This window comes from Methylocystis sp. SB2 (assembly GCF_049817085.1).
Classification (GTDB): domain Bacteria; phylum Pseudomonadota; class Alphaproteobacteria; order Rhizobiales; family Beijerinckiaceae; genus Methylocystis; species Methylocystis rosea.
In genome coordinates this window covers 1,229,919-2,133,993 of record NZ_CP187401.1, presented here as the reverse complement: position 1 = coordinate 2,133,993, position 904,075 = coordinate 1,229,919, and the positions used below count along the sequence as shown (strand labels likewise).

Annotated in this window: 849 protein-coding genes, 9 tRNA genes, 1 other RNA gene, 3 pseudogenes and 2 riboswitches (2 of these 864 only partly in view); of the genes and pseudogenes, 472 read left to right on the top strand and 390 right to left on the bottom strand. The window is 62.7% G+C overall.

The genetic code is table 11. From position 1 onward, the window contains the following. From ACPS74_RS10450 to ACPS74_RS10440, 3 genes are all read left to right on the top strand, one after another. A protein-coding gene (locus ACPS74_RS10450; RefSeq protein ID WP_029651820.1) for an efflux RND transporter permease subunit crosses the window boundary here: on the top strand, positions 1-992 show its final stretch. It extends 2,224 nt beyond the left edge of the window; 992 of the gene's 3,216 nt are visible here — the last part of the coding sequence; its start codon lies beyond the left edge, outside the window; it ends in the stop codon at positions 990-992. Positions 993-1,001: 9 nt separating this feature from the next. Further along, complete coding sequence (locus ACPS74_RS10445) at positions 1,002-2,402, top strand: TolC family outer membrane protein (protein ID WP_036242257.1); 1,401 nt, start codon at positions 1,002-1,004, stop codon at positions 2,400-2,402. Between the two features lie 207 nt (positions 2,403-2,609). Further along, on the top strand, positions 2,610-3,089 hold the full coding sequence (locus tag ACPS74_RS10440) for a hypothetical protein (RefSeq protein WP_029651822.1): 480 nt from the start codon (positions 2,610-2,612) through the stop codon (positions 3,087-3,089). 64 nt (positions 3,090-3,153) lie between these two features. Here ACPS74_RS10440 and ACPS74_RS10435 read toward each other — a convergent pair whose 3' ends face one another. From ACPS74_RS10435 to ACPS74_RS10410, 6 genes are all read right to left on the bottom strand, one after another. Next, a complete protein-coding gene (locus tag ACPS74_RS10435; protein ID WP_029648648.1) occupies positions 3,154-3,393 on the bottom strand; it encodes a hypothetical protein in 240 nt (79 codons plus the stop codon). A 329-nt stretch (positions 3,394-3,722) separates the two neighbouring features. Then, positions 3,723-4,139 carry a hypothetical protein gene (locus ACPS74_RS10430; protein WP_239753675.1) on the bottom strand — a complete coding sequence of 139 codons (417 nt, stop codon included), beginning with the start codon at positions 4,137-4,139 and terminating at the stop codon, positions 3,723-3,725. 17 nt (positions 4,140-4,156) lie between these two features. After that, positions 4,157-6,868, bottom strand: a complete 2,712-nt coding sequence (gene acnA / locus ACPS74_RS10425; protein WP_029648646.1) for an aconitate hydratase AcnA — start codon at positions 6,866-6,868, stop codon at positions 4,157-4,159. Between the two features lie 92 nt (positions 6,869-6,960). Next, positions 6,961-8,397: an MDR family MFS transporter gene (locus ACPS74_RS10420; RefSeq protein ID WP_029648645.1), complete on the bottom strand. Its 1,437-nt coding sequence runs from the start codon at positions 8,395-8,397 to the stop codon at positions 6,961-6,963. A gap of 70 nt (positions 8,398-8,467) precedes the next feature. Beyond that, a complete protein-coding gene (locus ACPS74_RS10415) occupies positions 8,468-10,045 on the bottom strand; it encodes a RecQ family ATP-dependent DNA helicase (RefSeq protein WP_029648644.1) in 1,578 nt (525 codons plus the stop codon). Beyond that, positions 10,042-10,338 (bottom strand): hypothetical protein, encoded by a 297-nt coding sequence (locus ACPS74_RS10410; protein WP_029648643.1) that lies wholly within the window; start codon positions 10,336-10,338, stop codon positions 10,042-10,044. The genes ACPS74_RS10415 and ACPS74_RS10410 overlap by 4 nt, the downstream gene beginning before the upstream one ends. A 539-nt stretch (positions 10,339-10,877) precedes the next feature. Between ACPS74_RS10410 and ffh the strand changes: the two genes are divergently transcribed. The 3 genes from ffh to rimM all read left to right on the top strand — a co-directional run bounded on the left by ffh (position 10,878) and on the right by rimM (position 13,520). Then, entirely contained in the window at positions 10,878-12,416 is a 1,539-nt protein-coding gene (ffh, locus tag ACPS74_RS10405) for a signal recognition particle protein (RefSeq protein ID WP_029648642.1), read from the top strand. A gap of 60 nt (positions 12,417-12,476) precedes the next feature. After that, positions 12,477-12,836 (top strand): 30S ribosomal protein S16, encoded by a 360-nt coding sequence (gene rpsP, locus ACPS74_RS10400; protein ID WP_029648641.1) that lies wholly within the window; start codon positions 12,477-12,479, stop codon positions 12,834-12,836. A 147-nt stretch (positions 12,837-12,983) separates the two neighbouring features. Then, positions 12,984-13,520, top strand: coding sequence for a ribosome maturation factor RimM (rimM, locus tag ACPS74_RS10395; protein WP_029648640.1), 537 nt, complete (start codon positions 12,984-12,986; stop codon positions 13,518-13,520). A gap of 27 nt (positions 13,521-13,547) precedes the next feature. Here the strand turns inward: rimM and ACPS74_RS10390 are convergent, their stop codons facing one another. After that, positions 13,548-14,162, bottom strand: coding sequence for a hypothetical protein (locus ACPS74_RS10390; protein WP_029648639.1), 615 nt, complete (start codon positions 14,160-14,162; stop codon positions 13,548-13,550). 104 nt (positions 14,163-14,266) lie between these two features. On the opposite strand from ACPS74_RS10390, the gene trmD reads away from it, so the two are divergent. Together trmD and ACPS74_RS10380 are read left to right on the top strand one after the other, a co-directional pair. After that, positions 14,267-14,974, top strand: a complete 708-nt coding sequence (gene trmD / locus ACPS74_RS10385; RefSeq protein WP_029648638.1) for a tRNA (guanosine(37)-N1)-methyltransferase TrmD — start codon at positions 14,267-14,269, stop codon at positions 14,972-14,974. A gap of 110 nt (positions 14,975-15,084) precedes the next feature. Then, positions 15,085-15,624 (top strand): Dps family protein, encoded by a 540-nt coding sequence (locus tag ACPS74_RS10380; protein WP_029648637.1) that lies wholly within the window; start codon positions 15,085-15,087, stop codon positions 15,622-15,624. Between the two features lie 21 nt (positions 15,625-15,645). On the opposite strand, the gene ACPS74_RS10375 is transcribed toward ACPS74_RS10380, so the two are convergent. The 11 genes from ACPS74_RS10375 to ACPS74_RS10325 form a co-directional block, all read right to left on the bottom strand. Then, positions 15,646-16,527 carry a 3-hydroxybutyryl-CoA dehydrogenase gene (locus tag ACPS74_RS10375; RefSeq protein WP_029648636.1) on the bottom strand — a complete coding sequence of 294 codons (882 nt, stop codon included), beginning with the start codon at positions 16,525-16,527 and terminating at the stop codon, positions 15,646-15,648. Positions 16,528-16,728: 201 nt separating this feature from the next. Continuing rightward, positions 16,729-17,673 (bottom strand): electron transfer flavoprotein subunit alpha/FixB family protein, encoded by a 945-nt coding sequence (locus tag ACPS74_RS10370; protein WP_029648635.1) that lies wholly within the window; start codon positions 17,671-17,673, stop codon positions 16,729-16,731. Positions 17,674-17,675: 2 nt separating this feature from the next. Beyond that, the gene (locus ACPS74_RS10365) at positions 17,676-18,422 is read right to left on the bottom strand and encodes an electron transfer flavoprotein subunit beta/FixA family protein (RefSeq protein ID WP_029648634.1); all 747 of its coding nucleotides are present in this window, start codon (positions 18,420-18,422) and stop codon (positions 17,676-17,678) included. Positions 18,423-18,570: 148 nt separating this feature from the next. Continuing rightward, the gene (locus ACPS74_RS10360) at positions 18,571-19,389 is read right to left on the bottom strand and encodes a rhomboid family intramembrane serine protease (RefSeq protein WP_029648633.1); all 819 of its coding nucleotides are present in this window, start codon (positions 19,387-19,389) and stop codon (positions 18,571-18,573) included. A 55-nt stretch (positions 19,390-19,444) separates the two neighbouring features. Then, the gene (locus ACPS74_RS10355) at positions 19,445-20,872 is read right to left on the bottom strand and encodes a lipopolysaccharide biosynthesis protein (protein WP_029648632.1); all 1,428 of its coding nucleotides are present in this window, start codon (positions 20,870-20,872) and stop codon (positions 19,445-19,447) included. A 169-nt stretch (positions 20,873-21,041) separates the two neighbouring features. Further along, positions 21,042-24,158 (bottom strand): isoleucine--tRNA ligase, encoded by a 3,117-nt coding sequence (ileS, locus tag ACPS74_RS10350; protein WP_029648631.1) that lies wholly within the window; start codon positions 24,156-24,158, stop codon positions 21,042-21,044. 331 nt (positions 24,159-24,489) lie between these two features. After that, complete coding sequence (locus tag ACPS74_RS10345) at positions 24,490-24,762, bottom strand: hypothetical protein (RefSeq protein WP_029648630.1); 273 nt, start codon at positions 24,760-24,762, stop codon at positions 24,490-24,492. Between the two features lie 51 nt (positions 24,763-24,813). Beyond that, positions 24,814-25,797, bottom strand: coding sequence for a bifunctional riboflavin kinase/FAD synthetase (locus ACPS74_RS10340; RefSeq protein ID WP_036241373.1), 984 nt, complete (start codon positions 25,795-25,797; stop codon positions 24,814-24,816). An 18-nt stretch (positions 25,798-25,815) separates the two neighbouring features. Continuing rightward, on the bottom strand, positions 25,816-26,301 hold the full coding sequence (locus ACPS74_RS10335) for a MaoC family dehydratase (RefSeq protein ID WP_018406450.1): 486 nt from the start codon (positions 26,299-26,301) through the stop codon (positions 25,816-25,818). A 61-nt stretch (positions 26,302-26,362) separates the two neighbouring features. Next, positions 26,363-27,271: a TIGR01459 family HAD-type hydrolase gene (locus tag ACPS74_RS10330; protein WP_029648628.1), complete on the bottom strand. Its 909-nt coding sequence runs from the start codon at positions 27,269-27,271 to the stop codon at positions 26,363-26,365. Beyond that, the gene (locus ACPS74_RS10325; protein WP_029648627.1) at positions 27,268-27,984 is read right to left on the bottom strand and encodes a carbonic anhydrase; all 717 of its coding nucleotides are present in this window, start codon (positions 27,982-27,984) and stop codon (positions 27,268-27,270) included. The genes ACPS74_RS10330 and ACPS74_RS10325 overlap by 4 nt, the downstream gene beginning before the upstream one ends. Positions 27,985-28,141: 157 nt before the next feature. Between ACPS74_RS10325 and ACPS74_RS10320 the strand changes: the two genes are divergently transcribed. The 3 genes from ACPS74_RS10320 (at position 28,142) to ACPS74_RS10310 (ending at position 31,885) form a co-directional block, all read left to right on the top strand. Next, a complete protein-coding gene (locus ACPS74_RS10320; protein ID WP_029648626.1) occupies positions 28,142-29,011 on the top strand; it encodes an HpcH/HpaI aldolase/citrate lyase family protein in 870 nt (289 codons plus the stop codon). Positions 29,012-29,077: 66 nt separating this feature from the next. Further along, the gene (locus ACPS74_RS10315) at positions 29,078-30,466 is read left to right on the top strand and encodes a COG4223 family protein (RefSeq protein ID WP_029648625.1); all 1,389 of its coding nucleotides are present in this window, start codon (positions 29,078-29,080) and stop codon (positions 30,464-30,466) included. Between the two features lie 15 nt (positions 30,467-30,481). Beyond that, a complete protein-coding gene (locus ACPS74_RS10310; protein ID WP_029648624.1) occupies positions 30,482-31,885 on the top strand; it encodes a heme biosynthesis protein HemY in 1,404 nt (467 codons plus the stop codon). On the opposite strand, the gene ACPS74_RS10305 is transcribed toward ACPS74_RS10310, so the two are convergent. The 3 genes from ACPS74_RS10305 to ACPS74_RS10295 are packed head-to-tail and all read right to left on the bottom strand — an operon-like array spanning position 31,882 to position 34,249. After that, on the bottom strand, positions 31,882-32,433 hold the full coding sequence (locus ACPS74_RS10305; RefSeq protein ID WP_029648623.1) for a Smr/MutS family protein: 552 nt from the start codon (positions 32,431-32,433) through the stop codon (positions 31,882-31,884). The genes ACPS74_RS10310 and ACPS74_RS10305 overlap by 4 nt on opposite strands. After that, positions 32,430-33,545, bottom strand: a complete 1,116-nt coding sequence (gene mltA, locus ACPS74_RS10300) for a murein transglycosylase A (protein ID WP_029648622.1) — start codon at positions 33,543-33,545, stop codon at positions 32,430-32,432. The genes ACPS74_RS10305 and mltA overlap by 4 nt, the downstream gene beginning before the upstream one ends. A 2-nt stretch (positions 33,546-33,547) precedes the next feature. Then, the gene (locus ACPS74_RS10295) at positions 33,548-34,249 is read right to left on the bottom strand and encodes a Tim44/TimA family putative adaptor protein (protein ID WP_029648621.1); all 702 of its coding nucleotides are present in this window, start codon (positions 34,247-34,249) and stop codon (positions 33,548-33,550) included. A gap of 111 nt (positions 34,250-34,360) precedes the next feature. Here ACPS74_RS10295 and ACPS74_RS10290 point away from each other — a divergent pair, with 111 nt between their 5' ends. After that, on the top strand, positions 34,361-34,804 hold the full coding sequence (locus tag ACPS74_RS10290) for an FxsA family protein (RefSeq protein ID WP_029648620.1): 444 nt from the start codon (positions 34,361-34,363) through the stop codon (positions 34,802-34,804). Positions 34,805-34,890: 86 nt separating this feature from the next. Continuing rightward, the gene (secB, locus tag ACPS74_RS10285; protein WP_029648619.1) at positions 34,891-35,379 is read left to right on the top strand and encodes a protein-export chaperone SecB; all 489 of its coding nucleotides are present in this window, start codon (positions 34,891-34,893) and stop codon (positions 35,377-35,379) included. Here secB and dnaQ read toward each other — a convergent pair. Genes dnaQ through ACPS74_RS10270 form a run of 3 tightly spaced genes read right to left on the bottom strand, consistent with a single transcriptional unit; the run spans position 35,376 to position 37,324 of the window. Further along, positions 35,376-36,092, bottom strand: coding sequence for a DNA polymerase III subunit epsilon (gene dnaQ / locus ACPS74_RS10280; RefSeq protein WP_029648618.1), 717 nt, complete (start codon positions 36,090-36,092; stop codon positions 35,376-35,378). The two genes, secB and dnaQ, sit on opposite strands and share 4 nt — an antisense overlap. 3 nt (positions 36,093-36,095) lie before the next feature. Next, positions 36,096-36,686, bottom strand: coding sequence for a dephospho-CoA kinase (gene coaE / locus ACPS74_RS10275; protein WP_029648617.1), 591 nt, complete (start codon positions 36,684-36,686; stop codon positions 36,096-36,098). An 11-nt stretch (positions 36,687-36,697) separates the two neighbouring features. Beyond that, complete coding sequence (locus ACPS74_RS10270) at positions 36,698-37,324, bottom strand: Maf family protein (protein ID WP_029648616.1); 627 nt, start codon at positions 37,322-37,324, stop codon at positions 36,698-36,700. Positions 37,325-37,719: 395 nt separating this feature from the next. On the opposite strand from ACPS74_RS10270, the gene hemE reads away from it, so the two are divergent. Both hemE and hemJ read left to right on the top strand, forming a co-directional pair. Continuing rightward, positions 37,720-38,751 (top strand): uroporphyrinogen decarboxylase, encoded by a 1,032-nt coding sequence (gene hemE, locus ACPS74_RS10265; RefSeq protein ID WP_029648615.1) that lies wholly within the window; start codon positions 37,720-37,722, stop codon positions 38,749-38,751. A gap of 2 nt (positions 38,752-38,753) precedes the next feature. Further along, on the top strand, positions 38,754-39,173 hold the full coding sequence (gene hemJ / locus ACPS74_RS10260; protein WP_029648614.1) for a protoporphyrinogen oxidase HemJ: 420 nt from the start codon (positions 38,754-38,756) through the stop codon (positions 39,171-39,173). A gap of 107 nt (positions 39,174-39,280) precedes the next feature. On the opposite strand, the gene ACPS74_RS10255 is transcribed toward hemJ, so the two are convergent. After that, positions 39,281-40,336 carry an amidohydrolase family protein gene (locus ACPS74_RS10255; RefSeq protein WP_029651842.1) on the bottom strand — a complete coding sequence of 352 codons (1,056 nt, stop codon included), beginning with the start codon at positions 40,334-40,336 and terminating at the stop codon, positions 39,281-39,283. Then, positions 40,326-41,093, bottom strand: a complete 768-nt coding sequence (locus ACPS74_RS10250; protein ID WP_157055295.1) for a hypothetical protein — start codon at positions 41,091-41,093, stop codon at positions 40,326-40,328. Before ACPS74_RS10250 ends, ACPS74_RS10255 begins: the two co-directional genes overlap by 11 nt. A gap of 315 nt (positions 41,094-41,408) precedes the next feature. On the opposite strand from ACPS74_RS10250, the gene rho reads away from it, so the two are divergent. Further along, the gene (gene rho / locus ACPS74_RS10245) at positions 41,409-42,674 is read left to right on the top strand and encodes a transcription termination factor Rho (RefSeq protein ID WP_018406432.1); all 1,266 of its coding nucleotides are present in this window, start codon (positions 41,409-41,411) and stop codon (positions 42,672-42,674) included. A 49-nt stretch (positions 42,675-42,723) separates the two neighbouring features. Here the strand turns inward: rho and ACPS74_RS10240 are convergent, their stop codons facing one another. Continuing rightward, entirely contained in the window at positions 42,724-43,155 is a 432-nt protein-coding gene (locus ACPS74_RS10240) for a GNAT family N-acetyltransferase (RefSeq protein WP_239753687.1), read from the bottom strand. Positions 43,156-43,295: 140 nt separating this feature from the next. On the opposite strand from ACPS74_RS10240, the gene ACPS74_RS10235 reads away from it, so the two are divergent. Genes ACPS74_RS10235 through ACPS74_RS10210 form a run of 6 tightly spaced genes read left to right on the top strand, consistent with a single transcriptional unit; the run spans position 43,296 to position 49,809 of the window. Next, positions 43,296-44,273: an aromatic ring-hydroxylating oxygenase subunit alpha gene (locus tag ACPS74_RS10235; RefSeq protein ID WP_029651845.1), complete on the top strand. Its 978-nt coding sequence runs from the start codon at positions 43,296-43,298 to the stop codon at positions 44,271-44,273. Continuing rightward, positions 44,270-45,568 (top strand): tRNA uridine-5-carboxymethylaminomethyl(34) synthesis GTPase MnmE, encoded by a 1,299-nt coding sequence (gene mnmE / locus ACPS74_RS10230; RefSeq protein ID WP_029651846.1) that lies wholly within the window; start codon positions 44,270-44,272, stop codon positions 45,566-45,568. The genes ACPS74_RS10235 and mnmE overlap by 4 nt, the downstream gene beginning before the upstream one ends. A gap of 27 nt (positions 45,569-45,595) precedes the next feature. After that, on the top strand, positions 45,596-47,449 hold the full coding sequence (gene mnmG / locus ACPS74_RS10225) for a tRNA uridine-5-carboxymethylaminomethyl(34) synthesis enzyme MnmG (RefSeq protein WP_029651847.1): 1,854 nt from the start codon (positions 45,596-45,598) through the stop codon (positions 47,447-47,449). Continuing rightward, a complete protein-coding gene (locus tag ACPS74_RS10220) occupies positions 47,446-48,081 on the top strand; it encodes a 16S rRNA (guanine(527)-N(7))-methyltransferase RsmG (protein ID WP_036242281.1) in 636 nt (211 codons plus the stop codon). Before mnmG ends, ACPS74_RS10220 begins: the two co-directional genes overlap by 4 nt. Next, positions 48,078-48,890 carry a ParA family protein gene (locus tag ACPS74_RS10215; RefSeq protein ID WP_029651849.1) on the top strand — a complete coding sequence of 271 codons (813 nt, stop codon included), beginning with the start codon at positions 48,078-48,080 and terminating at the stop codon, positions 48,888-48,890. Before ACPS74_RS10220 ends, ACPS74_RS10215 begins: the two co-directional genes overlap by 4 nt. A 52-nt stretch (positions 48,891-48,942) precedes the next feature. Then, on the top strand, positions 48,943-49,809 hold the full coding sequence (locus ACPS74_RS10210) for a ParB/RepB/Spo0J family partition protein (protein WP_029651850.1): 867 nt from the start codon (positions 48,943-48,945) through the stop codon (positions 49,807-49,809). A gap of 222 nt (positions 49,810-50,031) precedes the next feature. Here the strand turns inward: ACPS74_RS10210 and ACPS74_RS10205 are convergent, their stop codons facing one another. Then, positions 50,032-51,741 (bottom strand): OmpW family outer membrane protein, encoded by a 1,710-nt coding sequence (locus ACPS74_RS10205; RefSeq protein ID WP_029651851.1) that lies wholly within the window; start codon positions 51,739-51,741, stop codon positions 50,032-50,034. 346 nt (positions 51,742-52,087) lie between these two features. On the opposite strand from ACPS74_RS10205, the gene purL reads away from it, so the two are divergent. From purL to ACPS74_RS10175, 6 genes are all read left to right on the top strand, one after another. Next, positions 52,088-54,334, top strand: a complete 2,247-nt coding sequence (purL, locus tag ACPS74_RS10200; RefSeq protein ID WP_029651852.1) for a phosphoribosylformylglycinamidine synthase subunit PurL — start codon at positions 52,088-52,090, stop codon at positions 54,332-54,334. Position 54,335: 1 nt separating this feature from the next. Continuing rightward, positions 54,336-54,566, top strand: coding sequence for a BolA/IbaG family iron-sulfur metabolism protein (locus ACPS74_RS10195; RefSeq protein WP_026222654.1), 231 nt, complete (start codon positions 54,336-54,338; stop codon positions 54,564-54,566). Between the two features lie 49 nt (positions 54,567-54,615). Then, entirely contained in the window at positions 54,616-54,960 is a 345-nt protein-coding gene (grxD, locus tag ACPS74_RS10190) for a Grx4 family monothiol glutaredoxin (protein ID WP_018406420.1), read from the top strand. 221 nt (positions 54,961-55,181) lie between these two features. Then, complete coding sequence (locus ACPS74_RS10185) at positions 55,182-55,424, top strand: hypothetical protein (protein ID WP_239753691.1); 243 nt, start codon at positions 55,182-55,184, stop codon at positions 55,422-55,424. A 327-nt stretch (positions 55,425-55,751) separates the two neighbouring features. Further along, positions 55,752-56,750: a 4-hydroxythreonine-4-phosphate dehydrogenase PdxA gene (gene pdxA / locus ACPS74_RS10180; RefSeq protein WP_029651854.1), complete on the top strand. Its 999-nt coding sequence runs from the start codon at positions 55,752-55,754 to the stop codon at positions 56,748-56,750. Then, positions 56,751-57,707 (top strand): ribosomal RNA small subunit methyltransferase A, encoded by a 957-nt coding sequence (locus tag ACPS74_RS10175; protein WP_029651855.1) that lies wholly within the window; start codon positions 56,751-56,753, stop codon positions 57,705-57,707. Here the strand turns inward: ACPS74_RS10175 and ACPS74_RS10170 are convergent. From ACPS74_RS10170 to mltG, 4 genes are all read right to left on the bottom strand, one after another. Beyond that, positions 57,701-58,060 (bottom strand): DUF488 domain-containing protein, encoded by a 360-nt coding sequence (locus ACPS74_RS10170; protein WP_029651856.1) that lies wholly within the window; start codon positions 58,058-58,060, stop codon positions 57,701-57,703. The genes ACPS74_RS10175 and ACPS74_RS10170 overlap by 7 nt on opposite strands. A 31-nt stretch (positions 58,061-58,091) precedes the next feature. After that, positions 58,092-58,733 (bottom strand): guanylate kinase, encoded by a 642-nt coding sequence (gene gmk / locus ACPS74_RS10165; RefSeq protein ID WP_029651857.1) that lies wholly within the window; start codon positions 58,731-58,733, stop codon positions 58,092-58,094. Between the two features lie 71 nt (positions 58,734-58,804). Then, positions 58,805-59,692: a YicC/YloC family endoribonuclease gene (locus ACPS74_RS10160; RefSeq protein WP_029651858.1), complete on the bottom strand. Its 888-nt coding sequence runs from the start codon at positions 59,690-59,692 to the stop codon at positions 58,805-58,807. Positions 59,693-59,767: 75 nt separating this feature from the next. Next, the gene (gene mltG, locus ACPS74_RS10155; protein WP_347372365.1) at positions 59,768-61,462 is read right to left on the bottom strand and encodes an endolytic transglycosylase MltG; all 1,695 of its coding nucleotides are present in this window, start codon (positions 61,460-61,462) and stop codon (positions 59,768-59,770) included. A 397-nt stretch (positions 61,463-61,859) separates the two neighbouring features. Here mltG and ACPS74_RS10150 point away from each other — a divergent pair, with 397 nt between their 5' ends. Together ACPS74_RS10150 and ACPS74_RS10145 are read left to right on the top strand one after the other, a co-directional pair. After that, positions 61,860-62,084, top strand: coding sequence for a hypothetical protein (locus ACPS74_RS10150; protein ID WP_239755489.1), 225 nt, complete (start codon positions 61,860-61,862; stop codon positions 62,082-62,084). Between the two features lie 18 nt (positions 62,085-62,102). Further along, on the top strand, positions 62,103-62,462 hold the full coding sequence (locus tag ACPS74_RS10145; RefSeq protein ID WP_244471444.1) for a hypothetical protein: 360 nt from the start codon (positions 62,103-62,105) through the stop codon (positions 62,460-62,462). Positions 62,463-62,745: 283 nt separating this feature from the next. Here ACPS74_RS10145 and fabF read toward each other — a convergent pair whose 3' ends face one another. From fabF to fabG, 3 genes are all read right to left on the bottom strand, one after another. Further along, entirely contained in the window at positions 62,746-64,008 is a 1,263-nt protein-coding gene (fabF, locus tag ACPS74_RS10140) for a beta-ketoacyl-ACP synthase II (protein WP_029651859.1), read from the bottom strand. Between the two features lie 91 nt (positions 64,009-64,099). Continuing rightward, the gene (locus ACPS74_RS10135) at positions 64,100-64,339 is read right to left on the bottom strand and encodes an acyl carrier protein (protein WP_014891668.1); all 240 of its coding nucleotides are present in this window, start codon (positions 64,337-64,339) and stop codon (positions 64,100-64,102) included. A gap of 298 nt (positions 64,340-64,637) precedes the next feature. After that, entirely contained in the window at positions 64,638-65,375 is a 738-nt protein-coding gene (fabG, locus tag ACPS74_RS10130; protein ID WP_029651860.1) for a 3-oxoacyl-[acyl-carrier-protein] reductase, read from the bottom strand. Positions 65,376-65,799: 424 nt separating this feature from the next. On the opposite strand from fabG, the gene ACPS74_RS10125 reads away from it, so the two are divergent. After that, positions 65,800-66,582, top strand: a complete 783-nt coding sequence (locus tag ACPS74_RS10125; protein WP_029651861.1) for an outer membrane protein — start codon at positions 65,800-65,802, stop codon at positions 66,580-66,582. 87 nt (positions 66,583-66,669) lie between these two features. Here ACPS74_RS10125 and fabD read toward each other — a convergent pair whose 3' ends face one another. After that, positions 66,670-67,617, bottom strand: a complete 948-nt coding sequence (gene fabD, locus ACPS74_RS10120) for an ACP S-malonyltransferase (RefSeq protein ID WP_029651862.1) — start codon at positions 67,615-67,617, stop codon at positions 66,670-66,672. Between the two features lie 105 nt (positions 67,618-67,722). Between fabD and ACPS74_RS10115 the strand changes: the two genes are divergently transcribed. After that, complete coding sequence (locus tag ACPS74_RS10115) at positions 67,723-68,289, top strand: nucleoside deaminase (protein ID WP_239753695.1); 567 nt, start codon at positions 67,723-67,725, stop codon at positions 68,287-68,289. A gap of 372 nt (positions 68,290-68,661) precedes the next feature. Here ACPS74_RS10115 and ACPS74_RS10110 read toward each other — a convergent pair whose 3' ends face one another. The 4 genes from ACPS74_RS10110 to ACPS74_RS10095 form a co-directional block, all read right to left on the bottom strand. Then, positions 68,662-69,237 (bottom strand): SOUL family heme-binding protein, encoded by a 576-nt coding sequence (locus ACPS74_RS10110; protein WP_029651864.1) that lies wholly within the window; start codon positions 69,235-69,237, stop codon positions 68,662-68,664. Between the two features lie 276 nt (positions 69,238-69,513). Beyond that, a complete protein-coding gene (locus tag ACPS74_RS10105) occupies positions 69,514-69,966 on the bottom strand; it encodes a GIY-YIG nuclease family protein (protein WP_157055296.1) in 453 nt (150 codons plus the stop codon). A 21-nt stretch (positions 69,967-69,987) separates the two neighbouring features. Beyond that, positions 69,988-71,922, bottom strand: a complete 1,935-nt coding sequence (gene acs / locus ACPS74_RS10100) for an acetate--CoA ligase (RefSeq protein WP_029651866.1) — start codon at positions 71,920-71,922, stop codon at positions 69,988-69,990. 185 nt (positions 71,923-72,107) lie between these two features. Next, positions 72,108-72,740: a Crp/Fnr family transcriptional regulator gene (locus tag ACPS74_RS10095; protein WP_018406400.1), complete on the bottom strand. Its 633-nt coding sequence runs from the start codon at positions 72,738-72,740 to the stop codon at positions 72,108-72,110. A 125-nt stretch (positions 72,741-72,865) separates the two neighbouring features. Here ACPS74_RS10095 and ACPS74_RS10090 point away from each other — a divergent pair, with 125 nt between their 5' ends. From ACPS74_RS10090 to lptB, 3 genes are all read left to right on the top strand, one after another. After that, positions 72,866-73,399, top strand: a complete 534-nt coding sequence (locus tag ACPS74_RS10090) for a DUF2243 domain-containing protein (RefSeq protein ID WP_029651867.1) — start codon at positions 72,866-72,868, stop codon at positions 73,397-73,399. Positions 73,400-73,499: 100 nt separating this feature from the next. Further along, a complete protein-coding gene (gene leuD / locus ACPS74_RS10085) occupies positions 73,500-74,105 on the top strand; it encodes a 3-isopropylmalate dehydratase small subunit (RefSeq protein ID WP_029651868.1) in 606 nt (201 codons plus the stop codon). A 124-nt stretch (positions 74,106-74,229) separates the two neighbouring features. After that, the gene (lptB, locus tag ACPS74_RS10080; protein ID WP_029651869.1) at positions 74,230-75,222 is read left to right on the top strand and encodes an LPS export ABC transporter ATP-binding protein; all 993 of its coding nucleotides are present in this window, start codon (positions 74,230-74,232) and stop codon (positions 75,220-75,222) included. On the opposite strand, the gene ACPS74_RS10075 is transcribed toward lptB, so the two are convergent. Then, entirely contained in the window at positions 75,195-76,232 is a 1,038-nt protein-coding gene (locus ACPS74_RS10075; RefSeq protein ID WP_051381845.1) for a class I SAM-dependent methyltransferase, read from the bottom strand. The genes lptB and ACPS74_RS10075 overlap by 28 nt on opposite strands. Before the next feature lie 208 nt (positions 76,233-76,440). Between ACPS74_RS10075 and rpoN the strand changes: the two genes are divergently transcribed. From rpoN to ACPS74_RS10060, 3 genes are all read left to right on the top strand, one after another. Then, a complete protein-coding gene (gene rpoN, locus ACPS74_RS10070; RefSeq protein WP_029651871.1) occupies positions 76,441-78,006 on the top strand; it encodes an RNA polymerase factor sigma-54 in 1,566 nt (521 codons plus the stop codon). Between the two features lie 252 nt (positions 78,007-78,258). Continuing rightward, a complete protein-coding gene (gene hpf / locus ACPS74_RS10065) occupies positions 78,259-78,852 on the top strand; it encodes a ribosome hibernation-promoting factor, HPF/YfiA family (protein ID WP_029651872.1) in 594 nt (197 codons plus the stop codon). A gap of 168 nt (positions 78,853-79,020) precedes the next feature. After that, positions 79,021-79,485 (top strand): PTS sugar transporter subunit IIA, encoded by a 465-nt coding sequence (locus tag ACPS74_RS10060; protein ID WP_029651873.1) that lies wholly within the window; start codon positions 79,021-79,023, stop codon positions 79,483-79,485. A gap of 25 nt (positions 79,486-79,510) precedes the next feature. Here the strand turns inward: ACPS74_RS10060 and ACPS74_RS10055 are convergent, their stop codons facing one another. Further along, positions 79,511-79,789 carry a general stress protein gene (locus ACPS74_RS10055; protein ID WP_014891685.1) on the bottom strand — a complete coding sequence of 93 codons (279 nt, stop codon included), beginning with the start codon at positions 79,787-79,789 and terminating at the stop codon, positions 79,511-79,513. A gap of 76 nt (positions 79,790-79,865) precedes the next feature. After that, positions 79,866-80,759, bottom strand: a complete 894-nt coding sequence (locus tag ACPS74_RS10050; RefSeq protein ID WP_239753696.1) for a response regulator — start codon at positions 80,757-80,759, stop codon at positions 79,866-79,868. Between the two features lie 173 nt (positions 80,760-80,932). On the opposite strand from ACPS74_RS10050, the gene ACPS74_RS10045 reads away from it, so the two are divergent. The 7 genes from ACPS74_RS10045 to ACPS74_RS10015 all read left to right on the top strand — a co-directional run bounded on the left by ACPS74_RS10045 (position 80,933) and on the right by ACPS74_RS10015 (position 88,841). Further along, complete coding sequence (locus ACPS74_RS10045; RefSeq protein ID WP_083481368.1) at positions 80,933-81,325, top strand: NepR family anti-sigma factor; 393 nt, start codon at positions 80,933-80,935, stop codon at positions 81,323-81,325. Beyond that, complete coding sequence (locus tag ACPS74_RS10040) at positions 81,322-81,891, top strand: sigma-70 family RNA polymerase sigma factor (protein WP_029650939.1); 570 nt, start codon at positions 81,322-81,324, stop codon at positions 81,889-81,891. Before ACPS74_RS10045 ends, ACPS74_RS10040 begins: the two co-directional genes overlap by 4 nt. Before the next feature lie 63 nt (positions 81,892-81,954). Continuing rightward, complete coding sequence (gene fumC / locus ACPS74_RS10035) at positions 81,955-83,352, top strand: class II fumarate hydratase (protein ID WP_029650937.1); 1,398 nt, start codon at positions 81,955-81,957, stop codon at positions 83,350-83,352. A 226-nt stretch (positions 83,353-83,578) separates the two neighbouring features. Then, positions 83,579-84,967: a M20/M25/M40 family metallo-hydrolase gene (locus ACPS74_RS10030; RefSeq protein ID WP_029650935.1), complete on the top strand. Its 1,389-nt coding sequence runs from the start codon at positions 83,579-83,581 to the stop codon at positions 84,965-84,967. 249 nt (positions 84,968-85,216) lie between these two features. Continuing rightward, a riboswitch (cobalamin riboswitch) is annotated at positions 85,217-85,421 on the top strand. A gap of 110 nt (positions 85,422-85,531) precedes the next feature. Continuing rightward, a complete protein-coding gene (locus ACPS74_RS10025) occupies positions 85,532-87,610 on the top strand; it encodes a TonB-dependent receptor plug domain-containing protein (protein WP_029650933.1) in 2,079 nt (692 codons plus the stop codon). A 24-nt stretch (positions 87,611-87,634) separates the two neighbouring features. Then, positions 87,635-88,234: a DUF7676 family protein gene (locus ACPS74_RS10020; RefSeq protein WP_029650931.1), complete on the top strand. Its 600-nt coding sequence runs from the start codon at positions 87,635-87,637 to the stop codon at positions 88,232-88,234. Positions 88,235-88,286: 52 nt separating this feature from the next. Further along, positions 88,287-88,841, top strand: coding sequence for a hypothetical protein (locus tag ACPS74_RS10015; RefSeq protein ID WP_029650929.1), 555 nt, complete (start codon positions 88,287-88,289; stop codon positions 88,839-88,841). Between the two features lie 74 nt (positions 88,842-88,915). Here the strand turns inward: ACPS74_RS10015 and ACPS74_RS10010 are convergent, their stop codons facing one another. Both ACPS74_RS10010 and ACPS74_RS10005 read right to left on the bottom strand, forming a co-directional pair. After that, on the bottom strand, positions 88,916-89,296 hold the full coding sequence (locus ACPS74_RS10010; protein WP_157055262.1) for a hypothetical protein: 381 nt from the start codon (positions 89,294-89,296) through the stop codon (positions 88,916-88,918). A gap of 228 nt (positions 89,297-89,524) precedes the next feature. After that, positions 89,525-90,064, bottom strand: coding sequence for a cob(I)yrinic acid a,c-diamide adenosyltransferase (locus tag ACPS74_RS10005; protein WP_239753699.1), 540 nt, complete (start codon positions 90,062-90,064; stop codon positions 89,525-89,527). A 314-nt stretch (positions 90,065-90,378) separates the two neighbouring features. Between ACPS74_RS10005 and hemA the strand changes: the two genes are divergently transcribed. Next, on the top strand, positions 90,379-91,665 hold the full coding sequence (gene hemA, locus ACPS74_RS10000) for a 5-aminolevulinate synthase (RefSeq protein ID WP_029650925.1): 1,287 nt from the start codon (positions 90,379-90,381) through the stop codon (positions 91,663-91,665). A gap of 107 nt (positions 91,666-91,772) precedes the next feature. Here hemA and ACPS74_RS09995 read toward each other — a convergent pair whose 3' ends face one another. The 3 genes from ACPS74_RS09995 to ACPS74_RS09985 all read right to left on the bottom strand — a co-directional run bounded on the left by ACPS74_RS09995 (position 91,773) and on the right by ACPS74_RS09985 (position 95,929). Continuing rightward, complete coding sequence (locus ACPS74_RS09995) at positions 91,773-92,159, bottom strand: YybH family protein (protein WP_029650924.1); 387 nt, start codon at positions 92,157-92,159, stop codon at positions 91,773-91,775. A gap of 25 nt (positions 92,160-92,184) precedes the next feature. Beyond that, positions 92,185-93,489: a UDP-glucose dehydrogenase family protein gene (locus ACPS74_RS09990; RefSeq protein WP_029650923.1), complete on the bottom strand. Its 1,305-nt coding sequence runs from the start codon at positions 93,487-93,489 to the stop codon at positions 92,185-92,187. Between the two features lie 145 nt (positions 93,490-93,634). Next, positions 93,635-95,929, bottom strand: a complete 2,295-nt coding sequence (locus tag ACPS74_RS09985) for an NADP-dependent malic enzyme (protein ID WP_193392187.1) — start codon at positions 95,927-95,929, stop codon at positions 93,635-93,637. Between the two features lie 299 nt (positions 95,930-96,228). Here ACPS74_RS09985 and ACPS74_RS09980 point away from each other — a divergent pair, with 299 nt between their 5' ends. Next, the gene (locus tag ACPS74_RS09980; RefSeq protein WP_029650917.1) at positions 96,229-97,155 is read left to right on the top strand and encodes a hypothetical protein; all 927 of its coding nucleotides are present in this window, start codon (positions 96,229-96,231) and stop codon (positions 97,153-97,155) included. Between the two features lie 141 nt (positions 97,156-97,296). Here ACPS74_RS09980 and ACPS74_RS09975 read toward each other — a convergent pair whose 3' ends face one another. Beyond that, entirely contained in the window at positions 97,297-98,313 is a 1,017-nt protein-coding gene (locus ACPS74_RS09975; protein WP_157055261.1) for a DUF3616 domain-containing protein, read from the bottom strand. Positions 98,314-98,434: 121 nt separating this feature from the next. On the opposite strand from ACPS74_RS09975, the gene mutS reads away from it, so the two are divergent. Both mutS and ACPS74_RS09965 read left to right on the top strand, forming a co-directional pair. Next, on the top strand, positions 98,435-101,116 hold the full coding sequence (gene mutS / locus ACPS74_RS09970; RefSeq protein ID WP_029650913.1) for a DNA mismatch repair protein MutS: 2,682 nt from the start codon (positions 98,435-98,437) through the stop codon (positions 101,114-101,116). A gap of 238 nt (positions 101,117-101,354) precedes the next feature. After that, a complete protein-coding gene (locus ACPS74_RS09965; protein WP_029650911.1) occupies positions 101,355-101,777 on the top strand; it encodes a hypothetical protein in 423 nt (140 codons plus the stop codon). Positions 101,778-101,803: 26 nt separating this feature from the next. Here the strand turns inward: ACPS74_RS09965 and rsmD are convergent, their stop codons facing one another. Beyond that, positions 101,804-102,361, bottom strand: coding sequence for a 16S rRNA (guanine(966)-N(2))-methyltransferase RsmD (gene rsmD, locus ACPS74_RS09960; protein WP_029650909.1), 558 nt, complete (start codon positions 102,359-102,361; stop codon positions 101,804-101,806). Positions 102,362-102,364: 3 nt separating this feature from the next. Then, positions 102,365-104,356: a pseudouridine synthase gene (locus ACPS74_RS09955; RefSeq protein ID WP_239753701.1), complete on the bottom strand. Its 1,992-nt coding sequence runs from the start codon at positions 104,354-104,356 to the stop codon at positions 102,365-102,367. 57 nt (positions 104,357-104,413) lie between these two features. On the opposite strand from ACPS74_RS09955, the gene ACPS74_RS09950 reads away from it, so the two are divergent. Then, positions 104,414-104,860: a nucleoside deaminase gene (locus tag ACPS74_RS09950; protein ID WP_029649499.1), complete on the top strand. Its 447-nt coding sequence runs from the start codon at positions 104,414-104,416 to the stop codon at positions 104,858-104,860. Positions 104,861-104,921: 61 nt separating this feature from the next. On the opposite strand, the gene ACPS74_RS09945 is transcribed toward ACPS74_RS09950, so the two are convergent. Together ACPS74_RS09945 and ACPS74_RS09940 are read right to left on the bottom strand one after the other, a co-directional pair. Further along, positions 104,922-105,785 carry a patatin-like phospholipase family protein gene (locus ACPS74_RS09945; RefSeq protein WP_029649497.1) on the bottom strand — a complete coding sequence of 288 codons (864 nt, stop codon included), beginning with the start codon at positions 105,783-105,785 and terminating at the stop codon, positions 104,922-104,924. Next, positions 105,782-106,666: an alpha/beta fold hydrolase gene (locus tag ACPS74_RS09940; protein ID WP_029649495.1), complete on the bottom strand. Its 885-nt coding sequence runs from the start codon at positions 106,664-106,666 to the stop codon at positions 105,782-105,784. Before ACPS74_RS09940 ends, ACPS74_RS09945 begins: the two co-directional genes overlap by 4 nt. Before the next feature lie 208 nt (positions 106,667-106,874). Between ACPS74_RS09940 and ACPS74_RS09935 the strand changes: the two genes are divergently transcribed. Beyond that, complete coding sequence (locus tag ACPS74_RS09935) at positions 106,875-107,459, top strand: carbonic anhydrase (protein ID WP_018406360.1); 585 nt, start codon at positions 106,875-106,877, stop codon at positions 107,457-107,459. Between the two features lie 111 nt (positions 107,460-107,570). Here the strand turns inward: ACPS74_RS09935 and ACPS74_RS09930 are convergent, their stop codons facing one another. The 5 genes from ACPS74_RS09930 to ACPS74_RS09910 form a co-directional block, all read right to left on the bottom strand. Beyond that, positions 107,571-107,912 (bottom strand): rhodanese-like domain-containing protein, encoded by a 342-nt coding sequence (locus tag ACPS74_RS09930; protein WP_029649493.1) that lies wholly within the window; start codon positions 107,910-107,912, stop codon positions 107,571-107,573. Positions 107,913-107,929: 17 nt separating this feature from the next. After that, positions 107,930-108,283 (bottom strand): carboxymuconolactone decarboxylase family protein, encoded by a 354-nt coding sequence (locus tag ACPS74_RS09925; RefSeq protein WP_018406358.1) that lies wholly within the window; start codon positions 108,281-108,283, stop codon positions 107,930-107,932. Then, on the bottom strand, positions 108,280-111,516 hold the full coding sequence (locus tag ACPS74_RS09920) for an efflux RND transporter permease subunit (protein WP_029649490.1): 3,237 nt from the start codon (positions 111,514-111,516) through the stop codon (positions 108,280-108,282). Before ACPS74_RS09920 ends, ACPS74_RS09925 begins: the two co-directional genes overlap by 4 nt. Further along, complete coding sequence (locus ACPS74_RS09915; protein WP_029649488.1) at positions 111,513-112,502, bottom strand: efflux RND transporter periplasmic adaptor subunit; 990 nt, start codon at positions 112,500-112,502, stop codon at positions 111,513-111,515. The genes ACPS74_RS09920 and ACPS74_RS09915 overlap by 4 nt, the downstream gene beginning before the upstream one ends. Positions 112,503-112,609: 107 nt before the next feature. After that, complete coding sequence (locus tag ACPS74_RS09910; protein ID WP_083481330.1) at positions 112,610-112,846, bottom strand: high-potential iron-sulfur protein; 237 nt, start codon at positions 112,844-112,846, stop codon at positions 112,610-112,612. A gap of 160 nt (positions 112,847-113,006) precedes the next feature. Here ACPS74_RS09910 and ACPS74_RS09905 point away from each other — a divergent pair, with 160 nt between their 5' ends. The 12 genes from ACPS74_RS09905 (at position 113,007) to xth (ending at position 122,207) form a co-directional block, all read left to right on the top strand. Continuing rightward, a complete protein-coding gene (locus tag ACPS74_RS09905; protein WP_029649486.1) occupies positions 113,007-113,366 on the top strand; it encodes an ArsR/SmtB family transcription factor in 360 nt (119 codons plus the stop codon). Next, complete coding sequence (locus ACPS74_RS09900; protein ID WP_018406353.1) at positions 113,363-113,563, top strand: YgaP family membrane protein; 201 nt, start codon at positions 113,363-113,365, stop codon at positions 113,561-113,563. Before ACPS74_RS09905 ends, ACPS74_RS09900 begins: the two co-directional genes overlap by 4 nt. A gap of 66 nt (positions 113,564-113,629) precedes the next feature. Next, a complete protein-coding gene (locus ACPS74_RS09895; RefSeq protein ID WP_029649483.1) occupies positions 113,630-114,319 on the top strand; it encodes a Crp/Fnr family transcriptional regulator in 690 nt (229 codons plus the stop codon). A 98-nt stretch (positions 114,320-114,417) separates the two neighbouring features. Then, positions 114,418-115,701, top strand: coding sequence for an NAD(P)/FAD-dependent oxidoreductase (locus tag ACPS74_RS09890; protein WP_029649481.1), 1,284 nt, complete (start codon positions 114,418-114,420; stop codon positions 115,699-115,701). Positions 115,702-115,749: 48 nt separating this feature from the next. Next, positions 115,750-115,908: a cytochrome oxidase putative small subunit CydP gene (gene cydP, locus ACPS74_RS09885; RefSeq protein WP_029649478.1), complete on the top strand. Its 159-nt coding sequence runs from the start codon at positions 115,750-115,752 to the stop codon at positions 115,906-115,908. Between the two features lie 19 nt (positions 115,909-115,927). After that, positions 115,928-117,502, top strand: a complete 1,575-nt coding sequence (locus ACPS74_RS09880) for a cytochrome ubiquinol oxidase subunit I (protein ID WP_029649477.1) — start codon at positions 115,928-115,930, stop codon at positions 117,500-117,502. A 14-nt stretch (positions 117,503-117,516) separates the two neighbouring features. Further along, positions 117,517-118,656 carry a cytochrome d ubiquinol oxidase subunit II gene (cydB, locus tag ACPS74_RS09875; RefSeq protein ID WP_029649474.1) on the top strand — a complete coding sequence of 380 codons (1,140 nt, stop codon included), beginning with the start codon at positions 117,517-117,519 and terminating at the stop codon, positions 118,654-118,656. Positions 118,657-118,673: 17 nt separating this feature from the next. Then, positions 118,674-118,775, top strand: coding sequence for a cytochrome bd-I oxidase subunit CydX (cydX, locus tag ACPS74_RS09870; RefSeq protein ID WP_018406347.1), 102 nt, complete (start codon positions 118,674-118,676; stop codon positions 118,773-118,775). An 86-nt stretch (positions 118,776-118,861) separates the two neighbouring features. Further along, positions 118,862-119,047 carry a YgaP family membrane protein gene (locus ACPS74_RS09865; protein ID WP_018406346.1) on the top strand — a complete coding sequence of 62 codons (186 nt, stop codon included), beginning with the start codon at positions 118,862-118,864 and terminating at the stop codon, positions 119,045-119,047. A gap of 115 nt (positions 119,048-119,162) precedes the next feature. Next, positions 119,163-120,779, top strand: coding sequence for a sulfite exporter TauE/SafE family protein (locus ACPS74_RS09860; protein WP_029649472.1), 1,617 nt, complete (start codon positions 119,163-119,165; stop codon positions 120,777-120,779). A gap of 69 nt (positions 120,780-120,848) precedes the next feature. Further along, complete coding sequence (locus ACPS74_RS09855; protein WP_029649469.1) at positions 120,849-121,397, top strand: cytochrome c; 549 nt, start codon at positions 120,849-120,851, stop codon at positions 121,395-121,397. A 24-nt stretch (positions 121,398-121,421) separates the two neighbouring features. Beyond that, complete coding sequence (gene xth / locus ACPS74_RS09850; RefSeq protein WP_029649467.1) at positions 121,422-122,207, top strand: exodeoxyribonuclease III; 786 nt, start codon at positions 121,422-121,424, stop codon at positions 122,205-122,207. Here xth and ACPS74_RS09845 read toward each other — a convergent pair. Continuing rightward, positions 122,186-123,001, bottom strand: coding sequence for a sulfite exporter TauE/SafE family protein (locus tag ACPS74_RS09845; RefSeq protein WP_029649465.1), 816 nt, complete (start codon positions 122,999-123,001; stop codon positions 122,186-122,188). The genes xth and ACPS74_RS09845 overlap by 22 nt on opposite strands. Positions 123,002-123,133: 132 nt before the next feature. On the opposite strand from ACPS74_RS09845, the gene ACPS74_RS09840 reads away from it, so the two are divergent. Continuing rightward, the gene (locus tag ACPS74_RS09840) at positions 123,134-124,021 is read left to right on the top strand and encodes an MBL fold metallo-hydrolase (protein ID WP_029649463.1); all 888 of its coding nucleotides are present in this window, start codon (positions 123,134-123,136) and stop codon (positions 124,019-124,021) included. A 10-nt stretch (positions 124,022-124,031) separates the two neighbouring features. Here the strand turns inward: ACPS74_RS09840 and ACPS74_RS09835 are convergent, their stop codons facing one another. Continuing rightward, the gene (locus ACPS74_RS09835) at positions 124,032-124,919 is read right to left on the bottom strand and encodes a tetratricopeptide repeat protein (protein ID WP_029649461.1); all 888 of its coding nucleotides are present in this window, start codon (positions 124,917-124,919) and stop codon (positions 124,032-124,034) included. A 393-nt stretch (positions 124,920-125,312) separates the two neighbouring features. Here ACPS74_RS09835 and ACPS74_RS09830 point away from each other — a divergent pair, with 393 nt between their 5' ends. The 8 genes from ACPS74_RS09830 to ACPS74_RS09795 all read left to right on the top strand — a co-directional run bounded on the left by ACPS74_RS09830 (position 125,313) and on the right by ACPS74_RS09795 (position 135,927). Continuing rightward, a complete protein-coding gene (locus ACPS74_RS09830; protein WP_036241631.1) occupies positions 125,313-125,690 on the top strand; it encodes a c-type cytochrome in 378 nt (125 codons plus the stop codon). 160 nt (positions 125,691-125,850) lie between these two features. Continuing rightward, positions 125,851-126,483, top strand: a complete 633-nt coding sequence (gene queE / locus ACPS74_RS09825) for a 7-carboxy-7-deazaguanine synthase (RefSeq protein WP_029649457.1) — start codon at positions 125,851-125,853, stop codon at positions 126,481-126,483. Between the two features lie 2 nt (positions 126,484-126,485). After that, positions 126,486-126,860, top strand: a complete 375-nt coding sequence (locus ACPS74_RS09820) for a 6-pyruvoyl trahydropterin synthase family protein (RefSeq protein ID WP_036241614.1) — start codon at positions 126,486-126,488, stop codon at positions 126,858-126,860. 290 nt (positions 126,861-127,150) lie between these two features. Then, the gene (locus ACPS74_RS09815; RefSeq protein WP_029649455.1) at positions 127,151-129,112 is read left to right on the top strand and encodes an acyl CoA:acetate/3-ketoacid CoA transferase; all 1,962 of its coding nucleotides are present in this window, start codon (positions 127,151-127,153) and stop codon (positions 129,110-129,112) included. Between the two features lie 575 nt (positions 129,113-129,687). Next, a complete protein-coding gene (locus tag ACPS74_RS09810) occupies positions 129,688-130,698 on the top strand; it encodes an ArsR/SmtB family transcription factor (protein ID WP_029649453.1) in 1,011 nt (336 codons plus the stop codon). Further along, positions 130,698-131,597 carry a methylenetetrahydrofolate reductase [NAD(P)H] gene (gene metF, locus ACPS74_RS09805; protein ID WP_029649451.1) on the top strand — a complete coding sequence of 300 codons (900 nt, stop codon included), beginning with the start codon at positions 130,698-130,700 and terminating at the stop codon, positions 131,595-131,597. The genes ACPS74_RS09810 and metF overlap by 1 nt, the downstream gene beginning before the upstream one ends. Then, the gene (gene metH, locus ACPS74_RS09800) at positions 131,594-135,316 is read left to right on the top strand and encodes a methionine synthase (protein ID WP_029649449.1); all 3,723 of its coding nucleotides are present in this window, start codon (positions 131,594-131,596) and stop codon (positions 135,314-135,316) included. Before metF ends, metH begins: the two co-directional genes overlap by 4 nt. Before the next feature lie 152 nt (positions 135,317-135,468). Beyond that, complete coding sequence (locus ACPS74_RS09795) at positions 135,469-135,927, top strand: DUF1810 domain-containing protein (RefSeq protein ID WP_029649447.1); 459 nt, start codon at positions 135,469-135,471, stop codon at positions 135,925-135,927. A gap of 4 nt (positions 135,928-135,931) precedes the next feature. Here ACPS74_RS09795 and ACPS74_RS09790 read toward each other — a convergent pair whose 3' ends face one another. Beyond that, entirely contained in the window at positions 135,932-136,258 is a 327-nt protein-coding gene (locus ACPS74_RS09790) for an endonuclease domain-containing protein (RefSeq protein WP_239753703.1), read from the bottom strand. Positions 136,259-136,419: 161 nt separating this feature from the next. Between ACPS74_RS09790 and ACPS74_RS09785 the strand changes: the two genes are divergently transcribed. Both ACPS74_RS09785 and ACPS74_RS09780 read left to right on the top strand, forming a co-directional pair. Then, complete coding sequence (locus ACPS74_RS09785) at positions 136,420-138,513, top strand: carbon starvation CstA family protein (RefSeq protein WP_425622373.1); 2,094 nt, start codon at positions 136,420-136,422, stop codon at positions 138,511-138,513. Further along, positions 138,479-138,706: a YbdD/YjiX family protein gene (locus ACPS74_RS09780; protein WP_029649441.1), complete on the top strand. Its 228-nt coding sequence runs from the start codon at positions 138,479-138,481 to the stop codon at positions 138,704-138,706. The genes ACPS74_RS09785 and ACPS74_RS09780 overlap by 35 nt, the downstream gene beginning before the upstream one ends. A 20-nt stretch (positions 138,707-138,726) precedes the next feature. On the opposite strand, the gene ACPS74_RS09775 is transcribed toward ACPS74_RS09780, so the two are convergent. Together ACPS74_RS09775 and ACPS74_RS09770 are read right to left on the bottom strand one after the other, a co-directional pair. Continuing rightward, on the bottom strand, positions 138,727-140,709 hold the full coding sequence (locus tag ACPS74_RS09775) for a hybrid sensor histidine kinase/response regulator (protein WP_029649439.1): 1,983 nt from the start codon (positions 140,707-140,709) through the stop codon (positions 138,727-138,729). Between the two features lie 13 nt (positions 140,710-140,722). Next, positions 140,723-141,646, bottom strand: a complete 924-nt coding sequence (locus ACPS74_RS09770; RefSeq protein WP_162231966.1) for a response regulator — start codon at positions 141,644-141,646, stop codon at positions 140,723-140,725. Positions 141,647-141,812: 166 nt separating this feature from the next. Between ACPS74_RS09770 and ACPS74_RS09765 the strand changes: the two genes are divergently transcribed. Continuing rightward, positions 141,813-142,631 (top strand): uracil-DNA glycosylase, encoded by an 819-nt coding sequence (locus ACPS74_RS09765; RefSeq protein ID WP_244471410.1) that lies wholly within the window; start codon positions 141,813-141,815, stop codon positions 142,629-142,631. A gap of 115 nt (positions 142,632-142,746) precedes the next feature. Here the strand turns inward: ACPS74_RS09765 and ispG are convergent, their stop codons facing one another. The 7 genes from ispG to ACPS74_RS09730 all read right to left on the bottom strand — a co-directional run bounded on the left by ispG (position 142,747) and on the right by ACPS74_RS09730 (position 148,787). Further along, positions 142,747-144,045 (bottom strand): flavodoxin-dependent (E)-4-hydroxy-3-methylbut-2-enyl-diphosphate synthase, encoded by a 1,299-nt coding sequence (gene ispG / locus ACPS74_RS09760; protein WP_029649432.1) that lies wholly within the window; start codon positions 144,043-144,045, stop codon positions 142,747-142,749. 81 nt (positions 144,046-144,126) lie between these two features. After that, complete coding sequence (locus tag ACPS74_RS09755) at positions 144,127-144,540, bottom strand: VOC family protein (protein ID WP_029649430.1); 414 nt, start codon at positions 144,538-144,540, stop codon at positions 144,127-144,129. Positions 144,541-144,587: 47 nt separating this feature from the next. Beyond that, positions 144,588-145,439: an SDR family oxidoreductase gene (locus tag ACPS74_RS09750; protein ID WP_029649428.1), complete on the bottom strand. Its 852-nt coding sequence runs from the start codon at positions 145,437-145,439 to the stop codon at positions 144,588-144,590. Further along, positions 145,436-146,806: a thiamine phosphate synthase gene (locus ACPS74_RS09745; RefSeq protein ID WP_029649426.1), complete on the bottom strand. Its 1,371-nt coding sequence runs from the start codon at positions 146,804-146,806 to the stop codon at positions 145,436-145,438. Before ACPS74_RS09745 ends, ACPS74_RS09750 begins: the two co-directional genes overlap by 4 nt. A 3-nt stretch (positions 146,807-146,809) precedes the next feature. Then, on the bottom strand, positions 146,810-147,601 hold the full coding sequence (locus ACPS74_RS09740; protein ID WP_029649424.1) for a thiazole synthase: 792 nt from the start codon (positions 147,599-147,601) through the stop codon (positions 146,810-146,812). A 9-nt stretch (positions 147,602-147,610) separates the two neighbouring features. After that, positions 147,611-147,754: a sulfur carrier protein ThiS gene (gene thiS, locus ACPS74_RS09735; protein ID WP_332310760.1), complete on the bottom strand. Its 144-nt coding sequence runs from the start codon at positions 147,752-147,754 to the stop codon at positions 147,611-147,613. Further along, positions 147,729-148,787, bottom strand: a complete 1,059-nt coding sequence (locus ACPS74_RS09730; RefSeq protein WP_029649420.1) for an FAD-dependent oxidoreductase — start codon at positions 148,785-148,787, stop codon at positions 147,729-147,731. The genes thiS and ACPS74_RS09730 overlap by 26 nt, the downstream gene beginning before the upstream one ends. A 310-nt stretch (positions 148,788-149,097) precedes the next feature. Here ACPS74_RS09730 and ACPS74_RS09725 point away from each other — a divergent pair, with 310 nt between their 5' ends. Beyond that, positions 149,098-149,694 (top strand): hypothetical protein, encoded by a 597-nt coding sequence (locus ACPS74_RS09725; protein WP_029649418.1) that lies wholly within the window; start codon positions 149,098-149,100, stop codon positions 149,692-149,694. 88 nt (positions 149,695-149,782) lie between these two features. Continuing rightward, entirely contained in the window at positions 149,783-150,436 is a 654-nt protein-coding gene (locus ACPS74_RS09720) for a glutathione S-transferase family protein (protein WP_029649416.1), read from the top strand. Here ACPS74_RS09720 and ACPS74_RS09715 read toward each other — a convergent pair. Together ACPS74_RS09715 and ACPS74_RS09710 are read right to left on the bottom strand one after the other, a co-directional pair. Beyond that, the gene (locus ACPS74_RS09715; protein WP_029649414.1) at positions 150,433-150,816 is read right to left on the bottom strand and encodes a cell division protein ZapA; all 384 of its coding nucleotides are present in this window, start codon (positions 150,814-150,816) and stop codon (positions 150,433-150,435) included. The two genes, ACPS74_RS09720 and ACPS74_RS09715, sit on opposite strands and share 4 nt — an antisense overlap. Before the next feature lies 1 nt (position 150,817). Further along, the gene (locus ACPS74_RS09710) at positions 150,818-151,162 is read right to left on the bottom strand and encodes a DUF4164 family protein (RefSeq protein WP_239753707.1); all 345 of its coding nucleotides are present in this window, start codon (positions 151,160-151,162) and stop codon (positions 150,818-150,820) included. Positions 151,163-151,366: 204 nt separating this feature from the next. On the opposite strand from ACPS74_RS09710, the gene gap reads away from it, so the two are divergent. Together gap and ACPS74_RS09700 are read left to right on the top strand one after the other, a co-directional pair. Then, positions 151,367-152,374, top strand: a complete 1,008-nt coding sequence (gene gap, locus ACPS74_RS09705; protein ID WP_029649410.1) for a type I glyceraldehyde-3-phosphate dehydrogenase — start codon at positions 151,367-151,369, stop codon at positions 152,372-152,374. Between the two features lie 72 nt (positions 152,375-152,446). Next, the gene (locus ACPS74_RS09700; RefSeq protein ID WP_029649407.1) at positions 152,447-153,652 is read left to right on the top strand and encodes a phosphoglycerate kinase; all 1,206 of its coding nucleotides are present in this window, start codon (positions 152,447-152,449) and stop codon (positions 153,650-153,652) included. A 38-nt stretch (positions 153,653-153,690) separates the two neighbouring features. Here ACPS74_RS09700 and ACPS74_RS09695 read toward each other — a convergent pair whose 3' ends face one another. The 3 genes from ACPS74_RS09695 to tlpA form a co-directional block, all read right to left on the bottom strand. Continuing rightward, positions 153,691-154,176 carry a peroxiredoxin gene (locus ACPS74_RS09695; RefSeq protein ID WP_029649405.1) on the bottom strand — a complete coding sequence of 162 codons (486 nt, stop codon included), beginning with the start codon at positions 154,174-154,176 and terminating at the stop codon, positions 153,691-153,693. Between the two features lie 802 nt (positions 154,177-154,978). Beyond that, positions 154,979-155,413, bottom strand: a complete 435-nt coding sequence (locus ACPS74_RS09690; RefSeq protein WP_018406311.1) for a GlcG/HbpS family heme-binding protein — start codon at positions 155,411-155,413, stop codon at positions 154,979-154,981. Positions 155,414-155,506: 93 nt separating this feature from the next. Beyond that, positions 155,507-156,235, bottom strand: a complete 729-nt coding sequence (gene tlpA / locus ACPS74_RS09685) for a thiol:disulfide interchange protein TlpA (RefSeq protein ID WP_029648160.1) — start codon at positions 156,233-156,235, stop codon at positions 155,507-155,509. A gap of 24 nt (positions 156,236-156,259) precedes the next feature. On the opposite strand from tlpA, the gene argH reads away from it, so the two are divergent. From argH to ACPS74_RS09665, 4 genes are all read left to right on the top strand, one after another. Continuing rightward, complete coding sequence (gene argH, locus ACPS74_RS09680) at positions 156,260-157,645, top strand: argininosuccinate lyase (protein ID WP_029648161.1); 1,386 nt, start codon at positions 156,260-156,262, stop codon at positions 157,643-157,645. Beyond that, positions 157,642-158,253, top strand: a complete 612-nt coding sequence (locus ACPS74_RS09675) for a thiamine phosphate synthase (protein WP_029648162.1) — start codon at positions 157,642-157,644, stop codon at positions 158,251-158,253. The genes argH and ACPS74_RS09675 overlap by 4 nt, the downstream gene beginning before the upstream one ends. Before the next feature lie 110 nt (positions 158,254-158,363). Further along, positions 158,364-159,242, top strand: a complete 879-nt coding sequence (locus ACPS74_RS09670) for a tetratricopeptide repeat protein (RefSeq protein ID WP_029648163.1) — start codon at positions 158,364-158,366, stop codon at positions 159,240-159,242. After that, positions 159,239-160,138, top strand: a complete 900-nt coding sequence (locus ACPS74_RS09665; RefSeq protein WP_029648164.1) for an alpha/beta hydrolase — start codon at positions 159,239-159,241, stop codon at positions 160,136-160,138. The genes ACPS74_RS09670 and ACPS74_RS09665 overlap by 4 nt, the downstream gene beginning before the upstream one ends. Positions 160,139-160,164: 26 nt before the next feature. Here the strand turns inward: ACPS74_RS09665 and ACPS74_RS09660 are convergent, their stop codons facing one another. The 4 genes from ACPS74_RS09660 to ACPS74_RS09645 form a co-directional block, all read right to left on the bottom strand. Next, a complete protein-coding gene (locus tag ACPS74_RS09660) occupies positions 160,165-160,596 on the bottom strand; it encodes a DUF2023 family protein (protein WP_029648165.1) in 432 nt (143 codons plus the stop codon). Beyond that, a complete protein-coding gene (gene fldA, locus ACPS74_RS09655; protein WP_029648166.1) occupies positions 160,575-161,057 on the bottom strand; it encodes a flavodoxin FldA in 483 nt (160 codons plus the stop codon). Before fldA ends, ACPS74_RS09660 begins: the two co-directional genes overlap by 22 nt. 378 nt (positions 161,058-161,435) lie before the next feature. Then, positions 161,436-162,554 carry a M48 family metallopeptidase gene (locus ACPS74_RS09650; RefSeq protein ID WP_029648167.1) on the bottom strand — a complete coding sequence of 373 codons (1,119 nt, stop codon included), beginning with the start codon at positions 162,552-162,554 and terminating at the stop codon, positions 161,436-161,438. A 144-nt stretch (positions 162,555-162,698) separates the two neighbouring features. Beyond that, positions 162,699-163,259, bottom strand: coding sequence for a LemA family protein (locus ACPS74_RS09645; protein ID WP_029648168.1), 561 nt, complete (start codon positions 163,257-163,259; stop codon positions 162,699-162,701). Between the two features lie 165 nt (positions 163,260-163,424). Here ACPS74_RS09645 and def point away from each other — a divergent pair, with 165 nt between their 5' ends. From def to truA, 5 genes are all read left to right on the top strand, one after another. Further along, entirely contained in the window at positions 163,425-163,991 is a 567-nt protein-coding gene (gene def / locus ACPS74_RS09640) for a peptide deformylase (protein ID WP_018406301.1), read from the top strand. Between the two features lie 15 nt (positions 163,992-164,006). Further along, positions 164,007-164,963, top strand: coding sequence for a methionyl-tRNA formyltransferase (gene fmt / locus ACPS74_RS09635; RefSeq protein ID WP_051381660.1), 957 nt, complete (start codon positions 164,007-164,009; stop codon positions 164,961-164,963). A 76-nt stretch (positions 164,964-165,039) separates the two neighbouring features. After that, positions 165,040-165,363, top strand: coding sequence for a nucleotidyltransferase domain-containing protein (locus ACPS74_RS09630; protein ID WP_029648170.1), 324 nt, complete (start codon positions 165,040-165,042; stop codon positions 165,361-165,363). Beyond that, positions 165,360-165,755: a HEPN domain-containing protein gene (locus ACPS74_RS09625; RefSeq protein WP_029648171.1), complete on the top strand. Its 396-nt coding sequence runs from the start codon at positions 165,360-165,362 to the stop codon at positions 165,753-165,755. The genes ACPS74_RS09630 and ACPS74_RS09625 overlap by 4 nt, the downstream gene beginning before the upstream one ends. A 61-nt stretch (positions 165,756-165,816) precedes the next feature. Beyond that, the gene (truA, locus tag ACPS74_RS09620) at positions 165,817-166,557 is read left to right on the top strand and encodes a tRNA pseudouridine(38-40) synthase TruA (RefSeq protein WP_029648172.1); all 741 of its coding nucleotides are present in this window, start codon (positions 165,817-165,819) and stop codon (positions 166,555-166,557) included. A 21-nt stretch (positions 166,558-166,578) separates the two neighbouring features. Here truA and ACPS74_RS09615 read toward each other — a convergent pair whose 3' ends face one another. The 4 genes from ACPS74_RS09615 to ACPS74_RS09600 all read right to left on the bottom strand — a co-directional run bounded on the left by ACPS74_RS09615 (position 166,579) and on the right by ACPS74_RS09600 (position 168,717). After that, positions 166,579-166,794, bottom strand: a complete 216-nt coding sequence (locus tag ACPS74_RS09615) for a hypothetical protein (RefSeq protein WP_029648173.1) — start codon at positions 166,792-166,794, stop codon at positions 166,579-166,581. 266 nt (positions 166,795-167,060) lie between these two features. After that, the gene (locus tag ACPS74_RS09610; protein ID WP_029648174.1) at positions 167,061-167,249 is read right to left on the bottom strand and encodes a hypothetical protein; all 189 of its coding nucleotides are present in this window, start codon (positions 167,247-167,249) and stop codon (positions 167,061-167,063) included. 113 nt (positions 167,250-167,362) lie between these two features. After that, the gene (locus tag ACPS74_RS09605) at positions 167,363-168,103 is read right to left on the bottom strand and encodes a molybdopterin-dependent oxidoreductase (protein ID WP_029648175.1); all 741 of its coding nucleotides are present in this window, start codon (positions 168,101-168,103) and stop codon (positions 167,363-167,365) included. Further along, positions 168,100-168,717 (bottom strand): cytochrome b/b6 domain-containing protein, encoded by a 618-nt coding sequence (locus tag ACPS74_RS09600; protein WP_029648176.1) that lies wholly within the window; start codon positions 168,715-168,717, stop codon positions 168,100-168,102. Before ACPS74_RS09600 ends, ACPS74_RS09605 begins: the two co-directional genes overlap by 4 nt. A 130-nt stretch (positions 168,718-168,847) precedes the next feature. On the opposite strand from ACPS74_RS09600, the gene ACPS74_RS09595 reads away from it, so the two are divergent. Next, positions 168,848-169,858, top strand: coding sequence for an NAD-dependent epimerase/dehydratase family protein (locus tag ACPS74_RS09595; RefSeq protein ID WP_029648177.1), 1,011 nt, complete (start codon positions 168,848-168,850; stop codon positions 169,856-169,858). A 10-nt stretch (positions 169,859-169,868) separates the two neighbouring features. Here ACPS74_RS09595 and ACPS74_RS09590 read toward each other — a convergent pair whose 3' ends face one another. After that, a complete protein-coding gene (locus ACPS74_RS09590) occupies positions 169,869-170,144 on the bottom strand; it encodes a DUF3303 domain-containing protein (protein WP_029648178.1) in 276 nt (91 codons plus the stop codon). A 267-nt stretch (positions 170,145-170,411) separates the two neighbouring features. Here ACPS74_RS09590 and ACPS74_RS09585 point away from each other — a divergent pair, with 267 nt between their 5' ends. Further along, on the top strand, positions 170,412-170,840 hold the full coding sequence (locus tag ACPS74_RS09585) for a hypothetical protein (protein ID WP_029648179.1): 429 nt from the start codon (positions 170,412-170,414) through the stop codon (positions 170,838-170,840). Between the two features lie 8 nt (positions 170,841-170,848). On the opposite strand, the gene lysA is transcribed toward ACPS74_RS09585, so the two are convergent. Continuing rightward, the gene (gene lysA, locus ACPS74_RS09580; RefSeq protein ID WP_029648180.1) at positions 170,849-172,117 is read right to left on the bottom strand and encodes a diaminopimelate decarboxylase; all 1,269 of its coding nucleotides are present in this window, start codon (positions 172,115-172,117) and stop codon (positions 170,849-170,851) included. A gap of 4 nt (positions 172,118-172,121) precedes the next feature. After that, the gene (lptM, locus tag ACPS74_RS09575) at positions 172,122-172,412 is read right to left on the bottom strand and encodes an LPS translocon maturation chaperone LptM (RefSeq protein WP_239753714.1); all 291 of its coding nucleotides are present in this window, start codon (positions 172,410-172,412) and stop codon (positions 172,122-172,124) included. Positions 172,413-172,754: 342 nt separating this feature from the next. On the opposite strand from lptM, the gene ACPS74_RS09570 reads away from it, so the two are divergent. The 5 genes from ACPS74_RS09570 (at position 172,755) to ACPS74_RS09550 (ending at position 178,517) form a co-directional block, all read left to right on the top strand. Continuing rightward, on the top strand, positions 172,755-173,282 hold the full coding sequence (locus ACPS74_RS09570; protein ID WP_239753716.1) for a L,D-transpeptidase: 528 nt from the start codon (positions 172,755-172,757) through the stop codon (positions 173,280-173,282). A 149-nt stretch (positions 173,283-173,431) separates the two neighbouring features. Next, the gene (gene dxs, locus ACPS74_RS09565) at positions 173,432-175,360 is read left to right on the top strand and encodes a 1-deoxy-D-xylulose-5-phosphate synthase (protein ID WP_029651308.1); all 1,929 of its coding nucleotides are present in this window, start codon (positions 173,432-173,434) and stop codon (positions 175,358-175,360) included. 212 nt (positions 175,361-175,572) lie between these two features. Continuing rightward, positions 175,573-176,046 carry a GIY-YIG nuclease family protein gene (locus tag ACPS74_RS09560; protein ID WP_029651307.1) on the top strand — a complete coding sequence of 158 codons (474 nt, stop codon included), beginning with the start codon at positions 175,573-175,575 and terminating at the stop codon, positions 176,044-176,046. 84 nt (positions 176,047-176,130) lie between these two features. Further along, a complete protein-coding gene (gene hisS, locus ACPS74_RS09555) occupies positions 176,131-177,624 on the top strand; it encodes a histidine--tRNA ligase (RefSeq protein ID WP_029651306.1) in 1,494 nt (497 codons plus the stop codon). Positions 177,625-177,698: 74 nt separating this feature from the next. After that, on the top strand, positions 177,699-178,517 hold the full coding sequence (locus ACPS74_RS09550; RefSeq protein ID WP_029651305.1) for a universal stress protein: 819 nt from the start codon (positions 177,699-177,701) through the stop codon (positions 178,515-178,517). 133 nt (positions 178,518-178,650) lie between these two features. On the opposite strand, the gene ACPS74_RS09545 is transcribed toward ACPS74_RS09550, so the two are convergent. Further along, complete coding sequence (locus tag ACPS74_RS09545; RefSeq protein ID WP_239753717.1) at positions 178,651-179,145, bottom strand: META domain-containing protein; 495 nt, start codon at positions 179,143-179,145, stop codon at positions 178,651-178,653. Between the two features lie 62 nt (positions 179,146-179,207). Beyond that, the gene (locus ACPS74_RS09540) at positions 179,208-180,203 is read right to left on the bottom strand and encodes a 2-hydroxyacid dehydrogenase (RefSeq protein ID WP_018406282.1); all 996 of its coding nucleotides are present in this window, start codon (positions 180,201-180,203) and stop codon (positions 179,208-179,210) included. A 190-nt stretch (positions 180,204-180,393) separates the two neighbouring features. Between ACPS74_RS09540 and ACPS74_RS09535 the strand changes: the two genes are divergently transcribed. Continuing rightward, on the top strand, positions 180,394-181,005 hold the full coding sequence (locus ACPS74_RS09535; protein WP_029651302.1) for an SH3 domain-containing protein: 612 nt from the start codon (positions 180,394-180,396) through the stop codon (positions 181,003-181,005). Here ACPS74_RS09535 and ACPS74_RS09530 read toward each other — a convergent pair whose 3' ends face one another. The 3 genes from ACPS74_RS09530 to irrA (ACPS74_RS09520) all read right to left on the bottom strand — a co-directional run bounded on the left by ACPS74_RS09530 (position 181,006) and on the right by irrA (ACPS74_RS09520) (position 182,909). Further along, the gene (locus ACPS74_RS09530; protein WP_029651301.1) at positions 181,006-181,380 is read right to left on the bottom strand and encodes a response regulator; all 375 of its coding nucleotides are present in this window, start codon (positions 181,378-181,380) and stop codon (positions 181,006-181,008) included. Further along, positions 181,377-182,363 carry a sensor histidine kinase gene (locus tag ACPS74_RS09525; RefSeq protein WP_029651300.1) on the bottom strand — a complete coding sequence of 329 codons (987 nt, stop codon included), beginning with the start codon at positions 182,361-182,363 and terminating at the stop codon, positions 181,377-181,379. Before ACPS74_RS09525 ends, ACPS74_RS09530 begins: the two co-directional genes overlap by 4 nt. 99 nt (positions 182,364-182,462) lie before the next feature. Beyond that, positions 182,463-182,909 (bottom strand): iron response transcriptional regulator IrrA, encoded by a 447-nt coding sequence (gene irrA, locus ACPS74_RS09520; protein ID WP_029651299.1) that lies wholly within the window; start codon positions 182,907-182,909, stop codon positions 182,463-182,465. A 252-nt stretch (positions 182,910-183,161) separates the two neighbouring features. Between irrA (ACPS74_RS09520) and fabA the strand changes: the two genes are divergently transcribed. From fabA to ACPS74_RS09500, 4 genes are all read left to right on the top strand, one after another. Beyond that, positions 183,162-183,686 carry a 3-hydroxyacyl-[acyl-carrier-protein] dehydratase FabA gene (gene fabA / locus ACPS74_RS09515; RefSeq protein WP_018406276.1) on the top strand — a complete coding sequence of 175 codons (525 nt, stop codon included), beginning with the start codon at positions 183,162-183,164 and terminating at the stop codon, positions 183,684-183,686. A 45-nt stretch (positions 183,687-183,731) separates the two neighbouring features. Then, positions 183,732-184,955, top strand: coding sequence for a beta-ketoacyl-ACP synthase I (gene fabB, locus ACPS74_RS09510; protein ID WP_029651297.1), 1,224 nt, complete (start codon positions 183,732-183,734; stop codon positions 184,953-184,955). A gap of 142 nt (positions 184,956-185,097) precedes the next feature. Beyond that, entirely contained in the window at positions 185,098-185,907 is an 810-nt protein-coding gene (gene fabI / locus ACPS74_RS09505) for an enoyl-ACP reductase FabI (protein WP_029651296.1), read from the top strand. A gap of 4 nt (positions 185,908-185,911) precedes the next feature. Further along, positions 185,912-186,226: a c-type cytochrome gene (locus tag ACPS74_RS09500; RefSeq protein WP_029651295.1), complete on the top strand. Its 315-nt coding sequence runs from the start codon at positions 185,912-185,914 to the stop codon at positions 186,224-186,226. A 33-nt stretch (positions 186,227-186,259) separates the two neighbouring features. On the opposite strand, the gene ACPS74_RS09495 is transcribed toward ACPS74_RS09500, so the two are convergent. Further along, positions 186,260-186,607: a four-helix bundle copper-binding protein gene (locus tag ACPS74_RS09495; protein WP_026222627.1), complete on the bottom strand. Its 348-nt coding sequence runs from the start codon at positions 186,605-186,607 to the stop codon at positions 186,260-186,262. A gap of 437 nt (positions 186,608-187,044) precedes the next feature. On the opposite strand from ACPS74_RS09495, the gene ACPS74_RS09490 reads away from it, so the two are divergent. The 8 genes from ACPS74_RS09490 (at position 187,045) to phoB (ending at position 194,667) form a co-directional block, all read left to right on the top strand. Further along, entirely contained in the window at positions 187,045-188,118 is a 1,074-nt protein-coding gene (locus ACPS74_RS09490) for a lysylphosphatidylglycerol synthase domain-containing protein (protein WP_029651182.1), read from the top strand. Then, positions 188,115-189,212, top strand: coding sequence for an ATP-binding protein (locus tag ACPS74_RS09485; protein ID WP_018406270.1), 1,098 nt, complete (start codon positions 188,115-188,117; stop codon positions 189,210-189,212). The genes ACPS74_RS09490 and ACPS74_RS09485 overlap by 4 nt, the downstream gene beginning before the upstream one ends. Positions 189,213-189,361: 149 nt before the next feature. Beyond that, entirely contained in the window at positions 189,362-190,405 is a 1,044-nt protein-coding gene (gene pstS / locus ACPS74_RS09480; RefSeq protein ID WP_029651181.1) for a phosphate ABC transporter substrate-binding protein PstS, read from the top strand. A gap of 143 nt (positions 190,406-190,548) precedes the next feature. Then, positions 190,549-191,538 (top strand): phosphate ABC transporter permease subunit PstC, encoded by a 990-nt coding sequence (gene pstC / locus ACPS74_RS09475; protein ID WP_239753722.1) that lies wholly within the window; start codon positions 190,549-190,551, stop codon positions 191,536-191,538. Between the two features lie 14 nt (positions 191,539-191,552). Then, positions 191,553-192,395, top strand: coding sequence for a phosphate ABC transporter permease PstA (gene pstA / locus ACPS74_RS09470; RefSeq protein ID WP_029651179.1), 843 nt, complete (start codon positions 191,553-191,555; stop codon positions 192,393-192,395). Beyond that, positions 192,392-193,183 carry a phosphate ABC transporter ATP-binding protein PstB gene (gene pstB, locus ACPS74_RS09465; protein ID WP_029651178.1) on the top strand — a complete coding sequence of 264 codons (792 nt, stop codon included), beginning with the start codon at positions 192,392-192,394 and terminating at the stop codon, positions 193,181-193,183. Before pstA ends, pstB begins: the two co-directional genes overlap by 4 nt. Positions 193,184-193,207: 24 nt before the next feature. Continuing rightward, on the top strand, positions 193,208-193,924 hold the full coding sequence (gene phoU, locus ACPS74_RS09460; protein ID WP_029651177.1) for a phosphate signaling complex protein PhoU: 717 nt from the start codon (positions 193,208-193,210) through the stop codon (positions 193,922-193,924). After that, a complete protein-coding gene (gene phoB, locus ACPS74_RS09455; RefSeq protein WP_029651176.1) occupies positions 193,921-194,667 on the top strand; it encodes a phosphate regulon transcriptional regulator PhoB in 747 nt (248 codons plus the stop codon). Before phoU ends, phoB begins: the two co-directional genes overlap by 4 nt. Before the next feature lie 15 nt (positions 194,668-194,682). On the opposite strand, the gene ACPS74_RS09450 is transcribed toward phoB, so the two are convergent. Then, positions 194,683-195,201, bottom strand: coding sequence for a GcrA family cell cycle regulator (locus tag ACPS74_RS09450; protein WP_029651175.1), 519 nt, complete (start codon positions 195,199-195,201; stop codon positions 194,683-194,685). Positions 195,202-195,615: 414 nt separating this feature from the next. Here ACPS74_RS09450 and ACPS74_RS09445 point away from each other — a divergent pair, with 414 nt between their 5' ends. From ACPS74_RS09445 to prfB, 7 genes are all read left to right on the top strand, one after another. Continuing rightward, positions 195,616-196,812: an aspartate aminotransferase family protein gene (locus tag ACPS74_RS09445; RefSeq protein WP_029651174.1), complete on the top strand. Its 1,197-nt coding sequence runs from the start codon at positions 195,616-195,618 to the stop codon at positions 196,810-196,812. Further along, positions 196,812-197,756, top strand: coding sequence for an ornithine carbamoyltransferase (gene argF, locus ACPS74_RS09440; protein ID WP_029651173.1), 945 nt, complete (start codon positions 196,812-196,814; stop codon positions 197,754-197,756). The genes ACPS74_RS09445 and argF overlap by 1 nt, the downstream gene beginning before the upstream one ends. Continuing rightward, a complete protein-coding gene (locus ACPS74_RS09435) occupies positions 197,756-198,727 on the top strand; it encodes an Hsp33 family molecular chaperone (RefSeq protein ID WP_029651172.1) in 972 nt (323 codons plus the stop codon). Before argF ends, ACPS74_RS09435 begins: the two co-directional genes overlap by 1 nt. Before the next feature lie 27 nt (positions 198,728-198,754). After that, positions 198,755-199,462, top strand: a complete 708-nt coding sequence (locus ACPS74_RS09430) for a fumarylacetoacetate hydrolase family protein (protein ID WP_029651171.1) — start codon at positions 198,755-198,757, stop codon at positions 199,460-199,462. A gap of 118 nt (positions 199,463-199,580) precedes the next feature. Continuing rightward, positions 199,581-201,077 carry a pyridoxal phosphate-dependent decarboxylase family protein gene (locus ACPS74_RS09425; RefSeq protein ID WP_036241958.1) on the top strand — a complete coding sequence of 499 codons (1,497 nt, stop codon included), beginning with the start codon at positions 199,581-199,583 and terminating at the stop codon, positions 201,075-201,077. 69 nt (positions 201,078-201,146) lie between these two features. Further along, positions 201,147-202,238: a CorA family divalent cation transporter gene (locus ACPS74_RS09420; RefSeq protein WP_029651169.1), complete on the top strand. Its 1,092-nt coding sequence runs from the start codon at positions 201,147-201,149 to the stop codon at positions 202,236-202,238. A gap of 96 nt (positions 202,239-202,334) precedes the next feature. Further along, positions 202,335-203,463, top strand: a protein-coding gene (gene prfB, locus ACPS74_RS09415) for a peptide chain release factor 2 (RefSeq protein ID WP_157055264.1) whose coding sequence is annotated in 2 segments (ribosomal slippage) — positions 202,335-202,403 and positions 202,405-203,463 — 1,128 coding nt in all. Because the reading frame shifts where the segments join, the coding sequence is not laid out codon by codon here. Between the two features lie 6 nt (positions 203,464-203,469). On the opposite strand, the gene ACPS74_RS09410 is transcribed toward prfB, so the two are convergent. Beyond that, positions 203,470-203,859: a PIN domain-containing protein gene (locus ACPS74_RS09410; RefSeq protein WP_029651167.1), complete on the bottom strand. Its 390-nt coding sequence runs from the start codon at positions 203,857-203,859 to the stop codon at positions 203,470-203,472. A 4-nt stretch (positions 203,860-203,863) separates the two neighbouring features. After that, the gene (locus ACPS74_RS09405) at positions 203,864-204,100 is read right to left on the bottom strand and encodes an antitoxin (protein ID WP_029651166.1); all 237 of its coding nucleotides are present in this window, start codon (positions 204,098-204,100) and stop codon (positions 203,864-203,866) included. A gap of 317 nt (positions 204,101-204,417) precedes the next feature. Here ACPS74_RS09405 and ACPS74_RS09400 point away from each other — a divergent pair. Next, a tRNA-Ser gene (locus ACPS74_RS09400) sits at positions 204,418-204,507 on the top strand. A gap of 121 nt (positions 204,508-204,628) precedes the next feature. On the opposite strand, the gene ACPS74_RS09395 is transcribed toward ACPS74_RS09400, so the two are convergent. After that, positions 204,629-204,871, bottom strand: coding sequence for a hypothetical protein (locus ACPS74_RS09395; RefSeq protein ID WP_244471430.1), 243 nt, complete (start codon positions 204,869-204,871; stop codon positions 204,629-204,631). A 510-nt stretch (positions 204,872-205,381) separates the two neighbouring features. Here ACPS74_RS09395 and ACPS74_RS09390 point away from each other — a divergent pair. After that, entirely contained in the window at positions 205,382-205,708 is a 327-nt protein-coding gene (locus tag ACPS74_RS09390; RefSeq protein ID WP_029651164.1) for a hypothetical protein, read from the top strand. On the opposite strand, the gene ACPS74_RS09385 is transcribed toward ACPS74_RS09390, so the two are convergent. Then, positions 205,684-206,670, bottom strand: a complete 987-nt coding sequence (locus tag ACPS74_RS09385) for an alginate O-acetyltransferase AlgX-related protein (protein WP_029651163.1) — start codon at positions 206,668-206,670, stop codon at positions 205,684-205,686. The two genes, ACPS74_RS09390 and ACPS74_RS09385, sit on opposite strands and share 25 nt — an antisense overlap. Further along, positions 206,667-207,821, bottom strand: a complete 1,155-nt coding sequence (locus tag ACPS74_RS09380) for a class I SAM-dependent methyltransferase (protein WP_029651162.1) — start codon at positions 207,819-207,821, stop codon at positions 206,667-206,669. The genes ACPS74_RS09385 and ACPS74_RS09380 overlap by 4 nt, the downstream gene beginning before the upstream one ends. Positions 207,822-207,943: 122 nt before the next feature. Here ACPS74_RS09380 and ACPS74_RS09375 point away from each other — a divergent pair, with 122 nt between their 5' ends. The 3 genes from ACPS74_RS09375 to ACPS74_RS09365 are packed head-to-tail and all read left to right on the top strand — an operon-like array spanning position 207,944 to position 210,264. After that, a complete protein-coding gene (locus tag ACPS74_RS09375) occupies positions 207,944-208,252 on the top strand; it encodes a hypothetical protein (RefSeq protein ID WP_239753725.1) in 309 nt (102 codons plus the stop codon). A 3-nt stretch (positions 208,253-208,255) separates the two neighbouring features. After that, a complete protein-coding gene (locus tag ACPS74_RS09370) occupies positions 208,256-209,026 on the top strand; it encodes a hypothetical protein (protein ID WP_029651161.1) in 771 nt (256 codons plus the stop codon). Beyond that, complete coding sequence (locus tag ACPS74_RS09365; RefSeq protein ID WP_029651160.1) at positions 209,023-210,264, top strand: GSCFA domain-containing protein; 1,242 nt, start codon at positions 209,023-209,025, stop codon at positions 210,262-210,264. Before ACPS74_RS09370 ends, ACPS74_RS09365 begins: the two co-directional genes overlap by 4 nt. Positions 210,265-210,343: 79 nt before the next feature. Here ACPS74_RS09365 and msrA read toward each other — a convergent pair whose 3' ends face one another. From msrA to mutL, 3 genes are read right to left on the bottom strand one after another with little or no spacing between them, the layout of a single operon-like run. Further along, positions 210,344-211,021, bottom strand: coding sequence for a peptide-methionine (S)-S-oxide reductase MsrA (gene msrA / locus ACPS74_RS09360; protein WP_029651159.1), 678 nt, complete (start codon positions 211,019-211,021; stop codon positions 210,344-210,346). 11 nt (positions 211,022-211,032) lie between these two features. Next, complete coding sequence (msrB, locus tag ACPS74_RS09355; RefSeq protein WP_029651158.1) at positions 211,033-211,587, bottom strand: peptide-methionine (R)-S-oxide reductase MsrB; 555 nt, start codon at positions 211,585-211,587, stop codon at positions 211,033-211,035. A gap of 47 nt (positions 211,588-211,634) precedes the next feature. Continuing rightward, positions 211,635-213,413 (bottom strand): DNA mismatch repair endonuclease MutL, encoded by a 1,779-nt coding sequence (gene mutL, locus ACPS74_RS09350; protein ID WP_029651157.1) that lies wholly within the window; start codon positions 213,411-213,413, stop codon positions 211,635-211,637. Positions 213,414-213,660: 247 nt separating this feature from the next. Between mutL and ACPS74_RS09345 the strand changes: the two genes are divergently transcribed. Then, complete coding sequence (locus ACPS74_RS09345; protein WP_029651156.1) at positions 213,661-214,035, top strand: type II toxin-antitoxin system RelE/ParE family toxin; 375 nt, start codon at positions 213,661-213,663, stop codon at positions 214,033-214,035. Continuing rightward, on the top strand, positions 214,025-214,354 hold the full coding sequence (locus ACPS74_RS09340; RefSeq protein WP_029651155.1) for a helix-turn-helix domain-containing protein: 330 nt from the start codon (positions 214,025-214,027) through the stop codon (positions 214,352-214,354). The genes ACPS74_RS09345 and ACPS74_RS09340 overlap by 11 nt, the downstream gene beginning before the upstream one ends. 29 nt (positions 214,355-214,383) lie before the next feature. Here the strand turns inward: ACPS74_RS09340 and ACPS74_RS09335 are convergent, their stop codons facing one another. From ACPS74_RS09335 to ACPS74_RS09315, 5 genes are all read right to left on the bottom strand, one after another. Next, positions 214,384-215,241 (bottom strand): RES family NAD+ phosphorylase, encoded by an 858-nt coding sequence (locus ACPS74_RS09335; protein WP_051381801.1) that lies wholly within the window; start codon positions 215,239-215,241, stop codon positions 214,384-214,386. After that, complete coding sequence (locus ACPS74_RS09330) at positions 215,238-215,330, bottom strand: helix-turn-helix domain-containing protein (RefSeq protein ID WP_370646255.1); 93 nt, start codon at positions 215,328-215,330, stop codon at positions 215,238-215,240. Before ACPS74_RS09330 ends, ACPS74_RS09335 begins: the two co-directional genes overlap by 4 nt. Positions 215,331-215,459: 129 nt before the next feature. After that, the gene (locus ACPS74_RS09325) at positions 215,460-215,924 is read right to left on the bottom strand and encodes an NfeD family protein (RefSeq protein ID WP_029651153.1); all 465 of its coding nucleotides are present in this window, start codon (positions 215,922-215,924) and stop codon (positions 215,460-215,462) included. A 2-nt stretch (positions 215,925-215,926) separates the two neighbouring features. Then, on the bottom strand, positions 215,927-216,916 hold the full coding sequence (locus ACPS74_RS09320; protein WP_051381804.1) for an SPFH domain-containing protein: 990 nt from the start codon (positions 216,914-216,916) through the stop codon (positions 215,927-215,929). Between the two features lie 180 nt (positions 216,917-217,096). Next, positions 217,097-218,983, bottom strand: a complete 1,887-nt coding sequence (locus ACPS74_RS09315) for an extracellular solute-binding protein (protein ID WP_239753726.1) — start codon at positions 218,981-218,983, stop codon at positions 217,097-217,099. A gap of 310 nt (positions 218,984-219,293) precedes the next feature. On the opposite strand from ACPS74_RS09315, the gene ACPS74_RS09310 reads away from it, so the two are divergent. From ACPS74_RS09310 to ACPS74_RS09285, 6 genes are all read left to right on the top strand, one after another. Further along, complete coding sequence (locus ACPS74_RS09310; protein ID WP_036241951.1) at positions 219,294-220,004, top strand: invasion associated locus B family protein; 711 nt, start codon at positions 219,294-219,296, stop codon at positions 220,002-220,004. Between the two features lie 241 nt (positions 220,005-220,245). Further along, positions 220,246-221,073 (top strand): cytochrome c oxidase subunit II, encoded by an 828-nt coding sequence (locus ACPS74_RS09305; protein ID WP_029651149.1) that lies wholly within the window; start codon positions 220,246-220,248, stop codon positions 221,071-221,073. A 115-nt stretch (positions 221,074-221,188) separates the two neighbouring features. Continuing rightward, entirely contained in the window at positions 221,189-222,955 is a 1,767-nt protein-coding gene (locus ACPS74_RS09300; protein ID WP_029651148.1) for a cytochrome c oxidase subunit I, read from the top strand. Next, the gene (locus tag ACPS74_RS09295; RefSeq protein ID WP_029651147.1) at positions 222,952-223,665 is read left to right on the top strand and encodes a cytochrome c oxidase subunit 3; all 714 of its coding nucleotides are present in this window, start codon (positions 222,952-222,954) and stop codon (positions 223,663-223,665) included. Before ACPS74_RS09300 ends, ACPS74_RS09295 begins: the two co-directional genes overlap by 4 nt. An 81-nt stretch (positions 223,666-223,746) precedes the next feature. Then, on the top strand, positions 223,747-224,406 hold the full coding sequence (locus ACPS74_RS09290) for a heme-copper oxidase subunit III family protein (protein WP_239755386.1): 660 nt from the start codon (positions 223,747-223,749) through the stop codon (positions 224,404-224,406). Between the two features lie 18 nt (positions 224,407-224,424). Continuing rightward, positions 224,425-224,808 carry a cytochrome C oxidase subunit IV family protein gene (locus ACPS74_RS09285; protein WP_029651145.1) on the top strand — a complete coding sequence of 128 codons (384 nt, stop codon included), beginning with the start codon at positions 224,425-224,427 and terminating at the stop codon, positions 224,806-224,808. Positions 224,809-224,995: 187 nt separating this feature from the next. Here the strand turns inward: ACPS74_RS09285 and ACPS74_RS09280 are convergent, their stop codons facing one another. From ACPS74_RS09280 to dgcA, 6 genes are all read right to left on the bottom strand, one after another. Further along, on the bottom strand, positions 224,996-226,423 hold the full coding sequence (locus tag ACPS74_RS09280) for an MFS transporter (RefSeq protein ID WP_029651144.1): 1,428 nt from the start codon (positions 226,421-226,423) through the stop codon (positions 224,996-224,998). Continuing rightward, on the bottom strand, positions 226,420-227,274 hold the full coding sequence (locus tag ACPS74_RS09275; protein ID WP_029651143.1) for a polyphosphate kinase 2 family protein: 855 nt from the start codon (positions 227,272-227,274) through the stop codon (positions 226,420-226,422). The genes ACPS74_RS09280 and ACPS74_RS09275 overlap by 4 nt, the downstream gene beginning before the upstream one ends. Before the next feature lie 32 nt (positions 227,275-227,306). Next, on the bottom strand, positions 227,307-229,868 hold the full coding sequence (locus tag ACPS74_RS09270) for a plasma-membrane proton-efflux P-type ATPase (protein WP_029651142.1): 2,562 nt from the start codon (positions 229,866-229,868) through the stop codon (positions 227,307-227,309). A 117-nt stretch (positions 229,869-229,985) separates the two neighbouring features. After that, positions 229,986-231,176: an HlyD family efflux transporter periplasmic adaptor subunit gene (locus ACPS74_RS09265; RefSeq protein ID WP_029651141.1), complete on the bottom strand. Its 1,191-nt coding sequence runs from the start codon at positions 231,174-231,176 to the stop codon at positions 229,986-229,988. Between the two features lie 37 nt (positions 231,177-231,213). Further along, positions 231,214-232,746, bottom strand: a complete 1,533-nt coding sequence (locus tag ACPS74_RS09260) for an efflux transporter outer membrane subunit (protein ID WP_029651140.1) — start codon at positions 232,744-232,746, stop codon at positions 231,214-231,216. Between the two features lie 159 nt (positions 232,747-232,905). Further along, a riboswitch (Fluoride riboswitch) is annotated at positions 232,906-232,967 on the bottom strand. A 55-nt stretch (positions 232,968-233,022) separates the two neighbouring features. Continuing rightward, on the bottom strand, positions 233,023-234,006 hold the full coding sequence (gene dgcA / locus ACPS74_RS09255) for an N-acetyl-D-Glu racemase DgcA (RefSeq protein WP_029651139.1): 984 nt from the start codon (positions 234,004-234,006) through the stop codon (positions 233,023-233,025). A 198-nt stretch (positions 234,007-234,204) separates the two neighbouring features. On the opposite strand from dgcA, the gene ACPS74_RS09250 reads away from it, so the two are divergent. From ACPS74_RS09250 to ACPS74_RS09235, 4 genes are all read left to right on the top strand, one after another. Beyond that, positions 234,205-235,353, top strand: coding sequence for an ABC transporter permease (locus ACPS74_RS09250; RefSeq protein ID WP_029651138.1), 1,149 nt, complete (start codon positions 234,205-234,207; stop codon positions 235,351-235,353). An 8-nt stretch (positions 235,354-235,361) separates the two neighbouring features. Next, a complete protein-coding gene (locus ACPS74_RS09245) occupies positions 235,362-236,219 on the top strand; it encodes an ABC transporter ATP-binding protein (protein ID WP_029651137.1) in 858 nt (285 codons plus the stop codon). Further along, positions 236,192-237,094 (top strand): MlaD family protein, encoded by a 903-nt coding sequence (locus ACPS74_RS09240; RefSeq protein WP_029651136.1) that lies wholly within the window; start codon positions 236,192-236,194, stop codon positions 237,092-237,094. The genes ACPS74_RS09245 and ACPS74_RS09240 overlap by 28 nt, the downstream gene beginning before the upstream one ends. 96 nt (positions 237,095-237,190) lie before the next feature. Next, entirely contained in the window at positions 237,191-237,787 is a 597-nt protein-coding gene (locus ACPS74_RS09235; protein ID WP_029651135.1) for an ABC-type transport auxiliary lipoprotein family protein, read from the top strand. A 23-nt stretch (positions 237,788-237,810) separates the two neighbouring features. Here the strand turns inward: ACPS74_RS09235 and ACPS74_RS09230 are convergent, their stop codons facing one another. Beyond that, positions 237,811-238,617: a methyltransferase domain-containing protein gene (locus tag ACPS74_RS09230; RefSeq protein ID WP_029651134.1), complete on the bottom strand. Its 807-nt coding sequence runs from the start codon at positions 238,615-238,617 to the stop codon at positions 237,811-237,813. Between the two features lie 237 nt (positions 238,618-238,854). On the opposite strand from ACPS74_RS09230, the gene ACPS74_RS09225 reads away from it, so the two are divergent. The 5 genes from ACPS74_RS09225 (at position 238,855) to ACPS74_RS09205 (ending at position 242,692) form a co-directional block, all read left to right on the top strand. Beyond that, entirely contained in the window at positions 238,855-239,244 is a 390-nt protein-coding gene (locus ACPS74_RS09225; protein ID WP_210330768.1) for a 2Fe-2S iron-sulfur cluster-binding protein, read from the top strand. A 190-nt stretch (positions 239,245-239,434) separates the two neighbouring features. Continuing rightward, complete coding sequence (locus ACPS74_RS09220; RefSeq protein ID WP_029651133.1) at positions 239,435-240,484, top strand: NAD(P)/FAD-dependent oxidoreductase; 1,050 nt, start codon at positions 239,435-239,437, stop codon at positions 240,482-240,484. Positions 240,485-240,522: 38 nt separating this feature from the next. Continuing rightward, entirely contained in the window at positions 240,523-241,209 is a 687-nt protein-coding gene (locus ACPS74_RS09215; RefSeq protein WP_029651132.1) for a 4'-phosphopantetheinyl transferase family protein, read from the top strand. Between the two features lie 62 nt (positions 241,210-241,271). Next, on the top strand, positions 241,272-241,859 hold the full coding sequence (locus ACPS74_RS09210; RefSeq protein ID WP_029651131.1) for an SRPBCC family protein: 588 nt from the start codon (positions 241,272-241,274) through the stop codon (positions 241,857-241,859). A 128-nt stretch (positions 241,860-241,987) separates the two neighbouring features. After that, positions 241,988-242,692 carry a sulfate transporter family protein gene (locus tag ACPS74_RS09205; protein WP_029651130.1) on the top strand — a complete coding sequence of 235 codons (705 nt, stop codon included), beginning with the start codon at positions 241,988-241,990 and terminating at the stop codon, positions 242,690-242,692. Positions 242,693-242,709: 17 nt separating this feature from the next. Here ACPS74_RS09205 and ACPS74_RS09200 read toward each other — a convergent pair whose 3' ends face one another. Next, positions 242,710-243,741 (bottom strand): complex I NDUFA9 subunit family protein, encoded by a 1,032-nt coding sequence (locus ACPS74_RS09200; protein ID WP_029651129.1) that lies wholly within the window; start codon positions 243,739-243,741, stop codon positions 242,710-242,712. Between the two features lie 183 nt (positions 243,742-243,924). Between ACPS74_RS09200 and ACPS74_RS09195 the strand changes: the two genes are divergently transcribed. Beyond that, positions 243,925-244,009, top strand: a tRNA-Leu gene (locus ACPS74_RS09195). A 154-nt stretch (positions 244,010-244,163) separates the two neighbouring features. Here the strand turns inward: ACPS74_RS09195 and ACPS74_RS09190 are convergent. The 5 genes from ACPS74_RS09190 to kdpA all read right to left on the bottom strand — a co-directional run bounded on the left by ACPS74_RS09190 (position 244,164) and on the right by kdpA (position 251,961). After that, on the bottom strand, positions 244,164-244,856 hold the full coding sequence (locus ACPS74_RS09190; protein ID WP_029651128.1) for a response regulator: 693 nt from the start codon (positions 244,854-244,856) through the stop codon (positions 244,164-244,166). Next, the gene (locus ACPS74_RS09185) at positions 244,853-247,462 is read right to left on the bottom strand and encodes an ATP-binding protein (protein ID WP_425622372.1); all 2,610 of its coding nucleotides are present in this window, start codon (positions 247,460-247,462) and stop codon (positions 244,853-244,855) included. The genes ACPS74_RS09190 and ACPS74_RS09185 overlap by 4 nt, the downstream gene beginning before the upstream one ends. A gap of 117 nt (positions 247,463-247,579) precedes the next feature. Then, complete coding sequence (gene kdpC / locus ACPS74_RS09180; RefSeq protein WP_029651126.1) at positions 247,580-248,179, bottom strand: potassium-transporting ATPase subunit KdpC; 600 nt, start codon at positions 248,177-248,179, stop codon at positions 247,580-247,582. An 11-nt stretch (positions 248,180-248,190) separates the two neighbouring features. Next, entirely contained in the window at positions 248,191-250,239 is a 2,049-nt protein-coding gene (gene kdpB / locus ACPS74_RS09175) for a potassium-transporting ATPase subunit KdpB (protein ID WP_029651125.1), read from the bottom strand. A gap of 12 nt (positions 250,240-250,251) precedes the next feature. After that, on the bottom strand, positions 250,252-251,961 hold the full coding sequence (kdpA, locus tag ACPS74_RS09170) for a potassium-transporting ATPase subunit KdpA (protein WP_029651124.1): 1,710 nt from the start codon (positions 251,959-251,961) through the stop codon (positions 250,252-250,254). Between kdpA and ACPS74_RS09165 the strand changes: the two genes are divergently transcribed. The 11 genes from ACPS74_RS09165 to ACPS74_RS09115 all read left to right on the top strand — a co-directional run bounded on the left by ACPS74_RS09165 (position 251,951) and on the right by ACPS74_RS09115 (position 267,122). Beyond that, positions 251,951-252,265, top strand: a complete 315-nt coding sequence (locus tag ACPS74_RS09165) for a hypothetical protein (protein ID WP_239753731.1) — start codon at positions 251,951-251,953, stop codon at positions 252,263-252,265. The two genes, kdpA and ACPS74_RS09165, sit on opposite strands and share 11 nt — an antisense overlap. A 932-nt stretch (positions 252,266-253,197) precedes the next feature. Then, positions 253,198-254,406 (top strand): hypothetical protein, encoded by a 1,209-nt coding sequence (locus ACPS74_RS09160; RefSeq protein ID WP_036241944.1) that lies wholly within the window; start codon positions 253,198-253,200, stop codon positions 254,404-254,406. Positions 254,407-254,503: 97 nt separating this feature from the next. Then, entirely contained in the window at positions 254,504-255,076 is a 573-nt protein-coding gene (locus tag ACPS74_RS09155; RefSeq protein WP_029651121.1) for an ANTAR domain-containing response regulator, read from the top strand. Continuing rightward, positions 255,073-256,221, top strand: a complete 1,149-nt coding sequence (locus ACPS74_RS09150) for a CmpA/NrtA family ABC transporter substrate-binding protein (RefSeq protein ID WP_029651120.1) — start codon at positions 255,073-255,075, stop codon at positions 256,219-256,221. Before ACPS74_RS09155 ends, ACPS74_RS09150 begins: the two co-directional genes overlap by 4 nt. A gap of 327 nt (positions 256,222-256,548) precedes the next feature. Then, on the top strand, positions 256,549-257,778 hold the full coding sequence (locus ACPS74_RS09145; RefSeq protein WP_051381799.1) for an NAD(P)/FAD-dependent oxidoreductase: 1,230 nt from the start codon (positions 256,549-256,551) through the stop codon (positions 257,776-257,778). 1 nt (position 257,779) lies between these two features. Continuing rightward, complete coding sequence (locus tag ACPS74_RS09140) at positions 257,780-259,534, top strand: NirA family protein (protein WP_029651118.1); 1,755 nt, start codon at positions 257,780-257,782, stop codon at positions 259,532-259,534. Then, positions 259,531-261,120, top strand: coding sequence for a sulfite reductase subunit alpha (locus tag ACPS74_RS09135; RefSeq protein ID WP_029651117.1), 1,590 nt, complete (start codon positions 259,531-259,533; stop codon positions 261,118-261,120). The genes ACPS74_RS09140 and ACPS74_RS09135 overlap by 4 nt, the downstream gene beginning before the upstream one ends. Positions 261,121-261,128: 8 nt before the next feature. Further along, positions 261,129-263,909, top strand: a complete 2,781-nt coding sequence (locus ACPS74_RS09130; RefSeq protein WP_029651116.1) for a nitrate reductase — start codon at positions 261,129-261,131, stop codon at positions 263,907-263,909. Beyond that, complete coding sequence (locus ACPS74_RS09125) at positions 263,890-265,152, top strand: MFS transporter (RefSeq protein ID WP_029651115.1); 1,263 nt, start codon at positions 263,890-263,892, stop codon at positions 265,150-265,152. The genes ACPS74_RS09130 and ACPS74_RS09125 overlap by 20 nt, the downstream gene beginning before the upstream one ends. Before the next feature lie 14 nt (positions 265,153-265,166). Continuing rightward, on the top strand, positions 265,167-266,873 hold the full coding sequence (locus ACPS74_RS09120; protein ID WP_029651114.1) for a bifunctional protein-serine/threonine kinase/phosphatase: 1,707 nt from the start codon (positions 265,167-265,169) through the stop codon (positions 266,871-266,873). A gap of 120 nt (positions 266,874-266,993) precedes the next feature. After that, a complete protein-coding gene (locus tag ACPS74_RS09115; RefSeq protein WP_018406190.1) occupies positions 266,994-267,122 on the top strand; it encodes a hypothetical protein in 129 nt (42 codons plus the stop codon). 51 nt (positions 267,123-267,173) lie between these two features. On the opposite strand, the gene ACPS74_RS09110 is transcribed toward ACPS74_RS09115, so the two are convergent. The 4 genes from ACPS74_RS09110 to ACPS74_RS09095 all read right to left on the bottom strand — a co-directional run bounded on the left by ACPS74_RS09110 (position 267,174) and on the right by ACPS74_RS09095 (position 272,474). Continuing rightward, positions 267,174-268,022 (bottom strand): hypothetical protein, encoded by an 849-nt coding sequence (locus ACPS74_RS09110; RefSeq protein ID WP_239753735.1) that lies wholly within the window; start codon positions 268,020-268,022, stop codon positions 267,174-267,176. Positions 268,023-268,189: 167 nt separating this feature from the next. Continuing rightward, on the bottom strand, positions 268,190-269,740 hold the full coding sequence (locus tag ACPS74_RS09105; RefSeq protein WP_029651112.1) for a CHAD domain-containing protein: 1,551 nt from the start codon (positions 269,738-269,740) through the stop codon (positions 268,190-268,192). Between the two features lie 72 nt (positions 269,741-269,812). Continuing rightward, a complete protein-coding gene (locus ACPS74_RS09100) occupies positions 269,813-269,995 on the bottom strand; it encodes a hypothetical protein (protein WP_029651111.1) in 183 nt (60 codons plus the stop codon). A 316-nt stretch (positions 269,996-270,311) separates the two neighbouring features. Continuing rightward, a complete protein-coding gene (locus tag ACPS74_RS09095; RefSeq protein ID WP_051381798.1) occupies positions 270,312-272,474 on the bottom strand; it encodes a hypothetical protein in 2,163 nt (720 codons plus the stop codon). 112 nt (positions 272,475-272,586) lie between these two features. Between ACPS74_RS09095 and rfbB the strand changes: the two genes are divergently transcribed. From rfbB to rfbA, 4 genes are read left to right on the top strand one after another with little or no spacing between them, the layout of a single operon-like run. Beyond that, the gene (gene rfbB / locus ACPS74_RS09090; RefSeq protein ID WP_029651109.1) at positions 272,587-273,663 is read left to right on the top strand and encodes a dTDP-glucose 4,6-dehydratase; all 1,077 of its coding nucleotides are present in this window, start codon (positions 272,587-272,589) and stop codon (positions 273,661-273,663) included. Further along, positions 273,644-274,234: a dTDP-4-dehydrorhamnose 3,5-epimerase gene (rfbC, locus tag ACPS74_RS09085; RefSeq protein WP_051381797.1), complete on the top strand. Its 591-nt coding sequence runs from the start codon at positions 273,644-273,646 to the stop codon at positions 274,232-274,234. Before rfbB ends, rfbC begins: the two co-directional genes overlap by 20 nt. 10 nt (positions 274,235-274,244) lie before the next feature. Then, positions 274,245-275,126, top strand: coding sequence for a dTDP-4-dehydrorhamnose reductase (gene rfbD / locus ACPS74_RS09080; RefSeq protein WP_029651107.1), 882 nt, complete (start codon positions 274,245-274,247; stop codon positions 275,124-275,126). A gap of 12 nt (positions 275,127-275,138) precedes the next feature. After that, complete coding sequence (gene rfbA / locus ACPS74_RS09075) at positions 275,139-276,026, top strand: glucose-1-phosphate thymidylyltransferase RfbA (protein WP_029651106.1); 888 nt, start codon at positions 275,139-275,141, stop codon at positions 276,024-276,026. Here the strand turns inward: rfbA and ACPS74_RS09070 are convergent. Further along, the gene (locus tag ACPS74_RS09070; protein ID WP_029651105.1) at positions 275,969-278,476 is read right to left on the bottom strand and encodes a rhamnan synthesis F family protein; all 2,508 of its coding nucleotides are present in this window, start codon (positions 278,474-278,476) and stop codon (positions 275,969-275,971) included. The genes rfbA and ACPS74_RS09070 overlap by 58 nt on opposite strands. 196 nt (positions 278,477-278,672) lie before the next feature. On the opposite strand from ACPS74_RS09070, the gene ACPS74_RS09065 reads away from it, so the two are divergent. From ACPS74_RS09065 to ACPS74_RS09055, 3 genes are all read left to right on the top strand, one after another. Then, positions 278,673-279,326 (top strand): ABC transporter ATP-binding protein, encoded by a 654-nt coding sequence (locus ACPS74_RS09065; RefSeq protein ID WP_018406178.1) that lies wholly within the window; start codon positions 278,673-278,675, stop codon positions 279,324-279,326. After that, positions 279,319-280,620 carry a hypothetical protein gene (locus ACPS74_RS09060; protein WP_029651104.1) on the top strand — a complete coding sequence of 434 codons (1,302 nt, stop codon included), beginning with the start codon at positions 279,319-279,321 and terminating at the stop codon, positions 280,618-280,620. The genes ACPS74_RS09065 and ACPS74_RS09060 overlap by 8 nt, the downstream gene beginning before the upstream one ends. A gap of 62 nt (positions 280,621-280,682) precedes the next feature. Next, positions 280,683-281,762, top strand: coding sequence for a hypothetical protein (locus ACPS74_RS09055; RefSeq protein ID WP_029651103.1), 1,080 nt, complete (start codon positions 280,683-280,685; stop codon positions 281,760-281,762). On the opposite strand, the gene ACPS74_RS09050 is transcribed toward ACPS74_RS09055, so the two are convergent. Next, positions 281,750-283,054, bottom strand: a complete 1,305-nt coding sequence (locus ACPS74_RS09050) for a hypothetical protein (protein ID WP_239753744.1) — start codon at positions 283,052-283,054, stop codon at positions 281,750-281,752. The genes ACPS74_RS09055 and ACPS74_RS09050 overlap by 13 nt on opposite strands. 171 nt (positions 283,055-283,225) lie before the next feature. After that, entirely contained in the window at positions 283,226-285,127 is a 1,902-nt protein-coding gene (locus ACPS74_RS09045; protein ID WP_029651101.1) for a glycosyltransferase family 2 protein, read from the bottom strand. A gap of 652 nt (positions 285,128-285,779) precedes the next feature. On the opposite strand from ACPS74_RS09045, the gene rimP reads away from it, so the two are divergent. From rimP to murI, 8 genes are all read left to right on the top strand, one after another. After that, positions 285,780-286,535 (top strand): ribosome maturation factor RimP, encoded by a 756-nt coding sequence (gene rimP, locus ACPS74_RS09040; RefSeq protein WP_029651100.1) that lies wholly within the window; start codon positions 285,780-285,782, stop codon positions 286,533-286,535. A gap of 2 nt (positions 286,536-286,537) precedes the next feature. Continuing rightward, complete coding sequence (nusA, locus tag ACPS74_RS09035) at positions 286,538-288,133, top strand: transcription termination factor NusA (protein ID WP_029651099.1); 1,596 nt, start codon at positions 286,538-286,540, stop codon at positions 288,131-288,133. 16 nt (positions 288,134-288,149) lie between these two features. After that, a complete protein-coding gene (locus ACPS74_RS09030; RefSeq protein ID WP_239753746.1) occupies positions 288,150-288,803 on the top strand; it encodes an RNA-binding protein in 654 nt (217 codons plus the stop codon). Positions 288,804-288,840: 37 nt separating this feature from the next. After that, positions 288,841-291,459 (top strand): translation initiation factor IF-2, encoded by a 2,619-nt coding sequence (infB, locus tag ACPS74_RS09025; protein WP_425622371.1) that lies wholly within the window; start codon positions 288,841-288,843, stop codon positions 291,457-291,459. A 192-nt stretch (positions 291,460-291,651) separates the two neighbouring features. Next, positions 291,652-292,035 (top strand): 30S ribosome-binding factor RbfA, encoded by a 384-nt coding sequence (gene rbfA / locus ACPS74_RS09020; RefSeq protein ID WP_029651475.1) that lies wholly within the window; start codon positions 291,652-291,654, stop codon positions 292,033-292,035. Continuing rightward, positions 292,032-292,934, top strand: a complete 903-nt coding sequence (gene truB / locus ACPS74_RS09015; protein ID WP_029651476.1) for a tRNA pseudouridine(55) synthase TruB — start codon at positions 292,032-292,034, stop codon at positions 292,932-292,934. The genes rbfA and truB overlap by 4 nt, the downstream gene beginning before the upstream one ends. A 113-nt stretch (positions 292,935-293,047) precedes the next feature. Continuing rightward, positions 293,048-293,254 (top strand): hypothetical protein, encoded by a 207-nt coding sequence (locus ACPS74_RS09010; protein WP_029651477.1) that lies wholly within the window; start codon positions 293,048-293,050, stop codon positions 293,252-293,254. A 100-nt stretch (positions 293,255-293,354) separates the two neighbouring features. Continuing rightward, positions 293,355-294,176 (top strand): glutamate racemase, encoded by an 822-nt coding sequence (gene murI, locus ACPS74_RS09005; protein ID WP_029651478.1) that lies wholly within the window; start codon positions 293,355-293,357, stop codon positions 294,174-294,176. 48 nt (positions 294,177-294,224) lie between these two features. Here the strand turns inward: murI and ACPS74_RS09000 are convergent, their stop codons facing one another. Then, positions 294,225-295,481 carry a cytochrome-c peroxidase gene (locus ACPS74_RS09000; RefSeq protein ID WP_029651479.1) on the bottom strand — a complete coding sequence of 419 codons (1,257 nt, stop codon included), beginning with the start codon at positions 295,479-295,481 and terminating at the stop codon, positions 294,225-294,227. A 313-nt stretch (positions 295,482-295,794) separates the two neighbouring features. Here ACPS74_RS09000 and ACPS74_RS08995 point away from each other — a divergent pair, with 313 nt between their 5' ends. Both ACPS74_RS08995 and folE read left to right on the top strand, forming a co-directional pair. Beyond that, positions 295,795-296,883: a hypothetical protein gene (locus ACPS74_RS08995; protein ID WP_239753749.1), complete on the top strand. Its 1,089-nt coding sequence runs from the start codon at positions 295,795-295,797 to the stop codon at positions 296,881-296,883. Positions 296,884-297,040: 157 nt separating this feature from the next. Continuing rightward, positions 297,041-297,613 (top strand): GTP cyclohydrolase I FolE, encoded by a 573-nt coding sequence (gene folE / locus ACPS74_RS08990; protein WP_029651417.1) that lies wholly within the window; start codon positions 297,041-297,043, stop codon positions 297,611-297,613. A gap of 17 nt (positions 297,614-297,630) precedes the next feature. Here the strand turns inward: folE and leuB are convergent, their stop codons facing one another. After that, positions 297,631-298,740 (bottom strand): 3-isopropylmalate dehydrogenase, encoded by a 1,110-nt coding sequence (gene leuB / locus ACPS74_RS08985; RefSeq protein ID WP_029651416.1) that lies wholly within the window; start codon positions 298,738-298,740, stop codon positions 297,631-297,633. Positions 298,741-298,987: 247 nt separating this feature from the next. On the opposite strand from leuB, the gene ACPS74_RS08980 reads away from it, so the two are divergent. The 3 genes from ACPS74_RS08980 (at position 298,988) to ACPS74_RS08970 (ending at position 302,351) form a co-directional block, all read left to right on the top strand. Continuing rightward, the gene (locus ACPS74_RS08980; RefSeq protein ID WP_029651415.1) at positions 298,988-299,464 is read left to right on the top strand and encodes a hypothetical protein; all 477 of its coding nucleotides are present in this window, start codon (positions 298,988-298,990) and stop codon (positions 299,462-299,464) included. A 165-nt stretch (positions 299,465-299,629) separates the two neighbouring features. Then, positions 299,630-300,616 (top strand): preprotein translocase subunit SecG, encoded by a 987-nt coding sequence (gene secG, locus ACPS74_RS08975; RefSeq protein ID WP_239753750.1) that lies wholly within the window; start codon positions 299,630-299,632, stop codon positions 300,614-300,616. 106 nt (positions 300,617-300,722) lie between these two features. After that, positions 300,723-302,351, top strand: a complete 1,629-nt coding sequence (locus ACPS74_RS08970; RefSeq protein WP_029651678.1) for a CTP synthase — start codon at positions 300,723-300,725, stop codon at positions 302,349-302,351. 9 nt (positions 302,352-302,360) lie between these two features. Here the strand turns inward: ACPS74_RS08970 and ACPS74_RS08965 are convergent, their stop codons facing one another. The 3 genes and pseudogenes from ACPS74_RS08965 to ACPS74_RS08955 all read right to left on the bottom strand — a co-directional run. Then, positions 302,361-302,978 (bottom strand): hypothetical protein, encoded by a 618-nt coding sequence (locus tag ACPS74_RS08965; RefSeq protein WP_029651679.1) that lies wholly within the window; start codon positions 302,976-302,978, stop codon positions 302,361-302,363. A 78-nt stretch (positions 302,979-303,056) separates the two neighbouring features. Further along, positions 303,057-303,905 carry an AIPR family protein gene (locus tag ACPS74_RS08960; RefSeq protein ID WP_193392195.1) on the bottom strand — a complete coding sequence of 283 codons (849 nt, stop codon included), beginning with the start codon at positions 303,903-303,905 and terminating at the stop codon, positions 303,057-303,059. 330 nt (positions 303,906-304,235) lie between these two features. Then, positions 304,236-304,397: pseudogene (locus ACPS74_RS08955) on the bottom strand (carboxymuconolactone decarboxylase family protein); the annotation flags it as partial. Between the two features lie 59 nt (positions 304,398-304,456). Between ACPS74_RS08955 and ACPS74_RS08950 the strand changes: the two are divergent. Both ACPS74_RS08950 and ACPS74_RS08945 read left to right on the top strand, forming a co-directional pair. Continuing rightward, entirely contained in the window at positions 304,457-304,687 is a 231-nt protein-coding gene (locus tag ACPS74_RS08950; protein WP_029651680.1) for a DUF433 domain-containing protein, read from the top strand. 1 nt (position 304,688) lies between these two features. Next, on the top strand, positions 304,689-305,045 hold the full coding sequence (locus ACPS74_RS08945) for a DUF5615 family PIN-like protein (protein WP_029651681.1): 357 nt from the start codon (positions 304,689-304,691) through the stop codon (positions 305,043-305,045). Positions 305,046-305,098: 53 nt separating this feature from the next. Here ACPS74_RS08945 and ACPS74_RS08940 read toward each other — a convergent pair whose 3' ends face one another. Continuing rightward, positions 305,099-305,497: a carboxymuconolactone decarboxylase family protein gene (locus ACPS74_RS08940; protein ID WP_029651682.1), complete on the bottom strand. Its 399-nt coding sequence runs from the start codon at positions 305,495-305,497 to the stop codon at positions 305,099-305,101. 501 nt (positions 305,498-305,998) lie between these two features. Between ACPS74_RS08940 and ACPS74_RS08935 the strand changes: the two genes are divergently transcribed. From ACPS74_RS08935 to ACPS74_RS08915, 5 genes are all read left to right on the top strand, one after another. Beyond that, on the top strand, positions 305,999-306,307 hold the full coding sequence (locus ACPS74_RS08935; protein ID WP_244471439.1) for a hypothetical protein: 309 nt from the start codon (positions 305,999-306,001) through the stop codon (positions 306,305-306,307). Between the two features lie 212 nt (positions 306,308-306,519). After that, entirely contained in the window at positions 306,520-306,969 is a 450-nt protein-coding gene (locus ACPS74_RS08930) for a host attachment protein (protein WP_029651684.1), read from the top strand. A gap of 242 nt (positions 306,970-307,211) precedes the next feature. Beyond that, positions 307,212-308,432 carry an alpha/beta hydrolase gene (locus tag ACPS74_RS08925; protein ID WP_029651685.1) on the top strand — a complete coding sequence of 407 codons (1,221 nt, stop codon included), beginning with the start codon at positions 307,212-307,214 and terminating at the stop codon, positions 308,430-308,432. A 134-nt stretch (positions 308,433-308,566) separates the two neighbouring features. Further along, complete coding sequence (locus tag ACPS74_RS08920; protein ID WP_029651686.1) at positions 308,567-309,463, top strand: hypothetical protein; 897 nt, start codon at positions 308,567-308,569, stop codon at positions 309,461-309,463. Between the two features lie 58 nt (positions 309,464-309,521). Continuing rightward, a complete protein-coding gene (locus ACPS74_RS08915; RefSeq protein ID WP_029651687.1) occupies positions 309,522-310,025 on the top strand; it encodes a TspO/MBR family protein in 504 nt (167 codons plus the stop codon). Here the strand turns inward: ACPS74_RS08915 and ACPS74_RS08910 are convergent. From ACPS74_RS08910 to ACPS74_RS08890, 5 genes are all read right to left on the bottom strand, one after another. After that, positions 310,022-311,128: an alpha/beta hydrolase domain-containing protein gene (locus tag ACPS74_RS08910; RefSeq protein WP_239753754.1), complete on the bottom strand. Its 1,107-nt coding sequence runs from the start codon at positions 311,126-311,128 to the stop codon at positions 310,022-310,024. The two genes, ACPS74_RS08915 and ACPS74_RS08910, sit on opposite strands and share 4 nt — an antisense overlap. 4 nt (positions 311,129-311,132) lie before the next feature. Then, entirely contained in the window at positions 311,133-311,804 is a 672-nt protein-coding gene (locus tag ACPS74_RS08905) for a UdgX family uracil-DNA binding protein (protein WP_029651689.1), read from the bottom strand. A gap of 133 nt (positions 311,805-311,937) precedes the next feature. Next, a complete protein-coding gene (locus ACPS74_RS08900) occupies positions 311,938-313,695 on the bottom strand; it encodes a di-heme-cytochrome C peroxidase (RefSeq protein ID WP_029651690.1) in 1,758 nt (585 codons plus the stop codon). A gap of 131 nt (positions 313,696-313,826) precedes the next feature. Further along, positions 313,827-314,375 (bottom strand): RBBP9/YdeN family alpha/beta hydrolase, encoded by a 549-nt coding sequence (locus ACPS74_RS08895; RefSeq protein WP_029651691.1) that lies wholly within the window; start codon positions 314,373-314,375, stop codon positions 313,827-313,829. Continuing rightward, on the bottom strand, positions 314,375-316,060 hold the full coding sequence (locus ACPS74_RS08890; protein ID WP_029651692.1) for a lysine--tRNA ligase: 1,686 nt from the start codon (positions 316,058-316,060) through the stop codon (positions 314,375-314,377). Before ACPS74_RS08890 ends, ACPS74_RS08895 begins: the two co-directional genes overlap by 1 nt. Positions 316,061-316,462: 402 nt before the next feature. Between ACPS74_RS08890 and ACPS74_RS08885 the strand changes: the two genes are divergently transcribed. After that, positions 316,463-317,770 carry a carbohydrate porin gene (locus ACPS74_RS08885; protein WP_239753755.1) on the top strand — a complete coding sequence of 436 codons (1,308 nt, stop codon included), beginning with the start codon at positions 316,463-316,465 and terminating at the stop codon, positions 317,768-317,770. Positions 317,771-317,872: 102 nt separating this feature from the next. On the opposite strand, the gene ACPS74_RS08880 is transcribed toward ACPS74_RS08885, so the two are convergent. From ACPS74_RS08880 to ACPS74_RS08840, 9 genes are all read right to left on the bottom strand, one after another. Beyond that, the gene (locus ACPS74_RS08880) at positions 317,873-318,190 is read right to left on the bottom strand and encodes a hypothetical protein (RefSeq protein ID WP_029652123.1); all 318 of its coding nucleotides are present in this window, start codon (positions 318,188-318,190) and stop codon (positions 317,873-317,875) included. A 157-nt stretch (positions 318,191-318,347) separates the two neighbouring features. After that, entirely contained in the window at positions 318,348-319,223 is an 876-nt protein-coding gene (locus ACPS74_RS08875) for an NAD(P)-dependent oxidoreductase (RefSeq protein WP_029652122.1), read from the bottom strand. Between the two features lie 3 nt (positions 319,224-319,226). Continuing rightward, positions 319,227-320,279 (bottom strand): GTP 3',8-cyclase MoaA, encoded by a 1,053-nt coding sequence (gene moaA / locus ACPS74_RS08870; protein ID WP_029652121.1) that lies wholly within the window; start codon positions 320,277-320,279, stop codon positions 319,227-319,229. A 143-nt stretch (positions 320,280-320,422) separates the two neighbouring features. Continuing rightward, the gene (locus ACPS74_RS08865) at positions 320,423-321,433 is read right to left on the bottom strand and encodes a sulfotransferase family protein (protein ID WP_029652120.1); all 1,011 of its coding nucleotides are present in this window, start codon (positions 321,431-321,433) and stop codon (positions 320,423-320,425) included. 53 nt (positions 321,434-321,486) lie between these two features. Beyond that, positions 321,487-323,133, bottom strand: coding sequence for a methanobactin biosynthesis FAD monooxygenase MbnF (gene mbnF, locus ACPS74_RS08860; protein WP_029652119.1), 1,647 nt, complete (start codon positions 323,131-323,133; stop codon positions 321,487-321,489). After that, on the bottom strand, positions 323,130-324,431 hold the full coding sequence (mbnM, locus tag ACPS74_RS08855; RefSeq protein ID WP_029652118.1) for a multi antimicrobial extrusion protein MatE: 1,302 nt from the start codon (positions 324,429-324,431) through the stop codon (positions 323,130-323,132). Before mbnM ends, mbnF begins: the two co-directional genes overlap by 4 nt. Beyond that, positions 324,428-325,009 (bottom strand): methanobactin biosynthesis protein MbnC, encoded by a 582-nt coding sequence (mbnC, locus tag ACPS74_RS08850; protein ID WP_029652117.1) that lies wholly within the window; start codon positions 325,007-325,009, stop codon positions 324,428-324,430. Before mbnC ends, mbnM begins: the two co-directional genes overlap by 4 nt. Continuing rightward, a complete protein-coding gene (gene mbnB / locus ACPS74_RS08845; RefSeq protein ID WP_029652116.1) occupies positions 324,987-325,814 on the bottom strand; it encodes a methanobactin biosynthesis protein MbnB in 828 nt (275 codons plus the stop codon). Before mbnB ends, mbnC begins: the two co-directional genes overlap by 23 nt. A gap of 79 nt (positions 325,815-325,893) precedes the next feature. Continuing rightward, entirely contained in the window at positions 325,894-326,727 is an 834-nt protein-coding gene (locus ACPS74_RS08840) for a methanobactin precursor domain-containing sigma factor (protein WP_029652115.1), read from the bottom strand. A 1,428-nt stretch (positions 326,728-328,155) separates the two neighbouring features. Between ACPS74_RS08840 and ACPS74_RS08835 the strand changes: the two genes are divergently transcribed. The 5 genes from ACPS74_RS08835 (at position 328,156) to ACPS74_RS08815 (ending at position 335,308) form a co-directional block, all read left to right on the top strand. After that, positions 328,156-329,211 (top strand): MbnP family copper-binding protein, encoded by a 1,056-nt coding sequence (locus ACPS74_RS08835; RefSeq protein WP_029652112.1) that lies wholly within the window; start codon positions 328,156-328,158, stop codon positions 329,209-329,211. Next, complete coding sequence (locus ACPS74_RS08830) at positions 329,208-330,386, top strand: methanobactin export MATE transporter MbnM (protein ID WP_029652111.1); 1,179 nt, start codon at positions 329,208-329,210, stop codon at positions 330,384-330,386. Before ACPS74_RS08835 ends, ACPS74_RS08830 begins: the two co-directional genes overlap by 4 nt. A gap of 28 nt (positions 330,387-330,414) precedes the next feature. Beyond that, on the top strand, positions 330,415-332,814 hold the full coding sequence (locus tag ACPS74_RS08825) for a TonB-dependent receptor family protein (RefSeq protein ID WP_029652110.1): 2,400 nt from the start codon (positions 330,415-330,417) through the stop codon (positions 332,812-332,814). Between the two features lie 149 nt (positions 332,815-332,963). Then, positions 332,964-334,829 (top strand): extracellular solute-binding protein, encoded by a 1,866-nt coding sequence (locus tag ACPS74_RS08820; RefSeq protein ID WP_029652109.1) that lies wholly within the window; start codon positions 332,964-332,966, stop codon positions 334,827-334,829. A gap of 104 nt (positions 334,830-334,933) precedes the next feature. Further along, positions 334,934-335,308 (top strand): gamma-butyrobetaine hydroxylase-like domain-containing protein, encoded by a 375-nt coding sequence (locus ACPS74_RS08815; RefSeq protein ID WP_029652108.1) that lies wholly within the window; start codon positions 334,934-334,936, stop codon positions 335,306-335,308. A 74-nt stretch (positions 335,309-335,382) separates the two neighbouring features. Here ACPS74_RS08815 and ACPS74_RS08810 read toward each other — a convergent pair whose 3' ends face one another. After that, positions 335,383-336,012, bottom strand: coding sequence for a L,D-transpeptidase (locus ACPS74_RS08810; protein ID WP_029652107.1), 630 nt, complete (start codon positions 336,010-336,012; stop codon positions 335,383-335,385). 182 nt (positions 336,013-336,194) lie between these two features. Then, entirely contained in the window at positions 336,195-337,781 is a 1,587-nt protein-coding gene (gene serA / locus ACPS74_RS08805) for a phosphoglycerate dehydrogenase (protein ID WP_029652106.1), read from the bottom strand. Positions 337,782-337,949: 168 nt separating this feature from the next. Here serA and ACPS74_RS08800 point away from each other — a divergent pair, with 168 nt between their 5' ends. Next, complete coding sequence (locus ACPS74_RS08800) at positions 337,950-338,201, top strand: antitoxin (RefSeq protein ID WP_029652105.1); 252 nt, start codon at positions 337,950-337,952, stop codon at positions 338,199-338,201. A gap of 44 nt (positions 338,202-338,245) precedes the next feature. Continuing rightward, positions 338,246-338,620 carry a PIN domain-containing protein gene (locus ACPS74_RS08795; protein ID WP_425622370.1) on the top strand — a complete coding sequence of 125 codons (375 nt, stop codon included), beginning with the start codon at positions 338,246-338,248 and terminating at the stop codon, positions 338,618-338,620. Positions 338,621-338,642: 22 nt separating this feature from the next. On the opposite strand, the gene ACPS74_RS08790 is transcribed toward ACPS74_RS08795, so the two are convergent. Continuing rightward, a complete protein-coding gene (locus tag ACPS74_RS08790; protein WP_029652103.1) occupies positions 338,643-339,824 on the bottom strand; it encodes a phosphoserine transaminase in 1,182 nt (393 codons plus the stop codon). A 190-nt stretch (positions 339,825-340,014) separates the two neighbouring features. Between ACPS74_RS08790 and ACPS74_RS08785 the strand changes: the two genes are divergently transcribed. Next, positions 340,015-340,332: a DUF6156 family protein gene (locus ACPS74_RS08785; protein ID WP_018406120.1), complete on the top strand. Its 318-nt coding sequence runs from the start codon at positions 340,015-340,017 to the stop codon at positions 340,330-340,332. A gap of 5 nt (positions 340,333-340,337) precedes the next feature. On the opposite strand, the gene ACPS74_RS08780 is transcribed toward ACPS74_RS08785, so the two are convergent. Beyond that, complete coding sequence (locus ACPS74_RS08780; protein ID WP_029652102.1) at positions 340,338-340,634, bottom strand: BolA family protein; 297 nt, start codon at positions 340,632-340,634, stop codon at positions 340,338-340,340. Between the two features lie 86 nt (positions 340,635-340,720). Here ACPS74_RS08780 and ACPS74_RS08775 point away from each other — a divergent pair, with 86 nt between their 5' ends. From ACPS74_RS08775 to ACPS74_RS08745, 7 genes are all read left to right on the top strand, one after another. Then, positions 340,721-341,320 (top strand): J domain-containing protein, encoded by a 600-nt coding sequence (locus ACPS74_RS08775; RefSeq protein ID WP_029652101.1) that lies wholly within the window; start codon positions 340,721-340,723, stop codon positions 341,318-341,320. A gap of 141 nt (positions 341,321-341,461) precedes the next feature. Beyond that, positions 341,462-342,412 carry a cobaltochelatase subunit CobS gene (gene cobS / locus ACPS74_RS08770; RefSeq protein ID WP_193392199.1) on the top strand — a complete coding sequence of 317 codons (951 nt, stop codon included), beginning with the start codon at positions 341,462-341,464 and terminating at the stop codon, positions 342,410-342,412. Between the two features lie 209 nt (positions 342,413-342,621). After that, a complete protein-coding gene (locus tag ACPS74_RS08765) occupies positions 342,622-342,849 on the top strand; it encodes an FmdB family zinc ribbon protein (RefSeq protein WP_018406116.1) in 228 nt (75 codons plus the stop codon). A gap of 63 nt (positions 342,850-342,912) precedes the next feature. Then, complete coding sequence (gene cobT, locus ACPS74_RS08760; protein ID WP_029652099.1) at positions 342,913-344,835, top strand: cobaltochelatase subunit CobT; 1,923 nt, start codon at positions 342,913-342,915, stop codon at positions 344,833-344,835. Between the two features lie 125 nt (positions 344,836-344,960). Beyond that, positions 344,961-345,101 carry a hypothetical protein gene (locus ACPS74_RS08755; RefSeq protein WP_164479398.1) on the top strand — a complete coding sequence of 47 codons (141 nt, stop codon included), beginning with the start codon at positions 344,961-344,963 and terminating at the stop codon, positions 345,099-345,101. Between the two features lie 48 nt (positions 345,102-345,149). Further along, the gene (locus ACPS74_RS08750) at positions 345,150-346,367 is read left to right on the top strand and encodes a molybdopterin-dependent oxidoreductase (RefSeq protein ID WP_370646337.1); all 1,218 of its coding nucleotides are present in this window, start codon (positions 345,150-345,152) and stop codon (positions 346,365-346,367) included. 7 nt (positions 346,368-346,374) lie between these two features. Beyond that, positions 346,375-346,689, top strand: coding sequence for a cytochrome c (locus ACPS74_RS08745; protein ID WP_029652097.1), 315 nt, complete (start codon positions 346,375-346,377; stop codon positions 346,687-346,689). A gap of 115 nt (positions 346,690-346,804) precedes the next feature. On the opposite strand, the gene ACPS74_RS08740 is transcribed toward ACPS74_RS08745, so the two are convergent. Together ACPS74_RS08740 and ACPS74_RS08735 are read right to left on the bottom strand one after the other, a co-directional pair. Next, on the bottom strand, positions 346,805-347,599 hold the full coding sequence (locus ACPS74_RS08740) for a quinoprotein dehydrogenase-associated SoxYZ-like carrier (RefSeq protein ID WP_051381867.1): 795 nt from the start codon (positions 347,597-347,599) through the stop codon (positions 346,805-346,807). A gap of 198 nt (positions 347,600-347,797) precedes the next feature. Continuing rightward, entirely contained in the window at positions 347,798-348,721 is a 924-nt protein-coding gene (locus ACPS74_RS08735; RefSeq protein WP_029652133.1) for a quinoprotein relay system zinc metallohydrolase 2, read from the bottom strand. Between the two features lie 292 nt (positions 348,722-349,013). Here ACPS74_RS08735 and xoxF5 point away from each other — a divergent pair, with 292 nt between their 5' ends. The 4 genes from xoxF5 (at position 349,014) to ACPS74_RS08715 (ending at position 352,922) form a co-directional block, all read left to right on the top strand. Continuing rightward, positions 349,014-350,822 (top strand): lanthanide-dependent methanol dehydrogenase XoxF5, encoded by a 1,809-nt coding sequence (xoxF5, locus tag ACPS74_RS08730; protein WP_029652132.1) that lies wholly within the window; start codon positions 349,014-349,016, stop codon positions 350,820-350,822. A 148-nt stretch (positions 350,823-350,970) separates the two neighbouring features. Continuing rightward, the gene (locus ACPS74_RS08725; protein WP_029652131.1) at positions 350,971-351,438 is read left to right on the top strand and encodes a c-type cytochrome, methanol metabolism-related; all 468 of its coding nucleotides are present in this window, start codon (positions 350,971-350,973) and stop codon (positions 351,436-351,438) included. Positions 351,439-351,456: 18 nt separating this feature from the next. Further along, entirely contained in the window at positions 351,457-352,356 is a 900-nt protein-coding gene (locus ACPS74_RS08720; RefSeq protein WP_029652130.1) for a substrate-binding domain-containing protein, read from the top strand. Further along, positions 352,356-352,922, top strand: a complete 567-nt coding sequence (locus tag ACPS74_RS08715; protein WP_029652129.1) for a PQQ-dependent catabolism-associated CXXCW motif protein — start codon at positions 352,356-352,358, stop codon at positions 352,920-352,922. Before ACPS74_RS08720 ends, ACPS74_RS08715 begins: the two co-directional genes overlap by 1 nt. Before the next feature lie 164 nt (positions 352,923-353,086). Here the strand turns inward: ACPS74_RS08715 and ACPS74_RS08710 are convergent, their stop codons facing one another. After that, positions 353,087-353,707: a hypothetical protein gene (locus ACPS74_RS08710; RefSeq protein WP_029652127.1), complete on the bottom strand. Its 621-nt coding sequence runs from the start codon at positions 353,705-353,707 to the stop codon at positions 353,087-353,089. A gap of 45 nt (positions 353,708-353,752) precedes the next feature. On the opposite strand from ACPS74_RS08710, the gene ACPS74_RS08705 reads away from it, so the two are divergent. Then, a complete protein-coding gene (locus tag ACPS74_RS08705; RefSeq protein WP_029652126.1) occupies positions 353,753-354,523 on the top strand; it encodes a HisA/HisF-related TIM barrel protein in 771 nt (256 codons plus the stop codon). On the opposite strand, the gene fae (ACPS74_RS08700) is transcribed toward ACPS74_RS08705, so the two are convergent. From fae (ACPS74_RS08700) to mch, 5 genes are all read right to left on the bottom strand, one after another. Next, a complete protein-coding gene (fae, locus tag ACPS74_RS08700; protein ID WP_018406102.1) occupies positions 354,492-355,061 on the bottom strand; it encodes a formaldehyde-activating enzyme in 570 nt (189 codons plus the stop codon). The genes ACPS74_RS08705 and fae (ACPS74_RS08700) overlap by 32 nt on opposite strands. 257 nt (positions 355,062-355,318) lie before the next feature. Next, the gene (fae, locus tag ACPS74_RS08695; RefSeq protein ID WP_018406101.1) at positions 355,319-355,828 is read right to left on the bottom strand and encodes a formaldehyde-activating enzyme; all 510 of its coding nucleotides are present in this window, start codon (positions 355,826-355,828) and stop codon (positions 355,319-355,321) included. 137 nt (positions 355,829-355,965) lie between these two features. Then, positions 355,966-356,841, bottom strand: coding sequence for a triphosphoribosyl-dephospho-CoA synthase (locus tag ACPS74_RS08690; RefSeq protein WP_029650417.1), 876 nt, complete (start codon positions 356,839-356,841; stop codon positions 355,966-355,968). Position 356,842: 1 nt separating this feature from the next. Next, a complete protein-coding gene (locus ACPS74_RS08685) occupies positions 356,843-357,802 on the bottom strand; it encodes an ATP-grasp domain-containing protein (RefSeq protein WP_425622369.1) in 960 nt (319 codons plus the stop codon). Between the two features lie 15 nt (positions 357,803-357,817). Then, positions 357,818-358,798 carry a methenyltetrahydromethanopterin cyclohydrolase gene (gene mch, locus ACPS74_RS08680; RefSeq protein WP_029650420.1) on the bottom strand — a complete coding sequence of 327 codons (981 nt, stop codon included), beginning with the start codon at positions 358,796-358,798 and terminating at the stop codon, positions 357,818-357,820. Positions 358,799-359,126: 328 nt separating this feature from the next. Between mch and ACPS74_RS08675 the strand changes: the two genes are divergently transcribed. Next, positions 359,127-359,288, top strand: a complete 162-nt coding sequence (locus ACPS74_RS08675; RefSeq protein WP_157055246.1) for a hypothetical protein — start codon at positions 359,127-359,129, stop codon at positions 359,286-359,288. 179 nt (positions 359,289-359,467) lie between these two features. On the opposite strand, the gene ACPS74_RS08670 is transcribed toward ACPS74_RS08675, so the two are convergent. Next, positions 359,468-360,295 carry a YgfZ/GcvT domain-containing protein gene (locus ACPS74_RS08670; protein WP_029650421.1) on the bottom strand — a complete coding sequence of 276 codons (828 nt, stop codon included), beginning with the start codon at positions 360,293-360,295 and terminating at the stop codon, positions 359,468-359,470. A gap of 99 nt (positions 360,296-360,394) precedes the next feature. On the opposite strand from ACPS74_RS08670, the gene ACPS74_RS08665 reads away from it, so the two are divergent. The 3 genes from ACPS74_RS08665 to ACPS74_RS08655 all read left to right on the top strand — a co-directional run bounded on the left by ACPS74_RS08665 (position 360,395) and on the right by ACPS74_RS08655 (position 362,384). Further along, positions 360,395-361,720, top strand: coding sequence for a dihydroorotase (locus tag ACPS74_RS08665; RefSeq protein ID WP_029650422.1), 1,326 nt, complete (start codon positions 360,395-360,397; stop codon positions 361,718-361,720). A 95-nt stretch (positions 361,721-361,815) separates the two neighbouring features. Then, entirely contained in the window at positions 361,816-362,127 is a 312-nt protein-coding gene (locus ACPS74_RS08660) for a hypothetical protein (protein ID WP_029650424.1), read from the top strand. 29 nt (positions 362,128-362,156) lie between these two features. Further along, positions 362,157-362,384, top strand: coding sequence for a hypothetical protein (locus ACPS74_RS08655; RefSeq protein WP_029650426.1), 228 nt, complete (start codon positions 362,157-362,159; stop codon positions 362,382-362,384). 103 nt (positions 362,385-362,487) lie between these two features. Here the strand turns inward: ACPS74_RS08655 and ACPS74_RS08650 are convergent, their stop codons facing one another. After that, positions 362,488-363,000, bottom strand: coding sequence for a hypothetical protein (locus ACPS74_RS08650; protein ID WP_029650428.1), 513 nt, complete (start codon positions 362,998-363,000; stop codon positions 362,488-362,490). A 123-nt stretch (positions 363,001-363,123) separates the two neighbouring features. Between ACPS74_RS08650 and ACPS74_RS08645 the strand changes: the two genes are divergently transcribed. Further along, the gene (locus ACPS74_RS08645) at positions 363,124-365,592 is read left to right on the top strand and encodes a TIGR02302 family protein (RefSeq protein ID WP_029650431.1); all 2,469 of its coding nucleotides are present in this window, start codon (positions 363,124-363,126) and stop codon (positions 365,590-365,592) included. Between the two features lie 60 nt (positions 365,593-365,652). Beyond that, positions 365,653-365,853 (top strand): twin transmembrane helix small protein, encoded by a 201-nt coding sequence (locus tag ACPS74_RS08640; protein WP_029650433.1) that lies wholly within the window; start codon positions 365,653-365,655, stop codon positions 365,851-365,853. Between the two features lie 8 nt (positions 365,854-365,861). Here ACPS74_RS08640 and ACPS74_RS08635 read toward each other — a convergent pair whose 3' ends face one another. The 7 genes from ACPS74_RS08635 to ACPS74_RS08605 form a co-directional block, all read right to left on the bottom strand. Next, positions 365,862-366,470 (bottom strand): TlpA family protein disulfide reductase, encoded by a 609-nt coding sequence (locus ACPS74_RS08635; RefSeq protein WP_244471425.1) that lies wholly within the window; start codon positions 366,468-366,470, stop codon positions 365,862-365,864. A 29-nt stretch (positions 366,471-366,499) separates the two neighbouring features. Next, a complete protein-coding gene (locus ACPS74_RS08630; RefSeq protein ID WP_029650438.1) occupies positions 366,500-367,789 on the bottom strand; it encodes a sialidase family protein in 1,290 nt (429 codons plus the stop codon). Positions 367,790-368,284: 495 nt separating this feature from the next. Next, positions 368,285-368,806: a hypothetical protein gene (locus ACPS74_RS08625; RefSeq protein WP_029650440.1), complete on the bottom strand. Its 522-nt coding sequence runs from the start codon at positions 368,804-368,806 to the stop codon at positions 368,285-368,287. 88 nt (positions 368,807-368,894) lie between these two features. Continuing rightward, on the bottom strand, positions 368,895-369,368 hold the full coding sequence (locus ACPS74_RS08620; protein WP_029650442.1) for an energy transducer TonB family protein: 474 nt from the start codon (positions 369,366-369,368) through the stop codon (positions 368,895-368,897). Between the two features lie 62 nt (positions 369,369-369,430). Beyond that, on the bottom strand, positions 369,431-370,147 hold the full coding sequence (locus tag ACPS74_RS08615; RefSeq protein WP_029650445.1) for a hypothetical protein: 717 nt from the start codon (positions 370,145-370,147) through the stop codon (positions 369,431-369,433). Then, the gene (locus ACPS74_RS08610) at positions 370,144-370,671 is read right to left on the bottom strand and encodes an ExbD/TolR family protein (RefSeq protein WP_029650448.1); all 528 of its coding nucleotides are present in this window, start codon (positions 370,669-370,671) and stop codon (positions 370,144-370,146) included. Before ACPS74_RS08610 ends, ACPS74_RS08615 begins: the two co-directional genes overlap by 4 nt. Next, positions 370,671-371,315 (bottom strand): MotA/TolQ/ExbB proton channel family protein, encoded by a 645-nt coding sequence (locus tag ACPS74_RS08605; protein WP_018406081.1) that lies wholly within the window; start codon positions 371,313-371,315, stop codon positions 370,671-370,673. Before ACPS74_RS08605 ends, ACPS74_RS08610 begins: the two co-directional genes overlap by 1 nt. Positions 371,316-372,022: 707 nt before the next feature. Between ACPS74_RS08605 and ACPS74_RS08600 the strand changes: the two genes are divergently transcribed. Further along, entirely contained in the window at positions 372,023-372,397 is a 375-nt protein-coding gene (locus ACPS74_RS08600; RefSeq protein WP_029650451.1) for a hypothetical protein, read from the top strand. Positions 372,398-372,473: 76 nt separating this feature from the next. Beyond that, positions 372,474-375,074 carry a TonB-dependent receptor gene (locus ACPS74_RS08595; RefSeq protein ID WP_029650452.1) on the top strand — a complete coding sequence of 867 codons (2,601 nt, stop codon included), beginning with the start codon at positions 372,474-372,476 and terminating at the stop codon, positions 375,072-375,074. Between the two features lie 135 nt (positions 375,075-375,209). On the opposite strand, the gene ACPS74_RS08590 is transcribed toward ACPS74_RS08595, so the two are convergent. The 4 genes from ACPS74_RS08590 to ACPS74_RS08575 all read right to left on the bottom strand — a co-directional run bounded on the left by ACPS74_RS08590 (position 375,210) and on the right by ACPS74_RS08575 (position 378,447). Continuing rightward, positions 375,210-376,607 (bottom strand): NAD(P)(+) transhydrogenase (Re/Si-specific) subunit beta, encoded by a 1,398-nt coding sequence (locus ACPS74_RS08590; RefSeq protein WP_029650454.1) that lies wholly within the window; start codon positions 376,605-376,607, stop codon positions 375,210-375,212. 4 nt (positions 376,608-376,611) lie between these two features. Next, a complete protein-coding gene (locus tag ACPS74_RS08585) occupies positions 376,612-377,064 on the bottom strand; it encodes an NAD(P) transhydrogenase subunit alpha (RefSeq protein WP_018406076.1) in 453 nt (150 codons plus the stop codon). Between the two features lie 37 nt (positions 377,065-377,101). Next, the gene (locus ACPS74_RS08580) at positions 377,102-378,229 is read right to left on the bottom strand and encodes a Re/Si-specific NAD(P)(+) transhydrogenase subunit alpha (protein WP_029650456.1); all 1,128 of its coding nucleotides are present in this window, start codon (positions 378,227-378,229) and stop codon (positions 377,102-377,104) included. Between the two features lie 71 nt (positions 378,230-378,300). Beyond that, on the bottom strand, positions 378,301-378,447 hold the full coding sequence (locus ACPS74_RS08575; RefSeq protein WP_014890813.1) for an aa3-type cytochrome c oxidase subunit IV: 147 nt from the start codon (positions 378,445-378,447) through the stop codon (positions 378,301-378,303). 270 nt (positions 378,448-378,717) lie between these two features. On the opposite strand from ACPS74_RS08575, the gene ACPS74_RS08570 reads away from it, so the two are divergent. Further along, on the top strand, positions 378,718-379,221 hold the full coding sequence (locus ACPS74_RS08570; protein WP_029650458.1) for a ferritin-like domain-containing protein: 504 nt from the start codon (positions 378,718-378,720) through the stop codon (positions 379,219-379,221). A 196-nt stretch (positions 379,222-379,417) separates the two neighbouring features. Here ACPS74_RS08570 and ACPS74_RS08565 read toward each other — a convergent pair whose 3' ends face one another. After that, on the bottom strand, positions 379,418-380,185 hold the full coding sequence (locus ACPS74_RS08565) for a haloacid dehalogenase type II (protein WP_029650459.1): 768 nt from the start codon (positions 380,183-380,185) through the stop codon (positions 379,418-379,420). Between the two features lie 102 nt (positions 380,186-380,287). On the opposite strand from ACPS74_RS08565, the gene ACPS74_RS08560 reads away from it, so the two are divergent. Next, positions 380,288-381,142, top strand: coding sequence for a LysR family transcriptional regulator (locus ACPS74_RS08560; RefSeq protein WP_051381765.1), 855 nt, complete (start codon positions 380,288-380,290; stop codon positions 381,140-381,142). Positions 381,143-381,213: 71 nt separating this feature from the next. On the opposite strand, the gene groL is transcribed toward ACPS74_RS08560, so the two are convergent. Continuing rightward, positions 381,214-382,851, bottom strand: a complete 1,638-nt coding sequence (groL, locus tag ACPS74_RS08555; RefSeq protein ID WP_029650464.1) for a chaperonin GroEL — start codon at positions 382,849-382,851, stop codon at positions 381,214-381,216. Between the two features lie 42 nt (positions 382,852-382,893). Further along, positions 382,894-383,181: a co-chaperone GroES gene (gene groES / locus ACPS74_RS08550; protein WP_014890807.1), complete on the bottom strand. Its 288-nt coding sequence runs from the start codon at positions 383,179-383,181 to the stop codon at positions 382,894-382,896. 398 nt (positions 383,182-383,579) lie between these two features. Between groES and lspA the strand changes: the two genes are divergently transcribed. The 5 genes from lspA (at position 383,580) to ACPS74_RS08525 (ending at position 389,746) form a co-directional block, all read left to right on the top strand. Further along, positions 383,580-384,089 carry a signal peptidase II gene (lspA, locus tag ACPS74_RS08545; RefSeq protein WP_040573344.1) on the top strand — a complete coding sequence of 170 codons (510 nt, stop codon included), beginning with the start codon at positions 383,580-383,582 and terminating at the stop codon, positions 384,087-384,089. Between the two features lie 100 nt (positions 384,090-384,189). Further along, positions 384,190-384,894: a hypothetical protein gene (locus ACPS74_RS08540; RefSeq protein ID WP_029650466.1), complete on the top strand. Its 705-nt coding sequence runs from the start codon at positions 384,190-384,192 to the stop codon at positions 384,892-384,894. A gap of 63 nt (positions 384,895-384,957) precedes the next feature. Further along, the gene (locus ACPS74_RS08535) at positions 384,958-386,283 is read left to right on the top strand and encodes a M16 family metallopeptidase (protein ID WP_029650469.1); all 1,326 of its coding nucleotides are present in this window, start codon (positions 384,958-384,960) and stop codon (positions 386,281-386,283) included. 87 nt (positions 386,284-386,370) lie between these two features. After that, complete coding sequence (locus ACPS74_RS08530; protein ID WP_029650471.1) at positions 386,371-387,654, top strand: M16 family metallopeptidase; 1,284 nt, start codon at positions 386,371-386,373, stop codon at positions 387,652-387,654. Positions 387,655-387,700: 46 nt separating this feature from the next. Beyond that, the gene (locus ACPS74_RS08525) at positions 387,701-389,746 is read left to right on the top strand and encodes a M3 family metallopeptidase (RefSeq protein WP_029650473.1); all 2,046 of its coding nucleotides are present in this window, start codon (positions 387,701-387,703) and stop codon (positions 389,744-389,746) included. Positions 389,747-390,066: 320 nt separating this feature from the next. Here the strand turns inward: ACPS74_RS08525 and fabI (ACPS74_RS08520) are convergent, their stop codons facing one another. After that, positions 390,067-390,927 (bottom strand): enoyl-ACP reductase FabI, encoded by an 861-nt coding sequence (gene fabI, locus ACPS74_RS08520; protein WP_018406062.1) that lies wholly within the window; start codon positions 390,925-390,927, stop codon positions 390,067-390,069. A gap of 217 nt (positions 390,928-391,144) precedes the next feature. On the opposite strand from fabI (ACPS74_RS08520), the gene ACPS74_RS08515 reads away from it, so the two are divergent. Together ACPS74_RS08515 and ACPS74_RS08510 are read left to right on the top strand one after the other, a co-directional pair. Further along, positions 391,145-391,645: a DNA-directed RNA polymerase sigma-70 factor gene (locus ACPS74_RS08515; protein ID WP_029652029.1), complete on the top strand. Its 501-nt coding sequence runs from the start codon at positions 391,145-391,147 to the stop codon at positions 391,643-391,645. Positions 391,646-391,650: 5 nt separating this feature from the next. Continuing rightward, on the top strand, positions 391,651-392,544 hold the full coding sequence (locus ACPS74_RS08510; RefSeq protein ID WP_239753783.1) for an anti-sigma factor family protein: 894 nt from the start codon (positions 391,651-391,653) through the stop codon (positions 392,542-392,544). Between the two features lie 9 nt (positions 392,545-392,553). Here ACPS74_RS08510 and ACPS74_RS08505 read toward each other — a convergent pair whose 3' ends face one another. Together ACPS74_RS08505 and ACPS74_RS08500 are read right to left on the bottom strand one after the other, a co-directional pair. Continuing rightward, positions 392,554-393,552, bottom strand: a complete 999-nt coding sequence (locus ACPS74_RS08505) for a DnaJ C-terminal domain-containing protein (RefSeq protein ID WP_029649563.1) — start codon at positions 393,550-393,552, stop codon at positions 392,554-392,556. A 120-nt stretch (positions 393,553-393,672) separates the two neighbouring features. Next, the gene (locus tag ACPS74_RS08500; RefSeq protein WP_029649565.1) at positions 393,673-394,440 is read right to left on the bottom strand and encodes an enoyl-CoA hydratase-related protein; all 768 of its coding nucleotides are present in this window, start codon (positions 394,438-394,440) and stop codon (positions 393,673-393,675) included. A gap of 189 nt (positions 394,441-394,629) precedes the next feature. Between ACPS74_RS08500 and ACPS74_RS08495 the strand changes: the two genes are divergently transcribed. The 8 genes from ACPS74_RS08495 to ACPS74_RS08460 all read left to right on the top strand — a co-directional run bounded on the left by ACPS74_RS08495 (position 394,630) and on the right by ACPS74_RS08460 (position 401,471). Next, positions 394,630-395,337 carry a hypothetical protein gene (locus tag ACPS74_RS08495; protein ID WP_029649567.1) on the top strand — a complete coding sequence of 236 codons (708 nt, stop codon included), beginning with the start codon at positions 394,630-394,632 and terminating at the stop codon, positions 395,335-395,337. Positions 395,338-395,374: 37 nt separating this feature from the next. After that, positions 395,375-395,803, top strand: a complete 429-nt coding sequence (locus tag ACPS74_RS08490; protein WP_029649569.1) for a hypothetical protein — start codon at positions 395,375-395,377, stop codon at positions 395,801-395,803. Positions 395,804-395,999: 196 nt separating this feature from the next. Next, positions 396,000-397,181 carry a polysaccharide biosynthesis/export family protein gene (locus ACPS74_RS08485; RefSeq protein ID WP_347372242.1) on the top strand — a complete coding sequence of 394 codons (1,182 nt, stop codon included), beginning with the start codon at positions 396,000-396,002 and terminating at the stop codon, positions 397,179-397,181. A gap of 206 nt (positions 397,182-397,387) precedes the next feature. After that, complete coding sequence (locus ACPS74_RS08480) at positions 397,388-398,137, top strand: CDP-alcohol phosphatidyltransferase family protein (RefSeq protein ID WP_029649573.1); 750 nt, start codon at positions 397,388-397,390, stop codon at positions 398,135-398,137. A gap of 152 nt (positions 398,138-398,289) precedes the next feature. Further along, positions 398,290-399,276: a hopanoid-associated sugar epimerase gene (hpnA, locus tag ACPS74_RS08475; protein WP_029649574.1), complete on the top strand. Its 987-nt coding sequence runs from the start codon at positions 398,290-398,292 to the stop codon at positions 399,274-399,276. Between the two features lie 16 nt (positions 399,277-399,292). After that, on the top strand, positions 399,293-399,610 hold the full coding sequence (locus tag ACPS74_RS08470) for a hypothetical protein (protein ID WP_239753787.1): 318 nt from the start codon (positions 399,293-399,295) through the stop codon (positions 399,608-399,610). Then, on the top strand, positions 399,577-400,914 hold the full coding sequence (locus ACPS74_RS08465) for a glycosyltransferase family 4 protein (RefSeq protein ID WP_051381734.1): 1,338 nt from the start codon (positions 399,577-399,579) through the stop codon (positions 400,912-400,914). The genes ACPS74_RS08470 and ACPS74_RS08465 overlap by 34 nt, the downstream gene beginning before the upstream one ends. Positions 400,915-401,123: 209 nt before the next feature. Then, the gene (locus ACPS74_RS08460; protein ID WP_244471412.1) at positions 401,124-401,471 is read left to right on the top strand and encodes a MarR family winged helix-turn-helix transcriptional regulator; all 348 of its coding nucleotides are present in this window, start codon (positions 401,124-401,126) and stop codon (positions 401,469-401,471) included. Here the strand turns inward: ACPS74_RS08460 and ACPS74_RS08455 are convergent. The 6 genes from ACPS74_RS08455 to ACPS74_RS08430 form a co-directional block, all read right to left on the bottom strand. Further along, positions 401,465-402,568, bottom strand: a complete 1,104-nt coding sequence (locus ACPS74_RS08455; RefSeq protein ID WP_051381735.1) for a lipocalin-like domain-containing protein — start codon at positions 402,566-402,568, stop codon at positions 401,465-401,467. The two genes, ACPS74_RS08460 and ACPS74_RS08455, sit on opposite strands and share 7 nt — an antisense overlap. Continuing rightward, a complete protein-coding gene (locus ACPS74_RS08450; protein ID WP_029649586.1) occupies positions 402,558-405,026 on the bottom strand; it encodes an ABC transporter permease in 2,469 nt (822 codons plus the stop codon). The genes ACPS74_RS08455 and ACPS74_RS08450 overlap by 11 nt, the downstream gene beginning before the upstream one ends. 169 nt (positions 405,027-405,195) lie before the next feature. Then, complete coding sequence (locus tag ACPS74_RS08445) at positions 405,196-405,909, bottom strand: ABC transporter ATP-binding protein (RefSeq protein ID WP_370646261.1); 714 nt, start codon at positions 405,907-405,909, stop codon at positions 405,196-405,198. Positions 405,910-405,997: 88 nt separating this feature from the next. Further along, positions 405,998-408,355, bottom strand: a complete 2,358-nt coding sequence (locus tag ACPS74_RS08440; RefSeq protein WP_029649590.1) for a TonB-dependent receptor family protein — start codon at positions 408,353-408,355, stop codon at positions 405,998-406,000. 56 nt (positions 408,356-408,411) lie between these two features. Beyond that, a complete protein-coding gene (locus tag ACPS74_RS08435) occupies positions 408,412-408,774 on the bottom strand; it encodes a hypothetical protein (protein WP_244471414.1) in 363 nt (120 codons plus the stop codon). A gap of 185 nt (positions 408,775-408,959) precedes the next feature. Further along, positions 408,960-409,409, bottom strand: coding sequence for a copper uptake system-associated protein (locus tag ACPS74_RS08430; RefSeq protein ID WP_029649594.1), 450 nt, complete (start codon positions 409,407-409,409; stop codon positions 408,960-408,962). A gap of 133 nt (positions 409,410-409,542) precedes the next feature. Between ACPS74_RS08430 and ACPS74_RS08425 the strand changes: the two genes are divergently transcribed. The 3 genes from ACPS74_RS08425 to ACPS74_RS08415 all read left to right on the top strand — a co-directional run bounded on the left by ACPS74_RS08425 (position 409,543) and on the right by ACPS74_RS08415 (position 413,037). After that, a complete protein-coding gene (locus ACPS74_RS08425; protein WP_029649596.1) occupies positions 409,543-410,094 on the top strand; it encodes a TetR/AcrR family transcriptional regulator in 552 nt (183 codons plus the stop codon). Positions 410,095-410,125: 31 nt separating this feature from the next. Then, positions 410,126-412,405 (top strand): membrane protein, encoded by a 2,280-nt coding sequence (locus ACPS74_RS08420; RefSeq protein ID WP_029649599.1) that lies wholly within the window; start codon positions 410,126-410,128, stop codon positions 412,403-412,405. Positions 412,406-412,593: 188 nt separating this feature from the next. After that, a complete protein-coding gene (locus tag ACPS74_RS08415) occupies positions 412,594-413,037 on the top strand; it encodes a hypothetical protein (protein ID WP_157055223.1) in 444 nt (147 codons plus the stop codon). 39 nt (positions 413,038-413,076) lie between these two features. On the opposite strand, the gene hemH is transcribed toward ACPS74_RS08415, so the two are convergent. Next, on the bottom strand, positions 413,077-414,084 hold the full coding sequence (gene hemH / locus ACPS74_RS08410) for a ferrochelatase (protein WP_029649603.1): 1,008 nt from the start codon (positions 414,082-414,084) through the stop codon (positions 413,077-413,079). 171 nt (positions 414,085-414,255) lie between these two features. Between hemH and ACPS74_RS08405 the strand changes: the two genes are divergently transcribed. After that, positions 414,256-415,611: a hypothetical protein gene (locus ACPS74_RS08405; RefSeq protein ID WP_029649605.1), complete on the top strand. Its 1,356-nt coding sequence runs from the start codon at positions 414,256-414,258 to the stop codon at positions 415,609-415,611. Here ACPS74_RS08405 and panB read toward each other — a convergent pair. Together panB and ACPS74_RS08395 are read right to left on the bottom strand one after the other, a co-directional pair. After that, on the bottom strand, positions 415,608-416,402 hold the full coding sequence (gene panB, locus ACPS74_RS08400; RefSeq protein WP_029649607.1) for a 3-methyl-2-oxobutanoate hydroxymethyltransferase: 795 nt from the start codon (positions 416,400-416,402) through the stop codon (positions 415,608-415,610). The two genes, ACPS74_RS08405 and panB, sit on opposite strands and share 4 nt — an antisense overlap. A 100-nt stretch (positions 416,403-416,502) precedes the next feature. Beyond that, positions 416,503-416,640, bottom strand: coding sequence for a hypothetical protein (locus ACPS74_RS08395; RefSeq protein WP_164479393.1), 138 nt, complete (start codon positions 416,638-416,640; stop codon positions 416,503-416,505). A 345-nt stretch (positions 416,641-416,985) separates the two neighbouring features. On the opposite strand from ACPS74_RS08395, the gene rpsF reads away from it, so the two are divergent. The 3 genes from rpsF (at position 416,986) to ACPS74_RS08380 (ending at position 419,457) form a co-directional block, all read left to right on the top strand. Continuing rightward, a complete protein-coding gene (gene rpsF / locus ACPS74_RS08390; protein WP_124739196.1) occupies positions 416,986-417,441 on the top strand; it encodes a 30S ribosomal protein S6 in 456 nt (151 codons plus the stop codon). Then, complete coding sequence (rpsR, locus tag ACPS74_RS08385) at positions 417,438-417,674, top strand: 30S ribosomal protein S18 (protein WP_014890780.1); 237 nt, start codon at positions 417,438-417,440, stop codon at positions 417,672-417,674. The genes rpsF and rpsR overlap by 4 nt, the downstream gene beginning before the upstream one ends. A gap of 151 nt (positions 417,675-417,825) precedes the next feature. Further along, on the top strand, positions 417,826-419,457 hold the full coding sequence (locus ACPS74_RS08380) for a cobaltochelatase CobT-related protein (RefSeq protein ID WP_051381817.1): 1,632 nt from the start codon (positions 417,826-417,828) through the stop codon (positions 419,455-419,457). A 95-nt stretch (positions 419,458-419,552) separates the two neighbouring features. On the opposite strand, the gene ACPS74_RS08375 is transcribed toward ACPS74_RS08380, so the two are convergent. The 6 genes from ACPS74_RS08375 to ACPS74_RS08350 all read right to left on the bottom strand — a co-directional run bounded on the left by ACPS74_RS08375 (position 419,553) and on the right by ACPS74_RS08350 (position 425,535). Beyond that, positions 419,553-421,367, bottom strand: coding sequence for a glucan ABC transporter ATP-binding protein/ permease (locus ACPS74_RS08375; protein WP_029651421.1), 1,815 nt, complete (start codon positions 421,365-421,367; stop codon positions 419,553-419,555). Positions 421,368-421,525: 158 nt separating this feature from the next. Continuing rightward, positions 421,526-421,843, bottom strand: a complete 318-nt coding sequence (locus ACPS74_RS08370; RefSeq protein WP_029651422.1) for an HPr family phosphocarrier protein — start codon at positions 421,841-421,843, stop codon at positions 421,526-421,528. Beyond that, positions 421,840-422,241, bottom strand: coding sequence for a PTS sugar transporter subunit IIA (locus ACPS74_RS08365; RefSeq protein WP_018406034.1), 402 nt, complete (start codon positions 422,239-422,241; stop codon positions 421,840-421,842). The genes ACPS74_RS08370 and ACPS74_RS08365 overlap by 4 nt, the downstream gene beginning before the upstream one ends. 189 nt (positions 422,242-422,430) lie before the next feature. Continuing rightward, positions 422,431-422,895 carry an HPr kinase/phosphorylase gene (locus ACPS74_RS08360; RefSeq protein ID WP_029651423.1) on the bottom strand — a complete coding sequence of 155 codons (465 nt, stop codon included), beginning with the start codon at positions 422,893-422,895 and terminating at the stop codon, positions 422,431-422,433. Further along, positions 422,892-424,814, bottom strand: a complete 1,923-nt coding sequence (locus tag ACPS74_RS08355; RefSeq protein ID WP_029651424.1) for a sensor histidine kinase — start codon at positions 424,812-424,814, stop codon at positions 422,892-422,894. Before ACPS74_RS08355 ends, ACPS74_RS08360 begins: the two co-directional genes overlap by 4 nt. A gap of 22 nt (positions 424,815-424,836) precedes the next feature. After that, on the bottom strand, positions 424,837-425,535 hold the full coding sequence (locus ACPS74_RS08350; RefSeq protein ID WP_018406031.1) for a response regulator transcription factor: 699 nt from the start codon (positions 425,533-425,535) through the stop codon (positions 424,837-424,839). 488 nt (positions 425,536-426,023) lie between these two features. On the opposite strand from ACPS74_RS08350, the gene ACPS74_RS08345 reads away from it, so the two are divergent. Continuing rightward, complete coding sequence (locus ACPS74_RS08345) at positions 426,024-426,449, top strand: hypothetical protein (protein WP_029651425.1); 426 nt, start codon at positions 426,024-426,026, stop codon at positions 426,447-426,449. A gap of 58 nt (positions 426,450-426,507) precedes the next feature. On the opposite strand, the gene ACPS74_RS08340 is transcribed toward ACPS74_RS08345, so the two are convergent. Then, a complete protein-coding gene (locus ACPS74_RS08340; RefSeq protein ID WP_029651426.1) occupies positions 426,508-426,747 on the bottom strand; it encodes a YdcH family protein in 240 nt (79 codons plus the stop codon). Positions 426,748-427,003: 256 nt separating this feature from the next. Between ACPS74_RS08340 and ACPS74_RS08335 the strand changes: the two genes are divergently transcribed. The 37 genes from ACPS74_RS08335 (at position 427,004) to ACPS74_RS08155 (ending at position 452,305) form a co-directional block, all read left to right on the top strand. Further along, positions 427,004-429,007: a toll/interleukin-1 receptor domain-containing protein gene (locus ACPS74_RS08335; protein ID WP_239753791.1), complete on the top strand. Its 2,004-nt coding sequence runs from the start codon at positions 427,004-427,006 to the stop codon at positions 429,005-429,007. A gap of 405 nt (positions 429,008-429,412) precedes the next feature. Then, complete coding sequence (gene rpsL / locus ACPS74_RS08330; protein ID WP_014890767.1) at positions 429,413-429,784, top strand: 30S ribosomal protein S12; 372 nt, start codon at positions 429,413-429,415, stop codon at positions 429,782-429,784. An 11-nt stretch (positions 429,785-429,795) separates the two neighbouring features. Beyond that, complete coding sequence (rpsG, locus tag ACPS74_RS08325; RefSeq protein WP_029648377.1) at positions 429,796-430,266, top strand: 30S ribosomal protein S7; 471 nt, start codon at positions 429,796-429,798, stop codon at positions 430,264-430,266. An 11-nt stretch (positions 430,267-430,277) separates the two neighbouring features. Further along, on the top strand, positions 430,278-432,353 hold the full coding sequence (gene fusA, locus ACPS74_RS08320; protein WP_029648376.1) for an elongation factor G: 2,076 nt from the start codon (positions 430,278-430,280) through the stop codon (positions 432,351-432,353). Positions 432,354-432,399: 46 nt separating this feature from the next. After that, complete coding sequence (tuf, locus tag ACPS74_RS08315) at positions 432,400-433,590, top strand: elongation factor Tu (RefSeq protein WP_018406022.1); 1,191 nt, start codon at positions 432,400-432,402, stop codon at positions 433,588-433,590. 111 nt (positions 433,591-433,701) lie between these two features. Then, a complete protein-coding gene (rpsJ, locus tag ACPS74_RS08310; protein WP_014890764.1) occupies positions 433,702-434,010 on the top strand; it encodes a 30S ribosomal protein S10 in 309 nt (102 codons plus the stop codon). Positions 434,011-434,067: 57 nt separating this feature from the next. Then, positions 434,068-434,805, top strand: coding sequence for a 50S ribosomal protein L3 (gene rplC / locus ACPS74_RS08305; protein ID WP_029651573.1), 738 nt, complete (start codon positions 434,068-434,070; stop codon positions 434,803-434,805). Positions 434,806-434,808: 3 nt separating this feature from the next. Beyond that, complete coding sequence (gene rplD / locus ACPS74_RS08300; protein ID WP_018406020.1) at positions 434,809-435,429, top strand: 50S ribosomal protein L4; 621 nt, start codon at positions 434,809-434,811, stop codon at positions 435,427-435,429. Further along, positions 435,426-435,722, top strand: a complete 297-nt coding sequence (locus ACPS74_RS08295) for a 50S ribosomal protein L23 (protein ID WP_014890761.1) — start codon at positions 435,426-435,428, stop codon at positions 435,720-435,722. The genes rplD and ACPS74_RS08295 overlap by 4 nt, the downstream gene beginning before the upstream one ends. A 21-nt stretch (positions 435,723-435,743) precedes the next feature. Beyond that, positions 435,744-436,583, top strand: a complete 840-nt coding sequence (gene rplB / locus ACPS74_RS08290) for a 50S ribosomal protein L2 (RefSeq protein WP_018406018.1) — start codon at positions 435,744-435,746, stop codon at positions 436,581-436,583. Between the two features lie 3 nt (positions 436,584-436,586). Beyond that, positions 436,587-436,865 (top strand): 30S ribosomal protein S19, encoded by a 279-nt coding sequence (gene rpsS / locus ACPS74_RS08285; RefSeq protein ID WP_018406017.1) that lies wholly within the window; start codon positions 436,587-436,589, stop codon positions 436,863-436,865. 22 nt (positions 436,866-436,887) lie between these two features. Beyond that, entirely contained in the window at positions 436,888-437,274 is a 387-nt protein-coding gene (gene rplV / locus ACPS74_RS08280) for a 50S ribosomal protein L22 (protein ID WP_018406016.1), read from the top strand. A 13-nt stretch (positions 437,275-437,287) separates the two neighbouring features. Continuing rightward, entirely contained in the window at positions 437,288-438,037 is a 750-nt protein-coding gene (gene rpsC / locus ACPS74_RS08275) for a 30S ribosomal protein S3 (protein ID WP_018406015.1), read from the top strand. Positions 438,038-438,061: 24 nt separating this feature from the next. Further along, entirely contained in the window at positions 438,062-438,475 is a 414-nt protein-coding gene (gene rplP, locus ACPS74_RS08270) for a 50S ribosomal protein L16 (protein WP_029651571.1), read from the top strand. Positions 438,476-438,485: 10 nt separating this feature from the next. Then, positions 438,486-438,698, top strand: coding sequence for a 50S ribosomal protein L29 (gene rpmC / locus ACPS74_RS08265; protein WP_018406013.1), 213 nt, complete (start codon positions 438,486-438,488; stop codon positions 438,696-438,698). Between the two features lie 6 nt (positions 438,699-438,704). Then, positions 438,705-438,947, top strand: coding sequence for a 30S ribosomal protein S17 (rpsQ, locus tag ACPS74_RS08260; RefSeq protein ID WP_018406012.1), 243 nt, complete (start codon positions 438,705-438,707; stop codon positions 438,945-438,947). A gap of 72 nt (positions 438,948-439,019) precedes the next feature. Next, complete coding sequence (gene rplN / locus ACPS74_RS08255; protein WP_018266630.1) at positions 439,020-439,388, top strand: 50S ribosomal protein L14; 369 nt, start codon at positions 439,020-439,022, stop codon at positions 439,386-439,388. Next, positions 439,388-439,705, top strand: coding sequence for a 50S ribosomal protein L24 (gene rplX / locus ACPS74_RS08250; protein ID WP_018406011.1), 318 nt, complete (start codon positions 439,388-439,390; stop codon positions 439,703-439,705). The genes rplN and rplX overlap by 1 nt, the downstream gene beginning before the upstream one ends. After that, entirely contained in the window at positions 439,698-440,420 is a 723-nt protein-coding gene (rplE, locus tag ACPS74_RS08245) for a 50S ribosomal protein L5 (protein ID WP_036242102.1), read from the top strand. The genes rplX and rplE overlap by 8 nt, the downstream gene beginning before the upstream one ends. A 47-nt stretch (positions 440,421-440,467) precedes the next feature. After that, complete coding sequence (gene rpsN, locus ACPS74_RS08240; protein ID WP_014890750.1) at positions 440,468-440,773, top strand: 30S ribosomal protein S14; 306 nt, start codon at positions 440,468-440,470, stop codon at positions 440,771-440,773. Positions 440,774-440,783: 10 nt separating this feature from the next. Continuing rightward, positions 440,784-441,182, top strand: a complete 399-nt coding sequence (gene rpsH, locus ACPS74_RS08235; RefSeq protein ID WP_014890749.1) for a 30S ribosomal protein S8 — start codon at positions 440,784-440,786, stop codon at positions 441,180-441,182. A gap of 32 nt (positions 441,183-441,214) precedes the next feature. Further along, positions 441,215-441,748: a 50S ribosomal protein L6 gene (gene rplF, locus ACPS74_RS08230; RefSeq protein ID WP_029651569.1), complete on the top strand. Its 534-nt coding sequence runs from the start codon at positions 441,215-441,217 to the stop codon at positions 441,746-441,748. A gap of 9 nt (positions 441,749-441,757) precedes the next feature. Then, positions 441,758-442,120: a 50S ribosomal protein L18 gene (gene rplR / locus ACPS74_RS08225; protein ID WP_018406008.1), complete on the top strand. Its 363-nt coding sequence runs from the start codon at positions 441,758-441,760 to the stop codon at positions 442,118-442,120. A 138-nt stretch (positions 442,121-442,258) separates the two neighbouring features. Beyond that, on the top strand, positions 442,259-442,828 hold the full coding sequence (gene rpsE / locus ACPS74_RS08220) for a 30S ribosomal protein S5 (protein ID WP_018406007.1): 570 nt from the start codon (positions 442,259-442,261) through the stop codon (positions 442,826-442,828). Positions 442,829-442,839: 11 nt separating this feature from the next. Further along, a complete protein-coding gene (gene rpmD, locus ACPS74_RS08215) occupies positions 442,840-443,049 on the top strand; it encodes a 50S ribosomal protein L30 (RefSeq protein WP_014890745.1) in 210 nt (69 codons plus the stop codon). Between the two features lie 10 nt (positions 443,050-443,059). Then, positions 443,060-443,536 (top strand): 50S ribosomal protein L15, encoded by a 477-nt coding sequence (gene rplO, locus ACPS74_RS08210; protein WP_029651568.1) that lies wholly within the window; start codon positions 443,060-443,062, stop codon positions 443,534-443,536. A gap of 155 nt (positions 443,537-443,691) precedes the next feature. Next, positions 443,692-445,032 carry a preprotein translocase subunit SecY gene (secY, locus tag ACPS74_RS08205; protein WP_029651567.1) on the top strand — a complete coding sequence of 447 codons (1,341 nt, stop codon included), beginning with the start codon at positions 443,692-443,694 and terminating at the stop codon, positions 445,030-445,032. Then, the gene (locus tag ACPS74_RS08200) at positions 445,029-445,616 is read left to right on the top strand and encodes an adenylate kinase (protein WP_029651566.1); all 588 of its coding nucleotides are present in this window, start codon (positions 445,029-445,031) and stop codon (positions 445,614-445,616) included. Before secY ends, ACPS74_RS08200 begins: the two co-directional genes overlap by 4 nt. Positions 445,617-445,824: 208 nt before the next feature. Further along, entirely contained in the window at positions 445,825-446,193 is a 369-nt protein-coding gene (gene rpsM, locus ACPS74_RS08195) for a 30S ribosomal protein S13 (RefSeq protein ID WP_018406003.1), read from the top strand. Between the two features lie 103 nt (positions 446,194-446,296). Continuing rightward, complete coding sequence (gene rpsK / locus ACPS74_RS08190) at positions 446,297-446,686, top strand: 30S ribosomal protein S11 (RefSeq protein ID WP_029651565.1); 390 nt, start codon at positions 446,297-446,299, stop codon at positions 446,684-446,686. A 79-nt stretch (positions 446,687-446,765) separates the two neighbouring features. Then, positions 446,766-447,785, top strand: coding sequence for a DNA-directed RNA polymerase subunit alpha (locus ACPS74_RS08185; RefSeq protein ID WP_018406002.1), 1,020 nt, complete (start codon positions 446,766-446,768; stop codon positions 447,783-447,785). A gap of 183 nt (positions 447,786-447,968) precedes the next feature. Beyond that, complete coding sequence (gene rplQ / locus ACPS74_RS08180; RefSeq protein ID WP_029648655.1) at positions 447,969-448,382, top strand: 50S ribosomal protein L17; 414 nt, start codon at positions 447,969-447,971, stop codon at positions 448,380-448,382. A 249-nt stretch (positions 448,383-448,631) separates the two neighbouring features. Continuing rightward, complete coding sequence (locus ACPS74_RS08175) at positions 448,632-450,122, top strand: DegQ family serine endoprotease (RefSeq protein ID WP_029648654.1); 1,491 nt, start codon at positions 448,632-448,634, stop codon at positions 450,120-450,122. Between the two features lie 6 nt (positions 450,123-450,128). Continuing rightward, entirely contained in the window at positions 450,129-450,446 is a 318-nt protein-coding gene (gene cutA, locus ACPS74_RS08170) for a divalent-cation tolerance protein CutA (RefSeq protein WP_029648653.1), read from the top strand. Between the two features lie 94 nt (positions 450,447-450,540). Next, positions 450,541-451,512: a signal peptide peptidase SppA gene (gene sppA / locus ACPS74_RS08165; RefSeq protein WP_029648652.1), complete on the top strand. Its 972-nt coding sequence runs from the start codon at positions 450,541-450,543 to the stop codon at positions 451,510-451,512. A gap of 45 nt (positions 451,513-451,557) precedes the next feature. Continuing rightward, positions 451,558-451,848 (top strand): integration host factor subunit beta, encoded by a 291-nt coding sequence (gene ihfB, locus ACPS74_RS08160; RefSeq protein ID WP_014890734.1) that lies wholly within the window; start codon positions 451,558-451,560, stop codon positions 451,846-451,848. A gap of 115 nt (positions 451,849-451,963) precedes the next feature. Beyond that, positions 451,964-452,305 carry a LapA family protein gene (locus ACPS74_RS08155; RefSeq protein ID WP_018405995.1) on the top strand — a complete coding sequence of 114 codons (342 nt, stop codon included), beginning with the start codon at positions 451,964-451,966 and terminating at the stop codon, positions 452,303-452,305. Positions 452,306-452,326: 21 nt separating this feature from the next. Here the strand turns inward: ACPS74_RS08155 and ACPS74_RS08150 are convergent, their stop codons facing one another. The 5 genes from ACPS74_RS08150 to ACPS74_RS08130 all read right to left on the bottom strand — a co-directional run bounded on the left by ACPS74_RS08150 (position 452,327) and on the right by ACPS74_RS08130 (position 461,111). Continuing rightward, positions 452,327-455,620 (bottom strand): error-prone DNA polymerase, encoded by a 3,294-nt coding sequence (locus tag ACPS74_RS08150; RefSeq protein WP_029648651.1) that lies wholly within the window; start codon positions 455,618-455,620, stop codon positions 452,327-452,329. Further along, positions 455,617-456,981: a Y-family DNA polymerase gene (locus tag ACPS74_RS08145; protein WP_244471399.1), complete on the bottom strand. Its 1,365-nt coding sequence runs from the start codon at positions 456,979-456,981 to the stop codon at positions 455,617-455,619. The genes ACPS74_RS08150 and ACPS74_RS08145 overlap by 4 nt, the downstream gene beginning before the upstream one ends. Before the next feature lie 91 nt (positions 456,982-457,072). Continuing rightward, entirely contained in the window at positions 457,073-457,870 is a 798-nt protein-coding gene (locus tag ACPS74_RS08140; RefSeq protein ID WP_036241380.1) for a hypothetical protein, read from the bottom strand. Between the two features lie 287 nt (positions 457,871-458,157). Further along, the gene (locus ACPS74_RS08135) at positions 458,158-459,978 is read right to left on the bottom strand and encodes a hypothetical protein (protein WP_029652030.1); all 1,821 of its coding nucleotides are present in this window, start codon (positions 459,976-459,978) and stop codon (positions 458,158-458,160) included. Further along, positions 459,966-461,111, bottom strand: a complete 1,146-nt coding sequence (locus ACPS74_RS08130; protein WP_425622398.1) for a catalase family protein — start codon at positions 461,109-461,111, stop codon at positions 459,966-459,968. Before ACPS74_RS08130 ends, ACPS74_RS08135 begins: the two co-directional genes overlap by 13 nt. 688 nt (positions 461,112-461,799) lie before the next feature. Between ACPS74_RS08130 and ACPS74_RS08125 the strand changes: the two genes are divergently transcribed. Further along, a complete protein-coding gene (locus ACPS74_RS08125; protein ID WP_036241806.1) occupies positions 461,800-464,700 on the top strand; it encodes a cation-translocating P-type ATPase in 2,901 nt (966 codons plus the stop codon). After that, complete coding sequence (locus ACPS74_RS08120) at positions 464,690-465,871, top strand: methionine adenosyltransferase (RefSeq protein WP_029650367.1); 1,182 nt, start codon at positions 464,690-464,692, stop codon at positions 465,869-465,871. Before ACPS74_RS08125 ends, ACPS74_RS08120 begins: the two co-directional genes overlap by 11 nt. Before the next feature lie 2 nt (positions 465,872-465,873). On the opposite strand, the gene ACPS74_RS08115 is transcribed toward ACPS74_RS08120, so the two are convergent. Continuing rightward, positions 465,874-466,317: a hypothetical protein gene (locus ACPS74_RS08115; RefSeq protein ID WP_029650369.1), complete on the bottom strand. Its 444-nt coding sequence runs from the start codon at positions 466,315-466,317 to the stop codon at positions 465,874-465,876. Beyond that, the gene (locus ACPS74_RS08110) at positions 466,318-466,674 is read right to left on the bottom strand and encodes a DUF5132 domain-containing protein (protein WP_029650371.1); all 357 of its coding nucleotides are present in this window, start codon (positions 466,672-466,674) and stop codon (positions 466,318-466,320) included. A gap of 219 nt (positions 466,675-466,893) precedes the next feature. Between ACPS74_RS08110 and ACPS74_RS08105 the strand changes: the two genes are divergently transcribed. Continuing rightward, positions 466,894-467,907: a magnesium transporter gene (locus ACPS74_RS08105; RefSeq protein WP_239753809.1), complete on the top strand. Its 1,014-nt coding sequence runs from the start codon at positions 466,894-466,896 to the stop codon at positions 467,905-467,907. Positions 467,908-467,933: 26 nt separating this feature from the next. Here ACPS74_RS08105 and ACPS74_RS08100 read toward each other — a convergent pair whose 3' ends face one another. Next, positions 467,934-469,892, bottom strand: coding sequence for a beta-galactosidase (locus ACPS74_RS08100; protein ID WP_029650375.1), 1,959 nt, complete (start codon positions 469,890-469,892; stop codon positions 467,934-467,936). Positions 469,893-469,975: 83 nt separating this feature from the next. Here ACPS74_RS08100 and galK point away from each other — a divergent pair, with 83 nt between their 5' ends. The 7 genes from galK (at position 469,976) to ACPS74_RS08065 (ending at position 475,961) form a co-directional block, all read left to right on the top strand. Further along, on the top strand, positions 469,976-471,139 hold the full coding sequence (gene galK, locus ACPS74_RS08095; RefSeq protein ID WP_029650377.1) for a galactokinase: 1,164 nt from the start codon (positions 469,976-469,978) through the stop codon (positions 471,137-471,139). A gap of 9 nt (positions 471,140-471,148) precedes the next feature. Continuing rightward, complete coding sequence (locus ACPS74_RS08090; protein WP_029650379.1) at positions 471,149-472,198, top strand: UDP-glucose--hexose-1-phosphate uridylyltransferase; 1,050 nt, start codon at positions 471,149-471,151, stop codon at positions 472,196-472,198. 14 nt (positions 472,199-472,212) lie between these two features. Next, positions 472,213-472,869 carry a 3-oxoacid CoA-transferase subunit A gene (locus tag ACPS74_RS08085; RefSeq protein WP_029650382.1) on the top strand — a complete coding sequence of 219 codons (657 nt, stop codon included), beginning with the start codon at positions 472,213-472,215 and terminating at the stop codon, positions 472,867-472,869. Beyond that, positions 472,869-473,528, top strand: coding sequence for a 3-oxoacid CoA-transferase subunit B (locus ACPS74_RS08080; RefSeq protein WP_029650385.1), 660 nt, complete (start codon positions 472,869-472,871; stop codon positions 473,526-473,528). Before ACPS74_RS08085 ends, ACPS74_RS08080 begins: the two co-directional genes overlap by 1 nt. 107 nt (positions 473,529-473,635) lie before the next feature. Beyond that, positions 473,636-473,863 carry a hypothetical protein gene (locus tag ACPS74_RS08075; protein WP_029650387.1) on the top strand — a complete coding sequence of 76 codons (228 nt, stop codon included), beginning with the start codon at positions 473,636-473,638 and terminating at the stop codon, positions 473,861-473,863. Positions 473,864-473,978: 115 nt separating this feature from the next. Further along, a complete protein-coding gene (locus ACPS74_RS08070; protein WP_029650389.1) occupies positions 473,979-474,821 on the top strand; it encodes a lytic murein transglycosylase in 843 nt (280 codons plus the stop codon). A 183-nt stretch (positions 474,822-475,004) separates the two neighbouring features. Then, complete coding sequence (locus tag ACPS74_RS08065; protein ID WP_239753811.1) at positions 475,005-475,961, top strand: MORN repeat-containing protein; 957 nt, start codon at positions 475,005-475,007, stop codon at positions 475,959-475,961. 154 nt (positions 475,962-476,115) lie between these two features. On the opposite strand, the gene ACPS74_RS08060 is transcribed toward ACPS74_RS08065, so the two are convergent. The 6 genes from ACPS74_RS08060 to ACPS74_RS08035 all read right to left on the bottom strand — a co-directional run bounded on the left by ACPS74_RS08060 (position 476,116) and on the right by ACPS74_RS08035 (position 481,499). Then, the gene (locus ACPS74_RS08060) at positions 476,116-476,472 is read right to left on the bottom strand and encodes a hypothetical protein (protein WP_029650393.1); all 357 of its coding nucleotides are present in this window, start codon (positions 476,470-476,472) and stop codon (positions 476,116-476,118) included. A 149-nt stretch (positions 476,473-476,621) separates the two neighbouring features. Further along, positions 476,622-478,181, bottom strand: a complete 1,560-nt coding sequence (locus ACPS74_RS08055; RefSeq protein WP_239753813.1) for a porin — start codon at positions 478,179-478,181, stop codon at positions 476,622-476,624. Between the two features lie 39 nt (positions 478,182-478,220). After that, complete coding sequence (locus tag ACPS74_RS08050; protein ID WP_239753814.1) at positions 478,221-478,811, bottom strand: hypothetical protein; 591 nt, start codon at positions 478,809-478,811, stop codon at positions 478,221-478,223. A gap of 73 nt (positions 478,812-478,884) precedes the next feature. Continuing rightward, positions 478,885-479,154 carry a hypothetical protein gene (locus tag ACPS74_RS08045; protein ID WP_029650400.1) on the bottom strand — a complete coding sequence of 90 codons (270 nt, stop codon included), beginning with the start codon at positions 479,152-479,154 and terminating at the stop codon, positions 478,885-478,887. A gap of 61 nt (positions 479,155-479,215) precedes the next feature. Continuing rightward, complete coding sequence (locus ACPS74_RS08040; protein ID WP_029650403.1) at positions 479,216-480,043, bottom strand: hypothetical protein; 828 nt, start codon at positions 480,041-480,043, stop codon at positions 479,216-479,218. A gap of 982 nt (positions 480,044-481,025) precedes the next feature. Continuing rightward, positions 481,026-481,499 carry a DUF2267 domain-containing protein gene (locus ACPS74_RS08035; protein WP_347372349.1) on the bottom strand — a complete coding sequence of 158 codons (474 nt, stop codon included), beginning with the start codon at positions 481,497-481,499 and terminating at the stop codon, positions 481,026-481,028. Between the two features lie 448 nt (positions 481,500-481,947). On the opposite strand from ACPS74_RS08035, the gene ACPS74_RS08030 reads away from it, so the two are divergent. The 5 genes from ACPS74_RS08030 to ACPS74_RS08010 all read left to right on the top strand — a co-directional run bounded on the left by ACPS74_RS08030 (position 481,948) and on the right by ACPS74_RS08010 (position 488,538). Beyond that, positions 481,948-482,985, top strand: a complete 1,038-nt coding sequence (locus ACPS74_RS08030; RefSeq protein WP_370646266.1) for a sulfate ABC transporter substrate-binding protein — start codon at positions 481,948-481,950, stop codon at positions 482,983-482,985. Next, positions 482,982-483,845, top strand: a complete 864-nt coding sequence (gene cysT, locus ACPS74_RS08025) for a sulfate ABC transporter permease subunit CysT (RefSeq protein ID WP_029649895.1) — start codon at positions 482,982-482,984, stop codon at positions 483,843-483,845. Before ACPS74_RS08030 ends, cysT begins: the two co-directional genes overlap by 4 nt. Beyond that, the gene (cysW, locus tag ACPS74_RS08020) at positions 483,838-484,728 is read left to right on the top strand and encodes a sulfate ABC transporter permease subunit CysW (RefSeq protein WP_029649897.1); all 891 of its coding nucleotides are present in this window, start codon (positions 483,838-483,840) and stop codon (positions 484,726-484,728) included. The genes cysT and cysW overlap by 8 nt, the downstream gene beginning before the upstream one ends. After that, the gene (locus ACPS74_RS08015; protein WP_239753825.1) at positions 484,691-485,818 is read left to right on the top strand and encodes a sulfate/molybdate ABC transporter ATP-binding protein; all 1,128 of its coding nucleotides are present in this window, start codon (positions 484,691-484,693) and stop codon (positions 485,816-485,818) included. Before cysW ends, ACPS74_RS08015 begins: the two co-directional genes overlap by 38 nt. 200 nt (positions 485,819-486,018) lie before the next feature. Next, a complete protein-coding gene (locus tag ACPS74_RS08010) occupies positions 486,019-488,538 on the top strand; it encodes an alginate export family protein (protein ID WP_425622397.1) in 2,520 nt (839 codons plus the stop codon). Positions 488,539-488,726: 188 nt separating this feature from the next. On the opposite strand, the gene ACPS74_RS08005 is transcribed toward ACPS74_RS08010, so the two are convergent. From ACPS74_RS08005 to cysK, 3 genes are all read right to left on the bottom strand, one after another. Next, complete coding sequence (locus ACPS74_RS08005; RefSeq protein WP_029648591.1) at positions 488,727-490,319, bottom strand: PepSY domain-containing protein; 1,593 nt, start codon at positions 490,317-490,319, stop codon at positions 488,727-488,729. Between the two features lie 12 nt (positions 490,320-490,331). Continuing rightward, a complete protein-coding gene (locus ACPS74_RS08000) occupies positions 490,332-492,557 on the bottom strand; it encodes a carboxypeptidase-like regulatory domain-containing protein (RefSeq protein ID WP_029648592.1) in 2,226 nt (741 codons plus the stop codon). Between the two features lie 146 nt (positions 492,558-492,703). After that, positions 492,704-493,687, bottom strand: a complete 984-nt coding sequence (gene cysK / locus ACPS74_RS07995; protein ID WP_029648593.1) for a cysteine synthase A — start codon at positions 493,685-493,687, stop codon at positions 492,704-492,706. 268 nt (positions 493,688-493,955) lie between these two features. On the opposite strand from cysK, the gene ACPS74_RS07990 reads away from it, so the two are divergent. The 3 genes from ACPS74_RS07990 to ACPS74_RS07980 are packed head-to-tail and all read left to right on the top strand — an operon-like array spanning position 493,956 to position 496,181. Further along, positions 493,956-495,383 (top strand): aryl-sulfate sulfotransferase, encoded by a 1,428-nt coding sequence (locus tag ACPS74_RS07990; protein WP_029648594.1) that lies wholly within the window; start codon positions 493,956-493,958, stop codon positions 495,381-495,383. 35 nt (positions 495,384-495,418) lie between these two features. Beyond that, positions 495,419-495,682: a hypothetical protein gene (locus tag ACPS74_RS07985; protein WP_036241364.1), complete on the top strand. Its 264-nt coding sequence runs from the start codon at positions 495,419-495,421 to the stop codon at positions 495,680-495,682. A gap of 10 nt (positions 495,683-495,692) precedes the next feature. Beyond that, complete coding sequence (locus tag ACPS74_RS07980) at positions 495,693-496,181, top strand: cupin domain-containing protein (protein WP_029648596.1); 489 nt, start codon at positions 495,693-495,695, stop codon at positions 496,179-496,181. A gap of 3 nt (positions 496,182-496,184) precedes the next feature. Here the strand turns inward: ACPS74_RS07980 and ACPS74_RS07975 are convergent, their stop codons facing one another. From ACPS74_RS07975 to ACPS74_RS07960, 4 genes are all read right to left on the bottom strand, one after another. Further along, positions 496,185-496,622: an RrF2 family transcriptional regulator gene (locus ACPS74_RS07975; RefSeq protein ID WP_029648597.1), complete on the bottom strand. Its 438-nt coding sequence runs from the start codon at positions 496,620-496,622 to the stop codon at positions 496,185-496,187. 288 nt (positions 496,623-496,910) lie between these two features. Further along, the gene (tolR, locus tag ACPS74_RS07970; RefSeq protein WP_029648598.1) at positions 496,911-497,372 is read right to left on the bottom strand and encodes a protein TolR; all 462 of its coding nucleotides are present in this window, start codon (positions 497,370-497,372) and stop codon (positions 496,911-496,913) included. Further along, complete coding sequence (locus ACPS74_RS07965) at positions 497,353-498,096, bottom strand: MotA/TolQ/ExbB proton channel family protein (RefSeq protein ID WP_029648599.1); 744 nt, start codon at positions 498,094-498,096, stop codon at positions 497,353-497,355. The genes tolR and ACPS74_RS07965 overlap by 20 nt, the downstream gene beginning before the upstream one ends. A 27-nt stretch (positions 498,097-498,123) precedes the next feature. Next, entirely contained in the window at positions 498,124-498,900 is a 777-nt protein-coding gene (locus ACPS74_RS07960) for an energy transducer TonB (RefSeq protein ID WP_157055197.1), read from the bottom strand. Positions 498,901-499,077: 177 nt separating this feature from the next. On the opposite strand from ACPS74_RS07960, the gene ACPS74_RS07955 reads away from it, so the two are divergent. After that, a complete protein-coding gene (locus ACPS74_RS07955) occupies positions 499,078-499,779 on the top strand; it encodes a hypothetical protein (protein ID WP_029648601.1) in 702 nt (233 codons plus the stop codon). Positions 499,780-499,890: 111 nt separating this feature from the next. On the opposite strand, the gene ACPS74_RS07950 is transcribed toward ACPS74_RS07955, so the two are convergent. The 15 genes from ACPS74_RS07950 to ACPS74_RS07880 form a co-directional block, all read right to left on the bottom strand. Further along, the gene (locus ACPS74_RS07950) at positions 499,891-500,649 is read right to left on the bottom strand and encodes an outer membrane protein (RefSeq protein WP_051381688.1); all 759 of its coding nucleotides are present in this window, start codon (positions 500,647-500,649) and stop codon (positions 499,891-499,893) included. Positions 500,650-500,713: 64 nt separating this feature from the next. Next, entirely contained in the window at positions 500,714-503,152 is a 2,439-nt protein-coding gene (locus tag ACPS74_RS07945; protein WP_239753852.1) for a TonB-dependent receptor, read from the bottom strand. Positions 503,153-503,553: 401 nt separating this feature from the next. Then, positions 503,554-504,297, bottom strand: a complete 744-nt coding sequence (locus ACPS74_RS07940; protein ID WP_029648604.1) for a cytochrome b/b6 domain-containing protein — start codon at positions 504,295-504,297, stop codon at positions 503,554-503,556. Positions 504,298-504,367: 70 nt separating this feature from the next. Further along, entirely contained in the window at positions 504,368-504,829 is a 462-nt protein-coding gene (locus ACPS74_RS07935; protein WP_157055198.1) for a c-type cytochrome, read from the bottom strand. 122 nt (positions 504,830-504,951) lie between these two features. Next, positions 504,952-505,506, bottom strand: a complete 555-nt coding sequence (locus tag ACPS74_RS07930) for a peroxiredoxin (protein WP_051381689.1) — start codon at positions 505,504-505,506, stop codon at positions 504,952-504,954. A 49-nt stretch (positions 505,507-505,555) separates the two neighbouring features. Next, positions 505,556-506,107: a rhodanese-like domain-containing protein gene (locus ACPS74_RS07925; protein ID WP_029648607.1), complete on the bottom strand. Its 552-nt coding sequence runs from the start codon at positions 506,105-506,107 to the stop codon at positions 505,556-505,558. Positions 506,108-506,168: 61 nt separating this feature from the next. Continuing rightward, positions 506,169-507,059, bottom strand: coding sequence for a dienelactone hydrolase family protein (locus tag ACPS74_RS07920; RefSeq protein WP_029648608.1), 891 nt, complete (start codon positions 507,057-507,059; stop codon positions 506,169-506,171). A gap of 55 nt (positions 507,060-507,114) precedes the next feature. After that, positions 507,115-507,528 carry a hypothetical protein gene (locus ACPS74_RS07915; RefSeq protein WP_029648609.1) on the bottom strand — a complete coding sequence of 138 codons (414 nt, stop codon included), beginning with the start codon at positions 507,526-507,528 and terminating at the stop codon, positions 507,115-507,117. Further along, positions 507,525-507,866 (bottom strand): cupredoxin domain-containing protein, encoded by a 342-nt coding sequence (locus ACPS74_RS07910; RefSeq protein WP_029648610.1) that lies wholly within the window; start codon positions 507,864-507,866, stop codon positions 507,525-507,527. The genes ACPS74_RS07915 and ACPS74_RS07910 overlap by 4 nt, the downstream gene beginning before the upstream one ends. A 3-nt stretch (positions 507,867-507,869) precedes the next feature. Then, entirely contained in the window at positions 507,870-509,324 is a 1,455-nt protein-coding gene (locus ACPS74_RS07905; protein ID WP_029648611.1) for a DUF1501 domain-containing protein, read from the bottom strand. Between the two features lie 37 nt (positions 509,325-509,361). After that, positions 509,362-511,710, bottom strand: coding sequence for a DUF1549 and DUF1553 domain-containing protein (locus ACPS74_RS07900; protein WP_370646267.1), 2,349 nt, complete (start codon positions 511,708-511,710; stop codon positions 509,362-509,364). A gap of 338 nt (positions 511,711-512,048) precedes the next feature. Next, complete coding sequence (locus ACPS74_RS07895) at positions 512,049-512,498, bottom strand: RrF2 family transcriptional regulator (RefSeq protein ID WP_029648613.1); 450 nt, start codon at positions 512,496-512,498, stop codon at positions 512,049-512,051. Positions 512,499-512,596: 98 nt separating this feature from the next. Beyond that, positions 512,597-514,753 carry a family 2A encapsulin nanocompartment cargo protein cysteine desulfurase gene (locus ACPS74_RS07890; RefSeq protein WP_239753870.1) on the bottom strand — a complete coding sequence of 719 codons (2,157 nt, stop codon included), beginning with the start codon at positions 514,751-514,753 and terminating at the stop codon, positions 512,597-512,599. A gap of 58 nt (positions 514,754-514,811) precedes the next feature. Then, a complete protein-coding gene (locus ACPS74_RS07885; RefSeq protein WP_109026069.1) occupies positions 514,812-515,759 on the bottom strand; it encodes a family 2A encapsulin nanocompartment shell protein in 948 nt (315 codons plus the stop codon). A gap of 208 nt (positions 515,760-515,967) precedes the next feature. After that, entirely contained in the window at positions 515,968-516,609 is a 642-nt protein-coding gene (locus tag ACPS74_RS07880) for a helix-turn-helix domain-containing protein (protein WP_036242141.1), read from the bottom strand. Between the two features lie 233 nt (positions 516,610-516,842). Here ACPS74_RS07880 and ACPS74_RS07875 point away from each other — a divergent pair, with 233 nt between their 5' ends. Beyond that, positions 516,843-517,340: a GlcG/HbpS family heme-binding protein gene (locus ACPS74_RS07875; RefSeq protein WP_029651662.1), complete on the top strand. Its 498-nt coding sequence runs from the start codon at positions 516,843-516,845 to the stop codon at positions 517,338-517,340. A gap of 62 nt (positions 517,341-517,402) precedes the next feature. After that, positions 517,403-518,350 carry a serine O-acetyltransferase EpsC gene (epsC, locus tag ACPS74_RS07870; protein WP_029651663.1) on the top strand — a complete coding sequence of 316 codons (948 nt, stop codon included), beginning with the start codon at positions 517,403-517,405 and terminating at the stop codon, positions 518,348-518,350. A 100-nt stretch (positions 518,351-518,450) separates the two neighbouring features. Here the strand turns inward: epsC and ACPS74_RS07865 are convergent, their stop codons facing one another. The 4 genes from ACPS74_RS07865 to ACPS74_RS07850 all read right to left on the bottom strand — a co-directional run bounded on the left by ACPS74_RS07865 (position 518,451) and on the right by ACPS74_RS07850 (position 527,596). Further along, entirely contained in the window at positions 518,451-519,923 is a 1,473-nt protein-coding gene (locus ACPS74_RS07865; protein WP_029651664.1) for an MBL fold metallo-hydrolase, read from the bottom strand. Positions 519,924-520,080: 157 nt separating this feature from the next. Beyond that, positions 520,081-523,224 carry an efflux RND transporter permease subunit gene (locus ACPS74_RS07860; RefSeq protein WP_029651665.1) on the bottom strand — a complete coding sequence of 1,048 codons (3,144 nt, stop codon included), beginning with the start codon at positions 523,222-523,224 and terminating at the stop codon, positions 520,081-520,083. Next, complete coding sequence (locus ACPS74_RS07855) at positions 523,221-526,286, bottom strand: efflux RND transporter permease subunit (protein ID WP_239755393.1); 3,066 nt, start codon at positions 526,284-526,286, stop codon at positions 523,221-523,223. Before ACPS74_RS07855 ends, ACPS74_RS07860 begins: the two co-directional genes overlap by 4 nt. Positions 526,287-526,342: 56 nt before the next feature. Continuing rightward, a complete protein-coding gene (locus ACPS74_RS07850; RefSeq protein WP_051381836.1) occupies positions 526,343-527,596 on the bottom strand; it encodes an MdtA/MuxA family multidrug efflux RND transporter periplasmic adaptor subunit in 1,254 nt (417 codons plus the stop codon). Between the two features lie 278 nt (positions 527,597-527,874). Between ACPS74_RS07850 and ACPS74_RS07845 the strand changes: the two genes are divergently transcribed. The 11 genes from ACPS74_RS07845 (at position 527,875) to ACPS74_RS07795 (ending at position 537,919) form a co-directional block, all read left to right on the top strand. Beyond that, on the top strand, positions 527,875-529,236 hold the full coding sequence (locus ACPS74_RS07845) for a PQQ-dependent sugar dehydrogenase (RefSeq protein WP_029651668.1): 1,362 nt from the start codon (positions 527,875-527,877) through the stop codon (positions 529,234-529,236). A 1,082-nt stretch (positions 529,237-530,318) separates the two neighbouring features. Then, a complete protein-coding gene (locus ACPS74_RS07840) occupies positions 530,319-531,575 on the top strand; it encodes a site-specific integrase (protein WP_029649524.1) in 1,257 nt (418 codons plus the stop codon). Beyond that, complete coding sequence (locus ACPS74_RS07835; protein ID WP_157055218.1) at positions 531,572-532,264, top strand: hypothetical protein; 693 nt, start codon at positions 531,572-531,574, stop codon at positions 532,262-532,264. The genes ACPS74_RS07840 and ACPS74_RS07835 overlap by 4 nt, the downstream gene beginning before the upstream one ends. Positions 532,265-532,352: 88 nt before the next feature. Next, positions 532,353-532,580, top strand: coding sequence for a hypothetical protein (locus ACPS74_RS07830; RefSeq protein ID WP_029649527.1), 228 nt, complete (start codon positions 532,353-532,355; stop codon positions 532,578-532,580). Positions 532,581-532,837: 257 nt separating this feature from the next. Then, positions 532,838-533,065, top strand: coding sequence for a hypothetical protein (locus ACPS74_RS07825; protein ID WP_029649529.1), 228 nt, complete (start codon positions 532,838-532,840; stop codon positions 533,063-533,065). Further along, the gene (locus ACPS74_RS07820) at positions 533,065-534,189 is read left to right on the top strand and encodes a hypothetical protein (RefSeq protein WP_029649535.1); all 1,125 of its coding nucleotides are present in this window, start codon (positions 533,065-533,067) and stop codon (positions 534,187-534,189) included. Before ACPS74_RS07825 ends, ACPS74_RS07820 begins: the two co-directional genes overlap by 1 nt. Positions 534,190-534,603: 414 nt before the next feature. Continuing rightward, positions 534,604-534,939, top strand: coding sequence for a hypothetical protein (locus ACPS74_RS07815; RefSeq protein WP_157055219.1), 336 nt, complete (start codon positions 534,604-534,606; stop codon positions 534,937-534,939). Between the two features lie 95 nt (positions 534,940-535,034). After that, on the top strand, positions 535,035-535,886 hold the full coding sequence (locus tag ACPS74_RS07810; RefSeq protein WP_162231967.1) for a hypothetical protein: 852 nt from the start codon (positions 535,035-535,037) through the stop codon (positions 535,884-535,886). 13 nt (positions 535,887-535,899) lie between these two features. Then, on the top strand, positions 535,900-536,658 hold the full coding sequence (locus tag ACPS74_RS07805; RefSeq protein WP_162231968.1) for an HK97 family phage prohead protease: 759 nt from the start codon (positions 535,900-535,902) through the stop codon (positions 536,656-536,658). 188 nt (positions 536,659-536,846) lie between these two features. Next, positions 536,847-537,086, top strand: a complete 240-nt coding sequence (locus tag ACPS74_RS07800; RefSeq protein WP_029649546.1) for a hypothetical protein — start codon at positions 536,847-536,849, stop codon at positions 537,084-537,086. A 35-nt stretch (positions 537,087-537,121) separates the two neighbouring features. Continuing rightward, the gene (locus ACPS74_RS07795; protein WP_157055220.1) at positions 537,122-537,919 is read left to right on the top strand and encodes a hypothetical protein; all 798 of its coding nucleotides are present in this window, start codon (positions 537,122-537,124) and stop codon (positions 537,917-537,919) included. 56 nt (positions 537,920-537,975) lie between these two features. Here the strand turns inward: ACPS74_RS07795 and ACPS74_RS07790 are convergent, their stop codons facing one another. The 12 genes from ACPS74_RS07790 to ACPS74_RS07735 all read right to left on the bottom strand — a co-directional run bounded on the left by ACPS74_RS07790 (position 537,976) and on the right by ACPS74_RS07735 (position 547,379). Continuing rightward, positions 537,976-538,905 (bottom strand): hypothetical protein, encoded by a 930-nt coding sequence (locus ACPS74_RS07790; RefSeq protein ID WP_157055221.1) that lies wholly within the window; start codon positions 538,903-538,905, stop codon positions 537,976-537,978. A 908-nt stretch (positions 538,906-539,813) separates the two neighbouring features. Continuing rightward, positions 539,814-540,302, bottom strand: coding sequence for a thermonuclease family protein (locus ACPS74_RS07785; protein ID WP_239753876.1), 489 nt, complete (start codon positions 540,300-540,302; stop codon positions 539,814-539,816). 395 nt (positions 540,303-540,697) lie between these two features. After that, a complete protein-coding gene (locus ACPS74_RS07780; protein ID WP_244471411.1) occupies positions 540,698-541,582 on the bottom strand; it encodes a trypsin-like serine peptidase in 885 nt (294 codons plus the stop codon). Between the two features lie 179 nt (positions 541,583-541,761). Beyond that, a complete protein-coding gene (locus ACPS74_RS07775; protein WP_029649555.1) occupies positions 541,762-542,202 on the bottom strand; it encodes a hypothetical protein in 441 nt (146 codons plus the stop codon). A gap of 553 nt (positions 542,203-542,755) precedes the next feature. Then, on the bottom strand, positions 542,756-543,064 hold the full coding sequence (locus ACPS74_RS07770; protein WP_157055222.1) for a hypothetical protein: 309 nt from the start codon (positions 543,062-543,064) through the stop codon (positions 542,756-542,758). Positions 543,065-543,206: 142 nt separating this feature from the next. After that, positions 543,207-543,803, bottom strand: coding sequence for a hypothetical protein (locus tag ACPS74_RS07765; RefSeq protein WP_029649556.1), 597 nt, complete (start codon positions 543,801-543,803; stop codon positions 543,207-543,209). Next, the gene (locus ACPS74_RS07760) at positions 543,800-544,228 is read right to left on the bottom strand and encodes a hypothetical protein (RefSeq protein ID WP_029649557.1); all 429 of its coding nucleotides are present in this window, start codon (positions 544,226-544,228) and stop codon (positions 543,800-543,802) included. The genes ACPS74_RS07765 and ACPS74_RS07760 overlap by 4 nt, the downstream gene beginning before the upstream one ends. A gap of 89 nt (positions 544,229-544,317) precedes the next feature. After that, a tRNA-Lys gene (locus ACPS74_RS07755) sits at positions 544,318-544,393 on the bottom strand. Between the two features lie 140 nt (positions 544,394-544,533). Further along, the gene (locus tag ACPS74_RS07750) at positions 544,534-544,770 is read right to left on the bottom strand and encodes a DUF1467 family protein (protein ID WP_029648812.1); all 237 of its coding nucleotides are present in this window, start codon (positions 544,768-544,770) and stop codon (positions 544,534-544,536) included. Positions 544,771-544,777: 7 nt separating this feature from the next. Further along, positions 544,778-545,182, bottom strand: a complete 405-nt coding sequence (gene mce / locus ACPS74_RS07745; RefSeq protein ID WP_029648811.1) for a methylmalonyl-CoA epimerase — start codon at positions 545,180-545,182, stop codon at positions 544,778-544,780. Positions 545,183-545,237: 55 nt separating this feature from the next. Continuing rightward, positions 545,238-546,551 carry a winged helix-turn-helix domain-containing protein gene (locus ACPS74_RS07740; RefSeq protein WP_029648810.1) on the bottom strand — a complete coding sequence of 438 codons (1,314 nt, stop codon included), beginning with the start codon at positions 546,549-546,551 and terminating at the stop codon, positions 545,238-545,240. 249 nt (positions 546,552-546,800) lie between these two features. Continuing rightward, positions 546,801-547,379 carry a hypothetical protein gene (locus tag ACPS74_RS07735; RefSeq protein ID WP_036241435.1) on the bottom strand — a complete coding sequence of 193 codons (579 nt, stop codon included), beginning with the start codon at positions 547,377-547,379 and terminating at the stop codon, positions 546,801-546,803. Between the two features lie 143 nt (positions 547,380-547,522). On the opposite strand from ACPS74_RS07735, the gene ACPS74_RS07730 reads away from it, so the two are divergent. Both ACPS74_RS07730 and ACPS74_RS07725 read left to right on the top strand, forming a co-directional pair. Then, complete coding sequence (locus tag ACPS74_RS07730) at positions 547,523-547,870, top strand: hypothetical protein (protein WP_029648808.1); 348 nt, start codon at positions 547,523-547,525, stop codon at positions 547,868-547,870. Positions 547,871-547,900: 30 nt separating this feature from the next. Continuing rightward, positions 547,901-548,476 carry an NnrU family protein gene (locus ACPS74_RS07725; RefSeq protein ID WP_029648807.1) on the top strand — a complete coding sequence of 192 codons (576 nt, stop codon included), beginning with the start codon at positions 547,901-547,903 and terminating at the stop codon, positions 548,474-548,476. An 18-nt stretch (positions 548,477-548,494) separates the two neighbouring features. Here the strand turns inward: ACPS74_RS07725 and ACPS74_RS07720 are convergent, their stop codons facing one another. Together ACPS74_RS07720 and gltX are read right to left on the bottom strand one after the other, a co-directional pair. Continuing rightward, positions 548,495-548,887 (bottom strand): DUF1622 domain-containing protein, encoded by a 393-nt coding sequence (locus ACPS74_RS07720; protein ID WP_029648806.1) that lies wholly within the window; start codon positions 548,885-548,887, stop codon positions 548,495-548,497. 13 nt (positions 548,888-548,900) lie between these two features. Beyond that, positions 548,901-550,253 carry a glutamate--tRNA ligase gene (gltX, locus tag ACPS74_RS07715; protein WP_029648805.1) on the bottom strand — a complete coding sequence of 451 codons (1,353 nt, stop codon included), beginning with the start codon at positions 550,251-550,253 and terminating at the stop codon, positions 548,901-548,903. Positions 550,254-550,497: 244 nt separating this feature from the next. Here gltX and ACPS74_RS07710 point away from each other — a divergent pair, with 244 nt between their 5' ends. After that, a complete protein-coding gene (locus ACPS74_RS07710; RefSeq protein ID WP_029648804.1) occupies positions 550,498-551,640 on the top strand; it encodes a ceramide glucosyltransferase in 1,143 nt (380 codons plus the stop codon). A gap of 19 nt (positions 551,641-551,659) precedes the next feature. On the opposite strand, the gene ACPS74_RS07705 is transcribed toward ACPS74_RS07710, so the two are convergent. Further along, on the bottom strand, positions 551,660-553,039 hold the full coding sequence (locus ACPS74_RS07705) for a class II 3-deoxy-7-phosphoheptulonate synthase (protein WP_029648803.1): 1,380 nt from the start codon (positions 553,037-553,039) through the stop codon (positions 551,660-551,662). 191 nt (positions 553,040-553,230) lie between these two features. Here ACPS74_RS07705 and ACPS74_RS07700 point away from each other — a divergent pair, with 191 nt between their 5' ends. Continuing rightward, a complete protein-coding gene (locus ACPS74_RS07700) occupies positions 553,231-554,448 on the top strand; it encodes an acyltransferase family protein (protein WP_029648802.1) in 1,218 nt (405 codons plus the stop codon). Here ACPS74_RS07700 and gor read toward each other — a convergent pair. Genes gor through ACPS74_RS07685 form a run of 3 tightly spaced genes read right to left on the bottom strand, consistent with a single transcriptional unit; the run spans position 554,445 to position 556,965 of the window. Beyond that, positions 554,445-555,818, bottom strand: a complete 1,374-nt coding sequence (gene gor, locus ACPS74_RS07695) for a glutathione-disulfide reductase (RefSeq protein WP_029648801.1) — start codon at positions 555,816-555,818, stop codon at positions 554,445-554,447. The two genes, ACPS74_RS07700 and gor, sit on opposite strands and share 4 nt — an antisense overlap. Continuing rightward, a complete protein-coding gene (gene rpiA, locus ACPS74_RS07690; protein ID WP_036241433.1) occupies positions 555,815-556,537 on the bottom strand; it encodes a ribose-5-phosphate isomerase RpiA in 723 nt (240 codons plus the stop codon). The genes gor and rpiA overlap by 4 nt, the downstream gene beginning before the upstream one ends. Before the next feature lie 29 nt (positions 556,538-556,566). After that, entirely contained in the window at positions 556,567-556,965 is a 399-nt protein-coding gene (locus ACPS74_RS07685; protein ID WP_051381698.1) for a hypothetical protein, read from the bottom strand. Between the two features lie 131 nt (positions 556,966-557,096). Here ACPS74_RS07685 and ACPS74_RS07680 point away from each other — a divergent pair, with 131 nt between their 5' ends. The 3 genes from ACPS74_RS07680 (at position 557,097) to ACPS74_RS07670 (ending at position 558,638) form a co-directional block, all read left to right on the top strand. After that, the gene (locus tag ACPS74_RS07680; RefSeq protein ID WP_029648799.1) at positions 557,097-557,801 is read left to right on the top strand and encodes an HAD family hydrolase; all 705 of its coding nucleotides are present in this window, start codon (positions 557,097-557,099) and stop codon (positions 557,799-557,801) included. A gap of 71 nt (positions 557,802-557,872) precedes the next feature. Then, on the top strand, positions 557,873-558,415 hold the full coding sequence (locus ACPS74_RS07675) for an HD domain-containing protein (RefSeq protein ID WP_239753881.1): 543 nt from the start codon (positions 557,873-557,875) through the stop codon (positions 558,413-558,415). Positions 558,416-558,563: 148 nt separating this feature from the next. Continuing rightward, positions 558,564-558,638, top strand: a tRNA-Val gene (locus ACPS74_RS07670). 58 nt (positions 558,639-558,696) lie between these two features. On the opposite strand, the gene ACPS74_RS07665 is transcribed toward ACPS74_RS07670, so the two are convergent. Beyond that, positions 558,697-558,948 (bottom strand): CsbD family protein, encoded by a 252-nt coding sequence (locus ACPS74_RS07665; RefSeq protein WP_036241430.1) that lies wholly within the window; start codon positions 558,946-558,948, stop codon positions 558,697-558,699. Positions 558,949-559,139: 191 nt separating this feature from the next. Here ACPS74_RS07665 and ACPS74_RS07660 point away from each other — a divergent pair, with 191 nt between their 5' ends. Next, positions 559,140-559,652, top strand: a complete 513-nt coding sequence (locus ACPS74_RS07660; RefSeq protein ID WP_051381697.1) for a DUF1643 domain-containing protein — start codon at positions 559,140-559,142, stop codon at positions 559,650-559,652. Positions 559,653-559,689: 37 nt separating this feature from the next. On the opposite strand, the gene ACPS74_RS07655 is transcribed toward ACPS74_RS07660, so the two are convergent. The 3 genes from ACPS74_RS07655 to ACPS74_RS07645 are packed head-to-tail and all read right to left on the bottom strand — an operon-like array spanning position 559,690 to position 563,050. Beyond that, positions 559,690-560,013: a hypothetical protein gene (locus tag ACPS74_RS07655; RefSeq protein ID WP_029648795.1), complete on the bottom strand. Its 324-nt coding sequence runs from the start codon at positions 560,011-560,013 to the stop codon at positions 559,690-559,692. Continuing rightward, the gene (gene ctaD, locus ACPS74_RS07650) at positions 560,010-562,493 is read right to left on the bottom strand and encodes a cytochrome c oxidase subunit I (RefSeq protein ID WP_029648794.1); all 2,484 of its coding nucleotides are present in this window, start codon (positions 562,491-562,493) and stop codon (positions 560,010-560,012) included. The genes ACPS74_RS07655 and ctaD overlap by 4 nt, the downstream gene beginning before the upstream one ends. After that, a complete protein-coding gene (locus ACPS74_RS07645) occupies positions 562,490-563,050 on the bottom strand; it encodes a cytochrome c oxidase subunit II (protein WP_036241428.1) in 561 nt (186 codons plus the stop codon). The genes ctaD and ACPS74_RS07645 overlap by 4 nt, the downstream gene beginning before the upstream one ends. A gap of 126 nt (positions 563,051-563,176) precedes the next feature. On the opposite strand from ACPS74_RS07645, the gene ACPS74_RS07640 reads away from it, so the two are divergent. Continuing rightward, entirely contained in the window at positions 563,177-563,689 is a 513-nt protein-coding gene (locus tag ACPS74_RS07640; protein WP_036241427.1) for a DUF2231 domain-containing protein, read from the top strand. Here ACPS74_RS07640 and ACPS74_RS07635 read toward each other — a convergent pair. Together ACPS74_RS07635 and ACPS74_RS07630 are read right to left on the bottom strand one after the other, a co-directional pair. Continuing rightward, positions 563,659-564,168, bottom strand: a complete 510-nt coding sequence (locus ACPS74_RS07635) for a CopD family protein (protein WP_239755394.1) — start codon at positions 564,166-564,168, stop codon at positions 563,659-563,661. The genes ACPS74_RS07640 and ACPS74_RS07635 overlap by 31 nt on opposite strands. A gap of 278 nt (positions 564,169-564,446) precedes the next feature. After that, positions 564,447-566,012 (bottom strand): MFS transporter, encoded by a 1,566-nt coding sequence (locus ACPS74_RS07630; protein WP_029648790.1) that lies wholly within the window; start codon positions 566,010-566,012, stop codon positions 564,447-564,449. A 230-nt stretch (positions 566,013-566,242) separates the two neighbouring features. Between ACPS74_RS07630 and ACPS74_RS07625 the strand changes: the two genes are divergently transcribed. Then, positions 566,243-567,454, top strand: coding sequence for a cation:proton antiporter (locus ACPS74_RS07625; protein ID WP_029648789.1), 1,212 nt, complete (start codon positions 566,243-566,245; stop codon positions 567,452-567,454). A gap of 125 nt (positions 567,455-567,579) precedes the next feature. Then, on the top strand, positions 567,580-567,822 hold the full coding sequence (locus tag ACPS74_RS07620) for a hypothetical protein (protein WP_029648788.1): 243 nt from the start codon (positions 567,580-567,582) through the stop codon (positions 567,820-567,822). A 52-nt stretch (positions 567,823-567,874) separates the two neighbouring features. On the opposite strand, the gene ACPS74_RS07615 is transcribed toward ACPS74_RS07620, so the two are convergent. After that, complete coding sequence (locus ACPS74_RS07615) at positions 567,875-569,443, bottom strand: phytoene desaturase family protein (protein WP_029648787.1); 1,569 nt, start codon at positions 569,441-569,443, stop codon at positions 567,875-567,877. A 120-nt stretch (positions 569,444-569,563) separates the two neighbouring features. Here ACPS74_RS07615 and msrB (ACPS74_RS07610) point away from each other — a divergent pair, with 120 nt between their 5' ends. Continuing rightward, positions 569,564-569,965: a peptide-methionine (R)-S-oxide reductase MsrB gene (gene msrB, locus ACPS74_RS07610; protein ID WP_029648785.1), complete on the top strand. Its 402-nt coding sequence runs from the start codon at positions 569,564-569,566 to the stop codon at positions 569,963-569,965. A gap of 418 nt (positions 569,966-570,383) precedes the next feature. Here msrB (ACPS74_RS07610) and ACPS74_RS07605 read toward each other — a convergent pair whose 3' ends face one another. Then, a complete protein-coding gene (locus ACPS74_RS07605) occupies positions 570,384-570,653 on the bottom strand; it encodes a hypothetical protein (RefSeq protein ID WP_029648784.1) in 270 nt (89 codons plus the stop codon). Between ACPS74_RS07605 and ACPS74_RS07600 the strand changes: the two genes are divergently transcribed. The 12 genes from ACPS74_RS07600 to ACPS74_RS07545 all read left to right on the top strand — a co-directional run bounded on the left by ACPS74_RS07600 (position 570,652) and on the right by ACPS74_RS07545 (position 586,731). Further along, positions 570,652-572,385, top strand: a complete 1,734-nt coding sequence (locus ACPS74_RS07600; protein ID WP_029648782.1) for a formate--tetrahydrofolate ligase — start codon at positions 570,652-570,654, stop codon at positions 572,383-572,385. The two genes, ACPS74_RS07605 and ACPS74_RS07600, sit on opposite strands and share 2 nt — an antisense overlap. Before the next feature lie 63 nt (positions 572,386-572,448). Next, positions 572,449-573,642, top strand: a complete 1,194-nt coding sequence (locus ACPS74_RS07595) for an aminotransferase class V-fold PLP-dependent enzyme (protein ID WP_029648781.1) — start codon at positions 572,449-572,451, stop codon at positions 573,640-573,642. Between the two features lie 90 nt (positions 573,643-573,732). Then, entirely contained in the window at positions 573,733-574,674 is a 942-nt protein-coding gene (locus ACPS74_RS07590) for a D-2-hydroxyacid dehydrogenase (RefSeq protein WP_029648780.1), read from the top strand. A 161-nt stretch (positions 574,675-574,835) separates the two neighbouring features. Then, on the top strand, positions 574,836-575,696 hold the full coding sequence (locus tag ACPS74_RS07585; protein WP_029648779.1) for an NADP-dependent methylenetetrahydromethanopterin/methylenetetrahydrofolate dehydrogenase: 861 nt from the start codon (positions 574,836-574,838) through the stop codon (positions 575,694-575,696). A 12-nt stretch (positions 575,697-575,708) separates the two neighbouring features. Continuing rightward, positions 575,709-576,341, top strand: coding sequence for a methenyltetrahydrofolate cyclohydrolase (gene fchA / locus ACPS74_RS07580; protein WP_029648778.1), 633 nt, complete (start codon positions 575,709-575,711; stop codon positions 576,339-576,341). Positions 576,342-576,375: 34 nt separating this feature from the next. After that, entirely contained in the window at positions 576,376-577,548 is a 1,173-nt protein-coding gene (locus ACPS74_RS07575; protein ID WP_018405889.1) for a malate--CoA ligase subunit beta, read from the top strand. 17 nt (positions 577,549-577,565) lie between these two features. After that, on the top strand, positions 577,566-578,453 hold the full coding sequence (gene sucD / locus ACPS74_RS07570) for a succinate--CoA ligase subunit alpha (protein WP_029648777.1): 888 nt from the start codon (positions 577,566-577,568) through the stop codon (positions 578,451-578,453). Between the two features lie 101 nt (positions 578,454-578,554). Beyond that, positions 578,555-581,308, top strand: a complete 2,754-nt coding sequence (locus ACPS74_RS07565; RefSeq protein ID WP_029648776.1) for a phosphoenolpyruvate carboxylase — start codon at positions 578,555-578,557, stop codon at positions 581,306-581,308. Between the two features lie 22 nt (positions 581,309-581,330). Further along, a complete protein-coding gene (locus ACPS74_RS07560) occupies positions 581,331-582,302 on the top strand; it encodes an HpcH/HpaI aldolase/citrate lyase family protein (RefSeq protein ID WP_018405886.1) in 972 nt (323 codons plus the stop codon). Positions 582,303-582,475: 173 nt separating this feature from the next. Further along, on the top strand, positions 582,476-584,605 hold the full coding sequence (locus ACPS74_RS07555) for a hypothetical protein (RefSeq protein WP_029648775.1): 2,130 nt from the start codon (positions 582,476-582,478) through the stop codon (positions 584,603-584,605). Beyond that, a complete protein-coding gene (locus ACPS74_RS07550; protein WP_051381696.1) occupies positions 584,575-585,327 on the top strand; it encodes a DUF3142 domain-containing protein in 753 nt (250 codons plus the stop codon). Before ACPS74_RS07555 ends, ACPS74_RS07550 begins: the two co-directional genes overlap by 31 nt. Positions 585,328-585,456: 129 nt before the next feature. Beyond that, positions 585,457-586,731 carry a glycerate kinase type-2 family protein gene (locus tag ACPS74_RS07545; RefSeq protein WP_029648773.1) on the top strand — a complete coding sequence of 425 codons (1,275 nt, stop codon included), beginning with the start codon at positions 585,457-585,459 and terminating at the stop codon, positions 586,729-586,731. A gap of 128 nt (positions 586,732-586,859) precedes the next feature. Here the strand turns inward: ACPS74_RS07545 and ACPS74_RS07540 are convergent, their stop codons facing one another. Both ACPS74_RS07540 and ACPS74_RS07535 read right to left on the bottom strand, forming a co-directional pair. After that, a complete protein-coding gene (locus ACPS74_RS07540; protein ID WP_018405882.1) occupies positions 586,860-587,123 on the bottom strand; it encodes a BrnA antitoxin family protein in 264 nt (87 codons plus the stop codon). Continuing rightward, positions 587,107-587,424, bottom strand: coding sequence for a BrnT family toxin (locus tag ACPS74_RS07535; protein WP_029648771.1), 318 nt, complete (start codon positions 587,422-587,424; stop codon positions 587,107-587,109). Before ACPS74_RS07535 ends, ACPS74_RS07540 begins: the two co-directional genes overlap by 17 nt. Before the next feature lie 89 nt (positions 587,425-587,513). Here ACPS74_RS07535 and ACPS74_RS07530 point away from each other — a divergent pair, with 89 nt between their 5' ends. The 3 genes from ACPS74_RS07530 to ACPS74_RS07520 are packed head-to-tail and all read left to right on the top strand — an operon-like array spanning position 587,514 to position 590,419. After that, positions 587,514-588,365, top strand: coding sequence for an NADPH-dependent oxidoreductase (locus ACPS74_RS07530; protein WP_029648770.1), 852 nt, complete (start codon positions 587,514-587,516; stop codon positions 588,363-588,365). A gap of 23 nt (positions 588,366-588,388) precedes the next feature. Beyond that, a complete protein-coding gene (locus ACPS74_RS07525; RefSeq protein ID WP_029648769.1) occupies positions 588,389-589,096 on the top strand; it encodes a class I SAM-dependent methyltransferase in 708 nt (235 codons plus the stop codon). Between the two features lie 3 nt (positions 589,097-589,099). Next, positions 589,100-590,419, top strand: a complete 1,320-nt coding sequence (locus ACPS74_RS07520; protein ID WP_029648768.1) for an MFS transporter — start codon at positions 589,100-589,102, stop codon at positions 590,417-590,419. Positions 590,420-590,530: 111 nt separating this feature from the next. Here the strand turns inward: ACPS74_RS07520 and ACPS74_RS07515 are convergent, their stop codons facing one another. Both ACPS74_RS07515 and ACPS74_RS07510 read right to left on the bottom strand, forming a co-directional pair. After that, a complete protein-coding gene (locus ACPS74_RS07515; protein ID WP_029648767.1) occupies positions 590,531-590,992 on the bottom strand; it encodes a pseudoazurin in 462 nt (153 codons plus the stop codon). Positions 590,993-591,170: 178 nt separating this feature from the next. Continuing rightward, positions 591,171-592,982 (bottom strand): ABC-F family ATP-binding cassette domain-containing protein, encoded by a 1,812-nt coding sequence (locus ACPS74_RS07510; RefSeq protein WP_029648766.1) that lies wholly within the window; start codon positions 592,980-592,982, stop codon positions 591,171-591,173. A gap of 100 nt (positions 592,983-593,082) precedes the next feature. Here ACPS74_RS07510 and ACPS74_RS07505 point away from each other — a divergent pair, with 100 nt between their 5' ends. After that, the gene (locus ACPS74_RS07505) at positions 593,083-593,742 is read left to right on the top strand and encodes a class I SAM-dependent methyltransferase (protein ID WP_029648765.1); all 660 of its coding nucleotides are present in this window, start codon (positions 593,083-593,085) and stop codon (positions 593,740-593,742) included. A 3-nt stretch (positions 593,743-593,745) separates the two neighbouring features. Here the strand turns inward: ACPS74_RS07505 and ACPS74_RS07500 are convergent, their stop codons facing one another. Further along, positions 593,746-595,389: a L,D-transpeptidase family protein gene (locus ACPS74_RS07500; protein WP_029648764.1), complete on the bottom strand. Its 1,644-nt coding sequence runs from the start codon at positions 595,387-595,389 to the stop codon at positions 593,746-593,748. A 417-nt stretch (positions 595,390-595,806) separates the two neighbouring features. Between ACPS74_RS07500 and ACPS74_RS07495 the strand changes: the two genes are divergently transcribed. Further along, complete coding sequence (locus ACPS74_RS07495) at positions 595,807-596,103, top strand: type II toxin-antitoxin system HicB family antitoxin (protein WP_014890644.1); 297 nt, start codon at positions 595,807-595,809, stop codon at positions 596,101-596,103. Here ACPS74_RS07495 and ACPS74_RS07490 read toward each other — a convergent pair whose 3' ends face one another. The 9 genes from ACPS74_RS07490 to ACPS74_RS07450 form a co-directional block, all read right to left on the bottom strand. Next, the gene (locus ACPS74_RS07490; RefSeq protein WP_029648763.1) at positions 596,104-596,298 is read right to left on the bottom strand and encodes a type II toxin-antitoxin system HicA family toxin; all 195 of its coding nucleotides are present in this window, start codon (positions 596,296-596,298) and stop codon (positions 596,104-596,106) included. It abuts the gene before it with no gap. 147 nt (positions 596,299-596,445) lie between these two features. Next, positions 596,446-598,806, bottom strand: coding sequence for an ATP-dependent helicase (locus tag ACPS74_RS07485; protein WP_029648762.1), 2,361 nt, complete (start codon positions 598,804-598,806; stop codon positions 596,446-596,448). Between the two features lie 129 nt (positions 598,807-598,935). Continuing rightward, a complete protein-coding gene (locus tag ACPS74_RS07480; protein WP_051381699.1) occupies positions 598,936-599,232 on the bottom strand; it encodes a ribbon-helix-helix domain-containing protein in 297 nt (98 codons plus the stop codon). Further along, a complete protein-coding gene (locus ACPS74_RS07475; protein WP_029648813.1) occupies positions 599,229-599,426 on the bottom strand; it encodes a DUF4169 family protein in 198 nt (65 codons plus the stop codon). Before ACPS74_RS07475 ends, ACPS74_RS07480 begins: the two co-directional genes overlap by 4 nt. Beyond that, complete coding sequence (locus ACPS74_RS07470) at positions 599,426-600,016, bottom strand: SspB family protein (protein WP_029648815.1); 591 nt, start codon at positions 600,014-600,016, stop codon at positions 599,426-599,428. Before ACPS74_RS07470 ends, ACPS74_RS07475 begins: the two co-directional genes overlap by 1 nt. Positions 600,017-600,115: 99 nt before the next feature. Next, positions 600,116-600,473, bottom strand: a transfer-messenger RNA (tmRNA) gene (gene ssrA, locus ACPS74_RS07465). A gap of 90 nt (positions 600,474-600,563) precedes the next feature. Next, the gene (locus ACPS74_RS07460; protein WP_036241446.1) at positions 600,564-600,797 is read right to left on the bottom strand and encodes a hypothetical protein; all 234 of its coding nucleotides are present in this window, start codon (positions 600,795-600,797) and stop codon (positions 600,564-600,566) included. 136 nt (positions 600,798-600,933) lie between these two features. Then, entirely contained in the window at positions 600,934-601,539 is a 606-nt protein-coding gene (pth, locus tag ACPS74_RS07455) for an aminoacyl-tRNA hydrolase (RefSeq protein WP_029648817.1), read from the bottom strand. A gap of 64 nt (positions 601,540-601,603) precedes the next feature. Further along, positions 601,604-602,245, bottom strand: coding sequence for a 50S ribosomal protein L25/general stress protein Ctc (locus tag ACPS74_RS07450; protein WP_029648818.1), 642 nt, complete (start codon positions 602,243-602,245; stop codon positions 601,604-601,606). 237 nt (positions 602,246-602,482) lie between these two features. Here ACPS74_RS07450 and ACPS74_RS07445 point away from each other — a divergent pair, with 237 nt between their 5' ends. Further along, positions 602,483-602,788, top strand: a complete 306-nt coding sequence (locus tag ACPS74_RS07445) for a PepSY domain-containing protein (protein ID WP_239753883.1) — start codon at positions 602,483-602,485, stop codon at positions 602,786-602,788. 137 nt (positions 602,789-602,925) lie between these two features. Here the strand turns inward: ACPS74_RS07445 and aspS are convergent, their stop codons facing one another. Together aspS and ACPS74_RS07435 are read right to left on the bottom strand one after the other, a co-directional pair. Beyond that, positions 602,926-604,707, bottom strand: a complete 1,782-nt coding sequence (aspS, locus tag ACPS74_RS07440; RefSeq protein WP_029648820.1) for an aspartate--tRNA ligase — start codon at positions 604,705-604,707, stop codon at positions 602,926-602,928. Positions 604,708-605,295: 588 nt separating this feature from the next. Continuing rightward, on the bottom strand, positions 605,296-605,484 hold the full coding sequence (locus tag ACPS74_RS07435; RefSeq protein ID WP_029648823.1) for a DUF1192 domain-containing protein: 189 nt from the start codon (positions 605,482-605,484) through the stop codon (positions 605,296-605,298). A 111-nt stretch (positions 605,485-605,595) separates the two neighbouring features. Between ACPS74_RS07435 and ppdK the strand changes: the two genes are divergently transcribed. Continuing rightward, the gene (gene ppdK / locus ACPS74_RS07430; RefSeq protein WP_370646270.1) at positions 605,596-608,391 is read left to right on the top strand and encodes a pyruvate, phosphate dikinase; all 2,796 of its coding nucleotides are present in this window, start codon (positions 605,596-605,598) and stop codon (positions 608,389-608,391) included. Positions 608,392-608,577: 186 nt separating this feature from the next. On the opposite strand, the gene ACPS74_RS07425 is transcribed toward ppdK, so the two are convergent. Continuing rightward, positions 608,578-609,249: a Crp/Fnr family transcriptional regulator gene (locus ACPS74_RS07425; RefSeq protein WP_051381771.1), complete on the bottom strand. Its 672-nt coding sequence runs from the start codon at positions 609,247-609,249 to the stop codon at positions 608,578-608,580. Between the two features lie 107 nt (positions 609,250-609,356). Between ACPS74_RS07425 and ACPS74_RS07420 the strand changes: the two genes are divergently transcribed. Both ACPS74_RS07420 and ACPS74_RS07415 read left to right on the top strand, forming a co-directional pair. Next, a complete protein-coding gene (locus ACPS74_RS07420) occupies positions 609,357-609,773 on the top strand; it encodes a secondary thiamine-phosphate synthase enzyme YjbQ (RefSeq protein ID WP_014890629.1) in 417 nt (138 codons plus the stop codon). 144 nt (positions 609,774-609,917) lie between these two features. Next, complete coding sequence (locus ACPS74_RS07415; protein WP_029650672.1) at positions 609,918-611,204, top strand: cell wall hydrolase; 1,287 nt, start codon at positions 609,918-609,920, stop codon at positions 611,202-611,204. An 891-nt stretch (positions 611,205-612,095) separates the two neighbouring features. On the opposite strand, the gene ACPS74_RS07410 is transcribed toward ACPS74_RS07415, so the two are convergent. After that, a complete protein-coding gene (locus ACPS74_RS07410) occupies positions 612,096-612,761 on the bottom strand; it encodes an aminotransferase class IV (protein ID WP_029650676.1) in 666 nt (221 codons plus the stop codon). Beyond that, entirely contained in the window at positions 612,710-613,894 is a 1,185-nt protein-coding gene (locus ACPS74_RS07405; protein ID WP_036241858.1) for an aminodeoxychorismate synthase component I, read from the bottom strand. The genes ACPS74_RS07410 and ACPS74_RS07405 overlap by 52 nt, the downstream gene beginning before the upstream one ends. 122 nt (positions 613,895-614,016) lie before the next feature. Here ACPS74_RS07405 and ACPS74_RS07400 point away from each other — a divergent pair, with 122 nt between their 5' ends. Continuing rightward, entirely contained in the window at positions 614,017-614,859 is an 843-nt protein-coding gene (locus tag ACPS74_RS07400) for a TIGR00282 family metallophosphoesterase (protein ID WP_029650678.1), read from the top strand. Positions 614,860-614,884: 25 nt separating this feature from the next. Here ACPS74_RS07400 and ACPS74_RS07395 read toward each other — a convergent pair whose 3' ends face one another. After that, positions 614,885-615,817 carry a bile acid:sodium symporter family protein gene (locus ACPS74_RS07395; RefSeq protein ID WP_083481357.1) on the bottom strand — a complete coding sequence of 311 codons (933 nt, stop codon included), beginning with the start codon at positions 615,815-615,817 and terminating at the stop codon, positions 614,885-614,887. A 289-nt stretch (positions 615,818-616,106) separates the two neighbouring features. Between ACPS74_RS07395 and ypfJ the strand changes: the two genes are divergently transcribed. After that, on the top strand, positions 616,107-617,003 hold the full coding sequence (ypfJ, locus tag ACPS74_RS07390) for a KPN_02809 family neutral zinc metallopeptidase (RefSeq protein ID WP_029650682.1): 897 nt from the start codon (positions 616,107-616,109) through the stop codon (positions 617,001-617,003). 3 nt (positions 617,004-617,006) lie between these two features. Here the strand turns inward: ypfJ and ACPS74_RS07385 are convergent, their stop codons facing one another. Further along, positions 617,007-617,573 carry a hypothetical protein gene (locus tag ACPS74_RS07385; protein ID WP_051381785.1) on the bottom strand — a complete coding sequence of 189 codons (567 nt, stop codon included), beginning with the start codon at positions 617,571-617,573 and terminating at the stop codon, positions 617,007-617,009. Between the two features lie 69 nt (positions 617,574-617,642). On the opposite strand from ACPS74_RS07385, the gene ACPS74_RS07380 reads away from it, so the two are divergent. The 3 genes from ACPS74_RS07380 to ACPS74_RS07370 all read left to right on the top strand — a co-directional run bounded on the left by ACPS74_RS07380 (position 617,643) and on the right by ACPS74_RS07370 (position 621,672). Next, positions 617,643-619,181: a bifunctional ADP-dependent NAD(P)H-hydrate dehydratase/NAD(P)H-hydrate epimerase gene (locus tag ACPS74_RS07380; protein WP_029650684.1), complete on the top strand. Its 1,539-nt coding sequence runs from the start codon at positions 617,643-617,645 to the stop codon at positions 619,179-619,181. Between the two features lie 236 nt (positions 619,182-619,417). Continuing rightward, on the top strand, positions 619,418-620,065 hold the full coding sequence (can, locus tag ACPS74_RS07375) for a carbonate dehydratase (RefSeq protein WP_029650688.1): 648 nt from the start codon (positions 619,418-619,420) through the stop codon (positions 620,063-620,065). Between the two features lie 41 nt (positions 620,066-620,106). Further along, entirely contained in the window at positions 620,107-621,672 is a 1,566-nt protein-coding gene (locus ACPS74_RS07370; RefSeq protein ID WP_029650690.1) for a SulP family inorganic anion transporter, read from the top strand. A 12-nt stretch (positions 621,673-621,684) separates the two neighbouring features. Here ACPS74_RS07370 and ACPS74_RS07365 read toward each other — a convergent pair whose 3' ends face one another. From ACPS74_RS07365 to ACPS74_RS07355, 3 genes are all read right to left on the bottom strand, one after another. Next, positions 621,685-622,248: a sel1 repeat family protein gene (locus ACPS74_RS07365; protein ID WP_239753897.1), complete on the bottom strand. Its 564-nt coding sequence runs from the start codon at positions 622,246-622,248 to the stop codon at positions 621,685-621,687. A 258-nt stretch (positions 622,249-622,506) separates the two neighbouring features. Further along, positions 622,507-623,274: a glycerophosphodiester phosphodiesterase family protein gene (locus ACPS74_RS07360; RefSeq protein WP_029650694.1), complete on the bottom strand. Its 768-nt coding sequence runs from the start codon at positions 623,272-623,274 to the stop codon at positions 622,507-622,509. Then, positions 623,271-623,750, bottom strand: coding sequence for a RidA family protein (locus ACPS74_RS07355; protein ID WP_029650697.1), 480 nt, complete (start codon positions 623,748-623,750; stop codon positions 623,271-623,273). The genes ACPS74_RS07360 and ACPS74_RS07355 overlap by 4 nt, the downstream gene beginning before the upstream one ends. A 109-nt stretch (positions 623,751-623,859) precedes the next feature. On the opposite strand from ACPS74_RS07355, the gene ACPS74_RS07350 reads away from it, so the two are divergent. Further along, positions 623,860-624,681 (top strand): cell envelope integrity EipB family protein, encoded by an 822-nt coding sequence (locus ACPS74_RS07350; RefSeq protein WP_029650698.1) that lies wholly within the window; start codon positions 623,860-623,862, stop codon positions 624,679-624,681. Between the two features lie 16 nt (positions 624,682-624,697). Here the strand turns inward: ACPS74_RS07350 and ACPS74_RS07345 are convergent, their stop codons facing one another. Next, positions 624,698-625,744: a hypothetical protein gene (locus ACPS74_RS07345; RefSeq protein WP_157055257.1), complete on the bottom strand. Its 1,047-nt coding sequence runs from the start codon at positions 625,742-625,744 to the stop codon at positions 624,698-624,700. Between the two features lie 183 nt (positions 625,745-625,927). Here ACPS74_RS07345 and ACPS74_RS07340 point away from each other — a divergent pair, with 183 nt between their 5' ends. The 3 genes from ACPS74_RS07340 to ACPS74_RS07330 all read left to right on the top strand — a co-directional run bounded on the left by ACPS74_RS07340 (position 625,928) and on the right by ACPS74_RS07330 (position 628,105). Continuing rightward, entirely contained in the window at positions 625,928-626,497 is a 570-nt protein-coding gene (locus ACPS74_RS07340; protein WP_029650702.1) for a pyruvoyl-dependent arginine decarboxylase, read from the top strand. Then, on the top strand, positions 626,494-627,414 hold the full coding sequence (gene speB, locus ACPS74_RS07335) for an agmatinase (protein WP_036241859.1): 921 nt from the start codon (positions 626,494-626,496) through the stop codon (positions 627,412-627,414). The genes ACPS74_RS07340 and speB overlap by 4 nt, the downstream gene beginning before the upstream one ends. Before the next feature lie 127 nt (positions 627,415-627,541). Next, complete coding sequence (locus ACPS74_RS07330) at positions 627,542-628,105, top strand: hypothetical protein (RefSeq protein WP_029650706.1); 564 nt, start codon at positions 627,542-627,544, stop codon at positions 628,103-628,105. Between the two features lie 18 nt (positions 628,106-628,123). Here ACPS74_RS07330 and ACPS74_RS07325 read toward each other — a convergent pair whose 3' ends face one another. After that, positions 628,124-628,522, bottom strand: a complete 399-nt coding sequence (locus tag ACPS74_RS07325) for a hemerythrin domain-containing protein (RefSeq protein WP_051381772.1) — start codon at positions 628,520-628,522, stop codon at positions 628,124-628,126. Positions 628,523-628,550: 28 nt separating this feature from the next. Here ACPS74_RS07325 and ACPS74_RS07320 point away from each other — a divergent pair, with 28 nt between their 5' ends. After that, a complete protein-coding gene (locus ACPS74_RS07320; protein WP_255722770.1) occupies positions 628,551-628,673 on the top strand; it encodes a hypothetical protein in 123 nt (40 codons plus the stop codon). A 27-nt stretch (positions 628,674-628,700) separates the two neighbouring features. Here ACPS74_RS07320 and ACPS74_RS07315 read toward each other — a convergent pair whose 3' ends face one another. Next, positions 628,701-630,773, bottom strand: a complete 2,073-nt coding sequence (locus ACPS74_RS07315; RefSeq protein WP_029650710.1) for a catalase — start codon at positions 630,771-630,773, stop codon at positions 628,701-628,703. A gap of 420 nt (positions 630,774-631,193) precedes the next feature. On the opposite strand from ACPS74_RS07315, the gene ACPS74_RS07310 reads away from it, so the two are divergent. The 12 genes from ACPS74_RS07310 (at position 631,194) to ACPS74_RS07255 (ending at position 649,644) form a co-directional block, all read left to right on the top strand. Then, positions 631,194-632,210 carry a sensor histidine kinase gene (locus ACPS74_RS07310; protein WP_239753901.1) on the top strand — a complete coding sequence of 339 codons (1,017 nt, stop codon included), beginning with the start codon at positions 631,194-631,196 and terminating at the stop codon, positions 632,208-632,210. A 669-nt stretch (positions 632,211-632,879) separates the two neighbouring features. After that, positions 632,880-639,242 (top strand): type I polyketide synthase, encoded by a 6,363-nt coding sequence (locus ACPS74_RS07305; protein WP_029650720.1) that lies wholly within the window; start codon positions 632,880-632,882, stop codon positions 639,240-639,242. 55 nt (positions 639,243-639,297) lie between these two features. Next, positions 639,298-640,329: a 3-oxoacyl-[acyl-carrier-protein] synthase III C-terminal domain-containing protein gene (locus ACPS74_RS07300; protein ID WP_029650722.1), complete on the top strand. Its 1,032-nt coding sequence runs from the start codon at positions 639,298-639,300 to the stop codon at positions 640,327-640,329. A gap of 184 nt (positions 640,330-640,513) precedes the next feature. Beyond that, positions 640,514-641,425, top strand: a complete 912-nt coding sequence (locus ACPS74_RS07295) for a ChbG/HpnK family deacetylase (RefSeq protein WP_036241860.1) — start codon at positions 640,514-640,516, stop codon at positions 641,423-641,425. A gap of 43 nt (positions 641,426-641,468) precedes the next feature. Next, positions 641,469-642,389 (top strand): SDR family NAD(P)-dependent oxidoreductase, encoded by a 921-nt coding sequence (locus ACPS74_RS07290; protein ID WP_029650726.1) that lies wholly within the window; start codon positions 641,469-641,471, stop codon positions 642,387-642,389. Further along, entirely contained in the window at positions 642,380-643,747 is a 1,368-nt protein-coding gene (locus tag ACPS74_RS07285) for a glycosyltransferase (RefSeq protein WP_029650728.1), read from the top strand. Before ACPS74_RS07290 ends, ACPS74_RS07285 begins: the two co-directional genes overlap by 10 nt. Before the next feature lie 207 nt (positions 643,748-643,954). Continuing rightward, on the top strand, positions 643,955-644,815 hold the full coding sequence (locus tag ACPS74_RS07280; protein WP_239753914.1) for an HlyD family efflux transporter periplasmic adaptor subunit: 861 nt from the start codon (positions 643,955-643,957) through the stop codon (positions 644,813-644,815). Further along, on the top strand, positions 644,812-645,984 hold the full coding sequence (gene devC, locus ACPS74_RS07275; protein WP_029650732.1) for an ABC transporter permease DevC: 1,173 nt from the start codon (positions 644,812-644,814) through the stop codon (positions 645,982-645,984). Before ACPS74_RS07280 ends, devC begins: the two co-directional genes overlap by 4 nt. Beyond that, the gene (locus ACPS74_RS07270) at positions 645,981-646,649 is read left to right on the top strand and encodes an ATP-binding cassette domain-containing protein (RefSeq protein WP_029650734.1); all 669 of its coding nucleotides are present in this window, start codon (positions 645,981-645,983) and stop codon (positions 646,647-646,649) included. The genes devC and ACPS74_RS07270 overlap by 4 nt, the downstream gene beginning before the upstream one ends. Positions 646,650-646,871: 222 nt before the next feature. Next, on the top strand, positions 646,872-647,111 hold the full coding sequence (locus ACPS74_RS07265) for a hypothetical protein (RefSeq protein ID WP_036241861.1): 240 nt from the start codon (positions 646,872-646,874) through the stop codon (positions 647,109-647,111). 548 nt (positions 647,112-647,659) lie between these two features. Continuing rightward, on the top strand, positions 647,660-648,028 hold the full coding sequence (locus ACPS74_RS07260; protein WP_029650735.1) for a copper resistance CopC family protein: 369 nt from the start codon (positions 647,660-647,662) through the stop codon (positions 648,026-648,028). 221 nt (positions 648,029-648,249) lie between these two features. After that, the gene (locus ACPS74_RS07255) at positions 648,250-649,644 is read left to right on the top strand and encodes a copper resistance D family protein (protein ID WP_239753933.1); all 1,395 of its coding nucleotides are present in this window, start codon (positions 648,250-648,252) and stop codon (positions 649,642-649,644) included. Between the two features lie 41 nt (positions 649,645-649,685). Here ACPS74_RS07255 and ACPS74_RS07250 read toward each other — a convergent pair whose 3' ends face one another. The 6 genes from ACPS74_RS07250 to ACPS74_RS07225 all read right to left on the bottom strand — a co-directional run bounded on the left by ACPS74_RS07250 (position 649,686) and on the right by ACPS74_RS07225 (position 658,153). Continuing rightward, entirely contained in the window at positions 649,686-651,308 is a 1,623-nt protein-coding gene (locus ACPS74_RS07250) for an adenylate/guanylate cyclase domain-containing protein (RefSeq protein ID WP_051381773.1), read from the bottom strand. Between the two features lie 177 nt (positions 651,309-651,485). Beyond that, entirely contained in the window at positions 651,486-651,857 is a 372-nt protein-coding gene (locus ACPS74_RS07245; RefSeq protein WP_029650740.1) for a response regulator, read from the bottom strand. Between the two features lie 17 nt (positions 651,858-651,874). Beyond that, positions 651,875-654,646, bottom strand: coding sequence for a response regulator (locus ACPS74_RS07240; RefSeq protein ID WP_029650741.1), 2,772 nt, complete (start codon positions 654,644-654,646; stop codon positions 651,875-651,877). 3 nt (positions 654,647-654,649) lie between these two features. Beyond that, positions 654,650-655,924, bottom strand: coding sequence for an urea ABC transporter substrate-binding protein (locus ACPS74_RS07235; RefSeq protein WP_051381774.1), 1,275 nt, complete (start codon positions 655,922-655,924; stop codon positions 654,650-654,652). A gap of 133 nt (positions 655,925-656,057) precedes the next feature. Further along, positions 656,058-657,530, bottom strand: a complete 1,473-nt coding sequence (locus ACPS74_RS07230) for a S10 family peptidase (RefSeq protein WP_051381775.1) — start codon at positions 657,528-657,530, stop codon at positions 656,058-656,060. A 62-nt stretch (positions 657,531-657,592) separates the two neighbouring features. Beyond that, the gene (locus tag ACPS74_RS07225; RefSeq protein ID WP_239753934.1) at positions 657,593-658,153 is read right to left on the bottom strand and encodes a TetR/AcrR family transcriptional regulator; all 561 of its coding nucleotides are present in this window, start codon (positions 658,151-658,153) and stop codon (positions 657,593-657,595) included. Between the two features lie 433 nt (positions 658,154-658,586). Here ACPS74_RS07225 and ACPS74_RS07220 point away from each other — a divergent pair, with 433 nt between their 5' ends. From ACPS74_RS07220 to ACPS74_RS07210, 3 genes are read left to right on the top strand one after another with little or no spacing between them, the layout of a single operon-like run. After that, positions 658,587-660,275: an efflux transporter outer membrane subunit gene (locus ACPS74_RS07220; RefSeq protein ID WP_029650748.1), complete on the top strand. Its 1,689-nt coding sequence runs from the start codon at positions 658,587-658,589 to the stop codon at positions 660,273-660,275. 28 nt (positions 660,276-660,303) lie between these two features. Beyond that, positions 660,304-661,446: an efflux RND transporter periplasmic adaptor subunit gene (locus tag ACPS74_RS07215; protein WP_202968009.1), complete on the top strand. Its 1,143-nt coding sequence runs from the start codon at positions 660,304-660,306 to the stop codon at positions 661,444-661,446. Between the two features lie 16 nt (positions 661,447-661,462). Further along, complete coding sequence (locus ACPS74_RS07210; protein ID WP_029650752.1) at positions 661,463-664,546, top strand: efflux RND transporter permease subunit; 3,084 nt, start codon at positions 661,463-661,465, stop codon at positions 664,544-664,546. 148 nt (positions 664,547-664,694) lie between these two features. Here the strand turns inward: ACPS74_RS07210 and ACPS74_RS07205 are convergent, their stop codons facing one another. The 6 genes and pseudogenes from ACPS74_RS07205 to ACPS74_RS07180 all read right to left on the bottom strand — a co-directional run bounded on the left by ACPS74_RS07205 (position 664,695) and on the right by ACPS74_RS07180 (position 670,575). After that, the gene (locus tag ACPS74_RS07205; protein ID WP_029650754.1) at positions 664,695-666,086 is read right to left on the bottom strand and encodes a glycosyltransferase family 4 protein; all 1,392 of its coding nucleotides are present in this window, start codon (positions 666,084-666,086) and stop codon (positions 664,695-664,697) included. A gap of 129 nt (positions 666,087-666,215) precedes the next feature. After that, positions 666,216-667,331, bottom strand: coding sequence for a glycosyltransferase (locus ACPS74_RS07200; protein WP_239753942.1), 1,116 nt, complete (start codon positions 667,329-667,331; stop codon positions 666,216-666,218). Between the two features lie 187 nt (positions 667,332-667,518). Next, positions 667,519-668,160, bottom strand: a complete 642-nt coding sequence (locus ACPS74_RS07195) for a sensor histidine kinase (RefSeq protein WP_239755395.1) — start codon at positions 668,158-668,160, stop codon at positions 667,519-667,521. An 84-nt stretch (positions 668,161-668,244) separates the two neighbouring features. Further along, a pseudogene (locus tag ACPS74_RS07190) lies at positions 668,245-668,418 on the bottom strand (two-component sensor histidine kinase); the annotation flags it as partial. Between the two features lie 395 nt (positions 668,419-668,813). Further along, entirely contained in the window at positions 668,814-669,545 is a 732-nt protein-coding gene (locus ACPS74_RS07185; RefSeq protein WP_239753950.1) for a response regulator, read from the bottom strand. A 139-nt stretch (positions 669,546-669,684) separates the two neighbouring features. Continuing rightward, on the bottom strand, positions 669,685-670,575 hold the full coding sequence (locus ACPS74_RS07180; RefSeq protein WP_029650763.1) for a hypothetical protein: 891 nt from the start codon (positions 670,573-670,575) through the stop codon (positions 669,685-669,687). A 561-nt stretch (positions 670,576-671,136) separates the two neighbouring features. On the opposite strand from ACPS74_RS07180, the gene ACPS74_RS07175 reads away from it, so the two are divergent. The 13 genes from ACPS74_RS07175 (at position 671,137) to ACPS74_RS07115 (ending at position 687,760) form a co-directional block, all read left to right on the top strand. Next, complete coding sequence (locus ACPS74_RS07175; RefSeq protein WP_029650764.1) at positions 671,137-672,060, top strand: Cof-type HAD-IIB family hydrolase; 924 nt, start codon at positions 671,137-671,139, stop codon at positions 672,058-672,060. Further along, complete coding sequence (locus tag ACPS74_RS07170; protein WP_029650767.1) at positions 672,057-672,998, top strand: phosphotransferase family protein; 942 nt, start codon at positions 672,057-672,059, stop codon at positions 672,996-672,998. The genes ACPS74_RS07175 and ACPS74_RS07170 overlap by 4 nt, the downstream gene beginning before the upstream one ends. A 129-nt stretch (positions 672,999-673,127) precedes the next feature. Then, positions 673,128-673,643, top strand: a complete 516-nt coding sequence (locus ACPS74_RS07165) for a superoxide dismutase family protein (RefSeq protein ID WP_029650769.1) — start codon at positions 673,128-673,130, stop codon at positions 673,641-673,643. A gap of 515 nt (positions 673,644-674,158) precedes the next feature. After that, complete coding sequence (locus ACPS74_RS07160; RefSeq protein WP_029650771.1) at positions 674,159-675,325, top strand: efflux RND transporter periplasmic adaptor subunit; 1,167 nt, start codon at positions 674,159-674,161, stop codon at positions 675,323-675,325. Then, a complete protein-coding gene (locus ACPS74_RS07155; protein ID WP_029650772.1) occupies positions 675,318-678,485 on the top strand; it encodes an efflux RND transporter permease subunit in 3,168 nt (1,055 codons plus the stop codon). Before ACPS74_RS07160 ends, ACPS74_RS07155 begins: the two co-directional genes overlap by 8 nt. Positions 678,486-678,496: 11 nt before the next feature. Continuing rightward, positions 678,497-680,065, top strand: a complete 1,569-nt coding sequence (locus tag ACPS74_RS07150; protein ID WP_029650774.1) for an efflux transporter outer membrane subunit — start codon at positions 678,497-678,499, stop codon at positions 680,063-680,065. Between the two features lie 311 nt (positions 680,066-680,376). Continuing rightward, positions 680,377-681,564 carry a tyrosine-type recombinase/integrase gene (locus tag ACPS74_RS07145; protein ID WP_029650776.1) on the top strand — a complete coding sequence of 396 codons (1,188 nt, stop codon included), beginning with the start codon at positions 680,377-680,379 and terminating at the stop codon, positions 681,562-681,564. A gap of 96 nt (positions 681,565-681,660) precedes the next feature. Then, positions 681,661-682,485 carry a hypothetical protein gene (locus tag ACPS74_RS07140; protein ID WP_029650778.1) on the top strand — a complete coding sequence of 275 codons (825 nt, stop codon included), beginning with the start codon at positions 681,661-681,663 and terminating at the stop codon, positions 682,483-682,485. 134 nt (positions 682,486-682,619) lie between these two features. Beyond that, positions 682,620-682,934, top strand: a complete 315-nt coding sequence (locus tag ACPS74_RS07135; RefSeq protein ID WP_083481359.1) for a helix-turn-helix transcriptional regulator — start codon at positions 682,620-682,622, stop codon at positions 682,932-682,934. Positions 682,935-683,033: 99 nt separating this feature from the next. Continuing rightward, entirely contained in the window at positions 683,034-683,888 is an 855-nt protein-coding gene (locus tag ACPS74_RS07130; protein ID WP_029650782.1) for a hypothetical protein, read from the top strand. 111 nt (positions 683,889-683,999) lie between these two features. Next, a complete protein-coding gene (locus tag ACPS74_RS07125; RefSeq protein ID WP_083481360.1) occupies positions 684,000-685,826 on the top strand; it encodes a DUF927 domain-containing protein in 1,827 nt (608 codons plus the stop codon). 667 nt (positions 685,827-686,493) lie between these two features. Continuing rightward, complete coding sequence (locus tag ACPS74_RS07120; protein WP_239753952.1) at positions 686,494-686,967, top strand: hypothetical protein; 474 nt, start codon at positions 686,494-686,496, stop codon at positions 686,965-686,967. Between the two features lie 193 nt (positions 686,968-687,160). Next, positions 687,161-687,760: a hypothetical protein gene (locus tag ACPS74_RS07115; RefSeq protein ID WP_029650790.1), complete on the top strand. Its 600-nt coding sequence runs from the start codon at positions 687,161-687,163 to the stop codon at positions 687,758-687,760. A 174-nt stretch (positions 687,761-687,934) separates the two neighbouring features. Here the strand turns inward: ACPS74_RS07115 and ACPS74_RS07110 are convergent, their stop codons facing one another. Further along, the gene (locus tag ACPS74_RS07110) at positions 687,935-688,123 is read right to left on the bottom strand and encodes a helix-turn-helix domain-containing protein (RefSeq protein WP_425622401.1); all 189 of its coding nucleotides are present in this window, start codon (positions 688,121-688,123) and stop codon (positions 687,935-687,937) included. A gap of 364 nt (positions 688,124-688,487) precedes the next feature. Here ACPS74_RS07110 and ACPS74_RS07105 point away from each other — a divergent pair, with 364 nt between their 5' ends. The 3 genes from ACPS74_RS07105 (at position 688,488) to ACPS74_RS07095 (ending at position 694,666) form a co-directional block, all read left to right on the top strand. Beyond that, positions 688,488-689,345, top strand: a complete 858-nt coding sequence (locus ACPS74_RS07105) for a DUF805 domain-containing protein (RefSeq protein WP_051381776.1) — start codon at positions 688,488-688,490, stop codon at positions 689,343-689,345. A 440-nt stretch (positions 689,346-689,785) separates the two neighbouring features. After that, positions 689,786-690,064 (top strand): hypothetical protein, encoded by a 279-nt coding sequence (locus ACPS74_RS07100; protein ID WP_370646338.1) that lies wholly within the window; start codon positions 689,786-689,788, stop codon positions 690,062-690,064. A gap of 456 nt (positions 690,065-690,520) precedes the next feature. After that, on the top strand, positions 690,521-694,666 hold the full coding sequence (locus tag ACPS74_RS07095) for a hypothetical protein (protein ID WP_029650796.1): 4,146 nt from the start codon (positions 690,521-690,523) through the stop codon (positions 694,664-694,666). A 218-nt stretch (positions 694,667-694,884) separates the two neighbouring features. Here ACPS74_RS07095 and ACPS74_RS07090 read toward each other — a convergent pair whose 3' ends face one another. Both ACPS74_RS07090 and ACPS74_RS07085 read right to left on the bottom strand, forming a co-directional pair. Further along, positions 694,885-695,235 carry a hypothetical protein gene (locus ACPS74_RS07090; protein WP_029650798.1) on the bottom strand — a complete coding sequence of 117 codons (351 nt, stop codon included), beginning with the start codon at positions 695,233-695,235 and terminating at the stop codon, positions 694,885-694,887. 577 nt (positions 695,236-695,812) lie between these two features. Next, positions 695,813-696,595 (bottom strand): LuxR C-terminal-related transcriptional regulator, encoded by a 783-nt coding sequence (locus tag ACPS74_RS07085; RefSeq protein ID WP_029650799.1) that lies wholly within the window; start codon positions 696,593-696,595, stop codon positions 695,813-695,815. Between the two features lie 78 nt (positions 696,596-696,673). Here ACPS74_RS07085 and ACPS74_RS07080 point away from each other — a divergent pair, with 78 nt between their 5' ends. Both ACPS74_RS07080 and ACPS74_RS07075 read left to right on the top strand, forming a co-directional pair. Then, positions 696,674-697,327, top strand: a complete 654-nt coding sequence (locus ACPS74_RS07080) for an acyl-homoserine-lactone synthase (protein ID WP_083481361.1) — start codon at positions 696,674-696,676, stop codon at positions 697,325-697,327. Continuing rightward, the gene (locus tag ACPS74_RS07075; protein ID WP_425622396.1) at positions 697,287-698,645 is read left to right on the top strand and encodes a cytochrome P450; all 1,359 of its coding nucleotides are present in this window, start codon (positions 697,287-697,289) and stop codon (positions 698,643-698,645) included. Before ACPS74_RS07080 ends, ACPS74_RS07075 begins: the two co-directional genes overlap by 41 nt. Positions 698,646-699,211: 566 nt before the next feature. Here ACPS74_RS07075 and ACPS74_RS07070 read toward each other — a convergent pair. From ACPS74_RS07070 to ACPS74_RS07030, 9 genes are all read right to left on the bottom strand, one after another. Then, entirely contained in the window at positions 699,212-699,742 is a 531-nt protein-coding gene (locus ACPS74_RS07070; protein WP_051381777.1) for a 3'-5' exonuclease, read from the bottom strand. Between the two features lie 53 nt (positions 699,743-699,795). Further along, positions 699,796-700,383 (bottom strand): recombinase family protein, encoded by a 588-nt coding sequence (locus ACPS74_RS07065; protein ID WP_029650805.1) that lies wholly within the window; start codon positions 700,381-700,383, stop codon positions 699,796-699,798. Between the two features lie 346 nt (positions 700,384-700,729). Continuing rightward, a complete protein-coding gene (locus tag ACPS74_RS07060) occupies positions 700,730-703,018 on the bottom strand; it encodes a copper-transporting P-type ATPase (protein WP_029650807.1) in 2,289 nt (762 codons plus the stop codon). Between the two features lie 666 nt (positions 703,019-703,684). After that, entirely contained in the window at positions 703,685-706,846 is a 3,162-nt protein-coding gene (locus tag ACPS74_RS07055) for an efflux RND transporter permease subunit (RefSeq protein WP_029650809.1), read from the bottom strand. Then, the gene (locus tag ACPS74_RS07050) at positions 706,843-708,267 is read right to left on the bottom strand and encodes an efflux RND transporter periplasmic adaptor subunit (RefSeq protein ID WP_029650811.1); all 1,425 of its coding nucleotides are present in this window, start codon (positions 708,265-708,267) and stop codon (positions 706,843-706,845) included. Before ACPS74_RS07050 ends, ACPS74_RS07055 begins: the two co-directional genes overlap by 4 nt. Further along, on the bottom strand, positions 708,264-709,454 hold the full coding sequence (locus tag ACPS74_RS07045) for a TolC family protein (RefSeq protein WP_239753964.1): 1,191 nt from the start codon (positions 709,452-709,454) through the stop codon (positions 708,264-708,266). Before ACPS74_RS07045 ends, ACPS74_RS07050 begins: the two co-directional genes overlap by 4 nt. Before the next feature lie 53 nt (positions 709,455-709,507). Further along, positions 709,508-709,933, bottom strand: coding sequence for a FixH family protein (locus tag ACPS74_RS07040; protein ID WP_157055258.1), 426 nt, complete (start codon positions 709,931-709,933; stop codon positions 709,508-709,510). A gap of 749 nt (positions 709,934-710,682) precedes the next feature. Next, positions 710,683-711,318, bottom strand: a complete 636-nt coding sequence (locus tag ACPS74_RS07035; protein ID WP_029650818.1) for a class I SAM-dependent methyltransferase — start codon at positions 711,316-711,318, stop codon at positions 710,683-710,685. Between the two features lie 43 nt (positions 711,319-711,361). Next, complete coding sequence (locus ACPS74_RS07030; protein WP_018409778.1) at positions 711,362-711,775, bottom strand: MerR family transcriptional regulator; 414 nt, start codon at positions 711,773-711,775, stop codon at positions 711,362-711,364. Positions 711,776-711,848: 73 nt separating this feature from the next. Here ACPS74_RS07030 and ACPS74_RS07025 point away from each other — a divergent pair, with 73 nt between their 5' ends. The 3 genes from ACPS74_RS07025 to ACPS74_RS07015 all read left to right on the top strand — a co-directional run bounded on the left by ACPS74_RS07025 (position 711,849) and on the right by ACPS74_RS07015 (position 713,312). Beyond that, positions 711,849-712,280, top strand: a complete 432-nt coding sequence (locus tag ACPS74_RS07025; RefSeq protein ID WP_036241899.1) for a hypothetical protein — start codon at positions 711,849-711,851, stop codon at positions 712,278-712,280. A gap of 1 nt (position 712,281) precedes the next feature. Next, a complete protein-coding gene (locus ACPS74_RS07020) occupies positions 712,282-712,509 on the top strand; it encodes a GDCCVxC domain-containing (seleno)protein (RefSeq protein WP_036241871.1) in 228 nt (75 codons plus the stop codon). A 668-nt stretch (positions 712,510-713,177) separates the two neighbouring features. Next, entirely contained in the window at positions 713,178-713,312 is a 135-nt protein-coding gene (locus tag ACPS74_RS07015; RefSeq protein WP_018409773.1) for a hypothetical protein, read from the top strand. Between the two features lie 558 nt (positions 713,313-713,870). On the opposite strand, the gene ACPS74_RS07010 is transcribed toward ACPS74_RS07015, so the two are convergent. Next, positions 713,871-714,089 (bottom strand): zinc ribbon domain-containing protein YjdM, encoded by a 219-nt coding sequence (locus tag ACPS74_RS07010; protein WP_029650825.1) that lies wholly within the window; start codon positions 714,087-714,089, stop codon positions 713,871-713,873. 674 nt (positions 714,090-714,763) lie between these two features. Here ACPS74_RS07010 and ACPS74_RS07005 point away from each other — a divergent pair. Together ACPS74_RS07005 and ACPS74_RS07000 are read left to right on the top strand one after the other, a co-directional pair. Further along, positions 714,764-715,048 (top strand): hypothetical protein, encoded by a 285-nt coding sequence (locus ACPS74_RS07005; RefSeq protein ID WP_156824989.1) that lies wholly within the window; start codon positions 714,764-714,766, stop codon positions 715,046-715,048. 978 nt (positions 715,049-716,026) lie between these two features. After that, entirely contained in the window at positions 716,027-716,269 is a 243-nt protein-coding gene (locus ACPS74_RS07000) for a universal stress protein (protein ID WP_342446774.1), read from the top strand. 35 nt (positions 716,270-716,304) lie between these two features. Here the strand turns inward: ACPS74_RS07000 and ACPS74_RS06995 are convergent, their stop codons facing one another. Then, entirely contained in the window at positions 716,305-716,766 is a 462-nt protein-coding gene (locus tag ACPS74_RS06995; RefSeq protein WP_018409767.1) for a hypothetical protein, read from the bottom strand. Between the two features lie 278 nt (positions 716,767-717,044). Between ACPS74_RS06995 and ACPS74_RS06990 the strand changes: the two genes are divergently transcribed. Then, entirely contained in the window at positions 717,045-717,344 is a 300-nt protein-coding gene (locus ACPS74_RS06990; RefSeq protein WP_018409766.1) for a putative quinol monooxygenase, read from the top strand. Between the two features lie 721 nt (positions 717,345-718,065). Here ACPS74_RS06990 and ACPS74_RS06985 read toward each other — a convergent pair. Beyond that, positions 718,066-718,155: transfer RNA gene (locus ACPS74_RS06985), tRNA-Ser, on the bottom strand. 46 nt (positions 718,156-718,201) lie between these two features. On the opposite strand from ACPS74_RS06985, the gene ACPS74_RS06980 reads away from it, so the two are divergent. From ACPS74_RS06980 to ACPS74_RS06965, 4 genes are read left to right on the top strand one after another with little or no spacing between them, the layout of a single operon-like run. Further along, positions 718,202-718,654: a gamma-glutamylcyclotransferase family protein gene (locus ACPS74_RS06980; RefSeq protein ID WP_036241874.1), complete on the top strand. Its 453-nt coding sequence runs from the start codon at positions 718,202-718,204 to the stop codon at positions 718,652-718,654. After that, positions 718,651-719,508, top strand: coding sequence for a pantoate--beta-alanine ligase (panC, locus tag ACPS74_RS06975; RefSeq protein ID WP_029650828.1), 858 nt, complete (start codon positions 718,651-718,653; stop codon positions 719,506-719,508). Before ACPS74_RS06980 ends, panC begins: the two co-directional genes overlap by 4 nt. After that, positions 719,505-719,804, top strand: a complete 300-nt coding sequence (locus tag ACPS74_RS06970) for an acylphosphatase (protein ID WP_029650829.1) — start codon at positions 719,505-719,507, stop codon at positions 719,802-719,804. The genes panC and ACPS74_RS06970 overlap by 4 nt, the downstream gene beginning before the upstream one ends. Positions 719,805-719,832: 28 nt before the next feature. Beyond that, a complete protein-coding gene (locus ACPS74_RS06965) occupies positions 719,833-720,675 on the top strand; it encodes a shikimate dehydrogenase (RefSeq protein WP_029650831.1) in 843 nt (280 codons plus the stop codon). Between the two features lie 79 nt (positions 720,676-720,754). On the opposite strand, the gene ACPS74_RS06960 is transcribed toward ACPS74_RS06965, so the two are convergent. Together ACPS74_RS06960 and ACPS74_RS06955 are read right to left on the bottom strand one after the other, a co-directional pair. Next, positions 720,755-721,222 carry a phasin family protein gene (locus ACPS74_RS06960; RefSeq protein ID WP_018409761.1) on the bottom strand — a complete coding sequence of 156 codons (468 nt, stop codon included), beginning with the start codon at positions 721,220-721,222 and terminating at the stop codon, positions 720,755-720,757. Positions 721,223-721,236: 14 nt separating this feature from the next. After that, positions 721,237-721,593 carry a phasin gene (locus ACPS74_RS06955; protein ID WP_029650833.1) on the bottom strand — a complete coding sequence of 119 codons (357 nt, stop codon included), beginning with the start codon at positions 721,591-721,593 and terminating at the stop codon, positions 721,237-721,239. A gap of 313 nt (positions 721,594-721,906) precedes the next feature. Between ACPS74_RS06955 and ACPS74_RS06950 the strand changes: the two genes are divergently transcribed. The 4 genes from ACPS74_RS06950 to ACPS74_RS06935 all read left to right on the top strand — a co-directional run bounded on the left by ACPS74_RS06950 (position 721,907) and on the right by ACPS74_RS06935 (position 727,178). Next, positions 721,907-724,156, top strand: coding sequence for a PAS domain-containing sensor histidine kinase (locus ACPS74_RS06950; protein ID WP_029650835.1), 2,250 nt, complete (start codon positions 721,907-721,909; stop codon positions 724,154-724,156). Positions 724,157-724,669: 513 nt separating this feature from the next. Next, the gene (locus tag ACPS74_RS06945) at positions 724,670-725,446 is read left to right on the top strand and encodes a LamB/YcsF family protein (RefSeq protein WP_029650837.1); all 777 of its coding nucleotides are present in this window, start codon (positions 724,670-724,672) and stop codon (positions 725,444-725,446) included. A 5-nt stretch (positions 725,447-725,451) separates the two neighbouring features. After that, entirely contained in the window at positions 725,452-726,183 is a 732-nt protein-coding gene (locus tag ACPS74_RS06940) for a 5-oxoprolinase subunit B family protein (RefSeq protein WP_029650839.1), read from the top strand. Continuing rightward, complete coding sequence (locus ACPS74_RS06935; protein ID WP_029650841.1) at positions 726,180-727,178, top strand: biotin-dependent carboxyltransferase family protein; 999 nt, start codon at positions 726,180-726,182, stop codon at positions 727,176-727,178. The genes ACPS74_RS06940 and ACPS74_RS06935 overlap by 4 nt, the downstream gene beginning before the upstream one ends. Here ACPS74_RS06935 and ACPS74_RS06930 read toward each other — a convergent pair whose 3' ends face one another. From ACPS74_RS06930 to gloB, 3 genes are all read right to left on the bottom strand, one after another. Continuing rightward, positions 727,179-728,018, bottom strand: a complete 840-nt coding sequence (locus ACPS74_RS06930) for a DUF5765 domain-containing protein (RefSeq protein WP_029650844.1) — start codon at positions 728,016-728,018, stop codon at positions 727,179-727,181. Between the two features lie 90 nt (positions 728,019-728,108). Then, positions 728,109-728,561, bottom strand: a complete 453-nt coding sequence (locus ACPS74_RS06925) for a cupin domain-containing protein (protein WP_029650846.1) — start codon at positions 728,559-728,561, stop codon at positions 728,109-728,111. Then, on the bottom strand, positions 728,558-729,334 hold the full coding sequence (gene gloB, locus ACPS74_RS06920) for a hydroxyacylglutathione hydrolase (protein WP_029650848.1): 777 nt from the start codon (positions 729,332-729,334) through the stop codon (positions 728,558-728,560). The genes ACPS74_RS06925 and gloB overlap by 4 nt, the downstream gene beginning before the upstream one ends. Before the next feature lie 104 nt (positions 729,335-729,438). Here gloB and ACPS74_RS06915 point away from each other — a divergent pair, with 104 nt between their 5' ends. Further along, positions 729,439-730,194 (top strand): class I SAM-dependent methyltransferase, encoded by a 756-nt coding sequence (locus tag ACPS74_RS06915; RefSeq protein WP_029650849.1) that lies wholly within the window; start codon positions 729,439-729,441, stop codon positions 730,192-730,194. 40 nt (positions 730,195-730,234) lie between these two features. Here ACPS74_RS06915 and ACPS74_RS06910 read toward each other — a convergent pair whose 3' ends face one another. Then, positions 730,235-730,918 carry an alpha/beta hydrolase gene (locus ACPS74_RS06910; RefSeq protein ID WP_029650850.1) on the bottom strand — a complete coding sequence of 228 codons (684 nt, stop codon included), beginning with the start codon at positions 730,916-730,918 and terminating at the stop codon, positions 730,235-730,237. Positions 730,919-731,513: 595 nt separating this feature from the next. On the opposite strand from ACPS74_RS06910, the gene ACPS74_RS06905 reads away from it, so the two are divergent. Together ACPS74_RS06905 and ACPS74_RS06900 are read left to right on the top strand one after the other, a co-directional pair. Further along, positions 731,514-731,714, top strand: coding sequence for a DUF2905 domain-containing protein (locus ACPS74_RS06905; protein ID WP_029650854.1), 201 nt, complete (start codon positions 731,514-731,516; stop codon positions 731,712-731,714). A gap of 56 nt (positions 731,715-731,770) precedes the next feature. After that, a complete protein-coding gene (locus tag ACPS74_RS06900) occupies positions 731,771-732,559 on the top strand; it encodes a DUF4239 domain-containing protein (RefSeq protein ID WP_239753966.1) in 789 nt (262 codons plus the stop codon). A 9-nt stretch (positions 732,560-732,568) separates the two neighbouring features. Here the strand turns inward: ACPS74_RS06900 and ACPS74_RS06895 are convergent, their stop codons facing one another. Then, positions 732,569-733,873, bottom strand: coding sequence for a hypothetical protein (locus tag ACPS74_RS06895; RefSeq protein ID WP_029650857.1), 1,305 nt, complete (start codon positions 733,871-733,873; stop codon positions 732,569-732,571). A gap of 153 nt (positions 733,874-734,026) precedes the next feature. Here ACPS74_RS06895 and ACPS74_RS06890 point away from each other — a divergent pair, with 153 nt between their 5' ends. The 5 genes from ACPS74_RS06890 to ACPS74_RS06870 all read left to right on the top strand — a co-directional run bounded on the left by ACPS74_RS06890 (position 734,027) and on the right by ACPS74_RS06870 (position 738,806). Next, the gene (locus ACPS74_RS06890) at positions 734,027-734,806 is read left to right on the top strand and encodes an FkbM family methyltransferase (RefSeq protein ID WP_157055259.1); all 780 of its coding nucleotides are present in this window, start codon (positions 734,027-734,029) and stop codon (positions 734,804-734,806) included. A gap of 291 nt (positions 734,807-735,097) precedes the next feature. Then, positions 735,098-736,354 carry a tyrosine-type recombinase/integrase gene (locus ACPS74_RS06885; protein ID WP_029650861.1) on the top strand — a complete coding sequence of 419 codons (1,257 nt, stop codon included), beginning with the start codon at positions 735,098-735,100 and terminating at the stop codon, positions 736,352-736,354. Beyond that, on the top strand, positions 736,354-736,962 hold the full coding sequence (locus tag ACPS74_RS06880; protein ID WP_029650863.1) for a hypothetical protein: 609 nt from the start codon (positions 736,354-736,356) through the stop codon (positions 736,960-736,962). The genes ACPS74_RS06885 and ACPS74_RS06880 overlap by 1 nt, the downstream gene beginning before the upstream one ends. 327 nt (positions 736,963-737,289) lie before the next feature. Continuing rightward, positions 737,290-738,195 (top strand): hypothetical protein, encoded by a 906-nt coding sequence (locus ACPS74_RS06875; protein WP_029650865.1) that lies wholly within the window; start codon positions 737,290-737,292, stop codon positions 738,193-738,195. Continuing rightward, positions 738,192-738,806 carry a hypothetical protein gene (locus ACPS74_RS06870; protein ID WP_029650867.1) on the top strand — a complete coding sequence of 205 codons (615 nt, stop codon included), beginning with the start codon at positions 738,192-738,194 and terminating at the stop codon, positions 738,804-738,806. Before ACPS74_RS06875 ends, ACPS74_RS06870 begins: the two co-directional genes overlap by 4 nt. A 115-nt stretch (positions 738,807-738,921) precedes the next feature. On the opposite strand, the gene ACPS74_RS06865 is transcribed toward ACPS74_RS06870, so the two are convergent. Further along, a complete protein-coding gene (locus ACPS74_RS06865) occupies positions 738,922-739,152 on the bottom strand; it encodes a hypothetical protein (protein ID WP_029650868.1) in 231 nt (76 codons plus the stop codon). A gap of 302 nt (positions 739,153-739,454) precedes the next feature. Here ACPS74_RS06865 and ACPS74_RS06860 point away from each other — a divergent pair, with 302 nt between their 5' ends. The 3 genes from ACPS74_RS06860 to ACPS74_RS06850 are packed head-to-tail and all read left to right on the top strand — an operon-like array spanning position 739,455 to position 741,915. Continuing rightward, the gene (locus ACPS74_RS06860; protein ID WP_029650870.1) at positions 739,455-739,805 is read left to right on the top strand and encodes a hypothetical protein; all 351 of its coding nucleotides are present in this window, start codon (positions 739,455-739,457) and stop codon (positions 739,803-739,805) included. After that, a complete protein-coding gene (locus tag ACPS74_RS06855; RefSeq protein WP_051381780.1) occupies positions 739,798-741,210 on the top strand; it encodes a hypothetical protein in 1,413 nt (470 codons plus the stop codon). The genes ACPS74_RS06860 and ACPS74_RS06855 overlap by 8 nt, the downstream gene beginning before the upstream one ends. 9 nt (positions 741,211-741,219) lie before the next feature. Then, complete coding sequence (locus ACPS74_RS06850) at positions 741,220-741,915, top strand: hypothetical protein (RefSeq protein WP_425622395.1); 696 nt, start codon at positions 741,220-741,222, stop codon at positions 741,913-741,915. 897 nt (positions 741,916-742,812) lie between these two features. On the opposite strand, the gene ACPS74_RS06845 is transcribed toward ACPS74_RS06850, so the two are convergent. The 3 genes from ACPS74_RS06845 to ACPS74_RS06835 are packed head-to-tail and all read right to left on the bottom strand — an operon-like array spanning position 742,813 to position 746,176. Further along, positions 742,813-743,736 (bottom strand): phage exclusion protein Lit family protein, encoded by a 924-nt coding sequence (locus ACPS74_RS06845; protein ID WP_083481363.1) that lies wholly within the window; start codon positions 743,734-743,736, stop codon positions 742,813-742,815. Positions 743,737-743,779: 43 nt separating this feature from the next. After that, entirely contained in the window at positions 743,780-745,195 is a 1,416-nt protein-coding gene (locus tag ACPS74_RS06840; RefSeq protein ID WP_051381782.1) for a hypothetical protein, read from the bottom strand. Positions 745,196-745,201: 6 nt separating this feature from the next. Further along, positions 745,202-746,176, bottom strand: a complete 975-nt coding sequence (locus ACPS74_RS06835; RefSeq protein WP_083481364.1) for a hypothetical protein — start codon at positions 746,174-746,176, stop codon at positions 745,202-745,204. A gap of 585 nt (positions 746,177-746,761) precedes the next feature. Between ACPS74_RS06835 and ACPS74_RS06830 the strand changes: the two genes are divergently transcribed. Together ACPS74_RS06830 and ACPS74_RS06825 are read left to right on the top strand one after the other, a co-directional pair. Continuing rightward, a complete protein-coding gene (locus ACPS74_RS06830) occupies positions 746,762-747,916 on the top strand; it encodes an ATP-binding protein (protein WP_239755403.1) in 1,155 nt (384 codons plus the stop codon). Further along, complete coding sequence (locus ACPS74_RS06825) at positions 747,913-750,411, top strand: S8 family peptidase (protein WP_029650882.1); 2,499 nt, start codon at positions 747,913-747,915, stop codon at positions 750,409-750,411. The genes ACPS74_RS06830 and ACPS74_RS06825 overlap by 4 nt, the downstream gene beginning before the upstream one ends. 117 nt (positions 750,412-750,528) lie before the next feature. Here ACPS74_RS06825 and ACPS74_RS06820 read toward each other — a convergent pair whose 3' ends face one another. The 5 genes from ACPS74_RS06820 to galE form a co-directional block, all read right to left on the bottom strand. Next, complete coding sequence (locus ACPS74_RS06820) at positions 750,529-750,951, bottom strand: YciI family protein (RefSeq protein ID WP_029650883.1); 423 nt, start codon at positions 750,949-750,951, stop codon at positions 750,529-750,531. Positions 750,952-751,117: 166 nt separating this feature from the next. Beyond that, positions 751,118-751,194, bottom strand: a tRNA-Arg gene (locus tag ACPS74_RS06815). A gap of 77 nt (positions 751,195-751,271) precedes the next feature. Then, positions 751,272-751,739, bottom strand: coding sequence for an SRPBCC family protein (locus tag ACPS74_RS06810; protein WP_029650885.1), 468 nt, complete (start codon positions 751,737-751,739; stop codon positions 751,272-751,274). 2 nt (positions 751,740-751,741) lie between these two features. Then, positions 751,742-752,071: an ArsR/SmtB family transcription factor gene (locus ACPS74_RS06805; protein WP_029650887.1), complete on the bottom strand. Its 330-nt coding sequence runs from the start codon at positions 752,069-752,071 to the stop codon at positions 751,742-751,744. Between the two features lie 85 nt (positions 752,072-752,156). Then, positions 752,157-753,146: a UDP-glucose 4-epimerase GalE gene (gene galE / locus ACPS74_RS06800; RefSeq protein WP_029650889.1), complete on the bottom strand. Its 990-nt coding sequence runs from the start codon at positions 753,144-753,146 to the stop codon at positions 752,157-752,159. A 217-nt stretch (positions 753,147-753,363) separates the two neighbouring features. Here galE and galU point away from each other — a divergent pair, with 217 nt between their 5' ends. The 4 genes from galU to murA all read left to right on the top strand — a co-directional run bounded on the left by galU (position 753,364) and on the right by murA (position 757,197). Further along, entirely contained in the window at positions 753,364-754,248 is an 885-nt protein-coding gene (gene galU, locus ACPS74_RS06795) for a UTP--glucose-1-phosphate uridylyltransferase GalU (RefSeq protein WP_029650891.1), read from the top strand. Positions 754,249-754,421: 173 nt separating this feature from the next. Further along, positions 754,422-755,642 (top strand): beta-ketoacyl-[acyl-carrier-protein] synthase family protein, encoded by a 1,221-nt coding sequence (locus ACPS74_RS06790; protein WP_029650893.1) that lies wholly within the window; start codon positions 754,422-754,424, stop codon positions 755,640-755,642. A gap of 53 nt (positions 755,643-755,695) precedes the next feature. Further along, positions 755,696-755,902 carry a hypothetical protein gene (locus ACPS74_RS06785; protein ID WP_029650894.1) on the top strand — a complete coding sequence of 69 codons (207 nt, stop codon included), beginning with the start codon at positions 755,696-755,698 and terminating at the stop codon, positions 755,900-755,902. Then, positions 755,902-757,197 (top strand): UDP-N-acetylglucosamine 1-carboxyvinyltransferase, encoded by a 1,296-nt coding sequence (gene murA / locus ACPS74_RS06780; protein ID WP_029650895.1) that lies wholly within the window; start codon positions 755,902-755,904, stop codon positions 757,195-757,197. The genes ACPS74_RS06785 and murA overlap by 1 nt, the downstream gene beginning before the upstream one ends. A gap of 134 nt (positions 757,198-757,331) precedes the next feature. On the opposite strand, the gene ACPS74_RS06775 is transcribed toward murA, so the two are convergent. The 3 genes from ACPS74_RS06775 to ACPS74_RS06765 form a co-directional block, all read right to left on the bottom strand. Beyond that, positions 757,332-759,734, bottom strand: a complete 2,403-nt coding sequence (locus tag ACPS74_RS06775) for a transglycosylase domain-containing protein (protein ID WP_029650897.1) — start codon at positions 759,732-759,734, stop codon at positions 757,332-757,334. A 71-nt stretch (positions 759,735-759,805) separates the two neighbouring features. Then, positions 759,806-765,658 carry an alpha-2-macroglobulin gene (locus tag ACPS74_RS06770; protein ID WP_051381783.1) on the bottom strand — a complete coding sequence of 1,951 codons (5,853 nt, stop codon included), beginning with the start codon at positions 765,656-765,658 and terminating at the stop codon, positions 759,806-759,808. After that, a complete protein-coding gene (locus ACPS74_RS06765; protein ID WP_239753973.1) occupies positions 765,655-770,820 on the bottom strand; it encodes a hypothetical protein in 5,166 nt (1,721 codons plus the stop codon). The genes ACPS74_RS06770 and ACPS74_RS06765 overlap by 4 nt, the downstream gene beginning before the upstream one ends. 180 nt (positions 770,821-771,000) lie before the next feature. Between ACPS74_RS06765 and ACPS74_RS06760 the strand changes: the two genes are divergently transcribed. After that, entirely contained in the window at positions 771,001-771,393 is a 393-nt protein-coding gene (locus ACPS74_RS06760) for an SH3 domain-containing protein (protein ID WP_051381858.1), read from the top strand. Position 771,394: 1 nt separating this feature from the next. Here ACPS74_RS06760 and ACPS74_RS06755 read toward each other — a convergent pair whose 3' ends face one another. Beyond that, positions 771,395-773,647, bottom strand: coding sequence for a lytic transglycosylase domain-containing protein (locus ACPS74_RS06755; protein WP_029652034.1), 2,253 nt, complete (start codon positions 773,645-773,647; stop codon positions 771,395-771,397). Positions 773,648-773,865: 218 nt separating this feature from the next. On the opposite strand from ACPS74_RS06755, the gene dapA reads away from it, so the two are divergent. Further along, entirely contained in the window at positions 773,866-774,759 is an 894-nt protein-coding gene (gene dapA, locus ACPS74_RS06750; protein WP_029652035.1) for a 4-hydroxy-tetrahydrodipicolinate synthase, read from the top strand. Positions 774,760-774,808: 49 nt separating this feature from the next. Next, a complete protein-coding gene (smpB, locus tag ACPS74_RS06745; protein ID WP_018409713.1) occupies positions 774,809-775,285 on the top strand; it encodes an SsrA-binding protein SmpB in 477 nt (158 codons plus the stop codon). Positions 775,286-775,356: 71 nt separating this feature from the next. Here the strand turns inward: smpB and ACPS74_RS06740 are convergent, their stop codons facing one another. Beyond that, positions 775,357-775,968, bottom strand: coding sequence for an NYN domain-containing protein (locus tag ACPS74_RS06740; protein ID WP_018409712.1), 612 nt, complete (start codon positions 775,966-775,968; stop codon positions 775,357-775,359). Between the two features lie 386 nt (positions 775,969-776,354). Between ACPS74_RS06740 and rpoZ the strand changes: the two genes are divergently transcribed. Both rpoZ and ACPS74_RS06730 read left to right on the top strand, forming a co-directional pair. Continuing rightward, complete coding sequence (gene rpoZ, locus ACPS74_RS06735; protein WP_018409711.1) at positions 776,355-776,741, top strand: DNA-directed RNA polymerase subunit omega; 387 nt, start codon at positions 776,355-776,357, stop codon at positions 776,739-776,741. 237 nt (positions 776,742-776,978) lie between these two features. Further along, positions 776,979-779,186 carry a RelA/SpoT family protein gene (locus ACPS74_RS06730; protein ID WP_029652036.1) on the top strand — a complete coding sequence of 736 codons (2,208 nt, stop codon included), beginning with the start codon at positions 776,979-776,981 and terminating at the stop codon, positions 779,184-779,186. A gap of 39 nt (positions 779,187-779,225) precedes the next feature. Here ACPS74_RS06730 and ACPS74_RS06725 read toward each other — a convergent pair whose 3' ends face one another. Beyond that, positions 779,226-780,107: an AraC family transcriptional regulator gene (locus ACPS74_RS06725; protein WP_425622394.1), complete on the bottom strand. Its 882-nt coding sequence runs from the start codon at positions 780,105-780,107 to the stop codon at positions 779,226-779,228. A gap of 112 nt (positions 780,108-780,219) precedes the next feature. Here ACPS74_RS06725 and ACPS74_RS06720 point away from each other — a divergent pair, with 112 nt between their 5' ends. From ACPS74_RS06720 to recO, 6 genes are all read left to right on the top strand, one after another. After that, positions 780,220-780,975, top strand: coding sequence for a pyridoxine 5'-phosphate synthase (locus ACPS74_RS06720; protein WP_029652038.1), 756 nt, complete (start codon positions 780,220-780,222; stop codon positions 780,973-780,975). Between the two features lie 246 nt (positions 780,976-781,221). Then, a complete protein-coding gene (gene lepB / locus ACPS74_RS06715; RefSeq protein WP_029652039.1) occupies positions 781,222-781,992 on the top strand; it encodes a signal peptidase I in 771 nt (256 codons plus the stop codon). Positions 781,993-782,011: 19 nt separating this feature from the next. Then, a complete protein-coding gene (gene rnc, locus ACPS74_RS06710) occupies positions 782,012-782,719 on the top strand; it encodes a ribonuclease III (protein WP_029652041.1) in 708 nt (235 codons plus the stop codon). Next, entirely contained in the window at positions 782,716-783,642 is a 927-nt protein-coding gene (gene era / locus ACPS74_RS06705) for a GTPase Era (RefSeq protein ID WP_029652043.1), read from the top strand. The genes rnc and era overlap by 4 nt, the downstream gene beginning before the upstream one ends. A 43-nt stretch (positions 783,643-783,685) precedes the next feature. Further along, positions 783,686-783,913 (top strand): DUF1737 domain-containing protein, encoded by a 228-nt coding sequence (locus ACPS74_RS06700; protein ID WP_083481426.1) that lies wholly within the window; start codon positions 783,686-783,688, stop codon positions 783,911-783,913. 7 nt (positions 783,914-783,920) lie between these two features. After that, on the top strand, positions 783,921-784,652 hold the full coding sequence (gene recO / locus ACPS74_RS06695; RefSeq protein WP_029652045.1) for a DNA repair protein RecO: 732 nt from the start codon (positions 783,921-783,923) through the stop codon (positions 784,650-784,652). A gap of 102 nt (positions 784,653-784,754) precedes the next feature. Here the strand turns inward: recO and ACPS74_RS06690 are convergent, their stop codons facing one another. Continuing rightward, positions 784,755-785,054: a hypothetical protein gene (locus ACPS74_RS06690; protein ID WP_018409702.1), complete on the bottom strand. Its 300-nt coding sequence runs from the start codon at positions 785,052-785,054 to the stop codon at positions 784,755-784,757. A 189-nt stretch (positions 785,055-785,243) separates the two neighbouring features. On the opposite strand from ACPS74_RS06690, the gene parC reads away from it, so the two are divergent. Continuing rightward, on the top strand, positions 785,244-787,511 hold the full coding sequence (parC, locus tag ACPS74_RS06685; protein WP_029652046.1) for a DNA topoisomerase IV subunit A: 2,268 nt from the start codon (positions 785,244-785,246) through the stop codon (positions 787,509-787,511). 32 nt (positions 787,512-787,543) lie between these two features. On the opposite strand, the gene ACPS74_RS06680 is transcribed toward parC, so the two are convergent. The 4 genes from ACPS74_RS06680 to ACPS74_RS06665 form a co-directional block, all read right to left on the bottom strand. After that, positions 787,544-787,933 (bottom strand): hypothetical protein, encoded by a 390-nt coding sequence (locus ACPS74_RS06680; protein ID WP_029652047.1) that lies wholly within the window; start codon positions 787,931-787,933, stop codon positions 787,544-787,546. Positions 787,934-788,149: 216 nt separating this feature from the next. After that, positions 788,150-788,746 carry a hypothetical protein gene (locus tag ACPS74_RS06675; RefSeq protein ID WP_239753984.1) on the bottom strand — a complete coding sequence of 199 codons (597 nt, stop codon included), beginning with the start codon at positions 788,744-788,746 and terminating at the stop codon, positions 788,150-788,152. Positions 788,747-788,760: 14 nt separating this feature from the next. After that, positions 788,761-789,600, bottom strand: coding sequence for a serine O-acetyltransferase (gene cysE, locus ACPS74_RS06670; RefSeq protein ID WP_029652049.1), 840 nt, complete (start codon positions 789,598-789,600; stop codon positions 788,761-788,763). 71 nt (positions 789,601-789,671) lie between these two features. After that, positions 789,672-790,439, bottom strand: a complete 768-nt coding sequence (locus ACPS74_RS06665; protein ID WP_029652050.1) for an alpha/beta fold hydrolase — start codon at positions 790,437-790,439, stop codon at positions 789,672-789,674. A gap of 161 nt (positions 790,440-790,600) precedes the next feature. Here ACPS74_RS06665 and ACPS74_RS06660 point away from each other — a divergent pair. The 3 genes from ACPS74_RS06660 (at position 790,601) to thrS (ending at position 794,073) form a co-directional block, all read left to right on the top strand. Continuing rightward, a tRNA-Arg gene (locus ACPS74_RS06660) sits at positions 790,601-790,677 on the top strand. 424 nt (positions 790,678-791,101) lie between these two features. Continuing rightward, positions 791,102-791,353: a hypothetical protein gene (locus ACPS74_RS06655; RefSeq protein WP_029650057.1), complete on the top strand. Its 252-nt coding sequence runs from the start codon at positions 791,102-791,104 to the stop codon at positions 791,351-791,353. Positions 791,354-792,120: 767 nt separating this feature from the next. Further along, positions 792,121-794,073, top strand: a complete 1,953-nt coding sequence (gene thrS, locus ACPS74_RS06650) for a threonine--tRNA ligase (protein WP_029650054.1) — start codon at positions 792,121-792,123, stop codon at positions 794,071-794,073. Between the two features lie 329 nt (positions 794,074-794,402). Here the strand turns inward: thrS and rpmB are convergent, their stop codons facing one another. Beyond that, on the bottom strand, positions 794,403-794,696 hold the full coding sequence (rpmB, locus tag ACPS74_RS06645) for a 50S ribosomal protein L28 (RefSeq protein ID WP_029651098.1): 294 nt from the start codon (positions 794,694-794,696) through the stop codon (positions 794,403-794,405). Positions 794,697-795,079: 383 nt separating this feature from the next. Here rpmB and ACPS74_RS06640 point away from each other — a divergent pair, with 383 nt between their 5' ends. From ACPS74_RS06640 to ACPS74_RS06630, 3 genes are all read left to right on the top strand, one after another. Next, the gene (locus ACPS74_RS06640; RefSeq protein ID WP_029651097.1) at positions 795,080-795,970 is read left to right on the top strand and encodes an NAD(P)-dependent methylenetetrahydromethanopterin dehydrogenase; all 891 of its coding nucleotides are present in this window, start codon (positions 795,080-795,082) and stop codon (positions 795,968-795,970) included. Positions 795,971-796,123: 153 nt separating this feature from the next. Next, positions 796,124-796,633 (top strand): formaldehyde-activating enzyme, encoded by a 510-nt coding sequence (gene fae / locus ACPS74_RS06635; protein WP_018406101.1) that lies wholly within the window; start codon positions 796,124-796,126, stop codon positions 796,631-796,633. A 66-nt stretch (positions 796,634-796,699) separates the two neighbouring features. After that, positions 796,700-797,734: a hydantoinase/oxoprolinase family protein gene (locus ACPS74_RS06630; protein WP_029651841.1), complete on the top strand. Its 1,035-nt coding sequence runs from the start codon at positions 796,700-796,702 to the stop codon at positions 797,732-797,734. Positions 797,735-797,744: 10 nt separating this feature from the next. Here ACPS74_RS06630 and ACPS74_RS06625 read toward each other — a convergent pair whose 3' ends face one another. Genes ACPS74_RS06625 through ACPS74_RS06600 form a run of 6 tightly spaced genes read right to left on the bottom strand, consistent with a single transcriptional unit; the run spans position 797,745 to position 803,540 of the window. Continuing rightward, the gene (locus ACPS74_RS06625; RefSeq protein ID WP_029651840.1) at positions 797,745-799,160 is read right to left on the bottom strand and encodes an outer membrane beta-barrel protein; all 1,416 of its coding nucleotides are present in this window, start codon (positions 799,158-799,160) and stop codon (positions 797,745-797,747) included. Between the two features lie 53 nt (positions 799,161-799,213). Further along, a complete protein-coding gene (locus tag ACPS74_RS06620; protein ID WP_029651839.1) occupies positions 799,214-799,795 on the bottom strand; it encodes a DUF447 domain-containing protein in 582 nt (193 codons plus the stop codon). Continuing rightward, entirely contained in the window at positions 799,779-801,200 is a 1,422-nt protein-coding gene (locus ACPS74_RS06615) for a DUF6513 domain-containing protein (protein WP_029651838.1), read from the bottom strand. Before ACPS74_RS06615 ends, ACPS74_RS06620 begins: the two co-directional genes overlap by 17 nt. 12 nt (positions 801,201-801,212) lie before the next feature. Then, positions 801,213-801,770 carry a flavoprotein gene (locus ACPS74_RS06610; protein WP_029651837.1) on the bottom strand — a complete coding sequence of 186 codons (558 nt, stop codon included), beginning with the start codon at positions 801,768-801,770 and terminating at the stop codon, positions 801,213-801,215. Then, complete coding sequence (locus tag ACPS74_RS06605; RefSeq protein ID WP_029651836.1) at positions 801,770-802,408, bottom strand: uridylate kinase; 639 nt, start codon at positions 802,406-802,408, stop codon at positions 801,770-801,772. The genes ACPS74_RS06610 and ACPS74_RS06605 overlap by 1 nt, the downstream gene beginning before the upstream one ends. Continuing rightward, complete coding sequence (locus tag ACPS74_RS06600) at positions 802,395-803,540, bottom strand: (5-formylfuran-3-yl)methyl phosphate synthase (protein WP_029651835.1); 1,146 nt, start codon at positions 803,538-803,540, stop codon at positions 802,395-802,397. Before ACPS74_RS06600 ends, ACPS74_RS06605 begins: the two co-directional genes overlap by 14 nt. A 177-nt stretch (positions 803,541-803,717) precedes the next feature. Between ACPS74_RS06600 and ACPS74_RS06595 the strand changes: the two genes are divergently transcribed. Next, positions 803,718-804,401, top strand: a complete 684-nt coding sequence (locus tag ACPS74_RS06595) for a type 1 glutamine amidotransferase domain-containing protein (RefSeq protein ID WP_029651834.1) — start codon at positions 803,718-803,720, stop codon at positions 804,399-804,401. Between the two features lie 51 nt (positions 804,402-804,452). Here the strand turns inward: ACPS74_RS06595 and ACPS74_RS06590 are convergent, their stop codons facing one another. From ACPS74_RS06590 to ACPS74_RS06575, 4 genes are all read right to left on the bottom strand, one after another. After that, entirely contained in the window at positions 804,453-805,769 is a 1,317-nt protein-coding gene (locus tag ACPS74_RS06590; RefSeq protein ID WP_029651833.1) for a bifunctional folylpolyglutamate synthase/dihydrofolate synthase, read from the bottom strand. 20 nt (positions 805,770-805,789) lie between these two features. Further along, a complete protein-coding gene (accD, locus tag ACPS74_RS06585; RefSeq protein WP_018409680.1) occupies positions 805,790-806,656 on the bottom strand; it encodes an acetyl-CoA carboxylase, carboxyltransferase subunit beta in 867 nt (288 codons plus the stop codon). After that, positions 806,653-807,519, bottom strand: coding sequence for a tryptophan synthase subunit alpha (trpA, locus tag ACPS74_RS06580; protein WP_036242277.1), 867 nt, complete (start codon positions 807,517-807,519; stop codon positions 806,653-806,655). The genes accD and trpA overlap by 4 nt, the downstream gene beginning before the upstream one ends. 148 nt (positions 807,520-807,667) lie before the next feature. Continuing rightward, positions 807,668-809,602, bottom strand: a complete 1,935-nt coding sequence (locus ACPS74_RS06575) for a potassium transporter Kup (protein ID WP_029651831.1) — start codon at positions 809,600-809,602, stop codon at positions 807,668-807,670. Positions 809,603-809,906: 304 nt separating this feature from the next. Between ACPS74_RS06575 and ACPS74_RS06570 the strand changes: the two genes are divergently transcribed. Further along, positions 809,907-810,704 (top strand): dienelactone hydrolase family protein, encoded by a 798-nt coding sequence (locus tag ACPS74_RS06570; RefSeq protein ID WP_029651830.1) that lies wholly within the window; start codon positions 809,907-809,909, stop codon positions 810,702-810,704. Positions 810,705-810,710: 6 nt separating this feature from the next. On the opposite strand, the gene ACPS74_RS06565 is transcribed toward ACPS74_RS06570, so the two are convergent. After that, the gene (locus ACPS74_RS06565; RefSeq protein ID WP_029651829.1) at positions 810,711-811,520 is read right to left on the bottom strand and encodes a cyclase family protein; all 810 of its coding nucleotides are present in this window, start codon (positions 811,518-811,520) and stop codon (positions 810,711-810,713) included. A 39-nt stretch (positions 811,521-811,559) separates the two neighbouring features. Continuing rightward, complete coding sequence (locus tag ACPS74_RS06560; RefSeq protein WP_029651828.1) at positions 811,560-811,766, bottom strand: DUF1674 domain-containing protein; 207 nt, start codon at positions 811,764-811,766, stop codon at positions 811,560-811,562. An 80-nt stretch (positions 811,767-811,846) separates the two neighbouring features. On the opposite strand from ACPS74_RS06560, the gene ACPS74_RS06555 reads away from it, so the two are divergent. Further along, complete coding sequence (locus tag ACPS74_RS06555) at positions 811,847-813,265, top strand: RsmB/NOP family class I SAM-dependent RNA methyltransferase (RefSeq protein WP_029651827.1); 1,419 nt, start codon at positions 811,847-811,849, stop codon at positions 813,263-813,265. Between the two features lie 2 nt (positions 813,266-813,267). On the opposite strand, the gene ACPS74_RS06550 is transcribed toward ACPS74_RS06555, so the two are convergent. Both ACPS74_RS06550 and ACPS74_RS06545 read right to left on the bottom strand, forming a co-directional pair. Then, positions 813,268-813,777, bottom strand: a complete 510-nt coding sequence (locus ACPS74_RS06550) for an RNA pyrophosphohydrolase (protein WP_026223195.1) — start codon at positions 813,775-813,777, stop codon at positions 813,268-813,270. A 194-nt stretch (positions 813,778-813,971) separates the two neighbouring features. Then, positions 813,972-815,066 carry a Ppx/GppA phosphatase family protein gene (locus ACPS74_RS06545; RefSeq protein WP_029651826.1) on the bottom strand — a complete coding sequence of 365 codons (1,095 nt, stop codon included), beginning with the start codon at positions 815,064-815,066 and terminating at the stop codon, positions 813,972-813,974. A 244-nt stretch (positions 815,067-815,310) separates the two neighbouring features. Here ACPS74_RS06545 and ACPS74_RS06540 point away from each other — a divergent pair. From ACPS74_RS06540 to ACPS74_RS06530, 3 genes are all read left to right on the top strand, one after another. Further along, positions 815,311-815,384, top strand: a tRNA-Gln gene (locus ACPS74_RS06540). Between the two features lie 650 nt (positions 815,385-816,034). Continuing rightward, on the top strand, positions 816,035-816,421 hold the full coding sequence (locus ACPS74_RS06535; RefSeq protein ID WP_029652136.1) for an HU family DNA-binding protein: 387 nt from the start codon (positions 816,035-816,037) through the stop codon (positions 816,419-816,421). Positions 816,422-816,465: 44 nt separating this feature from the next. Continuing rightward, positions 816,466-816,539: transfer RNA gene (locus ACPS74_RS06530), tRNA-Gln, on the top strand. Positions 816,540-816,646: 107 nt separating this feature from the next. Here the strand turns inward: ACPS74_RS06530 and ACPS74_RS06525 are convergent. Beyond that, positions 816,647-817,231: a hypothetical protein gene (locus ACPS74_RS06525; RefSeq protein ID WP_029648502.1), complete on the bottom strand. Its 585-nt coding sequence runs from the start codon at positions 817,229-817,231 to the stop codon at positions 816,647-816,649. Between the two features lie 12 nt (positions 817,232-817,243). Beyond that, positions 817,244-818,766: pseudogene (locus ACPS74_RS06520) on the bottom strand (FAD-dependent oxidoreductase). Between the two features lie 495 nt (positions 818,767-819,261). Here ACPS74_RS06520 and ACPS74_RS06515 point away from each other — a divergent pair. Both ACPS74_RS06515 and ACPS74_RS06510 read left to right on the top strand, forming a co-directional pair. Further along, positions 819,262-820,161 (top strand): manganese catalase family protein, encoded by a 900-nt coding sequence (locus ACPS74_RS06515; protein ID WP_029648503.1) that lies wholly within the window; start codon positions 819,262-819,264, stop codon positions 820,159-820,161. Between the two features lie 68 nt (positions 820,162-820,229). Next, positions 820,230-820,613 carry a hypothetical protein gene (locus tag ACPS74_RS06510; RefSeq protein ID WP_239753988.1) on the top strand — a complete coding sequence of 128 codons (384 nt, stop codon included), beginning with the start codon at positions 820,230-820,232 and terminating at the stop codon, positions 820,611-820,613. Positions 820,614-820,700: 87 nt separating this feature from the next. Here ACPS74_RS06510 and mgtA read toward each other — a convergent pair whose 3' ends face one another. Further along, complete coding sequence (mgtA, locus tag ACPS74_RS06505; protein WP_083481299.1) at positions 820,701-823,379, bottom strand: magnesium-translocating P-type ATPase; 2,679 nt, start codon at positions 823,377-823,379, stop codon at positions 820,701-820,703. A 488-nt stretch (positions 823,380-823,867) separates the two neighbouring features. Here mgtA and ACPS74_RS06500 point away from each other — a divergent pair, with 488 nt between their 5' ends. Then, positions 823,868-824,050, top strand: coding sequence for a hypothetical protein (locus ACPS74_RS06500; protein ID WP_029648506.1), 183 nt, complete (start codon positions 823,868-823,870; stop codon positions 824,048-824,050). 271 nt (positions 824,051-824,321) lie between these two features. Here ACPS74_RS06500 and ACPS74_RS06495 read toward each other — a convergent pair whose 3' ends face one another. From ACPS74_RS06495 to ACPS74_RS06480, 4 genes are all read right to left on the bottom strand, one after another. Further along, positions 824,322-824,651 (bottom strand): TIGR02300 family protein, encoded by a 330-nt coding sequence (locus ACPS74_RS06495; RefSeq protein WP_029648507.1) that lies wholly within the window; start codon positions 824,649-824,651, stop codon positions 824,322-824,324. A 384-nt stretch (positions 824,652-825,035) separates the two neighbouring features. Continuing rightward, positions 825,036-825,713 (bottom strand): hypothetical protein, encoded by a 678-nt coding sequence (locus ACPS74_RS06490; RefSeq protein WP_029648508.1) that lies wholly within the window; start codon positions 825,711-825,713, stop codon positions 825,036-825,038. Positions 825,714-825,857: 144 nt separating this feature from the next. Beyond that, positions 825,858-826,406: a hypothetical protein gene (locus ACPS74_RS06485; RefSeq protein ID WP_347371958.1), complete on the bottom strand. Its 549-nt coding sequence runs from the start codon at positions 826,404-826,406 to the stop codon at positions 825,858-825,860. 490 nt (positions 826,407-826,896) lie between these two features. Next, a complete protein-coding gene (locus tag ACPS74_RS06480; protein WP_018409217.1) occupies positions 826,897-827,154 on the bottom strand; it encodes a hypothetical protein in 258 nt (85 codons plus the stop codon). Positions 827,155-827,560: 406 nt separating this feature from the next. Between ACPS74_RS06480 and ACPS74_RS06475 the strand changes: the two genes are divergently transcribed. Continuing rightward, positions 827,561-828,775: a PepSY-associated TM helix domain-containing protein gene (locus ACPS74_RS06475; protein WP_051381681.1), complete on the top strand. Its 1,215-nt coding sequence runs from the start codon at positions 827,561-827,563 to the stop codon at positions 828,773-828,775. Positions 828,776-828,808: 33 nt separating this feature from the next. On the opposite strand, the gene ACPS74_RS06470 is transcribed toward ACPS74_RS06475, so the two are convergent. Together ACPS74_RS06470 and ACPS74_RS06465 are read right to left on the bottom strand one after the other, a co-directional pair. Continuing rightward, complete coding sequence (locus tag ACPS74_RS06470; protein ID WP_239753990.1) at positions 828,809-829,402, bottom strand: hypothetical protein; 594 nt, start codon at positions 829,400-829,402, stop codon at positions 828,809-828,811. 27 nt (positions 829,403-829,429) lie between these two features. After that, the gene (locus ACPS74_RS06465; RefSeq protein ID WP_244471397.1) at positions 829,430-829,993 is read right to left on the bottom strand and encodes a copper resistance CopC family protein; all 564 of its coding nucleotides are present in this window, start codon (positions 829,991-829,993) and stop codon (positions 829,430-829,432) included. Between the two features lie 254 nt (positions 829,994-830,247). On the opposite strand from ACPS74_RS06465, the gene ACPS74_RS06460 reads away from it, so the two are divergent. The 5 genes from ACPS74_RS06460 to ACPS74_RS06440 all read left to right on the top strand — a co-directional run bounded on the left by ACPS74_RS06460 (position 830,248) and on the right by ACPS74_RS06440 (position 835,314). Further along, entirely contained in the window at positions 830,248-831,387 is a 1,140-nt protein-coding gene (locus ACPS74_RS06460) for a HupE/UreJ family protein (RefSeq protein WP_029648513.1), read from the top strand. A gap of 396 nt (positions 831,388-831,783) precedes the next feature. Continuing rightward, on the top strand, positions 831,784-832,080 hold the full coding sequence (locus ACPS74_RS06455) for an HdeA/HdeB family chaperone (protein WP_018409212.1): 297 nt from the start codon (positions 831,784-831,786) through the stop codon (positions 832,078-832,080). Between the two features lie 17 nt (positions 832,081-832,097). Beyond that, the gene (locus tag ACPS74_RS06450) at positions 832,098-832,391 is read left to right on the top strand and encodes an HdeA/HdeB family chaperone (protein ID WP_029648514.1); all 294 of its coding nucleotides are present in this window, start codon (positions 832,098-832,100) and stop codon (positions 832,389-832,391) included. A gap of 382 nt (positions 832,392-832,773) precedes the next feature. Further along, entirely contained in the window at positions 832,774-834,066 is a 1,293-nt protein-coding gene (locus ACPS74_RS06445) for a family 1 glycosylhydrolase (protein ID WP_029648515.1), read from the top strand. Between the two features lie 33 nt (positions 834,067-834,099). Beyond that, complete coding sequence (locus ACPS74_RS06440) at positions 834,100-835,314, top strand: glycoside hydrolase (RefSeq protein WP_029648516.1); 1,215 nt, start codon at positions 834,100-834,102, stop codon at positions 835,312-835,314. A 25-nt stretch (positions 835,315-835,339) separates the two neighbouring features. Here the strand turns inward: ACPS74_RS06440 and ACPS74_RS06435 are convergent, their stop codons facing one another. The 4 genes from ACPS74_RS06435 to ACPS74_RS06420 form a co-directional block, all read right to left on the bottom strand. Further along, complete coding sequence (locus ACPS74_RS06435; protein ID WP_244471398.1) at positions 835,340-837,145, bottom strand: ABC transporter ATP-binding protein; 1,806 nt, start codon at positions 837,143-837,145, stop codon at positions 835,340-835,342. 41 nt (positions 837,146-837,186) lie between these two features. Further along, positions 837,187-839,925, bottom strand: a complete 2,739-nt coding sequence (locus ACPS74_RS06430; RefSeq protein WP_029648518.1) for a glycoside hydrolase family 2 protein — start codon at positions 839,923-839,925, stop codon at positions 837,187-837,189. Between the two features lie 150 nt (positions 839,926-840,075). Then, the gene (gene glf / locus ACPS74_RS06425; RefSeq protein WP_029648519.1) at positions 840,076-841,218 is read right to left on the bottom strand and encodes a UDP-galactopyranose mutase; all 1,143 of its coding nucleotides are present in this window, start codon (positions 841,216-841,218) and stop codon (positions 840,076-840,078) included. Then, positions 841,211-842,416, bottom strand: a complete 1,206-nt coding sequence (locus ACPS74_RS06420) for a glycosyltransferase family 1 protein (protein ID WP_425622393.1) — start codon at positions 842,414-842,416, stop codon at positions 841,211-841,213. The genes glf and ACPS74_RS06420 overlap by 8 nt, the downstream gene beginning before the upstream one ends. A gap of 203 nt (positions 842,417-842,619) precedes the next feature. On the opposite strand from ACPS74_RS06420, the gene ACPS74_RS06415 reads away from it, so the two are divergent. After that, positions 842,620-843,195: a PRC-barrel domain-containing protein gene (locus tag ACPS74_RS06415; RefSeq protein WP_036241344.1), complete on the top strand. Its 576-nt coding sequence runs from the start codon at positions 842,620-842,622 to the stop codon at positions 843,193-843,195. Positions 843,196-843,236: 41 nt separating this feature from the next. Here ACPS74_RS06415 and ACPS74_RS06410 read toward each other — a convergent pair whose 3' ends face one another. Further along, positions 843,237-843,566: a hypothetical protein gene (locus tag ACPS74_RS06410; RefSeq protein ID WP_029648524.1), complete on the bottom strand. Its 330-nt coding sequence runs from the start codon at positions 843,564-843,566 to the stop codon at positions 843,237-843,239. Between the two features lie 326 nt (positions 843,567-843,892). Between ACPS74_RS06410 and ACPS74_RS06405 the strand changes: the two genes are divergently transcribed. The 12 genes from ACPS74_RS06405 to ACPS74_RS06350 all read left to right on the top strand — a co-directional run bounded on the left by ACPS74_RS06405 (position 843,893) and on the right by ACPS74_RS06350 (position 859,124). After that, positions 843,893-845,494 (top strand): phosphoenolpyruvate carboxykinase, encoded by a 1,602-nt coding sequence (locus ACPS74_RS06405; RefSeq protein ID WP_029648525.1) that lies wholly within the window; start codon positions 843,893-843,895, stop codon positions 845,492-845,494. 109 nt (positions 845,495-845,603) lie between these two features. Further along, on the top strand, positions 845,604-846,773 hold the full coding sequence (locus tag ACPS74_RS06400) for an isovaleryl-CoA dehydrogenase (RefSeq protein ID WP_029648526.1): 1,170 nt from the start codon (positions 845,604-845,606) through the stop codon (positions 846,771-846,773). A gap of 15 nt (positions 846,774-846,788) precedes the next feature. Further along, a complete protein-coding gene (locus ACPS74_RS06395) occupies positions 846,789-848,393 on the top strand; it encodes a carboxyl transferase domain-containing protein (protein WP_029648527.1) in 1,605 nt (534 codons plus the stop codon). Positions 848,394-848,415: 22 nt separating this feature from the next. Continuing rightward, the gene (locus ACPS74_RS06390) at positions 848,416-849,192 is read left to right on the top strand and encodes an enoyl-CoA hydratase-related protein (protein WP_347371965.1); all 777 of its coding nucleotides are present in this window, start codon (positions 848,416-848,418) and stop codon (positions 849,190-849,192) included. 1 nt (position 849,193) lies between these two features. After that, positions 849,194-851,200, top strand: coding sequence for an acetyl/propionyl/methylcrotonyl-CoA carboxylase subunit alpha (locus tag ACPS74_RS06385; RefSeq protein ID WP_029648529.1), 2,007 nt, complete (start codon positions 849,194-849,196; stop codon positions 851,198-851,200). Then, complete coding sequence (locus ACPS74_RS06380; protein ID WP_051381677.1) at positions 851,197-852,156, top strand: hydroxymethylglutaryl-CoA lyase; 960 nt, start codon at positions 851,197-851,199, stop codon at positions 852,154-852,156. Before ACPS74_RS06385 ends, ACPS74_RS06380 begins: the two co-directional genes overlap by 4 nt. A gap of 26 nt (positions 852,157-852,182) precedes the next feature. Continuing rightward, the gene (locus tag ACPS74_RS06375; protein WP_029648531.1) at positions 852,183-853,334 is read left to right on the top strand and encodes an acyl-CoA dehydrogenase family protein; all 1,152 of its coding nucleotides are present in this window, start codon (positions 852,183-852,185) and stop codon (positions 853,332-853,334) included. A 4-nt stretch (positions 853,335-853,338) separates the two neighbouring features. Continuing rightward, positions 853,339-854,412, top strand: a complete 1,074-nt coding sequence (locus ACPS74_RS06370; protein ID WP_029648532.1) for a 3-hydroxyisobutyryl-CoA hydrolase — start codon at positions 853,339-853,341, stop codon at positions 854,410-854,412. Between the two features lie 25 nt (positions 854,413-854,437). Further along, positions 854,438-855,628 (top strand): acetyl-CoA C-acyltransferase, encoded by a 1,191-nt coding sequence (locus tag ACPS74_RS06365; RefSeq protein WP_029648533.1) that lies wholly within the window; start codon positions 854,438-854,440, stop codon positions 855,626-855,628. Positions 855,629-855,944: 316 nt separating this feature from the next. Next, positions 855,945-857,054 (top strand): pyruvate dehydrogenase (acetyl-transferring) E1 component subunit alpha, encoded by a 1,110-nt coding sequence (pdhA, locus tag ACPS74_RS06360; protein WP_029648534.1) that lies wholly within the window; start codon positions 855,945-855,947, stop codon positions 857,052-857,054. Then, entirely contained in the window at positions 857,047-858,027 is a 981-nt protein-coding gene (locus ACPS74_RS06355; RefSeq protein WP_029648535.1) for an alpha-ketoacid dehydrogenase subunit beta, read from the top strand. The genes pdhA and ACPS74_RS06355 overlap by 8 nt, the downstream gene beginning before the upstream one ends. Next, on the top strand, positions 858,024-859,124 hold the full coding sequence (locus ACPS74_RS06350) for a dihydrolipoamide acetyltransferase family protein (protein ID WP_029648536.1): 1,101 nt from the start codon (positions 858,024-858,026) through the stop codon (positions 859,122-859,124). The genes ACPS74_RS06355 and ACPS74_RS06350 overlap by 4 nt, the downstream gene beginning before the upstream one ends. A 4-nt stretch (positions 859,125-859,128) precedes the next feature. Here the strand turns inward: ACPS74_RS06350 and maiA are convergent, their stop codons facing one another. Further along, complete coding sequence (gene maiA, locus ACPS74_RS06345; RefSeq protein WP_029648537.1) at positions 859,129-859,758, bottom strand: maleylacetoacetate isomerase; 630 nt, start codon at positions 859,756-859,758, stop codon at positions 859,129-859,131. A 70-nt stretch (positions 859,759-859,828) separates the two neighbouring features. Between maiA and hppD the strand changes: the two genes are divergently transcribed. The 3 genes from hppD to ACPS74_RS06330 are packed head-to-tail and all read left to right on the top strand — an operon-like array spanning position 859,829 to position 863,246. After that, positions 859,829-860,926 carry a 4-hydroxyphenylpyruvate dioxygenase gene (gene hppD, locus ACPS74_RS06340; protein WP_029648538.1) on the top strand — a complete coding sequence of 366 codons (1,098 nt, stop codon included), beginning with the start codon at positions 859,829-859,831 and terminating at the stop codon, positions 860,924-860,926. A 2-nt stretch (positions 860,927-860,928) separates the two neighbouring features. Next, positions 860,929-862,230 (top strand): homogentisate 1,2-dioxygenase, encoded by a 1,302-nt coding sequence (gene hmgA, locus ACPS74_RS06335; RefSeq protein WP_029648539.1) that lies wholly within the window; start codon positions 860,929-860,931, stop codon positions 862,228-862,230. After that, on the top strand, positions 862,227-863,246 hold the full coding sequence (locus ACPS74_RS06330; RefSeq protein ID WP_029648540.1) for a fumarylacetoacetate hydrolase family protein: 1,020 nt from the start codon (positions 862,227-862,229) through the stop codon (positions 863,244-863,246). The genes hmgA and ACPS74_RS06330 overlap by 4 nt, the downstream gene beginning before the upstream one ends. On the opposite strand, the gene phhA is transcribed toward ACPS74_RS06330, so the two are convergent. After that, positions 863,243-864,121, bottom strand: coding sequence for a phenylalanine 4-monooxygenase (gene phhA / locus ACPS74_RS06325; RefSeq protein WP_029648541.1), 879 nt, complete (start codon positions 864,119-864,121; stop codon positions 863,243-863,245). The genes ACPS74_RS06330 and phhA overlap by 4 nt on opposite strands. 99 nt (positions 864,122-864,220) lie before the next feature. On the opposite strand from phhA, the gene ACPS74_RS06320 reads away from it, so the two are divergent. The 3 genes from ACPS74_RS06320 to ACPS74_RS06310 all read left to right on the top strand — a co-directional run bounded on the left by ACPS74_RS06320 (position 864,221) and on the right by ACPS74_RS06310 (position 867,713). Further along, positions 864,221-865,717 carry a CoA-acylating methylmalonate-semialdehyde dehydrogenase gene (locus ACPS74_RS06320; protein WP_029648542.1) on the top strand — a complete coding sequence of 499 codons (1,497 nt, stop codon included), beginning with the start codon at positions 864,221-864,223 and terminating at the stop codon, positions 865,715-865,717. Positions 865,718-865,719: 2 nt separating this feature from the next. After that, positions 865,720-866,595 (top strand): 3-hydroxyisobutyrate dehydrogenase, encoded by an 876-nt coding sequence (gene mmsB / locus ACPS74_RS06315; protein WP_029648543.1) that lies wholly within the window; start codon positions 865,720-865,722, stop codon positions 866,593-866,595. A gap of 110 nt (positions 866,596-866,705) precedes the next feature. Then, positions 866,706-867,713 (top strand): DUF4331 family protein, encoded by a 1,008-nt coding sequence (locus tag ACPS74_RS06310; protein WP_029648544.1) that lies wholly within the window; start codon positions 866,706-866,708, stop codon positions 867,711-867,713. 68 nt (positions 867,714-867,781) lie between these two features. On the opposite strand, the gene ACPS74_RS06305 is transcribed toward ACPS74_RS06310, so the two are convergent. The 7 genes from ACPS74_RS06305 to ppsA all read right to left on the bottom strand — a co-directional run bounded on the left by ACPS74_RS06305 (position 867,782) and on the right by ppsA (position 875,984). Further along, positions 867,782-868,321 carry a DUF992 domain-containing protein gene (locus tag ACPS74_RS06305; RefSeq protein WP_029648545.1) on the bottom strand — a complete coding sequence of 180 codons (540 nt, stop codon included), beginning with the start codon at positions 868,319-868,321 and terminating at the stop codon, positions 867,782-867,784. Positions 868,322-868,513: 192 nt separating this feature from the next. Further along, complete coding sequence (locus ACPS74_RS06300) at positions 868,514-870,097, bottom strand: DHA2 family efflux MFS transporter permease subunit (protein ID WP_029648546.1); 1,584 nt, start codon at positions 870,095-870,097, stop codon at positions 868,514-868,516. After that, a complete protein-coding gene (locus ACPS74_RS06295; RefSeq protein WP_239754005.1) occupies positions 870,094-871,221 on the bottom strand; it encodes an HlyD family secretion protein in 1,128 nt (375 codons plus the stop codon). The genes ACPS74_RS06300 and ACPS74_RS06295 overlap by 4 nt, the downstream gene beginning before the upstream one ends. 60 nt (positions 871,222-871,281) lie before the next feature. Further along, a complete protein-coding gene (locus tag ACPS74_RS06290) occupies positions 871,282-871,437 on the bottom strand; it encodes a DUF3309 family protein (protein WP_036241330.1) in 156 nt (51 codons plus the stop codon). Between the two features lie 239 nt (positions 871,438-871,676). After that, positions 871,677-872,171, bottom strand: a complete 495-nt coding sequence (locus ACPS74_RS06285) for a cupin domain-containing protein (protein ID WP_029648548.1) — start codon at positions 872,169-872,171, stop codon at positions 871,677-871,679. Positions 872,172-872,336: 165 nt separating this feature from the next. Next, a complete protein-coding gene (locus ACPS74_RS06280) occupies positions 872,337-873,407 on the bottom strand; it encodes a sodium:proton exchanger (RefSeq protein WP_029648549.1) in 1,071 nt (356 codons plus the stop codon). Between the two features lie 105 nt (positions 873,408-873,512). Next, on the bottom strand, positions 873,513-875,984 hold the full coding sequence (gene ppsA / locus ACPS74_RS06275; RefSeq protein WP_029648550.1) for a phosphoenolpyruvate synthase: 2,472 nt from the start codon (positions 875,982-875,984) through the stop codon (positions 873,513-873,515). A gap of 309 nt (positions 875,985-876,293) precedes the next feature. Here ppsA and ACPS74_RS06270 point away from each other — a divergent pair, with 309 nt between their 5' ends. Then, positions 876,294-876,815, top strand: a complete 522-nt coding sequence (locus tag ACPS74_RS06270; protein ID WP_029648551.1) for a hypothetical protein — start codon at positions 876,294-876,296, stop codon at positions 876,813-876,815. Positions 876,816-876,978: 163 nt separating this feature from the next. Here the strand turns inward: ACPS74_RS06270 and ACPS74_RS06265 are convergent, their stop codons facing one another. Next, a complete protein-coding gene (locus tag ACPS74_RS06265; RefSeq protein ID WP_029648552.1) occupies positions 876,979-877,524 on the bottom strand; it encodes a cytochrome c oxidase assembly protein in 546 nt (181 codons plus the stop codon). 289 nt (positions 877,525-877,813) lie between these two features. Here ACPS74_RS06265 and ACPS74_RS06260 point away from each other — a divergent pair, with 289 nt between their 5' ends. Next, positions 877,814-878,269 carry an MgtC/SapB family protein gene (locus ACPS74_RS06260; RefSeq protein ID WP_029648553.1) on the top strand — a complete coding sequence of 152 codons (456 nt, stop codon included), beginning with the start codon at positions 877,814-877,816 and terminating at the stop codon, positions 878,267-878,269. A gap of 178 nt (positions 878,270-878,447) precedes the next feature. Here the strand turns inward: ACPS74_RS06260 and ACPS74_RS06255 are convergent, their stop codons facing one another. After that, complete coding sequence (locus tag ACPS74_RS06255) at positions 878,448-880,040, bottom strand: methyltransferase regulatory domain-containing protein (protein WP_029648554.1); 1,593 nt, start codon at positions 880,038-880,040, stop codon at positions 878,448-878,450. A 457-nt stretch (positions 880,041-880,497) separates the two neighbouring features. Between ACPS74_RS06255 and ACPS74_RS06250 the strand changes: the two genes are divergently transcribed. Both ACPS74_RS06250 and ACPS74_RS06245 read left to right on the top strand, forming a co-directional pair. Continuing rightward, the gene (locus ACPS74_RS06250; protein WP_425622392.1) at positions 880,498-882,396 is read left to right on the top strand and encodes a beta strand repeat-containing protein; all 1,899 of its coding nucleotides are present in this window, start codon (positions 880,498-880,500) and stop codon (positions 882,394-882,396) included. A 2-nt stretch (positions 882,397-882,398) separates the two neighbouring features. Continuing rightward, positions 882,399-882,971: a hypothetical protein gene (locus ACPS74_RS06245; protein WP_029648557.1), complete on the top strand. Its 573-nt coding sequence runs from the start codon at positions 882,399-882,401 to the stop codon at positions 882,969-882,971. A gap of 64 nt (positions 882,972-883,035) precedes the next feature. On the opposite strand, the gene ACPS74_RS06240 is transcribed toward ACPS74_RS06245, so the two are convergent. Beyond that, positions 883,036-883,296: a GCG_CRPN prefix-to-repeats domain-containing protein gene (locus ACPS74_RS06240; RefSeq protein ID WP_029648558.1), complete on the bottom strand. Its 261-nt coding sequence runs from the start codon at positions 883,294-883,296 to the stop codon at positions 883,036-883,038. A gap of 209 nt (positions 883,297-883,505) precedes the next feature. Here ACPS74_RS06240 and ACPS74_RS06235 point away from each other — a divergent pair, with 209 nt between their 5' ends. Next, complete coding sequence (locus tag ACPS74_RS06235; RefSeq protein WP_029648559.1) at positions 883,506-885,044, top strand: YifB family Mg chelatase-like AAA ATPase; 1,539 nt, start codon at positions 883,506-883,508, stop codon at positions 885,042-885,044. Positions 885,045-885,053: 9 nt separating this feature from the next. Next, positions 885,054-886,769 (top strand): ATP-binding protein, encoded by a 1,716-nt coding sequence (locus ACPS74_RS06230; protein WP_029648560.1) that lies wholly within the window; start codon positions 885,054-885,056, stop codon positions 886,767-886,769. 108 nt (positions 886,770-886,877) lie between these two features. Here the strand turns inward: ACPS74_RS06230 and ACPS74_RS06225 are convergent, their stop codons facing one another. Continuing rightward, positions 886,878-887,756 (bottom strand): pirin family protein, encoded by an 879-nt coding sequence (locus tag ACPS74_RS06225; RefSeq protein ID WP_029648561.1) that lies wholly within the window; start codon positions 887,754-887,756, stop codon positions 886,878-886,880. A gap of 128 nt (positions 887,757-887,884) precedes the next feature. On the opposite strand from ACPS74_RS06225, the gene ACPS74_RS06220 reads away from it, so the two are divergent. Further along, positions 887,885-888,211: a DMT family transporter gene (locus tag ACPS74_RS06220; protein WP_029648562.1), complete on the top strand. Its 327-nt coding sequence runs from the start codon at positions 887,885-887,887 to the stop codon at positions 888,209-888,211. Between the two features lie 53 nt (positions 888,212-888,264). Here ACPS74_RS06220 and ACPS74_RS06215 read toward each other — a convergent pair whose 3' ends face one another. After that, positions 888,265-889,377 (bottom strand): amidinotransferase, encoded by a 1,113-nt coding sequence (locus tag ACPS74_RS06215; RefSeq protein WP_029648563.1) that lies wholly within the window; start codon positions 889,375-889,377, stop codon positions 888,265-888,267. A gap of 366 nt (positions 889,378-889,743) precedes the next feature. On the opposite strand from ACPS74_RS06215, the gene rpmI reads away from it, so the two are divergent. Both rpmI and rplT read left to right on the top strand, forming a co-directional pair. Further along, the gene (gene rpmI, locus ACPS74_RS06210) at positions 889,744-889,944 is read left to right on the top strand and encodes a 50S ribosomal protein L35 (RefSeq protein ID WP_014890449.1); all 201 of its coding nucleotides are present in this window, start codon (positions 889,744-889,746) and stop codon (positions 889,942-889,944) included. A 38-nt stretch (positions 889,945-889,982) separates the two neighbouring features. Beyond that, positions 889,983-890,348, top strand: coding sequence for a 50S ribosomal protein L20 (rplT, locus tag ACPS74_RS06205; protein WP_018409162.1), 366 nt, complete (start codon positions 889,983-889,985; stop codon positions 890,346-890,348). A gap of 100 nt (positions 890,349-890,448) precedes the next feature. Here rplT and ACPS74_RS06200 read toward each other — a convergent pair whose 3' ends face one another. Then, positions 890,449-892,923: a hypothetical protein gene (locus tag ACPS74_RS06200; protein ID WP_162231961.1), complete on the bottom strand. Its 2,475-nt coding sequence runs from the start codon at positions 892,921-892,923 to the stop codon at positions 890,449-890,451. Positions 892,924-893,058: 135 nt separating this feature from the next. Between ACPS74_RS06200 and lpdA the strand changes: the two genes are divergently transcribed. After that, positions 893,059-894,498, top strand: coding sequence for a dihydrolipoyl dehydrogenase (lpdA, locus tag ACPS74_RS06195; RefSeq protein WP_029648565.1), 1,440 nt, complete (start codon positions 893,059-893,061; stop codon positions 894,496-894,498). Between the two features lie 165 nt (positions 894,499-894,663). On the opposite strand, the gene ACPS74_RS06190 is transcribed toward lpdA, so the two are convergent. After that, positions 894,664-896,547, bottom strand: a complete 1,884-nt coding sequence (locus tag ACPS74_RS06190; protein WP_029648566.1) for a PHA/PHB synthase family protein — start codon at positions 896,545-896,547, stop codon at positions 894,664-894,666. Positions 896,548-896,693: 146 nt separating this feature from the next. Here ACPS74_RS06190 and ACPS74_RS06185 point away from each other — a divergent pair, with 146 nt between their 5' ends. Then, complete coding sequence (locus ACPS74_RS06185; protein WP_029648567.1) at positions 896,694-897,239, top strand: peroxiredoxin; 546 nt, start codon at positions 896,694-896,696, stop codon at positions 897,237-897,239. A gap of 85 nt (positions 897,240-897,324) precedes the next feature. On the opposite strand, the gene irrA (ACPS74_RS06180) is transcribed toward ACPS74_RS06185, so the two are convergent. Next, positions 897,325-897,807, bottom strand: coding sequence for an iron response transcriptional regulator IrrA (gene irrA, locus ACPS74_RS06180; RefSeq protein WP_014890443.1), 483 nt, complete (start codon positions 897,805-897,807; stop codon positions 897,325-897,327). A gap of 186 nt (positions 897,808-897,993) precedes the next feature. Here irrA (ACPS74_RS06180) and ACPS74_RS06175 point away from each other — a divergent pair, with 186 nt between their 5' ends. Continuing rightward, complete coding sequence (locus ACPS74_RS06175; protein WP_036241337.1) at positions 897,994-899,163, top strand: lytic murein transglycosylase; 1,170 nt, start codon at positions 897,994-897,996, stop codon at positions 899,161-899,163. Positions 899,164-899,176: 13 nt separating this feature from the next. Here ACPS74_RS06175 and ACPS74_RS06170 read toward each other — a convergent pair whose 3' ends face one another. Continuing rightward, positions 899,177-899,959, bottom strand: a complete 783-nt coding sequence (locus tag ACPS74_RS06170; protein WP_029648569.1) for a hypothetical protein — start codon at positions 899,957-899,959, stop codon at positions 899,177-899,179. A 167-nt stretch (positions 899,960-900,126) separates the two neighbouring features. Between ACPS74_RS06170 and ACPS74_RS06165 the strand changes: the two genes are divergently transcribed. Further along, a complete protein-coding gene (locus tag ACPS74_RS06165; protein WP_029648570.1) occupies positions 900,127-901,965 on the top strand; it encodes a M3 family oligoendopeptidase in 1,839 nt (612 codons plus the stop codon). Between the two features lie 197 nt (positions 901,966-902,162). Here ACPS74_RS06165 and ACPS74_RS06160 read toward each other — a convergent pair whose 3' ends face one another. Next, positions 902,163-902,534: a hypothetical protein gene (locus ACPS74_RS06160; RefSeq protein WP_029650109.1), complete on the bottom strand. Its 372-nt coding sequence runs from the start codon at positions 902,532-902,534 to the stop codon at positions 902,163-902,165. 201 nt (positions 902,535-902,735) lie between these two features. On the opposite strand from ACPS74_RS06160, the gene ACPS74_RS06155 reads away from it, so the two are divergent. After that, positions 902,736-903,404, top strand: a complete 669-nt coding sequence (locus tag ACPS74_RS06155; protein WP_029650106.1) for an O-methyltransferase — start codon at positions 902,736-902,738, stop codon at positions 903,402-903,404. Positions 903,405-903,423: 19 nt separating this feature from the next. Here the strand turns inward: ACPS74_RS06155 and ACPS74_RS06150 are convergent, their stop codons facing one another. Then, the gene (locus ACPS74_RS06150) at positions 903,424-903,873 is read right to left on the bottom strand and encodes a hypothetical protein (protein WP_029650104.1); all 450 of its coding nucleotides are present in this window, start codon (positions 903,871-903,873) and stop codon (positions 903,424-903,426) included. A 167-nt stretch (positions 903,874-904,040) separates the two neighbouring features. Further along, positions 904,041-904,075 carry the 3' portion of a DUF2946 family protein gene (locus tag ACPS74_RS06145; RefSeq protein ID WP_029650102.1) on the bottom strand. It continues 361 nt past the right edge of the window, so 35 of the gene's 396 nt are visible here — the last part of the coding sequence; its start codon lies off the right edge, out of view; it ends in the stop codon at positions 904,041-904,043.

The following is a 904,075-nucleotide window of genomic DNA, read 5'->3' as shown; positions in this document are numbered from 1 at the left end:
AACAGGTGGTCGGCCTCCCGATCCTCGACATCGCCGTCGACAAAGCCGCGATCGCGCGCCTTGGCCTCAGCGTCGCCGCGGTGCAGGACGTGATCGGCGCGGCGATCGGCGGACAAAGGGCTGGCGTGGTGTTCGAGGGCGATCGCCGCTTCCCCATCGTCGTTCGTCTGCAGGACAATTTGCGCGAGGACGCGCAGGCTTTGGAGTCGATTCCGGTCGCGCTTCCCTCGGCGGCGGGCAACACGCCGGTCGTGCTGCTGAAGCAGGTGGCGAAATTCTCCACCCTGGACGGCCAGAACCAGATTTCGCGTGAAAACGGCCATCGCCGCATCGTGGTCAGCGCCAATGTGCGCGGGCGCGACATTGCGTCGGTCGTTGCCGAGGCGCGCGCGAAGATCGAGAAAAAGGTGACGCTGCCGCCCGGCTATTGGATTGCCTGGGGCGGGCAGTTCGAGAATCTCGCGGCGGCCCGGGCGCGTTTGATGATCGTCGTGCCGGCCTGCTTCTTCTTGATCTTTCTGCTGCTCTACTCGGCGCTCGGCGCGACGCGCGACGCGCTGCTCGTGTTCACTGCGGTGCCGCTGGCGCTATCGGGCGGCGTCGCCGCGCTGTGGCTGCGCGGCATGCCCATGTCCGTCTCGGCCGCCGTCGGCTTCATCGCGCTTTCCGGCGTCGCTGTGCTCAACGGCCTCGTGATGCGCACTTACATTTCGCAGTTGATCGCCGGCGGCATGCCCGAACGCCAGGCGATCTTCAAAGGCGCGATGACGCGACTGCGCCCGGTGGTGATGACCGCCCTTGTCGCGTCGCTCGGCTTTCTGCCGATGGCGCTCGCGACGGGCACCGGCGCCGAAGTGCAAAAGCCGATCGCGACGGTCGTCATCGGCGGCCTGATCAGCGCCACGGCGCTAACTCTTGTGGTCCTGCCTGCCCTCTACGCGTTCTTCTGTCGTTCGCCAGAGTCGACGACCGTGCAGCAAAGCGGAGGTTGACCGGTGAGCATGCGCGGCGTCGCCTCGGTCCTGATCTGCTTCTTTCTGAGCGGCGGCGCGGCGCATGCGGAAACCTTGATGGGCGCGATGTGCCGCGCTTATAACGCCAACCCGCAGCTCAACGCCGGCAGAGCCGAACTGCGCGCCATCGACGAAAGAGTGCCGCAGGCGCAAGCCGGCATGAGACCGCGCATTTCGGGCGACGGCTATCTCGGCGTCCAGCGCAATCGGCTTGTCACGAAGCAGCGCGACGTCGATATCAACGACCCGACAGTCACCTCGGTGACGAAGAACATTCAAAACGGCGCCAGCATTCCCCGCTCCGCCCATCTAACGTTCGAGCAACCGATCTTCGACGGGTTCAAGGCGCAAAACGAAACGCGCGCCGCGGAATCGGGCGTCTTCGCTGGACGCGAGCGGCTGCGTTTGACTGAGCAGCGCATATTATTCGACGCCGTCAGCGCCTATATGAACGTCTTGCGCGACACGGCGGCGCTCAAACTTCAGGAAAGCAATGTCGCGGTCTTGAAAGAGCAGTTGCGCCAGACGCGGGAGCGCTATCAGTACGGTCAGATCACCTTGACGGATGTCGCGCAGGTCGAGGCGCGGCTCGCGGGCGGCAAGTCTCTCGCCAGCACAGCGCGCGCCACGCTCGACGCCAGCATTGGCGTCTATCGCAAGACGGTCGGCGTCGAGCCGACGAAGCTCGCGCCGGGCGCGCCGATCGACCGATTGCTACCGAAGTCGCGCGAAGAAGCGGAACGCATCGCGCAAAGCGAACATCCGTTCATTCTTGCAGCGCTTCACGATGCCGACGTCGCCGATCTCGACATCAAGGCGCTCGAAGCCGACTTCATGCCCAAACTGTCGATTACCGGCGACGTTTTTACGCAGACCGACATCGCCGGCATCGGGAACCGTAACGTCGGCGCAAAAGTCCTCGGACATCTCAACGTGCCGATTTACGAGGGCGGCCTGACGTCCTCCCGCGTGCGGCAGGCGAAAGAAACCGCCGGCCAGCGCCGGTTCGACGCCGACGTCGCGCGCGCCGAGGTTCTCTCGCTGGTGCGCGCCTATTGGGGGGCGTTGCAGGCGGCGAAAACTCAGATTTCAGCAGCGCAAACGCAGATCGCCGCGGCCGAGCGGGCGCTTTACGGCATAAGAGAAGAAGCCAAGGCCGGTCAGCGGACGACGCTCGAAATTCTTATCGCGCAGCAAGAGTTGCTCTACGCTCGCATCGCGCTCGTCTTCGCTCAGCGCGACCGCGTCGTCGCCTCCTATGCCATGCTCTCTTCGCTCGGTCGGCTTTCTTCGGGCTGGCTCGGTCTTACGCCCGGCGGTTACGATCCTGCCATCCACTTCGATCAGGTTAAGGATCTCTGGGGCGATCCGACGACGCCCGACCGTTAGAGCAGGTTTTGAGAAAGTTGACGGGTTTTTTCGATAAGAAGCGGCCCACCATTTTGATTTTGAGCGATTCCTTATCGACCACATGATTCATGTGATCGGGACGCGCTCGAGGACTTAAGACGCGCCACGAATGCTGCGATAAGATGCTAGAGCTTAAAAAAGACGCGCCGCCGGGCGGCGAAATCAAAGGCTGAGGGAGAGGACATCATGCGAGGCGCTTTCATCACGTTCGCCGTTGCGATGCTGCTGGCGTTGCTACCGGCGATCCCGGCCAATGCTTTTTGCATGTTCGGCTGCAATCCAACTGAAGCGCATGCGCGGCAGATTTTCGAGAACTTGCTGAAGCAGCGCGCCGACAAGCCGTTCAAGATCGTCGAGTTCAAACAGACGATGGCCGAGCGCCTTGAGATGCACGCCACCGGAGAAAAGGGTTACGAGATCTTCTTCAATGCGCGGGTCGAGTTTCCGGAAGGCGCAAATCTCGAATGCAAGCCGGACGAGGCTGGTAAATTTCCCGAAGGCTGTTCGCCGAGCACTCATTATGTGACGGCGCCGCGCAGTTCCGATCCCCCGGGCAAGCAATATATCGCGCCCGGTTCAACGGTTTTGTTCGATGAGGAATATCGCTTTTATGAAGCGGGCAGCGGCTGGAAAGGCCCGGACGGCAAGGTCTATACGGTTGACTGATAAAAAAACGGGCGCGCATTGAATGCGCGCCCCGTCTCAACCGACCTCGCTCGCGAGGCTCGGCTTATTGCTCTTTGGTGTTCTGCGGGCAACCGCAGGCGGCGTCACAGGCCTTCTTATTGGCGCGGACTTCGCTCTGGTTGGCGCCGTAATTCATCTTACGAGCCAGGTATTCGTCGTCGCACTTTTCAGCGCATTTGGCCTGCTTGTCTTCGTCCGCATTGTGGACGTCGCAATCCGCGAATGCCGGGCTGATCATGCCGGCGACAAGGAGAGCCGCCGTCATAATGGCGTATTTATTCATTTGGTCGTTTCCTTCACTTGCCCGTTGGGCGTCTAGACTGCGCTTGCGCTCGACCCCTCCCGCCATGGAACAGCAACGGCGTCACATAACGCAATAAGCGGCCGGACGATGTCGTAAGTGGCCGCTCATGTCAATTGCGCGTCACTGGCGCCATGTCTCAAGCCGCTTCGTCGGTCTTCGGCGCGGTTCGCTAAAAGCCTACTGTTTCCATGTCCTTGATGAACACGAAGCCGCGGCGTGACGGCTGTCTGACGTTTGATTGGCGCAACGCGAAAAGGGCGCGCGATCGCTCGCGCGCCCTTATGTCGCTGTTCGAACCAATGAGACTATTAAAGGCCCTTCGAGTTCTGCGGGCAGCCGCACTTGTCGTCGCACGCTTTCTTGGCGGACTTGATCTTGCTCATGTCCGCCGTCCAGCCCTGCTGGTCCTTAAGATAGGCGTCCTCGCACTTGCTGGCGCAAACGGCCTGATCGTCTTCGGCGTGCGTGTCGCAGCTGATGCGCGTCGCCTGGCTCGGTGCGCGCAAACCGACACCGGCGTCGAAGGCGAACGACGGCGCGGTCATCGCCAGGAACAGGGCGGCGGCGGCCGTAAGGGCGTATTTATTCATATGCTGATTTTCCTCTTCTTCGCGTCGTGAGCTTTTTTGTTTTTGTAGAGCGCTGCGTTGAAGACATTGCAACCGCAACGGCTCGAAACCAACGCAAAGCACAGCAACGCTGTCGGAGGACTTCGACTGAGTCAATGGTTTTTTGTCGAGATCTAAGGGGCGAGTTGTCGCAACACATAGGCAAGGATGCCGCCATTTTTGAAATATTCTAGCTCGTCGAGCGTATCGATGCGCGCGAGCAGCGGCACAGTCTTGGTGGACCCATCCGGGAATGAGATCGAGGCGACCAGAGTCTTGCGTGGCGCAAGCCCCTCGCACAGGCCGTGGATCGTGACGGTTTCATCGCCCTTGAGTCCGAGCGTGTCCCAACCTGTCCCCTCCGCAAAGGTGAGCGGCACGACGCCCATGCCGACGAGATTGGAACGGTGGATGCGCTCGAAACTTTTGGCGATCACGGCGCGAACCCCAAGCAGCATGGCGCCCTTCGCCGCCCAGTCGCGCGACGAGCCGTTGCCATATTCGGCGCCGGCCATGACGACCAGCGGCGCGCCCTCCTCTCGGTAGCGCATGGCGGCGTCATAGATCGACATGATGTCGCCGCCCGGGTAGTGCTTGGTCAATCCGCCTTCCGGCGTGAGGCCTTTCGCATCCCGCATGATGTGATTCTTGATGCGGATGTTGGCGAAGGTGCCGCGCATCATCACTTCATGATTGCCGCGACGCGTGCCGTATTGATTGAAGTCGGCAGGCGCGACGCCATGCTCCATCAGCCATTGGCCGGCGGGCGAAGCCGCTTTGATCGAGCCGGCGGGCGAGATGTGATCGGTGGTGATCTTGTCGGCAAAGAGCGCAAGGATGCGTGCGCCGACGATATCTTCAACAGGCTTGGGCTCGCGCTGCAGACCAACGAAATAAGGCGGGTCGCGCACATAGGTGGACTGGTCGTCCCACGCGTAGGTCTCGCTGCTGGGCGCTTCGACCGCGCGCCAGTGCGCGTCGCCCGAAAAGACGTTTGCGTAGGTCTCGCGAAACAGATTGCGCGTCACCTGATCGCGGACGAAGGTCGCGATTTCCGCATTCGGCGGCCAAATGTCGCGCAGATAAACCGGCGCCCCGGCGCTGTCATGTCCGAGAGGCTCTTTGGTCAGATCGATCGCCATCGTGCCTGCGAGCGCATAGGCGACGACGAGCGGCGGCGAGGCGAGGTAATTCGCCTGCACGTCGGGATTGACCCGGCCTTCGAAATTGCGGTTTCCCGACAGGACCGAGGCCGCAACGAGGTCATGTTCAGTGATGGTCTTGGAGATCGCCGGCGGCAGCGGCCCGGAGTTGCCGATGCAGGTCGTGCAGCCAAATCCCACAAGATTGAAGCCGAGATCGTCGAGATATTTCTGCAGTCCGGACTTGGCGAGATATTGCGCGACGACCTGACTGCCCGGGGCGAGCGAGGTTTTCACCCAGGGTTTCGCCTTCAGTCCGCGCGCGACGGCGTTGCGCGCCAGCAATCCCGCGCCGATAAGCACGCTGGGGTTGGAGGTGTTGGTGCAGGAGGTGATGGCGGCGATGACGACGTCGCCATGGCCGAGATCGAAACTTTCGCCCTCGACGCCATAGCGCTGCCCGAGTCCGTCTTCCTTCTTATATTCGCTCGCGAGCGCGCCGAGAAACGCCGAGCCGACTTCGGAAAGCGCCGCGCGGCTCTCGGGACGCTTTGGGCCGGCGAGCGACGGCGTCACCTCCGCAAGATCGAGGCTCAGCGTATCGGTGAATTCGGGATCGGGCGCGCCGGACTCGCGCAGCATCCCTTGCGCCTGGGCATAAGCTTCGATCAGCGCGATGCGGTCGTCGGCGCGCCCCGACATGCGCAGATAGGAAAGCGTCTCCTGATCGATGGGGAAGAAGCCGCAGGTCGCGCCATATTCCGGCGCCATATTGGCGATGGTCGCGCGATCGGCGAGGCTGAGATGATCAAGCCCTTCGCCAAAGAACTCCACGAATTTTCCGACCACGCCCTTTTTGCGCAGCATTTGCGTGACGGTCAGGACGACGTCCGTCGCCGTCACGCCTTCCTTCGGCGCGCCGGTGAGCTTGAAGCCGATCACTTCCGGAGCGAGCATCGACAAAGGTTGGCCAAGCATCGCGGCCTCGGCCTCGATGCCGCCGACGCCCCAGCCAAGAACGGCGAGACCATTGATCATGGTCGTATGCGAATCGGTGCCGACCAGCGTGTCGGGATAGGCGAGTTCGACCGTCTTGCCGTCGATGCGCTCGGTGCGCGTCCAGACGGTCTGCCCGAGATATTCGAGATTGACCTGGTGGCAAATGCCGGTGCCGGGAGGCACGACGCGGAAATTGTCGAACGCCGACTGGCCCCATTTCAAAAATCGGTAGCGCTCGCCATTGCGCTCATATTCGAGTTCGACGTTGCGGGCGAAGGCCTGCGGCGTGCCGAAACTGTCGACGATCACCGAATGGTCGATGACGAGATCGACGGGCACGAGCGGGTTGATCTTTTGCGCGGTCCCGCCGAGCGCGACGACGGCGTCGCGCATCGCCGCAAGATCGACGACCGCCGGCACGCCGGTAAAGTCCTGCATCAGCACGCGCGCCGGCCGAAAGGCGATTTCGCGCTCCGTCTTGCCTTTCTCCTCGAGCCATTTCGCGAAGGTTTCGATCGACTCCCTGGTGACCGAACGGCCGTCCTCGTTGCGCAGCAAATTTTCGAGAACGACCTTGAGCGAATAGGGCAGGCGGGAGACGTCTCGAAGCCCGTTTTGCTCCGCCGCCCTCAAAGAGAAATATTGATAAGACCGATTCCCGACGACGAGCGTCTGGCAGGCGTTGAAACTATTGAGAGAGGCCATGGAAGGGTCCTTGCGGCGCGGGAAGGCGGAATCTTTCTAGAAAATTCCATGCCATGGGGGCAAATAGAAAAGACGGGAGCAAAATCGACCCGTCAGCTGCGCCGCTCGCCGCGCAGCGGCCGCTCCTCCATACGCGCGAGGAAAAGCAGGGACAGGCCCACGCAAACGGCAAGCGCCAGAAAAACGAGGCGAAAGCTCGAAAACAAAGCGGCGCCGTCGACGTCCGTCTTCATCTCCTCAAGCAATTGCGCGCGGCCGCCGCCAATCGCCAGGGCGGCGAAAAGCGCGACGGCCGCCCCGGCCGCGAGCTGCCGAAAGAATTGCATCGAGGCCGTCGCCGTCCCCAAATCGCGCGAATCGACCGCGTTCTGCACCGAAACGGTGGCGACAGGCAGCATCGCGCCGATCCCGAAGGTCGTGACGGTGAGCAGGGCGTTGAGCAAAAGCAGCGAGCGGCCCGAGCCCATCATCGCGGCCGCGCCCAGCGCGGCGAGAGCGCCGGCGCCCAGTCCAAGGAGCGGAGCCGTCTTGTAATGCGTCAAACGCCCCATCAATCGTCCGGAGACTGTGGCGCCGGCGACGGTGCCGACCATCAAGGGGATAAGCGTCAGCCCCGATTCGCTCGCATTCATCCCGCCGCAGATTTCGTAATAGATCGGCATCACGACCGAAAGTCCGACGAAGCCGCCGAGCCCAAAAGAGCTCGACAGGATGGCGTCGCGAACGATCCGTAGCCGGAGAATGCGCAGCGGAATGAGCGGCTCCTCGGCGCGCGCCGTGCGCCAGGCGAAAAGTCCCCAGGCGAGGGCGGAGGCGGCAAGGAGGCCGACGATCGGCGCCGACCGCCACGGATAGCGCACGCCGCCCCAGCCGAGCGCCAGCACGAGAAGGCCGGAGCCCGCGATCAGCAACATGGCGCCCAGATAATCGACGCGATGCGGATGGCGCCGCTCCGGCAGCCGCTTTAGCCGCGAATTGACGATCAGGAGCGCCGCGACGCCCAGCGGCAGATTGATCCAGAAGATCAGCGACCAATGCCAATATTGCGCAAAAATGCCGCCGAGCGCCGGACCGGCGATGCTGGAGGTGATGAACACCGCGGCGAAATAGGATTGGTATCGGCCGCGCTCGCGCGGCGAAACGAGATCGGCGACGATCGTCTGCGCGAGCGAGATCAGGCCGCCGCCGCCAAGTCCCTGAATGACCCTCGCGCCGGCGAGCGCCGCCATGCTCGGGGCCAAGGCGCAAGCGACCGATCCGATCACGAAAGTGACGACGCCGATCAGAATGACGCGTCGCCGCCCGTAGACATCGGCGAATTTGCCGTAGAGCGGCGTCACCACCGTCGCCGCGATGAGATAGGCCGTCACGATCCAGGGCAGATCCTGAGGATCGCCGAGGTCCGCCGCGATGGTCGGCATGGCCGTGACCACGATCGTCTGGTCGAGGGCCGAGAGCAGCATGGCGAGGCCGAGCCCGAACATGACCTGTCGCAGTTCGGCGGCGTTTGGCGGCGGGTTAGCGGGCATGGGCTCGGGGGACAGCACGGAGAGCCATAACTACAGTGTTGCGGCGCCGAACGAAACCCTCACGCCGGCTTTAGAGGGCTTCGCGGATCACCCGCAGCAGCGCCGCCGGCTCTTCGAGCCCGCGCAGCAGCGGGTCGTGGGCGCTTTGCGGCCTTTCGCGCGCCAGGGTGCGCAGCGCCTGTTCGGAGGCCACAGTTCGCGGCGCCAAGCCGCGCCGTTTGGCGATGGCGAGCCGCTCGGCCTCAAGCGCGCGCAGAAGGCGCTCCTCGGCCACGGTCAGCGGCGGTTCTTCCTGCCGCTTCGGCGCGTCGATCGGCGCTGGCGTGAGCTCAGGCAGATCGGCGTCGTCTTCCGAAATGTCGGCGCGCGCGGCGAAGCCGCTGGCGAGCGCGGCGCGCCAACCGAGCGCAAGGGACGATAGTCGCCGGGGCCACGCCAGCGGTCCGCCGCGGCAATGATCGCATCGGCCGCAGGGCCCGCTCTCTTCGCCGAATTCCGCGAGGAGGCGCTGAAAGCGGCAGCTCGGCGTGGCGGCAAGCCGCGCCATCGCCTGGCGTCTGGCGTAGTCGCCGGCGGCCGCGTCATTGTCTTGCGCCGCATCCGGAACGCGCCAGCGCAGCGCCAGCTCCGCGGGCGAGAACAGCGTCAGCGCGCGGGCCGGGGCGCCATCGCGGCCGGCGCGGCCGATCTCCTGATAATAGCCTTCGACCGAGGTCGGCAGATCGGCGTGAACGATAAAGCGCACGTCCGGCTTATCGACGCCCATGCCGAAGGCGATAGTCGCCACCATCACCGCGCCCTTGCGGGTAAAGAAAGCGTCCTGGCTCTCCGCGCGCGTGTGGGCGTCGAGCCCGGCGTGATAGGGCAGCGCATCGAAGCCGAGCCGCGAGAGCTCGCGGGCGAGCGCGTCGGTCTTGTTGCGCGAGTTGCAATAAATGATGCCGCTTTCCTTGCCGGCGTCGCGGCCTTTGCGCGCGAAATCGACGATCTGCCGCAGGCCGGCGCGCTTCTGCGCGAAATCGAGGGAGAGATTCGGCCGCGCGAAGGAGCGCTGGAAAATCTGCGGGGGCCGCGCAAACAGCGTGCGGGCGATGTCGTCGCGGGTGCGCGGACCGGCCGTCGCGGTGACGGCGAGCATCGGCGGCGCGCCGAGCTTTCGCGCAATCTCGCCGAGCGCGCGATAGTCGGGGCGAAACTCATGGCCCCAATGCGAGACGCAATGCGCCTCATCGACCGCGAAGAGTTTTATGCGAATGCTGCGCAATAAATTCTGCGTTCCGTCCTGGGCAAGACGTTCGGGGGCGGCGTAAAGCAGCTTCGCCCGACCCGACGCGACGGCGTCGATGGCGGCCGCCGCTTCGTCGTCCTCCTGCATGGAGTGGAGCGCGACGGCGCCAATCCCAGTGTCGGCGAGGGTTCGAAGCTGGTCGCGCATCAGCGCGATCAGCGGCGAACAGACGAGAACGAGCCCGCCGCCCGGAGCGGCGGCCGGCAGCTGATAGAGGAGCGATTTGCCGGAGCCCGTCGGCATGATGGCGATGACGTCGCGCCCAGCGAGCACGCTCTCGACGACCTCCGTCTGCCCCGGCAGAAAGTCCGAAAAGCCGAAAATGCTGCGCAGCAATTCTTGCGCGGACAGCTCCGTCATGGCGTCGCTTGCGACAGCAGCGCTTCGGCGATTTCGCGCCATTCGTCTTCGAGCGGGCCCTCATGCGGTTCTCGGACCGCACGCCGATACCAGTAGCCGGCGTTCGAAAGATCGCCTTCCTTGCGATGCAAATAGGCGTGGACCCACATGCTCTGCGGATCGGCTTTGTCGTCGACGCATTTATGCGCGGCGTTCCAATCGCCCTTCGCGTCGAACCACAGCGCCCGCTGGGGAGGGGAAAGAGCCGGAGGCTCGGATACGGACAGCGATTCAAGAAAAGCGTCGAGGGTCATGGGCTGCTCTCAAATCATAAGAAGAGCATCATGGAGGCGCGAAGTAGCGTAACAGCTCTTTCTGCATTTCGCCGCGCCAACCATAATCAATTGAGCGAATGACTATGCTCGGTAGTTAGCGGAAATACCTCCCCCTTGCGGGGAGGTCGGCGGTCGCAGACCGCCGGGTGGGGGTCTCACCGCGCCAGCACGGCGATGCCCCCCACCCGACCCCGCTTCGCGGGGCCACCCTCCCCGCAGGGGGGAGGGAATACGCAAAACCCCAGCTTTCAACTCGATTCAAAGTCGCTAAGCCGATCAGCGCGACCGATATTCGTGAAGTTCGCGCTTAGCTATTCGCGTCGGATTCCTGCTCTAAGTTAAGAGTATAACCCCCAGATGTTGACGCGCGAAACCATCCCGCGTATCCATTCCTCCAATCTCGAAAGAGAAACCGACCACAGCCGAGCCGCCCGAGAGGCGGCAGGCCAACGCCCGGCAGCGCGATGCGCCCCCGGGCGCGTTTTGCTTTGGAGCCTTCGCGCTCGCGGGAGAATAGCATGTTCGAGAGCCTTTCCGATAAGCTCTCCGGCATTTTCGACAAGCTCACACGGCGCGGCGCGCTGTCCGAAGCCGACGTCAACGAGGCGCTGCGCGAAATCCGCCGCGCGCTGCTTGAAGCCGACGTCGCGCTCGACGTCGTGCGCTCCTTCACCGACAAGGTCCGCGACCGCGCGGTCGGCGCCGGCGTCATCAAATCGGTGACGCCCGGCCAGATGGTCGTCAAGATCGTCAATGACGTGCTGATCGAGACGCTCGGCCAGGACGCGGAGCCGATCGATCTCGTCGCCGCGCCGCCGCTCGCCATCATGATGGTCGGCCTGCAAGGCGCCGGCAAAACCACGACCACCGCCAAGATCGCCAAGAGGCTCAAAGAGCGCCACGGCAAGCGCACGCTGATGGCCTCGCTCGACGTCAAGCGCCCGGCGGCCCAAGAACAGCTCGCCGTGCTCGGCCGGCAGGTCGAAGTCGACACGCTGCCGATCGTGCCCGGCCAGACGCCGGTCCAGATCGCCAAGCGGGCGATGGAGGCGGCGCGGCTGCAGGGCTACGACGTGGTGCTGCTCGACACCGCCGGCCGCACGCATATCGACGAGCCGCTGATGGCCGAAATGGCGGAGATCAAGACCTCCTCCAAGCCGCATGAAATCCTGCTCGTCGCCGATGCGCTCACCGGACAGGACGCCGTCAATCTCGCCCAGAATTTCGATGAGCGGGTCGGGCTGACGGGCATTGTATTGACGCGTATGGACGGCGATGGCCGCGGCGGCGCGGCGCTCTCCATGCGCTATGTCACCGGCAAGCCGATCAAGCTCATCGGCGTCGGCGAAAAGATGGACGCGCTCGACGAATTCTCGCCGACGCGCATCGCCAACCGCATTCTCGGCATGGGCGACATTGTCGCGCTGGTCGAAAAGGCCGCCCAGGCGATCGACGCCGAACAGGCCCGCAAGGCCGCCGAGCGCATGGCCAAGGGCAAGTTCGATCTGCAGGACCTCTGCGATCAGCTCGCCCAGGTGGAAAAGATCGGCGGATTGGGCGGCATCATGGGTCTGCTTCCGGGCGTCGCCAAGATGAAGGACCAGATCGCCGCATCGGGTTTCGACGACAAGATGGTGAGGCGCCAGCGCGCCATCATTCTCTCGATGACGCCCAGGGAGCGGCGCAATCCCGACCTGATGAAAGCCTCGCGCAAGAAGCGCATCGCGGCAGGCTCTGGCGTCAAGGTCGAGGAGGTCAACAAGCTCCTCAAGCAGCATCGGCAGATGGCCGATCTGATGAAGTCCTTCGGCGCGGGAAAACGCGGCGGTGGCATGATGGGCAAGGCGGCGCAAATGATGGGGCTCGGCCCCGGCATGCAAATGCCCTCCCAGGAAGAGCTGCAGCAGCTGCAGGCGAAGCTTGGCGTCCAGCAGCCGAAAGCGCCACCCGGAGCCGTTCCCGCGGCGCCGCCCCCCGATCTTCTCGCCAAGTCAAGCCTGCCAGGGCTCGGCGGCGGCTTGCTCAGCGGATTGAACCCCTTCGGGAAGAAGAAATAGCAAACCGGCGATTGTCGTCGCCGGTCCCCTCACTCACCTCAACGCAACAGGAATGAAAACATGTCGCTTAAAATTCGTCTCGCCCGCGGCGGCGCCAAGAAGCGTCCCTTCTATCGTGTCGTCGTCGCCGACTCGCGCTCGCCGCGCGACGGCCGCTACATCGAGAAGATCGGTTATTTCGATCCCTTGAAGGAGAAGGACGCGGCCGACCGCCTCGTGCTCGACACGGAAAAGGCGAAAGCCTGGATGGAGAAAGGCGCGCAGCCGACGGATCGCGTCGCGCGTCTGCTCGATGGCCTCGGCGTGATGAAGCGCGAAGCGCGCAACAATCCGCAGAAGGCGCAGCCCAAGAAGAAGGCGCAGGAGCGCGCCGCCGCGGCCGCTGAGGCCGCAGGCGCGGCGGAAGCGCCGGCGGCGTAAGCCTTCTGTGCGTCACGTTTCATTCGCCCTCATGCTGAGGAGCGCCCAACGGGCGCGTCTCGAAGCACGGGGGCGGATAGCGCGCGCGGCGATTTCCTCGTCCTTCGAGACGCGAGCTTCGCTCGCTCCTCAGGATGAGGAAATCGAATGACGGCGGGCGACAGGACAAAGGGCCTCGTCCTCCTCGGCCGCTTTGGCGCGGCGCATGGCGTGCGCGGCGAGATCCGGCTGCAGAGCTTCACAAGCGATCCGTTGGCGATCGCAGCCTATGACGGCCTCACCGACAAAAGCGGGGCGCGCCATTTCAGGCTGCGCGCCGTGCGCCCGCAGGGCAAGGATATGCTCGTCGCGCAAGTCGAAGGCGTCGACGACCGCGCCGGCGCCGAGGCCCTAAACCGCGTCGAACTCTATGTTGCGCGCGACAAGCTCCCCGCGCCGGAAGAGGACGAATTCTATATCGCCGATCTCATAGGCCTTCGCGCCGAAACGGCGGATGGCGTGGAAATCGGAACGATCGTCGCGGTGCGCAATTTCGGCGCGGGCGACATTCTCGAAATTGCGCCAGCCGCCGGCGGTGAATCGCTGCTTTACCCGTTCACCGGAGCCGTCGTTCCGGTCGTCGACATCGCTCAAGGGCGCGTGGTGATCACGCCGCCGGCGGAGGTCTCGGCCGAGCCGGATTGACACTAGGCCCGCCGCGCATCGCTCGGCTTATTTCGGCGCCAAAAGGCGCAAGTCCTCCTCGCCATTCTTTACGTAAAAGTCCTTGACGTCGAACCACACCGTCTGCGGCCCGTTCGGCGTGTCGTAAACGATGACGTCATAAATTCCGCCCTCTTTGACGAAGCGCCGCTCCTTTTTTCGCCAGCCGGGATGCTTCAGCTGGATCCAGAAATCCTCCGCCGGAACCCCTTCGAGGGAATTGGCCGCGCCCACGATCTTCACAGCCATTTCGCGGCTGTGGCCATCGCCGCCGTCGAAACTCACGAGCGGTTTTGATTTGAGCCTCTCGGCGAAGCTCTGTTTGTAACACTGAAGGAAGGCGGCGGCGCATTCTGACGGCGCCGAGTCCGCACTGGATTGGCTGCAGCTTCGCAGTTGCAGGAAGCACTTGAAGCACGCGTTCAAGCAGGTCAAAGTCAGCGAATCGCGCAGCGACTCGGAGCCCTTCGCCCCCTCGCGCACGGTCCAACAGGTTTTCTGACAACTGCCGTGCATCTGCCCGACCGTGAGCGTCGGCGGCGCGTCAATTGGCGTCGCGCGCGCCGCGAAGACTCCACCGAAAGCCCACAATAGAAAGCCTATTCGAAGAAAGAATTTCATCATTGGCCCCAAGCTGTCGCAATGTCTGCGACACTATGGCCGAGGCTTGATCTCAGCAAGAATGAAACTGCTTCTCGCCTCCGCGAACGCCATGCCATAACCGGTCCATGTTCCGCGCGACGGTACTGACGCTCTTTCCCGAAATGTTTCCAGGTCCTTTGGGCCTGTCGCTCGCCGGCGACGCGCTTTCGCGCGGCGTCTGGGCGCTTGAGCCGCGGCAGATCCGCGAGCATGGCCTTGGCCGCCATCGCGCCGTCGACGACACGCCGGCCGGGGGCGGCCCCGGCATGGTGATGCGCGCTGACGTGCTGGCGGCGGCGATCGACGCCGCCGCGCCCAAGGACGATCCGCGCCCGCGCCTGCTGATGAGTCCGCGCGGCGCGCCGCTGACGCAGGCCCGTGCGCGCGCGCTCGCCCAAGGCCCCGGCGCGATCATTCTCTGCGCCCGGTTCGAAGGCGTCGACGAGCGCATCATCGACGCCCGCGGGCTCGAAGAAATGTCGATCGGCGATTTCGTGCTTTCGGGCGGCGAGATCGCCGCGCTGGCGCTGATCGACGCCTGCGTGCGGCTCATTCCCGGCGTGATGGGCGAAGAAGCGTCAGGCGTCGAGGAAAGTTTTGAGGCTGGCCTCCTCGAATATCCGCATTACACGCGGCCACGCGACTTCGAGGGGCGCGACATCCCCGACGTGCTGCTCTCCGGCGATCACGCCAGGATCGCCAAATGGCGCCATGAACAGGCGATGGCGCTCACCCGCGCGCGACGCCCCGACCTCTCTGCGCCCCAGGCGGGCGACGCTTCCCGCCGCCGCTGAATCTCTGCGCACTGCTCTATTTTTCATCTGGTCCGCCAGCGCGCGCGATCTAGCTAATAGCAGCGCACCCCGAGCTTGAGCCTGGAGCAGGGCGCGAGGAGGCCCACCAAATGCAGAAAACAAAAACGCCGATTACCCCGGACACCGAACGTTCGGCGCTGGATACGCCGACCGATCTTGAAAAACAGTCGACGATGAAGGTCGCGGCGGAAGTCAACAAGCTCGTCGCCGACGCCTTGACGCTTTATCTCAAGACGAAAAACTTTCATTGGCATATGAGCGGGCCGCATTTCCGCGACTACCATTTGCTGCTCGATGAGCAGGCGGCGCAGATCTACGCCAGCGTCGACCCGCTTGCCGAACGGGTACGAAAACTTGGTCAGCCGACTCTGCGCTCGATCGGCCATATCGCCAAGCTGTCGCGCATCAAGGACAATAACGAGGACTTCGTTTCGCCTTACGGCATGCTGTGCGAATTGCTGGAAGACAATAAAACGATGGCCGAGTCCATGCGCAACGCCCACAAGCTGTGCGATGACAACGACGACATCGCGACGGCGTCGCTGCTCGAAGTCTATGTCGACGAGACCGAGAAGCGGACTTGGTTTCTTTTCGAGGCGGCGCGCGGGGCCGACCCCGGCGGCCACTGAGGACGGCGGTTCGAGACGACTCTAGCGCGTCGGAACGGGCGTGCCGCTGCGATAATCGTAGAAGCCGCGCTGAGTCTTTTTGCCGAGCCAGCCGGCTTCGACATATTTCACCAGCAGAGGGCAGGGGCGGTATTTGGAATCCGCCAGGCCCTCATGCAGCACCTGCATGACAGAAAGGCAGGTGTCGAGGCCGATGAAATCGGCGAGCTGCAGCGGACCCATCGGATGGTTGGCGCCAAGCTTCATCGCCGTGTCGATGGCGTCGACCGAGCCCACGCCTTCGTAGAGCGTGTAGATCGCCTCATTGATCATCGGCAGCAGAATGCGGTTGACGATGAAGGCAGGGAAGTCCTCCGAAACGCTGATCGTCTTGCCGAGCTTGGAGACGAACGCCTTCGTCTCCTCGAAAGTGACGTCATCGGTCGCAATGCCTCGAATGAGTTCGACAAGCTGCATGCGCGGCACCGGATTCATGAAATGAATGCCGATGAAGCGCTCCGGCCGACCGGTGACGGCGGCAAGGCGCGTGATCGAAATCGATGACGTATTGGAGCTGATGATCGCGCCGGGCTTCACGAACTGCGTGAGCTCCGTCAGAATTTTTCGCTTGAGGTCTTCGACCTCGGTCGCCGCCTCGATCAAGAGGTCGGAGTCGGCGAAGTCCGCCATTTTTGGCGCGCCGGAAATGCGTTCGAGCGCCGGTTCGACCGCCGCGGCGTCGATCTGGCCGCGCTCCACGGCGCGTCGCATCTGCGCGGCGACGTCGGCGATGCCGGCGTCGATGCGTTCCTGCGAAATGTCGTTCAGGGCGACGTCATAGCCGGCAAGCGCACAGACATGGGCGATCCCCTTGCCCATTTGGCCCGCGCCGATGACGCCGATCTTGCGAATTTCGAAGCCCATTTTTTACCACCGTCAGCCAAGCTCGCGCCGGATAGCAAGCGGCCCGCCCGCGCTGAGTGCGTGCCGCAGTGCAATATAACTTGCGTTCCTTCGCAAAGAAAACAAAGAATAGAGCCTGCGGGGTGCCCAGCGCCGACGCTCCGCCAGCTCCGAGCCGCCGCGCCGGACCATTTCGGACCGAAGCGACGGCGGTTTTTGTCGTCAGCGGCCGATCTTCGCCAACTCCGCCTCAAGCTCGGGCAGGGCCGTGAAGAGGTCGGCGACGAGGCCATAGTCGGCGACCTGGAAAATAGGCGCCTCCTCGTCCTTGTTGATCGCCACGATCACCTTGGAATCCTTCATGCCGGCGAGATGCTGGATCGCCCCCGAAATACCGGCGGCGATGTAGAGATCGGGCGCCACGGCCTTTCCGGTCTGGCCGACCTGCAAGTCGTTTGGCGCATAGCCGGCGTCGACGGCGGCGCGAGACGCCCCGATCGCGGCATTAAGCCGCGTCGCGACCGGATCCAGCACCTTCTGGAAATTCTCCGCCGACCCGAGCGCGCGGCCGCCCGAGAGAATGATCCGCGCCGAGGTGAGCTCGGGGCGCTCGGACTTCGCCAGCTCTTCGCTCTTGAAGGCGGAAACGCCGGGATCGGTGGGCGCCGCAATCGTCTCGATGGGCGCCGAGCCGCCTTCGGGGGCCGCCGCGAAGGCGGTGGTGCGCACGGTGATCACTTTCTTTGCGTCCTTCGCGCGCACGGTCTGGATCGCATTGCCGGCGTAGATCGGCCGCTCAAAAGTGTCGGCGGACACGACTTTGATGATGTCCGAGACCTGCATCACGTCGAGCAGCGCCGCGACGCGCGGCAGCACGTTCTTCGTCGCCGAAGTCGACGGCGCGATGATGACGTCATAAGCGCCGGCGAGCGAGACGATCAGCGCGGCAACGGTCTCGGCCAGAACATGATCGAGCGAAGCGTCTTCGGCGACGAGGACCTTGTCGACGCCGGCGAGTTTCGCCGCCTGCTCGGCCGCGCCCTTGAGGCCGGGCCCGACAATGAGGACATGAATGGGGCCGCCGATCTCCTTGGCGGCGGTGAGCGCCTTGGCGGTCGCCGGCGCGATCGCGTCGCCGGCGGTTTCGGCAAGAAGCAGAATCGTCATCTTTAAAGCACTCCCGCTTCCTTGAGCTTGCCAACGAGTTCGACCACCGAGCCTACCTTGACGCCCGCCTTGCGTTTCGCAGGCTCAGTGGTTTTCAACACGTCAAGGCGCGGCGAAATGTCGACGCCATAATCGGCGGGCGACTTCACGGCGACTTCCTTCTTCTTTGCCTTGATGATGTTGGGCAGCGAGGCGTAGCGCGGCTCGTTGAGGCGCAAATCCGTGGTGACGACGGCTGGCAGCCTTAAGCTGACGGTCTGCAGCCCGCCGTCGATCTCGCGCGTCACGTCGACGGCGCCCTCAGTCATCTCGACTTTCGAGGCGAAAGCGCCCTGGCCCCAGCCGAGCAGCGCCGCGAGCATCTGGCCTGTCTGATTGCAATCGTCGTCGATCGCCTGCTTGCCCATGATGACGAGCTGCGGCTGTTCCTCGGCGACGATCTTGGCCAGGATTTTGGCGACGGCGAGCGGCTCGACGGTCTCGTCGGTTTTGACCAGAACGCCACGGTCGGCGCCCATGGCGAGGCCGGTGCGCAAGGTCTCGTCGGCCTTAGCCGGTCCGATCGTGACGACGATGACTTCCGTCGCCTTGCCGGCCTCCTTGAGCCGCAGCGCCTCTTCGACGGCGATTTCGTCGAAGGGGTTCATCGACATTTTCACATTGGCGAGATCGACGCCCGAACCGTCCGCCTTGACCCTGATCTTGACGTTGTAATCGACGACCCGTTTGACGGGCACGAGAATCTTCATCGCGCGACCCCTTGGTCCTTCTGACCCTTTGGCGAGACGGTGTCGGAACGCCGCCTGCGCGCGCTCCACTCTGGCTAAAGCCGTCGCGCGGTCTGGTAGCGGGGGCGCGCGCGCAAGTCAAACAAAGCGAACGCGCCGAACGAATTGGTCAGGGGGCGTCGTCGCCGGCGTCCTGCGCGCGCGGCGCGGGGGCGAGCGGGCCGCTCCTGTCGAAAAGCCGGTGCCGGCGGCGCTTAAAAATCGGCGTCAGCACCAGACCCGCGGCGATGCCGCCGACATGCGCCATCCAGGCGACCGCGCCGCCCTCGCCCATAGACGCGTTGATGAGCTGCATCACAATCCAGGCGCCGACGAACAGCCAGCCGGAGGCGACAAAAGAGAATAGCGGCGCCCGCAGCCCCAGGATAGACCTCGGCCGCACCCCGGACAGCCAGGCGCCAAGATAGATCGGCGCGAGCGCCAGCGAGAGCGGCGGAAAGATTCCCGCGACCGTCGCGCGCGGATGGAGCAACAGAAAGGCCGCGCAGACGCCGGAGATCGCGCCCGACGCGCCGATGAGCGGCGCGATCGAATGCGGCGTTGCGTAAATGTAGAACACGCCGGAGGCGACGCCGCAGGAAAGATAAAACAGCAGATAGTGCAGCGAACCCATAGCGTCTTCGACATTGTCGCCAAAGACGTAAAGGAACAACATGTTCGAGCCGAGATGCACCACCGACGAATGAAAGAACAGCGCGGTGACAAGCGTCAGCGCAGCCGGCGGCCCGACGATCCAGTCGGCGAGCTGGGCCTCGCCGAAGAGCACGCGCGGGATGATCGCAAAGCCGCGGACGACGGTCAGCGGATCGCCGAAAATCTCGCTCTGCACCACGAGGAATATGATGACGTTGAGCGCGATCAGCGTCCAATTCACGATGGGCCGCCGCAAATAGCGCAGCGGCGCGTCGTCATAGATCGGCATCACCATTGGCGCGCTCCTTATCGACCGCTAGCCTAGCATATGGCGACGCCGACTGGCCGCGTCACGACCGGGCGAGGCGCCGATGGAGCCACGTCGTCGTGAGATCGCCCAGCCCGGCGATGTCGAAGGCGATGGTCAGCACTCCATAGACGGCCGCGCCGGCCAGGATCTGAGCAATCAGCGTGGCAATGCCCGGACTCATCTCGCGCAAAGGGGTGAGCGCCAGCGACATCGCCCCCGTCGCCACAAGCGCAGCGAACATGTCCCAGAACGACGGCCAGACCGGCTGCGTGCGCAGCGCGAAATAGACCGTCGCCACGAGCGCCGCGATATAGGCGCCGGCTTGCGCGATCGCGAGATTGGAAGCGTCCTCGCCCCAGGGCAGAAAAAGCAGCAGCGCAAGGCCGAAGGCGACCGCCGCAAGCGCCGCGACCATTAATGGCGCCGTCTTCTTTTCGATCTGAAAGACGGGATTGACGCCGAACAGAATGACGCCCATCGCGAAAAGTCCCGGAAGCAGCAGCCCGAGGTAATGGCCGAAGGGACCGCGATATTGCGCCGGCACGATCAGCGCTTCGATCGACGGCATGACGAACCAGAGGCCGGCGCACGCCGGCAGCAAAAAGGCGACGACGATGCCCATGTTGCGCGCGACCTGCTGCTTGGCGCGATCGACGCCATGGAGTTCATGCGCCGCGACGGCGATCTGAAACAAGAGCACGTCGAGCGCCGAACCGAGCGCCTGCACCGCACGCACGCCGAGATCATACGCCAGTGCGAACTGGCCGGTTTCGGCGAAACCAAAGACGCTCGCGACGATGGAGCGCGCCGCGAGCGGCATCGCCTGATAGAGAAGATGCGCGGTCACGATCGGCGCGCTATAGGCCGCAAGCGCACGCGCATTCTGACTCGAGGCGGCGCGAATGTCGGCGCCGGGATCGAGCAACGCGCGGCGTCCGAGAACGACCGTGCCGAACAGGCTCGCGACGCCGCCGGCGAGCGCCACCGCAGCCGAGTGAAAAATAAAGGCGCCGCCGCCGATGAGGACAAGCGACAGCGCGTTCTTGGCGAGCATGAGTCGCACATAGGCGTGGTCATGAAAGCGCGCGCGCACAAGCGCGGTGCAATAGTCGAAGAGCCCGTTGGCCACCGACGTCAGCAGCGCAAGCAGGATGAGATTGGTTTCGAAATCGAGCGGCGGCCCGACAAGCGCATAAATGCCCGTGGCCAATGCGAGGAAGAGCGTGACGGCGATGAAGGACGCGTCGAGCGTCGAGCGCACCACCGGCTCTTTGTCGCGCGTGCGCTTTGAGTAAAAGCGCGTCGCCGAGAGACGCAGCCAATCATAAAGCGCCGTCTGCACGACCACCGCGATGGAGAAGGCAAGCGCGAAGCGGCCGTATTCCTCGGGGCCGAGAAATTTCGCCACCGTGAGGCCGATGACGAAATTGACGATCGTATTGGCCAGAAATGCGAGAAGAACGTTCACTTAAGCGTAACCCCCACCCCAACCCTCCCCCGCTGCGCGGGAGAGGGAGTCAGGCTCGGGTCACGACAAGGAATACGCGCGCCGCCGATCGCTTGCGTCCCCTCTCCCGCGCAGCGGGGGAGGGACAGGGAGGGGGCGACGGGTCGGCGCAATGTCTCTCTTGCCAGGATCACAAAGTGCTCCAGCGGCCGAGCGCGACAAGCTCGCGCAACGCCTGCGCGTCGCGCGGCGTCACGTCGGGATAATCAGGATCCGCCGTCGCGGGATCGAAATATTTCCACGAGCGGGCGCATTTGACGCCGGCCGCGCGTTGCGAAACCACGCCGACGCCCGGCGCTTCCGGCAGGCGGAAGGCGTCGATCGGCGATTCTCCCGGCAAGACTCGGATATCCGAGGCGATGCAGATTTCGGCGAAGTCGACGCCGTCGAGCGCGTCGCGCAACGACTCATCTTCTACATAAACGGTCGGCGCTGCTTCCAGCGAAGAGCCGATGCGTTTTTGCGCGCGCTCGATTTCGAGCGCGCCGGTGACGACCGAGCGGATCTTGCGAATTTTGTCCCATTTGGCGGCAAGCGCGTCGTCGCGCCACGCCTCGGGAATGGTCGGAAAATGTTCGAGATGCACGGATTGCGCGTTCGGAAAGCGGGAAAGCCACGCCTCCTCCGCGGTGAAGACGAGAATTGGCGCGAGCCATGTCGTGACGCTGCGGAAGATGCGATCGATGGTCGCGAGCGCCGCCTTGCGTTTCACGCTCGAGGGCGGATCGCAATAGAGCGCGTCCTTGCGCACGTCGAAGTAGAAAGCCGACAGCTCGCTCGTCATGAAATGGGTGAGCAACGCGACAACGCGCTTGTAGTCGTATGCCGCATAGGACGCGCGGATCGACTCGTCGAGCTGATGCAAACGATGCAGCATGAGACGTTCAAGCTCTCCCGCCTCGCGCATCGCCGCATCGTCATTTGGCTGATAATGCGCCAACGCGCCGATCATCCAGCGGGTCGTGTTGCGCAGTTTGCGATAAAGCTCGACGAAAGTTTTAAGGATTTCGGGGCCAACGCGCAGATCGTCGGCATAATCGGACGCCGCGACCCAGAGCCGCATGATGTCGGCGCCGGAGTCGGCGATGATCTTTTGCGGCGCGACGACATTGCCGAGCGACTTCGACATTTTGCGTCCCCGCTCGTCGAGCACGAAGCCATGCGTCAGCACCGCGTCGTAGGGCGCGCGGCCGCGCGTGCCGCAGCTTTCGAGAAGCGAGGAATGGAACCAACCGCGATGCTGATCAGAGCCTTCAAGATACATGATCTCGTCTTCGCCGCCGTCGCGCTTGCGATGGATGCCGGCGAGCATCGGAAAATGCTGCGGATCTTCGAGCGTGAAGGCGTGGGTCGAACCTGAATCGAACCAGACGTCGAGAACGTCGGAGATCTTCTCGTAGTCTTGCGCCTTATAGTCGGGCGAAAGAAAACGCTCTGAAGCGTTTGCTTCATACCAGGCGTCCGCGCCTTCCTTTTCGAAGGCCTCGATGATGCGGGCGTTGACGCGCGCGTCGACAAGCGGCTCATGCGTGCCCTTCTTGACGAAGATTGCGATTGGCACGCCCCAGGCGCGCTGGCGCGACACGACCCAGTCGGGACGATTGGCGATCATGCCGCGAATTCGGTTCTCGCCCGCCGCCGGCGTCCATTGCGTGCGGGCGATTTCCTCAAGCGCGATCTCGCGAAGCGTGGGGGCGTTAGCGCGCGCACTTTCAATGCTCGCGCTATCCCTCCCCTCGACGGGGAGGGTCGCATCGCGAAGCGATGCGGGGTGGGGTGAATCGTCTTGACCCCCCACCCGGCCGCCTTCGGCGGCCGACCTCCCCGCAAGGGGGAGGTAGGGCGCCGCGCCAAACGGCTTATCCATCGCGATGAACCATTGCGGCGTGTTGCGGAAGATCACCGGCTTCTTCGAGCGCCATGAATGCGGATATTGATGCTTCAGCTTTCCGCGCGCGACGAGATTGCCGGCCTGAACCAGCGCGGCGATGACCGCCTCATTGGCGTCGCCCTTGTCGCCCTTGTCGGTGATGACGCGCTTGCCTTCAAAGCCCGGCGCGTCCTTCGTATAGAATCCGTCCTCGTCGACCGTATAGGGAATGCGCGTCTCCATGTTGCGCGCCTGCAGTTCGCGCGCGTTCGCCATCCAGATGTCGAAGTCCTCGCGGCCGTGGCCCGGCGCGGTGTGCACGAAGCCCGTGCCCGTGTCGTCGGTGACATGTTCGCCGTCAAAGAGCGGCACGTCGAAATCATAGCCAAGATGCGCCAGCGGATGCGCGCAGATCAGCTCGGCGAGCATTGCGGCGGGCACGTCGTGCAAACGCTCGTAGCCGTCGACCTTCGCCGCCTTGAACGCCTCGCTCGCAAGCTTGTCGGCGATGACGAAAGTCGCGCCCGGAAGCGCCCAGTTGCCCTCCGGCGCATGGGTGACGTGATAGAGGCCGTAGTCGATCTTCGAGGAGAAGGAGATCGCGCGATTGCCGGGAAGCGTCCAGGGCGTCGTCGTCCAGATGATGACGCGCGCGTCGCTCAGTTCGCCTGCGGCGCCGCGCGGGATCGGAAACGCCACCCAGACCTGGTCGCTCGTATAATCCTCATATTCGACTTCGGCTTCGGCGAGCGCGGTCTTTTCGACGACGCTCCACATCACCGGCTTCGAGCCTCTATAAAGCAGACCGTTCGCGGCGAATTTCATGATCTCGCGCGCGATCGTCGCTTCCGCCGGAAAAGCCATCGTCGAATAGGGATGGCCCCAATCGCCGGCGACCCCCAAGCGCTTGAACTCCTCGCGCTGAATGCCGAGCCAATGTCCCGCATAGGCGCGGCATTCGCGCCGGAAGGCGATCATGGCGCCTGGATCGGTGAAATCGGGCTTCTGCTTGCCCTTGGCGCGGTAATTCTCCTCCTCGATCTTCCATTCGATCGGCAGGCCGTGGCAGTCCCAGCCCGGCACATAGACGCAGTCCTTGCCGGTCATGCGCTGGCTGCGCGTCACGAGATCCTTGAGGATCTTATTGAGCGCATGGCCGATATGAATGTTGCCGTTGGCGTAGGGCGGGCCGTCGTGGAGCGTGAATTTCGGACGACCCTCGCCCGATTCACGCATCTTTTGCTCCAGGCCGATGGTCTCCCATCGCTTGAGGATTTCCGGCTCGCGCTGCGGCAGGCCGGCGCGCATCGGAAAATCCGTGACCGGCAGATAGAGGCTTTTCGAATAGTCGGGCCCTTTCGGGCTGTCGTCGTTCATCGTCGTGAAAACCGGCTGGGGCGGACGCAGGCGCCATAAGCGCCGCTATTGCCGCGCTGATTAGAGGATTTGTGGAAAGAGCGCCAATCGCGCCGCACCCGACCCTGCGCGAGCCTTTAGCTCAGGAGCGCGCTGCGAAAAGTGGAACCCGGTTTTTCGCAGAGTGCGCGCTTCAAACTATTAGATCGATCACGTTATCTGCATTTGGGCGATCGCGCCCAAATGCAGCGTGATCTCGCGCAGGCCGGGTTTGGTAATTCGAATGGCGGTCAGGAAAGGCATCTGGTCCTTAATAGCAGCGCTACCGAGCCGGGAAAAGCGGCCAGCGCCCCTAGCGAGGCCGCCTCAGCCCGAGCAGTCCGGCGAGAAAGGCGAAGCCTCCCGCCACAACGGCGATGATCAGCAACACCAGAAATGCGCCGGACAGCAGCGTGAACCCGAGGAACAGGAACAACAGCAGCGCCGCAGTGACCATCAGGCTCTGCCATGGCGAGAGCTTGACGACCTTCACCCGACCGGCGCCCGTCGCGACCCAGATCCTTGAGGCGTCCGTCTCCTCGCCCGGCAAGATGATTTCGACCCGTCCCTTGGGCTCTTCGTTCATGACGTTTCCCTCCTGTCGAGGACGCAGTCTCCAAGCTAGATCGCGCGCAACTTATGGCAACAGATCATTCGCCCGGCTCAAAGCGCCGCTTTCGGCCAATAGTCCTCGCGCCTCTTCGACGTCGACGCGCATTCTTTCGACGAGCGCCTCGACGCTGTCGAATTTCGCTTCGCCGCGTATGAAGCCGTAGAAGGCGACTTCCACCTCCTTGCCGTAGAGGTCGCCATCGAAATCGAAGAGGAAGACTTCAAGGAGCGGCGCGCCATTGTCAAAGGTCGGCCGGCGTCCGAAGCTGGCGACGCCCTGATGCGCCTTCCCGTCGACCTCGATCGTCACGGCGTAGATCCCGTGCTTGAGCCGATTGGCGGGATCGAGCGCGATATTGGCGGTCGGAAAGCCGAGCGTGCGCCCGCGCTTGTCGCCGTGGCGCACGACGCCGCGAATGAAGTAGGGGTGGCCGAGAAGCCGGCGCGCGAGCGCCGCGTCGCCGCGTTCCAGCGCTTCCCGCGTCGCTGTTGAGGAGACGGCCTCTAAGCTGCCCTCTTCGTCCTGGGTGATGCGGTCGACGATCTCCACGATCATCCCGAGCCGTTCGCCTTCGGCGCGCAAAAACTCCGGTCCGCCTTCGCGGCCGGCGCCGAAACGAAAATCATAGCCCGCCACAACAGCCGAGAGCTGCAGGCGATCATGCAGAATCTCTTGCGTGAAGACCCGCGCGGGGCTTTTCGCGAAGTCCTTGTCGAAGGTGAGCACGATAACGCCGTCGAGCCCGAGCCGGGCGGCCTGCGCCGCCTTTGCGTCTGGCGGCGTGAGCCGAAAGATCACCGTTCGCCCGGCGAAAAAATCCGCCGGATGGGGCTCGAAGGTCAGCAGAATGCAGGGACGCGAGAGTTTTGCGGCGAGCGCCCGAGCCCGAGCGATGACGCCGCGGTGGCCTCTGTGCAGCCCGTCGAAATTGCCGACCGCCGCGACCGCGCCCTCCAGTCCAGGCGGCGGCGCTTGAGGGTCGCGCGCGACAATGAAGGAGTCGGACACGGCTCGGGGCCGGAAGATCTAAGCCGAGGCCGGCTTCGCCTCTGCTGGCGCTGGCGCCGCGACGCGCATCACCTGCTCGCGGCTCGGCACCATGACGAAGGCCTCGCCGTCGAGCACGACCTTGCCGTCGACGAGACATTCGCATTTGAGCTTGGCGCGCCGGCCTTTTTCGATCAGCTCCACCACTTCGACAATGACGGTGATCACGTCGCCGATCTTCACCGGCGCGCGGAAATTCAGCGTCTGCGACAGATAGACGGCGCCGGGGCCAGGCAGATACATGCCGATGACCGTCGAGATAAGCGACGCCGTATAAAGGCCATGCACGATGCGCTCGCCGAAGCGCGTCTTCGAGGCGAAGTGATCGGAAAGATGAATCGGATTGCGGTCGCCGGAAAGATCGGCGAAGGCGATCACGTCGTCGTCCATCACCGCCTTCATCAGCGTCTCGCGCATGCCGACGCTCAGATCCTCGAAATAGTAGATTTTGAACGGCGTCGACATGGAAGCCACCGGAAAGTTGCGTCGCGGATCGTGACCGCAGATGAGGCCTGTGCAGCCCCTTTTACCAGAAAAGCTCGCGAGCCAAAGCCTTAGGACGAGCGCCGGCGCGCGCGAAGAGCGAATCGAGCGCCGCTTCGTCAAGCGCGCCGCCGCCGGGATGCAGCTCGGCGCGATGCACGCCATGGATGATGAAGAGGCAGTCGAGCCCGGCGCGGCCCGCGCCGGCAAGGTCGGTGAAGGCGCCGTCGCCGATCGCCAGCGTGCGCGCCTTGTCAACTTCGCCGCCGCGCAAATTCTTGAGCCGCTCCAAGGCGGCGGCGTAGATCGGGGCGTGGGGTTTGCCCAAGGTCAGAACGCGGCCGCCGATCGCCGCATAGCGTTCGGCGATGGCGCCGGCGCAGTAGACGAGATCATTGCCGATGGCGACGACAATGTCGGGATTGGCGCACAGCATCGTCAGATCGCGCGCCTTCAGCTCCGCGAGTTGCTCGTCATAGTCCGAGGGCGTTTCGTTGCGGTCGTCAAAGAGGCCGGTGCAGACGATGTAATCGGCGGCTTGCGGCCCGACGCGCATGACCGGCGCCCCGAGACGCCGCGCGGCCGCGCGGAACAGGCCGTCGTCGCGCGAGGGGCCGAGGTGGTAGACCGCCTGTCCGTCGCGCGCGACGATTTCGCGCAGCGCCAGCTCTCCCGCTGAGAGGAGATCGTCGAAACAGTCCTGCGGCACGCCGAGGCCGAGGAGCTGGCGCCGCACTTCTTCGTCGGGACGCGAGGCGTTGGTGATCAGCACGACGGTTCCGCCTTGCGCGCGAAAGCGCCGCAGGGCCTCGGCGGCTTCCGGGAAATGCCGCCGGCCGTCGATCAGCACGCCCCAGCCATCGCACAGAATCGCGTCATAGCCGTCGGCGATGTCGCGCAGGCCGGCGATGAACGGTACGTGGTCGCGGTCTGGCGAGGAGCCTGCCGTCAAAAGCGCGCCTCGGCGAAAGCGGCGGCGTAGGCTCCTTCGCAAACGGGATTGAAGACGCCCGTCGATTCGTCGAGCACGAACAATCGCCCGTCCATGATTCGAAACAGAGCGCCATGCAGCCGCAGATGCCGGTGATGTTCGAGCACCTGAATCATGGGAAAGGAGCGCAAGTTGCGCAGCGTCTGCTTCACCGACTCGAATTCCAGGCGCTCCACATAGTCCGCGTCCTTGGGATTTGGCCGAACGCCCAGGCGATCAGCCGCAGGACCAAGCATTTTGATCCAGTCGCCGATGAAGTCGCTGTGGCTCAGCCGCGGCGCGTCGGGATCGGCGGCGATCTCCGCATAGGCGCGCACGCCGCCGCATTGCCCATGGCCGAGCACCACGAGGTCCGTAACCTTTAGCGCCATGACGGCGTATTCGAGCGCGGCGGAAGCGCCGTGATAATGATCGTCGGGCTCGTAGGGCGGCACCAGCGCCGCAACATTGCGCAAGACGAAAAGCTCGCCGGGGCCAGCGTTGAAGATGGTCTCGGGCGCGACGCGCGAATCGCAGCAGCTGATGATCATTGTTTTGGGCGTCTGGCCCCTGACCGCTAATTCTTCGAATCGGTCGTGATCGGCCAGGAAACGCCCGCGAACGAAGGACTCATAGCCCTCTAGGAGCGTTTCCGGCAGACCGGCCGCGCCGTACGACTGCTCGTGATCCGCCATTTACCGTTCCCTTCTCGCCCCTGGGCCAGGTCCGCCTTCGCCAAGTTCGCTCAACCCAGTTCGCCTTGGCCGGGCGGATGGCGGACCCGGGGGTTATTGTGTAGATCACGCGGCGGGGTCAAGAGCAGGCCGAATCGTTTCGATGTTGGAGTTTTGAATGATTTCCCGACTAAAGCGCAGCGTGCTGGCGATGCCGGGCTCGAACGCCCGAGCGCTGGAGAAGGGCAAGACGCTCGCCGCCGACGTCCTGATGTTCGAACTTGAAGACGGGGTCGCGGAATCCGCCAAGTCGACGGCGCGCGCGCAGGTCGCGGCGGCGGTGGCCGACAGCGGCTATGGCGCGCGGCAACTCGTCGTGCGCGTCAACGCCCGCGGCTCCGAGTGGTATAAGCCCGACATCGCCGCCATCGCGCCGCTCGGCCCAGACGGCATCGTCATCCCCAAGGTCAATTCGCGCGATGAGATATTGAAGGCGGCCGCCGATCTCGTCGCCGCCGGCGCGCCGTATAAGACTCGACTCTGGGCGATGATCGAGACGCCGCGCGCCGTCTTTGACATCGAAAAAATCGCCAGCGCCGCAGACGATCGGGCTTCGCGACTCGAGGTTCTGGTGCTTGGTCCCAACGACATCGCCAAATCGACGCGCGCACGGCTTACGCCCGGACGGCCGGCGCTGTTGTCCTGGCTTTCGGCTGGCGTGCTTGCGGCGCGAGTTCACAACATCGAGATCATCGACGGGATATACAACGACTTCAACGATCTCGACGGCCTGCGTCGCGAAGCGGCGCAGGGCCGCGACTTCGGCTTCGACGGGAAAATGCTCATCCATCCGGGGCAGATCGGTCCGGTGAATGAAATTTTTGCGCCGAGCGCCGAGGAGGTCGATTTCGCCCGCCGGATCATCGCGGTGTTCGACGAACCGGAAAACGCCGACAAGGGCGTCGTGCAGATCGACGGGAAAATGGTCGAACGTCTGCATCTCGACATTGCGCGCCGCACGTTGCAGCTTGTCGAGGCTTCAGGCTGACGGCCGCCTGTTTTGCGGGCGCCCAACGCATCAACTATAAGGATGCGGGACAGCAAGGATTAGCCAATGGTCTTGCCGAACGACGAAGAACCGAAGCGCGTCGAACCTTCGGAAGCGCCCATCGATTTTGCAGAATCGCCGTTTGAACCGCCGCCTTCGCCGGTGGTCAGACCCAAGCGGCGCTCCTTCTTAGGCCCCTTGGTGGCGACGCTGCTGCTGCTCGTTCTCATCGCGGGCGCGGCGCTTTATGCGGCGATCGCGTTCAAGGATCGAGACGAGCGGCTGAAGGTCGTCGCGGACTATGCCGAGCCTTACGTCGATCAGGCGACCGGCGCCTTAGGCGGGTTGAAGGATCGCGTCCGTTCGCTGATCGGCGAGACCGAGCCGGCGCAGCCGACGACGCCGCTCGAGGCCCCGCCAAGCGAGTCGGCCACGAGCGACGCGGAAGCGCCCCGGCCCTCCATGGCGCCCCCGCCCTCCACCGCTCCCATGAAATCCGCCGAGCCAGCGGTCGAACCGACGCCGCTGGCGCCGCCCACGCCGGCGCCTAACGCCGCAATAGAATCGCAGAAGACGGCAATCGAATCGCAAAAGGCGGCGGTCGCAGCGTTGCAGAGCCGCGTCGATTCGGCCGAAGAGCTGGCGCAACGCGCCTTGCGCGCCGCCGAAGCCGCCCAGGCGGCCGCCAGCGCCGCCAAGACCACCGCCGAAACGGCGTCAAAGGCGAGCCCAGCTCCTGCCGCTCCTGCCGCTCCCGCCGAACAGGGCGAACCCGGGGCGCTCACCGCCAGCGAGCTGATGACGGCGCTTGAAGGCCGCATCGACGAACTCGGGAATGAGACCAAGGCGCTGCGCGAGCGCTTCGAGTCTTCGAAGGGCGAGACCCGCGCGGCGCCAGAGGCCACGGCGGCCACGGCGGCAAAAACTCCCGACGGCCCCGCGGCGATCGTGGTTGTCGCCTTTGCGCTTCAGCGCGAGCTGGAGGCCGGCCGGCCCTATGCGCTCGAGACGAAGGCGCTGACGCGGCTCGGCGCCGATCCCGCCGCGCTGGCGGCCCTCTCGCCATTGGCCGAAAAGGGCGCGCCGACCGCCGCGCAATTGAAGACGGAGTTCGCGCCAGCCGCCAAGCGCATTCGAGCGCTCGAGACCGGCGCTTCCGGCGATCTTGCGGAGCATCTGATGAAGGGCGCCAGCAAACTCGTGCGCGTTCGTCCCTCCGGTCAGGCGCCGGCGACCGAGGCTCAGACGGTGGAAGAAAAAGTCGCTCACATCGAGGCGGCGCTGACCCATGGCGACCTTGCCCAGGCGAGCGCCGTTTTCGCGGCGCTCCCCGAAGCGGCCCAGAACGAAGCCAAAGATTTCGGCGCGACCTTACGCGCCCGCGTCGACGCCGGACAGGCGGCCGACGATCTGCTGCATGGCGCGATCGCCGCGCTCGGCGCAACGAAGGAATAAGCGGGATCCATCGCCATGCTGTTTCTGTTTTTCTTCATCATCGCGCTTGCCGCGGTCGCCTATGGCCTCGAATTGCTGATCGAACAGCCCGGTTCGCTGACGCTGGATTTCGCCGGCTACCAGTTTGAAGCGTCGATACCGGTGGCGGTTGCAGGTCTGCTGCTGATCATCGCCGCGACGGTCGTCCTTTGGGCGATCGCCATGGCGGTGCTGCGGCTGCCTGGCCGCTGGAGCGGCGGGTCGCGGACGAAACGGCGGGATAAGGGATTCGATGCGCTTTCGCAGGGGTTCATCGCCGTCGGCTCCGGCGACGCCGCCCGCGCCCGCAAGGCCGCGCACGTCGCCGAACGGCTGCTGCCAAGCGAGCCGCTCACACAGGTGCTGAAGGCCCAGGCCGCGCAGCTCGCCGGCGATCGGCGGGTTGCGGAAGAGACCTTCCACAAAATGACGTTGAAGCCGGAGACAAAGCTGCTCGGGCTTCGCGGGCTGCATATCGAGGCGCGCCGACGCGATGACGCGGACGCGGCGCATCATTTCGCCAAGGAGGCGCATGACATCGCGCCAGTGCCCTGGGCGGGCGCCGCGATGCTCGAACATCTGGCCGCGCAGGGCGACTGGCAGAAGGCGCGCGAGGCGATCGAGGCCAGTCTCACCGCCAAGGCGATTGACGCGCCGACAGCGCAGAACCTCCGCGCCGTGATCGAAACCGCCATGGCGATGGAAAAGGAGCGCGACCATCCGCATGACGCGCTCCATCTCGCACGCCAGGCGTTGAAGCGCCGGCCGGGCTTCGCCCCCGCCGCCGTGGCCGCGGCGCGGGTGCTTGCCCGCCATGGCGACCAGAAGCAGTCGCTGAAGCTGATCGAAACGGTCTGGGCGACGAAACCGCATCCTGACCTCGCCGCCGCTTATCTCGAGGCGCTATCAGGCGAATCGAATACGACGAAGCTCGCGCGGGTGGAGAGGCTCGCCCGCGCCGCCCCCAATGCGCCGGAGAGCCGGCATATCGTCGCGGAGGTGGCGCTGTCGGCGCGCGGTTTCGCCAAAGCGCGCGCCGCGCTCGCGCCGCTCCTCGCCGCCGAAAATCATCCGACGGCGCACACCTGTCTGCTGATGGCGGAGATCGAAGACGGAGAGCACGGACCGTCAGGTCCGGTGCGCGAATGGCTCGCCCGCGGCTCTCGCGCGCCGCGCGATCCTGTCTGGATCGCCGACGGCGTCGTCTCCAAGAACTGGCTGCCGATTTCGCCGGTCACCGGCCGGCTCGACGCCTTTGAATGGAAGCCGCCGCCGGATTCCGCGCAGCATCTGACCGAGGAAGGCAAGCCCAACATTCCGGCCGCCTTTTTGACCCGCCCCGCCGAACCCGTGGCGCTACCAGCGGCCGAGGTCTCGGGCGCGGCCGAGCAGCAGGCTTAACGCCCGCGATCCGCCCGGCGGATGCGTACATAGAGCGCGCCTTCGCCGCCGTGGTGGCGCGCGGCTTCGCCAAAGCCGACGACGACGTCGCGCAGATTCGGCGCTTCAAGCCACATCGGCACGACGCGGCGCAGCACGCCGCCTTCGTCCCGCGTCAGCCCCTTGCCCGTCACGATGATCGCGATCCGCGCGCCATTCGCCTGACATCTACGCAGGAACGCCGTTAACGAGCGCTGCGCCTCCGCCTGCCGAAGCCCGTGAAGATCGAGCTTGGCGTCGACGTCAATCCGTCCGCGCTTGATCTTCACGAAGGTGCGGGGGTCGATGTCGATCGGCCGCGGTGGAGGCTTGGGCGCCATTGGGGGATCGCTAACCGCCGCAGGCCCCGAAGGCGACAAGGGCGCGACGATCTCGGCCGCCGGCGTGGGCGACACGAGCTTTTTCGGGCGCGCCCGCGCAGGTCGAACGTCAGCCGTCGCTATTGTCCAGAGCTCGGCCTCGGCCTGGGACAGCCGGCGCGCATATCGGCGGGAATTCTCCTCGCTCACGGATCGTCCCCAACATCCTTCGGCAGCAGCACAATCATTTCGGCGGCGTGCCGGATGTCGCCGGCCCGCCTCCCCGCCGCTTCGCCCGCGCCGAAAAAAAGATCGGCGCGCGCTGGACCAATTATGGCAGATCCGGTGTCCTGCGCGATCATCAGTCGACGAAATGGCGTTTCCAATTCTCCTTGCCATGGAATTCGCGCTTCAATCCAGAAGGGCAGGCCGTAGCACCAGATCGAGCGGTCGACGGCGATCGACCGAAACGGCGTCAGCGGCGCGCCCTGCCCGCCGATCGGTCCGATCCTGCGCCGCTCAGACGCATCGATCTCGAAGAACACATAGGAACGATTCTCCTGCATCAGCCGGCGACCCGCTTCGCCGGGACCAGCTCCGAGCCGCCGCAATGTCTCCTTCATCAGATCTAGCGACATCTCGGCTTTCGTGACCAGCCCACGCTCAATCATCAGCCGGCCAACGGATGTATAGGGCCAGCCGTTGCGCCCCGCATAGGTCAGCGTCATGACGCCACCGCCGGGCAGTCGCAGCCGCGCCGAACCCTGCACCTGGATGAGGAATAGTTCGACGGGATCGCGAACATAGGCGAGAGGATGCGCGCTCGGCGCCGCGCCTTCCTCTTCGATGGAGCGCCGATCCGGATAGGGCACGAGCGCGCCATCGGCCTGAATGCGCGCGCTGGTCAGCGTCTCGCCGGTCGGCAGCGAGAGCGGCGAGTCGTTCAAAGTGACGAGATCGCGCGGACGCGACAGGACGGGGGTCGTGAAGCCCGGCTCGGGCGACAATCTGGCGTCGACCTCCACCTCGTAATAGGCGGTCACGAAGCCCTTCGTCTTGATGACGTGCGGGCGAAACCAGTCCTGAAAGAAGCGGTCAGGATGATCGATGGCGCCCAGCGCCGCGCGCGCGACGGCGACGAGCGAGGGGGGTGGCGCGACGGCGCCACGTTGCTCTTGCGCCTTGGCGTCGATGATTTCGGCAGAGCGTCGGAAGGCGGCGAAGGCGGCGGCGCGATCGTCGGCCGCAAAGCCGTCGATCGCTTCAAATTCTATGTCTTGCAGCAAATCGGAAGCGGAAAACTGCGGCGCCTTCCGCGACATGCTCAGTCTTCGGTTTGCGTCGCGACGAGCTTCCAGTTGGGATCGCTCGCCTTCGCGTCGCGCGCAAAGGTCCAGCGCTCGACGACTTTGCGCGTCTGCCCGCCGTCGATCGTTTCGCCGGCCTGGTCACGCCGCACGCTCATCAGCCGAACGACGAAACGCACCGTCACCTCATTGCGGCCGGCGATGGCGCGGGCGGCGTCGACCGTCGCCGAGTCGATCGCGACGACGGCGGTCTCCATGCTTTCGCCCTGCTGCTCACGCCGGGCGATCTCCGCCGAAAACCCGTCGAACACGTCCTGCGCCAGCAGCGGCTTCAAAGTTTCCCGGTCGCCCTTGGCGAAGGCCGTGACGATGAGTTCATAGGCGCGGCGCGCGCCGCTGACGAAGGATTTGCCGTCAAAATTGGGGTCCGACGCCGCGACGGCGTCGAGGCCGCTCCAGGCGGAGGCGACGCCTTTCTCGGCCACGCCCTCCCAGCGCTCGGCGCCAGTGGGGCGCGACGGCGCTTCGGCGATCGGCGCGACGCCAGGCGCCGCGGCGACTGCCGCCGGGGCCGGTCCGCGCGGCGCGAAGCGCGCCGGGGGCGGCGTTTCGCGATCCACCCGCATTCCGAGCACCGAGCGCAGCTTCCAGATGACGAAAACCGCAAGCGCCGCGAAAACGATAAGGCTGGGATCGAAGAGATCGCCGGAGGCCGGCATTGGCAACTCCCGAATAAATTTGTCGTCGGCTATCATGTCGCTGCGTACATGTCACGAATCAAGGGGCGTAACGCCGCGGGCCGGCGGTACCCGCAAAGATCGGATGATTCGGTGAAATCTAAGCTTGTCGGCGCCGTCCTCGCAACGTGGATCGTGCTGGAGATACTGTGTTTCGCGCTCGTCGTCCGCGCCGTCGGGCTTCTCGCGGCGATCGCGCTCGCCCTCGGCGCTTCGCTGCTGGGCCTCTCCGACGTGCGGCGCCTCCTCGATTTTGTCCGCGCCGGATTAGCCGCCAAAGCGAGAGGCGAAAGCTCCGCCAGGCTCGACGGGGCCATGCTTGACGGGGCGTTGCAGGCGCTCGCCTCGATCCTGCTCATTCTTCCGGGCTTCGCCTCGGATTTCGTCGGGCTGGCGCTGAAGTCCCCGTCCGTGCGGCAGAGCCTGGCGCGGCGGCTGCGGGCGCGCTCCGGCAACGCAGACCCGCGACTCATCGACCTCGACCCGCGCGAATGGCGGCGCGACGCGCGTCGCCCGCGGCGAACCGCTCCGAAGTAGTAACCAGCGCAGCGCCTTGTTCGCTTCTGACAGACGTGTTAGGCGGGCGCGAATTCTCATGACAACGGCTTTGCTGGAGATCCTACATGACCGACACCAATGGCAACGGCGCGCAAGGAGCGCCGGGCGGCGCTCCGGCCCTCAATTCGCTTGCTCAATATCTGAAGGATTTCTCCTTCGAGAATCCCAATGCGCCGCGTTCGCTCGGCGCGCAGGAAAAGGCGCCAAACATCTCGATTCAGGTCAACGTCAACGCCAAACAGCTGGCGCCGACCGACTTCGAAGTCAGTCTGATGCTCGACTGCAAGGCGGGCGAGGGAGACGGACTCCTCTTCAAGCTCGACCTTGAATATGGCGGCGTGTTCCGTCTGTTGAACATTCCCGAAGAGCAGGTGCATCCGATCGTGATGATCGAATGCCCGCGCATGCTGTTTCCCTTCGTGCGCCAGCTTGTGGCCGACGCGACGAGCAAGGGCGGTTATCCGCCGCTCTATATCGATCCGATCGACTTCGTCGCGCTCTATCAGCAAAAGGCCGCCGAAGCGGGCGTCCAGAGCGCGACCCAGGGCAATTAACCAGCGACGCTCGGCGCCGCGTCTTCGTCGCTTGCGAGATAACGGTCCCAGATCGGGGATTTGATCGTCGCGACAAAGACAGAGTGAGCCGTCTCTTCGGCCGCGCTTAACCGCGGCGCGAGCGGCTCGGGGCGACGGCGCAACAGATCGTTCAAGGCGGCGATGCGCACCGCCTGAACGGTCTGAAGCGACAGAGCCGACTGCCGTCCGCCGCAAAGCTCGGCGTAGACCTCGGCGAGGAGATTGGCGTCGAGCAGGGCGCCATGTTTCTCGCGCCGCGAGAGATCGATGGCGTAGCGCTGACACAAGGCGTCGAGAGAATTTGGGCCGCCAGGGTGGCGGCGGCGCGCCATGGCGAGCGTGTCGATGATGCGCGCGCCGCCGAGCGGCGGCAAATTCATGAGCGCGAATTCGGCGTTGAGAAAGCGCGTATCGAATTCGGCGTTGTGAATTACAAGCGGCGCATCCTCGATAAAGTCGAGAAATTCAGCGGCGATTTCCTTGAAGATCTTGTGCTGCGCCAGAAATTCGCGCGAGAGGCCATGCACCCGAAAGGCCTCGTCCGGCATGTCGCGCTCGGGATCGACGTAGCAGTGGAAATGCCGGCCTGTCGGGATGAGATTGGAAATCTCGACAGCGCCGATTTCGACGACGCGATGGCCGCTCGAGGGATCGAGCCCCGTCGTTTCAGTATCGAGAACGATCTCCCGCATTTTTCACCCGAGCCGCGCGTCAAGCGCCTTCACGATGTTTCGCACCTCTTCGCGCGCTGCGTCCAGACCCCGGTCTGTGTGGACCACGAAATCGGCGCGGGCGCGCTTTTCTGAATCAGGCGTCTGCTTCGACAGAATGGACGCGAATTTCTCCGCCGTCATGCCGTCCCGGGCAAGAACGCGCGCCTTTTGCACATCTTCCGGCGCGGTGACGACGACAATGACGTCGAAGTCCTTTTCGGCGCCGGTTTCGAACAGCAGCGGAATGTCGAAAACGACGATGCGGTCGCCCTGATTTTTACGTTCTTCAATCAGAGCGTCGCGCGCCGCCCACACCATTGGATGCACGATCGCTTCCAGACGCTTGAGCGCCGCGGGATCGTGAAGAACGCGGGCGGCGAGCCGCGGACGGTCGACGACGCCATTCACGACGACGCCGGGAAACGCACGCTCAATCTCGGCCGCCGCCGGTCCTTTATAGAGGTCATGCACGAGCTGATCGGAATCGAGAACCGCGACGCCTTCGGCGCGAAACATGTCGGCCGTCGTCGACTTGCCCATGCCGATCGAGCCGGTCAGCCCCACGCGCAGCATCTTTGGCTGTGTCACGAAAGGAGCGCCCCCTCGCGCCGAAGCGCCTCGAGGAGCTCCAGCAGCGGAAGCCCCATGATGGTCCAGTAATCGCCTTCGACCTTGGAGAAGAGTTGCGCGCCCAGGCCTTCGATCTGATAGGCGCCCGCCGAAGTCAGCGCATTCTCTCCGATCGCCGCCAAATAAGAGGCGACAAAATCTTCGCTCAGCGGACGCATGGTGAGGTCGGCGACGCCGACCGTCGCAAAGACGACGGCGCCGGCGCGCGCCAGAGCGATCGCCGAATGCAGGCGGTGCCGGCGGCCGGAGAGGAACCGCAGGAGCGCTTCCGCTTCCCGCATATCCGCCGGCTTGCCGAATATCCTGCCTTCGCAGCTCGCGACCTGATCGGCGCCGAGCACGAGCCGGCCTTTGACGGAAATCGCGAGCGCCTTGGCGCGCGCCAGCGCTAGAGCGATCGCGTCGGCGTCGGCGCCGTCAAGCCGGGATTCGATCGCCCGTTCGTCGACATTCGCGGGAATTATCTCGAAAGGGACGCCAGCGTGCAGCAGCGCCTGCCGCCGGCCGGCGCTCTTCGAGGCGAGAATCAGCGGCGCCGATTCGCGCCAGAAGGTCGATGTTGACGTGCCGGTCACGTCCACAGCCCTCCCGCGTAAGCCGAAGAGCGGGGATAAAACGCGGTCAAAAAATGCTCCGCTTCGGTTAGCGGGCATAGAGTCCCCAAACGCTCAACAGGAGAAGCCCTGTCGAACGGATTCCCGCCGGCGCCGGTACAGGAGGGATTCACAGGCCATCCACAATCACTTGCGCCGAGAACGACCGATACGTCCATGATTCCATTCGCTGTCTGAATTTTTCCCGCTCCGGCCCCCGCGACCGGGTCTTCGCGGCTCGCCTGTGGGCGACTGGTTAATGAAAATTAACTTTTGTCGGCTACGCGATACAACTGAAGAATCAATTCTTATTAAAATGAATTTTGTTTTAATGGCGTTTCGCGCTACCCCGCTTGTCGAGGACGACAAACGGAGCGAACGCGATGGCGGAAGAGAAGGCGCTTCTTTCGGTTCTGCGCAGACAGGTGCGAAGCGTTCCGCCGCTCTGGCTGATGCGGCAGGCGGGCCGTTACCTTCCCGAATATCGCGACGTTCGGGCGACGACGAAGAGCTTCCTCGATTTTTGCTATTCGCCGCAGAAGGCGGCCGACGTGACGCTGCAGCCGATCCGGCGCTTTCACTTCGACGCAGCGATTTTGTTCTCCGACATTCTTGTGGTGCCCGACGCGATGGGCCAACGGGTTTCCTTCGAGAGCGGCTCGGGTCCGCGGCTTGAACCGATTGAAACGCCGGAGCAGGCGCAGCGGCTCGGAGAATTCAAGCTCGAGCATCTTTCGCCGGTGTTCGAGACGATCGATCTTGTAAAAGCGGCGTTGCCTTCGGACGTGGCGTTCATCGGCTTTTGCGGGGCGCCGTTCACGGTGGTGAGCTATATGATCGCCGGGCAGGGCACGCCCGATCAGGCGCCGGCGCGTCTGTTCGCCTATCGTTATCCCGACGCTTTCGCGCAGCTGATCGATCGCGTCGTCGAGGCGTCGATTGACTATCTTGCGCGCCAGATCGAGGCTGGCGTGGAGGTCGTGCAGATCTTCGACAGCTGGGCCGGCGTCTTGCCGGCGAATGAATTTCAGCGCTGGTCGGCGTCGCCGGTGCGGCGGATCGTTGAAGGCGTCAAAGCGCGCCATCCGCAAACGCCGGTGATCGCCTTCATACGCGGCGCCGACGCGCATTTGCCCATACTCACGCAGACGATCGGCGCCGATGCTTACGGGATCGATACGGCGCTCGATCCCGCATGGGCCGTTGCGCAAACCGAATCGAACGTGCCGCTGCAAGGCAATCTCGACCCTCTCGTGCTTGTCGCCGGCGGAGAAGCGCTCGACCGCGAAGTCGATTCGATTCTCGCCGCCTTCGCAGGCCGTCCGCATATCTTCAATCTGGGTCACGGCATCTTGCAACAGACGCCGATCGAAAACGTCGAGCGGCTTGTCGCCCGCGTACGACGGGGAGCCTGACGATGTACGTCTGGATCAAGGCGCTGCATGTGATCGCCATCATCTCTTGGATGGCGGGGCTTCTCTATCTGCCCCGTCTTTTCGTCTACCACGCCAGCGCGGGCGAGGGGACGCTGTCTGAGACGTTCAAGATCATGGAGCGGCGGCTCTATCGCTACATCATGACGCCGGCGATGCTCGTCGCCTGGATGACCGGAATCTATCTGGCGATCGAGGGCGGGGCGCTGTCGTCGGGATGGTTTCATGCGAAAGCGACGCTCGTCGTGCTGCTGACCGCCGCGCATCTTCACGACGGCGCGCTGATGCGCCGTTTCGCGGCAGACGCCAATGTTCATTCGCCGCGCTACTATCGCATCTTCAATGAACTGCCGACCGTGCTGATGATCGGCGTCGTTATTCTGGTGATCGTCAAGCCGTTCTGACTCTCGAGCAGGTTCCGAAAAAGTTGACAGACTTTTTCGATGAGAACCTGCTCCCATTTTGAGCGATCCCTTATCGATCACATGAGTCCATGTGATCGGGAAGCGCTCTAGGCGATGATCTTCTCCCAGTCGGGAGCGATCGGCCGCGCGGCGCCATTCACCTTGCCCTTGTTGGCGCCATAGATGCGCTCCGCGGTTCGCCAGCAGAGATCTGCGCAGGCCTTGTCGCTCAGCTCGTCGAGAAAAACGTCGTAGCGTTCGAGTTCTGGACCCAAGCGTTCGAATTTGGCGACGAGGTCGGAGCCTAAACAAATGCGCTCGCTATGACGTTCGGTGAGCGCGAGCCAATTTTCGTCAGGCGCGCGCTCAGGGCAGATGGCGACGTCGTAGATCACCCATGAATAATCGACGCAGACATTTGGATATTGATCAAGCAGCCGTTCGACCATCTGATAATAGAAGGGCGCATTCACGCGCCGCGACATGCCGCAATGCGCGAAGATGAAGCGCGTGCGCGGAAATTCGCGCAGCGCCTCTTCAAGTTCGAAGAGATAGACGGGATGATCGCCCTTCGAAACGGCCGTGACGTTTTGATGCAACAGCACCGGAAGGTCGTAGTGGCCGGCAAATTCGTAGATCGGGTAGAGCGCGCGATGATTGGCGCGCGCATTTTCGCCGAAGGTGAAGGCGGTGAGATCGTCATGGCGCAACAGCATTTCGCCAATGCCGCTCCACACGTCGGGATATTGCGCATATAGCCGCTCGACGTGACGAATGGCGTAGCGATCGACTGGATTGAAGCCGCAGATCAACGGATAGAGTCGGCTCTGATGCTCTGCTGGCAGCGCGCGCACCATCTCGGCGACGATGACGTCCGTATAGGCGTAATAGTAGCAGTGCGCGTCATTGGCGAGATAATAGTCCGGCGGCTCGCGGTCGTATTCGTTCCATAGCTTGCGCACAGGCAGTCCGAAGATCACCGCCTTATCGACGTTGGCGCGATCCATGTGATCGATCAGCGCCGGTCCGCCTGGCGTCTCTTGAACGAAATCGACGACGTGAAGATGCGCGTCAATCATCCGGCGTTTGCTGCCGCGAAGCCGCGCAAGCGAACCGACGTCTGGCGATTTGCGGCGCGAAATACGCGATAGTTCATAGGGCATTGTCGTCCGCTCCGAGCTTGGCGAGCAACTGGACGGCCTCGTCGGGCCTAATTCGATTGTAGAGGTAAATCCACGCCCTACGATCGCCGATGATCTCCACAAGTTGTTGGCGATCGAATTGATCAAGCAGAGTCGCGCTGATGGTGGGCGGGAGCGCGCGCAGCAGCAGCGCCAGATCGCGCGCGTTGCGCGTCAACTCCGCGACACGTGCGAATCCGATGCTGTCGAGCAGCGCGCTTTGAGCGTCTTCGGCAAGTGCGTTTAGAGCGAGCGCCAGATCGTCGCCATGGCGGATGAGGCGGAGCAAATAATCGGCGCCGAGAAGTTCGAGAAGCCGACGGCTGCGTTGCGCATAGGTCCATTCCAAAGCGCCTGAAAGGTCCCGCGCAGTGACGATAAGCTTGCGCAATCCTGGTCCGCCGAGAGTCTCGATGACGCTCAATCTGACTTGCGGCTCAGCGATCGTCGCCAGCAACTCGCGCAGGTGGCGCGCGGTCTGCAGAGCGTCGGCCAAGGAATCGCCCATCGCCTCGACGAGGAAGATCTGGTCGTCGCGATCCAGCCCGCGCATCAGTAGCGGCAGGTCCGAAGGCTTGCGAATGATTTGCGGCAAATGCGGGCGCAGCTGCGTGAGAACGTCCCGGTCGCGGCGCCCGTTGAGAACGTCGAGAAGGACGACAAGCTCCTCGGCGTCGCCGACGTCGGCGCTTTCGCCGTCCAATCGAACCGGATAGCGAGCGAGATTGATGGCGGCCATCTGAAGTCCCATGAGCAAAAAGAGGGGGTGAGATGAGCAAAGGGGAATAGATTATGCGGCGCCCAAGTTCGGCTGCGCCAGTCCGGCTGCGCCAGCGGCGCGAGCCCGGCCGGCGCGTTAAGGCCGCTTTAACGGAACTCTTGATTCATGTCTGGAAATTGTCTAAGTGAACCCTATCCCTCTGAGGCCCGTGTCTGCTTGTAGCGGCATCGCCGGATTTTCGCCGGCGCTCCCCGAAGGCCGTCTCCCCCGCCCCACCTCTTCTCTCCGGCTCGTTTCCATCTGCGCGCCAGTAATACCCAAGGTTCCTCCTGAATGCGGGAAATTAAACTCTCGGACTTGAAGGCTAAGTCCGCCGCCGAACTCCTCGCTTTTGCCGAAGAGCACGAAGTCGAGAACGCCTCTCTCCTGCGCAAACAGGAACTCCTCTTCGCGATTCTGAAACAATTCGCGAGCCGCGACGTCGAAATCGTCGGCGTCGGCGTCGTCGAAGTGCTGCAGGACGGCTTCGGCTTTCTGCGGTCGCCCGACGCGAATTATCTCGCCGGTCCCGACGACATTTACGTCTCGCCCTCGCAGATCCGAAAGTTCGGCCTGCGCACCGGCGACACGGTCGAGGGCATGATCCGGAGCCCGAAAGAGGGCGAGCGCTATTTCGCGCTATTAAAAGTCAACAGCATCAATTTCGAAGATCCCGAGAAGGTGCGCCACAAGGTGCCCTTCGACAATCTGACGCCGCTCTATCCGGACGAGCGCCTCAAGCTCGAGATCGAAGACCCGACCCGCAAGGATCTCTCATCGCGCATCATTGATCTCGTCGCGCCGATCGGCAAAGGGCAGCGCGCGCTGGTCGTGGCGCCGCCGCGCACCGGCAAGACCGTGCTCCTGCAGAATATCGCGCAGTCGATCACGACCAATCATCCCGAGTGCTATCTCATCGTGCTGCTCATCGACGAGCGGCCTGAGGAAGTCACCGACATGCAGCGCTCGGTGAAGGGCGAGGTCGTCTCCTCGACCTTCGACGAGCCGGCGGTGCGCCACGTGCAGGTCGCCGAAATGGTGATCGAGAAGGCGAAGCGTCTCGTCGAACACGGCCGCGACGTGGTGATCCTGCTCGATTCGATCACGCGGCTCGGGCGCGCCTACAACACCGTGGTGCCGTCGTCCGGCAAGGTGCTGACCGGCGGCGTCGACGCCAACGCGCTGCAGCGGCCCAAGCGCTTCTTCGGCGCGGCGCGCAATATCGAGGAAGGCGGGTCGCTGACGATCATCGCGACGGCCTTGATCGACACGGGCTCGCGCATGGACGAAGTCATCTTCGAAGAGTTCAAGGGCACCGGCAACAGCGAGATCATTCTCGACCGCAAGGTTTCCGACAAGCGGATTTTCCCGGCGCTGGACATCACCCGCTCGGGCACCCGCAAGGAAGAGCTGCTCGTCGCGCCCGACATCCTCAAGAAGATGTATGTGCTGCGCCGTATCCTCAATCCGATGGGCACCGTCGACGCGATCGAATTCCTGCTCGGAAAGCTGCGCGAGACGAAGAACAATCTGGGCTTCTTCGATTCGATGAATACGTAACGGCGATAAGACTTCGGGCCGGAGTCATCGGCCCGTTCTTGTCGCCTGTTTATTCGTTGAAACGAAGCGCCATCAGCGTTTCGTCGAGATAATCGCCGTCGCCGTTTTTTGCCGAGCGCTCTTCGACGCCATAGGCGCGAAACCCCCATCGTTCGTAGAAACGCAGCGCGCGAAAATTCGTCGAGACGACGGTAAGCGTGACGATCTCGACCCTGCCGCGCGCCTCGTCTATCAGTCTTTTCATGATCGCGTCGGCGGCGCCCGATCCGCGCTCAGCCGCCTTCACATACATGCCGTAGAGCAGCGCCTTGTGGCGCGTCTTCACGCCGTCGCTCCAAGCCAATCCGCCAACGCCAATCATTCGCGAATCTTCTGCGTTGAACGCGCCGATGACAAAGTCGCGCTGAAGGCGTGCGGCGACCGCGTCTGGCGCGATATGCGCCTCATCCTCCGGCGCGAAGCGAAAGGCTCGGGGCTCCAATGTAAAGCTCTCAAGTCGCAACGCCTGAAAGCGGCTCGCGTCCGAGCCGTTGAGCCGGCGACATATTGCTTGCGTTCGCATATGTCTTTGTGCCGGACAGTCCTTGCGAATTCCAGCGGCGAAGGAAATAAGCGGCGCGCATGTTCAAGGATTTCGCCAATGTGTGGACGATCGTCGGCCTGGCGCGCGATCTGAAGCGCGACACGCCGCTGGCGATGCGCGTCGCCGGCGAGCGCGTGGTTTTCTTCCGGGACGCTGGCGGCAAGGCCTGCGCGCTCATCGATCGATGTCCGCATCGCGGCGTCGCGCTCTCGCTCGGGCGAGTCGAGACGGGCGTGATCGAATGTCCCTTCCATGGCTGGCGCTTCGACGGCGCGGGCCGGAACTGCCACGTCCCCTGGAATCCAGACGCCAAACGCGAAAACTTGAGCGCCGTGGCCCTGCCATGCCGCGAGTCCGGCGGTCTGCTGTGGCTCTACACGGGCGTCGATCCTAACGAAGAACCTTCGCCTTCTCAAACGCTTACGGCGTTTGATGGGGTCGCGCTATGCGCACAATCGGTGGTCTGGAAGGCGCATTGGACGCGAGTCATGGAAAACATGCTCGACAGTCCGCATCTACCTTTTGTGCACCGCAGCACGATCGGGCGCGATCTTTTCAAACATGTCGGCGCCGGCAGGCTGGAGATGACATTCGAGCCAGAGCCCTACGGCGGACGCATTAGCGCGAGCGTCGACGGCGCGCCCCGCGCCGGCAATATGGATTACCGCTTCCCCAATGTGATGGAGCTCTTCATCGACCCGCCGGGCAAGATTTTTCGGCTCATGGTCGCCTGCATCCCCGAAGACGAGCAGACGACACGGCTCTGGCTGCTGACCGTGCGTAGCTTTGCGCGCACGCCGCTGTTTGATTTCGCCTTCCGCTGGATGAACCGCAGGATCGCCCGCGAGGATCAGGCGATCGTTGAATCCTCTCTGCCGCCCGTGGTTCCGCCGGCGGCCGAGGAGGCGTCCGTGCGCACCGACGCGCCAACCCTGACGTTTCGCAAAATCTATCGCGAGCGGCTGCTGGGAAGCTTCGTGTCTATGCCGCGCCGACCCCAGGCAGCCGCGTCGTGACGGCAGATGACACGATCTTCGCGCTCGGCACCGGGCCCGGACGCGCCGCCATCGCCGTCATCCGGATTTCGGGGCCGGGGGCCGGGGAGGCGGTCAAGGCGCTCGCCGGCAAGCTCCCGGCGCCGCGGCAGGCGAGCTTTGCGGTTCTGCGCGATCCAGAAACTGGGGAAATGCTTGATCGGGGGATTGCGCTGTTCTTTCCGAGCCCCGCGTCGTCAACGGGGGAGGATTACGCCGAGCTGCAGCTCCATGGCGGGCGCGCGGTCGTCGAGGGCGCGCTCGCCGCTTTGCATCGGCTGCCTGGCCTGCGGCCGGCCGAACCCGGTGAATTCGCGCGTCGCAGCTTCGCCAATGGCAAGCTCGATCTCTCGCAGGCGGAAGCGCTTGCCGATCTCGTCGATGCGCAAACCGAGGCGCAGCGGCGGCAGGCGTTGCGCGTCGCGGGCGGCGCCTTGCGCCGAAAGGTCGAGGGCTGGCGGGCGGCGCTGGTGGAGTCGCTGGCGCTTGTCGAGGCCGAGCTCGACTTCAGCGACGAGGCGGATGTCGGGGTGTTTTCCCCGGCGCGGCTTGGCGCGCTGCTTTCGCCGCTGGCCGAGGACATGCGCGCGGCGCTGCAGCTCGCGCCAGCCTCAGAGCGCATGCGCGACGGCTTTCTCGTCATGATTCTCGGGCGGCCGAACGTCGGCAAATCGACGCTGATCAACGCGCTGACCCGGCGCGATCTCGCAATCGTCTCGCCGATCCCCGGCACGACGCGGGATATGATCGAGGCGCATCTCGATATTGGCGGATTGCCGGTGACATTGATCGATACGGCTGGTCTGCGCGAGACGGCCGACGCGATTGAGCGCATCGGCGTCGACCGGACGCTGGCGCGGGTCGAAACGGCCGACCTGGCGCTGTGGCTCTCGGATTCTGCGGAGGCGCCGCCGGCGCACGACGTCGAGACAATCTGCGTCGCGACCAAAACCGATCTGACGCCGGCGCCTCGAGGCGCGATGGGCGTCTGCGCCTTGAGCGGCGAGGGGCTGGAGACGCTGGCGGCAGCAATTGGAGGGCGCGCCCGGGCCCAACTGGGTGACGGCGTGAATTCGCTGATCGTGCGAGAACGGCATCGTCGCGCCGTGGAGCAAGCCATTGAAAGTATTGATTCTATCCTGGCTGGCGGCGAAGCGCTCGAGCTTCAGGCCGAGGAGCTGCGCCGCGCCAGCGCCGCGCTCGGGCGGATTGTCGGCGCGGTTGATGTCGAGGAAATCCTCGACGCGGTTTTCTCGCGTTTCTGTATTGGCAAATGATATGTTTCACGTGAAACAGGCCAAGCCATGAATTCTGGGATGAAGCAATTCGACGTCATTGTGATCGGCGGCGGCCACGCCGGCTGCGAGGCTGCCGCGGCGGCGGCGCGTCTTGGCGCGCGCACCGCGCTCGTGACCCAGAACCGCGAGAAAATCGGCGAGATGTCCTGCAATCCGGCGATCGGCGGGCTCGGCAAGGGTCAGCTGGTGCGGGAGATCGACGCGCTCGATGGGCTGATGGGGCGGGTCGCTGACGCCGCCGGCATCCAATTCCGCGTGCTCAACCGCTCCAAGGGCCCGGCTGTGCGTGGTCCGCGCGCCCAAGCCGACCGCAAACTCTATCGCGCGGCGATGCAGGCGGCGCTGAGTGAGACGGAAAATCTGACGATCGTCGAGACCTCCGTCGAAGATCTGCTGATGGAGGGCGACGCGGTTCGCGGCGTCGTCACCGCCAAGGGCGAGATCAGGGCTGCGTCCGTCGTCGTCGCCACCGGCACCTTTCTCGGCGGGGTGATCCATATCGGCGATGAGCGCACGCCCGCGGGTCGGATGGGCGATCCGCCGTCCAACGGCTTAAGCCGACGGTTGCGAGCGGCCGGTTTTGCGGTCGCGCGGCTCAAGACCGGCACGCCGCCGCGGCTCGACGGACGCACGATCCGCTGGGACGCTCTCGAAGTCCAATGGGGCGACCCGACGCCCGAGCCCTTCTCCTATCTGACGACGGCGATCGCGAACCGCCAGATCGCCTGCGGCGTCACCCGCACCACGCCGGCCGCGCATCGGATCATTCTCAACGATCTGCATCGCTCGCCAATGCGCACGGGGGCGATCTCCGGACCGGGACCGCGCTATTGCCCCTCGATTGAGGACAAGGTGACGCGCTTCGCCGACCGCGACGCCCATCAGATCTTTCTCGAACCCGAAGGGCTCGACGACGACACTGTCTATCCGAACGGCATCTCGACCTCGCTGCCGCTCGGGACTCAGCAGGCCTTCATCAACGCCATTCCTGGGCTTGAGGAGACCCGCATTCTGCGGCCGGGCTATGCGATCGAATATGACTATGTCGATCCGCGCGAACTCTCGGCGACCCTCGAAACTAAGCGTTTTCGCGGTCTTTTCTTCGCCGGGCAGATTAATGGCACCACCGGCTATGAAGAGGCCGCGGCGCAGGGCATTCTCGCCGGGATCAATGCGGCGCGCTACGCCGCCGGAACGGCTGCGATCGTCCTCGATCGCGCCGAAGCCTATCTCGGCGTGATGGTCGACGATCTCGTCACCCGGGGGGTCAGCGAGCCCTACCGCATGTTCACCTCGCGCGCCGAATATCGCCTGTCGCTGCGGGCCGACAATGCCGACGAGCGCCTAACGCCCCGGGGCCTCGAGATCGGCTGCGTTGGCCCTGATCGAGCGTCGCATCACTCAGCCCGCGCTGCCCGCCTCGAAGCTGCGCGCGCCATGCTGCAAACGCGGGAATTGACCTCGGCCGCGGCGCGCCGGCACGGGCTGCCGGTCAATCAGGACGGGCTGCGCCGCAGCGCCTATGCGCTGTTGTCTTTTCCGGACATCACGCTGGCGCGCTTGGCGTCGATCTGGCCAGAATTGAGCGGAATTGATCCGCAAACTACTGAGCGGATCGAAACCGAGGCGCGCTACGCCGTTTATCTCGACCGCCAACAGGCCGATATCGACGCGTATCGACGCGATGAGCGCCTGGCGCTGCCGGATGGGCTGGACTATGCGGCGATCGCCGGGCTCTCGGCGGAATTGCGCGGGAAGCTGAGCTATTTGCGGCCGCGCACGATCGGCCAGGCGCAGCGGATCGACGGCATGACGCCTTCAGCGTTGACGCTGCTGGCGGCGCGGGCGCGCCGCGCGTGAGAGACAGATCTTGCCGGGAAGAGGCGCTCGGTCTTTTCCCGGAACTCAAACCGATTGAAGCCGAGCTTGAGATCTACGAGTCGCTGCTGCGTCGCTGGCAGGCGAAGATCAATCTTATTTCCTCGGCGACGCTCGGCGAGGTATGGCTGCGGCACTTTGCCGATTCGGCGCAGGTTCACGCCGCCGCGCCTCACGTCAGGCGTTGGGCGGACCTGGGGTCCGGCGCGGGCTTTCCCGGGCTGGTGACGGCGCTCTTGTTGAAGTCCACGCCCGGTGCCCTGGTTCACCTGATTGAAAGCGACCAGCGCAAGGCTGGATTTCTGCGGGCTGTTTCACGTGAAACAGGAGCGCCGGCAGTCATTCATGCGGGGCGGATCGAAAGCGTTCTGCCAAATCTGGCCGAAATTGGCGGCGTCAGCGCACGCGCCCTCGCGCCGCTCTCCCGTCTCGTGCAGCTTGCCGAAGCGCCGTTAGAAAAAGGCGCCCTTGGGGTGTTTTTAAAGGGGGAAGAGTGGCGAGACGAATTGACCGCGGTTGAGGCGCTCGGTAGCTTGAGTTGCGAATCGGCGGACAGCCGCACCCGCAAGGGCGCGCGCGTCGTCGTCGTCAAGCACAAGGTTTCCCCATCGTGACCGCTTCCGCTTCGCCGCGCATTTTTGTGTTGGCCAATCAAAAGGGCGGTGTGGGCAAGACGACCACCGCCATCAATCTCGGCACGGCGCTGGCGGCGGTCGGCGAGGAAGTTCTCGTCATCGACCTCGATCCGCAAGGCAATGCGTCGACCGGCCTTGGCGTCGACCGTCACCAACGAACAATTTCCACTTATGACGTGCTGCTCGGCGAATCGAGCCTCGCCGACGCGATCATCGCCACGGCCGTGCCGCGGCTCTCGATCGCGCCGTCCACTCTCGATCTACTTGGCGTCGAGCTCGAGATCGCCAATGATAAGGATCGCGCCTACAGGTTGAAGCGCGCCTTCGCCGAGCTGGCGGCCGATCACGATGATGAGCGGCGCTACAGCTACATTCTGATTGATTGCCCCCCGTCGCTTAATCTCTTGACTATCAATGCGTTAGCGAGCAGCGACGCCGTCGTTGTGCCGCTGCAGTGCGAATTCTTCGCTCTGGAAGGCCTGTCCCAGCTCCTCTCGACTGTCGAACAGGTTCGACAGACTCTCAACCATAAGTTGTCCATCCACGGCGTCGTTCTGACGATGTATGACCCCCGAAACAATCTGGCCAATCAGGTCGTCGCCGACGTGCGGCGTTTCATGGGCGAGAAGGTCTATCAGACGATGATCCCGCGCAACGTCAGGGTCTCGGAGGCGCCTTCACATGGCAAGCCGGTGCTGCTCTATGACCTCAAATGCGCGGGCAGTCAGGCCTATCTGAAGCTCGCCTCGGAAGTGATCCAGCGCGAGAAGCGGTTGCGTGCGGCCTAAAATCAAGCAGCCTGAGAGCCAGCATTCCTAGAACCAAGAAGGAGCCTTCAAGATGGCGGATGACTCGCGGCGCCGGCTGGGCCGGGGATTGGCGGCGCTTCTCGGCGACGCCGCCGCGGACGCCGCCCCGGCCGAGCGGCCGCGCGGTCCGCGAACGGCGCCGATCGAGTTCTTGCGCCCGAATCCGCGCAATCCGCGTATCTCCTTTCGCGAGGAGGATCTGGCCGAACTGACAGCTTCGATCCGCGAGAAGGGCGTGATCCAGCCCATCATCGTGCGCGTCATCGTCGGCGTCGCCGACGCCTATGAAATCATCGCGGGCGAGCGGCGCTGGCGCGCCGCGCAGATGGCCGGCCTTTCCGACGTGCCTGTCGTCATCCATGAAGCAAACGACAAGGAAGCCCTCGAACTCGCGATTATCGAGAATGTGCAGCGCGCCGACCTCAACGCGATCGAGGAGGCGAAGGGCTATGAGCGGCTCGGCGCCGAGTTTGGCTACTCCCACGGCGAAATCGCGAAAATCATCGGCAAGAGCCGATCTCACATCGCCAATACGATTCGCCTGCTCAATTTGCCGGAGGACGCGAAACGGCTCGTGGGCGAGGGCGCGATTTCGGCCGGCCACGCACGCGCGCTTCTCGCCGTGGCGGACCCCAGCGCGGTGGCGCGCCGCATTGTCGAAAAAGGACTGACGGTTCGCGACGTCGAGCGACTGGCGAAGGACCACGCCGTTCGCCCGTCGAAGAGCGCCGCCGCTCGCCCCGCCAAGGACGCCGATACGCGGGCGATCGAAAAGACCTTGAGCGATGCGCTCGGGATGCGTGTCGAACTTCGTTCCGAGGGTGAAAGCGGCGAACTTCGGATTCGCTACGAATCGTTGGAGCAACTCGACTCGATATGTCGGCTGCTGACCCAGTAGCTTTCCTCTTGGTCACAACGTCGACGGCGTGGTCAGAGTAGATGGCGCCGTCTTTTTTCCGCGCCAATGGCGCTCCGCCAGGCGCAGCGCGGCTTTTCCTCAATCACTGTTGGCGCGCTATTTCAGCAATGCCCCGGTGAATTAAAAAAGCCCCCGGCGTAAGCCGGGGGCTTTTGTAATTGAAACCGACCCCCAAGGGCCGGTTTCACGTGACTGCTAACCTTAGAACAGCGGCGACAGGAGGCTGCCGCCGAAGCGATAGGTGAGGCCCGCCGAGATGACCACCGGATTGATCGGCAGAGACACCTTAACTGGGATGTAGACCGCTCCCAGCGCCGGCGCTTGCGGCAGAAAAGCGACGACGGTGGAGTGAACCATCGGGTGCAGGCCGATATATTTGAAGTCGACGTTCAGACCCCAATGATCGTTCAGCATATAGTCGAAGCCAATCTGTCCCACCGGGCCCCACGAGGGCGCGACCGTGGCGTATTGGAAGGTGCTGCGGACTCCGCCCAGACCCAGGGTGCTAAGCGCCGAGCCAGGGGCGAAAGGAATCGACCAGGTGTCGTTGTTGACTCGGGTGTTCCAGAAGGTGGTGAAGTTCACGCCGACACCGATGTAGGGCTGGAAAGCGCCGAAATTGGTGACGTGATATTGCGCCATGATGGACGGCGGGAACAGCCAGGCGCGGGCGAAGTCGCTGGAGATTGTGCCGGTGCCCTGGATATGATGGGGCGCGACGCAGCAAATCGCTTCGATCGCCCAGTTCTTGGTGAGATAATAGGCCACGTCGAGCATTGGGATGATGGCCGACGAGGTATTGGTGCTCGCGCCGGCAATGACGCCATTATAGCCGGTCAGGCCCGAGAGCCGACCAATGGAGCCCAAGCCGGGATATCCGGAGCCCGAGTCGTAGACCGTGCCATGGCCGTTGAGCGGAATGACGCCGGCAACCTTCAGGCGCACCTGAAACGGCTGGTAGCTGTCGACGAAGGCCGGCGGCGGTCCCTTGATGGAGGGTAGAGCGCCGCCCGCGCTGGATGTCGCTGACGCTATAGCCGTGAGAGGATCGAAGTGCCAGTTGATGCCCGCGCGAACGACTTGAAAGCGCGTCGGCGAGCTATGCGTCGCGGCGAACACTGGAGATGTGGGGCCAATCAGGGCCGGGACGCCGCCGTTGAGCGGCACGGAATTGGCGGTCGTCGAGCCGAGATCGACATAGAGATATTCGGCCTTGAGCGACCATGACGGGAACATGGACGGCGACCATTCGACGCCGCCGCCCGCGGTCCAGCCGGTTTTGGTGTTGTCGTAATAGCCGTTGCCGATGCCGCTTATGCCCAGATTGAGAAAATTATCGGCGAACCCCACATTGTTGACGACTTGGCCATAGGCGAAACCGCCCGTGCCATAGATCATCAGATTCGGTATCGAAATCGGGGTGAAACCGACCCGTCCGCGCACAGTGCCGAACCAGTCGACGTTCTTCGTCGAATTCATGCTCTGCAGGTGGCCTCCGGCGGCGTCGGACCGCCCGAGGGTCGACCTGCTGTGGGAGACCGCATCGGTGGCTTGGATGTCGGCCTCGGCGCCGAGGACGAGCCATGGGTTGAACTGATAATTGTAGCCAAGCTGTGCGCCGCCGGCGATGCCGTGCAGATCTTGCCCGACGCTCCAGGTGGAGCCAAGCGGCGCTAGCGGAGCCGCCCCAACGACCGGAATGCCGGAGAGATAGCCCAGGCCGCCCGTTTCCCGAGTGGTGTCGCCGAAGGCGTAACCGATGTTGACGCCCCCGTAGAGGCCGGTCCAGGTGAAGGCCGGCGGCAGCGGCGGCGGCGGCGCTTTATACCTGGGCAGGTCGGCGGCCTGGGCGGCGGCGCCCACGCTCCCGACCACAAGCGCGGCTAGCGCGCCGCGAACAAAATTCTTCATCGGAACCCCCGGATTAAATTCTGCGGTAGACGGTCGACGACGAAGGCGCCGAAGTCCCGTTCACGTTGCTATAAATTTTTGGTAATGCAACTAACTCTGATGCAAAATTAGGCTGTGGCATGCTCATTCTTGGCCGCTGTGGCTATCGGGCAACAATCCCCTGAGATTCATGTGGGATAGCGATCAAAGCTTTGCTGCAGGCGCTTCCGTGTACAGCGTTCCCGATATGATTTTGGGCGTTTGCGAGGCTTGCCGCGCCAGACGGCGCACAGTAATCCTTGCGCCGCCGCAGCGCGGCGAAGACGCGCGAAGAGTCGCCGAGATTTTTACGTCAATGCGAGGTTAAGTGAGCGCGACCGAACCCGCCGTTACGCCGGAGCTCGCCGCCGCTCATGGCCTCAAGCCCGATGAATATGCGCGCATCCTGACTCTCATCGGCCGGACGCCGAGCTTCACCGAATTGGGCATATTTTCGGCGATGTGGAACGAACACTGTTCCTACAAGTCGTCGCGCGTGCATCTACGCAAGCTTCCGACCAAAGCCCCTTGGGTGATTCGCGGTCCGGGCGAGAACGCCGGCGTCATCGACATCGGCGATGGCGACGCCTGCGTCTTCAAGATGGAGAGTCACAACCACCCCTCCTTTATCGAACCCTATCAAGGCGCTGCGACGGGCGTTGGCGGCATCCTTCGCGACGTGTTCACGATGGGGGCGCGGCCGATCGCCTGCTTGAACCTCCTGCGCTTCGGTCGCCCGTCGCATCCCAAGACGCGGCGGCTCGTCGCGGGGGTCGTCGCCGGCGTCGGCGGCTATGGCAACAGTTTCGGCGTGCCGACGGTTGGCGGCTCGACGGAATTCGACGCCTCCTACGACGGCAATATTCTCGTCAACGCCATGGCGGTCGGGCTTGCCCGCACAGACTCGATCTTCTACTCGGCCGCCGCCGGCGTCGGAAATCCGATCGTTTATCTTGGCTCCAAGACCGGCCGCGACGGTATCCACGGCGCCACCATGGCTTCGGCGTCCTTCGAGGAGGACGCCGAGGAAAAGCGCCCCACCGTGCAGGTCGGCGATCCTTTTTCGGAAAAGCTGCTGCTGGAAGCCTGCCTGGAGCTGATGGCGTCGGGCGCGGTCATCGCCATCCAGGATATGGGCGCGGCCGGGCTGACATCTTCGGCGGTGGAGATGGGCGCCAAGGGCAATCTCGGCATCGAGCTCGACCTCGACGCCGTTCCTTGCCGCGAAGAGAGCATGACCGCCTATGAAATGATGCTGTCGGAGAGCCAGGAGCGCATGCTCATGGTACTCAAGCCCGAACTCGAAGCGCAGGCCGAGGCGATTTTCAAAAAATGGGGGCTCGACTTCGCGATCATCGGCAAGACGACCGACACGCTGCGCTTCGTCGTCAAGCACAGGGGCGAGGTGAAGGTCGATCTGCCCATCAAGGAATTGGGCGACGAAGCGCCGGTCTATGATCGGCCCTGGCTCCAAACGCCGAAACAGCCGGCGCTTGACGCGGCGTCGATAAAATCTCCCCTGTCGAACCGTGAAGTGCTGCTGAAACTCCTCGCGACGCCGAATCTCTGCTCGAAGCGCTGGGTCTGGGAGCAGTATGATCACCTCATTCTCGGCAATAGCGTGCGGCCGCCCGGCGGCGACGCCGCCGTGGTCAGGGTGGAGGAGGGACCGAAAGGTCTGGCCCTGACCACCGACGTCACGGCGCGCTATTGCGCCGCAGATCCTTACGAGGGCGGCAAGCAGGCGGTCGCGGAAAGCTGGCGCAACATCACCGTGCGCGGCGCGACGCCGCTGGCGCTCACCGACAATCTGAATTTCGGCAATCCGGAACGGCCCGAATATATGGGCCAGTTCGTTGGTTGCCTGGAAGGGATCGGCGAAGCCGCGCGGGCGCTGGATTTCCCCATCGTTTCCGGGAATGTCTCGCTCTACAACGAGACGCAAGGCGCCGGCATTCTGCCCACCCCGGCGATCGGCGGGGTCGGACTCATCGCCGACGTCGCCAAGGCGGCGCAAACCGGTTTCGCCAGAGACGGCGACGCGATCCTGCTGATCGGCGAGACGAAGGGCTGTCTCGGCCAGTCGGCCTATGCGCATGACCTTTGCGGACGCACGGATGGCGCCCCGCCGCCCGTGGATCTTGCCGCCGAGCGCCGGAACGGCGACTTCGTTCGGGGACTGATTCTTTCCGGGCGCGTCAGCGCGGCGCATGATCTTTCGGATGGCGGTCTCGCCGTTGCGCTGGCGGAAATGGCGCTCGCGGGCGACATGGGCGCCGAAATCGCGCAGCTCCCATCGGTTCCTGGACACGCGACGCTGTTTGGAGAAGACCAGGCCCGCTATCTCGTCACCGTCCGGCAGGGCGAGGACGCCGCTGAGGTCGTCAGAGAGGGCGTGGGGGCGGGCGTGCCCATTCTGGCGATCGGCCGCGTCGGCGGAGACGCCTTGATCCTGCCCGGCGAGGCGCCGATATTGCTGACCGAGCTGCGCAAGGCGCATGAAGCCCCGCTGCCGGCCTTCATGGCCGGGGATGACAACGCGCTTTCGTGCGCTTTCTCGACACAGGTGTCATAAAATGCCCATGCCCTCCGCTGAAATCGAGCGTCTCATCAAGTCCGCCATACCCGACGCGCAGGTGGAGCTGACCGCGCTCGTCAACGATGACGATCATTGGGCGGCCACGGTCGTCTCCGAAAGCTTCCGCGGGCTCACCCGCGTCAAGCAGCATCAGATGGTCAACGCCGCGTTCGGCGACCGGCTCGGCGGCGAATTGCATGCGCTGCAGTTGACGACGCGCGCGCCCTAATCTCTCTCCTCAACCGGCGCCTTGAACGCCGCAAGAAAGGCAAATGACAATGTCCGAAGACGCCAACTCCCGCATCAAAAGCGAAATTGAATCCTCCGACGTCGTGCTCTTCATGAAGGGAACGCCGCAGGCGCCGCAGTGCGGCTTCTCCATGCAGGTGGTGCAGATCCTCAACCACCTCGGCGTGCCTTACAAGGCGATCAACGTGCTCGCCGACGGCGCCATACGTGACGGCATCAAAGCCTATTCCAATTGGCCGACGATCCCGCAGCTCTACGTGAAGAATGAATTCATCGGCGGCTGCGACATCGCCAAGGAAATGTTCCAGAGCGGCGAACTCGTCGCGCTGCTCGACAAGGAAGGCGTTCCTCATGCCCCGGCGGGCAAGGCCTGAGCCTTATCGCCGTCTAGCGTTTTTGGTGCGCGTCGCTCTCTGAGCGGCGCGCATTTGTTTTATCGATAGATCGGCGAGACTGCCTTATTGCTGCATCGCCCATAAGCGTCAGAAGGGCGAAGTAGCTTACACTTTATTATGACAAACAGATGAAGGATCCTCTTCTCCACAGGGGCGCCCGGGCATCCCGCCCGCAAGCGCAGTTCGGGATGGAGAATACGATGTCCTTTAAACTCGTCTTTGCCGCCGCGGCGCTCGGGGTCGCACTCTCAGCGGGCTCGGCCTTCGCATATGAGCGGCACTATAATTTCCGTGAGGTTTGGGGCGACGCGGTGCGCGAACACGGGCGCGATGAAGCCTTGAGCGCGACGCCGCGCGACGTGATGCGACACTATCCGCGTCAGCTGACTGAGGACGGACCACACGATCCGAGCGGCAGGATCATTCTCGAAGGCGCTCAGTAGCCGCACTGTCAAGAAAAAGCTCCGGCGCGCCTCCAAAGTACCGCCGGAGCTTCTTTTTTCGCTGCGCGATGGCGCCGGAAGCGACGGGGCCTAGCACATTAAAAAAATAAAACGTTTTTTGCGGCGCATTACGGAAGCTGCGGCAGGAAGATCCCAAGCGCTCGAGCGATGGCGAACTCCGCCGAATCCATCGGTTAAGTCTATGCATCGTAACAGCCGGGCGGTTTGATTTCATGCCGCGTCTGCGGCACAGTCGCTCATGACCAAGCAGCGCCAGCGCAATTTCCGGTCCGGCGCCTGCGACTGCCACGAGGGCAGCCAAGAGCCGTGACGCTCGCTCCCATTGCCCTGACTCAAGGCGACCCTTCAGGCATCGGGCCGGAGCTCGCGCTCTTGGCCTATGTCATGCGTGAATCATGCAATCTGCCACCGTTTTTCTTGCTCAGCCATCCTGCGTTTATCGCCCGAGTCGCGGCCACTCTCGCACTCGAAATCCAGATTGAGAGCACAACGGCGGCGCAGGCGCGCGATGTCTTCTCCCGCGCGCTGCCTGTCGTCGATACGGGGCGTCATGTTGTCGCCGGCGCGCCTGGCCGTCCTGATCGTCAAGACGCTCAATCAACGATTAGCTCCATCGAGCAGGGGGTGGAGTGCGTCGCAAAGGGCGAAGCGCGCGCCGTCGTCACCAATCCGATCGCGAAATCGGTTCTCTATGACGCCGGATTCAAACATCCCGGGCACACCGAGTTTTTGGCGGAGCTCGCGCATCGCCATTATGGCGGCGATTACCGCGCGGTGATGATGCTGTGGTCGGAGGAGCTCGCCGTCGTTCCGATCACGATTCACATTCCACTCGCCAGCGCCTCGAAAAACCTGACGCGCGAACTGATCGTCGAAACGGGAGAGATCGTGGCGCACGATCTCCGCGAGCGTTTTCACATCAGTAAGCCGCGCCTCGCCTTTGCAGGCCTCAATCCCCATGCGGGCGAAGAGGGCGCGCTTGGCCGCGAGGAGATTGACACTATCGCGCCGGCGATCGCTGAATTGCGCGCGCGCGGCATCAATGCGTCTGGACCCTTTCCCGCTGACACGATGTTCCACGAATCCGCTCGCGCGAAATATGACGTCGCGCTGTGTCCGACGCATGATCAGGCGCTCATTCCGATCAAGACGCTCGCCTTTGACCGCGGCGTGAATGTCACGCTCGGCCTTCCCTTCGTGCGCACGTCGCCCGATCATGGAACGGCTTTCGACATCGCCGGCAAAGGAATCGCCGATCCGACGAGTTTGATCGAAGCGATCAAACTCGCAGGACGCATCAGTTAAGTGGCCGACGCGCTGCCGCCGCTGCGAGAGGTCGTCGCCCGTTACGGACTCGACGCAAAAAGATCGCTTGGACAGAATTTTCTGTTCGATCTCAATCTCACCGCGCGCATCGCACGCGCCGCCGGACCTTTCGATGACACGACCATCGTCGAGATCGGGCCCGGTCCCGGCGGGTTGACGCGTGCGCTGCTCGAGCAAGGCGCGCGAGTCATCGCCGTCGAACGCGATCCTCGCTGTCTGCCGGCGCTCGAAGAGATCGCAGCATATTATCCTGGCCGACTAACGATCGTCGAAGGCGATGCGCTGGACATGGACGTCGCCGCGCTGGTTCGAAGTTATGCGCCTGTCATTCCGGGCGACCGCGTAGCGGGCGATCGGGAATCCAGTGCAAAATCCGATGGCGCTGTTGCAATGGATTCCCGATCAGGCCTCCGGCCTGTCGGGAATGACAGCCGTCGTTCCGCGCGCATCTGCGCCAATCTTCCGTATAACGTCGCGACGGCGTTGCTGACGAAATGGATCGCAGCGGAGCCCTGGCCCTCGGTCTTCGACCGCTATGTGCTGATGTTTCAAAAAGAGGTTGCGCTGCGCATCGTCGCGACGCCGAAAGAGCGCGCCGATTATGGTCGGCTCGCGGTGCTGTGCGGCTGGCGCACGAAAGCGCGCATTCTCTTCGATGTGTCGCCCGCCGCCTTCACGCCGCCGCCTAAAGTGACCTCTTCCGTCATTGAGCTAACGCCAAATCCCGCGCCGCTTCACTGCGATCCGCGCGCATTGTCGCGCGTCACGCAAGCCGCCTTCGGACAACGCCGCAAGATGTTGCGGCAAAGTTTGAAGTCGCTTGGCGTCGATGCGTCGGCGCTGCTCGTGGCGGCTGGAATAGACGAAACCAAACGCGCGGAAGAAATCGACGTCGCCGGCTTTGTCGCTTTGGCCAACGCGCTTTCGGCTCAGTGACGCTTGCGCAGATAGTCGCGCAGCACCACGGCGTTGTTCATCGATTGATCGCGCGCCGCATAGAGCAATGTGACGTGGCCCTTGCGCGTCATGGCGCGAAGCGACTCGACCTGCGGCTGCGCCTCAGGCGCCGCAAGCTCGGCGCGGTAACGCTTCTCAAATTCCTCCCAGCGTTCCGGTTTATGGTCGAACCAGCGCCGCAGCGCGTTGCTTGGCGCAACGTCCTTCGCCCAGAGATCAAGGTCCGCCTTGTCCTTGCGCAGGCCGCGCGGCCAAAGCCGATCCACGAGCACGCGGGTTCCGTCTTCCGGCTCGGCGGGTTCGTACACGCGCTTGAGAGCGACAGTGGCCATTTTGAGGAAATAGCGCGCCGCGCGCGAAGAACTATTCGCTCAACAGCTTGGCGACGAATTGCTCGATTTCCCTATCGCGCCTTGGCCGTCTCTGCCGTTCGGCGCGCAGGATCGCAATCAGATCGTCGAAGGCGCGCTGCAGATCGTCGTTGACGATCACATAGTCGTAATCTTTCCAGCGCGCGATTTCCTTTCGCGCATTCTCCAGCCGCCGCGCCATCGCCTCGCGCGAATCCTCAGCGCGCCGTTCAAGTCGGGCGCGCAGTTCATCCATCGACGGCGGCAGGATGAAGACAGTGACGGCGTCAGCGCCCATCTTCTCGCGCACCTGGCGTGTGCCCTGATAATCAATGTCGAACAGGCAGTCGCGGCCTTGCGCAAGAATGTCTTCGACCGGCCCACGCGGCGTGCCGTAAAAATTGCCGTGAACCTCGGCCCATTCCAAAAGTTCGCCGGCGTCGCGCATGGCGGCGAATCGACGCTCGGGGATGAAGCTGTAGTGGATGCCGTCGACTTCGCTTGAGCGTCTTGTGCGCGTCGTCACCGAAATTGACAGCGTCAGATCGAGATCGCGGTCCTGCAGCAGCATGCGCGTCAGCGTCGTCTTGCCCGCGCCGGAGGGCGAGGAAAGGATGAGGACAATGCCGCGGCGGCTGGATGGAGTTGGAAGCATGATTTTTCGAGAGCGAGTAGCGAATAGTGAATAGCGAGTAGCGAGTAGCGGCCCCGCTGTCCACTCGCGACTCACTCGATGTTCTGCACCTGCTCGCGCAGCTGCTCGACCTCGATCTTCAGTTCAAGGCCGATGGCGGAGAGTCCGGCGTCGTTCGATTTGGCGCACAGCGTATTGGTCTCTCGGCCAAGCTCCTGCGCCAGAAAATCCAGACGACGGCCGATCGGCCCGCCCGCGACGAGAAGTTTGGACGCGCTGTCGACATGCGCCTTCAAGCGGTCGAGCTCCTCGCGAATGTCGGCGCGAACCGCAAGCAGCGCCGCCTCCTGATGTAGTCGCGCCGGATCGAGGGAATCGGCGTTCTCCAGGAGGCGCGCGAGCTGTTGCTTCAGCCGCGCGCGAATCGCTTCAGGCTGGCGCGCCGGCGCCGCGTCCGCCTGCGCGGCGAGGATCGATATGCGGTCGAGCCGCTGATGAAGAACCGCCGCCAGAGCGCCGCCCTCCGCCGCGCGTGACGCGATCAGCGCGTCAAGCGCTTCATCCAGCGATCCGAGAATCTGCGCGTCGAGCTCGGCGCGCTCTGCCTCAGATAGTTCCGGCTCGACGATCTCGACCACGCCGCGCACCGCGAGCAGACCATCGAGCGTCGCGGGCCCGACATTGGCGGGCGGCGGGCGTTCGGAGAGCGCGGCGAGAAGGGCGTCGAGAGCGGCGCGGTTGAGACGGGCGACCTGACTTTCGTCTTCGCGCTTTACGACAAGGTTGGCGAACACCGCCCCGCGCGCGAGCCGCGCGGCGATTTTTTCCCGCGCCTTGATCTCCACGGAGTCGAAATCTGGTGGGGCGCGCAGACGCAGGTCCAGCCCCTTGGCGTTGACGCTCTTGATCTCCCACGCATAGCGAAAGGCGGCGACGGCGCCCTGAACGCGGGCGAATCCCGTCATGCTGTGAATGCTCATGTGCGGCGGCGACTCCGAGACGGCGAATCGGCGAGAGGCCGACGTGCGCCGCGCCTGACTATCGCCGCGCCGGCCTTACCGCAAATCGCTCGTCACAGGGACCGTCTTAGCTGAGGTGAGATCCCAGCTCTTGTCACGCAGCGGGTCGAGCGGCGTGCCTTCTGAGGCGTCGAAGGCGCGAGGACGCAAGGGCCGACCGCCCGTTGCGGCCAAAGCCGTGGCGGCCGCCGGCGGCGCGGCGTCCTGAGGGAGTCGTCCGCCGAGCGCTTCGCCGGGAAGCTCGTCGGAGCCTGCCGAAAGTCCAAGACGCGCCGCGCGGGCCCTCTGTTCGGCGCGCTGCGCCGGCGAGACCGGATAGGCGGCGATCTCGCCGCCATCGTCAGGCTGAGCGTCCGGACTTTCGCCCGCGATCGTCGTCATATCCGGATTGAGCCGCTCCTCTTCCGCACGGGGCGGCGCCGGGCGGCCGGCGAGAAGCATCGGGTCGAACAGCGTCTTGGCGCGCAGCTGGACCGATTCCTCGGTAAAAAACGGTCGCGCCCGCCTCAAGGCCGCAAATTCAGCCGCCTGGACCTGCGTGCGGTCGCCATAGCCGCCGAGGAAAAAATCGGATTCGGCGAAGGCGAATTTGCCGAGCCGATGGGTGGGACCGTCATCGGGCGCCATGGCCCGGTTCGCCGGAAAGTCTTCGTGACTCTCGGCAAGCGTGACGAGACGGCCGATGGGCGCCTGCGTGCGCTTATCGGGTTTGGGCGCGGCCGGCGCGGGGACACCGGGCGTGGCGCGATCAACCGCGCCATCGGTCTTTTCCTTCTCCAGTCGCCGCCAGTTCTGAACGTTGCGCGAATGCTGGTCGAGCGATTCGGAGAAGACATGGCCGCCCGTGCCGTCGGCGACAAAATAGAGATCGCGCGTCGGCGCAGGATGCGCGGCGGCTTCAAGCGCGGCGCGGCCGGGATTGGCGATCGGTCCCGGCGGAAGACCGTCGATGGCGTAGGTGTTGTAAGGCGTCCACTTCTCGATCTCGCTGCGCATGATCGGCCGGCCGAGCGTCGCCTTTCCGCCGACGAGGCCGTAGATGATCGTCGGATCAGACTGAAGGCGCATGCCTTTGCGCAGCCGATTGACGAAGACGGCGGCGACGCGCGGCCGCTCCTCGTTCTTGCCCGTCTCTTTTTCGACGATCGAGGCGAGCGTCACCAGTTCGTAGGGCGTGCGCAACGGCAGGTCCGGCGAGCGCTTCGCCCAGATCGCATCGAGCGTCTTGCGCTGGTCTTCCTGCATCTTCCCGAGGAGACGCGCCCGAGGGTAGCCGCGCGGGTATTTGTAGGTTTCGGGCAGCAGAGCGCCTTCCTTCGGCAGATCGACGATATCGCCCACCAGCAGTTCGGCCTCTTTCAGCTTTTGCACAATTTGTTCTGACGTCAGGCCTTCCGGAATGGTCACGCTGTGCATGATCTGGCGGCCGGAGGCGATCTGATCGATCACGTCGCGAACGCTGATGTTTTTCTTAAATGCGTATTCGCCGGGCTTCAGCTTGCCGAGCTTGCCTTCGAGAACGATCCCGAGCTGCATGAGCGTCGAATTGGCGATGACGCCTTCGCGCTCGAGTTGAGAGATGATCTCGAGCAAGTCGCTGCGCGGCGGAATATAGACGACCTTGTCGGCCGCGAGCGGTCCTGGCTCTTTCAGCTTGTGCATGGCGGCGATGACGCCGAAGACGCCGGCGACCAGCGCGACGAGCACAAAACTCAGGAAGCCGCTGGCCACGGAAAGCGTTCCCTCGCGGCGCTTACGCTTTTTCGGCGGAGGCGCGGCTTCTGCCGGCTTAGCGCTTTGGGTAGCGCGCCGCCGGAATATGCCGCCGCCCGCTGCAGCCTTTTTTGCCGAGGGCGGGCCAGGCGGTCCGAGCGCTGGCGCTTCAGCTCTTGGCGCCGTTGGCCGCGGAGGTGGGGTCCAGGGCGGGAGAACTGGCGATGCGGGCTTCGCGTTGGCAGGCGCGACATAGCCAGTCGGGGCGGCCGCTGGCGCCGCTTGCGCCAATGGCGGGGGCGCGCTCGGAGGTGGAGCCGCGGGCGGATGGAAGGGAGGCGTTTCGGCCTTTGCCGCGATGGGCGGCTGCGGCGCCGGCGGCGGAGCTGCGGCAGGCTGGAGGGGAGTTGCCGGGATGGGCGTAGCGACGACAGCGGCTGGCGGGGCGGGAGCTTTTGGCGGCTCGGGCGGAGGCGCTTCGACCTTTACCGCGAGCGGCGGCTGCGGCGACGGTGGCGGAACCACGGTGGGCGGGAGGGGCGGCGCTGGAATCGGCTTCGCGACGTTAGCTGCTGGCGCGACGGGAGCCTCCGGCGGCGCGGGCAGAGGCGCTTCGACCTTCGCGGCAATGGGCGGTTGAGGCGCTGGCGGCGGAACCATGGCGGCTTGGATGGGGGCCGCCGGAACCGGCGTGGCGATGTCAGCCGCTGGCGGGACGGGAGCCTCCGGCGGCTCGGGCGGAGGCGCTTCCGCTGTTGCCGCGACGGGCGGCTGCGGCGTGGGCGGCGGAACCACGGCGGGTTGGATCGGCGTCGGAATCGACTTGGCGGCGTCAGCCGATGGTGGGGCGGGCGCGTTTGGCGGTTCGGGTAGAGGCGCTTCGAGCTTCGCCGCAAGGGGCTGCGGCATTGGCGCAGACGCGACCGCGGCCGGCTCTTTCACCAGCGCGGCCCCCTGCGGCGCAATGTCTATCGGCGGCGCGCCGGAACCCTCTGCGGGCGCGGTCACGCTCGGTTGAACTGGGAGGTCTTCGCGCTGCAGCGCGGCGGATTCGGCGTTTTCGGCCGAGGTCGGCGCGCTCGGGGCCGCCGCTGCGGCGTCTGTTGGCTTTTCGGGCGCGCCTTTATTGTCCGCTTCGCTCATCGCACTACGCCCATCAAACGTCGAAGGTCTCACGCCGATTATCGCCGAGGACTTACACTATGCCTCATTGTGGCGAATTCAGGAATGCGCCGCTTAGGTTCGCAGGCTCCGGCGCATCGCGCGATAGACGTTCGAATGCGCCGGTTGAGCGCCCCTGCTCAGGAGGCGCGGCGAAACAGCAGCGAGGCGTTCGTGCCGCCAAAACCGAAGGAATTCGACAAAGCGATATTGATTTCCTTCTCGCGGGCTTTGTGCGGCACGAGGTCGATCGTCGTTGCAACCGAGGGATTGTCGAGGTTGCGCGTCGGCGGCGCGACATTCGCCTGCATCGCCAGGATCGAATAGATCGCTTCGACGGCGCCGGCGGCGCCGAGCAGATGGCCGATCGCAGATTTCGTCGATGACATGGCGAGCTTGGGTTCGACATTGCCAAGAAGACGTTCGACGGCTTTGAGTTCGATCTCGTCGCCGAGCGGCGTCGACGTGCCGTGCGCGTTCACGTAATCGATGTCGGTGACGGAAATGCCGGCGCGCTTCAGCGCCGCCTTCATGCAGCGATAGGCGCCGTCGCCATCGGGCGCCGGCGCGGTGATGTGATAGGCGTCGCCCGACATGCCGTAGCCAATAAGTTCGGCGTAGATTTTCGCGCCACGCGCCTTGGCGTGCTCATATTCCTCAAGCACGACGCAGCCAGCGCCTTCGCCAAGCACGAAGCCGTCGCGGTCCTTGTCATAGGGCCGGGAGGCGGCTTCGGGGCGATCGTTGAAGCCGGTCGACAGCGCGCGGCACGCGGCAAAGCCGGCGACCCCAATGCGATTGACGGGCGATTCGGCGCCGCCGGCGACCATCACGTCGGCCTCTCCCACCGCGATGATGCGCCCCGCATCGCCGATGGCGTGCGTGCCGGTGGCGCAGGCCGTCACCACCGCATGATTCGGGCCCTTCAGGCCGTGCATGATGGAAACATAGCCGGCCACGAGATTGATGATTCGGCCAGAGACGAAGAAAGGCGACACGCGGCGCGGTCCCTTCTCCCTCAAGGTGACGGAGGTTTCGTAGATGCCGCCGAGCCCGCCGATGCCGGAGCCGATCAGAACGCCAGTCGATTCCTGCTTCTCTGGGGTGTCGGCCACCCAGCCGGAATCTTTTAACGCCTGGGTCGCGGCGCTCGCGCCATAGATGATGAAATCATCGACCTTGCGCTGCTCTTTGGGATCGAACCAGTCGTCAGGATTGAACGTGCCGTTCGTGCCGTCGCCCCGCGGCACGACCGCCGCAATCTGGCACGCGAGGTCGGAGGCCTCGAATGTGTCGATACGTTTGAAGCCGCATTCTCCGGCGGCGAGACGGCGCCAATTGGTCTCCACGCCGCAGCCCAAAGGAGATACGACGCCAAGACCGGTGACGACCACCCTGCGCATGGCTCTACTCTCGAACTGTTATGTTGTCGGAAATGGCGGCGCCGGCGAAGCCTCGCGAGAGGATCCGCCGTGCGCTTGAATCTTCAGTTCGTCAGGCGGCTTTCGCCTTTTCGAGGAACTTCACTGCATCGCCCACAGTGAGAATCGTCTCGGCGGCGTCGTCGGGAATCTCGACGCCGAATTCTTCCTCGAAAGCCATGACGAGTTCGACGGTATCGAGCGAATCGGCTCCCAGATCGTCGATGAAATTGGCTTTGTCGACGACCTTGTCGGCTTCGACGCCGAGATGCTCGACAACAATCTTTTTCACGCGCTCGGCGACATCGCTCATCTTCTTTTATCCCTGTCTGCGTTTGGCGCCTCACGCGCCGTGTGGCGATTTAGAGCAGGCCTGCTGGCGCGCTCCGTGATCGCCCTTCATCCCTTTAACGTGCAATCGCGCGCCGATCGCCCTGATGTGTGCGAGACGCGTTGCGACTTGCTCCACCGGGTTTAAATCGCGGCGACGCCGCCCCTCAGCGGCGAGGTCTGGTAGCATACTTCCCTGAGCATGGCGAGAGGCGCCCCCGGGTTCTCACGCACGCGGCGAAAGGTCGCCGCGGACGCGTTTTTCAGGCGATTCGCCTCTCCTAGATCATGGCCATGCCGCCATTGACGTGCAGGGTCTGCCCGGTGACATAGGCGGCCTCGGCGCTGGCCAGATAGACGCAGGCGGCGGCGACGTCGGCGCCGGTCCCGAGCCGTCCCGTCGGCACCATGCGAAGGATCGCCTCCTTCTGGGCGTCTGTCAGCGCGTCGGTCATCGGGCTTTCGATGAATCCGGGCGCGACGCAATTGACCGTCACGCCGCGCGAGGCGACCTCGGCGGCCAGCGACTTCGACATGCCGATCATGCCCGCTTTGGCGGCGGCGTAATTGCCTTGCCCGGGATTGCCGGTCACGCCGACGACCGACGTGATCTGGATGATTCGGCCGAAGCGCTTTTTCATCATCCCGCGCAGCGCCGCGCGCGACAGGCGAAAGGCCGACGTCAGATTGACGTTGATGACGGCGTCCCAGTCCTCATCCTTGAGGCGCATGAACAACATGTCGCGGGTGATGCCGGCGTTATTGACGAGAATGTCCAGACCGCCCATCGCCGCCTCCGCCGCGGGGACGAGCTTTTCGGTCTCGTCCTTTTGCGAAAGATTGCAGGGCAGAATGTGCGTGCGGCCGTTCAATTCGCCGGCAAGCGCCTCGAGCGCCTCTTTCCTCGTGCCGGAAAGCGCCACGATCGCGCCGGCGGCGTGAAGCGCGCGCGCGATCGCCGCGCCGATTCCGCCGCTCGCGCCCGTGACGAGCGCAGTCTTGCCGTTGAGATCAAACATATCTTCCCTCTCCTCCCTCATCCCGATGGCGTGAGTCTTATAGCTCAGTTCGGGGAGTGGCCTTTTTTCAGCCGCGGTTCAACTTCAAACGACCGCCTCCACTACGGCGGACGTCACCGACGCCCGATCGGATATTGGGAGAAAGTGGGCGTCAGTACGACTTCGTTTCGCAAGCGACGGATTCGAGACTGAATTGCTCAACAACGCATCGGAATCTGCGTCAAACTTCATTGTGGCGTAACTGCAACAGTCGAAATCTTTTGGGTCTTTTGGGCCCGATTTTACCTTCTGTTTGTTGTTTCCCGCGAGAAATTTGCGCACAGTCCGCCGTGCTTGGGGGTCAGCGTCCACGGAACGTCCGAAAGAGTCACGGGACTGACGCGCACCTATGAATTTAAGTTGGCTCAAAATGAAGGATAGAGAGATGAAGACAGCGATCTCGGCTCTGGCTCTGGCGACGGCGCTTTTCGCCGGCGCCGCGAACGCCGCCGATCTACCCTCCCACAAGGCTCCTCCGCCGTACATCCCCCCGCCGCCGATCATGACGTGGACCGGGTTCTACGCCGGTCTTAACCTCGGCGGTGGCTTCTTCGCCAGCAATTCCTCCAATCAGGGTTGGAACTGGGGCTGGAACAACGGCAACAACAGCACCGGCGGTGTCATCGGCGGCGGTCAGATCGGCTATAACTTCCAGGTTACGCCGATGTTCGTCGTCGGCGCCGAGACCGACTTCCAGGGCACCAGCCTTGGTTCGGGCGGCGGCAACAACAACAACAACTGGTGGTTGTTCGGCGGCTTCGGCGGCGGCGGCGCAGGCACGGCGCGTTTGAACTGGTTCGGCACCGTTCGCGGCCGCGTCGGCATCACCCTGCTGAGCCCGCAACTGCTGGTCTACGGCACGGGCGGCTTCGCCTATGGCGAAGTGCAGCGCAACAGCTGGTGGAACCAGAACTCTGCGGTGCAGACCGGCTGGACGGCTGGCGGCGGCGCCGAGTGGATGTTCTTCCCGAACTGGTCCGCGAAGGTCGAGTATCTGTATACGCAGATCAGCGGCACCGGGAACAACAACAACAACTGGCTGTGGGCGTTCAACCCGGGTTGGGGCCTCAACAGCACCAACAACCGCACGCGCTTCCACACGATCCGCGCCGGCATCAACTACCACTTCAACTTCGGCTCCCCGGCGCCGGTGTTGGCCAAGTACTAATCCGACGGATCGACCTTACGGTCGAGAGAATGGGCCCGGTCCTCGCGACCGGGCCTTTTCTTTTGGCTCTCTTTGGTTCTCGAGCCTCTACGCGAAGGCGCGATAGGCGTCGAAATCGGCCGGCGCGCCCACGGAAACGCCTGCTGCCTGCGGCGCGATCCGCTTCAAAAGCCCGGCGAGAACCTTGCCCGAGCCGCATTCGACGAACTTCGTCGCGCCGTGACTCGCCATATAGGCCACGCATTCGCGCCAGCGCACCGCGCCGGTGACCTGCTCGACGAGCAGTCGGCGAATCGCCTCCGGGTCCTGCGTCGGCTCCGCCGTCACATTGGCGACCACCGGAACGCGCGGGGTGCTGATCGCCGCTCCGGCGAGCGCCTCGCGCATCGCGTCTGCGGCGGGCTGCATCAGCGCACAATGGAAGGGCGCGGAGACCGGCAGCAGCAGCGCGCGCTTGATTCCCTTCTCCCTGGCGATGTCGATCGCCTTGTCGACGGCGGTCTTCGCGCCGGAAATCACCACCTGGCCGCCGCCATTGTCATTGGCGACCTGGCAGACGCCGTTCGCGGCCGTCGTCGCCTCCTCTGCAACGGCGCGCGCCTCATCGAGATCGGCGCCGAGCAGCGCCGCCATGGCGCCTTCTCCGACAGGGACCGCCTTCTGCATGGCGTCGCCGCGAATGCGCAGCAGCCGCGCCGTATCAAAAATCGTCAGCGCGCTCGCCGCCGCGAGAGCGGAATATTCGCCGAGCGAATGTCCGGCGACGAAGGCCGCGTCGCGCGGAAGATCAAGGCCGCATTCGGCTTCCAGGGCGCGAAGCGTCGCGAGCGAAACCGCCATCAGCGCCGGCTGGGCGTTGGCGGTCAGCGTCAGCTCGGCTTCAGGACCTTCGAACATGAGTTTCGAGAGCGGCTGCGACAGCGCATCGTCGACCTCGGCAAAAACTGCGCGCGCGGGCGCGAAGGCGTCGAACAGCGCCTTGCCCATGCCGACCGCCTGAGATCCCTGACCCGGAAAAATGAAAGCCTTCTGCATGCGTAACCGCCCCTGCTTTATTATTGTTTGGTCGCCGCGTGTGGCGCCGGGGGGTTCGCCGTGTCAAGTTGGCGCCTGAAGCCGAAACGCGCGCTGGAGCGGGAAATGAGCCAAACGACATGCGGCTGCGACGGCGGCCGCTTCAATCGGCGCGCCGCGCTGGCGACGATCGGCGCAGGTTTTGGGCTAGCTTTTGGCGCCGCGCCGGCGCATGGCCATGCCAAGCGTGCGCCCGTCCTGCCGGAAGACGAAGGCTTCATGCGGCTTGCCATCGCTGAAGCCGCCAAGGGCGACTTTCCCTTTGGCGCCGTCATCGTGCGCGACGCCAAGGTCGTCGCGACGGGACGCAATCTCGGCGTGACGAACAACGATCCAACCGCGCATGGCGAGATGGTGGCGATTCGCCGCTTCGTCGCCGACAATCCGGCCAAGGATCTCAAGGGCGCGACGCTTTACACGTCGGGCGAGCCCTGCCCGATGTGCATGGGCGCGATCGTCTGGTGCGGAATTGGGCGTGTCGTCTACGCCGCGTCGATCGAGCAGCTTGAGAAGCGCATCGGGCAGATCATGATTACGAGCAAAGCCGTGGCGCAGGCCGCGCCGTTTGAAACCGTCGAGATCACCGGCGGCGTGCTGGCGCCGGAGGCGCTGGCGTTGTTTGTCAAGAAATAGACTGCGCTTCGCGGCGCGTCCGGACATCGGACGACATTTGGCCGACGAGGCGACGCCAAGCTTGGATTGACGCCGCGCTCGTCGGTGGCCGTCGTCTCGGCGATGGTTCGCGGCGCGGTGTCGCGGATCCGGCGTCGCGGGAGGAGCGTCGCCGAAACCGTCGTCTTTGACGCATCACGATCGGCGCGGAGCGGGTGGCTCCGCGCCAATCTCGAGTGGCGGACAACGCCCGCCGCATCGCCATCCTCCGAAACGAGGCTCTCGCGGATGAGAAGCCAAAAGCTCTGCTTCAGATAGCCGCAGGCTTGCCAATGCAGCGCCAGTTCTCGCCAACCGAAGTCGAGTGCGGAATTGAATGGCAGCGGCCAGCGCTCACTCGCGGGAGATCTCGACCAGGACTTCGTTGCGCCGGTTCCAAGGCAGCGTCCAGGGCGGGTCGTAGAAGGCGTATTGCGGCTCGCCCTTGGGCGAGATCCTCTGGCGCTTCAGATAATCGAGCAGCTTCGCCTGATTTTCCGCGAGGGCGTCGTCGCCGGCGAGTCCGGAGAAGCGGATCGCCGCCATGCGCTTGCCCGGCGCGGCGGCGAGTTTGACGTCCGCGCTGTTGGGCTTGGGCAGGTTCGCCATGTTGTATTCGGCGGGCATGGTGAAGCGCACTTTCCAGTCGCCGCCCTTCCACTCCTGTCCGACGGGGGCGGTCATGGCGATTTTCCGCTGCGGGGAATTGTCGCCGAAAATATAACCGGCGAGGCGGCGGAAGCCTTCGCTAATGGCTGCGCCGCGCTCGCCGGCGACCGTCGTCTCTGCGACGATCTGCGGCGCGTAGTCGCGAATTTCGATGGCCCCTGTCGAGGAGGCCACCGAATATCGTGCATGCTCCACATCGGAATCCGCGCGTGCGGGGGTAGCCGCGACGAGTCCGACGAGGATGGCAAGAAAGCGCCGCATCTCCTGGATCCTCTGTTGTGAAGAGGTAAGATGAGGCGCGGCAGGGCGGCGGAACAGGCGGCAGGGCGCCAATCAGGGGCGGTTTTTCGCCAGGGTTGTCTTCTGCTCAAGGCCTATGGCTGCGTTGCTTTGTGAAGAAGCTCGACTGGACTGGCGCCGAAGCCGCGCACTTCGCCGATATCGAGTTACTGGCGGGTGCTCGCGCCGGAAGCGCTGGTGCTGTTAGATAAAGAAATAAGCGAACCACGACGTCTTAAGCGGCGAGGCGGCGAAAGCCTAGTGGGTGCCGAAATCGTTGTGCGGGGTCTTGAGTGTAATGGCGCAATAAACTTCCAGAAGCGCCTGCTTAGTTTGATCCGATTCTTCGACCGCTCGAAATTCCATTGCCCTGACGCGCTTCTTCGCCGCGTTAAAAGCGTTCATGAATTCTTGATCCTGTAGCAATCTCGCGCGTGCGCCTTTTCGGTAATCAACTTTTCGCTTGGTCTCTGCGCGAGCCATCAGTGCCGCTAACGCTGCTTGGTTTGTTTGAGAGCAACGGAGGGTATGCTGTCGACGACGCTGGGGAATGTTGTTCGAACGACCAACATAGAAGGCTGTACCGTTCTCGCTAAAAAGATAGATTCCTTTTTGTGGAAGGGCCGCTCCTTTTTCAAACGGCGCCGATTCTATCAAATGTTCTAACTTGGCATGTAGCGACTCGACGGCGCGCTGAAATTCTGGGCTCATAATTCAGTCCCCTATCGGGCGTTACTCACCCGGCCTCTCCCGCACCAGCTCCTCCACCACCCCCGGGTCGGCGAGCGTCGAGGTGTCGCCCAGCGCGCCAAACTCCCCTTCGGCGATCTTGCGCAAAATGCGCCGCATGATCTTGCCCGAGCGCGTCTTCGGCAGGCCCGGCGCGAATTGCACGATGTCGGGCGTCGCGATCGGCCCGATCTCATGGCGCACCCAATGCACCAGCTCCTTGCGCAGATGTTCGCTCGGCGTCACGCCCTGATTGAGCGTGACGAAGGCGTAGATGCCCTGCCCCTTGATGTCGTGCGGATAGCCGACGACGGCGGCTTCCGAGACTTTCTCATGCGCGACGAGCGCGCTTTCGACTTCGGCGGTGCCGAGGCGATGGCCCGAAACATTGATGACGTCGTCGACGCGGCCGGTGATCCAGTAATCGCCGTCGGCGTCGCGCTTGGCGCCGTCGCCGGTGAAATATTTGCCGGGAAAAGCGGAGAAATAGGTCTGCGCGAAACGTTCGTGATCGCCATAGACGGTGCGCATCTGCCCCGGCCATGAATCGGCGATGACGAGCAGCCCTTCGCACTGGCCCTGAAGAACATTGCCGAGCGGATCGACGATCTCCGGCGCGACGCCGAAGAAGGGCCGCGTCGCCGAGCCGGGCTTCAGATCAATCGCGCCGGGCAGCGGCGAGATCAGCACGCCGCCGGTCTCCGTCTGCCACCATGTGTCGACGATCGGGCAGCGGCCTTCGCCGACGACGCGGTGATACCATTCCCACGCTTCCGGATTGATCGGTTCGCCAACGGAGCCGAGCAGGCGCAGCGACTTGCGGCTGGTCTTTTTCACAGGCGCTTCGCCCGCCGCCATCAGCGCGCGAATGGCGGTTGGCGCCGTGTAGAAAATATCGACCTTATGCTTGTCGACGATCTCCCAGAAACGCGACACGCTCGGATAATTCGGCACGCCTTCGAACATCAGCGTCGTCGCGCCATTGGCGAGCGGGCCGTAGACGATATAGCTGTGTCCGGTCACCCAGCCCACATCCGCCGTGCACCAATAGACGTCGCCCTCGCGATAGTCGAAGACGAGTTCATGGGTGAGCGATGTGTAGACGAGATAGCCGCCGGTCGTATGCAGCGCGCCCTTCGGCTTGCCGGTCGAGCCGGACGTGTAAAGGATGAACAGCGGATCTTCCGCGTCCATCTCCGCATAGGGACAATCGGCGTGCACGCGCGCGGCTTCTTCCTCATAGCGGAAGTCGCGGCCGGGCTGCATGTCGATCTCGGCGCCGGTGCGCGTCACGACGATGACCGTCTTCGCGGAAACCTTGTCGAGCGCCGCGTCGACATTGGCTTTCAGCGGAATTTTTTTGCCGCCGCGCAGGCCTTCGTCGGCCGTCACGATGACCTCTGACTCCGCGTCGGCGATGCGTCCGGCGAGCGAATCCGGCGAGAAGCCGCCGAAGACCACCGAATGAACGGCGCCGATGCGCGCGCAGGCGAGCATGGCGAAAGCGGCCTCTGGGATCATCGGCAGATAGATGGTGACGCGGTCGCCCTTCTTGACGCCGTGCCTCTTGAGCACATTGGCGAAGCGGCAGATTTCCTCATGCAGCTCGGCGTAAGTGATGTGGCGCGAGACGGAAGGATCGTCGCCTTCCCAGATGATCGCGGTCTTGTTGGCGCGCTCCGGCAGATGTCGGTCGATGCAATTCATCGCGACATTGGTCGTGCCGTCCTCGAACCAGCGTATCGAAACATTATGCGTGTCGAAGCTGGTGCGCTTCACTTTTGAAAAGGGCGTGATCCAGTCGATGCGCTGCGCCTGCTCTGCCCAGAAGCCGTCTGGATCCTTGATGGAGCGTTCATAGAGCCGGCGATAGGTCGCTTCGTCGATGCGCGCGTTCTTTTTCCAGTCGTCGGGGACGGGGTAGATTTTTTGCGACATTCGTTTCTCCATCGACGCATTTCGTAAACGCCCGCCCGTCATGGCCGGGCTTGTCCCGGCCATCCACGTCTTTATGGCGACGCAGATTGGGAGAACATGGCGCAGTGTCTCGGCGTGGATGCCCGCGACAAGCGCGGGCATGACGCGCACCTGAGGGAGCCAGTCGCTTCGCTGCGCAATGACGCTCATCCCTTGCGGGCGCGGGCGAGCTCCACATTGTGCTGCATGCGCTGAACCATGAGCCGCATCAGGTAAAAGCCGAATTGCGGCGTCTGCGCCGCGAGCTGCAAGAGATCGTCGTAGCGCACGCAGAGAAGCTCGACGTCGGTCGCGGCGACCGCGGTGGCGGTGCGGCGGTTTTCATTGGTGAACATGCCCATCTCGCCAAAGAGCGTTCCGGGCTTCAACGTGACGTCGGGCTCGCGCAGATGGATCTCGCCGTGCACTAAGAGATAGGCTTCCTCGGACAGATCGCCGATGCGATGCAGGACGAAGCCTTCGGAAAGCTTTATGGGCCGCATATAGGGACGCAGCCATTCGAAATCGAAATCCTCGGAGGCGGCGGCGCGAATGTCCTGGACCAGCCGCCGGATCTGCCGGAGCCGCACGATGTTGACCGGGACCAGAAAGGCGTTGAGCGCGAAGAGCGGGTAGAGACCTTTGAGGAAAAAGTAAGCGGCGAACAGCGCATTGGCGAGGATCGCCGCGATCCGCAGCGGGATCATGGTGTTCGACACATAAACGAACACGCTCGCCGCCGCGGCGAGATAGCCGAGGACTTCGATAAGCAGACCGTTCAGCGTGGTGGGCAGCGTCATGGCGAGATCGCTCGGACTTCAGCTTCGCCCAACACCTTTAGCAGAAGACTTTGTAAAAATGCGAGGGCGGAACACGTCTCGGCCCCGGGCGTTGCAAAGGTCTACGGGGTGGAGCAGGAATCGCCATGACGCCGTCAGCCAGCATTCGTCCCGCCCGCGCCGGGGGCGGCTTTCCGACCGCCGCCGCGATCATTCTTGGCGTGGGCCTTGGCGTCTTTTTTGACGGCATCGTCCTGCATCAACTCTTGCAATGGCATCATCTGGTCAGCAACTGGAGCCCCGCCGGGACTGTCGAGGGCATGGAATTCAACACCTATTGGGACGGGATGTTGCACAGTTTCGCTTATGTCTGCGTCGGCGTGGGACTGTTCCTTCTGTGGCGCGCCTCGCGCCGCGCCGGTTACATGTGGTCCGGCCGGCGCCTGGCGGGCGCGCTGCTGATCGGCTGGGGCGGATTCAACCTCTACGATGGCGTCATCAACCATCTCGTCCTCGGCATCCATCATGTGAATGAACGAGTCGATCGCGCCCAATGGCCAATCTATGACGCGGGCTTCATCATCTGGGGCGCCGCGATGTTGCTGGCCGGCTTTCTGCTTCTGCGCGGCGGCAAGGCGGAGGCGGGGAGCGAGGCCCAGAGCACGCTCCGACAAAGTTAACATTTTGATTTTGGCGATCCCCGCGTCCCTTGGCGCTTTGCCCTCGCTGCGGCGATTTGGTAAAGGGCGCTAGACTTCCTCGCGCCACATCGAAAGAAACATGGACAAGTTCACCACGCTGACGGGCGTCGCCGCGCCGCTGCCGATCATGAACGTCGACACGGACATGATCATCCCCAAGCAGTATCTCAAAACCATTCAGCGCACCGGCCTCGGCAAGGGCCTCTTCTCGGAGATGCGCTATCGCGACGATGGTTCCGAGAATCCCGATTTCGTCCTGAACCAGCCGGCCTACCGCGATGCGCGCATCCTCGTCGCCGGCGACAATTTCGGCTGCGGCTCGTCGCGCGAACATGCGCCCTGGGCGCTGCTCGACTTCGGGCTCCGCTGCATCATTTCGACGAGTTTCGCGGATATTTTCTATAACAATTGCTTCAAGAACGGGATCTTGCCGATCGCGGTGAGCGAGGCCGAGCTCGAAAAGCTGATGGACGACGCCAAGCGCGGCGCCAACGCCACCCTCACCGTCGACCTCGCGGCGCAGGAGATTCGCGGACCGGACGGCGGCGTGATCACATTCGACATCGACCCCTTTCGCAAGCACTGCCTACTGAACGGGCTCGACGACATCGGCCTGACCCTCCAAAAGGCCGAAAAGATCGACGACTACGAAAAGCAGGCCGCGGCGAAGCGCCCTTGGGCCTGACAGCAACGTCGGCGCCGCAGCGCGGCGCCGGGCTATTGTTTTCGAAGCGGCGTTTGGCGCCCCTGACGGGGCGGCGCGCGTCGCTTCCAACCGCTGGACGCCCAGAGCGACGGATAAGGCGCGCTTGAGCTATCTTTCCGCCCTTTCCATGCGATTTCGCGCCGCCGGCCAGTCGCTGGCGCGGCTCGCTTCCGGCGTCAGGCGCTCGCGAAAGCCCGACGACATCGCGGAAGGCCAATGGCGGGACGCCGGCGCCCAAAATTTAGGCGACGATTCCGACGAGGCGGCGCGCGACGCAAACTTCTGGGGACCCGCGCCGACAAACGAACAGGCTGATCCGCCGCCGGCCTTCGAGCCCGGCTCCGCCTATCGGGAACCCGCCGGATTCGATGGCCAGGGCCTGCTTTCGATCCATAATCTCGCGAAGTCCTACAAAGCGCGCCGCGTCGTCGAAGACGTGAGCCTGCATGTGGCGCGGGGCGAGGCGGTCGGGCTGCTGGGCCCTAATGGCGCCGGCAAAACCACTGTTTTCTATATGATCACCGGGCTGGTGAAGCCCGACAAGGGCATGATTTCGCTCGACGGCTATGATGTGACGCCGCTACCGATGTATCGCCGCGCGCGGCTCGGGATCGGCTATCTGCCGCAGGAGGCGTCGGTGTTCCGGGGCCTCTCGGTGGAGGACAATATCCGCGCCGTGCTGGAGATCACCCAGCCCGACGTCAAAAAGCGCGAGGAGGAGCTGGAGGCGCTTCTCGAAGAGTTCCGCCTCACCCGCATGCGCCACACGCCCGCCGTCGCGCTCTCCGGCGGCGAACGGCGTCGCTGCGAGATCGCCCGCGCGCTCGCCGGGCATCCCTCCTTCATGCTGCTCGACGAGCCTTTCGCCGGCATTGACCCGATTGCGGTCGGCGGCATTCAGGACCTCGTGCGGCATTTGAAAGCGCGCGGCATTGGCGTGCTCATCACCGACCACAGCGTTCGCGAGACGCTGGGCCTCACCGACCGCGCCTACATCATCTACAACGGCCATGTGCTGACCGAAGGAACGCCTGACGAAATCGTCGCCAATCCGGACGTTCGGCGCATCTATCTTGGCGAAGATTTCCGCATGTAGCGCCACAGGAGCCGCTCGATCAAAGACGGCGCGGCGCTTTTTGGCGGCGCGGCGGCAAGGGCGCGTTTCTTGGCGACGAGCACTGTCGCGCAGGCGAGTTCAAGCTGTTTTTCGCGCGGCAGCTCGGCGGCGAAAGGCTCGTCGAGAAGCGCCAAGGGTTGTCCGGTCAGCGCCCCGACGGGCATGTCCCGGAATCTCGCCCGAGTCGATTCGGGCAAGGCTTGCGACCAGCTGTTCAGCACCCAGGATATGGCCCAAAGCGGGTGGATCGGCGTGAGCGAACCTTCCTCGACCGCGATATCGGACTCGAACAGGCGACACAAACCTTGCGGCGTCGCGTTGAAATAGTGATGCGGATAGGCGTGGACCGGCTGCAGCAGCGGCATGCAGCAGAATAGCTCTCCGGAAGGCTTCAAAACGCGCGCGAGTTCTTTGGCGCAGCGAAACGGGTCGCGCACATGTTCGAGCACGGCGACCGAGATGACCGCGTCGAAAGCGCCGTCGACAAAGGGAAGCTCTTCGCCGACGCCGAGCACGTCGGTGCTGTCGTAGTCGACGATCTCGTAATTCACGACATTGGGGAAATACCAGTCCCGACGCCCGGCGCCGCAATCGAGCACCAGCCCGTCAGCGTGTTTGTCGATGATGCCGAGCGCGACTTCGTCGTAATTGTGGCTTGAGACATTTTCGACTTCCGCCAAGCCCGCGGCGTCGCGAAGTTCCGGCGTCAGAAAGTCCAGCTTGCCGTCGCGCTGGCGCATCGGCATGTCGGCTCGTAGGAGAGGTCTGAGCTTGTGGATCTTCATCTTGCGCACATCGCGCAGAGGGCCCAGCGGAACGCGCTGGAGGCGGCCTTCGTCGCGGCCGTGCAGATCGAAATGCTTGCGGCCCGAGCCAAGCTTGCGCTGAGCCACTGCGACCCTAACGTCCGGATTGATCGACAGATAGCCGTCCTCGAGAAAATCCCCGGACGTCGCCTTTCTGATCTCAAATCCTATTGGGTCGGTCATTGAAAGCGTGTTCGCAAAGGAAGGTCATCTTTGCCCTTTGAAGGATTGGGGGCAAGTCTTCGCGATCGATGAATTGGTGATTAAGGCTTAGGCGGTTTGCCCCGCCGCGCGCTGCTTTTTTGGCCCTGTGCGCGCTTTGCCGAAGTGATATAAGCAAGAACCGGGCCGCAAAGCGGCGGCCGATGCGTTCCGAGTGGGCCGAGCGAATATGGCGATTTCCACCAAGTTGATGATGCGTCAGGGCCAAGCCCTGGTGATGACGCCGCAGCTGCTCCAGGCGATCAAGCTGCTGCAGTTTTCCAATTTGGAGCTTGCCGCATTTTTGCATGATGAGCTCGAGCGCAATCCGCTGCTCGAAGCGCATGAAGGCGATGGCGGCGTCGATGCGGCCGATCCTTCCCAGGGTGGGGAGCCGAGCGCGGCGGAGCCCTTTGAAGGGCCGCAGGAGGGCGACTGGGCGCAGCAGGATCTCGCCGTCGACTCCGCGACGCTCTCCGCCGATCTCGGCGCCGACATGAGCAACTCTTTTGAGCCCGAGGGTCCGTCGATCGGGGAGCGGGCGCGGGATGAGGCCCCTGACGGCGCCGGACTTTCGGCGACCTCCTGGACCGGGGCCGCCGGCGGTGGGCCGGCTGACGGGGAAGCGCCAAATCTTGAAGCTTATGTCGCCGATCGGCAGAGCCTCCACGAGCATCTCGCCGAACAGCTGGCGCTCGCCTGCCCCGATCCGCGTCACAGAATCATCGGCCAATCGATCATCGATGCGATCGATGAGAGCGGTTATCTGCGAGAGAGCCTGGGCGAGATCGCCGCGCGACTCGAGGCGGACATGGCCGAGGCCGAGCACATTCTGGCGACGATCCAGACCTTCGACCCCTCAGGCGTCGGCGCGCGCGATCTCGCGGAGTGTCTCGCGATCCAGCTTAAGGAGCGCGACCGCTATGATCCGGCGATGCAAGCGTTCGTCGCCAATCTCCCGCTCGTCGCGCGTCGCGATTTTGCGCAACTCGCCAAGGTTTGCGGCGTCGACGACGAAGACATCGCCGACATGGCGGCGGAGCTGCGCCGGCTGGAGCCTAAGCCCGGCCGAGCGTTCGGCGGCGCCCCGATTCAGCCGCTTGTCGCCGACGTCATTGTTCGCGCCGCTTCGGACGGCGCCTGGCATGTGGAGCTCAACGCCGACGCGCTGCCGCGCGTATTGGTCAATCACAGTTATGCGGCGCAAGTCAGCGCCGTCGCCACCGGCCCCGCCGACAAAAGCTTCATTTCAAGCTGCTTGCAGAACGCCAACTGGTTGACGAAGAGTCTCGAGCAGAGGGCCCGCACCATTCTACGCGTCGCTTCCGAAATCGTGCGATTGCAGGACGCTTTCCTCACGCATGGCGTCGAACATCTGCGTCCGCTTAACTTGCGCACGGTCGCCGATGCGATCGGCATGCATGAGTCGACTGTCTCGCGGGTGACGTCGAACAAATACATGATGACGCCGCGCGGCGTCTTCGAGCTCAAATATTTCTTCTCCGCGTCGATCGCCACGACGAGCGGCGCCGCCGCGCATTCGGCCGAGGCGGTGCGCTTTCGCATCAAGCAGATGATCGATCGGGAAACGCCCGACGGCATCCTGTCGGACGACGCAATCGTCGAACGGCTGAAGGCCAGCGACATCGAAATCGCCCGGCGTACGGTCGCGAAATACCGCGACAGTTTGCGCATTCCCTCCTCGGTCGATCGCCGCCGCGCCAAGCTTGCGCAGGCGCGCATGACGACCCATTAAATGTCCTATGCCGTCCTCGGCTTGAAGCTTCGCCGTGAGTGAAGACTCCATTGACTTCGCTCGCCGAGGCTTCTAACGCTGCGCGGAATTTCCGCTGTCTGGCTAGATGGCGGGCGATTCGCCGACCCCTCAGGCGGAGTTCCAGGGCGGATGGGGCGCATGGGGCGGTTGGTCTGACGGCGGCGCGGCAGCCGCGCGGCTGGCCCTTTCCGCGGCCGAAACTTCGCTCGCAACGAAAGTTCGGATTGCAAAATGTCTCTTAGGGTTTCCGGCAAGAACATCAACATCGGCGAAGCGCTTCGGGCTCATGTGACGCAGAGGCTCGAGACGGCGGCGGCGAAGTATTTTGACGGCCGAGTCAGCGGCCACGTCACCATCTCGCCGGAGGGCTCGGGCTTTCGGGCAGACTGCAGCCTGCATCTCGCCTCAGGAATCGTGCTGCAGGCCGACGGCCGGGCGCAGGAGCCCTACGCCTCGTTCGATCAGGCGGCGGAACGCATCGAAAAGCGCCTGCGCCGCTACAAGAGCAGGCTCAAGAGCCATCACGAGCATGGCCACGGCGCGGGAGACGGCGCTCAGGCCGAGGTCGTCGCCTATCACGTGCTTGAGGCGCCCGATCAGGAAAATGAGGCTTCGGCGGAGTTTAGCCCCGCGATCATCGCCGAATCCACTACGCAGTTGCGTCGGCTGTCGGTTTCGGCGGCGGTGCTCGACCTCGATCTCACTGGCGCCCCGGTCGTGGTGTTCCGGCACGCCAACACCGGCCGCGTGAATGTCGTCTATCGGCGCGGCGATGAGAATATCGGCTGGATCGACACCCCCGAGTCAGAAGGCGATGCGCGCTGACGGCAAAAACGTCGTGGGACGGCCATAATAACGGCCTCCTCGGCACGTATCTTGCCATTTTCCCACGTCCCTCGGGTTTTGGCGAAAATAGCGAGTCGTTGAAATTTCAAGGATGGTCGGAGCCTTCGGCGGCCCTAGACCTCCCATGAGAAGCAGGATGATCGTCGCATGCGGCCAACGGACTTGGTTTCGCCCGATTCGGTTTGCGCCTCGCTGAAGGCGACGACGAAGAAGCATCTTCTCCAGGAACTCAGCGAGAAGGCCGCGAAAATTTGCGGGCTTCCCGCGCGTGAGATCTTCGATGCGCTTCTTCACCGCGAGCGGCTGGGCTCGACGGGAATTGGCGAAGGCATCGCCATTCCACACGGCAAGCTTGCGAAATTGAAGGGGATTTACGGGGTCTTCGGCCGGCTTGACCGTCCGGTCGACTTCGGCTCTCTCGACGGCGCGCCGGTCGATCTCGTTTTCATGATCCTCACGCCCGAGAGTTCGGGCGCTGACCATCTCAAGGCGCTGGCCTGCGCCGCCCGCATGTTGAGAGAGCAAGGCCTCGTGTCGACGCTCCGCGGGACGCGCGACGACGACGCGCTGTATTCGCTGATCGCGCAGCGCTCGAAGCCGTTTGCGGCATAGTAGCGCCGCTTAGTAGCGCCGCTCCTTAGAGCGGCGCGCTGCGTTTTTGGGCGCCGCCTCCATGCGAGGCGTGTCCGCCTTTGCGGCCGGCTTCCGAAGCGAGCGCATGATCGCGCGAGAAGCTCCGCTTGGCCGGATTCACGCTTTGACCGCCCTTGCGCCCTGCCCGGGCCGCAAGATCGGGGTTCTGTGAGAAACTTCGTTTCTCATCAGGAACGCTTTGGCCGCCCTTGCGTGCAATGGCCCGCTGCTTTTCGGGATCCATAGACGCAAAACCGCGACTGGATTTTTTATTCTCCTCCATGGGCCGCCTCTCGTGGTTTCCCAGCACCTTCGGCTATAACTCGCCGGGTCGGCCAATGTTTCTGGGAGGCGGCGATTTATCTTTGCAGTCCCGAATGATCCTTCCGCGAGGAAGGCGAAGCCGAAAGATTTAATGTTTGCAATAAGATCAGAGATTCACATGCCGACCCGCGGCGCGTTTTGTTCGCGACGTCCGGCGCGTCGTTCAAAAACAGCGCCTGGCTGATGACGGCCTTGAGGCTTTCGACATTGAAGGGTTTGGCGATCAGAAAGGCCGGTTCGGGCGGCTCGCCGGTCAAGAACCGCTCGGGATAGGCGGTGACGAAGATCACCGGGATGGACAGGGAGACGAGGATCTCGTTTACGGCGTCGAGCCCTGAACTGCCGTCCGCGAGCTGGATATCGGCGAGAATCAGTCCCGGGTTGCTTTCTTGTATGGCGGCCAGCGCCTCGGCGTGCGTGCGCGGCATGCCGACCACCCGATGTCCCAGCTCCTCGACGATGCTCTTCAGGTCGTGGGCGATCAGGGGCTCGTCCTCGATGATCAGCACGTCGGTCGCGATCTGGTCGGCGATCTCGCCGTTCGCCTCCTTGATCAGCGCGCCAGCCTCGACCTCCGAAACGTTTAGAGTCTGACCAATCTGGTCGAGATCGAAGCCTTCGAGCGCCTGCAGCAAGAAGGCTATTCGCGGTTTCAGCGAAATGGCGTCGAGATTGCGGCGTCCGCTTTCCGCCAGCGCGCCGGAGCGGTCGGTGTGGGCGTTAATCGGCGACGCCGCCCAGACGTCAAGGAACAGACGATATACAGCGATGCGCAGGTCATCGGAATCTGTGATGCGGGTTGGTTCCGCGACAACGGTTTCGAGTGTGGCCAGCACATAGGCGTCGCCGCCCTCCCGATCGCCGACCAATGCACGGGCAAAACGTCTCAAATAGGGAATATGCGCTGAAATTTCCTTTGACGCCGACATGTCTTACAACTCCAGCAGCATCGACCCTCGCAGAGGAGAGGAGTGCGACCTAAGCAGATTCAAAACTTGGACAATACGTCAAAACTGCTCGGCATTTTAGGGAACCAATCCTTCAGCGGTGCGTTTTGCCTATCGTCCTTGCGGCGCAGTATAACGCGGCGGCTCCAGAAATCATGCATATTAAAATAGAGGGCTCCATGGGGAATAAGAATCCGGAGAATATAGTTGCGCGCGCGAAAGCAGACGACGATGCTTTCGCAGGCGACGGGCGGTATTCTTCCAAACCGGGCCCTCGAAGGGTGGAGACGTTTGCAGGGTGGGTGATGACACGTGACGAATTCGGCGACCGTCGCCGAGGAGTAGGGGAGGCGCGCTGCGGCGCACAACCGGTCCTGCGACAGCGGCCGGTGGAATTCCAGGACTCGATCGGAAAGGAGCTTCGCCATCTCTACGACGATGTCGTGGCTCAGCCCGTTCCCGATCGGTTTTTGAAACTTTTGAACCAACTTGAAACGAATGTGCTATCCTCCCCGGCGACATCAAGCGCGCCGAGGAAGAGTGAGTGAAGGCAAGCGAAGAAGCGCATTTAGCAGGACAGGGACTTAAGGCTGATCTGATCTCAGCCATCCCGAGCTTGCGCGCCTTCGCGGTGTCGATTTGCGGAAACTCCGATCGCGCCGACGACCTGGTTCAGGAGACGTTGGTCAAGGCCTGGGGCAGCCTCGCGACGTTTTCGGAAGGCACCAATCTCACCGCCTGGCTGTTCACGATTCTGCGCAACATCTATTACAGCGAATTTCGCAAGCGCCGCCGCGAGGCTCCCGATCCCGACGGTTTGATCGCCGGACGATTGGTTGCGCCGGAATCGCAGCACGCGCATATGGATTTTCTCGACTTCCGAGACGCGATGCAAAAATTGCCGATCGATCAGCGCGAGGCGCTGATCCTCGTCGGCGCCTCCGGCATGTCATATGAGGAAGCGGCTCAAATCTGCGGCTGCGCGCCGGGCACGATGAAGAGCCGGGTGAACCGCGCCCGCAACCGGCTCTCCGAGCTGATGTCGGCGCCGCCGACCGCCGAGCCGCGCGAATGGTCCTCGGCCGAGGAGCTCTCCGCAGCCACGCGCGATTGAACGCTGCTCGGAAATGCCGCATAGGGAAGCGCGCGAAACGCGCCCTTTCATGCGAGCCATCCGATGACCGACGATCAGAGAATTGAACGCGACTCCTTCGGCGACATCGCCGTGCCGTCCTGGGCGTATTGGGGCGCGCAGACGGAACGCTCGCGGGAGAATTTTCCGATCGGCGGCGATCTCATGCCGATCGAGATCGTGCATGCGCTGGCGCGCATCAAGCTCGCGGCCGCCAAGGTCAACGCCAGGAAGGGCCTGCTCGAGCCTAAAATCGCCGACGCGATTGTCGTCGCCGCGCGTGAGGTGATCGACGGCAAGCTCGACGAGCATTTTCCGCTCGTCGTGTGGCAGACCGGCTCCGGCACTCAGACGAACATGAACGTCAATGAGGTGATCGCCAATCGCGCCAATGAAATGCTCGGCGCCCCCCGCGGCTCGAAATCGCCCGTTCATCCCAACGATCACGTCAATCTCGGTCAGTCGTCGAACGACAGTTTCCCGACCGCCATTCACGTCGCCGGCGCCACGACGATTTCCGGTCGGCTGATTCCCGCCGTCGAGCGGCTGCATATTTCGCTCAACGCCAAGGCGGTGAAATTCGCGAATATCATCAAGATCGGCCGCACCCATCTGCAGGATGCGACCCCGGTGACGCTCGGCCAGGAGTTTTCCGGCTATGCGGCGCAGGCCGAATACGCGGAAAGGCGCATCAGAACGACGCTCGCCGATCTTCTGCAGCTCGCCCAGGGCGGGACGGCGGTCGGCACGGGGGTCAACACCTTCAAGGGCTTTGGCGAAGAGGTCGCCGCCGATATCGCCGAGCAGACAGGACTGCCTTTCGTTTCGGCGCCCAACAAATTTGAGGCGCTCGCCACGCATGACGCCATCGTCTTCGCCCATGGCGCGCTCAATGCGCTGGCGTCGGGCCTCTACAAGATCGCGAGCGACATTCGCCTGCTCGGCTCGGGGCCGCGCGCCGGCCTCGGGGAACTGAGGCTTCCCGAGAACGAGCCCGGCTCGTCGATCATGCCGGGCAAGGTCAATCCGACCCAGGTCGAGTCGCTCACAATGGTTTGCACGCGGGTTTTCGGCAACAATTCGACGATCACTTTCGCGGCCTCGCAAGGCCATCTCGAACTTAATGTGCTGAAGCCGGTCGTCGGCTTCGCGCTGCTCGAATCGACGATCCTGCTCGCCGACGGCATCAACAGTTTCGTCGCACGCTGCGTCGACGGCATTGAAGCGGATGAGGCCAACATCAAGCGTTTCCTCGATCGCTCGCTGATGCTCGTCACCGCGCTCGCGCCGAAGATCGGCTATGACGCGGCCTCGAAGATCGCCCGCGCCGCGCACAAAAACGGCACGAGCCTGAAGGAAGAGGCGCTCGCATCCGGCAAGGTGACGGAAGTCGAATTCGACGAAATCGTGCGGCCGGAGAATATGCTCGCGCCGAGCGATTGAGCAGCCAAAGTAGCTTGCGTAAACACCCTCCCCTCGAGGGGGAGGGTCGGCGCGTAGCGCCGGGGTGGGGTGATCGTCTTTTCTATCTCTCGTCTCCTCTTAATGTCACCCCCGCCCGCGCTGCGCAGCGCGACCTCCCCCCTCGAGGGAAAGGTGAAACACGCGCCGCGCCTTCCCCTCGCCATGCATCCGCATTAGTTTCGGCTTCTCACCGAGGAGCTGATTCATGGCCGCACTCGACGCCGTGCTCACGACCATAGACGCCAATCTCGACGCTTCGCGAGAACGCCTGTTCGATCTCTTGCGCATTCCCTCGGTTTCGACCGATCCGGCCTATAGCGCGCAATGTCTGCAGGCGGCGAACTGGCTGAAGGATCAGCTCAACGGCCTTGGTTACGAGGCGCAAGTGCGCGAGACGCCCGGCCATCCGATCGTCGTCGGCCACGCCAAGGCGAAGCGCAAGGATGCGCCGCATGTGCTGTTCTACGGCCATTATGACGTGCAGCCGCCAGATCCCTTGGAGCTGTGGGAAACCGAACCCTTCGCGCCGCGGCTGACCGAGGGCAAGGATGGCAAGGACATCGTCGCCCGCGGCGCCTCGGACGACAAAGGCCAGCTGATGACCTTTCTTGAAGCGTGCCGCGCGTTCGAAGCGAATGGCGGCCTGCCCTGCAACGTCACATTTCTGTTCGAGGGCGAAGAGGAGACGGGATCGCCCTCGCTTCCCGGCTTTCTCGCCGCGCATAAGGACGAACTCTCGGCGCCCGATCTCGCGCTCGTCTGCGACACCAGCATGTGGAACGCGTCAACGCCGGCGATCACGGTGATGCTGCGCGGGCTCGCGCTCGAAGAGGTGATCATCAAAGGGCCGAGCCATGATCTGCATTCCGGCATGTTCGGCGGGCCGGTGCTGAATCCGATTCATGTGCTGGCGAAAATCATCGCCGATCTGCATGACATCGAGGGCAAGGTGACGCTGCCCGGCTTTTACGCCAGCGTGCCGGAGATTCCTGAAGACATCGCCGAGCAATGGCGCGCCATCGACTTCGATGAGGCCAAATGGCTCTCCGAAGTCGGCCTCACGCGCGTCGGCGGCGAAACCGGCCGCGGAATCATCGAGCAGATCTGGGCGCGCCCGACCTGCGACGTGAATGGAATCATCGGCGGCTACACCGGCGCGGGATCAAAGACGGTGCTGCCGGCGCAGGCGTCGGCGAAATTCTCCTTTCGCCTCGTCGGCAAGCAGGACGCCAAAACGATCCTGGAAAGCTTCCGTAGTTTTGTGCGCGAGCGTCTGCCAACCGACGCCAAGGCCGAATTCATTTCGCATGGCGCTTCGAACGCGCTTCAGCTTCCGTTCGGTTCGGAAGCGCTTAGTCGCGCGCGCCGCGCGCTTGCGGAAGAATGGGAGAAGGAAGCGGTGCTCGCCGGCTGCGGCGGGTCGATCCCGATCGTGGGCAGTTTCAAGCGCGACCTCAATATGGATTCGCTGATGATCGGCTTCGCGCATGACGACGACCGCATTCATTCGCCCAATGAGAAATATTCCTACACATCGTTTCACAAGGGAACGCGCTCCTGGGCGCGTGTGCTGCACGCGCTGGCCGCGGCGTGAGTTGGAAATTGATTGCATTGAAGTCGGCCCCTCTCCTTCGAGACGCCGCTTCGCGGCTCCTCAGGATGAGGGGCCTCAAGTCACGCGTGTGAATTTGCAAGAAGCAGTCCTCATGCTGAGGAAGCGGCGAAGCCGCTGTCTCGAAGCACGAGGACTGCGGCGTTTCAGGATGCGCGTTCACGACCAAGGCTCTTCGCTCAATCGCAACGACAATCGTTGCCACGCTCTTGACTTGTCGTACGATCGGCATTCTATTTTGCGGCAGACGGTTCCTAACGGGATCAAAATGGGAATGCGGTGAGCGCGCAGCTTCGTGCGCAATTCCGCGGCTGCCCCCGCAACTGTAAGCGGCGAGCCGACGACCACTAAGCCACTGGAGCCATAAGGCTCTGGGAAGGCGGTCCGAGGCGACAACCCGCGAGCCAGGAGACCTGCCGTCGCTTCGTGGTCACGCGCGAAAGCGTCGGGCGGGGTGCACCGATGCGGCCGATGCCTCTCGCCTTGTTGGCGAGTCGGCAAAGACCTTCGCAGTGACGGCCCACGTCTCGCTGCGAGTCTACGCGCATGCATCTCCACATTCAGAGCCCCGCCTTGCGCGGCGCGTTTCTGCTGTCTTTATCCCTCTTCGCTTCCGTCGCTTCCGCCCAGCAATCCCTACCGGTCATCGAAATCGGCCCGTTGAGCCCGGCGCAGCCGGGCTCGCCCGCCGCCGAAGTTGAGGACCAAACCGTCGTCACGCCGACGCGCGTCGAGCAGCCGGCATCGAGCAGCGGCGCTTCGGTCAGCGTCATTCATGCGCGCGACATTCAAAAGCGCGGATCGCTCGGCTTCAACGACGTTCTGCGCGGCGTGCCGGGACTTGACGTCTATTCGAATGGCGGACCCGGAACGCAGACCTCGGTCGCCTTGCGCGGCTCGACGCCGGGACAGACTTTGGTGCTCATCGACGGCATTCGCATTGGCGATCCAACGAGCACCGACGGTTCGGTGGACTTCGGCCAGCTCATCCCAACCGACATCGAGCGGATCGAAGTGCTGCGCGGTCCGCAATCGGCGCTTTACGGCTCGGACGCGATGGGCGGCGTGATCAACATCATCACGCGTCGCGGCAAAGGCGCGCCGCAAGGCTGGATCATGTCGGAAGGCGGCGCCTATGGAACGTCGTCGTCGCGCGCGTCGATCTCGGGAAGCGACGGGCGCGGCGCCTACGCGTTGTCGATCTCCGGCCTGCATGCCGACGGCTTCCCGCGCTACGGTTATCGTCAGCAACGTCCCATCGTGATCGGCGATCAGACGACGCCGCTGCCGCCGCTGCCCGCCGATGATCCGACGAACAATGTCGGCGTCACCGGACGCAACGGCTATGAATTCACCGAAGATGCGCGGATCGAGGCGGGAGTCGCCGGCTACGACAGCGCCATTCGCTACGACAATCCTTACGCCTTCAGTCCTATTAGCGTTTTCGATCGCTTCAATCATCAGCATGCGACCTTCATGCAGGGCTATGTGCGGCTCGGCGCGGAGATGTTCGACAAGACTCTGCGCAACCGGCTGACGCTCTACGCCAATCGCGGCAACCGCGACGCCTGGATGACGGAAGCCTGTTTCGACATGCTAACCTTCACATCGCAGAACTGCCGCTTCGGCTATCTCGGCGGGCGCAGGGGCGTCGAATATCAAAGCGATGTCGCGCTGGGGCCGTTCGGTCTCGCGACACTTGGCTCGCGCGTCGAAACCGAGACCGCGCAGAATTCGCGCGAAGCCTGGATCGTCGATGATTTCACGCCGTCGCGCGCCGTCCAGACGACATGGTCGGGCTATGCGCAGCATCAATTCACGCTCTTCGATCGGCTCGACATTTCTTATGGCGGGCGCGCCGATGCGGTGAGCAAGAACCAAACGTTTCTCACCTGGCGGACGATGGCGAATTTCCGCATCGACGAGGTCGGCATGCGGCTGCGCGGCTCCGCGGCGACCGGCGCAAAAACCGCTTCGCTCTATCAGCGGTTCAGCCAGTACGGCGATCCGGCGCTCGCGCCCGAACGCGTGTTCGGCTTCGACGCCGGCGTTGATCAGAGTTTTTTTGGCGGCGTCGCGACGGCCTCCGTCTCGGTCTTTCACAATCGCTACGAAAATCTTGTTCAATTCGGAAAGGCAGAGAGTTGCGCGTCGACGCAAATCTTCGGCTGCTATTTCAACGTCGGACGCGCGGATACGCGCGGCGTCGAATTTTCGGGCGAAGCTGCTCTCGTGCCTGGCGCTCTGCTGTTGCGTGGAAGCTACACGTTCCTTTCGGCCCGCAATCTCGATGATGACGAGGATAGCATCTACGCCGGACGCTCGCTTTTGCGCCGGCCGCGTCACAAGGGCATGTGGTCGGTCATCTATACCGGCGCGCCGGGTCTCGAACTCGAGGCGCGCGCCAATATCGTCGGCGCCGCGCATGATTTGGATTTCATCTTCAATAAGCGCGTGATGCTCGCGCCCTATGTGCGGCTCGATCTCTTCGCGAATTACAAGCTAACAGACTCGCTGACGCTGCATGGGCGGATCGAGAATGTCGGCAATGCGCTCTACGAGGAAGTCTACAATTATTCGACGACGGCGCGCGCCTTCTACGGCGGCGTGAAATACGCCTGGTGACGAATGAACGGCAGGGAGATCGATATGGAAGCCACTATAGACGTAAGGCCAAGCACAACACCAAGACGCATCGTCGAGCCCGACGGCGCGGCGCTCGACGTCTTCTCGCTGCCGCTAGATACGGCCAGTCTTGAAGAATTGTTTCGTGACCTTTTCGAACATCACTGGCGCGAGATCGTCTTCGGGCCGATCATTCAAGGCGCGGCGTGGGAAATCCACGCCGACCGTCCGCCGACGCGGATCAGGCTGCTCGACGGCTATCTCACCGTCGCCTTCGGCGTCACGCATTTTCACGTCTGCATCGGCGAGAACAAGGGATCGCGCACACGGCCGACGTCTCCCGAACTTGCAAAGATCAGACGCACGTCGCGCGCCGAACTCTATCGGCGGCGAAACACAAGCTGCGTGCCGATGTCGTGGGGACTGCAGCTGTTCAACGGCGCCGGCGAACAGCAGATCACCGTGCTGCTGCCCAATCCCTTCCTCGACGCGGAAACGGACAAAGTCCTGAAAGAACCGGATTGGTCGCGTCTCGCGCTGTGGGACAAGTTGCGCGCGCGCTGGTTTGGCCTGCACGCACCCGATCCCATTGATCGCTCGGCAGGCCGGTCGCCAGGCGACTGACGCGCCGCGCTTTTAATCTCAACTTCCGTCTTCACTTGAAAGGAGAATGCTCATGTCCATTATGTCTGCCACTCTTCCGACGACAAACCGCCGCGCCTTCTGGGCCGCGACCTTCATCGCCGCCAGCATCATTTTCAGCTTCGGTTGGGCTTGCGCCTTGCCGTTCGCCGGCTTCGCCGCCGTCGCGGCGCTCACCACTGCGCGTCGCGAGGCCCTGCTGCTGACGGCCGCAGTCTGGTTCGCCAATCAGGTCGTGGGTTTTCTTTTCCTGCATTATCCGACGGACGCCATGACGCTGTTTTGGGGCGGCGCGCTCGGCGTCATCGCTCTGCTGTCGTGTGAAAGCTCCGGCCTGCTGGCGCGCCGCTTTCCCGGCGTCGCAGGAGGGTTCGCCGCTTTCCTTGCTTCCTTCGTCGTCTATGAGACACTGGTTTTGGCGGTCACTGCAGTCACTGGCCCGGGCGTCGATCATTTCACCGCGCCGGTCGTGACGCGGATCTTTCTCATCAATCTCAGCGCTTTTGTCGCGCTGCTGATGTTGAAGGCCGCAGGCGCCGCGGTGGCGAATCGCGATGTGACGAAGGCGCTCGCCTCGCGCCCGATCTAGGTACGCTCGCCGCTCCTATCGTAACGAACACTGCGGCCGATTGCTTATCTCGGCCGCAGCTTCTTTGCGACGTTCTATTCAACTATTCCACGTGCGCGGCCGCACGACACTGCGCAGGAACAACCTGTTCCGAGCCATCCGGGCTCGCGGAGCAAGCAAGTTTTCACGCCGGTCGCACAATAATATCCCTCGCTCGCGACGGGCGTGGCGGAGGCTGCGCCGTAATAGCCGGCGTTCCCAGAGCCGTAATAGCCGTACCCCGATGGATTGGCGGAGCCATAATAGCCGTAGCTATAGGTGCTTGGCGCCGGCGCGCGGAGGGCCATGCCGTAGTAGCCGGGCCCCAAATTCCTGCCACAGCGGCTCCATGCGGAAGCTGGGCTCGAAATTGACAGCATAGTGATTGCGATCGTGGCGGCGAGCGCCGCAGTCATTATCTTTCGTGAGGTCGCCATTGGCGGGACTCCTGGGCAGGGCTCAGCCAAGCCCTTGTTGGACAAACCCCAACGCCCACCCCTGTAACGCCAGCCCCGCTTGCTTGTTCCCGCCTACGAGGGCGCGGAACGCAACGGCGGAGGCGAGGATGACGACACAATCGCCAGCCTCACTCAAAATTTGCCTGGAGCCTGACCGCAAGAGATCCCTGCTCTTAGCGCGAAGCGGCCTTCAAGACTCATGAACCCTCACCCGCCGAGCATCCGGTCCGCGTGTCCGCTGTGCAGGTCCGCGAGCCGCGCCAGCGCGAACAACAAATCGCTCAGGCGATTGAGATAGGCGAGGGCGCTTTCGGGCGCCGGCGGTTCATCGAGCGCGGCGACGCTGCGCTCGGCCCGCCGCGCGACGGCGCGCGCCATATGGAGACGCGCGCTCGCCTCGGCCTCTCCCGGATAGATGAAATCGCGCAGCGGCGGCAAAGCGTCGGTGGCGCGATCAATTTCGGTTTCGAGCGCCGCGGTCTCGGCGTCGTCGAAGGCAAGATCGATCTTCCGCGCTTCGGCGCTGACAATGGCGCTGATCGTGTAGAGCGCCTTTTGCGCGCCGCTCAAAAGATCGTTCGCCTCGGGGAAGACGACGCGCGCGAGCCCGAGGCTCGCCGACAATTCGTCGAGATCGCCGACCGCCGCGACGCGCGGATCGAACTTCGCCGCCCGCCGTCCCGAGAAGAGGCTCGTCTGGCCTCTGTCGCCTTTTTTCGTATAGAGCTTCATCGCCGTCACGCGCACCCCCGTCTCTTCGTTACCTCACGCAAGGCCAGCCGGTCATCCCATAAACGCCGCGCTCGAAAAAGCCTCGCTGAAGGCGGAGCCGGGCGCGGCGCGGTTGGCGCGTCGCCGGGGGGCGGCGGCGCCTCGTGGCGCCATTGTTTTTATTGGCGGTGGCCCCGTGCTGCGGAGGAAAAGAGGCGCGGGCGCGTCATTCGGCCACTCGCCTTTAATGCGCGGATCGGCTATGTAAGAAAACGTCCAAACTGGACGGCAGGCAGGACGGGGCCTTGTCGTCAGACTCCGGGACAAGGGAAAAATCAAAGGGTTCGAGCATGGTCTATCGGCGTTACTTCGAGGCCGCCGTCTCCCGTCTGAAGGACGAGCGCCGCTACCGCGTCTTTGCGCATCTTGAGCGCGACGTCGAAGCTTTCCCGCTGGCGAATTGGCATCGCGAGGATGGCTCGGTCGAGCCCGTGACCATCTGGTGCTCCAACGACTATCTCGGCATGGGCCAGCATCCGGACGTGATCGCCGCCATGGTCGACACGGCGAGCAGAGTCGGCGCCGGCTCCGGCGGCACCCGCAACATTTCCGGCACCAGCCACGCTATTGTCGAGCTTGAGCGCGAACTCGCCGATCTGCACGGCAAGGAAGCCGCGCTCGTCTTCACCTCCGGCTGGATTTCCAATCTCGCGGCGATCTCGACGATCGCCGACCTTCTGCCCAATTGCGTCATCCTCTCCGACGCCTCGAATCATAATTCGATGATCGAAGGCGTGAAGCGCTCGCGCGCCGAGAAGAAGATCTTCCGCCATAATGATCTTGCGCATCTCGAAGAGCTGCTGATCGAAGCGGGCGATCGGCCCAAGCTCGTCGTCTTCGAAAGCCTCTATTCGATGAACGGCAATATCGCGCCCGTCGCCGACATCGTCGCGCTGGCCGAGCGCTATGGCGCGATGACCTATGTCGACGAGGTGCATGCGGTCGGCATGTATGGCGCGCGCGGCGGCGGCATCTGCGAACGCGAAGGCGTGATGAGGCGCGTCCATGTGATCGAGGGCACGCTCGCCAAGGGCTTCGGCACGATGGGCGGCTATATCGCCGGCGACGCCGTCATCATCGACGCGATCCGGTCCTATGCGGCTTCCTTCATCTTTACGACGGCGCTGCCGCCGGCCGTCGCGGCCGCGGCCTGCGCCGCGGTGCGGCTGCTCAAGCGCCGGCCGGATCTGCGCGCGGCGCATCAGCGCGCCTCGCATATCACCAAGCACGCGCTCGCCGCCGCCGGCCTGCCCGTCATGGAAAACGGCTCGCATATCGTGCCGGTGATGGTGCGTGACGCCGAGCTTTGCAAGTCTGCGAGCGACCTGCTGCTCGATCGTCACTCGATCTACATCCAGCCGATCAACTATCCGACGGTGGCGAAGGGAAGCGAGCGGCTGCGCGTCACGCCGACGCCTTGCCACACGCCGGCGCATATCGCGAATCTCGTCGAGTCGCTCGTCGACGTCTGGCACACGCTTGGCATTCCCTTCGTCGAGCCGCCGTCGCATCTGCATGTCGCGGCGAAAAGCGACGAGAAGTGCACCTATCCCGAGATCAAACTCGCGGCGCAGTAGGCGTCGCTCACGCATGCAAAAAAGCGCCGGCCATGGGCCGGCGCTTTGTTCTTTGTGAGGACGCGGCGCAGTAGCAGCGCAAGACGACGGGTGAGAGACTTTTCGGCTCAGGATTTTTCTGTAGCCAAAAGATTCGCGTCTCTGGCAAGCCGCCATTTTCCGTCGGCTTCCTTACGCAGAATCGTCAGCGTATCTCCGCTCCGACGCACCGGCGCGCCGCCCAGAGGCGTCGCCGTCATCTCCATGTAACTGCGCATATAGGCCCAGTCGCCAAAAATGCAGAGCTCCTGGATGTCGCTGCGCGCCTCGATCGCGACGTTCTTCATATTTTCCGAAGCGGCTGCGAAGGCTTCCTTTCCGAATGGCTTTCCACCCGGCGTCATAAAAATCACGTCATCCGTCATCAGATCGAGCACGGCTGAAAGGTCGCCCGCTTTGCTGCAGGCCATCCAGGCTTCGACCAATGCGCGAATGGCGCTTTCGTCGTCCGTCACGCCAGAATCCTCCGCGTAAGCCCTCTCACGTCCGTCCGACGCTCACATAGGTGAAACCGCGCTTGCGCACGTCGCCCGGGCGATAGACGTTGCGCAGATCGACGATGATCGGCTGCTTCAAGAGGCTTCTGACCCGATCGAGATCAAGCGCGCGAAACGCGTCCCATTCGGTGACGATGGCGAGCGCGTCGGCCCCCTCAAGCGCCGAATAGGCGTTGTCGTGGAAAGTGACTTCCGGCATCAGCGGACGCGCCTGCGCCATACTCTCCGGGTCATAAGCATGCACCTGCGCCCCGTCGCCGGCGAGCGAAGCGACAATGGCGAGCGAAGGCGCGTCGCGCATGTCGTCGGTGTTGGGCTTGAAGGCCAATCCCAGGAGAGCGATCTTCTTGCCGCGCACCGAGCCGCCGAGCGCGTTGATCACCTTGCGCGCCATCGCCCGCTTGCGCGCGTCATTGACGGCGACCACCGTTTCGACGATGCGCAGCGCCGCGCCCTCGTCCTGCCCGGTTTTGATTAGCGCCAGCGTATCCTTCGGGAAGCAGGAGCCGCCATAGCCCGGCCCGGCATGCAGGAATTTCCCGCCGATGCGCTTGTCGAGGCCGATGCCGCGCGCGACGTCCTGCACATCAGCGCCGACCTTCTCGCACAGATCGGCGATTTCGTTGATGAAGGTGATCTTCGTCGCGAGAAAAGCGTTGGCCGCGTATTTCGTGAGCTCCGACGTGCGGCGCCCAACGAAGACCAGCGGCGGCGCGTTCAGCGACAGCGGTCGATAGATTTCCTCCATCACTTCGCGCGCGCGGGGATCCTCGATGCCGATGACGACGCGGTCGGGGCGCTTGAAATCCTCGATCGCTGCGCCTTCGCGCAAGAATTCAGGATTGGAGACGACGGTGAAGTCGGCGTCTGGATTGACTTCGCGAATGATGCGCTCGACTTCGTCGCCGGTGCCGACGGGGACGGTCGATTTGTTGACGACGACCGTGAATCCTTTGAGCGCTTTGGCGATGGTCTGTGCGACGGCGTAAACGAAGGACAGATCCGCATGGCCGTCGCCGCGCCGGGACGGAGTGCCGACAGCGATGAAAACCGCGTCCGCGCCACTCACCGAGGATTCGAGTTCGGTGGTGAAGGAGAGCCGGTTTTGTTCAACGTTATTGGCGACGAGCTCGTCTAAGCCTGGTTCAAAGATCGGTATCTCGCCCGATTTCAGGCGTTCGATCTTGTTCGCGTCGGCATCGACGCAAATGACGTTATGGCCGAAGTCGGCGAAACAGGCGCCCGAGACCAAACCCACATAGCCAGAACCAATCATCGTAATGTTCATCAGCGTCAATCTCTCGCTTCATGTGCGATGCCTCCCAAGGGAGGTCGCGCGGGGAAGCCGCGCGGGTGATGGTGAGCAGAGTGCGGGACGCGCGGTTCAGCCCGCCCGCGCCTTATCGCGCGACTCTAACCCATCAAGGGGTTGGTCATCCGCCGACGCCAAAGGCGGCGAGCGCCGCCATATTGACGATCTCCGTGTCCGTCGCGCCGAGTTGGACGATTTGAATCGGTTTGTCGAGTCCGACGATCAGCGGACCGAGAACGGTCGCGCCGCCAAGTTCCTGTAACATTTTTGTCGAAATAGCCGCCGAATGAAACGCTGGCATGACAAGAACGTTCGCCGTCTCGGTGAGTCGCGAAAACGGATAGGCGCTCATCAAATCCTTGTTGAGCGCAATGTCCGCGCCCATCTCGCCCTCATATTCGAAATCGACGCGCCGCTGGTCGAGAACGTTGACCGCCTGATGCACACGCGCCGTGCGCTCGCCGGGCGGATAGCCGAATGTCGAAAAGGCCAGCATGGCGACCCGCGGCACGAGGCCGATGCGACGCGCCACGCCGGCCGCCTCGATGGCGATTTCAGCCAGCTCGTGGGCGTCGGGCATTTCGGTGATCGCCGTATCGGCGACGACGACGACGCGGCCATTGGCGAGAATGATCGACGCGCCGATGACGCGGTGGCCCGGCTTGTGGTCGACGACGCGACGCACGTCTTCGAGCGCGTGGGAGAAATTGCGCGTGACGCCCGTCACCATGGCGTCGGCGTCGCCCTGCGCCACCATCGCCGCGGCGAAATGATTGCGGTCCTGATTGATCAGCCGCTGGCAGTCGCGCATCAGATACCCCTTGCGCTGCAGGCGCTCGAACAGGAACTGCGCATAGACCGAATTGCGGCTCGAGAGTCGGGCGTTGTGAATTTCGATCTCTGCGGGAAGCTCAAGGCCGGCGTTCGCCGCCGCTTCCTTGACGCGGTCCTCCCGGCCGACGAGCACGGCGCGTCCGAAACCCTGATGAACGAAGGAGAGGGCGGCTCGGATCACCTGCTCCTCTTCGCCCTCGGCGAAGACCACGCGCTTGGGATCACGCCGCACGCGTTCGTGAATCGTCTGCATCAGCCCGGCGATCGGATCGCGCCGCGCCGATAGCTCGGCGCGATAGGCTTTCATGTCGACGATGGGGCGTCGCGCGACGCCGGTGTCCATCGCCGCCAGCGCCACGGCGGGCGGAATGATGGAGATGAGGCGCGGGTCGAAAGGCGCCGGAATAATATAGTCACGGCCGAAACGCGGCCGGGCGCCGCGGTAGGCGTTGGCGACTTCGTCAGGCACGTCCTCGCGGGCGAGATCGGCGAGCGCCTTCGTCGCAGCGATCTTCATTTCCATGTTGATCGTCTTGGCGCGCACGTCGAGCGCGCCCCGGAAAATATACGGAAAGCCCAAGACGTTATTGATCTGGTTGGGATAGTCTGACCGTCCCGTGGCGATGATCACGTCGGCGCGCGTGGCGCGCGCTTCTTCCGGCGTGATCTCGGGGTCGGGATTGGCCATGGCGAAGACGATCGGATTGTCCGCCATGCTGCGAAGCATGTCTGGCGTCAGGGCGCCCTTGACCGAAAGGCCGTAGAAGATGTCGGCGCCTTCCAGCGCCTCAGCGAGCGTTCGCGCCGTGGTGTCGACGGCGTGCGCGCTCTTCCACTGATTCATCCCCTCCTGGCGGCCGCGATAGACGACGCCCTTGGTGTCGCACAGGATGACGTTGCGCGGATCGAAACCCATCGCTTTAGCGAGATCGAGACAGGCGATGCCCGCGGCGCCGGCGCCGTTGCAGACGAGTTTCGCCGATCCGATATCGCGGCCCGTCAGCAGCAGCGCGTTGAGCATGCCGGCGGCGGAGATGATCGCCGTGCCGTGCTGATCGTCATGGAAGACCGGAATGTCCATGAGATCGCGTAGCCGCTCCTCGATGACGAAACACTCCGGCGCCTTGATGTCTTCGAGGTTGATGCCGCCGAATGAGGGGCCGAGATACCGCACGGCGTTGACGAATGCGTCGACCTCCTTCGCATCGATCTCGAGATCAATGGAATCGATGTCGGCGAACCGCTTGAACAGCGCGGCCTTGCCTTCCATCACCGGCTTCGCCGCAAGCGCGCCGAGATCGCCAAGCCCGAGGATCGCCGTGCCGTTGGTGATGACGGCGACCATGTTGCCGCGGGTCGTATAATCGAACGCCGCTGAAGGATCCTTGGCGATGGCGAGCACCGGCGCGGCGACGCCCGGCGAATAGGCGAGCGACAGGTCGCGCTGAGTCGCCATCGGCTTCGAAGCGATGACGGCCAGCTTGCCGGGCCGGCCGCGCGAATGAAACAGCAGCGCCTCCTTGTCTGATATCGCCGCGCGCTGCTCTCCTTCCGCCCGATTTTCCGCCATGTCGTCGGCCATCTCCGCCCCTTTGCTTGTTGCGACGCAACACGGCGACCATACCCGGAGCGTGGCTACGTCCACAAGCGCTTTGCCCAAGGCGGCCGCGCCAAGCGTCACGGAACCAAGCGTCACGGAACAATGACGAAGCGTCAGAGTTTTAGGGCATGCGCGGCTGTCCACGCTGCGGCTTAGGTCACGATCCCGGACAGCACAGCGGAAGCGGAGGTTTCAATGAGTGGCATCATTTATCTCGTCGGACTCATCGTCGTTGTTCTGGCGATTTTATCATTTCTTGGCCTGCGCTGAGGAGACGGCAGATGACTGACTACGTGCAAACGGGGCTCGACGTCAGGCCGTCACGCGGCGAAGCCGCTGCGGTGGCGGCCGCCGAAGACATGTCCGGCCGGTCGACCAACACCGATTGGGCCGCCATCATCGCCGGCGCAACGATCGCCGGCGCAATTTCCTTCATCATGGGGGCCTTCGGTTCGGCGATCGGCCTGTCGATGACGTCGCCATATGGCGGCGCGTCCTTGGTTGTGCATCTGATCGCGTTGACGCTCTGGGTGCTCTGGATCACCGTTTCGAGCTTTGCGGTCGGCGGCTACGTCACGGGACGGCTGCGCCGGCGCGCCGGAGACGTTTCGCAAGAAGAGGTGGAAGTTCGCGACGGGGTCCATGGCCTCGTGCTCTGGGCAGCCGCGATCGTGGTGTTTGCGCTCATCGCCGGCGCTTCTATCTTCCAGCTCGCAAAGACGGGCGTTGCCGCAGCGGCGTCTTCAGAGGGCGCGAGAAGCGAGACGTCGACGCTTGCGCCCACGGTGACTCCGGTCGAGGAGCGGGTCGACTTTCTGTTGCGCGGCGATGGCGACGTGAACGCAAGGGGCGTGACGATGCCGGCCGAATATCCGCGCGCGATCGTGAAGCGCATCGTCGAGCGCGGCTTGGCGACAGGCGAAATCTCCGGAGAAGATCGCGCCTATCTCGTCAATGTTCTCGCTTCGCGCTCCGGCCTCGCCCCGCAGGAAGCCGAACGGCGCGTGGATCTGAGCGCCGAACGCCTGCGCGAAGATCAGGCGAAGGCGAAGGAGACGGCCGAGACGGCGCGCAAGACCGGCATCCTGCTCGCCTTCCTTTCCGCAGCGACAATGCTGCTCGGCGCGGTGGCGGCGTGGTACGGCGCGACGCTCGGCGGGCGCCATCGCGATGAAAACGTCGGCGTCGCGGCGTTCTCTCGCTTCTAAATGGAGGTATGAAATGTTCCGGTCTGTCTTGCTGTGGATGCTCGGGATTCCAATACCGATCATCATCCTGCTGGCGCTGTGGCGCTAACATCCGATGCGATGAGAGAAAGCCCCGGAAGAGCGTTCTTCCGGGGCTTCTTTTTATGGCTTGCGGGGAATGTTGAAGACCAGAGGCGCGCCGTCTTGTCCGCCGTCCGAGAGCACGAGCAAGCGATAGCGTCTGGGGTTCAGCTCAAGCACTGCGATGGCCTCGGGCTTGATGAGGCTGCCTTTCTTCCCTAGCGGCGCGTTTTGAAGATCGATCGCTGCGAGTTCTCTTGGTTGCACAGCTAGGCCGGTCGTCAATCCGCGCAACTCGATGATCGAATAGTCCGCTGGCGATTCAGCGTCGCTGGGTCCAACAAGAGCGAGCGCCTCGCCGTCCGCGATTGCGAGATCTCGAAAGCCCTTGTTGGCGCCCAGCCGAACCGTTGCGAGAGAGGGTTGAAGATCGCCTCCCTCGAAAAGAGCCCTTGCGTCGACGCTGACGATGTAACCGTTTCCTTCCACATTCGGCGCACGCAAGGCAAAAAGCAGCCGCCCATTCGCTGCCGCCATGCCCTCGATGTCGACGCGGTTGCGGCCCGGGGCCCTGTCGCAGCGGCAGTCGCCGGGAACGGCATAGGACGCAAGTTCGGGAAGGCCGCGCATCGCGTCCCACAGGCGCTCGCTGTGCGCCAACGTTCCGATATGGCCGTTCTCGTCGGCCGTCAGCCGGTAGACTCGTCGGCTGTCAGAATTGTCGCAGCATGTTTCGCGCTTTGCGGCGTGAGATCCGGCCACGTAAAAATAGCCGCCGTCGACGGCGGCTGCTTCGGCGTCGAGCTCCTTCTCCACGCCGGTGAATTCGAAGGGCTCGCCGACATAAACGAGCCGCTCGCCCTTGATGCGCATGAAGGCGCCCTGTCGGCCTTCATCGACGGCCAGCACACACATGCCGCTCGTTCCGCAGGCAAAGCCGCTGAACGCTTCATTCGCCCTTTTCGCCGTAAAGGGATGCTTGTCGACTTGCCAGGGGGTTGACGATTCCGGCGCAACGCGATCCGCGGCGAAAGCGGCCGAACACAGCCAAGCGCCAGCTGCGGCAAGTGCAATAGGACGATAGATGGCGGCAATCATCGAAGTCTCCAATCCCAATCCGGCAAGCAACAGGCGAATCTAGGCCCGGGCGGACGCGTCGTCCACATGCAAGCGCATTCCGCGCGTGGCGCTTGCGCCGCGACGCCGTTACACTGGCGGCATGAAACACACAGCGCCCGTTCCTGCTCAAAATCTCAATGACCAGGCGCAGACGCGCGCGACACCGATGATCGCGCAGTATATCGAGATCAAGGCGGCGAACGCCGATTGCCTGCTCTTCTATCGCATGGGCGATTTCTACGAACTGTTCTTTGAAGACGCGCAGACGGCGTCGCGCGCGCTCGGCATCATGCTGACGAAGCGCGGCAAGCATCTTGGCGAAGACATTCCAATGTGCGGCGTGCCGGTCGAGCGCGCCAACGACTATCTGCAAAAACTCATTGCGCTCGGACATCGCGTCGCCGTCTGCGAGCAGACCGAAGACCCGGCCGAAGCCAAAAAACGCGGGGCGAAATCGGTGGTGCGGCGCGACGTCGTGCGGCTGGTCACGCCCGGCACGATCACCGAAGACGCGCTGCTCGATCCCACGAGACACAACGCCTTTTTAGCCGTCGCCCGCGTGCGCGGGGAGGACGGCCGCTGGCGGTACGGTCTGGCGAGCGTCGATATTTCGACGGGCGCCTTTACGGTCTGTGAGCGCGAAGAGAATGCGCTCGGCGCCGAGATCGCGCGCCTGGAGCCGCGCGAAATCATCGCCGTCGACGCGCTGTGCAGAGACCCATCGCTTGCGGCGATCTTCGAAGGCGCCGGCGCGCCCATCGCGCCGATCGGCCGCGACATCGGCGACGGCGCTGACGCGGCAAGACGCCTCATGGCGTTCTACACTGTGGCGACGCTCGAAGGTTTTGGCGACTTCAGCGACTGTGAGCTCGCCGCAGCTGCGACCGCGATTCTCTATGTCGAGCGCACGCAAAAGGGGCAGCGCCCGGCGCTGTCGCGTCCGACAAGTCTGCGCGCGCTGACGGCGCTTGAAATCGACGCGGCGACGCGCGCCAATCTCGAACTGACGCGCACGCTGTCCGGCGCGCGCGAGGGCTCGCTGCTTTCGGTCGTCGATCTCACCGTCACGCCCGGCGGCGCGAGGCTCTTGGCCGAACGGATCGCGGCGCCCTTGACCGACGCGCGACTGATCGCAGCGCGTCTCGACGCTGTCGCCTTCTTTTTCGAAAAGTCGGATCTGCGCGGCGCGCTTCGCGCCAAGCTCGCGCGCGCGCCGGATCTTTCTCGCGCCTTGTCGCGTCTTTCGTTGGAGCGCGGCGGCCCGCGCGATCTTGCAAGCGTCGGCGTCGCGCTGGACGCTGCGCGGGACATCGCGGGTCTTTTCGCGCAGCTCGATCCCCCAATGGAGATCGCTACGGAGGCCCAAACGCTTTCTCAAGCGGACATCGCGCTGGCCGGCGAAATCGCCGCAGCCTTGAAAGACAGCCTGCCGCTCGACAGGCGTAACGGCGATTTCATTCGCGAGGGGCGCGACTCCGAGTTGGACGAAGCGAGACGCTTACGCGACGCAAGCCGCAAGGTGATCGCCGAGCTGCAGGGACGTTACGCCGAGCTCACCGAGACGAAGCTGAAGATCAAGCACAATAATTTTCTCGGCTTTTTTCTCGAAGTGTCGCTGGCGAACGGTGAGAGGCTGCTGCGGCCGCCGTTCGACGCGACCTTCACGCATCGCCAGACCATGGCCGACGCGATGCGTTTCTCGACGCGCGAACTCGTCGAACTCGAAGCGAAGATCGCTTCGGCGGCCGATCGCGCTCTGGCGCGGGAATTGGCGATCTTCGACGCGCTGGTCGCGGGCGTTTGCGCGCGCGCCGAGGACTTGCGGCGTCTCGCCGAAGCCTTCGCGCGGCTCGATCTCTACGGCGCGCTCGCCGAAGTCGCAGAAAAGCGCGGCTGGACGCGCCCGCTGATCGACGCCTCACTGCATTTTGAAATTGTCGGAGGCCGACATCCCGTCGTCGAAGCTTCGCTGCAGGCGCAAGGCAAGGCTTTCGCCGCGAATGACTGTGATCTTTGCGGCACGGAGGGCGGCCGAATCGCCGTCGTCACCGGGCCGAATATGGCCGGCAAGTCGACCTATCTGCGTCAGCACGCGCTCATCGCGCTCCTGGCGCAGACGGGCTCCTACGTTCCTGCGCAGTCCGCCCGCATCGGCGTCATCGACAGGCTGTTCTCGCGTGTCGGCGCCTCCGACGATCTCGCCCGCGGTCGCTCGACCTTCATGGTCGAGATGGTCGAAACCGCGGCGATCTTGAACGGCGCGAGCCCGCGCTCGCTCGTCATTCTCGATGAAATCGGTCGTGGCACGGCGACATTCGACGGACTTTCGATCGCCTGGGCGACGATCGAACATCTGCACGAAGTGAATCGCTCGCGCGCGATCTTCGCCACGCATTTCCACGAATTGACGCAGCTTGCAAAGCGGTTGCCGCGCCTCGTCAATCTGACGATGAAGGTGACCGACCATGCCGGCGATGTGGTGTTTCTGCATGAGGTGATCAAAGGCGCGGCCGACCGCTCCTATGGCGTGCATGTCGCTCAGCTCGCGGGCCTGCCGGTGAGCGTCGTCGCGCGTGCGCATGCGATCCTCGCGGAGTTGGAAGCGGCCGACCGACGCGCGCCGGTCGAGACCTTGATCGACGATCTACCGCTCTTTGCACGCCTCGCTGAGGCGGCGGCGCCGAAGGATTCGTTGCGCGACGCGCTACATGAGATTGATCCGGACCAGATGACGCCGCGTGAGGCGCTCGCCGCGCTTTATGAATTGAAGAAGAAACTTTGAAAGCGTTTTTTGCGGTTTAAAGACAAGCCTCCAGCTCGTGACTAAGTCGCAGACCGCGGCGCGTTAGGCGCGCACACTCAAACACATCGAGCCCCGTTGCGTTCGTTTGACGCCAAGACGCGTCGAACGAAGGCGCAAGGATCGGGGCTATACGCCGGCGCCGCCTGCGGCCTTCGCTACGCATGTCCGTCTCTCATCCGACGGCGCCGACAAATACTCTGACATCGGAGAACGCGTCATGATTCTCGTGTTAATCTTCGTCGGCGTCGCTTTGGCGGCAGGCGGCGTGCTCTCATTGCTCGACCGACAGTTCAGGGTCAGCAAGGTGACGGCGGTCCTCGCCTTCGTCGGCGGATTGATCATGGTCGTTGGCGCGGAAGCCGGATTGATCGGCTCCAGCTCATCCTTCTTCAAAGCGCAGCAGATTAAAACGTCGGCCTGCGAATTGGACGGCGAGTCCGCGTATCCTGAAAATCGCCGCTTGGATCCAGATCACCTGATCCGCAAATATATTTTGGGGTGCATGGCGCGGTCAGGCTATGCCTGGACAAGCGATCACGAGCACTGCAGGGAAGCGCCGCTCGCCACAAATCCGTTGTGCTATCTGCCGACCGGCCTTTTCGATCGCGCGGTGACGAAAGTCCAAGTCGCTTTCGAATAGGGCGCGCTACGCGGTAGCCGCCGACCCTAATGAGAATAGCGCGCGAAGACGAATTGCGTGTCGCCATAGCGGCGTTCGTCTTCGCGCAGCAAATTCGGCGGCAGGTTGATTTGCGCCTTGGCGCTTTCTTCGACGACGACGATGGCGTCCGGCGCAAGCCAGCCGCCATCGACAAGCGCAATAAGCGCTTGCGTCGCGAGATCCTTGCCGTAAGGCGGGTCAAGGAAGGCGAGCGAAAACGTTTCGCCCGCCGGCGCGGCGCCAAGCTTGGTGGCGTCCCGGCGAAAGATGCGCGTGACGCCGCCAAGCCCCAGCGCCTCGATATTGGCGCGTAGCAGCGCGCGCGCCTCCGCGCCGTCGTCGACGAAAAGCGCCCGCGCCGCGCCGCGCGATACGGCCTCAAGGCCAAGCGCGCCGGCGCCGGCGAAGAGATCGACGACATTCGCGCCCGATACCGGATCGCCGAAGCGATGCGCGAGAATGTCGAAAACCGATTCGCGCAGCCGTTCGGACGTTGGTCGAATGGCCTGCGAACGTGGTCCCGAAAGCGCCCGACCGCGCAGGGCGCCGCCGACGATGCGCATGGTCTATGCGCCGCGCGGCTTGCGTGGTCCCTTCGGCGGCCCTTTGCGCGGTCCCTTGAAGGGCCCCTTGGGCGGTCCTTTGCGCGGCGCGCCTCGACCGCCCGCGGGACCTTTGCCCGGCCCGCTGCGGGGACCTTTGTGCGGCCCCCGAGACGGTCCGCCGCTGCGCGAGGGCCGCGCGTCTCCGCCCGAGCGGGGCTGATCGAATTTGCGCTCGCGGGGCGCGCGCTCGCCAGCCGAAAAGTCGCGCTCGCCGCTGCGCGCCGGCCGCTTGTCGAATGTCCGCGGCCGTTCCTGGCGCGTCGCGCTGGCGCCGCGCGTATCGCGTCGGGCCTCGTCGCCGTCGCGACGCGGCGGACGCTTGTCGAACCGCGCGTCATCGCGACTGGCCGTGCGATAATTCCTCTGACCGCTCGCACGGTCGTCCGGCCGCTTCTCGAATCTCTGCGTGTTGCGCGGGCGTTCGTCGCGCCCCTCGGCGCCCCGATCGCGCGGCGCTCGCGTTGTCGGACGCGCGCCGCGCTGATCATCGAAGCGCGGCGCGCGGCGCTGTTCCGGCGCGGCCCGCTCGTCGCGGCGGCGCCCGTCCTCGCGCGGGAAACGCTCGCCGCGCGGTTTGCTGTCGCGTGACGGGCGTTCGGTTCGCGCCTTCGGCTGGTGCGGCGCGCCATCGGCGCGCATCGCCTCGAAACGCCGGGCGTTGCGCGAAGGCGGCGCCGCCGTCTCGTCTCGTCGCCGCGTCGGAGTCACCCGCTCGACGGCGACGGCGCGGCCCTTGCGATCGGCGACCGCGCCGCGCGTCACGCGCGCTCGCGGTCCGGCGTCGCGTCGCTCGTCCTGCTCTTTGCGCAGCGTGGAGACATGTTTGCGCGGACGCTTCTCGGCGCGCTGACGAATCTCCTGCTGCTCCGCCGGCTCCTTCTCGCGCAGCGGCGCGGCGAAATCGACGCCGGCGAGTTCGGCGAGCGACTTGCCCAATTGCTCGCGCAGCATTTTCAATCGCACTTCTTCGACGGCGCCTTCCGCGAGATCGCCGAGCTGGAAGGGCCCGTATGAGACGCGAATGAGCCGCGTCACGTCGAGCCCGAGATGCGCCATGACACGCTTGATCTCGCGGTTCTTGCCTTCCGTGAGGTTCATCGCGATCCAGACGTTGGCGCCTTGCTCGCGTTCGAGCCGCGCCTCGATCGGCGCATAGTGGATGCCGTCGATCGTCACGCCGTCGCCCAATGAATCGAGCTGCGTCTGATCGATCGCGCCATGCGCCCGCACGCGATAGCGCCGCGTCCAACCCGTCGCGGGCAATTCGAGCGTGCGCGCGAGGCCGCCGTCATTGGTGAGCAGCAGCAGCCCTTCGGTATTAATGTCGAGCCGGCCGACGCTGACGAGCCGCGGCAGGTCCGGATGGCGTTCCTCAAGATAAGAGAACACCGTGGCGCGGCCTTCTTCGTCGCGCGCGGTGGTGACATAGCCGGCGGGCTTGTGGAACAGAAAGAGTCGCGTGCGCTCGCGCGCCTGCATCGGCGCCCCGTCGACCGTGATCTTGTCGCTGTCGCTCACATTGAAGGCGGGACTCGTTTGCACGCGGCCGTTGACGGCGACGCGGCCTTCCGTGATCCAACGCTCCGCGTCGCGGCGCGAACAGACTCCGGCGCGGGCCATAACCTTGGCGATGCGATCGCCTTCGAAGGCGCCTTCGCGGGGCGTGGGCGCAGGGGCGGCGACGCGCTGCTTGCTGGGGGGCTTGGCGAAGGGCTTTGCGGGGGACTTGCCGGGCCGCTTATCGCGCGCGCTTTCGGCGTCGCGCGCGGCGGGCTTGTCAAAGCGAGGTTTGTCGAAGCGAGGTTTCTCAAGGCGAGGTTTGTCGAAGCGTGGCTTTGCAGGCCTCGAGTCTTCTCGCGCGGGATGTGCAGCCGGCGTCTTCTTGGCGGGCCGGCGCAAGGGCCGATCGCCGCCGGGGGAGCCGGCGCGGGTATTTCGGTTCTTTTCGGTCATGGGTTCTGATAGCAGGCGGCAAGCGCGCTTTGAAGCGCGATCGCTGAAGAGATGCAAATGAATGGCACGGACCTTTTCAGCGCCGCCTTCGAGCAGGCGCGCGCGGCGGCGGCGGCGGGCGAGGTCCCGGTCGGCGCGGCGCTTGCGCGCAATGGCGAAATCATCGCCGCCGCCGGCAACCGCACCCTGCGCGATCGCGATCCGACGGCGCATGCCGAGATGCTCGTCATTCGCCAAGCCTGCGTCGCACTCGGCTCAGAGCGCCTCGTCGACTGCGATCTCTATGTGACGCTCGAGCCCTGCGCCATGTGCGCGGCCGCGATTTCCTTCGCGCGCATTCGGCGGCTCTATTATGCGGCAAGCGATCCGAAGGGGGGCGCCGTGGAGCACGGGCCGCGGTTTTACGCGCAGCCGACCTGCCACCACCGGCCCGAAGTCTATGGCGGCATTCGCGAAAGCGAGGCGGCGCTGCTTCTTCGCGGATTCTTTCAGGCGCGACGCTAGACTCTGATTTAAGGGATGGAGCAGGATTTACGTTTGAAGCGGATCGCATCTGCGATCCACTTCAAACGATCCTGCTCCGAGCCTCTAACCGCAGCGCCGCCTGCGCCAGTCCCTGGCGCAGCGTGTCGCGGCAGGCGTCGCCGGCGGCGAAAATGCGCGATGCCTTGAAGAGGTCCAGCGCGAGATATTGATGCACTTCCGGTCGGATGAGCACGTCGGGCGGCCGCTCGGCGATCATGCGCGAACTGATCGCGTTCATCATGATCTGGCTCGCGACGATCATCGTCTCGAAGGCGGACGGCGGTCCCTTGCCAGTCTCGACGCCGAAATTGCCGGAGACGTCGACCGCGATGACAATGTCGGCAAGACCCCAGAGATGGTCATAAGGAAGGGGATTGACCAATCCGCCATCGACGAAATAGCCGTGATCGCTCGTGGCGGCGCGCACGATGCCCGGAATAGCCATGGATCCCGCCACTGCGGGACGCAATGGTCCCGTGGCGAAGACGGCCTCGATGCGGCGGCGAAAATCGGTCGCGACGACCTGCAGCGGAATGCTTAGATCTTCGAATCGTTCCGGCATGCCTTCGGGCCAGAAGGCGTGAAGAAAGCGCTCGCCGTCGAATAGCAGCGGATGCGCGACGCGGGACAGCAGCCGCTTTCGCCCCCGCGCCCGCGCATGAAGCAGCCGGCGCGCGAGTCCGATGCGGTTCTTGAGAATGGCCTGAGTGTGGGCGCGCAGCTCCGCGCCCGAGAAGCCCGCGGCGTAAGCGGCGCCGACGATGGCGCCGATCGAGGCGCCGGCGATGGCCACCGGCCGCACGCCCAATTCGTCGAGCGCCTCGAGCACGCAGATATGCGCAAGCCCGCGCGCGCCGCCGCCGCCAAGGGCGAGCGCGACGGTCTTGCCGCGATAGAGGCTCACAGGAATTTCTCCAGGGCGGCAAGCGTCTCCGCCGGCGCCTCCTCCATCGGATAAAGTCCGGAGTCGACGCGCGCCTCGGCGACATCATCGCCCCATTCGCCCCAGGCGGCGACGAGCGAGGGGCCGTTCGCGGGAAAGGTCGCTTCGCCGGCGACAATGAGCGTCGGCATGACGAGTCTCTTGCCCTCCGCCTTGTCCGCTGCAAGGTGCTCGCGATCGATGGTCGCGCCGGCGCGGAAGTCCTCGCAGAAGGCGTGAATGCGCGCCGGGTCGTTGAAGGCCTGGCGATAGGCGGCGAGCGGCTCCGCGCCGAACGGCTCCAGCGACTTCGCCTTGGTTGCATTCATCAGCGCATCGTCGAGAAAGCCGATCGGATCGAGACGGATCAGCTCTTCGGGCTTGGGCGCGTCAGCCGCGAGAAAACGCGCGCGTCCGACTCGCTGCAAATCCGCGTCGCCGAACTCATCGTTGATCGGCGCGATGTTGATGAGCGCAATCTTATCGAGCCGACCGGGCTGATCGAGCGCAAGCCGTTGGCCGACGCGCGCGCCCCTGTCGTGACCGATGAGCGCGAAGCGCACATGGCCGAGCGACTCCATGACGGCGACGACGTCGGCGGCCATTTCCCGCTTGTTATAGATCTCGCCCTTCTCGCTCGCCGGAACCGCCGACCAGCCATAGCCGCGAAGATCCATGGCCACGACCGTAAAGCGTTTGGCGAGCGCCGGCGCAATCTTACGCCAGGCGACATGCGTCTCGCCGAACCCATGCAACAGAACCAGAGGCCGGCCCTCGCCGTGGACGCGGGCGAATATCTTTCCAGCCGGCGCATCGATCCAATGCGAAGCGAAACCAGGAAAAAACTCTGCGGAATCGGACATTCGTTACAACCATCTCCCTTAGACCTGCGCATCTGCGCGAACGTTATACAATATCAGCACAGACGCTCCCGAAATATATATCGTTGATCGTCAAGCGACTATGTCACGAAGATCGCCCGCCTTGTCTGCTTGAAAAGGAAGCTGAAGCGCTTCAATGTTGAGGAAGGTCAAAAAAATTAGAAGCAACACGGAAACACGGGAGAGACACATGGCAAGCCAGATCGTCAACGAGGTCGTAACCGCGAACAATGCTTACGCCGCCAATTTTGGAAGCAAGAGCGAACTGGCGCTGCCGCCGGCGCGCGGTTTCGCGATCCTGACCTGCATGGACGCGCGTCTCGATCCCGCGAAATATGCGGGCCTGTCGGAAGGCGACGCGCATGTGATCCGCAACGCCGGCGGCCGCGCGTCAGATGACGCGATTCGCTCGCTCGTCATTTCTCATAAGCTGCTCGGCACCAAGGAGTGGTTTGTCATTCACCACACCAATTGCGGCATGGAGCTCTTCTGCGACGAGATCATGAGCGACTTGCTGGATGACAGCCTGGCGACGGCGAGTTTCGACGGCGAGAACTGGTCGAACCCGCAACATGGCGGCGGCTGCGCGGCCGGCCACTTCATCAAGTGGCACACGATCGAGAACCAGGAGGAAAGCGTCGCGCAGGACGTCGCGCGCATCCGTTCGCATCCGCTGGTGCCGAAAAACATCCCGATCTACGGCTACATCTATGATGTGAAGACCGGCAAGATCAACGAGGTCTCGGAAGCGACCAAGGTCGGCAAGGCGGCGTAACGCGCTTTTCGCGCAGGGAAGCAATCGACTTGCGTGTCAGCTTCGCTCTGGATCCCCGATCGCGCTAAGCGCGTCGGGGATGACAGATCGCGATGTCTACCTGAGTGGTTTCTATTCCACCGCGCCGCCGCTGGCGCGCCAGCCGCCGGTGCCCGGCGCGTAATGGCGAAGATCCTTTCGTCCGGCGCCCTGCGCCTGGGCCAGCGCCTTGGCCGAACGCCCGCCCGCCTGGCAAATGAGGACGACGTCGCCCTTCGGAAGCTTTGTCGGATCGAAGCTCGAGAGCGGCATGTTCTTGGCCCCCGGGACATGCCCGGCGCCATATTCATGCGGCTCGCGCACATCGACGATGGCGCAGGATTTGTCCGCGACGACGCGGCAGAAATCATCATGCTCGATCGTCGGCGCCGCGCCGCCGCCCGCGAGTTTCGACAAGAGAGAGCCTAGAGCCATCGTTCTTTCCTTTCGTCTCAGGCCTGCTTTTCGGCGTCGAACTGGGTGAACGCCGCGAGCGCGTGGCTCGCATACATCACCGACGGTCCGGCGCCCATGTAGATGCTCATGGCGAGCGTCTCCATCACCTCCTCGCGCGTCGCGCCGCGCTGTGACGCGGCTTTGGCGTGGAAAGCGATGCAATCGTCGCAGCGCACCGCGACGCTGACCGCAAGCGCGATCAGTTCCTTTGTCTTGGGGTCGAGCGCGCCTTGCGCGCCCGCCGATATCGCCATCGCCGAAAAGGCTTTCATCACCTCAGGCGAGCCGACGCGCAATTCTCTTATGTCGGCGGAGAGCTTCTTGGCGAGCGCCGCCCAGTCTTCGATCATGACGCACTCCTTGGGACTTCGTCGTCGCGCAGGACGACATAGATCGCGGGGATGACAAGCAAGGTCAGCGCCGTCGATGAGGCGAGGCCAAAGACCAGCGAAATGGCGAGGCCCTGAAAGATTGGATCGGTAAGGATAAAGGCCGCGCCGATGATCGCCGCGGCGGCGGTGAGAAAGATCGGCTTGAAGCGTACGGAGCCCGCTTCGATCAGCGCCGCGCGCAAGCTCATGCCGCCGGCGCGCAAATGCCGGATGAAGTCGACGAGCAGGATCGAATTGCGCACGACGATTCCGGCAAGCGCGATGAAGCCGATCATGGAAGTTGCAGTGAAGGCGGCGTTGAACAGGATATGGCCGATGACGATGCCGACGAGCGTCAACGGCACCGGTGCCAGGATGACCAGCGGCAGTTTGAACGAGCCGAACTGCGCGACGACCAGAAGATAGATGCCGAGCAGCGCCACCATGAAGGCTGCGCCCATGTCGCGGAAGGTGACATAGGTCACCTCCCACTCACCGTCCCAGAGCAGCGTGGGTTTGGAATCGTCGAGTGGCTGGCCGTGATATTTGATCGTCGGCGGACCTGAGGCGCCCCAATCAATCTTGTCGATCGCGTCTTCGACCGCGAGCATCCCATAGATCGGCGCTTCGAAACGTCCGGCGACTTCGGCGCTGACCATTTCGGCGAAGCGGCCATTGTGCCGGAAAATCGGATAGGAACCGAGTTCGCGCGTCGCCTTGACGACGTCGCCGAGCTCGACATTGGCGCCCTGACGCGCCGTGCCGCCGGCGGGCAGCGGCGTCGACAGGATGCGCTCGCTGGGCGTCATCGCCCCGCGCGGCAGCGCCACGGAAATATCGATGGGCTTGGCGCCGCCGCCCTTTTGCGAAAAGCCAATCTTCACGCCGCCGACCAGAGCGCCGATCGTGTCGTAGACGGCGCGCTCTTCGACGCCGTGATATTCGAGCGCTTCCTGATCGATCTCGAAGCGCAGGCGCTCTGCGCGCTGGCCGAAGCTGTCGTCCGTATCGACGACGAAGTCGACCGCGTCAAAAGCCTTGCGCACCTTCGCCGCAAGATCGCGCCCCGACTGCGCGTCGGGTCCATAGACTTCGGCGAGCAGCGTCGACAGCACGGGCGGACCCGGCGGCACTTCGACCACCTTGATCGCGGTATGTTCCGGCGCCGGCAGGCCTTCGAGCCGCTTGCGAATATCGAGCGCGATCGCATGGCTCGCGCGGCTGCGCTCGGCCTTCGGCTGCAGATTGATCGCCAGATCGCCCATCTCCGGCGCCTTGCGCATATAATAGTGCCGCACGAGACCGTTGAAGTTGAACGGCGCGGCCGCGCCCGCATAGGACTGAACGGAGGTCAGCTCCGGGATATCTTTCAGACGCTCGGCCGCCGCCGTCAGCACCCGATCCGTTTCTTCGAGCGAAGCGCCGCGCGGCAGATCGACGACGACCGCGATCTCCGACTTGTTGTCGAACGGCAGCAGTTTCACGCGCACGGTCTTCGTTGCGAAGAGCGCCATGGACAGAAGCGTCGCGAGACCGACGGCCGCAAGAAACCATTGCGAGCGCTTGCGGCCCTTCAGCAAGGGCGTCGCGACGCGCACATAGAAATTGCCCATGGGGCCGCGTTCATGCGCATGATCGACGCCGTCGCTGCGCTCCTGCGCGAAACGCTTGCCGGCGACTCTGAGCAATAGCCAGGGCGTGATGGTCATGGCGACAAAAAAGGAAAAGATCATCGCGAGCGAAGCGTTCGCGGGAATAGGGCTCATATAGGGCCCCATGAGACCCGAAACGAACATCATCGGCAGCAGCGCGGCGACGATGGTGAGCGTTGCGACGATCGTTGGATTGCCAACTTCAGCCACAGCCTCGACGGCGGTGTCGATCAGGCTGCGGGAGCCCCGCATTTGCCAATGGCGCACGATGTTTTCGACGACGACAATGGCATCGTCGACCAGAATGCCGATCGAGAAGATGAGGGCGAAAAGGCTGACGCGATTGATCGTGTAGCCCATCAGCCATGAGGCGAAAAGCGTGAGCAGAATGGTCGTCGGAATGATGACGAAGACGACGACGCCCTCGCGCCAGCCGACCATCACCACGATGAGCGCGACGATCGAGACGGTCGCGAGCGCGAGATGGAACAGCAGCTCGTTGGCCTTCTCCGTGGCCGTCTCGCCATAGTCGCGCGTCACCGCGATCTCAATATCGTCGGGAACGATGCGGCCCTTGACGGCCTCCAGCCGATGCATGACCTCGTCGGCGACGATGACGGCGTTAGCGCCTTTGCGCTTGGCGATGGCGATGCTGACGGCGGGGCGCTTATCAAGGCCGCCGGCGGCGTTGCGGGTCATTGTCCAGCTGAGCCGGTCGGGCTCGGCCGCGCCGACGCGCACATCGGCGACGTCTTTTACATAGACCGGCCGTCCGTCTCTCGTGGTGAGCAGCAGCAGACCGACATCGGGAACGCCCTGCAGAGTTTGGCCGGCGACGACCGGCACGGCGCGATTGGCCTCGCGAAACGCGCCGACGAGAAAGGAGCGGTTGGCGTTGGTCAGCTTGTCGATGAGCTGATTGAGCGTCACCCCAGATTGCGACAGGCGCTCGGGATCAGGTTCGACGCGGATCTGATTGGGGCTGCCGCCGACGATGTAACTTAAGCCGACGTCATTGACCTTGGTGAGGTCGTGCTGCAATTCCTCGGCGACTTGATAGAGGCCATTGTCGGTCCATCGATCGGCGCGCTCCGGCTTCGCCGACAGCGTCAGCACGACGATCGCCACGTCGTCGATGCCGCGGCCGATGATCAGCGGCTCGGGAATGCCCTTCGGCAATTCGCCGATATTGGCGCGTATCTTGTCGTGAATGCGCAGCACGGCGTTGTCCTGCGGCGTGCCGACATAAAAGCGCGCCGTGACGACCACATTGTCGTCGCGCGTCTGCGAATAGACATGCTCGACGCCGTTGACGCCCTTGATGATGTCCTCGAGCGGGCGCGTGATGAGTTCGATCGCGTCTTCAGCCTTATAGCCGTTGGCCGACACCATAATGTCGACCATGGGCACGGAGATCTGCGGCTCCTCCTCGCGCGGCAGCGAGCGCAGCGCGATCAGCCCGACGAGAATCGAGGCGATCAGCAGCAGCGGCGTCAGCGGCGAATTGATGAAGGTGCGGGTCAGCGTTCCCGAAATGCCGGGGCGAAACTCTGCGCTCATGGCGTCGACACCACGTCGCCGTCATGGAGGCCCGAAAGAATCTCGACGCCATCGCCGTGTGCTTCGCCAAGCTGAATGACGACCTCTTCGCCGGAGACGAGTCGGACGAAATCCACGCCGGCGCGCCGATAGACCGCGCTGCGCGGGATGATGATCGTGTCACGCTTGCCCGTCGTGACGTAAACCCGCGCCCGTTCGCCGACGAAATAATCGCCGAGCCCCTCAACGTCGACGTCGGCGATGACGCGGCCGCCCTGAATTTCGGGATAGACGATGCGCACGCGACCCTGTTTGCGCCCGCCGCCCGCCTCTTCGTGCAGGCCGCGCGCGCCGATCTCGACCTTGTCGCCGGCGCGCATGAAACGCGCGTGGCGCTCGGGCAATTGCAGACGCAGGATATATTTGTCTTCGGCCATCGTCGCGATGGTTTCGCCGGGCATGACGACGCGGCCGATGGAAACCGGAATGGTGAGGATGCGCCCTGGTCCCGGCGCGCGCACCGAGCCTTCCGCCGCCTGCTGTTCGATTACGCTGCGATCGGAGCGCAGCGCCGAGAGGTTGCGGTCGGCGACGTCGAGCGCCGTCTTCGCCTGATCAAACAGCGCCTTGGTATAGACGCCGCGCCGAAACAGTTCCTGCGCGCGATCGAAATCGCCCTGCGCCTTCTCGCGCTGCGCCTGCTGAGAGCGGATGCGCTGATCGAGCGCCTGCATCTGCAGAAAAAGTTTCTGATCGACGACCGACGCGATCTCGGCGCCGCCGGCGACGTCATCGCCCTCTTTGATCTTGAGCGCGCTCACGGTGCCGCCGATACGCGCCCGCGCCGTCAATTGATGCGCCGGCTCGACCGACGCGACGACGGCTTTAAGGTCCTCGACCGGGGCGACCCGGATCGTGACCTCTCCGGCATTCGCGCCCAAGGAAGCGCCCAAGGAATAAGTCAGCGCGGCGAGGAGCGCCGTCGGCGCAAAATGGTAGCGGCACATTGGTCTCATGCAGGCCAGTTATATGCACAAAACTTAAATTAGCAATAGCGAATTTAAGCTCGGGGAAGGAGAGGCGGCGCGCGGCCGCCGAAATTCCTGCGGTCGCGTCAGCCCCAAAGATTGCACCAGCCACGTGCGCTGACCGGCCCGCTCACCACGCCGCAGCCAGATGGGGCGTTGAACCAGGAGCAGTTGGCGCAACTTTGCCGGCCGTTGGGCGCGCCGCGATAGGCGGCGGCCGATTTGCTCGACTTCGCTTGCGCGCTCGTTATGCTCGATCCAGCCGCGACCGCGGCCAACAGCAACATCAAGGAGCGGCGCGTCGGCGCGAGACATTCAGCCATTTCACTCTCCCTTCGCAATTCGTCCGTTCTCGGACGATTCCTTTAAATTAGATTTATATAATATACTGAGTTCTTGTCGGCTTGAATGCGACATAAGCGCTCTTCGGAGACGCGTCTGGCGCGCTTGACAATTATATTCGATAATCGTAATTTAGATATCATGAATGTAAATCTGCTCGCGCTCGCGCCGAAGGCTGCGGAGGCCGAAAGCTTTCTCAAAGCGCTCGCCAATCGCCATCGGTTGATGGTGCTCTGCCAGCTGCACGGGGGCGAACTCTCCGTGACGAAACTGCAGGAGGCGATCGGGCTCAGCCAATCATCGCTCTCGCAGCATCTTGCGCGGCTGCGCGAGGACAAGCTGGTCAAGACCCGCCGCGAATCGCAGACGATTTACTATTCACTGGCCGATGGCAACGTCTCTCGGATCATCGGACTGCTCTATGAAATGTTCTGCGCCGACCAGTGCGGCAAGCCGGCCAAACCGCGCGCGCGCGCCAAATCGAAGGAACTCACCCGATGAGCATTGATCGCATCATCATGGCCTTCGCCGGGACCATGATCCTCCTCAGCCTGCTCTTGGCGCAGTTGTTCAGTCCGTGGTGGCTCTTGCTCACCGCTTTCGTTGGCGTCAATCTGCTGCAGGCGGCCTTCACGGGCCTTTGCCCATTGGCGATGGCGCTGAAGCGGTACGGCGCCAAATCTGGCGCCGCCTTCTAGGCGTCATCGATGTTCAGCATGGGTGCGTTAATCGTTCGCAGCGCGCTTAAGTGAAGACTTTGGATCGTGAGCGACGAAGGGCAGACGATGCCGTCCGATTGGATCGACGAAACGCCTTCCTTGCGTAGCCTCGACGCGGCGACGAAGGCGCTTGTGCGGGACTCCGCCATGCGCAAGCAAATTCCGCGCGGAGCCGTGCTGTTTCGGCCCGGCGATCGATGCGCCCAATTTCCGCTGATCGTTTCGGGCTCGGTGCGGGTGCAGCGGGTGACCGAATCGGGGCGGGAAATCGTGCTTTACCGGGTCGGCGCGAACGAAACCTGCGTTCTCACCACTGCCTCGCTGCTCTCGGATGACGCCTATGCGGCCGAGGGCGTCGCCGAAACCGACGTCACCGCCTATGTCGTGCCCGCCGATCGGTTCAACGCGTTGATGAACGCGTCGGAAAGTTTCCGTGCGCTGGTGTTCGACGGCTACGGCAAGCGACTTGCCTCGCTGATGTCGCGCATCGAGGAAATCGTCTGCACGCGCATCAATGTTCGCTTGGCCGAACGTCTTCTCGCGCTGCGCGGCGCCGGCGACAAGATCGCGGCGACGCAGCAGGCGCTCGCCGCTGACCTCGGCACGGCGCGTGAAGTCGTCGGCCGTACGCTGAAAGCATTCGAGCGTTCGGGCTGGGTGAAATTGTCGCGCGGCGGCGCCGAGATCGTCAATCTGGCGGCATTGCGATCGCTTTGCGACGCGCAGCGTGACTAAGTCGCGGACATGCGCGCGACAAGCGCGCATGTCGTCTCCGATGTGCGCAATCGTCAGCGCGAAACTTAATGCGCGCAAAGCGCAAAGGGGAGACTGAAATGGCTCATATCGTCGTCATGGGCGCGGGGATCGGCGGCGTCGCCGCGGCGCTGGAAGTCCGCGAGGGACTTGCAAAGCAACATCAGGTGACGGTCGTTTCGGAACTCGAGAATTTTCAGTTCACGCCATCCAACCCGTGGCTCGCCGTGCAATGGCGCAAGCCGGAAGAACTCAAGGTGCCGCTCGCGCCCGTCTTCAAGAAGAAGAAGATCAATTTCATTCCGGTGGGCGCAAAGCGCGTTCTGCCTGACGAAAACCGTCTCGAATTGCAGAATGGCGAGAGCGTCGCCTACGACTATCTCGTTATCGCGACGGGTCCCAAGCTCGCTTTCGAGGAAGTGCCGGGACTTGGGCCGCATGGCGGACATACGCATTCGGTCTGCACATTGCAGCATGCCGAGACGGCGTCCAAGGCCTATGAGGACTTCTGCAAGAATCCCGGTCCGATCATCGTCGGCGCCGCGCCCGGCGTCTCCTGTTTCGGTCCGGCGTATGAATACGCCATGATCCTTTCCACCGATCTGCGTCGGCGCGGCATCCGCGACAAGGTGCCGATGACGTACATCACGTCCGAGCCCTATGTCGGCCATCTGGGTTTGGGCGGCGTCGGCGATACGAAAGGGATGCTCGAATCGGCGTTCCGCGATCGCGACATCAAATGGATCGTCAACGCTAAGACGACCGCCATCGAACCCGGCCTTCTCAAATGCGCCGAGCTTGACGATCAGGGGCAGGTCAAGAAAGAGCACGAAGTGCCGTTCAAATTCGCGATGGTGATGCCGGCCTTCAAAGGCGTCGACGCGCTGATGGGCGTCGAGGGACTGGTCAATCCGCGCGGCTTCGTCATCATCGACAAGAATCAGCGCAATCCGAAATATCGAAATGTCTTTGGCGTCGGCGTCTGCGTTGCGATCCCGCCCGTCGAGGCGACGCCGGTGCCGACGGGCACGCCGAAGACCGGCTATATGATCGAGTCGATGGTGACGGCGACGGCGCATAATATCGCCGCACTCATCGCTGGGCGCGAGGCAAAGGAAGAAGGCACGTGGAATGCTGTTTGCTTAGCAGATTTCGGCGATAAGGGCGTCGCCTTCGTCGCCAAGCCGCAGATTCCGCCGCGCAACGTCAATTGGTCAAGCGAGGGGCGGTGGGTGCATCTTGCGAAGATCGCCTATGAAAAATACTTCCTGCGCAAGGTCCGCAAGGGACAGAGCGAGCCTGTCTATGAGCGGTACATCATGAAACTGCTCGGCATCGAACGGCTGCGCCGCGCACTGTCATAAGGCGGCGCCGCAGCCGTGCAACGCTAGGCAACGCTAAGGGATGAGTCGATGCGCACAAGGTCGTTAGGACGCGAGATCGCCATCGCGCTTGGTTTCAAGCTGCTGGCGCTCATCGCGCTTTACGTCGCGTTCTTCGGCCCTGCGCATCGCATCAAGGTGACGCCGGCGCAGATGGCGGAAGCGCTGTCCGCCACCGCGCCGCGCTGACATCGATCAGGAGCTCAAAATGTTCGAATTCGACGTCGTCACGCTCTCGCGCCTGCAATTTGCGCTGACGGCGATGTATCACTTCCTTTTTGTGCCGCTGACGCTGGGCCTCGCGCTGCTGCTCGCGATCATGGAAAGCGTCTATGTGATGACAGGGCGTGTCGTCTGGCGCGACGCGACGCAATTCTGGGGCACGCTGTTTGGCATCAACTTCGCCATGGGCGTCGCCACCGGCATAACCATGGAATTCCAGTTTGGCACCAACTGGGCCTATTACTCGCATTACGTCGGCGACATTTTTGGCGCGCCGCTCGCCATCGAAGGCCTAATGGCCTTCTTCCTCGAAGCGACCTTCGTCGGCCTGTTCTTCTTCGGCTGGAAGCGTCTAAGCAAGGTTCAGCATCTCGTCGTCACCTGGCTTGTCGCGCTCGGCGCCAATTTTTCGGCGCTGTGGATCCTTGTCGCCAACGCCTGGATGCAGAATCCGGTCGGCGCGGCGTTCAATCCGCAGACGATGCGCATGGAGCTCACGTCCTTCTCCGAGGTGTTGTTCAATCCCGTGGCGCAATCGAAATTCGTGCACACGGTCAGCGCCGGCTATGTGACGGGCGCGATGTTTGTCATGTCGATCGCCGCCTATTTCATTTTGAATCGTCGTCATGTCGATATCGCTCGCCGCTCGCTGACGGTGGCGGCGAGCTTCGGCCTCGCTTCCGCGCTTTCGGTCGTCGTGCTCGGCGATGAGAGCGGCTATACGGCGGGCGAGAACCAGAAGATGAAGATCGCCGCGATCGAGGCGATGTGGGAGACGGAGCCGCCGCCGGCGTCCTTCACGGTCTTCGGTTTTCCAGATCTCAAGAGCGAAACGACGAAAGACGAGATCAGGATACCCTATCTCCTGGGTCTGATCGCAACGCGCTCGCTCGATAAGCCGGTTGAAGGCGTGAAAGCGTTGGTAGAGCGCTCGGAAACGCGCATCCGCAACGGCATGGCGGGGTATCAGTGGCTCGCGAAAGAAGGCGGCCATCCGAACGCCGTCGTTCCGCCTGAACTCGATGCGTCGATGCGGGACGTCGGCCATTCGCTGCTCGTCAAGCGCATCAGGCCCGACATCGAGAATGCGACCGACGCGCAGATCCATGAAGCGGCGATGTCGACGATCCCCGACGTGCCGGTGCTGTTCTGGTCGTTCCGAATCATGGTGGCGCTTGGCTTCTATTTCATCGCGCTCTTCGCCGTAGCCTTTTACCTCTCGAGCCGACGACGCTTCGGGAAACCCTGGTTCCTGCGCATGACCATGTATAGCTTGCCGCTGCCCTGGGTCGCCGCCGAACTCGGCTGGATCGTCGCCGAATATGGCCGGCAGCCGTGGATCATCGACGGCACGATGCCGACGTTCCTCGGGGTCTCCAACATCCCCGCGTCGAATGTCGCGGCGAGCCTCGCGGCCTTCGTGCTGTTCTACAGCGCGCTCGCTATCATCGACGTCGCGCTGATCGTCAAATATGTCCGCATTGGACCGCGGGAGGAGGCCCAGCCTCAAAGCTCCGGCGCGCCCGTGCTTCCCGCGCCGGCTCCGGCGCAAACCCGATAGGAAAGGCGAAAGCGATGTTCGACTATATGACGCTTCGCTTCATCTGGTGGGCGATTCTCGGCGTCTTGCTTGTGGGCTTCGCCGTCATGGACGGCTTCGACCTTGGCGTCGCCATGCTGCATCCCTTCGTCGCGCGGAACGATGCTCAGCGGCGCGTGAGCCTGAACACGATCGGTCCTGTCTGGGAGGGCAATCAGGTCTGGTTCATTCTCGGGGGCGGCGCCGCCTTCGCGGCTTGGCCGCCGCTTTATGCGGTGTCCTTCTCCGGCTTCTATCTTGCGATGTTGCTGGTGCTGATCGGTCTCATTCTGCGGCCGGTGGCGATCACCTTCCGCGACAAAAGATTTGAGAGCGGCTGGCGTGAGACCTGGGACTGGCTGTTCTTCGTCTCTGGTTTTGTCCCCGCGCTGATCTTCGGCGTCGCCTTCGGCAATCTTCTGCAGGGCGTTCCCTTTCATTTCGATCAGGCGCTGCGCGCGACCTATGAGGGCGGCCTCCTCGGCCTGCTTAATCCCTTCGCCTTGCTCTGCGGCCTCGTGAGCGTGGCGATGCTCACGATGCAGGGCGGCGCTTGGCTGAGCGTGAAAAGCGAGGGTGAGGTTTCCGTCCGCGCCCGCCGATATGGCGCGCTCGCGGCGATCCTGCTTGTTCTGCTCATTTCCGCCGCGGGACTGTGGACCATGCTGGGCGTCGAAGGTTTTCGCATCGAGGGCGTTATCGAACATGCAGGGCCTTCGAATCCGCTGGCGAAGTCGGTGACGCGAGAAGCCGGCGCCTGGCTCGACAATTACCGCGCCTACCCCTGGATGATCGCTGCGCCCGCGCTGGCCTACACGGGCGCGCTCGTGGCGGCGTTGGCCTTCGTCTTCTCTGCGGGCAGGATCGCGTTTCTCGCCAGCAGCCTTTCGGTCGCGGGCGTCGCAACCATGGCGGGCTTCAGCATGTTCCCGTTCCTGCTGCCGTCCTCGACCCACCCGGGCCAAAGCCTGACGGTCTGGGACGCGTCGTCGAGCAAAGCGACGCTCTCGCTCATGCTTATCGTGGTGATCGTCTTTCTGCCGATCGTCCTGGCTTACACGAGTTGGGTCTACTACGTGCTGCGCGGCGCAGTGACCGAGGCGGCGATCCGTCGCGGCGATGACTATTACTATTGAGCGGGAGAAAGCGTGAGATGTGGTATTTTTCCTGGATATTGGGGCTTGGGCTCGCCTGCGCCTTCGCCATTCTCAACGCCATGTGGCTCGAGCTCGACGACGACGACAGGCAGAAATAGCCGCGCGCGGCGAGACTTAGTCGCTGTGCGCTCTCACGCGAGGCGATAGCGTGAGACTACGATCGCCGCAGAGAGGGAAGACTGTCATGGTAGCCAATATCGGAAGGACCGATCGGATCATCCGCATCGTCGCCGGACTCCTCTTGCTCAGCCTCGTCTTCATTGGTCCGCAGTCGCTATGGGGACTTGTCGGGCTCATTCCGTTGACGACGGCCTTCGTGAACTTCTGCCCCGCTTATAAACTTCTGGGCATGGATACGCTCGGCAAGTAACTCGGCAAATAAATCCGTCTCGCGCACGGCCACGGCGCGAAGACGGAACGACGCAATGCTGCCGACGCTGGAGCGCCGGCAGTGGTAGGACGCTGCGCGGCGAGGCGAAACCTGAATGAATGAAACGGCGATCACGTTTCATGCCCGCGGCATGCACTGCCACGGCTGCGAGCATGTCATCGAGGCGGCGGTCAAAAAGCTCGCCGGCGTACACAGCGTCTCCGCCAGCTATCCGAACGAAACGGTCGTCGTCGACTATGACGCCGACAAGACCAATTTCAGCGCGATTCGCAACAGCGTCGAGCAGAATGGCTATCGCGTCGTTCTGACGGAAGAGGCGCAGCGCCGGCGTTCGCCTTTCATCCGACTCGCGATCATCGTCGCCGCGCTTGCGGGACTCGCCGGATTGATTCTGTTCGATACGCGCTGGATCAGCGCCGAGGGCGAGCCGGACATCGCTCAGCATATGAGTCTCGGCCTCCTCTTTCTCTTGGGGCTCCTGACAGGCTTCCACTGCGTGGGCATGTGCGGCGCTTTTGTCGTGAGTTACGCCGCAGCCGATGCGCGGGCGGGACGCTCGTCCTTCGTCTCGCACTTCTCCTATGGCGCCGGAAAGACGCTGTCCTACACGGCGATTGGCGCGGCGTTCGGCTGGCTCGGCGCCTTCATCGCCTTTACGCCCATGCTGCGCGGCGTCGCGGGAGTCGCGGCGGGCGCGTTCCTCATCATCTTCGGGCTCAATATGCTTGGGCTCTTTGCGCCGCTGCGCCGCTTTCGGCTCGGACTGCCTGGCCCGCTGCAGAACTGGGTGAACCGCGAAGCGGGCGGCGCCCGACATCGGCCGTTCGTGATCGGTCTTCTCAATGGGCTGATGATCGCCTGTGGACCGTTGCAGGCGATGTATGTGATGGCGGCCGGCACGGGCAGCCCTGTGGAAGGCGCAAAGACGCTCTTCGTTTTCGGTCTTGGAACTTTACCGGTGATGCTTGCCTTCGGCGCGCTGACGACAGTGCTCTCGGGCGCCGTGACGCATCGTCTGCTGACCGCGTCGGGCGTGATCGTCGTCGCGCTCGGCGCGGTGATGATCAATCGCGGATTGATCCTGACAGGCTCGGGCGCCGATCTCGCGTCGCTGATGACGGACTGGCGAAGCTCGGCGCCCGTTGAGTTCGCCGAACCACTGCAGGATTCTGCCGCGCCGAAGACCCAAACCATCGAGATGGAGGCCAATGGCCTCGGCTATACGCCTACCCGCTTCACGCTGCTGCGCGGCGTGCCGGTGAAATGGGTGATCAATGCGACGCAAGTGACGACCTGCAATAATCGTATCCTGGTTCCATCCTTAAAACTCGAATTCGACGTCAAGCCGGGACGGCAGACGATCGAATTCACGCCGGAAAAAACAGGCGTCATTCCGTGGAGCTGCTGGATGGGCATGTTGCGCGGGGAGTTCGTCGTCGTCGATGCAACGCCGGCCGCGCCATCTCAGCCATCCGCTCCTGTCGACTCGGCGGTTCAGGGCGCGCCTCAAACGACGCAAAGCCCGCCAGCGCCGGCCGCCGTGCCGAAGACCTATACGGTGCGACGCGGCGACACGCTGCGCGCGATCGCCACGCGACTCTATGGCGACGAAAAGCGCTGGCGCGACATCGCCGCCGCCAATCCGGCGCTCAATCGTAAAAAGTTGCGGCAGGGCCAAATCATCACTCTGCCCGTCGACGCGCCGCCGTGACGATTCGTCCCGCGCGCGGCGCCGCCTGGCGCGCTACGCTCGCCATTGTCACATGAAGGGGAGGCCGGAATGAAAATATTTTTCTTCGCCGCGGCATGCGGATTGTCGCTCTTCGCCGCCGCCGCTATCGCAGGCGACGATACAGACGAACACAGCGCGCATATGAAGCAGATGAACATGGAGCATATGAAAATGTCGCCAAAGATGAGCGACACGCGTCAGGAGGTCGACCTTCCGGGGCCGATGCGCGCGCATATGCTCGCCAATATGCGCGGGCATGCCGAGTCGGTCGCCGAGATCCTGGCGGCCTTGGGCAAGGGCGACGGCGCGGGCGCGGCGAAAATCGCCGACACGCGCCTCGGCATGGCGTCGTCTGGCGCGGCGGCGTGCAAGCCGAACGCCAAGAGCGGCGAACTTGGCGATATGCCCGCGATGATGGCGCATCACATGCCCGACGAGATGCGCGCGCTTGGTTTGACGATGCATGAGCAGGCGAGCAAATTCGCGCAGGAGGCGGCCAAGATCGGGCCCGGCGGCGACATGCGTCCCGCGCTTGCCGAACTGTCGCAAGTCGTGCAAGCCTGCAACGCCTGCCACGCCACATATCGTCTCGATTAACGCGCGCGGCGTTGGGAGCCGACGGTGCGCATCGCGACTTGGAACGTCAACTCCGTCAGGCAGCGTCTCGCGCCGCTTCTCGCCTTTCTGCGAGAGGCCGCGCCCGACGCGCTCTGCCTGCAGGAAACGAAGTGCGAGGATCACGTTTTTCCGCGACTCGAAATCGAAGACGCCGGATATAACGTCGCTGTCCACGGGCAGAAGGGATTCAACGGCGTCGCGATCCTCTCGAAATCGCCGCTTCAGGACGTCACTCTCGGTTTGCCGGGCTTCGACGGCGAGGCGCAGTCGCGCTACATCGAAGCGGTCATCGCCGACGGCGCCGGCGGCGTCATGCGCGTCGCCTCGATCTATGCGCCAAACGGCAATCCGCCGAACACGCAGAAATATCTCTACAAGCTCGCCTTCATGGAGACGCTGACGCGCCATGCGGAGGCGCTGCTTCACCTCGAAGAGCCGACGGTGCTTGCCGGCGACTACAATGTCATCCCGGAGCCGCGCGACGTCTATGAGGCGTCCGCCTGGCTCGGCGACGCATTATTCCTGCCGCAGACCCGCGCCGCCTATCAGCGCCTGGTCAATCTCGGCTATGCCGACGCGCTTCGGGCGACGTCGGATGAAGGCGGGCTCTATACGTTCTGGGACTATCAGGCCGGCGCCTGGCAGAAGAACAAGGGGCTTCGCATCGATCATCTTCTGCTCTCGCCGCAAGCGGCTGATCGGCTGGCGCGGGTGGAGATCGTCAAATCAATGCGGGCCGGCGAGAAACCTTCCGATCACGTCGCGATCTACGCCGATTTCGCCGCGTGATCGAGTAGACCGAGCGCGCCGCCGCTGCGCCAGAGCACATAAAGCGCCACCGCGAAGATGACCGTCGCGAAGACGGCGCTCAGCGCGCCGCGCATCTTCGACAGATGTCGCGCCGCCGCGGCCCCGATCAATCCGCCGAATGCGCCGCCGAGCACGAGCGTCCCGGCAAGCTCCCAGTCCACGAGGTCTGAAGAAGCGTAGTTGGCCGCAGTTGTCACCGCGAAGGCGGCGACGGCGACGAGCGACGAGCCGATGGCGTTCAAGATCGGCATGTCGGAAGCAAACATCAGCCCCGGCACGATCAGGAAGCCGCCGCCGATGCCGAAGAAGCCCGAAAGCGCGCCGGCCGTGGCGCCGGCGCCGACAAGCCGGGGGAAATTCTCGCGGTTGAGCCTGACCGCTGGATAGCCCAGCGCGCCCCGGCGCCGCAGCATCAGATAGGAGACGACGACCATCAGCAGCGCGAACAGCGCGAGCAGCTTCTCGCCGTCGATGATCTTGCCGAGCGTCGATCCGCCGAATGCGCCAGCAACCCCGAAAACGGCGAAGACAGAGGCGCAGCGCCACTTGATGGTCCGTGCGCGTGCATGATTGGCGAGACTCATCAGGGCGTTGACGGCGACGGCCGCGGCGCTTGAGCCGATCGCGATATGGGGATTGGGCACGCCGACAAGATAGACGAGAAGCGGCACGGCCAGCACCGAGCCGCCGCCGCCGACGAGCGCCAGCGTGAAGCCGACGACTCCGCCGGAAACCAGACCAAGCACGGCGTCCACAGGAAGAGCCGTCAGCATGTCGCTCCTTCGCGCGTATAATATTAGCTATTGCTTATTTAGCTATAACGCATATATCTGACGGCGCAAGCAGGAAAAGGCGAAAGCGCCAACGAAGAGAAGCGCTTGAGCGCTGCAATGAAGGAGAGATCGATGCCGCAGGCGCCATCCGTCAGGGCCTTCTTTGACGAGCCCACCAACACGATCACCTATATCGTCAGCGACCCCGCCACGAAGCGCGCGGCGATCGTCGATCCCGTGCTCGATTATGATCCGGCGAGCGGCGTCGCCGATTCGCATTCGATCGACGCCATCCTCGCCGAGGCGGCGCTGGATGGATTAAAAATCGATTGGGTTCTCGAAACTCATGCGCACGCCGACCATCTTTCCGCCGCCCAAATCGTCAAGGCGGCGACGGGCGCGAAGATCGGCATCGGCGAACACATCGACAAGGTCCAGAAGATCTTCAAGGCGGTGTTCGGGGCTGAGGACGTAACGGCCGACGGCGGCTGCTTCGACCACCTCTTCAAGGACGGCGAGCGGTTCAAGATCGGCGAACTCGAGGGCGAAACGATCTACACGCCCGGCCACACGCCGGCCGACGTCGCCTATAAGATCGGCGATGCGGTGTTTGTCGGCGACACGCTGTTCATGCCCGACTATGGGACGGCGCGCGCGGATTTCCCCGGCGGCGACGCGCATGCGCTTTACCGATCGATCCGCCGCATTCTTTCGCTGCCCCCGCAGACGCGGCTCTTCATGTGTCACGACTACAAGGCGCCGGGACGAGACGTCTACGCTTGGGAAACAACCGTCGCCGAGCAGCGCGCCAAGAACGTGCAGATCAAGGACGGCGTCAGCGAGGAAGACTTCGTGGCCGGACGACTGAAGCGCGATCAGGAGCTTGCCGCGCCGCGGCTGCTGCTGCCCTCAATTCAGGTGAACATTCGCGCCGGCAAGTTTCCGCCGCCGCGCGGAGATGGCGCGCGCTTCTTGAGCATTCCGGTGAAGTTCAAGGGCGCTGCGGCCCAAGCCGGTTGAAATCTGAACGTCAGTTGCGTTCGCGCAGATAGCCTTCGAGCATGGTGACGGCCGCGCTACGGTCGGCGTCGCTGGCGGAATTCAGCGCTTCGGCGTGCAAATCCGCGATCCATTGGTCGCGAGTGGCGCCGCCCGCAGCGTCGCGCGCCAGCGTCAGATACATCAATCCGCGCGCGCGTTCCGGCTCGCCGCTCGCCTCGCCGGTGAACATCATCCGGCCGAGCATCGCCTGCGCCTGCGGGTGGCCCTTGCGCGCCGCAAGCTCCAGCCAATTCACGCCCTGACGGACGTTCTTCTTCGCGCCGGCCCCTTCGAGATACATGCGCGCCAGATTGTATTGCGCGTCGGCGTTGCGGAAATAGGTCGCCGCATAACGGAACAGATCAAAAGCGCGATCGAGATCGGGCTTGATCTTTGCGCTTGGAACGCCGTCACGCAGATAAACGCCCACGGCGACGAAGGCGCTCGCCGCCATCGACCGCTCGCGCGGATCCGGCTCGTCGTCGGCGTAGTGATCGACGATTTGCGCGAAATATTCATAAGCCTTGGCGTCGTCGCGCATGACGCCGTCGCCTTCGGCGTACATCCTGCCAAGCTTCCACTTCGCCAGCGGCTCTCCGCCTTCGGCGGCATAGCGTAGCGCCGTCACCGAGGTCGCGGCGTCGCCGGCATGGTAGCTTTCGACTCCGGCGCGCAGAGCCTCGCGCGGATCCTTGAACATCGGCAGAGGTTGCGCCTCGGCCCTCGCGGCCGTAGAAGGCGCGTCAAGAGCGGGCGCCGGCGCGACAAAAGCCGTCACCAGCATGCCCAGGCTCGTCGCGAAAAGGCAGATCGGCAATGCCGCGCGCTTCCTGCGCCTAAAGGCTGAAATCACGCCCGTATGAACGCTTCCGACCATAATATTCCGACTTCCTTCAACCCTGAAGACGCCCGACGTCTTTTGAGGCATACGCCAGCCGTCACCGCTGATCAGCGAGAGGGAAAGAAGGAACCTGCGGCCGAAAGGGAAATCTCTCGGCGCCTGTCTCCGCATCTCGAATGAGCTTGTGACCCGATCACCTTAGCTCAGCTTTTGTGTCTGAAAAGGGGCTGCCGCAGCGACAATCGTGGGCAAGATGCTAATCCGCCGTACTGTTGCAATCAGAACACATGTCTGTTGCAAAAATGCAGCAGCGCCTCGCGGACACGCGTCGTCCTGACGCAAGCTTGCATGAGAGGCGCCGATACCCAGCGAGCCGCGCTTGTGCTTTCATGCGAAGCGAATCGACGGCTCCCGCTTAAGGAAAACCACATGCAGCTTCGACGCCTTACGCTCGCAATAGCCCTCGTCGGCGGGAGCGCCGCTTTCGCAACTATGGCGCTTGCCGCGGGCGACGCCCAGCGCGGCGCGATCGTCGCGAAGCGATGGTGCGCGTCCTGCCATGTGGTGACGTCGGATCAGACCAGCGCCTCGGCCGACGCGCCGTCCTTCTTCGATATCGCCCAGCGCCGAACCGACAGGAAGAAGCTTGGCCATTTCCTGATGGATCCTCATCCGCCGATGCCCGACATGCATCTCTCGCGCAAGGAGATCGACGACATCGTCTCCTATATCCGCAGCCTCGACCCGCGCCCGCAGCCAGCGCCCGAACCTGACGGTAAGGACAAGGAGCTTCCCAAGAACGGGTAAGAGGCGGCCTCGCTTTACGCCGCGCGGCGTCCGCGCTAGAGCGCGCTGCGAAAAAGTGGATGCCGGTTTTTCGCGTAAAGCGCGCTCTAGAACTTTGAGATCGATCACGTTACTGCATTTGGGCGATTTCGCCCAAATGCAGCGTGATCTAGAGCGAACAATGGCCTACATCGTCAAGGAAGCCTTCAAAACGCTGCAGGGCGAGGGCGTTAACGCGGGCCGCGCCGCCGTGTTTTGCCGTTTCGCCGGCTGCAATCTGTGGAGTGGGCGCGAAGCGGATCGCGCCGCCGCGCAGTGCCAGTTCTGCGACACGGATTTCGTCGGCTTCGAGGGCGAGGGCGGGGGAAAGTTCGCCGACGCCGCGGCGCTTGCCGGCCATTTGGCGACGCTGTGGGGGGAGGCCCGCGCGCAACGCTTCGCGGTGCTAACCGGCGGCGAGCCGATGCTGCAGATCGACGAGGCCTTGGTTTCGGCGCTGCATGGGCAGGGTTTTGAAATTGCCATCGAGACGAACGGCACGCTGCCCGTCATCTTTGGGATCGATTGGATCTGCGTCTCGCCCAAGGGCGGCGCGCCGCTGACCCAGACGAGCGGCGCGGAATTGAAGCTCGTCTACCCCCAGCAAGGCGTCGACCCTGCCGCCTATGAGCGGCTCGACTTCGCGCATTTTCTGCTGCAGCCCATGGACGGGCCGGATGTTTCGCGCAATACGGATGCCGCGGTCAGCTACTGCCTGGCGCATCCGCGCTGGCGTCTGTCTTTGCAAACCCACAAGGCGATCGGGGTGAAGTGACGGTGTCGAGTTTCGAGGTCTTTCGGGAGTTTTATTTCGAGGCGGCGCACGCGCTCTATGATCCCGAGGCTCCAGAGGGCGGCAAATACCGCAATCTGCACGGCCATTCCTTTCGCGTGCGCGTCACCCTGCGCGGCGCGCCCAGCGTCGAAGAGCAATGGGTGATGGACCTCGGCAAGCTTGGCCGTAGGCTCGCGGAACTGCGCGAACGCCTCGATCACTCGTTTCTCAACGACCTCGAAGGCCTCGGGAAGCCGACGCTCGAAAATCTCTGCGCCTACATCTGGCGCGACCTCTCGCCGACATTGCCGGGTCTTGCCGAAGTCGGCGTCTTTCGTGACAGCTGTTTCGAGGGCTGCGTCTACCGCGGCGACTAGAACAGGTTCCGAAAAAGTTGACAGACTTTTTCGATGAGAGCCTGCTCCAATACTTTGATCTTGAGCGGTTCCTTATCGATCACATGATTTCATGTGATCGGGAAGCGCTCTAAGGGCCGATCTCCCGCGCGTTGGCGAGGTTGCGGCCGAACTGCGGCGCATCGCCGCTATTGCGCAAGAGCGGCGCGGTCTCTACGGTTGAGCGCTCAATTTGTGCAAAACGCCCACCAGAGCGGCGACGTCAACAGTCCGCAACCAATAAGAGTGGGGAGCGAGGGAACCCTGAGGACATGGCGAACAACAAAGTCATTACCGCCGACGAGGCGATTGCGCTCATTCGCGACAATGACGTCGTAACCACTACCGGCTTCGTCCAGAGCTGCATTCCCGAGGCCTTGCACGCCGCTTTGGAAAAGCGCTTCGTCGAGAGCCAGCATCCGCGTGACCTCACGCTGATCATGACCGCGGGCGCCGGTGACTCCAAGGGCCTGGGCACCGGGCGCTTTCATCACGAAGGATTGCTGCGCCGAGTCATCGCCGCCAATTTCGGCCGCATGCCGAAGGTCGCCCAGGCGGCGCAGGAGAACAAGATCTGCGGCTACAATCTCCCGCAGGGCGTCATCTCGCAGCTCTACCGAGCCTGCGCCTCCGGCCAGCCGGGCCTCTTCTCCAAAGTCGGTCTCTATACCTATGTCGACCCGCGCTTTGGCGGCGGCAAGGTGAATGACCGCACCCGGGAGGACATGGTCAAATACCATAACATCATGGGCGAGGAGTGGCTGTTCTATATCGCCACCAAGATCGACGTCGCCTTCATTCGCGGCACCTCGGCCGACCCTTCCGGCAATATTTCGATGGAGCGCGAGGCGCTCGTCCTCGACAATCTCGCTCAGGCCATGGCCGCCCATAACAATGGCGGGCTCGTCATCGCGCAGGTCGAGCGCATCGTCGAACAGGGCTCGATCAAGCCGAAAGACGTGCATATCCCGGGCATTCTTGTCTCGGCCGTGGTCGTCGCCGATCCGCCGGAAATGCACCGCATGAACTACGGCGTGATCCACAATCCGGCGCTTTCCGGCGAAATCCGCGTGCCGGTCGAGAAGTTCGCCAAGATGCCGCTCGACGAACGCAAGGTCATCGCGCGTCGCGCGAGTTTCGAGCTGCCGCCGAACGGCGTGGTCAATCTTGGCGTCGGCGCGCCGGAAGGCATCGCCGCCGTCGCCAACGAAGAAAAGATGACGCCCTACATCACGCTGACGACGGAAGCCGGCGCGATCGGCGGGGTGCTCGCTTCAGGTTCGAGCTTCGGCGCCGCGACCAACGCCGACGCGATCATCCAGCAGAATCAGCAGTTCGACTTCTATGACGGCGGCGGTCTCGACATGACCTGCCTCGGCATGGCCGAGTGCGATCTGCAGGGCAACGTCAACACGTCGAAGTTCGGCGGTCGCCTCAACGGCTGCGGCGGCTTCATCAACATCAGCCAGAACGCGCGCCTCGTCGTTTACGCCGGCACCTTCACCAATGGCGGACTGCGCGTCGAAATCGCCGACGGCAAGGTGAACATTCTGCAGGAAGGCCGGAACAAGAAGTTCCTCAACGCCGTCGAACAGATCACCTTCTCCGGCAAATTCGCGCAAAAGCGCAAGCAGCCGGTCTATTACGTGACCGAGCGCTGCGTGTTCAAACTCGTCGACAAGGGGCTTGAACTGATCGAAGTCGCGCCGGGGATCGATATCGACAAGGACATCCTGGCGCATATGGACTTCAAGCCCATCATCGAACACGCGGAAGTGATGGATAAGCGCATCTTCATCGATGAGCCGATGGGGCTGCTCGCCGACCTGATCAATCTCAACATGTCCGATCGCGTCACTTACGACGCGGACCGCAACATCCTTTTCGTCAATCTCGAAGGCTGGCATGCGCGAACCAAGAAGGACATCGACGATCTGCGCAAGACGCTGATCGAGGCGTCGGACAAGGTCGGCAAGCGCGTCAACTCGGTCGTCAATCACGACGGTTGGAAGATCAACGAGGCGCTCTACGACGATTACGCCGAAATGATCGACTATATGAGTCAGCGCTATTATCTGACGACGACCCGCTATGCGACGAGCGCCTTCGCGCGCCTGAAGATGAAGGAGGCGCTCTCCAAACGCGGTCTGCAGCCGCATGTCTTCGAGCGGCGCGAGGCGGCGGAGACCTTCCTGGAGGTCGTCAGCAAGGAAGAAGAGAAGGCGCCGGCATAGCCGGCCCAGCAGCTGGTTCCGAGCCTCCAAAGGCGAACGCGCTGAACGTTGCGTTCGGCTTTCGCCCGGAACCCTGATTTTTTTGCTGATGGAAAATAAAACAGGCCCCGTGGCGTAGAGCTCACGGGGCCGTTTGCTTCTCTCGGAAGCTAGTCTGGATTGTCCAGTCTGTGAACGGGCGCCCGATGCTTGGCCTTTGCCTTCGGCCGCCCGGAAGATTGTCGAATGTCTCGGAGGATGGACGGATCAGGCAGCTGCTCCTGCCCGCCCAGTGACCGGAACCAAACGCCGGTCAAATAGTCTGACCCGGTGGCGTCATGCTCCTCTCGCAACACTGTTGCTCGGTTCGGCCCATCAACAGGGGGTGTCTGAGCCTATCCTGGATCGCGTTCGCATCGAGGTCCCGCCCGAGCGAACCTGCCGACCATGCTGTCGGATCGACAGGTGCGATGTAACGAAAAGATGAACCCGGTTTGGGATTCGGTCAAGACCATTCCGCCGTCAAAAAACGGCGACCATGGTTGCGCTCAGCTCATTTGACGTATATAGATATCTTTATGTCTCATGGAGCGCTCATGAAGTCCGTCGCCAAATTGGCCCTCGACCCGACGCTTGCGGCGCTGAACGCCGCTGGAGAGGAGACGCGCCTGCGACTTCTGGCGTTGCTCGCCCAGTCGGAGCTGACGGTCAGCGAGGTCGTGGCGATCCTGGGCCAGTCTCAGCCGCGCGTCTCGCGCCACCTCAAGCTCCTCGTCGAGGCTGGCCTCATCGAACGCCGCCGCGAAGGAGCCTGGGCGTTCTTCCGGCTGTCGCCGGCGGGGCCAGCCGGCGCTCTTGCGCGCGCCATCGTGGGTTGGCTCGAGGCTGACGACGCCCTTCTCGCCGGCGACCGCGCCAGGCTCGCCCAAGTGCGTCACGCGCGCGCCGAGAACGCCGCCCGCTATTTCGCCGCGCATGCCGAGGAATGGGATCGCATCCGCGCGTTGCACGTTTCCGAGGAGCGCGTCGAAGAAGCGATGCGTCAGGTCGTCGGCGACAGGCCGGTGCGCAACCTGCTCGATCTTGGGGCCGGCGCCGGCCGGATGCTCGAGCTGTTCGCGCCCCAGGCGGAACGCGCCGTCGGCGTCGATCTTTCCTCCGCCATGCTCGGCGTCGCGCGCGGCCGCCTCGAAGAGACCGGCTTCGACAATGTGCAGCTGCGCCAGGGCGACATCTATGCACTGCCGACCGAGCGCAACTCCATCGACCTCGCGATCATGCATCAGGTTCTGCATTTTCTCGACGATCCGGGCCGCGCCTTGCGCGAAGCGGCGCGGGTGCTCGCCCCCGGCGGCCGTCTGCTTGTCGTCGACTTTGCCCCGCATCAGGAAGAGGCGCTGCGCGACAAGCATGCACATCGCCGTCTTGGCTTTTCCGACGCCGAAATCACCGGGCTGCTGGCGCAGGCGGGGCTTGACGTCGTTCAGCGCCGCGAACTGGCGCCCGACGCGAACGAGGGGGCTAAGCTTACCGTGTCCTTGTGGCTGGCGCGCGATCCGCGCGTCATCGCCGATCCCATTCCCACTGCATCTTATGAGACAGCCTGATGTTTAACGCTCTTCATCCCACGGCCTCGCCCAATCAGTTTGCGATCTCCTATGAATTCTTCCCGCCCAAGACGCCGGAGATGGAGACGCAGCTCTGGCAGACGATCAATCGACTTGCGGCGCTAAGGCCGCATTTCGTTTCCGTGACCTATGGCGCCGGCGGCACCACGCGCGAGCGCACCCATTCGATCGTCGCGCGCATCGTGCGCGAGACCGAAATGAAGCCAGCCGCGCATCTCACCTGCGTTTCGGCCGCGCGCGAAGACATCGACGCGATCCTGCGCGATTATTGGGACGCCGGCGTTCGCCATATCGTCGCGCTGCGCGGCGATCCGCCGACCGGCGTCGGCTCGCGATTTGAGGCGCATCCGAAGGGCTACGCCCATTCGACCGATCTCGTGAGCGGCATCCGCCGGATTGGCGACTTTGAGATTTCGGTCTCAACCTATCCTGAAGGCCATCCGGAAAGCGCCTCGATCGAACAGGATCTCGACGCGCTTCAGGCGAAGGTCGACGCTGGCGCGACGCGCGCCATCACGCAGTTCTTCTTCGACAATGACGTCTACTTCAAATTCCTCGACAAAGCGCGCGGGCGGGGGATCACCATTCCGATCGTGCCCGGCATCATGCCGATCCGCAATTTCAAGCAAGTCGCGGGCTTTGCGCAAAAGGCCGGAGCGAGCGTGCCGCGCTGGCTCGCCGAGCGCTTCGACGGACTGGACGAAGACCCGGAGACTCGCGCGCTCATCGCCGCGACGACCGCCGTCGAACAGGTGATGAGCCTGGCGCGCGCCGGCGTCAATGAATTCCACTTCTACACAAATAATCGCGCCGACCTCGTCTTCGCCATTTGTCACCTGCTCGGCGTTCGTCCCCTTCGCGAAAAGGCTCTTGCATGACCTTCGAGACATCTCACGGCCCGAATATTTTGAAGGCTCTGGACGAGGCGGCGTCGCGCCGGATCCTCATTCTCGACGGCGCGATGGGCACGATGATCCAGCGCCACAAATTCGAGGAGGCCGATTTTCGGGGCGCGCGCTTCACGGATCACGCCAAAGACCTGCGCGGCAACAATGACCTGCTGACGCTGACGCAGCCCGACGCGATCAAGGCGATCCATGTCGCCTATCTCGAAGCCGGCGCCGACATCATCGAGACCAACACGTTTTCGTCGACGACCATCGCTCAGGCCGACTACGGGCTTGAGCATCTCGCGTTCGAACTCAATTGCGCGGGCGCGCGGCTGGCGCGGGCGGCGGCCGACGAAGTCGCGGCGAAGACCGGCGCGCGCCGTTTCGTGGCGGGTTCGCTCGGCCCGACCAATCGCACCGCGTCGATCTCGCCCGACGTATCCAATCCCGGCTTTCGCGCCGTCACTTTCGACGAGCTGCGCGCCTCCTATAAGGAAGCGGCGCTCGGCCTCATCGAGGGTGGCGCCGACATTCTGCTCGTCGAAACCGTCTTCGATACGCTCAACGCCAAGGCGGCGCTCTATGCGCTCGAGGACGCGTTCGACGCGGTCGGAACCCGTTTTCCGATCATGATTTCCGGCACCATCACCGATCTGTCGGGCCGGACGCTGTCGGGTCAGACGGCGGTCGCCTTCTGGAATTCGCTCGCCCACGCCAAGCCGTTTTCGATCGGCTTCAACTGCGCGCTCGGCGCCCGCGAGATGCGTCAGCATATCGCCGAGATCGGCCGCATCGCCGATACGCGCGTCTGCGCCTTCCCCAACGCCGGCCTCCCCAATGAATTCGGGCTCTACGATGAAAGCCCCGAATACATGGCCGAACTCGTCGGCGAATTCGCGACCGCCGGTCTCGTCAATGTGCTTGGCGGCTGCTGTGGCACGACGCCGGACCATATCGCCGCGATCGCCGGCGCCGTGAAAGGCGTCGCGCCGCGCGCGATCCCGACCATCGAGCCGATGCTGCGTCTCTCCGGACTGGAGCCCTTCACGCTGACCAAGGACATTCCCTTCGTCAATGTCGGCGAGCGCACCAATGTCACGGGGTCGGCGAAGTTCCGCAAGCTCATCACCAACGGCGACTATGCCGCGGCGCTCGACGTCGCGCGGGATCAGGTGGCGAACGGCGCGCAGGTCATCGACGTCAATATGGACGAAGGCCTGCTCGATTCCGAACGCGCCATGGTGGAATTTCTCAATCTTGTCGCCGCCGAACCCGACATCGCCCGCGTGCCGGTGATGGTCGATTCATCCAAATTCGCGGTGATTGAAGCGGGCCTCAAGTGTCTGCAGGGCAAGGGGGTCGTCAATTCGATCTCGATGAAGGAAGGCGAAGAGAAATTCATCGCCGACGCGCAAAAGGTGCGCCGCTATGGCGCCGCCGTCGTCGTCATGGCCTTCGATGAAAAGGGCCAGGCCGACACATTCGCCCGCAAGACCGAGATCTGCACGCGGGCCTGTAAAATCCTGACCGAGATCGTCGGCTTTCCGCCTCAGGACATCATCTTCGATCCCAATATTTTCGCGGTCGCGACGGGCATCGAGGAGCATGAGAATTACGGCGTCGATTTCATCGAAGCCACGCGCGTCATCAAACGCGATCTGCCGCATGTGCATGTGTCGGGCGGCGTGTCGAACCTGTCCTTCTCATTCCGGGGCAATGAGCCTGTGCGTGAGGCGATGCATTCGGTGTTCCTCTATCACGCCATTCAGGCGGGCATGGATATGGGCATCGTCAACGCGGGCCAGCTTGCTGTCTACGGCGAGATTGACCCCGAGCTGCGCGAGCTTTGCGAAGACGTCGTCTTGAACCGCCGCAAGGATTCCACCGAGCGCCTTGTCGAACTGGCGGAAAAGTTCAAGGGCGCGGCCGGAAAAACCCAGGAAAAGGACGCCGCCTGGCGCGACAACACCGTCGAGAAGCGTCTCGAATATGCGCTCGTGAACGGCGTCACCGATTACGTCGAAGCGGATGTGGAAGAGGCGCGTCAGCGCTCCACGCGCCCGCTTGACGTGATCGAAGGCCCGCTGATGACCGGCATGAATGTCGTCGGCGATCTCTTTGGCTCGGGCAAAATGTTCCTGCCGCAGGTCGTCAAATCGGCGCGCGTGATGAAACAGGCGGTGGCCTATCTCATGCCCTTCATGGAGGCCGACAAGAGCGAGCGCTCCACCGCCGGCAAAATCCTGCTGGCGACGGTGAAGGGCGACGTTCACGACATCGGCAAGAATATCGTCGGCGTCGTGCTCGGCTGCAACAATTTCGAGGTGATCGACCTTGGCGTCATGACGCCCTGCGCGAAGATTCTCGAAGTCGCCAAGAAGGAAAAGGTCGATCTCATCGGTCTTTCCGGCCTCATCACGCCGTCGCTCGATGAAATGTGCTTCGTCGCCTCTGAGCTCGAGCGCGAAGGTCTCGACACGCCGCTCCTTATCGGCGGCGCGACGACAAGCCGTGTGCACACAGCGGTGAAGATCAGTCCCAATTATCGACGCGGCCAGGCGGTCTATGTCACCGACGCGAGCCGCGCCGTTGGCGTCGCGCAGGCGCTCGTCTCCGACAAGACGCGCCCCGATTATGTCGCGCAGACCCGACTTGAGTATGAGCGCCTCGCGGAGGCGCATGCCCGCGCGCAGGCCGACAAGCTGCGGGTGCCGCTCACGCAGGCGCGCGCCAACGCTTATAAAATCGACTGGGCCGCCTATGAAGCGCCGAAGCCTTCCTTCAGCGGCGCGCGCGCCTTTGCGAGCTATGACGTCGGCGAGCTTGTTCCCTACATCGATTGGACGCCGTTCTTCCAGACCTGGGAATTCAAGGGGCGCTACCCGTCGCTGCTCGACGATCCCGAGCGCGGCGAGGCGGCCCGCACGCTGTACGACGACGCTCGCGCCATGCTGAAGCGGATTGTCGAGGAGCGCTGGTTCACGCCCAAGGCCGTCATCGGCTTCTGGCCGGCGAATTCCATCGGCGACGACATCGCGCTCTACAATGGCGAGTCGCGCAATGAGCGGATCGCGACGCTGCACACGCTGCGCCAGCAATTGCCCAAACGCGACGGCAAGGCCAATCTTGCGCTCGCCGACTTCGTCGCGCCCAAGGACAGCGGCAAGGCCGATTATGTCGGCGCCTTCGTCGTCACCTCCGGCGCGGAAGAAGAAAAGATCGCGGCGCGCTACGCTCGCGCCAATGACGACTATGGCTCGATCATGGTCAAGGCGCTCGCCGACCGTATCGCCGAGGCCTTCGCCGAGCGCATGCATGAGCGCGTGCGCAAAGAGTTCTGGGGCTATGCGCGTGAAGAGAATTTCGCGCCCGAAGCGCTGACGACCGAACCCTACGCCGGCATTCGTCCGGCGCCCGGCTATCCCGCGCAGCCCGATCACACCGAAAAGGCGACGATCTTCGATCTGCTCAGCGTCGAAAGGCGCACTGGCGTGAAGCTGACCGAAAGTTACGCCATGACGCCGGCCGCTTCCGTCAGCGGGCTCTATCTGGCGCATCCGAGCGCGCATTATTTCGGCGTCGCCAAGATCGAGCGCGATCAGGTCGAAGATTACGCCCGCCGCAAGGGCATGGAGGCGCGCGAGGTCGAACGCTGGCTCGCGCCGATCTTGAACTACGCGCCCGTCGCCGCGGAAGCGGCGGAGTGAGACGGACTTCGATTGGTCTGTCATTCCCGGCGGACCGGAGGTCCGACCGGGAATCCAGAGCCAATTCTATAATGTTGGTCTTGCTCTGGATGCCCGATCGCGCGCAAAGCGCGCGTCGGGAATGACATCGGCGTTGATCAACGGATTTGGTCATGACCGGCGCCTCGGACGATCCTTACGGCCTTGCCCGCTTCGTCGCGGCGCAGAAACCGGTTTACGCTGAGGCGACGGCGGAACTCGCCGCCGGCCGCAAGCGCAGCCACTGGATGTGGTTCGTTTTTCCGCAGCTCGAAGGCCTCGGAACAAGCGAGATGGCGCGGCGCTACGCCATCCGCTCGCTCGCCGAGGCTGAGGCCTATCTCGATCATCCCCTATTGGGCGCGCGGCTGAAGGAATGCGTCGGACTGATCAACAACATCCAAGCCCGCAGCGCGCATGAAATCTTCGGCTCTCCCGATGATTTGAAGTTTCATTCGTCGATGACGTTGTTTGCGGCGGCGGCGCCGCAAGAGCCGCTTTTCGGCGAGGCTCTGCACAAATATTTCGCCGGCCGCCGCGATCCCTTGACCGTTAACTCCCTCTCCCCGCGCGCGGGGAGAGGGCAGGGGTGAGGGGCTAGGGCTTTTTCGCAGCGATGTCGTCCCGGATTTTCGCGAGAATAGTTTCGCAGACACCTTGGATATTGGCGAAAACGTCGTCGTTCGTTACGCGTACAACTTGAAATCCGGCGTCGCTTAGAAAACAGGTTCGCCGCATGTCGTGCGCCAGCTCTTCCGCAGTCGAATGTGTGGCGCCGTCGACCTCGAGGATCATCGCGTGCTCTCGACACAGAAAGTCCACGAAATAAGGTCCGATCGGCTGTTGCCGGACAAACTTATATCCGCCGAGACGTCGGCTTCTCAGCTTCGCCCAAAGGCGTTGCTCCGCGGATGTCTGGGACATTCGTAACTTACGGCCGAAAAAGGTTTCGTGCAGACGTATTCCACGCATCGCAATATCTCTGCTAACAATGCTTGCTCAACAACGGGGCAATACGCCTCGCCCCTCACCCTGCCCTCTCCCCGCCAGCGGGGAGAAGGAGGATAGCCGAAGATCTCGCAATCGTGTCGACCATTCTCGCTCGCTCTCCTCGCAACGCCATCGCGCTGTATCCCTGGGCGCTCGTGTTCGCCCTCGTGCTGTTCTCGCTTTACACGCTCGCGGTCTCACGCGGCGAGAACGTCAACGCCATGTGGCTCGTCACGGCGGCGATCGGAACCTACGCCATCGGCTATCGCTTCTATTCGCGCTTCATCGCCGAGCGGGTGCTGGGGCTCGATGCGCGGCGCCGCACCCCCGCGGTCCGCCGCAACGACGGGCTCGATTATGTGCCGACCGACAAATGGGTGTTGTTCGGCCACCATTTCGCGGCCATCGCCGGCGCCGGACCGCTCGTCGGCCCCGTGCTCGCGGCGCAGATGGGCTATCTGCCCGGAACCTTGTGGCTGTTGACCGGCGTCATCTTCGCCGGCGCCGTGCAGGATTTTCTCGTCCTGTTCATCTCGACGCGCCGCGACGGGCGTTCGCTCGGCGATCTCATCAAGACCGAGATGGGGCAAGTGCCGGGCGTCATCGCCATGGTCGGCATTCTCACCATCATGATCATCCTGCTGGCGGTGCTCGCGCTCGTCGTCGTTAAGGCGCTCGCGGATAGTCCCTGGGGCGCCTTCACCGTTCTCGCGACGCTGCCGATCGCCGTGTTCATGGGCGTCTATGGCCGCTATCTGCGGCCCGGGCGCATCGGTGAAATGTCGGCGATCGGCTTCGTTCTGCTGCTCTTGAGCATCGCGCTCGGCCGCACCGTCTCGGAGAGCGCGTTGCTCGCGCCGCTCTTCTCCTTCAAGGCCGAGACCCTTGCTTTCATGCTCATCGGCTATGGCTTCGTCGCGTCAGTTTTGCCGGTGTGGCTGTTGCTCGCGCCGCGCGACTATCTGTCGACCTTCCTGAAGGTCGGCACGATCCTGTCGCTCGCGATCGGCATTTTCATCGTCTGGCCCGACCTGCAGATGCCGGCGATCAGCCGCTTCATCGACGGCACCGGACCGGTCTTCGCCGGCAGCGTCTTCCCGTTTCTGTTCATCACCATCGCCTGCGGCGCGGTGTCGGGCTTTCATGCGCTTGTGTCCTCCGGCACGACGCCGAAGATGATCGGCGACGAAACGCAGACGCGCTTGATCGGCTATGGCGCGATGCTGATGGAATCCTTTGTCGCTGTCATGGCGCTCATCGCCGCGAGCGTGCTGGAGCCCGGCGTCTATTTCGCCATGAATAGCGCGCCGGCGCTGATCGGCGCGACGCCGGATTCCGCCGCGGCGGCGATCTCCTCATGGGGGTTCGCGGTCACGCCCGAGACGCTTTCCGGCGTCGCCGCCGAAGTCGGCGAGAAGACGATTCTGTCGCGCACCGGCGGCGCGCCGACGCTCGCCGTCGGCATGGCGCATATTCTCTCTTCCGCCGTCGGCGGCTCGGCGGCGAAAGCCTTCTGGTATCATTTCGCGATTCTGTTCGAGGCGCTGTTCATCCTGACCACGATCGACGCCGGCACGCGCGTCGCGCGCTTCATGATCCAGGATCTCTTCGGCGCCTTCTTTCCCGCCTTCGGGAATACGCGCGCCTGGGTGCCGAACCTCGCCGCGACCGCTATCGCCGTGAGCGGCTGGGGCTATTTCCTCTATCAGGGCGTGATCGATCCGCTCGGCGGCATCAACACGCTGTGGCCGCTGTTCGGCATCGCCAACCAGATGCTCGCGGCGATCGCGCTGACGCTGTGCGTCGTGGTGCTCTATCGGATGAAGCGCGAGCGCTACGCCTTTGTCGCGATCGCGCGGACGGCGTGGCTCTATATCTGCACGCTGACGGCGGCCTTCGAGAAAATCTTCCATGAGGATCCGCGCATCGGCTTTCTGGTGCATGCGAGAAAATTCGCCGCCGCCGCCGATAAGGATCAGCTGCTGGCGCCGGCGAAGACTCTCGCCGAGATGCAGCGCGTCATCTTCAACGACTATGTCGACGCAACGCTTTGCGCGATTTACGTCATGCTGGTTCTGGCGATGCTCGGCTTCGCGATCCGAGCCATTCGCGCCGCGCGGGCTGCGCAACATGTCACCACGCGGGAGACCGAGGATGAATTGCACGATCTGCAGCCTGCCGGGGCTTGATCTCAATCGTCTCGCGCGCAAGCTGCGCGATGGCGCGAAGCTCATGGTCGGCCAAGGCGATTACGACGCCTATGTCGTGCATGTCCGCGCGCGGCACGGAGACGCGCCGATCATGACGCGCGACGAATTTTTCCGTGCGCGCGAGAATGCGCGTTTCGGCGCCGGCGGCGAGCGCGCCTTTCGCTGCTGTTGAAATTCGTCGCGAGCCCCGGTTCACGCCGCCGCGTCGTCGCACAACAAATCAGCGACGAGGCGGATGTCCTCCGGCGCAAAAGGTTTCTCTATGATTGGACAGCCCGAACGCGCGATGAAGCGATCGGCGCCGGGACCCAAAACGTCGCCGGTGACGAAGGCGATGCGGTTGGTCATCTGCGGATGTTCGACGCTGAGCCAGTCGTAGAAAGCCGGGCCGTCGCCGTTGGGCATGCGGATGTCGCAGAGAATGAGGTCCGCCGGCCGCGCGGCGATCACTTGTTTCGCATGGTCGCCGCTCGTCGCGATCTCGCAGTCGAAGCCGAGCCGTCGCAAAATTTCGCCGAGCAAGCTTGCGATTTCGACTTCGTCGTCCACGATCAGCGCACGCCTCGGCTTGATCCGCTGCGTCGCCGTCGTCGTATTTTCGGCAACGGCGGCGCTTTCGACGCTCACGGTCTCGATCGGCAGGCGGATCGCGAAAACAGCGCCCGCGCCCGGATGCGGCGGCTCCAGACTGAGCGAACCTCCGTGCGACTCGATGAGACCGCGCGAAACGGCGAGTCCGATTCCGGTTCCCACCCCCTGCGGCTTCGTCGTGAAGAAAGGATCGAAAATGCGGCTGCGGATGGCCTCTGGAACGCCCGGCCCATTGTCGGAAATGTGGACATCGAGCGTCTGCGCCGCTTGATCGGCGCGCGCGACGATCGAAATCCGCCGAGGCGCCGGCTGCGCTTCGAGCGCCTGCTTGGCGTTCACCACCAGATTGAGCAGCACCTGATGCAACTGGTCGCTGTCGGCCAAGAGCGGCGGCAGGTCCGCAGGGACGTCTTTGGTCACCTCGATGCCCGCCGTCCGCAGTCCATACGAAAGCAGTTCGAGCACGCGCTCGACGAGATCGGGAATCTCGACCCTTCCGCGTTCCGCCTCGCGCTGACGGGCCATGGCCAGGAAAACCTTGACGATTCGGGCGCAGCGGTTGGCGGCTGTCTCGATTTTCGCGCCGCGTTCCGCAAATTCCTCAAAATGCGTGTCGAAACTCGCATGCGACTGAGCCGCCTCGCGCAGCATGAGCGCCTGTCCGATGACGATGGAGAGCGGATTGTTGAGTTCATGCGCCACCCCGGCGAGGAGCGACCCAAGGGCTGCGAGCTTTTCGTTTTGGTAGAGCGCTTCTCTTTGGCCTTCGATTTGCGCCTGTGCTTCTCGCGCCGGACGCAGGTCGCGAAGATGCGCAGTGAAGAGCGCGCTTGGGCCCGAGCCAACCGCCGTGATCGCTAATTCGACGGGAATGCGCGAACCGTCGGCGCGCATCGCCTCCAATTCGACGCGCCGCCCGATAACGGAGGCCGGCCCGCCCGCGCGGAAGCGCTCAAGCCCGCTGTTGTGATGATCGCGCATTTCCACAGGGACGATCAGTTCGGCGACGGTCCTGCCGATCGCGTGCTCGCGCGAATAGCCGAATGTCGCCGAAGCCGCGGGATTAAACTCGACGACACGGCCCTGCGCGTCGATAACGACGATACAGTCCAGAGCGGAGTCGACCACCGCCGCATGAATCGCCTCCCGCGTCCTGTGCGATTCCAGCAATTCCAGTCGATCGCTTTCGCACTGCTGCTCGGCGTCGGCCAGCGGGCGCGCGACGCAGACGACGCCCTGCATGACCCCGCCCGGCGTGAACGGCCTGAGCTCCTCTTCGATCCAACCGGGGGCGCCGTCTGCGTCGTCAACGAAACGGCGCAGGCGTTGCGGCTCGTTCACCGAAAGATTTTGCATCGCTGCTTTGTAAAGACTGGCCGCTTGGGCGCCCAAAACGTCGTCAACGAACCTTCCGATGACGCGATCCTCTGTCGCTCCGAGCGCAAAGAGAAACTCGCGATTGACGTAGCGATAGCGTAGCTCCACGTCGAGAAAGGCGGCGCGGCCTGGCATTGCGTCGAACAATGCTTGCAGCAGCGCGCCGCCGGTCCCCGGCGCTTGCGTCGCCCCTTGCTGGATATTCATCTGAGGCGCTCTCTCAATTAGGCGCGCGCTCAGTGAGCGCCGCGCTGGAGGTCTCGTGCAGCCACAATTGCATCGGCTCGGCGATGTTTTTGAGCGCGTGCCGCCGCGCCACGAAGTCCTTGCGTATATTGCCGCGCGTCATCGCGTGCGCCACATCCGAAATCATCACCGAACCGGCCGGCGCGGCTTCCTGTATGCGTGCGGCGAGCGCCACGACTTCGCCGAAGCGGTCTCCGTTCCGAACGATCACGTCGCCCACCGCCACGCCAATGCGCAACTGCAGCGTTTGCGCGTGCCCATGCGCGGTCGCATAGGCGCGCGTTTCCGTCTGGCATTCTACGGCCCATTCGATCGCGTTGTGCACGCTGGCGAAATCGATCAGCGCGCCGTCGCCGAGCATCTTGAAGAGACTTCCGGAGCGGCGAGGAAGCGATTGCGTGACGACGTCACGAAAAAACCGATCGATGAGCGCCAATCCGTTATGCTCGTCGTATTGAATCAAGCGCGTGTAGCCGACGACGTCGATCGACGCGATCGCCGCCAGCCTTTTGCCGGCGAGGGCGGCGCGCGCCATCTTTCTCCGCCGCAGCAGGCCGCGGATACGCGCCAGCATTTCGCGCATGTGATACGGCTTGGTGACATAGTCGTCGGCACCCGATTCGAGCCCGACGATGCGGTCGATCGCCGAATTGACCGCTGTTGCGAAGATGATGCCTGTCGAGCCGCGCGCATTCAGCCATCTTGCAAGCGACAACCCGTCTTCGCCCGGCATGTTGATGTCAAGAATGGCGAGATCGATCGCCTCGAACTCCACCATGGCGCGGAATTCCGCAGCGCTCGGCGCCGCGAGAACGCGATAGCCGTTCGTCGATAGAAACTCGGCGAGCAGGTCACGCAAGTCCTGTTCGTCTTCGGCAATCGCGATGGTCTCGAGCATCGGCCGATCTGTCTCGTCGAGAGAGTGCTTTGATTTAGCGCAATATAGATCGCGCGAATCGCCGCTGTAAAATGTGCGGCTCCACACCGCTCCGGTTGATCTCGCGCCAGCTTCGTTTAGTCTCAATGTCATGCGCGCCGACGTTCCGGAAAATGCTAACGCCCTCATGGCCTTGCTCGACTGGTACGTTCAAAGCGGCGTCGATCTCGCGCTCGACGAGGCGCCGCATGACCGCTATGCGGACAGCGCGCGCACGGCGGTTGCGCAGCGTCCCCAGGCGACGGACACAAGAGCGCCGACGATCCCGTTACAGCCACAGGATGACGAACGCCCGCGCCGCGCCGCGGCCCCGATCGCCGCGCCGGATGAAGCCATTCGCGCCGCGGAGCAGGAGGCGTCCAGCGCGCGCGATCTTGACGAACTCGCCGCGCGTCTCGCCGATTTTCCGCACGCGCCCTTTCGCGACATGGCGCAGCATTTTCTGTTCGGCGCCGGCGCGCCTGCAGCGCGTCTCATCGCCTTCGACGCCGCGCCGGGCGTGACGGAAGAAACAAGCGGCGAGGCGTTCAGCGGGCTTTCGGCGAAACTCCTCGACAATATGCTGGCGGCGATCGGCTTCGATCGCTCCAGCGCCTCTCTCGCCTATGTCTCGCCCTGGCGCCCGCCTGGCGATCGCGCGCTATCCCCGCATGAAGCGGCGATCTTCGCGCCATTCGCGCGACGCCGGGTCGAATTGGCGCGGCCGGACATTCTGCTGATTTTTGGCGAAGCGCCGGCGCGGATCATGCTCACGACGAACGAGCCAGTGGGAAAGCTGCGCGGCAAGGCGTTTGAAGCGCGCTGCGGCGCGCATGTCGCGCGCGCCTTCGTCTTTTCCAGTCTCGAGGCGATGCTGAAAAGCGCGGCGTTGAAGCCCGCCGCCTGGCGCGATCTGCGACGGGTCGCGGCGGCGCTGGAATCGGCGTCAAACGGCGCGCAGCTTTGACATTTCGCGCGTCATGCCCGCGCTTGTCGCGGGCATCCACGTCGTCATCGCGCGTCTTTGCGTGGATGGCCGGGACAAGCCCGGCCATGACGCGCGCGAGAGACGACGGCGTATCTTACTCCGCCGCTTCGCCCTTCGCGCCGCCGCCAAAGCGGCGCACGATGTAATCGTCGACGATGCGGGTGAACTCCTCGGCGATGCCCTCGCCGCGCAGCGTCATCGCCTTCTTGCCGTCGATGAAGACGGGCGCGGCGGGAGTCTCCCCCGTGCCGGGCAGCGAAATGCCGATGTCGGCGTGTTTCGACTCGCCGGGACCGTTCACGATACAGCCCATCACCGCCACATTGAGCGTCTCGACGCCTGGATATTGCGCGCGCCAAGCGGCCATCCGCTCGCGGATATGCGCCTGGATGTCGCGCGCGAGTTCCTGAAACACGGTCGAAGTGGTGCGCCCGCACCCGGGGCAGGCCGCGACGAGCGGCACGAAGGTGCGAAAGCCCATGGTCTGCAGAATTTCCTGGGCGACGCGCACTTCGAGCGCGCGGTCGCCGCCGGGCTCCGGCGTCAACGACACGCGGATCGTGTCGCCGATGCCGTCCTGCAGCAGCACGCCGAGCGCGGCCGATGACGCGACGACGCCCTTCGAGCCCATGCCGGCCTCGGTGAGGCCAAGATGCAGCGCATAGTCGCTGCGCGCCGCCAGCATGCGATAGACGGCGATGAGGTCCTGCACCGCCGAGACTTTGGCGGAAATGACGATGCGGTTTTTCGGCAGGCCGATCTCCTCGGCGCGGCGCGCCGACATCAGCGCCGAGCGGACCAGCGCCTCGCGGGTCACCGCGCGCGCGTCGAGCGGCCGGTCGGAAGCGGCGTTGACGTCCATCAGATAGGTGAGCAGCTCCTGATCGAGCGAGCCCCAATTGGCGCCGATGCGGACGGCCTTGCCGTGCTTGGCGGCAAGTTCGACGATCGAGGCGAACTGCTTGTCCTTCTTTTCCTTGAACCCGACATTGCCCGGATTGATGCGGTATTTGGCGAGCGCCTCGCCGCAGGCGGGATGATCGGCGAGCAGCTTGTGGCCGATGTAATGGAAATCGCCGACGAGCGGGACGTGGCATCCCTTCTGCGCGAGCTTCTCGAAAATATGCGGCACGGCCGCCGCCGCCTCGTCGCGGTCGACAGTGATGCGCACCAGTTCCGAGCCCTGCTGCGCCAGCGCCAGAACCTGCGTGACGGTCGACTCGACGTCCGCGGTGTCGGTGTTGGTCATGGACTGGACGACGACGGGCGCGCCGCCGCCGACGATCACGGCGGCGGGGCCAGCGCCAACAGCCACCGCGCATGTGCGCCGGCGGGGCGCCGGTTCGGCGACGACCGGGTCGGGCAGACGGGTCTCTGATGCAGCTTCGTTCATGGACGTCGTTTCGGCGGTCGTTGCGGACGCCGATAGGTCGCCCGTAACGGCCGCAAGGTCAAGCGTCGGGCGCCGTGTCCATTAGCCGTTTGGCTGGGGGGCAGGCGTCATCCAGGCGACGAAGGCGCCGCCCGGCTGTTGCAGCACCGCCATGCGGCCGACGCCGGGGATCTCGAAGGCGTCCTTGCAGATCGTCGCGCCGGCGGCCTTGGCCTTCGCCAGGCGGGCGTCCACGTCATCGACGCCGATATAGGTCAGCCAATGTTCTGGAACGCCCTCGAACTCCGGGCCCTTCATCTCGAACATGCCGCCGACCCGCGCGCCCTGCGAACTGATGATCCAGTATGTGACGCCGCCCATAGGCATTCCCTCGAAGCTCCAGCCGAGAGTTTGGCTGTAGAACTTCTTCGCCCGCTCGACGTCGTGGACGTTGAGCTCGTTCCAGCAGACCGCCCCGTGCTTCGGTGCCGCGCCGCGATCATTGGCGTTGGACATAGCCCCTCCTCTTTCAGCTCAACATCGATCCGTTCCAAAGCGACTGCCTATTTCGGCAGCAGGCCGAGCCGGCGCGCCGTCAGCCAGTCGACGAGCCGCGTCGGCAATAGGCTGCGCAGCGTGTAGTCCGTAAAGCGATTTTTTACGACCGGGATGCGGATGGGCGGGCGCGGCGCCGTCAGCGCCCGCAACACGGCGCGTGCGACGACCTCGGGACCGGGCGCGCGGCGGCCTGCCTCGATAAGCCATTTCAGCATCCTCCGGCCTGGGGCGGCATAGGCCGTGCCCTCGAACAGAGCGAGATTGGTCTCTTCGGCCTTGTCCCAGATCGGCGTCGCGATCATCCCCGGCTCGATCAGGACGACGTCGACCCCATAGACCATCAGCTCGCGCCGCAGCGCGTCCGACATGCCCTCGAACCCGAATTTCGAGGTGGCGTAGGCGCCGAGAAAAGGCGCAGCGAAGCGCCCGGCGACCGAACTCATATTGACGACGCGGCCGGGCGCGCCGCGCCGCTGCGCGCCAGCGCCGAGCAGGGGCGCAAATGCCTGGATGATTCGAAGCTGGGCGATCAGATTGACCTCGATCTGGCGCCGAAAGTCGTCGATCGGCAGATGCAGCAGCGGGCCGGAGACGGCGACGCCGGCGTTATTGACGAGGCCCGCGAGCGTTTCGCCATCGAGGCGCGCCTCAACGTGGCGCGCGGCGGCCGCGATGGATTCGGCGTCGGTCACGTCGAAGAGAAGCGGAATGACGGACGCGCCATGTCGAGCTGTGAGCGCGGCGGCGTCAGAGTCCTTGCGAACCGATGCGAACACCAGAAACCCCTTCTCGACCAATAGGCTGACGCAGGCCGCGCCGATCCCGGTCGAGGCGCCCGTCACGACGACGGCCTTCATACGCGTTCTCCCAATGTCGCGAGGAGGTTCGCGAGCGCCACGCGCGTTTCGCCGTCGGCCCGGCCGTCGACCTGCGCGCGGCGGAAGTGGCGCTGGAACGCCTCGACCGCCAGAACGGTCTGGGCGTCATAGACGCCAGTTTGCTCGACGCGATAGCCGTAGGCGGCGAGGTCGCGCTGAAGCGAGGCAACCTTGGCGCCCGCGTCGCCGAGCGAGACCGTCGTCGCGCCGGCGCCGAGATTCTCATCGGCGACCCGCCCGACGCCGAGGCGGGCAAGCGCCTCCCAGGGAAAGAACTCGCCGGGGTCCCGTTTGCGGCCAGGGGCAATGTCGGAATGCGCCAGCACGCGTTCGGGCGGTATCGCATGGCGCCGGCAAATGTCCTTGGCGAGCGCCGCCGTCGCCTCGATCTGGACCGCCGGATAGTGTCTCGGATCGTCGTGGCCGGGATGAACGATTTCGATTCCGATTGAGGCGGAGTTCATGTCCGTCTCGCCGGCCCAGAAGCTTATCCCGGCATGCCAGGAGCGCCGCGACTCCGGCACGAGCTGCAGCACGCGGCCGTCCTCCTCGACGACATAATGCGCCGAGACCTGAGAGCGGAGGCTGCAGAGCAGGGCGAGAGCCGATTCGCCCGTCGGCATTCCCGTGTAATGAAGCACCAGCGACGAGATCGGCCGCAGGCGCTCGCCGTGATTAGGCGAGGGGCACACGCTCGCGCCAAGGTGGTCGGGCTCGAAAAAGCCCTCGCGCTCACGCCAGGGTTGCGTCGCCGACAGCCAGTCCCGCGCGCGCGCCTCCGGATCGGCGCTGCGCAAAATGTCGGTGACGACGCAGGCGCTGTCCGCCCCCGCGGCAAGCGCGGCGATGGCGCGTTCGGGGGTCAGTCCGCCGATGGCGACAAGAGGCGTCTCGCCGATCTGCGCCTTCCAGGCGCCCAGCCGGGCGAGGCCCTGCGGCGCAAAGGCCATTTGTTTCAGCAGCGTGGGATAGATCGGGCCGAGCGCGACATAATCAGCGCCCACGGACAGCGCCCGGTCAAGTTCGGTCTGGTCATGCGTCGAAACGCCGATCCTGACGCCGGCGCGGCGCAGCGCCGGGATGTCCGCCGCGTCGAGATCGCTCTGTCCGAGATGGACGAAGTCGCAGCCTTCCTCGATCGCGAGCCGCCAGTAGTCGTTGACGACGAGCTGCGCGCCATGTCGCGCGCACACCCCCCGCGCGGTCGCGATCTGCGCGCGGAGGTCAGGCTCAGCGCGATCCTTCACCCGCAGCTGCACGAGCTTAACCCCTTGGGGCAGCAGGCGGGAAAGCCAGTCGGCGTCGTCGACGATGAGATAGAACGGATCGAGCCTCAGCGCCGCCACCCGCTACGCCAGTCTGTCGAAGGGACGGCCGATGATCGGCGTCGAAGGTTCCGCCATATCGCGCGGGGTCATCGGCTGCGCGCGAAAGCCGGCGCGGCCGGCTTCGATCGCGAGGGCGAAGGCCCGCGCCATCAAGACGGGGTCGCCGGCGCGGGAAACGGCGGTGTTGAGCAGCACGGCGTCGTAGCCCATCTCCATCACCAGCGCGGCGTGGGACGGCGCGCCAAGCCCGGCGTCGACGATGAGCGGGGTGTCGGGAAAATGCGCACGCAGCGCCCGCAAGGCGAAAGCATCATTGACCCCCCGCCCGGAGCCGATCGGCGACGCCCAGGGCATCAGGACGCGGCAGCCGGCGTCGAGCAGTTTTTCCGCCACGACGAGATCGTCGGTCGTGTAGGGAAAAACCTTGAAGCCGTCGTCCGAGAGCGCGCGCGCCGCCTCGACCAGCCCGAAGACGTCAGGCTGTAGCGTGTCCTCTTCGCCGATCACTTCGAGCTTGATCCAGTCGGTCGCGAAGACTTCCCGCGCCATTTGCGCGGTTGCGATCGCCTCTTTGGCGGTGCGGCAGCCGGCGGTGTTGGGGAGCACGCGCACGCCGACGTCGCGAATCAGGCTCCAGAAGGCCTCGCCCGCGCGCGCCCCGCCGGCTTCGCGCCTCAGCGAGACGGTGACGATCTCGCAGCCCGACGCGCGAATTGCTTCCGCCAGGATCGCCGGCGAGGGATAGCGGGCGGTGCCGAGCAGCAGCCGCGAGGACAGCGCGACGTCGTAAAGCGTCACCGGGTCATTATGCATCACACTCGCTCACCCGCCCTGTCTCGGCGTCACGATCTCGACGGCGTCGCCTTCACGAAGCCGCGTCTCGGCGCGGTCCCTGGCGCGCACGAATTCCTGGTTCAAAGCGGTGCCGACGGTCTTTTCATCATACCCCAGTTCGTCCAGCAACATTTGCAACGTCGTCGCGCTCACATCCTGCGGCCGCCCGTTGATCTGAATCAGCATCCATCACCTCTGGGAAATACGCGTCGTTTACGACGACCTCAGCCGCGCGGCGCGCCAGCGCCGGCGCAAGCAGGAACCCGTGGCGGTATAGTCCATTGATATAGAGTGTGTGACCCCGCTTCAAAAGACGGGGCAGATTGTTGGCGAAGGCGGGACGGAGGTCCGAGCCGGTCTCGACAATTTCGGCCTCGGCGAAGGCCGGGTGGACCGCAAAGGCGGAGTTGACGAGTTCGACGACCGACCGCGCGGTGACCCGCGCGCGCTCCTCATTTTCGATCATGGTGGCGCCGACCATGAACAGCCCCTCGCCGCGCGGAACGACATAAACTGGCCGGCGCGGATGCAGCATGCGCACCGGACGCGCCAGGGAAATTTCGTCGCTGCGCAGAATCAGCATTTCGCCCTTCACGCCGCGCAGGCCGGGAAGCGCGTCGCGCGCCGCAAAGCCGCGGCAGTCGATGATCCAATCGGGGATCGTCGCCAGTGCAGCGGCGTCCTGCTGAACATGCAGCATCACATTCGGCGTTTGCGCGAGGCGCCCGGTCAACGCACGGAGCGCCGCGCCGGGATCGAGATGCGCTTCTTGTCGAAAAAACAACGCTGCGTCGAAGCGGCCGGCGAGATCTGGCTCTAGCGCCGCGATATCCTTTGCGTCCAGCGAATCGAAATTGCGCGTGCGCCGGGCGAAGTCGGCGAGTTCGGCGCGCTCGCGGGCGGGCGCCACGACAAGACTGCCGGCGATTGTCGCGATTCCAAGCTCGCGCGACCAGAAGTCGAGCGCCTCTTCGCCGAGCGTGGCGACCAGGGGCTCGGCGCTTTCCAGTTCGCACCAGGGCGCGATCATGCCGCCGGCGAAACGCGAGCAGCCGAGGCCCGGCGCAGACTCGCGCTCGACGATCTCCACCTCCACGCCTTTTCGCGCGAGCGCATAGGCGGCGCAGAGTCCGGCGACGCCGGCGCCGATCACGCGCGCGAGCATGAGCGCGGCCTTTTGGGAAATCTCGCTGACACCATCCCTCCGCCAGTCTCAACTGGATCAGGTTCGAAGGGTCGCCGCCCCCGCGTTTCGCGCGTCATGCGGCCTCTCAGCCCTGTGGCGGCGTGATTGACGCGCCGCCGGGCGGGCTCCCCCGGCGGACATAGGCTGGCGCGAAGCGCAGAGGCAGTCAAGCGCCGCGCCCGGCTCCTTTATTCGCCCGCAGGCGCCGGGACTTGCCAGATGTCAACCGATGGCTCAGTTTGCGCAAAGAAAAGCGCGCTAAAAAAGCGCAGCATACCGGGAGAAAATCATGAGATTCATCAGCAAAACGGCCAGCGTCCCCAGGACGTTGGCCGGCGCCGTGCTCTGTGGCCTGCTCGCCTGCGCGATTTCAGCGGCGCCGGCTGACGCGGCGCAGCTCGGCGAAATTTTTCCCATTCCGAATTCGCTGAGCCTCAGCGGGGTTCCGCGCGACTCGCTCCTGAAGATTCAGTCGAAATGGCTGCGGAACGGCCTCGACAATCTCAAGAAGGCGCGCGCTGAAGCCGAAGCGGCGCTTGAAAAAGCGAAGGCGGACGCTCCGGACAAGGTCGCCGCGGCGGAGGAGAAGGTCAAAAAGCTCGATGCGATGACCGCCGAAACTCAAGAAGAACTCGCGCTGTCGGAGAACAATGATTCGTCGCATGACATTCAACAAGCGCGCAAACGCAACTTGCTGCTCGCGCTCAATCAGTGGATCAATGAGCTCAACCGCCTCGCCACAGAGCAGATGAAGATCGCGATTATGAAGGATGGCGCCGAGGCCATGGCGGCGCAAAACCAAAATTATCAATTGTCGGAACAGGCGGACAATCTCGAAAAAGCCAAGCGCGACCCGAGTTTCGAAGATTGGGGCGTGACCAAGTAATCTCAAGCGGGCGATGGGGGTCAGGCTCATTGACCGACGGCGCCGTCGATGAGTCGAGGAGAGTGGCGGCTGTCCGGCGAGCTTTCCAATGACCCCCACCATTACCGCCTTTGAACGGTCGCCCGATGGCGGCAAGGGACTGGCGCGCGACATGCGCGTTCGCTGGGCGCTCGAAGAAGTTGGCCTAGCCTACGACGTTCGGCTTCTTTCATTCGAAGCGATGAAGGAGCCCCCGCATCTCGCGCTTCATCCTTTCGGGCAGATTCCGACCTTTGAAGAAGGCGATCTCGCCCTATTCGAGTCGGGGGCGATCGTGTTCCACATCGCGGAGCGCCATGCTGGCCTGCTGCCAGACGATGCGAACGCCAGGGCGCGCGCGATCACATGGATGTTTGCGGCGCTCAGCACGATCGAGCCGCCAATCATTGATCTTGCGTTCGCAAAGCTTCTGGAGCGCGACGAGGCCTGGTACGAGCAGCGTCTGCCTCTCGTCGAGGAACGCGTCCGTAGACGGCTGAGTGAACTTTCCCTTCGCCTTGGCGACGCCGAATGGCTCGATGGTCCATTCAGCGCCGGCGACCTGATGATGGTGTCGGTGCTGCTCAGGTTGAAAGCGTCGGGTCTCCTGGACCAATATCCGAACCTCTCCGACTATGTCGCCCGCGGCGAAGCGCGGCCCGCATATAAGCGTGCTTTCGAGGCTCAACTGGCGGTTTTCACCGCCGCAGCATCCAGGACCTAGAGACCATCGTCCGGCGACGCGGCCGGCGGCGACAGTTCGCCATTGAGCTTCACGATCCGACGCGTCGCGTCGCCTAGCGCCTTGGCGGCGAGCGCCGACGCCGCATCGTTCGCCTTGCGCGCGGCGTCGAGTTCGGCGCGCAGCGCAGCGAACTCGGCTTCCGTCGCCTGCGCTTTGGCGCGTGCGTCCGTCGCCTCGTCGGCGATTGCGAGCGCGGCCATCACGATAATGCGCTGCTCGCCGATTTCGCCGAAGCTTTCGCGCATCGACTCGATCTTGCTTTCCACGTAACGCGCGAGTTCTTCGATCCGCTGCTCCTCGCCCGCCTCACAAGACATGCGATAGGTGCGACCGGCGATGGCGACGACGACGGCGGCCATGTCAATCCTCTTGGGTCGAGGCGACGCCCGCCGCGCCGAGCGCCGCGGCGACGCCTTCGCTGGCGGCTTCGAGCCTTCGCAGCACCTCGTCGCGGCTCTTCTCCAGGGTGTTCTGCCGCGCAAGCGCGGCGTCGAGATCGAGGGCGAGGCGCGACCGATCGTCTTGCATGACGGCGAGTTCTTCTTCGAGTTCGGCGCTGGACAGCTCGTCTTCGAGCTTTGCGGCGACAGTGCGCTCCAGCTGAGCGAGCGCCGCCTGCAGCTCTGCGACGGCGGCCTCGAGCCTCTTGGCGTTTTCTTCGTCGCGCTTATCTGATTGGTTCATCGCCGGTCGCAGAATGTGCATGGCTTTGCGGCCCGGCGACCGCGCCGAACGATTCGCTTGCCAGCCTGTTCCTAGCATGAATCGCGCAAATCGAAACCGCGCCAATTGGCGCGACCTCGGCGCGTTGACAGGGGGGCGCGAGGTGCTATCACACGCTCGCCTCCAGAGCCCACAGGCTCGATGGCGAGGGCCGCGGAGTTCCGGCGGCGCAAGGAGATTTTCCAAATGACCGTGAGAGTGGCGATCAACGGATTCGGGCGCATCGGCCGCAACATCCTGCGCTATATCATCGAGACCGGACGCACGGACCTCGAAGTCGTCGCCATCAACGATCTCGGCCCGGTCGAGACCAATGCGCATCTGTTGCGATATGATTCAGTGCACGGCCGCTTCCCGCATGAGGTGAAAGTCGCCGGAAACACGATCGACGTCGGCCGCGGCCCCATCCAGGTGACCGCCATCAAAAATCCGGCCGAGCTTCCCTACAAGGACCTCAAGATCGACATCGCGCTGGAATGCACCGGGCTTTTCACCGCGCGCGACAAGGCCAAATTGCTGCTCGACGCGGGCGCGAAGCGCGTATTGGTTTCAGCGCCCGCCGAAGGCGCCGACATTACGGTCGTCTACGGCGTCAATCACGACAAGATCACCAAGGATCATCTCGTGATCTCCAACGCGTCCTGCACGACGAACTGTCTCGCGCCGGTCGCCAAGGTGCTGCACGAGGCGATCGGCATCGAGAAGGGGATCATGACGACGATCCACTCCTATACCGGCGATCAGCCGACGCTCGACACGATGCATAAGGATCTCTACCGCGCTCGCGCGGCGGCGCTGTCGATGATCCCGACCTCGACGGGCGCGGCGAAGGCCGTCGGACTCGTGCTGCCGGAGCTGAACGGCAAGCTCGACGGCTACGCCATTCGCGTGCCGACGCCCAACGTCTCTGCGGTCGATCTGAAGTTTGTCGCCAAGCGGGCGACGACGAAGGACGAGGTGCACGCCGCGATCAAGGCCGCCGCCGACGGCCCGCTCAAGGGCGTGCTCGGCTACACGGACGAAAAGCTCGTATCGATCGACTTCAACCACAATCCACTCTCGTCCTGCTTCCATCTCGACCAGACCAAGGTCCTCGACGGCAATCTCGTGTCGATCCTGTCCTGGTACGACAATGAATGGGGCTTCTCCGGCCGCATGACCGATGTCGCGACCGTGATCGGCAAGCTTCTGTAAGCATCGTCCCACCACGCCGGCGCGGACCTTCGGGTCCGCGTTTGCCTTTTCAAGCCGCGATTGGACGCTGACATGGCCGCTTTCCATACTCTCGACGACGTCGACGTCAAAGGAAAGCGCGTGTTGCTGCGCGTCGATCTCAATGTGCCGATGGAGGATGGGCGCGTCACCGACGCGACGCGCATCGAGCGTGCGCTGCCGACGATCAACGAGATCGTGGAAAAAGGCGGCAGGGTCATTCTGCTTTCGCATTTTGGCCGGCCGAAGGGCCAGCGCGTCGATGCGGAGTCGCTGCGCCAGGTCATCCCGACGCTCGAACATGTTCTCAAACGCAAGATCGCCTTCGCCGACGACTGCGTGGGCGACGCTGCGGCGACCATCGTCGACGTGCTCAAGGACGGCGACGTCGCCTTGCTTGAGAACACGCGCTTCCACAAGGGCGAAGAAAAGAACGCCGACGACTTCATCGACGCGCTCGCCAAGAGCGGCGATATCTTCGTCAGCGACGCCTTTTCGGCTGCGCATCGCGCGCACGCCTCGACCGAAGGAATAGCGCACAGACTGCCCGCTTACGCCGGCCGCGCCATGCAGGCGGAACTCGAAGCGCTCGAATCGGCGCTCGCCAATCCGCAGCGGCCGGTCATGGCGATCGTCGGCGGCGCGAAAGTGTCGACGAAGCTCGAACTCCTGGGCAATCTCGTCGCAAAGGTCGAATATCTCGTCATCGGCGGCGGCATGGCGAACACTTTCCTTGCGGCGCAGGGAAAGGCTGTCGGCAAATCGCTGTGCGAACATGATCTCGCCGGGGCCGCGCGGGAAATCCTCGTCAAAGCAGAGAAAGCCGGCTGCGACGTCGTGCTGCCGATGGACGCCATTGTCGCGCAAAAATTCGAGGCGCATGCGCCGTCGCATATCGTTTCGGTCGATCATGTCGGCGAAAACGACATGATCCTCGACGTCGGGCCGAAATCGATCGCCCATATCGAGTCGCTGCTCGCCAATTGCAAGACGCTGGTGTGGAACGGCCCGTTCGGCGCGTTCGAACTGCCGCCCTTCGACGAAGGCACCAACGCCGTCGCGCAGACCGCGGCGCGGCTCACCGTCGAGGGCAGGCTGCTGTCGATCGCCGGCGGCGGCGACACCGTGGCGGCGCTCAACCAGGCGCATGTCGCGCAGGAATTTTCCTATGTGTCGACGGCCGGCGGCGCCTTTCTCGAATGGCTAGAAGGAAAGACGCTGCCGGGCGTCGCGGCGCTCATGCAATCTTCACAGCGCTGAAACGGCGACTGCTTGGTCGGCGTTCTTAGGAGGAGCGCCTAGAGATGGGCGAGCGTCGCTTCGGCCGTCGAAACCGTCGCTTCGCTCGAATTCTCCTCGACATTGATCCATTTCACGACGCCGTCGTCGATCAGCGCCGAATAGCGCTTGCCGCGCACGCCAAGTCCGGGCGCGGTGAGATCGAGTTCGAGTCCAAGCGCTTTGGCGAAGGCCGCCGAACCGTCGGCGAGCGCGTCGATCTTGTCGCCGCCGCCCGACTCCTTCACCCAGGCGTCGAGCGCGAAAATGTCATTGACCGCCGTGACCGCCACCGCGTCCACGCCTTTTGATTTGATTTCATCCGCCTTGGCGATGAAGCCGGGCAGATGTTTCTTGTGGCAGGTCGGCGTATAGGCGCCGGGAACGCTGAAGAGCGCCACCCTGCGTCCCGCAAAATAGTCCTTCGTGGCGACCGGCTCCGGTCCATTCTTGCCCATGACGGTCAGCTTCACGTCGGGGAGTCGGTCTCCAGCTTTAATGGTCATGCACGATCTCTCTCTGATTTAGGGTAAGGCCCAGACTAGATAGCGCGCTTCCCGGCTTTGTGTCGCGTGCGCGGCGCGACTTGCTTGCAGCGCACTTGTGAGCTTCGCCGAGGCGAGGCAACATGCGCAAGTCGCCAGCGCAGACGATTCGCCTCTGGAGGACGGGCTAATGTCGGATTCTTCGAATGGAGGCGGCGGCGAGACCCCGCCTTCCGCATGGGTGTGGAGCCAGTATCGCGCCGTGTCTCCTGATTCGTCTGATTCACCAGCTCGACGCGCGCCGGTCCTCACAAAGAGGAGCGTGCAAACGCCGCCGCCGCGACCCGCATCCGATCCGCCGCCGCCACGACGCTCCGGCGGGGGAGGGGGAGGGATCGCCTTCCTGGTGGCGCTCGCGATTTTAACGCTCGCCGCCGCGACATGGTGGTTCGCCGCCTCGCGGTCGCCGCCTCCGGCCGCTCCCGATGCGCAGCCCGTCGAAGAGAGCGGCGCGCCAGGCGCCCCGGCGCCCGAAGGGGAGGCCACGCCGCCGCCTGAATCGGCTGCGCCGTCTTCACCGCAGGAGGCCGCCCCATCGGCCCCGCCGCCTGCGCCAGTTGCGACGCCGGTTGAGCAGAGGGCGACGCCGAGCGCAACGACGGCGCCCGGCGCGAAGCGGAAAAAACCGAAGAAAAAGCCTCGCTAGAGCGCTTCCCGATCACATGGAATCATGTGATCGATAAGGAATCGCTCAATCAGTGTTGGAGCAGGTTCTCATCGAAAAGTCTGTCAACTTTTTTGGAACCTGCTCTAGGAGCGCGGCTTAGGTCCGCCAGGGATGCTCGGGAAGGTCGCAAACGCCGAGCGTGTCGACGCCCGCCTGCGCGACCGCATGATCATTCTCCACGGCCGAACCGCTGACGCCGATGGCGCCGATCATCACGCCGTCGGCGTCGACGATGGGGAGTCCGCCGGGAAAGGTGATGAGCCCGTCATTCGAGTGCTCGATGCCGTAGAGCGGTCCGCCCGGTTGCGACAGCTTGCCGATCTGTCCGGTCGGCATGCCGAAGAAGACGGCCGTCTTCGCCTTTTTCATCGCAATGTCGATGCTGCCGACCCAGGCGTCGTCCATCCGCTCGAACGCCTTTAAAACGCCGCCGGAATCCACGACGGCGATGCACATCTGAGTGCCGAGCTCGATGGCCTTGCGGCGCGCCGCGGCGATCGCTTTGTCCGCCTGTTCAATCGAAACATGCATTCGCCGATCTCCTTTTTTTTAAAAACAGCGGCCTCTGGGGTCGTCGATCGCGAAATTAGAGTGGTCGCGACCCGAGGGATGGCGGCTGCGCGATTAATTCGAAGGCGTCTCGAGCGCGCGGGAAATCAGCGCCTTGGCGTCCGCGCTGTCCCAGGCGGCGGGACCATTCATCAGCCCGATCTGGCAGCCGTCAGCGCCGATCAGCGCCGTGGTGGGGAGACCCAGGGCTTTGCCTGACTGCTTCATCTCATAGAAGATGTTGGCCTTTGGATCGCCATAATAGGTCAGCGACTTGACGCCGGTCTCAGCGAGAAACGCCTTCGCCCTTTCAAGGCGGGTCGTATCAACATTGACGGCGACGACTTGAAAGTTCTGTCCGGCGAATGCCTCTTGCAGCCTGTCGAGCGCCGGCATCTCGGCGCGGCAGGGCACGCACCAGGTCGCCCAAATATTGAGGAGCGTCGTCTTGCCCTTGAAAGAGGCGAGCGAAACCGGGGCGCCGTCGGGCCCGTCAAATGCGTAGTCCGGCATCGGCTCCGGCTTCGGCGCGATGATCATCGCCGCGACCTCGCCTTTCGCGAGATCTTTGAGAGCGGCGGCGATCTTGGCCGACGTCGCGCAGGCCGCGCTAACGTCGGGCGCCGGAGCGGCGCTCTGATCGGCCGTGCCTGCGGGAGCGCCTTCATCCACGGCGCGTTCAGGCGGTTTCTTGCCGCCCATGCTGCCGATCACGTATAGAAACGCCACGCTTGCCGCGATGGTTATCGAGGCCGCCTTCACGACAAGTAGGAAAGATCGCGGGGGCGGTGGCGGTTTGGCCATGAGGCGTGGGCTCCGAGGTTAAAAATGACGAGCAAGATATGGGGCGGCCGCTTCAAAAGCGCAACCGACGCGGTTCTGGAGGCGATCAACGTCTCGATCGACTTCGACAAGCGCCTCGGCCTCCAGGACGTCCGCGGCTCGCTCGCCCATGTCGCCATGCTCGGCGAAACGGGGATCGTGTCGCGCGACGACGCGGCGAAGATCGCCGATGGATTGGAGCGAGTCAAAGCGGAAATCGAGAACGAGCGCTTCCATTTTTCGCGCGCGCTCGAAGACATTCACATGAACGTCGAGTCGCGTCTTGCCGAGTTGATCGGCCCGGCGGCGGGGCGGCTGCACACGGCCCGCTCTCGCAACGATCAGGTGGCGACCGATTTCCGCCTCTACATTCGCGATCAGATCGACGCGCTCGATGCCGAACTTGCCGATCTGCAGCTCGCGCTTGCGACCCGCGCGCGGGAAGAGGCGGCAAGCGTCATGCCCGGCTTCACGCATCTGCAATCGGCGCAGCCCGTGACGCTCGGCCATCATCTCCTCGCCTATGTCGAAATGATCGCCCGTGATCGCGGACGTCTTCGCGACGCGCGCGCGCGGCTCAACGAATGTCCGCTCGGCGCAGCGGCGCTGGCCGGGACGAGCTTTCCGATCGACCGCGCGATGACGGCGCGCGCGCTCGGCTTCGATCGGCCGACGGCGAATTCGCTCGACAGCGTCTCCGATCGCGACTTCGTTCTGGAGACGCTGAGCGCGGCGGCGATCTGCGCCACGCATCTGTCGCGCTTCGCCGAAGAGATCGTGCTTTGGACGACGCCGCAATTCGGCTTCATCGCGCTGTCCGATAAATTCACTACCGGCTCGTCGATCATGCCGCAAAAGCGCAATCCCGACGCCGCCGAGCTCGCGCGCGGCAAATCGGGCCGCGTCATCGGCGCGCTTGTCGCGCTGCTCGTCGTCATGAAGGGCCTGCCGCTCGCCTATTCGAAGGACATGCAGGAGGATAAGGAAGGCGCCTTCGACGCGCTCGACACCTTATCGCTCTGCATCGCCGCCATCGCCGGCATGGTCCGCGACATGCGCATCGACCGCGCGCGGATGAAGGCGGCGGCGGGCGCGGGCTATGCGACCGCGACCGACCTCGCCGACTGGCTCGTGCGGGCGCTGTCGCTTCCATTTCGCGAAGCGCACCACGTCACCGGCCGCATCGTCGCGCTCGCCGAAGCGCGCGGCGTGGGTCTTGAGGATTTGACGCTTGAGGACATGCAGAGCGTCGAACCACGCATCAGCGCCGATGTGTGCGACGTGCTCGGCGTCGAGAAGTCGGTGCAAAGCCGCAAAAGCTTCGGCGGCACGGCGCCCGACAATGTGCGCGCCGCCGCGCAAGTCTGGCTCGACAGATTGAAGGACAAATGAACGACATTTCACCGCGACTCTATCTCGCGACCCCGCCGCTTGCCGACGCGGCGGCTTTTGCGCCCGCGCTCAATGAGGCGCTGGCGGCGGGCGACGTCGCAAGCCTGCTCATTCGTTTCGCCGATGCCGACGAACGCGGCCAGGAAGCGATCGTGCGCGCTCTGGCGCCCGGGGCGCAGGATAAAGGCGTCGCGGTCCTTGTCCAGGCGGCGCCCAATGTCGCGCTGCGCGCCGGCGCCGACGGCGTCCATGTCGCCGGCTGCGGCGAAGATCTCGCCGACGCCATCAAGAAATTGTCGCCCCGCTACATCGTCGGCGCCGGAGATATCGAGACGCGCGACGACGCCATGCGCGCGGGCGAGTTGAGCGCCGACTATGTAATGTTTTCGGATTTTGACCGCGACGCGCTCATTGAGCGCGTCGGCTGGTGGGCGGAGCTTTTCAACACGCCCTGCGTCGCTCGCGCGGAATCGCTCGACGACGTCGCGCCGCTGGTTCAGGCGGGCGCCGACTTCGTGCGGCTCGACGACGCCGTCTGGAGCGACGCGCGCGGTCCGGCGGCGGCGGTGGCTGAGGCGCAGGCGAGGCTTAAGGGAGCAGGCGCATGACTCAAAGCCGTCCCCATCATCCGGAAAGGGACGCGTCATTGCGAGGCGCAAAGCGCCCAAGCAATCCAGGAGCCGAACGATGCTTGCTGGATTGCTTCGCTTCGCTCGCAATGACGGCGTTCATCGCAAGTTGCATGCTCTTTCTCGCGCCTGCCGCCCGCGCCGCCAATGATGCGCCGCCCGCGCCAGACTTCGCCTTCGGCGCCTATCAGCGCGGGGATTATCTGGTCGCGATGAAGGAAGCGAAGAAGCGCATCGCCGCCAATCCGAAGGATGCGGCCGCGCTCACTCTTATCGGTCAGCTTTACCTCGAAGGCGCGGGGGTGGGGCGCGACCTCTCGACCGCGATGGAGTGGTTCAAGAAGGGCGCCGACGCTGGCGACAAAGAAGCGGCCTATCTCTACGGCGCTGCGGCGCTCAATGGCGCCGGCGCGCCGAAGAACCGCGCGCTCGCCCGCGCCTATCTGGAAAAGGCCGCGGCGCAGGATCATCCCGCCGCCCTCCATCTGATCGGGGAGCTCGCGCTCGAAAATGAGGGCGCGCCGTCCGACTTCGGCAGAGCGTCTGACTATTTCCGCCGCGCCGCGGCGAAAGGGGACGCGGATTCGCTCTACGCGCTTGGCCTTCTCTACAAGACTGGCAGAGGCGTTCCCAAGGACGAGCGCGAAGCCGCGGAATGGTTCAGGCGCGGGGCCGAGCTGGACTTCGCGCCGGCGATGGTCGAGTTCGCCGTTCTCCAGTTCAATGGCGTCGGCGTGCCGCGCGACCGCGCCGCAGCGGCGCAATGGTTTCGCAAAGCGGCGGCCAAAGGCAACGCCGTCGCGCAAAACCGTCTCGCGCATGTTCTCGGAGAAGGTCTTGGTGTCGAAGCCAATCTCACCGAAGCGCGCGAGTGGCGCGACAAGTCGCGCGAAGCCGGGTTGAACGATCCCTCGCTCGATTATCTCTCGAGCGCGTCCGCGCCGGCGAAGCCGACCGCGGTAAAATGAGCGCCGGCGGCGCGAGCGCGGCGACGCGGCGGACCGTCGCCTTCCTTCGCCGTTTCGTTAAGCCGCGCATCTTGGCGTTGACGGCGCCTTTGCGCGGCCTTCAGCGGCTCGTCGAAGTGCTGTCTCCCGAACGGCGCGCGCCTTTCGCGGCAGAGATTCCTGGCGATTGGACTCCTGCTTCAGGCGGCGCGATTGCAACGCTGTTCTATCTCCACGGCGGCGCCTACCTCATCGGGTCGCCGCGGCTTTTTCGCTATGCTTCGCGCGCGTTCGCGCGCGTGGGCTTCGACGTCTTTGCGCCAGCCTATCGGCTCGCGCCGGAGCATGTCTTTCCCGCCGCGCTCGACGATGTTTTGCGCGCCTATCGGACCCTCACTGAGGCGCGGCCGGGCCCCTTCGTCATCGTCGGCGATTCGGCTGGCGGCGGGCTTGCGGTCTCGCTGTTGCTGCGCATACGCGACGAAGGTTTGCGAACGCCCGTCGCCGCGGCGCTGTCCTCGCCCTGGGTCGATCTCGCAGGGACCGGCGCCTCGATGCGCGAGAATGAAGAACGTGACCCCCTGTTCACGCGCAAGGACATTCTGCTCGGCGCCCGCGCCGTGCTAGGACGCCAAAGCGGTAGAAATCCGCTCGCTTCGCCGATCTACGCCGATCTTTCAGGGCTGCCGCCAATGCTCGTTCACGTCGGCGCGGACGAAGTGCTGAGAGATGATGCGACGCGGCTCGTCGCGCGCGCACGGCAGGCGGGGGTCGACGCGCAGCTCGAGATCTGGCCTTGCGTGCCGCACGCCTGGCAGCTGATGAGCTTTCTTCCCGAAGCGCGCGACTCGCGGGCGAAAGCTATCGAATTTTTGAAAATGCGGGTCGCTCAGGCGCCCTCCAAGGCGGCCGGCTGATCAGGCGTGGCGCCGGCCCACTCTCATCATTCGGCCGCCAGAGGCAGGTCCTCCGGCGTGCCGCGACCCGAACGCGTGAGAAAGCGGCGGCACTGCTGCTCGCGATCGTAGCCGAGCAGCGTGCCAAGCATGAAATCCTCCTCCGCCGTGAGCGCGTTGAGCGGACGCGTGACGATGGAACGCGCCACGGCGACGTAGGCGGGCCGGCCAAAGAAGAGGTTCACCTTGAACTGATTGAGTTCCTGGACGAAGTGATGGATGCCTTGCCTTTCTAACTTGCCGAGCGTCACTTCCAGTTCCCGACGGCTAAGGGTCATCAGAAACAGGCCGCGAACGCCCCGCCCATATTCGTAGATGTTGTGATGAAAGAGTCGCAGCACCGGCGCCGCGTCGGCACAGCCACCGCGCGTCGACAGGGGCTGAACGCTCTCGTCGATCAAAGTAACTGACTCAGCCATGCGGTCACTCTTTTCTCGGTCTTGCCAGACTGGGTGTCCTGGTCGAGGGCGAGGCCCACGAACTTGCCATCCCGCTCGGCGGTGGAGCCGACATAGTCATAGCCGGAGGTTTCGGTGAAGCCGATCACCTGGGCGCCGAGCGCCGACACTTCGTCATAGAGGATGCCCATCGCGTCGACGAAGGAGAGCGGATAGGTCTGCTGGTCGCCGGTGCCGAAAAGGGCGACTTTCTTGCCGTTCAAATTGGCGCCGCGCAGCTTGTCGATGTTCTCTTCCCAATCGGTTTGTAAGGTGCCGTCGCCATAGGTGGGAGAACCCAGGATCAATAGATGGCAATTTTCGAAGTCGTCGGTCGTGGCGTCCTTGATATCCACAGACCGCCCCTGGCACTTCTTCGAGATTTTTGAAGCAACCCCCTTCGTCGCGCCCCCGTCGGAACCGAAGATGACCGTGATGCTCATGCCCGCGCCTCTTCCGCGAATTGGACGATGAAGTCAGCGGTTAAGCCAAGAAAAGCCCAAAGAGCCGCTCTAAGGAAGCACACGCTGCTGATGACCCGTGTATAGCGCAAATCTATTGCTCATAAAATGACTATATATTGGAATGTGTGTAATTGTATGTATTGTTACTTTGTATTTATTGTAATTACGAAGCACAGTCTTTCTTCGAACAGACGAGCGATGCGGCTGCTTCGAGTTGGCCGACAAACGCCAAGGCTCTCCAGAGTCGGCGCACAGACGGGCGTCGTTGGGCTGCTGGATTGGATGGGTATGTTGAAGATCGGCGTCACCGAAAAGACGGCTCTTGAAGCTTCGCTTCGAGCCGAGGCCGCGCGCTGATCAGCGCCTGGCGCTGCCCCAGGGACCGCGCGGCGGCCAGAGCGGATGGCGTCCGTCCTTGGGCAGGAAGGCGGCCGCGTCCTCGCGCGGCGCATCGATCGCTTCGCGTTCTTCTCCTGCAAGCGCAACCGACACATCCCGGCCGCCGCCGAATTCGACGAGCGCCGCGACACGCGCGTCGACGCTCGGATGGGTCGCAAGCCAGCCAAACTCCGGATGCAGCGCCGGCGATTCGATGAAGAAATACTGCATGCGTGAGGGCATGTTCGGAATCGCCGCATGCGCTTCGATCTTGCGCAGCGCCGAGATCATCGCGTCGGGGTTCTTCGTCAGTTCGACGCTGCCGGCGTCGGCGAGGAATTCGCGCGAGCGCGACAGGGCGAAGCGGATCAGCACGGAGGCGCCCCAGCTCAGCGCGATGATGAACAGGGCGATGAGAACGGCGAGCGCCGCGCCGCCATTGCCTCTTCGGCCATTGTCGCTTTCGGGGCGATGCGGCGAGAAGCCAAAAGGAAAATCCCAGCGGCGGATCGTGAGATCGGCGACGAAGGCGAAAATGCCGGCGAAGATCACGGCGATCACGAGAAGCTGAACGTCGCGGTTGCGAATGTGGGTCAATTCATGCGCGAGGACCGCCTCGAGCTCGGCGTCGGTCAGATAGCGCGTCAGACCCCGGGTCACCGCGATCTTGTACTGTCCCTGTTTGAGCCCGGAAGCGTAGGCGTTGAGCGCGTCGCTCTCGATGAGCTGCAGAGCGGGAATCGGCACGCCGCGGGAGATGCAGAGATTTTCGAGCAGATTGTAGACGCGCGGGGATTCGGCGCGCGACAGGTCCGCAGCGCCGGTGGCGAAGTCGATCATCTTCTGATGGAAGAGATAGGCGATGACGAACCAGGCGCCCGCCGCGACGACGCCGATCGGCCAGCCGCGTTTCAGATCATCCACCGCGAGCGCCAAAATGTAGTCGAAAGGCGCGTCGGGCCGCGCGCTCATGGCCTCGATCAGCAGTGCGAATGAGAACATCAGCGCCAGAAGCAGAACGACGAAGCCGGCGAGCAGAAAGGCCGAGCGCAGTTCGTTGGCGCGAATGTGGGAATAAAGGCCGTAGGCTTTGAACATGGTGTTCCTGCTGCTGTCATTCCGACGCGCGTTCGTAACGCCTGATCGGGAATCCAGGCCTTAAAATTGCGCTTTGCGAGATCTGGATTCCCGATCAGGCCTTCGGCCTGTCGGGAATGACAACCTGCGCGGCGCCGCGCGCGCCTAGAACTCCACCTTCGGCGGGGTTTCGACGGCCTTCTGCTGCGCTTCGTCCAGCTCGAAATAGTCGAGCGGCTCGAAGCCGAAGCGCTGCGCGATCAGGAAACCAGGAAAGCCCTCCCGCGTGGCGTTGTATTCGGCGACGGTATTGTTGAGGAAGCGCCGCGCCGCGGAAATCTTGTTTTCGATGTCAGACAGCTCGCTCTGCAGCTGCTGGAAATTCTGGTTCGCCTTCAGATCCGGATAGGCTTCCGACAGCGCAATCAGCCGCGAAAGCGCGCCGGTCAGCGCGCCCTCGGCCGCCCCTATCTGCGCCGGGCCTTGCGCGGTCACCGCGGCGTTGCGCGCCTTGACCACGTCATCCAGCGTGCTTTTCTCATGGGTGGCGTAGCCCTTTACCGTCTCGACCAGATTGGGCACGAGGTCGTGGCGCTGCTTGAGCTGCACATTGACGTCGGAAAAGGCCTGCTTGCCGCGCTGGCGCAACGACACGAGGCCGTTGTAAACGCTGACCAGCCAGAAGGCGACGGCGGCGACGAGGCCCAGAATAATCAGCAAAGACATGGCGCGCGCTCTCCAGGCGCCGCTCCGCGCGGCGGCGATCATTTTTTGCCCGTGCATGTTAGCCGCGTTTGGCGCTTAGGCAAGGACGCGGGCCCCCCTTTCGATTTGACGGACGCGTCGGTCGCGCCTATCTCATGGAAACGCAAAGAGCCACGGCGAAACACAATGGCCATTCTGCCCATCATCACGCTTCCGGATCCGCTGCTGCGAAAGATTTCCGAACCTGTCGACCGTGTCGACGCGGAGGTGCGGCGTCTGCTCGACGATATGCTGGAGACCATGTACGAGGCGCCCGGCGTCGGCCTCGCGGCGATCCAGGTCGCCGTGGCCAAGCGCATCGTCGTCGTCGACACGGGCAAGACCGAGGAGACGCGTTCGCCGCTCTTCCTCATCAACCCGGAAATCATCTGGGCGTCGGAGGAACTGAGCGTCTATCAGGAAGGCTGCCTGTCCGTGCCCGACTATTTCGAGGACGTGAAACGGCCGGCGCGGGTGCGTCTGCGTCATCTCGACCGCGACGGCGCGGTTCAGGAATTCGACGCCGAAGGCCTGCTCGCGACCGTGGTGCAGCACGAACTGGATCACCTCGAAGGCGGGCTCTTCATCGACCATCTGTCGCGCTTAAAGCGCGAGCGCGTGGTCAAGAAGTTCAACAAGGCGGCGCGCCATGACGAGATCGCCGCCCAGCATCGCGCCGCCACGGAGCGTCAGTCGGAACAAGCCGGAGCCTGACGATTGCGCGACAGAATGCGCGTCGTCTTCATGGGCACGCCGGACTTCGCAGCCCATCTGCTCAAGGAAATCGTCTCTCGCGGCCATGAGATTGCGGCGGTTTACACGCAGCCGCCGCGACCGGCCGGACGCGGCATGGCGGAAAAGAAGTCCGCCGTCCACCTCTTGGCGGAGAGCCTCGGTCTTCCCGTTCGTTCGCCGAAAAGCTTAAAGAACGCCGACGCGCAGGCGGATTTCGCCGCGCTTGACGCTGACGTCGCCGTCGTCGCCGCCTACGGGCTGCTGCTGCCCCAGCCGATCCTCGACGCGCCGCGCTACGGCTGCCTCAACCTGCATGGCTCGCTGCTGCCGCGTTGGCGCGGCGCCGCGCCGATTCAGCGCGCGATCATGGCGGGCGACGCCGAGAGCGGCGTCATGGTGATGAAGATGGAGGCCGGTCTCGACACCGGCCCGGTCGCCTTGACGGCGAAAACGCCGATCGGCGCCGAGATGACGGCGGGCGAGCTGCACGACCGACTCGCGGAACTCGGCGCGCCGTTGATGGCCGACGCTCTCGATCTGCTCGCAAAGGGCGAACTGCGCTTCACGCCGCAGGCCGAAGACGGCGCCTGCTATGCGCAAAAGATCGAGAAGGCTGAAGCGCGGATCGATTGGCGTCGATCGGCGCAAGACCTCCATGATCTCGTGCGCGGCCTTTCGCCCTTTCCCGGCGCTTTTTTCGAAGCCGATCTCGGCCACGGCTGCGAGCGCGTGAAGGTTTTGCGCGCGCGGGTCGAGGAGGGAGCGGGAGCGCCGGGCGCCGCGCTCGACGACGCCGGGCTCATCGCCTGTGGCGCGGGCGCGCTGCGGCTGCTGCGCGTGCAACGCGCTGGCAAGGGCGAAATGGGGATTGAGGAGTTTTTGCGCGGAAGAAAACTCGGGCTTGGCTCTGTGCTGGTCGCTCGCGCTCAGGGCGAGGGAGACGTCCCCTAGTGCGCCTGCATGCTCATCGATCGACTGCCGCAGAAATCCGGTGTGAAATTCAGTGTGATTATGGCAGGCTCCACGCATGACGAAGCCGGCGCTTGCCGATCCCATTCTCGCACGATTCCGCGCCGCGCTCGCCCGGACCTATGGCGAGCGGTTGGAACGCGCGGTTTTGTTCGGCTCGCGGGCGCGCGGAGACGCGCGGCCTGATTCTGATTACGATGTCGCGGTTTTCCTGAGAGAGCAGGAGAGCTTCTGGCAAGAAAGCGGGCGCCTCGCCGAAATCGAGACGGACATTCTTTATGACACCGGCGCCGTCATCAATGCGCTGCCCTTCTCCGCCGGCGCCTACGGCGCTCGCACCCCGCTCATGCAGGAGCTTCGGCGCGATGGCGTCGATCTGTGACGCAGCCCGAAACCTTCGCGTATCTTGCCAAAGCGCAACAGGCCTTGAAGGAGGCCCGGATCGTCCACGCCAACGACCTTGCCGAGGCGGCAGGTCGAGCGGCTTATCACGCCGCCTATCATGCTGCGCAGGCATTCATTTTCGAACGCACGGGCAAGGCCGCGAAAAGTCACAATGGGGTTCGCAGCGAATTCGCGCGCCTCGCCAAGGAAGACCCGCGCATCGATCGAGGGTTCGCCGCTTTTTTGGCGCGTGCATACAATCTCAAGGCCACGGCCGACTATGCAATTGGCGACGACGCGGGCGTCAGCCTATCTGAGGCCGGTCAAGCGATCGAGAGCGCCGCGCAATTTGTCGCGGGCGTTTCGCGTTTGCTAGAGCTGCACGGGTAAAGGGACTGCGTGTTCCGCTCATGAAAAACCACAAATCCGAAACAGGCTCCAATACCTCGCCGTGCCCCGCTTCGCGCTGACGATCGAATATGACGGTGCGCCTTACGTCGGCTGGCAGCGGCAGGCGAATGGCGTTTCGGTGCAGCAACGCCTCGAAGAGGCCGTCGCCGCAATCAATGGCGGCGTGCGCGCCGTCGTTCATGGCGCGGGCCGCACCGACGCCGGCGTGCATGCGCTGGGGCAGATTGCGCATATCGATCTTGCGCGCGATTGGCGCGTCGATCGGCTGCGCGACGCGATCAATGCGCATCTAAAGCCAAATCCGATTGCGGTGCTCATGGCGCGCGCGGTCAGCGAGGATTTCGAGGCGCGCTTTTCCGCGATCCGCCGACATTATCTCTATATCATCGACAATCGCCGCGCGCCTTTGGCGCTGAACCTCGGCCGCGCCTGGCACGTCAAGCGGCCGCTCGATGCGCAAGCCATGCATGAAGCGGCGCAATCTCTCGTTGGCCGTCACGACTTCACGACCTTTCGCGCCTCGGAATGCCAGGCGAATTCGCCGATGCGCACGCTGGAGCGTCTTAACGTGCGCCGTGAGGGCGAGCGCATCGAGATCGTCGCTTCGGCGCGCTCCTTCCTGCACAATCAGGTGCGCTCCATGGCCGGCTCGCTGGAGCATGTCGGCAGCGGCAAGTGGCGCGTCGAGGATCTGGCGCTGGCGCTCTTGGCGAAAGACCGTGCGCGCTGCGGACAAGTCGCGCCGCCGCACGGTCTTTACCTTGTTGGCGTTGATTATTAGCGATATGCGCGCGGACGCCCGCTACTGCTTGTCGCCCGCGCCTGCCTGGTCGTCCGGCGTCGGTTTGGTCGCGTCCTGCTTCGGCGCGGGCGGCTTCGCCGGCTTCTTCGCGGCATGTTTCGCGGCGCCGGGCGCGTTCGCGGATCTGTCTTCCTTGGCAAGCGCGCCATGAATGGGAAGGAAGCTCGCCGATAGCACGGCAGCCAATATGCCGTTCACGCAGGGTCGCTGATTCATCACTGGTTGGTCCCCTCGAAGTGAGAGCCCCCCGCCGAATCAACCGGCCCGCCCCATAGTCATCAGGCGGGCCAACCATGATGATGTTGCGTCCCGCCCAAGTCCGAGCTGCGATGATTTCATGACCAAAAACGCGCCGTTTAAGGTCGTTCGTCCGATTGGTAAATAATGTCTGAATCGAAAGCGCCGCCAAATTCGGCGGCGCAGATTGGTCCCTGCGATGGCGTCAGGTCCAGCGTGCCGATCAAATCGCCGTCGGGCGCTTCCTATTCTTCGCGCTCTATCGCCTCTTCAGGCGCGGGTTCAATCTTGACCGGCCAAATCCCAGGCAGCCTCGCGGCCGGCCTCGGCGCGGCAAGCGCCGTCTTTTGCGCGAGAGCGCCATGGATGGGGATGATGCTGCCCGACAGAACGGCGGCGAGAATGCCGTTAACGGAGGGTCGACGATTGGTCATATATGCCTCGCTTGAAGCCTCGGCGCCGACTCATCTACCCGCCCGGGCGTGACTGACAGTCATATATAGTGGCGAGAAAGAGTCGAGACGAATCTTTCTTGCCGGGCGCCCGGTTAAGAGCCACTGAACCAATTGTAGCCTTTGTCCTCCCAATAGCCGCCTGGGTAGTCATTCGTCACAAAGATCTCGCCGATGAACTTCGGATTTTTGAATCCGAGTTTCGTCGGAAGGCGCAGGCGCAGCGGATAGCCGTATTTGGCGTCGGTGAAATCGAGCGCGAGCAGCGTTTGCGGATGCAGCGCGCTCGGCATGTCGATGCTTGAATAATATTTGTCGGCGCATTTGAAACCGACGTAACGCGCCGTGAGGTCGGCGCCGATCCGTTCGAGAAAATGGCGAAAGGCGACGCCGCGCCATTGGCCGATCGCGCTCCAACCCTCGACGCAGACGAGTCGCGTAATCTGGCTCGACTGTGGCAGCGCGCGTAATTCGTCGAGGCTCCACGGCCGTTTGTCGGCGATGAGGCCGGAGAGTTGCAGTCGATAGCTCTCGCCGTCGATGAGGGGAACATCCTTCTCTTCGTAATAGGCGTTGAAGGGGAAGGGCGTCGTGACGTCCGCCTCAGAATAGGTCGGCGCGAGCTTCACGGGATCGAAAAGCGCCGCCTGGATTTTATCGTTGAAGCGCGACATCGCCATAAGCAGCCGATCGACGGCGTCGTCGTCTTTCAGGGTGCAGCCCGAAAGGAGCGACAGCGCGCCAAGCGACAGGCCTTGCTTGAGAAAGAGCCGGCGTTCGAGTCGCGCGATCTGCGGCCGAAAGGCGGAAAGACGTTCGCTGCGGGGCGGCTTCATCGCGGCGCCTCCGCCCGGCCGGTGAACATCGGGGCCAGAATGCCTTTGACGCTCACGGCGAGTCCGATGTGAACGACAAGGAAAGCGACGATCGCGGCCATGGCGAAGAAATGCACGCGGCGCGCCGCCTCATAGCCGCCCATCAATGCCGTCAGCGTTTGGAGCTGCACAGGCTTCCAGATGGCGAGGCCGGAAAGCACGGCGACGATCACGGCGAGGATGACGCCGATATAGAACAGGCGCTGAACCGCATTGTAGCGGCCGGGCGCATGATCCAGGAGGCCTCGCATCGCGAGCAATACGTCGTCTATCGCGCCGCGGAGCGAGATCGGCACGAAGCTTCTTCGGAAGTGGCCCGAAACCAGGCCGTAAGCGAGATAAGCGAAGCCGTTGAGCGCCAGGAGCCACATTGCGGCAAAATGCCAAGCGAGCGCGCCCGCGAGCCAACCACCCAAAGTGAAGTCCTTAGGAAACTCGAAGCCAAAGAGCGGCGAGGCGTTGTAGATGCGCCAGCCGCTCAGCACCATGACGAAGATCGCGAAAGCGTTCACCCAATGCGTCACCCGAACGAAGAGCGGGTGAATCGTCCTCGGCTTATCGGCGCCGCCAACCATGACGGTTTCTCCTCTTTGCGCCAACATATGGCTTGAGGCGGCGAAAACGAAGGCCTCGCAGGCCCGTTGACAGGCCGGTCGCCTTCGCCCATGAGGGCGAAGCTTTCATCACGCGGGAATATGGCGGCTCATGCGCGTCTTCGTGACCGGCACGGCAGGCTTCATCGGCTTCCACTTGGCGAAGCGCCTGTTAGAGGCCGGGCATCTGGTGGACGGCTACGACGGCATGACGCCTTATTACGATCCGGGTCTGAAGGAGGCGCGGCGCGCCATTCTGCTGCGCAGCAACGGCTATCGCGACACGATCGCGATGCTGGAGGACATGGAGGCGCTGACTCGCGCCGCGGAACAGGCCGCGCCGGACGTCATCATCCACCTCGCGGCGCAGGCGGGCGTGCGCTACTCGCTGCAAAATCCGCGCGCCTATGTCGACGCCAATCTCGTCGGCGCCTTCAACGTCATGGAGATCGCGCGACTGCTAAAGCCGCGGCATTTTCTCTGGGCCTCGACAAGCTCGGTCTATGGCGCGAGCCCGACCGTGCCATTTCACGAGAGCGATCGAACCGATTTCCCTTTGACCCTTTACGCCGCGACGAAAAAAGCCGGCGAAGCCATGGCGCATTCCTATGCGCATCTGTGGTCGATCCCGACGACGATGTTTCGCTTCTTCACCGTCTACGGCCCGTGGGGCCGACCGGACATGGCGCCGTTGAAGTTCGTCGACGCCATCGAGAATGACCGTGTCATCGACATCTATAATCATGGCGACATGTCGCGCGACTTCACCTATGTCGCAGACCTCGTCGAAGGCGTCGTGCGGTTGATCGACTGCGTTCCCGTGCGCGATTCAAGCGATGACAGCGTTTCGCCGGTCGCGCCGTATCGCGTCGTGAACATCGGTCGCGGCGCGCCGGTGCAACTTCTCGACTTTATCGAGACGATAGAACGAGCGCTCGGCAAAAAGGCCAAGCGCAACTATCTTGACATGCAGCCCGGAGACGTGCCGCGCACCTTCGCCAGCGCCGATCTCTTAGAGCGGTTGACCGGCTATCGCCCGCATACGTCGCTTGAGGAAGGCGTCGCGGCGCTCGTCGAATGGTATCGCGACTATCGCGGCGCTCACGGAGAACTGGCCTATTGAGCGCCGACCCTTATTTCTTTTTGGCTGAGAGAAAGTTGTGCGCGGAGTCTTCGTCGAAGACCGGCGTGATGTGATTGACGTTGAGGTCCGTCCAGGATTGGAAGAGCTTGCCGAGGTCGGCGATGTCGTTGGCTTCGACGATGCTCCAGCCCTCGAGCAGCGTGACGGAAAGCCAGTTTCCGACGACTTTCATGCCCTTTGGGGCGGCGTCGCCGAATTTCTGAAAGCGCTTGAGAACCTCGTCGCGACGTTCGGGCGTCATCTCATAATAGATCGCAAACAACATCGGCGTTTCTCCCTGCGGATTGGAAAGCGAAAGACGATTCAGCGCGTTTTTCAAGATTTGCGGCTGGCCGCGCCCAAGGCTGCCTCAATTGGAAATTCCATACAAGGTCTTGGTCATTGTCGCGCGCAGCGCTTTCGTGCGCCGCCGCAGTGTCCTGGGGATAACGTCAGGAAAATTGCCCAAGTCCCTTCAGGCCAGCGTCCTTCTCGGGCCGCTGCGGCGCCTGTCATATTGGCGCGTCTTCACTGATGAGAGAGAGCGCGCATCATGTCGCAGTTTAGCTTCAACGATGGCAATATTCCATGGAAGAGCCTTGAGGGAATCGATCATCTGCTTTTTTCCGTCCTGGATGTCGATGATCGAAACGTCCTCCATGTGCTGTTCAAGTTTTCAGCCAATCAGCGGATCGTGCTTCACCGACATTGCGCGCTCAACAAGACCTTCGTCATTCAGGGAGAACATCGGCTCTATCACGCGAACGGCGAACTCAAAGACGTCAGGCCGGCGGGCAGTTACACCGTCAGCGCTCCCACAGACGAGCCTCATCGAGAAGGCGGCGGCGATCAGGACGTCGTCGTGCTGTTCACCATCTACGATCGCGAAGGCCCGCTCTATGAGATTCTTGATGACGATTCAAATATTGTGGCGACGCTCTCGACGAATGATTTCGTAAATTTTTACGATCGCAAACACTAGCCGCGGCGCTACGAGAGCCACGCCGGCACATGATCCTGCGCAATGAGCGCGGCGACACTTGGACGGGGACGGATCACCGCGAAGCGGTCGCCGTCAACCAGGACTTCCGGGACGAGAGGCCTCGTGTTGTAGGCGCCTGACTGCACGGCGCCATAGGCGCCGGCGGTTAGCACGCAGAGCAATTCGCCGGCGCGCGGCTCCGCAATCTCGCGTCCATGCGCAAGATAGTCGCCCGTCTCGCAGACAGGTCCGACGACGTCGGCGACGATCTTTGGCCTATCGGCGTTCTTTTGGACGGGGATGATGTCGTGCCAGGCGTCGTAAAGCGTCGGACGGATAAGATCGTTCATGCCGGCGTCGACGATCACGAAGGTCTTGGCGTCGCCATGCTTCACGTAGATGACGCGCGTAACGAGTATGCCGGCGTTGCCGACGATGAGCCGTCCCGGCTCCAGCACCAGCTTGCAGCCGAGCCCGCCGAAATGCCTGCGCACGATCTCGGCGTATTTCTCGGGATGGTAGGACTGCGGATCGTCGCCGTCGTGATACGGAATCCCCAGCCCGCCGCCGAGATCGACATGCGAGATAGCGTGCCCGTCGGCGTGCAGGTCGCGCACGAGCTCGGCGAGCAGCGAAAAGGCCTCGTCGAAGGGCGCGAGGTCGGTGAGCTGGGAGCCGATATGCACGTCGGCGCCGGCGAGTTCGATTCCCTTGAGCTTGGCGGCGAAGGCGTAGACTTCCCGCGCCCGCGACAGCGGCACGCCGAATTTGTTTTCGGCGAGGCCGGTGGAAATCTTCTTATGGGTGCGGGCGTCGACATCCGGGTTGACGCGGAGCGACACGCGCGCGGGACGCCCGAGAGCGACCGCCGCTTGCGACAGGGCTTCGAGTTCGGGCTCCGACTCGACGTTGAAACAGAAGATTCCGGCGTCCAGGGCCGCCACGATCTCCTCACGCGTCTTGCCGACGCCGGAAAAGGTGATTTTTTCAGGCGCGACGCCGGCGGCGAGCGCCCGCGCCAGCTCTCCGCCGGAGACCACGTCCATCCCCGCGCCCTCGCGCGCGAGGAGACGCAGCACGGCCTGGTTCGAGTTGGCCTTGACCGCGTAGCAGACAAGCGCGTCGAGGCCGGCGAAGGCCTGCGAAAACACCTGATAGTGGCGTCGGATCGTCGCCGCGGAATAGCAATAGAAGGGCGTGCCCACTTCATCGGCGAGCGTCGCCACGGCGACCTCCTCGGCGTGGAGCGCGCCGTTTCGATAGTCGAAAAGATGCATCGGTTTACAGCAGCGGGTCGAGCGGGAAGGGATATTGCGCCGGGGGTCGATTGCCGATGGTGCCCGGAATAGGCGGCGGCGGGAGTGAGGTCTCAGGAGCGCCGGCCGCCGGCCGGGGCGCCGCGCGCGCCGCTCTCGCTTCCGCCTCCGCCCGCAGGATCGCCCCGCGCGCCTGCGTATCGGGCGGCAGCTCCACAGGCCCGCGACGGCCGCAAGCGCCGAGGCTCGCGGCGACGAGCGCCAGCGCAAGAACCGCCAAGGGGCGGCGGGTGAGGAGCGGCAATGGAGGCGTCACGGCGATTCGTCCCAGGGGAGAGCCGGCGCACTATAGCGATGAAGCAAAAAAAGGCGAGGGCGCAGGCGTGACGAAGATCGGCTTCTTTGCGGGCGAGAGAAAGTCAGGCACGCACTTTGAAACACCGCCGCGCGCAAGAGCACGAGCTCTGCTGTTCCAAAGGAACGGGCGCGGAGCTAGTGATTGCCGTCGACGTGACCACACCTCAGCTGGGCTGGACGCGGCGCTCCAAGGAGCCAAATTAACCGAGAAAGCCCAAAAGCCGGGCCATCCATCGGTGCGCCTTTACGATTTGGCGTCTGCGTGTTTAGGTCGAGCATGGCCAGTTTCCAGCGACTATTCGTGGCTCTTGCCGCGGCTGTTTTCGTGACGGTGGCCCCTGCAGGCGCGGCGGTGCGCGTCCGCATCGACCTTGCCGCGCAAAGGCTCGAGGCGGTCACGCCGGAGGGCGAGACGGTCAGGTGGAGCATCTCCAGCGGCCGCCGAGGATATGAAACGCCGGCAGGAACTTACAGCGTCATGCGCATGGAGGCCGATCATCATTCCGACGAATATGATCAGGCGCCGATGCCCTACGCGATCTTCTTTTCACCGCGCGGCCTCGCCATTCACGGGAGCTATGAGCGCGGTTTGGGCCGTCCGCTCTCGCACGGCTGCGTGCGGCTCGCTGTTCCAAACGCGCGGCAACTCTTTGATTGGGTTGAAAAGCACGGGGCGACGATCGAAATCACCGGCGGCGCGCGCCGCGCGGCTGGCCGCCAGGAAGCCGAGCGCCAGGAGGCGGAGCGCCCACGCATCACGCGGCGACCACGCCCGATTTACGAAGAGCCCTCATTCGGCTTCGGCATGGAAAGCTACTCCCCTTATTAGGTCTGCCGGACCCGCAGCGCCCGGCGTTGCATCTGGGCAACACTCATGGACTGAATCGAAATGGAGGGTGTGGCGCGTTTGCGGGGCTGCTTATTAACGGGTAATGCTCGGATTTCTGGCGCTTGTTGTTGACGAGCAGAGTAGAGACATTGACGACATCCAAAACCCCCCTTCTCGACCGCATCGCCTCCCCCGAAGATCTGCGTAAGCTCCGTCCCAGCGAGCTCAAGCAGGTCGCGGAGGATTTGCGGCGCGAGACGATCGACGCCGTGTCCGTGACCGGCGGCCATCTTGGCGCGGGTCTTGGCGTCGTCGAGCTGACGGTCGCCCTGCATTATGTTTTCGACACGCCGCGGGACAAGGTGATCTGGGACGTCGGCCACCAGACCTATCCCCACAAGATCCTCACCGGCAGGCGCGACCGCATCCGCACGCTGCGCATGGGCGGCGGGCTGTCCGGCTTCACCAAGCGCGCCGAAAGCGAATATGACGCCTTCGGGGCTGGCCATTCCTCGACGTCGATCTCCGCGGGACTTGGCATGGCCGTGGCGCGCGATCTCGCCGACGGCGACAATCACGTCGTCGCGGTGATCGGCGACAGCTCGATGTCGGCCGGCATGGCCTATGAGGCGTTGAACAACGCCGGGGCGCTGCACTCTCGCCTGATCGTCATTCTGAACGACAATGACATGTCGATCGCCCCGCCCACGGGCGCCATGTCCGCCTATCTCGCCCGCCTGGTTTCGGGCGGCGCCTACCGCTCGATCCGCGAAGCCGCCAAACAGCTCGCCAGCCATTTGCCGCGCTTCATCTACGACAAGGCGCGCAAGGCCGAGGAGTTCTCGCGCAGCTTCATCACCGGCGGCACGATGTTCGAGGAGCTCGGCTTCTATTATGTCGGGCCGATCGACGGCCACAACCTCGACCACCTGCTGCCCGTGCTCAAGAATGTCCGCGACAAGGACGACGGGCCGGTCCTCGTTCACGTCGTCACGCAGAAGGGCAAGGGATTTGGGCCGGCGGAGGAATCGGCCGACAAATGCCACGCCGTCAATAAATTCGACGTCGCGACGGGCATCCAGATCAAGCCCAAGGCCAATGCGCCGACCTATACGAATATTTTCGCCAAGGCGCTGATCGCCGAAGCCGAACATGACGACAAGATCGTCGCCATCACCGCGGCGATGCCGTCGGGCACCGGCCTCGACATTTTCGGCAAGGCCTTCCCGCATCGCACCTTCGACGTGGCCATCGCCGAGCAGCACGCGGTCACCTTCGCCGCGGGCCTCGCCTGCGAGGGCTATAAGCCCTTCTGCGCGCTGTATTCGACTTTCCTGCAGCGCGGCTACGATCAGGTCGTCCACGATGTGGCGATCCAGAACCTGCCGGTGCGCTTCGCCATCGACCGCGCCGGCCTCGTCGGCGCCGACGGTCCGACGCACGCGGGCGCCTTCGATCTCGCCTATCTCGGCTGTCTGCCGGGTTTCGTCATCATGGCGCCCTCCGACGAGGGCGAGTTGATGCATATGGTGGCGACGGCGGCCGCCTATGACGACGGCCCGAGCGCTTTCCGCTATCCCCGCGGCGAGGGCCTCGGCGTCGAGCTGCCGGAACGGGGCGACATTCTCGAGATCGGCAAGGGCCGTATCCTGCGCGAAGGCTCGAAGGTCGCGATCCTCTCGCTCGGCACGCGGCTCGCGGACTCCCTGAAGGCGGCGGCGGAGCTCGAAAGTTACGGCGTCTCGACCACCGTCGCGGACGCCCGCTTCGCCAAGCCCATCGACCGTGACCTGCTACGCCGGCTCGCCGCCAACCACGAGGCGCTTATCGTCGTCGAAGAAGGATCCATCGGCGGTTTTGGCTCCCAGGTCTTTCAGGCGCTCTCCGAAGATGGGATGCTGGACGGCGTGCGCGGCGCATTTAAGTTCCGCAGCATGACTCTGCCGGACGCCTATATCGATCATGACAAGCATGAGTTGATGATCGCCAAGGCGATGCTCGACAGCAAGGCGATCGTCGGCAAGGCGCTGGAGCTCCTGGGCGATGAAAAGGCCGCGGCGCGGGTGATGATCGCCTAAGGGCGCGCGCCAACCCTCTCCCTGCGGGAGAGGGTGGTCGCCGGAGGCGACCGGGAGAGGGGGACTCGCTTGCTTGAGCGAGCGTCCGCCCGACGAAATTCTCTTCGACACGAATAAAATCACCAGAGCCAAACCCCTCACCCGGGCTGCTCCGCAGCCACCCTCTCCCTGTGGGAGAGGGTTGGCGCCCGGGACTTTGATTGAGCGTGCCGATGATTTTCGTCGCCTCCGCCGCCGACGCGCCCGCGACGCCCGGCGCCTATGCGCTGGCCTTGCGACTGGGCGCGCCGCTCAACGTTCGCGTCGGGAAAAACTCGGCGACGCTTCCCGCCGGCGATTATCTCTATTGCGGCTCGGCGCACGGCCCCGGCGGGTTGCGGGCGCGATTGGCGCGACACATGCGACCGCACAAGCGGGCCCACTGGCATATTGACCAGCTCACCGCTGGGGCGAGCCTGCTCGGCGCCTTTGTCGAGGAACAGGGCGACGAATGCGCGCTGAACGCCGCACTCGACGGCTTCCCGATCCCGCTGCCGGGCTTCGGCAGTTCGGATTGCCGGCGCTGCGCGGCGCATTTACGATTCTGGCCGGAGGGCGCGCCTCTTCCCTCTCAGTGGGAAAGTGCTAGGAAGACGACCGAATCCCACCTCCCCCTTGAGGCGGCCGGGAGGGGGCGGCTCCGTTAGGGGCGCTCACCCCAGCCGGCATCGCCTTGCGATGCGACCCTCCCCCTTAAGGGAGGGTGGGCGTTGCGCACCGGAACCAGCGGCATGTCCAAAGACGAAATCAAAACCAAAGTTGAGGCGCGCACGCCGCGCGGGCTCGCGGACCGCGAGGCAGGCGAACTCGCCGCCACGGGCCGGATGCTCGATGTCATCCGCGAGGTCTATGAGCTGTATGGCTTCGAAGCGCTCGAGACGCCGGCGATCGAATACACCGACGCGCTCGGCAAGTTCCTGCCGGACCAGGATCGGCCAAATGAGGGGGTCTTCTCCTTTCAGGACGACGACGAGCAATGGCTGTCGCTGCGTTACGATTTGACCGCGCCGCTGGCGCGTTTCGTCGCGCAGAATTTCGACCGGCTGCCAAAGCCCTATCGATCTTATCGCGTTGGCAATGTCTATCGGAACGAGAAGCCGGGGCCGGGACGGTTTCGGCAATTCATGCAGTTCGACGCCGACACCGTCGGCTCCGCCTCCCCCGCGGCCGACGCCGAGATCTGCATGATGGCCGCGAACGCCATGGAGCGCTTAGGGATCGCCCGCGGCGACTACGTCATCAAGATCAACAGCCGCAAGGTGCTCGACGGCGTGATGCAGTCGATCGGCCTTGCCGGCGAGGAGAACGCGGGCCGCCGCCTCGTCGTGCTGCGCGCCATCGACAAGCTCGACCGGCTAGGCCCCGACGGCGTCCGGCAGTTGCTGGGCGAGGGCCGCAAGGACGACAGCGGGGATTTCACCAAGGGCGCGGGCCTACCGCTGCCGGCGATCGACACGATCCTGTCCTTCAGCCTCGGTGGGCAATATCGGGACGGCGCGCCGCCTTTCGATCTCTTCGGCCTGCTCGGCAGGAGCGAGGTCGGCGCCCAGGGCGCAGAGGAGCTTTTGGAAATCGAAGATCTTGCGCGCGATGCGGGCTTTGGGCCGGATCGCATCCGCATCGACCCTTCCGTGGTGCGCGGCCTTGAATATTACACCGGCCCCGTTTTCGAGGCCGACCTCACCTTTGAAACCAAAGACGAGAAGGGAAATCCCGTGCGCTTCGGCTCCGTGGGGGGCGGGGGACGCTACGACGGACTCGTCGGGCGTTTCAGATCGGAAAATACGCCGGCGACCGGCTTCTCGATCGGCGTTTCCAGGCTCTTCGCGGCCTTAAAACTCATCGGCAGCCCCATCGTCTCGGCGCGTCCGCATGTTGGTCCGGTGGTGGTGCTGGTGCTCGATCGCGACAGGCTCGCCGACTATCAGCGGATGGCGGCGCAGCTGCGGGGCGCGGGGATCGCCGCCGAAATCTATCTCGGCGCGGCCGGCATGAAGGCGCAGATGAAATACGCGGACCGGCGCAACAGCCCGCTTGCGATCATCCAGGGCTCCGACGAAAAGGCGCGAGGGGAAGTCACCATCAAGGATCTCGTCGCCGGCGCGAAGGCCGCCGCCAGTATCGCCACCAACGAGCAATGGAAGGCGCTTCGCCCCGCCCAATACGCCGTGCCGGAAGCCGAACTGGTCGAAGAAGTCCAAAAGGCGCTCAAGGAACAAATTTAACCTGCGGCGAAGCTGATCATTGCCAGGCGCGCAGCCGCGTATAGTTTTGCGAAGGGATAGAGGAGCAAACGCAGATGAATGGCGACACGCCCAAATCAATCGTCCATCCCACCGATCTCTCCTTCGCAAGCCAGGACGCCTTTGCACATGCGCTGCGCATCGCCGTGGCCTGTAAGAGCATGTTTCATGTTCTGCACATCGAAGCGCCCGAGACCGACGAGGACGATTGGAGCCGATTTCCGCAGGTGCGCGAGATGCTGGCGCGCTGGAAAATGATCGCGCCCACCGCGACGCGTGAGGACGTCGCCGAGCAGCTCGGCGTTAAATTCGTCAAAGCGTCGGTTGAATCGGAATCGCCCGTCGTCGGCGTCGCCGCCTATGTCGAGCGGCACCTGTGCGATCTTCTTGTAATGATGACCCGGCCGCGCAGCGCTTTGGAGCGGCTGCTCGCCAGCTCAGTCGCGGAGGAAACGGCGCGCGAGACGCATGTGCCGGCGCTGTTCCTGCGCGAGGACCAGAAAGGCTTCGTCGACCGCGAGACGGGCGCCGTCTCGCTGAATACGGTGCTGATGCCGGTCGAGGCGACGGTCTCGCCGCTCGACGCCTTCCGCCACGTCGCCGCGGTCGCGCATTGTCTCAACCCGGCAGCCGACGTCATGCTGCTGCATGTCGGCGAAGATCTGCCGCTTTTTGAAGGGCTGCTGCCGCACATCGAGCTGCGCCGCGGGCCGGTCGTTGAAACCATTCTCTCCTACGCGCAGGAGATTAAGGCCGACATGATCGCCATGCCGACGCGTGGCCGAAAGGGCCTGCTGGAGGCGCTGCGCGGCTCGACGACGCAGCGCGTGCTGCACGAGGCGCCCTGTCCGCTACTTGCGTCGCCGGTGAAATAATCGCCGGCGCATCGCCGCTTGCTCCCGACAGGCCGAAGGCCTGATCGGGACGCCAGAGTCGCGGTCCGAGTCTTGAGAGCCTATTCGGAAATGTCGCTCAACGCGCGAGCGCCGGGCCGCCGTCGCAACCGTTTTACAGCGAGCGCTGGAAATGCAGCACGCCGCCCTGCGCGCCCTTCAGGATGAGGTCGTCGCCCTTGGTGTCCCAATAGGGGCCCGAGAGCAGGACCGCCCAATAGTCGCGCTCGAAGGCGGCGAGCGGGCCTTCACATTTGCGTTCGTTGACCGCCGGCATGGTGCGCGGTCCGAGGCGGTTGGGGCCGATGATGAAGATGCCCGACCAGTTCTTGCAGCCCGAAAAACCGTTGGCGCGGCCCGTTGAGTCGATCGAGATCCACATCTCCACCGGCGGCGCTTTGCCGTTGATCTCCTTGAGCACGAAATTCTGATTGTGCGGGAACGGCTGATAACGCGGAAGTCCGCCCGTCTCTTTGTTTTCGTCTTCCGGCTGCTTCTGCTCCGCGCCTTGAGGCGGCTTGGCGCTCTTCGCGCTCTTGGCGTCGGTAGGCCCGGAGGCGAGCGCGACGGCGCAGAGCGAGGCGGCTAGGGCGAGCAAAATCCTGTTCATCGCGTCAATCATCCTCCCCATAAAGCGACCCGCGCCAGGCGGTCCCGGCCCGCGGCGCAGCCTTATAGCATGCTCGGCAGGACGCGGTCAGGCGGACGGTGGCCGTCCATGAAGGTTTTGATGTTGATGATCACTTTCTCGCCCATATCGATGCGGCCTTCAATCGTCGCCGAGCCCATATGCGGGAGCAGCGTGACTTTGCCGGCCTTGGCGAGCTTCAATAATTTGGGAGAGACGGCGGGTTCATGCTCGAAGACGTCGAGCCCGGCGCCGGCCATCTCATCCGCTTCAAGCATGCGCACCAGGGCGTTCTCGTCGACGATCTCGCCGCGCGCGGTGTTGATCAGAATCGCGTGCGGACGCAGATGCGCCAGTCTGCGGGCGGAGAGAAGGTGATAGGTGGCCGGCGTATGCGGACAGTGGATCGACACGACGTCGACTCGCGCCAGCATCTGGTCGAGCGACTCCCAATAGGTCGCCTCCAATTGCTCTTCGAGATCGGCCGAGACTCGCCGACGATTATGGTAGTGGATTGAAAGTCCGAAGCTTTTCGCGCGCCGCGCCAAGGCTTGGCCGATCCGGCCCATGCCGACGATGCCGAGCCTCTTGCCGGTGATCCGGTGGCCGAGCATCCAGGTCGGCGACCAGCCCGCCCAAGCGCCGTCGGGAATGGCGCTCGCGCCTTCGACGAGACGACGCGCCACCGAAAGGATCAGCGCCATCGTCATGTCGGCCGTGTCTTCGGTCAGAACGCCGGGCGTGTTGGTGACGGTGATGGAGCGATCGAGCGCCGAGGCGACGTCGATATTGTCGACGCCATTGCCGAAATTGGCGATCAGCTTCATTTGCTCGCCGGCCTGGGCGATCAGATGGGAATCGATACGGTCGGTGATGGTCGGCACCAGCACGTCGGCCGTGCGCATGGCCTCGACGAGTTCATCATGAGTGAGCGGCTTGTCGCTTTCGTTGAGGCGCGTGTCGAACAACTCGCACATGCGGGTTTCGATGACCTCGGGCAGCCGGCGCGACACGACAACGAGCGGCTTCTTTTTCGGCATATCCCTGGTCGTGCCTCCGCGTTTATGTTGTGTTGCAGCAGCGTTTCTGCGATTGCGCTATGAGCTTCGCCGCGTCGCCGCGGCGGATGAAAAGACGCCGGCGTGTTTCGCCGGCTTCAACCGGGTCTTAACGACGGTCAGCGACAAAACCAATACGCCTCCTCGGCGGACGCATTCGACTTCCTAGCAGATGACGGGCCAAAGACAAGCGAGCGATCAGTCCATCATGTCGCGAATAAATGCAGAATCTGAGCCAGTTTCGGCAGCTTTCTCAAACGCTCAGGAACTTTTCCAAAAGCGTCGCCGCGGGTTTTTCGCCGCGCTCGTCTGCGCGGTTTTTTGCGCAGCGCACGCCGGCGCTCAGGAGCCGCAGAAGGGCCCGGTGAGCGGCTTGCCCTTGCCCCGCTACGTCAGCCTCAAATCGGATCGGGTCAATGTTCGCGAGGGGCCGAGCAAGGAACATCCGACCCTCTGGATCTACGAACGCGCGGCGCTCCCCGTCGAGATCACCGCCGAATTCGAAACCTGGCGCAAGATCCGCGATTCCGAAGGCGCCGAAGGCTGGGTGCTGCACTCGCTGCTCTCCGGACGGCGCACCGCCTTGGTTGCGCCGTGGAAAAAGGAGCCACAACTGCTCGTCGCCGCCGATCATTTGACGCCCGCGGCCAAGCTCGGCCCCGGCGTCATCGGCAATTTGCGCAGTTGCGACGGCAAATGGTGCCGCATCGCCGGCAAGGGCTTTGACGGCTACATGGAGCAGGAAAATCTGTGGGGCGTCTATCCGGGCGAGAAATTCGAATAATCATGCCGAGGGGTCAGCCGGCAGACGGCTTTTAAGCGCTTCCAGCGCGGTCGAAATGGCGTCCCGACTGAAGGGCTTGGTGACGACCGGCGCATCGGCATACGCCTCAAGCACGCCCTGCTCGCCATAACCCGTCACGAAGGCGAAGGGCTTACGCCGGCGCTCCAGGACGCCGGGGAGAACATGAGCCTTCTGGCCATTGAGGTTGATGTCGAGAAAGGCGAGATCGAAATCTTCGCTCGTCGCCTTTTGCAGAGCGTCCTGCACATTGCCGGCAGTGGCGACGACGCGGGCGCCGAGCTCTTCGAGAAACATCTCGAGGGCCATGGCGATGACGGCTTCGTCTTCCACGATGAGGATACGCGGTTCGCTCATTTGAGCATTTCCATTGTGAGGGGGATGTCCATTGCGCATCGCAATCCTTCAGGCGGGAAATTGACCGAGACTTGAGCGCCTGCTTCGGAAGCGAGCGTCCTCTCGATCAATCGCATGCCAAATCCTTTATCGGACGGAGGGGAGATCGCCGGCCCGCCGTGCTCGCGCCAGACGAGATGGAGCATAGGCGTCCGGCGCGCCGAGTCGACGCCCCAGTCGACGGCGACCCGTCCGCTCGGCGCCGAGAGCGATCCGTATCTGACGGCGTTCGTGCACAATTCATGCAGCGTCATCGCCAGGGCCGCCGCGATGCGCGGGCAGACGTCGACAGGCGGTCCTGAAACGTCGAAATTCTCCGGGCCTGCAGGGGCGATGGCGGTACGCACGAGTTCGTCGACCTGCGCCTTCGTCCAGTTTTCACGGGTCAGCACGTCGTGCACGGCGGCGAGCGCCAGCAAACGTTTCTCAAAGAGCTCGACCGAATTCTGCTTCAACTCGCGCAACGAATGCAGAGCGATCGAGTGAACCGTCGCAAGCGTGTTTTTGACGCGATGGTTGAGCTCGTGGATCAGAAGCTGCAGGCGTTCGCGGTCGCGTTCCTGTTCGGTGACGTCGGTGTTGGTCCCATACCAGCCGACGATGGCTCCGTTCTCGCGCAGCGGCTCGATGCGCGTCAGGAACGGTCGATAGAGCCCGTCGGCGCCCTTGAGCGGAAAGATCATCTGGAAGAATTCGCCGTGCTGGATCGCATGCGTCCAGCGCTCCAGCATTTTGGGCAGCACGTCCGGATGATGGACCGATTGCCAACCCCATCCCGCCATCTCCTCGGGAGTCGTGCCGGTATATTCGTACCACCGGTCATTGTACCAAAACACCCAGCCGTCCGGTCGCGCCATCCAGGCAAGATTCGGTATGGAATTGGCCAGCGCCTTGAACTGCGCGTAGGTGATCTCGGATTCCTGTTCGGTCGCCCGCTGCGACATTGCTCCGCGCCCCACCCTGGTTTTCGAAGAGATCTCTACGGCCCTGCGGGCGACGTCGAGCTGCTTCGAAATTTGTCGTCTTCAGATTATAGGGCGGGCTTAGGCGCGGCGAAGACGCACCACGACATCTACGCGTGCGACCCGCAAACCGTCGGGGGGCTGGGGAAGATCGGAGACCGAGACATTCGCGCCGGCGATGTCGTACAGCTCTCCGTCGTCTTCGAGGAGGAAATGATGGTGGTCGGCGGTGTTGGTGTCAAAATACACCCGGGCGCCGTCGACGGCGATCTCCCGCAGCAAGCCCGCCTGGGTGAACTGGTGAAGCGCGTTGTACACGGTCGCGAGCGACACGGAGAGATTGGCGGCGAGGGCTTCCTCATAGAGCCGTTCCGCCGTCACATGACGATCGCCGCTTTGACCAAACAGCAGCTCGCCGAGCGCCAGCCGCTGGCGGGTGGGCCGCAGCCCGGCGTCGCCCAGCAAATCTGCGACCGGCTTGCGGGGCGCAGAGTCTGGCGGAACGGTCGAATGTGGCTCGGCGTCCATTGCAGCGGCTCGCGGTTTTCTACTCTCGCGGTTTTCTCCATGGCATCATAGGGGGAATGGCGGGAAATTCAACGCCGCTCGGGCGTTGCGACCCTGCTTGCGACGGCGCTTCCGGCCCGGGCGAGGCTATGTTACGGATCGCTTCGCCCAAAGAGCGGCGCCGCTGGCGGCGCAAAAAGATAAGGGCGCGCCTTTTGAGGGCGCTTGGGGAGGATGGGCCTTCAAAGGCTCCAACGCGAGGAATAAGGGACGATGAGCGAAAGGCGCTCCTCATTCGGCTACGAGGATTTACTGGCGTGCGGCGAGGAGAAGCTGTTCGGCCCGGGAAATGCGCAGCTGCCGCTGCCGCCGATGCTGATGTTCGACCGGATCACCGAGATCTTCGAAGACGGCGGCGAGCACGGCAAAGGCTACATGCGCGCCGAACTCGACATTAAGCCGAGCCTCTGGTTTTTCGACTGCCATTTCAAGGGCAATCCGGTGATGCCGGGCTGCCTAGGGCTCGACGCGCTGTGGCAAATGGTCGGCTTCTATCTCGCCTGGCTCGACAATCCGGGACGCGGCATGGCGCTCGGCGTCGGCGAGGTGAAATTCAGCGGGCAAGTTCGCCCGACCGTGAAAAAGGTGACCTACGGCATCGACTTTAAGCGCGTCTTCAAGGGCAAGCTTGTGCTCGGCATCGCCGACGGCTGGGTCGCTGCCGACGGCGAGCGCATCTATGAGGCGAAGGATTTGAAGGTCGGGCTCGCCAAGGCCGAGGCGCCGGCCGCCGCCTGAAGCCGCACAGCAAGGCGCGGGATAGCGCCGCCAAGGAGTTGGACAATGAGACGAGTCGTCGTCACCGGCATGGGAATTGTGTCGTCGATCGGCAACAACACCCAGGAAGTGATCGCTTCGCTGCGCGAGGCGAAGTCGGGCATCTCGCGCGCGGATAAATACGCCGAACTCGGCTTCCGCTCGCAGGTCTACGGACTGCCGACGCTCGACCCCTCGACGATCGTCGATCGCCGCGCCATGCGCTTCCATGCGACCGGCACGGCGTGGAATCATGTCGCCATGGATCAGGCGATCGCCGACGCCGGCCTGACCGAAGCGGAAATCTCCAACGAGCGCACGGGAATCATCATGGGGTCGGGCGGCCCCTCGACCCACACGCTTGTCGAATCTGCCGATATCACACGCACCAAGGGACCCAAACGCGTCGGTCCCTTCGCCGTGCCGAAAAGCATGTCTTCGACAGCTTCGGCGACGCTTGCGGTCTGGTTCAAGATCAAGGGCGTCAACTATTCGATCTCATCCGCCTGCGCCACGTCCAATCACTGCATCGGCAACGCCTACGAACTGATTCAATACGGCAAGCAGGACATGATCTTCGCGGGCGGCTGCGAGGAGCTGGAGTGGGAGCTCTCGGTCCTCTTTGACGCGATGGGCGCGATGTCCTCCTCCTACAATGATCGGCCGGCGACGGCTTCGCGCGCCTATGACAAGAATCGTGACGGATTCGTCATCGCCGGCGGCGCCGGCGTGCTGGTGCTCGAAGAACTCGAACACGCCAAGGCGCGCGGCGCAAAGATCTACGCCGAAGTCGCCGGCTACGGCGCGACCTCGGACGGCCATGACATGGTGGCGCCCTCGGGCGAGGGCGCGGTGCGCTGCATGCGGCAGGCGCTCGCGACGGTGAAGTGCCCGATCGACTACATCAACCCCCACGCCACGGCGACCCCCGTCGGCGACGCCAAGGAAATCGAAGCGCTGCGCGAAGTGTTCGGCGTCGGCGACAAATGTCCGCCGATCGCCGCGACGAAATCCCTGACCGGCCATTCGCTCGGCGCGACGGGCGTGCAGGAGGCGATCTATTCCTTGTTGATGATGCAGAACGGCTTTATCTGCGAGAGCGCTAATATCGAAGAGCTCGATCCGGATTTCGCCGACATGCCCATCATGCGGGCGCGCCGCGACAATGTGAAGCTCGGCGCGGTGCTGTCGAACTCATTCGGTTTCGGCGGCACCAATGCGACATTGGTGTTCAAGCATCCAGACGCGTAAGTCCGCAAAAGCGAGCGTCATGGCCGGGCTTGTCAATCGCCGATACGGCCGGCCCATAGCGTCCGTTCTTCTTCGCTCGTCTGCTATCTCCGATAGGGCTTAGGCCCAAACTTTCGATCTCTCCTACGATGACAATCGCCATATGACAGTTTCAACCGGTCTCATGCAAGGTAAGCGCGGCCTCATCATGGGCGTCGCCAATGATCATTCGATCGCCTACGGCATCGCGCGCGTTCTTGCGCGCCACGGCGCGACGCTCGCATTCACCTATCAGGGCGAGGCGCTCGGCAAGCGCGTCAAGCCGCTCGCGCAGGAGCTCGGGTCGAACCTTGTGCTGCCGTGCGACGCCGAGGATATTTCGACGGTGGATCAGGTGTTCGCCCGTCTCGAATACGACTGGGGCGATATGGATTTTCTCGTCCACTCGATCGCCTATTCCGACAAAAGCGAATTGAAGGGTCTCTACGCCGACACCTCGCGCGAGAATTTCATTCGCACGCTCGTCATCTCTTGTTTTTCCTTCACCGAAGCCGCGCGCCGCGCCGCGACGCTGATGAAGAACGGCGGATCGCTGCTGACAGTGAGCTTCGGCGGCGGCACGCATGTCATGCCGAATTACAACGTCATGGGCGTGGCGAAGGCGGCGCTCGATTCATCCGTGCGCTATCTTGCCGCGGATTTCGGCGATCGCGGCATTCGCGTCAATGCGCTGTCGCCCGGCCCGGTGCGCACGATGGCGGGCGCCGGCATCACGGGCGCGCGGGCGATGGGCGCGTTTCAAAAAAAGCATTGTCCATTGCGCCGGATGATCACGCTTGATGAAATCGGCGGTTCGGCGCTTTATTTGCTGTCGGAGCTGTCGGGCGGCGTGACGGGCGAGGTGCATCTTGTCGACGCCGGCTATAATATCATGTTGCAGCCGCGTCCCGAGGATCTCAACGGCGAGGAGTAAGGCGATGAGGATAGCGCTGTCTTTGGGCTTGGTCTTCATTGCGGCGCCGGCGATGGCCGCGAGCGCGGATCCGACGACCGGCGCGCAAATCGCCAAAGCCGAATGCGCCTCATGCCATGCGGTTGGCGCCGACGCAGACGCCAAGAGCCCGGATCCCAAGGCTCCGCGCTTTATCGACGTCGCCAACATGCCTTCGACGACGGAACTGTCGCTCAAAGTTTTCCTGCGCTCTTCGCACAAGAACATGCCCAACATCATTCTCGCCCGAGAAGAGATCGACTCGCTGGCGAGCTATATTTTGGGGCTTGGCGGCAAATAGCCGCCAAACCGGTCGCAAGCTATTCGCAGTAAATTATGCGGCCATTTTCTGTTTGGACATTCTGCGGCATTCTTCGGCGCAGCGGCGGCATTCGTCGGCGCATTCCTTCATGTCCGGAATCGGATCGCACTCCTTGGCGCAGGTTTCGCAAGCCTCGGCGCAAAGCGCGCACATCTGTTTGGCCAGCGGCGAATTCATCAGCATCATTTGCGTGCTGTTGCGGCACATATCGGCGCAGGCGATCATCGCGCGGAAATGTTTGGGCTTCACATGCTCGCCGCCTTCCTCGAGGCAATGGGTCATCGCCATGCCGAAGCACATCTGATAACAGTTCAGGCAGGCGTCGATGCAGGCCTGCATTTCCTTCGGGATCATGTGCATGATGGATCGTTCCTCTTACAGGCTTTCCGCCTCGCCGCCCCGCAGGCAGCTAGTTCACGAGCCTCGCAGGTCAAGATTTGCGCTTAGAGCGCTTCCCGATCACATGGAATCATGTGATCGATAAGGAATCGCTCAAAATCAAAATATTGGAGCAGGTTCTCATCGAAAGTCTGTCAACTTTTCGGAACCTGCCCTTAGGCGCAGGACGATCGGTCACGCTTCAGCCTTTGAGTAGCAGGCGCGGACTTGACGTCCGATCGCCGAGCGCCAACCTTTTGAGAGGCGCGCGCGACTGAGATCGTGCTAGTCATCGCCATGACATGATGGAGGGATTGAACCGGATGACGCTTGCAAGACGACAAAGGCAAGCTTCAGGCGAGATGATGAGGGTTGTGCATTGAGGGCTCCGAGATCCGAGCGTTGGGCGCGAGGGCGGCGTGACCTCGCGCGATAACGACGTGTTCGAAGCCACGACGCCGGGGTTGCCCGTCGTGAGGCCACAAGCAAGCGGCGGATTTTTTGAGTCGCTGCGTGCGCGGCTGCCGCGGGGCGCGCTGAGTGCGCTGGGCGTGGCGGCCAGTCTCGCCGTCTTTGCGCTGGCCGCTTATATTCTGGGCCGAACGCTCTCAAGCCTCAGCTACGCCGATCTGCTGAACGCTTTTCGCGCGACGAGCGGCGCGCAGATTTTGGCGTCCCTGGCCCTGGCCGCGCTCTCCTATCTTTTTCTGACCGGTTACGACGTCGTCGCGCTCTATCATATGAGAACGCGCGCGCCCTACAGGGTCGCTGCGCTCGCGTCCTTCGCAAGCTACGCCATTTCATTCAACCTGGGATTTCCCATCATCACCAGCGCGGCCGTGCGCTACTGGATCTACTCGCGCGTCGCATTGAACGCGCTGGAAGTTGCCAACATCACGGTCTTCGCCGGCGTCACGTTCTGGCTTGGGATGACGCTGGTGATGGGCATAGGCTTCATCTATGGCGCAGACGCGCTCGAGGCGCTGGATGGCTTGCCGGCCTTCCTTCACATCATTCCGGGCGTGCTCATACTTGCAGGCGTGCTCTTTTATTTCGCCTGGGTGACGGTTGATCGCCGCATCATTCGGCTTCGCGGCCACGCTCTCGAGCTGCCGGGTTTCGTCCCGACATTGGCGCAGTTCGCGCTTGGGGTCGCCGACCTGTGCTGCGCCGCAGGCGCGCTCTATGTGCTGCTTCCCGAGGGCGTCCCGCTGGACTTTGTGCCCTTCGTCGCGGTCTATGTCGTCGCCTGCATCCTGGGCGTGATCAGCCACGCGCCCGGCGGCATCGGCGTCTTCGAGGCGACGATGCTGCACGCTATTCCGGCGGCTTCGCATGAAAGCATTCTGGCGTCGCTGCTTCTGTTTCGCATGATCTATTACTTTCTTCCATTCGTCGTCGCGCTTGCGCTTCTGGGCGCCGACGAGGGCGCGCGCCGCTGGGCGACGCTGCGGGATGCAATCGCGCGCATCCTGGAAGAGCGCTCGAATTGAGCGGCGCCGGACCCGTCGCGGTGACGCTGTCAACCCAGCGGCTCAAATGGCGCGATCAGGCGATCGATCTCCTCGCGCCGATCATCAACGCACTCCCGGAGCCGATCTTCGTTATCGACTCCGAGACTCATGTCATCGCCGTCAACGCCGCGGCGCAGGCGCTCTCGCCGGCCATTCGGTCGGGCGAACCGCTCTCCCGCAGCCTTCGCTCGCCCGACATGCTCGACGCTGTGGCGCGCGTGCTCGCCGGCGGCGAGACGGAGAAGACCGTCTGGGTCGAACGTCTGCCGGTGGAATGCTGGTTTGAAGCGCATGTCGCGCCAATGCAAATTGAAGGGTTCGAGCCGGCGGCCGTCGTGAGCCTGCGCGATCTGACCGAATCCCGGCGCGTCGAGCGCATGCGCGTCGACTTTGTCGCCAACGCCAGTCACGAGCTGCGCACGCCGCTCGCGTCGCTGCTGGGTTTTGTCGAAACCTTGCAAGGTCCGGCGCGCGAGGACGCCGTCACCCGCAACAAATTCCTCGGCATCATGCGCGAGCAGGCGCAGCGGATGGCCCGCCTCGTCGACGATCTGTTGTCGCTCTCGCGCATCGAGCAGCACATGCATCTGCGGCCCGCCACGCCCGTCGATCTCACGCTGCTCGTCGCGCATATCGTCGACACGCTGTCACAGATGGCCGAAGACAGGGGCGTCGCCATCAATCTCGATCTGCAGCCGAATGTCGTCGCGCCTGGAGATCGGGACGAGCTTGCCCGGGTGATTGAGAATCTCGTCGAGAACGCCCTGAAATATGGGTGCGGCGACGACGGCGGCTGCAAGCCCATCGACATTTCGCTGGTCCGCAAGGGGACGCTCGTCGTTCTCTCGGTGCGCGACTATGGTCCGGGCGTCGCGCCGGAGCATATTCCGCGTCTGACGGAGCGTTTCTACCGGGTCGACGCCGGCAAGAGCCGCGCGAAAGGCGGCACGGGCCTTGGCCTCGCCATCGTCAAACATATCGTGCTGCGCCACCGCGGCCGGCTCGGGATCGAGTCCGCGCTTGGCGAGGGAACGCTGTTTCGCGTCATTCTGCCGGCGAGCGATTCAGCCTGAAATACGTAAGTATTTAAAATGTAAGTGTATTCACTGTCATCATACTGTAATATTTTCGTCACAAAAAGCTGTTGTCGGACCAGTATTTTCTGCCGCGCGATGACGCGGGGCGCATCGCAAGTCCGTTCTCGAGCAAAAGAGACCTTCAAATGATCTCGACGATTTTCAGGCGCGGCGCTGGCGCGGCGCTGGCGCTCGCCGTCATGTGCGGCGCCGCCGCAGCCATCGACATTTCCGGCGCCGGCGCGACATTCCCCTACCCGATCTACGCCAAATGGGCTGAGGCGTATCGGAAGGATACCGGCAATGGCCTTAACTATCAGTCCATCGGGTCGGGCGGCGGCATCAAGCAGGTCAAGGCGCGCACCGTCACGTTTGGCGCGTCGGACCAGCCGCTCAAGGCCGAGGAGCTTCAGACGGCGGGTCTGGTTCAGTGGCCGCAAGTGATTGGCGGCATCGTGCCGGTGATCAATCTCGAAGGCGTCGCCGGCGGCGACCTCACGCTCGATGGCGCGACCGTCGCGAAAATTTTCCTCGGCGAAATCGCCAAATGGGACGATGCGGCGATCAAGAAGCTCAATCCGAAGGCGAAGCTGCCGTCGCAGCCGATCGTCGTCGTGCATCGCTCGGACGGTTCGGGAACGACTTTCAATTTCACGAACTATCTCTCGAAGGTTTCGCCCGACTGGAAGTCGAAGGTCGGCGAGAACACGTCGGTCGAATGGCCGGTCGGCATCGGCGCCAAGGGCAATGAAGGCGTCGCCAACAACGTCGCCAACACCAAAGGCGCAATCGGCTATGTCGAATATGCCTACGCCAAGCAGAACAAGCTGACCTATACCAAGATGGTCAATAAGGACGGCAAGGTTGTCCCGCCCAGCATGGAGACTTTCCAGGCGGCGGCCGCCGGCGCCGACTGGTCGCATGCCGAGGGTTTCTACGAAATTCTGACGAATGAGCCGGGCGCCAAAGCGTGGCCGATCACGGCGGCGACCTTCATCTTGCTGCCCAAGGAGCCTAAGTCCGAAGCCGATGCGGCCGAGGCGCTCAAATTCTTCTCCTGGGCTTTCGCCAATGGCGGCAAGATGGCGGAGGAGCTCGACTATATTCCCATGCCGAAGCCGGTGGTCGAGCTCATCAAGAAGAGCTGGGCGAATGTAAAGAGCGCGGACGGCAAACCCCTGTCGCATTAGCCGGACGCCGCTGATCGCGAATAGATCCCGACGGCCGTTTCATGCTGCCGTCGGGAAGATCATGACGCCGAGGAGCGGCGCCGGGAGCGGGTGAAATGCTGTCGATCGAGCCGAGTCGGCGTGAATTGAATGGAGCGGGCGACGTGTCGGATATAGCTTTGGAGCAACAAGCCTCGCAGTCGGTGATCGTAGAGCGCACGCGCGTGCTGGCGCGCATCGCGCTGATCGATCGCGTGTTTTTTCAGGTGACGCGCGCGGCGGCTGTCGTCGTGCTGATCATTCTGGGCGGCGTGATCGTCTCACTGGTCCACGGCTCCTGGCCAGCGATGCAGGCATATGGCTTTAGCTTCCTCACGTCCCAGGCCTGGAACCCGGTCACCGAGAACTTCGGCGCCGCGGCGGCGATATATGGCACGCTCGTCACATCGATCATCGCCATGCTGATCGCGGTGCCCGTCGGCCTCGGCGTCGCCACCTTCCTTACCGAGCTTTGTCCGCATGCGTTGCGCCGGCCGATCGGCGTCGCGATCGAGCTTCTCGCCGGCATCCCCTCGATCATCTACGGGATCTGGGGCCTCTTCGTGCTGGCGCCTTTTCTGCAATCGCATGTGCAGCCGGCGCTGATATCGGCCTTTGGCGACATTCCGTTTTTCTCGACGCTCTTCGCCGGTCCGCCTTACGGCATCGGCATGCTGACCGCGGGCTTCATTCTCGCGATCATGGTGCTGCCCTTCATCGCCTCGATCTCGCGCGACGTCTTCGAGACCGTGCCGCCGGTGCTGAAAGAAGCGGCCTGGGGCATCGGCGCTACGACATGGGAAGTGATGCGCTATGTCGTCGTCCCTTACACACGCGTCGGCGTGATCGGCGGCATGATGCTGGGCCTGGGCCGCGCGCTCGGCGAGACGATGGCCGTCACTTTCGTCATCGGCAACGCGCACAAGATTTCCGGATCGCTCCTCGCGCCCGGCACGACGATCTCCGCGACCATCGCCAATGAGTTCACCGAAGCGGTCGGCGATCTTTACACTTCGGCGCTGATCGAACTTGGCCTCATCCTCTTCGTCATCACCTTCTTCGTTCTCGCTCTGGCGCGTTACATGCTGATGCGCATCGAGCAGAAGTCGGCGTAAGAAAGAACGAGCTCATGTCGCTTTATGCTTCACGACGCGGCGCCAACTCAGTCGCCACCTCGCTGTGCTGGGTGGCCGCAGTGTTCGGCCTTTCCTGGCTGGCCCTGATCCTCGGCTCTCTCGTTTACGAGGGCGTGCGCGGTCTGTCGCCGGCGGTCTTCACCGAAATGACGCCGCCGCCCGGCAGCAAGGGCGGCCTCCTCAACGCCATCGCCGGATCGCTTGTGATGACGATCATCGGCGTCGCCATCGGCACGCCGCTGGGCATGCTGGCCGGCACTTATATGGCCGAATATGGACGCTATTCGAAGCTCACGATGATCGTGCGCTTCATCAACGATATCCTGCTCAGCGCGCCATCGATCGTCATCGGCCTCTTCGTCTACACCGTCTTGGTGCATCCGATGGGCCACTTCTCGGGGATTTCCGGCGCCGTGGCGCTGGCGTTGTTGGTCGTCCCTGTCGTCGTGCGAACCACCGAGGACATGCTGCTGCTTGTGCCCGGTTCGATGCGCGAGGCGGCTTCGGCGCTCGGCGCGCCCCGTGCGCATGTCGTTGGCAAGGTCGCCTATCGCGCCGCCAAGGCTGGACTGATCACCGGCGTGTTGCTCGCTGTAGCGCGCGTCTCTGGCGAGACGGCGCCGCTGCTCTTCACTGCGCTCAACAATCAGTTCTGGAGCAGCGACCTCACCGCGCCGATGGCGAGCCTGCCGGTCGTCATCTTTCAGTTCGCCCTGTCGCCCTACAAGGATTGGCAGCAGCTCGCCTGGACCGGCGCGCTGCTCATCACTGTCGCTGTTCTCGCTCTCTCGATCGCGGCCCGCGCGCTCAGCGCCGGGCGGAGGAACTCGAAATGAACGCCGCTGCTCAAATTGCTCAAGTAAAGGCGCCGCAGACCAAGGTTTCAATGCGGAATCTCGACTTCTTTTACGGCGAGACGCATTCGCTCAAAAACGTCACCATGCCCTTGTACGCCAATAAGGTGACATCCTTCATCGGCCCCTCGGGCTGCGGCAAGTCCACGCTGCTGCGCGTCTTGAACCGCATGTATGATCTCTATCCCGGCCAGCGCGCCCAGGGAGAGGTGCTGCTTGACGGCGAGAATATTCTCGATCCGGCGGTCGACATTAACGCCTTGCGCTCGCGCATCGGCATGGTGTTCCAAAAGCCGACGCCATTTCCAATGTCGATCTATGAGAACATCGCATTCGGCATTCGGCTATACGAGAAACTGCCGCGCGCCGACATGGACGCGCGCGTCGAAGGCGCGCTGCGCGGCGCCGCTCTTTGGGACGAGGTCAAGGACAAGCTTCACACCAGCGGTCTCGGCCTGTCCGGCGGACAGCAGCAGCGACTCTGCATCGCGCGCAGCGTCGCGGTGCAGCCGGAGATCATTCTGTTCGACGAACCGTGTTCGGCGCTCGATCCGATTTCCACGGCGAAGGTCGAGGAGCTGATAGACGAATTGGCCAGCCGCTACACGATAGCGATCGTCACCCACAATATGCAGCAGGCGGTGCGCGTCTCCGATTACACGGCGTTTATGTATCTTGGCGAGCTCGTCGAATTCGGCGAGACGGACGACGTGTTCAACAAGCCCCAAGCGAAGCGCACGCTCGACTACATCACCGGCCGTTTTGGCTAAACCAGCGATTCAAGGACGGCGCTCATGAGCGATCATATTGTTAAATCCTACGACCGGGACCTTGAAGCCCTGGGACGTCGCATCGCTGAAATGGGCGGCGTCGCGGAGAAAATGCTGGCGGAGGCGATGGACGCGTTGTCGACCTTCGACGTCGATCTCGCCCACCGCGTCGTCTCCAGCGATCCTCGTCTCGACGCGTTGCAGCGCGAAATCGAGGAGAACGCCATTCTCACCATCGCGCGCCGACAGCCGCTTGCGGTCGATTTGCGTGAATGCATCGCCGCTATCCGCATTTCCGGCGACATCGAGCGCGTCGGCGATCTGGCCAAGAACATCGCCAAGCGAACGCTCAAGATCGTGTCGGAGGCGCGCGTGCCGCGCGCGATCGTCGGTCTGAAATCGATGCACGAAATCGCCGCGATGCAGCTTAAGGACGCGCTGGACGCTTACGCCTTGCGCGACACCGAGCGGGCGCGCGCGGTCTGGCAGAACGATTCCGATCTCGACGCGCTGGAGGATTCGGTGTTCCGCGATCTCCTCACCTTCATGATGGAGGATCCGCGCAACATCTCCTTCTGTACGCATCTCCTGTTCTGCTCGAAGAATCTGGAGCGGATCGGCGATCACACGACCAACATCTCAGAGACGGTCGTTTATCTGGTCACCGGCGAAGCGATGCCCACGGAGCGGCCAAAGACGCGCGTTCCCGACTTCGGCCTGAAGGACGAGGCGGCGCAATGAGCGACGTGACGTCCGCCGTCCTACAGCGGAGCGGGAAAAGCGATCGGGCGCCGCGAATCCTCGTCGTCGAGGACGAGACGTCGCTCGCGACGCTGCTCGTGTATAACCTTGAAGCCGAAGGCTATCAGGTCGAGCATGTCGACAATGGCGATGAAGCCGAACTGCGGCTGGCTGAGTCCCCGCCCGATCTCGTCATTCTCGACTGGATGCTGCCGGGCGTTTCCGGACTTGAAATCTGCCGACGCCTGCGGGCGCGGGACAGCGCCAGAGACATGCCGGTGATCATGCTGACCGCGCGCGGCGAGGAAGGCGAGCGCGTGCGCGGCCTTTCGGTCGGCGCCGATGATTATGTCGTCAAGCCGTTTTCGACTCCGGAACTGATGGCGCGCGTGCGCGCGCTACTGCGCCGGGCGCGGCCCGAGCGCGTCGCCTCACGGCTCACGCTCGGCGATATTGACCTCGACCGCGACACCCGTCGCGTGCGGCGATCCGGCCGCGAAATCCACCTCGGTCCGACCGAATTCCGGCTGCTCGAATATTTTATGGAGAAGCCCGGACGCGTGTTCACGCGGGCGCAGCTGCTCGACAGTGTCTGGGGCATGTCGGCGGAGATCGACGAGCGCACGGTCGACGTCCATGTCGGACGGCTTCGCAAGGCGCTAATCCGCGGCCGCGAAAAGGATCCGATCCGCACGGTGCGCGGCGCGGGCTATTCTTTCGATGAAACGTTCGGACACGAGTGACGTGTCCGATGCGGTTCACGCGTAACGCTGCGCCCTGAACTGATCGCGCGCGCGGCGGCGATCTTGCGCAGGCTGATAGGCGACGCGCGCGTGATAGGCGCAGTAGGGGCCGCCGCCGATCGTCGACTTGCCGCCGCAGAAGCGGAATTCCGCCGACGTGGGGTCGCCCATCGGCCAGCGGCACATGGATTCGCGGAGCTCCATGAGCGTGACGCGCTCCGATATCGGGATCACGACCTCTTCTTCAGGCGCACGCCGCGGCGCCGCTAGCGCATGCGGCGCGAAAGCGAGCGCCAGATTGCCATGCGACGAGACGCCGTTCATGCGCGGGTGCGTCGGGCGAGGAGCCTTGGCGACGCGCGGCCGCTGCGCGCTTGCCGTCTTGGCGCGTTCGGCGAGTCCCAGACGATGGATCTTTCCGATCACAGCGTTGCGGGTGATGCCCGGTCCAAGTTCCGCCGCCACTTGGCTGGCGCTGAGACCATCGCTCCAAAGTTTGCGGAGCAGTTCGACGCGTTCGTCGGTCCATGACATTAGGCTTCTCCATTCTTTCGGGTCGAGCGCGGATCGGATTTTCTTCCGACCGCTGCGCAGGCCTGAAGCCCTGCGGCGATGTGATGCGCATCAACACTCGAGAGAACACGCCCAAACGAATTACGCGGGCGCTGACTAGAAACTTTCTGTTTACTTTGAATCATGCGCGAGTCGCGCTGGCAAGCGCGCGCTGGCGTTCTCAACAGGCTTTCCGCGAGACTGTTGCCCGCAGGACTCACCCTAGCGCGGCCGCGCCAGGCGGCTTTGACGCCAATATCGAACCGCGCCATGGATTTGACCGCGTCGGGCGGCGCGCATAAAATCCCGTCCTGAACTGCCGCCCTAAACGGGCGGCGCTTTGTTTTTTTAGCCTCCTCTGGCCGGAGCCAGCGACGGGAGCATGGAGCAGGGCTTTTGACGTCAGTGCTTTATCCGACCTATCCGCGCGCCGATCTCGCATTCAAACATGGCGAAGGCGCGTGGCTGATTGCGGAAAACGGCGACCGCTATCTCGATTTTAGCGCGGGCGTCGCCGTACTGTCGCTCGGCCACAATCATCCGCACCTCGTCGAGACCTTAAAGCGCGCGGCGGAAGAGCCGTGGCATGTCTCCAATCTCTTTCGCATTCCGCAGGCCGAGCGGCTCGCGGAGCGGCTCTGCGCCGCCACATTCGCCGATCTGGTCTTTTTCACCAATTCCGGCGCGGAAGCGGTGGAGTGCGCGATCAAGACGGCGCGCAAATTCCATGCGGTGAACGGACAGCCCGAACGCTATCGGCTGATCACGTTCGAAGGCGCCTTCCATGGCCGCACGCTCGCGACGATCGCCGCGGGCGGTAATGCGAAATATCTCGAAGGGTTCGGACCGCCCGTCGAGGGCTTCGATCAGGTTCCTTTTGGCGATTTTGACGCCGTCGAGGCGGCGATCACGCAAGAAACCGCGGGCGTCCTGCTCGAACCGATACAGGGAGAAGGCGGTCTAAGAGTCTTTTCGCCGTCGTTTCTGGCGCGGCTACGGGAGCTATGCGACGCGCGCGGGCTGCTGCTGGCGCTCGATGAAGTCCAATGCGGCGTCGGCCGGACCGGCAAGTTCCTCGCCTGCGAACATGCCGGCGTCACGCCCGACATCGTGGCGCTCGCCAAGGGACTGGGCGGGGGATTTCCGCTCGGCGCGTGCCTCGCCACGCGCGAGGCCGCCAAAGGCATGACGCTGGGCGCGCATGGCTCGACCTTCGGCGGCAATCCGCTGGCGACGGCGGTGGGCGGCGCCGTTCTCGACGTCGTGCTCGAGGAAGGCTTCATGGCGCGCGTCGCGCGGCTTGGCGCGCTATTGCGCCAGCGGCTGGCGGAGCTCGAGGACCGCTTTCCGTCGCTCATCGAAGAAATCCGCGGCGAAGGGCTGATGTTCGGCCTCAAGATGCGGATACCGAATGGCGACTTCGCCGCCGCCGCCCGCGCCGAAGGCCTGTTGACGGTGCTTGCCGGCGACAATGTCGTGCGCCTTTTGCCGCCGCTCATCATAGACGAGAGCGACGTCGCGGCGGCGGCGTCGCGCCTTTTCGCCGCATGCGCCCGGCTCGCCGCGCCAATTGAAAAGCTCGGAGCTGCGTGATGACCGCCCATTCGCTGACGCGGCCGCGCAGCTTCCTCGATCTTTCCGATCACTCGGGCGAAGAGTTGCGCCGCATTCTTAATCTCGCCAAGTCGCTTAAAGCGCGCCGCGTCAAAGGCGTCGAGGCGGCCGAACGACCGCTCGTCGGCAAATATCTCGGCATGGTGTTCGACAAGCCGTCGACCCGCACGCGCGTCTCCTTCGACATCGCGATGCGCGAACTCGGCGGCGAGACGATCATGCTGACCGGCGCCGAAATGCAGCTTGGCCGCGGCGAAACCATCGCCGATACGGCGCGCGTGCTCGCGCGGTTTCTCGACGCGATCATGGTGCGCATTCTTTCGCATCCCGATCTCATGGAGCTGGCGCGTTATGGCAATCTGCCGGTCATCAATGGCCTCACCAAACAGTCGCATCCCTGCCAGGTGATGGCGGACGTGCTGACCTTCGAGGAGCATCTCGGTCCGATTGAAGGGCGCACGGTGGCCTGGAGCGGCGACGCCAATAATGTGCTTGCAAGCTGGGTGCATGCCGCCGGCCGCCTCGGCTTCACGATCAATGTGGCGACGCCGGCGGACTTTGCGCCCTCGGAGGATCTGGTTAGCTGGGCGAAAGCCAATGGCGCGAAGATGAATCTGACGCGCGACGCCTATGAGGCGGTGGACGGCGCCGATGCCGTGATCACCGACTGCTGGGTGTCGATGGGCGACGCGGACGAGGACCAGCGCCGCGCCGCGCTCGCGCCTTATCAGGTCGACTCGAAACTGATGCGCGCGGCCGCGAAAAATGCCGTCTTCATGCATTGTCTGCCGGCGCATCGCGGCGAGGAAGTCACCGCGGAAGTGATCGACGGACCGCAGTCGGTGGTCTTCGACGAAGCCGAGAACCGCCTTCACGCGCAGAAAGGCGTGCTGTGCTGGTGTCTCGCGCCGGGGCAGTTCTGATGCCGCAAGGCGGGGGCTCGGCACCGAGCCGGCCAGTCGCGCTCCATTCCGAGGATGACCGGGTGCTGCCCTTCGCGGTCGAAGCGCTCGACCTGCGCGGCCGCGTCGTGCGTCTCGGCCCGACGGTCGATTCCATCCTGAGTCATTACGCCTATCCGCCACAGGTCGCGCGCCTGCTCGGCGAAGCGGTGGCGCTCGCCGCGCTGCTCGGCTCGATTCTCGAATCGCATGGCCGCTTCCAGCTGCAGACGCGCAGCGACGGGCCCGTCGATATGCTCGTCGTCGACTATGATGCGCCGGGGAAGCTGCGCGGCTTCGCCCGCTTCGACGCTGAGCGCGTCGCTCAAATACGCGACGCTTCGCCGGCGGCGCTGTTCGGACGCGGTCATCTGGCGCTCACCATCGAACGCGAGGAAGACGCCGCGCGCTACCAGGGCGTCGTGCCGCTGGAGGGCGAGAGTCTCGCCGAAGCCGCGCATATCTATTTCCGGCAGTCGGAGCAGATCCCGTCCTTCGTCAGACTCGCCGTCGCCGAAATCGTCACGCCGCAGGGCGCCAGCTGGCGCGCCGGCGGATTGCTGCTGCAATATTTGCCCACCGGCGGCGCGCGCGCCCGCGATCTTCCGCCCGGCGACGCGCCGGACGGGGCGGAGGAGCCTTCCGAGGACGACAGCGACCATTGGACCGAAGGCCAGGCGCTCGCGGCGACTCTCGAAGATCACGAACTGGTCGATCCGGCGCTGTCGAGCGAGCGCCTGCTCTATCGCCTTTTCCATGAGCGCGGCGTCAAGGTTTTCACCGAACGCGCGCTTGAGGAATTCTGCCGCTGTTCGAACGAGCGCATCGACAAGCTCTTAAGGAGCTTCTCGCCGCAAGAGCGCAGCGATATGATTGGCGACGACGGCCGCATCGGCGTCACCTGCGAATTCTGCGGCACGCTGCGCAGCTTCAATCCCACCGATTTCGACTGATCCGCCGCCAAGCGTGAAGCCAATAGAATGTCCGCTGAGTTCATCTTTCCGCCGCCGCCCTTCCCAAGCGTCGCTATCGCGCAAGACGCGCGGCGATTTCCCGTGCGGCGGATCTTCTGCATCGCGCTGAACTATGCCGCCCACGCCCGCGAAATGGGAAAGGACCCCGCCAAGGGCGGGGACGCCGAGCCGCCGGTGTTCTTCTCCAAGCCCGCCGACGCGGTGGTCGAGAGCGGCGCGACGATTCCCTATCCGACGCTGACGCATAATCTTCACCACGAGATCGAATTGGTTGCGGCGCTGGGCAAGGGCGGCGCAGATATTCCCGCCGAGCGGGCGCTCGACTGCGTCTTCGGCTATGCCGCCGGCGTCGACCTGACCCGGCGCGACCTGCAAACGGCGGCGCGCACCGCCGGGCGGCCGTGGGACATGTCGAAAGGCTTCGATCATTCCGCGCCCATCGGCGCGATCAGCCCCGTCGCCGCCATCGGCCATCCGACGCGGGGGCGCATCGCGCTCTCCGTCAATGGCGTGCTGCGACAGGCGGGCGACCTTAGCGATCTGATCTGGAGCGTGCCGGAAATCATCGCGGCGCTGTCGCGAAATGTCGCGCTTGCGCCCGGCGATCTTATTTTCACGGGCACGCCTTCGGGCGTTGGACCGCTGCTTCCCGGCGACGTCGTCGACGGCGAGGTGGAACATGTCGGCTCTGTGGCCATAAGCATCGGAAAATAAGCGAGGTTGCGCCGGGCAGGGAAACCCGGCTATTTGCAGAAGGGTGAAACGCCTTCGCGCGATCTTTCGCAACCGTGGTTGCGCCTCCACCGAGCCGCCGGCGCGCGAGGCCCTGGACATGCCGGTTAATCTCGACCCCGAAAACTGGGACGAATTTCGCGCGGAGAGCCATCGGGCGCTCGACATGATGCTCGACCATCTGCGCGATCTCCGCGAGCGCCCTGTCTGGACGGAGCCAAGCGACGAGGCGCGGGCGCGCTTCAAGCGCGATCTTCCGCAAGAGGGCCGCGACCTCTCCGCCGTGCTCGAGGATTTCGACCGCTACATCCTGCCGTTCGCGACCGGCAACACCCATCCGATGTTCATGGGCTGGGCCCAGGGCGCAGGCACGCCCGCCGGCATGATCGCCGAAATGCTCGCCGCCGGCATGAATTCGAACTGCGGCGGTCGCAATCACATCGCCATCGATGTCGAGCGCCAGATCGCCGCCTGGATGGCGCAGGCCTTCGGCTTTCCATCCGACGCGAGCGGCATTTTCGTCACCGGAACCTCGATCGCCAACTTCCTGTGCCTGCTCGTCGCGCGGGACCAGGCCTATGGCGAGAAGGACGTTCGGCTAAACGGGCTCTGCGCGCTTCCGGGCCAGCTCATCGCCTATGCGTCGCGCGAAGCGCATAATTGCGTGCGCCAGGCGATGGAGCTTGCGGGGCTCGGCGCGCGGCATCTGCGCCTCATTCCTTCGGACGAGCGGCGGGCGATGAAAGTGCGCGATCTTCGCCGCGCCATCGCCGCCGACCGCGCGGCGGGCTTCAGGCCGTTTCTGATCGTCGGCACCGCGGGCACGGTCGACACCGGCGCGATTGATCCGCTCGACCGGCTCGCCGACGTCGCGCACACCGAGGATTTGTGGTTCCATGTCGACGGGGCGTTCGGCGCGCTGGCGGCGCTCTCGCCGGCGCTCAAGCCGTTGATCAAGGGACTGGAGCGCGCCGACAGCGTCGCCTTCGACTTCCATAAATGGCTGCACGTCCCCTATGACGCCGGCTTCTTCCTGGTGCGCGACAAGGCGGCCCATAAGCGCGCCTTCGCGGCTAACGCCGCTTATCTTACACGCGCGCCGCGCGGCCTCGCGGCGGGCGACACTTGGCCTTGCGATCTCGGCCCCGACCTGTCACGCAGCTTTCGCGCGCTCAAGACCTGGTTCACCATCGAAACCTTCGGCGCCAAGCGTTTGGGCCAATGTATCGAGCAGACCTGCCGCATGGCGAAGCGGCTCGAGGCGTGGATCGCGCAATCGGACGCCTTCGCGCTGCGCGCGCCGGTGACGCTGAACATCGTCTGCTTCGGCGTCAAGGACGATGAGGACGGTTCGCTGGCGCGCGAAATCGTCATGGAGCTGCATGAGCGCGGCGAGGCGGCGCCGTCGCTGACGATCCTCGACGGGATTCCGGCGATCCGCGCGGCGATCATCAACCACCGGACCGAAGAGCGCGACATCGACGCCTTCACCGAGTTTCTCGACGCGGCGCTTCGGCGCGCCCGCAAGGAGCCGCATGATTTCGGCGCGCTGATCGAACCGCATGGACCGGGCAAGACCCGGCTTTCCGAGGATTGACGCCACAAACGTCGTAAGGCTGTTATCAATCGCCCTGTTCTTTCTTTGCGCCTTCCCATGAGCGCCGCCATGAGCATAGATCGCCTCGCACAAGCGCCGCGCGCCGACATTCCGGGATGTCTTTGGTTCGTGCGGTTCAACCACGCGGGCGAGGCCGAGCCCGGAACGGCCGAAGATTTCGCAAACCTCGGGGCGCCGAGCGAGGGATTCTTGTGGCTGCACATGGATCTCGCCGACGTGCGCTCGCGCCCGTTGCTGGCGCGAATCCCGGCGCTTTCCGAAGACGCGCGCGACTCGCTCTGCGACCCCATAGACCACCAGCATCTGGAATATTCGGAAGGAATCGTCAGCGGAGCTTTGCTCGATTACGAGCGCGACCTCGGCGGACCGACCTCGCGCACCGACTATGTCCGCTTCGCCTCGGGGGCGAGCTTTTTCATCAGCGCGCGACGGCTGCCGATGGACAGCGTCGAGGCGACGCACATCGCCATCAATCGCGGCGCTCGCCTGACCTCGCCGATCCATCTGTTCGAACTGCTGACGGATGCGCTGATCGACGGGCTGGCGCGTAAGGCCGCCGAACTCGGCGCGGCGTTCGATCGCGTCGAGGACCGCATCATCGATCAGCGCGGCCGCCAGGCGCGGCCGGCGCTCAGCGCCGCGCGGCGCGACGCGGTGCGTTTGGCGCGCCAGATCAGCGGCCTGTCGTCGACGGTGGCGCGCCTCGAAACGATCGAGGAGGAGGTCGACGAACAGCGGGACAATGATCTGCGCGACGCCGCGGCAAGGCTCGTTCAACACGCCGGCGCGCTGATGCAGGACGTGACGAGCCTTCAGGAGCGCGCCCGTCTCCTGCAAGACGAACTCAACGCGCTTCTGAGCTTGGAGACCAATGACCGGCTTTACGTGTTGACGTTGACGACGATGCTGCTGCTGCCGGCGACCTTCGTCACCGGCTATTTCGGCATGAACACCAAGAATCTGCTGTTCGCGGAGGACGACAACGGCACGCTTTACGCGACGATTCTCTGTGTCCTGGCCTCGGCGACGGCGCTTTTCCTGATGCGTCGCTGGGGACTCGCCGGCGTGCCGGAGAGCGAGGACCACAGGCCGGCCGCGCCGGAGCGTCGGGACGACCGACCAGCAGACAGGAGTTTTTGACGTTGGCGTCGTGAGTTGCGGGTTTACAGGCGCGCGCGCGCCGCCTAATTTCCGCGCCGAATGGGGCGAAGCCCTCCGATAAAACCCAGGAAATCCATGCGCGCCGAACCGCTAGCGCTGAAAGCCGACATCGAGCAGTCCATCGGACTGCTGAGGAGGCATCTTTGACGTCGACGCCTCGCAGCGGCGTCTTGCCGAACTGAACGTCCGGGCGGAAGACCCGGCGCTCTGGAACGATCCCGAAGCCGCTCAAAAACTGATGCGCGAACGCACCCAGCTCGAAGAGCAGGTGGGGGCGCTCTCGAACCTCGAGCGCGAGCTCGAAGACGCGCTGACGCTCGTCGAACTCGGCGAAGCCGAGGGCGACGCGGCGACTGAAAAAGAGGGCGTTGAGGCGCTCAAAAGCATCCTGAAGCAGGCGCGCGCGCGCCAGACCGAGGCGCTGTTCGCTGGCGAAGCCGACGCCAATGACACCTATATCGAGGTTCATTCCGGCGCCGGCGGCACCGAGAGCCAGGATTGGGCGCGCATGCTGTTTCGCATGTATGCGCGCTGGGGAGAGCGTCACAAATTCCACGTCGAAGTGATCGAGGAGACGCCGGGCGAAGAGGCCGGCATCAAGTCCGGCACGCTGCTCGTCAAGGGACACAACGCTCATGGCTGGGCGAAGACCGAGTCCGGCGTGCATCGCCTGGTGCGGATTTCGCCATTCGACTCGAACGCCCGCCGCCATACCAGCTTCGCCTCGGTCTGGGTCTATCCGGTGGTCGACGATCGGATCGACGTGAACGTCAATGAGTCCGACTGTCGTATAGACACGTATAGATCGTCAGGCGCCGGCGGTCAGCACGTCAACACGACCGATTCGGCGATCCGCATCACCCATATTCCGACCGGCATCGTCGTCGCCTGTCAGGCGGAACGCTCGCAGCATAAGAACCGCGCGACCGCCTGGAACATGCTGCGTGCGCGGCTCTACGAGCTGGAGCTGGAAAAGCGCGAGGCCGAGGCCAACAAGACTGCGGCCTCGAGGACCGAGATCGGCTGGGGCCATCAGATCCGCAGCTATGTGCTGCAGCCCTATCAGCTGGTGAAGGATCTGCGCTCCGGCTTCACGTCGGGGACGCCCTCGGACGTTCTCGACGGCGAGCTCGACGATTTCATGCAGGCCTCTCTGGCGCAGCGCATATACGGCGGTCCAGAGAGCGTCGAGGACGTCGAGTAGCCGCGCTCACGCCCATTTCTCGACCGTAAGGCCGGCGATGTCGTCGAAATCCTCAGTGTTCGCCGCGATCAGCGTGAGGCCGAGATCGAGCGCCTGCGCGGCGATCATTCGATCGAGCATGCGGCGGCGTTTCGGATCGAGCTTGCGCAGCAGCGCGCCATAGGCGTCGGCGGCGCCGCGGTCAAAGGGCAGCACGTCCAGATTTTCGGCGAGTAGCGCGATGTTCTCCGTGAGCCGTCCGTTATTTTCGGATGCGGCTGCGCCGAGCGTTTCGGCGAGACTGATCGCCGAGACCGCCACTTCGCCGATGTCGAGCGCGGAGAGCCGATCGAGCACGCCGGGAAGGCCGAGCGCCGCGGCGATGACGATATTGGTGTCGAGGAGGTAGCGCGCCATAGCGCTAGCGGGCGTCGAACAGCCGCTTGGGCGGCTTGAACTCGGGGCGCCCGATCTGGGCTGGCGGCGGCGTGGCTTTGAGCCGCGCCACGAGTTCCGCCATATCAAGCCGCGCCGGCGTCACCACGAGACTTCCGCCTTGCCGCCGCACGACGACCTCGGCGCCCTCGTCGAAAGCAATTCCGCGCGGCAGCCTCACCGCCAGGCTGTTGCCCGATTTGAAAATGCGCGTGGAGCTCATGGCATCAGTCTGCCAATGAGTTCATGTTCTGTCAATCTGAGTATATACGTTGGGTTTCAGGGCCGCCGATGGGCCATAAGGCCTCGTTGAGGCTCGTGAGCATGCGCTCGATGGCTGCCTGCGCGCCAGGGGCTGCCTCGATCAACTCGATTGCCAAGAGGTAGGCTCGGCGCCTGGCGACCGCTTATGCGCGCCCGAAAGCACGAATCCTCTTGGCGCAACCGGCCTGAGGAAACTTAGTTTCATCATTGCACACGGCGCGCGCTTGATCCCTTGGGCGCGCGCGTGCTATCTGCGACGCGCCACGCAAGAGCCGCGGAGAGGTGGCTGAGTGGTTGAAAGCACCGCACTCGAAATGCGGCATACGGGCAACCGTATCGGGGGTTCAAATCCCTCCCTCTCCGCCAGACACACCGGTCATCAGTCGGAAACGCGGCCGAAGGGTTCGAGCTAGCGCGGATCGCTTCCACGCCCCGAAAAAGACGCGAGAACTGCCGCGCTCTCGTGTCTTATACGCATACGCCTTTCTCAGCCGCAGACGTAGCTCAACTCGCTATTTTTGATTTGAGCGGCGAGCCATGCGGCGCCTTTTTTTCTGTGCGTTTCAACCATGTCTGACGCGCGGCTGAGATCGGATTCCGAGAGTGAGATATCGCACGCCTTTTCGATCTGACGGCTTATTTCTGCTTTACGCGCAGCGGGGGTCCGCTGCGAAAGAACCGCGTTTACGGCGGAGACAGTCGGCGGCTTTGCGATGGCGAGCGACGACATCGCCGTGAACGCGCAGCATGTGAAGATGACGATCTTTCGCATTTGGTTTCCTCGTTACAGGCGCTTTTTCGCCCAATCCCCCGGTAGCTGCCGCCCATGATCAAGATCCAGTGCCCGGCTAGAAGACACGTCGTTGATCTGGTCGTTCTGGGGAGTTGATAGACGTTGGTTTTTCACTTTGAATTAGCAAGCGTTGCGGAAGAAGAGCGTAGAACTTAAAAACTTGCTTTACAGCAGAGGTCGCAAAAAGAAGCGGCTCTGAAAATTATAGGTACTGCAAAACGTCGGGCCACCGCTTAGATCGTCTGACGACGTCCGGCCTTGCAGACGATGAAGCTTTACGCCGCTGTTTTATTTTCGTTTGGGCGGCGAGACGTCCGCACCCCGTTGCAGATATTCTTGCCGCGGGCGGCGCCCCTTCGTAATTTATAGACCAGACGCTGCGGGGCGCCGTGCTAGCAATGACTCGCGGAGATATTTTTGCTGCATTGCTGACGCCAGGCCTTGCTAATGACTCGAAAATTCAACGGCGGCGAATTTGAAGCCCTAAGGGCGCTGCTGCTCGCGCTGGAGGATGTCCAGCGCTCGCCGCCAGAGCCGATCTTCGTCGCCGTCGGCGAACTCGCGCAGATCCTGCACAGGTCGCGACCAGAGATCATTGCGGGGCTCGACACGCTCGCCGGCCTGAATTTCATCGAAGGTCCCGGCGTCTATCGCGAGCGCGACTGGCTGTTTCGCCGCCTGACGCGCCGCGGCGCGGCCCTGGCCGATCTGATCCGCGACCCCGACGACTGGCGCAGAGCGCTCGAAGCCTATGCGCCCTTCTTTGCGCGTTGACCCCATTCGGCGCGAAGGCGGCGCCACCGCGCCGCAGCCTCCCGGCGCCGCGCCTTGATCAGCTGCGCAAGCGCCGTGCGCCGCAGATTGAAGCGGTCGTTCGGCGCAAGCGCCATATAGCGCTCGGCGATTTCGGTGATGACGATATCGGGCTTCAGGCGCTTAACGAGCCGCCAATCGACATTGGCTGACCAGACAAAGACGAGTTCGCGCGCCGTCTCGGCGAGCTGCGCCGTCAGACGGTCAGACCCGACGCCGGCGAAGGAATCGCCAAAAAGCAGGATCCGCACGTTATTGGGCGCCGCGTCGTTCCTGTAGATCGCATGCGCGCCGACATGGATGTCGCCGCCGTGAACGGGATCTTCGAGGATGCGCACGACCGAATTGGCGTAAACGCGCTGCGCGTCAGCGATCCAATCGATTTCGCGAATCTGCTCCCAGCGCGGCGGATCGAATTTGCCGCCGAGATCCATGATTTTATGAATCGTGTTGCAGGGCCGGTTGGCGAGTTCCGCATTCGGCGTCAGCTGCAGCGCCTCGCACAAGAGGCGATAGGCGAGCAGACTGCCGTCCGGCGTCCAATGCGTGTCGCTGCGCCAGTAGAGTTCGACCTCGTCGCGCCGCTCGCGCATGGGCCAGACGAGATCGACCCATCCGGCCGCGCGCGCAGCGCCTGCAAAGAGTTGTTGCAGGCGGATCGCTGGCGCGAGGTCGACATTGACGAGCGGCGTCGCTTGTTTGTGCCCGTAGATCGTCAGCTTTTCCGGAGCGACGAGATGGGCGTAGGCGACGCCGAGCGCGTCGCAACGATGCTTTCGTTCAATGATGGCGTCCCGCCATCGGCGCAGGTTGACGTCCGGCAGATGGCCGCCGTTGCGCTCATAGAGCGTGGTGACGAAATTCGTTCCGCCCGTGAGGAACAGCCAACCGTCGTGACCTTCATGAACGATGAGTTCGGTCACGGCGCGGCAGTCGTGGTGGGGCTCACCTTGGAGTCCGGCGCGGGCTTGCGCGCGTAAAGGATCGTCGCAGCGGCGAGTTCGAAAAGTTTCTCGCGCGATAATTCCCGCGCCCATGGCTTTTCGAGCAGCGGGCCGGGATAGGCGATCAGATCTTCGACGCGCGTGCGCAGGAATTGTTTGCGCGCGCGGGGCGAAAGACCTTGCGACCAGGAGCGCAGCTGCCAGGCGATCGCCCAGATCGGGTGCGTCGGATTGGTGACCTCCTGCCGTTCGATCGTCAAATGCCCCTCGAAAAGCGTGCGCAGTCCTTCATGCGTCATATTGAAATAGTGATGCGGATAGCCGTGCAGCGGCTGAAGGAAGGGCACGCAGCATTTCAGCCATCCGCCCGGCTTGAGCACGCGCGCGATCTCGGCGGCGCAGAGAAACGGATCCTTCACATGCTCCAAGACCGCGATCGAGATGACGCCGTCGAAGGCGTCATTCTTGAAGGGCAGCCGATGCGCCAGGCCGACCACATCGGTCGTTGCATAATCCATCATCTCGAAGTTGACGACATTGCTATAATAGACCGGACGGTAGCCTGCGCCGACGTCGAGGATCAAGCCGTCGGCGTGGCGCTCGATCAGTTCGACTGTTTCATCGTCATAGCCGTTCTCGCTGATCGGCATATCCTCGGCGGCGTCTTGCGCCTGGAGCGAGGGTTCGTCCGAAAACACGAATTTGCCCGAACCCGACAGCGGCGTTTCGGGCTCGAGCAGCAGCGGTCGCACCGCGCTGAGCTTTCGTGCGCGAATGGCAGGGATGTCGCTCATACGCAGCTGACGCCGTCCCTGGGCGCGACCAAGCTGATCGAAATGCGCGCGGCCCGAGACGAGCTGACCGAGTTCGATCGCCTGTCGCACGTCCGGGTTCGCGGCCAGATAGCGCGTCTCGTCGAAATTCTCTAGCGTCGCGGGCTCGTCATCGGCGACCTTCTGCCGGCGGCCCTCAATATGGCCGAATTTTTTGAAATGCCGCCAGCCCGAGCCGATTTTGCCGAGGCGAACGGCCTCGGCGACGTCGGGGTTGACGGCGAGATAGGCCTTTTCGTCGAAGGTTTGCGGCGTCGGCGTCTCTTGCAGCGCCGCCGACTGAAAGGGATTATTCATGCAGACGGCGAAATGATACTCAATAGCCACCTCCGCGGGATTGTTAGCACAAGCGGCAGTATAGGAAAACACGCGATCTGCTTTTCAATCGATGCGCTCCGTGGCGAGGTAGGGGCGATGATGTGATCAAAAGAGTTTCGGAAACCACCATGCAATCTGGTCAGGGTGAGATCGCCAACGCGGGCGAGGCGCCAATCGTGGTCGAGGCGTTCTATCGCTACGGCTACAGGGGTCGCTCAATGCTCGCCATTCGCGCCCCTTTTGCGATGGGCGCGGACGGCGCCGACATCATTGGGCGCGCCATCGAAACAGGCGCGCGCCATTATGTCGTGGTCTCAATCGCGCGCCAGATCTCCGGGCCGATTCATTCAGGCGAACCGCTCGGCGTCGAGCTGCGCGCCAGCGACGCATGTGAAGAGTCATCGGGCTGAAGAATGACCAAGATTTTGGGGCTTGGGCACAGTCATATCGTGGCGATCGCCAAAGGATGTTACGAGCTGCAGCACGAGGGCTTTCGGCTTGGCGGCGCGCCGCTCCTTTCGCGATTTCTCTATCTCTATGATCCCGAGATAACGCCGACCTTAGCGGAGGAGGGCTCAGCTTCGCGCCTCAATGCCCGCCTTCGCCAAATTATCGACGAGGAGCGGCCGGATGGCGTCGTATTGTCGGTCGGCGGCAATGAGCATATCGCTCTTTCGGTGACGCAGCCTAAAGAGCGCTTCGATTTTATTCTTGGCGCAGAGCCGGAACTTGATCTCGAGCAGGGGGCCGAGGTGCTGCCCGAAGCCGCCATTCGCGAGACTTTGCGGGAAAAAATGGCGCCAACGCTTTCAACCATCGAAGCGATACGAAACGAAACGGCCGCGCCGATCGTTTGCCTTGAGCCCCCGCCGCCCTTTCCAAATTCGCGCATTTTGGAATGTCCGCAAGAGTTTTTTCGTAAATCATTCGATCCAAAAAAACTGTCGGGCGAGATGTTTCGCTATAAAATGTGGCGTACGCAGTCTGCGCTTTATCGTGAAGTTTGCGCGCGCGCAGATATTCTTTTTGCCACCGTTCCGACCGAGTTCATCGCGCCGTCGGGCGTGTTGGCGAAGGTTGTTTGGGGCGCCGACGCCTCGCACGCGAACGCGCTCTTTGGCCGACGCATGATCCAAAGCGCCGCAGAGCTGATCGAGCCGCGGCTGAGTGATGGACGGCAATGAAGACGCATCCCTATTCGAAACGCCCCGACTACGCCCTGTGGCGCCGCGCGGTCGCGGATGTCGCGCCCGGCGAACTCGATCCCGTCGTGGAGGCGCCTTTCCGGCTCGGCCTTCGTGAAAAAATCGCAACTGCTGGGAGCTGTTTCGCTCAGCACATTGGCCGCTATTTGAAGTCGAGCGGCTGCAATTATCTCATCACCGAGTCGCCGCATTGCTTCATCGGTCAGCAGGCTGCCGACGCCCTCAATTACGGACTCTACACGGCGCGTTACGGCAATATTTACACGAGCCGCCAGCTGCTGCAGCTTTTCGAACGCGCCTATGGGCGGTTCACGCCAAAGGAGAACTACTGGCCAGAAGGCGCCGCGCATGTGGTCGACCCGTTTCGGCCGCAAATTCAGCCCGGCGGATTCAACTCGATCCGCGAACTCGATTATGATCGCGAACGTCATTTCGAAGCGGTGCGCCGGGCGTTCGAGACGCTCGACGTCTTTGTGTTCACGCTCGGGCTGACAGAGTTCTGGCGTTCGCGCGAGGATGGCGCGGCTTTTCCGCTCTGCCCGGGCGTCGCGGGCGGCGATTACTCTCTCGCGCGACACGAATTCGTCAACCTTGGCGTCGATGACGTCGTCGCCGACATGACCGCCTTCATCGCGCGTCTGCGCGCCGTCAATCCTGGCGCGCGGGTGATTTTGACCGTTTCGCCCGTGCCGCTCGTCGCCACCGCCGAGCCGCGTCATGTGCTGATCTCCACGATGTATTCGAAGTCGGCGCTGCGCGTCGCGTGCGATATGCTTTCGCGCACGCTCAGTCAGGTCGCCTATTTTCCTTCTTATGAAATTGTCGCCGGCGGCTATGCGCCAACCGATTATTTCGCGCCAGACAGGCGCAGCGTCACGCAGGAAGGCGTGGCGCATGTTATGCGCGTGTTTGAACGGCACTTCATCAAGCGCAACGCCGCCGGCGAAGCCTTGCGCGGGGCGCTGCGCGCGTTCGCCCCGGCGCGCGCGGCCTCGCCCGAAGATCCGATCGCCGCCGCGATGCGCCTAATGTGCGACGAGGAAGCCCTGTCCCTGGAGCGAATCGAAGCATCGTCAAGCGACGCCGAGCAGGCGGAAGTCGAGCCGGCGCCGCAGAACGAGTCAGGAAAAGAATTTGCCCCGCAGGAACCGCTCGCCGATGAGGCCGAGCGTGAGGCTGATGCCGCCGACCCACAGAATCAGGGACTTGTTGATTAGCTCGTATAGTCAGCGGCCCCGCGGGCCCCATGGCCGCCTGAGCGCGCCCGCCGCAACCCAGGCTCGCGTCTTTGGCGGCTCAGTTGGTCAGCGCCGGACTTTCACGATACAGCGTCGGAAAAAGACGTTTGAGATCGTTGATCTTCGGCAGGTCGTTGTAGACGATGTAGGGCTGCGCGGGATGGCGAAGGAGATAGTCCTGATGATAGGCCTCCGCCGGATAGAACGCCTTCAGCGGTTCGAGCGTGGTGACGATCGGCGCTGAAAGGACCTTTGCCTTTGAAAGCTGCGCAATATAGTGGCGCGCGGTTTTTTCATGGTCGGCGTTCGCCACGAAAATTGCCGAACGATATTGCGCGCCCGTGTCGGGACCCTGGCGGTTAAGCTGCGTCGGATCATGCGCGACGGAAAAATAGACGCGCAGCAGTTCTCCAAGACTCACGGTCTTCGGATCGTAAGTGACTTCGACTGACTCCGCGTGGCCGGTGTCGCCTTGCGAAACATTTTCGTAACGCGCCGTCTCCTTCGCGCCGCCGGCGTAGCCGGATACGGCGCGCGAGACGCCTTTGACGCGCTGAAACACGCCTTGAACGCCCCAAAAGCAGCCGCCGGCGACGACAAGCTTTTGTTCGCCGCCGCTCGTTGGCGCAGGATCGTAAGCGGGCGCAGGCAGTACGAATGCGCGCTCGGCGGCGTCCCCGCGCAAGGAAGAGAAAATGATCAGTGCGGCGACGAGAACGGCGGCGGTGAATCTCATGGCGATATCTCCTACGCTTGTCCGCGCCCGATGAAGCGCAGCGCGACGCCATTCATGCAGTAGCGCAGCCCCGTCGGCTTGGGTCCGTCGGTGAAGACATGGCCGAGATGCGCATCGCAGCGCTTGCAGGAGACGGCGACGCGTCTCATGCCGAACGACATGTCAGCGCTTTCCACAACATTGGCCTTGGAAATCGGCGCAAAGAAGCTCGGCCAGCCAGTGCCCGACTCATACTTTGTTTTTGAGTCGAACAGCGCCGTATCGCAGCAGACGCAGCGATAGAGGCCGTCGGCGTGATTGTCCCAGTCGGGACCGCTGAAGGCGCGCTCCGTGCCGTCCTTGCGCGTGACCTCGAAGGCGAGCGGCGAGAGTTGCGCCCGCCATTCGGCCTCGGTCTTGACGATTTTTTCGACGCGCGAAAGACCGAGGCTCCTGCCATTCGGGTCGAATGTTTCGATCTCGACCATTTCGCCAGCGGCATGCGCCTTCCGAGCGAAGGCCAAAAAAACAGCGCTTGAGAGAAGGCTGCGACGGTTCACGATCGGCTCCTGCGGTCTCATGCTCATTCGTGCGCGCCTTGGAAAATGTTACGGCGCCGCGAAAAATTTTCGTGTCACCTGCGCCCAAAGAGCTTTTCGATGTCGGCGAGCTTCAGCTCAATATAGGTAGGCCGGCCGTGATTGCATTGAGCGGCCCCGGGCGTCGTCTCCATTTCGCGCAGCAGGGCATTCATCTCGGGCGCCGAAAGCCGCCGGCCGGCCCGCACCGAATGATGGCAGGCGCAGGTGGCGAGCACATGATCGAGCCTGCGCGACAATCCGCGCGCGTCGCCTTCCTCCGCCAAGATGTCGGCGATGTCCTCCACGAGTCGCTTGCAGTCCACTTCGCCGAGCAGCGCCGGGGTCTCGCGCACCAGCACGGCGCCGGGACCGAAAGGCTCGAGCGCCAGACCGAACGCCGCGAGTTCGTCCAGCGCCGGCGCAAGCGCGTTCATGCGCGATTCATCGAGTTCGACGACGGCGGGGATCAGCAGCATCTGTCGCGCGACGCCCGTCTCCTCGCGCTGGCGTTTGAGCTTCTCATAGACGATGCGCTCATGAGCCGCGTGCTGGTCGACGATGACGAGACCGTCCTGTGTCTGCGCGATGATGTAGGTTTCGTGCAGCTGCGCCCGCGCCGCGCCGAGCGGCGCCTCGGGCTCCTGCGCCGGCGCGTCATGCGCGCGGGCGTCGGCCATCGGCGCGCCGGCCTCAAAAGCGGCTTGTGCCGATTCTTCGAAGCCGGCGGGCGCGTAAGGCGAGCGCGGCAGGCTCCAATTCGCCGGCGCCGGCGCGCGATATTGGGCGCCATTGCCGCGCGCCAGAACGTCGATCGCCGCGCGTGCGTTTGTATCGGCGCTGCGATGGCTCTTCTCGGCAAGCGCCTGCTTCAACGCGCCGACGACGAGGCCGCGCACCAGACCCGGATCGGCGAAGCGCACCTCCGCCTTCGCCGGATGCACATTGACGTCGACGCTGCGGGGATCGCATTCGATGAAAAGCGCGACGATAGGGTGGCGGTCGGAGCTCAAAAAATCGAGATAGGCGGCGCGAATGGCGCCGGCGAAGAGCTTGTCGCGCACCGGCCGTCCATTGACATAGACATATTGCATCTGGGCGTTGCCGCGACTGTAGGTCGGCAGGCCGGCAAGGCCCGAGAGCTTTACGCCTTCGCGTTCCGCTTCAAGCCGAAACGCGTTGGCGGCGAATTCTTCGCCAAGAATCTGGAAGATGCGCCGCGCGGAATCGTCGCCGCAGGCGGGATAGTCGAAGAGCGCGCCGCTGTCGGCGGAGAGCGAGAACCGCGCCTGCGGATGGGCCATGGCGAGTCGCTTGACGACATCGACGATCGCCGCGGTTTCGGTTCGCTCGGTTTTGAGGAACTTGAGCCGCGCTGGCGTCGCGGCGAACAGCGCACGCGCTTCGATCTTGGTGCCGCGCGGCCAGTTCGAGGCGGTGAGTCCGCGCTTCTCGCCGGCGTCGATTCGGATTGAACAGCCGTGCGGGGCGCCCATCGCCCGGGTTTCGATTGTCAGATCCGCCACCGCCGCGATTGACGGCAGGGCTTCGCCGCGAAAGCCGAGCGTCGCGATGCTGGTTAGATCGCCGTCGGGGATTTTCGACGTCGCGTGGCGCTCGATCGCCAGCGCCAGGTCGCGCGCGTCCATGCCGCTGCCGTCGTCGATGACGCGAATGAGGCTTTTTCCGCCCTGTTCAACTGCGACGTCGATGCGCGTCGCGCCGGCGTCAAGCGCGTTCTCGACCAGCTCCTTGACGGCGGACGCCGGCCGCTCGACCACTTCGCCGGCGGCGATGCGATCGACGAGAAGGGGATCGAGACGGCGGATGGGCATGGGTGTATCGGCTCAGCGGGCCAGAGTTCGAAGATTATAGCGGTTTTGGGAGAACAAGCGCCATGAGGGACGCGAGGCGCGGTTAGGGCGTCAAGGATCGAAGCCGAAGGCCGAAGCCGCCGCAAGGGCGGCGGATTTCGGTTCACCGCAGCCCGCCGTCACTTTCGGCGCGAGGATGCCCAAAACAAGCCTCTTGAAACTATACCCCTTGGGGGTATATAAAAGCGCCATTGGCTAGGGAGCGGATTTGCGGATTTTCAAGACCAAATGGTTTGCACGGTTTGCACGAAAGGAAAAGGTCGGAGATGCGCGTCTGCGCGAAGCAATCGGCCGTGCGGAGAAGGGCGGCACTGACGCCGCGCTTGGCGGCAACCTTATCAAGCAGCGGGTCGCGCGGGATGGCGGGGGCAGGTCGGGCGGATTCCGCACCATCATCGCCTACCGCGAGAAGGAGCGAAGCATTTTTCTCTACGGCTTCGCCAAAAACGAGCGGGACAATATCGACGCGGGGGATTTGGAGATTTTGAAAAAGCTGGCGCGGCAATTCCTGCCAATGCGCGCAGCGGAGATTGAAAGGGCGATCGAAGAAGGCGAACTCATCGAGGTGGAACATGACGACTAAGGCGAAGAAGAAATTTCGCAGCACGATCGCGGAAGCGGCGCACGAAACCGCAAGAGGCCTGCGTCGCATTGGCCTCATCGACGCCAAGACGATGCGCGAATTTGATGCGGCGTGTCTCACCACGATTGAGCCGCTGACGGGCAAGCAAATCCTCGCGCTGCGCGAGCGCGAAGGCGTGAGCCAAGGCGTGTTCGCCCGCGTGTTGAACGTAAAGCCGAAACTGGTGAGCGAATGGGAGCGTGGCGAAAAGAAGCCAAGCGGTCCCTCGCTCAAGCTGCTCTCTCTCGTGAAAGCGCGCGGCCTTGAGGCGATAATTTGAGCGCGAAAGGTCGCCGTTGCAAGGTTCGCTTATTTGTCGGCGGGGTAGATTTCCGCAATAACGTTACGGAGAAGCGCCTTTTGACCGTTCTCATTCGTCTGAACAAAATAGGGGTTCGCGGTTTCCTTATATTTGAAATCGACATCGGTAATTTCGTGGAGGGAGCAGGTGAGTAGTTCGGCCGCGTTCAGGTCGAACAGCGCGACACTGTATCGGTCGGTCCCGAATGCACTCCGGTAGGCAATCCCATCAAAGCCATGGGTTCGGAATACTTCGGCAAGAATTTGGGTCGCCGCATATTCAGCTCTGTCATCATTTCTCGTTACGGGTTCTCGAAATGCTCTTGCAATATGGTTCCACACGGCTTCTTCCCGCTTTTGGGGCGAGGGCTCAGGCTCGTCAAAGAAATATAGCGTTGTGGCGCTGCCGATATTGGTGCAATCGACCACACGCTGTTCGCGCAAGGCTGCCAATATGGCGACCGAGACGAACGAACCAATCCAAGGACGCACTTCGGCAATGGCGGTTTCTGGGTGACTCGCCATGTAAAGACAAGGAATAACCTTCGGATTAATCCGCCCTTCGGTAGCTCGGTCGGGGAGCGGCGTCATGCGGCTAGGCAGGGCTGGAGCTGGCATCACGTCATCAATCTCCTCGACCACTTCGTCATGGTGAGCGACTGCGGCGCGATAAAATCGATGCCCCTTCTTTATTGTTAGCACGCGCGATTGAGCGCTCTGAGCAACGGTTTCGAGAAACTTGGTAGTCTCAGGTGTACGAACGTAACGAACGGTTCGAGTTACTTCCTGCCGAAATAGCGAATAGCTTCTCCACGATACGAATTCCGAAATGGCCTGTGCCGTCGCCGCGTCACCTTCCTTGCTCATATCGCCAACCTCGAAATCGTGCTTCGGCTGACATTGTAACGCCGCGCGATGTCGGCTTGCGAGGCCTTGCCTTTGGTAAGATCACGCAATGCTTCCTCGCGTTGATAGCGGGTGAGCTTGGGCAGTCGCCCGATGTGAACGCCCCGCGCCTTGATCAGTCAAAGCGAACAGCGCGCTCCGAAGGACGACATCTCACCTCAAATCCGTCTTGCCAAACTTCACGCGAGCGGCGCCAGCACCAGCGCCAGATTCTCCACCGCCACCACCCGCGCCCTGGCGCCGGGCGCAAGGCTCTCGACCGGCGAATCCTGCGCGAGCCGCGCCTGCCACTCGACGCCGGACCAGAACACGACGCCATGCCTCTTCGTCACCTCATGCGTCAGCGTCACTTCGCGCCCGATCAGATCGCTGCTCTTATCTTCTTCGATGTCGGCGTTTTGAAACCGCTGCAGCGGCTTCCTGCCGACGATGGCGATCAAGAGGCCGGCGCCGGCGATGATCGCCGCGGTTTCGACGAGCGACGGCCGCCAGCCGGTCGCATAGAGAACCGCGCTGGTCAGTAGCGCGCCCACCGCCACGAACATCACCGGCGACAGGCCGATCACGACGATGTCGAGTCCGAGCAGGATAAGGCCGGCGATCAGGCTCGCATTGGCGGGATCGTAGAGAAAGGCGGTCTCCATCTTTATTCCGCTTCCCGCCAGGGCTGCGCGCGGCGCTGCGCCTCGCTGGGCGCAGGGCCGGCGTTGACGGCCTTGAGCACCGCCATCGCCTTGGCGATCCAGCCGGCGGGGTCGGCGCCGTCGCCCATCAGCACCAGCGAATTGCCGGCCTTGGCGAGGCGGCCATATTGCTCGATGGCGCTCTTGGCGACTTCAAGCTGCACCGCCTGATCGCCGCCCTGCTGGGTGATTTGCGTGCGCACCAGTTCGATCGCCTTGGCCTGGCCTTCGGCGCGCAAAATGGCCGCCTGTTTCTCGCCTTCGGCGCGGTTGATTTCGGACTGTTTCACGCCTTCCGATTCAAGCACCGTCGCCCGCTTGTCGCGCTCGGCCTTCATCTGCCGCTCCATCGACTGGCGCAGCGATTCGGGCATGGCGATGTCCTTGATCTCATAGCGTGTGACATGCGCGCCCCAGAGCTGCGCCGCGTCTGACACTGCGCGCACGACGCGCTCGTTGATCTCGCTTCGGTTCTCGAAGGTCTTGTCGAGCTCCATCGAGCCGATGGCCGAGCGCATCGAGGTCTGCGCCAGATTGATGATGGCGCGGCGGATGTCCTGCGCGCCATAGGCGGCGTCCTTGGCGTTGACGATCTTGTAATAGAGAACGCCGTCGATGGTGACGGTGGCGTTGTCCTTGGTGATCGCGTCCTGCTCCGGCACGTCGATCACCTGTTCGCGCAGATCGAAGGTGTAGGCCACGCGCTCGACGATCGGCCAGACGAAATTGACGCCCGCGGTCAGCGATCGATTGTAGCGGCCCAGCCGCTCGATGACGAGCACGGTCTGCTGGCGCACGAAGCGCACCATCGTCGACAGCGCCAGCAGCGCGACATAGGCGAACCAGAACAGCGGATTTTGGAAGAGGCCGATCGGCAGGCCGAGATTGAAGGATCGGTCGATGATCAAGAGGCCGATGGCGGCGGCGCCGACGACGAAAAGTGCGAAACCCATGGAATGAACCCTTCGCGACAGGCGCGTTGAGAGAATGTTATCGAGCGACAGAGACACGGGCGCTCCTATTCATGCCGCAGGGGGTAGAGACCTTCCCGCGAAGGCGAGCCCTGGGCGCCCATGACGTCTAGCGCGCCAGACACGCCGAAAAAGTGCGCCGGCGCATGTCTGCCTCGATGCTCAGCGCTGTCGCCACCAGCTTTCGAGCGTCGGACTGAACATCGGCGATGCATAGCGCGGCAATCGCGCCGGTCTCGCAATGTCGGTCGAATGCGCGAGCCATTGGTCGGACGCATGATACAGCGGCACGACGTAGAAGCCGGACAGCAGCACGCGGTCGTAAGCGCGAACGGCGGTGATGAAATCTTCGTGACTTGTCGCGGCCAGCAGGGCGGCGATGAGCGCGTCGATCGCGGGCGAAGCGGCGCCGGCGAGGTTGAACGAAGCTTCCTGGTTCGCGCTCGCAGACCCCCACCGCATGCGCTGCTCGTTGCCGGGCGAGGCCGAGGCGAGCCATTGGCCGAGCATCATGTCGAAATCGAACTTCTGCCGCCGACGCTGATATTGCACCTCGTCGACGAGGCGCACGCGGGCGTCGACCCCGATGCGCTGCAGCGAGCCGGCATAGTTGAGCGCAAGCCGCTCCTGATTGCGGTCCTTGACCATGATCTCGAAGGAGACAGGTTCGCCGTCCTTGCGCAAAACGCCGTTTTCGATGCCGTAGCCGGCGCTCTCGAGCAGATCGAGCGCGCGCTTGGCCATCTCGCGGTCGCGGCCTGACCCGTCATTGACGGGCGGCCGCCAGCGGCCTTCCAGAATGTCTTCGCGCACAGCGTCCGGAAACGGCGCCAGCAAGGCGCGCTCACCGGCGGACGCCGGGCGGCCGGACGAGGACAATTCGGATTCGTCGAAGAAGCTTTTGGTGCGGGTGTAGAGGCCGGCGTAGAGATTCGCGTTGACCCATTCGAAGTCGAACATCATGCCGAGCGCTTCGCGCAGGCGGATGTCCTTGAACAGGGGACGGCGCGTATTGAAGACGAACCCCTCCATGCCTTTGGGGTTTTCGTTTTTCAGCGTCTCCTTCACCACGCGCCCTTCGGTGAGCGCCGGGAAGTCGTAGCCGCTCGCCCATCGCGTCGTGCTGGTTTCGTCGCGATAGTCGAGCAGGCCCGCCTTGAAGGCCTCGAAGAGCGAATTGCCGTCGCGGAAATATTGGATGTCGATCTCGTCGAAATTGTAGAATCCGCGCTGGCTCGGCAGATCGGCGCCCCAATAGTCCTCATTGCGGCGCAGCAGCAGGCGCGCGCCGACTTGCGCGTCTGCGATCACATAGGGGCCGGAGCCGACGGGCTTGGCGAGCGTCGCTTCGGAAAAGCGCTCGACGTCGGTCGCGTGTTTGGGCAGCACCGGCATGATCGCGAGAATGAGCGGCAGCTCCCGGTCGCCGACGCCTGAGAGGTCGTAATGCACGGTATGCTCGTCCGGCGCGTCGATCGATTTGACCAGCCCGTAGGCGATTCGCTGCTGCGGCCGGCCCTTGGTCTTTAAGAGATCGAACGAGAACAGCACGTCTTCGGCGGTGATCGGCTTGCCGTCGGAGAAGCGCGCCCGCGGGTCGAGATGGAAGGTCACCTGCGAACGCGCCCGATCGACGTCGACCGACTTTGCGATCAGGCCGTAAAGCGTAAAGGGCTCGTCTTGCGAGCGGGCCATCAGGCCTTGAAAGACATTGCCGACAAGGCCCTGCGCCGCGGTTCCCGACTTGAGATTGAACGGGTTGAGGCTGTCGAAGGTGCCGGCAAGGCCGACGCGGAGTTTGCCGCCCTTCTTCGCGCCCGGATCGGCGTATGGGAAGTGATGGAAATCGCTCGGCAATGCGGGCGCGCCGTGCATGGCGATCCCATGCGTCGGGCAGGGCGCTTCGGCCGCCCGCGGGGGCGGCGCGGCGCCCGAGGCGGGCGCGGCGATAAGGAGCGATAGGGCGAAGCTGAGCGCGCGGCGCCCCCGCAGTCGCTGTTCGCCGTCGCCGCTGGCGGGGCGTTTTCCAGGAAGGGGGAGAATCTTCATCGGCGGACCATAATCCAACGTCCCGCCGCAAGAAGCGAGTCGCGCTTAAGTTTTCGGCCATTTTTTTGCGAATGTTGTGGGCAAAAAGCGCCCACGCCAAGCATTGAGCGCTCCGTCCGGCTGGAATTTACTGCCGCGACCATGTAAGAGCGGTGCCGTCGCCTCGTCGGCGTCTCGCGATCGCGCTGGAACACGGGCTGGTCAAGTTCCATGGCGCTGTGGCGCGAAGGCGGCTCCCGTTATGACGCGATCTCGAAACTATCCGGAGCCGGAGAGCGCCGGCCAGCAGGACAATCGAAAGGAACTTCCGATGTCGACCCATATCTCGCGTTCTTGCGCGATCGCCCTTGCGGGAGCGTTGCTGTTCGTCGGCGGCGGCGCATTGGCTCAGCAGGCGCCCGCGGCCGGCGCAGCGCAGCAGCAACAGCAGCCTCAGGGGCCGATTGCCGCCGAACTCGTCGCGGTCCAGCCGGACTGGACCAAGGTTTGCGGCACTGATCCGCAGACCAAAAAGGAAATGTGCTACACGACGCGCGACTTCGGCGTGTCGGCGAAGGAGGGCGAGGCCCCCCAGCCGCTGCTCGCGCTGGCGATCTACGATCCCAAGGGCGACGATCAGAAGATCATCCGTTTGCTGCTGCCGCCGGGCCTGATGCTGAAGCCCGGCTTCCGCTTTTCGATCGATAAGGGAGCGCCGGAAAGCGGCGCGTTCGAAATCTGCTTCCCGAATGGCTGCTTCGCCGAGGCGAAGGTCAAGAAGGCGGTCGTCGACGGCATGAAGAAGGCCGAAAAGATGACCGTGGTCGTTAAGAATCAGGCGAACGGCGAGGTCACCTTCTATCTGCCGCTCGCCAATTTCGGCAAAGCCTTCGACGGCCCGGCCGTCGACCCGAAGGTTCTCGAAGAGCAGCAAAAGAAGCTGCAGGAAGAGCTGCAGAAGAAAGCCGAGGACGAGCGCAAGAAGCTCGAGGCCCAGAAGGGCGCCGCCACGTCGCCCGCGCCGGCCGCTACTAAGAAGTAAGGGTTGTAAGAACCCCGAGAGTAAGACCCGCGTGGGACATTGTCCCCGCGGGTTTTTTTATGGCCACGGCCTCGCGCGCGAATTGCTCGTGGCGCCGCGTCGCGCTTCCGCCCCCGTCTTTTCCGGGGAGATTCGCCGAGTCGCGCACAACGGCAGCGTCACTTTGACGCGCGGCGATTAGCCAGTCTATATAGGCCGTCGGGCCATATCGATCACAACCACCGGCGAGGTCAAAGCACGCATGTCTATCGCCATCGCTATGGTCCTGGTCGTCGTGGGTTCGATCCTGTTTCACGTGTTGAGTCCCTGGCGGGCGACGCCGATCGCGTCCAACTGGGGCTTCATCGACGACACGATGGGTCTGACCTTCCTTGTCACGGGGGCCGGATTCGTCGCGGTCATCCTGTTCATGGCGTATTGCCTCTATCGCTTTCGCCACGTGCCCGGCCGGCGCGCCGCCTATGAGCCGGAGAATCAGAAGCTCGAAGCCTGGCTAGGCATCGTCACGACGATCGCCGTCATCATTCTCCTCGCGCCGGGCCTGCTCGTCTGGGGCCAGTTCATCACCGTGCCCAAGGAAGCGATGGTGATCGAAGCGGTGGGCGTCCAGTGGAGCTGGAGCTTCCGCCTGCCGGGTGCCGACAATCAGCTCGGCTCGAGCGATGTGCGTTACATCGACACCACCAATTCCATGGGTCTGAGCCCGGCCGATCCTAAGGGGCAGGATGATCTGGTGATCGCAAGCAGCGAATTGCATCTGCCGATCGGCAAGCCGGTCAAGGTCCTGCTGCGCTCGATCGACGTCCTACATGACTTCTATGTCCCCGAGATCAGGGCGAAGATGGACCTCGTGCCGGGCGTCGTCACATATTTTTGGTTCACGCCGACCAAGATCGGCGAATATGAGATACTTTGCGCCGCCTATTGCGGCACAGGGCATCCGCAGATGCGCGGCAAGATGGTCATAGAGTCGGAGGCCGACTTCGAGACCTGGCGCACGGCGCAGCAGACGTTCGAGCAGTCGCGCAAGAGCGACGCGAGCCGAGACAAGCGGGCCTCTGCTCAATGACGCTCACCAATGCGAGTCGCGCCGCTTTGACATTCATCGCCGCTGATAGAGCGCCGCCGCGACGGGGCCCGATCAATCGCCGGAAGCGCGATAGTGGCGAAGGGAGGATCGTTCCATGACCGACGCCAGCGTACCCCAGAACGTCGCGCCGCCGCCGGCGGAGGTGCCGGACGTCGAGCTCTATCACGCGCACAGCTGGATCACGAAATATGTGTTCAGCCAGGACGCCAAGGTCATCGCCATTCAATACGCCGGCACGGCCATCACCGTCGGCATTTTGGCGCTGGTGCTGTCATGGGTGATTCGCCTGCAGCTCGCCTTTCCGGGGGCGATCCCTTTCATTGACGCCAATGTCTATTATCAGTCCGTGACCATGCATGGCATGATCATGGTCGTGTATATGCTCACCGCCATCTTTCTCGGCGGCTTCGGCAATTATCTCATTCCGCTGATGGTCGGCGCGAGGGACATGGTGTTCCCTTACGTCAACATGCTCAGCTACTGGGTCTATCTGATCGCGACCCTCGTTCTCGTCTCGAGCTATTTCTTCCCTGGGGGTCCGACCGGCGCCGGCTGGACCCTTTATCCGCCGCAATCGATCCTGACGGGGACGCCGGGCCACGAATACGGCATCATCCTGATGCTCGTCTCGTTGATCCTCTTCATCGTCGGCTTCACGATGGGCGGGTTGAATTACGTGGTGACGGTGCTGCAGGCGCGCACCCGAGGCATGACGCTGATGCGCATGCCGCTGACGGTTTGGGGGATCTTCGCCGCCGCCGTCATGGCGCTTCTCGCCTTCCCCGGCCTCTTCGTCGCCTGCCTCATGCTGCTCCTCGACCGCACGCTCGGCACGAGCTTCTTCATGCCGTCGCTGGTCGAACTCGGCGAACGCAAGGACTATGTCGGCGGCAGCCCGATCCTGTTCCAGCACCTGTTCTGGTTCTTCGGTCATCCGGAAGTCTATATCGTCGCGCTGCCGGCCTTCGGCGTCGTTTCCGATCTGATCAGCGTGCATGCGCGCAAGAACATCTTTGGCTACAAAATGATGGTCTGGGCCATCATCGCCATTGGCGTGCTCAGCATGGTGGTCTGGGGCCACCACATGTATATCAGCGGCATGGATCCGTGGTTCGGATTCTTCTTCGCGGTGACGACGCTCGCGATCGCGGTGCCGACGGCGTTGAAGGTGTATAACTGGGTGCTGACCCTCTGGCACGCCGACATCCACTTCACGACGCCGATGCTGTTCGCGCTGGGGTTCCTCGTCACCTTCGTCAATGGCGGCATCACCGGCCTTTACCTCGGCAATGTCATCGTCGACGTGCCGCTGTCGGCGACGCTGTTCGTCGTCGCCCATTTCCACATGGTGATGGGCATCGCGCCGGTGCTGGTCATCTTTGGCGCCATCTATCATTGGTATCCGAAGATCACCGGCCGCATGATGGACGAGCGGCTCGGCAAGATTCACTTCTGGATCACCTTCCTTGGCGCCTATGCGATCTTCTTCCCCATGCACTATCTCGGCGTGCTCGGGATGCCGCGGCGCTTCTACGAGATGGGCGAAACCGCCTTCGTTCCCGCGTCGGCCGCCACGCTCAACATTGTGATCACGGTCATCGCGTTGGCGGTCGGTTTCGCGCAATCGATCTTCTTCTACAATCTGTTCAAGAGCCTGAAATATGGCGCGCCGGCCGGCGGCAATCCGTGGCGCGCCGCTTCGCTCGAATGGCAGACTCCCGAAACGCCGCCGGGCCACGGCAATTGGGGTCAGCAGCTCCCGGTGGTTTATCGTTGGCCTTACGCCTATAGCGTGCCCGGCGCGCCGGAGGACTACCTGCCGCAGAACGCGCCGCCGATGAGCGGAGAGCATTCGCCATGAGCGTCATGGGGCTCTTCTTCGTCTTTATCGCCACTGTTGCGGTCATGTGGTTGGTGCGCCAGGGGGTGCTGGAGTCGCCCTGGCTCGAGGAAGGCGAGGTTGCGCATTATCGTCGCGCCGGCCGCGCCGCCGAGCCGCCGACGGCCGGTAGAGTGGGGCTCGCGGTCTTTCTCGCCGTCGCCGGCTGTCTGTTCTCGCTGCTCGCCGCCGCCTTTTTCATGCGCGGCGACGCGCCCGACTGGCAGATGCCGCCGATCCCCGGCGTTCTCTGGGTCAACACTTTCCTTCTCGCGGCCAGCAGCGCCGCCCTGCAGATCGCGGTCGTCGCCGCTCGGCGCGCCGACGCCGAGCGGGTCAAGACGGCGCTGCTTGTCGGAGCCGTAACGGCGGCGCTTTTCCTGATCGGCCAGATCTGGGCGTGGCGCGAACTTCTCGAGCTGCGATTCTTCGCCTCGAGCAACGCCGCCAACGCCTTCTTCTATCTGCTGACGGGCGTGCATGCGCTGCATCTCGTTGGCGGTCTGGTGGCGCTTGCGCGGACGACGGACAAGGTGCGCGGCGCCGAGCGAATCACCAAGGAGCTGACGACGAGCGTCGAGCTCTGCGCCATCTACTGGCATTTTCTGCTGTTCGTCTGGTTGCTGATGTTCGCCATGCTGATCGGCTGGGCCGATGGTTTCGGCGCCATCTGCCGGCGTCTGCTTTCGTAAAGGGAATGCGCTATGACGGCGGAGCCTGTCACGACTGAACATGTAACGACTGAGACAACACTGCGGAGCAGCCTGCTCGGCATGGTTGCTGACTGGTCCTCGGATCAGCGCTCTTTCAAGAGCGTGTCCTGGGGCAAGGCGATGATGTGGATTTTCCTCGTCAGCGACACCTTCGTCTTCAGCTGCTTTCTGATTTCCTACATGACGGTGCGCATGTCCACGACGGTGGAATGGCCGCACCCGAGCGAAATTTTCGCGCTCGAGATCGGCGGCAAGAAGATCCCGCTCATCCTCATCGCCATCATGACCTTCGATCTCATCACGAGTTCGGGCACCATGGCGATGGCGGTCAACTTCGCCTATGCGCGCGAGCGCAGGAAGGCGGCGATCTTGATGCTGGTGACGGCGTTCTTTGGCGCCGCCTTCGTCGGCATGCAGGCCTTCGAATGGACCAAGCTCATTCACGAAGGCGTGCGGCCGTGGGGCAATCCCTTCGGCGCCGCGCAATTCGGCTCGAGCTTCTTCATGATCACCGGCTTTCACGGCTTCCACGTGTCGATCGGCGTGATTTTCCTGCTCATCGTGGCGCGCGCCGTCTGGCGCGGAGACTATGACGTCGGACGGCGCGGCTTTTTCACGAGTCGCAGGGGCCGATACGAGATCGTCGAGATCATGGGCCTATATTGGCACTTCGTAGATCTTGTGTGGGTCTTCATCTTCGCATTCTTCTATCTGTGGTGACGTCTCCGACAGGGGGAAATGATGACGGCGACGACGGACGATACGACCCATAGCCATGTTCATGTCGCGCAAGCGGCGCAGCCCGCGGCGCAGGCGCATGGCCAGCAGCATCCAATCAAGCTCTATCTTCTGGTGTGGGGCCTGCTCTTCGTTCTGAGCGCCTGCTCCTATCTCGTCGATTATTTCGACTTTCAGGGCTATTTGCGCTGGTTCCTGATCGTCGTGTTCATGCTGCTGAAGGCCGGGCTCATCGTCGCCGTCTTCATGCACATGGCCTGGGAGCGGCTGGCGCTGGTCGTCGCCATTCTGCTGCCGCCGCTGGCGGTGCTGGTTCTGATGGCGATGATGGCGTGGGAAGGCGACTACACCAATTATCTACGCGTGATCTTTTTCGGCGCATGACGCGGGCTCGCCCGCGCCGCCTGAATGAATCGCGCTGATCACGGGCCGTCGGAGAATGGCGAATGCGAGAACACGATCAGCGCGTCGCCAATAAGGCGATCCTCATCGTCCTCTCGGCGCTCTGCCTCGTCATGATTATTTTTCTCGGCGCCTGGACGATCGTCGCGCATCTGCAATAGCGCGCGGGCTATTCCTCGAGCGCTCCCTCCTCATTGACCGCATGCGCCAGGCCGGCCGTCGTCACCAGCCCCGCGGCGCTGACGACGACCATGAGGGCGACGACGCCCGTGAGTCCCCAGCCGGCCTGCAATTGCGGCACCACGAATGTGCCGAAAGTGGCGCCGACCTTGGCGCTCGCCGCCGCGAAGCCGCTCGCCGAGGCGCGAATCGTCGTCGGGAACAGCGTCGGCGCCAGGGTGAACGTCGTGGCGTTGGGTCCGGCGTTCATCGCGAAATTGAACAGCATGAAGCCGCCGATGACGAAGGCGAGATGCGCATTCGCGCCATTGTCGGACATCGCGGCGAAGAGCAACAGCAGCATGCCAAGCCCCATGCCGCTAAATCCTGCGACCTGCATGGTGATCCGGCCAAAGCGCGGAACGGCCCAGAGGCTCGCCACGAAGCCGATGATGAGAAAAGCGTCGACGATGGCGCTGCCTTCCGCGTCAGCGAAGTCGGCGGCGATTGAGCCCGCGTCGGCGGCGCCGAGATGCATGGCCCCGAGAATGACGGGCGTGAACAGGCCGACGCCGTAGGTCGCGACGTCCATCAGCATCCACGGCAAGGAGACGAGCATCGTGCGGGCGCGATAGGCTTTGCGGAACAGCGCCGAATAGCCGACGTTCTGCGCATTGGGCGCGGAAGCCCGCTTGGACGTTGTAAGGGCGACTGCTTCCGCGCCAAGGTTCTCGGGCTTCTCGCCGAACTCGATCGATAATGTCTTGAGCAGGGCCGTCGCTTCGCCGATGCGTCCCTTCGTGACCAGCCAGCGCACGCTTTCCGGCGCCCATAGGCGCGCAGATAAGAATAGCAACGCAATCACGCCGCTGGCGCCGAACAGCAGCCGCCAGTCTTCTGTTGACGGTCGTAGCTTCAATAAAGCGAGGCCGGTGAGAGCCGCCGCCGCCATGCCGACCGATTGCAGGGCGATCGTCGCGACGGTCATTCTGTTGCGCGTCGCGCGCGGCATGAGTTCCGACACATAGGCGCCGCTCGTCGGAAAATCGATGCCGACGCCAACGCCAAGCAGGAACTGCGAGAGCAGGATGAAGCGCGCGTTCGGCGCGAGCGCGCCGATAAAGCAAGCGAGCGCGATGATCGCCATGTCGGCGATGAAGACGCGCTTGCGGCCGAATCTGTCCGCGCCGATGCCGCCGAGAGCGGACCCGGCGACCGCGCCGAGCACCAGCGCCGATCCTATCAGGCCGACGAAAAGCGGGCTGATCGGAAAGTCGCGCTTGAGCAGCGGCAGCGCGACGCCCAATCCGGATACGGAGAAGCCGTCCAGAAAGGCGCCGCCGCTCGCTGCGAGCCAATAGGCGTAATGACGCCATGTCATCGGCGCTTCGTCGAGCGCCGAAAAAATTGAGGCGGCGTGCGCCGGCGACGCCGTCACCGAGCCTTGCTCCGTTCCTCTTCGTTCTTTGCCTGTTGATAAAGCTTGCGGATGTCTTCGATGTCAACGGAGGGCTTCGGCAGCTTCAGATTAAGATCGTCGAGCGTATCGGCGATGATGCTGGAAACCGCGAGATTGCGAAACCATTTGTGATTTGCCGGGATGACGAACCAGGGCGCATGTTCGGTCGAGCAGCGCGACAGGGCCGCCTCGAAGGCCTTGATGTAGTCGTCCCATTTTTCGCGCTCGGAATAGTCGCTGGCGCTGATCTTCCATTGGTTCGCCGGATCGTCGAGCCGCGCCTTGAAACGCTTGAGCTGTTCTTCTTTTGAGATGTAGAGAAAGAATTTCAGAATGGTCGTCTTGTTTTCGACGGCGAGGAGCTTTTCCCATTCGTTGATGAAATCATAGCGCGGCTTCCACACCTCTTTTGGCGCGAGCTTGTGCACCCGTACGACGAGCACGTCTTCGTAATGCGAGCGATTGAAGATCGAAACGTAGCCGCGCTGCGGCGCATGCGGATGGACGCGCCACAGAAAGTCGTGCGCCTGTTCTTCGGGAGTCGGCTGCTTGAACCCGGTCACCTGCACGCCCTGCGGGTCCATGGCGCTGATGACATGCCAGCAGGTGCCGTCCTTGCCGGCGCTGTCGATGCCCTGCAAGACGATCAGCAGAGAATGCGTGCGGTCGGCGTAGAGTTTGCGTTGCAGCTCAGTGATGCGCGTGAGATTGCGCTGCAATTCCTCCGCCGTTTGGGCGTCATTGGCAAAGTCGCCGTGAAAACCCGGATCGATTGATCCGAGATCGACGTCCGAGCCGGGCTCGACGCGGAACTTTTTGACGAATTTCATGTGCTCCGCCTCCTTCGACCTGTCGCTCTTGTTCAACGGGTGAGAGCGACGTGGCTCGCAGTCAGGTTCTTGTCGCGCCGCCCAGCCAGACGCCAGTAGATAAACTTCACAATCTCAGTCACGACGACCCAGAGCAGGCAATAAAGCCACACGCCGACGATCGCCGCGCCGGGAACGGGGTCGACGCCGACTCCGTAAAGGCAAAGCAGCACGGCGACGACCTGCGTCGCCGCGATCGCCCAGAAGAGTCTGGCGCTCGGGTAGGGCGGCGAAAAAATCGCTTTTTTGGTGCGCACGCTGAAGAGCAGCAGATGGCCGCCGACGGCGAGCTGCAGAAACAGCAGAGTCTGGAGCTGGCCGGGATCAATTGGGATCATCGTCTGCAGCGACTCGTCGAGCGTCCAGCGCATGCCGATCAGCAAAAACCCGAAAGTCTCGGCGACCGCGATCAGTCCCATCAGCGAAGCGAAAATGAAGATGCGGTGCATGTCCCATCTCACCGGCTGCGGCGCGACGGGGACATTGTCGTAGGCGATCGTCATGATCGGGATATCGTCGAGGAGCGCGAGCGCGACGATCATGATGGCGGTGAGCGGCTGAAAGTCGAAAAACACGATCGACGCGACGACGACGATCATGATGTCGAGCGTCATCGCGATCCGATAGTAAATGTAGCTTTCGATGCGCTGAAAAATCTGTCGCGACACCCGGATCGCGTTGATGATGGTCGAAAGCCCCGGCGCCGTGAGGATCAACGCGGCGGCGCTTCGCGCCGCATCGGTCGCGCCGCTGACGGCGATGCCGCAATCCGCCTGTTTGAGCGCAGGCGCGTCATTCACGCCGTCGCCGGTCATTGCGACGATATGGCCGACCGATTGAAGCGCCTTGACGATCTCATATTTGTGTTCCGGGAACACTCTGCCGAATCCGTCGGCCCGCTCCACCGCGTCGACGACGCTGCGCGGCAGAGCGCTCGCCTTGACGTCGCCTTTGAAGACATCGCTCGCGACGAGAAGATGCGAACCCATGCCGAGCTGGGCGGCGATCTCATCGCCGATGGCGACGTCATCGCCGGTCACCATCTTGACTTCCAGGCCGAGCCCGCGCGCCTCCGCGATCGTCGCCTTGGCGTCGGCGCGCGGCGGGTCCATCAGCGAGATCAATCCGACCAGTTGCCACCGCGCGCCATCTTCCGACATGGCGACGCCCAGCGCGCGCTGGCCTTTGACGGCGAGCGCCGCCACCTCGTTCTGATAGCGCTGCAGAGTCTGCGAGTCGGGCCGCACGAGCGCGGATATCGCCTGCGGCGCCCCCTTGGCGTAGTGGCGAACGCCGCCAGAGCCGTCCGCGACTGTCGAGATGGTGCGTTTGCTGACGGGATCGAACGGCGTGAACGCCTTCTGCTTAAAACTGTCGAGCGCATCATGCGCCGGCAGCGCCGCCATTACAGCGAGGTCGATCGCGTCTTCGCTGCTTTTCTGGGTCGCCAGCGCAGCGAAGAGCAACACGTCGTCGCTCGTGAACGCGCCATAGGAAATGGCGCTTTGCACCGTGAGCTTGTTCATCGTCAGCGTGCCGGTTTTGTCGCTGCACAGCACGTCGACTCCGGCAAGCTCCTCGATCGCGTTCAGACGCGAAACAATGGCCTTTTGCAAGGAGAGCGTATAGGCGCCGATCGCCATCGTCACCGACATGACGGCCGGCAGCGCGACGGGGATCGATGCGATCAGCAGCACAAGCACATATTGGGCGATGGAGCCGACGCGATCCCAGCTCCAGTCGTCCGGCGCGATGACTTCCCGATAGAGCTGCGCGCCGACGAGGATCAGCGCCAGAAAAAATGCAAGCACGAGGAGAAAATCGCCGACCTCCGTCACCGCGCGTTGCGAATGCGAAACGGCGCCGGCGGCGCCGACCAGCTTCGCGGTGCGGCCGAAGAAGGTGCGGCCGCCCGTCGCCGTGACCACGCCAGTCATGGCGCCTTGTTTGGCGATTGCGCCCGCATAGGCGTCGTCACCGATCTTCTTTGAGACGGGCAGCGATTCGCCGGTGAGCGCCGCCTGATCGCAGCTCAAATAGTCGCCTTCAATGAGCAGGAGATCCGCGGGGATGATCTGGCCCGCGGCGACGCTGACAATATCGCCCGGCGTCAGTTCGGCGGCGGGGATCGTCGTCCAGGCGCCGTCGCGCATCACGCGCGCGCGGGGCGCGAGGTTTTTCTTCAGGGCCGCGAGCGCATTCGCCGCCTTGTTGTCCTGCCAGAATCCGACCACGGCGTTATAGAGAAGCAGACCGGCGACGACGCCGAAATCCGGCCAATCTCGCCGCACAGCGGAGATGACGGCGGCGGCTTCAATAAGGAACGGCAGCGGCCCCCAGAAATAGTTGAGCAGACGGCGCCATTTGCTTTCCGTTTTGTCCTCTAGGGCGTTTGGACCGTATTCCGCGAGCCGCCGCGCCGCTTCGGCGGCGGTGAGACCGCTCTCTGTCGTCTTCAGCGTCTCAAGTCGCTGCGAGATTTTGACCTGCGCCGGATCGAGGGAAAGCGCTGGCGAAGATTGGCCCGCCGGCGGTTTCGCGCTGACGTCCGGCATGCTTGCTCTCCCCATCACATAAAAAAATATCCGAACCGAATCTTACGGCGTGATCCGAGTCGCGCCAATAGATTCGCTCAAAAAGGCAAGCGCGAGTCTAAATTAACCGTGCACAGCCTATTCGGCGGCTGTGCAGGCGGCGCCGTCGTTCGACGCGCCTATGGCGTTATCTTTGACGATCTTGTCGGCGCGCGCCTTCGCATCTGCGAGATCCTTGTCATAGACGTCGGTCAGATATTCATTCGTCGTCGTCTTGACGATCGAGTGATTGGGCGATTGCAGCGGGCCGGACACATTAATCGAGGCGACCGTCGACAGGCCTGGACGCAAGGGCTGTTTCTCGAGTTCGTCCGCCCGTAGAGCGATGCGCACCGGCACGCGCTGGACGATTCGGATGAAGTTGCCGGTCGCGTTATCGGGGGGCAGAGCAGCAAAGACGGCGCCGGAGCCCGGAACAAGTCCCGCTACTTCTCCATGGTAGATCTGTTCCGATCCGTAGAGATCGACCTTGATGACCGCCGCCTGCCCGGGACGAACCCGAGCCATCCTGTTTTCCCACAAATTCGCCTCGACCCAGAGATGGTCGAGGGGCACGATGTTGAGAATGGCGTCGCCGGGGCGCACCCGCTTGCCGACCTGAACGCTGCGTTTGGCGACATAGCCGGTCGCCGGCGCCCGGATGTTCTGGCGCACGAACTCGACGTAAGCGTCATTGTATCGCGCCTTGGCGGCCTCGATGTCGGGATGGTTAATCCGCGTCACGCCGACGACGCGCGCCTCGACCGACTGATATTCCGCCTGCGCTTCTCGCAGATCGGCTTCCAGCGCGGCGAGCTGGTCCTCGGTATTCTGCAGCACCTGTCGCGAAGCGGCGCCGCTCAGCGTCGCCTCTCGGTATCTTGCGAGATCGTGGCGTGTTCTGTCGCGAAGCGCGGCGCGGGAAATGACCTTCTGGCAGACCTGGCGGCGCTGCGCGTAAAGCGCGCCGACGGAACGAACCGCGCGGCCGAGTTCGGCCTCCGCCTGCGCGAGCGCCGCTCTTGCGCGTTGGCCGTCGAGGCGAACGAGCACGTCGCCTTTCTTGACGAGCTGCGTCTCTTCAGCGAGCACGGCGGCCACGACTCCCGTCGCGTCCGCCTGAACCGGGATGATGTTGCCGGTGATGAAGGCGTTGTCCGTCGTCACCCAGTCGCGGTCGTAAAAATACCATCGCGAGAAAGCGATCAGCGCGCCGACAAGTACCGCCGCAATGACGATCTTGAGCAGAAATTCTCTGCGGGAGCGGATGCTTTTGCGGGACAGCGCCATTGAGGGGTTCGCGTTCTTCTGAAAGGACGTGGCGCGTTCAGCCGCCGCCAAGGGACTGGATCGTCTCGACGGCCGGCGTCAAAGGGTCGGTTTCGGGCGCCGGCTTCGGCGCGGCCAGCGGCGGACCATCGGCATAGCCGCCGCCCAGCGCCTGATACAAGTCGACGGCGGCGATCAGCCTGTCGCCTTCGAGCGCGCGCTGCGCGAAGCCGGACTCGAGAAGATCAACGCGCTCGGCGACGGTTTCGCGGCGATCCTTCATGCCGTCGCGCAGCCGCGATTGCGCGAGGTCATATTGCACACGCGCCGCGCGCAGGTACCGGCTTTGCGCCTCATATTCGGCGCGCGCGCGCTTGAGATTGGCGATGGCGTCGGCGACCTGCTGCGCCGCTTGCAGCAGCGTCTCATTATATGAGTCGACCGCCTGATCATAATCGGCGCGCTGAAACTCCAGATTGCCGCTGAGGCGGCCGCCCTGGAAAAGGGGCAGACGCAGTCCGGGCGAGACCGCGTAGCCGATCGCCGAGGGCGTGAAGAGATAGCCCGCGAGTTTGCTGATCTTCGTCGAGGTCACCGAGCCTTCGAAGCCGCCGGCGATGGCAAGATCCATCGAGGGAAGAAACATCGTTTTGGCGACGTGAATCCGGGCCGCCGCCGCCTCGGCGCGGCGCAGCGCGGCGGCGAGATCGGGGCGGTGCGCGAGCAGTTCAAGCGGCAGGCTTCGTGGCAGCGGCGGCGACGCGGGCGCTGGCGCGTTCCGGCCGGCGTAAAGGTCGCGCGCGGCGTCGGGTCCTTCGCCCATGAGCCGAGCGAGCGCATCCTTCTGCAGCGTCACCAGCGCCTGCGCGGCCGCTTCGCGCCGGACGGCGTTTTCGAATTCCGCGCGGGCGATCTGCACCCCGTCCAAGGAGTCAAGTCCGGTGCGATAGCGGGTTTCAGCCAGCGCAACCAAATCTCGGCGCAGACGCGTCAAAACTCTCGCGACCTCGAGCTGGCGCGCCGCGGCGTAGCCGCGCAGATAGGCGCGCGCGACCGAGGCGGTCAGCAGCAGGCGCGCCTGCTCCAATTCGGCCTCCTGCGCCGCCGACTCGCCGATCGCCGAGTCCAGCAGAGCCCGGTTTTTCTCCCAGAAATCCAGCTCCCAGGTCAACGCAAGCGGATTGATAAAGGCCATGGTCTTTTGCAATCCGCCCTGCGCCGGATTGTAGGAGGCCACGACGCCATGCAGCGGGTTGCGGGATTGCCGCATGCCGAAGGTCGCCTGGACTTCCGGCAGGAGCCTTGCGCCGGCGACCTGTACGATGGCGTCCGCGCCGCGTAGAGTGTCTTCCGCTTTCTTGAGGCTTTGATTGTCGCGCAGCGCCTTGTCGATGACGCCGTCAAGCTCTGCGCTGCGGAAGGCGCGCCACCATTCTTCACGGGGCCAGGCCGTCTCGCCCGAGGCGGCGTTCAGCCCGGATCTGGCCAACGTGCGCTCCATGGCCGGCGCGCCGAGAAATTGGGCGCGCTCTACGGGCGTCGTGGGCGCGCAGCCGGCGAGAAAAAGCGCGACCGGGGCTCCGCAGCACATCCATCGCCGCCGTGTCCCGAGCCGAATAACGCCCATACGCCCAGCGGCGATGATTCCGCGGCTGCCGGGGCTCAGGCGGGAAGGCGCACGACAGGGTGCGGGTTCTCTAAGCAACAGGACACTCCTACCCTGCGCCGACGATCTTAAGAACGTGGCGGCGAGTTCGCAGGAGTCATCAGCCTTTCGGCGGTTATCGGGGGAACCCCATCCCCATCCGTTAAAACTTAGTTTACGACTTAGCTACCGGTCAATAAGTCCAGAGGGCGACCTCGCGGGCTATCCCCAGAGCTCCCGCGCCGGCGGCATGAGAGTCGATCCCTCGTAGCACAGCCCAGGAACGCGGTCGCGGGCCAGAAGCAGAGGCCCGTCGAGGTCGACGAAGGAGGCGATCTGCCCCACCAGGACAGCCGGCGCCATCGCGAGCGACGTTCCCACCATGCAGCCCGCCATGATGGAAAAGCCCATCTCCTGCGCCGCGCGCGCCAGCGCGAGCGCTTCGGTCAGGCCGCCAGTTTTGTCGAGCTTGACGTTGATCGCGTCGTAGCGGCCCTTGAGCGGCGCGAGCGAGGCGCGGTCATGCACGCTTTCGTCGGCGCAGATCGGCACGGGTCGTGGCATGGTCGCGAGAATGTGGTCCCTGCCCGCCGGCAGAGGCTGCTCGATGAGCGAGACGCCGTAATCGGCGCAGGCGGCGAGCTGGCGGGGAAGGGTTTCCGCCGCCCATGATTCGTTGGCGTCGACGATAAGGGTTGAGTTGGGGGCGCCTGCGCGCACCGCGGCGAGGCGCGCTTCGTCGCCTTCGCCGGCGAGTTTGATCTTCAAGAGCGGCCGACCGGCCGCCCTTTCCGCCGCGGCGCGCATCTGATCGGGCGCGCCGACCGAGATGGTGAAGGCCGTCACAAGCGGCGAGAGCGCCTTGAAACCTGCCGAGATATGGGCCGGAACGCCCGAAAGCTTGGCTTCAAGGTCCCAGAGGGCGCAATCGAGCGCGTTGCGCGCCGCCCCCGCCGGCAGCAGGCGCTGCAGCGCGGCGCGATCTGCCCCGGCTTCGAGCGCGTCGCGCGCGCCTTCAATTGTGGCGACAACGCTTTCGGCGCTTTCGCCATAGCGGGCGTAGGGCACGCATTCGCCCCGTCCGACGCCGTCGCCTTCGACCAAAGTCGCGGTCACGACCAGGGCTTCGGTCTTGGCGCCCCGCGAAATCACGAAGCTGCCGGCGATCGGGTAACTCTGTATGGCTACAGATAGTTTTCGCTTCAAATCTCTCTCCGGCGCCCGCGTCGCGCGGCCGCGATGGCGCAGTGATGTGCGCCGACGCGCTTGCTGACGTCAATTCACGAAGTTATGAGTTTTTTGCAAGAGCGGCGCGCCGGCCGGCGTCAGTGGCGCGCCACAATCGTCGTATAGGATGACGCGATCAATGAGCCGATCACTGACTCCAGCGCGGAGCGAAGCCCGATGACCGTCGCGGCGATGCAGCGTCCGCCCAAAGTCGCGCGCCAATCCGCCGCGCAGGGCGTGCGCCTTGCGCTTTCGGGCGACTGGACGCTCGTCGCCTCTCAGCGCCTGGAGGAGGAGGGGCGTCGAATTGTCGACGAAGCGCGTCTCGACCGCACGATCGCCATCGATCTTTCGCAAGTCTCGCAACTCGACACGGCCGGCGCCTGGCTGATCAATCGCGCGCGGCATGATCTCGCGCGCCGCGACGTCGCTGTCACGCTCGAACATGCGCGGCCTGAATATTCGACGCTGCTCGAAGAAACGCGTTACCGCGCCTTCGCTGCGCCCTCGCGGCCGCGGTTCAATGTCATCTTCGTTCTGCTTGCGGATTTCGGCGAATCCATCGTGGATGCGCTTCGCGAATTTTACCGAGGCGTCGGCTTTCTCGGCGAATTCGTCTCCTCGATGATGTATGTGGCCGCCAATCCGCGGCGGTTCAGGCTCACTTCGCTTGTCGCGCAAATCGAGCTGGTCGGCTTTCGCAGCGTCCCGATCATCGTGTTGATCAACATTCTGGTCGGCGGCATCGTCGCGCAACAGGGCATCTTTCAATTGCTCAAGTTCGGCGCGTCCAGCTACACGGTCAGCCTGATCGGTATTCTTGTCTTGCGCGAACTCGGCGTGCTGCTCACCTCGATCATGATCGCCGGCCGTTCAGGCTCGGCGATCACCGCCGAACTCGGCTCGATGAAAATGCGCGAGGAGGTCGACGCGCTGCTGGTGATGGGGCTTTCGCCCTTCGAGGTGTTGATCGCGCCGCGCGTGCTCGGTCTGGTGATTTCCCTGCCGATTTTGACCTTCGTCGCCGACATGGCGGCGCTCTTTGGCGGCATGCTCGTGGCCTGGTGGTATGGGGGGATCAGCCCCGCGGCGTTCGCATCATTGCTCAAAGAGGCGATCGCGCTGCATACGTTTCTTGTCGGCATCATCAAGGCGCCCTTCATGGCGCTGGTGATTGGCCTCATCGCGTCGATGGACGGGCTCGCGACGCAGGGCTCCGCCGAATCGCTCGGCCGGCAGGTCACGTCCTCGGTCGTGAAATCAATCTTCATGGTCATTGTGATGGATGGGGTGTTCGCCGTATTTTTTGCGGCGATCGACTATTGAGCGCGGCGATGACCAACGCCTCGGCTCACGCCAACGACGCCGCTCAACCGCGTCCGAATCGCGACGTCATTATCAGCGTGCGCGATCTCGTGGTCGGCTTTGGCGACAAAACCATCATGAAAGGACTCAGCCTCGACGTCTACCGCGGCGAGGTGCTCGGCTTCGTCGGAGGATCTGGGCAGGGAAAATCGGTGCTCACCCGCGCGATTCTCGGACTCACGCCGACGCGAGGCGGCTCCATTCGGGTTTTTGGGCAAGATCGCGACGCGCTCGCGCCGCTTGAGCGGCGTGCGCTGGAACAGCGTTGGGGCGTGCTGTTTCAGAACGGCGCGCTGTTTTCGGGCCTCACGGTGAAGCAGAATATTCAGATGCCGATGCGCGAAATGCGCGACCTCTCTCAGCGACTGATGGACGAGCTAGCCATGCTGAAGCTAGAGCTCGTCGGCCTCAATCCCGACGCCGCGGACAAATTTCCGTCAGAATTGTCGGGCGGCATGGTGAAGCGCGCGGCCCTGGCGCGCGCCTTGGCGCTTGATCCCGAGCTTGTGTTCCTGGACGAACCGACATCGGGACTCGATCCGATCAGCGCCGCCGAATTCGACGCGCTGATCGGCACGCTGCAGCAGACCCTCGGGCTGACCGTGTTTATGGTGACGCACGATCTCGACAGCCTGTTTTCTATTTGCGACAGGGTGGCCGCGCTCGCTGAAGGTCGGGTCATCGCCGCAGGGCCGCTGGAAACCTTGCTCGCATCCGACCACCCGTGGCTGAAGGCCTATTTCCACGGCGTGCGTGGCGGCAGACTGACTGCGGCGCGCGTTGAGCAGAAGGACGAACAATGGAAACCCGCGCCAACTACGCCCTGATCGGCGCTTTCACGCTGGCGGTCGCCTTCGCCGCCTTTCTTTTCGTCTACTGGTTTTCCGGTCCGAGCCAGCTTGGCCGGCAGGATACGTTCCAGATTGTCTTCACCGCGGTTTCAGGGCTGAGCCGCGGGTCCTCGGTGCTGTTCAATGGCGTGAAGGTCGGCGAGGTCACGCATCTTGGGATTTCCGAACAAGATCCGAGCAAGGTCGACGTGCTCGTCAGGATCGACAGCAGAACGCCGGTCAAGACCGACACCCGCGCGCGTCTCGAGACGCGGGGCTTTACGGGCGTTTCCGACGTCCTACTGGTCGGCGGCACGCCCGGCGCCCCGCCTCTGACGGCGCAAGTCGGCCAGAAGTATCCCCAAATTCAGGCCGAGCGCTCCGAAATCCAAAATTTGCTCGTCAATGTTCAGAGCCTGTCGAAAAAGGCCGCCGAAGTCCTCACGAAACTCGACAATCTCATTGACGATAATGGTCCGGCCATCACCGCGACGCTTAAAAATGCTGCAACGGTCAGCAAGACTTTCGCCGACAACTCCGCTTCGATCACGACTTTCATCCACGACGCGTCGGACGTCGCACGCTCGCTTAAACCGGCGGCGGCGCGGCTCGATCAGCTGCTTGCGGCCGGCGAAAAGACGATCAAGGCGATTGACCCCAAGCAGATCAAGGCGATCGCCGGCAATATCGCCGGGGCCTCGGAACGCATCAATCGTTTCGCCGAGACGGGGCTGCGCGAATATGGACAGCTCGCCGTGGATGGTCGCAAGGCCGTCGACACATTCGATCGCACGCTGCGTTCGGTTGAGAAAAACCCATCACAATTCATCTTCGGGCCGTCCCAGTCCGTGCCGGAGTATCAAGGGCGTTAAATCAATCCAAAGCGTGGCTTTGAGCCAATGCGCGGATCGGTTAGAAGAACGACGCGCTCGACGGGGCGCGCGGGCGAAATGGGGCGACGGGTCGGCATGAAACTGAAGGCGTCCGCTTCGACGCAACGCAAGGTCGCGCAGGCGGCGGCGATCGTGTCGGTCGCGTTTCTCGTGTCGGCCTGCGCCCAGGCGACGCGCGAGACGTTCGATCTGACGACCGAGACGGGCGCTTTGCGAAGCGTCGCCTTGCGCAGCGGCCCCGCGATCTTCGTGCCTGAACCCGCTGCGCTCGCGCCGACCTCGTCAGATCGCATCGTGGTTCGCGCCGGCGATGACAGCGTGGCCATTCTTCCCGGCGTGCAGTGGTCGGATCCGATGCCGCGTCTTTTCCAGCGCCGCTTGATTGAAGCGCTGCAGCAGTGCGGTCTTTCAGCCTCTTCCAATTTTGGCGCGCAAACAAAACTGCAGACGGACGTGCGGCGCTTCGAGATCGACCTCGCCCGTAATCTCGCGGTCATTGAAGTTTCCGTCCAACTCGTCGACTCGGGCGGCGGCCGGGCGAAGGCGGCGCGGATCTTTGTCGAAGAGACGCCAGCGCCCGAACGCACCGGCTCGCCAGCGGTGCGGGCGCTCAGCGACGCTGCGGCGCGTATCGCGCTGCGCATCGGCCAATGGACGCGCGCCCGATTGTAGCAACGCTGGCGGGGCGCAATCGCTCAGCCCGGTATCGAACCGTCCCACAGCATGAGGTTCAGGCACGCGAGAAACGCGCCGCTTTGGGACGCCGCTTTAGTCGCGCTCGACCAGTCTTCCGCCTCGTCTCGCGTCAAGACGCCCGCCGACACGCAGTTCTCCGTCACGCGCGTGAGGTCGAAGATGATCTCCGCCGCGTCGAGACTTCTGACGACGAGAGCATGCCCCCTGCAGCCGATGTTTTCGACGCCGCACTTTTGGAGCAGAACGCCGATCTCTCGGCCGATGTAAGGATTGGCGAAAGACTTCTCCCATAGTCGCGCCATCTTCGCCCCGGTTTCGAGTTTCCCGTTGTAGACGAAATATGTTCCCCAATCGGGCTCGGCGACGACGATTCTGCCGCCCTTGCGCGTCACCCGGACCATTTCGCGCAGCGCCTCGATGGGGGCGCTGATGTGCTGCAAGGAGCGATCGATTCGAACGCCATCGAACACGCGATCGCCGAAGGGGAGGTTGCGGGAGTCGCCGCCGACGAAAAGCGTATTGGGAAGCCCCCGCGCCCGCTCTCGCGCCAGGCCGAGAAAGCCATGCGCCGAATCGAGCCCGAAGACGTCGGCGCGCGGGAAGCGCCGCGCGAGTCCGATGACGTCGAAGCCGACGCCGCAGGCCACATCCAATATCTTACTGTTTCCGGATATTTGCAGCGCGTCCCAAGTCTCCTGCTTGTAGCGCTTGAAAAAAGGCGTTTCGTTCATGAAATCGAGGCAGCCGGTCAGCTCAGACCGTAGCGCGCCATCGGCGTTCCGGAACCCTAAAGCGATGTCCGTCATCTGCGCGTCTCTTTCGGCGGTTGCCGCTGAATTGCATCGAATGTGGCCTACGGTCGCGCGCGTCGGGAGGGGCTAGCGCCGTAAACGGACGGGTGCTAACTGAACGGCGACAATTTGGGCAGCGCTGGCGGCGCAACCGCACGACGCGCGGAAGAATAGCGGCCCGTGGCTTTCCTGCTTCAAGCACAGTCGGGAGCGCCGCGAAAGTCGAGCATGCATGAGGAAGAGACAGGCGTCATGGCGAAGATGAGCTTTGAGGATGCGGCGACCCGCTATGGCGCGGAACCGGGGGGCGGCGCGCCGACAAAGGTCAAGATCACCTTCGTCGATTCCCAGGGTCAAGCCCGATCCGTCGAGGGCGAGGTCGGCTCCACCGTGATGGAGACGGCCCGACGCAACGACATTCCCGAGATCGCTGCGGAATGCGGAGGCGCCTGCGCTTGCGCCACCTGTCACGTCTATGTCGATGAAAAGTGGGCCGAAAAAACCGGCAAGGCGTCGCAGATGGAGGAGGATATGCTCGACTTCGCCTTTGACGTGAAGCCGAATTCGCGGCTGTGCTGCCAGATCACCGTAAGGCCGGAACTCGACGGGCTGGTCTTAACGACCCCCGCCCAGCAGGGCTGACGCGCAATTTTTCCAGACTGCGCCCCAGCGGGTTTGAATCTTTCGACAAATGCGATAGACGAACCGGCAGGGCGAAATTTGAAGCCGGCCGCCGCGCAAAGACGCGCCTGCAGCGCCGGCCGGCGACGCACACGCGACGCGAACGGCGTCTTCGATCTTCCGCGTTTGAGGAATTAGTCGGGAATTGACGATGAACCAGCTTAAAGAAGCCGCGATCGAAACCGATGTGGTCATTATTGGCGCCGGCCCGGCGGGTCTTTTTTCGGTGTTCGAGCTTGGCCTGTTGGACATCAAGGCGCATGTCATCGACATTCTTCCGCGCGCCGGCGGCCAGTGCTCGGAACTCTATCCCGAAAAGCCGATCTATGACATTCCCGGCCTGCCGGTCTGCACCGGCCAGGAGCTGACGGATAATCTCCTGAAGCAGATCGAGCCGTTTCATCCGACCTTTCACTTCAACGAAATGGTCGAGACGCTCGTGTCGCTGGGAACGGCCGAAAAGCCGGAATTTCGCCTCAGCACCGACGCGGGAAAGATTTTCCACGCGAAGGTCGTCTTCATCGCCGCCGGCGGAGGATCGTTCCAGCCCAAGAAGCCGCCGATCCCGAAGATCGAGTCCTATGAGGGGACGTCGGTGTTTTACGCCGTGCGCCGCATGGAGGACTTCCGCGACAAGAACGTCGTCATCGTCGGCGGCGGCGACTCGGCGCTCGACTGGACGCTCAATCTGCAGCCAGTGGCGAAAAGCATCACGCTCGTCCATCGTCGCGATCAGTTCCGCGCCGCGCCGCATTCCGTCTCGGCGATGCAGGAGCTCGTCGCGGCGGGCAAGATCGACTTCAAGCTCGGCCAGATCACCGCGGTCGAAGGCGAGGATGGCGAACTCGCGGGCGCGATCCTCAAGGGCAATGACGGCGTCGTAGAGAAGCTCGCTTGCGAGCGCCTGATGCCGTTCTTCGGCCTCACCATGAAGCTTGGCCCCGTCGCCGATTGGGGGCTTCAGCTCAATGAAAACCTCATTCCCGTCGACACCGAGAAATTCGAAACGAGTCATCCCGGCATTTTCGCCGTCGGCGACATCAACTCTTATCCCGGCAAATTGAAGCTCATCCTTTCGGGCTTTCACGAGGTCGCGCTCGCCGCGCAGAAGGCCCATCGTTACGTCTATCCCGACAAGAAGCTTCTGTTCCAATACACGACGTCCTCGACCAATCTGCAAAAGAAGCTCGGGGTCTCCTGACGTCGGCAGACGCTGAGACGTCCGCCGCCGTCGTCGACGTGTTCTTCATCGACGTCACGAAGATCGCCGACGACGAATGGCCAAAGCTCGTTGCGCTTCTCGACCAAGCCGAAACAGCGCGGGCGGCGCGTTTCGCGTTCGAATCGGATCGCCTCGCCTATGTCGCCGCGCATGCGCTGCTGCGCGCAAGCCTTTCCGGGCGCGCGAAAGGGATTGCGCCCGCCGCGTGGCGATTCGGCGCGACGCCGCACGGCAAGCCCTTCCTGCTGTCGCCGCGCACCGGCCTTGACGTGAGCCTGTCGCATACCCGGGGCATGGCCGCCGTGGCGATCGCGTCGGGAGGCGACGTCGGCGTCGACGTCGAGTCGTTTCTCAGGCCGCGAGACGCTCTGAAGGTGGCGGAGCGTTTTTTTGCGCCGGAAGAGGCGGCGATCGTGCGCGCCCAATCCGATCCGGAGACGCAGAGCGAAGTTTTCTTTGCGATCTGGACTCTCAAGGAGGCTGTCCTGAAGGCCGACGGGCGGGGGTTGGCGGGCGGGCTCGACAGCTTTGTCGTCAACCTGTCGCCGCTCGCCATTAGCAGCGATTCCGGCGACAGTTACGGCGTTGAGCAGTGGCGGCGCGCAGGTTTCTTCATCGCCGCGGCGGCGCGCGGCGACGACGTCAATTTCCGAATCGAGGAAGCGCGCGCGAGCACGCTGATCCGGGCGGGGCAAATCGTTTGAAGCCTGAGCCCGGCGCGCTAGTTGTGTCGCGGGTTCTCCTTGCGCACGCATCGGAGGGGTTTATGACTGGCTTGTTGCTCATCGTCTTGTTCTACGGTGCCGCTTTGCTCGCACTGGCCGTTTACCTCGAGCCAGATAGTTTCGTGGTGCGGCGCGAGGCGGTCATCAATGCGCCGCCGCGCCAGGTTTTTGCCGCGATCAACGATCTGCGCAATTGGCAGTCTTGGTCGCCCTGGGCGAAACTCGATCCAAACGCCGAAATCCAATATGAGGGACCCGCAGCGGGCCCCGGCGCCGCCTTCGAATGGTCCGGCGACAAGAATGTCGGCGCAGGGCGCATGACCATCGTCGACAGTCGACCGAGCGAGCGCGTGGATCTCAGGCTCGATATGCGCAAGCCCTTTGCGGCGGCTAATGACGTGACCTTTTTTCTCGTTCCCGACGGCGAACTGACGAAAGGTCGCTGGCTCGCGCGCACGCTGGGTTTGGGCGGCGACGCCGCGGCGCGCAAGACTCATGTCGTTTGGAGCATGTCCGGCGACGCCAGCCTCGCGAGCAGGGCGATGAACATCTTCGTCAACCGCGACAAGATGATCGGCGATCAGTTCGAGAAAGGCCTCGAAAATCTCGGCGCGCATCTCAGCACATAGCGTCAGGCCTCCGACCGCGCCCGGCTCTTGCGTCGCGCGCTGCGAAACGCCATCTGGATGGCGGCCGTAACGCGTTATCCGACTTCCGCGGCGCGACGCGCCATGATTGATGCAGGTGATTGACTCGCATGACCGAAATGTTCGAGGCCGCCTTGGCGGCGCTGCGCCAGATCGTGACGCCGCCGTTCCGCGCGGTCCTCGTCAAGAGTCTGGGCATGACGTTCCTGTTGCTGGCGCTCGCCTGGGTGGGGCTCGATAAGCTCGCCATGTCCTTCGTGATGGTTGAGCATCCTTGGCTCCGGACGGCGCTGACCTATGCGACGGGCGCCGGATTGTTCTTCCTGATGGCGTTTCTCATCGCCCCCGTCTCCGTGCTGGTTTCCGGATTATTCCTCGATGATCTCGCCGATCACGTCGAAGCGGATCTCTATCCGCCCGGACAGCACGGTCGCGCCATTCCGGCGACCCAGGCGATTCTCATGGGCCTGCGCTTCGCTGGAATTTCGGCGATCGTCAATTTCTTTGCGTTGCTGCTGCTCTTCGTGCCGGGAATAAACGCCGCGGCCTTCCTCCTCGCCAACGCCTATCTTTTCGGGCGCGAATATTTTCTCTTCGCCGCGACGCGCTTTCGTTCCCTGCAAGAGTCGGAGGCGTTGCGCCGTCGCCATGCGCTATGGCTCTTCGTCGCCGGACTGTTCATCGCCGTCTTCGTCGCGACGCCGGGGCTGAACGTGCTGACGCCGCTCTTTGCCGTCGCCTTCATGACCCGCATCCATCGGATGCTGCCGCCACAGCCGCGTGGCGAAACGACGCCGTCCGCCCGCGGGCACTAGCTCAGAACGGGACGTCGTCAACGCGACGCGGATTCGCCTAGCCGCTGCGTCTGATACTGCCCGACCTTGCGGAAGCGATAGAGATAGGTCGGCACGATCGACTCGATCGATTGCGGATCGGCGATTCCGAGACCTTGAAGCGTGCGCGCGTCGGCCTTCGCCGCGCCGCCGACGACATTGTCGTGCTTGAGCAATTCGACCTGATCTCGCGTCATGCGCAGGAGCTTCGGGAAAAGGCCCAGCGACAGCTTGGTCATCATCTGCGTCACGCTGGCCATAAGCTTGCCGGTTCCGAAGGGGAGTTTCAGGACGCGGCGCTGGCGCTGCGTCACCTTCAGAACATAGTCGACGATCTCCGCGAAGCTTTTGACCTCCGGACCGCCGAGTTCATAAGCGACGCCCGGCTTGGCGCGGCCGGCGAGCGCGATCGCCACCGCGTCGGCGACGTCGCCGACATAGACCGGCTGGAATTTCGTCTCGGCGCCGACGATGGGCACGAACGGGAAGTAGCGCGCCATGGTGGCGAAGCGGTTGAAGAAATCATCTTCCGGCCCGAAAATCACTGAAGGGCGCAGGATGACCGTGGCAGGAACCTCCGCAAGCATGGCGGCTTCGCCTTCCGCCTTGCTTCGGCCATAGGCCGAACGCGACTGCGGATCGGCGCCGATGGCGGAAATATGCACGACATTGACGATGCCGGCCGTCTTTGCCGCTTCGGCGATCGTGCGTGCGCCGCCCGCCTGGACGCTCGAGAATTTCTGCGCGCCGGTTTCAGCAAGGATGCCGACAAGATTAACCACCGCCGAGGCGCCGCGCAGGGCCGCCGCAATCGACTCCGGACTGCGCACATTGGCCTGCACCGCCACCACCTGGCCGACGCGGCCGAGAGGCTGAAGAAAGAAGGCAAGGTCGGGCCGCCGGCAAGCGACGCGCACGCGCCAGCCGTCGCGCGCCAGCGCCCGGACGACGTAGCGGCCGACAAAGCCGGAGCCGCCGAACACCGTCACCACCCGTCCTTCGCCAATGGTCTGGTTATTGTCGCCGATCATTGCGATTTGCTCCGCTTGCGCCGCGCCGGCTCCCGCCGGAAAAATGGTCGCTAAGGCTCTAGCGAAATTTGACGACGAAGGAAATGCGCGAGCTGGCGCTTGCGCAACCTGGGCGGCCAGGTGGTTTTGCATAAAGCGCGCATTGACACGAGGCGTCCGCTGCCCCTATGAGACGCGCTCTAAGCCCAGGTGGCGGAATTGGTAGACGCGCTGGTTTCAGGTACCAGTGGTGAAAGCCGTGGAGGTTCGAGTCCTCTCCTGGGCACCAAATCAAAGGCTATTGTCGTCGAAAATCATCGAAACCAACGATAAAACAAAGAGTTTTATCGAAATTGCGACCCGACGCCTTCGCAGGTATCCTGCCGATTGTTGGTTTATTCGTTGGTATTGCGCTGATACCAGCCGGTCAGACAAGAATCATCCTATTCGAACTCGATAAATCGGTAGCCGACGCCGGGCTCGGTTACGATGATTGTGGGCGTTGCGGGGTTTTCCTCGATCTTCGCCCGTAGCTGGCCGATGAATACGCGCAGATATTGGCTGTCGTTCTGATGCGCCGGTCCCCAAACCGCTTTCAAGATTTCTCGTTGCGTCAAAGGCCGGCCGGCGTGTCGTGCGAGAAAGGCGAGGAGTTCGAATTCCTTCGGCGTCAGTTTCACCGGCGCGCCGTTTTTCGCGACGTTTCGCTTATACAGATCTACGACGAGTCCGTTGGCGACGACGCGTTCGGATTCGGAGGTCGCCGTATCCTGCGAGTGACGTAAGGCCGTGCGCATGCGCGCCAGCAGCTCACCCATCGCAAACGGCTTCTCGACATAGTCGTCGGCGCCAAGGTCGAGCGCTGCAATCTTCTCCGATTCACGATCGCGCGCCGAGAGAACAATCACCGGCGTTCGCGTGATGATTCGCAACTTTCGCAACACCTCCTTGCCGTCCATGTCGGGAAGACCGAGATCGAGGATGATGAGATCGGGTGAATTGGCCGATACGGCGGCCAGCGCCTCGCGGCCTGTCGCCGCTTCTATGACCTCGTAGCCGCTCGCCGTCAGCGACGGCCGCAACACGCGCTGTATTTGAGGTTCATCGTCAACAACAAGAACGCTCTCGCCGCTCATGCCGCAACACCCTGCTTCGACAGGCTTGCGGCAGGGAAGCGCATGATGATTCTTGTCCCGCGTCGCCGAACGGCAGGGCTCTGAGCGACGATGGTTCCGCCCATGGCCTTGACGAGTCCGCGACAGATCGAGAGTCCGAGCCCGGTTCCAGCCTTGCGGCCATCCACGCGCCCGCTCCGATAGAATTTTTCGAAGATGCGTTCGAGGTCCGCCGCCTTCACGCCAGGCCCTTCGTCCGTCACGGTGATGACCACGTCAGCGCCCTCCCGCCGCGCATGAATAATCACGCCGGTCGGGCCGCCATATTTATGCGCATTGTCGATCAAGTTGAACAATACCTGACCCAGGAGATTGGCGTCGCCTCGGATAGGCGGCAAGTCCGGCGCGATGCTGATTGACGTGTCTTTTCCGGAGAACGTTTTTCGAGATCTTTCCAGGACGTTGCGGATGACGTCGGCCACATTGACGAGATCGCTGCGCGGCGACAGACCGCCGGACTCGATACGCGACATGTCCAGCAGATTGGCGATGAAGCGCGATAGACGTCCGGCCTCTTCCTCGATCGAGAGGAGAAGGTCTTTGCGATCTTCGGGCGAAAGCTTCTCGCCAAGCTCGCGCAGGCTCGTCACTGCGCCGGTGATCGACGTGAGCGGCGTGCGGAGATCATGCGAGAGGGCGGACAGCAGAATCGTCCGCAGTTTTTCATTCTCTTCGAGAGCCGCCGCCTTGACCGAGTCGCCGACGAGCATCGATCGGTCGATCGCAATCGCCGTTTGTTCAATCAGCGCCGCAATCGTGCTTTCCGTCGCAGCCGAGAACGGTTCCTGAGGCGTCTTGGGCTCGATCCCGCAAACGGCGACGACGCCGCGCGCCGTCGTGAGAGGGCGGAATTGGAAACGCACATTCGGCAGCGTATCCGTCCGCCATCCGGCGGGCTCGGCTTTCTCCAGCGCCCATCGCGCGGCGGCGAGTTCGCCGGCGTCCATTTGATCGACCGGCGGCCAGGCGGCAGCCAGTCTCAAACCGGTCTCTTCCGGCATCAGCAGCACAACGCAGGATACGCTGCCAGCTTTCTGAATTTGAGAAGCCGACACCCAGAGAATGTCGTCGAGCGTCGTTATCGTCGAAAGCTTGCGAGAAAATTCAAACAGCGACTGCATCGCCTGAGACCGCTGGCGCATGTTCTGCGCATAGTTGCGCATCTTGCTCGCGAGCATTGCCGTAATGACGGCGACGACCAGCGCGACAAGGAGTGAAAGAAATTCCTGCGGTTGGGAAATGGTGAGTTCGTAGCGCGGATTGAAAAAGAAAAAGTCGCAGGCGAGAAAGGAAAGAACCGCGGCCATGATCGCGGACCACATCCCCAAGCCGACGGCGCAAAGCACGACCGGAAGGAGGAAGATCACCGAGGGATTGGCAAGACCGAGCCAGCGGTCGAGCACATATCCAACCATCACCGTAATCGTGACCGACATTGCGGCGCCGCCGACCCCACGCCACGTCTCTGACAGGGTCGGCAATTTCGTCGCGCGTCTGGCTTGAAGCGCGCCATCCTCCTGGACGACGACGTGAACCGCGATATCCGTCGATTGCCGAAGAATTTCGTCGGTCAGGGAACGTCGCATGAGTCGGGCGAAGGGCCGAGCTGGCGAACGGCCGAGCACAATCTGCGTAATATTTTCGCGTCTTGCAAAACGCAGCACTTCGCCAGCGAGATCGTCTCCCGAGACACGCTCGATCTCGGCGCCAAGCCGCTCCGCCAGCCGCAACGCTTGATCAACATTTCGCACGACCTCGGCGGATCGCTCCTCCTGGCCGGCGCGCTCGACATAAAGCGCGATCCATGTCGCGTTGAGGCCTGTCGCCAGTCGTGCGCCGGCGCGAACCACGGCCTCGGATTTCGCATCGCGGCCAACGCAAACCAGTAAGCGTTCCGCCGTCGCCCAGGGGCCTTCGATCGCCCCCTGGCGAAGGAAATCGACCATTTGGTCGTCGACGCGTTCTGCCGTTCGCCGCAGCGCAAGTTCGCGCAAGGCGGTGAGATTGCGCGGCGTGAAAAAATTCTGCGTCGCGCGCTTCGCGGTCTCGGGAACATAGACCTTGCCGTCCTTCAGTCTCTGGAGCAGTTCGTCTGGCGTGACGTCGACGAGAATAACGTCCGCAGCCTTCTGCAGGACTCGATCCGGAACGGTCTCTCGCACCGCGACGCCGGTAACGCGGGACACGACGTCGGCGAGGCTTTCAAGATGCTGGACATTGAGCGTCGTCCAGACGTCGATCCCGGCGTCGAGCAGCTCTTCGACATCCTGCCAGCGTTTGGGGTGCCGGCTATCGGGCGCGTTGGTGTGCGCGAGTTCGTCGATGAGGATGAGCTGAGGCTTTCGCGCCAGCGCCGCGTCTATGTCGAATTCCTCGATGATCCGACCGCGGTATTCGCATTTGCGACGTGGCAGCGTCTCAAGACCGTTGAGGAGCGCTTGTGTTTCGAGCCGGCCGTGCGTCTCAGCCACGCCTACGACAACATCGACGCCCTCAGTCTTGGCCGTTTGCGCGCGCGCCAGCATCGCGTAGGTTTTTCCGACGCCGGGCGCGGCGCCAAGGAACACGCAAAGCTTCCCTTTGCTCTCCTTGTCGCTCAGGGCAAGGAGGGCATCGGGGTCGGGTCGGCGGTCGAAGTCTCCGTCGTCGCGGGCCAAAGACGTCTACCTTCTCGGGCGTCACCTCTATTGTAAGCGATCAAGAGCCAAATTCAGCAAGAGCACATTTACACGCGGCTCGCCGATCACGCCAAGAACGCGCCCTTCGAGATTCGCTTCGACAACGGCGCGCACTTGCGATTCACTGAGATTGCGCGCCTTGGCGACGGCTCCCGCCTGCGCCAGCGCGAACTGCGGCGAAATATGCGGATCGAGGCCGGAGGCGGATGTCGTCGCGGCGTCGGCGGCGACGACGTCGACGCGGCCGGCGGCGAATTCCGACTCGATCGTCGCATTGACGCGGTCGACAAGCTTCTTCGACGTCGGCCCGAGATTGGAGCCCATCGAGTTCGATGCGTTGTAGGGCGCGTCGATGGATTTCGAAGGATCAGCTGGGTCGGGGCCTGTCGTCGCCGAAGGCCGGCCGTGAAAATAGCGGTCGGAGGCAAAGTTCTGTCCGATCAGCGACGAGCCGATCACTGTTCCATCGCGTTCGATCACGCTTCCATTGGCCTGTGCCGGCAGGGCGAGTTGCGCAACGCCGGTGATCGCGAGCGGATAGACGATTCCGGTCAGCGCGGTGAGGAGAACGATCATGACGACCGCCGGACGAATTTGGGAGAGCATCTGAGGGCTCCTTATGCGAGATGAACGGCCGAGACGGCGAGATCGATAAGCTTGATGCCGATGAAGGGCGCGATCAGACCGCCGAGCCCATAGATCAGCAGATTTCGTCGCAACAAAGCGGCGGCGCCCACAGGCCGGTACGGGACGCCCTTCAGCGCGAGCGGGATGAGCGCGATAATGATGAGCGCGTTGAAGATCACCGCCGAGAGGATGGCCGACTGCGGCGAGGCGAGCTTCATAATGTTGATCGCCTCCAGTTCGGGATAGGCGACGACAAACAGCGCCGGAATGATCGCGAAATATTTGGCGACGTCATTGGCGATCGAGAAGGTCGTCAGCGACCCGCGCGTCATCAGCAGCTGCTTGCCGATCGCGACGATCTCGATGAGTTTCGTCGGATCGCTGTCGAGGTCGACCATATTGCCGGCTTCGCGCGCCGCCTGGGTGCCGGTCTGCATGGCGACGCCAACGTCCGCTTGAGCGAGCGCCGGCGCGTCATTGGTGCCGTCGCCGCACATGGCGATCAGGCGGCCGCCCTGCTGCTCCTTACGGATATAGGCGAGTTTATCCTCGGGCTTGGCTTGCGCGATGAAGTCATCGACTCCCGCTTCTCCGGCGATCGCCGCAGCGGTGACCGGATTGTCGCCGGTGACCATCACCGTCTTGATGCCCATGGCGCGCAAGGCGGCAAAGCGCGATTTGATGTCGGGCTTGATGATGTCTTTGAGATGAATCACGCCGAGCAGCCTGCCGTTTTCTGAAACGGCCAGAGGCGTGCCGCCGGCGCGCGAAATCCGTTCGACGGCGCGTTCGAAATCGACAGGAACGGACTTGACTTGCGCCGCGACGGCGTCGACGGCGCCCTTGCGTAGCGTGCGTCCAGGAAGATCGACCCCCGAAATGCGCGTGTGCGCGGAAAAGGGAACGATCTTCGCTTCCTGGCCGAGGTCGGGCGTCGAAAAGCCAAGCGCGCTTTTGGCCAGAGCGACTATTGAGCGGCCCTCCGGCGTTTCATCCGCGAGCGAAGCAAGCAGAGCGGCTTCGCCAAACGCATGCTCCGAGACGCCCTCGACAGGAATGAATTCGTCCGCCATGCGATTCCCGAAAGTGATGGTGCCGGTCTTGTCGAGAAGCAGCGTGTCGACGTCGCCCGCCGCCTCCACGGCGCGACCGGAGGTGGCGACGACGTTGAAGCGGATCAGCCGGTCCATGCCGGCGATGCCGATCGCTGACAAGAGTCCGCCGATCGTCGTCGGGATCAGACAGACGAGCAGCGCGATCAGCACGGTGACCGAAATCGCCGCGCCAGAGTAGATCGCGAGCGGCCAAAGCGTCACGCAGACGATCAAGAAAATAATCGTGAGGCCCGACAGGAGAATCGATAGCGCGAGTTCGTTCGGCGTTTTCTGCCGCTGGGCGCCCTCGACGAGCGCGATCATCCGATCGATGAAGGTTGAACCCGGCGCGGCGGTGATCTTCACCTTGATCCAGTCGGAGAGAACCGTCGTGCCGCCGGTCACGGCCGACCGGTCGCCTCCCGCCTCACGGATGACCGGCGCGGACTCGCCTGTGATCGCCGACTCGTTGACCGAGGCGACGCCTTCGATCACTTCGCCGTCGCCGGGGATGAGGTCGCCCGCTTCAACCAGCACGACGTCGCCGAGCCTGAGATCGAGCGCAGAGACGCCTTCATAGACGTCCTTCATCCCGCTCTTGTCTTGCGGATCAATCAACCGTTTGGCGTGCGAATCGCTGCGCGTCCTGCGCAAGGCGTCCGCCTGGGCCTTTCCGCGTCCCTCCGCCACCGCTTCGGCGAAATTGGCGAAGAGCACGGTGAACCACAGCCAGGCGGCGATCTGGCCAGAGAAAAAGGCGGCGCCGTTCTGCGCGAGGAGATCGCGCACAAAGAACGCTGTGACCACCGCCGACACGGCTTCCGTGACGAAGATCACTGGATTGCGCGCAAGGCGTCTCGGATCGAGCTTCTTGAAGGCGTCGACGGCGGCGCGCTTTGTGATCGCGGCGTCGAACAGACCGGGAGCGGCCACTTTATGCGACATCTGACATGCTCCTTAGAAGGTTTTTCCTGCAAGCAGCGCGAAATGCTCGACGATCGGGCCGAGCGCGAGCGCCGGAAAATATTGCAGCAGATAGAGGACGACGATGACGCCGAGCAGCAGGCCGATGAAGAGCGGCCCATGCGTCGGGAAGGTGCCAACTGAAGCAGCGCCCTTCTTTTTCGCTGCGAACGCGCCGGCGATCGCCAATACGGGAATGACGAAGGCGAAGCGTCCGAGCAGCATCGCGACGCCGAGCGTCGTGTTGTACCAAGGCGTGTTGCCCGTCAGCCCCGCGAAAGCCGATCCGTTGTTGTCCGTCGCCGAAGCGAATGCGTAAAGGATTTCGGAAAGCCCGTGCGGGCCGGCATTGTTGAGACTGGCGAGACCGGTCTGAAGCATGACCGAAACGCCCGTGAAGGCAAGAACGCTGAGCGGATAGATCAGCACCGCCAGCATCGCGAGTTTCATCTCGCGCGTCTCGATCTTCTTGCCAAGATACTCCGGCGTGCGGCCGACCATAAGGCCGGCGATGAAAACGGCGATGATCGCCAGCACCAGGAATCCATAGAGGCCGGCGCCGACGCCGCCCGGCGCGATGCTGCCCATGAGCATGTTGAACAAGGGCACGAGACCGCCGAGCGGCATGAAGGAATCGTGCATGGAGTTGACCGCGCCAGTGCTGGTGCCCGTCGTGGCCGTCGCAAATAGCGCGCTCATCGCAGGGCCGAAGCGGACCTCCTTGCCTTCCATATTGCCGGGCGACGGATCGACGCCGATCTCGGTTAGCAACGGATTGCCGCCTGCCTCGGCCCAGTAAGCGACTGATACGCCCGCGACGAGCACGATCATCATCGTGATGGCGATCGCGCGACCTTGTCGATAGTCGAAGACCGCGCGCCCAAAGGCGAAGGCCGTGGCGAAGGGGATGACAAGCAGAGCCCAGATTTCGAGCATGTTGGAAAGGGCGTTCGGGCTCTCGAAAGGATGCGCGGAATTGGCGTTGAAGAAGCCGCCGCCATTGGTGCCGAGCTCCTTGATCGCCTCCTGGCTGGCGACAGGGCCTATGGCGAGCGTCTGCCTGGCGCCCTCCAGCGTCGTCGCTTCGACCGAACCCTGAAGCGTCTGCGGCACGCCGAGAGCGACGAGGGCGAGCGCGACGACGATCGAGAGCGGCAGGAGCACGTAAAGCGCCGATCGGGTGAGGTCGACCCAGAAATTGCCGATGGTCGGCGATTCGGCGCGCGAGAAACCGCGCACCAGCGCAAACGCCATCGCAAGGCCGGTCGCAGCGGACACAAAATTGTGCACGGTGAGGCCGAGCATCTGCGTCAAGTGACTCATGGTCGACTCGCCGCTGTAGTTCTGCCAGTTCGTGTTGGTGACGAAGCTCATCGACGTGTTGAAGGCGAGATCGGCGGGAACCCCGCTAAAGCCCTGAGGATTGAGCGGCAGATAGGCCTGGAGCCGCTGCAGGGCGTAGAGCGACGCAAATCCAACGACGCTGAAGGCCAGCATCGCCATCGTGTAGGCAAGCCAGTTTTGCTCGCGCGCAGGATCAATGCCGGCGAGTCTGTAGAAGACGCGCTCAATAGGTGAGAGCACGGGAGAGAGCAGGCTGCGCTCGCCGGCTAAGACGGCGGCGATGTAATTGCCGAGCGGAAGAGCGGCGACAATAACGGCAAGCAGGACGATGGCGATTTGCGCCAGCCCAATGGAAGTCATGGCGAACGCCCGGCATATGCCGAGCCTCCCTTTAGAATTTTTCGGGATGGAGCAGCGTATAGGCGAGATAGGCGCCGAGAAGAACGGCGACGATCAGTCCGATGACAGGTTCAAACATGCGGTTCTCCTAAAGGCGCCCGCAGGCCCGCGCATAGGCGCCAACGACCGCAAACAGGAAAAGACCGAGGCCAACGTACAGAAGATCGAGCATGTGTTCCTCTCCGCGCTTACTGGCGCCGTGAATCAATGCGCGCACGCCGCGCGCGCATCTCGTGAACCAGATTGTTCGCGATCACAAAGATAAAGGCCGCGACGCCTAAGCCTATGAGGGATAGAGGCATGAGCGCATCTCACTTTAATGTCGCGTTCTCGCCTTGGTGCTTCGTCAAACGAGAACCACGAACCGCAATTTGCGCGCGAATGATGTAAGGGCGCTATTAGGATTTTAGATCGTCGTCGGACTGCGCTCACATCTGTGTCGTCCGAACGGGCGCGGCGAGTGGTCTGGACCGCGCCTACTGGGCGAATGCTGACCCGGTGCGATTAATCCTTCGCGAGTCGTTCGCGCGTCCGGCGGCGCCTAAAGGAGGCAGCTACTTCTTGGACGGCGCCTGCGGCTCGCCGGCGGGTTTCTCGGCTGCGAGCGCACGCTCCTCCTCCGTCGGCGGAAATCCACCGGCCTCGTCGTCGGTCCCCGAAGGGGCGACGGCAGGATCGGCGCCCGGCGCTCTGAGGCGGCCGCGAGAAAAGTTTCACATCCTCTCATTGCGTCCTCCCTGTCCAAACATGGACGTCGGACGGAAGACATGTCGAAGGCCGCATCATCACGGCAAACGCGGCTACAAGGACAAAGCGGCTGTCGTCGATGACGGCAGAATGCAAATTTTTTCGGCGTTCGTTGCCGCCTCGCAAGCAAGCGCGCGACGCGAATAATTCCTCGTGAATGTTTCGCAAGCGCGCGCGTGCAAGCGCGAACCCCTGCAAAAGCCTGGCGTCCAGAGTGGCTCAGCGACGCGCGCCATACAGCCTCGCTGTAGGTGGCGCCGCGATTGCATCACTTGGCGCGAGGGCGTCGCTTGCGACGTCACCCGGCCCAAAGAAGGGTCCCCCAGCATTGCCGCTGTCCTGAACGTCTGCCTCGCAGGCGTTCAGGCAGCGGCTTTTTTCGTTTCTGGGGCGCGCGCAGGCGAGATGCAGATGAGGTTGGCTATGAAGAGAGCACAGTCCCAGCGATCGATGCGCCGACAGCCGCCATGGCGTGGCGCAAGATCGATAGTCGTGGCGGCCGCGCTCGTCGCGACTGCGGCGAACGCCGCGCCCCGCAAGAACGCGCCGTCCGAGGCGACCGCGATACAAGTTCAAGCGACGCCGCCATCTCTAGCGCCGGCCGCGCCGCCTCCGCCGCCGCCGGCGCCCATGGGGGTGTTCGGCGCCGATATGCCTGCCGCCGGCAAACTCATTCTCTCCATTACGCCCGTCTTCGCTAATCTGTCGGGCATCAAGATGGGAACGCGCACGGTCTCCAACGAATATATCGTCACGACGGTGCCGTTCTTTCTCAATCCCAGACAAACGGTGCGCATCATCCCGCAAAACATTGCGGTCGCGACGCAAATTGTCGGCCTGAATTATGGCGTCACCAAAGATTTCGCGCTTTGTCTAACGGCCGGCATGATCGAGAAAAATCTCAACGCCCTAACCTTCAAGGGCGCGTCCGGCATTCTGCCGCTCGGCAGGAGTTTGCCTGGAACGACGAGCCTTGCCGACGTCACGTTGTCGGGCGTCTATCGCATCTATCAGGACGACGTCCACCGCATCCAGCTCTCTCTTGGCGTCTCCTTGCCCGCTGGCAGCTACACGGCCACGTTCAAGGACTTTCTCCTGCCCGACGGAACCCGCCGCAACATCCGAGGATTCTATGGCATGCAACCCGGCACGGGCACGTTCGATTTCCTGCCGGGCATCGTCTATGCAGGCTATCTGGGACCGTGGTCGTGGGGCCTTGGCTATCGCGGGCGCTTCCCTCTGGCCGCAAATACACTGGGCTATTCCTGGGACTATCTGCTCGAATATCGCCTGCGCTTCCCGTTCGGTCCCAACCCTTCCGGGGGCTACCGCTGGGGCGATCTGCATGAATTCAACGCCTGGGGCGGCTACACCTGGACGCCCGGGCTCACCACCACCTTCCGCTTGAGCGGTTCGACGCAGGGACCGATTCGCGGCTTCGATCCGGAAATCCGCGGCCCCGCTGTGCCGGCCAATCCGGCCTTCTATGGCGGCCAGCGGGTCGAAGTCTTCGGCGGCGCGACGATCAGCGGCAAATTTATCGGCTACGAAAATGCGACGGTCGCGGTGGAGGCCGGCATGCCCGTCTATCAGAATCTCAACGGTCCGCAGATCATGAAGAACTGGCAGGCGGGCATGTCGTTGCGCTTCAAGATATAACGTGCGTTGGTCGCGGCCCGGCGGGCGGATCGCGGAGACTGACGGCGATGCGCCCCCGCTGGCGCGACCCATACATGCGCTCACTGGACGCCGTGAATTGAAGATCGTCATTGTCGACGAAAGCCCCATTCGCTCGCTGATCCTCGAGGAGGGACTGCGTGACGCCGGCTTCACAGAGGTCGAGCGCATCAGCGAGATGCACAATCTGCTGAAGCACATCTACGCCAGCGACCCTGACGTGATCCTGATTGATCTCGAGAATCCTTCGCGCGATACGCTTGAGCAAATGTTTCAGGTCAGTCGCGCGGTGCGTCGGCCGATCGCCATGTTCGTCGATCAGAGCGACACGGCGTCGATTCAGGCCTCGGTCGACGCTGGGGTGTCGGCCTATATCGTCGACGGGTTGAAAAAGGAGCGCATCAAATCGATCCTCGATCTGTGCGTGTCGCGGTTCAATGCCTTCTCGAAGCTTCAGGATGAACTCGAACAGGCCAAATCCGATCTTGAGGAGCGCAAGACGATCGAACGCGCTAAAGGCATATTGATGAAGGCTAAGAAGCTGTCCGAAGAAGACGCCTACAAATTGATGCGCGGCGCCGCCATGCGCGAAAACAAAAAGATTATCGAAATTGCACGCTCGGTCATCACTGCGGCGGAGATGTTTAAATGACCGGCGAAGCGCATGTGAAAATCGGCTTCATTCCGCTCGTCGACGCCGCCGCCCTGTTGATCGCCGCGCATAAGGGATTCGCCAAGGCGGAAGGTCTCGACGTCGAACTGATCCGCGAAGCGTCCTGGGCGAATATTAGAGACAAGCTCGCCATTGGCCGTTTCGATGCGGCGCATCTTCTGGCGCCGATGGCGGTCGCCTCCACGCTCGGACTGGGCCATGTGCGCGTCCCGCTTGTCGCGCCGATGAACCTCGCGATGAACGGTAATGCGATCGCGGTGTCCACAGCGCTATATTCTGAACTGGCCGCCGAAGGCGAGGTCGCGCATCCGGCGCAAACCGCCCGTGCGCTGGCGAAGCTCGTCGCGCGGCGAAGGGCCGAGAGTCGTGAGCCTCTGACCTTTGGCATGACCTTTCCCTTTTCCATGCACAATTATCAGCTGCGCTACTGGATGGCGGAAGGCGGCGTCGATCCGGATGAAGACCTGCGGCTGATCGCGCTGCCGCCGCCCTACATGGTGGAAAATCTGACGCGCGGTCAGCTCGACGGTTTTTGCGTCGGCGCGCCTTGGAGTTCTGTCGCGGTCGACGCCGGCGTTGGGGTCATTCTGCATTTCGGCTGCGAGATTTTCGCGTGCGCGCCAGAGAAAGTCCTCGCTCTGCGCGAGAGCTTCGCCAACGATAATCCTGATCTTGTTGCGGCGCTGATCCGCGCGCTCGACAGGGGGGCCGCCTTCGTCGACGCGCCGCAAAACCTGGGCGAGGTTTCGCAAATTCTCTCGCGCCCAGAATATGTCGGCGTCGACGCCGAGATCATCGGCCGCGTGCTCACCGGCCATTTGCGCGTTAAGGCGCGCGACGAACGAAGCGACGCCAATTACCTGATCATTGGACGAGACGGCGCCATGCGGCCGGATCCGCGGCAAGCCGAATGGATCTATGCGCAGATGCTGCGCTGGGGGCAGACGCGCCATTCGCCAGAGATGGCAGAGCGCGCGAAGAGCGTCCTGCGCCCGGATCTTTTCGACGCCGCGATCGATGGGCCGCATGTTCAGCGCGACATCGGGGCCTTTGCGGGACCGTCGTTCGACGACCGCAGCTATGAAGCTTATCTCGCCGGCTTCGATATCGGACAGCGCCTGTGAGCGCTGAACCTCTGTTCAAAAGCGCCAGCCGTTAGGCGCCTCGCGCCTAAGCATTCGGCGCCGTAAAATGTCGCCTGCCGCCGTTGGGCAGCGTGAACCGCCCGCATTCCTTGGGAAAAACCACGCCGGCGCCTCTGGCCCGAAATGTGCAATCAGCTCATCGGTCAACGACGACCGCCGGTCCGCCGGAACGAGCCCAAAGTCGGGCTCCGTCACAAAAGCGATTTCGCAATTTGCGTCGCGCTTTGGTCGTCTTGCCCGTTCTCATCACCCGTAAGGCAAAGCGACCTGTGACCGGACCGTTCGGCCGTTCAGCAGAGTCGACACATGACTGGATTGCAGGATTGTAAAAGTCGCGAGAAGCTTGTCGTCGTCGGCACCGGCATGGCGGCGACGCGTTTCGTCGAGGAGCTGACGAAGCGGGCGCCGGATCGATACGACATTCTCGTGATCGGAGACGAACCGCGACTTGCCTATAATCGCGTGTTGCTGTCTTCGGTGCTCGCCGGGGAAGTGTCGATCGATGACATCGAGCTCAAGCCAGCACAATGGTGGCGCGTCGCCGGCGTTGAGGTTCTGAGCGGTCGCAAGGTCATCAAGATCGACGCCGCGGCGCGGCGCCTCCTTCTCGATACTGGCGAGAGCGTCGAGTACTCGAAACTCGTGCTCGCCACGGGTTCGCGCGCGGCAAGGCTGCCGATCGAAGGCGCCGATCTTCCGGGCGTTCACGTGTTTCGCGACGTGCAGGATGTCGAGGCGCTGTCGCGACTGGGAAAGGAGATGCGCGCGCTCGTCATCGGCGGCGGCCTTCTCGGACTCGAAGCCGCCTATGGCCTTGCGCGACGCGGAGTCGACGTAACGCTCGCTCATGTCATGGACCGGCTGATGGAGCGCCAACTCGATGCGGCCGGCGCCGACATCCTGCGCCGCCTCGTCGAAGAAAAAGGCGTGCGTGTGCTTTTCAACGCCAATGCGACGCGCATCAGCGGCTCTGGCCGAGTCGAGAATGTAGAGTTCGCCGAAGGACAAACGATTCCGGCCGACGCCGTGATTTTCGCCGTCGGCATTCAGCCCAACGCCGATCTCGCGCGACAGGCGGGTCTCGACGTCAGGCGTGGCGTCATCGTCGACGACCGCCTCGAGACGAATGAACCAGGCGTTTTCGCCATCGGCGAATGCGCCGAACATCGCGGCGTCTGTTACGGCCTCGTCGAGCCCGCCTATGAGCAGGGACGCGTTCTCGCCATGCGGCTCGCCGGACAAGACGCCTCCTATGGCGGCAGCGTCGTCTCCACCAATCTGAAAGTCTCCGGCGTGCGCGTTTTCTCGGCCGGCGATTATCTCGGCGAAGGCGATACGCGCCGTATCGTCTGCAAGGACCCGCGCATGGGCCTCTATCGCAAGCTTGTCGTGCGCGACGACAGGCTGGTGGGCGCGATCCTGATTGGAGACACGAGCGGCGCCGCCGATCTTCTCGATCTCATCCGCTCCGGCGCGAAAGTTTCGTCTCTGTGCGACGAATTGATGTTCGGCGCGCCGATGCAAGAGGCCGCCTGAAATGTCCGTCGACTTCACGCTCGACCAGAAGCGCTATCTTGAAGGTTTTGCAGCCGGCTTCTCCGCGCGCGGCGGACAAAAGACGCCGCCCGCGCAAGCGCAGCCCATGGGGCCGGACGCGGCGCATTTCTCCGCGCAAGATCGCGTCGTCGCGGCCGGCGGCAAGCTGACCGATCAGGAAAAATGGAAGCGCGAAGAGCATCCATTCGACGCATGGCCGCGCCTTGTCGCTCAAGCGAAAGAGAACGCGCCGCCAAAGCCCGCCGACAATTTCCGCTGGCGCTACTATGGGCTCTTCTATGTCGCGCCGGCGCAGGAGTCCTATATGTGCCGGCTGCGCATTCCCAATGGCGCGCTGACGCATTGGCAGTTCGCCGGGCTTGCGGATCTCGCGGAAAAGTTTGGCGGCGGCTATCTGCATGTGACGACGCGCGCCAATATCCAAATCCGCGAGATCGCGCCGAAGAACGCCACCAATGTCGTGGAGGCGATTCAGGATCTGGGGCTCTGGAGCAAGGGCTCCGGCGCCGACAATATCCGCAATATCACCGGCACGCCGACTGCCGGCGTCGATCCGCAGGAACTCATCGACACGCGCCCCTATGCGCGCGCCATGCATCATCACATCCTCAATGACCGTTCGCTTTACGGACTGCCGCGTAAGTTCAACATCGCCTTTGACGGCGCGGGATTGATCGGCGCGCTGGAAGACACCAACGACATCGGCTTTCAAGCCGTCGCCGTACAGGACGGCTATGGCGTCGCGCCCGGCGTTTATTTCCGCCTCGCGCTCGGCGGAATCACCGGTCACAAGGATTTCGCGCGCGACACCGGCGTGATCGTTTCGCCGGACGATGCGGTGGAAGTCGCCGACAAGATACTGCGAGTGTTCATCGAGCATGGCGATCGCACCAACCGCGCCAAGGCGCGGCTCAAATATGTGCTCGACGCCTGGGGCTTCGACAAATTTCTTGCCGCCGTCGAAGACAAGCTTGGTCGCAAGCTGCTTCGCGTCGGCACGAACGCGATCGACGCTCGACCGCGTCAGGATCGCGCGGCGCATATCGGCGTGCATCCGCAAAAGCAGCCGGGCTTCAATTGGATCGGCGTTGCTCTTCCGGTCGGTCGTCTTACCCCCGAGCAGGCGCGCGGTCTCGCCGAGATCGCGCGCCAATTCGGCGACGGCGGCCTTCGTCTTACGGTCTGGCAGAATGTGCTGATCACCGGCGTCGCCGACGGTTGCGTCGCGGACGCCGTCGCGATGATCGAAGCGCTGGGTCTTTCGACGCAAGCCTCGCCGATTCGGGCGGGGCTCATCGCCTGCACAGGTAATTCTGGCTGCCGTTTCGCCGCCGCCGACACCAAGCGGCACGCAGAGGAAATCGCGGCCTATTGCGAGACGGCGACGCCCATCGACACGCCGATCAACATTCACTTGACCGGCTGCCATCATTCATGCGCGCAGCATTACATCGGCGACATCGGACTGATCGCCACGCGCGTGCCGGTGAATGACGAGGGCGAAACGGTCGAAGGCTATCACATTCTCGTCGGCGGCGGGTTCGCGGAAGACGCCGGCTTCGCCGCCGAGTTTTATCAAAATGTGAAAGCGGAAGAGGCGCCGGAGATGGTGGCGAGAATTCTTCGCGCCTATCGAGAGAACCGTTCAAACGCGGACGAAACTTTCGTCGCCTTTGCGCGCCGCCACGACATCGAAACGCTGCGCCGTCTTGCTAATGAGGAGAGCATGGCGTGACTCATCAGTCCTCCCCGCCTTTTCTCATTCCGCCAAACGCGCCTTTCACGCCCGAGCAGCGCGCTTGGCTCAGCGGCTTTTTTGCCGGCTTCGCCGCGCCCGATGACAGCTCGATCACGCCGCTCTCGCCAGAGGCCAACGCCGCCGTCATGGCTGGCGCCGATAACGACGATGGCGAGGCGCCGTGGCATGATCAGACGCTGGCGCTCGAATCGCGCATGCAGCTCGCGCAAGGCCGGCCGTTGCGTCGCCGCCTGATGGCGGCGATGGCGCAACAGGACTGCGGCCAGTGCGGCTACATTTGCGAGACTTACGCGGATGCTCTCGCCACCAGGAAGGAAGCGCGCCTCAATCTCTGCGCGCCCGGCGGCAAGGACACGGCGCGCATGCTGAAAGCGCTCGCGGCGGAGCTGGATCAGCCTTCGCCGGCGCCGACCATTGTCGCCCAGATTGAACCCACGGTCGCTTCGGCGCCTGGCTGCTCGCGGGATAATCCGGCGCGCGCGACGTTCGCCTCTCGCCGTCGACTGAACAAGGAAGGCTCGGAAAAAGACACCTGGCATATCGAGTTCGATCTCGGCGCCGGCGACATCAGCTACAAAGTCGGCGACAGCTTCGGCGTGTTTGCCAAAAATGATCTCGGCCTCGTCGACCAGATCATCGCCATGCTCGGCGCCTCGCATGTGACGCCGGTGGGCGACAAAACTCTTCGCGACGCCTTGCTCAGTGACGTTTCGCTATCTCCGGCGCCTGATGCGCTTTTCGAACTGATCTCCTTCATCACCGGCGGCGGACAGCGTGAAAAAGCGCGTTTGCTGGCGCAGGGTAAGGACCCTGACGGCGATGCCGCAACGCTCGATGTGCTCGCTGTGCTGCAGAAATTTCCCGGGGCGCGGCCGCACCCGGAAGCCTTCGTCGAAGCGCTCGATCCGCTGCAACCGCGCCTTTACTCCATCTCCTCGTCCCCCAAGGCGACGCCGGGACGCCTGTCGTTGACGGTCGACGCGGTCGGCTATGTCGTCGGCAAGCGCAAGCGTCTTGGCGTCGGTTCGACCTTTTTGGCTGAGCGCATCGCGCCAGGCGACAGCCTTCCGGTCTATGTGCAGCCGGCGCATGGCTTCGCGCTGCCAGACGATCCCACGACGCCGATCATCATGATCGGGCCTGGCACCGGCGTTGCGCCGTTTCGCGCCTTTCTGCAGGAGCGCGCGGCGACCCGCGCGCCCGGCAGGAACTGGCTCTTCTTTGGACACCAGCGTTCGGCCTGCGATTTCTTCTACGCCGAGGAATTCGAAACGATGAAGGCGACAGGTCTGCTCACGCGTCTGTCGCTCGCCTGGTCGCGTGATGGCGCGGAAAAATTCTATGTGCAGGACCGCATGCGGCAGTCCGGCCGTGAATTATGGGCCTGGCTTGCGGAAGGCGCGCATTTTTACGTCTGCGGCGATGCGCAGCGCATGGCCAAGGATGTCGAACGCGCGCTTGTCGACGTCGTCGCCGAATTCGGCGCCCGCAACGCCGACGAAGCGGTCGCTTTCGTCGCCCAGCTCAAGAAGAGCGGGCGCTATCAACAGGACGTCTATTGAGGCCGCTCATGCTCGAAGAAGTCCTGGCGCCCGCGGCGCTTGAAAATCTGCACAACAGCATCGCGCCTGTTCAGGCGACGACGACGCGCTCGACCTGCCCCTATTGCGGCGTCGGCTGCGGCGTGCTCGCGTCCGCAAATGGCGCCGACGTGACTGGCGATCCGGCGCATCCCGCAAATTTTGGTCGGCTCTGTTCTAAGGGCTCAGCTCTCGGCGAAACGCTCGGGCTCGACGGGCGCCTCCTCCATCCGATGCGCCGACAGGCCGACGGCGCCTTCGCGCGCGTGAGCTGGGATGCCGCGCTGGACGAAGCCGCCATCGGCTTTCGTCGCATCGTCGATGAGCACGGTCCTGACGCCGTCGCGATCTATCTCTCGGGGCAATTGCTGACCGAAGACTATTATGTCGCCAACAAGTTGATGAAGGGCTTCATCGGCTCGGCCAATGTGGACACCAATTCGCGCCTGTGCATGGCCTCCACGGTCGCCGGCCATAAGCGCGCCTTCGGCGCCGATGTCGTGCCGGGCTGCTACGAAGACCTCGACCAAGCCGACCTCATCGTTCTCGTCGGCTCCAACGCCGCCTGGTGTCATCCCGTCCTGTTCCAGCGCATCATGCGCAACAAGGAAGTGCGCGGCGCCAAGCTCGTCGTCATCGACACGCGGCGTACGCCGACGGCCGAAAGCGCCGATCTGTTTCTGCAGATCGCGTCGGGCGCTGATCAGGCGCTGTTTTGCGGCCTGCTTGTCTATCTCGCGAAGCTCGGCGCCTTCGACGATGATTACATCCGCCGTCATACGACGGGGCTGACGCAGGCCCTGAAGGCCGCACAGACCATCGCGTCGTCGATTGAAGCGACCGCTCTGGCGACCGGACTGCGCGAGGTCGACATTGCGTCCTTCTTCGAATTATTCGCGCAAACGCCGCGCACGGTCACCGCATTCTCGCAGGGCGTCAATCAGTCGGCGCAGGGAACCGACAAGGTCAACGCCATCATTAATTGTCACCTCGCCACGGGCCGAGTCGGCAAACCTGGCGCGTCGCCCTTCTCCCTGACCGGCCAGCCCAACGCCATGGGCGGTCGGGAGGTCGGCGGGCTCGCCAACAGCCTCGCCGCGCATATGGGCTTCGAGCCCGCAAACATCGATCGCGTTCGCCGATTCTGGAGTGCGCCGCGCATGGCGACGCGTGACGGACTGAAGGCGGTGCAGATGTTCGACGCCATCGCGCGTGGCGACATCAAGGCGCTGTGGGTCGTCGGAACCAATCCGGCGGCGTCTCTTCCAAACGCCAACGCCGTGCGCGCCGCTCTCGGCAAGCTCGAACTCTTCATCGTCTCCGACAATGTGGCGTCGAACGACACGATCAATAGCGGCGCGCATTTGCTCCTGCCGGCGCAGGCGTGGGGCGAAAAGAGCGGCACGGTGACGAATTCGGAGCGCCGCATCTCGCGTCAGCGCGCTTTTCTACCGCCGCCGGGAGAGACTCGCGCCGACTGGGCGCTCTTCGCCGATGTCGCGCGACGCATGGGCTTTGCAGGCTTCGCCTATCGCTCATCTGCAGATGTTTTTCGCGAACACGCCGCGCTTTCGGCTTTCGAGAATGACGAAACGCGGGCCTTCGATATTGGCGGTCTCGCGCGCTTAAGCGACGCCCAATATGACGCGCTCGAGCCGACGCCGTGGCCGATTCATGAGGGCGACGGCAAGGGCCGAGCGCGCCTCTTCGCTGAAGGCGGCTTTTTCTCGCAGGGCGGACGAGCACAATTCGTTGCGCCGGCGAAGCCGACGTTGGCGACCACATTGACCAAGGATTTTCCGCTTCGGCTCAACACCGGCCGCATCCGCGATCAATGGCACACCATGACGCGCACTGGGGAGAGCCCACGTCTTGCGCGACATCTTCCCGAACCCTTCGTTGAAATCAATCCGTCGGACGCTGAACGCTTTGGATTAGAAGACGGCGGCTTCGCGCGCGTCGCGACGCCCTATGGAAGCTGCGTCTTGCGCGCGGTGGTGACGGATCGTCAGCCCGCCGGGCATGTTTTCGCGCCAATTCACTGGACCGATGAAACCGCCGCGGATGCGCGCATTGGCGCGCTTGTCGCGCCCTGTGTCGATCCATTCTCGGGGCAGCCGGAATCCAAGGCGACGCCCGCCATCGTCACGCCTTTGCGCTTCGCGCACCAGGGCTTTCTTCTCTCCCGCAGCTCGATCACGCTGCCCCAGGGCGTATGGTGGGCGCGCGTCGCCGTCGCCAATGGCCACGGCTATCGCGTCGCCGCCGACCTTTCCGATGACGCCTGGACAGACGTCATCCGCACCGCTGCCGCGAGCGAAGACGTCATACAATTGATGGACGAAACCAAGAGCCTTCTCTTGGGGGCAACTTTCCTTGCGGACCGCGCAACGCTCATCTGGGCTTTGTCTCCCGTTGCACAATCCTGGGACTTGGCGCTCGAACTCTTCGCCCGCGATCGTCTCGATAAGTCAGAGCGGCTGTCGCTGTTGTCCGGTCGCTCGGGCCGACAACTGACGAATGACGGTCCGCTCGTCTGCTCATGCTTTAGCGTCGGCCAAAAGCAAATCGAAGCGGCAATTCAACAAGGCTGCCGCTCGGCGCTCGACGTCGGGAAGGCCACGCGCGCAGGCTCCAATTGCGGCTCCTGCCAACCGGAAATTCAACGTCTCATCAAGATTTCTCTCGCCGCCGAGTCTGCGATGGATTTGCCGCGAGAGGATCCAACAAGCATGAAAGAAGGAGCATCTGATGAAACTGTCGGACTTTAAAAAGGCTGGTCATTGGCCGACGTTGCTTGCGGCCTTCCTTTATTTTGATATCAGCTTCATGGCCTGGGTCTCGCTCGGCCCGCTGATGATTTACATCACCAAAGGAATGCCGATTTCGGTCGAGGACAAACTTTCGCTTGTCGCGATTCCGGTTCTCGGCGGCGCCTTTTTTCGCGTTCCGCTCGGCCTCCTCGCCGACGCGATTGGCCCCAAGATGACGGGCATCCTCGCGCAGGCGATCGTGATGTTCGCGGTATCTCTGGTGTGCGTCTTTGGCTTGAGCAGTTCGATCGCCATCGCGCTTTTCGGCCTGTCCCTCGGGCTCGCCGGCGCGTCCTTCGCCGTCGCCTTGCCGCAGGCGGGCCGCTGGTATCCGCCGCAATATCAGGGCCTCGTGATGGGCATCGCCGGCGCCGGCAATATGGGGGTCGTGCTCGACACGCTTTTCGCGCCCTCGATCGCCGAGGCTTACGGTTGGCAGACCGTTTATGGCGTACTGCTGGCGCTGATGGTCCTGGTGCTGCTCGTCTATGCATTGGCCGCCAAGGACGCGCCCGGCGGCAAAACGACGATTGCTCTTGCCGACTACGGCAGAATGCTCGCGGACTCCGACAGCCGCTGGTTCATGTTTTTCTACTTCATCACCTTCGGCGGCTTCGTTGGTCTTGCTTCGGCGCTTCCGCTCTATTTCACGACGCAGTATCACGCCACGGGAGTCGCCGCGGGCCTCATGGTGGCGCTGATCGTCGCTTTCGGTTCGGGTTTCAGGCCCGTCGGCGGGTATATCGCGGACCGCATCGGCGGCGTGAAGACGTTGTGCTTCCTCTTCGTTCTCGTCTCCGCCTGCTATTTCGCCGTCGCCTTTCTGCCGGCGGGGCCGGCTCCGGCGAAGGGCGTCGCGGGATGGGGTCTGATGCAGCTGCCGCCCGTCGCCTTTGCCGCGGTGGCGTTGTTCTCTGTTGGCGTGTTATCGCTCGGCATGGGCAATGGCGCGGTGTTTCAGTTGCTGCCGCAGCGTTTTCGCCGGGAGATCGGCGCGATGACCGGCCTCGTCGGCGCCGCGGGCGGTTTTGGCGGATTTTTTCTCGCCAAGACGCTCGCCTACTCCAAAGGCGCGACGGGCGGCTTCACCGCCGGGTTCGTCTTCTTCGGTTTCCTTGCGCTGCTCGGCCTCGTCGGTTTGATCTTCGTGAAGACGCGTTGGCGCACGACTTGGGGCGCCGTTTCCGGCGCGCGAATCTGAGCTGAGGAACAGCCGTGTCGGTCCGCGTCGTTCATGATCTTCGAATCGAAGCGGGCTTTGCGACGCAAAAAGGCCGACGGCCCGACAATCAGGACTATGTCGCATTTTGCCTGGGTCCAGGCGGCGCCGGCGCCTTGCAGGGCGTCGTCGCCGCCGTCGCCGATGGCGTCGGCGGCCACAAGGGCGGGCGCGCCGCGGCTGAGACTGCTGTGCGCGCCTTCATCGATGGCTATTATGCGCAGCCGGAAACCTTGGGCGTCAGTCGCGCCGCCGCCCGTTCCCTTGAAGCGGCCAACAGTTGGATCGCGGCGCAGTCGAGAGTCGATCCTTCATTGGAAGGCATGGCGACGACGTTCAGCGCGCTGATCCTGTCGCGTCGAAACGCCTTTATCCTTCACGTCGGCGATACGCGCGTCTACCGACTCGCTGGCGCCAGCCTCGAACGACTGACGAAGGATCACACCTTAGGTCGCGGCGATTTCGCCCATGCGCTCCTTCGCGCGGTCGGCTTCGACGATGCGCTTTTGTTCGACCAAGGCATGCATAGTCTCAGTGTGCATGATCGATTTCTGCTGTGTTCGGACGGCGTTCATGGGGTGTTGCCAGACGCCAAGCTTCGTGCGCTGCTCGCCGAAAGGGGCGGGCCGCAGGAAACCTCGGAGAGAATCGTTCAGACGGCGCTCGAGGCGGGCAGCCACGATAATGTCACTGCGCTTGTCGTTGACGTCATCGATGTGCCGCCGGCCGACGAGCGCGCCTTGTCGCGCGCCTTTGCAGCCTTGCCGATTCGCGAGTTGCCGGCGATCGGAGATTTTATCGACGAGTTTCGAATGGACGGCCTTCTTTCTGAAGGGCGCTACAGTCGGCTGATGCGGGCGACGGATATGCAGAACGGAAAGGCGGTCGTTTTGAAGTTTCCGCATCCGCGCGTCGCCGATGACGCCGCCTACCGGCTCGCCTTCGTCAATGAAGCCTGGGTTGCGGCGCGGGTGAGAAGTCCGTTCATCGGCGAAGTCGTCGAACTGCTCCCGGGCAGACAAAGCCGGCTGTATTCGGTGATGCCATATTACGATGGCGAGACGCTGGAGGGGCGCCTGCGGCGCGAACCGCGCATCGATCTTGCCGAAGGCGTTTCGATCGCGACGCGTTTGTCGCGCGCGATCGCGACTTTGCATCGCTGCGGCGTCATCCACCGCGACATCAAACCGGACAACGTCATTTTGCTCAAGGATGGCGGGCTGCGGCTCGTCGATCTCGGCGTTTGCCGCGCGCCGAACCTCGAGAATTTGCCGGAAGCGCTTGCGCCCGGCACGCCGAGCTATATGGCGCCCGAGCTTTTCGACGGCGCCGCCGGCGACGAGGCGTCGGATCTTTATGCTTTCGGGGTCACCGTCTATCGTATGTTCGGCCGTTGTTACCCCTACGGCGAGATCGAGCCGTTCAGTAGACCGCGCTTCACAAAGCCACTTCCGCTTTCCCTCAAGCGAGCCGACCTCCCCGCCTGGCTCGACGCCGCCATCGTCAAAGCGATCGCCGTCGCGCGCGAAGATCGTTTCGGCGATGTGCTGGAGTTCGCCTTCGAGCTTGAAAACGGCGCGGCGCGGGGGCAACCGCTGGCGCTGCGCAAAAAGTCTCTCTACGAACGCAATCCCCTCATCTTCTGGCAAACGCTCTGTTTGCTGCTGGCGCTCTTCCTGGCGGTCGCGCTTTTCCATCGCTAGCAGCGGCGTAGGGAATCTCCTTGAGCCAGCCGATTTCCGGCGTTCAGGGCTTGTGCGACGGCGCACAGCGCCAGCGCGCGTCTCTCCTTAACTTCTGATTAACGCAGAAAGGAGAACGTCATGGGACCGATGATCACGACAGGAATTTTTGGAGTCGTCGCTATCGCACTGGCCGCCGAAGCGCTCAACATCGCGATGGCCCTTGGCGAATTCAGTCACGTCGCCGCGTATAACGCGGGCCTCTTCTAACGCTTTGCAGACGCACGGCGGCGTCGCTGGCTGACGCTCAGAACGCAATCGTTATCGATCACGGCCGAGCGTCGGGAAGAAGCCTTTGCCAACATGCCGGGCGGCGACGTCGCCCAGAAGATCGCGCCACATGCGATAGGGATCGTTGAAAACGCCTTCTCCAAGATCCCTATCGGCGAGAGCCGCAGCCAAACACGCCATGGCCTGAGGCAAATCGTGGGCATTCTCGAGATAGAGAAGCCGCGTTCCGACCGACTCTTCGCCCATCAACGACATGGCGGCTGCGATTTCAATATTGTCGCGGCGCCCAAAGGCCACGCCGCAAACGCAGACGAGACAGGTCTCCCAGACGGCAGGGTCGGTCTCGTCGATGAAACTGTGCAAGCCTCTGACGATGGACGCGTAGACCGCTTCTCCCACCGCGGTGATGATCTTTTCAAGTTCGACTTGAACCTTTTCGAGAGCCTCCGGGAGTTCCGCCGGCGTCGCCATCTGACCTGCGGCCCAGTTGACTGAGAGCTGAAGCAGCTGACCGAGAACGATCTGCGCGGGGGACACAAGTTCGGCGGGCAGCTCACGCGACAAACGCGACACGGCCTCCTCCAGCGCCTTATTCAGGCGGACAGCCGCCAGCCGTGCGGACTCGAGATCCTTCCCGCGCACCAGGCGCGCCCAGGTTCCCTGGACGCCGATAACCGCATGCATCAGCGACTTGACTTGAATGATCCACGGCGTCGGCGGATAGGACTTTACGACTTGGCCATGCTCGATGCGCCAGATTTCGCCCGTCCCGATGAATGTGATCGCAGAGAGCGGCGTTGATGCGAACACCTCGTCGCGATTTGCGCCGTAAAGCATTCGGAAGGTGGCGTTGATCTCGCTGAACGGATCGCTCTGCATAGACTTCGGTCTCCCAATATCCGACATTCATCAATAAGACGGCGCACAACGCATCGCGCGCCGTAATCCTCGACGTCCAGCCACTTCGCGGGGCCATGTAACATGGCGCCAACGGCAATCCAAAAATTATCGAGGAAGCGCCCAATGGCGCGGCGATCGCGACGTCGTCATTTCCAGAACGGGCGGGCCTGCTCGAGATCTCTCCAGAGCGCCTTGGCGCCGGTCCAGCCCAATTCGGCGCGCGCCTGACTCGCCCCGATCATCCAGCCGATGGCGCGCTGTATCGATGGCGCTTCGGCGCCGGGGACGTCCGCTCCCGTGAACATCGCTTTCAGCGTCGCGGCGTCGTTGAGATCGCCAAACACGGTCTGCAGCTTTTTTAGACGCTTCAAGAAAGGATCGATTCGTTTCGCCGGAAATAAGGAGCAAAAGAACTCGACGGCATAGCGCAGCTTTTTGAGCTCCTTGCGCAACTCGTGGCGCTGTTCCACGGTCAGCGTCTCAAGTCCCTGGGCATGCTTAGCGGTCTTTTTCCAGCGTTTGTTGAGAGACGCGCGCGCGAGCGTTGTAATCGGCGCCGCCAGCCGCTCGGTCTGGACGAAATCCTGAGGCACAAGCCAACCACGCGTCTCCACGAAGCGTGCAAGATCGATGAGGAACGCCTGCACGCGCGCGCCGACAATAAGCTTGCGCAGCTGCTCACGCCGTTCTCGCGCCTGCCGCGCGACCACATCAGCGAGCGCCAAAAGTCCGGGCTCGTCGGGATGAGTTTCGGCTTCCCGCCGCGCCATGTCGTTCGCCACCACATCGAGATCCCTCAGGCTCCCGACTTCCTGTCCGAGCCAGCGCGCCTCGGCGTCAAGCCGCTTCATCTCGGGGCTTCGCAGCACGGCGGCATAGACCAAAAATGCGCTGCGCAACCGCCGCAGGCCAACCCGCAGCTGGTGCGGCCCCTCGTCGTCGTCCAGCTGGCGAACGACGAGCACATTCGTGGCGATCTGATCGAGGCATTCGCGCAAGACGTCCCGGGCCGCTTGCTCGGCGGTTTGCGCGGGATCAAGCGCAAGGTTCTGAGCATTGCGGGGCGCAAGCGGCGAATCGATCCGTCCCTCTTGGGCCAACAAATAACCGCGCGCGGCCTTGGAAAGACGGGAGAACTGCAACCCGCCATCAGGAACTAGGATGAGCGCAATGTCGAACAGTCCGCTTGCCTTGCCTGCGAGGAGTTCGATTTCCAACTCGGAGAGCTCAGCAGAGCGTTCGCCAGCCCGAACCTCGCCAATGTCGAGCGCGAGCTCGGCGCGCGTGCCGTCGGAAAGCATCAACTCGCTCGTCCTGCGCGTGATCACGGTCTCGCAAACGGTTTGAAGCGGAGCGCCGTTGACGCGGTCAACGATCTCCTCACGAATCGATGAATCGGAAATTGCATCGAGACACAGGCGTCCGCCAGGCGCCGGGTTCTCTAGCTCGCCGACCTGCGACAGGCCGCCATGCAAGGTTCCCCTGGTTTTGACGCCCTGAATCCACCGCCGCCCATCGCGCCTGAGCCTCAGCGCAATTCCCGCCTTGTTCAGTGCGTGGTCGGGCGTATCGAGATAAATGCTTCTGAGCGTTCTCGTTACAGGAGCGCCGTGAGCCAGCTTCGACGCCTTCAGGCGCGCCCAAATCTCACTCGACATCTTCTTGTCCAGCAAGAGTTTTAGCTCGATCTCGCTCATGTGGGGAATATATCATTTTTGTAGCGGCGCGCAGCGCGATCGGCGCTACCTCGGCGGGTCGCTCCAGAGCGACTATGGCTCTGTTTGGTCGGACCTTTTTCTTTGCTTCTTTTTCTTCAGCACGATCGTCAGCTTATCGCCTCTTTTTGACACCTCTACAGATTTCAACAGGCTCTCTCCCAGAGAGATGCTGCCGCCGACAGCCTCAATCCACTGCTGCAGAATTTCCGCTTCGGTTTTGTCGCTATCTGTCATGTCGTCCTCTTAAACATGGGGGCTCTGGCATGGAACCGATGGCCTGAGCCAAGGGGGCATCGGCCACGACGAATCCAGACGCAGGTCATTCGCCTTATTTCTGCTGCGCAGTAGAAAACGCTTTCGTTGCGCGACGCCTTCCGTGGCAGAATAATCCAGTTCAGTGTCACATTCCGGAGAATTGAAAATTTTTGCTTTCACGGCTTTGCAACGAGCGGGGAGGCGAATTGATTCGGCGGCTCTGACGAGAGAACGCAGACAGCGGTCTCCAGAGCTTGTTCGGGCGAACGGTCGCAAGCCGCGCGGACTTGACAAATCAGCGTCCAAATAACCCGCGCATCGCGGCGAATAATCCCTTCGACCGCTCCTGAGTCGGCGGCGCATGCGCGAGGCTTTCGGCTTCGAGCCGCGCGACGTCCAGTTCAACTCCAGCGCGCGCGACGAGCGCGGCGAGAGTCGGCGCTTCATGCGGCGGCGCCCAGCCGCCGGCGCGCCGCAAGTCAAGATAGGCGTCGAGCATGTCGGCGGCGTCCATCGCGCCAGCTTCCGTGAAATGCGCGCGCGCCCGCTCGACCGCGGCGGCGTCGACGATGAATCGCGCCGCCTTCGCCGCTTCGCGCCGGACGCCGTCGTCGATCGCCAGAGCGACGCGCGCCTCGCGTAATGCGGCGACATCCGGCTCCTTCAAGAGCGCGCGCATGAGCCGCGCTTCTTGCGTGGCGTCAACGCCCGCCGGCGCCATGCCTTGGGCGCCGCAGGCGTCGAGATAGCGGGCAAGCAGTGAAGGCGCGCCGCGCGCCGGTGCGGTTTCGGCGGAAAGACGCGCGGACTGCGCAAATTCGCCGCCCTCCGCAATCCCCGCCGCAAGCGCGGGATCGGCGCAAAAGGCGCCATAGCCGCCGAGTTGCTGCAGGCGCGCGCGGGCCGGCCCCGTCTCGCCGATGACGAGCGCTGTGAAGCTCGCTTGCGCCAAAGGCTCGAGCGCATCCCACAGGCCCGGCGGCTCAAAACGCGCAGCGACTTCCGCCCGCGCCAGAGCGCCGTTCAGCGAAGCGACAAACTTGTCGCGCCGTCCTTTCAGCCCGGCGGCGCGTTCGGCCACGGCGCGGGCGGCTGCGCTGGTCGCGGCGCGCGCGGCGTCGGCGGCGCGGCGCATGAGATCGTCGAGAAGTCCCTCGTCATCCGTCGCGCGGCGCGGCGCCAGTCCGTCGCCTTCGACTCGAAAAAGCCGCGCGAAGGCGGGGCCGCCGGGATCGACCGGCGCGATGCCGAGATCGCCGGGCCCTGCCGCCGGGCAAACGAGGCCGACGTCATCGCCAAGGGCAGAGCCGTAAAATTCGATTTCCGCGGTTTCGCCCATGCCGGGAGCGGCTTTCTCGCGGCTGCGCCGCAAGGCTATTCCATCGACTTCCGCCTCTTCAGGATCGACAAGCAGGGCCAAAAGATTGCCGACGACGACCGGCTCCGCCGTTTCCGCCGCGTCGGGATGTTCATGCGGATCGCCCGTCGCCTGCCGCAGGTCGTCAAAGGTGAGCGGATCCACGGCGGGTTCTCCCGCCGACCGCTGCTCGAGCGTCCAGCCTTTCAGCCGCCGGCGCTGGTTCATCGCCAGCGCGACGCTGCATCGGCCGAGCAGCGTGGCGCTCTCTTCGATCGAATCGGGAATTCGCAGGCGAAGAATAATGCGCGGCGCGCCGGGTTCGCGCAGCCAATGCTCCATGATGGCGAAGGGCGCCTCGCGCGCGTCGGCGGCCGCCGACGATTCGAACGGCGCCGCCTCCAGGACGAGTCGGCTCTGATAGGCCGGGAAGATGCGGCGCGCCGGGGCGAGGCGGATGACGACGGCGTTGTCGGCGCGTTCGACGACGCGGCGCTGGCCGATCGCCCATACCAATCGCGCGCCGGCCGCCGCGGTCTGCTCGCGCGACAGCCGTTCGACGTCGCCGCGCGCCGGAACCGCCGCCAGCCGAAAGGCGACGGGGTCGGCGCCGCCGGCGTCCGGCAGCAACGTCAGGAGCAGACGCCAGTCGCCGCCCTGCGGCAGGTCGCGCTCCGCGGAGAGCGCCAGGATGAGTTCGGCGCCATCGGCGGCGGTCAGTCGGATGAATCGATCCTCAGGCGGCACATCAACGACAATGATGCGGGCGCGCCAGCGCGCGGCGCTGATGACGTCGATGAGCGTGGGCGCGTTCGTAAAGCGCTCGTCCCGCGCCGAGATGACCGTGAGTTCCGGCCGGACCGCCGCGCGTTCGGCGCCCTCAAACCAGCCGATGGCCAGCCGGCGCCGCCCATCCCAGTAATAGTCGAACTGCTCTCTCCACATTGACGGCCGCGCCCGAGCGTGAGGCATGGCGCCGTCGCCATGCGAAGCTGAAGTCGCCAGGAGCATATCCGCGCGCGCCGCAATCACGCAATTCTGCGCCGTGGCGCTCGCCGCCGCGCCAAATTCTCGTGCAACGCCATGACGTTGTTCCGCCACATAGTCCGCGTAAACGGCTTGAGCGCCGACCGCCGCCTTCGCAATAGGGCTCCCCTGCGCGGGCGTGAAGGCGCGATTTCAGGGCGGAACGATAGATAAAAGCGGGGCTTTGATGAAAATATTGATCACCGGGGGCGCGGGGTTCATCGGCTCGGCCGTTGCGCGCGCCGTCATCGGCGAGAGCGTCGATCAGATTCTCGTTTTCGACAAGCTCACCTATGCGGGAAATCTCGCATCGCTGCGCCCCATCGCGGATAGTCCGCGTTTCTCCTTCCTCCAAGCCGATATCTGCGACGCGGCGGCAGTCGCGCGCGCCTTCGAGGATTTTCGGCCCGACGTGGTCATGCATCTTGCCGCCGAAAGCCATGTCGATCGCTCGATCGACGGGCCGGCGGCCTTCATCGAAACCAATGTCGTCGGGACCTTCGTGATGCTGCGGGCGGCGCTGGATTATTGGCGCCAGCTCGATCGCGCCCACGCGCGCAACTTCCGCTTCATGCATATCTCCACCGATGAGGTGTTCGGCGCGCTTGGCGCGGAAGGGCTGTTTCACGAAGACACGCCCTATGCCCCGACGTCGCCCTATTCGGCTTCGAAGGCGGGCTCCGACCATCTCGTGCGCGCCTGGCGTCACACTTACGGTCTTCCGACGATCGTCACCAATTGCTCCAATAATTACGGACCCTATCATTTCCCGGAGAAGCTGATTCCGCTCACCATCATCAATGCGATCGAGGAGAAGCCGCTGCCGGTTTATGGCCGCGGCGAGAATGTGCGCGACTGGCTTTATGTCGAGGACCACGCCTCGGCGCTGATGCGCGTGGCGCGCGAAGGCGACGTCGGCGAGTCCTATAACGTCGGCGGCCGCAATGAATGGCGCAACATCGACGTGGTTGAAGCCATCTGCGAACTGATGGACGAATTTCGTCCGCGGCGCGCCGGATCTCATCGCGATCTCATCGCTTTTGTCGCCGACCGGCCGGGACATGATCTGCGCTACGCCATTGACGCCTCCAAGATCGAGCGGGAACTCGGATGGCGGCCGGCCGAGCGGTTTGAAACTGGTCTTCGCAAAACCGTGCGCTGGTATCTCGATAATTCGGATTGGTGGCAAGCGATCCGCTCGGGCACATATCGCGGCGAGCGCCTCGGCGTGCTAACCGAGCAAGATGAAGAAGCCGTCGCCTGACGCGCGACAGGGGGGCTGTTTGTTTGAAGATCTCGAGCTTTCGGGGCTGAAGCTCGTCACGCCTAAAAAATTTGGCGACGAGCGCGGCTTCTTTTGCGAAACGCATAATGAAAAGACCTGGGCGAACGCCGGATTGAATTTCGACTTCGTCCAGGACAATCACTCATTGTCCCGCGACATCGGGACGGTGCGTGGTCTGCATTTCCAGACCGCGCCTTTCGCGCAGGACAAGCTCGTCCGCGTGATCAGCGGCCGCATACTCGACGTCGCCGTCGATTTAAGGCGGTCTTCGCCGACGTTCGGGCGTCACGTCGTGGTCGAGCTTTCAAAAGAGAACTGGCGTCAGCTGTTCATTCCCATCGGTTTCGCGCATGGTTTCGTCACGCTCGAGCCCGATACGGAAGTCATCTACAAGGTGACGAATTTCTATTCGCCGCAGCATGATTGCGGCGTCGCCTGGGACGACCCTGACATCGGGATCGCGTGGCCGGCCGCCGCCGAAAGCGCCGTGCTGTCGGACAAGGATCGCAAATGGCCGCGGCTGCGGGATCTGACGGAAGTTTTCGCGTAGAGTGGGCAAGATGAAGCGCATCGCCGTCACGGGGCTCACCGGCCAGGTCGTCAGCTCGCTCATCGAGCGTGCGCCGAGAGGCGTCGAAATGCTGGCGCTCGGCCGCCCGCGCTTCGATCTCTCCTCCCGCGACATGGTTCTTGCGTCTTTGCGCAGCGTGCGCTGCGACGCCATCATCAACGCCGCCGCCTATACTCAGGTCGACAAGGCCGAGAGCGAGCCTGACGTGGCGATGCGCGTCAATGGCGCGGGCGCAGGCTTCGTCGCCGAAACCGCCGCCGAATTGAAGGTGCCGCTGCTGCATCTTTCGACCGACTATGTCTTCGACGGCGCGCTGGACCGTCCCTATCGCGAAGACGACGAACCCAGCCCGACCGGCGCCTATGGGCGCTCGAAGCTCGAAGGCGAAAGGCAAATCGCCGCGCGCTGCGAGAATTGCGCCGTTTTGCGCACCGCCTGGGTTTACAGTCCGTTTGGAACGAATTTCGTCAAGACGATGCTGCGTCTCGGCGAGACCCGCGAAGAAATCGGCGTCGTCGCCGATCAGATCGGCAATCCGACAAGCGCGCTCGACATCGCCGATGCGCTGCTCGCCATCGCTGAAAGACTCGTCGACGATTCCGATCCGCGCCTGCGCGGCGTTTTCCACATGACCGGGCAGGGCGAAGCCAGCTGGGCGGACATGGCGGATGCGATCTTTTCGGCGGCGGAGACGAAAGGCCGTAAGCCCGTGCGCGTCAAGCGCATCGCGACGGCGGACTATCCGACGCCGGCGCGCCGCCCAGCGAATTCAAGGCTCGACAACGCCAAGCTCGAAGTCAGCTATGGCGTCGCGCTGCCGAAATGGCGCGACTCCGTGAACGCCTGCGTCGCCCGATTAATTCCAACCTGAACAGGATTCTCCATGCGCGGCATCATTCTCGCCGGAGGAAGCGGCACCAGGCTGCATCCGATGACGCTCGTCACGTCGAAGCAATTGCTCCCCGTCTACGACAAGCCGATGATCTACTACCCGCTCGCCACGCTGATGCTCGCGGGCGTGCGCGAGATCCTGATCATCACCACGCCCGAGGATCTGCTTTCTTTCAAGCGGCTGCTCGGGAGCGGCGCGCAATGGGGCCTGTCGCTGTCTTACGCCGTGCAGCCGCGGCCGGAGGGGCTGGCGCAAGCCTATCTCATCGGCGCCGAATTCGTCGATGGCGAACCCTCGGTGCTCATCCTTGGCGACAACATCTTCTACGGCCACGGCCTGCCGGAAGTGTTGAGCGAATCGTCGCGCAGCTCGGCGGCGGTCTTCGCCTATCACGTGCGCGATCCGGAGCGTTACGGCGTCGTCGAATTCGACTCCGCCGGCCGCGCCATCTCGATCGAAGAGAAGCCGCCTCGGCCTCGATCGAATTGGGCGGTGACCGGTCTTTATTTTTACGACGAACGCGCGCCGGAATTCGCGGCGCAACTGAAGCCTTCGCCGCGCGGCGAATTGGAGATCACCGATCTCAACCGCATCTATCTGGAGCTCGGCGAACTGCAGGTCGCCCGACTTGGCCGCGGATTCGCCTGGCTCGACACCGGCACGCCCGAGGCGCTGATCGAAGCCAGCGAATATGTGCGCGCCATCGAGCAGCGGCAGGGACAGCGCGTCGCCTGCCTCGAAGAGATCGCCTTCCGCGCCGGTTGGATCGACGCCGCGCAGGCGCGCGCCGCCTCGTCAAAACTCTCCAAAAGCGGCTATGGTCAATATATCTCGCAGGTGCTCGCGGAGATGGAGCGGGAGGTTTCGCCGGTCGCATAGAGCGGCGAAGCCGCGGCGCGCCGCAGCTCGGCGGCGAGGGTTTTGGGATCGAAGCGACGCATCGCATCGGCCGGCGGCGCTGAGGGACGCTGACGCGCAACGATGGCGTCGACGAAAGGCTCCATTCTCGCGACAGTGTCCTCGATCAGATCCGCAAGCGATGCGGGATCGAGCCGCGCGGGCGAAACGATGTTGTCGAACCGGCGGCGCAAATCCTTCCCCGCGAAAGCGTTGGTGATTGTCGCGAGCCCGGCTTCCGCCATTTCGAGCGGCGGATAGCTCGGGTGGGGAGAGATCATCAGCGAAACGCCGACAAGCGCGCGGCTGAGATGGTCGGCGTAGTCATCGAGCCGGGCCTTCCCGCCGACGGTGGCGTTCTGCACCGGATAGAGAAGCGAGTCTGGAAAATCCTCGCCGAGAAAAATGATGTTCCAGCGGCTCGCCCGGAGCGGATCGCGCTGCTGCCAAATGACGAGCGCGGCGCAAATCAACTCAAAGGCGTTGCGCGCGACAGCTGGCCGCCCATACACCAGCATCGCCGGCTCTCGCGCGACATTCGTCAGCCGCTCGCCAATGCGTTGGTTGAGTTCGTAGGGAATATAACAGGCGTCACGGAACTGATATTTCTCGGTCATGACCGAGAAGAGCTCTTCAGAATTGACGATTGCGATTGTCTGATCGCCGTGATGATAGGTCGCTTCGGCAAAACAGGACTTTGCGCCGCGGCCATAGAAGTGCGGCTCGTCGTCCTGAATGAGGTAAATGAACGGACGCTCGCCGCCGAAATAGCGCGCGCGGTCGCGCTCCATCGCCAGCGCGAATTCCGCGGTCCACCAGGCCGTCGCGAAAAAAAAGTCATTGGCGCGCAGGTTCAGCCTGCCGCCTTCCCGCTCGTTGGCGTCGACGAGCGCAGCCCTTTCGGCGTCGAGGCTGGCCGCATAGGGAACCGGCGCATAGCCGGGGAGCGCCGCATAGGCTTCGGGTTCGATATCCGCGTCGGTCACCACGATGCGCGCATCGAAATCGTCGCCGAGTTCGGCGAGCAACGCCGAGAAGAGTTTCATCGCGGTCGCTATCCCGCCGAAGGTCTGCTGCGGATTGACGGTCGGGGTCAGCAGTGTCAGGCGCGGCCGATCGTTGCGCGACGGATAGGAGAGCAGAGGCCGCGTTTCGGCGATCGGGGTTGCATAGGGATGAAAATTGGAGTCGACGCATGCGAGCGCGGGTTGGAAGACCTTGAGCCGATGCTCCGCGAGGTCGTCGGCGCTGTGCACGGGCAGCAGCGTATGGCCCATCGGATAGAGATCGCGCTGCGCGACTTTGAGCCATTCGAAGCCGCGCGATTCAGCAATCATCAGCAGAGAACGTTCGATGGCGTGCGCAAGAGTGCCGTCAACCTGTCCGCTCTCTGGCGGGAAGTCGGCGAACCCGATGTCGAGGTCGAGCAGCGGTCGGATCGCGGCGGTCCTGCCCCAGAACATGGAGCCGGAGGGAAATTCGAGCGTGAGGTTCTTGTCGATCTCGATATTCATCCGCTTCAACAGATTGCGCGCCAGATCGTAGTCGTAGCCCCAATTCAAAATGCCGCGCAGTTCGAAAAGATGCTGCGGAAATACGACGCCGAGCCGCGGATCGTCGAACAGCGAGAGAATCGAGCGCACGATGCGCTCTGACCCGAGAAGATTGTCGATGAGATAGTCGCGCCAGCGCGCCAGCGCCTCACCGCCGTGGGGCGAGCGCTTGGTGTGAAGGTGGATGAACAGCTCGTAATTGGCGTAGACGTCGCGAAACCCGAAGAATTTGGCGGCGATGTCGCGCCCGCGATTCGGGCAGATGCGCGTCAACACCTTGCCCTTGCGCCAGTCGGCGCAGACCGCGTCGACCGCCCGCTTCTTTTCCTCGGTGTCCGTCGAGACGCAAAGATCCAGCGCGCCGGGAACGTTATGCAGCTTTTCGAGGACAAGCGGCAGCACGTCCGGATAGAAGGCGTGGACGATGGCGACGATCGAATGCGCGCGCTTCGGGCTCGCGTCATAAGCGAAAGGCGTCTCGAGCGCGAAGTCCATTTCATTGACCGGACGGCGGGAGGGAACGACCCCGTCCGGCTTGGTCAATTCATAAGTGTAGTAATAGCTGATCGCCGCCTGACGCAGCGGGTCGTTGATCGGATTGCGTCGCCGGCCGAGCGGCGGATCATATTGCGCGGCGATCTGGCGCAATACGGCGCCGCAGGCGGCGCGCAACCCCTGTTCGCGCAGGAAGCGTGGACCGTCCCGCAAAAGATCGCGCGGCGCGAGAAACACGCCGACCGGCGAATCGATCAGCTTCGCCAGTTCGCGCATCGCCGCTCCGTAGAGCGCCACGGCGCCTCGTGTGGTCAGGATAATGTAGCCATTGCGCAGATGACGGCGCGCCCATTGCAGCCTGGTTTCGGATTTCTTTTCCGTCATGCGGGCGCCTTCCAGTCGAGCTTGGGCAATTCGGGGCGGTGGAAATTTACGAAAATTCAACCGTCTCCGGCTTAAACGAAAACCGTTTATCTCGCCATGACTTAGCCAAGAATTCGGCGTAACCAAGGCCCGCGGCGCGCTAGGGGCTGCGCCGGGGGAATGTGAGGGCACACCAACCGTCCGCCGCTCGGGAATCATGATCAAGCTTGACAATGTCTTTAAGTATTATCGCTCGCACGGCCACAGGAAGGTCGTGCTCGATCATGTCAGCCTCGACTTCGCCGCTGGCCGCAGCTACGGCATTCTCGGCGTCAATGGGGCCGGAAAATCGACTCTGATGCGCCTCCTCGCAGGCACCGAGCTGCCCAACGGAGGGCGGGTCGTGCGCTCCTCGCGCGTCTCGTGGCCGCTGGGGTTTTCCGGCGGGCTGCACCCGATGCTCAGCGGACGCGAAAACGTGAAGTTCGTCGCGCGCGTATACGGACAGGACGCGCGCAAGGTTATCGACTTTGTCGAGGACTTCGCCGAGATTGGCGCCTATATCGACGCCCCGATTCGCACCTATTCGTCCGGCATGATGGCGCGTCTCGCCTTTGGCCTGTCGCTCTCGATCGAATTCGACTGCTATCTCATCGACGAGGTCACCGCCGTTGGCGACGCGCGCTTCGCTGCGCGGTGCCAAGAGGAGTTCTCCAAGCGCCGGCGAACCGCGGACGTTATCATGGTGTCGCACGCCATGACGACCATTCAGCAATATTGCGATCGCGGCATGGTGCTGGCGGGCGGGCGAATGCACGTCTTCAACAGCGTCGACGACGCGATCGAACTTTATAAGAAGCTCAATGCCTGAAGCCGTTCACGCCCAGCAGCCGGAGATCACGGTCTCGCTCGCCGACCCCGAGCGGGGGCCGCTGAGCCCGCAGGACGCTAGCTTTAAGGCGAAATCGATTTCGCGCGCGCTGCGCAGGGCCGCGAATAAATCCCGCGCGCCGACGAGCGTCATCGCCGGGGGCGGCGGCTTCCAGGCGCGACGCGGCGACCGCGCGTTCCGCCTCGGCGTTCTCGCCAGCTTCGCCGCCTTCGTCATAGCCCCGTTTCTCGTCGCCTCGATCTATTGGGGGCTGATCGCCAGCAAGCAATATGTGACCGAAACCAAATTCGCGCTGCGCGCCGGCGAAGCGTCGAGTCTCGATCTCTTGAGCGGAGGCGCCATGGGTTCGCAGGCCTCTCAGCAGATGCAGGACGCGCAGGTTCTCGTCAATTTCATCCGGAGCCGCTCGATGGTCGAAGCGCTCGACCGGAAGGTCGGCTTGCGCGCCATGTTCTCGCGTTCCGGAGTCGACTATTTTTCGAGTTTCGATCCGGAAGATTCGATTGAGGAGCTGGAAAAATACTGGAAACGGCGGATCGACGCGAGCCTCGACATGATGTCCGGCATCATTTCCGTCAATGTGCGCGCCTTCACGCCACGCGATTCGCTCAGCATCGCGCAGAACGTCACTGACCTTTCGGAACGGCTCGTTAACGAACTGTCAACGCGCTCCAGGCGCGATGCGCTGGCGCAGGCGCGCACGGAACTGACGCGCGCGGAAGAACAGTTGAAGAATGCGACTGGCTCCATGCGCGACGCGCGCAATACCGAGGGCGTGCTTGACGCGCCCGCTGCGGCGGAGGCGATCAACAAGCTCATCACCACGCTTCGGCTTGAACTCGCGGCGACCCAGGAAGATCTCGCGCTGCACAGCGACTCGGCGACGTCGGACTCGCCTCAAGCGCGCCTGCTCACCGCGCGGGTTCAGAGCCTCAAGAGCCAGATTGACGAATATTCGACGCAAATCGCCGGCGGCGGCGAGAGGGGGGAGGGCTCTCTGGCGCAGCGTGCGGGCGTGCTTTCCATGCATCAGATCGAGCTTGATCTCGCCCGGCAAAGATATGCGCTCGCCGCATCGATGTTTGAAAACGCCCGAGTCGATCTCGAAACGCAGCGCGCCTATCTCGTCTCCTTCCTGCGCCCGACGCTTGCGGAAAAATCTCTCTATCCCCGGCGTTGGATCGAATGGGGCATTATTGTCGCGCCGGCGACGATCGGCTGGCTCGCGCTCGTCGCCGTGGCCTTCCTTATCCGCGATCATATGGCCAAATAGCGGACGAGGCAGCGGGGCCGAAACGCGGATCGGCGGCGCTTATCGGTTGAGATGGAGCGATCGTGTTTTTCAATATTGACGCCGACGACGGCGCCGCCATTGGTGGCTGGCTCGCGCCGGATAATCCTTCCGCCGTTCCGAAGATCCTGGTCCGCAGACCGGGAGAAGAAGACGTTGAAATCTCGGCGACCATTCAGCGTCCGGACGTGCGCGACCTCGGCGTTCACGCCACCGGTCTCGTTGGCTTTCTGATCGACGACAAGATGATCCAGGGGCTGCCGGGCGTTGAGGATATCGAACTGCTCGAAGCCGACACCGGAATTCTGATCTACCGGCGATTCAAGAAGGGACGGCACATCGAGCGCAAATTTTTTCTGTTCGACGGTTCGATTCGCCCCATCGAGAAATTGGGCGGACGGTCGAAAAATCTGTTCACGCTCACCTACCCGTCGACCGAGCGCTATGCGTTCGAGACCATGCTCGTGCTCATTAACAACAGTTTCAACAAATCAATCTTCATGTCGGGGCGCTCGAGCTTCCCGCGCTATGCGCATTTTCTTTCCAATGCGAAATTCACGACCGCGGCGCTGTTGAGCGACCCCTTCGAGGAGCTGGCGCAGCGACTGGTGATCCTCAGCCTGATCCAGAAGTCGGATTCGACGCATATGCTGCCGCTGCTCTTCACCGGGCTGACGGCGTTGAGCGATTTTGTTCGCGACCTGCCGCTCGAAGATCCGAAAGGCATCCTTGCGAAATTCCGGAATATTTCCGATGAGGAGCGTGAGGCGCTCATAAGCCCGATGACGCGAATGTTCGGCTGCATCCCGGGCGAGACGCCGGAGCGCCGTCACGTTCCGGCCGCGCTCGAGAACCTGGCGTCGATGGAACTCGTGGGCGTGCGCAGCCGCTTTCGTGATTTCAGCGCGTTGCTTGCCGGCATCCTCGGTCACGATCTCACCGGCGATTATGAACCGGTGGTGCACCCTTCGATCAGCGCGCTGGCCGATCGGCTGTCGCGCATCAGCCTCGTCGCGGACCTTCTTGAAGCCGATTTGGCGCTCTATTCCTTCGCCGAGGAATCGGTTGTCTCCGCGCTCTCCGATGACGCCGACGTCGTCGCGCGGGACACTCAAACCATGTGATCGTCGATGCTCGCGACGATCAGCGAAATCGCCGCCCAGGCGACGAGCAGCGCGCAAAACAGCAGGATGGTGTTCGCCGCGGCCTTCGGGTAACTCGCAGATTCCGGCAACGTCGGCTCGACGATCGTGAGGAGATAGAGCTGCTGTTTTGCAAGTTCCTGCCGCGCGTGATGGTAGGAGGTCTGCGCAATCGAATAGAGCCTTTCAGCGAATTGCTCGTCGAGCTTCAGGCGCTCATAGGACGCGATCTGCGAGGAAACGGCGTCGGCGCCCTGCGGGTCCGTCAGCTTCTTCTTGAGCTCCGCGATCTGCTGGTCGATCGCCGCAAGACGCGTGCGTTGCAGCCGTTGGCTGGGCGCATCGCTGGAGAGCGACGAAGAAAATGTCGAAAGCGCGTTGACGATATCCATGCGCTCCATTGTGAGCTTGGCCAACAGTTCGCCAATACTTGTAGCGCGCGAACCCGGGTCGATGATGACGTTCTTGTTGCGGAACTGAAGCGTCTTCTCGCGCGCGTCGGCAAGCATCTGACGGGACAGCGTCACTTCGAGCTCGGCGCGGCTCAATGCGTCGGTGCGATTGCGCACTGTGATCTTGTTGACGAGTTCCTCGCTGAGCTTGACGATATCGCGCGCGACGTCGAGCGCGTCCTTGGGCTGGAATGCGTCGGTGCGCACGGTCAAAATGCCGGAAAGGGTGTCGACGCTGGCCGAAATATGACTCAACCAATATTTCCAGATTTCTTCCGCGTTGGCGTTTCTGCCTAGCCGTGAAAAATAGTCGACGCCGGAGCCCGCAAACTTTTTCTCCATGTAGTCGCGGCCGCCGAGGTCGGCGACAATGGCGCGGCTTTTCACGTAATTGAGCACCATGAAGGCGTCCTGCGAGGCCGTACTGGAGCCTCCACCCGTCAGCTTGGTGATCATCGACGCTGCGTCGGTCCCCGTTTTTTTTTCATGTTGGGCGCGCACGGTCAGCCGGGTCTCTGCGACGTAGCGCTCCGACTGCCAGAAGCAGGCGTAAAGCCAGAACAGGAAAGTCGGCAGAACAACGGCGAAGATGAAGCTGCGTCCGAGCAGCCCGCCGCCCGCGTCCGCCCTGGCGGTCGCCAGTTTCTCGGCCATGCCCTCGAAGCTTTCGCGAATCAGCGTCGGCAGGCGGCTCGCGGCGTCCCTCGTCGTCAGCGGCGCGAAAATCTCAACGGCCTTGGTCGACGAGAAACGCGCCACGTTCTGCGCGGTGGCGATCACTTCTGACAGTTTAGGCGGTCTCGGAGCCCTATGCGTGCTCATCTACCCTCAAGTCGCTGACCTGTTCATGCGCTACGCATGTTAACTGAGGCTGAATCGCCTGAGCGCGTTGACGCGGCGTCGGTCCCTGGCGGCCCTATCATTCGGGCGGAGCAGACAGTTTTCCCGCGCCGCAAATTAAGCGGGTCGGGGCCCCGGCGCAAGCGGGCAACATCACGGTAAAGCTTCGCTATTGGCGTAGAGAGACAGCCCCGGATGGAAATGCGGATCGTCACGAATGACGGCGCGCCAGCGTTCGTAAAACGCGCGGCGCTCGGTCTCGTAGACGCGCTGCAGACGAAGTGCGCCGCCGCCGCGGCTCGCCGACTGACGATGGATGAGAATCGTCTGCGTGTGGCAGATCGTGCGCCAGCCTCGCGCCGCGAGTCGCAGGCATAAGTCGACGTCGTTCAACTCGACGGGAAGATTGACCTCGTCGAAGCCTCCGACGGCGTTGAATTTGTGTCGTTCGATCATCATGCAGGCGCCGGTCACCGCCGAGACGTCGTGCGGCAAGACATTTCGGCGCATCCAGCCGCGATCGTCTTCGGTCACGCCGGCGCCGAAATGGCCTGCGACGCCGCCCATGCCGAGCAAGACGCCGACGTGCTGAACGCGGCCGCCGGGATAAAGCAGCTTCGCGCCCACGGCGCCGACATCCGGCGCCGACGCAAAAAAGAGCAGCCGTTCGATCCAGTCCGGCGTCACCACTTCGGTGTCGTTGTTGAGGAAAATCAGATAATCGCCGCGCCCCGCGCCCGCGCCGGCGTTGCACAGGGCGGAGAAATTGAAGGCGCCTGACTTATGCAGGACCTTGAGCCGAGAATCCTTCGCTTGCAGCGCCTGCAGCAGCGCCTGCGTGCGCGGCTCGACGCTGTCATTGTCGACGACAATGACGTCGAATTGTGGATAGAGACTCTTGCGCAGCAGGCTGTCGAGGCAGGGCGCGAGCAGATCGATGCGGTCGCGCGTCGGAATGACGATGGTCGCCGCAGGGGGCGGGCCGCGGAATACAGCGTCGATCGTCGTTCGCCGCCCGCTCGCCGCCCGCGCAAGGCGGAACAATGGCTGGCGCACCGCGCCGACGTCGTTGTTTCCCGCGCGTGACAGCAGCCCGTCGATCAGTGCGTCGGGGCCGGCTTCGATCCAGTCGGATTCAGCCGCCAGGAGGCTTGCGCGCACGCAGGCCGCGCGGCCGACATAATTTTCAAAACGATGAAGCGTCGGGCTCCAGCCGGGTTTGTAGATCGGGCGCAAGGCGTCGCCTTCGCCGACGGTTTCATCCGCATAGGCGATGGCGTGCTGCGGATGGCGGGCGAAATGTTCGACAAAGCAGGCGCAGGCGTCGGGCGCCAGACGATCTCCGGCGATGAGCGGCAGCACGAGATCGCGAGCGTCGAGCTGCGCCGCGTCGGTCGTTGTGATGAACGCGCAATGCGGATAGGTCTGATCTACGACGCTCGCGCGCGTCGTTTCGATGTCGCGCGGCGACGCGCCGCGGGTGTCGACCAGCGCGACCACTCTCGGCGCTTTTGCCCAGTCGGTCCGAGGCCGGTCTATGCGAGGATCGCTCCCGCGCGTCCGCGCGGCGCGCCAGGACGGGTACGTCGACATCGGCGCGGCGCCGAGCGCCCAGCGCCAGTTGATCTCCGCTTCCTGCGTCAGTCCGACCATATCGGCCGACAGGGCGAAGAACAGACGCTTGGGCGCCGCGGATGCTTTGCGCAGCGCCTCGACGCGGCCCAGCGGCCGCGCGCCCACTATGCGGAAGCTGAAGGCCCCGGAACGATTGGTCGGGCTGATCCAGACCGCGGTCGTCTCGCGCGGAACGCGCCCGATCCAAAGCCCAACGCCTTCGCAAGGCGATGGCAGAATGTGCTCTTTGAATTCCTCGCCAATCCAAAATCGCAGGATCGGCCGCACCGGCGCGTCATAAAAGCTCGCCGCATAGCGAAGTTCGATGAATCCCCCAGGCGGAAATCCCTTCACGCCGCAAAAGCGCAGCCACGGCTCCTGCGACAGCGCAAATAAGCCGTCTTGCTCGCGCCGAACGTCGCGCGCGGGCTCCAGAGACATGGACTCGCTCGCAGCGTCTGACGGCGGCAAATTCAGCGCCCCCCTGTGGCGCAAGCGCGCAAAGCATGAGAGTCGACGACGATTCCAGCGTCGGAAAACGAACGCGCTTCGATAATAATCTCCACAATGTCGCATTTGGCGGCCGCGCCCGAACGACCGGAACAAAAGAATTACGTCAGACCCGGCGGGAAACTATGGGCGCATCGCCGCGAGGTCAACACGCGCGCTTTCGTGCGATTCTCGCAAAATTGGATGTGAATTCAGAGCCGCAATGCGCGGGTTTTTACGCATCTGCGTGCGGCGATTGGTGTAGCCGAAACGGGACGCGACGCCAATTGTTGGAATGCCGCAGGGCAGGGTCTCGCATCTTCTGGATTTGTCTGCGGATTCCTAGTAAAAGCAGCGGTAAAGAACGAATTCATAGACCGAACGGGAGAATTGACGTCGCGGCTCGGATTCTGACCTCCGTTGAGTGGCGACGATCGGCTGAGCGACTGGTTTCAAGATTTCTTGATTTTTCGCCGTTCCCCTGCCATATAGGGCCGAACTTCATCTCATAACGATCATTCTCGGATGATCGCCGATTGAGAGTGGGGCCCTCCGGGGACCCGCTCTTTTTGCTTTGATCGTTCGAGAGCTTCAAGGACAGCGCTTGACGCAAAACGCCGCCGCCAGCACGACCTTTGACGAACCGCGTCTCATCAGTGAGACCGGCGTCGCCGCGCGCGTCGCGCATCTTGTAGAGCCGGTGCTGGGGCAGTTGGGCTACCGACTCGTGCGCGTGCGGCTCTTGCAGCAGAACGGCCCCATTCTGCAGATCATGGCGGAGCGTCCGGACGGAACGATGACCGTTAATGATTGCGAGGCGGCGAGCCAGGCGCTGTCGCCCGAACTCGACGTCGCCGATCTCATCGCCAGTGAATATCGACTAGAGATTTCTTCTCCAGGCGTCGATCGGCCGCTGGTGCGTCTGTCGGATTTTCACCGCGCCATCGGCCATGAGGTGAAGATCGAACTGACCCATCCCGTGGCGAGCGGACGCAAGCGTTTTCGCGGCGTCATTAGCGGCGTCGAAGGCGAGGGACAAGGCGCGACGCTCGCGCTGGAGCGCACCGACGCGCGCTCGGATGAAGAAAAAGCCGTGTCGCTGCCGCTCGCCGATCTCGACGAAGGCCGGCTGGTGCTGACCGAGTCGCTCATTCGCGAGTCGCTGCGGGCCGGAAAGCTCCAACAGACTGAAGAGACGCAGGAGGAGGCGGACGCGGAGGAGCGTCCGCGCCGTGGACCGGGACGCTTTCGCGGTCCCGCGCAACAGAAGCAAAAACCGCTGGCTCCGGCCGGCGTGCAAACCCAGTTCAAGAAGGCCGGCGGCAAACCAAAGCCCTCCGGCCGTTCGAGGGGAGACTAACAATGGCCGTCAGCGCCAACCGACTTGAGATTTTGCAGATCGCCGAAGCCGTCGCGCGGGAAAAGTCGATCGACCGTTCGATCGTCATCGCGTCGATGGAGGACGCGTTGCAGAAGGCGGCGCGCTCGCGCTACGGCCAGGAAACCGAGGTGCGCGCCGAGATCAATTCCAAGACGGGCGAAGTTCGCTTCTCGCGGCTGCTGCTTGTCGTCGACGAGGTCGAAAACGACTCGACGCAGATTTCGCTCGCCGAAGCGCGCAAGCGCAATCCGGCGGCGCAGTCCGGCGACTGGATCTCGGAGACGCTGCCGCCTTTCGACTTCGGCCGCATCGCCGCGCAGTCTGCAAAGCAGATCATCGTGCAGAAAGTGCGCGAGGCCGAGCGCGACCGCCAGTATGAAGAATACAAGGATCGCATCGGCGAAATCGTCAACGGGGTGGTCAAGCGCGTCGAATACGGCAATGTCGTCATCGACCTTGGCCGCGGCGAAGCCATTATCCGCCGCGACGAGATGATCCCGCGCGAAATGTTCCGCCCGGGCGATCGCGCCCGCGCCTATGTCTACGATGTGCGCCGCGAGCAGCGGGGCCCGCAGATCTTCCTCTCGCGCACCCATCCGCAATTCATGGCGAAGCTGTTCAAGCAGGAAGTGCCGGAGATCTATGACGGCGTCATCGAGGTGAAGTCGGTCGCCCGCGATCCGGGTTCGCGCGCCAAGATCGCCGTGGTGTCGCGCGATTCCTCGATCGATCCGGTCGGCGCCTGCGTCGGCATGCGCGGCTCCCGCGTTCAGGCGGTCGTCGGCGAGCTGCAGGGCGAGCGCATCGACATCATTCCCTGGTCCGCGGACGCCGCGACCTTCATCGTCAATGCGCTGCAGCCGGCGGAAGTGGTCAAGGTCGTCCTCGACGAGGACAGTTCACGCATCGAGGTCGTGGTGCCTGACGATCAGCTTTCGCTCGCGATCGGCCGGCGCGGCCAGAATGTGCGTCTCGCCTCACAGCTGACGGGCTGGGACATCGACATTCTCACTGAGGCTGAAGAGTCGGAGCGCCGGCAGAGGGAATTCGTCGAGCGCACGAAGTCGTTCATGAACGCCATCGACGTCGACGAGGTCGTCGGGCGGCTGCTGGCGTCCGAGGGCTTCCGCTCGGTCGAGGAGCTCGCCTATGTGGAACTTCCCGAACTCGCGACGATCGAGGGCTTCGACGAGGATACCGCCGCCGAAATCCAGAACCGCGCCAAGAACTATCTGGAGCGCATCGAGGCGGAGAACGAAGAGCGCCGCAAGGCGCTGGGCGTCGCCGACGACCTGCGCGAGATCGAGGGCCTGACGACCGCGATGATGGTGAAGCTCGGCGAAAACGACGTGAAGACGATGGAGGATTTCGCCGGCTGCGTGCCGGACGACCTCGTCGGCTGGAGCGAGAAGAAGGATGGCGAGACGGTCAAGCACGAGGGCTATTTCGAGGGCATTGACCTGTCGCGTGAAGAGGCTGAGGCGATGATCATGTTCGCGCGGGTGCGCGTGGGCTGGATCGAGGAGCCGGTGGCGCCGGCCGAGGTCGAGGCTGAAGCTCAGGCGGAAGGCGAATAGCGGATTGATCGAGGGCATGACGCGCGAGCCGCATGTTTCGGAGAGGACCTGCATCGTGACGCGCCAGAGCGGCGCGCCCGAGGCGATGATCCGCTTTGTGCGCGGGCCGGACGGCGCGCTTGCGCCCGACATCAAGGCGCGGCTTCCGGGCCGCGGCGTCTGGGTGACGGCGCGCGCCGACGTCGTTGCGCAGGCGGCGCAAAAGCGTCTGTTTGCGCGCGCGCTGAAGACACAGATCGACGCCGCGCCGCAATTGGCCGAGGACGTCGACCGATTGCTCGAAGCTGATTGTCTGCAGATGCTGTCGCTGGCCAATAAGGCGGGCGCCGTTGTGGCAGGCTTCGGCAAGGTCGCCGACGCCCTCGCGCAAGGTTCTGTCCGCGCGCTGATCGAAGCCCGCGACGGCGGCGAAGACGGCAAGCGCAAGCTTGCCCAAGCGGCCCGGCGCGCCGGGTCGACGACCCCCGTCATCGGCTTATTTTCATCGCTGCAATTGGATTTGGCGTTGGGCCGCACAAATGTGATACATGCTGCCCTCGCCGGGAGCGGTCCGACGACGGCTTTCATCGGGCGATGCCGTCGACTCGCCGCCTATCGGGGCGTATGCATCGACGGCGCGACGGCGGCGGGCGACGAAAACGAGGCGAAGCCGAACGGCTGCGCAGACTGAAGTTAACGGGTCGTAGCGACCCAGGATTGGGAACTGGATGAGCGAAGGCGAGAACAGCGGCGACAAAACTCTGACCGTCGCGCCGTCGAAGACGTTGCACTTAAAGCAGCGACCGGTCGAGCATGGCATGGTCCGTCAGAGCTTCTCCCATGGCCGCTCGAAAGTGGTCGTGGTCGAGAAGGTGAAGCGCCGCGCGCCCGGACATGTCGAACCGGCGAAGCCGGCCGGCGCGACGGCCCCGATTGCGGAGCCGCCGGCGCCGCCGCCGAAGGCCGCGCCGAAATCCGAGACCCAGCGTTCGGCGCCTGCGCCGCGCTCCGGCTCGGGCGTCGTGCTGCGCGCATTGACCGATGAGGAGCGCGAGGCGCGCGCCCGCGCGCTGGTCGATGCGAAATCGCGCGAAGAGGACGATCGCCGCCGCGCTGAAATCGACGCCAAGGCGCGCAACGAACGCGAGGAGCGCGAGCACGCTGAGCGCGCCGCCGCCGACGCGCGCAAGCGCGAGGAAGAAGAGCGTCTCGCGCGCGAAGCCGAATCGAAACGCAAGTCCGAGGAAGAAGCGCGTCGCCGGCTACCCGGTGACGCCGCCGGCGTTGCAGCGCCGCGCAGTCCCGTCGGGGCCGCCGCGCCTGGTCCGGCCGGCGCCCGGGCGCCCATTCGCACAGAGGGCGAAGCCACGGTGCGACGACCGCCCGTGCGCACCATCGGCGGCTTCACGCCGCCCGCGCCGCCGCGCCCGACCCCCTCTCGCGGCGGGGCCATGAAAGATCGCGGCCGGCTGACGGTCTCCACCGCCACGGCCGGAACCGACGAAGAGCGCACGCGCTCCGTCGCCTCCTTCAAGCGCCGCCAGCAGCGGTTGTTCCGCGGCCAGGTGGAGCAGAAGGAAAAAGTTCTGCGTGAGGTGATCCTTCCCGAGACGATCACCATTCAGGAACTCGCGAACCGCATGTCGGAGCGCGCGGTCGACGTCATCCGCCTGCTGATGAAGCAGGGCGAGATGCACAAGATCAACGACGTCGTAGATGCTGATACGGCGCAGCTCGTCGCGGAAGAGATGGGCCATACGGTCAAGCGCGTCGCCGAATCCGACGTCGAGGAAGGCCTGTTCGACACGCCCGACATTGACGGCGATCTCACGGCGCGTCCGCCTGTCGTCACGATCATGGGCCACGTCGACCACGGCAAGACGTCTTTGCTCGACGCCATTCGCCAGGCCAATGTCGTCTCCGGGGAAGCCGGCGGCATTACCCAGCATATCGGCGCCTATCAGGTGACGGCCCCCAACGGTCACGCCATCACCTTCATCGACACGCCCGGCCACGCCGCCTTTACGGCGATGCGCGCCCGCGGCGCCAAGGTCACGGACATTGTGGTGCTGGTCGTCGCGGCTGACGACGGCGTCATGCCGCAGACGATCGAGGCGATCAATCACGCCCGCGCCGCTCATGTCCCGCTGATCGTCGCCATCAACAAGATCGACAAGCCGGACGCCAAGCCTGAGCGGGTGCGCACCGAACTGCTGCAGTATGAAGTGCAGGTCGAATCCATGGGCGGCGACACGCTCGAAGTCGAAGTCTCGGCGAAGCAGCATACCAATCTCGACAAGCTGCTCGAGCTGATCGCGCTTCAGTCCGAGGTGCTTGACCTCAAGGCCAACGCCGATCGCGCCGCCGAAGGCACGGTCATCGAGGCGCGGCTCGACCGGGGTCGAGGGCCTGTGGCGACCATGCTGGTTCAGCGCGGCACGCTTCACGTCGGCGACATTGTCGTCGCCGGAACCCAATGGGGCCGCGTGCGCGCGCTGCTCGATGACAAGGGCGCCGCGCGTCCCGAAGCCGGCCCGAGTTTCCCTGTCGAGATTCTGGGTTTCAGCGGCACGCCGGAAGCCGGCGACCGCGTGGCTGTCGTCGAGTCGGAAGCCCGCGCCAGGGAGATCGCCGAATATCGCGAGCGGATGAAGCGTGACAAGATCGCCGCGCGCGGCGGTTCGGCGCGCGGTTCGCTTTCCGATATGATGAGCCAGCTCAAGACGGCGGGCCGCAAGGAATTCCCCCTCGTCATCAAGGGCGACGTGCAGGGCTCGGTCGAAGCCATCGCCGCGGCGCTCGAAAAGCTCGGCACCGAAGAGGTCGGGGCGCGCATCGTGCATGCCGGCGTCGGCGGCATCTCGGAATCCGATATTTCGCTCGCCGAGGCCTCCAACGCCGCGGTCATCGGCTTCAACGTGCGCGCGCACAAAGAGGCGCGCGACGCGGCGGAACGCGCCGGCATCGAGATTCGCTACTACAACATCATCTACAATCTCGTGGATGACGTGAAGGGCGCGATGTCCGGCCTGCTGGCGCCGACGCTGCGTGAAACCCTTCTCGGCAATGCAACGATCCTCGAGGTCTTCGATATTTCGAAGGTCGGCAAGGTCGCTGGCTGCCGCGTGACGGATGGCAATGTCGAGCGCGGCGCCAATGTGCGGCTCATCCGCGACAATGTCGTCGTGCATGAGGGCAAGCTCTCGACGCTCAAGCGCTTCAAGGACGAGGTCAAGGAAGTCGCCGCTGGACAGGAATGCGGCATGGCTTTCGAGAACTACCAGGACATGCGCGCCGGCGACGTCATCGAGTGCTATCGCGTCGAGGAAATCAAGCGAACGCTGTAGGCGGCGCTGCGCCGCCGCGAAACGTCATGGCCGGGCGCGTCCCGGCCATCCTCGTCGCGCTGAGCCGCGCTACCTTCATTCATTACGCTTCATGCGCGGGATGCCCACAGGCGCGGGCGTGAGACGACTGCAATTACCGGGTCCAAAATGTCCAGAGCTCATCACTCACAGGCCGGGGCGCCGTCGCAGCGTATGTTGCGCGTCGGCGAACTCGTTCGTCACGCCGCCGCCCGGCTGCTCACACGCGGCGAAATCACCGATCCGGTGCTCGAACAGCATGTCGTGACCGTTTCGAGGGTGAAGATGAGTCCCGATCTCAAGCTCGCGACGATTTACGTCGTTCCGCTGGGCGGCAAGGATGAGCCTGAGGTGCTCGCCGCGCTGGATCGCCACAAGCGATTTTTGCGCGGGGAGATCGTGCAAGAGGTGAATTTGAAGTTCGCGCCCGAAATCCGCTTTCGCATCGACGACACATTCGACAATGTGTCGCGCATCGACGCGCTGCTCAGTTCCGACCGTGTGAAGCGCGATCTCGCCGATGGCGACGACGCCAAAGAGGATGGCGTTGAGGAATGAGCAAAAAAAAATCGGACCGAGTCGTCGTGGACGGCTGGTTGGCGCTGGATAAGCCTGTCGGCCTGACGTCCACGCAGGCGGTGTCGCGCCTCAAGCGCATCTATAACGCCCAAAAGGCCGGCCATGCGGGCACGCTCGATCCGCTCGCGTCCGGCATTCTTCCGGTCGCCTTCGGCGAAGCCACCAAGACCGTGCCCTTCGTTCAGGACGGCGAGAAGGCCTATCGTTTCACCGTGCATTGGGGCGTCGAGACCGACACGGACGACGCCGACGGTCGGGGCGTGCGCGAGAGCGCTCTGCGGCCGGAGCGCGCCGCGATCGAAGTTCTGCTGCCGCAGTTCGTCGGCGAGATCTTGCAGACGCCGCCGCAGTTCTCGGCGATTAAAATCGCCGGCGAGCGCGCCTATGACATCGCCCGCGAGGGCGAACTGGTCGATTTGAAGCCGCGCGTGGTCAAGATCCGCTCGCTGACGCTGATCGACGCGTCGCGCGACGACGCGACTTTCGTCATGGAATGCGGCAAGGGCGCTTATGTGCGCGCGATCGCCCGCGATCTCGGTCGGGTTCTGGGCTGTTTCGGGCATGTCACGGCGCTGAGACGCACCCGCGTCGGGCCTTTCGTCGAGGACGACGCCTTTACGCTCGACGAGATCGAAAATCAGAACATGGCCGCAGAGGCGCTGCTGTCGGTAGAAGCCGGATTGGCCGAACTGCCTTGCGTCGTTGTCGATCGCGACATGGCGGCGCGGCTGCGGCGTGGCGGCTCGGTGATTTTGCGGGGCCGCGACGCGCCGCATGAGGGCATTGTCTACGCCGCTTGCGGCGGCGTGCCGGTCGCCTTCGGCGAAATCGTCCAGGGCGCGCTGGCGCCGGCGCGGGTTTTTAATCTCCCGTTCTGAGCCTATTCGACAATCGCGACGCCTCCGGACGATGCGGCGGGCATTCGTCGGCAAGCCGATCCAGCGAGGACCGGCGCATTCGACGGCGAAGCCAGCCGCTATTTAGGGTTTTGATGGCGCGCGCCCAAAACCTCGGCCAGCGGCGCCTTTCGCGTGGTTTCGCGAAAGCGCATGAGATCATCGATCGCGCGATTGATCTCCGCCTGTTTGACGCCAGGTTCCGCCGCTCGGCCTGTGATGCGACGCGCCTGCCTCGTGTTTTCTTCAGAAGTGCCGCCAGCGCGGGCCAGAGGGTGTTTTACATCTCGCAGGATGCCTAATCTCGACGGGTTAAACAACCCGTCAAATATTGTCCTAGACCGACCGGCAGTTGATCTTGTCACGGGAAGCTTGTCCTATTGGCTTCGAGATTCGCCGCACATGACCCGTCCGCCCAAACTCCTCATCTTCGACTCAGGCCTTGGCGGCCTCACGGTCTTCGCCGAGACCGTCAAGCTGCGCCCGCACGGGGATTATGTGTATTGCGCGGATGACGCCGGCTTTCCTTATGGGTCCTGGAAGGAGCCGGAGCTCGTCGAACGCGTGATGGAACTCATGGAGCGGCTGATCGCCGAGCACGCGCCGGACATCGTGGTCATCGCCTGCAACACCGCTTCGACGATCGTTCTGCCCTATTTGCGCGTGCATTGGCCCGCCTTGCCTTTCGTCGGCACGGTGCCGGCGATCAAGCCGGCGGCGGAGCGCACCAAGTCAAAGATGATTTCCGTGCTCGGCACGCAGGGCACGGTGGCGCGCGACTATACGCAAAACCTGATCGCGCAATTCGCTGCGCATTGCATGGTGACTCTCGTCGGCTCGAAACGTTTGGCGAGTCTCGCTGAGAGCTACATGCATGGGGAAGGCGTGAGAGACGCCGACATCGGCGCGGAGATTGCTCCCTGCTTCAACGCAGAAGGCGACAGACGCACGGACGCCATCGTTCTCGCCTGCACGCATTATCCGCTGCTGGTCGACGAGTTCAAACGACTTGCGCCCTGGCCGGTCGAGTGGATCGACCCCGCGCCGGCGATCGCGCGGCGCGCGGATCAATTGCTTGGCGAGCGCTTCGGCGCGGATGCGCCGGGACGCCAGCCGGTCTCCCGTCGCATCATCTTCACGAGCGGCGCCCGTCCCCCGTCGCCGCTCGTCGCAGCGCTCGCGCGCTACGGCCTTGCGTGGACCGCTGTTGTCCCTACCGCCTAGTGCGGGGCGTGGTCGCGTTTCGCCAAAGCGCCAATGTTCCAGAAGGCGTTATGGCTTGTTCCGATCCGTCAATGTTTCGAGAAACGCGACGATGGCGTCGATGTCTTTTTCGGACAGCCGCGGCTTTTCCCCCGGCTTGCGGTCGTAGGGAACCTCGTCGACGTTGACGTTTTCATGTGCGGACGCCGGCAGGTCGTCATATTTTTCCGGCTTGCCGCGCCGGTCTTTGGGATACCAGCGGCCGGGATCGGTGTCGCGCGTCGCGTAAAAGGCGACGACGTCGCGCAGTCTGTCGAAGACGCCATTGTGCAGATAGGGGCCGGTGACGGCGATGTTGCGCAAGGTCGGCACTTTGAAGGCGCCGCAGACGCTCTCGACCTTGAAGCCCGCGGGAGCTACTTCAGCGAGTCCTGCTCGCGCGCACAGGCCGAGATCGGGAGCTGAATCAGCCTTCGCCGCGCTCGGAATCGCTTTATTCCGTGGACCACCGAGCGCGTCATAGGTGAAGTCGGTGAAGAGCCAGTCCTGAGGATTGCGCGAATCTTCCTTGCCGGCGTGACAGGCGAGGCAATTGCCCTTCTTGGGGTCCTTAAAGAGTTCGAAGCCTTTCTTCTCCAGGGCCGTCAACGGCGCTTGCCCGCGCAGATAATCGTCAAATTTGGAGGCGAAGGGATGAAAGCGCGCGCTCGCCTCGAAAGCGACGACCGCTTGCGCGAGCTTCACGAAGGCGGCGTCCGGATCGGCGAAAACTTTGTCGCCATAGACCTGGCGGACAAGGTCGGCGTAGGCGCCGCCCTGCACCGTCTGGACCACGAAGCGCTTCGACGGCGCGTTCATCTCGAGCGGATCGAGCATCGGACCTTCGACCTGGGCGAGGAGATCGTGTGCGCGGCCATCGAAAAACTGTCCGCCAGCCGGAATTTTTTCGACCTTGCCGGTTTCTTCGTCCTTATCGTCGATGAATTCGAAAGGCGGCGCGAAGGACGCATACATGATCGACGGCGTGTTGCGCTTGCCCAGAGACGTCGGCAGCGAGCCCCGCGCCACGGACGGGACGCTCGAACCATTATTGCCTTGAAAGGCCGTCGCGGCGTCATGGCAGGAGGCGCAGGAGACCCCCGCCGGACGCGACAGGCTCGCGTCTTCGAACACGCGCTTGCCGAGGAGTTCCAGCGCCGTCAGGCCGCGTTCGTCCGCCGCGGCGGCGCGAGGTGGCGCAGGCTGCGCGTAGAGCGGGGAGCCGAGCACTGCGAAGACGGCGCAAAGCGCGGCTTGGCGCGCCTTGCGTAGACAGGAAAGGGTCACTTGAGCAGCCCGTTGGAGAAGAAAGCGCGTTTCTCCGCGCCTTCCGAAACTTTAGGAATCGAGCGGCGCAAAGGTCAATTTCGTTAATTTGGATATCTTCCAGCAAGGCCGCAAATTTACACTGCATGCCGCGCGCGCAGCAGCAAGCTGCGCCGTCAACTTACATCCAACACACTGAAATTAACCAGATTTAATCTCCTGAAAGCAACCTGGCGCAGTACAGCCACATTTTAACGTTTGTCTGGACGCGGATGGTGCGACCGCGCGCGACTCATCGCGGAGTCCTTGGCGCGCGCAATGAAAGGGTTCAGGCATGATGGATATCGGCGACGATAAGGAGCTGATGGCTGAATTTGCCGAGTTTAAAGAGCTGCTGCGCCGCGACCTCGGCCACGCCCCCGAGCCAACTGCTGCGCCGGCTCAGGGCTTCGAGCGCCCGCCAACGAATGCAGCGATCAATCCGGGTCCTTCTCCTCAAGCGCCGCGCGCGGAGGAAGCTTGGAGCGCGGTCCATGCGACCGACGAAGAATTCTACGACGAACCGGAGGACGAACGTGAAGGCGGCCGTCGGGCCTTGTTCTTCGCGGCGGCCGCGGTGGTCATCGCCGGACTGGCGGCCCTGACCTGGGTCTTGGGGCCGTGGAGCGCGGTCGGGCCCGGCGAGGATCCGGCGCTGGCCACGGCGCCGCCTTTGGCCGCTCCGGAAGCCGCTGAACCCGTTCTCGGCAGCGCCCCGCCGCAACCGCAGGACGCCGCGCCGACGGATGATGAGACCGCCAAAGCGGCCGCGCTTGAGGAAAGCGCCAAGGCGCCTGCCGCCGAACCCGCGTCTGGCGCGGACCTCCAGTCGGAGCCAGCGCCGTCGGCAGGCGCGGCGATGATGCCGACCAATCCGGCGGCTGCGCCGCTTGGCGCGACCATTCCTGTTCCCACCGGCGCCGCCGCTGCGCCGCAACTCGCGCCACTGCCCACGGCGCCGCTGCCCACGACGGCGACGGCGCCAACGCCCATGAGGGCGACGACGCCCATGACGGCCACGGCGCCGGCGGCCCCTGCGCGGACATCGCCGCCGACGGCGGTTCCGCCCAAAGCCGCGGCGCTGACGCCGCCGCAAGCGGCTGCGCCCGCCGCGCCGGTTTCAGCGCCGCCGGCCGCCGCCGACCAAACGGTTGAAACGCCAAAGCCCGCGCCGCGCGCAAAGGTCGTGAAGCAGAAGAAGCCGGCGAAGCCGGTGGCCAGCCGACCCAAACCAGCCGCCGAGGCGCCGGTGGCCGTCGCGGCGCCTGAGCCGGCGCCGGTCGCGCCGCCTCCACCTCCGCCGCCCGCGAGCGACGGACCTTTCGGCTTCGTCAAGCGCTCGGTGAACTCGGTCGGATCGGCCATCGGCGGCCTCGTACGCTGACCTGAGAACGGCTCCATTCGAAACGCCGGCGCGAGCGCGCCGGCGTTTTTCTTTTGGCGAATGGATCAGCAGTGGCCTTTGCCAAACGCCATAGCCTGTGACTTTATCCAGGACTGGGCGGGCGCGTCCGTCTCGACGATCCTGGAGAGCTGAAGGCATGGCCAAACCCACTCAAGCTGACGCAGAGGCGGCCGTGCGGGTTCTCATCGAATGGGCGGGAGACGATCCTAGTCGCGAGGGTCTGATCGACACGCCGGAGCGTGTGGCGCGCTCCTACCGCGAGCTTTTCGCGGGCTATGAAGTCGATCCGCGCGACTACCTCAAGCGCACCTTCGACGAGGTCGGCGGCTATGACGAGCTCGTGGTCCTCAAGGACATCCGCGTCGTCAGCTTCTGCGAGCACCACATGTTGCCGGTGACCGGGCGCGCGCATGTCGGCTATCTGCCGAGCAACCGCGTGGTCGGCATCTCCAAGCTCGCGCGCGTCGTGCATGGCTTCGCGCGAAGGCTGCAGATTCAGGAAAAGCTCACCGCCGAGATCGCCGAAGCGATCCAGGATATTCTGGAGCCGCAGGGCGTCGGCGTCGTCATCGAGGCGGAGCACAGCTGCATGACGCTGCGCGGCGTCAACACAACCGGCTCGCTCTTGACGACGAGCCGCCTATTGGGCGTCATCCGCGACGACCCGCGCACCCGCGAGGAATTCCTCGGCATGGTGCACGGGAAGTAAATCGCGCGGTGCCTGTTCTAGGACAGCGCCTTCTTCAGCTCCGCGACGATGGCGTCGCCCATCTCTTTCGTTGAGACGGTCGAGGGCGCGTCGCCCTTGATGTCGGCCGTGCGCAAACCCTTCGCCAGCACATTGGCGATCGCCGCGTCGATGGCGTCGGCCGACTTCGGCAGATCGAAGCTGTAACGCAGGGCCATGCCGAGCGAACCGATCATGGCGATCGGATTGGCGATGCCCTTGCCGGCGATGTCGGGCGCCGAACCGTGGCAGGGCTCATACATCGCATGGCGCTTGCCCTGTTCATCCGCTGCGCCGAGCGAGGCCGACGGCAACATGCCGAGCGAGCCGGTGAGCATCGCGGCTTCATCGGACAGCATGTCGCCGAAGAGATTGTCGGTGACGATCACGTCGAACTGCTTGGGCCAGCGCACGAGCTGCATGCCGAGCGCGTCGGCGAGCATATGTTCGAGCGTCACGTCGGCATATTCGCGCTTATGCAGCGCGGTGATCACTTCGCGCCACAGATAGCCCGACTTCATCACATTCGATTTTTCGGAGGAGGTCACCTTGTTGCCGCGCTTGCGCGCCAGCTCGAAAGCGACCCGACCGATGCGCTCGATCTCATAGGTCTCGTAGACCTGCGTATCGACGGCGCGTTTCTGGCCATTGCCGAGATCGGTGATCTCCTTGGGCTCGCCGAAATAGACGCCGCCCGTCAATTCGCGCACGATCATGATGTCGAGGCCGTCGACGATCTCGCGTTTCAGGGAAGAGGCGTCGGCCAGCGCCGGATAGCAGATCGCCGGACGCAGATTGGCGAAAAGCCCCAAGTCCTTGCGCAGGCGCAGAAGGCCGGCTTCGGGCCGCACGTCATAAGGCACGCCGTCCCATTTCGGCCCGCCGACGGCGGCGAGCAGCACGGCGTCGGCCTCATGCGCGCGCTTCATGTCATCTTCGCTGATCGCTTGCTTATGCGCGTCATAGGCGGCGCCGCCGACGAGTCCCCGCTCGACCTCGAAGCTGGCGACGCCCGCTTCGTTCAGAACGGCGAGAACCTTTTCGGCCTCGGCGGAAATTTCCGGTCCGATGCCGTCGCCCGGCAGGAGCAGAAGCTTGTATATGGCCATTGAATGCCTCGTCGTCGGCTTTGAAACTCGCGTCGTGAATAGAGCGCGCGACAAGGCGACGCAACCGCACGAAATTTCATTTTGTCGTGCGACAATTCGCCTGCCGCGCCGCCCTTGCCGCAGCGCGTTAAGCCGTGCAGCTTGAAAAATGTCAAACGCAAGGGGGCTTCGCGCGAGACGCGTCAATCAATGAGCGACGTCCGCGGGAAGCGATGCGCAGGCTCTGCGCAGTTGGGAGACGCTTGAGATGAAGAGCTACAAAACCATCGTGCATATCATGGCGCTTAGCCTGTTCGGCGCCCTCGCCGGCGCGGCGCCCGCCAAGGCTTTCTGCCTCGTCAATTGCGAGCCCAAGCCCGAGCACGCGAAGCAGGTCTTTGAAAATCTCATCAAGAAGAAATTCGACAAGGACGTCGTGATCGAGGACTTCAAGGTCACGCGCTTCTGGCCGCTCGACGTCGAAGGGGCCGGTCACGCCGGCTATGAGTTCTACTACACGGCGAAAGTGCGCTTCCCCAAGGGCGCCAATCTCGAGTGCAAGCCGGAGGGCGGCGCGAAGCCCGGCTGCTCCGATAACACGAGCTATTATTCCACGACGATCCAGAACCAGATGATCAAAGACAAGCAATATATCGAGCCGGGCAGGGTCATCGACTTCAGCGACGAGACGCGATTCGACGAAGAAGGCTCGAAGTGGAAGGGCCAGGACGGCAATTTTTATTGAGCGGCGTTCGAGTCTCTAATTGATCGCGGGCCGCCAGGCTCGCGATTCTTCGTTTAGGCGGCTGATCGCACGGTCTTATCCCCTTCCGCGCGCGCGGCGCTTGGTGTAAAAGGCGCCCAACGATTGCGCGTCGAGCTCGGCTCAGGCGCGGCTGGAAGGGTGCACATGCAGCAGGTCATTATCGCGATCCACCTGATGGTGGTGACGGCGCTCGTCATTCTGGTGCTTTATCAAAAGTCGGAGGGCGGCGCGCTCGGCATGGGCGGCGGCAGCGGCGTTTTCACCGGCCGCGGCCAGGCCAATGCGCTCACCCGCGCCACGGGCATCCTCGCGACGATCTTCTTTATCACCAGCATCGCGCTGACCGTGCTGCCGGCCTGGGAACGGCGCAGCGAAGGCGGCGACGACTGGACCAAGGCGCTTGATCCAGCATCGATCCAGATCAAGGAGCTTCCCAAGACCCAAGGCAAGAGCGGGCAGGCCGCGCCTGAAACGGCGCCCGAACCCGGCAAGGACAGCATTTTCGAGCAGCTCCAGCGCGCCCAGCAGAAGCGCCAGCAGAGCGCGCCCGTAGAGGCGCCGCCGGCCGCCGCACCGCCGCCGGCCGCAACCCCGCCAGCGGCAACTCCGCCCGCCGCCGAAGCGCCGGCGCTGCGCCCGTCGCAGGAGCCCGCTCCGCAGGCTCCGGCCGCTGAAGCGCCGAAGCCCGTCGCGCCGCCTGCCGAAGCTCCCAAGGCGGATGTCCCCAAGCCTGAAGCGATTGCGCCCGCAGCGCCGCCGGCCGCCGAAGCGCCAAAGCCTGACGCCTCGAAGCCTGACGCCCCGAAGACTGACGGCTTGAAGTGGGAAGCGCCGAAGACGGAGGCCCCGGCGACGGCGGCTCCGCTGGCCCCGGCCGCGGAAGCCCCCAAGCCCGTCGCGCCGCCTGCCGAAGCCCCCAAGGCGGAAGCTCCGAAGCTTGAAGCGGTTGCGCCCGCCGCCGAAGCGCCGAAGCCCGACGCCTCGAAGAGTGACGGCTTGAAGTGGGAAGCGCCGAAGACGGAGGCTCCAGCCGCGCCGGCTGCGCCGGCTCCGGCTGCGGAAGCTCCGAAGCCCGCCGCGCCGGAAACCAAGCCCGCGCCTTCGACGATCTGGAAAGCCCCGACCCAGTAGCGGGCGTCAAATCCGCCATCCGATTGATCTTGGCTGGGGGCAACCGCCCCCGGCCCGATAGAATCCGCTATTAGAATCGCTGGAAAGGCGTTAGGCGTTAGGTCCCATGGCGCGGTACATCTTCATCACCGGCGGCGTGGTCTCCTCTCTTGGCAAGGGTTTGGCGTCGGCGGTGCTCGGCGCGCTGTTGCAGGCGCGCGGCTATACGGTCCGGCTGCGCAAGCTCGATCCCTATCTCAATGTCGATCCGGGCACGATGTCGCCCTATCAGCACGGCGAGGTCTTCGTCACCGACGACGGCGCGGAGACCGATCTCGACCTTGGACATTATGAGCGCTTCACCGGCCGCCCGGCCTCGAAGCAGGATAACGTCACAACGGGCCGCATCTACCAGGACATCATCAGCAAGGAGCGGCGCGGCGATTATCTCGGCGCGACGATCCAGGTCATTCCGCATGTGACCAACGCCATCAAGGAGTTCGTCGTCGATGGCAATGAGAACGTCGATTTCGCGCTGATCGAGATCGGCGGCACGGTCGGCGACATCGAGGGCCTGCCGTTCTTCGAGGCGATCCGCCAGCTCAAGAACGATCTGCCGCCGCATCACTGCATCTATATCCATTTGACGCTGCTGCCTTACATTCCCAGCGCCGGCGAGTTGAAGACCAAGCCGACGCAGCATTCGGTCAAGGAGCTGCGCTCGATCGGCATTCAGCCCGACATTCTGCTCTGCCGCACCGACCGCGAGATTCCGCGCGAGGAGCGCCGCAAGCTCGGACTCTTCTGCAATGTGCGCGAACAGGCGGTGATCGAGGCGCGCGACGCCGCCAACATCTATGACGTGCCGCGCGCCTATCACGCGGCGGGGCTCGACGCGCAGGTGCTCGCCGCCTTCGGCATCGAACCGGCGCCCAAGCCCGACATGAGCCGCTGGAACGCGGTGACGCAGCGCATCAACAATCCCGAGGGCGAAGTCACCATCGCGGTGGTGGGCAAATACACCGAGATGAAGGACGCCTATAAGAGCCTCATCGAGGCGCTGGCGCATGGCGGGCTGGCGAACCGCGTGAAGGTCAATCTCGACTGGATCGAATCGGAGATTTTCGAGAGCGCCGATCCCGCCGCGCATCTTGAACATGTGCACGGCATTCTCGTGCCCGGCGGCTTCGGCCAGCGCGGCGCCGAGGGCAAGATTCTGGCGGCGCGTTTCGCGCGCGAGCGCGGCGTGCCCTATTTCGGCATCTGCTTTGGCATGCAGATGGCGGTGATCGAGGCCGCCCGCGCGCTCGCCGGTATTGAGAAGGCGAATTCGACCGAGTTCGGCCCCTGCGCCGAGCCGGTCGTCGGCCTGATGACCGAATGGCTCAAGGGCAATGAACTCGAAAAGCGCGGCGTCGGCGAGGGTCTCGGCGGCACCATGCGGCTTGGCGCTTTTCCGGCGCTGTTGAAGCCGGATTCGCGCATCGCCGGCATTTACGGCGCGACGGAGATCTCCGAGCGCCACCGCCATCGCTATGAGGTGAATTTCGCCTATCGCGAACGCTTAGAGGACTGCGGGCTGTTGTTTGCGGGCTCTTCGCCCGACGGCCTCTTGCCCGAGACGGTCGAAATCCCGGGCCACCCCTGGTTCATCGGCGTGCAATATCACCCCGAATTGAAGTCGCGCCCCTTCGAGCCGCATCCGCTGTTCGCGAGTTTTATTGCGGCGGCGAAGGCGCAGAGCCGGTTGGTGTGATTGGACACGTCAGCGACCAAATTTTGTCGCCTTGCCCTTTTTTAAATCTTTTTCATAGCTGCTCAACAGCCTATTCCGCCAAGCCAGAACGCGAGCAGGACTTTTTAAATCCGACTTATAATCCAATGTGGTGCCATCTTCTTCGATCTCGTAGTTAAAATCAATAATAATGTCATGTATTACGTCGGGTACCTGACTAAGTGGTAGCGCTCTATTTGCTTCAGACGCCATTTCATCCTTATTTGATATAATTCTTCTCGCATCTGGAAACTTATCAATGATATGCAGGATTACATTTAGTATAAAAAATCGAGTAAGCGCATAGCCTGCCATATGTTCATTTCTTAATTCTATTATCTTGTCAGATATTATATTGAATAGCTCAACAAGAAAAACGATACGCGCCGCCGTAACTTCTTGTCTTCCAAATATACCAGCGTACTTTTCGTCAAAGACCTTGTAGACTTGATGGCACGAATGAGGCTCGTCTAGGTCGAAAGCCATTAGTAAGCGACCAGCAAACTCATTAGTTATCGCCTCTCGGCCATCGGCGGTTTTCTCACCACGTTTTATTTCAAACGAATAAGCCTGGAAATATTTATCGAACTCAGATTTTAGCCTAAGCATAATAGTGTGGTTCGATCGCAGATCACTAGCTTTGATGGCATTCTGATTTTTGCTGTCTAAAGTGATTTTTCTAGCTAATTATTCATTTCTCAAAGAAATAACTTTTGTTAACACTCTAAGATCGTCAGAAAGTAGTGACGCATTCTTATAAAAAGTGGATATACTTTGGGCACCATTTACAACAACAAAGTTTTCAACCGTTAGTTTGCCTTCGTCTGCGTCAATAGCCGCCCCTCCGCAAAGCAAGGTTATCCCGTTATGATACAGCGGAAAATTTTTGTGCTCTTTCTTATCAGTGATCGATGCCGCGATAGACTTATTTACTGATGTGTTTCCTAGAGTAAGGCGGACATTCTGCTTGAATAATGTTGTATCTTCAATTCCACTGAGCTTTATAAGCTCAGTGGCTTTTGCTGGAAATAGAAATATCTCGATACCATCATCACCTTCGACCTCAAGACAACCACAGTAAGACGTATCGAACTCAAATTTTCCCTTTACGCCCTCTTCTGCCTCAAAATCTATATATTCCAACACAATTTTGTCTCTATCATAAACAATAAGATTTTCGGTGTGCTCAAGGTATTCATGGCAATTATGGTCTTGATCCTGATTAGCTATAAATACGCCTACAACTTTATATCCACTGGATATCAATTGCTTTAGGTTATTCCTTGCTATAACCTTTTTAAGCTCAGTATTTGCGCTGCTTGAAAGTATTAAGTCGATAGACTCAGCGCTTTTGAATTGAGTTAATGCTCCGACAAAGGATTTTATGTCCGAGTCGCCGAGAGTTCGTCCATCTTTTTGTGTAATTTTGCTTTGAAATATATGGACTTCTTGCGCCGACCCATCGACATAGATGCCGTCAATACCCTTGTCGTTGCGTTCGTCGCAGATCGCGTCATCGGCATCGACATCGTTCAAGCGATAAATATTTTCAAGAAACCAATTTAGAAACGAAGCGGATTCGGATCGTCCTTTCACCGTATATTTCGAAAATAGTTTTTTAACTCAGAATATTTGAGGTTGTCTTTGTTCATAATCGTCCTCTGTCCTGCGCATAATTGGTCACAAGAAATACCTCACTGGTGCCATAGAGTCATGTGCCACACGGGACCGCATGACTGTATTGAGCGCATAAGGCTGCGGCGCTATCCTGTCTCATTCGATCACGTAAATGTCGGCGACAAGCGCGGGCATGTCGCGGTGAGAATACAATCAGGCGAGTGAGGACAGGAGCTGTTTCAGCAGCGCTCACCCCAACTCATATTCCTCATCGATCGGCACGCCGAGCGCGGTCACAAGCCGGTTCGTCTCCGAGGCCATGCCGACGATCGCCAGCAGTTCGCGATATTCCTCTTCGCTCATGCCCTTCGCGCGGGTGTTGGCGGTGTGCGAATGGATGCAAAGGGAGCAGAGCGCGTTGGTGTGATTTGAGCCTGGGCGGTATATATTGGCGCAAGGAGATCGCCTCAATGACGGACCATCCTCTCATCGTGCTCGACCCGAAGGTTCTTGCTGGCAAGCCGGTGGTGCGCGGGACGCGGCTTTCAGTCGAGTTCGTCATCGGGCTCATGGCCGACGGCTGGTCCGAGGCGGATATTCTGCGCAATTACCCGACGCTTTCGCGCGAAGACATTTCGGCCTGCCTCGCTTATGCGCGAGACGCCTTGAAGTCGGAGAAAATCTACCCTAGCGCCGCGTGACATGCGCTTTCTCGCCGATGAGAATTTTCCCGCCGAGGCCGTGTTCGCCTTGCGTCGCGCCGGTCATGATGTGGTCTGGGTCTGCGAAACGGCGTCTGGCGCAAGCGACAAAGCCGTTCTTGCCATGGCCACAGCGGACCGTCGAATTCTGCTCACCTTCGACAAGGACTTCGGTGAGCTGGCTTGGCGGTCGGATTTGGCGCGATCATGTGGAATCATCCTGTTTCGCCTACCGACGCCGCCGGCTGCGTCGGTAGGCGACACGCTCGCGGCGCGGATCGCGGAGCGAGATGACTGGATCGGGCATTTCTCCGTCATCGAGCCGGGGCGGGTACGGATGCGAGAACTGAAAATGTGACAGTTGAGAACTGTGCGGCCTTTGGCGGGGTTTCCGCACGTCATAGCCCCAACTCACCCCACCTCATATTCCTCATCGATCGGCACGCCGAGCGCGGTGACGAGACGGTTCGTCTCCGACGCCATGCCGACGATCGCCAGCAACTCGCGATATTCCTCTTCGCTCATGCCCTTCGCGCGGGCGTTCGCCGTGTGCGAATGGATGCAATAGGGACAGGCGTGGGCGATGGAGACGGCGATGTAGATCATCTCCTTGACCTTCGGCTCCAACACGCCCGGACCCATCACCTGCTTGACGCTCTCCCAGGTGCGCTTCAGCGTCACGGGATCATGCGCCAGCGCGCGCCAGAAATTATTGACGAAATCGCTTTTGCGCGTCGCGCGAATGTCGGCGAAGACGGCCTGCGCTTCGGGCGAGAGGTCTTCGTCGGCAAGCAGTCGAACCGTGGCCATGATTCTTTCCGTTTGGAGCGAGGGAAGCGAGACGTCATTTGTTGGGAGGGTTGGCGGCGGCGGGCCATGTGCGAGGGCCCGGATTGATATGATAGTTCACGCCGCAGCCCGAAAGCGCCGAGGCGATCACGGCAAGCAATATCAATTTGACAAGCGTTGTTCGCATCTTTCCTCTCCTGCGGCGTCGACGTTCCGTTTTTGTCAGAAAAACCCCACACGCGCCCGTTGAATCACTGTGTTTACGGCTTGTGACAATGGCGCGTGTTTTGCTTCTCGCGGCCTGCGACACGCGCGCATGACAGGGAGAGAAACGCAGGACGTCAGCTGGTCCCGCTGCCGAGTTTTCTGCCTCATTTCAAGGCGGTGCGCCAATTTGACCGAGCCGCGCCCAATTGACGCGCGATATGCTGCAGCGCACAATGTTCGCCACATACCTGCGCTACACGATTCGACCGGCGAGGCGCGCGCCCGTCGAATTGTCTGCGCGGCGTCGAGGAGGTCATGATGGAATCGGTCAAACAATGGTTTCAGGACTGGTCGGACGCGTGTGAATACGCCAAGGAATGCGCCCCCGACTTTTCCTTCCTCAAGTCTTTCGCCTTTGGCGAACCCTATACGGCGCTCATCAGCATCGCCGGCGTCTGCTGGCTGGTCTGGGCGCTCAATGAGCGCGCGATCAAGCGCAAAGCCGCGCTCCTGCAGGCGAGGGCCTTAAAGGCGGAAGGCTGCGCGGAATCGCGAGACGCCGCGCTGCGGGATATGACGCGGGCGCCCGTCGAGTACGACAAGAAAGAAAAGCTCGCGGCGTGATGCGGCGAAGCGCGCATTGAACGCGCCCAGCCGCGCGCTATCCTTGCGTTAGAGCGCTCTTCGTAAAGGGGCGCGCAATGGCTGTCGGGCTTGTGCCCCAACTCCCGCGAGGATACGACGCCCGCATGACGCGGCTGCGCGCGCCGCAGCCGAGAGCGGCCTCGCCTGACGTCCAGATTGATGAGAGCGACGTTGGGAGGCGAGGGAGCATCATGAGCGAATTTTCCGTCGGCAATGGCGCCTGGGTCCTGGTCGGAGACGGCCGCCGGGCGCTGTTTTTTCAAAATCACGGCGACGCCGAACTCCTCGACCTTCGCGTCGTCGAAACGCGCGTTGACGACAATCCGCCGACGCATGAGCAGGGAACGGATCGTCCCGGCCGAAGCTTCACGTCCTTCTCGCCCGGTCGAAGCGCCATGCAAAATACCGACTGGCATGAGTTGGAGGAGGAGCGCTTCGCCCGCGCCATGGCGGACCGCATCAATCAGGCGGCGGAATCAGGAGAATTGGACGCCATCGCCATCATCGCGCCGCCAAAGGCGCTCGGCGAAATCCGCAAGGAGCTATCCGTCAAGGCGCAAAGCAAGGTTGTTGGCGAACTCGCCAAGGACCTGACGCGCCATCCGCTCAAGGATATTGAAAAGGCGCTGACCCGCGGCTGAAAGGCAGGGGAAAGTTTTGAGGCTTTCCCCTGCGCAGTCGGAGGCGATTCGTCCCAGCCCCGCCTCCGACGCTCGCCTCTTCAGCGAGCGTGGCCATAATGGCGCATTCCTCTCAAGAAATCAGTGCGGCTGCGCACAGCGCGCGAAACCGTCGCATTTGAGCCGCAATGATGAGGGACGGAGCGTGTTTGGCTTCGCCTGAGCGGCGACGCCGCGGATGAACACTTGAGTACAGGCGGCGTATGGGGCGCGGGCGGATTATCTTGGCGGCGCTTCTGGCGCTCGCGTTCAGCGCTTGTTCAAGCCGGCCGCACGGCACGCTTGTCGCGACGCATCAGGTTGCGCCCGGCGCCAGCGTCGTCGATCTTCTGGTCGTCACCACGCGGCAGCCCAATGACTCCGAGCCCGGCGTCATGTTTTCGGGCGAACGCGGACACGGCGTTCATTTCGCCGATATCGCCGTCTCGATCCCGCCAGACGCCTCGCGCGCGGTCGGGGAAGTGCAGTGGCCGGATGGGCCGACTCCCAACCCGGCCATCCAATTCGCCACCGTGCGCGCCGAGGTGCTGAGCAGGGAGGCGGCGCTCGCGGACTTCAACGCCCGCATCCGCAAGACGCCCAAGCGGCAGGTGCTTCTCTTCGTCCACGGCTTCAACACGCGTTTCGAGGAGGCGGTCTACCGCTTCGCGCAGATCGTCCACGACTCGCGCGCCGAAGTCACGCCGGTGCTGTTCACCTGGCCGTCGCGCGGCCGGCTGCTGCAATATGGCTATGATCATGAGAGCGCCAGCTATTCGCGCGACGCCTTGGAACTCGTGCTGCAGGCGCTGCAGCGTGACCGGGACGTCGGCGAGATCTCGATTCTGGCGCATTCGATGGGCAATTGGGTGACGCTGGAAGCGCTCCGCCAGATGGCGATCCGCAATGGCCAGATCGGATCGAAAATCCAGAACGTCATGCTCGCCTCGCCGGACGTCGATTTCGACGTCTTCCGGCGTCAGATCGCCGAGATCGGCGGCGTTCGACCTTCGATCTTTACGCTGTTCGCCTCGCGCGACGACGACGCGCTCGCGGCGTCCCGCCGCTTCTGGGGCAATACGCGTCTGGGCGCCGTTGATCCGAAGGCGTCCCCCTATCAGGAGGTCCTCGACCGGGATCGGGTGAAGGTCGTCGATCTGACGGGCATCGCCACCAGCGATCCTTTGGAGCATAGCAAGTTCGCGTCCTCTCCCCAGGTCGTGCGTTCCATCGGGGCCAGGCTGGCGCAGGGTCAGCCGCTCCGGGACGGCCAGCCGGGCCTGGGGGATCACCTTGGAATCGCGACCGCGGGGGCGGTTTCGGCGGTCGGCGGCGTGGCCGGGGCGGCGGTCGCTGCGCCCTTCGCCATTGTCGATCCGGCGACGCGCGAGAATTTGAGCGAACATCTAAGCGCCGCCGGTCAAAAGCTTGATACGCAATATTAATTTAACACAGCTGTGAATTCGATGCGTCTGGTGGCCCTATTTTGGAGGGCTGTTGCCGCAATGTCACAGCCAGCGAGGCTGAAGCCCTTTAGGGTCGACAGCTCGCGACGATCACCCACGGGACTTCAATAGCAATGTCATACAAGCGTCAGCTTCTCGCCGTTCTGGCGGTCGCCCTCGCTGCGTCTTCAGCGCGCGCCGAGGGTCCGACCTGGTGGAAGGCTCCGCTCTCGGAAAACCCCGGCCCCAAGCGCGCCGTTGACGGCGTCAACGGCAAGCTCGAAGGTTTTGGCGGCGGCTCTGACTGGCTGGGCTTCGCGCGCTTGAACAACGCCTCGGCCGGCGGGATGGGGTCGATCATCGCCCCCGTCGGCGACCGTTTTGGATTTCAGGTCGACGCGATCGCGGCGGCGCATCGCGGCTTCTTCGTGAGCGGCGGCGCCGGACACGCCTTCTGGCGCGATCCAAGCGTGGGTCTCCTCGGCGGCTATGGCGCGATCGCTCACGATAAGCGTCTCGACGACACGCGTTTCCGCGTCGGCGCTGAAAGCGCCTATTACTATGGGCCGTTCTCACTCTCCAGCATCGCCGGCTATGAGGAGAGCTCGGGCCATTTCTTCACGCCGCTGGGCTATGGTCCGGGATATCTCGCCTATCAGTGGCAGCCGCGGCGCGGGCGCTTCTTCGACATGTTCGATATCAGCGTCTATCCGACCTACAACGTCAAAATCTCGGTCGGCCATCGTTACGTCGGAGGGCGGCATGCGGCCGCGCTTAGCGGCGAGGCGCTCATCTGGAATCTCGGCCATTCCGCGATCACCGGCTTCATCGAAAGCCGCGTGGGCGAGAATGATTACAAGGCTGTATGGGGCGGCATTCGCATTTATCTCGGCGAAAGCGACAAGACTCTCATCAGCCGCCACCGCGAAGACGACCTGCCCAATTGGCTGAAGGACGACATGTTCGCGTCGCAGAACAGCGTTCGCGTGGGCGCGACGCCCGTCTTTTTCCCGACCCTGCAGCAGCCTTGAAGCCGCCGCGCTGCGCCCGATATGCGGGACGCAGCGTGAGCAGGCGCGAGGAGGCGCTATGAGCAGCTCGACGTCTTTTTCGGATCGGCGGCCGTCGCGGCTCGCCGCTGGAGTCGGCGCCGCGGCGCCGGTGCTCATGGCTGCTGTGCTCGGCAGTTTCGCAACGACGCCGAACATCCCTTGGTACGATACGCTCGCCAAGGCGCCGCTGAATCCGCCAAATTGGGTGTTTGGCCCCGCGTGGACCACCCTCTACGTTTTGATGGCCTACGCCTTTTACCGCATTCTTCGGCTCGAGCCGGCGACGCCAGGCCGGCGCGCGGCGATCATTGTGTTTTTTGCGCAGCTCGTTCTGAACGCGGCTTGGTCCTTCGCCTTTTTCCATGCGCGAAGCCCACAGCTCGGACTCCTCGTTATTTTGCCGATGGCGGCGCTCCTCGTCGCCACGATCGTCCTGTTCTTTCGGCTTGATCGCGTCGCGGGATATTTTCTAGCGCCAACCGCCTTCTGGGTGGCCTTCGCGACCTATCTCAACGCCGGGATTTTTATCCTCAATCGCTAGAACGGCGCTGATCGCGCGGCGGCGACATAGGCGTCGGCGTCCTGCTGCAGCAGCAACCGCTCTTTGACCAGCTTGTCGGCGATGACGCGCATGGTCGCGACGAAATAGGCGCGCGATCCATAGCGCTCGACGAGCGCGGAACGAGAGTCGGCGTTCTTTTCGCGATCAACCTTCGTCGCGGCGAAGGGTATCGCCGCGCCCGCGACACAGAGCGATCCTTTCTTGTCCTTTTGCGTATTGAAGCCGGTGAAGGTGGCGACAGGGAGCGCAAGGTCGGGCAGCCGCAGGCCCGGAACCTCATTGCCATCCGCGTCGATTTTCGGGACGCGGCGCGCGCCCTCAGGCGGCGCGGGCAAGCCGGGAATTTTCGGCCATTTCAGATCCTGCGCGGGCGCCAAATCGGCGTCGAGCGGCGCGCGCGCGGCGGGCGGCGCGACGCCCTTGGCCGTCCACTCGTCGAGCGCGGCGAACAGCGCCCGCAGCGCGGGGGCCGAGGGGCGCGCGTTCACCGGCGCGACGCAATTTGTCGCCGTGGTCGAAAAGGCGATTCCGGCGAGATAGAAGCGCCGACCGTTCGGCGGCGCGGCGTTCGCAAATTCGATGCGCGGTTTCTCGCGCCAATAGGCGTCGGCGGCCCAGGTCGCGATAAAGCGCGTCGTGCCGGCGGGCTCGCGGCTGGCGTCATGGAGCAACAATCCGTCGAATGCGGACGAGGCGTCCGACATTGCGTCGGCGTCCGAGCTCTGCGCGCGTCCGAGCACGCGCTTTATCTTGAGCGCGCCGCGAAGATGGCCGAGGACATCGCGCAAGGCCTGCGCTCGAGCTTTGTCGGGGAGTTTCGCAAAATCGAGCGACAGCACGGCGAGTCCGCGTTCGAGCGCGAGCGGCTTCATGTCCTCGCTCTGTTGCGTCTCGAGCAGAAGCGCCTTTGCGCCGCTTGGCGGCTTTGCCGGCTTCGCGAGCGTTCCGGCGATGTCGTAAGACGTTCCGTCGAACTTCACCGTCGCGTGAACCGCCTCGTTCGCGCCTTCGGGATGCGTCTCGAATTTCAGCAGTTCGGCATGCGCCGCGCCGACGAGCGCCAGCGACGGGACCAGCGCCACGCTCCTAGTCCAAAGCGCGCGCGTCCTTTTCGATCCAGCTCGCGATCTTGCGAAGATCGGCGAGGAAGCCCCGCCACGCCTGGCGCTTATCCGATTCATCCTTCAAGCGTAGCAGAGAGGAGGGGTGAACGGTGGCCAGGAATTGCGCGCCGTCATCGAGGTCAATGATGTCGCCGCGCAGACGCGACACCGTCTCCGAGCGGCCGAGCACGCCGCGAATCGCGGTCGCGCCGAGCGCCACGATCAGTCCGGGACGAAGCAGCGCGCGTTCGCGATCGAGCCACCAGCGGCAGGCGTCGATCTCGCCGGCGTCGGGCTTCTTGTGCAGGCGGCGCTTGCCGCGCGGCTCGAATTTGAAATGTTTGACGGCATTGGTGACGAAGCATTTGTCGCGGGCGACGCCGGCGCGCTCTAGCGCGATGTCGAGGAGCTTGCCGGAAGGCCCGACGAAGGGACGCCCCGACACATCTTCCACGTCGCCTGGCTGCTCGCCGATCAGCAGCACGCGGGCGCGCGGCGGTCCTTCTCCGGGAACCACCTGAGTGGCGCTTTTGTAAAGTGGGCAGCGCGTGCAGCCGGCTTCTTGCTCAGCGAGCGCCGAAAGCGAAGGGGCTTCGGCGAACAGGCCGACTGCAGGCGAAGGCTTCGCCCGGAGAACGAGTTCGGATTTCTCCACGTGTGCTTTCCACCCGCAAGCGACGCCAAGAAGGTCGATATAGGCGACCCCGCCGCGCGGAAAAGCAGAATTTGGAAAAAGGCGTCACGTCCCTAGGAAGGGTCTCGGGACATCGCGTCCCGAGACGCCCCGATCACAGCGTCTTCAGATATTCGAGCAGGGCGCGCTTGTCCGTCTCGCTCAACGCCGTTCCGAAGTCGTGGCCGCAATGGCTGACGCCTGAGCCTCTGTTGCAGTCCGTTTTCATCAGGAAGGTCGACTTCGGCTGCTCCGTGGCCAAGCCGACAGCGGCGATGTCATAGGCCGGCCCGACCTTGAAGTCGGCCGCGCGGTCCTGTGGCGGCTTCAACAGCTCGGCGAGCGATGGAACCGAAGCGTTGTGCAGATAGGGCGCCGCCGCCCACACGCCTTCGAGGACGCGCGCTTCAAATTTGAGTTTGCCCGGCGTCTCGGGCGCGCGGCGGCACGCCCAGCGCCCGGCGCCGGGCGTGCCCGGAATCTTGTAGACGCCCTTCAGCTCTTCGATCAAAGGCTGCAGAATCGCCAGCGCCACGTCGGCCCTTTGACGCTCGACCGTATTCACGGTGACCGGAATGAAGTGCTGCAGGATGGCGCCGCGCGCCGCGGTCGCCAGCACCGAAACGGGCGCGTCGGTTCTGCCAAGCGGCTCGGATACGAAAGGAATGAAGGCGCCGGTCAGCGCGCCGGTGTCGACCTTCCACTCCGGCGCGAAATATTGATATTCGCGCGCGTCGGTGCCGACGTCCTGAACGGGCGTGCACCAGGTGTCCGGATTGAGCAGACGCGGCTGTCCTTTGTCGATCCCGTGGCAATCGGCGCAACCGCCCTCCTCATAGGGACGCTGGTAGATAAGCTTGCCTTGCGCAGCGAGCATCGTGTCCACGGGCCACGGCCATTTCGGCGGACCGATCCGCTCGACGAGCCGCTCCAATTCGATCAGCCCTTTGAAGTCGACCGAATTGGCTTTGACGTAATTGAAGCCCAGAAGATGGCTGGCGTCTTTCTCCGGGAAGAATTCGCCGAAGACGCCATAGACCTGGCCGACATTTCGGGCCATGGCCAGAATGCGGTCGCCATTATCCGCGAAGCCCGGCCACTGCGTATGATCCTGCCGCGGCGCGTTCCACAGGAACGGCGGGCGAACCGGCGCGTCCGCCTTCCGCATATTTCCCAAAATGATATGCGTCGGGCCGGGGCCGATATCGAGGCCAGTGACGCGGTTGAGGATCATGCCGACGGCGTCGATGCGTCCGGCGCCCCAGGGCCTGTCTTTGGGCAGGCCCACCTCGGTGATGGCGTGGTGGCGCGCATGCCAGAGATCGACTTCGCCGCGCAGCTTGGTCTCTTTTTGCGGATCGTAGCCGCTTCCGAGAACGGCCCTGGCGAAATCCGAAAAGCCCGTCGCATCCGAGAGTACTTTGCCTACGGCGGTATCGAGATCGGCCCAAAGCGCGCCCATGTCGGCGAGCGCCGGGCCGCCGTCGATGCGATAGGCTTTGCCCTCGACCTCGATCTGCCGCGTATGGCACGCGGCGCAGCTGGGCCCCAAGACGCCATCGGCGACGACGAAGCCGACCGGCAGCCCCGGCGTCGGACTCGCGGGGTTGGCCAGATAGCCGTAGCGCGCGAGTCCATCCGCAAGAAAGGGTTGGCCGTCAGCCTGCTTGAGCGCTTTGATCCAGTCCCAGGGGATGAGGCGGGAGCCTTGGCTCGTACGGTAAAAGTCGTTCCAGGCCTTTTCGTCCCAAGGGCCGGCGCCCGGAATGGAAGAGGGCTGTTCGACGCGTTCCAAGGCCATCGAAGCCGGTGCGCTTGCGAACAGAATGGCGATACTAAGCGCCGCGGAGCGGAATGTCTTGGTGATGCTCATCTTGCAATCTTCTCAATGAACGGCCGTTACAAAATCGCGTCAACGCCGATGCAAAAACGCCTGGGAACAGCGCATTGCGTCAGAGTCGACGATCGCCAATAGCGTGTCAATACTCCGAACTGATGACGCGCTTAGAGTTTCGCCATGAAATTGGCGAAGGCGAGCGACCCTTCCGGCCATGGCCCGTGGCCGCTGTCGACATTGATATGTCCGGCGGCGCCGGCGTCGATGAAGCGCGCGCCGATATCCTGCGCGAGTTGGCGCGCAAAGAGCAGATCGGCGTAAGGGTCGTCGCTGCTGCCGACCATCGCCGCCGGGAAAGGGAGCTTCGCGCGCGGGATCGGCAGAAAGGCGGAATCGACCGACGGCAGCTCGCGGATCACCGCCTCCGAGGGCGGCGCGACAAGAAAGGCGCCGGCGATCTTGTCGCCGACGCGCTGCGCCGCATGCAGAGCGGCGATGACGCCGAGCGAATGCGCGACGATCACCGCAGGCCGCGCGCTCGCGAGAACCTCTTGCGCGATCGCCTCTTCCCATTCGGCGCGGATCGGCTTCTCGAAGTCGCGCTGAGTGACGCGTCGGGCTGTCGAAAGTTTCGCCTGCCAGCGCGTCTGCCAATGTTCGGGGCCGGAATCGCTCCACCCCGGCACGATGAGAATGTCGGCGTCGGCTGCGCGCATCAGGCGGTTTCGCGCGCCACAAAGGCGCCGTTGAGCGCGTCCTCGATCAGCTTGCGCGTCTCGGCGACGCCGTAGAGCGCGATGAAGGAGCCAAAGCGCGGGCCCTTCTTCTCGCCAAGTAGCACCTCATAGAGCATGTTGAAGAAGTCGTTGGAGACGCCGGGACGCTCCGGCGTCGCGCCCTTGGCGGCAAAATCCTGGTAGCGCGGCGCGGCGCGGCCGACATCGTAAAGCGCCGACTGTATCTCTTCCGCGGTTGCGCCTTCCATGCCTTGTAGCGTTTCGTCGATCTTTTGCAGCACCTCGCGCTCGACCTCGTCGGCGGCGCGATAGGTTTTCGCCGGCTTCACGAAGTCGCGAAAATAAGCGACCGCGTAGCCGACCAGCTTGTCGAGGCGCGGATGATTTTCGGGCGTGGCGGATCGCGCATAACGGCGCAGAAAGCCCCAAAGCACGGCAGGGTCTTCGGCGTTGGCGACGGCGGCGAGATTGAGCAGCATCGAGAAGGAGACGCTCACGCCCTTGGCGTCGCCCTCATGCGCCAGCGTCTCGGCCTGCGGCGGGTCCCCGGCGTGGATGTGCCAGACCGGATTGCCGAGGCGGTTCTTCCAGTCCTGGCGCGGATAGGCGTCGAGAAAATTCAAATAGTCGTCGACCGCGCGCGGGATCACGTCGAAATAAAGCCGCTTCGCCGCGGTGGGCTTTTGAAACATGAATTGCGCCAGGCTCTCGGGGCTGGCGTAGGTCAGCCATTCCTCGATCGTCAGGCCATTGCCCTTAGACTTCGAAATCTTCTGCCCCTTTTCGTCGAGGAAGAGTTCGTAGTTGAAGCCTTCCGGCGGGCGCCCGCCGAGCGCACGCACGATGGCGCCGGACAGTTTCACCGAATCGATGAGGTCCTTGCCGGCCATCTCGTAATCGACGTCGAGCGCATACCAGCGCATCGCCCAGTCGGGCTTCCACTGAAGCTTGCAATGGCCGCCGGTGACGGGCGTGGTGAAAGCCTCGCCCGTGTCGGGATCGGTCCAGGAGATCGTGCCCGCTTCTGCGTCATAGCCTGTCAGCGCGACCTGCATAACGATGCCGGTCTTCGGATGGATCGGCAGGAAGGGCGAATAGGTCGCCGCGCGCTCCTCGCGAAAGCTCGGCAGCATGATCTTCATCACCGCGTCGTAGCGCGCGAGCATATGCTTCAAGGCGGCGTCGAAGCGTCCGCTCCGATAATATTCCGTCGACGACGCGAATTCATATTCGAAGCCGAAGGCGTCAAGGAAGGCGCGCAGCCGCGCATTATTATGCGCGCCGAAACTCGAATGCGTGCCGAAAGGGTCCGGCACCTGCGTCAAGGGCTTGCCGAGATTGGCGGCGACGAGTTCTTTATTCGGGATGTTGTCGGGGACCTTGCGCAGCCCGTCGAGGTCATCGGAGAAGGCGAGGAGGCGCGTCGCGATCCTGCCCTCGGTCATGACCTCGAAGGCGCGGCGCACCATGCTGGTGCGGGCGACCTCGCCGAAGGTGCCGATATGCGGCAGGCCGGACGGGCCGTAGCCGGTCTCGAACAGCACGCTCTTTTGGCCGCTCGCCTCGACCCGTTTGACCAGCTTTCGCGCCTCCTCGAACGGCCAGGCGGGCGAGACGCGCGCGGCTTCGACGAGTTCGGGCGACAAGAGGAGCGGTGCGGACATGGGGTGCGAACTGGCCAATCTGTAGCGGGAAGCGCGGCACAGTAGGGAGAGGGGCTCGGGGCGTCAACGAGGAAGGAGCAGTGTCAAAACAATCCGATTGAAGCAGAAGAGGCGCGACTCCCTCCCCTTGACGGGGAGGGGGTCGCGAAGCGAACCGGGTGGGGTGATTTCTCGAGAGCGCGGAGCAGCTCCCCCACCCGCTCGCCTTCGGCGAGCGACCTCCCCGCAAGGGGGAGGTATTTGCGCCCTTCTTTCGAAGGGGCTTTGGCTGGATAGACAAGCGCGGCGATGCCGCTAAGCTCGACAGCGCATGTGATTCACCGATCTGGCTGGCGGGAAGGCCGAAGAGAGATGTGGCGGCGGAGGGAATGGAGCGGGCCGGCCTCCCCGAAAAGGCGAGGTGTGCGCGCGCGGCGCCTAATCGCCGCGGCCGGCGCCAGCCTCGCAGCCCTCGTCGCGACGATGGGCGCGCCGGCCCTCGCCGACGACAGTCTCGTCTCGCTCGCCAAGCAGAAATCGCTGACCGATACGCCGGGCGGCCCCAAGGATGAGCTGCGCCGCTTAGGCATCGACGCCAACGTTTGGGTCACGCAGTTCTTCCAGGGCATTCCCGGGGGCGCGATCGACCGGACGGCGCGCTACGGCGGCAAGATGGACATGTTTCTGCGGGTCGACGGCGAAAAGCTCGGCCTCTGGAAGGGGCTCAAGTTCAACGCGCAATATGAGCATTACTTCGGCCGCAATTTGAACCGGCAGGATCTCGCGCTGCTGCCGGTCAACGTCGCCCAGGCTTTTATTGAGCGCGACGGTTATCACTCGGCGCTGTCGATGACGCTGACGCAGGAGCTCAGCGAAGAACTTTCGGTGACGATCGGCAAGTTCAACATGCTGACGCTCGCCGCGCAGACGCCGCTGGTCGGCGGCGGCGGCATCGACACCTTCATGAACCGCGCCTTCGCGCTGCCGTCGACCGGCATCGGCGTCAGCTCGCCGGAAAGCGTCGCCGACCGGCTGATCGTCGCGCCGCCCTATCTCTTGGGCGGCGTCGCCGCGCTCAAGACCAAATATTTCGACCTCAGGGTCATGGTCGCCGATCCGCGCAACGCTCAGCAGGCGCGGGTCATCACGCGGCCGTTCGAGCGCGGCGTCGGCGCCGGTCTGATGGCGACCGTCCCCGTGGAGATCGGCGGCCTCAACGGATTCCATACGCTGCGCTTCGCCTACAGCAATGCGCGCGGTTTCGATCTCGACGACATCGGAGAGAGGCGTCAGGCGATCGCCCGCCTGCGCGGCCTGACGAAGAAGGGCTTCTGGTTCGTCTCCTACGCCGTCCAGCAATATTTCGTGCAGAGCGCCACGGACCCCAAACTCGGCTGGGGTCTGTTCACGCTCGCGACGCTGTCGGACGGCAATCCCAATCCGGTCAGATGGAGCATGCTCGTCGGTCTCGCCGGCTACAATCTCCTGCCGGGCCGTGAGGACGATCGCTGGGGCGTCGGCTATTACCATTACGGGCTGACCCAGCCGCTCCTCTCCGGCCTGGCGGCGCGGCGGATCAATCGTCGCAGCGAAGGCGGCGTCGAGGCCTTTTACAATTTTGCAGTGACCCGATGGCTGCGGCTTTCGGGCGACGTGCAGATCATCGATCCGTGGAATCCGCTGCGGGCGCGGGCGAGCTATCTCGGCCTTCGTTTGCAGACGATATTTTAGGAAAAAAGCGTCTCAAAAAGAAAAAGGCGAAGACGTTCGTTTCCGAACGATCCTCGCCTCAGGCCAGCCCCTTGGCCTAATCCGGGTGCGCGACTCTCGGCGTCAATTGGCGCAGGAGACGCTACGCATGTAACGGACGCGACCCCGCTCGTCAGCCTTCGGCGTGATGACGAGCGTGCAATCTTCATCCTCGGCGCCGTAAGCGCGCCCCACTCGGATCGCCGGTCCGCGCGCAAGCGGACGCATGCCGACGTCACTAAGGCTCACGGCGGCTTGGACGCCAGTGGCGGCGGACTGAGTCTTCGGATCAGACGCTGAGGGCGCAGCTGCGACAGCAGCAACCGCGCAGATGGCGACTGTGAATCCGAGGATGATCCGGGACGTGCGGCTTGCGAAAGGGCTTTCGCGCGAAACGGCCATTAATAGGGCTCCCACAGGGTGATCGGGAATTTTTCCCCGGCTCGCTACTCGAACGATGCGAACCTGGACGCTTCCTCTTTTGCCGGGGAGAAACGCAGCGGCCCCGCTAATGGTTCCGCCGCAGTCATAAAATTTTAAGACTTGCCTTAAATCCGCCCTATCGCTCGAGCCGGGCGATGAGGCTCGACGTGTCCCAGCGCCGCCCGCCCATCTTCTCCACCTCGGCGTAGAACTGGTCGACGAGCGCCGCGATCGGCAGCCGCGCGCCATTGCGCCGCGCCTCGCCGAGGCAGATCGCAAGGTCCTTGCGCATCCATTCGACGGCGAAGCCGAAGTCGAATTCATTCGCCGCCATTGTTTTCGTGCGATTTTCCATCTGCCACGATTGCGCCGCGCCGTTCTTGAGCAGATCGACGACGCTCTCGGGTTCGAGGCCCGCCGCCTTGGCGAAATGCAGCGCCTCCGCCAGACTTTGGATCAGGCCGGCGATGGCGATCTGGTTGACCATCTTGGTGAGCTGCCCGGCGCCCGGCGGCCCCATCAGCCGGCAGGCCCGCGCGTAGCAGGCGATCACCGGCTCGGCTTTGGCGAAGCTGGAGGGATCGCCGCCGCACATGACGGTCAGCGCGCCTTTTTCGGCTCCGGCCTGCCCCCCGGAAATGGGCGCGTCGATGAAGCCGAACCCGCGCTCGGCCGCCGCGGCGTGGAGTTCCCGCGCGACCTCCGCCGACGCCGTCGTATGGTCGACGAAGATTGCGCCCGCCGACATGCCCGCGAAGGCGCCGCCGTCGCCGAGGGTCACCGCGCGCAGATCGTCGTCATTGCCGACGCAGCAAAAGATGAATTCCGCGCCGTTCGCCGTTTCGGCGGGAGTCGAGAATCCTTCGGCGCCGGGGAACTCGGCCACGAATTTCTCCGACTTCGCCACGGTGCGATTATAGACGCGCACCTTGTGGCCGGCGCGATGAAGATGGCCGGCCATGGGATAGCCCATGACCCCAAGGCCGATGAAAGCGACGGATGTGGGCTCCATTGCTCAGCCGCCCGTCATGCTCATGTGGCGCGAGACGGCGGGCGCCGGCGCGGTTCGATCGATCACAAAATCGTGGCCCTTGGGCTTGCGCAGGATCGCAGCCTCGATCTCCTGATGCAGCAGCGCGTCGTCGGCGCTTTCGCGCAGCGGCGCGCGAAGGTCGGCCGCGTCCTCCTGGCCGAGGCACATATACAGCGTCCCGGTGCAGGTGACGCGCACGCGATTGCAGCTTTCGCAGAAATTATGGGTGAGCGGCGTGATGAAGCCGATGCGCCCGCCGGTTTCGCGCGCACGCATGTAACGCGCGGGGCCGCCGGTGCGATAGTCGATCTCGTCGAGCGTGAAAGATTCGCTCAGCCGGTCGCGCACCTCCTGCATCGGCAGATATTGATCGGCGCGTTCCGGCCCGTCGAGCTCGCCGAGCGGCATCACTTCGATGAAGGTCATGTCCATTCCGCTGTCGTGCGCGAAGCGCACGAGCGGCGTGAACTCGTCCTCATTGACGCCCTTGAGCGCCACCGCGTTGAGCTTCACCTTCAGGCCGGCGGCGCGGGCGGCGGCGATCCCCGCCAGAACCTGCGCATGCGCGCCGGTGCGGGTCAGCGCCTTGAAACGGTCCGGGTCGAGCGTGTCGAGCGAGACATTGACGCGCTTGACGCCGCAATCGGCGAGTTCGGCCGCGAAACGCGCAAGCTGCGAGCCGTTGGTGGTCAGCGTCAGCTCCTCCAGCGCGCCCGAGACAAGGTGGCGCGACAGGGCGCGAAACAGCTTCATCACGTCGTGGCGCACCAGCGGCTCGCCGCCGGTGATGCGCAGTCTTTTGGTTCCGCGCGCGACAAAGGCGGAGCACAGCCTGTCGAGCTCCTCGAGCGTCAGCAGATCGCGTCGGGGCAGGAATTGCATATGTTCCGACATGCAGTAGACGCAGCGGAAATCGCATCTATCGGTGACGGAGACGCGCAGATAGGAGATCGTCCGGCCGTATGGGTCGACAAGCGGCGCCTGCGCGGCGACCGCGGGCGTCGCAATTGCAGGCCCTCTGGCGTGGGCGTTCATCCTTACCTCGAACCGGCGGAAATTCGGCGTCCTCCATATATTGCCGGAACGCGGTCGCGTGAAGCCCACCCGTCGGGTCGCCGAGCGCCGCGACGTCGAGGCCGGGCCAGAGCAAGGAGAGGTCGGCGGCGGAATGTCGCCTCTTAGCGGCCGGCGCCCCAGCCGAAATCCCTACCCAGCAGAGCATAGAGCTCTTCATTGTAGGGCCGGAAGAACTCGGCCAAATTCTCCCGAAGTCCGTCCTCAAGCGTTCCGGGGGGACCCGGATTTTGCTCCTCGATCACCAGCGGCTCGACGTTGGGAAGGCCGAGAAACGCGTAAATCTCCTTCGCGGTCGATCGCGGGTCGCGAAAAAATTCCGCCGCATCGACGATGAAAACGCAGTCTCTGCCGAATTTCTCGAACAGCAGGCGCAGAAAGGGCGCGTAGATGCTGTGGCGCAGATAGCCGGCCCGCGCGCCGGAAAACGCGTGCGGCTCCATGCCGCCGCCGCGTATTATCGCCTTTTCGGCTTCGATCAAGGTTTGAAGGTCCGGAAAGCCCTTCCAATGCGGGTCCTGCGACTTGCGGCTGATGAAGCGCTTTTGATCCCATCGCCAGTGCGAAAAAGTGCGCTCGACCGGATCGCGCAGAACGCAGATGATCCGCATGTCTGGAAACATCGACTGCGCCAGAAATATCCAAAGTGGATTGGGCATCACCGGCGTGCAGTAGCCGGTGATCGCGCCGCCGTTGCGTCGCTCCGCCGCCCTTTGCGCCGCAAGCGTCGGAAAATGCGCCATGAGTTCGCGCATCGTCTCCGTGAAGGAGATTTCCTTCGACAGCGGCAGCACGACGTGCGGATGCTGAAAAATATAGGAGGAGAGGAAAGACGTGCCGGAGCGCACCGCGCCGATCGATGCGAAGGACGGCGCCATGCGTTCGCCGGAGCCGAGCGAACGCGCCCAGACGCGCCATTTTGGCGGATTGAAAAAATAATAGGAGCGGAATTGACGCTTCGCTCGAAGGGGCAGGGTCTCCAAAGCGCCGCTGGCCCGCGACAGGCGGTTGAAGTCCTGGTAGGGGGCCTGGATCGTTTCGAGCCGCTTCGGATCAACCGCCAGGATCGGTTCCGACCGGAAAGGCGCGTGGAGCTCCGGCGACAGCATGGACATTCGACCACTCTCCTTTGCGAAGACTTTTCTTGATGCAGGATGAGGCGGTGCGCCTAGCTTGCGTCGGCGAACGCAGCCGCGTGACTGCCGCTGGATTGGCCCGTGTCGAAACCGCGCACGCGCGCAAAACTCGCTTCGAGCGTTGCGAACGGATCGGGACTTCGGCCTCGCGAACGCCAGGCGATGTAGCCGTCGGGACGCACGAGGAGCGCGCCTTCAGGCGAAATGCGCAGGCGCGGCAGAAACAGCCCTTCGGGATCATCGACGTCGAAGCCGAGGCGGCAGACGCCAAGCGGCGCTTTCGAGCGCAGGGCGATGCGCCGCGCCGCCTCGATCCAGTCGCCGCCATCGGGGCCGGTAAAAAGCATGAAATCGCGGCCGATCAGATCGTGAGAGGAGATCGTCTCCTCGCCGCGCCGCAACCAGACATGCGCCAGACGCGTTCCCGGCGCGCCGCTCGGGCGAAGAGGATCTTCGACGCATGCGCCGTCGTCGAACTCATCAGCGATGATCGCGTCGGAGCGGTAGCGATAGCCCATAGCAGTTTCGAGCAGGCCGTATTCGTCTTCCCGAATGCGGATGTCCTGACGATCGGGCAGGAGGCGCTCGACGTAATTGGCGATGGACCGCGCGATTGCGATCCGCGCCACGGGCCTGCGCTCGATCTCATAGCTGTCGAGCAGCGTGGGCGCAGCCTGGCCCTTGACGACGAGCGCAAGTTTCCACGCCAGGTCGGCGGCGTCCTGGATCGCGGTTTGTCCGCCGAGCCCGCCAACGGGCGGCGTGATGTGCGCGCAGTCGCCCGCGAGAAACACCCGCCCGAAAGACATGCGATCGGCGAGGAGAGCGGCCATCTGCCAGGGGCGAATATCGAGAATCTTTACGGCAAGATCGGCGACGCCAAGAGATTGTCGCACGAGCGCTTCGCATCGTTCTTCGTCGAAATCGGACGCCTGATCGCGCGTGGAATCATATTCGATGTTGATCTGGCCGTGATTGGGTTCGTCGCAGGTGACGAAGGCGCCGCTGAACGCCGGGTTGCGCAGATAATAGAGCGCAAATCCCCCGCCTGGCAGGATCGAGTCGAGATCGGCCTCGAACAGCACAGAAATCGTATCGGCGAGAACGCCGGGACCTTCCATCTTGACGCCGCCGACATCGCGGATCGTTCCGCCGGCGCCGTCGGCGGCGATCATGTAGTCCGCGAGAACGGTGGTCTCTTGTCCCGACGCTTCATCGCGCAGGATCGCGTCGACGCCGTCGTCCCGCTGCGAGAAGCGCTCTAGCGTCGTCGAAAATCGAACGTCGGCGCCGTTCTCGCGGGCGAAGCGCAGCAGCACGGGTTCGACTCGATCCTGGCCTGCGGTGCATATTCTGCTGGGAGACACCGGCGTTGCGTCGAGCGAGATCTTGGTGACGAGCGTTTCGATCGGCGGGCTCGTGACCGACTCGGCGATGATGAGCGTGGATTCGTTGGCGCCGGCGCGACTTGCCGCAAACAACGCGTCCTCCAAGCCAGGGACGACGCGCAGAACTTCCATGCTGCGGCGGTTGATCCCATGCGCTTTCGGCAGTCGCGACGTTGACGCGCGTCGCTCGACGAGACGGCAGGGGACGCCGCGCCATGCAAGCAACGTCGCCGCAGACAGACCGGCATAGCCGGCGCCGACGATCAGAACCGGGACTCGCTCCACGCTCATTGCACATGTCCTTTAGCGGGCCACGGGACGCCGACGGGCTCTTCGGGCGCGGATCGAAGTCCGCGCCAGAGCAAGAAAACAGCGACGATTTCAGGCCAGATCAGCGATTGATAGGCGATCTCCGGACGGTTTACGGAGAGGCCGAACAGAATGAACAGCGGCGCGATGAGCCACTGCGCAAGCACATCGACGGAGGTCAGTTCTGCGAAGGCGCTCCGAGCGAGCGTTAGTCCTCGGACGATGCTGCCGATGAATCGGATAGGTATGGAAATCGCCAAGCAGGCGACGAAAACCGACCACCAGGGTCCGTGTTGGCGGTAGAGAGCGTCCCCGATCCAATCGCGCCCCGATAGCAGCAAGACGGCGGCCGTCAGCGCGAGTGGCGCGCCGACGCGCATCACCGGCGCAAGGGCTGGCGTCCAATCCTCGGGAGATTGCTTGGGAAGGTAAATGGCGAGATAGCGCATCAGCGTAATGAGCGGACCAAGAATGAACAGCATGAAGGTCTGCGCGGCCGCGTAGGAGTCGAGGCGTTGGCCGTTCGCGGCGTAATGCCAGGGCAGCGAAAAGAGCGTCAGCGAGAAGAGCATCGCCGCCTGCGGCGACAGCACCCGCAGCGCTTCCCAGAAGGTTCCGCTCAGAAAGGAGCGCGCGAAGGCGAGTTCGGGAAGGCGCAATGTGCGCGCGCCATGCGCGTGCAGCCGACTCCATAACCAAAAAGACGAGGCGAGGGCGACGACGCAGCCCGCGAGAAAACAGCCGGTAAAACCCAATCCGAAGGTTTGCATGAACAGGACGTTGGCGCCGGCTTTCGCTGGAATTTCTGCGAGCTTCCATGTGAGAACCGAGCCGCCGCGTCCAAGCGCGTGCAACAGGAATCCTTGCGTGTTCGATAGAACGCGGAACGGCGCGCCGGCGACGAGCCAAAGGATCGGGGCGCCGATATAGGGAGCGGCGGCGGCGTCGCCCATCAGGGCGTCAAGGAAGATCGGATAGGCGAAGAAGCCGAAAATCGCTGTCGCGACGCCAAGCGCGAGGGAGAGCGCGCAGGTCTTTTCGATCGCGTCGGCCGTCTCGCCCTTCTTTTGCGCATGGCCGAGCGCGATGGCGGCGACGGCCGCGGAAGCGATGGTGACCGCGACATCGAGCAGCGTGACGCGCATCAGAATCGCATAGGCGCCTGACGCGCGGCCGCCCAATCTCGCGACCATGGCGAGATCGATCTGCATGATGAAGGCGGCTGCGGACGTGCTGGCGAACAGGAACCAGTATCCGCGCCACAGCGGCGCGCTTGTCATCGCGCGAGGCTCTGCCACCCCGGAAATATGTCGAGTTCAAAGCTCGGCAGCGTAAAGTAGCCGAAGAGGTCTGGCGGCGCCGGCAACGGCTCCTCGGGTTCGATAAGCTCGATCTCTCGTCCGAGGCGAACGTTGCGGCATTTCCAGCCGATAACGAGATCCGCCGTATCGGCGCATCCGATCACGATCCCGCGGCTTCGACCGCGATCGAGGATCGCCCACCGCGCGGCGGAGGCCGCCATGATCGATCGGAGATATTTGTCGTCCGCCAACAGCCGTTCCTTGAACGGCGATTGGCGCAGCCAAACATAGACCCAAAGATAATAGGACCAGTCGAAGGCGAGCTTCTTCTCTTCAGCCCAGGCCATGAAAGGCCGGAAAATCGACATGCCGTCCGGACCGGAAAGCTCCAGCAGTTCTGGGCAAATGTCGAAGAGCGTGTGCCAATAGATGCGCAGGCTCACGTCGATCCGCACGAACGCCTTGTGGTCCGCAGGATATTTTGCGTTCAGCTGCGGCGACATCAGCGCAGGGTAAAGGTCGCGATCAGTCCGACTAGGCAGTGAGAGCAAGGTCATGACGCGTTTCTTCTGGTTGGCCGAACAGATCGCGCAACGCCTTCAGATCGACGACGATATCGTCGAACTCGATTTGATCGTCGCGCTCATAAGTCATCGTTGCGCCCGGCTTGTCGAAGACCGATCGAAAATTCTGGAGGAAGGCGAGCGTGTCCGGCGCCAACGCCTCGGCATGGGTGTCGAGCGAAATGAAGGGCTCGATCAAGGACTGCCGATAGCCGGCGACGTGGAAATGCTGGGCTTTCGCGATCACGTTGCGCCAGGCCTCGAACGGCGTCCCGCAATTGCGATTGGCGCAGACGGCGTTGGAGGCGTCGAACAGCACGCCCGCGCCTGTTTCCTTCATGAGGCGTTCGAAAAAAGCGGGCGCTTCCAACCCGCCGTCCATGATGGACGGGTAATTCTCAAAATGAATGCGCTGTCCGACGATTTCCTGCCATTGCACGACCTTGTCGCGCACGGATTCATATTCGGCGGAATAATCGATTTCGCCTAAGTGAAAGAAGGCGCGCCCCTCGTGAGAAAAGCGCAGAATATGGTCGGAGACATAAATCGGGTTCAGCGCGTCGATGTAATCTCGAAGCCGAGCGGCGAAATCGACGAGCGTCGGCCGATCGGCTTCGAGAAACTTCGAATACATAATGTGCAACCCGACTGGACAATCGAACGCCTTGGCCAATTCGTCCGGATCGACGCAGAAAAAATTGTCGATAAGAAATTCGCAATAATCGATGTGCCCTTCGGCGATCAGCCTCTGAGCCATGTCATAGGTGTCGCCGAGCGTGAAATTGAAGCCAAGTCGCATCTCTTTGTCGCCTTCATCTTGACGCGCCGAACGTCGCTTGCGCCGCTGGCCGGGGGCCAACGGCGCAAGCAAACCGTCCTTAGCCGTTGGTGGCGGCGCAGGTCGACGCGCAGCGGGCGCTGGCGCGGCCAATGACATTGAGGGTGATGCGCTTGGCGATACGGATGGTCATGAAGGCCTCCTGTTTTGATTTCGTCTGGAGAGACCAGACGGGCTCCGCAGAACGCGGGACCCGAATGGTATGACGAGCGAGGCCGCAAAAATCGGACAGCTTGGGACGAGAATTTTTTCGAGCCGTCGAGATTTTGATGTTTGGCGCGTTTCGAAGGCGCGGCGCGGGCGCTTCGACCGAGAACTCACGCGGAGCGTTCTTTCGCCTGGTGCGTTGCGCCTCAATCTCAACGCTCGAAGGCGCGACCTCGAAGGCGCGATCGAAATGCTCGAGCGCCCGCCCCAGGCTGCGGTGGACCGTTCTCAAGGAAACGCCGATTTCCTGCGCGATCTCGGAATGGCTGAAGCCCAGGATTCGGCTCATCAAAAATATCTGACGACAACATCGCGGCAATTGCATCAAGGCCGCTTGAACGTCAGACGCCAGGCCGAATGCGTCGAGGGCCGCCGCGATACGCGTGTCTGCGGCGGGCGACTGGAACCATGCGCCGTCTTCGGCCAGCGCTCTGGCATGCGTTCTTTGCCTCCGAAGATTGTCGATCGCGAGCGTGCACGTCATCTTCGACACATAGCCGCGCGCATTCGAAATCAGTTCGCCGCGGTCGCTCTCCAGCATTTTTAGATAGGCTTCCTGGACCAGGTCTTCGGCGTCTCCCGAGCCGATCACGCGGCGCGCCCGCGTTATCAGATCGCGATGATGGCTTCTAAACAGTCGGTCGATCGTCTCATGGGACTTCTGCATCAGCGCCTCCCCGCTTGTCTCCAAGCGCGCCGATTATCCAAAACGCATCACGCCGAGCGGCCCCAGGGGCATCGGCGACGCGTGGTTTCGATCCGCGGACGTCGTTGCTTTCGAACGCGCGGATGTAAGGCCGTGTCTTTAGACGGGGGAGGCGCGCGCCGGTGGAGTCGCCGATCGCGTTCGGGAAACGGGATGGATGGGAAGCGCGAGAACGCTGAGTCGCGCCGTCGGAAAGGACAGGCGCGCAACCTGATCATAGACGCATAACATCTGCGGCTGAGCGTCGCAGCACGCGATACAGTCAACGCAAGAGCCGCCGTGATCGCCCGGCGCGTGAGGCGTCGCGGGAATCGCATCGCTGTTGCAGACGACGGCCCGGAACGCCAAAGAATGAGATTGAGCGCGCGCGGCGACAGTCGAAACGCCCGCGACTTGCAGCAAGATCGCAACGAAAAGAATGACCCGAACGAGCATGGATTGCCGCCAACCATTGCCTACGGTGCGCGGATCATAGGCGCGAAACAATCTTGCGGCAATACGAAAACTCGTTATACGGCACGCGCATGGCGGAACGACGAGGGTCCGTGAGGCGAAGACGCGTTGACAAATGGCGCCGGTCGGCGAGCCTGCTTCACTGTTTCAAGCCGACACTGGATCTTCATTACGGACTAAAGACTCTGCGCGCTCAGCCCGCCGTCGCGCGCGCCATTTGGATTGACGTCGGGGCGAACGAAAGACAAAGCGAAACTGCAAAGACCAACTGTGGCTGCAGCGCAACAGTTCAAATTATTGCAAAATTTGGGCGCTAACCGTCGTTGACAAGTTAATCTTCGTGCACTCAGAATTCGCTATGCGGCAAGACAAGAAAAAAATGCGGCGGTTCATGCGTCCGATTGTGGCGGCCGCTGTCGCTTGTCTGCTGTTTCAGCAAGCTTTGGGTCTTATTGTTTCTCACGGACGCCTTGGCGGCGATTTCGGCGCGTTCCTAAGCTCTCCCGTAGCGATGGCGAGCGAGCTTTGCGCCGATCAAGCCAATGGCGACGGCAAGGCCCCGCATGTTCAGCACATGCACTGCATGGCTTGCTTTCTAAGCGACCGAAGCGACGACCTCGGAGCGAAGGTTCTCTTATCCGCCGTCGTCCTCGTGCTGGCGCCCTCGTCTGAGGCTCCTCCTCTTTGGCCGGAAGAGCGCGATCTCGCGCCGCCGACCACCCAGTGGCCCAGAAACAGACTCTCTCGCGCACCCCCGTCGCTTCTCTCCTGAGAGAGCGCGTTAGCGGTCGGCTGCCGGGTCTTCGACCCCCCACTCGCCATTCCCCTCGCGTTTGATTTTCGCGCGCGTCGTCTCTGACGAGCGTCGCCGACACGCGTCGCGAACGCTTGCAGCCAACAAACATCTCAAAAAATCGTGCTGACAGGAGAGGAATCATGCGCGCATTCACTCGATTTACCGCCGTTATCGCCGGTCTCGCGGCCATTGGCGGCGCGCAGGCGGCGGCGAAGGGCGACGGCGGCGAAAGGCAGCAGGTCGCGATACGCTTTGCGCTTACCGCGGGCGATCAGCCGGTCGAATGTGGCCGCGACATTGCCGGGCTAGGAACCGGCGGGCAGCCGGCGCAGCTCCACGACGCGAGGTTCTACATCGCCGCGCCGGCGCTGATCGACGCCGCCGGCCACGAAGTCCCCATCGAACTGGAACAGAACGACTGGCAATACGCCAACCTCGCTCTGCTCGATTTCGAAAACAAGACCGGCAAATGCGTCGGCAGCGCCGACATCAACGACACGATCAAGGGATCGGCGCCGCGCGGCCGTTACAAAGGGTTCAGCTTCGTCATCGGCGTCCCGAGCGTTGTCCAGGACAAGGACGGCAAGGACGTCATTCTCAACCACTCGAATTTCGCCACCGCTCCCGCGCCGCTCGATCTTCAGTCGATGACGTGGAACTGGCAGGCCGGCCGCAAATTCATAAAGATTGAAGTTGATCCGGATGGCGGCGTGACCCGACCGCCGCCCCCAGCGAAAAACCCCGCCATCGCCACCAGTGGCGCAGGCGAAAAAACTGACGGCCCGCCGCCGATGGCGGACGCGCCGAAGACGGCGCCGCTGCGCGTCAACTCGGACGGGACGATCACCGTCTCGACCTGGATGCTGCACCTTGGTTCGACGGGCTGTCGCGGCGACGCGACGAAAGGCGAAATCACCTCCTGCGCCAATCCAAATCGCTTTCCCGTGAAACTCGCGTCCTTCGACCCCGCGCGGCAGCGCGTCGTGCTCGATTTGAAGCCGCTGTTCGCCGGCATCGATCTTGGCAAAGACCAGGGATTCTCGACCGGTTGCATGAGTGGTCCGGCCGATCCGGAATGCACGCCGATGTTCGAAAATCTCGGGCTACGGCTCAAGGAAACCGCGCCCGACGCCAATGACGCCGGCCAGTCCTCCGGCGCGTCGACGAAGATTTTCCGCGCGGAGGTCACGAAATGAAGCGCGAAGCTCTCATTCTCCTCTTCGCCGCAACGCTGATCGCAGGCGGGGCGCAAGCCGACCCTGTCCCCAGCGCGGAGTCCTGGCGCTGGACTTTGCCCGACTTCATGCCGCCGCCACGGGTTCCAGCCGACAACGCAATGTCGGAGGCGCGTTTTCAGCTCGGACGCAAACTCTTCTACGACCCGCGTCTGTCCGGAAACGGCAAGGAGAGCTGCGCCTCCTGCCATGAGCAACGTCTGGCGTTTACTGATGGCCGTCCGGTCGCCGTCGGCGCCACGGGCCAGCATACGCCGCGCAATTCGCCCAGCATCGCCAACGCCGCTTGGCGCGCCACGCTCACCTGGGCGAATCCGGCGATGGTAACACTGGAAAGGCAGATGGAAGGCCCGCTCTTTGGCGAAGAGCCGATCGAGATGGGCGTCAATGACAAGAACCGCAAAGAGATACTCGCGCGTTTCGACAGTGACGCAGAGTATCGCCGCGACTTCGCGGCCGCCTTTCCCGGCGAGGCGGACTCGATCAGCTTCGGCAACGTCATCAAGGCGATCTCCGCTTTCGAGCGCGGCGTCGTCTCGGCGTCCTCGAAATATGATCTCTATCTTGAAGGCAAGGCGACGCTCTCTCCAGAAGAGACGCGCGGCAAGGATCTTTTCTTCGGCGAGAAGGCCGAGTGCCACCACTGCCACGGCAGCGTGAATTTCGACGATCAGTTCTATCACGCCAAAACGCGCGAGATCGAGACGCCGTTTCACAACACCGGCCTCTATGATCTCGATGGCAAAGGCGCCTATCCCGAGCCCAATCGCGGCGTTTTCGAGAACACGCATAATCCCGCCGAGATGGGCGCGTTTCGCGCGCCGAGCCTGCGCAATATAGCTGTCACCGCGCCTTACATGCACGACGGCAGCGTCGCGACGCTCGATGACGTGATCGACATTTACGCGGCCGGCGGACGCAATGTCACGAGCGGTCCACTCAAGGGCGACGGTCGCTACAACGCAAACAAAAGCGCGTTGATCGTTCCCATCGATCTGTCGCCTCAGGAAAAGAGCGATCTGATCGCCTTTCTGAAAACGCTGACCGACGAGTCGTTGCTGACATCTCCACGTTTCGCCGACCCCTGGAAACCGGCGTCGACGGCAAGCGGGCCATCGCGTGCGTCCTCCCATTGAGTTTCACCCCATCAGGAAAGCAAAGAAAATGAGCTCCCGGTCGAAATTGATGCACGGAGTCGCGCTCGGCGCCCTCGCGCTTTTGTCCTCTGCCTCCGTCGCGCACGCGCAGCAGGCGCTTCCGCAGATCACGATCGGCGCCGCGCCGGTCAGGCGTCCGGCGACGAGAGAGTCGACGGCGGGCGAAGCGGGATATGCGCCGGGCTTCGATCCCGCTCGCGCGAAACTGCCAATCTATCGCGACCCGCCGGGGCAGACGGTGACAATCGTCAACACGAAATTCCTCAAGCCGACGCCCCTGGCGGATGTCCGTAGGGTGTTGGAATACAGCCCCGGCGTCTCCGTACAGCAAGGCAATAATGCACGGGATCTTTTCATCTCGATTCGCGGCTCAGGCAATCGGCTTGGCGTCGGCTTCCCGACGGGCATCCGCAACATCATGCTGTACGAAGACGGATTCCCGATCACGACAGCCGACGGCAATGGCCGCACCGACCTGCTCGATCCGCATTCTTATGCCGCCATCGACGTCTATCGCGGGCCCTCGTCGGCGCTCTTCGGCAATTACGCCTATGACGGTGCGATCAACTTCCGCACCTTTTCCGGGGCCGAAGTCGACGGCGTCCACACAGGTTCGGAATTCGGCAGCTTCGGCTATGTCAACAATTACGTTCGCGTCGGCAAGGCCGTAAAAGACAGCACGCTCGGCGCCTTCGATCTGTCGTTTTTTGCCTCAGACGTCAACGGCAGCGGATATGTCTACCACGGCGCCTACTCAGGCAAGCAAGCCAAGGTTCTCGGCAGATGGGAGGTGACTCCAACCGATCGGGTCATCGTGAAATATATCGCCAACAATTTGAGATCGGAGTTCATCAACCGAGAAAATATCAATGTGTTCTACCTCAACCCTTTTCAACAAGGCTGCGCCATTCCAACCTCTCTGAATCTCAACCTATGCAACAATCTGAACGTGCCAGCGAATGGCATATCCGGCGCGCTCACGCGCCAAAGCGTCGCCACGCTTGGTACGCATCAAAACTCTCTCAGACAGATTGGCGGCGTTCAGTTCGAGCATGACTTCGACAGCGCCACCACTTGGCGATCGCAATTTACGTACGACTATCTCGATAACATCAGCGGAGCCTGGCCGCCGCCGATCGTTGGCCCGGGCGGCCAGGGCGGTCCGGTGGCTTTGAAGGGTCCAACGGTGGGCATCACCGCGCAAACCGACATTACCAGCCACACCGATCTGTTTGGCTTCCCGGCGACGCATTTTCTGCAGTTCTTCTATAACAACGCCAAAACCGCCAATCCGCTCTTCAATCAGATCGCCAACACCTGGTACAACGGCGCAATCGGGGCGCAGGTCGGCAAGTTGGATTACTATACGTCAAACATCAGTCTACGCGCGCGTGAAGAGATTGCGCTCGCGCCGGGCCTGACTGGCGTCATCGGGTTCAGCTCCAATTGGAATCGCGTCTGGGGTGTCAGCACCGCCTATAACTACCCCGCCAATCTGGCGCCCAGATTTCCGACTCAGATCGCCGTGGACAATGATTATTGGAACACGGCCCCGGAAGCGTCGCTCACCTATCGCTATAACCCTGAGTGGCAGGTGCGGGCGCGCTATGCGACGGGCTACAGCACCCCGACATTCGTGTTTCTCACCAGCACGCGAAATGGTGTCGGAAGCAACCCGCTGAAGGCCCAAACCAATATGGGCGTCGATCTCGGCATTGATTGGACCCCGAGCCCTGAGCTCAATTTCAGCGTAACCGGTTTCAACGAATGGCATCGCAACGAGATTCTGACGTTGAGCAATGGACTCGTCGGCTATTCGCAAAATATTCCTTCCTCGCTTCACCGCGGCGTCGAACTCAACGCGGATTGGCGGCCCTTCGACGGATGGCGGCTGATCGCGGCCTATACGTTCAACAATCAGTTCTTCACCAATTACTGGGACGATCTCGGGACCGTCGCGGGGCGAGCCGTCTTATATAATCGCGCCGGCAACCGAATTCCCAACGTGCCGCCGCATACTGTGACGATGCGTCTTGGATATGATCAGCCCTACGGCGACCTCTCGGGTCTCGGCGCTTACGCCGAATATATTTTCAAGAGCAACTACACGATCGACAACGCCAATTTCACCACTCTGCCGAGCTACAGTCTGATCAATCTTAACGCGCACTATAACCATGACATCGACAACTTCTATGTCAAAAACATCGAGCTCTTTTTCGAGGTTTCGAACGTCTTCAATCGAACCTATGTCTCCGGCGCATTCGTGGTGGCCAACTCGCTCCTTGCCGGCCCGATACAAACGCCGCTGGTCTGGCCGACAGGCGGCCTGGTGACGGCGCAAGGCGCCGGAATCCTCGCCGGCCAGCCGCGCGCCCTCGCCGGAGGCATCAAACTCAAATTCTAAGATGATCAGGCGTCGCCCCGTTCATTCGGGGCGACGCCCGCCAGGCGCGGCGCGCGCCTATCGGCGAAGCGCGATCAGCAATTTTTTCGAATTGGAGATTGCCCGGGCCGAATAGTTTCAGTCCGCCGATCTGGCGAAGGAGGCGATCAATGCTTCGCGCTTGCCACGCAGTCGGACGCATGATCGGCGCCGCGCGGCTCGCGGCGTTGATCCATGTCATCGCGGTCCTGCCGCCGGTTCCGGCGCTTGCCGAAAATCCTTTGCAAGCTCCCGTCACGCATGGCCTTGCGCTTTATGGCGACCCGGCGCTGCGCAAGGATTTCGATCATCTCCCTTATGCCAATCCCGAGGCGCCGAAAGGCGGGAGGCTGCGGCTCGGCCAGCGCGGCGGATTTGCGAGTCTCAATCCATTCAACGCGAGATTTGGGGACGCGCCGCAACTCATCATCGGCAATGTCCTGCAAAGTCTAATGATGCGTTCGCAGGACGAACCCTATTCCTTCTATCCGCTGATCGCCGAATCCGTCGAACTCGACGAAGCGCGCCAACGCGTCACATTTCACATCGATCCTCGGGCGCGCTTTTCCGACAAGACGCCCATCCTCGCGTCGGACGTTCTATTTTCCTTTGAATTGCTCAAGTCGAAAGGTCGACCGAACCATCGTGCGATTTTTGCGTTGGTGAAGTCCGCCGTGGCGCTCGACGACCATACCGTGCGTTTCGATCTGACTGGCGTGCAGGATCGCGAAGCGCCGCTCATTCTCGCCGCGATGCCGGTTCTGTCGAAGAGAACCACGAAAGTTGAGCGCTTCGACGATCTCGATATGACGATTCCTCTCGGCTCAGGCCCTTATGTGATCTCGGAAGCGAAAGCCGGCGCGCGTCTGGTTCTCCGCCGCGACCCTGACTATTGGGCCCGCGACATACCGAGCCAGCGGGGTTTCTATAATTTCGACGAGATCGACGTCGATTATTATCGCGACGGCGCGGCGCTGTTTGAGGCGCTGAAGGCGGGCCTCCTCGACTATCGCGAGGAGACGAGCGCCGCGCGTTGGTCGACGGGCTATGATTTCCCTGCCGTTCGCAATGGCGTCATTGTGAAAGAAACCTTGCGGCCCGGCCGCCCGACGGGAATGGAAGGTTTCGTCTTCAATCTGCGCAAGGGCATTTTCCGCGACGTGCGGCTGCGCGAAGCGATCGCCATGATGTATGATTTCGAATGGATCAACGCCAATTTTTACAGCGGACTATACGTCCGCACGGAAGGCTACTTCGGCGAATCGGATTATTCTTCGGTCGGGCGTCCCGCAAGCGCGGCCGAGCGCGCTTTGCTTTCGAAGTATCCCGGCGCCGTTCGCGACGATGTTCTTGAAGGCCGCTGGCGACCTGTTCAGCATGATGGTTCGGGCCGCGATCGCACGGTCGCGAAGCGCGCGCAAGCGCTTCTCGCCGACGCTGGCTATGGCGTCGTCGATGGGCGTCTAGAGAAGAACGGCGTTCCCGTCGTCTTCGAGATCATGATCCGCGACCGCGACGAAGAGCGGCTTGCGCTCAATTTCGCCGCCGCGCTGAAGCGCATCGGGATCGAAGCCAATCCGCGCGTCTACGACGAAGTCCAATACCAGCGCCGGCGTCAGCGCTTCGAATATGACATGATGATCGGGCAATGGCTGGCGTACGCCGTTCCCGGCCAGGAGCAGATGCACCGGTGGAGCGCCGCGAGCCTCGACCGGGAAGATTCGCTCAATCTCGCAGGGGCGGCCTCGCCCGCGATCGACGCCGCGATCGACGCTCTGCTCGCGTCCCGGACGAAGGCGGACAGCATTTCGGCGGCGCGGGCGCTTGATCGCATCCTGCTCTCCGGATTCTATTTCGTGCCTCTGCAGCACGTGAACGCCATCTGGTGCGCGCATAGCGCGGCGATCCGCCATCCTGCGCACACGCCGCTTTTTCCGATGTTTCCCTTCGGCTTCACTTTGGAGAACTGGTGGAGCGAGAAAGATCGCGCTCAGTGAGGATCGTGTTGGCGCTCTTCGCGCGAAGGCGATAGAAATCCTTGGCGACGGCCGGAGTTCGGCCCGCAAATTGCCTCGCACCAACAAAGGTCCTGGAGACGCACATGGGGCAGGAGCCCTGGCCGACCGAACTGCGCCTCTCGGAAGGCGGACGGATGCTGAACGTCTCGTTCGACGATGGCGCGCAATTCGCGCTCAGCGCCGAGCTTTTGCGCACGCAGAGTCCGAGCGCCGAAGTTCAGGGCCATTCTGAGAAGGAGCGCAAGACCGTCGGCGGCAAGCGCAATGTCACGATCATCGCCGTCGCGCCGGTGGGCAATTACGCCGTGCGGCTCGACTTCGACGACATGCACCGCACTGGGATCTACACGTGGCGCTATCTGCGCGAGCTTGGCGAGACGGCGCCGGCGCGGTTCTCGTCCTATCTCGAAGAGCTTGCAGCGAAGGGGCTCGATCGCGACCGGCCTGGAGAAAAATAATCTTCAAAAAAATAGTCTTGCAAAATGAATCGGCCGACGCGCGCGCCGGCCGTTCAAATGCTTGCTGCACAGACTTATCGGGTCACGACCACGCGGGTGCCGATCTTGACGCGGTTGTAGAGGTCGACCACGTCGTCATTCGTCATCCGGATGCAGCCCGACGACACGGCCTGTCCAATGGTCCAGGGCTCGTTGGAGCCATGGATGCGGTACAGTGTGCCGGAGAGATACATGGCGCGCGCGCCGAGCGGGTTGTTGACGCCGCCCTCCATGTGCCGCGGCAGGTCGGGGCGGCGACGCAGCATTTGCGCCGGCGGCGTCCAATCGGGCCACTCGCGCTTGTGGGCGACGAAGCGGGTGCCGGCCCATTCGAAGCCCGGGCGGCCGACGCCGACGCCGTAGCGGATCGCCTGGCCGTTGCCGAGCACATAATAGAGTCGACGTTCATTGGTGGCGATGATCACCGTGCCGGGCGCATATCTGGCGTCGAAGGCGACGGTCTCGCGCGGAACGGCGACCGCCTGCGGACGGCCGTCGCTGGTTTGCGGGGCGAAGGAGCCGCCGCCGAATAGCGCGGCAAAAGGGTCGACGACGGGCGCCGGCGCCGGGGCCGGCTGCGGCGCCGGGCTGCGCGCCAATACTGGAGACGAAAGGGCGCCGAGCGCGCCGAATGCGCAAATCAGTGCAAAAGCAAGACGCCGCATGGTTTTCCCTTGTCCAAGTGTGGGCTGACGTCGCGCCGCCGCAAAAAAGCGACGCAGACGCCCTGATGATTAGTCCCGCAGGCCGCTTGCGCAAGCAAGCGCGCCGACGCGCGAAACTCAGGACAAGCGGCGTTTTCTTGCGGCATAGTGGCAGTCTTGCAACACTGCCGCCGCGCGCCGACTCAGAATTTAAGCGTCGTCGCCTGCTTCACGCCGGGCAGGCTTTTCAGGGCGGTGAGCGCCTGCGGCGGCAGTTCGCCGTCGATGGCGACGAGCGCGACCGCGCCGCCGCCGGGCCTGTCGCGGCCGAGCGCGAACGTGGCGATATTGACCTCGGCTTCGCCGAGCACGCCGGCGAATCTGCCAATGAATCCAGGCCTGTCTTCATTCGTCAGATAGATCATCGACGGCGCGAATTCGGCGTCGACGCCAATATCGCCGATGCCGACAATACGCGGCTTGCCGTCGTGGAATACCGTCCCCGAAACGCAAATTTCGCCCTGCGCGGTATGCGCGCTGAGCGTGACAAGGGATTCATAGTCGCCTTGCGCCTCGCGGGTGATTTCCTCAATCGCCAAGCCGCGTTCCTTGGCGAGGATCGGCGCCGACACCGGATTGACGTCTTCGAGAATGGGTCGAAGCAGCCCGGAGATCGCAGCCGCCGAGATCGGCCGCGTCTTCTGCAACGCGACGGCGCCTTCATAGACGATCGACAATGTGTCGACGCCGGCGACGGCGACCTGACCCACGAAGAGACCGAGCTTTTCGGCGAGTTCGACGAAGGGCTTCAGCCGCGGCGCCTCTTCGGCGCTGATCGATGGGAAATTCACCGCGTTGGCGATCGCGCCTCTGGTGAGATAATCCGCCATCTGCTCGGCGATCTGCAGCGCGACCTTTTCCTGCGCCTCGCTCGTCGAGGCTCCGAGATGCGGCGTGCAGACGACGTGCGGATGCCCGAACAATGGGTTTTCGGTCGCCGGCTCCTGCGCGAACACGTCGAAGGCGGCGCCGGCGACATGGCCGTCGTCGAGGGCCTTGCGCAGCGCGTCTTCGTCGACCAGCCCGCCGCGCGCGCAATTGATGATGCGCACGCCCTTGCATGTCTTGGCGAGGTTTTCCGCCGAGAGGATATTCTTCGTCTGCGGCGTGAGCGGCGTATGCAAGGTGATGAAGTCGGCTCTCGCCAAGAGTTCGTCGAGGTCTACTTTTTCGACGCCAAGCTCACCGGCGCGCTCTTGGGTGAGATAGGGATCGAAGGCGATCACGCGCATCTTCAGGCCGAGCGCGCGTTCGGCGACATTCGCGCCAACATTGCCGCAGCCGACGACGCCAAGCGTCTTGCCGGTGATCTCGACGCCCATGAAGCGGTTCTTTTCCCATTTGCCGGCCTGGGTCGAGGCGTCGGCGGCGGGAATTTCGCGCGCCAAGGCGAACATCAGCGCGATCGCGTGTTCGGCGGTGGTGATGGAATTGCCGAAGGGCGTGTTCATGACGATGACGCCGCGCGCGGTGGCGGCGGCGACATCGACATTGTCGACGCCAATGCCGGCGCGGCCGACGACCTTGAGCCGCGGCGCCCGCGCAAAGATGTCGGCGGTCACCTTCGTCGCCGAACGGATCGCGAGTCCGTCATAGTCGGCGATCGCGGCGGCAAGCTTGTCCTTGTCTTTTCCCAGCGTCGGTTCGAAGTCGACCTCCAGTCCGCGCAGGCGGAAAATCTGTGCGGCGGCCGGCGAAAGAGAATCCGAGATGAGAACGCGCGGCGGCATGGGATCATCCTGCAAAGAAAAAAGGAGGGAATGAGCGGCGTTGGGCGTCTCAATGTGAAAGCGCGCTTGCGCTGAACGCAATCCAGATTTTCGGCGACGACCGAAGAAGCGCTGGAAAACGATCCATAAATTTGGTATCTATCATATGTAGATATCACAAGAGGCCGCATGACCGCCACCGCGAAATTATTCAAACATGGCCGCAGCCAAGCCGTTCGGCTTCCCAAGGAATTTCGGATGCCGGGCTCCGAGGTGCGCGTCAGCAAAGTCGGCGACAAGATCATTCTGGAGCCGTTGGAAAAGCCGCCCTTCGACGTCGAGGCGTGGCGTGCAAAGCTCGACACCTATCTTGACGTGGACTTTCCGGAGTTCCCGGCCGAACCTCCGCTCGAACCCGATGACGAAGTCACTTTCGATTGAGGCGGCGCATGTTTTGTCTCGATACGAATGTGATCATAGGCGTAATGACTCGGCGCGCGCCTCACCTCGACGAGCGGCTGAGAGCTGAGCTGCTTTACGGATCGCGCTTGCTCGTCCCCGCGCCGGTCCTTGCCGAGCTTCGCTACGGCGCAGCGAAAAGCGTGGCGCCCGAGAGGAATCACGCGCGACTCGACGACTTCCTCGCGGCCATATCCGAAATCGCGACTTTCGACGCTGATGACGCGCGCGCCGCAGGCGACATTCGCGCTTATCTTGAAGGTCATGGAAAACCGATCGGCCCTTATGACGTTTTGATCGCCGCGCAAGCGCGCCGGCGCGGCGCCGTTCTCGTCACCGCTAACCGCCGCGAGTTCGACCGTGTGCCGGGCCTGATGGTGACGGACTGGAACGATCGATGAGGCGGCTGCTCGCGACTGCTCGTCACCCCGCTTGCGCGGCGTCGGCGCAAGCCTGCGCGTAGGCCCAGTCGAGCCACCGCGTCAGCAGCGCCACGTCGGCGGTTTCCACCGTCGCACCGCACCAGATGCGAAAGCCCGGCGGCGCGTCGCGATAGGCGCCAAAATCATAGCCGGCGCCCTCCTTTTCAATCATCGCGACCATCTTCTTGGCGAGCGCCGCCTGCGCGTCCGCGTCGGGCGCGGCGCTCGCGGCGGAGAAGATCAGGCAGACGCTGGTGTTTGAGCGGGTCGCGGGGTCCTTGGCGAGGAAATCGATCCAGGGAGTCTTCTCAACCCAGTCGCCGACCGCCTGCGCATTGGCGTTCGAGCGCGCGAACAGCGCCTCGAGTCCGCCGATCGATTGCGCCCAGGACAGTGCGTCGAGATAATCTTCGACCGCGAGAAGCGAGGGCGTGTTGATCGTCTCGCCCTGGAAAATCCCCTCGTTCAGCTTCCCCTTTTTCGTCAGCCGGAAAATCTTGGGCATCGGCCAGGGCGGCGCATAGCTCTCGAGCCGTTCGACCGCGCGCGGCGAGAGAATCAACATGCCATGCGCGGCCTCGCCGCCGAGAACCTTTTGCCAGCTGTAGGTCGTCACATCGAGCTTGGCGAAGTCGAGCGGTTGCGCGAAGGCCGCCGACGTCGCGTCGCAAATCGTCAGGCCCTTGCGATCCGCCGCAATGAAATCGGCGTTCGGCGCGCGCACGCCTGACGTCGTGCCGTTCCAGGCGAAAACCACGTCATTGTCGAAGTCGATCTGCGTGAGATCTGGCAATTCGCCATAGGGCGCGGCGAGGCTTCGCGCTTTCTCGATCTTCAACTGGTTCAGAACATCATTGACCCAGTCTTTCGAGAAGCTCTCCCAAGCGACGACATCGACGCCCCTGGGGCCGAGAAGCGACCAGAGCGCGATCTCCACGGCGCCGGTGTCGGAGGCCGGCACGATGCCGATGCGGTAATCGGCGGGAACACGCAGGATCTCCCGCGTCAGCGCGATGGCCTGCGCCAGCTTCTCCTTGCCGGCCTTAGAGCGATGGGAGCGGCCGAGCGCCGCCCCGGCGAGATGCGCCAGCGCCCATCCCGGGCGCTTGGCGCAGGGGCCGGAGGAAAAGCAGGGATTGGCTGGTTTGGCGGCGGGTTTCGCCATTTTGTCGGCGGCGGCCATGATGCAGCCCTCTCCATTGCGGCGCGGCGCCGCCGCCGTTCGCGCTACGCGCTGCCCAGCCGACCGTCAAGAGCCGCTGGCTTCAGTCGCGCGCGGCGGGAGCCATGTGGGGAGCCACGAGGTTGGCGCGATTTTCTCGTACCAGCTTGGGCGGCGTCGCTTGAAGAAACGCCGGGGACCGGGGAGAGCGATGATGTCGGAGATTAATGAAGCGCCTAATGAAGAAGAATGCCGGTATTTTCTTTCCTATTCCGGGGTTCGGTTGCCATTAAAGCTCCTTGGGCCGCTCGAGGCGAGCGAGCTTAAGAACCGCAACACCTATTTTCGCGCGACTTATGACGCCGAGGGCAGGATCGTCAGTTGCGAGAAGCTCGTCTATGGCGAAGTGGAGCTGCGGCACGATTACGCCTATGACGCCGGCGGCGCGCTGGCGCGCGCCCGCATCGCCATGGGCGAGGACGTTTCCGAGATTGACTGCGGCGCTGACGGCGTCCCGCTGCGCAGTTGATGGCCTTAAATGGGCGCGGCTTCGTGCGGCGTTTTGGCGCTGATCGCCAGCGCGTGGACGCGGTCGGCGAGCTCGTCGGAGAGAAGCGCATTGACGAGACGGTGCCGCTCGATCAAGCTCTTGCCCTCGAAAGCCGCGCTCACCACCTCCACTCTGAAGTGGGTTTCGCCGTCGGGATGGTGATGCCCATGCCCCGCGTGGCTGTGCGATTCGTCGATCACGTTGAGCGCCGCTGGCGCAAGGGCTTGGGTGAGTTTCTGTGCGATGCGCGTCTTGACGACGCTTTTACCCTGATCCGTCATGTTTATCTCCGGTTCGATCGCCGATTTAGCACATTGGCGCTTGGTTGCGCTTGCGGCGCGCTGCGGCGCCATCATAATGGAATGAAATGGACCTGAATTCGCCCCTCTTCGACCGCATCCGAACCAAGCGCCAGCCGCGCGAAACTGTGCGCGAGACCGTGACGCGGTGCGATTCTCCCGGCTGTGAGGCGGAGGGCGTCCACCGCGCGCCAATGGGCCGGCTGCGTGAGGGGCAGTATCTCTGCTTCTGCCTCGAACATGTCCGGGAATACAACGCCACATACAATTATTTCAACGGCATGGATGACGCTTCAGTCGCCCGCTACATGAAGGACGCGACGGTCGGGCATCGCCCGACCTGGTCCATGGGGACGAAGCGCGGACAGACGGGCTTTCGCGAGGACACGATGACGGCGGCCGATCCGCTTGGCGTCTATCGCCAGCGCTTCCGCCGTCCGCACCCCGCCGCCGCCCGCCGCGCGCCTCAACATTCGCCTGTGACGATCAGGGCGTTCGTCGCCATGGGGCTTGAGGAGACGGCGGACGCCGTGGCGATCCGCGCGCGCTACAAGGAGCTCGTCAAGCGCCATCATCCCGACGCGAATGGCGGCGACCGCTCCCGCGAGGAAAAATTGCGGGAAATCATCCATGCCTATAAGACGCTGAGGGCCGCTCGCCTGGTCTGAGCGCTCGTCGCGCGGAAAGCTTTTCCGCGGCGGCGCAGACATATTCGGCGCAATCATGCGGGGACGAAACGGTCCGCGCAAGGAGGACGCATTTTGGTCGCTGCAGAATACGCCGCAACGGGCCTCGACAGCACGCCGGACATGAAGATCTCGGTGCGCCAGGTGTTCGGAATCGACTCCGATATGGAGGTTCCCGCCTTTTCCGAGCGCAACGAACATGTGCCGGACCTCGACCCGGACTACCTCTTCGATCGGCAGACGACGCTCGCCATTCTCGCCGGCTTCGCCAGGAATCGGCGCGTGATGGTGACCGGTTATCACGGCACGGGAAAGTCGACGCATATCGAACAGGTGGCGGCGCGGCTCAACTGGCCTTTCGTGCGCGTCAATCTCGACAGCCACATCTCGCGCATCGACCTTGTCGGCAAGGACGCCATCGTCCTGAAGGACGGCAAGCAGGTCACCGAGTTTCGCGACGGCATCCTGCCTTGGGCGGTGCAGCACTGCGTGGCTTTGTGTTTCGACGAATATGACGCTGGGCGGCCCGACGTGATGTTCGTGATCCAGCGCGTGCTTGAAGTTTCCGGCCGCCTGACGCTGCTCGATCAGAACCGCGTCATCCGGCCGCATCCGGCATTCCGTCTGTTCGCCACCGCCAATACGGTCGGGCTCGGCGACACGTCGGGCCTCTACCACGGCACGCAGCAGATCAACCAGGCGCAGATGGACCGCTGGTCGATCGTCGCGACGCTGAATTATCTGCCGCATGACGCCGAGACCAATATCGTGCTCGCCAAGGCGAAATCCTATGGCGCCACGAAGGAAGGCCGCGACATCGCCAATAAAATGGTGCGGGTCGCCGACCTCACCCGCAACGCCTTCATGGCCGGCGACCTTTCGACGGTGATGAGTCCGCGCACGGTGATCACCTGGGCGGAGAACGCCGAGATTTTCGGCGACATCGGCTTCGCCTTCCGGTTGACCTTTTTGAACAAATGCGACGAACTCGAGCGTCCGCTCGTCGCCGAATTCTATCAGCGCTGCTTCGGCAAGGAGCTGCCGGAAAGCGCCGTGAATGTGGTGATGACATAAAGAGACGTTGCTTGGCCCCCTGCCTCACCGCTGAAGCGGGAGAGGCCGGAGTGGGGGCATGACGGCGCTCAACCGATAGCCGCTCGTTGGAAATGCCGACGCCGAGCTCGGAAGGCTCACCGACACGTCGCGGACGCGCAAGCATGAGCCCCGCATGCGGAACGAAAATTGCTCGCGTCAGGGGCGAAGCTATGTGACGCGAGGGGTTCATGCCGCTTTACGCCTATGTCTGCGACGCCTGCGCCGCGGAATTCGAACTGCTGGTGCGCGGATCTGACGTGCCAGCCTGTCCCGCCTGTGGAAGCGAGAAATTGCAACAGCAGGTTTCCCGCATCTCCAAGGAAATCAAATATCCCGCGATCGCGAAATCCTGGCGCCGGCGCGCCGCGGCGGAAGGCGATCTGTCGAACTTCAGCAAGGCCGAACGCAAATTGTAAGCTTTCGGCCAATCGGACCCTTCGACTTGCGGCCTTGCGCGCCCGCGCGCATATAGTTCCGTCATGTCAGCCCCGACAAACCGACGGCCCGCCTCGCCCAAGGAGGCGCCGCAGGAGCCGTTCAAGCGCGCCGTCGCCGGCGCCATGCGCGCCATGGCGCGCTCGCCAGCGCTCGAGGTGAATTTCGCCCCGGAGCGGCCTTCGCTCATCGCCGGGGCCGACGGGGCGAAGGCGCGGCTGACGGAGCCGCCGCGTAAGCTGAACGTAAAGGACGCCGCGATTCTGCGCGGCCAAGCGGATTCCCTGGCGCTGCGCCTCGCCTGTCACGACGACGCGCTGCATCGGCGCTATGCGCCGGAACCGGCAGCCGCGCGCGCCGCCTTTGACGCTTTGGAGCAGGCGCGCTGCGAGTCGATCGGCGCAATGCGCATGCCCGGCGTCGCCGCGAATATCGGCGCAATGCTCGACGACCGCTATCAGCGCAGCCACGCCGATCAAATCGCCGGCCGCGACGATGCGCCGCTCGAAGACGCGCTGGCGCTGCTCGCGCGCCAACGCCTGACGGGACTCAATCCCCCGCAGCATGCGGAAAAAATCGTCGAGCTGTGGCGCGACACGGTCGAAGAGCGCGCCGGCGCCGATCTCGACCGACTGACCGGGGCGGTGGAGGACCAGAAGCTTTTCGCACAGATCGTGCGCGAGCTGCTTTCGCATCTCGATATGGCGAGCGGCGAAGCGCCGGACGAAACGCAGTCCGACGAGGAAAGCGAGGATGCGCCGCAAAATCCCGATCAGAGCGAGAGCGACGATCGGGACGACGAAGAGTCGAAAAGCGCCGCTGAGATGGATACGGCGCTCGCGGCCGAAGACGCCCAGGAGGAAGGCGAAAGCGACTCCGCCGAAGCGCCCTATGGCGAGACCGAGCGAGAAGCCGACGCCGGAGACGCCGAGGAGGCCGCCGAGGCGCGTCACCCGGCGACGAACGCCGCCGAGCGGGCCGGCGCCGATTATCACGCCTACACCACCCGCTTCGACGAGATCATTCGCGCCGAGGAGCTCTGCGACGTCGAGGAGCTGGATCGGCTGCGCGCCTATCTGGACAAGCAGCTACTGCATCTCTCCTCGGTCGTCGGACGGCTAGCGAATCGGCTGCAGCGCCGGCTGATGGCGCAGCAGAGCCGTTCCTGGGAGTTCGACCTCGAGGAAGGCATGCTCGATCCCGCGCGACTGCCGCGGATCATCATCGATCCCCAGCAGCCGCTCTCTTTCAAGCGCGAAAAGGACATGGACTTTCGCGACACGGTGGTGACGCTGCTTCTGGATAATTCCGGCTCGATGCGCGGGCGCCCGATCACGGTCGCCGCCACCTGCGCCGACATTCTGGCGCGCACGCTGGAGCGCTGCGGCGTCAAGGTCGAGATCCTCGGCTTCACCACCCGCGCCTGGAAGGGCGGCCAGTCTCGCGAGGCCTGGATCGCTGAAGGGAAGTCGGCCAGTCCCGGACGCCTCAACGACATCCGCCACATCATCTATAAGGCCGCCGACGCGCCCTGGCGCCGCGCCAGACGCAACCTCGGCCTGATGATGCGGGAAGGGCTGTTGAAGGAAAATATCGACGGCGAAGCCCTCGATTGGGCGCATCGCCGACTGCTCGCGCGCACCGAGCAGCGGCGCATCTTGATGATGATCTCGGACGGCGCGCCGGTCGACGACTCGACCCTCTCCGTCAACGCGGGCAACTATCTCGAACGCCACCTGCGGCAAATCATCCACGAGATCGAGAGCAAGTCGCCCGTCGAACTCATCGCCATCGGCATCGGCCATGACGTCACCCGCTACTACCGCCGCGCGGTGACGATCGTCGACGCCGAGGAGCTCGGCGGCGCCATGACTGAAAAACTCGCCGAACTGTTCAGCGAAAGCGCCGCGCCTGCGCCCCCGCCGACCCAGCGCCGCCGATCGCCGGTCGTCCTCGCGCGTCGGTGACAGAGCCGGCGTTTCAGCTTTTTTAACGATGCCGCAACGAATCGCCGCCTCGCGCGTTTCTATGCGGGCGCGTCTTTTGCTGAGCCAAAGGCAGCGGCCCCGTGTGGAATTGTAAGGGGATCGTGATGGCGTTCATCAACTGGCAGGACAAGGCGGCTCCGAGAGAGGCGAGCGAAACGGCGCGGTTCTTGTGCGTTACCAGCGTTCTCGCGCTTGCGACGTTGCCCTTCGCGCTATGCGCGGCGCTGACGATTTGGGGCTCCTGATCTAGCCGCGCAGTCGCCGCAAGGCGCCGGCCGCGAGCGGCGTGAATGATGCCCCGAGCCACGAGCAGGCGATCATTTCTGCGAGGCGCAAGCCTTGGCCTCGCGGCTCTCTCATCGTTTGATGGACGGCGTGCGGTTGGGGCGGAAGGCGCGCGACTGGGGTTCGCCAATGGCGACCGGCCCCTCGTGCGCTACCCCGGGAAGCGGGCGCTGATCGAGCAGACCGTCAGGCCGCCTCAACTCGAAACCCCTTTCTCCGTTTACGACGAAGGCCTGTTAACGCCCAACGACGCCTTTTTTGTCCGCTATCACCTCGCCGGCGTCCCGCTCAGCATTGATCCGGAAACCTTTCGTCTCGAGGTGCGGGGCCATGTCGAGACGCCGCTGTCGCTCTCGCTTGCAGACCTCAAGCGCGACTTCGAGCCAGTCGAGATCGTCGCCGTCAATCAATGTTCGGGCAACAGCCGCGGCTTCGTGGAGCCGCGCGTCGGCGGCGGACAGTTTGGCCATGGCGCGATGGGCAACGCCCGTTGGCGCGGCGTCGCGCTCAAAACGCTGCTCGAAAAGGCCGGCCCGAAGCCGGGCGCTCAATCCGTCGCCTTCAACGGGCTCGACGCGCCAGTGGCGCCGGAGACGCCGGATTTCGTCAAGGCGCTCGACCTCGGCCATGCCGGCGACGGCGAAGTGATGCTCGCCTACGCGATGAATGGCGAAGACCTGCCATGGCTCAACGGCTTCCCGTTGCGGCTGGTGGTTCCCGGCTGTTACGGCACCTATTGGGTGAAGCACCTCAACGACATCGAAGTGCTCGACAGCGATTTTAGCGGCTTCTGGATGTCGAGCGCCTATCGCATCCCCGATAATGACTGCGTCTGCGTCACGCCCGGCGCGCCAAAGGGGGCGACGCGGCCGATCAAGCGGCTCAATGTCCGCAGCTTCGTGACGCGGCCGGCCGAAGACGCGAAGGTCGCGGCGCATGTCGCCTTCGAAGTCAGGGGCATCGCCTTCGATGGCGGCCATGGCATCGAAGCCGTGCTGCTCTCAGCCGACGACGGCGCGAACTGGACCGCGGCTCGGCTGGGCGAGGATCTTGGCCGGTATTCCTTCCGCGAATGGCGGACAGAGCTGTCGCTGCGGCCGGGCGTGCATCATTTGAAATCCCGCGCCGTCAATCGCGCCGGCCAGTCGCAGCCCTTGGCGCCCTTATGGAACCACGCCGGCTATATGCGGCACGTGGTGGAGACGGTTCGGATAGAGGCGGTCTAACGAAAACATGCCGCGCTTTCGCAAAATGCTCATCCTGATGGCGACGGCCGCGTCTCTCGCGCCGGCGCTCTGCGCCGCCGAGACGTTGACCTATTCGCTGCCGGAAGAGACGACGGCGGCGCTGCGCGCCGGACCAGGACAGGAAACCGCGCAGAACAATTGCGCCGCCTGCCACTCCGTCGATTATATCGAGCGCCAGCCGCCGAAGATGGGCCGGGCGTTCTGGGAAGGCGTCGTGAAGAAGATGATCGCGTCCTACCATGCGCAGATCGACGAGCCCGACGCCGCCGCGATCGTCGATTATCTCGCAGCGACCTATTGAGCGCGGCCTTGAGCAGGTTCCGAAAAAGTTGACAGACTTTTTCGATGAGAACCTGCTCCAATGATTTTGAGCGATTCCTTATCGATCACATTGTTCGATGTGATCGATAAGCGCTCTATGACGCTTCGCCGATCGGCCATTCGCCCTTGTAGACGCCGCCCTTGTTGTCATGCGCTTCGACGCGGATCGTCTTCGCGCCGTTCGGCGCATAGGTGAAGCGGAAGGTCGGGTCTTCAGAGAGTGAGATGCCGCCTTCCATTTTGAAGATCGGCGCATCGCCCTGAAAGACTTCAACAGAGTCGATGAAATGCGCCGGCAGATAGGCGCGCGAGACCGGGTCCATCTGCATGCCGGAGGCGTTTGGGTGGCGGACCATGATCTGCGCTTCGCGCTTTGCCGGATCGGCGCTCTTGAACTCGCGATATTTCATCTTGCCGATATTGGCGACCGCCTCGTCCTGATCCTTGCCGGCGGGCGCCGAACAGCCGCCCGAGGCTTTGACGAATTTTGCGTCGGCGCGCAGCTTGCCGTCGCCCGTTTCCGCCACCGCATGGACGTTGGAATAGGAGTTCACCCGCACGCGGGTTTCGATGAAGCCGACGCCGGATGTGTCGCCGAGCGTGAAGGCTGCCGCCATTGGCATCGGGTTCTGGTCGATGACCAGCGTCGCGACCTTGATTTGCGTCGGGTCGGCGAAGCGCATGGTCATCGGCACGATCGCCGCGTCCTCGGCCCGCGCCGGCGCGTCGAGCGTTACGACGCCGTCAGCCGCCGCGATCGGGCGGCTGTGAAAGATGTCGACGACAAGTTCGGGCCAGGGATCGGGCGCGGTTTGGGCGAGGGCCGCGGTCGCAAGAAGCGCGAGGAGGGCGCCGGCGGCGGAACGGGCTGCTGTGTTCATATCCGGCATCCTCCAAGCGAGTGCGTCATTGCGAGCGTAGCGAAGCAATCCATTGAAAGGCGCCCGGCTCTGGATTGCTGCGTCGGTTTCTTGCGAAGTCGGGTATACCCGACTTCGAATAAAGCTCCTCGCAATGACGGCAAGAGCGCTGATCTAGTGGCAAGAATAAGCGCGAACCCCGCTCGCCGTCACGTGACAAAGTCATCCTCACGGCCCTTCCCACTCCAGCTCGGCGAATCCCGCCGTGGCGTTGCGGGCGTTGTAATCGTCGAAGAGCCGCCATTTCTCCCGCTCCTCGGTCCCGGCGGTTTTCGCGGCGGAGGCGACGCCCTCGCCCTGCTTGATCGCGGCGCGAAGATCGGCGGTCAGCCGCATCAGATAGGCGCGCTGGTCCTCGAGCGCCTTCGGCCAGGGCGCGGGGAGGGGGCCATGCCCGGCGACGACCTGCGTCGCCTTGATCGCCGCGAGCCTGTCCGCGACGTCGAGAAAGCCGAGGAGGCTGCCGTCGACGACCGGCACATGTTGGAGAAAGAGCAGATCGCCGGAAAAGAGCACGCCGATTTTCGGATCGAGAATGGTCAGATCGCATTCGCTATGCGCCGTGCGCCACGCCTGCAGCACGATCTCGCGATGGCCGAGATCGAGCGTCAGCGTCTGGTCGACGGTCAATGTCGGGGGCACGATCGTGACGCCGTCGAGGGCGTCGCCCATCTGGGCGCGGAAGGCCGAAAGATAATGCGGCCCGCGCGCCGCGAGCGCACGCGGCAGATTCTTGTGCCCGACGAAGGTCGCGCCGGTCTCGACGAAGGCCCCATTGCCGAATGTGTGGTCGGGATGCGCGTGGGTGTTGATGACGTAGCGAATGGGCTTTTGCGTCTTTTCGCGCAGCGCCGCGAGGAAGGCGCGGCCTTCGATCAGGCTGCCGCCGGTATCGATCACCGCGACCGCTTCGTCCCCGACGATGGCGCCGAGATTGGCGATGTCGCCCATATTTTCCCGGGTCATGAGGGAAGTTTCGCCCTGATGCGCATAAACCCCGGGGGCGATTTCGCTTAAGGAGAAGGCGCGGGCGGGATACCCGGCGACGAGCGGCGCGAGCGCCGCGACAAGCGCCAGCATGCGACGCAACATGTTGTTCGCCTTGACTGTTTCATGGGCTGGCCGATGCGCTGCATCGCACGGCCGCGCCATTGTTTTTTGCGATTGCGATTCAAGAGCTAGCGACATATTATCCCGCCGTTTCCGAGTTAAAAGATGTCTTCCGGACGGGAACCGGGAGCTTCTCGCCGCTGGCGGACGTTTTGTCCCGCCGGCTTGAGACATAAACGGAAATCGCCTTCCCAATGTCGAGGCGCCTAGGAGGCACGACGTCGGCGGCGGCGCATAAAAAATGCGCCCCGGGCGTCGTCAGGAGGAAAAGCTCATGCATAAACTGTTGTTGTCGACTTCGGTGGCCGTACTCGCGCTCGCCGGGGCGGCGAAGGCCGACGATTTGCAGACCCTGCAGAAAGACCCCAAGCAGTGGGTGATGCCGACGGGTGATTACGGCAACCTGCGCCATTCCGCTCTTAAGCAGATCACGACCGAGAACGTTGGCAAGCTCGCGCCGGCGTGGCAGTTCTCCACCGGCGTTCTGCGCGGCCATGAAGGCGCGCCGCTCGTCATCGGCGACGTGATGTATCTGCATACGCCGTTCCCCAACAACGTCTATGCGCTCGACCTGAAGGATCCGGACCACAAGATCCTCTGGAAGTATGAGCCCAAGCAAGATCCGTCGGTCGTGCCCGTGATGTGCTGCGACACGGTCAACCGCGGCCTCGCCTATGGCGATGGCAAGATTTTCCTGGCGCAGGCCGACACCACGCTCGTCGCGCTCGACGCCAAATCCGGCAAGCTCCTCTGGTCGGTCAAGAACGGCGACCCCTCCAAGGGCCAGACTTCGACCGCGGCGCCGCATGTCTTCAAGGACAAGGTGTTCGTGGGCATCGCCGGCGGCGAATTCGGCGTGCGCGGCCACATCACGGCCTATGACGTGAAGACCGGCCAGCAGGTGTGGCGCGGCTATTCGATGGGCCCCGACGCCGACACGCTGATCGAGCCGGGCAAGACCACCCATCTCGGCAAGCCGGTCGAAAAGGACTCAGGCATCACGACCTGGGAAGGCGAGCAGTGGAAGATCGGCGGCGGCACCACCTGGGGCTGGTACAGCTACGATCCGGACCTCAATCTCGTCTACTACGGCTCGGGCAATCCCTCGACCTGGAACCCCAAGCAGCGTCCGGGCGACAATCGCTGGTCCATGACCATCTGGGCGCGCGACCTCGACACCGGCAAGGCGAAGTGGGTTTACCAGATGACGCCCCACGACGAGTGGGATTATGACGGCATCAACGAGATGATTCTCGCCGACCAGGACATGGGCGGCCAGAAGCGCAAGACTCTCGTCCACTTCGACCGCAACGGCTTCGCCTATACGCTTGACCGCGTCACCGGCGAGCTGCTGGTCGCCGAGAAATTCGATCCCGCGGTGAACTGGGCGAGCAAGGTCGACATGGACAAGTCGTCCAAGACCTATGGCCGTCCGCTCGGCGTGGCGAAATATTCGACCGAACAGAACGGCGAAGACGTCAATACGCAGTATGTCTGCCCGGCGGCGCTTGGCTCCAAGGACCAGCAGCCGGCGAGCTACGACGCGACGACGGGACTCTTCCTGGTTCCGACCAACCACGTCTGCATGGACTATGAGCCGTTCCGCGTGAGCTATACGGCGGGCCAGCCCTACGTCGGCGCGACGCTGGAAATGTTCCCGGCGGGCAAGGACAAGGGCGAGACCCACACCGGCAACTTCATCGCCTGGGACGCCAAGGTCGGAAAGATCGTCTGGTCCAATAAGGAGCAGTTCTCGGTCTGGGGCGGCGCGACGTCAACGGACGGCGGCGTCACCTTCTACGGCACGCTCGAGGGCTATCTGAAGGCCGTCGACACCAAGACCGGCAAGGAGCTCTATAAGTACAAGACTCCGTCGGGAATCATCGGCAACGTCACCACCTATGAGTCCGGCGGTAAGCAGTACGTCGCAGTGCTCTCGGGCGTTGGCGGCTGGGCCGGCATCGGCTTGGCGGCTGGCCTCTCCAAGAGCAACGAGGGACTCGGCGCCGTGGGCAACTACGCGTCGTTGGCCAACTATACGGCTCTTGGCGGCGTCTTGACTGTCTTCGCTCTGCCAAACTAAGCAAGACGCGAAGCAATAAAAAGCCGGCGCTCGGCGCACCGTCAAGGTGCCGCCGAGCGTCGGCGTTTACACTGTGTGGGAAGAGAATAGACCAAGGAGAGAGGTAATGAGATCGTCGCTTGCCGGAGCGTTGGCTCTGGGCGTCATCATGTGCGTGGGGACCTCCGCAATGGCCGAGGCGCCGGGAGACCCCAAGGCCGTCAAATCGACCGACGGCAAATATTTCGACGCCAAAGGCGACCCCACCTTCAACGTCGGCCCCGACGGCAAGGTGGACTGGTACACCTTCTCCGGCTATCGCCGCTATCACGCGGAATGCCACGTCTGCCACGGCCCCAATGGCGGCGGCTCGACCTATGCGCCGGCGCTCAAGGATTCGGTGAAGCGGTTCGACTATGCCGAATTCGCCGGCATCGTCATCGGCGGGCGCCAGAACGGCAACAGCGTTATGCCGGCCTTCGCCGACAACAAGAACGCCTCCTGCTACATCGACGATCTCTACGTCTATCTGCGCGCCCTCTCGACCGGCGCCATCGAGCCCGGCCGTCCGGGGAAGAAGGAAGACCGCCCGGAGGCCTTCGCCAAGGCCGAGACCGAGTGCATGAATCAGAAGTAAGAGCGTCGATACGATCGCATGATCCGCTTCACGCATCGGCGCGGTTTTTCCGCGCTGCTCTCGACGGGCTGGGCCGCCGCAATCCTCTTTGTGGCGGCCCCCGCCTCGGCGCAGCATATGGGGCCCGTCGCCGGCGCCAAGGGCGACGATAATCAGGGTTCGATCGAACTCGTCGATCCCAAGACGCTGCGCGTGTGCGCCGATCCGAGCAATCTTCCCTTTTCAAACGACAAGGGCGAAGGCTTCGAGAACAAGATCGCCGAATTCCTTGCCAAGAAGCTCGGCAAGGATCTCGCCTATACTTATTATCCGGGCGCCACCGGCTTTGTGCGCAACACGCTCAACGCGCATCTTTGCGACGTCATCCTCGGCATGCCGCAGGGCAATGACCTCGTGCAGACCACCAATCCCTATTACCGGACGACCTACGCCATCGTGACCCGCGCGGGCTCGGAGCTTGACGGCTTAAAGACGCTCGACGATCCGCGTCTGAAGGATAAGCCGCATCGCATCGGCCTTGTCGCCAACACGCCGCCCGGCAATGTGCTGGCGATGAATGGTCTGATGGCGTCGGTGAAGCCCTATGCGCTGATGGTCGACACGCGCGTCGAATCCTCCGGCGCGGCGATGATGCATGATCTCGAAAAGGGCGAGATCGACGTCGCGCTGCTGTGGGGACCGATCGCCGGCTACTACGCCAAACAATCGAGCGTGAAGCTCAATGTGACGCCGCTGCCGGAGACGCCCGGCGCCCGCATGGCCTTCCGCATCGGCTTCGGGGTTCGCCATTCCGATCAGAACTGGAAGCGCGAACTCAATACGCTGATCGCCCAAAACAAGATCGAGCTGGAGCGCATCCTTCGCGATTTTGAAGTCCCGTTGCTCGATGAGTCGGGACATGCGATCACGGCTCCGTGATGAGTCTGGCGAAACATTTGGCGAGCGGCCTTCTCGCGCTTTGCGCGGCGGTTGCGCTTTGCGCCGCGCCGGCTAACGCCCAAACGCCGCCTGAGCCGGAAGGCTACCGCCTCGACAATTATCACGCGCCGACGCCGGCGACGCTTAAGGGCGCGACCGTCCTCGACACCCCGCAGGCGTTTGAACTGTGGAGCGGCAAGAAAGCGGTTTTCATCGACGCGCTGTCGCGGCCGCCAAAGCCGGAAGGCCTGCCGAAGAATGCGGTATGGCGCGATCCAAAGCGCTTCGACATTCCCGGCAGCATCTGGCTTCCCGACACCGGTTTTGGCGAACTCTCCGAACCGATGGCGCGCTACTTCGAGCAAGGCGTGGCGCGCGCCAGCGGCGGCGACAAATCGAAGCCGCTCGTCTTCTATTGCCGCACCAATTGCTGGGCGTCCTGGAACGCCGCGAAACGCGCGCTCACCCTCGGTTATACGCATGTGCTGTGGTATCCGCCCGGCGCCGACGCCTGGGAGCAGGCGGGCCATCCGCTCGAGGAGCGCCAGCCCGAGCCGCGCGAGTAGGGCGCGATTTCAATTGTGACTCGTAGGTCATTCCCGACGCTTCGCGTGAGCGAAGCGATCGGGAATCCAGAGCAAGGCCAGCGCTCACTCACACTTCTGGATTCCCGGTCAGGCCGTGGGCCTGCCGGGAATGACACGTCGAACAACGGCTCAACGGTGCCATCTCACTCCATCGCCTGCTGGATTGCGCGCGCGAGCGTTCCAAAACGTTGCTCGATCAGCGCCGGGCTCTCGCACACATATCCGACCATGCGCCGCTGCTCCTCGAAGAGGCGCAGCCGCCACTGCACGGCTTCGCTCGCCTTTTTAATCGCTTCGGAATCCTGCGGCTTTTGATCCTGCAGGTCGCGCAGCGTCTGCGTCTCCTGGCGCGCCGTCTCCGCCATGGCTTTCAGCCGCCGGCCAAAACGATCGAGACCGTTGACCAGGTCGCGCCGCTCGTCATTCATGCGCTCATAGACGCCGGCGAAAAGCGTCGTCAGGCGCTCCTTGCGCTTGTCGCCCGCCGATTTGGCGAATTGCGCGATAAGCGTCTCCGCTTCGTCCATCTGCGTGCGTCGCTGCGCGAGGCGGGTGACAAGATCGGCGATCGCCACATCATCGCGCCAATGTTTCATAGCGGCGTCGAGCGGCGGACCGGCCCAGACGCCCCCGACCGCGAGCTCGGGCACGCGCACCTGTCGGCACGGCCAATCTGGCTGGCTTTGTTGCGGCGGCGCTTGCGCCGCAGCGGCGTCGGCGAAAACGAGCAAGAAAAGCGCAAGACGCAGGCTAAGATGAATCATGAGGCTCGCCGGACGTCGCGGGATCGCGACGCGCTATAATGCCCCATGCAGATCATCCCCGTCATCGATATTCGCAACGGCGCGGTCATGCGCGCGCGCGCCGGCGACCGCGACAGCTACAAGCCAATCTCTACGCCGCTTGCGTCGACAAGCGCGCCGGCCGATGTCGTCGCCGGTTTCCTGACGCTTCATCCATTCGAGAAAATCTATATCGCCGATCTCGACGCGATCGAGGGACGCGGCGACAACCGCCGCGAGATCGGCGCGTTGACGGAGCGATTTCCATCGCTTCGCTTTATGGTCGACGCCGGCGCCGCGTCCTGCGACTGGCGCGGCGCAGCGCGCGTCGATTGTGTAATCGGCAGCGAATGCTTGCGCAACGGCGACTCCCTGCATGCGACCAAGCATGATCCCAATGTCGTTCTGTCGCTCGATTTTCGCGACGAGGTTTTTTTGGGTCCCGATGCGCTCGACCAATGCCCCAGGCTGTGGCCGCGACGGGTCATCGTCATGACGCTCACGCGCGTCGGCGTCGGCGCGGGTCCCGACTTCGCGCGAATTTCGCACATCATCGAGCGTGCGGGCGATCGGCGCGTCTTTGCCGCAGGCGGCGTTCGCGGCGCGGACGATCTTGAACGGCTTGAAGCGATCGGCGCCGCTGGCGCGCTTGTCGCGACGGCGCTGCACGACGGCGCTCTGACGCGCGCCGATCTCGATCGCTTTGCGTCGGCGCACAAAAAAAAAGGGAGCCCTGAGGCTCCCTTGGCAAGCGAACCGCCAAAGATCAGTTGGCGGCGAAAGGATGTTTCGCGGTGACGCGGGCCGACAACACGCTGCGCGCGCTCGGATCGCCTTTCATCGCGCGGGCGATGGCTTCCTTCGTCGCGGTGTAGTTGAAGTCCTGAATCTTCTGATCGTCGTTGGCGTCCCAATGGATGAACACGCCGACGCAGATGAAGAGATCATCCGCCTGGCTCATCGGAATGACGCCCTCGGCGAGGCTGTCGGCGACCGCTTTGGCGACGCCATATTGCGCCGGGCCGAACATCTGAACCGCCTGCTTGGCGTTCTTGATGGTCACTTTGTTGAACATCATCGTATAGGGCTTCACCAACAGGTTCGGCGCGACGACCGCGAGCAGCGTCGTAAAGCCGTCCTTGTTGTTGACGAGGCCATTGGCGAAGGCCTTCTCCGCGGCGGAGCCGCGCGGACCCATGATCAGGTCGATGTGCGCGACCTCATTGCCGTCGCCGACGAGCGATTCGCCGACGCTGGTCTTGCCGGTGCTCGACGTGAAGCCGGATGACGGCTTCGGAAAAAGCGCGCCCAGTATTTTCTCAAAGAACGAAGCCATAATCCATCCCTTCCGGTGCGTTCGCGTCCCTGCGGCGTCGACTTTGCGCGCGCGGAATGCCCCTATTGCTCGTTGAGTCTCCCCTCAGGGAAGACGAAATTTCTGCTGGCGGCCGCCCCCGCGCGCCAGACTTTAGAACTCTGCGGCGTCATCGTTTTGCAGCGTCGATGCTTGGCCGCTTGAGCGGCGGCGTCGGTCGGCTGCGAGCGCGGCGGCGGGGAGCGTTCGGCTCCCCGCTGCGCATGTTCCTACGCGGTTCAGTTCGGCGCGAAGGGGTGCTTGGCTTCGTTGCGCTTGGCGACGACTTCCGAAGCCTTCGGCTCGCCCTTGACGGCGCGCGCGATCGCTTCCTTCGTCGCGGTATAATTGTAGTCCTGGATCTTCTTGTCGTCCGAAGCGTCCCAGTGAATGAACACGCCGACCGCAATGAAGATGTCGTCGGCTTCGTCGACCGGGATCACGCCCTCGGCGACCGAATCCGCAACGGCCTTGGCGACGCCATGCTGCGCCGGGCCGAACATCTGCACGGCCTGCTTGGCGCCCTTGATCGTCACCTTGTTGAAGAGGATCGTGTTGGGCTTGCACAGCAGGTTCGGGGCGACGACGGCGAGCAGCGTCGTGAAGCCGTCCTTGTTGTTGACGAGCGCGTTGGCGAAAGCGAGCTCGGCCGCGGAGCCGCGCGGCCCCATGATCAGATCGATATGCGCAACTTCATTGCCGTCGCCGACCAGCGACTCGCCGACCAGCATTTTGTTGATTAAAGCCATGTGTTCCTCCCAGAATTCCTCATGATCGCGCGCGCCATTCGGCCCCGAGCGATTCTATCCCCTCTTCGGCGCCGAGCGAAAAAGCCCGATCCGACCGGTGGTCAGATAGCCGCGAGTCCATCCCGCGCGCGGCGGACTCAACCATTTTTGCGCGGCCTTGCCAAGATGGCCCCAAGATAATCGGCGAAAAGAACCGCGACGGTCAGATCGGCGCTTGTGCCGGGATTCAACCCACGCTGTTTGAGCGCGCGATCGAAGTCCAACGCCAGATCGAACGCCGCCGCGCGGCCTTTGGCGCTCTTGAGACTCTTTGTAAAAGGCGTCGCCTCGCCGCGGACCGCCTCGGCGGCGGCGAGGCCATGCTTGCGCGCGATATGGCTATCGGGAAAAGCGGCGAGAAAAGCCGCATAGACGGCGAGCGTTCCGAGCGACGCATCGGCGCCGCGCGCGCGCGCCTCCGCGAGGGTCTTAAGGCCAAGGTCGAAAATATCACCAAAGCCATTGGCGTATTGCCAGGCGATGCGGTCTCGGTCGGCGGCGGCCCGCATCGCTTCGAGGAGAGTCGTTTGCGCCGGCGCATGGACGTCATGCTGCGGCGCATCTCCAAGCCCCGCCGGCCGCGCGTGGGCGATGGCGCGAAACGCCGCGTCGGCGTCGTTGATGTCGAGCGCCTGCAGCACGCGCCCGGTCTCCCGGCGTAGATCGGCGCTTTGCGCGGTCGCGGCGGCCTGGGCCAGCGGCGCGCAGAGCAAGATAATGCCGAGATTGGTGTTCTGCCCGACGCGCGCCCGCGTCGCCTCGACCGCGCCGGCGATGCGCGCGCCAACGGTCGATTGCGCCGCGGCGATGAAGGGCGCGGCGGCTTTGGCGCTGGCGAGGAAATCCGCCGTGGTCATGCCATGGCCGTCGGCGAAGACATGGACGTTGCCGGGCTTGGGCGCCTGCAGCTCCGCCTCGCAGGCGGCGACGAAGCCGGTCGCGATCTCTTGCGGGTCGGCCGCGAAATTCGCCACGTCAGCCGCGAAGGCGCATGCGCGTCATTTGCGCAAGCGCGTCGGCCGTGACTCTGTCGGCGATCGAGAAGGGCGTCACCCGCTGCAGTCCGCTCCAGCCCGCCATGCTGTTGACTTCGAGAATAAGCGGCGCGCCGCGCTCATCATTGATGATGTCGACGCCGGCGAAGTCGACGCCGAGCGCCGCGGCGGCGGCGAGCGCGATCTCCGCCTCCCGTACTGAGGGCTCGACGGCGACTGGTTTCGCCCCTTGCCGCACATTGGTGATCCAATGGCTCGAGCGCCGGCGCATGGCGGCGATGATGTCGCCGCCCGAGACGAGAATGCGCATATCTTCGAATGGCGGCCGCGCCGGGCCGACGAAGCGCTGCAGATAAAACACGCCGCGCGCCTCCTGAAGCGACGGCAGATCGTCTTCGCGTTCGATCAGTCGCAGTCCCCAGCCCTGCGCCCCGAAGAGCGGCTTCATCACGAGCGGGCCCTTGGCGCATTCGCGCCGCGCGATGGCGCGCGCCTGCGCGAGAGTCTGAGCCGCGAAAGTCTGCGGCGTCGGCAGTCCGGCCTGCGCCAGAAGAAAGCTCGCCATGGATTTATCGGTGCAGCGTTCGATCGCGCGTGCGCTGTTGAGCACCGGAACGCCAAGCGCTTCCAGGGCGTGCAGGACGCCAAGCCGCATGGTGATCGCTTCCAGCGACCCATCGCCGATGGCGCGAACGATGGCGAGATCGGGCAGGTCGCGACATCCGGGGATGATGAGGCCCTGGGCGCGGCCCGTCTCGATCTTGCAGGCGGAGAGCCTTACGGCGACGGGCGTTGCGCCCTGCGCCCGCAAGGCGCGGAGCGTGCGGATCACATGCCAGTCGAGCTTGTCGGTGAAGACCGCCACGCGCGGCGGCGGCCCTCTATCCTCACTCAAAGGAGCGGTGGGGTCGGATCTATCGAGCAGGTCGAACGCAGTCACAAAACGCCCCGGCGATCACCCGCCAAACGATTTATCCAAGAGCGCCAGATTGATCTCGCCGGCGCGGAAGGTTTCACCGGTCTCGACCGCCGTCACCAGCGCTTCGGCCGGCGAAAACAGGCTGCCGTCGATCTTATAGAAGTCGCCCTTATACGCCTTGAAGATTTCGGCGAACGGCCGGCCGTAGTCGCGCGAGGTGTCGCTCGGCAGCTTTTCGGCGAGCTCCTTGGCGGCGGCGGCCGAGCCCTTCACGAAAAGATGCGCGCGCCCCGCATAAATGATCGCGTCATTGGTGCGGCCCATCGCCTGCACGAAGTCGGGGTGGGGCGGCGAGAGCGGCGCCGTCGCGACGCCGTCGATAATGTCGTCGAGCGGAAAATGCAGCTCATGCGCCTTGTGCAACGCGACTTCGAGCACCCGGCCGACCACCTGAACGCCGCCGGCGAGCGACTGCGTCGGCGCATAAATGAAGGCGACTTTGTCTGGCGTCACGCCTGAGCGCGCGGCGACCTTTTCGACGACTTCCTTGGGCGGCGGCGAACCGCTTTCGAGGACGATGGTGACGCGGTCGGCGAGATCGCGATACGTCAATTCATCGAAGAGCTTTTCGGCCCGCGCCTGGGCGCGCCCTGGCCCCGACCCGAGAGCGAAGAATTTTTCGTGGCTCAGGCTCCAGCCGGCATATTGGCTGGCGAGGCAGGCGACGACGGGATCGGCGCTGGTCACGGTCAGCCAGAACGGCCATTTGGGCGCGGCGGGCGCGTGGGACAGGGTGACGCGCCCAAGTCCGCCCATGCAGATTTCGGTGAGCAGCAGGCCGGCCTCAATGCCTCCCGGGACCTTGGCGCCGGCGTCGATCAGCAATTCGCCGAGACTGCCGCGCTCGACGGCGATCCGATATTTCGCCGCGCCGGCGACGAGACGGTCGACCAGCGCGCCCGCGAGAGCGTTGACGCTTTCGGTCGTACGGCCGCTGATGTTCAGGCTTCCGCTCACGTGTGGCCCTTCCTTCTTTCGCTCTGTGGCGCTGTCCACCCTTGCCCGGCCGTTCTAAGCATAAGCCTGCAGCCGGTTCGAGCCCTGAACTTATAGAGCTTTCCGTCGAAACGAAAGCCGAGCCGCGTCGCAGCGTGTCGCGGACGCGAACCGCCTGGCCATGAAGTTTGAGGGTCGAATGTCACAAAATTTCAATCTTTGTGGGTTTATTAAGGCAACCAATCTGCTGATGAAGCGTTGAGCATCGCCTGTGTGTTTTCGCACATCAAACGAGCGTTTTGCGTGTAGACTGGACAGGACGGTAATTTTTTCGCTGAAGGAAGACGAAATGGACGTGCAGCCGATTGAACGGAACGCCGCCCCGCGCACGACCGGAAACCTTGCGTTGACCGACGTGTTTTACGTCGTCATCGCCATTGCGGTCATTCTCTTCGGCAATATGGCCTTGGTCCGCGCCATGGATGTCGCGCTCGATTCCCTGGTCAGATAGCCCCGATACACGCTTGGCTTGGGCTCGCAGACTCCGCCTTCGGCGGCGGGAGCGCGGCCCAGATGGGCCCTTACGTCATAACCTTCAGCTTCTATCAGCGGTTCTGCGAGGACGTTCCCGAAACCGGATCGACGACCATCGTGGTCGACACGATGCAGGACGAAGCCGCCCGGCCAAGTCTACGCTGCGCCTGGCTCCTCGAAGGACAAGGTCGCCCCTGCCGCCACGGGCGTCGCACCAGCGGCCAGGGCGTCGCCGAGACGGTCGAGACGGATCATGGCGAGACCTTCTCCGTCTTGTCGCGAGCCTGTGACGCCGATTTCAACGTCGCCGGCGCGGATCGCTTCGCCCGGCCCGGGCGCGTCGCCTTGCGCGCGATATTTCGCGACCCGCCGGCGCACCAAGCCGCGATGCTTCATCCGCGACACCACCTCCTGGCCGACGAAACAGCCCTTCTTGAAATCGATCCCGGCGAGGAGATCCATATTGGCCTCGTGTGGAAAGGTTGCGCCATAGTCGAAATCGACGCCGCCCAGCGGCACGCCGGCATGAATGCGCCGGGCCTCGTAGGCGCTCCGACCGTCCTCCGTCGGTATTTTGCCTTTTGCCGCGATGGCGCGGAATCCAAGCGGACCGCGCGGATCGGCGGCGATGACGACGGCCTCGACCTTCGGCGCTTCGGTCTGGTCGGGAAAGGCGATCGCTTCGAGGTCGCCGCTGCGGTTCGTCACCGTCACTTTCGAACGCAACTTGTAAATGTTCAGACGTTTTTCGAGATCGGCGGCAAGGGCGAGCGGACAGTCAAGCAGATAGCCTCCTTCGCCCGCGGCAAAGACCAGAAAATCGAACAAAATCTTGCCCTGCGGCGTCAGCAACGCGGCGTAGCGCGCCTCTCCGGGCTTGAGCGCGGTGACGTCGTTGGTCACCAGATTATGCAGGAACTTGCCTGCGTCTTCGCCCGCAACCTCGATGATTGCGCGGTCATCGAGCAGAATCGCCGTCGTCATTCTTCCGCCTCCGCCGCCAGCTGCTTGAGTCTCGCGCGCCTTTGGCGCATTAGCAACAAAACTCCACCCCGCGACGACATCGCAAGCGAGGCGCCACTCATGCCGCAGGTTTTCGACGTCATCCTCTCCGGCGGCGCGCTCGTCAATCAGGACGGGGAGGGCGCGCGCGACGTCGGCCTTCGTGACGGCAAGATCGCCGAAATCGGCGATCTGTCTCGCGCCTCGGCCGGTGAGACGATCGACTGTCGCGGCCTGCATATTCTGCCCGGCGTCATCGACAGCCAGGTGCATTTCCGCGAGCCCGGCGCGCCGCACAAGGAAGACCTTGAATCGGGATCGCGCGGCGCGGTTCTGGGCGGCGTCGTCGGCGTCTTCGACATGCCCAACACCAATCCGCTGACGACGGGCGAAGCGGAGCTGGCCGACAAGGTGACGCGCGCCACCGGGCGCATGCATTGCGATTTCGCCTTCTGGGTCGGCGGCACGCATGAGAACGCCCGTGACCTCAGCGAATTGGAGCGGCTTCCTGGCGCGGCCGGCGTCAAAGTGTTCATGGGCTCCTCGACCGGCTCGCTGCTCATCGCCGACGACGCCGGCATCGCGGAAGTGCTGTCGCATACGCGCCGGCGCGCCGCCTTTCACAGCGAAGACGAAGACCGGCTGAATCTGCGCAAGTCGTTGCGCATCTCCGGCGATCCGTCGTCGCATCCGGTCTGGCGCGACGTCGAGACGGCGGTGCGCTCGACGCGTCGGCTCATGAACATCGCGCGCGAGAAGGGCGCCCTCGTGCATGTGCTGCACGTGACGACCGAAGAAGAGATCGCGCTGCTCGCCGAGCATAAGGACATCGCCAGCGTCGAAGTGACTCCGCATCATTTGACGATGGACGCGAGCGACTATGCGCGGATCGGCACGCTGGCGCAGATGAATCCGCCGGTGCGCGAGGCGCGCCACCGCGAAGCCCTCTGGCGCGGCGTCGCGCAAGGCGTCGTCGATGTGCTCGGCTCCGATCATGCGCCGCATACGCTTGAAGAGAAGGCCAAGCCTTATCCCAATAGCCCCTCGGGCATGACGGGCGTGCAGACGCTCGTTCCGCTGCTGCTCGATCACGTCAACGCCGGTCGATTGACCTTGCAGCGCTTCGTCGACCTGACCAGCGCCGGTCCGGCGCGGCTCTTCGGCATCGCCGGCAAGGGGCGCGTCGCGGTGGGCTACGACGCCGATCTCACCGTCGTCGACATGAAGCGGCGCGAGACGATCCGCAATTCCTGGATCGCTTCGCGCGTCGGCTGGACGCCCTATGACGGCAAGGAAGTCGTTGGCTGGCCTGTCGGGACGTTCGTGCGCGGCGCCAAGGTCATGTGGGAAGGCGAACTCCTAACGCCTTCGCATGGCGCGCCGATGCGCTTTCACGCGGCGCTCTAACGCTCCTTTTGCAAAGTTTGGGCGAACGCCCGGAACATTGAGAACTCGCGCGCGGTTAGTCGCTCATCCCAATTGCGCGCAAAAGGAGATGAGCCATGCCGCAGGGAGACAAGTCGGCCTATACCGACAAGCAGAAACGCAAAGCCGAGCACATCGAGGAAGGCTACGAGAAACGCGGCGTGCCCGATAAGGAAGCCGAGCGCCGCGCCTGGGCGACGGTCAACAAGGACGACGGCGGCGGCAAGAAATCGGGATCCGGCCGCGGCGCCAAAACGGGCAATCCGGCGGGGCACAAGGGCGGCAGGATCGGCGGTGAAGCTTCCGCGTCGCGTCCCGCTTCGGAACGCTCGGCTTCCGCCAAGAAGGCCGCCGCAACGCGCAAACGCAACGAACAGCGCGCCAGCTAGCGCGAAGCCAAGAGCGACAGGAGAATGCAATGACCGCGCAGAACGACGAGCAGCCGACGAACGAAGGCGAAGGCAACCGCACCGCCGCCAAGCAGTATAACGAGGCGACGAGAAAATTCGTCGAAAGCGGCAAGGTCGACAAAGCGGCGAAGGACGCCGAGCAGGCGATCGAAGGCGACGAAGCGGAAGAGCTGAAGCGCGCCGAAGATGAGGGTCGCTCGCACGCCGCGCCGCATGAGCAGGAGCGCGAAATCTAACTCGATGCTTTGCAGCTGGCGGTCGTTCAACCTGCCGAACGGCCTTCTCCAATCCCGACGCGGCGATTGCCGCCGCGTCGTCTCCCAACGCTTCGGCGAACTTCTAGTCTTCGCTCCAGAAGTAGTGCCAAACGCCGTCCGACCCGATGCCGATGCGCGTCGCGCGCGGCTTTCCTTCAGCATTGGAGCTTATAAGATCGGCGAAACGCACGCAGCGCCACCTCGCGCGCGCCTCGTCCTCATTGGCCGCTGCCTGCGGATGGCGCGCGAAGGCCGGCCATTCATAGAGCGTCGTGGGCCCGCGCACGATCTTGACGAAGGGCTGCGCAAGAATCGAACGGATGAGCGAAATCGTTTCTTGCCCCTTGCGATCGAAGGAAAGCGTCTTCAAAATCTCGATGGGATCGGTTCCGGCCTTAAAGGCGCCGCTCTTGGCGAACAGCGGGCGCGTCTCATTCCAGTCGATCGGAATGCGGAGCGCTTCGATGTCGCCAGTCTCGGTCGCGGCAAGAATCTTGTCGCGGATCCTGGCGACGGGCGCGGGCAGCAGCGCGAGATCGCGGATCGGGGGCGAAATGACGTCTCCAGTGACGTCACCCTTGGGTTTGCGGATCATGCATCATGTTAGCGCGCTCCGCCCTTGATGCGCCAATGCGCTGAATTTGACCATTTTCCTACGGCCAAGATTGTCTGCCCGTAACGAAACCGCCATTGTCATGGGCGCGCTCTCGGAGAATAAATGGACGAGCCTCAGCACCAGAATACGCCCACGGGGAACACGACCTCGCCGCGTCTCGAGGGGATGCTGCGCCGGTCGGCGCTTGCGCTCATCGCCGAGCGCGTCTGGCGGGCCGGCTTGGCGCTCGCCACGATTCTCCTGTTTTTTCTAGCGCTGTCCTGGCTTGGCCTTTGGCAGGCTGCGCCGCTTGAGGCGCGCGTCGGCGGCGTGGCGCTCTTTGGGTTCGCCGCGCTCTATGTCGTCGCGCGGGAGTCTGCGCGCGGCTTGCCGCATCGCGCAGCCGCGCTCGAACGGCTGGACCGCGGCGCCGACGCCGCGCTGCGTCCTGCTTCTTCGCTCGAGGATCGGCTCGCCAGTCCAAACCCCGACGCGGCGGTCGAGGCGCTCTGGGCGCTGCATCGCCAGCGCTTGGAGGCGGCGCTGGCGCAGACCCCCATCGAGGCGCCGCATCCGCGCGTGCCCCAGCGCGACCCCTATGCGCTGCGCGCGTTAGCGCTCGTCGCCGCGGTTGCGGCCGGATTCATGGCGGGCGATGAAAAGCGCGCGCGAATCGCCGCCGCATTTGACTGGCGCACGTCCACGAGCTTCGGGACCGCCGCGCGCGTCGACGCCTGGCTCGAACCGCCCGCCTATACGGGACGTCCGCCGATCGTGCTCGCAAAGGAGAGCGACGCGCCCATCGAGGCGCCGGTCAATTCGATGCTGCGCATCCGTCCCCCAGACTCTGGCGTATCCGTCTCCGGCGGACTGGTCGCCGCGCAGCCCGCCGTCGAAGAGGTGCAAAAGGGCGCGTCGAAAGAGCAGGCGTTCAAACTCTCTCGCGCGGCCCGCGTGTCGCTTTCGGACGGTCGGCGTTTCGATCTCGCGGCGATCCGGGACAAGCCGCCAACCATCGCGCTGACGGAAAAGCCGCGCAACAATGTTCGCGGCTCGATGACGCTTGCGTTCCGCGCCACGGACGATTACGGCGTCGTCGGCGCCGAAGCGGTCTTTAGCGGCCCGCCCAGCGCGCGACGCGCGCTTTACGAGCCGCCGCGTCTTGCGCTCGCTTTGCCGCCCGGCGGCGGCGGTCAGGGCGAGGCCAAGGCGACAATCGATCTCGCCGACAGTCCTTTCGGCGGCGCGAAGCTGGCGATGCGCCTCGTCGCCAAGGACGCCGCGGACAATGAAGGCGCTTCTGAATCGATTGACGTGACTCTGCCGCAGCGGCGCTTCGTCAAGCCGCTCGCGCGCGCGCTCGCCGAACAGAGGCGCATCCTCGCGCTCGATCCGGATTCGCGCTCAAGCGTTCGCGCGGCGCTCGAGGCGCTGTCGATCGCGCCCGAAGCCTTCGATACGCCTGCAGCCGTCCATCTCGGACTCCGCGAGGCGCGCCGCGGTCTCGAGGGTCCGCGCAGCGACGACGAGTTGCGCGGCGTCTGTGACATGCTGTGGGCGATGGCGCTCGGCCTGGAAGAGGGCGACACCTCCCAAGCGGAGCGAGAACTGCGCGCGGCGGAGCGCGAATTGAAGGATGCGATCGCCCGCGGCGACAGCGAGCAGGACATCGCCAGTCGCGCCGAGGAGCTTCGCGCCGCGCTCGATAAATTCCTCCAGCAGCTCGGCAGCCGATTGCCGCCGGAAGGTTCGCCGCGCCAGGAGTCGGAGGGCGGCGCCGACACCCTCACGCCGGACGATTTGCAGGCGATGCTCGACGAGATGGACCGAGCCATGAAATCGGGCGATATGGCGCAAGCGCAAAGGCTCCTTGAGGAACTCCAGGACATTCTCGAAAACGCGCAGACGTCGCAGGGCGCGGGCCAGCGTGGCGGGCGCGGGCGCGAAATGGCGCGCGCGCTCAACGAGCTCGACCGGTTGTCGCGCGAAGAGCAGCAATTGCGCGACGACACGTTCCAGGGGATGAACGCGCCGAGCGACATGGAGACGCGCGGCGCGCGCGGCCATCGTCAGAAGGGTCAGCCGCAGAACGAGGAACTTAGCGACGAACGCCAACGCCAGCAGGCGCTCCGCGAGCGGCTTGAGCGCCAGCAGGACGCGCTGCGCGAGGGCGGCGTCGAAGCCGCCGAAGAACTCGATGATGCGCGCCGCGCGATGAAGGAGGCGGAAGACGCGCTCGGCAAGGCTGGAGAAGGCGGGGCCAGGGCGGTCGATGCGCAAGGGCGCGCCGTGCAGGCGTTGCGTAAGGGCGCCGACAGGCTGGCGCAGCAGATGCGCGGCGAGGGCGACCAAAGCGCCGAAGAAGAGGGCGGAAGCCCTGGCAGGCGCGGGCGCCGCGGCAAGGGCCGCGATCCGCTCGGGCGGGCGCCCGGCGACGGCAATCGCCCCGACGCCTATGGGAAATATGATCCGCTCGGCCTGCCGCCGGCGCAGCGCGCCCATCGCGTGCAGGAAGAGCTGCGCCGCAGGCTCGGTCAGCCCGAACGCCCGCAGGAAGAGCTCGATTATCTGCAGCGCCTGCTGCGGCGATAAACGCCTTGCCCGCGGGCGCGCGCTTCTCTACAGCGCAGCGGGTAGGGAGAAGCGCCGCTCATGCCAAGTTATTCAAATCTGTTGGTCATTGTCGCCGTCGCGGCGGTGGTTCTCGTCGTCGTCGCCGGCTTCATCAATATGTTCCGCGGCGGCGAGGGCGCGCCCGCCCGCTCGCAGAAGCTGATGCGCTGGCGCGTCGGTTTGCAATTGCTGGCGCTTCTCATCGTGCTCGGCGTGCTTTACGCGCGAGGCCGCTGGTAAGCGGCGCTTCACTTGGCTACGCGCTTCTCCAGCCAGTCGACGATCAGCGGATCGTCGACCGCGCCCGTCACCGTCACGACGCCGCCGTCAGGAGCGACGAGCGCCGTGAACGGCAGTTCTCCGCGCCAGGCGCTGTCCGCTTCGAAATAGAGCTTTTCAACAAAGTCGTCGGCGAATCCGTAATGATCCGCGCTTGAGAGCCCGACCTTCTCGAGGCGCGCTTGCGCGCGGGCGCGATCTTCGTCGCTGTCGGTGTTGACGAAGACGATGTCGAATCCCTTTTTCTCGGCGGCGATCTTGGCCCATTGCGGCAATTCCACGAGGCAGGGCGGACAGGTCACCGACCAGAAGTGCACGATGAGCGGCCTGCCGGCGTGTGCCTTGGTCAATTGGCTGAAGCCGCCGCGGCCGTAGGGCTTGAAGTCCATGGCGAAGGCGCCTCCTCCTGCAAGGAGGGCAAAGGCGAGGGCGAGAGACATGAGGCGCATGCGGCGAAGACCCACTGGACGATTTTCATTCCCGGCAGGCCGCAGGCCCGACCGGGAATCGAGAGTGATAAAGCTGGCGCCGTTGATCGTTTCCGGATTGCCGATCACGCGCGGCGCGTGCGTCGCCAATGACAAAGCAGCGCCCATCCGAATTGGCGTCACTGCGGCGCCGCTGCGCTTTTTTCGTCTCGCGGCAGCGGCATCAGGCGATAGCCTTCCTTATGGGTCAACCACGACAAATACGCCGCGCCATTATGGGCGATGAGTTCGGGATGGTCGGAGGCGTCCAAGGTTTGCGCCACGACGCGCGGCGCGCTCCAGCTCTTGCCGTTGTCGCGCGACATCTGCATGGCGATGGTCGTCGTCGCGCCGTCGAATTCCTTCCAGACGCGATACAGGCGGCCCTTGGCCGCGACCAGCGTCGGATGTCCGGCGGCGCGTGCGTCGTCGCCGAATTTCTCCGGCTCCGAGAAGCTTTTGCCTTCGTCGAGGCTGCGCGCGTAATACAGCCCCTGGCGCTTCTTGCCCTTGGTGAACCAGACCACATGCCAATCGCCGGCGGCGTCGATCGCGATCGATGGACCATGATGCGGGCAGCTATTGATCGCCCAGTCGTCGTCGGACACGCGCGTCGCCGTCGCTTGCGCGGCGTCCGCGGAAAGCTTGGCGACCATATGGTCGCGAACATTGCCGTCCAGAACCTGTCGCCAGGTGAAGACCGGCGTGCCGTCCTTGTCGAGCGCGCCTGACATGCGGCAGCATTCGCAGGCGTGGTCGATGAGGATCGACTTGCCTTTGAAGGTCTTGCCGCCGTCGTCCGAATAGGCGAAGGCGACGCCGCTGCCGAGAAACTCCTTGCCTTCGGCCTTGGCTTTGAGCGCATGAGTCTTGTCGAGCCAGCCGGCGTAGATGCGGCCCTTGCGGTTGACGAGAATGCTGTCGAAGCGCTGACCGCCTTCGGCTAGAAGCGCCTGCGGCGTCGAGAACGTCTTGCCGCCGTCGGTCGAGCGAGCGGTGAAGATCGTGCCGATCATCTGCTTGTCGGGCCGCGTCGTATAAGTCGCGAGCAGCGTCCCGTCTTTGAGCGCAACGATTTTCGGACGCGCGTCGCCATGCGCGTCGATCACGCCGTCGCCGATCGTGGCGATCGCAGTCGGCGCGGAGAACGTCGCGCCATTATCGGAAGAGGCGGCCGCGTAAAGGCTCTTGCCGACGGAGAAGGCGACCCACAGCCGTCCGTCCTTCGCAAAGGCGGGAACGGCGGTCGCCGCGCAATCCACCTTCGCTTCGGCGCAGGCGGCGGCGGGATGGTGACTCATCGCGGCCGGCGGCGCTGATTGAGTCGGCGTCGCCGCGTCCTTAGGAGCGTCTGTGGAGGGCGCGCCTTGTTCCGCGCTTACGGCGCCAGAGGCCGCGAACGCCAGTAGGGCAAGAGCTAGACGCTTCATTGGTCCTCCCGATCTCATCTGTGTAGCGGCGCCGTCATCTAAAGTTGAAAGCTTGTTCGGCTACAAAGCCGCCGCCGGGTGGCGGCGGCGCGCGTAAGCTGGAAACGATCTCTTCCGCCATCCTGGCGTGCAAGTCGCTGCTCGCCTCCAAGACTCTATACCTTTGCACACTGCCCGACGGATCAATCTCGAACCGAATGCGCACAAAGCCCCGAGCAGGACGTCGGGGGTCCATTCGGAAACCTTGCGCCGACCTGTCGAGATAGGTGCGTGCGCGCAACATTTCCGAAACGCGGGCTGCGTAAGCGGCGCGCGAAGCCTCGCGATCCGATGCTGCGCGTGTTGGCGTCGTTCCCATTCCGGCGACGAGGGAGGCAAGAGCCCATGTTAATGGGAGAAGGTGACGCATTTTTCTTCCGTTGCGTTTCATCCTTCTCTCCAATTTTTGGCAACCGCGGAGCGATGTCGCGCGCCTTTGGTGCGCGCGCTACTTCGCTAGTGAAATCTGAAACTCTGCACGCCGTCATAGGAGCCGCCGGGCGGCGGCGGCGCCCGCAGGCCCGAGACGATGGAGCGCGCCAATTGCCCGTGGCGGGGCGTCGAGGCGGAAACGAGTGTGACGCTGTCAGTCGCGCCTGAGGCGCCAAGATGAAAGCGAACGACGGCGCTTCCTTCGCCAAGACTCGTCGTGCCCGGCGAGCGCGCCCGGATGAGCTGACCGAGCTTACGCAGATAGGCGCTGTTGTCGGCGTGTTTCTTTTTATCGGCGGCCTTCTCGGCCTTCTCGTCCCGCGCGGCCTTGGGTTTCTGTTCGCGCCCGGCGTCGGTCTTCTCCTCCCGCTTTTCGGTCTTTTCCTCGGATTTCGTATCCTTGCTGTCTTCGCGCTTCGGTTCGGCGCTGTCTTCGGCCTTGGGCTTTTGCGCCTCGTCGAGCGCGCGGGCCGGTCCGCTCGCGCCAAGCGCGCAGGCGAACGCCAATGCAGAAAGACTCAATGTCAGTCGAGAAATGTGCCGCATTTTCTTCTCCTTCGATAAACATGCGCGGGCCTCTTGCGCATGGATTCAATTCAGCCAGGGACCGAAAGTTTTGAACGGCGCGACCGACTCATTTCGGCGTTGCACGGAACTTGAACGTTTGTCCCACATCCATCGATCCGCCCGGCGGCGGCGGCGCTTCGGCGCTCGACAGGATCTTCGTCACCGTCTCGGCGAGGGCGGGGCTGGTCGTCTTGTCGATCGTCACCTTGTCGATCTTGCCTTGCGCATTGACGTGAAAGCTGGCCGTCACCTCGCCGTCGCCAGCAGGACTTTCCGTGGGCGTTCGCTTGGCGATCGCCGTGTAGAGCACGCCGAGGAATTTGCTCTCTGACATCGCCGGCGCAGCGGCTGGGGCTGCCACGCCACCCGTCGCCGCGGGCGCGGCGGGCTTTGGCGCAGCGGCGCGCGCCGGCGCTGTGGTTTGCGCTGGCGCTGCGGGTCGCGCTGGCGCGGCCGTCATGGGCGCGGGCTTGGCGTCCTCGGCATGCGCGCCGCAAGCGGCGAGCGCCGCGGCGATGGTAAGCAATCGCGCGAGCTTCATCAGGCCCCCAATTTCCGGAACGATCTTTAGGCGGCGGGCGCAAGCGTCCGCCGCCGTTCGCGTCAATGGAAGGCGAAAGCCTGGCTCACGAAGGCCGAGCTGCACATGCCGGGTCCGCGTGCGGAGGACACGATCCGCCGCGCGAGCGCCGCATGCGCCGGAGTCGATCCCGAAGCCGAGATGCCCGACAGACCGCCGCCCGCATTGACGTGGAACGTCACGCTCGCGCTGCCGGGACCAAGGCTGGTATTGCCTGGCGTATGCCGGCGAAGCGCTGCGGCGATATGGGCAAGACACGTCGCCTGCGATGCGCCCGAATTCCCGGCCTGTCCCTCAGGCGCGCCGTAGCGTCGACGCGCCTGCGCCTCCTGACGTTGCTGCGCGCGCTGGACCTGTTGCTGCTCGACCTTCGTCTTGACCTTGTCGACGTCTTCCTTCTTGGCCGGCAAGGGCACGGCGTCTGGCGCCATCACCACCGGCGGCGGAAGCGCGATGTCGGGCTCCTCGACCGCTTCGGGCGGCGGCGTGTCGTCGGCCTCGGCGACTTCCTCCTGCTCGAAGAAGTCGCCTTCCGGCACGAGGTCCATGCTGACAGAGTCGAGCGACACCGCCGTTGGCTTCGCCGAATAGGCGAGTATGCCGAAGACAATGACGTGCGCCGCGATGACGAGGACGGTCGTCACCGAGCGCAGCCAGGAGGGCTTGACCGGTTCCGGACCCGAAGGCGGGTTGTCGCCCTCTCGCGCCATGCCTTGCGGACTTAGCGCGAAATCGGTCATTTCAGCGCTCCCGCCGGCGCCGCCGGAGCTTGCGCGGGCAGAGCGCCCGCGGCAGGCGCGGCGCGGCCGAGCGCGGCTTTGGCGCCTTGGCCGGTCTTGCTGCGCGAGTTGGTCATGATCGCGATATGGGTGATGCCGTTCGTCGCAAGCTTATCCATCACCGCGACGACCTCGCCATAGACCGCCTCCGTGTCGCCGCGGATATGAACGACGCGCGATTGGTCGTCGCCCATCATCACCTTGATGCCGTCGATGAGCGCCTCGGGGGAGAGTTCGTCGGCGCCAAGCGCGATCTTGCCCTCCTTGCCGACCGTCACGACGATCGGGTCTTTTTGGTTGATCGGCATCGCGGCGCTCGCCTGCGGCAGATTCACCTTGACGCCCTTAGCGAGCAATGGCGCGGTCACCATGAAGATGATGAGCAGCACGAGCATGACGTCGACGAGCGGCGTCACATTGATTTCGGCGAGCGGCTGATAAAGGCCTTCGGTTGCGCTCTGGCGCTGGCGTGAGGGCATTCCCATTACGCAGCCTCCCGCTCACGACGCGCGCGCGTCTGATGGCCGCTGCACATCAGCAGCGCCTCGTCTTCAATGTAGTGCGCGACCTGCTGTCCGACGCGCGCGAAGGCGGCGCCGATGCGGTTGTAGCCGACCGAGGCGGGGATGGCGGCGGCAAGTCCGTAGGCGGTGGCTGCAAGCGCTTCAGCGATGCCCGGCGCGACGACCGCGAGGCTCGTGTCCTGCGACTGAGCGATGCCGGCGAAGCTCGTCATGATGCCCCACACCGTGCCGAAGAGGCCGACGAAAGGCGCGACCGATGAGATGACGGCGAGATTGGGCAGGCCGCCCTCCGCCTTGGTCAGGAACTCGCGCGCTGCGCGGCTCATATGGTCGGCGATGCGCGCGCGCTTGTCGCCAATCGTCTCGTCCGGGAGATCGAGCGCAAAAGCTTCACGGCCGGCTTCGGCGACGGGCGCGAGAACGCCAACGTCTCCGCCCAAACGCGCCGAACGCGCGGATTTGGCGATGCGGGTGACGGCCACCACGCCTTCGACGATGAGCACCCACGTCCAGATCGACGCGAGCAGCAGCAGGGCCATGACGGCCTTTCCGACAGGACCGGCGTTGAGGAACATGGCGAGAGGGGAAAGCGTGTTGTAATCCATTTTCACTCACTCGTTTCATTGGACGCGCTTGCGGCGATCGCGCAGGCGAAGCGTCAGTTTTTGTTTTGTTATGTCTTCGCGAGACGAGAGGCCGCAAAGCGGCGAAAGCCCGCAATCAGACTCCTGCGCGGCGCGCCCCGGAGTCTAACGCAATTCAGGTAAAATGAATTGAGGGTGGCGCGCGTGCGCCATTCGCGCCATTCGCGGCGAAACTCTCGGGCGGCTGCGTGGCGACGCCGCAATGCCAAATTTCAGACGGGCGCTCTGCGGCGGTCCGCATCGCGGAAGCGACGCGCTCTGGAAGAACGGCTTGGCCTGCATGGGCGTTCAGGCAACAGTCCGGACAGCTACGCGTAGAATGCGTTGGCGAGCCGTCGCGCTGCGTCGACCCTCTCTTCTGCGCGGCGCTTGGGTGCAGACTTGCAACATAAGCGGCATGATCGCAGGCGATTCCGCCTTGGTCCGCGAATGCGTGCGCCGGCCGCGTCGCACCCGATAAAAGAAGGGAGAACATCAGCGCGCAAGCGGCCGCGACGGCAAATGCCGCACGGAATTCCCGACGCATGGCGCGCAACTGTGACATAAATGTCTCTTAGTTGATTTTTTAACCTTTGACAACGCGCGCAGGCTTGGAAAGTCTCGGTTTACCGGTTCATGTGCGATTACGGCGTCGCTAAAGTTAACGGCGTCGAATTCGCCAAGAGCCTATGCGCATTCGACAACTCCTCGCTCTCCTCGCTCTCCTTGCGCTCGTCGCGAGGCTCGTTTCGCCTTGCGAGGCGATGGCGTCGAGATTCGTTGACGCGCCGAACGCGGCGATCGCCAAGTGCCATTTGCTGGCGAACACATCGCCTGTGGCGCAGGGCGAGTCGGATCAAGCGCCTTCGGATCAGCTTGATCACGATGGATGCGCCTGCGCGCTCTGCCAGATCGGCTGGAGCGCACCGCCGCCGGCGGACGCCGTTCTTGCGATCCGTGGCGTCGAACACAATCTCGCGCCGCGTGCGCCGCCGACGCTGGCCTTTGTCCCTTCGCGGCCAAACCGCAGCGCCCCGACGCGCGGGCCCCCTTCCTTCGTCTGATCTGCCGAACGTTGCGACGGCGAAAGCCGTTCAGGTCAGTCGCGCCGCCTTGCCCGGCGCTAGAAGGAAGCATCTCATGTCTCGCCACTCGCTCCTGCGCGGCGTCTCCGCCGGCGCTCTCATGGTTCTTGCGCTTTCAGAACTTAGCGTCACGCCCGCCGCCGCGCAGCAGTCGCTGCCGACCATCGACGTCGGCGGTCAGCGCCGCGGCGTCCCGCGTGGGACACAACGCATCGCGGGCCCCGCGACCGGCACAAACCTGGCTCCGAGCCCGTCCGCAGCGCCTTCGCCGCCATCGATATGGGCGGCGACGCTTCCCGACGGCAAGCCGGCTTTTGTTCAGAAGTGGCAATTGCCCAACACAGTCGCGAGCGTCACGCGCCAACAGATCGACCGTAAAATCAACATCGTCGACACGGAAGACGCGGTCAGATACATGCCGAGCCTGTTCGTGCGCAAACGCAACAGCGGCGACACTCAGGCGGTTTTGCAGACTCGCACTTGGGGCGTCGGGTCCTCGGCGCGCAGTCTTGTCTATGCGGATGATCTGCTGCTGACGGCGCTCATCGGCAACGACAATACGATTGGCGCGCCGCGCTGGGGCCTCGTCGCGCCGGAGGAAATCGAGCGCGTCGATTTCCTCTACGGACCGTTCGCGGCGCAGTACCCAGGCAACTCGCTTGGCGGCGTGTTGAAAATCACGACGCGCATGCCCGAAAAGCTCGAAGTCTCGGTCAGGAACACTACGACGATCCAGGATTTCTCCCAGTGGGGAACGTCGAGAGGCTTCGTCAATAACGTCTCGAGCTTCTTTATCGGCGATAAGGTCGGCGACTTCCTCTGGACGGTCTCCGGCAACTGGCAGCGTGGATCGCAGCAGCCGCTCACCTATGTCACGACGCCGAATTTTTACCCCGGCGGCTATCTGGCGACGAACGTCTATGGCACCACATTCGCCAACGTCATCGGCTCGACAGGCAATCTCGCCAACGATCAGATCAATGCGAAACTCAAGTTCGCTTATGACTTCACCAACACGATCCGCGGCACTTACACATTCGGCTTCTGGTCCAATGATGGTCAGTCTTATCCCGAGAACTACCTTACTGCGGGCAATGCCCCCTTATGGGGCGTGACGACCACGGGGCGCGGCCTGAGCAACGCCATTTTGCAGAATTTCGCGACGCAGGGCCGTTATCGGATCCAGGAAAAGATCATGGTCAACGCCGCGGCGGTGCGCTCCAACAGCGGCGGTCCGTTCGACTTCGAAGTTTCGGCCTCCAATTTTACCTATCTGCAGTCGGATCAGATCTCGCCCTGGTCAGCCGCCGTGCCCTTTGGCGGCTACACGCAGACTGGCCGCGATACGGTCTTCACCGGCACTTATTGGACGCTCTTCGACGCGAAGGGCATCGTGCGGCCGCCAGAAGGAATTTTGCAGGGACACGACATCTCCTTCGGCGTGCACGGCGATCAGTTTCACCTGAACAATCCGGTCTGGCTGACGTCGAACTGGACCGGCGGGACGGACGCGAGCACCGGCGCCGCAGTGACGATCGCTCAGGGCACGACGCGCACGCAGGCGCTCTGGTTCCAGGACGCCTTCTTTATTACGCCGGACCTGAAGTTCACCACCGGTCTTCGCGGCGAGCATTGGACGGCGTCGAACGGCTACAATCAGCAGGCGGGCGTCAACAATTTCGGGACCGCGCTGACAGGCTCGACCCTCTCCTGGCTGCCGATCTACCAGCCCAATCTCTACAGCACCCGCTTCTCGCCCAAAGGATCGCTCGAATACAGGTTCGATGATGATTGGCGCGCCGTCGGATCGATCGGCATGGCGAACCGCTTTCCGACTGTGCGCGAGCTCTACAATCTCGCGACCGTCGGCGTTAATGGCGTCGCTACCAACCCAAATCCCAATTTGCGTCCCGAGTCGGCGCTCAGCAAAGAGCTGATGATCGAGCGCAGGCTCGGACCGGATGGAACCGCACGTGTCTCCTTTTTCGACGAAGAAGTGCGCGACGCCATTATCAACCAGCTGGTCTCCGTGCCCGGGTCAGCCGCGCAGCTGGTGCAAACGCCGACCAATGTACAGCGCATCCGCAACAGCGGCGTCGAAGTGGCGTTTCAGAAGGACAATTTCTACTTCAAGGGGCTTGAGGTGCTCGGCAGCGCCACCTGGCTCAATGCGCGGGTCATCTCCGATCCGACATGGGCGCCAAGCACGTCGAATTTCGAGTTCCCCTGGGCGACGTCCGTCGCCGGCAAGACCGTGCCGAACGTTCCTGAATGGCGCGGAACGCTCGCCTTCACCTATCGGCCGGACGATCACTGGGCGTTCACGGTGGCCGGCAGATATCAGAGCAAGCTGTGGCGCACCTTGGCGAACAATGACCGCGCCTACGGAATCTATTTCGCCTTCGATCCGTTCTTCGTCGTCGACACCAAGATCCATTACAAATGGAACGAACGGTTCTCCGCCGATTTCGGCGTCGATAACATCGGCAACTATCGATACTTCCTGTTCCATCCGTTCCCGCAAAGAACCTTCTATGTCTCCGGACGCTATCAGTTCGGCGAGACCAAGGGGGAGCCAGGCCTGTTCTACACGGGCAATGAAGGCGGCTGGCCGGACGTGGGCGCCTGGTTCCAGCCGGTCGCCTGGAACTGGTGAGGTTCGGGTCGCGACGTGGGAGGCGCACGCTTTGCGCACCTCCCAGCGCACGGCAGTTTCCAAACGCCGTCGGTGACAAACAAAAAAGCCCGGGAGAAACTCCCGGGCTTTTTGTTTTGGCGGCGTTGAAGAGGCTTAATGCGCCAGCGACTTGACGATCGACTCGACGGTCTTCTTGGCGTCGCCGAACAGCATCATCGTGTTGGGTCTGAAGAATAGCTCGTTCTCGACGCCGGCGTATCCCGAGCCCATGCCGCGTTTCAGGAATAGAACCGTCTTCGCCTTTTCGACGTCGAGAATCGGCATGCCATAGATCGCCGACGTCTTGTCGGTCTTGGCGGCGGGATTGGTCACGTCGTTGGCGCCGATGACGAAGGCGACGTCCGCCTGTCCGAATTCGGAGTTGATGTCTTCGAGTTCGAACACTTCATCATAGGGCACATTGGCCTCGGCGAGCAGCACGTTCATATGGCCCGGCATGCGGCCCGCGACCGGATGGATGGCGTATTTGATGTCGACGCCTTCCTTCTTGAGTATGTCGGCCATTTCGCGCAGCGCGTGCTGCGCCTGCGCGACCGCCATGCCATATCCCGGCACGATGATGATCTTGCCGGCGTTCTGCATGATATAGGCGGCGTCTTCCGCCGAGCCCTGCTTGACGTTGCGCGTCTCCTTGCCGCCGGCGGGCCCCGCCACCTCGCCGCCGAAGCCGCCGAGAATGACGGAGATGAAGCTGCGGTTCATCCCCTTGCACATGATGTAGGAGAGGATCGCGCCCGACGAGCCGACAAGCGCGCCGGTGATGATCAGCGCGAGATTGCCCAGCGTGAAGCCGATGCCCGCCGCCGCCCAACCCGAATAGGAGTTGAGCATGGAGACGACGACCGGCATGTCGGCGCCGCCGATCGGGATGATCAGCGTCACGCCCAGCGCGAAGGAGGCGAGAATCAGCAGGAACAGCCAGGCGCCGCTCTGCGTGCCGACAAAGAGCGCCGTCAGCGCCAGCAGGGCGACGCCGAGCATGATGTTGATGGTATGGCGCTCCGGCAGCAGGATCGGCTTGCCGGTCATGCGCTCGGAAAGTTTCAGGAAGGCGATGATCGATCCGGTGAAGGTGATCGCGCCGATCGCCGCGCCGAGCGACATTTCGACGAGGCTGCCGGCGTGAATCTCGTTGGCGTCGCCGATGCCGAAGGCGCGCGGCGCGAAAAAGGCGCCGGCCGCGACAAGCACCGCCGCCAAGCCGACCAGCGCGTGGAAGCCCGCGACAAGTTCGGGCATCTTCGTCATCGGAACGCGCTGGGCGATGAAAGCGCCCGCGCCGCCGCCGATGGCGACGCCGATCACGATCATCAGCAGACCGCCGAAGGAGGGGAAATGCGTCAGCAGCGTCGTCGCCACGGCGATCGCCATGCCGATCATGCCGTAGCGATTGCCCTCGCGAGAGGTGGCGGGCGAGGAGAGGCCGCGCAGCGCGAAGATGAACAGCACGCCGGCGACGAGATAGAGAAGGGCTGCGATATTGGCGCTCATGGCGTCAGCCCTTCTTCTTGTACATGGAGAGCATGCGTTCGGTGACGAGGAAGCCGCCGAAGATGTTCACGCTGGCGAGAATGACCGCGATGAAACCGAAGGCGTTCGCCCACCAGGAGCCCGAAGCCTCGGCGGCGGTCATGCCTTCGACGCCTGCCGCGAGCAGCGCGCCGACGATGATGACGGAGGAAATCGCGTTGGTGACCGACATCAGCGGCGTATGCAGCGCCGGCGTCACCGACCAGACGACGTAATAGCCGACGAACACCGCCATGGCGAAGATCGCCACGCGGAAGACGAAAGGATCAATGGCGCCGCCGGCGAGCCCGTGCGCCGCCGCCGCGGCGGCCGTGTGTGCGAGTTCGTCCGAATAGTGTTGCGCCTGTTCGGCCAGATGGCGGGCGGCCTCGGCCGCCGCCTGCGCCTTCTCGAGCAATTGTTGCGTAGAGTCGGTCATCGCTTAACGCCCCTTAGTTTGATATGCGCGCAGGCGGCTATTTAAAACGCTCGTCGACGACGGCGCCGTCGCGGGTCAGCGCGGTCGCCTTCACCAGTTCGTCGTCCCAATTGATGGCGAGCTGCTTGGTGTCCTTCGAGACGAGCGTCTCGACGAAGGCCAGCAGATTTTTGGCGTAGAGGCTCGACGCCGTCGACGCCATGCGGCCGGCGAGGTTCAGCGCGCCAAGGATCTTCACGCCGTTGTCGACCACCGTTTCGCCGGGCTTGGTCAGTTCGCAGTTGCCGCCGCGCTCGGCCGCAAGATCGACGATGACCGAACCGGCGCGCATGGAGCGCACCATCTCCGCCGAGATGAGCTTGGGCGCCGGCCGGCCGGGGATCAGCGCCGTGGTGATGACGATGTCCTGCTTGGCGATGTGCGCAGCGACGAGTTCGGCCTGCGCCTTTTGATATTCAGGCGACATCTCCTTGGCGTAGCCGCCGGAGGTCTCGGCCTGTTTGAACTCTTCGTTCTCGACGGCGATGAATTTCGCGCCGAGCGATTCGACCTGCTCCTTCGTCGCCGGCCGCACGTCGGTGGCGGTGACGATCGCGCCCATGCGCCGCGCCGTGGCGATCGCCTGCAGACCGGCGACGCCGACGCCCATTATAAAGACTTTCGCCGCCGGGACGGTTCCGGCGGCGGTCATCATCATCGGAAATGAGCGGCCATATTCGGCCATCGCGTCAATAACGGCGCGATAGCCGGCGAGATTGGCTTGGGACGACAGCACGTCCATGGTTTGCGCGCGCGTGATGCGCGGCATGAGCTCCATGGCGAAGGCGATCGCGCCGCTCTTGGCGAGATCGGCAAGCTGAGCCCCCGCGCCAAATGGATCCATGATCGCGATCACCGCGAGATTGGATTTTGCGCCCGCAAGCTCCGCCGCCGAAGGACGGCGCACGCGCAGCGCTACGTCGGCGCCGGTCAGTGCGGCCGCCGCGTTATCGGCGATCGTCGCGCCGGCGGCGGCGTAGTCGCTGTCGGAGAAGCCGGCGGCGGCGCCCGCGCGGGCCTCGACCACGACGTCGGCGCCCAGCCCGATGAATTTCTTGATGGTCTCGGGTGTGGCCGCGACGCGCGGCTCGGATTTATCCGTTTCAGCCAATACGGCGATGCGCATAACGAACTCCGGTTGTGGAAAAACCGTCGCCGCCAGCGTCGCCGACAGCGGAAAAAGCGGAGGCTGTGAACCTAGCGGGCGACGAAGAAGAACAGCAGGAGCAGCAGAACCGCAGTGCTTGCCGCGCCGATTTTCAGCAGCAACAAGAATGTGTTGTAGGTCCTTAGATGCTCGGCCCAGTCGCCGTTCGACTCCGCCGGCGTGCGCAAGCTCGCCATTTCGCTTCCTCCCGATTCTGCTGACGCGCGCGTGACCCCGCGTGCAAAGCCGATGCTAAACGAGCGGAAGCCAGAGGGCAACGGCCTGAAGCTTTTCGAGCCTGCGGCGCCCCGACGCGCACGGCAAGCGCGGCCGAACTCGAACGCGGACCTTTCGGGCGCTCAGGCGCGCCTCTCCGCCTGCATGGGGAACATTCGCGCATCGGCGGCGTTCCACTGCACGCCTGCGGCCCGCGGGCTTCCCCCACATCGTAAAAACGGAGCGGCACGATGGGTCTCTTTTCCAAAGACATCAAAACGATCGACGATCTGTTCGTGCACACGCTGCGCGACATCTACTATGCCGAAAACCAGATCCTGAAAGCGCTGCCCGATATGGTCGAGAAGGCCTCCGATCCGCAGCTGCGGGAAGCGTTCGAGCAGCACCTTAGCGAGACGGAAAATCAGGTGCGCCGGCTCGAGAAGGTGTTTCAGCTGCATGGCGTGGCGCCCAAGGGCATCAACTGCCCGGCGATCGACGGCATCCTCGAAGAGGCCGACGAAATCTCCGGCGAAACCGCTGACAATGAAGTGCTAGACGCGGCGTTGATCGCGAGCGCGCAGGCGGTCGAGCATTATGAGATCACGCGCTACGGCACGCTGATCGCCTGGGCGAAGGAGCTTGGCCGCGAGGACTGCGCGCAGCTTTTGTCGGAGACGCTCGCCGAAGAAAAGAACGCCGACAAAAAACTCTCGTCGCTCGCCGAAGGGCGGATCAACCGCAAGGCCGCCTAACGGAGGGTCGGCTGCAGGAGGCTGATCGACAGGTGATTCACGACGCGGCCTCCAGGTTTAGAGAACTCGGCGCAGAACAAAGCCCCGGACGCTGGTCCGGGGCATTGGTTTGGGAGCGCGGACTTATAGAAATCCCTGCTGCCCCTTCCGCTGCCCGGCTGGGCGGGGAAGCTGGCGCGCCGGCGCCGCACAAGCGTCAATCGAGCGCATATGCCGTCAGTTCGGCGAGCGATTTACCCTCTGCGTCGGCTTTGCTCCCCAACTGCTCGGAAGGCAGACCGAGCCTATTGACCCAAAACGTCGGATAGCCAAACGCCTTTGCTCCGGCCGCATCCCATCCGGCGAAGGCGACGAACAAGATCTGGCTTTTCGCCAGTCCGAACGCATCGACCCCTAGCCGATACGCGTCTGGACTTGGTTTGTACGTCTTCGCCCTATCCGTACTCAGGACATGCTCGAATACGCCGTCAAGCCCGGACGTTGCGATCGATCCCTTGAGCATATCGGGCGTAAGATTGGAGAGGAGCGCCAGACGAACGCCCGCAGACCTTAGAGCCTGCAGGGCCGGCTTCGCGTCCGGCCATGCGCCGAGCGCAAGATATGCGCGAAGGAGTTGATCGCGCGTTTCTCCGCTCAGTTGCAGCTTCAGCGCGCTGCCGGCAAAGACCAGCGCTTCTTCCGATACTTTCATGAAGTCCACATACTGGCCAGACGCCGTTCGCAGCCATGAGTATTCGAACTGACGATTTCGCCACAATTCGGCCAGTCGCGTTCCGTTTCCGGGAAAAAGCGTTTCGGCGAGTGCGTCGATTGGCCTTGGATCGAAGATTGGAAACGCGTCGAAAGCCAATGCTTTGAAGCGCGCCGTCGCAGTTCTCGAAGAACGTCGGGACTGCTCCGGCGATCGCAAGCCGGTCATCGACGCCAGACTTCCCTGGATCAGCTGACGACGATCAATGTGCATGGCCCGGCTCCGTCTTCAAGGGTCGACGGGGAGAAACCTAGTTGATGCAAAGACGCCTCTGCAGCGGTAGTTTTGCCGCCTATGCCAGCAAATTCGCCGCCGATGAACTGGAACGATCTGCGTTACGTGCTTGCGGTGGCGCGCGCAAACGCCATTGCGCCAGCGGCAAAGGCTTTGCGGGTGGACGAGACCACGGTGGCGCGGCGGATTCGGCGCCTCGAACAAGGCCTTGGGTTGACCCTGTTCGAACCGCGCTGGCGCCTGACGGAGATCGGCGCGCATATCGTCGAACGCGCGGAGCGCATGGAAGAGGAGGCCATCGCGATCGCCGAAACGTCGGCTGGCGTCGACTCCGCGGCGACCGGCAGCGTCCGCCTCACCGCGATCCCGCTCATCGCGAGTCGTCTTCTGCTGCCCGCGGTCAAGCAGCTGACTCAAATCTATCCCGGATTATCGCTCGAGGTCATCGCCGAGCCGCGCAATCTCAGCGTCATGCGGCGCGATGCCGACCTCGCGCTTCGCCACGCGCGGCCGCGAGAGGATCAACGCGCGATCACGCGTCGCATCGCAGATCTCGACTACGCCGTTTACGCGCCAACCGCAGTGGACGCACGGCGGCTTTCATGGATTACTTATGAGGCGGAGATGGCCGAGCTTCCACACGTCGCCTGGATCAACCGGGCGGTCAGTCGGCAGGGACATCCGGCGAGCCTTGCCGTCAACGACTCCGAACTGGCCCTGAACGCCGTAAAGATTGGCATCGGAAAGTCGTTGCTTCCCTGTTTGATCGCCGATCGCGAGTCGGGGTTGCGCCGGCTCGGCGACAAAACTCCCGTGCTCAAACGCGAAGTGTGGCTACTCGTCAATCCGGGCGACAGACACGTCCCAAGGATCAGGGCGGTGACGGCCTGGATCGAAGGCATATTCGGCGCGACCCAAAACCCGCACGCAATGTAACTCCGATGCGCAATAAAAAAGTCCCGGGTTTCCCCGGGACTTTCGATTGGTTAGCGCTTTGGTGGCGAGACTTAGAAGTCCATGCCGCCCATGCCGCCGCCGCCCGGCATGGAAGGCGGGCCTTCCTTCTTCGGCGCTTCGGTGATCGTCGCCTCGGTGGTGATGATCAGACCGGCGATCGAAGCGGCGTCCTGCAGCGCGGTGCGCACGACCTTGGTCGGGTCGATGATGCCGAGCTTCATCAGATCGCCATACTCGCCCTTCTGCGCGTCGAAGCCGTAGCCGTATTCGGTGGCTTCGAGCAGCTTGCCGACCACCACGGCGCCGTCGCCGCCGGCGTTGTCGACGATCTGGCGCGCCGGCGCCTGGATCGCCTTGCGGACGATGTCGACGCCGGTCTGCTGATCAGGATTGCCGACCTTGACGTGGTCGAGCGCCTTGATGGCGCGCAGCAGCGCCACGCCGCCGCCAGGCGACACGCCTTCCTCGACCGCCGCGCGGGTGGCGTTGAGGGCGTCGTCGACGCGATCCTTCTTTTCTTTCACTTCGACCTCAGTCGCGCCGCCGACGCGGATCACGGCGACGCCGCCCGCGAGCTTCGCCAGACGCTCCTGGAGCTTTTCGCGGTCGTAGTCCGAGGTCGTCTCCTCGATCTGTCCTTTGATCTGGGCGATGCGCGCCTCGATGTCCTTCTTCTCGCCGGCGCCATCGATGATCGTCGTGTTCTCCTTCTCGATGCGCACGCGCTTGGCGCGGCCGAGCATGGCGAGCGTGACGTTCTCGAGCTTGATGCCGAGGTCCTCGGCGATCAACTCGCCGCCGGTGAGGATGGCGATGTCTTCGAGCATCGCCTTGCGGCGATCGCCGAAGCCCGGCGCCTTGACGGCGGCGATCTTCAGGCCGCCGCGCAGCTTGTTGACGACGAGGGTCGCGAGCGCTTCGCCTTCGATGTCCTCAGCGACGATGAGCAGCGGCTTGCCGGTCTGCACCACCGCCTCGAGAATCGGCAGCAGCGGCTGCAGCGTCGAAAGCTTCTTCTCGTGGATGAGAATGTAGGGATCGTCGAGTTCGGCGATCATCTTCTCGGCGTTGGTGATGAAGTAGGGCGAGAGATAGCCGCGATCGAACTGCATGCCCTCGACGATGTCGGTCTCAGTCTCGAGGCTCTTGGCCTCTTCCACCGTGATGACGCCTTCATTGCCGACCTTCTGCATCGCCTTGGCGATTTCCTGGCCGATGAAGTCGTCGCCATTGGCCGAAATCTTGCCGACCTGGGCGATCTCGTCGTTCGACGTGACCTTCTTCGAATGCGCTTTGAGATCGGCGACGATTGCGTCGACGGCGAGGTCGACGCCACGCTTCAGATCCATCGGGTTGAGGCCGGCGGCGACCGCCTTCGCGCCTTCACGGGCAATCGAGGCGGCAAGAACGGTTGCGGTGGTGGTGCCGTCGCCAGCGAGGTCGTTCTGCTTGGAGGCGACTTCGCGGACGAGCTGGGCGCCGAGATTTTCGAACTTGTCGGCAAGCTCGATTTCCTTGGCGACGGTGACGCCGTCCTTGGTGATGCGCGGCGCGCCGAAGGACTTTTCAATGACGACGTTGCGGCCCTTCGGGCCGAGCGTCACCTTGACGGCGTTGTTGAGGATTTCGACGCCGCGCAGAATGCGGTCTCGGGCGTCAGTGGAGAAACGGACGTCTTTTGCAGCCATTTACAATTCTCCTGGGGGTTGGAAGCGAACGGCGGCGTCGAGTCAGTCGACGATGCCGAGGATGTCGCTTTCCTTCATGATGAGCAGGTCGTCGCCGTCGATCTTGACTTCGGTGCCGGACCATTTGCCGAAGAGCACGCGGTCGCCGGACTTGACGTCCAGCGGGTTCAGCTTGCCGTTTTCGTCGCGAGCGCCGGGGCCCACGGAAATGACCTTGCCCTCTTGCGGCTTCTCTTTCGCGGTGTCCGGAATGATGATGCCGCCTTTGGTTTTTTCCTCGCCTTCGAGTCGCTTGACCACGACGCGGTCGTGGAGGGGACGGAACGTCATTGTTAATCTTTCCTTTTCTGACCTGACGGGTTCGGCCCGCCAAAAAGGGATATGCGAAGGCCTGTTGGCACTCGCGTGAGATGAGTGCCAGCAGGCGCCACACAGATATGAGGGAGGCCATTCTCTGTCAAGTTGGGGACAGGCGTAGAATTTTCGGTTCTGTCGCAGCGCAGCTGTAGCGTAGCTTAAAGCTTGCTTAGCCATAGATTACGACGGGTCGGGCGCCGCGCCTCGAACCATCCGTTTGCCCAGGCAATCAAATTCGGATCGACTGGCCCGAGCCGGCTGGACCGATGATCGTCGCCCAGTGATCGCCTGTTCGACGCATGAGCGGAGAGCGCTTTCTTTTTCGCATTGATCCGGCTTAATGCGCTGCGTTGGCGTCATGGAGATCACGCTTGTCCGGCAGACTTTCCCCTCGCGTGCTCGGCCTAGCCGCGGCGCTCGCCGCTCTGGCGTTCGACCAGGCGCATAAATTCTGGATGCTGAATATATTTGACGTCGCCGCCCGGCCGCCCATGAGCCTTGCGCCGTTCCTCGACATCGTATTGTCCTGGAACTATGGCGTCTCCTATTCGCTGTTTCCTGCCCACGAAACCTTAACCCGCCTCGCGCTCTTGACGATGCAGGGCGCGATCATCGCCGGACTGGCGATCTGGATGGTGCGCACGCAGAGCCGCGCGACGGCTGTGGCGCTCGGGCTCATCATCGGCGGCGCGCTCGGCAACGCCGCCGACCGCATCACGCGGGGGGCGGTCGCCGATTTCTTCTACCTGCACACCAGCCTGCCCGTCGGACCTCTGGCTAACTACGTGTTTAATCTCGCCGATGTCTTCATTACGGCGGGCGTGGCGCTGCTGGTCATCGAGGGGTTTTTCCTGCCCCAGGAGCGGCGCGCCGAGACCTGAACGCGCTCTGGTCGAGCGTGGCCCAGCCTTCGCCACTAAATCGCCAATAAGTCGCGTCCATGTAGCCGCATATAACCGGAGCCCGAATGGAGTCCGACAGATGAAGCTTGCTCAGTCGCAGCGCTGCGCCCTTTGCGCTCTCGCCGGCCTCGCGGCGGTCCAGGCCGCGCCAGCTCTGGCCGGCGACGATAAATCCACATGGTCGGCGATGATGGAGATGGTCGGCGCGTCTTCGGACGAGGGCGTCGGCAAAATAGATTATAGCGAACGGCCCAAGCTGGTTTTGCCGCCGAGCGCGGGCGGCCTCCCGCCGCCGCGCGAGCGGGCGGCCCGGTCGGGCGAATGGCCAACCGAACTTTCGTCGGAGCGACGCCGTAACGCCGATCGCTATGCGCGCGTTCCCGACGCGCCGCCCGAAGAAAAAAAGAAAGGCCTTCTCGAACGCATCCGCGGTCCGCGTCCAACGGCGGCGCCTGGAACCGACGATGAGCCGGGCTTCCTGCAACGCGTGCTCACGTCGCGTACCCGTAACGCAGCGGCCGAGCCAGACGTGGCGCCGCGCCGGATGCTCGTCGAACCCCCGGATGGGTATCGCCAACCCACGAAGGACTTGAGCAGTTATAACAACGAGAAGTCCGGCAAGAGCTGGTGGAATCCGTTAAGTTGGGGCGGTGGGGGCGGCACCGACAGCGATCCCGTCGCCCAGACCGGAAATCCGAACGCGCCAAGTTCAGTCGCCCGTTCGAGCGGCGGCGGCCTGTCGAGCATGATGCCGAGCTTCCTGAGAGGTTCTGACAAGAATTAAATTCCGGCCTATATAGGAGAACCACTCTCCGAGACGCGGCCGCCGCCGCGGGAAAGGCCGTTTATGTCATTTGAGACGAAGGCGTCAGCCGTTTCGCTTGCGCCCGGGGCAGCCGCGCCGGGGCCTGCGCGCGCGAGCATTACGAGCTTCACGCTCGGCAACGGCATGGAGGTCGTCGTCATCCCGGACGCGCGAACGCCTGTCGTCACGCATATGGTCTGGTACAAAAACGGCGCCGCCGACGATCCGCTCGGTCAGTCGGGCATCGCGCATTTTCTTGAACATCTGATGTTCAAGGGCACGGCGGAGCATCCGCAGGGCGAGTTCTCGAATCTTGTCGCCGAACTCGGCGGCCAGGAGAACGCCTTCACCAGCTACGATTACACGGCCTATTTCCAGCGCATCGGCAAGGAGCATCTCGCCACGCTGATGGCGTTCGAGGCCGATCGCATGCGCAATCTGGTTCTGACCGACGAGGTCGTCGATCCGGAGCGCGACGTGGTGCTTGAAGAGCGCCGCATGCGCACCGACAGCGACCCCTCGGCGCAGCTCGACGAGGCCGTACAGGCGGCGCTCTTCGCCCATCATCCCTACGGCATCCCGATCATCGGCTGGAATCACGAGATCGAGGGGCTCGGTCGCGCGCATGCGCTCGCCTATTACCAACGCTTCTATACGCCGGAAAACGCCATCCTGATCGTCGCCGGCGACGTCGAGGCCGACGAGGTCGAGCGTCTCGCCAAGGACACCTACGGCAAGGTTCCCGCGCAGGCCGCGCCGCCGCGCCGCGCCCGCGCCCAGGAGCCGCCGCACCGCGCCCACCGTCTGGTGACGCTGCGCGATGAGAAGGTCGAGCAGCCGGCGCATGAGCAGGTCTATCTCGTGCCGTCCTACAGCACGGCGAAGCCCGGCGAAGCCGAGGCGCTGGAGACGCTCGCTTATATGCTCGGCGGCGGAGCAACGAGCGCGCTCTATGACACGCTGGTCGTCGAAGAGCAGGTCGCGGTCGGCGCCGGCGCATATTACATGGGCTCCGCCGTCGACGACACGCGGCTTTGGGTCTATGCGACGCCCGCGCCGGACGTTTCGCTCCAGGACCTCGACGTCGCGATCGATCGCGTGCTGCGACGTTTCGCCGAAGAGCCGATCGACGCGGAGCATCTGCAGCGCGCCAAAACCCGGCTGATCGCCGACGCCATCTACGCGCAGGATAGCCAGGCCTCGCTTGCTCGCTGGTATGGCGAGGCGCTGGCCACCGGCCTCACCATCGACGACGTCGTCGCCTGGCCAGAGCGCATGGAGAAGGTGACGGCCGAGGACGTGCAAAACGCCGCGCGCAAATGGCTCGACAAGCGCAGGGCCGTCACAGGCTTTCTGCTTCCGGCCTGACACGGCGATCGCGTCAGGTTGTCGGCATTAAGCCGACGCCTGACTTGACTGCCCAAAGCCTACCGCCGACCTCCGTTAGGAACTGAAATGACCGCTCACGCGCCCCTCGTCACCATCGCCTCCCGCGCCGAACATGTGCAGCGGATCACGACGCCGGCCGGCCTTGAGGCATGGCTCGTGGAAAGCCACGCCGTGCCGCTCGTCGCGCTCGAATTCGCGATCCTTGGGGGCGCGTCGCAGGATCCTCGCGAGAAGCCCGGACTGGCGACGCTGCTCGCGGCGACGCTCGATGAAGGCGCCGGCCCTTATGACGCGCGCGGCTTCCATCGCGCCATCGACGATCTCGCGATTCATATTGGCTTTGGCGCTGATCGCGACGCGATCTCTGGCCATTTGCAGACTCTCTCGCGCAATGTCGACAAGGCGTTCGGCCTCTTGAAGCTCGCGCTCAACGATGCGCGGCTCGAAGCGGGCGACGTCGCGCGCGTGCGCAGCCAACTCGCCGCGGAATTGAAGCGCGACGCCAATGACCCCGACTCGATGGCGTCGAAAGCCTTCCGCGAAGCGGCCTTCCCGAACCATCCCTATGGGCGCCCGGTGCGCGGCGATCTTGCGTCGATCGACACGCTCACGCGCGAAGACCTCGTCGCCCTGCGCCAACGGCTCATCGCGAGACGCGATCTCAAGATCGGCGTCGTCGGCGCGATCGACGCGACAACGCTCTCCGATCTGCTCGACGCGACGTTCGGCGGCCTCGCGCTGCAAAATGATCTCGCGCCCGTCCCGGAGATTGAAGTCGCCAATGTCGGTATGCGCCAAGTCGTCGATCTCGACGTGCCGCAATCGACGATCCGCTTCGGACGCCCGTCGATCACCAAGCACGATCCCGACTATTACGCCGTCGTCGTCGCCAATCACATTCTGGGCGGCGGCACCTTCACGTCGCGGCTGTTCCGCGAGGTGCGCGAGAAGCGCGGCATGGCCTATTCGGTCTATTCGCATCTCAATGAATATGACCATTGCCCGATGCTCATCGGCGCCGCGGCGACCAAGAACGAGCGCGCCGGCGAAGCGATCGGCGTGATCCAGGAAGAGTTCAGAAACTTCGTCGCCAATGGTCCGACCGAGGATGAGTTAGACAAGGCGAAGAAATTCCTCATCGGCTCCTATGCGCTGCGTTTCGACACGTCGACAAAGATCGCGAGCCAGCTCGTCAATCTGCAGCTCGATGGATTCGAGCCGAGCTTCCTTGACGAACGCAATGGCCGGATCGCTGCGGTGACGATGGAGGATTGTCAGCGCGGCGCGAAACGGCTCCTCGGCGACGGCGATCTGCTGGTGACGGTGGTCGGGAAGCCGGCGGGGGTGTAGCGGCCGGCCACGCCGCCGCTGGTCGGCATCTTGCTAAGAGACTGTCATGGATAATCCTCTCCTTATGGCCTGGAGCGGCCCTTTCGGCCTGCCGCCTTTCAACGCGATCCAGCCCGCGCATTTCCGCAAGGCGTTCGAAACGGCCTTCGCCGAGCACAAGGGCGAGATCGACGGCATCGCCAACGACTCGTCGCCGCCGACCTTCGACAATGTCATCGGCGCGCTGGAGCGGGCGGGGCGACTTCTCACCGACGTCGGCGCGGTCTTCTGGAACCTCGCCGCCACCGACACGACGCCCGAGTTGCAGGCGATCGAGCGCGATATGGCCGGCGCCTTTTCGCGTCACTCCAGCGACATCTCCATGAATCCCGCGCTGTTTCGCCGGATCGAGGCGCTTTACGAGACGCGCGAGGCCATCGATTTGACGCCGGAGCAGCGCCGCGTTCTCGAACTGACCTATAAGAACTTCGTGCGCGCCGGCGCGAAGCTGAACGACGCCGACAAGGCGCGTCTCAAAGCGATTCTCGAGCGGCTGGCGGGCCTCTCGACGCAGTTTTCGCAGAATGTGCTGGCCGATGAATCGTCATGGCTGCTGCTGCTCGACGAAAGCGATCTCGACGGCCTCTCGCCGGACTTTCGCGCCGGCGCCGCGCGCATTGCGGCGGAGCGCGGATCGCCCGGCAAATATGGCGTGACGCTGTCGCGCTCCAGCGCCGAAGTTTTTCTGCAAAGCTCGACGCGGCGCGATCTGCGCGAGACGGTGTTTCGCGCCTGGGCGAGCCGCGGCGAGAATGCGGGCGCGACCGACAACCGCCCGCTCATCCGCGAAATTCTGCAATTGCGCGAAGAGCGCGCGAAGCTGCTCGGCTTTGACAGTTTCGCCGATTTCAAACTCGACGACTCCATGGCGAAGACGCCGGCCGCCGTGCGCGAACTGATCGGTCACGTCTGGGCGCCGGCGCTGACGCGCGCCGCCGAGGAGCGCGCGCAGATCCAGGCGATGGTTGAAGAAGAGGGCGCGAATTTCACCGTCGCGGCGCATGACAGGCGCTATTACGCCGAGCGCGTGCGCGCGAAGCGCTACGATCTCGATCAGGCCGCGCTGCGTCCCTATTTCCAGCTCGACAACATGATCGCCGCGGCGTTCGACGTCGCGCAAAAACTTTTCGGCCTGCGCTTCGTCGAGCAGAAGGGCCTGCCGCTCTACCATCCGGATGTGCGCGCCTTCGATGTGCTGGACAGCAACGGCAAGCATGTCGCGCTGTTCCTTGCCGATTATTTCGCGCGGCCGTCGAAACGCGGCGGCGCCTGGATGTCGGAATTCCGCGCGCAGCACAAGCTCGTTGGCGAAACCAGGCCGATCATCGTCAATGTAATGAATTTCACCAAAGGCGCCGATGGCGCGCCGACGCTGCTCAGCCTCGACGACGCCCGCACGCTGTTTCACGAATTCGGCCATGGCTTGCATGGCATGCTGTCGGACGTGACCTATCCTTCGGTCGCGGGCACGAATGTCGCGCGCGATTTCGTCGAGCTGCCCTCGCAGCTTTACGAGCACTGGCTGCTGGAGCCGGCGGTGCTGAAGAAATTCGCGTTTCATTCCGAGACGGGCGCGCCCATTCCCGATGATCTCGTCGCGCGCATCACCGCCGCGCGCCATTTCAATCAGGGCTTCGCGACGGTCGAGTTCTGCGCCTCGGCCCATGTCGATCTCGACATTCACGCGCAAAGCGTCGCGCCGGATTTCGACGCAGGCGCCTTCGAGGCGGACAGCCTCGCGCGGATTTCCATGCCGCCGGAAATCGTCATGCGGCACCGCCTGCCGCATTTTTCGCATATCTTCTCGGGCGACGGTTATTCGGCGGGCTATTACAGCTATCTCTGGGCGGAAGTGCTCGACGCCGACGCTTTCGAGGCCTTCAAGGAGACGGGCGACCCCTTCGCGCCCGAGGTCGCGCAGCGCCTGCGCGATCACATCTACGCTGCGGGCGGAAAGCAGGACGCGGCGGACGCCTATGTGGCCTTTCGCGGGCGGATGCCGACGGTGGAGCCGCTGCTCCGGCAACGGGGATTTGCGGAGCCGGCGGGGTAGACGATTCATTCCTCGGACTTCGGCAGCGCGGAGCGACGGGCGCTGGGGCGTACACAGTGAAAATAATCTCGGTTTCCGTGGCGCGATAGAAAATCAGATTGATCCGTTCGCATGGACCTTGTCATTCCCGGCAGGCCGAAGGCCTGACCGGGAATCCCGAGCCCATCCAAGAACGCTGGGTTTGCTCTGGATTCCCGATCGCGCTTCGCGCGTCGGGAATGACATCCGAGCCGTTCAAACGGATTTGATAAAACTCAGCTGTAGAAACGCGCCCGGATGCAGACGCCCGCGACGAGCGTGGGCATCACGCGGCAAGCCGCCTACTTCTGCTGCGGCAGCAGCGCCAGCAAATCCGCCATTTTCGGCGCGGCTGATGGGTTCATCATGCCCACGACATGATAGCCGGCGTCGACATGCAGCACTTCGCCGGAAACGCCGCGCGCCATCGGCGACAGCAGATAGACCGCCGTCTCGCCGACTTCCTCGATCGTCACGACGCGGCGCAGCGGCGAATTATATTCGTTCCAGCGCAGGATATAGCGGAAGTCGCCGATGCCCGAGGCCGCCATGGTCTTAATCGGCCCGGCCGAAATCGCATTGACGCGGATGTTCTTGACGCCGAGATCGGCGGCGAGATAGCGCACCGAGGCCTCCAGCGCCGCCTTCGCCACGCCCATCACATTGTAATGCGGCATCCATTTTTCGGCGCCGTAATAGGTGAGCGTTAAGAGCGAGCCGCCGTCCGTCATCAGCTTCTCGGCGCGCTGCGCGATCGCGGTGAAGGAGTAGCAGGAGATGTTCAGCGACATCTGGAAGTTTTCCAGCGTCGTCTCGACATAGCGCCCGTCGAGCTGGTCCTTGTCGGAATAGGCGAGGCAATGCACGACGAAATCGAGCCGGCCCCAGAGCTTCTCGATCTCGGCGAAGACCGCGTCCATCGTCTCCGGCTCGGCGACGTCGCAGCGCCCGATGACGGTCGCGCCAATGTCCGCCGCCAGCGGCCGCACGCGCTTTTCCAGCGCTTCGATCTGATAGGTGAGCGCCAGATCGGCGCCGGCGTCGGCGCAGGCCTTGGCGATGCCCCAGGCGATCGAGCGATTATTGGCGACGCCCAGGATGAGCCCCTTCTTGCCCTTGAGCAATCCGGCGAAAAGGGCGGCAGGCGCGGCTTGCTGTGTCATGCGTGTCTATATCCTGGGCAAAGAAGGGCTCGGCGGCTCGCGCCGTTTAGCGTGGTTTGGGCGCAAAGGAAACCCTCGCGCCACAGGCGGCGGCGGATGTGAAATCGCACGCGCCAGAGCGGCCAAGCATAGCCAATTGCGCGGCGATGCCCTATCATCCGATAGGAAACGTCATTGGCTTCGCAGACTGGCGAGAAGACCGAGCGGAGCGGGCCGCATGGGCAGAAGAGCCGACATCATAGCGGATCTGGGCGGAGCGACTCCGGCCCTGAGACGCTATGCGCGCGCGCTCTGCGCCGGCGCAGGCCCCGCCATCGCCGACGATCTCGTGCAAAGCGCGCTGCAGTCGGTCGGCGCGCGGATCCGGGCGCGCGAGCTGCGCCCCGCCGATCTCGCCGAAGCGCGAATCGAAGCCTATGCGGCGCTTGTCGCGCTGGCTCAGAAAAAGCTCGCAAATGCGCCAGGTCCAGCGTCGCGCCACCCGCCGGTCGTGCATGGGCTTGCAAGTCTTTGCTTCGACGAGCGCGCCATGCTGCTGCTCGTTTCGCTCGAGGGCTTCGGCTATGACGCCTCCGCGCGCATCGTCGGCGCGAGCCGGGAAACGGCGCTGGCGCGTCTGATGCGCGCCCGCGCGACGCTCGGCGCCGAGGGTTTGCGGCCTGTCGCGTCGTCGGAGGGCGGCCGCCGCGCCGCTTCGCATCTGCGGGTCGTGAAGTAGCGCCGATGACGCCCTCGGCCCTGATCGAAGAAGCCGATTTGCACGCCCTCGTCGATGGCGAACTCGACCCCGAGCGGCGGCGCAAGGTCGAAGACCATCTCCTGCAGCATCCCGAGGACGCCGCGCTCGTTGAAGGCTGGCGGCGCCAGAACGCGGCGCTGCGCGCCGCTTTCGAGCCGGTGGCGCTCGAGACGCCGCCTTTGTCGCTGCGGGAGGCGGCGGCGCGCCCGCCGGCCCCGCCCGCCGGTCAGGGGCCGATCGAAACCGGCGCCATCCATTGGGGGCGACCCGGCGCGGCGCCGCGTCCGACGCGCAAGCTCGACGAAATCCGCGCCAGCCGGCGGCGGCAGGCGCTCGCGTCGACGCTGTTGACGCTCATCGCCGGCGCGGCCGTCGCCGCGGCGGCGTTGCTGTTTCTGGCAAGCCGTCCCCCGGCGCAGAGCCCGACGACGCGCGCCATCGCCGCCACGAGCTATGCCGCTCGGGCAGGCTTGACCTACGCGACTTACATTCTTGACCCGCGACCCGTCGAGGTCGAGGCCAGTCGGCGCGGCGAACTTCTCGCGTGGCTTCAGGAGCGCGTCGGGTTTTCCCGCGCGCCGGATTTGAGCGGCGTTGGATTGCGGCTGCTTGGCGGACGCGTCGCGCCCGGCGTCGCGGCGCCGGCGGCGTTTCTCGTCTATGAGCGCGACGACGGTGGGCGGGTGGGTCTTTATTTCGAGCGGGCGGAGGCCCTCGCCGCGCCGGCGGGCCAGCGCGGTCAGGGCGTTTCGGTCATCGAATGGCGGGCTGGCGGCTTCGCCTTCGTGCTCGTGGGCGCCCTGGCGCCCGAAGCGATGCAGGCCGCTGCGGAAGCGGCCGCCGCCGCGGTCGCGACGACGCCAGTCGAGGTTAAATAGTCCAGGACCTCAAGACATCTTGGCGCGCGGATCATAGGGCTGCGCGTCGCGCCATTCCCGCATCCGCGCGTCGAGATCGCTCGACGCCGTTTCCGGCAGCATGATCCTCAGCGAGACATAGAGGTCGCCGGCTATTTTGCCGTCGCTCGCCGGAAGCCCCTTGCCGCGCAGCCGCAGCACGCGCCCGCTGTTGGAGTGCGGAGGGATGCTTAGCTCCACCTTGCCGTCCAGCGTCGGGGTCTCGACCCGTCCGCCGAGCGCGGCTTCATAAACAGTGACCGGCAGCTCCAGCCGCAAATCGCGGCCATCCAGCTTGAAGTGCGGATGGGGCGCGACCTTCACGGTGATCAGCGCGTCGCCGGGTTCGCCCCCCATGGAGCCGGGCTGGCCCTGGCCGCGCAAACGAATCTGCTTGCCGTCTTCGATTCCCGCCGGAATTTTGACTTCCAGCGTGCGGCCGCTGGGCAGGATGACGCGGGCCGAGCCGCCGTGAGCGACGGTTTCGAGCGGCACGGTGGCGGTGGCGACGACATCGTCGCCTCGGGTAGGCTGAGGGCCGGCGCGACGGCGTCCGCCGGCGCCGAAGAGATCGGCGAAGAGGTCGGAAGGGTCGAAGCCCGCGCGCCCGCCGCCGCCGGGCGCCTCATTGCCGAAATGAAACTCGAAATGCTGATCCCCGCCGGGCGCCCCGCCGCCAGGCGCGCCGCCCGTTCGCCAGCCGCGGGTGAAGCCGCCGGGGCCAGCGCCCGCGCCCGCGCCGAAGCCCTCGAAGCCGGTGAAGCGGGGTTTCCCGTCCGGACCGATCTCGCCTTTGTCGAACTGCGCCTTCTTCTTCTCGTCGCCGACGATTTCATAGGCGGAGTTGATTTCCGTGAATCGCTCCTTGGCTTTCGTGTCGTCCTTATTGCGGTCAGGGTGGAATTTCTTGGCGAGCTGGCGATAGGCCTTCTTGATTTCGGCGTGACTCGCCGATTTGGGCACGCCGAGAACGTCGTAAGGATCGCGCATAATTTTCCCATCAGCCCATGTGAGCGCCCGCCCTTGGCGGCGCGGGCGCGTATGTCCGCCCTATTATTTGGGAGAAGCGCGTTCGCAACGCAAGCGGCGCAGGTCGCGCCGCGCTGAAGGCTAACGCGACTTCGAAGCGAAAAAGGCGGCGAAGCGCTCGCGCGCTTCTGGCGACGTCAGCGCCTTGGCGAAAAGCGTGGCTTCCGCGTCGATGCGCGCCAGTATGTTCTTCGGCTCGCCGCGCATCAGCCGCCGCGCCGCGCGAAGCGCCTCACGGGGTTTCGCCGCTAGGCGGCGTGCGGCTTCCATCGCTAGGTCGTGGACGTCTTCCGGGGAGGCGAGAGCGTTGACGAGACCGAGACGGAAGGCTTCCGCGCCGTCGAAACTCTCGCCCAGCAGCAGATATTGGGACGCCTTGGCCATCCCGAACCGCAGCGGGACCAGCAGGCTGGCGCCGCCCTCCGGCGGCAGCGCCAGATCGATGAACGGCATTTTGAAACGCGCCTCTGGGCTGGCGTAGACGAGGTCGCAGTGGAAGAGCAGGGTGGTCCCCACGCCGACGGCGTCCCCGGTCACGGCGGCGACGAGCGGCTTCTCGAAGGCCGCCGCCGCGCGAACGAAGGTCAAAGCCGGAAATGTTTCTGCGCCAGGCTCAATATCTCGGCCAGGAGCAAAATCGCGAAAGTCGGCGAGATCATTGCCCGCCGTGAAATTGCCGCCCGCGCCGGCGAAGACGACGGCATGCACCGTCTCGTCTCGGGCCGCGCCATCAAGAGCGGCGATCAATGCGCGATACATGTCGCGGTTCAGCGCGTTCTTTTTTTCGGGGCGGTTCAGCAGCAGGCGCAGCACCCCGGCATCCCTCGAAATGATGATCTTTTCCGACATAAAGGTCTCCGGATCAGCTCGCTGCGAGCTTCGCCAAAGTTTTGAAGGAATTCCCTGAGATAGGTTAAATGCGGCGCCAGGGCCGGAGATCATCGGCGACTTGCAGCAGCGCCGCAAGCGCGTAGATTTCAACGCTTGAGATTGTCTACGGCTGGGGCGCCGTTTTTCCGACCCCATAGCAGCAGAGGCATGCGCGTCATGAATTTCGGCGAGGTGGCCAATCGGCTATTTGGCGGTTCGCCCGGGCGCGGGCAGAGCTTCCTCTACGCCACGGAACAACGCCTGGTCCAAAGCATGGCGCGGGCCGCGCCGCGCTGGATCGCGCCTGCGCATCTGTCGATGATCGGCGCGGGCGGCGCGGCGCTCGCGGCGGCGGCGCTGGTCGGCTGCCGCTCTTGGCCCGAGTTGGTATGGCTCGTGCCGCCGGCGATGTTCATCAACTGGTTCGGCCTGACGACGGATCTTCCGCTTGCGCGGCTGCGCGGCGGCGAACTGCCGGGCGCCGGCATGTCGCATCACGTATCTGAGCTCTTCTCGCACATACTGCTCATCATCGCCTACGGATTTTCGCCGTTTCTGACGCTGCGCGCTGCTGCGGCGGTGCTCGTCTGCTACCTGCTATTCTCCTCCTATGGCTACATTCGCGCCGCGACGCGCCACGTTCAGCAGATGGCGTACATTGGTCTGGGCGTGACGGAGTTCCGCATACTTCTGGCCTTCTGGCCTTTCGCCGCGATCGCGCTCGGCGTTCCCGCAAGTCAGCACGATCCCCTGCCGGCGATCGACGTCGCGGTGATCGGGCTGGCGCTGGTGGCGGTCCTCGGGCTGTTCGGCAAGCTCTTCAAGGACGGACGCCGGATCGCGGCCGCCTCCGCGGCGCAAAGCAGCGACGAATAATCGCTGGAACTTTCTTCAAGCGGGCGCATTTACCTTCATGCGCGCCGCTTTCCTGACGATGACAGTCATTGGAGTTCTGCTGGGAGCCGTTGGGGCTAGCGCCAGCGCACGCTCGGCCTCCCCTTCTCTTTCAGCGCTTGAAGCGAGAGACGCGCCCGCAGCCTATACGAGCTGGCGTCTGAAAGTCGAAGCGGCGCGGCAACGCTATGAAGCCTTCGCGGCGCGTGCGGAATCCGAGCTGCGCGTGAGGCGGTCAACGCGCGCTGGCGCGCCGACCTCGTTGGATCCGCTCTTAGCGGCGCTTGACGATCCCACCCTGCGTTATAACGATCTGATCGTGACGCGCGGCGGCATTTTCGTATTTCATGGCGCCGAAGGCCAGCGCCACAGCCCGCCCGATTTCGAGCGTCTCCCGGATGCCCGCGTGCGCGCGCTCTCGCTGAGAACGTTAGACGAAACTGATTGAAAAGCGGCGATTCTGGCGGGTCGGTTAACCATCCACACATATTGGTAAAATTTTTACGATCATTGACAAAACTGGTGGTATTTCCGCCATATAGCCGGCATATTGCGTTGGCCCGCACAAGCTCCCGGCGTCTCTGGGAGGGCTCTTCCTCTGTGTTCAATAATTCGCGCCGGCGGGCGCATATATTGGAGCGACTTTGACGATTGCCCTTCCCCCGCTGCGGCTCTGCCTTGCGCTCGCTCTCGGATTGCAGCTGGCGGGATGCTCGATTTTTCCGGCGGCAGGTCCATCGCGTAAGGACATTGTAGAGAGTATGGCGCCGACGTTGGCGACGCCGGAGCCGAGCTTCGCGCTTGTCGAGATCGACGGAAATTCGCTGGGCGTGCTCGCCCGCCGTGCGCCGCCGACATTGCGGGGCTACTTTGGCGATTACCGGCCTGCCGCCGCCCAAGCGATCGGAATCGGCGACTCGGTTCAAATCACGGTTTGGGAGGCCGCTTCCGGCGGATTGTTCTCGTCGTCCGTGTCGGATCGGATGAGCCCTGGATCTCGATCCGCCGCGATTCCGGACCAGATGGTCGGGCGCGACGGTTCGGTCACCGTGCCCTACGCAGGCCGCATCCAGGTCGCCGGCCGCAATCAGCGGGAAGTCGAGTCAGCCATCATTGAGCGGCTTCGCGGCAAGGCGATTGAACCGCAGGTCGTGGTCAATGTGACTCGCAACATCACCAACGCCGTCACGGTCACCGGCGAAGTCTCCAATGGTTCGCGCGTTCCGCTGACGCTCGGCGGCGATCGCATCATGGACGTCATCGCCGCGGCCGGCGGCTATCGCTCGCCAGTCCACGAAACTTTCGTGACCTTGACGCGCGGCAACCGCACGGCGCGGGCGCCCATTCAGGCGCTGCTCGTCAATCCTCGCGAAGACATCTATTTGCGCGCGGGCGACATTTTGACCGTCGAGCGCACGCCGCAGACGTTTACCGTCATGGGGGCGACCGGGGCCAACGCAGTCGTTCCATTCGATGCGCGCGGAATCACGCTCGAAGAGGCGATCGGCAGGTCCGGCGGCCTGACCGATTCACGCGCCGACCCCGATGGGGTTTTCATTCTGCGCTACGAGCCGGCAAGTCTCGCGCGCGAATATCCGCAGGTCTCGCCGCATCTGCTTGCGCTGGGGCTGGTGCCGGTCGCCTATCATCTCAATCTTCGCGAACCCGCGGCGTTGTTTGCGGCGCGCCGCTTCGCCATTCGCGACAAAGACATTCTTTACGTCAGCAACGCCCCGTTTTCCGACATCAGCAAGCTTATGCAGCTCGTCGGTACGGTTGGGCAGCCGGCAATTCAGGGCGTCGCCGTCAGTCGATATTTGTACTGAGGGGCATAAAGCTTGCTACGCATTCGAGACCGAAAGTGCGGGCGCATTCCAGCTTCTGAATTTGGGTTAATGCCGGTTAAGTTCTCAATATGTCATCGTTTTGCCTGTTTCGTCCGTAATAAGGCTGGGATATGATCGGTTGTTCGCTTGAGCGTCATCGGAAATTGCGCAGACGCTGACTTGTTGAACGCTTTTGAGGGGTTCTCGTGGCCAATCAGCGCATCAACCAAAGTTTTCTCGCGCTCAAGGAGCGCGCTGTGCTGTTGGCCTTGGTGCGGCGTTTGCCCGACTGGGCGACCCCGGATCATCTAACAGCGATCGGGTTGTTCGGCGCGGGACTGACCCTTCTCGGATTCATCGGCTGTCACTGGTCCAATGGATTTCTCGTTCTGGTCGTTGGAGGCCTGTTTCTCAACTGGTTCGGCGATTCTCTCGATGGCACGCTTGCGCGGCATCGTTCGATCGAACGGCCGCATTATGGCTATTTCATCGACCATTCGTCCGATCTCATCGCTCAGACTCTGATCGTTGTCGGTCTCGGCGTGTCGCCTTATTTCACGCTCGGCTCATCGCTGCTGGTGCTCTCGCTCTATCTTCTGATGAGTTCCTACACCTATCTGAGGGTCGTCACGGAGCGGGTGCATCGGTTGTCTTACGGCGGCATGGGCGCGACGGAGTTTCGACTTCTCATCGCGTCCTGGGCGCTTTTTGCAGCTTGGCTCGGTTCCAGCGCGACGACGGCGCAGGCTTATGGATTCGCAGTCCTGGATCTCGTGATCGGCGGCCTGTCCGGGTTGACCTTCCTTGGCTTCGTCGTCGTCATACAGAAGGACCTTGCGCGGATGCAGCGCGAGGAGCGCGAGATTATGGAATCGCTCCCACCGGCCTTGGCGGCGCACGAGCCATCCATATTGGAAGTAGATGATCAAAGTCTGATTGAGCCTGCCGCGAACTGACGGCCGCTGACACGAGCGCACGGCCCGATCTAGACCTCACGGGGTCGCCGCCCATTTTCCGTGAAGCGGCATTCTCTGTCGATTTCATCAGCAAAGAGAGGCGAAGGAGTCTGGGCCCTTTAAGGGCGCTGGCGCTGGGGCAGGGAAGGAGCATGGTTTCTCGCGGAACGGTACTTGTCACGGGCGCAAGCGGTTTCATCGGCGGCGCTGTCGCGAGAGGTTTGCTGGCGGAAGGATTCTGCGTACGCGCGCTTTTGCGCGGATCGAGTTCGCGCGGCAATGTGCCGCCGGATTGCGAGATCGTCGAAGGCGACGTCACTGATCGCGAGAGCGTCCGGCGCGCCATGACCGGCGTCTCGGCTCTCTTTCACCTTGCAGCGAACTATCGCCTTTGGGCTCCCGATCCAGAACCGGTGATGCGCGTCAATGTGAGCGGGACGGAGATCGTCATGCGCGAGGCGCTGCGGGCCGGCGTGCAGCGCGTCGTGCATACGAGCAGCGTCGCGACGCTTGATCCCGATTCGGCGCCCTGCACAGAATTCAACCGGTTGATTCCAGAACGGGCGATCGGCGCGTACAAGCTCAGCAAAATCCTTTCTGAGCGGTTGGTCGAAGGCATGATCCGAGATGAAGGACTGCCTGCCGTCATCGTGTGCCCCTCTGCGCCGCTCGGCTCCGGCGACGTGCGGCCGACGCCAACCGGCAGGATCGTCTGCGAGGCGATGCGCGGCGGCATGCCGGCCTACGTCGATACCGGACTCAACATCGTTCATGTGGAGGATGTCGCCGCGGGCCACATCGCCGCGATGAAAGTCGGCGGGATCGGCGAGCGCTATATTCTTGGAGGCGAGAATCTGACCTTGCGCGACCTGCTCGTTGAAATATCGCGGATCACCGGGCGGCCGCCGCCTTGGGCGAAATTGCCGCGCTGGCCGCTCATGCCGCTCGCCTACGCCAATGAAATCGTCGCGCGCTTCGCCGGCTCGGAGCCGTTTCTCAATCGGGAGAGCTTGCGGCTTTCGGGGAAGCGCATGTTCTTCGACGACTCCAAGGCGCGCCGCACGCTCGGCTATAAAACGCGGCCGCCAGCCGATGCAGTCGCCGATGCGGTGCGTTGGTTCGCTAGCCGCGGCGCCTAGAGCCGGAGTGGGGTCGATGCGGTTCTCCGGGATGAGCATGTGCAGCGCCGCGCTCGCGACGGCGGCTGCTTTCCTGACGTATGCGCAGCCGCTCGCCGCGCAAGCGATTCGAGGCTTCACCTATTGCGCGCCGCCGGCGCGCCCCAGCTGCATCGAGACATCCGCCGCCGCACTCGCGATGGCCGCTTGTGATGAAGAAATGCAGCTCTTTACGAAAATGGTTTTTCGCTATCGGGAGTGTCTCGAAAGAGAAACGGAACGCGCTGTTCGAGAAGCCAATGACGCGATCGAGATTTGGCGATGTCGTTTGGACGAGACGAAGTGCCGCAACTGACGTCGACGGCGACTGACGCGGCGCGCAGCACCGTCATCTATGACGTCACGAGGATCGTGACACGCGCGCTGAATGCGGCGCCAAATGGCATCGATCGCGTCGATTTCGCTCTCGCAAGGCATTTTCTTGCCCGCAGCGCAGGCGAGCGTGGTGCGCTCATCTGTACGGCGATTGGCCCGCGCCTCGCCGATCCCGACAGCGCGCTGGAGACGATCGAAGGCGTCGAAAGTTTCTGGCGCGAAGATGGCGACGCCGGGGAGGATGAGGTCTATCGCGCCGTCGTCGCGGCGCTTCTATCCAACGGCTCCGCTCGGGCTTCGATGACTCGCGTCAGAAGATCGCCGAATCTCTCTTTCCTTGAGCGAAACTGGCAGGCGATGCGGCGCTGGGCGCCTTATCTTGGAAGGCCAACGGGCGAGGCGCCGCGTGGCGCGATCTATTTCAACGTCACGCAATTTCTAATTGATCGAAGCTGGTATCTACGCTGGCTGACGGCGCGGCCGGATGTGAAGCCTGTTTTCTTTGTTCATGACCTCCTTCCAATCGAGGTGCCGGAGTTCTTTCGCGCGAGAGAAGCGATGCTGCATCCCAGACGCATGAGCAATGTCTGCCGCTATGGCGCAGGCGTTGTCGTCGGATCGCAAGCCGTCGCCGGGCGCCTTCGTCAATTCGCCGCCGAATGCGGAAGGCCGGAACTGCCGATCTGCGTCGCCCGCCTGCCCGTATCGCCGGTCTTCTCGTCGCGCGCCGAGCCGCCGGCGGCGCTTGACGGCGTCAATTATTTTGTTGTTTGCGGCACGATCGAACCGCGCAAGAATCTTTTGACGCTGCTGAACGTATGGCGCGCATTGGCGCGAGATACGGCTCCGCCGAAGCTCGTCATTGTCGGCAAGCGCGGCTGGCTCAGCGCCGCCGTGATCGAAATGCTGGAACGCAGCGCCGCCTTGCGTCCTCACGTCATTGAGGCGGGCGGACTTTCCACGCCGGGACTGCGCAGCCTGCTTGCCGGCGCGCGTGCGCTGCTCATGCCTTCCTTTGCCGAAGGCTTCGGTCTGCCCGTCGCAGAAGCGCTTGCGGCGGGAACGCCGGTCATCGCCTCTGACATCGAGGCCTTCCGCGAAGTCGGCGGCGACGCGATCGATTATGTCGATCCGCTCGACGGACTTGGATGGCTGCAAGCGGTGCGCGACTATTCGACGCCGCAGTCGCCGCGTCGTCGCGCGGCGCTCGCGCGCCTGAGCAGAGGAGAGTCTGATCCCAATGTTTTTTTTGCAAAGATTGATGACTTCATCGCGCAATTATAGGCCGCTCTGACGCCATCAAGAATTGACCCGCCGGCGCGGCGCGCGCATTGTTTCATTACTCCAAATGAGTCGCACAGCGCGAGAACGACTCGGGAAGTAAGAGGTTTCATTTGAATCTCTGCGAACAGACACAGGGGACTGCGCGCAAGTCGCCAAGTGAAGACGACCTGGTCGCGCTCGCGCAATTTCGCTCCGACTTGCGAAGGTTTTTGGCCTTCAGCGAACAGGTCGCCGCCGACCATGGCGTGACCGTGCAATGGTATCAAGCGCTTCTGGTGGTGCGCACCTTTCGCGACGCGAAACACATCAGCGTCGGCGAACTCGCCGAGCAGCTGATGATCCGCGATCACAGCGCGGCGGAGCTGGTGTCGCGCCTGGCGCAGGCCAAGCTTGTCAGGCGAAAGACCGACCCGACCGACCGTCGTAGATCGCTGGTCGTCATCACACGGGCAGGCGACCGGCGGCTGTCGGAGCTCGCCGCCGTACATTTGAAAAAGCTTCGGGATACGCGAGGCGCTCTTTTGAACTTTTTTCGTACGGCCACGGGGGCTCAATAGCCCGTCATTTCGAGATAGCCCTCGCCGCTGTGCGAACCCGTAAAGCGGATCGGACCTTCCCAATAGGCGAAATCGGTTCCCATCCAGCTTTTTGGATTGAGCGGCCGCGTCTCAATGTCAACGTCGCGGCTTTTAATCTTCACGCGCCAGCGGATCGGCACGTCGCGATCGGCGATACGCGTCGTCTCCAAAGGCTCGAGGACGATGTCTTCGCGCGCGAGTATGGATGTTGCGCCATCGGCGTCGATCCAATTCCCAAAGAGAAACGGCGCCGCCTCGACGCTGCGCATGCGATACAGCATCAGTCTGGCGCCGCCCTCAAGATGCAGCGAAAACCAGTCCCAGCCTTTTTGATCAGCGCCGAGCGGCTGACTCGACCATTCGCGATCCATCCAGGCGCGTCCAGAGACCTGGATTTTGCGTCCGCTCATCGACAACGAGCCTTCCGCCCGAAAGAACGGCTGGCTGTAATAATAGGAGGCCTGTCCAGCCTCGGACTTGCGGCTGTAGCCGCCTTCGCCTTGCAAAACGACCGGCCCCGTCGCTGTAAGGTCGAGCGCATAGGCGAAACTCTTGTCGCTCGCGGCAACGCGCAGCCGCTCGATTCCGGCGTCCACGGAATCGTCGCGCGTTTCCAAAACCCAGTCGTCGATGAAAGCGCGAAAGGGCGCCGCCTCGACGCCCGCCTGGCCAATTCCCCCGCGCGCGAATTTTTGTGCGAAGAGATGTTCGCTCGCGCTCGTCGCCGCCGCATGGCCCATCCATATGTTGCGATCATCCCAGCCGGCCCGCGCCGCGTTCGGCTGCAGCGCAAAGCGAAAGAGCGTCCATTGCACGCCATAGGCGGCGCCGTCATCGCCTTTAAGATTTGCGGTGACGTACCACCATTCGGTACGAAAATCGGGATGCGCGCCGTGGTCTCTTGGAAAAGCGAGCTGCGTTCCGGCCCGGGGAATCGCGAAGCCGGGCGCCGTCGCGCCAAGTCCGCCGAAGCCCTGCGCCAACGCGCCGCTCGACGACAGCGCGAGAAGAAGCGCCGATCGCCTCGAAATTGTCGAGCTCCGTTCCGGGGAACTGTTCGGGGATCTAGCGTTCATTCGAGAAGACCCTGAGCAGTTCGGTCGGCGAGACGCGTGCGAGCCGAACGACGGGGATGAGCGCCGCAAAGAACGCGGCGCCGAACGCGATGCAGGAAACCACAAGCCATTGCGCCGGAAACATATGGAATGGCAGCCGCCATCCGAAGGCGGCGACATTGACGATCGCGACAAGGCACCAGGTCATGAACAGTCCAAGCGGGATCGCGAAAGCCGCGGCGCCGGCGGCGAACGCCATGACCCGCGCCATTTCCAGGGCCGCCAGCTTGCGCCGCGTCGCGCCTAACGCCCAAATTGGCGCGATGCGGGCGCGCCGCATGTCGCTGAGCGTCAGCAGGCTGGCGAAAAGCGCGACGCCGGACACGATCAGCGTCAGCGTGTTCAACGCCGTCGTGACGGCGAATGTGCGCTCGAAGATGTCCGTCGAGAGAGTCTTGACTTCGGCTTGATCGACGATGCGCGCGATTTTTCCGCCAAAGCGCTGCTGCATGTTTTCGATGACGCGCTTTGTGGCGGCGGGATCGACACGTAGGCTGTATTGCACGCCGGAGGCGTCGTCAAAATAGCGCTTCAGCTTTTCGTGATCGATGCGCAGCTGGCCTTTCGGATTGCCGTAATCAGGAAAGACGCCGACGATGCGCGCGGGCCAGTCTCGCCCCGACGTCGGAATGTCGAGAGTCTCGCCGATAGCGAGACTGAGGCGGCGCGCCAACTGCTCGCTGACGAGAACGGCGTCCTGCGCGTGCAAGGCCGTCCACACATCCGTCGGGGCGTCGATCAAGGGAAAATGCGCCGTATAGGTTTCGTGAGGCGTCATGCCGACGACGTCGACGGGCCAACCGCCGATGCGCGTCTTCGCGCGCCAGACAGGAAGGATCGCGGCGATGTCGGGCTGCGTGCGCGCCCACGCCTCGATGTCGCGCGCATCGGCGGGCGTCGCCGCTTCGAAATAGACCTCGGCGACGAGGCGCGCGTCGAGCCAGCGATCGAACGTCTGGCGAAAGCCCTCGACCATGCCGCCGACGCCGATATTGGTCGCAAGCGCAATCAGCAGCGCCATCAGCGCAAGCGAAAGACCGGAAATTTCCTGGCGTCCGTCGGCGAAGAACCAGCGGGCGAGCGGGCGGCGCGCGAAACGCTCGCCGAGCGCCAGGACTCCGGTGAGCCCGACCGGCAGAATGAGAGCGGCGGCAAGAAGCGCCAAGCCGATGATCGCGAAGCCTGACGCAAGTCCTTCGCCAAAGCCGTATGCGCCGGCCGCCGTGACAAGAGCAAGCGCCGCGAGCGTCGCCTGCCGTCGCAAATAGCGGTGATGCGCGCCGCGCCAGGCCATGGGACGCGCGAAGGACAGCGCCGGCAGCCGCAATGCTTTCGTCAAGCCGCTCGCCGCCGCAAGCGCCGCGCCGGCGCCCGCCATCGCAAGGCCGGAGAGCCACCAGCGCGCATCGAGCGCAAGGCGATCGGAGATTTGCGCGCCGTAGAGGCTCTCGAGACTTTTTGCGACATCCGGCAGAAGCGCCTGCGCGATGGCGTGACCGCCGAGGACGCCCGCGCCTCCCGCGATGAGCGTCAGGGCGCCGATTTCGAATGCCATCGCCGCGATGAGATGAGGGGGACCAACGCCAAGCGCGCGTAAAGTGCGCAAGGTCGGCAGCCGTTGTTCGAACGCGAGGCCGTAAGCGGCGTGCACGATGAACAGTCCGACGAGGAACGCAAGAAAGCCGAAGGCGGTGAGATTGAGGTGAAAACTGTCGGTCAGGCGGGCGAGATCGCTATCATCATCCGGCGCGACCAGCCGCAGCGCATCGCCGGCGATCGGCTTAAGCCGCGCCTCGTCGAACGTCTCCTCATCGAGGATAACGAGTCGCGAGAGCTTTCCGGGTCGATCGAGCAGGCGTTGCGCGACGCCGATGTCGACGATGATTGCGCCGGGCGGCGCTTCGGCGAGCGCCGCAAGCGGCGGGAGCTGCTGACCGCGCTCGGTTTGCGGCTGCGCGCCCTCGGCGAGATCGAGTCGGCGCAACGTCTGCGGCGCGACAAAGCTACGGCCGGGCCCGGAAAAGAATTCTTCGATCACATCCGATCGCGTCCGCCTGTCGGCGATCGGCGAGCGGCGCGGCAGCGACAGCGGTTCGACGCCGATGATCCGAATATTCTTTTCGCCAATTCGGACGGCGCCTTCCAAAACGGGTGACACGGTGACGCCGGCGCGCCGCAGCCTTACGAAGAGCTCCTGGTCAAACAGGCCGCCGCGCGCGGCGACGAGCGTTCTGGCGCCGCCGCCCGAAATCGCGTTCGCCGCGGCGTCGTAGCTGTTGCGCGCCTGGGCGTTGAGCGCCTGCACGCCGCTCCACAGCGCCGTGGCGATGGCGAGGCCGAGCACGAGCGTCGCGAGATTCCCCTGCCGTCGGCGCCAGTGGCTGATAAGCGCGGCGAGCGTCCAGAGCGTCTCTCTCATACGACATCCGTTCGAACGGCTCGGATGTCATTCCCGACGCGCGCGCAAAGCGCGCGATCGGGAATCCAGAGCAAGACCAGCGTTTTTGGATTGGCTCTGGATTCCCGGCGAGGCTTTCGGCCTGCCGGGAATGAGACGGTCCAAGCGAACGGATCGGTCGGAATTCGTTTCATTGCGCCGCCAGCAGACCGGATTCCAGCCGCACGCGTCGTTGCAGCCGCGCCGCAAGGCGTTCGCTGTGCGTCGCCATCAGAAAGGCGCAGCCGGTCGCGGCGACGAGGTCGAGCGCCAGCGCCATGACGGCGTCACCGGTCGCTTCGTCGAGATTGCCGGTCGGTTCATCCGCGAGCAGTAGCCTGGGGCGTACGGCGAGGGCGCGGCCGATGGCGACGCGCTGCTGCTGTCCGCCGGATAGCTCCTCAGGATAGCGGGCGGCCAGCGTCACAAGGCCTAGACGCGCGGTGAGCTCTTCCTGCCACGCCGGATCGTAGCGCCCGGCAAGCCGCGCCTGGAAGCCCAGATTTTCGCCGACGGTCAGGCTCGGGATCAGATTGAATTGCTGAAAGACGACGCCGATCCTTTCGCGCCGGATGGCGGCCCGCGCGTTTTCCGTGAGCCGCGTCAGCGCGACGCCATCGAGAACGACGTTGCCCGAGTCGGCGTCGTCGAGCGCGCCGACAAGATGCAGGAGCGTGCTCTTGCCGCTGCCGGATTCGCCGGTCAGCGCGAGACTGGCGCCCACGGCGAGCGTGAAGTCCACGCCGCGCAGCACGGGAATGCGGCCCTGCGGCGTCGGATAGGATTTTTGCAGACCCTCGACGCGCAGCATCGGCGCGCTTGTCCGTGTGGCGGCGAGATTTTCCGGCGTCGCGTCAATCGACAAGCATTGCGCCCTGATCGGACCGGCGAAGGCGGCCGGCGCGCCAGCCCTATATATGGCTCGCCGCGCCGATCGCCCAAACGTCGCCGAGCTAGAAGGCGAGGCGCAAGCCTCCGTAGATCACCCGCCCCGTGCCCGGATAGAAGACCCGCGGATCGAGACCGCGGGCGTCGACGATCGTGGTCACGTCGCTGATGTAGTGGCGATTGGTCAGATTGCGCGCCTCGACAAAGAACGAGAGCCCGTAGGGCAGCTTCATGCCCGCCTGGACGCCCAGCAAGACATAGCCGGGCGCCTGCAGCGTATTGGCGTAGTCGACGTAAGCGCCTCCCGGAACCCAATCCATCTGCGGCGCGAGATAGAGGCCGTCGGGCCGCCAATAGGACAGCGTGGTGCGCAAGACGTGGCGCGGAATGCCGGCCAGCGTATTGTCGCCGAAGTCGCGATCGCCGACGAAGCGGAAATCGTTCCAGGTCCACACCTGCGACAGCTTCAGCGCGTCGCCCGCATCCGGCGCGAAAATATCGCGCAGGAGTTCGGCGCTCGCAGCGAATTCCACGCCCTGGTGCATGGTGCGTTTCGCGTTGAAGGTCGTCGCCGGAATGCCGAGGCCGGGATTGGTGGTGAATTTCAGCAGCTCGTCCTGCAGTTCCGAATGGTAGAAGGTCACGTCCCAGGTGTAGCGGTCCCATCTGCCGCGCGCGCCGAGTTCCCCGGTCCAGGCTTTCTGCGCGGCGAGCGGCGTAAATTTGGTGCCATCGCGCGGCGGCGGAAACACGCCTTGCGTCAGGTCGATGAAGTCCGGCACGTCGCGGCTTCCGGTCATGTCGGCGAAGAACTGAATGTCCGGCGTGGGTTCGTACATCAGACCGACCTTGGGCACGATGCCGCGGTAGACTTGGTCCGATACGCCGGGAACAGGCTCGAATGGAATGCCGCCGAGAACCGCATAGCGCCGCGTATCGGCGAAAAGCTTGGCGCCGAACATGAAGATGAGCTGCGGCGTGATGTGCAGGCGATCCTCGAAATAGGCTTCGAGATTGAGCGCCGTCGCGCGATTGTTGCGCAGACGCGGATCCAATCCGGGATTGATGAACAGGCCGCAGAAACCGAAGCATGAATTCGCCGCGCCAAATTGAGCGAGTCCGTTGAACGAATAGGGCGGAAAGGAAAACTGCGCATTGGCGAAGTTCGCGGGGATTCCGCCATAGGGATTGAGCCGCATGCCATTGTAATTGTCGGCCCAATTATCGCTCGACGATCCGCCCCAGACGCGGCCGCCGAGGATGAGCTCGTTGGGGTGGCCGTCAACGAGGAAATTCGAGGTGAGGCGCGGCGTGAATCCCCAGGTCCCGCCGTCCTGTTCGATGACCACGAAAATCGGATGATAGAGATAATTGTGCGTGTACCAGCTGTTGAGGTCGATGCGGCCGAACTCGCTCAGGATCGTGGTCTTGTTCGAAATGCGCCAGTTCTTGACGTTGCGCGCCTGATTGGCGCCAAAGCCGTCCGGTCCGAAACCCGGCGGAAACGGCGGCAGCGACAGTCGCGGATTGTTGCGCGCGTCAAATTCGTTGAGTTGTCCTGGCAGCAATTGCCACGTGTCATAGACGCCGAAATAGAACCGCGTTTCGAGATCGTTGGAGAAGCGATAGCCGAGATTGCCGTTGAGCTGCGTGTAGTCCGTCGTCGAATGTTTTCTGTAGTTGTCGGCATGGGTGAACGTGCCGTTGATGAGAAAATCGAAATTGCCGATGATGCGCGACATCTGCGCTTGCCCGCGCACCGTTCCGTAACTGCCGCCCTCGAGCGACGCCATGTTCGGCGCGAGCGCCGTGTAGGCTGTGGGCGAGATGAAATTGATGGCGCCGCCGAGCGTCGAGGAGCCATAGGCGAGGGCGTTGCCGCCTTTCATAACTTCGATCGCGCGAAAATATTTGGGATCGATCTGATACATATCGCCGCCGCCGTCGGCGTAGTTCATCGGAATGCCGTCCTGAAGCAGCTCCAGTCCACGCAGATGGAAATCGCGCGTCAGATTCGAGCCGCGGATCGAAAGACGCAGTTCCTGCCCATAGCGGCTTTCGACATAGACGCCCGGGACGTCCTTGAGCGCGTCGCGCAGGTCGTGAACGTAGCGGGTTTGAATCTCGGGCGTATTGGCGTCGACGAAGGCGACCGAGCCGACGCTGCGCTCGAGTTCGCGGCGCTGCTGCGGGACTGAAGGCACTGTGAGCGAGCCGCCGCCGCCGGTTTGCGTCCATGTGGCGGGGGCGGCTGGCGCTGTCGCCGTAGACGGCGCGCGACCGCCGCCGCGTCCGGCGACGCGCGGCTTGGCGCTGCCAATGTCGATGGTCGGCAGACTCTGTTGCGCAAAGGCGCTCGAGTCCGCGAGCGAAAGAACGAGGGCGACGGCGGAGGCGCCGCGCAGCAAGCCGGTCCGGAACATGGAATCTCTCCTGAGCGGCCTCTCGCCGCGCGATCGTTAGGGGAAGACTGTCGCGATCAGGAGAAACGGGGCGGCGCGCGCGGCGCGGCGCGCGAACGTGCATGGACGGTTTTTCTGGCCGGCGCCTGAATGGCGCAGAATGCGCGGCTCGCCGCGCGGGGCGGCGCATAGGCGATGGCGCCAGATACGGACGCGAAAAAGGGAAAAACCAGCTCTTTCTGGCTGTGACCGCAGAGCGAGCAGCATTGCTCGCCGCCGCAAGGATGCTTCGTCGGCGCAGGTTGGGAAGTGTCCGGACAGTGCACGGTCGTCCCGGGACGCGCGGCATGCGCCGGCGCGGCGGATGAAACCGCCGCGAACACGACAAGCAGCGCGATGCAAAGGGCCCCGATGCGCCGCAAAATCATCGAGCGAGGCATTCTCGCAAGGGCCGCCATCTGTCTCGGATCCTCGTGGCTGCGTCTCGCCGAAGGCGTGAAGGGAGGGGCGTCCAGAGCCCGAACCAGAATGTTGGTAATATACCAAATTACGTGGGGCAACGCTTCGGCTGGCCTGACGGGCGTATTTTCGGTTGCTGTTGCTCCGGCGCAACAGTGCGCGACAGTCAGGGAATGGGCTTGTGATGGGGATCGAGCGGCGAATGGCTCCCATCCGCCTCGACGGCGGCCATGCCGTCAAATCGGGAGAAACGCTCGACGACGTCGGGGGAGAGCCGCGTCTCTTCGGCCGCGAGCCGTTTTGAAAGCGCCTCAGCATTTGCTCTCGAAACGCCGAGCTTTTCCAGCGTGGCGCTGTCTTTCAAGGCGTCGCCGGCGCAAAGCGAGATGCTCCACGCATCGCCCTTACGCGTCAGAAACGCCCGGCCGCCGAGTTCGCCCTGGCGCCAGTCGGCGATGGCGACGTCGCCTTCGACGACGACAGCATCCACGAAAAGGCGCGTTTCAGGCTTGTCGAATGTTTCGAAAAGCAGGCGGCGCGCCGCCTCGGATCCTTCGTCGGCCCGCGCGCTCAGGCACGCCGCTGCACTGATCATCCCGATAAGAAATAGTCTCATCAATCCTCTCCAACGTTAGCGTGGCGGCTAGGTTGGTATATTACCAATAGAATGTGACGCAAGCGCCAGAGGCGTTTCCGCGGCGCGTTTTTTTTGATAGGACGCTGGCGCGGCGAAGGTTGAATGAACGCGAATGGCGATGGTGGAAAAAGGCGCGCGTCAGCGCATTCTGGACGCTGCGCTCAAAATCCTCAGGAAGGAAGGCGTCTCGGCGCTGACCCAAACCCGCGTCGCCGCCGCGGCCGGACTGCGGCAGTCGCATTTGACCTATTATTTTCCGCGTAAGACGGATTTGCTCGCCGCGACGCTCGAAGCGTCGCATGCGCAGGCGCATAAGCCTAAGCGCGGTTCGGTCGGAAGCGACGTCGATCCTGTCGATGCGGTGCGCGCGCTCATGTTTGAGCGCAACAGGATGCGCTTCTTCTTGAGCGTCGTGGCGCAGGCGAGCGACCAATCGGAAATTCGCGCAACGCTCGCCGCGCACGCCCGAGGCGTGGCCGAGCAGCTCGCGCCGCTCTTCGGCCGGACGGCCGACGACCCCGATATCATCGCCTTTATCGACATGCTTCGGGGCATGGGGTTGCGCCTCCTGCTGGAATCGGATGACAAGCGCCGTCCGACTGTTGATATCGACGCGCTCGCTGCGCGCTTCGGCCTCAGGCGGGCGCCTGAAGCGCGGCTTTGAGCCATGGCCTGGAGCCGCTAGAACTGTGGCCATGCAACGAATCGGTAGAAGCGCCGGCCGCCCGGAAGGTCAGCCCTACGCCCTCGCGGCGGCGTTCTTCCTCGTCTGCGCGCTGGCGCTCGCCTTTCCCTGGCTTTCCGGGCGGGTCACCATTCCCTGGGACGCGAAAGCGCATTTTTTTCCGCAATTCGCCTTTCTCGCCCATGCCCTGCACAGCGGCCAGTCGCCGTTCTGGACGCCACACGTCTTTGCGGGGATGCCGCAGATCGCCGATCCGCAATCGCTGATTTTCTCGCCGTTTTTCCTGCTGGCGGCGGCGCTCGTTCCCGAGCCGTCCTTCGTGATGGCCGACGCGATCGTCTTCGCCATGCTGGCCTTGGGCGGCCTTGCGCTCATCGCCTATTTTCGCGATCGCGGCTGGAGCGCCGCGGGAGGATTGCTGGCTGCGCTCGCGTTTGCTTTTGGCGGCTCGGCGGCGTGGCGAATCCAGCATGTCGGGCAGATCATGAGTCTCGCCTGGCTGCCGGTCACGCTGTGGCTGCTGGCGCGGGGGCTTGATCGGCGCTCGGCCCTCTATGGCGCCGCGGCGGGCGCCGCCGCCGCACTGCTGGTGCTGGGACGGGACCAGGTCGCGTTCCTCGGCGTGCTGATGCTTTCCGCTTATGCCGCCTATCGCGTCGCTACCGATGAATCGCCCAAACTCGGCGCGGTTACGCCGCTCGCGGCGGGCGCGCTCGTCGGGTTGACAATCATCGCCGTGCCGCTCGCGTTCACGCTGGAGCTCGCCGCGCATTCAAACCGACCCGAGATCGATCTCGACGGCGCATTCAAGGGCTCGCTGCCGCCGGGCTCCTTCTGGACGCTGATCTCCGCCAATATGTTCGGAACGGACGGACCCCTCAAAAACTTCTGGGGGCCCCCGGCCGGCGAGCGCGACCTTTTCCTCGCGCGCAACATGACCAATGTTTATTTGGGCGAACTGACGCTCGTATCGTTGCTCGCGGCGCTGGGCAGGCGCTTCCTTTCGAATAAGGAAATCCGCTTTTTCGCCGCCGCCGCGCTGTTTTTCGCCCTCTACGCCCTGGGCCGCTACACGCCGGCCTTCGCCTTCTTCTATCATCTGCCGGGCGTCGACCTTTGGCGCCGGCCGGCCGACGCTACATTCTTGCTCGGCGCGACGCTCGCGATCCTCGCGGGATATGGCTTCAATCTCATTGAGCGGGGCGAGGCCACGCCGCGTACGGCTTGGGTTGTCGGCGCTCTCGCCGCGCTCTTCGCGGCCGCGCTGCTCGTCGCGGGCGTGAAGGGCCATCTCAACCAAGCCTCCTGGCCGCTCGCGACAAGCGCGATTTTTGCCGCGCTCGCCGTCGCGCTAATCCTCGCGACTCGCGACAGGCTGCTGCGCGGCCCCTATCTGCTTGCGGCGGTCGCCACGTTGATGAGCGTCGATCTTACGATCGGCAATGGACCAAATGAATCGACGGCCTTGCCGCCTGAACAGTTCGACGCCTTGCGGGTCGACGGCAAGGATCCGGTGATCGCCTATCTGCGCGGCAAGCTCAAGGAGACGGCGGGGCCGGATCGTCGCGACCGCGTCGAACTTGCGGCGATCGATTTTCATTGGCCGAACGCGTCGCTCGTTCATGGCTTCGATCATGATCTTGGTTACAATCCCATCCGGCTGCGGCTCTTCGAAGACGTAACCGGCGCCGGAGACCATCTCGCGCTTCCCGAGCAGCGCCAGTTTTCCAAGCTCTATCCTTCCTATCGCTCAGTCCTGTCGGACATGCTCGGCCTGCGATTTATCGCGACCGGCGTGCCCATCGAAAAGATCGACCAGAATTACAAGTCCGGCGACTTCGTCGAACTCACGCGCATCGGCGACGTTCACATTTACGAAAATCCCCGCGCCATGCCGCGCGTCATACTCGCAACCTGCGCCATCCACGTCGATTTTGCGGCGATGATGAAGAGCGGCGAGTGGCCGGAGGCGGACTATCGCGAGACGGTGCTCCTGGAGACGCCGCCGATCTGCCATACGCGCAAAGATGCGCCGCCGGCGACGGCGAAAATCCTCTCCTACGAGAACGATCGCATCGTCGCCGAGGCCAACGCGCCTCCGGGCGGAGGCTGGCTTGTTTTGCACGACGTCTGGCATCCGTGGTGGTTCGCGAACCTCGACGGCGTGGAAGCGCCGATTCTGCGCGCGAATGTCATGTTCCGGGCCGTCGCGATTCCGGAAGGGCGCCATGAGGTGCGGTTTCACTTTCAGCCGCTGCGCGGATTGCTGACGGAATTATCGCGGCGCTGAAGGTGGTGGTTGCGCTTCCGCGCTCTTGCTGTGCGTGACGAAAAATCTGCCTGAGAGGGAAACGATTTCGGCCGCGTCGCGTTAACCAAGTGCTTTTCTTGAAGCAGATCATTTTTAGAGAACGGAAATGGCGCGGAAGTGAGAGCGTCCGAGCCAATTTGAAGATCGCCTATTTAAAGGAGAATGTTATGCGCGCGACTTTGGCGGCAATTCTTTTCGGCTTCTTATTGGCAAGCATGGGCGCGACGCCCGCCCGCAGCGAGGACGCCACTTTCAAGCTCACCAACTCTGCTCCCCACATCATTTGGGTCAAACTCTTCTCTCAAACGCGGCGCGGCTGGCAGTGGCCGAGTTCGACGCGGCATTGGATTCTCGACGATGGCCAGCAGCACACGCTGGCGGCGGGGCAATGCCAGCCGGGCGAAAAGATCTGCTACGGCGGGTCCTATCAGAACAGGTCATCCCAATGGGGCGTCGGCCTTGATGGGAAGCGAGGTTGCGCGCATTGCTGCATCACATGCGGCCAATCGCATGCATGGAATTTGACAGGAGGAGCCTCCGACGTGGCGTCGCGTCCTTCGGCCGGTCATATGATCGACCCCGGACCGGTGCTCGTGCCTGCAGATGATTAACGGCGGTCGCTCGTCGGAACTGTCGCGAGGCCGCCGGGCTTAAATCCATCCCGCGATCTCGCGCTTCGCCAGAGTCTCGATCAGCGCCATGCTTTCGTCGCTGTCGTTGAGACATGGCAGGCGGGCGAATTTCTCGCCGCCTTTCTCGAGAAAAAGATCGCGAATTTCGACGCCAAGCTCTTCGATCGTCTCAAGGCAATCAGCGGAAAATCCCGGCGCAACGACGGCGATGCGCTTGACGCCGGCGCCGGCAAGCTCGGTCACCACGTCCGACGTATAGGGCTCGATCCACCGCGCGCGTCCAAAGCGCGACTGAAAAGCAAGACGCAGGCTTTGGGCGTTCATGCCGAGACGTTCGCAGAGCAGTCGCCACGTCGCTTCGCAGTGCGCGCGATAAGGATCGCCGCGATCAATCTGCGCCTGCGGAAGGCCATGGAACGAGGCGATGATGACCTCTGGTTCGAAATCGAGCGCGGCGCGCGCGCGCGTAATATTTGTCGCGAGCGCGTCGATATAGGCCGGGTCGTCGTAATAGGGCGCGCCGATGCGCAGCGCCGGCTGCTTGCGCATCTCGCGCAGCGCGTCGAAAGCGGCGTCGGCGGCGGAGCCCGTGGTCGATGACGCATATTGCGGGTAGAGCGGCAGCACCGCGATCCGCTCGCAGCCCTTCGCGATCAGCGATTCGATCTGCGTCGCGATCGACGGCGCGCCGTAGCGCAGCGCGTAGTCAATGATGAGGTTCGAAGCGCCGATCCGCGCCTGCAGCTTCTCGGCTTGCAGGCGGGTGAAGGTCTTCAGCGGACCTTCGCCCGTGTCGGCGTTCCAGATCGACTCATAGAGCTTCGCCGAGCGGGCCGGGCGGGTGTTGAGCACGACGCCGTAGAGGATCGGCAGCCATAGCGCGCGCGGGAGGTCGACGACTCTGCGGTCGGATAGAAATTCCGCCAGGTAGCGCCGCACCGCCGCGACATCGGGCGCATCAGGCGTGCCGAGATTGACGAGAAGGAGTCCGACCGGCGCTTCTCTCGAGACCGTGGCTGACGTCATGATGAGCCTTGTTGCGGACCGCCCGCCCAGATGGCGGCGCGGCAAAAGAACATCTTCTAGCGGCGGCGGCGGTCCTGGCAACTCGCCAGATGACATTGTCGCGCGGCATGGAAATCGCTTCGCGCACGCAGGCCGGCTAATGTGCGGATTGGCCCCTCGCGAAAGGGCGCCATGAAATCCATATCTCGCAGCCGCGCCATGTGCGAATGGGACGATTTCGACACCGCCGCGCCGCAAATTCGGGCGGCGCTGGCCTTGTCCGATGGGCCGGCGACGCCCCCCTTCCTCCTACTGTCTGAGCCCGGCATCACCGCCGGCGAACAGCGCGCCTGTTCCGAGAGCTGGACCGCCGCGCGGCTTTTGGCGGCCGGGCCGCTGCGCGCGAGCCTCGCCATGCGCTTCGACCTCTCGACCCGCAGCAGGATCCGCGTCGGTTATCTGTCAAACGACTTCCACGAGCATGCGACCGCGCATCTTCTCGTCGAGACGCTCGAGGCGCATGATCGCGCCCGCTTCGAGATTCGCGCTTACAGCTATTGCGGCGTCGAGGGGGCGATGCGGACGCGGCTGCGGGCCGCCTTCGACGCGTTCGCCGACATTTCGCAGCTGACCGACGCCGAGGCCGCGCGCCTCATCAATGCGGACGGCGTCGATATTCTGATCGATCTCAAGGGCTTCACCCATGGCGCGCGCACCAGCGTGATGATGCTGCGGCCGGCGCCCGTTCAGGTCAATTATCTCGGCTATCCCGGCACGCTCGGAACGGGCGTGTGCGATTACATCGTAACCGATCGCTATGTCACGCCGCCGTCGTCGGCGTCGGCCTATTCGGAAGCCTTCGCCTATCTGCCGCACGCCTATCAGCCGCACGGGCGCGGGACGCCGCTGCGCGCGCCGCCGTCGCGGGCCGCCGCCGGTCTGCCGGCGGAAGGCTTTGTCTATTGCTGCTTCAATCAGGCCTATAAGCTCACGCCCTTCATCTTCGATCTTTGGGCGCGACTGCTCGAGGCGACGCCGGGCGCCGTGCTGTGGCTCTCGGCGGCGATGCTGGCGGAAGGCAATCTGCGCAATGAAATGCGCAGACGCGGAATTGACGCGGCGCGGATGATCTTCGCGCCGCATTTGCCGCAGGCCGAACATCTGGCGCGCCTGCAACTCGCCGATCTCGCGCTCGACACGGCGCCCTTCGGATCACATACGACGGCGAGCGACGCGCTTTGGGCGGGCGTGCCGATCGTGACCTGCGCAGGCGACACTTTCCCCTCGCGCGTGGCCGGAAGCCTCTTGCATGCGATCGGGCTGCCGGAGTTGATCGCGGCGGATTTCGACGAATATTTGGAGATCGCGCTGGTCTTGGCGGGCGATCCCGTTCGTTGCGCCGAACTGCGGGCGAAGCTCGCCGCCAATCGCCTGACGACGGCGCTCTTCGACGTCTACGCCTATACGCGCGCGCTGGAATCGCTGTTCGAAGACATGTGGCGCCGGCGTCTCGCCGGCGCGCCGCCCGTGATCATCGGCGCGCTCTAAGACGCGCCGCGCGCCGCGCGCTCGAAGGCGGAGCGTTCGTCGTCAGCCATGTGAAAGGCGTGCTCCTGCGCCGGAAAGCGCCCGGCGCGAACGTCGCGCGCATAGGCCTCGACGGCCTCGCGTAGCGCCGCGCCAACGGCGCCGTAGCGGCGGTTGTGCTTGAATTCACGCGCGGTGATCCCTGCAAGATCGTTGACGACGAGCACCTGTCCATCCGTCGCGGCGCCGGCGCCGATGCCGATCGTTGGCGCGCCGATCGCTTGCGTGATCCGCGCCGCGAGCTCCTGCGGCACGAGCTCCAGCACCAAAAACTTCTGTGCGGCGGCGTCGAGCGCCAGCGCGTCGTCATAGAGTTTCGCGGCGGCCTGCGCCGTCTTGCCTTGGCGCCGCTTCACGTCGTGATGCTGCGATTCGAGGCCGAGATGTGAGCACACGTCGAAGCCGGCCGCGGTCAGGGCGCGCATGATTTCGAGCTGCGCGCCTTCGAATTTCACGCAGTCGGCGCCAGATTCGCGCAGCAGGCGCGAACTTTCGATCGCCTGCTGGGGGGTGTCATAGGTCGCATAGGGCAAATCGCCGATGATGTAGACCTCGGGCGCGCCGCGCCGCACCGCCGCGATGTGATGCGCCATATCGGCGAGCGTCACCTCGCGCTCATGCGCATAGCCCAGAACATTCACCCCGACGCTGTCGCCGACGAGGATAATGTCGACGCCGGCCTCCGCCTCGATGCGCGCGGTCGGCGCGTCATAGGCGGTGACGACCACGATCTTCTCGCCTCGGCGCTTCATGTCGAGGAAGGTGCTGGCGTTGGGCAAACGGCGACTCCGGCGCGCCTAATCGTCAGGACGACACTCTATATCAAAACGGCTTGCGCGGGCCGGGAATGCGTCAGTGCGCTACGCCGTCCCTGCAGGCATGCGGCTGGCCGGGAACGCGGATTTCCTGGAAGCCGCCGCATTTGTCGCAGGCGGACAGCAGCGCGGAGAGGGCCGCCAGCAGCGCGAACACTCGGATTTTCCGCGTCATCTCGTCTCTCCTGGCGGCGGCTTGACGGCGCGACCATACTGGCCGAGCCGCCCTGCGGCAAGCCGCGAGGCCGTGCGCTCTTGCATCCTGCTTAAAGCCGCGTATAAACCGCCGATCGCGACGTTCCCGGCCGGGGGCTGAACGGAAGCGCTCGAGCGCATATTCCCGAAACGCACAAAGCGCTTTCGGACGGGAATATGGGCAGAGAGCGAGGGTTTCAATGCCCGTCTTCCCGTGCCTCCGCCTTCGAACTTTCCTTCTCGAGCCTTTCCGGGGGCAGGTCCCCAAGAAGCGCTCGAAGGGCTTGGCGCCGGAGCGGCTCGCGGCAACGGAAAGGCGAAATCCATGCCTCTTTACGAGCATGTCTATCTCGCGCGTCAGGACGTTTCTCCCCAGCAGGTGGAGGCCCTGACCGCGCAGTTCAAAAACGTCATCGCGTCGCTCGGCGGCACGGTCGGCAAGACCGAATATTGGGGCGTCAAGTCGCTCGCCTATCGGATCAACAAGAACCGCAAGGCGCATTTCACCCTGATGAACATCGACGCGCCGCCGGCGGCGCTCGCCGAGATGCAGCGCCAGCAGAGCATCAACGAAGATATTCTGCGCGTGCTGACGCTGCGCGTCGACGAGCTGGAGGAGGGTCCTTCGGCGCAGCTTCGCAAACGTGAAGACGATGACCGCGGCGAGCGCCGCGGCCCGCGCGGCGACAGAGGCGATCGCGGGGATCGAGGCGACCGGGGAGATCGTCCCGAGCGTCGCCCGCGCCGCGAAGAAGGCAAGGTTGAAGGAGAGGTCGAATGAGCACCGCCCCGCGCCGCCCCTTCTTCCGCCGCCGCAAGTCCTGCCCGTTCACCGGCGCCAACGCGCCGAAGATCGACTATAAGGACACGCGTCTGCTGTCCCGCTACATCAGCGAGCGTGGCAAGATTGTGCCCTCGCGCATCACCGCCGTTTCGGCCAAGAAGCAGCGCGAACTCGCGCAGGCGATCAAACGCGCCCGCTTCCTCGGCTTGCTGCCTTACGTGATCCGCTAAAGAAGATCGCGTTTTTGAAGCCTGCGGCCGCGTCCCGAAAGGGGCGCGGCTTTTTTCGTGTAATGCCCTGAATTTCAATTTTGCGGCTTTTTGTAAGCCATTAACTTCTCGCATATGTTGTTGCGATCAAATTTCGAATCGAGCCGCTTTCATGCAGAAAAGAGATCCACTCGCCTTCTTGAGTTATGTCCGGGACGACGACACGCATGACCTTGGCCGCATATCCGATCTGAGAATACGCCTTGAAGGGGAAGTCCGCATACAGACCGGCCGTCCCTTTCCGATCTTTCAGGACCGCAATGACATAAATTGGGGCGATCAATGGAAGGAGCGAATCAAGGGGGCGATTGACAGCATCTCGTTTCTGATCCCGATCATGACGCCCAGCTATTTTCGCAGCCATATGTGCCGCGAAGAGTTTGAGGCGTTTCTACTTCGCGAGCGCGCGCTTGGCCTTCCTCGCCTGATTTTGCCGATCTACTATGTGTCAGCCGACGAAATGGACGACGCGGCCAAGCATCCAGACGACATGGCAACGGTCCTGAGGGAGCGAAACTGGTCGGACTGGCGTGAACTCCGATTTCCTCCGCTCGACCATCCGGTCATACGCGAACAGATCGCGGCCCTGGCGAAAAACATCAAGGAGACGATGGTCGAACTGCGCGCCGAGATTGACGCTGCAACTCAAAGCAAGGGTCAGCTGGTTCAAACTGTGCCTTTACCACCTCCAACTCCTCCGGCTGAGGTTGTCCCTCCGAAGTCCGTCATTGTCGGGAATCCGCTTGCGATCCCCGTGGCCCGGGTCGAAAAGGCCTCGGCAAGCGCTCTTAAACGTGCGCAGAAACAGCCTTACTACGTGTACACGACGAAATTTGACGAGGTGATCAGCCCCCGCGAGCTGATGTCATCAGACGAAAGTCTTCGCCTGCACCAAACTCTCCTCAATACGATTCGTGCGCGGTCCCTGGAATTCAACGACGCGATTGAGCGCGGAACCGCCGAGATAGCTGACGTCGCAGACAAGCAGGACGTTTCGATTTCTATCCTGATTGACAATTCAGGAAGCTTGCGCGGAAAAAAGATACAAGACGTTGCCACGTGGACGTCAATCGCATCCTCGATCATTTCGAGTGCTGGTATCAGCAACGAGATATTGGGATTCACCACTAGGGCTTGGAAAGGGGGTCAGTCGAGGGAAATGTGGCTCTCTGACGGGAAGCCGGCCCTTCCCGGCCGTCTGAATGATCTCCGCCACATTGTATACAAAAGCTTCGACGAGACGTTTCAGGAAGCAGACATCAATTTCTCGGCCATGATTAAGGAGGGTCTCCTAAAAGAAAACATCGACGGCGAAGCCCTCTTATGGGCCTATTCCCGTTTGCAGCGCCGCCACGCCGAACGTAAAATTCTCGTTGCTTTAAGCGATGGCGCTCCCGTCGACGATTCAACCTGGTCGGTAAACCCCGAGGCTTTCCTGCCTGACCACCTCAAATCAACCGCTGTCTGGATAAGGTCACTTGGCGAAGTTGAGCTTTATGGTGTGGGTATCGGAGAAAGTGTCGACGCCTATTTTGGGGAGAGCAGCCCTACACTTGATGACAGACGGATCGGCCCAGATCTCCTGAGCCTCCTTTCTCTTATTTTGCGGCATGATGTTCCGGCAGTCCGGGCGTTCCAGAAAGTAGTTGTACGCCCCGTTGAGATACCAGCACCGCATCTATCCCGTCCCGTAAAACGCCGTCGCCGAGCGAAGGCATCATCCGATGATACCATTCTTGAATAGCCGTCCTTATCTTTTCGTCCCCTTTGCCGAATAGCCATCGTTGAGCAGAGCTTGGAGGCATTGACCCACCACCACATGGCGGCTTGGCCACCCTCTCACCCCGCCGGCTGCTGCGCGCCGGCTTCGTAAACCCCGTCGAGCGGCGTCGTCGAAACGGTCGGCTCGGTCATGAACTGCGCCGCCGCGAGCATCGCAAAGCGACCGCCCTTCGCGACCAATTCGTCGAAGGCGCCGCTCTCGACGATCTCGCCCTGATCGAAGACGAGGATGCGGTCGGCGTTGCGCACGGTGGCCAGCCGATGGGCGATGACGAAGGTCGTGCGGCCCTTCATCGCCGCCTCCAGCGCTTTCTGGATCAGCCGCTCGGTCGTCGCGTCGAGCGCCGAGGTCGCCTCGTCAAAGACCATGATCGGCGGGTTTTTCAACAGCGCCCGGGCGATCGAGAGCCGCTGGCGCTCGCCGCCCGAGAGCGAGCGGCCCCGTTCGCCGACGCGCGTCGCCCGCCCGTCGCTCTGATGCGCGACGAATTCCGTCGCCTGCGCCAGTTCGAGCGCATGGGCGATCTCCTCGTCCGTCGCGTCCGGATTGCCGATGCGCAGGTTTTCCTCGATCGATCGCGCAAACAGCATCGGCTCCTGAAAGACGACGCCGATGTTGCGGCGAAGCGAACTCAAAGTGAATTCGCGGATGTCGACGCCGTCGATTTTCACTGCGCCGCTGTCTGGATCGAAGGCCCGATGCAAGAGCCCGAGCGTCGTCGATTTGCCTGAGCCCGTCGCGCCGACGAGCGCGATCGTCTCGCCAGGCTTCGCCGTAAACGAAACGTCGCGCACCGCCGGCCGTCGCCCGTCATAGGCAAAGGTGACGGCGTCGAACTCTACCGCGCCCACGAGCCGCTCCGCGTCGCGGGCATGCGGACGATCGGCGACGCTCGCCGGCGTGTCGAGGACGCCGAAGAATTCCGCGATCTTCGCAGACTGCTGGAACAGGACATTGACGAAGCCGACCGCCTGTTCGAGGCGGGCGATCAGCATGGTTGCAAAGCTCATGAAGGCGACGATCTCGCCGATCGTGGCGAGGCCGCGCAAATGCAGCCAGATTCCCAAAAGGAAAATCGCCAGAATCGTCAGCGTCGCCGAGGCGCGGCTGGCGACGGCGACGAAGGCCCACCAGGAGAGAACAGGCATCTGCGCCGCGATGACGTCATCGATGATGCGGTTCAGCGCATGCGATTCGCTTTCGATGCGCGTAAAGCTCTGCACCACCGGGATATTGCCAAGCGCATCCGACGCATGTTCGGCGAGCGTCGAATTGTAGCGCTCGACCTGACCCTGCAGATCTTCCGTGCGTCGCAGGACGAAGCTCGTCACGAAATAAAAGATCACGACGAGCGCCATGAGCAGCGAGCCGAGCCGCCAATTGACGAACAGCGTCGCCGGCAACAGCACGAAGAGCGCAACGAAGGACGCGCAGTTCTCGCGAAAGAACGACAGCCACAGCCCCGACATGGCGTTCGCCCCGTCGAGCATGATCTTTAAGAGACGCCCGGAGTGGACGTTGGTGTGAAAACTCAGCGGCAGGCTGAGAACGTGGTCGAAATAATCCGACATGATCGCAAGCCGCCGGCGATGCGCGAGACGATCGGCGTTGAGCCCGACGAGGATGGCGCCGCCGATCGAAAACAGGCCGAAGGCGGCCCAGGCGGACACGAGCGGCAGCAGATCGCTCCATGTCAAAGTCGCGCCGGGCGCTTGCGCGCGCGTCATGCGATCGATGATGCGCCCAAAGAGCATCGGCTCGGCGAAGGCGGAGACGGCGAGCGCCAGATTGGCCGCGACCAGTATGAGCGCAAGCCGCGCCTGAGGCCGCAATAGCCCCAGCACGCGCACGTAAACTTTAAAGACGGACATTGACGACGCCTGCCAGCAGGGAAGGGTTCAGCAAACGTGCGATGGATCGCAACTCTCGCGTTTGCTTCGAGTAACATGGCGACTGTGGCGGACGCGCGCTACAGGGCTGGCCGCTTGCGCGTTTGCAGCCGGATCTTGCGATCGCTTCCGGCAGCGTCCTATTCGTCCTCGCCGAAGCGATTGGCGACGAGCGTCTCCAGCGCGTCGAGCGCCGCCTTCGCCTGTGGTCCGGTCGCGGTGACGGCGATGGTCGTGCCCTGGCTGGCGCCCAGCGTCAGAATGCCCATAATCGAGCTGCCGCCGACGGTTTCGTCGCCTCTCGAAACAGTGATGACGGCGTCGAATTTTTCGCAGCACTGCACGAATTTGGCGGTTGCGCGGGCGTGCAGCCCCTTCTTGTTGACGATCGCGAGCTCCCGCGACAAGGCGTCTTCGGCCGCAGCCTGATGCAATTTATCGGTCACGAGATCATTCATTTAGCGTTGAGCACTTTGCTGGCGATGTAAACATATTTGCGGCCGGCGTCCTGCGCCTGCAGCACCGCCTGCTCCAAAGGTTGCGTATCGCGGACCGAAGCGAGTTTGATCAGCATGGGCAGATTGACTCCCGCGAGAACCTCCACCTTTCCGCCATCCATTACCGATATAGCAAGATTGGAGGGCGTGCCGCCGAACATATCGGTAAGCAGCACCACGCCTTCGCCGCTGTCGGCCTCGCGGATCGCCTCAATGATATCCCCGCGCCGGCGCTCCATATCGTCCTCGGGCCCTATCGAGATCGCCGCAATCTGCTTTTGAGGTCCGACGACGTGTTCGAGCGCCGCGCGAAACTCAGTGGCAAGGTGGCCATGGGTCACCAAGACCATTCCGATCATACGACCCTACCACTCATGAAGACGTCTCTTGCGCGCCGATGTCTCGTATATTGCGTCGGCCCGCAAGGGCGAACGGAGCCAAATTGCATCCCAGGAGGAGCCGTTGCGCCCGCCGTGATCGCCCCGCTCAACAGGGGCGACATTTTGTGCAACGCGGCGAAATAGGCAAGCGAAAACAGCAGGGCCCCGTCAATTTGTCGCAACGTTATGAATGTATGCTGCAATCCGCGCCACCGCTCCGACGTCTGCGGCGTTTTCGAACATACGCGGCAGCGTCACGCCGCTCAACCCAGTCGTTGCATCCTCTTCATCGGGATATCGTTTCGGCGACTCACCGGATGCGAGGAGGTCGATGACGGCCCGCAAGACGCAGGCCGGCTCATAGGCGACGCGTAACAGCCCGAGACCGCGCGCTTCGATGATCCCGCGGATTGACGGGTGGGGCCTTGCGACCAGGCGGCCGTGGCGCGCTTCGAGCGCAACTCGGTCGTCACCGACGAGCGCCGCGAAAGCGCCGCGCGCCCGCCAGTCGGCGACAAGCTGCAAGCTGAGCGCGCTCTTGCCGGCGCCGGACGGTCCGCGCAGCAGCAGGCCGAACGCGCCGAGAACCAGCGCATTGGCGTGAACATACTCTGACGCTCGCGGCGGCGTCATCGCGCCGAAGGCAACCAGACGACAAAGCGCGCGCCGAGCACGGCGTCGCCGGGCAGGGGCTCGTCAGTGCCCTGCGGATGCGCGCGGGTGCGGTTGAGGGCGCGGATGCGTCCGCCATGCGCCTCGATGATTTGACGGGAGATCGAGAGCCCGAGCCCGGAGTTCTGGCCAAACCCCTGTTCCGGCCGGTCGGTGTAGAAACGCTCGAAAATGCGCTCGAACGCGCCGTCGGGAATTCCGGGGCCGTCGTCATCGACGATGATCTCGAAGCCTTCGATCTGCTGGCCTCCCGGCCCCTTGGCCCGCTCCGGCCACAGCAGCACCCGCACGACGCCGCCGGGCTTTGAAAATGACCGGCCGTTGTCGATCAGATTGTTGAACACCTGCCCGAGGCGCGAGTCATTGCCGAGAACGCGCCAGCGGCTGCGCGGCGCGTCGTATGGAGAGGAGCGAACGGTCAGCTGAATGTTGACGCCGTCGCCGCGCTCCACCGCGCGCGCCAATTCGACGACGGTCGACAGCGCCGCCGAGAGATCGACGACGTCCATGTCGGCGCGCGCGAGTTCGGCGTCGAGACGAGACGCGTCGGAAATATCGCTGATCAAACGGTCGAGCCGGCCGACGTCATGCTTGATGATGGCGAGCAGCCTGTCGCGCGACTCCTGGGTCTTGGCGATCGGCAGCGTCTCGACGGCGCTGCGCAGAGACGTCAATGGATTCTTGAGTTCGTGCGCGACATCCGCGGCGAAATGCTCGATCGCGTCGATGCGGTTGTAGAGCGCCTTCGTCATGTCGCGCAGCGCGCCTGAAAGATGGCCGATTTCGTCCGGCCGGTCCGAGAAGTCCGGGATCTCCTGGCGGGATTTGACGCCGCGCCGCACGCGCTCGGCCGCTTCGGCGAGGCGGCGCATCGGTTCGGTGATCGTGTTGGTGAAGAACAGCGAAATCAGCAGCATCACGCCGGCCGAGACCAGAAAGATGCGGATGATGCCCCAGCGTTCCGTGACGATGACGGCGTCGATGTCGCCGCCCATGGTCGAGAGGAGCAGCGCGCCGCGCACCGACCGATAACGCTGAACCGGGACGGCGACGGAAATGATGGTTTCGCCCCTGGCGTTGGCGCGCACCACCGAATGAATATGGCCGCCGAGCGCGTTGCCGACCTCAGGATAGGCTTTGCCATTGCCCATGCCGATGTCTTCGTAGAGCGGCAGCTCCGGCCGATGCGACAGGCGCTGGACGAACTCCAGCGACCGTTCGAGGAATGACGATGCGTCGAGGGTGGTGGGCTGGCCCCCTGCCGGCGGCAGCTCGAAGCGCAGAATGTTCGAACGACCCGAGACGGAGCGCGAGTCGAGCAGCAGAAAGCCGTCGCGGTCGTAGATGCGCGCCCGCAGCCGAGTCGGGGACACCAGTCGCCGCAGCAGCGGCCCGACGCGTTCTGGGTTGAGCGAAAACTCCAGCGGGGAGCCGCCGTCGGCGTCGCTCGCGCTTTCTCCCGGCGCAAGCTTCAACAGTTTCTCGGGATCGATGGAAATGGCGTCGGTGTCGACAGTCGCCGAGGCCGCCACCGCCGCGGCGATGATCTCGCCCTGCGTTTGCAGGCTTTGCACGCGGGCGTCGATCAGACCTTCGCGAAACTGGTTGAGGTAGAGGAACCCGGCCAGCAGCGCGACCAGCCCGCCAAGATTGAGAACGACGATGCGGCGGGTGAGCGAGGACGAAAGATGCGACTGGACGGTTCGCTGCACCGTGCGCTGCGCCCGCGCCAAACGGACGGAGATCGTCCGCCACAGGCGGGCCCGCGCCGCCGCGGCGTCGCGCGCTGGCGCTGTCGCCGGGACCGCCGGACGCGGCGCTTCCGCGGCCTGGTCGCCGACGGCGGTCACGTCGCCGTCACCCTCGATACTTGCGTCCATCTCGCGTCCCCTCCGCGAGAACTCAGGCTTCCTTGAATCGATAGCCCACGCCATAGAGCGTCTCGATCATTTCGAAATCATTGTCCACGACCTTGAACTTCTTGCGTAAACGCTTGATGTGGCTGTCGATCGTTCGATCGTCGACATAGACTTGGTCGTCATAGGCCGCGTCCATGAGCGCATTGCGGCTCTTCACGACGCCGGGACGCTGCGCCAGCGACTGCAAAATCAGGAATTCCGTGACAGTCAGCACCACCGGATCGCCTCGCCAGGTGCAGGTGTGGCGCTCAGGGTCCATCAGCAGCGCGCCGCGCTCCAGGACCTTGGCCTCCGATTCCTTCTGCGCCGCGGCCTCCTTAGGATTGGAGCGCCGCAGAATCGCCTTGACCCGCTCGACGAGCAGCCGTTGCGAGAAAGGCTTATGAATGAAGTCGTCCGCCCCCATCTTCAGGCCGAACAGCTCGTCGATTTCCTCGTCTTTGGAGGTGAGAAAAATCACCGGGAGGTCCGACTTCTGCCGCAGTCGACGCAGAAGCTCCATGCCGTCCATCCGCGGCATCTTAATGTCGAAGATCGCCAGATCGGGCGGGTTGGCGCGCAGCCCGTCGAGCGCTTGTGCGCCGTCGGTATAGGTCTGGACGCGATACCCCTCGCCCTCCAGAGCGATGGAGACAGAGGTGAGAATGTTTCGATCGTCGTCGACGAGAGCGATGGTCGGCATCTTCACCCTTTGCTATTTGCGGCCGCAATTTAACGTCCGGGCCGGCGCGACGTGACTGCGCTTTCCGCGCGAAACGGCCGCCCCCGACTCCTCGAAGGGCGCGACGTCGATGCTCAACAGCCGATACTCTTATCGGCTCGACCGCGGGACTTTCGAAAGGCGCGCCGTCGACCCGACAAAGTCGGAGGCCAAGGCGGCTGAAATGTGGCCGAGGTCCGTTCCCAGAGGGCGGCGCCGCCTCGATGCCGCCGGAACGCTTATACACAGTATTGCTGAAAAAATCACCTTATGCCTGGGCATGCCCGACTAAACGTAAGCGCGACAAGGGGATAGCTCGGCGGGCGCGACAGTTGGCGGCGCCCCGGGGGCTTGGAAAATCTCGGGTTTTCGCCAATTTGCTATAGGTTCTTTTAGCCCCGACGCCGGTCGGCTCATAAGCCTAGTGAAAAGAGGCGCAGCGCGCGGCGTCAGCCCCAGGGAGTGGATCGATGAGCGAAGAGTGGGCATATCAGGTTCGGGTCAATCTCGTCGAGGATGCGGCCAAGCTCGCTCGCAAGGATCCGGAAAACCCGGCGCTCAAGCCGCTCAGCGATATTCTCGCCAAACATAACGCGAAGCTTCGGAACCAGCTCGACGCTTTCGCCGAATATGTCGCCGCGGCCGAACAGCGCGGGGAGGAGAATTTCCCGCTCTACAAATGGACCAAGGCGGTGATCGAAGACCCGGCGAAAATCGAGAAGCACAGCAAAGCCTTCTCGATCCATGTCGCCGGTGAGGAAATCTATGGAAAGGACGTCGCCGACGCGCTGGAGGCGGAACTTCAGCCCCTCGTCGGCGGTCCGCTGGTCGCCCGATTGACCAAGCACGACAGCAACCCTGCGAACAATCCGCAGGCGCCTGCGCAATATCGTTAGAAGCGCAAACGCCCCGGCGCAGGCCGGGGCGTTTTCACGCTAGTTGCGAGAAGCAGGCTTACGCCGTTTCGAGGAAGCCGGCGATCTCATCCTTGAGGACGAGCCGCTTCTTCTTGAGATCTTCCATCGTTGCGTCATCCGCCGGCTCGACATTGGTCTCCATGCGGTGAATGGCGCGATTGAGCGTGTGATATTCCTCGGTGAGGCGCGCGAAGTGCGCGTTCTTGGCCTTCAAGGCGTGAATGGCCTCGGCGTGTTCGGGAAATTCTTCGTGCAACTCATGCGCAACATGGCTCATTCGATTGGTTCCTCCCTGTTTTTTCGCCGTGAGCTTACCGGCTTTCGCGGCGGCGTTGAACGGCTCTTCGCCGCCTGCGACGATTTGCACCGCACTCGTGCACCGCGCTGTCATGCCCGTGAAGCGGGCATCCAGAGCAACGCCCGGACATCATTGATGTTGCAAATGGATTCCGGTCGTGCGGCGCGCGCCCGGAATGTCGGTGCCCTTGCGACGCTCGCGCAACCCGCTCATCTTGTGAGGCGCGGAGATTTCGATGAACGACATTTCAGACGGCGAATTGAAGTTCACCACTCGCCAAGAACTTGAGGCGTGGCTGGAGAGGCAGCCAGGCGAGGTCAGCGTGGTCATCGCCGCGCGGGCGGCGCTGCGCACCTTGCCGCTGCTCCACCAGGCAAAGCGCGACCCGAGTCATTTTGCGACATTGACTCTCGCGTCCTTTTGGGCGACCGCATTGGCGCGGGTCGTCGCCAAATATCCGAGCCGCGCCAATGACCTTCGCGCCTCCGCCGCCGCCGCCGCCTCCGCCTCCGCCGCCTCCGCCGCCACCTCCGCCGCCGCCGCCTCCGCCGCCGCCGCCTCCGCCGCCTCCGCCTCCGCCGCCGCCACCATCGCCGCCATCGCCGCCGCCGCCGCCTCCGCCGCCGCCGCCGCCGCCGCCGCCACCGCCGCCGCCGCCGCCGCCGCCGCCGATGTTTGGGAAGCGGTGAGCGCCGACGCCAATCGGCTTGAGTTGGTCGCGCCGAGCGTTCTTGCGAGCGAAAAACTTTGGCTCGAAAAAGCGCCTCCGAATTGGGTTCACGAGTACTACAGCGAACTGTTGGACACCCTGAGGGAATCGCATTGGCGGCCCTGGCTCGACTGGTATCAACGCCGCCTCGACGGGCGTGAGGCGGCGGAAGAAATAGAATTGCAGTTCGCGACGCTTCCGATCGACCCGCGACACATGGACGTCGCCGAACAGAACGCCGAGCTCGCCCGGCGGATCGCTGAACTGCAAGAGGCGCTGGACGCCAAGAAGCCCCCGCCTGCTGACCAACATTGGGACTTCTTCATCAGCTACAGCAGCAAGGACGAAGCTGACGCCCGCGAGATCGCCGGCATCCTCGAACAGGCTGGCCACTCAGCCTTCGCGCAGTTCAAGGATATTGCGCCCGGCAATAATTTTGTCCGAGAGATGCAGAAAGGCCTTGAGTCCTCGCGAGGGTTTGTCGCTCTGCTGTCGCCGGACTACGAGGCGTCAAACCATTGTCAGGCGGAATGGGCTGCCGCCTATAATCGCGACCCCAGCGGCGCCGGGCGAAAAATCCTCCCCCTGCTGGTGCGACAGACCAAGCTCAATTCGCTCGCGAGTCAGATCGTTTACGTCAACCTTGTCGGGCTTTCGGGCGAGGCGCGTCGGCAGGCGATTCTGCGGGCGTTGGCCCCAAAGCCGCTGCCAAAGCCAGCCGAAAACATATCGGCGCCTTTCGACTTCGGCTGGAACGCCGAAAATCGCGTCACCGTCGTCGCCGGACCGCAGAACACGCCCGTTTTCCCCTTTGCGGGGAGCGACCAAGACCACCACGAGCGGCTCGACGCCTGCCGTAAAATAGTTCAGCGACTGATTGCCGATCTAGCGGCGCAGCGCTTTAACGCTCGGCCCGACTACCGCATTGCGCTCGAGACTTATCTCGAGGAACTGCCGACGGCGCCGGGCAGCGGCAATCTCCTGCTCGCCGACGCCGAGGCGCGAGTTCTGCGCGGGCTCTTCGAAGAGGACAAGAATATTCTGGCGCGCGCGCTGGCCGAACGGCTCAATCGCGTTCTGGAGTTTCACATCGGGCTGCGCCCCTATTATCCGGGCGTCGGCCGCTTCTATGACGATGTGAGAAGCGGCGCCTTGTCCGCGCCCCTGCCGAGGGACGCCATCGCCGGCTTTGTCGAAGTCGTACGTGAACACACGCCCGATATCTTTGAGCAATCAGTCTCGCAAGGCATCGACAAGGTTGAGGAAGATTTTGCGCCGCCGCCAGGGGCGGAGGCGCCCCAGCTAGAGCCGGGCATTCTGGCGCCTCGACCGGACCCGATCGAAGCGCCCGATCCGGAAAAGGCGCAGGCCTTTTCGATCACCAGCACAATCAACGCAGTTTACGGAGCTTTCCTCAAGGGCAAGGACATGGGGTCCGCCGTCAAAGGCTGGGATGAGGTTGCAAAGAAGCTCGGCGAGCATGTCGAGCCGGTGATTGAGTATTTGAAGAATTTCACTTCCGGCGGATGAGGGCCGTCGCATCGATAGACAAACCCACTAAATTCCTGGCGGCAAGCAGATGCGAATTTCTTCAATCATGACAGATTCTTTGCTTGACGCCGCCCAACCTCGCGATTAGGTTCCGCCCACTTTCGACAGGCCGTAAGTTCATGCCGTCGGCGAGCGCCTCGCTCTCGATCCTTCGAACTTAAACGCTGTCGCCTTGCCTGTGACCGCCAAATGTAGTTGGTAATCAGCACGTCGCGAAAGCGACTGACAGGAAGGCACGATCCCGGCGACGGGATCCTCTGCGTTAGAAGCGCCTTGGCCCTTACGGCCATCGGCGCTTCGCTCGTTTGCGCGTGCCTTTAAGGGCCATGCGCGGCGGGATCCCATGACATCCGCCATTCGCAATCACGCGAAGGACCCTATTGAATGCCGACGATCAGCCAGTTGATCCGCAAGCCGCGCCAAGCGCCGACCTATCGCGAGAAGGCGCGCCATCTGCAGTCCTGCCCGCAGAAGCGCGGCGTGTGCACTCGCGTCTATACGACGACGCCGAAGAAGCCGAACTCGGCGCTTCGCAAGGTCGCCAAGGTGCGCCTGACCAACGGATTCGAGGTCATCGGCTACATCCCGGGCGAGGGCCATAACCTTCAGGAGCACTCGGTCGTGATGATCCGCGGCGGCCGCGTGAAGGATCTTCCCGGCGTCCGCTATCACATTCTGCGCGGCGTGCTGGACACGCAGGGCGTCAAGGACCGCAAGCAGCGCCGTTCGAAATACGGCGCGAAGCGTCCGAAGTAAGGAGCCGTTCGATGTCTCGTCGCCACCGGGCCGAAAAACGTGAAGTGATCGAAGACGCCAAATTTGGCGACATCGTTCTCACGAAATTCATGAACTCGATCATGTACGACGGCAAGAAGTCGGTCGCCGAGCAGATCGTCTATGGCGCGCTCGATCAGGTCGAGACGAAGGCCAAGAGCGATCCGCTCGCCGTCTTCAAGCAGGCGCTCGAGAATGTCGCGCCGGCGATCGAGGTTCGGTCCCGCCGCGTCGGCGGCGCGACCTATCAGGTGCCGGTCGAAGTGCGCAACGAGCGTCGTCAGGCGCTCGCCATCCGCTGGATCATCACCGCGGCCCGCGCCCGCAACGACAAGACCATGGTCGACCGTCTGTCGGCCGAACTGCTCGACGCGTCCAACAACCGCGGCGCCGCGGTGAAGAAGCGCGAAGACACGCATCGCATGGCGGAGGCCAACCGCGCCTTCTCGCACTACCGCTGGTAAGGACAACCGTCATGGCCCGCTCTCATCCGATCGAGGACTACCGTAACTTCGGCATCATGGCCCACATCGATGCGGGCAAGACGACGACGACGGAGCGCATCCTCTATTACTCCGGCAAGAGCCATAAAATCGGCGAGGTGCATGAAGGCGCCGCGACGATGGACTGGATGGAGCAGGAGCAGGAGCGCGGCATCACCATCACGTCCGCCGCAACGACGACGTTCTGGAACGGCAAGCGCCTCAACATCATCGACACGCCCGGCCACGTCGACTTCACCATCGAAGTCGAGCGCAGCCTGCGCGTGCTCGACGGCGCCGTATGCGTGCTCGACGGCAATCAGGGCGTCGAGCCGCAGACCGAGACGGTCTGGCGTCAGGCCGACAAATACAATGTGCCGCGCATCGTCTTCGTCAACAAAATGGACAAGATCGGTGCCGACTTCGACCGCTGCGTCGAGGAAATCAAGACCCGCGTCGGCGGCCGCCCGATCTGCGTGCAATTGCCGATCGGCTCCGAGTCGAATTTCAAGGGCATTATCGATCTCGTGCGCATGAAGGCCGTGGTCTGGGAAGACGAAGGTCTCGGCGCGAAATATCACGACGAAGAGATTCCTGCCGACCTGCTCGACAAGGCCAAGGAATATCGTTTGGCGCTGATCGAAGCCGCGGTCGAAATGGACGACGAGGCCATGGCGGCCTATCTCGACGGCCAGGAGCCGAACGAGGAGACGCTGCACAGGCTCATCCGCGCCGCCGTGCGCAAGATCGCCTTCATCCCGGTGTTCTGCGGCTCGGCCTTCAAGAACAAGGGCGTGCAGCCGCTGCTCGACGCGGTCGTGCATTATCTGCCGTCGCCGGTCGATCGCGAGGCGATCAAGGGCGTCGACGTGGACACGGGCGAGGAGCTGGATCGCAAGCCGCTCGATTCCGAGCCCTTCTCCATGCTCGCGTTCAAGATCATGGACGATCCCTTCGTCGGCACGATCACCTTCGCCCGCGTCTATTCGGGCAAGATCGACTCCGGCACGACAGTGCTCAATTCCACGAAAGAGAAGAAAGAGCGCATCGGCCGCATGCTGCTGATGCACGCCAATAATCGCGAAGACATCAAGGAAGCTTTTGCGGGCGACATCGTCGCGCTCGCGGGCCTCAAGGACACGCGCACCGGCGACACGCTCTGCGACTTGCAGAAGCCCGTCATTCTGGAGCGGATGGAGTTTCCGGATCCGGTCATCGAGATCGCCATCGAGCCGAAGTCGAAGGCCGATCAGGAGAAGCTCGGCATCGCGCTGCAGAAGCTCGCCGCAGAGGATCCCTCCTTCCGCGTCTCGACCGATCAGGAAAGCGGCCAGACCATCCTCAAGGGCATGGGCGAACTGCATCTCGACATCAAGGTCGACATCTTGAAGCGCACCTATAAGGTCGACGCCAATATCGGCGCGCCGCAGGTCGCCTATCGCGAGCGTCTCGGCCGCAAGCTTGAAATCGACTACACGCATAAGAAACAGACCGGCGGCACCGGCCAGTTCGCGCGCGTGAAGATCATCTTCGAACCCAATGAAGCCGGCAAGGGCAATGAGTTCGAGAGCAAGATCGTCGGCGGCGCGGTGCCGAAGGAATACATCCCCGGCGTCGACAAGGGCATTGCGTCGGTGACGACGTCCGGCATTCTCGCCGGCTTCCCCGTCGTCGATCTGAAAGCGACGCTCATCGACGGCGCCTTCCATGACGTCGACTCGTCGGTGCTCGCCTTCGAAATCGCCTCGCGCGCCGCGACGCGCGAAGCGCTGCAGAAGGGCGGCTCGGTGCTGCTCGAGCCGATCATGAAGGTCGAGGTGGTGACGCCGGAGGAATATACCGGTTCTGTCATCGGCGATCTGAACTCCCGTCGCGGACAGATTCAAGGTCAGGACATGCGCGCCAACGCCGTGGTGATCAACGCCATGGTGCCGCTCGCCAACATGTTCGGCTACGTCAATCAGCTGCGCTCCTTCACGCAGGGACGCGCAAGCTACACGATGCAATTCGATCACTACGAACAAGTCCCCGAAGCGGAGTCGAAGAAGGTCCAGGCGAAATACGCCTGATCTCGAACGCGACGGGGCGACAGGTACTCTTCAAAGGAGCACGGCGATGGCCAAGGAAAAGTTTTCACGCACGAAGCCGCACTGCAACATTGGGACGATTGGACACGTCGACCATGGCAAGACGTCTTTGACGGCGGCGATCACCAAGGTTCTGGCGGAGACGGGCGGCGCGACCTTTACGGCCTATGATCAGATCGACAAGGCGCCGGAAGAGAAGGCGCGCGGCATCACGATTTCGACGGCGCATGTCGAATATGAGACGAAGAACCGCCATTACGCCCATGTCGATTGTCCCGGCCACGCCGATTATGTGAAGAACATGATCACCGGCGCGGCGCAGATGGACGGCGCGATCCTGGTGGTCTCGGCCGCCGACGGCCCGATGCCGCAGACCCGCGAGCACATTCTGCTCGCCCGCCAGGTCGGCGTGCCGGCGCTCGTCGTGTTCCTCAACAAGGTCGACATGGTCGACGATCCGGAGCTTCTGGAACTCGTCGAGCTCGAAGTGCGCGAGCTGCTCAGCAAATATGAATTCCCCGGCGACGACATTCCGATCACCAAGGGTTCGGCGCTGTGCGCGCTCGAGGGCAAGAATCCCGAGATCGGCCATGACGCGATCCTGAAGCTGATGGAGACGGTCGACGCCTACATCCCGCAGCCGGAGCGTCCGAAGGATCAGCCGTTCCTGATGCCGGTCGAGGACGTGTTCTCGATTTCGGGCCGCGGCACGGTGGTGACGGGGCGCATCGAGCGCGGCGTGATCAAGGTGGGCGAGGAAGTCGAGATCGTCGGCATCCGTCCGACGACGAAGTCGACGGTGACGGGCGTCGAGATGTTCCGCAAGCTGCTCGACCAGGGCGAGGCGGGCGACAACGTCGGCTGCCTGCTGCGCGGCACGAAGCGCGAGGACGTCGAGCGCGGCCAGGTGCTGTGCAAGCCGGGTTCGGTGAAGCCGCATACGAAGTTCAAGGCTGAGGCGTATATCCTCACCAAGGAAGAGGGCGGCCGTCATACGCCGTTCTTCACCAACTATCGCCCGCAATTCTACTTCCGCACGACGGACGTGACCGGCATCGTCACATTGCCCGAAGGCGTGGAGATGGTGATGCCGGGCGACAATGTGACGATGGAAGTCGCGCTGATCGTGCCGATCGCCATGGAGGAGAAGCTGCGCTTCGCCATCCGCGAAGGCGGCCGAACGGTCGGCGCCGGCGTCGTCGCCAGCATCATCGAGTAAAGCGAATCCCGGGCCGCGGGCCAGCGCTCGCTCTTGTGAAATAAGTCGCGCGCAACGGCGCGCGGCGCATGAAGGCGAGCAGAACTGCTCGCGGTCCTAAAGGACGGAAAAATGAACGGTCAAAATATCCGGATTCGCCTTAAGGCGTTCGATCACCGGATTCTCGACACGTCGACGAAGGAAATCGTCTCGACGGCCAAGCGCACGGGCGCTCAGGTCCGCGGTCCGATTCCGCTTCCGACACGCATCGAAAAATTCACGGTGAACCGTTCGCCGCATATCGACAAGAAGTCGCGCGAACAGTTCGAGATCAGAACGCATAAGCGCGTTCTCGATATCGTCGATCCCACTCCGCAAACGGTGGACGCGCTCATGAAGCTCGATCTCGCCGCCGGCGTGGATGTCGAGATCAAGCTCTAAACGGATTCAGGCGGCGCTCGCTAAAGGATGCGAGCGCGCTTTGCGAAGGATTGGATCATGCGGTCGGGCGTCATCGCGCAAAAGGTCGGAATGACCCGCATCTTCACGGAGGCGGGCGAGCATGTGCCGGTCACGGTCCTGAAGCTCGACGGCTGCCAGGTCGTCGCGCAGCGGACTCAAGAGAAGAACGGCTACACCGCCGTTCAACTCGGCATCGGCCGCGCCAAGGTCAAGAATGTCTCGAAGGCCGAACGCACGCGGTTCGCCGCGGCCTCGGTGGAGCCGAAGATGAAGCTCGCCGAGTTTCGGGTGAAAGAGGAAGAGTTGCTGCCGATTGGCGCCGAAATCACGGCGGATCATTTCGTCGTCGGCCAGTTCGTCGACGTGACGGGAACCTCCACCGGCAAGGGCTTTGCCGGCCCGATGAAGCGCTGGGGCTTCGGCGGTCTGCGCGCGACCCACGGCGTCTCCGTGTCGCACCGTTCGCACGGTTCGACCGGCGGCCGTCAGGACCCGGGCAAGACCTTCAAGAACAAGAAAATGGCCGGCCATATGGGCGTCGACCGCGTCACCACGCAAAATCTGCGGGTGGTGCAGACCGACCCTGCGCGGGGACTGCTGCTGGTCGAAGGCGCGGTGCCGGGCACGGCCGGCGGTTGGATTTTCGTGCGCGACGCGGTGAAGCGCGCGTTGCCGAAGGATGCGCCGCAGCCGGGCAAATTCCGCCTCGGCAACGGACAGGGTGAAGCCGCGAATTTAGACGCTGCTCCGCAAGAAGCGCAGAAGGAGGACTGAGCCGTGAAGATCGACGTCACGTCGTTCGACGGCCAGGCGGCCGGTTCGATCGAACTTTCCGATGAGGTCTTCGGCCTTGAGCCGCGCAAGGACCTGATCTTCCGCATGATCCGCTGGCAGCTCGCCAAGCGGCGCGCCGGCACCCATGCGGTGAAGAACCGCGCCGAGATCGCGCGCTCGGGCAAGAAGCTGCACAAGCAGAAGGGCACCGGCGGCGCCCGTCACGGCTCGGCGCGCGCGCCGCAGTTCCGCGGCGGCGGACGCGCCTTCGGCCCGGTGGTGCGCAGCCATGCGCATGACCTGACCAAGAAGGTGCGCCAGCTCGCGCTGAAACATGCTCTGTCCGCGAAAGCCAAGGACGGCGGCATCATCGTTTGGGAGACGGCGGAGCTCGCCGAGCCCAAGACGAAGCTGCTCGTATCGAGTTTCGCCAAGACCGGCCTCGAGAACGCGATCATCATCGTTGGCGGCGCGCCGCAGAACAATTTCGTGCTCGCCGCACGCAATATCCCGAAGATCGACATTCTGCCCGTCGAAGGCGTCAATGTTTACGACATCCTCCGCCGCGAGAAGCTGGTGTTGACCCGCGCCGCCGTGGACGCGCTGGAGGCGCGACTGAAATGAGCAAGGACGTTCGCCATTACGACGTGATCGTCGCCCCGGTCATCACCGAGAAGGCGACGCTCGCTTCTGAGAGCAATAAGGTGGTCTTCAAGGTCGCGAAGACCGCGACGAAGCCGCAGATCAAGGCGGCGGTCGAAGGTCTCTTCGACGTCAAGGTCGAAGCGGTCAATACGCTGGTGCGCAAGGGCAAGGTCAAGACCTTCCGCGGCCAGCGCGGCCAGCAGAGCGACGTCAAGAAAGCGGTCGTGACTCTCGCCGAGGGCCACAAGATCGACGTGACGACCGGACTGTAAGGAAGGCGTGGGGATAGAACGATGGCGCTGAAGACATTCAAGCCGGTCACGCCGAGCCTTCGCCAGCTCGTCATTGTCGACCGCAGCGAGCTCTACAAGGGCAAGCCGGTCAAGACTCTGACCGAAGGCAAGAGCTCAAAGGGCGGGCGCAACAACGCCGGCCGGATCACCGTGCGTTTTCGCGGCGGCGGCCATAAGCAGGCCTATCGCGTCGTCGATTTCAAGCGGCGCAAGCTCGATGTCGCCGGCAAGGTCGAGCGGCTCGAATATGATCCGAATCGCACGGCGTTCATCGCGCTCATTCGCTACACGGACAATGAGCTTGCCTACATTCTCGCGCCGCAGCGGCTCTCCGTCGGCGACGAAGTGATCGCCGGCAATCAGGTCGACGTGAAGCCCGGCAACGCCATGCCGATCGCCAACATCCCTGTCGGCGCCATCGTGCACAATGTCGAGATGAAGATCGGCAAGGGCGGCGCCATCGCTCGCTCAGCTGGCACCTATGCGCAGATCGTCGGCCGCGACCAGGGCTATGTGATCGTCAGACTGAATTCCGGCGAGCAGCGCCTGGTGCATGGCCAGTGCTTCGCGACGCTCGGCGCCGTGTCCAATCCCGATCATATGAACACCTCGATCGGCAAGGCCGGCCGCTCACGCTGGCTCGGCCGCCGCCCGCACAATCGCGGCGTCACGATGAATCCGATCGACCATCCGCATGGCGGCGGCGAAGGCCGCACCTCCGGCGGTCGTCATCCGGTCACGCCCTGGGGCAAGCCGACCAAGGGCAAGAAGACCCGCACCAATAAATCCACCGACCGTTTCATTGTGTCCTCGCGACACAATCGCAAGAAGAAGGGCTAACCCATGGCGCGCTCGATTTGGAAGGGCCCGTTCGTCGACGGCTATCTTCTTAAGAAGGCCGAGACCTCGCGCGGTTCAGGCCGCTCCGAGGTGATCAAGATCTGGAGCCGCCGCTCCACGATCATCCCGCAATTCGTGGGACTGACCTTCGGCGTGCACAACGGCCAGAAACATATTCCCGTGGCAGTGTCGGAAGACATGATCGGGCACAAATTCGGCGAATTCGCTCCGACCCGCACCTTCCACGGCCATGCGGCCGATAAGAAGGCCAAAAGGGGCTAAGAGAGGCTAAGAGAGGCTCACGATGTCGAAGGAAGCCAATCCGCGCCGGCTTGCGGACAATGAAGCGAAGGCCGTCGCGCGCATGCTGCGCGTCTCGCCGCAGAAGCTCAATCTGCTCGCGCAGTTGATTCGCGGCAAGAAGGTGGATCGCGCGCTCGCCGATCTGGAGTTCTCCAGAAAGCGGATCGCGCATGAGGTGAAGAAGGCGCTTGAAAGCGCCATCGCCAACGCCGAGAACAATCACGGTCTCGACGTCGACGATCTCGTCGTCGCCCAGGCCTTTGTCGGAAAGGCGCTGGTGATGAAGCGTTTCCACGCCCGCGCCCGCGGCCGTGCGAGCCGCGTCGAGAAGCCGTTCGCCAATCTGACGATCATCGTGCGCGAAGTCGAAGCGCAGGCCAACGCCTAAAGGATTTAAAACCATGGGTCAGAAGGTTAATCCGATCGGGCTGCGACTGGGCGTCAACCGCACCTGGGATTCGCGCTGGTTCGCCAATAAGGGCGAATACGCCAAGCTCCTGCACGAGGACATGGCGATCCGCGAAACCGTGTCGAAAACGCTGAAGCAGGCGGCGGTGTCGAAGATCGTCATCGAGCGCCCGCACAAGAAGTGCCGCGTGACGATCTATTCGGCGCGTCCCGGCGTCGTCATCGGCAAGAAGGGCGCGGACATCGACAAGATTCGCAAGCTCGTGGGCAAGCTCACCGGCAGCGAAGTCGTCATCAACATCGTTGAAGTGCGCAAGCCCGAAACCGAGGCCGCGCTCGTCGCCGAGTCGATCGCGCAGCAGCTCGAACGCCGCGTCGCCTTCCGCCGCGCGATGAAGCGCGCCGTGCAATCGGCCATCCGGCTGGGCGCGCAGGGCATTCGCATCAATTGCTCGGGCCGTCTTGGCGGCGCCGAGATCGCCCGTCTCGAATGGTATCGCGAAGGGCGCGTGCCGCTGCACACGCTGCGCGCCGACGTCGATTACGGCACCGCCACCGCGCATACCGCCTATGGCGCTTGCGGAATCAAGGTCTGGATCTTCAAGGGCGAAATCCTCGAGCACGATCCGATGGCGCAGGATAAGAAGGCGGCCGAACAGGCGTCCGGCGGCGATCATGGCGATCGCGACCGCGGCGGCGAACGCCGCCGTCGCGAGCACCGCGAACCGCGCGACGCGGCGTAACGAACAAGATTAAAGAGCGCAATCATGCTGCAACCCAAACGCACCAAGTTCCGCAAGGCCTTTAAGGGCCGCATCCGTGGCGCCTCCAAGGCGGGCTTTTCGCTGAACTTCGGTCAGTTCGGCCTAAAGGCGCTGGAGCCGGATCGCATCACCGCGCGCCAGATCGAAGCCGCGCGCCGCGCCCTGACGCGTCATATGAAGCGCGCCGGCCGCGTCTGGATTCGCATCTTCCCCGACGTGCCGGTCTCCAAGAAGCCGACCGAAGTGCGTATGGGCAAGGGCAAGGGCGCGCCGGAATTCTGGGCCGTGCGCGTTGCGCCCGGCCGCATCATGTTCGAGATCGACGGCGTGCCGGCGCCTATCGCGCGGGAGGCCTTGACGCTTGCCGCCGCGAAGCTGCCGATTAAGACGCGCTTCATCGAACGCATCGCCGAATAAGGGGAACGTGATGAAATCCAAACAGCGCCTCTCCGACATCAAGGCGATGACCGAAGATCAGCTCAATGACGAAGTGCTGAAGCTCAAGAAAGAGCAGTTCAATCTGCGCTTCCAGCGGGCGACCGGCCAGCTCGAGAACACCTCACGCGTGCGCGTCGTTCGTCGCGACATTGCCCGCACGAAAACCATCGCCGCGCATAAGCGCGCCGAAAAGCAGGGTTAAAGCGCCATGCCGAAGCGAATTCTCCAGGGCGTCGTCGTCAGCGACAAGCAGAACAAGACCGTGGTGGTGAAGGTCGAACGTCGCTTCACCCACCCGCTGTTCCAGAAGACGGTGCGCCGCACGAAGAACTATCACGCCCATGACGAGAACGGCGCGTTCAAGGTGGGCGACTCGGTGACGATCGAAGAGACCGCGCCGATCTCGAAATTGAAGCGCTGGCGGGTCGTCGAAGTGACGGCCGAGGCGTAGTCGTTAGAACGAACTGTCCGGACGAAGTCGGCGCGAAACCGAAACCAGACCGGAACGAAAGGCGGGTAAGCCATGATTCAGATGCAAACCAATCTCGACGTCGCCGACAACTCCGGCGCGCGCCGCGTGATGTGCATCAAGGTGCTGGGCGGCTCCAAGCGCAAATACGCCGGCGTCGGCGACATTATTGTCGTGTCGATCAAGGAGGCGATTCCGCGCGGCCGCGTCAAGAAAGGCGATGTGCTGAAGGCCGTCGTCGTTCGCACCGCGAAGGACATCAAGCGTGCTGACGGCTCCGTGATCCGTTTCGATTCGAACGCCGCGGTGCTGATCAACAATCAGAAAGAGCCGATCGGCACCCGCATATTCGGGCCGGTGCCGCGCGAGCTGCGCGCCAAGAACCACATGAAGATCATCTCGCTCGCCCCGGAGGTTTTGTAATGGCCGCCAAGATCAAGAAGGGCGACAAAGTCGTCGTTCTCGCCGGCCGCGACAAAGGCCGCAGCGGCGAGGTGCTGCGCGTGATTCCCGACGAGGGCCGCGCCGTCGTCGACGGCGTCAACATCGTCAAGCGTCATCAGCGTCAGACCAAGGATCGCGAAGCCGGCATCATCAACAAGGCCGCGCCGATCAATTTGTCGAATCTGGCGGTCGCCGATCCCAAGGACGGCAAGGCGACGCGCGTTGGATTCAAGATTCTCGACGACGGCCGCAAGGTCCGCGTCGCCAAGCGTTCCGGAGAATTGATCGATGGCTGAGGAAAAGAAGCCCAAGGCCGAAAAGCCCGCCAAGGCTCAAAAGCCCGCCGCCGAGGGCGCGGAGGCGAAGGAGCCCAAGAAGGCCGCCGCCAAATCCGGCGAAAAGCCTGCGGCTAAGGAAAAGCCGGCGACATCCGGCGACGACGCGGCAGCGGTCGGCGCGGACGGCGCCTATGTGCCGCGCATGCGCAAGCATTACGAAGAGGTCGTACGCGAGGCGTTGCAGAAGCAGTTCGGCTATAAGAACGCGCTCGAAGTGCCAACGATCGAGAAGATCGTGCTCAACATGGGCGTCGGCGAATCCGTCAACGACAGCAAGAAGGCGACGTCGGCGGCGGCCGACCTTAGCCTCATCGCCGGCCAGCGGCCGGTCGTCACCCGCGCGCGCAAGGCGATCTCGACCTTCAAGCTGCGCGAGAACATGCCGATCGGCGCGAAGGTGACGCTGCGCAAGACGCGGATGTATGAGTTTCTGGATCGTCTGATCACCGTGGCGCTGCCGCGCGTGCGCGACTTCCGCGGATTGAATCCGAAGTCGTTCGACGGTCGCGGGAACTATGCGCTCGGCATCAAGGAGCACATCGTGTTCCCCGAAATCGACTACGACAAGGCGGAGTCGATCCTAGGCATGGACGTGATTGTCTGCACGACGGCCAAGACCGACGAAGAGGCGCGCGCCTTGCTGAAGGCGTTCAATTTCCCGTTCCGGCAGTGAGGGCGTAACAGCTCCTCAAACGCGGATACTGAAAGGCGAAACTGGTAATGGCGAAGAAAAGCGCGATTGAGAACAACAAGCGGAAGCGAAGGCTCGTGAAGTCCTACGCCGGGCGGCGCGCGCGGCTGAAGGCGGTCGCGAATGACAAGACGCTGAGCGTCGAAGAGCAGTTCGAGGCGCGTCTCAAGCTTGCTGAGCTCCCGCGCAATTCCGCGCCCGTTCGCGTGCGTAACCGCTGCGAAGTGTCGGGTCGTCCGCGCGGCTTTTATCGCAAGCTGAAAATGTCGCGCATTGCGCTACGCGAATTGGGGTCCCGCGGCCTGGTGCCCGGCCTCGTGAAGTCAAGCTGGTAAGGAGACGCAGATGGCGATCAACGATCCATTGGGCGATCTTCTCACCCGCATCCGCAACGCGCAGATGCGCCGCAAGGACAAGGTGTCCTCTCCGGGCTCCAAGCTGCGCGCGCATGTGCTCGACGTGCTGAAGGAAGAGGGCTATATCCGCGGCTATAGCAGCACCGACTTCGGCAATGGCCGGACCGAGTTCGAGATCGAACTGAAGTATTTCGACGGCGAGCCGGTCATCAAGCAGATCGAACGCGTGTCGCGCCCGGGTCGCCGAGTCTATGCGGCGGTTGACGCAGTGCCGCGCGTGGCGAATGGCCTCGGCGTCACCATCGTGTCGACTCCGAAGGGCGTCATGGCCGATCACGCGGCGCGCGAGAATAATGTCGGTGGCGAGGTGCTGTGCAAGGTCTTCTAGACCTTGCGCTTCATCAAACAGGATTTGCAACCATGTCTCGTATCGGCAAGAAGCCTGTCGTCATTCCCGCCGGCGTCACCGCCAAGGTGGACGGTCAGCTCGTGCAGGTGAAGGGCGCGAAGGGCCAGCTGGAGTTTCTGGCGCCCGACGACGTCTCCGTCGTCCAGCAGGACAACGCCATCTCGGTCGACCCGCGCAATGAAACCAAGCGCGCCCGCGCGCTGTGGGGAACGGCGCGCGCCCAGATCAACAATATCGTCGTCGGCGTGACCACGGGCTTTGAGAAGAAGCTTGAGATCACCGGCGTCGGCTATCGCGCCGCGGTGCAGGGAAAAACGCTGCAACTCGCGCTCGGCTATTCGCATGACGTGAACTATCCGATTCCGGCCGGCATCGCGATCGTGACGCCGAAGCCGACGGAAATCAGCATCAGCGGCATGGATCGGCGCCAGGTCGGTCAAGTCGCCGCCGAGATCCGCGCCTTGCGCCCGCCCGAGCCCTACAAGGGCAAGGGCGTCAAATACGCCAATGAATTCATCTTCCGCAAGGAAGGCAAGAAGAAGTAAGGACCCGCCATGGCCAGGGATGTCAAAGTCGAACAGCGTCGAAAGGCGCGGGTGCGCCGGGCGATCCGTGAACGCGCCAAGGGGCGGTTGCGCCTTTCGGTGTTTCGCTCGTCCAAGCAGATCTACGCGCAGATCATCGACGACGAGAAGGGCGCGACGGTCGCCGCCGCCTCTTCGCTCGAGAAGGCGAACCGCGAAGGTCTGAAGACCGGCGCGGACGTCGAGGCGGCGAAGGTCGTCGGCAAGCTCCTCGCGGAGCGCGCCGTCGCCAAGGGCGTCAAAGAGGTCGTTTTCGATCGTGGCGCTTACATGTATCACGGGCGCGTCAAGGCGCTGGCAGACGGCGCCCGCGAGGGCGGTCTGGAGTTCTAACAGGGGGCGCGCGTCGTTGAGGGCGCGCGCTTCTCGCGCGGAATGCGTGCCGGCGCTCAAGCGCCGGGCGTCGATCCAATGGGTCGGCAGTGAAGGAAGCGAGCGGCGCATCACGCCGCGTAAGTGACGGAAGAGACAATGGCGCGTGAAGGAGAAGGCGGTCGCGGCCGCGATCGGGATCGTGACGGCGACGGCGAATTTGTGGATCGTCTGGTCCACATCAATCGCGTCGCGAAGGTGGTGAAGGGCGGCCGGCGTTTCGGCTTCGCCGCGCTCGTCGTCGTCGGCGACCAGAAGGGCCGCGTTGGCTATGGACACGGCAAGGCGCGCGAAGTGCCTGAGGCGATCCGCAAGGCGACGGAAGCGGCCAAGCGCGCGTTGATCCGCGTGCCGCTGCGCGAAGGCCGCACGCTGCATCATGACGTTCATGGCCGCCATGGCGCGGGCCGCGTCATTCTGCGCGCTGCGCCGGCCGGCACCGGAATCATCGCCGGCGGTCCCATGCGCGCGATTTTTGAAACGCTGGGCATGCACGACGTCGTGGCGAAGAGCCAGGGGTCGTCCAATCCCTACAACATGATCCGCGCGACCTTCGATGCGCTCGGCCGCGAAGACTCGCCGCGCTCCGTCGCGGCGCGCCGCTCGCTTAAAGTTTCGGTGCTGCAGTCGCGCCGTCAAGGCGTCGACGCCGACGCCGTCGACGCGTAAGGAGACGACCCATGACGAAGAGCACGCAGCAGATCGTCGTCGAACAGATCGGCAGCCCGATCGGCCGTCCCGAACGGCAGCGCCGTACGCTTCTTGGCCTCGGCCTGACGCGCATCGGCCGCCGCCGCGCGCTGGAAGACACGCCGGCCGTGCGCGGGATGATCGCTAAGGTGGCGCATCTCGTGAAAATCGTCGACGCCAAAACCGTCGACGGGAAGTGAGGACGCGGCCATGAAACTTAATGAAATCACCGACAATCCAGGCGCGAGCAAGAACCGCATGCGCGTCGGCCGCGGCATCGGCTCCGGCAAGGGCAAGACCGGCGGGCGCGGCGTCAAGGGCCAGAAGGCGCGCACCGGCGTGGCGATCAAGGGTTTCGAGGGCGGTCAGATGCCGTTGCATCGGCGTCTGCCGAAGCGCGGATTCTACAATCCGTTCTCGACCCACTACAACGAGGTCAATCTCGGGCGCATTCAACAGGCGCTCGACGCCGGCAAGCTCGACGCCGCCGCGCCGGTGACGGTCGAGGCGCTGCTTGCGGCCGGCGTCGTCACCAGGCCGCGCGACGGCGTCAAGATCCTCGGCCAGGGCGAGTTGAAGACGAAGCTCGCCTTCGAGGTCTCGGCGGCCTCCAAATCGGCGGTCGCGGCGATCGAGGGCGCCGGCGGCACCGTGAAACTTCTCGCCGGCGAGACGCCAGCGCCGTAACTCAAAAAGGCGCGGCCGCTCTCGCATGAGCGGCTGCGCTGTTTTATACCAAACGCTCCGAACGGAGCGGGCGAGCCTCGCGCGCTGATAGCTCCGAGCGCTGAGCCCAACAAAATGGCGTCGCGTCGACAGCGGCGCGAAAGGGGAGTTCCTTCATGGCATCGGCAGCCGAGCAGCTCGCGGCCAACGTCAATCTCTCCGCCTTCGGCAAATCCGAGGAATTGAAAAAGCGCATCCTGTTCACGCTGGGCGCGCTGATCGTCTATCGCCTCGGCACTTACGTGCCGCTGCCAGGCATCGACCCCGAGGCTTTCGCGAAAAGCTTTTTCGGCCAGTCGAAGGGCATGCTGGAGCTCTTCAACATGTTCGCGGGCGGCGCCGTGCAGCGCCGCGCGATCTTCGCGCTCAATATCATGCCGTATATTTCGGCGTCGATTATCGTCCAGCTGCTGACGTCGGTGATTCCGACGCTCGAGACGCTGAAGAAAGAGGGCGAGCAGGGCCGCAAGGTCCTCAACCAATATACCCGTTACCTCACCGTCGCGCTCGCGACGTTCCAGGCCTACGCCATGGCGATCGGGCTAGAGGGCCAGCAGGGCGTCGTCACCGATCCGGGCATGTTCTTCCGCATCACCACGGTCGTGACGCTGGTCGGCGGCACGATGTTCCTGATGTGGCTTGGCGAGCAGATCACCTCGCGCGGAATCGGCAACGGATCTTCGCTCATCATCTTTGCGGGCATCGTCGCCGCGTTTCCGTCGGCGATCGTGTCCACCTTGGAGCTCGGCCGGCAGGGCGCCATTTCGACGGCGCTGATCATCGGCGTCATCATCATGTCCTTCGCCGTCGTCGCCTTCATCGTGTTCATGGAGCGCGCGCAGCGACGCCTGCTGATCACCTATCCCAAGCGGCAGCACGGCAACCGCGTCTACGAGGGACAGACGTCCTTCCTGCCGCTGAAGCTGAACACGTCCGGCGTTATCCCGCCGATCTTCGCATCGTCGCTGCTGCTCTTGCCGACGACCGTGGCGAATTTCTACCAATCGACCGGCAGCGAAAGCATTTTCGCGACGATCTCGGCCTATTTCGGCCACGGGCGGCCGCTGTATATGCTCGCCTATGTCGGATTGATCGTGTTCTTCGCCTTCTTCTACACCGCGATCGTCTTCAATCCGGTCGAGACGGCGGACAATCTCAAGAAGCACGGCGGTTTCGTGCCGGGCATTCGCCCCGGCGAACGCACCGCGAAATTCATCGACGAAGTGCTGATGCGGATCACGGTGCTCGGCGCGGCCTATCTGGCGGTCATCTGCATCATTCCGGAAGGGCTCATCGCCTACGCCAATCTGCCGTTCTATTTCGGCGGCACTTCGCTGCTCATCGTCGTCAGCGTCACCATGGATACTGTGGCGCAGATCCACGGTCATATGCAGGCGCAGCAATATGAGGGCCTGATTCGCAAGACCAAGCTTCGCGGCGGGAAACGCGCCCGATGAGGCTGGTGCTGCTCGGTCCGCCCGGGGCCGGCAAGGGAACGCAGGCGGCGCGTTTGGTCGAAAAGCACGGCGTGCCGCAGCTGTCGACAGGAGACATGCTGCGCGCCGCGGTCGCCGCGAAAACGCCGATTGGCCTGAGGGCCAAGGAGATTATGGACGCTGGCGCGCTGGTGCCGGACGAAGTCGTGATCGGCTTGATCGACGAACGGCTCGGCGCGTCTGACTGCGCCAGCGGGTTCATTCTCGACGGCTTCCCGCGCACTGTGGCGCAGGCCGAGGCGCTGCAGGAGCTTCTCGTGCGCCGGGGCTTAACGCTCGACGCCGTGCTCGAGCTCGCCGTCGACGAAGGCGCGCTCGTCGACCGGATGCGCAAACGGGTGGATGAAACCCGCGCCGCGGGGGGCGCGGTGCGCGCCGACGACAATCCGGAAAGCTTCAAGACGCGGCTCGAAGCCTATCGGGCCCAGACGGCCCCGGTGTCGGCGCACTACGCCAAGCGTAGCGAACTGACCAGGATCGATGGGATGGCGCCGATTGAGAAGGTCACCGCGGAGATCGATCGCGCCCTATCGCGCGCCGGCTAGATTTTTTCGCGGAATCGCTTGACCCTCAACCCGTTGGCCCCTAAATAGGCAGTCTTCACGTTGTTGGACAGTCGGCTCCGGCTCCCGAATTGGGGGGCGGGGCCCGTTTTCGTATGAAGACGGTTCACAACCGTTCGCATGGGCCGGGCTCCACCGGACGCGGGCGTATTCCCGGAGCTTAAGGCTCCTTCTCACATGGAGAGACAAAGTGGCCCGTATTGCAGGCGTCAATATCCCGACCAACAAGCGCGTCGTCATCGCGCTCCAATATATTCACGGCATTGGCGCCAAGAAGGCAGAGGAAATCTGCGAGAAGGTGAGCATCCCGGCCGAGCGCCGCGTGGCGCAGCTCACTGATGCGGAAGTTCTGCAAATCCGCGAAACCATCGACCGCGACTACATGGTCGAAGGCGACCTGCGCCGCGAAGTCGCGATCAACATCAAGCGCTTGATGGACCTTGGCTGCTATCGCGGCCTGCGCCATCGCCGCCAGCTTCCCGTGCGCGGCCAGCGCACGCACACCAACGCCCGCACCCGCAAGGGCAAGGCGAAGCCGATCGCCGGCAAGAAGAAGTAATCGGCCGTCAAGACGATCATCGATGGCCGGGACACGCCCGGCCATGACAACCGAAATCCCTAGCGCCTGGAACTACGGGCGCGTTTGAAGGACGCAAGAAAAAATGGCCAAAGACACAACGCGCGTTCGCCGCCGCGAGCGCAAGAACATCGTTTCCGGCGTCGCGCATGTGAATTCGACGTTCAACAACACCATGATCACCATCACCGACGCGCAAGGCAACACTGTGTCGTGGTCGTCCGCCGGGTCGATGGGATTCAAAGGCTCGCGCAAATCCACGCCCTACGCCGCGCAGATGGCCGCCGAAGACGCCGCCCGCAAGGCCGGCGAGCACGGCGTGCGCACGCTTGAAGTCGAAGTCGCCGGTCCGGGCTCCGGCCGTGAGTCGGCGCTGCGCGCGCTGCAGGCGGCGGGCTTCACCGTCACTTCGATCCGCGATGTGACGCCCATTCCCCACAACGGCTGCCGGCCGCGCAAGCGCCGCCGCGTCTGAGTTCATTGTCTGATTTGATTTCGCGCGGCGCGGCGCATGCCCGGCGCCGCACTCAGGAGCTTCAAGGAAAGGCCTCCAAGTGAGCATCCAGAAGAACTGGCAGGAACTCATCAAGCCGAACAAGCTCGAAGTCGCCGCCGGAGACGATCCCAAGCGCGTCGCGACCGCGGTCGCCGAGCCGCTGGAGCGCGGCTTCGGCGTGACGCTTGGCAACGCCCTGCGCCGCATTCTGCTGTCGTCCTTGCAGGGCGCGGCGATCACGTCGATTCACATCGACGGCGTGCTGCACGAGTTCTCGTCGATCCCCGGCGTGCGCGAGGACGTGACCGACATCGTCCTCAACATCAAGGACATCGCCATCAAATACCAGGGCGATGGCATGAAGCGCCTGACGCTCAAGAAGACGGGACCGGGAGCCGTCACCGCGGGCGACATCCAGGTGACCGGCGACGTGCAGGTCCTCAACCCTGAACTCGTCATCTGCACGCTCGACGAAGGCGCCGAGATCCGCATCGAGTTCACCGTCGCCAACGGCAAGGGCTATGCGCCCGCCGACCGTAACCGCGCCGAAGACGCCCCGATCGGCCTCATTCCGATCGACAGCCTCTATTCGCCGGTCAAAAAGGTCAGCTATCGCGTCGAAAACACCCGCGAGGGCCAGGTTCTCGACTATGACAAGCTGACGCTGACGGTCGAGACGAATGGCGCGATGAGCCCGGAAGACGCGATCGCCTATTCAGCGCGCATTCTGCAGGACCAGCTCAACGTCTTCGTCAATTTCGAAGAGCCGCGCCGCGAGGAGGCCGCGCCGTCGATTCCGCAGCTCGCTTTCAATCCGGCGCTGCTGAAGAAGGTGGACGAGTTGGAGCTTTCGGTGCGTTCGGCGAACTGCCTGAAGAACGACAACATCGTCTACATCGGCGACCTCATTCAGAAGTCGGAAGCCGAGATGCTGCGCACGCCGAACTTTGGCCGCAAGTCCTTGAACGAGATCAAGGAGGTGCTGGCGCAGATGGGTCTGCATCTGGGCATGGAAGTCCCTGGCTGGCCGCCGGAGAACATTGACGATCTCGCGAAGAGATTCGAGGAGCATTATTGAGTTTCCACCTTCTCCCGCTTGCGGCGGGAGAAGGTGTCGCGCGAATGCGCGACGGATGAGGGCGCGGGAAATACCCTCACCCGGCCCCGCTTCGCGGGGCCACCCTCTCCCGCGAGCGGGAGAGGGAAATAATGGAGACGGCCGTTCCTTGGCACGGCGGCCGCATAATCAACGGAGAGCCGCATGTATCACGGTCACAAGAAGCGCCGCTTCGGGCGCACGCATGAGCACCGCAAGGCGATGTTCGCCAATATGGCGCAGGCGCTCATCAAGCATGAGCAGATTGTCACGACGCTGCCGAAGGCGAAGGATCTGCGTCCCGTCGTCGAAAAGCTCGTGACGTTGGGCAAGCGCGGCGACCTCCACGCGCGCCGGCAGGCGATCGCCAAGATCAAGGACGTCAAGCTTGTCGGAAAGCTCTTCGACGTGCTCGGACCTCGCTACAAGGATCGCAACGGCGGCTATACGCGCGTGCTGAAGGCGGGCTTCCGCTACGGCGACAATGCGCCGCTCGCGGTCATCGAATTCGTCGATCGCGACGTGAACGCCAGGGGTCAGGACTCGGGACCGATCCGCGAAGAAGAGGCGGCCGCGTAAGCGGTTCAAAGGCGACCGTTTCGATCGTCATGATGATCAGAAAACACGGCGTCGTATCTCGATTACGGGGATGCGGCGCCGAACGCGTTTTAAGAGCAAGGAAGCGTCCGAGAACCTCGCACGCCCGGACGTCCGGCTGGCGCCTCGTCGGCGCTTCTCCGCACGGAACCATCATCGCAGCGCATTCTTATCGTCTCGCGTCTTTGCGTCTATAAATGCGCCGTCAAAAACGAGCTTACGGAGCGCTTCATGAAGATTTCGGCGCGTCACATTATTATGGCTGCGGCGCTCGCCTGCGTCCTTGCGGCGCCTTTGGTCTCCGCGCGCGCCGAAGTTTCGCCTGAACCGGCTCAGACCGCCTCGCCAAAGCCGCCTGGCCGTGTCGAGAGCTTTACGCCGCCGGCGCCCGATCGCGCCGTGCCGACGAGCCGCGGCGAGTTGATGAATTCCTTCGCGCCGGTCGTCAAAAAGGCGCAGCCTGCCGTTGTCAACGTCTTCGCGTCGCGCGTCGAGCGCATGCCCGCCAATCCGCTGTTCGATGACCCGATCTTTCGTCGCTTTTTCGGCGAGGGCGGCGGCATGCCGGGGCGCAACATGGCGCAGTCGCTGGGCTCGGGCGTGATCGTCGATCAAAGCGGCCTCGTCGTCACCAACAACCATGTGATCGAGGGCATGACCGACGTGAAGGTGGCGCTCGCCGACAAGCGCGAATTCGCCGCGAAGATTTTGTTGCGCGATCCGCGCACCGATCTCGCGGTGCTGAAACTGGCCGACGGCGCCGATTTCCCGACGATGGAGCTTGGCGATTCGGATGCGCTCGAAGTCGGCGATTTGACGCTCGCGATCGGCAATCCCTTTGGCGTCGGTCAAACGGTGACGCAAGGCATTATTTCGGCGCTTTCGCGCACCCATGTCGGCATCAGCGACTATGGCTTCTTCATTCAGACGGACGCGGCGATCAATCCCGGCAACTCGGGCGGACCGCTGGTCGATATGAACGGGCGCGTCGTCGGCATCAATTCCGCGATTTTCTCGAAGTCCGGCGGATCGGTCGGCATCGGCTTCGCCATCCCCGTCAATATGGTCAAGAGCGTAATCGCCGCCGCGAAGGGCGGCGGCAAGCAGGTGCGGCGGGCCTGGATGGGCGCGACGCTGCAGTCGCTGTCGCAGGAGATCGCCGACGGCCTCGGGCTCGATCGCCCCACCGGCGCTCTGCTGGCCGACGTCGATCCGAAGGGGCCGTCCGCTGAAGCCGGCCTAAAGCGCGGCGACGTCATTATCTCGGTCGACGGCCAGACGGCCGATGACCCGGAGGCGGTCGGCTATCGGCTCGCCACGAAGCCGATTGGCGGGCAGGCGACGCTCGGCGTGTTGCGCGGCGGCAAAAAAATCGTCGCGCAAATTCGCCTCGCGCCGGCGCCGGAAACGCCGCCGCGCGACGCGATAAGGATAAAGGGCGCGTCGCCCTTCGCCGGCGCGACGGTGATGAATATTTCTCCCGCGGTCATCGAAGAGATGTCGGTGCAGGGAACGACCAATGGCGTCGTGGTGTCCGAGGTCGATGACGGCTCCTACGCGCAGCAGCTCAATCTGCAGCGCGGCGACATCATTCTCGCCGTCAATGATCAAAAGATCGGGACGACGCGCGATCTGGAGAGCGTAACGGCAGGGCGCGCCTACTATTGGAAGATCACCCTGGCGCGCGGCGGGCAGGTGTTCACGACCGTCATCGGCGGTTGAATCGGCATGAGCGCGCTTGCGATCCTCGTCACGACGATTGACGACGAGGAAAAGGCGCGCGCGCTTGCCCGGGCGGCGCTCTCGGCGAAGCTCGCCGCCTGCGTTCAGATACATCCCATTCGCAGCCACTACGTCTGGAAGGACGAAATGCGCGAAGAGCCTGAGTTTTTGTTGCACATGAAAGCGCGCGGCGACGACTATCCCGCGCTTGCCGAACTGGTCCGCCGTCTGCATAGCTATGAGACGCCGGAAATTCTGCGCATCGACGTCGCCGAGGCGGACAAAGATTATCTCGCCTGGGCGATGGAGGCGACGCGACGGTAAGCGCCTCCGGCGGGCGTCTTCCAAATCGTCGATCTCGGCATTACGTTCTGCGCGGCGAGCCTCCGCGCGCCACGCCAGCCATCGGGACCCTTGGATGTCACCTCCCACCGACTATTTCGTTGATCGCCGCAGGCTTCGCCGCAAGCTCGGCTGGTGGCGTCTCGCCGCCCTGATCGCCTTGGGCGTCGCGGGCCTCGTCGCCGTGGTGCGGCTCGGCGGCGCCGACTCGGCGGATAAGCTCACGCCGCATATCGCCCGTCTTGAGCTGCAGGGCGTCATCACCGGCGACGATGACACGATCGATATGATCAAGAAGATTGGGGAGTCGAGCCAAACGAAGGCTCTGCTGCTGGAGATTGAGAGTCCCGGCGGCACGACGACAGGCTCGGAACGACTCTATGAGGAGCTTCGGCGCGTCGCCGAGAAGAAGCCCGTCGTCGCCGTTGTCGGAACGGTGGCCGCGTCCGGCGCCTATATCGCCGCGCTCGCCGCCGACACGATCGTCGCGCGTGGCAATTCGCTCGTCGGCTCGATCGGCGTGCTGTTCCAATATCCCAACGTCTCGAAGCTGCTTAACAATTGGGGCGTCGAGGTCGAGACGATAAAATCGTCGCCGCTCAAGGCCGCGCCGAACGGGCTCGAACCGACGAGCCCCGAAGCGCGCGAGGCGGTCGCCAGTCTTGTCGCTGACTCCTTCGCTTGGTTCAAGGCGCTGGTTCAGGAGCGGCGCAAGCTTGACGACGCGGAACTGGCGAAGGTCTCTGACGGCCGTGTTTTCACCGCGCGCCAGGGCGTGCCGCTGAAGCTTGTCGATCTCATCGGCGGCCAACGCGAGGCCATCGATTGGCTCGTCGCCAACAAGGGAATTGCGAAAGACATGCCGGTGCGCGAGTGGAAGAAGAAATCCAGCCTCGAGCGGCTTGGGCTTGTCGGCGCCGCCGCCGGCCTCGCGCGGGTCGCCGGATTGGAATCGATCGCCGGTTTTTTAGAAAAATCAATTCTCCTCGAACGGAGCGGCGAGCTTGACGGCCTTTTGGCGATTTGGCAGCATTCGGCCGCAAACTGACTCGGGCGTCGCGCTGTGTTCGACGCCAACATATTGGATCGGCTCATGATAAAGTCGGAACTTATTCAACGTATCGCGCGCCGAAACGGCCATCTTTACCAGCGCGACGTCGAGACGATCGTCAGCACGATTCTTGACGAGATCACCTCGGCATTGGCGCGGGGCGATCGCGTTGAATTGCGGGGCTTCGGCGCGTTTTCGGTCAAGAAACGCGATGCGCGCACCGGCCGTAATCCACGCACGGGCGCGCAGGTGTCGGTGCAGCAAAAGAGCGTGCCGTTCTTCAAAACCGGTAAAGAGATGCGCGAGCGCCTCAACGAGAATTATCCGGGCTGATGCGATTTAAAGCGGCTGCGTCCTCTGGGTCTCGGGACGCGCGGCAGCGGCGAAGCGGCGGCTATATGTGGCGGCTGCCCAGCGTGTTGCGCGGCGCCGGCAAGAGGGAGATGTTATGAAGTCCATCCTGCGCGTCATCATTTTCGTTCCTCTGGCGCTCATCATTCTGTTTTTCTCGATGGCCAATCGTGGCTCGGTGCGCATCGGGCTTGATCCCTTCGCGCCGAGCGACGGATCGGGTCCTTCTTTCGAGGCGCCGATCTTCCTTGTCGTTCTGGCGTCGATGGCGATTGGCGTGCTTGCGGGCGGGATCTCTTCCTGGCTTGGGCATCTCTCCGTGCGGCGCGCCGCGAAGATTGCTCGCGCCGAGGCGCGCAAGACGCGTGTGGAGATCGATAAGCTGCGTCAGCAGGCGTTGGCGAGCCTGCCGGCCGATAAGAGAGTGAAGAGCAGTTAAGCGGCTGTCTCTGTCACGCCTTCAATGAAAATCCCGCGATTTCGGCAATATTCGCACATTGCGCGGATGTTTAACGCGCGGATGCTGGGGATGGATGAATTCGTCCGCGCGAGACAGGACGATTTCCGGCTGATGCGCGTCTGACAGTCTATTGAGGTCCTGGCTGCGGTCGATAATGCGCTGCGCCATCAGATGCACGACATTTTCGGGGCTCTTCTGCACCCTTCCTTCCACCAGCATGAGTCGTGACGCCATCGTCTCGCGGCGGTAGCGCTCGAAGAGGCGCGCCCAGATGACGATATTGAGGACGCCGGTTTCATCTTCGAGCGTGACGAAAATGGCGTTGCCCTGTCCGGGCCGTTGCCGCACCAGCACGACGCCAGCGCCGCGCGCAAAGGCGCCATCAGTGAGCGCCGAAACTTCCGCGCAAGTGATGATCCGTTCGCGTGCGAAAATCGGCCGCAGCACCGCCATTGGATGGGCTTTCAGCGAGAGCCGCAGCGTTTGATAATCGGCCGCCACATGTTCGCCAAGCGACATGGACGGCAGCAGTGGATCTCGTTCCTTGGCGAGTTCGCGCGCGTCGGCGGCGGCAAAGAGCGGCAGGGGTTTGGCGTCCGGCAGACGCCGCACGGCCCAGAGCGCGTCGCGGCGGTCGCTTTGCAATGAGCGGAAAGCGTCGGCGTCGGCGAGCGCCCGCATCGTCGCGCCGTTGAGCGCCGCCCGCCGGGCGAGATCTTCGACGCTGTCATAGGGCTTCGTCCGCGCTTCGACGATGCGATGGCCTTCGTTCTCATGCACGCCGTCCGCCTGGCGGAAGCCGAGTCGCAGCGCCAAATCTCCCGCACGCTCCAGCGTATTGTCCCATTCGCTGAAATTCACGTCGACGGCGTGCACGTCGACGCCATGCTCGCGCGCGTCGCGCACGATCTGCGCCGGCGCATAAAAGCCCATCGGTTGCGAGTTGAGCAGTGCGCAGGCGAAGATCGCCGGATAGTGACATTTGATCCAGGAGGAGATGTAGACGAGCTTGGCGAAGGACGCGGCGTGGCTTTCGGGAAAGCCATAGGAGCCGAAGCCCTTGATCTGCTCGAAACAGCTTTGCGCGAAGCCGCGATCATAACCGCGCGCCGCCATGCGTTCGACCATCAGCGCCTCGAATTCATGGATCGTGCCGAGATTGCGGAAGGTCGCCATGGCGCGGCGCAGACGATTGGCTTCAACATCGGAGAATTTCGCCGCGACCATGGCGAGCTTCATCGCCTGCTCCTGAAAGAGCGGCACGCCCTTGGTCTTTTCCAGCACCTTGCGCAATTCGTCCGGCGGCCCGTGCTCCGGCGCGGGCGAGGGATAGATCACCGGCTCGCTTCCGGAGCGGCGGCGCAGATAGGGATGCACCATATTGCCCTGAATCGGCCCCGGCCGCACGATCGCCACCTGAATGACGAGATCGTAAAATTCACGCGGCTTCAGGCGCGGCAGCATATTCATCTGCGCCCGACTCTCGACCTGAAAGACGCCGATGGAGTCGCCTCTGCACAGCATGTCGTAGGTCGCCGTGTCGTCGGCCGGCACGTCGGCGAGGCCCATGTCTTTTCCCTCATGGGCGCGCAAATAATCGAAACATTTTCGAATGCAGGTGAGCATGCCGAGCGCCAGCACATCGACCTTCATCAGACCGAGCGCGTCGATGTCGTCCTTGTCCCATTCGATGAAGGTGCGCTCCGGCATCGCGGCGTTGGCGATGGGCGTTAGCTCATCGAGCCGCCCGCGCGCGAGGACGAAGCCGCCGACATGCTGCGAGAGATGGCGCGGAAAGCCGAGCAGGCGCGTCGCGAAACGAATGGCGCGGCGGATGACGGGATTTTCGGGATCAAGCCCGGTCTGGCGGATGTAAGCCTGGGGAATGTCGGAGCCCCAGCTGCCCCATTGCGTGCTGGCGAGCGCGGCGGTCACGTCCTCGGTCAGTCCGAAGACCTTGCCGACTTCGCGAATGGCGCTGCGCGGCCGGTAGCTGATGACGGTCGCGACGAGTCCGGCGCGCTCGCGGCCGTATTTGCCGTAAATATGCTGGATGATCTCTTCGCGCCGCTCATGCTCGAAATCGACGTCGATGTCGGGCGGCTCCTTGCGCTCCTGCGAGATGAATCTGGCGAAGAGCAGATCATTCTCCGCCGGATCGACGCAGGTGACGCCGAGCACATAGCAGACGGCGGAATTGGCGGCGGAACCGCGCCCCTGGCAGAGAATCCCCTTGTCTTCGGCGATCCGCACGATGTCGTGAATGGTGAGAAAATAACGCGCATAGTCGAGCGTCTCGATGAGCGCCAGCTCCTCGCGCAGAAGCCTCTCGACCTTCTCCGGCACGCCGTCTGGATAGCGCATGACGGCGTGGCGATAGGTCAGCTCCTCGAGCCATTCCTGGGGATTGCGCCCCGGCGGGACAGGCTCGTCCGGATATTCATATTTCAGTTGATCGAGCGAGAAATCGACGCGCGCGAGAAAACATTGCGTCTCCTCGATCGCCTCCGGCGCGTCAGCGAAGAGCCGCATCATTTCTTCGGGCGTCTTCAAATGGCGCTCGGCGTTGATCTCGATCCGGCGTCCGGCTTGCGCGAGCGTCACGCCTTCGCGGATGCAGGTCATGACGTCTTGCAGATCGCGCTGGCCGGGATCGGCGTAAAGCGCGTCATTGGTCGCGAGCAAGGGCGTCTGCGTCCGCGCGGCGATTTCTTTCAGTCTTGCGAGACGCCGCCTGTCGTCGCCGCGCCGCGGCATGGTCGCGCCGAGCCAGACGTCGCCTTGCGCAAGATCGCGCAAAAGCGCGAGCGTCGAGGGCAGGCGCGTCAGATTGCGCGAAGGCATGACGATCAGCAGCAGATCGTGCGCGGCTTGCGCGAGATCGTCGAAATAAAGACGGCATTCGCCTTTCTTGGCGCGGAGATTCCCCGTCGTCAGCAGCCGCGTGAGCCTCGCCCAGCCATTGCGATTTTGTGGATGGGCGACGATGTCGGGGGTCTCGTCGGCGAAGACGAGCCGCACGCCGACGACGAGCTTGAAGGATTGGGCGCGCTCTGCATCAAGCTGCGCCAGAAGCGTCGCATCGTCGCCGGCCGGCGGATCGCTTAATTTTTCGCGCAGTTCCTTAAGCGCGGCATAGGCGCGCACGACCCCGGCGACGCTGTTGCGGTCGGCGACGCCAATGCCGCTATGGCCGAGCAGCAGCGCCGTCAGCGCCATGTCTCCAGGATGCGACGCGCCGCGCAGGAAGGAGAAATTCGTCGCCGCGACGAGTTCGGCGAAAGGCGCGCTCATGCGAAGAGCCCATGCAGGAACCAGCGCGGCGCGGCGGTTTCGCTTTCATAGAGGCCTTCGCGAAACACCCAGAAGCGGCGGCCTTCGCGATCCTCCAGCCGGTAATAGTCGCGCGTTCGCCTGTCGCGGCCGACCGCGTTGCGCCACCATTCCGGCGCGATGCGCTCGGGCCCTTCGGCGCGGGCGATCATGTGGCGCACGCGGCGCCATTTGAAATGCATCGGCGGCCCGTCCGGCGTCTCGGCCATTGTGTCGATGGGCTGCGGCGGATCAAACAGAAACAGCGGCCGCAAGGGCGGTTCGCCAAGTTCCGGCTTCTCCCAGGAATTGGGTTTGGAAGGAGACGCCGCGTAAACATAGGAGGCGGCGCGCACGGGATCATGCGTCTCATGCGTCGCAAAGCGCAGCACGCGTTCGCGGCCAAAGCGCGCCGCAAGGCGATCGACGAGATCGGCGACGTCGCCTTCCTGCGCGCTCTGCCGCTCGAAGCCGATCTGGCTTTGCGCCAGAGTTTCGGCGTTGAGGACGCAAAAGCGGATGACGTCGAAGCCGAATCCCGGATCGAGCGGATCGGCGAGCGACTCGGCCTTCAGGCGAAAGAGCCGCAGCAGCGCTTCGACATTGCGCGAGGGCGCGCCGGTTTCGAAACGCAGGGCAGCGACGGCGCCGTCGGTGCGAAAGAAGCGCGCTTCAAAAGCGCGGCCGCCTTCGCCGCGCCTTTCGAGAATGCCCATCGCTTCCGCGATCAGCGGCCGCAGAACATTCTCTATCGCAGAGAGATCGAGGAAGGGCTCGGCGAAGCGCCGCTCGACCATGCATTCCGGCAAGGGCCGCAAGGGCGTGATGCGCGCGTCCTCGCGTCCCAGAATGCGGGTCAGCCGCCGCATGGTTGCGTCGCCAAAACGCGCCGTCAGCGCGGCCGAGGAACGATCGGCGAGATCGCCCAAGCTCGTGAGGCCGGCGCGCGTCAGCGCCACGCTCGTCTCTTTTGGCGCTTCGAGCGCGGCGATGGAGAGCGGGCGAGTGAAAATTTCATCTTCGCCCGGAGGCGTGACGCCCTCTTGGCCAAAACGCGCCAGAGCGCGCGCGGCGTCCGGCGTTCCGGCGACGGCGGCGCGGCCGGTGAAGGAGAGGCGCGCCATCGCCTGCAGGATGCAGGTCCGCATCATCGCTTCGCCGCCAAAAAGATGCGCGCAGCCGGTCGCGTCGAGCATGAGGCCGCAGGGCGGATCGAGCGCCACGAGCGGCGTGAACTGTTCGCAAAAGGCGGCCAGCCGCAGCATCAGCCGCTCGTCGGCGTCAGGGTCGGCCTGCGCGACGGCGAGATGGGGGGCGCGCGCCCTGGCGTCGGCGAGGGTCATGCCCGGCGTCAGGCCGAGCGCGATCGCCTTTCGATCGAGCGCGTCGATGCGCAGCGCGCTGCGTTCTTTTTTGACGAGGATGAGCGGCGCGTCATCCGAATTTGCGTCCGGCCCTCTGCGGCGCGCTTTCGTCAGGCGTTCCGCCGACAGGAAGGGAAGCCACAGGGCCAGATAGCGACGATGCGTCGAATGTTCTGTCCTCGAAGGCGCCACGGTCACGGTTCCACTCCACACGCCACTCATGCCCCGCCGCGCCGCCACGATGGCGCAGCAGAAAAACCGTAAAAGCCGCAGAGCCCGGCGCATTCGCCGCCAGCGCGCGGGAAGGCGCGGCGCGCACCAGCCAGCGGCTTGCGGCGGCGCTCGGCGCAGGGGAGGCGCCGACGCGGGAGACGAAGATCGGCGCGCCAGCGGCGGCGGCCGCCAGAGCCAGGCGCCGGCTCGCGGTCAGGTCATAGGCGCGCGCTTCGCCGAAGAGTTCGATCAGCGTCGCGCCCACAGTTGGGCAGCGTCCGGCTTCGACGCCCGCCTGCAGCGCCTCTTTGGCGTCGCGCACGCGAATGAAGGCGACGGCGGCGGGGTCGAGGCCGATGTCCGCGAGGCCCGGCGGATAGGGCGCGCCGGATTCGGCGCTCAGCGCCTCGGGGCGCGCCCAGAGCAGCGGTTTTTCCGCGCCCGCCAGTGCGCGCCTTGCGAGCGCCAGGGCGAAGCCCGTCGCCGCCGGAGCGTCGGCGGCGGTCTCGGCATAGGCCTCATGCAGCGCCGCACGGAGAATGCCGCCGCCGAGCCGCCCATCAAGGGCGGGCGCGCCGAGCGCGATCGTCTCGGAAGGGACGGCCGAATAGGCGCAAGCCAGGCTTTGCCGCAGCGACGCCAGCGGTTGGGTCATCTCATGAGTTCCTGTTATGTTCTTATAATGACTCCCAATGCGGGAGAGTCAAGGCGGGGCTGGCTAACGGCAGGGCTCCCTATCCAGTTAACAAGGCGTCATCTCACCGCGTCATGGCCGCGCTTGTCGCGGCCATCCACGCGATGACACGACGCACATGAGCCGAACATGCCGTCTCCACGTGATGCGTTTCGCGATGTCCCGGCGTCATGCCCGGCACAAGGCCGGGCATGACGGCTGAGGAAGATTCCGGACGGCTGATGCCCGCCCGCGCCGGGCTTCGAATGTCACTTCGTTTTCAGATATTCGACGATCGCCATGGCGCCGGGGATGTCGTCAGACCAATCGAGCTTCAACGTCTTGCCGTCCTCGATGACGTCTTTGTCGTGCCCCTTGTTGGAGAGCGCCGGAAAGGACGTCGTGTCGAAACGATAGCCCTCGCGCGAGAGCGTCTGCGCCGGCTCCCAGGAGAAGCCGACGAGCTTCTTGTCATAGTCGAGCCGGCTCTTGATGAAGACGGCCGGGCGCTCGCGCGGCACGAGGAGATGATAAAGCGTCGGCACTGAGCCGTTGTGCAGATAGGGCGCCTGCGCCCACACGCCGCCAAGCGGCAGCGCGTTATAGCCTTCATGCGTCGCCGGATCGGCCATGGAGACGTCGGCGCGGTTCTCCAGCGAGACGTCTTCGAACTTCGCGCAGGGCGCAAGCCGGTCGCCCGAGGGCGGCATCTCGACGACTCTCGTCGGCGGACAGATCTTCGCGAAACTGTCGCGGGCGTTTTTCGCAATCGTGTCGCTGACGACGCGCGCCCGTCCGAGATCGGTGCCGAGGTCGTAGACCTTGCCGTTATGCGGACGATGACACGTAGCGCAGTTCTCGTCGAACAGCGCCGAGCCCTTTTTTGCAAGCGCGAGATCGACGGGGAAGGGGTAGACCGGCGCCGGCAGATCGCGCAGCAGATCCTCGCTGAAGGCGGCGATGCGGATGTCGGTGTCGCGTCCGAGCCCCAGCGTCAGTTCGGCGGCGAGGTTGCGGAAGATCGGAATCGGAATATTGCCGTTCCATTGTCCGCCGCCGTCGACGAGTTGCGTGTGATCCGGGGACCAGCGGGCCAGACGTTTCTCCTGCTCCCACACGGCCATGAAGTCGGTGATGCCCGGCGTCGGCGGCAGGCTTGTTTTCGGATCGGGAGTTTCGCCGCGCGCTTCGGCGGCGGCGTAGACCATCGACGTGCTGACGCCGGTCGCGTCGGCCATGCCGCCGAAGCCCTGCGTCATCTGTTCCTCGAAGCCTTTGTAGTTCTTGAAGACGAGATCGAGGAGCGAGACGTATTCAAGTCCGGCGCGCGTCAGGAATTTTTCGACGATCGCCGGCGCGTCCTGCATGAAGAGCTCGATCTGACGCGTCTCATAGGCGGCGTCGAAGCGGCGGCCGGCGAAGGAGTAATTCTTGTAGAAGTAATTCCTGTCTTGAGCATGCGCCTTGTCGAGCGCGACGAGAATGGCACGCGTCGCGCGTTCGATCTTCTCCTCGGGCGTTGTCGCATCCGCGGTGATCTTTTTGATCGTGTTTCTCACTCTGACGCGATACTGGACGAGGTTGAACTGCGCGTTCACGCCGCCGTCGAGATAGCGCAGACTGCCGTCGTCGAGCCGCACCCGACCGATATGGCAGGCGCCGCAACTCAACGCCGCGTAGTCGAGGGCGCCGCTGGGATCGTTGCGCGCCAGGCCGGTCCAGCCGAAGCCGCGCGCGATGGGGTAGGTGGGATCGCGCGCGTCGATGAAGAGGCCGGCGACGTCGAGAAAATTATCTGCGCTTCCCCATTCTTCGGGCGCGAGCTTTGGCAGGAGCTTCAAAATGATGAACGGCGCGCCGTCGGTCAGGCCGAAGGGAAAATCCGCAAACCAGCGATAGGCGACCGGCTTGCGGCTGATATAGGCGTCGAGCGCCTTCAGTCTTTTTTCCTGCTCGGCGCGCCACTCGCCGCCGGAAGGCGCCGTTTGCGCGAAAGCCGGCGCGTGGAGACAGGCGTGTGACGCCAGCGCCAGGCATGCGACGAACGAAATGCGCGCGATCGCGCTTGTGAGACGCGTCACCACGGCCATTTTGGGAATCCCGTCGGCTCTTTGGGCTGGGACCGGAACTTCGAGGAGGCGATATAGACGTCGCGACGCAGCCGATTGATGCCGCCGATCGGCTGATGCGCCGTGAGTCCGTGCCATGGCGTGAACGCCATGTGCTCGCATTCCGTCACCTGAAACGCATTGTCGAAATCTTGCTGGTCGATCTCGATGGTCGCGACATTTTGCGGCGGCGCGGTCGTCTCCGACCATTCGGCCGTCGCATCTTCGATCGGCAGCGAATCGTCATTACGCAGCTGGACTTTGAAATCGAAGACAGCCGGCTTGCCATTGGCGGGATCGAGGCTCTTCTTCATCGCCTCGCGCAGATAATTCGTGGTTGGATTTGCCGGCACGGGCGTCTTTTCCGCGCTTCTCGGCGTCACGCTGAATTTCGCGACCCTGTCGGAGCCATAAAGAAATGGCGCAGCCGAAAAATACGGACTCTCGAGCGGATTGCCGACATTGGTTTGCTTGATCTTCGTGACGACGCCCAGGGTCTTCTTCTTCTCGGGCGAGAGCGGCGGCGCAAAAAAAGACGAGATGTCGTCGTGTTTGGCGAGCTGGATTTTTGTAACTTCCAAATATTCGGAGACGTTCGGAAAGGCGAAGCCGGGAAGATTGATCAGCAGGAAATCCTGCGTCTTCGCTCCCGGCTCGTTCAGCAAGGTTTCTCCCTCGACGCCGATGAGCTTGATCGCCATGCCGCGGCTGTCGGGACCATTCTTGCCGAGATCTGGCGCGAGAAACGGCGTGGCGTTGGAGAAGCGAATCCAGGCGGGATATTTCTTGCCCGGCGTCGCGAAGACGCCAGCCCGGTAATTTGGGGGAATATCCGAATTGACGGTAAATGTCGCTTTGACGCAGCCGTGATCTTTTGGATGCACGCCGCGCCGCGCCATCCCTTCCGGATAGCGCATCTGCAGAAGCTGCGTGGTGAGCGAAATGATCTGCCCGATCTGCTCGGCTTCGCCCTGAGGCGCTTTCTCGAATTTGGTGAGCGGGGCCGTCGGTACGGCGGCCGCCGCCTGTTCGGCGCTGGCGACTTGGCGCGGGCTTGTTGACATCGTCAAAAGCATCGCGGCCGTCGCGACAGACGCGCTCCGTCTTCTCATCATCTTTTCCCTCCCCTCGAGAAAGCGATTTCTTGAATTGCGCATTTGAAAGAAGTCCGCCGCAAGGACGTTATACGCCCGCGTGACCTTGACGCCTAGAATGGCGCTATCAACGTTGTGCAGAATGTTGAGCCGGCGCGATAGCAGATGCGGTCGCAGCGAAGTTCGCCGCAAGCAGCTTTCTCAAGAACATTGTTCGCTCCCACCCGAATCGACGAAACTGAAAACGCTAACACTATCAGATTTGCAAACTGGCGAAGGCGCAATATAAGCTTGCCGCTTGTGGGGAACGCCGATCCTTCGTTAAGGTTCCGCCGGCAGACGATTTTGCAGCGCAGGATCGCTGTGCAGCGCAGCGGCGCGCGGTTGCGCCTATCCCTTGCGCGCAACTATAGTACCGATCTCAAACATTGCGGAGCGCGCCCCTTGCGCGTCGCCGTTTAAGAGCGGCTGCCGACGACATGACTCAGAGCAGCGGTTTTGCGGAAGCGATTCCGCAGAGCCGAATGTCATCGAACGGTCGTGAAAAGCGGGCTTCGATGCGCGCCAGACAATGTGCTCAATGATCCTGGCTGAAGCGGACTCACAGAACGCGCCCGTAGGTTCACGTCGCTTCGGCGTTGAGTCTTGTGCGCAATTTGGCGCCGAGCTCATTCATGATGCTTGTTGCGGCCGCGCGCGGATCCGCCATATGGGGCTGCGCGGCCGCGCAGCGCTCGCGCGGGCCGTCGAGAAACGGCTTCGACGTCTGCCCGGCGTCCTTTTCGTTCGCGCCAGCGAATTGACGGGTTCGACTCTCATCGAATTCCAGCAGCCCCTCACAAGCGCGCGACTGATGCAGGCGCTCGAAGCGGCGGTCGCTGAAGAGCCGGTTTTCGACGTCGGCGAAGGCGCGTCGCTAACGCCGGAAAACGCCGCTCACGCCGAAGCGATCGATGCGCTCGCGGCGCGGCTGGAGACGGACCTCGGTCGAGGCTTAACGACAGAGGACGCGTCGGAACGACTGCAGAAATGGGGGCGCAACGAGCTCCGCCGCGCAGAGCCGCGCTCGGCGGCGATCGTTTTCGCGGAACAATTGACCAGTCTCCCGATTGTATTGCTCGGCGCATCGGCGGTGGTGTCGCTGGCCACCGGCGGCGTCGCCGACGCGGTGATGATCGCTGCGGTGGTGCTGATCAACGCCGGCATCGCCGCGGCCACCGAGCGTCAGGCGGACCGAACGATTTCGGGCCTTGCCTCGGAGGAGCTATCGGACGCCGCCGTCGTCCGCGACGGCGCGCGATTGAGGATCGACGCGCGCGATCTTGCGCCGGGCGACCTCCTGCTGATCGAACGCGGCGTCTTCGTGCCGGCGGACGCGCGGCTGATCGCCAGCGACGATCTGACCGTGAACGAATCGCCGTTGACCGGCGAGGCGCAACCGGCGCCGAAAGAGGCAAAGATTGTTCTGGCGCCGGATACGGGAGTCTCCGATCGTCGCAATATGGTGTTTCGCGGCACGGCGGTGACCGGCGGATCCGGCGTCGCCATTATCACCGCCATCGGCGCACAGACCGAGATCGGCCGCGTGCAACAGTTGCTCGGCGCGCTACAGCGGCCACAAACGCCTATTCAGCGCGAACTGGGCGACGTCGAGCGCGAACTTGTCATCGTCAATGGCGCCATTTGCGCGTGCGTCTTCGCTCTTGGCCTTCTGCGCGGCCACGGGCTTATCCCGACCTTGCGCAGCGCGATTTCGCTCGCGGTGGCGGCCATCCCCGAAGGGCTGCCCGCCGTCGCGACCACGACGCTCGCCTTGGGCGTGCAGGACATGCGCAAGCGCAAGGTGCTGGTGCGCAAGATCGACGCCGTGGAGACGCTTGGCGCGATCGAGACGATCGGACTCGATAAGACCGGCACGCTCACCGAAAACCGCATGGCGGCGGTGCGCGTTCACGTCGACAATGGCGCGTTTGAGCTACAGGAAGGCCGATTGTTGCGCGACGGCGTCGATGCCGACGCTGCGACGGTCGCTATTGCGCGTCGCCTCTTCGAAGCCGCGACGCTGTGCAGCGACGCCGCCGTCGCGCCGGCGGCGAAAGGCTGGGAGATCGACGGCACGCCGACCGAAACAGCATTGGTGCAAGCGGGCGTGGCGATGGGCGTCGATCCCATCGCTCTGCGGCGATCTGCGCCTATGGCGACCTGCGTGGCGCGCGGCGAAGGCCGCAAGCGCATGAGCACGCTCCACGAAGCGACCGGCGGCGCCCGCATTCTCTGCGTCAAAGGCGATCCGGTCGAGGTGCTGGCGCGTTGCGCGACCCGCAGCACGGCCGATGGCGCCGCGCGGCTCGACGGCCCGGCGCGGACCGCCATTCTCAAGGCCAATGAGCGCATGGCCGGCGACGCGCTGCGCGTTCTCGGCGTCGCGGTCGGCGAAACCGGCGGCGACCCCCGTGACGAGCATGATCTCGTGTGGCTCGGCCTTGCCGGCATCGCGAATCCTATTCGCGCCAGCGTCGGCCCGGCGCTCAAGCAGCTGCATCGCGCCGGCGTGCGCACGGTGATGATCACCGGCGATCAAAGCGCGACCGCCTTCGCCATCGCGCGGCGACTCGATCTCAATCACGGCGGCGAGCTGCGCGTGCTCGAAGCCGGGCAGATGGCGAAGATGCGGCCCGAGATGCTTGAGGCGCTGGCGAGGCAGCCGCATGTCTTCGCGCGCGTCAGCCCCGTCGACAAGCTCAACATCGTCAAGGCGCTGCAAGGCCACGGCCATATCGTGGCGATGACCGGCGACGGCGTCAACGACGGCCCCGCCTTGCGCGCGGCGGACGTCGGAATCGCGATGGGCGGAGAAGGCGCCGACGTCGCTCGGCAGGTCGCCGACATCGTGCTCGCGACCGACGACATGGACGGCATCGTCGAGGCCATACGACTTGGCCGCGCCACTTACGCGAATATTCGCAAGGTCCTGCGCTATCTCGTTTCGACCAACGCATCCGAGACGATCGCCATGCTCGGCGCCGCCCTTGTCGGCGGCGAGCCGTTGACGCCGATGCAGCTGCTCTGGCTGAATCTGGCGACCGACGCGCTGCCGGCGATCGCGCTAGGACTTGAGCCGCCGGAGCCGGACGTGCTCGACCGGCCGCCGCATGATCCGAAAGCGCCGATTCTCGCCGCCTCCGATTTTAGGCGCATTCTTCGCGAGGGGTCGGTGATGGGCGTTGCGGCGCTGATCGGCTATTTCAGCCTCGGCGGCGGCGCAGGCGGCGCGCGCGCCAGCACCGTCACCTTTCACGGCCTCACCTGCGGCCAGTTGCTCCACAGTCTGGCCTGTCGTTCGGAGTTACGCGGATTAAGCTCCGAGGTCGGCAGGCCGCCCAATTCGACGCTCTATGGCGCCGTCGGCGCAACCCTGCTGCTGCAGGCGGGCGTGCAACTCTTTCCGTTGACCCGGCGCCTTCTCGGCCTGTCGCCGCTCGGCGCAGGCGACCTGTTGCGGATCGGCGCCATCGCCCTCGGCAGTTCGCTCGCCAACGATATCATCGGCAGAATCGCCGATCGCGAAGAGGCGCCGCCGCGCGGCAACGGAGAAAGCCATGTCGCCTGACATGATCTTCACGTCTGAGTCGGTGACTCCGGGGCACCCCGACAAGCTCTGCGATCAGATCAGCGATGCGGCCATTGATGCGCTGCTGCGTGAAGATGATCGCGCGCGTGCAACTGTGGAATGCGCCCTGGCGACGGGCGTCGTCTTTCTCGCCGCGCGATACGCCGCCGCCGCGCTCGTCGATTTGCCGGCGCTCGCGCGCGCGGTCATGCAGGAGGCCGGTTACGCCGCTGGGAGCTTCGACGCGCGCAGCTGCTCGATTCTGACGAGCTTCGTCGAATTGCCGCTCGAGGCGCGCGAGCCGCCTCTCCAGGAACTCGACGACGACGCGGCGATCAGCAGGCGCGTGGCGCGTGAGCAGGCCAATGTTTTCGGCTACGCTTGTCGCGATACGCCTGAGTTCATGCCGGCGCCGATCAGCCTCGCGCATAAGGTCGCGCGGGCGCTCGACGCCGCTCGGCGCGACGGATTCTCGTCGCTCTCGCCCGACGCCAAGACGCAAGTTTCCGTCGAATTTCGCGGCGGTCGCCCCGCACGTATTTATGGGGTTTCGCTGACCGTCGCCTTTGACGGCGCGGCGATGGATGACGCCAAGTTCGACCGGCTGCGCGCGATCGCGCTCGACGCGTTGTCGACGGGCGAGATGACGCCTGACGCTCAGACCAGCGTTCACGTCAACGCCGGCGAATCATTTGATATTGGCGGACCGGCGCGCCACGCCGGCCTCACCGGGCGCAAGAGCGGGATCGACGCCTATGGCGAGATCGCGCGCCAGAGCGGCTCGGCGCTGTCAGGCAAGGACCCTTCGCGCATCGAACGCGCCGGCGCTTACGCGGCGCGGCACGCCGCCAAGAACATCGTCGCGGCTGGCCTCGCCGAGCGCTGCGAAGTCCACCTGGCTTACGCGGCGGGACAGGCTAAGCCCATCAGTCTCTCGGTCGAGACCTTCGGCACCGGCTATCTGGCCGATGAGAAAATCGCCAGACGCCTCGCCGCGCTCCTGGATTTCCGGCCTGGCTCGATCGTCCGCCGCTTCGGCTTGCGCACCGCCCCTCAAATGGCTGGCCCGGCCGGCTTCTATCTGCCGCTGGCGACCTACGGACATTTTGGCCGCGCCGATCTCGATCTCCCGTGGGAAGCGACCGATGTCGCGGATGCGCTCAGGGATTAGGACTAATCGCCATTCCCGCCGTCGCCATCCAGCGACCAGACGCCGCCCAGTCGGCTCGCGTACCACAGCAGGGTGATCGCCGGCGGCAAAACGCTCTCCTTAGACATTTGCCACAGCGCGGCGGCGAACAGCGCCAGCGCCGCGACGGCTTTCGGGTCGATCGAGACTGCCGGCGCCTCGCGCGCGGCATGAGGCGCTTCGCCGACGACAAAGAGCCGCGCCTCCTGCGCCGCGACGCCAATGCGGGCCAAGGGTCCGCTGTGCTGAATGAGCACGCTGCCCGTCAGCGGCGCCACTTCGACGGCGCGAACGCCGGCGATCGCCGAAAGGCCCTTGGAGACCGAAGCGAAATAAGCGGCGTCGCCGCGGCGGTCGGCGACGCGCAGCCGCGCGCGGCCGGGCATGGCGTGCGCCACCTGCGCCAAAGGCAGGATTGCCTCGCTCATCTACGCGCTCTCGCCTGCGGCGCGCGACGCGGGAGCCTCGCCTGCTGGCGCCGCGCTCTCGGGCTTTGCCGTCGCTGCGGACGTTGTTTCCGTCTTTGCTTGCGCAGCCTTCGTCTGCGAGGCGGCCATCGCCGCCGCGAAAATATCGGCCACGGCCTCGGCCTTCGCTTCGGCGAAGAGATCTTCGGCGGCTTCGGCAAGTTCAGCGCCCTGCACGCGCGCTTCGTGATAGGCCATCACCGCGGCTTTCATCGCCGCCTTGGCGATCGGGCGCACGCGCTGCGATCCCTGACGGTTGAGAAGCAAAACCGCGGCGGCGCCCGTCAACGCGCCTAGCGCAAATCCAAAGGGTTTCATCACTTCGACTCCGGTCCGATTCGCTGAGGGCCGCCAGGGCCAAGCGAAGACGGCGAGGAAATTCTATCAAGACATCCTATCAGCAACAATCGACGCGATCGCGAAAAGAGCGCGCGAACGGTCACATAACTGTAACGTGGCGCGTTCCTATGAGCTGCGGCTACCCGCTGCTCAATCGGCCCGGACGCCGCTTGTCTTTCAAAACATCGATGAGAAGCCATGACCGTAATGCCCAGCGCACCGACGCTAGACCGCCTGCCTCCAGTGGAGACGAACGGCCAGACCGTGGGACGCTATCTCGTGACGTCCGTGCCCATGGCCCGCTCGCGCGAGAGCGCTGGCGAGGCGCGGGGGCGGTTGATCGGCCAGCGTTTTGACGACGCCTCGCATGTTTTCGTGCTTGCCGAAGACGGCCGCCTGATTGGCGTCGTCGCCATACGCGATCTGCTTGGCGCGCCGGAGTCGACGCCGCTGCATGACATCGCCCGAACGGCCGAAGCCTACAGCGTCCCGCTCGGCGCGGATCGCGAATATGCGGCCACGGTCGCCATTCACTCGGGACTGTCGATCTTGGCCGTCTCTGACGCCGAAGGAAGATTTCTCGGCGCCGTGCCGGCGCGCGCGCTCATGACCATCTTGCGCGACGAGCATCTTGAGGATCTGCATCACATGGTGGGCATTCTCGGCAAGTCGGAGGCTGCAAGAGACGCATTGACGGCCGCGCCGCATCGTCGCGCGCTTTATCGGTTGCCCTGGCTGCTTGTCGGCATGGCCGGCAGCGCCGCGGCGACCGCCATGATGTCGCGCTTCGAAACTGCGCTCAGCGCGCATATCGCCGTCGCCTTCTTTATTCCCGCGATCGTTTATCTCGCGGATTCGGTCGGCACGCAGTCGGAAGTCGTGGTCATCCGCGGCCTGTCCCTGACTGATTCTGCGCTGCTGCCGCTTTTCGCCGGGGAGCTGGGCACCGGGGCGCTGCTCGGCGCGATGCTCGGCTGTCTCGCTTTCCCGATTGTCTGGTTCTTCTTTTCGAGCGTCGGCCTCGCCGCGACCGTCGGAATTTCGCTGGCGGTCGCGAGCACCATCGCAACGACGTTCGGATTTCTAATGCCCTGGATTTTCGCGCGGCTCGGCTATGACGCAGCGCTCGGCTCCGGCCCAGTCGCGACCGTGGTGCAAGACACGTTTTCCCTCTTGACCTATTTTGTCGTCGCTTCTTGGCTGGTGTTCTGAGCCGCGCATTTAAGAGAGTGCGGCGGTCAGCCGCGACGCCTGAAGACGGCGACGCCGCAGGGTTCGAGAAGGCGCTCGCCGATCAAGAGAGTCTCGTCGCCGACCAGCGCCGAAATATCCGTCGTCGCGGCGCCGTAATTGAAAATGTAGCGCATCGCCCCATTGTCGCGGACGCGGATATCCTCCGGAAGGTCGAGCGTCGATATGGCGGCCACATGAACAACATGGCGCAGCATGTTGTTCAGCAATTCTTCGTCCGGCCAACCGGCGAGATAAAAGACGTTCTCGGATCGCGCGAGCGCAGTCTCGCCGTCTTCCGACGTGAACTCGGGCGCGACGCTCTCGCCGAGAACCAAGAATTCGCGCCACCGCACGAAAGCGCCTAGTCCGGAAAGTGCAATCCGTGCGCCTGGCCGTAGGCTTTCGGCGCGTCTGACGCGAATGTCGATCACGCTTTGCAAAACGCCGGGAGGGAGATCCGCCGGTATTTGAAAATCAGCCGTCTTCGATCCCGTGCGCGGGCCCAGCAGGATCGTCGCGCCGCTTTTCGCCAGCGCCTCTGCGAAATCGTGAGATGGCGCAAAGAGCGCGGGAGCGATGATCAGCCTTCGATCAGCGATCGCCGTCGCGGTCGGCGGTATGACGTCGATGGAGAGTCCCGCGCGCCGCAGGCCGCGGTAGACGGACAGGATGAGATCGAAATAGGAGAAGTCCTGACCTTGCGGCTCGATGCGCCACGCCCAGGCGCTTTCATAATCGAAGACCAGCGCCACCTCTGCGCGCGCCGTTTCGACCCGCGCATCGAGCATCGCAAGCTCCTCCGAAATGCGCGCGACGTCATGATAGGCGTCATTCGGCTGGGCGTTCGGCAGCAGCAGCGCTTCATGCATCTGCTCTTGCGCGAAAGGCGCCTGCCGCCAGCGAAAATAACTCACCGTCTCGGCGCCGGCGGCGAACGCCTCGAAAGTCCAGAGCCGCACGGCGCCCTTGGCGGGGGCCGGATTCCACGGCGCCCAATTCACCGGCCCCGGCTGCTGCTCCATCACCTGCCATCTGCCACGCCCGCACGCGCGGTAGAGATCGTGATGAAACGCCTGAAAGTCAGAATCGCCGACGCGCATGTAGCGCAGCTTGAAGGCGTCGTCGTGAGAGGAACGTTCGAGAAAGCCGAGCGGGTAGCTGTCCCACGCGGCGACGTCGAGATCGTCTGAGAGCGCATAGTGGTCGAAGTCGACGAACGCGCCCATGAAATTATGAAGGATCGTCGCACCCGGCGCATGACGTCGGATGATTTGGGCTTGGCGTCGATTGAAGGCGACGACCTGATCGGACGAGAAGCGCTGAAAATCCATCAGATGCGACGGATTGGCTTCGGTGACGGTCAGGTTCGGCAGCTCAATCTCGTCGAAGCTTCGATATTCCATCGACCAGAAGACATTGCCCCAGGCTCCGTTCAGCGTTTCGATCGAGCGATATTTAGCCTCGCACCATCGCCGAAACGCCTGCATCGCGGCCGGCGAATAGCTGAGCACCGTGTCGTGGCAGCCATATTCATTGTCGGTTTGCCATGCCGCTACAGCGGGGTGGCCGCCGAAGGCGCGCGCCTGATGCTCGACGATGCGCTCGCATTCTTGAGCGTAGCCTTCGTGGCTCAAACAATAATGGCGGCGCGAACCGAAATTGCGCGGACGCCCATTGGCGTCGAGCGCCGTCATATCGGGCATCTTGTCGACGAGCCATTTCGGCGGCGTCGCCGTCGGCGTTCCGAGCACGACCTTGAGGCCGGCGCGGTCAAGCGCCTCGATTGCGTGGCTCAGCCACTCGAAACGATAGGCTCCCTCGCTCGGTTCCAGCCGTGACCAGGCGAATTCGCCGATCCGAACAAAGGAAAGACCTATACCCTTCATCATGGCCGCGTCTTCGCTCCAGCGTGACTGAGGCCAATGTTCGGGATAGTAGCAAACGCCAAGGCGTTGACGTGTCATGGGCGGACTATCATTTGATCCCCTACCGCCGATCCGATGCGGCGTCGCCTTGACGATTTGATGACAATGGGATTGTGGCCGGAATGGAGTCGAGGATCGAGCAAGATCTGATTGCCGCCTTCCGCCGCAGTTTCGAGCGCGAGCCGCGCCTTTTTCGGGCTCCGGGCCGCATCAATCTCATTGGCGAGCATACCGATTACAATGACGGCTTCGTCATGCCGGCGGCGCTTGATCTCTCGATCTGGGCCGCCATCGCGCCGCGTTCCGACCGCCGCTTGCGCATAGGCTCGCTTGTCATGGATGAAGTCGTCGAATTCGACCTCGACGACGCGAACGCGCAGCCGCGCGGCGATTGGACCGATTATGTGCGTGGCGTGGCGATATTTCTTGAGCGCGCCGGCTACGAACTGAATGGCGCCGATCTCGTTCTCGATGGAAATCTGCCCATCGGCGCCGGACTCTCGGCCTCGGCGGCGTTCGAAGTCTCCGCGGGCTTTGCGCTTTTGACGATCTCCGGCGCGAAGGTCGACCGGGTCGAACTCGCCAAGATCTGTCAGCGCGCCGAAAATCAATTCGTCGGCGTTCGCTGCGGCATTATGGACCAATACATTTCGTGCTGCGCCGTCGAAGGGAGCGCCCTGCTGCTCGACTGCCGCAGTCTCGTTTCGCGGAAAGTTACGATAGATCCGGACGCGCGTCTTGTCATTTGCGACACGATGGTGCGCCATCAACTCGCGAGCGATGAATATAATTCGCGTCGCGAGGACTGCGAGCGCGCAGTCGCGGCGCTCTCGACGCGGATCGATGGAATAGCGGCGTTGCGGGACGTGACGTTTGCGCAATTGATGCGATACGGGGATTCGATGCCCGAGCTCATCTTTCGCCGCGCGCGGCACGTCGTCGGCGAGATCGATCGCACGCTGCGCGCCGCTGCGGCGCTGGACGCGGGGGACCTTAACGAATGCGGCCGTCTCATGTATCTTTCGCATGAAAGTCTGCGCGACGATTATGAAGTGAGCTGCGCCGAGCTTGATCTCATGGTTGATATCGCCCGCAGCCTTCCGGGAGTCTATGGTGCTCGGATGATGGGCGGTGGATTTGGCGGCTGCACCATCAATCTGGTGGAAGCGAGCCGCGCGGAAGCCTTCGCGCAGGCGATGGCTGACAAATATCGCACAGCGACGGGCGTGACGCCGCCCATCCTCACCTGCGTGCCCGGTCCTGGCGCGGGCCCTGTCGGCGATTAGGAGCGGCTGGTGTCCTTGCTGAGTAACGCCTCGCATCGCCGACTTAATCAGCTCACGGGCGAGTGGGTGCTCGTCTCGCCGCATCGGACCAGCCGTCCATGGCAAGGCCAGGTCGAAAAGACCCACGCTCCAGAACGACCTCGATACGATCCGACCTGCTATCTGTGTCCTGAAAACGCGCGGGCGAATGGCGAACAAAACCCGGCCTATAAGGGCGTCTTCGCGTTCGACAACGACTTCGCGGCGCTCACGCCGCAGGCGTCAGCGGAGGACATCGTTCAAGACGGGCTGCTTGTCGCGCAAAGCGAGTCCGGCCGATGCCGCGTGCTGTGTTTCTCGCCGCGCCACGACCTGACTTTAGCGCGCATGACCGTTCCCGAGATCGTTCCCGTCATTGACGCATGGCGGGAGGAAACCATTGGTCTGGGCGAACTCGATGCGATCAATTACGTGCAGATTTTCGAGAATCGCGGCGCGGCGATGGGCGCGAGCAATCCGCATCCGCACTGCCAGATCTGGGCGACCCACAGCGTTCCGAACGAAGCAGTCAAGGAATCGAAGCGGCAGGGCGCATATCTGGCGCAGAACGGATCTTGTCTCCTCTGCGATTATCTGGCGCTTGAAGAAAGACTCGGCGAGCGGATCGTTTGTCGCAACGACCATTTCGTCGCGCTTGTGCCTTTCTGGGCGATCTGGCCGTTCGAGACGATGGTGCTCGCAACAAGGCATATCGGCTCTTTCGCTGATCTTACCGGGGAGGAGGCGCAGGGGCTCGCCGACATACTTCGTCGGCTGACCATTCGCTACGATAATCTGTTCGAAACCGACTTCCCCTATTCGATGGGGTTCCACCAGCGTCCGACAGACGGCGCGCCGCACGCCGACTGGCATTTTCATGCGCATTTTTATCCGCCGCTGCTGCGTTCGGCGAGCGTGCGGAAATTCATGGTGGGCTTTGAGTTGCTGGGCGAACCCCAACGCGACATCACGCCGGAAACGGCGGCGGCGCGCCTGCGTGACGTTTCCGAAACGCACTATCTGGATACGCCCACACGATAAGCAGGGCTCGGCGAATGAGAAAAAGCGCGATCACCGCCGAAGCCGCAGCGCAGCTCGTTCCCGACGGCGCGCGCGTCATGATCGGCGGGTTTCTTGGCGTCGGGTCGCCTAGTCGGTTGATCGACGCGCTCGTCGCGCGTGGCGCGCGCGCATTGACGATCATCGGCAACGACACAGCCTATCCGACGGTCGGCGTCGGCAGGCTGATCGAAGCGGGATGCGTTGCGCGCGTGGAGGTCTCGCATATCGGCACCAATCCGACCACGCAGCGATTGATGAGCGCCGGCGCGATCGACGTGGAGCTTATCCCGCAAGGCACGCTCGCCGAACGAATCCGCGCCGGCGGCGCCGGGCTTGGCGGCGTCCTGACGCCGACCGGCGTGGGCACGATCGTCTCGGACGGCAAGCAGGTCATCGAGATCGATGGCGCGAGCTTTCTCATCGAGAAGCCGCTGCGGGCGGATTTCGCCCTGCTGCGCGCGCATGAAGCCGACTATTACGGCAATCTGACCTATCGTCTGACGGCCGCCAATTTCAACCCGGTCATGGCCTTCGCCGCCGACTGCGTCATCGTCGAAGCTAACGAGATTGTGCCGGTTGGAGTCATTCCGCCCGACGCGGTGCGCACGCCGGGCGTGCTCGTCACGCACATCGTGGGCAGAGCGCGCTGATGGACGCCAAGGAAATCATCGCGCGCCGCGTCGCCCTGGAGCTGCGCGACGGCATGCTCGTCAATCTCGGAATCGGCCTGCCGACTCTCGTGGCGCGTTTCATCCCGCAGGGGATATCGGTCGCCATGCAGAGCGAAAATGGCCTGATCGGCTTCAGCGCGCCGCCGCCGGATGGCATGGAGAATCGCGATCTCATTGACGCCGGCGGCGGACTCATCATGTCGTTGCCGGGCGCCGCCAGTTTCGACAGCGCAACGAGCTTCGCGCTGATTCGAGGCGGCCATGTCGACATGGCGGTGCTTGGCGCGTTGCAGATCGACGCCGCGGGACGTCTCGCCAGCTGGATGATTCCCGGAAAATTCACGCCGGGAATGGGCGGTGCCATGGACCTTGTCGTCGGCGCCAAGCGCGTCGTCGTCGCCATGCAGCACGCCGCCAAAAGTGAGCCGAAGATCGTTGAAACTCTTGCTTTGCCGCCGACGTCAGCGCGGCGCGTCACCCTCATCGTAACGGAGCTTGCCGTCATTGAGCCGACCGATGAGGGGCTGGCGCTACGCGAACGCGCGCCCGGCGTCAGCGTCGCGGATATCGTCGCCTCTACTGGCGCGCGGCTGATCGTGCCGGAAGTTACGCCCGAGATGCCTCTCTGTCGCGATTAGCAGGCAGGCGTCGATACTTGATATCGGCCACGCTCGATACAGGTATGGCTCTGGCCGCGTCGCGCACTTTGCGCAGCGGTCGTTAGCGCTAAACGAAAGAGCAACCGATGAGTAAGCTGTTGATCTTTTCTCTTTCCGCCTTCATTGGCCTCGCCGCGTTCAATCCCGCGACAGCCCGGACGATGGACAAGCAGCGCGCAGCCTGCGAGCGTGATTCTCACAAATTCTGCGCGGCGGATGAGCCCAATGCGATCGCCGTCGAAAAGTGCCTGCGCACGCATATGAACGAGCTTTCAAGCGCGTGCAAACGCCAATTCAAGGCAAAGCGCCGCTGATTCAGCGCGTCGCTTGAGGAATGCCGGCGCTGGCCGCGCATTCGGCCGAGAGTCGGGCGCCGTGAGGGTGCGTGGCTGATTGCAGCGCCTTGGCAGGCCCACTAAACTGCCGGGCATGAATCGGCTGTCGAAAAGCGCCAAGGCGTGGGGTGTGTTACTTACCGCCAGCGCGCTGGCTTTTGGCGCGTGCGCCGTGTCGGCGCACGCCGCGCCCTGCGGATCGTCGCCAGCCGGCTTCAGCCAGTGGCTCGAGGAGCTCAAACGCGAAGCCCTGGCGGAAGGCGTTTCACAACGGACGCTCGACGCTGCGTTGACTGGCGTAGCCTATGATCACGCGGTGATTGGCCGCGACCGCGGACAGCGGATTTTCCACCAAAGTTTTGAGAAGTTTTCGAGCCGCCTGGTGACGCCCGGTCGTTTGAGCAAGGCGCGGGCGCTGCTCCAGCGGCACGCGGCTTTGCTCGCACAGATCGAGTCGCGTTATGGCGTTCCCGGAGCGGTGATCGTGGCGATCTGGGGATTGGAAACCGGCTTTGGCGCCGACAATGGGCGCTTCAGGACGATGCAGGCGCTGGCGACGCTCGCCTATGACTGCAGGCGCTCCGCGCAATTTAACGAAGAGCTGAAGCACGCGTTGAGAATCGTCGAGCGCGGCGATATGTCCCCGGCGCAGATGCGCGGCGACTGGGCTGGCGAAATCGGCCAGACGCAGTTCATGCCTTCCTCCTATCTGACATATGGCGTCGATTTCGACGGCGACGGCAGACGCGATCTCATACGATCCACGCCAGACGCGCTCGCCTCGACGGCGAATTTCCTCAAGGGCAAAGGCTGGCGCGCGGGCGCCGGCTGGAATGAAGGCGAGCCCAACTTCGCGGTTTTGCTCGAGTGGAATAAGGCGCGCGTTTACGTAAAGACGATCGCCCTGCTGGCGACGAAGCTCACAGGCGCGCAATGAGCGGCGCGCCGTTCAGGCGCATTTCCGCAGACGCTGAACAATCCACTTTAGCAAATTTTTCCTTGAAAAAGTTCATTGTTCTAAATTTTGACTAAGCTATAAGCTCACGGTTCCGTCGCGTTCACCAGCGCAGGTTTTGCCATGCTTTACGCCTCAGTCCCCAAATTTCGCCGCGGCATATTCATGTTTGCGCTTTGTGCGGGGGCTGTCGGCTCGCTTCCGGCATCGGCGGAAATTGTTCCCAAATGCACAGAAGAAAACATCTCGAAACATTGCGTCGGCGTTATAACGGCGCCCGACGGCAACCGTTATGTGGGAGAGATGCAGGGCGGCAAAGCCAACGGCAAAGGCGCGCTCATTTTCACGGATGGCAAGAAATACGTGGGTCAATTCCGCGACGGCGCGCCAAACGGCAAGGGAACCATCACGCATCCCGACGGCGAGTCCTACACCGGCAGTTTCAAGGACGGGAAGAAAAGCGGGCAGGGAAAGTTGGTGGCTGCTGACGGAAAAATCTACGTCGGCCAGTTCAAGGAGGACGTTCCCAATGGCATGGGCGCCGTCACCATGCCAGACGGCAAGAAGTTCTCCGGAAAGTTCGTTGACGGCGAGCTTGCCGTGAAGCCGAATGCCGGCAGCGCGACGCAGAACGAACAGAAGGGGCCGAAAAACGGCCTGCCGCCTTGCGACGTCAGTTTGGCGACGCCTTGGAAGCGCTGCGTCGGGGGACTGAAGTTTCCAAACGGCGACTTTTATGCGGGCGAGTTCCGCGACGGAAAAGCGACCGGTCGCGGCACGATCACCTTCGCGTCGGGCGGACAATACGTCGGCGAGTTCCGCAACGGCATCCGTCACGGCAAAGGCACTTACACGATCGCCAACGGCGAAAGCTACAGCGGCGAATTCGTCAACGGCCGGATCGTCGGCAAGGGCGCTTACACATTTCCCGACGGCAAGAAATATGTGGGCGAATTCCGCGACGGACGTCCGCACGGCAAGGGCATTCTCACCCTGCCGAATGGCGCCTCCTACCGCGGCGAGTTCCAGAATGGCGAGCCGGACGGACAGGGAACGATGAGCTTGCCCGATGGCCAATCGCAGAGCGGAATCTTTAGAGCGGGCAAATATCAGCCCCAATAGACCGCGTGGGTTCGGCGCGCCAGCGGGCGCAAGGTCTCGTTTGATCGGTGGTCGCCAAAGGCGGGCCGCCGTGCTGAGGCGAAGTCCTTGAAAGCGAAAACCCCAGCCGGGGTCTGGGGTTTTCTGGTCTCGGCCGTCTTTCGTTTCGCCGCGCCTATTGGATGGGCGTGACGATCGAGGCTTGCGCATTATTGGAAATGGTAATGTTGTCAGAGTCCGTCTTGCTGATCGTGGCGCCCGCGGAGTCGATGATGCTGCCGATCGCGAAGGCTTGCTTATCGATGTTCACATTGCTCTGATTCTGGTTGCCCGAACCAAGATCGACGAGGCTTCCGCCGACCGAGCCGTTCTGAACGACGGCGGCGTTATTGTTCACGCCGATCTGTGTGACGGTCGAATAGTTGTTGCCGTACGCTTGCGACTGATTCTGGTTCTGATTGTTTTGACCGTCGGCGAGGGCCGATCCGGCAGCGAGCGTGCAGAAGGATATTGTCGCGATCAGCTTTTTCATGGGTCTGGTCCCTGGAAGTTGGCCTTCGTTGTTCGGATACTGCCTACAGTCACCCTAGCTTTGCAGCGCGCCGCGGTCGATCGTTTCGACCTCGACGAACTGCGATAGAATCTTCGATGTGGCTGAAACGCCACATGTCTCCAGCCTCATCAAAAGGCCTTCCGCATATAGGTGAGGACGTTCGGGAAGTTGACGGCCACCGGCAGGCCGCGTCCGCCGAGGTATTGGCCGTTGGCCTGGCTCCATGTCCAGCCGCCTTCCAGACCGAACGCCCATCCTTCGCCAGCCCAATATTCGGCGTTTCCGACCACGCGCTGACCTCTGACTTGCGTATTGAAGCCGAAAGCGACGTTGCCGAAGCCGAGAAATTCCGGGGCGGAGCCCATGTAGGTCTGAAACGCCGCTCCCGTGATCGAGGTCTTGAACACGGGAGTCCAAAGATGTTCGTAGGATCCCATGAATGACTGACCGGAGCTCCTCTGGATCGTTCCAGTCGAGCTGCTCACATAGTCGATCGACATATACGGCATGCCGAGATACGAAAGCGCGCCTTGAGTGGCGGTCGCCGATAGCATGGCCTTGCCGTACATTTCGCCGCCAAGGGGACCGATGAGCCCGCTCCACTTCCAACGATATTCGCCGGCGAGCTGCGCAGCCCAGCCCCACGTGGAGTATTTCGGCATGAAGGAATTGTAAGCGTTGGCGGAAACATCCCTGATTTCGTGCATCGCTCCCGACGCGTGAACGACGAAGGCGGGGGAGCCGACGCGCAATTGCGCGACAAAGTCCGGATATCCCATGCCCCTCGGATATCTCGACAGAACCCCGTCCGGATAACGCCTCAGCGTCGGATCTTCAGCCGATACGCTGATCGAGGCGCCCAAGCGCGGCAGGAGACCTGGGAGAACGTCGATATTTTCGATTCTGTGGGTGTACGAAACCGCCGGCGTCGTCATGTAGGACGCGTAGCCGGGCATGAAGGTGTAGCCGGTACGGCTGAAACTGAACAGCGACGGCTGGAGTCCGACGCGCAGCCCGCCGAATTGAATCCAGGCCTGATCGAAGGCGCCCCTCCAGTAGTTTCCGTAAAGTTGATTCAGCGATATGCGCGTTTCGCCTTCGTAATTTTTTACCGTCCTAGCGAACAATCCGGCGTTGACGAACACGGAGATTGTTCCGTAATCCGTGTTCCGGAACGCCAGAAAATTCACCATGCTGTATGTGCCGGTATATGCGCCGGAGGTCGTCTTGCCGACGAGCGGATTTTTCCAATAGTACAACATCGGAACGGCGGCGCTCAATCCAAGGCCGCGCCATCCGTATCGATAGGCAGGAAGCCGCTGCGTCGTGAACGCTATGTCTTCGGTCGCAAAGTCCTTGCCCAGGAAACCGGTAAAGGATCCGTGGACCGCGCCGCAAAAGCCGATATAGGGAATTTGAAAAAATTGGGTATTGCCGTTCAGATTGCACGGCCCCGTCATTTTGAACGCTGGCCGCGGCGCCGCTTTTGCTACCGGCTGATTGGCGGGACGCTTCTCTTTCACTCGTGTTTTTGAGGCGGCGTTGAGTTCTTGGATGGCGCGCTCAGCTTCCAGAATCGAAGCGTCGACGCCCTTATCGAAGCTTGCCGGCTGTGCGAGCGCAGTCGACGCGCCCGCCATTCCGGCGGCGCAGGCGAACGATACGACGATTTTTGTTCGCTTTTTCACGTAGTCCTGTCCTTTGGACATCAAGTCAAAGGTTCGTCGTTAGTGCATTCGTCCAAAGCTGTTCGTCGCCGTCAGACCTGGCGGCGTCCAGATCGCCAGACTCATGCTGTCCGTGGCGAACAGAGAGAGATAGCCTTCTGACGTTTGATAAGACTGGTAGATCGGGCCGTCGGTCGGCACCAGCACGCGAGGCGCCGAACCATTTCCGACATGGGAGTTTTGCGCGACTGCAGCGACATTCGTGCCGCCCATTTGCGTGATCTGCGAACTGTTCTCCACGCCGTTCTGGGTCACGGCCGCGTAATTCTGTGCGCCATAGCGCGGGAGACCCCCCTCGCCGCGAACACTCGCGCTGCCGCTAGACACTCCCGTGGAGTCGCCGATCTGCTGCATCTGCGAATAGTTGTTGAGTCCGTTCTGGTTGATCACCGCTTGATTCGCCTGATTGGAATCCTGAACGCCGTAGTAGACGTTCACGAAGCCGGACTGCGAGAGATCGATGGACGACTGCGATCCGCCGGTGAACCCATATGCGAAATTGAAAGGCGCGCTTTGCGTCGCCATCTGCGCAAAGGCGCAATTCATGACGCTCAGGAGGAAGATTGCGGCTAAAAGCGAGGTTCGCGACATCGTCTATTCCCAGCTCTCGAAAAATGACGACCAAGCGCGCGGCGGCGCGCTCTCAAAGACAAAGCGCTAAGAGCTAACGCCTGAAAAAAACCGGCTGCCGACAGTCGAAGCGATACGGGCGATTGTCGCTGCCCGGAACCGGCTCCAAGACCCAGATGTCGTCTCTGAGATAATCCTGGGCTTCCGTCTGCGCCAAATAGCCGCCGAGACATGCCGGCGAACTGTCCTCAGTCACGACCGCTACAGATCGTCTCTGCCTGTGGCTCTTGGCTGCGTCGGCGGGCGACGCGAATGCGGAGAGACTGAAGAGAACGACGAGGGCGGCTTGCAGTATTGGCTTCATAGGATTGATCCTTTGAACATATGCTGCACGCCGCCCTCGATGTTAGCCAGGCTCGCTAAGATCAGGGAGCGCCGTTGCCGATGGCGTTGTGGTTCGCGGTGACCGCGACGCCGGCGAGCGCGATAGCATTGTCCTGGATATCGATCGGGTTGAAGGAGTCGTCGACGCGCAGGCCGCCAGCGACGCCGCCACGGTCAGCGACATTGATGTTGGTGTCGACTTCGATCTTCGACACCGAAGTGTTGTCGATGCGGGTGTTGTTGGAGCCGATGGTGATCATGAAGGCCTTGCCGTCGCCGCCATTGGCGTCGATGCCGTTGCCGACGCCGTGCTGAGCGGCGCTGGCGGCCGTGGACGACTGCTGGGACGAGAGATTGGCCTGCACCGTGGTGAGTCTCGCGGCCGACGAGGTGGTGCTGTCGCCGGTGCCGACGCCAACGTTAATCGGAACGATCGGGGTCGCGGACGCGTCCTGCAGCGCCGTGCCATTGGCCGAAAGCGCAACCGGGATCGCGAGGCCGCCGGCAAGACCGGCCTGAGTCGTTTCGGTGTCAGACACCGCCACCGCGGCGTTGATCGCCACGACGTTGACGTCGCCGCCGTCGCCGCCATTGCCGGAGTCGACGATGCTGCCGACGCTGAAGGCGTGCGTGTCCATGTTGAAGACAGCAGAGGTCTGGCTGAACGCGCCGGTCGCCAGATCGATGCCGCCGCCGACGGCGACGTTCTGGTTGACGACGCCGACGTTGTTAAGGCCGAGGTTGGTGACGCTGCCGACGTTCACGCCCTGCGAGACGGAGGTGTTGATGCCGACGTTGGCGCCGATCGGGTCAGCGAAAGCGGGGGTAGCGAGCACGGCGGCGATGGCCACAAGCGAAAGCTTCTTCATGGGGAGGATCCTTCTAGAGACTTTTTTCTAATCAGACGACCAGCACGCCAGTCATCGTGGCGCAGAGTTGGCGAAGAGCGGTCGATCCGTCCAGCCACTAAATATCCCGATAACCACTTTTAGTAATAACTGTGGCGAAAGTGCAACATCATCATGCAGTGCAATGTAGAATGGCTAACACCTAGAAGTTCCATCGATATTTGCAGTTTATCTTGGAAAAAACATGGCCCTTCGATCCTATGTGGATAACCTCGGCGATGAGAGGTTAACGTCGTTGGTGAAGTGCAAATGAGAAATTATGGAACGATTCCGAATTATGAACTTTGGATGAATGTAAGACGCCTTCTTGTATTCGATCAAAGTACAATGATAGCTAATAAGCTGAGCGCTCTACCTGGTAAAATGGGGAAAAAGCATGAAATGTCGTGGGGTTAGCCTGATTTCGTCGGTGTTTGTCTCATTGGCGGTCCTAAGTCCGACTTCCCTTGTGGCTCAAGGAGATATGGGCCCGATCGGGACCGTGGTCTTGGAGAACATGGTGCGGGAGCAAAATCCGCCTGGGATTGGCGATGAGACATTCAGACCACGGCCGTCTTACAGATACGGAAGCTGCAAGACTCACAAGATGCGCAGTTGCCGGCGTGGATTTCGCTCGAGCAAAGCTCATTAACGCTCCTGTTCGGGCAAGATGCGTCGTTTTACACGCGAGTTATTTTGCTAAACAGGCGCTCGATCTCGCCCTGCGCGCGTCCGGCATGGGCGGGAGGCCGCCTCTACAGAGATTTTCAGGAGGACGGCGAGCGCGCAAACCGACAATGCCTGAACGTGGATATGGCGTCGTGTTGATTTGTCGAAACGGCGCGCGAGCCTGTGCGCCAACCTTTGATCAAGGACTGTTTATCTTGGCGCGCCCCCCGGCGGCTTGCGCGGGCGCGCCTCGGCGCGGGCGATTCGCGCCTCGCACTTTACTGAGACGCGCCAATCACGACTTCGGCCATAGAAATTGCGATAGGCCGGGAATCGAATCAGTCATGCTTCGCAGCTTCTCTCTGCCGATAACCTGCTCCGCGCCGCCGAAGATCTCTCTGGCGAGCCTTTGAAGCTGGTCGGGAGAGAGACCCAGGCTCGTCAATCGAGCCGTCAGCGCAAGGACGTCGCCCTTCGCGCCGCCCACCAGGCCGCCGACCCCTCCGAGCACGCCGCCGAGCAGACCACGCCGCGGCGCCGCCGCCGCGTCCCTGATCGCGGCTTCAGCGCCGGGAATTTTCTCGATCAGCTCGTCGGCAGGGCCGTTCGGATGGCGCTTCTGGAGGAAGCCAAAAATGTGACCGACGGCGAGTCTCGCGACCGCAGGCGCGATGCCGACTGACGCCGCGATATGCGCGACCCATTCGTCCATATTCGGCCCCCCCATGAGCGTCCGGATTGCGAAGTTGACAAAGCGGATTGTCGACATGGCGCAGCCTGAGTCTGTGCGTTATGTCGTCTAGGACAGCACTCTAAAGGGCCTTGGGCTTCGGGTGGAGCCGTGATGCGGGACAAAGACGTTGCTTGTCCGATATCGCATTTCGGGTCGGAAACGCTTCCTCGCGATCGGTCGATTCGGACATTTGACGCCGGAGCAGGCGAGGGGGCTGGCTTAGGCCGTTCTGGCCGATGTGCGTCACGATCGTGACCCCGTACAAGAACGTCGGGGAAGCGAGCGGCAATCACTGTCGATGAACTGGCGAGGAGATTTCTCGCCGAGCACGTCGGCCCGAAGCGGAAGGGCACGACCGCGGCTCATTACCCGAAAATTATGTGCCCAGACAATAGCTTCGATAACAACGCCATATTCCTTTCGGGATACCTTGCACTATCATGATACTCATGTTATCGAATTTATAGACTATGGAGGGTGATGAATGGGCGGGCGTTTTGAAAAAAGCCTTGGCTTTGGGATTTCCGTTGGCTTGGTTGCGCTTACGATGCTGGCGAGCGCGCATTCTCAGGCGGGCCAGACGTTCCTGAACGTCTCCTATGACCCGACGCGCGAACTCTACAAGGCGATCAATCCGGCCTTCGCGGCGGACTGGAAGGCCAGGACTGGCGAAACCATCGAAATTCAGGCGTCGCATGGCGGGTCAGGCGCGCAGGCGCGCGCGGTGATCGAGGGGCTGAACGCCGATGTCGTGACGCTGGCGCTCGCCGCCGACATTGACGCGATCGCCAGCAAGAGCGGCAAGATTCCGGTCGATTGGCAAAAGCGCCGACCGAATAACTCGTCGCCCTATACGTCGACGATCGTGTTTCTTGTCCGCAAGGGCAATCCGAAAGCCGTCAAGGATTGGGACGATCTGGCGAAGCCCGGCGTCGCGGTGATCACGCCCAACCCGAAGACGTCCGGCGGCGCGCGCTGGAATTATCTTGCGGCCTGGGGCTACGGGCTGAAGAAATTCGGCGGCGACGAAGCCAAGACCAAGGATTTCGTCAAGGCGATTTACAAGAACGCCCCGGTCATGGACACAGGCGCGAGAGGCTCGACGATCACCTTCGCCCAGCGCGGCATCGGCGACGTGCTCCTCGCATGGGAGAACGAAGCCTTCCTTGCGCTGAAGGAATTCGGCGCTGACAAGTTCGAGATCGTGACGCCGCCGCAGTCCATTCTGGCGGAGCCGCCGGTCGCCGTCGTTGACGCCAACGCCGACGCCAAAGGCAACAGGCAGCTCGCGGAAGCCTATCTCGACTTTCTCTATTCGCCTGCGGCGCAGGCGATCATCGCACGCAATTTCTATCGTCCCGTTCATCCCGAATATGCGGCGAAGGACGACGTAAAGAAATTCGCCAAGATCGAATTCATCACCGTCGATAAAAGTTTCGGCGGCTGGGCGGCGGCGCAAAAGAAGCATTTCGCCGACGGCGGCATTTTCGACGACATCCAGAAACAAGAGCTGACAAGGTGACCTCCCCGAGCCTTGTCGGCAAAAACGCTCGGCGCTTCGCGGCGCCGAGCGTCATTCCAGGCTTCGGCCTGACCTTCGGCTATACGCTGATCTATCTTGGCGTGATCGTCCTCTTTCCGCTCGCCACGCTCATCTGGTGGTCGTCGGGATTGGGATTTTCCGGGCTCTACGCGATCGCCTCGGAGCCGCGCGTCGCCGCGTCGCTGCGCACGACCTTCTTCATCTCCTTCGCCGCCGCGGTCGTCGATCTGTTCTTTGGCCTCATCGTCGCCTGGGTGCTCACAAGATACGATTTTCCCGGCCGTCGACTGCTCGACGCGTTCGTCGATCTGCCCTTCGCGCTGCCGACGGCGGTCGCCGGCATTTCGCTTGCGGCGCTGTATTCGCCCAATGGCTGGTTTGGCGCGCCGCTCGCCGACTACGACATCAAGATCGCCTTTACCCGCTGGGGCATTCTGGTCGCGCTGATCTTCATCGGACTGCCGTTCGTCGTGCGCACGGTGCAGCCGATTATTTCCGAGCTCGAAGCGGAACTGGAGGAAGCCTCCGCCACGCTCGGCGCGGGCAGGCTGCAAACCGTCATCCGTGTGATGCTGCCGCCCCTGGCGCCGGCGCTGCTCACCGGCTTCGCGCTCGCCTTCGCCAGATCCATTGGCGAATATGGCTCGGTGATCTTCATCGCCGGCAATATCGCTTACGTCTCTGAGATCGCGCCGCTGCTCATCGTCGTGAAGCTTGAACAATATGACGTCCCGGGCGCGACCGGAATCGCAACGATCATGCTGGCGATTTCTTTCGCCGCGCTGCTGCTCATCAATCTGGTCCAGGCATGGAGCCGCAGGAGATTCGGCCATGTCTGAGATGGCGGTCACGTCCAGCGGCCGCAGTCGCGGCGTCAAATTCCGGCCGGTTACGCACGACTCGTCGTTCGCGCGCTATACGCTTATTGCGACCGCGGTGCTGTTTCTCGCTCTCTTCCTTTTTGCGCCGCTGGCCATCGTCTTCGTCGAAGCCTTCAGCAAAGGGATCGGCCCTTTTCTGACTGCGTTCGGCGATCCAGACGCGCGCGCCGCGATCCGTTTGACGCTTCTTGTCGCGGCGATTTCCGTTCCGGCGAATCTTGTGTTCGGGCTCGCGGCGTCCTGGTCGATCGCCAAATTTTCCTTTCCCGGCAAGAGCGTTCTGATCACGCTGATCGATCTTCCGTTCTCCGTCTCGCCGGTCGTCGCCGGCCTCGTCTATGTTCTCGTGTTCGGGGGCCAGGGCCTCTTCGGCCCGTGGCTCGCGGCTCACGGCGTGCAGATCATCTTTGCCGTGCCCGGCATCGTGCTGGCGACCATCTTCGTCACTTTTCCTTTCGTTGCGCGCGAACTCATTCCGTTGATGGAGGAGCAGGGCAAGATCGAGGAGGAAGCGGCGCTCACGCTCGGCGCCTCCGGCTTCAAGACTTTTCTCACCGTGACGCTGCCCAACATTAAATGGGGCCTGCTGTACGGCGTGCTGCTGTGTAACGCCCGCGCCATGGGCGAATTCGGCGCCGTTTCGGTCGTATCGGGCCACATTCGCGGCTTGACCAACACAATTCCGCTTCAGGTGGAGATACTCTACAATGAGTACAATAATGTCGCCGCTTTCGCGCTCGCGGTCCTTCTTGCAGGCTTGGCGCTCGTCACACTCGGGCTCAAGACGTTCCTCGAATGGCGTCATGCTGACGCGCTCTCCGGACGCGCTCGCCGCCACTGAGGGAAGTAAGCGCGGAACTTCCATTCGCATCGAGGGGGTCGAGCAGGATTTCGGCGCCTTTCCGGCTTTGCGCGACGTCAGCCTCGACATTCAGCCTGGCGAACTCGTCGCGCTGCTTGGACCCTCAGGCTCCGGCAAGACGACGTTGCTGCGGGTGATCGCGGGCCTCAATTCTCCCGATCGCGGCCGCATCCTTTTCGACGGCGAGAACGCGACCAATCTGCCCGTGCAGGACCGCCATGTCGGCATGGTGTTTCAGAACTATGCGCTCTTCAAACATATGACCGTCGCCGACAATATCGCCTACGGTCTGAGAGTTCGTCCCAGACGCACGCGTCCCTCGCGGGCGGCGATCAAGGCGCGCGTTGCGGAGCTTCTGCAGTTCGTGCAGCTCGACGGACTCGGCGGCCGCTATCCGGCGCAGCTCTCCGGCGGCCAGCGTCAGCGCGTCGCCCTGGCGCGCGCGCTCGCCATCGAACCGCGCGTGCTGCTGCTCGACGAGCCCTTCGGCGCGCTTGACGCGCGCGTGCGCAAGGATTTGCGCCGCTGGCTGCGCGACATTCACAAGCAAACGGGATTGACGACGGTCTTCGTCACGCATGATCAGGATGAGGCGATGGAGCTTGCGGATCGCGTCGTCGTGCTCAACGAAGGCCGCATCGAACAGATTGGGACGCCTGAAGAGCTCTACGACCGCCCGGCTTCGCCCTTCGTCATTTCCTTCGTTGGCGAAGCGGTCGCCTTGCCGGTCACCATCGCTGGCGGCCATGTGACGTTCGGCGGACGCGAATTGCACATTGATACGCATGGCTTGCGCAGCGGACCGGCGAGGGTGTTCTTCCGGCCCGCCGACATCGCCGTCGCCGCTGAAGGGAACGGCGATCTTGAAGGCCGCGTCGAGAGCCTGCGACGCACGCCTGCCGGCGTTCGCGCCACGATCGCCATCGACGGCTACGATCAAACGCTCGAAATCGACTCGCCGCTCGAACGCTCGGCTTCGCTCGGCGGCCGCGTGCCCCTGTCGCTGGTGAATGCGCGCATCTTTGCGGCGGACAAGAACGACTATGTCGACGCGGGTGATGGAATTTAGGACCGTCCATCTTTTCGTCGCCACTCTGAATGTCGCCTTAATGCAACAGTTGGTCGGAATCTAATTTAACACTCTACAAAATCAATAGAGTGCATTGACTAACTCTGGAGTATCGAGTTCCGTAGCTAGGTCGGAGCCGTTCATTCTCTTGAAGCGGGGGACGATTCCGAAGAACAGACTGCGGAAGTGAGGGTTCGGGAATGACGCTTATGCACCACAAGTGGTTGAGGCCCGCCATCGCGAGCGCACTTGCGATCTCCGCAAGTTTGGCGTCAGCCCAGGAGAACAGCGTCGCTCCGAAGCCCGCGAAAGCAGGCGGTTCGAATATTGCCCCCGCGAATGATGGCGGCGGCAAGGGCGAGGCGTCAAAGGGAATTAAGCCCGGCACCGCGGGGGCGCCGGCGGCGCCGCTGGAGAAGAAGAGCTACTATGTGCCAACGCGCGGCTATCGTTTGGAGCCGCAGCCCGACATTCCGCCTTATGTGCGAAATCTGGCGAAGACCTACAAGGAATTCGAAGGCATCGACTGGCTGAACGTCGGCCTCGATTCGCGCGTGCGTTTTGAATATCGCAAGGACGATTATCGGCCGTGGACGAGCACGACGACCGATCCGCCGACGTCGCAGCGCAAGTATTTTCCCAACTCGCTTTGGCTGTCGCGCACGCGGGCGTATCTGGGCGTGCAGAACATTCTCGATCCCTTTCGATTCGTCGTCGAGTTTCAGGACTCGCGCGCCTACAACAGCATCTATCAATATCAGGGCCAGGAGATCAATCAGACGGAGCTCATTTCGGGCTATGGCGAACTGTTTTTCAAGGACGCCTTCGGCAAGGACGATCTCGGCAATGATCGGCCTCTAACGCTTCGCGCCGGACGCTTTCACCTCGAACTGCTTGACCGCCGCCTGATCGCCGAGAATGAGTTCCGCAACACGACCAACAATTTTGATGGTTTCCGGATCAAAATCGGCAAGAAGGATAATGACTGGGACATCGACAGTTTCCTGATGCGGCCGGTCATTCGTTATCCATATCAGTTCGACCGACCTGACTGGCAGAACTGGATCTACGGCAGCGTGTTCAGCATCCGCCGCTGGTCGGAATATGCGACGATCCAGCCTTATTTCTTGGGCCGCAAGCAATATGGGGATCCGCTCAACGTCTCGAACGCGCTGAAGTTTCATCGCGACACTTATGCGCCTGGCCTGCGCGTCTATGGCGTGATCAACAACTTTGATTACGACTTCGACATCAACAAGCAGTTTGGCGAAACCGGCGAATTCCGCCAGTTCAGGAATGTTCAGAACGCCGTGCAGACGACGGTGCAGCACGACGCCATCGCCTATGCGTTCGAGGCGGGCTACACATTTTCAGAGCACCCGTGGAAGCCGCGGATCAGCGCCAATTACGCCTATGGCTCAGGCAACAAGAGCCCCTACGACAGCACCAATCAGACCTTCGACATTTTTTACGGCTTCAATCAGCCGTTCTCGCGCAACGACTATATCGCCTGGAACAATGTGAAGGCGCCCAAGGCGCGCTTGGAATTTTCGCCGTTCAAAAATCTCCAGATCGACACGGCGTTCAGCGCCTATTGGCTGGCGAGCGCGGCGGCGGCCTGGGACCGCGCCAATCTGTTTGCGCCGCTTGGCAACAGAGGCACGTTCATTGGCACGGAATATGATCTGCGCATCCGCTACAAACTAAATCAGTTCATTAATCTGACCGCGAGCTACGCGCGCTTCTGGCCAGGTTCGTTCACGTCGAGCTTCGCGCCGCCGGTCGCGCTGCAGCCGTTCTTCCCGCAATCTTTTTCCGGACAGACCACGACCACGAATGGCCTGACCGGGCGGCCGACCGACTTCTTCTATCTGGAAGTCACCGCCAATGCCTTTGGCGACGGCAATCCGATCACCAAGCCGCCGGGCTCGGACTTTCTCGCTCTCTTCTCGCCTGAGGGGCCTCCGCCGCGGCCTGCGCCGCCGCCAAGCTGGTCGGACGTTTACGTGGGCCTCAACGGCGGCGGAGCTTGGTCGAGCCCGCGATCGTTCGTGCAGCCCTGGCCCTTCGGCGCAGCCGCCGCGAGTCCGGCCGTGGCTGTTAGCGCGACGCCGATCGACCAGACAAACCATCTCGCCGGCTTCATCGGCGGTTTCCAGATTGGCGCCAATTGGAAGTTCTTCAACAGCTTCTTGGCCGGCGCCGAGGCGGATCTGCACGGCGTTTCGGGCAACACCGACACGCGGTGGCAAGCGACCCTCGCGCAGGGGGGAGGCAATAGCTTCGCCACTTATGCGCAGCGCACCGCGACCCTCAATTATCTGGGAACGATCCGTGGCCGACTGGGCTATCTCGTCACCCCGACGCTCGCCGTCTATGGCACGGGCGGCATGGCCTATGGCGGCGTGACCTCCAACGCCGCGATCTTTACCCGCCGCATTGGCGGCACGAACCAGACGCTCGTCAATCCCGTCTATCAGGACAGCTTGATCGGCTGGACGGCGGGCGGCGGCGCGGAATGGATGTTTACGCCCGAGTGGAGCGTTAAGATCGACTATCTTCGCTACGATCTCGGCGCCGCTCAAGGGTCCAATTTCGCGGCGCAGACGAACGGCTTTTACGCCTATGGCGCGTCAAGCTCGACGCGCTTCAATGGCAACCTCATCCATGCCGGCGTTAACCGCCACTTCGATCTGCTGAGTTTGGCGGAGAACAAATAGGAGTGAAAAGAGTCTCCTAACAGCGCTCGTTTCTTCGAGGAGCGTTTCTTTTTGGCGGACCGGCGAAACGCCCGCGTTGATAGACCAGCGCGGGCGTTTTGCTTTGCGCTTGGTCAATGTTGTGGCGTCACGCCATTAAAGAAATGGCGCATCCATTTTTCCACTCGCAGACGGGGTCGCCGCTCGCCCTATCGAGCCTCGCCGATCTGCAACGAAGCAGCTTTTTTGATTATCCCGGCGACCGCGCCAGCGGAAATCGTTCGCCGCAACCGCCGCCAGCCAAGAACGACGGCGCTCGCGGCGAGCGCGAGCCCGAGCGCGATCCATGTCGCCATCCATCCATACCAAACGACGCGATGGTGGAAGAAGCCGAAATCCCAATGATGGACCGCCGAATATAACCACCGATAGGCGCGCCGACTCGCGTGGACGCGCGCGAGCAGTCGCCCGTCCAACGGATCGATATAGAGCGACGTGCGCCCCGCGTCGTCGAGATCGACACGCACGACGGGCAACGGCTTTTCGGACAGGCCCTGGCGATGTCCCGGGAAATAGTAGCTGTCGTAAGCGCTCAACAACTCATGAGACGCGATCTTGGTCTCGCCGCCCATACGTTGCGCCGCGGCCAGCAGCGCGTCGTCGTCGAAGCGTGACTTTGTTTGCGCCAATGTCAGCGCTTGACGCGCTCCATCGCGCCCATAGGCGACAAGCACGGCCTCATTCCCGAGGCGACCCCAACCGAGCTCCACGACATTTGCGTCGATTGCGAGCAATGCATCCGGTTTCCATTGCGCGACGATTTGAGGCAAATCCGATCCCAGATAGCGCGTAAGCTCTTCGCGGTTCGCTGTTTCGGGCGAAAAGATCTGCCATGGATTGGTGGAAAGATACCCGCTGATGGCCCAGAGCGCGGCGAAGGAACCACCGATCAGCCCCGCCCAGAAGTGATATTTGAACCAGAATTCGCGATAGGGCTGTGTGCGCCCACGGGCGTAGGTCGGCCTGCCAAAGAAGCCGGGGCGCCAGCGAATCCAGCCGAGGATGAGTCCGGTGAGCGCGCCGGTCGCGGCGAAGAAGCTGACCCACGACAGCGCGGTGCGGCGATATTCGCCGGCTCCGAACAAGTCGAGCCAACGGAAGAGATGCAGCCAGGCGCCGACGTACGCAAAGGCGCGCTGCGTCCGCGTCGCGACCTGCGTGACTTCCCCGCTGCGCGCCGAGACAATCACATTCGTCCCCGAACCGTCCGCCAAAGCGAAATGATGAAATGGCTTGAGCGCCTGGGCGTTGCGCACGCCAACGGGCGAATCGCTCGTGTCGATGTATTTCAGCGGGATGGCGAGGCGGCCGTCCTGACGAATCCAATCGCGGGCGATGCGTTGCGCGCGCTCGATCGAGAATTCCTCGACGCCGCCGTCACGGGCGGAAATCGCGAAGCGCCGCCCACGATCGTCTTCGGTCAACCAGAAAGGCGCGCCGTCGATGCGCGCGAGACGGGCGTCGACGATAATGCCGTCGGGCGGGGCCTTCGCATGATCATCATCGCGGCCTTGCATCGGCATCGCCCCTTTTGCGCGTGCGGAGGCGCTAAGCCGCAATGCGTCGCCAAGCGACAGCCAGCCATCTTCCGGCGTGAGGCTTGCGCCATGAGCGAGCTGATCGGCGCGGCCGATCGATGGTGAACCGAAAAAGGCGATGATCGAACCTGACGCAAACCAGAACAACATGAAGAGCGCCAGAACGACCCCGATCCAGCGGTGAAGGAACGTCAGCAGGTTCATGATCTGTCGGCCTCAATGCGCGAGTGGGGAAGGGCGCAATTGAAAATTCACCACCAGCGGACTCGAATAGGTTTCGATCGACTTTCCCGGCGCGCCGGGCGCGGGCGCGTCGATCGCTTCGATGTGATAGGGCGTGCGATTGCCAGAGGTCGCCCACAGGCCGCGTCCTTTCCAGCCAGCGGCGGGATCGTCCACGCGTCCGTCAATGCCCTTCGCGTAAAAGCCCATTGGATAGGGAACGCGCAGTTCGACGATCTGTCCCTGCACGAGCGCGTGCAGCGAATCGGACTGATTGCCAGTGGCGAAGGGCGTGTTGGCGCCGAGCCCTAGAATGTCGTGCTGATCGACCCAAGCGTAATAGGGCGTCTCTGCGGCGCCGGGCGCGCCAGCGAACCCCGGACCCGGAAGCGGGTAAAAGGACCAGCCCTCTGGACATTTCTCGCCCCTTTCGGCGCCGGCGCCATTGAGCGGAGCCCTGCACTTGCGTCGATCGAAGCTCGCTAGATGGCCGCTGCCGAGCGCCGCCCAGAACACGCCGTCGCGATCGAGGTCGGCGCCCCGAATGCCATAGCCAGGCAAAGGCACTTTGTAGATTTCCGTGAGCGCGGTTTCCGGCGGATTCGCGCCGAGCGAGATGCGCACGGCGTAGCCCGGATGTGTGAGATTGGAGCCCCATATGGAACCGTCCAGCGGACTCACAGACACGCTGTAAAGTCCGTATGGGACACGCGTGTCTTTCGTCGGATCGGCGGACTTGCCGGGTTCGTTGAAATCTTCGGAGCGTTTGCGGTCGCCATTGGTGTCGACGATGAGCGCCGTCCAGCCCTGCGCCTGCGCGGCGTCGCCGGTCTGCCAGAACTTCTTAGTGTTTACCCAGCCTAGGATGGCGAGTTCACCCTGGCCGACATTATTGAGAAAGAGCGTATTATTCGCATCCTCGGCGAAGTTCAAATGATGCGAGCCAAAACATGTGTCGATGAAGGACCATTTTTTGGTCTTAGGATCATAGACGGAAACCTGTCGGGCATTGCCGACGAAACCCTCTGGTTTAGCGGTCAGCGGATAAAGTTGCGCCGAACGAATTGGAGAATTCTTGGTACAGTAGTCAGGTGTGTTTTTGGGGGCGCGCGTTTGAGCGGCAAAGTAGATGCGCCCCTCTGCATCCATCGTCGGCGTATGCGCATTGAACTTGCTGTTCCATAGCGCCTCCTTCCCGAAATATGGCGAGGGCTCGATCACGGGATTGGCGAGTAGGGAACTCGGCGTATCAGCGTCGCGCACTTGCGCCGCCAGCAACGATTTCGTGTTATTGACGGGATCGAGCACAGGAACATCGTCGCTGCCGAGTTCCGTTGCGCCGTAGATCAAACCATATGGATTGACAGTGGGCTTGCGCTTGTCGGTGAGCGCGATGTCGTGAAGATAATGTTTGGGACTGCCGAAGTCGCGCACTGTTACGACGATATTGCGCTCGACGCCCGAAGGGCGCGCGGGAGTCTCATGCGGCAATTCGCCGGCCGCGATGCGGTCGGTCCAATCGGCGAAAAGCGCGAGCTGGCCGCCTTCCGCGGAGTCGAGTCGCGATATGCCATTTATCATGGCGGTTCCCGCCTGTCCCGATTGCAGGCGTCGGCGCCAGGCGTCAACGGATGAATCGAAATGCCCGAGCGGCGCGGGGAGTGTGCGCGTCGCGACATTGCCGAGCTGATGGCACGGGCCGCAGCCGTTCGTTTTGACGAGATCGAGCCACTGCTCCTGCGTCTTGAAATTTTCCGGCACGCCATTGCCGGAGGCGCCTGTGCCGGGGAATTTTTCAGCCCCAGGAACTTTGAGCAGCGAGAGCCAATAGATCGGCGGATAATATTGCGCGGCGGCGGCGAGATTGGGCGCGGCGATGGCGCTCAGATTGACGCTTTGTCCGGGCTCGGCCGCGATCTTCGGCGAGTCGACGAGCCCATAGCCACGCACCCATAGGCGATATTTGGCTTTCGGAAGGTCGGGGAGGACATAGCGGCCCTGGTCGTCGGTGACGACGATCTTGGCGAAGCGCGTGCCAAAGTCCGTCGTCTCTGCAACGACCCAGACGCCGGCCTCCGGGCCATCGCGGCTCGAGACGACGCCGGCGATGTCGTCGGCATCTATCCCGATGGCTTGATCCTCACGCGTTTGTGACGATGCGTCCAAAGTTGAAAAGAGAAAAGAGGCTGTCGCGGCCGCCAAGAGCGCTCTTACGTTCATTTATCTTGCCTCGCGGTACAGCTTTTGGCCTGCGTCGACGACATCCTGCGGTCAGTCCGTTGCGCCAGGGAAGGACGAGCGCGTTTCCGCTGAGCGGACATAGTGCGCGGCTATTTGAGGACGACTAGCTATGGAGCATGTTCCCCTCAAAGACCTTCGAACAGCGCCGTCGACAGATAACGTTCGGCGAAGGACGGAATGATCAGGACGATGTTCTTGTTCGCCGCGTCTGGGCGTGCGGCGATTTCGAGCGCCGCCGCGATTGCGGCGCCTGACGATATACCAACCGGAACACCTTCCAGGCGTGCGACTTGGCGTGCGGTATCAAAGGCCGTCTGATTGCCGATCGTGATGATCTCGTCGATGACGCCGCGGTCGAGGATTGACGGTACGAAGCCTGCGCCGATGCCCTGAATCTTGTGAGGTCCCGGCGGGCGCCCGGAGAGTACGGCGGAATCCTCCGGCTCCACTGCGACCACGCGCAAGCCCGGCCGGCGCGGCTTCAGAGCCTGGCCGACGCCGGTGATGGTGCCGCCTGTGCCGACGCCCGATATGAAATAGTCGATTTCGCCATTGGTGTCGTTCCAAATTTCCTCCGCCGTCGTGAGGCGATGAATCTCGGGATTGGCCGGGTTCTCGAACTGCTGCGGAATAATTGCGCCAGGATTTTGAGTCACCAATTCATCCGCCTTGGCGAGCGCGCCCTTCATGCCCTGCGAAGCGGGCGTCAGCACGAGTTCGGCGCCGAGCAGCGCCAGCATCTTGCGCCGTTCGAGCGACATCGACTCCGGCATGACGAGGATCAGACGATAGCCGCGCGCCGCGGCGACGAAGGCGAGCGCGATTCCAGTGTTGCCGGAGGTCGGCTCAATCAGCACGCTCTTGCCAGGCGTGATCTTGCCGCTCTTTTCGAGCGAGTCGATCATGCTGACGCCGATGCGATCCTTGACGCTTGCGATTGGATTGAAGAATTCGAGTTTGGCGAGAAGATTAGCCTTCACGCCTTTCTCATGCGCCAACCGATCGAGCCGCACGAGCGGCGTATCGCCTATCGTCTGCGTGATGGAATCATAAATGCGCCCCCGTCCCGGCTTCGCAGCAAGCGTGAGTTCGGCGCTCCGATTAGACATTGTATCGCTCCTTCTGGAAACGGGCGGCGCTTGCGCCGAGCTCCCGCATTGCGGCAACAATATACAATCTGGATCTTTTATCAAGACATTAACGGAGAGCAAACGTAGTGGAAAATATGCTCAACATATTGATATTAAATGATTACGCATTAACTGCGGAAATGTTGTCACCAGTCAATTGTCGCTATTGCCTATCAAATAGATATAAATATAATCGATCGCATCCTGAGCACGGCCTGGCGTCGAGCAATCGAGAGGAGCGAGCGACATGGCGGCGGCAATACGATGCGCAAAACTTCCCGGCAATAAATCGAAGCTCCGCCTTCTTGCGCTAGCGGGCGGCGCATTTTGCTTCTTTGCCCTTCGCGCGTGCCTCTTCGCTCATGCGGAACCGAGCGTCTATCCGACCGGAACAACGATCTACGATCCAGCAAAAGCCTATAACTCTTTCGTGCTCTTCGTCGGGGGTGATGATGTTTCACGCCTGATCGACCTGAACGGCAAGGTCGTCCATGAGTGGAAATATAACGGGCAGCCGGTCGCCTTTATCGACCCGGCGCTCGTTAGCGGACAGCGTGGACACATCTTCGTCACGCTTGAAACGGAGGAAGGCAAAGGAACCGATCTCGTGCCCGGACGCGTTCAAACACGTATCCGCAAGACCGTCGGCGAGATCGATTGGGACGGAAAAAAAATATGGGCATTCGGCGCCAGCGCGCCCGGAGGCCGCGCGCAGCAGCATCACGACATCGCGCGTCTGCCGAACGGCAATACGCTGGTCCTCGCGAATGTCCTTTATCCCTTGCCTGGTTTCGCGACTCCGCAGGTGCTCGACGACGTCGCCTATGAGGTCAATCCTGAAGGCGAGATCGTCTGGACCTGGGCGGCCTCAGATCATCTCGATGAAATAGGCTTCACCGCGGAGGAGTTGAAGCTGGTCAAGGCTTCGAAGAACGCCGATTATTTTCATGTCAACAATCTGAAGCCGATTGGTTCGAATCATTGGTTTGACGAAGGCGATCAGCGTTTCGCGCCCGACAATCTGATCTTCGACTCCCGCAGCGCGAATTTCATCGCGATCATCGATCGCAGGACACGTAAAATCGTTTGGACGCTCGGTCCTCATTTTCCGCCAATCACCGAGGATGGAAATGTCACCTCGCGCAAGGTTCCGCGCCCCGTGGATCAGATCTCGGGTCAGCATGACGCGCACATCATTCCCCGGGGACTGCCGGGCGCGGGCAATCTGCTCGTTTTCGACAATCAGGGCGAGGCCGGTTATCCCCACGCTGCAGTGAGCTACACCGGCGGCTCACGCGTGCTTGAGATCAATCCGGTCACGAAGGAGATCATCTGGCAATATAGCGGCGCGAGCTCGGGCAATCCCGGCTGGAGCTTCAGAAGCACGCATATCAGCAATGCGCGGCGTCTGCCCAACGGCAATACCTTCATCGACGAGGGGCAAATTGGCCGCTTTTTCCAGGTGACGCCAAGCGGCGACATCGTGTGGGAATATATCAACCCTTATCCTCGGCGGGGAAAGGATCAAGAAACCGGGCGCGCGACTGTCAATCACAGCGTCTATCGGGCGCAGCCCGTTCCCTATGATTGGGCGCCGGAAGGAACGCCGCGCAGCGAGACGCCAGTCACGCCGATCGACAATACGAACTTCCACATCCCCGCAAAGAACAGCTGAGACGCTTTGCGCATCGTGTCGAAGAAAGTGCGGCTATGTTTTTTGTGCATCTGATCGAGATTGACGCCACGGTCGTCGGCATAGTGGCGCAGGAAGGCAAAGCCTATCGCTTCTACGCTGTGAAATCCTTCTTCCGTCAGCTGGAGGATCGAGTCTTCGACAATGCGGAAAGCGCCCGCATCGCGGCGCTCGAATTGTCTCCGCTTTACCTCAGGCCAAGCTCGGCGCTCATTCGGGTGGAGCGGTTCAACGATGGAATTCCGCGTCAATGGCCGACGCTTGTTTTTGATAATGCGTGAGAGGATGGACATGCGCGCGATCTCAAACATTTCAGCTAGCGCGGCCGCCCTGGCATGCGCGCTCTACGCGCCCGTCATCGTCGCCCAGACTACCGACGGATTTTTGCGCATCCTTCCCGAGCAAACGCCCTTCAAAAGTCCATTGGGCGCGGGGCCGTCGCAGGCCATTCTCTATGGAGACCCCTCGAAGCCCGGCGTCTACGTCGTGCGCAACAAATTTCCGCCCGGCGCTCATTCCAACCCGCATTTTCATTCGCAGGATCGCCACGCCACGGTGATCAAGGGCGTTTGGTGGACGGGCGTAGGCGAAACGCTCGACTTCAAGACCGCGGCGCCGCTCAAAGCCGGATCCTACATGCTGCATCCGGCGAAGGGCGTGCATTGGGACGGCGCCGGAGATGAGGAAGTGATCGTTCAGATCATTGGCGTCGGACCTGTCGAGACGACGCAGGTCGGCCAGGGCGACACGCAGGGAAATTGGCCCAAACCGAAGCAATGACCCCTATCGCAAGAGCATCTGGGTTTCCCGATTGCCGCGGTTGCGGAGCGAAGCGATGCTGGTCCGGTCCAAAATGAGCGCGATCGAGTCTCTCACATCGAGCATGACGTCGCGAATGGCGCAGGCGTCTTCGTCCGGACAATCCTTGCAGCGTTGGTAGGCGGTCCGGCTCGCGCACGCGATTGGCGCGAGCGGTCCGTCGAGAATGCGGATGATCTGGCCTACGGTGATCTTGTCCGCCGGCCGCGCAAGGTGATAGCCGCCGCCCTTTCCCTTTCTACTGTTGAGAATGCCGGCGTTGCGCAATTCGACGAGAATGGCGTCGAGAAACTTCCTGGGGATGTTGTTGTCGGCGGCGATGTCGCCGGCGAGGCACTGCCCATCGGCCTTGGCCAAGTGTATAAGCGCCTTTAATCCGTATTTTGCTTTATTTGAGAGCATTTTTTTGAAATCGCTGCGGCGCGTCCCTACCGGAGTGTTCGAAGGCAGGCCGATTTGGCCGGGGGCGCATTTGTCCAGCTATCACATAGGATCAAAATGTGAAAGCTCGGAGGCGTCGCTCTGCCGCGGCTGACGAGCGCCGCGTGGAGAAACCGCCGACCGATCCAGACTTCATCTTAAATAAGAATTGATCGCAGCAATTACAATTGTTTGGAGAGCGAGCGCCCGGGTTCGGCGGAACGGGTCTGGAGAGGGGTACCGCGCGCCGAACCCGGACGACCGGAGCGCCTATTGCGCTGCCGAAGCAGCTCTGGCGCCCGAACCGTTTGCTATGCCTTCCGAAACAAGAGCCACTTTCACATAGCCTGCGGCGTTGATCACGCCCATGGCCTCCGCGACTTTGCCGTAAGCGACGGACTTGTCGGCCCGCACATGGATGCGTCGGTCTTTATTGTTTTCGCTGTTCTCCCTGAGCACGGCGAGAAGCCCATCCGTGCCGACAGTCTCCCTCTTGTCGACAAAATACACGCCATTGGCGTCGACGCTGACGACGATCGGCGGCTGTTGATCATTGAGCTGCTTGGCTTGCGTCTTTGGAAGGTCGACGGGAATGCCCGCCGTCATCAGCGGCGCCGCAACCATGAAGACGATCAGGAGAACCAGCATCACATCGACGAGCGGCGTGACGTTGATATCGGCGATGGGTTGCGATTCGAATTCAGAGTCATGCTTACGCAACGCGAAGGCCATTGCGCTCTCCTCTTGTTGACAGTTGACGCGAAAGTTCGACCTCGAAGACGCCGATGAAGGCTGTCAGCCGCTTGCCATAGGCGCTGATGTCTCCGCTAATGCGATTGTAGAAAATCACCGCCGGAATGGCGGCGACGAGGCCGAGCGCGGTGGCGAACAGCGCTTCCGCGATGCCGGGCGCCACGACCGCGAGGCTGGTGTTGTTCGACGCCGCGATGCCCTGGAACGAGTTCATGATGCCCCAGACGGTTCCGAACAGGCCGACGAAGGGCGCGACGGCGCCAATGGTCGCGAGGCCCTGCAAGCGCGATTGCAGATGATCAAGCGCGCTTGAACTCGCGAGCTGAGCGACGCGGTGGACGCGATCTTGCAGCGAGTCTCGTTGCGCCTCCGTGTAGATGAGATCGGCCGAACGGACATTTTCATCGACCATCGCATTATAGACTTGCACGAGTGGATCGCTGGGCGGAGCGGCGGCAAAGCTCTCGGCGACATATGCGACCGGCAGCCCGCTTTGAATGCTGTCGACGAGTTTCGCGGCGCGCCCATGCAAGATGCGAAGCCGTACGATTTTTTCCGCGATCACCGCCCATCCCCAAGCTGACGCGATGATCAGCAGGATGATCACCGTTTTTACGATGGCGTCGGCTTGCAGAAACAGCTCCACTGGCGTCAGCGTATGCGCTAACGCCGCTGAAGCCGTACTAGCGACTGAATCGACCATTTCTCTACCTTTCTGTTGGGATGATTGTCAGGGACTAAATGTCAGGCCGCCGGAAAGCGACACCGGCTTTCCTGGCGCGGGAACCGAGCCGCAGCGTCCGCCAAGCCGATTGGCGACCGCATCAAAAGCGCCGTTTCCGGACGGCGAAATCGAGTAGGAGGTCAAGGAGCCAGTGGCGCTGAACGTTGCGCGATAAGCGATGCGCGCGGTGCGGGGCGCTTGCGACTCCGGGTAGGCGTTGGCTGCTGCGCGCTGCATGCATGCATGAAAATGGTTGGCGATCGCGGAAGCCGTGGCGCCGGGGGGCACCGCAGGGGCGCGCACCGCCGGAGCCGTTCCGGCAGGGGCGGCTGGGCCAGAGCGCGTTGGGGCCGCAGCGCTCGGCGCGCGACGGGGAGTCGGCGGCCGCTCAATCTTCTTCTCGACTTTCGGCTTTTGAATTGGTTTGGGCTTCACTTCCTCGACCGGCGCAACAGGATCAATCACCGGCGGCGGCGGTGGTTCAGGGAGCTCCAGTTCTTCTGGCGGAGGGAGCGTGTCTTCGAGCGTCTCTTCCTCTACCGGCATGGGCGCCAGCTCTATGACTTGCTGCTCCTCAATAGGCGCCTCGGCCGTCCTATAGGAGAGCGTCACGATCACGCCGAGGAGCAGCGCATATGCGAGCGCGGCGCCAGCTTGCGCGGGATAATTTGGTTGAGGCGGCTTCGAATGAAGCAGCGTCTGTGCGCCGTGCGACTCGATGCGGTAGCCGTCACGTGCGTCGTTCGAGGCGGCTTCGTAACTATGCGCGGCGGCAATCGACATCAGGTCGCCTTTCTGCGAATTTGTGGCTTGCAAAAGTGATAACACGATATTTCCTATAGGCGCAATATGATTATGGCGGCGCCTGCTGAAGTGGCGCGTCCTTCCAGAGAATCAAAGGCGCATGTCTCTGCTTCCCGGCGCTGCCAACACCGCGCGCAATTTTGAAAGTTGTAGGCGATGTTCGTCACCATCTTTGACCAGGCTTACGCCGATTGGGGCAGCATGCTCCTTTCATCGCTGATGAGATTTCATCCGGGCGACACCGTTGTGGTGTTGGGCATCGACCTGTCCGCCGAGACCGAATGTGCAATCGCGCGTATGCACGAAATCGTCGCCGTTAGACGGCTCACACTGGATGAAGTGGGCTCCGGGCGCGCCGCCAAAGTTGCAAATTCACGACCGCTCTGGTTGCGAGATCTGAAAAACGAATTCAGCCCAGACTGGATGTTTCTGCTGGATGCCGATCTCTTGTTTCGGCGTCCTGTTAACGACCTCATCGCGGCGTCGGAAAACCACGATGTCGTGCTGGCGATGAGAGAAGGAGTCTATCGTGGCAAAACATATAGAAAGCTTCGCGTCGCGTCGGGCTTCGTCCTTTTTTGGCGATCGGGATACGGACTCATCGATAGTTGGTGCGACATGTTAAGCCGGACAGAATCGATCGAGGACGTTCGTCCATGGGAATGGTTCTGGGAGCAGACGTGCCTGCTGGACGCCATCGAGGAGACCGAATTTGACATCCTTAAGATGCCTGAGAAATGCCTATCCTCTCCAAGGTTTGAGCCGGACGCGTGGGTATGGTCGGCGAATGTTCCAACATCGGAAAAAGATGCCGCTCTAAAATTATTCGCAGCGGAATTGATGGCGCTTCACAAATGACAAAAAAGGCGGACCCGAGGGTGAGGGCCTCGGATCCGCCCTCGAACGATCGCGGACGGGCGATCGTTCATTCGCTATTTGACTTTCGCGTTTTCTCCCGGAAATCAAAAATCATTTCGTCACCACGGGCGGCGGCCCAGGCGGTGGGGGCGGCGGCGCGGGCGGTCCGCCGAATGAGAAGTGATAATTCAGCCCGCCGCGCACGACGTGACCGGCGCTTCGAACATTGGCTGGCAGCGCCCCGATCGTCGTCGCGTAACTGACGCCGGAGCTCGCCAGTCCAGCGTAGAGATATTCCGCCTTGACGGAGATGCGATCTGACCAAGCATATTCGACGCCGACGCCACCGGTCCAGCCTGGACGCACCGTCGGGCCGGTGCTGACTTCGCCGAACGTCAGCGGAAGGATCGCGTCGAAACGACGTGGCGTGAAATTCGTGCCGAAGACGAAACCGCCGGTGGCGTAAGCGAGCCAGCGCGGCGCGAACGCATATCCGACGCGTACGCGCCCCGTGCCGAGAACGCCGCCATAGGTTGAACTCGGAGTAACGAAGTTGACGCGTGCGACCTGCAGCGGACCGCGATAGCCGAAATCGGCCTCGAGGCCGAGGACGAGATGTTCGTCCCACTGCCAATTATAGCCGCCCGTGCCGCCGCCAATGAAAGCCTCCCCGCGCAGAGGCGTAGACGAGAGCAGCGTGAAGTTGCCATCACCCAGCAAGGCGCCAGCATAGATACCGAGATAGGGACCCTGCCAGCTGAAAACCGGCGGCGGGGGCGGCGGCGGCGCTTTGGTGGCGGGAAGGTCAGCGGCTAGCGCAGCCACGCTGAACAGTAGGCTGATCGATGCTATTCCTATTCCGCGTGTCATTGTAAATGCTCCTTAACTAAGGCTTCGGGCTTGTTCAATTTGCAGGAGTTCGTTGACCTCACGCTCAGTACAACTTCACGCGTAGCGTGGCGCCGAAGGTGCGCGGATTGTCGGCCGCGAAGGTCAGTGTGGATGCGGCCGTTGGACTGCCGATCGCCTGAGTGACGATGACGCGTTCGTCGAGCATGTTTCTTACCCACAGATTGAAGCTATAGGTCTCATCGTCCGTTTTGAGACCGACGCCAGCATTGACGAGGGCGTAAGCAGGCTGAAAGATCGGATAGATGGACACTGGGCTTGAGAGCTGTGTCTTGTCGCGCCAGGTGGCGTTGGCATAGCTGAACAACGTCACCGGAACCTGATAGCCAGGTCCGAAATCACTGAAGATCGCGCCAAGCGGATATTCATGATTGTAACCGATGTTGAAGGAGACGCGCGGCACCGGATTGTTGCCGGAAACGCCGCCAGTGATCGGCTTGCCGGAGAGGCTGATATAATTGGGCGCGGGCACGCCATTGATGTTGGACCCTGCCGGCCACGTCCACTCTTGTGGGGGCGCCGCTTTTTCATAATCGATGTAGCGCGCTTCTGTCAGCGCCCCGGAAAATGTGAGCCATAAGCGATCGATCGGGCTCCAGCGCCCATCCCATTCGAAGCCGCGCAAACGTACATGGCCGATATTGCCGAGAAAATTCTTGCGCAACGGAACGCCGGTGACGTCGGTATAATCCGTGTTCACCAAAATCGACTGGAAGTTGTAGATGTCGTTCCAGTAGAGATTGGCATTAAGGATGAGTCTGCCGTCGAGCCAGTTGGTCTTCGCGCCGAGCTCATAATCCCATGATGTTTCAGGCTTGGTGATGAGTGGCTGCCATGCCTTGAAATTGCCCGCGCTGTCGAGAATCGGCAGCGCCTGCGTGTTGACCGCGCCCGATTTTTCGCCGCGCGCCGTCGAGCCATAGACCATGACGTTTTCATTGTAGCGATAGGATGGGTTGAACAGTCCGGAGAGCGAGTTGTTGCCCTTCTCCTGTCCACCAGTGTCGAAGTAGGTTGTCCCGCCCGTGGCCGTGCGCACAGCCGCGATCTGGTTGACCGATCTTAAGCCCTTTATCCAGCCGAAGTCGGAGCCGCCGCGTATTTCATACGTGTCGCGCAGCCCGAAGGTCAGCGCCCATTGCTCGTCAAGGTGCCAGGTCGCCTGTCCGAACAGCGCCGTACTGAAAGTGTGCGCCTTTCCGTCGTTGCGCGCCTCAAGACCCCAGAGATTAAAGGGATTCGCGTTGAAGTTATTTTGAAACCATTGGTTTGCCTGAGAGCCATAGTCGACGTGATTGTAGGACCAGATCTTTTCGTAGAGATTGTAGTTGCCGATCGTCCATTCGAGCGTTTGGCCGGAGGGCGAGGCAAGCCGCGTCTCATGCGAATATTGGTCGACATAGACGTCGTAAGCGTTGCTGCTGATGTCGGTAAGCTGGTTGCCTGTCGAATTTCTGGGATGCAGCACGAATTCGCGCCACGCCGAGACCGCGGTGAGTACGTTCTCGCCGATCGTGTAATTCAGCTCGTTCGAGGCGCCATGGGTGCGCTGGTCAAGTTTTCCAAGCCGCGTCAGATAGGGCTTGTAGGGATCGAAGGACAATACGGGCCAATGCAAACGACTCGCCAGATTCTGCGAGTAAAGGCGTGCCGGGGCGCCGTTCGCCCATAAGGGGTAGGAATCGCCGATCGCGCCATTGCCGTAATTGTTGTATTCGTCCGAACGCAGCCGGTCGAAAATGAGGCGGTCGGTGAAATTGTCGCCGACATAAAGGAGCTGGCCGCGGACGCCCCAACGATTGTTGTCCAGAAGTTTTTGGCTGTTGAACTGGTTTTGAATCCAGCCGTCGCCCTTGTCGAAGTAAAATGTCACGCGCGCAGCGAGCTTGTCGTCAATGATTGGCCCAGTGACATTCAGCTTCTCGATGAAGCGATTGTAGTTCGCGAAAATCTGTTCATAGGTCGCCGACCGCACGAAGGACGGCAATTGCGTGCGAATGATCACGGCGCCGACCGTTGTGTTTTTACCAAGCAGCGTGCCTTGCGGGCCGCGCGCTACTTCAAAGGATTGCAGGTCGACGAAGTCCGCCCATTGGAAACCTACGTGCGTATAGAAGACGTTATCGACGATCAGGCCGACCGCTGATTCAGAACCGTCGGCGCCGCCGGAGATGCCCGATATGCCACGAATGGACATTGCCGACGTGCGGGGATTGTTGATCGAGGGGATAAAGTTAGGAACCTTCTGCGCGAAGTCCTGAAGGCGCTCGAGGCGTTCACGCTGCTGAGTCTTGGCGCCAACGACGCTCACCGGCAGAGGCACATCCTGCGCCTTCTCTTCGCGCTGACGGGCAGTGACCTTCACGTCCTCGACCTGTGAGCTCGCCTCAGGCGTCGCGGGTTGCGTTTCTTGCGAACGAGCTTCGCGCTCCGCGTAGAGCCCGCCGAGGACAACGCCACTCAACAACGCCAAGGGCCCGAATGTTACGGTTGACAGCAGCCTTCTATGAAACCCGTTGGCCTTGAACGCCATCGCCATACTCCACCAGAGTTGTCTGTCGCTTCACGATCTGGGGGGACGCGGCGACGATTATTGCTTTGAGACTTCGGGGCCGATGCCCAACGCCCAGCAGTAACATAGCTACTAACTATGTAGGATTATGGGTCATGGTCAAGATAGCGCCCGAGCTCCGAGGCTGGAATCAGGCGATCCGAAACGGAATTGCTCGCTATGTTGCAAATCTGCAACATTAGAGATTTCAATGCTGTGGAGATGCGAAGAGCGCATCGCGTTACAAACGGACGCGGAACGAAGAACCCGAGGCGCAGGAGCGAGGAAGTTCGACCCTACTGCGAAACAAGCTCTTAATAGCCGGCGAGATCGATGTCGGCTGGCGGGATGAAATGAAGGGCCGCCGCGAGTGTCGCGGCGATGATGATCAGCAAGAAGGCCGCGAGCGGACCTTTCGACGACGGAATGGCTTCTTCCGGACCTACCAAGTCGATCGGCTTAGCGCCCGTAAACATGGCGCGAATGAGCGGCTCCCGCTTCAATATGACATGCGCTATCACCGCCGCGATATGCAGCCCGACCGCCGCGGCGATCAAATAGAACATCTTGCGATGCAGAGATGTCAGCGCGAGGCTTGTCTGCTTGCTGACAAGCGAGGCCAATGGTCCGGCATTGAAGATTTCATCGTTGCCGAAGAGGCCGAGCGTCGCCTGCGTTCCAAGTGCAAAGAGAAGCGTCAGCACCATGAGTCCGCCAAGCGGATTGTGACCGGCATAGCGGGTGCGAAGCCCACGTCCTGCAGCGCTTACGTAATGAAGAACGCCGAGGGGTCCTTGGACGAAGCTCGCGAATTTCGCGTGCCGTGTGCCAGCGAACCCCCAGACGATGCGGAACACCACGAGGATGATGACCGCGTAGCCGCACCAGAGGTGGTAGGTGAAATAACTCGCGCCGAGCTTGTTTGTAACAAAGGCGGCAACGAAGGCGATCACGAGACTCCAATGGAAGAAACGTGTCGGCCAGTCCCAGACCTTGCGGCGCGCCGGCTTGCTGTATCGCGCCGCGTTCGCGAGGCGATCATGTTCCAGTGTCGTCATGCGTCTGGCCTCTTCATCATTCGCGATTGTGAGATCGGCGCGCCTAGCCCCAGCCAGAACTAAAACGTGCTCACTTAACCTTGTAGGTCTCGTGGCAACCCTTGCAGTCTTGAGCGAGCGACGCGATCGCGGCCTTGAAGGTATCGCTTGCGCCTTTTTCCTTTGCGTTGGTTTCCGCGAAGGCCTGAGCGTGCGCTTGAAAATCCTTGAGCTTCTTGTCGAAGTCGGCGCGGCTGCTCCAAATGTCAGCCTTCGCTTTCGAGTCCGGCTCGCCGAAATTCGATCCTTCGGGAAAATTTTCATCGAGCAGGCCAGAAAGAAACGCGATGCGAGAGGCGCGCTTGGTCGCTTCGGCTTCGTCGTAGGTTACGGTTCCTTTGGCGACGGCGCCGAAATATCGGAAATAATTTCCGATAAGCGTGTATGCGGCCTTGCGATTCTCAAGCGCCTGTTTCGTTGGTGAAGGACCAGCGGGAGCCGGCGCTGGTTGAGCGCTTTGCGCCTGCGCCGAGATCACGACTGCTGCGCTCATTAGAATGGCCGCGCCGGCGGCAGTGAGAGGCAGCGCACGAGAGGAAGGGTAACGCATTCTTGTAGAGCTCCTGTTGATTGAAGTGATTTCGCGAGAAGAGAAGGGAGAGCCGGACCGTACACCTAATGCCTGTGCTCCTCGTGCCATTTGCGAACAAACTCGAGCGTGCTCTCGACATGTTTGATTGGATTGGCGTCGACCAGGGCGAACGCCACCTTGCCGTCTGGCAGGATGACGTAAGAAATACGGTCGGCCACCGTGTCGCCTGAAGCGCTTGGCTTTACGCGTTTTGCGTCATAGGCGTTGATGACGGAAAAGTTCGGATCGGAGCCGATCGGAAACTTGTCGGCGCATTCCTTGGTCGAGAATTCGCGCTGCACGTCGATTGGGTCGCCAGAGACCCCGATCAGACTGGCTCCTGCCGCCGCAAACTTATCGTGTCCTTCGGCAAACTCGTGCGCCTCGATGGTGCATCCGCGTGTGAAGGACTTGGGATAGAAGTAGAGAACGACAGGGCCCTTTTTCAGCGCCTCAGACAAGGAGAACTGAAAGTCCTTTCCCCCCAGGGCGGCAGAGACGCTGAAGTCCGGCGCTGGGTCACCAGGTTTTAGCGCCGCATGCGCGCCAGTCGCTACGACAACGCAACACATGCCAAAGAGAAAACTCTTCACGTTCATAGCGCACCCTACGTTTCTTGAAGTTGCTGTGAGTGACAGCGGCGCGCGCTCACTTGACCGGCGTGGGCGCTGACGCGGTCGCGGCGCTGACGGCTGCCGTCCTCGGCGGAGGAACCGGGATCTTCGTCAAAGTCCCGCCTTCAGCCTCATAGTCGAGCACGCCGATGGCGCCGATGACATGGAAGCCATAGCCTGCAAGAAGATCGCCGATCGCGCCTGCGCGATGCGCATGATTCGAGACTGTGACGATAAGGCGATCGCGCGGGATGTAGCCGAGGCTTCTTTGCACGTCGTTCGTCTGAATGCTCAGATAGACGGGAAATCCGCCGAGCTTGGTAAGTTCATCGGGACGACGAATGTCGAGGATAAGGAGCTGTTCTGGTCTCGCCGCAAGCGCGTCGAACTCTGCCCGGTTAAGACGAAGCGTCTTGTACGTGTAGGCGGGATCGTTCGCGGGTGTTACGAGCGGCGCGGGTTGAGGGGCCTCCGTTGGCTGCGAGGTGGAGGCGGTCGGCGAAGCCCCGAGCCCTTCCGCCGCATATGAGGATGTCGCAAGCAGCGTGAAAGCGATCGCCAGTGCGGAGCATTTTGTTCCGTTCATCCTATCTGTTCCTCTCTCGTTATTCTGCGGCGACCGAGACGCGCCGGCTGTGTCCGTTGCGTCAGGTGCGCAGCTGGGCGTTGAAGAAATCGATCGTTCGTCCCCAGGCGAGCTTCGCGGCCGCCTCGTCGTATCGAGGCGTCGTGTCGTTATTGAATCCGTGCTGCACGCCCGGATAGACGAAAGCCTGATAATTGACCTTGGCTTCTTTCAGCGCTGCTTCATACGCCGGCCAACCCGCGTTGATGCGATCGTCGTTACCCGCGTAATGGATGAGGAGCGGCGCCTTGATCTTCTTGACGTCCTCCACGGCCGGCTGTGCGCCATAGAAAGGGACCGCCGCGCCAAGATCGCCGATTTGCGTGGCCAGAAGATTTGCGATCCCGCCGCCATAACAGAAGCCGACAACGCCTACCTTGCCATTGCCATCGGGCAGGGCCTTGAGAGCATTTGCGGCGGCGAGGAAGTCGCTTCGCGTCTTCGTTTGATCGAGCTTTTGAAAAAGCTCGCGCGCCTTGTCCTCGTCTCCGGGATAGCCGCCGAGAGGCGCAAGCGCATCGGGCGCGAATGCGATGAAATTGGCCAGCGCCAGGCGCCGCGCGATATCTTCAATATGTGGATTGAGTCCGCGGTTCTCATGCACGACGAGCACCAGCGGCGCTTTGCCCGAAAGATTAGCCGGTTTGACGAGATAGCCGCTAACCGTTCTGTAACCATTAGGCGAGGGAAACTCCGCGCGCGTTCCAACGATGCGGGGGTCATCCCTTTTTACCTGTTCGGCGTCCGCGAAACGCGGATTGAGCGCGTCGAGGACGGCGGCCGCGCCACTGGCGCCTAGGCCGAGTTTAGCGACCCGATTCAGGAAGCCGCGGCGGTCAACATCGCCGTGCACATAGAGATCGAATAGCTTGAGAACTTTCGGATCAAAGTCGTTTGCAGTCTTACGAGCCATTGCCGAATTCCATTGCCTGTCGGGATAAGGTTTTGCGAGCTTTATCGATACGCTCTCAACGTGCGAGGCGCGGCTTGTAGATGTCGTGGCAGGATTTACAGAGCTCTGGCGCCGCGCGCGCCGCTGTGGCTGCCGCGTCGAAATCGTTTTGATCGATGTTCCTCACGGCGTCACCGATCACTTGCAGGCCCTTACGGGAAATCTCCACCGCATCCGCCGCGTCCTTCTTGGCAAAATAGGACTCGGTGTATTTGAAGCCGTTGAGCAGAATTTCGGCGTCCTCTTTTGCAGCATCGGCGTTCTTGGCCGTGATGTCGGGCTCGAAATATTTGATCGTCTTGTCCAGGTCGCGCATCAGGTCGTTGTCGTAGTCGCGAAGATCGATGGCTGCGGCGACTGGCGCGCTCGAGAGCGCCGCGAAAAGCGCCAGGAGCGCCAGTCGGCTATTCACTTTTCTATGATTGTTCATTTCGATACCGAGATTTTGCCTTTCATGCCTGGATGCACGCCGCAGTAGTAGTTGACCTCGCCGATATTCGAGAGAACGACGGCGTATGTTTCGTCCTCGCCCACTTGGTCCGGCGAACGAAAAATCTCGCGCCCGCCAATTTCGCCGACGATGGAATGTGGAACCTGATCCTTATTGTGGAAGAGAACTCGTGTTCCTGATTTGACGTTGATGTCCACAGGCTCAAAAGCGGAGTTCTGGATGGAAACGTCCGCCACATCCTCCGCTGAGAGCGGCGTGCTCGCGGCCAAGGCCGCCAGCACATATGCGCGCAAAGAGAGTTTGGTTCCGAAGACCATGGCTCAGGCAAGAATGTCGGTGACGACCTTGCCGTAGACGACCGTCGGACGTTCTGCTCGACCGGCGCGCAGATAGATGGTCTTAAGGTGGTCAAGTCCAAGCAGCTGCAGCACGGTCGCGTGGAGGTCGTAAGTGTCGACGGGGTTCTCGACGGTCTTCAAGCCGATTTCATCGGTCTGGCCGTAGGTGAAGCCGTGCTTGAGGCCGCCGCCCGCGAGCCATTGCGTATATCCCCAGGGATTGTGATCGCGACCATCGCCGCTCTGGCCGTAGGACGTGCGGCCGAACTCCGACGTCCAGACGACGAGCGTTTGATCGAGCAGGCCGCGCGACTCAAGATCTGCGAGAAGGCCGGCGATCGGCTTATCGACCGCTTTCGTATGGGCGCCGTGATTCTTTTCGAGTTGGCGATGAGCGTCCCAGTTGGCGTCGTCGCCTGCGCCCGCGCCTTCGATAGGACCTGACACGACCTGAATAAAGCGGACGCCGCGCTCCACCAGCCGCCGGGCCCGCAGCAGGACCGTGCCATAGTCCTTGGTCGCTTCTTCGTTGAGACCGTAGAGCGCTTTGGTCGTGTCTGTCTCTTTCGAAAGATCGACAGCTTCGGGAGCCGTGGCCTCCATACGATAGGCGAGATCATAGGAGCGCGTGCGGGCTTGGAGTTCGGTGTCTTCTGGGTGCTCGGCCGCGCGGATATCGTTCAGCTTTTTCAGTAGATCGAGACTGTCGCGCTGCTGTTGCAGTCCGATCAGGTCAGGCGGCGCTTGATGCAGGATCGGCTGAGCGCCGGGGCGGAATGCGGTGCCCTGATAGACCGCCGGGAGAAATCCCGAACTCCAGTTCACGGAGCCGGCGCGCGGTTCGCGCTTGCCGTTGTAGAGCACGACATAGGCTGGCAAGTCTGGATTGGCTGATCCGAGCGCATAAGTGATCCAGGCGCCGAGCGAGGGCCGGCCGGGGCTTACGTCGCCGGTGTTGAGTTTCAAAATCGAGATGTCGTGCGTCGCGCCGACGGTGACGCTCGATTTGATGAAAGTAAGCTTGTCGGCATGCTGCCCGATATTGGACGCCCAGTCGGAGAACCATGCGCCGCTCTCGCCATACTGTTTCCACGTGCGATTGGAGGCGAACAGCTTGCCGACGCCGCCCTGCGTGCTTGTTTTAATGCCCTTCAGGAAGGACTCGGGCACGTCCTGTCCGGCGAGCCGAACGAGCTCCGGCTTGTAGTCGAAAAGATCGAGCGTGCTCGGCGCGCCGTCCATATGCAGCCAGATCACCGATTTCACTTTCGGCGCAAAATGCGGCTGCTTCGGCGCAAGCGGGTCAAGGTACGTCGCGGCGTTGGCGCCGGGAACGCCCAACCACCCGCCGCCTGGCATCATACCGCTGACGGCGAAGCCGCCCATTCCATAGGCCGCGCTCCGCAGCCATTCACGACGCGATGTCTTGATAAGCATGGTCATGCTTCCTTTCGAGTGATGCTTGCGACCTGTTTCAGAAGCGGTAGACGAAGTCGTTCGAATTCACGACCGTGTGCACCAGATCGACGAAAGCTGATGCGCGTAGCGGATCTGTCGGCTTTGTCTTCGCGCCGACAGGAATGGCGAGCGCGAGCTTGCCGTCCTGCGCTTTCTCGGCGATCGTTTTCTGATGTTGGTCGAGGAAGGCGTGCAGCGCCTCCTTCTCGGCGTCGGACGGCTTGCGTGCGAAGAGGATCTCGTAGAGCCTGTCGAGTTGCGCCGACTCATCCGCGCCGGCTTCATTGAGAACGCGTCCCGCCAGCGCCTGCGACCATTGGAAGATGATCTCGCTGTTGTACAGCGTCAGCGCCTGAAGCGGCGTCGTCGTCACGTCGCGCTTTGAGTGAATCTGCTGTGCGTTCGCCATGTCGAACGTCTCAAGCAGCGGATAGGGCAGGCTGCGTCGCGTGAAGATGTAAAGGCTGCGACGGACATAGTCCTGCGGATCCTTCGACGTGGTCCATGCCGGATCTGCGTTGAAATTGCCGCCGCCCGTGAGATTTTCGGGAATTGGCGGGAAGACGCTCGGGCCTCCGACTTGCTCGTTGAGTTTGCCGGAAGCGACAAGGATTGAATCGCGAATTTCCTCGGCCTCGAGCCGCTTGCGCGGAAAGACGGCGAGAAGCTTGTTTTCAGGATCGGCCTTGGCGACGTCCTCGCGGGAGTTGGACGACTGGCGATAGGTGGCGGACAGAAGGATTTCGCGGTGAAGCTTCTTCACGCTCCAGCCGTCCTTGACGAAGCTGGTTGCGAGATAGTCGAGGAGCTCCGGATTGGTGGGCTTGTCGCCGGCCTTGCCGAAATCGCTGACGGTCCCGACGATGCCCTTGCCGAAATACTGATTCCAGACGCGGTTGACGAAGACGCGCGCCGTCAGCGGGTTTGTGGGGCTGGAGAGCCAATTGGCAAGCGCCGTGCGTCGGCCGGACGATGTTTCGGTAGGCTTGATGTCGGGTTTCTCGGCGGTGATCGCCTCGGGAAAGGCCGGCTGCACTTCTTCGAGCGGACGCTCGTGATTGCCGCCGAAGAAGATGAATGTTGGCGGCGCATCAGGATGACCGAGTTCGGTTGCGGCAGTGAATGTGTTCGCGCCACGCGTCGGACGTTTACTTACGAACTTTCGAAGTTCCGTTGTCAGCTTCTGATATTCTTCGAACTTCTGCACGATCTCGGGACTGTGTTCGGGCGCGGACTTGTCTTCGGCTGCGTATCTGAGGAAGGCGGCGAGCGCCGCCTGATCGGTGACGGCGTCGAGGCGATGGTTCACCCAACGGTCGAGCGCGTTCCACTGGTCCTTGGGCTTGAAGATCGATTCGCGGCTGTCCGTGAGGTAACGCTCCTTGTGGTATTTCAGCGCGGCGTCACGGACCGAGTCGATAATCGCCTTCTGCTTGTCGCGAATGTCCTTCGTGGCCTCATCGTAAATCGCTTGCGCTTTCTCATAAGCGATTTCCTGCTCGCCCTTTTTGGCGGGCGCCTTTTCTTGAAAGGCCGTGTTGGCGAAGAACGCCTGCAGCGAGAAATAGTCCTTCTGTGTGAATTTGTCGGTCTTGTGATTATGGCAGCGGGCGCAGCCTACCGTCGTGCCAAGAATCGCCTGGCCGACCGTGTCGACCATGTCGGTTGTGATTTGATACTTGCGTTGAACCAAATCGCGTGAATTGCTGTTGTCGGGGTAGCCGGCGAGGAAGCCTGTCGCGACGAGAATGTCCTGGTCGCCCGGCGCGATCTCGTCACCGGCGATTTGCTCCTGGATAAATCTTGAGTAGGGCTTGTCGTCGTTGAAGGCCTTGATGACATAATCGCGATAGCGGAAGAAATTCGGTCGCGCATTGTCGTTCTGGAAGCCCGAGCTGTCGGCGTAGCGCGCGAGATCGAGCCAAAGGCGCGCTTGACGTTCGCCATAGCGCGGCGAAGCAAGCAGGTGATCGACGAGCTTTTCGTAGGCTTCCGGCGATACATCCTTGACGAAGGCGTCAACTTCTTCCGGCGTCGGAACGAGTCCCCAGGCGTCGAGCGTGGCGCGTCGAATGAAGGTTCCGCGATCCGCGTCGGGCGAAGGCGTCAACCCCTTGGCCTCGATCTTCGCGACCACAAAGGCGTCAATGGGCGAACGCACCCACTCCTTCTGTTTGACGATCGGCAGAAATTGCGCCTGAACGGGCTGCCATGACCAATGCGGCTTCGACGCCGAACTCGCCGGCTTCGATGCCGCGGCGGGGGCTGCCACGGTCGAATCGGCCTGTTTATCTTCCGCTGCGATGGCGAGCGTCCCGACGGAGACGCTTAGAAGCAACGCCATATAGGCTTTTCTTGCAGTCATGCTCATCGTTCCAACCTCAGTCTTCCCTTTGACTCGCTGGCGCCAGCGTACTCTACAAATCATGTCGAGTTATCCCGCGCGATCTCCAGCGAACCGTTGATTTTAAATGGGGCCATGCTGCCGAATTCATTATGTTACGGCGGAGTCTGCCGTCGCCGCGTGGTTAGCGACCGGGACGAAATTAGTATAAGCAACATATGAAGTCTACCTAAAAGATATGAAAAAGATGCGCGCGGCGACGCCGCGCGGGCGCGGGTCGGCAAGGAAGGCCGGTTCGCGCGATCGCAATGCGCCGCCTGCTGGGACTTGGAATTGGAAGTGCAGAGAGCTGTGGAAAATTAAATGTCGTACATCAACTGCCCGTTCTCGGCGTTCGCGATCACTCTCATTTCCGCCAAGCTGCAATTGTCCAATACGTCAGACAACGCGCGCTGTGCGTCCAGCATAACGAGTCGCACCGCGCAATGATCGACGTCATAGCAATCATCGCACGGATGGAATCGTGTTCTGCTGGCGCAAGGCAATGGCGCGAGCGGGCCATCGATCGCGCGAATGATGTGGCCGACAATGATTTCTGTTGCGGGACGCGCCAATGTATAGCCGCCGCCCTTTCCCATGCGCGAGTTAACAAAACCGGCGTTGCGCAATTCGCCAAGAATGGCGTCAAGAAATTTTTTAGGAATGTTCTGCGTCGTCGCGATCTCTTTCACTGGCACGGGTTGGCCCGGACGAAAATCGGCGAGGTAAACCATCGCCTTGAGGCCATACTTTCCCTTTTTTGTCAGCACCCGGTCGGCTCTCTCGAGTTTGTCGCGAGATCGAGAGCCTAAGGCAGAGGAGGAGCGTAGTCAATAAATACGATAGACTAAATTGGTAAATGGAAAACTCAGCGTCCGCCATAACCCGTCTGCAGCCGCAGCAGCGCGCTGACCAGCGCGTCGACGTCCGCGCATGTGTTGTAGAAGGCCAGCGACGGGCGCACGGTGGCTTCGAGGCCGAAGCGGCGCAGGATCGGCTGCGCGCAGTGATGTCCGGCGCGAACGGCGATTCCCTCGCGGTCCAGCGCCTTGCCGACCTCTTGCGAGTCGTGTCCATCGAGCGTGAAAGAGAGCACCGAGGCTTTCTCCGGCGCCGTGCCGATGAGGGTCAGTCCTGGAACGGTCGTCATCTTTTCGGTCGCATAGACGAGAAGATCGTGCTCGTAACGGGCGATCACCTCCATGCCGATGGCTTCGACATAGTCGAGCGCCGCGCCGAGCCCGACGGCGTCGGCGATATTGCCCGTGCCGGCCTCGAAGCGCTCCGGCGGGCCCTGATAGATCGTCTTTTCGAAGGTCACGTCGGCGATCATATTGCCGCCGCCCTGCCACGGATCGAGATGTTCGAGCACGGCGTCCTTGCCGTAAACGACGCCGATGCCTGTCGGGCCGAACACTTTGTGGCCGGAGAAGACGAAGAAGTCGCAGCCGATCGACTGGACGTCGACCGGCATATGCGAAACCGATTGCGCGCCGTCGACGAGCACGCAGGCGCCGTAGCGATGGGCGATCGCCGTGATTTCCTGGACGGGCGTAATTGTGCCGAGCGCGTTCGAGACCTGCGAGACCGCGACGATCCGCGTCTTCGGGCCCAGGAGCTTCTCATATTCCTCGAGAATGAGCGCGCCGCGGTCGTCGACCGGCGCGACGCGCAGCTTCGCGCCCTTCTCGGCGCACAGCATCTGCCACGGCACGATATTGGCGTGATGTTCGAGGTGTGAGACGACGATCTCGTCGCCCTCGCGCACATTGCGCCGGCCCCAGCTCTGCGCGACGAGATTGACGCCCTCCGTCGCGCCGCGCACGAAGATGATGTCCTTGACGTTGGGCGCCTTCAGAAAGCGGCGGACTTTCTCGCGCGCTTCCTCATAGGCGTCGGTCGCGCGCGCCGCGAGCGTATGCGCGGCGCGATGAATGTTGGAGTTTTCATTCTCATAGAAATAAGCGAGCCGGTCGATCACCGACTGCGGCTTTTGCGTCGTCGCGGCGTTGTCGAGCCAGATCAGTTGTCGTCCGTTGACGCTCTGATTGAGGATCGGGAAGTCGCGCTTGACGCGATAGGGATCGAAGAGATGCCGCGTGGCGACGGTTTTCTCGGGTTGGCGTCCCTGCCGAGGCGCCGCGTAAACGCTATCGCCATAGGGCGCTTGCGCCGCGCCATGGATCTCGCGACCGCCGGCGCCCGGCGAGTGTGGCGCGGCGCTATGCGCATAATCGGACGCGCCGCCGCCTTGGGCGAATTCCCCCGGATGCAGCGGATAGGCGCCCTGCGTCGCGCCGCCTTGCGAGTGACGCGAGACGAGTTCGTCGCCACGCATCGCGCCGCTCGTCTGCTGCGGCGAGAAGGGGTCGGGATGGCCATAGCCCGCGCCGGTTGAGGGCGCGCGCGTTTCATAGCGCAAGGGCTCTGCGGGTCCAGGCGCCGGCGCTGTTGGAAGAAAATAATAGTCGCCTGCCGGTCGTGCGGCCGCGTCGTTGTCGACGAGCGAGAACTCCTGCGCAAGGCGGCGCGTCGGCTCGCTGTAATCCAATTCGCCGGGGACCGATGATGTCGCGCCGCCGAGCGAAGCGCCGGGCTGCGGAATGTCGGCGAGGCCCAACGGCCGCGTCGAGGAATGCAACGTCTGCGGCGCCGAGGGCGCCGGGACATTCGGGGTCGGGACAACGGAAGGAATCGTCGTCGGCGGAAAGTCCATGGGACCGAAAGGCGCGCGCGCCGGCGCATGCGGGGCGACGCTCGTCACGATCGACGGCGCCGGAATATCGGTCAGACTGGGCGTCACGGCGGGCAAGGCGCCGGCAAGCGCCGACGCGCCGGATTGCTGCGTCACGGCGCCGGTCGTCGGCAGCGACGCATGGGGCAGCGCGCCAAAGAAGGCGTTGGCCATATGCGCGATGATCTGCGCGTCGGGCGCGGCGGCGTCATGATGCGTGAACGCCTCCTTAGACGGCAGGCCATCGATGGGGAAGTCGACTAATTGCGGCGTCTGCGGCGCAGTAGGCATGTATTGCACACCTCAGGTGACGGAGAATCGGCGCGCTCAGCGCCGATCCCATAGGGACTCACGCATATTCGTCGGGATATTTGTGATATTTGCCGACGTCGACATCTTCGAGCACGCCAAGCGCGTCATGCGTCAGCACGGCCGCCGAGCAATAGAGCGAGATGAGATACGAGGCGATCGCCTTGCGATTGATTCCCATGAAACGCACCGACAGGCTCGGCGCGACTTCTCCGGGGACGCCCGGCTGAAACAGGCCGACGACGCCCTGTTTCTTCTCGCCGGTGCGCAGCAGCAGAATATTCGTCTTTCCCGCTTCATCGACATAGAGCTTGTCGCTGGGGATCAGCGGCAGGCCGCGCCAGGTGACGAAGGGCGAGCCGAACAGCGTCACGGTTGGCGGCGGCACGCCGCGGCGCGTGCATTCGCGCCCGAAGGCCGCGATGGCGCGCGGATGGGCGAGGAAGAAGGCGGGCTCCTTCCAGACTTTCGCAATGAGGTCGTCGAGATCGTCGGGCTGCGGCGCGCCGGTGCGCGCGCTGATCTTCATCGCCGGATGCGCATTGGCGAGGAAGCCATATTCGGCATTGTTGATGAGTTCGGCCTCCTGCCTTTCCTTCACCTTTTCGGTAAGGAGCCGCACCTGCTCCTGAATCTGATCGTAAGGATGATTGTAGAGATCGGAGACGCGCGTCTGCACGTCGAGGATCGTCGTCACCGCATTCATCGAATATTCGCGCGGCGCATCCTCGTAATCGACGAAGGTCTCCGGCAGGTCGGCGTCGCGGTCGCGCGCCGGACTGCACTGAACGTCGGCGTCGCTGAGCGCCGTCGCCTCCTTGACCCGGTTGAGACGATAGATGCCGGCTTCCACCGGCACCCAGGGCAAGAACGACACCAGCCAGCGCGGCGTGATGCCCGACCATTGCGGACGCGTCTTCGTCGCATTGGCGAGCTGGCGGGCCGCCGATTCGCTCAATGTTCGGCGAACTTCAGGTTCTGCGGTCATTAGATGTTCCTCGGAGCGACTCTCGGATGCAGAAGGCGAACGCCTAGGCCGAGCTGCCAAGCTATTACAGATGAGGCAGCATATTTGCAATCTTGTTTGAGTAAAAAAGTTAAACAATACTAGCTAAATACTGAACTTATAAACCTATACATCGATGATAATTCTGATAGAGAGTTCGTCTGCGGAGCCCGCCCTCGACCGCCGTCGTTTACGACGCGCATTCCGTGCCAGAGCCAGGTTCATAAGACATGACGAGGTAGAAGGTCGCGAGCGTCGCGCCGAGATTTCGATAGCTGTGCGGGACGTCCGCCAGAAAATCGATCGCGTCTCCTTCGGCCAAACGCTCTGGGGCCTCGCGTCCGACTGCGACTTCGACCGAGCCTTTTGCGACAACCAGATTTTCCTTCGTGCCGGGCGCGTGAGCCTCGGCATGCTGAATATGATGGGGCGCGAGAATGACCTCGTAGAATTCGACGGGTCGATGGCAATCATAAGGGAAGAGCGCGCGCGTGCGGCAGTTGCCGTCTCGCGAACTCACGATCTGCGGATGATCGTTACGAATGACCAGCACGCCACGACGCCCCTTCGAGGCGATGAGGCTCCCGAAAGGAATGCCGAGCGCATTGGCGATGCGCCAAAGATGATTGATGGTAGGCGTCTCGGTCCCGGCTTCAATTCGCAGCAACTCTTCGGAGTTGATTCCGCTAAGCGCGGCGAGACGTTCAAACGAACGGCCCTTCTTGCCGATCAATCTCTTGAGACGATCTGCGACCGTGGAAGCGAGCGGACTCTCGGTCCGCGCCGCCATTGTTGATCGGTTGACGGGAAGCTGAACGCGGGCGCGATTCATTTGATAAATCCGATCATCTAATATTATTAGATGGAGCACGTCATGCTGGTCAAGCGGTTTATGCGCAGATGCGAGATGCCCAATATATAGATTTGTTACAGCCTATTATGCGCTTCTATCGGGGGCGTCATGCCGTCGATCGATTTCGCTGCCGCACGTGCTTGTCTCTATCAACATATCAAAATAATATGAATATCGCCGGCAACCGCCGGTGTCAGCGTGGAGCAAACTTTATGAATTCCGTCTCTTTTTCTGCGGTGGCGGGTCTGGCCGCTTTGGCAAGCTTGTCGCCCACGGTCGCCGGGGCCGAACTGATCACTCTAAAGGCGTTGTCGACTCCGATCGCGCTGAGCATTGCGCAGACGGCTTACGACGCCTGTCTTCAACAGGGGTATCATGTGTCCGTCTCAGTCGTCGGGATCGAAGGGCAGTCGCTTGTCGCGCTTCGCGGCGACGGCACTTCGCCGCATACGATCGAGAACAGTCAGCGCAAGGCGTACACGTCGCGCACCTTCCGCGTTCCCTCGGGCGAGTTCGCGCAGCGCGTTAAGGACAACCCGACCTCCGGCGCGGTGCATCTTGCCGGAGTCGTCGCTGCGCAGGGCGCGTTGCCGATCAAGGTCGGCGATACGGTGATCGGCGCCGTCGGCGTCTCTGGCGCTCCTGGCGGCGATAAGGACGAAGCTTGCGCCAAGGTCGCGATCGATAAGGTCGCCGATCAGTTGAAATAGCCTGTATTCGCCGGCGCCACGTGCGCCGGCGCGCCTTCATTCACCACGCATGGACTAATTCGATGACAGCGCAAGACGCTCCTGTCGCTCCTCTTCAAGATCAGATGGGAGTCGGAAAGATTGTCGCGGAGTTGCGGGCTTTGCGCACCGCCTCTCAAAAAAGCCGCTATCGCAATGGCGTGCTGCCCGCGCTTCCCTCACGGGAAGAGACTCGCGCGATCGTCGCTGGCCTTGTCTCGACGCTTTATCCGCGTCATTTCGGGCCGCCTGAACTCACGCCAAATAGCGTCGACGGATTTCTTACTTATGTCCTGGACAAGACGTTGCGCTCTCTCGAGGAGCAGATTCGCCGCGAGTTGAAGCTCAACGCGCATGCGAGCGAGACGCCCACAATCGATGACGCAGCGCGCGCGACGGAAATAACCGCGGCCTTCGCGCAGTCTCTCCCCAAGGTGCGCGCACTCCTCGACAGCGATATCCGAGCCGCTTTCAAAGGCGATCCAGCGGCGCGCACTCACGACGAAATCATCTTTTGCTATCCTGGCGTCGCCGCGGTCATCCGGCATCGTCTCGCGCATCAGCTGTATATCCTCGGCGCTCCGATGCTGGCGCGCATCATAGCCGAGATTGCGCACTCGGAGACAGGCATCGATATACATCCGGGCGCCGAGGTTGATGAGAGCTTCTTTATCGATCACGGCACGGGCGTGGTGATCGGAGAGACGGCGCGCATTGGCAAACATGTGCGTCTCTATCAAGCGGTTACGCTCGGCGCCAAGCGTTTCGAAACAGACGAAGCCGGCGCGCTCATCAAGGGAAAAGCGCGTCATCCCGTTCTCGAAGACGACGTCGTGGTTTACGCTGGCGCGACGATCCTCGGCCGCATAACGATCGGCCGCGGCTCCTCCATCGGCGGCAATGTCTGGCTGACGCAAAGCGTGCCACCCGGCAGCAACATCACGCAGGCGAAGGCGCGCAGCGACAGTTTTGATAATGGCGGCGGAATCTGACTAAGCCGATCGGCAAAAAAAAGCCGCCCCGAAGGGCGGCAGTTTGCCAAGAGAGAGGGAAAATGAAGAGAGAGGGAAATGAAGGGATTCGCGTCGTGATCTATTGCGCGAGCGTTGGTTGACCGATCGCTGTGCGCAGGTCCGCCAAAGTCACGATGCGCGGGCCGTGAAGCCCTGCAATTTGCGTCACATCAAGTTTGAGCTTTTGAATGTTCTCATAAAGATTGACTGAATAGGGATTGACGGTCTTCGGCGGCGGCGCTTCCTTTGCCGTGGGCGTGTAAGCGTCGGCTTCAACCAAAATCTTCTCTGTCGGCAAGTAGACGAGCGCCAGTTCGTCGCTATGGCCATTGCCGGCGATGCGGTGAATTTCGATTGAGCGGAAGCCGTCGGACAAGACATGCTTGTCGTCGTAGGTTTCGAACTTCGCCGACTTCTTCGACTGCGACAAGCGATCGGGCCGCAGTGTGTGTGGGGCCGCCCAAGCCTTTTCATAATAAGGCTTATCGAGTTTATGCGTCACCACGGTCGCTCCGGCGTCGACAAAGGTGCGGAGTCCTCCCGAATGATCGAAATGAACGTGGCTGTTGACGACATATTTAACCGGCTTATTGGGCGCGATTTCGGCCAGCTTGGCGATGAGCGCGAGAGAGCGGTCTTCATTGAGCGGCGCTTCCACGAGCACAACGTGATCTTTCTGCTCGATGGCTACGCTGTGATGCGTTCCGCCAGTTAGCCAATAGACGCCTTCGGCAAGCTTCTCGGCGTTGACAGTGGGCGTCGGTTTGAAGCTCGCGACATTCTCCGGAACCGCGATGTCCACCCCAGGGTTGGGTTTGACGGAGGCGATATTGAGATGCAGGACCGGATAACCGCCCTCGACGCGGGTCAGTTCCGCGGGAAATTGGACGCCGCCGAAATCCTTGTAGTCTTTGTATTTCGTCTCGACGAGCGTATCGCCGAGCACGGGACTGTCGATCCAAGTCCGCACCCATTCGACCTGATTACTCGCGTTGATCTGACCGACATAGCGATGCGCGCCGGCGTTGAATGAAACCTCGACGCCGACGCCGGACGCTTCCGACTTGGCGTTATTGGCGAGCGCCGCCTTGATGAATCCCTGCGGCGTCGCCCAGATTTCGGCGGTCCTCTCTTCGACTGTTGCGGGCTGCGCCGTCGCGACCGGCGCTGTTCCGGGCGGCGAGTTTTGAGGCGGTGCGACGTTCCATGCTTTGTCGCCGCTGACGAACCAGTTGAGTTTTTGCTCTGTCGGCGTTGGACGTTGGCGTCCCGGCTCGATCGTTTGGATGCGCGTCAGCGACACTTGCGCGCTCGGCGCCTCGAAATTGAGTTTGGCGACATAGCTGCTGACGTCGAACTGCGGCCATGCCGCGCCGGGCGTCGGCGCTTGGCCAAATTGATACCAATGACCGGACCCCGAAAATTCGAGCGACTTGAGATTTGAGACGCTAAGGGCGCTGGCCGCTTCCTGAAGCGACGCCGCCTGCGCCGATAGCGCCGTGAAAGAGACCGCAATTGTCAGACCGCGTAAGGCCAAGGAATGACGCCGCATGGCTGCTCCTCTTAATCATACTTACTAAGTAGATTTATAAGGGTGCTCATCAGTGTGGTCAACTAGTTTGTCGGCTGGCGGCAAATTTAAAATCTATTTGCGGAGTCGGATAATATCCGCTGGACGCGGCGTGCGGCTCGGATATCCGGGCAACGGATTACGCCTCGACGCGTTCGTGCGGAACAACGGCGGCGCGCAATGCGCCGACTCGGCGCGCGAGACGATCAACATAGAGAAAGACCACGGGCGTCGTGTAAAGCGTGAGGAGTTGGCTGACGATTAATCCGCCAATGATCGCGACGCCGAGCGGCTGACGCATTTCGGCGCCCTCGCCGGAACCGATGGCGAGCGGCGCAGCCCCCATGATGGCGACCAAGGTCGTAATCAGAATCGGGCGAAACCGTAACGAACAGGCGTCTGCAATCGCGTCTTCGGCGGAAAATCCGCGCGAGCGCCGGGCGTCAATGGCGAAATCGACGAGTATGATCGCGTTCTTCATGACAACGCCGATCAGAAGCAGAACGCCAATCATCGCGATAATACTGAGATCCGTTCCGCACAGCATTAGCGCCGCCGCCGCGCCGACGCCCGCAGAGGGCAGCGTCGAGAGGATCGTGAGCGGATGAAAGAAGCTCTCATAGAGCATTCCCAGCACGATATAGACTGCGGCGAGCGCGGCCGCGATCATGACCGGCTGGTTCGCGAGCGCGTCCTGATAGCCCGCCGCGTTCCCAGCAAAAGCGCCATGGATGCCGGCGGGCGCGCCCATGTTGAGCATCGTCCCCTTGATGGCTGCGGCAGCGTCGCTCAAGGATTTGCCCTCGGCGAGATTGAAGGAAATCGTCACGGCCGGCTGATGACCCTGATGATTGACCTGCATCGGCGTCGGTCCAGCATTGAGCGAACTGAAAGCGGCAAACGGAATCATGCGTTCGGCCGAAGCGTTGGCGACGCGCGCAACTGGCGCACGACCCGCGCCGATGAAAAGCTCCGACAGAGCGTTCGGCGTTTCCCGGAAGTTTGGCGCGACCTCCATCACGACATGATACTGGTTTAAGGGTTCATAGATCGTCGAGACCTGTCGTTGTCCGAATGCGTCATAGAGTGTGTTGTCGATCTGACTTGCCGTTAGGTTGAGCCGGGCGGCCGTCTCGTGATCCACGACGACCTCAGTCCTCAGGCCCTTGTCCTGTTGATCGGAGTTGACGTCGAGCAGGACGGGACTCTTGCGTAACGCGTCGGTGATGCGCGGCGCCCAAAGTCGTAACTCGTCGAGATCGTCGGCTTGAAGCGTATATTGATAGAGCGCGCTGCTCGAACGCCCGCCAATGCGAATGTCCTGAACAGACTGAAGAAAGACCTGCGCGCCGCTGACCTGCGCCAATTTCGGGCGAAGCCGCGCCATGATCTTGTCCGCGGAAACTCCGCGCTCGCGCAGCGGTTTCAGCGTGACGAGCAGGTCGGCGACATTTACCGAGCCGCCCGGTCCAAAGGTTCCGCCAATGGCGCCGGTTGCGGATTCGATGCTGGGATCGCTCTTCAAAATGGCGACGAATTGCTCGAGCTTCTCTTTCATCACCGAGAAGGAAACGCTTTGGTCGGCGACAATGGCCCCGCGCATCCGCCCCGTATCCTGGACCGGAAAGAATCCTTTGGGAATGATGCTGAATAAATAGAAATTCAGTCCGATCAGCGCAAACAATACAAGCATCGTTGCGCGCCGTCGCTTCAGCGCCACGGTCAGCGTCCGCACATAGCCTCGATGCAAGAGATCAAACGCCGCTTCGCTTATGCGAAATATCCTCATCTTCGTCGCTTGCTGCGCGCTTCTCAGGAGTTGCGCGCAGAGCATCGGCGTCGCTGTAACCGACAAGATGAGGGAGACCAGAATCGCAACTGACAGGGTCGCCGCGAACTCTCGCATCATTCGGCCGATAATCCCGCCCATGAACATTATCGGCAGAAAGACGGCGATCAGCGACAGAGTCATGGCTAGGACTGTGAAGGCGACCTGGCGCGCGCCAATCAGCGCTGCGCGAGTGCGCTCCATCCCGTTCTCCATCAGCCGCACGACATTTTCGACAACGACGATGGAGTCGTCCACGATGAAGCCGGTGGCGATCGTCAGCGCCATGAGCGAGAGATTATTCAAGGTGTAGCCGAGCAAATACATTCCTGCGAAGGCGCCGGTCAAAGAGACCGGAACTGAAATGCTGGGGATGAGCGTGGCGCGCGCGTCGCGCAGAAAGAAGAACACAACGGCCACCACGAGAAGCACGGTGAGCGCGAGCGTGAACTCGATTTCGTGCAGCGACGTTCTGATGGTGAGCGTTCGGTCTTGAACGATCCGCATTTCCACGTCTGCCGGGAGAGCCGCCGTCAATGGCGGCATGAGAGCCTTTATTCGATCGACAAGTTCTATGAAATTCGCGCCCGGCTGCCGGAAGATATGGATCTGCACGCCTGTGCGACCATTGCTGATCCCGAAATTGCGCGTATCCTCGATCGAGTCGATGACCTCGGCGACATCGACGAGCTTTAACGGCGCGCCATTGCGATAGCCGATGATCAGTCCTCGATAATCGACCGCGCGCCGGGACTGGTCATTGGCGTAAATTTGCAGGCGGCGTTCGCCATCCTCGATCACGCCCTTGGGCCCGTTGAAATTGGTTGCTGCAATCGCGACGCGCACGCTTTCGAGCGAAACTCCATATTGGGATAAGGCGCTGGGATTGATCTCGACGCGCACGCCGGGCAGGGCGCTCCCGCCGACGAGAACCTGACCCACGCCCTCGATCTGCGCGAACTTTTGCTGAAGAATGTTCGAGCCGATTTCGAACAATTGACCCTGGGTCAGCCGATCGGAAGTCATCGCGATGATGACGACTGGCACTTCCGCCGGATTGGCGGTGCGGAAGATTGGATTGTTTCGTAGATTCGTTGGAAGATCGGCTCGCGCCGCCGCGATCGCCGCCTGAATGTCGCGTTGGGCTCCGTCAATGTTGCGATCAAGATCGAACTGCATCGAAATGCGCGCCGAACTGAGCGAGCTCGACGAGGTCATCTCGGTGACGCCGGCGATCTGTCCGAGCCGGCGCTCCAGCGGCGTGGCGACGGATGAGGCCATTGTCTGCGGGCTGGCGCCCGGCATGCTCGCGTAGATCGAAATCACCGGATAATCGATCTGCGGAACCGGCGCCGCAGGGAGCAAAAAGAAAGCGACCGTGCCGCTCAGGCAGACGCCCAGCATCAGGAGCGTCGTTGCGACGGGCCGAGCGATCGCCGTTGTGATAATGCTCATGACCGGCTTGCTTTCACCTCGAGGTTGGAAGATGGCGCAGGCGCTTGCGACGAAAGACGTTTCGCCAGTCCGTCGAAGGCGAGATAGATGACGGGCGTGGTGTAGAGCGTCAGTATCTGGCTGAGGATGAGCCCGCCGACGATGCTGACCCCCAGTGGGTTGCGAAGCTCTGAGCCTTCGCCGCCGCCGAGTATGAGCGGCAACGCCCCAAGCAGCGCCGCGAGAGTCGTCATCAGAATCGGGCGAAAGCGCAAAAGACAGGCTTGGTAAATCGCATCGCGCGGCGAGAGCCGGTCGTCGCGCTCGGCCTGCAGGGCGAAGTCGATCATCATGATCGCATTCTTCTTGACGATGCCGATGAGAAGAATGATTCCGATGACGCCGATCACGCCGAGATCGCTTCCCGAAAGGATCAGCGCAAGCAGCGCGCCGATGCCGGCCGAGGGAAGGGTAGAAAGAATCGTGATAGGATGAATGTAGCTCTCATAGAGAACGCCGAGCACGATATAGACAGTGACGATGGCGGCGAGGATGAGCAGCGCCGTGCTGGCCGTCGAAGCGTTGAACGCCTGCGTCGCGCCTTGATAAACGGTGATCACGCTTAGCGGCGTCTGCAGATCGGCCTGCGCCTGTCGGATGGCGGACATCGCTGCGCCGAGCGAGTAGCCGGGGGACAGATTGAACGAAATCGTGGTCGCCGGAAACTGCGCCAAATGATCAATGGAGAGAGGCGCGGCGATCTCTCTCAGCGTGACAAGCGACGCTAAGGGAATTTCTGAACCGCTCGGCGTCGGCACGCGCAGCGATCCGAGAGTGTCGAGGCCGTGGAAGCTCTTCGTGTCCGCTTCGAGGATGACGCGATACTGACTGGTCTGGGTGAATATCGTGGATACGATCCTTTGGCCGAAGGCGTCGTATAAAGTATTGTCGATTGTCGCGACGGTCACGCCGTAACGCGAGGCGGAATCGCGGTCGACATCGACGTAAAGCGCGCGGCCGGAATATTGAGCGCTGCTTGAAACGTCGCGAAATGGCGGCAAGCTTGTCAGTTGATCCACAAGTTGTGGCGCATATTGGGCGAGTTCGACGGCGTTCGCGTCTTGGAGCGCAAAATGATATTCGCCTTGTCCGCCGCCGGCGTCGATAGTGAGATCCTGAACCGGTTGGAGATATAAGGAAACGCCCGCCATCGGCTTTGCTACATCCTGCAGACGGCGCACGACCACAGCGATTGACCCATCTCGCGCTTCTCTTGGCTTGAGTTTGATCAGTATGCGGCCGCTGTTGAGCGTGCGATTGTCGCCGTCAACGCCCAGTGTCGAAGAGATCGACTCGACGGCGTCATCCTGGAGCAGCAGTTCAGACAGCGCCGATTGACGCTTCGTCATCGCGGCGTAGGACGAGCTTTGTTCGCCGACGATAACGCCTTGGATCAAGCCGGTGTCCTGTACCGGAAAGAAGCCTTTGGGAATTGTCGCATAGAGCGCGATGGTCAGGCCGAGTGTCGCCAAGAAGACGAACAGGGTCGCGCGAGACTGGTTGATCACGAACATCAGCGTCAGGCCATAGAAGTCAATGATGCGATCGAACCAACCGTCGCCCTTGGCGTGACGATCGCCATGACCTTCCACGTCCTTGGCGGAAAGCAGCTTGGCGCAAAGCATTGGCGCCAGCGTTAACGACACGACGGCCGAGAGGACGATCGTCACGGCGAGCGTCACGGCGAATTCGCGGAACAGCCGGCCGACGATGTCGCCCATGAAGAGAAGCGGGATGAGAACCGCGATCAGCGAAATCGTCAAGGAGACGATCGTAAAGCCAATCTCGCTTGCGCCCTTCAATGCCGCGTCAAGCGGACACAATCCCTTCTCCAAATAGCGAGCGATGTTTTCGATCATCACAATAGCGTCGTCGACCACGAAGCCCGTGGCGATCGTCAAAGCCATCAGTGTCAGATTATTGAGGCTATAGCCGAGCAGATACATCGCGGCAAAGGCGCCGACCAGGGACAATGGCACGGAAATACTCGGGATAATCGTCGCCCGGACATTGCCGAGGAAGAGGTAGATGACGGCGACCACCAAAGCGATGGCGAGTAACATTTCGAATTGCACGTCTTCGACGGAGGCCCTGATCGTCGTGGTGCGATCGGTCAGGACCGAAACATCCAGGGTCGCTGGCAACGAGGCTTGAAGCGCCGGCAATAGCGCCTTGATTTGATCGACGACGGCGATCACATTCGCGCCAGGCTGGCGTTGGACGTTGACGATGATCGCCGGCTCTAGATTCTTCCAGGCGCCGAGTTCACGATTTTCGGCGCCGTCTAGGATCTTGGCCACATCGCGCAGACGAACGGGTCCACCAGTCCGATTGGCGACGACGAGCTGCTCGTAATCGCGCGCGCTTTTGAGTTGATCGTTGGCGTCGATCGCAAACTCCTGCGTGCGGCTATCGATATTGCCCTTGGGGAGGTTGACGTTGGCGCTCGAAATGGCTGTCCGCAAATCTTCAAGCGACATGCCATAGGACGCGAGCGTCGCGACGTTGGCGCGCACGACAACCGCTGGCCTATTTCCGCCGCTGACGCTGACAAGACCGACGCCTGCAAGCTGGGATATTTTCTGCGCAATCCGCGTGTCGGCGAGTTGCTGCACCTCGGTCAGCGGCAAGGTCTTGGATGTCAGTGCGAGCGTGAGGACCGGCGCGTCCGCAGGATTGATCTTCGCATAGATTGGCGGCGCTGGGAGGTCAGTCGGCAAAAAGCTCGCCGCGGCATTGATCGCCGCCTGCACTTGCTGCTCGGCGATATCCAGAGTCAGTTTCAGACTGAACTGAAGGGTAATGATCGAAGCGCCGCCTGAGCTGGTCGAGGCTATTTGGGTAAGCCCTGGCATCTGACCCAGTTGACGCTCCAACGGCGCAGTAATCGAGGACGCCATTACTTCGGGACTGGCGCCGGGATAAAATGTTCGGACTTCTATCGTCGGGAAATCAACCTGCGGCAGCGCCGAAACAGGCAAGAGCCTGTAGCCGATGGCCCCGGCGAGCAAAATCGCCACCATCAGCAGGGAGGTTGCAACGGGACGTAGAATGAAAGGGCGCGAGACGTCGATCGCGCTCACGACGCGCCGTTCTTTGCTGATGTGCTTTGGTGGATCGGGGCATGTTCGTGGGGCTCTGCCGACGGAAGGCTCACGATCATGCCTTCTCGGAGCTTGTCGGCCCCTTCGACGACGACGCGCTCGCCGACTTTCAGCCCCTCTTCGATCACGACGCGTTGGCCACTGGCGGGTCCGAGCTTCACGGCGTGGGCGGAAACGGTCGAGTCGGGTCCAATGAGATAGACGAATGGACCTTGCGCGCCTTGCTGAACGGCCGCGGCCGGCGCGAGCGCGACGTCGTGCAACGTTTCAACAAGCAGTTCAGCATTCACAAATTGATTGGGAAAGAGCCGCTCGTCTTCATTGGCGAATTCGGCGCGCAACTTCACCGTGCCGGACGTCGAATCGATCTGGTTGTCGATTGCGACGAGACGGCCGCGCGCGAGTTCAACGGCCCGCTCGTGATCGAAAGCGACGACCGTCAGCTTTTCGCCGGCGCGGTACTTCCTTAAGACCGGCGGCAGACGATTTTCGGGCAGAGTGAAGATCACCGTTATCGGGGACAGCCGCGTCACGACAGCGATGCCATTGGGATCATTCGGCTGCACATAATTGCCTTGATCGACCTGGCGCAGGCCGATTCGGCCTTCGATCGGGGAAACGATCTGGCAGTAACTGAGATTTAGGCGGGCCTGATCGACAAGCGCACGATCAATCGCAACCGTGCCCCGATATTGATTGATGAGCGCCTGCTGCGTATCGATCTGTTGCCCGGATATGACGTCCTTCATCTTCCTGTTGAGCGTTTCATAGCGCGTCAGATCGCGCACGGCGTTCTGAAGCAGCGCGACGTCTTTTTGCAATTGACCCTCGGCTTGAGCGAGCGCGAGCTGATACGCGCGTGGGTCGACATGCGCCAGGGCGTCGCCGACTTTGACGGACTGCGCCTCGGTGAAACTGACCTCGATGAGCTGTCCGGCGATTTGCGTTTTTACGATCGCCGTGGCGGACGGGGTCACCGTGCCAAGCCCGCTCAGGATGACCGGGAAATCTCCCTTGGAGATTTCGGCTGCGGCCACGCGCGGCGGCAAGGGCCCGCGACTCGAGCCTTTCGCCGGCGCTACCGGCGCCCCGATAAATGCGGAATAGCCGTAAGACAGCGCCGCCCCCATGATCGCGAGGACCACGGCGCCGATGATCCAACGACGGGTGGATGGGGGCCGGGCTGAAACATTCCGAGAATCAGGAGACGCGGCGACGTCGGGATTCATTGCGAGCCGCCTTTCGAGATTTGGGCGGGTGAACTCAATTATCTCTACCAATATGATATGAAATAGCAAGAGCGTGCGCCACTGGCGGGAGCAGGATCTCTACTACCGTGACGAATTTATCCAGTTATCTCTAGAGGAGTGCGACGCGAGGCATTCGCGCGGCGCGCCGCTTCGAGCGAGCGGCTTGGCGTGAACGACCTAGACGTCTACTATGATTATAGGAAAATATGGTTCATGAAAATTAAAGCGCCTTTGTGCGGCGCGCCGGGAGCGGCATTATGATGAAACAGCCGATGATCATTGGCGTGTTGGGCCTCGCGCTCACGATGAGCGTGACATTTCCCAGCGGCTCCAGTTCCGAGACGGTAGAACGTCGCATCGGCGTTGCGGCCTTCAGCGACTGGCATGCGGACGATCCGGGCGTATGGCGCAAGATCGCGCCGGACGATCTGCCGCGCCCCTTGGCGAGCGAACCAAAAGCGTCGCGCTCCGAGGTTGTTGCAAGACCCGAAGGTGCCACGCCAAAAACTCTCGAAGGTTTTTCCGTCGAGGCCTTCGCGACGGGCTTGACCGGACCCCGCGTCATTCGCGTGGCGCCGAACGGCGACATCTTGGTCGCGGAAAGCTCGGCCGGACGTGTGCGCGTCTTCCGCCTCGCCGATGGCGCGATCAAGCCTGAAAAGAGCGAGATTTTCGCGAGCGATCTCGAACGACCGTATGGCGTCGCCTTTTATCCGCCGGGGCCCGATCCGAAATTTGTATATGTCGGCACGGTGTCGAAGATCGTGCGCTTTCCCTACCGTAAGGGCGATCTGAAAGCGTCTGGTCCAGCGGAAGTCGTCGCCAGTCTTCCGGCAAGCGAGACCGGCCACTGGACGCGCGACATCGCTTTTTCGGCGGATGGGAAAACGCTGTTTGTCGCCGTTGGCTCCAAAAGCAATGTCGCCGATGGCCATGTCCGTCCGTCGCCGACGGAAGTCGCCGAGCTGGAGGCAAGAAACGGCGTTGGCGCCAGTTCTGGGCCGGAACAGGATCGCGCCAATATCCTGGCGTTCAACCCCAATGGCGGCGACAAGCGCGTCTTCGCCAGGGGCATTCGCAATTGCTCGGGACTGCAGGTGCGTCCCAACACCGATGATTTGTGGTGCGTCGTGAACGAGCGGGACATGCTCGGGGACGATTTGCCGCCAGACTATGCGACCCGAGTGGAGCCGGGCGCCTTCTATGGGTGGCCCTGGTATTACATCGGCGCCAATCCCGATCCGCGTCACGCCGGCGCGAGGCCAGACCTAGCGGATAAAGTTACGACCCCTGACGTTTTACTGCAGCCGCATTCGGCTCCGCTCGGCATCGCTTTTTATGAAGGCGCGCAATTTCCGCCCGAATTCAAGGGCGACGCCTTTGTCGCGCTTCATGGTTCCTGGAACCGCGCGAAACGAACCGGCTACAAAGTCGTTCGACTGAGATTCAAGGACGGCCGGCCTACGGGTGAGTATCAGGATTTCCTGACGGGCTTTGTGGTCGACGACGCACGAGTTTGGGGTCGGCCAGTTGACGTCGCGGTCGCGCCCGATGGTTCCTTGCTTGTCAGCGAGGACGGAAACGGCACAATCTGGCGAGTGTTTCACAATAGGAAATAGCGCTCAATAGAACGAGGCTCGTGCAGAATTGTTCGCAGGACCCTCCGTTCGGCCTTGCTCATGGCGGCGATTTCGCTACTTGAGTGGCTTTTATGAGCGAAGCATTTCAGCGATTTGCGTCGCAAGCGCGCCGAACCGCGGCGCTAGCAGCGCTTACCCGCTAGACGCGCCGTTGAGGCGCGGAACATCCCCTTAATTTCTAAGTGCAAGCAAGGGTTAGCGCGGATCCAGCGATTGTCTAGGCTCGCGTCGACGCTACCTGGCGATGATCGACACCAGCGGAAGGATCTTCGCCATGACACCAAAGCGTCTTACCTCGTTGGCGCTCGCGGCTGTGCTTCTTGTCGGCCTCGCCTTTGCGTCGCAGTCGGCGTCGGCAGCCACTTTCTATGACAAACGCGATATAATTGTGCGACCTAGTTCTGGCCCCGACCGCTGGCGAGACTGCTCGACCTGTTACAGGGGACATGATTTCGGTAGCGACTGCTTCCAAAATGTTTGGACTGGCTTCGAACAAATTAGGGCCAATGTCTGCTTGTGGGGTTGGAACTGAAAAGTTTTAATTTGGGGAAGCGGTAGCGATCCGGCAGCCCCGCTGTCGCGCGACTCGAGGCGCGGCTGCGAACGTGGCCCAAGATTGACGTTAGTTTTCTGGCGGATTTTCCCAAAGATGGTGCGGGAGATTGGCCATCAGGAAAAACGGCCTTTCGGTTAAGCGGATCGTCGCGGTTTTGAAACAGGCGGCTTGAATTGGCTGGTCGCGGATAGCCGGTCGGGGCCTGTGCTTTGACTGGCCAACATCGATCAACCGAAGGAAGCAGAGCACGGGGAGAGCGCCGCGATTGATGATGTTGGTGAGCGCGGTGGGGCTCGAACCCACGACCCCCTGATTAAAAGTCAGATCTTTACGGCATTCCGGCTCTTTCTCGATCTTCCTCTGATTATATAAACACAAGAAAATCAGGCGCGCAAGACGGCTGTTGCTTTCTCCCTTTTTCCGGCACTATCCTACAAGTGCTTATACCGCGCTTATATTGCGCGCTGTCAGTGGCGGCGAGGGTTCACTTTCAGGCGGTCGGGGGATGGCTCGCGAGAAGATCAATAAGCGCGCGGTCGATGCGCTGACCTGGCGCCCGCCGGGGCCGCCGCAACAGTTCCTATGGGATACGGTGCTGCGCGGCTTCGGCGTCTACGTGCTGGCGTCCGGCCAAAAGACCTACGTTGCGCAGTTCCGGCGAGAGGGCCGCTCGCAGCGCGTGAAGATCGGGCCACATGGCCCTTTCACGCCGGAAAAGGCCCGCGCCCAAGCGGCGCGCATCCTCGGCCGCGTCGCTCATGGCGAAGATCCCGCGGCCGAAAGGCGCGAACGGCGCGCGGCCCGGACCGTCAACGCGGTCGCCGATGAATTCCTCGCGGATCACGTCGACGAGCTGCGCAAGCCCAGGACGGCGGCCGAATATCGGCGAATCGTTGATTTGCACATTCGCCCAGCGCTAGGTCGATCGCTTATTCGTGAGGTGAAGCGCGCCGACCTCGCGAGTCTGCGCGCCGATCTGCGTGAGACGCCGATCATGGCGAATCGCGTGCTGGCGGTTTTCGGCTCCCTATGGAGCTACTCCGCGCGGGTCGGCGACGTCGAAGCCGATGCAAACCCCGTGCGCGGGATCGAGCGCTATCGCGAGCAAGGCCGCGAGCGCTTTCTTACTACGGTAGAATTAGCGCGGCTCGGCGTCGCATTGGAAGAGGGCGAGGCCCTCGGATTGCCCTATGCGATCGATGAAACACGGCCGACGGCAAAGCACGCGCCCAAAAGCGAAAACAGGCGCGTGAAGCTCGACGCCTTCGCCGTCGCGGCGATTCGCCTGCTGCTTTTGACGGGCGCCCGTCTGCGCGAAATTCTTGGAGCGAAATGGGAGCAAGTCGATTTCGAGCGCGGCATACTCTTCCTGCCGGATTCGAAGACTGGCAGGAAGCCGATCTATCTGTCGGCGGCGGCGCAGGCTGTGCTCGCGTCGCTTCCGAGGGTCGAGGGCAATCCGCACATCATCGCCGGCGTAAAGGAAGGCGCGCCGCGAGCCGACCTCGCGAAGCCATGGGCGGCCGTGAAACGCGCCGCAAAGCTTGAAGGCGTCCGTCTTCACGACTTGCGCCATTCTTTCGCCAGCTTTGGGGCAGGCGCGTCGCTCGGGCTGCCGATCGTCGGAAAGCTCTTAGGACATTCGCAGGCGGCGACGACGCAGCGCTATGCTCACCTCGACTCAGACCCGCTGCGGCGCGCGGTCGACGCGATCGGCGCGACGATTGCGGCGGCGATGGACGGGAGCAAGGGGCTTCCGTGACCACCGCGCCTCGCCAAGCGCCGTCCGTGCAGGAAATTGTCAAGGCTCTCGCGAGCGGCGAAGCCTCCGCCGTCCTGCAAAGGCACGCCGCTTTTGTCATTCCACACCTTTGGCGACGGCGTTTGCCACCCGGCGTCTCTCTAAATTCACGAGGTCGGCCGTGGAGTAACTGGTATCTGGACAAGAGATTTTATTGCCTAGTGGAGGATCGCGGCGGGTGGCCGGAAGAGGAGTTAACTCGGGATCTTTCTACTGGAAGAGCTGACTCATATCTGCAAAAACTGGCGGCAAAGAGAATAGTTCAAGCTATAGATATCCACCGGCTTTACGAGGCCAAAGCAAAACCGAAAAAACTCAAGGAATCATCATGGGGCATTTCTGCATCGGTTATAATGATGGCTGCAGAGTATGAACTTATGGGCTCGAGCAGCCCGATCCTCGACGCCATGACGGAGTTTGCAGCTTTGGACGGACTTACGATGGATCAGATCAAGAGGATTTTTAGAGATGGCTTCAAAGACAATATCCGCAACATTGCGCCCTTCGTTGCGGAAGTCGATGCAGCCTTCGCCAGCGGTGAAGATCCCGACCAGGCGCTCGTTAGAGCCGGTCAACGACGTTTCGACAGTTGGACTGTCTCAGAATTGAAGATGCTCTATCGCCATAAAAAAAAAGGGAAAATTAAATAGGGGTATTTTGCACCTTACAAGAGAATCAATATGTTTAAATTGCAGGGCTGTTCCCCGCCTGACGGGGCCGATTGATCGGGAATAGCTCATGAGCAACGCACATTTTCTTCGCCGCAAGGCCGCCGGCGAATATCTGAAAGCAAAATTCGGATTTGGCTCGGAAAAGACGCTAGCCAAGCTCGCCTCGGTTGGCGGCGGACCTGAGTTTCGCAAAGGTTTCGGTGCCGCGCTGTATGAACCCGCGAAGCTCGACGAGTGGGCTATCGCGAAAATTGGCGAGCCGCAGACCAGCACTTCCGACACGCAGGCCGCGTGATCGGCCATGCCTCGGACAGCAAAGAGCCCGCCGGCGTCGACCGGCGGGGCTCCGAATGCAATTTCATGCAGGCTCGCTGAAGGCAATTCGGACGATAGAGCTATCGCCGACACGTCGCAAGGCTTGCCGAGCAAGAACCGCCTAACCGGGCGCTGGCGCGACGTCGCGACGGGCGCTTCCGGCGGCGGGCTCCAATCGCTCCTTACCTACCTAGCCGCAGTGGGGAGAATGGGCGCGCGGCGAGCGGAGCGCGCCCGATGATGTCGGCCGAACGTCGCGAACTCATCTCGGCGCGCACGAAGGCGGCGATGGCTTCGCCTGAAGTGCGCAAGCGAATTAGCGAGCGGACCAAGCTCGGCATGGCGGCGCGTGCGCAGTGGGCGCCGGAGCTTCACGCGCTCGAGAAAGCATGGCGCGATGCCGGCCCTCTGGCGCGTCGACGTTTTTTCGAGAGGATGCTCTGCCTCCTGTCGGAGCGTGCGTGATGAGCATTCATCCGACGAAGCTGGCAACCGCGAAACTCAGTCTCGTCCGTGACACGGCTCTTGATGGCGCGCTCAGCAAGCTCGCCTTGCGCCTCATAGGCATATTCGTCGGAATTCACATGCGCCCCGAGCACGGCGGCGTCGCGTGGCCATCGACAAAATTTATGTGCGAACAGCTTGGCGTTTCCAGCGAAAGCAAAGTGCGAAGCGCGCTCTATGCGCTCTTGGAGCGCGGCTACCTCGCGGCAGAGCGAAAGGCCGGCGAGACGACCCGCTATCGGATCGCCGACCGCTACTTCGATGGCAGTAACCAGCCCCCTATAGGGGCTACCCCCCAGCCCTTATACGGGGCGGGGTCAGAGGATACCCAGCCCCCTATAGGGGCTACCCCCCAGCCCCAATACGGGGCGGGGAGGGCGCCCCCTATAGGGGCTACAAATACCGTAAATAGAAAACCGTTAATTGAAGACCGTAAACCCCCTCTCTACTCCCCCAACAGATCTGGAGCGGACAGTATTTGGCCTGGCGAGGAGGTGGGGGTTTCATCATTCGGGGCGACGCCCAGCACATTCGAACGCTTCGAGGCCATCTGGCAGTGGGGGCAGGGCGAGAGCGTCAAGCAAGCACGGACTGCATTCCACCGGCTGAGCGAGAGCGAACGTGAGAGCGCTATCCAAGGCGCTGCAATCTTCCAAAGCGCGATGGCCGGTCGGCAACACCCGCCGCATGCGTCCACCTATTTCGACGAGCGGAAGTGGACATGCCAAGCACGAAACGCGTCGGCTGCATCGCAGACATACGCTAGGCCAAAGGCCACGTTGAAAAACGGCGTCGCCTTGCTGCTTACAGATTCCTACTTCGCCTCCAGATCTGAACCGAATTTCGCCGCCGAAAACACAATCGATCTCGAAGCGGTGAGGCTCGATCACACTGACGAGCCAATCACGCCGGCAGTTCCAGCGCACGAGCGAGACCGGCGTGTTGTCCTCCATCCCCGATCGCAGCAACTCGAGGCCTGGCATGCTTACGAGCGCCGCGTTCACGGTCGCGCGAAGCCCGGCTTGAGGCGACCAACCGAGTGGCCGCCAGAAGCGCAGCCGAACATCAAGGAGGCGCATCGATGACGTGCACATCGCATCTGTCGGTCGGGGGGGTGGGGTTAAAATCCCAGAGATCGAAGGGGCCCCGCACCACATGGGGTGTCATGCGCACAAAATTTTTTTGTAGCGCAAATGGTTTGATTAGGAGCCTGTTTTCAAACATAAATCAAAGGGCGGGCATGCAATCAAACAAGAAGAAATCCGCTCGCGGCGGCAAGCGCCCTGGCGCCGGTCGCAAGGCGATCCCCCGCGATGAAGCGCCAACGCCAAAAGGCCCGCATGGCGGTCGACGTCTCGGCGCCGGGCGTCCAAGCGGCGCGCGCACGTCGCCATCTCCGGCGCAGCTCGGACTCCCCCTTGGAGATCAAGTCGATGGCTAGGCTATGGTCGCAAATCTTTGCCGACATGCCGCGGGACGATCGGCGCGCGCTACTCGAATTGATCGTTGCGAATTCGCGGCAGCACGCCTCGGAGGCCTCGGCCCTGACGCAGCGCCTCAGCAGTCTTCAGGCCGAGGTTGAAAGTCTTCGTCCGCCGATGACGAGTGCCGAGCGACGGAAGGCGCGCGACGACGCTATTCGAGAAGCCGCTGTGCAAAACTATTCGGGTCTTGGAAAAACGGCTGTGTCGCTTCGACTGGAGCAGGACCTCGCGCGGCTGACACCGCGCGCCGACGAATCGCACGCATCAGATGAGCGGCGCGGCCTGCTCAAAATTTTCGAATTAAATGGAAGAAAGCCGCTCACGGCGCGCCGGATTTTCGATCTGCTATGACGAGGAAAGGCCCGGAAAACGGGCGATGCAATTTTTTTTATCGAGATTGCATTTCCGACGTGCACATCTTGCCGAGGATGAAGCGAGGAGTTGCGATGAGCATCTTTGATCGATTGTTCGGAACCGCCGACGCCAAACCCGAAGGGCTTGCCACGATATCAGAGGCCGCAGCGGCGCTCGAGCGCTTGCGCGTCGCCAGGGCCGCGAATGTCCAACGCGAGAGCGAAGTGATCGCCGAGCGGCGCGCCGCGCTTGGGAGTGACGCGGCAGATGCGGTCATCGCGAAACACGATCGCGAGCTCGAAAAGATTTGCCTCGACGATGAGCGCCTCGATGTGCTCGAGCCGCGAATTATCGCACGCCTGTCGGCGTTGCAGTCAAGCGAGCGCGCCGCGCTTCTCGCGCAGCTTCGTGACATTTACAACGCGCGCGCCGCTGCGCTCGATGCAGCGATGGCCGCCGTGTTGGATCCCCTTGCCGATTTGCAAGAGGCTATCCGCCAGCTCGACGCGGCCGGATTCTCCGGGGAGGCGCGGGCGTTCGTCGTCGCGCCACCAAATGTCGGAAACGCCATCGTAATCTCTGGCGAAACTCTGGAAAATTGGCGCCAGCAGCGCGAGCGAGTCGCCGACATGCACGCTGCGGCAGCCGCGCCGCGTCCTGCTTCCGCGAAGCCTGTCGCCATGGGCAAAGCGGCCGAGCCGGAGCCCGTCCGCGAGTCGATCAAACGCGCGCCGTCGCGCGCACCCCTGCGGCACGATGGGCCAGTCGCCTATGGCTTCGCGAAAATTGCCTTCCTTCGCGCTGGCGTCGACCTGGGCGATGGCATGGCGAGCGTTCCAGGAGATGAAGCGGTCAGACCACTTGAAGTCGCGAATCAAATCGCTCGCTCCGGCGCTGCCGACATTATCGAGATTGGCGCCGCCGGCGCTGATGCGGCTGAGTGACAGGGGGCTCAAAATGCGGAAATCCGTTTACGAAACCACAATATGCGCACCGCGGCGGGCCGTAACCAAATTCGTCGGTAATGCGATCATCGGCAATGCGAAGGTCGGCGATCGACAAATTCGCGTGGTCGTTTCTACACCGACACCGGATCGCGTTGGCGACGTTATGGAGCCGATGGGTTGCGACCTTACGGCGTATCGAAAAAACCCCATCTGCTTGCGCGATCACAACCGGACGCAACCGATCGGGACCGCGACGGTCGACGTCTCGGCCGAGCGCGTGGATGCGCTCATCACCTTCGCCCCGGAGGGAGTTTCCGAAGATGCTGACGAGGTGTGCGCCTTGGTGAAGGCAGGCGTAGTGAGCGCCGTATCTCCTGGCTTCATCCCGATGGAAACAGCGCCGCTAAAAGGCGGCGGCATGCACGTAAAAAAATGGCAGCTGCTGGAGATCAGCATCGTGACAGTCCCATGCAATGCAGACGCCGTAATCCTCGAACGAACTCTTGATCCTGAAGCCGCGCGTCGTCGCCGAGAAATTGAGATTCTGCGACTGAAGACCGGCGCGAACGATTTCTTAGCTCCTCCGCCCAGCCTCGACTCCGCAAAGCGCGAGCGCGAAATCGACCAGCTCCGCGCCGTCCGCAAGCAACAAGAGCGCGACGTTCGCACACTCGCCATGAGCTCGCCCGTGAGCGCCGCGCATTTGATCCGCGAGGAAGAAGAGGCGCGCGCGGTCGACATGTCGCGCCGGATCTTCTCGAAAGAGTGAACCGGGTCGCCTCAGACGCGGGTCCGCCGGCAAAGCAAGATCCCGCGCAGCGTAACCATTGGGACGCGAGATAATGTGGCTGGATCCTGAGGGCAATGCAGCTAGTTCAAAAACGGAAAGTGCGATGCGGCCCCCAACCGTGATTGCCGTTCAATCGCACACCGCCGCAATCTCTTTGAGGTGCGATCGTGAATGATCAGCAGGAAACAGAACTCGCTTCGACAATCACGGAAGCCGCCAGATCAATCGTGCCGCCGCCGAATCCGTCCAAAGAATTCGTCGAAAGTGTGCGCGAGCTCTACGGATCGAACTTGTCGATGTTCATTCGCCTCGGATTTGATCTTAAGACCGCAAAATTTCTCGCCGCGATGCTCGCGGCACGCATGATCAATGATGAGCTTGGCGCGGACATGGCGGGCCGCGCCTAATGACCGACGCAAAAGGCCACAGCGCCGTTCGGGCGATGAAGAAGCCGGCCAAGCTATCGGAAGGCACGGTGTGGGAGAACTTGGAGCTGTTTCCGACGCCACCATGGGCGACGCGGGCGCTGTTCGATATCGCCCTGCCACATGTCATCGCCGAGCTCCCCACCTTCGTGTGGGATCCGTGCGCCGGGCTCGGCCACATGGCGGCGCCGCTGTCAGAATATGCCACCGTCCACGCGAGCGACGTTCACATTTACGAACTCGCCCAGCTGCCGGCCGAGCATGATCCGCGCGACCATGAGTTTCGTTGCGCGCCGCTGACAACTGCTGCCTTTGGGATCGCCCGCACCGACTTTTTCGACGACTCGGCCACCTGGCCTTTGCGGGGGCGGGGCTGGATCATCGGAAATCCACCCTTCGTGCCCGCGGCGCGCATGCTCGCGAAGGCGCTGGCACTCAATGGCGTCGACGGCGTCGCGCTGCTGCTGCGGCTGCAATGGCTCACGACTGACGAGCGCTGGCGCGAAGTCTATTCGCGCATGCCGCCGACCGTCGTCGCCCCCTTCGTCGAGCGCGTGCCGATGTGTCTTGGCGGCTACGATCCGGACGGCTCGACGGCAACCGATTACGCCTGGTTTATCTGGAGCGAGCCGAATCGCTGCAAGCTGCTCAGCGCCGCCGACCCTTCGTTTCCTATGCGGCACATTCCACCCTGCCGCGCGCGGCTGACCAAGCGGGAAGACCGCGCACTGGCCCTGCGCCGCGTGCCGGGTTTCGTCCCGCCATCACTGCTGAAGAAAAATTCGCCGCGTCAGGAGGTATTGGCGCTCAGCTGAAACCTCCGGCTGCTATCGAGGTTTGCTTGTTCAGCCTCACCGGATACCCGCTCAAGCTAACGATTTGGCGTAATGATCCTGGCACCTACTCTCGAGGCAACGTCGACAAGGACGAGATCGAGATAATCAAAAAACCACGCAAACTGAGGGGTGGCACGTAGTAGGCGAGAATGTTCACCGAAGACCATTTTTATGTATGCAGGATCACCTAATTGTTGATCCATCTGCATTAGCGTCGTCGAAATCTCGTCGGCTAGAAACCGTGAGCGAAGGCCATGACCACTCGTCATCATCATTGCAGCCGGAATGACTCGATCACCGACGTCAACGGTCGTCGAGATACCGTGGCGCGCCAGACGATGGTTTTCAACTGGTGTTGGAGGGGTCCGCGAGGGTAGAACGCCGTTCAATGCAAATCCCGAATCTGCGCGCGAGCGCGCCACTACCATTTCCAGTGTGCCATCATTGAAGCTGTTGTGATCACCAACCATTATCATGATCGCGCGGTGGCGAAAAAATTCAACGAAGAGTAATTCGCGCGTTCTCTTGCGACCTTTCAGAAAATGAAGATGATGCACGCCATAACAATTTAGTGCGAAGTCTTTGTCGGCCCACCTATGAGATCGGGCGCCACCGGTGGCGTATCCTTCCTTGTGGATGCGCTCGGAAAGCCGCGGTTCTAAGTCGACTCCCGATCGTATCTCGCGCTCGATTTGCATGATGTCGCTAATTCGGTTTTGTGCGCGTTTTTCAGTCCAGAAATTCCGAGCATAAAAAACCTGACGACGACGGGGTGCCACATAGCGATCAGCATAATTTATGTATGCTAATATGAGTTCACTGATAGGCATGGTCTCCAATTCGGCTCGTGCTTTTTCTGATTCGAGGGTACAAGGGATTCTCGAAACGATATCTTTTCGAAGGCCTGAAATGCGGTCGGATTCTGCTTTCGCAATTGCGTCCTGCGACCCAACTTCGCCTCTCATTATTCGCCTCCAAACGGGACTATCGAAAAGCGTAGATTTCGCTGTCATTCTCGCGTTATACTCACACGATGTGGGGTCGCTTCACGCAGCATCTCTCCTGAACCGCGCCCGACTCGGTCACCGATTTCGTCAGATGGACGTTGACGCCAAGATCCGACTGGCTCGGGCATTGGCAACGCCGATCCGACGTTGATTGAGCCGCAATGGAGCAATATTAATTTCGGCCGCTAAATGCTGACCCGCCAGTTCCGTAAATCTGAAGGTTGGGCGCTACAAGATATCCAGCTCGTCCACGAACGGAACCGATGAAGCTAGGGCCACTACTACCCGTGCTCCAGCTATGTCCCCGGGCGAGTCCTTGAATGTCAGTTTCAACGCCAACCACAACCCTATCCGTGAGCTGCCAACTGTAGCCTAACTGGCCGCCCCCGACGGCACCAACGCCGCTTTTCCACGCGATTCCCGTCTGAGGCACTGACGCAAAGCCAGATGGATAGATGAAACTGCCTGGCGCAGCCAGACGAGACCAGTCGATGGACGCCGGGTCGTAAGTGGTATTCCAAAAGCCTCCAGCATTTAATCCTGCGTAAAATCCTGTCCAAATCTGAGGAGGCGTGGATTTTGAAACCGCAGAGCCAACGGCTTCGTCGGCACTGGTAGAAAATGCGCGTAGGACGCTCAGAAATATAAGGGCCGCAACCAGCATCTTCATCTGATAATCCTCTGCGCCAACGCCCGGAGAAGTCAACGCAGGGCGACAATATCGAAACGAATCGATAAGTGCCATTCGCACGATCCGACCGTGGCGCAGGCGATCGCGCGGGCGCGAAGCGCTGATGGCGCGACTCCGGCGACGTGAACGTCGGCGTGACAAAGCCCGGTCGCGGCCGGTCAGGCTGCGATGGGAGCTACAAGCCTCCGCGACGATCTTTTCGCCATTCCCAAGGCGGTTGAGCCGAGCCGGCCCATAGCCCTCTCTTTGCGTTCTTCGCCTCCTGTTCGGCGCCGATGTAGTCCGATGAATAGCGTCGATACGCGAAAGCATGGCCGCTTCTGACCAGCCAAAGTTCGATGTCCTCGCCGCGCACCTGGCAGGAGGCGACGGTCCGTCCGTAGCGGTCCACGTCCCTCTCTCGACACGAGACTGGCGACTGCCCAATAAACTCGTCCAATGCCATCGCGGCCCTCTGACCGCAGTTGTAAGGCTGGTCCGCGCCGTCGAAGCATGGCTGGCCCTTTTCTGGCGCATCGATCCCATGGAGCCTGATTCGCTGTGCATGAATTTCGATGGTGTCGCCGTCAATGACAGAAGCGCGGCCAACTATGTCGGCGAGCGCGGAGCTTGAAATGGTCGCCGCTAAGATGGTGATGATGATCCGCTTCATCGGGGCAATCATTTCGGCGCGACCTCCTTTGGCTGCTTCGATCGCCTTCAGTCCGAACTTGGCCGCCTCTGCGGCGCCTGCATTTGGTCGCTCGGCTGTGCATCGGCTTGTTGGCGGACTTCCGCACTTGCGCCCGATATCGGCCCGCCGACGCAGCGGCCGTCCAGCGCGCGGTTAACCCGGTCCTCCGCGGCACCCGCAGCCGCTGCAGCTTGAGCGGGCCAAACCCGATCGCAGCGTTTGCAGCGCCTTTCTGGTAGAAAAATGTCCAAGGAACTGGTAGCTGGCGCCCGCCCTCTAATCGTCAGGCGTCAGTTACCAACTTGAGACGGCCCTTCGGCCCGCCTCAAGTATCCTCCGCCAAAAGTTTCGGGGACGAAGCTTCCCCACGTCGTCACAAGTCGGATCTACTGCAAGCCGGGAAAGAACATCACGTCGCCAGACATGGACAGCAAGACATCCGTCTTCAGCGTCAGCGTGTAGGGCAGCTCGGCGTAGTTGCCCGGCGCGACGGCCACGATTGATGGCGTGCCGGTTGCTGCGGCGTTGAGCCCCGACTTTAAACTGAGGAACGGGTTCATCACCGTGCCTGTGGCCCCGCTTGCGGCGAGCGGACTGCCCTCGTCCACGAAGAAGATGCGGTCGGGGGCAATCGCCCTGCCGAGAGCGGGCGCCGCCTGCATGGCGTCAACCAGCCCTTGTACGCTGAGCAGCGTGCCGTAGTTCGCGGCCGGCGAGCAGTTTCCATCGGGACCGGACACGTGGATCGCTATCGCCACTTCAACGCCATTCAAGAGCACCGGCCCACCAGAGTTCCCGGGTTGGGTGTCCACGCCATAGCAAATCGTGTTCGCCTTGCCTCCGCTGCCCTGTATCGGTCCCGTCGCCGTCTGCTCTGTCTGACTATACTGGTTGAGGGGCGGCGGTTCGCCGTAGTTGGGCGGAGGTCCATCTACGCCATAGCCAGTAACTCGCGCCATGGGCCATTGGCTGAGAAATGGGAGATTCGAAGTCGAGGCGATCCGTACGAAGGCCCCTTGGCGTGCGACTGGCGTCTGGCCCCCGGTAGGATCAGCGACGAATACGGCCCAGTCGTTGGCGCCGTCTTCGTAATCGGCCAATCGCAACTTATAGATGTCGTTGGGGTTGCTTGGATGATTGATTACCCCACTGGCGCTCGAGAGTGGGACGTTGAACTCCAGCGTTATCTGCCCTCCGAGGGTGACGCAATGACCGGCCGTGAGCACGGCGCCGAATTGGGTGAGCCAAGCCGTGCATCCCGGATTCGGCATACGTCCCACAGCCGGATCCTTGCTTGGATGACGGGTGTCATTGGGGCCAAGGATTCGCCCCGGCATCCGCGCTGCGGGCTGTGCCTGCGCTACGACCGCGGCGCCCACAACCAAAACGCTGGCGAGCAAGCTGGCAAACCGACGCCTTTGGGGGGCGGCGTCACGACCCTTGGAGCGGCTCACCGCGGGCCCTTCCGACACGCACCGTCATTACGCCCTTGGCACACGATTGTCCGCAGCGCGGCCACCTCCGCCTCGAGCGCGCGAAGGTGTTCGCCGTCTTCACTCGGCTTGTAGTCCGACACGCTGCTGAGATTGCCGAAGTCAGCCGAGGCCCACGTTCCGCCAAGCCGACAGAAGAAGAACCAGCCACCCTTGCCGTTGCTGTCGGACCCGCCCGGGCCCAACAGAAGCTGCCCCGGGGTGCACGGATTCGATGGGGTGTTGCTCTGGGTCGGGATTACGAACGGCTGCCCGGTGGCGGTGAACGGACCGCTGAGTGTGGTGGTCCCGCTGACGGCGAGGCCGCCGTTCAGCGTGAAGGTCTGGGCTGCGGCCGATCCAGCCACTACAGCCGCGAGCGCCGGGACTGCCAAAATGCGTGCGCAAAATCTTTTCATCGAAGCCCCCAAAATAACGTGCCCAGCGCGGTATAGATAAATGAAAAGCGCGCCAGCGCGCGAAATGAATTATGCACGCAAAACTAGGACTTAGGAAGCAGAATAAATTGGCGCCGGCCCAGAGTCTTGACGATGCTCGGGCCCTGAAAGGCGCAAACACGCCGCATTAGATTCAACGCGAGGCCGCCCGTTTTCCTCAGGCGAGAACGCCGCCGTCACGAACTTTCGAGAGCCTCCGCCTCGGCCGCCGGGTCCTTCAAGCAACAGCTCGGCGAGCTTCCGGTGTGCCGCCAAATTCGACAGCGCGGTGGTGGATCTCATGTCGTGCCACGTAGCGACGTAGTCAGGCGTCTGGCCGTTACGATCGCGCCTTCTGGCACCTTGGCTCTTCTCATGCCGTAGCTGCAAAAACGCCCCGCCGTTACATCCACGGTCGGGGCGTTACTCGGGCCGCAGCATGCCTAGGCTGCGACACCATACCGGCCCAGGCAGGGTAAGCGCATAGCATGCAGGCTTGCAGACGAGTCCGACCCAATCACTTCAGGGACGCATGCTATTTGTGGATGTTAAAGGTTTGCTCTGGTAGATGACTACAATCTGCAATTGCGTATGCAGGCTGATCTTTGTCCTTGAAAAAAAGGCATATGCTAGGATGCGCAGCTTGCTCTATTTTAACGCCTTGCAGCGCGGATTCAATCGAAGGCCTAACCGCATCAGCCTTTTTCTCAATGCAAACTAAACGTTCCTCGACATTGGTTATCTTTGCGCATTCACCGTCGGCATGTGCGCTGCCGACGGTGATTGAGTTAGCGACAAAAAAGGCTATGATCGCCACTTGTTTTGCAAATGATTTTTCTAACATCTAACCCTCCATGGGCAGTGCTTTTTTCGCACGATGGTAACTCTACACTCAAGTGCTCCAAGAACAACAACTCTCTGAAGAGGACGAACATTAAAGACGGAAGATCTGGAAATACGCGAGCGCCTGGGCGCTCACGAGAAGCTCACGCGAGCGCCTCCCGCTCGAAGACAGCGATCGCATTGCGGATCGCGTCCCCGACGACGTCGTCGAGGAAGCGGTCGTTTATGACGTCATCGCCGTCCAGGAACTCAGCCAAATGCCGAAGCAGCCGCAGGGCGCCGGCGCGCGTCGTCGGCGCTGTTGTGACGAATTCTCGCTCGGCTTCGCCGCGCGCCAGAGCTGCGTCGCGAGAGGACTCTCTCAATTCCTCGACGGCGCGCCGCATCGCCTGATGCTCGCTTTCGGGACCGTCGAGCGCAGCCAATGCCGCCGCATATTCCGAATCGGACAACAGTCCGAGCTCGCGGTGCGTTTCCAAATTCCGATGCGTGAATATTTGCGTGGGCCTTATGCCTGCCGACTTCAGCGCAGACCAAGTGGACTCTTCAAGGTCGTTGTAAGCGTTCCCGGCGAGATCTTCAGCCGCCTTCGCGCGCGCAAATTCTGAGGAGGCGCTGAAAATGGGATCGGCGGCCGCCTGGGCGGGGAGCCCGGGGAAAGCGGGAAGCGCCGCAACCGGCGCGACGACGAGGCCGGCCACGACGGCGCGGCGCGTGGTGGCGCGATTTTCGGCGCTCATGATCGCGCCTCCTGATCGGCGAGGACCGGCGAGCGCAGCAACGTCATAGCGAACTGTCCGACATGCCTCAGCTCGTATCCACGATCGTAATCGGCGAGCCATTCGATAGCGGCGCGGGCGCCCGCTTTCGACGTGGGTGCGGTATCGACCAGCGTTTGCAGCGCAGCCTCTTCCACTTCGCGCGCTGAATCCCATGCCGCCTCATCGGCTTCTGTCACTATTCGCCCTTCCTGCTCGGCTCGCACGTCGTCGGTGAGATCGCAGGTGCGTATGAACGCGCGCTCGGCGGCCTTATGCCGTTCGAGCGCAGCGAAGATCGGATCGGAGTCAGCCGGAATTTCGCTGGCGATTGCGGGAAGCGCCGCAACTGGCGCGGCGGCGAGGCCGGCCACGACGGCGCGGCGGGTGGTGACGGTGACGGTCATAAGGGCTCCAGATGCTTATAGGGCGCTTATATTCGCCCTGTGGCTGCGATCAGGAAGCCGAGAAATATTGCCTAACTATCTGATTTTGTTGGTGAGCGCGGTGGGGCTCGAACCCACGACCCCCTGATTAAAAGTCAGGTGCTCTACCGACTGAGCTACGCGCTCGCTCCAGAGGCGGCGGGCGGCGCCGCCGAAGTCGACTGAGCGGGTCGGTCCGTTCGGCCGTGCGGGTCGTCTGTCCCGCGCCTCGCGATCAACTACCGGCGGGCGGCGGGCCGGTCAACCCCCGGAGGGCCGCGCCCCTCTCACGCCGTCACCTTGGCGAAAAGCACCAGCAGGCCGAAGAGGACAGCCGAGACGACCGTCGTGATCCCCGCTTTTTTCAAGAGCTCGGGGGAGGCAGGGGCGCCAGGGTCGGCGCCCTCGGGAAGATCTTCTTCGGCCTCTTCGGAAGAGCGCACGCCGAGCGGCAGCACGGCGAACAGCACGATCCACCAGATGGTCAGGTAGATCGCAGCCGCCAGCGGCAGGGAAAAGGGCATATCCGCCTTAAGCCTGCTCGAGTTCGATCAAGGCGCCGCAGAAATCCTTGGGATGCAAAAACAGCACGGGTTTGCCATGCGCGCCGATCCTTGGCTCTCCATCGCCCAACACGCGCGCGCCCGAGGCCTTAAGCTGCTCGCGCGCCGCGATAATGTCTTCGACCTCGTAGCAGATGTGGTGGATGCCGCCCGCTGGATTTTTCGCGACGAAGCCGGCGATCGGCGAGTTTTCGCCGTAAGGTTCGAGCAGCTCGATCTTGGTGTTCGGCAATTCGACGAAAACGACCGTTACGCCGTGCTCAGCGACGCGTTCTGGCGCCGAGACCTTCGCCCCCAGCGCGTCGCGGTAGACGGCGGAAGCCTTTTCGACGCTATCGACAGCGATAGCGACATGGTTCAGACGGCCGATCATTTTCACCTTCCGGAAGAATGCTGTGCAGCGCCAATAAGCGCTGACGCGGGCAATTTCAACCGGCGGGGCGCGCCTCGGCCTGCTGCGGCCGGTCAAATCCGTCGATCGCGCCCCGCAAGGCGACGAAGCGCGGATCGACGCGTGCGAAGGAGCTCCAGGGACAGCCTTCAGAAAGGCCGCGCCGAATCGCTTCAAGCGCCTCGGCGCGCTTGCCCAGAGCGAAAAACGCCGCGCCGAGAAAGCAGGGCGGCGCATAGAGCTCAGCGTCTTCGACGAGCCTGCCGATGAGCGCTTGCGCTTCCTCGGCGCGGCCGGCGCGGGCGAGCGCATAGGCGAGCACGGTCAATTGGAAGGGATCGTCCGGGCTCGAGGCGACGGCGCGGCGCGCCGCGCTCACCGCCTGTTCGTGAACGCCTTGAAGGCTGTAGGCGATGGACATCACGAGATGCAGAGTCGCCGCGTCGGGCCTTAAATCGAGCCCGTCGCGCGCATAGCGGCGCGCCCGCTCGAGGTCGCCGGCGCAGAGAATGAGCCATGCGCGCACCGACAGCAGCGCCTGATCGTGCGGCGAGTTGACGAGGCCCTCTTCGCAATCGGCGAGACCCTCGTCGAGACGATCGGCCGCCGCGAGCAGCCAACTACGGTAGACGCGCGCCTTGCCGTAGAGCGGGTCATCGGCGACCGCCTGATCGAGGAGCGCGAGGCCCTCGGAAAGCTTGCCCCTCAGCGCGCCGCGGGCCCAGCCGAGAACGGCCAGCGCCGGCGTATGATCGCGCAGGACGCCGAGCGCCCGGCCGGCGAAGTCCTCGATCATCGCCGCCGCCTGGGCGGGACGAAGAAACCCGCGCACGACTCGGCCGGCGGCGATGTCGGCGGCGAGCGACCAGACCGCGGGGTTGCCGGGTTCGATCTGGGCGGCGGACGCAATCGCTTCCTGCGCGCGGGCGAAGCCCTCTCGCGTGCGGTCGCCGGCAAGCTCATAGGCGGTCTGCCAGAGATCGAGAATATGCGGCTCGCTCAGCGGCGCGAGACGGAGCGTTTGCGCCGCGCCCTCGTCGATGGTTTCGACCGTTCCGCGGAGCAACAGCCCCCGGCCGTAGGCGGTGGCGATCAGCTCCTCGCCGCCGGCCTCGCGCAGCGGCTTCCGCAAAAGATAGGCGCAGCGGTCGATGGAATCGTCGGACGCGGCGCGATCCGGCCACAGGCGCGCGGCGATTTCGGCCTTGGTGAGCAGGACGCCAGGCGACTCCAGAAGCATTTCAAGGAGTTGACGCGCCTGCGGGCCCAGATGAATGCGCTTGCCGTCGCGCTGCAGTCCGCCCTGCGCGCTGTAGCTAAATCCTGAAAATCGCTTAACCAATTCGCCCATGGCAGCCCCCAACCGGGCGCGATGATGGCAAGACAGCGCGGCTTCGGCAAGAGGCAGAATAAGGTTAAGTCTTCAAAATTGCATAGTTTTTTGAAATCAGACCGTTCCGAGGGGCTCCCTAAAATAAAAAACGCCGGACGTACCTCCGGCCCGGCGTTTGAGCCTTCCGTAATACGCAGCACGTTCGGAAGGCTCGGCGCAGTCTATGCGCGTCCAAATTGACGGCCGCATGACGCTGCGCCGCACGCTCTAACCGCCGCGCGCGCTCTGGTTATCCTTTCCCCAAACAAAAAGCACGAGAGCGAGAACGCCAGCGGCCGCAAAAAGAAAGTAAGGCATCCGCGCGAACAGCGTCCGGCCGCCGACGGTGAAGGGGAACCGCGACACCCAATGCTCGCCGTTTGGACCATCGACCGTGACGATCCCCACGAATGGCCCGGTCTCGTTGAAGACATGTTCAAAGTTCAGCGTGCCGGCCGGATAGACCTTTGGTGGCAGGTAGGCCACGGTGACGGCGTCGAGGCGCTCCTGCGGCTCCTTGTCGCCGATGTCGCGGATGATGCGAAAGTCCGTCGACATCTCCCGCATCTCGTCCTGAGCATAATCGAGGACGAAAATCGTCGCGCCAATCGTGGGAATGTCCTCACAGAACCTGTTGCGCGACGCCGCAGGCTGATAGCCTGAGAAATACATGAAATCCGGGCCGATTTTCAACATGCAGGCGTTCTGCTGGCGCTGCATCGCGCCATGAGCGAAAGCGATCGACAGAGGCGCGCAGACGAGCGCCGCCATCATCAGCAACCAAATAGGACTTAGAGGCTTCGACATGCCGTCCTCCCTGTTCAAATGCTGGACGACGCTGCTCTGAAACTCAGCTTGCGCGTCATCCCTTCGTCTAATAGCGGTTCGGTGCGTCGCCCACGCGCGTGCGATAGGCTGTCCAAGGAAAGAACCCGGCAGGAACGAAAAAGATGCGCCCGGTAGCGAAATTCCTCATTATCGCGCTGCTTCCGCTCGCGGGCGGCTGGGCGAGGGCGGCGGATCTCAACGACTATCCGACCTCCGCGCGCGCCGATTACGTCTTCGGCTGCATGAAGGCGAACGGCGACACGCGCCTCTCTTTGGATCAGTGTTCCTGCTCCATAGACGTCATCGCGACCATTCTGCCTTATGAGCGGTATGTCACAGCCGAGACCGTCGCGAGCGTCAATCAGCAGGCGGGGCAGGTCGGCGCGCTGATGCGCAATACGGATGCGGCGCGCGATGCGCTCCAGGAATTGCGCCGCGCCCAGGCTGAGGCGCAGGTGCGGTGTTTTTAGAAGCCAATCGATGCAAGAGCTGGAGAACCCATGCTTATTCTCATTCTCGGAATCGTGATTTTTCTCGGGGTCCATACGCTAACGAGCTTTCGCGAAACGCGCGCCAGCCTGATCGAGCGCTATGGCCTTCAAACCTATAAGGCCGCCTACGGGATCGTCGCCGCCATCGGTCTCGGGCTCATCGTCTATGGGTTCATTCGTTATCGCGCGGAGGGCCTGATTTATGTCTGGTCGCCGCCGTCATGGGGACGCCATCTCGCCATGCCGCTCGTCTGGTTCGCCTTCGTCGCGATCGCGAGCCGTCGCGCGCCGCCGGGCCGCATTCGCGGCGCGCTGCGCCATCCGACGCTCGTCGCGATAAAGAGCTGGGCGCTGGCGCATCTTCTCGTCAATGGCGATCTCGGCGGCATGATCCTGTTCGGGTCTTTTCTCGCCTGGGGCGTCTTCGACCGCATCGCGGTGAAAAAACGCGGGGACGGGGGCGCACCGCGGATTTCGCAATTCACGCGCGGCGACGCGATCGCGCTCGGCGTCGGAACGGCGCTGTTCCTCATCGTGCTTTATCTGCACCCGTGGCTGTTCGGCGTTTCGGTGCTGCCGGCGTGAGCAACGCTCGACTTCATCCTATGACGGCGCCGATTCGTCTTCGCTTGGCGCTGCCGTCTCCAGGCTTCGGCCCTGCCACGGCCAGCGGCCTTCGAGCTCCGCCTCCATCGTAAAGCTCATCCCCGTGCGGATCATCACGATCAGGCCCAGCACGAAGACGTTTTCGAGGCTTGGATGTTCGACGGAGACAGTCCGGATGATGTCGCCGCCGACGAGGAACTCCAACCCGAGCAGGATCGAGCGGCCGACATTCTTTCGGTAGCCGCGATAGGTAAGGGGATTTTTCCGCCAGGGCGTCAAAAAAGCGAGCGTCGACAGGACCGCGCCAATGACGATGATCAGCACGCCGACGACGTCGAGCGCCAGACCGGCGAAGTTGATGATCTCGTGGATGCTGGCGAGATAGGACACTAGCGCATCGCTCTCATGCGCCAGCGCCCACGAGCCGCGCGAGCGCCTTGGCGTGGCCGATGAGCGGCAGCAGCGCGGCGAGCTCTGGCCCGCTCTCGGCGCCGGTCAGCGCCAGTCGTAGCGGATGAAAGAGCGCCTTGCCCTTCCTGCCGGTCGCCGTCTTGATGTCGCTCGTCCAGGCCGCCCATGTGGTCTCGTCCCAAGGCTCCGACGGTAAAAGCTTTGCCGCGTCATTCAGGAATGACTCGTCCTCGCGGACCGGCTCGATCTCGCCGTCCACGACGCGCCACCATGTCAGAATATCGTCAAAACGCGCAAGATTGCCGCGCGCCGCGCGCCATAGAGGCTCCGCCTTGCGACCGACGATCGTCAAGGCTTCGAGCCGCTCGCGCACGTCATCATATTCGTAGAGCGCGAGCGTCCGATGCGTCAGTGTCTCAAGATCGGCGGGGTCGAAACGCGCCGGATTGCGCGAGACATGCGACAGATTGAAACTCTGCGCGAGTTCGCCGAGCGAGCGTACGGCGTGGACATTGTCGGAGGAGCCGGTCAGCGTCGCGAGCGCGGCGACGGCGAGGGGCTCATAGCCTTCTTCGCGCAGCGAGGCGATGGAGAGCGACCCGGTCCGCTTCGACAGAGCCTCGCCGCCCGCGCCGATGAGAAGATTGTGATGCGCGAAAATCGGCGTCGGCGCATGCGGCGCGAGCGCTCGGATGAGCTGCAACTGCACGGCCGTATTGGTGACGTGGTCTTCGCCGCGAATAACATGGGTGATCCCCATGTCGATGTCGTCGACGACCGAGGGCAGCGTGTAAAGAAAACTGCCGTCCTCGCGGATCAGAACCGGGTCCGACAGCGCCGAACAGTCGATATGCGCCGGACCGCGCACAAGATCATCCCATTCGGCGACGCCCGGCTCGAGCATGAATCGCCAGTGCGGCTGCCGGCCTTCGGCTTCGAGCGCGGCGCGATCAGACGCGGAGAGGCGCAGCGCGGCGCGATCGTAAACTGGCGGCAGCCCGCGCGCCTGCTGCATTTTGCGGCGCTTGTCCAACTCTTCCTGGGTTTCATAGCAAGGGTAGAGGCGGCCGGATCGCCGCAGGCGATCGGCGGCGTCCTCATAGAGCGCGACGCGCTCGGACTGGCGGAAAACCTCATGTGGAACGACGCCCAGCCAGGCGAGATCAATCTCGATTCCACGCGCGAATTCCTCGCTGGATCTAGCAAAATCAGTGTCATCGAACCGTAGCGCGAATCGTCCAAGGTTGGCGGCGGCGAACAGAAAATTGAATAGCGCGACGCGCGCGTTGCCGATGTGAATGCGGCCGGTCGGCGAAGGCGCGAAACGAACGATCGGAGAGGTCATGAGGAAGCTTCGTCAGGAGTTTCAACAGGGAATTCGGCAGCAGAGCTTCCAGCAGGGATTTTCAACAGCCGCGCGTCGGGAGAAGATTCTCGCGCCACCATCCTTTTGCCAAGACCCCGCGTCTTTGTCAGGCGGAATTTCAAATTGGCCGCGCCCCGGCGTCGCGCGCCGGAAGCCGAGCCACTCCGCTGGCGTTCGGCGTTCCGATTCTCTGCGTTACGACTCTTAAGAAAAAGCGCCGTTCATGATCCTGGCCTATATCTGCGCCGGCTGGTGCGCCGTCATTCTCATCCTCAATTTCACAAGCGTGGCCCTGATGTCCCGAAAATGTCGGGCGCGGGCGCGGACTCTGCCTCCCCCGGACAATGCGCCGCCGGTGAGCATCGTGCGGCCCTTGCGCGGGCTGGAGCCCTTCAGCGAGGAGACGCTCGGCGCGACCTTCAACCTCGACTACCCCGACTATGAGATCGTCTTCTGCGTGCAGTCGCCGAGCGATCCGGTCATTCCGCTGGTCGAGCGGCTGATCGCGGCGCATCCCGAGCGCGAGGCGCGGCTGCTCGTCGGCGACGATTACGTCAGCGCCAATCCCAAGCTCAATAATTGCGTCAAAGGCTGGGATGCGGCGCGCCATCATCACGTGATCCTCGCAGATTCCAACGCGCTGCCGCCGCGCGACTATATCCAGACGATGCTCGCCGCGTTCCGCGACAATACGGCGATGAGCGTCTCGATGCCGATCGGCTCGCGGCCGAAAGGTTTCTGGGCGATGGTCGAATGCGCGATTCTCAATACATTCCAGGCGCGCTGGCAATATGGCGCCGAGGCGATCGGGGCCGCCTTCGCTCAGGGCAAGAACATGATGTGGCGGCGCGACGTGCTCGACAGAGCTGGCGGCATTCGTGCGCTGGCGAGCGAAATCGCCGAGGACGCCGCCTCGACCAAAGTCATCCGCGCTCAAGGCATGGATGTGCGCCTCGTCGACATGCCGTTCGAACAGCCGCTCGGCCAACGCACCGCCCGTGAGGTCTATTCACGGCATGTGCGCTGGGCGCGGCTGCGGCGCGCGACCTTCCCCGCGCATTACGCCCCCGAATTCATGAACGGCAGTTTTGCGGCGATCGTGCTCGGCGCCTACGCCGCCGTTCAGCTCGACGGCGGGATCTCCACGGTGGCGCTGGTCACGACGCTCATCGTCTTTTCGCTGCACGGCGGCGAGATCTGGCTGGCGCGCGTCTGCGGCTTCCCGCTCGACTGGCGCACGCCTTTCGCGCTCATTGTGCGCGACCTGATGCTGCCGGTGATGTTCATCGACGCGCTGCTCTACGACGATTTCGTCTGGCACGGCGCCGAGATGACGGTGCGCGAGGCGGAAGAGACGACGGGCTAGCCCGCCCGCGCGTCTTGCCTCACTCCGCCGCGTGCTGCTCCTGGACGCCGCGGGCGACGCGCTCCGCCTTCAACAGCTCGGCCACCAGGAACGCGACTTCGATCGCCTGTTCGGCGTTGAGGCGCGGATCGCAATAGGTGTGATAGCGGTCGCGTAGATCGCTCTCCGAAATCGCCCGCGCGCCGCCCATGCATTCGGTGACGTCCTTGCCGGTCATCTCGAGATGGATGCCGCCGGCGTAGGATCCCTCCGCCTGATGAACGGCGAAGAAGTTGCGGATTTCCGACATGATCCGATCGAACGGCCGCGTCTTGTAGCCTCCGGCGCTGACCGTGTTGCCATGCATCGGATCGCAGGACCAGACGATCTTGCGGCCTTCGCGCGTCACCGCCCTCACCAGCGCAGGCAGCGCATCGTCGATCTTGTCCGCGCCGAAGCGGCAGATCAGCGTCATCCTGCCGGGCTCGTTCTCGGGATCGAGCGCGTCGATGAGGCGCAGCAGCGCGTCAGGCTTCAAGCTCGGACCGCATTTCAGACCAAGCGGGTTTTTGACGCCGCGGACGAATTCGATATGGGCGCCGTCTTCCTGACGGGTGCGGTCGCCGACCCACAGCATATGGCCGGAGGTCGCGTAATAGTCGCCCGTCGTCGAGTCGATGCGGGTCAGCGCCTGTTCGTAGCAGAGCAGCAGCGCCTCATGCGACGTGTAGAAGTCGGTGCCGCGCAATTCCGGATGATGCTCCGGATCGAGACCAATCGCGCGCATGAAGCTTAAGGTCTCGGTGATCTGATCGGCGAGCTTCTGGTAGCGCTCGGACTGCGGGCTGCTTTTGACGAAGCCGAGCATCCAGCGATGGACGTTTTCGAGATTGGCGAAGCCGCCCGCCGCAAAGGCGCGGATGAGGTTCAGCGTCGCCGCGGATTGCCGATAGGCGAGCAGCTGGCGCTGCGGATCGGGTTCGCGCGCCTGCGGGTTGAACGCGAGGTCGTTGATGATGTCGCCGCGATAGCTCGGCAACTCGAGGTCGCCCTGCTTTTCGAGCGGCGAGGAGCGCGGCTTGGCGAACTGGCCGGCGATGCGCCCGACCTTCACCACCGGCGACGCGGCGGCATAGGTCAGCACGACGGCCATCTGCAGGAAAACGCGGAAAAAGTCGCGGATATTGTCGGCCGAATGTTCCGAGAAGCTCTCGGCGCAGTCCCCGCCCTGCAGCAGGAACGCCTTGCCGGCGGCGACTTCGGCCAAGTGGCGCTTCAGGTTGCGCGCTTCTCCGGCGAAAACCAGCGGCGGAAAGCCGGCGAGCTGGCGCTCGACGTCGGCGAGCGCCAGCTGGTCCCGATAGACCGGCGTCTGCTCGATCGGTAGATTTCTCCAGCTGCCCGGCGACCAACGTTCCACTTCGCAAAACTCCGCAAAATCAGGCCCGATAGGCGCTGGGGTCGTTCTCGCAGCGACGCCAGCGGCGCTTATAGTGGATTATTGCTTCTAATGCGACCCTCCGCTTGGCGGGTGATTTGGCGAAGCCGGGGGCGACCAGCTATAAAGCCGGGGCGCGAGCGCGGCCGAGAGCGAGGGGGCGAACCGGGGCGATGCCGTTCATTCTATCGCAATTCATCGAGGCCTCCCGCTGGCTCGGCGCGCTTGTCGTGCTGGCGGTCCACACGAACAACATGTTCGTCAACCAGGCGGACATCATGAGCGCGCCGCATGGGCCGCTCGCCTATGTCTGGTGGTTCTACTCGGCCTTCGAGCTGGGGCATCAGGCGGTGCTCGCCTTCTTCGTGATGTCGGGCTATCTCGTCGGCGGCGCGGTGCTGGCGCATATGCGCAAGAACCAAGGCTTCCTGCGCGAATATTTCATTCATCGCGTGTCGCGAATCTATCTCGTCGTGGGGCCTGCCGTCGCACTCACCCTCGTTCTCGATTCGCTCGGCAGATGGCTGTTCGCCAGCAGCGGCGTCTATGAATGGCCGCTGTTCAAGGGCCATTTCTCCCCGGTTTTGTTTTTTGCAAGTTTTCTCAATCTGCAAGGCATCGCCTTCGATTATTTCGGCACCAACGGGCCGCTCTGGTCGCTCGCCTGCGAGTTTTGGTACTACGTCACCTTTCCATTGCTGTTGCTGCCCTTCGCGCGCAACTACCCGCTGGCGCTGCGCTTTTTGGGTTTCGCGCTCGGCGCGGCGCTCTTCCTGGCGCTCTCGACGCCGCCGAGCTGGTTCAAATTCGGCTATATTCTGTGGGCCGGCGGCGCCTTCGCCACGCTGCTTGCCCGGCCGATGATCCGCTCGCGCTGGCAGGCGCTCATCCTCTACGCCGCCGTCGTCGCGGTCATCCGGCTCGTCGTTCGCGGCCATCTTCTCGAGGTCCATCCCTGGCTCGCCGATGCTGGCGATCTTCTCGCGTCGGGTTTGTTCATCAATGTCCTGCTCGCCTTCCGCTATGGGCCGGCCGAAGGCTTTTCGTTGCTGCGTCCGAAGTTCCACAAGACGCTCGCCGATTTTTCCTTCTCGCTTTACAGCATCCATATGCCGATCCTGATCTTCGCGCGCGCGGCGGTCGGCAGCACATTGGGGAATGACTGGGCGACGCAGCTCGCCACCCCGCAAAATTACGCCGTGGCCTTCTCGGTGATGGGGGTCGCCATCGTCGCGGGCTATTTCTTCTCCCGAGTCACCGAGGCGAAGACGGGCGCGGCGCGGCGCAAGCTTCGCGCCCTTCTCGACAGATGGGCGCCCGAGCCCGCCGCCCCGGCTCCGGAGCAGCAGCCTGTTGCGGCGCAGCCGCCGCGCCAGAGGATCGAAGCTTAAGCCTGCGGCCTGAGCAGCCGTGACGGCGCGCGCATCGTCACGAGTTCTTCCGCCATCGTCGGATGCACGGCCATCGTCGCGTCGAAATCGCTCTTCGTCGCGCCCATTCGCAGGGCGACGGCTACGAGCTGCGCCATTTCCCCCGCCTCGGGACCGAATATATGCGCGCCAAGCACGCGCCCGTTCGAGCCGTGGATGATCAGCTTCATATAAACGCGTTCGCCGCGTCCGGAGAGCGTCGCGCGCATGGGGCGAAACTGCGTCTCATAAATATCGATCGCGCCATGCTGCGCGAGCGCCTCGGCCTCGGTCAGACCCACCGTTCCGATTTCGGGCGTCGTGAAGACGGCGCTTGGCGTGCATTCGTAATCGACCGGCGTCGGCGTCGCTCCGAAGACGCTGTCGGCGAAGGCTTGCCCCTCGCGAATGGCGACAGGCGTCAGATTGATCCGATCAGTGACGTCGCCGACGGCGTAGATGGATTCAAGGTTCGTGCGTGAATTCTCATCGACCGCGACCGCGCCATTTTCGCGTAAGTCCACGCCTGCGGCCTCAAGCCCCATATCTTGCGTCATCGGCCTGCGCCCGGTCGCGATGAGCAGGCAGTCGACCTCAAGCGGCGCGCCGTCGCTCATTTCGACCGCCAGAACGTCAGCGTTTTTCGTGATGCGCGTCGGCAGGACGCCCGCCCGATGTTCGACGCCAGCCGTCTTGAGCGCTTCGCAGAGGCGCGAACGCAGATCGTCGTCGAAGCCGCGCAGCGGCAGATCGGCGCGATAGGCGAGATGCACCTTTGCGCCAAGCCGCGCGAAGACGCTTGCGAATTCGACGGCGATATATCCCGCTCCAACGATCAGCAGCCTTTGCGGGAATTTCGGCAGATCGAAAATCTCATTCGAAGATATGCCGAATTCGATGCCCGGAATGTGGGGCGCGAGCACCGGCGCGCCGCCGGTGGCGATGAGAATATAGCGGGCGCGGGCGGAGCGGCCGTTGGCAAAACGCACGCCGTTTGGATCGGTGAGCGTCGCGCGCGCGCGGATCAGCTCGACGCCGGAACTCGCGAGCGTTTCGCCGTAAAGGTCTGAAAGGCGCGTGATCTCCTTTTCCTTTGCGGCGACGAGCGCCGGCCAGTCAAAAGACACATCGCCGACGCGCCAGCCGAATCCGGCGGCGTCCTGGAAATCATCGTGGAAGCGGCTCGCCAGCACGTAAAGCTTTTTGGGAACGCAGCCGCGTATGACGCAGGTGCCGCCGACGCGAAATTCCTCGGCGATCGCGACTTTCGCGCCATGGCTTGCGGCGACGCGCGCCGCACGGACGCCGCCGGATCCGGCGCCGACGACGATAAGGTCATAGTCGAAAGTCATAAGGGGTCGCCCGATATGTTTCCCAAGATGCGCACGCCCTCGGCGCCGGCGATGAAGATCGCCGTTGCGAGTCCGATGAACAGTCCGTGATCCACGACTCCGGGAATCGCCGAAAGCCGCGCAGCGAGAGCGTCTGGATCGTCAATGGCGCCGAAGGCGCAATCGACGATGTAATGGCCGCCGTCGGTGATGAAGCGCTCGCCAGGCTCCGCTTCGCGCATCGTCAGCGGGCCGATGAGTCCCAGACCGCGCGCGACCCGTTCGATATGCAGCATGGTGGAGCGCGCGCCGAATCGATCGATTTCGACCGGCAGCGGGAAGGCGCCGAGCGTGCGCACCTCCTTCGTCGCGTCGGCGATGACGAACATCCGCGTCGAGGCGGCGGCGACGATCTTCTCGCGCAGCAGCGCCCCGCCGCCGCCTTTGATCAAGCGAAGCGCCGCGTCGAATTCGTCAGCGCCGTCGACGGTGAGATCGAGTTGCGGCGTCTCGTCGAGGGTGGAGAGCGGTATCCCGAGGCTTTCGGCCTGAGCGCGGGTGCGTTCGGAGGTCGGCACGCAAACGACCTCCAGCCCCTCTTTGACGCGGGCGCCGAGAAGATCGACGAAATGCGCCGCCGTCGATCCCGTGCCGAGCCCGAGCCGCATGCCATGCGTGACGGACTCGAGCGCCGCGCGCGCGGCGGCGCGCTTCATTGCCTCGGCGGAAAAAGCGCTCATACGGACATTCGCTTCGCTTCGTCGCTCGCTCATTTGGCCGGCGGCGTGCAGACCACCGATGTCTCGTTCAGCACGAAGCAGATCGACATCATGCCGGAACGCAGATCGACGCGGAATACGCCACCTTCGCCGGTGTGGCGCGAAGCGACCAGCGCATATTCGCTGAATACGCCGGCGCGCGCGCCTTCGCCGGGCGGATAGCACAGCGTCACGCCGATCGCTGCGCCTTCCTTCAGGCCGTATTGGCAGGCGCCGACCTCGCCATTGGAACGGTCCAGGCGAAACACGCGATTGAGATCCGTCTGCGGCGCCGCCAGAAATTCGTAATTTCCGGCCGCCGCCATCGACGCCCCGGAAAGGGCGAAGACAAGCGCGCCGGCCGTCAAAGCTGCACGTCGACGCGTATGGAAATGGCGCGTTTCACGCATATTTGCGCTCCCTGTCGCGAATCGGTCGGCGCAGTCTACACGCAGAGCCCTCGCCTGCGGAGGCGACAAAATTCGCCTATCGGATCAACGGCGCTTGATCCCGGGGGGTGGCGCGGCTACCCCCTTGGGCTATGACAGCCCGTTTCCCTGTTCTCGTTTTCGATCTCGACGGCACATTGGCCGACACCGCCTATGATCTCATCGGCACGCTCAATGTGCTGCTCATGCGTGAGGGACTGACGCCGCTCGCGCTCGAGGCCGGACGGCCGCTTGTCGGCGCCGGCGCGCGGGCGCTGATCGAGCGCGGCTTCGCCCATCAGGGCGCGTCGCTCGATCCGGCGCGCGCCGAGGGGCTGGTGCGCGACTTCCTGGTGTATTACGAGGCGCACATCGCCGACGAAAGCAGGCTGTTCCCCGGCGCCCTCGCGGCGCTCGATCGGTTCAAGGCGGCCGGCTTTCGCCTCGCCGTCTGCACCAATAAGCCTGAAGAACTGGCGCGGCTGCTGTTGCAAAAACTCTCGGCGGCGGACCGTTTCGCGGCGATCTGCGGCCGCGGCAGCTTTCCGATGCACAAGCCCGATCCGCGCACGCTGTGGTTGACGGTCGAGGCGGCGGACGGCGACCCTAGGCGCGCGGTGATGGTGGGGGATTCCAAGACCGACATCGACACCGCCCGCGCCGCCGGAACGCCGTCGGTGGCGGTGGATTTCGGCTATACCGACACGCCGGTCGCGGCGCTTTCGCCCGATCGCGTGATTTCGCATTTCGACGAGCTGTGGGACGCGGTCGCCTCGCTGGAAGAGGCGCTGTTCCAGCGCGCGATTGAGGCGTCTTGATCTTTTGAGCCCCGCTTCGCCGTCGAGGCCGGCGCCGCGCACGTTCCGGAAAGGTTCGCAATATGGAGAAAATGCACTTCACGCGGATGGACCAGGGCACCGACGAAGATTTTCAGATCCTCAAACAGGTTCACGAGCACACGCTCAAGGAACTGCCGGACCGGCTCTTTGGACTGCTGAGCGATCTTGGCAAGGACACGGCCTATAACATCACGCGCCGCGATCACTGTCTGCAATCGGCGACGCGCGCGCTGCGCGACGGCAAGGACGAAGAATATGTGGTCGTCGCGCTGCTGCATGACGCATGCGAAACGCTTGGACCTTTCAACCACGGCGAGGTGATCGCCGCGATCCTGAAGCCCTTCATCAGCCGCGACAATTACTGGATGCTGGCGCAGCACGGCCTGTTTCAGACCTATTTCTACGCCGCCCACCTCGGCCTCGATCCGAACGCCCGCGACAAATTCCGGTCAGACCCGGCCTATGAGCAGACGATCGAGTTCTGCGCCAAATATGACGAAGTGTCGTTCGATCCCGCTTACAAAAACGAGCCGCTCGCGACCTTCGAGCCGATGGTGCGGCGCGTTCTCTCGAAGGATTGGACCCCGCCGTAAGCGCCGAGGGGCGCGGCGGCGCGGGACGCGGCGGCTCAGCCCGGCACGGCGGCGGGCAGGGCCATCTCCGACGCGGGAGGGCGATCTCCGATCTTGACGGAGGGCGCCGGGCTCTCATACAGGATGAGGATCGATCGCCGATGGCGACGGGCGGCTAGCTCAGCGGGAGAGCACTCCCTTCACACGGGAGGGGTCACAGGTTCAATCCCTGTGCCGCCCACCATTAAGCGCCGCACGGCGAACCTCCCTCGTAAGGAGAGGGAGGCTCGCGAGCGGAACTCTTATTCGGTAGCCTTGTGAACGGCGTCCTTGGCGTTTTTGGCGACTTCCTTCGCCTTGGTCGCCGCGGCATCAAGCGCATCGGCAATGGCGTCCTTGGCCTCTCCGAGCGCCGTCTGGCCCTTCCCCTTCATTTCCTGCAACACGCCCTCGCCTTCCAGCTTGGGAGAGTCGATCACCTTTCCGGCCGCCTGCTTCGCAGACCCTGTCGCTTCATTCAGGGCGCCTTTAACTTTATCGCTGGTCGAACTCATGAAAACTTCCTCCTTGTGAAGATCGCTACGTGACCATCGCCACGGTCAAGACAAATGAATAACCGCCGTGCTGCAGATATGTTCCGGTTTCGGCCGATTTATTAGTCGGACTTCGAGGCATGACGATCGTGAGATCATTCGCTACATTTGAAAGCGCCAACGCCGGAACGGAGCGCCGAAGGCTCAACTCGATGCCTCACCTCTCCGGCGTAGCGTGCGAGATTGAGAGAGCCGCCGTCATCTCCGCGTGCGGCGCCTATCGCTACAGCCTCACGCGCAAATGGAGCGCCGCGCCGCTTCTGTCCTTCGTCATGCTCAATCCGTCGACGGCCGACGCGAAAGAGGATGATCCGACAATTCGCCGCTGCATCGGCTTCGCGCGGCGCGAAGGCGCCGGCGGACTCATCGTCGCCAATCTTTATGCGCTGCGCTCGCCCGCGCCCGAGGCGCTCTGGTCGGCGCGCGATCCGATCGGCCCGAAGAATCGGCGCACGCTCGTTGGCCTCGCCGCGGAAGCGGTCGCTCAGTCGGCGCCCATCGTCTGCGCCTGGGGGGCGCTGGCCCGACAAGATCAAATCGACGGCGCGATGCGGATGTTTCACGCATCGGGCGCGCGTCTCGCCTGCCTCGGCAGGACGCAGCGCGGCGCGCCGCGCCATCCGCTCTATGTTCGCGCCGACCAGCCGCTGGAGAGCTTTCCGTAAGAGGCCGCGCCGCGCCTGAACGCTCGGCCTGAAGCCCTCATGCGCAATGTGAAAGCGCCAAGGCCGGAAACAGAGTCCATGCGCCCGCGATGAGAGCCGCGACGGCGAGAATGATGCTGATGTGCGCGACAAAGGGAGAAGCGGAGCGAAAGCGCGGCGAGCGCAGCGCGACGAGAACGGCGACGAGAATCAAAAGCGCGACGAAAAACGCAAGCGTCATGGCGGCTTGGAAGAGCGTTGCGCCATTGACCGGGATGTGATGCCAGCCTGCCGCGCAACCGACGCCTTCCAGCCCATAGAGGGCGCTGAACAAGGCGAGCCACACGAGCATGGCGATGACGATCCGAACGACGTCCTTCATGTGAGATCGCTCGAGAATTGCGTCGCGATGAGGCTGGTTGCGGCGACGAAGGCGGCATAGTCGGTCCAGAGGCGCACAATGTTGACGTTCGATGTTCGGGGACACGACGCGCCGCCGCGCAAGGTGCGGTATGCGAGAGAGCAAATCATGATCGCCGCGATCGCCGCATGAATGAGCGCATAGGCGATCATCACGAAAATCGTCGAGCCATAGGCGTAATCCGTCAGTTGGCCTGCGCGCGTTAGCGTCATCGCAAGCGCCGCGATCGTCATCGCCGCGCCGGCGAGCGCGATCAAAAGTCCGCGCCATAGAGATGCGCCGCGCGAAGCGGCGCGCGCCGCGGCGTGGAGGCCAATGGCCGCCGCCGCCGCGCCGACGAGACCGAGGGCCAGTTCGAGAACGGAGAGCGACAGCCATTGCGGCGGCGGCCAATTGGGTCCGACGGTCCAAAGAAAGGCATATCCGAAGAAGAGGGAACCATAGAGAACAGCGTCCGCGCCAAGCAGGAAGGCCGATCCCCACCAGCCGGGAGACCGATCCGTCTCGATCGCCTGGGGCAGAAGCGTCGCCCGCCCGACATTCTGAAGTCCAGGATAGGCAGCCGCGTGTTGCGACCAGCCCCAGCGCAGCGAAATTCCGACGACGAGCAACAAGGCGAGCGGAACGATCCAATAGGCTCTGATCAGCGCGGCGAGGAACGCCGCTCCCGTGGCCGCCGCAAGCGTGATGGGCAGCGTTGAATTGCCGGGGAAAATGACCAGAGCTTCAGGCCTGCCGCTCGCCGCGTCGACGGTCAACGTCTCGCGCAAGTCTCCACGCGGCGCGCCAAGAAAATATTGGCCGCGGGCGATTTGATCCCCGATGGCTGGGTCGGCCGCCAGCGGCTCACGACTGCGGACGATCGGTATGCTGGCGAAGTTATACGGGGCAGGGGGCGTCGGCATCGCCCATTCGAGCGTTCCGGCGCCCCAGGGATTGCGCGAACCTTGGATCGCGAGAAGCGCATGCAGCGCAATGTCGAAAACCACCATCGCAACGCCGATCGCCATGACGAAGCTGCTGATCGAAGAAAACAGATTGATCTCGGTCCAGCCGGCGTCCTCGGGATACCAGGCGATCCGCCGTCGCTGGCCGAGGAGGCCAACCCAATGCATCGCGAGGAAGGCGCCGTTGAATCCGAGAAAGATGAGCCAGAAGGCCATCTCGCCGATACGAAAGAAACGCTTTCGGCCGGTGAGCTGGGGGAGCCAGTAATACAGCCCTGCAAGCATCGGAAAGACGAATCCGCCAAACAGCACATAATGCAGATGCGCGGTGATGAAGGCCGTGTCATGCGCCTGCCAGTCGAACGGCACGATCGCCACCATGACCCCCGTCAGGCCGCCAATGACGAAGGTGAAGAAAAAGCCAATGATGTAGAGCATCGGCAGCGTCAGGCGCGGCTGGCCCTTCCATAGCGTGCCGAGCCACGCGAAAATTTGGATGCCTGTGGGAACCGCGACGAGCGTCGAGGCGGCCGAGAAGAACGCCAGTCCCATATGCGGAATGCCTGTCGCGAACATGTGGTGCACCCAGAGCCCGAAGCTCAGGAAGGCAAGCGCGACGGCCGCCGCCACGACCCATCGATAACCAAGCAGCGTCGTGCGCGCCATCACCGGGAGGACGGTGGAGATGACGCCGGCGGCGGGCAGGAAGATGATGTAAACTTCCGGATGGCCGAAGAGCCAAAAGAGGTGCTGCCAGAGCAGGGGGCTTCCGCCGAGCGCGGATTCGAAAAAGGGAAAGCCGAAAGCGCGTTCTAGCTCCAGCAGAATGGAGCCGAGAATCAGCGGCGGAAAGCCCATCAGAATCATCAACGCGGTGACGAGCGCATACCAGGCGAAGATCGGCATGAGGTCCAGCGACATGCCCGGCGCGCGAAACTTCAGGATCGAAACACAAATCTCGACCGCCGCCGTGATGGCTGAAACTTCGACGAAGGTGACGCCGATGAGCCAAAAGTCGGCGTTGACGCCGGGCGAATGCGCGGTCGAAGACAGCGGCGGATACATGAACCAACCGCTGTCTGGCGCAAGGCCGGCCAGCAAGGCGAAGACCAGCATCAACCCGCCGAACACGTAACACCAGAAGCCATAAGCCGAGAGGCGCGGATAGGCGAGATCGCGCGTGCCCAGCAGCTTCGGCAGCAGATAGACGGCCACGCCTTCGAGCAGCGGAATCGCGAAGAGGAACATCATGACTGTTCCATGCATCGTGAAGATCTGATCGTAGATCGCGGGCGCGACGAACGCCGAATGCGGCGTGGCGAGCTGCGTTCGGATCAGCATTGCGAGGACGCCGCCGATCAGAAAGAAGAGCGTCGCGACAAGAAGAAACATTCTCCCGATATCGCTGTGATTGACCGTCGAAATGACGCCTCTCCAGCCGGGCTCGGAAGACCAGATGCGGCTGAGGGCGCGATGGCGCGCGAGCGCGTTCATTCTGTCGCGCGCCCGAGAAAAGCGCCCCAGCTCGCCGGATCATGCGCGATCACGGTGAAGGCGTCGCCGCTATATCCGGGGCCGCTGAATTCCGCGCCGACTCCTTGATATTCTCCCGGCGCCGCGGCTTCGATCCTCAGCACATTCACCTGCCCCGGAATGGCGTCGAGCTTGCCGGCGAGCCGAGGGACCCAAAAACTGTGGACCACGTCGAGCGAGGTGATCTCGACGTCGACGGGTCGGCCGGCGGAGATGTGCAGAACGCCCGGCGTGCGCCGTCCGGCGGCGTCAGCATAGCCGAAGCTCCACGACCACTGACGCGCCTGTGCGCGCACCGTCACGACGTTTTCGTCAGTTCGAGGAAGAAGCGTTTCCCCCAGAACTAGCCCATAGATGAGAAGCGCGGCCAGGGTGACGAGGGGGAAGGCGAGACCGAGGCCATACAGCCAAAAGCGCTCCTGTCGATGCTCGCTCTGATGGGGCGCAGGCGTTCGCCGATAGGCGATCAGCAGTAGGAGCATCACCAGCGCGAAAATCGCCGCTGACCCCGCCAACATCGTCCACCACAGCGCGGCGATTCGTGCGGCGGCCGGGCCCGCCGGATCGACTGTTGATAGATCGCCGGCGCAACCAGCGACCGCCAGAGGCGTTAAGAGGACGAGACGACGCGCGGAGGAACGCCGGTGGCGAACAAACGAAACGGCAAGAAGCGAGGCTTCGTTGATCCGATCGAACAGCTTCCAGAGTTTTACGACACCGAATCTCGCGTGGCGGTGCTTGGCCATCCGATTCACGCGATGTCCGTCGCCTTTCCGATCGCGCTGACATTCACCCTGCTCGGCGCCGATCTCCTTTACTGGTGGACGGGCGACGTCTTCTGGGCGCGCGCCGGCGTATGGTCGGCAGGCGGAGGTTTCCTGCTCGGCCTCGTGGCGGGGCTGTCCGGAACCGCGGAATTGTTGCTCGTCGCCGGCATACGCGCCAGGACTGCGGCCTGGTCGCATTTCATTCTTGCCGTATTGCTGCTCGCGCTTCTCGGCGTGAATTGGGGCTATAGGCTGTACGACTACGAAGCCGTCGTGCTGCCCTACGGGCTTCTTTTGTCGATCTTCTGCGTGATCATGGTGTCGGTGACCGGATGGCATGGCGGCAAGCTCGTCTTCGACTATCGGCTGGGCGCCAAAAAGGGGAGCTGACCGCCCTGCGGCTGCGAGAGCCAGTGCGGAAAGCGAAGCTCGCTGAAGTCAGGCTTGTCGAGCACGAGAAACAGGATCGCGAGGATCGGGATGAACGCTGCGACCGGCTGCAGAAAAGGATGCGGCGGCTGATGAAGACCTTGGGTTTCCCCCATCGACGTGACCGTGTGCCCGACCCAGCCATGGGTGAGGACCAAAGCGCCGACGAAGACGAGCTTCAAGAACATCCATGGCGTGAACGCGTCGCGCAGAAAGACGAGCGCTGTCCCCGAGGCCACCGCCAGAACCGCGGCAGGCGTCACGCCAAGCGTATAGGCGAAATGCGTATAGCGCCGGATTCGCACATAGTCCGACTGGCTGAGCGAAGGGTCGTGGTGCGACAGCATCAGCGGCAAGGCGATGAGGCCCGCGCACCACAGCGCAAGGGTCAGGATGTGGAACGCCAGGAAATGGGGAACCAGCGGCGCGAGCGGGCCCATCACCGAAGGCGGTCCTGAGGTTTCGCGCAGCGGTTGAGAGCGCGCACAGCTCCGATATCCGCGCCGCCGCCCGGAGGAACAGTGCATGCAGCGATGCGCGCGGAGACGGCGATCAATGTGCGATGAACCACGGGCGCTTTCGAAGGAAAAATTCAAAACTGTAACGATTGAAGCTGCGCTGTGTTCCCAATCCAGAGCTAATCTCTACGCGAGCGTGCGTGAATGAAGCGAACCGCTGCGTTGAAGCTGATGAGGGCTTCGATCTTTTGCGCCGAATCTTACGGCTGCTCCATCAGCTCCTCGGCCGTAAGCCGGGTGAGCGTCTGGCTGCGTTTCTTGGACGCGTAGCTCGGGGAGGCGAGCCAGATGATCCCCGCCAGCAAGATGAACGTCATCGCGCCGAACAGAAATGCGTCGTTGAGCGCAAGGATCCCCGCCTGCTGACGGATGAGCTGCGCCGCCCGGCTGCGCGCGGCATTCGGCGACATGCCCATCGCCTGCATACGCTCGAGGAACGAGGCGAGCAGGTCGAGCGAGGCGAAGCGGCGTCCGCCGAAATGATCGGCGAGGTCGAGCTGATGGAAGGGCGTGCGGCGGAAAAAGAGAACGCCGAGCAGCGTGATGCCCATGGCGCCGAACACCGTGCGCAGCATCGCGAGCTCCTCCGCGGCGCGGATCAGTCGTTCGCCGGCGAGTCCAGTCATGGCGAGCGTCGCGAGCGGCGCAAAGAACATCGCAAGAGAGAAGCCGAAGAAGAACATCGGCGTCGTGATGCTATCGAAAGAGGCGCTCTTGTCGTAGTGGCCGAGCCACACGAATGTCACCGCGAGGCCGATGAAATTGAGGAAGACGATAAGTCGCGCGTCGACGTTTCTCGTGATCTCATGCACAACGGCGGCGGCGGCCATCGCCAAAAAAATCATGGCCAGATAGACCATGCCGGCAAGTGAAGACGTGTAGCCGAGCAGCACCTGCAGCTGCACGATGAACACCGACAGCAGGCCCTGAATGATCAGAAAGCCGATCAGCGAACAGAAGGTCGCGATCGCGAAATTGCGGTGCAGAAACAGCCGCAGATCAAGGGCGGGCCGCCGCTCGCCGAACTCCCAGAAGATGAACATCGGTAAAGCGAGGAGAACGACCAGAAGCAGCCATGCGAGCACGGGCGAGGCGAACCAGTCGAAATCATTGCCCATGTTGAGAATCGTCTGCACGCCGACCAGCACCGTCGCGAGCAGAATGAAGCCGATCGTATCGAAGCGCGTCATGCGGCGCTGAACGTCGCGCCGGTAGAACAGCGCCCAGATAACGGCCGCCGCTGGCAGCGCGACCATGACATTGGAATAAAACAACCAGCGCCAGTTGAAATACTCGGCCCAGAAGCCGCCCATGAAGACGCCGATGGTGAAGGGCGCCATGCTCATGACGCCCCAAAAGCCGACACCAAGCGTGCGCTGATCATCCCGATATTGCCCAAGCGTCACGGATTGCGCGAGCGGAAGGGCGACGCCGCCCATCAGTCCGAGCAGAAAGCGCATCGGCGCAAAAAACCAGATCGTCTCGCTCGCCGCGCACATCAAGGAAACGGCCGCGTAGGCGACAAGGGCGCCGATCAGCACGCGATAGTCGCCAAGCCGGCCTGAAAGCCACCGCGATAAGGGAAGACCGAGCGCGATGCCGACCATATGATCGGTCGTCGCCCATGTGCCGTAGCTCGGCGTCACGCCTTCGAGGCTTCCGGCGGCGTAGGGCGCGAGCACCGTGTAGCCGGGCACATTCGACAACATGACGACGTTCGCCGCGCCCGCCGCGACGTTGAGCAGCAGGAATCGCCAGCCTTTCATTCGCGCCTGCTCTGTCACCACCGTTGCGCTCCAGCCAGGAGCGCAGGACGCCAAGCTGATCGCAGGTCGCTTGAAGAGCGCGGGCTCATCCATTTCCTCATTTGCGGCGTGCGAGTCATCACTCAAAAAAGCGCATTTGTCACGAAGCGTAGCTTGCCCAAAAGCGCCGCAAGCTTGTCAATGGCCGGCGCCATACGCCATACCAGCCGCCTGGAAAGCGGAGAAGGCGCATGACGGGGATCTGGTTTCAGGCGGCGCTCATATTTGGCCTAGCGCTCATCGCTGCGGTGATCGCGGCGAGATTTCGCATTTCCACTGCGCTGACAGAAATTGTTATCGGCATGTGCGCCCGGACGCTTTTCGCCGCGACTGTGGGCGCCGAAATCTTCAGCGCTCAGGAGCCTTGGGTCAAAACGCTCGCCGGACTGGGCGCGATCGCGCTGACGTTTCTCGCGGGCGCCGAACTCGATCCCGACGTTTTTAAGATGAAATGGAAGGAGGCTGCGTCGGTCGGCGCCGCGAGCTTCCTCGCGCCCGCCATCGGTTGCTGGGCGGTCGCCTATTATCTGCTGGGGTGGGAGAGTTCGCCGGCGCTGCTTGCCGGCATCGCGCTCGCCGCCACCTCCGTCGCCGTCGTTTATACGGTGATGATGGAATATGGCTTCAACCGCACCGATTTCGGCAAGACCATTCTCGCCGCCTGTTTCATCACCGATCTCGGCACGGTCGTGACGCTCGGCCTCGTCTTCGCGCCCTTCACCTGGAAGACCGCCGTGTTCGTCGCAGCGGTCGGCGCGGCGTTTGTCGGATTGCCGCGGGCGACGCCTATGATCTTTGCGAAGTTCGGCGGACGCCCTTCGGAATTCGAGACAAAATTCCTGTTCTTCGCGCTGATGGCGCTCGGCGCGCTCGCGACCTGGGCCGGGAGCGAAGGCGTCTTGCCGGCCTATTTGATCGGCATGGCGCTCGCGGGCTCCGTCGGGCGCGACCACGCGCTCATTCGTAAGATTCGGGCGGTGACCATCGGCCTGCTGACGCCCTTCTATTTCATCCGAGCCGGATATTTTGTCTCCATCCCGGCCGTTCTCGCCGCGCCGCTTGGCGTCGCCGCCTTTCTTGCCGTCGAGATGGCGACCAAGATCGCGAGCGTCTATCCCGTGGCGCGTCGATTCGGGTCGCCGCACAAGGACGCCATGTATACGACGCTGCTGATGGCCTCCGGCCTCACCTTCGGCACGATTTCGGCGCTTTTCGGCCTGTCAAACAATATCATCGACGAAAGCCAATATTCGACGCTCGTCGCCGCGATCATCGCGACGGCGATCGTGCCCACAATGATTGCGAACAGTCTCTATTTGCCGCGCCATCGGCTGCCCCAAGAGACGGCGCCGCAGCGTGTTCATTCCACGGAGCCGGCGAAGGAGTCCGTCCTCGAAGGATAAATGCGACTTGATTCCCGGCGGGCGCGATGCAATCAACGTCCCCATTGTCGCTCGAGGAAGCGCGCCTGGCGAGTGGCGCGCCTGCGGTACGCCTCGAAGCGCGGACAACAGGAAGGACAATCTGAATGCGCATCATTCTGAGGCTATCGGCTATTCTGGCTCTTTTTGCGCTCACGCCGGCCTTCGCTCAAGGCACGCCCGAACAGCGCCAGGCCTGTGAAGGCGACGCGAATCGCGTCTGCGAGGCGTATATTCCGGACGCCGTCGCCATCGAGCGATGCCTGAGAGCCAATGCGGGATCGATCAGCGCCGCCTGCAAAGCCGAACTCGGCCTCGCATCGGCGGGCGGCAAAAAGCGCAAGCGCTAACAACGCGCGGCGCAACGCGTCGCCGCGCCCTCAATCCGCGCCTTACGCAGCATCAGGTCGCGACGGCGAGCCGCCTTTCGGCGAGCCGCGCGGCCTCGGCGCCCGATAACATCGCGCCGTTGAAGCCATGCTCGCCGCCGAACGCCGAGGCGAGATAGAGTCCGGCGATCGGCGTTTGCGGCGTGCGCGGAAATCCCATCAAAATCGGCGCTTCGGCGGGCAGCGCCGCAAAGCCGTACACCGCGCCTTCCGGCGTGTTGAGATAGCTCGCCATCGAATGGGCGTTGAGCAGCATCCGCGTCGTCACCAGGCCGGAAAACCCCGGATAGTCGCGGTCGAGAGAGGCCTGTATGGCGTCGAGCCAGCGTTCGCGCCGGGCGATCGCTTCTTCGCGCGGCAGATCGCGCCAGTTCTCGACGCGATCGAGGCCCAGCACGCTGACGAGGATCGGCGGCTCGTCCCAGAGACCTGAGTCGACTGCGGTGAAATTGGCGATCGTATGCAGGGGCAATTCCCCCTTGGGATCTTCCCCCATCGCGCCGGCGCCATCGCCATATTGATCGAAGCGCCGCATATCTTGCGGCATCACGACGGTCGTGAAATCCGTCAACCCGACTGTGGATGGTTTCGCGCTCAAGCCGAAATTGGCCGAAAACAGCGATGTTGAAAGCCGGCGGGACCCGAAGGTCTCCTCCATTTTCGCGCGCGCTGGCGCGTCCATCATCGCCGCCGCCTCCGAAGGCGCGCAATTCGCCATCGCCACCCGCGCTTCTATGCGTTCCTCGCTGTCGCCGGCGCGCCGTGCGACATGGCGTATGGCGATCACATTGCCGTCCGCATCGGTCTCGATGGCGCTAACATGCCGGCCCATGCGCACCACGCCGCCGGTCTTGGTGATGCACTTGGCGAGCTTGAGGCTCAACTGTCGCGAACCGCCTTTAATATAGGCGCCCCCCGAACCGATGTAAGCGCCCTGCGCAATTGCATAATAGATCCACCACAGCCGGCGCGGGTCGTCGCCGTAATAGGCGAGATTGGCGCCCAGCGCGCATTTCAGGGCCTCGCAGCCGGCAAAATCGCGCTCCATGATCTCGTGCAATGAATTCTGCCAGCCGGCCGCGGCGGGCGCGACTTCCCAGAGTCCGCGCGCCAATTTGGCGAAGGAGCTTTCCTCGCGAGCCTGTTTCAAGGTCCACAGCGCGTCGTGAATCTGCTCGACCTCGCCGAGAAATCTTTGGATGGCGGCGCGCTTGTCGGGGAAACGGGCGGCGAGCGCCTCATAGGCGGGGGCAAAGCCGAAAGGCAGTTCGAAGGCCTCGCCAACCGGCCCGCCGCGCACTGTGTAGAGCGCGCCGGTGGGCAGCCATTCGATTTCATCGAGAATTCCCAGGCGGCGGAGAATATCGTGCTTCACGTCGCGGGGGTTGCGCGCGTCGGAGGTCTGATGAAGCGAGGCTTCCACAGTCAGCGGACCGACCTTGTAAACCGACGCCGCGCCGCCGAGGCTGAAATTACGTTCGAGCAGACAGACGCTGTAGCCGTCATGCGCAAGCATCGCTCCCGCCGTCAATCCGCCCAGTCCCGAGCCGATCACCACGGCGTCGAATTTCTTGTCGCTCATTCTCGAATCTTCTTTCCCACTGAAAGATCGCCACTCTATCCCGCCAAGCCCCTCTGGCGAAAGGCGGCGGTCGATACAAGATAGGACCCAAGTCCACGAATCTCAGACAAGGCGCTGGCGATGGCCGACGAGATCTTTCCCGTAACCCGCACAGACGCCGAATGGCGTGCGCTTCTCACTCCCGAGCAATATGACGTCATGCGCGGGCATGGCACCGAAAGCCCGGGAAGCTGCGCGCTCAATCATGAAAAGCGTCGCGGCGCATTCAACTGCGCGGGCTGCGGCCAGCCGTTGTTTCGCTCGGGCGAGAAGTTCGAAAGCGGCACCGGCTGGCCGAGTTTCTTCGATCCGCTTCCCGGCGCGCTCGGCTCGACCGTCGATCGCAGCTATGGCATGACGCGCACGGAAGTGCATTGCAGCCGTTGCGGCTCGCATCTCGGGCATGTCTTCAACGATGGCCCGCCGCCGACCGGCCTGCGCTATTGCATCAATGGCGTCGCGCTCGACTTTCAGCCCGAATAGGCATCCATAAAGACTATCGAGCCTCGCAATCGCCCGATAGAGTCAAGGCTGCGACGCCGACTGCGACAAATTTTTTTTGAGGGAAGTCGCAACGGATGCTGCGCCCGCCGGCTTGCGGTTTCTTCGGATAGGTAAGGATGGGGCTCTGTTTCTTCCCGGCGCAAGCGGCGAGCCTGTCCAGACCCGTCGCATCAGCTTTTCGGGCGTGTAGGAAACTTCACAATTCCTGAGCGAATGCGCGCATTGATCGATGTGCGCACAGCCTGTCTCTTCCTGTTCTATCAGGTAGGCAAAGGATAGGTGGCCGGCCCGGCTTGTCGAATAAGCGATTCGACTGGCGATTGTGTCGCGCGAGCAGGAGCCGCATCGCGGCGCCCGTGCGTTCGTCATGCCGCTGGCGGCTCTGCCGGCTTGACGATCAATTTTGATTCCCGTCATACGAGGTGTCCGCCAATGAATTTTCAGTAAGCGGATTCATGCGCGCGTCGGCTCGTTGCGGCGAACCGCGGGCCTTGATGCGTGAATTGGATAAAACTACGGTCGCAAAAAAGGCTGCAGCCTGCATCGGCAGGATTTCAGCCCGGTCGGCCGGGAGCGGGATCGGCGGCGCCGACGCTCGGTTCTCGATGACCGAAAAAAACGAATTGTGGGCCTGTGCGACGCAGGCCTGATAGGGAGTGGACTGCATGTCAGAACGGTCAGCCGCCGCGCCGGGCGCGAGCGGAAAGGACAATCAGCATCTTGCGCCGAAGTCCGACATCGAGATTTCGCAGGCCGCCAAGATGCGGCCGATTATCGACGTCGCGCGGGACAAGCTCGGCATCCCGGCCGAACATGTGCAGCCCTACGGCCACTACAAGGGCAAGATCTCCCTCGACTACATTTCCTCGCTCGACAGCCAGGCCGACGGCAAGCTGATCCTGGTCACGGCGATTACGCCGACGCCCGCCGGCGAAGGCAAGACGACGACGACCGTCGGCCTCACCGACGGCCTCAATCACATCGGCAAGAAGGCGCTGTGCTGTTTGCGCGAGCCCTCGCTCGGTCCCTGTTTCGGCGTCAAGGGCGGCGCCGCCGGCGGCGGCTATGCGCAGGTCGTGCCGATGGAGGACATCAATCTCCACTTCACCGGCGACTTCCACGCCATCGGCGCGGCGAACAATCTGCTCGCGGCGTTGATCGACAATCACATCTATTGGGGCGGCGAGCCCAAGATCGACTCGCGCCGCGTTGCATGGCGGCGCGTCGTCGACATGAACGACCGCGCATTGCGCTCGATCGTGTCGTCTCTCGGCGGAGTCTCGAACGGCTTCGCCCGCGAGGACGGATTCGACATCACCGTCGCTTCGGAAGTGATGGCGATCTTCTGCCTGGCTTCGGACTTCGCCGATCTGCAGCGGCGGCTCGGCGACATTGTCGTCGGCCAGACCCGCGAAAAAAAGAGCGTGCGCGCCTCGGAAGTGAAGGCCGCGGGCTCCATGGCCGCGCTGCTCAAGGACGCGATCGCGCCCAATCTCGTGCAGACGTTGGAGAACAATCCGGCGATCATCCACGGCGGGCCTTTCGCCAATATCGCGCATGGCTGCAATTCGGTGATCGCGACGAAGGCCGGCTTGAAGCTCGCCGACTATGTCGTGACGGAGGCGGGCTTTGGCGCCGATCTCGGCGCGGAGAAGTTCTTCGACATCAAGTGCCGCAAGGCGGGCCTCAAGCCCGACATCACGGTGATCGTCGCGACGATCCGCGCGCTCAAGATGCATGGCGGCGTCGCCAAGGACGATCTGAAGGCCGAGAATGTCGCCGCGGTCGAGAAGGGCTTCGAGAATCTGAAGCGCCATATCGGCAATGTCCGTAAATTCGGCGTGCCGGTGCTCGTCTCGATCAACAAGTTCTCGTCCGACACCGCGGCCGAAATGGCGGCGCTCGACAAGCTCTGCAAGGCGGAAGGCGTCGAATGCGTCGTCGCCGACAATTGGGGCTCCGGCGGCGCTGGCGCAGCGGATCTCGCCAGGGCGGTCGTCAACACCATCGAGACGCAGCCCTCGAACTTCAAGCCGCTCTATCCGGACGACATGCCGCTTGCCGAGAAAGTGCGCACGATCGCCAAGGAGCTCTACGGCGCCGCTGATATCTCCTATGATTCGAGCATCAAGGCGCGCTTCGCCGAACTGGAGAAGGAAGGCTTCGGCAACTTCCCGGTCTGCATCGCCAAGACGCAATACAGCTTCTCGACGGATGCGAACGCCAAAGGCGCCCCCTCGGCCTTCACGATTCCAATCCGCGAACTGCGTCTCTCAGCAGGCGCCGAGTTCATCGTGGTGGTGTGCGGCGACATCATGACGATGCCGGGACTGCCGAAGGTCCCTGCCGCCAACAACATCTACGTCGACGATTCCGGCCGCATCGCCGGCCTGTTCTAGCGCGTTCACGGCGTCATCGACGCCGCGCGATCTGAAACCCGCCGCTCGAAAGGAGCTTGAGAAATGTTGAATTCCAGAATTCCCGGCAAGAACTTCCTGTTTGTGCCGGGCCCGACCAATCTTCCCGACCGCATCGTGCGCGCCATGTCGGTCGCGTCCGAAGACCATCGCTCGCCGACGTTCCCTGATCTCGTCAAGCCGCTCTTCCCCGGCCTGAAGAAGATCTTCGGCACTGAAAAGGGCCATGCCTTCATTTTCCCGGCGTCGGGCACCGGCGGCTGGGAAGCCGCGATCACCAACACGCTGTCGCCGGGCGACAAGGTTCTGGCGCAGCGCTTCGGCCAGTTCTCCCATCTGTGGATCGATCTTTGTAAGCGTCAGGGCCTGGAAGTCGTCGTGCAGGAGCGCGAATGGGGCACCGGCAATGATCCGGAGCTGATCGAAGAGACGCTGAAGGCCGACAAGAATCACGAAATCAAGGCTGTTCTCGCCACGCATAACGAGACGGCGACGGGCGTCACCTCCGACATCGCCGCGGTGCGCCGCGCGATGGACAACGCCAAGCACCCGGCGCTGCTCTTCGTCGACGGCGTGTCCTCGGTCGCGTCGCTCGAGTTCAAAATGGACGAGTGGGGCGTCGACGTGATCGTGTCGGGCTCGCAGAAGGGCTTCATGCTGCCGGCCGGCCTGCTGCTGATGGCGGCGAGCCAGAAGGCGATCGCCGCCGGCAAGTCCAACAAGGGCCGCCGCGCCTATTTCGAATTCCAGGACATGATCGCCCAGAACGCGAACGGCTATTTCCCCTATACGCCCTCCGTGCCGCTGCTCTATGGCCTCAAGGAATCGCTTTCGATCCTGTTCGAAGAGGGCCTCGATCAGGTCTACAAGCGCCACCATCACCTCGCCGAGGGCGTTCGCGCGGCTGTCTCCGCGTGGGGCCTCAAGTGCTGCGCCAAGGAGCCGAAGTGGAACTCCGACACCGTCACGGCGATCGTCGTGCCGGGGGGCTTTGACGCCGCCAAGGTCATCGAGATCGCCTACAAGCGCTATAATCTCGCACTCGGCGCCGGTCTGTCCGAAGTCGCGGGCAAGGTGTTCCGCATCGGCCATCTCGGCGACCTCAACGAGCTGATGCTGCTCGGCGCCATCGGCGGCGCGGAGATGGCCATGTGCGACGTCGGCATCCCCGTGACTCCGGGTTCAGGCGCAGCGGCCGCGCAGGCGGTCTATCGCGCCAATCCGCTGCTCAAGATGTAAATCGGCGACCGGCGGTCGGAGCTTTCCGACCGCCGGAGCCCGATGCACGACTGCCAAAAAAAGAATTGAGAAAGAGGGGGATACCAGGACATGTCGCACAAAATCGTCTTTCTCGATCGGGAAACGCTCGACGCCAATGTGCGCAAGCCGAATTTTCCTCACGAATACACGGAACACGCCCAGACGGCGCCCGACCAGATCGTTGAACGCCTGAAGGGCGCGACGATCTGCATCACCAATAAGGTGCCGCTGCGTGAAGCGACGTTGAAGCAGCTTCCCGACCTCAAGCTCATCGCCGTCGCCGCGACCGGCACGGACGTCATCGACAAGGCCTATACGAGCGGCAACGGGATCGTCGTCTCCAACATTCGCAACTACGCGTTCAATACGCTGCCCGAGCATGTGTTCGCGCTGCTCTTCGCGCTGCGCCGCAATTTGGTGAACTACTATAATTCCGTTCGGCAGGGGCGCTGGGGCGAAGCCAATCAGTTCTGCTACTTCGATTATCCGATCTACGACATCGCCGGCTCTACGCTTGGCATTATCGGCTATGGCGCTCTCGGCAAGGAGATTGAAAAGCGGGCCGTCGCGCTCGGCATGAAAGTGCTGATCAACGACGTCGCGGACGTGCCGAACAAGGTCGACGTCGCGACCGTTTTGCGCGAGGCGGATGTCGTCACGCTCAACCTGCCGCTGACCCCAGAGACCAAGAACATGATCGGCGCGAAGGAGCTTGCGTCGATGAAGAAGTCCGCCTGCATCATCAATACGGCGCGCGGCGGCATCGTCGACGAGGCGGCGCTCGCCGACGCGTTGCGTAAGGGAATCATTGGCGGCGCCGGCTTCGACGTGCTGACGGTCGAGCCGCCCAAGAACGGCAACATCCTGCTCGATCCGACGATTCCCAATCTCATTATCACGCCTCATGTCGCCTGGGCCTCGAAAGAGGCGATGCAGGTGCTGGCCGACCAACTCGTCGACAACATCGACGCCTTTGTCGCCGGCAGCCCGCGCAACCTCGTGACGGCGTGAGGCTTACGCCCCCTCCCGGCGCTTCGCGCCACCCTCCCCCGCAAGCGGGAGAGGGGATCAACGCCCGAGGTTGCGCGAATGCGCGTCGATGGCCGAGTCTGCTTCCTCTCCTGCGCGAAGCGCGGGGGTGGGGAGGGGGCCAGTGAAAGGTTCGAGTCCCAATGACCAAAAAACTGCTTTTCCTTTTTGATACCGATCCGGTTCCGAGCGTTTTCGACACGGTGGTCGGCTATGACGGCGGCGCCGACCGCATCATCGGCTACGGCGGCGTGACACGCGAAAACGTTGGGGCGCTGGTCGACGGCTGCATCTACACGCGCGGTCCGAAAGAGAAGCAATATACGGCGATCTTCGTCGGCGGCGGCGACATGACGGCCGGCGAAGCCGTGTTCAAAGCGGTGAAGAAGCGTTTCTTCTCGAATTTCCGCGTGTCGGCGATGCTCGATTCGAACGGCTCCAATACGACCGCCGCTGCGGGCGTGGCGCTGCTCGCCAAGGCGAGTTCGCTCAAGGGCAAGAAAGCTGTCGTTCTCGCCGGCACCGGCCCGGTCGGCATGCGCGCCGCGGCGATGCTCAACATCGAAGGCGCCGAAGTCGCCATCACCTCGCGTCAGAAAGCGCGCGCCGAGGCGGCCGCCAAAGCCATTCAGGAGCGCTTCGGCTTCACGCCCGCGGCGATCGAAGCCCCGGATAACGCAGCGCGCGCTCAGGCCGTCAAAGGCGCCCAGATCGTCTTCGCGGCAGGCGCAATCGGCGTCCCGCTGCTCGACGAGACGGATTGGCAGAACGATCCCACAATCGAACTCATCGCCGACTGCAATGCGCAGCCGCCGCTCGGCGTCGGCGGGGTCGAGGCGACCGACAAGGCCAAGGAGCGCCACGGCAAGATCGTCATCGGCGCGCTGGGACTGGGCGGGCTCAAGCTCAAATTGCATCGCGAATGCGTCGGCAAGCTGTTTGACGCCGCCGACCAGGTGTTCGACTGCGAAAACATTTATGCGCAAGCCAAAGAGCTCGCCTGAGCGAGGAAAGATATGAGCGCCAAGACCGATACGATTGGAAAATTCCTCGACGAACTCGCCAGCGATGCGCCGACTCCCGGCGGCGGCGGCGCGGCGGCGCTTTCGGGCGCTATGGGCGCGGCGCTCGTTTCGATGGTGTGCAATCTCACCATCGGCAAAAAGAATTACGAAGCCGTTTCAGCCGATCTGCAGCAGACTCTCGCCAAGGCTGAAAAGCTGCGCGCCGAGCTGACCGCGGGCGTCGATGAAGACGTCGTCGCCTTCAACACGCTGATGGGCGCCTATGGCCTGCCGCGCGGCACCGATGAGGAGAAGGCGAAGCGCTCGGAGACGATCCAGTCGGCGTTGAAAGAAGCGACGCTGGCGCCGCTGAAGACGTGCAAAATCTGCTATGACGTCATCAGCCTGTCGAAAGAGGCCGCCGACAAGGGCAACCTCAACGTCATCAGCGACGCCGGAGTCGCGGTGCTCGCCGCCAATGCCGGGCTGCGCAGCTGCGCGCTCAATGTCTTCATCAACGCCAAGGCGATCAAGGATCGCGGCTTCGCCGAGCAGCAGCTTGCCGAAGTCAATGCGCTTCTCGCCAAGGCCGCGGCCGAAACGGAAGCGGTCTATGAGACGGTCAAAGCCAAAATAGGCGGCTGAGGAAGCCGCGCCGCAATGCGAGGAGAGGACTGAAATGGACGTCCACGAGTATCAGGCCAAGGAAATACTGGCGAGCCACGGCGTCGAAGTTCCGCCCGGCACCGTCGCTTTCAGCCCGGATCAGGCGGTCTATGCCGCGACTGAACTCGGCGGCTCGCATTGGGTCGTCAAGGCGCAGATCCACGCCGGCGCACGCGGCAAGGCGGGCGGCGTCAAGCTCTGCCGCACCTATCATGAAGTGCAGCAGGCGGCGCGCGATCTGCTCGGGAAACGGCTCGTCACGTCGCAGACCGGGCCGGAAGGCAAGCCGGTGCAGCGCGTCTATGTCGAAGTCGCCGATCCTTTCGAGCGCGAGATTTATCTCGGCTATGTTCTCGACCGCAAATTGGAGCGCGTGCGCGTCATCGCTTCGAAGCACGGCGGCATGGATATCGAAGAGATCGCCAAGAACACCCCTGACGAACTGCTCCAGGTCATCGTCGAGCCGGCCGTTGGCCTGCAGCAGTTTCAGGCGCGCGAACTCGCCTTTCAGCTCGGCCTCAATATCAAACAGGTTTCGCGCGCGGTGAAGACGATCATGGGCGCCTATCGCGCCTTCCGCGACAATGACGCGACCATGCTCGAGATCAACCCGCTCGTCGTCACCAAGGACGACAAGGTTCTGGCGCTCGACGCGAAGATGTCCTTCGACGACAATGCGCTGTTCCGCCGTCACAACATCGTCGACATGAACGATCCCTCGCAGAGCGATCCGCGCGAGGCGCAGGCGTCGGAGCACAGCCTGAATTACATCGGCCTCGACGGCGAAATCGGCTGCATCGTCAACGGCGCCGGACTCGCCATGGCGACGATGGACATGATCAAGCACGCTGGCGGCAATCCGGCGAATTTCCTCGACGTCGGCGGCGGCGCTTCGCCGGAGCGCGTCGCGACCGCGTTCCGTCTCGTTCTGTCGGATCGACGCGTGAAAGTCGTGCTCGTCAACATCTTCGCCGGCATCAATCGCTGCGACTGGGTCGCGCAGGGCGTCGTTGACGCGGTGCGCGCCGAGAAGATCGAGGGCGTTCCGCTCGTCGTGCGGCTCGCCGGCACCAATGTCGAAGCCGGCAAGAAGATCATCGCCGAAAGCGGCATTCCGATCATCCAGGCCGACACGCTGGCCGAAGCCGCCGAGAAGGCTGTCGCCGCCTATCAGGGCGCCAAGTAAGCGCCGGAGAACGACACATGAGCATTCTCATTGACGAAAAGACGCCGATCCTGGTCCAGGGCATCACCGGCGACAAGGGCAGTTTCCACACCAAGGAGATGGTCGACTACGGCAGCAATGTCGTCGCCGGCGTCACGCCCGGAAAGGGCGGCAAGACTCACCACGGCGTGCCGGTGTTCAACACCGTCCGCGAAGCGGTGCGCGAAACCGGCGCGCAGGCGTCGATCACCTTCGTCGCGCCGGCCTTTTGCGCCGACGCGATCATGGAGGCCGCCGACGCCGGCGTCCGCCTGATCTGCTCGATCACCGACGGCATTCCGGCTCAGGACATGATGCGCGTGAAGCGCTACTTCCTGCGCTTTCCCAAAGATCGCCGGCCGATGCTGGTCGGCCCGAATTGCGCCGGCATCATTTCGCCCGGCAAGGCGATGCTCGGCATCATGCCGGGCCATATCTACAAGCAGGGCGCGGTGGGACTGATCTCGCGCTCCGGCACGCTCGGCTATGAAGCGGCGTCGCAGTTGAAGGCGCTTGGCATCGGCATATCGACCTCGGTCGGCATCGGCGGCGATCCGATCAACGGTTCGTCGTTCCTCGACCATCTGGTGCTGTTCGACAAAGATCCCGAGACCCAGGCCGTGCTCATCATCGGCGAAATCGGCGGTCCGCAGGAGGCCGAAGCCTCCGCCTGGATCAAGGAGAATTTCTCCAAGCCGGTGATCGGCTTTGTCGCCGGCCTCACGGCGCCCAAGGGCCGCCGCATGGGCCATGCCGGCGCCATCATTTCGGCGACGGGCGACAGCGCTGCGGAAAAAACCGAGATCATGAAGTCTTACGGGCTCACGGTCGCGCCGAGCCCGGCGGAATTCGGATCGACTGTCGCCAAGGTATTGCGGAGCGCCTGAGGAATGCAGCACTGGCGTCGGCGCGGTCGCGCGCCGCTGTCAGGCCGTATTTCGCGAAGCCGTTCATCCTGCGCGGCGTCGTGAGCGCCTAAGGAGTTTTGATGACCGCCGAGACCCAGACATTTAAGAGCCTGTCTTCGACCGGCCTGCCGTCTGCTTACGCGACTCGCTCGGTCACCGAAGCTTCCGACTTCCTGCGCGAGCAATTGCTCACCGTCATTCGCCGTCACACGCCGGAAATCGAGGCCGTCGTGCGCGACTCAAAGGCGGGCGCCGGTCTGGAGCCGCGTCAGATGGCGCGCGCGCTGCAGGCGCAGGGCATCCTGTTTCAGCTCGTCTCCATCGCGGAGCAGGCCTACGCCATGCGCCGGCGCCGCCGGATCGAGCGCGAAAAGGGCCACGACAAGCTGCTCGGCACGTTCGATTACGTCTTGTCGAGCGCCGCGGCCTCAGGCGTCGCTCCCGACGAAATACGCGCGCAATTGCAGTCGCTGCGCATCCGTCCGGTGATCACCGCCCATCCGACGGAAGCGAAGCGCGTCTCGATCCTCGAAAAATATCGCCGCATCTATCTGCTGATGCGCGAACTCGAATCGACCCGCTGGACGGACCGCGAGCGCGAGGCGCTGGTGAAGTCGATCTATGATCAGATCGAACTTCTGTGGCTTACTGGCGAACTGCATCTCGAAAAGCCCACGGTCGACCAGGAAGTCGCCTGGGGCCAGCACTTCTTCCACGAGAGCATTTTTGATCTCGCGCCGGAGCTTTTGTCATCCTGCGAACGCGCGCTGCGACGCCACTATCCCAACGAAACATTCGAGGTCGCGCCTTTCTTCCAGTTCGGGTCCTGGATCGGCGGCGACCGCGACGGCAATCCTTTCGTGACGAACGACGTCACCCGCCGCACCATGCGCGAAAACGCTGCTGCGAGCTTGAATTACTATCGTACCCGCTTCGTCGATCTCGCGCGCATGCTGTCGATCAGCCAGCGCGCCGCCGACATTCCTCAGTCTTTCCGCGAGGAGTTGGCTGAACGCCTCGCCGCGCTGCCGGACGGCGCGGCGATCGAAGCGCGCAATCAAAACGAACCCTACCGGCAGTTCGTCGGCGCTATCCTGCGGAAACTCGATCAGACGCTGCGCGCCGTGAACGGCGAGCCGGCGACAGGCCCGCGCTATGCAAGCGCCGACGAACTCATCGGCGACCTGCTCGTGCTTGAAAAAGCGCTCGTTGAAGCCAAGAGCGACGCGCTGGCGGTCGATCTCGTGCGTCCGTTGCGCCGCGCGGTGGAAACCTTCCGCTTCAGCACGGTGCGCCTCGACATCCGCCAGAACACGACGCGGACGACGCAGGCGCTCGAGGAGCTGTGGCGCCTGAAGACCGGCGGCGAGACGCCGCCCGATCTCGATGATCCCGAATGGCGCGAATGGCTGCTCGCCGAGCTTGCCAAGCCGCGGACGACGCCTCTCCCGCGCGACACGCTTTCCGCCGATACGCGCGATGTCATTGAAATGTTCGAGGTGGTCGCCGAGATGCGCACGCAGCTCGACCGGGAAGCCTTCGGCGGATTTATTTTGTCGATGACGCGTTCGGCGGTCGACGTCCTCGGCGTGTATCTGCTCGCCAAGGAGGCGGGGCTTTTTCTCGACGAACCGGGCGTCGAGATTCTCACGCTGCCAATCGTGCCGCTCTTCGAGACGATCGGCGATCTGCGCGCCGCGCCGGCGATCATGCGCGATCTCTTGCAGGTTCCGGTGGTGCGCCGCTCGACGCGCTGGCAGGGCAATCTGCAAGAGGTGATGATCGGCTATTCCGACTCCAACAAGGACGGTGGCTTTCTGTCGTCGAATTGGGAGCTGTTCAAGGCGCAGGCCCGTCTCAGTCAGGTCGGACGCGAGCAGGGCGTCGCCATCGCCTTCTTCCATGGGCGCGGCGGCTCGGTGTCGCGCGGCGGCGCGCCGACCGGCCATGCCATCGCAGCGCAGCCGGCGGGCTCTATCCGCGGCCGTTTTCGCGTCACCGAACAGGGCGAGGTCGTCTCGTTCAAATACGCCAATCGCGGGACCGCGGCCTACCAGATGGAGCTTTTGGCGTCCTCCGTGTTCCAGCATGCGCTGAAGTCCGAACGCGAGGAAGCGCTGGCGCCGCACGCGGAATTCGACGAGGCGCTCGAGGAGATTTCCGGCGCCTCTTTCGCCGCCTACGCCAAATTCATCGGCGATCCCGACCTTGTGGCTTACTTTCAGGCTGCAAGCCCGCTTGAAGAGATTTCGCTGCTCAACATCGGGTCGCGGCCGGCGCGGCGCTTCGGCGCCAAAAGCCTGGCGGATTTGCGCGCGATCCCCTGGGTCTTCGCCTGGGCGCAGAATCGCCATTCGATCACCGGCTGGTACGGCGTCGGATCCGGTCTGAAGAATTTCGTTGACGTGCGCGGCGACCGCGGTTTCGAACTCTTGCGCCGGATGTTCGAAGATTCGCGCATGTTCCGGCTCATTATCGACGAGGTCGAGAAGACCCTCGCGCTCGTCGATCTCTCGATCGCCAAACAATATGCGGGCCTTGTCGCTGACGAAGCCGTGCGAACCAAAATCTTCAAGGCCATCGAAGAGGAATTTGCATTGACGCGCGAGATGGCCTTGCGCGTCACCGGCGGCGTCGAACTGGCGGAGCGCTTCAAGGAATATCAGGCGAGGCTTTCGCATCGCCTGCAAACCATCAACGAGGTCAATCGCGAGCAGGTGGCGCTGCTTCGCCGGTTTCGCGAGGCTCAAGACGAAGCGGAAAAAGAGGCCGTCAAAGTGCCTCTGCTGCTCTCGATCAGCTGCGTCGCGGCCGGCCTCGGGGCCACAGGCTAATTCAACAGGAAGGGGAAAAAATATGAGCTTCACTTTAATCGAGCAGGCCACGCCGCGTCTGCATCGTTCGGAACTCGCGGTGCCGGGCTCCGCGCCGGGCATGTTTGAGAAGGCCGCGCAGTCAAAGGCCGATCAGATCTTTCTGGATCTCGAAGACGCCGTCGCGCCCGACGACAAGGAACAGGCGCGTAAGAACATCATCCAGGGCCTCAACGATATCGACTGGGGCAAGAAGGTGATGACGCTGCGCATCAACGGTCTCGATACGCAATACTGCTATCGCGACGTCGTCGACGTTCTCGAGAACTGCCCGCGCCTCGACATCGTGCTGATCCCGAAGGTCGGGGTTCCGGCCGACGTCTACGCGATCGACATGATGATCACGCAGATCGAGCAGTACAAGAAGCGCACCAAGAAAATCGGCATCGAAATCCTGATCGAGACCGCGCTCGGAATGGCCAATGTCGAGGCCATCGCGCAATCGTCCAAGCGCCTCGAGGCCATGTCCTTCGGCGTCGCCGACTATGCGGCGTCGACCCGCGCCCGCACAACCGTCATCGGCGGCGTCAATCCGGATTACGGCGTGCTGACCGACAAGGACGAGAGCGGCAATCGCGAATATTACTGGGCCGATCAGTGGCATGCGGCGCAGACGCGCATGATGGTCGCCTGCCGCGCCTACGGCCTGCGTCCGATCGACGGCCCCTTTGGCGACTTCGGCGATCCGGACGGCTATATCGCCGCCGCCAAGCGCGCCGCGGTGCTCGGCTATGAGGGCAAGTGGGCGATCCATCCCTCGCAGATCGAACTCGCCAATCAGGTCTTCACGCCGTCCGACGCCGAGGTGACGAAGGCGCGCCGTATTCTCGACGCGATGACCCAGGCCGCCAAGGAAGGCAAGGGAGCCGTTTCTCTCGACGGCCGCCTGATCGACATCGCCTCGATCCGCATGGCCGAGGCGCTGATCGAAAAGGCCAACGCGATGGCGGCGTAAGCCGCAGCCCGCCAAAGAGCGGGGCATATAAGGGGCGAGGGACGGCGTGGTGCCACCCTCGCCCTATTTTTGAAGCGTAAGAATTCTTCTTGATTATTTTCAACAGACGCGCCCCCGCCGATCCGGTAGGAAGCCGTCTGACGCAGCTTGCCGGCCACGTTCAGGGAACCGCCATGCGCCAGCTTTTTTCGACTCTCGCATCGCTCATGCTGCTGTGTTCCGCGAACCAGGCGTTCGCCTGCGCGGGCGATGGTCTCGGCCGCGCCGGATGGAAGCTGGATCACAAGGACTTTTCCAATCGCGACAATTTGCCGTTCCTCAGTCCGGGCAATGACAGCCGCGTCAACGCGCAGTTCCTGATGATGGACGCGCGGCCTTGGCCCGTCGATGCGCCAAAAGGCGAGGTGAAGCTCGATATCTATCCCGACTATTTCGTGCTTTTCGCGCGCGACGCTTTTAACGACGCCTTCGCGCGAAACTCATGCGATTATGCGGGCCGGCCCGTCAAAGACGTTATGACGACGCCGAGCGACTTCTTTGACGAGGGCACGCGCTGCGTCTCTGCTCAAAGCGGCGAGGACGCCTTTATTCAGGCTGTAAAGGCCGAAAAGGCTCTAAGCGAAGCTGAGCGCGCTGCGCTGATCCGTTCACGCAAGGAACTAACGACGGCCTGCCAGGGAAAGGATGCGGCGTCCACCGCCGCAAAGGCTTATGTCGCGGGCGCCGACGCATCGGCGGCCGCGCGCGAATTCGCCGCTTATCTTGCCGGGGCGGAGTCGTTTTACGGCGGCGCATTCGACGCTGCGCTCACAGCTTTTCGCAGCCTCGCGAAAGCGCAGAATGTGTGGGTGCGCGAGAGCGCACGCTACATGATCGCCCGCACGCTTCTGAACAAGGCGTCGGTCGGCGCCTTTGCGGAACTGGACGGCGCGCCCGAGCCAAAAGTATCGGATCGCCAATCGCTGAAAGCGGCGGAATCCGAATTCAAATCCTATCTCGCCGACTATCCGCACGGACGCTACGCGGCGTCGGCGCGCGGCCTGTTGCGTCGCGTCTATTGGCTCGCTGGCGATCGGTCTCAGGCCGCGACCGAGTATGCGTGGCAGCTGAGGCATGCGCGCGATCCGGACGCCAATCTGCGCAGTTCGGATCTCGCTGCTGAAATCGACTCGAAACTCGGGCTCGACTCAAAAGACGTCCATGACGCAAATCTTCTCGCGATCGACGATTTGACGATGATGCGGCCTGCCGATGCGTCGCAGAAGAAGTTCTCGGCGGCCGATCTCGACGCGCAGGCGCGAGACTTCGCGGGCCATGAGGCGCTATTCGCTTTTCTGAAGGCGGCGCGCGCCTACTATGTCGACGGCGACTATGCGACGGCACTGAAGCTGTTGGGCGATGCGACGCCCGGGCCGTTGTCGCCGCCCTATCTGGGATTCAGCCGCGAAGTTCTTCGCGGTCAGGCGCTGATGGCGTCGGGGCAATATGCGGCGGCGATCGACCACTGGAGGCGGCTGCTGCCGCTCGCCACGCAGCCCTGGCAGAAAGAGGCGGTCGAACTCGGCCTCGCGCTGAGTTGGGAGCGCTCCGGAGAGGTCAACAAAGTCTTCTTGAAGGACACGCAACTGTCGTCGCCGCGGATTCGTGCGATGCTGCTGCGATATGTTGCAGGTCCGATCCTGCTGCGGATGGCCGTCGCGGACCCGGCCTCGGCTGAGGAGCGCAAGCTTGCGCGCTTCGTGCTTCTCCTCAAAGAGGCGACGCACGGCCAATATGCGGGCTTCCTTCGGGATTATTCTGCGGAGGGACTGGCGAAGGACGACGCCGACACCGCGCGGCCCGGGCAATATCCCAATTACCAATCCAGCGTCTTGCTGTGGAGCGGCGGAGCCGACAAGGGCTACGCTTGTCCAGACCTCAAGTCGATTGTCGGCGAACTCGCCGCCAATCCCCAGGACCCGCACGCCATGTTGTGCTTTGGCGACTTCATCCGCATGAACAGCCTCGATGGCTTTGAGGCTTCCCGGCCGGCGCCCGACGAACTTGGCGGCGGCAAATCCATATTTCCCGGCGAACCCTATGCGCGTGGCGAGGTCTATAAGAAGCTCATCGGCTCGCCGGCGACGCCCGCGCGCGACCGGGCTTATGCGCTCTACCGCGCGATCAATTGCTACGCGCCGGCGAACAACAATACTTGCGGCGGCAAGGACGTCGAGAAGGCGCAGCGCAAAGCCTGGTATGACCAGCTCAAGGCGCAATATGGCGCGACGACATGGGCGAAAAGCCTGAGATTTTACTGGTGACGATGTTGCGGCGTGTCGCCGCCGCGTGTCTGCTGGCTATTAGCGTCATTTGGACAGCTGCGGCCGACACGATTGTGCGCGCGGCGGATTACGACGTCTATTGGCTATGGGCGGGCGTGCGCGCGCGTCCCGAACTGGCTTCCGCCAAGACCATCTATCTGCTCCAGGCTGAAATCGGACCCGATGATTCGGGCGAGATGCGTGTAAAGGCGCAGGGCGCCACTGAGCCGGGCCCTCATCCGCAAGCGTTATGGCTGGTCTATCGCGTGCGCAGCATCGACTGGACGCCCGCGATTTTTGCCGCGGTCAAGCGTCGGCTCGCCGAGTGGCGCGCGAAGTCGGACAAGGTGATCGGCGTTCAGATCGACTTTGACGCCGCGACGCGTGGCCTGACCACATACGCAGCCTTCCTTGCCGAGCTTCGTGAGACGTTGCCGGCGGATTGCGCGCTCGGCGTTAGCGGCCTGATGGATTGGGCCTCTCAGGCCACGCCGGAAGACATTGACAGACTTGGTCGGAGCGTCGACGAGGTCGTGTTTCAGACCTATCGCGGCCGCGCCACCGTTGACCATATCGACGATTATCTGGCGCGCGTTGGACGTGTCCATACGCCTTTCCGGCTCGGCCTCGCGGAGGGCGCCGTCTGGTCGCCGCCGGAAACGCTGGCGCGTCACCCATATTTTCGCGGCTATGTCGTGTTTTTGCGTAATCCGCCGCAATAAGCGAGCCGCGGCGCGCGACTCCGCGCCCGGTTGACGGGCGCTTGAGATGCTGAAAAGACAGCGCCGACGGTTGTCGCAGCTCCACGGCGCTAACCGACGGATTGCCAAAACAACAAGGTAAAATGCGCGATGTCCGACGATTTCCGCACCCTCCTTCGCGCCATGTTTGACGCCGCCGTCGCCGCCGCGTCGCCAACGGTTTGCCTGCCGCCCTATCTCGCGAAGATCGCGCCGCCGAAGGGCCGCACCATCGTCGTCGGCGCCGGCAAGGCGGCCGCCTCCATGGCGGCGGCGGTGGAGGCGCATTGGCAAGGCCCGCTCGAAGGGCTCGTCGTCACGCGCTATGAGCATGGCGCGCCGACAAAACACATCGAGGTGATCGAAGCCTCGCATCCGGTGCCCGACGCGGCGGGGCGCGAAGCCGCCAAGCGCATTTTGCAGAAGGTGCAGGGACTTTCGCAAGACGATCTCGTTCTCGCGCTGATTTCCGGCGGCGGCTCGGCGCTGATGGCGCTGCCGGCCGAGGGCGTCACGCTCGAGGAAAAGCAGGCGGTGAACAAGGCGCTGCTGAAGAGCGGCGCGAACATCTCCGAGATGAATTGCGTGCGCAAGCATCTCTCCGCCATCAAGGGCGGGCGTCTCGCCCGCGCGGCGGCGCCGGCGCAGGTCGTGGCGCTGATGATTTCCGATGTGCCGAATGACGATCTTTCGGTGATCGCCTCCGGTCCCACGGTCCCCGATCCGACGACGCGCGAAGACGCTCTGGCCGTCATCGCAAAATATAAGATCGACGCGCCGGCCGCGGTGCTCGCGCATCTGCAAGAGAGCGAATGCGAAACGCCCAAGCCGGGCGACGCCATCTTCGAAAAGGTGCAGAACATTCTCATCGCCACGCCGCAAGGCTCGCTCGACGCGGCTGCGGCGGTCGCCAAGGCCGCCGGATTTACGCCCTGCATTCTCGGCGATCTTGAAGGCGAGTCCCGCGACGTGGCGCTGGTTCACGCCGGCATCGCGAAGCAGGTCGCCCTCCATGGCCAACCCTTCGCGCCGCCCGTCGCCATCATCTCGGGCGGCGAGACGACCGTCACCGTGCGCGGCAAGGGACGGGGCGGACGCGACGCGGAGTTCTTGCTCGGATTGACGCTCGCGCTCGAAGGCTTCGGCGGCATGTCGGCGATCGCTTGCGACACCGACGGCATCGACGGCAGCGAAGACAACGCCGGCGCGATCATGACGGCGGATTCATTCGAGCGCGCGAAAAAGGCGGGCGTCGATCTGAAGGCGCATTTCGCCAACAATGACGCCTACACCGCATTCGAAAAGCTCAACGACCTCGTCGTGACCAAGCCGACGCGCACCAACGTCAATGACTTCCGCGCGATCCTGGTGCCGAAGCGGGTGTAAATACGCCTGGCCGAATGTCATTCCCGACGCGCGTTTCGCGCGATCGGAATCGCTCTGGGTTCCCGGTCAGGCGTTCGGCCTGCGGGGAATGACGCGCGGCAAGCGTAGCTCAGCCGACTTTTTGTCGTTCAGCGGACCTTTTCCGCGAGCCAGATTTTTATGAGCGACTGATAGGGCACGTCGCGCTTATTGGCCGCGATCTTGATCTGCTCGAGCAGACTGACCGGGAGCCGTAGGGAAATCGAGGTTGTCGACGGTTTGAGATTCGGCATTCGAACGCGCTTCGCCTTGCTCCAGTCGACATGTTCCGCGGAGTCGTGACTTTCCCAATAAGCACGTTCGTCTGCTTCGGTTGCGAACGTCGGCGGCGGAGTCTTAGTCGTCTTGCTCATAGCGTTGTCGTTCCTTGCGACTCATGTCGCGGGCGGAGATAACTCGAATGCGCGTCCCGTTTGAGCGCAGCGTGAATGTGACATGCAGCAAGCGAGATGCGTCCGTTCGACCGAGGGCGTGATAGCGTGGCTCGCTCTTGTTGTGAGCCAAGTCGTGGTGAGCCAAGTCGTCCGTCACGATCAGCGGATCATTGGCGAAAATCTGCTCAGCCTCCGCTTGGCTCACGTCGTGCTTTTCGACGCTCTTGCGCGCGTTGCCGTGATCCCATTCGAAACCGGCGACATGCTCGAAATTGACCATTTGTGTATATTTCCATAATATACATCAGAGTCAATAAAGCGATAGGGCGGAATGTTGCGCCAGCAGAGCAACCCGCCTAAAGGAAGCCCATGAACAAGCCTTTGAGCCCGCAACCCTTCGATCCGCGCGGCGCGGCGGCGATGTTTGAACGCTATCGCCGCGACGATTCGCCAAAGCCCCAGCAGTGGAACGACACGCTCGATCTTATTCTGGCGCATCGTTCGCATCGCAATTTCCTGCCCGAGCCATTGCCCGAGGGCGCGCTGGAGATCATCGTCGCGGCCGCGCAGTCGGCGTCGACATCGTCGAATCTGCAAGTCTGGAGCGTCGTCGCGGTGCAGGACGCGGCGCGCAAGACCCGTCTCGCCGATCTTGCCGGCGGCCAGAAGCACGTCCATCACGCCCCGCTGTTTCTCGTCTGGCTCTGCGATCTCGCGCGGCTCGAAAATCTCGGGCGCGAGAAAGGGCGTGATGGCGCCGGACTCTCGTATTTCGAATTGTTCCTGACCGGCGTGGTCGACGCCGCGCTCGCCGCGCAGAACGCGGTCAGCGCGCTTGAATCGATCGGCCTGGGCTGCTGCTATATCGGCGCCATGCGCAACAAGCCGGAAGAGGTCGCCAAGGAATTGAATCTGCCGCCGAACGTCTTCGCCGTCTTCGGCATGGTCGTCGGCGTTCCTGATCCGGCCGCCAACGCCGCCGTTAAGCCTCGCCTCGGGCAAGGGGCGGTGCTGCATCACGAGCAGTATGAATGGGGCGACGCGCAGCGCGAGGCGATCGAAACGCTCGATGAAAAGTTCAAGGAATTCCAAAAGGAGCAGGGGCTGCCCGATCAGGGGTGGATTCGTCAGGCGCTGTCGCGCGTGCGCGGTCCGGAGGCGTTGAGCGGTCGCGACCGCATTCGCGAAGCCCTCAACGCGCTTGGCTTCGCTCTTAAGTGAATCGACGAGAAAAAGGCTGGCTCATGAACGCCGATGTAAAGAGCGCATACTCAGGCGAGATTTTCGATCTCTGGGACACCTATGAGAAAGTCGTCGTCAAAGATTTCATGTTCCATGCGGCGCTCGGCGAAGAGGTCGAGCGCGCCTTGCGCGAGCGCTTCGAAGGGCGCGCCTTTTCTCTGCTCGATCTCGGTTGTGGCGATGCGCATGTCTTTGCGCCGATTCTGCGCCGCATCCCTCCGGCGAGCTACAAGGGGATCGATCTTTCGGACACCGCGCTCGCGCTCGCAGCCGAAAATCTGAAATCTCTGCCATGCCCCGTGCAGCTCGCGCACAGCGACATGCTGTCGGCTCTGTCCGACGGCGTCTCCTATGATGTCCTCCACAGCAGTTTCGTTCTGCATCACCTGTCGACCGAGGACAAAGCGGAATTCTTTCGCCGTGCATCGCGGGCGCTCGCGCCCGGCGGATTGCTGTTGCTGGTCGACACGATGCGCGAGGAAGACGAAACGCGCGATGACTATCTGAGGCATTATTTCGCCTGGATCGAGAAGGACTGGACTGGCCTTTCGCGAGCTGAGAAGGACGCGATTTTCGATCATGTCTCGACAAGCGACTACCCGGAGCCATTGTCGCTTCTGGAGCAGCAGGCGCGCGCGGCAGGTCTTAAGCGCTTGCCCGGCGATGTTCCGCATCGCTGGCACCATCTCATGCGCTTTGAGCGAGCTTAACTGATGTCGGATGCGGCCGTCGCAGCGCCCCCCAAGCTCGGCGCGCCGCATGAAACCGTCGACGCCGACCGTGTCGTCGCGAAAGTGGCGCGGCGACTGATTCCGTTTCTCGTCACCGCTTTTATCGTCGCCTATCTCGACCGCGTGAACATCGGCTTCGCCGCCCTGACAATGAATGCCGAACTTGGCTTCACGCCGGAATTCTTCGGCTGGGCCGCCGGGGTTTTCTTTATCGGCTATTGCCTGTTCGAAGCGCCGAGCAACTACGTCATGCATCGCGTCGGCGCGCGCCTGTGGATTGCGCGCATCATGGTGAGTTGGGGCCTTGTTTCGGCGCTCACCGCCTTCATCTGGAGCGAGGCGAGCTTCGTTGTATTGCGTCTGTTGCTCGGCGTGATGGAAGCCGGTTTCGCGCCGGGCGTCATTCTCTATCTCACCTATTGGATTCCCGCCGCCCAGCGCGCGCGCGTTCTCGCCAGCTTCCTGATTGCGGTTCCTCTCGCCAGCGCCATCGGATCGCCGATCTCGGGATTCATCCTCGCCTCGCTGAACGGGGTCGGCGGGATCAGCGGCTGGCGCTGGCTGTTCCTGATGGAGGCGTTGCCTTCGATCATTCTCGGGGTCTTCTGTTTTTTCTATCTGCCTGACGGACCTCAGTCCGCGAAATGGCTCACGTCCGGCGAAAAGGCGTCGTTGCGCGCCGTGCTCGAGCGCGAGGCCGGGCGCGATCATGGCGACCATTGGCGCGCGCTCAAGGATGTGCGCATTCTGATTCTCGGCGTCGCCTATTTCGAGATCGTCATCGCGCTCTACGGCTTGAGCTTCTGGCTCCCGCAAATCATCAAGGCTTTCGGATTTGGCGTCATCGCCACGAGTTTGCTGGCGTCCATTCCCTATATTTGCGCCGCGCTGGCGATGTGGGCCTGGAGCCGCAGCTCCGACCGGCGGCGTGAGACCGTCCACCACACGGCGCTCGCCGGCGTCGTCGGCGCAATCGGGCTGGCCTGCGCCGCCTATGCGCCGACGCCGTTGCTGTCGATGATCGCGCTGTCCGTCGCCGCTGTCGGCGCAGTGGCCGCGCTGCCGACTTTCTGGAGCTTCACGACGCTGGCGCTCGGAACGGGCGACGCCGTGGTTGGCGTCGCGGTGATCAACTCGATCGGCAATATCTCGGGTTTTGCCGGGCCGTATCTCGTCGGTCTCGTTAAAGGCGCGACGGGCGAATTTTCTGACGCGCTGCTCGCGCTCGCCCTGGGACCGCTGATCGCAGCTCTGCTGATTCTTCGCATCGGCAGAGTCAGCCTTCGGTTTCCTCGCGCGTGATCTCGAGTTCCAGCCATTTCTCGGTTCCGGAGAGAGGCTTTCGCCGCGGCGAAAGCCTCTTTTGTTGCGGCTGATTGGACGTTCGCCAACGCCGCATTGAGGCGCGAAGACTCAGAGGCTCCCCAGAAGTTTCGTCATGACCTCGCCCGCCTTGCCGGGCAGTTTCGCCTGCTTGGCGGCGTCGAGATTGGTCGGCTCTCCGACGATGACGACGCCGACCATTCCCAGCGTGTAGTGCGGATCGCAGCGGAAGCCATAGACGCCGGGCGTGGACAGCGTGATCGCCAATTCCTCATTGATCTTGCCGCGGAAGGGCCCCGCGCCCGAAGGGAGCAACTCCTTTATGGTGACGGCGTTATGCCCCTTATCTGCCGCGACGAATTTAATCGTGTCGCCCGGTTTGATCCGCACGACCTCCGGCTCGAACACCATGTAACGGTCCGCGCCCTTGTTGAGCATTTTGATCTCGACGGTTTCACCCGCCATCGAAGGGCGCGACCATCCGATGAGGATCGCAAGAGCCAAAACCGTCGCGCCCAAAGGGCGGCCGAAGGTGAGATATGCGCGTGTCACGAAGCTTTCTCCCTGGAACTATTATTAGTTGACGCGCCAATGCAAATTTCTGTGCAACGGCGCTTCTCTTGGAAGAGAGCCCGACATCTAGCTATGCTGTTTTTGATCATCAATAACGAGCGGCAAAACTTCGCATGGAAGACTTCCATTGTGCCGACTTCTGTAGAGCGGAATTCTTCTAGTTTGACCGCTCTTCCTCGCGCTTGATTTCGAGCGCGAGCCACTCATCTTCTGCCTTGGCGATGTCGGCTTGAAGCACGGCGAATGCTTCGCTCGCCTTGGCGAATTTAGCCGGATCGCGCGCATAGAGCTCCGGGTCATCAAGCAGTCTCTGCAATTTCGCGCATTGTTCCCGCAACGCGTCGATCTTGCCGGGCAGGGTCGCGAGCGCATGCTGCTCTTTGAAGGAGAGCTTCTGCCGTATCGCCGCCTTCTCGCGCGGCGCGGGCTTTTCTTTCGTCTCTCGCGCTGAGGCGATCACGCCGCGCGTCTCCACGCCCTTGCCGCGCTGAGCGACCATGTCGCTATAGCCGCCGGCGTATTCAATCCAGCGGCCGTCGCCATCGCTCATCAAAACGCTGGTCGCGACGCGATCGAGAAAATCGCGATCATGGCTGACGACGATCAGCGTGCCGGGATAATCGGCGAGCATTTCCTCTAAGAGATCGAGCGTTTCGAGATCGAGGTCGTTCGTTGGTTCGTCGAGCGCGAGGAGATTCGACGGCTTCGCCAGCGCCCGCGCAAGCAGCAAGCGTCCGCGTTCGCCGCCCGAAAGCCTGCCGATGGGCGTGCGCGCCTGTTCCGGCTTGAACAGGAAATCCTTCATGTAGCCGATGACGTGACGCCGCTCGCCATTGATCTCGATCGTGTCGGAGCCGCCGCCGGTCAGCGCGTCCTGCAAAGTGGTTCCCGGATCGAGACTCGCGCGGCTTTGCTCGAGAGTCGCCATTTCGAGATTGGCGCCTAATCGCACCTTGCCGCTGTCGGGCGCGAGCGCGCCGGTCAGCATGTTGACGAGCGTCGTCTTGCCGGCGCCGTTCGCGCCGATGATTCCGATGCGATCGCCCCGCAGAATGCGCGTCGTGAAATTCTCGACGATGACGCGCGCGCCATAGGACTTGCCGATCTTGATCGCCTCGATGACCAGCTTGCCGGACAGCTGCGCTTCGCTGGCTTCAAGTTTCACGTCGCCGGTCGGCATGACGCGGTCGCGGCGCTCCGCGCGCAGATCATGCAGGCCCCCGAGTCGCTTCATGTTGCGCTTGCGCCGCCCCGAAACGCCGTGGCGCAGCCAATGTTCTTCGGCGACGATCTTGCGCTCCAACTTGTGCTGCTGCTTTTCTTCTTCCTCCAATTCGCGATCGCGCCAGGCCTCGAACTCCTTGAAGCCGCGGGCCAGATGGCGCGTGCGGCCGCGGTCGATCCAAAGCGTTTCCCGGGTCAGATCCTGAAGAAAGCGGCGGTCATGGCTGATGAGCACGAGCGCCGAGCGCAAGGCCGCGAGTCTTTCTTCAAGCCACAGGATCGTCGGCAGATCGAGGTGGTTCGTCGGCTCGTCGAGCAGCAAAATGTCGGGCTCAGGCGCGAGAACGCGGGCGAGCGCCGCACGCCGCGCTTCGCCGCCCGAGAGGCGTGCGGGGTTTTCGTCCCCCTCTAGCCCCAGATCGTTGAGAAGGGTTCTGGCGACGTGAGGATCGTCGAGCGGCCCGAGGCCAGCTTCGACATAGGCAAGCGCCGTGGCGAAGCCCGAAAAATCCGGCTCCTGCGGCAGATAGCGCAGCGATGCGCCGGGCTGCAGGAAACGCACGCCGGCATCCGGCTCGATTTCGCCGGCCGCGATCTTGAGCAGCGTCGATTTGCCCGAGCCGTTGCGGCCGACGACGCACAGCCGCGCGCCTGTCGCGACGGCGAAATCGGCGCCTTCCAGCAGCGGCTTCCCGCCGAGCGTGAGCATGACGCCCTGGAGGGCGAGGAGGGGCGGAGGGGCCATTGGAAGCTTAGCAGCGTCTTATGAACATGAGATAAGCTTCTTCCACGCAGGCGGGCCGGTTGTCACCCCCGAAGCCGTCGATAGTTCCGGAGCGAGAGCGATGCCGATCACCACCGAGCAAATTCACGCCGGACAGGCGGTCTACACGCCGAAGATGCTCGCGATTTACGATGTGCTGGTGCTCGGCCTTTCCAATCGCTGGATCTGGAAATGTCCGACGCCGCGGCTGCTCGCCCATTACGATCAACACATAAGCGGCAATCATCTCGATGTCGGCGTCGGCACCGGCTATTTTCTCGATCGCTGCAGGTTTCCCACTCCGACGCCGCGCATCGCGCTGATGGATTTAAACCGCGATGCGCTGCAATTCTCGGCGCGGCGCATCGCCCGCTACGAGCCGGAGACCTATGTGCGCAATGTGCTGGAGACGATCGACTTTGACGGCGCCAAATTCGACTCGCTCGGCGTCAATTATCTCCTGCATTGCCTACCGGGCGACATGGCGACAAAGGCGCGCGCGTTCGATTGTCTGTCGCCGTTGATGTCGCCAGGCGCTGTCGTGTTCGGCTCGACGCTGCTGCAGGGCGGCGTGGCGCGCAGCTTCGCGGCGCAGAGGCTGATGGCGTTCTACAATTCCAAGGGCGTATTCTCGAATACGCAGGACGATTTGGCGACGCTGACGCGCGAACTCGAAAAGCGCTTCAGCGCGGTCAACGTCGAAACGGTCGGCTGCGCCGCGCTGTTTTCCGCGACCGTGTAAGGTTCAGGCGCCTAGCCCCAAAGCCTTCCGTACCCGCGCCGAATAGCCGTAGAGATCAGGGCGCAGCACGATTCGCCCGCCTTCATCGACATAAGCGGTGAAATATTCGATGTGGATCGGCAGCGGCTTGGCGAGATTGATGTAGCGCTCCGAGCCGCCGATCAGCCGGCGAACGCGGCTCTCCGACCAGCCGCTGCCGGGGCCGAGCACGGCTTCGGCGAACGCGAACGGCGCGTCGACGCGCATGCAGCCATGGCTGAAGGCGCGATGTGATGCGGAGAACAGGTTGCGCGACGGCGTATCGTGCAAATAGACCGAGAAATCGTTCGGGAACATGAATTTGATGCGCCCAAGCGCGTTACGTTCGCCGGGCGGCTGGCGCACCACGAGCTTGCCGCCGCGATAGGACACGTTGAAGCCGCTCGCCGCGATGGCGGCGACGTCGCCATTCGCTTTCGGCAGCATCTCCTTGTTCAGGATCGACGGCGGCACGTTCCAATACGGATTGACGATGAGGTACTGCAGCGCGTTGGAGAAGATCGGCGTCGGAGTCGCCTCTTTGCCGACGATGACGCGCGTGCGATGCGTCACCTCGCCGTTGCGTACGACGGCGAGTTCGAAATCGGGAATATTCACCTCGACCCGTTCTTCGCCGAGGTCGCGCGGCAGCCAGCGCCACCGCTCCATATTGGCGATGATTTCGGCCTCGACTCGCGAGGTTGAAGCTTTGGCGAGCCCGGCGGCGCGACGCCGCTTGGACTTGCTTGCAGGCGGGAGGACGTCGCTCTGGGTGACGTTCCCAGTGGCTGCGGCGTAAAGTCCGTCAGAGGCCGGCGCGCTGGCGCGCTGCGTTCTCAGCTCGATGAGTTTTTCGCGCAGCTGCTGATAGCCATAATGCGTGGGGTTATAGGCCTGGAGCGCGTCGCCGGCGGTTGCGCCGGCGCCGGCGACTTCGGCCACGGCCAGCGCCGGATCGGGGAGGGTCGTTTTCGCGCCGACGAGTCGCGAAATGCGCTCAGGTTCGATCCGGGCGCCGCGCGCCTGAAGCGCATAGGCGGCGATGGCCTCCGACAGAGCGAGTTCGTCCGCCGCCTTGGGCGCCGCCTTTTCGGCGTCGGGCGCGGCGTAGGCGCGAAGATCCAGCCCGTCGTCGGCGGCGAGCGCGAGGCGCGCGAGCGCGGCCCGAGCCGAGGCGCGCCATTCTCCATTCTCGATCCAGAAAGGCGCGAGATCCCGAGCGGCGTAGGCGGTGGCCAGCGCCGCGCGCAGACGATGGCGTTCGGGGCCGAGAGCCGCGCCGCCGGACGTCGCCCAGGCGTCGAGCGCCACGGCGAGATCGCGCTTCTCTTCAGGCTGAAGGCTCCAGGCGAGGTCGAGCGCGTCCGGTTTTACAGGCTCGGCGCGCAGCTCGACGTCGAGCAAAACTGCGGCGGGCGCGGCGTCCGCGACGGCGAAGTTCGGATTGTCCAAGGGCGCGCGCGTCGGGACGCGCTCCACGTCAAACAGCGCGACCAGCGGCGGCGGGTCGAACAGTTCGGCGCGGCGCGGCGGATACTGCGCTGCGACCGCGGGAGCGGCGAACGCCGACAGGGTCGCGGCCGCAAGCGCAGCGCGGAGAAGTCGCTTGGCTTTTTCGCCAGCGGTCATAGCGGTTCCTTGCGCAAAATCCCGTCGCGGCGAGATCTGCGGCGCCTTTCCAGTCAAGATATGGGTGGAGCGCCGCCGCGCGGCAATCCTCCATTGCTTCGCCGGAACAGTAACGCGCGGCGTCAGGCTTGTGAATCGGCGCGAGGCGGCGCGCCCGGCTCACCATCCGAAAAAGCCGGACTGTGGCGGCGACGCCACAATGGAGGCGGGCTCCCAATCCAGGTTGGCGAGGCGTACTCACCGCGTCACGACCGCGCTTGTCGCGCCCATCCCCGCGACGACACGATGTGATCGTGAGAACATGAGCCGATTGCCGTCCACGCGATGCGTTTCGCGATGTCCTGTACAGTGGCGCCGGGCGATGGCGGGCCGGACTCGAACGCGCTATGATTTGTTATGGACCCCCAGAGGCCGCCAATGAAGCCCTACATCGTCATCGTCCATAAGGACGAACACAGCGCCTACGGCATGAGCTTTCCCGACGCGCCGGGATGCTTTTCGGCCGCCGACGAGATTGATGACATCTTCGCCATGGCGGCTGAAGCGCTGGAAGGGTGGACCGAAGCGATGATCGAATTCGGCGATCCATTGCCGACGACGCGCGATTTGTCGGACATCAAAGCCGATCCAAAATGGGCTGATAGCTTCGAAGACGCGGAGCTCGTGATCGCCTTGCCGGCTCCGCGTCCCGAATTGATCCAGCAGGCCGCTTGATTAATTCTTCTCCCAGCCGGCTTGCCGGTAAATGTGCTTGACGGTTCCGATAGGGATGTCTTTTCGCGGGTGAGGCACGGTAACGATGTCTCGCCGACCGCTCTTTGCGAAGTGATGATGGGAACCAGTAACGCGCACGCGCCGCCATCCCTCTTTTTCGAGGCGGCGAATGATGTCGCGGCTGTTGGTGAGCATGTGAACGCCTTTTCGATTCGGCGCTCATTATTTCAGCAAGAAACAGCCTCTGGCGGACGAAGAATAGTTTTCCGCATTATGCACATTGCGGTGATGAAATACGGGGAGATTGGGGAAAGAAGTTGATCAGGCCTTGACTGTCTCGAATCACCCTGCCTCTACAAAACTCTCGAGCACCATCTTCCTGCCGGCCTTGTCGAAATCGACCGTGAGCTTGTTGCCGTCGACGGCCGCCACCGAGCCAGGCCCGAACTTCAAGTGAAACACCCGCGCGCCCACTACAAAGCGCGAACCGCCGCTTGAGCGCGCGATCACTTCGCCCTCGATCGTCACGGGCTGCTTGCCGCGTGCGCCGTGCGACTCGCGCGCCGCGCCGGTGCGCGCGGAATCGCTGCGCGCCGCTTGCGCGCGCTTCCATCCCGGCGTCGAATAGTCGGAGCCGTAGACGTCGAGATTGGCGAAGCGCGAGACGCCATAGGAGCCATATTGCGAACCGCTCGGCGCTTCGACCACCTCGACATTGCCCGTCGGCAGATTGTCGATGAAGCGCGACGGCACGGTCGCCTGCCACAGCCCGTGAATGCGTCGGTTGCTGGCGAAATAGATCTTGGCGCGGCGCTTGGCGCGCGTCAGGCCGACATAGGCGAGACGGCGCTCTTCCTCGAGGCCGGCGCGTCCCTGTTCATCAAGCGTGCGCTGGCTTGGAAACAGCCCTTCCTCCCAGCCGGGGAGATAAACGGTTTCGAACTCGAGGCCCTTGGCGCCGTGCAGCGTCATGATCGACACGCGCTCTTGATCGACAGCGCTGTCGGCCTCCATGACGAGCGACACATGTTCGAGGAAGGACTCGAGGTCGGGAAAGGCCTCCATCGCCCGGACGAGCTCTTTCAAATTGTCGAGCCGCCCGGTGGCCTCTGGCGTTTTGTCCGAACGCCACATCTCGGTGTAGCCGGATTCATCGAGCACCTGCTCGGCAAGCTCATGCTGCGGCTTTGAATCGATCAGCGTGCGCCAGCGGTCGAGATCGCCGATGAGGCCGCGCAGCGCGCCGCGGGGCTTTGGCTTCAGCTCCTCGCTTTCGACAAGCACGCGCGCCGCCTGCATCAGCGGAATGGCTTCGCGCCGCGCATATTCATGCAGCATTTGCAGCGTCGCGTCGCCGAGGCCGCGCTTGGGCGTATTGATGATGCGCTCGAAGGCGAGATCGTCGGCCGGCTGCGCGACGCAGCGCAGATAGGCGAGCGCGTCGCGAATTTCGAGCCGCTCGTAAAAGCGCGGGCCGCCGATGACGCGATAGGGCAGGCCGATCTCGACGAAGCGCTCTTCGAATTCGCGCATCTGAAACGACGCGCGCACAAGAATGGCGATCTCTTCGAGCGAATGGTCCTTGCGGCTCAGCTGCTCGATGTCCTCGCCGATGCTGCGCGCTTCTTCCTGGCTGTCCCAGACGCCGGTGAGCGTCGGCTTCTCGCCTTCGCCGCCATCGGTGAACAGCGTTTTGCCGAGCCGGCCTTCATTATGCGAGATGAGATGCGAGGCGGCGGCGAGAATATGTCCGGTCGAGCGGTAGTTGCGCTCCAGGCGGATGACCTTGGCGCCGGGAAAATCCTGCTCGAAACGCAGGATGTTCTCGACCTCGGCGCCGCGCCAGCCATAGACGCTCTGATCGTCGTCGCCGACGCAGCAGAGATTTTGTTTCCCCGGCGCCCGCTGCGAGATCAGCCGCAGCCACAAATATTGAGCGATATTCGTGTCCTGATATTCGTCGACCAGAATATATTTGAAGCGGCGCTGATAGTCGGCGAGCACATCGGGATTGTCGCGAAAGAGCCGCAGACTCTCCATCAAGAGATCGCCGAAATCGACGGCGTTCAAGACCTTGAGCCGCTCCTGATAGAGCGCGTAAAGCGCAGCGCCCTTGCCGTTGGCGAAGCTCTCGGCGTCGCCGGCGGGAACCTGCGCCGGCGTCAAGCCGCGGTTCTTCCAACCGTCGATGCGCATGGCGAGCGCGCGCGCCGGCCAGCGTTTGTCGTCGATGTTCTCCGCGCGCAGCACCTGCTTCAAGAGGCGGATCTGATCGTCGACATCGAGAATGGTGAAGTTGGGCTTCAGCCCGACGAGTTCGGCGTGACGGCGCAGGATCTTGGCGCTGATCGCGTGAAAGGTGCCAAGCCATTGCATGGCTTGCGCGCCTTCGCCGACGAGGGCTTCCACGCGCTGGCGCATCTCGCGCGCCGCCTTATTGGTGAAGGTGACGGCGAGGATTTCATAGGCGCGCGCCTTGCCGAGCGCGAGGATGTGGCCGATGCGCGTCGTCAGCGCGCGCGTCTTGCCGGTGCCGGCGCCGGCGAGCACGAGCACCGGCCCGTCGAGCGTTTCGACGGCGGCGCGCTGCTCGGGATTGAGCGCGTCGAGATAGCGCGGCCGTCCCGCGCTCGCCGCGGCGCGCGCGGCAAGCCCGCCCGTCTGCGGCGCGTAATCGTCGATCTCGGGCGGAGGGCTCTTCATGATTCTTCAATCATATAGGAGAACGGAAGGCGAATCACGAGATTGCGGCGCTTCACCTCCCCCTTGAGGGGGGAGGTCGCTCGCCGCAGGCGAGCGGGAGGGGGTGAGAAAGGTATGTGTGGCGGCAGTTCACCCCACCCCGGCCTGCCTAGCAGGCCGACCCTCCCCCTCGAGGGTAGGGTGTAATTCCAACGCCCGCTCCAGCACGAACACCCGCAGCGCCGAGGAGAGATTCGCCTCTCCGCGCCCCGCATCCACCCGCGCGATGAGCGCCGCGAGCGACACGTCCTCCTGCGCGGCGATGTCTTTCAGCGCCCGCCAGAAGGCGTCTTCAAGAGAGACGCTGGTGCGATGGCCGGCGATGACGACCGAATGCTTGACGACGAGACGGGAACTGGCGTCTAGAGCGGGCTGCGCCTCGCTCACGCCTGATCGTCCGCTTCTTCCCGCTCGCGCCGATGCGCCTCGAGCCTGGCGCTTTCCAGCTGCGCCTGCGCGGCGGTCAACTCCCGCTCGGATTTGCTGCGCCCGAAGGCCGCGCGCTTCGCTTGCGCGGCGTCGTCCTTGGCGCGGCGGTCGCGCTGTTTGCGCGCGCGCCGCAGATTGACGACCTCGCCCATCAGGGCTTTTTTCGGAAGGCGTCGATCGAGACGACCTTCTCGTCGCCGTCTTCCTTGGCTTCGACCGGCTTAAGTTTTCTTGGCTTATCGGCGCTCGGCGTCTTGTTCGGCTCTGCTTTGGCGGGATCGGCCTTTGCCGGCTTGAACTCCTTCACCGGCTCCGGCGTTTTCACGACGAGGCTTGGTCCGGCGGAAGGCGCGTCCTCCTCTTCGCTGTCCTCAAGCGCGTCATCGGCGCTCTCAAACCGCAGGCCGAATTCGACGGCAGGATCGAAAAAGCCGGTGACGGCCGAGAACGGCACGTAGAGATGCTCGGCGACTGAGCGGAACGATAGGGTGACGCCGAAACCTTCTTCGTCGACTTCCAGATCCGAATATTGATGCTGCAGGATGATCGTCAGCTCGCTCGGCCATTGCTCGGCGAGGCGTCGCGACATCGTAACGCCCGGCGCGTCGGTGCGGAAGCTGATGGTGAAGTGATGGTCGCCGGGCAGATAGCCATTCTCGGCGACGTCGCCCAGCACTTTGCGCATGACGCCGCGCATGGCGTCCTGAACGAGAAGATCGTAACGAATTATGTCTTTAGCCATTGCGTCGCGCCAGACTGCCATCTGTGTGGTCGACCGGCTACCGCTTCCGACCGCCATGCCTGCCGCGCTTGCATCACGGCGGCGCGGCGCGAGAAATGAAGTGGAGGCTTCTGTTGCCAGGCGCCTCCTGACCCCGCCTAGAAGTGCTAACCCCTAGGGCTTAATTCCCAGTTTGGGCGCCGCATTACGCGGCGACGGCCACCGGAGCATAGTTGTCGTTGGCAACTATAAGTTTGACCCGATAACGGCGGTATCATGCCGAGCAAAAAATCACCCTTTACACCCTCGTCAATCCTATTTCGCCCCCGCCGAAACCCGCCGCCCGGACGGGCTTGGGTGGAGGCGCCGGGTACCGCCCCCGGGTCCGAATGGTTTATTACGGTGTTCGTTTATCGCCATAGCCGACGCAAGCGACGGCAGACTGAATATAGGCGCTTGCGGGATTTTGTGAAAGGGCGTCGTGGGCGTTGAAAGCTCGGTCGACCATAGCTGGCTGCGGTCGACCGATTTTGTTTCAGGAAAGGAACGTTTTTGGAAATCGTTCCGCTCACGCCGACTTATGCTTCACGGGATGATGGACGTTCCGTCCGTAGTGTTTCGCCTGATGCTTTGCGGCGTGCTTTCCGTGGTGTTTCACGCTCTTGTGCTTGGCGGCCGGAGTCTTGGTTGACTCGATGGCGGCCGGCTCGTTCGAGTCCGCGGCGGCGAGCGCGGCGCTCGACTGGATCAGAACTGGAGCGGAAAGCATGGCTGCGACTGCGAGCATTGTGGTGAGTTTCATGGATAAGTCTCCGTCTAGGAAACAAGCGTCCGCTTTTGGACGCTGACTCGTAGCACTGGCGCTCTGAACAGGGGCTGAAACCGGCGTTCATCTGGCCTTCATCGCCCAGCGTCGCCCCACTGCACGAGAAGCCGTCCTATGCCTCCCCGACGCGTTTCACCGCGCCAAAACCCTTCGCGTCGAGGGCCAGGTGCAGCCGGTTCTGCAATCCGGCGTCGTCGCCCTTGACGAGCAGTCCGGCGTTTTCGGCGATCGCCTCGCAGAGCGCACCCACCCATGGCTCCTCGCTTTTGGCGAAATCGCTGAGCACATAGGAATGAACGAGCGCCTTATCGCCGGGGTGGCCGATGCCGAGCCGCAGCCGCTTGTAGTCATTGCCGATATGCGCGGTGATCGAGCGCAGCCCATTGTGGCCTGCGACGCCGCCGCCTGTCTTGATCCGGCATTTGGCCGGCGCGAGATCGAGTTCGTCGTGAAGGACCACGATCTCATCGACGCCGATCTTGTGGAAACGCGCGGCTTCGCCGACCGAACGGCCGCTCTCGTTCATATAGGTCTGCGGCTGCAGCAGCATGACCTTTTCGCCGCCGATCGCCGCTTCGCTGACGAGGCCTTGGAAGCGCGCCCGCGCTTGTGGAAAGCCGTGTCGCTTGGCGATCGCTTCGAGCGCCATAAAGCCGATATTGTGCCGGTTTTTGGCGTAGGCGCGCCCGGGATTGCCCAGTCCGACAAGGAGCAGCATGTGAGCCTCTGACATAAAAATGGCCGGGCGAACCCGGCCATTATCACGGTGAGCTTCGCAGCGCTTACTTCTTCTTTTCTTCCTTGGCGGGAGCGGCCGCAGGCGCAGCCGCCGCGGCCGGAGCCTCCTCGGCGCCGCCGCCCGCCGGCGGCGTTAGGCTCGCGACGGTGAAATTCTTGTCGGGATTCGTGGGCTTGCAGCCCTCGGGCAGCGGAATCGCCGAAATATGCAACGAATCGTTGAAGTCCATGCCCGTCAGGTCGGCGGTGATGGCCTCCGGAATATTGTCGGCCGGCACCCACATCTCCACCGTGTGATAGACGATGTTGAGCGCGCCGCCGCGCTTGATGCCAGGCGCCGCTTCCTGATTGATGAAATGCACCGGCACTTGCACGCGCAGCCGCGAACCCGGCTTCAGGCGCAGGAAATCCACGTGCATCGGCGTGTCTTTGATGACGTCAAGCTGATAGTCGCGCGGGATGGCGCGCTCCTTCTTGCCGTCGATGTCGAGTTCGAAAATCGTCGTCAGGAAGTGCCCAGCGAAAATCAGCTGCGAGAGGCTCTTCTTCTCGAGCGAGAGCGGCTGCGGCGCTTCGCCGCCGCCATAGAGCACTCCTGGTATACGGCCCTCACGGCGAACGCTGCGGGCGGCCCCCTTGCCTGTCCCGCTGCGCACCGTGGCCGCGAGCTTTTTGGTCTCGGCCATGTCGGTGTCCTTTAAATCAAAAGAAAAGGCGCTGCTTCGCCTCCAGGGGTGTCGGAAACGCAGGCGCCGCGGCGCTTATAGGGGACCGCGCCACGGGAGGCAAGGCAGAGGGCCGAAACATTCAGTCCGCCCCCTTTCCGATAGTGGCTGACGCCTCATATGGCCGCAGATCGCCGGCCTTTGGGCGGCATGGCGCAGCCGCGGCTTCGGTCCGGCTGCAAGAGAAAGGGTTCCAACATGCATACACTCGTGACTTGCATGGCGCTTCTTGGACTCGTCGGCTTGGCGGCGACGCCGGCCCAGGCCGACCGTCGGCTCACCGGTCAGGAGAAATCAAGCATACGATCGGCGATGAAGGACATGGGCTGTTCGGGTGGCAAGATGGAATTTGACGACGGAAAATTCGAAGTCGACGACGCCAGGTGTCGGGGCGGCAAACAATACGATTTAATGTTCGATCAGAATTTCAAGCTGACCAGCAAGGAGCTCGAAGACAACGGCGGTCGCGGGCACTATGGCAGCGGACATTATAACGCGCGATAACACCCGCGACAACAGGCGCGGCGCGTATTAACGCCGCCTTTCGGCGGCCATAGAAATTGCCGTCCGCGCGCAGCGCACACATAAGGCTTCGCGGCGCCTTTGCGGCGCCGCGATCCGCCTCCGCTCTCGTAGCGCGCCTACGCCTTGGTCTCCGGCAGATTCAGCCGGATGTGCAGTTCGCGCAGATGCTTCATCGTCACTTCCGACGGCGCGCCCATCAGCAAATCCTCGGCGCGCTGATTCATCGGGAATAGCGTCACTTCGCGTAAGTTTTCCTCTTCGGCGAGCAGCATCACGATGCGATCGACGCCCGGCGCAATGCCGCCATGCGGCGGCGCGCCATATTGGAAGGCGCGATACATGCCGCCGAATTTCTCGATCAGCACGTCTTCGCCATAGCCGGCGATCTCGAAGGCTTTCTTCATGACGTCGGGACGATGGTTCCGGATCGCGCCGGACGATAATTCGACGCCGTTGCAGACGATGTCATATTGGTAGGCGAGGATGGTGAGCGGGTCCTGACCTTCCAATGCCTCCATGCCCCCCTGCGGCATCGAGAAGGGATTGTGCGAGAAGTCGACCTTCTTCTCGTCCTCGTTCCACTCGTACATCGGGAAGTCGACGATCCAGCAGAATTCGAAGACATCTTTCTTCGATACGCCGAGTTCGTCGCCGATGCGGATGCGCGCCATGCCGGCGAGCCTTGCGGCGGCGGTCTCTTCGCCGGCGGAGAAGAACACCGCATCGCCCGCCTTGACGCCCGCCTTGGCGGCGATTGCGGCCTGCGCCTCCGCGGGAATGAATTTCGCGATCGGGCCCTTGCCGGCGAGCGCGCCGCCTTCTTCCTCAAAGATCACATAGCCGAGGCCCGGCGCGCCTTCGCTACGCGCCCAATCGTTCAATTTGTCGAAAAAGCTGCGCGGCTGCGCGGCGGCCCCCGGCGCGGGTATGGCGCGCACGGTCTTGCCTTTGAACGCCTTGAAGCTCACGTCTTCGCGGGCGAATTCCTCCGACACGTCGGCGATGAGCAGCGGGTTGCGCAGATCCGGCTTGTCGGTGCCATATTTGAGCATCGACTCGCGGAAGGAAATGCGCGGGAATTTCTGCGTGACCGCCTTGCCGTTCGCGAACTCCTCGAAGAGTCCGCGCAGCACCGGCTCGATCGCGCCGAACACGTCTTCCTGCGTCACAAAGCTCATCTCGACGTCGAGCTGGTAGAACTCTCCCGGCGAACGGTCGGCGCGCGCGTCCTCGTCGCGAAAGCAGGGCGCGATCTGGAAATAGCGATCGAAGCCCGCGACCATGATGAGCTGCTTGAATTGCTGGGGCGCCTGCGGCAGCGCGTAGAATTTCCCCGGATGCAGGCGCGAGGGCACGAGAAAGTCGCGCGCGCCCTCGGGCGAGGACGCGGTCAGAATCGGCGTCTGGAACTCGAAGAAGCCCGCCTGCTTCATGCGCATGCGGATCGAGTCGATGATCCGGCCGCGCAGCATGATGTTCTGGTGCAGCTTCTCGCGCCGAAGATCGATGAAGCGATATTTGAGCCGCGTGTCCTCGGGATAGGGCTGGTCGCCGAAGACCGGCACCGGCAATTCGGCGGCGGCGCCCAACACCTCGATCTCGTTGACGTAAACCTCGACCTGTCCTGTCGGCATGTCGGGATTTTCGGTGCCGGCGGGGCGCTTGCGCACCTCGCCGTCGAGCCGCACCACCCATTCGGAGCGCAATTTCTCCGCCTGCGCGAAGGCGGGCGAATCGGGATCGACGACGCATTGCGTCAGGCCGTAATGGTCGCGCAGGTCGATGAACAGCACGCCGCCATGATCGCGGATGCGATGGCACCAGCCGGAGAGACGGATTTTCTGGCCGACGAGCGCCTCGTTTGGTTCTCCACAATTATGCGAACGGTAGCGATGCATTTTATCTCTCTGGAGGCGGTGAGGCGCCGGCGCGCGAAACCCAGCGTTTCGCGCGGACAAGCACACGGGAGCGCGGAATTTGTCAAGCGCACGATGGAGAAAGCCACGGGCATTCTAGCCGAACGAAGTCAGTGCGATGCGCTCTATCTTCTTGACAGTAAAGCTCCCCTTCGGCACCTTGTATTTGCGTTTCTCAACTTTGGGCTTTCCGATGGATAGGTATTATTTGTGGTTAGTCAAAGCGGTTATAATTACTCTTGCGGCGTCGACGTTTGCGGGATGCGGCGTAAAGTGGAGTAAGCCGTTCTGAGTTAAACAGGATTCCTTTACCCTTACATGAAGTGATATACATGAAACGCCTTCGCATAGGATTCGCACTCTTTTTGCTGGCAACTCTTTCGGCGTGTGGAGGAGGAAAGTGGGACGTGGAGGCTTTCCCCCGCTACGGCAAATTACCCGGCCCCAGCGGCAAAATTTGAGAGGGATCGCTGCGACGGGGTAGGGGCTTTCCTCAACAGCGACCGCGGATGCTCGAGCGCGGCGACCAGCGCGTTGGCGCAGGATGCGGATACGTTCTACTGTAACCGCTCATTTCCGGAAGAACGCTTCCGCCGCCGCGCTCGCCGCCTGTTTGTCCGCGCGCTTGGCTTCAAGCCGGGCGATCTCCTGCCGTAGTCTTTCGATGCGCTCGTCGAGTTCGGCGACGGACAGCAGATCGAGCGGCTGGCCGATCTCGAAAGCCGCCGGACGCGGCGCGTCATCCTGTTCGCTTTTCATCACCGCGCGACCTCGGCTGGATTTCTTCGCTCGCTGGCCAAAATAGCGCTCAAGGAGTCGCGCGCCAACTTGTGGACGCGCGTCATTTGAGCGTAACTTCCGGCGCGCTTGATGATCCGCGCAGGCGGGGCGTCGGCGGCCGCGGCGCGGCCGGAAGCGCCCAAGAACGCCAAGACCGCCAAGGCGCGGCGCGTCCCGCGCCCGCCTCTCTTTCCGGACGAAATAGTTATGACCAAGTGGGTGTATAGTTTCAGCGCCGGTCGGTCCGAAGGATCGGCGTCGATGAAAGAGCTTTTGGGCGGCAAAGGGGCCAATCTGGCTGAAATGGCGGCGCTCGGACTGCCAGTGCCGCCCGGCTTCACCATCACCACCGAGGTCTGCGCCTATTTTTACGCCAACGCCAAGACCTTTCCCGCCGATCTCGCCGGGCAGGTCGACGCCGCGCTTGCCGATATCGGCCGCGTCGCCGGGCACGCTTTCGAAGACCCGCAGCAGCCGCTGCTCGTCTCGGTGCGTTCGGGCGCCCGCGCCTCAATGCCCGGGATGATGGACACTGTGCTCAATCTCGGTCTCAACGACGAGACCGTGGAAGCGCTCGCGCGCAACTCCGGCGACGAACGCTTCGCATGGGACTGCTACCGACGCTTCATCGAAATGTATTCCTCCGTCGTGCTCGGCGTGGAACATCACCAGTTCGAGGACGCGCTGGAGAGAATCAAGGAGGGCAAGGGCTTCGCGCTCGATACGCAGCTGACGGCCGAGGATTGGCGCAAGGTCGCCGCGCAATACAAGGCGATCGTCGAACAGGCCGCCGGCAAGAGCTTCCCCCAGGATCCCCGCGAGCAATTGTGGGGCGCGATCAAGGCGGTGTTTTCATCCTGGATGAACAATCGCGCCATCGTCTATCGCGGCCTGCACAACATCTCCGAAAGCTGGGGGACAGCGGTCAATATTCAGGCGATGGTGTTTGGCAATATGGGTGCGCAATCGGCGACCGGCGTCGCCTTCACGCGCAACCCTTCGACCGGCGTGCGCGAGCTCTATGGCGAATATCTCATGAATGCGCAGGGCGAAGACGTCGTCGCCGGCATCCGCACGCCTCAACCGATCGCCCAGTCCGCGAGCCACGCCTCCGGGTTCGAGAAAATCTCGCTCGAAGCGGCGATGCCGGCGATCTTCGCCGAATTCAAGGGATACGCCGACAAGCTCGAACGCCACTTCCGCGACATGCAGGACATGGAGTTCACCGTCGAGCGCGGGAAATTATGGATGCTGCAGACGCGCGCCGGCAAACGCACCGCCCGCGCGGCGCTGAAGCTCGCCGTCGACATGGCCCGCGAAGGACTCATCGGCAAGGATGAGGCGATTACGCGCGTCGAGCCGCAGTCGCTCGAACAATTGCTGCATCCGACGATCGATCCCGCGGCGAAGCGCAATATTCTCGCCACGGGTCTGCCCGCTTCGCCGGGCGCGGCTGTCGGCGAAATCGTCTTCGATCCGGAAGAAGCCGCGAAGCTCGCCTCGAATGGACGCAAGATCATCCTCGTGCGCATCGAGACGAGTCCTGAAGACATCACCGGCATGCATGGGGCGGAAGGCATTCTCACCGCGCGCGGCGGCATGACCTCGCACGCCGCCGTCGTGGCGCGCGGCATGGGCAAGCCCTGCGTCACCGGCGCCGGCGCGCTGCGCATCGACTATGAGGACCAGAGCTTTACCGTCGCCGGCAAGCGTTTCGGCAAGGGCGACCGCATCACCATCGACGGCTCCGCCGGCCAGGTCATCGCCGGCGAAGTGAAGATGCAGCGGCCGGAGCTCACCGGCGAATTCGCCGTGCTGATGTCCTGGGCGGACCAGAAACGGCGGCTGAAAATCCGCGCCAACGCCGAAACGCCGTCAGACGCGCGCGCCGCTCGCCGCTTTGGCGCCGAAGGCATTGGCCTCGCGCGCACCGAACACATGTTTTTCGAGGGCGAGCGCATTGTCGCGGTGCGCGAGATGATCCTCGCCGACGACGCCGAAGGACGCCGCCTCGCGCTGGCGAAACTGCTGCCCATGCAGCGCGAGGACTTCAAGCAGCTGTTCGAGATCATGTCGGGCCTGCCGGTCACGATCCGCCTGCTTGATCCGCCGCTGCATGAATTCCTGCCGCATTCGGACGCCGAGATCGCCGCCGTGGCGCGGGCGATGGGCGCCGATCCGGTGAAGCTGCGCCGCCGCGCCGCGCAGCTTTCCGAATTCAATCCGATGCTCGGCTTTCGCGGCGTGCGGCTCGCCGTCATCTTCCCCGAGATCGTCGACATGCAGGCGCGCGCGATTTTCGAGGCGGCGATCGAAGCCAGCCTTTCGACCGGCGAACCCGTCGACATCGAGATCATGGCGCCGCTCGTCTTCACGCGCGCGGAGCTCGATCTCGTCAAGGCGCGCGTCGCCGAAATGGCGAAGCTCGTCGAGGGCGAGACCGGGATCAGGCCGAACTATCACGTCGGCACGATGATCGAATTGCCGCGCGCGGCGCTGCGCGCCGGCGACATCGCGCCATCTGCGGATTTCTTCTCCTTCGGCACCAACGACCTGACGCAAACGACGCTCGGCATTTCGCGCGACGATTCGGGATCCTTCCTCAACGCCTATGTCGAAAAGGGGCTGCTGCCTGCCGACCCTTTCGTGACGATCGATCAGGAAGGCGTCGGCGAGCTGGTCGAACTCGGCTGCAAACGCGCCCGCGCCGCGAACCCGACGATTACGCTCGGCGTCTGCGGCGAGCATGGCGGCGATCCGGTTTCCGTCGCCTTCTTCGACAAGATCGGCTTCGACTATGTGTCCTGTTCGCCGTTCCGGGTGCCGATCGCGCGGCTCGCCGCCGCCCAGGCGGCGCTCGGCGAAAAGGCCGTAAGCACGGCGTGATCCTGCTCGAAGAGTAGCGCTAAGAAAGACGCGCGTCTTGCCGGCTCGTCATGGCCGGGCTTGTCCCGGCCATCCACGTGTCAACATTGAATGCGCCTTGCAGCCATTGCGGAACGTCCCGGCGTGGATGCCCGCGACAAGCGCGGGCATGACGCAGGAGAGACGCCGCGCGCGTTCCGCCGCGCCTCACGCGCTCTCCAGTTCCTGCTCGCGGTGATTCATCTCGAAGCGGCGCACGATCAGCCGCACGAGATACAGGCCGAATTCGGGGTTTTGAAAATAGAGCTGTTCGAACTGCTCATAGGTGATGACGAGCAGACTGACGTCGCTATTGCAGCGCGCCGTCGCGGTGCGTTTGCCGTTTGTCGTAAATAGCGCCATCTCGCCGAAAATGGCGCCGGGCGAGAGAAGCGCGCCGCGTTCGACGATTTCGACTTGTCCTTCGACGACGACAAAGGCCTCGTCGGCTGCGTCGCCCTTCATGAAGACCGCTTCGCCGCGTCGCAGCGTGCGCGGATGCATGAAGGGCTTCAGCCATTCGATGTTCAGGTCGGTGCCGTTGGCTACGCGCACGCTGGCGATGAGCTTGCGCATTTCGCGCATGCGGGTGAAATTGAGCGGCAGGTTGATCGCATGTTTGGCGATCGTCGGCGGGCTGGCGATGATGAGCCCCAAGGTCACGCCGAGCACATTGCCCAGCATCGCCGTGATGCGCAGCGGGATCATCCGCTTCATGTAAGCGGCGCCGACGACCGTCGACGCTTCGGCCCAGGCGAGCGCCGTCAGCGCCACCCCGCCGACGGTCTTTCCCGTATCCGACGCGGCCCAGCTCATTAGCGTATCGATCAGTTCGGACATTGCAGCTTCCATCCTTACGGCGCGCTTAACCTTTGCGCGTAACCAAGACAAGCGTTCAAAAAGCGCGCGGGACTGGACTTTCCCATGCGCTTTCGCACATTCGCTCCATGCGACAAACGAGCCGAATCCTGCGGATCGACACATCCGGGCGCGGATTTTACGAATTTACCGAGGCCGTCCGCGACTTTGCGCGCGGCGCGCGCATGACGCAGGGGCTGGCGACGGCGTTCTGTCGCCACACCTCCGCGTCGCTGCTCATTCAGGAAAACGCCGATCCCACCGTGCTGCGCGATCTCGAAGCCGTCTTCGCAAGGCTCGCGCCCGAAGGCGCGGATTACGCCCATGATACGGAAGGCGCTGACGACATGCCGGCGCATATCCGCGCCGCGCTTACCCAGACGCAGCTCTCGATTCCCCTCATTGGCGGCGCGTTGGCGCTTGGAACTTGGCAGGGCGTCTTTCTTTTCGAGCACCGCCGGCGGCCGCACCGGCGCGAGGTCGCGCTGCATCTGATCGGCGAATGATCGCGCCGTTGCGTCATTCTGGCACGATGGCGGCGCCGCGCCGGCAACGGTTCCGCAAGGCTAATGAACGATAAGGTTTGCGAAGGATCGCATCCGGGGCGGAGCGACGCAAATCGCGGCGCCTTGCCAGACGCGCCGTCGCACATGGATCAGTCTATGCGTCGCCAGTCGAGAACGCGTTTCGTGCGCAGAGGGGTTGCGCCCTGGGTCTTTAGCGTAACGGCGCCTTGGGCGCTCGGCGTCGGCATGCTGGTCTCCTTCACCGCGGTCGCCGGGCAGGACCCCGTCGCCGACTGGCGCGTTTCTCCGCTCGCGGCGCGCGCGCCAGGGGCGCTGACGCTCGGCTTCAGCGAGGCGGCAAGCGGCGATTACGGGTTCTATGGCCCCAGCCGCGCCCAAATTCAGCAGGCGCGCCTCAACGTCGGCGGCCCGGAGGAGGGCGTTTCCGACGAGCGCGAGCCGCATGTCGATCTCAAGCCCGACGTGAAGCATTTTCCCCAGGTCGATCGGCGGCATAAGGGCGATCCGGTGGTCGCCATGCGGCCCGGTTTCGAGACGCGCCGGCCGCAGCCGGCGAATTTAGGGCTGAGCGAATCGCCGCCACTCTCCTTCGGCCTCGATGGCAAGTCGACTCGGCCGACGGCGACGCCGCTTGCGCCTCGCGGCAAAACCCCCGGCGACGAAGCGCTCGAAGAGGCGGATGCGGGCTCCGCGCCCGAGCCGGCGACGACGCAAAAGTCGATGGCGGCCGCCTCGCCGGCGCAGAGTTCGTCGATCTCGACGCCGACGGGGGCCGATGCGCCCCGCGACCTCGGGCGGGAGGCGCTGACCGAACGCGCCCTTCATGGCGCATCCCCGCAGACGCCGCGCGCCGTCGCGCTGGGCTCCTCGACGCCGGCGGTGCCGGACGCCGTGCCCATCGAAGTGTCGTCTTTCCCCGGCGCGACGCTGGCGCTGTCGACGCCAGGCAAGGAATTGAGCGCATCCCGTCCAGATTATGCCGCTTCGATTGATCCGGAAAAGCTTGGCCGCGAGGCCCGCTGTCTGGCGGAGGCCGTCTATTTCGAGGCCCGCAGCGAGCCCGAGGCGGGGCAGGCGGCCGTCGCGCAGGTCGTGCTCAACCGCGTCCAGAGCGGGCTATATCCGGCAAGCGTCTGCGGCGTCGTCTATCAGAACCGGCACCACTATCGTGGCTGCCAATTCTCCTTCGCCTGCGAGGGCAAGTCGCTCCGCATCACCGAAGGCGACGCCTGGGAACAGGCGGTGCGCGTCGCCAAGGAGGTCATGGTTGGTCGAACCTACATCTCCGACGTCGGCCGTTCGACGCATTACCACGCCAATTACGCCCATCCGCGCTGGGCGCGCGCGCTGAGAAAGATGGACGTCATCGGCAGGCATATTTTCTACCGGCTGAAGCCGGGACAGACCTAAGACGTGTAGCGCGACAAAACGAATGGCCTCTCGCGACAGATCATATGGTCGCGCCCTCAAGCGCGGCTGATAACCTCCATTAGGCGGCTTCAGGCTCCGCAAATAGTCAGCGCACGAACGGCGGCTCCTTGCCTTCCCCGCGCCACACAGGCCGGCGGCGACCGCCTTTCAGGGGCAGGCGCAGCCCTTAATGCGCATCCATGGTGGGATATTCGATTGTAAACCGTTTCGAAGAGAGGTAATTTACGGTAGCTTAGTCGCTGAGCACATTGTGTTATCAGTATTATATGAGGCTGGCCTTATGCAATTTGAGGTCACAATTGAGTGTCGCACTGCGTCGCTTGTCGGAGATTCAGTCTCCCGCAGCCAGGAACTCGCCAACATTCTAATCGCTGTCGCCGCGGATTTGTTGGACCAAGGCTTGGCGCCCGGCGCCCAACTGCCTTTGCGCGACCGCAACGGCCACTCTGTCGGAATAGCCCAACTGACTGAACGCCCCCACATGCTCGCTTCCAGCTCGCCCCTAGAGCTGAACGCGGGAGCCGGCGCTGATCGTCTACGACAAACAGGCGGCCACGCGCCGCCATTGCGTCGGAAGCTTTTGCTGACCAGACGCTTGCAGCGTGACTGATGCGCTGCACTGTGCTCCGCCAAACTCGACCCGCGTCCACTTCCTAAATCCCGCAATCCCGCAGCCATTGTCGCGTTACATTTCTACCGCGGCCCTGGCCTGCGCCGATGGCATTTTCCCTGCGAACGCCGGAAGAACCAGAAGCGAGCGTGCGGGACAACAAAGCGGCGACATTCGGCGGCGGGACGATTATCGGAATCCTGGGGGGGTGGGCGGCGCTAAGTTTCGGCTGGAGGAGCCGCTTTTCAGCCGCTAATCCGTTAATCGATGAGCCGCGCGCGAACCAGACCGCGCACCGAATTGCCGAGTAAAAACTCGGACCCCGAAATATCTTCGAGCCGCAGGATCGACTCGCGGGCGCGCCCTTGCGCGAGGAGGGCCGCGCGCAGCGTTCCCGGCAGCAGGCCGCAGGACAGCGGCGGGGTCAGCAAAATGTCGCCCTGAGGCGCGAAGAGGTTGCAGCGCGCCGCTTCGCAAAGCTCGCCCCGCTCATTTTGAAAGAGAACTTCATCGGCTCCAAAGCGCTGCGCCGCATCAGTGAGCGCGTCTTCATAGCGCGCGCGCCGCGTCGTCTTGTGCCGCAACAGCGGATCGGCGGAGGAAAAGCGCCGTTTTGCGACGGCGACGCGCCAGGCGGTATCGAGCGGAATCGGTTCGATCGGCGTGACGCTGGTTTCGATCGTTCCCTCGCGCGCCAGGACCAGCCGCACGCGCAGGCGCCCGCTCGACTCCCCCGCGACAGCGGCGTTCAGCGCATCGCGGACTCGCGCTTCGTCATGGGCGAAGCCGAGCGCGGCGCTCGACGCCGCAAGCCGCGCGAGATGTTCCGGCAAGAGGCGAAAGCCCTCGTCGCGCGTCCACAGCAGCGTTTCGATCAGGCCGAAGTCGTTCTCGCGCCCGTCAGAAAGCGCGCCTTGATCAGACATTCCTCATACTCTTCGCGCGCGCGGGAATCGGCGACGACGGCGGAGCCGACATTGCAGACGAGGTCGCCTTCCGCAAAAATGGTCAGCGTGCGGATCGCGACGTTGAAACGAATGTCGCCATCAGGCGCGATGACGCCGAGCGCCCCGCAATAGACGCCGCGCGCGGCGCATTCGAGATCGCGGATGATCTCCATCGCGCGGATCTTGGGCGCGCCGGTCACCGAGCCGCAAGGGAAAAGCCCGGTGAACAGATCCTTCAGCGTCACGTCGTCGCGCAGCCGCGCCTCGATGCCCGACGTCATCTGATGTAGCGTCGGATAGGTCTGGATGGTGAAAAGATCCGTCACTTTCACCGTGCCGACGACGGCGAGCCGCGACAGATCGTTTCGAAGAAGATCGACGATCATCAGATTTTCGGCGCGCGATTTTTCGTCTTCGACGAGATATTGCGCGCGCGCCATGTCTTCGGTCGGCATCACGCCGCGCTGCGCGGTGCCTTTCATCGGGCGGGCGCGAATGTCGCGGTCCTGCGCCTCGAAGAAGACTTCCGGCGAGAGCGACACGACGGTTTCGGCTTCCAGCGCGACGACGCCGCCATAGGCGACCGGCTGGCGCTTGCGCAGACCACGATACAGCGAAAGCGCATCGCCGTCATATCGTCCGTACAGCGGGAAGGTGAGATTGATCTGATAAACGTCGCCGGCGAAAATATAGTCTCGGCACGTGTTGAATCGCTGCGTGTACTCCTCCTGAGTCCAGGCAGGGGAAAGCGGAATGTTCGGCGCCGCGCTCTCGGCGGGCGGCAGCGACCAGGGCCGCGGCGCTCGAAACGCGCCGAAGAGGAGCAGCGGCGTGCGCGCGTTGGGCGTCGCTTGAGCGGCGAATCTGGGCTCCAGCGCATAGCCGAGCTCGTAGCCGGCGTAGCCGGCGAGATAGAGGCCGCGCCTTGTCGCCGCCTCCATGCGTTCGAACGCCGCCGCGACGTCTTTCGCCGCGCGCGCGACGATGATCTCCTCCGGCTCCTCGAACAGCAGCGCCTGTCCGTCGCTGCGGCCGTCTTCGAAAACGACGTAAGGCCGCGCCGGCGCGTCTTTTTGCGTCAGGACGGCGGGTCGTTCGGCGGCGTCTTGCATTTTTGGCGGGGCTCGCAATGGAATGTGATGTTACATCAGCCGGCTCCAGTTATGAAACGGCGCGTCGTCGCGCAACCTCCGTTCCGCTTTGCTCTGGCTGCGCGCGCGGGCTATGAGGCCATATGTCGAAATTCCCGCCGCTCCGCTTTCTCTTCATCGGCGACGTTCTGGGCCGTTCGGGCCGCGCGGCTGTGTCGCGCTTTGTCCCTCGGCTGCGCGAAAAATGGGCGCTCGACTTCGTCGTCGTCAATGGCGAGAACGCCGCTGGAGGCTTCGGCATCACCGAAGCCATTTGCGATGAGATGCTCGGCCTTGGCGTCGATTGCGTCACGCTCGGCAATCACGCCTTCGATCAGCGCGAAGCTCTGGTTTTCATCGAACGCCAGCCGCGGCTGCTGCGCCCGGTCAATTATCCGCCGGGAACGCCGGGACGCGGCGCCGGCCTCTACACGGCGGCGCGCGGGCAGCAGGTGCTCGTCGTCAATCCGATCGGCCGGGTCTTCATGGACGCGCTCGACGATCCTTTTGCCGCCATTGAGCGCGAGCTGGGCGCCTGCCCGCTGGGCGTCGGATGCGACGCCATTTTTATCGACATGCACGCCGAGGCGTCGAGCGAGAAAATGGCGATGGCGCATTTCGTCGACGGCCGCGCGTCCGTGGTGGTCGGCTCGCACACGCATACGCCGACCGCCGACGCGCAGATCCTGCCGGGAGGCACCGGCTATCAGACCGACGCGGGCATGACGGGCGATTACGACTCCGTCGTCGGCATGGACAAGGAGGAGCCGCTTCGCCGGTTCCTGCGCAAGACGCCCGGCGCGCGCTATGAGCCCGCCAATGGCGAGGCGACCTTCTGCGGCGTGGCGGCCGAAATCGGCGCCGACGGGCTTGCGACGATGATCTCGCCGGTGCGGCTCGGCGGCCGGCTGCGGGAAGAGTGGCCCCAGGAATGGGACGCGTCATGAGCATGCGCGAGGGTTTCGCTCAGCGCTATCGAGACACCGCGCGATCGACGAGCGACGCAGCAAAATGCTGGACAAGGTTATAGAGGATCACCGGCAGCATCACTTGCGGATGCTCGGCAAGGGCCGTCGAGGCGAGCACCAGCGCCGTGCCGTTGTTATTCATGCCGAGACCGAACATCATCGAAGCTGTGTCCGCCCGAGTGGCGTCCAAGGCCCGGGCGAGACCGTAGCCAGCCGCGAACATCACGAGGCACAAGCCGCCGACGATCGCCAGAATCGCCGCCAAAAAATCCAAGTCGGGGTGAGCGACGACGTTCGGCAAGGACAACGCCGCGTTCGAATAATTGAGCAGCGCCAGGACGATCATATTCGCGATCTTCAGGTAAGGGCTCGCCGCTCCGACCCCGGCTTGCCCCACAATCCGATTGACCGCGAGTCCTAAAACCGTCGGCAGGATGACCCATGGGCCGAGAAAGGCGAATGCGCCGCCGGCGGCGAGTTCATGCAGGTCTTTCGAATAGTCCCCGATCGTCACATAGCCGACTCCATGCAGAACAAGCGGCGTCAGTATCGGACTGAGCAGTGTCGTAAGCAGCACGAGTGAGAGGCTGAGCGCGAGATTGCCATTCGCATTTTGTGACCAAGCCGTCGAAGCGCCCGCAATCGGCATGGATGCGATAAGCGCGAGTCCAACCAGGATCTGTTGAACCTCTTGGGGATTGTGCCAAAACAACAGCGTGCCGCTTATCGCGGCGATAAATGTGAGCGGCACGAGAATATTGGCCGCCAATCCAGAGGCCAAAAGAGTCGGCCGGCCCAGCAAATTTTTGATGTCGTCGGTCCTGGCGGAGAGCCCGGCGTTGAAAAGCAGGAGCGCCAACATGATCGTTGGCGGCGAAACATGCAGCTTCACCGCGAAGAGATCGAGCGGAGCGAGTTCTACGCTGCGAATCTTCAAGCCGGCCGTTGGCCAAAGCGCGGCTGCAAAGTAGGAAGCTCCTACAATGTAGATAAAATAGTGATGAATAAAACCCGCTATTGTTTGCGCGTGACTTTTACTTCCAGAAGGCTTCATCGTGAGGCTGCCGCTAGTTGAACGAGCTTGTTGAGATCTTTGTGCGAGCCAAACGGTTGCAGTCGGCGTCTGCGCGCCGCCATCGCGTGCATAAACTCTACCAAGAGCCGATAAGCTCGCTTAAATAGCTCATCGAGCAGCGCCCCCGGGCGCGGGTCCGGAGCGCGCCAACATGAAATGGGAAGATCTCCAGTCGTCCGAGAATATCGAGGATCGCCGCGGCGGTGGTGGGCCGATGATGGGGGGCGGGCCCCGCATGGGCGCGGGGGGCCTCGGCCTTGGCACGATGGTGATTCTCGGCTTGATCGGCTGGGCGCTCGGCATCAACCCTGCGATTCTCATCGGCGGCGCGCAGATCGTCAGCAATATGCGCCAGGAGCGCGAAGTGGCTCTGCCCCGCCAGGAGGCGCCGCGGCAGAGCGCGCCGACCGATCAACTGGGGCGCTTCGTCGCTAAGGTGGTCGGCTCCAACGAGCAGGTCTGGTCGCGAGTGCTTCCCGAGCAAAAGGGCGTGCGCTTCCAGCCGCCGCGGCTCGTTCTCTTCAACGGCTACACCCAGTCGCGCTGCGGCACGGCGCAATCGGCGATGGGGCCGTTCTATTGTCCGCTCGACCAGCGCATCTATCTCGACACGTCCTTCTTTCGCGATATGCAGCGGCGGTTCGGCGGCGGCGGCGATTTCGCCTATGCCTATGTAATCTCTCACGAGATGGGCCATCACGTCCAAAATCTGCTGGGCATTCTGCCGAAAATCCAGCGGGCTCAGCAATTGGCGGGCAGCCGTTCGGAGGCCAATGCGCTTTCGGTGCGCGCGGAGCTGATGGCCGATTGCCTCGCCGGCGTCTGGGCCAACAACGCCAACAAGCAGAAGCCTATTCTCGAAGAAGGCGACATCGAACAGGCGGTCGCTTCGGCGCAGGCGATCGGCGACGACCGGCAGCAAAGGGCGACTCGCGGCTATGTGGTGCCGGATAGCTTTACGCACGGCTCGGCGGCGCAGCGCACGCAATGGCTGCTGAAAGGCTTGCGCACGGGCAGCATCGACGCCTGCAACACGTTCAACGAGTGAAAGTTACAAGACGCGGCGGGCGCGGGTCGTCAGATCGGCCCCCCGCATCTTTCGCACAAGTCGCGCGAGATCCGCGCCTTCGGCGGATAAGAGCGCGCTTTTTGGCGCAATGAGCCCGACCGGACGCGCCAGACCCGGCGCAAGACGAGTGATCAACGAATCCGGAGCCAGCCGAAGCGTTCGGGCTCGGCTGGCGTCGCCATAGGCAAAAAAATCCTGCGCTTCCTCGGCGAAGTCGCGCTCCACGGCGAAACCGGCCAGCAAAAGGAGAAGATGGTCGCGCTGCGCCGCTTTCAGCGCCTGCGCCAAGCCGTCGGCGGCGTGCGGCGTTTCGATCAGCGCGCAGCCGGCTTCGTCGGCGATCCGGGCCAGGCCTCGTCCCGGCGCGGCGAGGATCAGGGCGTCGGCGATCAGTCCCTGAACGCACGACTCGACGAGCGAACCGAGGCTGCGCGCCACGGCCTCCCGGCGCAGCGGCGCGCCGGGAGAGTCGAAGGCGATGAGCGCGGCGGTCAGCATGTCCATGACATACCGGAAGCCGAGGCGCGACGGAATGCGGCGCCGCGTCATCGAGCGTTGCGTCCATCTTGTGAGCCGGCGCCCATTGCGCGGGCGGCGGCCTTCGGTCACCATCGCGCCATGCCCTCCGCTTTCCCGCTCGAAATCCTCACGACGGATCAAATGGCGCGCGCCGATCGCCTGACGATCGAGAGCGGCGTGCCGGCGATGTCGCTGATGGAGAGCGCCGCCGCGGCGATCGCGCGGGCGACCAGCCAAATTCTTCAACGCACCAGCGGGCGGCGGGTCTTGGTGCTCTGCGGTCCTGGCAACAATGGCGGCGACGGCTTTGTCGCGGCGCGGCTGCTGCGCGCGCTGCGCTATAAAGTCCGCGTCGCCTCCCTGACCCCGCTCGACCAATTGCGCGGCGACGCGGCGCAAGCGGCCGCCGCTTGGCCTTGTCCAGTCACGTCCGCGCTCGACTGCAGCTTCGACGGCATCGATCTCGTCATCGACGCGCTGTTCGGAACGGGTCTCGCGCGCGATCTCGATTCGAACGCAAGCGCCCTCGTCCGCCGCCTGAACCGATGGCGGCGCGAAAGCGGCCAGAACGTCGTCGCGGTCGACATTCCCAGCGGCGTCGACGGCACGACCGGCGCGGTGCGCGGCGCGGCGGTGGAGGCCGACGCCACCGTCACCTTCTTTCGCGTGAAGACCGGCCATTTGCTGTTGCCTGGCCGTCTGCATTGCGGCGCGCTCACCTGCGCGCACATCGGCATTCGACCTTCGGCGCTGGATTCGCTCGCCGTTGCGACTTTCGTCAACATGCCGCAGCTCTGGCGCGACGCGCTGCCGCTGCCGCAAGTCGAGGGCCACAAATATTCGCGCGGCCATGCGCTGGTCGTTTCGGGCGGCGCCTCCTTTACAGGCGCCGCGCGGCTTTCGGCGGCTGCGGCCTTACGCGCCGGCGCGGGACTCGTGACGCTCGCCAGCCCAACCGAAGCGCTTGCGGTCAACGCCAGCGCGCTCACATCCGTCATGGTTCGGCCGGCCGACGGGGCGAAGGGCCTCGCCAAGGTTCTGTCCGATGAACGAAAGAACGCCGTCGCCATCGGTCCGGGGCTGGGCGTCAGCGAGGAAAGCTGCGCACAGGTCGAGACAGCGCTTGCGCCGCAGGCCTATCGCCGCGCCGCGGTCCTCGACGCGGACGCGCTCTCGAGCTTCGCCGGCGATCCAGAGCGGCTGTGGCGCGCAACGCGGGCTGCGCCGGGCCCGGTGGTGATGACGCCGCACGCCGGCGAGTTCGCGAGGCTCTTCGCCGCTTGCGAGAACGATTGCGGCTGCCGCTCGAAACTCGACAAGGCGCGCGAGGCGGCGCGCGCCAGCGGCGCGATTGTGCTCTTCAAGGGAGCGGACACGGTCGTCGCCGCGCCGGACGGACGCGCCTCAATCCTTTCTTATGCGACGCCGTGGCTTGCCACCGCAGGCTCGGGCGACGTCTTGACCGGCGTCATCGCCGGCTTGCTGGCGCAGCGCATGGACGGCTTCCTCGCTGCGTCCTGCGCCGCCTGGATGCATGCGCGCGCCGCCGAGATTTTTGGACCCGGGCTGATCGCCGATGATATCATCGCCGCATTGCCGCAGGTGTGGCGGGAACTCTGCGCGGCCCAACAAAAGTAGGCCGAAGCGAGCGGCGTCCTTGGCTGTTTTATGAGCGTGGCCCCATGCCCTGATAAGCCGGCGGACACTTGTGGTGACCTCAGGACCTTCGTAGACTCGTCCTGCTTGAGCGAGGGCGCTCGACTTCGACGATAATCGCCGTAGTTCGCGCTCCTGTCCGAGCGGCTTCCGTCGCTGTCACATTGCTGTCGCAGCCAGACCGCTTTTGAGGCGATGGCCGAAAGAAAACGGGCGTGATGAAATCCTTCGAAAAACTGTTGCTTGAGAACAAGGCCTGGGCCGAGGAAGTCCGTGAGCGCGATCCCGGCTATTTCGAGCGTCTTGCGGCCAATCAGAAGCCCGAATTCTTGTGGATTGGCTGCTCTGACAGCCGCGTGCCCGCCGACATCATCGTCAACGCGCTGCCGGGCGCCATTTTCGCCCACCGCAACATCGCCAATCAGGTGATCGCCACGGACTTCAACTGTCTCAGCGTCATTCAATACGCTGTGCAGGTGCTCAAGGTTCAGCACGTCATCGTCTGCGGTCACTATAATTGCGGCGGCGTTCGCGCCGCCCTTGACCGACAGCGCCCCGATCTGGCGCTGCTCAATAAATGGCTAATGCATATCAAAGACGTCTATCGGATGCACAGAGATGAGATCGACGCGCTCAACTCTCAGACCGAACGCGCCGACCGACTGGTCGAAATCAATGTGATCGAGCAGGTGATGCGTCTGTCGCAACTTTCGATTGTTCAGACCGCCTGGAAAGAGGACCAGCAGCCGATGCTGCACGGCTGGGTGTTCGGACTCGACGATGGAATTCTGCATCAGCTCATCACCTTGCCGCCGGGCAGCGAAGTGGACGTCATCTATCAGCAACATGGCGGCGAAGATCTCTAACCCGCCGCGCGGCATAAACCGCCAATAGGGAGAACTCAGGCGTGTTTAAGAGACATCTCGACTATTACGTCCGCTACCTCGATCATGATATTCCGGCGGGGGTCGTGGTGTTTCTCGTCGCGGTGCCACTGTGCCTCGGCATTGCGGTCGCTTCCGGCGCGCCGCCCTTTTCCGGAGTGATCGCCGGGATCGTCGGCGGGCTCGTCGTGTCTCTTGTCAGCGGTTCGCAGTTGAGCGTTTCGGGTCCTGCCGCAGGCCTGACCGTCATTGTCGCGGCTGCGGTCGAAAAACTTGGCTTCGACGCCATGCTGCTTGCGGTGGCGCTGTCGGGCCTCCTGCAAGTGGGGATGGGCTTTCTACGGGCGGGCGTCATCGGCGCGTTTTTTCCGTCAGCCGTCATTAAGGGCATGCTTGCGGCGATCGGGTTGATCCTGATCATGAAGCAGCTGCCGCACGCGGTTGGCTACGACGCCGACGCGGAAGCCGACTTGTCGTTCCTCGAGGATGATAGCCACACGCGTCTCTCCTTCCTCTGGGACGCATTTCGGTCCTTCTCGACGGGAGCGGTGATCGTCAGCCTCGTATCGCTCGCGATCATGCTTCTTTGGGATACGCCCTACATCAAGAAGCATCGCTACCTTTCGATCGCGCCCGGTCCGCTGGTCGCGGTGCTGTTTGGCATCGCCTATAACGTCGTGGCGCAGACGCTGTTTCCCGCTTTGGCGATCGCGCCGCAGCATCTCGTCAATCTTCCCGCCATCTTTGGACCAATAGATTTCGCGCGGGAGTTCAACTTTCCGGACTTTGCCCGGCTGATCGATGTCCAGATCTATGTAACCGCCGCCACTTTGGCGCTGGTCGGCAGCCTTGAAACTCTGCTGAGCTTAGAGGCCGTCGACAAGCTCGATCCGCTCAAGCGCATCGCGCCGACCAATCAGGAGCTCAAAGCGCAGGGCGTCGGCAATTTCCTGAGCGGCATGTTGGGCGGATTGCCGATCACCGCAGTGATCGTGCGCAGCTCCGCCAGCATTGACGCCGGCGCACACACCAAGGTGGCGTCCTTTGTCCACGGCGTGCTGCTGTTGCTCAGCGCGATGTTCCTGGCGAGCGTGCTCAATATGATTCCGCTCGCGTGTCTTGCGGCGGTGCTGCTGCTGACGGGCTACAAGCTCGCGAAGCCGAAACTCTTCGTTCAGCAATATGAAAAGGGATTCAATCAGTTTGCGCCCTTTGCCGTGACGATCGGCGCAATTCTCTCGACGGATCTGCTCAAGGGCATGGCGATCGGCATGGCCGTGGGGCTCTTTTTCGTGTTGCGCGCAAATTATCACTCCGCATTCACGCTCACGCGCGACGGGCGGAACTACCTGCTGCGCCTGCAAAAGGATGTGTCCTTCCTCAACAAGGCGCAGCTGCGCAACTACCTGGAGAATGTCGAGGAGAACAGTTACCTGGTGATCGATGGCACGCGCGCCGGCTTTATCGATCAGGACATCATGGAGACGATTCAGGATTTCATCAAAGCGGCGAGCGATTACAATATCCGCGTTGAACTCAAGGACATGCGGGGCCTGGAGCCGGTCAACGGATTGGTCCCCGCAGAATAGCGCGGCGGCGAGTCACATGGACGTCAGCGCGCGGCGGGAAAAATCGCAGGCGGCGAATTCTGGCTGGAGCCTGCAGGATTTCCTGTAGGAGCGACGCGCGAGGGCAAGGCTTTTCTTGACGCCCTCGCCGTTGCGGTACGCCTGTCCGAGCATGGCGCACCCCCAATGATCGTTTTTGTCGCAGGCGATCTTAAAGCTGCGAAATTGACAGCGATCTTTGGCCTTGGCGGAAAGCGACTCGAGCGGATCGCCCTCTTCGGCGGCGTTGCGCATATGCGCGGCGCGGTTGGTGCAGCCGGAGGCCTTGCCAAGCGCACAGGCCATTGCGAACAGGAGCTGCGCGTAGCGCGGCGCGATGACGCTTTCGTTCTCCTGAAGCGCGAGCGCCAACCGGAAGCAGTGTTCGCCGCTGCGCTTGCCAATGCAGGCTTGATAGCATTCCTCAGGGCGGGCTGCGCAGTGATCGCGCGTGACTGCTTCATCTCCCAGGAGCAATCCGCCCAGCGAGGCTTCCTCACGGAAGACGTCGGCCGGACAGGCGCGCGCGGTGGATTGCAGCGTCTTGTCGCGATCCATTTCGCCTGTTGCGCGGCGGGCGCCGTCAGCGTCGAAGGATCCGTTTTTTGTATCGGCGATGGCTGTGCCGACTCCCAGGATCGCCGCTATCCCAATTGTTAGCACAAGGCGAATTGAGCGTCCGCGCTGGCGCATGGCGATGTTGCTCCCGTCGATCGAGGGGCGCTCGATTGTGATCCATGTCGCGCCCGATCGGCTCTGCTAACAAGAATCGGCGCTTGGGCGGATGCGGCGGCGCACGCCGCGCGACTCGAGCGCTTATGGCGCGAAGCCCTCGAAGACGATCTGATCGGCCCATTCTCGCGCCCGCGCCGCCATCTCCGGCGAGCGCACCGTCCAGGTCGTTACGGGAATCTTGAGCGCCTCGCGCAGCAGCAGCGGAATGGCGTGCGGAAGATCGCGCACGCGCCAAGACAGGAAGTCCGGCAGCGTCCGCCTGTAGTGCAGAAAGTGCGTGAGCTCCGCGCGCTGTGCGGTAGACAGCTGCGGCCAATCATCTGCGTCGTAATGCGCCTCGCCGACGATGCCGAGCGGCCGATGCGCGATCCCGAGCGCGGCGGCGCGCGCGCGCAGAAAGGCGATCTGATCGGGGTCGAAACTTTCGACGGCGACGGGACCGCTGTAACGCGCCAGCGCCTGCGCCGTGCGCTGCGCCGCGGTCGTGTCGCCATCGAAGGCGCTCTTGATTTCTACAATGATTGGCGTTCGCCCGCCGATCGCCGCGAGAAACTCGGAAAACCTCGGAATGGCGTCATTGGCGCCGCGCAGCCCCAGACGACTGAGCTCATTCGCGCTGCGCATCGCGACAGCCCCCGCGCTTTCGGTCAGGCGCTCGAGAGTCTCGTCGTGAAATACGACGAGTTCGCCGTCAGATGTGAGCTGCACGTCGCATTCGACGCCAAAGCCCGCGGCGATCGCCGCGCGGGCGGCCGAAATCGAATTTTCGATCACGCCCTTCGAGGGATCATGCAGTCCGCGATGGGCGATCGGCCGCGCCGTCAGCCACGAAAAATCCCGGGAGTTCACGGAAGAATCTCGAAGATTCCTTCCACTTCGACAGCGGCGTCGAGCGGCAATTGCGCGACGCCAACGGCGAAGCGCGCATGTTTGCCATTCTCGCCCAATACGGCGGCGACGAGATCGGAAGCGCCGTTAACGACTTGCGGCAGCGACGCGAAGTCGGGCGCGCTGTTGACATAGCCGCCGAGCCGTACGGCCCGCAATTTCGAAAGATCGCCGACGGCGGCGTTGGCTTGGGCGAGGACGTTGAGCGCCGCCTGACGCGCAGCGGACTGCCCGGCCTCAAGCGAAACGCCGGCGCCGAGCTTGCCTTGATGCGCCGGGTCGAGGCCGTTGGCGCCCAGCGGCAGCTGTCCCGATATGAACAGCAGGGCGCCCGTGCGCACAAAAGGAACATAGTTGGCGACCGGCGCGGCCGCGGCGGGTAGGGTCAGTCCCAGCGCCTGTAGCCGCGCGAGCGGGGTGTCGGACGGTGCGGTCATAGCGCCTCCTCAAAGAGAAAGTCGTTGCTCCCAATGAAGCGCGACCCTAGTTTCCTACTCCACGCGACGCAATGGCGTCGCGTGGCGCCGCCACACAGAAAGAGGTCCGATGATTTCGTTACGCGTGCTGGCCGCCGCGATCTGCGCGGCGACGCCGGTTGGCCAAGCGTTCGCCGAGCGCGGATTGCCGCTCGCCAATCATCGCGCTGTCTATGATCTGAGCCTGTTGAAATCGAGCGGCGCGAAGGCGCCGGCGCAGGCGCGCGGTCGGATCGCCTTCGACTTCTCCGGTTCGGCCTGCGAAGGCTATGTGCAGAACTTTCGCCAGATCACCGAATTGCAGCCCTCGGAAGGGGCGGCCAAGCTCTCCGACATGCGTTCGGCGACATTCGAGGGCGGCGACGGCGCGGAGTTTCGCTTCAAGGTGGAGACTAAAGTCGACAACTCACGGACCGATGAAGTCGACGGAAAGGCCAAAAAATCCGCCGACGCCCGGCTTGCCATCGATCTTGCAAAGCCAAAGCGCACGCGCCTGGAGCTCGCCGGTCCGATGCTCTTTCCGACGGAACATTTGCGCAAGATCGTGGAAACGGCCGCGGCCGGCGAACAGCTGCTGGAAGCGCGGGTCTTCGACGGCACGGGCGACGGCGAGAAGGCGTTCGATACTCTAACGGTCATTGGCAAGCCGACGACCGAGCCGCCCCAGGAAAAGGTCGCGCGCGTGAATGCGCTCAACAATATCCGTCGCTGGCCGGTTGCGATTTCCTATTTCGAGCTGGGCAAGAAGGACGGGCAGCCGATTTATGTGCTGTCCTTCGACCTTTATGAAAACGGCGTCTCGCGCGCGCTGAAGCTCGACTACGGCGACTTCGTCTTGCGCGGCGACATGACGGATCTCGTTTTGCAGCCGACGCCGACCTGCAAAAAATAGTGCGGCTTTCAGCGGTTCACCGGCGGCGCAACAGCGCTGCGATTTTGCGCGCGATGGATCTTGGCCGCCAGAAGATCGCGGCGTGGATATCGAGAGTCTGGTCCGAAAAATCCGCCGTCGGCGGAACGGCGAGGAGCGTCGCATCCTCTGGAGCGCGTCTCAGCGCCGCTTCGTCGTCGGGCATTGCGATGGCGACGCCGCGGTCCGTGGCGATCGCGCGCGTTACGTAATGCAGCAGCATGAGATTGGCGACGATCTCCTGCATCTTCGAGCGCGGATTCTTGCGGTAGACGCATCGCGGCGCGCGAATGAGATATTCGCCGCTTCTGTCATCGGACCGCAGCATCAGCGCGACGAGACGGCCGTTTCCGGGCCAATAGCATTCGCTCTGTCGGTTGAGACGGATGAACGCGCCTTCGAAAACCTTCGATTCTATGTGATGTAGCTCGCATGCCCCGCGACGCTGCGCCTTGGTCGCGTCGATGTAATCGAAGCGAATCTCGGCGTTGGGCGCCAAGGGAACGCGCGCGTCGCCGATCCGGCTCAGCACTGCGGCGGCCACCGCCGTTGAGGCGTCGACCGTCAGATGGTTTTCGTCCTGATAATGCGCCGCCGTCGGGCTTCCTGAGAAAATCTCGTCAAGCCAGATGGCGGGCGTCGCATAACGCGTCGCCGCGTCCGCGTAGAGCCGATGCGCGCGCCGCGTTGCGCTGCGTAGCGCTTTGGAGGCCGTCGGCCGTGGGTCCAGACAGAGAAACATCAGGCGGATTCGACGCCGGGCGCAACAGGCTGCGATCGCTTCGAGCGTATCGGCGACGAGCTTCGGGCGCAGGCAGCCGGCGGCGAAAAGCAGAATGTCGTTGAGACAATATTCGAAAATGACGACGTCCGGAGAAGCCGTCGCGTCGCGCTCCATCTTCAAAAGCGCCAGCAGACCGTAGAGCGACCCTACCGCGCCGAGAAAACGATTCTCGACCTCGTGCGCCGACGCCTGCCGTTGAAATTGGAAGGCCCAGCCTTCCCGCATTCCGGCGTTGGAGCCGCCGAGCAGCAAAATTTTCATGCCATCAAAATTTTCATGCCATGGAGATATGTTGCGCCAAACTGTCGAGCGCCGCGGCCCGCTTGACGATGCTAGCCGGTTCGCGCGCGCGAGGCCATAGACGAAGCTTGCCAAAATGCTTATGGCCGAACGGGCGCCTTGTCCTAATTGAGGCGGTGGTCTTTGCGCAAAGGAGCGGGTTCCATGTTTCCCATTCCACAATGCGTCTTTCTCACGCGCGGCGTCGGCGTTCACCGCCATCGTCTGACCGCGTTCGAATATGCGCTGCGCGACGCCGACATCGAACAGCAGAACCTCGTGGCGGTATCGTCGATTCTTCCGGCGGGATGCGAAATTATTCCGGTGGAACTGGGCGTCGCGACGCTTCAGCCTGGCGAAATCACTTTCACGGTGCTTGCGCGCGCTGAGACCGACGAGCCCGGTCGGCGCGTCACCGCGAGCATCGGCCTCGCCCGGCCAAGGGAGCCGTCGCTCTATGGCTATATTTCGGAACATCACGGCTATGGCATGACGGAGCGCGAGAGCGGCGATTATGCGGAAGATCTCGCGGCGACGATGCTCGCTTCGACGCTCGGGATCGAATTCGATCCAGACGCCGCCTGGAATGAGCGCAAGAAGGTCTATGAAACAAGCGAACTGATCGTCGAGAGCCTGTCTTTGACCGCGGCGGCCGAAGGCGCTCCGAACGGCGAATGGACCTGCGCGGTCGCCGCGGCGGTGTTCCGCTTCGTCAAACTCGACGGTTTGCCATGAGCGGGACGCCGACATTCGCCGCTCCGCCGACCTTCCTCGGCGTCGCCCCGGGCGCTGACGCGGCGGTTGTCGTCGCCGGCGTCCCTTTCGACATCGGCACGACGAACCGCAGCGGCGCGCGCTTCGGGCCGTCGGCGATTCGCCACGCCAGTCGCATGTTGATCGACGGCGCGCATCCCGCGCACTGGACGTCCCCCGTCGATCTGCCGCTCGCCGACGTGGGCGATTTCTCCATCGCGCTGGGCGACATCGCCGCAAGTCTGAAGCTCATCGAGGACCAGGCGTCGGCCTATGCGCATCTCGTGACGCTTGGCGGCGACCATGGAATCACGCTGCCTCTCTTGCGCGCCTGCGCAAAAAGACGCAGCCCGCTGGCGCTGATCCATTTCGACGCTCACGTCGATACATGGCCCGATAATTTCGGCCAGCCCTACGCGCATGGCTCGATGTTCTATCATGCAATCAACGAAGGCGTCGTCGATGCGCGCCGCATGATCCAGATCGGCATTCGCTCGCCGGTGCAGCGCGACGTCTACGACTGGACGCTTGGACAAGGCGTCACGATCATCGCCGCGCAGGAGGCGCATGAAATTGGGCCAGCGGCGATCGCCTCACGGATCGTCGAAATCGTCGGCGACGCCCCCGTCTATTTGACGTTCGACGTCGACGCGCTTGATCCGGCCTTTGCCCCGGGGACCGGCACGCCGGAAATCGGCGGTCTGGCCACCTGGCAGGCGCAGTCGGTCATCCGCAAGCTCGCCGGTGTGGACTTCGTCGGGATGGACGTCGTCGAGGTGGCGCCGGCCTATGACGTTTCCGAAATCACCGCGCTCGCCGGCGCGACGATGGCCTGGGAATACCTCTCCCTGCTGGCGGCCTCTGCCGATACATCCCGGTCCGCCTTGCGCTCTCCTTAGCTCCTTCGCCAGCGTCAATGCGGCTCTTGCCAAGGGCCGGCCTTCGGCAGCACTCTGGCCCGAACAGCCGGATGCGGCGGGACGCTTCGAAGCGGATCGAGGCGTGCAAGGGCTAGGGGAGGGCGGCATGTCCAGTGCGGAGCGGCGGGCGCGAGAGGTGGTCGGCGTTTTCTCAGACGGCTATGTGCTCGAGAGCGCTGTCGAGGAATTATTGAATTCGGGGTTCGATCTCGGCGATATCAGCCTGCTTGCGGGTGAAAAGGCGATCGTCGGCAAGCTCGGCCATAAATATGAAAAGGTGGAAGCCGCCGAAGATGACGGCGCCGCCCCGCGCGTGGCCTATGCGCCGAGGGAATCTCTGAGCAAGAAAGAGGGCGCGATCATAGGCGGTCTTGTCTATGTCGGCGCCACCGTGGCGGCCGGCGCGGCGCTCGCGTCAGGCGGAGCCCTGGCGATGCTTCTCGTGAGCGGCCTGATCGGCGCGGAATTTGGCGGCCTCATCGGGGTCGTGCTTGGCGAGTTCATGGAGGAGCGTCACGCGAAATATCTCCAGGAGCAACTTGACTATGGCGGCCTGTTGCTCTGGGTGCGGACGCGAAGCGCCGCGCTGGAGGAGACCGCCAAGAGCATCATGGCCAAACATTCCGGCCGCGACGTGCATGCGCATGACGTGCCTGCCGCCGCGGCGTGAATGGTTTAGCGGCCGCGATCAGGCGGCCTTTTTCATCAGTTCGCCCTTACGCTTTGACAGTTTCTCGCCCAAGGCGGTCAGATCGACTTCGCTTTTGCGCGCCTCGGGAAACATTTCCTGCTCTTCTTCCTGGACATGATGCGTGACGTATTCGCCCAGCACCTTAACCTTTGCGTCGAACAGATGATCCTTTGGCGACATCGATCGGATCTCGGCGATCAGCTGCTTGGCGCTTGCGTGCTCAACTTCAGCTTCGTCGAGAAGGTCTTCGTCGTCGATATTTTTGCGCAGCGCCGGATAGAAGATCTCCTCCTCGATCTTGGCGTGAACGGTCAGCGCGACGCAAATTTTTCGGGCGAGAGCCTCCTTCTCGGCCTCGTCCGAAAGCTTTTCATACTGTTTGAACCAGGTTTTCACCTCTCGGTGATCCTCTTTCAGGAGCTTGATGGCGTCCGGCGTTGTGGAGGCGCTGGCGGACGTCTTCGTACCCGTTCGGGGCTTCGACTTTTTCGTGCTGCTGCTCGTGCTCGCTGTTGGCATCTTGGTTCTCCTGTTGCGCGGTTGTTAACTTGACCGTTCTGTCATGCGTGCCGCATCACGCGTCGAGATCGACCGTCAGTTCTCTGGGCCAGTAACGAAGTTCGGCGCAGGCCGCGATGAACGCGGCCGCGTCCTTGACGCTCGCAAGCCGAATGCACGCTTCATCCAGCGCCTCGGCGACGCCGGCTTTCTCCAGCAACGGCATCGCGCTCTCGGTGAAGCCGATGAACTTGCAGTGCGCGAAGGCGTCGCTTGCGAAATCGCGCGCGGCGGCATCGGCGGCGAGATCGGCGACCCCGGTCTGCGACGTGAGAATGGCGACGGCGTCATAGAGCACCGACGGTCCTCCATCGATTTTTTGGGCGGCGGGCTGCATGGCGCCGTCGTCAAGCACCACGCCGCCGATGTGGGGCGCTACAATCTCGTAAACCGCTCCGATCTTTTCGACGGCCTGGATCAGCGCCTTCAACAGCTTCGCATCGGCGCCGTCCGTCACGAGAATCCCGAGCTTGCGCCCCGTGAATGATTTGGGACGCGCCAAAATGCTCAACGGCGCGGACGGGGGAAGCTCTTGCCGGGTCGGGCGCGCGGCCTTCGCCGGATCGGGCATCTCAAGCCGCAAGCCGTCAGCCACGCGCGTCGCGAGCGCAACGTCAATGTTCAAGAGATGCGAGACGACGCGGGAGCGAACGTCCGGGCGCTCGCATTTGCTCAGTTCGAATACGAGCGCATCGCCAATGTGTTTGCGCTCAATCGGCGTCTGGCTGATCAAGAATTGCCGCGCCTGGCTGTAATGATCGGCGAAGCTTTGGGAGCGAAGTCTCGTCTTCGGCCCGGCGACTTCTTCCGGGAATGACGTGAAGCCGCGCTCGGGATTCTCGCGCGGTCCGCCGAGCGCGCCCCAGCTGTTGGGCTCGTAATTGACGCGGCCTTTCGGGTTCTTCATCGTCATATGCCCGTCCTGCTGGAAATGCGCCATCGGGCATCGCGGCGCATTGACGGGAATATGGGTGAAGTTCGGGCTGCCCAGCCGCTTCAGCTGTGTGTCGAGGTAGGAGAAGTTGCGGCCTTGGAGCAGCGGATCGTCGCTGAAATCGATGCCTGGAACGATGTTCTGCGTGCAGAAAGCGACCTGCTCGGTTTCCGCGAAGAAATTGTCCACGGTGCGGTCGAGCACGAGGCGCCCGACGATCTGCACGGGAATCTGCTCTTCGGGAATAATCTTCGTCGAGTCGAGAATGTCGAATTCGAATGTGTCGGCGAACTCTTCATCAAAGAGCTGAAGGCCGAGCTCCCATTCCGGGAAATCTCCGCCCTTGATGGCGTCCCAAAGATCTCGCCGATGAAAATCGGGATCGGCGCCATTGATCTTGACTGCTTCATTCCAAAGCACCGATTGCAGACCGAGCTTCGGCTTCCAATGAAACTTGACGAACGTCGACTTGCCTTCTGCGTTGACGAAACGGAAAGAGTGAACCCCAAAGCCTTCCATGAAGCGGAAGGAGCGCGGAATGGCGCGATCGGACATGATCCACATGATCATGTGAAAGCTTTCCGGCGAGAGCGAAACGAAGTCCCAGAAGTTGTCGTGCGCCGTTTGCGCCTGGGGGAAGCCGCGATCAGGCTCAGGCTTCGCCGCGTGGATCAAGTCTGGAAACTTGATCGCATCCTGGATGAAGAACACCGGAATGTTATTGCCGACGAGATCCCAATTGCCTTCTTGAGTGTAGAACTTTACGGCGAAGCCTCGCACGTCGCGCGCGAGATCGGCGGATCCCTTGCTGCCCGCCACGGTCGAGAACCGCACGAAGACGGGCGTTTGATCGCCCACCCGCTGGAAAAGATCCGCGCGCGTAACGTCTGCGAGAGATTTCGTGAGTTCGAAATAGCCATGCACGCCGAATCCCCGCGCGTGAACGACGCGTTCGGGAATGCGCTCATGGTCGAAATGGAAGATTTTCTCGCGGAAATGGAAATCTTCGATGAGGCTCGGACCGCGCGCGCCGATGCGAAGCGTGTTTTGGTCATCGGAAACCGGGATGCCCTGCTGCGTGGTGAGCGTCTCAACTTCGTCATTCGCAGTCTGGTGCGTTTCACCGCCGTCGCCTTGCGGCTGCGCGTAAGACATCTCAGTCTCGGCCGCCAGAAGATCGGGTTGCGCGATTTGACTCTTTCCAGCGTTCACCATGGCGGATTTGACCGGATTGCGCTTTGAGCCCATCAGAAAAACTCCGAAAAAAAACCGCGACGAAACGCGAGTGTCCCGTGAGCGAAACCTCGGGCGATCTGAGTTGTTCCCCGAAAAGGAAAATTCTCTCGGAGCCAAGAGAAGCTCAGAGCCAAGAGAGTTCAGAGCGAAGAGAAGCTCAGAGCTTGAAGACGATTGATACGGGGAAGGGCCCGCCCGCCGAAACTCGAAGCCTTTTCGACTGAGACTTGCGCCGTGATGTTATCTTTCGGCGACGCGGCGAGAGCCCTGCCTAGCGATGCCGGCAGCGCATTCGATCTTGTTCGGAACTGAGCGCTATGCAACTATTCGCGCGCCCGAGTGGGAGGAAATCACGGGATTTCGGCAAGTTACGTCAGGGTGCTCGAGGTGGCGTGGGCGACGAAAGTCTACAGGGCGTCGAAAAGAATAGAGGGCGCGCCCTCGTGGATCATTGCTCTGGCATTATTCGGCGCGAGCCTGTCTGTTCGCCTCCTGTTGGATCGCTGGCTCGATCCGATGAAGTTTCTCACCTTTTATCCGGCGATCGCGGCCAGTGCGCTGCTGTGCGGCTGGCGTCAGGGCGCGGCGGTGTTGGCGCTCTCCGCTGTGTCGGGGTGGTATTTTTTCTTCGAGCCGCGCAACTCGTTTTTGCTCAGAGAGCCGAACGCAATATTCGCGCTGATTGGGTTTCTCCTCGTCGGCGGCTTTTTGCTTATTCTCGTGGCGGGAATGGCCGATCTGATCAGGCGTCTGGAAGCGGCGAACCAGGTGCAGGTCAGCCTGTTTCGCGAGCTTCAGCATCGCGTCGCAAATAACCTTCAAATTGTCCTGGCGATGATCAGCAACGCCCGGCGGGGGGTGCTCGACGTGACGGCCGCCGAACGGATCGCGGCCGCTGAAGATCGGATCGCGGCGATGTCGGCCCTGCATCGCCGGCTTTACGACAAAACAAGCTACGAACAGGGGCTCGCGCCTATTCTTGACGAGATGTTGCGCAATGACTTTGGCGACCTGCCGATCCAGCTGTCGTTAGATATATCCTCGGACGCAAAATTGTCGCTGGATCAGATGACCGCGGTGCTTCTTCTGGTCAATGAAGCCGCGCTCAACGCCGTCAAGCACGCTTTCAAAAAAGGCGCGGGATCGAAATTCGAAGTCGCCTTGCTCAAGCAGGCGAACGGGCGCCTGCAGCTCATCGTTCGCGACGACGGTCCCGGGATCTCGCCGGCGTCTGCGGTTGCGTCTGGCTCTCTCGGCATGAGCATCATGCAGGCCTTTGCGCGTCAGCTGGGCGGATCGCTGGAGATGCAAGCCTCCGCCGGCACGACGTTGATGGTGGAGTTCCCTGGCGATTAGCGGCGCAAGCGCGGCGGTCACGAGCCATCCCGTCTGGCGGGCGCCGGGAGGCGCCGATGCAGCGCAAAGGAAATGACGCTGAGCGCGCTGGCATGTCGGAGAGCTTCGTAAAAGACGCTCGACGAAGCGCTCATGATCCTGCCGGATGGCGAACGATTCTGGCCAAACTGCGCGGTGGGCCCGCGCTCCGGCCTGAAGCTCCGATCGCCCTTGTTCATCCGCCCATGCTTAAGCCAGGCTGCCGGTTTTCCGGTCACGGCGTGCACACCAAAGACGCTCCCGAGCCAGTTTTAAATGCGTCCAATTTGCGACTGAGGCATTTTTGGCACTATTGTGACATCGTTCACAAGAAAGCGGCGAGCAGTTGATTGCATACATATTGACTTGCGCCACGGCATCATTTAGCGGATATGCTGCAATGCACTTTAGGCCGCGAATGTTACCGATCGAATACCTAATATTGCTTTAGTCGGAGAGGCTAGGATGCCTAATTTTCCAATCAGGTCATGCAGTTGGCTGCAACTGAAAGGAATAATGATGCGTTCCATAAGATGGGGTGGCGCCCCCATCTAGGCCCTAACAGCAAGTTCCTCAGTTTTAAACGCACCGCACATGCGCGCTTCAGCGACGCATGATCCCCAACCACATGTATACAGCCAGAGATATCCCATGGACGAACGCAATCCGAACCTGCAGAACTCGGGATTTCGCGGCGACGAGGTCGGAGAGTCGGAGCCGATCGCGATCATCGGGGTGGGATGCCGCTTCCCTGGGGGCGCCAATAGCCCGGACGCATATTGGGACCTCCTCGTCTCCGGCCGGCCGGCTATTCGCGATGTTCCGGAAGACCGCTGGAGCATGGATCGATTCTTCAACGAAAATCCCGATAAACCGAACAAGATCTATACCCGCAAAGGCGGCTTTCTCGACGAGGCGGTCCATCGCTTTGACGCTGCGTTCTTCAATATATCGCCGCGGGAGGCGGTCCATGTAGACCCGCAGCAGCGGCTGCTCATGGAGGTGGCCTGGGAATCTCTGGAGGACGCTGGCGTCGTTCCGGAAACGCTCGCGGGCTCCGAAACAGGCGTCTATATTGGCGGCTTCACGCTCGACAGCATGCTCGATCAGCTGAGCCCGCATAATCGGGAGAATATCAGCATCCATTCGGGCACCGGCGCGCTGATGACGCTGCTGTCGAATCGGCTTTCCTATTTTTTCGACTTCCGCGGCCCAAGCCTTTCGGTTGACACGGCCTGCTCCTCGTCGCTCGTGGCCGTGCATCTCGCCTGCCAGGATATTTGGCGTGGCCACGTGTCCTTGGCGCTGGCGGGCGGCGTCAACGTCATGTTGCGGCCCGAGTATCCGATGATCATGGGCAAGGGCCACTTCTTGGCGCCGGACGGCTATTGCAAGAGTTTCGACGAACGCGCCAATGGCTATGCGCGCGGCGAGGGCGCCGGGGTGGTGCTGCTTAAGCCCTATGCCGCCGCCCTGCGAGACGGCGATCATATTTACGCGACGATACGCGGCACGGGCGTCAACCAGGATGGGCGCACCGACGGCATCACAATGCCAAGCGCCGCGGCGCAGGAGGCGCTGATTCGGCGTGTCTACGCGCAAAGCGGCGTGCCATTTAGCGACGTGCGCTACGTCGAGGCGCATGGCACGGGGACGCCGGTGGGCGATCCGATCGAAGCCGGCGTGCTTGGACGCACGATCGGCGCTGGCCGCGAGGTTGACGATGCCTGCCTGATCGGTTCGGCGAAATCGACGATCGGCCATCTCGAAGCGGCGGCGGGCGTCGCCGGTCTCATCAAGGCGGCGCTCTGTCTTGATCGAGGGGCCGTGCCGCCGCAAGCCAATCTGCAGAATCCCAACCCGAAGATTCCGTTCCAGGAACTCGGCATTCGCTTGCCGACCAGCCTCGAGCCGCTTTCGCAAGGCGATGAGGACGTCTATTGCGGAGTCAATTCTTTCGGCTTTGGCGGCACCAACGCGCATGTGGTCCTTCAGCGCGCAGAGAAGCCGCGGTTGGAAGAGAAGAAGGATGGGTCGGCGGGAGAGCAGATCCTCACGCTTTCTGGCCGCGATCCCAAGGTGCTGACCATTCTCGCCCGCTCTTATGCGCAGATGCTCTCGCGCGGCAGACGTGCGGCGCTTGAGGACATTTGCCATTCGGCGCGAATTCGGCGCTCCGCCCACGAATGCCGACTGAGCGTCGTCGCCGCTTCGGCCGCCGAAATGGCGACGGAGCTCGAGCAGTTCGCCGCGCATGGCTATAGCGACCACGTCATTCAGGGCAAGGCGGCTCGGCGCGCCGAATCGCGACCGGTTTTCGTGTTTACCGGCATGGGGCCCCAGTGGTGGGGCATGGGCCGGCAATTGCTCGAGAACGAACCGGTCTTCCGCAAGGCGGCGGAGGAGATCGACGCGATCTTCCGCCCGCTCGCCGGCTTCTCCATTCTGGAGGAAATGCGCGAGGACAAAAGCCGCTCACGGGTCAAAGAGACGCGTATCGCGCAACCCGCAAATTTCGTCGTGCAGGTCGCCTTGGCCGAACTTCTCCGTTCCTGGGGCGTCTATCCGGCGGCGGTGGTCGGACACAGCGTCGGCGAGGTGAGCGCCGCCTATATTTCGGGGGCGCTCAGCCTCGAGGACGCCGTCGCTGTCTCTTATCATCGCAGCCGACTTCAGCAGCTGGCCGCCGGCAAGGGGCGCATGCTGGCGACCGGTCTCAATAGAGAGCAGGCCGAGCGCATTCTGGAGTCCTATCCGGGTACAGTTTCGGTCGCCGCGATCAACAGCGTGTCAACGGTCACGCTGGCTGGTGATGGCGAAGCGCTGGCGTCGATCGCCGAGCAGCTCGCCAAGGACGAAGTGTTCAATCGATTCCTCGATGTCGAAGTCGCCTATCACAGCCCCCAGATGGAGGCGCTGAAGCCGGAGCTGCGGGAATCCTTGCGCGGGCTTCGCCCGCAAACGCCGCACACGACGCTCTATTCCACGGTGACCGGTCGGCGCGTCGAAGGGCCCGACTTGGACGCGGAATATTGGTGCGCCAACATGCGGGAGCCTGTGCTGTTCGCCGACGCGATGGTCACGATGGTGACCGACGGACTGAGCGGCTTTCTCGAGGTCGGCCCGCATCCCGTGCTCGCGACGTCGATCAAGGAAGTGCTGCGCGCCAGCGAAGCGGGCGGCGTTTCGATCGCCACCTTACGCCGTGAGCATCCCGAGCGCGCGACGGTGCTCGCCGCCCTCGGCGCGCTCTATGTGAACGGCTATGACGTGAACTGGCGCGCGCTTTCGCCCGCCGGCGCGCGCTTCGTGAAGCTGCCTTTGTATCCCTGGCAGCGGGAATATTATTGGAACGAGACGAGCGCCGCCGCGATTGATCGACTTGGCCACACGGAGCACCCCCTGCTGGGAAGCCGCGTGTCGTCGCCCATGCCGACCTGGGAGCATGATCTCGGCAGGCCATCGATCTCCTATCTGGCCGATCACGTCATCGAGGGATCAATCATCTTTCCGGCCGCGGGCTATGTCGAGCAGGGCCTGGCGATCGCGGCGCTGCTTGATGGCGGACAGGCCAGCTACACGCTCGAAGATCTTTCGTTCCTCAGGCCGCTCGTCTTCCCGACGCTCAAAGATCCGATTGTTCGGGCGACCTACGATCGGAGCTTGAGGGAGTTCCAGATCTACGGTCAGACGGATGACGAAACCCAGTCTTGGACGCTGCACGCGATGGGCCGGGTGCTCGCCCTGCCGTCGCCTCGGAGCGGCGCCGAGTCATTGGCGAAGGTGAAGGAGCGAATTCGGGAGTCGGTCGACGTCGCCGAGCTTTATGATCGGTTGGCCGCGCACGGGCTGTCCTATGGTCCGCACTTCCGCACGATTCGAAATTTGATGCGGAACGGCGACGAGATACTGGCGGAGCTTGAGGTGATTCAGGGGCCGTCGGAGGAGCTTGAGGCTTATCGGCTTCATCCGGCTCTCCTTGACGGCGCCATCCAGACGCTTGTGGGCGCGATCGGCGACAAGCTCCAGGAATCGACCTATCTGCCGGTTGGCGTTGGTCGAGTGGTTTTTCACGCTGGAAGCGGCGCTCCGCTCTGGGCGCACGGGCGCGTGAACGATCATTCCTCGGAAGGGTTCGAAGGCGACCTCATTCTCTATCGCGCGGATGGCAGCGTCGCGGCGGAAGTCCTCGGCGTCAGATGCAAGGCGCTCCACACGAAAAAGCTCACGCCAGAAGAGCGGCTTGAAAGTCGATCCTACGGGCTCGCTTGGGAGGTCAAGCCGCTAAGCGAAACTGATCAACAGGCCGGAGACTGTCTTCTCTTCGCCGCAAATCCGGACTCGTCCAAAGAGCTCGCGGCCGCGCTTGAAGAGGCCGGAGTCAAAGTTCGAACCGTGGACGCGCAGTCGCTGAAGGACGTCGTCGCCGCGCGCAAGGTTCTCGAAGAAAGCCCGCAGCTTCGCGCCATCGTCTTCCTGGGCGAATCGGCGCCAGGCGCGCAGGACGCGGTGAGCGATCTTGGCGAAGCCAAGCGCCTCCTCCGCCTTGCGCAAGCGCTCGAAGGTCGGGACGCGGGCGAGGACGCTTCCCCCAGACTGTTCGTGGTGACGTCGCTCGCGCAGCCGATGCCGGGTGCGCAGACGGTGAATCTGGCGCACGCCGCGCTGATCGGTCTGGCGCGCACGATCGCCGGCGAAAATCCCCAATTGAGATGCACCGCCGTCGACATCGATCCCCTTGAAGGGAGCCGCAGTCTCCTCGCTCAGCAAATCCTCAGCGACGATCCCGAGACTGAGGTCGCGTTGCGCGGCGATGTGCGGCGCGTGCAGCGGCTTGTTCCGGCGGCCGCCCTCCGCCAGGAGGAGGAGGAGCCCGAGACACGCACCGTCTCCGCCACCTCCGTACCGGCCTTCCGCCTGTCGCGCGGAGCCGAGAACCGCCTCGAGAGCCTGCGCTTCGAGGAGGCTCCTCGGCCGGCTCCCGCCGCAGGCGAAATCGAAATCGAAATCAAGGCCGCGGCGCTCAACTTCAAGGACGTGCTGAAGGTCCTGGGCATGTTGCCCGCCAAGGCTCTGGAGGGCTCCTATCACGGCGCGGAACTCGGCATGGAGGCGGCGGGCGTCGTCACCGCCGTGGGCGAAGGGGTGACGGCCTATAAGGTCGGCGACGAGTTGATGGGCTCATTCAAAGGCTCCTTCAGCTCCCATGTGCGCGTTCCCGTCGAAAGCCTGCTCGCCATGCGCAAGCCTTCGTCCTTGACGTTTGAAGAGGCCGCCAGCGTTCCCGTCATCTTCATGACGGCCTATTACGCCCTGCATGACATCGCACGGCTGAAGGCTGGCGAAACCGTGCTCATTCACGCCGCCGCCGGCGGCGTGGGGCTCGCGGCGATCCAGGTCGCGAAATCGATTGGCGCACGTATCTTCGTCACGTCGGGAAGTGAGGCGAAACGCGACTATCTGCGCACGCTGGGCGTGGAGCAGGTCTTCGACTCGCGCAGCCTCGAATTCGCCGACGGCGTCCTGAAGTCGACGGGGGGCCGGGGCGTCGACGTCGTGCTCAATTCGATCGCGGGAGAGACGCTGGTCAAAAGCTTGGAGGTGACGGCTCCCTTCGGACGGTTCGTGGAGATCGGCAAGCGCGACATCGTCGAGAACGCGCGCCTGCCGCTGCTGCCCTTCAACAAGAACCTCCTGTTTGCAGCGATTGATCTCGACCGACTCATGGCCGAGCAGCCGAGTGCGATTCGGGAGCTTCTCGCCCAGATCTGGGACCGTTTTGAGCACGGCGATCTCCGCCCCACGCCTGTGACCATCTTCCCGCTGCACGAGGCGGCGGACGCGTTCCGCTTCATGGCGCAATCAAAGCAGACGGGTAAAATCGTCCTGTCCTTCAGCGACCCGGCGCGCGTCGAAGTCGTGCCGGAGGAAGTCGAGAAAAAGCTGATTCAGCCGAAAGCCACCTACATGGTGACCGGCGGCTTCAGCGGCTTCGGCCTGAACGCGGCGCGTTGGCTGGCGCAGCAAGGCGCGGAAAATCTGGTCCTCGTCAGCCGCAGCGGCGCCGCCTCCAGCGAGGCGCGACGCGCGGTGACTGCGCTCGAAGCGCAAGGCGTCAACGTCATGAGCGTCGCCGCCGACGTCAGCGTCGAAGCCGACGTGGCGGCGATGATGGCGCGGATCGACCTCGAGCTTCCGCCGCTGCGCGGCGTGGTGCATTCGGCGGCCGTGTTGGATGACACCGTGCTTTCAGGACTCACCGACGAACGGTTCGATGCGGTCTATCGCCCCAAGGCGGTCGGCGCCTGGAACCTGCACCAAGCGACCCGCAACGCGCCGCTGGACTTCTTTCTGTGTTTTTCGTCGATTTCGGCGCTCATCGGCAATCCTGGGCAAGGAAACTATGTCGCGGCCAACGTGTTCCTCGACATGCTCGCGCACTACCGGCATACGCTCGGCCTTCCCGGTCAAAGCGTCAATTGGGGCGCGATCGGCGACGTCGGAATGCTGACGCGCGACAAGACGGTTGCGCAGCACCTCGCGCGGGCAGGCATCCAGCCAATCGCCTCCACGGAGGCGCTCGAGGATCTGGAAGGATCTCTTCTTCAGGGGACGGCGCAATTCGCCTATGTCGATGTCGACTGGTCCAAGTGGGCGTCCACCCATCCGGCGAGTTCGGCTCCCCGTTTCGCGCCTCTTGTCAGTGAGGCCCGCGACGAGTCCGACAGCGTCATCGACCGCGTCCGCGCCGAACTGGCGCAGATTGAGCCGGAACAGCGCGGCGAGCACATTGTCGGCGTCGTTCGTCGCGTCGTCGGAGAGACACTTCGCATCCCCTGCGATCGCATCGATATAGACGCTCAATTGTCCGATATGGGCATCGACTCGTTGATGGCCGTTGAATTGCAGGTCGCGGTCAAAGCGACGCTGGGCGTCGAAGTTTCTCTCATGGAGCTCATGAAGGGACGAACCGTCGCGTCGCTCGGTCGAGATTTGCTGAAGCGTTTAGGCTGAAAGCGACGGACCATTCTATCAGATCTGCACCTGCTGAGTTCGAGGAAAATAAGAAATGCGCATTGATGCCGTGAAGGCCGCCTTGCCGTCGCGCAAGCTGTCGAATGAAGACATCCTTCAGATTGTCCGTGAAAGCAGCGAAGCGACGTATGACGGCGATCTCGACGCGGCGATAAAGAGAATCGAGAGCTGGCTGACCTACAGCGGCGCGCAGACGCGTTACGCGCTTGAGGAAAACGAAACGCCGTTGAGCGTCTTGACCGGCGCCATCGACGCGGCGCTGGAAGAAGCGAAATGCACCAAGGATGACATCGACACGCTCGTCTATGTTGGGGTCGGACGCGGATTCATCGAGCCGGCCGGCGCTTATCTCGTGGCGCATGCGCTGGGCTTCAAGAATGCGCACTGCTTCGATGTGCTGGACGCCTGCAACAGCTGGTCGCGGGGCGCGCAGATCATCTATCACTTCCTGCAGTCGGGAAGCAGCAAGCGTGCGATGATCGTCAATGCCGAGTTCAGCGTCACCGGCAATCGGCTCGGCAATTTCGCCCTGCGGCACGAGGGTGAGTTGACCTGGACGTTCCCGACATACACGATCGGCGAGGCGGCCACGGCGACCATTTTTTCAGCCGATCCGACGAACGAGTGGAAGTTCAAGTTCCGCTCCCGGCCAGATCTCGCCGATCTCTGCACGATCCCCGTCAATGGCTTTCAGGGCTATTGCAACCAGACTGAGCGCATCGGCAAGAACGGCAACCGGTTCACGTCCTACGGTTACGAGTTGTTTGAGGCCGCGGGCCCCGAGCTCATCCAGGTGTTTCAAGACCTCAATCCGCCTTTGGACAAGCTCCGCGCGATTTTCCCTCACGCGGCGTCGCAAAAGGCGGGCGACGACCTCGCCGATCTGTTCAAGCTGCGGCATCTGGTGTCGAACGTTTACCCGCGTTGCGGCAATCTTGTTTCCTGCTCGGTGCCGGCGGCCATGGCGTTCGCGATCGAAGAACAACGCGTGGCGCGTGGAGACCTGCTTGCCGCGGTCGTCGCCAGCGCGGGCATGTCGTTTTCGGCATATTCCTTCATCTATTGAAGCAGCTCACGATGATGCTCACGACATTGCCCGCCACTGTCACCGGCGCCCATGGCGTCGGTCGCTGCATCGCGACGCGTTGTTCAAACAGCCAGCGTCGATCACGAGTCCTTGCGGAGTGGAGACGCGCCTCTCTCATTCGCCTGTGTTCCAAACGGCCGCGCGCGGTCGAAGGGCGGGAAAAATGAGCGACGACCGCATCGTCGCGATCTGTGCGGACGATTACGGCCTGTCCTACGGGGTGAGCATCGGCATTCTCGAGGCGCTGGACGCCGGCCGGCTGACGGCGGTCTCGGCGTTGGTGAATGGCCCACGCTGGCCCGCCATGGGAGTCGAATTGCGCCGGCGCTGCGGCAACGCAGACGTCGGTCTGCATTTCAACCTCACGCTGGGCCGCCCGCTGGGACCGATGCCGACCTTCACTTCGGAGGGGAGCTTTCCGCCGGTCACGACCGTCATCCGCCTCGCCCTGCGCCGCAAACTTCCCTTGGCTGAGATTCGCGCTGAGATCGATCGCCAGCTGGACCGCTTCGAGACGGTGATGGGCCGCGCGCCGGATTACGTCGACGGCCATCAACATGTGCATGGGCTGCCGGGCGTCCGCGACGCGTTGATTGAGGCCTTGGCGGCCCGAGGGCTCGCCGGTCGGGTTTGGCTGCGCGACGCCGGCGACGAGCTCCATCGCATCGTCATGCGCGGGGCCCATGCGCCCAAAACGCTCGCACTGGCGCTCGCTGTTCAGGGCCTGTCCTCGGGTTTTCGCCGCGCCGCGCTGCGTCAGGGCTTCGTGACCAATGAAGGTTTCTCCGGCCACTCGGTTTTCGATCCGGGGAAGGACTACGCACGAGCCTTCGAGACTTATCTTCGCGCGCCGGGGCGCCGCCATCTCGTCATGTGCCATCCCGGCCATGTCGACGACGAGCTCAGGGCCCAAGACTGGGTGACCGTCACCCGCGAGCAGGAGCTCGCCTTCCTGCTCTCGCCGCGCCTACCCGACATGCTGGAAGAGCGAGGCTTAAGGCTCGCGCGGCTCAGCGAGGTCTGTCCGCACCCATCGCCGGACGGCGGACGGATGAGCGAGGCGACGCCTCTATGAGCGAAGGCCTGACGCGGTTGCTCGAAGCGCAGGGGATTTCCGCATGAGCGAGGGCGCGAAGCGGGCCGTCGTCGTTACAGGCGCGTCGACGGGCATCGGCGAAGCCTGCGTCAGGCTGCTCGTCGAAAAGGATTTCCTGGTTTTCGGCTCGGTGCGCACGGCCGCCGACGCCGAGCGTCTGAAGGCGCAATTCGGCGAAAATTACGCGCCGCTCTTCTTCGATGTGACCGACGGCGATGCGGTCGCGCGGGCAGCCGCTGAGGTCGAGGACCGGCTTCAGGGCGGGACGCTGGCGGGGCTCGTCAACAACGCCGGAATGGCCGTGGCGGGACCGCTGCTGCATGTGCCGATCGAGGAGCTGCGCCGCCAGTTTGAGGTCAACGTCATCGGCCAGATTCGGGTGACGCAGGCCTTCGCGCCGCTGCTCGGCGCCCGCGCCTCTCAGGGAGAGCCGCCTGGCCGCATCGTCAATATGAGCTCGGTGGCGGGCCGGATGGTCGGGCCGTTGATGGGACCCTACAGCGCCTCGAAATTCGCGCTCGAAGCCATGTCCGACGCGCTCCGCCGCGAATTGGCGGTCTATGGGATCGCGGTCGTGGTGATCGAGCCCGGCATGATCGCCACGCCGATCTGGGACAAGGCCGAATCGGCCGCCTTCGCCGCCTTCGACCGGACAATCTACGGCCCAGCCGCGCGCCGCGTGCAGAAATGGGCGGTGGACCAGGGGCGCACCGCGGTCGGGCCAGCGGTTGTGGCCGAAGCAGTCCATCGCGCGCTCGTCGTGTCGCGGCCGCCGCTGCGCATCCTCGTGCTCGGCAGCAGCGCCTTCCATTACTACGCACAGCTGCTCATACCGGCGCGCCTCATGGACTGGCTGATCGCCCGCCATTTCGGTTTCGATAAAATTCGGCGGCCGCTGGTTTCGAGCCGCGCCGCCAAAAAAGAAGTGATCCAATGGCCTTAGACCGCCCTAAGATCCTTATCGCGACCTTTGGCACGCTTGGCGATGTGAATCCGTTTATTGGACTAGGGCGCGCGCTGCAGCGGCACGGGTGCGTCCCGGTCATCGCCACGTCAGAAGAATATCGGGATCTGGTGCAGAGCGAAGGGCTGGACTTTCGGCCTATGCGGCCGGATCTCGGAGAAATCTCATCTCGGCTGAATATGCAGAAGGGCGAGATCGCGACCAAAATGTCGCGGAGTAAAAGATTCCTATTCGATCAGGTGATGTTTCCACATCTTCGCGACGCCTACCATGACGTCATGGAACTGACGAAGGACGTTGACGGCGTCGTCGCGCATTGCCTGGCGTTCGGCGCCAAGGCCGCCGCAGAACAGCGGAATCTTCCTCTCTTCAACGTGTTTCTTTCGCCCATGCTGCTGTTTTCTGGGGACAATCCTCCGTTAGGGACGCCGGCGCCGTTCATGACGTCTCGGTCGCCGCTCGCCGTCGGATATAATGGGCTCCTGCTAAAAACGATCGAAGCGGCGTTGACTCTCCTGGCTTCGCCGCTTGCACGATTCAGAGATGAACTGGGTTTGCCTGGCGTGCGCGGGTTTGAGCTGTTGGTGGGCGCCCCCGGCGGAGCCCTGACGATCGGGTTGTTCAGCTCACTCCTGATGCCCCCGGCTTCCAAGCGGACAAGGTCGGAAATTGTTGTTGGACATAGTTTCCACGACGGGTGCAACACGCCAGCGGGCGGGTCGGACCCGGAGGGGCTTCCGTCTGAGTTAATAGAATTTTTGGACTCAGGGTCCGAACCTATCGTCTTCACGCTTGGGAGCCTCGTCGCGATCGATCGGATAGACTATTTTCGAGACTGCGCCATCGCAGCTCGGTCCCTCAAAAGGCGCGCTATTCTTTTGGCGGATAGCGCCGATGTGAACAAATTGCGCCAAGAGATGTCTTCCGAGATTTCCGTGCACGGCTACGTCCCGCATTCGCTGCTGTTTCCCAGATGTTGCGCTGTGGTTCATCACGGCGGAATGGGATCTGTGGGGCAGGCTCTTCGCGCCGGCAAGCCACAACTCGTAACCCCCTTTTGTAACGACCAATTCGATATCGCTGAGCGCCTGAGGCGACTTGGCGTTGCGCGTACGCTGAAGGCTAAAGACGTCTCCGCTGATCAATTGGCGCGGAACATTGAATGGCTCTTGTCGTCGGCTAGTTATGCTGATCGTGCGCGGGCGGTCGCTGATGAAATCGCATTAAACGATGGCGCGGAGTCCGCCGCGGCGTTAATATCGCAAAGGCTCAGGCGTCCAGGACGAGAAATAAGCGGTTGCGTTGTCGAAGATGAGCCTGGAACAGAGCGCGTCTAAGGACTGCGGCGGCAATGTCTAAATCCCGATAACGGCATGGCGGTGGGTGAAATGAACCACGAATTTCGTTTCGGAATGTCGGATGGCGCGGCTCTGCATCGGGCGGAACGTTTGCTGCGGAGTCGCATTTCCCTGCGATTGATGCTGCAAATCCTTCTCATCGCAGCGTTGACCATCGGCGTGCCGCTTTTCGTCTGGGCGTATTTCGTGGGCGCCGACGACGCGCCCGCCAAACCGATAAAAGAAGCGACGTGGGCTCCCGCGGCCCTCGGCGTTGGCGCGCTGGGCTGGATCGAGCCGCGCTCGCGACTCATCCGAGTCTCGAACGAGGCGGCCGCGACCGGCGGCGTGGTCGGCGAAATACTGGTGCGGGAAGGCCAGGCCATCAAGGCGGGGACCCGGATCGCGGTGCTCTCGGACTGGCGTCGTCGCCGAGCGGAAGTGGCGCTCGCTGCGGCGGAAATTAGTGCCGCCAAGGCGCGCCGCCTTGCTGCCGAGGCCGAACTCGAGAGCGCCCAGCGGGACGCCGAGCGCAAGAAGAGCCTGTACAAGTCCGGCTCCGCCACCCTTTCCGTGGTTGATGGCGTCGAGTTGCGCCTGAAAAAGGCCAAGGCGGATGTCGACGTCGCGACCGCGAGCGTACTGCAGAGCGAGGCCAATCTGGAGCTCAAGGAGGCGCAGCTGTCGCAGGCGGTGTCGACCGCGCCGATCGACGGCGTCGTCATCAAGATCAATGCGCGCCCCGGCGAGCGCATCGGTCCCAACGGCGTGGCCGACATTGCGAACCTCAACGAGCTGGACGTCGTCGCCGAAGTTTACGAGACCGACATTCCACGGGTCAGAGTCGGTCAGAAGGCGATTGTAAAACTTCCGGAGCGGACGGCGCCCTATCCGGCAAAGGTGCGCGAGATCGCTTTTCTCGTCCGCAAAAATCACGTCAACGACGCTGATCCGCTCGCCGACCGCGACAATAGGATCGTTGAGGTGCGGCTGACTTTGGAGCGTCCTGGCATCGAGCAGCTTTGGCACCAGCTCTTCCGTCAGGTTCAGGTGCAAATAGAAAAGTGAGCGGTTTACCCCCGGCGCTCTTCGCCGCTCGATTGGCGTGGCGCCAGCTCATCTACGACAAGCCCAAACTGCTTGCCGCCACTTTGGGCGTGCTATTCGCCTGCGTGCTCGTGTTCATGCAACTAGGCTTTCGAGATTCGCTTTACACCAGCGCGTCTTCCGCGCCGCTGAAGATGCAGGGCCAGCTGTTTCTGCTGCACAAGCAGACGGAAGCCCTCTGGCGCCCGGTCTCCTTCGAACGCAGCATCCTGATGCGCGCCTTGGGCCTTCCGGCGGTGCGGCGAGTCGTGCCCCTCTACATGTCGCTCGGACAATTCAAGAATATGGATACCCACATCCAGCGGACGCTGATGATTTATGGGTACGATCCCACGGCCGAGCTCATTCATATTGACGACTTTGCGACGTTCAGATCCGAGCTGCAGCGGCAGGATACGGCGCTCTTCGACGTGACCTCACGCCCGGAGTTTGGTCCGATAAAGGAGTTGATCGCCTCCGGGCGCGACATCACCGAAATAAACGGTCGCAAAGTAAAGCTCGTCGGCACCTTCAATATGGGCACCACTTTCGCCGCCGATGGCAATGTCGTGATGAGCGATCTCAACTTTCATCGCGTTTTTCCTTCGCGATCCCTCGATCAGATTGATATCGGCTTCGTCCTGTTGGCGCCGGGCGCCGACATCGCCGCGGCGCAGGCCGCACTCCTGCGACTCGTCGGGCAGGAGGTGCAGGTCTTAACCTATGAGGAGCTCGTCCGGTTCGAGCAAGCCTATTGGGAGAATTCGGCGCCGCTCGGCTTCATTTTCGGTTTCGGCACGCTCATGGGCCTGATCGTTGGCATGGTGATCGTCTATCAGATCTTGTTCACGGATATTGGGAACAACATTCCACAATACGCCACTCTGGTGGCCATGGGATACAGCCAGTCTTATCTGCGAAATATCGTTTTTGCGTCGTCGATATATTTGGCCGTATTCGGATTTCTGCCGGGCATGGCGTTGTCCACGCTGCTCTATCAAGTAGCGGAACGTTCTATTTTTATCCCGTTCCCTATGACCATCGGGCGTATCGCCAGCGTCTTCTTTTTTATTCTGACAATGTGCGCGCTGGCTGGCTTGCTGGCGATACGCAAATTGAAATCGACGGATCCGGCCGACATGTTTTCATGAGCATGATCGAGGTGAAAGGTTTGAATTTCGCTTTTGGACAAGGCGAGTTGCGTCGTCAGGTCCTGACAAACATTCATCTTTCCATCGAAACTGGCGAAATCGTTATTCTCACCGGGCCCTCTGGCTCCGGAAAGACGACGCTGTTGACCATTTTGGGAGGACTGAGGCTTGCAACCTCCGGAAGCGTCGTCGTGCTCGGCGAGCAACTGGTGCGAAGCGAAACCAGCACACGGATCGCGGTGCGGCGGCAGACAGGATATATTTTTCAGCAGCACAATCTCTTCCTCTCGCTGACCGCCACAGAGAACGTCTGCATGGCGCTTGAGCTGCATGATCTATTTTCTGAAAAGGAACGGGTCGGGCTCGCGCGTCAAATTCTGACTCAGGTCGGACTAGAGGAGCGTCTGGAATATCGGCCCCAGCAGCTTTCTGGCGGACAGCGCCAGCGCGTTTCGATCGCGCGCGCCTTGGTTTCCAGGCCGAAGATCGTGCTCGCAGATGAGCCAACCGCGTCTCTCGATAAGAATAGCGGCCATGAGGCCGTCGAGATCTTGAGAAGCCTCGCCAAGCAGAATGGAACGACGATTTTGATCGTCACCCACGACTATAGAATATTGGATATCGCCGATCGCATCATCAATCTCGAGGATGGGATCATCACATAACGGTTCGGTCGCACTGAAGCGGTCAGTGTCACGATACGGCGAAAAGGGGTCTGACGCATTCTCGTCGGCCAAGCGTAGATCGGTTGCGCCGGAGACCAGCATCGCAAGTTAAACAGATGAATGCCGTCCGGACGCAACGTTCGTTCGTTTTCTGGCAGGAACGTTAGCCAGAGGCGCACAAAGTCCTGCTCGGCCGCACACAGGCCAGAGGAGAAAGCCAAAATGCGTCGAGTCTTCTTCGCCCTATTAGGCCTGCTGGCCGGCTATGCCGCTGGAGCAGCACTGGGAGGAGTCCTCGTCTCGCTTTTCTCTGGCAACGTGCACGACAAGGATCTTGAGATCGTGATGACATCTGCCTTCGTCACGGGGCCAGTGGGAGCCTTGATGGGGTTGCTTGCTGGGTTGTTCGTGCAGCGCGGCTCAAAAGGGGATGAGCGAAAAAAGCAAGGCGAGCCCCGATAGAATGAAAGCGATGATCCCCCTCTTCAACAAGCGCGCTGAACGCTTGCCGAGCGGATCAATTACGCAAGCTGCTCGCGCTCCTTCGCGCTCAGCAGCAACGTAGTTATGACGACAATCTTTTTCCCGGCTACGAAACACCTTGATCGCTGTTGTGTAGACAGAGACTCAGAAATCGATGACGCGAGCCACTAGCGCCGCGCAGAGCCCGGTTTGGCCATCCTGTGATGCTGTTTGGCCAGGAAAGTCGCGGGCATGGCGTGTACGAACGTCGCGGAAATCTGTTCCTCCATCCGCTGACGACTCCAAAGGGCGTTAGGCGCATTGCGCGTTAGGGCTGCTGCGCTGAAGGCGCAGGCCTCGCGCATTGGGCTTCGGTTACGAGACTTCTACGGCGACGACAAAGGCTCGTCATTGCATCAGCAACGGCAAAACGCCCGAGGAGAAACCGCAGCAAACATGGACGATGCTCGCTTGTCGCTATACGCGCGTGACTTAAATGCAATGACGGTCAACGGCCGGAAATCTGTGGTTTTCAATTAGGGCTCACGATGATCCCACGGAAAAAATTACCCTTTCTTCTGTCGTTTATCCTGGCGTTCACGCTTGTGCGCGTTCCCTGTCTCGCACATGCGGCTCTCATTTCGGCTTCGCCTCAGGATGGCGCGACAGTTCCAAGCGGAGAAGTCGTCATTCAACTTCGGTTTAACAGCCGCATTGACTCGAAGCTTTCGCGTCTCACGCTTCTCAAGGCCGCAGATCAAAGCGTCGTTCAGCCTCTCGAAACGAGCCCAGTATCCGAGGGCCTAAAAGCGAGAGCGCCGGACTTGCGGTCGGGCGCGTATACGCTCGAGTGGCAAATACTGAGCCTTGACGGCCATCTGACGCAAGGCAGGCTGAACTTCCGCGTGGAACGCTGATTATGCAAGCCTTCATTGCGTTGTACGGCTTTTTGGACCTCGTGCTGCGCGCATATCTCCTCGCGACGCAAGCGATCATCATGGGTGGCGTAGCGTTTCTGACGCTCGTACTGTCCCCTCTCGAAGGGAAATTGGGCGCTGAAGAGTCGCCAATTGCGCGACGTTGCCTTCGTATCCTTTTTTGGAGCTGCTGTGCTTCGGTCTTCGGCGAGATCGTCGCCGTGGGCGTGCTGACCGCGATGCTCGTCGGAACGTTGCACGTGGATTTTGCGGTCGCAGCCAGCGCCAACGCCGTCGTTAGTCATTTCATCGCCATGATCCTGTCGGGCGCACTGGCGCTTTACGCCCGCCTCGGCGCAAGCGCCTTTTTCAAGTGGGGGGGGGGCGCGATCGCCTTAGCGTTGCTGCTCGCGTGTGCGCATGTGGGCGTGACACATGCCGCGAGCCGCCCCGTCGCCTCGGCCTTGCTGGTGACGACCGAGATTGTGCATGTGCTTGCAGCGGCGATCTGGATCGGCGGCATTCCGTTCTTGTTGGTCGCGCTCGGAATGACGAAGAGCGGCGAGGCGCGGCGATTGATCGTCTCCAAATTCTCGCGGAACGCCATGTGGTCCGTGGGCGCATTGATTGCTGCCGGCCTCTTGATGATGACGCGCCACACGTCGGATCTCAGCGCGTTGTATGAGACGAATTACGGAATGCTGCTCAGCACTAAAATCGTGCTCCTGTTTGGCTTGCTGTGCTTTGCCGCCGCAAATCTTTCGACAACGCGTAAACTGTGGCGGATTTCTTCCACGCCGATCAGAAGATTATTACGTTTCTCTGAGGTGGAGGTGGGACTGGGCCTGGTTGCGCTGTTTTGCGCCGCCGCTCTTGCATCTGCGTCGCTCCCAACAGACGGCGCGGAGCGCACGAGCCTGTCTGAGATCACGGCGCGTTTCGCGCCGCGCTGGCCGAGTTTCTATAGTCCAGCGTATGCCGAGCTGTCCGCTGCGCAAGCAGCCTCCAGCGTAGGCGAACCAGCAACGCCCGGCCCACCCAGCGCGGCGGACATCGCCTGGGCGGAGATGAATCATCATTTGGCGGGCGTTTTTGTTGTCCTCATGGGCTTTTTCGCCTTGCTTGAACGCCATCGGCCAACTGCGCCGGCGGCGCGTCATTGGCCTTTGTTATTCTTGTTGCTTGGCGGCATTCTGGTGATTCGCGCGGATGAGACGGCATGGCCCCTTGGGCCCATAGGGTTTTTTGAAAGTCTTCGCGATCCTCAGATCGTCCAACACAAGGTCATTGTGGTCCTCATTGCGACCTTTGCGATATTCGAATGGCAGGTTCGACGCGGCCGCTTTAAATCCGACTGGCCAGCCTTCGTCTTCCCGATAACAACTGGCGCGGCGGCAGCGTTTCTGTTGACGCACTATGGACACACGGAAGGCAAAGACGAGGTTCTGGTCGCGATCAGTCATACGCCTATCGCGTTGCTCGGAGTTGTCTCCGCGAGCGCGCGCTGGCTGGAAATACGTCTGTCCGACACCTCCGCGGGTCGAATTGCTGGTTATGTTTGGCCCATGGCATTCATCTTATCGGGCCTCTTGCTGCTGCTCTACCGAGAAGAGTGACCAGCAGCAGCCCCGCAAACCTACAGTGCAACCGGCTGCGCCTACCTTCTCCCGGTCAGAAAAAACGCTTCCATGGCGCCCTTGCCTTTGATTTCGAGGCCGTCGCGCGGCGCCAAAACGAAGTCCCTGCACAAATGCTCGTAGGTCGATGCTGAAACCTGGATGCGGCCCGGAAGGCTGCTCGACTCCAGCCGGCTCGCAATGTTCACCGCATCGCCCCAAATATCGTAAATGAACTTGTGCGCGCCGATGACGCCCGCGACGACGTCGCCGGAGTTTATGCCCATCCTGATCTCGAGCGGCGTCGGCAAAGTATCGTTGAGAATGTCTAGTGTTTCGGCCATCGCCAACGCCATGTCCGCGACGGCGTGCGCGTGATCGTCCCGATCGCCGAAGAGCCCGCAGGCGACCATGTAGGCGTCGCCAATCGTCTTGATCTTCTCGACGCCAAATTTGAGCGCGAGCCCGTCAAACGCCGAGAAAACGCTTCCCAATACGCCAACAAGTTCGGGAGCCGGCAGCTTGGAGGAGAGTTCGGTGAAGCCGACGAAATCCGCAAACAGAATCGTGACGTCGCTGACATGATCCGCGATGACCGTTTCGCCGCTCTTCAGGCGCGCGATAATCGGCGCCGGAAGAATGTTGAGGAGAAGCTGCTCGGAGCGCTCTTTTTCGATGCGCAACGCGTCGAGCGCCTCGCGCTCTCGGTCCCGTAAATGCTTTTTCTCCAGTGACGATCCGATGCGCGCGCGAAGGAGCACCGGATCGAAAGGTTTTGCGAGATAATCATCGGCGCCCGCTTCGATGCATCTGACGATGGAGTCGATCTCGTTCAAGGCCGATATCACGATGACTGGAATGTCTCTCAACGCAGGATCCGCCTTGAGGATCGAAAGAACGTCGAAGCCGCTGATATCCGGCATCAGCAGATCGAGTAGAATGAGATCAAAGGGCGCCTCCCTCAACATCTCCAGCGAGCAAGACCCATTTTCAGCCAGCCCGACAGAGTGGCCCTGTCGTTCCAGACGGCGCTTCAGGAGTTCCCGATTGGACGCGTTGTCGTCGACCACAAGGATGCGGCTCGGCTGTACGGCGACGCTATCGGCTTCGGTTTCTGAGATCGGCTGGACAGAGGCGACGAAGCGATGTGCGACCATGGCGGAGACAGGTCCCGAGCCGATGTCGGCGTCCGTCGCCGCCTCGGTTTCGGGGAGTGAAAAACTGACCAGGCCGTCGATACGCTCAAGCAGGCGCGACGCTTCCTCCAGAAGTCGATTGAGGTCCAAGACCAGCGCCTGCGCGTCGTCAATGCCCGCTGCGTCTTCGCGCAGCATCTCGCCATAACCCTTTATGGCGTTGATGGGCGTGCGCAGATCGTGCCGCAAGTGGCGACGATAGTCCTCGGAATCCTCGCTTGGCCCGCGCGTCGCCTCGCGCGAGCGACCGACGAGTGATGCGATGACATCAATCAGCGAACGGCTGGCGGCGTGGATTTTCTCGAGGTCGTCACGAAATTCCCCGTGACCGTTCCTTTCGGCCTCGTCCAGCAAAATTTCGGCATAGCCTGCAATCGCCTCCGCAGGCGCGCTCAGCTCCTGCTGCACATAAGCAAGCAGTGCGCGATCGCTCCTGTCGGCGGACGGCCGGAAGTCATGCGACGTCATCTTATTTTCCCGGAAAGCCGGAATGCGCCAACGCCCGCCGTCCAAGATGCGTGACTCGTATTTCTCATAAATGTTTCAACCGGTGGGGTCGCCAAAGTTCGCTCAACGACGACGGCTACAGGAACGCGGCCGTGCCTCTGGAGACGAGGCTTCGAGACGATAATTGATCAGACGATGCTAAGCGCCAGATTCAATCAGGGCCGTGATCTTGCCCAGAAGTCGCGTGATCTCGACAGGTTTCGTGTCATAGTCGTCGCATCCCGCTTCGATCGCCTTCTCCCGGTCCCCCGCCATCGCATGGGCGGTCAGGGCGATGACCGGAATCTTGCGCGTCGCTTCGTTTTCTCTGACCCGGCGGGCCGCCTCCCAGCCATCGATGACCGGCAGGCTCATGTCCATCAGGATGAGATCGGGCGATTCGGCGGCGGCCATATCGACGCCCTGCTGGCCATCTATGGCGATCACGACTTCATAGCCATTTCGCCTGAGGCGCCGCGACAGCATATCCCGGTTCATCTCATTATCTTCGACAAGCAAAATCTTCACCACCGACCCTGTCTCCGATGTCAATGCGCTTGGACGGCGTCCGCCGCGCTGGGATTGAGGCACTGACGCATGATCGTCACCAGCTCCTCAAGATAGTCATGGTCCTTTGTGATGATGTCAGCTCCGAATTCTTTCAGCTTGCGCATATCCTCTTCGCTGAGATCTTTCGCCGTGACGATGACGACCGGCAAATGGTCATAGGCGCGGCGCTTACGCAATTCTCTCAAGAAACCGAACCCATCGAGATTTGGCATCATCAGGTCGAGAAGGATAAGGTCCGGCGCCGGATTTTTAGCGATCCACTCAAGCCCATCCTGCCCGTTGATGGCGGCTTCGGCGGTGTAGCCGGCGCCCGAAACGCAGCGGCAAAGAAGCTCGCGCGTCGCGGAGTCGTCCTCGATGATGAGCACCCTCGTTTCGCTCGATGCCGCGCAATATTGCGTCATCAGGGCCGTCAAGCGCTGACGGTCGATGGGCTTTGTCAAAAGCTCCGCCGCCCCGAGCGGAATCGCCAGAGCGCGCTCGTTGAGAATCGTCACCATGATGACGGGGATGTTCCGCAGCTCATCATCCTCCTTGAGCTGCCTAAGCACGCTCCAGCCGTCGAGCTGGGGCATCATCACATCCAGCGTGATCGCATTCGGCCTGTGCTGTCTCGCCAGGGCCAGCGCTTCCAGCCCATTACGGGCGGCGATGACGTGATAGCCCTTGTTCTCCAAAGTTCGTGTGAGCAGGTCGCGCGCGGTCGCGTCGTCGTCGACGACCAGTATCGTCGGGAGACGCCGGGACGAAGTCGGCTCGGCCCGTTTCTTCGTTGCGAGGGGCTCCTGCCGGTCCGGAAGCCTGATCGTGAAGGTCGAGCCTGTGCCCAGCGCGCTCCCAACGGAGATATCGCCGCCGAGCGCTGCGCAAAAATGCTTGGTGATCGCGAGCCCCAGCCCCGTCCCTCCGAAGCGCTTCGTGGTGGACGCGTCGGCTTGAGTAAAGGCCTGGAACAGGCGGGAAAGCTGCTCCTGCGTCATGCCGAGCCCCGTGTCCGACACGTGAAAAATCACAAAAGCGTCGGCGTCCCGCTTGACGGTCAAAGTGACTTTTCCGTGGCTCGTGAATTTGTTTGCATTGCTCATGAGATTGAGCAGGCACTGCTTGACCTTCGTTTCGTCGGACAAAAAGCCGCCAACGTCGTCGGGGCAGCAGAGTTCTAGCGCATTGCCGTTCTTGTCGGCGAGGGGCTGAACGATCGAAAGGACCTCATTCACGAGAGGCCTGATCTCCACTCTCTCGATGAAGACCTCCATCTTTCCAGCTTCGATTTTGGAAAGATCGAGAATATCGTTGATCAGGCCAAGCAGATGCCGGCCCGCGCTCTCGATCCTCTTCAGGTCCTCGATCGGCTCTGGGTCGTCGTTGTCGAGCGCGTTCTCCTGAAGCATTTCGCTATAACCGATGATGGCGTTGAGCGGCGTGCGCAGCTCATGGCTCATGTTTGCAAGAAAGGCGCTTTTTGTCTTGCTGGCTTCCTCGGCCGCCACGCGCGCGACGGACAATTCCTCATTCGCGAGCTGAAGTTCGCGCGTGCGCGCCCGGATCTTGTCCTCCATGGAGTCGTACAGTCCGCGCAGCTCCACGGTCATCGAGCGGATCGCCCTCAGCAGGAGCCCCGTTTCATCACGGCTGCCGATCTCGAAATTTGCGTCGAGATCCCCTGCGGCGACCTTCTCGGCGACGCCGACGGCGGTCTTGATCGGCTTGGTGATCGTGCGCGCGACGCCCATGGCCAAAGCGATAATCGGTGGAATCATAAAAAACAGCAGCCAGAGCGTCGCCTCTTTTTGCGCGCTGGTGAGCGCGAAGGCCTCCTTCGTGCTCTGCTGCACGACCATGCCCCAGCGAAACGACGGAACATAGGTCCACGAGGCGACGACGGGCCTGTTCTCGAGGTCATCGAAGAGGCCCGAGCCATGGACGCCGGCGAGCGCCCTGGCGAGCGCAGGAAAAGCGCCGCCATCGAGCGGCGCTCTAATGCTGAACGCCTTGGAAGCGTCATGCCGCAGCGGATTGACCACGACCATTTGGCCCTGATCCAAGCGGGCGGCGACGAGCACCTCTCCCGTCTCGCCGAGACCCGTGTAGTCGTTGATGAGGCTGTAAAGCTCCTGATTATCGAGCTGGAAGACGACGACGCCAATCACGACGCCGTTTTCCAGAACAGGCCCTGCAATAAAGGCGGCAGGCTCTTTCAGCCCGGGATAGATCTGAAACGCCGAAATTTCGGCCTGCAGCAATGTGCGCGCCCGATTGATCGTGTCTGAAAGCTCCGTTCCCTTGAGCGGTCCGCCGAGGGAATTTGGGTTGAAAAGGGCAGGGTCCGATTGCTCGAAAAGCGTGAAGCCTTCGGGCGAGACAATCGCGCAGTTGACATAGTTGAACGTGTCGGAAAAACGCTTGAGAACGGGGCCGTGTTTCGCGACAGCTTGGCGATAGGACTCCGAGTCTCTCCCGCTCGTCCTTATGGTTTCGGAAAATTCCCGGGTGGCTTCGCCAATTGAGGCGCTGTGCATCAGCGACTCGACGCTTCTGATTTTTTCAAGCGTCAGAGTCTCCAGCTGCTCCACTTTCTTCTTGGCGACGACCTGCAGCGACGTCTGAATCGTCTGCTCCAGAGACTCTCGCGAAATGTCATAGGTTCGCCAGGCGAGGAGGCCGCAGGAGACGATATTGATCGCAAGGAACCAGAAGATGATCTTGGCGCCGATGGAGCGCCGGAGGAAATCGAGCCTGGGAAGCTTCATCGATCAGTCCGCCTCTGTCGGATTGGCCCATCTGCCGCCCCATCGGTTGTACAAGGCGGTCAGAAATTCCTCCCACTCGGCTTTCGTGCGAGTCGGCGGATAGGGCACGGGACGGATCGGACGATCGATCGTCCAGACAAGCTCGATTCGGCCATCGGTTTGAATTTTACCGACAGAGAAAGACCGCCACGTATGCTGCGTGTAGGGATCCACCGACACCAGACCTTCGGGCGCATCGAGGGTCTCGGTCAGCATGGTGCGTTTGACCCTCTGAACGTCGAAGGATTGCGCTTCCTGGACCGCCTTTCCCCATAAGATGACGCTGAAGTATGAGGTCGCAATAACGTCGCCCGTCACACGGTTGGCGCCATATCTTTCGCGAAAGGCGCGAACGAACCGCTCGTTCTCCGGCTTCTTGATCGCCTCGAAATAGCTCCAGGCGCTGTAGTGGCCCTGGAGGCTCGCAATTGGCAGGCTGCGAAGCTCCTCCTCGCCGATGCTGACGGAGACAACGGGCAATTTGTCAGCGGAAAGCCCAGCGTCGGTCAGCGCCTGATAGAACGCCTTGTTGGAATCGCCCACCACCGAACTGATTATAACGTCCGGCTGCGCCATCTGGATTTTTTGGACCGCCCTGGAGACGTTTGAGCTTCCGAAGAAAATATAGTCTTCGCCCACAAGCTCCGCGCCAAGCGCGCGAATCGTGTCCTTCATAATTTCGTTGATGCTGTGCGGCCAAACATAATCTGAGCCGATCAGATAGAATTTTTTGCCAATGTGATCGAGGCTCCATTTGATCGCCGGAATGACCTGCTGATTGGGCGCCGCGCCCGTGTAGATAATGTTGGGCGACTGTTCGAGTCCCTCATAGGCCATGGGATAGACCAGGAGCTGACCGTATTTTTCGATAATGGGCGCAACCGTCTTACGGCTCGCGGAGGTCCAGCATCCGAAAATCACGGATACGTGTTCCTCGGTGATCAGGCGCTCGGCTTCCTTCGCGAAGGTCGGCCAATCGGATTTGCCGTCGGCGATGATCGGCTGAATCTTGCGTCCCAGTAAGCCGCCCTTCGCATTGATCTCCTCAATCGCGAGCAGCTCCGCGTCGACCATTGAATTTTCGCTGATCGCCATCGGTCCAGAGCGCGAATGCAGAATTCCGACCTTGATCCGCGCGCTTTCCGCCTGCAAAAGGAACATCGTCGCGGCGAATGCCATCGCGGCGGCGATAGCGACCGCGACAAAGCCTTTCCACGCGCTGCGAGTGTCGAGGGCCATTGGCCGTATCCTGCTTCCGAGTTTGCGAAGATCGAAACCGAACGTCATTTACTCGATCGTCGCATTGCATGACTGGATGTTTGAACAGAGGCTGTTCGAACGCGCCGCGAAGTGTCGGCGTCGGCGTTGTTTGTCAATTCCGTTCAACAGAAATTCGCGCCGTGTCGCGTAAAGCCCGACGGGATTCATCCCGCACATAAGGCATGTGCCCACCGGGCAGAACAACGAACTGCACGCGCGAACCATCGCCAAAGGCCGGAAGCTGGTCCAGCAAGAGTTTCGTCGCAAAATAGGGCGTAACGAGATCGGTAATTCCGTGCACGATGAGAACCTTGAGCCGCGGATCGAGCGCCAACGCCTCGCGCAAGTCTGAGACGGCTTCCGCGTTGACGCGCCCACCGCGCCCGTAATCCCATTGGTGCGCAACTTGCGCATTGAGGATTTCATATCGCGCGTCGTTTATTGGCCACTCTAGCTTTTCGGTCACGATCCGGCTCATGGCGGCGCCCAGCGGCGTGCGCAGCGTGTCAAGCACGGGATCCTCCCAGTCGCTATCTTGGGAAAAGGGCGCGGGGTCGAAGCCGGCAACTTCCCCATCATAAGCGCTCAGAATCCGCTGGTCGTCACGGGCCCGCTCGCGACTGAACGTCTTGACGTGCACACGGCCGCCGAGCTGCGACACAATCTTGCTGTTGAGACCAGTGAATTGCGCTACCCTGGCGCTCAGCCGCGACAGAGCGTCGGCATCCCGCACCCCCTTGAGCAGATCGGTCAGATAAGCGCCTCCGGCATATTCCTCGACGTCGGCAAGTGCGGCTCGATCCTTTGCGCCGCGCGTGACTGCTGCAAACGAAGGTAAGTAAGCCGCGTAGGACAGAAGATTGCGCGCGTCCAACCAGGTGAAGTCGAGGACTGGGGAGATGAGAATGAGACCTGTCACCCCCACGCTTTCGCGCTCTCGCAGCGCATGCACCAGTTTGACGGCGCGAAAACTCCCATAGCTCTCGCCGACAAGATATTTGGGGGAGGCAAGGCGTCGGTGTGTCGTCAGCCATTTGCGAAGGACGACTGCAAGCGCGTCGGCATCGCCTTGGACCGAGAAGAATCGCTTCCTGAGATCCTCGCTGTCGCCAACGATTTTGCTGTAGCCTGTGCCCGGCGGATCAACGAACACCAGATCGGCGAACGTGAGCCAGCTCTCGGCGTTCTCGACGATCGTGGGCGGCGCCGACGGCGAAAGCGCGTTGACCATGTGAAGCCGCCATGGCGACAGCGCGCCTAGACCGAGCCAGGCGGAGCCCGCGCCGGGTCCGCCGTTGAAGACGAAAGCAATCGGCCGGCTGAGCGATTCCGCGCCCGCGCGTTCATAAGAAACGTAGGCCACATCCGCCTGCGGCGCATCACTTTGGGCGTCCCGCAGATGCACGGCGCCTGCTCGCGCCGTGAACGCCACCTTCTCGCCGCCGAGCGTGATCGTATGGTTGGTGACGACCTCCGCCGGCAGACCGCGTGACGGAACGGATTGTTCGTTTACACTTTTCTTTCCCGCTGTCGCATCGTCCGCCCGGCATGGGAAGCAGCCGCCCGCGACGATTGCGGCAAGCAAGAATATCCATCGAATTGGCGGTTTACTCGTCATGCTTCGCCCATAGCAATCGCGTCGTACAATTAGTTTGAAGCGGTCTTGTTGCGACATCTCGCTGCAACGCGCGAAGTTCCCTCTCGCCTATATGCTCTCAGAAAAGCATCGATTCCGGCATCGACCATCGCGTTAGCGGAGGCTTCGGCTCTCGGTTCGAGACCAAGCGCGGTGTGAAGCGGCAAGTCTCCGCGGACTAGACTCAAAAAATGGCTCGCGGCTTCAGTCGCGTCTGTGAACGTCAGGAGGCCGCGGTCTTTGGCCTCTTCGAGCAAGGCGGCGACACGCATGAGCTCGTTTTTCGGCCCGCTTTCAAAGAAGAGCCTGCAGAGTTGCGGAAAGCGCATGCGCTCACTGGAAATCGCCTGAAAAAACGCCATCGACTCCGGGGTCAAATACACTTCGACAAATTGACGCGCGAAGCTTCGTAGGGCCTCGACAAGGCCGATGTCGAGATCGGGCATCTTCAGCCTGCTCGCTTTCAGGCGGCATTCCGCTTCGATCAAATGGGCGAACAAAGCTTCCTTGCTGGGAAAGTAAGCGTAGAGCGTCGCCTTCGACACGCAAGCGGACCGCGCGATCGCGTCCATGCTCGTCTCCGCGAAGCCCTGTTCGAGGAATAATTTTCGCGCAGCCTCGATTACGGAACATTCCTTCCGTCCCGCAACATGCGCCTCTGTCGATCCTGCCGTCGCATGATCCGCCGACGGGCTCTTCATGGCGGGGTCCTCAATTTCAATCTTTGTAGCGGTAACGCCGCAAGGACTCTGGCTTTCATTCAAGGCTCTGCCCCGCACCATAGGCTCATTCTCGCACCTTCGCCCGGGCTCAACCCGGCCTGTCGCCGTGGGGTGTGACTTATCTATCGGCCGACTTTTGAAAAGTTTCAAACTAAACGATCCAGTTCAATTTAACGTTGACAGGCGCCAAAGAGCAAGCATAAAACTGAACCGTTCAGTTTAACCTGGGTCCGATATGAGCTGGAGGGCGCCTCAAATATCCCGGCCGTTGCTCAACCCGCATGTGGGGGATCGCCTCGCTCTTGCGCTCGAAAGCCGGAAGGCGCGAAACATCGCCCAGAGCGATCGACGCCAAGGGACATTGATCAGCTCAAAGGGCAGGGCGGCGGCGCTGGGGCTTCTGCTTGCCGCGTTTCTTTCCGGCTGCGCTGTGGGCCCCGACTTTGTCGCGCCGGAGGCGCCCTTGGGCGCGGGCTATGCGGTAGGTAAGCCGGCTAACATCACCCAGTCGGCGGCCATCGCGGGCGGCGGCGCGCAAAAGCTCGTTCCTGGCCGCGACATTCCGGGCGAATGGTGGCGACTGTTCCGCTCCAAGCAGATTTCGGCGCTGGTGGCCGAGGCGGTGACCAATCATCCCAACATCGCCGCCGCCGAAGCGGCGCTGCGCCAGGCGCGCGAAACTACGGAAGCCGATGCGGCGTCCTTCTTTCCGTCGGCCACTCTGAGCCAGAGCGTCGCGCGCACGCAAATGACGACGGCGCAATTCGGCGGCTTCTCGCAAAGCTCCTCGTCGAGCGGATCGCAAGGCTCGTCGTCGAGCGGGGCGACGGCGCTACTTTATACGCTCCATAATTCGAATGTCGCCGTGTCGTTCACCCCCGACGTCTTCGGCAAGACGATGCGCACGGTTGAGAGCGATTTCGCCGCGGCCGAGTATCAGCGATTCCAGCTTGAGGCGACCTATCTGGCGCTGGCCGCCAATGTGGTGACCGCTGCGATCGCCGATTCCAACTACGCCTCGCAGATCAAGGTCACGCGCGATCTCATCGCCGCCTATCAGAAGCAACTCGACATATTGCAGAAGCGCTTCGAGCTCGGCGCCGTGAGCGCGGCCGACGTGGTGTCGGAAAAGGCGCTCGTCGCTCAAGCGCAAGCGACGCTGCCGCCGCTCGAAAAAGCGCGCGCGCAGACGCGCAATCAGCTCATGGCCTATCTCGGCCGCTTTCCCAATGACGATAAGGGCGAAGCGATCGACATTGAGCATCTGCATCTGCCGCGGGATCTGCCGCTCAGCCTGCCGTCCAATCTGGTGCGCCAGCGTCCCGACGTGCTTTCGGCGGAGGCGCAATTGCATCAGGCGAGCGCCAATGTGGGCGTCGCCACGGCAAATATGCTGCCGCAGCTGACGTTGACGGGCAATGGCGGCAGTCAGGCTTCGAATTTCTCGCAATTATTCTTGCCGCAGACCTCGGTCTACAATCTTGCGACGCAGCTCTCCGGCCAGGCGTTCGACGCCGGCAGATTGTTCCATCAGCGCGAGGCGAAGCTCGCCGCGCTGGAACAGGCGGAAGCGCAATATCGCGCCACCGTGATCAGCGCGTTCCAGAATGTCGCCAACGCCTTGCAGGCGATCAAGCATGACGCGGAGACGCTGCGTGCGCAGGTTGCGGCCGAAAAGGCCGCCGCCGAAAGCCTGGATATTTCGCAAGCCCAATATTTGGCTGGCTCGACGACCTATCCGACGGTCCTCAACGCCGCGCAGACCCTGCTCAACGCCCGTCTCAATCGCGTCCAGGCGCAGGCGGCGCGCTTCTCGGATACCGCGGCGCTGATGCAGGCGCTCGGCGGCGGGTGGTGGAATCGCCTCGACGAGACGCCGGCGTCGCTTCCCAAACCCACCGATCTCATTTCAACCCTGCCGATCGCAGCGGCGATACGCGCCGAGGCTGAGGAACGCTCCCGTGCCCGTTAACACGCTTTTGCAAGACCGTCTCGGATCGATGTTCAAGCCCATGATGATCATGCTGGCGGTCGTCGCCCTCGTGTTCGCAGGCCTTTACGGCTTCGTCAGTTTCCGCTCGATGATGATCGGGCGGTTCCTCGCCTCCATGGCCAATCCGCCGCAGACCGTGTCGGTGACGACCGCCGCCTATCGGGAATGGCGCCCGAAGTTTTCCGCCATCGGCACATTCCGCGCCGTCAATGGCGCGGACCTCGCGCTCGAAACTTCGGGCATCGTCGAGAAGATCCACTTCCAGTCGGGCGAGGACATCAAGGCGGGGCAAATTCTCATCGAGCTGCGCAAGGATACGGACAACGCCCGGCTCGAAGCCTTGAAAGCCACCGCGGAGCTCAACGCCATCAACCTGCGCCGCGACCAGTCGCAGCTCAAAATCCGCGCCGCGAGTCAGGCGACTGTGGATACGGACATCGCCAATCTGCGAAGCGCCAACGCCCAAGTCGTGCAGCAGGAGGCGGTGATCGCGCAAAAAACCTTGCTCGCGCCCTTCGCCGGAAGGCTCGGCATCCGTCAGATCGATCTTGGCCAATATATCGGCGCCGGTACTGTGATCGTGACCTTGCAGGCGCTCGATCCGATCTTTCTCGACTTTGTCCTGCCGCAGCAGGACTTGAATGGCGTCTCGGTCGGACAAACCATCGCCGCGACCGTCGACGCCTTTCCCGGCCAGAGCTTTACGGGCAAGATCGACGCCATCAGCTCCAAGGTGGATCTCGCAAGCCGCAACGTGCAGATCCGCGCGAGCCTCGCCAATGGCGAACGCAAGCTGCGGCCCGGCATGTTCGCTTCAGTGGAAATCGCGACCGGCAAGCCTCAACGCCTGATCACGCTGCCGCAAACGGCGATCGTCTATGCGCCCTTCGGCAATTCGGTGTTCCTTGCGCAAAAAAGCGAGGAGAGCGCCGATAAGAAGGCGCCGCAAGGCTCCGGACTCATCGCGCATCAAGCCTTCGTTCGGCTTGGGGAGGCGCGCGGCGACGAAGTCTCGGTGCTCGAAGGGGTGCCCGAAGGCGCCACGGTCGTCACGGCCGGTCAGGTCAAGCTGCGCAACGGCGCGCCGCTCGCCATTTCGCAAGAGCCGTCGCCGCCTATCGACGACTCTCCCAAGCCCGTGGATCAGTGAACGGAGATTTCGCAAGATGCGTTTCACCGACATTTTCGTGCGCCGCCCGGTGCTCGCCACCGTGGTGAGCCTGCTGATCCTGGTGCTTGGCCTGAGATCGCTGGCGACTTTGCCCGTGCTGCAATATCCGCGCACGCAAAACGCCGTTGTCACGGTGATGACGTACTATTTCGGCGCCGATCCCGCGACCGTCGCCGGTTTCGTCACGACGCCGCTCGAAAACGCCATCGCGCAGGCGAACGGCATCGACTATCTCACCTCGACGAGTCAGATCGGCGTGAGCACGATCACCGCCAATCTGCGGCTGAACTATGATTCCGGCAAGGCGCTCACCGAGATCAGCACCAAGATCGATTCGGTGCTCAACCAATTGCCGCAGGCCGTGCAGCGTCCCGTCATCACCGTCAAGATCGGCCAAACGACCGACGCCATGTACATTGGCTTCAACAGCGACATCCTCACGCCGAGCCAGGTGACCGACTATCTCATCCGCGTCGTGCAGCCGCGTTTGCAATCGGTGCCAGGCGTGCAGACCGCGGAGCTCATCGGCGGCAAGACCTTTGCGCTCAGAGCCTGGCTCGATCCGGTGAAGCTCGCCGCCTATGGGCTCACCGCCAGCGAAGTGGCGGCGTCCCTCCAGAGCAACGACTATATCGCCGGCCTCGGCTCGACCAAGGGCCAATGGGTTCAGGTCAATCTCTCGGCGGCGACGTCGCTCCATTCACTCGAGGAGTTTCGCAACCTCGTCGTCAAGCAGGTGAACGGCGCCAATGTGAAGCTGCGCGACGTCGCCAATGTCACGCTCGGCGCGGACGATTATGAATCCTCGGTGTCGTTCGATGGCAAGCAGGCGGTTTATATCGGCATTCTGGTGGCGCCGAACGCGAATTTGCTCGATGTAGTCAAAGGCGTCAAAGACGCCTATCCCGACATTGTCAAAGCGCTGCCGCAAGGCTTGAATAGCGAGATCGTCTACGACACGACGAATTTCGTGAACAGCTCCATTGACGAGGTGATTCACACGCTGATCGAAGCGGTCCTCATCGTCACCGCCGTCGTCTTCGTGTTTTTGGGATCGTGGCGCTCGGTGCTGATCCCGATCATGGCGATCCCGCTTTCGCTCATCGGCTCGCTGACGTTTCTCCTCGCGCTCGGCTTCTCGATCAATCTGCTGACGCTTCTGGCGCTGGTGCTGGCGATCGGCCTCGTGGTCGACGACGCCATCATTGTCGTCGAAAACGTCAACCGGCATCTCGGCGAAGGCCTGACGCCTGTCGACGCCGCGCTGCTGGCGGCGCGCGAACTCGCCGGACCGATCATCGCCATGACGATCGTGCTGATCGCCGTCTATGTGCCGATCGGCTTTCAGGGCGGCCTCACCGGCGCGCTCTTTGTCGAATTCGCTTTCACTCTGGCGGCGGCGGTCACCGTGTCGGGCATCGTCGCGCTCACTTTGTCGCCGGTGAGTTGCGCTCTCGCGCTCAAGCCCCCGAAGCGAGGCGAGGAGACGCTTGAGTCCCGCATCGTCGGCTTTATCGATGCGCGGATGGACGCCGTCCGGGTCCGCTATCACCGGCTGCTGGACTCCTCCCTCAATTACGTCCCGGTGACGCTCGTCTTCGGTGGGCTGGTGCTCTCGAGCATCTATTGGCTCTACGCCAGCGCCAAGAGCGAACTCGCGCCAAACGAGGATCAGGGCATCATTCTGGCGCAGGCGACTCCGGCGCCCAACGCCACTCTCCAACAAAAGCTGTACTACGCCGATCAGGCCTATAAAATCATCGCCAAGCATCCAGAGACCGACAGCGTGTTCCAGATCAATTCGCCGGCGGCGAATCTGTCCGGCGTCGTGCTCAAGCCCGCGGATGAGCGCAAGGTCGGCGCGGAGGACTTGCAGCATATGCTCCAGCAGGAGCTGAGCGCCGTTGCAGGCGTGCGCTTCGTCGCCTTCCAGCCGCCGCCGCTTCCGGGCTCGATGGGCTTGCCGATTCAATTCGTGTTCCAGAGCACCGACCCTTTCGAGAAGATGGACGGCATCTCCCGCGAATTCCTGTCGAAGGCTCTGGCGACGGGAAAGTTCATGTTCCTCGACACCGATCTCAAGATCGACCAGCCGCAGTTGTCGCTTGTCATCGACCGCGAAAAGACCGCGCAACTCGGCCTGAGAATGATCGACGTCGGCGGCGCGCTCACCACCGCGCTGAGCGGCGGCTATACGCAATATTTCGGGCTCGCCGGCCGTTCGTACAAAGTCATTCCGCAGGTCGCCCAACGGTTTCGACTGAATCCGGATCAGATCTTGAATTATTACATCAAGACGGCGGACGGCTCCTTGGCGCCGCTCTCGACGGTCGCCAAGCTCGAAACCGCCATCGTTCCCGAGTCGCTCAATCATTTCCAGCAGATTAATTCTGTGACGATTTCTGGCGTGGCCGCGCCTGGCGTCATCGCCGGCGAGGCGCTCGACACGCTGAAAGAGATCGCGCGCACGGTTTTGCCCTCGACCTATACGATCGACTACGCCGGACCCTCGCGTCAGTTCATTCAGGAGTCGAGCGGCTTCGCGGTGACGTTTGGCTTCGCCCTCATCATCATCTTTCTGGCGCTAGCCGCGCAATTCGAGAGCTTCCGCGATCCGCTGATCATTCTCGTATCCGTCCCAATGTCCATCGCCGGCGCGCTGGTTTTCATCATGCTCGGCTTTGGCGGCGCGAGCATCAACATTTACACGCAGGTTGGCCTGGTGACGTTGATGGGCCTGATCAGCAAACACGGCATTCTGATCGTGGAGTTCGCCAATGAATTGCAACACAGCGGGATGTCGAAACGGGAAGCGATCCTGGAGGCCACGTCCATTCGCCTGCGTCCGATCCTTATGACCACCGCGGCGATGGTGCTCGGCGTCTTCCCGCTCATCATGGCGGCGGGCGCGGGCGCGGCGTCGCGCTTCAACATGGGGCTGGTGATCGCCTCGGGCCTTTCGATCGGCACCTTGTTCACGCTGTTTGTTCTGCCCGCGGTCTATCTCGTCCTCGCGGCGGACCATTCAGGGTCACGCAAGAAGGCCGTGCTCGATCTTGTGTCGCCAGCGCATCCATAAGTGCGGTCGGAGATCGTTGTTAAAGGCATGAGGCCCAGCCAGCGGAGTTTGATCTCTTTGCGCCATGTTGCCGCGACTCAGCTCCCGTCTCGCGAGGAGAAATAGAAGCACGTGGGTCTCGCCGGTTGGATAGACGCTGGACTGCAAATCAGGCGGGGACCACCGCAGTGCGGGTCTGATAGGCGTCATTCAAGATGAGATTGGCGAGACTGCGCGCAGAATCGTCCCAGGAATAAATAGGCGCCTTTTCCTTTTTGATCGGTTCCCGATGGAGCTCCTCGATTTTGTCGGCCAAGTCGTTCGAGTCCAGTAAATTGAAATAGCGGACGTGGTCTCCGCCGATTTCGTGGAACACCGGCAAATCCGAGGCGATGACGGGAAGCCCGTAACGACCAGCTTCAACAAGCGGGAGGCCAAATCCTTCAATCATCGATGGATAAACCAATGCGCGCGCATGGGTGTAGCAGTGATGAAGATCGGCGTCGCTCGCCTTATCAAGCCACAGGAGACGTCGCCCAAATTCGCAGTGTTGTTTGATGCGATGTTGGAGAGATTCGCTTTGCCAGCCTCCTTGGCCAATGATGACGTAACGCGCGTCGACGCCGCTCGACCAAAGACGTTCGAAAGCGTCGAGCGCGATCGGATAACATTTTCGCGGTTCAAGAGTGCCCACGCTCAGAAAGTAAGGCGTTTCGCTGGTGGTCACGATTTTGGCCTCAGGAGAAACTGAGGAATTCTCTTGGTCGTCGAAATCTGCGCCGAGTCGCCACCAGCCGATGCGAAGATTCGGCTTGGTAGCGAGATCTTTGCGCGCGACATAAGCGATGAGATCTGTCGCAGTGCTCTTTGAGACGCATATGATGCGATCGCTTTTCAACACGAGCTTTTCGAACCACTCGTTGAATTCCTCAGTCATTCGCGGCGTGACGCTGAGCGGATGAATCAAGGGGATCAGGTCATGTATGACCGTTATGAGCTGTCCGCCGACATCAGCGAGCCGCTGAATAAGAGGCAGATGCTCGGAAAGCATGCTCCAGCTTGCATCGAGGAGCATGAATTTGTCGCCTTCCCTGAACGTGATCGACGCGGGGAGCAACGGATGATCGTAGTAGGAAAGAAGTTCGCCATTTTCGACAACGACGGGAAGCGCAAATCCATCCTGGATTGCTCTCTTGGCTATTTCGCGAACGACGCGCTGAACGCCGGTTTTCCCTCCAACACGTAGCGTTGGCGTTACATCGATGAAAATGCGGCAAGAGGAGATTGAGGAGAGCGTGTCGTCCGAGGCGAGTTCTCTTGGCAACAGAGGCCGACGCCTGAGTTTCAAGCGGTCGCGAGACCGTGATCCATTGTGCAGATGACCAAGTCCGAGCTGCTTGGTCACAGTCCAGTAGAATTCTCTCAATTTGAAGTAGACGAAAGCCGTTACTGGATCGAGCGCATCCGCCATGCGTCTGCGTTTCATTTCGAGGTTCTCTAGCTGAATCTGCGACGCGAGAAAAAGGGCGACCTCGCTTTCGTGTTCAATTTGCTGCGCCATCTTGCTCTTCTCCAGAGTGTACGCCGAAAGCGCGGACGCGCGCCGCCTCGGAAGATCGGGGTGCTTTCATCTTGGTTGTCTTTGCCGCTGCCCTTCGCGGCGAGAGAAAGGAGCGTCGATCGCGTCGGCTCACTTCGCTTGCATACGGGCCATCAACTTGCTTGCGATGTCGCCGAGGCGACTCGCATAACGCTCAGATGAGTATCTCTCTTCGTATAATGCGCGCGTATCGCTCGTCATCGGATCGCTTCGCTCGCTCATCCCACGACGCTTCATCATGGCGGCGGCGAATTCGCTGGCGTCGTCCGCGACGAACACGTTGCGAAGCTGTGATGGATCGATCCCCATTCCCCTGAAAGCCTTCGACGTCGCGACGACCGGCAGTCCGCTGGAGAGAGCCTCCACGGTTTTGATCGAGAGGCCGTGCCCTTCTCTGGTGGGGAGGAGAACTAGAGCTGCATCGGCGTAGGCAGACTGTATTTCAGCGACTCTGCCGCGGAACAGATTGCGATGCTCCTTATACAGGAGTCTGTCATGGCTTTTCACGCCATCGGCGATATCGCCAAAAATTGAAATCGATATTTCAGGCACGCGCGGCACAATGTATTTCAAAAACCATCGAACGCTGATGTAGTTGGCGGCGTTGTTGCCAGCGACGAAAATAGCGCGATCGCCACTGTCGTGAGGCGCCGCTGGGGCGATCGAGGGATAGATCAGCTCGTGTTGCGCGAGAGGCAAAAGCTGCTGAAACGCCGCATACTCTTCCGAATTTAAGTGAATGCAAACGTCCGCGCGCTTGATCCAATCGAGTTCGACGGCAAGCATGCTCCTATAGCCAACGTAAGGCGGGATGCTAAAGCCTGCGCGATTGCGGAGTTCGTATTGCCGAGCCTGGATGTCGTGAGTGTCGAGGACGACGGGAATACTGCGCCTCTCGCGCATCTTCTCGGCGAAAGGCAAGACGAAAAAGTGGTTGGCGTGAATCAGGTCAATAGCGTTCGTGTCGAGCGCTTCGGGAAGTGGCGCGCGCTTCACCAGCTCCACCAGCCAGGTTGCCTGATCGCCATGCGTTAAGGGCCACCAGCCGTCCTTAAGGAGCATTGTCCTGAAGAGATCAGGGATCGTGGCGGACGATTCATATCTCTCGTCGGCGGCGAGATCCTGACTATGCGCCCTGTAATCTTTCCAGCGTGCGCCGCGGCCGACCGAGGGCGTGACATCGTCCATGAGCGCAATGGAAAGCACACGCGCGCCGAGCTTTTTGTAGGCTCCTATCTGGCTAGCGATAACCTGGTGCGTCCCGCAAGAATGCCACGCAGGATGCACGACTGCGACTGTTTTACCCGATAGCGCGGCGCGGCCTGGACCTGATTGATGTATCGACATCCCGACGACCCCCTTTGGGCGTCAAGGTCGAACTCTCAGGGGACATTTATTTGCTCAATTCGTTTCGATTTGTTTCGAGGTCGGTTTTGGGCAGCGATACCCTCGCGATCAGGCCGCCGCCGGTCCGCTCATTCAGCGTGAGGCGTCCGCAGTGGGCTTCCACGATCGCGCGCGCGATCGCCAGGCCGAGCCCGAAGCCCTCTGTTGTGTTCGAGGACGCGCCTACGTCACCTCGCTCGAAGGGTTCCAGCATCAGATCCCTCCTTGCTTGGGGGATGCCTGGACCCCTGTCGGCAATCTCGACGACCGCTGCGTCATCGCTTTCGAGCACCCGGATTTCAGGGTTTTCCCCGTGTTTCACCGCATTGTCGATTAGGTTGGAGAATGCGCGTTCGAGATTGTCCGGACTGCCCAGAACGTTGACGTGATCGATTCCGTCGTAGCGCGCATTGGCGCCCACATCGACGAACTGATCGACGATCGCCTGCAACAGGCTCGCCAGATCCAGCGCGACGATCTCCTGCTGGAACCCACCGCGCAGATAGTCGAGGCAGCCGCCGACCATCGCTTCCATCTGGTCGAGGTCCCGCAGCAGTTTTGCTTTCGTTTCGCTGCTCTCAATGTATTCGGCGCGAAGACGCATCCGCGTGATTGGGGTCCGAAGATCGTGGCTGACCGACGTCAACATCCGCGTTCGCTGAGACGCCATCTCGGCAATACGACGCTGCATGCGATTGAAGGCCCGCGTCGCCTTGCGGACCTCTTCGGGGCCTGTCTCGGCGAGCTGCGCCGGAACACTGTCGAGTCCGAAGGATTCGGCGGCGTCCGCGAAATTCGTCAGGGGCCGCGTAAGCGACAGCGCGGCCCATAGGGAGAATATGAACAAGCTCACCGCGACGAAGCCCAGGGTGACGATCGCGAATCGTGGAAATCCGGAAGGCCGCATCGGAGCGTCGAGCAGGAATTGCTGCCCATCGTGCAACGACCCGCTAAATCGCTTGTTGTCATCATGCGCTGCGATCTCGACTCCGACGGGGAGGCGAAACCGAAAATAAACTGGCTGCGCCCCGTTGCGCGTGACGACTCCTGGCTCTGAGAGCGCGACGTGAAACCCCGGAAAGTTGTCGTTAAAACCTGTTGCGATGGCTGGCCTTTCCGCTGCGGAGGCGGCGTCCAACGCGGTTAAAGCCGCCACGACAATGGAGGCGCTCAGGTCGCGAGGGTGGCCGGGAGCGGGTTCGGACAGGAAAAGGATCGTCGTCACCGCCGCGTGGAACAGGCCGACGCATAAGAGGAGGAGAAGTCCCAGCTGCACATTGATGTTTCGGAGCGCAGATGTTCTCACTGGACGTTGACTTTCGCCGTGAACGTATAGCCCATCGAGCGGACCGTCTGAATGAGCGTCGGGTCTCGCGGGTCATTCTCGATCTTTTGACGAAGCCGGCTTATCAGGATGTCCACGCTCCGCTCGGTCGTGGATGACGCCTTGAGCTCCTCGCGCGAGAATATTTTTCCGGGATTGCGGCAGAGCGTCAGCAACAGGTCGAATTCCGCGCTCGTGAGGATCACCCGCACGCCGGTCGGACCCAACAGGCGCCGTGTGGAAGAGTCGAGGAAGAATCCAGAAAAGCTATAGGCGCTGATTTTCTGGGACGACTCAATATCCGGTGCAGTTCGCCGGAGGACGGCCCCGATGCGCGCGAGCAGTTCACGCGGAACGAAGGGTTTGACAAGATAATCGTCCGCCCCAAGTTCGATACCAAGTATCCGGTCCGTGTCTTCGCCGCGCGCGGTCAACATGATCAATGGCGGACTTCCCGTGTTTCGCAAGCGCATGCAGATGGAAAATCCATCCTCGCCGGGAAGGTTGACGTCGAGCACGATAAGGTCGACCTGCGCGCTTGCGAGAACCTCGTCCATCTGTTTGCCGTCACTGGCAAGCATCACCTCGAACCCGTTGTCGCTGAGATATTTCGATAAAAGCGATCGAATATCCTCGTCGTCCTCGACGACCAGGATCCATCGCCTATCGGCCGCGCTTGATGCGGGTTTGTTCAAGGTCGGAGAGTTCACCTACTCGCGGCTTCGAGCCAGCGGCGAGTTCCAAACCGAGAGTTCCGCACAGCTGTGTCGAGATTCTGGCGCGGTTGTTTCGTTTTGTTGCGCGCAACGCAGCGTATGACAGCCTCCAGTCGCTGGCGTCCTCGCTTCCTCACGCCCGCAGGCCGTCTGAATTCGAACGAACTCTGGCGGCGCTCAAGGAGTCAGCTTCGAAAAGAACGTCTGGATAGAACCGTAGCAGAAAATCTCGATAATGATGAAGGACATATAAGATAACTCCTCTCGGCAAAGCATCTCGCCATTCAGTGCTGCTTCCACAGCGATAATGCGACGAGAGATCTATCACTCCCTGTTGCCGGCCGGTCATTGCGGCAAACGTAAACCTATCAGGATCAGGCATCGTCGCCTTTCTCAAGACCTCCGTTCGAGACAGCAATTGGAAGAAATTGGCTGCGTTTGACGTGATGTCCTCCATGCGCAACGTGACGATCCGTGAGTCGTCATAATTCCACGAGATCATATCGCACAACGGACCGTTCGTCTCCGGCTGAAAGTGACGCGATTCAAGAAACGCCAAGGTCAAGGCCATGCCGACGTCTTGGTCTACTTCACTCAAAACACTCCTCTGACCAATCAGGAGGCGCCATCCATCAATCGGATGGGTTCGGAGGTGGGAGTAGTATGCGGAGACGACGACACTCAGAGGATTCCTTATAACGTGCATGCATTGCATGTCCGCAGATATATGATTCTTTATGCTGAAATAGTCAGCGTTCAGCGCGACAACGACATCATTGTCGGACTTAAGCGCCGTCTCTATAGTATATCCTGACTCTGGGCATTGACGCCCCCAGGGGATCGCGATGTATTTTAAATTGTTTTCGCGGCAAATATTCGCGACTATCGATGTTAGCCAGGTCGATGCGCTCTTATGATGCGTAAATAGTGCAAGTTTTCTGCGTTTTGTTAGAGCAGACTGAATGCGATTGGCAATGTAAAAAGCATTTATCACTGCTTGTTTTATACCTAAGTAGAACGGCATGCATTGCTCACTTCTTGATTGAGCAAGGGCGCCCGGAATGTTCCGCACGGGCGTGTCGAGATTCCGGCTGCTTAGTTTCGTTTTGTTTCTAATAAGCCAAGCGTGTCTAAGGTGTCATCGTGTTGAGTTTCAGTCGTTCGGACCTGAACTAGCGAAATGCAGCTTGCCCCTGTTTGCCGGCTCCTGAGCGGCGCAAGCGCGGCGGGTCACTTCGGCCGTCTCATTCCGGCGCCAGCAGAGAGCGGGCGCCGCTCAAAGGAAATGTCGGCCAGATGTCCGCCGTTGAGAAGGTTTGCGTAACAAGCGCCGGCCAGGCCGTTTGACGGCGCCGCCCAAGCGTAATCTTCGCGCGCGATCGGGCGCGAAGATTCTAGGAATCAAGGGCTGTCGCTTAAGCGCGTCGGCGCCACATAGGAACGGAGTGTCCGCCATCAAGCGCACGCCGACCTGTGGGCTTTCGTCTGGTTAAAACAGGCGCGATCACCATGTCTCCGGTCTCGATGCGAAAGCTCGCTGCTTTTGTAAGGACGAAACGCGGCGGTAGAGAATGGAGGACCGGGAATGGCGCTTAGGGAGCAAATCGACGAAGAGCTCAGGGCGTTTCTGGCGGAGACCAATTTCACCGGAGCGGGCGCGCTCATAACCGACCTTGACGGAACTGCGGTGCATGAGTTTGAAGGGCGGATCGTCATTCCAGATCCGGTCGCTTGCGGCTTGAAGCGCCTCAATGATCTTGGCCGCCCCATTGTGCTGAACACGCTGCGGTTTCCGTTGAACGTTATTCGCACCTTCGGGCGCGAGTGGTATTCGATCACCAATGCGCCCTTGCCGCTTGTCTCGCTCAACGGCGGCGTCGTCGGCTATCTCAGAGAAGATGCGTCTGGAGAGATCGTCTTCGAGGAGCTCGACGCTTTTCCGCTTGAGCCGCTGGAAATCGACGAGGTGCTGACGGGCGTGCGCGGGCTGCTTGCGAACGGAGTCGACGACCTTCTTGTCTTCTACTACACGCGCGACTGGACGCTGGGCGAGACGATCTGGACGCCTGTCCGGGAGAAGATCCCCCATCTTCAGACAAAATACACGAGCGCCTCGTCTATCGTCTGCCTCTCGCTGGATGATCTTCGCGAGTCCTTGATGGCCCAGGACATCTGCATGATGTTTCTGCTCGTCGACGCCCCGCAGGATCGCCTCATGGCCTATCAGCACGTCAAGCGTTCGAATTTCGCGACGCGCAAAGGCGTCGACAAATTGTTCGGCGTGCGCGCCATAGCGGACCGGCTCGGCGTCGACCTGCAGGCCTCTGTCGGCTGCGGCGACACGCCGATGGATTCATTTCTTTCCGGCGTCGGCCTTGCCGTCCATGTCGGATCGCGCGATCTGGAATATAAGGGCCTGCTGCGGACGGTGAAGATTGAAAGCTCCCAGGAGCTTGGCGAGCTGCTGGTTCGCCTTGGCGGGCTGGAGAGCGAGGCGATGCCACAATGACCGCTGCGCAAGAAGCGCCGATCGATCCGCGCAAGGCGCGATCCAATGCGGGCAAAATTATCGAGCATCACCTCGGGTCAAAGCCCAAGATCATCGTGGCGCGCGGCGGCGGCATCACCAATTTCGTGTTCGAGGTCCGCCACGCCGAAGGCGATTTCATCGTCCGCATGAACGCAACGCCGGACAAACTAAAGGATTATCTCAAGGAGCAATGGGCGATCACCAAGGCCAGCGAGGCCGGCGTGCCGACCGCGAAAATTCTCGAGGTCGGCGCCGACATTATCGGCATGCCTTACATGGTGCTTCCGAAAGTCGAAGGACAGGAGGCGACGCATCATCCCGAACGCTTCACAATTTTGCGTGAGATGGGGCGACTGACCGCTCTGATCCACTCCGTCAAGACATCGGGCTTTGGTCAAACGTTTGATTGGTCGGGCAATACGCTCTCGCGCAAAGAGACCTGGAAGGAGTATCTGCGCGGGGAATTGAAAATTGAAGCGCGCGTCGACCTGCTGGATGAGCAGGATATGCTGGACGCCGGCCAGCTTAAACGGCTGAGATCGGTCGTTCGCGACATGGAGCGCTGGGACCCGTCACCCGTTCTCAACCACGGCGACATGCGGCTAAAGAACGTGGTCGCCGACGCCTCTGGGGGGATCACCGCCGTGATCGATTGGGAGTGCTGCGCCTCCAACGTTGCGCCCTACTGGGATCTTTCAATGGCGCTTCATGATCTCTCGGTCGACGCCAAGCAGGAATTTCTCTTGGGCTATGGCCTGAAGGAGGAGAAGATCCGCGAAATGGCGCCGATTATAAAGGCCATCAATCTCATCAATTACGCGCCCTATGTGGAGCGCGCCGCCGCGGAAAGGGACAAAGCTCGGCTGGAACAATATCGCACGCGCCTCTCGGGGGCGCTGGATCTATATTCGCTTTGACCGCATTCACCCTTTATCCAGTCACACTTGGCACACAACGGTGGTCAGAGAGCCTGGAACTGTGCTGGCGCGCGTAATATCCTGCGACGCCGCGACGACCGTCGGTTCGCAAAGACGTGAGAGAGAAACATGTTCGACAAACTTGTCCTCGCCTTAGTTTCAATCGCGCTCATGACCGGCTTTGCATGCGCGGAGGAGCGAACCGCCGACGTCGTCGACAACAAAGGGAAGGGGATAGGCTCCATCGAAGTCAAACAGGGGCCGCATGGGGTCGTTCTTCGCGTCATGCTGCGGCCGGGCGCGCTCGCGCCGGGCTGGCATGGCGTTCATGTGCACGAAGTTGGCGACTGCTCCGACACCGAAAAATTCATGCACTCGAAGGGCCATGTCAATCCGTCAAATGCCGAACATGGGTTCCTCAATCCCAAGGGGCCGCACCCGGCGGACCTGCCGAATGTCTATGCATATTCGGATGGCTCCGCGCAGGCGGAAATGTTCGTCGACGGCGTGTCCTTGAGCGGCGGTAAGGTCAATCTCCTGGACGCGGACGGATCGGCGATCGTGGTGCATGCGAGCCCCGACGACCACATGTCGCAGCCGATTGGCGGCGCCGGCGCACGCGTCGCCTGCGCCGTGCTGAAGTAAGGTCGGCGGCTCTTGCGGCCACTTCTGGCGAAACTCGCCTCGGACGTTAAGAGGGTTTGCCCGCTGCAGAAACCTCAACGACGAGTTCCATTTCCTCGATCTTGAGGGCTTCAACACGGCAGCCCTCAATCCGGAAATCCAGGCGGGGCCGGCGAACATCGACTGCTGAATTCAGCCCAGGGCACGGCGCCATATTAGCCAGATTGGAACCGACGCCTTATTCAAGTGGGCGACTTCCTTAGCAAAAAATATGAACGGGCCTTTCCGTGATGATCTTCGGGGATACGGGTTCAGCGATCGAACCAATGTCACTTTAGCTCTTGACAGCAATATTGCAGAAACAAACCAGCAGCAGCTAAGTCATTAGGGCAGGTTGGCAGTCACCATTCCGTCGCAGTTGGCTGTCCTTAAGCTAGAAGGTGTTGACTATATCCCTTCCCTTGCGAATAAGCGGTGAGCCCTCGGGCATGAGTCTATTGAGCGGCAAACTGGACGTTAAACGGGCGCTGGGTCTGATGAACCGTGTTTCCTTGAGCCGGCGCCAAATCCTCAGCGCCGCGACGGCCGGCGCATTGGTCCTATTCGGCACGCTCATTTATCGCTTCGTTCCGGAGAAGGGTTTCTCCCGCCAGGAGACAGGGCAGCCTCAAGAAGGGCGACGCGCGCCACCGCTCATGCGCAAGGGTAAAGCGATCTTCATTCCCGAAGGCTCGCCCTATCGAAGTCACATCGTCGTCGCGCCGGTCCAGGTCCGGGACGTTAGCCTGAGCCGCATTGTCCCAGGCGCGGTCGAAGCCGATCCGGCGCGGACGGTGAGAGTATTGGCGCCCGTCAACGGACGAGTTAGCGAACTCAACATCGAACTGGGCGACAACGTAAAGAAGGGCCAGCCGCTGGCGACCATTGATTCTGGCGATTTGGCGCAGGCGGTGGCCGACGCCGAAAAGGCCAGAGCCACCGCGAAGCTCACCAAAAGCGCGCTCGATCGCGCGACGGGATTGAATAAGGCGGGCGGTCTCGCGCTGAGAGAACTGGAGCAAGCGCAGAATGACTTTCTGCAGGCCACGTCGGAATTGAAGCGGGCCGAAGCCCGGCTCGACGTGATTGGCGACAACAGCAAGCTCACCGGCCAGCGTAAGATCACGCTTAACGCGCCGATCGACGGCACAATTACGGCGCTGGATACGGCGCCCGGCGACTTCATCGACAACACCACATCGCCGATGATGACCATCTCCAATCTCGATCGCGTATGGGTCACTGCGAGCGTACAGGAGAAAGATCTCTCCTTTGTGCAGAAGGGGGAAAGGGTCGAAGTCTCGCTCGTCGCCTATCCCCACGAAGTGTTCGCCGGAAAAGTCGAAATTATTAGCCAGTTGCTCGAGGCGGACACGCGCCGCAACAAAGTGCGCATCGCCTTCGACAATCCGAACGGCATGTTCAAATTGAACATGTTCGCGACCGTGCGCTTCTTCTCGCCGCCGTCGCGACGCGTGGTTATCCCCCCTTCGGCTCTGATGATGGTCAATGATACGTCCAACGTCTTCGTCGAGGTCGCGCCTTGGACCTTCGAGCGAAGACCGGTCGATCCCGAAGCCGACATCGTCGGCGGCGCGGTTGTCGAGGGACTCGACGCCGGCCAGCGGATCGTCGTGCGGGGCGGGGTGCTCTTGAATGATTGAGCGCATCGTTGAGTTTTGCCTCAGGAACCGCGCCGGCGTGATATTGGCCACGGCGCTTTTGTTCGCCTTCGGCGTCTATTCCTGGACACAGCTAAAGATCGAAGCCTATCCGGAAATCGGCGACGTGACGGTGCTCGTCACGACGAAGGCGACGGGCCTTGCCGCCGAGGAAGTGGAACAGCAGATCACCGTTCCCCTGGAACGCGTGCTGGCGAGCACGCCAGGCTTGCTCACGATTCGCTCGACCAGCACCTTCGCCTTGTCGCTCATCACCATGGTGTTCAAGGACGGCGTCGAGGACTATTGGGCCCGCCAACGCGTGCTGGAGCGCATCGCGCAGGTGTCGCTTCCTCCCAACATTCAGCCGGCGCTAGGTCCCCTCACAGGTCCGACAGGAGAAATTCTCAGATACACTCTGGAGTCGGACGCCAAAAACGTCGAAGAACTCTCGGAAACCCAGCGCTGGATCGTGATTCCGGCGCTCAACCAGGTTCCCGGCGTCGCCAGCGTCGCCAATTTCGGCGGCGTCACGCGTCAGTTTCAGCTCCAGCTCGATCCGGTCGCGATGCAGCGCTACGGACTTGGCCTGACGGACGTCACCAACTCCATTGCTGCAAACAGCGCCAGCGCCGGCGGCAGCCGCATCACGCGCGGCGAACAGGCTTATGTCATTCGCAGCATTGGCCTCGTCCGCACCAAGGAGGACCTGGGAAATATTGTCATCGCCGAGCATGGCGGCGTCCCTGTGTTGACCCGCGACGTTGGAACGCCGCGATACAGCGCCCAGGAACGCGAGGGCATGCTGGGCAAGGATTACAACTCGAACGCCATTCAGGGCGTCGTGCAGATGCTGAAAGGCGAGAACGCGACGGTCGTTTTGAAGGCGTTGCACGACCGAATTGACGAACTCAACGCGCAACTTGCGCCTCAAGAGGTGAAAATCGTCCCCTATATGGACCGCAACGAGCTCGTGCAGCTCACGGTCTCGAAGGTTGCGCACACGGTGACGGAAGGCATCGTCCTCGTCGTCGTCGTGTTGATGCTTTTTCTCGGCAGCCCGCGAAGTTCGCTGGTCGTGGCCGCGACAATTCCGCTGTCGCTGGCCTTCGCCTTTATCCTGATGAATTTCACCAAGCTGCCGGCGAACCTTCTGTCCCTAGGGTCGATCGACTTCGGCATTATCGTCGACGGCGCAATCATCGTAACCGAATCGATTCTCACGCTGCGGGAGCACAATCCCGACCGCGAGCTTCGGGTGGGCGACGTTCAATTTGTCGTCGGGCAGGTGGTGCGGCCGATCTTTTTCGCCACGGTCATCATCATCGCCGGTTACGTGCCGCTTCTGGGTCTGGAGCGCGTCGAGGCCCGTCTTTTCTCGCCGGTCGCCTATACGATCGCCTACGCCCTGATCGGCGCTCTCCTCTGCACGCTGATGCTCGTGCCTAGCCTTGCCTATATGGCGTTGCGCTATCCGTCGAAGCCCTTTCACAACCGCGTGCTGGAGTGGATGGAGGCGCGCTACAAGGAACTGCTCTATCGCTGCTTGGAGCGGCCGGCGATCGTCTATGTCACGACAGCGGTCGGGGTTTGGGGAGTCGTCATGGCCGGCGGCGCCGTTGGACGCGACTTTCTTCCCAATCTCGATGAAGGCTCGCTTTGGCTGCAAGTGCAGCTGCCGAGCGGCATATCCTTCGAAAAAGCGTCCGATATGGCGAGCGATTTACGTCGCGCCGTGATGGAGTTTCCGGAGGTCTCCTACGTCATCACTCAGATCGGCCGGAACGACGATCGCACCGACCCCTGGACCACAAGCCATATTGAAGCGCCCGTCGGACTGAACCGCTACGACTCATGGCCCGAACGCGAGACGAAGGAACAATTCATCACCAAGCTGACCACCCACCTCAGTAAGCTCCCTGGGATGGATGTCGGCGTGAGCCAGCCGATTATCGACAACGTTAATGATCTCGTCAGCGGCGCTCACAGCGCGATGGTGGTCAAGGTTTTCGGTGAAGACCTCAGGGAGACGCGCCGCATTGGCAATGAGATCGTCGCCGCGCTGAAGACAGTGAAAGGCACCACTCAGACGTCTATCGTGCAGGAGCCGCCGATTCCGCAGATCGCCTTCCATATCGATCGCGCCGCGGCCGCGCGTTACGGCATTAATGTTTCGGACGTATCGAATATGATCCAGATCGGAGTCGGCGGCGCCTCCATCGGACAGATTTACGTCAACGACCGCAGCTACGACATGACGGCGCGCTTTCCGCTTCAGTCGCGCAGCAGTCCGGAAGAGCTCAGCGATCTGCTTGTGAAGGCGTCGTCGGGCGTGCAGATCCCCTTGTCCGCGATATCAAAGATCTCGTTGCAAAACGGCGAAAGCGCCATCTCGCATGAGAAGACAAAACGTGTGCTGACCGTTCGCCTCGACTACGCCGACCGGGATCTCAGCTCATATCTCGCAGAGGCGCAAAAGAAAGTCGCCGAGACTGTTTCTTACGACAAGCAGTTGAACAGCGTCGTTTGGAGCGGAAAATTTGAAAATCAGCAACGCGCACAGGCGCGGCTCGCGATTATCGTCGGCGTCGTGCTGCTGTTGATGCTGCTGATCCTTTACATTGGCTTCGCCAAGCTGCGAAATGCCCTGCTCATTCTCGGTGTGGTGCCGCTGTCGGCGTTCGGCGGTCTCATCGCGCTGATCATGACGCGAGAGACGCTGAACGTCGCGACGGGCGTGGGATTCTTGGCGCTTTTCGGCGTCGCGGTGCAAAACGGCATCATCATGGTGTCGCATCTCAATCGCGTCACGGCGGTGCATGTCGCGTCAGCGCGTGCGCGCCGGCTGGGCACGGACGTCGCGGGTGACGAAATCATCGGCGATGAGCGGGCGAACTTTCGCGATCAGGTCCTTGTGGGCGCGGCGGAGCGTTTCCGTTCGGTGCTGATGACGTCGGCCGTGCCAATGGTGGGGATGCTCCCGGCGGCGTTGGCGACGGGCGTCGGCAGCGACGTTCAGCGCGGCCTTGGCACGGTCATCGTCGGCGGACTGTTTGCGGCGACCGGGTTGATCCTCTTTGTTATTCCAACGCTGCATTTTGTGATCGAGCGCTTCGTGGAAAAGCGTACGAGCGGCAGCGCCAACGAGATCCTACGAGTTTGATCATCCGGCGCATGGGCAAGACGAGCGACATTTGCACGCAAAGAACCGGCGCCGCGCCTATGATGCGCGCCGCGACTCTTGCGTGGCTCGCCGCGTCGCTCGCCGGTTGCATGGTCGGCCCTGATTTTGTCCAGCCGCTTGGCCCGGACGCGCCGCATTTCACGCCGGAAGGGACAGCTTCCCCTGGCTCGGGCCAGCGTTTCGTTCAAGGACGCGACATCCCGGCGGATTGGTGGGCGCTTTATCGCTCAAAGCCGCTCGATACGCTCGTGCGCGACGCGCTCGAACATAATCCGTCGCTCGAAGCGGCCGAGGCGGCGATTGGCGTCGCTTATTTCAACGCCGAAGCGCAACGCGGCGTGCTCCTGCCTCAGGTCGGGATCCTCGCCACCGAAAGCCAGAACCTTCAGTCGAACAACCGCGCGCTCAGCGCCATCAACCAGTCGCTGTTCAACCAGTTCTACCCGAGCCCCTATAACCTCGTCACGGGGCAGCCGACTCCGAGCCCGCTCACGACCAATCCAAACGCGCCTTACGGCCTATTCCTGAAGCAGCTCTCGATCAGCTATGCGCCGGACATTTGGGGCCTAAACCGGCGAACGCTGGAGTCGCTTGAGGCGCAGACCCAGCAGGCGGGGTTTCAGTTGGAGGGGGCGCGGCTGGCGCTTACCTCGAATGTCGTCGTCGCCGCCATTCAAGAGGCGTCGATCCGCGGACAGATCGAGGCGACGAAGAACATCATTGCGATCCTGAAGGACTCGCTCGAAATCCTGAACCGGCAATATTCGTTTGGCTCGATCGCCAAGGCCGATGTCGTTGCGCAGGAGGCGGCGCTCGCACAGGCCGAGCAGGCGCTGCCGCCGCTTGAAAAGCAGCTCGCGCTCCAGCGCGACCTCCTGACCGCTCTCGCCGGCCGGTTCTCCTTTGACGAGATCGAACAGAAATTCAGGCTCTCGCAGCTGAAGCTGCCGGGAACAGTTCCGGTGAGCGTGCCCTCGATGCTCGTCGCGCAACGTCCGGACATTCGCGCCGCCGAGGCCAATCTTCATGCCGCGACCGCCGCGGTCGGCATCGCGCGCGCCAGCCGGCTGCCGAATATCACGCTCTCCGCCAATCTCGGCGCCAGCGCCTTTCATGCCGCACAGCTCTTTGCGCCCGGCACGGGGTTCTACACGCTTGCCGCCAACGCCGCGCAGCCGCTTTTCGACGGCATGACGCTGTTGAACAAGGAACGTTCGGCCGTCGCGGCTCTGGAGCAGGCCGACGCGCAATATCGCAGCACGGTCATCAATGCTTTTCAGAACGTCGCCGACGCGCTGCGCTCCCTGCAGATGGACGCCAGGGCGGTCGAAACCGCTCGCAAGAGCGAAGACGCGGCGAAGCGCAGCCTTGATATCGTGCGCATGCAATTGAAGTATGGCCAGGTCTCACAGATCGCCGTGTTTACCGCACAGAGGATCTACTTTAGCGCCTCATTGTTGCGCGTGCAGGCTGAGGCGACGCGTCTGGCCGACACCGCGGCGCTTTTCATGGCGCTCGGCGGCGGTTGGTGGAATCGCGATCCGGACATGCCTCACTAGGGTGACCGGCGCCGCGCAAAATGGAAATCAAAGTTAGGCGAATCATCGCGTTGGCGCCTCGAACGTCATGTCCGATCGTCTAGAGGAGGGTTAGGACGGCTTAATCGTTTAAATATAATTGATTAGTTTTAACGCGTGGCGGAAGGGGTGACCGCCTTCATAGATTCCAGGTTAGTCCAGGACTGTATCACAAGCATCTGAATAAATTGATTGTACGTGCTTTATCGTCGTCCAGGCAAGTTTGTTGCGGTCCTATTGAAGCCGGAATAGGATATGGGTTGAAATGTGGGGTATCTGAGTTAGGCGGAGGCATGCCGAAGCAAGGAAAGCATCCGGAAAAAGCTCTGTCCGCGCTTAAGATTCGATCTCTCAGGGAGCCGGGACGATACGCCGATGGAAATGGCCTCTATCTGGTCGTCGATCCATCCGGCGCCAAGAGGTGGATGTTGCGAACGGTCGTCCAGGGCCGCAGACGCGACATTGGTCTTGGAGGAACCAGCCTCGTTTCGCTGGCCGAGGCGCGGGAAAAGGCGCTCAGCTACCGGAAGCGCGCTCGTGAAGGGGGCGATCCCCTTGCCGAGAAGCGAAGAGTGGAGGCCAAACCGCCGACCTTTAGTGAGGGTGCCGGGCGGGTCTTTGATGAGCACTTTCCGAGCTGGAAGAACTCAAAGCACGCATCGCAGTGGATGAACACGCTGCGGCAATATGCTTTTCCATCCATCGGCGACATGCCGATCAACGAAGTCGACAGTCCCCACGTCCTACGTGTCCTCTCCCCGATCTGGCTATCGAAGCCTGAGACAGCGCGCCGCGTTCGTCAGAGAATCGGCACCGTATTGAGCTGGGCCAAGGCGGCCGGATATCGGACGGGCGACAACCCCGTCGAAGGAGTCGCCAAGGGGCTGCCCAAGCAACGTGATCGGAATGAGCATCACGCTGCGATGCCATTCGCGGAGGTTCCCGCCTTTGTTGCGCGACTTCAAGGCGCAGCCGACCAGGGGGAAATTACGCGCTTGGCGATCGAGTTCCTTATCCTCACCGCAGCCCGCACCGGCGAGGTGCTGGGCGCGAAATGGCGGGAGATCGACAAACCTGGACATGTCTGGACGATACCGGCTGATCGAATGAAAGGGGGGAGAGCCCATAGAGTGCCACTAAGCAGTCGATGTCTTGATATCCTGGAAAGAGCCAGGCGGCTGAGCGCAGCAAGCGAATTTATTTATCCCGGGCGAACGATCGCTCGTCCGATGTCGAACATGGTCTTTAATATGATGCTGCGGAGGATGGACGTGCCGTTTACAGTTCACGGCTTTCGGTCTTCATTCAGGGATTGGGCTGCCGAACGCACGAGCTACTCGCGAGAAATTTGCGAAATGGCGCTCGCCCACACGGTTAGCAACAAGGTTGAAGCGGCTTATCGTCGGACCGATTTGTTCGACAAACGTCGCGCGCTGATGCAAGAGTGGGCGAGCTATTTATCACCGGACAGCTGTGCCTGATATTGAGTTATCTCCTGAGACCTCCGACAGGCCTGCATCATTAGCCTTAGACTTTTCCGAAAATTTGGGTGAAGCCAACAATTTGGAGCCATCAGAATGGACCTCTTCACGGCTGTTTCGGTTTTGACCAGTGACGAAGAGCCGAAATTTCGGTTCGAACGAGAGTTCGCGGCTGCGACTTTCGCCGGTTGGCTCAACTGGCCGCGAGAACAATTCGCGGCGGAAAATGTGACTTTGGTTGCGCTGCTGCATGCGACTGCAAAAATGCGGACAGCAGGAGAGCAAATCGACTCCCATTGGTTCTCCGCCGTTTTTGAGCCTGAAACCTTTTTGAAGCAAATCCCCGAAGGCGCAATTTCTTTACCGGACTTCTGGTTCATCAATGATGGTCTGGGGAATTTTGATGAGACCCGTTACGCTGCTGACATAGTCAGATTTTTGCTCAGCTATAAGAGCTTGAAGGACGATAAGCGTTATGGTCCCAGCCTCGGAAAGGCCTCGGAATTCATCAACCAGCACGGCGGCTTTCCGGGAGATAAAGTAATTTCCAAGCGCTCGCTTGAATACAGCGACTCGGCGCATCAGGAAGTATGGCGCTTATATAAAAAGACGAGCGCATTTCAATTTGTCCGCTACTACGATTCCGACATCACCTGGTTGCTTGATCCGTGCGCAACGAGCTTCTTCGACGAGCTTGCTCAGATCGCCAGCATGACCCGATCGCTGCAGGGATTCTTTTCAAAAGCCCGCTGGGTGCAGGAGGATCTCATACGAGTGATTGATCGACGATCTTTGAGTGAAGCCGACCTTTTTATCTTTCCTGAATCGGTTATCGCTCAGAAATGCCGCGTACCGAAGATGCCTAAGAAAGGATACGCCGCGCTGGCTAATTATGAGCGAAATCGTGCGCCTCCAGACTAGGTCAATAATCGGAATAGATTCAGTTAATTACAAAGTCCTCCTGAAGCTAACAGGATGTCTTTTGACCTAAGTGCAGAATTTTTTAACGGGCGAAGGTTTGGCAAGTTGGCGGCGTTCGCAAAGGAGACGCCAACATGCAGAACATTGGCCGGCGCCAGCGCCACAGTGAATTTTCAACCGACGGACTGCCTTTCGCGGGGTTCGTAAAGCTAAATAGAGTCATCGGCCCTCGAGGGCCGATACCGGTAAGCAGATCTACTTGGTGGGCTGGTGTCCGTTCGGGTCGCTTCCCTAAGCCAGTCAAAATTGGTCCGCGTTCGAGCGCGTGGGACGTTAACGGTATCCGCGAGCTCGTCGCGTCGATAGCGAATTCCGGGTGCAATTCAAACGAAGCGCTTGAGGCGCGTCCAATCGACCAAGCATCACCAATCGCGCGCTACGACGACTGATTACCTAAGCCTCCAAAACTGAAGCCATAGCTCTGTCAGCGATCTGAAAAATGGTCGACGGCGAAGCTATGCGCAAACTCCAACCAAGTGAGAAGCACCATGTTCAACAACACACTTGATGAGAAACACTACGCCGAAACAGGCTCGCGGGGTGAGCCGACTGCGGCCGAACTAAAGGAGCAGGTCCTCGAATGCGTTCACACGCTCCGAAGTTCAACCTTTGGAGACGAGGAAGGCAGAGAATCTCTCGCCAATATTCTTGAGAACTGCGATCCGGGTCATCGCTGCGGTTCGGCGGCGTGTCTTATGTGTGGCACTGCCGCCAAGCGTTTCCTCGTCAAACGCGTCGACAGGTTGTGGCCTGAACCGACGCCGCTAAAGTCTTTCGCGCTCATTTCACCGGCATTTCAGCGCGCTCTAGGCACCCTCGACTCCATCAGCTTCAAATCCATCAGAACTCTAACGCGCGGGTGGCTGGAGTCCGCGGGATTCAGCGATCTGAAGGCGTTCGGCTTCATTGACCTCTGTCATTCCATCGATCGACGTACCGGTAAAGAAGAGTGGTCTCCACACATTCACATGGTTACGCCCGTGGAGGGCTCTGAGGGTCTAACGCGTGCGCTTAAAGCCACTCTAGAGTCCGGAGCGCAGGCTCCTATCCCAGTGCGTGGGGTGACTGTTCGTGATCGAAGCCGTCAGATTAGCTACGTCTTCAAACCGAGGCCAACCCGCACAGTTCGCTACGCGGCGAGTAGCGGAAAGGCCTACCCGACGAAGCACTGGCTGAAGCGCGAACAACAGGTCGAAGCTCTGCTGTGGTTCGGCCGGTACAAGGCTCTCGATCGCAGCGTGACGATCAATCTCGGCGAAAGCATTCGGCAGCTGAAATCCTCGCGCTCATGTGCCTCACCAGCTCATGACATTGGCCGAAAACGTATGGCTACACAGCGTTAGCGCCATAGGCGGCCGATCATCGCTTTGATCAACGCCAGGTGAGGCATTGAGGCAGATCCGCCTTGCCTCACCGCCTCACCTCTCCTTCCATTTCCAAATGCGAGAAACGTCATGAACGGCAAATCATCCCGAACCAGCAAACTAATCAAGAAGGTTCAGCGCCAAGCCTCTCCGAAGAATATCAAGGGAAGTGTTGGCTCAAAAGCCGCAATTGCGGTCGCCAGGCCAAGGCTTGCTCTAAAGGTGCCTGCGAAAAAAAGGCCGGTCCATTCGAATCCGAGTTCAACAACGGCGATCCCTCTAACTGGGTGGTCGGCGATTCGCCTTCGCGATGAAGCGAAAAACTTGCTATCGATTGAGTTCCGATTCCCTGATGGCGAGGGCGGTGAGAGTCGGCACGAGATTCCCAACAGTTATACGGTAAGTCAAATGTGCCGCGAATTGCGCGGATTCACGACGGCTCTTCCTAAACTGCCCAAAACCGCGGTTCAGTTCATTGAGCGCGTCATCGCTTTGGCTCCGGCGGGTTTTTGCGTCAAAGCTGCAAAGCCCGGTTGGAAGTGGCGTTCTGCCGACAGCGAGCATTTGCCATCCGCGTTCGTGACTCCGCACTTCACCATACCGAAGAGTGCACCTTTTCGATGGAGAGCGCGATCAAGCAGCGGGCTGGGAAGGATGTGCGGATCGTTGGAGGCTTGGCAGGATGAGGTGGCATCTTTTGCGAAGCACTCAAACTATCTCAATTTCGGCTTGTGCTGCGCTGCCGCCGCTCCTCTCGCACGCTTCGCAAACCTATCAGAACTCGCAGTTTTCAATCTTGTCGGTGAAAGCAGCGTCGGAAAAACGACCGTCGCACGCGCGGCGATGTCCGCGATAGCATCCCCAGATTCTATCCGCGGCTGGGACTTAAAGAACAGGGCATTGGAAGAGGCAGCCGCTCAGCACAACGATTTTCTGTTTGTGCTAAATGGTGCCGAAAAGGCTCCTGTTCGAGAACGCTCTCTGCTGATTGAACGCATCATACATATGCTGCCGGAAGGAACGTCCACTGCTCGTTCTTTGGTGGTGCAGGACACTCTTCCCGACGAAAGTTGGAGCACGATTGTTTTGAGCACCAGTAACTCCAAGGGAGCTGAAATGATTCCGTCCTCTCGAGGATGGGATGCTCAAGACGCCGTGCGTTTCATCGATATCCCCGTGCCGTCTATTGGCCATGGGGGGATATTCGACCGATTGGCAAAAGACTCGGTGAGTGAATCTTCGGAGTACATCAAGAAATTGGAAAGAAATCTGCTTGGGGCATACGGCTCGTTTCTACCCGCGTGGATCAATTACTTGCTGGAGAAAGATCGAACAGTCCGGCTGCGATATTGGTCACGTGTTTACCTCGACTTCGCAAAGGCAAGTCCTGGCATTGAAGAGCGAGTAGCGCGGAAGTTTGCCCTCATCTATGCCGCAGGGAAAATCGCAGTTGAAGCGAAATTGCTGCCATTTGGGGAAGCGCCCGTGTACGATGCGGTTAAAACGCTCCACATTCGTTCGAAACGTTTTCGAACGAGCCCCTCGCGGGATCTTCGCAAAGTTCTTAATAATGTCGCCAATCGACTCCAAAGCGGCGATGGCCTTCACGAACCTTCTAGCGGAGGGAGAGTTGTGGTTGATGCGTCGAGAATGCTCTTTGGAGTTAGGACAGTCTTGGACGGCACGCGTGTCATAGGCTTCAGAAAGGAGGCGCTAGAGATTCAATTCGGAGAACCTTCGGCGCGAGCCTTCGTATCCTGGCTCCTTAAAATGAAATTGCTCCCGGCGAGCGATGGAGGGCCAGTAACCACTCAATTGCGAGTCGAATTGAGTGTCGGCGGGAAGCGAATAGCAAAGCCGCGCTTCCTCGTTGTACACGAAGAGCAACTTCAACGGGCTATCTCTAAGGTTCAATAGCTTTCGATCGACAATTGGCTGGGTAGCGCAAACGCGCGACCCAGCCATGGACGCTGATCGTTAAGGTGATTTGACGTTTCCTATTCGCCTCGGCCTATCGTTGGGCTCGTATAAGGAGCGCGGCGAGATGGGCAATGATGTCGAGCATGCTACATGGGACTTCACTATCCGCATCACGCGTACAGCGCTACTGCTCGCGCCACGAGACTATCTCGATGCGATCGCAGCTCGTCTTTCGGAAGCGCAGATTCACGACGCGGTGAGGCGACGGGATAGCACGGCGATCTTTGACTGGCTGATGGCCTCGATCTCATTGCAAGGAATTAGCGACGCCATCGCTCTTAGCTTTGACGCGCGTCACGGCGGCGTTTGCTACGCCGAGATCGAGTCAGCATTGCGCACGCCGCCAATTTGCCCCCGGCTGCGGTGCTACTGGCGTTTTGAGACTTGCCGGTATCGAAAAGGCGAGAGGACATGCGCTGAACCAGGCCTTCAAGCATTCTGCCCATTGCCGAAACATCCGCTTCGGAAGGGATCGCTGAACGTCGCGGCCTATAGCTTATTTCTATTTATCCGTGATGTTTGCGATGGCGATTTCGTCAGCTGGATTGATGCGCGGCTGGAAGCTGCAGACCCAGGATTCGGCATAGCCGGCCGTGCAGGAGCCATGGGCGCCGCTGTGCTCGATCCTCTTCGTCACGTCGACGGCGTCGGCCCTAAACTCTGGAACATGATGCTGGCCGACCTGTTGCTCGCGACCGATCCGCAACGAGAGCGATGGGTGACGGCCGGCGCGAGCATGATCGCGATCGACACGCTCATCCATAATTTTCTTCATCGCACCGGCGTTTTGCGAAGGTTTGGCGCGGAGCACGCCTATGGCGCCGGATGTTACGCGCCACATGGATGCGCGGCGATCGTCTCCGGCCTTGCCAAGCGGATCGATGCTCGGGAGTTCAATTCGCTAAACCCTGCAACCTTCCCGCGCTTCGTCCAGCACGCTCTATGGGGATTCTGCGCCGCCTGGGGATGGAACATCTGCAACGGCAATACAATCGATGATCGTCGAAGATGCGCGAACGGCAATTGCCCGGCGTTCTCGACGTGTGACCGCGTTCTTCTGAAGCCGCAGAGGGCCTGAAGCGCCGATCCCAGACCTACTCTGAAGGAGCGATTATCCGCCTTTTTTAAGGGGCAAAAACTAGGTCTTGACAATAGGAATATAATCCTGTATACTGCCCCCAACGGGGTTTCGTCAGCGCGCTCGGCAGCGACGCCGCCCCGATCAATCGACCAAGGGCCTCAGGCCCTTTTGTCACTTCTGGAGGGCAGGCATGACCGGCAAAAAGCAAATCGAAAGAGAGGCGGGGGAAACCCCGACGCTCATCGTCTTTGGGCTCGACGAAACCAAAAGGCCGCACGCATCGGCTTTTTCGACCCGTCAGGGCGAACTCGCCGAAAAAGCGGCGGGGCTGATGGGCATGACGGCGCTGCGCCTCGCGACCGATGAGCAAAAGGCGCTCGCCGCCAAGCTGCCCAAGGGGCGGGTGTTCGCCAGCGGCCGGGCCTTCGTGCCTTTCGTGCGGGCGGGGCTGTATGAGGCGATCGTCGCCGCCGCCGCTGGGGTGCTGGCCAAAACCGCGCCATCGGCCTGTGCGGCCTCGGCTGACTCGCCAAAGGCCGACGCAGGCTCGGGGCCCCCGGCCGGGGCCGCCAAACCCGCAACGCCGCCGCAGCCGGCCGGCTGGGCCGACATTCGGGTCGGCAGCGTCGTGCTCGCCACGGCCGGCCCCGACCAGGGCTGGTACGAGTCGGAAGTTATCGAAATCCTCGACGACCTGTTGAAGCTCAGATGGCGCAGCTGGCCGGAAGAGCCGGTTTTCGCGCGCCGATTTTCTCAGGTCGGCCTGCTGCCCCCGAACGGAACGATCTGAGGCGATGGCGAATGCCCGGGCTGCTACCAACCGGTTCGGCATCCAGTTCTCGGATTCGAAGCGCGGCATGCGCGCCTCACCGTCGCCGACGGCGCCGAACCGAAGACGACGCTCGTCATCCGGCTGTCTGGAATATTGTTGCGCTGGTCCGTGCCGACCGACGCAGTATATCGCCTACTTCGCCTTCCGTGGCTTGCGGCCCGCCCTTAGTGGAGACGGTTTCCTGTCACCTGGCTCTGGCGCTACGAAAAAATCGGACAGCTGTATGCCGAGTGTATGAGCCAAATTCTCTAGGGTTTCTATTGTGGTGTTCTCTCGACCACGTTCGATACGTCCAACGTAGGATGGCTCGCATCCGGCCATAAGGCCCAGCGCCTCTTGAGAGAGACCTTTTGCAACCCGAAGGCGTCGCAGATTCCAACCAACCAACTGGCGAGCTTTCATGAACGACGAAGCGCACCACTTGCACACCATTAATCCAGGCATTAAAATACCTGTATTAAGAAGGACAGCCGCTGGCGCTTCGCCGGCGACCGCGGAAGGCAACATGACCCACGCGTGTCGCGAGGAGGGGTCTTGGGGGAGGATACGAATGGGGCTGTCAGAACTTGCTCTTCGTCGAACGCTGTTTCGCCACATGCTGTGATCGCCGAAGGAGCGCACTCAATAGCAGCCCCTTCGCGCCTCAATCCTTTCCTCGACCCCAAAAAATTAGCAGGAGTTTTCGATGTTCGAGGCCTATCTGGACGCGATGCGCAACTACGCCGTTTTCAGCGGGCGCGCTTCGCGAAGGGACTATTGGTTCTTTGTGTTAACGCTAGCCCTGTTCGCGTTCGCGGCGGCCATCCTCGATTCGCTATTCGGAACGACGAATCCTCACGGAGGCCTGTTTCTCGGACTGGTGTTTGTCACACACCTAATGCCGCAGCTCGCGGCGTTGGCTCGGCGTCTGCATGACGTTGGCTGGTCTGGATGGTGGCTGCTGGTTCTTCTCACCGGCCTTGGCGGGTTATTTCTCTTCGCGCTCGCCTGCTTGCCCGGAGCCGAGTGCCCAAATCGCTACGGCGCAGCGCCCGTTTCTGGCCCACGCTCGAACGCCAACGCTGTCAGCGGCGCGCCTAACGAGCCTCGCAGGCTCGCCACCAGCGCCCCTCAGAAATGGCTGCTGATCGGTTTCGGGCTCGCGATTCTGGTGGCAGTTATCGGAGGCAGTACTATGGGCGGAACGCGCGTTGGCTGCGATGCGCCAGAGGTCAAGGAACTAGTCTTAGGGAAGGTGGGCGGATTGCTCAATATGGTCAACAATGGCGATGGAAACCGGCCGGGTGTGCCCCAAGAAACGCTCGACCTGCTTGCGAGCGGCGGCAACACGCTCGATCTTCTACAAGGCAAAAAGCAACACCTTCCACCCTCTCCGGATGGAAAGCCATACTTGACCGCCGTTAGCACGACATGGACTGTCGGCAATCGGCATGCGTGCACGGCGCACGCTGTAGACAGCAAAGGCAGACTATGGCCTGTCAGTTACATTCTCGACGTCGCCGACGACGGAAAGAACTTTTCGGTAGGAATCCAGCAATTCTAGGATAGCTAGCCGCTTCCTCATTGCTTGCACCACCCGGGCGCGCCAATGACTGAAGTGATTGATCGAAGCCTAAAAAGCTTTGGTGTCTGAGATTCAGCTCAGCCCCAGATACGGACCATAGATGGACCGTCTATCCACCGCGCCAAAGCGCGTAGACGAAAGCGCCCACGAAAATCGCGAACAGCGCGAGGCTCGGCCAGTCATAGCGGTCGCGGAAGGGCAGCTTGCGCCACTCGCGCTCAGCATCTTCGTCCCGGTTGTGTTGCCCTCGCCAGCCCATCAGAATCTATTAGATCAGTTCCCAGCGCGCGGAAAGCTCAGACGAAGTGCAGCTGCCGGGGTGCACGCAACCGTGTCGCCATGGCGCAGGAATTTCCGGCTATCGCTCTCTCAGTCTCTGCCGCATACTGCAGGGCCATTTTTTCGAGGAGGGCAATATGCTGAAAAAGCTTTTTACTACTTCAGTCTTCATCGCTGGCGTTTTGTGTTCCCCAGGCGTTTACGCCCAGGCTCCATCCAACCCAGACTGTGCCGCCAAAGCGACTGAAAAGAAGCTGCATGGCGCAGCATTGAACAGTTTCATAAAAAAGTGCGAGAGGGATGCAGCGACGAGTGCGTGCGACGCAGCTGCGGTCGAAAAGAAGCTAGCAGGAGCGGCCCGAACCAGCTTCACGAAGAAGTGCGTCAAGGACGCCACGAAGACTCGCCCTGCTCAGTGATTTTCGCGATCATTTACGGCCGCAACTCCAGCGCCTTACCGATATAATCCGGCCAGACCCGTAACCTTCTACCGCGATACGCCGACGACGCGGATTGAGGTCATCCACCATAGAACGCCCGCCGCGCACGAGCAGATTGTTTCATCGCGTTTTAATAGATCGAGCGTTGGAACTCCGATCCAACGCTCGTCGAGCTGAACTTGCCGCATCGGAGTCCGCTTAGCGCCAGTAGCGGTCATTAACTCGCATTACCTTGCGGCCAAGAAGCGGACCTTCGAGGAGTCGGAGCGCGTCTTGATTGATGTCGACGACCCCGGACTAGTTCTCCGAAGTTTCGCAGTAGCTTGGAGATAGATCCTTCAAAGGTCGCTTTGAAGTGTGCTTTACAGTTGCCATTCACCAGCTTGCGCACGACAATAGCTGCGTACTCTTTTCCAGCAACATTACGGCGCGAATATGCCAGACCGGATTGTTCTTCAGATAGACCCTCATGGGAAGGAGCCTCCAAAGAACCAACGGTTTTCTGAATTTTCCGATGATCCCAACATCATCCTCCTTGGCGATCCGGGCGCTGGAAAATCTCACCTATTCGATGCATGGGCTAGGCGTACTGGCGGACGCTTTGTGACCGTTCGGCACTTTCTCATAACGCCGACCTCGACCGCTGACGAGATTATCTTCATTGATGCATTGGATGAAAAGCGCGCGGGGCGACGCGATCGCGACACGGTCGATGCATTGGTTCAAAAACTCTTCGATAGCAAACCTAAGAAGGTCCGACTTGCGTGCAGAGCGCACGATTGGCTTGGCGGCACCGACTTGGCATCCCTTAGGCCCTTCTTCGATCTACACGGTGGGGTAAGAGTACTGACCCTTATGCCTCTTACAGAGAGCGAGCAGCACGCACTGCTCAACGATAGGGGGGTAGTCGACGCCGAGAAGTTTGTAGAGGAGGCGAAAAAACGCGGTCTTGCCGATTTCTTGCAGAATCCTCAGAACCTCATCATGCTCAGCGAAGCGGTCAAAGATAAGAAATGGCCTGCAAACACGCGCGAGCTACTTGATAGCGCTACCAAACTTCTGCTCAGAGAGCACAATACAGATCGCGCGCGTACCGGGATCGGCGTTTTCAATGAACATGAGGTGAGACCGCCCGCCGGCGCAAGCGACGCATTGCGATTGATAAGCGACGTGGACGGCATATGCCTCGCAGAGACGAGCGACAGTCCGCATCGTCCGAGCTATCGCACCATACCGTTCGCGCCCGGCGATCTCGTCCTTGCCGCTCTCAGCCGACGCGCCTTTCGCTCGATTGGCGACGAATGCGTGGACTATCTCCACAGAATTCTTGCTGAATATTTAGCTGCTGAATGGTTGGCAGACCGCGTCCGCAATCATGGCTTCCCGATTACGCGCGTTATTGCGTTAACAAGCGTCGATGGGATTCCCACTCCAGAATTGCGGGGAATGCATGCTTGGTTGACTATATTGCTTCCGGAGCATGCGACGCTACTGATCCGCGCAGACCCGTTTGGCAAACTCATATACGGCGATCCTACCCAATTGGGCCTCACATTGCGGCGGGACTTGCTAAGTGCCCTACGAACTCTCGCTACAGCGGACCCGCATTTTCGACCCGAAATCCATTCAAACAGTAATCTCGCTATCCTCTCCCAGCCAGATATGGCCACTGAACTCCGAACTATCCTACAGGAGCGAGACGGGCCGTTTGGACTGAAGGCGATTGTATTGGAAGCGCTCGCACAGAGCCCCGTGCCAGCACTGAAATCGAACCTGCTCAACCTTGTTGTCGCACCCGAAGCGCCTTTCGGCTTGAAGCGGCCGGCGATTTTATCCTTGCTTCGGCAGGACGCGAATGCGGAGCTGCTCAAATGCTATAAGCGTTTGGATAACGAACCGGACAACCTCCGTGTCCGTGCGGAGATACTCTCCCATTTGTACGCCAGCAATTTTTCTGAATCGGATTTGGTCGCGTTCATAAGCGATGTGAGTTCTAGTAAAGGGCAAATGGTGGGTGGTACTCTCTGGAGCGTTGCAAGATCCATTCCTGAAGATAGGGTTGTCCCAGCTTTAGATGCGCTACGATCGACTCTCCATACCGAATCGTCGAAAAAGTTTGGTCGTCGAGAAGTCCCGCAATTCATCGACGATTTGGTCGTTCGTGTGCTGTCTGCACCAACGGAAGGCATCACCGGCGCACGTCTGTATGGATGGATTGATTTCCGCTTATCATTGCGAGACGACCATTCACTTCAACCTTTGGAGAACATAAGAAACGCGCTGAAGCAGTCCGCTCGGCTGATCCGTGAAACGTTCATTGCAGCGCTGTCTGCATACCGCGCAACTCAGCCTTTTTGGTCGCTACTGAGGCGTCTTCGCGCTTGGCTGCCAGTTCCGCTGCACGACGAGCCGCTTCAGTGGCTTTCCGATCGAATTACAAGCGGCGCTTATCGAGGCGCTAAGCTTGCACAGCTTTATGAAATGGCTTTGAACTTATGTTTCGAAAATCCAGACGCGAGTGAAAGCACGTTCGAGGCTCTGTACGCGCTCGCTGACGGCCTGCCTCAATTGCTTCCGGTTAGGGCCGCGACCTTAACAGCAGAAATCCACCCGTGGAGGCAACGAGAAGCAGAACGGTTGGCCGTTGAAGCAAAGAAACAATCTCAGGGTCGAGAGCGCAACGTAGCGGAATTTCAGAAAAACGCACTAAGTATCGAACACGGGCTGAATATCAACTGGCTGACTTGGATTGCAAACATATACTTCGCGAATTACAGCGACGTCGACAGCTCTCTCTCTCCTAGGCAGCGACTCGAGGCAGCGCTGGGGCCTGACTCAGTCGGAAGTGCATTGCAGGGCCTTAAGGCGTTCGTACGCCGGTCAAGAAATGTCCCTTCACTTACTGCAATTCTAGACGCGGCGCGGCGAAATGAATTTCCCATGTCGTGGTACATCGCACTCGCCGGAATGGACGAGTGTTGGCTGGAACGGCCGTCACTCAAAGGATTTGCAGAGCGGACGCTTAAGTCACTACTCGCCCTCGACCTCGTCATCCCCACGACAACAATAAGCAAAGACAATGTGATGAGGACCGACGATCGAGAGTGGAAGCACGCCCTGATCAAGGCTGACAAGGCCTTGGTAATCTCCGTGTACACGGCGCTCGCTCGCAACACCTTGGATTTGCCCAATCAACCGCTCAATGGATTCTTTGAACTCTTGCGTGGTCCATTCTTTGAGGCAGAGCGCGATCAAATCGCATTGCGGCTTCTTGAACGGTTCCCAGAGGCTCAACCGCAGCGGCTTGAAGATATGCTGTTGACCGCGAGAACGAAGAGGAATGAAAAGTCCCTCCGCAACTTAGCCCGCAAGTTCTCTTCACCTGAAGCTGGGTTGAATCCCGAGCAACGACGACTTTGGGTGATCACGGGCTATCTGACGGACGCCGAGAGCTTTCGCAGTTTGCTAAGAGAGGAAACACGATCGCCCGAGATCGTTTGGCAACTCCGCGCGCTGACAAAGCACACGCGCGATCAAGCTGGCACATCACTCGTCATGATTACACCAGAACAACTCGGTGAACTGACTTCGCTCATTGGCCGCCACTGCGAGAACGTGGGATTTCCTAACGGCGGCTGGAGTGGGGACCGGAACCCATGGGATGGAGCCGAGTACGTAAGAAACATGCTCGCAACCCTATCAGCTCTTACTGACGATCAGTCGCAACGGACATTAAGAGGTCTACTCTTCGATCCCAACCTTGTAGGATTCACGAACGACGTTAAGCATTTTATTGCCAACCAACAAGCGAAGGTGCGAGAGATGGCCTTCCAGCAGCCTACTTGGGATCAAGCAATCGCAGCGCTTTCGAACGATAAACCTGCGAGCGTCGCCGATCTGAGTGCATTGGTCGTGGAATATCTGAAAGCGATCAGCTTGCAGATAAACGCAGGAAACACTGATCTCTACAAGCAGCTCTTTTGGAATGAAGACACGTTTGGCCGCCCGACGACTGCAAGAGTTGAGGAAAGCGCGCGAGATGCCATTGTAGACCAGCTGAGGGTTCAGTCCGCTGCGCTAGGGCTTGTCATAGAACCAGAAGGGCATATGGCGACGGACAAGCGAGCTGACATCGTCATATTCTTCGGCAAACATAAGCTCGTATTGGAATTGAAGCGCGACAGCCATCCTGAACTTTGGAGAGCATATGAGACTCAACTCGAAAGGTTCTACACACGAGACCCGCAAGCGAGCGGATATGGCATCTATTTGGTGCTTTGGTATGGGGCGAACAGGTCGGGCACGCTCCCCAGCAGAGGCAAGGGGTTGTCTGCTCCGAAAAGCGCCTCGGAATTGCAGTCCATCTTGCAGGAACTCGTCGGGCGCAATCCGAAATTGGTAGCTGTAGTGGTTGATGTTTCGATCCCCGATGGCGGCAAACCCGCCTTGTCGCCGAAGGGAGCGACTGAATCCGGCCGCCCTGCCAAATCGAAAGTGTCGCAGAAATCCGCGCGAAAGCGCGTGACAACTAGCTCATTAGCCGCAACGAAACGGAAGAGCAGCGGCACTAAACGGAAGTAACGCGCAGTAGCCCTTCCTTCCCATCTAGCGGTCCTTCGATATGGGGCGGCGACATCGGACAGTTCGCGTCGACGGCGCTAGCGCCGCCATGCTTCCAGATAGCCGCCGTTCCGAATTTCCGCTTGGGGTCAGAAGCGGTCCTAAGCAGCACTGCATTCCTGCCCGATACTATCTCGCATTCCCTGCTTTGCGAGCCAGCCTCCGTTCGGTTTCCCTCCCTAGGCGACTTTTGTGGGATGCTGCGCGATAATTCGCGCCTTCTGATGAAGCATCAGACGTCCGCGGGTTTGTTTGGGGACTGCGGCGCTGTACGCCGCCCATGCGACCTCGACGTTGTCGGCGGCCGCGATCACGCGTGACACTCCGAGGTCATCGATCGCCGTCACCGTAAAGTTCAGTACGCTCGCCTCTTTATGGTCGAGCCAGCCCGCATAGCCTTCTAGCGCCATCGCAAGAAACATCGCCGTGTCGGGTTCAAACCAGGTCGGCCGATATCGGCGCGAGATCTCGCCCGCGAGCCAGCGAGCATATTCGGCGGTGTTATGGGGAATGCGGCGGTCGGTCGACATGTGAACGAACAAAGAACATGACGCCGAAGGGGTCAAGATGGTTCGCCCGCTTGGAAAGGCGAGCGACGCAACCCAGTGTCAACTCTGCTGGCCAGGACCCGATCGTCCGCCGGCGGTCCCACCATGGGGAATTGCAAAAAACATAATGATTATGCAAGGTTGCCTTGCGCTTTGAACTCTTCAGAGATGTCACCACAAGAACGCAAATTTGTCCTTTCTCTCCCATTTTAATGTCAAGCTCCCGCCGCTTTGCTTCCCTGATCTACCGCGCGGACAGATTGCGCGCCCAACCTGATTGGCTCCTCATCAGTTGCGAGGTCGAATGATGAAACAGCTCTCTGCGGAAGCGGTCGCCACAAATTCTATTCGGCTGACCGAATTGTTGCTCACGAACAATCAGGTGAGCTGGATAGAGGCCCGCGACGGCATCGCGTTCATAAAAGAAGACTTGGCGAGGAAGTGGCCCGCCGATTCCGCGATGATCAGGGCAAGATTCGACGCATGGATGCGCGCTCAGCACACGCGGTGCGCTGATCCTACCGTTTCAGCCACGCGCAGAGATGCTCACTCGATAGCCTCACACATTGATCAGACCAAGGTAAACCGCGCGCACGCAAGCCTCCGTCTTGGTCGCGGCTCCTAATTTGGCCATGGCGTGCTTGAGATGAACGACAACGGTGCTTTCCGCGACATTGATGATGTCCGCTGTCTCTGAGGCAGTTTTTCCCCGGGCTGCCCAGGAGAGGACATCCCGCTCACGATCGGTGAGGGAAACCGCCGCCAAAGGCTGGCCTTCGCTGTCGAGAAAACGATGAGGTAGCTGCTGGGTTTTCGCCACGAGATCGATTGTCCGCTGAGCCCAATAGATCAGGACCAGATGCAGCCAATTGCGATTTACCTTGAAGCTGTTGACAAAGCCGCTCAGCGGATCGGTCCAAAAGAACGTGCAGACGCTGGAATAGGGTCGGCCGAGGTGATCGACATAGTGGAAGGGAATGACAACTCCCTCAGTGAATCCGTGATCCTTGGCGGCGAATAGGGTTTTGAGGGGGCCAGGAATGCGTCGCCCCTTGCGCTCCGGCAGCGGCAACGAAGACCAATTGAAAGGAATATTCGACCGACGCGCCACGCCAATCGCAGGGTCCACTTCGATGAAGTTCTCCTGACGGTATGTCTGGTCCCAATCCCGCCGGTTCGTGGTCACGACAAGGGGCGCCTGATCGCCTGCCAGGGAAATGTCGACAAAGGCATAGGACGCAAATCCGCAGTCTTCGGCAACCCATTGAAGAACAGCGGTAAGCTCTTCGAGCGTCGATGCAGCCTCTATTTTCGCAATTACCTCGTCGAGGGACGTCGCCATTTAAAACTACCCATTTTTGAGAATGGGGTCTGAAGCTCGATCTGCGCCATCGTCAGCCCAGCAGCTGGGGGGCTGGCGATGGCGAATGTTTCAAACGATAGCACAGCTATTTTCTTCGAGGATCAAGCATCTGACGCGCGAGCAGCCGAGATTCGGCGATTTCGCAAAAGAATTTTCGTTGAAAACAAAGGCTGGAAATTGCGGGTAAGCGGTGAGGAAGAGAGGGACGACTATGACGCCTGTGGCGCAATATTGTGCGGCCTATGGCAAGACAAACGTTTGATCGGCTCATTTCGAGCACAGCGGTGCGATCGACCTTACCTAAGCGCAGAGGTGTTTTCGCATCTCTCCGACAATCAGCCTTTGCCTAAGGCCAGTGACGCTTGGGAGATCTCTCGGTTTGCGGCGGCGCCCAATCGCTCGGACGCTGGCGTTCAACTCTACGCGCTGCTCATAGCGTTTGCGCAGACGCGTTCGGCACGATGCCTGATCGCCGTTGCTGACATGCAGCATGAGCGATTGATGAGGCGGCTCGGAATCGTGACGCGACGATATGGCGAGTCGAAACAAGTCGGAACAGATCGCTTTCAAAAACCCATTTTTGCGGTCCTTGGGGAAATTCCAATCGCCTCGCAGCCTGCTGAACTTCTAGAAAAACTCGCTCACAGCCTTCAGAACGTGGAGATTATCGATGAGACATTGGTTCTCGGACATTTCGCCATTTCGGCGTGACACACTCTCTTTTTTCACTGAGATGGGTCGCACGTCGCGCGAGCCTTTGCGTCGTCTGAATATGGGCTTTGCGCCGGTCTACCTTGTGACCGACCCCGAGCTGACGAAGTCGATTTTTTCAGCGCCCGAAGAAGAGATCGACAAAGGCAGGCTGATCTACAAGCTACGCGAAATCATGGGCGATAGTTCGTTCACGCTCAGCGGACCGCGACACAGGGAGCGTCGCGCCGCAATGCACGCACAGTTGGCGCGCGGCCTGGCGACGAGCATAGCGCCCAGCATTTCCGCGCTCCTACGTCGCTACGCCGCAGCGCTTGCAACTGAGCCAGATTTCGATTCGCATCGGGCGACGGCGCCGCTTGCCCTACGCATTATTAGTCTATTGCTTTTCGGTGCCGACGCGCTGTCCCCGGGTGATGAAGCCCTGATGGTGGAAGCGGTAAATCTGATCGAGGACGACCTCGCGGCCGGCATGTTCCAAATCATTCCTGACCTTCCGTGGGTTCGAGCGCGCAAAAAGCGCAAGCTCGCGGAAGGCACGTCCATGATGCACTTCGTGGTCGAGCGCGCGCGACGAAATGCAAAAAAAGACTCGCTCATCCGAGCGCTCGAAGAGCTGCAGCTCTCCGAAAAAGAACTGAACGACGAAATTCTGCTTCTGTTCCTCGCGGGTCACCATACCAGCGGAACCGCGATGGCGTGGCTTCTCTATTTTCTCGCTATCGATCCCGCGCTGCGCGATGCGATCGCCCGCGAAGCCGCCTCGATTTCTGACGAAAGCGGGGAAATCAATCCCCAGCTGCTGGCAAGAACGCCGATCGCTACGGCTGCTGCGCGCGAAGTCCTCCGGCTTTATCCGCCTGCTTATTGGCTCTCGCGAGAGGTCAAGAAGCCGGTGACGATCGCGGGACGAAGTCTGCCTGCAGGCACGTCGCTCATCGTCAGCCCTTGGCACATGCATCGGGATCCGAGGTTCTGGACCGAACCCGAAACCTTTAGGCTCGATCGCGACTACCTGAGAAATCCCGCGTGGACTCCATTCGGTGTTGGACCGCGCGTATGCGTGGGCATGGGTGTCGCGATGCTGGAGCTACAATTGCTCGCGCTGGAATTCGCCGCGGCTTTCGACATGGAGGTCAAGAGCGAGATTCCTCCGCCCGCGCCGACGCCGCGCGTGACGATCGTTCCCCCCGAAATCCGGATCGCTCTAAAGCCGCGCCAAACATTCGCCAAATCAGACCTACCTTCGCCGGAGACTCAAAGTGACGGACACGAATGCCCCTACGCCAGCCAGGCTAAACATCCTACAGCTGCTTGAGCTGGCAAAGAACTTTATCCGTGACATGAGCCCGCGAGTGTCCGCTGGCATTGGAGACATAATGCTCGAGCTGGTGCGTGTAGTCGACGACGATAAGCTTTTACTCCAAGACCGAGTGGAGATTAGCATCTTGAAGAACGACTCCTCTGCTGCGGAGTTTGCTCCTACTCAAGCGGAGCGCGGCGCTGAGCAGGGATGCGCAGGCACGATTTAAGTGCGGAGAAAGCGAGGTGCTCAATTGGCTGCGTCAACGCAAGGCCGACGACCCCTTGGTCCAATCAGATGCGCGCGCCCTGATCGAGTGTTTTGGATGCGGAGGCAGCAGGCTTTTGCAGGCGGATCATTTCAACGGGTCACTCATCATTAAGGCTGGAGGCCAGGGTGTGCAGGCCCTTCCGAAATGTGTCCTGCGGGCCGCCGCAGTGTGGCCGAAAACGTCTCGTGTAATAAAATGAGCAATCTGACCACCATGTCGGCGTGCACTGCGGAGACGGGTTTGTTTAGCCGAGCACTGCTGCGACTGTCCAAGGCAGGCATGGATCAAATGTGGGTTTTGACTTGCGGCGTCATGGCGCATTTTTAGTGATCATTAGCCATAGCTGCGCCCACATGCGGGCGTCTGACTCGGCGCGGTGGCGGCGACTTTGCTCGGCCTCATTCAAGGCCATACGGTATTGCGCCATATCGAATTTTCGATCTGTAACCGTTTTCTCCAGTAAAGCGTCGGCGCTGGTTTGGCGTACACAGAATGAAGGCTCGATCCCAGCTCCCTCAAATATTTGGTTGAGCCAAGCCTCATCAAACGGGCTATCGGAATAAAGCTCTCGTCCGGCGAGCCCGCCGTTCATGGCGTTGGCAATATCGCGTACGGGAGTGCCTTGCGCAGAAATCTCTGCAATTGAAATCCCGTGCAGTGCTTCCGCGTTCTCGTCCCAGACTGTTGCAATCTGCCACTCAGCTAGCGGACGAACCGGGTGCGAGGCAGAAATAATCTGACCGTCATCGGGCCGAACGTATGCCCAGCCAACTTCGATCACAAAGCCGTCAAGACTTGAAGCCTCGCAGTCATAGAACACCGGCGAGGAAGGAACGGCCATCTATTAATTCTCCATTGAAGTGGTGCGACGTCATTGAAGTGGTGCGACGTCGCTTAACCAGCTGGTCCTAATTCAGAGCCGACGCCTTGACCCTCGCGTTCGTTGGCAAGAACGCGATAGACGTGCATGCGCGAGCATCCCAAGGACTTAGCAATGGCGGCAACCCCGTGCCCGGCATTAGCCATCGCGAATAGTTGCTTCCGATCAATCCGGCGTTTGCCTCCGCGATATACGCCCTCGGCTTTCGCCCGATCGATGCCTTCGCGCTGACGCTCCTTGATGAACCGCCGCTCCAATTGCGCGACCATGCCGAGGACGGTCATGACGATTCGACCGGTTTCGCCGCGCGTCGTCACGTGAGGATCGAGCACGGTCACGAACGCTTCTCGTTGGTCGCACTCGTGAACGATGTTGAGGACGTCGCGAGTGTCGCGGCCGAGTCGGTCCAGGCGCGTCACCACTAGCTCATCTCCAGGCCGAAGGAACTCAATGATGGTCGCCAGCTCACTTCGGCCGGAGCGGCTTCCGCCTGAAACCTTTTCAGAGCGAATGACGCCGCAGCCTTCTGCTTTCAGCCTTGTGAGCTGGGTGTCGAGGTCTTGATCAATGGTGCTGACGCGGGCGTAGCCGATTCGAGCCATAGTGTGTCACCTCAGGGTGTTAAGCCCGACCCTACAGTGTCACTAATAGTCGCCGTCAACCCCGAAGTTACATGTCTATTGATAGGGGATGTTACGTCGCGCGAGGGTATACCCTAATGATATTGGCGGGCGCATCGATGGTAGCCGGCCCGGAGGAGAGGCGGCCACGGATTGCTGGCCTACGCCTAACCCTGTCGGACCCCAGTGCAAACACAGTCGCTCGCCAGTCGGCGCTCTCGCGAGAAGAGCAGACGGTTCATGCAGGTAACGCAGCATTTCACGAAGTGAAATGTTCACTGGGACGATTTTGCGCCATCATACGAGCATCATCGCAACCTCTTGACTATTAGGAGAATGGCGGCATCTCGATTTTTCTTTCGGGGTCCAGTTCGGCTCGCCTTAGTCGCAGGGAATTGACGACGACGCTGACTGATGACAGCGCCATCGCCGCGGCGGCGATCGTCGGTGATAAGAGTAGCCCGAAGATCGGATAGAGCGCGCCAGCCGCAATGGGCACGCCCGCGGCATTATAAATGAACGCAAAGAACAGATTCTCGCGGATGTTGCGCATCGTCGTCTTGGAGAGGCGTCGACCACGCACGATGCCCCCGAGATCGCCCTTCAGCAAAGTCACCCCCGCGCTTTCGATCGCGACATCGGTTCCGGTTCCCATGGCGATTCCGACATCGGCAGCGGCCAGTGCAGGGGCATCATTCACGCCGTCTCCCGCCATGGCGACGATTCGACCCGCCTCGCGCAAGCGGGTCACGACTTTGCTCTTGTCCTCAGGGAGGATCTCAGCTTCGATCTCGCCGATTCCCAAGCGTTTGGCGACGGCCCGCGCCGTTGTCCAGTTATCGCCGGTTAGCATCACGACATCGACGCCATCTTCGCGCAGCGATTTCAGCGCGGCTTCCGTCGTCGCTTTGATTGGGTCAGCGATGCCGATGACGCCGGAAATTCTTCCGTCTATGGCGACAAAGATAGCAGTCGCGCCGTCTTCCCGCAGGCGTTCAGCGTCGCTATCGAGCGGCGTCGCATCGACGCCGAGCTCCACAAGGTATCGACGATTGCCGATCGCGACCACATTGCCTTCGACCCGACCGATGACGCCCTTGCCCACGGGGGAATCGAAATCCGTCGCACCTTTGAGCGCGAGCCCGCGCTCGGCTGCGGCCTGAACGATTGCGAACGCCAGGGGATGCTCGCTGGCGCGTTCAAGACTCGCCGCCGTCGCCAACAGATCTTCCTCGGAGATCCCGGTGACGGCGAGGATGGCCGTGACGCGCGGCTTGCCTTCGGTGAGCGTCCCGGTCTTGTCCACCACCAGCGTGTCTATTTTTTCCAAGCGCTCCAGCGCCTCGGCGCTTTTTATCAGCACGCCCGACTGCGCGCCGCGTCCCACGCCGACCATGATCGACATCGGCGTCGCAAGACCGAGCGCGCAAGGGCAAGCGATGATGAGAACGGAGACCGCTGCAACAAGGCCATACGTCATGCGTGGTTCCGGTCCCCAGATTGCCCAGGCAAGAAATGCAATAACGGCGATGAGAATGACGGCGGGCACGAACCATCCCGCCACTTGATCGGCGAGGCGCTGTATTGGCGCGCGGCTTCTCTGCGCGGATGCGACCATCTCGACAATCCTTGAGAGCACGGTGTCGCGGCCAACCTTCTCCGCGCGCATCACAAAGCCGCCAGTCTGATTAAGCGTGCCGCCGATGACTCTGTCGCCTGCAATCTTCGTCACCGGCATGGATTCGCCGGTGACCATGGACTCATCGACCGAACTGCGGCCCTCGACGAGTTCGCCGTCCACAGGAACCTTTTCTCCTGGACGGACGCGCAGGCGCTCGCCGACCTTCACAAGATCCAGCACAACTTCTTCGTCGGATCCGTCAGCGTTAATCCGAGTCGCCATTTTTGGCGCGAGATCGAGGAGCGCGCGTATGGCGCCGCCGGTCTGTTCCCGCGCGCGCAATTCAAGAACTTGTCCAAGCAGAACAAGGACGGTGATAACCGCCGCCGCCTCGAAATAGATCGGGACAGAGCCATCGAGGTTGCGGAATGCCGGCGGGAAGAGCGACGGCGCCAATGTTGCGATGACGCTGTAAATCCAGGCGATGCCCGTTCCCATGGCGATGAGCGTGAACATATTCAGATTACGTGTCACGAGCGATTGCGCGCCTCGAACGAAAAACGGCCAGCCAGCCCAAATCACGACCGGCGTCGCCAAAATGAGCTGAAGCCAGTTCGACGCCTGCGGCGCTAGCAAGTGATGGAGATTGAATAAATGTCCGCCCATCTCCAAGACGAGCACCGGCGCCGCCAACGCCAGCCCGATCCAGAACCGCCTAGTCATGTCGACGAGTTCGGCGTTCGGTTCGGCTTCGGTCGAAGCGACGAGTGGCTCAAGCGTCATGCCGCAGATTGGACAATTTCCGGGCCCGATCTGACGAATCTGCGGATGCATCGGGCATGTGTAGATAACGTCCGCTACATGGGATGGGTCTTGATGCGCATCCTCGATTGTGACACCGCCACGGGCCGTCTTCGATTCCTCATGCGAGGCGCGATCATGCCGATGCTCGTGGGCCACTCGGTTCATCCTTCCTTGCGCCGTCAGAAGCGGCATCGTAATTGATCTAGGCGTCCTTTGCGCAAGGTCGATCGTCGTTGCTCACTCGGCAATACGGCCGCCCCGCTTCCAGAAATGGCGGTTCCTTCAGTCACGGCCTCGACACCATTGGCTGCGGAGGCTCCCGCTCGACCGATGTCGTCGTGTATCGTCGCTCGAAAAGATCAACAACGCAAAGTTTAACGGCGGAACTGCAAGTCACTGGATGCGGTCCGCCATTTTGCTCGACGGTTTATGAGGGGCGCGGACTCCTTGGATGATATCACGCCGATGAGACCTTCCGCGCCTCGTACTGTTGCCTAAGGAACACGGCCCGACAGCAAATCGATGGTCGGACCGTTCCATTATTGTCGACGACAATTACCGTACGTCAGCTTCGCATCGAATATGCGTTCAATCACGAAGCTCTCTCCATCAGCGACAGACCCACACCCATTTTCCATGATGGCGGTGCCAGCACACATTATGTCTGTGTTGGCCAGGAGTGCTCCAATCACGATGCATGTGACGGCCATGCCCGCCGGGGACCATTCCGTGAGTCTGCGGGTCGTGCTCCTGGAGCTCTTGGGCCATCGCGGGAACGGATAGGGCCAGCATCGTCGCTAAGGCAATAGAGAGTCTAAGCATTAGTCTTTCCTCCTGTGAAGATTGTTGTGCATTGTTCTATGGAGCTGCGTGGATAGTTCCCCCCAACTCCTGCTTGACCTCTCCTTTTTGAGGCAGGCCAAACCCCTTGATCAGCGCATAGATCGCCGGAATGACAACGAGCGTCAGAGCCGTCGAAGACACCATCCCGCCAATCATCGGAACGGCGATACGCTGCATAACTTCTGATCCTGCGCCCGTGCTCCAGAGGATCGGCACGAGCCCCGCCATGATCGCGACAACCGTCATCATCTTCGGCCGCACGCGTTCGACAGCGCCGAGCATGATCGCCTCATGCAAATCGGCTTTCGTGAAAGCGGCGCGCGAGGCCTCGCGCGCAGCCTGAATTTCGCGCATGGCGTGATCGAGATAGATAAGCATGACGACGCCGGTTTCGGCGGCGACGCCGGCGAGCGCGATGAATCCCACCGCCACCGCGACGGACATGTTGAAGTTCAACCACCACATCAGCCACACGCCGCCGACCAGTGCGAAGGGCAGCGACAGCATGACAATCAATGTCTCGGTTAAGCGGCGGAAATTCATATAGAGCAGCAGGAAAATGACGAGCAGCGTCAGGGGCACGACGATCCGCATGCGCGCGTCGGCGCGCTCCAGATATTCGAATTGGCCGCTCCACGTGACATAAGAACCGGGCGGGAACTCGATCGCTTCTGTGACCGATTTACGCGCTTCTGCGACATAGCCGCCAAGATCGCGATCCCGGATATCGACGAAGATATAGACCGCAAGCTGGCCGTTTTCGGTGCGGATCGAAGTGGGGCCACGAACAAGTTCGATCCTCGCCACCTCGCCGAGTGGAACCGTCCCGCCGCCCGGCATGGCAATCAGCACTTCGCTGGCGATCGCTCTCGGATCAGAACGAAAGTCGCGCGGATAGCGAATAGTGACGCCATAGCGCTCGCGTCCCTCGACGGTCGTGGTTATCGTCTCGCCGCCAAGTGCCGTCGCGATAACCTCTTGCAAGTCGCCGATCATGAGGCCGTAGCGCGCGAGCATCGCGCGGTCCGGAACAATATCCAGATAATAGCCGCCGATGACGCGTTCGGCGTAGGCGCTCGAAGTTCCGGGCACGCGCTTCAAGGCGGCCTCGACTTGGCGCGCCAGGCCCTCCATTTGCGACAAGTCGCGGCCAAAAATCTTGACGCCGATCGGCGTTCTGATCCCCGTCGCCAGCATGTCGATCCTGTTTCGGATCGGCATGGTCCAGGCGTTCGACACGCCGGGGAATTGCAGCGCCGCATCCATTTCTGCAATGAGCTTGTCGATCGTTATTCCAGAACGCCACTGATCCTTCGGCTTCAACTGGATGACGGTCTCGGACATTTCGAGCGGCGCCGGGTCGGTCGCGGTGGAAGCGCGCCCAGCCTTGCCATAGGCGGACTGAACCTCGGGGAAGGATTTGATGATGCGGTCCTGCGTTTGCAGGAGTTCGGCGGCCTTGGTGACCGAGAGCCCCGGCAGCGTCGTCGGCATGTAAAGAAGCGCGCCCTCGTTGAGAGTGGGCATGAATTCGCTACCGAGCTGGCGGGCCGGAATGATGGTCAGCGCCAGCGCGCCCAGCGCCAGCAGAATAGTGGCGACTTTCGCTTTGAGCACCAGACGTATGATCGGCCGATAGAGCCAGATGAGTGCGCGATTGATGGGGTTTCTCGCCTCGGGAACAATTTTTCCGCGCACGAAGACGACCATCAGCGCCGGCACGAGCGTCACGGAAAGAAGCGCCGCCGCCGCCATAGCGAACGTCTTGGTGAAGGCGAGCGGGCTGAACAGACGCCCCTCTTGCGCTTCGAGCGTGAAGATGGGCAGGAACGAAACCGTAATGATCAACAGGCTGAAGAACAGCGCGGGGCCAACCTCGGTCGCAGCATCGATCAATATCTCGATACGCCGCTTGTCGGGAAGCGCGCGCTCCAGATGCTTATGCGCGTTCTCAATCATAACGATGGCGGCGTCCACCATTGCGCCGATGGCGATGGCGATGCCGCCCAAACTCATGATGTTGGAGCCGATTCCCAGCGCCTTCATCGCGGCGAAAGCCATTAATACGCCAACGGGAAGCATGATGATGGCGACGAGTGCGCTGCGCACATGCATTAGAAAGACGACGCAGACGAGAGCGACAATGACTCCTTCTTCGACAAGTGTGCTCCTGAGCGTCTCGATGGCTGCATGAATGAGCTGGGAGCGGTCGTAAACCGAGACGATCTCAACGCCCTTGGGCAGGCTTGTCGCCATCTGCGCAAGGGTCGATTTGACATTGTCGATCACTGTGAGCGCATTGGCGCCATAACGCTGTAGCGCGATGCCGCTCGCAACCTCGCCCTCGCCATTGAGGTCGGTGACGCCACGCCGCTCGTCGGGGCCGAGCTCGACGCGCGCGACATCCTTCAGGAGAAGTGGTGTGCCGTTTTCGACGCGCAGGACAATACTTTCCAGGTCGCTCACGCTGCGCAGATAGCCTCGTCCACGCACAATGAATTCAAATTCGGAAAGTTCGACCGTGCGACCGCCGACATCGGCATTGCTGGCGCGGATGGCGCCGCGCACTTTCGACAGTGGAATGCCGAGCGCGCGTAGTCGGTTAGGATCGACAACGACATTATACTGCTTGACGAAGCCGCCGACGCTCGCGATCTCAGCGACGCCTTCGGCCTTGGCGAGGCCGTAGCGGATCGTCCAGTCCTGGATCGAGCGCAATTCGGCGAGCGTCATATCCTTGGCGATGAGCGCATATTGATAGACCCAGCCGACGCCCGTCGCATCGGGACCAAGAACAGGCGTCACGCCCGCCGGCAATCTCTTACTCGCCGCGCTCAAATATTCGAGGACGCGCGAGCGCGCCCAATAAATATCGACGCCATCGTCGAAGATGACGTAGACGAAGGATACGCCGAAGAATGAAAATCCGCGCACCACTTTGGAGCGCGGAACGGTCAACATCGAAGTGGTGAGCGGGTAAGTGACTTGATCCTCGACGACTTGCGGCGCCTGGCCCGGATATTCCGTATAAACGATCGCTTGCACATCGGAGAGATCGGGAATTGCGTCGAGTGGCAGTGTGCGCAAGGCATAGACGCCGCCTGCGGCCGCGAAGGCAGCGCCCACGAATATGAGCAAAAGGTTGCGCGCCGACCAGGCGATGAGACGGGCGATCATTTGCCCGCCTCCGCTTGGTCGAGAGCTCGTAACGCCGCCTTTAAATTGCTTTCGGCGTCGATGAGGAAGTTTGCGGCCGTAACCACGCGTTCGTTTTCGCTCACGCCGCTCTTGATTTCGACGAAGCCTTCGCCGCGCCGGCCGATCTTGACTTCGCGCGGCTCGAAGCGCCCTTCGCCCTTGTCGACAATCGCCACTTGCCGCTTACCGGTGTCGATGACGGCGCTTTCTGGCGCCGTTAGCACCTTCTCGTTTCCGCCGGCTGCGATCTCGACCTCGGCATACATATCTCCCCGCAGCAACCCGTCGGGGTTTGGCAGTTCGATCCTGACGCGCGCCGTTCGTGTCTCCATATTGAGATGGGGATAAATCAGAGCGACTTGCCCCTTAAAGGATCGATCTGGGTAAGCCCGTGGCCGCACGTCGACCTTTTGTCCGGGCTGGATCAAGGCGATGTCCCGCTCGGCGATGTCCGCCAGCACCCAAACTAGAGAATGATCGACGATGCGAAACAGCACGTCACCCGGCGCGGCGCGCATGCCGGCAATTGCCGCCCGCTCCAGGACATGGCCGTCTTGCGGCGCGGGCCATGCAATCACACGTGGAACGCTGCGGGCGCGCCCGATCGCGGCGATGGCGCTTTCGTCGAGGCCGAGATTGACGAGCCGCCGCTTGGCTCCCTCCAGACGCTGGGCGTCGATCCCGCCGCCACGCCGCATGTTGAGGACGGCGACATATTCGGCGGCTGCGCTCGAAAGATTCGGCCCATACACGCGCATCAGCATCTGGCCCTTGCGAACGTAATCGCCCTCCGCAAACTGCCCGACCGATTCGATGAAGCCTTCGAAGCGGAGGGAGACGATCGAGATACGTCGCGGGTCGAAGTCGATTCTGCCCGTCGCTCGAACAGGGACGCTCAGCGTCCGGCGTTGGACGGGTTCGGAGCGAACGCCGGTCTTTTGCAGCTTTCCGGGGCTGATCGTGATGGTCGTGCCGTTCTCCGCCTCGTCCTCGTAGACGGGTACGTAATCCATTCCCATCTCGTCTTTCTTGGGAACGGGCGATGTGTCAGGCAGGCCCATCGGATGGCGATAGAAGCGCACGCGTCGTACGCCGCCAATCTTGGCGGCGCCTGCAGGAGGCTTTTCCTCGAAACTCACATCCTGGCTGGCGCGCACCGGCAGATAATCTTTGCCTGCCGATGTCTTCTTGGGCGTCGAGGAATAGGCTGGGCGACCGTCGGGATCTCGGTAGTAAATGATCGGGCCTGTCGTTGCAGGCGCCTTATCCGAGATGTTAGGCCCGGCGTCGCCCAGCTTTCCTGTAGGTGTAACCCATTTGAAACGTCCCTCGACCAACCAAGCGAGGCTGGCCGCGACGACCGCAAAGCCCAAAAGAATAACGATGTGACGGCGAGTCATAGTGAGCCTCCCGCCAGTCGTTCAAGCTCAGCGTATCGGGCTTGCTCTTCGACTCTAAGCTTAAGGATTTCGAGTTCGATCGCTTGCACGCGTCGTTCAGCTTCCAGAGACGTCGTCAAGTCGGCGGCTCCGGCTGCAAATCCGCTTCGTGCCGTCTCTACCGAAAGGCGCGCCGGATTGAGCTGGCGTTGTTCGACAATGCGGATCGCCTTGCGCACCGCTTCCAATCCGAACCATGCCTCGGCGACATCGCCGTCGAGCCGGATTCGGATGGCGTCGTAGCGCATCTGGGCGGCGCCGAGTCGTGAACTGGCGGCGCGCTGTTCGGCGTCCTTTGCCTCATATTGCAGCGGGACTTTGAAATTAAGCATGAATTGCCCGGTGTTGTCACCGGTGGGACGCTGCACAAAGGTCGCTCCAACGGTAACGTTTGGGTAGTAATTCAGATCCGTGAGCTCTTTAGTTCCGGTCGCCGCGCGGACCTGCGCGTTGGTCGTGGCGAGGGCTGGATTGGCGGCTCTCGCGAGCTCCTGAACGCTGACCAGCATCAGCTTTGTCTTCAGCGGCCGAAACCCACTGGGAATAGCGAGCGGCTCTTGCGAGCCGCGACCGATCAAGGCGTTTAAGCGAGCGGACGCCGACTTTGCCTCGCCTTGACGGCGTACGACCTCTGTTTCAGCCGTCGCCGCTTCGATCTCGGCCTTGATCACTTCCTGCTGGTCGACGGAGCTTGCGCCATACCGCAAGCGCAACAAGCCGAGGATTTCATCGAGCCGGCGCTTCAATCCAGCCGAGAGGTCGATTGCCCGATACGCAGCGGCGTATTGCGCATAAGCGGTTTTGACGCGGGCGATCAAATCTGTGGCGACGGCGCGACTCTGATGCCTCGCAGCGTCGGCGTCGGCTTCTGCGACGCCGCGCTCCAGGTCGAGTTTGCCCCAAAGTTTGAATTCCTGTTCGAAGCCGATCCAACGTTGGCCGACGCCGCGTCCATTCACGTCCCACGCCTGCAGCGTCACCGTCGGATCGGCGAGCACGCCAGCCGCGCCCACTCTATGCGCTGCCGCATCGGCATCCAGCGCGGCCGCAGCCAGTTCGGGGCTTAGCTGCTTCGCAAGCGCGACAACGCTTTCGACGGAGGCGCCGGGCAAGTTTCGTTCAGTCGCCGAAAGCGATGTTGAGCCCATCAATATCGCCGCCGACCCTACAATTGAGATGGCGCGAAGGCGCGGCCCTCGACTCATGGCGCCACCTTTAGAATTAGTCGGCTCTGGAGCGTGCCGCTCTCGCCCTGCACCTTTGCAGCGAGCGATATCCGCCACGTTCCCGCATCGGTCAGATCGACCTTGAAGCGATAAAATCCGGGATCGGGGCTTGGCGCCGGTTCGATCATGCTGGTCATCGACTCCATGCCATCTGGAGCCATGTCGAGACGCATCGCGAAGATCACCGCGTTTGGCGCCGGCTTGTCGTCGGGCTTATGGACGAGACTCACCGATACGATCGCTTGCCCCGTCTTGAATTGCGCTTCCACGAGTCGGAACTCATAGTCGTTGATGTTGGCGCGAGCGCGCGGCGCTGAGCTCAAGATGGCAAGCGCGACCAGCGCGAATAAGCGCGCCTTGCACGAGGTCACGAGCATCATCAGATTGTCTCCGTATTCCATTCATGCGCATGGTCGTCGAGCGGATCGCAGAGCTGCGCTCAATCCCGATAAGGGACATCATCGCGGCTTGCGCGATCGATGCGACAACGGCGCTGGTTCTTGCGGGAAGGGGAGCCTGGAAGCGATCTCCCGTCGGGCTAGCCGGCGACCGCTTGAAGTCGCGCAAATCTGCTCCCGGCGCTACCGTGAGCGAGATTGTTCTTTCGGCTTTAGACGATTGGAGGTCGGAGAGCTGGCGGGCTTCGTAATCCGCCGCGCTCAATGTCGTCGGAGGGAATTAGCGACGGCGCACACACCCAAAGCACGGCATCAACGAATGGTTGAAACTGCGGAAGCGCTGCTTGACTTGGTCCGCACAGGATCTCAGCGCACATGGGGAGTGCTGCGCCGTCATCGCCGCTGTGGCCGGGACAATCGTCCATGCCCATTTCAATGCAGGCATGGTTCATCTTCGCGGCAAAAGCTCCGCCCCCAGCTAAAGCTGTAGTGAGAACAACCGCAGAGATCAAAAGGCGAAGGCAGCGGAGCATTTCGCTACTCTGTCAGCCGCAAACTACCATGGCAAGCCCCAACTCATTATATGATCGCGGCCAAGGTTACCCGGCCGTAGAGTAATTGCCGCGCCGCGCGGCCGGATCACCAATACCGAGTTCCTCGCGGGTGACGGCGCGGCGTAAGCCTTCCCCCACCAGCTCTTTACCTTCGCCGCTTGTCTGAGCAGGGCGGCGAGGGCGGCCACGAATGTTGCCCTAAATCGTGTTTCGTAAATTGTAACGGAAAGTACTAAATTGAAATTTCTGCACTGCCTGCCATGGAGTTATGTGCTCATGGCGGCGGCTATCAATCAGATCAAAGTCAGGCGCTAAGAGCGCGCTAAGGCTTTCAGCGCTGTGCCGCGCAACCGGAAGGCCGCTGCACTTCTCAGGGCCGTCGAGCGCAAACGTCCCGATAATCAAGTGACCGCCGCGCTTGAGCGCCTGCTTGAGCCGTTGGATGTAGGCCTGCTGTACCTTCTCGTTGGTCAGGAAGTGGAAGGCGGCCCGATCATGCCAGACGTCATATGTATCTGTCGGCTGCCATTCCGTCGCATCGGCTATGATCCACTTCACCGCCTCACCTTTGTCGCCAAGCCGAGCACGCGCTGAGTTGAGCGCGGCGGCCGATAAGTCCAGGACGGTGATGTTCTCGAAGCCCTGCGCCAGAAGATTGTCGACTAGGCGGGATGCGCCGCCGCCAACATCTATGATGGCCGATGAATGCTGCGCGCCGACAAGCTGGAGCAATCGGAGGGATTCAGTGGGGGGTTCCTCAAACCAGCTAACTTCGGCCTCGCCCTTGGTCGTGTAAATGTTTTCCCAGTGCGCTTGCCGGTCAGTCGGTGTCATCGCTGTCCCTCGAGGCTTAGCTGCTCCGTCGTATAAATCGGAATTATGCGCGTTTCTGCGTCGTCAATATATCGAGCACCGGACACGAGGGGGCAGGGTCGCCAGAACAGCGGGCGACCGTCTCGGCAAGAATGCGCTCAAGTTTGGCGAGATCGGCGAGCTTCGCCCGCACTTCGTCGAGATGCGTCTGCGCAACCTCTTGCACCTCCGCGCAGGAAGCGCGGGTCGGTTCGGCAAGAGCCAACAGGGTGCGGATTTGCTCGATGCTGAACCCGAGTTCGCGAGCGCGGCGAATAAAGGCCAGCCTTCGGATATGGCCTTCTTCATACGCGCGATGCCCGCTCGCCGTCCGCGCCGGCGGCGGCATGAGCTTGATGCGCTCATAATATCGCACGGTCTCAAGATTAACGCCCGCCGCCGACGCAAGCCTTCCAATTGTCAATGGCCGCCTGGACATGCGCGATTATTTCTCTTGCACCCGTAGCCGCTACGGGGTGCAGGATAGCCCAACCGTCGAGGAAGGGCGAACCATGACCATCGACAACGCCACAGACGAAACAACGCCAAACGCTTCATCTCCAGCCGCTTCGCCGGCCGCGCCCAAGTGGCTTGCGGCATTGGGGTTGGCAGCTGGTCTCGGGGCGGTCATCGCCTCTTCCTGCTGCGTCATCCCGCTCGGGCTCGCCGCGGTTGGTGCGGGGGCGGGCGTTTTCAGCGGCCTTGAATTGCTAGCCGAATGGCGCGTCCCGCTCCTATCCATCAGCGCCTTGGCCATTGTTGGAGGATGGGGCGCATGGTGGTGGAAGCATCCTGATGCTTGCGTTGCGGGTTCGAGCTGCACGTCGTCCGAACGCTCACGCGCAACACTGACGCTGCTCCTATGCGCCTCGGCCGTCGTACTGGGGGCAGCAAGCTGGGGCTATATCGACCCTATGCTCATCAAGTTCGCTCGGGGGCGTTGAAATGCAACTCGTCGCAACAATCACCTGCCCGTCGTGCGGCCATCAGTCGACGAAGACGATGCCAACGGATGCCTGCCAATTCTTTTACGAATGCAAGGGCTGCGGCGTGCTGCTCAAGCCGGACGCGGGCGACTGCTGCGTCTTCTGCTCTTACGGCGATCTGCCGTGCCCACCAATTCAAGAAGCGAGAGAGCGTGGTAACGCCACCGAATGTTGCTTCGGCGCGTAAATTTCAGGGGGATGCCTAGACATCTGGACTAATTCGTCTCCGCGCGCTGCAGGCCTGAAAATCGGAGGAAAAGTTCATGCCAGCGTTGGCGCAATCGATATACTTCACTTGACAGGGGGCATCGAGCAAGGTCTTCGCCTTTTGCTCCGGACTGCGCCGCCGGGGCGGAAAAGAAACTGCACGGCGCGGCGCTGAATAGTTTCATGAAAAGTGCGATAGGGATGCCGCCGCTGCCTCGTGTGAATCAAGAAAAAATTGCATGGCGCTGCGAAGACCAGCTTCACGAAGAAATGCATCAAGGACGCTACGGCGACTCCGAACGCTCAATAACGCGCCGCGGTCAAAGATCTCAACGCCCTCGCCTCCACGCTGGCCGAGCGGCTTGTGAAGCGCACCGCGGAAATAGTGGCGAGCGAAGCTGGGCGCGCGTGATTGAGCGCCGTTAAAAAGCTATCTTCTGAGCAGCGCGCCGAGGTCGTCGCGATGTATGCCAAATGTCAAGACGCTCGACTCGTTGTCGTTGCTCCTTACAGAACCGTCCAGGTAATTATGCGCGAGGCGAAGGAAGCGCCGTCATCGCCGGCAAACGGGAAGGCCGAACGCGGTCCGGTCTTCCTGAAAGACGGGCGAGGACTCGGACGTGTGGCGCCGAAGGCGATGAGGTAAGATTGAAGCGACTGCATGTCGACCGGAAGGGCGCGACGATCGCGTTAAGCGAAAACCCCTCGAATCGCCCCGAAATCCTGCACAAGCGGGAGTTCAAAGTGCGCGGCCGGGTGATATGGTGGGACGATCGATTGTAAGGCGTTTCGAAGAGAGGTAATTTGAAGTGCCTCGCGCTTGTTGCCGCGCGCATTGCGTTGTCTTAATTATTAGGAGGCTTGCCTCATGCTTTTCCAGATCACAATCGACTGTAGCACTGCGGCGCTTGGCGGAGATTCAGTCTCGCGGAGTCAGGAACTCGCCAACATTCTAATTGCCGTCGCCGCGGATTTGTTGGACCAACGTTTAGCGCCTGGCGACAAACTGCCTTTGAGTGACCGCAATGGTCACTCTGTCGGAATGGCCCAGCTGACCGAGCAACCCAGCATGCTCGCTTCGAGTGCGCTCCTAAAGCAGCACGCTGGAGGCGAAGCTGATCGTCTACGCGAAACAGGTGGCCAAGCGCGGCCATTGCATCGGGATATAATCCGGAAGCTGCCAAGCGGTTCGCCGAACACGCCACGGTAAGCCACAGCGCCGACGACTACGTTTGCGGCGACGTTCATACGAGCACGGTTGAGGGCTATCGCTCATCGCAAAGGCCTCCGAATAGGACGACCTTGTGAATCACGCCTCAATCAAATTTAATAGGTCCTGACCTAGGCTTTCCTGACGAATTCCGTACGCAGCACGAGCCCTTTTACTTTCTCAGCGCGGCAATCGATTTCGGCCGGATCATCCGTGAGTCGGATATTTTTGATCAAGGTCCCGCGTTTTAAGACGGCGGATGAGCCCTTAACCTTCAGGTCCTTTATCAAGGTCACGGAATCGCCGTCCTTGAGCACTGCGCCATTGCTGTCTTTTACAACTACCGTCATCAGGCCCTCCGCGCGTGCCATAGCGGATAATGCGCATCGTTATATTCACCGAGTGGCCCGTTTGCATATCCCAGTCAGTTCCAAGGGGAAAAGCCTCGGTTAGATCGAGGAAGCCGAGCTTGACCCGCTTGCCGTGCTGATCGGCCAGCCGCGTCGGCAATCCTATTGGAAAGCGCCTCCCAAAACGCGGCGCGGGCGGCATCTCCGTTACGCCGAAAGGGTTCGGCCTGGCCCTTGAATGCCTCCCGCATTGATACAATCTCTCCTTCCGTCGCCTCGCCGGCAAACGTTCGAACTGCTTCGAAAGTCCCGCTGTCGACCCGACCTGTCTGCCTTTTTCATAGAGAATTTCACCTGCTGGAAGCCCGTCAAAGCAACCTCTGAGCGCATGACGCCATGGCCGACAGTCGCGCAAGCCGCTTGGCGTTGGAAGGCGCGAGCACCCACGGGAAGTTCTATGCAGAGGCGCGTCACGCAAATGGCGTCGCTAGCAGACGACGCCTTGCAGGAATGGATCGTCTCGCCGCGGGTCAAGAGACCAGCACGTCACAGACGAACAAATCTGAGCGCCTGTCGCCTTTCACTTCGTGGGCAGTCCGCTGAAGCGCCTCCTCATTCAGCCAACATTCAGTGGCTCAATGGGAATGAATGGGAAGGGGCAGAAGGAGATCAGCATGTTGCGCAAACTGTCTCTAGTTACGACTTTGGCCGCGGCTTTGACGCTTCCGACTGTCGCTCTGGCCTGGGATGGTCATGGCGGCGGCTGGGGAGGCGGCGGTCATCATGGCGGTTGGGGCGGCGGCGGTTGGGGTCACGGTGGAGGCTGGGGAGGCGGCGGGGGATGGGGCGGTGGCGGTTGGGGCCGTCGAGGTTGGGGCGGCTATGGAGGCTACGGCGGTTACGGCGGCGGCTACGGGGGCTGCTGGCGTTGGTATGGACAGTGGGTGTGGGTCTGTTGAGGATTTCGGCAACGTCGCTCCGGCTTTTGTGCCAACGACGAAGGCCGGAGCGTTCGGTGAACTGGTTAGGCACGGAAGTACTCGCGCGTCCTCGCCATGCGATCAACTTTTAGCCCAATTGATCAACTCTGCTCCGTTTGATCTGGATCGGAGAGGAACTCTGATGAAATCGTTTGCTTGTATTGCGCTTGTCGCAGCGACCACACTCTCCCTTGGCGGTTGCTACACGCCCCAGGATCGCGCGCTCGGGGGTGCTGCTATCGGCGGGCTTGGCGGCGCTGGCATAGGCGCTCTGGCGTCTGGTGGAAGAGCCGGTGGAACTCTCGCCGGCGCCGCAATCGGCGCTGCGGGCGGCGCCGCGGCCGGCGCGCTGACTGCGCCTCCACCGCCTCCGCCGCCGTATTACTATTGAGTTCGCGCACGAGAAAAGATCCCGCGCCCTACACTTCGCCGCTCCGCATCCGCAAGAGCGGCGAGTCCTTCGGGCGTTAGGCGGAAGCCGCTGTGTAGCCTTGCTCGCTCGACCAAGCCTCGATCAAGTCAGGTCCATCGTAAAATTCGATCCGATGGTTGTCCCCTGAATTCTTGTATCGCGCGACGGCTCCGCCGAAAGAGCTGCGCGCCTGGATCGTTTCGCGATTTCGCAGAGTGCCGAGCTCTTTGCCGTTTTTTGAGATCACAATGGTATATCGAGGTTCGCACGGCCGATAGGCGTTCATTGTCGCGCTCCTATTGTCGAATCGCCGAACTCAATGCTCTCACGGTCGATGAGTCATGATGATGGCGGAAAGCAAGAAGAAGAACGCCGTCGGCCACGGTTGGGCTGTCGAACAGCGGAGAGCACGACGGGCGCGTAAAGAAAGATAGAGGGTCTTCGCGGAACCATCAGATGTGCATATGGGACCGTTGCTTCGGCTGTAGAGCTCGGCATTTAACTGCCTTAAAGGTGAGCCAAGGAAGCGAAGCCTTGAGAAGGAGATCGCAGCCCTCGCGGCTGGCGTCAATTATCCGACCGAACGAATTTCGACCGTTGTGCTGTTCGGTCCCGTCTATCAAAAGGTTCTGGCGGAGGCCGAGGAGTGGGGCGCCGAGGTCGTCGTTGTAGGCTCGCACCGGACAGGAATGGATCGGTTTCTCATTGGCTCCAACGCCGGTGCCATTAGTACACCACGCAAAGTGCTCAGTGCTTGTCGTGCGGTCTTCGCCTCGACCGCTCCTTGATGTCGGCCGCCGGGCCCAACGTAGGCCCCGGCGACTTACTCTGATGGAGCGCTCAGCTTGGCGGGAAGTTGCGCCCGGATCACATCCGCGATTCTCTCAATGGCGGTCACCGCGTCGTGTGCGCGCCGTTCCGATGCGGCCAACTCTGCCGTCTTGGAGACGAGTTGTGATTGCAGTGTTTTGAGCTCGTGATGCGCCTGCTCGACGGCAGCAGACATTTGCTCGATTTGAGCCTCGGCCAAGCGCAGCATAGTCTCTGCGCGTTCGGCGCGGAGCTCCGTGTGGCCCAGCTCTTCCTTCACCGCATCGGCGACTTCATGAGCGCGCATTAGCGCTTGAGCTGCCTGCTCATCGAATGCTTTGATCGCCGCCGCTGTTTCCGACACAAGATTTAGCGCGGCGGCGACATCGTAGCTCTCACGGGCAGGCTGACGCGCCAAACCCTCGTTGCCGCCGATGGTTTCGTCCTTGGATTGGTTCAAATCGGGCGCATTCATTGACGCCTCCGGCCATCGTCCGTTTGGGCTTGTCGGGTATCGTCACACTATTGGCTTCATGATAAAGAGTCCGGCATAATTTCAGTCTGCTGACGGGCGAGCGTTTCGGCCAGTCGCCAGAAGGGCTCTCCGAGTCACCTGACGTTCTGCGATGGCTGCGCAAGTGAACCGCAAAACGGCGACAGCGCGGGCGAGCGAAGAATCATGCCGTCGTGCAAATTACGTCGAAAGGTGCAAACTGAGGGTCTGGAGGCCCTAGTTCCAAGCGAGGTTGCGCAATGGTGAAATTTGGCATCTTGGCGATGCTGGAAGCGAAGATCGGCAAGGAGCACGAGGTTGCAGCATTCTTGAAATCCGCGCTGCCGCTCGTGGAAGCAGAGCCGGGCACAGTCTCGTGGTTCGCGATCCGAGTGTCATCCACCACTTTCGGCATTTTTGACGTCTTCCATGACGCAGCCGGCAGAGATGCTCATCTTGCGGGCGAGGTCGCGAAGGCGCTCACGGCAAAGGCTCCGGAGCTTTTCTCCCAGTCGCCAAAAATCGAGAAAATTGATGTGCTGGCGTCTAAGTTAGGTTGAAGCGCAAAAAAAACGCCCCGATTGTCGATGTGACGGTAGGAGCGTTTCTGCCGCCGGCGGAGAGATCGACACCAGCGGATTGCAGAAATCGTAAACCTTCGCTGCGTCCGCCGCAACTCCTCGGTGAGATCTCGAACGCGAGCGAGCCGACCATCGTTGCTGCGGGAGGCGAATGCGCCAGACGCAGACGAAGAGCGAGGGCATGGTGTTGTTGGTGGGGCGCTAATGATCGCTCCTCCCAGGCCTCTGCGCCGGATTTCATAGCCGTCGCGATATGTTCTCGACGGCCGTCGCTCTGTATTCTTCAGCGATGGGACCAGCAAGGAATGAACCAGAAATTCGACGGAATGTGCTGCGTCTTAGACGTCTTCCATCTCAAGCTCTCCAGCAACTCCTCTCCGGAGGACAGCCTGCCTGGATAAGAGGCGTCAACATTCGAGCGGCCGGACAGCCGCCTACGATAATGCGGCACCTAGTGTTGAGGACGGTTATGACTTGGAGATCCAAATGACGATATGCAGTGATGCTCTCGTTTCTAGCGCGATTGTGCATTCATGAGCATGCGCTTCGACACGTGGAGTTCGAAAAACTGGGAAAGAGGCTAGGCCAGGCTCGTCCATTTGAGCACAGCGGCGACCACTAAATATTGTGGGGTAGATTGGCGGATGCATTCGCAAATAAAGTAAAAATGCTAACTAAAACAACAAGTTACAAGCATGTATGGCGGAAGGGGTGGGATTCGAACCCACGGTGGAGTTGCCCCCACGCCGGTTTTCAAGACCGGTGCCTTAAACCACTCGGCCACCCTTCCGCGTCGGTCGTGATATAGCACGCGTCGTCTTTTTCGCGACCGGGATTTGCGCGTGCCCCTCTACTTCGCCTACGGCTCCAACATGGACGCCGCCGCCATGGCGGGTCGCTGCCCCCGGTCCCGGCTGCTCGGGCGCGGGCGGCTTGCCGGCTACAGGACAATTTTGATGCCTTCGGGCTTTGTCAGCGTCGCGCCGGACCGCCGCATGAGCGTTCACGGCGTGCTGTGGGACGTCGCGGTCGGCGACGTGGCGTCGCTCGATCGCTACGAAGACGTCGCCCGTGGTCTTTACGCCAAGAAAAATTTGCCCATTCTGCGCGAACCGGTCGGCTCGGTCCTAGCGCTGACCTATGTCGGCGCGCGGCCCGATCTCGGCGCGGCGCCCGGCGGCTATTTCGAGGCGGTCATCGCCGCGGCGCGTGCGCATGCGCTGCCCGGCCCGTATGTCGACTATCTATCGAGCCTGCTTTCCGCTCCGCAATCAGGGCGACGATCATGAATGCAAAAACGCCCATCGTCGGCGCGATCGACGAACTGCGCCGCTATGTGCGCGCGCGCCGCGCCGCCGGCGAGCGCATCGGCCTCGTGCCGACCATGGGCGCGCTCCACGCCGGCCATCTGTCGCTCGTCGACGCGGCGCGTCAGGCGGCGGACCGCGTCGTCGTCACGATTTTCGTCAATCCGGCGCAGTTCGGCCCGAATGAAGATTTCGCCCGCTATCCGCGCACGCTCGCGGCGGATGTCGAGAAGCTTTGCGGCGTCTCCGCCGATCTTGTCTTCGCGCCACCGGTCGACGAGATCTATCCGCCGGGCTTTTCGACGAAAGTCGTGCTCGAGGGGCCGGCGACCGCCGACCTCGAAGACCGATTTCGGCCGACGCATTTTTCCGGCGTGGCGACGGTGGTGACGAAGCTCCTCAATCAGGTGCAGGCCGACGTCGCGGTCTTCGGCGAGAAGGATTACCAGCAGCTCTTGGTGATCAAGCGTCTCGCGCGCGATCTCGACATCGCCACCGAAATCGTCGGCGCGCCAACTCTGCGCGAGGCCGACGGCCTCGCCATGTCTTCGCGCAACGTCTATCTTTCACGCGAGGACCGTGAGCGCGCAAAGCAATTGCACGGCGCGCTGAGCGAAGCGGCGCGGCGCATCCTTGCTGGCGAGAACATCGGCGCGGCGACCGCCGGCGCCGGCGCCGCGCTTACCGAGGGGGGATTCGAGGTGGACTATCTCGAAGCGCGCCACGCCGAGACGCTCGCCCCGGTCTCCGCTCTTGCGGATGGTCCCATTCGTCTGCTCGCCGCGGCGAAGCTCGGCGCGACGCGGCTCATCGACAATATCGCGGTCCAATTATGAGCGATCGGGAGATCATACGCCTTTTCATCGAAGGCCGGGTGCAGGGCGTCGGCTATCGCGCCTTCCTCGTCCGCGAGGCGCTCGCGCTCGATCTCTCGGGCTGGGCGCGCAACAGGCGTGACGGCGCGGTCGAATCGGTCGTCTCTGGGCCGCGCCCGGCGCTCGACGCGCTGATCGCTGCAGCGCGCCGGGGCCCACGGCTCGCGCGAGTCGACGCGCTGCGCGAGGAGCCGGCGGATGAAGCCGCGCTCGTCGCGTTTTGCGGCGCGGGATTTTCAGTCGCCCCTGACGCGTGAGCTGGAGACGAGATGTGGAGACGAGAACATGACGAACGGCCATCGCTTTGTTCTCGCCGGGGTCATGGGCTGGCCGATCGCGCATTCGCGCTCGCCGAAAATCCACAATCACTGGTTCGCGCAATATGCGATCGAGGGCTGCTATGCGCCGCTGCCGGTCGAGCCCGGCCGGCTGGAGGCGGCGTTGCGCGCCATGCCGGCGCTCGGCTTCGCCGGCTGCAACCTCACGATTCCGCATAAGGAGGCGGCGCTGCAGTTTCTCGATCATGTCGATGACTCGGCGGCGCGGATCGGGGCGGTCAATTGTGTGGTCGCCGAAAGGAACGGCGCTTTGAGCGGCCGCAATTACGACGGCTACGGGTTCATCGCGTCGCTTTACGAGGCGGCGCCCCTTTGGCGCGCCGAGCGCGCGCCCTGCGTTATCATCGGCGCCGGCGGCGGGGCGCGCGCGATCATCCACGGCTTGCTTGAGGCGGGCGCGCGCGAGATTCGGCTTTTCAACCGCACCCTGGCGCGGGCGGACATTCTCGCCGCCGACTTTGGGCCGCGCGTGTCGGCGCTCCGCTGGGAAGAACGCCATGCCGGGCTCGCCGGAGCGGGACTTCTCGTCAATGCGACGAGCCAGGGCATGGTCGGCCAACCGCCGCTGGATCTGTCGCTCGCGGCGCTGCCGACATCGGCGCTGGTCGCCGACATCGTTTATGCGCCGCTGGAGACGCCCTTATTAGCGGCCGCCCGCAAACATGGCGCGACTCCCGTCGACGGGCTCGGCATGCTGCTGCATCAGGCGCGCCCGGCGTTTCGCGACTGGACCGGCGTGATGCCCGACGTGACGCCGGCGCTGCGCGCCATGATCGTCGCAACGCTCTAAAAGATCGTCGCAACGCTGTAAAAGAAAGAGCGCCGCGACATCGCCGCGGCGCTCTTCTTACATCAACTCACTTTTCGCGTTACGCCGCGCGCGCGCCGTAGATCGGCGTGATTGAGAAGCTCAGCAGACGTTGCGCGAGCGTCATCAACTCGGTCGACTGCCGCAGCAGCGTGTCGAGCCGATCGCTCACGAAACGCGACTGAAGGGTCGTCACCTCGTCGATCGTCTTAGCGCTGGCGAGCCGCTCGGCGAAGTCGAGCAACGCAGTGGCGTTTTCCGCCCAGAGATCGATGGACTTCTGCTGCCAGAGGGCAGGGTCGAATCCTTCGGCCTCGCTTTCGGCGGGCTTTGGAGGTTCGGAGATCGCGAGGGCTGTAGAGGGAGCCGCGACGACCACCGGCGTTTGCGTTTCAACAGGGGCGGGGGCCGGCTCTGCGCTGACAGCTTCGTTCGTCGTCGGAGCCGTCTCGGCCTCCGGAACGCCGGGGGCCAAGCGTTTCGTTTCCGGCGCCTTTGGCTTGGGGGAACCGTTCTGCGGATTGGCCATTGAGCTTCTCCCGGTTAGGACTTCGTCGTCGCGCGCTGGATGCTCGCGCCAAGCTCCGTGGTCTGCTCCTGGATCGCCCGCAGTTGCGCCTGAACGAACTCCGACTGAAGCTTGAAGACTTCCTGCGGGTCCTTGGCGTGGACGAGCTTCTGGGCCAGATCGAAGGCCGCGTTCACATTGGCCTCGGCAAACGACAGGGCCTTGACGCTGACGTCCTTGGCGCTCGGCAGTCCGAACGGGATGTCGGCCGAAGTGTCGAGCGCCTTCTGCGCAGCGCCGGCGAAACCTTCAAAGGCCTTGCGCGCCTGCTCGACGCTCTTCTCCGCAAAATCGCGGACTTCAGTGGGAATTTGGTAGACAGCTTCGACCATGGCGCACCTCCGTGCGGTGAAAATCAAACAAGCGCCGCGCTAAACGATATTAACCCGCGCTGCGCCCGGCCCCAACGGCGATCCGGCGAGCCCAGCCATACTGCCCGATTTTATGTTGCGATGCAACAATTTTGTGCGCCGCAGCAGATCGGGGACGGCAGGGTCTGGAAGTGTAGAAATACTATGAAAGACGCGCGACACTCATAGACCTTGCGCACGGCGGCGGCTAATTTGCTTGCATTCGTTAGCGTCGAGCCGACGAGACGCCTGAGAAGCGCGCGGCGGGCGAGACCGTCGGTTGAGGCGGTAGGCAATGGGCGGTTCGCACCAGGACCTCGAGGAAGACGCGCGAGCAGCCGCTTGCGTGGCGGCGGATCCTGTTTTTTCCGCGCTCGACGCCTCCGGCGCGCCAATTGTCGCGGCGGGCGGCGATCCCCTGCGCATTGCTTTTCTGAACGAGTCAGCCCGCGCGGTCTTTGGCGAAGACGCCGGCGCGCTCGCCGAACGCCTGTTTCACGGCGACGATCCAGGGCCGAGACGCCTGGCCGAGCTGGTCGGCGACATGCGCTGCCGCCCGGGCCTTCGCCTTGAGCGGCTGCGCTTTCGTGTCTCTGGGCTGGCGCAGACGATCACTTTTCTCTGCCGCAGCCTCGCCGCGGACAACGGCGACTGTTTCGTTATCGCGGCCCTTGGCGTTCGCGCGGATTCGCCAGCTCAGGAACCGCGCGCGGCTGAAGCGCGGGTCAGCGACGAGACGGCGGCCCTCCGCCGCAGCCTGGCGGCGCGACATGGCGCGCGTTCGCCGCGCTTTCTGTGGAAGACCGACGCGGCTGGACGATTCACCGACGTCAGCCACGGGCTTGCGGATGTTGTTGGCGAAAAGGCGGCCGACGTGCTCGGCCGCTCAGTGCAGGACGCGTCCCAGGCCCTTGCGCTCGATGCTGCATTCGCCCGCGCCGTCGCCTCGCGCCGCGCGTGGAGCGGCGTCGAGGTTGAATGGCCCTTCGAAGGGGACGCCGGATGTGTGCCGACGACGCTCGGCGCTCGGCAGATGACTGATTCCGCAGGGCGGTTTCTCGGCTATCAGGGCTATGGCGTGTTGCGCATCAATCGCGCGCGAGCCGCTGATCCCACTGCGGCGACGGGCGCCGGTTCGAGTTCTGAAGAGAACGCCTTCGAGCCGTCGCTCGACAATGTCGTGATGCTGCGCCCGCCCGCTTCGGAGCGCGTCGATGTGGGCGAGGCGCTCAGTTCGAGCGAACGCCTGGCATTTGACGAAATCGCGCGGGCGCTTACGGAAGGCGATCTCGTCATCCCCGCAGCGGAGGCCGCAGCGCCCTCGGAGCCCGATCCTGACGAGCACGCGGCGCCGACGCGTCGCAATCTCGAGTTCATCGCGCCGGGCCCGGAGCAAAGCGCCCTGGGGCTCGCTCGCACGCTCGAAGAAAAGCTTGCGCGGGCGAAGTCCGAGAGCGCGCTGCTTGGCGCGGCTTTCGACCTCTCTCGCGCGCCGCTTGCGATCGTGGCGGCGGACGGGAAGATCGTGAGAGCCAACGCGCCATTCGCGGCTTGCTTGGCGACGGAGGCGACTGCGCTTGAGAGTCGCGACCTGACGTCTTTTTTCACCCCAACCGACGCGCAAATCCTCAGTCAGCTTTTTTCCGACGTCCAGCCGCACGCCCACGCGCGCGTATCGCTGGCCACAGCGCCGCTGCGCGGGAGCGTCCCCGTCGATCTCATCTTGCGCCGGGTCTTCGTCGACGGAAGGCCGATGATGTTGGTTTCCGCCGAGCCTTGGGAGGCCGCATCTGCGGATGACCGCGCGCTTGAAGCGGCGCGTCTTGCCGCCGAAAGCGCCAATGCGGCGAAGTCCGATTTCCTGACCCGCGTATCGCATGAGATTCGCACGCCGCTGAACGCCATCATGGGCTTTGCGGAAGTTATGATGGAGGAGCGTCTCGGGCCGATCGGCTCTCCCCGCTACAAGGAATATTTGAAAGACATCCGCGCTTCCGGCGCGCATGTCTTATCCCTCGTCAACGATCTTTTGGATCTCTCCAAGATCGAAGCTGGCAAGATGGAGCTTTCGTTCTCGCGCGTCGACGCCAATGCAACCATCGCCGAATGCGCGTCGATCATGCAGGCCCAGGCCAATCAGGGGCGCGTCGTCATGCGTCTGGCGCTTGCCGCAGGCCTGCCGCCGCTGCGCGCTGATGCGCGCTCGCTCAAACAGATACTTCTCAATCTTCTGTCGAATGCGGTGAAGTTCAACGAGCCGGGCGGTCAGGTCATCGTGTCGAGCGCGCTGAACGACGCCGGCTCTGTCGTCATCCGGGTCAAGGACACGGGGATCGGCATGTCGGAGGCGGATGTCGCAACCGCCTTGGAGCCGTTCCGGCAGGTTGGCGCATCGCGCAGGGCGAGCGGAACGGGGCTTGGGCTGCCGCTGACAAAGGCTTTGATCGAGGCGAATCACGCCTCATTCAGCATTAAGAGCCGTCACAACGAGGGCACGCTGATTGAAATCGCGTTTCCGCCGCCGCAAGCTCTCGCGGCGGAGTAGTCCGAACAACGATGGAAGAGGGGGCCGGTGGGCAACGAGAGCTGAACCGGAGCAGCTCAGTCCGTTGGCGCGACAACGCCGACGCTTAGGCCAAGCTGGTGCTCGCCAACGGACCGTATGGAACGTAAAGGTCTTAGTTTTCTTGACCTTAGCGGCCAATCCTCATCGCGACGAGAGCGCCGCCGATGACGATAGCGAGCATGAGTCCCGGGATAAGATACTGCATATTTTTTCCTCCCACGTTGAGCCAGCCAGTGGCTCTTTTTTCCGGCTTCGCCGCGATATAGCTTCACCAAAGGGCACTGTCTTTGTCAAGCGCCACCTTGCCCTATTTGTGCGGGTTTGTGCCCATCTTCGCTGCATCGGATCGCTATGTCACAGGCCGACAATCGCGGCGCTGAAGCCATCGGCTCATAACAAGTTGCGGGCGCAGAGACCGAGCGTCGCGCATTGCCGCCGTGGCGCGGTTGCGCCAATCTCGCGGCCCCTCTTCAAAGGCGACTCGCATTTCTCATGACTTCCGCCGCTCGCACCATCGACCTTAACGCCGACCTCGGGGAAGGTTTCGGCCATTGGCGCATGGGCGACGACGACGCCATGCTCGACATCGTGACGAGCGCCAATGTCGCTTGCGGCTTCCACGCCGGCGATCCCGACATCATGGCGACGACATTCTCGCGCGCCAAAGAAAAGGGAGTGGCGGTCGGCGCCCACGTCGCCTTTCCGGATCTCGCAGGTTTCGGGCGGCGCAGTTTGCCGATGAGCGCGCGTGAGATCGAGCGCGCCGTCGCCTATCAGCTGGGCGCGGCGCAAGCGCTGGCGGCTCTGAGCGGACATCGAATCACGCATGTGAAGGCGCATGGCGCGCTCGCAAATATCGCCGAGCGCGACGCCGACGTCGCGAACGCCATCGCCCGCGCGGTCTACGGCGTCGATCCCTCGCTCGCGCTGCTCGCGATTGCGCTCTCCGAGCAAACGCACGCCGGCGCGCGCGCGGGGCTGCGCGTCGTGAATGAAATTTTCGCCGACCGCGCCTATGTGGACGATGGACGCCTGCAGCCGCGATCGGAAGAAGGCGCGGTGATCGAGGATATCGAAAGAGCCTGCGCCCGCGTGCGCGACATGCTTGCCAGCGGCGGTCTCAGGACCATCAGCGGCAAGCGCCTGCCGACGCAAATCGACTCGGTCTGCGTTCACGGCGATTCGCCGCTTGCGGTTGAAATGGCCCGGAGGCTGCGCGCCGCGCTCGAAGGCGACGGCTGGAAGCTGCGCGCCTTCGCGGGAGCCTGATCGCAATGGATGATGAGACGCCGCGCTTTCTCGACTGCGGCGAGTCGGCGCTTTCAGTGGAATTCGGCGACAGCGTCGATCCCGCCGTTAATGCCCGCGTGCTCGCGCTCGACGAGCGTCTTCGCGCCGCGCCGCCGGCCGGCCTGCGCGAAACGACGCCCACCTACCGCGCGCTGTTCCTGCGCTACGAGCCGCTCGAAATTTCGCGCGCCGCGCTGATTGCGGCGATCGAAGGTCTGATCGGGACTGTGGGCGTTGAGGCGTCGCAGCCAGCTGCGCGCTGGAACATTCCCTGCTGCTATGATCCCGAGTTTGCTGAGGATATTTGCGAAGCCGCCGCGCTGCTCGGGCAGACGGCGCAATCGCTGGCGCAGCTGCACGCCGGCGCCGACTATCGCGCCTATATGTATGGTTTCGCGCCGGGGTGGTGCTACCTCGGCGGACTGCCGCCGGCGCTCGCGATCCCGCGGCGCGCCACCCCCCGCGGTCCGACGCCGCAGGGCGGGGCGTTGATCGGCGGCGCGCTCTCTTTGATCGCCGCCAATCCGATGCCGACCGGTTGGTATGTCGTCGGACGCACGCCCGAGCGTATGTTCGCGCTGGACCGCAACCCGCCTTTTCTTGTCGCGCCGGGCGACGCCGTGCGCTTTGAGCCGATCGACGCCAAGACATTCCTGACTCTCGATGCGCGCGCCTTGGCCGGCGAGACGGTGGCGCGGCGGGAGACGCTGCTTTGAGCGCGCGGCTCCTTATCGAGGCCGGCGGGCCCGGCGTCACGATCCAGGACGAGGGACGTTTCGGACTGTCGCGCTACGGCGTCACGCCGGCGGGGCCGATGGATCTCGGCGCTTATCTTGCCGCGACGCGCGCCGCCGGCGCCGACTGCGCGATCGAAGTTTCGCTTGGGGGGATGACGCTTCGGGCGGAAGGCGCGACGCTTTGCATCGCAGTGGCGGGAGGCGATTTCGACATCCGGCTCGAAGGGCGGCCAATGCCGCCGGCGTGCCTGCTGCCGCTTACCGAGGGCGCGCGGCTCGTGCTGCGCGCGGGCGCGTCAGGGGCCTGGTGCTATGTCGCCCTTGGCGGAACGCTCGATCTCACGCCCACGCTGGGTTCGCGCGCGACGCACGCCCGGTCCGGCCTCGGGCCAAAGCCGCTCGCCGCCGGCGACGCCTTGATGCTCGCCGAGGCGGCGCCGCCGCCGCTCGAGCCGATGGCCCTGGCGGCGCCTTGGCTCGCCGCAAGCGACGCGCCGATCCGCCTGCTTCTTGGGCCTCAGGCGGATTATTTCGCGCCGGAGGAGATCGAGGCCTTTCTGAACGCACGCTGGCGCATCGGCGCCCGCAGCGATCGCATGGCCTATCGGCTCGAGGGTCCGGCGATCCGTCATCGGCGCGGACATGACATCGTGTCTGACGGGGTCGCCATGGGCGCGATCCAGATTCCCGGCGACGGCGCGCCGCTGGCGCTCATGGCGGATCGGCAGCCGACCGGCGGCTATCCGAAAATCGGGACGGTGATCGGCGCTGACCTCGGCCGGCTGGCGCAATTGCGTCCCGGCGAAGACCTGTCCTTTCGCGCCGTGGATTGGGACGAGGCGGTCGCCGCCCGCCGCGCCTATTTTGAGGCCATGGAGGCCGGCGCGACGCGCGAGCCTCTAGGCGCCGAGATGACCACCGAGTCGCTGTTGGCGGAAAATCTCGTCGGCGGCGTCGTCAACGCGCGAGACTGATTATTCCGCAGGCTCCTTGACCTCGGTGAGGAGGGCGACGGGCTCGGCCGGCTGCGGCGCCGTCGCGGCGAGGGCCGCCTTTGCCGCCGCTTTGCGCCGCTTCCACCATTTGATCAGCATCATCCACCACGGGTCGCCGACGTGCAGGTGATAGCGCAGCGGCGTCTTGATGATGGCGAGCACGAGCCCGATCGAGAACAGGCACCAGACCGCCGGCCATTCATTGATGTTGCTGGTCGTCAGACCGGCGAGAAACGGCCCCGCAAGCCAGGAGAACAGGATGAAGCGCCAGCTGCCGAAGAGCGCTGGAATGTAGAAGGCCATCAGCGGATATTCGATATAGCCGCGGCCGAGATAGGCGTTATCGACCATGGAATTGCCAATGCCATTCGTCGGCAGCAGCCAGGCGATGTGCCATTCGCCGCGCACTGTGCAGAGCATGTCGCCGCACAGCGGGCGTCCAGCGGCGCAGTGGCCCGCCCAGGCGAAGGGATAGAGCTGAAGCAGCATGGCGATGGCCGCGACGAAGCAGCCGAAATAGGCCCAGGGCGCGATGATGCGGGCGCTGTCCTTGGGCATGAAATAGAGCGCGACGGCGTTAATGAAGAACGGCTGGAACGTTATGTGGAGATAACCAAACATGGTCATCAATTGATTGAGCGGCGAGTCGCATTGGTTGAGCACCGAATAGGCGACAGCCTGAAGCGACTCCATGCTGGCGAAGTAGAGAAGGCAGACCCAGAGAGCGAGCGGTTCGGGGTCCTTTTTGAGCGCCGAATACGCCGCGCCGGCGATCCCCGCCGTCGCCAACACCGCTGACGCCTCTCCACTCCAACACATTCGGGCATTTCCTCGTTTTTATTGTCTGCGACCCGATACACTATCCGCTGGGTCGATCAAAGCCCCCGATGGGCTGAAAAGCCCTTGCGTTCAGGCTGGAACGTCGGGAGAGAAGTCCGCCGGCGCCAGCTCGAAGCCGGCGAATTCAAAGCCCGGCGCGACCGTGCAACCGACGAGGGTCCATTCGCTCGCCCCCCGGCCGAGGCTTTTCGCCGACTGCCACACGCCTGCGGGGACGACGGCTTGCGGCCGCTCGCCCGCCGCGAGTTCGGCGCCCAGGCGCAAGACTTCGGTCGGGGCGCCCTGCGCCGCGATCTTAAGCTCGAGCGCCGCGCCGGCGTAGAAGTGCCAGACTTCGGCGGCGTCGACCCGATGCCAGTGGGACACTTCGCCGCCCGGGAGCAGATAGTAGATCGCCGTCGAGGCGCCGCGGCCGCCGACCGGCATGGGATCGCGAAAGGTCTGCCGATAAAAGCCGCCCTCGGGATGCGGCGCGAGATCGAGAAGCCGCACGACCTCCTGCGTCGAAAGCGCGCGTGTCATGCGGCGAAACTGTTCTTGCGTTCGCGCATCGCCGCGAACACGGCGAAAGGATCGGCGTCCTGCATGCCCATCGCGGCCTTCACGCTGGGGTCCTCGACCCGCAGGAACGGGTTTGTGGCGTTCTCGAGCGCGATCGTCGTCGGCAGCGTGAATTTTCCGTTCTCGCGCAGCTCGGCGACCGTTTGCGCCCGTTCGCGCAGCACCGGATTGTCTGGATCGACGGTGAGCGCGAATTTGGCGTTGGCCTGCGTATATTCATGGCCGCAATAGACGCGCGTTTCGCCGGGTAGATTGGCGAGCGCTTCGAGGGTGAGATGCATCATGTCCATGGTGCCCTCGAAAACGCGGCCGCAGCCAAGCGAGAAGAGCGTGTCGCCGACAAACACAATTTCATTGTCGCCGAAATAATAGGCGATGTGTCCAAGCGTATGGCCGGGCGTTTCGATGACGCGCGCGCGCGCCGCGCCGACTTCCACGCTATCGCCCTCCGAAACCGCGCGATCGAGCGGCGGGAGGCGGTGCGCGTCCTTGGCTGCGCCGATGACCTTCATGCGCGGAAAGCGCGACTTGAGCGTCTGCGTTCCCTGCACGTGATCGGCGTGGTGATGGGTCAGCAGCAGATGCGTCAGCGGCCAGCCGCGCCGCTCCGCCTCTTTGGCGATCGCTTCGCCGTCCGGCGCGTCGATGCTCGCGGTCGCCCCGAGCTCCGGCTCATGAATGAGCAGGCCGAAATTGTCATTCAGGCAGATAAACTGCGCGACTTCCAATGCCATGGGCGTCGTCTCCTTGGGCGGCTGTCTATCACACCGCTTCGCAAAAAACGCGACAGCCGAACGCGAGAGACCAGCGCGCCTTGCGCCACTGATCGATTGAGTCGATGATCGAGGCCATGCTCGACGTCGTCAATTTGCGGGCCTTTTACGACACGGCGCTGGGGGAGGTCGCGCGCCGCCTGGTGTCGCGGCTGGTGCGCACGCGCTGGCAGGACCATGCGGGGCTGCGCGTGCTCGGTCTTGGCTATGCGACGCCTTATCTCGACAGTTTTCGGGAGAAGGCGCAGCGGGTTCTCGCCTTCATGCCCGCCACGCAGGGCGTCGTCCATTGGCCGCCCGACGGGCGCTCCGCCTCGGCCCTGGTGGAGCCGTCGATGACGCCGCTGCCCGACGCCAGCATGGATCGCATCCTGATCGTGCATGCGCTGGAGACGGACGAACATCCGCATGATCTGCTCGAAGAAATCTGGCGCATTCTCGCGCCCGGCGGCCGGGTGCTCATCGTCGCGCCGAGTCGCACCGGCCTTTGGGCGCGCGTCGACACGACGCCCTTCGGACAGGGTCACCCCTATTCGCGCGGCCAGCTGCAGCAGTTGCTGCAGGAAGCGCAGTTCCTGCCGCTTTATTGGGACGAGGCGCTCTACGTGCCGCCGTTCCAGCGCGCGTCGCTGCTGCGCTCGGCGCCGGCCTTTGAACGTATCGCCGGCCGCTTCTCGCTGCCAGGCGGCGGCGTGCATATTGTCGAGGCGACGAAGCAGCTCTATCGCCCGGTGATGCGTCGCGCCGTGCGCCGCGTCCCAATCGAAGCCGAAGCGGCGATGGAGCCGGCCGGCGCAGAGGCCGGGCTTGAGGGAATTTGAGGCTTCGGATGCGCTGTCGATTCGACGGCTTGGCTAACCGTCAGCGGCGGCGAAGCTCGACGGCGACGCCGAAGGACTGCGCCAGGAACAGGGCGCCGTGGATCAGCCCTGTTTCGTCGATTCCATGGCCAAGCCGCGCCGAGAGGTGCCATTGGGTCGGCACGCCGGAGTCGGCGAGCGCATTGGCGGACATGAGCAGCGCCTCGACGGGGATCATTTCGTCTTCTTCGCCGTGCGCCAAAAGGACGGCCGGCGGTTTCTCATAGGCCGTCGGCGCTTCGTCCGCCTGCGCCGGCCCGAGCACATAGACGCCCGAATAGCCGAGAATCGCGCGCGGCGCGCGCTTGCGGCGCAGTCCCGTATGCAGCGCCATCATCGTGCCCTGGCTAAATCCGATGAGCGCCAACGCTCTGTCGTCGAGGCCGCGCCGGTCGAGCTCGGCGTCAAGAAAGGCGTCGAGCGTCGGACGCGCAGCGATGCAGCCGCGCCAGCGCTCTTCGGGATCGCGCATGGTGAGCGGAAACCATTGTCGTCCGGTCGGCGATGCGGCGCATCGATCAGGCGCATGCGGCGCGACGAAATCGGCGTCGGGAAGGAAGGCGCTCCATTGGCGGCCGATGTCGATGAGATCGGCGCCGTCAGCGCCGTAGCCATGAAGAAAAACGACGAGCTGCTTCGGCTTGCCGGAGCGCGCCTGCACCTTGGGACCATCAATCGCCGCCATGAACCTGCGCCCTTCCGTCGCCTCGCATATGCGCTGGAAGGTTTATGCGCGAAGGGCCGCGCCGGCGCAACGGCGCGCGAAACGCTCGCGCGAAACTATAATGTCTTCACGAAAAACGAGACGATCTTGAACGCATAGATGCAAGCGGCGGCCAGCGTGCTGTGCTTGACCATGGTCATGGCGAGATAAATGTGATCAGGCCTCATGAAAACACCCTCATAGTCGCACGCAACCGCTGCGCGCCGGCGATCGCATCAGGAGCGACCCATTCAACGAGACGGTTGCTTTGCAAAGCGTCGCGCGGCCTGCGTCTCCAACAGGCTCCCGCAAGAGGCGCGCCATGCGCCGTCGGTTCGATTGCGTCGGTTCGCCGCAGGCGAAAACCGAAGGTCATGCGTCGAACCCTTCGCCGGCACCTAAACTTCGACAAAGCGCGTGGTCAAGCGAAGGGCGCTGAGATTCCTAGCTTTGCGACAATGTGTCACCTGAAGCGGCAATCGCGGACGACCCGCCGGCGCAGCTGGCGATTTCGCTGAAATGCGCGACATAGCAACGTGAAAGTCATCGATCAGGAACGCGACGAAAGGCTTAACCTGTGGCCAAGTTTCTCATCATCGCGGGGCTCGTCATGGTCGGCCTCGGCATTCTTTGGATGGTCGGCGAGAGGTTTGGCCTCGGGCGTCTGCCAGGCGATATCGTCGTCGAGCGCGGCAATTTCAAATTCTACTTTCCGCTCGCTACGTCGCTCATTTTGAGCGTCGCCGTCAGTTTGCTCTTGTGGTTCTTCAATCGATAAGGCCTTTGACAATTTGCCGCAGGCATTCGCTAATGCCGCCCAACAAGGAGGCGCCGGTGCCGCAAATCTTTAAGCATCTCTCCGTCATGCAAATGGCCCTGCTGTTCTGCCTGGGGTCGCTGGCCGGGACATGGCTCGGCGTATTTCTTTGTCGCCGCCTCGCCCACGAGCGGATACACGGCCGTCGCAACGCCAACGAGATGATTGGCCTGACATTGGCGTCCTTTTCGACGCTTTACGGAATTCTACTGGGACTGCTGGCGGTCGAGGCCTATCAAGATTTCTCCGCGGTCGCCGACGTCGTCTCAAAGGAGGCGCTCACGATCGCCGCTCTTCACCGAGACTTTGACGGCTTTCCGCAGCCGACCAGCAGCGAGCTTCAGGAAAAACTTCGCAGCTACGCACTCGAGGCGGTCGAGGCCGTACATCCGCCGCCTGATGTCCGTCGCCAAGCCCATTCACGTTCGCCGGGATTGACCGCGCTATTCGACCAGGTCATGAACTTTCAGCCCAAGCTCAAAAGCCAGGAAATGGTCCAAGCCGAGACGTTCTCGCGTCTGAATACGCTTGTCGAGCATCGCCGCTATCTCATCGCCGCCGGCGACAGCGGCATTCCGAAGGAGCTCTGGTGGGTTATGTGTCTCGGCGGATTCCTGTTGCTTGGCCTCGTGACCATTTTCGACATGGAACTTCATGTCCATCTGATCCTCAGCGGCGCAATTGCGCTCTTTATGGGATCGGTCGTGTTTTTGATTGCCGCGATGGACAATCCGTTCAACGGCGGGATGACGGTCGATTCAGGGCCGATCGAATCGGTGCTGCAGACTTTCGAGGCTCCGCGCTGAGAGCGCTCATCAGTCGCTGCACTTTTTTTCGAACCGCCATTCGTCAGCCAGCCGAGCGGCGATCGCCTTGGCGACCACACGGTTGCCGACGCTTTCGCCGGTCGCCGGGTCGGCGGAAAAGTGAATATGATCTGCGTAAACCGTGTCTGGAGTCGCGGAGAAAACGTCCAGCAGGCTATGGACGGCGATTCCATCCTGCTTCAGCGTGAGCAGCGTATCGGCCATCTTGAGATACAGATCCTTGTAGCTCAAATCGCCAACCACGCCTTTTTCCTCTTCGGTTAGGGTCTTGCCGTAGACCGGCGCGGGCTGAATGAAGAACACCGCTTTTGCGCCCTGCGCCTGAGCAAGCGCGGCGGTCGTTCTAAAATATTTTTTATACTGATCAAGGTTGTACTCGTAGACTTCGTCGCGGCTCCACTCCTTGGGCACGGAAAAATTCGTCAGATGCGACTTATGAAGCGACGCCATGTTTTTCATAATTGAATCGTTGAGCTTGGTGCGAGCCGCGTCGACCAAAAAGAATATCGCGTTTGATGACCTCAAAAGCGGCATATTGAAGTAAAACGAATAAAATGAGTTCAGCGCGGCGCCGCCGAGTATGGGCAAATAGCTGCCAGATGCAGATGGATTCACTAAGATAAAGTTGTTCGAAGGCCATTCGAAACGTTTTGACCAAGACGTCCATTTCTCGAGAAGCATATCCTTCTCATTGAAGCCTTCCAAGGTAACGATGCCATCGAAAACTTCTCCAAAGAGGAGGGTCATGATGGCCTGTTGCGGCTGCTTCCAGCCGCCATCGGCGCCGTTATAAACTTCGAATGACTTCCGTCCTTCCGGAGGAGCATAGCATCTATTCAACTGTTCTTCGAGGTATTTAGGTTTACCTTTTTCCGTTTGGCCAAACATGGCGGCCACCGATCCGCCGCTCACCATGATGCGAAACGTGTCGGTCTCCTTTTTGTAGGGAAAGTCGCGTCCGAACAGACCGATATTATTTATCTCGAACTCTGAATTCTCGCAGGGCGGATTATCCGCATGAACGTTGGTCAAATAAGGGTGAGGGTAAACAGTATCCATGTAGCGGCACTTGAGGTTTCTCTTCGACGTCATGTGCACCACGAACGTATTCGAACGGCTCTCTTCGCGCGTTTGCGGGCTAACGAGTTTTCCTTCGCTCAGAAAATAATAAAGAGTGAAGCCGGCTTCCACAGCAAGCAAACACAGGACAATCACAATGAGGTTAGCGGCGATGCGAACGCTGCGGCGGGGCGTTTTGGCCGGACTGTTTGTTGTTTCGCCTGTTCCGTTCATCAAAAGCCCTTTCCAATTGTCCCTGGCTCGTGCAAAAGACTTCAACCGCAGCAGCCACGAGACTAGACGTGGTTTCGCCAATTAACAATGCGCTGGCGCCGCTCACATTCGCGCGCATAAAGCGAATAGCACCGAGAGTTGAAGAGCGCCGACATGTGGATCTCCTACGCACAAAATTTCGAAGACGTCATGCTCGCGCGCGCCTTCGCGGATCTCGCGGAAGGCGTCTATGTTGATGTTGGCGCATGGGACCCGGACCTCGAATCCGTGACGCGGCATTTCTACGAACGTGGGTGGCGCGGCGTCAATATCGAGCCAAATCCTTATTATTTCAGGCGATTGCAGGAGCGGCGTCCGCGCGACGTCAATCTATCGGTCGCGGTCGGCGCGCAAGCGAGTCGGGCGACCATGACGCTCGTCCACGATACCGGCATGTCCAGCCTCGACGCCAATGTGGCGGCATCGCATGCGCCGCTCGGCTTCGAACAGGAGGAGATGCAAGTAGAGGTGCGCACACTCAACAGTATTTTTGAGGAGCAGGCGCCGTCCACAGTGCATTTTCTCAAGATCGACTGCGAAGGATCTGAGCGAGACGTCATCGTAGAGTTTGACCTTCGCCGGTTTCGGCCGTGGATCATACTGGTTGAATCCGTGGCGCCGGGCGTCGCCAGGACAGAGTCACACAGTTCGTGGGAACCGCATATTTTGCGGTCCGATTATGTGTTTGCCTACTTCGATGGACTCAACCGCTTTTATGTCGCGCGCGAACACGCCGACCTGCAACAGCATTTTGCTGTTCCGCCCAACGTGTTCGATGATTTTTACGTCGACCGAATGATGCAGATGGGGCTGGCCTTGGAAGCCAAACGCAAGGCCGAAGAGAAGGACAGAGCGGCCTGGTGGCGCACGCCATTCGTGGCGCGGCGTGGCTGATCTGATTCGGCGGCGTCGACGCTCCGCCGAATGCGCCGGAGATCCATACGCCTCGACGTGTTGGCGGTCCCGAAGGGATTCGAACCCCTGACCTTCGGTTTAGGAAACAAAATCTTCGTTTTGCCACCTCCGGTAAATCCGAGACACTTGGGCCGCAAAAATCCCAAGCGTAAATTGACTTTCGTGATTTTGTCCCGCACTGTCTTGGCCATGGGGTAACGCTCCAAGTTACCCCTAATCGGTTACCCTATAAGAGCCGGGTAACGCCTCCGAATAAACCGGAGACCATCTATGGCCAAGGTTCTGACCCAGGTTGCGATCGAGGCAATCAGGCCCGGCTCCGCTCGCCGCGAAGTTCCCGATGGCAAGGTGACTGGCCTTTATTTGGTTATCCAGCCGAGCGGCGCCCGATCTTGGGCGTTGCGCTATCGATTCGGCGCGCACCCCCGGAAACTGACGGTCGGCGGCTTTCCCGCGGTCAGCCTTGCCGACGCCCGCAAGGCGGCGCAGGCCGCGCTGGGCGAGCTGGCGAGAGGCAACGACCCCGCGGCCCAGAAGCGCGAGGCAAAGGTGGCCGCCAAGGCCACGGCTCTCGCAGAGAAGCGCGCGGAACTCGACGTCGTCGAGAAGGTCGTCGACGAATTCATCGAACGTTACGCGAAGCCCAACACACGCGATTGGAAAGAGACGCAGCGCCTTCTTCGCAAGGACGTCGTGGCGGCATGGAAGGGCCGGCGACTTTCTGAAATCGGCAACGCGGACATTCACCGGCTTTTTGACAAGATGGTCGACCGCGGCGCCGCTGTAACGGCGAATAGGGTTTTCGCGCAATTTCGTAAATTGTGCCGTTGGGCGGTGAGTAGGGGGATCATCGAAAAAAGCCCTTGCGAAGGCATCGAGGCGCCGACCACTGAGCGGCCGCGCGATCGAGTCCTTGACGAGCGCGAGCTGTCAGTCGTCTGGCGCGCCGCCGGCGAACTCGGCTTCCCCTACGCCGACATCGTCAGGCTGCTGGTCTTGACAGGTGCGCGCCGCGACGAGGTCGCGCACGCCCAGTGGTCAGAAATCGACCTTGAAAAAAGGCTTTGGACGCTCCCCGCGGAGCGGAGCAAGAATCGACGCCCGCATTCGAACCCGCTTGCGCCGGCGGCCGTCGAGATCATCAAAGGCTTGCCACGATTCGAGGGTTCCGACTTTTTATTCTCGACAGGAAAGACGCCGCCGAGCGGATTCTCTAAGGCGAAGGCGCGCCTTGATGTTCTGGTCGCTGAACATAACGGTGGCGCGCCAATTCCGCATTTCGTCATTCACGATATCAGGCGCAGCGTTGCTTCCGGCCTCGCGTCGATTGGGATCCCGATCCACGTCATCGAGCGGTGCTTGAATCACGTCAGCGGATCATTCGGCGGAATCGTTTCCGTTTATCAGAAGCACTCATACGCGGACGAAATGCGGGCCGCCCTTGAAGCTTGGTCGCGCCACGTCGATCGCATTGTTTCGGGCGCAGCGGCGGGCAATGTCGTTGAGCTCGCGATCGCGAGAGCTTGATGGCGAAGACGCAGCGCCTCCCGTCAGATGATCCAGGTCAGTTTGCTCGGCAACTCATTGACAAACTAGGCGTCGACGCAGCGGCGAAGATCGCCCGGATCGCAAGCGGAGAAGAATCTGAAGCCTTTGTGCGGCGGGTTATCAAATTAATTGCCGGTCCGTCACCATCTCCGGAAGCAATGGGATGGCTCGACGAATTTGAATTTTGCGTGAGTCACATAGATCCTTCGCAGCGGTTAGAAACCCTGGCCGCGGTTGAGGCTGCGCTGGCGGTTGCTGTGTTTTCACCTCCGGACGAAGCCGTAGTCAATGAATATCGCAATCGGCGAGCAGCGCAATTTTCCCGTCCAAATGCCATCAGTCCATTCACGAAATTCTTCATGGGAAAGATCAAGCGTAACCCGTCCATTTCGCCGCGCCAATTGAAGGCCGCGCTCCTATCTGACGCTCAAAATGGCGAATCCGGAACGTTCCAGCTCTCTGATGACCAGACAGAAATCATCTACGTCGACAATCCAAAGACTCGCCTGAAAATCGCTAACGTTGATAGCGCCGTTTCGAAGGCTCTGAGCAAACTAAAAAAAAATGAATTTCCGCTAACCGGCTGACGGAAAAAGTCGATGCAACATTCGGCCTCGTCAATCAGAGACGAGGTCAGTCATGTCACCTGTAGCGGAATTCCCGCCGACCCTTGAGCTGAACGGACGTAAATTTTGCGCCCGCTCGCAGCTCGAGCATCTCAAACAAACTTTGATCGCCCAGGCAATGGGCGCGACGCCGCCGGAATACGCTGCGCCTGCAGTGGAGGAATTCGTACCACTCGCGCAGGTTGCGAAAGAGTTAGGCGTATCTCGCCGCACAATTGGCCGCCGCATCGCTATTCCGAAACCAGTGGCGCCAAGCGATCGCCGAGATACGGGCTCGGGGGCGTCCGAATGATTTATCAGGCTGGCCGAATTAAACGGCGCGGGCGAATCAAACGGCGCCGAACACGCGAGCAAATCGAGCAGTTGAATCAGCAGATCATCGATATCCTTCGCGACGATCACCCCCAAAGCGTGCGGCATATTTTTTACCGATTAACGGACCCGAGGCTCCCGGAGTCGGTGGAAAAGACGGAAGCCGGGTACGAACAGGTCCAGGCACGATTGGTGAAGCTGCGTCGAGATGGCGTGATTCCTTATGGCTGGGTCGCCGACATGTCTCGGCGCGGCTATTTCGTCGATACTTTCGATGGGGGTGGGGACTTCGTGAGGCGCATGTCTAGCCTCTACCGCTCTGACCTATGGGCGCATGCCGATGACTATTGCGAGGTTTGGTGTGAGTCCAGATCCATAGCCGGCGTGATCCAGGACGACTGCCGTGAGCTTGCGGTGAGCCTTTATCCGTGCGGCGGCTTTGCCAGCATCAGCTTCGTGCATGAAGCGGCGGAAGAGATCAACAACCGCGATGACGATCGACCGATGACGGTTTTCTATATAGGCGACTACGATCCGGCCGGCGTGCTCATCGACGTGTCGCTCGAGCGCGAGTTACGGGAGCATTTGGACACCGACATTGAACTGAACTTCGTCAGGCTAGGCATTACGCCCGAGCAGATTGAAGCTTACGACCTCCCAACCAAGGCCCGCAAGAAAACCGAGAAGCGCGCGCCCGAAGTCGCGCACACTGTCGAAGCGGAAGCGATGCCTGCGAATATGATGCGCCAGCTGCTTCGCGACGCCGTCGAAGCGCTTCTACCGTTAGAAGCGCTTCGGGTCGCGAAGGTCGCTGAAGAGTCTGAGAAAGCGTTCCTGAGCAGCATCGCCGACATCCTCGACAAGAGAACGATCGGGCGATGACCGATGCGAAAAAGCTGGCCACGGCGAAACTAGAGTTTCTCGTCGCGGTGGCTCTGGACGCCGAGCTGCCGAAGCTCTCGATGCGCGCTGCCGCGATCCTTGCCGGGCGATATATGCACGCCAACAACGACGGCGTCGCCTGGCCTCGCATTGCGAGGCTATGTGACGATCTGCAAATTCGCAGTGAGAGCAAGGTGCGCGGCGCACTATATGCGCTTGTCGACGGCGGCTATCTGGAAGCGGATCGCAACCGCGGCGACACAACCCGCTATCGAATCGCGCCGCGCTTTTTCGAAACTGGCGCCGAGCCCCACGACAGGGCGGGGTCTGGCGACACCCAGCCCCGCAGTGGAGCGGAGGGAACGCCCCGCAGCAGGGCTACCCCCCAGCCCCAAAACGGGGCGGGGGGGCCGCCCCATAGAGGGGCGACAAGTACCGTAAAGGGAATACCGTTAATTGAAAACCGTAAAACTGTTTGGCATCGATCGGATGAATATCCTTCAGACAATGAGTCAAAAATTCAAAGAGAAGTAATTGGGAATTGGAGTGCTCAAGAGAGGTTCCCGCAATATCGCAAGAAGGTCGAACTCGACGACGATCTTCCGTTCTAAAACACAGACTCTGCATGAGTTCAGCGGCTGGTTCTAGGAATAGATCGGTCGGACGCGACGAAAGTTCCCACTCTGCACGCATACAGTCGCGATGAAATTTTCGCGGGCACGATTGCTAGGCGGGTGGCGCCTGGTATCCTTCTTCGGTCGACCAGGCCTCGATCAATTCCTGACCGTCGTAAAATTCGATGCGATGGTTATCGGCAGAATTTTTGTAGCGTGCGACGGCTCCGCCGAACGAGCTCTTGGCTTGGCTCGTGTCGCGATCTCTCAGCGTGCCGAGCTGCTTTCCGTTCTTTGAGATCACGATCGTGTAGCGCGGCTCGCTTGATCGATCGGCGTTCATTTTCGTGCTCCTAATTTCGAATCGCGTGAGCAATGCTCTCACGCGGAACGAGTCAGGATCGTGGCGACTTCGGTGCCTTTCGCGCTCAGCTTTCTCTCGCTCCTGACTACTGATCAGGTGCTCTGTCTGAGAATGTCTCATGTTGTCAATATTGTGTGACGAGCCGATTGCCAGCATATTTCGAGGGGTATCGTAGGGGTGTCATTCGCATGGATTCTGCCATTCAAGCTTCGACCGGTGCGACTTCGCGCCGGAAGCGCCTCGGTGCCGGAAGCGCATCGCCGTCCAACAATCGATCGGCAGTGACCAATCGTTTGACGGTGCTGGCTGGCGTCGATGGCCGGAGTGCGCGAGGACGACGATTCAAAGACCTCTGCATTGCACTCTCCGCGCCGTTTGGCAGCTTCGAGGGCTTGAGCGAAGAGGAGGCGATTCTCGTCAGGCACGCAGTCACAATGACCATCGCCGCTGAAGAGATGCAGCTCGCCGTCGCAAACGGAGAAATGGTCGATAACGACGGTCTCATTCGGACGACCAACGCGCTCGCGCGGATTATGAACGCGCTGAAGGTCCGACATCGGCCAAAGCGCGAAGCGGCGTCATCGCTCGCAGCCTACCTCGCCAGCAAAGCCAAGGTGGTCGTCGATGATTAGCATCGTCGAGGCGATGGACGACCCCGCACTGTTCGGGCCCTGGTTTCGAGGGCCGAGCTGGAGCGGCTGGAGGGCCGTCGCCAAGGCGGCTTTCGGGCTCGAGATGGGCGAAGCGGAACTTGCTTTCTTCGGCGAGGTTGCGGGAGGGCGCTCCCCGCCTAAGAGCCGAGTCAAGGAAGTGTGGGTCGGTGCTGGCAGGAGAGCTGGGAAAGATTCAATTGCGAGCCTCGTCGTCGCCTATACGGCGGCTCTTTTCGACGGCGCAGACCGACTACGGCCAGGCGAGCGCGCGCTTTGCTTGTGCCTCGCCTGCGACACAACGCAAGCGAAGGTCGTCCTAAACCTCATCCGGGCGTTTTTCAGCGAACTCCCCATGCTTCGGTTGATGATTCAGCGTGAAACCCAATGGGGCTTTCAGCTCACGAACGGCGTCGACGTCTTCGTCGGCGTCAATGACTTCCGGGCCGTCAGAGGCCGTACCATTCTTTGCGCCGTGCTCGACGAGTGCGCGTTCTTCCGGGACGATTCGAGCGCCTCGCCTGATCGTGAGCTGTACCGAGCGATCAAGCCCGGCATGGTGACGTTGCCCGAAAGCATGCTGATCGGAATTTCGTCGCCCTACAGGCGCGCTGGGCTACTCTATTCGAAGTATAAAGCCCTCTACGGCATTGACGCCGATGACGCGCTTTTCATCAAAGCGCCAAGCCGCACGCTCAACCCGATGCTTTCGCAAGAGATGATCGATCGCGCGCTCGAGGAGGACCCTGCAGCGGCATCATCCGAATGGCTTGCTGAATTTCGCGACGATCTTGCGAGCTTCATATCGATTGAGATGATCGAAAGCATGGTCGACCGCAATGTCATGGCGCGCCCTGCCGTTCCTGGCGCGCGATACCATGCGTTTTGTGATGCGGCTTCGGGAACAGGTAAGGACTCCTTCGCGCTGGCGGTGGCCCACAAGGACCGGGAATCGATCGTCGTCGACCTTGTTCATGAGCAAAGGCCGCCCTTCAATCCGCAGGCCGCCATCACTGAATGTTGCAGTGTTCTCCGAACCTACGGCATTCGGACGATTTCTGGCGACAAGTACGCGCCAGGTTTCACCGCGGACGCCTTTGGCCGGCATGGCGTGCATTACCGATATTCGGAACAAGACAAATCGCAACTCTATGTCGAAGCACTGCCGGCCCTTGTCAGCGGCCGGGTTCGGCTGCCCGACAATCGGCGGATGGTGACGCAATTCGCCAATCTCGAGCGGCGGACCGGGCCGAGCGGACGCGATCGCGTCGACCACGCTCGCAACGACAATGCGCACGACGATCTATCGAACGTGGTCGCGGGCGTCGTGGTTGCGGCCAACGCGAACTGGGGCGCGGGATGTTTCGTAACTCCTCTGAGAGTGTAGGAGGCCAGAATGAACCTAACGCTTGCCGATCTAAAAATGCACATGCCGCCGCCTGCTCAAATCTATCTTGAACTAGGAGCTCTTCATATGAACCCCTACGAAACAATTCTCACTCGAATTCCCGCAAGCGCCCCGAGCCTAGTGCGCGAAACCGTCGAAGTCGTCGGCCGTTTGGTCGATCGCTTTCGGGAAGAAGTTGCAACGATACGGCGAGATGCGTCGCTTTCGCCGGTCGGGCGGACGGAAAAAATCCGCGCGCGCTTCGATGGCGGATATCGCGAGCACTATTCGCAACTGCGAGGGACAGCGGACCGCGCCCTCGCAGGGATCACTGCAGAGATCGGCGGAATGCGTAAACGCGCTGTGGAGATGTTGTCCGAAGGCTCCACGCCCGCTCTGCGCCACGAGGTACGCCAGTTTTTGTTGTCGCGAGATGCGAATGAGCGTCGTCGTCTCGCTTTCAAGACCGAGGACCGGCTGATGCAGGCCGCAATCCTCGAAGCGCCGGCATTTCTTTCTGGCGTCGACGCTGAGGCCTATGCCGTAGTCGAGCAAAAAGTGGTCGAGGGAGCGTTCGGGCAGCGGCTGGGCGAATTGAAGGTCAATCACGATGGATGGCAAAACGCCGATGCAGCATTGAAAGTCGCCGAGGGGCAGCTCTCGAGAGAGTTTGAGATTGCCACGTTCGGAGTCGCCGCCGAATGACCGCGCCGCCGGCGCAGAACGCCCCGACCGTGGATGTAACGGCGGGGCGTTTTCATTTAGAGAGGTTCGCTAAGAGCCCGTCAAAAACGTCAAGTCGGTAACGCTCTACGATTTCCGAGTGGCGAAGGCATCTCGAACCGTCCGGTTTTGACCCTCAGCGGGGCGACGAGCGCCGCTAAAAATGTTAATTTACATTCGCCGGTCAGTTCGCGGCCTGCTTGGCGACACCGAGCGCAAAATACGCGAGGGGGCAACGATGAAAACGTTCGTTACGAATTCGCGTCCGATCATTTTTGCGTCCATAGTCACTTCAGCCGTGGCTTCCTTTTCTGGAGGTGCGGATGCGACGTCGAATGACCCTGTCGAGAGGGATATGCCTAACCCAATCTGCGAAACCTTTACCGTCAAAGATGTTTCGCGGGTTCCACCCGGCCACGAACCCAGCGGCGCCGAGTCGAGCTCGCTTAGTTTTACACATCGCAGCCGCATTTTCGGGGCCGGCAACAACGGCTGGATTAATACGCCATATTCGCGCACACCTGCGCTGGAGCGCTCTCGCGCCGGAGACCGAGTCCTTGTTTGCTTAGTTAAATACTATGCGGGATGTCCGAAAGGTGATGATCGGGGTAGGACTTATAGCGTTCGGAACCTGAGGACTGGTGCAACGTTCGAAGCTATGAATGGCTCGCATATTTGCGGAGGAGCCTGAAAAGAGAGTCGAAAACCTCGCGGCGTCAAATCCCGACCTGTGAAGCAAAAATGGAGAAAGGCGCATTACCGCCACGGCGGAATTCGCTCGAAGGTCCGCACTGGCGCAAGGGAGCCATTGGCCAAAGGCGGCTTCTGACCCACGGCCGACCTTCCGAAAGTCAGCTTGCAGCCTCGATGCTTCCGGCGTTACCGGAGCCGGTCGAGCAGGATCTCGACCATCTCCTGGTTTGACTTTGCAACAATGTCGAGCGGCCGGTTCTGCTGCCGCATGAGTGCGATTAGGAGGCAAGCTGTGAACAGCCAGAAGGACGAGTCGGCAGGAAGGCTATAACCGCTGATCATCGCCGTCAGCCGCTCAGCGATCGGTGGATATTGCCGATTGCCCCAATGGCCAGGGGTCGGCGTCATCGTATGGATGATCACGGCCGCGAGCGCTATGCCCATCGCGCGCTTCTGCTGGACTTCGGCGAAGTCATGCCCGTGCTTCTTTGCATAGGCGGCGAGGCCGCTCGTCATGAAGTCGCGGGCCCATGTATCGCAGGCGATTTCCTCTTCGGGCAGCGTCGAGGGCGCGCTGTTATCGGCGCAGAATATGACATGCCGGAATTCATGCAACAGTGCGAAGGCAAGGGCGAGCGCGACGAGATCGAACACGGACTTGTGCTGATTGTCGTTCAAGCTCTCACGATTGGAAGTCGGTTCGGGGACGTCCGCTGGCCAGGAGATGTCGGCGGTCTGCTCGGCTGCAATGAGCGACTGGGCGGTGCCGATACGCTGCTTGTAATCGAGTTCGTAATGCCGTCGTTCGGCATCAATGCTGAGGGCCTGTTCGAGCGGCATCCCGCGCGAAGTCGCGATTCCCAAGGCCGGCGAATACACTTCGATGGCGCGCCATGCGCTGAAGCCGAGCAGCCAGAAAGAATCGATCGTCTTGGTGTCGAATTGGATGCGCCTGGCATCAGCGTTCATAGTGACGCCCTTGGTGCTCGACACGACTTCAACGGCATGGCCGTACTGGCTCCAGAGGCTGCTGATTTCGTCGGCACGCTCGGGGACTGCACCGCGCAGGAGGTGAAGTATAGTCGTCCGGTCGGACGGCTCGGTTGTCATGCGTATGGGTTCTCCAAGGTGGGGAATAGGGCGGGTGCCCCGATCATGACGGCTCGCTTTCGTCAGGCGCGCCGCTCATCCGCCCGGCTTCGCCGGCCGTGCGCAGATGCGTGACTGAGGAAAGGACCGAGTTCGCCCAGATGGTGCTGCACTCGATGTCGCTATCGCGCTCGAACCAATGGGTCGCGCCTGGGATGAGATCGAACGGGATGGGGTGGGTGGCCAGCGGATTGTGGAACACCTCCAACTCCTGGCACCAGGCTTCGCCCCAAGGCCAGAGTGCCTGGTATTCGTCGCTGGCGACCGACAGCTCGAAATCGATTGGCTCCAGTGCGCCCGGGGTTCGGTCGAAGAGGATGCCGCGCCGGATCATCGTCAGCCCCGGAGGGCGCCAGCCGGCAAGGAAGCCCATCCGGTTGAACTTGGCGAGCGTCGCCGCATTGCTGAAGATGACGCCCGACAGATGGGCGAAGGCGGGATCTCGGAAGAGCCCCGCCGGGATGCCATGTTTGCCCGTCAGTTTGGCGATCGGCGTCCCGACAGCGCGGCGCTCTTTGGCTTCTCCTTCGATATCGGCGCGCAGTCCGTAGAGGTAGGTGGGCAGGGCTTCGCGGCTCCAGACCATAGAACCGGACCCGTGGAAATCTGCCAATGCGAGAGCGAAGGACTGGCCCTTCACGTGGTCCATCTCATGATAGTTGCGTTGGAGCTTGCCCCGCAGCGTTTTAGCGAAGCGCTCGGCCGGACCTCCCGTCAGGCGTTCGTTGCGATCCTCCGGCGCATGCACCCAATCGCCGATCCCGCCGGCGCGTGGGGTCTCGGAGTTGGCCGTCACCGCCTCGATCCAGCACGTGTCGCCCTCCTTCTCGATCAGGAAGTCAGGTGAGACCTGGTCTTGCCGCACGCTCAAGCCCTGTTCGCGAAAGCAGGCGAGAAGGTAGAGTTCGAACAGCCGGGAGGCGAAGTTGCTGGTCTGAAAATCCGGGACGAAGTTGGCGTCAGGATTGGGAAGCGCGAGATAGCATTCGCCGATCGCCATGAGCGCCGGCAGATGGCTGATCGTGGTCGTCAGCAGATCGAACTCCGGAGATGTCCCGCGCGGCCCAGGCTTCAGCAGGAGCGGGCGGCGCCTAGCTCCCGGCGGCAAGGGTTCCGGTGGATCGCCGGCGCGCATGCCAATACTGAGGCGGTCGAGCGCGGCCTCGGGGGTGGAATAGGGGCCGCCTTCATCGACCTTGGTCCAGCAGTGATCGATGCGCCGGCGCAAGGCGAGACTTGTGAAGGTCCCTGACCCCGGATCGACGAGGATACAGCCGCTCGCGTGGCCCCGTCCGGCCTGATAGGCGCTGAAGATATGGGCGAGGTCGAAATTGGGACCGCGTTCGAGTGACAGCGCATAGAGTTCAAACTGGCGCTGGCTGATCGGGGTGATCAGTCGCGGCTCAACGGTTTGGGCCATGGCAGCTCACAAGTCTGTAGGCGGGCAGACGCGCGCATCCGACTCCATCTTCACGACGCCTCCACCTTCGGCTGCCGCGGCGAGGGTATCGTTGGTTTCCCATACGTCGCCTTGCCGGGCTGTTACGAACTCACGGTCCCAGACGCCCCAGTTCGTGGGCAATGGAACCTGTGCCAGAGGATTGTGGACATAGGTGATTGGCCGGATTTGGCGCGAGAGGTTGCCGAGGCCGACCCGTGACCAGATCACACCCGAGATGTCGGCGAAGCGCTCGTTGAGGAAGGCCGCGCGCGGGATCGGATTGCGCTCGCGGGGGATCAAGGGCGCGGCGTGAAAGCCCTCTTCGAGGACATCACCGGTGTCGCGGTCGATGGTGATGAAGGCGTCGCCGATCGGGAACAGCGTCGTCATGATAAGCGGCAAGGGCTGTTCGGCGACGTAGACGCCGAAGCGGCTGGCGCTGATAGCGATGATGCGGGTGTCTTCCGGCGCGATCACGCCCTGTTCGATGTAGCAGGCGATCTTCTGAGCCTTGGTCCAGAACGCGCTGGAGGTCCGAAGCTGCGCCTGGCGGGTCGGCGCGGCGGCAAGGCCGCCGCCTTCATTGATCGGCACGGGGCGCACGATCTGGTCAGGACCCGGAGCACCTTCGTCAGGGGTGATGGCCTCGATCCAGATGCGGCGACCGTCTTCGAGGACGCACAGGTCCGGCTGGCCGCCTTCACGCTGACGATCGATGACGGGCAACAACGTCCGCCCCGCCTCGAGCAGCGTGCAGCCCAGATACATTTCCCAGAAGCGCCCATCGACGTCGCGCGCGAAACCCTGACGGAAGTCAGGATCGGCATAGGGCGCGTAGCGCTCCCACATCTCCTGCAGCATGGCGTGAAGCTGCTGTTCGATCGGAAACTCGGCGGCTTTCAGGTTCTCGAACCCACGATCGAGATTGGCGCCGTCAACGTCGAAAAGATCGCTCATCATCAATTCGTCTCGCCATTCGAACCTTCTGCCCTGCGCTCACAGCGCCATGCCCGCATACATACTGACGGCGAACATGGTAACCGACTTCTCGCGAATGTCAGGAAGTTGGCGACGGCGTAGTGTCTGCTCTTGGCGCTAAGCGGACCCGTCACTCAACTCGGGGAGGGTTCGATAACGTTCCAATCGTCATCGTCGGCGACGACGCGCCTTTCTTCGTCAGCGCCCGGACAATCGTCTGCGCGACCACCTTGGCGTGGCGCCGGATAGGCAACTGAGGGGCTGCTGCGCGGAGTCGGCTCGTCCTCCAAATAGCATAAGGCGCTGCTGTGTTTCACACCACAAAACCACGGATTCCGCAGGGCGAGCGGTGCGCAAGGAACGCGGACGCTCCAGGCGGCTTGCATTGAGAACGAGGGGTCGCTACGCAACAAAATAGCTGATACACGCAACATATATAGAGAAAATGCAACATTTGGCCTTGCATGCCGTGATATTGCGTGCAATTGTGCAACTACGCTCATAAGAAAGCACAAAGGTCGAGGGATGGAGCACTTCCCAATTGTTCAAGCGCTATGCCGGGTGGCCATGTCCACGCCAAGCCCAGCAGCCAGGAAGCAGATCGAGCGATTGAGGGACGCACTGCGAGAGGCGGGCGATGCTAAACAGGCTGCGTCTCTGTCGGCGCTGCTCACGAACGCGGACAAAGCGCAAGAGATGGCCCCGAGCCGCCTAACCCGCTCGCGGGCGATGGTGCCGGGCGAAACGCTGACGCCGAACACGCCGCTTCCGACGGATCGAGAAACTTCGACGCCGTTGGCTCAAATCATCTTCCCCCAGCAAATTCCGGGACAACCGCCGTTTTTCAACGAGCGGGTCACTTCTGCCGTCCGGAGCCTGCTGGAAGAATGGCTTCACGTCGAAGCTCTCGAAGCCATTGACGTGTCACCCGCGAAAACTTGCTTAATCTACGGTGCGCCCGGCACGGGAAAGACACGACTCGCCCTTTGGATCGCCAAGCAGCTTGAGCTGCCGATCTTGGTGGCCCGTCTCGATAGTCTAGTTTCCTCGTTCCTCGGCACCTCGGCTCGCAATATTGGAAATCTCTTTGCCTTCGCAAACCGCTATCGCTGCCTGCTGCTTCTCGATGAATTCGACGCGCTGGCAAAGCTCCGCGACGATCCGCAAGAGGTCGGAGAAATCAAGCGCATCGTGAACGCGCTGTTGCAGAGCCTCGATGGCCGGCAAACCATAGGCTTCACGATTGGGATTACGAATCATCCGCAACTGCTCGATCCTGCAGTGTGGCGTCGTTTCGAGGTCCAGCTTGAAATCCCAAAACCCGATTTCGCGCTTCGGCTCGAAATGGCGCGGGCCTTCATTATCCCGACGCAAGCGCCGGAAGCGCATTTAAAGTTGCTGGCCTGGTTCACGGAAGGAACGACTGGCGCGGAAATCGAAATGCTTGTCCGAAACTATAAGAAGCTGCGCGCCGTGCGCGGCAAAGAACATAGCGACGTTCTCGACGTGTTTCGCCAGTTCGCAACTCTCAATAGCGGAAGAATCGGGGTGGATCGCCGCAAACTGCTTTTCGGCGACGAAAAGGAATTGATGGCCTCGCTGCACGACACGCCAGAGCTGGGATTTTCGATCGAAGAGATCGGTGAGATCGTTGGAAGGCACAAGTCCACGATTAGCCGTAAGCTCAATCCCCGACAGAAAAAAGCGGAAGGTGCCGAATGACCAGTCCCGTCCAGGTCATTTTGAACGCGGAAAATTTCACTGAGAACCGTGACAAGCCAAGCGGCGGCGGACCGAAGACGGATTTCTTCGCAAGGGACGACGCAGGCTTCGTTGCGCATCGCAAGCATCTCGTCGCGCAAATCAAATCGATTGTCGCCGAGTTGGAACGCCAGACCCCGATGTTCGGGCAAGTAGGCTTCGTGAAAGTCATCCTTCGACGAAAGGCATGGGCTAAGAGTCACCGCCCTACGCACGCGCTTTTTAGGGAGGAGTGGACGCCGCTCGTCGGCGGCTTAGATTTGGGTCAGCTCCTGGTTGAAGCAACGCCAACCGCCTTGACGCGCATCAGCCAAGAAATCGCGCGAGCGGAGGATCGCGTCGAATGGCGATACGACAAACAAAAGGGAAGAGACGTTCCCTATCCCACCGGTCGTCGTAGCGAGGCAGGCGCAATAGAGTCGATCGAGCTCTATGGTGCGGGAGATCGCAGGAAATTCGATCTGGACCAAGCGGTCGTGTGGTTGTCTTCCACGCGGACAGGCGGGCGATATGAAGTCGAGCTATTCGAGGCTCCCCCGCCGCAAGCTAATTGGGATGCGCTCGGAAACCGGCAACAGCTCTTCCGGTCCTTCGTCGCTGGACTCCAGCGTCTCGGTCAGGGGCTTCGTGTCGAATTAGGCGAGAGCCGTACGCTAAAGGAATGCCCGCATGTGACGGTACGCCTTGAACAATCGGCATTGCCGCCGCGCGTGCAATTGACTCCGGAACCCGCGACAAAGGCTCGTGAGGTCGCGCCATTTGATCCAAGCCGAGACAGACACGCGCGTCTGCTCGCATTCCTCGAGCATCACCCGCTCGTTCGCCGGATTGATTTGCCGGGCGTGGTGACGCGCAGTGCGGAAACGGGCCGCCGACGTCCCAATGGCGTCGAGCTTCCGAAGCGCATTTCCACGCGGTCCTGGCCGAGGGTCGGTGTTATCGACGGCGGTGTGAGCGACACGGCGCTGGGCGAATGGATCATCGGTCGATGGGGACTGCTTGCCGACGAAGATATCGACGCGGAACATGGGACCTTCATCGGCGGAATTCTCGTTGCTGGATCGCAACTCAACGGCGCGGTCGTAAGTAATGATCCCGACGGCATGGAGATTTTCGATGTCGCGGTTTTTCCCGCAACAGATGCTGGCTTTGGGACGTATCATGGCGATCTGACCGGGTTCCTAAACGAAGTCGAGAACGCAATCGTCGAGGCCCGCACTCGCCATAACGTGCGAGTGTTCAATTTCAGCCTAAATATTCAGAATGCCGTTACGCCCGACTACTACAGCAAAGTTGCGGCGCGATTCGATCAAATCGCAGACGCGCACGACGTTGTCATTTTCATCTCTGCCGGAAACCTCGTTTCCCTTCGCAAAGAGTGGCCTAAACAGCCAGAGATGGCACTCCAGCTGGTGGCAGAAAGCCAGAACGATGGGATCCTCGTTCCCGCCGAAAGCGCCCGTAACGTCTCTGTCGGTTCGTTGAACGCACCCGGTGTTCCTGGAACGATTGGGCACGCGCCAGCCTGCTATACGCGACGCGGCCCAGGCCTGCGAGCTTTGGTGAAACCTGACTTTGCCTTCATCGGGGGAAGTGGCTCGCCGCACCCGAGCGTCGGTCACGGATTGTTTTCATTGTCATCGGATGGCCTCGTCACCGACGGCTGCGGCACCAGCTATGCGACGCCGTTCCTGGCCAAGCAGGCGGCGCTCCTCGATGCGGGGATTGAAGGCAATGTTTCGCGCGAGACATTAATCGCTCTGTTGGCACACCATGCCAGGGCTCCGGGACCGCTCCAAGATAAGCTGCTGGACGTAGTCGGACGCCAGCTTGCGGGGCATGGCGTTCCGAACGCGGTGGCGGACATTCTCGAGGGCGACGATCATCAGATAACGCTCGTGTTCGCCGCGCGCCTGATGCGCGACAAGCAACTGAATTTCGGGTTCACATGGCCGACTTGTTTGGTCGAAAGCGGAAAATGTCGAGGCGGGGCGCGACTAACATTGGTCGCAAGCCCGCCTCTCGACCAGAGATTCGGGGCGGAGTTCGTGCGGATCAATATAGAAGCCGCACTGCAACAAGAGACGACGAAACCGAACGGAAAAACCTCCTGGAAGGGGCAGCTGAAGCCGCTCTACCTGCCCTCGGCCAATTCAGATTATCCGTTTGAAGCCGAGCGCATCGAACACGGGCTGAAATGGAGTCCCGTGAAAGTATACGGCGACACTTTAAAGAAGGGACGAGGAAACTCATCGACGTGGCGATTGCTTGTCGAATATCTCTCTCGCTCTGACAACCAGGAAATGCCGCCGGAAGGCGTGCCATTCACGGCGATTTTGACGATCCGGGACCCCAGAGGGGAGGAGCCGGTTTTCAGCGTCATGCGGCAACAGCTCGCCTTGAACGTCCAACTGTCGGATATCAGAACTGCGGCAAGGGTAACGTCTCGAGTATAATCATGGTTTTTCTCAGCGTCTCTTTATCGAGACTCGACGGAGGAACCCACTTCAGCGCGAAGGTCGTCGATCGTCGGAGGGGCAGGGTGCATCGCGCGAGGCGCTCCGGCCGGCGCGCTACACGTCCGACAGTCTCTTGCGGATCCGATGTTCCGCTTCAGCGATCTCGGGCGTCATGGCGTCGCCGAAGTCGGCGGCTTCATAGAGCGGACGGATTTCGATCTCGCTCCGGCCGAGCATCGGGTTGGGGCATCGCCTTACCCAGTCGACCGCCTCAGCCATATCCTTGACCTCCCAAAGCCAGAATCCGGCGACTAGCTCGGCCGTCTCTTCGAATGGGCCGTCATAGACGGTTCGGTCGGCGCCATTGAACGCCACGCGCTTACCGTTACAGGAAGGCTGCAGGCCCTCGCCAGCGAGCATAACGCCGGCGTTGACCAGCTCCTCGTTGAATTTCGTCATCGCCTCCAGGAGCTCGGTCGATGGCAGGAGACCTGCCTCGCTGTCATGCGTCGCTTTCACAAGAACCATGACGCGCATCGACTATCTCCTCGGTTTCGCGGTCGGGACGCCGCTGATCGGTCGGCTCGCGGAAAGCATATCGCTTGCGGAAGGAACGGGAGGACTGGTTACCCCATTGGATACCCGCTAGCGCGACTTGCGAAAATAGGGCTCTGAAATATTCAACTAACTTGCTGTTTTCAAATGGCGGTCCCGAAGGGATTCGAACCCCTGACCTTCGGTTTAGGAAACCGCTGCTCTATCCTGCTGAGCTACGGGACCGCGTCGCCCCTCTCTAGCATAGAGCGCGTTTTTGAAAAATTGCGTCGTGGGCTCGCCGGCGCCTGCGGGCGTGCTCCTCAGGAAATATTCCGCGCCACTTCTTCGAGCTGCGCAATGCATGCGCCCCAGCCGTCATAGAACCCCATCTCTTCGTGCCGCCGGCGTTCGGCGTCGTCCTTGTGCATGACGCGTGCGACGTAGCGCGTGCCGGAGCCTTCGTCAGCCATGGTCAGGATCGCGGTGAACGCGAGCCAGGGGGACGCGGGACGCCAGGCGCCGACGAGCATCGAGGTGAAGACGATGCGCTCCTGTGGCGCGATGTCGAGAAAGCAGCCGGGATTGTCGCTTTCTCCGCCATTCGGGCCGCGCATGAATGTGTGAAAGGCGCCGCCGGGACGAAAGTCGAAGGCGCGGACCTCCGTCGTCCAGGGTCGCGGGCACCACCATTCCTTCAAGAGCGCCGGGTCGGTCCAAGCCTTCCAGACGCGCGTGCGGGGGGCGGCCACGAAGCGGGAAATTTCAAGGTCCAGTTTTTGATCGCCCATCCTTAATCCTCGCTTTTTTCCAGGAACGCATCCAAACGATCGAAGCGCGCCTCCCAATGCGCGCGTTGCCGCGCGAGCCACGCCTGCGCGGCGTCGAATCTTTTTGGCTGGATGCGGCAAGTGCGCACGCGCCCGATCTTACGGCTCGTCACAAGCCCGCTCCGCTCCAGAGTCTGCAAATGCTGCATGACCGCAGGCAGCGACATGTTGAGCGGCTTGGCCAAGTCGCTGACATTCGCCGGCCCGCGCGCAAGGCGCTCGACCATGGCCCGCCGCGTCGGATCGGCGAGCGCCGAGAACATGCGATCGAGGCTCTCAGAACGCTTAGGCATGTGCTTAAGTATCATTGCGCGGCGTCAGCGGCAACAAAAACTTCACAAACCGCTTAAGTGTTGGGCGGACGATTCCGGCGCGGCATCAGCCGCAGCGCGCGATCAGACGCTTTTCCCATTCGAGCGCCTGGCGAACGATCTCGTCGAGGTCGTCATGCTGCGGCGTCCAACCGAGCGTCCGGCGAATTCTTTCGTTCGCCGCGACAATCGCCGCGGGGTCGCCGGGCCGGCGCGGGGCCATCTCGACGTCGAAATCAACGCCGGAAACCCGCTTCACAGATTCGATCACTTCGAGAACGGAAAAGCCGCGCTCATAGCCGCAATTGGCGGTGAGATTGGCGCCGCCGTCGCGCAGATAACGCAAGGCGTCGAGATGGGCGCGCGAGAGATCGGTGACCTGGATATAGTCGCGCACGCATGTGCCGTCCGGCGTCGGGTAATCATCGCCGAAGACCTGCAGCTTCGGGCGCAGGCCGAGCGCCGTCTGCACGGCGACCTTGATGAGATGCGTGGCCTCGGGCGTCGATTGCCCCGAACGCCCCTTCGGATCCGCGCCGGCGACATTGAAATAGCGCAGGGCGACATAGGCAAGGCCGTGCGCGCGCGCCGTATCCTCCAGCATCCACTCGACCATGAGCTTCGATCGCCCATAGGGCGAAACCGGCTTCAACGGCTCGTCCTCGCTGACCGGATTTTGCAGCGGGTCGCCGTAGACGGCGGCGGTCGAAGAAAAAATGAAGCGTTTGACGCGACGCGCCACGGCCGTCGCGAGCAGGGTGCGCGCTTTCGCCGTATTGTTGAGATAATAGCCGAGAGGATCGGCGACGGAGTCGGGAACGACGATCTTTGCGGCGAAGTGAATGATCTCATCGACGCGGTGGCGCTCGATCAGATCGGCGACGAGATCCGCGTCGCCGAAATCGCCGACGACGAGCGGCGTCCCCTCCGGAACCGACCAGCGAAAACCGGTGGATAAATCGTCGAGCACGACGGGCGGACCTTCGCCGGCGTCGAGCAGTTCGAGAACCGTATGACTGCCAATATAGCCGGCGCCGCCCGTAACCAGAACCGTCATGCCGCAACCTTCCTCTCGTATCTTCGACAGATGTTCACGCCGCAGTCCTGACGCCTCATGTCTTTTGCGCCGTTCGCGTCGCGAACTCTACGATCCAGCCAAATCGTGCTAAACGGCCGAGTTTCAAGCCGCCTTCGGTCGACCCTGCGGCGAGTCGCCTCCGGAGCGATTCGCCGCTATCACCCCTTCGCCGTCTCACCTCTCAACGGGCTTCTCCATGAGCAAACGCATTCGCAAGGCTGTTTTCCCCGTCGCCGGCCTCGGCACGCGCTTTCTGCCCGCCACCAAGGCCGTGCCGAAGGAGATGCTGACCGTCGTCGACCGCCCGGTCGTGCAGCATGTCGTGGACGAAGCGCGAGAAGCCGGAATAGAGCATTTCATTTTCGTCACCGGGCGCGGCAAGGGGGCCATCGAAGATCACTTCGACATGGCCTATGAGCTTGAGGACACGCTGCGCCGCCGCAACAAGTCCAAGGAATATGAAGCCCTGATGTCGGACCTGCCGGCCGCCGGGGCGACAAGCTTCACCCGTCAGCAGGCGCCGCTTGGCCTCGGCCACGCCGTATGGTGCGCGCGCGACATCATCGGCGACGAGCCCTTCGCGGTGCTCCTGCCCGACATGATCACGCTTCCGGCGCAGGGTCAGAACGCGCGCTGTCTCGCCGAGGCGGTCGCGGCCTACGAAAAGCACGGCGGCAATATCATCGCGGTCGAGGAAGTGAAGCCGGAAGAGACGCATCAATACGGCATCGTCGCGCGCGGCAAGGATTATGGTTCGACCTTCGAAATCACCGGCATGGTCGAGAAGCCGCCGCAGGGAACCGCGCCCAGTAATTTCATTATTTCCGGTCGCTATATTCTGGAGCCGGAAATTTTCGGGTTGCTCGAAAAGCATGAAAAAGGCGCTGGCGGCGAAATTCAGCTCACCGACGCCATGATTCATCTCGCGAAGACGCGGCCCTTCCACGCCGTCCGCTTCGACGGACGCACCTATGACACGGGCTCAAAGCTCGGATTTCTCGCGGCCAATGTGGCTTTTGGGCTGGCGCGGCCGGACGTCGCGGAGGGCCTGCGCGCCGAGCTGAAGAAGTTGCTTGATTAGAGCGTACATCCAGAAAAGACAGTGGCTTGTGCGCGTCTTGGGCGAACGGCGGCGCTTGTCTGCGGCGCGGTCCGCCGTTTGACGCCGGCGCGCGCCTCATTAAACCTTCAAACGATTCTTAAGATCGGCGCGTCGCCGCGCGCGGTTGAAATCAAGCAAAGGATTGAACATTGATGCCGCAACAGGGCGCCGCGCGTAGAATCGTCATTACCGGAATGGGCGCGGTGTCGGCCGCCGGCATTGGCGCGACGCCGCTGTGGCGCGCGGCGCGCGACGGCGTGTCTTGCGTGCGCCCGCTGAAATCCGAGCGCCCCTATGTGGGGCGAATCAAGATCGCCGCGCAGGTCCCGGATTTCGATCCCGCCGCCTATCTCGAAGCCGAACTGCTCCCCTACTGCGATCCCTTCACGCAATTTTCCATCGTCGCCGCTGATGAAGCGCTGGCGCAAGCCGGGTTTGAGCGCAAGGCGGTCGGCGGGCCGCGCACGGCGGTCATCATCGGCACCGGAATCGGCGGCGCCACGACCATCGATAATAACGCCTATCTCGAATATAAGCTCGACGGCCGTCCGGATACGCTGACCGTGCCGCGCCTGATACCGAGCGCCGCGCCGACGACTCTCGGCATGCGCTACGGCGCCAAGGGACCGACCTTCGCGCTCGCCTCCGCCTGTTCCTCGGCGGCGCAGGCCATCGGCGAAGCCTTTGAAATGCTGCGCGCGGGACGCGCCGATCGCGCGATCGCGGGCGGCGCCGAAGCCTGCGTGATCAACGGTTCGATTCGTTCGTGGGAGGCGCTGCGCGTTCTCACCCCGGATCTCTGCCGCCCATTTTCGTCAAAGCGCAACGGCATGACGCTTGGCGAAGGCGCCGCTGTCTTCATCCTGGAGACGCTCGAAGGCGCGCTGGCGCGCGGCGCGACGCCGCTCTGCGAACTTGCCGGCTATGGCACGACGAGCGACGCATTCGATCCGCTGCGCGCCGATGTCGAAGGCCCGTCGCGCTGCATGCGGCTTGCGCTCGACAGCGCCGGATTGGAGCCCGGCGACGTCAACTATCTCAACGCCCACGGCACCGCGACATACGCCAACGACATCACCGAGTCCCTGGCGATGCGCGCCGTCTTTGGCGACGCGCCGCCGCCGGTTTCGTCAACGAAACCGGTGCACGGCCATGCGCTCGGCGCAAGCGGCGGGCTCGAGCTCGTCGTGACGATTTCGGCGCTGCGCGATCAGATCGCCCCGCCGACGATCAATTTCCTTGAGCCTGACCCCAAATGCGCGGTCGACGCTATTCCCAATGTCGCGCGCCAAATGCCGATTCGCGTCGCGCTCTCGAATTCTTTCGCATTTGGCGGCATCAACGCCACGCTCGCCGTGCGGGCGATGATTTAATCGGGTAGGGCCCTAGAATCGCAGGAGTTTTGCACGGGGGGCAGTCGACCGCGATGACAGACAACGACGAGCAGGGCAGGAGGGGCGCCCCAAAAGGGGCGGATTTTAGCCCGAAGTCTAACAGCGAGCCGAAGAAGAAGGCGGCGCTTGCCGCCGCCTTGCGCGCCAATCTTGCCCGTCGCAAGGCGCGCGAGCGCACGCTGCGGGACCAGGCGCCAGCGAAACACGGCGAGGACTCGAAAACCGACAGCGAGGGGTGATGGATAAGATCAAGATCGTCGGCGGGACCAGGCTCAATGGCGTGATCCCGATTTCCGGCGCGAAGAACGCCGCCTTGCCGTTGATGATCGCATCGCTCCTGACGCGCGAAACCGTGACGCTCGCCAACATGCCGCTCCTCGCGGATGTGATGCTTCTCGAGCGCATCCTCGGCAATCATGGCGTGGATTACGCCATCGCCGGCAAGCGCACCGGCGAGTCCGTCGACGCCGGCCGCACCGTTCATCTCACCGCGCGCGAAATCGTCGACACCACCGCGCCCTATGATCTCGTCTCGCGCATGCGCGCCAGCTTCTGGGTGCTCGCGCCGCTCGTCGCGCGTTGCGGCGAGGCGCGCGTGTCGCTGCCGGGCGGCTGCGCCATCGGCACCCGCCCTGTCGATCTTCTTCTCATGGCGCTGGAAAAGCTCGGCGCCAAACTCGACATCGAAAATGGTTACGTCGTCGCCTCGGCGAAGAATGGTCTCATCGGTGCCGAGATCGACTTTCCCAAAGTCACCGTCGGGGGCACGCATACGGCGCTGATGGCGGCCTCGCTCGCGCGCGGGACCACCGTGCTGCGCAACGCCGCGCGCGAACCCGAAGTCGTGGATCTTGCCGACTGTCTCATAAAAATGGGGGCGCGCATCAAGGGCGCCGGCCAGTCGACGATCGAGATCGAGGGCGTGGGTTCGCTTTTCGGGGCAAGACACGCCGTCATGCCCGACCGCATCGAGGCGGGCACTTACGCCATGGCGGTGGCGATGACGGGGGGCGACGTTCTGCTCGCTGGCGCGCGCGCCGATCTTCTGCAGGCGGGGCTCGACGCCCTTGTGCAGGCCGGCGCCAGCATCACCGAGACGAATGAAGGGCTGCGGGTGACGCGCAATGGCGCCGGCATTTCGCCGGTCGATGTCACGACGGCGCCCTTCCCCGCCTTCCCGACCGATCTGCAGGCGCAGTTCATGGCGCTGATGACGCGGGCCAAGGGCGTTTCGCGCATCACCGAGACGATTTTCGAGAACCGCTTCATGCATGTGCAGGAGCTCGCGCGGCTCGGCGCTCAAATCAAGCTTGAAGGCGATACGGCGATCGTGACGGGGGCCGATCACCTCGATGGCGCGCCGGTGATGGCGACGGATCTGCGCGCTTCCGTCTCGCTCGTCATTGCGGCGCTCGCCGCGCGCGGCGAGACGACGATCAACCGCGTCTATCATCTCGATCGCGGGTTCGAACGGCTGGAGAAGAAGCTGCGCGGCTGCGGCGCGGAAATCGAGCGCATCACTTCCGCGGGGTGAGCGATAATCTTTGGGTTCTGTCATTTCCGACGCGCGCTCACGAACCCAGTAAAACCGTACTGTGATGATGACGCTCCCCTAGATCCCGATCAGGCCGTCAGCCTGTCGAGATCGACAGAGATGATAAAGACCCCTCACTCGATCACAATCTTCACTGCGCGAGACGCGACCGGGGCGAGCGCCAGCCGCGCCTGAATGCGATGTCTGCCAGGCGTCATCGGCCAGAACACGGTCTCGCCCGCCTGCGCGGTGGCGAAGGGCTCGCCGTCGATCGTCCAGACGATCTGCGCATCTGCGCCTGTTGGCGCGAGCTTCAATGCGAGTCGGTTGAAGCGCTCAGGCTGCTCCGGGTTTCGCCAGATATGCGTGTTGTGCTCCGGCGTCGCGATGACGAGCGGCGCGGCGCTCATTGCTGGCGAGTCGCACGCTCGATCCGCTTTCTCCCCCTGCGGAGCGCCGGAAAGGCGCGCCTCGAAGGCTGGCGGAGCGCAGGGCGCCGTTTCCGGAACATCCTTCGAGACGCCGCTTCGCGGCTCCTCAGGATGAGGACGCGGATGTTGCGTCTGGCTCCAATCGGCGTCTTCCGGCTTCACCCATTCGCGCAATGTCTGCGCGCAGTCGGCGCCATCGCCAGCGCGACAGAGATCGATGGCGATGCGTCCCGGCGGCGGCGCAAAAGTTTCGGGCGCGATGTCTCCGGGTTTCGCGTCATGCAGCTTCGCCAGCACGGCGTGGGCTAGCCGCGCGGCCGATGAAACGCCCGTCATCGCGCGCATCGCGCCGGCGTCGCCGCGCCCGAGCCACACGCCGACGATGAATTTATGCGAATAGGCGATCGTCCAGGCGTCGCGATAGGCTTGCGACGTGCCGGTCTTCACGGCGACGGCGAAGGGATATTCGAGCGGCCCGTATCGCGGAAAAGAGGGAAGCCGCGCCTGCGGATCGGCGAGCATCGAGGCGATCAGCCGCGCGCTGTCGACCGACAAGACGCGCCGCGCCGGACGTCGCGATTCGTCGCGGGTGAACGCAAGGTCGCGCATGATCCCGTCGTCCGCGAGCGCGGCATAGGCGCGCATCATGTCTTCAAGCCGGGTCGGCAAGGCGCCGATCGCCATGGAAATCCCGAAACTCTCCGCCGGCGTTTCGAGATCGTGCAGGCCGAGGTCGCGAAGGAAATTGAAATTCGCCTCAAGCCCGACGCGCCGCAGCAGATTTGTCGCCGGCACATTGCGCGAATTGGCGAGCGCCTGACGCGGGGTCAGCGGTCCAAGATAGAGTCCGTCGGCGTTCGATACGCCGGAGGCGCCTTCGGGAATATCGTTCAAGAGATCCGTCGTTTTGAGAACGCCGCGCTCGAACGCCAGCGCATAGATGAAGGGTTTTAGCGTCGAACCGGGAGAACGCCGCACGCGGGTGAAATCGAAGGCCCCGGCCTGCGGGTCGTTGTAGTCGGAGGAGCCGACGTCGGCGATGACGGCGTTCGTTCCGCGCTCCACGACCATCACCGCGACTTGCCGCGCGCCGCGGCGGCGGAAATACGATAGATAGCGGCGGGCGAGATGCAGGACGTCCTGTTCGACCGCCAGATCGATCGTCGCATTGATGCGCCGATCGCCCTCCGCGACCGGCCGCGCCAAGCCGTCGCGCGCGAGCGCTTCGTAGCGCAGCGCCAGATGCAGAGTTTCGGGACGCCGCTTGGCGTCGAGCGGACGCATATGATCGAGCTCGGCGCGCGCCAGCGCCGCCTGCGCGGCGTCGAGCGCGCCTTCGTCTTCGAGCCGCGCGAGCGCATGACGCGCGCGCGCCGCCGCCAGTCGAAGGCCAGCCTCGCGCGTGATGTTCATCCGTCCTGGCGATTGCGGAATGGCGGCGAGCAGCGCCGCCTGCGCCCAGGAGAGGTCTTCAACCGGCTTGTCGAAATAAAAGCGCGCGGCGTAGGCGACGCCATGGCCGTTCAATCCATAGGGCGCGAGGCGCAGATAATGCGCGAGCGTCGCGTCGCGTCCGTGGCGCGCGACGATGGCGAGCGCCGTCGCCGCCTGCATCAGCTTTTCGGCGAAGCTGCGCGGCCTCTCCGTTTGCATCCGCGCAACCTGCATGGCGATCGTCGAGGCGCCTTCGCGTCTGCCGCGTGAGGTCAGATTGCGCCATGCGGCGCGCGCCAGCGCGCGGACGTCAACGCCGAAATGATCGTAGAAGCGGCGGTCTTCCAGAGCGAGCGTCGCCCGCGCCATGCGCTGCGGAATGGATGCGAGCGGCCAGTAGCCATAGTCGACGCGCATCGCGTTCGTCGCGGGATCGCGAGTCTTCTCGCCGATCTGCGTGAGAAAGGCGCCGTTGCGGTCATAGACGATGGCGCTGGCGCGCGGCGCGACGAGCTCGGCGCGCGACAGCGCCGCGTGCGAGAGCCAGGCGGCGGTTGCGATCAATGTCGCGATAAGAGCAAGAAAGATGCAGTTCGCGAACCCTCTCCCGCTTGCGGGAGAGGGTGGCCCCGCGAAGCGGGGTCGGGTGAGGGCGAACCCAGTGACCCTCATCCGTCATGCTTCGCATGACGCCTTCTCCCGCAAGCGGGAGAAGGCGCGCGTCGGCGCAGCGTCGCCAACAGTCATTGATTCTCAATCTCCACTTTCGCGCCCGCGCTGGTCGCTTGAAGGCCCTTCTTGTACATGGCCGCGACAAGCGCCGGCGGCTGCGTATAGGCGCCCGCCGTCTGCGCGCGCAGGCGAAAGGCGAAGCGGTAGGTGCCCTTCGGCAGCGAATCATAGGCGTAGAACACCCGGTCATCGCCAAAGGCGACCCAGGTCGGCGGCAGCGTCGGCGCAATTGAGGGTTGCGCTTCGGCAGGCGCCGTAGCGAGATTGGGATTGAGCGGCTCGAAGCCCGCCGCGAGCGGGATCGAAATCGCGATATGCGTGCGATCCTCGGGATTGACCACTTCGGCCGTCTCTTCGATGAGGTCGCCCTGCTTCACCTGCAAAACGCCGTCGCGAGCTTCGATCTTTTCCGGGGCCTTGCCGCTTTCGATGCGCCAGCCCTGCCGCGTGATCGTAAAGCCGTCGCTCGTCGCTTGAGCCTTCGCGCCCGGCTCCGCCGGCATGTAGCTTGTCTCGATCATCGCGACGAGCGGCGCGTTGGAGCCGTTGGCGATCTTCAGCGGCGCGTCGCTGCTGGAGACATGGCGCACGACCGGCGTATTGGCGTCGAGCGTCAGCACGCGATCCTGTCCGCCATCATTGAAGGTCACGCCGATCGCTGCGGTCGGCCGCCGCCACCCCTCGGCCAGCGCTTCGATCGCGGCGGCGTCGGCGTTCGTCGTTCCCCAGCCATCGCCTTCGCCAAGCAGCAGCAGCGCGTCGCGCAGCGCATTGGCGCGCGGATCGCCCGAGGCGGTGAGCGCCGCGGCGCGCACCATTTCAGCGAGGCTGCGAGTCTCGGAAGGCAGAATGATCGGCGAGGCGCTTTCAGCGGCCTGTCCCGCATAGACCTGAACGCCATTGCGGCTGGCGAATTTGACGCGGCTCCACATCGTGTCGATGAGCGCCGCGACCGCCCGCTGATCGACATTGGGCAGAAGCGCGGCGGCGGCGGCCATCTGCGCGACGCTGAGATTGGGCAGGAAATCGGCGCGCCGCGAAAATTCGGCGACATAGGAGTCGTCGAGCTTGCCGCCTTCAGCCAGCGCCGAAAGCGCCTCGACGCGCTCGCGCAATTCATCGCCCGACAGCAGTCGCGGATAATCGGAGCGTAGCGACAATTTCAGGATATTGGCGAGACGATCCAGAAGCGTCTTGTCGATCGGCTCTCCGGCGCGGTCAGCCCGCGCGAGGAAATCATAAGACCAGGCGGTCAGCGAGACATTGCCGCGCGCGCGCGGCCAGAAGGCGACGAGCCCGTCCGCGTCGATCGACTGATCGATGATTTGCGCCGTCGATTTCAAATTTGCGGAGACGCGATCCTCGAGCCCCGCCGCCGCGAGAATCGGCCCGAAGCTTTTCAGCGCCAGCCCGCCGCGCGCGAGCGACAGCCGTTGCTCGGTGCAGCCATAGGGATATTCGACAAGCGCGTTCAACCCGGCGACGAGCTTCACGATCGACGGATCGGCGGCGACGATCGTCTCGCGCGAGAAGCTGCCCGGCCGGGCCTGCTCGCCAGCGGGAGCAAGCGTCTTGGTTTCGCCGGGCGCGATCTCGACCAATTCGAAGCGGCGCGTCGCTTCGCGATCCTGCTTCACCGGCAGGGCGATTTCGACGGCATCTTTCGCGCGGTCGGCGTCGCGTTCGATGCGAAAGCCGAGCGTCGCATCGCCGGCGAGTTGCGCTGGCGCCGCCGCGCGCAGATCGATCCGCACGGGCTTATTCTGCGTCCATTCGATCTTGCGGCTGGTCTCGCCCGAGAGCGTCAGGGCCGGCGCCGTGATCGACGCCTTGCCGGCGCCGCCGGGTCCTTCGACGATGCGCGCGACGAGGCCGATATCGAAGGCGTCACCTGGCCGAATGAAGCGCGGCAGCGCCGGCTGCGCGACGAGCGCCTGACGGATCAGCATCTCGCCGCCCGCCGCGCCGAAACGATCCGGCCCGCTCACCGCCTTGGCGCGCAGCTTGAACACGGTCAGCGTATCGGGAAGCTGCACTTTGATTTTGGCGACGCCATCGGGGCCGATCTTCACGCTCGGCAGATAGATCGGCACAGGCGTGAAATTCTTGCGCACGGAAATATTGTTCTCGGCGCCCCATTCCTGCAGCTCGTCGCCGTCGCCGCCGGCGATCTCCTCGAGCGGAATGACGCCGAAGGCCATGTTGCGCGTGTCGCGCGCCGCCATTTTGGTTTCGCGCTCGACGATGAAGTCGGGCAGGGGATCGAGCGGGCGTTCCTTGGCGAGCGACAGCACCGCCTGATCGACCATCCAGAAGGTCGCTTCGCCGGAAAGCGGCTTGCCGGCGTCGTCGGAGAGCCGCAAGGCGACCTCGACCGCGTCGCCCGGGCGCGCCTTGGCCGGATGGTCGATCTTCACATTGACGATGTTCTTGACCGGCGTCACCTCGATCCATTTCGTCGCCGCGATGGTGACGGGCTTGCCTTGGTCGAAGGTCGCCGTCGGCTGCGGCGGCGCATCCTTCAGTCGTCCACGCATGATCAGAAAATGCACGGCGAGCTTCGGCGTCTGCTCCTTTTTCACCGGCAGCGTATAGCGCCCGAAACCATTGCTGATATCGACGAACTCATAGTCATAGACGCCGTTCGGCTGTTCGACGATGGCGAGCGCGCGCGCATTCTGGAACGGCGACTGGATGATGAGCGTCGCGGACTCGCCCGGCGCATATTTGTCCTTGTCGGTCGTGATCGTCGCGGATTCGGCGGGCGGCCGCGCGAAAGTGACGGGCGTATCGCCGCCGACAAAGAAGTCGACGCTCACCTGCTGCCGGCGCTTGAGCCTGTCATAGGCTTCGAGCTGCACGACATAGACGCCGGCGTCGCGCGTCGCCAATTCGACTTTCTGCGCCTCCTTGGCGCTCGTCACCTTGCGTTCGATCAGAACGTCGTCCTGCGTCTGCGTGACATATTTCGCCGCGCCCTGTGCGAAGTCGGACGCCTGCAGCGTTGAAATCCAGTTGCGCTTGATGAGCCGCAGCGTCATCTCCAGACCGACGACCGCCTCGCCCTTGCCGTCAATGGCGATGAGCTCCGGCGTCACCGCGCCAGGACGTTCCACATAGCGGGGCGTCTTCACGCCGAGCACGAAGGGCGGCAGCGCAATGACGTTCTGCACATTGCGCACTTCGATTCCGTCGTCGCCCGTCACCGTCGCTTCGATGGAGTAGCGGCGCGGCTGCGCGGTCGGCTCGATCGCGGTGTCGAAGGTCATGCGCGCGGCGCCGCCGGCGTCGGTGCGCTGATCGCGCTCCAGAACCGCCGTCGACTTGAACTTGCCCTCGCCGGAGAAGCGCGCGTCGGTCGAAAAGAGAAAGCCTTCGCGGCCGGGCGGCGTAAAGACATGCGGGAACTGCGCGGCGCGCCATTTGACGGGACGTTCCGCCGCAAGTCCGCCAGCGAAATAGCGGGCGAGGAGATCGACGTCGAAGGTCCCGTCGAGCGCAACGGTCTGCGGCGCGTTGAGCACGACCTCAAACGTCGGCAGACGATAGGCTTCTTTCTTGAAGGTGAACTGGCCGCAGGAAATGTCCTGAGCGGGCTCGGCCGCTTCGCTCTCGCCCTCAGCGGCTTCTTCCGTTTCGGTCTTCTGCGCTTCGGCCTTCTTCGACTTTTTCGGCGCATCCGGTTCAAACCGCGCCGAATAGTCGCCGGTCGCCTGGGTTTGCGCGTCGAATTTGTGATAGAAGCCGCCGGCGGAGTCGAGCTTCACCGGAATGCGCCATTCCTGATTGGCGGGACCTGTCACGACAAGCGTTCCGCCGGTCTTCGTCAGGCTCAGCGCCCCGCCGCGATAGCTGCGCACGAAGCCTTTGATGTGCGCGAATTCTTCCGGCCGATAGATCGGCCGCTCCGAGAAGAGATGGCAGAGCGTTCGCGGCTTTTCGGCGCGCGGCTGATCCGCCTCGCTTGTCCAGGCGAGCCATTCCGACTCCGGCTTTGACCATATTTCTCGCGAATATTCCGAAGGCGCGCTGTTGGGGTCGATGACGAGCGTGTCGAGGCCCTTGTTGGCCACGATGCGGCGCGCTTCGCCGGCGCCGCGCTTGTCGGGCGTCCACGAAAAGAAGCCGGAAGCGTCGGTCGTTCCGCTCGCGAGCGTAACGAATTTATCGTCCTTGATCCCTTCGACGCGGATTTGCGCGCCGCTTACGGGCTGCGTCGTCGACAGCGACGTGACGGCGAAACGCACCCGCGTCGGCTCTTCGATGGCCGAGAGCGAGAGATCGGTGATCTGCACGCGCAGCCAGCGGCGCTTGTCGTCATCGACCGCGCGCAGGCCGACGAGATAGGTCCCCGGCTGATCGCGGCCGCTGACTTTGGCGAAATCTTCCTTGAGATCGACGCCGAATTTGGCGTCCGGACCATTGCGGCGGATCGGCAGATCTACGAGCCGCGACACTGCGGGAGATCCAAGAAACTTGACGCGCTGCTTGATCGCGTCGGCCTCGATGTTGGCGGTCTCGCTCCAGGACTTCGGCTCGTTGCCGGGCAGGGGCGGCGCGTCGGAATCACTCGTTTCGACGCCATGCGCCGGGAAGGGGAAGAAGTCGCGCGACAGCGGATCGATCGCATGGATGCGGATGTCGGCGCGATCATAGCCGCGGCCGCGCAGCGGCAGAAGTTGCGGGCCTAAACGCTCGGCGACGCCATAGCCCGCGTCCCATTGCAGCGCCGGCGCGTCGCGCGTGAAGGCGAAGCGCTGCGAGAAGGCGCTCGCCAGCGCGCGTCCTTGCGAATCTTTCAGCGCGCCTTCGGCGATGGAGAGTTCGTAAATCTGGTCCGACAGGAATTTGGCGACCAGACGCAGCCGCCTGCCGTCGGTTTCGACGGCAAGATCGTCGACGGGCGGCGTGATCCGCAACGCCTCGCGCGCGCGCAGAATGTCGATCGTCTCGGGCGTCGCATTAAAGGAGAGCGTGAGCTGCCGTTTGCTCGCCGGCGCATAGGGGATGGCGGCGGCGTCGCCTTCCTCTTCGCTGCTCTCCGGCGTCGTGAGGTAGGATGCGCAGCGCAGCACGTTTTCGGCGCGGTCGTCGCTCCAGCCGTGGCCGCAGCTCGCCTCAGTCGCCGCGAAGGGCGGTGCGGTGCGCAGCCGCAATTCATAGGTCTGGTCGTCGAGTCCGGCTTCGTCGGAAAGCCGCAGCCGCAGGATCGCGACGCGGCCGTCGGCGATCCGTTCACGGAAGCGGATGACGTAGGTCTGTTCCTCGGCGCGCTCGCCCCGCTCCAGCGCGCGGATCTCATAGGCCGAAGCGCTGAGCATTTGTCCGCCTTGCGGCGACACGCCGGGCGCGGGACGAACTTCGATCGTGAGCAGCCGCGTCAGCGCGGCGACGTCGACCGGCTCAGCGAAGAGAAGAGCGATCTGCGTCAGTTCGAGTTGCGGATCGGCGCCCTCGGCGGGATTGGTGGAACGCGGCGTCGGCAGCAATGCGACGAGTTTCGTGTCCGCCGAACCGAGTTTCACGCTCACGCGCGACAGCGGCTTCCAGGCGTCGGCGGGACGAAACTGCAGCGCGCGCGGACCGAGCCAGCGCCATTCGCCGGCAGGCTGCGGGATCATCGTCACATATTTCTGCGGCGTGTCTTCCGCGCCGCCGGCCTTCGGCCCGGTGTCGCTAGGGAAGAAGACCGTCACCGGATCATAAGCGCGCAAAAATCGATCGGGCGCGACGCGCGCGCCATCGGCGCGTTGCGCGCGATCGAACACGGGCGGGACTTCGGCGCGCAGCGGCGTCGCCGCGGCAAGGAGCGCGCAGAGAGAGAGAAGCAGAATGTTTTTCATCGCCGCGCCTTTCGAAGTCATTGCGCCTTGCTTTTCTTCATGCCGGCTTTGTCGAGCAGTTCGGTAACGATCTCCGCCGGCGGCGCGTTCACAGGCGGCGACAAGCCGACGATCGCCGCACGGACCGTCGTCGCCTGCGCGTCGGCGGGCGTGCGCGCCTCGATAAAATACCGGCCGGGCGAAAGCGTCATGGTTTGCGCGACGCCTTCGCCGAGCGTCTTGCCTTGCGCATCCATGAGACGCGCGCTGACGCGATCGGGTTCCGCGCGCACGCCGAGTCCGACGTCGCGCGCCTCCTTCACCTCGAAGCTGAAGAGCGCGCTTGCGCCGGGCGAAACCGCCACCGCGTCATTCACGCCTTCATGCGCCTCGATGACGGGCTGCGTCGAAATATCGAGCATACCGGACAGCACGCCGTCATAGGGCGCGTAAATGTCGAGCGTCGATTCGCCCGGCGTCATGTAGCGATGAAGATCGACGCCATTGGCGAAGGCGAGCGTCTCCCGCCTGCCATTCTGCGTGAAACCGACGATCGCCGGCGCTCCGCCTGTCGCTCTCAACAGCACAGGTTTGTCGCCCTTGATCGAAAAGCGCATCGCCGCGCCCTCCAGCGCCACGCGCTGCGGCGGATTGAGCGCGCGCGCCGCCGGCGCCGGCCAGGGTGATGCGCCGGCGCGCTCGATCCAAAAGGCGACGAGGCCGGGGCCGTGCTCGATGATCGCTTCGCCGGCGCCGTCGAGCGCGATGTTGGCGCCGCGTGAAACACGGCCGCTGTTGGATATGACGGTCGCCTGCGCGCCGCTGAGGATCAGCCTGTCATTCATCTGCGCGTCGAGCGGCAGCGACATCTGGCCGGCCGAAGGGAAGAAGCGCGTGAATGCGCGCGTTGCGTTGAGTTGTCTGCTCTCACCCGGCTCGCGTGCGATGCGCGCCGGCAGCGGCGTTTGCGTCAGATTGACGAGAAGCACGCGCGATTTGACGCCATGTAGAAGGCGCGACGTGGCGGCGCCGTCGCTGAAGACGGCGCGCGGCTGCGCAAAGGCGGCGAGTCCGCCCGCAAGATCGAGCGCGAGCGGCCCAGCGGCTTCATCCATATCGATGGGCTGCGCGCTCATCGGCGGGATGATTCCAGCGAACAACGCGCCGCCTTTGATCGCTGGCCGCGTCTCGACGTCAATGGCGCCAAGCGCGACGCGCATCGGCGCGCTGCCTTCACCGTTCCAAAGCGCCAGCGGCGTGTCGCCGGCAAGCGCCAGCGCCGCGCCCTTCGCCACGCCGACGCCGCGTCCGCCATCAAGCGCCGGCTGCGCGAAGGCGGAGCGCGCGAGCCATAGCCGCAGCTTGCCGGCGGCTGGCGTGAGCGGAACGAGATGCGCACGCTCGCCTTCGCCGATGTCGAGCGAAATCTCTGCGCCCTTCCAGTCGAAAGCGGCGAGGTCGACCCGGGTGGCGCAGTCGCCGCGGCTCATCAGCCATAGTTCTTGCGCTTGCGGCGCGAGCGGTCCGGAGCGCGCCGCGCGCAACAATGTCCCCGCCATCGAGCCGGCGGCGATGTCGTCCCGCGTCGCCAGCGTTACGAGCGCCGCGTCGGGTGTCGCAACCTTGGCGACGCAGACTCCGGCGACGCCGTCGACCGGATCAAGGCGGACGTCGCCAAGTTGGCGCGCGCGCCGTTCGACCGCCCGGGCGGCCAGCGTGATCGGCGCGTCTTCGCCGCCGATCGCCCAGACCACCGCGCGCAGTTCGCCGTCGTTGGCCGCAGGCCATGCCGCGACGGGCGCGCGCCCGCGCTCGACGCCGATGGCGCGCCATTGGCCGTCGGCGTCGCGCCGTTCGATCGAGATGGCGACGTCGGCTTCCGAACGCGCCGCGATCAGCGCGAGACTCCCGGCGGGCGCCGGCGCGAGGGAAAGAACATGCGCGCCGACGCCGTTCAGCGTCTTCTCGCCCGAGAACGTCAACGCGCCGTCATTCTTCTCAATGGGCAGCGCCAGGCGAAGCTCGACGCCGCTGAGAGGCGCGTCCTCGCTTTGCGCAGCTTCTCCTTCATTGGAGACTTCTTCGGTTTCCTCGCGCGGCGCTTCTTCAGTCTCCACTGGGGCGCTTGGCTGTGCGCCGAGTCGTTCGAGTTCGAGCCGGTAATTTCCCGCTGGCAGGCGTCGCGACAGCGCGACATTCCAATCGTCGGCGCGCGGCTGCAGGCGCTCGATCACGTCGCCCCTACCGTCTTTCATCACGCCGATTGTTTCGATGTCTCCGAAGCTCGCAACGTCGACGACGCTGTCATTCGCCAGAGAAAAATCGACGTGCGTCGGCGGCTGAACCGCGCGCCGCGCATCTGGCTGCAATTCCTTCGAATCGAGTGAAATTTCGTAGTCGAGGCGATCGTCATGGGCGAGGCTTCGCGCCTCAACTCGATAGTCGCCCGAAGGCAGCTTCGATTTGAACGGCCTGCCCGCAGCAACCTTGCCGACGCTCTCCTTCTCGCCTTTGAATATTTCGCCAACCATGCCTTCGCCGATCGAAAGATCAATCTCCGCGTCGCCCGAGAGCACGAAGCGCCAGACGTCGGGCGCGCGCGGCGCATCGCGCGCCTGCGGCTCGCGCCATTGCAGTTTCTGCGTTTTGCCGAAGGGCAGGGGATGCGGGCCGTGGCCTTCGAGCGCCTTCGCGGCGACGATGGGCGTCATTCGCGCAACCATGCGCGCTTCGACGTCTCTCGGCATGACGACCAGCCGATAGGCGCCTTTCTCGAACCGCCGTGTGACTCGCTGCATTTCGCCCGGCGCTGCGAGCGGCCAGCCGTCGGCGTCCTCCAGTCTTGCGCGCCATTTCTGCTTCAGGCCGAGAAGCTCGATGCGATATTCGCCCTCTCGTGTGATCTCGATCGGCACGATCGCGCCCTTGCCGGAATCGAGCGTGGCGCGCGCGATTCCCGCATCGACGAGTTTCGCCGTCGGCGCGAGCGTCGCGGGTGATACGGCAAGCCCCAAATGGCCAGAGGACTCTTTCGCGGTGACGGCCGCGCGATAGCCGCCGGCGCGCAGAAACGTCGTCACCAGCGCGTTGTCGCCAGGCCCATTCGCTTCGCCTTCGCCAAGCCGCGGCGAGACATTCGCGCCGACGCGCAGCGCCGTCTTCATGCGCCCGAGCGTTTCGACTCGGTAGAGTCCGCCCTGCGGTACGTCGAAGCGCATGCGTTTCGTTTCGTCGCGGCCAAGATCAAAAAAAGCCGGCCGCGCGAGCGTGGCGGATAGCGTCGTTGGCGCAGGCTTGCCTGCTTCATCCACCTTTGCCGGCGTCGATTCGGGAACGAAGATGAGGCCCAGCGCGCGCGGTTTTTCGGAGGCCGCGATCTTTATTGTCGCCAGGCGCTGCTCATTCTCATCCTTGTGATCGATGAGGGTCAGCGCGACATCGGCGCTATGCCCATCGCGCGCAATCACCTTGCCGGTCTTGGGCAGCCGCGCCGGCAGCGCAATGTCTTTGCCTGCGTCCTGCCAGAGCGCCAATGGCGCCTTGTCGAGCTCAACGGGAAGCGCGACGACGCGCGGCCCGGTTAAGAGCTGCGGCGCGACATTCGTCAGGATGAGATAGGAGCTGTCCCTTTCGAGAGTCTGCGTCCCGAAGGAAATCGTGGAGCGTGAAGGCGCCGACGCAGGCGCAGATACTGAGAGCCCGGGCGGGCCGAGCGTCACGTCGATCACGCCGCCGGAATCGCCCTTCGGCTCGAGCTTGAGAAAATAATAGCCCGCCTGGAGATCGTAGCGCGAGGAGTCCTTGCCGCCAGCGCGGGGCGCCAGCGCGCCAAGCGCCGGTTCGATCGAAGCGTCGACCTTGACGCCTTTCGCATCGATCGCGACAAGTCCATCGCGCGTCGCCTCGAAGAGAATTGACGTCGGTCCGAAGAGATTGAATTTTCCGCGCCACGCTTTTCCGGCGCCGATGCGCGGCGCGTCCGAGGCGATCACCCGCGTCTTGCCGTCCTTCTCTGTGCGCGCGAAGAGCGCCGTCGCCGGCGCTTCGTCGCCGCCGTCGCCGGCAAGATCGACGCTGACGAGATGCGGTCCAGACGCTTCGAATGTTTCGCGGTCCGATTGGCGCAGCCCACGCAGCGTGAACGCCTGACCCTCGTAGCCGGAGACTTCAATATGCGCGTTTGTCTTGCCGTCGGACGCGAGCCGAAGGTTCGCGGAGGGCGTGCGGCTGTTCTTCGAGATTGTCGCAATCTCTTTGACTTCATTGCGCCGCGCTTCAAGCCGCGCAGGCGTCGTCTGCGCGAGGTCGAGACGAAAGGCGTCATAGCTTGCCGGCGCGTCGAAACGCTCGGCGCCGAAGGGGCCGATCACGCCCTCGGCGACGCCCGCCGCGAGCAGCGCCGGCTCTTCAAGGCGCAGCAGGAAGGGCTGCCCTGCGTCGCCTTGCGCCCAGACAAGCTTTTCGCCGCCATAGGCGGTGACGACATAGCGCCCCGGCTCCAGCGCGCCTTCAACACGCAGCCGATTCATCGCGCGGCCCGGCTTTGTTTCGACCGTCTCCTGCTCGAAGGCGAGATCGACGAGTTCGCCGTCGCTACGCCAGACGCGCAGGTCGCTGAGCGCCCGGCCGATCGCCTCAAGGCTCACGCGCCCCTCTGCGCCGACGTCGAAGGAATAGGAGCGTTGCTGCAGATCGCCGAGTTCACCGCTTTGGATGCGCCCTGGCGCGAGCGTCGGCTTCGACGGGCCGGCTTCGACGAACGCCTGCGCGGAGAGCGCGGCCTTGCCGCTCGCGCCTTTCACGCCGAAAACGCGTAGCTTATAGACGCCCTTATCGAGCAGCGCGTCGATGCGTCCGTCGCGCAGGCCGGGCGCGCCGCTTGAGTCAAGCGGGCCGGCGATCATGTCGACGAGTTCGATGCGCGCGCCGGAGGGACTCTTTGCGCGGATCGAATAGCGGCCTGGCGCAGGCACGGCGATGAGGCTCGCGCCGTCGCGGTCCGCCGCCAACTCGCTTGGCGTAAAGCTGATCGAGCTTGGTTTGGCTCTTGTCTCGGCGATTGCGTTCTGCGTGGCGCGCCACAACGGCTGCGCAAAATACGCCGCGAAGGCGGCGACAAGAGAAAACGCGATCCGCCGCATGAGCGCACCGTAAGCCAGCGGCGGACTTGCCGGAAAGGCCGCGCCGCCGCTGGGATCAAGCATAGGCCGCGCGCAGCGCCTGAGTCGAGAGCCACGCGCCTCTCGCTGCGCCGACGATTCGTCCATGCCGCTGTCCCATGCGCTTGTTTGACCGACGCCATTTGGAGCCGGCGGGAATATCTTTTAGGCTAGGCGCTGCGTCTGGGGATTGCGCGAGCGCACATCAAAACCAGGGAAGTCGGCATGCGTCGGTCGCTATTTGCCTTTGTTCTTTTCGGCGCGCTCTCCTGCGCTCAGCAGGCGGCGGCGATAAAGCTGACGCTCGCCTATCCGGCGGTGTTGCGCGCGGGTCCAGAGGAGAATTATGCGGCGATCACGACCGCGCCGGCGGGGACGGAAGTCAAAATCTTGCGCGACGATCCAAGCTGGACGCGCATCGCCATCGACAACAAGCGTTTTTTTGTCGCGACCCTAGAGCTTGTGTTCATGTCGTCTCGGGTCACCCAGACGTCCGGCTGCGATTTCGGCTATCCTTATTCGGGCAGCAATCAATATTTTGCCGAGCCGCTGACGGAGCTGCGCCACAGCTGGCCGCTGGGCGAACTCCTCGGTTCTCACAACCGCTTTCCTTGCTAGATCACAGGCTGTCGCCGGCGCGCGCCAGTTCGACTTGTGGCGACCGCGTTCCCGTATCCTCGAACTTCGCCCGATAGACGACGAAGTTCTCCATCACCCGCTGCACGTAATTGCGCGTTTCGGTGATCGGAATCCGCTCGACCCAGTCGATCGGATCGACATTGGGCTTGCGTGGGTCGCCATAGGCGTCGATCCATTGCTTCACCCGACCGCCGCCGGCGTTGTAGGCGGCGAAGGTGAGGAGATAGGCGCCCCGATATTCGCCCAGCAGAATGCCGAGATGCGCCGCGCCGAGCTGGGCGTTGAAGGGCGGGTCGCTCAGCATCCGCGACATGTCGAAGCTGACGCCGCGCATAAAGGCGGTGTGCCGCGCCGTCGAGGCGATCATCTGCATCAGGCCCATGGCGCCGGCGGAGGAGACGGCCTTGGGATCGAAGGCGCTTTCCTGGCGTGCGACGGCAAAGACGATCGAACGAGACGCGGAGCCAGGAAGCGCGTTGAAATCCGGAACGCCATAGGCGGGGAAGGCGACGTCGTCGAGCGCGATCCCCCGATAGGAGGCGGCCTTGCCGTAAATGAGCGAGAGTTTCGCGTCGCCCTGGCGCGCGATGACATCTCCGAGCGCCGCGACCTGCGCCTCGTCCTGCAAGTATTTTGCGCCGTCGAGCGCAAGCGGCGCCGCGACCTCCTTCTCGCCCACGGAGAACAGCAGCTCCGCGACGCGAACCGCTTCGGTTCGGCGGTCGCCGGAGGCCGCTGTCGGCGGCGGGCGAAGCGGGCGCTCATCGGCGCCGAGTCGGGAATTGGCGAGCTGCCCATAGAACGTCGTCGAATGCGCGGCCGCCTGCAGATAGAAATTGCGCGCTTTGGCGTCGTCCTCGGCGTGCGCGGCTTCCGCCGCGCGTCCCAGCCAATAGTACGCGCGAGACTTTTGCAGCGGAGTCTCGGCGACCTGCGCAAGCCGCGTGAAATGGCGCTCGGCTTTGATCGGTTCGTTCAAGAACCGCAGAGCGATCCAGCCGGCGTTGAATTCGGCGTCGACCTTGTTGCTGGTCTTGGCGGCGGCATGATCCGCGCAAAGCGTGTAAGCGGTCTGCGGATCTCCCTGGTCGAGAAGCTTGCGGGCGACGATGCGCCGCTCCTCCCACCAGGCGTCGCCGTCGACGACCTTCTCGATGTCGCGCGGCGCATTGCGCAGCAGCGCGCCGGCTTCAGCGAATTTCTTGTCGTTACGCAGCTTGTGCACGCGTCCGTAAAGCAGTCCGGGATCGTTCTGCACAGACGCCGGCAAAGAAGCCGCCAGCTTATCGACGCCGGAGATGCGCGCGCGGGCGAGTAGCGTGACGTCCTTGCCGGCGAGCTCGGCGCTGCGCAAGGCGAGCGTATTCTTTCCGGCGTAGAGCAGACGATCGGCGCGGAACTTGTGATCGGCCGGCGTCAGAAACTCGCCGAGCTCCTTATTGAAGATCGTATCGAACCCTTGTCCGATATCCTCATTGCGCCAGGCGTCGCGCGCCAGCGCCGCCGCCGATTCGAAATCTCCCTCGCGAGCGATCGCCCGCGCCAGGGCATATTTGCCAAAGCCGGTGAGCGGCTTGTTTTCCGCAAACCAGGCCAGCACGGTCTTGTCGGCGTGACGCTCGGCGACGAGCGCCTGCTCGCCGCGACGGCGCAACCAGTCGCCGGCGGGCCAATCCGGGTGAGCCGCAAGGAATTCGGCGATGCGCCTGAATCCGGCTTCGTGGGCATGAAGCCGAAGGCCGGTCCATCGCGCGGCGGCCTCCGCAAGCGGCGCATGGAGCCGCGACGCAGCGTCGTCGCCTTGCGCGAAATCTCCGGACCTGTAGGCGGCGACCGCCTGGGTGAAAACCTCGGCGTCGTCTCCCAACAGGGCGGCGGCGGGACGCGCCATCGCGTCGACGTTGAGCCGGTTCTGCGCGGGCGCATAGGCGACGACCGGCGGCAGCGCGCCTTCATCGGCGGCAAAAAGCGAATTTTCCAGAGGATGCGCCGCCTCGTCGTCGCCGCGTTTGCGGTCGACGAACTCGTGCACCGTCTCCTGCAAGGTGCCGACCCGCGAGCGCCAGGCGCCGAGACTGAAGGGGATCGAAGGCGTCCAGCGCGAGGCGGTTTTGCGCTTCGCCTCGCCGTCGCCAAGACGGTCAAGGCCGGTGAAAGCGGGCGCCGCGATCAGGAGGGCGGCGATGCCGACTGTCAGTTTGAACCGCGTCGCGACCCGTCGAGGCAACATCATCAGCGCGTTTCCCTACTGGTGTGAAAAAGCTGCGCTCATTTGGTTTACGAAGGGTCAACTTCGCGCGCCCGCTGTCTTCGACCTCTTGTCGTCTCCCATTATAGCGTAAGGCTTTATAGCGTGGGGCTTTCCTCGACGCAGCCCAACCGCTATGAAGGGCATTCAATCTTAGCGACGCGATTACGGCGGCTCTGAGGCGTAGGGAAAGCATTGATTCTATGAGTGGAAAGCCGATTTTTCATGGGTCGATGACGGCCCTGGTCACGCCGTTTTCCCATGGAGAGGTCGACTATGACGCACTGCGCGCGCTGATCGATTGGCAGATCGAAAATGGAACGCATGGCCTCGTGCCCGTCGGCACCACGGGGGAGAGCCCGACGCTGAGCCATGAAGAGCATGGGCGCGTCATCACCGAGACGATTCGCGCCGCGCGCGGGCGCGTGCCGATCGTCGCGGGCGCGGGCTCGAACAATACCCGCGAGGCGATCGCCATCGCCGGCCATGCCGAGCGCGCAGGCGCCGATGGGCTGCTCATCGTGACGCCCTATTACAATAAGCCCAATCAGGAAGGGCTTTATCTGCACTTCAAGGCGATCAACGACGCCGTCTCGATTCCCATCATCATCTACAATATCCCCCCGCGCTCGGTCATCGATATGAGCGTCGAGACGATGAAGCGCTGCGCCGAGTTGAGGAATGTCGTCGGCGTGAAGGACGCGACCGGCAACATCGGCCGCATCTCGTTGCAACGCGCGGCGATGGGGCCGGAATTCATCCAGCTTTCGGGCGACGATCTTACGGCGCTCGCCTGCATGGCGGCGGGCGCGCATGGGTGCATCTCGGTCGTCGCCAACATTGCGCCGCGGCTTTGCGCCGATCTGCAGAACGCCTGTCTTGCCGGCGACTACGCCAAGGCGCTGGAGATACAGGACAGGCTGACGCCGCTGCATGTCGCGACCTTTATTGAGGCCGGCGTCACGGGCGCGAAATATGGGCTGTCGCTTCTGGGCAAGGCTGAAGAAGAGGTGCGTCTTCCTCTGGTGCCCTGCATGCAACCCACTAAGGATCGCATACGCGCGGCGATGATCCACGCCGGCGTGCTCCCCGCCTAAGGCGCCAGATTCGCGTCTCTCCTTCATCGAGACGCTTTGAGGAAAATCAGTGGCCGCAAAGCCGGATCCGAATTTCAAGGTCGTCGCCGATAACCGCAAGGCGCGCTACAATTATGAAATCGGCGAAATTTTCGAAGCGGGGCTGGCGCTGACGGGCACTGAGGTGAAGTCGCTGCGCACGGGCAAGGCGACGATCGCCGAAAGCTACGCCCATGTCGATCGGCAAGGCGAGGCATGGCTGGTCAACGCCAACATTCCCGAATATCTCGCCGGCAATCGCTTCAACCATCCACCGAAGCGGCCGCGCAAACTGCTGCTCAAGTCGCGGGAGATCGCCAAGCTCTCGCAGGCTATCGAGCGCGAAGGCATGACGATCGTGCCCCTGAAGCTCTATTTCAACGCCAAGGGCAGGGCCAAGCTGCAAATCGCCCTCGGAAAGGGCAAGAAGCTGCACGATAAACGTGAAGTCGAAAAGAAGCGCGACTGGAGCCGCGAAAAAGGCCGGCTGTTGCGCGCGCGCGGCTGACCCGACCTAAAAAAATTCGGCGCCCCGATATCGAGACGCCGAACCTTTGGTGTTCCGTTCGGACCTTGGCGTCACTCGCCTTCTTCTTCTTCGGCGTGAGCCGCTTGCGGCGCGGGGCGAGGACGCTCCTGATACCGCTGCATGCGCTCGGCGCGCTCGCCCGGATCGCGGCCGATCTTGCCGACCAGATGGATAAGATCGATGAATTCGTCGGCCTGCCGACGCAATTCGTCGGCGATCATCGGCGGCTGGGTGGTGATCGTCGAAATGACCGAAACCCGCACGCCGCGCCGCTGCACGGCCTCGACCAGCGACCGGAAGTCGCCGTCGCCGGAGAACAGAACCATGTGGTCGATATGCCCGGCCATTTCCATGGCGTCGACCGCGAGCTCAATGTCCATATTGCCTTTAACTTTGCGGCGGCCTAGCGAATCGACGAACTCCTTGGTCGGCTTGGTCACGACCGCATAGCCGTTGTAATCCAGCCAATCGATCAGAGGACGGATCGACGAATACTCTTGATCCTCGATCAAAGCGGTGTAGTAGAACGCGCGGATCAGGCGGCCCTTGCCCTGGAATTCGCGGAGCAAGCGCTTATAATCAATATCGAATCCAAGCGATTTCGCGGTCGCGTATAAGTTCGCGCCATCAATGAATAACGCAGTTCGTTCGATATCTGCCATTTTAGTCTCGCGGTCGGGTTAAGGTGTTAACGCGGGCGGCGCCGGCTAACGCCGTCAACCCGCAGTTCGGCGTTTCGCTCAATTTCTACGTCCGGCGCCTAAATTAACAAATCGCGACTGCGCCGTTCTCGCTGCATTCGCCGGCTAATTACAGCCATCTTTGAAAAGCGCCGCACGCATCTCTAGCAAATACATCGCCTCTCCATGTCACAGCGTCAAGAGGAACTGCGTTTTTTTACGGGGCCATGATTGGGCATTTTCTAGAAAAAATCCGCTCAGCAGCGTCAAAAAAAATCGCCCGCGCGTCTAGAACCAAGAGATTATTGCCTATTTTTCCTAATTGGCGTATCAGCGCCACTCCCGAACCGAATGGAGCTTGACAGCAGATGGCGCGCGTTACTGTCGAAGATTGCGTCGACAAGATCGAAAATCGCTTCGACCTTGTCCTTCTCGCGGCGCATCGGGCGCGAAACATCTCGTCTGGTCAGCCGATCCTCGTCGATCGCGACCGCGACAAAAATCCTGTGGTCGCCCTGCGCGAGATCGCAGAATCGGCGCTCGCGCCGGAAGACCTTTCCGAGGATTTCATCCACTCGCTGCAGCATCACGTCGAAGTCGACGAGCCGGAGGCCGAAGCGGCGCCGGCCTTGACCCCCGCGGTCGCTGGCGAACTCGAAGTCGAGGGCCCCTTCGACCGGATGACGGAAGAAGACCTGCTGCGTGGTCTCGAAGGGCTTGTGCCGCCCGCAGAGGTCGAGGACGAAGCGGAGTAGGATCGCCCGATCCCGCTGGCGGGGCGTTCGCGACACGTCTCCGCCGCGACGTCTCCTGCCAGAGCTGCGCATTCGCGCATCGTCGCTGTTGGTCATAGTCGTTGGTCATGGCGGCCGGCGTGCGCTATTCTCGTTCAACACTCTCGCCGCTCCGGCGCCGCTCGCTTGCCTTTTGCGTGAAATTTACGCCTGGGCGGCGGCCGGGTCGGCGCATAACCAGTCATTGGCGCCACGCGCATGATGCGTCAGTACGAGCTTGTCGAACGCGTGCGGAAGTACAACCCGCGCGTCGATGAGGATTTGCTAAACCGGGCCTATGTCTACGCGATGAAGGCGCACGGGGCGCAAACCCGCGCCTCCGGCGACCCTTATTTTTCCCACCCGCTCGAAGTCGCAGCGATCCTCACCGATCTGAAGCTCGACGACGCGACGATCGTCGCGGCCGTTCTGCACGATACGCTCGAAGACACCGACGCCACGCGCGAAGAGATCGACCGGCTGTTTGGCGAACAGATCGGCAAACTCGTCGAGGGCCTGACCAAGATCGAAAAACTCGATCTCGTCACCAAGCAGGCGCGGCAGGGCGAGAACTTCCGCAAATTGCTGCTCGCCGTCGCCGAAGACGTGCGCGTGCTGCTCGTCAAGCTCGCCGACCGCCTGCACAATATGCGCACGCTGCATTTCGTCCCGCAGGAGAAGCGCGCGCGCATCGCTCAGGAGACGCTCGACATCTATGCGCCGCTCGCCGGCCGCATGGGCATGCAGCGCCTGCGCGAGGAGCTCGAGGGTCTCGCCTTTCGGCATTTGATGCCGGAAGCGCATCAGACCATCGAGCAGCGACTGCACGATCTGCGCGCGAAGAACGGACGCATCATCAAGCGCATCGAGGACGAACTCACCAAGGAGTTCGAGGCGCGCGGCATCACCGCGGCGGTCACCGGACGCCAGAAGACGACCTTTTCGGTGTGGCGCAAGATGGAGCGCAAGTCGATCTCCTTCGAGCAGTTGTCCGACATCTTCGGTTTTCGGATCATCGTCGGCGCGGTGGAGGATTGCTATCGCGCGCTCGGCGTCGTGCATACGAAGTGGCCCAACGTCCCCGGCCGCTTCAAGGATTACATCTCGACGCCGAAACAGAACGACTATCGTTCGATCCATACGACCGTGATCGGTCCTGGCCACCAGCGCGTCGAACTTCAGATCCGCACAGCCGAAATGCATGAGATCGCGCGCTTCGGCATCGCCGCGCACGCGCTCTACAAGGACGCGGTCGGGGCGCATGGCCGCGAGCAGCTCGCCAAGGAAAGCCGCGCCTTCCGCTGGCTGCAGGAAACGCTCGATCTCCTCGCGCATGGCGACAATCCCGAGGAGTTTCTCGAGCATACGCGCCTCGAGCTCTTTCAAGATCAGGTGTTCTGCTTCACGCCGAAGGGCGGACTGATCGCGCTGCCGCGCGGCGCGACGCCGATCGATTTCGCCTACGCCGTGCATACGAAGCTCGGCGATTCAGCCGTTGGCGCGAAGATCAACGGACGCGTCGGCCCGGTGTTGTCGCAGCTGAAAAACGGCGACGAGGTCGAGATCATCCGCGCCGAAGGGCATGTTCCGCCGGCCGCCTGGGAGGGCGCGGTGGCGACCGGCAAGGCGCGCGCCGCGATCCGACGCGCGACGCGCGACGCGGTGCGCCAGCAATATGCCGGGCTCGGCCGCCAGATCGTCGAACGCGCCTTCGAGCGCGCCGGCCGCGTCTGGAGCGAAGAGAAACTGAAGGCGGCGCTGACCAGGCTCGCGCGGCCGTCGGTCGAGGACGCGCTCGCCGCCGTCGGCCGCGGCGAAATCTATTCGGGCGACGTCGTCAAGGCGGTCTATCCGGATTTCAGCGAAGAACGCAAAGCCTCGCCCACCGCCATCGGTCCTGGCGAGCCGGGCTGGTTCGGCGTCAAGGCGAACGCCAATGTGGTCTTCAAAGCGCCCGGCGCGAAAGAGGGCAGCGGCGCGATTCCGATTCGCGGGCTGCGCGGCGACGCGCCGGTGCGTTTCGCGCCCGACGGCGGCGCCGTGCCGGGCGACCGCATCGTCGGCATTTTCACGCCCGGCGAAGGCATCACCATCTATCCGATCCAGTCGCCGTCGCTGACCGCCTTCGACGACCAGCCCGAACGCTGGCTCGACGTGCGCTGGGATATCGAAGCCGGCTCTTCGGCGCTGTTTCCCGTTCGCATCGTCGTGACGGCGCTCAACGAGCCCGGCTCGCTCGGCGCGCTGGCGACGCTCATCGGCGAGACCGGCGCCAATATCGACAACATCAGCTTCAAGGCGCATTCGCCGGATTTCCGCGAAATGACCTTCGATCTTGAAGTCGCCGATTTGAAACATTTGAACGGCGTCGTCACGCGGCTGCGCGCGAGCGCTTTGGTGAGCAAGGTCGAGCGGATGATCGGGTGAGGGGGCGCCGCCAAGCCGCGCGGCGGTCCGCGACCCACTCTATTTGAGCGGCAGATAGATCTCGGTCAGATGCCGATGTTCGGGCGTGTCGTGATCAAGGTTCAGATAGTGGAAATAGACCGGGAAATCCCGTAATTCCTCTCCCGATTCCGGCAGCCAATCCCGATAGAGCGCGTAAACGCTCTCGTCGATCCGGTCGCGAGAACCGGCATGGATGGTCATGGCGCAGCGCCCGCCCGGGATCGTCTTCGTGACGACGCCGTGTTCATTGGCGGGAACCGGCGCCGTCGCCGATCCGCAAATATCGAAGCGAAACTCCTCGGGCGGCGTCGTGTTGGGGTCGTTAGAAGGCACGCCGTAGGTCTCGCATTGGTTGATCGGAGAAAGCCCGGACGATTTTCGCCAGGCGATGAAGCGCTGCACTGAATCATTGAGAAGCCCCGGCGCGCCGCGATGTTCGAGCGCCGCGACCAATATTGGTTCGACGTCGATGATCTTTACGTCCATGTCTTCGGTCCTTTTGCTGGGTGGGAGGCTTATTCGAGATCGCGCGCTCCATGACGCCCAGTCCGGCGTCTTGCGGAACGCGCTCGGCGTCTGGCCGAACGCGGCTTTGAAGGCGCGGGAAAAGGATTCCGGATTTTCGAACCCCGAATCCAAAGCGACGTCGATGATCGGCGCGGTCGGATTGAACGCCAGTCGATAAGAGGCTCTCTTGAGCCTCATGAATTGGATGTAGCGTGAGAGGCTAATCCCGCAGTTCTGGGAAAATTGCCGATGGAAGTGGAATTTTGAAAAGTTCGCGACGTCGCTCAGCACGTCGATGGTAAGTTCTTCGTCGAGATGCTTGTCGATGTAATCCAGCACGCGATTGATGCGTCGCGCATAGTCAGGTTCCTTTCGCCTTGTCTTGGTCTCCATGTTTGCATCGTAGCAAGCGCGACGGCCGGCTTCCTGACTGAAATTGCTCTTTGCGCCGCCGCGCCGGCCTGCGCCCAATGACAAACCGTCCGCCCGCGCGCTATAGAGCGCAATGACCTCGCCGCCCCTTCGCCTTGGCGTTAACGTCGATCATGTCGCCACCGTCCGCAACGCGCGCGGCGGTCCGCGGCCCGACCCCGTTCGCGCCGCGCTGCTCGCCATTGAGGCCGGCGCCGACGGCGTCACCGCGCATCTGCGGGAAGACCGCCGTCACATCAATGACGCGGACATGGCGCGGCTGAAGGCGGCGATTTCGAAGCCGCTCAATTTCGAAATGGCGGCGACCGAGCAGATGCTCGACATCGCCGTCGCGACGGCGCCGCACGCCGTCTGTCTCGTGCCGGAAAAGCGCACGGAGCGCACGACCGAGGGCGGCCTCGACGTCGTCGGCCAGCACGACTACCTGCTGCCTTACGTCGATCAGCTGACGCGGGAAGGCGTGTGCGTATCGCTGTTCATCGAGCCGTCCACCGAGGCGATTGACGCCGCCGTGTCGGTCAAGGCGCCTGTCGTCGAGCTCCATACAGGCGCCTGGTGCCACGCCGTCGAGGTCGGGGATATGGGCCGGGCCGAGGCGGAATTCGCGCGGGTCGCCGAAGCCGCCGCCTATGGCGCCGCCCTCGGGCTCGAAATTCACGCCGGCCACGGCCTCGATTATGAGACGGCGCGCCGCGTGAGCGCCTTGCCGCAGATCGTCGAACTCAACATCGGCCATTTTCTCATCGGCGAGGCGATATTCGTCGGGCTCGCCGAGGCGATCCGGCGGATGCGGGAGGCGATGGAGCAGGGCCGGGCGCAAGCCTTCTAGGGCCAAGGCGCGACCGGCGGACCGCAAGCGCAGGCGCGGCGTTAGCGTTAATCACGATCGGGCGGAGACGCGCTGGCTGAGCGCGCTAAGGTGGCGGGCGGTCATCCATTTGACGCCGGCCCGGGGCTATTCTTTGGCTCGGGCGAAGGTTCTCATGGAAGCTGTAGCGTGTTAAGCCGGGCGGCCGGGCGGGCCGACGCCGCCCCAATGCATGAGGAGTGAGTCGGCTTGAGCAGGAACGTTCCGGTGGCTGAAAAACGCGAAGAGGGCGGGGTTCTCGAAACCATCAAGGTCATCCTTCAGGCGCTGGCGATCGCGCTTGTCATTCGCACGCTGCTCTTTCAGCCGTTCAATATTCCTTCGGGCTCGATGATCCCGACGCTGCTGATCGGCGATTATGTTTTCGTGTCGAAATACGCCTACGGCTATTCGAATTACTCGATGCCGTTCGGGCCCGACATCTTCTCCGGCCGCATTCTGGCTTCGCCTCCCAACCGCGGAGACGTCATCGTCTTCAAGCTGCCGCGGGACAATGAGACCGACTATATCAAGCGCGTCATTGGCCTTCCCGGCGACCGCATCCAGGTCATCGACGGTCGGCTCTATATTAATGGCGTCATCGTGCCCCGCACCCCACTCGAAAAGGAAGTGACGGAGAACCGCGAAGGCCGGGAAGTCCCCGTGACGACCTACGAGGAAACGCTCCCGGGCAACGGCGATCATCCCGCGGTCGAACATACGATCATCGAAATCGAGGGCGATCACGGCATCAACGACAACACCGAGCTGTTCGTGGTGCCGCCCGATCACTATTTCATGATGGGTGATAATCGCGACAACTCCACCGATTCGCGCATCGCGCCGGAGCTTGGCGGCGTCGGCTTCGTGCCCTTCGTCAATCTCGTGGGCCGCGCCGAGATCATCTTCTTCTCGGTCAGGAAGGACGAATCGGCGCTCGCTTTCTGGCGCTGGCCATGGTCCGTGCGGTGGGACCGGCTGTTCCGGCCCGTTCATTGATCGGACGCACAGGCGTGACATGACGCGCGGCCGCGACGAGGGGCTCGCTGATCTCGAGGCGCGTATCGGACATGACTTCGCCGATCCGGCGCTGCTCGGCCGAGCGCTGACGCATGTCAGCGCGTCGCCGGCCCGGCGCGATTCATACGAGCGGCTGGAGTTTTTGGGCGACCGCGTGCTCGGGCTCGCCGTGGCGCACATGCTCTATGACGCCTTTCCGAACGAGAGCGAGGGCGAGCTGTCCCGCCGCCTCGCGGCGCTGGTCCGCAAGGAGACCTGCGCCGAGGTGGCCGAAGTCTGGGGCGTTGGCGCAGCGATGCGGCTCGGCGAGGGCGAGGCCCAGACCGGCGGACGCGGCAAACGCGCCTTGCTCGGCGACATTTGCGAAGCGATCATCGGCGCAGCCTTTCTCGACGGGGGCGCCGCTGCGGCCGAACATATCGTTCGCAAGGCGTTCAGCGACCGTATGGCGGCGAGCGGCCAGGATTTGCGCGACGCGAAGACCGCCTTGCAGGAATGGGCTCAGGCGCGCGGCCTTGCGACGCCCCGCTACCGGCTCGTCGCCCGCAGCGGACCGGACCACGCGCCCTTCTTCGAGGTCGTCGTGGAGGTGCAGGGATTTACGGCGGCGCCCGGATCGGGCGCTTCGAAACGGGTCGCGGAACAGGCCGCGGCGGCGGCGTTTCTGGCCCGCGAGGACGCGGCCACAGGGAAGGGCGATACATGACCGGCGACGACGAATTGGCGCGAGAAGACACGCGCTGCGGCTTCGCGGCGCTGGTCGGCGCGCCCAACGCCGGCAAGTCGACGCTGCTTAATCAACTCGTCGGCGCCAAGGTCTCGATCGTGTCGCGCAAGGCGCAGACGACGCGGGCGCTTATTCGCGGCATCGCCATCGAGGGCGCGGCGCAGATCATCCTGGTCGATACGCCGGGCATCTTCAAGCCGAAGCGGCGGCTCGATCGCGCCATGGTCGCGAGCGCGCTCTCGGGCGCGGCCGACGCCGACGTGATCGCGCTGCTCATCGACTCCCGCAAGGGGATCGACGAAGAAGTGGACGCGATCCTGGAGCAGCTTCAGCACGCCAAGGCGTCCAAGCTCCTCGTCCTCAACAAGATCGATCTCATACCCCGCGAAAGGCTGCTGGCGCTGGCGCAAACGCTCAACGCGCGCGAAAAATTCGACGAAACTTTCATGATCTCGGCGCTGAAAGGCGACGGCGTGGGCGATCTGCGCCAGGCGCTCGCGCAGCGCATGGGGCCCTCGCCCTGGCTCTATCCCGAGGATCAGCTCTCCGACGCGCCGCTGCGGCTGCTCGCCGCGGAAATCACCCGCGAGCAGATCTATGAGCGGCTGCACGACGAATTGCCTTATCAGTCGACGGTCGAGACGGACTCCTGGACCAATCAGAAGGACGGCTCGGCGCGCATCGAGCAGACGATCTTTGTCGCGCGCGACAGCCAGAAGAAGATCGTCATCGGCGAAGGCGGCCGCACCATCAAGGCCATCGGTCAGGCAGCGCGCCGCGAGATCGCCGAGGCGGCCGAACAGCCGGTGCATCTCTTCCTGTTCGTGAAAGTCCGGGAAAACTGGGCCGACGACCCGGAGCGCTATCGCGAGATGCGCCTGGATTTCCCCAAGGGCAAATAATATCGGCCAAGACCGGGTGATTCGCGCGGCGCTGGAGAATCGAATGTCGAACGAACGCAAGGCGATGACCGTCTATCGTTTTCTCACCGGGCCCGACGACGCGGCGTTTTGCCATCGCGTCACGGAAGCGTTGAGCCTCGGCTGGCGACTCCACGGATCGCCGTCGCTCACCTTCGACCCGACGCAAAACCGGGTGATCTGCGGCCAGGCTTTGATCAAGGATGTCGAAGGCTTAGAGTACAGGCCGGAGATGAAGCTTTCCGAAGTGTGAGCCTGATATGGAATGGCGCGACGACGCTCTTATTCTCGGCGCGCGTCGGCATGGCGAAACGTCCGTCATCCTCGAAGTGATGACGCGCGGACACGGCCGCCATCTTGGTCTCGTGCGCGGCGGTCGCTCGCGCCGGCTCCGTCCGATTCTGCAGCCCGGCAATCTCGTCGCGGCGCAGTGGCGCGCGCGTCTTGAGGACCATCTCGGCGCCTTGACGGTCGAGCCGCTCGCCGCCCGCGCCGCCTATTTCCTCGACCGCGCCGCGGCGCTCCATGGCGTCGTCTCGCTCTGCGCGTTGCTGCGTCTGCTGCCGGAGCGCGACCCCCATGAGGAATTGTTCGAAATGGCCGACGCCATTGCGGCGCTGTTCGGCGACATTCGCGGCGCCGAAGGCGCCGCGACGATGTTGGCGCGATTCGAGCTTGCGCTGCTCGGCGCGCTCGGCTTCGGGCTCGATCTCAACGCCTGCGCGCTGACCGGCGCGAAGGACGATCTCGCCTATGTGTCGCCGAAATCGGGCCGCGCGGTGAGCCGCGCCGCCGGCGCGCCATGGCGCGATAAACTCCTGCTCTATCCCGACTTTCTTCAGCATGAGAGCATTGTGGCGGAACAGGCCGATCTCATCGCCGCGTTCCGATTGACCGGATATTTCCTGACGCGCGACGTGCTCAAGCCGCGCGGCGTCGCGCTGCCGGCGGCGCGCGAACTTTACGTCGGCGCTCTTTTGCGCGTGGCGTGAGGAAAAAAGAGCGGACGCGTCGGCGTATCGCTTAGAGCGCTTCCCGATCACATGGAAATGCAGGTTCTCATCGAAAAGTCCGTCGACTTTTTCGGAACCTGGCTAGCGGCGCTTGTCGCCGCAAATATAGCGCGATTCATGGCTGCTGACGCCGTAGCCCTGATCGATGTCGACGAGCACCTCGCGGCAGATCGCCTGCATGTCTTCGTCACCGTCGCGCGCCTGAGGCGCGCGGTCCCGCGCCGCGAGCGCCGGGCCGGAGACCGTCGATCTATCCAAGGCGAATGAGGCGGAGGTGACAAGCAGCGCCGAGATGAGCGCCAAAAACAGTTTCTTCATGGACGCCATGTTTTGAAAGCCGCGGAAAACCGGCGAAAAGTCGACCGCGCCGATCCGCGCCATCGCTTCGCAGCCTTCTAAAGGACGAAACGCGGCGTCTGCAAGACATTATTTGTTACAATGCTGCACAAAACGCAGTCGATGCGTCGACAACGTCCTTTCACAGTTAAAGAGCCGCTTCGAAATCCTTCGCTTGCGCCGACGCCCTCGCGGCCATAGTACCGATCGCAAAGGCAGAATCGGGTTTTTGAAATGGCGCAAAAAGGCGGCGCGGGAACGGGAAAAGGCAAGGGCGCAAGCGATGTTAGCGTGATCGCGCCCGTCGATCTGCGCGAGGCGCTCGAGGAGCGCTATCTGCGCTACGCGCTTTCGACCATCACCGGCCGCGCGCTGCCCGACGCCCGCGACGGGCTTAAACCCGTGCACCGACGCATCCTTTACGGCATGCATATTCTTCGCCTCGACCCCGGCGCGCCGTTCAAGAAATGCGCAAAAATCGTCGGCGACGTGATGGGCTCGTTCCACCCCCATGGCGATCAGGCGATCTATGACGCGCTGGTGCGCCTCGCGCAGGATTTCTCCTCCCGCTATCCGCTGGTCGACGGGCAGGGCAATTTCGGCAATGTGGACGGCGATTCGGCGGCCGCCTATCGCTACACCGAGGCGCGCATGACGGCGGTCGCGCGCTCTCTTCTGGAAGGCATCGACGAAGACGCGATCGACTTCATCCCCAACTATTCCGGCGAGGAGAAGGAGCCGGTGGTGCTGCCGTCGGCGCTGCCCAATCTGCTCGCCAATGGCGCGCAGGGGATCGCCGTCGGCATGGCGACGTCGATTCCGCCGCATAATCTCGCCGAACTCTGCGACGCGGCGCTCTATCTCGTCTCTCACCGCAAGGCGACCGCCGAACAGCTCTTAACCTTCGTGCAGGGTCCGGATTTCCCAACCGGCGGGATCGTCGTCGACAAGCGCGATGAGATCATCGAGACCTATCGCACCGGGCGTGGCTCGTTTCGTGTGCGGGCGCGCTGGATCAAAGAAGAGCTGCCGCGCGGCGGATGGGTCGTCGTCGTCACGGAAATCCCTTACGGGGTGCAGAAGTCGCGCCTCATCGAACGGCTCGCCGAACTCATCTCCGAGCGCAAACTGCCGCTCGTCGCCGATGTGCGCGATGAATCGGCGGAAGACGTGCGCATCGTTTTCGAGCCGCGCGCGCGCACCGTCGACCCGGCGCTGATGATGGAGACGTTGTTCAAGCTCTCCGAGCTCGAAACGCGTTTTCCGATGAACATGAATGTGCTCGTCGACGGCGTGACGCCGCGCGTCGTTTCGCTCGACGAGGCCTTAAGGCAATGGCTCGACCATCGCCGGACCGTGCTGCAGCGCCGCTCGCGCCATCGCCTCGCCGCGATCGTTCGGCGCATCGAGCAATTGGAAGGCATGGTCATCGTCTTCCTCAATCTCGATGAGGTGATCCGCATCATCCGCGAAGAGGACGACGCCAAGGGGGAATTGAAAAAGACGTTCAAGCTGAGCGATTTGCAGGTCGAATACATCCTCGACACGCGGCTGCGCGCTCTTCGCCGGCTCGAAGAAATGGAGCTGAAGAAGGAGCTCGGCGAACTTTCGGCCGAGCGCAAGGACATCGAGGCGCTGCTCGCCGATGAGGACAAGCAGTGGAAGACCATCGCCTGGCAGGTGCGCGAACTCAAAAAAACCTATGGCCCGCAGACGCCGAAGGGCAAGCGGCGCACGACGTTTGAGGACGCGCCTGAGGCGATCGATCTCGACCTCGCCGAGGCGATGATCGAGCGCGAACCCGTGACCATCGTCGTCTCGAAGAAGGGCTGGATTCGCGCGCTCAAGGGCCATGTGCAGGATCTCGCGACGCTGCAGTTCAAAGGCGACGATGAACTCGGCGCCTCCTTCTTCGCGCAGACGACGTCGAAAATCCTGGCGCTCGCGTCGAACGGCAAGGCCTATACGTTAGAGGCATCGAAACTTCCCGGCGGGCGCGGACATGGCGAGCCGATCCGGCTTTTCGCCGAGATCGAGGAAGGCGCCGACGTCGTCGCCGTTCTGCCGCATGTCGCGGGCGCCGCGCTGCTGCTGGTGACGAATGACGGGCGCGGCTTCGTCGTGAGCGAAGATGATCTCTTGTCCTCGACGCGCAAGGGACGCGCGGCGCTCAATGTCGAGCCGCCCTCGAAGTTGCACATCGTGACGCAGGCGGAGGGGGATCATATCGCCATCATCGGCGAGAACCGGAAGCTCCTGGTGTTTCCCTTGAGCGAAGCGCCGCGCATGGCGCGCGGCAAGGGCGTGCGCATGCAGCGCTACAAGGACGGCGGCGTCGCGGACGCGAAAGTTTTCGCGCTGAAGGACGGTTTGACCTGGACCGACGCATCCGGGCGCGTGTTCACGATCGACAAGGCTGAACTCAAGGACTGGATCGGCCACCGCGCCGAAGCGGGAAGACTGCCGCCGCGGGGTTTTCCGAGGAATAATCGGTTTGGGTGAAATCAGTCGGCGTTAGGGACCATCTCGACGTCTTACTGCGTCGGCCCCATAGTGCCCGTGTTGCGCAGGCGATTGCCGCGCACCCAGCCTGTGACGCTGTCTGCGCTTTTCGGGCTCACATACATCACAGAGACCCAGCCGTCGTCAGTTTGGGCATAGGAGATCAAATTGTCGCCGGGCACGACAAAAACTCCCTTCATCGCGCAGTGGACGCTCGGCGCCGAGTAGAATTGCAGCCGTCCTGTTCCGACCACGACGTTTCCGCGCGGTGGAGAAATCAGGGGCGCCGTGTTGGAACCCGCCGGGGGCTCTTTGCAGTTCTTGATGTCGCGCGCGAAAGCCGAAGGGCCGTGAAGCGTCGCGCCAAGCGCAATGGCGGCAAGCAAGACCTTCTTAACAAGCAAGATCTTCTTAAGATGCATTTTCGTCTACTTAATTGTCCGACGCTGACGCGTGCGCCCCCATCCGGCGCTTCGCGCCACCTTCCCCCGTTTCACGGGAGAAGGGAGAACGGCGCCATCGCGGCTGACGTCGAAGATTTACGAATCTTCACGACGCGCGCAATCGACTCCCTCTCCCGCGCAAAGCGCGGGGGAGGGTTGGGGAGGGGCTTTTCCTGCAAGCGTTTCGCAGGAAGCTCAATCCGTCTTCGAAAAATCCGGAATCTTGAATCCGAGCTTGCCCTGGTGCCACAGCGTGAAGGCGACGCCGCCGGCGACGAGGACGAAAACGCCGAAGGCGATGTAGAGATAAATTTCCTCGTCGGTGACGAGGCCGACCGAGAACGGGTGCCGGCCCTCAAAGCTTTTGGCGCCGTCGTCGCTCGTCAGCCGCGCGTAGAGCACATAGGCGCCGGGCTCCCTAAAATTCTGGTCGAAATTCACCATGCCGTTGCGAAATTTCTGCACCGGCAAGCGGCCGACGATGTCGGCTTCAGGGTCGGCGTCGCCGTTCGGCCCCTTGCCGCGCAGGATGCGGATGTCCCAATTCATGTCGCGCAATTCATTGTCGGCGGCGTCGAGCACGATGACGCTGGGGCCGACGTCCGGCAGCGCGATGCACTCCCGGTCGACGTTCTTCTTGGGCTGCATGGCGACAAATTTCATCGACTTGCCGCCAAGATCAATCGGACATTCCGGATCGTAATAATGCCAACCGGCGGCTGTCGCGGCGCGTGGAGACAGCAACGACGCCGCGACAAAAACGAGCGCAAAGCCCAGGAGAATTTTGCTCAAGGTCAACTCCGCCTTCACATGCCGGCGTCGAGATAGGCCAGCATCTGATCCATGGCAAGCGCCGGCTCGGCGCAGCGCGCCTCGCCGACGATCCGGGCCGGCACGCCGGCGACGGTCTTGTTGGCGGGAACCGGGTCGAGCACGACCGAGCCCGCGGCGATCATGGCGCATCGGCCGATCTCAATATTGCCGAGGACCTTCGCGCCGGCGCCGATCAGCACGCCGCGCCTGACCTTGGGATGACGGTCGCCGCGCGCCTTGCCGGTGCCCCCGAGCGTCACGCCATGCAGCATCGACACTTCGTCTTCGACGACGCTGGTCGCGCCAATGACGACGCCGGTGGCGTGGTCGATAAAAACGCTCTTGCCGATGACGGCGGCGGGGTGGATGTCGACCTGGAAGGTCTGCGATGACAGGCTCTGCAGGATCAGCGCGAAGTCGCTTCGGCCGTTCTTCCATAGCCAATGCGCCAGACGATAGGTCTGCAGCGCATGGAAGCCTTTGAAATACACCGCCGGCTCGATCAGCCTTGTGCAGGCGGGATCGCGCTCGAGCACGGCGAGCAGGTCGGCGCGGAACGCCTCGACCAATCCCGGTTCGCGGGCGGCGCATTCTTCGAACGCCTGGCGGATCGCGATATAGGGCGCCTCCGGCCGATCGAGCCGCTGCGCCACGCGATGCGCGACGACGCCCAAGACGCCGTTCTGCGACAGGATCGCCGGATGCAGGAAGCCGCCGAGCTCCGGTTCGCGCCGCAGCACGTCCTCCGCCTCCGCGCGCAGCCGCGCGAAAAGCGGGTCGCTTTGGGCGAAGTCGATGATTTTCGCGCCCTGTTCGCGCGTTTCGGCGCCCATCCGCCCCTCCTTGGTCAGGCAGTTACATAGCGGAGCGCTCGGAGAATAGCACGGACGCCCGCCTGCGGCCGTTAAGGCCGCGTATCCAGGAACTCCAGCACCGCCTGCTTGTAGATCCTGTCGCCGACCGCCCGGTTGTGGTCGCGGCCGGGAATATCGACCACCCGGGAGTTGGGGAAGAACTCGGCCAGCGGGAGCGGGTCGCCGGCGACGTCGTCGCGCGTGCCGACGCAGATCAGCACCGGCGCGGTGATGCGCGCGAGCGACTCTGGCTCGACGGACTTGCGGGCGCCGCGCACGCAGGCGGCGAGGGCGGCGAGGTCGCTGCGGGTGGATTCGGCGAAGCCGCGAAAGATTTTGAGAGTCGAATCGTCAATGTCCTCGATGCGCTCAATCTCCATGGCTTCGGCGAGGCCGCGCGGCAGGCCGGAGTTCTCGATGAGATTTTCGCCGATGCCGCCGAGGATCAATGAGCGCACGCGCTCGGGCGCCGTCAGCGCCAGCACCGTGCCGATGCGTCCGCCGAGCGAATAGCCCATGACGTCGGCGCGCGGGATCGACAGATGGTCGAGCAGATGCACGATGTCGGCGGCCATCAGGTCGAGACTATATTGCGCCGGATCGTACAGCTTGGCGGAGCGACCATGGCCGCGGTTGTCGAAGACAATGACGCGGCGGCCGTCTTCGGTCAGCGTCTTGACCCATTGCGTGAACAGCCAGTTCACGGCATGGGTCGAGGCGAAGCCATGCACGAGCACGATCGGTTCGCCGCGATCTTCCGTTAATGGCTCGAAATCCACATAGGCTATCTCGACGCCATCCGACAGGAACGTTTCCATTATAAATCCCACTTAGAGCCTTTTATCTAAATGCTTGCGCCGTCGACGCAAGGCTGCGCGCGGCGAAAGTAAATGCGCTCTTGCCATTCGCGTCGCTTGCCGGTAAACGAGCCGGCACGTCGCCATAGCCCGTTTATCGCATCGGGGCTATGGCGAAGCAGGCGCCCGTAGCTCAGCTGGATAGAGCACCAGACTACGAATCTGGGGGTCAGAGGTTCGAATCCTTTCGGGCGCGCCATCCTATCAAAGCTCACACGCCAAAAAGGCTGACGAGCCGCTAGCCCTTCCCCCGCGCGGGTCGCCCAAAAGTTGATGGCGAAAGACGTCCTGAGCGCTCGCGACTACAAAAACGCGCGGTCATAGGCGAAACGCGGAAGCCGCATCACCCGGGGTCGCAAATCACGCTTCGGATTCTCGTGACTGGATGGTGGCGCGACACAAACCGTGACGCGCCGTTTTTATGTCGCTCCCTTCCAAGCCTGCATTGAGGGGCGCCAGTCTGCGCCGATTTCAACGATTGCTCCCGCGCGTCTGGCCGCCGTCCTTATCGATTCGACAACGACTTACCGCCATCGCTGGCCTTGTCTGAACGGTAGAAAGGTCCATATTTTCTGCAGGGCCGGCCGCCATTTGGGCAAAGTCGACTTGGTGGAGACGCCACAATGATCGAAACATTGATAGGACTCATCTTTCTCGTCGTCATCATCGGGGTTTTTTGGTGGGCCGCGACGACCTTGCTGCGTGTCATTCCTCTCGCGGAGCCGTTTCGAACAGTTGTTCACGTGCTCGTCGTTTTGGTCGGGGTGTTCATCGTTCTTTATGTGGCGCAGATGTTCCTGTCGGCAGCCGGCATTAAAGTGCCATGGCCCAAGATTGGCGAAGCGAAATCAATACACTTGGTCATGCCGGCCTGAGTGATCCGCACAGTGAATGGACTCGCGCAGCTGCACCGCTCAGGTGCTGCTGACGAGTCTTCAACGCGTGCGGCCATCGTTCTGAAAATTCCCCGCAACGATCTTTCCCTGTCGGCGCAATTTTGAACTCCTCGAGCACGCGCCTCGCGGTTTCCGCGCGTCTCCAGGGCAGTTGTTGTCGGGAATACTTCGCATGCGATGAGCGCTGAAGGCTTAGGTTGTTCGTCAAGAATCCAGCGACACGTTGGTCACGTAATTCGCCGACTTCTTTTTTGTCCGACGGCGTCTCCCATATGATGTGCCTATCTCGGCGTGGTCATTTGCGAACAAGCCAAAGCCGTAGCCATCGCACTGAAAGGAATGTACATCATGGATACCCAGACGCTCCTCATCATTATTATTGTTCTTCTCATCCTTGGCGGCGGTTGGTACGGCCGAGGACGCTGGTTTTAGTCGATAGGCCGACACGGGCCGCATGTTTGAATAACGCGGCTCTTGGCATGCCGTCTTACGGCGAGGTTGCCCTGGTTTTAGGGCGACTCTGTCTCCGATCGCGCGCGCCTCGGCATCGGTCCTAGAGGCGCGCTAGCTCAACCTTGACTTGCTTGCCAGTAAGCGTCCGGTAGGCGATACGCCCTCCGGGCGCGCCGCGTCTTCCCTCCTCAGACACGATTGCGCCCGCGCGCGGACGGCGTTATGAAGGCGCCGTTCATCCAAAGCGACTTACGTCGACTCGTATCGGCGACTGAGCGCGACAGGAGCGTACTATGGTAGCGGTTACATTCCCCGACGGGGCGTCCCGTCAGTTCGAGCCCGGCGTTTCGGGCGTCGACATCGCCAAGAGCATCTCTCCCTCTCTCGCCAAGCGGAGCGTCGCCATGACGCTCGACGGCGCGCTCGTCGATCTCGCGAGCCCCATCGAGCGCGACGCGAAGATCGAGTTCGTCACGCGCGAAGATCCCCGCGCGCTCGAACTCATCCGCCACGACGCGGCTCATGTGCTGGCCGAGGCGGTGCAGGAGCTCTATCCCGGCACGCAAGTGACGATCGGCCCGGTCATCGAGAACGGCTTCTATTACGATTTCTTCCGCGCCGAGCCGTTCACGCTCGAAGACCTGCCGGCGATCGAAAAGAAGATGCGCGAGATCGTCGCGCGCGACGCCAAGATCACGCGCGAAGTCTGGAGCCGCGACGACGCCAAGCAATGGTTTCTGACCAAAGGCGAGATTTTCAAGGGCGAACTCATCGACTCGATCAAGTCCGATGAACCCTTGAGCGTCTATCGGCAGGGCCAGTGGCTCGACCTCTGTCGCGGCCCGCACATGCCCTCCGTCGGCAAGGTCGGCACGGCTTTCAAGCTGATGAAGGTCGCGGGAGCCTATTGGCGTGGCGATTCGACGAAGCCGATGCTGTCGCGCATCTACGGCACGGCCTGGACGACGCAGGAGGAACTCGACGCCCATCTGCACCGGCTGGAGGAAGCCGAGCGGCGCGATCACCGCCGCCTGGGGCGCGAGATGGACCTCTTCCATTTTCAGGAGGAAGGCCCTGGTGCGATCTTCTGGCACCCGAAGGGCTGGGCGCTGTTCCAGAACGTCATCTCCTACATGCGCCGGCGCCTGAAGGCCGACTACCAGGAAGTCAACGCGCCGCTGCTCCTCGACAAGTCGCTGTGGGAGACGTCTGGCCACTGGGAATGGTTTCGCGAGAACATGTTCGTCTCAGCGCCCGCGCGCGAACAGACGGACGAAGATCGGCTGTACGCCATCAAGCCGATGAATTGTCCTGGCCATATCCAGATCTTCAAACACGGGCTCAAGTCTTACCGCGATCTGCCGCTGCGCATGGCCGAGTTCGGCGTCGTGCATCGCTATGAGCCGTCCGGCGCGCTGCATGGCCTGCTGCGCGTGCGCGCCTTCACGCAGGACGACGCGCATGTCTTCTGCACCGAAGCGCAGATGGCCGAAGAATGCCTCAAGATCAACGATCTCATCCTGTCGACCTACGCCGATTTCGGCTTCGAGGAAGTGGTCGTGAAGCTCTCGACGCGTCCGGAAAAACGCGTCGGCTCTGACGAGGCCTGGGATGAGGCCGAGGCGATCATGACGCGGGTCTTGAGCGAAATCGAAGCCGGCTCGGGCGGACGCATCAAGACGGGCATTAATCCGGGCGAGGGCGCGTTCTACGGCCCCAAGTTCGAATATACACTGCGCGACGCGATCGGCCGCGAGTGGCAATGCGGCACGACGCAGGTCGACTTCAACCTGCCGTCGCGCTTTGGCGCCTATTACATCGGCCCGGACAGCGAGAAGAAGACGCCGGTGATGATCCATCGCGCGATCTTCGGCTCGCTCGAACGCTTCACCGGCATTCTGATCGAGCATTTCGCCGGACATCTGCCGCTGTGGCTGTCGCCGCTGCAGATCGTCATCTGCACGATCACGCAGGACGCCGACGACTACGCCTATGAGGTCGCCGCTGCGGCGCGGAAGCTCGGTCTTGCGGTCGAGGTCGACGCGCGCAACGAGAAGATCACCTACAAGGTGCGCGAACATTCGCTGGCGAAGGTTCCCGTGCTGCTCGTCGCGGGCAAGAAAGAGGCGGCCGAGCGCACGATCTCGATGCGCCGTCTGGGCTCGCAGGCGCAGACGCAGCTTTCGCTCGAGGAGGCGTTGAAGCGGCTGGCGGAGGAAGCGACGCCGCCGGATATGCGGGGTTAATTCAAGGACGCCGGGCGTACAGACCTCCCCCTTGCGGGGAGGTCGCTCGCCGAAGGCGAGCGGGTGGGGGGTTATGACCCTTTAAACCCCACCCGGTTCGCTTCGCGAACCACCCTCCCCGTAAAGGGGAGGGATTGGGCGCGCTGGGTCAAACGGCGATATTGGGCAGCCGCGCTGAACTCCATTCGGCCCTCAGTTTCGCATGGATCAAACGCATTGGCGTAATCGGCATCCTTGCCGATTACGTTCGCGACAAACTCAGGGCGAGGCAAAACAAAAGCCCCGCCGCAAGGCGACGGGGCCAAAATGTCAAAACAGAAGGCGGAGCTTTAAGCGCTCGCGGCCGCCTGCTTCTTCTCGATTTCGCGCTTGAGCGTTCGGGCGTTCTGCGACAGCTCTTCGGTCTTCGCCTTCGCGAGGAAGGCGTCAAGCCCGCCGCGATGCTCCACCGACCGCAGCGCCGCCGCGGAGATGCGCAGGCGCACCGAACGCGCCAGCGCCTCTGAGGCGAGCGTCACATTGACGAGATTGGGCAGAAAGCGGGTCTTCGTCTTCCGATTGGAATGGCTGACGAGATTGCCGGACTGCACGCCCTTTCCGGTCAGCTCGCAACGGCGGGACATAATGGTTCCTTTCGCTCTATTCTTCCATGCGTGGACCGCGGCGCTAGTCGCCCACGATCGCCAGCAAAGGGTGAAAAAGACAGCGAGGCGCGACGACGATGCGCCGAGCCTCGATTGCGGGGCTTATAGAGGCAAAGCGCGGCCGCCGTCAACCAACAGCCGCCGCCATGGGGCCGCACGCTGCGGCGCACACGCCTCTAGACATCGGCTTCGTTCTGGGTTCTAAGCCTCCCACCGCTCCGGGCGAGGCCGAGGCGCGCGCCCGCGCGCCGTTCGTTTTGCCGGAATCATTGAGAGATCGAGGGGCTGGAGGTTATCTCCCGCCGCGCGTCGCCTATGGCCGCGTAAGACGCGAAAATCGAGGGAAAGGTTGGGGAGATTCAATGGCCAAAGCGATTCTGCACATGCTCAGCACGTTGAAGCATATGAGTCCCTTCGATGTGAACATGGCCCTCGATGCCGGCTATGACGCGGCGATTCCTTACACCAATGTCACGCTCGACGAAGTCACCGCGCTCGTGCAGGACGCGATGTTCTCGCGCGCGCCTTCGGCGGCGCTGCGCACCGGCATCTTTTTCGCTGGCCGCGACGCCGTGCTCGCGCTCGACATGATGGACACGGCAAAGAAAGCGCTGCTCAAGCCCTTCGAAGTGTCGCTCTTCGCCGATCCCTACGGCTCCTTCACCACCGCCGGCGCGATGGTCGCCTGCGTCGAAAAAATTCTGCGGGAGAAGAAACAGCGCGAGCTCAAGGGCGCAAAAGTCGTCATCTACGGGGCGACGGGCGTTGTTGGCTATTCCGCCGCGGTCATCTCGGCGCTCGAGGGCGCTGAAGTCACCGTCGTCGGCTATAGCGGCCTTGAGCGCGTCGCCAAGCTCGCCGACGAAATGTGCAAGCGTTTTAACATCAAGGTGGCGCCTGCCGACGGCTCCACGCCAGAACAAGTGCGGGAATTGCTGCGCCAGCATGAAATCGCGCTGTGCGCGGCGCGCGCCGGCGTCCAGGTGCTGTCGAAGGAAGATCTCGCCGCCGCCAAGGATCTCTTGATCGCCGCCGACGTCAACGCCGTGCCGCCGCTTGGCGTTGAAGGCTGCGGTCTGCACGACAATGGCGTCGTGGTTTCGCCTCATGGCGCGCTGGGCATCGGCGCGCTGGCGATCGGCAACGTCAAATACGGCACGGAAGCTGGTCTCTTCAAGAAGATGGCGACGTCCGAAGAGCCGCTTTGCCTCGACTTCCGTCACGCTTTCGCATTGGCCCGCGAACTCGTGTGACGTCTCGCGCGCTTGCCAGGTCTCGCGCCTTGGCAAGAACGCGCGAAAATGGTTGAGTCCGCGCCGCGAGCGTGGGCTCTTATCGCCGCGCGCCCCGCGTGCGGCTCGCTTAGGGCGCCTGTGAATCCGGCGCCAGAATTCTGGGAGAAAAACATGGCTTTGATCAACAAAATGCTGGTCGGCGAGTCGCTGGTCGGCGACGGCAATGAAGTTGCGCATATCGATCTGATCATGGGGCCGCGCGGCTCCGCGGCCGAGCTCGCTTTCGCCAACGCGCTCGTCAACAACAAGGACGGCTTCACGACGCTGCTCGCCGTCGTCGCCCCGAACCTGCTGTGCAAGCCCAACACGATCCTCTTCAACAAGGTGACGATCAAGGGCGCCAAGCAGGCCGTTCAGATGTTCGGCCCGGCGCAGCATGGCGTCGCCAAGGCGGTTGCGGATTCGGTCGCCGAGGGCGTGATCCCGGTCGACGAAGCCGACGACATCTTCATTGCGGTCGGCGTGTTCATTCACTGGGACGCTTCCGACGACAAGAAGATCCAGGACTATAATTACACCGCGACGAAGGAAGCGATCGCGCGCGCCGTCAAGGGCGAGCCGAAGGCTTCGGAAGTCGTCGCCAAGCGCAACGAAGCCAAGCACCCCTTCGCGCCGAACTGAACCGCGTAGCATCTTCGAAATTGAAGGGGGGCCGCGCGGCTCCCCTTTTTCTTTTGGGAGTGGCGGATGGCGGCGGTCATCGGCTGGGATATCGGCGGCGCCCACGTCAAGGCGGCGCGCGCGGATGACGGGCGCCTGACCGCGGTCGTTCAGATCGCCTGCGCCCCCCACGAAAGCGTCGCCAGCCTGGAGCAGGCGCTACGCGCCGCGCGTTCGGCGCTCGGCGCCGCCGAGCGTCATCGCGTCACAATGACCGCGGAGCTCTCCGACGCGTTCGAAAGCAGGGCGCGCGGCGTCGTGACGATCGCCGCAATCGCCGCGCGTGAGATCGGCGTTCCTGACATTCTTTTTTACGCCGGCGAACGCGGCTTCATCAGCCGCGACGAGGTCGGCCCCCATGTCGACGCCGTCGCTTCGGCCAATTGGCGCGCCTCAGCTGAATTCGTCGCGCGCCATTGCGCCGAGGCGCTGTTCATCGACATTGGATCGACGACAACGGACCTTGCGCCGATTTGCGCCGGGCGTGTCGCGGCGCGCGGGGCGAGCGACGCCGAGCGCCTCGCTTATGGAGAACTCGCCTACGCCGGATTTTCACGTGGCGCGCCTCAGGCCTATGCGGCGCGTGCGCCGGCCGCCGGAGGGTGGACGCCGCTCGTCAACGAGGCCTTCGCGTCGATGGCCGACGTAAGGCGCGTCCTCGGCGATCTCCCCGAAGGCGAAACCGACGCCGATCTTTCGCCGACGCCGGACGGTCGCCCGAAGACGGTGGCGGCGTCTCGCGCGCGGCTGGCGCGTCTTGCCGGGCGTGACGCCGCCGAATTGAGCGATGCGCAATGGCGCGCCTTCGCTCTGTATCTTGCGCGCGCGCAATTGCGCGCCATCGAAGATCAGATGGCGCTGCTCCAATCGCGCGACGCGCTGGCGTTCGATGCGCCGATCATCGGCGCTGGCGTCGGCCGCAGACTCGCAGCGCGTCTGGCGCATGCGCAAGGCCGGACATTCATCGATTTCGCCGATCTGATCGCGGCGCCGCCGGCCTTGGCCGAAAGGGCCGCGAATTGCGCGCCGGCTTCGGCGCTGGCGTTGCTGGAAGTCCGGTAGCGCACAACGATCATTGGATTGTGAATGGCGCGATGACGTCCATCGAGAAAAGGCCCTGCGTGCGCTTTGGACCGTTTGGCCCGAAGAAGGGCGCCGCATCATTCACCGCCGCCTCCCATCGAAATTCGGGTCTCAGGATCAATCCTGAGAAATATGGAAGCCCCGTCAGCTTTTGCGAAAAAGTGACTCCGGCGGTGATCGCAAGATAGCTCGTTCCTTGTCCCTGCGGCTGCACAATGACCGATGGAGCGGGAAAGCCGTGTTCGGCGTTGACGCTGTCGAAGTAGCCCGGATAGGCGGCGGCGAAGAAATTTTTGGCGTCGCGCCAAAATTCGACGCGCGCGCCGAGTTTGATCGAATCGTCGATCTTGTACGTCGCATATTGGGCGATCCCATATGCGTTGGCTCCGCGAGGATGTCGCGGGATGAGAGAAGTATTCAAACCGAAGCCGTTCGGAAGATCGTTAAGCGCATCGAAATAGGATCCGAAAATCGATACGGGGTACCCGCCGCTTTCCCGAAAATAGCTGATGTCCGACGCGAAGCTCAGATTTTCGGTGACATTCCAGGTCGCCGTCAAATTATTGTACATGAGCCAAGCGTTGTTAGGATTGCAGGCGCACGCCGCAGGAACGCCGCCGATGACGCCATCCGGCCACCCCACCAACAGAGGGTCTTTCACATTCGGATTTTCTGGACCGGAATGCGTAATCGCGAGGATCGAAAGGTCGCCGTCGAGCAGGTTGAGACCAAATCCGGCATGGAACGAGGGCGAATTGTTGTTGTCGCCGGGCCAGCCGATTGTGGTGTCCACGCCGGAGACAATGCCAGCGTATAGATCGAGCCAGTCCGTTGCATGGACGATCGACATGATGCCGGTGTCGACAAAGGGTCCGAAATTCGAGCTATAGGAGCGCGTATAAAAGACATTGTCCTTCGACGTGAGCCTTTCGATGCCATTATAGCTCATGAATTGTCCGACAGTGACGTCGACGCCGCCCTCGGTCAGAATTGGCAGGTGGGCCTGGAGATTCGCCTCAACGATCGAAAGCTGCGTGCGATCGTGAATGAGGTATTCGGTCTGGCCCAGGAACTGGGTGTAACGAGCGTCCGTGCCGAGCATTCCGATGAAGCCAAGCCCGAAGTCCAGGCCGGTCGCCTTTTGGTCGAGAGGGCGCTCCACATTCAGTATCGCTTGATTGAATTGCGGCCAGTTGGCGCGATCGGTTTCAAGATGACCGAAGTTTATCTTGTTATAGGGACGCGCGAAGTTGACTGCGACGCCTCCCGACAAGAAGCCGTCGATCGACAGGCTATCGAGCCAGCTTGGCGTCGACGCCGATGGCTTCGTCGCCCCGTCGTCGCAAATGGCGTGCGACGTCGAAAGAAAAATGATCGCCGCTGCCGCGCAGACTTTTCGGTTCATCGCAGGCTTCTTTCGTGGGGCATGCTTGCGAATCGCGAAAGAACCAAGGCTCGCTAACGCGACGCGCGCTTTTCCGCTCGCTCTTTATACGCGTCAATTTTTTCCATAACCATGTCCCAGGCTTCGCGCTCGGCCTCGCCGGCGGTTTTGTCGATGGCGATCTGCAGATAGGCGAGTTCGCTCTCAATCTTTTCGCGTGGCAGCATGTCGAGCCGCGTCGCGAGAATCGCCGCTTCCAGCACGGCGGCGCGCGCCCGGTTCATGCCGAGAAAGGCGCGATGCGATTCAATCCGCCTCACTCTGCAGAAGAAGCGCGGCCGCGATTCATGCTCCTCGACGCGCGCGACGATGAGTTCGGCATGCGCCAGCGCGGCGGAAAGGCGCGGCGCCGGCCAGCCTTCAATGTCGGTGAGCGGCCAGTTGCGTTGGCCGACGACGAGTCCGGCAAAAATGCGGGCGTCGTCGGTGAAGCTCGCCGTCGCCTTGGGATTATGCGTGAGATTGAACAAAGTCGACGATGGACGAAACGGCGCGGCGATCCAGAAGCCGTGTTCCTCGATCAATCCGAGCGGCGCAATATGCGGTCGACCTTCCGGCGACAGCGTCGTGACGACGCATTCATGTATCAGAGGCATCTTTTGCAGGTCCTTCGCCCGCTTTGCGCATGGTGTGACCCATTTCCTTGAAGCGCGTCGCGTCCTCTTCGTTAATCTCCGTCGCGACGCCGAAGTCGAGCGGCTCGTCTTGACGATAGCGCTTGCCGAGCTTGTAGGCGATCTCGGCTTTCATCAATTCCGCGCCAAGGTAAAAAGCGTGGGCGCCGTCATGTTCGACGGCAAGATGCGGGAAAAGCGCCATCGCGTCAGCTGCGACGTGGTGGAACCCTTTGGCGTAGATATGCACGCCGTCCTGCGTCACATCTATGCGGAAATTAGCATCGCGCAGTTCGCGCGCAAGCGCGGCAATCTCTTCCGGCGCTGCAGCATAAGGTTTGCGGTCGTGGATCTGCAGCAGGGCGTCGCTATAGCCTTTTGGCAGAGCGCGGTCGGCGCGCGCCGCAAACATCAACCGCCTCGCGGCGTCGTGCTCCTGCAGCGTCCGCCGCGTATGTGGGGAGACCTGCACCGTCAGCAGATGCCTGATGTCGAGCTCCGAACATATGCCAAGCATCGCCGCGGTCACGCCGGCGGAGTCTGCGTCGGTCAGCTCCGTGAGATTGCCCGTTCCCATCATGATCTCGGCCTCAGGCTCGCGCGCGCGCAGTTCGACGTAGCGGGCGATCGAGGCGGCAAGGCCGAAGTGAATCGGATCGAGGATCGGATCGAGAATGGCGCTGATTCCGCGCGCGCGCGCGCCGCGCGCGGCGCGCTGCAGCGAGTCGAGGTCGCCGTGCGGCCGCGGCGTCAGAATCGGAATAACGGGCGAATTGTCGGGAAGGATCGACAGCGTTTCTTCGTCCAAACTCAAGAGGTGATCGACGCCGGCTTTCGCCGCGCGTTCAAGCTCGGCGACATTGGCCGAGTCGACGCTCACCTTCAGGCCGTGGACCTTGAGCGCCGCGATCGTCTCCTCGAGATGATCGAAAGGCGTATCCGGCAGACAGCCGAGGTCGATGACGTCGGCGCCGCCGGCGGCGAGTTCGCGCGCCTTGACCGAAATATCCGCGACGCTCATCTTTGACGCGTCCACGATCTCGGCGAAGATCTGCATGTCGTAGCGCGAGAGATCCGGCGCCGCGCCGCCGCGCCCGAGATAGGCGGGAAGATCGGCGATCTCTTCCGGCCCGCGTTCAAAGGCGACGCCGAAATCTTCGGTCAGCACGGCGAGATCGGCGCGACAGCGCCCCGGCAAGATGACGCGGTCCGCTTGCACGGGTCGCGGCAGGCGCCGGTGAATGATCTCCTGTGTCATCAGCGCCGCGACCTTCACCCCAATGTCGTGGATACGCCACTCCTGCGCCGCTTCGCCGAAGCTTGCGATCATGCGCTCCAACCGCGGCAGTGCAAGATGGCCGGTGAGGAACAGCAGGCGCTCGCTCATGCGGAGCTTTCGTTAGGGTTGCGGCTCGACTTCGCGGCGGCGGCGATCCACCGCCTCCTGCAGCGCCGCGAGGCTTTCGACGACCTGCGTCGCTTCGAAGGATTTGAGCGCGTCGGTGTTCTGCAAATCGATGCGGCGCGGATAAACCATCACCATGCCTTTGGGCGCGCGCGTCTCGAGTTCGGGCGCGGTGTCGCAGGCGAAGACGATCGTCGGCACGCGGCATTTGCCGGCCTGCGCGAAGACATTCGTTGCAAGATTGTCGGAAATGCCGGCGACGCATTTCGCGACAGTGTTCGACGTCGCGGGCGCGAGAACCAGCGTGTGATAAAAATTGTAGTAGAAATTCCCGACCGGCGCGGCGCTCGCGGTGGTGTCCTTAAAGATGCGGACCGTCTCCGGCAGATCAAGATCGTGCTTATACATGCGCACGACTTCAGCCGCCGCCTTGCTGACGAAGAGATCGACGTGATCGAGCGAGCGGATCATCTCGAGACATTCGGTGAAGAAATGCCCAGATCCGGTGAGCGCCCAACCCCAGCGCGGCGTGACTACTTTCTTTTTGGTCATCAGGCGAACTTCCGCGTTGGAAAATTATCGATGGGTGCGCCCGGCGGGACGCCATCGGCAAGAAGCGCGGCGGCGTGCGGGAGAGACGAAGGGCCGGCGAGGAAGAGCGGCGTCCCATCGAGATAATCCGGAAGCGCCGAATCGACAACGCCCTTGCGCACAATCTCGGTGAGAGAGGCGCCATCGCCGACATCGACGCTCTTGATCAGCATCAGCGCGCAAGCGCCCATTTTTTTGGCAAGCCAGGCGGCGAGACTGTCGGAGGTGACGTCCCAGGAGGGCGCAATGTCATCTGCGGCGGCGACCATTGCGCTCGGCCGCCAAAGGGCGATTTGTCCTCGAGCGTGCGCCGCTGCGATTGCGCCACGAGAGGCCGCGAGCTCCAGCGAATCGTCACGATTCGCGAGCGCCAGCGCATATTGCTCCATCGCCAGAACCGCCATGGCGTGTGCGGTCTCATCGTCGTAGCGCATCGTCGGCTGCGCGGCGCGCACCGCGTCTGCGAAAGGTCCGCCGCCGGGAACGATCGTCAGCGGCCGCGGATAGCGCTTCAGCGCCGCAAGCCAATCGGCGAGCTCAGGGGAAGCGTGCAGGCTTCCGCCGAGTTTGACGACGAGGGGCGCGTTACTTGACGGCATCGATGCGCATCGGCGCCGGCTGCAGGCGACGCGCGTCCTCATGGGCGCGCGCGCGGCGGATTTTCACGCCGACGGCGCCCGGCGCGACATCGAGCTTTTCAACCTGCACGGTCACAGTGCGCACGCGTTCATGCAGCAGAACGCTTTCGGCGAGGCGCTCGGCGATCGTTTCGACCAGCTCGATATGGCCGCCGGCGAGAATCATTTTGATCGCGTCCATGATCACGTCATAGGAGAAGATCGAGCGCATGTCGTCGGAGCCGTTGATGCGGGTCACTTCCGCTTCGACGTTGAAACGCACACGCTGCGTATGGCCGTGTTCGTGGGCGTAGGCGCCGATCTCGACGGGCGCGACATAATCCTTGAGAAACACGCAATCGGTGTCGTTCGCGCCCGCGGGCTCGATATAGCCGCGGCCGAGGAACGACAAATGGGCGAAAAAATCGGCGTGCGCGCCTCGGGTCGATGGGATCAGATCGCGGATCAGCGTCGTGGCGCCGCCGTCGATGGCGGCGCGGCGCTCGCCATGCGCGCAGAGCGCGCCGCGAAAGCCAAGCACGTCGGCGCCGGTGACAAGCAGGCGCGGCACGTCCGGAGACTCCAATGCGCCGGCGAGCCCGGAGGCGAGCCCGAGCGCGCGGCAGCGCGCCACAAATTCGGACAGCGCGCTGACGCTCATGTAATCGAGCAGTCGGCCCTTGCCCTTATGCGCCGTATCCAGCATCGCGCCATGAAAGCCGGCGCCGGCCAGCGGCTCAAGGGTGTCGAACTCGGGGCCGAGATCGGCGAAGAGGACGGCGACGAGCTTTGTTTTCGCCGTCAGCGGCGCCAGCGCCTCGATGATCTCGACGGCGTCGGGCGTCGCCGGCAGGGCAAACTTCACATAATTGACGCCAGCCGCGACGACCTCTTCAAAGTCGCGCAGCGCATGCGCGACGTCGTGCGGCAGCTCGACGACGGCGCTGACAGGGCGGCGGCCATCGACGAAGGCGACGATCTCAGCGACGGTGTCCAGGGGGAGCGCGCCCAGCGCGCCACGCGAGGGCGCCTTGCAGTCGATGATGTCGGCGCCGCGCGCGAGCGCGATCTCCGCCTCGTCGCGGGAGAGAACGCTCGCCAACATCAGGGTCATGAGTTCTTGGCTCCAGTCGTTGCGCAACGCGCATCTGCGCGCTTGTGGAGCAAATTTTTCCCGAATCCAAGTGGCCTCGGCGCCTACCCTCCTGCTCGCGCTGGGCGCCGCCGGACCATTGCGTCATTTTTTCGCAAGCCCAAGCATGCGAACATACTCCCGAAACAGGAGAAATCCGTGAAAATTCTCATCGTCCTCACCTCGCATGACAGGCTCGGCGACACAGGCCGAATGACAGGCTTCTGGCTGGAAGAGCTCGCCGCGCCCTATTACGTCTTTCTCGACGCCGGAGCCGAGATCACGCTTGCCTCGCCCAAGGGCGGTCAGCCGCCATTGGACCCAAAGAGCAATGAACCCGAATTTCAGACTGATCTCACCCGCCGGTTCCAAGCGGACGAGGCGGCCAAGGCGCGCCTCGCCGACACGGCGCGGCTCGACAGCGTCCGCCAGGACGCTTTCGACTCGGTCTTCTATCCCGGCGGCCATGGGCCGATGTGGGACCTCGCCGAGGACCCGGATTCGATCAGGCTGATCGAATCCTTCATCCGCGCCGGCAAACCCATCGCGCTCGTGTGCCACGCGCCGGGCGTGCTGCGCCATGTCAAAGGTCCGGATGGCCGGCCGCTGGTCGCGGGCAAGACGGTGACAGGGTTCACCAATGGCGAGGAGGAGGCGGTTGGCCTCACCCACGTCGTTCCGTTTCTTGTCGAGGACGAGCTTCAGGCGAAGGGCGCGCGCTTCTCGAAGGCGGCGGACTGGTCCCCACATGTCGTCCGGGACGGCCAGTTGATCACGGGCCAGAACCCGGCTTCCTCCGGTCCGGCGGCCCGCAAGCTTGTGGAGGAGCTTACAAAAGCGTGAGAACCGGCTGTCTCGGCGATGTCGCGGTGCGGGCGAAACGGGCGGCGCGGCTCATTCCACCAGCGAGCCGTTGGCCGCCAGCACCGAGGCGGCAAGATAGAGCGAACCTGCGATCAGCACGCGCGGCGGCGCGTCGAAGCTGCGCGTCGAAAGGAGCGCGAGCGCTTCCTCGACGCCGGCCGCTGCGGCGCCGGGCATCCCCTCAGCTCTGGCGAGGCTCGCGACATCTTCAGGCGGCCAGCTCTTATGCTCGCCCTCTACCGGCACTGCGACGACCTCGCGCGCCAGCCCCACAAAATGCTTGAGCAGCGCGCGAATGTCCTTGGTCGTCTGCGCGCCGCAGATCAGCGCCAGCGGGCGCGGCGCCTTGTCGTGGAACTCCGCCATCGCCTCGGCCAGAACGCGGCCGCCATCCTCATTATGGCCGCCGTCGAGCCACACCTCGGCGCCGGGCGGCGCGAGATCGACGATGCGCCCGCGGATGAGCCGCTGCAGCCGCGCCGGCCATTCGGCGCGCGTCAGCCCCGCTTCGATCGCCGCAGCCGGAATCTCGGGGGCGACGGCGCGCAGGGCGGCGATCGCGCCGGCGGCGTTTTCATGCTGGTGGCGTCCGGCGAGACGCGGCAGCGGCAGATCGAGCAAACCGCGCTCGTCCTCATAAACGAGGCGACCATTCTCGTTAGAGATGTGAAAGTCCCGCCCGGCGACGATCGGCGACGCGCCGACGCGTCGCGCTTCTCGCTCCAGCGTTCGCGCCACGGGCTCCGACTGGAAGCCGATCACGGCCGGCGCGCCCTTCTTCAAGATCCCGGCCTTCTCATGGGCGATCTTTTCGACGGTATCGCCAAGGAACTCCAGATGGTCGAGGGAGATCGAAGTGATGACGGCGCATTTGGGCTGCGAGATGACATTGGTCGCATCGTAGCGTCCGCCGAGGCCCGTCTCGAGCAGCAGCCAGTCGGCCGGCGCTTCGGCGAAGAGCAAAAAGGCCGCCGCCGTCGTGATCTCGAAGAAGGTGATCGGCTGCCCCGCGTTCGCCTGTTCGCAGCGTTCGAGCGCCGCCTTCAGACGCTCGTCGTCGACAAGCGTTCCGCCGCCGTCGGCGCCAAGACGAATCCGCTCGTTGAAGCGCAGCAGGTGAGGGGACGTGTAGACATGCACGCGCTTGCCGGCGGCTTCGAGCATGGCGCGCAGAAAAGCGATCGTCGAGCCTTTGCCGTTGGTGCCGGCGACGTGAATGATGGGCGGCAGTCTGAGCTCCGGTCGGCCGAGCGCGGCGAGCAGCCGCTCTGTGCGGCCGAGCGACAGATCGATCCTCTTGGGATGGAGCGTGAGGAGTCGCGACAGGATCGCGTCGTGCTGATCCATTGCGGCTGCGCCTCGCGATGTCAGGCGGCGGCGCGTCGCGGCGGCGACTTGGTCAGGAGACCGCACAGGCGCGCCAGCGTCTCGCGCAGCTCCTGACGCGGCACCACCATATCGACCATGCCGTGATCGCGCAGATATTCGGCGCGCTGGAAGCCTTCGGGAAGCTTCTCGCGGATCGTCTGCTCGATGACGCGGGCGCCGGCGAAGCCGATGATCGCGCCGGGCTCGGCGATCTGCACGTCGCCGAGCATGGCGTAGGACGCCGTGACGCCGCCCGTCGTCGGATTGGTCAGCACGACGATATAGGGCAGGCGCGCCTCGCGCAGGCGCTGAACGGCGATGGTCGTGCGCGGCATCTGCATGAGCGAGAACATGCCCTCCTGCATACGCGCGCCGCCCGACGCCGTGAAGATCACAAAAGGCGTGCGCTTGGCGAGGGCGTATTCGCAGCCGGCGATGATCGCCTCGCCGGCGGCCATGCCGAGCGAGCCGCCTAGGAATTCGAAATCCTGAACGGCGACGGTGACCGGCGAGCCTTCGAGATTGCCGAAGGCGACCGTCACGGCGTCCGCCATGCCGGTTTTGACCCGATATTCTTTCAGCTTGTCGACGTAACGCTTGATGTCGCGAAACTTGAGGGGATCCAAAGGCGCTTCGGGCGTCGGAATCAACTCGCATTCGGCGTCGTCGAAAAGGCTGGCGAGCCGCGTCTCGACGGGACAGCGCATGTGGTAGCCCGAGCCGGGCACGACATAGAGATTGGCCTCAATGTCCTTGTGGAAGACGAGCTGACCGCTCTCGGGGCATTTCACCCAGAGATTTTCCGGCGCTTCGCGCTTGATCAGCGCCTTGATCTTCGGCGGGACGACGTTCGAATACCAATTCATGACACGAGCCTCGTCAGCCAACTCATCACGCCGCCTTTAGGGCGGGCGTCGCGCACGCCTTCGGCGATGGACGCGACGAGCCCCGTCACAGCGTCAACGCTCGAAGGTCCGGCGCGGCCCTCCGCGTCGAGCGAAGCCTTAAGCGCTTGGACCAGCGCCGTGCCGACAACGACGCCATCGGCGTTACGGGCGAGTTCGGCGGCGTTCTCCGCATTTTTGACGCCGAATCCGACGGCGATCGGCAGCGCCGTGTGCCGCTTGATGCGCGCAACAGCCTGACTGACGCCAGCGTAGTCGGCAAGCGCCGCGCCGGTGATGCCGGTAAGCGACACATAATAGACGAAGCCGCTTGTATTTTCGAGCACCTTGGGAAGCCGCTTGTCGTCGGTCGTCGGCGTTGCGAGGCGGATGAAGTTCAGCCCGGCCTCGCGCGCGGGGGTGCAGAGTTCCGAATCTTCCTCCGGCGGCAGGTCCACGACGATCAGGCCATCGACGCCGGCGTTCCGGGCGTCGCGCAGGAAGGCGTCGACGCCGTAAACATAAATCGGATTGTAGTAGCCCATCAGCACGATGGGGGTGGCGTCGTCTCCGGCGCGAAAGTCGGCGACGAGCTTTAAGGTCTTCTTGAGCGTGGTCCCCGCCTTGAGCGCGCGCAGGCCCGCCGCCTGGATCGCCGGCCCATCCGCCATCGGATCGGTGAAGGGCATGCCGACCTCGATGACGTCCGCGCCAGCGCCAGGCAGGCCGCGCAATATGTCGAGCGACGTCGCGAGATCCGGGTCGCCGGCCATCACAAAGGTCACGAGGGCGGCGCGCCCTTCCTTTTTGAGAGCGGCGAAGCGATCATCGATGCGGGTGGGCATAAGCGACAGACGTCCTTCATAAGCCGGCGAAATCTTCAAAAAGCCCTCTCGGCCGGGCTCCGCCAATCCTTTTCGGCTCTCAGGCGAGCCACGCGGGCCGCCGTTGCTTAGTGCCTGGGTCCCGTCCCGTCCACTGTTTTCGCGCGCGCTAAATCGTCACTTGCGCGCCCAGTTCGACGACGCGGTCGGACGGGATTGAGAAGAAGTCCGTGGCGTTGGCGGCTTGGCGGGTGAGCGCGACATAGAGCTTGTCCTGCCAGACCGGCATTTCGGAAGAGGGGCTTTCCTTGATCGAGCGCCGGCCCAGGAAGAAGCTCGTGGTCATGATGTCGTATTTGAACCCGGCCTTGCGCATGGCGGCGAGCGCGGCCGGAACGCGTGGACTTTCCATGAAGCCATAGTGCAGCGTCGCGCGGTAGAAATCGCCTGAAAGCCGCTCGATTTCGAAGCGCTTTTCTGGCGCAACGCGGGGCCGATCCTCGGTTCTGACACAGATCACCAGCACGCGCTCATGCAGAACCTTGTTGTGCTTGATATTGTGCAATAACGCGGCGGGCGCAACGGCTGGATCGCTCGTTAGGAAGATTGCCGTGCCGGGCACGCGCGTCGGTTTTGACTTCTCCAACATCGCAATCAACTCAGTGAGCGGTATTGAGTCGCGATGGGTTTTTTCGGCGAGCAGCCGCGTGCCGCGCACCCATGTCCACATGACGATCATGGCGCAACCGCCGAGCGCGAGAGGCACCCAGCCGCCGTCTTTGACCTTCATGAGGTTCGCCGTCAGAAACGCTAAGTCTACGACGAGGAACGCCGAAATGAGCAGCAGCGCCGCCCAGAGCGGCCAGCCCCATTTTTTCCATACCACGACGAAGGCGAGCCCGGTCGTGACCACCATGGTGCCCGTCACGGCAATGCCGTATGCAGACGCCAGAGCCGACGAGCTTTTGAAGGCGATGACGAGCAGCAGCACGCCAGCGAGCAACAACCGGTTGATGCGGCCGATATAGATTTGGCCTTCCTGCGAGGCGGAGGTGTGCGTGACCTCCAAACGAGGGACCAGCCCCAGTTGAATCGCTTGTCTCACGATCGAAAAAGCGCCTGTAATCACCGCCTGACTCGCAATCACTGTGGCAAGCGTCGACAAAATGACGAGCGGCAATAGGGCCCACTCTGGAGCCAAAAGAAAGAAGGGATTGTCGATCGCCTCCGGACGGGAAAGAATCAAAGCTCCCTGGCCCAGATAATTCAGCAAGAGCGCCGGAAGCACGAAGGCGAGCCAAGCAAACCGAATAGGAAAGCGGCCGAAATGGCCCATATCGGCGTAAAGCGCTTCGGCGCCGGTCACGCCCAGGAAGACCGATCCCAGCACCGCAAATCCCAACCATCCATGTTGGAGTAGAAAGCTTACGCCAGCGCGGGGGTCGAAGGCGGTCAACACTTGCGGCGCATCGGGAATATGGGCGGCGCCCAGCACTGCGATGCAGAGGAAAAACGCAATCATGATCGGGCCGAAAAATGCCGCGACTCGCGCCGTTCCATGGCTCTGCACCCAGAACAGCGTGACCAGGATGAAAATGGTGATCGGTAGAACGAATTCGCTGAAGCGGTGAGTGACGAGCTCCAGGCCCTCGATTGCCGACATGACCGAAATCGCAGGCGTGATGATGGCGTCGCCGGAAAATAACGCAGCACCCGCGACGCCGAGCAGAAAGACCGGCGCCGACCCCCCGCCAAGTGCGGATTGCGCCAGCGCCATCAACGAAAGGATGCCGCCCTCTCCGCGATTGTCGGCCCGCATGAGGAAAACCACGTATTTGATCGTCACGGTGAATATCAGGGCGAAGATCAATAGCGAGATTGGGCCGATTACCGCTTCTTCGGTAAGGACATCGGCCTTCACGCTGTGGGCGAGCGACTCGCGCAGGGCGTAGAGCGGGCTCGTGCCAATGTCGCCATAGACAACGCCCATCGAACCGATGATGAGTCCGACGACGCCGCCCTTCTCGCGTTCCTCTCCCTGGTGCGCATGCGTTTGCGTTCCATCGCCGCCCGAGGCGGGACCGGCGTCGGATCGCTGCGTCATGGGACGTTTCCTTTGATACAACCCGCTGCGTCGCTTATCGACGCTCTCGGAAGAGGCGGTTCCCCAGGCGAGAACGAGGGCGCTAAGGCTTCCTCTCCTTCGGCGTGGGTCCGCCGATACGGTGCGGCGATATACGAGGTTTTGCGCGCAAAGAGAAGTCGAGGTTGCGGCGCAATATTGGCGCGCCAGACTTTACGCGCCCTGAAGGGGTTCGCGGCGATCGGAACGTCGTCGTGGTCGGCCGGCTGGACACGGCCCGTCCGTTTCATAGCTAATCCTCGACGTCAGCTTTGTAGGAGGCCTCGTGACCTCGCCTTCAGACCACCCAGCCCGGTTCGCCCAAGCGGCGGGCGCGCCCGCGCCAAGCGCCATCGCTACGGACGTCGAAGGACTCGAGGCCGGCATGACGACTCTGCCGGGCGGCGCGCCGGCCTATCTCGCCCGGCCACTGGCGGGGGCCAATTTCCCGATCATTCTCGTGGCTCAGGAAATCTTTGGCCTTCACGAACATATCCGCGACGTCGTAAGGCGTTTCGCGAAGCTTGGCTTTGTCGCCATCGCGCCCGACTTCCTCATTCGCTACGGGGATCCGCAAGAAGCGCCAGACATAGAGGCCATTCGCGCCATCGTCGCCAAAGTCCCCGACGCCGAGACGATGGCGATATTCGATCAGGCGCTCGCGTACGCCGCGACGAGAGGCGGCGACGCCAAATGCGCGGCGATCACCGGATTTTGCTGGGGCGGGCGCATCGCCTGGCTCTATGCGGCGCATCATCCGCAACTCCTCGCCTGCATTCCGTGGTACGGGCGGCTTGATGGGCCGCATACGCCGGCGCAGCCACGCTGGCCAATCGACATCGCGGGGGAGCTGAAAACGCCGACGCTGGGGCTGTACGGCGGCGCCGATCCCAGCATTCCGGCCGAACTCATCGAGACCATGCGCGCGCGTCTGAAGACGGCGCAGGCGCCTGCCGAGATCATCGTCTATGCCGATGCGCCGCATGCGTTCTTCGCCGATTATCGTGATAGCTATCGGCCGGACGCCGCCAGCGACGCCTGGGAAAGGGCGCTGGCCTTCCTGCGCGCCAAGGGCGTCGGGTAACCGGGTTTATCGCGGGGCGAGCGCGATGATGCGGGCGGGACCGCCCGAGCCTTTTTCGATCTTCATCGGCAAGGCGACGAGGATCGCGCCTGTCGGCGGCAGCTGGTCGAGATTAGTTAGATTTTCGAGACCACCGATATTGGCGGCGCCGATGATCCGGTGCACCAAAAAATCTTGCGACGGTCCGTTGTCGACGCTGGCCGTGTCGACGCCGATGAGGTTGGGGCGGCGCTCTTTCGCGAGCCACTCCGCCGCCTCCGGGCCAAAAGACGGAAAATGGAGATGCGTGGCGTCGCCCGGCGTGTCGTCGCCGAGATAGGCCTTCTTGTCGGGCCAGCGTGCGCTCCATCCGGTGCGCAGCAGCACGATCGCCTTGTCGGGAATGCGGCCATGCGCCGCCTCCCAGGCGGCGATGTCTTCGATCGTCAGCAGATAGTCGGGGTTCGCCGCGGCCTTGGCAGCGACGTCGATGACGATCGCCGGACCGACGAAGCGCTCGACCGGAATCTCGGCGTTTGTCCAGCGGCCCTCGGCGAAATGCATCGGCGCGTCGAGATGCGTGCCCCCATGCTCGGGCGAACAAAATTCGTTGGCGAAATAGAAGAACCCAGCCTTGGTCGGCCCCTTGTGCAGCACTCTGAGTTCGAAACCCGACGGCGAAGTCGGCCAGTAGATGGTTTCGGCGTTGAAGGCGTGGCTGAGGTCGACGACCCTGCTCGACGCAAGATCGAGGCTCTGCGCTTGCGCTGGTTCGAGTCGGGCGGCGGAGAACGTCAGACACAGCAACAGACCGCCTAACGCTGTTCGTTTTTTCATATCGGGACGCTCTCCAGAAACGCGCTCGCGCGCGTCGGATCAAAAATCGCTAGCAATTCCTTTGACTTCCCAATCGCCGTAGCGCGCCGGGTCGGGTCCGTCGCGGCCGCCAAGTTCTTGCGGCGGGGCGGGAGCTTGCGGGGCCTCGCGGCGACGCGCCTGCGCTTCGGCCAATGCGCGCTGCGCGGCGGGCGTCGGCTGCGTGCGCCGCTCTGTCGAATTCGCTGTGTCTTCTGCCTTGGACACGGTCCGATCCTGTGTGCATTCATCGCCCGCCGCCGCGCTATTGTGCTATGATTCGGTTCGGTCGCGGAGGGAGAAGCCGTTTGGCGAACAGCGACAGTAGATCAATTTCCGCCCGGACCAAATCGGCGCGTCAAGGGCCCCGGCAAGGTTTCGTGCCCGCCGAAGCGGTGCGGGAGGCCGAAGCCGCGAAGATTCCCGGGTTGCCGGCGCGACTCGCCGCCGCCAACATCATCGGCGACATCGTGCAGGGCGGCCATCGTCTCGATGAGTGTTTCGCCCCGAACGCGGTTCCTTCGCGCCTCTCCGGGCTCGACGCCCGCGACGTGTCGCTCACGCGCTCGATCGTCACGGTCGCGGTGCGCCGGCTTGGCCTCATCCGCTACGTTCTCGCCGAACTCCTCGAAAAGGGGTTGCCGCGTCAGGCCGCGCGGCTTGAGTTCTCGCTGATCGCCGCGGCCGCGCAAATCCTGTTTCTCGACGCGGCCGATCACGCCGCCGTCGATCTTGCGGTGCGCGCGGCGCGCCTTGAACCGAAAACCGCCGGCTTTAGCGGGCTGGTCAACGGCGTGTTGCGCAATCTCGCGCGACGACGAGAGGAATTCCTGGACGTCGCCGCAAGCGGCGAGCACGATGCGCCGCCGTGGCTGGCGCAGCGCTGGCGCAAGCATTATGGCGAAGAAACCGGGCGCGCCATCGCAGCCATGCATATGCTCGAGCCGCCCCTCGACGTGTCAGTCAAAGACGATCCCCAAGGTTGGGCCGAGCGGCTCGACGGGGTCGTGCTGCCGACGGGCTCAGTGCGGCTGCGCAGCCACGCGCCGATCAGCGAGCTTCCGGGCTATGAGGACGGCGAATGGTGGGTGCAGGACGCCGCCGCCGCTCTGCCGGCGCGCCTGCTCGCGCCGAGGCCGGATGAGCGCGTGCTCGACATGTGCGCCGCGCCTGGCGGCAAGACGGCGCAGATGGCGCTTGCCCGCGCACAGGTGGTCGCTCTGGACCGTTCGGCGGAGCGCCTGAAGCTGCTTGCCGCCAATCTCGCGCGGCTACAGTTACATGCGGAAGTTGCGGTCGGCGACGCCGCCGCCTATCAGGCGCAGCCTTTCGACGCAATTTTGATCGATGCGCCCTGTTCGGCGACGGGAACGATCCGGCGTCATCCCGACGTGTCCTGGACCAAGAAGCCCGGCGACATCGAAACGCTCGCGAGCTTGCAGACTAAGCTGCTCAATCGCGCGGCGCTCCTGACGCGGGCGGGCGGGCGCATCGTCTATTGCTCCTGCTCGCTGGAGCCTGAGGAAGGCGAACAGCAGATCGCCGCGTTTTTGCGCCGCAATCCCGATTTTCGTCGAATGCCGATTGATCCTGGCGAGGGCGTCCCGGAGGCGTTCATCAACCGAGACGGCGATTTGCGCACCTTGCCGCATTACTGGCCGAACGAAGATCCGCGCCTTGCCGGCATCGACGGATTTTTCGCCGCCCGGCTCCTGCGTTCGGCCTAGCTTTAGGCCCGCGCCGCGACGAGGGGCGCGAATTCCTTCACCACCTGCTCATAGACGATCCGCTTGAACGGCACGATCAGCTCCGGAAGCGCCGAAAGCGTCTCCCAGCGCCAGGCGTCAAATTCAGGTTTGTGCGCGCCGTGGCCCGGCGCATGAATATCGATCTCGCTTTCGTCGCCTGTGAAGCGCAGGGCGAACCAGCGCTGGATTTGGCCGACATATTTGCCGCTCCAGCGGTTGTTGGAATTTCTGGGGAGATCGTAGCAAAGCCAGTCGGGAGCCTCGCCGAGAAGCGCGACGCTCGACACATTGGTCTCTTCGTGAAGCTCGCGCAGCGCCGCCTCATAGGGCGTCTCGCCCTCGTCGATGCCCCCTTGCGGCATCTGCCAGAGATAGGGCGGGCGGGTCTGGTCGTGGGCGCCTTTGGCGCGCCGCCGCCCGATAAAGGCGAGGCCTTGCGCATTGAGCAACAAGACGCCGACGCAGGGCCGATACAATCCGCGTCCGCTCATCGCCGCGCCTCGCGGCAAGGCCAATGTTGGCGCGCTCCATCGACTGCGTCTGTCATCCGCTCCCCAAGCGTTCGAATTTTGTCCGGGGACATTTCTGACGCCTCGCGCGCCCGCCGTCGAGCCGCCAGAGAAAGAATCTGCTCAAACATTTGGTTCCCTGTCGAGCACATGATTCGATGCGAACGGGCCGCGCTCTAGACGCGCCGCGTCAGCGCGCCGTCGGCCTCCATCAGCTCCAGCAGCATGCCTTCGCGCAACCCCCGGTCGGCGATGCGCGTCCGCTGCGCCGGAAAAAGCGCGCGAATCGCCTCGAAAATCGCGCAGCCGGCAAGGACGAGATCGGCGCGTTGCGGTCCGATGCAGCCGTTGGCGACGCGCTCATCGAAATCCATGTTCCGCAGCCGCAGGATGGCCCGGGTTGCGTCATCGTCGCTCATCCACAAGCCGTCGACGCGCCAGCGGTCGTAACGCTCGAGCCCCAGATGGACGCCGGCCAGGGTGGTGACCGTCCCCGAAGTGCCCAGAAGATGGAAGCGCGGACAGCGGCGCTCCGAGGCCATGCGCTGCGCGAAGGGGGCGAGAGTTTCGCGCACCTGCTGCGCCATGGCCGCGAAGGTCTCGGCCGAGACGGAGCGGCCGCCGAAATGCTCCGCGAGCGTCACGACGCCGAGTTCGAGCGATGTCCAGGCGCGAAAGGCGTAAGCGCCATTTTCGCTGCGCCGTTCGCGCGTTAGCCACACGAGCTCGGTGGACCCGCCGCCGATGTCGAACAGCAGCACGCTTTCGGCGGCGGGATCGGCGAGCGATCCGCAACCGCGGGCGGCGAAGCGCGCCTCGGTTTCGCGGTCAATGATCTCGAGCTGCAGGCCGGTGCGTTCGCGAACGCGCTCGACAAATTCATCGCCGTTCGCGGCGCTGCGGCACGCCTGGGTCGCGACAAGCCGGGCGCGGGTGACGCCGCGCGCATCCATTTTTTCGCGGCAGATTTCGAGCGCCGCGATGGTGCGCTCGATCGCTTCCTCGCTGATCCGACCAGCCTTGCCGAGGCCTTCCCCCAGCCGCACGATGCGCGAGAAGGCGTCGATAATGCGCAAAAAATCATTGTTGCGCCGCCGCTGCCTGTGCTCAGGCCGGGCGATCAGCAGCCGGCAGTTGTTGGTGCCGAGGTCGAGCGCAGCATAGGTGTGGCGCGCGTCGAGCGCGCCAGAAGCGACGCCGGAGGTGATGTGAAGCTCGGGCGCGGCCTGCGCCGACGCCGACGCCGTAGACGGTAGACCGGTTTCCCTCACTCGATCCCTTCCGCGAAGCGCTCCATCCCGCCTTGCGCCGCATCGACGGGAGCGGAGCGGCGATCATCGTAACGCCAGAAGGCTGGCGTAAATTTCTTTCATGCAGGATCGGCGCGCCGCCCGCAAGGGCGTTTCCTGAGGGCATTTAGAGCGCCAGCGGCGGGCGTTGGCGGCCGGAAGGTTGACACTGTCACCGGCGCTCTCTAAGTCACCAGCCGTTCGCGCGCGCTCTGCGCGGCGCCGTTGGGGGATAGTTCAACGGTAGAACAGCGGACTCTGACTCCGTTAATCTTGGTTCGAATCCAGGTCCCCCAGCCAAATCTCACATGTCGCGACTTGCCCTCGCGCCTCTCCCGAACCGGCGGCGACCGTCGCGGTTTCTGAGGACTCAAAGGCTGGCGGAAGCGTGCGACCGCTTCGCCGTTCCCAAGCAGGCTCGGCGCCGATCCGCTGGAAACCCGAAAGGGGCGCTTGCCAAGACAGCGTCGCCATCAGCCCGCGAGCCGAAGCTCGCGAACGTCATAGAGAGCGCGCCGGATCGGCTCGGCGCGAGACAAATTGGCGGCAAATCATTTCAAGCAATTCGGACAGAAGCTGATTTCTATTAGGTTGTCTCGGCGGTCACTGAACTCTGCGTAACATGATGTGCGCAATTTAGAACGGCGCAAACTTCAAGCTAGCCAGGGACGCCAACTGGCGTAGGGGCCGTCAGGCTCCGCGGGCGCTCCTCCCCGGAGCGCCAATGAGAGAGTTGTTCACTTGATAAGGCCTGGATCGGGGCCTGGCCTCCGTCCGAGGGCGTCGCCACCACCTCCTCGCTCGCAACATTATCAGTATTGCGTTGACGCGAGAGCTTCCGTCGCTTGCAATTGCTGCGCAGAAATTTGCGAATCACCAATGAAATCGTTAGCAATCGAATGTGTGTGGGTGAGTAATAATGCAGGCGCTTAACTCGTAAAGGACATCTTATGGCTAGAGGAAAACCGGTGAAGGCGGCGACCAGGAAGGTGAGCAAGGCTGAGCCTGCCGCCATTCGGCCGATCAAAGAGACATTTACAAAATCGGCGCTCATCAACCGGATTGCCGAGGAGAACGACATTCCTCGCAAGACCGCGGTGGGCGTCTACGCGACGCTGGAGAATGTGTTTCTCGGGTCAGTCCACCCGCGCGGCGTGGGCGAGTTCACCCTGCCGGGCCTTTTGAAGGCGACCCTTCGCAAGGTGCCGGCGCGCAAGGCCGGAACTTTGGTTCGCAATCCTGCGACGGGCGAGATGGTCAAAGCCGCAGCCAAGCCCGCAAGCGTGCGCGTCAAAATCCGGCCGCTCTCCAAATTAAAATCGGCGGCGACGAAGTAAAGCGCCATCGAGGAAGTCGTCGCGCTAGGTTGGCGCGGCGCCGTTGGGGGATAGTTCAACGGTAGAACAGCGGACTCTGACTCCGTTAATCTTGGTTCGAATCCAGGTCCCCCAGCCACGCACGTCACGACGTTGCGAGATAAGTTGTCACAAACGCTTGCCCGTCGCCCCGGCGTCAACGACGGCCGCCGGGTCGCTCGCGCGCGAACTGACCGCTGGTCTATTCTATTGCGCGGGCGATCTCGCGGCGCGCGGAACGAAGCGGCCGTTATTGGCGCGCAAGCCGCGCCAAAGTTCTTCGGTGTAGGGCAGGACCGCGAACAGCAAGGCCGCGACCAGAGCGCTGATGATATAGGCGAGGGGAAGTGGAGGGGCTTTCAGCGCGATGTCAAAGCGCGGCGCTTCATCTCCGAATCCAAAGAGCGCCAGAAACTGCGGCCAATGCCGCGCCGCGACCAACAGCACGCCCATCAGCGGCATCATTTCAAGGTAGCTGTGAACGTGTTGCTCGATGGGGGGTATCTCGCGCAAATTCACCGCATAGCTCAAATCCCAAAGCGTCGTCGCCTCGTGAACGAAGAACATCACGATCATGAAGGCGAGCACGATCGCGTTGATATCCAGCAGAAGCGCCGCGAGGAACGGGCCCGCGACTTCGGCGAAGAGCAGGAGATGAAGAACGGATTCCTTCGCGCCGGAGGTTGTCGCGATGTTTGTCGCGCGATGACATAGCCAATCAGCGAACCCCGCCAACAGCCAGACCGGCACGACAAAATACATCAGCACCAATAATGTCGGATCCTGTTCCATCCGCATCCGCTCTCAAGGCTCTTGTTTTTGCAAAGGTCCGTAAGCGGGGCCGTTGAGCGCTTCGCCGTCCGGCGCGAATTGAGATCCGTGACAGGGGCAGTCCCAACATCGCTCGAAGGCGTTCCAGTGAACGAGACAGCCAAGGTGCGAACAAACGGCTGAACGCAGGAACAACGTCCCGTCGTCGTCACGAAAGGCGGCGACCTTGCTCAAGCCGCTGCGCACGATCGCACCTTCTCCCGGCTTAAGCTGATCCCATGAGTTGATTTCGCCGGGCGTGACATATTCGGCGAAGTTTTTCGGCGTGGTGAGATTCTCGCTCACATATTCGCCCACGGCGTTGAGCGGCGAGCGCGCGGGATCATAGGCCTCGGCCCAGCGGCTGGCCCCGGTCAGGATCATGTCCTTGATGATCAGGCCGGCGAGCGCGCCGTGAGTCATCCCTTGCCCTGAATCGCCGGTCGCGACGAAAATGCGCTCGCTCCCAGGGTCTCGACCGATGAAAGCCATGCCGTCGATGGGTTCGAGAACCTGTCCGGACCAGCGGCGAAGCTCTTTGCCGAGCGACGGCAAACGCGCGCGCGTCCAATCCTCCAGAGCCGCGAAGCGATCAGGCGCATCATTTGCTTCGCCCGAGCGATGATCCTCGCCGCCGACGATCAAAACGTCGACATTGTTCTCGCCAGGCTGCAGCCGCACGTAGTGATAGGGATCCAGCGTATCCCAATACAAAGCGTCCGGAAGCGCGCCGGAACGCAATTGGAAGGCCATGGCGTAAGTTCGGTAAGGCGCTTGCTTGGTGTGAATAGCGAAGCGGTCGGTGATCGGCGCATTCGTGGCGACCACCACGAAATCCGCGTGAATGGTACGGCCGTCGGCCGTCACGACTCTCACGCCGCCATCCTCCTCCGCCACCTCAACCACCGTGGCGTCGGCATAGAAGCGTCCGTCGGCGTCGACGATCGCGCGCGCAAGGCCGTGAAGATATTTGAGCGGATGCACGCGGGCCTGATCGGGATAACGAAGCGCCGGCGTGGCGTCATGGCCGGCAAGGGGAACGCCTGTCTGCTTGAAGACCGGAAGTCCCGCCTTCTGCGCCGCTTCGAACTCTCGCTCGAGCCATTCGACGTCTTCCGTTCTTGCCGCAAAGAGATAACCGTCGACCCTTTGAAAGTCGCAGTCGATTTTGAGTTTTTGTTGCAGAGTTTCAATTCGAGCGATTGCCGCCTGCTGGCTTTCGCGCCAAGCGCTTGCATTGTCTATCCCGCGCAATCGGATGAGCTCGTCAAAGCGTCGTCGCTTGCTGACGCGAGATGCGCGGTCGTGCGCGCCGTCATTCCTTTGCCAATCGGTCCTCGATCGAGAACGATGACCTTCTTGCTGCCGCTCGCGAGTTCATACGCCGCGGACATACCCGCGACGCCAGAACCGACAACGACGACATCAGCGCGTTCGTCGTTCAAAAGAGAGCTGACGCCTTCGAGAACAGGCTCGTCCGTCCAAAGGGATCGACTTTTTTCAAAAGAGACATTCATCGGGATTTCCGGGTCTGCGCGATCGGGTTTCCCGGCGGCAATCGACGGCCCAGGCGAGAGTAGAACGAACGCGCCTGCTTCGTGTTCCACAGCTTGATGGAAGCTTCGAGCGTCACGCGGGACCGCGCCGTTACGCTCGAGCCCTCCATTCTCCGAAGCAGTCCCGAGCGTCTACGAAAGCTGAAGCGTGCGGCGCGGAGCGACTGATGCCTACGATCGTTTGTAGTCGTCCCTAAAGAGACTGCACCAGAACACCATTTCGAGTTTTCGTCCGGTGCGATGGCGTCTGCGGCTCCAGCGCAAAGCGGCGACGATGGCGCCAACCTGACGACGATCGCCGCTTCCGTCCGGTGTGAAGCAATCGCACCTCAGGTAAAAACGCATGCGCCCAAATGAATCAGGAACGAAGTCTCTTCCCGCAAGTTCATGGATACCAACGGGCGCCGATGCGGCCGCCGCTTCCCACGACCTTGAACCGTGAACCTAGGAGCAATCATGTTCACGCATAATAAGAAACTTCAGTATACGGTCCGGGTATCCGAGCCTAATCCGGTCCTCGCGAGCCTCATGCTCGAACAGTTCGGCGGACCGCAAGGAGAACTCGCGGCGGCGATGCGATACTTCACGCAGGCGATCGCCGAAGACGATCCGGGCCGGCGCGACATGCTTTTCGACATCGCCACCGAAGAACTCAGCCATCTTGAGATCATCGGCAGCATCGTTTCGATGCTGAACAAGGGCGCCAAGGGGCAGCTCGCGGAGGCGACGCAGTCCGAGGCCGAGTTGTATCGCTCGGTCACGCAGGGGGCCGACAGCCACACGCAGGCGATCTTGTACGGCGGCGGCGCGGCCCTGACCAATTCCTCGGGCGTTCCTTGGACCGCGGCGTATATCGACACGATCGGCGAACCCACGGCGGACCTGCGGTCTAACATCGCCGCGGAAGCGCGCGCCAAGATCGTCTACGAGCGGCTCATCAACGTCACCGATGACGCCGGGATAAAGGAGGCGCTCGGTTTCCTCATGACGCGTGAGATCGCCCACCAGATCTCATTCGAGAAGGCGCTCTACGCTATCCAACCCAACTTCCCGCCCGGCAAGATGCCTGGCATGCCGCAGTTCTCGCACCTCTATGTGAACGCGTCGCAGGGGCCGACCGATCATAGGGGTCCTTGGAACACGGGCGAGAATTGGCAGCGCATGGACGATGTGCTCGGCGGCATTCCGCTTGACGGCGGAGACGGCGCGGCGAGCGTCGATCTCGGTTCGTCGCAAAGCGAGGATCTCGCCAACTACGCGGCGCGAACGAAATCGAACCCCGGTTCCGATCCGGTGACGGGGGCGGATCTGGGCAGCAGCGGCGGCGCCGAAGCGCGACATTCGCCCGCGGAATGATCAAGGATTGACGCCGGCTGCAGCAGCCGGCGTCCAACACTTCGACAGCAAACGGCTGAGGCATTGCGATGACCACTATGGTGATGAAGGAAACGCGCTCTTCGAAGCTGGCCAACTTTCTCGGTTGGTTTTCGATTGCGTTAGGACTCGCCGAACTCTTCGCGCCGCGCCGTGTTGGCCGAATGGTTGGCGTCGAAGGCGACGGAAGCCTCGTGCAGGCCTACGGGCTTCGCGAACTTCTTGGCGGCGTCGGCATTCTTGCCGCACGCCAGAAAGCGCCGTGGCTTTGGGCGCGCGTTGCCGGCGATGTGCTGGATATGGCGACCCTCGCGCCAGGCCTCTACAGCATCCGTCGGAATCGCCAGTTGGCGAGCGGGCTCGCGGTCGCCGCCGTCGCCGCCATCGCGCTCCTCGATATATTTGGCGCAGCTCAGGCGCAGGGTCAGCGATAGCGCCGCGCTGGGCTTGACCTCGGGGCGAAGCGCGCCTCGCCGTGGAAGGTCGAACGAAGAAGCGGAGCTTTCCGCGCCGCCGCCTTTCTAAGAAGTCGTTCCGCGAGCAGAGCCGGCGCGCAACCGAACGCCAGGCCTATTGAACCATCGGTAAAACCCCTGATTGGCGAATTCGACAATCACCAGATAGGCGACCACCATCGCGGCGAGCAACACATAGAATCGACCCGGCGGCGGCACGAATCCGAAATAAGACGCGAGCGGGCTAAACGGCAGCAATGCGCCGATGATCGCTATCGCGCACGACGTTGCGACAAGAACAGGATTGGCGCGACTCTTGAAGGGATTGCCGCGCGTGCGAATGATAAAAATCACCAAGACCTGCGTGGACAGCGATTCGACAAACCAGCCGGTTCGAAACAACGCTTCATCGGCGTTCAAAATCGCCATCAAAATATAAAAGGTCAAAAAGTCGAACGCCGAACTTATCGGGCCGATGATGAGCATAAAATTGCGAATGAAGCTAATGTCGAGAACTTGCGGTCGGCGCAAGTCGTCGACATCGACCTCGTCCAAGGGAATCGGCACTTCCGAAATGTCATAAAGAATGTTGTTGAGAAGAATTTGCGTCGGCAACATTGGCAAGAACGGCAGCAAGAGCGACGCGCCCGCCATGCTGAACATATTGCCGAAATTCGAACTGGTGCCCATCATGATATATTTCATGACGTTCGCGAATGTGCGACGACCCTCTAGCACGCCTTCATGAAGAACGTGCAGATCCTGGTCGAGAAGGATCATATCGGCCGCTTCCTTGGCGACGTCGACAGCTGAATCGACAGAAAGACCGACATCAGCCGAGTGCAAGGAGGGGGCGTCGTTGATCCCGTCGCCTAAATATCCGACGACGTGATCGTTGGCTTTGAGCGCGAGAATAACGCGATCTTTTTGCGAAGGATTTACCCGGCAAAACAGGTTGGTCTGCTCCACTTTGACGCGAAGGGCGGCTTCGTCCATTTCGCTAATCTCTTTGCCGGTCAGCACACCCTCGACCGCGATGTTCAAGCTTGTGCAGACATGCTGCGTGACGAGTTCGCTGTCGCCCGTGACGATCTTGACCGTCACGCCGCTTTCGGCGAGCGCTGCAAGCGCCGTTCGAGCGCTCGTTTTGGGAGGATCGAGAAATCCCGCAAAGCCAGCGAACACCAAGTCGATCTCATCGCCGACGACGGCGTGCGGGTGGTCACGAGGCGCTTGTCGCCAAGCGATTCCCAACAGTCGAAACCCGTCGGATTCGAGGGCGATGCGTTGTGCGCTGATCCGCGCAAGCGCTGAGGCGTCGAGTGACGCCTGGACCCGGTTGTCCGTGTCTTCGTAGGAGTTGCAAAGAGCAACTATTTCCTCGGCGGCGCCTTTGACCACCAAAAGCCGTTCGTCACGTCCTTCGAGAAGCACGGAGACGCGCCGCCTTTCGAAGTCGAAAGGAACTTCGTCAATCTTTTTCCAATCGCGCACATCAATGTTTTGATGGTCGAGAATTGCCTCGTCGAGAGGACTTTTGAGGCCTGTCTCAAAAGCGCTGTTCAGATAGGCGAGTTCGAGAACGCGGTCGCTGGGCTTGCCCGCTGCGTCCACGTGCTGCTCCAGCCTTATCTTCGCCTCGGTCAATGTGCCGGTTTTATCCGTGCACAGAATGTCCATTGATCCGAGGTTTTGGATGGCGGATAGGCGTTTGACGATGACGCGCTTCTTCGCCATATGCAGGGCGCCTCGCGACAGGGTGACCGACACCACCATCGGCAATAGTTCCGGGGTCAAGCCCACGGCGAGCGCGACAGCAAACAGGAACGACTCGAGCCATGGCCTGTGCAGCAGCGCGTTGACCAACAGCACGAACAGCACAAGCAGGATCGTCAGGCGCATGATGAGGAGGCCAAAGCGATGCGTGCCAATCTCGAAGGCCGATGGCGGCGGCTGGCGTCGAATCCGATCGGCGACGGCTCCGATCGCCGTGTCGGCGCCCGTTTTCACCACACGCATTTTGGCGCTGCCGCTGATGACGCTCGTGCCCATGAAGACAGCGTTGGCGGCGTCCTGGATGTCGGTTGCGTCGGACGTCACTGAACCTGGCCGCTTCTCGACAGGGTAAGGCTCTCCCGTTAACAGCGCCTGTTTGACGAACAAGTCGCGCGCTTCCAAAATCAATCCGTCGGCAGGAATCATGTCGCCTGCGGACAAGATGACGAGGTCTCCGGGGACGACGTCGGCGACGGGCGTCTCGACCGCTCTTGCATCGCGGAGAACCTTGGCGCGGACCGATACGGACTGGCGCAAACTCTCCGCAGCTTTTCCGGCGCGATGCTCCTGAACGAAATCAAGGGTGACGCTAAACAGGACGATCGCGAAGATAATTACAAAGTTGGCGACCTCTCCTGTGAGAGCCGAAATTGCACTGGCCACGAGAAGCAAAATGACAAGTGGATTCCTGAAGCGCGAAAGAAATTGCAGGATCAGCGGTTGTTGCTGACCGACATCGAACAAGTTGGGACCAAATTCCGCGAGACGTGCGTGAGCTTCGTCGGTCGTTAATCCGGTCTCGTCGGTCGCCGTTCCCGCTGTGCTGTCAGTCAGCCACCAAGCTGAATCGTCATGCGGCCGTTTCGATATCGTCCCGGTTTTCTTACGCAGCAGAGATCGACGTCTCAACCAGAGGAAGAGGATGAGCCCGAAATAGACGGCGAAAAAATATGAAAACAAGCGGGGCATGTTCAAAGCAGTCGCAGTTGAATTGACACGAGCGTCAACGAGGCGATGGCGATCCATATGCGCAGTGTTTTCACGCTCGCCATCCACTCCTCTGACTACGGGAATGGCTAAAAGAAATTTATGTCCCCGTCGCGTCCGGTTTTCAATTTGCTCGAATTTCTTTAGATTTGGTTGAGCGGCGCATGGCTTGGCCCGCGAATCCTAATCCGGCCACAGCGCTCCAGTCGATCCAGGGATGCTCCGAGCCGGCTTCGCCCATAGGTCAGCGCTACTGGAGCTCCACTCTGCCACCAGTCTTCCACCGATCGCGCGGCCATGTGTCGACGCCGCGATCCTTTCCTGAGGATTGCGCTCGATATTCCGCGCCAGTGCAGCTATGTTTTTTGCACAGGCGTAGTTTCGAGCGTCAGTCACTGAAGGCGATCCATTCCGCTTGAACCGCCTCGAGCTCATCGGACTGGCGTTCAGGCTCGGAGGCTTCGCGGACGATGCATTACGATGCGCTCTTGGCTGCCCTCGTCGCAGGAGTCGTCACTCTCCTCGCGTTTCTTTTTTGGCCAGCGGTGGCGGATCAGCTCCCGGAACTGGCTTGGTCGGCGATCGTCTATCTTTTAGTGCTGCTCGTCGGCGCTTGGATTTTCAACGCCTGGCGTCGGACACGGCGCAAATAGCGGGTTGACAGAGTGAATTAGCGACGGCCGGGCGCCGAGCATCGCTTTCCCACTTGACAGCGGTCAATAAACCTACTCTTAACAGCTCGCCATTTAGATCGCGATCTTTCTCAGGCGAACAGGGTTCATGCGCTTTCTTAAAAAACTCCCAAGCTTTGCCGCGCCGCTTGTCGGCGTCACGGTTGCGCTCGCCCTGTGCATTGTCGTCTTCGCCTTGTCCTTGGCAGGGATGGATCCCAGCCTCGATTAAAGCGGCCTAAAACGTCGCCGTTCATTCGACAGCGGTTTCGACGGCGTCTGCGTCATCGACTTCTTCCAACACCTCGTCAATGCTGTCTTCTTCCTCATCGGCCGTTGTCTCTTCTTCGTCATCAGCCGTCGCCAAGAGAACATGATCGGCGACAGGTTCGATGACCGGCGAAACTGGCGTGGGCCTCGCGAAACTTGTCGAGTAAGGTCGCCTTGCCGCCGAACGCAATACTTCTACGACTTGAAAAGCCGCAGCGCACTTTGGACAGACGATCGGCAAGCGGTTGAGATCGTAAAACGGCGTTGCGCACGTCAGGCATCGGCGTTTCACGCCAAGTTCAGCTTTGGCCATTGAGATCTCCCTTCGAGGTTTGGACTGCGTGCGCTGGCGCGGCAGGATAAATCTTATCGCCCCTGGGACGATTCTGCGCCAAGCGGCTCTAGTTAGCGACTACGTTGTGTTAGCACGGCGGAGACGTTCGGCCCGCAATAATTCGAGATGGCGCCGTGAAGTAGCACAAACCGCCCTTAATACTTGGGGATTCGGTCGCCTGAATGCAAGGCGGAGCCGGTGCGCTGTGAGGGCGCCGTCATCAACACGGAAAAAGAGGACAGGTAAAAAAATAAGAGCGCCACGTGCATGCGGGCGAAAGCCGCCGCTTCAACAGCGGCGGCCAAGGAGAGACGATGCGAGTTTGAGATCCTCGCACCGTCAGGGCGCCACTCGCGCGACCTGTTAGCGCGAGCGCATGAAGCTAAGCAATGTGGCGCTCAGGCTACCGCCGGTGAACACGATCGTCGCGCCAAGCGCAAGCAACGCGACAAGGTTGAGGGTCAGATCATTCGCCGCGCCGGTTATGGCGAGAATCCCCAGCACGATCACGGCCAAACCCGAAAGCGCCTGAATGCCTGCCGAGCCAAAGGCCATTTCGCTGGCGAGAATTTCGCTGCCGCCGGCGCCCATTTGATCTCTGCTCCTCAGCGACTCCTGGCTGAGCACATGCAGTTGCCACACGGCGTTGCTGCTCAGAAGCAGCGCCGATCCGAACGCGATCGCAGCGATCGGCGTCAGCGTTGCAGGCTCAATGCCGAGCAGCGAAAGCACGCCAAGAACGATGCCGGCCACGCCGACGAGGAAGACGACGGACAGGCTGCTCCCGCCGAATCCCTCGACGTTCGTGGTTCTCGAGCCAGCTGGAAAGATGATCTGGGCGTATTCGGACAGCATCGTTCCGCCTTGGATCAACAAGGCGACGCCAAAGACGATGGTGGCGATTGACGCCATCATCGGCGCATTCACGCCCGATAATCCAACGATGGCGATAATGACGGTGGCCACACCGCCGATGGCGTCGATCAGGCCTCCATAGGCCGCCGTTTCACGAAATGTCGACTCCCGAGAAGTAATGGACATGACAGTGCCTCCAGACTTGCGATATCGCCACACGAGCAAGAGCGCGCGCGATTCCACATAGCGTTGGATTCACCCAGTCAAGATCGACACCGCGCTAACGCGGACGTAGACCGCAAGCCACGCCGCAGTGCGTGCAAAGTCTGTTCAGTTTGCACGTCGCGACGTCGAGTGCATAAAGCTGAGAAGAATGGCGTTCAGGCTGCCCCCCTTGAGAACGAGCGCGGAACCGAGAATGAGCAGCGCCACGAGGTTGAACGTGAGGTCGTTCCTTGCGCCGGACACGGCAAGAACGCCGAGCACAACTGCGGCGAAGCCGCCAAAGATCTGAATGCCGGCGGAATCAAAAACCATTTGGTTTGCAAGAATGTCTCTCGAAGACTCCTCGCCCTTGGCTGACGCGCGTCTGACGACATTAAGATGCCACACAGAGACGCTGCTCAAGACAAGCGCGCTCCCGAACATAATCGACGCGATTGGCGTCAGCGCTGCGGCGTTGAAGTCTAGCAGCGAAAGCACGCCTAGAGCGATGCCGCCCGCGCCAAACAGGACCAGCGCCGAACGGCTGCTGACGTTGAAACCGATGATCGGTGAGTTCGCGCCGAGTGGTACAGAAAATCTGGCATACCCAGACATCATGCCGTTGCCCTGGATCAACAGCGTGACGCCGAACAGAATTGTCGCGGTCACCGCCATTATCGGCGCGTAGAAGCCGATGAGTCCAAGAATAGCGAGGATGACGGTTGCAACGCCGCCAACATCTTCGATCAAGCCGCCCTGCCGAGCGCGCGCGGGGAAAGCCGATTCACCGACACTTATCGACATGTTCGTCTCCCAACTTCAGCGCCCCCAAAAGATAAGATTTAATTAGCGGCCATTTGGCGCCGGCAAGATCGATCAGCAAACGCCCAAAGCGTGACCGCGCGCGCGCGTCACCCGCTGGAGGCTGGAGAAGAAGCGCTGAATAAGGATGTGAGGGAGGAGGGGGGCGCACTAGTGGAGTGAGCAAAGCTCGAGATTGCTATCAGGCGGTAAGCGACGCGCGCCGCACAGTAATGACGCGGCGGCACGCCAAATGGTCGCCCAAGCTCAAGAGCGCGTGCGCCGCCTGCGCCATAATTCGTCAAAAGAATTTACCGACTGTCCGCCGACGCGAGATCGCGCTGACAGGACAGCGCAACGCGCGTCAGTCGAGAGCCTTACCGCCTGCCTCTTCACAAGCGGCGACGGAGTCCTTGAAGACCCAGCCCTGGCCCTTGCATGAATTCATACCCTTGCACGCATTTTTGGGGGAGTGACAGTCGGCCTTGCCCTTACAGCTATTGGCGCCGAGACAATGCACTTTGCCCGTCGAAGCCGCCTTTGCGGGCGGCGCAGCGCCAGCGAGAACGATTGAGATCGCAGCAACCGCGAGCGTCGCTCCCTTACATCTATCCGTTTTCATATTTCGTCTCATCCCTGTCCGCACCGCACCAAGTTTGCCACCATGATTTACCGGCCGCGGGTGGTAAAGCAAAAAATGCTCACGCCTTGGAGACAGTATTGGATTTATGAGAAAGGCGCCCACACAGCCGCTCCACGTATACGCGTCAGCCGACGCACTGGGCTGATTGCGCTCCGAAGACTGTATTTTGGTATGCAACTGTAATATAAATCTCACACCGCGCAGCTGAGTTTGGTTGTTCACCTTGGGGACGTGACGAGGCGTTCGAGGGCGGATCGCCTGCCGGGAAGTCGATCGCGCGCTCGTCGCAGCGAGACGGGAGCCGGGTGCGTTGACAAGATTGCCCGAAATCAGTCCGATCAAACGCGATTTGAGTGCGAATGAGCCATGGACCGAGCCGTTCGCAATGTCCGATAGGACGGTCGAAGCCGACCTTGGAAAAGAAGTCGCGTCGCCGTCGCGCGTCCTGCGTCGACGCGAATTCACTCGCCAGGTCTTTCTTCAGATTCATCGAACGATTGGGCTTTTCGCCGGGGCGGTGTTCGTTCTGGTCGGGCTCAGCGGCAGCATTCTCGCCTTTCGCGAGGACATCGACGAATGGCTGAACGCTTCCATCATACGCGTTGAGATCCCGGCGCCGCCCGCTTCCCGCCCGCTCAATGAAATTCTCGCTGCCGCTATCACGGCGATGCCTACCGATGGCAAGGCGGAAAGAGTCACAATGCCGCGCCATTCCGCATCGGCGGCGGCGATCACATACATGGTCGAGACCGACGACCTCGACACCGATGTCTACGAGATGTTCGTCGATCCTTACACAGCGAAGGTCAAAGGCCAGCGCCTTTATCTGCATGGAGACAAGACGCTGTCACAGCCCCTTGTCCCAATCATCATGGCCTTTCATTGGACGCTGCTGCTTGGATTCAACAACGCCTATATACTCGGTTCAATAGCCATACTTATTCTTATCTCTATCCTTGTCGGTCTCTATCTGTGGTGGCCGCGCAATGGCGATTGGCGGCTGGGTTTTAAGATCAAATGGGGCGCTAGCCCAGAGAGAGTCGTTTACGACGCGCATAGAAGCGTCGGCGCTTACTTCAGCGTTTTCTTGTTGGTTACGCTGTTCACCGGAGTCGCCATGATTTTCAAACCGGCGACGCGTTCCGTGGCTGGGCTTTTTTCACAGGTGCGCGCAGATCCGGATTATGGAAAATCGACGCCAATTCCAGGCCGACCGCCGATCGGCGTCGACGAAGCCGTCACAATCGCGGATAAAATCTTCTCCGATGGAAGACTTCACTGGATTCTGCTGCCAAGCACGCCAAGCGGCGTCTATATCGTCGGCAAGCAGTCGAAAGACGAACCCAACAGAACCACAACGTTTCGAAATGTCGGCGTCGATCAGTACAGCGGACAAGTTCTGTATGTGCAAGATCGCAGTGCGTTCACAGCAGGGGAGAGGCTCCTCGAATGGCTCTTCCCGCTGCATACCGGCGAGGCTTTCGGCGTGTTCGGCCGATCGATCGTTCTGGTGGTCGGGCTGACGCCCTTTGTTCTTTACGTCACGGGCTTTCTGCGATGGCGACAAAAGCGCCGTGTGCGAAGGTGCGTGACAGACTGACAAATTCGTTCTGTTCGCTCCGAAGTTGCGGGGTCATCGACCCACGAAGATCGGCATTTCGATCGTGTCCTCTGCGTTCTTCGCCTCGCCGAACGCAAGCTTGAGGAGATATTTTCCCTTGTGAGCGACCGTTGCGTCCAAAGTCACAAAGCCGCTTGAATGCGGATGAGATGGCAAAGCGTTGATCTGTTTCAAGCTCCCTTCAGCATCATATTGATAGAAGGAAAGCGCGACGGATTCGTTTCTCGCTTCCTTTTCCATGAGCGTGACGGAAAAAATGACCTTGCCCGTTCCGGGCACGCGATCGCAGAACTCGTCATACTTGCTCAAATCGTCAGTCGGCCCTCCGGCGCTCTCTTCAGAATCTGGCAGGAAGTAGGTCGTGAGATGCACGGAGTAGAAGTCGCTCACTCCTAGACATTCCGATATGGTGCGATCGCCCGCCTTCACCGCAGGCTGAAGGACATGCGCTTTCCAGAAATCATTCAAACGCTGGTTGAAAGCCGGACCCCAGAATGAGTAGGAAAACATCGCGATATTGACGCCGGCGATCAGAACGATGCCCGCGAATAGCAACAAGTTCAGGCGAACAGTCGGACGCATCGTTTGTTGTTCCTTGTCCTGCACAAAACGACCACGCTTTGAGAAACGTCTCTATGGGCGCACCTCGAACTCCCAAGCGCCGCTGACGAGATGGCCGTCAGCCGAAAGCGCCCGGTAGCGCACGGTGTATTTGCCGGGATTCAGCCGATTCACGCTCACCGACACATGGCTTGGATCGGCGCTATCAATCGCCGCGTCGCGCTTGTCGACCCTTTCGCCCGATGCGCTCACAACCGCCAATGCGGCAAAGGCGTCGCGAATGCCGGCGTCGTACCACACTTCCACTTTTCCGATGTCTTCGGCGCCGACGCCGCCTTGCGCGGGGGAGGTGCGGACAACGATCGCATGCGCCAGAATGATCGCCGGGCGCTGCGGCTCTCGCGGCGGGCGCGACGGGCCGGTGAGTTCCATCCCGGGAGCAGCGCTCAGTTGTTGATCGCGACGTGGGGAGTCAGAGACAGTTCCGTACGCCGCAGCGGGTTGAGGCGTCGCGCCGACTGGCAGGATCGCCGCAAAAAATAGCAGATGCGCATGCCGGTTGATCGACGTCCAGGAAGCGCTTTTTCGACGGGAGAATCTTGCCTGTCCGCTCTTCGTCATGGGGCGAAGTCCCATTTAATCATCATTTCCTAGCCCGCTCGCGCGCAAAGACTGCGTCGGCCGCGAGACGCCGATTGCTCATCTTGTCACAGACTTGACCAGCGACGCCATTCCGCCGCGGCGCCAAAAACTCGCATCGCATCACGTTCAGCGCCCTTGCGTAAGGCTTCCACGTTGATGGACTTGAGCTTGCCCTTCTCCCTCGATATGCATCTTTTTAGAAAAGTGCATACGCCGCAGGCGCGCGGCGCGTCAAGGGAGTCCGCCCGATGATGTGGTTGCTGAACGGCGCGGTCGCTGTCGTTGTGGCGTGTTTCGCGAGTGCGCCGGCGGCGCACGCCCATACGGCGAATATTTCCAGCAGCCGAATCGTGCCGGAAGGCCACGGTCTTTATCGCGTCGAGGTCGGCTTTCTGGGAACTGATATCGAGCGCATGTTCGCCGAAAACAAACCGAAGAACGACGAGGTCGATCTCACCGAGCCGGGCGTGATCGAGGGCATGATCGGCAAGTTCATTCAAAAGCGCGTCGATTTGCAAAATGCGGAAGGTCAAACTTGCGCGAGCACGGTCGTTTCGGTCGGCGATGATCCGACGAATCCTAATGACTCAAAAGTCGTGCTGCGGATGGACTGCAGCGCTGTTCAAGGGCAGGTTTTATACAATCCGTTCAGACTTCTTGATGCGCAGGGGCCGCGTGCGAAACATCTCGTCAGCTTCGGGGAAAAGGCCGATGAATCCAATCTGACCGAGGCGCAGCGCATGGGCCGCGAGCCGGCGCCCGGGCAGGTGATGATCTATCCCGGCGATGCGATGGTGGATCTCTCCAAGCCGTTGCTGACGCCTTGGGAGCTCGCGCCGAAATTTTTCTCCGCCGGGGTCGAGCACATTGTGTCGGGCTATGATCATCTGTGCTTCCTGATCGCCGTGATGCTGTGGGCGACGCGTATCTGGCCCGTCGTCAAGATCGTAACGGCTTTCACCATCTCACATTCGATCACCCTGTCGCTTGCGGCGCTTGAACTCGTCAATTTGCCGAGCAGTTGGGTCGAGATCGCCATCGCGCTGTCGATCATCTATGTGGCCGTCGAGAATTTCTTTACGCGCAAAGTCGACGGGCGCTGGCGCGACACCTTCGCGTTCGGCTTCATCCATGGCTTTGGTTTCGCGAGCGGCCTGATCGAACTCGGCGTTCCTCAGCGGGCCATTGTGCCGGCGTTGGCGAGCTTTAATATCGGCGTCGAAGTCGGGCAGATCGGCGTCGTGCTCGTCGTTCTCCCTTTACTTCTCCTGATCGATAAGAACTTCACTCACGGTCAGCGCAACCCGTTCCTCGTTCAGGTCTGTTCAGCGATCATCGCCTGTTTTGGCGCTTATTGGTTCTTTGTGCGTATTGCCGAGCTGGGCTAGGAAATTATCGGCGGAGCGTCAACTTCCGTGCGGCCGGCGACGCGGCTCATTCCTTGGCGCCGAAAGATGCTGCGGCGTAGTCGTATGCCGGGCTTTCGTCCCTTGAACGCTGTTTTTAAAAGCGAACCGCTCCCAAGGGCGAACTGGCTGATGCGGCCTGGAAAAGCTTGTATGGCGCGCACCGCAAAAATTCAAAGACTCGGAAGCGACCGCCGAGAGTCAATTCACGCCGATGGACTTTCATTTCTTTAATGTTTAGTTCAAGCGCCGGGCTGGGGGCGTTAGGCGGAGCGATAGGCAAGTCCAGCGGACCGCCGGCGTTGGCGAGCCCTTTCCCGGCGAAAGCCGCAGGGTGAGGCGGCTCTTCGGAAATCTGGTTTTATTGGAGGAAATCTTATGAGGAAGCTGATAATTGCGCTTGCCGCGGCGGGAGCGCTCGCGCCTTCGCTGTCCAACGCGCAGGTCAAGATCGACATGACCCGCATCACGTGCGGTGAATTGTTGGCGATGCCGGCCGACGATCAAGCAGATTTCGGGGCGTTTATGGGCGGTTGGTTCGCGCAGAAAAGCGGCCGAACCTTCATCGACGTGAACTTATTCCGGAAAAATTCCGCCAGCGTCAAGAGCTGGTGCGCTTCCAATCCGAATGAGTCGGTCATGGCGGGTCTGCAGCGCGCTTTTGAGCAGAAGTAAAAGGAACGGGGAACCACATGAATCGCAAACTTATTTTCGCTGGCGCTCTCGCCGCGGCCGCCTTCGCCGTTCCGGCCAACGCGCAGGTCACGATCGAAATGTCGGAAATCACCTGCAAGCAGTTCGCCGGATACGACGCAGACACTCAGGACTTTGTCGCCAACTGGATGAGGGGCTATTTCAGCTCCAAGAACAACATCACCGTAATCGATTCGCGCTACGTGCGACGCAATACGGATAAAATCACGCGGTACTGCAAGAAGAAGCCGAATTCTTCGCTCATGGATGCGATCCAGAAGAACGCCCGCTGACCCGAATGAAGCGCACGGCCAGGAGTCGGCCGTGCGCTTTGCCATTTCTCTTTTGAATTTCATTATTTACAGCACCAACGCGGCAGTCTGCCGTCGTCCGACTTTCTCAGCTGCCGGAACGTGATGCGCCGGCGCGCCGGAACCCTCGCCGATCTCTAGGGTTAAGGTAGGGGCCCGCAAGCCGCTGCTGTCTCGAGCTTAAGCGTGCATTCGTGGTGGTTCAGGCGCGACACGCGGCGAAGAGACGGAGGACGCCTTCGATGAACGACGCTCCTACGCCATCGGATCCGGCGCCTACGCTGTCTGTGGTCCCCCGCGGCGACCCTCAGGCTGCCAGACCATTTCCCGCTACTGCGCGCCGCGTTCTTGTGAATCGCGCCTGATGCTTCCGAGCGCGACGGAACTCGATCGGCTCACTGCGCCGGGCGCCTTTCTATGGGCCACCGGCGTTGAAGACACGTTCATCACCGATCCGCATCCAAGAACCGGGCGCATGCTCGACGAATATGAGCTGACGGACCATTACCGGCGGTGGAAAGAGGATATCGCGTTGATGGCGCAATTGGGCGTTCCCTGCGCGCGCTATGGCGTGCCTTGGCATCGGGTGCAACCGGCGCCCGGGACCTGGGATTTCAGCTTCGTCGACGCCGCGCTCGAGCGCATGCTGGAACTTAACATCGATCCTATCGTTGACCTCGTGCATTACGGTTTGCCGCATTGGATGGAACACGCCTTCCTCAACGCAGATTATCCAAGGCGCGTCGCGGAATACGCCGCCCGCCTTGCTGAACGCTTCCGTGGGAGGATCAAGTGGTACACGCCGCTGAACGAGCCTCGGATCACCGCATGGTATTGCGGACGTTTGGGCTGGTGGCCGCCCTACGGGCGCAGCTGGTCGAGTTTCGTTGCGGTGATGTTGTCGATCTGTCGCGGAATCGTCGAAACGACCCGTGCGCTACATGACGTCGACCCTGAAATCGTCGCGTTTCACGTCGACGCCACCGATGTTTTCGAGTCGAGCGACTCCGCCTTGGCCGAGGAGGCAGAGCGGCGTCAAAGGATCGTGTTTCTCGCGCTCGATCTCATCAGCGGGCGCGTCGATCCGCACCATCCGCTGTGGGCCTGGCTTCTGACCCAGGCGGCGGCGGAACCGGCGCTGAACGCCTTTCGTGAACGCCCGCTTGAGCTCTCCGTCATTGGGGTGAACCTTTACCCGATCTTCACGCTCAAAAGGATGTCGCGGGACCGTTTCGGGCGACTGCGCGTTCGAATGCCCTACGCGTCGGGCGCGCTCGTGACGAAGATCGGCGAGATGTATTTCGAACGTTATGGCGCGCCGATCATGATCTCGGAAACCGCGACCAAGGGTTCGGTGAGACAGCGACAGGCCTGGCTCACTGACTCCGTCGAGGCGATGAAGTCGCTGCGCGCGGACGGCGTTCCGATTGTGGGCTACACATGGTGGCCGATGTTCGCGCTGGTGACATGGGCCTATCGTCAGGGGCTGCGGCCCCTCCACGATCATCTTTTGCAAATGGGGCTATGGGATCTCGATTCTGATCCATCGGGGCGGCTGGACCGTATTGAGACGCCCCTTGTCGACGCCTATCGTCGACTGACGTCCGGTGGCGCGGCTGCGGTGGGTCCGCTCGCGCCAACGCCACGGCTGTCGTAGCGCAGCCTCCACGAGCGATCGGGGAGTAAAGGCATGTTTCAGAGTTTCTTTCTCGCGGGTTTCGAGGGGTCGACAGGCTTCAACCGGCACGGCGAGTGGTTCGATCAGGTGGTCGCGACAGGTCACGACGCCAATGTCGACGAAGACTATGCCGACATCGCGCGACTGGGCTTGCATGCCGCGCGTGAGACCGTTCGTTGGCCGCTCGTCGATTGCCGCGGTCGATATGATTTTTCCTCGCTCGAACCGTTCATAGAGGCCGCAAACCGTCACGGCGTCGGGGTGATATGGGATCTCTTTCACTACGGTTTCCCTCAGGACGTCGACCTTTGGGCCGAGGCGTTCCCCCGACGTTTCGCCGACTACTGCTATGCGGTGGCGCGCTTCGTGGCCGCGCGCATGGAGGCTCCCTGCGTCTTCACGCCGATCAATGAGCCTTCGTTCATGGCCTATGCCGGCGGCGAGAAGGCGCTGTTCGCGCCATATGGGTCGGGACGAGGCTGGGAGTTGAAGGTCGCGCTCGCGCGTGGCGCAATCGCTGGAATCAACGCGATACGCGCCGCCTGTCCCGATGCGCGTTTCGTCAGTGTCGATCCCTTGTGCCGCGTCGTCTGTCCCGAGGACAGGCCGGATCTTGCGCCTCAGGCGGACGATTTCAATAACAGGCTCGTGTTTCAAAGCTGGGACATGTTGTGCGGCAGGCTTCTGCCCGAACTCGGCGGCAGTCCTGAACATTTGGACGTGGTGGGAATCAATTATTACTGGACCAATCAGTGGGAGTTGAACGACGCGCCGAACGCCGACGGAAACGTGCCGCCGCTTGACGACGATGATCCGCGCCGAGCGCCGCTCTCGGATCTCATTCTCTCGGTCTGGCAGCGGTACGGCCGCGAGGTCATGATCACGGAGACCAGCCACGTTGGGGACAATCGTGGACCGTGGCTGTGCGAAGTGGTCAGCGCCTGCCATGCGCTCTTGCTGCAGAACGTGCCGTTACGCGGCGCGTGCCTTTACCCGATCCTGGGCATGCCCGAGTGGCACGATCGCGATCTCTGGACGCCTATGGGCCTGTGGGATCCGCTCTGTCACCGCGATCCCGGCGCAGGCCGGCTTTTATGCGAACCGATGGCGGAAGCGCTGCAAGGCGCAGCGCCGCTCGAAGCGCTTCATCAGGCGCAGCAGGAGGCTGAAAGTCGCCGCGACTCGCAGTTCAATTATGCGAGGCGCAAGCGTTACGCGGCGCGTTGACGAGATCCTTTATCCCCGCAAATCGTCACTCCGCCGCTTCAGCACGTCTCCGCGCTTTTGAAAACGCGCCGCCTGAAGAGATGAGCGCGTCATGCGCGCCGCATTCGACGATTTGTCCTTTGCTCATGACGAAGATGCAATCACAATCGACGACCGACTCCAGACGATGGGTCACGAGAATAATCGTGCGTGATCCTTTCAGTCGGTGCAGCGTTTCTATCAGCCGCCGCTCCTGCTCGGGATCGAGCGCGCTCGTTGGTTCGTCAAGGACCAGGAACGGCGCGTCCGATAGCAGCGCGCGCGCAATGGCGATTCGCTGCCGCTGACCGCCTGAGAGATTCGCGCCGCCTTCGGCCAGCACCGTCTCATAGCCATCAGGCAGTGGGTGAATGAATTCGGCGGCGCCCGCGTCTTCGGCCGCTCGTTCGATGTCCGCTCGCGTTGCGTTCTGCCGGCCATAGGCGAGATTTTCTGCGATGGTCGCCGGCAGCACGAGGCTGTCTTGCGCGACGAGCGCGAAATGCGCTCTTAGCGCCTCGAGCCGTACGTTCCTGAAGTCGACGCCATCCAAGCGTAGCGCCCCGCTCGTCGGATCGTAGAACCGAAGCATGAGACTCAAGAGCGTGCTCTTGCCGGCGCCGCTCGCTCCGACGAAGGCCACCATCTGGCGCGGCCGTATCGTCGCCGAAACGTCGGTGAGAATTTGTTTGCCGCCCCCGTAGTCAAAACTTACGCGTTCGAGCGTCAGAGTTCGCGGCTTACTCGAAATCCAACGGGCTGCCGACGAATCGACAACGGCTTCCGGTTCGTCGAGCACATGAAAAACCCGACGCGACGCGGCCTCGAAGATGCGCACTTTGGCGAAGAACTCGCTGAGCCATTTCAGCGGGTCCCAAAGCTTGCGCAAGTAGTCGATGAAAATGAGCAGCGTCCCGACCGTCATGCCGTCGGCGACGGGCATGAGAAACTGGTCTCGGTAGACGAGCCAACCTCCATAGCCGAGGATGATCGCTCCGCCCACGGAGAGGATGCCGTCGCGCGCGAGAGGATAGAGCTGTTCCTGCCAATTCAAGCTCAGCAGGGCCTCGACGCTTCTGCCGACCGCGCCGGAGAAGCGTCTGAATTCGAATGCCTCGCGACGAAACGCCTGCGCCAAAGGTATACGCGCCATCGCCTGCTGAATATGCGCGGTCAGATCGGCGTCGATCTGCTTCGAGTCAAGCGCGCGTTTGTGGATTTTGACGCCAAATCGCCAGTTGCTCCATATCATGAAGGGAGCGACGGTAAATGCCGCCAGCGTTAAACTGACGTTTCGAGAGAAAAGAATAATGGTCATCACGGTGAGCGTTACGGCCGCAACCGAAGTTCCAATCACGACGTCGACGATGCCCCACGGGCCGAAGGTGTCTGTCGTCAGACGATAGATCGAATCGCCCTGCGGTCGGCTGCGGTGATAGGTGAGGCCAAGATTTTGAAGCTTGGTGAAGAGATCAAACCGCACCCGCGTCGTGCCGCGATAATTGAGGTAATAGTTGATCATCATGCGGCCCATCCACGCCGTATATCCGACGAGTTGCAGTCCAAGTCCGATCGCGACCAGACCCGCGATCTGCCCCGGTTTGTCCTTCGGCAATACGGCAAGAAAGTAGCTGTGTATCCAGTTGCCTTTCGGCTCGCTGGAAAGCACGGAATCGACAAGCACCGCCAGCGGCCACGCCTCCAGGAGGCCCACGCTGACGGAGACCGCTATCATCGCGACAAGCGCGGCGATCCGCACCCGGTCTTGTAGAAAGTATGTCAGCGCCCGGCGATAAACCGCGACGTCTGTCATGTCTTGCGCAGAATGCATGGCGCTATAACGCGCCAGCTCGCCTAAAGGTCTTCCCAGCCCACGGGTTCGAGCTTGGAGATCGCAGGCGCCGGACCGGCGCTGCGCGCCGCAGCTTCGATCAGGCCGCCAAGCAAAGCCGCGGCGGTTGGATCTTCTCCCGGAGGATCACGCAACAGTTTGAAGGTCGCGATCACGATGCGGCCTGTGCCGTAGTTGCGTCCGACCGCAATCGCAGCCGGACGATGGATCCACCCGACAACCAGCGCGGCGTGAACCCGCGCCTGAAAATCAAGGAGATTACAGCCGGAGATGATATGCGTCGGGATCACGCGATCAAACGCCTGGTCAAGCAGAGGCCCGCCGGGAATTGCGGCGAAAGGACCCTGCCGTCGAAGCCAGGCGAAGGACGACGCCCAGTCGCCTCGCCAGAGCGTGCCGTCGCGCGCCACCACCTTGACATTCTGCCAATGCGGAAAGAATGGCGTGAGCGAGCCTGGCGTTTCGGTCAAGAGAACTGCTCGCCCGCCGGCGCGCACATAGGCCGCGAGCGCGGCGGAAGCTTGCGTCTCGACGACGACGTCGGCCGTCTCGCCCCCTTCCGCCAATCTATAGCCAAGCGCCTGCAAGCGATCCCGAATGTCGCCGTGTGACGACCACAGCGAAAGCTCCGGCGGTCGCGGCCTCGCATGCACGGCAACGTCGATTTCGTTGCTCGCGAGAAGTCGTCCGTCAAGAGAACGCAAGCGCAGGGTGAGACGGCGCAGGCAGGAGTGCTCGACCATCGGCAGTTTCACCGAAATCATGCCGAGATCAGCTACGACGCCGGGCTCGATGGAGGGAATTTCCAACGTCATCGGCTCGGTGAGCGATATGTCGAGAGCCGCCGCCTCCAGTGGATTTGGACCGCCATGCGCCACGCAGAGCGAGAGGCGAACGGCGTCGCCCGACCAATAGGCGGGGCGATCGAGGGTGGGCAGAATAACCGTATCGGCATTGATCGAGTGAAACAGATTGTGAAAAACGCGCGGATTGGAACGCATGTCGAGAAGGCCGTTCGCCTCCCAATGACAATCGGTCAGCTCGGTGATGACGTAGCCGGCGATCTGCGGCTTCCGGCGCATGGCTTCGATCTGGTATTTCAGCGCCCGAAACTGTTGCCACTGGGTCGCCTCGACGAAGCTTTCGAACGTCCCGAATACGCGATCGAGACTCCAGTCTTGAAATCGGTTGCGAACGCCATGCGCATACATGACGCCTTCGCTCCAGTCGTGGCCGGTCTCGAACCACCAGGCTTCGGCTCCGGCCGCGTCTCTCAATTTCTCGGGGTCAGGCAGCCCCCAATTGCCAAATTCGGAGCATAGCAGCGGCTCCTGTCCCGTGATGACCGCGTCGCCCTCGGGGCTGAACAGCCATTCGGCCCTTCCGGCGAGTTCCTCGACGAACTGATCCCAGTCCTCCCGGCTATCGGGAATGGCGGCATAGAAATGGAAATCTGCGAGATCGGTCTGCACGTGAAAGCTTGGCGCCAAGGGCGAATTGTCGACGACAAGCCGCGACGGATCGTAGGACTTGAGCCACAGATACAGCTTCTTCAGCCATGCGCGGTGATAGGCGTCATGGACAAGGTCGACGCCCCAGTTCTCGTTGATCAGCGTCCAGCAAAAGATCGAAGGATGGTTTCCGTCGCGATCGATCAGACCCTTCAGCGTGAGCTCCTTGCGCTCTCGCGAGAGTTCGGTCGAATCCCCGGCGTTCGGCAGTTCCGCCCAAATCAGCAGGCCAAGGCGATCGGCGACCTCATAGTAGCGCGGATCCGGCACCTTAATGTGACAGCGCAGTGCGTTCAGCCCGAGTTGCTTCGCCTTGTTAAATCTATCCTCGAGAAATTCGACGGAGGGCAGAGTGCAGATCGTGTCGGGATAATAGTCCTGGTCGAGAGCGGCACGCAGATAGAACGGCTTGCCGTTGAGATACAATTTCCCGTCTCGGGTTTCGACGCTGCGAAAGCCAAATGTCGTTTCAATTTGGTCGACGACGACGTCTTTGCGCCTCATCGAGACTTGCAGACGATAGAGGTAGGGCGTGTCGGGCGACCAGCAGCGCGGCGCAGGCACAAATGAATACAGCAGGGCGTTCTCAACGCCGGCCGCCAGTTTGGCGCATGAATGCGCGACGGCGTTTTCCTCTGCGTCGACGACCGTAATCGTCACGTCGGCGGCGTCGGTGAGCGGGCTCTCGAAGCGCACTTGCGCCGAAATCTCTCCGCTCGCCTGCGATGAACGCACGCGCACCGTCGTCACGTGGTCGGCGATCCGCCTTTCGAGATACACGGACTGCCATATCCCAGAGAGCGGGCCGTACCAGCTCTGCTTGCCGAAGGGCATTTCGGCGAATGGCGTCGTGGGGAATTCGAACGGGTCGTCGGTGGGGCTTTCCACCTTCACCTTAATCTCGGCCTTTCCATTGACGATCCGGTCTGTGATGTCGAAATGAAACGGCAGGAAGCCGCCCACATGGCTGCCGACGAATGCGCCGTTCACAAACACATGGGTAATGTGAAAAACGGCGCCGAAGTGCAGAAACACCCGCTGCTCCAGCCATTCTTCAGGTATCTCCACCTCTCGGCGATAGACTGCGACGCCGCCGCGCATGCGCAGATCGGCGAATTGGGCTTGCCAAGGGCTCGGGACAAGAATCGTCCTACTCTCGGCCGGCTTGGCACCATAGCCGAGATATTTGAAGTCCCATGACCCGTCTAGGGATATGCGCGTTGCGCTCACCAAACCTCACCTCGACCAAAAGCGCCGGCGCCGGAGCATCGATACGTTGGTCGAATATAACAATGAGCGATCCACAGTCGATTTTCTACATAGCGACCGTCAAAACGCCAGTATTTTTATTTACGACTCAAGCTTAGCCGGGCGACTCGACTATTCAGCGGCGACTGAGGCAGTCGCGAAGGCCGCGCTGTTGCGCGCCGGGATCTCCTTATTGATCCGCCGGAACGTCGCGAGCGCCTGTCCGACCACCTGATCCATATTGTAGTAGCGGTAGGTCGCAAGCCTCCCGACAAACCAAACATTTTGCTGCGCGATCGCAAGCTTTTCGTAGCGCTTGTAAATCTCCGCATTTTCCGGGCGGGGCACGGGATAATAGGGGTCGCCTTCATCACTCGGGAATTCATAGGTCAAGCTTGTTTTAGGATGGTCCTGACCCGTGAGATGCTTATATTCGGTCACCCGCGTATAGGCTTCTGTCTGCGGATAATTAACCACCGCCACAGGCTGATGCTGGCGCTTATCGAGCGTGACATGTTCGAAGCGCAACGACCGATAGGGCAGCTTGCCGAAGCGGAAGTTGAAATATTCATCGATCGGCCCGGTGAAGATCAGCCTTTTATAGAAAACTTCGTTGCGCACTTCTTCAAAGTCGGTCTGCAGCATGACGTTGATGTTGGGGTGCTTCACCATGCGTTCGAACATGCGCGTATAGCCGTGAAGCGGCATGAACTGGTATTCATCGCCAAAATAGCGGTCGTCGTGATTGAGGCGCGTAGGCACCCGCGCCGTGACGGACTTGTCCAGCTGCGACGGCTCTACGCCCCACTGCTTTTTGGTGTAGCCGCGAAAGAATTTCTCGTAGAGTTCTCGCCCCACGGTGCTGACGACGACGTCCTCAGACGTCTTGATCTCTTCACAATGTTCGGCGCGGCTCGCGAACCACTGCACAAGTTGCTCGGAGTTTAAGGAGAGACCGTAGAGGCGATTCACCGTGTCCAAGTTGATCGGAATGGGCACGAGCATGCCGTCCACATTCGCGAGCACGCGGTGCTCGTACGGGCACCAACGCGTGAACTGCGAAAGATGCTCGAAGACGGCTTCCGAGTTCGTATGAAAGATATGCGGGCCGTACTGATGCATGAGCACGCCGGCGTCGTCGTAGCGATCATAGGCGTTTCCGCCGATGTGCGGCCGACGATCGATAAGAAGGACGCGCTCGTCGCGCTGCGACGCGAGCCGTTCGGCCAGCACGCTTCCTGCGAAGCCTGCCCCGACGATAAGCCAGTCAAACAAGTTGCCCCTCCCGCGCTGATTTGGACTCGGCGCCGACGCTTGCGATGTGCAGCATCATTCTCGCCCAGGTCTTGTCCCAAGACATTTCTGCAAGACTCGCATCGACCGAACTGAGCCAGTGCGCCTTAGGTCGCGAAAGCAACAGGTCGATCTTGGCGACGAATTCTTCCGCGCTCGACGCGATTTCCACGTGTCCGGCCGCGCCGTAGGGATTGACGACATCGGTGATCGGCGTTGAAACCACTGGCACGCCTGCAGCAAGAAACTCCGGGGTCTTCGTCGGGCTGATAAAGCGCGTCGCTTCATTCAACGCGAATGGCATGATTCCGACGTCCCATCCGGAGAGGTAGTTCGGAAGCTCCTGGTAATTTTTGCAGCCCAGCCAATGAATGTTTTCGGCGCGGGGCAGAGATTGCGGGCTGATCTTCGCGGTGGGGCCGATCATCACCAATTGCCATTGCGGTCGCAGCGCGGAGATGCCGGCGACGATATCCATATTCATGCGTTCATCGATCACGCCAAAGAACCCGATGCGGGGATGCGGAATCTCCCTTTGATCATCGGGATCAACGCTGCGGTCTCGCGCGCTTTTGAAGTGAGCGGTGTCGACGCTGCTCGGAAAAACGTGAATGTTGTCGTGTCGCTGACGTTTGGATTCGTACAGGCTCTGTCCGCCGACGAACATGAGTTCGCTCTTGGCCATCAACTCTCGTTCGAGATCGAGAATGCCTTGCGGCGCTCCAGCAAACGCGGAAAGCTCATCCATATTGTCATAGACGCGCAGGTTGGGAGTCAGATGTCGAGTAAACTGAAGCGCCATGGGCGTATAGTACCAACTAACCCATCGCGAAGGCCGCACATCAGCGAGCAACTCGTTTACAACTCGATGTTGCGCGTTAGTGATTTCGTCTGGCGAGAGGCCTTCTGGAAGAACAGGCGTGACGACAACGACGCCGCAGGCTTCATCCCTTTGGATTTTCACGCCTGCGTCTTCTTGGGAAAAGATGGGCTCTTCAATGTAGAAGACGCCGAGGTTTCGAGCTGCTCGACTCAAAAGATGCTGTGGTCGCTGATAAACGAAGTTCCAACGAAGATGGGAGAAACAAAAGAGATGACTTGGAACTGACATCATGCCCCACCTCGAGCCTTGCGGTTTTCTTTGCTTTTCGGTTTCCCTGAACAAACTCGGGTTCAGCAACTTTGTTCCGGCATTATGAACAGTTGGACAGCTTCGGGCGACGGAACGCGATCACGGCTCCCGCGCTGGCGGATCTCCGGATGGCTGCTGATCTGCCGGAACAGCGTCTCTAACTGCGCGTTCAGTTAAACGGCGCTGGCGCGAGGCTACTGGCGGTTCTTATGTGGGAATGGGCGTTAGGCTGGATCGCACCGGCCGCAACGATGATCGCCGCGATGATGACCGCCGCCAACGCCGGCGCGCGCGTCACGGGCTGGGGTTTCGTCGTGTTTGCAATGGGCTCCGTCGACTGGAGCTTGACCGCGATGTACTCACATCAGCGCAATCTGTTGCTCACCAATCTTTTTCTTACGGTGGTCAACATGATTGGGGTGTGGCGATGGTTGGGTAGGCAGGCAAGGCATGAGGACGGAAGCATCAAGGCCGTGCGCAAGAGCAGCCACGCGGACGCTGTGCCGTCGCTCTTTTCTGCGTCGGCGGCCGTTGGCGCTAATGTCATAGATGCAAGCGGCGAAAAGCTCGGCGTCATCGTTGATCTGATGCTGAGACGCGATCAGCGCGGTCTCGCCTATGTGGTCATCGCCCAATATGGAATGGGCGGCGTCGAAGAGACGCTGCGCGCCGTCGATCCGGCGAACATAGAGTTCACAGCCGATTCCGCGCACAGTAAAATATCTAGGAAGGAGCTCGACGCGCTACCGGCGCTTCAAGCCGACGATTGGCCCAGCGCCTTACCCTCTGAGCGCGCGAGCGCCCCCGGCGCATTGGGCCGAAACTGAATATGGCCGACGCGTATGCGCCGGCCATTCTTTATCAACCGTTAGTCGCGCGGATAGCTGCTGCCCGAGTTCCACATCGCGCCCAGCATAAATCCCGCAGCCACGGCCATGAGCACAGTCGTCGTTGGCTGACCGCGCGCCGACTTCTCAATGGCCTGCCGGAAATTGCCGATCACATCGCCGGCGCGTCCAGCAACTTCGCTGCCCTTTTCCTGCATCGTCGACATCGCCGATCCGGCTTGCTCCATGGTCTGATTGATGCGTTGCCCGACTCTGTCGGCCGCCGCCATTGCTTTGTCGCCCATGACCGCAGCAGTCTCGCTGATCGGGCGATCCGATTGTCGGATGCGCTCCAGTTCTGGCGTCGCCATTCTTGCCTCCATCCTCGAAATAGTTCGAGCCTCGCCTTAACCCGCTCGCGAGGTCGTTGTTCCAATTAAGGAAGCGGGAACGTTGCGGAGGCGGGCGTCAGCCGGTCGGCTTTCACTCGCCATTTGGGCGTCGCGCATTGCTGCGGCCTTGGGCGCTACTGCAATTGGCTGTTCGTGTGGATGTAAGTTCCTGTTAGCCAATGACGCAAGCCGCGCGCCTTGATTTGAATAATCTATGCTTTATTTCCTGAAAGTGCTTGCGCTTAGCTAGCGCGTCAAACGCAGTTCGCGTCGCGTGTTAGCGAGCCGGTGAGGAAGATCTCGGGATGGCGAACACGGCGATGTGGCGGGCGGATGATGTCCGGGGGTGGGCGGTCGAAGACACGGACCTCTTCACAAAGGCGCGTCGGAATTGCGAGACGAGCGAACTCTACGCCGAAGCGATCCGACGCGGGGAGGGAGTCGCATCCGCGACGGGCGGCCTCGTCGTGGAAACGGGCGCCCACACAGGGCGGTCGCCGAACGACAAATTTATCGTTTGCAACGCGTTGACCGAGCCGACGATCTGGTGGGACAACAATCTTTCAATGACGCCAGAGCAGTTTGGCCGACTGCATCAAGACATGCTGACGCACGCGCGTCGTATGACTCTCTTCTCTCAGGATCTCTATGCCTGCGCCGCGCCAGCGCATCGGCTGAATATTCGGGTTTTGACTGAATACGCTTGGCATTCGCTCTTTGCGCGGCACCTTTTCACTCCGGTTGAGAGCACGAGAGGTTTCGAGCCGCAGTTGACGGTTCTGGATCTGCCCTCTTTCCGGGCCGACCCATTGCGGCACGGGTGTCGCTCCACCACAGTGATCGCCATCGATTTCTCGAGAGGCGTCGTGCTGATCGGCGGCACGCAATATGCGGGAGAAATCAAGAAATCGATCTTCACCTATCTCAACTTTGTTCTACCCGCGAAAGGCGTGTTGCCGATGCATTGCGCCGTCAATGACGGCGAGGGTGGATCGGCGGTGTTCTTCGGACTTTCGGGGACAGGTAAGACGACACTTTCGGCCGATCCGGCGCGCAGCCTGATTGGCGACGACGAGCATGGGTGGGACGAGAGCGGTCTTTTCAACTTTGAAGGCGGCTGCTACGCCAAGGCGATCCGGCTCGCGCAGCAGTCGGAGCCGGACATCTACGCCGCGTCTCACCGTCGGGGCGCTATCCTTGAAAATGTGTCGTACGATCCCGGCGCGGGGCGGTTCGACTTCGACGACGATTCAAAAACCGAAAACACGCGGATCGCTTATCCGCTCGACTTCATCTCCAATGCTTCGACGACGCGTCGCGCGAGTCATCCCAGGAACATCGTGATGCTGACGTGTGACGCATTTGGCGTGCTGCCGCCGATCGCGCGTCTCACGCCCGCGCAGGCGATGTATCATTTTCTGTCCGGCTACACCGCCAAGGTCGCGGGGACCGAGCGCGGCGTCAAAGAGCCCCAGGCGACGTTCTCCGCCTGCTTTGGCGCGCCCTTCATGCCGCGCCCCCCGACGGAATACGCCGATCTGCTGCGCGAGTTCATCTGTTCCAGCGATGCAAACTGCTGGCTGGTGAACACCGGTTGGTCGGGCGGCCCCTATGGGATCGGACGTCGAATGCCGATCTCGGCGACGCGCGCTTTGCTTCAGGGCGCTCTCGACGGGTCCCTCGCGCAAGCCGACTTCCGGACGGATCCCTCCTTTGGACTATCCGTGCCGACGTCTGCGCGCGGCGTCGACTCCAAGATGCTGGATCCTGTCCAGACGTGGTCCTCGCGCGAAGATTTTAACCATATGGCGAAAAGGCTGATCGGAATGTTCGAGGCGAACTTCAGCCGGTTCGCCGCCGTCGTCGACCAGCAGGTGCTTGACGCCCAGCCCGGCGCCGTCCGATAGCCAGCGCAGCGTCTTGCGCCAAACAGACTCGCGCAAGCATTGGCCAACTTGAAACTTCGCTGATTCGAGAAATATAGGCTGTATCTTGGTGCGCCGTCGGAGGATGCGCATGCGCCATTGGACGCCTACTTTCGACTTCGATCTCGGCGATGTCGCCGACCGCGTGCGCAGCGCAACCGAAGCCTTCGCGACGGCGGAAATCGCCCCGCAGGCGCAGCGGATCGATGCCCAGAACGCTTTTCCCCCTGACCTTTGGCCAAAGCTCGGCGCGCTCGGCGCGCTCGGTCTGACCGTGCACGAGCAATATGGCGGGGCCGGCATGGGCTATCTGGAACATGTGCTGGCGATGGAGGAAATCAGCCGCGCCTCAGCGTCGGTCGGGCTGTCCTATGGCGCGCACTCCAATCTCTGCGTGAACCAGATCCATCGTAACGGCTCGGACGAACAAAAGCGGCGATACCTGCCGAACCTCGTCTCGGGACATCACGTCGGGGCGCTCGCGATGTCAGAGCCTGGCGCCGGATCAGACGTTACGGACATGAAGCTTAGCGCGGTGAAGCGCGCCGATCGCTATGTTCTGAACGGAAGCAAGATGTGGGTGACGAACGGTCCCGACGCCGATGTCGTGATCGTCTACGCCAAAACCGATCCGGGCGCCGGACCGCATGGCATCACCGCCTTCATTGTCGAGCGCGTCTTTCCCGGATTTTCATCAAGCGCGAAGCTCGACAAGCTCGGCATGCGCGGCTCCAACACATGCGAACTCGTATTCCAGGACTGCGAGGTTCCCGAAGAGAACGTGCTTGGGCTCCCCGAGCGCGGAGTCAATGTGTTGATGAGCGGCCTGGATTACGAGCGCGCTGTGCTCGCCGGCGGTCCGCTTGGGATCATGCAGGCCTGCATGGATGTCGTGCTACCCTATGTGCACGAGCGCAAGCAATTTGGGCAGCCGATCGGCGAGTTCGAGCTCATGCAGGGCAAGCTCGCCGACATGTACACGGCGGTCATGGCGACGCGCGCATATGTCTATGCGGTCGCGAAGGCAAGCGATCGCGGCCGCGTGACCAGAAAGGATGCGGCGAGCGCGATACTTTTCGCCGCTGAACGCGCGACATGGATGGCGCTTGAATCGATTCAGTGCCTGGGCGGCAACGGTTATATGAACGAATATCCAACGGGAAGACTATTGCGCGACGCCAAGCTTTACGAGATCGGCGCGGGAACAAGCGAAATCCGGCGCATGTTGATCGGGCGCGAACTCTTTCAGGAGACAGCCTGATTTTGGATTAAAGATATGCCCCTCGATAGCCTTGTTAATCCGAACGACGCCGATTTCACGAAGAACCGCCAAGGGATGACCGATCGCGTCGCCGAGTTGAGGCGGATTGCGGCGGATGTTCGAGCAGGTGGCGGCGAGCGGGCGTGTAAGCGGCATCTCGCCCGCGGCAAAATGCTCGCGCGTCAGCGCATTGACGCGCTTGTCGATCCCTTTTCGCCCTTTCTCGAAATCGCGCCATTTGCCGCTTACGGCATGTATGACGGGCGTGTCGCAGCGGCCGGAGTCGTCGCCGGCATAGGGCGGGTGCGCGGCCGCGAATGCATGATCGTGGCCAATGATGCGACGGTCAAAGGCGGCGTCTACTTCCCCCTAACTGTAAAGAAGCATCTTCGCGCGCAAGAGATCGCCGCGCAGAACAATCTGCCCTGTCTCTATCTCGTCGATTCAGGCGGCGCCAATCTGACGAGTCAGGAGGATGTTTTTCCCGACCGGGATCATTTCGGCCGAATTTTTTACAATCAGGCCACGATGTCGTCGCGCGGCATTGCGCAGATCGCCGTCGTCATGGGTTCGTGTACCGCCGGCGGCGCCTATGTTCCGGCGATGAGCGATGAAACGATTATCGTGCGCAACGAAGGCGCGATATTCTTGGCGGGTCCGCCTCTCGTCAAAGCCGCGACGGGCGAAGTTGTGACCGGCGAGGAGCTCGGCGGCGCCGACGTTCACTGCCGCCGTTCTGGCGTCGCCGATCATTGCGCCGAGAATGACGCGCATGCTCTGCAAATCGCGCGGGATATCGTCGGCAATCTCGGGCCTTCCGGCGCCATCACGGTTCCGGTGAGAAAGCCTGCTGAGCCCTGCTACGATCCCGCCGAGATATACGGTCTGTTGCCGCAGGACCCGCGAAAGCAGTTCGACATACGCGAGGTGATCGCGCGCCTCGTCGACGCGAGCGAATTCGAGGAATTCCGCAAGCTGTATGGCCCGACGCTGGTGACAGGTTTCGCGCACATCTATGGCTATCCCGTCGGGGTCGTGGCCAATAACGGCGTCTTGTTTCCCGAGAGCGCGCAGAAGGGCGCGCATTTCATCGAGCTTTGCGCGCGACGAAAAATACCGCTGCTCTTTTTGCACAATACGACGGGCTTCATGGTCGGAGCGAAGTATGAAAGCGCCGGCGTCGCCAAGGAAGGCGCGAAGATGGTGACGGCGGTGGCGACGGCCGCGGTGCCGAAGCTCTCGATCATCGTCGGCGGCAGTTTCGGCGCGGGCAATTATGCCATGTGCGGGCGCGCCTACTCGCCGCGCTTTCTATGGATGTGGCCGGGTGCGCGCATCGGCGTCATGGGCGGGGAACAGGCCGCGAGCGTGCTGACCCGCGTCAAGCGCGAGGCGATGGAGAAACAGCAGAAGGCTTTCTCGGAGCAAGAGGAGGAGAACTTCATGCGCCCGATTCGTGAGCAATATGAGCGCCAGAGCCTGCCGCTCTATTCCAGCGCCCGGCTCTGGGACGACGGCGTCATTGACCCGCTCGACACGAGACGGATTGTCGCTTTGGCGCTATCCTTCGCGCTGAAGGCGCCGATCGAAGAAACGCGCTTTGGCCTGTTTCGCATGTGAGTCCTGTTCTATGACGACTTTGATGCAATCGGTTGACGCGAACGGCGTCGCGACGTTGACGCTGAACCGTCCAGACAAGCGCAATGCGCTCGACTATGAGCTTATTGGCCTTCTAAAGGATGCGCTCGAAGAATTGGATGCGCGCGCCGACGTCCGCATCATTACGCTTGAGGGCGCGGGAGACTATTTTTGCGCCGGCGGCGACATCGGCTCGATGATCCGCGTCGCTCAGCGCTCATCGAGCGCCAATGAACAGGACGCTTTGGCGCTCGCCCGAATGCTGCGCGCTTTGGACACGGTGTCAAAGCCGACGATCGCCTTGGCCAAGGGCGTCGTTGTTGGCGGAGGCGTCGGTCTGCTCGCGTGTTGCGACATCGTTGTGGCCGCCGACGACGCGTCATTCTCGCTCAATGAGGTGCGGCTCGGATTGCTGCCGGCGATCGTCGCGCCCTTTCTCATCCGGGCCATAGGCCTGCGGCAGCTGCGCCGATATGCTTTGACGGCGGAGCGCTTTTCCGCCGCCGAGGCGCAGAAATTGGGTCTCGTCCATCGAGTGGCGCCCAGGTTGGAGGTCAATTTGGCGCATGCGGCCATCGTTGCGGACTTGCTGCGCGGCGCGCCTGGCGCGCAGGCGGACGTAAAGACCTTCTTCGCGGAATGCGACGGCCACGGAGTCGACGCAGAACTCTTGCGCGAAGCCGCGCATCGTCTCGCCGCAAGAAGATCGAGCGCGGAGGCGCAGGAAGGTCTTTCGGCCTTTCTCGAAAAACGAGCGCCACACTGGATCGCGGCCGATTGAGATGATGCGCAAGCTCCTCATCGCGAACCGCGGCGAGATCGCTTGCCGAATCATGCGAACCGCGAAAAGATTGGGCGTAACGTCGGTCGCCGTCTACTCCGAAGCTGATGCGCATGCGCTGCATGTCGAACTTGCCGATGAAGCCTATCTTCTCGGACCCGCGCCGGCGCGCGACAGCTATCTGTCGATCGGGAAGATCATCGACGTCGCAAGGCGTAGCGGATCGGACGCCATACATCCGGGCTACGGATTCCTGGCCGAGAATGCGGACTTTGCCGAAGCCTGTGCGGCGAACGGTCTGATCTTCGTCGGGCCGCCGCCCCACGCCATGCGGCTTCTTGGCTCCAAGAGCGAGGCGAAGGCGGCGATGATGCGGGCAGGGGTGCCGGTGGCTCCGGGGTCATCGGGGGGCGAAGACGCTGAATTGTTCGAAGCGGCGCGCGCCATCGGTCTTCCATTGCTCGTGAAGGCGTCCGCAGGCGGCGGCGGCAGGGGCATGCGCATCGTGCGCGCGCCTGAGGAGTTGTCCGCCGCGATCGAAAGCGCCCGGCGCGAAGCGCGCGCCGCCTTCGGGGATGACGCGCTGTTCATCGAGAAATATTTCTCCGGCTATAAGCACGTCGAAATCCAGATTTTCGCGGACTCTCACGGCAACGTCGTTTCTTTCCTTGAGCGCGACTGTTCGATGCAGCGCCGCCATCAAAAGGTTATTGAAGAAACGCCTGCGCCCGGTCTGACGCCCTCGTTACGCGCGCAGATGAGCGACGCGGCGATCCGCGCCGCCCGTGCCGCTGGCTACACCGGCGCAGGCACGGTCGAATTTCTCGTCGGCGAAGACCACTTCTATTTTCTCGAGATGAACACGCGGCTGCAGGTCGAACATCCCGTCACCGAGATGGTCTCGAAGCAGGATCTCGTCGAATGGCAGTTGCGCGTCGCCTGTGGCGCGCCGCTTCCCTTGACGCAGAGCGAGTTGAGGATGAGCGGTTGCGCCATGGAAGCGCGGATCTGCGCGGAAGATCCCGCGCGCGGGTTCATGCCTTCGGTGGGCGAGATCGTCCATTTTCGCGCGCCGCGGCAAGCGCCTTTCTTGCGCATCGACTCGGGCGTTCGCGCCGGGGATCGCGTCACGCCCTATTATGATTCGCTGTTGGCGAAACTCATCGTCTTCGGCGAAAATCGCGAGCAGGCGTTGCGTCGCCTGCAGGCGGGGCTAGAAGAAGTCGAGATCGTTGGCGTCGCCACAAATCTCGATCTGCTGCGGGCGATCGCCAAGAGCGACGGGATGGCGGCCGGCGATTACGACACGGAATATGTCGGGAGCAATATTGCTATGCTGACGTGCGCCGCGGCTCCGAGAACGGATTCGGACCGCGTCCTTCTTGCGGCGGCGGCAGCGGTTTTCCTGGCCGACTCTCGGCGCTCCGCGCTTGAAGCGAGTAGATCGCTCGGCGACGATTGGTCGCCCTGGGCCGGAACGGACGCGTGGCGGCTCTACGAGCGCGCTGATCATGAACTCAGGGTGACGCAGGCGGGCCGGACGCTTGTTGCACAAGTCATGCGTCCGCAGGGCGGCGGCTTCCTGCTGAACTTTGGGGACGCGGTCGCGGAAGTTGGCGTTCAAACTGTCGCAGGTCGCCTCTCGCTGCATGTGGACGGCGTGAAGCACGAAGTCTCAACAGTCGCTTTGGATAATGGCCTTATCGTCATTCTGCGCGGGAAGAACTATGTGATCCACTGGGCGAAAGCGGCAACCTCCTCTCAAAGCGAAGGACCATCTGACGAACGCGTGCTGGCCCCGATGCCGGCGACGGTCACGCGAGTTGCGGTGAAGCCGGGCGACGCCGTCAGCAAAGGCGAGACGCTCGTCGTCCTCGAGGCGATGAAAATGGAGATCGCCATGGCCGCGCCACATGATGGCGTCGTCAAAAGCGTCGCCTGCGAAGTTGGCGACATGGCGATCGAAGGCGCCGAACTCGTCACGATCCTGCGAAAGGACGGGGAGTGAGCGTTCCTGCACATGTCAGCATCGTGGAGGTCGGCCCACGCGACGGCCTGCAGAATGAGAAGGTGGCGCTGTCGCCGCAGATCCGGGCCGAACTCATCGGCCGTCTTGCGGCCGCGGGGCTTTCGCGCATCGAAGCCGGAAGTTTCGTCTCCCCTACGGCCGTGCCGCAGATGGCGCATACGGATGAAACGCTTGCGCTTGCGCCAAGGCAAAATCTGCGGCTGAGCGTGCTGGTTCCTAACCTTCATGGACTCGCGGCGGCGCTTGCGGCCGGGGCGGACGAGATCGCTGTGTTCGCTGCGGCGTCGGAGTCGTTTTCAAATCGCAATATCAATTGCTCGATCGAGGAAAGTCTCACGCGATACGCCAAAGTCGTCGCAGAAGCCCGGCGATACGGCGTCATGGCCCGCGGCTATATTTCCTGCGTTTTGGGCTGTCCTTATGAAGGTGAGGTCGATAGCGGCCGAGTGGCGTCGGTCGCCTCCGCTCTTCTGGAAATAGGCTGCTTCGAGGTCTCGCTCGGCGATACGATCGGCGTCGGCGCGCCGCTACCCGCCCGCCGAATGGTCGAAAGAGTGGCGCGCATCGCGCCGCTCGACAAAATCGCGGTGCATTTTCACGACACCTACGGACAGGCGCTCGCCAATATTTTCGCGTGCCTCGAAGTCGGCGTCAGCGTTGTCGACAGTTCGGTCGCCGGCCTTGGCGGATGTCCTTTCGCGTCCGGCGCCGCCGGAAATGTCGCGACCGAGGACGTCGTCTATATGCTTGAGCGAATGGACGTCGAAACCGGCGTGTCGCTCGATCGACTCTTGGAGGCCGGAGCTTTCGCCTGCCGCGAGTTGAAGCGCGCGCCGGCGAGCCGCGTGGCGCAAGCCTATGCCGCCAGATGCGGCGATCCGACCGAAGCCCCTTGCGACGCTGACTTGCCAAAAAGCTTCGATGCGACAGATTAACGTCAACAATTGCGGTGAATGGCCGAATGTCGTCCTATTTCGAATTGAGTCCCGAGCAGCAAGCCATTCGTGAATTGGCGCGAGACTTCGGACGCGATCGCCTTGCGCCCTTTGCTCTCGACTGGGATCGCGAGCATGTCTTTCCGACAGACACGCTGCGTGAGGCCGCGGCGCTCGGCATGGCGGCGATCTTTGTGCGCGAGGCGTCCGGCGGCGCGGGGCTGACGCGATTGGACGGCGTGCTGATCTTCGAGGCGCTCGCAATGGGTTGCCCCACGATCGCCGCTTATCTCTCGATTCACAATATGTGTGCGGGCCTGATCGACGCTTTCGGAACCGAACGCCAGATCGACGCATGGCTGCCAAGGCTCGCGACGATGGAGGTTCTCTCGAGCTACTGCCTGACGGAATCGGGCAGCGGTTCGGACGCTGCGGCGCTACGCACGCAGGCGCGGCGCAGCGGCGATCATTATGTCTTGAATGGCGCGAAACAGTTTATCTCGGGCGCCGGCGCGGGCGGCGCCGACCATCTCTATGTGGTCATGGCGCGTACCGGCGAGCCGGGGCCGCAGGGCATATCGGCCTTTGTCGTCGAGGGCGGCGCGCCAGGCCTAAGTTTCGGCGCGCTCGAACGAAAAATGGGATGGAACGCCCAGCCGACGCGGGCCGTCATCTTCGACGACTGCCGCGTGCCGGCCGAAAATCTCATCGGACGCGAGGGCGACGGATTCAAGATAGCCATGGCCGCGCTCGACGGCGGGCGGCTCAACATCGCCGCCTGTTCGCTTGGCGGCGCCCAGTCTGCGTTTGATCACACTCTTCGCTACATGAACAGCCGCAAGGCGTTCGGACGCGCGCTCGACGAATTCCAGGCGCTGCAGTTCCGGCTCGCGGATATGGCGACGCAGCTTGAAGTCTCGCGCACATTCCTTTGGCGCGCGGCGGCGGCGCTTGACTCCAAGGCGCCAGACGCCACGACGCTATGCGCCATGGCCAAGCGCGTCGTGACCGACGCCGGCTTCACAGTCGCCAATGAGGCGCTGCAATTGCATGGCGGCTATGGATACTTAAGCGAATATGGCGTCGAGAAGATTGTTCGCGACCTTCGCGTCCATCAGATTCTGGAGGGAACGAATGAAATCATGCGCGTCATCATCGCGCGCTCGCTACTGAAGTAAGCATATGGATCTCATCGCTTCGCGCGAGGGCCGTCTCGGACGCATCCTCCTCAACAGACCACAGGCGCTCAACACGTTGACGCTGCCGATGGTGCGCGAGTTCCGGCGCGCGCTTGACGACTTTGAACGCGACGCGAGCATTTGCGCGGTGCTCGTCACGGGCGCCGGCGAACGCGGTCTGTGCGCCGGCGGCGACGTGAGGATTCTTTACGAACTGGAGCCCTCGCAAAAAGGGCTTTTCGCCGACTTTTGGCGCGAGGAATATGCGCTGAACGCCCGCATCGCCTCCTTCCCCAAGCCTTATGTCGCGATCATGGATGGCGTCGTGATGGGGGGCGGCGTCGGCATATCTGCGCATGGCAACCGGCGAGTGGTCACGGAGCGAAGCCGCGTCGCGATGCCGGAGGTCGGCATTGGATTCCTTCCTGATGTGGGCGCGACCTGGCTTCTTTCGAGAGCGCGCGAAATTGGCGCCTATCTGGCGCTTTCGGCGACGTCGGTGGCGGCGGCGGACGCGATAGAGGTCGGTCTTGCGGATGTTCTAATTCATGCGGCGGACATTGAGCCGCTGATCGACAGGCTGGCGACGATAGCAGACGCCGAAGACGTCGATGTTGCGTTGCGGCGCCTCGCCCGCCGCCCCGGGAGCGGCCGACTCTCGCTGCACAGGCCGTTGCTCGCTGAAACGACGGCGCATGACCAGGTCGACGACATTATCGCCGCCTTCGAGCGCGAAGGGTCGGAATTCTCCTTGCGCGCGGCAGAGGACATCAGTGCGAAGTCGCCGACGGCGCTGAAAGTGACGCGCGCATTGCTGCTGCGCGCCATTGCCGCCCCTGATCTCGAGACTTGTCTCACGAACGAATTCAGGGCGGCGTGCCGCATGCTGGAGACTCATGATCTTTACGAAGGCATTCGCGCCGCGATCATCGACAAGGACCGACGCCCGACATGGTCGCCGGACGGGCTTGACTCTGTGAGCGATCAAACCGTCGAAGGCATTCTCGCCGGGGACGACACGCCGCTCCCGGCGTTCAAAAGCTGGGATTCAACCCCATATTCTGCCTGGAGGGGTTAGCTCGCCAGCCGATGAGGAGATTGTCATGAGCGCTGCCGCACCGGTCGCCATCGTCGGCGCCGCGCGCACCCCGATCGGCGCGTTTCTGGGAGAATTGAAAGACGTTTCCGCGCCGCAGCTCGGCGCGCACGCCATCGAGGCGGCCGTGACCCGCGCCGGACTTGCGCCGAACGACGTAGATGAAGTGGTCATGGGCTGCGTCCTTTCCGCGGGCATTGGCCAGGCCCCGGCGCGGCAGGCGGCGCTTGGCGCCGGGTTGCCGGAGACGACGGGCGCCGTCACCATCAACAAGATGTGCGGATCTGGAATGAAGGCGGTGATGCTCGCGAGCGACCAACTCGCCGTTGGAGGCGCGCGGGTCGCGGTCGCCGGCGGCATGGAGAGCATGAGCAACGCGCCTTATCTGCTCGATCGAGCGCGCACCGGTTATCGAATGGGACACCGCAAGGTCCTGGATCACATGTTTCTGGATGGTCTCGAGGACGCCTACGAAAAAGGTCGGCTGATGGGCTCCTTCGCGGAGGATTGCGCGACGGAGTATCAATTTACCCGCGAGATCCAGGACCAATATGCGGCGACGTCGCTGGCGCGCGCGCAACGCGCCACGAGCGACGAGTCCTTCGCTCAGGAGATCGCGCCAATAACGCTGGGAAAAGGCGCCAATGCGCGCGCCATCGCCAGCGACGAGCTGCCCGGCAAGGCCAAGGCGCAGGATATCGCCCGCCTGAAACCCGCGTTCAGGGAGGACGGCACGATCACGGCCGCCAACGCCAGCGCGATATCGGACGGCGCGGCCGCGCTCGCCCTGATGCGCGTCGACGAGGCCGAGCGCGCCGGCGCGACGCCGCTCGCCGTCATTCGCGGCTATGTCACGGTCGCAGGGGCGCCGAGCCGCTTTTCCGTCATGCCGATCGAAGCGATTCGCAAACTCCTGAACCGGGTGGGCTGGTCGACGAACGACGTCGACCTCTTTGAGATCAATGAGGCGTTCGCCGTCGTCGCCATGGCGGCGATGCGCGAACTGGACTTGCCGCATGAGAAGGTCAATGTCCGTGGCGGCGCCTGCGCGCTTGGCCATCCGATCGGCGCGTCGGGCGCACGAATCATCGTCACGCTTCTCGCCGCTCTGGAAGCTAAAGGCCTAAAAAGGGGTGTGGCGGCGCTCTGCATCGGCGGCGGAGAAGCGACCGCAATGGCGATCGAGCGGCCGGGCTAGCCCCAGCGCCTCAGTTGCAATGATCTTGCGCAGCCGGTCGGTCGAAAGGTTCATCGCGGCGTCGATAAGAGAAATGCTCGCCGCGAAGGCCACTCTTTCGCCGCCGCCGCCGCGTGCCCGCGGGTCGCCGACAGTGGCACTCGAGCATGTCGACATTGTCAGCGCCCAGCACGGCGGCGCGCGCAGCCGGAATCAGTCAAGCCCGCAGCTGGGGCTCTTTTTCCCGCGCTGCGGCGCCGGGAAATCGCCAAAAAAAATGTCGCAGAGCCGTGACCTCGCCTATCGCCGCGCTAATTCGCTCATCAGGAGCGGGGCGATGGGAAACATTGAGATGGGCTTCGATCTCCATATGGATCTTGTTCAGCTGTTGTCGCCGAGCGGCGAGATCAGCAAGGCGGCCAGCAAGTCGTCAAAGGACATCGAACGACTGGTCCAATTCTATCGCGCGATGACGCGCACCAGAATGTTCGACAACAAGGCGATCAGTCTTCAACGCACCGGTCAGCTGGGCACGTTCGCGTCGGCGCTCGGACAGGAAGCGATCGGCGTCGGGGCGGCCGCGGCGATGGACGAACGCGACGTGCTCGTGCCGTCTTATCGAGATCATGCGGCGCAATTCTATCGCGGCATGGCGATGTCCGAATGTCTGCTCTATTGGGGCGGCGACGAGCGCGGCAGCGATTTCAAGAATGCGCGCGGCGACTTTCCAAACTGCGTCCCCGTCGCCACGCAGGCGCCGCAGGCAGTCGGCGCGGCTTACGCGCTGATGATGCGGAAGGAGGATCGCGTCGTCGTCAGTTTCATTGGCGACGGCGGCACCTCCAATGGCGCCTTTTACGAAGCGTTGAACATGGCGGGGGTTTGGAAAACGCCTGTCGTGTTCATCATCAACAATAATGGCTGGGCGATATCGACGCCGCGGGAACTGGAGAGCGCGGCGGAGACGCTGGCGCAAAAGGGCGTCGCCGCCGGCGTTGAGGGGCGCCAGGTCGACGGCAATGACGTCATTGCGGTTCATGAAGTGGTGCGCCGGGCGATCGACAAGGCGCGATCGGGCGGCGGACCGACGCTGATCGAAGCGCTCACCTATCGGCTTGGCGATCACACCACCGCCGACGACGCATCGCGCTATCGCGATCCTGAAATCGTGCGCGCGCAGTGGACGCGCGAGCCGATCGCTCGACTGCGCGCCTATCTCGTCAGCGAAGGCGCCTGGTCGAAAGAGCAAGAGGCGGAGCTTCACAAGGCGTGTGCGGAAGAGGTCGATCGCGAAGTTGCGGCCTATCTGAACGTCTCGCCGCTGAACTCCAACGCCATGTTCGAACATCTCTACGCAAAGCTCCCGGATACCCTGCAGTGGCAACGCGAAGAAGCGCGCCGATTTGCCCAACGCAGCGCAAATGGCGACGGAAACGGCCATGTCTGAAATCACTCTTGTCGAAGCGGTCAATCTCGCACTTGCGCGCGCAATGAGCGAGGACAAGGACGTCCTCATGCTTGGCGAGGACATCGGCGTCAACGGCGGCGTGTTTCGCGCCACGAACGGCCTGCAGGCGCGGTTCGGGCGCGAGCGCGTCATCGACACGCCCTTGGCGGAAGGCGGCATCGCCGGCGTTGCGGTCGGCATGGCGGCGATGGGGTTGAAGCCCGTCGCCGAAATCCAGTTTTCCGGGTTCATCTATCCGGCCATCGATCAAATCATCAATCACGCGTCCCGCATGCGCAATCGCACGCGCGGGCGCCTGACCTGTCCAATGGTGCTGCGCTCGCCTTGCGGCGCTGGCATTCACGCGCCCGAGCATCATTCCGAAAGTCCGGAGGCGATATTCGCCCACATGCCGGGGCTTCGCGTCGTCGCGCCCTCATCCCCCGCCCGAGCCTACGGGCTGCTTCTGGCGTCTGTGCGCGATCCCGATCCGGTGATCTTTCTCGAGCCGACGCGCCTCTATCGTCTCTTCCGCCAAGAGGTCGAGGACGACGGCGTGGAATTGCCGCTCGACGCCTGCTTCATCCTGCGCGAAGGCGCCGATGCGACGGTGGTCACCTGGGGCGCGATGGTGCCCGAAACGCTCGCCGCCGCCGAAAAGCTTGAAGAAGAGGGCGTGATGATCGAAGTGATCGACGTCGCGACCTTGAAGCCTCTCGATGTGGAAACGATTCTGCGTTCCGTCGAAAAGACCGGACGCTGCGTCATTGTTCACGAGGCGCCGCGCACGGCGGGCTTTGGCGCCGAGGTCGCCGCCGAAATCGCTGAGCGCGCGCTTTATTCGCTGCTCGCTCCGATCAAGCGGGTCACCGGCTATGACGTGATCGTGCCGCTCGCGAAGCTGGAGAAGCAATATATTCCAAGCGTGGACCGGATCGTCGACGGCGTTCGGCAAGTGATGGAGGCGTCATGAACATCTTTCGTCTTCCCGATCTCGGAGAGGGGTTGCAGGAGGCCGAACTCGTCGAATGGCGCGTCGCCGCCGGCGAGGACGTTGCAGTCGATCAGCCGCTCGTGGCCGTTGAAACCGCCAAGGCGGTCGTCGAAATCCCATCGCCTCGGGGGGGCCGCATCGAGCGGCTGTTCGCTTCCGCCGGAGACGTGATCCGCATCGGCGCTCCGCTGGTGGGTTTCGAAGGCGCGGGAGAGGACACGGGGTCAGTGGTCGGCGCCGTTCAGCAGGGGTCCGGGGTTGTCCGCGATCAGCCGATCTCAGTCGGCCATATCGGCGGCGCGGTGCGGGCGACGCCTGCCGTAAGAGCCCTGGCGCGCAAGCTGAACGTCGATCTCGCCATGGTGACGCCCTCCGGCGCGGACGGGTTGATCACCACGCAGGACATCGAGCGCGTCGCGCGCATTCTCAGTGAGACGGAAGCCGCCGAGCCGCTGCGCGGCGTGCGCCGCGCCATGGCCCACAATATGGCGCAGGCGCAGGCGGAGGTCGCGGCGGCCACGATCGTTGACGACGCCGACATCCACGCGTGGGCGGCGGGGACCGACACGACCATCCGCCTGATCCGGGCTCTTGCCCAGGCCTGCAAGGCGGAGCCTGCGCTCAACGCCTGGTTCGAGCCTCACGCCTTCGCGCGTCGCGTGATGAAAAAGATCGACCTTGGCGTCGCCGTGGACCTCTCGGAGGAGGGCCTGTTCGTGCCTGTCTTGCGGGACGTCGGCAATCGCGACGCGCAGGATCTGCGAAAGGGTCTGGACCGCCTGCGGCAGGACGCGGCGGCGCGGCGAATCCCGCCCGAGGAGCTGCGCGGCGCGACGATCACGCTGTCGAATTTCGGCATGATCGCCGGGCGCTACGCCGCCCCGATCGTGCTGCCGCCCACGGTCGCGATCCTCGGCGCCGGCCGAATACGCGACGAAGTTGTCGCTGTCGATGGCGCGCCCGCCGTGCATCGGATTTTGCCTTTGAGCCTGACTTTCGATCACCGCGTCGTCACCGGCGGCGAAGCAGGCCGTTTCCTTGGCGCCGTCATCGCCGATCTAGCGCTCGCGTCTTGAACTCCTATTCGGCGTCCGGCTGCGCCTCTGGACGCGCTTCGATGAAAGCGGGGTGCGCGGCGCAAGCCGCCTCCACGGCAAGGATGCGCGGGCAGGCCTCGAGTGAAACGTCGAAGCGTCGCGCGTTGTAAATCTGCGGAACGAGGCAAATGTCAGCGAGTGAAGGCGCTGCGCCAAAGGCGAAAGGGCCAGGCGCGATCAGCGCCTCGACTGCTGTCAGACCCTCTGCGATCCAGCGCCTGCGCCAAGCGGCGATCTGATCGTCCCTCGCGCCGAATTCCCTTTGCAGCGCCTCGATCACCCGCAGATTGGCGAGCGGATGAATCTCGCAGGCGATCGTCAACGCCGCCGCTCGCGCCTGCGCCGCCAGGACGGGGTCCTTTGGCAAGAGCGGCGGCTCAGGCTTCAGCGCGTCGAGATAGTCGATGATCGCCAGCGACTGGGTAATGAGCGTTCCGTCGTCGAGTTCCAGCGTCGGCACGACGCCTAGCGGGCTCTTCGCGCGATAGCCGGGATCACGCTGTTCGCCGTGCAAGAGATGAACCCGGCGGCGTTCGACCACGAGCCCTTTGAGCGCGATGGCGATCCGCACGCGATAGGCGGCCGACGATCGATAATAGTCGTAAAGGATCATGGGCCTTTAACCGGATCGGGAACGCAATATCTAAATAGCAGGTCAGCCAAAGCTGTATATAGGCCTGCTCATGGACTCGACGCTTGGCGGCGCGGCAACGCCCGCCGAAAACCCGATGGGAACAGACGGATTCGAATTTGTCGAATTCGCGCATCCCGATCCCGCGCAACTCGCCTCGCTGTTCGAGAAAATGGGCTTCGTCGCCGTCGCGCGTCATCGCTCCAAGGACGTGACTCTGTATCGGCAGGGGGAAGTGAATTATGTGCTGAACGCGGAGCCTCACAGCTTCGCCGCCGAATTCCAGAAAGCGCACGGGCCGTCAGTTTGCTGCATCGGCTTCCGCGTCGTTGACGCCGCAAAGGCGATGCGCCGCGCCGTTTCGCTGGGCGCCAAGCCTGTCGCCTTCGGCGTTGGTCCGATGGAGCTGAACATTCCCGCCATCGAAGGCGTCGGAGGTTCGCTCATCTATCTTGTCGACCGTTATGGCGATCAGGGTTCGATCTGGGACATCGACTTTCGGTGGATCGGAGAGCGCGATCCTAGTCCCCCAGGCGTGGGGCTGACCAACATCGACCATCTGACTCACAATGTCCGGCGCGGCCGCATGGACGCGCTCGCGGCATGGTATGAGCGCATCTTCAACTTCCGTGAAATTCGTTACTTCGACATCGAAGGCAAGATGACAGGCTTGCGCTCTCGCGCCATGACGAGCCCCTGCGGCAAAATTCGCATCCCGATCAATGAAAGCGCCGACGAAAAAAGCCAGATCGAGGAATTCTTGGACGCATACAGGGGTGAAGGGATTCAGCACATCGCCTGCGCGTGCCGGGATATTTATGAGACCGTCGTCGCGATGCGCAACAATGGGCTCGATTTCATGCCGGCGCCGCCTGACGCCTATTATGACGCGCTTGAGCATCGGCTTCCTGGCCACGGAGAGCCGACGCAGCGCCTAAAGGATCTCGGCATTCTCGTCGACGGCGTCACGACGGGCGCCCACCGTCTGCTGCTGCAGATTTTCTCGAAGACAGTCATTGGACCCATCTTCTTCGAATTCATTCAGCGCAAGGGCGATGAAGGCTTCGGCGAGGGAAATTTCCGGGCGCTATTTGAATCGATCGAAGAGGATCAGATCCGCCGCGGCGTTTTGAATCGGGCGGCAGGTTAGGCATGTCGCCCACGCGCTATTTGCATGGCTTCGGCAATGAGTTTGAGAGCGAAGCTCTGCCCGGCGCGTTGCCAATGGGGCAGAACTCGCCGCAGCGGTGCCCTTACGGGCTTTACGCCGAACAATTGTCCGGCTCCGCGTTCACCGCGCCGAGCCATCTCAACAAACGCTCCTGGCTCTACCGGATACGACCCTCTGTCCTTCACGTTCGCAACCCCAAGGACATCGAGCAGAGCCACTGGAAAACCGGGCCCTGCCGCGATCTTGACGCGCCGCTCGGGCAGCTGCGCTGGGGCGCAAGCGAGATCCCCGACAATGCGGGCTCTTTCATTGATGGAATGCGCACCATCGTGACGGCGGGCGATTGCAGCCTGAGAGTCGGCATGGCGGCGCATCTCTATCTCGCCGGCCAATCGATGTTCGACGACTATTTCTACAACGCCGATGGCGAGCTGTTGATCGTCCCGCAGTTCGGCGAGCTGCGCATCTTCACCGAGTTCGGCCTCATCGAATGCTCTCCCGGCGAGATTTGCGTTGTTCCGCGCGGCGTGAAATTTCGGGTTGAGCTCTCGGCCGGCCCCTCTCGTGGCTATGTCTGTGAAAACTACGGCGCGCCGTTTACATTGCCTTATCGCGGCGTGATCGGCGCGAATGGACTCGCCAATCCACGCGACTTCTTTTCGCCGACCGCCGCGTTCGAAGACAAGGAAACGCCCTGCCGTCTGAGCGTCAAATGGGGCGGCCGCTTCTATCGCTGTGACCTCGATCATTCGCCGCTTGACGTCGTCGCCTGGCATGGGAATTACGCGCCCTATAAATATGATCTGCGAAAATTCTGTCCGGTCGGCGCCGTGCTGTTCGATCATCCCGATCCATCGATATTTACGGTGCTGACCTCTCCTTCAGACGAAAGCGGCGTAGGCAACGTCGATTTCGCGATTTTCCCGCCGCGTTGGCAAGTCGCGGAACATACGTTCCGGCCTCCCTGGTATCATTTGAACATTATGAGCGAGTTCATGGGTTTGATTTACGGACGCTACGACGCGAAGCCGTCCGGCTTCGAGCCCGGCGGCATGTCGCTGCACAATGCGATGCTGCCGCATGGCCCGGACGCGGAAGCTTTCGAGCAGGCCTCTGAGGCCGATCTTGGCCCAGTGAAGATCGACGACGCTCTCGCCTTTATGTTCGAGTCTCGACTGCCGCTCTATCCAACCTCTTTCGCCATGTCCCTTGACTCCCTTCATCAAGATTACGCGGAGTGCTGGTCGGATTTGCGCCGCAACTTTACTGGCAATGGACCGTGAAGCTCGCATCCCTGAAGAGCCGACGGGACGGCGCTCTCATCCTCGTGTCGCGGGATCTCACGCGGGCTGTCGCGGCGGGCTTCGTCGCGCCCACCCTGCAATCGGCGATCGAAGATTGGGACGCCGTGGCGCCGGAGCTGCGGGCGCTAGCGGCGCGGCTCGAATGCGGACTTCGAGAGAGCTTTCCCTTTCGCGAGCAGGATTGCGCCTCGCCGTTGCCGCGCGCCTATCAATGGGCGGATGGCTCGGCATATGTCAATCATGTCGCGCTCGTTCGCAAGTCGCGCGGCGCCGAGATGCCGGAGAGCTTCTGGAGTGATCCGCTGATGTATCAGGGAGGCTCCGACGTCTTCCTTGGCCCGCGTGACGCCATTCCCCTGCTCGACGAAAAATACGATCTCGATTTAGAAGCCGAAGTTGCGGTCGTCACCGACGATGTTCCGATGGGCGTGACGCCACAGGAGGCGCGTGATCACATCAGGCTCGTCATGCTGGTCAATGACATAACCCTGCGCGGGCTGGTCCCTCCAGAGCTCGCGAAAGGTTTTGGTTTTTTTCAGTCAAAGCCAGCGTCCGCCTTTTCTCCGGTCGCCGTGACGCCTGACGAGCTTGGCGACGCTTGGGACGGCGAGCGGCTGTCGCTGCGGCTGCTGTCCTTCGTCAATGGCGCGCCGCTTGGCCGGCCGGACGCCGGAAAGGATATGACCTTCGACTTTCCGCGTCTCATCGCGCATGCGGCGCGCACGCGCGCGCTTTCCGCCGGCACCATCATCGGCTCCGGCACCATCTCCAACCGGGACGCCGACGGCGGGCCAGGCAGACCGATTGCGCAGGGCGGAGACGGCTACTCATGCATCGCCGAGCAGCGCGTGGTGGAGAAGCTTATCGAAGGCGCGCCGCGCACGCCGTTCCTGAAGGATGGCGATGTGGTGCGCATTGAGATGCGCGCCGCCGATGGGCGCTCGATTTTCGGCGCCATCGAGCAACAGGTGGCCAACTCAGGGCGCCAGCCCTAAGCGCTGCGCTTGGCGCGGGGGTAATGGAAATCGCCGCGCGAGATGATGCGGTCTCCTGGCGCGAGCTCATGCGCCGCCAAATCAGAAGCGTTGCGCAGGCGATCATAGATCGGATCAAAATCCTGATAACCGTCGGCGAGAAGCTTCTCGAAGCTTTCGATGACGAAATATGTCTGCTGGAAATCGCTGATGATGTAATTCGTTCGCATGACGCGTTCGAGGTTGAAGGCGACGCGGTTCGGCGACGAGTCTTCCAGCGAAAAAATCGTCTCCGAAGGCGAGGACATGATTCCGGCCCCGAAAATGCGCAGCCCTTTCGCCGTCTCGATCAGGCCGAACTCAATCGTGTACCAGTAGAGCCGCGCGAGATTGTGGAGCTGCCCGCGCGCGAGCGCCCGTCGGCCGCCCTTGCCATAGGCTTCGAGAAAGCGCGCATACGTCGGATTGGCGAGGAGCGGCACATGCCCGAAGACGTCATGGAAAACGTCGGGCTCCTGCAGATATTCAAGCTCCGACTCGGGGCGAATGAACGCGCCGGCGGGAAAGCGTCGATTGGCGAGATGACCGAAGAAGGCGTCATCGGGAATCAGCCCGGCCACCGGAACGACGCTCCAGCCGGTCATGGCCCCCAATCGGCGGCTCAGATCCGCGAACTCCGGAATGCCGGAGCGCGACAGTTCGAGCTGTTGCTTCGCCGCCAGGAATTCATCGCAGGCCCGTCCGGGCAAGAGCTTCGCCTGGCGGGCGAACAGCCTGTTCCAGCGATCGTGCTCCTCGTCGCTGTAGGAGGCCCAGTTCTGATCGATCGTCCAGTCCGCCTGTCGCGGCGCCTGCGCGTATCGATTCTTGCTTTCGCTCGCGAGCTGCAGTCCCATCGCGGGTGTCCGTCGTGGAAGCCGTCTCTCTTCAACATATAGGCGCGTCGTCTCGACTTGCGAGATGACAACGGCCGGACGCGCCTTAGATGAGCGAACATGGAAGAGCTTTCGCATTTTATCGGCGGACGCCGAGTCAAGGGAAGGTCCGGCCGTTTTACTGACGCCTATGAGCCGATGACGGGAGCGGCGATCTCGCGCGTGCCGCTCGCCAGCCGCGACGAGGTGCGCGAGGCGATCGCCGACGCCGCCGCAGCGCAGCGAGAATGGGCGGCGGTCAATCCGCAGCGCAGAGCCCGTGTGTTGATGAAATTCGTCGATATCGTCGGGCGCGAGAAGGAGAGGCTGGCGGCGATTCTCGCGCGCGAGCACGGAAAGACCCTCGCCGATGCGCAGGGCGAGATCCAGCGCGGCGTCGAAGTCGCCGAATTTTGCATCGGCGTTCCGCATTTGATGAAGGGCGAATTTACCGATTCCGCGGCGGCCGGCCTCGATGTTTATTCGATGCGCCAGCCGCTCGGCGTCGTCGCCGGCATTACGCCTTTCAATTTTCCGGTGATGATTCCGATGTGGAAATTCGCCCCGGCGATCGCCTGCGGCAATTCCTTCATTCTGAAGCCCTCCGAACGCGATCCCGGCGCGCCCTTGTTTCTGGCCGAGCTGATGCTCGAAGCCGGCCTGCCGCCGGGCGTGCTCAATGTCGTCAACGGCGACAAGGAAGCGGTCGACGCGCTGCTCGAAGACCCTGACGTCAAGGCCATCGGCTTCGTCGGTTCGACGCCGGTCGCCGAATATGTCTATGCGCAGGGGGCCGCCCACGGAAAGCGCGTGCAGTGCTTCGGCGGCGCAAAAAACCACATGGTGATCATGCCGGACGCCGACATGGATCAGGCGGTCGACGCCCTCATCGGCGCCGCCTATGGCTCCGGCGGCGAGCGGTGCATGGCCATCTCGGTCGCCGTGCCGGTCGGGGAAGAAACCGCCGACGCGCTGGTCGCTCGGCTCGAACCGCGGGTTGAAAATCTGCGTGTTGGCCCGTCGACCGATCCATCAGCCGATTTTGGTCCGCTGGTCACGCGCGCGCATCTCGAGCGGGTCAAGGACTACGTGGCGCTGGGGGTAGAGGAGGGCGCCAAACTCCGCGTCGACGGACGCGGCTTCAAAATGCAAGGCTATGAGAACGGCTTCTACATGGGCGGATGTCTGTTCGACGAGGTGCGCCCGGAGATGCGGATCTACAAGGAGGAAATCTTCGGCCCGGTGCTGTGCGTGGTGCGCGCGCGCAGCTTCGATGAGGCGCTGTCGCTGGCCAATGATCATGAATATGGCAATGGCGTCGCGATCTATACACGCGACGGCGATGCGGCGCGCGAATTCACCTCCCGCGTCGAAGTCGGCATGGTGGGCGTCAATGTGCCGATCCCGACGCCGTTGGCCTATTACACCTTCGGCGGTTGGAAGCGCTCGATGTTCGGCGATCTCAATCAGCATGGGCCGGACGCCATCCGCTTCTACACGAAGACGAAGACGGTCGCGTCCCGCTGGCCGGGCGGCGTCAGGACGGGCGCGAGTTTCGTCATGCCGACCTTGTCCTAGCCATGATGCGCGCGGCTTTCTTCGGTCTGGGCAACATGGGCCGTCCGATGGCGGCGGCGCTCGCGCGCGCCGGCGTCGAGGCGCGAGGCTTCGATCTCAACGCATCGCTCGTCGAAGCCGCCGCTCGGGAGGGCGTCGTCGCGACGAATTCCTTGCGCGAGGCGATCGAGGGCGCTGACGTTGCGATCACCATGCTGCAAAGCGGCGCTCAGACGCTCGCCGTCTGGCGCGAAATCGCGCCGCAAGCGCGCGGCAAGCTTCTCATCGACTGCTCCACGATCGACGTCGAAAGCGCGCGCGCCGCGCATCGGCTGGCGCAGGAGAGCGGCGCGCTCTCGGTCGACGCGCCGGTGTCGGGCGGCGTCGCCGGCGCGAAAGCGGCGAGTCTGACCTTCATGTGCGGCGGAGCGCAGGAGGCGTTCGCGGCGGCGAAGCCGATCCTCGAACATATGGGCGCGCATGTGCTTCACTGCGGCGGCGCCGGCATGGGGCAGGCGGCGAAAATCTGCAACAATCTCATGCTCGGCGTCACGATGATCGCGACGGCCGAGGCTTTCGTGCTCGCGGAAAGGCTCGGCCTCTCGCACAGGGCGCTGTTCGACGCGGCGTCGATCTCATCGGGCCAGTCCTGGTCGCTCACCACCTATTGCCCCGTGCCGGAGATGACGCCCGCGTCTCCGGCGAACAATGACTACAAACCCGGCTTCATGACCGCCCTGATGCTGAAAGATTTGCGACTCGCGCAGGAAGCCGCCGCGCAGGCTGGCGCGGCCTCGCCCATCGGGGCCGCCGCGACGCAGCTCTATGCGCTGCATCAGTCTGCTGGCCAGGGCGGCGCCGATTTCTCGAGCATCATCAGACTCATTCGCGGCAAATAAAGCGATTTCGAACAATCTTGATGTTGAAACAAACAAGACATAGCGTGCGCCGGCAGGCGCTTGCATCGATCAGCCGCACATTCTCTCCACGTCTTTATAGGAGGCGACACGTGTCGAATCATTTTACCGGCCTCAGTCTCGGTCCGCCGCTTGGCGATCAAAGGTTGGATCTCTGCGATCTCTACGCCTTCCAGTCTCCGAGCGATCCGACTCGGTCGGCGATCATCCTCAACGCCAATCCCGCTTGCGATGAATTTCATCCCGACGCCATCTACCGGCTGAATATCGATAATGACGGAGATTGCCTGACGGACATTGCGATCAGCTATGTGTTCTCGCCCAAGCAAAACGGCAGACAGACCTTCGACGTTTACCTGGCGCGGGGCGCAGAGTCGCATTCTCCCGAACCCGTGGGCGAGAAGATCGTCTCCGGCGCGGAAGTCTCCTTCGGGCCCAAGCCGAACATCGTGTGGGCAGGCGATTTCACCTTCTTCACAGGCGTTCGCAGCGACGCGTTCTTTTTCGACTACGACGGCATTCTCGCCTTGTACGACACGTCCGGCGGCAGAAATTTCACTGCGCCGCATCTTGGCGGCAAGTCTCCCTGGACTGGAAAGGATTCAAACACTGAGGCCAATGTGCTTTCGACGGTCGTCGAAATGCCGACGAGCGCTCTTGGCGGCAATCCGGGGGTCAGAATCTGGGGACGGTGCAGCGTGCGCGAGGACGGCAAGCTGATTCATGCCGATCGCGCCGGCCATCCGTCGGTCAGCAGCTTCTTCAATACCGACGAAACAAAGGAAGAATATAACGCCAGCGAACCCGTCAATGACCGCGCGCGCTGGCTCGAGCTGTTCATCCATCTGATGGGCCATACCGGCGACTATACGAGGGACGACGCGATTACGGCGATCGACGAGCACGGCATTCTACCCGATATGCTCAGCTTCGATCCCACCAAGCCCGCGGGCTATCCCAATGGCCGCACCTTCGCCGACGATGTCATCAATTTCCGGTTGTCCTTTCTCTCGAAGGGCGACATCCCGCCGGATGGCCTCGAGCCGCATACCGACACTCTGAAAGAGTTCCCCTATCTCGGAACGCCGCACGCGAAGTAAATCGCAGGCGCAAAAAAACGGGCGCGCCGCCGGCGCGCCCGTTTGCGGTGCGTTGCGAAGTCGGAGATTTACCGATGGCGGGATTTCTTCGGCTGGGCGGCCGGCGCGGGGGGCGGCGGCGGCGGGGTCACCGGCATATATTGCAGGCTGACATTGCCGATGCCGGCGGAAACATTGAGGCCGGTGCCAAGGGAAACGGACACGGGCTGCAGCGAGATGGTCTTGTTCGAGCCGCCGACAAGGACCGCGCCGCCGGCGCCGGCGCCGACGGCGACCGACCCTTCCGCGCCCACATAGTCTCCGGCAAGCGCGCCAGGCGCCACGCTGTTGGTGGCCGCGAGAACCGTCCAAATCATCTGACCCGGACCGCTGATGCCGATATTGGCGCCGACGTTGGTCAGTCTGCCGATGTAATGCTGGGGCGGGCTGCCTTTAGCGTCCGTATATACGCAGTCGAGCGCCTGATTCTCCATGATGATCATGCCGACGCCGCCGGAAACATGGCAGAGAAGGGTGCCGACTTGCACCGACTGAGCCATGGCGGCGCTGGACGACAGCGCGATGAAAGATATCGCGCACATCGCGCGGCCGAGCGAGAAATGAGACATTATCGACTCCAATTGATGGGTGCGGAACTAAGCCGCGCGGCGGGACTTTAATGGCGAAAAACGCAAAAAGTAACCCCGCCGGGAAACCCTTCGGCAGTCACAGGAATATTTGCGCACAGTCGACCGACCCGATCCGAGGGGGCGCGGGTTTGGCCGGAGCGATCCGGCGCGGAAAAACCAGTCGAGCACGGCTCAATGCGCTGGCGCGGCGTTCGACGCGCCGAGCCGAACTCGGCGCAAGAACCAGGCGAGCGGGATGATCGCCGCTGCGACGAGCGTCAGGACATAGAAAACGTCGATATAGGCGAGATGGGACGCCTGCGTTTGCATCTGCCGGCCAATCCAGACGACAGCCTGCCGCCGCGCCTCCGACGCCGTTCCGCCCAGCGTGAGAAAATGTTCAGTGGCGCGCCGCAGCGCCTCCTGAAACGGAATGCTCGACGGAATCGTATTTTCTGCGAGGCGGTTGAGATGGAACTGTTCTCGGTGCGCGAGCACGTTTTGCGCAAGCGAGACTCCAATCGAGCCGCCGACATTGCGCGCGACATTGATCAGAGCGGACGCCTGATCGGTCTTCTCGGGCGGAAGGCCTTGGTAAGAGGCGGTCGTAATCGGGATGAAAATGAGCGGCAGGCCCATGCCGATGTAGATGCGCGTGCGTGCGAAATACCAGAAGTCGACGTCGCCATAAAGACTCGTGAGATTGTAGATCGATAGAGCGACGATGGCCGCTCCCGCCATGATCAGATATTTTGGCTGCACCAGGCTCGACAGCCGTCCAACGACGATCATCATCGCCATCGTGACGACGCCTCCAGGCGACAGCACCAGTCCAGCGAGAGTCGCCGTATAGCCGAAAGAGAGTTGCAACAGCTGTGGCAGTATTTGCGTCGTCGCGATGAGGACCGCGCCAAGCGCCATCATCACAGCGAAGCAGGCGCCGAACTGCCGCGTGGCGATCATTCGAATGTCGACCACGGGGTTTTCGCGCGTCGCCTCCCAGGGAATCATGAACGCGAAGGCTGCGGCCGAGAGGATGGCGAATCCCACGATGAAGTTCGAGCCAAACCAGTCTTCGCGCTGACCGCGATCGAGCACAACTTCGAGAGAGCCGAGAAACGTCGAAACGAGAAGAAAGCCGACGAGATCGAAGGGCGGCGCGGACGGCCTGCTATCCGGTTCGCGCAGCACGACGGCCACCATCGCAATCGACAAAAGCCCGATGGGCCCGTTGATCAGGAAACACCAGTGCCAGGAATAGTTGTCTGAAAGCCAGCCGCCGAGCGTCGGCCCGATGACAGGAGCAACGACAACCGCGATTCCAAAGAGCGCGAACCCCTGTCCCCGCTTTTCGGGCGGAAAGGCGTCGGCCAAAATCGACTGCGAGACGGGCACCATGCCACCGCCGCCGAGCCCCTGAAGAATTCGAAAGAAAAGCAGCGAACGGATGTCCCAGGCGAAGCCGCACAATATCGAACTTGCGGTGAAAAGCGCGAGACAGATGAGAAAGAACGGCTTTCGGCCGAGCGCTTTCGCCAGATGGCTGCTTGCCGTCAGGATGACCGCGTTTGAGACGAGATAGGTTGTCACCACCCAGGTGGCTTCGTCGGGCGAGACGCCCATGCCGCCGGCGATATAGGGCAGGGCCACATTGGCGATGGTGGTGTCCAGCACTTCCATAAAGGTCGCGACTGAAACGACCACTGCGATCAACCATGGATTGGGGGAGTCCGACGCTCTCCCTGCGGCGGCGGCGACGGTGTTTGCGACGCTCACAATCGGGTTCTCAACCGTTCGTAAATTGAGAGCAGCGGGCGCACGCGAATGCTCGGGACGACCGACATTCCAGGACCCAGCACCACGTCGGAAGGCAAATCGCTAAACGAGATTTTCACCGGCACTCTTTGAACGATCTTGACGTAGTTGCCTGTGGCGTTCTCGGCCGGGAGCAGCGAGAACGCCGTGCCGGACCCTGGCTGAATGCTGACGACGCGGCCCGTGAACTCGCGTTCGGGATAAGCGTCGATGCGCATTTGCACAGGCTGGCCTGGCCGCATGTCGTCGAGCTGCGTTTCCTTGAAGTTCGCGGTCACCCAGATGTTGTCGGGGACGAACATCCCCAGACTTGTGCCGGCCTGCACAAGCTGGCCAACCGCCGCCGTCAAACGAACGACGCGGCCCGGTTCGGCGGCCTTTACGGTCGTGTACGAAAGGTCAAGTCGCGCCTTGTCAACCTGCGCGCTGGCTTGAGCGATCTGCGCCTCCGCAGTTTTGCGCTGCGCCTCGAGCGACTGGACCTGAGCGCGCGTCGCTTGCAGCGTGTCGCTTGCGCGTTCGCGTCGCGCCTGTTCTTGCGCGAGCGCCGACGAGGTTTGCTGCTGACGTTGCACGGTGCCGGTGCCGCGCTGGACAAGCGTGCGAGATCGCGTCGCCTCCTGTTGCGCAAACTGCAGCGCCGCCTGGGACTGATCGACTTGAGCTTCGGAGGCGCTGATCTGCGCGCGCTGCCCAGCGATTTGCGCTTCTAGATTCATCGCGGTCGCTCGCGCCGCGGCGAGTTGAGCCTCCGCCTCAGCAAGCGCAATTCGATAGTCGCGCTGATCAATGCGCGCGATGACATCGCCGGGCGAGACATGCTGATTGTCGGTCACCTCGACCGCGGTGATGTAACCTTTCGCCTTCGGCGAAATCGAGGACTGTCTGGCGTCGACGAACGCGTCGTCGGTCGTCTCGAAACGCGACGCGTAGTCCCAGTAAACAAACCCGGCCACACCCAGTATGATCAGCGCGAGCCCGCCCAAGAGGATGAGCGCTGGGTGACGTCGAACAAATCCGACCCGGGTGGCGGCGCTCGGCGGTTCGAACTCAGATTCTGCCCGGCTGCGTTCAAGCGTCGCCATTCTCGTCTCGGTCATCGCGCCACCCCGCGCACTGTCGCTACGCCGCGCCGGCCCCGAATGCTACAGCCTGCCGACGAGGGCCATCACGAGGACGATTGCGAGCAAGGCGCCGACAATGCCGCCGGGGCCATAGCCCCATCCAGAGCTATAGGGCCAAGTCGGCAGAGCGCCGATGAGCAATAGGAGCAGAACGACGATAAGAACGGTCGAGAGCATGGATGAACTCCGCTTGTCCGCGCGCCAAAATGCACGACAGTTTCAAGCGCAACTCTCGCGCTGAAATTATGTTCCTTGCGCGTCCGATGGCGGGGCGCGCGCAATGGCCCTACTTGCTTTCAGTTGCCCTAGGCCTACGTTTTTACCGAGAGGCGGCCGCTGCCAGCGGTAGCCCTACACGGAACGGCTCGCGACCTCGGATGTAAAGGCGCGAGCCGTTTTCTTTGAAGCGTCTCTGCTCAGCGCACAGGCGTTCCCGCAGGCGCAATATTCAGCCGCGGGTCGTCTTTCGGATCGTAATAGTCGATCTGCCAAGGACCGGCCGCGTTGATCTGGAGCACCGAGTCCTCGTCGACGAAAACATAATGCAGCACGCCCGCGGGCATCGCGATGAAGCTTCCCGCCGGCAGCTTTTCGACCGCGGCGCGGTCGGCCGCCTGCCCTCGACCGAAACTGAATGCGCCGGAAATGATCGTGACGAGCTCGGCCTTGGAATGCGTGTGTGGCGGGACGCGGTAGCCTTTGGGCGCTTTGATCCTGACGACGAAGTCGCCCTCTCGGCTGGGATCTCCGTACAGCACCGCCATTTCGGCGCCGCCCGGCAGCGAACTCGGCGCCGCCTCCCATTGCATGCTCTGCGGAAGAAATGCGCGATGCGCTTCGACTGCGTCGCCCTGAGCCACTCCGCCGCAGGCGAGCGCGCCAGCGACGACGATCGCTATTCTTGTTTTCATGAGTCTCTCCCTCCACCGCGATCAGTCTTCGCGCACGGACGCTAGGCCGCGTCGGCCCGCGGCGCCTTCAGGGGGAGAGATATAGGGCGAGAGCGACTGCGCTCATCCCTTCGCGGCCGAAAAAGCGTAGAATTGAAAAGGCGTCACATTGTCGCCAGGGACAGGCTATCCCCACCAGAAGATCGCCGCGATGATGACGTAAAGACCAACAAGCGCGGCCCCATCAACCATGTCCGCCCGGCCGTCGACGGTGACCACTGTGACGACCAATACTGAAAGAAACAGGGCCGCCGCGAGGATCGGCGGAATGGCGAGCGTGAACGGCGCCGCGCCGCCCATCGCAAAGCTGACGAGCACCAGAATCGGAATAAGCGCGACGGCGACCTGAAGCGCCGAGTTCAGAATGACGCTGACCGCGAGGTCGGCCTTGCCCTGAGCCGCGAGCCGAATCCCGACGACGTTTTCGACGGCGTTGCCGGCGATGGCGACGATCACGAGGCCGGAAAAAGCTTCGCTGACGCCCAGCGTTTCGATCGCCGGACCGAGCGCGTCGACAAACCAGTCCGAGACGAAGGCGGCGGCGGCGCCGCATGCGGCGAGAACGCCGATCGCGGCGCCGAGCGACCATGCATGCACGCGCGCATGAGTCTCAGCCGGCAGCGCGCGCTGGCCCTGGCTGAGCATCGCCTTGGTGAGCACAACAAAAACGAAAAGAAGCACGACTGCGCAGACGACGGCGAGTTCCTGCTCATGCGCGCCGCTCGGCAGGTGTAATTCCTGAGCGAGCGTCGGCAGCACCAGCGCCGACACCGCCAGCAGAAGCAGCGTCGCGATCATTCGCGGCGTCTGACTTTCGAAGTGAAGCACGCCGAGCTTCCAACCGCCGGCGACAAAGGCAAGCCCGAGAACCAAGAGCGCGTTCGACAGAATGGAGCCGATCAGCGACGCCTGCACGACGGTCAGCAGTCCGGCCCGGAGCGCGAAGATGCAGACGAACAGTTCGGGAAGATTGCCGACCGCCGACTGAACAATGCCCGTCGCCGCCGGCGAGAGGTGATTGCCAAGGTGATCGGTGGCTTCGCCGATCACATGCGCGACGCTCGCAAGGGCCAAAGCCGAGGCGATGAAATTTACGATGGGCCCGGCTTCGGTGAAATGCAGCCCCGCGGCGACTCCCACAAGTCCGACTGCTGGAGCCATCGTCGCGAGGACTTTCCCGTAGCCGGCTGCGATCATATTGCTTTCCTTTATTTGGCGACGCGCGCCACAGTCGGTCCACGCCTGGCGCGGGCGCCAAACGTGAACGGCGATCCAGATCAATCTAAGAGATGCGCAGAGTGGTCAATCCGTCTGTCTCGGCCCTCGACCAAGACGCTTCTCCAAATCGACGATGAGTCTTGTGGTCTGCAAAACCGTGTCGGGATTGAGGCTGATCGAATCGATTCCCAAGCGCACGAGAAATTCAGCGATCTCTGGATAATCCGAGGGCGCCTGGCCGCAAATGCCGCTGTGCCGCCCGTTGCGCTTGGCGCCTTCGACCGCCATACGAATGATCTCCTTGACGCCCTCGTCGCGTTCGTCGAAGTCGAAGGCGACGATTTCGGAGTCGCGATCGACGCCGAGCGTCAATTGCGTCAGATCGTTCGAGCCGATCGAAAAACCGTCAAAATGTTTGGAGAATTGATCGATAAGCATGACGTTGTTTGGAATCTCGCACATCACGTAGATCTCGAGCCCGTTCTTGCCGCGTTCGAGACCGAGCTCGCGCATCAGCGAGATGACCTTCTCCGCTTCTTCGATCCGGCGGCAGAAGGGAATCATCAGCTTGATGTTGGTCAGACCCATCTCGTCGCGCACGCGGGTCATTGCGGCGCATTCGAGCGCGAAACCTTCCCGGTAAGCAGGGTGGGCATAGCGCGATGCGCCGCGAAAGCCGATCATCGGATTGGCTTCCTGCATTTCGAAAACCTCGCCGCCGAGCAATGAGGCATATTCATTGCTCTTGAAGTCGGACATGCGCACGACGACAGGCTTTGGATAAAACGCCGCGGCGATCGTGCCGACGCCTTCCGACAGGCGCTTCACGAAGAATTCGCTGGGGCTCGCATAATTTGCGGTCAGCCTCGCAATTTCGGCGCGCTCCCGCTCTCCGAGCCGCTCCGGGTGAACGAGCGCCATTGGGTGCGCCTTGATCGAGTCCGCAATGATGAACTCCATGCGCGCGAGGCCGACGCCGTCGTTCGGCAGCGCCGCAAGGCCGAAGGCGATATCGGGATTGCCGACGTTCATCATCACATGCGTGGCGGGCTTCGTCAGAGTCGACAGGTCGACGCTCTCCACCTCGAATGCGATGGGGCCCTCGTAGACCTTGCCGGCATCGCCCTCGGCGCAGCTCACCGAGATCATGTCGCCGGTGCGAATGAGCCGCGTCGCGGCGTCCGTGCCGACGATTGCCGGAATGCCAAGTTCGCGCGCGACGATCGCCGCATGGCAGGTGCGACCGCCGCGGTTCGTCACGATCGCCGCGGCCGATTTCATCACCGTGCCCCAGTCGGGCGACGTCGTATCGGCGACTAGGATCTCGCCGGGAACGAATGTTGAAAGCTCGCTGGCGTGCTCGATCACGCGCGCCTTGCCGCTGGCGATCTTTGCGCCGACGGCGCGCCCTTCGACTTTCACCGCGCCGTGCTTCGTCACCTTGTAGATTTCAGCGATGTTCCGGTCGCGGCGCGACGCGACGGTTTCAGGGCGGGCCTGAACGATGTAGAGCTGGCCGTCGAGACCATCCTTCGCCCATTCGATGTCCATGGGGCGGCGCGCGCCGGCTTTGGCGCTATAATGGTCCTCGATCTCGATCGCCTGGCCGGCGAGCGTCAGCGCCTCTTCGTCGGAGATGCAGAATTTTTCGCATTCCTTGGCGTCGGTGGGGATGTTGCGCGTCGTCGCCCGGCCCCGATCCGAAAAGACCATCCTGATTTTTTTTGCGCCCAGCGCGCGCTTCAAAATAGCGCGCTTGCCCTGCCGATAGGTGGGCTTGAAGACATAAAATTCGTCGGGGTCGACCGCGCCCTGCACGACGTTTTCGCCAAGGCCGTAGGCGCCGGTGAGGAAGACGACGTCCTCAAATCCGCTTTCGGTGTCGATCGTGAAGATGACGCCGGACGCCGCCAAATCCGAGCGCACCATTTTCATCACGCCGACGGAGTTGAACACTTTGAAGTGATCGAATCCATTGTCGATGCGATAGCGGATGGCGCGGTCGGTGAACAGGCTCGCAAAGCAATGACGGATAGCGTCGAGAACGGCGGCGGGGCCGCGCACATTGAGATAGGTGTCATGTTGTCCGGCGAAACTCGCGCTCGGCAAATCTTCCGCTGTCGCCGACGAGCGCACCGCGACCGTCAAATCGGCTCCATATTCGTCGGTGAGGCGGGCTAGGGCGGCGCGGATTTCGGCCTCGACGTCCGGGGGCGTCGGCGCGCCATAAACGATGTCGCGGGCGCGCGCGGCGCGCTTGGCGAGATCATCGACGTCAGACGGGTCCAATCCCTCGAGCGCCTCTTTTAGCGCGGTCCAGACGCCCGCTGCATCGAGCGAATAGCGATAGGCTTCGGCGGTGACGGCGAAGCCATTGGGCACCTGGATGCCCTTGGCCGTCAGCTCCCGGTACATTTCGCCAAGCGAGGCGTTCTTGCCGCCTACCAGCGGCACGTCGGAGATGTCCACCTCATTGAAAAAACGAATAAATTTCCCGGAAGCCGAATGCGCCGGCTTTGTCTCTTTGGAAATGGTGGCGTCGGCCGTTCTATTCATGACGAGCTCTTTTGGTAAGGGTGCGTGCTGAGGCCCCTGGGCTATTGCGCCATAATTATTACAGCTGCGCGGTGATATTGAGCGCTTACACAGAATTTGTGTGAACGAGGCACGTTTTCAGTCGCATCGACGCTCTTTGTAGCTTAAGCATTGGCCCTTGGAGGCCGATCTGTCCTAGGAAAAACGCTACCCCGCAGGTTATGGTTAAAACTTGACCTAATGGTCGAGATTTGGCCGGATTCTTGTCCATAATGGGAATCTGATTGGACGGCTGGCCCAACCCAGCTCGTGCGATGGCGGGAGGCGTAAATGGATTCGCTGGATCTGGATCAGGTGATGGACGAAATCATCCCGAGAGGGGACAACAGGCCGCCGGCGCCGCCGGCACCGAACTTTCCTGTCCGTCAGCGGCCGCGCGCCACTGACGACGCCACGGCGGCGCTGGATCTCGTGTCCCAGGCCGCCGCGGCGATCAAGGAGCTCGAAAAGCAGTCCGCTCAGGCGGTGGCGCGCGCGCATAGCGCCGCTAATGCGGTGAGAGAGAAGCTGGAGCGCGCCGAAGACCGAGGCGATCGCGCCGAAGCTGCGCTGCGCAAATCCGAGTCGGAAGCCGCCGAACTCTCCGCGGCCCTTATCCAGACGCGAAAAGATCTCGAAGGGGTGCAGTCGCAGCTCGCGGCGCGGCAGGCCGAACTTGCGGCGATGGAGCAGCGCGCGGTCACGGCGGAGAAGCGCGCCAGTGAGGCCGACGCCTCCGTTCAAAGGATCGTCGATGCGATTCGCACGCAGCTGCCCGTCAAAGTCGCCGAACAGGCGAAGCCTGCGGCCTAGAGTCCAAAACTTCGACGACCGAGTGTCGTGATCGGCGCAGGCCGATCCGGCCCGCCTGAGAATTGACTCCAGACGCGCTCGAACTCTTCCCGTTCGCCAGGCGGCCGCGGCGTTTCGTTTGGAAGGCGCTTGGAGTCGCTTTGGCGTTCGGGCATCGCGCGCTCTAGGCCCCGTCCGGGCGATAGGTCCGCGCGCGCGAGGGGTTAGCCTCCATGTCAAGAAGCCACCGCGAGGCGATGAAGATCCCGGAGAGGACATAGCTTGCCGGGCAGACCGCTAGCATCAGCAGACCGGCAAGGCGCTGATCCGCCAACATTGTCTCTGTGGTCGCTCCCCAACTCGCCGCGCTTGTGTCGAGAACGCGCGGCGCGAACACAAGAAGCACGCCGAGGAGGCAGGCGAGCTTTCCGGTGATCGCGAGCGCGGCGACGCCGCGCCAACGCGCGACTCCCGAGTCGCCGAGAATCGCCAGCCAGAACAGCAAAGCGGCCGTCAGCAACGACGCGTGCATCAGGAGATGCGCGGTCGGATGCCGCTCGACATAGGCCGACGCCCCCGGCGCATGCCACGCATAGAGCAGGGCCAGCTGCGCCGCTGTGACAATCGCCAGCGCGCGACCGGTCGCAAGGACCGGAGCCGACGCAAACCTCATCGACCGCACAGCCAAAAAAGGCGCGAGCGCACTCATCAGTATAATGTGCGTCGCCATGTGAGACGCGCGAGGTCCGAGGCCCGGACCCGCGGAAGCGACAAGCCCGACGGCGCACGCGACGATGATCGCGACGGCGATTTTCGCTCGCGAATCTGAGAAGGCCTGGACGCTGGGAGCGCCGTTCGCCGTCGATGCAATCGCCAATTTCGCTCTGCTCATCGCTTCGTTGGTGCGAGTTGCGAATACGGAGCATATCGGCCAGTGCGCCGGTCAATCCAGAGCTTGTGGCGTATTGAAACGTCCGCCTCGTCGCCTACTGTAAGCTTGGGGCGGCAGCGGCTTTGACGTGGACAAATTTCAAATACTTCCCCATCTCGCGGCGCTGGCGGGCGCCTATGCGCTCGCTTTGCCGATCGGCTGGGATCGGGAGCGACAGGAGCGCAGCGCAGGGCTTCGCACCTTTCCGCTCGTCGCTCTTGCCTCCTGCGGATTTGTCCAGGCGGCTGAGCAATATATGGCGAATTCGCCTGACGGCATGGCGAGAATCATCCAAGGCGTCATCACCGGAATTGGTTTCATCGGCGGCGGCGCCATTCTCAAGCAAGGCGCCATGGTTAAAGGAACGGCGACGGCGGCGAGTCTGTGGGCCACAGGCGCTATAGGCGCCTCGGTTGGTCTCGGCAGCTACGACGTTGCGGTCGCGATCGCGATTTTTACTTTTGTGACGCTCAGGGCGATCACGCCGCTCGAGAATACTCTCGTCGATGAAAATTCGCGCGGCAAGGAAGATGAGAGTTCGTAGCCGGACCAGCTGCGCCGGCGGTTTCTCTCCATAAAGCGTAGACGCTAGGCGTGCGCGAATGCGAATGATAAAGCGGAGAGCGCCGCCTCACCGAGGAATCCCGAGATGGCCACTCGCCGCTCCGCCTGATGGCGCAGCCGAGGCGCGGCTGATCCGCCCTCGCCTTTGGAGGCGATCCTCAGGCGAGGAGGCAGGCGTTGCTTTGCAGGTATCCGAGCACGCGATCGACGTGCTCGGCGGCGCAGACGGCGATATCCGCCGGCTCCACCACTGTCTGGCCGGCCCGCTGGAATGTCACACGCCCCGCGTCCGCCGCGGCGATCGTCGCGGCGATCAGGCCGTCGCGGTCATTGCTGCCGTCGAGCAGCGGCGTCACCACCTGGGCGACGACATCGAGCCGAATCGTTTCGTGGCGCAGATTCGCCGAGTGCAACACGCCGGCGGCCGCGTCGGCCCGCAGCATCGGGCAGGCGACAGGCTTCGCTGAAAGCGAGCGCGCCGTGCGGAAAGGCTCCGTCGAGGCGGTTGCGAGTCCGACAAGAACCATGCGCAGCAGCGCGTCGGCGATCCTGGAGCGCATCGCTTCGTCGACAGAAGCGCCGCGCACCTCCATCACCGTGACGAGTTCTTCGATCGAGCTCGAATCTGGCAGCCGCGCGATCAACGCCTCGATGGCCCTGCGAACGTCTACGTCCCGAGTCGAGAACCACGCGCCGGACCCCTCGGCAAAGATCGCCGCGCCGTCTTCTTCGCGCGCAAAGTCGAAATCCGACCGCGCCGTGAAATGTAGCCCCTCAATCGCATCCGGCATGATCCTGCGGACGCATTTGCCTTCCCGCTCTTTATGAATGAGCAGGGTCTGACGGAAGGTCCGGCCGGTGAAAATGTCCATGTGCTGTTCCAGCGACACCTGATTGTCGCCCGCCAGCGCGCGCAGCAGGGGCGCCGCGGCCGGATTCATGTTCTCTGGCATCATTGCCGAAAGCGCCGCCTCGCCGAGATAGGCGAGCCCGCGCCCTCCCGCGCTCGTCATAAATTCCGAGAAACTGCAGGGTTCGTTGCAGTCCTCGAGGAACTCATGGCCGATGTATGAGTCGTCGGCGTTTCTCAGACTATTCGCCTCGGCGCGGAAAATCCGGCCCCAGGTCGTCTCCGCAGGCGTGTTCTGTTCCAGGAAGGACAGCATTTCTCTGGCGCGGGCCACGCGCTCGCTTAGCGAGCCATGCAGGCCGACGTGCAGCGCGAGGGCGTCGCGCAGCGTCTGCCGCAGCCGCCATCCGGGCTGTACATTGTAGCTGATGAAGGCGACTCCGTTCGGCGCGAGATTCTCGCGCGCGATTCGCAGAATCGCGTCGCGCACCTGCTCGGGCACCCAGCTGTAGACGCCGTGGCATATAATATAGTCAAACCCCCCGTCCTTGGACCGAAGGTCCGTCAGACTCTGGCGGCGCAGATTAATGTTGGAGAGGCCAAGGGCGGCGACTCGCTTCTGGCCCTCGTCGATCTGCCGCTGCGAAAGGTCGACGCCCAGAAAATAGGCATCGGGGTGGCGCGCGGCGAGCGGAATGAGATTGCCACCGGCCGCGCATCCGAGTTCAAGCACGCGGGCGCGGGAGAGGTCGGTCGCCGTCAGCTTGAAAATGCGGGCGACCGCGCCCAGTCGCGCCGGATGAGTCTGCGGAAAGGGATGCGAGACATAAGGAAGATCGTCATAGGAAGCGGCGTTGCGCGCAATCGCGGCCTGCACGGCCGTTCCGAAGTGAGTCGTCATAAGCAAGTTTCCGGAGCCCAAAGGAGATTCATTCTCCACTTGGCCCGGCGAATTTGCAATGTCGCGAGATTCGCGTCGCGCTCGTCGGTCGAGAATCGGTTGTTAACCGTCTTCAAACGCGAGAGTCGCTCGTTAACGATATTCGAAGAAGGCAAGCCGCGCGTCAGGAGCCGACCTACGTAGTTCTACGACTCCACATCCATGGTGCGGCGGGTTCAGCCGTTTACTTCAAGGATTTGCGATTAGCTTGCGAGTTCGTTGCGCTTTTCTGCGCGCCTCCCGCACTGTCTCCAATTTATCACAGCTGCCCGAAATGTGGCCAAAGCGCGCGTCAAACAGGGCCTTCGTCGTTGACTGTGCATGCCCGATTAAATTTTATTCATCGGGACCACTTCTCCGCGGCTCGGCAAATTCGCGGTTCGGTGCTCTTCGCAGTCCAAGGAATGGGAACTGACCTATGACCAAACTGTCTCAGAAACTCATCAAGCCCAAAAATGGTTCCATCAACTTGCGCCGCGCTCTGATGGGCAGCGTGTCTGCGCTCTCCGCGGCTCTGCCCTTTGCGCAGTCCCCCGTGGTGGTCGGCGCCGCCACGGCGACCGGCGCCATCCTTCTGGCTTCCTCTCCGGCGAACGCGTTGATCTGCTTGAGCGTCAACCCGATCCTCAGCGGCGCGACGGATTCCGGAAAGACCAACAACACCGCTTGCGGCCTGAACGCCAAGGCGGGACCTGGCAGCACTGACGGCGATACGGCGTATGGCAATCAGTCAGTCGCCAATGGTAAGGGCCCCGACGCGGCTACGGCGGTCGGCTCTTTCGCTAATGCGACAGGCGGCGGCGCCACGGCGGTCGGCAACGACGTCGTCGCCAACGGCGCCGGTGCGGCGGCCTTCGGCGGGGATGACCCGACTCTGGGTGCGACTCAGGCGGTTGGCGATAAGACGACTGCGGTCGGCGCCGGCGCGCAAGCTGTCGCCGCTGGGGCCACGGCGCTCGGCAATGGCGCAATTGCGAACAAGGCGAACGCCACGGCCGTCGGCGCTGGCACACAGGCGACTGGAAACGCTTCGACCGCGGTCGGCAATGCGGCGGCGGCCACTGGAAATAACGCTATCGCGATCGGCGCTGACGCTGGCGGCGCCACGGCGAGCGGCGCTTTCTCGACCGCGATCGGCGATAACGTCAAGGCGACCAATACTGAGTCGCTCGGCGTCGGCTCCAACACCAATGTGACGGGCGCCTTCTCGACCGCCGTGGGCAATAACAACAACGTGACAGGCACCACCGCTCAAGCGTTCGGCACGACCAACAATGTCACGGGCGCGAACGGCACGGCGGTTGGCGCGTTCAACAGCGCGACTGGCGCGAATTCATTCGCGGGCGGCGTCGGAAGCTCCGCCACCGGAGCGAGCGGCATTGCCCTCGGCAATGGCGCGACGGCTGGACCGGGCGCTAACGCGATCGCTATCGGCACCGGCGCTGTGTCGCTTGGCTCTGTCGCGATCGGCGCTGGCGCCCAGGCGGGCACAAAGTTGGCGCCGAGCATTCGTTCGACGGCTCTCGGCACCAACGCTAAAGCCAATCTCGCCAACACTTCATCGGCGGTTGGCACGGACGCCGACGCCAGCCTGAGCGCTGGCTCCTCGGCCTTCGGCACGGGCGCGACAGCCGTCGCCAGCGCTGGTTCGTCGGCCTTCGGCTCGGGCGCTAACGCTAATGCTAGCCTGGGTTCCTCGGCTCTTGGATCGGGCGCAACCTCGACCGGCAGCGTTGGTTCGACGTCGATTGGCTTGAACGCCAACACCAACGGAACCGTGGGCTCGACCGCCATCGGCGCCAACTCCAGCGCCAACGGCTTCAACGGCTCGACGGCTTTGGGCGCTGGCGCGACCAACACCGCCAACAACCAGATCATGCTGGGCACGGCGGCCAATACCTACCAAGCGCCTGGCATCACGTCTGCCGCGAGCCTGGCCTCGCAGGTTGGCGTGACCAAGTTCACCACCACGGACGCCCAGGGTCATCTCGCGACCTCCCAGTTCGGGCCGAACGATATCGCCGGTCTCCAGGCCGGCGTCCTGGGGCTGTCGCAGAGCGTGTACAGCCTTGGCAGAGGGGTGCAACGCGGTTACGAGGGCACGGCTGTCGCCGTCGCGCTCGGCGGCGCCAGCTACCTGCCGGACCACAAATGGTTCTCGGTCACCGGCAACTTCGGCACCTTCCGTGGTCAGTACGGCCTTGCCGCTCAGGCGCAGCTGCGCGTGAACGATTGGATGGTGGTCAATGCCGGCATCGGCGCGGGCCTCAAATACGGCGGCGTCGCCGGGCGTGCGGGCGTGACCCTGGCCTGGTGATCATGATCGTGAAGATCAAGCACATAATGCTCGCGGCCCTTGTGGCCGCGAGTTTTTTTCCGACGATGGCTTCGGCGCAATCGCCTAAGCCGAGCCCAGCCAGGCCTGCACAGGCGCCCAAGCCCGCCGATATCGACAAGAATGGCGTTCTGATTTTGATCCGATCGACTCTGCTTGCGCTCGATCAGGCCAACAAAACCGGCAACTATACGGTTCTGCGCGATCTAGGCGCGCCGGCGTTCCAAGGCAATACGGCGGCGCGCCTCGCCGAGATCTTTGCCTCTCAGAGAAAGGACAATCTCGATCTCTCTGGCGTGGCCGTGCTCGAGCCGCAGCTCAGCCTCCTGCCGCAAATAGAGAGCGGAATGATGCACATGTCTGGGTTTTTCCCCTCCGTGCCGACGCAGATTCGTTTCGAGCTGCTCTATGCGCCGGTCCAGGGCCAATGGAAGCTGTTCGGCCTCTCGGTTTCGCTGGGGTCATCAGGTCCTACGGCGCCGAGCGACGCGCCACCCCCGGCCGCGGAACAGCCAAAAGGCGGGACAGGACTTCGCCCCTCTGGGCAAAAGCCCTGACGTCGTTCGGTAAAGACGCCGCCGAGGCGCCGGGACGGTTCGCCGCCCCGGCTTTTCACTGAACTTAATAATTTGGCCAGCAGCGGCGGCCGTAGGGGCCGAGATGGAAGCCAGGCGGGCAGGCGCGACCGACGCCGTATCCTCCCCACTGTCCGCCCCAGCGGCAGCCGCCATAGGGACCGCGATGGCCGTAGGGCCCGCAACCGCCATAAACCTGCACGATCGGCGCGCCCGCCGTCTCACTTGGCGCGAGCGGCATGGTGGCGTGGGCCGGCGCAGCCACAGCGGCCGCGAAAACGAGCGCGAGACCCGTCCTCAATTTCATCTCCAATCTCCTCCTTAGACCAGATTAACGCGCGGCTGGCGCGCCGCGCCCTCAGAATATCATCGCGCGAACAGAAACTTGGCAATTTCAATCTGCGTTTTAGGTTAGTGCTGGCGCGGCTATGTTCATATAATGTTCTTGCGCTGAGTTCGCGCGGCAGTTAAGCTGTCGACGATAATTTGCGCAAAAGAATTTCTCGGGAGCGCGCGATGGCGGTGAGGGTGGCGACGGTCGCGTTCGAAGGCGTCGAGGCCCGTCCCGTCGACGTTCAAGTGCAGATTTCCAGCGGCGCGGTCGTCTTCAACGTCGTCGGCCTCGCTGATAAGGCCGTCGCCGAGTCGCGCGAGCGGGTGCGCGCGGCGCTGATCGCTTCCGGCCTGGCGCTGCCGGCGAAAAGAATCACCGTCAATCTCGCCCCCGCCGACATGCCCAAAGAGGGAAGCCACTATGACGTGCCGATCGCGCTTGGGGTCATGGCGGCGATTGGAGCCATTCCCTCCGACGCGCTCGAAGGATTCGTCGTGCTTGGCGAACTCGCGCTCGACGGAACGCTGACGCCGACGGCGGGCGTCCTGCCGGCGGCGGTGGCCGCCAACGCCCGGGGCTTGGGACTGATCTGTCCGAGCGAATGCGGGCCGGAAGCTGCCTGGGCGTCGAGCGATATGGAGGTGATCGCCCCGCGCTCGCTCATCCAGCTCGTCAATCACATCAAGGGCGCGCAGGTTCTGGCCCGGCCTGAGCCGGCGGTGCGCAGGCTCGCCGCCGATCAGCCCGACCTTTCCGACATCAAGGGACAGGAGACCGCCAAGCGCGCGCTCGAAATCGCCGCCGCCGGCGGCCACAACCTTCTGATGAGCGGCCCTCCGGGCGCGGGAAAATCGATGCTCGCCGCGCGGCTGCCGTCGATCCTGCCGCCGTTGACCCCGCGCGAATTGCTCGAAGTCTCCATGGTTCATTCGGTGGCGGGGCAGATTGCGGGAGGCGAACTGACCGACCGGCGGCCATTTCGCGCGCCCCACCATTCCGCCTCGATGCCGGCGCTGGTCGGCGGCGGCTCCCATGCAAAGCCTGGCGAGATTTCGCTTGCCCATAACGGCATCCTTTTTCTCGACGAATTGCCCGAGTTTCAACCGCAAGTGCTGGACAGCCTGCGTCAGCCGCTCGAGACCGGCGAGGTGGCGGTGTCGCGCGCCAATCATCGCGCCGTCTACCCAGCGCGCTTTCAGCTTGTCGCGGCGATGAATCCCTGCCGTTGCGGTCATGCGATGGATCCGGGCTACGCCTGCAAGCGCCAGCCCAATGAACGCTGCGTCGCGCAATATCAGGCGCGGCTTTCGGGACCGCTGCTCGACCGTTTCGATGTGCAGATCGAGGTGCCGGCGGTGACCGCCGCCGATCTCGTGTTGCCGCCGCCGTGCGAGGGTTCGCGGCAGGTCGCGGCGCGCGTCGCGCGCGCCCGGGAGATTCAGCGCGCCCGTTACGACGCTCTCTCATTGCCAAGGGTGGCCGCCAACGCCGCCGCGCCGGCGGCGGTGATCGAGCGCGCGGCGCGTCTCGACGCTGCGGGCACGACGCTGATTCGGGACGCGTCGGAGCGCTTCGGCCTCACGGCGCGCGGGTTTCACAGGGTCTTGAAGCTTGCGCGCACCATCGCCGATCTCGACGGCGCTGAGTCCGTCGGCCGACCGCATCTCGCGGAAGCGCTTTCCTATCGCGCGGGGCTTGCGTTCGGGCGCCTTGCGGCCTGATATGGGCGCATGTCCTTAAACCATATTGTTATTTTGGTCGCGGCGCAGCTCGTCATTTTGTTGCTGGCGGCGTCTATTTACATTGCCCTGCGCGGGCGTGGCCGCAAAAAGGTCGAGGCCGAACTCGAATCGTTGCGCGACGAAATTTGGGAGCTGCGCGCCGCCGCCGCCGCTCGCGACAGGGCGGAAGCCGCCAGTCTCGCCAAGTCGCGCTTTCTCGCGGCAGTCAGCCACGAATTTCGCACGCCGCTCAACGGCGTCATGGGGCTGGCGCAACTTCTCGCGATGACCAAGCTCACCGCCGAACAGGCGAGCTATGTCGAAGCGATCGGCGATTCGAGCCGTTCGCTCTCGCAGCTGATCGACGATATTCTGGATTTCTCCAAGATCGAAGCCGGCAAGTTCGAGCTGCGCCACGAAGCCTTTGCGCTCGCGCCCTTCGTCGAAAGCGTGGTCGAATTGCTTGCGCCGCGCGCGATGGCGAAAGGGCTGGAGCTTGCCAGCGTCATCTCGCCTGATACGCCGCGCGAAATCGTGGGTGATTCGGCGCGACTTCGGCAGGTGCTCGTCAATCTCATCGGCAACGCGGTGAAATTTACCGAGCGGGGCGGCGTGGGCGTGCGCGTCGCGCGCGACGGCGCGCGGCTGCGCTTCGAGGTGCACGACTCCGGGCCGGGCGTGCCCGAGGCGGCGCGCGAGGCGATCTTCGAGGAATTCGAACAGGCCGATCCTTCGGAGAACCACCCGCAGGCGGGCACAGGGCTCGGTCTCGCCATCTCTCGCCGTCTCGTCGCCAGGATGGGCGGCGCGCTGGCGCTCGTTAATTCAACGGACATGGGCGCGGTTTTCGCCTTCACGCTGCCGGCCCCGCCAATCGGCGAAGAGCCCGCGCCGGCGCCGCTTTCCGGGCTTAAAACGCTGATCGTTGCGCACAGCATCTTTGAAGCGCCCTATCTCGCGGAGAGCTTGCGTTTCGCCGGAGCCGAAGCGGAGATCGTCGCGGCGGAGAACGCGCCCTGCGCGCTGCATGGCGCGCGCGAAAAGCCCTTCGACGCCGTCATCGTCGATTGCGCGCTGGGCCCGCAAATGACCGCGCAGTTGGCGAAAGTCGCTCGCGGCGCGCAGGCGGGACGACTGTTTCTGCTCTTCTCGCCGATCGAACGGCGCGCCTTCGGCGAGGACGCCTTGTGCGACTTCGACGGCTGGCTGGTGAAGCCGGTGCGGATCGCATCGCTGATCGCCCGTCTGTCGCCAGAGAGCGCCAAGGCGCCGGCGCCCGAGCAGGGCGCGGCGACCCAGGCGCTCGCCGGGGTGAACGCCCTTGTCGCCGAAGACAATGATATCAACGCGCTTATTCTCATGCGTCACCTCGCGAAGCTTGGCGCGAAGGTGACGCGCGCGGAAAGCGGCGCGCTCGCGCTCGCACGGGCGCGCGAAGCGATCGAGGGCGTGGGCGAGCCTTATGACGTGATCGTCATGGATCTTTTCATGCCGGATTTCGACGGACGCGAGGCGAGCCTCCGCATTCGTGAGGCCGAGGCGCGGGCAGGCGCGCCGCGCACGCCCATATTGGTGCTTACGGCCAGCGCGCGCGAAGAGGACGAGCGCGCCGCCCGCGCCGCCGGAGTCGACGCTTTTCTTACCAAGCCGGTGGAGTTCAGTTCGCTGGCGGCGACGATCGAAGAGCTCAGATTGGCGCCGCGTCGCAGCAGAGCTTCCTCTTAGAGCAGGTTCCCAAAAGGTTGACAGACTTTTTCGATGAGAACCTGCTCCAACATTTGTGTTTGAGCGATTTCCTATCGACCACATGAGTCGATGTGATCGGAAAGCGCTTTAGCCGCCCAGCGGCGCGATGACGCCGAACCGTCCCGATTGATAATCGGTGAAGGCCTGACGCAATTCATCCTGCGTATTCATCACGAACGGACCTTGTTGCGCCACGGGCTCGTCTATCGGTTCGCCGCTCATGACGATCAGCTTCACGTCATTGTTGGCTTCAAAGGCGATGTCGCCGCCTTCCTCCTCGAATACGACAACATCCGTCGCGCGTGCGATCTTCTCGCCATTGACTTCGACCGTTCCTTCGAGAATGGCGACAAGCGCCGTATGTCCTTCCGGCAGCGTGAACCGAGCGCTCTTTCCCGCGTCGATCCGCACATCCCAAAGATCGATCGGCGTCGCGGTTTGCGCAGGTCCGCGATGCCCGTCGAATTCGCCGGCGATAACGCGAACAAGCCCGGCGTCGCCGGGCAGATCGACGCGCGGAATGTCCTTGTCGAGGAGAGTCTGGTAGCGCGGGGGGCTCATCTTATCGCGCGCCGGCAGATTGACCCAAAGCTGCACGACCTCGAACCGTCCGCCCGACTTGCCGAAGCTTTCGGAATGAAACTCCTCGTGAACGACGCCGGAAGCGGCGCGCATCCATTGCACGTCGCCGGGACCGATCAGTCCGCCGGCGCCGGTTGAGTCGCGATGCGCCAGTTCGCCGTCGAGGACGATCGTCACCGTTTCGAAGCCGCGATGCGGATGGGCGCCCACGCCGCGGCGCTCGGGCGTCGGTGAAAAGTCAAACGGTCCCGCGTAGTCGAACAGCAAGAAGGGGCTCACCTGCGCGCCATGTTCGTGATGCGAAAACAGCGAGCGTACGGGAAAACCGTCGCCGACCCAGTGCATGGAGTCCGGGGCGGGGTAAACGTCGATGATTCTTCTCATGATGAAGGCTCCTTGCGGCCTATGTGGGCGGCGTCTCGCGAAATGCAAATCCGCGGTTCTTGACGGATTGGACCGCAAAACCCACAAGTCCGGACGCGGCGACGACGTCGGCAGGCAAGGACGGTTAGATGGACTGGATCATCCTTTTTATCGGCAGCATCTGCGAAGTCGGCTGGCTCATCGGGATGAAATATGCGCAAGGATTCACGCGCCTCTGGCCTTCGCTCATCATGGTGTTCTTCATGGCGGCGAGCGTCGGATGCTTGGGCATTGCGGTAAAGACGATTCCCGCCGGCACGGCCTATGCGGTGTGGACCGGCGCAAGCATCGCGGCGGCGACCTTGGTGGGCGTTTTCCTGTTCAACGAACCGACCACCGTGCTGCGGCTGGGATCAATTGGCCTCATTCTCTTGGGCATCATCGGCCTGCGGCTTGGCGGCGTGAACCTGAAATAGAAATCGCCCGGCGCTCCTTGCGAGAAGCGTCGGGCGAAACAAGCGCGATTGTCTCAAAAATAGCTTTCGAGCGTTCCACGCCGGCGCACGTCGAGCGTCGCGCAATGGAAGGCGCCGCCGAACGCCGCATAGTGCAGGAACGAACAGGGGATCGGCTCGTAGCCCCATTTCTCCATCTGACGCATCATATTTGTGTGATGCGGATCGACGATGACGCGCTTCTCGTCGATCGCCAGAATGTTCATGCTGAGCCATTTGCCGCACATCGAGGTGATTGCGAGAATGCGGTCGTTGATCGGATCCGGCTCCGGCGCGACGAGAATATCCCATTTCTTCAGGATATCGGGCAGCTCATCCGGATTGATATATTCCGGATTGATCAGCAGGCGGCCGGGCCCCAGCGGCAGAATCGTCGTGTCGATATGCATCGGATTGGGGCAGCGGCTCTTGATCTCGTGAATCCGATAGCCGTCGCCAAGATGGCGGCGCAGCCAGTCGATGCCCATCGCATTGGTGACATTGGAGCGCGTCACGAAAAGATCGCGGCCGCAGCGGAAGAAATCGGCGGCGTCGAACACCGGCTCGAATTCGGTGAGAATGTAGCGAATCTCTTCGCCCTTCTCCGGCAATTTGAAGTTGGGATCGAACAGTTCGTCGGTGAGCTGCGGCTTGGGCGCCGAGGTCCAGCGCGCGCCGCGTCGGAAATAATCCTTGAGGATCTCCCGATAGGAGTGCGTTTCGAAATAGCGGCAGGGCCAGGCCATCGGGGTTTCGAGGATCTCGTCGCCGATCACCAGCATCGAGTCGCGCGGGCAAGAGTTGCAGAAGCCGCGCGACGACCAGTGAGGCGTCGAGAACTTCGCCTTGTGATTGACCGCGTCGGGCCGCGTCACCTTGACGCCGAGCGACTCGAGCAAAGCGATGAAACCGTCGAGCTCCTGCTGCGCTGGCTCGATCATGAATTTCGGAAAGCGGAACCCGGCGGCGAGCGATTGGGCGCGCGCGGCCATGCCGGGAATGTTGCAGGTGACGACCGGATGGTCGGAAGGGATCGTGGAGCCTTCGAGGCGGCCGACGATGATCTCCTCGAGTGGATCCCACTCATTGTGGGAGTTGACCGGACAGTCCGCGGCAATCGCGGTCCCCATAGTTGCATGTATATTCATAATGCGCCCCGGATCGTTTCCAGCGAGTGACATCTAGCGCTTTCCGACTGTTCTTCAATCTTACGAAAAAACGGCGTTACTTCTTTGGTTTAGCGTCGCGCTGCTTGGTCTTTCTCGCTTTGTTGCCGACTCAAGCCTTCTTGGCGGTCGGACTATGTCGCCAAGAGGCGGAGCCGTCTACACCAGGCGCTCTCAAGGCTTGTGCGGACTTGCGTTTCCCCCGGCGTTGGGCAATAAACCGCGCTCTACAGAACCGCCCGGCCAGTGATGGGCTGCCGTGGCGGTTCTTTCGCTCGCGCGAACAAGCGTCGTTTGGACCAGTTTCCTGCGGCGCAAACAACAGGGCCTAGCGCCCGGGAGAGCAAAATGCCCAAACTGAAGACGAAATCCGGCGCGAAAAAGCGCTTCAAGATCACCGGCACCGGGAAAGTGGTCTACGCCCAGCAGGGCAAGCGCCACGGGATGATCAAGCGGACGAACAAGCAGATCAGAAATCTGCGCGGCACGAACGTCTTGTTCAAGACTGACGGCGACAACGTCAAGAAATACTTCCTGCCGAACGGCTGATCGCAAAGAGCGCACTATTTCCGCAAAGGAGTTTCGTCATGGCTCGCGTCAAACGCGGCGTCACATCGCACGCCAAGCACAAGAAGACCCTCAAGGCCGCCAAAGGTTTCTACGGCCGCCGCAAGAATACGATCCGCGCCGCCAAGGCCGCCGTCGACCGCTCGATGCAATATGCGACGCGCGACCGTAAGGCGAAAAAGCGCGTGTTCCGCGCGTTGTGGATTCAGCGGCTCAACGCCGCCGTCCGCGAGCACGGGCTGACCTATTCGCGGTTCATCGACGGGCTCGCCAAGGGCGGGATCGAAGTCGACCGCAAGGTTTTGTCGGATCTCGCCATCCACCAGCCCGAAGCCTTCGCGGCGATCGTGGCGCAGGCCAAATCGGCGTTGCCGCAGGCCGCCTGAGACTGGCGTCTTCGAACAATTCGAGCCTCCCGCAGCCGGCTGCGGGAGGCTTTTTTTTTTGGAATGTTTACTATTCTTGGCCGCCTGTTTCCGGGCGCTTTCATCTCGCGCGCCGATGAATTTTGGGGGCGTCCGCCACCGGCCGATTTGGCTCTTGAGGCATAGGCGCGCTCTGCAATTCGGCTGGCGGTGTCGGCAGGGGCCATCGTGTTGGCCGATCCATGACGAACTGATTGATCGCGCAAATGAACGAACTGAACATGAAGCCTCCATGGCTCATGAGCACGTCGTCATAGGCGCGCATGTTCCAGAACGGGTCGTTCGCGCGCGTGATCGGGAGCATTCCCGCGAGCCGGAAGCCGTGAGTCATCTCGACTGCTGGATGACCGCCGCTGCCGCGAGGATTCGCAGGATCGGGGTCGAGCGGCGGGGCCAGTATCGCGCTCTCCCACTGAGTGCCATTCGTTTGCGCCCTTCGCGCCCGCGTTAGCCAGTCGTGGCTGACAGCGCAGTTTAGTGAGGGGTCGGCGGGGATATCCTTGTAATCCGCCTGACTGGGCGGCGCCCAACGGATGCTGCGAATTTCATGCGTCGTGCCGAGCTGGCGGGCCGGCATGCGAAGAGTATCGACGAGATTCACCGACGATCGCGGCGGGTCGAGATGGCCGATCGTGCGCGAAGACTCGATATCCGTATTCTGGAAGGGAAGATCGCTGACGAATTCTCCAACCCTTTGCCAAAATCTCAGCGCTCGCTGATCTTGTCGGTTTTCGGGGAGGCTGAAGTTTTCGCAGGCGGCGCGCAAATCTCGTGCGACGCCAGCGATCATCGCGCCAAGGGGACGCAGGTCGCCGCGAAAAAGCGGAAAAGCGAGATAGGTTGCGAGGTCAGATTTTATGCCGATTTTCTTTTTTCGATCGATATTCTCCACCGCTTGATCGAGCGCAAACGGCGTTCTCAGCGCCCCGCAGGCGCGGTCGTCGGGGTTCGGCGTCTCGTCATGGAAGATGAACTCCCCGGGTTTTTTTGCCTCTAGGAACTGCTTGTATCTCGCGCATATTTCGTCTGGCGAATTCACATCCTGACCGAGCAAGCTCAGTTTCTGACGCATCGCTATGGCGCAGTCTCCGGGCCGGATCCCTCCTGGCGGCCAGGAATAGGCCGAGGTGACTGAAATCACGACAGGACTTTGATGAGCGGGAAAAAAGCGGTGGCCCGCCATGAGGTCGCCTTCGCCCTCGAAGAAAGCGACTTTTTCCCAGACGGCGCGCTGAACATCAGTCCATTTGGAGGCTTCTGCGGCAGGGTTAATGAGAACCACGAGATCGCCGAGCGGGGGGTAAAAATAGGCGTTGGCGCCCGGATGATTATGCACCGCCTTGATCAAATGGTCTTTCAAAGCCGTGGCCAGCATGTTGCCGCCGAGGCTATGACCGATCACGATCATCTTGTTTGGATTGTCGCGTTGCTTTGCCTTCGTCCCGGGCTGTTTGTTGAGAACCTGCTCGATTTTCCTCAGCGCCATAAGGGCGTGCGGCGCAATATATTCGCTGACGGGTTTGCGGTCGAAGAGGGTCAGCGTCGCGACGCCGGAAGCGAGCGAATCGCCCCAGGAATTGATCCAGTTCTTCCAGCACAAGGGTTTTTCGCTGGGCAGAACGCCGTTAGAGCACTGTGAGGCGTCGCCATCTAAGAGCGCGCCCACGGTATTGCCCATAGCGATGAAGGGAAGGTGCAGTCGCGTCTCGTTCAGGCGCGCGCCTCGCCAGCCGACGTACACCGCCGTCACCTCGCGCCCGCAATGCTCGCTTTCGCCAGCGGTGCACCGGTCGCGAAGGTATCGCGCGACATGCGCCGCGTAAGCGCGAAGATCGGTGACGTTGCCGTCGCCGATCGATGCGTCATGTCGCCAGCCATGCACGAAGACGATGACGTAATTGCTGTGCTTGACGGCATTCCCGAATTCATCGGCGTGGGTGCGCTTTTCAACTGCTCTAAGATGCGCGTTGAGCGCCTCAAGTTGTGTGATCGGCTTCCATGAGCTGCGTTCGATATAGCTCACGCGATCGGTCAATTCGTTCATGGTGAATAGCTGATGAGGGTCCTTGATCAGCTCGAACGGCTCGCCATCCTCCTTGAATTCCAGAAAGGCCAGCGTGTAACCAAGCGCATTCGATCGATTATTGTCGTCAGCGCGAGGGACAGGAACTTCGTGACGCTGTATCGCACATTGAAATCTCGTGTCCCAACGACCTGCCTCATCCTTGAGCGCCGCTTCATTTTCGGCGTTGCCATAGGCCGCGAGAATATTCCATGCCGGCGACGCGTAGTCTCCGTTTTCGCCGATCCGCATGTTGCAATCGCGCGAGTCGGGATCAAGAACGCGATAGGGGTGGTCCTTCGGCGTGGAAATGGCCCAAGCGGTCACGAGAACCGTCAGAAAGGCCAGGAGCAAAAGACGCACGACAATTATTGAGGCGCGCCAGATGAAACGAGGGGCGCGACGCAGACCAGCGAGGAGCTTGAAAGAAAGCGAACGCAGCGAGGCGGTCGCAGATGCAAGACGGGCGCTCACCAAAGCCCCCTTATGGTCAGGTGACTGCAAACGTCTAAACAATATATGCTTTTCCTTCAGGGCGTAAATTTTCGTGAATTTTTAGAGTTTGCCGACAACGCTGAAGACTGAGTCACTGGGAAGCTAGGACGAAGCATGGCCGACACATATGATCTCATCGTCATCGGCGGCGGGCCCGGCGGCTATGTCGCCGCGATCCGCGCCGCGCAATTGGGTCTCAAGACGGCGGTCGTCGAGCGCGAACATCTCGGCGGCATTTGCCTGAACTGGGGCTGCATACCCACGAAAGCGCTGCTGCGCTCGGCCGAGGTCTATCGCCTCGCCAGCGAGGGCGAGCGGTTCGGCGTTTCGCCAGGCGCCCTGAGCGCCGACGTCGCGCGCATCGTCGCGCATTCGCGCGAGGCGGCGACGCGGCTCAATGGCGGCGTGGCGTTTCTGCTCAAGAAGAACAAGATCGACGTGATTTGGGGTGAGGCGACGCTTGCCGGAAAGGGCGAAGTGCGCGTCGCCGCGCCGACCAAACCGCCCATGCTGCCGCAATCGCCTTCCCCGAAAACGAGGCTCGACCACGGCGTCTATCAGGCGAAACACATCATCATTGCGACCGGCGCGCGCCCGCGCGTTCTGCCGGGCCTCGAGCCCGATGGGCGCCTCGTCTGGACCTATTTCGAGGCGATGAAGCCGGAGCGCTTTCCGAAATCGCTGCTCATCGTCGGCGCCGGCGCCATCGGCGTCGAATTCGCTTCATTTTATCGGACGTTCGGCGTCGAGGTCATTCTCGTCGAAGCGCTGCCGCATATTCTCCCGAGCGAAGACGAAGAGATCGCCGCTCTGGCGCATCGATCGTTCAAAAAGCAGGGGATCGACATTCGCGTCGCGACGACGGTGACGGGCGTCGAGAAGAAGGCCGACAGCCTCGTCGTCACGCTGAAACCCGCGGACGGCGAGACGCAGACGCTCGAAGTGGAGCGCGGGCTGTCGGCGATCGGCGTCGTCGCCAATGTCGAAAATCTCGGGCTAGAGGCGCTCGGCGTGGCGCTCGAGCGCGGCGTCATCAAGATCGACGGCTTCGGGCGCACCAATATTGAAGGCGTTTACGCGATCGGCGACGTCGCCGGCGGCCCGATGCTTGCGCATAAGGCGGAGCATGAAGGCGTCAGCTGCGTCGAGGCGATCGCCGGCTTGGACGCGCACGCGCTCGACAGATCGCGCATTCCAGGCTGCACCTACTGCCATCCGCAGGTCGCGTCCGTCGGTCTGACCGAGGCGAAGGCGAAAGAACAGGGGATCGACGTCAAGATCGGCCGCTTCCCCTATCTCGCAAATGGCAAGGCCATCGCGCTCGGCGAACTCGAAGGCGTCGTGAAGACGATCTTCGACGCCAAGAGCGGGCGGCTGCTCGGCGCGCATATCTTCGGGGTGGAAGCGACGGAGCTGATTCAGGGCTTCGTCATCGCCATGAATCTCGAGACGACCGAAGAAGAGCTGATCCGCACCATCTTTCCGCATCCGACGCTGTCGGAAACGATGCATGAGAGCGTGCTGGCGGCCTACGGCCGCGCGATTCATGTTTGAGCCGAAAGCGGGGTGTCATTCCCGACGCGCGCTTTGCGCGCGATCGGGAATCCAGACTCATAAAAAATGTCTGTGACGTTGCTCTGGATCCCCGATCGCGCTTCGCGCGTCGGGGATGACAACGTCAGACGAATAAAAAAGGGATGCGTAGCGCGTACCTTTGCGTCAGCTCTGCAGCACATAGGTTCCGGGCGCGTCGCAGAGCGCTTCGGCCATCAGAGGCGGCGCGACTGGCGGGCCGGATCGGGCGGCGAGCCAGGCGCTCCATTCCGGCCACCATGATCCTTCCCTGACAGCCGCGATCTTCACCCATTCTGCGGGGTCGGCGTAATGCTCGCCGTCCACGCGGTTCGTGAAGCGGTACTCGCCGCGCTTCTTCTCGGGCGCCGAGACAATGCCGGCGTTATGCCCGCCGCTCGTCAACAGGAAGGTGATCTGGGCGTCGGCAAGCAGGTGGATCTTATAAACCGAGCGCCATGGCGCGACATGATCGCGCTCCGTGCCGACGGCGAAAATCGGCGCGCGAATTTCGCTGAGCGCGACGGCGCCGCCGTTGACGCGCAGCCGGCCCTCGGCGAGATCATTGTTGAGGAAGAGCCGCCGAAGATATTCCGAATGCATCTTGTAGGGCATGCGCGTGGCGTCGGCGTTCCAGGCCATCATGTCGGTCATCGGCTCGCGCTCGCCCATGAGATAGGATTTGAGCGCATAGGACCAAACAAGATCATTGGAGCGCAGGAGTTGGAACGCGCCGGCCATCTCCTTGGAATCGAGAAAACCGTGCTCCCACATCAGATCTTCGAGGAAGTCGAGCTGGCTTTCGTTGACGAAGAGCGTCAATTCTCCGGCCTCGGTGAAATCGGTCTGCGCGGCGAGGAGCGTCACGCTCTTGAGGCGATCGTCATTGTCGCGCGCCATGGCCGCCGCGGCGATGGCGAGCAGGGTTCCGCCCAGGCAATAGCCGGCGGCATGGATCTTCCGATCCGGCATGAGCCGCGAGATGACGTCGAGCGCGGCCATTACGCCGAGCCTGCGATAGGCTTCCATGTCGAGATCACGATCTTCGGCGCTCGGATTGCGCCAGGAGATCATGAAGACCGTGAAGCCTTGCTCGGTCAAAAACCGCACGAGCGAATTATGCGGCGATAGATCGAGGATGTAATATTTCATGATCCAGGCGGGCGTGATGAGCACGGGCTCGGGCCGTACTGTCTCGGTCGCCGGCGCATATTGGATGAGCTCGATCAGCCGGTTGCGGTAGATCACCTTGCCCGGCGTGATCGCGACATTCCGACCGGGAACGAAGGCTTCGGCGCCGACAGGCCGCTTGCCGCCGGCGCGCCGCTCCATGTCTTCGAGAAAATTCTGCAGGCCATAGACGAGATTGACGCCGCCGGTCTCGAACGTGCGTTGCAGCGCCTCGGGATTTGTCGCTAAGAAATTTGACGGCGAGAACATGTCGAGTAATTGCCGCGAGGCGAATTCGACGACGTTCTCATGCTGCTTGGTGACGCCGCCGATGTGCGTCGTGGCGTTGTGCCACCACTGCTGATTGAGCAGAAAACCCTGATAGAGCAGCGCGTAGGGCCAGCGCCGCCACGCTTCGCCGGCAAATCTTTTATCCTGCGGCAGCGGCTCGATGCAGGGCGCGGCGTTCGGCTGCAGCGCGCAGCGCCCCGCGTAATTGGCGAATCGCCAAGTTTTGCGCATCGCCTTTTCGGCAAGCTGCATCTGCTTTCCTGGCGCTGACGCGAGATGCGCCGCCCAGTCCCAATAGGCGCTCGCCATCGAGGCGGGCGAAAGGCCGCCGGTCAGATGGGCGACGCTCGCATGAAGCGAACGGTCGATGACATTGCTCAGCGCCGCGTAGCCGTATGAATCACTATCGGTGGCGCGTTCCGCCGCCAGAAAGGCGCTGGGCCACGCTTCGACGAAGGCTTTCGACGCAAGGCTAGGAAAGTCATGGGCAGGGGAGGCGTGGGGAAGGCTGGAAGATGTCTGCTCTGCGCGCGCGGGATTCGTCTGCGCAGCATTAGGGTGCTTTGTCATCAACGTCCTTTGAGCCGAGGCGCTCGACTGGATACGGATCTTATTTCGGGGAATGCTGCGCCGCAACATTGTGTTTCCCGGACTTGGCCGGGAGGCGAGCGCTACCATGTCCCTGTGAAGGAATGCCGACCGCTTAGGAGACCTTCATGAGATCCATCGCCGTAGCCGCCCTGTTAACTCTCGTCTCCGGCGCGGCGCTTGCCGCTCTCAAGCCCGGGGACGCCGCGCCCGACTTTAGTCTGGAGGCCGCGCAGGGCGGCAAGGAATTCTCCTTCTCGCTGCGTCAGGCGCTCGAGAAGGGTCCGGTCGTGCTGTATTTCTATCCGAAGTCGTTCACGAGCGTCTGCACGCTCGAGGCGCATGAATTCGCCGAAGCCATGGAGCAGTTCGCCGCCATGGGCGCCAGCGTCATTGGCGTGTCGAGCGACAAGATCGCGACTCAGCGCGAATTCTCGACGAAAGAGTGCCGGGACAAATTTCCCGTCGGCGCCGATCCGGGCTTCAAGGTGATCAACGCCTATGACGCCGGCTTCAAGGTTCCGGTCGCGGGCGCGATGTTCGCGAACCGCATCTCTTATGTCATCGCGCCCGGCGGGAAGATTCTGTCAGCGGTCGAGGATTCGGGCGCAACGAAGCATATTGAGAATGCGCTCGCCGTCGTGCGGCGGTGGCGCGACGCGCAGCGGAAATAAGCTGCGAGTGGGGCGATCGTTCGTATGCATAGGCCAGCCGCCCGACGCGCAAAAAGCGCCATCGTGTCCCGCGGCGGCTCGTCGTTCACCCCCTCTTGGGGCGAATGCGAATGATCACGTCGCAGCCGACGATTTCCATCCCTTCCGGCGGCGCCGGCAACCGCGTGAATTCGACAGAGCCATCGGCGGCGTCGAACATGCGGCCCGTCGCTTCATCCATGAAATGGTGGTGCGGCGAGGTGCGGGTGTGGAAGTAGGTGCGGGGTCCCTGCACGGCGATCTCGCGCAACAGCCCGGCTCCGGCGAACTGGTTGAGCGTGTTGTAGACCGTGGAGAGAGACATTGTCAGACCGGCTTCGCGCGCTTCGGCGTGAAGCGCCTCGGCGCTCACATGTCGATCGCCGTTGCCGAACAGCAGCCGGCTCAGAGCGAGCCGCTGAACGGTGGGACGCAGACCTGCGCCGCGCAGCCGGGCTTTGATTTCCGAGACCTTCGTCGCGCTCTCGGGGGATTGATCGCGCAGTTTGATCGAACGGTCGAAACTCGTAGTCGAAGGTTGATGAGTCATTCTTCGCGACAGGCGAGCATCACTCGCTCCCTATTCATACATTAAGCTTTTTTCAGTAGAGGGCAGCGCCCGCCCCCTGTCAAACGAAATGGCGGAAGGTGTAATATTTCCAAAGAAGCAGCAAAGGACTGGCTAATGATGGGGCGCCTTGAGCCAATACTCTGTGCAGGGATTGATCGACGTCAGATGCTCGGCGTGTCGGTTCGTGCAGTCGCCGTTCTCTGGCTTGCCGGAGGTCGCGCCAAAGCCGACACGTTTGAGGCGTTTTTGCAGGGCCTGTGGCCGTCGGCGCAGGCCGCCGGCGTCTCGCGCGAAACCTTCGACGCGGCGATCGCCGGACTTGCGCCGGACCCGTCGGTATCGGCGAAGCCGCGCGCACAGTCCGAGTTCACCATTTCGATTCCCGCCTATCTCGCCGGGTCCGTGACGAATGGTCGCGTCGCGCGCGGCCGGGCGGTCGCCGCCGAACTGGCCGGGCCGCTCGGTCGGGCGCAGTCCCGCCACGGCGTCCCAAGCGAGATCGTCGTCGCCATTCTGGGCGTCGAAAGCAATTTCGGAACGGCGGCCGGCGGCTCTGACGCGCTGCGCGTCCTGGCGTCGCTTGCGTGGAAGGGGCATCGCGCCGAAACCTTCATCGAGGAATTTGTGGCCGCCCTCGTGATGCTGGAGAAGGGCTACGCGACGCGCGAGCAATTGCGCGGCTCCTGGGCCGGGGCCATGGGCCAACCGCAGTTCATGCCTTCCGCCTATCTCAAATATGCCGAAAGCGACGCGGGCGGCGGCGCGCCGGACATCTGGCGCTCGCGCGGCGACGCCGTGGCGTCCATCGCCAATTTCCTGGCGAAATCCGGATGGGTCGCGGGAGCGCCCGCCGTCGTCGAAGTTCGACTGCCTCAAGGGTTCGACTACGGCGCCTTCGATCTCGACTTCGCCCGCTGGCGACAGCTCGGCGTGACGCGCGCCGACGGCGGCGCGCTTCCCAGCGGCGGCGCCGCCAGCCTTTATTTGCCGGCTGGCGCGAACGGCCCGGCCTTTCTGATCACCGACAATTTCGAAGTCATTCGGCAATACAATACGTCCGACGCCTATGCGATGTCGGTCGCGCTGCTCGCCGATCGCATCGCCGGGCGCGAGATCCCGATCACGCCCTGGCCGAAGGTCGCGCCGCTACCGACCGCCGACGTCAAGGCGATGCAGCAGCTGTTGACGGAGCGCGGCTTTTATCGCGGGACGTTCGACGGCAAGCTCGGGCGCGCGAGCCGCAACGCCATCCACGCCTTTCAATTGAGCGAAGGCATTCAGCCCGCCGACGGCTTTGCGACGAAAGACGTTCTGGCGCGGCTGCGCGGCCGGTGAAAGCTGCCGCGATTCAGACGTCGAGATCGCGGTAGACGGAGACTTCCCTTTCGCGCGCGGTCCGCGCCGCATCGCCGGCGCGAAAGCCGCGCCAGACGTCGAACGCCATGACCAGGGTCGTGAACAGTCCGGAAATTTTCCCGACGATGAAGCTGAAGGGAAAAATGAGACGGTCCGGCGGAAGAATGAATTGCGCGCCAAGAAAGATGAGCGCCGCGTTGACGAAATAGGCCGGCCGGAACAGCGATTTTTCTTCCCAGGCGCTTTGCGCATAGCTGCGTGAATTCTTCTTCACCGTGCGGTTATAGGCCGGATTGGGAAACATGCCCCAGAAGCGCCGTTTGGGCGGAAGCGCATTCGGCCCCGCGAGCAGCGCGCGATAGCTTTGACGCACCGAGGAATGCGCAAGTAGCGCGAGAATGATGTTGGCGATCACGAACGCGAATTTGAGCTGGAGGAACGAGAACGACAGTTGCGCGGCGAGGTCGACGAAAAACAAATGGGTGAATGCGTTCAGCATGAAGGCGGAGCGATGAAAGCTCGCGCGGTTGATGTCTTGAATCTTCTCGTCGACGAAAGTCGCGCCCGCCTTGGTCTCGGCGAGCTCCTTGAGAGTCAGCCGATCATAGTCGTCGGTTTTGAACCGCTTCGCGATCTCGCCAATCATTTCGAGCGGCGGCCCGCGCTTGATCTTGAAGGTCGCTTTGTTGAGGAAAGTTGAAATGCGCGCGAAAATATCTCGCGCCATGGCGTAACGCGACGTTACCGAACTGAGAAAATCGGGCTCTCCCGCCATTGCGCGCACCTAAGCTGATTCTTTCGCTCTCATATTGTTATAAACGCAACTGGCGCTGGCGCCGACCCTGACCGCAGGTTGATCCTGTCCGGCCTCTTGCCATATTTAGGCTGATCCCGATCCTCGCGTCTTCGCTTGTCGGAGCCGCCCATTTTTTGGTCCCCGCCATGTTCAGCGCCCGTTCTTTCGCCCATTCGATCGCCGAAGCTCCCGCCGCGAAGACTGCGGAACGACTGCCGGAGTGGAATCTCGCCGATCTTTATCCGGGCATGGATTCTCCCCAGGTCGTGTCCGATCTTGGCAAGGCCGCGCAGGAGGTTGCGCAATTCGGCAAGGATTATCGCGGCCGGCTAGAGTCGCTAGCTAAAAGCCCCGACGCCAGCGTCAAGCTTGGCGAGGCGGTGGCGCGATATGAAGCGCTGCAGGACTTGCTCGGGCGGCTGATGTCCTTCGCCGGCCTGCTCTATAGCGGCGACACCACCGATCCCGCGCGCGCCAAATTCTATGGCGACGTGCAGGAGAAGGTCACCAACGCTTCGGCGCAGCTCCTGTTTTTTCAGCTTGAGCTCAATCGGATGGACGACGCCGCGCTGATGGCCGCGGCGAGCAAGGAGCCGCTCTCGCGCTGGAAGCCGTGGCTCGAAGACATCCGCAAGGAGAAGCCTTACGAACTCGAGGACAAGCTGGAAGAGCTGTTCCACGAAAAATACATCTCCGGCGCGGCCGCTTGGAATCGTCTTTTTGACGACACCATCGCCGGGCTGCGCTTCAAGGTTGCAGGCGAGGAGCTTGCGATCGAGCCCGTGCTCAATCTGATGCAGGATTCGCGCGAAGAGACGCGTCGGGAAGCGGCGCAGGCGATCGGCGTGACGCTCAAAAACAATTTGCGCACTTTTTCGCTCATCACCAATACGTTGGCGAAGGACAAGGAAATTTCGGATCGCTGGCGCGGATTCCAGGACGTCGCCGATGCGCGCCATCTCTCCAATCGTGTCGAACGCGAGGTGGTCGAGGCGCTCGCGCAAGCGGTGGAGGCCGCGCATCCGCGCCTGTCGCATCGCTATTACAAGCTCAAGGCGAAATGGTTCGGCAAGGAGGCGCTCGACTATTGGGATCGCAGCGCGCCGCTGCCGTCGACGCCGGCCAAACGCTATTCCTGGCCGGAGGCGCGCGAAATCGTGCTCGAGGCTTACGATGGATTCGCGCCGCGCATGGCGGAGATCGCCGGGCGCTTCTTCGAGAAGAACTGGATCGACGCGCCGGTGCGGCCGGGCAAGGCGCCGGGCGCCTTTTCACATCCCACCGTGCCCTCCGCGCATCCCTATGTGCTGCTGAATTTTCAAGGGAAGACGCGCGACGTGATGACGCTCGCGCATGAACTCGGCCATGGCGTGCATCAGGTGCTTGCGGCGCGACAGGGCGCTCTGATGGCGCCGACCCCGCTGACTCTCGCGGAGACGGCGTCCGTCTTCGGCGAAATGCTCACCTTCCGCGCGCTCATCGTGCAGGCGTCGGATAAGGCGCAAAAGCGGGCGCTGCTCGCCTCCAAGGTGGAGGACATGCTCAATACCGTGGTGCGGCAGATGGCGTTCTACGCCTTCGAGCGAAAGGTGCATAACGCGCGGCGCGAAGGCGAGCTGACTGCGGATCAGATCTGCGAATTATGGATGAGCGTGCAAGCCGAAAGCTTCGGCCCGTCGATCCGCCTTGGCCCCGGCTATGAGACCTTCTGGGCCTATATCCCGCATTTCATCCATTCGCCGTTCTACGTCTACGCCTATGCGTTCGGCGACTGCCTGGTGAATTCGCTCTACGGCGTTTATCAAAAAGCGCATGAAGGATTCGCCGAGCGCTATTTCGCTTTGCTCGAAGCAGGCGGCGCCAAGCCTTACAACGAGCTTCTCAAGCCCTTCGGATTGGACGCGCGGGATCCGGCCTTCTGGAACATCGGCCTTGAAATGATCGAAGGCTTGATCGCGGAACTGGAGGCGATGGAGGACGCCTAGAGCGCTTCCCGGTCACATGGAATCATGTGATCGGTCAGGAATCGCTCAAAATCAAAATGTTTGGAGCAGGTTCTCATCGAAAAAGTCTGTCAACTTTTTCGGAACCTGCTCTAATTGGCGCGATGACGCACGCGCGCCAAACAAAAAAACGCCGGCGTTGAGCCGGCGTTTGTGTTGGAAGAGGCTGTTGTCAGCGCTTAATTCTGGCCGCCCCGGATCACGATCTTTTCGCCGTCGCAGGCAGCTTCGCCAATATACACGTTGTGGGCGCCCTCGACGGGCTTGCCGGTCCATACGCAATTCTTCTTGGAATCGGTGCGGTCCACGAGTTTGAGCGTGTAAACGCCGCCGGTGAGTTCGCCTTCAAGCTTGTAGGTCAGCACGGAGCCGTTATCGAGCTGCATTTCGCTCTTGCCCGAAACCTTGTCGCCTTCCGTCGCGACAGTCCAGGTGCCCTGAGCGCGCTTGATGCCCGCCTTATTCGCTTCGGTCACATTCCACTGCGCGGCATAGGCCGAGGCGCTAAAGGCGGCGGCGGCAAGGGCCGTCGTCAAAGCAAGCTTGATCATTTGTTGTGCTCCCATAAAGTGTTGTGATGAGCAGCATATCGGCCGCAGTCCAACTGGGGCTCGTGAAATGCGGCTATCAAGCCTTTTTGCGTCCGTGCGCTGTGGCGCGCGAACGACGGCGGAACATCGCGTGATATCACGCGAGATGTCAATTTATTTTCGCCCGAACAAACGTTAAGCGCTCGATGCAAGGGACGTCAAATGTTCGAAGTAAATAACTGGCATATCGTGGACGACTACATCGGTGCGGCGCTGATTTCCAAAGAAGAAGCGCAGGAGGAAACGCTTGCGGCAAATGCGCGCGCTGGCCTTCCCGCGATCGACGTTTCGCCGCCGCAAGGCAAATTGCTGTATCTGCTCGCCTGCGCAATCGGCGCAAGACGCGTTCTCGAAATCGGGACGCTTGGAGGCTACTCGACGACCTGGCTGGCGCGGGCCGTGGGCGAGGGCGGCAAGGTCGTCACCTTCGAAGTCGATGCGCATCACGCGGAGGTCGCTCGCGCCAATGTCGCCCGCGAAGGCATGAGCGCGCGCGTCGATCTGCGCGTCGGCCCCGCGCTCGAAATGTTGCCTTTGCTTGAATCAGAGCGGGCGCAACCCTTCGATCTCGCCTTCATCGACGCCGACAAGCCCAGCAACGCCGCCTATTTCGATTATGCGCTGAAGCTGTCGCGTCCCGGCGCGCTGATCATCGTCGACAATGTCATTCGGGAGGGCGCCGTCGCCGACGCGTCGGCCACGGACAGCGGCGCGCTGGGAGCGCGCGCGCTGTTTGACGCCGTCGCCGCGGAGGGGCGGGTCGAAGCGACGGCGGTGCAAACCGTCGGCGCCAAGGGTTGGGATGGGTTTCTGATCGCGCGCGTCAGATAGGACGCCTCTCCGGCGGCCTTCAAACGCTGTCGTACGCGCGCTTGCCGCGCCGCTTGCGGGGCAATGGCGCGCCGTCGGCGCCGAACAGGGCGGCTTCGACCTGGTTGCCGCTGTCGTCATAGCGCCAGGAGATGCGCGCCGCGCCAAGATCCTTGCGGATCGTGGGCTTACCTTCGGCGTTGAAGTAGGCCTCCTCGACCTGATTGCCCTTGGCGTCATAGAAGCGCGCCACCCTGGCCGCGCCAAGGCTTTTGCGCTTCATTGGCCGGCCGTCGGGATCGAAATAGGCCTCGACGACCTCCACCCGTCCGCGCGTCGGGGCCGGCGCGGCAATGGCTTCAGGCGCGACGCGGATATCGCCGTCGCTCGCCGCGGTCAGCTTCCCGTTCTGAGAGCAGCGCCGTTCTCCCGAGGCCGCGCTGCGCGCCCTCTTCGCGAGGCGCGGCGCCAATTGAGTTTTCTGTGCCATGATCCCAAATCGCTGCGCGGTCCGATGGCTCGTCGCAACCGCCAGTCTGAGAACTGAGCGGCGCGTGCTGCGATGCACGCTGACAAACGACGGATACGCTGGTCTGACTCTCCCCCGCCGCGGCAATGCCGACAGTCGGGCGTGACGCCGCATTGCTGCGGCAAGCGTCAGATCAGGACGGGAGGGGCGCGGGAGCCGAGCG

Excerpts from the sequence above, each read along its gene's own strand:
- grxD (WP_018406420.1), top strand. The coding sequence starts at position 54,616 with ATGTCCGAAGACGCCAACTCCCGCATCAAAAGCGAAATTGAATCCTCC.
- ACPS74_RS09410 (WP_029651167.1), bottom strand. The coding sequence starts at position 203,859 with ATGGCGCGCTACCTCCTCGACACCAATATCGTCATCGCCGCGGCGCTC.
- ACPS74_RS07530 (WP_029648770.1), top strand. The coding sequence starts at position 587,514 with ATGAACAAGCCTTTGAGCCCGCAACCCTTCGATCCGCGCGGCGCGGCG.
- ACPS74_RS07075 (WP_425622396.1), top strand. The coding sequence starts at position 697,287 with ATGAGACATTGGTTCTCGGACATTTCGCCATTTCGGCGTGACACACTC.
- ACPS74_RS08915 (WP_029651687.1), top strand. The coding sequence starts at position 309,522 with ATGAGCAGCTCGACGTCTTTTTCGGATCGGCGGCCGTCGCGGCTCGCC.
- ACPS74_RS07890 (WP_239753870.1), bottom strand. The coding sequence starts at position 514,753 with ATGCCTACTGCGCCGCAGACGCCGCAATTAGTCGACTTCCCCATCGAT.
- ACPS74_RS06480 (WP_018409217.1), bottom strand. The coding sequence starts at position 827,154 with ATGAAAACGGATAGATGTAAGGGAGCGACGCTCGCGGTTGCTGCGATC.
- ACPS74_RS09595 (WP_029648177.1), top strand. The coding sequence starts at position 168,848 with ATGCGCGTCTTCGTGACCGGCACGGCAGGCTTCATCGGCTTCCACTTG.
- ACPS74_RS07010 (WP_029650825.1), bottom strand. The coding sequence starts at position 714,089 with ATGACGGTAGTTGTAAAAGACAGCAATGGCGCAGTGCTCAAGGACGGC.
- leuB (WP_029651416.1), bottom strand. The coding sequence starts at position 298,740 with ATGGCCATATACAAGCTTCTGCTCCTGCCGGGCGACGGCATCGGACCG.
- ACPS74_RS09590 (WP_029648178.1), bottom strand. The coding sequence starts at position 170,144 with ATGTTGTTTGCGATCTATTATGAGATGACGCCCGAACGTCGCGACGAG.
- ACPS74_RS09285 (WP_029651145.1), top strand. The coding sequence starts at position 224,425 with ATGATGACGGCGACGACGGACGATACGACCCATAGCCATGTTCATGTC.
- ACPS74_RS07355 (WP_029650697.1), bottom strand. The coding sequence starts at position 623,750 with ATGACCGCACCGTCCGACACCCCGCTCGCGCGGCTACAGGCGCTGGGA.
- mce (WP_029648811.1), bottom strand. The coding sequence starts at position 545,182 with ATGATCGGCCGTCTGAACCATGTCGCTATCGCTGTCGATAGCGTCGAA.
- rpsF (WP_124739196.1), top strand. The coding sequence starts at position 416,986 with ATGCCTCTTTACGAGCATGTCTATCTCGCGCGTCAGGACGTTTCTCCC.
- ACPS74_RS08360 (WP_029651423.1), bottom strand. The coding sequence starts at position 422,895 with ATGACGCCGCCGCGAGCGTCAGAGTATGTTCACGCCAATGCGCTGGTT.
- ACPS74_RS07915 (WP_029648609.1), bottom strand. The coding sequence starts at position 507,528 with ATGAACAATCATAGAAAAGTGAATAGCCGACTGGCGCTCCTGGCGCTT.
- ACPS74_RS07520 (WP_029648768.1), top strand. The coding sequence starts at position 589,100 with ATGTCGGATGCGGCCGTCGCAGCGCCCCCCAAGCTCGGCGCGCCGCAT.
- ACPS74_RS08875 (WP_029652122.1), bottom strand. The coding sequence starts at position 319,223 with ATGGAGCCCACATCCGTCGCTTTCATCGGCCTTGGGGTCATGGGCTAT.
- rpsG (WP_029648377.1), top strand. The coding sequence starts at position 429,796 with ATGTCTCGTCGCCACCGGGCCGAAAAACGTGAAGTGATCGAAGACGCC.
- ACPS74_RS09980 (WP_029650917.1), top strand. The coding sequence starts at position 96,229 with ATGACTGACTACGTGCAAACGGGGCTCGACGTCAGGCCGTCACGCGGC.
- parC (WP_029652046.1), top strand. The coding sequence starts at position 785,244 with ATGGCGCAAAAAGGCGGCGCGGGAACGGGAAAAGGCAAGGGCGCAAGC.
- rho (WP_018406432.1), top strand. The coding sequence starts at position 41,409 with ATGCGGGAAATTAAACTCTCGGACTTGAAGGCTAAGTCCGCCGCCGAA.
- ACPS74_RS08580 (WP_029650456.1), bottom strand. The coding sequence starts at position 378,229 with ATGCGCATCGCCGTATTGGCTGAAACGGATAAATCCGAGCCGCGCGTC.
- ACPS74_RS08000 (WP_029648592.1), bottom strand. The coding sequence starts at position 492,557 with ATGAACGTAAGAGCGCTCTTGGCGGCCGCGACAGCCTCTTTTCTCTTT.
- ACPS74_RS08585 (WP_018406076.1), bottom strand. The coding sequence starts at position 377,064 with ATGACCGACTCTACGCAACAATTGCTCGAGAAGGCGCAGGCGGCGGCC.
- kdpB (WP_029651125.1), bottom strand. The coding sequence starts at position 250,239 with ATGTCGCATAAAGTGGCCGCTCCCGGTCTGTTCGACGCCGCGATCACA.
- rpoN (WP_029651871.1), top strand. The coding sequence starts at position 76,441 with ATGGCGATTTCCACCAAGTTGATGATGCGTCAGGGCCAAGCCCTGGTG.
- ACPS74_RS10335 (WP_018406450.1), bottom strand. The coding sequence starts at position 26,301 with ATGTCGACGCCGTTCAAAATCTACTATTTCGAGGATCTGAGCGTCGGC.
- ACPS74_RS07960 (WP_157055197.1), bottom strand. The coding sequence starts at position 498,900 with ATGTCGATTGCCGCCGCGCATAGTTACGAAGCCGCCTCGAACGACGCA.
- ACPS74_RS09525 (WP_029651300.1), bottom strand. The coding sequence starts at position 182,363 with ATGTCGCAGCGGGCGACCGAACAGGAATCCGAGATCACCTACGCGCAG.
- ACPS74_RS09225 (WP_210330768.1), top strand. The coding sequence starts at position 238,855 with ATGGCGAAGATGAGCTTTGAGGATGCGGCGACCCGCTATGGCGCGGAA.
- ACPS74_RS06440 (WP_029648516.1), top strand. The coding sequence starts at position 834,100 with ATGTTTCAGAGTTTCTTTCTCGCGGGTTTCGAGGGGTCGACAGGCTTC.
- pstS (WP_029651181.1), top strand. The coding sequence starts at position 189,362 with ATGATCTCGACGATTTTCAGGCGCGGCGCTGGCGCGGCGCTGGCGCTC.
- ACPS74_RS08755 (WP_164479398.1), top strand. The coding sequence starts at position 344,961 with ATGGCGTTCATCAACTGGCAGGACAAGGCGGCTCCGAGAGAGGCGAGC.
- ACPS74_RS10135 (WP_014891668.1), bottom strand. The coding sequence starts at position 64,339 with ATGAGCGATGTCGCCGAGCGCGTGAAAAAGATTGTTGTCGAGCATCTC.
- ACPS74_RS08540 (WP_029650466.1), top strand. The coding sequence starts at position 384,190 with ATGAAGCTTGCTCAGTCGCAGCGCTGCGCCCTTTGCGCTCTCGCCGGC.
- hemE (WP_029648615.1), top strand. The coding sequence starts at position 37,720 with ATGGCGGAAGAGAAGGCGCTTCTTTCGGTTCTGCGCAGACAGGTGCGA.
- mbnF (WP_029652119.1), bottom strand. The coding sequence starts at position 323,133 with ATGAGCGTGGAGCGAGTCCCGGTTCTGATCGTCGGCGCCGGCTATGCC.
- ACPS74_RS08040 (WP_029650403.1), bottom strand. The coding sequence starts at position 480,043 with ATGAAGAAGCTTTCGCTTGTGGCCATCGCCGCCGTGCTCGCTACCCCC.
- ACPS74_RS07035 (WP_029650818.1), bottom strand. The coding sequence starts at position 711,318 with ATGACACCGACTGACCGGCAAGCGCACTGGGAAAACATTTACACGACC.
- ACPS74_RS06720 (WP_029652038.1), top strand. The coding sequence starts at position 780,220 with ATGACCTCGCCGCCCCTTCGCCTTGGCGTTAACGTCGATCATGTCGCC.
- msrA (WP_029651159.1), bottom strand. The coding sequence starts at position 211,021 with ATGAGATTCACCGCCGCCGTTCTCGTCGCCGCACTGATCATTTTCTCT.
- ACPS74_RS07805 (WP_162231968.1), top strand. The coding sequence starts at position 535,900 with ATGCGGAAATCCGTTTACGAAACCACAATATGCGCACCGCGGCGGGCC.
- groL (WP_029650464.1), bottom strand. The coding sequence starts at position 382,851 with ATGGCTGCAAAAGACGTCCGTTTCTCCACTGACGCCCGAGACCGCATT.
- ACPS74_RS06620 (WP_029651839.1), bottom strand. The coding sequence starts at position 799,795 with ATGCCTCTGATACATGAATGCGTCGTCACGACGCTGTCGCCGGAAGGT.
- ACPS74_RS09795 (WP_029649447.1), top strand. The coding sequence starts at position 135,469 with ATGACCGGCGCCTCGGACGATCCTTACGGCCTTGCCCGCTTCGTCGCG.
- ACPS74_RS06185 (WP_029648567.1), top strand. The coding sequence starts at position 896,694 with ATGAGATCCATCGCCGTAGCCGCCCTGTTAACTCTCGTCTCCGGCGCG.
- ACPS74_RS07565 (WP_029648776.1), top strand. The coding sequence starts at position 578,555 with ATGACCGCCGAGACCCAGACATTTAAGAGCCTGTCTTCGACCGGCCTG.
- ACPS74_RS08415 (WP_157055223.1), top strand. The coding sequence starts at position 412,594 with ATGCGCGCGACTTTGGCGGCAATTCTTTTCGGCTTCTTATTGGCAAGC.
- ACPS74_RS07790 (WP_157055221.1), bottom strand. The coding sequence starts at position 538,905 with ATGAGAGGCGAAGTTGGGTCGCAGGACGCAATTGCGAAAGCAGAATCC.
- ACPS74_RS10145 (WP_244471444.1), top strand. The coding sequence starts at position 62,103 with ATGGCGGCTTGGATGGGGGCCGCCGGAACCGGCGTGGCGATGTCAGCC.
- ACPS74_RS07165 (WP_029650769.1), top strand. The coding sequence starts at position 673,128 with ATGTTCGACAAACTTGTCCTCGCCTTAGTTTCAATCGCGCTCATGACC.
- ACPS74_RS07540 (WP_018405882.1), bottom strand. The coding sequence starts at position 587,123 with ATGAGCAAGACGACTAAGACTCCGCCGCCGACGTTCGCAACCGAAGCA.
- ACPS74_RS10295 (WP_029648621.1), bottom strand. The coding sequence starts at position 34,249 with ATGCCGGCCTCCGGCGATCTCTTCGATCCCAGCCTTATCGTTTTCGCG.
- ACPS74_RS07365 (WP_239753897.1), bottom strand. The coding sequence starts at position 622,248 with ATGGATCGCGACAAGACGCTGCAATCCACCGCGCGCGCCTGTCCGGCC.
- ACPS74_RS08085 (WP_029650382.1), top strand. The coding sequence starts at position 472,213 with ATGAGAAAAAGCGCGATCACCGCCGAAGCCGCAGCGCAGCTCGTTCCC.
- ACPS74_RS09990 (WP_029650923.1), bottom strand. The coding sequence starts at position 93,489 with ATGAACATTACGATGATTGGTTCTGGCTATGTGGGTTTGGTCTCGGGC.
- ACPS74_RS06840 (WP_051381782.1), bottom strand. The coding sequence starts at position 745,195 with ATGGCCCAAACCGTTGAGCCGCGACTGATCACCCCGATCAGCCAGCGC.
- ACPS74_RS08060 (WP_029650393.1), bottom strand. The coding sequence starts at position 476,472 with ATGAAAAAGCTGATCGCGACAATATCCTTCTGCACGCTCGCTGCCGGA.
- irrA (WP_029651299.1), bottom strand. The coding sequence starts at position 182,909 with ATGGACGCCGAGCCACATTCGACCGTTCCGCCAGACTCTGCGCCCCGC.
- cydP (WP_029649478.1), top strand. The coding sequence starts at position 115,750 with ATGCGCACAAGGTCGTTAGGACGCGAGATCGCCATCGCGCTTGGTTTC.
- ACPS74_RS09425 (WP_036241958.1), top strand. The coding sequence starts at position 199,581 with ATGCCGGTTAATCTCGACCCCGAAAACTGGGACGAATTTCGCGCGGAG.
- ACPS74_RS07250 (WP_051381773.1), bottom strand. The coding sequence starts at position 651,308 with ATGACGTCGCATGACTTCCGGCCGTCCGCCGACAGGAGCGATCGCGCA.
- ACPS74_RS06760 (WP_051381858.1), top strand. The coding sequence starts at position 771,001 with ATGCGTCGGTCGCTATTTGCCTTTGTTCTTTTCGGCGCGCTCTCCTGC.
- ACPS74_RS06350 (WP_029648536.1), top strand. The coding sequence starts at position 858,024 with ATGAACATCTTTCGTCTTCCCGATCTCGGAGAGGGGTTGCAGGAGGCC.
- ACPS74_RS07780 (WP_244471411.1), bottom strand. The coding sequence starts at position 541,582 with ATGCCGAATCCGGGATGCACGGCTTGGCTCACCCAATTCGGCGCCGTG.
- ACPS74_RS08840 (WP_029652115.1), bottom strand. The coding sequence starts at position 326,727 with ATGCAGAAGTCCCATGAGACGATCGACCGACTGTTTAGAAGCCATCAT.
- ACPS74_RS06965 (WP_029650831.1), top strand. The coding sequence starts at position 719,833 with ATGACGAACGGCCATCGCTTTGTTCTCGCCGGGGTCATGGGCTGGCCG.
- ACPS74_RS09615 (WP_029648173.1), bottom strand. The coding sequence starts at position 166,794 with ATGAATCAGCGACCCTGCGTGAACGGCATATTGGCTGCCGTGCTATCG.
- ACPS74_RS10170 (WP_029651856.1), bottom strand. The coding sequence starts at position 58,060 with ATGGCCACTGTCGCTCTCAAGCGCGTGTACGAACCCGCCGAGCCGGAA.
- ACPS74_RS10415 (WP_029648644.1), bottom strand. The coding sequence starts at position 10,045 with ATGACGGAGCTGTCCGCGCAAGAATTGCTGCGCAGCATTTTCGGCTTT.
- ACPS74_RS08785 (WP_018406120.1), top strand. The coding sequence starts at position 340,015 with ATGATGTCGGAGATTAATGAAGCGCCTAATGAAGAAGAATGCCGGTAT.
- ACPS74_RS07115 (WP_029650790.1), top strand. The coding sequence starts at position 687,161 with ATGACCGGCAAAAAGCAAATCGAAAGAGAGGCGGGGGAAACCCCGACG.
- rplX (WP_018406011.1), top strand. The coding sequence starts at position 439,388 with ATGGCCGCCAAGATCAAGAAGGGCGACAAAGTCGTCGTTCTCGCCGGC.
- ACPS74_RS08375 (WP_029651421.1), bottom strand. The coding sequence starts at position 421,367 with ATGTCCGTCTTTAAAGTTTACGTGCGCGTGCTGGGGCTATTGCGGCCT.
- ACPS74_RS08005 (WP_029648591.1), bottom strand. The coding sequence starts at position 490,319 with ATGAACCTGCTGACGTTCCTTCACCGCTGGATCGGGGTCGTTCTGGCG.
- cobS (WP_193392199.1), top strand. The coding sequence starts at position 341,462 with ATGAAGATCTCGGTGCGCCAGGTGTTCGGAATCGACTCCGATATGGAG.
- ACPS74_RS06165 (WP_029648570.1), top strand. The coding sequence starts at position 900,127 with ATGTTCAGCGCCCGTTCTTTCGCCCATTCGATCGCCGAAGCTCCCGCC.
- recO (WP_029652045.1), top strand. The coding sequence starts at position 783,921 with ATGGAATGGCGCGACGACGCTCTTATTCTCGGCGCGCGTCGGCATGGC.
- ACPS74_RS07205 (WP_029650754.1), bottom strand. The coding sequence starts at position 666,086 with ATGGCGCAGCAAATTGAACACGAAAGCGAGGTCGCCCTTTTTCTCGCG.
- ACPS74_RS07175 (WP_029650764.1), top strand. The coding sequence starts at position 671,137 with ATGGCGCTTAGGGAGCAAATCGACGAAGAGCTCAGGGCGTTTCTGGCG.
- ACPS74_RS06385 (WP_029648529.1), top strand. The coding sequence starts at position 849,194 with ATGATGCGCAAGCTCCTCATCGCGAACCGCGGCGAGATCGCTTGCCGA.
- ACPS74_RS08525 (WP_029650473.1), top strand. The coding sequence starts at position 387,701 with ATGGATAATCCTCTCCTTATGGCCTGGAGCGGCCCTTTCGGCCTGCCG.
- kdpA (WP_029651124.1), bottom strand. The coding sequence starts at position 251,961 with ATGACTTCCATTGGGCTGGCGCAAATCGCCATCGTCCTGCTTGCCGTT.
- ACPS74_RS06910 (WP_029650850.1), bottom strand. The coding sequence starts at position 730,918 with ATGGCGGCGATTGATGGTCCCAAGGTGCAGGCGCGCTCCGGCAAGCCG.
- ppsA (WP_029648550.1), bottom strand. The coding sequence starts at position 875,984 with ATGAATAGAACGGCCGACGCCACCATTTCCAAAGAGACAAAGCCGGCG.
- ACPS74_RS06915 (WP_029650849.1), top strand. The coding sequence starts at position 729,439 with ATGATCGAGGCCATGCTCGACGTCGTCAATTTGCGGGCCTTTTACGAC.
- ACPS74_RS06875 (WP_029650865.1), top strand. The coding sequence starts at position 737,290 with ATGATTTATCAGGCTGGCCGAATTAAACGGCGCGGGCGAATCAAACGG.
- ACPS74_RS08820 (WP_029652109.1), top strand. The coding sequence starts at position 332,964 with ATGCTTCGCGCTTGCCACGCAGTCGGACGCATGATCGGCGCCGCGCGG.
- ACPS74_RS09140 (WP_029651118.1), top strand. The coding sequence starts at position 257,780 with ATGTCCGTCGACTTCACGCTCGACCAGAAGCGCTATCTTGAAGGTTTT.
- ACPS74_RS08135 (WP_029652030.1), bottom strand. The coding sequence starts at position 459,978 with ATGGCCGTGGTGACGCGTCTCACAAGCGCGATCGCGCGCATTTCGTTC.
- ACPS74_RS08790 (WP_029652103.1), bottom strand. The coding sequence starts at position 339,824 with ATGGCCGCCGCCGACAAAATGGCGAAACCCGCCGCCAAACCAGCCAAT.
- ACPS74_RS07060 (WP_029650807.1), bottom strand. The coding sequence starts at position 703,018 with ATGCCGCTTCTGACGGCGCAAGGAAGGATGAACCGAGTGGCCCACGAG.
- fabI (WP_018406062.1), bottom strand. The coding sequence starts at position 390,927 with ATGACACAGCAAGCCGCGCCTGCCGCCCTTTTCGCCGGATTGCTCAAG.
- ACPS74_RS07475 (WP_029648813.1), bottom strand. The coding sequence starts at position 599,426 with ATGGGCGAGGTCGTCAATCTGCGGCGCGCGCGCAAACAGCGCGACCGC.
- ffh (WP_029648642.1), top strand. The coding sequence starts at position 10,878 with ATGTTCGAGAGCCTTTCCGATAAGCTCTCCGGCATTTTCGACAAGCTC.
- ACPS74_RS06665 (WP_029652050.1), bottom strand. The coding sequence starts at position 790,439 with ATGGAAACGTTCCTGTCGGATGGCGTCGAGATAGCCTATGTGGATTTC.
- pdhA (WP_029648534.1), top strand. The coding sequence starts at position 855,945 with ATGGGAAACATTGAGATGGGCTTCGATCTCCATATGGATCTTGTTCAG.
- ACPS74_RS09755 (WP_029649430.1), bottom strand. The coding sequence starts at position 144,540 with ATGTCCAACGCCAATGATCGCGGCGCGGCACCGAAGCACGGGGCGGTC.
- ACPS74_RS06235 (WP_029648559.1), top strand. The coding sequence starts at position 883,506 with ATGGCGGTGAGGGTGGCGACGGTCGCGTTCGAAGGCGTCGAGGCCCGT.
- ACPS74_RS06770 (WP_051381783.1), bottom strand. The coding sequence starts at position 765,658 with ATGACTTCGAAAGGCGCGGCGATGAAAAACATTCTGCTTCTCTCTCTC.
- ACPS74_RS07235 (WP_051381774.1), bottom strand. The coding sequence starts at position 655,924 with ATGGCCCTCGACACTCGCAGCGCGTGGAAAGGCTTTGTCGCGGTCGCT.
- ACPS74_RS10360 (WP_029648633.1), bottom strand. The coding sequence starts at position 19,389 with ATGGTGATGCCGATCTATGACGACGCGCCGCTGCGCTATTTGCGGCGG.
- ACPS74_RS10440 (WP_029651822.1), top strand. The coding sequence starts at position 2,610 with ATGCGAGGCGCTTTCATCACGTTCGCCGTTGCGATGCTGCTGGCGTTG.
- ACPS74_RS08995 (WP_239753749.1), top strand. The coding sequence starts at position 295,795 with ATGATGGATATCGGCGACGATAAGGAGCTGATGGCTGAATTTGCCGAG.
- ACPS74_RS10090 (WP_029651867.1), top strand. The coding sequence starts at position 72,866 with ATGACGCCGTCAGCCAGCATTCGTCCCGCCCGCGCCGGGGGCGGCTTT.
- ACPS74_RS08015 (WP_239753825.1), top strand. The coding sequence starts at position 484,691 with ATGCTGACGCGCTCTCCGGACGCGCTCGCCGCCACTGAGGGAAGTAAG.
- ACPS74_RS06255 (WP_029648554.1), bottom strand. The coding sequence starts at position 880,040 with ATGACGACTCACTTCGGAACGGCCGTGCAGGCCGCGATTGCGCGCAAC.
- rpmB (WP_029651098.1), bottom strand. The coding sequence starts at position 794,696 with ATGTCCCGCCGTTGCGAGCTGACCGGAAAGGGCGTGCAGTCCGGCAAT.
- ACPS74_RS08970 (WP_029651678.1), top strand. The coding sequence starts at position 300,723 with ATGGCGCGGTACATCTTCATCACCGGCGGCGTGGTCTCCTCTCTTGGC.
- def (WP_018406301.1), top strand. The coding sequence starts at position 163,425 with ATGGCCATTCTGCCCATCATCACGCTTCCGGATCCGCTGCTGCGAAAG.
- tuf (WP_018406022.1), top strand. The coding sequence starts at position 432,400 with ATGGCCAAGGAAAAGTTTTCACGCACGAAGCCGCACTGCAACATTGGG.
- ACPS74_RS07065 (WP_029650805.1), bottom strand. The coding sequence starts at position 700,383 with ATGGCTCGAATCGGCTACGCCCGCGTCAGCACCATTGATCAAGACCTC.
- ACPS74_RS07965 (WP_029648599.1), bottom strand. The coding sequence starts at position 498,096 with ATGGTCGATTCAGTCGCTAGTACGGCTTCAGCGGCGTTAGCGCATACG.
- ACPS74_RS07070 (WP_051381777.1), bottom strand. The coding sequence starts at position 699,742 with ATGGCCGTTCCTTCCTCGCCGGTGTTCTATGACTGCGAGGCTTCAAGT.
- metF (WP_029649451.1), top strand. The coding sequence starts at position 130,698 with ATGTTTAACGCTCTTCATCCCACGGCCTCGCCCAATCAGTTTGCGATC.
- ACPS74_RS09715 (WP_029649414.1), bottom strand. The coding sequence starts at position 150,816 with ATGGCCGCCGTCGTCGTCGCCATCGCCGGTCGCACCTATCGCATGTCT.
- ACPS74_RS06370 (WP_029648532.1), top strand. The coding sequence starts at position 853,339 with ATGGATCTCATCGCTTCGCGCGAGGGCCGTCTCGGACGCATCCTCCTC.
- ACPS74_RS08815 (WP_029652108.1), top strand. The coding sequence starts at position 334,934 with ATGGGGCAGGAGCCCTGGCCGACCGAACTGCGCCTCTCGGAAGGCGGA.
- ACPS74_RS06365 (WP_029648533.1), top strand. The coding sequence starts at position 854,438 with ATGAGCGCTGCCGCACCGGTCGCCATCGTCGGCGCCGCGCGCACCCCG.
- ACPS74_RS07350 (WP_029650698.1), top strand. The coding sequence starts at position 623,860 with ATGATTTCGTTACGCGTGCTGGCCGCCGCGATCTGCGCGGCGACGCCG.
- ACPS74_RS07470 (WP_029648815.1), bottom strand. The coding sequence starts at position 600,016 with ATGGCTAAAGACATAATTCGTTACGATCTTCTCGTTCAGGACGCCATG.
- mbnB (WP_029652116.1), bottom strand. The coding sequence starts at position 325,814 with ATGCGACTTGGCTTCAATTTCACGCTCGGCGACACCTATGACATGGCT.
- ACPS74_RS08045 (WP_029650400.1), bottom strand. The coding sequence starts at position 479,154 with ATGAAGCCAATACTGCAAGCCGCCCTCGTCGTTCTCTTCAGTCTCTCC.
- ACPS74_RS10250 (WP_157055295.1), bottom strand. The coding sequence starts at position 41,093 with ATGGCCGCCATCAATCTCGCTCGCTATCCGGTTCGATTGGACGGCGAA.
- ACPS74_RS09965 (WP_029650911.1), top strand. The coding sequence starts at position 101,355 with ATGATTCTCGTGTTAATCTTCGTCGGCGTCGCTTTGGCGGCAGGCGGC.
- fae (WP_018406102.1), bottom strand. The coding sequence starts at position 355,061 with ATGGCTTCGTTCTTTGAGAAAATACTGGGCGCGCTTTTTCCGAAGCCG.
- ACPS74_RS07125 (WP_083481360.1), top strand. The coding sequence starts at position 684,000 with ATGAACGGCAAATCATCCCGAACCAGCAAACTAATCAAGAAGGTTCAG.
- ACPS74_RS07505 (WP_029648765.1), top strand. The coding sequence starts at position 593,083 with ATGCCGATCACCACCGAGCAAATTCACGCCGGACAGGCGGTCTACACG.
- ACPS74_RS07685 (WP_051381698.1), bottom strand. The coding sequence starts at position 556,965 with ATGCGTGAAACGCGCCATTTCCATACGCGTCGACGTGCAGCTTTGACG.
- mmsB (WP_029648543.1), top strand. The coding sequence starts at position 865,720 with ATGATGCGCGCGGCTTTCTTCGGTCTGGGCAACATGGGCCGTCCGATG.
- ACPS74_RS06810 (WP_029650885.1), bottom strand. The coding sequence starts at position 751,739 with ATGGGCGATCAAAAACTGGACCTTGAAATTTCCCGCTTCGTGGCCGCC.
- ACPS74_RS07415 (WP_029650672.1), top strand. The coding sequence starts at position 609,918 with ATGGATCAGTCTATGCGTCGCCAGTCGAGAACGCGTTTCGTGCGCAGA.
- rplV (WP_018406016.1), top strand. The coding sequence starts at position 436,888 with ATGTCGAAGGAAGCCAATCCGCGCCGGCTTGCGGACAATGAAGCGAAG.
- cysE (WP_029652049.1), bottom strand. The coding sequence starts at position 789,600 with ATGGGCGCCGAAACGCGCGAACAGGGCGCGAAAATCATCGACTTCGCC.
- murA (WP_029650895.1), top strand. The coding sequence starts at position 755,902 with ATGGATAAGATCAAGATCGTCGGCGGGACCAGGCTCAATGGCGTGATC.
- ACPS74_RS10420 (WP_029648645.1), bottom strand. The coding sequence starts at position 8,397 with ATGCCCGCTAACCCGCCGCCAAACGCCGCCGAACTGCGACAGGTCATG.
- ACPS74_RS08775 (WP_029652101.1), top strand. The coding sequence starts at position 340,721 with ATGGACCTGAATTCGCCCCTCTTCGACCGCATCCGAACCAAGCGCCAG.
- ACPS74_RS06550 (WP_026223195.1), bottom strand. The coding sequence starts at position 813,777 with ATGAGCGGACGCGGATTGTATCGGCCCTGCGTCGGCGTCTTGTTGCTC.
- ACPS74_RS06250 (WP_425622392.1), top strand. The coding sequence starts at position 880,498 with ATGACCAAACTGTCTCAGAAACTCATCAAGCCCAAAAATGGTTCCATC.
- ACPS74_RS09790 (WP_239753703.1), bottom strand. The coding sequence starts at position 136,258 with ATGTCCCAGACATCCGCGGAGCAACGCCTTTGGGCGAAGCTGAGAAGC.
- ACPS74_RS09320 (WP_051381804.1), bottom strand. The coding sequence starts at position 216,916 with ATGGGTTTCGCACTTTTCGTCGTCGGCGCCGCCGCCATCGGCCTCTTG.
- ACPS74_RS09710 (WP_239753707.1), bottom strand. The coding sequence starts at position 151,162 with ATGCACATTCTGCGACCGGCGATGAACCAATCAGATAAGCGCGACGAA.
- aspS (WP_029648820.1), bottom strand. The coding sequence starts at position 604,707 with ATGCATCGCTACCGTTCGCATAATTGTGGAGAACCAAACGAGGCGCTC.
- ACPS74_RS08425 (WP_029649596.1), top strand. The coding sequence starts at position 409,543 with ATGGCGATGGTGGAAAAAGGCGCGCGTCAGCGCATTCTGGACGCTGCG.
- rsmD (WP_029650909.1), bottom strand. The coding sequence starts at position 102,361 with ATGCGCATCGTCGGCGGCGCCCTGCGCGGTCGGGCGCTTTCGGGACCA.
- ACPS74_RS09915 (WP_029649488.1), bottom strand. The coding sequence starts at position 112,502 with ATGTGCCGCTACCATTTTGCGCCGACGGCGCTCCTCGCCGCGCTGACT.
- ACPS74_RS08350 (WP_018406031.1), bottom strand. The coding sequence starts at position 425,535 with ATGCCGACCATCGCTCTCGTCGACGACGATCGAAACATTCTCACCTCT.
- fabF (WP_029651859.1), bottom strand. The coding sequence starts at position 64,008 with ATGCGCAGGGTGGTCGTCACCGGTCTTGGCGTCGTATCTCCTTTGGGC.
- ACPS74_RS10020 (WP_029650931.1), top strand. The coding sequence starts at position 87,635 with ATGGAAGCCACTATAGACGTAAGGCCAAGCACAACACCAAGACGCATC.
- ACPS74_RS07740 (WP_029648810.1), bottom strand. The coding sequence starts at position 546,551 with ATGGGCGAATTGGTTAAGCGATTTTCAGGATTTAGCTACAGCGCGCAG.
- ACPS74_RS09985 (WP_193392187.1), bottom strand. The coding sequence starts at position 95,929 with ATGGCCGACGACATGGCGGAAAATCGGGCGGAAGGAGAGCAGCGCGCG.
- ACPS74_RS06955 (WP_029650833.1), bottom strand. The coding sequence starts at position 721,593 with ATGGTCGAAGCTGTCTACCAAATTCCCACTGAAGTCCGCGATTTTGCG.
- ACPS74_RS09835 (WP_029649461.1), bottom strand. The coding sequence starts at position 124,919 with ATGGTCGGAAGCGTTCATACGGGCGTGATTTCAGCCTTTAGGCGCAGG.
- ACPS74_RS07855 (WP_239755393.1), bottom strand. The coding sequence starts at position 526,286 with ATGGTGGCGATTTTGCTCGCCGGGGCCATCGGCTACAGGCTCTTGCCT.
- ACPS74_RS10045 (WP_083481368.1), top strand. The coding sequence starts at position 80,933 with ATGCATATTAAAATAGAGGGCTCCATGGGGAATAAGAATCCGGAGAAT.
- ACPS74_RS09250 (WP_029651138.1), top strand. The coding sequence starts at position 234,205 with ATGACCGTCGCGGCGATGCAGCGTCCGCCCAAAGTCGCGCGCCAATCC.
- ACPS74_RS08100 (WP_029650375.1), bottom strand. The coding sequence starts at position 469,892 with ATGACACGTCAACGCCTTGGCGTTTGCTACTATCCCGAACATTGGCCT.
- ACPS74_RS09060 (WP_029651104.1), top strand. The coding sequence starts at position 279,319 with ATGCCTGAAGCCGTTCACGCCCAGCAGCCGGAGATCACGGTCTCGCTC.
- ACPS74_RS08605 (WP_018406081.1), bottom strand. The coding sequence starts at position 371,315 with ATGGATTACAACACGCTTTCCCCTCTCGCCATGTTCCTCAACGCCGGT.
- ACPS74_RS06265 (WP_029648552.1), bottom strand. The coding sequence starts at position 877,524 with ATGGCGACGCACATTATACTGATGAGTGCGCTCGCGCCTTTTTTGGCT.
- secY (WP_029651567.1), top strand. The coding sequence starts at position 443,692 with ATGGCATCGGCAGCCGAGCAGCTCGCGGCCAACGTCAATCTCTCCGCC.
- ACPS74_RS07195 (WP_239755395.1), bottom strand. The coding sequence starts at position 668,160 with ATGTTGACGTCGGTCAGCCACGATCTTCGGACCCCAATCACGCGGATG.
- ACPS74_RS06640 (WP_029651097.1), top strand. The coding sequence starts at position 795,080 with ATGGCCAAAGCGATTCTGCACATGCTCAGCACGTTGAAGCATATGAGT.
- ACPS74_RS07290 (WP_029650726.1), top strand. The coding sequence starts at position 641,469 with ATGAGCGAGGGCGCGAAGCGGGCCGTCGTCGTTACAGGCGCGTCGACG.
- rpsC (WP_018406015.1), top strand. The coding sequence starts at position 437,288 with ATGGGTCAGAAGGTTAATCCGATCGGGCTGCGACTGGGCGTCAACCGC.
- ACPS74_RS06465 (WP_244471397.1), bottom strand. The coding sequence starts at position 829,993 with ATGGGACTTCGCCCCATGACGAAGAGCGGACAGGCAAGATTCTCCCGT.
- ACPS74_RS06460 (WP_029648513.1), top strand. The coding sequence starts at position 830,248 with ATGATGTGGTTGCTGAACGGCGCGGTCGCTGTCGTTGTGGCGTGTTTC.
- fumC (WP_029650937.1), top strand. The coding sequence starts at position 81,955 with ATGACCGACGATCAGAGAATTGAACGCGACTCCTTCGGCGACATCGCC.
- ACPS74_RS09110 (WP_239753735.1), bottom strand. The coding sequence starts at position 268,022 with ATGCAGAGCGATCCGTTCAGCGAGATCAACGCCACCTTCCGAATGCTT.
- ACPS74_RS08420 (WP_029649599.1), top strand. The coding sequence starts at position 410,126 with ATGCAACGAATCGGTAGAAGCGCCGGCCGCCCGGAAGGTCAGCCCTAC.
- cutA (WP_029648653.1), top strand. The coding sequence starts at position 450,129 with ATGAGCGCGCTTGCGATCCTCGTCACGACGATTGACGACGAGGAAAAG.
- ACPS74_RS07775 (WP_029649555.1), bottom strand. The coding sequence starts at position 542,202 with ATGAAAAGATTTTGCGCACGCATTTTGGCAGTCCCGGCGCTCGCGGCT.
- ACPS74_RS10125 (WP_029651861.1), top strand. The coding sequence starts at position 65,800 with ATGAAGACAGCGATCTCGGCTCTGGCTCTGGCGACGGCGCTTTTCGCC.
- ACPS74_RS06605 (WP_029651836.1), bottom strand. The coding sequence starts at position 802,408 with ATGCCGTCAAGTAACGCGCCCCTCGTCGTCAAACTCGGCGGAAGCCTG.
- ACPS74_RS06515 (WP_029648503.1), top strand. The coding sequence starts at position 819,262 with ATGTTCACGCATAATAAGAAACTTCAGTATACGGTCCGGGTATCCGAG.
- ACPS74_RS07625 (WP_029648789.1), top strand. The coding sequence starts at position 566,243 with ATGACGGGGATCTGGTTTCAGGCGGCGCTCATATTTGGCCTAGCGCTC.
- ACPS74_RS07400 (WP_029650678.1), top strand. The coding sequence starts at position 614,017 with ATGTCGAAATTCCCGCCGCTCCGCTTTCTCTTCATCGGCGACGTTCTG.
- ACPS74_RS07410 (WP_029650676.1), bottom strand. The coding sequence starts at position 612,761 with ATGTCTGATCAAGGCGCGCTTTCTGACGGGCGCGAGAACGACTTCGGC.
- ACPS74_RS09940 (WP_029649495.1), bottom strand. The coding sequence starts at position 106,666 with ATGTCCGATTCCGCAGAGTTTTTTCCTGGTTTCGCTTCGCATTGGATC.
- ACPS74_RS09730 (WP_029649420.1), bottom strand. The coding sequence starts at position 148,787 with ATGCTCGCGCGCGTGATCGGCGCCGGCGTCGCCGGACTCTGCGCCGCC.
- ACPS74_RS07385 (WP_051381785.1), bottom strand. The coding sequence starts at position 617,573 with ATGACGCGGCGCCGCATTCCGTCGCGCCTCGGCTTCCGGTATGTCATG.
- ACPS74_RS08405 (WP_029649605.1), top strand. The coding sequence starts at position 414,256 with ATGAAATCCATATCTCGCAGCCGCGCCATGTGCGAATGGGACGATTTC.
- ACPS74_RS08510 (WP_239753783.1), top strand. The coding sequence starts at position 391,651 with ATGACGCCCTCGGCCCTGATCGAAGAAGCCGATTTGCACGCCCTCGTC.
- ACPS74_RS10410 (WP_029648643.1), bottom strand. The coding sequence starts at position 10,338 with ATGACCCTCGACGCTTTTCTTGAATCGCTGTCCGTATCCGAGCCTCCG.
- rpmI (WP_014890449.1), top strand. The coding sequence starts at position 889,744 with ATGCCCAAACTGAAGACGAAATCCGGCGCGAAAAAGCGCTTCAAGATC.
- ACPS74_RS07655 (WP_029648795.1), bottom strand. The coding sequence starts at position 560,013 with ATGAAGGACGTCGTTCGGATCGTCATCGCCATGCTCGTGTGGCTCGCC.
- ACPS74_RS07635 (WP_239755394.1), bottom strand. The coding sequence starts at position 564,168 with ATGGGCCCGCTCGCGCCGCTGGTTCCCCATTTCCTGGCGTTCCACATC.
- ACPS74_RS07660 (WP_051381697.1), top strand. The coding sequence starts at position 559,140 with ATGCCTCACCTCTCCGGCGTAGCGTGCGAGATTGAGAGAGCCGCCGTC.
- ACPS74_RS09545 (WP_239753717.1), bottom strand. The coding sequence starts at position 179,145 with ATGAACAGGATTTTGCTCGCCCTAGCCGCCTCGCTCTGCGCCGTCGCG.
- ACPS74_RS06485 (WP_347371958.1), bottom strand. The coding sequence starts at position 826,406 with ATGGCGGTGACCGCGACAATTCTGTTCGGCGTCACGCTGTTGATCCAG.
- ACPS74_RS06290 (WP_036241330.1), bottom strand. The coding sequence starts at position 871,437 with ATGCTCTCGACCGTTCTTATCGTCGTTCTGCTCCTATTGCTCATCGGC.
- ACPS74_RS06995 (WP_018409767.1), bottom strand. The coding sequence starts at position 716,766 with ATGAATGCGCCCGATTTGAACCAATCCAAGGACGAAACCATCGGCGGC.
- ACPS74_RS07825 (WP_029649529.1), top strand. The coding sequence starts at position 532,838 with ATGATGTCGGCCGAACGTCGCGAACTCATCTCGGCGCGCACGAAGGCG.
- ACPS74_RS07645 (WP_036241428.1), bottom strand. The coding sequence starts at position 563,050 with ATGTTGGCGGGGTCAGCGGCGATTTTCGCGCTGGTGATGCTCCTACTG.
- ACPS74_RS08645 (WP_029650431.1), top strand. The coding sequence starts at position 363,124 with ATGGACGAGCCTCAGCACCAGAATACGCCCACGGGGAACACGACCTCG.
- ACPS74_RS08740 (WP_051381867.1), bottom strand. The coding sequence starts at position 347,599 with ATGCCGGATATGAACACAGCAGCCCGTTCCGCCGCCGGCGCCCTCCTC.
- ACPS74_RS07605 (WP_029648784.1), bottom strand. The coding sequence starts at position 570,653 with ATGCAGTCCACTCCCTATCAGGCCTGCGTCGCACAGGCCCACAATTCG.
- ACPS74_RS06170 (WP_029648569.1), bottom strand. The coding sequence starts at position 899,959 with ATGGCGGGAGAGCCCGATTTTCTCAGTTCGGTAACGTCGCGTTACGCC.
- ACPS74_RS09780 (WP_029649441.1), top strand. The coding sequence starts at position 138,479 with ATGAATTGCACGATCTGCAGCCTGCCGGGGCTTGATCTCAATCGTCTC.
- ACPS74_RS09750 (WP_029649428.1), bottom strand. The coding sequence starts at position 145,439 with ATGAAGGCCGTCGTCGTGACGGGCGCCTCGACCGGGATCGGCGCGGCC.
- ACPS74_RS08430 (WP_029649594.1), bottom strand. The coding sequence starts at position 409,409 with ATGAGACTATTTCTTATCGGGATGATCAGTGCAGCGGCGTGCCTGAGC.
- ACPS74_RS06880 (WP_029650863.1), top strand. The coding sequence starts at position 736,354 with ATGGCGAAGACGCAGCGCCTCCCGTCAGATGATCCAGGTCAGTTTGCT.
- ACPS74_RS08715 (WP_029652129.1), top strand. The coding sequence starts at position 352,356 with ATGAGTCTGGCGAAACATTTGGCGAGCGGCCTTCTCGCGCTTTGCGCG.
- rnc (WP_029652041.1), top strand. The coding sequence starts at position 782,012 with ATGACGCGCGGCCGCGACGAGGGGCTCGCTGATCTCGAGGCGCGTATC.
- ACPS74_RS09150 (WP_029651120.1), top strand. The coding sequence starts at position 255,073 with ATGACCGGCGAAGCGCATGTGAAAATCGGCTTCATTCCGCTCGTCGAC.
- ACPS74_RS08110 (WP_029650371.1), bottom strand. The coding sequence starts at position 466,674 with ATGAAACCCTTTGGATTTGCGCTAGGCGCGTTGACGGGCGCCGCCGCG.
- ACPS74_RS06590 (WP_029651833.1), bottom strand. The coding sequence starts at position 805,769 with ATGGATCAGCACGACGCGATCCTGTCGCGACTCCTCACGCTCCATCCC.
- metH (WP_029649449.1), top strand. The coding sequence starts at position 131,594 with ATGACCTTCGAGACATCTCACGGCCCGAATATTTTGAAGGCTCTGGAC.
- ACPS74_RS09880 (WP_029649477.1), top strand. The coding sequence starts at position 115,928 with ATGTTCGAATTCGACGTCGTCACGCTCTCGCGCCTGCAATTTGCGCTG.
- rplE (WP_036242102.1), top strand. The coding sequence starts at position 439,698 with ATGGCTGAGGAAAAGAAGCCCAAGGCCGAAAAGCCCGCCAAGGCTCAA.
- ACPS74_RS10055 (WP_014891685.1), bottom strand. The coding sequence starts at position 79,789 with ATGGAGGAGAATAAAAAATCCAGTCGCGGTTTTGCGTCTATGGATCCC.
- ACPS74_RS08125 (WP_036241806.1), top strand. The coding sequence starts at position 461,800 with ATGGGGCTGCGCGGCCGCGCAGCGCTCGCGCGGGCCGTCGAGAAACGG.
- ACPS74_RS10105 (WP_157055296.1), bottom strand. The coding sequence starts at position 69,966 with ATGAGCCCAGAATTTCAGCGCGCCGTCGAGTCGCTACATGCCAAGTTA.
- ACPS74_RS07845 (WP_029651668.1), top strand. The coding sequence starts at position 527,875 with ATGATGAAACAGCCGATGATCATTGGCGTGTTGGGCCTCGCGCTCACG.
- speB (WP_036241859.1), top strand. The coding sequence starts at position 626,494 with ATGAGCGGGACGCCGACATTCGCCGCTCCGCCGACCTTCCTCGGCGTC.
- ACPS74_RS07005 (WP_156824989.1), top strand. The coding sequence starts at position 714,764 with ATGTTGCGCAAACTGTCTCTAGTTACGACTTTGGCCGCGGCTTTGACG.
- coaE (WP_029648617.1), bottom strand. The coding sequence starts at position 36,686 with ATGCTGCGCGTGGGGCTGACCGGCTCGATCGGCATGGGCAAGTCGACG.
- mnmG (WP_029651847.1), top strand. The coding sequence starts at position 45,596 with ATGAATTCTGGGATGAAGCAATTCGACGTCATTGTGATCGGCGGCGGC.
- ACPS74_RS08615 (WP_029650445.1), bottom strand. The coding sequence starts at position 370,147 with ATGACCGATTTCGCGCTAAGTCCGCAAGGCATGGCGCGAGAGGGCGAC.
- ACPS74_RS09700 (WP_029649407.1), top strand. The coding sequence starts at position 152,447 with ATGGCCGCTTTCCATACTCTCGACGACGTCGACGTCAAAGGAAAGCGC.
- ACPS74_RS07030 (WP_018409778.1), bottom strand. The coding sequence starts at position 711,775 with ATGTCCAGGCGGCCATTGACAATTGGAAGGCTTGCGTCGGCGGCGGGC.
- ACPS74_RS09045 (WP_029651101.1), bottom strand. The coding sequence starts at position 285,127 with ATGTCTCTGGAGCCCGCGCGCGACGTTCGGCGCGAGCAAGACGGCTTA.
- ACPS74_RS09630 (WP_029648170.1), top strand. The coding sequence starts at position 165,040 with ATGACGAAGCCGGCGCTTGCCGATCCCATTCTCGCACGATTCCGCGCC.
- ACPS74_RS06415 (WP_036241344.1), top strand. The coding sequence starts at position 842,620 with ATGATCGCCGCGATGATGACCGCCGCCAACGCCGGCGCGCGCGTCACG.
- rpsP (WP_029648641.1), top strand. The coding sequence starts at position 12,477 with ATGTCGCTTAAAATTCGTCTCGCCCGCGGCGGCGCCAAGAAGCGTCCC.
- ACPS74_RS08030 (WP_370646266.1), top strand. The coding sequence starts at position 481,948 with ATGGGCGGGCGTTTTGAAAAAAGCCTTGGCTTTGGGATTTCCGTTGGC.
- ACPS74_RS09390 (WP_029651164.1), top strand. The coding sequence starts at position 205,382 with ATGACTCGAAAATTCAACGGCGGCGAATTTGAAGCCCTAAGGGCGCTG.
- secB (WP_029648619.1), top strand. The coding sequence starts at position 34,891 with ATGACCGACACCAATGGCAACGGCGCGCAAGGAGCGCCGGGCGGCGCT.
- ACPS74_RS08830 (WP_029652111.1), top strand. The coding sequence starts at position 329,208 with ATGAAGCGCGAAGCTCTCATTCTCCTCTTCGCCGCAACGCTGATCGCA.
- ACPS74_RS06400 (WP_029648526.1), top strand. The coding sequence starts at position 845,604 with ATGCGCCATTGGACGCCTACTTTCGACTTCGATCTCGGCGATGTCGCC.
- ACPS74_RS08825 (WP_029652110.1), top strand. The coding sequence starts at position 330,415 with ATGAGCTCCCGGTCGAAATTGATGCACGGAGTCGCGCTCGGCGCCCTC.
- ACPS74_RS08595 (WP_029650452.1), top strand. The coding sequence starts at position 372,474 with ATGTCTCGCCACTCGCTCCTGCGCGGCGTCTCCGCCGGCGCTCTCATG.
- ACPS74_RS09610 (WP_029648174.1), bottom strand. The coding sequence starts at position 167,249 with ATGACCAATCGTCGACCCTCCGTTAACGGCATTCTCGCCGCCGTTCTG.
- ACPS74_RS09815 (WP_029649455.1), top strand. The coding sequence starts at position 127,151 with ATGGCGAACAACAAAGTCATTACCGCCGACGAGGCGATTGCGCTCATT.
- ACPS74_RS07905 (WP_029648611.1), bottom strand. The coding sequence starts at position 509,324 with ATGCTTATCAAGACATCGCGTCGTGAATGGCTGCGGAGCGCGGCCTAT.
- fabD (WP_029651862.1), bottom strand. The coding sequence starts at position 67,617 with ATGCAGAAGGCTTTCATTTTTCCGGGTCAGGGATCTCAGGCGGTCGGC.
- panB (WP_029649607.1), bottom strand. The coding sequence starts at position 416,402 with ATGAAGCGCCGAGGCGAGAAGATCGTGGTCGTCACCGCCTATGACGCG.
- ACPS74_RS07680 (WP_029648799.1), top strand. The coding sequence starts at position 557,097 with ATGACAGCCCGTTTCCCTGTTCTCGTTTTCGATCTCGACGGCACATTG.
- ACPS74_RS08675 (WP_157055246.1), top strand. The coding sequence starts at position 359,127 with ATGGACGTGCAGCCGATTGAACGGAACGCCGCCCCGCGCACGACCGGA.
- ACPS74_RS07210 (WP_029650752.1), top strand. The coding sequence starts at position 661,463 with ATGCGTTTCACCGACATTTTCGTGCGCCGCCCGGTGCTCGCCACCGTG.
- ACPS74_RS09160 (WP_036241944.1), top strand. The coding sequence starts at position 253,198 with ATGCGCCGACAGCCGCCATGGCGTGGCGCAAGATCGATAGTCGTGGCG.
- ACPS74_RS06175 (WP_036241337.1), top strand. The coding sequence starts at position 897,994 with ATGCTCGGCGTGTCGGTTCGTGCAGTCGCCGTTCTCTGGCTTGCCGGA.
- ACPS74_RS08380 (WP_051381817.1), top strand. The coding sequence starts at position 417,826 with ATGCAGAAAAGAGATCCACTCGCCTTCTTGAGTTATGTCCGGGACGAC.
- ACPS74_RS06355 (WP_029648535.1), top strand. The coding sequence starts at position 857,047 with ATGTCTGAAATCACTCTTGTCGAAGCGGTCAATCTCGCACTTGCGCGC.
- ACPS74_RS06785 (WP_029650894.1), top strand. The coding sequence starts at position 755,696 with ATGACAGACAACGACGAGCAGGGCAGGAGGGGCGCCCCAAAAGGGGCG.
- ACPS74_RS06680 (WP_029652047.1), bottom strand. The coding sequence starts at position 787,933 with ATGCATCTTAAGAAGATCTTGCTTGTTAAGAAGGTCTTGCTTGCCGCC.
- epsC (WP_029651663.1), top strand. The coding sequence starts at position 517,403 with ATGACAGCGCAAGACGCTCCTGTCGCTCCTCTTCAAGATCAGATGGGA.
- msrB (WP_029651158.1), bottom strand. The coding sequence starts at position 211,587 with ATGAGCATGAGACCGCAGGAGCCGATCGTGAACCGTCGCAGCCTTCTC.
- fae (WP_018406101.1), top strand. The coding sequence starts at position 796,124 with ATGGCTTTGATCAACAAAATGCTGGTCGGCGAGTCGCTGGTCGGCGAC.
- ACPS74_RS06245 (WP_029648557.1), top strand. The coding sequence starts at position 882,399 with ATGATCGTGAAGATCAAGCACATAATGCTCGCGGCCCTTGTGGCCGCG.
- trpA (WP_036242277.1), bottom strand. The coding sequence starts at position 807,519 with ATGCCCACCCGCATCGATGATCGCTTCGCCGCTCTCAAAAAGGAAGGG.
- ACPS74_RS06225 (WP_029648561.1), bottom strand. The coding sequence starts at position 887,756 with ATGAGAAGAATCATCGACGTTTACCCCGCCCCGGACTCCATGCACTGG.
- rplO (WP_029651568.1), top strand. The coding sequence starts at position 443,060 with ATGAAACTTAATGAAATCACCGACAATCCAGGCGCGAGCAAGAACCGC.
- phoU (WP_029651177.1), top strand. The coding sequence starts at position 193,208 with ATGAGCGATCATATTGTTAAATCCTACGACCGGGACCTTGAAGCCCTG.
- ACPS74_RS09840 (WP_029649463.1), top strand. The coding sequence starts at position 123,134 with ATGCCGCAGGCGCCATCCGTCAGGGCCTTCTTTGACGAGCCCACCAAC.
- ACPS74_RS07735 (WP_036241435.1), bottom strand. The coding sequence starts at position 547,379 with ATGTCGAAGCCTCTAAGTCCTATTTGGTTGCTGATGATGGCGGCGCTC.
- kdpC (WP_029651126.1), bottom strand. The coding sequence starts at position 248,179 with ATGCTCTCCCAAATTCGTCCGGCGGTCGTCATGATCGTTCTCCTCACC.
- ACPS74_RS09675 (WP_029648162.1), top strand. The coding sequence starts at position 157,642 with ATGAACGACATTTCACCGCGACTCTATCTCGCGACCCCGCCGCTTGCC.
- ihfB (WP_014890734.1), top strand. The coding sequence starts at position 451,558 with ATGATAAAGTCGGAACTTATTCAACGTATCGCGCGCCGAAACGGCCAT.
- gor (WP_029648801.1), bottom strand. The coding sequence starts at position 555,818 with ATGACTTTCGACTATGACCTTATCGTCGTCGGCGCCGGATCCGGCGGC.
- ypfJ (WP_029650682.1), top strand. The coding sequence starts at position 616,107 with ATGAAATGGGAAGATCTCCAGTCGTCCGAGAATATCGAGGATCGCCGC.
- ACPS74_RS08745 (WP_029652097.1), top strand. The coding sequence starts at position 346,375 with ATGCCGCGCTTTCGCAAAATGCTCATCCTGATGGCGACGGCCGCGTCT.
- ACPS74_RS07135 (WP_083481359.1), top strand. The coding sequence starts at position 682,620 with ATGCAGAACATTGGCCGGCGCCAGCGCCACAGTGAATTTTCAACCGAC.
- ACPS74_RS09240 (WP_029651136.1), top strand. The coding sequence starts at position 236,192 with ATGGAAACCCGCGCCAACTACGCCCTGATCGGCGCTTTCACGCTGGCG.
- ACPS74_RS09405 (WP_029651166.1), bottom strand. The coding sequence starts at position 204,100 with ATGAGCTCCACGCGCATTTTCAAATCGGGCAACAGCCTGGCGGTGAGG.
- ACPS74_RS09665 (WP_029648164.1), top strand. The coding sequence starts at position 159,239 with ATGAGCGCCGGCGGCGCGAGCGCGGCGACGCGGCGGACCGTCGCCTTC.
- ACPS74_RS06890 (WP_157055259.1), top strand. The coding sequence starts at position 734,027 with ATGTGGATCTCCTACGCACAAAATTTCGAAGACGTCATGCTCGCGCGC.
- ACPS74_RS08930 (WP_029651684.1), top strand. The coding sequence starts at position 306,520 with ATGAGCGAATTTTCCGTCGGCAATGGCGCCTGGGTCCTGGTCGGAGAC.
- ACPS74_RS08650 (WP_029650428.1), bottom strand. The coding sequence starts at position 363,000 with ATGATCCGCAAACCCAAGGGTGACGTCACTGGAGACGTCATTTCGCCC.
- ACPS74_RS09920 (WP_029649490.1), bottom strand. The coding sequence starts at position 111,516 with ATGAGCGCAGAGTTTCGCCCCGGCATTTCGGGAACGCTGACCCGCACC.
- pstA (WP_029651179.1), top strand. The coding sequence starts at position 191,553 with ATGTCGCTTTATGCTTCACGACGCGGCGCCAACTCAGTCGCCACCTCG.
- maiA (WP_029648537.1), bottom strand. The coding sequence starts at position 859,758 with ATGATCCTTTACGACTATTATCGATCGTCGGCCGCCTATCGCGTGCGG.
- ACPS74_RS08370 (WP_029651422.1), bottom strand. The coding sequence starts at position 421,843 with ATGAATGATCTCGTGACCGATAAATTGCATCAGGCTGCGGCCGAAGAC.
- ACPS74_RS07025 (WP_036241899.1), top strand. The coding sequence starts at position 711,849 with ATGACCATCGACAACGCCACAGACGAAACAACGCCAAACGCTTCATCT.
- ACPS74_RS09370 (WP_029651161.1), top strand. The coding sequence starts at position 208,256 with ATGACCAAGATTTTGGGGCTTGGGCACAGTCATATCGTGGCGATCGCC.
- ACPS74_RS07595 (WP_029648781.1), top strand. The coding sequence starts at position 572,449 with ATGTTGAATTCCAGAATTCCCGGCAAGAACTTCCTGTTTGTGCCGGGC.
- ACPS74_RS08640 (WP_029650433.1), top strand. The coding sequence starts at position 365,653 with ATGCCAAGTTATTCAAATCTGTTGGTCATTGTCGCCGTCGCGGCGGTG.
- ACPS74_RS08490 (WP_029649569.1), top strand. The coding sequence starts at position 395,375 with ATGCGCGCCGCTTTCCTGACGATGACAGTCATTGGAGTTCTGCTGGGA.
- mgtA (WP_083481299.1), bottom strand. The coding sequence starts at position 823,379 with ATGCCCCGCTTGTTTTCATATTTTTTCGCCGTCTATTTCGGGCTCATC.
- ACPS74_RS09310 (WP_036241951.1), top strand. The coding sequence starts at position 219,294 with ATGTCGACCCATATCTCGCGTTCTTGCGCGATCGCCCTTGCGGGAGCG.
- ACPS74_RS07435 (WP_029648823.1), bottom strand. The coding sequence starts at position 605,484 with ATGAAAAGCGAACAGGATGACGCGCCGCGTCCGGCGGCTTTCGAGATC.
- ACPS74_RS09830 (WP_036241631.1), top strand. The coding sequence starts at position 125,313 with ATGCAGCTTCGACGCCTTACGCTCGCAATAGCCCTCGTCGGCGGGAGC.
- ACPS74_RS06725 (WP_425622394.1), bottom strand. The coding sequence starts at position 780,107 with ATGGAGACCAAGACAAGGCGAAAGGAACCTGACTATGCGCGACGCATC.
- ACPS74_RS06940 (WP_029650839.1), top strand. The coding sequence starts at position 725,452 with ATGGATGATGAGACGCCGCGCTTTCTCGACTGCGGCGAGTCGGCGCTT.
- ACPS74_RS09305 (WP_029651149.1), top strand. The coding sequence starts at position 220,246 with ATGTCTATCGCCATCGCTATGGTCCTGGTCGTCGTGGGTTCGATCCTG.
- ACPS74_RS06305 (WP_029648545.1), bottom strand. The coding sequence starts at position 868,321 with ATGTCTCATTTCTCGCTCGGCCGCGCGATGTGCGCGATATCTTTCATC.
- ACPS74_RS07495 (WP_014890644.1), top strand. The coding sequence starts at position 595,807 with ATGAAGCCCTACATCGTCATCGTCCATAAGGACGAACACAGCGCCTAC.
- ACPS74_RS07150 (WP_029650774.1), top strand. The coding sequence starts at position 678,497 with ATGGGCAAGACGAGCGACATTTGCACGCAAAGAACCGGCGCCGCGCCT.
- ACPS74_RS09100 (WP_029651111.1), bottom strand. The coding sequence starts at position 269,995 with ATGACAGATAGCGACAAAACCGAAGCGGAAATTCTGCAGCAGTGGATT.
- ACPS74_RS07040 (WP_157055258.1), bottom strand. The coding sequence starts at position 709,933 with ATGGAATACGGAGACAATCTGATGATGCTCGTGACCTCGTGCAAGGCG.
- ACPS74_RS09605 (WP_029648175.1), bottom strand. The coding sequence starts at position 168,103 with ATGAAGCCGCCCCGCAGCGAACGTCTTTCCGCCTTTCGGCCGCAGATC.
- ctaD (WP_029648794.1), bottom strand. The coding sequence starts at position 562,493 with ATGAACGCGCTCGCGCGCCATCGCGCCCTCAGCCGCATCTGGTCTTCC.
- ACPS74_RS07860 (WP_029651665.1), bottom strand. The coding sequence starts at position 523,224 with ATGAGCATTATCACAACGGCGATCGCTCGGCCCGTCGCAACGACGCTC.
- ACPS74_RS08505 (WP_029649563.1), bottom strand. The coding sequence starts at position 393,552 with ATGCGCGATCCTTACGACGTTCTCGGCGTGCCCAAATCGGCGAGTCAC.
- ACPS74_RS08655 (WP_029650426.1), top strand. The coding sequence starts at position 362,157 with ATGACCGCGCAGAACGACGAGCAGCCGACGAACGAAGGCGAAGGCAAC.
- ACPS74_RS06445 (WP_029648515.1), top strand. The coding sequence starts at position 832,774 with ATGCTTCCGAGCGCGACGGAACTCGATCGGCTCACTGCGCCGGGCGCC.
- ACPS74_RS06970 (WP_029650829.1), top strand. The coding sequence starts at position 719,505 with ATGAGCGATCGGGAGATCATACGCCTTTTCATCGAAGGCCGGGTGCAG.
- ACPS74_RS09275 (WP_029651143.1), bottom strand. The coding sequence starts at position 227,274 with ATGAAATTCGTCAAAAAGTTCCGCGTCGAGCCCGGCTCGGACGTCGAT.
- ACPS74_RS07770 (WP_157055222.1), bottom strand. The coding sequence starts at position 543,064 with ATGTTAGAAAAATCATTTGCAAAACAAGTGGCGATCATAGCCTTTTTT.
- ACPS74_RS07930 (WP_051381689.1), bottom strand. The coding sequence starts at position 505,506 with ATGAACGTGAAGAGTTTTCTCTTTGGCATGTGTTGCGTTGTCGTAGCG.
- ACPS74_RS06740 (WP_018409712.1), bottom strand. The coding sequence starts at position 775,968 with ATGGCAGATATCGAACGAACTGCGTTATTCATTGATGGCGCGAACTTA.
- ACPS74_RS09925 (WP_018406358.1), bottom strand. The coding sequence starts at position 108,283 with ATGATCGAAGACTGGGCGGCGCTCGCCAAGAAGCTCTCCGCCGACATA.
- ACPS74_RS09935 (WP_018406360.1), top strand. The coding sequence starts at position 106,875 with ATGGCAAGCCAGATCGTCAACGAGGTCGTAACCGCGAACAATGCTTAC.
- rpsJ (WP_014890764.1), top strand. The coding sequence starts at position 433,702 with ATGAACGGTCAAAATATCCGGATTCGCCTTAAGGCGTTCGATCACCGG.
- ACPS74_RS10185 (WP_239753691.1), top strand. The coding sequence starts at position 55,182 with ATGTCCTTTAAACTCGTCTTTGCCGCCGCGGCGCTCGGGGTCGCACTC.
- ACPS74_RS06525 (WP_029648502.1), bottom strand. The coding sequence starts at position 817,231 with ATGGAACAGGATCCGACATTATTGGTGCTGATGTATTTTGTCGTGCCG.
- ACPS74_RS07320 (WP_255722770.1), top strand. The coding sequence starts at position 628,551 with ATGGCGTCCGGCGTTGTGGAGGCGCTGGCGGACGTCTTCGTACCCGTT.
- ACPS74_RS09395 (WP_244471430.1), bottom strand. The coding sequence starts at position 204,871 with ATGTCGTCGCTCGCCATCGCAAAGCCGCCGACTGTCTCCGCCGTAAAC.
- ACPS74_RS09765 (WP_244471410.1), top strand. The coding sequence starts at position 141,813 with ATGGCCTTGCTCGACTGGTACGTTCAAAGCGGCGTCGATCTCGCGCTC.
- ACPS74_RS08200 (WP_029651566.1), top strand. The coding sequence starts at position 445,029 with ATGAGGCTGGTGCTGCTCGGTCCGCCCGGGGCCGGCAAGGGAACGCAG.
- ACPS74_RS07560 (WP_018405886.1), top strand. The coding sequence starts at position 581,331 with ATGAGCTTCACTTTAATCGAGCAGGCCACGCCGCGTCTGCATCGTTCG.
- ACPS74_RS06395 (WP_029648527.1), top strand. The coding sequence starts at position 846,789 with ATGCCCCTCGATAGCCTTGTTAATCCGAACGACGCCGATTTCACGAAG.
- ACPS74_RS06870 (WP_029650867.1), top strand. The coding sequence starts at position 738,192 with ATGACCGATGCGAAAAAGCTGGCCACGGCGAAACTAGAGTTTCTCGTC.
- ACPS74_RS09670 (WP_029648163.1), top strand. The coding sequence starts at position 158,364 with ATGACGGCGTTCATCGCAAGTTGCATGCTCTTTCTCGCGCCTGCCGCC.
- ACPS74_RS09585 (WP_029648179.1), top strand. The coding sequence starts at position 170,412 with ATGTCGCAGTTTAGCTTCAACGATGGCAATATTCCATGGAAGAGCCTT.
- ACPS74_RS08945 (WP_029651681.1), top strand. The coding sequence starts at position 304,689 with ATGCGCTTTCTCGCCGATGAGAATTTTCCCGCCGAGGCCGTGTTCGCC.
- ACPS74_RS07910 (WP_029648610.1), bottom strand. The coding sequence starts at position 507,866 with ATGGTCTTCGGAACCAAACTCTCTTTGCGCGCATATGTGCTGGCGGCC.
- ACPS74_RS07315 (WP_029650710.1), bottom strand. The coding sequence starts at position 630,773 with ATGTCTTACGCGCAGCCGCAAGGCGACGGCGGTGAAACGCACCAGACT.
- ACPS74_RS09235 (WP_029651135.1), top strand. The coding sequence starts at position 237,191 with ATGAAACTGAAGGCGTCCGCTTCGACGCAACGCAAGGTCGCGCAGGCG.
- ACPS74_RS08900 (WP_029651690.1), bottom strand. The coding sequence starts at position 313,695 with ATGAGCATCACCAAGACATTCCGCTCCGCGGCGCTTAGTATCGCCATT.
- ACPS74_RS07575 (WP_018405889.1), top strand. The coding sequence starts at position 576,376 with ATGGACGTCCACGAGTATCAGGCCAAGGAAATACTGGCGAGCCACGGC.
- ACPS74_RS07950 (WP_051381688.1), bottom strand. The coding sequence starts at position 500,649 with ATGACACGCGGAATAGGAATAGCATCGATCAGCCTACTGTTCAGCGTG.
- ACPS74_RS09325 (WP_029651153.1), bottom strand. The coding sequence starts at position 215,924 with ATGGAGACCGCCTTTCTCTACGATCCCGCCAATGCGAGCCTGATCGCC.
- ACPS74_RS08035 (WP_347372349.1), bottom strand. The coding sequence starts at position 481,499 with ATGTCGACAATCCGCTTTGTCAACTTCGCAATCCGGACGCTCATGGGG.
- ACPS74_RS06190 (WP_029648566.1), bottom strand. The coding sequence starts at position 896,547 with ATGACAAAGCACCCTAATGCTGCGCAGACGAATCCCGCGCGCGCAGAG.
- ACPS74_RS09430 (WP_029651171.1), top strand. The coding sequence starts at position 198,755 with ATGTCCGCTGAGTTCATCTTTCCGCCGCCGCCCTTCCCAAGCGTCGCT.
- ACPS74_RS08625 (WP_029650440.1), bottom strand. The coding sequence starts at position 368,806 with ATGCGGCACATTTCTCGACTGACATTGAGTCTTTCTGCATTGGCGTTC.
- cobT (WP_029652099.1), top strand. The coding sequence starts at position 342,913 with ATGTCAGCCCCGACAAACCGACGGCCCGCCTCGCCCAAGGAGGCGCCG.
- ACPS74_RS07925 (WP_029648607.1), bottom strand. The coding sequence starts at position 506,107 with ATGAACGGAACAAAATGCTCCGCACTGGCGATCGCTTTCACGCTGCTT.
- sppA (WP_029648652.1), top strand. The coding sequence starts at position 450,541 with ATGTCACCTCCCACCGACTATTTCGTTGATCGCCGCAGGCTTCGCCGC.
- ACPS74_RS08105 (WP_239753809.1), top strand. The coding sequence starts at position 466,894 with ATGACCGTAATGCCCAGCGCACCGACGCTAGACCGCCTGCCTCCAGTG.
- ACPS74_RS06765 (WP_239753973.1), bottom strand. The coding sequence starts at position 770,820 with ATGCTTGATCCCAGCGGCGGCGCGGCCTTTCCGGCAAGTCCGCCGCTG.
- ACPS74_RS07080 (WP_083481361.1), top strand. The coding sequence starts at position 696,674 with ATGGCGAATGTTTCAAACGATAGCACAGCTATTTTCTTCGAGGATCAA.
- ACPS74_RS08920 (WP_029651686.1), top strand. The coding sequence starts at position 308,567 with ATGTCATACAAGCGTCAGCTTCTCGCCGTTCTGGCGGTCGCCCTCGCT.
- hemH (WP_029649603.1), bottom strand. The coding sequence starts at position 414,084 with ATGACGTCAGCCACGGTCTCGAGAGAAGCGCCGGTCGGACTCCTTCTC.
- ACPS74_RS07485 (WP_029648762.1), bottom strand. The coding sequence starts at position 598,806 with ATGAAGAGCCCTCCGCCCGAGATCGACGATTACGCGCCGCAGACGGGC.
- mutL (WP_029651157.1), bottom strand. The coding sequence starts at position 213,413 with ATGCCCATCCGCCGTCTCGATCCCCTTCTCGTCGATCGCATCGCCGCC.
- ACPS74_RS09770 (WP_162231966.1), bottom strand. The coding sequence starts at position 141,646 with ATGCTCGAGACCATCGCGATTGCCGAAGACGAACAGGACTTGCGTGAC.
- ACPS74_RS07590 (WP_029648780.1), top strand. The coding sequence starts at position 573,733 with ATGTCGCACAAAATCGTCTTTCTCGATCGGGAAACGCTCGACGCCAAT.
- ACPS74_RS10050 (WP_239753696.1), bottom strand. The coding sequence starts at position 80,759 with ATGTCGGCGTCAAAGGAAATTTCAGCGCATATTCCCTATTTGAGACGT.
- ACPS74_RS07820 (WP_029649535.1), top strand. The coding sequence starts at position 533,065 with ATGAGCATTCATCCGACGAAGCTGGCAACCGCGAAACTCAGTCTCGTC.
- ACPS74_RS06230 (WP_029648560.1), top strand. The coding sequence starts at position 885,054 with ATGTCCTTAAACCATATTGTTATTTTGGTCGCGGCGCAGCTCGTCATT.
- fusA (WP_029648376.1), top strand. The coding sequence starts at position 430,278 with ATGGCCCGCTCTCATCCGATCGAGGACTACCGTAACTTCGGCATCATG.
- ACPS74_RS06410 (WP_029648524.1), bottom strand. The coding sequence starts at position 843,566 with ATGGCGACGCCAGAACTGGAGCGCATCCGACAATCGGATCGCCCGATC.
- ACPS74_RS08515 (WP_029652029.1), top strand. The coding sequence starts at position 391,145 with ATGGGCAGAAGAGCCGACATCATAGCGGATCTGGGCGGAGCGACTCCG.
- ACPS74_RS09290 (WP_239755386.1), top strand. The coding sequence starts at position 223,747 with ATGGTTGCTGACTGGTCCTCGGATCAGCGCTCTTTCAAGAGCGTGTCC.
- ACPS74_RS08495 (WP_029649567.1), top strand. The coding sequence starts at position 394,630 with ATGCGCGTCATGAATTTCGGCGAGGTGGCCAATCGGCTATTTGGCGGT.
- ACPS74_RS07130 (WP_029650782.1), top strand. The coding sequence starts at position 683,034 with ATGTTCAACAACACACTTGATGAGAAACACTACGCCGAAACAGGCTCG.
- nusA (WP_029651099.1), top strand. The coding sequence starts at position 286,538 with ATGGCCGTCAGCGCCAACCGACTTGAGATTTTGCAGATCGCCGAAGCC.
- ACPS74_RS08965 (WP_029651679.1), bottom strand. The coding sequence starts at position 302,978 with ATGCTTAGGCTAAAATCTGAGTTCGATAAATATTTCCAGGCTTATTCG.
- ACPS74_RS09230 (WP_029651134.1), bottom strand. The coding sequence starts at position 238,617 with ATGACGGACATCGCTTTAGGGTTCCGGAACGCCGATGGCGCGCTACGG.
- ACPS74_RS06835 (WP_083481364.1), bottom strand. The coding sequence starts at position 746,176 with ATGATGAGCGATCTTTTCGACGTTGACGGCGCCAATCTCGATCGTGGG.
- rfbB (WP_029651109.1), top strand. The coding sequence starts at position 272,587 with ATGAAAATATTGATCACCGGGGGCGCGGGGTTCATCGGCTCGGCCGTT.
- ACPS74_RS09930 (WP_029649493.1), bottom strand. The coding sequence starts at position 107,912 with ATGGCTCTAGGCTCTCTCTTGTCGAAACTCGCGGGCGGCGGCGCGGCG.
- ACPS74_RS06150 (WP_029650104.1), bottom strand. The coding sequence starts at position 903,873 with ATGGCACAGAAAACTCAATTGGCGCCGCGCCTCGCGAAGAGGGCGCGC.
- ACPS74_RS06320 (WP_029648542.1), top strand. The coding sequence starts at position 864,221 with ATGGAAGAGCTTTCGCATTTTATCGGCGGACGCCGAGTCAAGGGAAGG.
- ACPS74_RS07545 (WP_029648773.1), top strand. The coding sequence starts at position 585,457 with ATGTCCGACGATTTCCGCACCCTCCTTCGCGCCATGTTTGACGCCGCC.
- ACPS74_RS08765 (WP_018406116.1), top strand. The coding sequence starts at position 342,622 with ATGCCGCTTTACGCCTATGTCTGCGACGCCTGCGCCGCGGAATTCGAA.
- ACPS74_RS06280 (WP_029648549.1), bottom strand. The coding sequence starts at position 873,407 with ATGATCGCAGCCGGCTACGGGAAAGTCCTCGCGACGATGGCTCCAGCA.
- ACPS74_RS07020 (WP_036241871.1), top strand. The coding sequence starts at position 712,282 with ATGCAACTCGTCGCAACAATCACCTGCCCGTCGTGCGGCCATCAGTCG.
- ACPS74_RS07445 (WP_239753883.1), top strand. The coding sequence starts at position 602,483 with ATGCATACACTCGTGACTTGCATGGCGCTTCTTGGACTCGTCGGCTTG.
- hpf (WP_029651872.1), top strand. The coding sequence starts at position 78,259 with ATGTCTCTTAGGGTTTCCGGCAAGAACATCAACATCGGCGAAGCGCTT.
- ACPS74_RS09650 (WP_029648167.1), bottom strand. The coding sequence starts at position 162,554 with ATGTTCAAAGCCTACGGCCTTTATTCCCACATTCGCGCCAACGAACTG.
- ACPS74_RS09560 (WP_029651307.1), top strand. The coding sequence starts at position 175,573 with ATGATTTTCGTCGCCTCCGCCGCCGACGCGCCCGCGACGCCCGGCGCC.
- ACPS74_RS08865 (WP_029652120.1), bottom strand. The coding sequence starts at position 321,433 with ATGTCCATGCTGTCGCCGGAGCTCCACGCGCCTTTCCGGTCGGAACCG.
- ACPS74_RS06565 (WP_029651829.1), bottom strand. The coding sequence starts at position 811,520 with ATGAAAAAACGAACAGCGTTAGGCGGTCTGTTGCTGTGTCTGACGTTC.
- tolR (WP_029648598.1), bottom strand. The coding sequence starts at position 497,372 with ATGGCCTTCGCGTTGCGTAAGCATGACTCTGAATTCGAATCGCAACCC.
- galE (WP_029650889.1), bottom strand. The coding sequence starts at position 753,146 with ATGACGGTTCTGGTTACGGGCGGCGCCGGCTATATTGGCAGTCATACG.
- ACPS74_RS08365 (WP_018406034.1), bottom strand. The coding sequence starts at position 422,241 with ATGATCGGAATGGTCTTGGTGACCCATGGCCACCTTGCCACTGAGTTT.
- ACPS74_RS07160 (WP_029650771.1), top strand. The coding sequence starts at position 674,159 with ATGAACCGTGTTTCCTTGAGCCGGCGCCAAATCCTCAGCGCCGCGACG.
- ACPS74_RS08660 (WP_029650424.1), top strand. The coding sequence starts at position 361,816 with ATGCCGCAGGGAGACAAGTCGGCCTATACCGACAAGCAGAAACGCAAA.
- hemA (WP_029650925.1), top strand. The coding sequence starts at position 90,379 with ATGGTCTATCGGCGTTACTTCGAGGCCGCCGTCTCCCGTCTGAAGGAC.
- era (WP_029652043.1), top strand. The coding sequence starts at position 782,716 with ATGACCGGCGACGACGAATTGGCGCGAGAAGACACGCGCTGCGGCTTC.
- ACPS74_RS06865 (WP_029650868.1), bottom strand. The coding sequence starts at position 739,152 with ATGAACGCCGATCGATCAAGCGAGCCGCGCTACACGATCGTGATCTCA.
- ACPS74_RS08080 (WP_029650385.1), top strand. The coding sequence starts at position 472,869 with ATGGACGCCAAGGAAATCATCGCGCGCCGCGTCGCCCTGGAGCTGCGC.
- ACPS74_RS10365 (WP_029648634.1), bottom strand. The coding sequence starts at position 18,422 with ATGAAGATTCTCGTGCCCGTCAAACGGGTCGTCGATTACAACGTCAAG.
- ACPS74_RS08800 (WP_029652105.1), top strand. The coding sequence starts at position 337,950 with ATGACCGCCACCGCGAAATTATTCAAACATGGCCGCAGCCAAGCCGTT.
- ACPS74_RS07985 (WP_036241364.1), top strand. The coding sequence starts at position 495,419 with ATGTTTTTTGTGCATCTGATCGAGATTGACGCCACGGTCGTCGGCATA.
- rfbD (WP_029651107.1), top strand. The coding sequence starts at position 274,245 with ATGAAGCGCATCGCCGTCACGGGGCTCACCGGCCAGGTCGTCAGCTCG.
- ACPS74_RS08570 (WP_029650458.1), top strand. The coding sequence starts at position 378,718 with ATGGGTCTCTTTTCCAAAGACATCAAAACGATCGACGATCTGTTCGTG.
- mutS (WP_029650913.1), top strand. The coding sequence starts at position 98,435 with ATGAAACACACAGCGCCCGTTCCTGCTCAAAATCTCAATGACCAGGCG.
- ACPS74_RS08010 (WP_425622397.1), top strand. The coding sequence starts at position 486,019 with ATGACGCTTATGCACCACAAGTGGTTGAGGCCCGCCATCGCGAGCGCA.
- rplT (WP_018409162.1), top strand. The coding sequence starts at position 889,983 with ATGGCTCGCGTCAAACGCGGCGTCACATCGCACGCCAAGCACAAGAAG.
- galU (WP_029650891.1), top strand. The coding sequence starts at position 753,364 with ATGAGCAAACGCATTCGCAAGGCTGTTTTCCCCGTCGCCGGCCTCGGC.
- ACPS74_RS09890 (WP_029649481.1), top strand. The coding sequence starts at position 114,418 with ATGGCTCATATCGTCGTCATGGGCGCGGGGATCGGCGGCGTCGCCGCG.
- ACPS74_RS10310 (WP_029648624.1), top strand. The coding sequence starts at position 30,482 with ATGCTGTTTCTGTTTTTCTTCATCATCGCGCTTGCCGCGGTCGCCTAT.
- ACPS74_RS09720 (WP_029649416.1), top strand. The coding sequence starts at position 149,783 with ATGACCCCCACCATTACCGCCTTTGAACGGTCGCCCGATGGCGGCAAG.
- ACPS74_RS09645 (WP_029648168.1), bottom strand. The coding sequence starts at position 163,259 with ATGTCTTTGCTGATTATTCTGGGCCTCGTCGCCGCCGTCGCCTTCTGG.
- ACPS74_RS08465 (WP_051381734.1), top strand. The coding sequence starts at position 399,577 with ATGTCGTTTGGACGAGACGAAGTGCCGCAACTGACGTCGACGGCGACT.
- ACPS74_RS06930 (WP_029650844.1), bottom strand. The coding sequence starts at position 728,018 with ATGTGTTGGAGTGGAGAGGCGTCAGCGGTGTTGGCGACGGCGGGGATC.
- rpsL (WP_014890767.1), top strand. The coding sequence starts at position 429,413 with ATGCCGACGATCAGCCAGTTGATCCGCAAGCCGCGCCAAGCGCCGACC.
- ppdK (WP_370646270.1), top strand. The coding sequence starts at position 605,596 with ATGATCCGCGCAGGCGGGGCGTCGGCGGCCGCGGCGCGGCCGGAAGCG.
- ACPS74_RS09860 (WP_029649472.1), top strand. The coding sequence starts at position 119,163 with ATGAATGAAACGGCGATCACGTTTCATGCCCGCGGCATGCACTGCCAC.
- ACPS74_RS06495 (WP_029648507.1), bottom strand. The coding sequence starts at position 824,651 with ATGGCCAAAGCTGAACTTGGCGTGAAACGCCGATGCCTGACGTGCGCA.
- moaA (WP_029652121.1), bottom strand. The coding sequence starts at position 320,279 with ATGAACGCCCACGCCAGAGGGCCTGCAATTGCGACGCCCGCGGTCGCC.
- ACPS74_RS09865 (WP_018406346.1), top strand. The coding sequence starts at position 118,862 with ATGGTAGCCAATATCGGAAGGACCGATCGGATCATCCGCATCGTCGCC.
- ACPS74_RS07180 (WP_029650763.1), bottom strand. The coding sequence starts at position 670,575 with ATGCCGTTCTACTTAGGTATAAAACAAGCAGTGATAAATGCTTTTTAC.
- xoxF5 (WP_029652132.1), top strand. The coding sequence starts at position 349,014 with ATGCATAAACTGTTGTTGTCGACTTCGGTGGCCGTACTCGCGCTCGCC.
- ACPS74_RS10205 (WP_029651851.1), bottom strand. The coding sequence starts at position 51,741 with ATGAAGAATTTTGTTCGCGGCGCGCTAGCCGCGCTTGTGGTCGGGAGC.
- ACPS74_RS10255 (WP_029651842.1), bottom strand. The coding sequence starts at position 40,336 with ATGCCCTATGAACTATCGCGTATTTCGCGCCGCAAATCGCCAGACGTC.
- ACPS74_RS07760 (WP_029649557.1), bottom strand. The coding sequence starts at position 544,228 with ATGACCGTCACCGTCACCACCCGCCGCGCCGTCGTGGCCGGCCTCGCC.
- ACPS74_RS07450 (WP_029648818.1), bottom strand. The coding sequence starts at position 602,245 with ATGGCCGAGACCAAAAAGCTCGCGGCCACGGTGCGCAGCGGGACAGGC.
- ACPS74_RS06500 (WP_029648506.1), top strand. The coding sequence starts at position 823,868 with ATGCATTACGATGCGCTCTTGGCTGCCCTCGTCGCAGGAGTCGTCACT.
- ACPS74_RS07750 (WP_029648812.1), bottom strand. The coding sequence starts at position 544,770 with ATGCCCTTTTCCCTGCCGCTGGCGGCTGCGATCTACCTGACCATCTGG.
- ACPS74_RS08130 (WP_425622398.1), bottom strand. The coding sequence starts at position 461,111 with ATGATGAGAAGACGGAGCGCGTCTGTCGCGACGGCCGCGATGCTTTTG.
- ACPS74_RS07330 (WP_029650706.1), top strand. The coding sequence starts at position 627,542 with ATGTCCAGTGCGGAGCGGCGGGCGCGAGAGGTGGTCGGCGTTTTCTCA.
- ACPS74_RS09265 (WP_029651141.1), bottom strand. The coding sequence starts at position 231,176 with ATGGCGCTGTCCCGCAAAAGCATCCGCTCCCGCAGAGAATTTCTGCTC.
- ACPS74_RS07615 (WP_029648787.1), bottom strand. The coding sequence starts at position 569,443 with ATGAGCGACAAGAAATTCGACGCCGTGGTGATCGGCTCGGGACTGGGC.
- ACPS74_RS07110 (WP_425622401.1), bottom strand. The coding sequence starts at position 688,123 with ATGGCCGGATGCGAGCCATCCTACGTTGGACGTATCGAACGTGGTCGA.
- rfbA (WP_029651106.1), top strand. The coding sequence starts at position 275,139 with ATGCGCGGCATCATTCTCGCCGGAGGAAGCGGCACCAGGCTGCATCCG.
- acnA (WP_029648646.1), bottom strand. The coding sequence starts at position 6,868 with ATGGCCTCTCTCAATAGTTTCAACGCCTGCCAGACGCTCGTCGTCGGG.
- rimM (WP_029648640.1), top strand. The coding sequence starts at position 12,984 with ATGACGGCGGGCGACAGGACAAAGGGCCTCGTCCTCCTCGGCCGCTTT.
- mbnC (WP_029652117.1), bottom strand. The coding sequence starts at position 325,009 with ATGACCTTGCTCTCACTGCCTAGTCGGACTGATCGCGACCTTTACCCT.
- ACPS74_RS09535 (WP_029651302.1), top strand. The coding sequence starts at position 180,394 with ATGACGGGCCAAAGACAAGCGAGCGATCAGTCCATCATGTCGCGAATA.
- ACPS74_RS08070 (WP_029650389.1), top strand. The coding sequence starts at position 473,979 with ATGAATCGGCTGTCGAAAAGCGCCAAGGCGTGGGGTGTGTTACTTACC.
- ACPS74_RS08345 (WP_029651425.1), top strand. The coding sequence starts at position 426,024 with ATGAGCGAAGAGTGGGCATATCAGGTTCGGGTCAATCTCGTCGAGGAT.
- ACPS74_RS07225 (WP_239753934.1), bottom strand. The coding sequence starts at position 658,153 with ATGGACGCGATCGCGCGGTCCGCTTGCGTGTCGAAGGCGACGCTCTAC.
- ACPS74_RS08600 (WP_029650451.1), top strand. The coding sequence starts at position 372,023 with ATGCGCATTCGACAACTCCTCGCTCTCCTCGCTCTCCTTGCGCTCGTC.
- ACPS74_RS06855 (WP_051381780.1), top strand. The coding sequence starts at position 739,798 with ATGATTAGCATCGTCGAGGCGATGGACGACCCCGCACTGTTCGGGCCC.
- ACPS74_RS06850 (WP_425622395.1), top strand. The coding sequence starts at position 741,220 with ATGAACCTAACGCTTGCCGATCTAAAAATGCACATGCCGCCGCCTGCT.
- ACPS74_RS07140 (WP_029650778.1), top strand. The coding sequence starts at position 681,661 with ATGGACCTCTTCACGGCTGTTTCGGTTTTGACCAGTGACGAAGAGCCG.
- fabB (WP_029651297.1), top strand. The coding sequence starts at position 183,732 with ATGAGACGAGTCGTCGTCACCGGCATGGGAATTGTGTCGTCGATCGGC.
- fchA (WP_029648778.1), top strand. The coding sequence starts at position 575,709 with ATGAGCGCCAAGACCGATACGATTGGAAAATTCCTCGACGAACTCGCC.
- ACPS74_RS08630 (WP_029650438.1), bottom strand. The coding sequence starts at position 367,789 with ATGAAGCGTCTAGCTCTTGCCCTACTGGCGTTCGCGGCCTCTGGCGCC.
- ACPS74_RS10025 (WP_029650933.1), top strand. The coding sequence starts at position 85,532 with ATGCATCTCCACATTCAGAGCCCCGCCTTGCGCGGCGCGTTTCTGCTG.
- ACPS74_RS06825 (WP_029650882.1), top strand. The coding sequence starts at position 747,913 with ATGACCAGTCCCGTCCAGGTCATTTTGAACGCGGAAAATTTCACTGAG.
- leuD (WP_029651868.1), top strand. The coding sequence starts at position 73,500 with ATGGACAAGTTCACCACGCTGACGGGCGTCGCCGCGCCGCTGCCGATC.
- ACPS74_RS07345 (WP_157055257.1), bottom strand. The coding sequence starts at position 625,744 with ATGAAAATTTTGCTGCTCGGCGGCTCCAACGCCGGAATGCGGGAAGGC.
- ACPS74_RS07265 (WP_036241861.1), top strand. The coding sequence starts at position 646,872 with ATGCGTCGAGTCTTCTTCGCCCTATTAGGCCTGCTGGCCGGCTATGCC.
- secG (WP_239753750.1), top strand. The coding sequence starts at position 299,630 with ATGCAGCAGGTCATTATCGCGATCCACCTGATGGTGGTGACGGCGCTC.
- hisS (WP_029651306.1), top strand. The coding sequence starts at position 176,131 with ATGTCCAAAGACGAAATCAAAACCAAAGTTGAGGCGCGCACGCCGCGC.
- rplC (WP_029651573.1), top strand. The coding sequence starts at position 434,068 with ATGCGGTCGGGCGTCATCGCGCAAAAGGTCGGAATGACCCGCATCTTC.
- ACPS74_RS08560 (WP_051381765.1), top strand. The coding sequence starts at position 380,288 with ATGAACTGGAACGATCTGCGTTACGTGCTTGCGGTGGCGCGCGCAAAC.
- ACPS74_RS06950 (WP_029650835.1), top strand. The coding sequence starts at position 721,907 with ATGGGCGGTTCGCACCAGGACCTCGAGGAAGACGCGCGAGCAGCCGCT.
- ACPS74_RS10110 (WP_029651864.1), bottom strand. The coding sequence starts at position 69,237 with ATGCGGCGCTTTCTTGCCATCCTCGTCGGACTCGTCGCGGCTACCCCC.
- galK (WP_029650377.1), top strand. The coding sequence starts at position 469,976 with ATGGAGTCGAGGATCGAGCAAGATCTGATTGCCGCCTTCCGCCGCAGT.
- murI (WP_029651478.1), top strand. The coding sequence starts at position 293,355 with ATGACCCGTCCGCCCAAACTCCTCATCTTCGACTCAGGCCTTGGCGGC.
- ACPS74_RS10075 (WP_051381845.1), bottom strand. The coding sequence starts at position 76,232 with ATGACCGACCCAATAGGATTTGAGATCAGAAAGGCGACGTCCGGGGAT.
- ACPS74_RS06625 (WP_029651840.1), bottom strand. The coding sequence starts at position 799,160 with ATGAACCGAAAAGTCTGCGCGGCAGCGGCGATCATTTTTCTTTCGACG.
- ACPS74_RS08295 (WP_014890761.1), top strand. The coding sequence starts at position 435,426 with ATGAGCAAGGACGTTCGCCATTACGACGTGATCGTCGCCCCGGTCATC.
- ACPS74_RS06610 (WP_029651837.1), bottom strand. The coding sequence starts at position 801,770 with ATGACCAAAAAGAAAGTAGTCACGCCGCGCTGGGGTTGGGCGCTCACC.
- ACPS74_RS06775 (WP_029650897.1), bottom strand. The coding sequence starts at position 759,734 with ATGAGGGTCACTGGGTTCGCCCTCACCCGACCCCGCTTCGCGGGGCCA.
- ACPS74_RS09200 (WP_029651129.1), bottom strand. The coding sequence starts at position 243,741 with ATGATCGGCGACAATAACCAGACCATTGGCGAAGGACGGGTGGTGACG.
- ACPS74_RS07975 (WP_029648597.1), bottom strand. The coding sequence starts at position 496,622 with ATGCTCTCAAATAAAGCAAAATACGGATTAAAGGCGCTTATACACTTG.
- ACPS74_RS07810 (WP_162231967.1), top strand. The coding sequence starts at position 535,035 with ATGAGCATCTTTGATCGATTGTTCGGAACCGCCGACGCCAAACCCGAA.
- ACPS74_RS08750 (WP_370646337.1), top strand. The coding sequence starts at position 345,150 with ATGCCCCGAGCCACGAGCAGGCGATCATTTCTGCGAGGCGCAAGCCTT.
- ACPS74_RS07600 (WP_029648782.1), top strand. The coding sequence starts at position 570,652 with ATGTCAGAACGGTCAGCCGCCGCGCCGGGCGCGAGCGGAAAGGACAAT.
- ACPS74_RS08590 (WP_029650454.1), bottom strand. The coding sequence starts at position 376,607 with ATGAGCGCCAATATCGCAGCCCTTCTCTATCTCGTCGCCGGCGTGCTG.
- ACPS74_RS09690 (WP_018406311.1), bottom strand. The coding sequence starts at position 155,413 with ATGCATGTTTCGATTGAACAGGCGGACAAAGCGATCGCCGCGGCGCGC.
- accD (WP_018409680.1), bottom strand. The coding sequence starts at position 806,656 with ATGAATTGGTATTCGAACGTCGTCCCGCCGAAGATCAAGGCGCTGATC.
- ACPS74_RS06600 (WP_029651835.1), bottom strand. The coding sequence starts at position 803,540 with ATGACCCTGATGTTGGCGAGCGTTCTCTCCCGCGACGAGGCGGAGATC.
- gltX (WP_029648805.1), bottom strand. The coding sequence starts at position 550,253 with ATGACCTCTCCGATCGTTCGTTTCGCGCCTTCGCCGACCGGCCGCATT.
- ACPS74_RS08500 (WP_029649565.1), bottom strand. The coding sequence starts at position 394,440 with ATGTCGGAAAAGATCATCATTTCGAGGGATGCCGGGGTGCTGCGCCTG.
- ACPS74_RS08890 (WP_029651692.1), bottom strand. The coding sequence starts at position 316,060 with ATGTCCGCACCGCTCCTCTTGTCGCCCGAACTCGTCGAAGCCGCGCGC.
- ACPS74_RS09190 (WP_029651128.1), bottom strand. The coding sequence starts at position 244,856 with ATGAGCGGCGAGAGCGTTCTTGTTGTTGACGATGAACCTCAAATACAG.
- ACPS74_RS08355 (WP_029651424.1), bottom strand. The coding sequence starts at position 424,814 with ATGGACGCAAGTATCGAGGGTGACGGCGACGTGACCGCCGTCGGCGAC.
- ACPS74_RS09810 (WP_029649453.1), top strand. The coding sequence starts at position 129,688 with ATGAAGTCCGTCGCCAAATTGGCCCTCGACCCGACGCTTGCGGCGCTG.
- ACPS74_RS06405 (WP_029648525.1), top strand. The coding sequence starts at position 843,893 with ATGGCGAACACGGCGATGTGGCGGGCGGATGATGTCCGGGGGTGGGCG.
- ACPS74_RS08980 (WP_029651415.1), top strand. The coding sequence starts at position 298,988 with ATGAAGAGCTACAAAACCATCGTGCATATCATGGCGCTTAGCCTGTTC.
- ACPS74_RS08120 (WP_029650367.1), top strand. The coding sequence starts at position 464,690 with ATGTCGCCTGACATGATCTTCACGTCTGAGTCGGTGACTCCGGGGCAC.
- ACPS74_RS06790 (WP_029650893.1), top strand. The coding sequence starts at position 754,422 with ATGCCGCAACAGGGCGCCGCGCGTAGAATCGTCATTACCGGAATGGGC.
- ACPS74_RS08575 (WP_014890813.1), bottom strand. The coding sequence starts at position 378,447 with ATGGCGAGCTTGCGCACGCCGGCGGAGTCGAACGGCGACTGGGCCGAG.
- fabI (WP_029651296.1), top strand. The coding sequence starts at position 185,098 with ATGACAGTTTCAACCGGTCTCATGCAAGGTAAGCGCGGCCTCATCATG.
- ACPS74_RS10435 (WP_029648648.1), bottom strand. The coding sequence starts at position 3,393 with ATGAATAAATACGCCATTATGACGGCGGCTCTCCTTGTCGCCGGCATG.
- ACPS74_RS10015 (WP_029650929.1), top strand. The coding sequence starts at position 88,287 with ATGTCCATTATGTCTGCCACTCTTCCGACGACAAACCGCCGCGCCTTC.
- ACPS74_RS07920 (WP_029648608.1), bottom strand. The coding sequence starts at position 507,059 with ATGGCTCGTAAGACTGCAAACGACTTTGATCCGAAAGTTCTCAAGCTA.
- ACPS74_RS06615 (WP_029651838.1), bottom strand. The coding sequence starts at position 801,200 with ATGAGCGAGCGCCTGCTGTTCCTCACCGGCCATCTTGCACTGCCGCGG.
- ACPS74_RS06700 (WP_083481426.1), top strand. The coding sequence starts at position 783,686 with ATGTCGAACGAACGCAAGGCGATGACCGTCTATCGTTTTCTCACCGGG.
- ACPS74_RS07620 (WP_029648788.1), top strand. The coding sequence starts at position 567,580 with ATGCGCATCATTCTGAGGCTATCGGCTATTCTGGCTCTTTTTGCGCTC.
- can (WP_029650688.1), top strand. The coding sequence starts at position 619,418 with ATGAAATCCTTCGAAAAACTGTTGCTTGAGAACAAGGCCTGGGCCGAG.
- ACPS74_RS09725 (WP_029649418.1), top strand. The coding sequence starts at position 149,098 with ATGAGATTCATCAGCAAAACGGCCAGCGTCCCCAGGACGTTGGCCGGC.
- cydX (WP_018406347.1), top strand. The coding sequence starts at position 118,674 with ATGTGGTATTTTTCCTGGATATTGGGGCTTGGGCTCGCCTGCGCCTTC.
- infB (WP_425622371.1), top strand. The coding sequence starts at position 288,841 with ATGAGCGAAGGCGAGAACAGCGGCGACAAAACTCTGACCGTCGCGCCG.
- msrB (WP_029648785.1), top strand. The coding sequence starts at position 569,564 with ATGGCCGACGAGATCTTTCCCGTAACCCGCACAGACGCCGAATGGCGT.
- ACPS74_RS06805 (WP_029650887.1), bottom strand. The coding sequence starts at position 752,071 with ATGCCTAAGCGTTCTGAGAGCCTCGATCGCATGTTCTCGGCGCTCGCC.
- irrA (WP_014890443.1), bottom strand. The coding sequence starts at position 897,807 with ATGACTCATCAACCTTCGACTACGAGTTTCGACCGTTCGATCAAACTG.
- ACPS74_RS09855 (WP_029649469.1), top strand. The coding sequence starts at position 120,849 with ATGAAAATATTTTTCTTCGCCGCGGCATGCGGATTGTCGCTCTTCGCC.
- ACPS74_RS10315 (WP_029648625.1), top strand. The coding sequence starts at position 29,078 with ATGGTCTTGCCGAACGACGAAGAACCGAAGCGCGTCGAACCTTCGGAA.
- ACPS74_RS08880 (WP_029652123.1), bottom strand. The coding sequence starts at position 318,190 with ATGGCCGTTTCGCGCGAAAGCCCTTTCGCAAGCCGCACGTCCCGGATC.
- ACPS74_RS08925 (WP_029651685.1), top strand. The coding sequence starts at position 307,212 with ATGGGGCGCGGGCGGATTATCTTGGCGGCGCTTCTGGCGCTCGCGTTC.
- ACPS74_RS06285 (WP_029648548.1), bottom strand. The coding sequence starts at position 872,171 with ATGAAAACAAGAATAGCGATCGTCGTCGCTGGCGCGCTCGCCTGCGGC.
- rplF (WP_029651569.1), top strand. The coding sequence starts at position 441,215 with ATGTCTCGTATCGGCAAGAAGCCTGTCGTCATTCCCGCCGGCGTCACC.
- ACPS74_RS07550 (WP_051381696.1), top strand. The coding sequence starts at position 584,575 with ATGGGCGAAAAGCCTGAGATTTTACTGGTGACGATGTTGCGGCGTGTC.
- ACPS74_RS09260 (WP_029651140.1), bottom strand. The coding sequence starts at position 232,746 with ATGTGCTGCGGAGCCCCGGTCGCGCTTTTTCTCGCCGGCTGCGCGCCC.
- ACPS74_RS09600 (WP_029648176.1), bottom strand. The coding sequence starts at position 168,717 with ATGGTTGGCGGCGCCGATAAGCCGAGGACGATTCACCCGCTCTTCGTT.
- ACPS74_RS06755 (WP_029652034.1), bottom strand. The coding sequence starts at position 773,647 with ATGATGTTGCCTCGACGGGTCGCGACGCGGTTCAAACTGACAGTCGGC.
- ACPS74_RS09115 (WP_018406190.1), top strand. The coding sequence starts at position 266,994 with ATGGGACCGATGATCACGACAGGAATTTTTGGAGTCGTCGCTATCGCA.
- ACPS74_RS09365 (WP_029651160.1), top strand. The coding sequence starts at position 209,023 with ATGAAGACGCATCCCTATTCGAAACGCCCCGACTACGCCCTGTGGCGC.
- ACPS74_RS08810 (WP_029652107.1), bottom strand. The coding sequence starts at position 336,012 with ATGCGGCGTCTTGCTTTTGCACTGATTTGCGCATTCGGCGCGCTCGGC.
- ACPS74_RS07900 (WP_370646267.1), bottom strand. The coding sequence starts at position 511,710 with ATGACTGCAAGAAAAGCCTATATGGCGTTGCTTCTAAGCGTCTCCGTC.
- ACPS74_RS09065 (WP_018406178.1), top strand. The coding sequence starts at position 278,673 with ATGATCAAGCTTGACAATGTCTTTAAGTATTATCGCTCGCACGGCCAC.
- ACPS74_RS07585 (WP_029648779.1), top strand. The coding sequence starts at position 574,836 with ATGACCAAAAAACTGCTTTTCCTTTTTGATACCGATCCGGTTCCGAGC.
- ACPS74_RS08450 (WP_029649586.1), bottom strand. The coding sequence starts at position 405,026 with ATGAGAGAGACGCTCTGGACGCTCGCCGCGCTTATCAGCCACTGGCGC.
- panC (WP_029650828.1), top strand. The coding sequence starts at position 718,651 with ATGAATGCAAAAACGCCCATCGTCGGCGCGATCGACGAACTGCGCCGC.
- ACPS74_RS08705 (WP_029652126.1), top strand. The coding sequence starts at position 353,753 with ATGCAGATCATCCCCGTCATCGATATTCGCAACGGCGCGGTCATGCGC.
- ACPS74_RS07460 (WP_036241446.1), bottom strand. The coding sequence starts at position 600,797 with ATGAAACTCACCACAATGCTCGCAGTCGCAGCCATGCTTTCCGCTCCA.
- ACPS74_RS07305 (WP_029650720.1), top strand. The coding sequence starts at position 632,880 with ATGGACGAACGCAATCCGAACCTGCAGAACTCGGGATTTCGCGGCGAC.
- ACPS74_RS10375 (WP_029648636.1), bottom strand. The coding sequence starts at position 16,527 with ATGGGCTTCGAAATTCGCAAGATCGGCGTCATCGGCGCGGGCCAAATG.
- acs (WP_029651866.1), bottom strand. The coding sequence starts at position 71,922 with ATGTCGCAAAAAATCTACCCCGTCCCCGACGACTGGAAAAAGAACGCG.
- ACPS74_RS07425 (WP_051381771.1), bottom strand. The coding sequence starts at position 609,249 with ATGTCCGAACTGATCGATACGCTAATGAGCTGGGCCGCGTCGGATACG.
- ACPS74_RS10160 (WP_029651858.1), bottom strand. The coding sequence starts at position 59,692 with ATGAGCATTCACAGCATGACGGGATTCGCCCGCGTTCAGGGCGCCGTC.
- rfbC (WP_051381797.1), top strand. The coding sequence starts at position 273,644 with ATGAAGAAGCCGTCGCCTGACGCGCGACAGGGGGGCTGTTTGTTTGAA.
- rpsN (WP_014890750.1), top strand. The coding sequence starts at position 440,468 with ATGGCGAAGAAAAGCGCGATTGAGAACAACAAGCGGAAGCGAAGGCTC.
- cydB (WP_029649474.1), top strand. The coding sequence starts at position 117,517 with ATGTTCGACTATATGACGCTTCGCTTCATCTGGTGGGCGATTCTCGGC.
- ACPS74_RS06215 (WP_029648563.1), bottom strand. The coding sequence starts at position 889,377 with ATGAATATACATGCAACTATGGGGACCGCGATTGCCGCGGACTGTCCG.
- ACPS74_RS09270 (WP_029651142.1), bottom strand. The coding sequence starts at position 229,868 with ATGCCGGACGTCAGCGCGAAACCGCCGGCGGGCCAATCTTCGCCAGCG.
- ACPS74_RS06730 (WP_029652036.1), top strand. The coding sequence starts at position 776,979 with ATGATGCGTCAGTACGAGCTTGTCGAACGCGTGCGGAAGTACAACCCG.
- fldA (WP_029648166.1), bottom strand. The coding sequence starts at position 161,057 with ATGAGCATCACGGTCATCTTCGGTTCCGACGGGGGCGCGACGAAGGGG.
- ACPS74_RS09030 (WP_239753746.1), top strand. The coding sequence starts at position 288,150 with ATGACGCGCGAGCCGCATGTTTCGGAGAGGACCTGCATCGTGACGCGC.
- ACPS74_RS06895 (WP_029650857.1), bottom strand. The coding sequence starts at position 733,873 with ATGAACGGAACAGGCGAAACAACAAACAGTCCGGCCAAAACGCCCCGC.
- ACPS74_RS07665 (WP_036241430.1), bottom strand. The coding sequence starts at position 558,948 with ATGAGTTCGACCAGCGATAAAGTTAAAGGCGCCCTGAATGAAGCGACA.
- ACPS74_RS10390 (WP_029648639.1), bottom strand. The coding sequence starts at position 14,162 with ATGATGAAATTCTTTCTTCGAATAGGCTTTCTATTGTGGGCTTTCGGT.
- gloB (WP_029650848.1), bottom strand. The coding sequence starts at position 729,334 with ATGGCATTGGAAGTCGCGCAGTTTATCTGCCTGAATGACAATTTCGGC.
- ACPS74_RS09335 (WP_051381801.1), bottom strand. The coding sequence starts at position 215,241 with ATGAGCAAGGAAGGTGACGCGGCGACGGCACAGGCCATTTCGGAATTC.
- ACPS74_RS09130 (WP_029651116.1), top strand. The coding sequence starts at position 261,129 with ATGCTCGAAGAAGTCCTGGCGCCCGCGGCGCTTGAAAATCTGCACAAC.
- rpsE (WP_018406007.1), top strand. The coding sequence starts at position 442,259 with ATGGCGCGTGAAGGAGAAGGCGGTCGCGGCCGCGATCGGGATCGTGAC.
- rbfA (WP_029651475.1), top strand. The coding sequence starts at position 291,652 with ATGTTGCGCGTCGGCGAACTCGTTCGTCACGCCGCCGCCCGGCTGCTC.
- ACPS74_RS06630 (WP_029651841.1), top strand. The coding sequence starts at position 796,700 with ATGGCGGCGGTCATCGGCTGGGATATCGGCGGCGCCCACGTCAAGGCG.
- ACPS74_RS07525 (WP_029648769.1), top strand. The coding sequence starts at position 588,389 with ATGAACGCCGATGTAAAGAGCGCATACTCAGGCGAGATTTTCGATCTC.
- ACPS74_RS09530 (WP_029651301.1), bottom strand. The coding sequence starts at position 181,380 with ATGAGCGAACCGCGTATCCTCATCGTGGAAGACGAAGCCGTCATCGCC.
- fabG (WP_029651860.1), bottom strand. The coding sequence starts at position 65,375 with ATGTTTGATCTCAACGGCAAGACTGCGCTCGTCACGGGCGCGAGCGGC.
- ACPS74_RS07955 (WP_029648601.1), top strand. The coding sequence starts at position 499,078 with ATGTTCGTCACCATCTTTGACCAGGCTTACGCCGATTGGGGCAGCATG.
- rpsK (WP_029651565.1), top strand. The coding sequence starts at position 446,297 with ATGGCCAAAGACACAACGCGCGTTCGCCGCCGCGAGCGCAAGAACATC.
- ACPS74_RS09420 (WP_029651169.1), top strand. The coding sequence starts at position 201,147 with ATGAGCATAGATCGCCTCGCACAAGCGCCGCGCGCCGACATTCCGGGA.
- fmt (WP_051381660.1), top strand. The coding sequence starts at position 164,007 with ATGCGCGTCGTCTTCATGGGCACGCCGGACTTCGCAGCCCATCTGCTC.
- ACPS74_RS09740 (WP_029649424.1), bottom strand. The coding sequence starts at position 147,601 with ATGCATAATGACCCGGTGACGCTTTACGACGTCGCGCTGTCCTCGCGG.
- ACPS74_RS07295 (WP_036241860.1), top strand. The coding sequence starts at position 640,514 with ATGAGCGACGACCGCATCGTCGCGATCTGTGCGGACGATTACGGCCTG.
- ACPS74_RS08115 (WP_029650369.1), bottom strand. The coding sequence starts at position 466,317 with ATGAGCGAGGCAATCCTGCCTTTGGCGCAGGTGGCGCACGCCATGCCC.
- sucD (WP_029648777.1), top strand. The coding sequence starts at position 577,566 with ATGAGCATTCTCATTGACGAAAAGACGCCGATCCTGGTCCAGGGCATC.
- rpmD (WP_014890745.1), top strand. The coding sequence starts at position 442,840 with ATGACGAAGAGCACGCAGCAGATCGTCGTCGAACAGATCGGCAGCCCG.
- rplB (WP_018406018.1), top strand. The coding sequence starts at position 435,744 with ATGGCGCTGAAGACATTCAAGCCGGTCACGCCGAGCCTTCGCCAGCTC.
- ACPS74_RS08155 (WP_018405995.1), top strand. The coding sequence starts at position 451,964 with ATGAAGTCCATCCTGCGCGTCATCATTTTCGTTCCTCTGGCGCTCATC.
- ACPS74_RS06435 (WP_244471398.1), bottom strand. The coding sequence starts at position 837,145 with ATGACAGACGTCGCGGTTTATCGCCGGGCGCTGACATACTTTCTACAA.
- ACPS74_RS10380 (WP_029648637.1), top strand. The coding sequence starts at position 15,085 with ATGCAGAAAACAAAAACGCCGATTACCCCGGACACCGAACGTTCGGCG.
- ACPS74_RS08710 (WP_029652127.1), bottom strand. The coding sequence starts at position 353,707 with ATGATTCATCTTAGCCTGCGTCTTGCGCTTTTCTTGCTCGTTTTCGCC.
- ACPS74_RS08665 (WP_029650422.1), top strand. The coding sequence starts at position 360,395 with ATGCCGCAGGTTTTCGACGTCATCCTCTCCGGCGGCGCGCTCGTCAAT.
- ACPS74_RS09975 (WP_157055261.1), bottom strand. The coding sequence starts at position 98,313 with ATGATTGCCGCCATCTATCGTCCTATTGCACTTGCCGCAGCTGGCGCT.
- ACPS74_RS06375 (WP_029648531.1), top strand. The coding sequence starts at position 852,183 with ATGTCGTCCTATTTCGAATTGAGTCCCGAGCAGCAAGCCATTCGTGAA.
- ACPS74_RS08720 (WP_029652130.1), top strand. The coding sequence starts at position 351,457 with ATGATCCGCTTCACGCATCGGCGCGGTTTTTCCGCGCTGCTCTCGACG.
- ACPS74_RS07880 (WP_036242141.1), bottom strand. The coding sequence starts at position 516,609 with ATGAATCGCGCCCGCGTTCAGCTTCCCGTCAACCGATCAACAATGGCG.
- ACPS74_RS10235 (WP_029651845.1), top strand. The coding sequence starts at position 43,296 with ATGTTCAAGGATTTCGCCAATGTGTGGACGATCGTCGGCCTGGCGCGC.
- ACPS74_RS08795 (WP_425622370.1), top strand. The coding sequence starts at position 338,246 with ATGACTCGGCGCGCGCCTCACCTCGACGAGCGGCTGAGAGCTGAGCTG.
- ACPS74_RS09220 (WP_029651133.1), top strand. The coding sequence starts at position 239,435 with ATGAACCAGCTTAAAGAAGCCGCGATCGAAACCGATGTGGTCATTATT.
- folE (WP_029651417.1), top strand. The coding sequence starts at position 297,041 with ATGGCCAAACCCACTCAAGCTGACGCAGAGGCGGCCGTGCGGGTTCTC.
- ACPS74_RS06160 (WP_029650109.1), bottom strand. The coding sequence starts at position 902,534 with ATGATCAAGCTTGCTTTGACGACGGCCCTTGCCGCCGCCGCCTTTAGC.
- ACPS74_RS09105 (WP_029651112.1), bottom strand. The coding sequence starts at position 269,740 with ATGAGCGAGATCGAGCTAAAACTCTTGCTGGACAAGAAGATGTCGAGT.
- ACPS74_RS07120 (WP_239753952.1), top strand. The coding sequence starts at position 686,494 with ATGGGCGCCGCTGTGCTCGATCCTCTTCGTCACGTCGACGGCGTCGGC.
- ACPS74_RS07630 (WP_029648790.1), bottom strand. The coding sequence starts at position 566,012 with ATGAAAGGCTGGCGATTCCTGCTGCTCAACGTCGCGGCGGGCGCGGCG.
- ACPS74_RS07840 (WP_029649524.1), top strand. The coding sequence starts at position 530,319 with ATGGCTCGCGAGAAGATCAATAAGCGCGCGGTCGATGCGCTGACCTGG.
- ACPS74_RS08150 (WP_029648651.1), bottom strand. The coding sequence starts at position 455,620 with ATGAGCGCGCCTTTCGCCGAACTCGTCGCGGCGACGAATTTCTCCTTC.
- ACPS74_RS09845 (WP_029649465.1), bottom strand. The coding sequence starts at position 123,001 with ATGCTGACGGCTCTTCCTGTGGACGCCGTGCTTGGTCTGGTTTCCGGC.
- lysA (WP_029648180.1), bottom strand. The coding sequence starts at position 172,117 with ATGCATCTTTTCGACTATCGAAACGGCGCGCTCCACGCCGAGGAGGTC.
- ACPS74_RS07155 (WP_029650772.1), top strand. The coding sequence starts at position 675,318 with ATGATTGAGCGCATCGTTGAGTTTTGCCTCAGGAACCGCGCCGGCGTG.
- ACPS74_RS10060 (WP_029651873.1), top strand. The coding sequence starts at position 79,021 with ATGCGGCCAACGGACTTGGTTTCGCCCGATTCGGTTTGCGCCTCGCTG.
- ACPS74_RS07940 (WP_029648604.1), bottom strand. The coding sequence starts at position 504,297 with ATGACGACACTGGAACATGATCGCCTCGCGAACGCGGCGCGATACAGC.
- ACPS74_RS09050 (WP_239753744.1), bottom strand. The coding sequence starts at position 283,054 with ATGAGCACGCATAGGGCTCCGAGACCGCCTAAACTGTCAGAAGTGATC.
- ACPS74_RS08835 (WP_029652112.1), top strand. The coding sequence starts at position 328,156 with ATGCGCGCATTCACTCGATTTACCGCCGTTATCGCCGGTCTCGCGGCC.
- ACPS74_RS08470 (WP_239753787.1), top strand. The coding sequence starts at position 399,293 with ATGCGGTTCTCCGGGATGAGCATGTGCAGCGCCGCGCTCGCGACGGCG.
- rpsQ (WP_018406012.1), top strand. The coding sequence starts at position 438,705 with ATGCCGAAGCGAATTCTCCAGGGCGTCGTCGTCAGCGACAAGCAGAAC.
- ACPS74_RS06690 (WP_018409702.1), bottom strand. The coding sequence starts at position 785,054 with ATGGCGCGGATCGGCGCGGTCGACTTTTCGCCGGTTTTCCGCGGCTTT.
- ACPS74_RS09300 (WP_029651148.1), top strand. The coding sequence starts at position 221,189 with ATGACCGACGCCAGCGTACCCCAGAACGTCGCGCCGCCGCCGGCGGAG.
- argF (WP_029651173.1), top strand. The coding sequence starts at position 196,812 with ATGACCGCCCATTCGCTGACGCGGCCGCGCAGCTTCCTCGATCTTTCC.
- ACPS74_RS06295 (WP_239754005.1), bottom strand. The coding sequence starts at position 871,221 with ATGGCGACGCTTGAACGCAGCCGGGCAGAATCTGAGTTCGAACCGCCG.
- ACPS74_RS08145 (WP_244471399.1), bottom strand. The coding sequence starts at position 456,981 with ATGACCCTCGCCGACGCCAGGGCGCGCGCCCCCCATCTCGCCGTCGCG.
- ACPS74_RS07865 (WP_029651664.1), bottom strand. The coding sequence starts at position 519,923 with ATGCGGCGTCATTCCTTGGCCTTACGCGGTCTGACAATTGCGGTCTCT.
- ACPS74_RS10095 (WP_018406400.1), bottom strand. The coding sequence starts at position 72,740 with ATGACGCTGCCCACCACGCTGAACGGTCTGCTTATCGAAGTCCTCGGC.
- ACPS74_RS08725 (WP_029652131.1), top strand. The coding sequence starts at position 350,971 with ATGTGCGTGGGGACCTCCGCAATGGCCGAGGCGCCGGGAGACCCCAAG.
- ACPS74_RS07145 (WP_029650776.1), top strand. The coding sequence starts at position 680,377 with ATGCCGAAGCAAGGAAAGCATCCGGAAAAAGCTCTGTCCGCGCTTAAG.
- ACPS74_RS08940 (WP_029651682.1), bottom strand. The coding sequence starts at position 305,497 with ATGGCCACGGTTCGACTGCTTGCCGACGAAGACCTCTCGCCCGAAGCG.
- mbnM (WP_029652118.1), bottom strand. The coding sequence starts at position 324,431 with ATGACAAGCGCGCCGCTGTGGCGCGGATACTGGTTCCTGTTCGCCAGC.
- ACPS74_RS07085 (WP_029650799.1), bottom strand. The coding sequence starts at position 696,595 with ATGGCGACGTCCCTCGACGAGGTAATTGCGAAAATAGAGGCTGCATCG.
- ACPS74_RS07240 (WP_029650741.1), bottom strand. The coding sequence starts at position 654,646 with ATGAAGCTTCCCAGGCTCGATTTCCTCCGGCGCTCCATCGGCGCCAAG.
- ACPS74_RS08075 (WP_029650387.1), top strand. The coding sequence starts at position 473,636 with ATGAGTAAGCTGTTGATCTTTTCTCTTTCCGCCTTCATTGGCCTCGCC.
- thrS (WP_029650054.1), top strand. The coding sequence starts at position 792,121 with ATGGTAGCGGTTACATTCCCCGACGGGGCGTCCCGTCAGTTCGAGCCC.
- ACPS74_RS07700 (WP_029648802.1), top strand. The coding sequence starts at position 553,231 with ATGCCGTTCATTCTATCGCAATTCATCGAGGCCTCCCGCTGGCTCGGC.
- ACPS74_RS08950 (WP_029651680.1), top strand. The coding sequence starts at position 304,457 with ATGACGGACCATCCTCTCATCGTGCTCGACCCGAAGGTTCTTGCTGGC.
- ACPS74_RS06655 (WP_029650057.1), top strand. The coding sequence starts at position 791,102 with ATGATCGAAACATTGATAGGACTCATCTTTCTCGTCGTCATCATCGGG.
- ACPS74_RS09245 (WP_029651137.1), top strand. The coding sequence starts at position 235,362 with ATGACCAACGCCTCGGCTCACGCCAACGACGCCGCTCAACCGCGTCCG.
- ACPS74_RS07105 (WP_051381776.1), top strand. The coding sequence starts at position 688,488 with ATGTTCGAGGCCTATCTGGACGCGATGCGCAACTACGCCGTTTTCAGC.
- trmD (WP_029648638.1), top strand. The coding sequence starts at position 14,267 with ATGTTCCGCGCGACGGTACTGACGCTCTTTCCCGAAATGTTTCCAGGT.
- ACPS74_RS06155 (WP_029650106.1), top strand. The coding sequence starts at position 902,736 with ATGTTCGAAGTAAATAACTGGCATATCGTGGACGACTACATCGGTGCG.
- ACPS74_RS09295 (WP_029651147.1), top strand. The coding sequence starts at position 222,952 with ATGAGCGTCATGGGGCTCTTCTTCGTCTTTATCGCCACTGTTGCGGTC.
- ACPS74_RS07785 (WP_239753876.1), bottom strand. The coding sequence starts at position 540,302 with ATGATTGCCCCGATGAAGCGGATCATCATCACCATCTTAGCGGCGACC.
- ACPS74_RS09125 (WP_029651115.1), top strand. The coding sequence starts at position 263,890 with ATGAAACTGTCGGACTTTAAAAAGGCTGGTCATTGGCCGACGTTGCTT.
- ACPS74_RS07405 (WP_036241858.1), bottom strand. The coding sequence starts at position 613,894 with ATGCAAGACGCCGCCGAACGACCCGCCGTCCTGACGCAAAAAGACGCG.
- ACPS74_RS08440 (WP_029649590.1), bottom strand. The coding sequence starts at position 408,355 with ATGTTCCGGACCGGCTTGCTGCGCGGCGCCTCCGCCGTCGCCCTCGTT.
- hemJ (WP_029648614.1), top strand. The coding sequence starts at position 38,754 with ATGTACGTCTGGATCAAGGCGCTGCATGTGATCGCCATCATCTCTTGG.
- hppD (WP_029648538.1), top strand. The coding sequence starts at position 859,829 with ATGGACTCGACGCTTGGCGGCGCGGCAACGCCCGCCGAAAACCCGATG.
- ACPS74_RS10115 (WP_239753695.1), top strand. The coding sequence starts at position 67,723 with ATGAGCCAAACGACATGCGGCTGCGACGGCGGCCGCTTCAATCGGCGC.
- ACPS74_RS09165 (WP_239753731.1), top strand. The coding sequence starts at position 251,951 with ATGGAAGTCATGGCGAACGCCCGGCATATGCCGAGCCTCCCTTTAGAA.
- ACPS74_RS06270 (WP_029648551.1), top strand. The coding sequence starts at position 876,294 with ATGGATTCGCTGGATCTGGATCAGGTGATGGACGAAATCATCCCGAGA.
- ACPS74_RS07090 (WP_029650798.1), bottom strand. The coding sequence starts at position 695,235 with ATGTCGACCGACCGCCGCATTCCCCATAACACCGCCGAATATGCTCGC.
- ACPS74_RS09660 (WP_029648165.1), bottom strand. The coding sequence starts at position 160,596 with ATGGCTGAGTCAGTTACTTTGATCGACGAGAGCGTTCAGCCCCTGTCG.
- groES (WP_014890807.1), bottom strand. The coding sequence starts at position 383,181 with ATGACGTTCCGTCCCCTCCACGACCGCGTCGTGGTCAAGCGACTCGAA.
- fae (WP_018406101.1), bottom strand. The coding sequence starts at position 355,828 with ATGGCTTTAATCAACAAAATGCTGGTCGGCGAGTCGCTGGTCGGCGAC.
- rpsS (WP_018406017.1), top strand. The coding sequence starts at position 436,587 with ATGGCGCGCTCGATTTGGAAGGGCCCGTTCGTCGACGGCTATCTTCTT.
- ACPS74_RS07490 (WP_029648763.1), bottom strand. The coding sequence starts at position 596,298 with ATGCTCACCAACAGCCGCGACATCATTCGCCGCCTCGAAAAAGAGGGA.
- ACPS74_RS06945 (WP_029650837.1), top strand. The coding sequence starts at position 724,670 with ATGACTTCCGCCGCTCGCACCATCGACCTTAACGCCGACCTCGGGGAA.
- gap (WP_029649410.1), top strand. The coding sequence starts at position 151,367 with ATGACCGTGAGAGTGGCGATCAACGGATTCGGGCGCATCGGCCGCAAC.
- ACPS74_RS10010 (WP_157055262.1), bottom strand. The coding sequence starts at position 89,296 with ATGGCGACCTCACGAAAGATAATGACTGCGGCGCTCGCCGCCACGATC.
- ACPS74_RS09340 (WP_029651155.1), top strand. The coding sequence starts at position 214,025 with ATGACGACTAAGGCGAAGAAGAAATTTCGCAGCACGATCGCGGAAGCG.
- ACPS74_RS06450 (WP_029648514.1), top strand. The coding sequence starts at position 832,098 with ATGAATCGCAAACTTATTTTCGCTGGCGCTCTCGCCGCGGCCGCCTTC.
- ACPS74_RS08530 (WP_029650471.1), top strand. The coding sequence starts at position 386,371 with ATGACCGCTCACGCGCCCCTCGTCACCATCGCCTCCCGCGCCGAACAT.
- ACPS74_RS06390 (WP_347371965.1), top strand. The coding sequence starts at position 848,416 with ATGCAATCGGTTGACGCGAACGGCGTCGCGACGTTGACGCTGAACCGT.
- rpiA (WP_036241433.1), bottom strand. The coding sequence starts at position 556,537 with ATGAGCGCTTTTTCCGCCGAGGCAATGAAGCGCGCCGCCGCGCGCGCG.
- hpnA (WP_029649574.1), top strand. The coding sequence starts at position 398,290 with ATGGTTTCTCGCGGAACGGTACTTGTCACGGGCGCAAGCGGTTTCATC.
- ACPS74_RS06925 (WP_029650846.1), bottom strand. The coding sequence starts at position 728,561 with ATGACACGCGCGCTTTCGACGCAGGAGGTCGTGCGGCTTCTCGATCTC.
- ACPS74_RS09550 (WP_029651305.1), top strand. The coding sequence starts at position 177,699 with ATGAATGGCGACACGCCCAAATCAATCGTCCATCCCACCGATCTCTCC.
- ACPS74_RS07765 (WP_029649556.1), bottom strand. The coding sequence starts at position 543,803 with ATGAGCGCCGAAAATCGCGCCACCACGCGCCGCGCCGTCGTGGCCGGC.
- lpdA (WP_029648565.1), top strand. The coding sequence starts at position 893,059 with ATGGCCGACACATATGATCTCATCGTCATCGGCGGCGGGCCCGGCGGC.
- ACPS74_RS07885 (WP_109026069.1), bottom strand. The coding sequence starts at position 515,759 with ATGACCGCAGAACCTGAAGTTCGCCGAACATTGAGCGAATCGGCGGCC.
- rpsR (WP_014890780.1), top strand. The coding sequence starts at position 417,438 with ATGAGCACCGCCCCGCGCCGCCCCTTCTTCCGCCGCCGCAAGTCCTGC.
- rplQ (WP_029648655.1), top strand. The coding sequence starts at position 447,969 with ATGTATCACGGTCACAAGAAGCGCCGCTTCGGGCGCACGCATGAGCAC.
- ACPS74_RS07380 (WP_029650684.1), top strand. The coding sequence starts at position 617,643 with ATGCCCTCCGCTTTCCCGCTCGAAATCCTCACGACGGATCAAATGGCG.
- ACPS74_RS10345 (WP_029648630.1), bottom strand. The coding sequence starts at position 24,762 with ATGAACGAAGAGCCCAAGGGACGGGTCGAAATCATCTTGCCGGGCGAG.
- ACPS74_RS07710 (WP_029648804.1), top strand. The coding sequence starts at position 550,498 with ATGATCCTGGCCTATATCTGCGCCGGCTGGTGCGCCGTCATTCTCATC.
- ACPS74_RS06490 (WP_029648508.1), bottom strand. The coding sequence starts at position 825,713 with ATGTCCATTACTTCTCGGGAGTCGACATTTCGTGAAACGGCGGCCTAT.
- ACPS74_RS09775 (WP_029649439.1), bottom strand. The coding sequence starts at position 140,709 with ATGAATATCCAGCAAGGGGCGACGCAAGCGCCGGGGACCGGCGGCGCG.
- rpmC (WP_018406013.1), top strand. The coding sequence starts at position 438,486 with ATGAAATCCAAACAGCGCCTCTCCGACATCAAGGCGATGACCGAAGAT.
- ACPS74_RS09910 (WP_083481330.1), bottom strand. The coding sequence starts at position 112,846 with ATGGCTGAATGTCTCGCGCCGACGCGCCGCTCCTTGATGTTGCTGTTG.
- ACPS74_RS06845 (WP_083481363.1), bottom strand. The coding sequence starts at position 743,736 with ATGACAACCGAGCCGTCCGACCGGACGACTATACTTCACCTCCTGCGC.
- ACPS74_RS07850 (WP_051381836.1), bottom strand. The coding sequence starts at position 527,596 with ATGAATCCCGACGTCGCCGCGTCTCCTGATTCTCGGAATGTTTCAGCC.
- ACPS74_RS09205 (WP_029651130.1), top strand. The coding sequence starts at position 241,988 with ATGACCGAAATGTTCGAGGCCGCCTTGGCGGCGCTGCGCCAGATCGTG.
- ACPS74_RS09950 (WP_029649499.1), top strand. The coding sequence starts at position 104,414 with ATGAATGGCACGGACCTTTTCAGCGCCGCCTTCGAGCAGGCGCGCGCG.
- ACPS74_RS06220 (WP_029648562.1), top strand. The coding sequence starts at position 887,885 with ATGGACTGGATCATCCTTTTTATCGGCAGCATCTGCGAAGTCGGCTGG.
- ACPS74_RS07340 (WP_029650702.1), top strand. The coding sequence starts at position 625,928 with ATGTTTCCCATTCCACAATGCGTCTTTCTCACGCGCGGCGTCGGCGTT.
- ACPS74_RS07675 (WP_239753881.1), top strand. The coding sequence starts at position 557,873 with ATGCACTTCACGCGGATGGACCAGGGCACCGACGAAGATTTTCAGATC.
- ACPS74_RS08620 (WP_029650442.1), bottom strand. The coding sequence starts at position 369,368 with ATGAAGCTCGCGCGATTGCTTACCATCGCCGCGGCGCTCGCCGCTTGC.
- dnaQ (WP_029648618.1), bottom strand. The coding sequence starts at position 36,092 with ATGCGGGAGATCGTTCTCGATACTGAAACGACGGGGCTCGATCCCTCG.
- ACPS74_RS08335 (WP_239753791.1), top strand. The coding sequence starts at position 427,004 with ATGAACGACATTTCAGACGGCGAATTGAAGTTCACCACTCGCCAAGAA.
- ACPS74_RS08065 (WP_239753811.1), top strand. The coding sequence starts at position 475,005 with ATGTTTGCGCTTTGTGCGGGGGCTGTCGGCTCGCTTCCGGCATCGGCG.
- ACPS74_RS07510 (WP_029648766.1), bottom strand. The coding sequence starts at position 592,982 with ATGGCCCCTCCGCCCCTCCTCGCCCTCCAGGGCGTCATGCTCACGCTC.
- ACPS74_RS08735 (WP_029652133.1), bottom strand. The coding sequence starts at position 348,721 with ATGTTGCGTCGCATGCTGGCGCTTGTCGCGGCGCTCGCGCCGCTCGTC.
- ACPS74_RS06820 (WP_029650883.1), bottom strand. The coding sequence starts at position 750,951 with ATGCGCGTCATGGTTCTTGTGAAAGCGACGCATGACAGCGAGGCAGGT.
- ACPS74_RS09500 (WP_029651295.1), top strand. The coding sequence starts at position 185,912 with ATGAGGATAGCGCTGTCTTTGGGCTTGGTCTTCATTGCGGCGCCGGCG.
- cysK (WP_029648593.1), bottom strand. The coding sequence starts at position 493,687 with ATGTCTAATCGGAGCGCCGAACTCACGCTTGCTGCGAAGCCGGGACGG.
- ACPS74_RS07830 (WP_029649527.1), top strand. The coding sequence starts at position 532,353 with ATGAGCAACGCACATTTTCTTCGCCGCAAGGCCGCCGGCGAATATCTG.
- ACPS74_RS09010 (WP_029651477.1), top strand. The coding sequence starts at position 293,048 with ATGGCGCGCGCCCAAAACCTCGGCCAGCGGCGCCTTTCGCGTGGTTTC.
- ACPS74_RS09695 (WP_029649405.1), bottom strand. The coding sequence starts at position 154,176 with ATGACCATTAAAGCTGGAGACCGACTCCCCGACGTGAAGCTGACCGTC.
- ACPS74_RS10030 (WP_029650935.1), top strand. The coding sequence starts at position 83,579 with ATGGCCGCACTCGACGCCGTGCTCACGACCATAGACGCCAATCTCGAC.
- ACPS74_RS06455 (WP_018409212.1), top strand. The coding sequence starts at position 831,784 with ATGAGGAAGCTGATAATTGCGCTTGCCGCGGCGGGAGCGCTCGCGCCT.
- ACPS74_RS09435 (WP_029651172.1), top strand. The coding sequence starts at position 197,756 with ATGCCGCAAGGCGGGGGCTCGGCACCGAGCCGGCCAGTCGCGCTCCAT.
- ACPS74_RS08140 (WP_036241380.1), bottom strand. The coding sequence starts at position 457,870 with ATGACCCAACCGCTGGCGTCGCTGCGGCAAAGCCTGGCTTGCGCCTAT.
- ispG (WP_029649432.1), bottom strand. The coding sequence starts at position 144,045 with ATGAACGAAGCTGCATCAGAGACCCGTCTGCCCGACCCGGTCGTCGCC.
- ACPS74_RS07045 (WP_239753964.1), bottom strand. The coding sequence starts at position 709,454 with ATGGGCTCAACATCGCTTTCGGCGACTGAACGAAACTTGCCCGGCGCC.
- ACPS74_RS08670 (WP_029650421.1), bottom strand. The coding sequence starts at position 360,295 with ATGACGACGGCGATTCTGCTCGATGACCGCGCAATCATCGAGGTTGCG.
- ACPS74_RS07215 (WP_202968009.1), top strand. The coding sequence starts at position 660,304 with ATGTTCAAGCCCATGATGATCATGCTGGCGGTCGTCGCCCTCGTGTTC.
- rplP (WP_029651571.1), top strand. The coding sequence starts at position 438,062 with ATGCTGCAACCCAAACGCACCAAGTTCCGCAAGGCCTTTAAGGGCCGC.
- pstB (WP_029651178.1), top strand. The coding sequence starts at position 192,392 with ATGAACGCCGCTGCTCAAATTGCTCAAGTAAAGGCGCCGCAGACCAAG.
- tlpA (WP_029648160.1), bottom strand. The coding sequence starts at position 156,235 with ATGGCCAAACCGCCACCGCCCCCGCGATCTTTCCTACTTGTCGTGAAG.
- ACPS74_RS10325 (WP_029648627.1), bottom strand. The coding sequence starts at position 27,984 with ATGGCGGATCACGAGCAGTCGTACGGCGCGGCCGGTCTGCCGGAAACG.
- ACPS74_RS07260 (WP_029650735.1), top strand. The coding sequence starts at position 647,660 with ATGATCCCACGGAAAAAATTACCCTTTCTTCTGTCGTTTATCCTGGCG.
- ACPS74_RS07980 (WP_029648596.1), top strand. The coding sequence starts at position 495,693 with ATGCGCGCGATCTCAAACATTTCAGCTAGCGCGGCCGCCCTGGCATGC.
- ACPS74_RS08175 (WP_029648654.1), top strand. The coding sequence starts at position 448,632 with ATGAAGATTTCGGCGCGTCACATTATTATGGCTGCGGCGCTCGCCTGC.
- ACPS74_RS06475 (WP_051381681.1), top strand. The coding sequence starts at position 827,561 with ATGTCCGATAGGACGGTCGAAGCCGACCTTGGAAAAGAAGTCGCGTCG.
- ACPS74_RS10320 (WP_029648626.1), top strand. The coding sequence starts at position 28,142 with ATGATTTCCCGACTAAAGCGCAGCGTGCTGGCGATGCCGGGCTCGAAC.
- ACPS74_RS09070 (WP_029651105.1), bottom strand. The coding sequence starts at position 278,476 with ATGACGGAAAAGAAATCCGAAACCAGGCTGCAATGGGCGCGCCGTCAT.
- dapA (WP_029652035.1), top strand. The coding sequence starts at position 773,866 with ATGAGTGGAAAGCCGATTTTTCATGGGTCGATGACGGCCCTGGTCACG.
- ACPS74_RS10150 (WP_239755489.1), top strand. The coding sequence starts at position 61,860 with ATGGGCGTAGCGACGACAGCGGCTGGCGGGGCGGGAGCTTTTGGCGGC.
- ACPS74_RS09450 (WP_029651175.1), bottom strand. The coding sequence starts at position 195,201 with ATGTCATGGACCGACGAACGCGTCGAACTGCTCCGCAAACTTTGGAGC.
- ACPS74_RS07795 (WP_157055220.1), top strand. The coding sequence starts at position 537,122 with ATGAAGAAGCCGGCCAAGCTATCGGAAGGCACGGTGTGGGAGAACTTG.
- ACPS74_RS07990 (WP_029648594.1), top strand. The coding sequence starts at position 493,956 with ATGGCGGCGGCAATACGATGCGCAAAACTTCCCGGCAATAAATCGAAG.
- ACPS74_RS08565 (WP_029650459.1), bottom strand. The coding sequence starts at position 380,185 with ATGCACATTGATCGTCGTCAGCTGATCCAGGGAAGTCTGGCGTCGATG.
- phoB (WP_029651176.1), top strand. The coding sequence starts at position 193,921 with ATGAGCGACGTGACGTCCGCCGTCCTACAGCGGAGCGGGAAAAGCGAT.
- ACPS74_RS06575 (WP_029651831.1), bottom strand. The coding sequence starts at position 809,602 with ATGACGCAGCGATCCGACGCCGGTCCCGCCTCGGGCGGCGATGGAACG.
- hmgA (WP_029648539.1), top strand. The coding sequence starts at position 860,929 with ATGTCGCCCACGCGCTATTTGCATGGCTTCGGCAATGAGTTTGAGAGC.
- gmk (WP_029651857.1), bottom strand. The coding sequence starts at position 58,733 with ATGCTTCCAACTCCATCCAGCCGCCGCGGCATTGTCCTCATCCTTTCC.
- ACPS74_RS10210 (WP_029651850.1), top strand. The coding sequence starts at position 48,943 with ATGGCGGATGACTCGCGGCGCCGGCTGGGCCGGGGATTGGCGGCGCTT.
- ACPS74_RS07420 (WP_014890629.1), top strand. The coding sequence starts at position 609,357 with ATGCGACAAACGAGCCGAATCCTGCGGATCGACACATCCGGGCGCGGA.
- ACPS74_RS09905 (WP_029649486.1), top strand. The coding sequence starts at position 113,007 with ATGAATGTAAATCTGCTCGCGCTCGCGCCGAAGGCTGCGGAGGCCGAA.
- ACPS74_RS06960 (WP_018409761.1), bottom strand. The coding sequence starts at position 721,222 with ATGGCCAATCCGCAGAACGGTTCCCCCAAGCCAAAGGCGCCGGAAACG.
- ACPS74_RS10370 (WP_029648635.1), bottom strand. The coding sequence starts at position 17,673 with ATGACGATTCTGCTTCTTGCCGAAACCGCCGGCGACGCGATCGCGCCG.
- ACPS74_RS07050 (WP_029650811.1), bottom strand. The coding sequence starts at position 708,267 with ATGACTCGCCGTCACATCGTTATTCTTTTGGGCTTTGCGGTCGTCGCG.
- ACPS74_RS09955 (WP_239753701.1), bottom strand. The coding sequence starts at position 104,356 with ATGACCGAAAAGAACCGAAATACCCGCGCCGGCTCCCCCGGCGGCGAT.
- ACPS74_RS09210 (WP_029651131.1), top strand. The coding sequence starts at position 241,272 with ATGACTGGCTTGTTGCTCATCGTCTTGTTCTACGGTGCCGCTTTGCTC.
- ACPS74_RS08610 (WP_029650448.1), bottom strand. The coding sequence starts at position 370,671 with ATGGGAATGCCCTCACGCCAGCGCCAGAGCGCAACCGAAGGCCTTTAT.
- ACPS74_RS06830 (WP_239755403.1), top strand. The coding sequence starts at position 746,762 with ATGTCCACGCCAAGCCCAGCAGCCAGGAAGCAGATCGAGCGATTGAGG.
- ACPS74_RS06885 (WP_029650861.1), top strand. The coding sequence starts at position 735,098 with ATGGCCAAGGTTCTGACCCAGGTTGCGATCGAGGCAATCAGGCCCGGC.
- ACPS74_RS08435 (WP_244471414.1), bottom strand. The coding sequence starts at position 408,774 with ATGCCTCGCTCGATGATTTTGCGGCGCATCGGGGCCCTTTGCATCGCG.
- ACPS74_RS10195 (WP_026222654.1), top strand. The coding sequence starts at position 54,336 with ATGCCCATGCCCTCCGCTGAAATCGAGCGTCTCATCAAGTCCGCCATA.
- ACPS74_RS08935 (WP_244471439.1), top strand. The coding sequence starts at position 305,999 with ATGATGGAATCGGTCAAACAATGGTTTCAGGACTGGTCGGACGCGTGT.
- ACPS74_RS07535 (WP_029648771.1), bottom strand. The coding sequence starts at position 587,424 with ATGGTCAATTTCGAGCATGTCGCCGGTTTCGAATGGGATCACGGCAAC.
- ACPS74_RS08395 (WP_164479393.1), bottom strand. The coding sequence starts at position 416,640 with ATGACGCGGAAAATCCGAGTGTTCGCGCTGCTGGCGGCCCTCTCCGCG.
- ACPS74_RS07270 (WP_029650734.1), top strand. The coding sequence starts at position 645,981 with ATGAGCATGATCGAGGTGAAAGGTTTGAATTTCGCTTTTGGACAAGGC.
- fabA (WP_018406276.1), top strand. The coding sequence starts at position 183,162 with ATGAGCGAAAGGCGCTCCTCATTCGGCTACGAGGATTTACTGGCGTGC.
- ACPS74_RS08780 (WP_029652102.1), bottom strand. The coding sequence starts at position 340,634 with ATGACGGATCAGGGTAAAAGCGTCGTCAAGACGCGCATCGCACAGAAA.
- ACPS74_RS07300 (WP_029650722.1), top strand. The coding sequence starts at position 639,298 with ATGCGCATTGATGCCGTGAAGGCCGCCTTGCCGTCGCGCAAGCTGTCG.
- ACPS74_RS09315 (WP_239753726.1), bottom strand. The coding sequence starts at position 218,983 with ATGAAGATTCTCCCCCTTCCTGGAAAACGCCCCGCCAGCGGCGACGGC.
- rplR (WP_018406008.1), top strand. The coding sequence starts at position 441,758 with ATGGCCAGGGATGTCAAAGTCGAACAGCGTCGAAAGGCGCGGGTGCGC.
- ACPS74_RS09900 (WP_018406353.1), top strand. The coding sequence starts at position 113,363 with ATGAGCATTGATCGCATCATCATGGCCTTCGCCGGGACCATGATCCTC.
- phhA (WP_029648541.1), bottom strand. The coding sequence starts at position 864,121 with ATGGGACTGCAGCTCGCGAGCGAAAGCAAGAATCGATACGCGCAGGCG.
- argH (WP_029648161.1), top strand. The coding sequence starts at position 156,260 with ATGACGAGCAAGATATGGGGCGGCCGCTTCAAAAGCGCAACCGACGCG.
- rpoZ (WP_018409711.1), top strand. The coding sequence starts at position 776,355 with ATGGCGCGCGTTACTGTCGAAGATTGCGTCGACAAGATCGAAAATCGC.
- ACPS74_RS06990 (WP_018409766.1), top strand. The coding sequence starts at position 717,045 with ATGGTGAAATTTGGCATCTTGGCGATGCTGGAAGCGAAGATCGGCAAG.
- ACPS74_RS10445 (WP_036242257.1), top strand. The coding sequence starts at position 1,002 with ATGCGCGGCGTCGCCTCGGTCCTGATCTGCTTCTTTCTGAGCGGCGGC.
- ACPS74_RS06510 (WP_239753988.1), top strand. The coding sequence starts at position 820,230 with ATGACCACTATGGTGATGAAGGAAACGCGCTCTTCGAAGCTGGCCAAC.
- ACPS74_RS08535 (WP_029650469.1), top strand. The coding sequence starts at position 384,958 with ATGTCATTTGAGACGAAGGCGTCAGCCGTTTCGCTTGCGCCCGGGGCA.
- pth (WP_029648817.1), bottom strand. The coding sequence starts at position 601,539 with ATGCTGCTCCTTGTCGGACTGGGCAATCCCGGGCGCGCCTACGCCAAA.
- truB (WP_029651476.1), top strand. The coding sequence starts at position 292,032 with ATGAGCAAAAAAAAATCGGACCGAGTCGTCGTGGACGGCTGGTTGGCG.
- thiS (WP_332310760.1), bottom strand. The coding sequence starts at position 147,754 with ATGTTGCTGGACGAACTGGGGTATGATGAAAAGACCGTCGGCACCGCT.
- ACPS74_RS09495 (WP_026222627.1), bottom strand. The coding sequence starts at position 186,607 with ATGCACATGATCCCGAAGGAAATGCAGGCCTGCATCGACGCCTGCCTG.
- ACPS74_RS09380 (WP_029651162.1), bottom strand. The coding sequence starts at position 207,821 with ATGAATAATCCCTTTCAGTCGGCGGCGCTGCAAGAGACGCCGACGCCG.
- queE (WP_029649457.1), top strand. The coding sequence starts at position 125,851 with ATGGCCTACATCGTCAAGGAAGCCTTCAAAACGCTGCAGGGCGAGGGC.
- ACPS74_RS06535 (WP_029652136.1), top strand. The coding sequence starts at position 816,035 with ATGGCTAGAGGAAAACCGGTGAAGGCGGCGACCAGGAAGGTGAGCAAG.
- ileS (WP_029648631.1), bottom strand. The coding sequence starts at position 24,158 with ATGAACGACGACAGCCCGAAAGGGCCCGACTATTCGAAAAGCCTCTAT.
- ACPS74_RS08895 (WP_029651691.1), bottom strand. The coding sequence starts at position 314,375 with ATGCGCGCAGCCGACGCCGACATTCTCATCGTGCCGGGGTGGAGCGAT.
- mltA (WP_029648622.1), bottom strand. The coding sequence starts at position 33,545 with ATGTCGCGGAAGGCGCCGCAGTTTTCCGCTTCCGATTTGCTGCAAGAC.
- ACPS74_RS07170 (WP_029650767.1), top strand. The coding sequence starts at position 672,057 with ATGACCGCTGCGCAAGAAGCGCCGATCGATCCGCGCAAGGCGCGATCC.
- ACPS74_RS09145 (WP_051381799.1), top strand. The coding sequence starts at position 256,549 with ATGACTGGATTGCAGGATTGTAAAAGTCGCGAGAAGCTTGTCGTCGTC.
- serA (WP_029652106.1), bottom strand. The coding sequence starts at position 337,781 with ATGCCGCCGCGCGTTCTCATCTCGGATTCTCTTTCGCCGGCCGCCGCA.
- ACPS74_RS07285 (WP_029650728.1), top strand. The coding sequence starts at position 642,380 with ATGGCCTTAGACCGCCCTAAGATCCTTATCGCGACCTTTGGCACGCTT.
- ACPS74_RS08455 (WP_051381735.1), bottom strand. The coding sequence starts at position 402,568 with ATGAACGCTAGATCCCCGAACAGTTCCCCGGAACGGAGCTCGACAATT.
- ACPS74_RS07730 (WP_029648808.1), top strand. The coding sequence starts at position 547,523 with ATGCGCCCGGTAGCGAAATTCCTCATTATCGCGCTGCTTCCGCTCGCG.
- ACPS74_RS08340 (WP_029651426.1), bottom strand. The coding sequence starts at position 426,747 with ATGAGCCATGTTGCGCATGAGTTGCACGAAGAATTTCCCGAACACGCC.
- ACPS74_RS08050 (WP_239753814.1), bottom strand. The coding sequence starts at position 478,811 with ATGTCGCGAACCTCGCTTTTAGCCGCAATCTTCCTCCTGAGCGTCATG.
- ACPS74_RS07095 (WP_029650796.1), top strand. The coding sequence starts at position 690,521 with ATGCCAGACCGGATTGTTCTTCAGATAGACCCTCATGGGAAGGAGCCT.
- ACPS74_RS07875 (WP_029651662.1), top strand. The coding sequence starts at position 516,843 with ATGAATTCCGTCTCTTTTTCTGCGGTGGCGGGTCTGGCCGCTTTGGCA.
- ACPS74_RS07500 (WP_029648764.1), bottom strand. The coding sequence starts at position 595,389 with ATGACCGCTGGCGAAAAAGCCAAGCGACTTCTCCGCGCTGCGCTTGCG.
- rplN (WP_018266630.1), top strand. The coding sequence starts at position 439,020 with ATGATTCAGATGCAAACCAATCTCGACGTCGCCGACAACTCCGGCGCG.
- ACPS74_RS09540 (WP_018406282.1), bottom strand. The coding sequence starts at position 180,203 with ATGCCGAAAAAGAAGCCGCTCGTTGTCGTGTCGCGCCGGCTGCCCGAG.
- ACPS74_RS07055 (WP_029650809.1), bottom strand. The coding sequence starts at position 706,846 with ATGATCGCCCGTCTCATCGCCTGGTCGGCGCGCAACCTTTTGCTCATA.
- cysW (WP_029649897.1), top strand. The coding sequence starts at position 483,838 with ATGTCTGAGATGGCGGTCACGTCCAGCGGCCGCAGTCGCGGCGTCAAA.
- ACPS74_RS07935 (WP_157055198.1), bottom strand. The coding sequence starts at position 504,829 with ATGAGCGCAGCAGTCGTGATCTCGGCGCAGGCGCAAAGCGCTCAACCA.
- ACPS74_RS07555 (WP_029648775.1), top strand. The coding sequence starts at position 582,476 with ATGCGCCAGCTTTTTTCGACTCTCGCATCGCTCATGCTGCTGTGTTCC.
- ACPS74_RS06240 (WP_029648558.1), bottom strand. The coding sequence starts at position 883,296 with ATGAAATTGAGGACGGGTCTCGCGCTCGTTTTCGCGGCCGCTGTGGCT.
- ACPS74_RS07725 (WP_029648807.1), top strand. The coding sequence starts at position 547,901 with ATGCTTATTCTCATTCTCGGAATCGTGATTTTTCTCGGGGTCCATACG.
- rpsH (WP_014890749.1), top strand. The coding sequence starts at position 440,784 with ATGGCGATCAACGATCCATTGGGCGATCTTCTCACCCGCATCCGCAAC.